855 protein-coding genes, 1 tRNA gene, 10 pseudogenes and 1 riboswitch (2 of these 867 running past the window's edge) are annotated in these 917,539 nt (G+C 69.0%); of the genes and pseudogenes, 488 read left to right on the top strand and 378 right to left on the bottom strand.

The window, feature by feature from the left end; translation table 11 throughout:
- The 11 genes from ACSHWB_RS45840 to ACSHWB_RS45790 all read left to right on the top strand — a co-directional run.
- Positions 1–2,316: the 3' portion of a thioester reductase domain-containing protein gene (locus tag ACSHWB_RS45840; protein ID WP_439659615.1), read on the top strand. Its footprint begins 993 nt before the window's first position; the window shows 2,316 of its 3,309 coding nt (coding positions 994–3,309); its start codon lies beyond the left edge, outside the window; the stop codon is at positions 2,314–2,316.
- Entirely contained in the window at positions 2,313–3,155 is an 843-nt protein-coding gene (locus ACSHWB_RS45835) for a 3-hydroxyacyl-CoA dehydrogenase family protein (RefSeq protein ID WP_439659614.1), read from the top strand. The genes ACSHWB_RS45840 and ACSHWB_RS45835 overlap by 4 nt, the downstream gene beginning before the upstream one ends.
- Positions 3,152–3,391, top strand: coding sequence for an acyl carrier protein (locus ACSHWB_RS45830; protein WP_439659613.1), 240 nt, complete (start codon positions 3,152–3,154; stop codon positions 3,389–3,391). The genes ACSHWB_RS45835 and ACSHWB_RS45830 overlap by 4 nt, the downstream gene beginning before the upstream one ends.
- Positions 3,388–4,482: an acyl-CoA dehydrogenase family protein gene (locus ACSHWB_RS45825; RefSeq protein ID WP_439659612.1), complete on the top strand. Its 1,095-nt coding sequence runs from the start codon at positions 3,388–3,390 to the stop codon at positions 4,480–4,482. The genes ACSHWB_RS45830 and ACSHWB_RS45825 overlap by 4 nt, the downstream gene beginning before the upstream one ends.
- Complete coding sequence (locus ACSHWB_RS45820; RefSeq protein WP_439659611.1) at positions 4,479–5,441, top strand: 3-oxoacyl-[acyl-carrier-protein] synthase III C-terminal domain-containing protein; 963 nt, start codon at positions 4,479–4,481, stop codon at positions 5,439–5,441. The genes ACSHWB_RS45825 and ACSHWB_RS45820 overlap by 4 nt, the downstream gene beginning before the upstream one ends.
- The gene (locus ACSHWB_RS45815; protein WP_439664793.1) at positions 5,438–6,478 is read left to right on the top strand and encodes an HAD-IIIC family phosphatase; all 1,041 of its coding nucleotides are present in this window, start codon (positions 5,438–5,440) and stop codon (positions 6,476–6,478) included. Before ACSHWB_RS45820 ends, ACSHWB_RS45815 begins: the two co-directional genes overlap by 4 nt.
- Positions 6,475–7,872: an AMP-binding protein gene (locus ACSHWB_RS45810; RefSeq protein ID WP_439659610.1), complete on the top strand. Its 1,398-nt coding sequence runs from the start codon at positions 6,475–6,477 to the stop codon at positions 7,870–7,872. Before ACSHWB_RS45815 ends, ACSHWB_RS45810 begins: the two co-directional genes overlap by 4 nt.
- Positions 7,869–9,104 carry an MFS transporter gene (locus ACSHWB_RS45805; RefSeq protein WP_439659609.1) on the top strand — a complete coding sequence of 412 codons (1,236 nt, stop codon included), beginning with the start codon at positions 7,869–7,871 and terminating at the stop codon, positions 9,102–9,104. The genes ACSHWB_RS45810 and ACSHWB_RS45805 overlap by 4 nt, the downstream gene beginning before the upstream one ends.
- Before the next feature lie 5 nt (positions 9,105–9,109).
- The gene (locus ACSHWB_RS45800; RefSeq protein ID WP_439659608.1) at positions 9,110–10,141 is read left to right on the top strand and encodes an LLM class flavin-dependent oxidoreductase; all 1,032 of its coding nucleotides are present in this window, start codon (positions 9,110–9,112) and stop codon (positions 10,139–10,141) included.
- A complete protein-coding gene (locus ACSHWB_RS45795; RefSeq protein WP_439659607.1) occupies positions 10,141–11,808 on the top strand; it encodes a DUF885 domain-containing protein in 1,668 nt (555 codons plus the stop codon). The genes ACSHWB_RS45800 and ACSHWB_RS45795 overlap by 1 nt, the downstream gene beginning before the upstream one ends.
- A 335-nt stretch (positions 11,809–12,143) precedes the next feature.
- Complete coding sequence (locus ACSHWB_RS45790; protein ID WP_439656174.1) at positions 12,144–12,923, top strand: transposase family protein; 780 nt, start codon at positions 12,144–12,146, stop codon at positions 12,921–12,923.
- 90 nt (positions 12,924–13,013) lie between these two features.
- On the opposite strand, the gene ACSHWB_RS45785 is transcribed toward ACSHWB_RS45790, so the two are convergent.
- Complete coding sequence (locus ACSHWB_RS45785; protein WP_439659606.1) at positions 13,014–13,757, bottom strand: siderophore-interacting protein; 744 nt, start codon at positions 13,755–13,757, stop codon at positions 13,014–13,016.
- A gap of 84 nt (positions 13,758–13,841) precedes the next feature.
- On the opposite strand from ACSHWB_RS45785, the gene ACSHWB_RS45780 reads away from it, so the two are divergent.
- Complete coding sequence (locus ACSHWB_RS45780; RefSeq protein WP_439659605.1) at positions 13,842–14,768, top strand: LysR family transcriptional regulator; 927 nt, start codon at positions 13,842–13,844, stop codon at positions 14,766–14,768.
- Positions 14,769–15,426: 658 nt separating this feature from the next.
- On the top strand, positions 15,427–16,692 hold the full coding sequence (locus ACSHWB_RS45775) for a glycoside hydrolase family 30 beta sandwich domain-containing protein (protein WP_439659604.1): 1,266 nt from the start codon (positions 15,427–15,429) through the stop codon (positions 16,690–16,692).
- 294 nt (positions 16,693–16,986) lie between these two features.
- On the opposite strand, the gene ACSHWB_RS45770 is transcribed toward ACSHWB_RS45775, so the two are convergent.
- Both ACSHWB_RS45770 and ACSHWB_RS45765 read right to left on the bottom strand, forming a co-directional pair.
- Positions 16,987–18,138 (bottom strand): 4-hydroxybenzoate 3-monooxygenase, encoded by a 1,152-nt coding sequence (locus ACSHWB_RS45770; protein WP_439659603.1) that lies wholly within the window; start codon positions 18,136–18,138, stop codon positions 16,987–16,989.
- A 79-nt stretch (positions 18,139–18,217) separates the two neighbouring features.
- Entirely contained in the window at positions 18,218–18,988 is a 771-nt protein-coding gene (locus ACSHWB_RS45765; protein ID WP_439659602.1) for an AraC family transcriptional regulator, read from the bottom strand.
- A gap of 260 nt (positions 18,989–19,248) precedes the next feature.
- Between ACSHWB_RS45765 and ACSHWB_RS45760 the strand changes: the two genes are divergently transcribed.
- Together ACSHWB_RS45760 and ACSHWB_RS45755 are read left to right on the top strand one after the other, a co-directional pair.
- Complete coding sequence (locus ACSHWB_RS45760) at positions 19,249–22,242, top strand: substrate-binding domain-containing protein (protein WP_439659601.1); 2,994 nt, start codon at positions 19,249–19,251, stop codon at positions 22,240–22,242.
- A 258-nt stretch (positions 22,243–22,500) separates the two neighbouring features.
- Complete coding sequence (locus tag ACSHWB_RS45755) at positions 22,501–23,256, top strand: class I SAM-dependent methyltransferase (protein WP_439659600.1); 756 nt, start codon at positions 22,501–22,503, stop codon at positions 23,254–23,256.
- Between the two features lie 177 nt (positions 23,257–23,433).
- Here the strand turns inward: ACSHWB_RS45755 and ACSHWB_RS45750 are convergent, their stop codons facing one another.
- The 3 genes from ACSHWB_RS45750 to ACSHWB_RS45740 form a co-directional block, all read right to left on the bottom strand.
- The gene (locus ACSHWB_RS45750) at positions 23,434–23,820 is read right to left on the bottom strand and encodes a hypothetical protein (RefSeq protein WP_439659599.1); all 387 of its coding nucleotides are present in this window, start codon (positions 23,818–23,820) and stop codon (positions 23,434–23,436) included.
- Positions 23,821–23,967: 147 nt separating this feature from the next.
- The gene (locus tag ACSHWB_RS45745; RefSeq protein ID WP_439659598.1) at positions 23,968–25,332 is read right to left on the bottom strand and encodes a DUF2867 domain-containing protein; all 1,365 of its coding nucleotides are present in this window, start codon (positions 25,330–25,332) and stop codon (positions 23,968–23,970) included.
- A gap of 11 nt (positions 25,333–25,343) precedes the next feature.
- A complete protein-coding gene (locus ACSHWB_RS45740; RefSeq protein ID WP_439659597.1) occupies positions 25,344–25,922 on the bottom strand; it encodes a hypothetical protein in 579 nt (192 codons plus the stop codon).
- 273 nt (positions 25,923–26,195) lie between these two features.
- Between ACSHWB_RS45740 and ACSHWB_RS45735 the strand changes: the two genes are divergently transcribed.
- Positions 26,196–26,540, top strand: coding sequence for an STAS domain-containing protein (locus tag ACSHWB_RS45735; RefSeq protein ID WP_439659596.1), 345 nt, complete (start codon positions 26,196–26,198; stop codon positions 26,538–26,540).
- A gap of 123 nt (positions 26,541–26,663) precedes the next feature.
- Here the strand turns inward: ACSHWB_RS45735 and ACSHWB_RS45730 are convergent.
- The 6 genes and pseudogenes from ACSHWB_RS45730 to ACSHWB_RS45705 all read right to left on the bottom strand — a co-directional run.
- Positions 26,664–26,981, bottom strand: a pseudogene (locus tag ACSHWB_RS45730) (lysine 2,3-aminomutase); the annotation flags it as partial.
- Positions 26,982–27,137: 156 nt separating this feature from the next.
- Positions 27,138–28,376, bottom strand: a complete 1,239-nt coding sequence (locus ACSHWB_RS45725; protein ID WP_360033775.1) for a tyrosine-type recombinase/integrase — start codon at positions 28,374–28,376, stop codon at positions 27,138–27,140.
- A 227-nt stretch (positions 28,377–28,603) separates the two neighbouring features.
- A complete protein-coding gene (locus ACSHWB_RS45720; protein WP_439659595.1) occupies positions 28,604–28,993 on the bottom strand; it encodes a helix-turn-helix domain-containing protein in 390 nt (129 codons plus the stop codon).
- Between the two features lie 202 nt (positions 28,994–29,195).
- A complete protein-coding gene (locus tag ACSHWB_RS45715) occupies positions 29,196–30,077 on the bottom strand; it encodes a helix-turn-helix domain-containing protein (protein WP_439659594.1) in 882 nt (293 codons plus the stop codon).
- Between the two features lie 46 nt (positions 30,078–30,123).
- Positions 30,124–30,369, bottom strand: a complete 246-nt coding sequence (locus ACSHWB_RS45710; RefSeq protein ID WP_439659593.1) for a helix-turn-helix domain-containing protein — start codon at positions 30,367–30,369, stop codon at positions 30,124–30,126.
- Between the two features lie 321 nt (positions 30,370–30,690).
- The gene (locus ACSHWB_RS45705; RefSeq protein ID WP_439659592.1) at positions 30,691–31,212 is read right to left on the bottom strand and encodes a hypothetical protein; all 522 of its coding nucleotides are present in this window, start codon (positions 31,210–31,212) and stop codon (positions 30,691–30,693) included.
- 270 nt (positions 31,213–31,482) lie between these two features.
- Between ACSHWB_RS45705 and ACSHWB_RS45700 the strand changes: the two genes are divergently transcribed.
- From ACSHWB_RS45700 to ACSHWB_RS45615, 18 genes are all read left to right on the top strand, one after another.
- Positions 31,483–32,139, top strand: coding sequence for a Crp/Fnr family transcriptional regulator (locus tag ACSHWB_RS45700; protein WP_439659591.1), 657 nt, complete (start codon positions 31,483–31,485; stop codon positions 32,137–32,139).
- Positions 32,140–32,382: 243 nt separating this feature from the next.
- Positions 32,383–32,898, top strand: coding sequence for a hypothetical protein (locus ACSHWB_RS45695; protein ID WP_439659590.1), 516 nt, complete (start codon positions 32,383–32,385; stop codon positions 32,896–32,898).
- Between the two features lie 414 nt (positions 32,899–33,312).
- On the top strand, positions 33,313–34,125 hold the full coding sequence (gene dprA / locus ACSHWB_RS45690) for a DNA-processing protein DprA (protein ID WP_439664792.1): 813 nt from the start codon (positions 33,313–33,315) through the stop codon (positions 34,123–34,125).
- Positions 34,126–34,199: 74 nt separating this feature from the next.
- Positions 34,200–34,451 carry a hypothetical protein gene (locus ACSHWB_RS45685; RefSeq protein WP_439659589.1) on the top strand — a complete coding sequence of 84 codons (252 nt, stop codon included), beginning with the start codon at positions 34,200–34,202 and terminating at the stop codon, positions 34,449–34,451.
- A gap of 398 nt (positions 34,452–34,849) precedes the next feature.
- Positions 34,850–35,860, top strand: coding sequence for a DUF4192 domain-containing protein (locus tag ACSHWB_RS45680; RefSeq protein WP_439659588.1), 1,011 nt, complete (start codon positions 34,850–34,852; stop codon positions 35,858–35,860).
- Positions 35,861–35,966: 106 nt separating this feature from the next.
- Entirely contained in the window at positions 35,967–36,449 is a 483-nt protein-coding gene (locus ACSHWB_RS45675; RefSeq protein WP_439659587.1) for a single-stranded DNA-binding protein, read from the top strand.
- 783 nt (positions 36,450–37,232) lie between these two features.
- Positions 37,233–37,643: a hypothetical protein gene (locus tag ACSHWB_RS45670; protein ID WP_439659586.1), complete on the top strand. Its 411-nt coding sequence runs from the start codon at positions 37,233–37,235 to the stop codon at positions 37,641–37,643.
- A gap of 359 nt (positions 37,644–38,002) precedes the next feature.
- Positions 38,003–38,473 carry a gamma-glutamylcyclotransferase family protein gene (locus ACSHWB_RS45665; RefSeq protein ID WP_439659585.1) on the top strand — a complete coding sequence of 157 codons (471 nt, stop codon included), beginning with the start codon at positions 38,003–38,005 and terminating at the stop codon, positions 38,471–38,473.
- Positions 38,474–38,991: 518 nt separating this feature from the next.
- Positions 38,992–39,246 carry a hypothetical protein gene (locus ACSHWB_RS45660; protein WP_439659584.1) on the top strand — a complete coding sequence of 85 codons (255 nt, stop codon included), beginning with the start codon at positions 38,992–38,994 and terminating at the stop codon, positions 39,244–39,246.
- Positions 39,247–39,849: 603 nt separating this feature from the next.
- Complete coding sequence (locus ACSHWB_RS45655; RefSeq protein WP_439659583.1) at positions 39,850–41,508, top strand: hypothetical protein; 1,659 nt, start codon at positions 39,850–39,852, stop codon at positions 41,506–41,508.
- A 49-nt stretch (positions 41,509–41,557) separates the two neighbouring features.
- Positions 41,558–42,478 (top strand): bifunctional DNA primase/polymerase, encoded by a 921-nt coding sequence (locus tag ACSHWB_RS45650; protein WP_439659582.1) that lies wholly within the window; start codon positions 41,558–41,560, stop codon positions 42,476–42,478.
- A 272-nt stretch (positions 42,479–42,750) separates the two neighbouring features.
- On the top strand, positions 42,751–43,308 hold the full coding sequence (locus ACSHWB_RS45645) for a hypothetical protein (RefSeq protein WP_439659581.1): 558 nt from the start codon (positions 42,751–42,753) through the stop codon (positions 43,306–43,308).
- 234 nt (positions 43,309–43,542) lie between these two features.
- The gene (locus tag ACSHWB_RS45640; protein ID WP_439659580.1) at positions 43,543–44,220 is read left to right on the top strand and encodes a hypothetical protein; all 678 of its coding nucleotides are present in this window, start codon (positions 43,543–43,545) and stop codon (positions 44,218–44,220) included.
- A 43-nt stretch (positions 44,221–44,263) separates the two neighbouring features.
- The gene (locus ACSHWB_RS45635; RefSeq protein WP_439659579.1) at positions 44,264–44,659 is read left to right on the top strand and encodes a hypothetical protein; all 396 of its coding nucleotides are present in this window, start codon (positions 44,264–44,266) and stop codon (positions 44,657–44,659) included.
- Positions 44,656–45,096, top strand: a complete 441-nt coding sequence (locus tag ACSHWB_RS45630; RefSeq protein WP_439659578.1) for a hypothetical protein — start codon at positions 44,656–44,658, stop codon at positions 45,094–45,096. The genes ACSHWB_RS45635 and ACSHWB_RS45630 overlap by 4 nt, the downstream gene beginning before the upstream one ends.
- A gap of 374 nt (positions 45,097–45,470) precedes the next feature.
- Positions 45,471–45,953: a hypothetical protein gene (locus tag ACSHWB_RS45625; RefSeq protein ID WP_439659577.1), complete on the top strand. Its 483-nt coding sequence runs from the start codon at positions 45,471–45,473 to the stop codon at positions 45,951–45,953.
- 97 nt (positions 45,954–46,050) lie between these two features.
- Positions 46,051–46,920 (top strand): magnesium chelatase domain-containing protein, encoded by an 870-nt coding sequence (locus tag ACSHWB_RS45620; protein ID WP_439659576.1) that lies wholly within the window; start codon positions 46,051–46,053, stop codon positions 46,918–46,920.
- Between the two features lie 1,126 nt (positions 46,921–48,046).
- Complete coding sequence (locus ACSHWB_RS45615) at positions 48,047–48,976, top strand: hypothetical protein (protein ID WP_439659575.1); 930 nt, start codon at positions 48,047–48,049, stop codon at positions 48,974–48,976.
- 276 nt (positions 48,977–49,252) lie between these two features.
- Here the strand turns inward: ACSHWB_RS45615 and ACSHWB_RS45610 are convergent, their stop codons facing one another.
- Positions 49,253–49,771, bottom strand: a complete 519-nt coding sequence (locus tag ACSHWB_RS45610; protein ID WP_439659574.1) for a hypothetical protein — start codon at positions 49,769–49,771, stop codon at positions 49,253–49,255.
- A 305-nt stretch (positions 49,772–50,076) separates the two neighbouring features.
- Between ACSHWB_RS45610 and mobF the strand changes: the two genes are divergently transcribed.
- On the top strand, positions 50,077–54,516 hold the full coding sequence (gene mobF / locus ACSHWB_RS45605; protein ID WP_439659573.1) for a MobF family relaxase: 4,440 nt from the start codon (positions 50,077–50,079) through the stop codon (positions 54,514–54,516).
- 60 nt (positions 54,517–54,576) lie between these two features.
- Here the strand turns inward: mobF and ACSHWB_RS45600 are convergent, their stop codons facing one another.
- The gene (locus ACSHWB_RS45600; protein ID WP_439659572.1) at positions 54,577–54,903 is read right to left on the bottom strand and encodes a hypothetical protein; all 327 of its coding nucleotides are present in this window, start codon (positions 54,901–54,903) and stop codon (positions 54,577–54,579) included.
- A gap of 294 nt (positions 54,904–55,197) precedes the next feature.
- Here ACSHWB_RS45600 and ACSHWB_RS45595 point away from each other — a divergent pair, with 294 nt between their 5' ends.
- From ACSHWB_RS45595 to ACSHWB_RS45570, 6 genes and pseudogenes are all read left to right on the top strand, one after another.
- On the top strand, positions 55,198–56,124 hold the full coding sequence (locus ACSHWB_RS45595) for an acetoacetate decarboxylase family protein (RefSeq protein ID WP_439659571.1): 927 nt from the start codon (positions 55,198–55,200) through the stop codon (positions 56,122–56,124).
- Positions 56,121–57,679 (top strand): annotated as a pseudogene (locus ACSHWB_RS45590) (succinic semialdehyde dehydrogenase). The gene ACSHWB_RS45595 and the pseudogene ACSHWB_RS45590 overlap by 4 nt, the downstream one beginning before the upstream one ends.
- Before the next feature lie 50 nt (positions 57,680–57,729).
- Positions 57,730–58,650, top strand: a complete 921-nt coding sequence (locus tag ACSHWB_RS45585; protein ID WP_439659570.1) for an NAD-dependent epimerase/dehydratase family protein — start codon at positions 57,730–57,732, stop codon at positions 58,648–58,650.
- Between the two features lie 63 nt (positions 58,651–58,713).
- Positions 58,714–59,325 carry a TetR/AcrR family transcriptional regulator gene (locus ACSHWB_RS45580; RefSeq protein ID WP_439659569.1) on the top strand — a complete coding sequence of 204 codons (612 nt, stop codon included), beginning with the start codon at positions 58,714–58,716 and terminating at the stop codon, positions 59,323–59,325.
- Positions 59,326–59,478: 153 nt separating this feature from the next.
- Positions 59,479–60,186, top strand: coding sequence for a type 1 glutamine amidotransferase domain-containing protein (locus tag ACSHWB_RS45575; RefSeq protein ID WP_439659568.1), 708 nt, complete (start codon positions 59,479–59,481; stop codon positions 60,184–60,186).
- A gap of 312 nt (positions 60,187–60,498) precedes the next feature.
- The gene (locus tag ACSHWB_RS45570) at positions 60,499–60,900 is read left to right on the top strand and encodes an alpha/beta hydrolase (RefSeq protein WP_439659567.1); all 402 of its coding nucleotides are present in this window, start codon (positions 60,499–60,501) and stop codon (positions 60,898–60,900) included.
- A gap of 35 nt (positions 60,901–60,935) precedes the next feature.
- Here ACSHWB_RS45570 and ACSHWB_RS45565 read toward each other — a convergent pair whose 3' ends face one another.
- The 30 genes from ACSHWB_RS45565 to ACSHWB_RS45420 form a co-directional block, all read right to left on the bottom strand.
- Entirely contained in the window at positions 60,936–61,586 is a 651-nt protein-coding gene (locus ACSHWB_RS45565; RefSeq protein ID WP_439659566.1) for a hypothetical protein, read from the bottom strand.
- Positions 61,587–61,668: 82 nt separating this feature from the next.
- On the bottom strand, positions 61,669–63,285 hold the full coding sequence (locus ACSHWB_RS45560; protein ID WP_439659565.1) for a type IV secretory system conjugative DNA transfer family protein: 1,617 nt from the start codon (positions 63,283–63,285) through the stop codon (positions 61,669–61,671).
- 278 nt (positions 63,286–63,563) lie between these two features.
- Positions 63,564–64,790 (bottom strand): ATP/GTP-binding protein, encoded by a 1,227-nt coding sequence (locus ACSHWB_RS45555; RefSeq protein WP_439659564.1) that lies wholly within the window; start codon positions 64,788–64,790, stop codon positions 63,564–63,566.
- 251 nt (positions 64,791–65,041) lie between these two features.
- Positions 65,042–65,434: a WhiB family transcriptional regulator gene (locus tag ACSHWB_RS45550; protein WP_439659563.1), complete on the bottom strand. Its 393-nt coding sequence runs from the start codon at positions 65,432–65,434 to the stop codon at positions 65,042–65,044.
- Positions 65,434–66,930 (bottom strand): SCO6880 family protein, encoded by a 1,497-nt coding sequence (locus ACSHWB_RS45545; protein WP_439659562.1) that lies wholly within the window; start codon positions 66,928–66,930, stop codon positions 65,434–65,436. The genes ACSHWB_RS45550 and ACSHWB_RS45545 overlap by 1 nt, the downstream gene beginning before the upstream one ends.
- On the bottom strand, positions 66,927–68,951 hold the full coding sequence (locus ACSHWB_RS45540) for a hypothetical protein (RefSeq protein ID WP_439659561.1): 2,025 nt from the start codon (positions 68,949–68,951) through the stop codon (positions 66,927–66,929). The genes ACSHWB_RS45545 and ACSHWB_RS45540 overlap by 4 nt, the downstream gene beginning before the upstream one ends.
- Positions 68,952–69,096: 145 nt before the next feature.
- Positions 69,097–69,804 carry a hypothetical protein gene (locus ACSHWB_RS45535; RefSeq protein WP_439659560.1) on the bottom strand — a complete coding sequence of 236 codons (708 nt, stop codon included), beginning with the start codon at positions 69,802–69,804 and terminating at the stop codon, positions 69,097–69,099.
- A 16-nt stretch (positions 69,805–69,820) separates the two neighbouring features.
- Complete coding sequence (locus tag ACSHWB_RS45530; RefSeq protein WP_439659559.1) at positions 69,821–70,150, bottom strand: hypothetical protein; 330 nt, start codon at positions 70,148–70,150, stop codon at positions 69,821–69,823.
- 23 nt (positions 70,151–70,173) lie between these two features.
- The gene (locus tag ACSHWB_RS45525) at positions 70,174–71,361 is read right to left on the bottom strand and encodes a MinD/ParA family ATP-binding protein (protein ID WP_439659558.1); all 1,188 of its coding nucleotides are present in this window, start codon (positions 71,359–71,361) and stop codon (positions 70,174–70,176) included.
- Positions 71,358–72,074: a hypothetical protein gene (locus tag ACSHWB_RS45520; protein WP_439659557.1), complete on the bottom strand. Its 717-nt coding sequence runs from the start codon at positions 72,072–72,074 to the stop codon at positions 71,358–71,360. Before ACSHWB_RS45520 ends, ACSHWB_RS45525 begins: the two co-directional genes overlap by 4 nt.
- A gap of 80 nt (positions 72,075–72,154) precedes the next feature.
- On the bottom strand, positions 72,155–73,279 hold the full coding sequence (locus ACSHWB_RS45515) for a C40 family peptidase (protein ID WP_439659556.1): 1,125 nt from the start codon (positions 73,277–73,279) through the stop codon (positions 72,155–72,157).
- Positions 73,279–73,929, bottom strand: coding sequence for a hypothetical protein (locus ACSHWB_RS45510; RefSeq protein WP_439659555.1), 651 nt, complete (start codon positions 73,927–73,929; stop codon positions 73,279–73,281). Before ACSHWB_RS45510 ends, ACSHWB_RS45515 begins: the two co-directional genes overlap by 1 nt.
- 91 nt (positions 73,930–74,020) lie before the next feature.
- On the bottom strand, positions 74,021–74,755 hold the full coding sequence (locus ACSHWB_RS45505) for a GP88 family protein (protein ID WP_439659554.1): 735 nt from the start codon (positions 74,753–74,755) through the stop codon (positions 74,021–74,023).
- 29 nt (positions 74,756–74,784) lie between these two features.
- On the bottom strand, positions 74,785–75,471 hold the full coding sequence (locus tag ACSHWB_RS45500; RefSeq protein ID WP_439659553.1) for a YczE/YyaS/YitT family protein: 687 nt from the start codon (positions 75,469–75,471) through the stop codon (positions 74,785–74,787).
- On the bottom strand, positions 75,461–76,351 hold the full coding sequence (locus ACSHWB_RS45495; protein ID WP_439659552.1) for an inositol monophosphatase family protein: 891 nt from the start codon (positions 76,349–76,351) through the stop codon (positions 75,461–75,463). The genes ACSHWB_RS45500 and ACSHWB_RS45495 overlap by 11 nt, the downstream gene beginning before the upstream one ends.
- A gap of 158 nt (positions 76,352–76,509) precedes the next feature.
- Positions 76,510–76,644: a hypothetical protein gene (locus ACSHWB_RS45490; RefSeq protein WP_439659551.1), complete on the bottom strand. Its 135-nt coding sequence runs from the start codon at positions 76,642–76,644 to the stop codon at positions 76,510–76,512.
- Positions 76,641–77,123, bottom strand: a complete 483-nt coding sequence (locus tag ACSHWB_RS45485; protein WP_439659550.1) for a GNAT family N-acetyltransferase — start codon at positions 77,121–77,123, stop codon at positions 76,641–76,643. The genes ACSHWB_RS45490 and ACSHWB_RS45485 overlap by 4 nt, the downstream gene beginning before the upstream one ends.
- Entirely contained in the window at positions 77,120–77,995 is an 876-nt protein-coding gene (locus tag ACSHWB_RS45480; RefSeq protein ID WP_439659549.1) for a thioesterase II family protein, read from the bottom strand. Before ACSHWB_RS45480 ends, ACSHWB_RS45485 begins: the two co-directional genes overlap by 4 nt.
- A gap of 8 nt (positions 77,996–78,003) precedes the next feature.
- Positions 78,004–78,582: a hypothetical protein gene (locus ACSHWB_RS45475; protein ID WP_439659548.1), complete on the bottom strand. Its 579-nt coding sequence runs from the start codon at positions 78,580–78,582 to the stop codon at positions 78,004–78,006.
- Between the two features lie 110 nt (positions 78,583–78,692).
- Entirely contained in the window at positions 78,693–79,403 is a 711-nt protein-coding gene (locus tag ACSHWB_RS45470) for a hypothetical protein (RefSeq protein ID WP_439659547.1), read from the bottom strand.
- A 47-nt stretch (positions 79,404–79,450) separates the two neighbouring features.
- Positions 79,451–80,467 (bottom strand): L,D-transpeptidase family protein, encoded by a 1,017-nt coding sequence (locus ACSHWB_RS45465; protein WP_439659546.1) that lies wholly within the window; start codon positions 80,465–80,467, stop codon positions 79,451–79,453.
- Positions 80,468–80,569: 102 nt separating this feature from the next.
- On the bottom strand, positions 80,570–81,655 hold the full coding sequence (locus tag ACSHWB_RS45460; RefSeq protein ID WP_439659545.1) for a hypothetical protein: 1,086 nt from the start codon (positions 81,653–81,655) through the stop codon (positions 80,570–80,572).
- A complete protein-coding gene (locus ACSHWB_RS45455; RefSeq protein WP_439659544.1) occupies positions 81,652–82,272 on the bottom strand; it encodes a hypothetical protein in 621 nt (206 codons plus the stop codon). The genes ACSHWB_RS45460 and ACSHWB_RS45455 overlap by 4 nt, the downstream gene beginning before the upstream one ends.
- 32 nt (positions 82,273–82,304) lie before the next feature.
- Positions 82,305–83,039, bottom strand: coding sequence for a hypothetical protein (locus tag ACSHWB_RS45450; RefSeq protein WP_439659543.1), 735 nt, complete (start codon positions 83,037–83,039; stop codon positions 82,305–82,307).
- Positions 83,036–84,085, bottom strand: coding sequence for a hypothetical protein (locus tag ACSHWB_RS45445; RefSeq protein ID WP_439659542.1), 1,050 nt, complete (start codon positions 84,083–84,085; stop codon positions 83,036–83,038). Before ACSHWB_RS45445 ends, ACSHWB_RS45450 begins: the two co-directional genes overlap by 4 nt.
- 75 nt (positions 84,086–84,160) lie before the next feature.
- A complete protein-coding gene (locus ACSHWB_RS45440; RefSeq protein WP_439659541.1) occupies positions 84,161–84,484 on the bottom strand; it encodes a hypothetical protein in 324 nt (107 codons plus the stop codon).
- Between the two features lie 141 nt (positions 84,485–84,625).
- Positions 84,626–86,569, bottom strand: a complete 1,944-nt coding sequence (locus tag ACSHWB_RS45435) for a S53 family peptidase (protein ID WP_439659540.1) — start codon at positions 86,567–86,569, stop codon at positions 84,626–84,628.
- Positions 86,570–86,911: 342 nt separating this feature from the next.
- Positions 86,912–87,196, bottom strand: coding sequence for a hypothetical protein (locus tag ACSHWB_RS45430; RefSeq protein ID WP_439659539.1), 285 nt, complete (start codon positions 87,194–87,196; stop codon positions 86,912–86,914).
- 113 nt (positions 87,197–87,309) lie between these two features.
- Positions 87,310–88,491: a hypothetical protein gene (locus ACSHWB_RS45425; protein WP_439659538.1), complete on the bottom strand. Its 1,182-nt coding sequence runs from the start codon at positions 88,489–88,491 to the stop codon at positions 87,310–87,312.
- A 757-nt stretch (positions 88,492–89,248) separates the two neighbouring features.
- Positions 89,249–91,618, bottom strand: coding sequence for a LuxR C-terminal-related transcriptional regulator (locus tag ACSHWB_RS45420; RefSeq protein WP_439659537.1), 2,370 nt, complete (start codon positions 91,616–91,618; stop codon positions 89,249–89,251).
- A 542-nt stretch (positions 91,619–92,160) separates the two neighbouring features.
- Here ACSHWB_RS45420 and ACSHWB_RS45415 point away from each other — a divergent pair.
- The 4 genes from ACSHWB_RS45415 to ACSHWB_RS45400 are packed head-to-tail and all read left to right on the top strand — an operon-like array spanning position 92,161 to position 95,858.
- Positions 92,161–93,054: a helix-turn-helix domain-containing protein gene (locus ACSHWB_RS45415; RefSeq protein ID WP_439659536.1), complete on the top strand. Its 894-nt coding sequence runs from the start codon at positions 92,161–92,163 to the stop codon at positions 93,052–93,054.
- 5 nt (positions 93,055–93,059) lie between these two features.
- Positions 93,060–93,563 carry an ImmA/IrrE family metallo-endopeptidase gene (locus ACSHWB_RS45410; protein WP_439659535.1) on the top strand — a complete coding sequence of 168 codons (504 nt, stop codon included), beginning with the start codon at positions 93,060–93,062 and terminating at the stop codon, positions 93,561–93,563.
- A gap of 30 nt (positions 93,564–93,593) precedes the next feature.
- Entirely contained in the window at positions 93,594–94,868 is a 1,275-nt protein-coding gene (locus tag ACSHWB_RS45405) for a DUF6545 domain-containing protein (RefSeq protein WP_439659534.1), read from the top strand.
- Positions 94,869–94,895: 27 nt separating this feature from the next.
- Positions 94,896–95,858, top strand: a complete 963-nt coding sequence (locus ACSHWB_RS45400) for an NAD-dependent epimerase/dehydratase family protein (RefSeq protein WP_439659533.1) — start codon at positions 94,896–94,898, stop codon at positions 95,856–95,858.
- Between the two features lie 331 nt (positions 95,859–96,189).
- On the opposite strand, the gene ACSHWB_RS45395 is transcribed toward ACSHWB_RS45400, so the two are convergent.
- Together ACSHWB_RS45395 and ACSHWB_RS45390 are read right to left on the bottom strand one after the other, a co-directional pair.
- Positions 96,190–96,786 carry a hypothetical protein gene (locus ACSHWB_RS45395; protein WP_439659532.1) on the bottom strand — a complete coding sequence of 199 codons (597 nt, stop codon included), beginning with the start codon at positions 96,784–96,786 and terminating at the stop codon, positions 96,190–96,192.
- On the bottom strand, positions 96,783–97,070 hold the full coding sequence (locus ACSHWB_RS45390) for a zinc finger protein (protein WP_439659531.1): 288 nt from the start codon (positions 97,068–97,070) through the stop codon (positions 96,783–96,785). The genes ACSHWB_RS45395 and ACSHWB_RS45390 overlap by 4 nt, the downstream gene beginning before the upstream one ends.
- Before the next feature lie 265 nt (positions 97,071–97,335).
- Here ACSHWB_RS45390 and ACSHWB_RS45385 point away from each other — a divergent pair, with 265 nt between their 5' ends.
- Genes ACSHWB_RS45385 through ACSHWB_RS45375 form a run of 3 tightly spaced genes read left to right on the top strand, consistent with a single transcriptional unit; the run spans position 97,336 to position 100,400 of the window.
- Positions 97,336–98,562, top strand: coding sequence for a helix-turn-helix transcriptional regulator (locus ACSHWB_RS45385; RefSeq protein WP_439659530.1), 1,227 nt, complete (start codon positions 97,336–97,338; stop codon positions 98,560–98,562).
- On the top strand, positions 98,550–99,086 hold the full coding sequence (locus tag ACSHWB_RS45380; protein ID WP_439659529.1) for an NUDIX domain-containing protein: 537 nt from the start codon (positions 98,550–98,552) through the stop codon (positions 99,084–99,086). Before ACSHWB_RS45385 ends, ACSHWB_RS45380 begins: the two co-directional genes overlap by 13 nt.
- 45 nt (positions 99,087–99,131) lie before the next feature.
- Positions 99,132–100,400 (top strand): helix-turn-helix domain-containing protein, encoded by a 1,269-nt coding sequence (locus ACSHWB_RS45375; protein WP_439659528.1) that lies wholly within the window; start codon positions 99,132–99,134, stop codon positions 100,398–100,400.
- A gap of 13 nt (positions 100,401–100,413) precedes the next feature.
- On the opposite strand, the gene ACSHWB_RS45370 is transcribed toward ACSHWB_RS45375, so the two are convergent.
- Both ACSHWB_RS45370 and ACSHWB_RS45365 read right to left on the bottom strand, forming a co-directional pair.
- Positions 100,414–101,055, bottom strand: coding sequence for an HAD family hydrolase (locus tag ACSHWB_RS45370; protein ID WP_439659527.1), 642 nt, complete (start codon positions 101,053–101,055; stop codon positions 100,414–100,416).
- A 48-nt stretch (positions 101,056–101,103) separates the two neighbouring features.
- Positions 101,104–102,471, bottom strand: a complete 1,368-nt coding sequence (locus ACSHWB_RS45365; protein WP_439659526.1) for a helix-turn-helix domain-containing protein — start codon at positions 102,469–102,471, stop codon at positions 101,104–101,106.
- Between the two features lie 191 nt (positions 102,472–102,662).
- On the opposite strand from ACSHWB_RS45365, the gene ACSHWB_RS45360 reads away from it, so the two are divergent.
- Both ACSHWB_RS45360 and ACSHWB_RS45355 read left to right on the top strand, forming a co-directional pair.
- Positions 102,663–103,442 (top strand): hypothetical protein, encoded by a 780-nt coding sequence (locus tag ACSHWB_RS45360; protein ID WP_439659525.1) that lies wholly within the window; start codon positions 102,663–102,665, stop codon positions 103,440–103,442.
- Positions 103,439–104,677 carry an acyl-CoA dehydrogenase family protein gene (locus tag ACSHWB_RS45355; protein ID WP_439659524.1) on the top strand — a complete coding sequence of 413 codons (1,239 nt, stop codon included), beginning with the start codon at positions 103,439–103,441 and terminating at the stop codon, positions 104,675–104,677. Before ACSHWB_RS45360 ends, ACSHWB_RS45355 begins: the two co-directional genes overlap by 4 nt.
- 31 nt (positions 104,678–104,708) lie before the next feature.
- Here the strand turns inward: ACSHWB_RS45355 and ACSHWB_RS45350 are convergent, their stop codons facing one another.
- On the bottom strand, positions 104,709–105,167 hold the full coding sequence (locus ACSHWB_RS45350; protein ID WP_439659523.1) for an NUDIX domain-containing protein: 459 nt from the start codon (positions 105,165–105,167) through the stop codon (positions 104,709–104,711).
- Positions 105,168–105,484: 317 nt separating this feature from the next.
- Between ACSHWB_RS45350 and ACSHWB_RS45345 the strand changes: the two genes are divergently transcribed.
- The 3 genes from ACSHWB_RS45345 (at position 105,485) to ACSHWB_RS45335 (ending at position 108,011) form a co-directional block, all read left to right on the top strand.
- Entirely contained in the window at positions 105,485–106,357 is an 873-nt protein-coding gene (locus ACSHWB_RS45345; protein ID WP_439659522.1) for a helix-turn-helix domain-containing protein, read from the top strand.
- A gap of 81 nt (positions 106,358–106,438) precedes the next feature.
- A complete protein-coding gene (locus ACSHWB_RS45340; RefSeq protein ID WP_439659521.1) occupies positions 106,439–107,311 on the top strand; it encodes a helix-turn-helix domain-containing protein in 873 nt (290 codons plus the stop codon).
- Positions 107,312–107,684: 373 nt separating this feature from the next.
- Positions 107,685–108,011, top strand: a complete 327-nt coding sequence (locus ACSHWB_RS45335) for a hypothetical protein (RefSeq protein ID WP_439659520.1) — start codon at positions 107,685–107,687, stop codon at positions 108,009–108,011.
- Positions 108,012–108,302: 291 nt separating this feature from the next.
- Here ACSHWB_RS45335 and ACSHWB_RS45330 read toward each other — a convergent pair whose 3' ends face one another.
- The 7 genes from ACSHWB_RS45330 to ACSHWB_RS45300 all read right to left on the bottom strand — a co-directional run bounded on the left by ACSHWB_RS45330 (position 108,303) and on the right by ACSHWB_RS45300 (position 111,531).
- Entirely contained in the window at positions 108,303–108,674 is a 372-nt protein-coding gene (locus tag ACSHWB_RS45330) for a cation transporter (protein WP_439659519.1), read from the bottom strand.
- 96 nt (positions 108,675–108,770) lie between these two features.
- Complete coding sequence (locus tag ACSHWB_RS45325; RefSeq protein ID WP_439659518.1) at positions 108,771–109,334, bottom strand: copper resistance CopC family protein; 564 nt, start codon at positions 109,332–109,334, stop codon at positions 108,771–108,773.
- Positions 109,331–110,065, bottom strand: a complete 735-nt coding sequence (locus ACSHWB_RS45320; protein ID WP_439659517.1) for a YcnI family copper-binding membrane protein — start codon at positions 110,063–110,065, stop codon at positions 109,331–109,333. The genes ACSHWB_RS45325 and ACSHWB_RS45320 overlap by 4 nt, the downstream gene beginning before the upstream one ends.
- A 54-nt stretch (positions 110,066–110,119) precedes the next feature.
- On the bottom strand, positions 110,120–110,650 hold the full coding sequence (locus ACSHWB_RS45315) for a hypothetical protein (RefSeq protein WP_439659516.1): 531 nt from the start codon (positions 110,648–110,650) through the stop codon (positions 110,120–110,122).
- Between the two features lie 34 nt (positions 110,651–110,684).
- Positions 110,685–110,921, bottom strand: coding sequence for a hypothetical protein (locus ACSHWB_RS45310; RefSeq protein WP_439659515.1), 237 nt, complete (start codon positions 110,919–110,921; stop codon positions 110,685–110,687).
- An 8-nt stretch (positions 110,922–110,929) separates the two neighbouring features.
- Positions 110,930–111,211 (bottom strand): DUF4142 domain-containing protein, encoded by a 282-nt coding sequence (locus tag ACSHWB_RS45305; RefSeq protein ID WP_439659514.1) that lies wholly within the window; start codon positions 111,209–111,211, stop codon positions 110,930–110,932.
- On the bottom strand, positions 111,208–111,531 hold the full coding sequence (locus tag ACSHWB_RS45300) for a hypothetical protein (protein ID WP_439659513.1): 324 nt from the start codon (positions 111,529–111,531) through the stop codon (positions 111,208–111,210). The genes ACSHWB_RS45305 and ACSHWB_RS45300 overlap by 4 nt, the downstream gene beginning before the upstream one ends.
- A gap of 142 nt (positions 111,532–111,673) precedes the next feature.
- Between ACSHWB_RS45300 and ACSHWB_RS45295 the strand changes: the two genes are divergently transcribed.
- From ACSHWB_RS45295 to ACSHWB_RS45285, 3 genes are read left to right on the top strand one after another with little or no spacing between them, the layout of a single operon-like run.
- A complete protein-coding gene (locus ACSHWB_RS45295; protein ID WP_439659512.1) occupies positions 111,674–112,222 on the top strand; it encodes a TetR/AcrR family transcriptional regulator in 549 nt (182 codons plus the stop codon).
- A 50-nt stretch (positions 112,223–112,272) separates the two neighbouring features.
- A complete protein-coding gene (locus ACSHWB_RS45290) occupies positions 112,273–112,950 on the top strand; it encodes a helix-turn-helix domain-containing protein (protein ID WP_439664791.1) in 678 nt (225 codons plus the stop codon).
- A complete protein-coding gene (locus tag ACSHWB_RS45285; protein ID WP_439659511.1) occupies positions 112,947–113,570 on the top strand; it encodes a class I SAM-dependent methyltransferase in 624 nt (207 codons plus the stop codon). Before ACSHWB_RS45290 ends, ACSHWB_RS45285 begins: the two co-directional genes overlap by 4 nt.
- 36 nt (positions 113,571–113,606) lie before the next feature.
- Here the strand turns inward: ACSHWB_RS45285 and ACSHWB_RS45280 are convergent, their stop codons facing one another.
- From ACSHWB_RS45280 to ACSHWB_RS45270, 3 genes are all read right to left on the bottom strand, one after another.
- A complete protein-coding gene (locus tag ACSHWB_RS45280) occupies positions 113,607–114,497 on the bottom strand; it encodes a carboxymuconolactone decarboxylase family protein (RefSeq protein WP_439659510.1) in 891 nt (296 codons plus the stop codon).
- A gap of 92 nt (positions 114,498–114,589) precedes the next feature.
- The gene (locus tag ACSHWB_RS45275; RefSeq protein ID WP_439659509.1) at positions 114,590–115,801 is read right to left on the bottom strand and encodes an MFS transporter; all 1,212 of its coding nucleotides are present in this window, start codon (positions 115,799–115,801) and stop codon (positions 114,590–114,592) included.
- Positions 115,802–115,812: 11 nt separating this feature from the next.
- Complete coding sequence (locus ACSHWB_RS45270) at positions 115,813–116,466, bottom strand: ArsR/SmtB family transcription factor (protein ID WP_439659508.1); 654 nt, start codon at positions 116,464–116,466, stop codon at positions 115,813–115,815.
- A gap of 59 nt (positions 116,467–116,525) precedes the next feature.
- On the opposite strand from ACSHWB_RS45270, the gene ACSHWB_RS45265 reads away from it, so the two are divergent.
- The 5 genes and pseudogenes from ACSHWB_RS45265 to ACSHWB_RS45245 all read left to right on the top strand — a co-directional run bounded on the left by ACSHWB_RS45265 (position 116,526) and on the right by ACSHWB_RS45245 (position 121,472).
- Positions 116,526–117,872, top strand: a complete 1,347-nt coding sequence (locus tag ACSHWB_RS45265) for an MBL fold metallo-hydrolase (RefSeq protein ID WP_439659507.1) — start codon at positions 116,526–116,528, stop codon at positions 117,870–117,872.
- Positions 117,869–119,107: an MFS transporter gene (locus ACSHWB_RS45260; RefSeq protein WP_439659506.1), complete on the top strand. Its 1,239-nt coding sequence runs from the start codon at positions 117,869–117,871 to the stop codon at positions 119,105–119,107. Before ACSHWB_RS45265 ends, ACSHWB_RS45260 begins: the two co-directional genes overlap by 4 nt.
- A gap of 83 nt (positions 119,108–119,190) precedes the next feature.
- Positions 119,191–119,706, top strand: a pseudogene (locus tag ACSHWB_RS45255) (cysteine desulfurase family protein); the annotation flags it as partial.
- A gap of 53 nt (positions 119,707–119,759) precedes the next feature.
- Positions 119,760–120,251: an aminotransferase class V-fold PLP-dependent enzyme gene (locus ACSHWB_RS45250; protein WP_439659505.1), complete on the top strand. Its 492-nt coding sequence runs from the start codon at positions 119,760–119,762 to the stop codon at positions 120,249–120,251.
- A gap of 21 nt (positions 120,252–120,272) precedes the next feature.
- Entirely contained in the window at positions 120,273–121,472 is a 1,200-nt protein-coding gene (locus ACSHWB_RS45245) for a trans-sulfuration enzyme family protein (protein WP_439659504.1), read from the top strand.
- Between the two features lie 69 nt (positions 121,473–121,541).
- Here ACSHWB_RS45245 and ACSHWB_RS45240 read toward each other — a convergent pair whose 3' ends face one another.
- Both ACSHWB_RS45240 and ACSHWB_RS45235 read right to left on the bottom strand, forming a co-directional pair.
- Positions 121,542–122,384, bottom strand: a complete 843-nt coding sequence (locus ACSHWB_RS45240; protein WP_439659503.1) for a sulfite exporter TauE/SafE family protein — start codon at positions 122,382–122,384, stop codon at positions 121,542–121,544.
- Between the two features lie 78 nt (positions 122,385–122,462).
- Positions 122,463–123,458: a DUF3152 domain-containing protein gene (locus ACSHWB_RS45235; protein WP_439659502.1), complete on the bottom strand. Its 996-nt coding sequence runs from the start codon at positions 123,456–123,458 to the stop codon at positions 122,463–122,465.
- A gap of 119 nt (positions 123,459–123,577) precedes the next feature.
- Here ACSHWB_RS45235 and ACSHWB_RS45230 point away from each other — a divergent pair, with 119 nt between their 5' ends.
- From ACSHWB_RS45230 to ACSHWB_RS45210, 5 genes are all read left to right on the top strand, one after another.
- On the top strand, positions 123,578–123,988 hold the full coding sequence (locus tag ACSHWB_RS45230; protein WP_439659501.1) for an ArsR/SmtB family transcription factor: 411 nt from the start codon (positions 123,578–123,580) through the stop codon (positions 123,986–123,988).
- A 3-nt stretch (positions 123,989–123,991) separates the two neighbouring features.
- Positions 123,992–126,031 carry a heavy metal translocating P-type ATPase gene (locus ACSHWB_RS45225; protein WP_439659500.1) on the top strand — a complete coding sequence of 680 codons (2,040 nt, stop codon included), beginning with the start codon at positions 123,992–123,994 and terminating at the stop codon, positions 126,029–126,031.
- Positions 126,032–126,053: 22 nt separating this feature from the next.
- Positions 126,054–126,434 carry a hypothetical protein gene (locus tag ACSHWB_RS45220; RefSeq protein WP_439659499.1) on the top strand — a complete coding sequence of 127 codons (381 nt, stop codon included), beginning with the start codon at positions 126,054–126,056 and terminating at the stop codon, positions 126,432–126,434.
- Between the two features lie 77 nt (positions 126,435–126,511).
- The gene (locus tag ACSHWB_RS45215; RefSeq protein WP_439659498.1) at positions 126,512–127,204 is read left to right on the top strand and encodes a DsbA family protein; all 693 of its coding nucleotides are present in this window, start codon (positions 126,512–126,514) and stop codon (positions 127,202–127,204) included.
- A 20-nt stretch (positions 127,205–127,224) separates the two neighbouring features.
- Complete coding sequence (locus ACSHWB_RS45210; RefSeq protein WP_439659497.1) at positions 127,225–127,800, top strand: vitamin K epoxide reductase family protein; 576 nt, start codon at positions 127,225–127,227, stop codon at positions 127,798–127,800.
- A 16-nt stretch (positions 127,801–127,816) separates the two neighbouring features.
- Here ACSHWB_RS45210 and ACSHWB_RS45205 read toward each other — a convergent pair whose 3' ends face one another.
- A complete protein-coding gene (locus ACSHWB_RS45205; RefSeq protein ID WP_439659496.1) occupies positions 127,817–128,449 on the bottom strand; it encodes a class I SAM-dependent methyltransferase in 633 nt (210 codons plus the stop codon).
- A 124-nt stretch (positions 128,450–128,573) separates the two neighbouring features.
- Here ACSHWB_RS45205 and ACSHWB_RS45200 point away from each other — a divergent pair, with 124 nt between their 5' ends.
- The gene (locus ACSHWB_RS45200; protein WP_439659495.1) at positions 128,574–129,086 is read left to right on the top strand and encodes a DinB family protein; all 513 of its coding nucleotides are present in this window, start codon (positions 128,574–128,576) and stop codon (positions 129,084–129,086) included.
- Here ACSHWB_RS45200 and ACSHWB_RS45195 read toward each other — a convergent pair.
- On the bottom strand, positions 129,079–130,095 hold the full coding sequence (locus tag ACSHWB_RS45195) for a flavin-containing monooxygenase (RefSeq protein WP_439659494.1): 1,017 nt from the start codon (positions 130,093–130,095) through the stop codon (positions 129,079–129,081). The genes ACSHWB_RS45200 and ACSHWB_RS45195 overlap by 8 nt on opposite strands.
- Before the next feature lie 56 nt (positions 130,096–130,151).
- Positions 130,152–130,988, bottom strand: a complete 837-nt coding sequence (locus tag ACSHWB_RS45190; protein WP_439659493.1) for a helix-turn-helix domain-containing GNAT family N-acetyltransferase — start codon at positions 130,986–130,988, stop codon at positions 130,152–130,154.
- 98 nt (positions 130,989–131,086) lie between these two features.
- Here ACSHWB_RS45190 and ACSHWB_RS45185 point away from each other — a divergent pair, with 98 nt between their 5' ends.
- Positions 131,087–132,418, top strand: coding sequence for an FAD-dependent oxidoreductase (locus ACSHWB_RS45185; RefSeq protein WP_439659492.1), 1,332 nt, complete (start codon positions 131,087–131,089; stop codon positions 132,416–132,418).
- A 158-nt stretch (positions 132,419–132,576) separates the two neighbouring features.
- Positions 132,577–132,783, top strand: a complete 207-nt coding sequence (locus tag ACSHWB_RS45180) for a hypothetical protein (RefSeq protein ID WP_439659491.1) — start codon at positions 132,577–132,579, stop codon at positions 132,781–132,783.
- Here the strand turns inward: ACSHWB_RS45180 and ACSHWB_RS45175 are convergent.
- Both ACSHWB_RS45175 and ACSHWB_RS45170 read right to left on the bottom strand, forming a co-directional pair.
- Positions 132,776–133,177: an arsenate reductase ArsC gene (locus ACSHWB_RS45175; RefSeq protein WP_439659490.1), complete on the bottom strand. Its 402-nt coding sequence runs from the start codon at positions 133,175–133,177 to the stop codon at positions 132,776–132,778. The two genes, ACSHWB_RS45180 and ACSHWB_RS45175, sit on opposite strands and share 8 nt — an antisense overlap.
- 28 nt (positions 133,178–133,205) lie before the next feature.
- Positions 133,206–133,847, bottom strand: a complete 642-nt coding sequence (locus tag ACSHWB_RS45170; RefSeq protein ID WP_439659489.1) for a three-helix bundle dimerization domain-containing protein — start codon at positions 133,845–133,847, stop codon at positions 133,206–133,208.
- Between the two features lie 85 nt (positions 133,848–133,932).
- Between ACSHWB_RS45170 and ACSHWB_RS45165 the strand changes: the two genes are divergently transcribed.
- The 4 genes and pseudogenes from ACSHWB_RS45165 (at position 133,933) to ACSHWB_RS45150 (ending at position 136,365) form a co-directional block, all read left to right on the top strand.
- A complete protein-coding gene (locus tag ACSHWB_RS45165) occupies positions 133,933–134,262 on the top strand; it encodes an ArsR/SmtB family transcription factor (protein WP_439659488.1) in 330 nt (109 codons plus the stop codon).
- Positions 134,263–134,302: 40 nt separating this feature from the next.
- Complete coding sequence (gene arsB, locus ACSHWB_RS45160; protein ID WP_439659487.1) at positions 134,303–135,406, top strand: ACR3 family arsenite efflux transporter; 1,104 nt, start codon at positions 134,303–134,305, stop codon at positions 135,404–135,406.
- Positions 135,393–135,476, top strand: a pseudogene (locus ACSHWB_RS45155) (FAD-dependent oxidoreductase); the annotation flags it as partial. The gene arsB (ACSHWB_RS45160) and the pseudogene ACSHWB_RS45155, both read left to right, overlap by 14 nt.
- A gap of 49 nt (positions 135,477–135,525) precedes the next feature.
- Positions 135,526–136,365, top strand: a complete 840-nt coding sequence (locus ACSHWB_RS45150) for an NAD(P)-binding domain-containing protein (protein ID WP_439659486.1) — start codon at positions 135,526–135,528, stop codon at positions 136,363–136,365.
- On the opposite strand, the gene ACSHWB_RS45145 is transcribed toward ACSHWB_RS45150, so the two are convergent.
- Entirely contained in the window at positions 136,355–136,708 is a 354-nt protein-coding gene (locus tag ACSHWB_RS45145; protein ID WP_439659485.1) for an ArsR/SmtB family transcription factor, read from the bottom strand. The two genes, ACSHWB_RS45150 and ACSHWB_RS45145, sit on opposite strands and share 11 nt — an antisense overlap.
- A gap of 79 nt (positions 136,709–136,787) precedes the next feature.
- On the opposite strand from ACSHWB_RS45145, the gene arsM (ACSHWB_RS45140) reads away from it, so the two are divergent.
- The 4 genes from arsM (ACSHWB_RS45140) to ACSHWB_RS45125 all read left to right on the top strand — a co-directional run bounded on the left by arsM (ACSHWB_RS45140) (position 136,788) and on the right by ACSHWB_RS45125 (position 139,048).
- The gene (arsM, locus tag ACSHWB_RS45140) at positions 136,788–137,672 is read left to right on the top strand and encodes an arsenite methyltransferase (protein WP_439659484.1); all 885 of its coding nucleotides are present in this window, start codon (positions 136,788–136,790) and stop codon (positions 137,670–137,672) included.
- Between the two features lie 39 nt (positions 137,673–137,711).
- Positions 137,712–138,047: a hypothetical protein gene (locus tag ACSHWB_RS45135; RefSeq protein ID WP_439659483.1), complete on the top strand. Its 336-nt coding sequence runs from the start codon at positions 137,712–137,714 to the stop codon at positions 138,045–138,047.
- Positions 138,044–138,484, top strand: a complete 441-nt coding sequence (locus ACSHWB_RS45130) for a MerR family transcriptional regulator (protein ID WP_439659482.1) — start codon at positions 138,044–138,046, stop codon at positions 138,482–138,484. Before ACSHWB_RS45135 ends, ACSHWB_RS45130 begins: the two co-directional genes overlap by 4 nt.
- Positions 138,485–138,712: 228 nt before the next feature.
- On the top strand, positions 138,713–139,048 hold the full coding sequence (locus ACSHWB_RS45125) for a YnfA family protein (protein ID WP_439664790.1): 336 nt from the start codon (positions 138,713–138,715) through the stop codon (positions 139,046–139,048).
- Between the two features lie 71 nt (positions 139,049–139,119).
- On the opposite strand, the gene ACSHWB_RS45120 is transcribed toward ACSHWB_RS45125, so the two are convergent.
- The 3 genes from ACSHWB_RS45120 to ACSHWB_RS45110 all read right to left on the bottom strand — a co-directional run bounded on the left by ACSHWB_RS45120 (position 139,120) and on the right by ACSHWB_RS45110 (position 141,664).
- Positions 139,120–139,383 (bottom strand): alkylmercury lyase, encoded by a 264-nt coding sequence (locus ACSHWB_RS45120; RefSeq protein ID WP_439659481.1) that lies wholly within the window; start codon positions 139,381–139,383, stop codon positions 139,120–139,122.
- A 321-nt stretch (positions 139,384–139,704) separates the two neighbouring features.
- On the bottom strand, positions 139,705–140,304 hold the full coding sequence (locus ACSHWB_RS45115; protein WP_439659480.1) for a cadmium resistance transporter: 600 nt from the start codon (positions 140,302–140,304) through the stop codon (positions 139,705–139,707).
- A 73-nt stretch (positions 140,305–140,377) separates the two neighbouring features.
- Positions 140,378–141,664: an APC family permease gene (locus ACSHWB_RS45110; protein ID WP_439659479.1), complete on the bottom strand. Its 1,287-nt coding sequence runs from the start codon at positions 141,662–141,664 to the stop codon at positions 140,378–140,380.
- Positions 141,665–141,744: 80 nt separating this feature from the next.
- Between ACSHWB_RS45110 and ACSHWB_RS45105 the strand changes: the two genes are divergently transcribed.
- Together ACSHWB_RS45105 and ACSHWB_RS45100 are read left to right on the top strand one after the other, a co-directional pair.
- The gene (locus tag ACSHWB_RS45105) at positions 141,745–142,509 is read left to right on the top strand and encodes an ArsR family transcriptional regulator (RefSeq protein WP_439659478.1); all 765 of its coding nucleotides are present in this window, start codon (positions 141,745–141,747) and stop codon (positions 142,507–142,509) included.
- Entirely contained in the window at positions 142,506–142,883 is a 378-nt protein-coding gene (locus tag ACSHWB_RS45100; protein ID WP_439659477.1) for a VOC family protein, read from the top strand. Before ACSHWB_RS45105 ends, ACSHWB_RS45100 begins: the two co-directional genes overlap by 4 nt.
- A gap of 26 nt (positions 142,884–142,909) precedes the next feature.
- Here the strand turns inward: ACSHWB_RS45100 and ACSHWB_RS45095 are convergent, their stop codons facing one another.
- Positions 142,910–143,503 carry a class I SAM-dependent methyltransferase gene (locus ACSHWB_RS45095; RefSeq protein WP_439659476.1) on the bottom strand — a complete coding sequence of 198 codons (594 nt, stop codon included), beginning with the start codon at positions 143,501–143,503 and terminating at the stop codon, positions 142,910–142,912.
- On the opposite strand from ACSHWB_RS45095, the gene ACSHWB_RS45090 reads away from it, so the two are divergent.
- Together ACSHWB_RS45090 and ACSHWB_RS45085 are read left to right on the top strand one after the other, a co-directional pair.
- The gene (locus tag ACSHWB_RS45090; RefSeq protein ID WP_439659475.1) at positions 143,502–143,966 is read left to right on the top strand and encodes a MerR family DNA-binding protein; all 465 of its coding nucleotides are present in this window, start codon (positions 143,502–143,504) and stop codon (positions 143,964–143,966) included. The genes ACSHWB_RS45095 and ACSHWB_RS45090 overlap by 2 nt on opposite strands.
- 92 nt (positions 143,967–144,058) lie before the next feature.
- The gene (locus ACSHWB_RS45085) at positions 144,059–144,394 is read left to right on the top strand and encodes a YnfA family protein (protein ID WP_439664789.1); all 336 of its coding nucleotides are present in this window, start codon (positions 144,059–144,061) and stop codon (positions 144,392–144,394) included.
- Positions 144,395–144,672: 278 nt separating this feature from the next.
- On the opposite strand, the gene ACSHWB_RS45080 is transcribed toward ACSHWB_RS45085, so the two are convergent.
- Both ACSHWB_RS45080 and ACSHWB_RS45075 read right to left on the bottom strand, forming a co-directional pair.
- Entirely contained in the window at positions 144,673–145,212 is a 540-nt protein-coding gene (locus ACSHWB_RS45080) for a DUF305 domain-containing protein (protein ID WP_439659474.1), read from the bottom strand.
- Complete coding sequence (locus ACSHWB_RS45075) at positions 145,209–145,670, bottom strand: hypothetical protein (RefSeq protein WP_439659473.1); 462 nt, start codon at positions 145,668–145,670, stop codon at positions 145,209–145,211. Before ACSHWB_RS45075 ends, ACSHWB_RS45080 begins: the two co-directional genes overlap by 4 nt.
- A 468-nt stretch (positions 145,671–146,138) precedes the next feature.
- Between ACSHWB_RS45075 and ACSHWB_RS45070 the strand changes: the two genes are divergently transcribed.
- Both ACSHWB_RS45070 and ACSHWB_RS45065 read left to right on the top strand, forming a co-directional pair.
- The gene (locus ACSHWB_RS45070) at positions 146,139–146,492 is read left to right on the top strand and encodes a BlaI/MecI/CopY family transcriptional regulator (RefSeq protein WP_439659472.1); all 354 of its coding nucleotides are present in this window, start codon (positions 146,139–146,141) and stop codon (positions 146,490–146,492) included.
- Positions 146,489–147,433 (top strand): M56 family metallopeptidase, encoded by a 945-nt coding sequence (locus ACSHWB_RS45065; protein WP_439659471.1) that lies wholly within the window; start codon positions 146,489–146,491, stop codon positions 147,431–147,433. Before ACSHWB_RS45070 ends, ACSHWB_RS45065 begins: the two co-directional genes overlap by 4 nt.
- Before the next feature lie 105 nt (positions 147,434–147,538).
- On the opposite strand, the gene ACSHWB_RS45060 is transcribed toward ACSHWB_RS45065, so the two are convergent.
- Entirely contained in the window at positions 147,539–147,715 is a 177-nt protein-coding gene (locus ACSHWB_RS45060) for a hypothetical protein (RefSeq protein ID WP_439659470.1), read from the bottom strand.
- A 17-nt stretch (positions 147,716–147,732) separates the two neighbouring features.
- Positions 147,733–148,089 (bottom strand): ArsR/SmtB family transcription factor, encoded by a 357-nt coding sequence (locus tag ACSHWB_RS45055; RefSeq protein ID WP_439659469.1) that lies wholly within the window; start codon positions 148,087–148,089, stop codon positions 147,733–147,735.
- Positions 148,090–148,109: 20 nt separating this feature from the next.
- Between ACSHWB_RS45055 and ACSHWB_RS45050 the strand changes: the two genes are divergently transcribed.
- The 6 genes from ACSHWB_RS45050 (at position 148,110) to ACSHWB_RS45025 (ending at position 153,549) form a co-directional block, all read left to right on the top strand.
- Positions 148,110–149,447 (top strand): MFS transporter, encoded by a 1,338-nt coding sequence (locus tag ACSHWB_RS45050; protein WP_439659468.1) that lies wholly within the window; start codon positions 148,110–148,112, stop codon positions 149,445–149,447.
- Between the two features lie 333 nt (positions 149,448–149,780).
- Positions 149,781–150,578, top strand: a complete 798-nt coding sequence (locus ACSHWB_RS45045; protein WP_439659467.1) for a DUF3105 domain-containing protein — start codon at positions 149,781–149,783, stop codon at positions 150,576–150,578.
- Positions 150,578–151,234: a DUF305 domain-containing protein gene (locus ACSHWB_RS45040; protein ID WP_439659466.1), complete on the top strand. Its 657-nt coding sequence runs from the start codon at positions 150,578–150,580 to the stop codon at positions 151,232–151,234. The genes ACSHWB_RS45045 and ACSHWB_RS45040 overlap by 1 nt, the downstream gene beginning before the upstream one ends.
- Before the next feature lie 5 nt (positions 151,235–151,239).
- The gene (locus ACSHWB_RS45035; protein ID WP_439659465.1) at positions 151,240–151,539 is read left to right on the top strand and encodes a hypothetical protein; all 300 of its coding nucleotides are present in this window, start codon (positions 151,240–151,242) and stop codon (positions 151,537–151,539) included.
- Positions 151,536–151,766, top strand: coding sequence for a hypothetical protein (locus ACSHWB_RS45030; protein ID WP_439659464.1), 231 nt, complete (start codon positions 151,536–151,538; stop codon positions 151,764–151,766). The genes ACSHWB_RS45035 and ACSHWB_RS45030 overlap by 4 nt, the downstream gene beginning before the upstream one ends.
- 190 nt (positions 151,767–151,956) lie before the next feature.
- Positions 151,957–153,549: a peptide chain release factor 3 gene (locus ACSHWB_RS45025; protein WP_439659463.1), complete on the top strand. Its 1,593-nt coding sequence runs from the start codon at positions 151,957–151,959 to the stop codon at positions 153,547–153,549.
- Between the two features lie 5 nt (positions 153,550–153,554).
- Here the strand turns inward: ACSHWB_RS45025 and ACSHWB_RS45020 are convergent, their stop codons facing one another.
- Both ACSHWB_RS45020 and ACSHWB_RS45015 read right to left on the bottom strand, forming a co-directional pair.
- Positions 153,555–153,914 carry a BlaI/MecI/CopY family transcriptional regulator gene (locus ACSHWB_RS45020; RefSeq protein WP_439659462.1) on the bottom strand — a complete coding sequence of 120 codons (360 nt, stop codon included), beginning with the start codon at positions 153,912–153,914 and terminating at the stop codon, positions 153,555–153,557.
- Between the two features lie 341 nt (positions 153,915–154,255).
- Positions 154,256–155,038 carry a DUF4142 domain-containing protein gene (locus ACSHWB_RS45015; protein ID WP_439659461.1) on the bottom strand — a complete coding sequence of 261 codons (783 nt, stop codon included), beginning with the start codon at positions 155,036–155,038 and terminating at the stop codon, positions 154,256–154,258.
- 360 nt (positions 155,039–155,398) lie between these two features.
- Here ACSHWB_RS45015 and ctaD point away from each other — a divergent pair, with 360 nt between their 5' ends.
- Positions 155,399–157,150 carry an aa3-type cytochrome oxidase subunit I gene (ctaD, locus tag ACSHWB_RS45010; RefSeq protein ID WP_439664788.1) on the top strand — a complete coding sequence of 584 codons (1,752 nt, stop codon included), beginning with the start codon at positions 155,399–155,401 and terminating at the stop codon, positions 157,148–157,150.
- Between the two features lie 167 nt (positions 157,151–157,317).
- Positions 157,318–157,809: a hypothetical protein gene (locus ACSHWB_RS45005; protein ID WP_439659460.1), complete on the top strand. Its 492-nt coding sequence runs from the start codon at positions 157,318–157,320 to the stop codon at positions 157,807–157,809.
- A 26-nt stretch (positions 157,810–157,835) separates the two neighbouring features.
- Here the strand turns inward: ACSHWB_RS45005 and ACSHWB_RS45000 are convergent, their stop codons facing one another.
- Positions 157,836–158,072 carry a hypothetical protein gene (locus ACSHWB_RS45000; RefSeq protein ID WP_439659459.1) on the bottom strand — a complete coding sequence of 79 codons (237 nt, stop codon included), beginning with the start codon at positions 158,070–158,072 and terminating at the stop codon, positions 157,836–157,838.
- 240 nt (positions 158,073–158,312) lie between these two features.
- On the opposite strand from ACSHWB_RS45000, the gene ACSHWB_RS44995 reads away from it, so the two are divergent.
- The 4 genes from ACSHWB_RS44995 to ACSHWB_RS44980 all read left to right on the top strand — a co-directional run bounded on the left by ACSHWB_RS44995 (position 158,313) and on the right by ACSHWB_RS44980 (position 161,002).
- Positions 158,313–159,101, top strand: coding sequence for a class E sortase (locus ACSHWB_RS44995; protein WP_439659458.1), 789 nt, complete (start codon positions 158,313–158,315; stop codon positions 159,099–159,101).
- A gap of 52 nt (positions 159,102–159,153) precedes the next feature.
- The gene (locus tag ACSHWB_RS44990; protein ID WP_439659457.1) at positions 159,154–159,576 is read left to right on the top strand and encodes a hypothetical protein; all 423 of its coding nucleotides are present in this window, start codon (positions 159,154–159,156) and stop codon (positions 159,574–159,576) included.
- A 109-nt stretch (positions 159,577–159,685) separates the two neighbouring features.
- Positions 159,686–160,768, top strand: coding sequence for an urease accessory protein UreH domain-containing protein (locus tag ACSHWB_RS44985; protein ID WP_439659456.1), 1,083 nt, complete (start codon positions 159,686–159,688; stop codon positions 160,766–160,768).
- A gap of 12 nt (positions 160,769–160,780) precedes the next feature.
- A complete protein-coding gene (locus tag ACSHWB_RS44980; RefSeq protein WP_439659455.1) occupies positions 160,781–161,002 on the top strand; it encodes a heavy-metal-associated domain-containing protein in 222 nt (73 codons plus the stop codon).
- 31 nt (positions 161,003–161,033) lie between these two features.
- Here ACSHWB_RS44980 and ACSHWB_RS44975 read toward each other — a convergent pair whose 3' ends face one another.
- A complete protein-coding gene (locus ACSHWB_RS44975) occupies positions 161,034–161,726 on the bottom strand; it encodes a cytochrome c biogenesis CcdA family protein (RefSeq protein ID WP_439664787.1) in 693 nt (230 codons plus the stop codon).
- Between the two features lie 119 nt (positions 161,727–161,845).
- On the opposite strand from ACSHWB_RS44975, the gene ACSHWB_RS44970 reads away from it, so the two are divergent.
- The 10 genes from ACSHWB_RS44970 (at position 161,846) to ACSHWB_RS44925 (ending at position 169,165) form a co-directional block, all read left to right on the top strand.
- Positions 161,846–162,469 (top strand): ABC transporter ATP-binding protein, encoded by a 624-nt coding sequence (locus tag ACSHWB_RS44970; protein WP_439659454.1) that lies wholly within the window; start codon positions 161,846–161,848, stop codon positions 162,467–162,469.
- Positions 162,466–163,131 carry a heme exporter protein CcmB gene (locus ACSHWB_RS44965; protein WP_439659453.1) on the top strand — a complete coding sequence of 222 codons (666 nt, stop codon included), beginning with the start codon at positions 162,466–162,468 and terminating at the stop codon, positions 163,129–163,131. Before ACSHWB_RS44970 ends, ACSHWB_RS44965 begins: the two co-directional genes overlap by 4 nt.
- Entirely contained in the window at positions 163,128–163,847 is a 720-nt protein-coding gene (gene ccsA / locus ACSHWB_RS44960; protein ID WP_439659452.1) for a cytochrome c biogenesis protein CcsA, read from the top strand. The genes ACSHWB_RS44965 and ccsA overlap by 4 nt, the downstream gene beginning before the upstream one ends.
- A gap of 78 nt (positions 163,848–163,925) precedes the next feature.
- The gene (locus ACSHWB_RS44955; protein ID WP_439659451.1) at positions 163,926–164,342 is read left to right on the top strand and encodes a cytochrome c maturation protein CcmE; all 417 of its coding nucleotides are present in this window, start codon (positions 163,926–163,928) and stop codon (positions 164,340–164,342) included.
- Positions 164,339–166,315, top strand: a complete 1,977-nt coding sequence (locus tag ACSHWB_RS44950) for a heme lyase CcmF/NrfE family subunit (RefSeq protein WP_439659450.1) — start codon at positions 164,339–164,341, stop codon at positions 166,313–166,315. The genes ACSHWB_RS44955 and ACSHWB_RS44950 overlap by 4 nt, the downstream gene beginning before the upstream one ends.
- Positions 166,308–166,787 (top strand): cytochrome c-type biogenesis protein, encoded by a 480-nt coding sequence (locus tag ACSHWB_RS44945; RefSeq protein WP_439659449.1) that lies wholly within the window; start codon positions 166,308–166,310, stop codon positions 166,785–166,787. The genes ACSHWB_RS44950 and ACSHWB_RS44945 overlap by 8 nt, the downstream gene beginning before the upstream one ends.
- Positions 166,784–167,395: a hypothetical protein gene (locus tag ACSHWB_RS44940; protein WP_439659448.1), complete on the top strand. Its 612-nt coding sequence runs from the start codon at positions 166,784–166,786 to the stop codon at positions 167,393–167,395. Before ACSHWB_RS44945 ends, ACSHWB_RS44940 begins: the two co-directional genes overlap by 4 nt.
- Complete coding sequence (locus ACSHWB_RS44935) at positions 167,392–168,006, top strand: TlpA family protein disulfide reductase (protein ID WP_439659447.1); 615 nt, start codon at positions 167,392–167,394, stop codon at positions 168,004–168,006. Before ACSHWB_RS44940 ends, ACSHWB_RS44935 begins: the two co-directional genes overlap by 4 nt.
- 1 nt (position 168,007) lies before the next feature.
- Complete coding sequence (locus ACSHWB_RS44930) at positions 168,008–168,622, top strand: TlpA family protein disulfide reductase (protein ID WP_439659446.1); 615 nt, start codon at positions 168,008–168,010, stop codon at positions 168,620–168,622.
- Positions 168,623–168,811: 189 nt separating this feature from the next.
- On the top strand, positions 168,812–169,165 hold the full coding sequence (locus ACSHWB_RS44925; RefSeq protein WP_439659445.1) for a DUF2231 domain-containing protein: 354 nt from the start codon (positions 168,812–168,814) through the stop codon (positions 169,163–169,165).
- Here ACSHWB_RS44925 and lnt (ACSHWB_RS44920) read toward each other — a convergent pair.
- From lnt (ACSHWB_RS44920) to ACSHWB_RS44900, 5 genes are all read right to left on the bottom strand, one after another.
- Complete coding sequence (lnt, locus tag ACSHWB_RS44920; RefSeq protein WP_439659444.1) at positions 169,131–170,657, bottom strand: apolipoprotein N-acyltransferase; 1,527 nt, start codon at positions 170,655–170,657, stop codon at positions 169,131–169,133. The genes ACSHWB_RS44925 and lnt (ACSHWB_RS44920) overlap by 35 nt on opposite strands.
- Positions 170,658–170,753: 96 nt before the next feature.
- On the bottom strand, positions 170,754–173,000 hold the full coding sequence (locus ACSHWB_RS44915; RefSeq protein WP_439659443.1) for a heavy metal translocating P-type ATPase: 2,247 nt from the start codon (positions 172,998–173,000) through the stop codon (positions 170,754–170,756).
- A gap of 28 nt (positions 173,001–173,028) precedes the next feature.
- Positions 173,029–173,970: a hypothetical protein gene (locus ACSHWB_RS44910; RefSeq protein ID WP_439659442.1), complete on the bottom strand. Its 942-nt coding sequence runs from the start codon at positions 173,968–173,970 to the stop codon at positions 173,029–173,031.
- An 11-nt stretch (positions 173,971–173,981) separates the two neighbouring features.
- On the bottom strand, positions 173,982–174,191 hold the full coding sequence (locus ACSHWB_RS44905; protein WP_439659441.1) for a heavy-metal-associated domain-containing protein: 210 nt from the start codon (positions 174,189–174,191) through the stop codon (positions 173,982–173,984).
- Between the two features lie 35 nt (positions 174,192–174,226).
- Positions 174,227–174,508 (bottom strand): metal-sensitive transcriptional regulator, encoded by a 282-nt coding sequence (locus ACSHWB_RS44900; protein WP_439659440.1) that lies wholly within the window; start codon positions 174,506–174,508, stop codon positions 174,227–174,229.
- A gap of 309 nt (positions 174,509–174,817) precedes the next feature.
- Between ACSHWB_RS44900 and ACSHWB_RS44895 the strand changes: the two genes are divergently transcribed.
- Complete coding sequence (locus ACSHWB_RS44895) at positions 174,818–176,179, top strand: multicopper oxidase family protein (protein ID WP_439659439.1); 1,362 nt, start codon at positions 174,818–174,820, stop codon at positions 176,177–176,179.
- Between the two features lie 31 nt (positions 176,180–176,210).
- On the opposite strand, the gene ACSHWB_RS44890 is transcribed toward ACSHWB_RS44895, so the two are convergent.
- The 8 genes from ACSHWB_RS44890 to ACSHWB_RS44855 are packed head-to-tail and all read right to left on the bottom strand — an operon-like array spanning position 176,211 to position 184,010.
- Entirely contained in the window at positions 176,211–177,611 is a 1,401-nt protein-coding gene (locus ACSHWB_RS44890; protein WP_439664786.1) for an NADH-quinone oxidoreductase subunit N, read from the bottom strand.
- Positions 177,612–177,621: 10 nt separating this feature from the next.
- The gene (locus ACSHWB_RS44885) at positions 177,622–179,112 is read right to left on the bottom strand and encodes a complex I subunit 4 family protein (protein WP_439664785.1); all 1,491 of its coding nucleotides are present in this window, start codon (positions 179,110–179,112) and stop codon (positions 177,622–177,624) included.
- A 7-nt stretch (positions 179,113–179,119) separates the two neighbouring features.
- Entirely contained in the window at positions 179,120–180,901 is a 1,782-nt protein-coding gene (locus ACSHWB_RS44880) for an NADH-quinone oxidoreductase subunit 5 family protein (RefSeq protein ID WP_439659438.1), read from the bottom strand.
- A 3-nt stretch (positions 180,902–180,904) separates the two neighbouring features.
- Positions 180,905–181,210, bottom strand: a complete 306-nt coding sequence (gene nuoK / locus ACSHWB_RS44875) for an NADH-quinone oxidoreductase subunit NuoK (RefSeq protein ID WP_030482226.1) — start codon at positions 181,208–181,210, stop codon at positions 180,905–180,907.
- Positions 181,207–181,767: an NADH-quinone oxidoreductase subunit J gene (locus ACSHWB_RS44870; RefSeq protein ID WP_439659437.1), complete on the bottom strand. Its 561-nt coding sequence runs from the start codon at positions 181,765–181,767 to the stop codon at positions 181,207–181,209. Before ACSHWB_RS44870 ends, nuoK begins: the two co-directional genes overlap by 4 nt.
- Positions 181,767–182,672: a complex I subunit 1 family protein gene (locus ACSHWB_RS44865; RefSeq protein WP_439659436.1), complete on the bottom strand. Its 906-nt coding sequence runs from the start codon at positions 182,670–182,672 to the stop codon at positions 181,767–181,769. Before ACSHWB_RS44865 ends, ACSHWB_RS44870 begins: the two co-directional genes overlap by 1 nt.
- Positions 182,665–183,729 (bottom strand): hypothetical protein, encoded by a 1,065-nt coding sequence (locus tag ACSHWB_RS44860; protein ID WP_439659435.1) that lies wholly within the window; start codon positions 183,727–183,729, stop codon positions 182,665–182,667. The genes ACSHWB_RS44865 and ACSHWB_RS44860 overlap by 8 nt, the downstream gene beginning before the upstream one ends.
- Positions 183,720–184,010, bottom strand: coding sequence for an NADH-quinone oxidoreductase subunit A (locus tag ACSHWB_RS44855; protein ID WP_439664784.1), 291 nt, complete (start codon positions 184,008–184,010; stop codon positions 183,720–183,722). The genes ACSHWB_RS44860 and ACSHWB_RS44855 overlap by 10 nt, the downstream gene beginning before the upstream one ends.
- Before the next feature lie 293 nt (positions 184,011–184,303).
- Here ACSHWB_RS44855 and ACSHWB_RS44850 point away from each other — a divergent pair, with 293 nt between their 5' ends.
- The 4 genes from ACSHWB_RS44850 to ACSHWB_RS44835 all read left to right on the top strand — a co-directional run bounded on the left by ACSHWB_RS44850 (position 184,304) and on the right by ACSHWB_RS44835 (position 187,222).
- Positions 184,304–184,882 carry a TVP38/TMEM64 family protein gene (locus tag ACSHWB_RS44850; protein ID WP_439659434.1) on the top strand — a complete coding sequence of 193 codons (579 nt, stop codon included), beginning with the start codon at positions 184,304–184,306 and terminating at the stop codon, positions 184,880–184,882.
- A 37-nt stretch (positions 184,883–184,919) separates the two neighbouring features.
- Positions 184,920–185,375, top strand: a complete 456-nt coding sequence (locus ACSHWB_RS44845) for a hypothetical protein (protein ID WP_439659433.1) — start codon at positions 184,920–184,922, stop codon at positions 185,373–185,375.
- A 77-nt stretch (positions 185,376–185,452) separates the two neighbouring features.
- Positions 185,453–186,616 (top strand): transglycosylase SLT domain-containing protein, encoded by a 1,164-nt coding sequence (locus tag ACSHWB_RS44840; RefSeq protein WP_439664783.1) that lies wholly within the window; start codon positions 185,453–185,455, stop codon positions 186,614–186,616.
- A 15-nt stretch (positions 186,617–186,631) separates the two neighbouring features.
- Positions 186,632–187,222 (top strand): hypothetical protein, encoded by a 591-nt coding sequence (locus ACSHWB_RS44835; protein WP_439659432.1) that lies wholly within the window; start codon positions 186,632–186,634, stop codon positions 187,220–187,222.
- A 9-nt stretch (positions 187,223–187,231) separates the two neighbouring features.
- Here the strand turns inward: ACSHWB_RS44835 and ACSHWB_RS44830 are convergent, their stop codons facing one another.
- The 4 genes from ACSHWB_RS44830 to ACSHWB_RS44815 form a co-directional block, all read right to left on the bottom strand.
- Positions 187,232–188,173: a M56 family metallopeptidase gene (locus tag ACSHWB_RS44830; protein ID WP_439659431.1), complete on the bottom strand. Its 942-nt coding sequence runs from the start codon at positions 188,171–188,173 to the stop codon at positions 187,232–187,234.
- Positions 188,170–188,535 carry a BlaI/MecI/CopY family transcriptional regulator gene (locus ACSHWB_RS44825; RefSeq protein ID WP_439659430.1) on the bottom strand — a complete coding sequence of 122 codons (366 nt, stop codon included), beginning with the start codon at positions 188,533–188,535 and terminating at the stop codon, positions 188,170–188,172. The genes ACSHWB_RS44830 and ACSHWB_RS44825 overlap by 4 nt, the downstream gene beginning before the upstream one ends.
- Positions 188,536–188,712: 177 nt before the next feature.
- On the bottom strand, positions 188,713–189,318 hold the full coding sequence (locus ACSHWB_RS44820) for a DUF305 domain-containing protein (RefSeq protein ID WP_439659429.1): 606 nt from the start codon (positions 189,316–189,318) through the stop codon (positions 188,713–188,715).
- Positions 189,319–189,368: 50 nt separating this feature from the next.
- On the bottom strand, positions 189,369–189,743 hold the full coding sequence (locus ACSHWB_RS44815) for a hypothetical protein (protein ID WP_439659428.1): 375 nt from the start codon (positions 189,741–189,743) through the stop codon (positions 189,369–189,371).
- 346 nt (positions 189,744–190,089) lie between these two features.
- Between ACSHWB_RS44815 and ACSHWB_RS44810 the strand changes: the two genes are divergently transcribed.
- The gene (locus ACSHWB_RS44810; RefSeq protein WP_439659427.1) at positions 190,090–191,031 is read left to right on the top strand and encodes an NlpC/P60 family protein; all 942 of its coding nucleotides are present in this window, start codon (positions 190,090–190,092) and stop codon (positions 191,029–191,031) included.
- Between the two features lie 389 nt (positions 191,032–191,420).
- Here the strand turns inward: ACSHWB_RS44810 and ACSHWB_RS44805 are convergent, their stop codons facing one another.
- A complete protein-coding gene (locus ACSHWB_RS44805) occupies positions 191,421–196,142 on the bottom strand; it encodes a DUF4082 domain-containing protein (protein WP_439664782.1) in 4,722 nt (1,573 codons plus the stop codon).
- Positions 196,143–196,876: 734 nt separating this feature from the next.
- On the opposite strand from ACSHWB_RS44805, the gene ACSHWB_RS44800 reads away from it, so the two are divergent.
- Positions 196,877–197,704 (top strand): helix-turn-helix transcriptional regulator, encoded by an 828-nt coding sequence (locus ACSHWB_RS44800; protein ID WP_439659426.1) that lies wholly within the window; start codon positions 196,877–196,879, stop codon positions 197,702–197,704.
- A 123-nt stretch (positions 197,705–197,827) separates the two neighbouring features.
- Complete coding sequence (locus ACSHWB_RS44795; RefSeq protein WP_439659425.1) at positions 197,828–200,092, top strand: MMPL family transporter; 2,265 nt, start codon at positions 197,828–197,830, stop codon at positions 200,090–200,092.
- Positions 200,093–200,768: 676 nt separating this feature from the next.
- Here the strand turns inward: ACSHWB_RS44795 and ACSHWB_RS44790 are convergent.
- The 3 genes from ACSHWB_RS44790 to ACSHWB_RS44780 all read right to left on the bottom strand — a co-directional run bounded on the left by ACSHWB_RS44790 (position 200,769) and on the right by ACSHWB_RS44780 (position 204,493).
- The gene (locus tag ACSHWB_RS44790) at positions 200,769–201,659 is read right to left on the bottom strand and encodes a cation diffusion facilitator family transporter (protein WP_439659424.1); all 891 of its coding nucleotides are present in this window, start codon (positions 201,657–201,659) and stop codon (positions 200,769–200,771) included.
- A gap of 432 nt (positions 201,660–202,091) precedes the next feature.
- Positions 202,092–203,375: an MDR family MFS transporter gene (locus ACSHWB_RS44785; protein WP_439659423.1), complete on the bottom strand. Its 1,284-nt coding sequence runs from the start codon at positions 203,373–203,375 to the stop codon at positions 202,092–202,094.
- Positions 203,372–204,493 (bottom strand): PLP-dependent cysteine synthase family protein, encoded by a 1,122-nt coding sequence (locus ACSHWB_RS44780; RefSeq protein ID WP_439664781.1) that lies wholly within the window; start codon positions 204,491–204,493, stop codon positions 203,372–203,374. The genes ACSHWB_RS44785 and ACSHWB_RS44780 overlap by 4 nt, the downstream gene beginning before the upstream one ends.
- Positions 204,494–205,373: 880 nt before the next feature.
- On the opposite strand from ACSHWB_RS44780, the gene ACSHWB_RS44775 reads away from it, so the two are divergent.
- A complete protein-coding gene (locus ACSHWB_RS44775; RefSeq protein ID WP_439659422.1) occupies positions 205,374–206,111 on the top strand; it encodes a M23 family metallopeptidase in 738 nt (245 codons plus the stop codon).
- Positions 206,112–206,277: 166 nt separating this feature from the next.
- On the opposite strand, the gene ACSHWB_RS44770 is transcribed toward ACSHWB_RS44775, so the two are convergent.
- Genes ACSHWB_RS44770 through ACSHWB_RS44760 form a run of 3 tightly spaced genes read right to left on the bottom strand, consistent with a single transcriptional unit; the run spans position 206,278 to position 211,519 of the window.
- Complete coding sequence (locus ACSHWB_RS44770) at positions 206,278–208,206, bottom strand: cytochrome c oxidase assembly protein (RefSeq protein ID WP_439659421.1); 1,929 nt, start codon at positions 208,204–208,206, stop codon at positions 206,278–206,280.
- The gene (locus tag ACSHWB_RS44765) at positions 208,203–209,204 is read right to left on the bottom strand and encodes a cytochrome c oxidase assembly protein (protein WP_439664780.1); all 1,002 of its coding nucleotides are present in this window, start codon (positions 209,202–209,204) and stop codon (positions 208,203–208,205) included. The genes ACSHWB_RS44770 and ACSHWB_RS44765 overlap by 4 nt, the downstream gene beginning before the upstream one ends.
- A 5-nt stretch (positions 209,205–209,209) precedes the next feature.
- A complete protein-coding gene (locus ACSHWB_RS44760; RefSeq protein ID WP_439659420.1) occupies positions 209,210–211,519 on the bottom strand; it encodes a heavy metal translocating P-type ATPase in 2,310 nt (769 codons plus the stop codon).
- Positions 211,520–211,668: 149 nt separating this feature from the next.
- On the opposite strand from ACSHWB_RS44760, the pseudogene ACSHWB_RS44755 reads away from it, so the two are divergent.
- Positions 211,669–212,592: pseudogene (locus ACSHWB_RS44755) on the top strand (cation diffusion facilitator family transporter).
- A 19-nt stretch (positions 212,593–212,611) separates the two neighbouring features.
- Here ACSHWB_RS44755 and ACSHWB_RS44750 read toward each other — a convergent pair.
- Positions 212,612–212,902, bottom strand: a complete 291-nt coding sequence (locus ACSHWB_RS44750) for a hypothetical protein (RefSeq protein ID WP_439659419.1) — start codon at positions 212,900–212,902, stop codon at positions 212,612–212,614.
- A gap of 169 nt (positions 212,903–213,071) precedes the next feature.
- Here ACSHWB_RS44750 and ACSHWB_RS44745 point away from each other — a divergent pair, with 169 nt between their 5' ends.
- A complete protein-coding gene (locus ACSHWB_RS44745) occupies positions 213,072–214,181 on the top strand; it encodes a lysyl oxidase family protein (protein WP_439659418.1) in 1,110 nt (369 codons plus the stop codon).
- A 109-nt stretch (positions 214,182–214,290) separates the two neighbouring features.
- Positions 214,291–214,785 carry a COG4315 family predicted lipoprotein gene (locus ACSHWB_RS44740; RefSeq protein WP_439659417.1) on the top strand — a complete coding sequence of 165 codons (495 nt, stop codon included), beginning with the start codon at positions 214,291–214,293 and terminating at the stop codon, positions 214,783–214,785.
- A 1,012-nt stretch (positions 214,786–215,797) separates the two neighbouring features.
- Here the strand turns inward: ACSHWB_RS44740 and ACSHWB_RS44735 are convergent.
- Positions 215,798–217,252, bottom strand: coding sequence for a DUF1996 domain-containing protein (locus ACSHWB_RS44735; RefSeq protein WP_439659416.1), 1,455 nt, complete (start codon positions 217,250–217,252; stop codon positions 215,798–215,800).
- 85 nt (positions 217,253–217,337) lie between these two features.
- Positions 217,338–218,219, bottom strand: coding sequence for a DUF4142 domain-containing protein (locus ACSHWB_RS44730; RefSeq protein ID WP_439659415.1), 882 nt, complete (start codon positions 218,217–218,219; stop codon positions 217,338–217,340).
- A gap of 105 nt (positions 218,220–218,324) precedes the next feature.
- Here ACSHWB_RS44730 and ACSHWB_RS44725 point away from each other — a divergent pair.
- Positions 218,325–218,585 (top strand): annotated as a pseudogene (locus ACSHWB_RS44725) (phosphotransferase); the annotation flags it as partial.
- A 399-nt stretch (positions 218,586–218,984) separates the two neighbouring features.
- A complete protein-coding gene (locus ACSHWB_RS44720) occupies positions 218,985–219,608 on the top strand; it encodes a hypothetical protein (protein ID WP_439664779.1) in 624 nt (207 codons plus the stop codon).
- 57 nt (positions 219,609–219,665) lie between these two features.
- On the opposite strand, the gene ACSHWB_RS44715 is transcribed toward ACSHWB_RS44720, so the two are convergent.
- Positions 219,666–220,667 (bottom strand): YaaC family protein, encoded by a 1,002-nt coding sequence (locus tag ACSHWB_RS44715; protein ID WP_439659414.1) that lies wholly within the window; start codon positions 220,665–220,667, stop codon positions 219,666–219,668.
- A gap of 89 nt (positions 220,668–220,756) precedes the next feature.
- The gene (locus ACSHWB_RS44710) at positions 220,757–222,139 is read right to left on the bottom strand and encodes an AlbA family DNA-binding domain-containing protein (RefSeq protein WP_439659413.1); all 1,383 of its coding nucleotides are present in this window, start codon (positions 222,137–222,139) and stop codon (positions 220,757–220,759) included.
- 81 nt (positions 222,140–222,220) lie between these two features.
- Between ACSHWB_RS44710 and ACSHWB_RS44705 the strand changes: the two genes are divergently transcribed.
- Both ACSHWB_RS44705 and ACSHWB_RS44700 read left to right on the top strand, forming a co-directional pair.
- Positions 222,221–222,418 carry a hypothetical protein gene (locus ACSHWB_RS44705; RefSeq protein ID WP_439659412.1) on the top strand — a complete coding sequence of 66 codons (198 nt, stop codon included), beginning with the start codon at positions 222,221–222,223 and terminating at the stop codon, positions 222,416–222,418.
- A gap of 89 nt (positions 222,419–222,507) precedes the next feature.
- A complete protein-coding gene (locus ACSHWB_RS44700) occupies positions 222,508–223,020 on the top strand; it encodes a DinB family protein (protein WP_439659411.1) in 513 nt (170 codons plus the stop codon).
- A 220-nt stretch (positions 223,021–223,240) separates the two neighbouring features.
- Here the strand turns inward: ACSHWB_RS44700 and ACSHWB_RS44695 are convergent, their stop codons facing one another.
- The 4 genes from ACSHWB_RS44695 to ACSHWB_RS44680 form a co-directional block, all read right to left on the bottom strand.
- Entirely contained in the window at positions 223,241–224,605 is a 1,365-nt protein-coding gene (locus ACSHWB_RS44695) for a phenylacetate--CoA ligase family protein (RefSeq protein ID WP_439659410.1), read from the bottom strand.
- A complete protein-coding gene (locus tag ACSHWB_RS44690; protein ID WP_439659409.1) occupies positions 224,602–225,222 on the bottom strand; it encodes a cation transporter in 621 nt (206 codons plus the stop codon). The genes ACSHWB_RS44695 and ACSHWB_RS44690 overlap by 4 nt, the downstream gene beginning before the upstream one ends.
- A 116-nt stretch (positions 225,223–225,338) precedes the next feature.
- Positions 225,339–227,303, bottom strand: a complete 1,965-nt coding sequence (locus tag ACSHWB_RS44685; protein WP_439659408.1) for a heavy metal translocating P-type ATPase — start codon at positions 227,301–227,303, stop codon at positions 225,339–225,341.
- A 120-nt stretch (positions 227,304–227,423) separates the two neighbouring features.
- Positions 227,424–227,792 (bottom strand): ArsR/SmtB family transcription factor, encoded by a 369-nt coding sequence (locus tag ACSHWB_RS44680; RefSeq protein ID WP_439659407.1) that lies wholly within the window; start codon positions 227,790–227,792, stop codon positions 227,424–227,426.
- 409 nt (positions 227,793–228,201) lie between these two features.
- Here ACSHWB_RS44680 and ACSHWB_RS44675 point away from each other — a divergent pair, with 409 nt between their 5' ends.
- The 13 genes from ACSHWB_RS44675 to ACSHWB_RS44615 all read left to right on the top strand — a co-directional run bounded on the left by ACSHWB_RS44675 (position 228,202) and on the right by ACSHWB_RS44615 (position 244,760).
- Entirely contained in the window at positions 228,202–228,921 is a 720-nt protein-coding gene (locus tag ACSHWB_RS44675; RefSeq protein WP_439659406.1) for a response regulator transcription factor, read from the top strand.
- Between the two features lie 19 nt (positions 228,922–228,940).
- A complete protein-coding gene (locus ACSHWB_RS44670) occupies positions 228,941–230,359 on the top strand; it encodes a sensor histidine kinase (RefSeq protein ID WP_439659405.1) in 1,419 nt (472 codons plus the stop codon).
- Between the two features lie 226 nt (positions 230,360–230,585).
- Positions 230,586–232,796, top strand: coding sequence for an MMPL family transporter (locus tag ACSHWB_RS44665; protein WP_439659404.1), 2,211 nt, complete (start codon positions 230,586–230,588; stop codon positions 232,794–232,796).
- A 287-nt stretch (positions 232,797–233,083) separates the two neighbouring features.
- A complete protein-coding gene (locus ACSHWB_RS44660) occupies positions 233,084–234,214 on the top strand; it encodes an acyl-CoA dehydrogenase family protein (RefSeq protein ID WP_439659403.1) in 1,131 nt (376 codons plus the stop codon).
- 74 nt (positions 234,215–234,288) lie between these two features.
- Positions 234,289–235,329 (top strand): SDR family oxidoreductase, encoded by a 1,041-nt coding sequence (locus ACSHWB_RS44655; protein ID WP_439659402.1) that lies wholly within the window; start codon positions 234,289–234,291, stop codon positions 235,327–235,329.
- Positions 235,326–236,591 (top strand): aspartate aminotransferase family protein, encoded by a 1,266-nt coding sequence (locus ACSHWB_RS44650; RefSeq protein ID WP_439659401.1) that lies wholly within the window; start codon positions 235,326–235,328, stop codon positions 236,589–236,591. The genes ACSHWB_RS44655 and ACSHWB_RS44650 overlap by 4 nt, the downstream gene beginning before the upstream one ends.
- Position 236,592: 1 nt before the next feature.
- A complete protein-coding gene (locus tag ACSHWB_RS44645) occupies positions 236,593–237,078 on the top strand; it encodes a type II toxin-antitoxin system RatA family toxin (protein WP_439659400.1) in 486 nt (161 codons plus the stop codon).
- Positions 237,078–237,563 (top strand): flavin reductase family protein, encoded by a 486-nt coding sequence (locus ACSHWB_RS44640; protein ID WP_439659399.1) that lies wholly within the window; start codon positions 237,078–237,080, stop codon positions 237,561–237,563. Before ACSHWB_RS44645 ends, ACSHWB_RS44640 begins: the two co-directional genes overlap by 1 nt.
- Positions 237,564–237,596: 33 nt before the next feature.
- Positions 237,597–239,306 (top strand): AMP-binding protein, encoded by a 1,710-nt coding sequence (locus ACSHWB_RS44635; RefSeq protein ID WP_439659398.1) that lies wholly within the window; start codon positions 237,597–237,599, stop codon positions 239,304–239,306.
- A gap of 80 nt (positions 239,307–239,386) precedes the next feature.
- On the top strand, positions 239,387–241,354 hold the full coding sequence (locus ACSHWB_RS44630; RefSeq protein ID WP_439659397.1) for an FAD/NAD(P)-binding protein: 1,968 nt from the start codon (positions 239,387–239,389) through the stop codon (positions 241,352–241,354).
- Between the two features lie 11 nt (positions 241,355–241,365).
- Positions 241,366–242,778, top strand: coding sequence for a 3-carboxy-cis,cis-muconate cycloisomerase (gene pcaB, locus ACSHWB_RS44625; protein ID WP_439659396.1), 1,413 nt, complete (start codon positions 241,366–241,368; stop codon positions 242,776–242,778).
- 246 nt (positions 242,779–243,024) lie between these two features.
- Entirely contained in the window at positions 243,025–243,771 is a 747-nt protein-coding gene (locus tag ACSHWB_RS44620; protein WP_439659395.1) for a helix-turn-helix domain-containing protein, read from the top strand.
- A gap of 53 nt (positions 243,772–243,824) precedes the next feature.
- The gene (locus ACSHWB_RS44615) at positions 243,825–244,760 is read left to right on the top strand and encodes a sterol desaturase family protein (RefSeq protein ID WP_439659394.1); all 936 of its coding nucleotides are present in this window, start codon (positions 243,825–243,827) and stop codon (positions 244,758–244,760) included.
- Between the two features lie 15 nt (positions 244,761–244,775).
- On the opposite strand, the gene ACSHWB_RS44610 is transcribed toward ACSHWB_RS44615, so the two are convergent.
- On the bottom strand, positions 244,776–245,612 hold the full coding sequence (locus ACSHWB_RS44610; protein ID WP_439659393.1) for a helix-turn-helix domain-containing GNAT family N-acetyltransferase: 837 nt from the start codon (positions 245,610–245,612) through the stop codon (positions 244,776–244,778).
- A gap of 98 nt (positions 245,613–245,710) precedes the next feature.
- On the opposite strand from ACSHWB_RS44610, the gene ACSHWB_RS44605 reads away from it, so the two are divergent.
- The 3 genes from ACSHWB_RS44605 to ACSHWB_RS44595 are packed head-to-tail and all read left to right on the top strand — an operon-like array spanning position 245,711 to position 249,040.
- Positions 245,711–247,042 (top strand): FAD-dependent oxidoreductase, encoded by a 1,332-nt coding sequence (locus ACSHWB_RS44605; protein WP_439659392.1) that lies wholly within the window; start codon positions 245,711–245,713, stop codon positions 247,040–247,042.
- Complete coding sequence (locus ACSHWB_RS44600) at positions 247,032–248,222, top strand: MFS transporter (RefSeq protein ID WP_439659391.1); 1,191 nt, start codon at positions 247,032–247,034, stop codon at positions 248,220–248,222. Before ACSHWB_RS44605 ends, ACSHWB_RS44600 begins: the two co-directional genes overlap by 11 nt.
- A gap of 8 nt (positions 248,223–248,230) precedes the next feature.
- Entirely contained in the window at positions 248,231–249,040 is an 810-nt protein-coding gene (locus ACSHWB_RS44595) for a TSUP family transporter (RefSeq protein ID WP_439659390.1), read from the top strand.
- Between the two features lies 1 nt (position 249,041).
- Here the strand turns inward: ACSHWB_RS44595 and ACSHWB_RS44590 are convergent, their stop codons facing one another.
- From ACSHWB_RS44590 to ACSHWB_RS44580, 3 genes are all read right to left on the bottom strand, one after another.
- On the bottom strand, positions 249,042–249,443 hold the full coding sequence (locus tag ACSHWB_RS44590; protein ID WP_439659389.1) for a low molecular weight phosphatase family protein: 402 nt from the start codon (positions 249,441–249,443) through the stop codon (positions 249,042–249,044).
- Between the two features lie 76 nt (positions 249,444–249,519).
- Positions 249,520–249,672, bottom strand: a complete 153-nt coding sequence (locus tag ACSHWB_RS44585) for a hypothetical protein (RefSeq protein ID WP_439659388.1) — start codon at positions 249,670–249,672, stop codon at positions 249,520–249,522.
- Positions 249,673–249,683: 11 nt separating this feature from the next.
- Positions 249,684–250,325, bottom strand: a complete 642-nt coding sequence (locus ACSHWB_RS44580) for an arsenate reductase ArsC (RefSeq protein WP_439659387.1) — start codon at positions 250,323–250,325, stop codon at positions 249,684–249,686.
- 84 nt (positions 250,326–250,409) lie between these two features.
- Between ACSHWB_RS44580 and ACSHWB_RS44575 the strand changes: the two genes are divergently transcribed.
- From ACSHWB_RS44575 to ACSHWB_RS44530, 10 genes are all read left to right on the top strand, one after another.
- Positions 250,410–250,775, top strand: a complete 366-nt coding sequence (locus ACSHWB_RS44575) for an ArsR/SmtB family transcription factor (RefSeq protein WP_439659386.1) — start codon at positions 250,410–250,412, stop codon at positions 250,773–250,775.
- A 171-nt stretch (positions 250,776–250,946) separates the two neighbouring features.
- Positions 250,947–251,915, top strand: a complete 969-nt coding sequence (locus ACSHWB_RS44570) for a phosphate ABC transporter substrate-binding protein PstS family protein (protein ID WP_439659385.1) — start codon at positions 250,947–250,949, stop codon at positions 251,913–251,915.
- Positions 251,912–252,895, top strand: coding sequence for a phosphate ABC transporter permease subunit PstC (gene pstC, locus ACSHWB_RS44565; RefSeq protein WP_439659384.1), 984 nt, complete (start codon positions 251,912–251,914; stop codon positions 252,893–252,895). The genes ACSHWB_RS44570 and pstC overlap by 4 nt, the downstream gene beginning before the upstream one ends.
- Positions 252,895–253,785: a phosphate ABC transporter permease PstA gene (gene pstA / locus ACSHWB_RS44560; protein ID WP_439659383.1), complete on the top strand. Its 891-nt coding sequence runs from the start codon at positions 252,895–252,897 to the stop codon at positions 253,783–253,785. The genes pstC and pstA overlap by 1 nt, the downstream gene beginning before the upstream one ends.
- Before the next feature lie 27 nt (positions 253,786–253,812).
- Positions 253,813–254,712 carry a phosphate ABC transporter ATP-binding protein PstB gene (pstB, locus tag ACSHWB_RS44555; RefSeq protein WP_439659382.1) on the top strand — a complete coding sequence of 300 codons (900 nt, stop codon included), beginning with the start codon at positions 253,813–253,815 and terminating at the stop codon, positions 254,710–254,712.
- A gap of 90 nt (positions 254,713–254,802) precedes the next feature.
- Positions 254,803–255,531, top strand: coding sequence for a winged helix-turn-helix domain-containing protein (locus ACSHWB_RS44550; RefSeq protein WP_439659381.1), 729 nt, complete (start codon positions 254,803–254,805; stop codon positions 255,529–255,531).
- Between the two features lie 52 nt (positions 255,532–255,583).
- Positions 255,584–255,904 carry an ArsR/SmtB family transcription factor gene (locus ACSHWB_RS44545; RefSeq protein ID WP_439659380.1) on the top strand — a complete coding sequence of 107 codons (321 nt, stop codon included), beginning with the start codon at positions 255,584–255,586 and terminating at the stop codon, positions 255,902–255,904.
- Between the two features lie 56 nt (positions 255,905–255,960).
- Positions 255,961–256,254: an ArsR/SmtB family transcription factor gene (locus ACSHWB_RS44540; RefSeq protein ID WP_439659379.1), complete on the top strand. Its 294-nt coding sequence runs from the start codon at positions 255,961–255,963 to the stop codon at positions 256,252–256,254.
- Positions 256,251–257,327, top strand: coding sequence for an ACR3 family arsenite efflux transporter (gene arsB / locus ACSHWB_RS44535; RefSeq protein ID WP_439659378.1), 1,077 nt, complete (start codon positions 256,251–256,253; stop codon positions 257,325–257,327). Before ACSHWB_RS44540 ends, arsB (ACSHWB_RS44535) begins: the two co-directional genes overlap by 4 nt.
- A 4-nt stretch (positions 257,328–257,331) precedes the next feature.
- Positions 257,332–258,297, top strand: a complete 966-nt coding sequence (locus ACSHWB_RS44530) for an ArsO family NAD(P)H-dependent flavin-containing monooxygenase (protein WP_439659377.1) — start codon at positions 257,332–257,334, stop codon at positions 258,295–258,297.
- On the opposite strand, the gene ACSHWB_RS44525 is transcribed toward ACSHWB_RS44530, so the two are convergent.
- Complete coding sequence (locus ACSHWB_RS44525; RefSeq protein ID WP_439659376.1) at positions 258,269–258,964, bottom strand: DUF5677 domain-containing protein; 696 nt, start codon at positions 258,962–258,964, stop codon at positions 258,269–258,271. The genes ACSHWB_RS44530 and ACSHWB_RS44525 overlap by 29 nt on opposite strands.
- 58 nt (positions 258,965–259,022) lie before the next feature.
- Between ACSHWB_RS44525 and ACSHWB_RS44520 the strand changes: the two genes are divergently transcribed.
- On the top strand, positions 259,023–259,709 hold the full coding sequence (locus ACSHWB_RS44520; protein WP_439659375.1) for a helix-turn-helix domain-containing protein: 687 nt from the start codon (positions 259,023–259,025) through the stop codon (positions 259,707–259,709).
- A complete protein-coding gene (locus tag ACSHWB_RS44515) occupies positions 259,706–260,341 on the top strand; it encodes an arsenate reductase ArsC (RefSeq protein WP_439659374.1) in 636 nt (211 codons plus the stop codon). The genes ACSHWB_RS44520 and ACSHWB_RS44515 overlap by 4 nt, the downstream gene beginning before the upstream one ends.
- Before the next feature lie 88 nt (positions 260,342–260,429).
- Here ACSHWB_RS44515 and ACSHWB_RS44510 read toward each other — a convergent pair whose 3' ends face one another.
- Both ACSHWB_RS44510 and ACSHWB_RS44505 read right to left on the bottom strand, forming a co-directional pair.
- The gene (locus tag ACSHWB_RS44510; protein ID WP_439659373.1) at positions 260,430–262,487 is read right to left on the bottom strand and encodes a PhoX family protein; all 2,058 of its coding nucleotides are present in this window, start codon (positions 262,485–262,487) and stop codon (positions 260,430–260,432) included.
- A 134-nt stretch (positions 262,488–262,621) separates the two neighbouring features.
- A complete protein-coding gene (locus ACSHWB_RS44505; RefSeq protein ID WP_439659372.1) occupies positions 262,622–262,972 on the bottom strand; it encodes an ArsR/SmtB family transcription factor in 351 nt (116 codons plus the stop codon).
- 80 nt (positions 262,973–263,052) lie between these two features.
- On the opposite strand from ACSHWB_RS44505, the gene arsM (ACSHWB_RS44500) reads away from it, so the two are divergent.
- Complete coding sequence (gene arsM, locus ACSHWB_RS44500; protein WP_439659371.1) at positions 263,053–263,949, top strand: arsenite methyltransferase; 897 nt, start codon at positions 263,053–263,055, stop codon at positions 263,947–263,949.
- 272 nt (positions 263,950–264,221) lie between these two features.
- Here the strand turns inward: arsM (ACSHWB_RS44500) and ACSHWB_RS44495 are convergent, their stop codons facing one another.
- The 6 genes from ACSHWB_RS44495 to ACSHWB_RS44470 form a co-directional block, all read right to left on the bottom strand.
- Positions 264,222–264,500, bottom strand: a complete 279-nt coding sequence (locus ACSHWB_RS44495) for an alkylmercury lyase (protein WP_439659370.1) — start codon at positions 264,498–264,500, stop codon at positions 264,222–264,224.
- Between the two features lie 18 nt (positions 264,501–264,518).
- Positions 264,519–264,782: a MerR family DNA-binding protein gene (locus ACSHWB_RS44490; protein ID WP_439659369.1), complete on the bottom strand. Its 264-nt coding sequence runs from the start codon at positions 264,780–264,782 to the stop codon at positions 264,519–264,521.
- An 86-nt stretch (positions 264,783–264,868) separates the two neighbouring features.
- A complete protein-coding gene (locus ACSHWB_RS44485) occupies positions 264,869–265,228 on the bottom strand; it encodes a DUF397 domain-containing protein (protein ID WP_439659368.1) in 360 nt (119 codons plus the stop codon).
- Between the two features lie 60 nt (positions 265,229–265,288).
- Positions 265,289–265,513, bottom strand: coding sequence for a Scr1 family TA system antitoxin-like transcriptional regulator (locus tag ACSHWB_RS44480; RefSeq protein ID WP_439664778.1), 225 nt, complete (start codon positions 265,511–265,513; stop codon positions 265,289–265,291).
- Positions 265,404–265,799: a Scr1 family TA system antitoxin-like transcriptional regulator gene (locus ACSHWB_RS44475; protein ID WP_439659367.1), complete on the bottom strand. Its 396-nt coding sequence runs from the start codon at positions 265,797–265,799 to the stop codon at positions 265,404–265,406. The genes ACSHWB_RS44480 and ACSHWB_RS44475 overlap by 110 nt, the downstream gene beginning before the upstream one ends.
- Before the next feature lie 250 nt (positions 265,800–266,049).
- Entirely contained in the window at positions 266,050–267,438 is a 1,389-nt protein-coding gene (locus tag ACSHWB_RS44470) for a KamA family radical SAM protein (protein WP_439659366.1), read from the bottom strand.
- 130 nt (positions 267,439–267,568) lie between these two features.
- On the opposite strand from ACSHWB_RS44470, the gene ACSHWB_RS44465 reads away from it, so the two are divergent.
- Both ACSHWB_RS44465 and ACSHWB_RS44460 read left to right on the top strand, forming a co-directional pair.
- On the top strand, positions 267,569–268,033 hold the full coding sequence (locus ACSHWB_RS44465) for an FxsA family protein (RefSeq protein WP_439659365.1): 465 nt from the start codon (positions 267,569–267,571) through the stop codon (positions 268,031–268,033).
- A complete protein-coding gene (locus ACSHWB_RS44460) occupies positions 268,030–268,590 on the top strand; it encodes a GNAT family N-acetyltransferase (RefSeq protein ID WP_439659364.1) in 561 nt (186 codons plus the stop codon). The genes ACSHWB_RS44465 and ACSHWB_RS44460 overlap by 4 nt, the downstream gene beginning before the upstream one ends.
- 22 nt (positions 268,591–268,612) lie before the next feature.
- On the opposite strand, the gene ACSHWB_RS44455 is transcribed toward ACSHWB_RS44460, so the two are convergent.
- Positions 268,613–268,936 (bottom strand): SsgA family sporulation/cell division regulator, encoded by a 324-nt coding sequence (locus tag ACSHWB_RS44455; protein WP_439659363.1) that lies wholly within the window; start codon positions 268,934–268,936, stop codon positions 268,613–268,615.
- A gap of 172 nt (positions 268,937–269,108) precedes the next feature.
- On the opposite strand from ACSHWB_RS44455, the gene ACSHWB_RS44450 reads away from it, so the two are divergent.
- The 17 genes and pseudogenes from ACSHWB_RS44450 to rho all read left to right on the top strand — a co-directional run.
- Positions 269,109–270,068 (top strand): TIGR03885 family FMN-dependent LLM class oxidoreductase, encoded by a 960-nt coding sequence (locus ACSHWB_RS44450; protein ID WP_439659362.1) that lies wholly within the window; start codon positions 269,109–269,111, stop codon positions 270,066–270,068.
- Positions 270,065–271,573 carry an alpha-amylase family protein gene (locus tag ACSHWB_RS44445; protein ID WP_439659361.1) on the top strand — a complete coding sequence of 503 codons (1,509 nt, stop codon included), beginning with the start codon at positions 270,065–270,067 and terminating at the stop codon, positions 271,571–271,573. The genes ACSHWB_RS44450 and ACSHWB_RS44445 overlap by 4 nt, the downstream gene beginning before the upstream one ends.
- Before the next feature lie 70 nt (positions 271,574–271,643).
- The gene (locus ACSHWB_RS44440; protein ID WP_439659360.1) at positions 271,644–272,654 is read left to right on the top strand and encodes an L-erythro-3,5-diaminohexanoate dehydrogenase; all 1,011 of its coding nucleotides are present in this window, start codon (positions 271,644–271,646) and stop codon (positions 272,652–272,654) included.
- Entirely contained in the window at positions 272,647–274,194 is a 1,548-nt protein-coding gene (locus ACSHWB_RS44435; protein WP_439664777.1) for an amidohydrolase, read from the top strand. Before ACSHWB_RS44440 ends, ACSHWB_RS44435 begins: the two co-directional genes overlap by 8 nt.
- 3 nt (positions 274,195–274,197) lie before the next feature.
- Positions 274,198–275,769, top strand: coding sequence for a lysine 5,6-aminomutase subunit alpha (locus ACSHWB_RS44430; protein ID WP_439659359.1), 1,572 nt, complete (start codon positions 274,198–274,200; stop codon positions 275,767–275,769).
- The gene (locus ACSHWB_RS44425; protein WP_439659358.1) at positions 275,762–276,514 is read left to right on the top strand and encodes an OAM dimerization domain-containing protein; all 753 of its coding nucleotides are present in this window, start codon (positions 275,762–275,764) and stop codon (positions 276,512–276,514) included. The genes ACSHWB_RS44430 and ACSHWB_RS44425 overlap by 8 nt, the downstream gene beginning before the upstream one ends.
- On the top strand, positions 276,511–276,909 hold the full coding sequence (locus tag ACSHWB_RS44420; protein ID WP_439659357.1) for a hotdog domain-containing protein: 399 nt from the start codon (positions 276,511–276,513) through the stop codon (positions 276,907–276,909). Before ACSHWB_RS44425 ends, ACSHWB_RS44420 begins: the two co-directional genes overlap by 4 nt.
- Positions 276,910–276,977: 68 nt before the next feature.
- Positions 276,978–278,390, top strand: coding sequence for a DUF4331 domain-containing protein (locus ACSHWB_RS44415; protein ID WP_439659356.1), 1,413 nt, complete (start codon positions 276,978–276,980; stop codon positions 278,388–278,390).
- Between the two features lie 15 nt (positions 278,391–278,405).
- Positions 278,406–279,434 (top strand): tetratricopeptide repeat protein, encoded by a 1,029-nt coding sequence (locus ACSHWB_RS44410; protein ID WP_439659355.1) that lies wholly within the window; start codon positions 278,406–278,408, stop codon positions 279,432–279,434.
- Positions 279,431–280,729, top strand: coding sequence for a nickel/cobalt transporter (locus ACSHWB_RS44405; protein WP_439659354.1), 1,299 nt, complete (start codon positions 279,431–279,433; stop codon positions 280,727–280,729). The genes ACSHWB_RS44410 and ACSHWB_RS44405 overlap by 4 nt, the downstream gene beginning before the upstream one ends.
- A 15-nt stretch (positions 280,730–280,744) precedes the next feature.
- Positions 280,745–281,056, top strand: a complete 312-nt coding sequence (locus ACSHWB_RS44400; protein WP_439659353.1) for a hypothetical protein — start codon at positions 280,745–280,747, stop codon at positions 281,054–281,056.
- 53 nt (positions 281,057–281,109) lie between these two features.
- Positions 281,110–281,481 carry a GntR family transcriptional regulator gene (locus ACSHWB_RS44395; protein ID WP_439659352.1) on the top strand — a complete coding sequence of 124 codons (372 nt, stop codon included), beginning with the start codon at positions 281,110–281,112 and terminating at the stop codon, positions 281,479–281,481.
- Positions 281,482–281,918: 437 nt separating this feature from the next.
- Positions 281,919–283,082 carry an acyl-CoA dehydrogenase family protein gene (locus ACSHWB_RS44390; protein ID WP_439659351.1) on the top strand — a complete coding sequence of 388 codons (1,164 nt, stop codon included), beginning with the start codon at positions 281,919–281,921 and terminating at the stop codon, positions 283,080–283,082.
- Positions 283,079–285,067, top strand: a complete 1,989-nt coding sequence (locus ACSHWB_RS44385) for an acetate--CoA ligase family protein (RefSeq protein ID WP_439659350.1) — start codon at positions 283,079–283,081, stop codon at positions 285,065–285,067. Before ACSHWB_RS44390 ends, ACSHWB_RS44385 begins: the two co-directional genes overlap by 4 nt.
- 2 nt (positions 285,068–285,069) lie before the next feature.
- A complete protein-coding gene (locus tag ACSHWB_RS44380; RefSeq protein ID WP_439659349.1) occupies positions 285,070–286,671 on the top strand; it encodes a 5-guanidino-2-oxopentanoate decarboxylase in 1,602 nt (533 codons plus the stop codon).
- Positions 286,672–286,735: 64 nt separating this feature from the next.
- Positions 286,736–287,296: a DUF4360 domain-containing protein gene (locus tag ACSHWB_RS44375; protein ID WP_439659348.1), complete on the top strand. Its 561-nt coding sequence runs from the start codon at positions 286,736–286,738 to the stop codon at positions 287,294–287,296.
- Between the two features lie 259 nt (positions 287,297–287,555).
- A pseudogene (gene rho, locus ACSHWB_RS44370) lies at positions 287,556–288,572 on the top strand (transcription termination factor Rho); the annotation flags it as partial.
- Here the strand turns inward: rho and ACSHWB_RS44365 are convergent.
- The gene (locus ACSHWB_RS44365; RefSeq protein ID WP_439659347.1) at positions 288,553–290,031 is read right to left on the bottom strand and encodes an APC family permease; all 1,479 of its coding nucleotides are present in this window, start codon (positions 290,029–290,031) and stop codon (positions 288,553–288,555) included. The pseudogene rho and the gene ACSHWB_RS44365 overlap by 20 nt on opposite strands.
- Before the next feature lie 89 nt (positions 290,032–290,120).
- Here ACSHWB_RS44365 and ACSHWB_RS44360 point away from each other — a divergent pair, with 89 nt between their 5' ends.
- Both ACSHWB_RS44360 and ACSHWB_RS44355 read left to right on the top strand, forming a co-directional pair.
- Positions 290,121–291,260, top strand: coding sequence for a Glu/Leu/Phe/Val dehydrogenase dimerization domain-containing protein (locus tag ACSHWB_RS44360; protein WP_439659346.1), 1,140 nt, complete (start codon positions 290,121–290,123; stop codon positions 291,258–291,260).
- 9 nt (positions 291,261–291,269) lie between these two features.
- A complete protein-coding gene (locus tag ACSHWB_RS44355) occupies positions 291,270–291,692 on the top strand; it encodes an SRPBCC family protein (protein WP_439659345.1) in 423 nt (140 codons plus the stop codon).
- Between the two features lie 188 nt (positions 291,693–291,880).
- On the opposite strand, the gene ACSHWB_RS44350 is transcribed toward ACSHWB_RS44355, so the two are convergent.
- From ACSHWB_RS44350 to ACSHWB_RS44325, 6 genes are all read right to left on the bottom strand, one after another.
- A complete protein-coding gene (locus tag ACSHWB_RS44350; protein ID WP_439659344.1) occupies positions 291,881–293,071 on the bottom strand; it encodes a hypothetical protein in 1,191 nt (396 codons plus the stop codon).
- A 160-nt stretch (positions 293,072–293,231) separates the two neighbouring features.
- Positions 293,232–293,789: an EF-hand domain-containing protein gene (locus tag ACSHWB_RS44345; RefSeq protein WP_439659343.1), complete on the bottom strand. Its 558-nt coding sequence runs from the start codon at positions 293,787–293,789 to the stop codon at positions 293,232–293,234.
- Between the two features lie 17 nt (positions 293,790–293,806).
- Positions 293,807–296,203 (bottom strand): ATP-binding cassette domain-containing protein, encoded by a 2,397-nt coding sequence (locus tag ACSHWB_RS44340; protein WP_439659342.1) that lies wholly within the window; start codon positions 296,201–296,203, stop codon positions 293,807–293,809.
- A 52-nt stretch (positions 296,204–296,255) separates the two neighbouring features.
- Complete coding sequence (locus ACSHWB_RS44335; RefSeq protein WP_439659341.1) at positions 296,256–296,972, bottom strand: GNAT family N-acetyltransferase; 717 nt, start codon at positions 296,970–296,972, stop codon at positions 296,256–296,258.
- Position 296,973: 1 nt separating this feature from the next.
- Entirely contained in the window at positions 296,974–297,528 is a 555-nt protein-coding gene (locus ACSHWB_RS44330; protein ID WP_439659340.1) for an EF-hand domain-containing protein, read from the bottom strand.
- A gap of 74 nt (positions 297,529–297,602) precedes the next feature.
- Positions 297,603–299,657, bottom strand: a complete 2,055-nt coding sequence (locus tag ACSHWB_RS44325; protein WP_439659339.1) for a hypothetical protein — start codon at positions 299,655–299,657, stop codon at positions 297,603–297,605.
- A gap of 254 nt (positions 299,658–299,911) precedes the next feature.
- Here ACSHWB_RS44325 and ACSHWB_RS44320 point away from each other — a divergent pair, with 254 nt between their 5' ends.
- The 4 genes from ACSHWB_RS44320 (at position 299,912) to ACSHWB_RS44305 (ending at position 302,375) form a co-directional block, all read left to right on the top strand.
- Entirely contained in the window at positions 299,912–300,700 is a 789-nt protein-coding gene (locus tag ACSHWB_RS44320) for a hypothetical protein (protein WP_439659338.1), read from the top strand.
- 105 nt (positions 300,701–300,805) lie between these two features.
- Positions 300,806–301,612 carry a helix-turn-helix domain-containing protein gene (locus ACSHWB_RS44315; protein ID WP_439659337.1) on the top strand — a complete coding sequence of 269 codons (807 nt, stop codon included), beginning with the start codon at positions 300,806–300,808 and terminating at the stop codon, positions 301,610–301,612.
- Positions 301,613–301,622: 10 nt separating this feature from the next.
- Positions 301,623–301,787: a DUF397 domain-containing protein gene (locus tag ACSHWB_RS44310; protein WP_439659336.1), complete on the top strand. Its 165-nt coding sequence runs from the start codon at positions 301,623–301,625 to the stop codon at positions 301,785–301,787.
- Positions 301,788–301,832: 45 nt separating this feature from the next.
- Positions 301,833–302,375 carry a hypothetical protein gene (locus ACSHWB_RS44305; RefSeq protein ID WP_439659335.1) on the top strand — a complete coding sequence of 181 codons (543 nt, stop codon included), beginning with the start codon at positions 301,833–301,835 and terminating at the stop codon, positions 302,373–302,375.
- A 46-nt stretch (positions 302,376–302,421) separates the two neighbouring features.
- On the opposite strand, the gene ACSHWB_RS44300 is transcribed toward ACSHWB_RS44305, so the two are convergent.
- From ACSHWB_RS44300 to ACSHWB_RS44290, 3 genes are all read right to left on the bottom strand, one after another.
- The gene (locus ACSHWB_RS44300; protein ID WP_093588499.1) at positions 302,422–302,616 is read right to left on the bottom strand and encodes a PspC domain-containing protein; all 195 of its coding nucleotides are present in this window, start codon (positions 302,614–302,616) and stop codon (positions 302,422–302,424) included.
- Between the two features lie 122 nt (positions 302,617–302,738).
- Positions 302,739–303,344, bottom strand: a complete 606-nt coding sequence (locus ACSHWB_RS44295) for a TetR/AcrR family transcriptional regulator (RefSeq protein ID WP_439659334.1) — start codon at positions 303,342–303,344, stop codon at positions 302,739–302,741.
- Positions 303,345–303,371: 27 nt separating this feature from the next.
- The gene (locus tag ACSHWB_RS44290) at positions 303,372–304,748 is read right to left on the bottom strand and encodes a class I adenylate-forming enzyme family protein (RefSeq protein ID WP_439659333.1); all 1,377 of its coding nucleotides are present in this window, start codon (positions 304,746–304,748) and stop codon (positions 303,372–303,374) included.
- Between the two features lie 37 nt (positions 304,749–304,785).
- Between ACSHWB_RS44290 and lnt (ACSHWB_RS44285) the strand changes: the two genes are divergently transcribed.
- Entirely contained in the window at positions 304,786–306,333 is a 1,548-nt protein-coding gene (gene lnt / locus ACSHWB_RS44285) for an apolipoprotein N-acyltransferase (RefSeq protein ID WP_439659332.1), read from the top strand.
- Positions 306,317–307,084 (top strand): polyprenol monophosphomannose synthase, encoded by a 768-nt coding sequence (locus ACSHWB_RS44280; RefSeq protein WP_439659331.1) that lies wholly within the window; start codon positions 306,317–306,319, stop codon positions 307,082–307,084. Before lnt (ACSHWB_RS44285) ends, ACSHWB_RS44280 begins: the two co-directional genes overlap by 17 nt.
- Before the next feature lie 52 nt (positions 307,085–307,136).
- On the opposite strand, the gene ACSHWB_RS44275 is transcribed toward ACSHWB_RS44280, so the two are convergent.
- Positions 307,137–307,301: a hypothetical protein gene (locus tag ACSHWB_RS44275; protein ID WP_439659330.1), complete on the bottom strand. Its 165-nt coding sequence runs from the start codon at positions 307,299–307,301 to the stop codon at positions 307,137–307,139.
- Positions 307,302–307,468: 167 nt separating this feature from the next.
- On the opposite strand from ACSHWB_RS44275, the gene ACSHWB_RS44270 reads away from it, so the two are divergent.
- Together ACSHWB_RS44270 and ACSHWB_RS44265 are read left to right on the top strand one after the other, a co-directional pair.
- Positions 307,469–307,756 (top strand): hypothetical protein, encoded by a 288-nt coding sequence (locus ACSHWB_RS44270; RefSeq protein ID WP_439659329.1) that lies wholly within the window; start codon positions 307,469–307,471, stop codon positions 307,754–307,756.
- A gap of 17 nt (positions 307,757–307,773) precedes the next feature.
- Positions 307,774–308,247, top strand: coding sequence for a TspO/MBR family protein (locus tag ACSHWB_RS44265; RefSeq protein ID WP_439659328.1), 474 nt, complete (start codon positions 307,774–307,776; stop codon positions 308,245–308,247).
- Here the strand turns inward: ACSHWB_RS44265 and ACSHWB_RS44260 are convergent.
- Both ACSHWB_RS44260 and ACSHWB_RS44255 read right to left on the bottom strand, forming a co-directional pair.
- Positions 308,240–308,530 carry a hypothetical protein gene (locus ACSHWB_RS44260; RefSeq protein ID WP_439659327.1) on the bottom strand — a complete coding sequence of 97 codons (291 nt, stop codon included), beginning with the start codon at positions 308,528–308,530 and terminating at the stop codon, positions 308,240–308,242. The two genes, ACSHWB_RS44265 and ACSHWB_RS44260, sit on opposite strands and share 8 nt — an antisense overlap.
- 49 nt (positions 308,531–308,579) lie before the next feature.
- A complete protein-coding gene (locus ACSHWB_RS44255) occupies positions 308,580–311,240 on the bottom strand; it encodes an ATP-binding protein (protein WP_439659326.1) in 2,661 nt (886 codons plus the stop codon).
- A gap of 137 nt (positions 311,241–311,377) precedes the next feature.
- Between ACSHWB_RS44255 and ACSHWB_RS44250 the strand changes: the two genes are divergently transcribed.
- The 4 genes from ACSHWB_RS44250 to ACSHWB_RS44235 all read left to right on the top strand — a co-directional run bounded on the left by ACSHWB_RS44250 (position 311,378) and on the right by ACSHWB_RS44235 (position 318,895).
- Positions 311,378–311,462: transfer RNA gene (locus ACSHWB_RS44250), tRNA-Tyr, on the top strand.
- A 76-nt stretch (positions 311,463–311,538) separates the two neighbouring features.
- The gene (locus tag ACSHWB_RS44245; protein ID WP_439659325.1) at positions 311,539–312,030 is read left to right on the top strand and encodes a Gmad2 immunoglobulin-like domain-containing protein; all 492 of its coding nucleotides are present in this window, start codon (positions 311,539–311,541) and stop codon (positions 312,028–312,030) included.
- Between the two features lies 1 nt (position 312,031).
- Positions 312,032–313,270, top strand: coding sequence for an MFS transporter (locus ACSHWB_RS44240; RefSeq protein ID WP_439659324.1), 1,239 nt, complete (start codon positions 312,032–312,034; stop codon positions 313,268–313,270).
- A 159-nt stretch (positions 313,271–313,429) separates the two neighbouring features.
- Positions 313,430–318,895, top strand: a complete 5,466-nt coding sequence (locus ACSHWB_RS44235; RefSeq protein WP_439659323.1) for a carboxyl transferase domain-containing protein — start codon at positions 313,430–313,432, stop codon at positions 318,893–318,895.
- Positions 318,896–318,919: 24 nt separating this feature from the next.
- On the opposite strand, the gene ACSHWB_RS44230 is transcribed toward ACSHWB_RS44235, so the two are convergent.
- Entirely contained in the window at positions 318,920–319,810 is an 891-nt protein-coding gene (locus tag ACSHWB_RS44230; RefSeq protein ID WP_439659322.1) for a 5'-nucleotidase, read from the bottom strand.
- A gap of 51 nt (positions 319,811–319,861) precedes the next feature.
- On the opposite strand from ACSHWB_RS44230, the gene ACSHWB_RS44225 reads away from it, so the two are divergent.
- Entirely contained in the window at positions 319,862–320,176 is a 315-nt protein-coding gene (locus ACSHWB_RS44225; protein WP_439659321.1) for a DMT family transporter, read from the top strand.
- Positions 320,176–320,583 (top strand): DMT family transporter, encoded by a 408-nt coding sequence (locus tag ACSHWB_RS44220; protein WP_439659320.1) that lies wholly within the window; start codon positions 320,176–320,178, stop codon positions 320,581–320,583. Before ACSHWB_RS44225 ends, ACSHWB_RS44220 begins: the two co-directional genes overlap by 1 nt.
- On the opposite strand, the gene ACSHWB_RS44215 is transcribed toward ACSHWB_RS44220, so the two are convergent.
- The 3 genes from ACSHWB_RS44215 to ACSHWB_RS44205 form a co-directional block, all read right to left on the bottom strand.
- A complete protein-coding gene (locus ACSHWB_RS44215) occupies positions 320,476–321,741 on the bottom strand; it encodes a glycosyl hydrolase family 18 protein (RefSeq protein WP_439659319.1) in 1,266 nt (421 codons plus the stop codon). The genes ACSHWB_RS44220 and ACSHWB_RS44215 overlap by 108 nt on opposite strands.
- Before the next feature lie 185 nt (positions 321,742–321,926).
- Positions 321,927–322,664, bottom strand: a complete 738-nt coding sequence (locus ACSHWB_RS44210) for an SDR family NAD(P)-dependent oxidoreductase (RefSeq protein WP_439659318.1) — start codon at positions 322,662–322,664, stop codon at positions 321,927–321,929.
- Positions 322,665–322,671: 7 nt separating this feature from the next.
- A complete protein-coding gene (locus ACSHWB_RS44205; protein WP_439659317.1) occupies positions 322,672–324,471 on the bottom strand; it encodes a serine/threonine-protein kinase in 1,800 nt (599 codons plus the stop codon).
- A gap of 93 nt (positions 324,472–324,564) precedes the next feature.
- Between ACSHWB_RS44205 and ACSHWB_RS44200 the strand changes: the two genes are divergently transcribed.
- Complete coding sequence (locus ACSHWB_RS44200) at positions 324,565–325,230, top strand: Clp protease N-terminal domain-containing protein (protein ID WP_439659316.1); 666 nt, start codon at positions 324,565–324,567, stop codon at positions 325,228–325,230.
- Here ACSHWB_RS44200 and ACSHWB_RS44195 read toward each other — a convergent pair.
- Positions 325,184–326,149 (bottom strand): helix-turn-helix transcriptional regulator, encoded by a 966-nt coding sequence (locus tag ACSHWB_RS44195; protein WP_439659315.1) that lies wholly within the window; start codon positions 326,147–326,149, stop codon positions 325,184–325,186. The two genes, ACSHWB_RS44200 and ACSHWB_RS44195, sit on opposite strands and share 47 nt — an antisense overlap.
- Before the next feature lie 108 nt (positions 326,150–326,257).
- On the opposite strand from ACSHWB_RS44195, the gene ACSHWB_RS44190 reads away from it, so the two are divergent.
- Both ACSHWB_RS44190 and ACSHWB_RS44185 read left to right on the top strand, forming a co-directional pair.
- Complete coding sequence (locus ACSHWB_RS44190; RefSeq protein WP_439659314.1) at positions 326,258–326,662, top strand: VOC family protein; 405 nt, start codon at positions 326,258–326,260, stop codon at positions 326,660–326,662.
- A 55-nt stretch (positions 326,663–326,717) separates the two neighbouring features.
- A complete protein-coding gene (locus ACSHWB_RS44185) occupies positions 326,718–327,191 on the top strand; it encodes a hypothetical protein (protein WP_439659313.1) in 474 nt (157 codons plus the stop codon).
- Here the strand turns inward: ACSHWB_RS44185 and ACSHWB_RS44180 are convergent.
- Together ACSHWB_RS44180 and ACSHWB_RS44175 are read right to left on the bottom strand one after the other, a co-directional pair.
- Positions 327,157–328,491 (bottom strand): FAD-dependent oxidoreductase, encoded by a 1,335-nt coding sequence (locus ACSHWB_RS44180; protein ID WP_439659312.1) that lies wholly within the window; start codon positions 328,489–328,491, stop codon positions 327,157–327,159. The two genes, ACSHWB_RS44185 and ACSHWB_RS44180, sit on opposite strands and share 35 nt — an antisense overlap.
- Positions 328,492–328,556: 65 nt before the next feature.
- On the bottom strand, positions 328,557–329,552 hold the full coding sequence (locus ACSHWB_RS44175) for a response regulator transcription factor (RefSeq protein ID WP_439659311.1): 996 nt from the start codon (positions 329,550–329,552) through the stop codon (positions 328,557–328,559).
- 88 nt (positions 329,553–329,640) lie between these two features.
- On the opposite strand from ACSHWB_RS44175, the gene ACSHWB_RS44170 reads away from it, so the two are divergent.
- From ACSHWB_RS44170 to ACSHWB_RS44160, 3 genes are read left to right on the top strand one after another with little or no spacing between them, the layout of a single operon-like run.
- Positions 329,641–330,030, top strand: coding sequence for a cupin domain-containing protein (locus ACSHWB_RS44170; RefSeq protein WP_439659310.1), 390 nt, complete (start codon positions 329,641–329,643; stop codon positions 330,028–330,030).
- Positions 330,027–330,416: a DUF1304 family protein gene (locus ACSHWB_RS44165; RefSeq protein ID WP_439659309.1), complete on the top strand. Its 390-nt coding sequence runs from the start codon at positions 330,027–330,029 to the stop codon at positions 330,414–330,416. Before ACSHWB_RS44170 ends, ACSHWB_RS44165 begins: the two co-directional genes overlap by 4 nt.
- Positions 330,417–330,450: 34 nt before the next feature.
- Complete coding sequence (locus tag ACSHWB_RS44160) at positions 330,451–330,855, top strand: protein-tyrosine phosphatase family protein (RefSeq protein WP_439659308.1); 405 nt, start codon at positions 330,451–330,453, stop codon at positions 330,853–330,855.
- Here the strand turns inward: ACSHWB_RS44160 and ACSHWB_RS44155 are convergent.
- The gene (locus tag ACSHWB_RS44155; protein ID WP_439659307.1) at positions 330,852–331,514 is read right to left on the bottom strand and encodes an MOSC domain-containing protein; all 663 of its coding nucleotides are present in this window, start codon (positions 331,512–331,514) and stop codon (positions 330,852–330,854) included. The two genes, ACSHWB_RS44160 and ACSHWB_RS44155, sit on opposite strands and share 4 nt — an antisense overlap.
- Before the next feature lie 10 nt (positions 331,515–331,524).
- The gene (locus ACSHWB_RS44150; protein WP_439659306.1) at positions 331,525–331,914 is read right to left on the bottom strand and encodes a MerR family transcriptional regulator; all 390 of its coding nucleotides are present in this window, start codon (positions 331,912–331,914) and stop codon (positions 331,525–331,527) included.
- A gap of 61 nt (positions 331,915–331,975) precedes the next feature.
- Between ACSHWB_RS44150 and ACSHWB_RS44145 the strand changes: the two genes are divergently transcribed.
- Entirely contained in the window at positions 331,976–333,010 is a 1,035-nt protein-coding gene (locus ACSHWB_RS44145; protein ID WP_439664776.1) for an aldo/keto reductase, read from the top strand.
- A gap of 52 nt (positions 333,011–333,062) precedes the next feature.
- Here the strand turns inward: ACSHWB_RS44145 and ACSHWB_RS44140 are convergent, their stop codons facing one another.
- The 3 genes from ACSHWB_RS44140 to ACSHWB_RS44130 are packed head-to-tail and all read right to left on the bottom strand — an operon-like array spanning position 333,063 to position 336,225.
- Positions 333,063–334,184 carry a hypothetical protein gene (locus ACSHWB_RS44140; protein ID WP_439659305.1) on the bottom strand — a complete coding sequence of 374 codons (1,122 nt, stop codon included), beginning with the start codon at positions 334,182–334,184 and terminating at the stop codon, positions 333,063–333,065.
- Positions 334,181–335,695: an alkaline phosphatase D family protein gene (locus ACSHWB_RS44135; protein ID WP_439659304.1), complete on the bottom strand. Its 1,515-nt coding sequence runs from the start codon at positions 335,693–335,695 to the stop codon at positions 334,181–334,183. The genes ACSHWB_RS44140 and ACSHWB_RS44135 overlap by 4 nt, the downstream gene beginning before the upstream one ends.
- 11 nt (positions 335,696–335,706) lie before the next feature.
- The gene (locus ACSHWB_RS44130; protein WP_439659303.1) at positions 335,707–336,225 is read right to left on the bottom strand and encodes an FAD-dependent oxidoreductase; all 519 of its coding nucleotides are present in this window, start codon (positions 336,223–336,225) and stop codon (positions 335,707–335,709) included.
- Positions 336,226–336,284: 59 nt separating this feature from the next.
- Here ACSHWB_RS44130 and ACSHWB_RS44125 point away from each other — a divergent pair, with 59 nt between their 5' ends.
- Positions 336,285–336,761, top strand: coding sequence for a GbsR/MarR family transcriptional regulator (locus ACSHWB_RS44125; protein ID WP_439659302.1), 477 nt, complete (start codon positions 336,285–336,287; stop codon positions 336,759–336,761).
- Here ACSHWB_RS44125 and ACSHWB_RS44120 read toward each other — a convergent pair.
- The gene (locus ACSHWB_RS44120; RefSeq protein ID WP_439659301.1) at positions 336,697–337,248 is read right to left on the bottom strand and encodes a TetR/AcrR family transcriptional regulator; all 552 of its coding nucleotides are present in this window, start codon (positions 337,246–337,248) and stop codon (positions 336,697–336,699) included. The genes ACSHWB_RS44125 and ACSHWB_RS44120 overlap by 65 nt on opposite strands.
- A 112-nt stretch (positions 337,249–337,360) precedes the next feature.
- Between ACSHWB_RS44120 and ACSHWB_RS44115 the strand changes: the two genes are divergently transcribed.
- The 5 genes from ACSHWB_RS44115 (at position 337,361) to ACSHWB_RS44095 (ending at position 342,248) form a co-directional block, all read left to right on the top strand.
- Positions 337,361–338,305 carry an SDR family NAD(P)-dependent oxidoreductase gene (locus tag ACSHWB_RS44115; RefSeq protein WP_439659300.1) on the top strand — a complete coding sequence of 315 codons (945 nt, stop codon included), beginning with the start codon at positions 337,361–337,363 and terminating at the stop codon, positions 338,303–338,305.
- Positions 338,302–339,246 (top strand): SDR family NAD(P)-dependent oxidoreductase, encoded by a 945-nt coding sequence (locus tag ACSHWB_RS44110; protein ID WP_439659299.1) that lies wholly within the window; start codon positions 338,302–338,304, stop codon positions 339,244–339,246. Before ACSHWB_RS44115 ends, ACSHWB_RS44110 begins: the two co-directional genes overlap by 4 nt.
- 456 nt (positions 339,247–339,702) lie before the next feature.
- Positions 339,703–340,098, top strand: a complete 396-nt coding sequence (locus tag ACSHWB_RS44105; protein ID WP_439659298.1) for a MerR family transcriptional regulator — start codon at positions 339,703–339,705, stop codon at positions 340,096–340,098.
- A 107-nt stretch (positions 340,099–340,205) separates the two neighbouring features.
- The gene (locus ACSHWB_RS44100; protein WP_439659297.1) at positions 340,206–341,129 is read left to right on the top strand and encodes an NADP-dependent oxidoreductase; all 924 of its coding nucleotides are present in this window, start codon (positions 340,206–340,208) and stop codon (positions 341,127–341,129) included.
- Between the two features lie 72 nt (positions 341,130–341,201).
- On the top strand, positions 341,202–342,248 hold the full coding sequence (locus tag ACSHWB_RS44095) for a chitinase (RefSeq protein ID WP_439659296.1): 1,047 nt from the start codon (positions 341,202–341,204) through the stop codon (positions 342,246–342,248).
- A 218-nt stretch (positions 342,249–342,466) separates the two neighbouring features.
- Here ACSHWB_RS44095 and ACSHWB_RS44090 read toward each other — a convergent pair whose 3' ends face one another.
- From ACSHWB_RS44090 to adh, 6 genes are all read right to left on the bottom strand, one after another.
- A complete protein-coding gene (locus ACSHWB_RS44090; RefSeq protein WP_439659295.1) occupies positions 342,467–342,853 on the bottom strand; it encodes an SgcJ/EcaC family oxidoreductase in 387 nt (128 codons plus the stop codon).
- A gap of 99 nt (positions 342,854–342,952) precedes the next feature.
- Positions 342,953–344,224 (bottom strand): hypothetical protein, encoded by a 1,272-nt coding sequence (locus ACSHWB_RS44085; protein WP_439659294.1) that lies wholly within the window; start codon positions 344,222–344,224, stop codon positions 342,953–342,955.
- A gap of 68 nt (positions 344,225–344,292) precedes the next feature.
- A complete protein-coding gene (locus tag ACSHWB_RS44080) occupies positions 344,293–345,144 on the bottom strand; it encodes a hypothetical protein (RefSeq protein ID WP_439659293.1) in 852 nt (283 codons plus the stop codon).
- Complete coding sequence (locus ACSHWB_RS44075; protein WP_439659292.1) at positions 345,141–345,995, bottom strand: hypothetical protein; 855 nt, start codon at positions 345,993–345,995, stop codon at positions 345,141–345,143. Before ACSHWB_RS44075 ends, ACSHWB_RS44080 begins: the two co-directional genes overlap by 4 nt.
- Before the next feature lie 17 nt (positions 345,996–346,012).
- The gene (locus ACSHWB_RS44070) at positions 346,013–346,363 is read right to left on the bottom strand and encodes a DUF779 domain-containing protein (RefSeq protein WP_439659291.1); all 351 of its coding nucleotides are present in this window, start codon (positions 346,361–346,363) and stop codon (positions 346,013–346,015) included.
- A complete protein-coding gene (gene adh / locus ACSHWB_RS44065) occupies positions 346,363–347,886 on the bottom strand; it encodes an aldehyde dehydrogenase (protein WP_439659290.1) in 1,524 nt (507 codons plus the stop codon). The genes ACSHWB_RS44070 and adh overlap by 1 nt, the downstream gene beginning before the upstream one ends.
- A 128-nt stretch (positions 347,887–348,014) precedes the next feature.
- Between adh and ACSHWB_RS44060 the strand changes: the two genes are divergently transcribed.
- From ACSHWB_RS44060 to ACSHWB_RS44045, 4 genes are all read left to right on the top strand, one after another.
- Positions 348,015–349,139, top strand: coding sequence for a GAF domain-containing protein (locus tag ACSHWB_RS44060; protein ID WP_439659289.1), 1,125 nt, complete (start codon positions 348,015–348,017; stop codon positions 349,137–349,139).
- Positions 349,140–349,165: 26 nt separating this feature from the next.
- Positions 349,166–349,915 (top strand): hypothetical protein, encoded by a 750-nt coding sequence (locus ACSHWB_RS44055; protein WP_439659288.1) that lies wholly within the window; start codon positions 349,166–349,168, stop codon positions 349,913–349,915.
- A 101-nt stretch (positions 349,916–350,016) separates the two neighbouring features.
- Positions 350,017–350,754: a DUF4397 domain-containing protein gene (locus tag ACSHWB_RS44050; RefSeq protein ID WP_439659287.1), complete on the top strand. Its 738-nt coding sequence runs from the start codon at positions 350,017–350,019 to the stop codon at positions 350,752–350,754.
- Positions 350,754–351,278 carry a class F sortase gene (locus ACSHWB_RS44045; RefSeq protein ID WP_439659286.1) on the top strand — a complete coding sequence of 175 codons (525 nt, stop codon included), beginning with the start codon at positions 350,754–350,756 and terminating at the stop codon, positions 351,276–351,278. The genes ACSHWB_RS44050 and ACSHWB_RS44045 overlap by 1 nt, the downstream gene beginning before the upstream one ends.
- Here ACSHWB_RS44045 and ACSHWB_RS44040 read toward each other — a convergent pair.
- From ACSHWB_RS44040 to ACSHWB_RS44010, 7 genes are all read right to left on the bottom strand, one after another.
- Positions 351,250–351,888 carry an ABC transporter ATP-binding protein gene (locus ACSHWB_RS44040; protein ID WP_439659285.1) on the bottom strand — a complete coding sequence of 213 codons (639 nt, stop codon included), beginning with the start codon at positions 351,886–351,888 and terminating at the stop codon, positions 351,250–351,252. The two genes, ACSHWB_RS44045 and ACSHWB_RS44040, sit on opposite strands and share 29 nt — an antisense overlap.
- Positions 351,870–352,772 (bottom strand): ABC transporter ATP-binding protein, encoded by a 903-nt coding sequence (locus tag ACSHWB_RS44035; protein ID WP_439659284.1) that lies wholly within the window; start codon positions 352,770–352,772, stop codon positions 351,870–351,872. The genes ACSHWB_RS44040 and ACSHWB_RS44035 overlap by 19 nt, the downstream gene beginning before the upstream one ends.
- Positions 352,766–353,650: an ABC transporter permease gene (locus ACSHWB_RS44030; RefSeq protein WP_439659283.1), complete on the bottom strand. Its 885-nt coding sequence runs from the start codon at positions 353,648–353,650 to the stop codon at positions 352,766–352,768. The genes ACSHWB_RS44035 and ACSHWB_RS44030 overlap by 7 nt, the downstream gene beginning before the upstream one ends.
- On the bottom strand, positions 353,643–354,647 hold the full coding sequence (locus ACSHWB_RS44025) for an ABC transporter permease (RefSeq protein ID WP_439659282.1): 1,005 nt from the start codon (positions 354,645–354,647) through the stop codon (positions 353,643–353,645). The genes ACSHWB_RS44030 and ACSHWB_RS44025 overlap by 8 nt, the downstream gene beginning before the upstream one ends.
- A complete protein-coding gene (locus ACSHWB_RS44020) occupies positions 354,614–356,179 on the bottom strand; it encodes an ABC transporter substrate-binding protein (protein WP_439659281.1) in 1,566 nt (521 codons plus the stop codon). Before ACSHWB_RS44020 ends, ACSHWB_RS44025 begins: the two co-directional genes overlap by 34 nt.
- A gap of 298 nt (positions 356,180–356,477) precedes the next feature.
- Positions 356,478–358,181 carry a dihydroxy-acid dehydratase gene (locus tag ACSHWB_RS44015; protein ID WP_439659280.1) on the bottom strand — a complete coding sequence of 568 codons (1,704 nt, stop codon included), beginning with the start codon at positions 358,179–358,181 and terminating at the stop codon, positions 356,478–356,480.
- Between the two features lie 33 nt (positions 358,182–358,214).
- Complete coding sequence (locus tag ACSHWB_RS44010; protein WP_439659279.1) at positions 358,215–358,610, bottom strand: MerR family transcriptional regulator; 396 nt, start codon at positions 358,608–358,610, stop codon at positions 358,215–358,217.
- Between the two features lie 108 nt (positions 358,611–358,718).
- On the opposite strand from ACSHWB_RS44010, the gene ACSHWB_RS44005 reads away from it, so the two are divergent.
- The 4 genes from ACSHWB_RS44005 to ACSHWB_RS43990 all read left to right on the top strand — a co-directional run bounded on the left by ACSHWB_RS44005 (position 358,719) and on the right by ACSHWB_RS43990 (position 362,381).
- Positions 358,719–359,960 (top strand): hemolysin family protein, encoded by a 1,242-nt coding sequence (locus tag ACSHWB_RS44005; RefSeq protein ID WP_439659278.1) that lies wholly within the window; start codon positions 358,719–358,721, stop codon positions 359,958–359,960.
- Entirely contained in the window at positions 359,957–360,985 is a 1,029-nt protein-coding gene (locus tag ACSHWB_RS44000) for a hemolysin family protein (RefSeq protein ID WP_439659277.1), read from the top strand. Before ACSHWB_RS44005 ends, ACSHWB_RS44000 begins: the two co-directional genes overlap by 4 nt.
- Positions 360,986–361,013: 28 nt before the next feature.
- Positions 361,014–361,958, top strand: a complete 945-nt coding sequence (locus ACSHWB_RS43995) for a sporulation protein (protein WP_439659276.1) — start codon at positions 361,014–361,016, stop codon at positions 361,956–361,958.
- 87 nt (positions 361,959–362,045) lie between these two features.
- Positions 362,046–362,381: a DUF6292 family protein gene (locus ACSHWB_RS43990; protein ID WP_439659275.1), complete on the top strand. Its 336-nt coding sequence runs from the start codon at positions 362,046–362,048 to the stop codon at positions 362,379–362,381.
- A 360-nt stretch (positions 362,382–362,741) separates the two neighbouring features.
- On the opposite strand, the gene ACSHWB_RS43985 is transcribed toward ACSHWB_RS43990, so the two are convergent.
- Positions 362,742–364,907: an MMPL family transporter gene (locus tag ACSHWB_RS43985; RefSeq protein ID WP_439659274.1), complete on the bottom strand. Its 2,166-nt coding sequence runs from the start codon at positions 364,905–364,907 to the stop codon at positions 362,742–362,744.
- Positions 364,908–364,912: 5 nt separating this feature from the next.
- Positions 364,913–365,464 (bottom strand): TetR/AcrR family transcriptional regulator, encoded by a 552-nt coding sequence (locus ACSHWB_RS43980; protein ID WP_439659273.1) that lies wholly within the window; start codon positions 365,462–365,464, stop codon positions 364,913–364,915.
- Between the two features lie 133 nt (positions 365,465–365,597).
- Between ACSHWB_RS43980 and ACSHWB_RS43975 the strand changes: the two genes are divergently transcribed.
- On the top strand, positions 365,598–365,888 hold the full coding sequence (locus tag ACSHWB_RS43975) for a DUF1905 domain-containing protein (RefSeq protein ID WP_439659272.1): 291 nt from the start codon (positions 365,598–365,600) through the stop codon (positions 365,886–365,888).
- Between the two features lie 138 nt (positions 365,889–366,026).
- On the opposite strand, the gene ACSHWB_RS43970 is transcribed toward ACSHWB_RS43975, so the two are convergent.
- Positions 366,027–367,160: an endonuclease/exonuclease/phosphatase family protein gene (locus ACSHWB_RS43970; RefSeq protein ID WP_439659271.1), complete on the bottom strand. Its 1,134-nt coding sequence runs from the start codon at positions 367,158–367,160 to the stop codon at positions 366,027–366,029.
- A gap of 189 nt (positions 367,161–367,349) precedes the next feature.
- Between ACSHWB_RS43970 and ACSHWB_RS43965 the strand changes: the two genes are divergently transcribed.
- Entirely contained in the window at positions 367,350–369,968 is a 2,619-nt protein-coding gene (locus ACSHWB_RS43965; RefSeq protein WP_439659270.1) for a BTAD domain-containing putative transcriptional regulator, read from the top strand.
- A 112-nt stretch (positions 369,969–370,080) separates the two neighbouring features.
- Here ACSHWB_RS43965 and ACSHWB_RS43960 read toward each other — a convergent pair whose 3' ends face one another.
- The gene (locus ACSHWB_RS43960; RefSeq protein ID WP_439659269.1) at positions 370,081–372,045 is read right to left on the bottom strand and encodes an MDR family MFS transporter; all 1,965 of its coding nucleotides are present in this window, start codon (positions 372,043–372,045) and stop codon (positions 370,081–370,083) included.
- Between the two features lie 57 nt (positions 372,046–372,102).
- On the opposite strand from ACSHWB_RS43960, the gene ACSHWB_RS43955 reads away from it, so the two are divergent.
- Genes ACSHWB_RS43955 through ACSHWB_RS43940 form a run of 4 tightly spaced genes read left to right on the top strand, consistent with a single transcriptional unit; the run spans position 372,103 to position 375,069 of the window.
- A complete protein-coding gene (locus ACSHWB_RS43955) occupies positions 372,103–372,669 on the top strand; it encodes a DUF6928 family protein (RefSeq protein WP_439659268.1) in 567 nt (188 codons plus the stop codon).
- 31 nt (positions 372,670–372,700) lie between these two features.
- Positions 372,701–373,033: a putative quinol monooxygenase gene (locus ACSHWB_RS43950; protein WP_439659267.1), complete on the top strand. Its 333-nt coding sequence runs from the start codon at positions 372,701–372,703 to the stop codon at positions 373,031–373,033.
- Positions 373,034–373,084: 51 nt separating this feature from the next.
- The gene (locus ACSHWB_RS43945) at positions 373,085–373,363 is read left to right on the top strand and encodes a hypothetical protein (protein ID WP_439659266.1); all 279 of its coding nucleotides are present in this window, start codon (positions 373,085–373,087) and stop codon (positions 373,361–373,363) included.
- Entirely contained in the window at positions 373,360–375,069 is a 1,710-nt protein-coding gene (locus ACSHWB_RS43940; RefSeq protein ID WP_439659265.1) for a GMC family oxidoreductase, read from the top strand. Before ACSHWB_RS43945 ends, ACSHWB_RS43940 begins: the two co-directional genes overlap by 4 nt.
- A gap of 56 nt (positions 375,070–375,125) precedes the next feature.
- Here the strand turns inward: ACSHWB_RS43940 and ACSHWB_RS43935 are convergent, their stop codons facing one another.
- Positions 375,126–375,536, bottom strand: coding sequence for a hypothetical protein (locus ACSHWB_RS43935; RefSeq protein WP_439659264.1), 411 nt, complete (start codon positions 375,534–375,536; stop codon positions 375,126–375,128).
- Between the two features lie 93 nt (positions 375,537–375,629).
- Here ACSHWB_RS43935 and ACSHWB_RS43930 point away from each other — a divergent pair, with 93 nt between their 5' ends.
- Complete coding sequence (locus ACSHWB_RS43930; RefSeq protein ID WP_439659263.1) at positions 375,630–376,004, top strand: YciI family protein; 375 nt, start codon at positions 375,630–375,632, stop codon at positions 376,002–376,004.
- Here the strand turns inward: ACSHWB_RS43930 and ACSHWB_RS43925 are convergent.
- Positions 375,989–376,519, bottom strand: coding sequence for a hypothetical protein (locus ACSHWB_RS43925; RefSeq protein ID WP_439659262.1), 531 nt, complete (start codon positions 376,517–376,519; stop codon positions 375,989–375,991). The two genes, ACSHWB_RS43930 and ACSHWB_RS43925, sit on opposite strands and share 16 nt — an antisense overlap.
- Positions 376,509–378,011, bottom strand: a complete 1,503-nt coding sequence (locus tag ACSHWB_RS43920) for an FAD-dependent monooxygenase (RefSeq protein ID WP_439659261.1) — start codon at positions 378,009–378,011, stop codon at positions 376,509–376,511. Before ACSHWB_RS43920 ends, ACSHWB_RS43925 begins: the two co-directional genes overlap by 11 nt.
- A 54-nt stretch (positions 378,012–378,065) precedes the next feature.
- Between ACSHWB_RS43920 and ACSHWB_RS43915 the strand changes: the two genes are divergently transcribed.
- From ACSHWB_RS43915 to ACSHWB_RS43905, 3 genes are read left to right on the top strand one after another with little or no spacing between them, the layout of a single operon-like run.
- Positions 378,066–379,052, top strand: a complete 987-nt coding sequence (locus ACSHWB_RS43915; protein WP_439659260.1) for an ABC transporter substrate-binding protein — start codon at positions 378,066–378,068, stop codon at positions 379,050–379,052.
- Positions 379,049–379,771 (top strand): ABC transporter ATP-binding protein, encoded by a 723-nt coding sequence (locus ACSHWB_RS43910; protein WP_439659259.1) that lies wholly within the window; start codon positions 379,049–379,051, stop codon positions 379,769–379,771. Before ACSHWB_RS43915 ends, ACSHWB_RS43910 begins: the two co-directional genes overlap by 4 nt.
- Positions 379,768–380,511 (top strand): ABC transporter permease, encoded by a 744-nt coding sequence (locus ACSHWB_RS43905; protein WP_439659258.1) that lies wholly within the window; start codon positions 379,768–379,770, stop codon positions 380,509–380,511. Before ACSHWB_RS43910 ends, ACSHWB_RS43905 begins: the two co-directional genes overlap by 4 nt.
- A gap of 3 nt (positions 380,512–380,514) precedes the next feature.
- Here ACSHWB_RS43905 and ACSHWB_RS43900 read toward each other — a convergent pair whose 3' ends face one another.
- Positions 380,515–380,877 carry a VOC family protein gene (locus ACSHWB_RS43900; RefSeq protein ID WP_439659257.1) on the bottom strand — a complete coding sequence of 121 codons (363 nt, stop codon included), beginning with the start codon at positions 380,875–380,877 and terminating at the stop codon, positions 380,515–380,517.
- Between the two features lie 61 nt (positions 380,878–380,938).
- Positions 380,939–381,595 carry a TetR/AcrR family transcriptional regulator gene (locus tag ACSHWB_RS43895; protein WP_439659256.1) on the bottom strand — a complete coding sequence of 219 codons (657 nt, stop codon included), beginning with the start codon at positions 381,593–381,595 and terminating at the stop codon, positions 380,939–380,941.
- Positions 381,596–381,652: 57 nt separating this feature from the next.
- Between ACSHWB_RS43895 and ACSHWB_RS43890 the strand changes: the two genes are divergently transcribed.
- A complete protein-coding gene (locus ACSHWB_RS43890) occupies positions 381,653–382,483 on the top strand; it encodes an SDR family NAD(P)-dependent oxidoreductase (protein WP_439659255.1) in 831 nt (276 codons plus the stop codon).
- On the opposite strand, the gene ACSHWB_RS43885 is transcribed toward ACSHWB_RS43890, so the two are convergent.
- The 3 genes from ACSHWB_RS43885 to ACSHWB_RS43875 are packed head-to-tail and all read right to left on the bottom strand — an operon-like array spanning position 382,480 to position 384,738.
- A complete protein-coding gene (locus ACSHWB_RS43885; RefSeq protein ID WP_439659254.1) occupies positions 382,480–383,148 on the bottom strand; it encodes a CE1759 family FMN reductase in 669 nt (222 codons plus the stop codon). The genes ACSHWB_RS43890 and ACSHWB_RS43885 overlap by 4 nt on opposite strands.
- Positions 383,148–383,570 carry a MarR family winged helix-turn-helix transcriptional regulator gene (locus tag ACSHWB_RS43880; RefSeq protein WP_439659253.1) on the bottom strand — a complete coding sequence of 141 codons (423 nt, stop codon included), beginning with the start codon at positions 383,568–383,570 and terminating at the stop codon, positions 383,148–383,150. Before ACSHWB_RS43880 ends, ACSHWB_RS43885 begins: the two co-directional genes overlap by 1 nt.
- 10 nt (positions 383,571–383,580) lie before the next feature.
- Positions 383,581–384,738 carry an LLM class flavin-dependent oxidoreductase gene (locus ACSHWB_RS43875; RefSeq protein ID WP_439659252.1) on the bottom strand — a complete coding sequence of 386 codons (1,158 nt, stop codon included), beginning with the start codon at positions 384,736–384,738 and terminating at the stop codon, positions 383,581–383,583.
- Between the two features lie 89 nt (positions 384,739–384,827).
- On the opposite strand from ACSHWB_RS43875, the gene ACSHWB_RS43870 reads away from it, so the two are divergent.
- Genes ACSHWB_RS43870 through ACSHWB_RS43860 form a run of 3 tightly spaced genes read left to right on the top strand, consistent with a single transcriptional unit; the run spans position 384,828 to position 388,279 of the window.
- Complete coding sequence (locus ACSHWB_RS43870; RefSeq protein ID WP_439659251.1) at positions 384,828–385,433, top strand: ABC transporter ATP-binding protein; 606 nt, start codon at positions 384,828–384,830, stop codon at positions 385,431–385,433.
- Positions 385,430–386,767 carry a DUF6297 family protein gene (locus ACSHWB_RS43865; RefSeq protein ID WP_439659250.1) on the top strand — a complete coding sequence of 446 codons (1,338 nt, stop codon included), beginning with the start codon at positions 385,430–385,432 and terminating at the stop codon, positions 386,765–386,767. Before ACSHWB_RS43870 ends, ACSHWB_RS43865 begins: the two co-directional genes overlap by 4 nt.
- A 12-nt stretch (positions 386,768–386,779) precedes the next feature.
- Positions 386,780–388,279: a nucleotidyl transferase AbiEii/AbiGii toxin family protein gene (locus tag ACSHWB_RS43860; RefSeq protein WP_439659249.1), complete on the top strand. Its 1,500-nt coding sequence runs from the start codon at positions 386,780–386,782 to the stop codon at positions 388,277–388,279.
- Here the strand turns inward: ACSHWB_RS43860 and ACSHWB_RS43855 are convergent.
- The gene (locus ACSHWB_RS43855; protein WP_439659248.1) at positions 388,276–388,935 is read right to left on the bottom strand and encodes a type 1 glutamine amidotransferase domain-containing protein; all 660 of its coding nucleotides are present in this window, start codon (positions 388,933–388,935) and stop codon (positions 388,276–388,278) included. The two genes, ACSHWB_RS43860 and ACSHWB_RS43855, sit on opposite strands and share 4 nt — an antisense overlap.
- A gap of 68 nt (positions 388,936–389,003) precedes the next feature.
- Between ACSHWB_RS43855 and ACSHWB_RS43850 the strand changes: the two genes are divergently transcribed.
- Entirely contained in the window at positions 389,004–389,885 is an 882-nt protein-coding gene (locus ACSHWB_RS43850) for a LysR family transcriptional regulator (protein ID WP_439659247.1), read from the top strand.
- A 4-nt stretch (positions 389,886–389,889) separates the two neighbouring features.
- On the opposite strand, the gene lexA is transcribed toward ACSHWB_RS43850, so the two are convergent.
- Positions 389,890–390,549 (bottom strand): transcriptional repressor LexA, encoded by a 660-nt coding sequence (gene lexA / locus ACSHWB_RS43845; protein ID WP_439659246.1) that lies wholly within the window; start codon positions 390,547–390,549, stop codon positions 389,890–389,892.
- Between the two features lie 56 nt (positions 390,550–390,605).
- On the opposite strand from lexA, the gene ACSHWB_RS43840 reads away from it, so the two are divergent.
- The 5 genes from ACSHWB_RS43840 to ACSHWB_RS43820 all read left to right on the top strand — a co-directional run bounded on the left by ACSHWB_RS43840 (position 390,606) and on the right by ACSHWB_RS43820 (position 394,027).
- Positions 390,606–391,172 (top strand): GNAT family N-acetyltransferase, encoded by a 567-nt coding sequence (locus tag ACSHWB_RS43840; RefSeq protein ID WP_439659245.1) that lies wholly within the window; start codon positions 390,606–390,608, stop codon positions 391,170–391,172.
- A 91-nt stretch (positions 391,173–391,263) separates the two neighbouring features.
- Positions 391,264–391,833, top strand: coding sequence for an RNA polymerase sigma factor (locus ACSHWB_RS43835; protein WP_439659244.1), 570 nt, complete (start codon positions 391,264–391,266; stop codon positions 391,831–391,833).
- On the top strand, positions 391,826–392,896 hold the full coding sequence (locus ACSHWB_RS43830; protein WP_439659243.1) for a CU044_5270 family protein: 1,071 nt from the start codon (positions 391,826–391,828) through the stop codon (positions 392,894–392,896). The genes ACSHWB_RS43835 and ACSHWB_RS43830 overlap by 8 nt, the downstream gene beginning before the upstream one ends.
- A gap of 84 nt (positions 392,897–392,980) precedes the next feature.
- Positions 392,981–393,409 carry an SRPBCC domain-containing protein gene (locus ACSHWB_RS43825; RefSeq protein WP_439659242.1) on the top strand — a complete coding sequence of 143 codons (429 nt, stop codon included), beginning with the start codon at positions 392,981–392,983 and terminating at the stop codon, positions 393,407–393,409.
- Positions 393,410–393,469: 60 nt separating this feature from the next.
- The gene (locus ACSHWB_RS43820; RefSeq protein ID WP_439659241.1) at positions 393,470–394,027 is read left to right on the top strand and encodes a TetR/AcrR family transcriptional regulator; all 558 of its coding nucleotides are present in this window, start codon (positions 393,470–393,472) and stop codon (positions 394,025–394,027) included.
- On the opposite strand, the gene ACSHWB_RS43815 is transcribed toward ACSHWB_RS43820, so the two are convergent.
- Positions 393,974–394,462 carry a MarR family winged helix-turn-helix transcriptional regulator gene (locus ACSHWB_RS43815; protein ID WP_439659240.1) on the bottom strand — a complete coding sequence of 163 codons (489 nt, stop codon included), beginning with the start codon at positions 394,460–394,462 and terminating at the stop codon, positions 393,974–393,976. The two genes, ACSHWB_RS43820 and ACSHWB_RS43815, sit on opposite strands and share 54 nt — an antisense overlap.
- A 95-nt stretch (positions 394,463–394,557) precedes the next feature.
- Here ACSHWB_RS43815 and ACSHWB_RS43810 point away from each other — a divergent pair, with 95 nt between their 5' ends.
- A complete protein-coding gene (locus ACSHWB_RS43810) occupies positions 394,558–395,316 on the top strand; it encodes a DUF4142 domain-containing protein (RefSeq protein WP_439659239.1) in 759 nt (252 codons plus the stop codon).
- Positions 395,317–395,361: 45 nt separating this feature from the next.
- Entirely contained in the window at positions 395,362–396,510 is a 1,149-nt protein-coding gene (locus ACSHWB_RS43805) for an FAD-dependent oxidoreductase (RefSeq protein ID WP_439659238.1), read from the top strand.
- Here the strand turns inward: ACSHWB_RS43805 and ACSHWB_RS43800 are convergent.
- Complete coding sequence (locus ACSHWB_RS43800; RefSeq protein WP_439659237.1) at positions 396,476–397,021, bottom strand: TetR/AcrR family transcriptional regulator; 546 nt, start codon at positions 397,019–397,021, stop codon at positions 396,476–396,478. The genes ACSHWB_RS43805 and ACSHWB_RS43800 overlap by 35 nt on opposite strands.
- Positions 397,022–397,079: 58 nt before the next feature.
- On the opposite strand from ACSHWB_RS43800, the gene ACSHWB_RS43795 reads away from it, so the two are divergent.
- Positions 397,080–397,988: an NAD-dependent epimerase/dehydratase family protein gene (locus ACSHWB_RS43795; protein WP_439659236.1), complete on the top strand. Its 909-nt coding sequence runs from the start codon at positions 397,080–397,082 to the stop codon at positions 397,986–397,988.
- Here the strand turns inward: ACSHWB_RS43795 and ACSHWB_RS43790 are convergent.
- Complete coding sequence (locus tag ACSHWB_RS43790) at positions 397,985–398,353, bottom strand: winged helix-turn-helix transcriptional regulator (RefSeq protein WP_439659235.1); 369 nt, start codon at positions 398,351–398,353, stop codon at positions 397,985–397,987. The genes ACSHWB_RS43795 and ACSHWB_RS43790 overlap by 4 nt on opposite strands.
- A gap of 84 nt (positions 398,354–398,437) precedes the next feature.
- On the opposite strand from ACSHWB_RS43790, the gene ACSHWB_RS43785 reads away from it, so the two are divergent.
- The 5 genes from ACSHWB_RS43785 to ACSHWB_RS43765 are packed head-to-tail and all read left to right on the top strand — an operon-like array spanning position 398,438 to position 401,740.
- The gene (locus ACSHWB_RS43785; protein ID WP_439659234.1) at positions 398,438–398,833 is read left to right on the top strand and encodes a nuclear transport factor 2 family protein; all 396 of its coding nucleotides are present in this window, start codon (positions 398,438–398,440) and stop codon (positions 398,831–398,833) included.
- Between the two features lie 52 nt (positions 398,834–398,885).
- Complete coding sequence (locus ACSHWB_RS43780; RefSeq protein WP_439659233.1) at positions 398,886–400,025, top strand: AI-2E family transporter; 1,140 nt, start codon at positions 398,886–398,888, stop codon at positions 400,023–400,025.
- A gap of 22 nt (positions 400,026–400,047) precedes the next feature.
- Positions 400,048–400,545 (top strand): peptide-methionine (S)-S-oxide reductase MsrA, encoded by a 498-nt coding sequence (gene msrA, locus ACSHWB_RS43775; protein ID WP_439659232.1) that lies wholly within the window; start codon positions 400,048–400,050, stop codon positions 400,543–400,545.
- Positions 400,524–401,024, top strand: coding sequence for an MOSC domain-containing protein (locus tag ACSHWB_RS43770; protein ID WP_439659231.1), 501 nt, complete (start codon positions 400,524–400,526; stop codon positions 401,022–401,024). The genes msrA and ACSHWB_RS43770 overlap by 22 nt, the downstream gene beginning before the upstream one ends.
- Positions 401,021–401,740: a polysaccharide deacetylase family protein gene (locus ACSHWB_RS43765; RefSeq protein ID WP_439659230.1), complete on the top strand. Its 720-nt coding sequence runs from the start codon at positions 401,021–401,023 to the stop codon at positions 401,738–401,740. Before ACSHWB_RS43770 ends, ACSHWB_RS43765 begins: the two co-directional genes overlap by 4 nt.
- Here ACSHWB_RS43765 and ACSHWB_RS43760 read toward each other — a convergent pair.
- Both ACSHWB_RS43760 and ACSHWB_RS43755 read right to left on the bottom strand, forming a co-directional pair.
- The gene (locus tag ACSHWB_RS43760) at positions 401,737–402,609 is read right to left on the bottom strand and encodes an SDR family oxidoreductase (protein WP_439659229.1); all 873 of its coding nucleotides are present in this window, start codon (positions 402,607–402,609) and stop codon (positions 401,737–401,739) included. The genes ACSHWB_RS43765 and ACSHWB_RS43760 overlap by 4 nt on opposite strands.
- Complete coding sequence (locus tag ACSHWB_RS43755) at positions 402,609–403,334, bottom strand: SDR family oxidoreductase (RefSeq protein ID WP_439659228.1); 726 nt, start codon at positions 403,332–403,334, stop codon at positions 402,609–402,611. The genes ACSHWB_RS43760 and ACSHWB_RS43755 overlap by 1 nt, the downstream gene beginning before the upstream one ends.
- Before the next feature lie 93 nt (positions 403,335–403,427).
- Here ACSHWB_RS43755 and ACSHWB_RS43750 point away from each other — a divergent pair, with 93 nt between their 5' ends.
- Entirely contained in the window at positions 403,428–404,099 is a 672-nt protein-coding gene (locus tag ACSHWB_RS43750; protein WP_439659227.1) for a TetR/AcrR family transcriptional regulator, read from the top strand.
- Here the strand turns inward: ACSHWB_RS43750 and ACSHWB_RS43745 are convergent, their stop codons facing one another.
- The 3 genes from ACSHWB_RS43745 to ACSHWB_RS43735 form a co-directional block, all read right to left on the bottom strand.
- Positions 404,100–404,849, bottom strand: coding sequence for an NPP1 family protein (locus ACSHWB_RS43745; protein WP_439659226.1), 750 nt, complete (start codon positions 404,847–404,849; stop codon positions 404,100–404,102). It abuts the gene before it with no gap.
- Positions 404,850–405,003: 154 nt separating this feature from the next.
- Positions 405,004–407,229, bottom strand: coding sequence for a 5-methyltetrahydropteroyltriglutamate--homocysteine S-methyltransferase (metE, locus tag ACSHWB_RS43740; RefSeq protein WP_439659225.1), 2,226 nt, complete (start codon positions 407,227–407,229; stop codon positions 405,004–405,006).
- A 108-nt stretch (positions 407,230–407,337) separates the two neighbouring features.
- Positions 407,338–407,542, bottom strand: a riboswitch (cobalamin riboswitch).
- Complete coding sequence (locus tag ACSHWB_RS43735) at positions 407,541–408,101, bottom strand: TetR/AcrR family transcriptional regulator (RefSeq protein ID WP_439659224.1); 561 nt, start codon at positions 408,099–408,101, stop codon at positions 407,541–407,543. Its footprint overlaps the riboswitch before it by 2 nt.
- Positions 408,102–408,177: 76 nt before the next feature.
- On the opposite strand from ACSHWB_RS43735, the gene ACSHWB_RS43730 reads away from it, so the two are divergent.
- Genes ACSHWB_RS43730 through ACSHWB_RS43710 form a run of 5 tightly spaced genes read left to right on the top strand, consistent with a single transcriptional unit; the run spans position 408,178 to position 412,825 of the window.
- Entirely contained in the window at positions 408,178–408,918 is a 741-nt protein-coding gene (locus ACSHWB_RS43730; protein WP_439659223.1) for an enoyl-CoA hydratase/isomerase family protein, read from the top strand.
- Positions 408,911–410,287 carry an AMP-binding protein gene (locus tag ACSHWB_RS43725; RefSeq protein WP_439659222.1) on the top strand — a complete coding sequence of 459 codons (1,377 nt, stop codon included), beginning with the start codon at positions 408,911–408,913 and terminating at the stop codon, positions 410,285–410,287. Before ACSHWB_RS43730 ends, ACSHWB_RS43725 begins: the two co-directional genes overlap by 8 nt.
- Complete coding sequence (locus ACSHWB_RS43720; RefSeq protein ID WP_439659221.1) at positions 410,284–410,673, top strand: acyl-CoA thioesterase; 390 nt, start codon at positions 410,284–410,286, stop codon at positions 410,671–410,673. The genes ACSHWB_RS43725 and ACSHWB_RS43720 overlap by 4 nt, the downstream gene beginning before the upstream one ends.
- A complete protein-coding gene (locus ACSHWB_RS43715; RefSeq protein ID WP_439659220.1) occupies positions 410,670–412,223 on the top strand; it encodes an amidohydrolase in 1,554 nt (517 codons plus the stop codon). Before ACSHWB_RS43720 ends, ACSHWB_RS43715 begins: the two co-directional genes overlap by 4 nt.
- A complete protein-coding gene (locus ACSHWB_RS43710) occupies positions 412,220–412,825 on the top strand; it encodes a hypothetical protein (protein WP_439659219.1) in 606 nt (201 codons plus the stop codon). The genes ACSHWB_RS43715 and ACSHWB_RS43710 overlap by 4 nt, the downstream gene beginning before the upstream one ends.
- Here ACSHWB_RS43710 and ACSHWB_RS43705 read toward each other — a convergent pair.
- A complete protein-coding gene (locus tag ACSHWB_RS43705; RefSeq protein ID WP_439659218.1) occupies positions 412,811–413,632 on the bottom strand; it encodes a siderophore-interacting protein in 822 nt (273 codons plus the stop codon). The genes ACSHWB_RS43710 and ACSHWB_RS43705 overlap by 15 nt on opposite strands.
- Positions 413,633–413,708: 76 nt before the next feature.
- Here ACSHWB_RS43705 and ACSHWB_RS43700 point away from each other — a divergent pair, with 76 nt between their 5' ends.
- Positions 413,709–414,191 carry a hypothetical protein gene (locus ACSHWB_RS43700; RefSeq protein ID WP_439659217.1) on the top strand — a complete coding sequence of 161 codons (483 nt, stop codon included), beginning with the start codon at positions 413,709–413,711 and terminating at the stop codon, positions 414,189–414,191.
- 216 nt (positions 414,192–414,407) lie between these two features.
- On the opposite strand, the gene ACSHWB_RS43695 is transcribed toward ACSHWB_RS43700, so the two are convergent.
- The gene (locus tag ACSHWB_RS43695) at positions 414,408–415,433 is read right to left on the bottom strand and encodes a helix-turn-helix transcriptional regulator (protein WP_439659216.1); all 1,026 of its coding nucleotides are present in this window, start codon (positions 415,431–415,433) and stop codon (positions 414,408–414,410) included.
- Positions 415,434–415,921: 488 nt separating this feature from the next.
- Between ACSHWB_RS43695 and grpE the strand changes: the two genes are divergently transcribed.
- Genes grpE through ACSHWB_RS43640 form a run of 11 tightly spaced genes read left to right on the top strand, consistent with a single transcriptional unit; the run spans position 415,922 to position 429,365 of the window.
- Positions 415,922–416,515, top strand: a complete 594-nt coding sequence (grpE, locus tag ACSHWB_RS43690) for a nucleotide exchange factor GrpE (protein WP_439659215.1) — start codon at positions 415,922–415,924, stop codon at positions 416,513–416,515.
- Positions 416,505–418,142: an Hsp70 family protein gene (locus ACSHWB_RS43685; RefSeq protein WP_439664775.1), complete on the top strand. Its 1,638-nt coding sequence runs from the start codon at positions 416,505–416,507 to the stop codon at positions 418,140–418,142. Before grpE ends, ACSHWB_RS43685 begins: the two co-directional genes overlap by 11 nt.
- Positions 418,142–420,799, top strand: a complete 2,658-nt coding sequence (locus tag ACSHWB_RS43680) for a hypothetical protein (RefSeq protein ID WP_439659214.1) — start codon at positions 418,142–418,144, stop codon at positions 420,797–420,799. The genes ACSHWB_RS43685 and ACSHWB_RS43680 overlap by 1 nt, the downstream gene beginning before the upstream one ends.
- Entirely contained in the window at positions 420,799–421,998 is a 1,200-nt protein-coding gene (locus ACSHWB_RS43675) for a TRAFAC clade GTPase domain-containing protein (RefSeq protein ID WP_439659213.1), read from the top strand. The genes ACSHWB_RS43680 and ACSHWB_RS43675 overlap by 1 nt, the downstream gene beginning before the upstream one ends.
- Complete coding sequence (locus ACSHWB_RS43670; RefSeq protein ID WP_439659212.1) at positions 421,995–424,373, top strand: GTPase-associated protein 1-related protein; 2,379 nt, start codon at positions 421,995–421,997, stop codon at positions 424,371–424,373. The genes ACSHWB_RS43675 and ACSHWB_RS43670 overlap by 4 nt, the downstream gene beginning before the upstream one ends.
- 3 nt (positions 424,374–424,376) lie before the next feature.
- Positions 424,377–425,978 carry a TRAFAC clade GTPase domain-containing protein gene (locus ACSHWB_RS43665; protein WP_439659211.1) on the top strand — a complete coding sequence of 534 codons (1,602 nt, stop codon included), beginning with the start codon at positions 424,377–424,379 and terminating at the stop codon, positions 425,976–425,978.
- On the top strand, positions 425,975–426,145 hold the full coding sequence (locus ACSHWB_RS43660) for a hypothetical protein (protein ID WP_439659210.1): 171 nt from the start codon (positions 425,975–425,977) through the stop codon (positions 426,143–426,145). Before ACSHWB_RS43665 ends, ACSHWB_RS43660 begins: the two co-directional genes overlap by 4 nt.
- Complete coding sequence (locus ACSHWB_RS43655; protein WP_439659209.1) at positions 426,142–427,671, top strand: Hsp70 family protein; 1,530 nt, start codon at positions 426,142–426,144, stop codon at positions 427,669–427,671. Before ACSHWB_RS43660 ends, ACSHWB_RS43655 begins: the two co-directional genes overlap by 4 nt.
- Entirely contained in the window at positions 427,668–428,300 is a 633-nt protein-coding gene (locus ACSHWB_RS43650) for a vWA domain-containing protein (RefSeq protein WP_439659208.1), read from the top strand. Before ACSHWB_RS43655 ends, ACSHWB_RS43650 begins: the two co-directional genes overlap by 4 nt.
- Positions 428,301–428,306: 6 nt before the next feature.
- Positions 428,307–428,465, top strand: coding sequence for a hypothetical protein (locus tag ACSHWB_RS43645; protein WP_439659207.1), 159 nt, complete (start codon positions 428,307–428,309; stop codon positions 428,463–428,465).
- 3 nt (positions 428,466–428,468) lie between these two features.
- Positions 428,469–429,365 carry a hypothetical protein gene (locus ACSHWB_RS43640; RefSeq protein WP_439659206.1) on the top strand — a complete coding sequence of 299 codons (897 nt, stop codon included), beginning with the start codon at positions 428,469–428,471 and terminating at the stop codon, positions 429,363–429,365.
- 3 nt (positions 429,366–429,368) lie between these two features.
- Here the strand turns inward: ACSHWB_RS43640 and ACSHWB_RS43635 are convergent, their stop codons facing one another.
- On the bottom strand, positions 429,369–430,949 hold the full coding sequence (locus ACSHWB_RS43635) for an Hsp70 family protein (protein ID WP_439659205.1): 1,581 nt from the start codon (positions 430,947–430,949) through the stop codon (positions 429,369–429,371).
- A complete protein-coding gene (locus tag ACSHWB_RS43630) occupies positions 430,949–434,290 on the bottom strand; it encodes a CHAT domain-containing protein (RefSeq protein WP_439659204.1) in 3,342 nt (1,113 codons plus the stop codon). The genes ACSHWB_RS43635 and ACSHWB_RS43630 overlap by 1 nt, the downstream gene beginning before the upstream one ends.
- Positions 434,291–434,591: 301 nt before the next feature.
- On the opposite strand from ACSHWB_RS43630, the gene ACSHWB_RS43625 reads away from it, so the two are divergent.
- The 3 genes from ACSHWB_RS43625 to argG all read left to right on the top strand — a co-directional run bounded on the left by ACSHWB_RS43625 (position 434,592) and on the right by argG (position 437,782).
- On the top strand, positions 434,592–434,876 hold the full coding sequence (locus tag ACSHWB_RS43625) for a CATRA system-associated protein (protein ID WP_439664774.1): 285 nt from the start codon (positions 434,592–434,594) through the stop codon (positions 434,874–434,876).
- The gene (locus ACSHWB_RS43620) at positions 434,873–436,252 is read left to right on the top strand and encodes a CATRA conflict system CASPASE/TPR repeat-associated protein (protein ID WP_439659203.1); all 1,380 of its coding nucleotides are present in this window, start codon (positions 434,873–434,875) and stop codon (positions 436,250–436,252) included. Before ACSHWB_RS43625 ends, ACSHWB_RS43620 begins: the two co-directional genes overlap by 4 nt.
- Positions 436,253–436,336: 84 nt before the next feature.
- Positions 436,337–437,782 (top strand): argininosuccinate synthase, encoded by a 1,446-nt coding sequence (gene argG / locus ACSHWB_RS43615; RefSeq protein ID WP_439659202.1) that lies wholly within the window; start codon positions 436,337–436,339, stop codon positions 437,780–437,782.
- A 54-nt stretch (positions 437,783–437,836) separates the two neighbouring features.
- Here argG and ACSHWB_RS43610 read toward each other — a convergent pair whose 3' ends face one another.
- Both ACSHWB_RS43610 and ACSHWB_RS43605 read right to left on the bottom strand, forming a co-directional pair.
- The gene (locus ACSHWB_RS43610) at positions 437,837–438,295 is read right to left on the bottom strand and encodes a hypothetical protein (protein WP_439659201.1); all 459 of its coding nucleotides are present in this window, start codon (positions 438,293–438,295) and stop codon (positions 437,837–437,839) included.
- 31 nt (positions 438,296–438,326) lie between these two features.
- A complete protein-coding gene (locus ACSHWB_RS43605; protein WP_439659200.1) occupies positions 438,327–438,770 on the bottom strand; it encodes a type II toxin-antitoxin system PemK/MazF family toxin in 444 nt (147 codons plus the stop codon).
- An 81-nt stretch (positions 438,771–438,851) separates the two neighbouring features.
- Here ACSHWB_RS43605 and ACSHWB_RS43600 point away from each other — a divergent pair, with 81 nt between their 5' ends.
- Positions 438,852–439,508, top strand: a complete 657-nt coding sequence (locus ACSHWB_RS43600) for a hypothetical protein (protein WP_439659199.1) — start codon at positions 438,852–438,854, stop codon at positions 439,506–439,508.
- Positions 439,509–439,571: 63 nt separating this feature from the next.
- On the opposite strand, the gene ACSHWB_RS43595 is transcribed toward ACSHWB_RS43600, so the two are convergent.
- Positions 439,572–442,394 (bottom strand): AfsR/SARP family transcriptional regulator, encoded by a 2,823-nt coding sequence (locus ACSHWB_RS43595; protein ID WP_439659198.1) that lies wholly within the window; start codon positions 442,392–442,394, stop codon positions 439,572–439,574.
- 218 nt (positions 442,395–442,612) lie between these two features.
- Between ACSHWB_RS43595 and ACSHWB_RS43590 the strand changes: the two genes are divergently transcribed.
- Complete coding sequence (locus ACSHWB_RS43590) at positions 442,613–442,975, top strand: hypothetical protein (protein WP_439659197.1); 363 nt, start codon at positions 442,613–442,615, stop codon at positions 442,973–442,975.
- Between the two features lie 131 nt (positions 442,976–443,106).
- Here the strand turns inward: ACSHWB_RS43590 and ACSHWB_RS43585 are convergent, their stop codons facing one another.
- Positions 443,107–444,321, bottom strand: coding sequence for an MFS transporter (locus ACSHWB_RS43585; RefSeq protein WP_439659196.1), 1,215 nt, complete (start codon positions 444,319–444,321; stop codon positions 443,107–443,109).
- A gap of 82 nt (positions 444,322–444,403) precedes the next feature.
- Here ACSHWB_RS43585 and ACSHWB_RS43580 point away from each other — a divergent pair, with 82 nt between their 5' ends.
- A complete protein-coding gene (locus ACSHWB_RS43580) occupies positions 444,404–445,291 on the top strand; it encodes a LysR family transcriptional regulator (protein WP_439659195.1) in 888 nt (295 codons plus the stop codon).
- 4 nt (positions 445,292–445,295) lie between these two features.
- On the opposite strand, the gene ACSHWB_RS43575 is transcribed toward ACSHWB_RS43580, so the two are convergent.
- Together ACSHWB_RS43575 and ACSHWB_RS43570 are read right to left on the bottom strand one after the other, a co-directional pair.
- Positions 445,296–446,912, bottom strand: coding sequence for a tannase/feruloyl esterase family alpha/beta hydrolase (locus tag ACSHWB_RS43575; protein WP_439659194.1), 1,617 nt, complete (start codon positions 446,910–446,912; stop codon positions 445,296–445,298).
- 12 nt (positions 446,913–446,924) lie between these two features.
- Positions 446,925–448,289, bottom strand: coding sequence for an MFS transporter (locus ACSHWB_RS43570; protein WP_439659193.1), 1,365 nt, complete (start codon positions 448,287–448,289; stop codon positions 446,925–446,927).
- 144 nt (positions 448,290–448,433) lie between these two features.
- Between ACSHWB_RS43570 and ACSHWB_RS43565 the strand changes: the two genes are divergently transcribed.
- Positions 448,434–450,101, top strand: coding sequence for a helix-turn-helix domain-containing protein (locus tag ACSHWB_RS43565; RefSeq protein ID WP_439659192.1), 1,668 nt, complete (start codon positions 448,434–448,436; stop codon positions 450,099–450,101).
- On the opposite strand, the gene ACSHWB_RS43560 is transcribed toward ACSHWB_RS43565, so the two are convergent.
- Together ACSHWB_RS43560 and ACSHWB_RS43555 are read right to left on the bottom strand one after the other, a co-directional pair.
- A complete protein-coding gene (locus tag ACSHWB_RS43560) occupies positions 450,094–451,695 on the bottom strand; it encodes a long-chain fatty acid--CoA ligase (protein WP_439659191.1) in 1,602 nt (533 codons plus the stop codon). The two genes, ACSHWB_RS43565 and ACSHWB_RS43560, sit on opposite strands and share 8 nt — an antisense overlap.
- A gap of 80 nt (positions 451,696–451,775) precedes the next feature.
- Positions 451,776–452,627, bottom strand: coding sequence for a LysR family transcriptional regulator (locus tag ACSHWB_RS43555; RefSeq protein WP_439659190.1), 852 nt, complete (start codon positions 452,625–452,627; stop codon positions 451,776–451,778).
- A 69-nt stretch (positions 452,628–452,696) separates the two neighbouring features.
- Between ACSHWB_RS43555 and ACSHWB_RS43550 the strand changes: the two genes are divergently transcribed.
- Complete coding sequence (locus tag ACSHWB_RS43550; RefSeq protein WP_439659189.1) at positions 452,697–453,557, top strand: EamA family transporter; 861 nt, start codon at positions 452,697–452,699, stop codon at positions 453,555–453,557.
- A gap of 25 nt (positions 453,558–453,582) precedes the next feature.
- The gene (locus ACSHWB_RS43545) at positions 453,583–455,583 is read left to right on the top strand and encodes a neutral/alkaline ceramidase (protein WP_439659188.1); all 2,001 of its coding nucleotides are present in this window, start codon (positions 453,583–453,585) and stop codon (positions 455,581–455,583) included.
- Here the strand turns inward: ACSHWB_RS43545 and ACSHWB_RS43540 are convergent.
- Positions 455,576–456,625 carry a saccharopine dehydrogenase NADP-binding domain-containing protein gene (locus ACSHWB_RS43540; protein ID WP_439659187.1) on the bottom strand — a complete coding sequence of 350 codons (1,050 nt, stop codon included), beginning with the start codon at positions 456,623–456,625 and terminating at the stop codon, positions 455,576–455,578. The genes ACSHWB_RS43545 and ACSHWB_RS43540 overlap by 8 nt on opposite strands.
- 91 nt (positions 456,626–456,716) lie before the next feature.
- Between ACSHWB_RS43540 and ACSHWB_RS43535 the strand changes: the two genes are divergently transcribed.
- Both ACSHWB_RS43535 and ACSHWB_RS43530 read left to right on the top strand, forming a co-directional pair.
- Positions 456,717–457,292 carry a TetR/AcrR family transcriptional regulator gene (locus ACSHWB_RS43535; protein WP_439659186.1) on the top strand — a complete coding sequence of 192 codons (576 nt, stop codon included), beginning with the start codon at positions 456,717–456,719 and terminating at the stop codon, positions 457,290–457,292.
- Positions 457,293–457,353: 61 nt separating this feature from the next.
- Positions 457,354–458,289 (top strand): alpha/beta hydrolase, encoded by a 936-nt coding sequence (locus tag ACSHWB_RS43530; protein ID WP_439659185.1) that lies wholly within the window; start codon positions 457,354–457,356, stop codon positions 458,287–458,289.
- Between the two features lie 171 nt (positions 458,290–458,460).
- Here the strand turns inward: ACSHWB_RS43530 and ACSHWB_RS43525 are convergent, their stop codons facing one another.
- From ACSHWB_RS43525 to ACSHWB_RS43495, 7 genes are all read right to left on the bottom strand, one after another.
- Complete coding sequence (locus tag ACSHWB_RS43525) at positions 458,461–458,706, bottom strand: hypothetical protein (protein ID WP_439659184.1); 246 nt, start codon at positions 458,704–458,706, stop codon at positions 458,461–458,463.
- The gene (locus ACSHWB_RS43520; RefSeq protein ID WP_439659183.1) at positions 458,706–459,188 is read right to left on the bottom strand and encodes a hypothetical protein; all 483 of its coding nucleotides are present in this window, start codon (positions 459,186–459,188) and stop codon (positions 458,706–458,708) included. Before ACSHWB_RS43520 ends, ACSHWB_RS43525 begins: the two co-directional genes overlap by 1 nt.
- 52 nt (positions 459,189–459,240) lie before the next feature.
- Positions 459,241–459,657: a hypothetical protein gene (locus tag ACSHWB_RS43515; RefSeq protein WP_439659182.1), complete on the bottom strand. Its 417-nt coding sequence runs from the start codon at positions 459,655–459,657 to the stop codon at positions 459,241–459,243.
- A 6-nt stretch (positions 459,658–459,663) separates the two neighbouring features.
- Positions 459,664–460,515, bottom strand: a complete 852-nt coding sequence (locus ACSHWB_RS43510; protein ID WP_439659181.1) for a universal stress protein — start codon at positions 460,513–460,515, stop codon at positions 459,664–459,666.
- A 60-nt stretch (positions 460,516–460,575) separates the two neighbouring features.
- The gene (locus tag ACSHWB_RS43505) at positions 460,576–463,905 is read right to left on the bottom strand and encodes a CARDB domain-containing protein (protein WP_439659180.1); all 3,330 of its coding nucleotides are present in this window, start codon (positions 463,903–463,905) and stop codon (positions 460,576–460,578) included.
- Positions 463,906–463,930: 25 nt separating this feature from the next.
- Positions 463,931–467,692: a discoidin domain-containing protein gene (locus ACSHWB_RS43500; protein WP_439659179.1), complete on the bottom strand. Its 3,762-nt coding sequence runs from the start codon at positions 467,690–467,692 to the stop codon at positions 463,931–463,933.
- Positions 467,693–468,057: 365 nt separating this feature from the next.
- Positions 468,058–469,308 (bottom strand): alpha/beta hydrolase family protein, encoded by a 1,251-nt coding sequence (locus ACSHWB_RS43495; protein ID WP_439659178.1) that lies wholly within the window; start codon positions 469,306–469,308, stop codon positions 468,058–468,060.
- Between ACSHWB_RS43495 and ACSHWB_RS43490 the strand changes: the two genes are divergently transcribed.
- Positions 469,232–469,822, top strand: coding sequence for an SDR family oxidoreductase (locus ACSHWB_RS43490; RefSeq protein ID WP_439659177.1), 591 nt, complete (start codon positions 469,232–469,234; stop codon positions 469,820–469,822). The two genes, ACSHWB_RS43495 and ACSHWB_RS43490, sit on opposite strands and share 77 nt — an antisense overlap.
- A gap of 107 nt (positions 469,823–469,929) precedes the next feature.
- Positions 469,930–470,229, top strand: a complete 300-nt coding sequence (locus tag ACSHWB_RS43485) for a hypothetical protein (RefSeq protein ID WP_439659176.1) — start codon at positions 469,930–469,932, stop codon at positions 470,227–470,229.
- A gap of 11 nt (positions 470,230–470,240) precedes the next feature.
- Here the strand turns inward: ACSHWB_RS43485 and ACSHWB_RS43480 are convergent, their stop codons facing one another.
- Positions 470,241–471,098 (bottom strand): hypothetical protein, encoded by an 858-nt coding sequence (locus ACSHWB_RS43480; protein ID WP_439659175.1) that lies wholly within the window; start codon positions 471,096–471,098, stop codon positions 470,241–470,243.
- A 502-nt stretch (positions 471,099–471,600) separates the two neighbouring features.
- On the opposite strand from ACSHWB_RS43480, the gene ACSHWB_RS43475 reads away from it, so the two are divergent.
- Positions 471,601–472,236 carry a hypothetical protein gene (locus ACSHWB_RS43475; protein WP_439659174.1) on the top strand — a complete coding sequence of 212 codons (636 nt, stop codon included), beginning with the start codon at positions 471,601–471,603 and terminating at the stop codon, positions 472,234–472,236.
- A 269-nt stretch (positions 472,237–472,505) separates the two neighbouring features.
- On the opposite strand, the gene ACSHWB_RS43470 is transcribed toward ACSHWB_RS43475, so the two are convergent.
- From ACSHWB_RS43470 to ACSHWB_RS43425, 10 genes are all read right to left on the bottom strand, one after another.
- The gene (locus ACSHWB_RS43470; protein ID WP_439659173.1) at positions 472,506–473,357 is read right to left on the bottom strand and encodes a TIGR02391 family protein; all 852 of its coding nucleotides are present in this window, start codon (positions 473,355–473,357) and stop codon (positions 472,506–472,508) included.
- A gap of 214 nt (positions 473,358–473,571) precedes the next feature.
- A complete protein-coding gene (locus ACSHWB_RS43465) occupies positions 473,572–474,066 on the bottom strand; it encodes a hypothetical protein (protein ID WP_439659172.1) in 495 nt (164 codons plus the stop codon).
- 682 nt (positions 474,067–474,748) lie between these two features.
- Entirely contained in the window at positions 474,749–474,889 is a 141-nt protein-coding gene (locus ACSHWB_RS43460; RefSeq protein WP_439659171.1) for a hypothetical protein, read from the bottom strand.
- A 328-nt stretch (positions 474,890–475,217) separates the two neighbouring features.
- Positions 475,218–476,261, bottom strand: coding sequence for a hypothetical protein (locus ACSHWB_RS43455; RefSeq protein WP_439659170.1), 1,044 nt, complete (start codon positions 476,259–476,261; stop codon positions 475,218–475,220).
- Positions 476,261–476,839, bottom strand: a complete 579-nt coding sequence (locus ACSHWB_RS43450; protein ID WP_439659169.1) for an RNA polymerase sigma factor — start codon at positions 476,837–476,839, stop codon at positions 476,261–476,263. Before ACSHWB_RS43450 ends, ACSHWB_RS43455 begins: the two co-directional genes overlap by 1 nt.
- A gap of 248 nt (positions 476,840–477,087) precedes the next feature.
- Entirely contained in the window at positions 477,088–477,303 is a 216-nt protein-coding gene (locus ACSHWB_RS43445) for a hypothetical protein (protein ID WP_439659168.1), read from the bottom strand.
- A gap of 604 nt (positions 477,304–477,907) precedes the next feature.
- Positions 477,908–478,582, bottom strand: a complete 675-nt coding sequence (locus ACSHWB_RS43440; RefSeq protein ID WP_439659167.1) for a hypothetical protein — start codon at positions 478,580–478,582, stop codon at positions 477,908–477,910.
- Complete coding sequence (locus tag ACSHWB_RS43435) at positions 478,579–478,920, bottom strand: helix-turn-helix domain-containing protein (RefSeq protein ID WP_439659166.1); 342 nt, start codon at positions 478,918–478,920, stop codon at positions 478,579–478,581. The genes ACSHWB_RS43440 and ACSHWB_RS43435 overlap by 4 nt, the downstream gene beginning before the upstream one ends.
- On the bottom strand, positions 478,917–480,002 hold the full coding sequence (locus ACSHWB_RS43430) for a tyrosine-type recombinase/integrase (protein ID WP_439659165.1): 1,086 nt from the start codon (positions 480,000–480,002) through the stop codon (positions 478,917–478,919). The genes ACSHWB_RS43435 and ACSHWB_RS43430 overlap by 4 nt, the downstream gene beginning before the upstream one ends.
- A gap of 335 nt (positions 480,003–480,337) precedes the next feature.
- On the bottom strand, positions 480,338–483,415 hold the full coding sequence (locus ACSHWB_RS43425) for a S8 family peptidase (protein WP_439659164.1): 3,078 nt from the start codon (positions 483,413–483,415) through the stop codon (positions 480,338–480,340).
- 104 nt (positions 483,416–483,519) lie between these two features.
- Here ACSHWB_RS43425 and ACSHWB_RS43420 point away from each other — a divergent pair, with 104 nt between their 5' ends.
- Positions 483,520–484,110, top strand: a complete 591-nt coding sequence (locus ACSHWB_RS43420) for a TetR/AcrR family transcriptional regulator (RefSeq protein ID WP_439659163.1) — start codon at positions 483,520–483,522, stop codon at positions 484,108–484,110.
- Here the strand turns inward: ACSHWB_RS43420 and ACSHWB_RS43415 are convergent.
- A complete protein-coding gene (locus tag ACSHWB_RS43415) occupies positions 484,100–485,341 on the bottom strand; it encodes a cytochrome P450 (RefSeq protein WP_439659162.1) in 1,242 nt (413 codons plus the stop codon). The genes ACSHWB_RS43420 and ACSHWB_RS43415 overlap by 11 nt on opposite strands.
- A gap of 97 nt (positions 485,342–485,438) precedes the next feature.
- Entirely contained in the window at positions 485,439–485,855 is a 417-nt protein-coding gene (locus ACSHWB_RS43410; protein WP_439659161.1) for a VOC family protein, read from the bottom strand.
- Positions 485,856–485,905: 50 nt separating this feature from the next.
- Between ACSHWB_RS43410 and ACSHWB_RS43405 the strand changes: the two genes are divergently transcribed.
- Together ACSHWB_RS43405 and ACSHWB_RS43400 are read left to right on the top strand one after the other, a co-directional pair.
- On the top strand, positions 485,906–486,547 hold the full coding sequence (locus tag ACSHWB_RS43405; protein WP_439659160.1) for a GntR family transcriptional regulator: 642 nt from the start codon (positions 485,906–485,908) through the stop codon (positions 486,545–486,547).
- A gap of 84 nt (positions 486,548–486,631) precedes the next feature.
- Positions 486,632–487,714 (top strand): oxygenase MpaB family protein, encoded by a 1,083-nt coding sequence (locus tag ACSHWB_RS43400; RefSeq protein ID WP_439659159.1) that lies wholly within the window; start codon positions 486,632–486,634, stop codon positions 487,712–487,714.
- Here ACSHWB_RS43400 and ACSHWB_RS43395 read toward each other — a convergent pair.
- The 4 genes from ACSHWB_RS43395 to ACSHWB_RS43380 form a co-directional block, all read right to left on the bottom strand.
- On the bottom strand, positions 487,711–488,316 hold the full coding sequence (locus tag ACSHWB_RS43395; protein ID WP_439659158.1) for a response regulator transcription factor: 606 nt from the start codon (positions 488,314–488,316) through the stop codon (positions 487,711–487,713). The genes ACSHWB_RS43400 and ACSHWB_RS43395 overlap by 4 nt on opposite strands.
- Positions 488,313–489,374: a sensor histidine kinase gene (locus ACSHWB_RS43390; RefSeq protein ID WP_439659157.1), complete on the bottom strand. Its 1,062-nt coding sequence runs from the start codon at positions 489,372–489,374 to the stop codon at positions 488,313–488,315. The genes ACSHWB_RS43395 and ACSHWB_RS43390 overlap by 4 nt, the downstream gene beginning before the upstream one ends.
- A 10-nt stretch (positions 489,375–489,384) precedes the next feature.
- Positions 489,385–490,125 carry a hypothetical protein gene (locus ACSHWB_RS43385; RefSeq protein ID WP_439659156.1) on the bottom strand — a complete coding sequence of 247 codons (741 nt, stop codon included), beginning with the start codon at positions 490,123–490,125 and terminating at the stop codon, positions 489,385–489,387.
- Positions 490,126–490,204: 79 nt separating this feature from the next.
- Positions 490,205–490,600 carry an ATP-binding protein gene (locus ACSHWB_RS43380; RefSeq protein WP_439659155.1) on the bottom strand — a complete coding sequence of 132 codons (396 nt, stop codon included), beginning with the start codon at positions 490,598–490,600 and terminating at the stop codon, positions 490,205–490,207.
- A 92-nt stretch (positions 490,601–490,692) separates the two neighbouring features.
- On the opposite strand from ACSHWB_RS43380, the gene ACSHWB_RS43375 reads away from it, so the two are divergent.
- Together ACSHWB_RS43375 and ACSHWB_RS43370 are read left to right on the top strand one after the other, a co-directional pair.
- Positions 490,693–491,976, top strand: coding sequence for a hemolysin family protein (locus tag ACSHWB_RS43375; RefSeq protein ID WP_439659154.1), 1,284 nt, complete (start codon positions 490,693–490,695; stop codon positions 491,974–491,976).
- A gap of 64 nt (positions 491,977–492,040) precedes the next feature.
- Positions 492,041–492,979, top strand: coding sequence for a sigma-70 family RNA polymerase sigma factor (locus tag ACSHWB_RS43370; protein WP_439659153.1), 939 nt, complete (start codon positions 492,041–492,043; stop codon positions 492,977–492,979).
- Between the two features lie 47 nt (positions 492,980–493,026).
- On the opposite strand, the gene ACSHWB_RS43365 is transcribed toward ACSHWB_RS43370, so the two are convergent.
- The gene (locus ACSHWB_RS43365) at positions 493,027–493,860 is read right to left on the bottom strand and encodes a phosphotransferase (protein WP_439659152.1); all 834 of its coding nucleotides are present in this window, start codon (positions 493,858–493,860) and stop codon (positions 493,027–493,029) included.
- A gap of 106 nt (positions 493,861–493,966) precedes the next feature.
- Here ACSHWB_RS43365 and ACSHWB_RS43360 point away from each other — a divergent pair, with 106 nt between their 5' ends.
- The gene (locus ACSHWB_RS43360; RefSeq protein WP_439659151.1) at positions 493,967–496,699 is read left to right on the top strand and encodes an AAA domain-containing protein; all 2,733 of its coding nucleotides are present in this window, start codon (positions 493,967–493,969) and stop codon (positions 496,697–496,699) included.
- 21 nt (positions 496,700–496,720) lie between these two features.
- Here the strand turns inward: ACSHWB_RS43360 and ACSHWB_RS43355 are convergent, their stop codons facing one another.
- Together ACSHWB_RS43355 and ACSHWB_RS43350 are read right to left on the bottom strand one after the other, a co-directional pair.
- Positions 496,721–498,220, bottom strand: a complete 1,500-nt coding sequence (locus tag ACSHWB_RS43355; protein WP_439659150.1) for an alpha/beta hydrolase — start codon at positions 498,218–498,220, stop codon at positions 496,721–496,723.
- A gap of 36 nt (positions 498,221–498,256) precedes the next feature.
- Complete coding sequence (locus ACSHWB_RS43350; protein WP_439659149.1) at positions 498,257–499,747, bottom strand: alpha/beta hydrolase; 1,491 nt, start codon at positions 499,745–499,747, stop codon at positions 498,257–498,259.
- Positions 499,748–500,171: 424 nt separating this feature from the next.
- Here ACSHWB_RS43350 and ACSHWB_RS43345 point away from each other — a divergent pair, with 424 nt between their 5' ends.
- The 7 genes from ACSHWB_RS43345 (at position 500,172) to ACSHWB_RS43315 (ending at position 507,315) form a co-directional block, all read left to right on the top strand.
- Positions 500,172–501,155 (top strand): ribose-phosphate diphosphokinase, encoded by a 984-nt coding sequence (locus ACSHWB_RS43345; RefSeq protein ID WP_439664773.1) that lies wholly within the window; start codon positions 500,172–500,174, stop codon positions 501,153–501,155.
- Between the two features lie 202 nt (positions 501,156–501,357).
- Positions 501,358–502,074 carry a DUF427 domain-containing protein gene (locus ACSHWB_RS43340; RefSeq protein WP_439659148.1) on the top strand — a complete coding sequence of 239 codons (717 nt, stop codon included), beginning with the start codon at positions 501,358–501,360 and terminating at the stop codon, positions 502,072–502,074.
- Positions 502,075–502,147: 73 nt separating this feature from the next.
- On the top strand, positions 502,148–502,771 hold the full coding sequence (locus ACSHWB_RS43335; RefSeq protein WP_439659147.1) for a TetR/AcrR family transcriptional regulator: 624 nt from the start codon (positions 502,148–502,150) through the stop codon (positions 502,769–502,771).
- Positions 502,768–504,321, top strand: coding sequence for an MDR family MFS transporter (locus tag ACSHWB_RS43330; protein ID WP_439659146.1), 1,554 nt, complete (start codon positions 502,768–502,770; stop codon positions 504,319–504,321). The genes ACSHWB_RS43335 and ACSHWB_RS43330 overlap by 4 nt, the downstream gene beginning before the upstream one ends.
- Before the next feature lie 284 nt (positions 504,322–504,605).
- The gene (locus tag ACSHWB_RS43325; RefSeq protein WP_439659145.1) at positions 504,606–505,817 is read left to right on the top strand and encodes a serine hydrolase domain-containing protein; all 1,212 of its coding nucleotides are present in this window, start codon (positions 504,606–504,608) and stop codon (positions 505,815–505,817) included.
- Positions 505,814–506,677, top strand: a complete 864-nt coding sequence (locus ACSHWB_RS43320) for a sensor histidine kinase (RefSeq protein ID WP_439659144.1) — start codon at positions 505,814–505,816, stop codon at positions 506,675–506,677. Before ACSHWB_RS43325 ends, ACSHWB_RS43320 begins: the two co-directional genes overlap by 4 nt.
- Positions 506,674–507,315: a response regulator gene (locus ACSHWB_RS43315; protein ID WP_439659143.1), complete on the top strand. Its 642-nt coding sequence runs from the start codon at positions 506,674–506,676 to the stop codon at positions 507,313–507,315. The genes ACSHWB_RS43320 and ACSHWB_RS43315 overlap by 4 nt, the downstream gene beginning before the upstream one ends.
- A 261-nt stretch (positions 507,316–507,576) precedes the next feature.
- Here the strand turns inward: ACSHWB_RS43315 and ACSHWB_RS43310 are convergent, their stop codons facing one another.
- Both ACSHWB_RS43310 and ACSHWB_RS43305 read right to left on the bottom strand, forming a co-directional pair.
- The gene (locus ACSHWB_RS43310; RefSeq protein ID WP_439659142.1) at positions 507,577–509,022 is read right to left on the bottom strand and encodes an aldehyde dehydrogenase family protein; all 1,446 of its coding nucleotides are present in this window, start codon (positions 509,020–509,022) and stop codon (positions 507,577–507,579) included.
- Between the two features lie 30 nt (positions 509,023–509,052).
- Positions 509,053–509,829, bottom strand: a complete 777-nt coding sequence (locus ACSHWB_RS43305) for an IclR family transcriptional regulator (protein WP_439659141.1) — start codon at positions 509,827–509,829, stop codon at positions 509,053–509,055.
- A 20-nt stretch (positions 509,830–509,849) separates the two neighbouring features.
- On the opposite strand from ACSHWB_RS43305, the gene ACSHWB_RS43300 reads away from it, so the two are divergent.
- Genes ACSHWB_RS43300 through ACSHWB_RS43285 form a run of 4 tightly spaced genes read left to right on the top strand, consistent with a single transcriptional unit; the run spans position 509,850 to position 511,982 of the window.
- A complete protein-coding gene (locus tag ACSHWB_RS43300; RefSeq protein ID WP_439659140.1) occupies positions 509,850–510,575 on the top strand; it encodes an aminoglycoside phosphotransferase family protein in 726 nt (241 codons plus the stop codon).
- Between the two features lie 34 nt (positions 510,576–510,609).
- Positions 510,610–510,762: a hypothetical protein gene (locus tag ACSHWB_RS43295; RefSeq protein ID WP_439659139.1), complete on the top strand. Its 153-nt coding sequence runs from the start codon at positions 510,610–510,612 to the stop codon at positions 510,760–510,762.
- 16 nt (positions 510,763–510,778) lie between these two features.
- Positions 510,779–510,964, top strand: coding sequence for a hypothetical protein (locus ACSHWB_RS43290; RefSeq protein ID WP_439659138.1), 186 nt, complete (start codon positions 510,779–510,781; stop codon positions 510,962–510,964).
- Between the two features lie 22 nt (positions 510,965–510,986).
- Positions 510,987–511,982 (top strand): YdcF family protein, encoded by a 996-nt coding sequence (locus ACSHWB_RS43285; protein WP_439659137.1) that lies wholly within the window; start codon positions 510,987–510,989, stop codon positions 511,980–511,982.
- Here ACSHWB_RS43285 and ACSHWB_RS43280 read toward each other — a convergent pair.
- Positions 511,979–512,482, bottom strand: coding sequence for a DUF305 domain-containing protein (locus ACSHWB_RS43280; protein ID WP_439659136.1), 504 nt, complete (start codon positions 512,480–512,482; stop codon positions 511,979–511,981). The genes ACSHWB_RS43285 and ACSHWB_RS43280 overlap by 4 nt on opposite strands.
- Before the next feature lie 49 nt (positions 512,483–512,531).
- Positions 512,532–512,858: a hypothetical protein gene (locus ACSHWB_RS43275; RefSeq protein WP_439659135.1), complete on the bottom strand. Its 327-nt coding sequence runs from the start codon at positions 512,856–512,858 to the stop codon at positions 512,532–512,534.
- Between the two features lie 81 nt (positions 512,859–512,939).
- Between ACSHWB_RS43275 and ACSHWB_RS43270 the strand changes: the two genes are divergently transcribed.
- Positions 512,940–513,392: a DUF4396 domain-containing protein gene (locus ACSHWB_RS43270; RefSeq protein WP_439659134.1), complete on the top strand. Its 453-nt coding sequence runs from the start codon at positions 512,940–512,942 to the stop codon at positions 513,390–513,392.
- A gap of 148 nt (positions 513,393–513,540) precedes the next feature.
- On the opposite strand, the gene ACSHWB_RS43265 is transcribed toward ACSHWB_RS43270, so the two are convergent.
- Positions 513,541–513,987 (bottom strand): hypothetical protein, encoded by a 447-nt coding sequence (locus tag ACSHWB_RS43265; protein WP_439659133.1) that lies wholly within the window; start codon positions 513,985–513,987, stop codon positions 513,541–513,543.
- A 181-nt stretch (positions 513,988–514,168) separates the two neighbouring features.
- Between ACSHWB_RS43265 and ACSHWB_RS43260 the strand changes: the two genes are divergently transcribed.
- The 3 genes from ACSHWB_RS43260 to ACSHWB_RS43250 are packed head-to-tail and all read left to right on the top strand — an operon-like array spanning position 514,169 to position 517,372.
- Positions 514,169–516,460, top strand: a complete 2,292-nt coding sequence (locus tag ACSHWB_RS43260) for a glycosyl hydrolase family 18 protein (protein ID WP_439659132.1) — start codon at positions 514,169–514,171, stop codon at positions 516,458–516,460.
- 44 nt (positions 516,461–516,504) lie between these two features.
- Complete coding sequence (locus ACSHWB_RS43255; protein WP_439659131.1) at positions 516,505–516,939, top strand: helix-turn-helix transcriptional regulator; 435 nt, start codon at positions 516,505–516,507, stop codon at positions 516,937–516,939.
- A 10-nt stretch (positions 516,940–516,949) separates the two neighbouring features.
- Entirely contained in the window at positions 516,950–517,372 is a 423-nt protein-coding gene (locus tag ACSHWB_RS43250; RefSeq protein WP_439659130.1) for a VOC family protein, read from the top strand.
- Positions 517,373–517,679: 307 nt separating this feature from the next.
- Here the strand turns inward: ACSHWB_RS43250 and ACSHWB_RS43245 are convergent, their stop codons facing one another.
- Positions 517,680–518,099, bottom strand: a complete 420-nt coding sequence (locus ACSHWB_RS43245; protein ID WP_439659129.1) for an MBL fold metallo-hydrolase — start codon at positions 518,097–518,099, stop codon at positions 517,680–517,682.
- Between the two features lie 14 nt (positions 518,100–518,113).
- Positions 518,114–519,274 (bottom strand): ABC transporter substrate-binding protein, encoded by a 1,161-nt coding sequence (locus ACSHWB_RS43240; RefSeq protein WP_439659128.1) that lies wholly within the window; start codon positions 519,272–519,274, stop codon positions 518,114–518,116.
- A gap of 227 nt (positions 519,275–519,501) precedes the next feature.
- On the opposite strand from ACSHWB_RS43240, the gene ACSHWB_RS43235 reads away from it, so the two are divergent.
- The 4 genes from ACSHWB_RS43235 (at position 519,502) to ACSHWB_RS43220 (ending at position 523,458) form a co-directional block, all read left to right on the top strand.
- On the top strand, positions 519,502–520,764 hold the full coding sequence (locus ACSHWB_RS43235; protein WP_439659127.1) for a sensor histidine kinase: 1,263 nt from the start codon (positions 519,502–519,504) through the stop codon (positions 520,762–520,764).
- Entirely contained in the window at positions 520,761–521,408 is a 648-nt protein-coding gene (locus ACSHWB_RS43230) for a response regulator (protein WP_439659126.1), read from the top strand. The genes ACSHWB_RS43235 and ACSHWB_RS43230 overlap by 4 nt, the downstream gene beginning before the upstream one ends.
- Before the next feature lie 55 nt (positions 521,409–521,463).
- On the top strand, positions 521,464–522,798 hold the full coding sequence (locus tag ACSHWB_RS43225; RefSeq protein WP_439659125.1) for a ferredoxin reductase family protein: 1,335 nt from the start codon (positions 521,464–521,466) through the stop codon (positions 522,796–522,798).
- A gap of 114 nt (positions 522,799–522,912) precedes the next feature.
- Positions 522,913–523,458, top strand: coding sequence for a hypothetical protein (locus tag ACSHWB_RS43220; RefSeq protein WP_439659124.1), 546 nt, complete (start codon positions 522,913–522,915; stop codon positions 523,456–523,458).
- Between the two features lie 80 nt (positions 523,459–523,538).
- Here the strand turns inward: ACSHWB_RS43220 and ACSHWB_RS43215 are convergent, their stop codons facing one another.
- Entirely contained in the window at positions 523,539–524,105 is a 567-nt protein-coding gene (locus ACSHWB_RS43215; RefSeq protein WP_439659123.1) for a GNAT family N-acetyltransferase, read from the bottom strand.
- Between the two features lie 445 nt (positions 524,106–524,550).
- On the bottom strand, positions 524,551–525,468 hold the full coding sequence (locus tag ACSHWB_RS43210; RefSeq protein WP_439659122.1) for an RNA polymerase subunit sigma-70: 918 nt from the start codon (positions 525,466–525,468) through the stop codon (positions 524,551–524,553).
- Positions 525,469–525,524: 56 nt separating this feature from the next.
- On the opposite strand from ACSHWB_RS43210, the gene ACSHWB_RS43205 reads away from it, so the two are divergent.
- Positions 525,525–526,115: a maleylpyruvate isomerase family mycothiol-dependent enzyme gene (locus ACSHWB_RS43205; RefSeq protein WP_439659121.1), complete on the top strand. Its 591-nt coding sequence runs from the start codon at positions 525,525–525,527 to the stop codon at positions 526,113–526,115.
- Here ACSHWB_RS43205 and ACSHWB_RS43200 read toward each other — a convergent pair.
- Positions 526,108–526,551 (bottom strand): MarR family winged helix-turn-helix transcriptional regulator, encoded by a 444-nt coding sequence (locus ACSHWB_RS43200; protein ID WP_439659120.1) that lies wholly within the window; start codon positions 526,549–526,551, stop codon positions 526,108–526,110. The two genes, ACSHWB_RS43205 and ACSHWB_RS43200, sit on opposite strands and share 8 nt — an antisense overlap.
- Positions 526,552–526,606: 55 nt before the next feature.
- Between ACSHWB_RS43200 and ACSHWB_RS43195 the strand changes: the two genes are divergently transcribed.
- The 3 genes from ACSHWB_RS43195 to ACSHWB_RS43185 all read left to right on the top strand — a co-directional run bounded on the left by ACSHWB_RS43195 (position 526,607) and on the right by ACSHWB_RS43185 (position 530,731).
- Positions 526,607–528,583: an MMPL family transporter gene (locus tag ACSHWB_RS43195; protein ID WP_439659119.1), complete on the top strand. Its 1,977-nt coding sequence runs from the start codon at positions 526,607–526,609 to the stop codon at positions 528,581–528,583.
- A gap of 15 nt (positions 528,584–528,598) precedes the next feature.
- Complete coding sequence (locus ACSHWB_RS43190) at positions 528,599–529,702, top strand: winged helix DNA-binding domain-containing protein (RefSeq protein ID WP_439659118.1); 1,104 nt, start codon at positions 528,599–528,601, stop codon at positions 529,700–529,702.
- A gap of 69 nt (positions 529,703–529,771) precedes the next feature.
- A complete protein-coding gene (locus ACSHWB_RS43185) occupies positions 529,772–530,731 on the top strand; it encodes a zinc metalloprotease (RefSeq protein ID WP_439659117.1) in 960 nt (319 codons plus the stop codon).
- On the opposite strand, the gene ACSHWB_RS43180 is transcribed toward ACSHWB_RS43185, so the two are convergent.
- Positions 530,713–531,555 (bottom strand): helix-turn-helix transcriptional regulator, encoded by an 843-nt coding sequence (locus tag ACSHWB_RS43180; protein WP_439659116.1) that lies wholly within the window; start codon positions 531,553–531,555, stop codon positions 530,713–530,715. The genes ACSHWB_RS43185 and ACSHWB_RS43180 overlap by 19 nt on opposite strands.
- A gap of 102 nt (positions 531,556–531,657) precedes the next feature.
- On the opposite strand from ACSHWB_RS43180, the gene ACSHWB_RS43175 reads away from it, so the two are divergent.
- On the top strand, positions 531,658–532,503 hold the full coding sequence (locus ACSHWB_RS43175) for an alpha/beta hydrolase (protein ID WP_439659115.1): 846 nt from the start codon (positions 531,658–531,660) through the stop codon (positions 532,501–532,503).
- Here ACSHWB_RS43175 and ACSHWB_RS43170 read toward each other — a convergent pair.
- Positions 532,500–533,504: a hypothetical protein gene (locus ACSHWB_RS43170; protein ID WP_439659114.1), complete on the bottom strand. Its 1,005-nt coding sequence runs from the start codon at positions 533,502–533,504 to the stop codon at positions 532,500–532,502. The genes ACSHWB_RS43175 and ACSHWB_RS43170 overlap by 4 nt on opposite strands.
- A gap of 123 nt (positions 533,505–533,627) precedes the next feature.
- Between ACSHWB_RS43170 and ACSHWB_RS43165 the strand changes: the two genes are divergently transcribed.
- Positions 533,628–534,002, top strand: coding sequence for a hypothetical protein (locus tag ACSHWB_RS43165; RefSeq protein ID WP_439659113.1), 375 nt, complete (start codon positions 533,628–533,630; stop codon positions 534,000–534,002).
- A 66-nt stretch (positions 534,003–534,068) separates the two neighbouring features.
- On the opposite strand, the gene ACSHWB_RS43160 is transcribed toward ACSHWB_RS43165, so the two are convergent.
- On the bottom strand, positions 534,069–534,773 hold the full coding sequence (locus ACSHWB_RS43160; protein WP_439659112.1) for a hypothetical protein: 705 nt from the start codon (positions 534,771–534,773) through the stop codon (positions 534,069–534,071).
- Positions 534,774–535,004: 231 nt separating this feature from the next.
- Between ACSHWB_RS43160 and ACSHWB_RS43155 the strand changes: the two genes are divergently transcribed.
- The 7 genes from ACSHWB_RS43155 to ACSHWB_RS43125 are packed head-to-tail and all read left to right on the top strand — an operon-like array spanning position 535,005 to position 542,504.
- Positions 535,005–535,145, top strand: coding sequence for a hypothetical protein (locus ACSHWB_RS43155; RefSeq protein WP_439659111.1), 141 nt, complete (start codon positions 535,005–535,007; stop codon positions 535,143–535,145).
- On the top strand, positions 535,142–535,240 hold the full coding sequence (kdpF, locus tag ACSHWB_RS43150; RefSeq protein ID WP_090063996.1) for a K(+)-transporting ATPase subunit F: 99 nt from the start codon (positions 535,142–535,144) through the stop codon (positions 535,238–535,240). Before ACSHWB_RS43155 ends, kdpF begins: the two co-directional genes overlap by 4 nt.
- A complete protein-coding gene (gene kdpA / locus ACSHWB_RS43145; RefSeq protein WP_439659110.1) occupies positions 535,240–536,862 on the top strand; it encodes a potassium-transporting ATPase subunit KdpA in 1,623 nt (540 codons plus the stop codon). The genes kdpF and kdpA overlap by 1 nt, the downstream gene beginning before the upstream one ends.
- Positions 536,859–538,808, top strand: coding sequence for a potassium-transporting ATPase subunit KdpB (kdpB, locus tag ACSHWB_RS43140; RefSeq protein WP_439659109.1), 1,950 nt, complete (start codon positions 536,859–536,861; stop codon positions 538,806–538,808). The genes kdpA and kdpB overlap by 4 nt, the downstream gene beginning before the upstream one ends.
- 3 nt (positions 538,809–538,811) lie before the next feature.
- Positions 538,812–539,339, top strand: coding sequence for a potassium-transporting ATPase subunit C (locus ACSHWB_RS43135; protein WP_439659108.1), 528 nt, complete (start codon positions 538,812–538,814; stop codon positions 539,337–539,339).
- On the top strand, positions 539,317–541,830 hold the full coding sequence (locus ACSHWB_RS43130; protein ID WP_439659107.1) for a DUF4118 domain-containing protein: 2,514 nt from the start codon (positions 539,317–539,319) through the stop codon (positions 541,828–541,830). Before ACSHWB_RS43135 ends, ACSHWB_RS43130 begins: the two co-directional genes overlap by 23 nt.
- Positions 541,827–542,504, top strand: coding sequence for a response regulator (locus ACSHWB_RS43125; RefSeq protein WP_439659106.1), 678 nt, complete (start codon positions 541,827–541,829; stop codon positions 542,502–542,504). Before ACSHWB_RS43130 ends, ACSHWB_RS43125 begins: the two co-directional genes overlap by 4 nt.
- A gap of 3 nt (positions 542,505–542,507) precedes the next feature.
- On the opposite strand, the gene ACSHWB_RS43120 is transcribed toward ACSHWB_RS43125, so the two are convergent.
- Positions 542,508–544,001, bottom strand: a complete 1,494-nt coding sequence (locus ACSHWB_RS43120) for a PIN-like domain-containing protein (RefSeq protein ID WP_439659105.1) — start codon at positions 543,999–544,001, stop codon at positions 542,508–542,510.
- 116 nt (positions 544,002–544,117) lie between these two features.
- Here ACSHWB_RS43120 and ACSHWB_RS43115 point away from each other — a divergent pair, with 116 nt between their 5' ends.
- The 7 genes from ACSHWB_RS43115 (at position 544,118) to ACSHWB_RS43085 (ending at position 554,608) form a co-directional block, all read left to right on the top strand.
- Positions 544,118–545,032 carry a glycoside hydrolase family 16 protein gene (locus tag ACSHWB_RS43115; protein WP_439659104.1) on the top strand — a complete coding sequence of 305 codons (915 nt, stop codon included), beginning with the start codon at positions 544,118–544,120 and terminating at the stop codon, positions 545,030–545,032.
- 77 nt (positions 545,033–545,109) lie between these two features.
- Positions 545,110–546,600 carry an amidohydrolase family protein gene (locus tag ACSHWB_RS43110; RefSeq protein ID WP_439659103.1) on the top strand — a complete coding sequence of 497 codons (1,491 nt, stop codon included), beginning with the start codon at positions 545,110–545,112 and terminating at the stop codon, positions 546,598–546,600.
- A gap of 110 nt (positions 546,601–546,710) precedes the next feature.
- Positions 546,711–548,024, top strand: coding sequence for a diaminopimelate decarboxylase (gene lysA / locus ACSHWB_RS43105; RefSeq protein ID WP_439659102.1), 1,314 nt, complete (start codon positions 546,711–546,713; stop codon positions 548,022–548,024).
- 44 nt (positions 548,025–548,068) lie between these two features.
- Positions 548,069–549,349 carry an SWIM zinc finger family protein gene (locus ACSHWB_RS43100; RefSeq protein ID WP_439659101.1) on the top strand — a complete coding sequence of 427 codons (1,281 nt, stop codon included), beginning with the start codon at positions 548,069–548,071 and terminating at the stop codon, positions 549,347–549,349.
- Complete coding sequence (locus ACSHWB_RS43095; protein ID WP_439659100.1) at positions 549,346–551,808, top strand: hypothetical protein; 2,463 nt, start codon at positions 549,346–549,348, stop codon at positions 551,806–551,808. Before ACSHWB_RS43100 ends, ACSHWB_RS43095 begins: the two co-directional genes overlap by 4 nt.
- Complete coding sequence (locus tag ACSHWB_RS43090) at positions 551,805–554,300, top strand: hypothetical protein (RefSeq protein ID WP_439659099.1); 2,496 nt, start codon at positions 551,805–551,807, stop codon at positions 554,298–554,300. The genes ACSHWB_RS43095 and ACSHWB_RS43090 overlap by 4 nt, the downstream gene beginning before the upstream one ends.
- 5 nt (positions 554,301–554,305) lie before the next feature.
- Positions 554,306–554,608 carry a DUF6968 family protein gene (locus ACSHWB_RS43085; protein WP_439659098.1) on the top strand — a complete coding sequence of 101 codons (303 nt, stop codon included), beginning with the start codon at positions 554,306–554,308 and terminating at the stop codon, positions 554,606–554,608.
- Between the two features lie 218 nt (positions 554,609–554,826).
- Here ACSHWB_RS43085 and sph read toward each other — a convergent pair whose 3' ends face one another.
- Entirely contained in the window at positions 554,827–555,801 is a 975-nt protein-coding gene (gene sph, locus ACSHWB_RS43080) for a sphingomyelin phosphodiesterase (protein WP_439659097.1), read from the bottom strand.
- A gap of 87 nt (positions 555,802–555,888) precedes the next feature.
- Positions 555,889–556,578, bottom strand: a complete 690-nt coding sequence (locus ACSHWB_RS43075; protein WP_439659096.1) for a FadR/GntR family transcriptional regulator — start codon at positions 556,576–556,578, stop codon at positions 555,889–555,891.
- 77 nt (positions 556,579–556,655) lie between these two features.
- On the opposite strand from ACSHWB_RS43075, the gene ACSHWB_RS43070 reads away from it, so the two are divergent.
- Genes ACSHWB_RS43070 through ACSHWB_RS43055 form a run of 4 tightly spaced genes read left to right on the top strand, consistent with a single transcriptional unit; the run spans position 556,656 to position 561,504 of the window.
- Positions 556,656–557,918, top strand: coding sequence for an ABC transporter substrate-binding protein (locus tag ACSHWB_RS43070; RefSeq protein ID WP_439659095.1), 1,263 nt, complete (start codon positions 556,656–556,658; stop codon positions 557,916–557,918).
- Between the two features lies 1 nt (position 557,919).
- A complete protein-coding gene (locus ACSHWB_RS43065; RefSeq protein ID WP_439659094.1) occupies positions 557,920–558,756 on the top strand; it encodes a carbohydrate ABC transporter permease in 837 nt (278 codons plus the stop codon).
- 1 nt (position 558,757) lies between these two features.
- Positions 558,758–559,567 (top strand): carbohydrate ABC transporter permease, encoded by an 810-nt coding sequence (locus ACSHWB_RS43060; RefSeq protein ID WP_439659093.1) that lies wholly within the window; start codon positions 558,758–558,760, stop codon positions 559,565–559,567.
- Positions 559,564–561,504 carry an alpha-galactosidase gene (locus ACSHWB_RS43055; RefSeq protein WP_439659092.1) on the top strand — a complete coding sequence of 647 codons (1,941 nt, stop codon included), beginning with the start codon at positions 559,564–559,566 and terminating at the stop codon, positions 561,502–561,504. The genes ACSHWB_RS43060 and ACSHWB_RS43055 overlap by 4 nt, the downstream gene beginning before the upstream one ends.
- On the opposite strand, the gene ACSHWB_RS43050 is transcribed toward ACSHWB_RS43055, so the two are convergent.
- A complete protein-coding gene (locus ACSHWB_RS43050) occupies positions 561,491–562,084 on the bottom strand; it encodes a bifunctional 4-hydroxy-2-oxoglutarate aldolase/2-dehydro-3-deoxy-phosphogluconate aldolase (protein ID WP_439659091.1) in 594 nt (197 codons plus the stop codon). The genes ACSHWB_RS43055 and ACSHWB_RS43050 overlap by 14 nt on opposite strands.
- 74 nt (positions 562,085–562,158) lie before the next feature.
- Here ACSHWB_RS43050 and ACSHWB_RS43045 point away from each other — a divergent pair, with 74 nt between their 5' ends.
- The 3 genes from ACSHWB_RS43045 to dgoD are packed head-to-tail and all read left to right on the top strand — an operon-like array spanning position 562,159 to position 566,004.
- The gene (locus ACSHWB_RS43045; RefSeq protein ID WP_439659090.1) at positions 562,159–564,174 is read left to right on the top strand and encodes a hypothetical protein; all 2,016 of its coding nucleotides are present in this window, start codon (positions 562,159–562,161) and stop codon (positions 564,172–564,174) included.
- Between the two features lie 10 nt (positions 564,175–564,184).
- Entirely contained in the window at positions 564,185–564,865 is a 681-nt protein-coding gene (locus tag ACSHWB_RS43040; protein WP_439659089.1) for an SDR family NAD(P)-dependent oxidoreductase, read from the top strand.
- A complete protein-coding gene (gene dgoD, locus ACSHWB_RS43035) occupies positions 564,862–566,004 on the top strand; it encodes a galactonate dehydratase (RefSeq protein ID WP_439659088.1) in 1,143 nt (380 codons plus the stop codon). The genes ACSHWB_RS43040 and dgoD overlap by 4 nt, the downstream gene beginning before the upstream one ends.
- Before the next feature lie 2 nt (positions 566,005–566,006).
- Here dgoD and ACSHWB_RS43030 read toward each other — a convergent pair whose 3' ends face one another.
- Positions 566,007–566,858, bottom strand: a complete 852-nt coding sequence (locus ACSHWB_RS43030) for a DUF4365 domain-containing protein (RefSeq protein ID WP_439659087.1) — start codon at positions 566,856–566,858, stop codon at positions 566,007–566,009.
- A 153-nt stretch (positions 566,859–567,011) separates the two neighbouring features.
- Here ACSHWB_RS43030 and ACSHWB_RS43025 point away from each other — a divergent pair, with 153 nt between their 5' ends.
- Positions 567,012–568,079 carry an FAD-dependent oxidoreductase gene (locus ACSHWB_RS43025; protein ID WP_439659086.1) on the top strand — a complete coding sequence of 356 codons (1,068 nt, stop codon included), beginning with the start codon at positions 567,012–567,014 and terminating at the stop codon, positions 568,077–568,079.
- On the opposite strand, the gene ACSHWB_RS43020 is transcribed toward ACSHWB_RS43025, so the two are convergent.
- Positions 568,015–569,355 carry an MFS transporter gene (locus ACSHWB_RS43020; protein WP_439659085.1) on the bottom strand — a complete coding sequence of 447 codons (1,341 nt, stop codon included), beginning with the start codon at positions 569,353–569,355 and terminating at the stop codon, positions 568,015–568,017. The two genes, ACSHWB_RS43025 and ACSHWB_RS43020, sit on opposite strands and share 65 nt — an antisense overlap.
- Positions 569,356–569,403: 48 nt before the next feature.
- Between ACSHWB_RS43020 and ACSHWB_RS43015 the strand changes: the two genes are divergently transcribed.
- Positions 569,404–569,973 carry a helix-turn-helix domain-containing protein gene (locus tag ACSHWB_RS43015; protein WP_439659084.1) on the top strand — a complete coding sequence of 190 codons (570 nt, stop codon included), beginning with the start codon at positions 569,404–569,406 and terminating at the stop codon, positions 569,971–569,973.
- A 90-nt stretch (positions 569,974–570,063) separates the two neighbouring features.
- A complete protein-coding gene (locus ACSHWB_RS43010) occupies positions 570,064–570,798 on the top strand; it encodes a class I SAM-dependent methyltransferase (protein ID WP_439659083.1) in 735 nt (244 codons plus the stop codon).
- Between the two features lies 1 nt (position 570,799).
- On the opposite strand, the gene ACSHWB_RS43005 is transcribed toward ACSHWB_RS43010, so the two are convergent.
- Positions 570,800–571,867: an ROK family protein gene (locus ACSHWB_RS43005; RefSeq protein WP_439659082.1), complete on the bottom strand. Its 1,068-nt coding sequence runs from the start codon at positions 571,865–571,867 to the stop codon at positions 570,800–570,802.
- Between the two features lie 87 nt (positions 571,868–571,954).
- On the opposite strand from ACSHWB_RS43005, the gene ACSHWB_RS43000 reads away from it, so the two are divergent.
- Complete coding sequence (locus tag ACSHWB_RS43000; protein WP_439659081.1) at positions 571,955–573,139, top strand: YbiU family protein; 1,185 nt, start codon at positions 571,955–571,957, stop codon at positions 573,137–573,139.
- Here the strand turns inward: ACSHWB_RS43000 and ACSHWB_RS42995 are convergent.
- From ACSHWB_RS42995 to ACSHWB_RS42970, 6 genes are read right to left on the bottom strand one after another with little or no spacing between them, the layout of a single operon-like run.
- The gene (locus tag ACSHWB_RS42995; RefSeq protein ID WP_439659080.1) at positions 573,125–574,363 is read right to left on the bottom strand and encodes a sensor histidine kinase; all 1,239 of its coding nucleotides are present in this window, start codon (positions 574,361–574,363) and stop codon (positions 573,125–573,127) included. The two genes, ACSHWB_RS43000 and ACSHWB_RS42995, sit on opposite strands and share 15 nt — an antisense overlap.
- The gene (locus tag ACSHWB_RS42990) at positions 574,360–575,040 is read right to left on the bottom strand and encodes a response regulator transcription factor (RefSeq protein ID WP_439659079.1); all 681 of its coding nucleotides are present in this window, start codon (positions 575,038–575,040) and stop codon (positions 574,360–574,362) included. Before ACSHWB_RS42990 ends, ACSHWB_RS42995 begins: the two co-directional genes overlap by 4 nt.
- Positions 575,040–575,531, bottom strand: a complete 492-nt coding sequence (locus ACSHWB_RS42985) for a hypothetical protein (protein WP_439659078.1) — start codon at positions 575,529–575,531, stop codon at positions 575,040–575,042. Before ACSHWB_RS42985 ends, ACSHWB_RS42990 begins: the two co-directional genes overlap by 1 nt.
- Positions 575,532–575,541: 10 nt before the next feature.
- Positions 575,542–576,732, bottom strand: a complete 1,191-nt coding sequence (locus ACSHWB_RS42980) for an ABC transporter permease (RefSeq protein WP_439659077.1) — start codon at positions 576,730–576,732, stop codon at positions 575,542–575,544.
- The gene (locus tag ACSHWB_RS42975; RefSeq protein ID WP_439659076.1) at positions 576,729–577,409 is read right to left on the bottom strand and encodes an ABC transporter ATP-binding protein; all 681 of its coding nucleotides are present in this window, start codon (positions 577,407–577,409) and stop codon (positions 576,729–576,731) included. The genes ACSHWB_RS42980 and ACSHWB_RS42975 overlap by 4 nt, the downstream gene beginning before the upstream one ends.
- The gene (locus ACSHWB_RS42970) at positions 577,406–578,542 is read right to left on the bottom strand and encodes an efflux RND transporter periplasmic adaptor subunit (protein WP_439659075.1); all 1,137 of its coding nucleotides are present in this window, start codon (positions 578,540–578,542) and stop codon (positions 577,406–577,408) included. The genes ACSHWB_RS42975 and ACSHWB_RS42970 overlap by 4 nt, the downstream gene beginning before the upstream one ends.
- 131 nt (positions 578,543–578,673) lie before the next feature.
- Between ACSHWB_RS42970 and ACSHWB_RS42965 the strand changes: the two genes are divergently transcribed.
- The 4 genes from ACSHWB_RS42965 to ACSHWB_RS42950 are packed head-to-tail and all read left to right on the top strand — an operon-like array spanning position 578,674 to position 581,884.
- A complete protein-coding gene (locus tag ACSHWB_RS42965; RefSeq protein WP_439659074.1) occupies positions 578,674–579,522 on the top strand; it encodes a helix-turn-helix domain-containing protein in 849 nt (282 codons plus the stop codon).
- Positions 579,437–579,670 (top strand): DUF397 domain-containing protein, encoded by a 234-nt coding sequence (locus ACSHWB_RS42960; protein ID WP_439659073.1) that lies wholly within the window; start codon positions 579,437–579,439, stop codon positions 579,668–579,670. Before ACSHWB_RS42965 ends, ACSHWB_RS42960 begins: the two co-directional genes overlap by 86 nt.
- A gap of 58 nt (positions 579,671–579,728) precedes the next feature.
- Entirely contained in the window at positions 579,729–581,306 is a 1,578-nt protein-coding gene (locus tag ACSHWB_RS42955) for a hypothetical protein (RefSeq protein ID WP_439659072.1), read from the top strand.
- 53 nt (positions 581,307–581,359) lie between these two features.
- On the top strand, positions 581,360–581,884 hold the full coding sequence (locus tag ACSHWB_RS42950) for a hypothetical protein (protein WP_439659071.1): 525 nt from the start codon (positions 581,360–581,362) through the stop codon (positions 581,882–581,884).
- On the opposite strand, the gene ACSHWB_RS42945 is transcribed toward ACSHWB_RS42950, so the two are convergent.
- Genes ACSHWB_RS42945 through ACSHWB_RS42935 form a run of 3 tightly spaced genes read right to left on the bottom strand, consistent with a single transcriptional unit; the run spans position 581,881 to position 584,166 of the window.
- Entirely contained in the window at positions 581,881–583,464 is a 1,584-nt protein-coding gene (locus ACSHWB_RS42945; protein ID WP_439659070.1) for a Na+/H+ antiporter, read from the bottom strand. The genes ACSHWB_RS42950 and ACSHWB_RS42945 overlap by 4 nt on opposite strands.
- Positions 583,465–583,483: 19 nt before the next feature.
- On the bottom strand, positions 583,484–583,795 hold the full coding sequence (gene trxA / locus ACSHWB_RS42940; protein ID WP_439659069.1) for a thioredoxin: 312 nt from the start codon (positions 583,793–583,795) through the stop codon (positions 583,484–583,486).
- Positions 583,783–584,166 carry a MerR family transcriptional regulator gene (locus ACSHWB_RS42935; protein WP_439659068.1) on the bottom strand — a complete coding sequence of 128 codons (384 nt, stop codon included), beginning with the start codon at positions 584,164–584,166 and terminating at the stop codon, positions 583,783–583,785. Before ACSHWB_RS42935 ends, trxA begins: the two co-directional genes overlap by 13 nt.
- Before the next feature lie 145 nt (positions 584,167–584,311).
- Between ACSHWB_RS42935 and ACSHWB_RS42930 the strand changes: the two genes are divergently transcribed.
- From ACSHWB_RS42930 to ACSHWB_RS42900, 7 genes are all read left to right on the top strand, one after another.
- Positions 584,312–585,157, top strand: a complete 846-nt coding sequence (locus ACSHWB_RS42930; protein WP_439659067.1) for an LLM class flavin-dependent oxidoreductase — start codon at positions 584,312–584,314, stop codon at positions 585,155–585,157.
- 12 nt (positions 585,158–585,169) lie between these two features.
- Positions 585,170–586,441, top strand: coding sequence for an LLM class flavin-dependent oxidoreductase (locus tag ACSHWB_RS42925; protein ID WP_439659066.1), 1,272 nt, complete (start codon positions 585,170–585,172; stop codon positions 586,439–586,441).
- Positions 586,442–586,652: 211 nt separating this feature from the next.
- Positions 586,653–587,528 (top strand): amino acid ABC transporter permease, encoded by an 876-nt coding sequence (locus ACSHWB_RS42920; RefSeq protein WP_439659065.1) that lies wholly within the window; start codon positions 586,653–586,655, stop codon positions 587,526–587,528.
- On the top strand, positions 587,525–588,247 hold the full coding sequence (locus ACSHWB_RS42915; protein ID WP_439659064.1) for an amino acid ABC transporter ATP-binding protein: 723 nt from the start codon (positions 587,525–587,527) through the stop codon (positions 588,245–588,247). Before ACSHWB_RS42920 ends, ACSHWB_RS42915 begins: the two co-directional genes overlap by 4 nt.
- A gap of 12 nt (positions 588,248–588,259) precedes the next feature.
- Positions 588,260–589,192 carry an ABC transporter substrate-binding protein gene (locus ACSHWB_RS42910; RefSeq protein WP_439659063.1) on the top strand — a complete coding sequence of 311 codons (933 nt, stop codon included), beginning with the start codon at positions 588,260–588,262 and terminating at the stop codon, positions 589,190–589,192.
- A gap of 8 nt (positions 589,193–589,200) precedes the next feature.
- Positions 589,201–589,653: a winged helix-turn-helix domain-containing protein gene (locus tag ACSHWB_RS42905; protein WP_439659062.1), complete on the top strand. Its 453-nt coding sequence runs from the start codon at positions 589,201–589,203 to the stop codon at positions 589,651–589,653.
- A complete protein-coding gene (locus ACSHWB_RS42900) occupies positions 589,650–589,823 on the top strand; it encodes a hypothetical protein (RefSeq protein ID WP_439659061.1) in 174 nt (57 codons plus the stop codon). The genes ACSHWB_RS42905 and ACSHWB_RS42900 overlap by 4 nt, the downstream gene beginning before the upstream one ends.
- On the opposite strand, the gene ACSHWB_RS42895 is transcribed toward ACSHWB_RS42900, so the two are convergent.
- The 3 genes from ACSHWB_RS42895 to ACSHWB_RS42885 all read right to left on the bottom strand — a co-directional run bounded on the left by ACSHWB_RS42895 (position 589,813) and on the right by ACSHWB_RS42885 (position 614,091).
- On the bottom strand, positions 589,813–594,831 hold the full coding sequence (locus tag ACSHWB_RS42895; RefSeq protein WP_439659060.1) for an SDR family NAD(P)-dependent oxidoreductase: 5,019 nt from the start codon (positions 594,829–594,831) through the stop codon (positions 589,813–589,815). The two genes, ACSHWB_RS42900 and ACSHWB_RS42895, sit on opposite strands and share 11 nt — an antisense overlap.
- A 28-nt stretch (positions 594,832–594,859) precedes the next feature.
- Positions 594,860–613,420, bottom strand: coding sequence for a type I polyketide synthase (locus ACSHWB_RS42890; protein WP_439659059.1), 18,561 nt, complete (start codon positions 613,418–613,420; stop codon positions 594,860–594,862).
- 332 nt (positions 613,421–613,752) lie between these two features.
- The gene (locus ACSHWB_RS42885) at positions 613,753–614,091 is read right to left on the bottom strand and encodes a hypothetical protein (protein ID WP_439659058.1); all 339 of its coding nucleotides are present in this window, start codon (positions 614,089–614,091) and stop codon (positions 613,753–613,755) included.
- A 30-nt stretch (positions 614,092–614,121) separates the two neighbouring features.
- Between ACSHWB_RS42885 and ACSHWB_RS42880 the strand changes: the two genes are divergently transcribed.
- The 3 genes from ACSHWB_RS42880 (at position 614,122) to ACSHWB_RS42870 (ending at position 616,701) form a co-directional block, all read left to right on the top strand.
- The gene (locus ACSHWB_RS42880; protein ID WP_439659057.1) at positions 614,122–615,516 is read left to right on the top strand and encodes a ThiF family adenylyltransferase; all 1,395 of its coding nucleotides are present in this window, start codon (positions 614,122–614,124) and stop codon (positions 615,514–615,516) included.
- Complete coding sequence (locus ACSHWB_RS42875; RefSeq protein WP_439659056.1) at positions 615,513–616,484, top strand: 3-oxoacyl-ACP synthase III family protein; 972 nt, start codon at positions 615,513–615,515, stop codon at positions 616,482–616,484. The genes ACSHWB_RS42880 and ACSHWB_RS42875 overlap by 4 nt, the downstream gene beginning before the upstream one ends.
- 64 nt (positions 616,485–616,548) lie before the next feature.
- Entirely contained in the window at positions 616,549–616,701 is a 153-nt protein-coding gene (locus tag ACSHWB_RS42870; RefSeq protein ID WP_439659055.1) for a hypothetical protein, read from the top strand.
- Here the strand turns inward: ACSHWB_RS42870 and ACSHWB_RS42865 are convergent.
- The gene (locus ACSHWB_RS42865; protein WP_439659054.1) at positions 616,678–617,493 is read right to left on the bottom strand and encodes a helix-turn-helix domain-containing protein; all 816 of its coding nucleotides are present in this window, start codon (positions 617,491–617,493) and stop codon (positions 616,678–616,680) included. The genes ACSHWB_RS42870 and ACSHWB_RS42865 overlap by 24 nt on opposite strands.
- Positions 617,494–617,548: 55 nt before the next feature.
- Between ACSHWB_RS42865 and ACSHWB_RS42860 the strand changes: the two genes are divergently transcribed.
- From ACSHWB_RS42860 to ACSHWB_RS42815, 10 genes are all read left to right on the top strand, one after another.
- A complete protein-coding gene (locus ACSHWB_RS42860; RefSeq protein ID WP_439659053.1) occupies positions 617,549–618,301 on the top strand; it encodes a nuclear transport factor 2 family protein in 753 nt (250 codons plus the stop codon).
- Between the two features lies 1 nt (position 618,302).
- Complete coding sequence (locus tag ACSHWB_RS42855) at positions 618,303–619,148, top strand: protein-ADP-ribose hydrolase (RefSeq protein WP_439659052.1); 846 nt, start codon at positions 618,303–618,305, stop codon at positions 619,146–619,148.
- Positions 619,145–619,939 (top strand): hypothetical protein, encoded by a 795-nt coding sequence (locus ACSHWB_RS42850; protein ID WP_439659051.1) that lies wholly within the window; start codon positions 619,145–619,147, stop codon positions 619,937–619,939. Before ACSHWB_RS42855 ends, ACSHWB_RS42850 begins: the two co-directional genes overlap by 4 nt.
- 196 nt (positions 619,940–620,135) lie before the next feature.
- Positions 620,136–626,645 carry an SDR family oxidoreductase gene (locus tag ACSHWB_RS42845; protein WP_439659050.1) on the top strand — a complete coding sequence of 2,170 codons (6,510 nt, stop codon included), beginning with the start codon at positions 620,136–620,138 and terminating at the stop codon, positions 626,643–626,645.
- Entirely contained in the window at positions 626,633–630,310 is a 3,678-nt protein-coding gene (locus ACSHWB_RS42840) for a beta-ketoacyl synthase N-terminal-like domain-containing protein (protein ID WP_439659049.1), read from the top strand. Before ACSHWB_RS42845 ends, ACSHWB_RS42840 begins: the two co-directional genes overlap by 13 nt.
- Complete coding sequence (locus ACSHWB_RS42835; RefSeq protein ID WP_036014077.1) at positions 630,310–630,570, top strand: acyl carrier protein; 261 nt, start codon at positions 630,310–630,312, stop codon at positions 630,568–630,570. The genes ACSHWB_RS42840 and ACSHWB_RS42835 overlap by 1 nt, the downstream gene beginning before the upstream one ends.
- Positions 630,563–631,345, top strand: a complete 783-nt coding sequence (locus ACSHWB_RS42830) for an alpha/beta fold hydrolase (protein ID WP_439659048.1) — start codon at positions 630,563–630,565, stop codon at positions 631,343–631,345. Before ACSHWB_RS42835 ends, ACSHWB_RS42830 begins: the two co-directional genes overlap by 8 nt.
- Positions 631,342–632,475 (top strand): glycosyltransferase, encoded by a 1,134-nt coding sequence (locus ACSHWB_RS42825; RefSeq protein WP_439659047.1) that lies wholly within the window; start codon positions 631,342–631,344, stop codon positions 632,473–632,475. The genes ACSHWB_RS42830 and ACSHWB_RS42825 overlap by 4 nt, the downstream gene beginning before the upstream one ends.
- The gene (locus ACSHWB_RS42820; RefSeq protein WP_439659046.1) at positions 632,472–634,220 is read left to right on the top strand and encodes a class I SAM-dependent methyltransferase; all 1,749 of its coding nucleotides are present in this window, start codon (positions 632,472–632,474) and stop codon (positions 634,218–634,220) included. Before ACSHWB_RS42825 ends, ACSHWB_RS42820 begins: the two co-directional genes overlap by 4 nt.
- Entirely contained in the window at positions 634,217–634,993 is a 777-nt protein-coding gene (locus ACSHWB_RS42815; RefSeq protein WP_439659045.1) for a hypothetical protein, read from the top strand. Before ACSHWB_RS42820 ends, ACSHWB_RS42815 begins: the two co-directional genes overlap by 4 nt.
- On the opposite strand, the gene ACSHWB_RS42810 is transcribed toward ACSHWB_RS42815, so the two are convergent.
- The gene (locus tag ACSHWB_RS42810) at positions 634,971–637,211 is read right to left on the bottom strand and encodes a glycoside hydrolase family 3 N-terminal domain-containing protein (protein WP_439659044.1); all 2,241 of its coding nucleotides are present in this window, start codon (positions 637,209–637,211) and stop codon (positions 634,971–634,973) included. The two genes, ACSHWB_RS42815 and ACSHWB_RS42810, sit on opposite strands and share 23 nt — an antisense overlap.
- 225 nt (positions 637,212–637,436) lie before the next feature.
- On the bottom strand, positions 637,437–637,934 hold the full coding sequence (locus ACSHWB_RS42805) for a COG4315 family predicted lipoprotein (RefSeq protein ID WP_439659043.1): 498 nt from the start codon (positions 637,932–637,934) through the stop codon (positions 637,437–637,439).
- Positions 637,935–637,962: 28 nt separating this feature from the next.
- Here ACSHWB_RS42805 and ACSHWB_RS42800 point away from each other — a divergent pair, with 28 nt between their 5' ends.
- Both ACSHWB_RS42800 and ACSHWB_RS42795 read left to right on the top strand, forming a co-directional pair.
- Positions 637,963–638,145: a hypothetical protein gene (locus ACSHWB_RS42800; RefSeq protein ID WP_439659042.1), complete on the top strand. Its 183-nt coding sequence runs from the start codon at positions 637,963–637,965 to the stop codon at positions 638,143–638,145.
- Between the two features lie 76 nt (positions 638,146–638,221).
- Positions 638,222–638,365: a hypothetical protein gene (locus tag ACSHWB_RS42795; protein ID WP_439659041.1), complete on the top strand. Its 144-nt coding sequence runs from the start codon at positions 638,222–638,224 to the stop codon at positions 638,363–638,365.
- On the opposite strand, the gene ACSHWB_RS42790 is transcribed toward ACSHWB_RS42795, so the two are convergent.
- The 3 genes from ACSHWB_RS42790 to ACSHWB_RS42780 all read right to left on the bottom strand — a co-directional run bounded on the left by ACSHWB_RS42790 (position 638,334) and on the right by ACSHWB_RS42780 (position 640,077).
- On the bottom strand, positions 638,334–638,723 hold the full coding sequence (locus tag ACSHWB_RS42790) for a hypothetical protein (protein ID WP_439659040.1): 390 nt from the start codon (positions 638,721–638,723) through the stop codon (positions 638,334–638,336). The genes ACSHWB_RS42795 and ACSHWB_RS42790 overlap by 32 nt on opposite strands.
- Before the next feature lie 57 nt (positions 638,724–638,780).
- A complete protein-coding gene (locus tag ACSHWB_RS42785; protein ID WP_439659039.1) occupies positions 638,781–639,398 on the bottom strand; it encodes a TetR/AcrR family transcriptional regulator in 618 nt (205 codons plus the stop codon).
- A gap of 91 nt (positions 639,399–639,489) precedes the next feature.
- Complete coding sequence (locus ACSHWB_RS42780) at positions 639,490–640,077, bottom strand: D-alanyl-D-alanine carboxypeptidase family protein (protein WP_439659038.1); 588 nt, start codon at positions 640,075–640,077, stop codon at positions 639,490–639,492.
- A 244-nt stretch (positions 640,078–640,321) separates the two neighbouring features.
- Between ACSHWB_RS42780 and ACSHWB_RS42775 the strand changes: the two genes are divergently transcribed.
- The 5 genes from ACSHWB_RS42775 (at position 640,322) to ACSHWB_RS42755 (ending at position 644,645) form a co-directional block, all read left to right on the top strand.
- Complete coding sequence (locus ACSHWB_RS42775) at positions 640,322–640,723, top strand: SSI family serine proteinase inhibitor (protein WP_439659037.1); 402 nt, start codon at positions 640,322–640,324, stop codon at positions 640,721–640,723.
- 133 nt (positions 640,724–640,856) lie between these two features.
- Positions 640,857–641,954, top strand: coding sequence for a calcium:proton antiporter (locus ACSHWB_RS42770; RefSeq protein ID WP_439659036.1), 1,098 nt, complete (start codon positions 640,857–640,859; stop codon positions 641,952–641,954).
- A 111-nt stretch (positions 641,955–642,065) separates the two neighbouring features.
- The gene (locus tag ACSHWB_RS42765) at positions 642,066–642,917 is read left to right on the top strand and encodes an FAD-binding oxidoreductase (RefSeq protein WP_439659035.1); all 852 of its coding nucleotides are present in this window, start codon (positions 642,066–642,068) and stop codon (positions 642,915–642,917) included.
- Positions 642,918–642,942: 25 nt separating this feature from the next.
- Complete coding sequence (locus tag ACSHWB_RS42760) at positions 642,943–643,428, top strand: BBE domain-containing protein (protein WP_439659034.1); 486 nt, start codon at positions 642,943–642,945, stop codon at positions 643,426–643,428.
- Between the two features lie 86 nt (positions 643,429–643,514).
- Positions 643,515–644,645: a lipase family protein gene (locus tag ACSHWB_RS42755; protein ID WP_439664772.1), complete on the top strand. Its 1,131-nt coding sequence runs from the start codon at positions 643,515–643,517 to the stop codon at positions 644,643–644,645.
- Here the strand turns inward: ACSHWB_RS42755 and ACSHWB_RS42750 are convergent.
- Positions 644,635–645,015, bottom strand: coding sequence for a hypothetical protein (locus tag ACSHWB_RS42750; protein ID WP_439659033.1), 381 nt, complete (start codon positions 645,013–645,015; stop codon positions 644,635–644,637). The genes ACSHWB_RS42755 and ACSHWB_RS42750 overlap by 11 nt on opposite strands.
- 53 nt (positions 645,016–645,068) lie before the next feature.
- On the opposite strand from ACSHWB_RS42750, the gene ACSHWB_RS42745 reads away from it, so the two are divergent.
- A complete protein-coding gene (locus ACSHWB_RS42745) occupies positions 645,069–645,632 on the top strand; it encodes a TetR/AcrR family transcriptional regulator (RefSeq protein WP_439659032.1) in 564 nt (187 codons plus the stop codon).
- On the opposite strand, the gene ACSHWB_RS42740 is transcribed toward ACSHWB_RS42745, so the two are convergent.
- Complete coding sequence (locus tag ACSHWB_RS42740; RefSeq protein ID WP_439659031.1) at positions 645,592–646,044, bottom strand: DUF3291 domain-containing protein; 453 nt, start codon at positions 646,042–646,044, stop codon at positions 645,592–645,594. The genes ACSHWB_RS42745 and ACSHWB_RS42740 overlap by 41 nt on opposite strands.
- A gap of 25 nt (positions 646,045–646,069) precedes the next feature.
- Here ACSHWB_RS42740 and ACSHWB_RS42735 point away from each other — a divergent pair, with 25 nt between their 5' ends.
- The 13 genes from ACSHWB_RS42735 to ACSHWB_RS42675 all read left to right on the top strand — a co-directional run bounded on the left by ACSHWB_RS42735 (position 646,070) and on the right by ACSHWB_RS42675 (position 660,257).
- Positions 646,070–646,999, top strand: coding sequence for a D-2-hydroxyacid dehydrogenase family protein (locus tag ACSHWB_RS42735; RefSeq protein ID WP_439659030.1), 930 nt, complete (start codon positions 646,070–646,072; stop codon positions 646,997–646,999).
- Between the two features lie 34 nt (positions 647,000–647,033).
- The gene (locus ACSHWB_RS42730) at positions 647,034–647,489 is read left to right on the top strand and encodes an SRPBCC family protein (protein WP_439659029.1); all 456 of its coding nucleotides are present in this window, start codon (positions 647,034–647,036) and stop codon (positions 647,487–647,489) included.
- A 254-nt stretch (positions 647,490–647,743) separates the two neighbouring features.
- On the top strand, positions 647,744–648,832 hold the full coding sequence (locus ACSHWB_RS42725) for a mandelate racemase/muconate lactonizing enzyme family protein (protein ID WP_439659028.1): 1,089 nt from the start codon (positions 647,744–647,746) through the stop codon (positions 648,830–648,832).
- A 46-nt stretch (positions 648,833–648,878) separates the two neighbouring features.
- Complete coding sequence (locus ACSHWB_RS42720) at positions 648,879–650,837, top strand: alpha-galactosidase D (RefSeq protein WP_439659027.1); 1,959 nt, start codon at positions 648,879–648,881, stop codon at positions 650,835–650,837.
- A 26-nt stretch (positions 650,838–650,863) separates the two neighbouring features.
- Entirely contained in the window at positions 650,864–651,814 is a 951-nt protein-coding gene (locus tag ACSHWB_RS42715; protein WP_439659026.1) for a carbohydrate ABC transporter permease, read from the top strand.
- 9 nt (positions 651,815–651,823) lie between these two features.
- Positions 651,824–652,705: a carbohydrate ABC transporter permease gene (locus ACSHWB_RS42710; RefSeq protein WP_439659025.1), complete on the top strand. Its 882-nt coding sequence runs from the start codon at positions 651,824–651,826 to the stop codon at positions 652,703–652,705.
- Positions 652,702–653,388, top strand: coding sequence for a glycoside hydrolase N-terminal domain-containing protein (locus ACSHWB_RS42705; protein WP_439659024.1), 687 nt, complete (start codon positions 652,702–652,704; stop codon positions 653,386–653,388). The genes ACSHWB_RS42710 and ACSHWB_RS42705 overlap by 4 nt, the downstream gene beginning before the upstream one ends.
- On the top strand, positions 653,340–654,935 hold the full coding sequence (locus tag ACSHWB_RS42700; protein ID WP_439659023.1) for a glycosyl hydrolase family 95 catalytic domain-containing protein: 1,596 nt from the start codon (positions 653,340–653,342) through the stop codon (positions 654,933–654,935). The genes ACSHWB_RS42705 and ACSHWB_RS42700 overlap by 49 nt, the downstream gene beginning before the upstream one ends.
- On the top strand, positions 654,929–655,834 hold the full coding sequence (locus tag ACSHWB_RS42695; protein WP_439659022.1) for an acetylxylan esterase: 906 nt from the start codon (positions 654,929–654,931) through the stop codon (positions 655,832–655,834). Before ACSHWB_RS42700 ends, ACSHWB_RS42695 begins: the two co-directional genes overlap by 7 nt.
- The gene (locus ACSHWB_RS42690; protein WP_439659021.1) at positions 655,831–657,177 is read left to right on the top strand and encodes an ABC transporter substrate-binding protein; all 1,347 of its coding nucleotides are present in this window, start codon (positions 655,831–655,833) and stop codon (positions 657,175–657,177) included. Before ACSHWB_RS42695 ends, ACSHWB_RS42690 begins: the two co-directional genes overlap by 4 nt.
- A gap of 15 nt (positions 657,178–657,192) precedes the next feature.
- The gene (locus ACSHWB_RS42685; RefSeq protein WP_439659020.1) at positions 657,193–657,846 is read left to right on the top strand and encodes a GntR family transcriptional regulator; all 654 of its coding nucleotides are present in this window, start codon (positions 657,193–657,195) and stop codon (positions 657,844–657,846) included.
- Positions 657,847–658,280: 434 nt separating this feature from the next.
- Positions 658,281–658,904: a hypothetical protein gene (locus ACSHWB_RS42680; protein ID WP_439664771.1), complete on the top strand. Its 624-nt coding sequence runs from the start codon at positions 658,281–658,283 to the stop codon at positions 658,902–658,904.
- Positions 658,905–659,048: 144 nt separating this feature from the next.
- The gene (locus tag ACSHWB_RS42675; RefSeq protein ID WP_439659019.1) at positions 659,049–660,257 is read left to right on the top strand and encodes an MFS transporter; all 1,209 of its coding nucleotides are present in this window, start codon (positions 659,049–659,051) and stop codon (positions 660,255–660,257) included.
- Here ACSHWB_RS42675 and ACSHWB_RS42670 read toward each other — a convergent pair.
- The 8 genes from ACSHWB_RS42670 to ACSHWB_RS42635 all read right to left on the bottom strand — a co-directional run bounded on the left by ACSHWB_RS42670 (position 660,241) and on the right by ACSHWB_RS42635 (position 699,113).
- Entirely contained in the window at positions 660,241–661,086 is an 846-nt protein-coding gene (locus tag ACSHWB_RS42670; protein WP_439659018.1) for an XRE family transcriptional regulator, read from the bottom strand. The two genes, ACSHWB_RS42675 and ACSHWB_RS42670, sit on opposite strands and share 17 nt — an antisense overlap.
- Positions 661,087–661,096: 10 nt before the next feature.
- Positions 661,097–692,518 (bottom strand): hypothetical protein, encoded by a 31,422-nt coding sequence (locus ACSHWB_RS42665; protein WP_439659017.1) that lies wholly within the window; start codon positions 692,516–692,518, stop codon positions 661,097–661,099.
- A 187-nt stretch (positions 692,519–692,705) separates the two neighbouring features.
- Positions 692,706–694,490, bottom strand: coding sequence for a hypothetical protein (locus ACSHWB_RS42660; RefSeq protein ID WP_439659016.1), 1,785 nt, complete (start codon positions 694,488–694,490; stop codon positions 692,706–692,708).
- A gap of 48 nt (positions 694,491–694,538) precedes the next feature.
- Positions 694,539–695,051, bottom strand: a complete 513-nt coding sequence (locus ACSHWB_RS42655; protein ID WP_439659015.1) for a YbaB/EbfC family nucleoid-associated protein — start codon at positions 695,049–695,051, stop codon at positions 694,539–694,541.
- A 52-nt stretch (positions 695,052–695,103) separates the two neighbouring features.
- Positions 695,104–695,859, bottom strand: a complete 756-nt coding sequence (locus tag ACSHWB_RS42650; RefSeq protein WP_439659014.1) for an ESX secretion-associated protein EspG — start codon at positions 695,857–695,859, stop codon at positions 695,104–695,106.
- Positions 695,856–697,508 carry a PPE domain-containing protein gene (locus ACSHWB_RS42645; protein ID WP_439659013.1) on the bottom strand — a complete coding sequence of 551 codons (1,653 nt, stop codon included), beginning with the start codon at positions 697,506–697,508 and terminating at the stop codon, positions 695,856–695,858. The genes ACSHWB_RS42650 and ACSHWB_RS42645 overlap by 4 nt, the downstream gene beginning before the upstream one ends.
- A gap of 45 nt (positions 697,509–697,553) precedes the next feature.
- Entirely contained in the window at positions 697,554–697,934 is a 381-nt protein-coding gene (locus ACSHWB_RS42640; protein ID WP_439659012.1) for a hypothetical protein, read from the bottom strand.
- Between the two features lie 417 nt (positions 697,935–698,351).
- Positions 698,352–699,113: an ESX secretion-associated protein EspG gene (locus ACSHWB_RS42635; RefSeq protein ID WP_439659011.1), complete on the bottom strand. Its 762-nt coding sequence runs from the start codon at positions 699,111–699,113 to the stop codon at positions 698,352–698,354.
- A gap of 486 nt (positions 699,114–699,599) precedes the next feature.
- Here ACSHWB_RS42635 and ACSHWB_RS42630 point away from each other — a divergent pair, with 486 nt between their 5' ends.
- Positions 699,600–701,177 carry an MFS transporter gene (locus ACSHWB_RS42630; RefSeq protein WP_439659010.1) on the top strand — a complete coding sequence of 526 codons (1,578 nt, stop codon included), beginning with the start codon at positions 699,600–699,602 and terminating at the stop codon, positions 701,175–701,177.
- On the opposite strand, the gene ACSHWB_RS42625 is transcribed toward ACSHWB_RS42630, so the two are convergent.
- Positions 701,174–701,653, bottom strand: a complete 480-nt coding sequence (locus ACSHWB_RS42625; RefSeq protein WP_439659009.1) for a hypothetical protein — start codon at positions 701,651–701,653, stop codon at positions 701,174–701,176. The genes ACSHWB_RS42630 and ACSHWB_RS42625 overlap by 4 nt on opposite strands.
- A gap of 177 nt (positions 701,654–701,830) precedes the next feature.
- A complete protein-coding gene (locus ACSHWB_RS42620) occupies positions 701,831–702,247 on the bottom strand; it encodes a hypothetical protein (protein WP_439659008.1) in 417 nt (138 codons plus the stop codon).
- Positions 702,248–702,449: 202 nt separating this feature from the next.
- Here ACSHWB_RS42620 and ACSHWB_RS42615 point away from each other — a divergent pair, with 202 nt between their 5' ends.
- Positions 702,450–703,835, top strand: coding sequence for a collagenase (locus tag ACSHWB_RS42615; RefSeq protein ID WP_439659007.1), 1,386 nt, complete (start codon positions 702,450–702,452; stop codon positions 703,833–703,835).
- Here ACSHWB_RS42615 and ACSHWB_RS42610 read toward each other — a convergent pair whose 3' ends face one another.
- Genes ACSHWB_RS42610 through ACSHWB_RS42600 form a run of 3 tightly spaced genes read right to left on the bottom strand, consistent with a single transcriptional unit; the run spans position 703,836 to position 706,178 of the window.
- Positions 703,836–704,780 carry a LysR family transcriptional regulator gene (locus ACSHWB_RS42610; RefSeq protein ID WP_439659006.1) on the bottom strand — a complete coding sequence of 315 codons (945 nt, stop codon included), beginning with the start codon at positions 704,778–704,780 and terminating at the stop codon, positions 703,836–703,838. It lies immediately after the preceding gene.
- 27 nt (positions 704,781–704,807) lie between these two features.
- Positions 704,808–705,701 (bottom strand): hypothetical protein, encoded by an 894-nt coding sequence (locus ACSHWB_RS42605; RefSeq protein ID WP_439659005.1) that lies wholly within the window; start codon positions 705,699–705,701, stop codon positions 704,808–704,810.
- Positions 705,702–705,704: 3 nt separating this feature from the next.
- Positions 705,705–706,178 carry a hypothetical protein gene (locus tag ACSHWB_RS42600; RefSeq protein ID WP_439659004.1) on the bottom strand — a complete coding sequence of 158 codons (474 nt, stop codon included), beginning with the start codon at positions 706,176–706,178 and terminating at the stop codon, positions 705,705–705,707.
- 170 nt (positions 706,179–706,348) lie between these two features.
- Between ACSHWB_RS42600 and ACSHWB_RS42595 the strand changes: the two genes are divergently transcribed.
- A complete protein-coding gene (locus ACSHWB_RS42595; RefSeq protein ID WP_439659003.1) occupies positions 706,349–707,725 on the top strand; it encodes an aminopeptidase P family protein in 1,377 nt (458 codons plus the stop codon).
- Between the two features lie 72 nt (positions 707,726–707,797).
- On the opposite strand, the gene glpK (ACSHWB_RS42590) is transcribed toward ACSHWB_RS42595, so the two are convergent.
- Together glpK (ACSHWB_RS42590) and ACSHWB_RS42585 are read right to left on the bottom strand one after the other, a co-directional pair.
- On the bottom strand, positions 707,798–709,291 hold the full coding sequence (gene glpK, locus ACSHWB_RS42590; protein WP_439664770.1) for a glycerol kinase GlpK: 1,494 nt from the start codon (positions 709,289–709,291) through the stop codon (positions 707,798–707,800).
- Between the two features lie 25 nt (positions 709,292–709,316).
- Entirely contained in the window at positions 709,317–710,081 is a 765-nt protein-coding gene (locus ACSHWB_RS42585; protein WP_439659002.1) for an IclR family transcriptional regulator, read from the bottom strand.
- Positions 710,082–710,323: 242 nt separating this feature from the next.
- Here ACSHWB_RS42585 and ACSHWB_RS42580 point away from each other — a divergent pair, with 242 nt between their 5' ends.
- The 5 genes from ACSHWB_RS42580 to ACSHWB_RS42560 are packed head-to-tail and all read left to right on the top strand — an operon-like array spanning position 710,324 to position 715,550.
- The gene (locus ACSHWB_RS42580) at positions 710,324–711,079 is read left to right on the top strand and encodes an MIP/aquaporin family protein (RefSeq protein WP_439659001.1); all 756 of its coding nucleotides are present in this window, start codon (positions 710,324–710,326) and stop codon (positions 711,077–711,079) included.
- Positions 711,080–711,107: 28 nt separating this feature from the next.
- Positions 711,108–712,625: a glycerol kinase GlpK gene (gene glpK / locus ACSHWB_RS42575; RefSeq protein WP_439659000.1), complete on the top strand. Its 1,518-nt coding sequence runs from the start codon at positions 711,108–711,110 to the stop codon at positions 712,623–712,625.
- 25 nt (positions 712,626–712,650) lie between these two features.
- Positions 712,651–714,261, top strand: coding sequence for a glycerol-3-phosphate dehydrogenase (glpD, locus tag ACSHWB_RS42570; protein ID WP_439658999.1), 1,611 nt, complete (start codon positions 712,651–712,653; stop codon positions 714,259–714,261).
- Between the two features lies 1 nt (position 714,262).
- On the top strand, positions 714,263–714,559 hold the full coding sequence (locus ACSHWB_RS42565; RefSeq protein ID WP_439658998.1) for a hypothetical protein: 297 nt from the start codon (positions 714,263–714,265) through the stop codon (positions 714,557–714,559).
- 58 nt (positions 714,560–714,617) lie between these two features.
- Positions 714,618–715,550, top strand: a complete 933-nt coding sequence (locus ACSHWB_RS42560; RefSeq protein WP_439658997.1) for a glycoside hydrolase family 6 protein — start codon at positions 714,618–714,620, stop codon at positions 715,548–715,550.
- Here the strand turns inward: ACSHWB_RS42560 and ACSHWB_RS42555 are convergent.
- From ACSHWB_RS42555 to ACSHWB_RS42540, 4 genes are all read right to left on the bottom strand, one after another.
- Positions 715,544–716,359: a helix-turn-helix domain-containing protein gene (locus ACSHWB_RS42555; RefSeq protein WP_439658996.1), complete on the bottom strand. Its 816-nt coding sequence runs from the start codon at positions 716,357–716,359 to the stop codon at positions 715,544–715,546. The genes ACSHWB_RS42560 and ACSHWB_RS42555 overlap by 7 nt on opposite strands.
- Positions 716,360–716,429: 70 nt before the next feature.
- Positions 716,430–716,837 carry an SsgA family sporulation/cell division regulator gene (locus ACSHWB_RS42550; RefSeq protein WP_439658995.1) on the bottom strand — a complete coding sequence of 136 codons (408 nt, stop codon included), beginning with the start codon at positions 716,835–716,837 and terminating at the stop codon, positions 716,430–716,432.
- Positions 716,838–717,136: 299 nt separating this feature from the next.
- Entirely contained in the window at positions 717,137–717,565 is a 429-nt protein-coding gene (locus ACSHWB_RS42545) for a hypothetical protein (protein WP_439658994.1), read from the bottom strand.
- A 1-nt stretch (position 717,566) separates the two neighbouring features.
- Positions 717,567–718,508 carry a pirin family protein gene (locus ACSHWB_RS42540; protein ID WP_439658993.1) on the bottom strand — a complete coding sequence of 314 codons (942 nt, stop codon included), beginning with the start codon at positions 718,506–718,508 and terminating at the stop codon, positions 717,567–717,569.
- Positions 718,509–718,710: 202 nt separating this feature from the next.
- Here ACSHWB_RS42540 and ACSHWB_RS42535 point away from each other — a divergent pair, with 202 nt between their 5' ends.
- The 4 genes from ACSHWB_RS42535 (at position 718,711) to ACSHWB_RS42520 (ending at position 722,298) form a co-directional block, all read left to right on the top strand.
- Entirely contained in the window at positions 718,711–720,075 is a 1,365-nt protein-coding gene (locus tag ACSHWB_RS42535; protein WP_439658992.1) for a ferredoxin reductase family protein, read from the top strand.
- Positions 720,076–720,079: 4 nt separating this feature from the next.
- Positions 720,080–720,493 carry an FMN-binding protein gene (locus ACSHWB_RS42530; protein ID WP_439658991.1) on the top strand — a complete coding sequence of 138 codons (414 nt, stop codon included), beginning with the start codon at positions 720,080–720,082 and terminating at the stop codon, positions 720,491–720,493.
- A 28-nt stretch (positions 720,494–720,521) separates the two neighbouring features.
- A complete protein-coding gene (gene zapE, locus ACSHWB_RS42525; RefSeq protein ID WP_439658990.1) occupies positions 720,522–721,460 on the top strand; it encodes a cell division protein ZapE in 939 nt (312 codons plus the stop codon).
- A gap of 61 nt (positions 721,461–721,521) precedes the next feature.
- Positions 721,522–722,298: an ion transporter gene (locus tag ACSHWB_RS42520; protein WP_439664769.1), complete on the top strand. Its 777-nt coding sequence runs from the start codon at positions 721,522–721,524 to the stop codon at positions 722,296–722,298.
- Between the two features lie 69 nt (positions 722,299–722,367).
- Here the strand turns inward: ACSHWB_RS42520 and ACSHWB_RS42515 are convergent, their stop codons facing one another.
- Complete coding sequence (locus tag ACSHWB_RS42515; RefSeq protein ID WP_439658989.1) at positions 722,368–725,244, bottom strand: right-handed parallel beta-helix repeat-containing protein; 2,877 nt, start codon at positions 725,242–725,244, stop codon at positions 722,368–722,370.
- Between the two features lie 469 nt (positions 725,245–725,713).
- Here ACSHWB_RS42515 and ACSHWB_RS42510 point away from each other — a divergent pair, with 469 nt between their 5' ends.
- Entirely contained in the window at positions 725,714–726,568 is an 855-nt protein-coding gene (locus ACSHWB_RS42510; protein WP_439658988.1) for a geranyl diphosphate 2-C-methyltransferase, read from the top strand.
- Positions 726,568–727,632 (top strand): family 2 encapsulin nanocompartment cargo protein terpene cyclase, encoded by a 1,065-nt coding sequence (locus ACSHWB_RS42505; RefSeq protein WP_439658987.1) that lies wholly within the window; start codon positions 726,568–726,570, stop codon positions 727,630–727,632. The genes ACSHWB_RS42510 and ACSHWB_RS42505 overlap by 1 nt, the downstream gene beginning before the upstream one ends.
- Before the next feature lie 108 nt (positions 727,633–727,740).
- On the opposite strand, the gene ACSHWB_RS42500 is transcribed toward ACSHWB_RS42505, so the two are convergent.
- From ACSHWB_RS42500 to ACSHWB_RS42465, 8 genes are all read right to left on the bottom strand, one after another.
- Entirely contained in the window at positions 727,741–728,628 is an 888-nt protein-coding gene (locus ACSHWB_RS42500; protein WP_439658986.1) for an alpha/beta hydrolase, read from the bottom strand.
- Entirely contained in the window at positions 728,625–729,443 is an 819-nt protein-coding gene (locus tag ACSHWB_RS42495) for a carbohydrate ABC transporter permease (protein WP_439658985.1), read from the bottom strand. The genes ACSHWB_RS42500 and ACSHWB_RS42495 overlap by 4 nt, the downstream gene beginning before the upstream one ends.
- Entirely contained in the window at positions 729,433–730,320 is an 888-nt protein-coding gene (locus tag ACSHWB_RS42490) for a carbohydrate ABC transporter permease (protein WP_439658984.1), read from the bottom strand. The genes ACSHWB_RS42495 and ACSHWB_RS42490 overlap by 11 nt, the downstream gene beginning before the upstream one ends.
- Complete coding sequence (locus tag ACSHWB_RS42485; protein WP_439658983.1) at positions 730,317–731,507, bottom strand: ABC transporter substrate-binding protein; 1,191 nt, start codon at positions 731,505–731,507, stop codon at positions 730,317–730,319. Before ACSHWB_RS42485 ends, ACSHWB_RS42490 begins: the two co-directional genes overlap by 4 nt.
- A gap of 15 nt (positions 731,508–731,522) precedes the next feature.
- Positions 731,523–733,118 (bottom strand): FAD-dependent oxidoreductase, encoded by a 1,596-nt coding sequence (locus ACSHWB_RS42480; RefSeq protein WP_439658982.1) that lies wholly within the window; start codon positions 733,116–733,118, stop codon positions 731,523–731,525.
- A gap of 14 nt (positions 733,119–733,132) precedes the next feature.
- Entirely contained in the window at positions 733,133–734,140 is a 1,008-nt protein-coding gene (locus ACSHWB_RS42475) for a LacI family DNA-binding transcriptional regulator (RefSeq protein ID WP_439658981.1), read from the bottom strand.
- A 210-nt stretch (positions 734,141–734,350) separates the two neighbouring features.
- Positions 734,351–735,103 (bottom strand): RNA-guided endonuclease InsQ/TnpB family protein, encoded by a 753-nt coding sequence (locus ACSHWB_RS42470; RefSeq protein ID WP_439658980.1) that lies wholly within the window; start codon positions 735,101–735,103, stop codon positions 734,351–734,353.
- A gap of 66 nt (positions 735,104–735,169) precedes the next feature.
- Positions 735,170–735,550, bottom strand: coding sequence for a hypothetical protein (locus ACSHWB_RS42465; protein ID WP_439658979.1), 381 nt, complete (start codon positions 735,548–735,550; stop codon positions 735,170–735,172).
- Positions 735,551–735,561: 11 nt separating this feature from the next.
- Here ACSHWB_RS42465 and ACSHWB_RS42460 point away from each other — a divergent pair, with 11 nt between their 5' ends.
- The 5 genes from ACSHWB_RS42460 to ACSHWB_RS42440 all read left to right on the top strand — a co-directional run bounded on the left by ACSHWB_RS42460 (position 735,562) and on the right by ACSHWB_RS42440 (position 738,778).
- On the top strand, positions 735,562–735,753 hold the full coding sequence (locus ACSHWB_RS42460; RefSeq protein ID WP_439658978.1) for a transposase: 192 nt from the start codon (positions 735,562–735,564) through the stop codon (positions 735,751–735,753).
- Between the two features lie 81 nt (positions 735,754–735,834).
- Positions 735,835–737,613, top strand: coding sequence for a hypothetical protein (locus tag ACSHWB_RS42455; RefSeq protein ID WP_439658977.1), 1,779 nt, complete (start codon positions 735,835–735,837; stop codon positions 737,611–737,613).
- A gap of 123 nt (positions 737,614–737,736) precedes the next feature.
- Entirely contained in the window at positions 737,737–737,913 is a 177-nt protein-coding gene (locus ACSHWB_RS42450) for a hypothetical protein (RefSeq protein WP_439658976.1), read from the top strand.
- Positions 737,914–737,975: 62 nt separating this feature from the next.
- Positions 737,976–738,344, top strand: coding sequence for a hypothetical protein (locus ACSHWB_RS42445; RefSeq protein ID WP_439658975.1), 369 nt, complete (start codon positions 737,976–737,978; stop codon positions 738,342–738,344).
- A complete protein-coding gene (locus ACSHWB_RS42440; protein WP_439658974.1) occupies positions 738,323–738,778 on the top strand; it encodes a general stress protein in 456 nt (151 codons plus the stop codon). Before ACSHWB_RS42445 ends, ACSHWB_RS42440 begins: the two co-directional genes overlap by 22 nt.
- Before the next feature lie 13 nt (positions 738,779–738,791).
- Here ACSHWB_RS42440 and ACSHWB_RS42435 read toward each other — a convergent pair whose 3' ends face one another.
- Positions 738,792–739,712 (bottom strand): anti-sigma factor RsbA family regulatory protein, encoded by a 921-nt coding sequence (locus ACSHWB_RS42435; protein ID WP_439658973.1) that lies wholly within the window; start codon positions 739,710–739,712, stop codon positions 738,792–738,794.
- An 8-nt stretch (positions 739,713–739,720) separates the two neighbouring features.
- Here ACSHWB_RS42435 and ACSHWB_RS42430 point away from each other — a divergent pair, with 8 nt between their 5' ends.
- Complete coding sequence (locus tag ACSHWB_RS42430; RefSeq protein WP_439658972.1) at positions 739,721–740,188, top strand: STAS domain-containing protein; 468 nt, start codon at positions 739,721–739,723, stop codon at positions 740,186–740,188.
- Here the strand turns inward: ACSHWB_RS42430 and ACSHWB_RS42425 are convergent.
- From ACSHWB_RS42425 to ACSHWB_RS42410, 4 genes are read right to left on the bottom strand one after another with little or no spacing between them, the layout of a single operon-like run.
- On the bottom strand, positions 740,185–740,556 hold the full coding sequence (locus ACSHWB_RS42425) for a VOC family protein (protein ID WP_439658971.1): 372 nt from the start codon (positions 740,554–740,556) through the stop codon (positions 740,185–740,187). The two genes, ACSHWB_RS42430 and ACSHWB_RS42425, sit on opposite strands and share 4 nt — an antisense overlap.
- Before the next feature lie 29 nt (positions 740,557–740,585).
- Complete coding sequence (locus tag ACSHWB_RS42420) at positions 740,586–740,984, bottom strand: PRC-barrel domain containing protein (RefSeq protein WP_439658970.1); 399 nt, start codon at positions 740,982–740,984, stop codon at positions 740,586–740,588.
- Positions 740,985–741,017: 33 nt separating this feature from the next.
- The gene (locus ACSHWB_RS42415) at positions 741,018–741,566 is read right to left on the bottom strand and encodes a DUF305 domain-containing protein (protein ID WP_439658969.1); all 549 of its coding nucleotides are present in this window, start codon (positions 741,564–741,566) and stop codon (positions 741,018–741,020) included.
- Positions 741,551–742,405, bottom strand: a complete 855-nt coding sequence (locus ACSHWB_RS42410; protein ID WP_439658968.1) for a lytic polysaccharide monooxygenase auxiliary activity family 9 protein — start codon at positions 742,403–742,405, stop codon at positions 741,551–741,553. Before ACSHWB_RS42410 ends, ACSHWB_RS42415 begins: the two co-directional genes overlap by 16 nt.
- Before the next feature lie 315 nt (positions 742,406–742,720).
- Between ACSHWB_RS42410 and ACSHWB_RS42405 the strand changes: the two genes are divergently transcribed.
- From ACSHWB_RS42405 to ACSHWB_RS42395, 3 genes are all read left to right on the top strand, one after another.
- Positions 742,721–743,014, top strand: coding sequence for a hypothetical protein (locus ACSHWB_RS42405; protein WP_439658967.1), 294 nt, complete (start codon positions 742,721–742,723; stop codon positions 743,012–743,014).
- A 236-nt stretch (positions 743,015–743,250) separates the two neighbouring features.
- Complete coding sequence (locus tag ACSHWB_RS42400) at positions 743,251–743,595, top strand: VOC family protein (protein WP_439658966.1); 345 nt, start codon at positions 743,251–743,253, stop codon at positions 743,593–743,595.
- Positions 743,596–743,710: 115 nt separating this feature from the next.
- Positions 743,711–743,956 (top strand): DUF2630 family protein, encoded by a 246-nt coding sequence (locus tag ACSHWB_RS42395; RefSeq protein ID WP_439658965.1) that lies wholly within the window; start codon positions 743,711–743,713, stop codon positions 743,954–743,956.
- 12 nt (positions 743,957–743,968) lie between these two features.
- Here ACSHWB_RS42395 and ACSHWB_RS42390 read toward each other — a convergent pair whose 3' ends face one another.
- Entirely contained in the window at positions 743,969–744,451 is a 483-nt protein-coding gene (locus tag ACSHWB_RS42390; protein ID WP_439658964.1) for a GtrA family protein, read from the bottom strand.
- Positions 744,452–744,526: 75 nt separating this feature from the next.
- A complete protein-coding gene (locus ACSHWB_RS42385) occupies positions 744,527–745,447 on the bottom strand; it encodes an AraC family transcriptional regulator (protein WP_439658963.1) in 921 nt (306 codons plus the stop codon).
- 70 nt (positions 745,448–745,517) lie between these two features.
- Here ACSHWB_RS42385 and ACSHWB_RS42380 point away from each other — a divergent pair, with 70 nt between their 5' ends.
- Positions 745,518–746,102 carry a class I SAM-dependent methyltransferase gene (locus tag ACSHWB_RS42380; protein ID WP_439658962.1) on the top strand — a complete coding sequence of 195 codons (585 nt, stop codon included), beginning with the start codon at positions 745,518–745,520 and terminating at the stop codon, positions 746,100–746,102.
- Between the two features lie 123 nt (positions 746,103–746,225).
- On the top strand, positions 746,226–748,196 hold the full coding sequence (locus ACSHWB_RS42375) for a WD40 repeat domain-containing serine/threonine protein kinase (protein WP_439658961.1): 1,971 nt from the start codon (positions 746,226–746,228) through the stop codon (positions 748,194–748,196).
- Here ACSHWB_RS42375 and ACSHWB_RS42370 read toward each other — a convergent pair.
- Positions 748,193–748,660, bottom strand: coding sequence for a hypothetical protein (locus ACSHWB_RS42370; protein ID WP_439658960.1), 468 nt, complete (start codon positions 748,658–748,660; stop codon positions 748,193–748,195). The genes ACSHWB_RS42375 and ACSHWB_RS42370 overlap by 4 nt on opposite strands.
- A 78-nt stretch (positions 748,661–748,738) precedes the next feature.
- Here ACSHWB_RS42370 and ACSHWB_RS42365 point away from each other — a divergent pair, with 78 nt between their 5' ends.
- Entirely contained in the window at positions 748,739–750,352 is a 1,614-nt protein-coding gene (locus ACSHWB_RS42365; protein WP_439658959.1) for a purine-cytosine permease family protein, read from the top strand.
- A gap of 51 nt (positions 750,353–750,403) precedes the next feature.
- Positions 750,404–752,101, top strand: coding sequence for a cation:proton antiporter (locus tag ACSHWB_RS42360; protein WP_439658958.1), 1,698 nt, complete (start codon positions 750,404–750,406; stop codon positions 752,099–752,101).
- Here ACSHWB_RS42360 and ACSHWB_RS42355 read toward each other — a convergent pair whose 3' ends face one another.
- Positions 752,102–752,863 (bottom strand): GntR family transcriptional regulator, encoded by a 762-nt coding sequence (locus ACSHWB_RS42355; protein ID WP_439658957.1) that lies wholly within the window; start codon positions 752,861–752,863, stop codon positions 752,102–752,104.
- 180 nt (positions 752,864–753,043) lie between these two features.
- Between ACSHWB_RS42355 and ACSHWB_RS42350 the strand changes: the two genes are divergently transcribed.
- From ACSHWB_RS42350 to ACSHWB_RS42330, 5 genes are read left to right on the top strand one after another with little or no spacing between them, the layout of a single operon-like run.
- A complete protein-coding gene (locus ACSHWB_RS42350; protein WP_439658956.1) occupies positions 753,044–754,279 on the top strand; it encodes an extracellular solute-binding protein in 1,236 nt (411 codons plus the stop codon).
- Positions 754,276–755,220, top strand: a complete 945-nt coding sequence (locus ACSHWB_RS42345) for a carbohydrate ABC transporter permease (RefSeq protein ID WP_439658955.1) — start codon at positions 754,276–754,278, stop codon at positions 755,218–755,220. The genes ACSHWB_RS42350 and ACSHWB_RS42345 overlap by 4 nt, the downstream gene beginning before the upstream one ends.
- Positions 755,217–756,038: a carbohydrate ABC transporter permease gene (locus tag ACSHWB_RS42340; protein ID WP_439658954.1), complete on the top strand. Its 822-nt coding sequence runs from the start codon at positions 755,217–755,219 to the stop codon at positions 756,036–756,038. Before ACSHWB_RS42345 ends, ACSHWB_RS42340 begins: the two co-directional genes overlap by 4 nt.
- Positions 756,035–757,438 carry a beta-N-acetylhexosaminidase gene (locus tag ACSHWB_RS42335; protein ID WP_439658953.1) on the top strand — a complete coding sequence of 468 codons (1,404 nt, stop codon included), beginning with the start codon at positions 756,035–756,037 and terminating at the stop codon, positions 757,436–757,438. The genes ACSHWB_RS42340 and ACSHWB_RS42335 overlap by 4 nt, the downstream gene beginning before the upstream one ends.
- Complete coding sequence (locus ACSHWB_RS42330; protein ID WP_439658952.1) at positions 757,423–758,790, top strand: cellulose binding domain-containing protein; 1,368 nt, start codon at positions 757,423–757,425, stop codon at positions 758,788–758,790. Before ACSHWB_RS42335 ends, ACSHWB_RS42330 begins: the two co-directional genes overlap by 16 nt.
- Positions 758,791–758,823: 33 nt before the next feature.
- Here the strand turns inward: ACSHWB_RS42330 and ACSHWB_RS42325 are convergent, their stop codons facing one another.
- Together ACSHWB_RS42325 and ACSHWB_RS42320 are read right to left on the bottom strand one after the other, a co-directional pair.
- Complete coding sequence (locus tag ACSHWB_RS42325) at positions 758,824–759,927, bottom strand: RES domain-containing protein (protein WP_439658951.1); 1,104 nt, start codon at positions 759,925–759,927, stop codon at positions 758,824–758,826.
- Between the two features lie 3 nt (positions 759,928–759,930).
- Positions 759,931–760,563, bottom strand: a complete 633-nt coding sequence (locus ACSHWB_RS42320) for a hypothetical protein (protein ID WP_439658950.1) — start codon at positions 760,561–760,563, stop codon at positions 759,931–759,933.
- 147 nt (positions 760,564–760,710) lie between these two features.
- Between ACSHWB_RS42320 and ACSHWB_RS42315 the strand changes: the two genes are divergently transcribed.
- Both ACSHWB_RS42315 and ACSHWB_RS42310 read left to right on the top strand, forming a co-directional pair.
- Positions 760,711–761,535 carry a hypothetical protein gene (locus ACSHWB_RS42315; RefSeq protein ID WP_439658949.1) on the top strand — a complete coding sequence of 275 codons (825 nt, stop codon included), beginning with the start codon at positions 760,711–760,713 and terminating at the stop codon, positions 761,533–761,535.
- A gap of 92 nt (positions 761,536–761,627) precedes the next feature.
- Positions 761,628–765,611 (top strand): CHAT domain-containing protein, encoded by a 3,984-nt coding sequence (locus ACSHWB_RS42310; protein WP_439658948.1) that lies wholly within the window; start codon positions 761,628–761,630, stop codon positions 765,609–765,611.
- A gap of 6 nt (positions 765,612–765,617) precedes the next feature.
- Here ACSHWB_RS42310 and ACSHWB_RS42305 read toward each other — a convergent pair.
- Positions 765,618–765,758 (bottom strand): annotated as a pseudogene (locus ACSHWB_RS42305) (xanthine dehydrogenase family protein molybdopterin-binding subunit); the annotation flags it as partial.
- A gap of 98 nt (positions 765,759–765,856) precedes the next feature.
- Between ACSHWB_RS42305 and ACSHWB_RS42300 the strand changes: the two are divergent.
- Complete coding sequence (locus tag ACSHWB_RS42300) at positions 765,857–766,036, top strand: hypothetical protein (protein ID WP_439658947.1); 180 nt, start codon at positions 765,857–765,859, stop codon at positions 766,034–766,036.
- On the opposite strand, the gene ACSHWB_RS42295 is transcribed toward ACSHWB_RS42300, so the two are convergent.
- Both ACSHWB_RS42295 and kstR read right to left on the bottom strand, forming a co-directional pair.
- A complete protein-coding gene (locus tag ACSHWB_RS42295; RefSeq protein ID WP_439658946.1) occupies positions 766,008–766,409 on the bottom strand; it encodes a hypothetical protein in 402 nt (133 codons plus the stop codon). The genes ACSHWB_RS42300 and ACSHWB_RS42295 overlap by 29 nt on opposite strands.
- A gap of 77 nt (positions 766,410–766,486) precedes the next feature.
- Positions 766,487–767,062 carry a cholesterol catabolism transcriptional regulator KstR gene (gene kstR, locus ACSHWB_RS42290; protein WP_245983567.1) on the bottom strand — a complete coding sequence of 192 codons (576 nt, stop codon included), beginning with the start codon at positions 767,060–767,062 and terminating at the stop codon, positions 766,487–766,489.
- 159 nt (positions 767,063–767,221) lie between these two features.
- Between kstR and ACSHWB_RS42285 the strand changes: the two genes are divergently transcribed.
- From ACSHWB_RS42285 to ACSHWB_RS42260, 6 genes are read left to right on the top strand one after another with little or no spacing between them, the layout of a single operon-like run.
- Positions 767,222–769,123 (top strand): acyl-CoA dehydrogenase family protein, encoded by a 1,902-nt coding sequence (locus tag ACSHWB_RS42285; RefSeq protein ID WP_439658945.1) that lies wholly within the window; start codon positions 767,222–767,224, stop codon positions 769,121–769,123.
- Positions 769,123–770,085: an acyl-CoA dehydrogenase family protein gene (locus tag ACSHWB_RS42280; RefSeq protein ID WP_439658944.1), complete on the top strand. Its 963-nt coding sequence runs from the start codon at positions 769,123–769,125 to the stop codon at positions 770,083–770,085. Before ACSHWB_RS42285 ends, ACSHWB_RS42280 begins: the two co-directional genes overlap by 1 nt.
- Positions 770,075–771,202, top strand: coding sequence for an acyl-CoA dehydrogenase family protein (locus ACSHWB_RS42275; protein ID WP_439658943.1), 1,128 nt, complete (start codon positions 770,075–770,077; stop codon positions 771,200–771,202). The genes ACSHWB_RS42280 and ACSHWB_RS42275 overlap by 11 nt, the downstream gene beginning before the upstream one ends.
- On the top strand, positions 771,202–772,086 hold the full coding sequence (locus tag ACSHWB_RS42270; RefSeq protein ID WP_439664768.1) for a bifunctional MaoC family dehydratase N-terminal/OB-fold nucleic acid binding domain-containing protein: 885 nt from the start codon (positions 771,202–771,204) through the stop codon (positions 772,084–772,086). Before ACSHWB_RS42275 ends, ACSHWB_RS42270 begins: the two co-directional genes overlap by 1 nt.
- Positions 772,073–772,456 (top strand): MaoC family dehydratase, encoded by a 384-nt coding sequence (locus ACSHWB_RS42265; protein WP_439658942.1) that lies wholly within the window; start codon positions 772,073–772,075, stop codon positions 772,454–772,456. Before ACSHWB_RS42270 ends, ACSHWB_RS42265 begins: the two co-directional genes overlap by 14 nt.
- Positions 772,453–773,598, top strand: a complete 1,146-nt coding sequence (locus ACSHWB_RS42260) for a lipid-transfer protein (protein ID WP_439658941.1) — start codon at positions 772,453–772,455, stop codon at positions 773,596–773,598. The genes ACSHWB_RS42265 and ACSHWB_RS42260 overlap by 4 nt, the downstream gene beginning before the upstream one ends.
- A 46-nt stretch (positions 773,599–773,644) precedes the next feature.
- Here the strand turns inward: ACSHWB_RS42260 and ACSHWB_RS42255 are convergent, their stop codons facing one another.
- The 5 genes from ACSHWB_RS42255 to ACSHWB_RS42235 are packed head-to-tail and all read right to left on the bottom strand — an operon-like array spanning position 773,645 to position 778,384.
- Positions 773,645–774,472 carry a MaoC/PaaZ C-terminal domain-containing protein gene (locus ACSHWB_RS42255; protein WP_439658940.1) on the bottom strand — a complete coding sequence of 276 codons (828 nt, stop codon included), beginning with the start codon at positions 774,470–774,472 and terminating at the stop codon, positions 773,645–773,647.
- Between the two features lie 10 nt (positions 774,473–774,482).
- On the bottom strand, positions 774,483–775,451 hold the full coding sequence (locus ACSHWB_RS42250) for a 2Fe-2S iron-sulfur cluster-binding protein (protein ID WP_439658939.1): 969 nt from the start codon (positions 775,449–775,451) through the stop codon (positions 774,483–774,485).
- On the bottom strand, positions 775,444–775,683 hold the full coding sequence (locus ACSHWB_RS42245; protein ID WP_439658938.1) for a hypothetical protein: 240 nt from the start codon (positions 775,681–775,683) through the stop codon (positions 775,444–775,446). The genes ACSHWB_RS42250 and ACSHWB_RS42245 overlap by 8 nt, the downstream gene beginning before the upstream one ends.
- Positions 775,680–776,816 carry a Rieske 2Fe-2S domain-containing protein gene (locus tag ACSHWB_RS42240; RefSeq protein WP_439658937.1) on the bottom strand — a complete coding sequence of 379 codons (1,137 nt, stop codon included), beginning with the start codon at positions 776,814–776,816 and terminating at the stop codon, positions 775,680–775,682. The genes ACSHWB_RS42245 and ACSHWB_RS42240 overlap by 4 nt, the downstream gene beginning before the upstream one ends.
- Positions 776,813–778,384, bottom strand: a complete 1,572-nt coding sequence (locus ACSHWB_RS42235) for an FAD-dependent oxidoreductase (protein WP_439658936.1) — start codon at positions 778,382–778,384, stop codon at positions 776,813–776,815. Before ACSHWB_RS42235 ends, ACSHWB_RS42240 begins: the two co-directional genes overlap by 4 nt.
- Before the next feature lie 114 nt (positions 778,385–778,498).
- On the opposite strand from ACSHWB_RS42235, the gene ACSHWB_RS42230 reads away from it, so the two are divergent.
- The 8 genes from ACSHWB_RS42230 to hsaB are packed head-to-tail and all read left to right on the top strand — an operon-like array spanning position 778,499 to position 786,005.
- The gene (locus ACSHWB_RS42230) at positions 778,499–779,956 is read left to right on the top strand and encodes an FAD-binding protein (protein ID WP_439658935.1); all 1,458 of its coding nucleotides are present in this window, start codon (positions 778,499–778,501) and stop codon (positions 779,954–779,956) included.
- Positions 779,950–780,720 (top strand): 2-keto-4-pentenoate hydratase, encoded by a 771-nt coding sequence (locus tag ACSHWB_RS42225; RefSeq protein ID WP_439658934.1) that lies wholly within the window; start codon positions 779,950–779,952, stop codon positions 780,718–780,720. Before ACSHWB_RS42230 ends, ACSHWB_RS42225 begins: the two co-directional genes overlap by 7 nt.
- A 9-nt stretch (positions 780,721–780,729) precedes the next feature.
- On the top strand, positions 780,730–781,608 hold the full coding sequence (locus ACSHWB_RS42220; RefSeq protein ID WP_439658933.1) for an acetaldehyde dehydrogenase (acetylating): 879 nt from the start codon (positions 780,730–780,732) through the stop codon (positions 781,606–781,608).
- Positions 781,574–782,584 carry a 4-hydroxy-2-oxovalerate aldolase gene (gene dmpG, locus ACSHWB_RS42215; protein WP_439658932.1) on the top strand — a complete coding sequence of 337 codons (1,011 nt, stop codon included), beginning with the start codon at positions 781,574–781,576 and terminating at the stop codon, positions 782,582–782,584. Before ACSHWB_RS42220 ends, dmpG begins: the two co-directional genes overlap by 35 nt.
- Complete coding sequence (gene hsaA / locus ACSHWB_RS42210) at positions 782,581–783,747, top strand: 3-hydroxy-9,10-secoandrosta-1,3,5(10)-triene-9,17-dione monooxygenase oxygenase subunit (RefSeq protein ID WP_439658931.1); 1,167 nt, start codon at positions 782,581–782,583, stop codon at positions 783,745–783,747. Before dmpG ends, hsaA begins: the two co-directional genes overlap by 4 nt.
- A 10-nt stretch (positions 783,748–783,757) precedes the next feature.
- A complete protein-coding gene (hsaD, locus tag ACSHWB_RS42205; RefSeq protein WP_439658930.1) occupies positions 783,758–784,567 on the top strand; it encodes a 4,5:9,10-diseco-3-hydroxy-5,9,17-trioxoandrosta-1(10),2-diene-4-oate hydrolase in 810 nt (269 codons plus the stop codon).
- A complete protein-coding gene (hsaC, locus tag ACSHWB_RS42200; RefSeq protein WP_439658929.1) occupies positions 784,567–785,469 on the top strand; it encodes an iron-dependent extradiol dioxygenase HsaC in 903 nt (300 codons plus the stop codon). The genes hsaD and hsaC overlap by 1 nt, the downstream gene beginning before the upstream one ends.
- The gene (gene hsaB / locus ACSHWB_RS42195; RefSeq protein ID WP_401028854.1) at positions 785,433–786,005 is read left to right on the top strand and encodes a 3-hydroxy-9,10-secoandrosta-1,3,5(10)-triene-9,17-dione monooxygenase reductase subunit; all 573 of its coding nucleotides are present in this window, start codon (positions 785,433–785,435) and stop codon (positions 786,003–786,005) included. Before hsaC ends, hsaB begins: the two co-directional genes overlap by 37 nt.
- Here hsaB and ACSHWB_RS42190 read toward each other — a convergent pair.
- Positions 785,991–786,806 carry a class I SAM-dependent methyltransferase gene (locus ACSHWB_RS42190; protein WP_439658928.1) on the bottom strand — a complete coding sequence of 272 codons (816 nt, stop codon included), beginning with the start codon at positions 786,804–786,806 and terminating at the stop codon, positions 785,991–785,993. The two genes, hsaB and ACSHWB_RS42190, sit on opposite strands and share 15 nt — an antisense overlap.
- A 42-nt stretch (positions 786,807–786,848) precedes the next feature.
- On the opposite strand from ACSHWB_RS42190, the gene ACSHWB_RS42185 reads away from it, so the two are divergent.
- Complete coding sequence (locus ACSHWB_RS42185) at positions 786,849–787,238, top strand: helix-turn-helix domain-containing protein (RefSeq protein ID WP_439658927.1); 390 nt, start codon at positions 786,849–786,851, stop codon at positions 787,236–787,238.
- A 27-nt stretch (positions 787,239–787,265) separates the two neighbouring features.
- On the opposite strand, the gene ACSHWB_RS42180 is transcribed toward ACSHWB_RS42185, so the two are convergent.
- The 5 genes from ACSHWB_RS42180 to ACSHWB_RS42160 are packed head-to-tail and all read right to left on the bottom strand — an operon-like array spanning position 787,266 to position 792,493.
- The gene (locus tag ACSHWB_RS42180; RefSeq protein ID WP_439658926.1) at positions 787,266–788,246 is read right to left on the bottom strand and encodes an acyl-CoA dehydrogenase family protein; all 981 of its coding nucleotides are present in this window, start codon (positions 788,244–788,246) and stop codon (positions 787,266–787,268) included.
- Complete coding sequence (locus tag ACSHWB_RS42175) at positions 788,243–789,058, bottom strand: acyl-CoA dehydrogenase family protein (protein WP_439658925.1); 816 nt, start codon at positions 789,056–789,058, stop codon at positions 788,243–788,245. Before ACSHWB_RS42175 ends, ACSHWB_RS42180 begins: the two co-directional genes overlap by 4 nt.
- Complete coding sequence (locus ACSHWB_RS42170) at positions 789,055–790,146, bottom strand: acyl-CoA dehydrogenase family protein (RefSeq protein WP_439658924.1); 1,092 nt, start codon at positions 790,144–790,146, stop codon at positions 789,055–789,057. The genes ACSHWB_RS42175 and ACSHWB_RS42170 overlap by 4 nt, the downstream gene beginning before the upstream one ends.
- Entirely contained in the window at positions 790,146–790,976 is an 831-nt protein-coding gene (locus ACSHWB_RS42165) for an enoyl-CoA hydratase (RefSeq protein ID WP_439658923.1), read from the bottom strand. Before ACSHWB_RS42165 ends, ACSHWB_RS42170 begins: the two co-directional genes overlap by 1 nt.
- Entirely contained in the window at positions 790,973–792,493 is a 1,521-nt protein-coding gene (locus ACSHWB_RS42160; protein WP_439658922.1) for a FadD3 family acyl-CoA ligase, read from the bottom strand. The genes ACSHWB_RS42165 and ACSHWB_RS42160 overlap by 4 nt, the downstream gene beginning before the upstream one ends.
- Here ACSHWB_RS42160 and ACSHWB_RS42155 point away from each other — a divergent pair.
- Genes ACSHWB_RS42155 through ACSHWB_RS42140 form a run of 4 tightly spaced genes read left to right on the top strand, consistent with a single transcriptional unit; the run spans position 792,492 to position 796,071 of the window.
- Positions 792,492–793,565, top strand: a complete 1,074-nt coding sequence (locus tag ACSHWB_RS42155; protein WP_439658921.1) for an acyl-CoA dehydrogenase family protein — start codon at positions 792,492–792,494, stop codon at positions 793,563–793,565. The two genes, ACSHWB_RS42160 and ACSHWB_RS42155, sit on opposite strands and share 2 nt — an antisense overlap.
- On the top strand, positions 793,562–794,305 hold the full coding sequence (locus ACSHWB_RS42150) for an SDR family oxidoreductase (protein ID WP_439658920.1): 744 nt from the start codon (positions 793,562–793,564) through the stop codon (positions 794,303–794,305). Before ACSHWB_RS42155 ends, ACSHWB_RS42150 begins: the two co-directional genes overlap by 4 nt.
- A 14-nt stretch (positions 794,306–794,319) precedes the next feature.
- Positions 794,320–794,916, top strand: coding sequence for a TetR/AcrR family transcriptional regulator (locus ACSHWB_RS42145; protein WP_439658919.1), 597 nt, complete (start codon positions 794,320–794,322; stop codon positions 794,914–794,916).
- A 24-nt stretch (positions 794,917–794,940) separates the two neighbouring features.
- A complete protein-coding gene (locus ACSHWB_RS42140; protein WP_439658918.1) occupies positions 794,941–796,071 on the top strand; it encodes an acetyl-CoA C-acetyltransferase in 1,131 nt (376 codons plus the stop codon).
- On the opposite strand, the gene ACSHWB_RS42135 is transcribed toward ACSHWB_RS42140, so the two are convergent.
- The 4 genes from ACSHWB_RS42135 to ACSHWB_RS42120 are packed head-to-tail and all read right to left on the bottom strand — an operon-like array spanning position 796,055 to position 799,350.
- Positions 796,055–797,104, bottom strand: a complete 1,050-nt coding sequence (locus ACSHWB_RS42135) for an NAD(P)H-dependent flavin oxidoreductase (RefSeq protein ID WP_439658917.1) — start codon at positions 797,102–797,104, stop codon at positions 796,055–796,057. The genes ACSHWB_RS42140 and ACSHWB_RS42135 overlap by 17 nt on opposite strands.
- Entirely contained in the window at positions 797,101–797,814 is a 714-nt protein-coding gene (locus tag ACSHWB_RS42130) for a CoA-transferase subunit beta (protein ID WP_439658916.1), read from the bottom strand. The genes ACSHWB_RS42135 and ACSHWB_RS42130 overlap by 4 nt, the downstream gene beginning before the upstream one ends.
- Positions 797,811–798,608, bottom strand: coding sequence for a CoA transferase subunit A (locus tag ACSHWB_RS42125; protein ID WP_439658915.1), 798 nt, complete (start codon positions 798,606–798,608; stop codon positions 797,811–797,813). Before ACSHWB_RS42125 ends, ACSHWB_RS42130 begins: the two co-directional genes overlap by 4 nt.
- Complete coding sequence (locus ACSHWB_RS42120; RefSeq protein ID WP_439658914.1) at positions 798,583–799,350, bottom strand: enoyl-CoA hydratase family protein; 768 nt, start codon at positions 799,348–799,350, stop codon at positions 798,583–798,585. The genes ACSHWB_RS42125 and ACSHWB_RS42120 overlap by 26 nt, the downstream gene beginning before the upstream one ends.
- 63 nt (positions 799,351–799,413) lie before the next feature.
- On the opposite strand from ACSHWB_RS42120, the gene ACSHWB_RS42115 reads away from it, so the two are divergent.
- From ACSHWB_RS42115 to ACSHWB_RS42105, 3 genes are read left to right on the top strand one after another with little or no spacing between them, the layout of a single operon-like run.
- Positions 799,414–800,175, top strand: a complete 762-nt coding sequence (locus ACSHWB_RS42115; RefSeq protein WP_439658913.1) for an SDR family oxidoreductase — start codon at positions 799,414–799,416, stop codon at positions 800,173–800,175.
- On the top strand, positions 800,172–801,026 hold the full coding sequence (locus ACSHWB_RS42110) for an SDR family oxidoreductase (protein ID WP_439658912.1): 855 nt from the start codon (positions 800,172–800,174) through the stop codon (positions 801,024–801,026). The genes ACSHWB_RS42115 and ACSHWB_RS42110 overlap by 4 nt, the downstream gene beginning before the upstream one ends.
- A gap of 10 nt (positions 801,027–801,036) precedes the next feature.
- The gene (locus ACSHWB_RS42105; RefSeq protein WP_439658911.1) at positions 801,037–801,978 is read left to right on the top strand and encodes a hypothetical protein; all 942 of its coding nucleotides are present in this window, start codon (positions 801,037–801,039) and stop codon (positions 801,976–801,978) included.
- Here ACSHWB_RS42105 and ACSHWB_RS42100 read toward each other — a convergent pair.
- Positions 801,962–803,089, bottom strand: coding sequence for a steroid 3-ketoacyl-CoA thiolase (locus tag ACSHWB_RS42100; protein ID WP_439658910.1), 1,128 nt, complete (start codon positions 803,087–803,089; stop codon positions 801,962–801,964). The two genes, ACSHWB_RS42105 and ACSHWB_RS42100, sit on opposite strands and share 17 nt — an antisense overlap.
- Before the next feature lie 127 nt (positions 803,090–803,216).
- Here ACSHWB_RS42100 and ACSHWB_RS42095 point away from each other — a divergent pair, with 127 nt between their 5' ends.
- The gene (locus ACSHWB_RS42095) at positions 803,217–804,443 is read left to right on the top strand and encodes a cytochrome P450 (RefSeq protein ID WP_439658909.1); all 1,227 of its coding nucleotides are present in this window, start codon (positions 803,217–803,219) and stop codon (positions 804,441–804,443) included.
- 66 nt (positions 804,444–804,509) lie between these two features.
- Here ACSHWB_RS42095 and ACSHWB_RS42090 read toward each other — a convergent pair whose 3' ends face one another.
- From ACSHWB_RS42090 to ACSHWB_RS42070, 5 genes are read right to left on the bottom strand one after another with little or no spacing between them, the layout of a single operon-like run.
- Entirely contained in the window at positions 804,510–804,950 is a 441-nt protein-coding gene (locus ACSHWB_RS42090; RefSeq protein WP_439658908.1) for a nuclear transport factor 2 family protein, read from the bottom strand.
- Complete coding sequence (locus tag ACSHWB_RS42085; RefSeq protein ID WP_439658907.1) at positions 804,947–805,807, bottom strand: TIGR03619 family F420-dependent LLM class oxidoreductase; 861 nt, start codon at positions 805,805–805,807, stop codon at positions 804,947–804,949. The genes ACSHWB_RS42090 and ACSHWB_RS42085 overlap by 4 nt, the downstream gene beginning before the upstream one ends.
- Positions 805,804–806,946: a thiolase domain-containing protein gene (locus ACSHWB_RS42080; RefSeq protein WP_439658906.1), complete on the bottom strand. Its 1,143-nt coding sequence runs from the start codon at positions 806,944–806,946 to the stop codon at positions 805,804–805,806. The genes ACSHWB_RS42085 and ACSHWB_RS42080 overlap by 4 nt, the downstream gene beginning before the upstream one ends.
- Positions 806,946–808,001 carry a thiolase domain-containing protein gene (locus tag ACSHWB_RS42075; protein WP_439658905.1) on the bottom strand — a complete coding sequence of 352 codons (1,056 nt, stop codon included), beginning with the start codon at positions 807,999–808,001 and terminating at the stop codon, positions 806,946–806,948. The genes ACSHWB_RS42080 and ACSHWB_RS42075 overlap by 1 nt, the downstream gene beginning before the upstream one ends.
- Positions 808,002–808,008: 7 nt before the next feature.
- The gene (locus ACSHWB_RS42070) at positions 808,009–808,953 is read right to left on the bottom strand and encodes a Zn-ribbon domain-containing OB-fold protein (RefSeq protein ID WP_439658904.1); all 945 of its coding nucleotides are present in this window, start codon (positions 808,951–808,953) and stop codon (positions 808,009–808,011) included.
- A 45-nt stretch (positions 808,954–808,998) separates the two neighbouring features.
- Between ACSHWB_RS42070 and ACSHWB_RS42065 the strand changes: the two genes are divergently transcribed.
- From ACSHWB_RS42065 to kstD, 4 genes are read left to right on the top strand one after another with little or no spacing between them, the layout of a single operon-like run.
- Complete coding sequence (locus tag ACSHWB_RS42065) at positions 808,999–810,027, top strand: LLM class F420-dependent oxidoreductase (protein ID WP_439658903.1); 1,029 nt, start codon at positions 808,999–809,001, stop codon at positions 810,025–810,027.
- Between the two features lie 25 nt (positions 810,028–810,052).
- The gene (locus ACSHWB_RS42060) at positions 810,053–811,567 is read left to right on the top strand and encodes an acyl-CoA synthetase (protein WP_439658902.1); all 1,515 of its coding nucleotides are present in this window, start codon (positions 810,053–810,055) and stop codon (positions 811,565–811,567) included.
- The gene (locus ACSHWB_RS42055; protein WP_439658901.1) at positions 811,560–812,012 is read left to right on the top strand and encodes a pyridoxamine 5'-phosphate oxidase family protein; all 453 of its coding nucleotides are present in this window, start codon (positions 811,560–811,562) and stop codon (positions 812,010–812,012) included. Before ACSHWB_RS42060 ends, ACSHWB_RS42055 begins: the two co-directional genes overlap by 8 nt.
- Complete coding sequence (gene kstD, locus ACSHWB_RS42050; RefSeq protein WP_439658900.1) at positions 812,009–813,715, top strand: 3-oxosteroid 1-dehydrogenase; 1,707 nt, start codon at positions 812,009–812,011, stop codon at positions 813,713–813,715. The genes ACSHWB_RS42055 and kstD overlap by 4 nt, the downstream gene beginning before the upstream one ends.
- A 216-nt stretch (positions 813,716–813,931) precedes the next feature.
- On the opposite strand, the gene ACSHWB_RS42045 is transcribed toward kstD, so the two are convergent.
- The 3 genes from ACSHWB_RS42045 to ACSHWB_RS42035 all read right to left on the bottom strand — a co-directional run bounded on the left by ACSHWB_RS42045 (position 813,932) and on the right by ACSHWB_RS42035 (position 816,314).
- On the bottom strand, positions 813,932–814,705 hold the full coding sequence (locus ACSHWB_RS42045; RefSeq protein WP_439658899.1) for a hypothetical protein: 774 nt from the start codon (positions 814,703–814,705) through the stop codon (positions 813,932–813,934).
- 83 nt (positions 814,706–814,788) lie between these two features.
- The gene (locus ACSHWB_RS42040) at positions 814,789–815,511 is read right to left on the bottom strand and encodes an HAD family hydrolase (protein ID WP_439658898.1); all 723 of its coding nucleotides are present in this window, start codon (positions 815,509–815,511) and stop codon (positions 814,789–814,791) included.
- An 11-nt stretch (positions 815,512–815,522) separates the two neighbouring features.
- The gene (locus ACSHWB_RS42035) at positions 815,523–816,314 is read right to left on the bottom strand and encodes a crotonase/enoyl-CoA hydratase family protein (protein WP_439658897.1); all 792 of its coding nucleotides are present in this window, start codon (positions 816,312–816,314) and stop codon (positions 815,523–815,525) included.
- A gap of 74 nt (positions 816,315–816,388) precedes the next feature.
- Here ACSHWB_RS42035 and ACSHWB_RS42030 point away from each other — a divergent pair, with 74 nt between their 5' ends.
- Together ACSHWB_RS42030 and ACSHWB_RS42025 are read left to right on the top strand one after the other, a co-directional pair.
- Positions 816,389–817,975: an acyl-CoA synthetase gene (locus ACSHWB_RS42030; protein WP_439658896.1), complete on the top strand. Its 1,587-nt coding sequence runs from the start codon at positions 816,389–816,391 to the stop codon at positions 817,973–817,975.
- A complete protein-coding gene (locus ACSHWB_RS42025) occupies positions 817,956–819,044 on the top strand; it encodes an NAD(P)H-dependent flavin oxidoreductase (RefSeq protein ID WP_439658895.1) in 1,089 nt (362 codons plus the stop codon). Before ACSHWB_RS42030 ends, ACSHWB_RS42025 begins: the two co-directional genes overlap by 20 nt.
- Here ACSHWB_RS42025 and ACSHWB_RS42020 read toward each other — a convergent pair.
- Together ACSHWB_RS42020 and ACSHWB_RS42015 are read right to left on the bottom strand one after the other, a co-directional pair.
- Positions 819,028–819,939 carry an acyl-CoA dehydrogenase family protein gene (locus ACSHWB_RS42020; protein WP_439658894.1) on the bottom strand — a complete coding sequence of 304 codons (912 nt, stop codon included), beginning with the start codon at positions 819,937–819,939 and terminating at the stop codon, positions 819,028–819,030. The two genes, ACSHWB_RS42025 and ACSHWB_RS42020, sit on opposite strands and share 17 nt — an antisense overlap.
- 9 nt (positions 819,940–819,948) lie before the next feature.
- On the bottom strand, positions 819,949–821,109 hold the full coding sequence (locus tag ACSHWB_RS42015) for an acyl-CoA dehydrogenase family protein (protein ID WP_439658893.1): 1,161 nt from the start codon (positions 821,107–821,109) through the stop codon (positions 819,949–819,951).
- A gap of 45 nt (positions 821,110–821,154) precedes the next feature.
- On the opposite strand from ACSHWB_RS42015, the gene ACSHWB_RS42010 reads away from it, so the two are divergent.
- The 12 genes from ACSHWB_RS42010 to ACSHWB_RS41955 all read left to right on the top strand — a co-directional run bounded on the left by ACSHWB_RS42010 (position 821,155) and on the right by ACSHWB_RS41955 (position 832,697).
- Positions 821,155–821,346: a ferredoxin gene (locus ACSHWB_RS42010; protein WP_439658892.1), complete on the top strand. Its 192-nt coding sequence runs from the start codon at positions 821,155–821,157 to the stop codon at positions 821,344–821,346.
- A 78-nt stretch (positions 821,347–821,424) separates the two neighbouring features.
- Positions 821,425–822,510 (top strand): Zn-dependent alcohol dehydrogenase, encoded by a 1,086-nt coding sequence (locus ACSHWB_RS42005; protein WP_439658891.1) that lies wholly within the window; start codon positions 821,425–821,427, stop codon positions 822,508–822,510.
- A gap of 18 nt (positions 822,511–822,528) precedes the next feature.
- The gene (locus tag ACSHWB_RS42000) at positions 822,529–823,377 is read left to right on the top strand and encodes an SDR family NAD(P)-dependent oxidoreductase (protein ID WP_439658890.1); all 849 of its coding nucleotides are present in this window, start codon (positions 822,529–822,531) and stop codon (positions 823,375–823,377) included.
- Between the two features lie 8 nt (positions 823,378–823,385).
- Positions 823,386–824,891, top strand: coding sequence for an aldehyde dehydrogenase family protein (locus tag ACSHWB_RS41995; RefSeq protein ID WP_439658889.1), 1,506 nt, complete (start codon positions 823,386–823,388; stop codon positions 824,889–824,891).
- Positions 824,892–825,641: a glucose 1-dehydrogenase gene (locus ACSHWB_RS41990; protein ID WP_439658888.1), complete on the top strand. Its 750-nt coding sequence runs from the start codon at positions 824,892–824,894 to the stop codon at positions 825,639–825,641. It begins immediately after the preceding gene.
- 74 nt (positions 825,642–825,715) lie between these two features.
- Positions 825,716–827,191 (top strand): alpha/beta hydrolase, encoded by a 1,476-nt coding sequence (locus tag ACSHWB_RS41985; RefSeq protein ID WP_439658887.1) that lies wholly within the window; start codon positions 825,716–825,718, stop codon positions 827,189–827,191.
- A gap of 119 nt (positions 827,192–827,310) precedes the next feature.
- A complete protein-coding gene (locus tag ACSHWB_RS41980) occupies positions 827,311–828,399 on the top strand; it encodes an acyl-CoA dehydrogenase family protein (protein WP_439658886.1) in 1,089 nt (362 codons plus the stop codon).
- On the top strand, positions 828,396–829,331 hold the full coding sequence (locus ACSHWB_RS41975; RefSeq protein WP_439658885.1) for an LLM class F420-dependent oxidoreductase: 936 nt from the start codon (positions 828,396–828,398) through the stop codon (positions 829,329–829,331). The genes ACSHWB_RS41980 and ACSHWB_RS41975 overlap by 4 nt, the downstream gene beginning before the upstream one ends.
- Positions 829,328–829,771, top strand: a complete 444-nt coding sequence (locus ACSHWB_RS41970; RefSeq protein ID WP_439658884.1) for a winged helix-turn-helix transcriptional regulator — start codon at positions 829,328–829,330, stop codon at positions 829,769–829,771. Before ACSHWB_RS41975 ends, ACSHWB_RS41970 begins: the two co-directional genes overlap by 4 nt.
- A gap of 15 nt (positions 829,772–829,786) precedes the next feature.
- Positions 829,787–830,908, top strand: coding sequence for a MalY/PatB family protein (locus tag ACSHWB_RS41965; RefSeq protein WP_439658883.1), 1,122 nt, complete (start codon positions 829,787–829,789; stop codon positions 830,906–830,908).
- Between the two features lie 68 nt (positions 830,909–830,976).
- Complete coding sequence (locus ACSHWB_RS41960; protein WP_439658882.1) at positions 830,977–831,927, top strand: ATP-binding cassette domain-containing protein; 951 nt, start codon at positions 830,977–830,979, stop codon at positions 831,925–831,927.
- Positions 831,924–832,697, top strand: a complete 774-nt coding sequence (locus ACSHWB_RS41955) for an ABC transporter permease (protein WP_093589331.1) — start codon at positions 831,924–831,926, stop codon at positions 832,695–832,697. The genes ACSHWB_RS41960 and ACSHWB_RS41955 overlap by 4 nt, the downstream gene beginning before the upstream one ends.
- Positions 832,698–832,719: 22 nt before the next feature.
- On the opposite strand, the gene ACSHWB_RS41950 is transcribed toward ACSHWB_RS41955, so the two are convergent.
- Both ACSHWB_RS41950 and ACSHWB_RS41945 read right to left on the bottom strand, forming a co-directional pair.
- A complete protein-coding gene (locus ACSHWB_RS41950) occupies positions 832,720–835,749 on the bottom strand; it encodes a BTAD domain-containing putative transcriptional regulator (protein ID WP_439658881.1) in 3,030 nt (1,009 codons plus the stop codon).
- Between the two features lie 30 nt (positions 835,750–835,779).
- Entirely contained in the window at positions 835,780–836,631 is an 852-nt protein-coding gene (locus ACSHWB_RS41945; protein ID WP_439658880.1) for an aminoglycoside phosphotransferase family protein, read from the bottom strand.
- A gap of 25 nt (positions 836,632–836,656) precedes the next feature.
- On the opposite strand from ACSHWB_RS41945, the gene ACSHWB_RS41940 reads away from it, so the two are divergent.
- Positions 836,657–837,931 (top strand): lanthionine synthetase LanC family protein, encoded by a 1,275-nt coding sequence (locus ACSHWB_RS41940; protein ID WP_439658879.1) that lies wholly within the window; start codon positions 836,657–836,659, stop codon positions 837,929–837,931.
- A gap of 184 nt (positions 837,932–838,115) precedes the next feature.
- On the opposite strand, the gene ACSHWB_RS41935 is transcribed toward ACSHWB_RS41940, so the two are convergent.
- The 7 genes from ACSHWB_RS41935 to ACSHWB_RS41905 all read right to left on the bottom strand — a co-directional run bounded on the left by ACSHWB_RS41935 (position 838,116) and on the right by ACSHWB_RS41905 (position 846,826).
- On the bottom strand, positions 838,116–839,120 hold the full coding sequence (locus tag ACSHWB_RS41935) for an LLM class flavin-dependent oxidoreductase (RefSeq protein WP_439658878.1): 1,005 nt from the start codon (positions 839,118–839,120) through the stop codon (positions 838,116–838,118).
- A 40-nt stretch (positions 839,121–839,160) separates the two neighbouring features.
- Positions 839,161–841,881: a glycoside hydrolase family 2 TIM barrel-domain containing protein gene (locus ACSHWB_RS41930; RefSeq protein ID WP_439658877.1), complete on the bottom strand. Its 2,721-nt coding sequence runs from the start codon at positions 841,879–841,881 to the stop codon at positions 839,161–839,163.
- Between the two features lie 5 nt (positions 841,882–841,886).
- Positions 841,887–842,714: a carbohydrate ABC transporter permease gene (locus ACSHWB_RS41925; protein ID WP_439658876.1), complete on the bottom strand. Its 828-nt coding sequence runs from the start codon at positions 842,712–842,714 to the stop codon at positions 841,887–841,889.
- Entirely contained in the window at positions 842,711–843,601 is an 891-nt protein-coding gene (locus ACSHWB_RS41920) for a carbohydrate ABC transporter permease (protein WP_439658875.1), read from the bottom strand. The genes ACSHWB_RS41925 and ACSHWB_RS41920 overlap by 4 nt, the downstream gene beginning before the upstream one ends.
- Positions 843,598–844,881: an ABC transporter substrate-binding protein gene (locus tag ACSHWB_RS41915; RefSeq protein WP_439658874.1), complete on the bottom strand. Its 1,284-nt coding sequence runs from the start codon at positions 844,879–844,881 to the stop codon at positions 843,598–843,600. Before ACSHWB_RS41915 ends, ACSHWB_RS41920 begins: the two co-directional genes overlap by 4 nt.
- 89 nt (positions 844,882–844,970) lie before the next feature.
- A complete protein-coding gene (locus ACSHWB_RS41910; protein ID WP_439658873.1) occupies positions 844,971–845,954 on the bottom strand; it encodes a LacI family DNA-binding transcriptional regulator in 984 nt (327 codons plus the stop codon).
- Positions 845,955–845,956: 2 nt separating this feature from the next.
- Positions 845,957–846,826 (bottom strand): LysR family transcriptional regulator, encoded by an 870-nt coding sequence (locus ACSHWB_RS41905; protein ID WP_439658872.1) that lies wholly within the window; start codon positions 846,824–846,826, stop codon positions 845,957–845,959.
- 77 nt (positions 846,827–846,903) lie between these two features.
- On the opposite strand from ACSHWB_RS41905, the gene ACSHWB_RS41900 reads away from it, so the two are divergent.
- From ACSHWB_RS41900 to ACSHWB_RS41885, 4 genes are all read left to right on the top strand, one after another.
- Positions 846,904–848,130: an aspartate aminotransferase family protein gene (locus ACSHWB_RS41900; protein ID WP_439658871.1), complete on the top strand. Its 1,227-nt coding sequence runs from the start codon at positions 846,904–846,906 to the stop codon at positions 848,128–848,130.
- 68 nt (positions 848,131–848,198) lie between these two features.
- Positions 848,199–849,215, top strand: a complete 1,017-nt coding sequence (locus tag ACSHWB_RS41895) for a sensor histidine kinase (protein ID WP_439658870.1) — start codon at positions 848,199–848,201, stop codon at positions 849,213–849,215.
- Positions 849,212–849,838 (top strand): response regulator, encoded by a 627-nt coding sequence (locus ACSHWB_RS41890; protein ID WP_439658869.1) that lies wholly within the window; start codon positions 849,212–849,214, stop codon positions 849,836–849,838. Before ACSHWB_RS41895 ends, ACSHWB_RS41890 begins: the two co-directional genes overlap by 4 nt.
- Before the next feature lie 108 nt (positions 849,839–849,946).
- Positions 849,947–851,023, top strand: a complete 1,077-nt coding sequence (locus ACSHWB_RS41885; protein ID WP_439658868.1) for a glycosyltransferase 87 family protein — start codon at positions 849,947–849,949, stop codon at positions 851,021–851,023.
- 228 nt (positions 851,024–851,251) lie between these two features.
- On the opposite strand, the gene ACSHWB_RS41880 is transcribed toward ACSHWB_RS41885, so the two are convergent.
- From ACSHWB_RS41880 to ACSHWB_RS41855, 6 genes and pseudogenes are all read right to left on the bottom strand, one after another.
- A complete protein-coding gene (locus tag ACSHWB_RS41880; protein WP_439657403.1) occupies positions 851,252–852,106 on the bottom strand; it encodes an IS3 family transposase in 855 nt (284 codons plus the stop codon).
- Entirely contained in the window at positions 852,103–852,420 is a 318-nt protein-coding gene (locus ACSHWB_RS41875) for a transposase (protein WP_439664721.1), read from the bottom strand. The genes ACSHWB_RS41880 and ACSHWB_RS41875 overlap by 4 nt, the downstream gene beginning before the upstream one ends.
- Before the next feature lie 18 nt (positions 852,421–852,438).
- Positions 852,439–852,588: pseudogene (locus tag ACSHWB_RS41870) on the bottom strand (helix-turn-helix domain-containing protein); the annotation flags it as partial.
- 141 nt (positions 852,589–852,729) lie between these two features.
- Positions 852,730–853,116, bottom strand: coding sequence for a carbohydrate-binding protein (locus tag ACSHWB_RS41865; protein WP_439664767.1), 387 nt, complete (start codon positions 853,114–853,116; stop codon positions 852,730–852,732).
- Positions 853,117–853,143: 27 nt separating this feature from the next.
- A pseudogene (locus ACSHWB_RS41860) lies at positions 853,144–854,952 on the bottom strand (glycoside hydrolase family 3 protein); the annotation flags it as partial.
- A gap of 130 nt (positions 854,953–855,082) precedes the next feature.
- The gene (locus tag ACSHWB_RS41855) at positions 855,083–855,625 is read right to left on the bottom strand and encodes an SMI1/KNR4 family protein (RefSeq protein WP_439658867.1); all 543 of its coding nucleotides are present in this window, start codon (positions 855,623–855,625) and stop codon (positions 855,083–855,085) included.
- A 64-nt stretch (positions 855,626–855,689) separates the two neighbouring features.
- Between ACSHWB_RS41855 and ACSHWB_RS41850 the strand changes: the two genes are divergently transcribed.
- Positions 855,690–856,061: a nitroreductase family deazaflavin-dependent oxidoreductase gene (locus tag ACSHWB_RS41850; RefSeq protein WP_439658866.1), complete on the top strand. Its 372-nt coding sequence runs from the start codon at positions 855,690–855,692 to the stop codon at positions 856,059–856,061.
- Between the two features lie 27 nt (positions 856,062–856,088).
- Here ACSHWB_RS41850 and ACSHWB_RS41845 read toward each other — a convergent pair whose 3' ends face one another.
- The gene (locus tag ACSHWB_RS41845; RefSeq protein WP_439658865.1) at positions 856,089–856,529 is read right to left on the bottom strand and encodes a response regulator transcription factor; all 441 of its coding nucleotides are present in this window, start codon (positions 856,527–856,529) and stop codon (positions 856,089–856,091) included.
- A gap of 15 nt (positions 856,530–856,544) precedes the next feature.
- Between ACSHWB_RS41845 and ACSHWB_RS41840 the strand changes: the two genes are divergently transcribed.
- Genes ACSHWB_RS41840 through ACSHWB_RS41825 form a run of 4 tightly spaced genes read left to right on the top strand, consistent with a single transcriptional unit; the run spans position 856,545 to position 858,425 of the window.
- Positions 856,545–856,733 (top strand): alpha/beta fold hydrolase, encoded by a 189-nt coding sequence (locus ACSHWB_RS41840; protein WP_439658864.1) that lies wholly within the window; start codon positions 856,545–856,547, stop codon positions 856,731–856,733.
- 39 nt (positions 856,734–856,772) lie between these two features.
- Positions 856,773–857,075: a hypothetical protein gene (locus ACSHWB_RS41835; protein WP_439658863.1), complete on the top strand. Its 303-nt coding sequence runs from the start codon at positions 856,773–856,775 to the stop codon at positions 857,073–857,075.
- Positions 857,072–857,476 (top strand): MerR family transcriptional regulator, encoded by a 405-nt coding sequence (locus ACSHWB_RS41830; RefSeq protein WP_439658862.1) that lies wholly within the window; start codon positions 857,072–857,074, stop codon positions 857,474–857,476. Before ACSHWB_RS41835 ends, ACSHWB_RS41830 begins: the two co-directional genes overlap by 4 nt.
- A gap of 22 nt (positions 857,477–857,498) precedes the next feature.
- A complete protein-coding gene (locus ACSHWB_RS41825; protein WP_439658861.1) occupies positions 857,499–858,425 on the top strand; it encodes an arsenic resistance protein in 927 nt (308 codons plus the stop codon).
- Here the strand turns inward: ACSHWB_RS41825 and ACSHWB_RS41820 are convergent.
- Positions 858,388–858,996, bottom strand: a complete 609-nt coding sequence (locus ACSHWB_RS41820) for a TetR/AcrR family transcriptional regulator (protein ID WP_439658860.1) — start codon at positions 858,994–858,996, stop codon at positions 858,388–858,390. The genes ACSHWB_RS41825 and ACSHWB_RS41820 overlap by 38 nt on opposite strands.
- 4 nt (positions 858,997–859,000) lie before the next feature.
- On the bottom strand, positions 859,001–859,582 hold the full coding sequence (locus ACSHWB_RS41815) for an NADPH-dependent FMN reductase (protein WP_439658859.1): 582 nt from the start codon (positions 859,580–859,582) through the stop codon (positions 859,001–859,003).
- Between the two features lie 133 nt (positions 859,583–859,715).
- On the opposite strand from ACSHWB_RS41815, the gene ACSHWB_RS41810 reads away from it, so the two are divergent.
- Together ACSHWB_RS41810 and ACSHWB_RS41805 are read left to right on the top strand one after the other, a co-directional pair.
- Positions 859,716–860,327 (top strand): hypothetical protein, encoded by a 612-nt coding sequence (locus tag ACSHWB_RS41810; protein WP_439658858.1) that lies wholly within the window; start codon positions 859,716–859,718, stop codon positions 860,325–860,327.
- The gene (locus ACSHWB_RS41805) at positions 860,324–860,950 is read left to right on the top strand and encodes a glyoxalase (protein ID WP_439658857.1); all 627 of its coding nucleotides are present in this window, start codon (positions 860,324–860,326) and stop codon (positions 860,948–860,950) included. Before ACSHWB_RS41810 ends, ACSHWB_RS41805 begins: the two co-directional genes overlap by 4 nt.
- Here ACSHWB_RS41805 and ACSHWB_RS41800 read toward each other — a convergent pair.
- Positions 860,918–863,563: a helix-turn-helix transcriptional regulator gene (locus ACSHWB_RS41800; protein ID WP_439664766.1), complete on the bottom strand. Its 2,646-nt coding sequence runs from the start codon at positions 863,561–863,563 to the stop codon at positions 860,918–860,920. The genes ACSHWB_RS41805 and ACSHWB_RS41800 overlap by 33 nt on opposite strands.
- Positions 863,564–863,671: 108 nt before the next feature.
- Between ACSHWB_RS41800 and ACSHWB_RS41795 the strand changes: the two genes are divergently transcribed.
- Both ACSHWB_RS41795 and ACSHWB_RS41790 read left to right on the top strand, forming a co-directional pair.
- Positions 863,672–864,745, top strand: a complete 1,074-nt coding sequence (locus tag ACSHWB_RS41795; protein WP_439658856.1) for a class I SAM-dependent methyltransferase — start codon at positions 863,672–863,674, stop codon at positions 864,743–864,745.
- Positions 864,742–866,838 carry an alpha/beta fold hydrolase gene (locus ACSHWB_RS41790; RefSeq protein ID WP_439658855.1) on the top strand — a complete coding sequence of 699 codons (2,097 nt, stop codon included), beginning with the start codon at positions 864,742–864,744 and terminating at the stop codon, positions 866,836–866,838. The genes ACSHWB_RS41795 and ACSHWB_RS41790 overlap by 4 nt, the downstream gene beginning before the upstream one ends.
- A gap of 3 nt (positions 866,839–866,841) precedes the next feature.
- Here the strand turns inward: ACSHWB_RS41790 and ACSHWB_RS41785 are convergent, their stop codons facing one another.
- The 7 genes from ACSHWB_RS41785 to ACSHWB_RS41755 form a co-directional block, all read right to left on the bottom strand.
- Positions 866,842–867,249 (bottom strand): SRPBCC family protein, encoded by a 408-nt coding sequence (locus tag ACSHWB_RS41785; protein ID WP_439658854.1) that lies wholly within the window; start codon positions 867,247–867,249, stop codon positions 866,842–866,844.
- The gene (locus ACSHWB_RS41780) at positions 867,224–868,315 is read right to left on the bottom strand and encodes a VanZ family protein (RefSeq protein WP_439658853.1); all 1,092 of its coding nucleotides are present in this window, start codon (positions 868,313–868,315) and stop codon (positions 867,224–867,226) included. The genes ACSHWB_RS41785 and ACSHWB_RS41780 overlap by 26 nt, the downstream gene beginning before the upstream one ends.
- 74 nt (positions 868,316–868,389) lie before the next feature.
- Positions 868,390–869,106 (bottom strand): spermidine synthase, encoded by a 717-nt coding sequence (locus tag ACSHWB_RS41775; RefSeq protein WP_439658852.1) that lies wholly within the window; start codon positions 869,104–869,106, stop codon positions 868,390–868,392.
- A gap of 72 nt (positions 869,107–869,178) precedes the next feature.
- A complete protein-coding gene (locus tag ACSHWB_RS41770) occupies positions 869,179–869,313 on the bottom strand; it encodes a hypothetical protein (protein WP_439658851.1) in 135 nt (44 codons plus the stop codon).
- A complete protein-coding gene (locus ACSHWB_RS41765; protein ID WP_439658850.1) occupies positions 869,297–869,716 on the bottom strand; it encodes a hypothetical protein in 420 nt (139 codons plus the stop codon). Before ACSHWB_RS41765 ends, ACSHWB_RS41770 begins: the two co-directional genes overlap by 17 nt.
- A 33-nt stretch (positions 869,717–869,749) precedes the next feature.
- Positions 869,750–870,184 carry a cupin domain-containing protein gene (locus ACSHWB_RS41760; RefSeq protein WP_439658849.1) on the bottom strand — a complete coding sequence of 145 codons (435 nt, stop codon included), beginning with the start codon at positions 870,182–870,184 and terminating at the stop codon, positions 869,750–869,752.
- A 65-nt stretch (positions 870,185–870,249) separates the two neighbouring features.
- Positions 870,250–870,840 carry a CGNR zinc finger domain-containing protein gene (locus ACSHWB_RS41755; protein ID WP_439658848.1) on the bottom strand — a complete coding sequence of 197 codons (591 nt, stop codon included), beginning with the start codon at positions 870,838–870,840 and terminating at the stop codon, positions 870,250–870,252.
- A 123-nt stretch (positions 870,841–870,963) separates the two neighbouring features.
- Between ACSHWB_RS41755 and ACSHWB_RS41750 the strand changes: the two genes are divergently transcribed.
- The 6 genes from ACSHWB_RS41750 to ACSHWB_RS41725 all read left to right on the top strand — a co-directional run bounded on the left by ACSHWB_RS41750 (position 870,964) and on the right by ACSHWB_RS41725 (position 875,966).
- Entirely contained in the window at positions 870,964–871,815 is an 852-nt protein-coding gene (locus ACSHWB_RS41750; protein WP_439658847.1) for an alpha/beta fold hydrolase, read from the top strand.
- An 81-nt stretch (positions 871,816–871,896) separates the two neighbouring features.
- Entirely contained in the window at positions 871,897–873,336 is a 1,440-nt protein-coding gene (locus ACSHWB_RS41745) for a 2-hydroxymuconic semialdehyde dehydrogenase (RefSeq protein ID WP_439658846.1), read from the top strand.
- The gene (locus ACSHWB_RS41740; protein WP_439658845.1) at positions 873,321–874,049 is read left to right on the top strand and encodes a 2-keto-4-pentenoate hydratase; all 729 of its coding nucleotides are present in this window, start codon (positions 873,321–873,323) and stop codon (positions 874,047–874,049) included. The genes ACSHWB_RS41745 and ACSHWB_RS41740 overlap by 16 nt, the downstream gene beginning before the upstream one ends.
- Positions 874,046–874,471, top strand: a complete 426-nt coding sequence (locus ACSHWB_RS41735) for a RidA family protein (protein ID WP_439658844.1) — start codon at positions 874,046–874,048, stop codon at positions 874,469–874,471. Before ACSHWB_RS41740 ends, ACSHWB_RS41735 begins: the two co-directional genes overlap by 4 nt.
- A complete protein-coding gene (locus tag ACSHWB_RS41730) occupies positions 874,468–874,986 on the top strand; it encodes a 3-hydroxyanthranilate 3,4-dioxygenase (protein WP_439658843.1) in 519 nt (172 codons plus the stop codon). The genes ACSHWB_RS41735 and ACSHWB_RS41730 overlap by 4 nt, the downstream gene beginning before the upstream one ends.
- 2 nt (positions 874,987–874,988) lie before the next feature.
- On the top strand, positions 874,989–875,966 hold the full coding sequence (locus ACSHWB_RS41725) for an amidohydrolase family protein (RefSeq protein ID WP_439658842.1): 978 nt from the start codon (positions 874,989–874,991) through the stop codon (positions 875,964–875,966).
- Here ACSHWB_RS41725 and ACSHWB_RS41720 read toward each other — a convergent pair.
- Positions 875,963–876,883 carry a LysR substrate-binding domain-containing protein gene (locus ACSHWB_RS41720; RefSeq protein ID WP_439658841.1) on the bottom strand — a complete coding sequence of 307 codons (921 nt, stop codon included), beginning with the start codon at positions 876,881–876,883 and terminating at the stop codon, positions 875,963–875,965. The two genes, ACSHWB_RS41725 and ACSHWB_RS41720, sit on opposite strands and share 4 nt — an antisense overlap.
- 114 nt (positions 876,884–876,997) lie before the next feature.
- On the opposite strand from ACSHWB_RS41720, the gene ACSHWB_RS41715 reads away from it, so the two are divergent.
- The 4 genes from ACSHWB_RS41715 to ACSHWB_RS41700 all read left to right on the top strand — a co-directional run bounded on the left by ACSHWB_RS41715 (position 876,998) and on the right by ACSHWB_RS41700 (position 881,600).
- Positions 876,998–877,468, top strand: coding sequence for a hypothetical protein (locus tag ACSHWB_RS41715; protein WP_439658840.1), 471 nt, complete (start codon positions 876,998–877,000; stop codon positions 877,466–877,468).
- A 302-nt stretch (positions 877,469–877,770) separates the two neighbouring features.
- Positions 877,771–878,976, top strand: a complete 1,206-nt coding sequence (locus ACSHWB_RS41710; protein WP_439658839.1) for a hypothetical protein — start codon at positions 877,771–877,773, stop codon at positions 878,974–878,976.
- A gap of 11 nt (positions 878,977–878,987) precedes the next feature.
- Positions 878,988–881,072, top strand: a complete 2,085-nt coding sequence (locus tag ACSHWB_RS41705; RefSeq protein ID WP_439658838.1) for a tetratricopeptide repeat protein — start codon at positions 878,988–878,990, stop codon at positions 881,070–881,072.
- A 9-nt stretch (positions 881,073–881,081) separates the two neighbouring features.
- Positions 881,082–881,600, top strand: a complete 519-nt coding sequence (locus tag ACSHWB_RS41700) for a flavin reductase family protein (RefSeq protein ID WP_439658837.1) — start codon at positions 881,082–881,084, stop codon at positions 881,598–881,600.
- Here the strand turns inward: ACSHWB_RS41700 and ACSHWB_RS41695 are convergent.
- Together ACSHWB_RS41695 and ACSHWB_RS41690 are read right to left on the bottom strand one after the other, a co-directional pair.
- Positions 881,571–882,419 carry an AfsR/SARP family transcriptional regulator gene (locus tag ACSHWB_RS41695; RefSeq protein WP_439658836.1) on the bottom strand — a complete coding sequence of 283 codons (849 nt, stop codon included), beginning with the start codon at positions 882,417–882,419 and terminating at the stop codon, positions 881,571–881,573. The two genes, ACSHWB_RS41700 and ACSHWB_RS41695, sit on opposite strands and share 30 nt — an antisense overlap.
- A 92-nt stretch (positions 882,420–882,511) precedes the next feature.
- Positions 882,512–883,624 (bottom strand): carboxylesterase family protein, encoded by a 1,113-nt coding sequence (locus ACSHWB_RS41690; protein WP_439658835.1) that lies wholly within the window; start codon positions 883,622–883,624, stop codon positions 882,512–882,514.
- A gap of 159 nt (positions 883,625–883,783) precedes the next feature.
- Between ACSHWB_RS41690 and ACSHWB_RS41685 the strand changes: the two genes are divergently transcribed.
- Complete coding sequence (locus tag ACSHWB_RS41685; RefSeq protein ID WP_439658834.1) at positions 883,784–885,085, top strand: MFS transporter; 1,302 nt, start codon at positions 883,784–883,786, stop codon at positions 885,083–885,085.
- Here ACSHWB_RS41685 and ACSHWB_RS41680 read toward each other — a convergent pair.
- Complete coding sequence (locus ACSHWB_RS41680) at positions 885,082–885,567, bottom strand: glutathione peroxidase (protein ID WP_439664765.1); 486 nt, start codon at positions 885,565–885,567, stop codon at positions 885,082–885,084. The genes ACSHWB_RS41685 and ACSHWB_RS41680 overlap by 4 nt on opposite strands.
- A gap of 14 nt (positions 885,568–885,581) precedes the next feature.
- Positions 885,582–885,926 (bottom strand): hypothetical protein, encoded by a 345-nt coding sequence (locus tag ACSHWB_RS41675; protein ID WP_439658833.1) that lies wholly within the window; start codon positions 885,924–885,926, stop codon positions 885,582–885,584.
- Positions 885,927–886,015: 89 nt separating this feature from the next.
- Between ACSHWB_RS41675 and ACSHWB_RS41670 the strand changes: the two genes are divergently transcribed.
- Positions 886,016–886,540: a M15 family metallopeptidase gene (locus ACSHWB_RS41670; protein ID WP_439658832.1), complete on the top strand. Its 525-nt coding sequence runs from the start codon at positions 886,016–886,018 to the stop codon at positions 886,538–886,540.
- Here ACSHWB_RS41670 and ACSHWB_RS41665 read toward each other — a convergent pair.
- Genes ACSHWB_RS41665 through ACSHWB_RS41655 form a run of 3 tightly spaced genes read right to left on the bottom strand, consistent with a single transcriptional unit; the run spans position 886,537 to position 888,731 of the window.
- Positions 886,537–887,361, bottom strand: a complete 825-nt coding sequence (locus tag ACSHWB_RS41665) for a PaaX family transcriptional regulator (RefSeq protein ID WP_439658831.1) — start codon at positions 887,359–887,361, stop codon at positions 886,537–886,539. The genes ACSHWB_RS41670 and ACSHWB_RS41665 overlap by 4 nt on opposite strands.
- Positions 887,362–887,406: 45 nt before the next feature.
- Positions 887,407–888,255, bottom strand: a complete 849-nt coding sequence (locus ACSHWB_RS41660) for a fumarylacetoacetate hydrolase family protein (protein ID WP_439658830.1) — start codon at positions 888,253–888,255, stop codon at positions 887,407–887,409.
- A 59-nt stretch (positions 888,256–888,314) separates the two neighbouring features.
- Entirely contained in the window at positions 888,315–888,731 is a 417-nt protein-coding gene (locus ACSHWB_RS41655) for a RidA family protein (RefSeq protein WP_439658829.1), read from the bottom strand.
- Positions 888,732–888,771: 40 nt separating this feature from the next.
- On the opposite strand from ACSHWB_RS41655, the gene ACSHWB_RS41650 reads away from it, so the two are divergent.
- The 5 genes from ACSHWB_RS41650 (at position 888,772) to ACSHWB_RS41630 (ending at position 896,625) form a co-directional block, all read left to right on the top strand.
- Positions 888,772–889,254: a cupin domain-containing protein gene (locus ACSHWB_RS41650; protein ID WP_439658828.1), complete on the top strand. Its 483-nt coding sequence runs from the start codon at positions 888,772–888,774 to the stop codon at positions 889,252–889,254.
- The gene (locus ACSHWB_RS41645) at positions 889,251–890,150 is read left to right on the top strand and encodes an acyl-CoA thioesterase (RefSeq protein ID WP_439658827.1); all 900 of its coding nucleotides are present in this window, start codon (positions 889,251–889,253) and stop codon (positions 890,148–890,150) included. The genes ACSHWB_RS41650 and ACSHWB_RS41645 overlap by 4 nt, the downstream gene beginning before the upstream one ends.
- A 25-nt stretch (positions 890,151–890,175) precedes the next feature.
- Positions 890,176–891,759: an AMP-binding protein gene (locus tag ACSHWB_RS41640; protein ID WP_439658826.1), complete on the top strand. Its 1,584-nt coding sequence runs from the start codon at positions 890,176–890,178 to the stop codon at positions 891,757–891,759.
- A complete protein-coding gene (locus tag ACSHWB_RS41635; RefSeq protein WP_439658825.1) occupies positions 891,756–894,107 on the top strand; it encodes a bifunctional salicylyl-CoA 5-hydroxylase/oxidoreductase in 2,352 nt (783 codons plus the stop codon). Before ACSHWB_RS41640 ends, ACSHWB_RS41635 begins: the two co-directional genes overlap by 4 nt.
- 202 nt (positions 894,108–894,309) lie before the next feature.
- Positions 894,310–896,625, top strand: coding sequence for a DUF7617 domain-containing protein (locus ACSHWB_RS41630; RefSeq protein WP_439658824.1), 2,316 nt, complete (start codon positions 894,310–894,312; stop codon positions 896,623–896,625).
- 19 nt (positions 896,626–896,644) lie between these two features.
- On the opposite strand, the gene ACSHWB_RS41625 is transcribed toward ACSHWB_RS41630, so the two are convergent.
- Together ACSHWB_RS41625 and ACSHWB_RS41620 are read right to left on the bottom strand one after the other, a co-directional pair.
- Entirely contained in the window at positions 896,645–897,277 is a 633-nt protein-coding gene (locus tag ACSHWB_RS41625) for a response regulator transcription factor (protein WP_439658823.1), read from the bottom strand.
- Complete coding sequence (locus ACSHWB_RS41620; RefSeq protein ID WP_439658822.1) at positions 897,265–899,223, bottom strand: sensor histidine kinase; 1,959 nt, start codon at positions 899,221–899,223, stop codon at positions 897,265–897,267. Before ACSHWB_RS41620 ends, ACSHWB_RS41625 begins: the two co-directional genes overlap by 13 nt.
- Positions 899,224–899,360: 137 nt before the next feature.
- Here ACSHWB_RS41620 and ACSHWB_RS41615 point away from each other — a divergent pair, with 137 nt between their 5' ends.
- Positions 899,361–900,032: a hypothetical protein gene (locus ACSHWB_RS41615; protein WP_439658821.1), complete on the top strand. Its 672-nt coding sequence runs from the start codon at positions 899,361–899,363 to the stop codon at positions 900,030–900,032.
- On the opposite strand, the gene ACSHWB_RS41610 is transcribed toward ACSHWB_RS41615, so the two are convergent.
- Entirely contained in the window at positions 900,005–901,234 is a 1,230-nt protein-coding gene (locus tag ACSHWB_RS41610; protein WP_439658820.1) for an APC family permease, read from the bottom strand. The genes ACSHWB_RS41615 and ACSHWB_RS41610 overlap by 28 nt on opposite strands.
- Before the next feature lie 112 nt (positions 901,235–901,346).
- On the opposite strand from ACSHWB_RS41610, the gene ACSHWB_RS41605 reads away from it, so the two are divergent.
- Positions 901,347–901,820, top strand: coding sequence for an Lrp/AsnC family transcriptional regulator (locus ACSHWB_RS41605; protein WP_439658819.1), 474 nt, complete (start codon positions 901,347–901,349; stop codon positions 901,818–901,820).
- 10 nt (positions 901,821–901,830) lie between these two features.
- Complete coding sequence (locus ACSHWB_RS41600) at positions 901,831–901,992, top strand: hypothetical protein (protein ID WP_439658818.1); 162 nt, start codon at positions 901,831–901,833, stop codon at positions 901,990–901,992.
- Here ACSHWB_RS41600 and ACSHWB_RS41595 read toward each other — a convergent pair whose 3' ends face one another.
- Positions 901,993–902,838 (bottom strand): NAD-dependent epimerase/dehydratase family protein, encoded by an 846-nt coding sequence (locus ACSHWB_RS41595; protein WP_439658817.1) that lies wholly within the window; start codon positions 902,836–902,838, stop codon positions 901,993–901,995.
- A 160-nt stretch (positions 902,839–902,998) separates the two neighbouring features.
- Between ACSHWB_RS41595 and ACSHWB_RS41590 the strand changes: the two genes are divergently transcribed.
- Genes ACSHWB_RS41590 through ACSHWB_RS41580 form a run of 3 tightly spaced genes read left to right on the top strand, consistent with a single transcriptional unit; the run spans position 902,999 to position 905,999 of the window.
- Positions 902,999–904,075 carry a TetR/AcrR family transcriptional regulator gene (locus ACSHWB_RS41590; RefSeq protein ID WP_439658816.1) on the top strand — a complete coding sequence of 359 codons (1,077 nt, stop codon included), beginning with the start codon at positions 902,999–903,001 and terminating at the stop codon, positions 904,073–904,075.
- On the top strand, positions 904,072–904,677 hold the full coding sequence (locus ACSHWB_RS41585) for a transcriptional regulator (RefSeq protein ID WP_439658815.1): 606 nt from the start codon (positions 904,072–904,074) through the stop codon (positions 904,675–904,677). The genes ACSHWB_RS41590 and ACSHWB_RS41585 overlap by 4 nt, the downstream gene beginning before the upstream one ends.
- A complete protein-coding gene (locus tag ACSHWB_RS41580; RefSeq protein ID WP_439658814.1) occupies positions 904,665–905,999 on the top strand; it encodes a PEP/pyruvate-binding domain-containing protein in 1,335 nt (444 codons plus the stop codon). Before ACSHWB_RS41585 ends, ACSHWB_RS41580 begins: the two co-directional genes overlap by 13 nt.
- A 75-nt stretch (positions 906,000–906,074) precedes the next feature.
- Here the strand turns inward: ACSHWB_RS41580 and ACSHWB_RS41575 are convergent, their stop codons facing one another.
- Positions 906,075–906,662, bottom strand: coding sequence for a histidine phosphatase family protein (locus tag ACSHWB_RS41575; protein WP_439658813.1), 588 nt, complete (start codon positions 906,660–906,662; stop codon positions 906,075–906,077).
- 205 nt (positions 906,663–906,867) lie between these two features.
- Here ACSHWB_RS41575 and ACSHWB_RS41570 point away from each other — a divergent pair, with 205 nt between their 5' ends.
- The 6 genes from ACSHWB_RS41570 (at position 906,868) to ACSHWB_RS41545 (ending at position 911,729) form a co-directional block, all read left to right on the top strand.
- A complete protein-coding gene (locus ACSHWB_RS41570; RefSeq protein ID WP_439658812.1) occupies positions 906,868–907,329 on the top strand; it encodes a hypothetical protein in 462 nt (153 codons plus the stop codon).
- A 93-nt stretch (positions 907,330–907,422) separates the two neighbouring features.
- Positions 907,423–907,749: a lycopene cyclase domain-containing protein gene (locus ACSHWB_RS41565; protein WP_402898459.1), complete on the top strand. Its 327-nt coding sequence runs from the start codon at positions 907,423–907,425 to the stop codon at positions 907,747–907,749.
- Positions 907,742–908,059 (top strand): lycopene cyclase domain-containing protein, encoded by a 318-nt coding sequence (locus ACSHWB_RS41560; RefSeq protein WP_439664764.1) that lies wholly within the window; start codon positions 907,742–907,744, stop codon positions 908,057–908,059. The genes ACSHWB_RS41565 and ACSHWB_RS41560 overlap by 8 nt, the downstream gene beginning before the upstream one ends.
- A complete protein-coding gene (locus ACSHWB_RS41555) occupies positions 908,046–908,738 on the top strand; it encodes a class I SAM-dependent methyltransferase (protein ID WP_439658811.1) in 693 nt (230 codons plus the stop codon). The genes ACSHWB_RS41560 and ACSHWB_RS41555 overlap by 14 nt, the downstream gene beginning before the upstream one ends.
- Positions 908,735–910,258 (top strand): FAD-dependent oxidoreductase, encoded by a 1,524-nt coding sequence (locus tag ACSHWB_RS41550; RefSeq protein WP_439658810.1) that lies wholly within the window; start codon positions 908,735–908,737, stop codon positions 910,256–910,258. Before ACSHWB_RS41555 ends, ACSHWB_RS41550 begins: the two co-directional genes overlap by 4 nt.
- 25 nt (positions 910,259–910,283) lie before the next feature.
- Positions 910,284–911,729 carry a cryptochrome/photolyase family protein gene (locus ACSHWB_RS41545; protein ID WP_439658809.1) on the top strand — a complete coding sequence of 482 codons (1,446 nt, stop codon included), beginning with the start codon at positions 910,284–910,286 and terminating at the stop codon, positions 911,727–911,729.
- A gap of 217 nt (positions 911,730–911,946) precedes the next feature.
- Here ACSHWB_RS41545 and ACSHWB_RS41540 read toward each other — a convergent pair whose 3' ends face one another.
- The 4 genes from ACSHWB_RS41540 to ACSHWB_RS41525 all read right to left on the bottom strand — a co-directional run bounded on the left by ACSHWB_RS41540 (position 911,947) and on the right by ACSHWB_RS41525 (position 915,074).
- Positions 911,947–912,813 carry a MerR family transcriptional regulator gene (locus ACSHWB_RS41540; protein ID WP_439658808.1) on the bottom strand — a complete coding sequence of 289 codons (867 nt, stop codon included), beginning with the start codon at positions 912,811–912,813 and terminating at the stop codon, positions 911,947–911,949.
- Complete coding sequence (locus ACSHWB_RS41535) at positions 912,810–913,097, bottom strand: WhiB family transcriptional regulator (protein WP_439658807.1); 288 nt, start codon at positions 913,095–913,097, stop codon at positions 912,810–912,812. The genes ACSHWB_RS41540 and ACSHWB_RS41535 overlap by 4 nt, the downstream gene beginning before the upstream one ends.
- A gap of 77 nt (positions 913,098–913,174) precedes the next feature.
- Complete coding sequence (locus ACSHWB_RS41530; RefSeq protein WP_439664763.1) at positions 913,175–914,137, bottom strand: DUF5914 domain-containing protein; 963 nt, start codon at positions 914,135–914,137, stop codon at positions 913,175–913,177.
- 10 nt (positions 914,138–914,147) lie between these two features.
- On the bottom strand, positions 914,148–915,074 hold the full coding sequence (locus tag ACSHWB_RS41525; protein ID WP_439658806.1) for a phytoene/squalene synthase family protein: 927 nt from the start codon (positions 915,072–915,074) through the stop codon (positions 914,148–914,150).
- Between the two features lie 144 nt (positions 915,075–915,218).
- On the opposite strand from ACSHWB_RS41525, the gene ACSHWB_RS41520 reads away from it, so the two are divergent.
- Both ACSHWB_RS41520 and crtI read left to right on the top strand, forming a co-directional pair.
- Positions 915,219–916,295, top strand: a complete 1,077-nt coding sequence (locus tag ACSHWB_RS41520; protein WP_439658805.1) for a polyprenyl synthetase family protein — start codon at positions 915,219–915,221, stop codon at positions 916,293–916,295.
- 26 nt (positions 916,296–916,321) lie between these two features.
- On the top strand, positions 916,322–917,539 hold the 5' portion of the coding sequence (crtI, locus tag ACSHWB_RS41515; protein ID WP_439658804.1) for a phytoene desaturase family protein. It continues 246 nt past the right edge of the window; only the first 1,218 of its 1,464 coding nucleotides appear in the window; it begins with the start codon at positions 916,322–916,324; its stop codon lies off the right edge, out of view.

The raw sequence follows: 917,539 nt of genomic DNA, 5'->3' as shown, positions 1-917,539 counted from the left end.
GGGTTGCGGCGCAGCACGCACCGGACCGGGTTCTGCGGGCTGGGGTCGGTGAAGACCAACCTCGGGCACTGCGGACCGGCCGCCGGCATCGCGGGCTTCATCAAGGCCGTGCACATCGCGCATACCGGGAACCTGCCGCCGCACCCGTTCTTCGACCGCGCCCGCGACGAGGGCGAACTGGCCGAAAGTCCGTTCTACCTCTCGAAAACGGCAGGTGAGGACCGGGATCCGCACCGCCACGTGCTGGTCAACTCGATGGGCGTCGGCGGGACGAACGTCGCCGCCGTGCTCGCCGCGCCGCCCGCCGTCAAGGCGACGCCGGCCGAACCGGACGAGGTCGTGCGACTGGTGCTGTCGGCGCGGTCCCGCGCCGAGCTGGACGCGATGTCGAAGAGACTCGCCGACGAACTGGACCGCGGCGAGCACTCGATCGGGGACATCGCCCACACGTTGCGGGTCGGGCGGAAGTCCTTCGCGGAACGGCGGGTCGTCACCGCGGCGCCGCACCGGCTCGCCGCGGCGTTGCGGCTGCCGCGCCCACCGGCCGTCCAGACGAAGAGGGGCACCGCCCGGCGAGCGATCGTCGTCGGGGAGGCGTCACCCGAACTGCTCGCCGCGCTGCCCACGGGAACACAGGTGGTCGCGGAAACCCCTGTGGCACCGTCGAAGGACGCGGTCGTCGTCGGGACCGATCTCTGGGAGGCGCTGACCACGGCCTGGCTGAACGGGGTGGAGGTGCGCTGGGACGCCGTGTCGAAGGGACGGCGGGTCGCGCTGCCGACGTACCCGTTCCAGCGCAAGCGGTACTGGTTGCTCGACCGGCTGCCGCCGATCGCTGCTGTGCCACAACCTGTTGCGGCACAGGAGGAACCGAAGAAGGCCGCCGTCGGTGACGACGTGGAGAGCGATGTCACCGCGGTCTGGCGCGAGCTGTTCGGCGTCGACTCCATCGGGATCGACGACGAGTTCGGCTCGCTCGGCGGTACGTCGCTGTTGTCCGTGCAGATGGCTTTCGAGCTGCAGCAACGGCACGGCGTGCTGGTGAACGTCCACCGCGCGGGCGGCAGCAGGGCCACCGTGCGCCGGATCGCCGAGATCATCCGCGGCAAGCTCGCCGGTGCCGAGCGCGGCGCCGCCGACATCGACCCGATCGCGGACGGCGACGGCGACCTGATGGACGCCGACATCCAGCTGCCGCTCGGCGACATCGCGCCCGCGAACAACGGGACCGGCGTGCTGCTCACCGGCGCCACCGGCTTCCTCGGCGCGTTCGTGCTGCACGAGCTGCAGAAGGCCACCAGCGGCCAGATCTACTGCCTCGTTCGCGCCACGGACGAAGAAGAGGCGTGGGCACGGCTGCGCGAGGCGGCCGAGAAGTACGTGCTTCCCCTGCCGGACCCGCGGCGGGTGACCCCGGTGCCCGGTGATCTCCGCACGGTCGGCGAGGTCTGCCGGGCGCACCCCGAACTGGCGACGGACGTGGGGCAGGTGCTGCACGTCGCCGCGAAGGTCGTGTTCACCGAGCCGTACCGGGTGCTGCGCGAGGACAACGTGCTGCCGATGGTCGAGCTGCTGAGGTGGATGCGGGAGAGCGGTGTCGGCGAGTTCAGCTTCGTGTCCACGGTGGCCGCGACGGCACCGGCGCTCGGTGCGGACGGCCGCGTCCTGGAGAAGCGCGCCCAGTCGCTCGACCCGCAGCAGGGCGGGTACGGCGCCGGCAAGTGGGCGGGCGAACGGCTGCTCGAACGGGCGGAGGCGGACGGCATGCGGGTGCGGGTGTTCCGGCCGGGGTTCATCCTCGCCGACAGCCGCACGGGCGCCTGCAACGACCGCGACCTGATCTGGCACATCCTGGCCAGCGGCCTGGCGGTCGGAGCGCACCCGGTCGACGACAGGGCGAACCCGATGGCGCCGGTGGACGTGGTGGCGAGGGCGATCGCGGAGCTGTCCGCCGACCCGCGCGCCGTCGGCAGGGCGTACCACCTGATCGACGAGAAGTGCCACGGCCTGCGCCAGGTGTTCGAACTGCTGGACCTCCAGACGAAGCCGCTGCCGTCGGACGAGTGGCTCGCGCTGGTCGGCAAGGAGGCTCTCGCGACCGGCAACGAGGTGCTGTCCACGATGGCGCTCTACGAGGTGGAGGGCCACGAACTCGGTGAGGACGGCATGGAGGCCACGGCGTGGCGCTCCTGGTTGCGGGACAACGACCTCAGCTCGGCGCCGACCACCTCGGTCCTGCGCGGCGGGCTGACCTTCCTGGCTGAGCGGAACGCCTCGATGCGCGCCGTCCTGCCGGAGATCGAGGGGAACTCATGATCGCGGTACTGGGCGCGGGCGTGATGGGCACCGGCATCGCCACGCTCGCCATCGGACACGGCGTGGACGTCACGCTCGTGGACGTCGACGACGACAAGCTCACCGCGGCGCGGGCCGCCGTGAAACAGCAGCTGCGCGGCGCGAAGATCATGGGCAAGATGCCCAAGTCAGAGCCGGTGGGCGAGCTGGTGTGCACCACGGACCTGAGCGACATCGCGTCCGCAGAGGCCGTGGTCGAGGCCGTCACCGAGCTGCCCGACCTCAAGGCCAAGGTGCTCGCCGAGGTGTCGTCGCTCGTCGCACCCGGCACGTTGCTGCTGACCAACACCTCGGCGATCCCCGTCGACGAGCTGGCGTCGGTGGTCGAGCGGCCGGAGGACGTCGCGGGCGCGCACTTCATGAACCCGCCGTACGTGATCCGCATGGTCGAGGTCATCCGCGGCCCGCGCACGAGCGAGGCCGCGATGGACGCGGTGCGAACGCTCCTCGGAAAGCTCGACCGGGACCTGGTCGTGGTCGGCGACGGGCCCGGGTTCGTCATCAACCGCGTCCTGCAACGAGTGATCAACGAGTCCGCTCGCATCGTCGAGGAGGGGCTGGCCACGCCCCAGGACGTGGACGCGCTGTTCGAGGGCTGTCTCGGCCACCGCACCGGACCGCTCGCGACCGCGGACCTCATCGGGCTGGACAACGTGGCGGACAGCCTGCGGGTGCTGCACGAACGCACGGGCGACCAGGGGTACGCGCCGTGCGACCTGCTGCTCGCGAAGGTGCGCGACGGCGAGTTCGGCCGCAAGACCGGCAAGGGTTTCTACGAGCACGGAGGTGTGTGGGCGTGAACATCACCATGGGGCTGCACGACTTTCTCGTCTCCCGCACCAAGAGGTCGTGGGAGCCGGACGAGGACCTGTTCGCCGCGGGCGTCGTGTCGTCGCTGTTCGCGCTGGAACTGGTGGTGTACCTGGAGAAGGCGCACGGCGTCGAGGTCGAGGGCGAGTACCTGAGCATCGACAACTTCCGCACGATCCGGCGCATCGAGGAGATGGTGCACGAGCTGAAGGCGGCCGCGCCGTGAGCGACGTCCTCGGCTCCGCGCTGGAGCTGCTGACCGAACGCGTGGGGGACAGGGCGGCAGAATGGGACCGCGCGGGCCTGCTGCCCGTCGAGATGCTGCGCGAACTGGGCGCCAGGGGCGTCCTCTGCGCCCAGGTGTCCACATCGGACGGCGGACTCGGCCTGTCCAGCAGCGAGAACGGCGAGCTGACCGCACACCTCGGCACGTTGTGCGGCTCGACCAGGAGCGTCGCGACCTCGCACGGCATGGCCGCCTGGGTCGTCACGCGGCTGGGGTCGCGGCGGCAGCGGGCCGCTTTCCTGCCCCGGCTGACGAGCGGTGAGCTCGCCGCGGTCGCCTTCAGCGAGTCCGGTGCGGGCAGCGACCTCTCGGCGATGACCACGGAGATCCGGCGCGACGGGAACGACGTCGTCGTGTCGGGCGAGAAGGTCTGGATCACGGTCGCGGCCTACGCCGACCTGATCCTGGTGTTCGGCCGGTTCGGCGAGGGTGCGGCCGTTGTCGTCGTCCCCGCCGACACCCCCGGTGTGCACGTCGAGCGGATCGCCGACCCGCTCGGATGCCGTGCGGCCGGTCACGCCGTGGTGCGGCTCGACTCCGTCCGCCTGCCCGCGGACCACCTGCTCAGCGGCGCCGGCATGTCGCTCGGTCTGCTGGTGACCTCCGCGCTGACCTACGGCAGGCTCTCGATCGCCTGGGGCTGCACGGGAATCCTCCGCACCTGCCTGCGGGCGGCCACGGGGCACGCGCGGTCGCGCACCCAGTTCGGCGTCCCGCTGGCCGAGCACCAGCTGGTCGCCGGACATCTGGCCGACCTCCTCGTCGCCGAGCAGGTCGCGACGAGGATGTGCGAGCACGCCAGCAGGTGCTGGGACGACGGCACGCCGGAACTGGTGACCGCGTCCGTGCTCGCCAAGCACGTGGCCGCGACGAACGCGGCTCGTGGTGCGGCCGCCGCGGTCCAGGTGCTCGGTTCGGCCGGTGCCAGGGATTCCCACCCGGTGGCCAGGGCGTACCGGGACGCGAAGCTCATGGAGATCATCGAGGGCAGCAACGAGATCTCGAAGCTGTTGCTGGCGGGTGCGGCATGAGCATCGGCATCGGATCAGTCCACTGCGTACTGCCGGAACGCCTGGTCCCTGTCCAGGAGCTGCCGGAGTTCGAGGCACTCGGGCACGACGAGGCGGAGTTCGCGCGCACGTGCGGCATCGGGACGATCTCGGAGTTCGACGACGTCACGTCCGGCGACCTCGCGGTGCGCGCAACCCGGGAGTTGCTGGAACGCGACCCCGTCGAACCCGACCTGCTGATGCTGGTCGGACCGCGCGCACCGGACGTGCTGCTCGGTTCGGACGTCTGCCGCGTGCAGGCCGAGACGAAGCTGACCGGGGCGTTCGCCTTCACCGTCGACGGCCTGGGCTGCACGGGTTCCAGCGCCGCCTGGGCGCTCGGGCGGGACCTGCTGCTCGCCGACCCCTCCAGGGAGTCGGTGCTGATCACGCACGCCAGCAGGCCGACTGGCGCTGACCGAGTGCGGTTCCCGGTCACCGTGATCGGCGACGGCGCGTGCGCGATGACGCTGGTGCGGGGCGGGCGACCGGTCCTGCGCGCGCACCGGATGGAGACCGACGGCGCGTTCCACGACCTGTTCGGCGTCGACTACAAGCAGACGCCCTGGTACGAGTGGCGCGAGGAGTGCGAGTCACCGGACCGCTACCGGTTCGAGCTCGCCATGCACAGCAGGGTGCGGCTCGGCAAGCTCGTCAAAGGCGTGCTCGCGGACGCGGGGATCGAACGCGCCGAGGTCGCCGCCACGCTGATGCAGAACGTCACGGCCGGCGCGTACGACTTCTACGAGTCCCTTCTGGACCTTCCGATCCACCCCGTCTGCAAGGAGAACCTGGCCCGCTACGGCCATCTCGGCGCGATGGACGTGGTGCTGAACCTCGACCGGCTGCTGGCGAGCGGAGAGCTCGCCGAGGGAGATCTGGTGCTGGTGCTGAACAACAGCCCGGTCGCCGCGTGGGCGGTGACGTTGTGGGAACTGTGAAATGCCTCGTCTGGGACCTCGACAGGACGCTGTGGCCGGGGACCCTGCTGGAGGGGTTCGAGCCGGCGCTGTCCGACGAGGTCCGGGAGACGATCGCCGAGCTGGACAGGCGGGGGATCCTGCAGTCCGTCGCCAGCCGCAACGACCACGACCACGCGTGGGAGTGGCTGGAGAAGCTCGGTGTCGCCGAGTACTTCGTGCTGCCGCAGATCGGGTGGGGTGCGAAGTCGGAGTCGGTGCGCGAGATCGCGGACAAGCTGAACTTCGCTCTGGGCACCATCGCGTTCATCGACGACCAGCCCACCGAACGCGCCGAGGTCACCTACCACCTGCCCGAGGTGCGGGTGTACGGGGCCGAGCAGGTCGCATCGTTGCTGTCGCTGGAGGAGTTCACGCCGGCGACGATCACGGTCGACTCGGCCCGGCGTCGTGAGATGTACCAGGCGGGGTTCCGCCGCGACACGGCGCGGGCCGAGCACGCTGGCCCCGACGAGGACTTCCTGCGGTCGCTCGACCTGGTCATGACGATCGGCCGCGCCACGGAGGAAGAGCTGGCCAGGGCCGAGGAGCTGACCCTGCGCACCAGCCAGATGAACGCGACCGGCGTGCACTATTCGGACGCCGACCTGCGCGCCCTGCTGGCCGACCCGCGGCACGAGGTGCTGGTCGTGACGATGGCGGACCGGTTCGGCCCGCACGGCGCGGTCGGCCTGCTGCTGCTGGAGAAACACGCCACGGCCTGGCACCTGAAGCTGCTCGCCACGTCCTGCCGGGTGGTCGCGTTCGGTGCGGGAGCGGTGCTGCTGCGGTGGCTCGCCACCGAGGCGGCCGAGGCGGGCGCGCACCTGGTCGCGGACTTCAGGAAGACCGAGCGCAACCGCATGATGGAGGTCGCCTACCGCTTCGCCGGGTTCCGCACCCAGGACTGCGAGTGTCTTGCGGCCGTGGGGACCGGGGACGTCCAGCACCTCCACCTCGTGCCGCAACGGCACGAGCCACCGACGACGATGACCCTGGACGCGGTGAGGCTCGCATGAACACGCTGTACCACTGGTTCGAGCGGTCGGCCGAGCGCCACCCGGACCTCGTCGCGATCGAGGTCGGGGGAGAGGCCCTGACCTACCGGGAACTCCGCGAGCGGTCGGACGCGGCGGCCGCCGGGATCCTCGCGTCGCACGGCTCGATCCCGCGGCGGATCGCGTTGCCCGCGGACCGTTCCCTGACCACCTACCTCGGTTACCTGGCCGCACAACGGCTCGGTGCCACGGTGACGCCGATCAACCCCGCCCACCCGGAGTCGCGCAACCAGGCGATCCTGGCACTGGCCAGGCCGGACCTGGTCCTGTCCGAAGTGGACGAACGCGCGGGCGATCTGCCGCCGGCGATCCAGCAGGACGTGGCGTACGTCCTGTTCACCTCCGGGTCCACGGGCAGGCCCAAGGGCGTGCCGATCACGCACGCGAACCTGGCGCCGTACATCGCGCACAACATCGCGAAGTTCGAGGTCGGGCCGGGCTGCCGGATGTCGCACACGTTCGACCTCACCTTCGACCCGTCGGTGTTCGACCTGTTCGTCACCTGGGGCGGCGGCGCGACGCTGGTGGTGCCGGAACGGGCCGAGCTGCTGGAGCCGGTGCGCTACGTCGCCGAACGCGAGATCACGCACTGGTTCTCCGTGCCGTCGGTCGTCTCCGTCAGCGCCAACCTGGGGAACCTGCCGGTCGGCGTCCCGAACTCGCTCAGGCACAGCATCTTCATCGGCGAGCAGCTGACGTACGGGCAGACGCGGGCCTGGCACGCGGTCGCGCCGGACGCGGCCATCACGAACGTCTACGGCCCGACCGAACTGACGGTGGCGTGCACCGAGTACACGTTGCCGCGCGACCCGGCCGACTGGCCGGAGACGTCGAACGACACGGTCCCCATCGGCCCGGTGTACGGCTTCCTCGAGCCGGAGGTGCTCGACGGCGAGCTGTGCGTGCGCGGGTCGCAGCGGTTCGGCGGCTACCTCGACCCGTCGGACAACGCCGGCCGGTTCCTGCCGGACGACGGCGAGCTGACGGAGGCGCACTACTACCGGACCGGCGACCGGGTGCGGGAGGAGAACGGGCACTGGGTGCACCTCGGCCGCCTCGACAACCAGGTGAAGATCCGCGGCTACCGGATCGAGCTCGGCGAGGTCGAGGCCGCCCTGCGCGGACACGACGACGTGCGCGACGTGGTCGTGATCGCGGCCGACACCGGTGACGAGACCGAGCTGGTCGCCTACTTCACCGGCGAGCCGCGCACCGCGGTCGAACTGGTGCGGTGGCTGCGCAAGCGGTTGCCGATCCACATGGTGCCCAGGCGGTTCCACCACCTGCCCGAGATCCCGCTCAACGCCAACGGCAAGGCGGACCGCAAGGTCCTGCGAGAACAGGTGCTGTCATGACCGCGTTGCACGAGAAGCTGATCCGCCAGATCTACCCGCCGGCGGGTCCGGTCAGGGTGCTGGTCGCGGCCAACCTGGGACACGGCCTGTCCAACGGCATGCTGCTCACCGTCGTCGTGCTGTACTTCACGAACTCGGTGCACATCCCGGCCACCCAGGTGGGTATCGGCCTGACCATCGCGGCGGCGTTGAAGATGGCCGTGAGCGTCCCGTTGGGACACCTCATCGACGTGATGGGCGCCCGCACCGCCGCGATCGCCTTCCACCTCGTCCGCGGCGCGTTCATCGCCGGTTACGTGCTGGCCGAGGGCGCGGTGGCGTTCGCGGTCGTGGCGAGCCTCGTGTACATCGCGGAGTCCGGCGCCCACTCGTCCCAGGCGACGGTGGTGGCGGCCGCGATGCCGCCGGAGGAACGCATCAAGGCCCGCGCCTACACCCGTTCGGCCAACAACATCGGCTTCTCGGTCGGCGCGCTGGGCGGCGGTGTGGCGTTGACGGCCGACTCACGGCCCGTGTACGTGACCCTGCTGGTGGTCTGCGCCGTGCTGTACGCGGCCAGCGGGCTGGTGTACCTCAAGCTGCCGGACGCGCCGAAGGTCGAACGGCCTGCCGGAGCCAGCCGCTGGGAGGTGCTGAAGGACCGGCCGTTCGCGCTCTTCGGGCTGCTGAACACCCTGCTGGTGATGAACGTGGGCATCCTGCTCGTCGCGTTGCCCATCTGGATCTCGCAGAAGACGAGCGCTCCGCCGGTGCTCTACTCCGTCATCCTGGTGCTCAACACGGTGATGGTCGTGCTGTTCCAGGTCCGTGCGAGCGAGGGCGCCGAGACGATCGAGGGCGGCGCGAAGGCGTTGCGCCGGTGCGGTGTGCTGCTGGCGGTGTGCTGCGCGCTCTTCGCGTTCGCGCAGGGCCAGTCGATGTGGGTCGCGATCGCGTTCCTCCTCGCGGGAGCGGTGGTGCACGCGGTCAGCGAACTGCTCTACAGCGCGGGTTCCTGGGCACTGGCCTACGAACTGGCACCCGAACACGCACACGGCCAGTATCAGGGCTTTTTCGGCATGACGTCCAACCTCGGCTCGATGGTCACGCCGCTCGTCGTGACCACGCTGATCATCGACCAGGGCTGGCCGGGCTGGCTCGTGCTCGGCGCCGTGCTGCTGGCCGCGGGCATCGCGGCACCCTCGGTCGCCAGGTGGGCGGCCTCGACCCGGCTCCAGGAAAAGGCGGTGTGACCGCGATGGACTTCAGCCTGTTCTACTTCGCCAACGACAACTGCTCGCTCGACGCGAACCGGTACGACCTGCTGCTGTCGGGCGCGAAGTTCGCCGACGCCAACGACTTCACGGCCGTGTGGACCCCCGAACGGCACTTCCACGCGTTCGGCGGGATCTACCCGAACCCGGCCGTGACGGGCGCCGCGATCGCCGCCGTGACCGAACGGGTCGGCATCCGCGCGGGCAGCGTGGTCTCCCCGCTGCACCACCCGCTGCGGATCGCGGAGGAGTGGTCGGTGGTCGACAACCTCTCCGGTGGCAGGGCCGGCATCTCGCTGGCCTCCGGCTGGCACGCGACGGACTTCGTGCTGCGCCCGGAGAACTACGAGAACCGGCGCCAGGTCGTGATCGAGAACGCCGAGCAGATCCGCGCTCTGTGGCGCGGCGAGATCATGTCCTTTGTGGATGGTGCGGGAAAGACCAGTGAGGTGCGGATCTTCCCGCCGCCGGTCCAGCGCGAGCTGCCGATCTGGGTCACCAGCGCCGGCGGCGTGGAGACGTTCCGCAACGCGGGCAGGATCAAGGCGGGCCTGCTCACCCACCTGCTCGGCCAGGACCTCGACGACCTGGCGGACAAGATCGCGCAGTACCGAGAGGAGGCAGGGGACTCGGGCCACGTCGTGCTGATGGTGCACGCGTTCCTGGGCGACGACGAGGACGAGGTGCGCGAGATCGTGCGCGAGCCGATGTCGGCGTACCTGCGCAGCTCCATCAACCTGCTGCTCGGCTCGCAGCTCCCCGGCGCCAAGCGGATCGACCCTTCGAAGCTGCGGGAGTCCGAAGTGGACTTCCTGGTGCAACGGTCGTTCGACCGCTACTACGACGACGGCGGCCTGCTCGGCACCGTTCCGAAAGCGCTGAAGGTGGTGGAGAAGGCGCGCGCGATCGGCGTCGACGAGATCGCCTGCCTGATCGACTTCGGCATCGACACCAAACAGGTCCTGGCCGGCCTGGACCACCTGAACGAGCTCCGACTTTTTGCGAGGAAGCCCTGATGAACGTCCACGCGCTGTCCGACCGGTACCTCGAGGAGTTCGCCGCACTCGACCCGATCAACGGCAGCTACCTCGGCATCCCCGGCCACGACGAGAACCTGACCGACTTCTCACCGGACGGCTACAAGGCCCGCGGCGAGCTGCGCGCCCGCACGTTGCGCGAGATGGCCCACGCCCCCACCGCCGACGAGGGCGAGGAACTGGCCAGGGAGGTGTTCCAGGAACGGGTCGGCACCGAGCTCGACATGCACGAGGCCGGCCTCGACGAGGCGTGCGTCAACACGATCAACAGCCCGATCCAGGACATCCGGATCGCGTTCGACCTGATGTCGTCGGAGACCACGGACGACTGGGAGAAGATCGCCAACCGGATGGCGAAGGTCCCCGAGACGCTGACAGGTCTCGCCGCCTCCCTCACAAGTGCCCTGCGCCGCGGCACCTCCACGTCCGGCCGCCAGCTCACCAAGATCGCCGTCCAGTGCGACACCTGGGCGGGCAACGCGGACCCCGAGTCGTTCTTCACGAAGTTCGTCCGCGGCGCCAACGACATCCCGCCAAGCCTCAAGGCGCAACTGGAGACCCACGCCGCCGCGGCCAACGCTGCGTTCGCCGGCTTCGCAACCCAGCTGCGCGAGGAGATCGCCCCACAAGCGCCCGACCGCGACGGCGTAGGCCCCGACATCTATTCCTTGTGGTCACGCCAGTTCCTCGGCGCACGCATCGACGTGCACGAGGCGTACGACTGGGCGTGGGGTGAGTTCGGACGCGTGGAGAAGGAGATGCTCGCGCTGGCCGACCGCATCAAGCCGGGCGCCTCGCTGGCCGAGGCTGCCGTCGTGCTCGACGCCGACCAGCGCTACCTCGTCGAGGGCCGCGAGCAGTACGGCGAGTGGATGCAGAAGCTGAGCGACCAGGCCCTGAGCGACCTGCGCGGCGTGCACTTCGACATCCCGGACGAGCTCATGAGGTTCGAGGTGCGCCAGGCCCCGCCCGGCGGCTCGGTCGGCCAGTACTACGCCGCGCCCACCGACGACTTCTCAAGGCCCGGCAGCACGTGGTGGAGCGCACCGGCCGACCAGACCAGGTTCCACACCTGGCGCCAGATCTCCACGCTCTACCACGAGGGCGTCCCCGGCCATCACCTCCAGCTGGGCACCGCCGTCCACCAGGCGGGCAAGCTGAACAAGTACCAGCGACTCCTCGCCTTCTCCTACGGCCACGGAGAAGGCTGGGCGCTGTACGCCGAGAAGCTGATGCGCGAGCTGGGCTACGTGTCGTCGGACGGCGACGTCTTCGGTTCACTCACCGACGAGCTGTACCGCGCCACGCGGGTGATCCTGGACATCGGACTGCACCTGGGCCTCGACATCCCGCGGGGCACCGGCTTCCACGAAGGCTCGAAGTGGACGCCGCCGCTCGCACTCGAGTTCTTCCTGACCCGCACCACGGTCCGCGAGTCGCTGTCCCGCGATCAGGTGGACCGCTACCTCGGCTGGCCGGCGCAGGCGACGTCGTACAAGCTCGGTGAACGGATGTGGCTCGACGCGATCGCCGACGCCCGCACCCGGCACGGCTCGGCGTTCGACCTGAAGCGGTTCCACATGCGGGCGCTGGAGATGGGCTCGATGGGCCTCGACACCCTGCGGGTGCAGCTGGCCAAGCTCTGATCTCTAAGCACCTGGCCAGAGGTCTTGTCCGAAACCTCGGTTCCCTGTTGGTGCCGAGGCGTCTGCAAGTACCACCAACTCTTGATCGAATCGCCGTCAACCACATCCAACCTGTTCGCCGTCTGGCGAACAGGCGCCGTGCCCTCTCCGGCCCCGCAAGCCTTTTGGTGGTAGGAAGGTGCCTGTTGATGTTGAGTTGGTGGTGAGCCTTTTCCATCCTGATCTTGCTGGTCACAAGATCGGATCGGTGTAGCTCGACGGCCTTGAACATGGCGAAGCCCCTGGTAGCACTGGCATCACGACCAAGATCAACCGATGCCGACCAGGAGCTTCGTGTGTTGTTCTATCCGTCCGTGATCACGTTGTCCAATCGCACCCTGGACTACGTCGCACGCCTGATCCGCCGCCACCGCACCAGCATCGGGTCCCGCTGGCGCCGCCTGCCCAGCAACCGCCAGGCCCTGCTGGTGCTGGCGCATTTACGCAACGGCGACACCTACCAGCGCCTGGCCACCGGGTTCGGCATCGGCCTGGCCACCGCCTACCGCTACATCCGCGAGACCACCGACCTGCTCGCGGCACGAGCACCCAGCCTCACACACGCGGTCGCCCGGCTGGCCGGATCGTTCTCCAACTACGCGCTACTGGACGGCACCGTCATCCGCATCGACCGCGCCGGCGACCGTGAGCGCCTGAAAGCCTGCTACAGCGTCAAAACCCGCCACCACGGCATCACCGTGCAGGTCCTGACCGACCCCTACGGCCGGCTCGCCTGGGTCTCCGACGGACTCCCCGGCTCGGTCTACGACCTGACCGCCGCCCGCACCCACGGCATCCTCGACACCTGCCGTGACGCCGGGCTCCACCTCGTCGCCGACCGCGGCTACATCGGCGCCGGCGAGGGCGTTCATCTGCCCTACCGCCGCTACAAAAACGAGTTCACCCCAGGCAGACGCGCCGCCAACCGCGCACACTCCGCCATCCGCTGCCTCGTCGAACGCGGCATCGCCACCCTCAAGAACTGGCGCGTCCTCACCCGAGTCCGCGCCAGCCCCCACCGAGTCACCCACTACGCCCGCGCCATCCTCACCCTCGAACAACGCACCCGATCATGAAGATGGAAAAGGCTCGGTACTTGCAGATGCCATCAGGGCCAGGCGAAGGGCTGCTCGGGCGAGTAATGAACACAACTTCTGGCAACAGGGTTAGTGGCCTTTGAGGCCCTTCTTCCCAGGGGCCCAGTACGGGACGTTGTTGACCTGGCGGCCCTGTGCGCCGGCCGCGCGCAGGGCCCGGTAGAGGTGTTGGATCGACGACGCCTTGCCGGTCAGCAACCCGGAGCCTGCGGACCGGTAGGCGCCCACCACCTCGCGTTCGACCGCGTGCAGGTGGTCGTCGCCGGGTTCGCGGGCGACGACCACGGCGTCGGACAGCCCGAACCGCCCCAGAACGGCGCGGGACTCCTCGACCGAGTCCACCTCGAAGACGAACCGCACGTCCTGGAAGCCCGATGGCGTCGCGCGAGCCGCGATGGCGGTGCTGAACGACGTCTCGTCACCGAAGAACACCAGGGGCCGCCGCGGTTTCAGGAGCGACACCGCGCGACGTGGTCCCACCACGCGGCAGGACGTGCCCGCCGTCGCGGACGCACCCCAGTCGGAGCCGGGACCACCGCCGTGGACGTACCAGAGGATCTCGGCCGTCCCCGTCTCCGGATCAAGTGCCAGCGGGGTGTACGAGCGGATCTCCCAAGGACCGAGCAATGCCGCACCCACGACGATGACCTGCACGATGTCGCCAGGCGTCCAGGACGCGTTCCGCAGCCCGTCGCCCGTGATCGAGACCAGCCGGAAGTGGGGACTGACCTCCTCGACGTGGTGGACCTCGGTCTCGTGCGTGGCGAGGTCGAGGAGCAGCGTCGTGAGGCGGCTCTTGCTCGTGGAGATCATGAAATCGACGGTATGGCGGTCCGATTGATCTGTCCAAGACATAGAATGCGCTCTTATGAGACCTCTGGGGCAACGGTCGGGCCCGTGGAACTGAGACACCTCCGCTACTTCGTGGCGGTCGCCGAGGAGGAGAACTTCCGCAGGGCCGCCGAGCGGTTGCACGTTTCGCAGTCCCCGTTGAGCCGTCAGATGAAGGACCTCGAAGAGGAACTGGACGTGGAGCTCTTCGAGCCCGCGGGCCGCGGGATCAGGCTCACCGCCGCCGGAAGGGTCTTCGCGGAACGGGCTCGCGGCGTGCTCACGAGCGTCGCCTCCGCTGTCGAGGAGGTCAGGGACATCGCGCAGGGCCGCCAGGGCACCGTGGCCATCGGGTTCGAGCAGGGCTCCTCGTTCACCGGCGCGCTGGCATCGCTCATGGCCGCTTTCCGCAGGCGTGCTCCACGAGTGCGTCTCGAACTCGTCGCGATGAGCAGCACCGAGCAGTGGGCCGCTCTTCGCGACGGGACGATCGCCTTCGCCTGCGGAACACACCGGCCCGTCGACGACGCGTTGTCCTCGATGGAGATGGTGAGCGACCGGCTCGGGCTGCTGCTCGCACTCGGCCACCCGCTCGCGTCGCGTGAGGACCTCCGGTTGGGAGATCTGACGGGGGAGCGGGTGGTCCTCGAGCCGCGGGAGCGCGATCCCCGCCTGCGCACCGAGATCGTCGCCGCCTTCCAGGCACAGGGCGTCCACCTCGGCGCGATCACGGAGGTCGCCGACCTGGAGGCGCTCCTGGCGCTGGTGGCGATCGGCGACGGCGTCACGTTCCTCGCGCGGAGGACGGCCGCCCTGGTCACCCCTTTAACCTCGATGGTGTGGCGCCCTCTCGACGACCTCGACGTCCGGCTGACCGACGTGGTCGCGTGGCGGTCGAGGGACGCGGACCTGCCCGTGGTGCGGACGCTCGTCGACTGCGCCCACGAGATCCGCCCGATGCTGCAACCGGATGCCGACCGGGCACAGACGTAGAGGGCGGACGGCGGGGAGGCCACTTCGCGTGCGGGCTCACAGCGCAGGAGCAGTCAAGGTCCAGCGCTGGTTCTCACCACCGTTGCAGGTCCACGGAGTCAGCGCGGTTCCGTTGGCGGTGCCGTGTCCGTCCCCTTGTTCGGTGCTGCGCGCGGGTTCATGCCTCTGCCGGTGCTACCAAGCTCCCCGCACGTGGTGACGCACAGCCGTACTCCGTTGGTTCGGGCATCTGGAGGTTCACGGTGAACCGCTGCGCCTGACTACCTTCCCGTGCCGAGGAAAGTCCACAAAGGACTTTGCGGGAGGTGGTCGTCAGAGGACCGGGTCTTCGCGCGTGATCTGCTCGCCAGCCCCCGCGCTGCATGCGCACGGCCGCCCGCACCTCGCGGACAGGTTCGTGGTGATCTCGGCGCCGGTCACACGATCTCACAGCGCGGAGACAGTCGAATTGACTTCGTGCCGCAATCACGCCCGATCAGATCGACGGCATTTCGACCAGCAGTCGTCGAATCCCGGTAATTCGACGAATTCGATTGACGGGTGGCTTGACCGTCGAGAGCGACTGCCGTTAGGACTGGACACCGCGAGCCTTTCCCGGAATGTCCACGTTCGAGGCCGTCGTCCCGCCGCCGAGCGGAGATCAACTGATGGAGTCGCCATGACAGCACGTCGAGACCGCTCGGAGACCGCGAGTTCGCCCGTGCGGCGGCGGACGGTGCTGGCGGCGGGCGCCGCGCTACCGGTGCTGGCGGTGGGGACACCTGCCGCCGCGGCCACGTCCGTGGTCGTCGAACCGTCGAACGTGCAGCAGACGATCCTGGGCTTCGGCGGCATGAACCACACCGTCTGGATCAGCGACCTCACCACAGCCCAGCGCGAGACGGCGTTCGGCAACGGGGCGGGCCAGCTCGGGTTCACGGTGCTGCGCATCCCCGTCCACGAGGACCGGGCCAACTGGAGCCGCGAGGTCGCCACGGCCCGGCGCGCGGCCGAGCTCGGCGCCAAGGTCATCGCCTCGCCGTGGAACCCGCCCGCCTCGATGACCGAGACCTTTTCCGGAGGAAAGCGGCTGAGGTACAACTCCTACGCCGCCTATGCGCAGCACCTGAACGATTTCGTCGCGTTCATGGCGAACAACGGGGTGAACCTGTACGGAATATCGGTCCAGAACGAACCGGACTACGCGCAGGAATGGACCGCGTGGACCTCCGGCGAGATCGTCCGGTTCCTGCGCGAGAACGCGGGCTCGATCAACACCAGGGTCATCGCTCCCGAGTCCTTCCAGTACCGCAAGAACCTCTCCGACCCCGTCCTCAACGATCCCGTCGCGCTGGCGAACGTGGACATCATCGGCGCGCACCTCTACGGCACCCCGGCCTCGGACTTCCCCTACCCGCTCTTCCGTCAGAAGGGCGGCGGCAAGGAACTGTGGATGACCGAGGTCTACCACCCCAACAGCAGCGACTCCGCCGACCTGTGGCCACAGGCGCTCGACGTCGGTGAGCACGTCCACCGCGCGCTGGTGGACGGCCGGTTCCAGACGTACGTGTGGTGGTACATCCGCCGCTCCTACGGTCCGATGCGCGAGGACGGGCAGATCAGCAAACGTGGTGCCAACATGGCCCACTTCTCGAAGTGGGTTCGCCCCGGCTACTCGCGGATCACCGCGACGGCGAACCCGCAGTCGAACGTCTACATCTCGGCGTTCAAGAGCGGCGGCAGGATCGTGATCGTCGCGATCAACAAGAACACCTCGCCGGTGGACCACGTGTTCACCGTGCGGGACACCGGTTCCGCGCCGATCTCGACCTGGTTGACGAGTGCGAGCGCGACCCTCGCGCACTACAACGACTTCACCATGTCGAACGGAACGTTCAACGCCCAGCTGCCCGCCCGCAGCATCAGGACGTTCGTCCTGAACTGACGCCGCCGACCGGGCCGCAGCCGCTCCGACCGGCTCGCCGGAGCCGACGTCTTCACCTGGTCCAACGCCTGGGCGATGGCCGAAGCCGTGAACATCGACTTCGGCACCGTCACCGACTACCAGATCCACCCTGACCGCCGCCGTCTCGATCACCGTCGACGCACGCACGTGCGTCGACGGTGGATGCGAGGTGAGGAGGCCAGAAAGGAGGCCGTCGCCAGAGCCGTCACCTGCCACCGAGCGTCGGCTCGACCAGTCGCACCGGACGATACGGACCCCTCCCGCCGAAGCAGGTCAGGTCGCCGTGGCGACGGGCTGCAACACCGTCTCGAGGGCGACCCTGGCGATCTGCCTGCGGAACTCGCCCCGGTAGGTGCTGTCGCCTGAGTCGTGCAGGGTGTCGGTCATCCAGACGGCCGACTGCTGGCGGTCCCAGACGTGGCGCAGGCAGGTGTCCGAGTACTCGTCGAGCAGGCGCGAGTCGCCGCCTTCGACGTGGCGGATCACCGCGCGGGCAAGGGTTTCGGCGTCGTGCAGTGCGAGGCTCATCCCTTCGGCGCTCATCGGGGAGATGATGTGCGCGGCGTCGCCCAGCAGGTAGAGCCTGCCGTAGCTCATGGGGCTGAACACCATGCCGCGCAACGGGACGATCTGCCTGGTGGTGATGGCGCCCTGCTTCACCGGACGCCCGAACCGGTGCGCGAGTTCGCTCCAGACCCGTTCGTCCGGCCACTGCTCGACGGTGTCGCTGAGCGGGCACTGCAGGTAGACGCGGCTCTTGCCGGGGCCGCGGGTGATCTGTGCGGAGAAACCGCGCGAGTGCACGGCCATCACGGCCACCGGATCCGCGTCGACCTCGGCGAGGACGCTGAGCCAGGCGTAGCCGAACTCGTGGGAGTCGCGGGTGAGGACGTCCGAGGGGATGGACTTCCTGCTGACGCCGCGGAAACCGTCCGCGCCGGCGACGAACTCGCAGCCGATCGTCCTGCTGACGCCGGACGGGTCCCGGTAGCGGACGACAGGCCGGCCGGTCACGTCCTCCAGGGTGACGTCGGCTGCCTCGTAGCGGAGATCGCCGCCTTCGCGCAGGAAGATCGCGGTGAGGTTCGCGACGAGGACCTGCTGGGGGCAGAAGACCGCTTCGTCCTCGTCGTCCCCGTGCTTCCAGCGCCGCGTCTCGCCTTCGACCAGCATGAGCATGTCGAGCGATCCCGTGGAGTAGCTGGGGGAGCCCGCGAAGACCTCGTCGAGGCCCCACTGCTGGAACACGCGCACGCCGCCGGCGTCGAGGGATCCGGCGCGTTGCCGCTGCTCGACGTGCCCGCGGCTGTGCTTCTCCAGGATGACGCAGCTGATCCCGCTGCGCCGCAAGAAGTTCCCGAGCGCGAGGCCGGCGACGCCGCCACCCACGATGACGACGTCCACGTTCGTGTCTGCTTCGTTCATGCCCTCCACAGTGGAGGGTCTGCGCGCTGCGCTCCACCGGTATCAGGACAGCGGATAGCGGAAACCCGCCAAGTTCGGCCTAGTGGTCGTGGCGGTGCAGGTCGGCCTGGTAGCGCCCCGGCGTCTGACCGACCACCGAGCTGAACGCGTCGATGAAGCTGGACGGGTTCGACCACCCGCACGTGATCGCCGTGTCGGTGACCGAGACACCGTTCGTGAGATGGATGACGGCGTGGTGCACGCGAAGGACAGTGCGCCAGCGGTGAAAGCTCATCCCGAGCTCGGCGTCGAACAGACGGCTGAGCGTGCGTTCGCTCGCGCCCACCAGGTGGCCGAGGCCGGTCAACGTCGTGGTGCGGCCGGGATCGGCGTGCAGGAGAGCGGTCACCGCGCGCAGTCTGGGGTCGTTCGGTTCGGGCAGGTGCAGGGACTGCTCGGGTGTCTCGACCAGTTCGTCGATCACGACGTCGAGCAGTCGCGCGTGTGCGCCGGGGCGGGATTCGGGGCGGTCGGTCAGCGCCAGGACCGCTTCCCGCAGCAACGGGCTCACCGCGAAAACGCCGGGGTGCCCCGCGAGCGCGTCGCACGACGCCGCGGGAACGATCACGAGACGCACGTCGGTCCGGCCGTAGAAGCGGTGCGAGTGCTCGAATCCCGGCGGTGTCCAGGTGGCGCGGTTCGCCGGTGCCACCCAGGTTCCCCGCGCCGTCGACGTGGCCAGCGCTCCCGAGGCGGCGTAGACCAGTTGCCCGTCGCCGTGCGAGTGGGGGTCGATGTGGACGCCGTGGTCGAGCCAGCCGCCACCGCTGGTCGTGACCTCGACCGAGGCGGTATGGCGGGTTTCGGGCATCAGGAGGGAGTTTACCGGTGGTTGCCGCAGCGACGACGTCAGCAGGTCTTGCGGGAGGTATCCGCATCGGCCTTCTTCCGCCTGTCAGTGGCGATCTGGGATGTGCTCATGGGCTTGTAAGGTGGCTCGATTCCACGCGTGGGGTGTTACCGGAACCGCATACCGCGGGTATCATTTGGAACCGTCGCGATCACAATGACGGTGCGTGACCAATCGGGGGTTTCGTGGGAGACGACGGAACAGCGCGACCCACCATCGGCATGATCACCGCGGGCCCGCTCATCGAGCTCGCCGGTGAGCAGTGGCAGGGCGTCAGCGACGGTGCGGCAAGCCTCGGATGCGACCTGATCTGCTTCGTCGGCACCGAACTGGCACATCCCGACCACCACAAGCGACAAGCCAACGCCGCCTACGACCTCATCGCACCCGGCCGGATCGACGCCCTCGTCATCTGGACGACGCGCATCAGCCAGCAGATCACCGAGGCCGCGATGCGGCAGTTCGTGGACCGCTACGCGCCGATCCCGATCGTGAGCGTCGAGGCGCACCTGGCGGACTGGCCGACGGTGCTGATGGACAACCGCGCCGGCATGGACCAGGCGGTCAGCCACCTGATCGAGGTGCACGGGCATCGGCGGATCGGGTTCGTCCGCGGTCCGCTCGCGCACGTCGGCGCCCAGGACCGCTACCAGGGCTATCTGGACGCGCTCGCCCGGCACGGCCTGCCGCTGGAGCCGGCGCTCGTGACCACCCCGGCCCCGTCCTGGGATCCCGCCGCCGCCGCGGACTCGGTGGCCAAGATGCTGGACGAGGCCGCGGAACCGCCGGACGCCATCGCGGCGGCCAACGACGAGTTCGCGCTGGGTGCGGTGACTGCGGTGCAGGAGGCGGGCCTGCGCACGCCGGAGGACGTGGCGGTCGTGGGGTACGACAACCACACCTGCATCCGCTCGAACGATCTCGGCTACCAGTCTGTCTCACCCCAGGCGTCGACGGGCAGCGTGCACCGCCGGGTCAACATCGACGCGGGGACACCCGCGCTCACCACGGTGCGCGCGCCGTTCCACGAGATGGGGCGTCGGGCAGCCGAACTCGCGCACGCGTTGATCCGCGGTGAACCCACACCCGCACTGGAGGTCATCCCCGCCGAGCTCGTCGTCCGCCGTTCGTGCGGCTGCATCCCCTCCGGCAACGGCGTCTCCGCTCCCGCGCACGGGGAACTCGCGGTGCCGGAACACGGCACCACCGAGGCGGTCGCCGCGAACCTGCGCCAGAGCCTCGGCCCGAGGTCGGCCGTCCTGCCCGAGCGCTGGGCCGAGCGGCTGATCGGCCTGTTCCTGGACGCGGGCCTGCCAGGGGGCAGTGGCGGTCGCTTCCTCGGAGAGCTCGCGGAGTACCTGCGCGACAGCGCACGCGCCGGATGCACGGCGCAGTCGTGGTGGGCGCCTTTGTTCTACCTGCGTCGTTTCGCCCTCGAACGCGGCACCGACCAGGCGGCGATCGAGGACCTGTGGCTGCGGGTGCAGCTGATGGTGGCCGACGTGGTCGAGCGGGAGAGAACGTTCGAGTACCTCCTGCACGAACGGCAGGACCAGACGGTGCGCGAAGCCGGTCAGCGACTGATCGTCTCGCGCAACGCAGCCGAGCTCACCGAAGCACTGGTGCAGGAGCTGCCCAGACTGGGAATCCCCGGCTGCCACGTGATGACGTTCGAGCCGGACCACGAGTGGGCAAGTCCGCTGGTGTCGTACGAGAAGCGCGAGCTCCGTCCCGAACGCGCGGCGCTGACGTTCCGGTCCTCGATGCTCACTCCCCATCGGATCGACCGGCCGGCGCCGGGAAGCTTCGTGGTGGCTGCCCTGTTCGGGATCGAGGAGCAGCTGGGGTTCGTGCTGTTCGAGGTGGGTTCGATGCCGGGCTGGGTCTACGAGGCGATCCAGCAGCAGCTCGGCAGCGCGTTGCGCGGCATCAGGATGCTCGAGCGGGAACGGCAGGCACTCGCCGAGGCCGAACAGGCGCGCAGGTCACTGGAACTCGCCCACGCCGAACTGGAGGACCGGGTGCGGGAGCGCACCGCGGCACTGGTCGACGAGATCGCCGAGCGCGAGCGGCTGGAGACACAACTGCGGCAAACGCAGAAGATGGAGGCCATCGGCCGGCTCACCGGTGGTATCGCGCACGACTTCAACAACATCCTCACCGTGGTCAACGGCAACAGCGAGATGCTGTTGCGACGTACCGCGCCGGACGACCCACGGCGTCCGGAGATCGAGGACATCCAGCACGCGGGCGAACGTGCCGCGAACCTGACCCGCCAGCTGCTCGCGTTCACCCGGCAGCAGGTCCTGCACCCCGCTCGGATCGATCTCGGCAAGACGATCACCAAGGTGCGGACCATGCTGACGACCCTGGTCGGCGAGGACGTGGAACTGACCCTGAACCTGCCGGCGCACGTGTCGCCGGTGTGGGCCGACGCCGGACAGGTCGAGCAGATCCTGTTCAACCTCGCCGCGAACGCCCGCGACGCGATGCCCGACGGCGGCGTGCTCAGCATCGAGACCGACGACACCCACCTCGACGCCTGCCACCCCGGACGCATCGTCGGCGTGCGGCCCGGCGACTACGTGGTGCTCCGCGTCCGCGACACCGGCACGGGTATGGACGAGTCGGTGCAGGCACAGATCTTCGAGCCGTACTTCACCACGAAGCCTGTGGGCAAAGGCACCGGTCTGGGTCTGGCCACCGTGTTCGGCATCGTGCAACAGAGCGGTGGCCAGATCGACCTGTACAGCTCACCCCGCAGGGGGACGACGGTCTCCGTCTACCTGCCCCGCGCGCAGACCTCCACGACGCCGTTTGCCGGACAGGCACCATATCTGCCCGTACCGCGCCACGGCTCGGGGACCATCCTGCTGGTCGAGGACGACGACCAGGTGCGCACCCTCACCCGTCGCGTCCTCGAACGCTCCGGGTACGTGGTGATCGAGGCGCGCAACGGGCTCCAGGCGCTCGGCCTGTTCGACGACTGCGAGAAGGACATCGACCTCGTCGTCACAGACATCGTGATGCCCAGGATGGGGGGCCTCGAACTGGTGACCGAGCTGCGACGAGTCCAGCCCCGGCTAGCGGCCTTGTACATGTCCGGTTACCCGGCTGAGGAGAAGCTGGACGAACCGGCCGTTCTGCTCGCCAAGCCCTACGCCGAGGCCGAGTTGCTCGGCCGGGTGCGGTCCCTGCTCGATCCGGCAGGCTGAGCACCTGCCCGGACCACTCGTGCGCGGTGACCATCGCACCACGGGCCCGTCCGCGCGTGAGCGGACCGGCGGGTCGAAGCGGAAGCGTCCGCTGGACGGCCAGCAGCGGCACTCCGCACGAGATCAACGCGGACTTCTGCTTCCAGAGCAGTCGCCACTCGGTCAACTCCCGTACGGCGAAACCATTGGTGAACCGACTTGCCCGGCTGATGTACTGATGTGCCACCGCGAGGCTGCCGCGTGACGGAGGTAGTAGTTGTGACGGGTTACGACGCGCTCGCCGAGGTGTACGAGTGGCTCATCTCCGATGCGAAGCTGGCTCCTGCCGAGTTCGCTGCGTCGTTCGATGATGTCCTCAGTCTTCTGCCGTCGAACGCTCACGTCCTCGATTCTTCGTGCGGGACCGGACAGTTGGCGGTCGGCCTCGCCGGTCTTGGCATCCAGGTCGTCGCAACTGACGCCAGCGAAGCGATGGTGCGCCGGACCGCGGAGTTGTCTGAGGAGTTCGGGGCGTCTGTCCGGACAGTGCGGGCAGCCTGGGAAGAGTTGCCCGACCATTTCCAGGACAACACGTTCGACATGGTGTTCTGCGTTGGCAACTCGCTGCACCACGCCGCCGGCGCGAGAGGCAGGGTTGCTGCTCTGGAGTCGATGTCACGGCTTCTGCGCAGTGGCGGGCGCTTGGTGCTCACCTCCCGCACGTGGGAACTCGTGAGGGCCAAAGGTTCCCGACTGGACATCAGTAACCGACTCGTCCGCCGGAACGGTCGCGATGCCGTCGTGGTCTACCGCTGGGAGATTGCACCGCTGTGGGAGGAGGAGCACCACATCGAGATCGCGGTCGCGCAAGTCGATGCGACTGGGTCGGTTCTTGTCCGCTCGGAACTGCTGTCGTGCTGGCCCTACCGGTACGACGAACTCGAGGCCGAGCTGCACCGGGTCGGACTTCGGATCGAAACGAGCACGTTCAACCCTGAGGCCGAGAACTACATGGTGGTGGCGAGCAAGGTGTAGACAACGGGCTCACAGTGACCGTCGCACAATTCCACTCGGCAGGGTCGCCGAGCCGCTGCACAGTCGCGGACCACGCTGTCGCCCGCTTCTCCGTGTCGGGAAGTCCCGCGAGCCGTGGAACCTGTACTTGCCAACGGGTTTGGAGAGCAGGATGCGATCGTCGATTGGCGCGATTCGTCAGGGGGCCACGTCACCATTGAAGGTGGTGATCGGGCGTACGCGGTCGTCGCTGCTGCTCCAGCGAAGTGTCAGGTCCCTGCCGAGGGTGCGCGTGGCGAAGATCAGGGAGAAGCTGAAGGTTTCGTTGGGTTCGATTGTCTTGTCCTGTAAAGGGATTCCTGCGACATCCGGCACGATGGGCTTGATGGTTCGGTCGTTCGTGTACGCCTCGACGCGCAAGGTGCTGGCTCTGTAAGCAGGGCTGTTGCCGTTGGTGACGGTGACCACGACTTCTGTCCACGCGGGATTCGGGTTGCCGTTGGTCTGTTGGTGACGCGGTGCTGCGACGGAGATGGCTGCCTCGTAGGGCCAGGTGACTCGGTGGCCCCAACTCGATGTTGTCATGGCTCCGCACTGTGTGGTCGATGATGGGAATGGCATGGGTGTTCCGTGGTGAGAGCGCGACAGGATGGTGCGCCCGCCGCGATGTCAACGGGGACACGACGTACCGCTCATCTGCCCGGTCAACAGACGAAGACCACGTCAAGAGGATCACCGGCCCTGGTGCGCCGCCGAAGCCTTTCTGACGATTCCGCGCGCCATGGTTGCGAACACAATGTCGTGCAAGGGCTTTTGGGTCATCCAGTACAGCTGCCCAAGCAGTCGGTCGGCGGTGAACGTGACCTTCTGGCGATAGCGCGTGCGGCCATCCTTTCGGTCGACGCGCATGTCGAGGAGGGTGTGCCCGGGCATCTTCATGTCGGCCCTCAGCACCAGCTGCTTCGTCTCGTCGTCGCGATGCACGACGGTACAGAAGTCGACCACGTCCCCCTCCGCGATCTCGGGTGCCCGGCCGCGGTACAGCCCGATGCCGCCGAACAGGTGGTCGACCATGCCGCGGACCGTCCACACGAGAGGGACGGTGTACCAGCCGTTCTTGCCGCCCAGCGTGTTCACCGTGCGCCACACGTCCTCTGGTGATGCGTCGGTCAGTACCGTGCGTTCCTCGGTGAACACCTCACCGTCGGTCTTTTCTGCCTCCGATGTGACGGCGGCGCGGATGGCGTTGTCGACACTGGTCATGCCGCCGGGCGGTGCGGGAATCACGTCCGCGGCGGGTGGACCGTCCGCGATGAGGTCGTGGTTCAGCGACGCGAACAACGGCTCCGCGACCGCGGCAGGCACCGGCGTCACCATTCCGGCGAACTGCGCGGCGAGCTTGTGCGACCACAACGGTGCCGGCACCGGGATGCGGACCGGGAGCCGCAGCACCCGTGCGCATCTTTGCACCAGCTCCAGGTAGGTGAGCCGTTCCGGTCCGGGTACGTCGAACACGCCGTCGACCGGTTCGGGGAGGCTCGCGGCGGCCGTCAGGAAGTGCAGGACGTCGGCGATCGCGACCGGCCTGCTGGAGTTGTGCATCCACGACGGAACCGGCACCCACGGAGTGAGCCGCGCGGTCGACCGCAGCAGCTCGAAGCTCGCCGAACCGGCACCGATGATCATCGATGCCTGCAGCACGAGTGCGGGCACCGGTCCCGCGGCCAGGAGATCACCGACCTCGGCCCGTGAGGCGAGGTGCGCGGACAGTGCGGAGGAGTCGGGGCGCGGGCCGCCGACGTAGACGATCTGCCGGACTGCCTCGTCCGCCGCCGCTGCCGTCAGCACGGCGGCGGCCTCGCGGTCGATGTCGGCGAAGTCCGGCTGGTCCAACGAGTGCACGAGGAAGTACACGAGGTCGTTGCCGGCCAACGCTTTTCGAACCGCGTCCGGGTCCGTTGCGTCACCGACGTGCACCAGCACGTTGGTGGGAAACCGTGCCGTGTCCATGCGGTCGCGCACGAGCACAGCGACTTCGTGATCGCATGTGAGGAGCTCCGGCACGAGGCGCGACCCGAGGTGCCCGGTCGCGCCCATGACGAGGCACCTCATCGCAGGCCTGTCCGGTTCTGCAACGCTCCGACTTTTGTCCCGTACAGGAAGAACACCGCCATGAAGACCTCGATCCGCTGCTGCGCGGAGAGCCAGTCCAGCTCCACCGCGATCTCCGTTTCCCGCACGTCCACATCCTGCGCCAACCTCTGGTTGAACGCTGATCGGGCGACGTTCTGGCTGCGTTCGTCGACGTCCGCGTGGAACAGCCGGCGCAGGTCGCAGTCGGGCGGCAGCGGGTGGCGGACGAGCTCGGAGGGATAGCGGGACTTGATGACGCGCGCCGCGGTGTTGAGCGTGTGCGCGATGAGTGCCGGCCCCTGGTCGAAGTGGCCGACCAGTGCGACCAGCTCATCGAGAGTCGCGACGTCGTCCTCGATGCTCACCGGCGTGTTGATGTCGAGGTCCAGGCGCTCCATCGCCATCGCGACGTTCGCGAGCACCTGATCGGGGTCGACGACGAGCCGGTCGCCGAGATGAATGCTCGCACGGTGGTGGTGCGGGTCGAGTAACTCCTGCGCCTCGCGGCTCAAGTGCGCGTGCAGCAGGTCTTCGTGGTCGGTCGTCACGTGCATGACGTGCCCGCTTTCAGGTGATCACAATCACCTGTTCACGAACGGATGATGGTGCGATTGCCGGGCGGGGTGACTGGGTATCTCTCATCGGTGACGACGCCGATCGCCCTGGTTGCCCATGACCTGCGGGTTCATGACAACCCGGTGTTGTGCGCGTCGCTGCGTGAACGCGGCGGCAAGCCGCGGCTCGCAACATCGGTCAGAGGACAACAGTCGGGGGATCTCCAGTGAGGCGTTTCAGTGACTTCGGGTGACACAACGTCGGTGGCCGACATGCAGACCAGCGACCATGACGGCGTGCTTGTCGTCGCCGTCAGCGGCGAGCTCGACATGATCAGCGTGGACAAGGTGGGAACGGCCCTGTTCGAGCACCTGGCCAAACAGCCCGACGGCCTGGTGGTGGAGCTGACCGTGGACTTCATGGGCTCGTCCGCGCTGTCGATGCTGCTGGAGCTGTACGCGCGGGCACAGCGCGCGAAGGTGGGGTTCGCCATCGTGGCCACGGCTGTGGCAGCTGCGCGTCCCCTGATGGCCAGCGCCCTGACCCAGGTGCTCCCGGTGGCTCAGTCGGTGGAAGAGGCCGTGAAGTCGATCCAGGAGGAACGCAAGCCCGGCTAGCAGCAGTCAGCCTCCGCGCTGTCTGTGCGGCTCACGATGGAGCGCTATGGGTGCTGACCAGGTAAAACATGCTGATGGGGCCGCCCTCGGAAGGTGCTCCGAAAACGGCCCCATCGTGACCCGTCAGGCCTGGTCGGTCCACCACTTCTTGCCGGCCTCGCCCAAAGTCGAGATCGGGTCGTAGTACGGGTAACGGCGGTCCAACGCCTCCGGGTCTTCGAGCTCGATCCCGGTGCGGTAGTTCTTCGTCCAGTAGGAAATGCCCAGTTCGCGGTCGTACTCAGCGAGCTGGTGCACCCACCGCTTGCCCACGTACGGCACGTCGCACACGATCCGCGGAGTCGCGTACCCAGGCAGGTAACCCATGATCGAGTGCTGGAGCTCCTGGGCCTCCGCGACCGACACCCTCCAGTGCTCCGCGTTGGGGATCATGTCGCACATGATTCGGCGGCACGCCGGATGGGCGGTCTGACCTGGCTGTTTATGAGTGCTTGGCGCTAGTTGATGATCATGGGGCCCCTCTGGGGCCCCTGGTCGAGAGGTCGAGATCGCGAATTCGAGATCTCGCGCCCGCGAGGAGGTCCTGAGACCGGTTCCTCAAGCAGGCGGTGCGAACAGTGTATCTGCGGCCAGCCTGGCTCGTCCGTAGCTCGACGGCATGAGATGAGCGTAGGTCTTCAGAGTGAAGGCCTCGCTTGAGTGGCCGAGGAACACCGACAGTTCCTTGATGCTGACGTTCGAGGCGAGCATGTGCGACGCGTACAGGTGCCTCAGGGCGTGCATCCCGTCGTCGCCTTTGATGTAGGGGATTCCGGCGATTGAGAAGGTTGGCTTCCAGATCTGGTTGAGAAACATCGATCCGCGCCACGCGGTCACGCCGCGGTACGGCAGGATGAGGTTGGCGGTGTGGGTCTCCTTGCTGTCGTTCTCTCCCCAGGGAAGTGTGACTTCCACTGACGGATAAAGCTCGCAATGATAGTCGATGTGGTGCAGCGTTCCGCCCGAGATTGGAACGATGCGGGTCTTGTGGCCTTTCGGGAGCTTGAACTTCAGCTTCCCGTTGATGTAAGTAACCTGCAGTCTGCAGTGATAGGTCATGTCCTTGCGGTTGATGTCCTCCCTGTTGAAAGCAAGAATCTCGCCCTGTCGGAGCCCTAGCCCGCCGCCGATTGGCACCACCACCTGATGTTCAGGCGGAAGGGACTCGTGGATCCCTTGGAGCTTCTCGTCCGTCCAAGGCGTGATCAGTTTCTGCACCGGTTTGGGTGCTGAGATGGTGCCGAGCTTGCACGGGTTTCGATGGATCTTTTCGTCCACGACCGCTGCGTCCAGCATCGCGGACAGGTTGATCCAGACCTGGTACTGGTAGTTCACCGCGATCCCGGAGACGTTGTTCATCCAGGCCAGCCAGTTCCTGATCACGGTCCCGTCAAGCGCGACCTCGTTCAGTGACATGTCGCCCATGAACGGGTAGACCTGGCAGGCGAACAGGCTGTCGAGCGAAGCTCGGCTGCGTTCGTCAGGTGACCTGCCGTTCTTGTAGCTCTCCGCGTACTCGCGGACCTTCATGTCTCCGGCTTTGGGCGAGACGTAGCTCTTGGTCCTCAGAGAGTTTTCGATCTGGGTCTTGAACGCCTTGGCTTCCTTGTGTTGCTTGTCGGGGAAGCTCTTGTTGTCCTCCTTGCCTCCGGGAAGCTTCCAGCGCACGCGGTAGCGGTCACCTTTGCCGTAGCGTGAACTCTTTTCCAGTATGGGACGGCCTTTCGCGTCCCGGATGACTTCTTTGGTGACCGGATCCTTCTTCTCTTGCCACCAACGATCGTCGATGTACGCCATGATGCCTTCTGCAAGTCGAGCTTCTTGAACGGTGGGCGCGCAGCCTGGCGACAGGGGAGTGGTCGCCTGTTGGCCATTTTTGCCCAAGGAGAACGCCAGCGTGGCTTGCTGGCAATTTAAGGTGCGCTCAACGCTGCTTTAATTGCGAAATCGCTGTTGAATGCAGCGGTGTATGAAACCGGTGGCGCACGAATACCTGACAGTTACCGCCAAGTGTTGCGGTCAGGTCAGTGACTCTGGTCGGCTTCGCCTGAAGCCTCGTCCGCACCTGAATGCGTCTCCGAGAACTGCCGATGCAGCTCGGCGGGATAGAGGCTCGTGCGCAGTGCGACTTCCAGGCCGGATATCGACCGCAGATCGGGCAACGTCTGCCCGTCCAGGATCCTCGTCACGGTTGGGTGTGTCACGCCGGCATCCTTGGCGATCGATCGCAGGCTTCCGGTGCTCGCCTCCACCGCGGCTTTCAGTGCCTTGGCGAACGCAACAGCGAAATGTGCACTGACGGGAGCGTCGTCGCGGAGCCTGACATCAGGGAACGTCCCTTCGATCACGTAGACGGCGGGCGGTTGGTCGCCGCTGCGTCGTGGCACCTGGCCCTCCCGTGGGTGATCGAGCATGTGAACCCCTCCCATTCTGGCGGTATGCCTCGTGGGCGGCCTTGTGAGGCCACCTCTGGTACATCTAAGTACCAATGGTACATAGATGTACCAGTCTTGGGTAGTCCTGAGGGTTGTGGCATCGCGCTGCCTGACCGAGGGAGGGGTGACTGAGTTCGACCTTGCCGAGCGCTGCCTTGTCGATATCGCTGTCGTCGGACTGTCAGCGGTTTGTTCCCGCTGATCTTGCGCGGTGCTTGGGGTGACAGTTGGGGCATGCCTGTACACGACCGTCGTCGCGTTGGATCAACCTGCGGTGCGGCTCGGGGCCGTCGCAAGTTCCACACCATTCGGGCCGGGCAATGGAAGTCCGGCCGTGCGTGGGCTTGGGTGGCAGGTTCCGAAGTCGCGAATGGATCACGGCTATCGGGGAACGGGCGCTGCGAAGGTTCTCCGTGAGGTGCCGGAGGATCTGGTCGGGATCGTGTCCTGCCGCCAGGGAATCACGGACTTTGAGTTCCAGGGTGCGATGGTCCTGATGCGACATCGGTGCAACGGCTTGGATTTCGTCGATGATTCCCGTTGCTGCCCTTGCTGCCCTTGCTGCCCTTGCTGTCTCGGCCGTTGCCGCGTCGTCTGCGTCGCCAGGGTGAGCGCGAGATGCTGGGGACGGGGAGAGGGCTGTGCAGGACGGGTTGGGCGACACAGCTGTGTCGTGGCAGAGGTGGTCGAGCGCTGTCGCCCCTGGGGCGGCGCAGATGTCACGGGTGACAGATTGTCCGGGGTGGTGTTCTGCCGGGAGAGTGTCTTCGTCATCGGCGGTCCTCGATGAGGGGCTGACAAGAAGGTCCAGGTCGATGGCGTACCGGTTGCTGCGCCGGCCGCCGCCTGGCTCGATGGCGACAAGACCTGCTGAGCTGAGGCGCTGGAGGAGTCGCTGGACAGTTCGCTTGTTCAGCCTGGTCTTGCGGGCGAGGGTGTCGATCGAAGGCCATGCATCCGTGCCAAGATCATTTGCTTGATCGGCGATCGCCAGAAGCAGGAGAAGCTCGTTGCCTGCCACGGGAGCGTACTCCCAGGCAAGTGTCACAACTTTGATACTCATTCTGCTCGATTTCGTTGATTGCAGATGTGGTCACGTCAATCGACGGCTACTGGTTGGACAGCCACTCTCTGACCAAATGAGGTTCGTATCGAACATGCTTGCCGTACCGTCGCCACGGTGGCCCAGTGTTATCGCTACGCCACTTTTGAAGTGTCTTCTTGGGTATGTTCAAGAAAGCTGCGACCTCGTTGGGATCCCATAGCGGCTCGGCGTACTTCAGTGATCGAATCGCCGATATCTCGCTGCCCGGTCGACTCCCGCTCTTCGAAGTGGGGTTGTGGCCTGTGTTCACCTGTTGGCTCCCGTCTCGTCTCGGTCGAAGCCCGAGGTTAGGAGTCGGAGGCTGTCGGCCGCTCGGGCAAACGGAGCGGCTGTTGGACGAAGTGCGTCGCGCCGCCGTGCGCGTTCAATCGAGCAGTTGTCAGGGCCGTGGGCGCGCAGGCGCCGCTATGCCACAGCGTCAATCGAGCTCCGTGGAACTGACGGTCGAGGAGTGAGTATGCGGCAAACTATCATTTATAACGATGTCTTCAGTGTTTACTGAAGTCAGATCAGCGCCTTGCGTCAGGGACAAACCAAGCAGGACTAAGACATGCCGCCTCGACGACCCGAGCTAGCTGCTCCTGCGCCAACTGGTTCGCCCAGCGGAAGGACTGCGCCATCGGGTAGGCCGACTCGGAGTGTCCCGGTAGTCGTCGAGGTGAGCGTCGTGGACCAGGCGCGCGTCGCCAAGGGTCCTGTTGAACGCTTCGACGTAGGCCGCCGAGAACGGGATGCCCAGGTACGCCAGGCCGCGCGTGGCGGGCCAGGTGCTGTCGTGGACGTTGTCGGCGTCATCGACGGCCCACGCGTGCGGATAGGCGATACCGGCGGTCGACAGTGCAAAGCCTTCAACATAGGTCAGGCGGTGAACGGTCGCGTACGCCGATGCGTTCGCGAAGCACCTTCCCGCGGCTCCGCGGATGTGACCAGGTGGAAGCTCGGTTGGGTTTCCCCAGTACCCGCTTTCGAGCACCAGTTCCTCAACGCAGGTGAACAGCCATGTCCTGGTGTTGGCGAGGGCGACATGGATCTCAACCTGAGTCGAGAGCCAATCGACCAGATGTGACTGGTGAGCCTCGCGTTGTGCAGACACCCGGTGATCGTCCCAAACGTCGTTGCAGCTTGGAACATCGCCGCGACTGATCCTCGTTCGCTCCGGCCTCCTGCATCTCGTTCATGTAGGCCGTAGCAGGCCCACAGGGCCGTGAGGTGCCAAGGCGTTCGATGTCCTCCAAGCCACCGACTCCAGCTTCGTCGCATCCGGCGACAGTCCACTTAGTCCTTGTGCTTGCGGTCTCAACGCGGGGCGTAGCACCCGCACCCGTCGCATATCCATCCATCTCACGCTCGTAGGGGAATCAAGATGAGCATCGTCGTACCCAAGGCCGACCCGGTTCTCGCCAAACTCGCCGCGTCCGTCGGAGAGCAGGGCTCATTCATCTGCGGTCAGAAGATCTTCACGCAAGGAGATGCCGGACATCAGCTCTACATCATCCAGTCGGGCAAGGTGAAGATCGGCCGCTGCACTGCGGACGGCAGGGAACACCTGCTGTCGATCTGCGGACCGGCCGACATGTTCGGCGAGCTGTCGGTGTTCGATCCAGGACCTCGTGCCTCCACTGCAACGGCGGTGACCAACGTGAGTGCTGTGAGCGTGGGGCGCACTGCGTTGCGCAAGCAGATCAACGCTCATCCCGAACTCGGGGAGTACATGCTGCGCGTTGTCGCGCGCCGGGTCCGGCGCTCCAACAACATGGTTGGCGACGCGATCTTCGCGGATGTTCCTCGACGTGTGGCCAGGGTGCTGCTGGAGCTCGCGATCCGCTTCGGTGAGTCAGGCAGGTCCGGTACGCAGCTCGACCACGAGCTGTCTCAGGAGGAGATCGCCCAGTACATCGGCGCCCGGCGGGAGACCGTCAACAAGGTGCTCTCGAACTTCGCCCGACGCGGCTGGTTGGAAGTCAGCCACAAGAGCGTGTTGATCCGCGACCCCGCGCGTCTTGCTCGGCTCGCTCGTTAGGCCAAGTGCTTACGAGTCAACGTCGGTGACATTGCCTCTCCCTGCCGCACAGTCCTCACATTGTTCTCTTGTGGACAGTCCTATAAGTACCAATTGGTCGCAGGTTGGACTGCTGAACTCCGGCTACTCGCGGTTGCAACTGAGTGAGCGGCGCGAACGGCAGAAGTGTCAAGCTCCTTGTGTCGACGAGAACCCCAGTCCTGCAACACTTCATGGAAGACAAGGCAAATCATGCTTCCCGTTGTGCTGAACCATGACGACGTCGAGGCGTTCGGCGCGGCTGAAACCGTGCTGCTGAAGAGACAAGGACGCCGCTTCTACCTGCATCTCGCCCTAGAGCTGGATCTCCGCAACGCGGCCAGGGGAGTGACAGCACGAGAGGAGCAGTTGTTCAACCTTCGTCTCAGTGAGCAGGGACAGCGGGTACGCGTCATTGCGGCCGTAGGGGAGATGTTCGGAGCTGAGCACGAAGGTCTCGCCTCGTGGTCGCTGATCGATCATCCCGATGCGACGGGACATCTGGCGCTGTCGTGCGCACAGAGCGACTCTCGCTGGAAGACCGTGGCGCAGATCGTTCGTCCAGGCGACGGAATCGGCCTTCGGTTCGTCGGCAACACGCAGCCACATCTGCTCAGTCGCGGCCAGGTTCGTGACGAGGTTGAGTTCGAGATCCGTAGGCGAACGACGACGCTCACCTTCCTGCTGGGCGTCACAGTCGGGCCACCGGACATCGCCCAAACAGTGCGCTACAAGGCATAGCGGGACTTACTGCTGGCCGGTGCCGACGATCGTCGATCGGGCGCTGTGACAACGGGTGAACGCCGCTCTGTTGCTGGCAAGAGACTCCAGTTCGTTCCTGGCAATCAGGTTCAGGGCCAGTCGGCGTGAGGCACGACCTTGCGCTCCAGTTCGACCCCGTAAGCGTGTGTGCTGGTCGCTCGTCGAACGATGTAGATCAATCGCACCAAACCCAATGGAGTCAAGGTGATTTCAGCAAGTCAGCCGACCGACGCTGTCCGCCTGGCCAGGGCGCACCTGTCCCTGGTGGCTGGATCCTGCGTCGGCGAACAGGCACCCCTGACCGCACTGACTGCCCTGGTTGCCGAAGTCGGTCCAGTCGAGGCGTCGAACAGGATCAGTTCCGGTGACGTCCTGTCCGCCTCGAAAAACACGATGTCGGGCGACAGAGCTGTAGCGCTCGCTCACAGGCACCTGGAAGAGATCGGACGCTGCGGTGGGAGACTTGTAGTCCCCGAAGACGCTGAGTGGCCTGGGGAGAAGCTGGCGTCGCTGTCTGAGGGCGACCGTCGTGATCGTGGCAGTGGTGAGCCACTCGCGCTCTGGGTCCGCGGGCCTCACTGCCTGTCAGAGTTCCTGAGCAAGGCAGTGGCCGTAACCGGAGCACGCGCAGCTAGCCCATACGGCGTCCAGGTAGCGAGTGAGTTCGGATCTGACCTCGCTGCGAATGGCGTCACCGTCGTTGCCGGTGGCGCCTACGGCATTGACGAGGCGGCACATCGCGGAGCGCTCACGAGCGATGGCCGAACCGTTGCGGTGCTGCCGTGTGGAGTTGACTTGGCGTATCCTGCGGGCAATTCCGTTCTGCTGGGACGGATCTCACGCGAGGGACTGTTGATCAGCGAGTACCCGCCGGGAGTCGTGCCCGCACGACACCGCTTCCTGGCGCGGAACCGGATCGTTGCCGCTTGTAGCGATGGCCTCGTAGTCGTTGAGGCCGGCAGGCGCAGCGGAACCTCGTACACCGCCAGGATCGCGGCCGCCCTGGGACGAGTTGTAATGGCAGTGCCGGGACCGATTACCTCCGCGACCTCGGTTGGCTGTCTTGAACTGATGCGGGACGGACGTGCGATCCCTGTCGGTTCCACCGCGGACGTCATGAAGACCCTGCAGAGCCGCACTGACGGCGGGAGCGACAGCCAAACAGTGTCGGCTTCTCAAACGGTCCCTCCGGAGGCGACGTCATGAGGTGCGGTCTGGACCTGCACGTCCACCTCCGCGACTGCTCGCAGTCCTTTCCGCAGCGCGCGGACTCTGAGCGCGTGTACGTCATCGAGCTCCACGACACGTTCCTCAAGACTCGCTGGTCGATCGGCCGCATCATCGGGTCACCCGGCTACTGGCTCGCACTGATCATCGGTGCGGAGCGCTGGACACCACCGTTCCCGACACGAACCGCGCTTTGCACCGCACTGATGATGATCCGCGGCGAGCATGCGGCCAACTGGAAGTTCGATCGACGGCTACCACTCGATCAGGATTGTCCTCGTGGCTGTGCGGTGCGGCGCCACTAGTTGGCGCCTTTCCTCCGGCTCGGTGCGTTCGATCTCCAGGCACCGTTGATGTCCAGTGGCTCACCGACCTCGATGAGATCGTCAAGGGGCCGACCCAGCTTGTCCTGCGCTGCGTGTCCGCGTCCCGGCCGCTGGTGCGCATCTGTTTCGTGCCAACACGAACCGTCTGGTTGACCGGACTGCACTTTGGATCTAGCGGACGCTCGTGCAGCACGAGTCTGCTCCTCGAACGCCAGCGGCTGGGTGATCCGCGCCGCACAGGCCTTAGTTGCGGTGGTAGGTCCAGAACGCCGCTGCACGCGGCACCGAACCCGCGCAATCGCTTGCCAGTCATTCGGATCGACATCACACCGAGCGCGCCTACGAACGAGTGGCGGCTCTCTCGAAAAGGACAGCTGATGGTAAAGATCAACTGCAAGGACGCCGGGGCGCTGCTTGCCAGCGTGCCGCCCTTGATCGGTTTCACTCCGGAGAACTCCCTGGTCTGCTTGGTCTGCAGTGAGGGGAGCGTGGTCATGACCATGAGGGCTGACCTTCCGGAGCCATCCCAATCCGATGCCTTCGCTGAACAGATCGCGCAGATGGTCCGCGGACAGGGCGACAACGTCGTCGCGATCGTGTTGATGTTCGGAGGCGGCGAACTCACGTCCACCGGGCAACCTCCGCACACCGAGGTGATCACCGCGCTTCACCGAATCCTGGGCGACGTTCACCTGCCGGACGGAGTCGCGCTCTGGGCCGAGGCCTGCGTGGAAGGTGCGCGTTGGTGCTGCTACTGCGGCGAATGCGGCATGTCCGGCACGCTCCCAGATCCATCGGCAACCGAGTTGGCCGCCGCGAGCGTCGCGGCTGGGAAGGTGACACACGCCAGCCGGGGGGAGCTGGCGAGCTATGTCGAGGCAGCCTCCGAACAGGACCTCGCCCGAAGGGCCGAACTGCTCGGCGGCATGTCCACGACATGGGCTTGTTCCTCCCGAGATGGACTCACCATGATCCGGGACGCCGTCGATTCATCAGCACGAGGCGATCTCCAGGTGGACGACGCCTTCGTCGCACGGATGGCACTGGCGTTGGACGATGTTCGGGTCCGTGACGCCTCGTTGTTCTTCGCCAAGGACGAGCAGGCCGTGGCCGCTGAGCATCTGTTCTTCACGCTCACCCGGGAGTGCCCAGCTCCGTACCGTGCTGAGCCTGCAGCCTTGGCAGCGTTTTACGCCTATCTACGGGGAGAAGGAGCGCTTGCCTCGGTGGCGCTGGACGTCGCGGTTGAGGTTCGCCCGGAACATCAGTTGTCCAGGCTGCTACGCGCCGCTTTCACGGCAGCTATCCCGCCTGCAGAGCTTGGTTTCCTCGCGCTCCAGGCGGACATCGATGCGGCAGCGATCTTCGCAGAGCGTGCCGACACGTAGGCGGGTCTTCCGTCTCCTCAGTCTTGGGATTTCGACGGGTTGACGCCTGCAACTGTCCACAACAGATCCGCACAGAACGATACGAGCTCTCACGAGAGGATCAGCCATGGCTGGAGAAACGACGATCACAGTGGTCGGGAACCTGACTGCCGACCCTGAACTGCGCTTCACCCAGAGAGGTGCAGCCGTGGCGTCCTTCACGGTCGCTTCCACACCCCGCAAGTTCGACAGGAATTCGGGCGAGTGGAAGGACGGCGAAGCGCTGTTCCTGCGGTGCAACGTGTGGCGGCAGGTCGCCGAGAACGTGGCGGAGTCGGTCACCCGCGGTTCGCGAGTGCTCGTCTCCGGACGGTTGCGCCAGCGTTCTTTCGAGACGAAGGAAGGTGAGCAGCGCACTGTCGTGGAGCTGGAGGTCGACGAGATCGGCCCCTCGCTGCGCTACGCGACCGCGAAGGTCAACAAGGTCAGCCGTGGAAGCGGCGGCGGCCAGCAACCTGGTGGTGACGGTGGCAGTGAGTCGCCTGGCGGATCGTGGGGACCCGATCCGGCGGCCGACGCCGGTGGTTTCGGCGACGAGCCCTCGTTCTGAACTCTGATTCACCCTTCGGGCCCGCCGGCATGTCGGCGGGCCCGAACTTCTGTCAGATCACGTCCAGGCATCGACAACACGTGAGCGACGCCCACCAGGACTACGTGAAGTCTGGGATCGGCAACACATTGATGAGGACAGCCAGATGTACAGGATCAGCGGCGTCCGAAAAATCGGCCGTGGAGAGTACGCACTCCTGCTTGAAGATGCGTGCACATGGACTGAGGTCCAACGCGCCCTAACAGACTTAGGCGACCAAGGCTGGGAGACGATCCGTGTGACTCCTGGGCAGTTCAGCCAGGAGGCAGAGGAAGCCCATGAATGCGGCTTTTCGGGTGTGTTCGGGGTTCAGCCATGACACGTCACCTGGCGAGGCTGCTCGACAGGTTGGTCGATGGCCTCGGGCAGCCACTGGAAGGTCTCGTCCGGGATCGGATCGGCGCTTTGGACGCGGATCCTGGGCCAGACACTTGGAACGCCGCGTACTCGACATGCCTGAGCAGCTCAGGCTCTCGACGGACAATGCTGAGCTTCGTGCGATCCGTGGATCCCCGCTGCCCCAAAGCGCCGATAGCCGGCTACGCGATCGACAACCCGGAGCGCTGGAACGGCTACCACCCAAGTCAGCTGACACTGCGCATCGCACTACGGCATGCAGCTGGCCATATCGAGCAACCTCGCTCCACCCGAGCCCCACGGTCCGATTCGCAGCACTGCCCGCCGTTCTGGCCGCCACCTGCGTGACGGTGGTGGTGGTTGCTCGTCTCTCCGAAAGAAGGAGCTATGCGTGAGTTTCCCGCCGCCAAAGGCACTTCCGCCGCGGTCCGAACATCATCTTCTCGGCTTCTGCTCGACTTCATCTCGGCGACCTTCAGTTGTCAACGGCCACAACGCGGCTTGCAAGTCGTTCGAGCAGAAGCACCTTCCCTTCGTGCCTGGGCCGCGGCGTCGGTCGTACTGCTCGACGAACAGACCGTGACGCTCTGCCTTCAGCGGAATCTGCCCGCCCGCAGCGGAATTCTGCTCGTCACCGCGGTCGACTCAGATCGCACACCGTGGTGCGAGGCCGCGCGCATCAGTGTGCAAGGGATCTACTGCCTTCCTCTCATGCGCCGTCCTCTCGCGACCGCGCTCGAAGCGGCTGGCAACGTACTTGCTGTTGTCGGATCGGAGGGCTTCTCAGGGCGCCTCTAGCTGTTTGTTCACCGTCTTGCTGGCGATGAACGAAAGTTCCGGTGTTGAGGGCCCCGATAATTCGAGTCTGGCTCTGCAAGGACAAGAAAGTCTTTGCTGTTAGTAACAGTTCAGGATTCTCTGCGACATCGGATTGACCGACGCGTCGGATCCACAACGAGGTGTCGTGCTGTCTTGCGCCGACACAGCCGCTGCGCCAGACAGCACCGGCTCTTCGTAGCGGACCAGTAGGCCCGATCGCCGGGTCTGGTCGCCAACTCTCGTCGAACACCCAGACGCTTTGCCGCCGGGAGCACGGTTCCCGCGCTGATGACTACTCCTCGTCCTCCCAGCCTGCCCACAGGGAAAGTAGGTACCTCGTGCCGACCGAGCTGATCCAGCCTCCGTTCTTCGTCTACGGGACCCTCAGGCGCGGGTTGTTCAATTACCAGAAGCACCTTGAGGGCCGCACCGCTGCGGAGGAACGGGGTCGCTTGGACGGGTACTGCCTTTACGACGCCGGCGGGCTTCCCCTTGTTGTCGAAAGGACTGGCGACTCCAACGGTGTCGTCGGTGAACTCATGAGCGTCTGGCAGGACCAGTACGAAGACGTTCTCCGCCAGCTCGACGAGCTCGAAGGCTACGACCCTGCCGACCCGACGTGCATCTACGTGCGAGTGCTTGCCACGGTCCACTCGAACGCCGGCCCGGTTTCCGCCTGGCTGTACGAGGCCGGCGACACAGTCGCGTGCGAACTCACCCCGGACAACAAGGTTCCGGGCGGTGACTGGGTGTTGCACCAGAAGGAGATCCCCAACTTGTCCGCGAGAAGTACCGACGTCATCGGCTGAGCGACGCCTCGGATCAGGCGTGGCTTGCGCTGTCTCGTCCTCCTCGAACTCGTTGAGGTGCAGATCTCCGTCCTGTGAGGACGGTCAGGCCGGAAGAATGCCGCTTGCTGGTGACGCAGTCCGGCTCACAGCTCCGCGGGTGGCCTGTCAAGCGCCGCGGTCGGTGTCATTGGCGGGAAGTCGGCACATTCTGCAGTTCGCACAGATCTTGTTCCAGGCCTTGACCTTCCGCGACGACGAGTCGGTGTCGTGCAGCGGAGGCGGTACGGCTGGTCTGGAACAGACACGAGAGGACTGCCAACTTGCGATCCTCGTGCGGGATTGGCGCCCATCCACTCCACGGTGTGGCCTCGCCATCGCGCCACACGAAACCACGTTCATCCGCCTACGGAGCCGGAAGGCTTCGTGAGAGGCAGACTCGAAGGACGGTAGAGATGACCAGCGGAGGAGCTGACAGCATCCCCGTGAGGGTGGCGCGCGGAGCCGCCCAGCTCGACTGTGCGCAGCCGGGATGGGCTATGCGCGTCGACGTCACCGAGCTTGATCTGCAGAGCACGACGGACGACCTGCTCGGACAGATCTTCGGCAGCCACTACAACGGCATCGACGCCCTTGGACTCACCAGGGAGACCAGTCAAAGCCACGGCTTCTACGCGCACTGCATGAGCGTGGATCACGGATGTAGCTGCGACGCCGAGTACGCCCGCCTCACAGCGGAGTGGGCGCGAGTCGTCACCAGCCGGCAGGCGGCTACTGCGGTCGACCGCCCATAGCTCGTGGCGTGGCTATCAACTCGTCGGGCAACGCGGAGACACGAAAGCGAGTGTTCGCCGCGGTGAGTTGAACGTCTACCAACTCGTGAGCAAGTCGACGACATGTCCGGCACGCCTTGAGCATGAGCCGATTCCGCTCACCTGTTCCGCTTCCTCAGCGGTGGAGTGACTTCCAGTGCGGGGTTCGGCGTGGCTCAGCCAACAGACCTCGACTCCGGTCTGCCCTACGTCAGTGGGACGAAGGCAGATGACCGCGCCACGTTGTCGTGGCTCCTGTCTGCTTCCGATCTCCCTCTGCTGCGGGCGAAAGCCCCCCAGCGTTCAGTGATGAGTCGGCCGGGCTCGCGTTCTACGACAGCGATGTGGACGGCGCGCCGCCCGGTCGGCTTCAGGTCGATACGGGCATCGGGGTTCCTGCGGATCGCCGCCGCGCTTCTGCACATCAGTCCGCTCGCCGTGGACTGAAGGACACACGCCAGTTCTCGTATCTCTTTCGTGCGCAGCGGATTCGGCCGAGCCGAGTCCGCATTTTCGTGCGACCACACACTCGGCGCGCCTTCACACGATCAGCGTTCCCCCTCTATTCCAAGGAGAAAAAACCACGTGAGCACCAAGACCGATGATCGTCTCGACCAGCCTGCCGACGAGGACACCCCCGCAGCCGCGGCCGAGACCACGCCCGACGTTCCTGAAGACTCCATCCAAGTGATCATGGAGCGGGAAGGCTACGAGCTGCTCTTCGCCCACCCGCGTGCGCTGTACCTCGGCAAGGACGTCACGGAGAACACCAGGCAGACCGTCATCGAGGACGAGGTCTTCTCCAGCAGCGTCGAACAGTTCGGCGTCGACATCGTCATCGAAGCACGCCGTGACCACCACGGCCGCCTGGCCGTTCACGACGGCAAGATGCGCACCCTCGCCGCGCTCAAGGCCGGCCTGGACAAGCTGCTCGTGCTCGTGCGGCCGAGCAACGACGATGACGATGAGCGCGATGCCGTCAAGGCCAGGATCTTCAGCCAGCTGCGCATCAACGAGCGCCGTGCTGACATCACCACGGGCGACAAGATGGCCGCGCTTCATCAGCTCGTCCTTCTCGACGTGACGCCTCAAGAGTTGGCTACGCAGCGGCACATGCCGCTGAAGGACGCGAAGAAGCTCCACACCGCGGTGCAGTCGAAAGCCGCAGTCCAGGCGTCCCAGAACAACGAGAACCTGACCCTCGACGACATGCTGCTGATCGCGGGTTTCGAAGCCGAGGTCGACCATGATCCCGAGGCTGTCGAGGCACTCACTCAGACGGCACAGACCAACCGGTACGGCCTGAGGAACAAGGCGTACGAGCTCATGCAGCAAAGGCGGGACGCCGATCTGCTTCGGCCGCTGCAGGCGAAATTCGCCAAGAGCAAGACTCCGATCGTGACGGCGATGGAGCTCGCGGCCGACAACGACTCCGCAGCTCTGACGGTGCTGCGTCCCAGTCCCGCTCACGAGCCCGGCACCGCCCTCACTCCTGCGGCGCACAAGAACTGCCCCGGAAACGTGGTGCTGATTGATTTCGAGGGCCACGGCGAGACCCGCAAGGCGGTTCCCGTGCACCTGTGCCGGGATTTCCGGGGGTTTGGCCACGCCATGCTCGATGCCCCGAAGGGCGTGGCGGCTCTCAAACCGGCCGGCAAGATGACCCCGGAGGAACTGGCCGATCGACGACTGACGATCAAGTTCAACGGGGAATGGCCTCTCTCGATCGAGCCGCGCCAGGCCTGGATGGCGGAGAAGTTCCGCGAAGTGAAGTACCCGAAGGGCTTCCGTATCCACCGCCGGACCGCGCAGCTCGCGGTCGTCGCCGGCTACGAGTTCAAGAGGGCGATCGAGCACTCTCACCCGCTGCTGAGGGAGTGCCTGGCCGGAGCCGCAGCGAGCGGCGAAGGCGTGAAGCCGGCTCTGAGTCAGGACGCACTTCAGAAGCGGATCGACGGCGCGAGCGAGGAGCACGCCGCCATGCTCACTCTGGGACTTTGGGCGTTCGCGGTCGAGGCCAGGATCTCCAAGCAGAAGAGCCCGTGGAAGAACGCCGGTCCCGAGACGGTTCTGCTGATGACCATTCTCAAGGAGCTCGGCATGGGGCTCAGCCCCGTCGAGAACTACATCCTCGGGCTCGACGAAGACGGCCGTCCACTCGACGGCACCGCTGGCACGGCAGACGCCGCCGAGCAGGTCGAGGCCTCCACCCTGGCGAGCTCGTCTGAGCCGGTAGCCGCCTAGTCCTCGGGTAGGGGCCACCGCGTGGGTGGCCCCTACCCGCCCGAGAGAAATGAGCCGGATCGTGAGCTCCCGGCAACTCGCGGCAGCGTGTGCTGCGGCGGCCCGAGGGTGGCCAGTTGTGCCGGCCGGGGTCGACAGCAAGGTCCCTCTGTTCGAGGGCTGGGACTCGGTGGCAACCACCAGCCAGGAGAAGATCTCAGTCTGGTGGGCGAGAGCCCCCTACAACATCGCCATTTCGTGCCGGGCAGCTGAGCTGGTCGTCCTCGACCTCGACGCCGCCCACGGCGAACTCCCACCCGCCCAATGGGCACGCCGGGGCGTTCGTCATGGGCGTGACGTGCTGAGGCTGCTCGCTCACGACCTCGGTGAACCAGACCCAGTCCACACCTACCGCGTGTGGACCCCGTCTGGAGGGGAGCACCGCTACTTCCAGGCTCCCCAGGATGTCGCACTGCGCAACACGGTCGGGGCACTCGGCTGGCACATCGACACGCGCGCCCAGCACGGCTGCATCATCGCGGCCGGGTCGGCCCTCCGAGTGGCGGGGAAACGACGCCTGTATCGCCTCGCTCAACCTCTTCTGCCCGTTGCACCGCTACCCCTCTGGATTGTCACAGCACTCACGCCGCCTCGAGCAGCCGATCTTCCTGCTCGCACGTCCGGAGGCGTGATCTTGCCCGCACGCCGTGCGACCGCCTACGCGGCGGCCGCGGTACGCGGAGAAACCACGAAAGTGCGGGAGGCCACGCCTGGAACCCGCGCTCACACACTGTTCGTCGCCGCGATCAAACTCGGGCAGATCGTCGGAGCTCGGTGGCTCGACGAGCAGGATGCCGTTGACGCACTGCTCATTGCCGCTTCGGGCCACGAAGGCGTGAGCGGCTGGACATACGCAGAGTCCCTGCACCACATCATGAACGGGATCGCACGCGGAGTCCGGGAACCACGCGAAGTCCTCGACATCGCCTAGCTGCCACTCGGTGCCGAGTTCACGACGCTTGAGGCGCGCACTTCGGCCGGCCGACCAGTATCGGCGGCCTCGACTCGCTGGCGTGTGAGCACGTCTAGCTACGCGCTGGTCTACCCATCGCCTGGTACGTAAAGACAAACCCGCGCCCTCTCGTTCAGAGGCGCTGGAGCGTCACGACCTCCGCGATCGCACACCCTTTCCGTTTCGCGCATCGGCCCTTGACCCGCGTTGACCGACGAGTGGTTCGCGGGAGGGCCCGGCCGGAGGTAACCATGTACGGCCTGCCAAGCCCCAGCATCGGCGAGTTCGGCACTGTGTCACCTGCTTTCGGTGACTACGTCGTCTACGAGGGAAGCGTCCTCGAAGCGTGGGGTCGTTACCGAGTCGTCGAGATCACCGAAAACCCGTCGGGAGATCGCTACTCGCTCTCCACCTACCAGGACGACTTCGTGGTGCTGCGGCGCGTCAGTCGCCGCTCAATCGCCACGATCCCCTTCGGACACGTCCATCGCGTGCTCAATCCGGTGGAACGCATCGAGGCTGTACTCCGACGATGCGCCGAGGAAGGCGTCACGATCGACATCGCAGATGACGAACAGCTGTCGACACACGTGCTGAGCCTGCTGGCAAGCAACCGCCACGTCGAAGCTGACGCTCACCTGCTGCGTGCCGAGATGGCGAGCGGAATTTTGACCGCTCCCGCCTTCCGCTACCGCATCGGGCAGCTTCGCATCCGCGGCAACGACGAGTCGTACCTGACGAGCGACTCCGCACACATCACCACCTCAGCGACCTGTGACAGGACATTGCCCGGCGTTTCATCGGGCTGACGACTCCCAGAACGCCTGCGAGCAGGTCGCGCCCACACCTGCGGTACTGCAGAAGACCTTCTCACTCAGCAACGAGAAACCATTTCACGACAAGGCTTTGTGGCGCCACGGACACGATAACCGGGCGCCACCTGCCGGGTGTGCCGCGCAGCCCCCCGCCTCCTGCCCCCCAAGGCGGTGCGGGCGCGCGGCACACCCACCTCCACTCCTCAACAGAAGGCGATAGGAGACCTCGTGGCCGGCTACATCCACCCGTTTGACGACCCGCACATCCCCTCGAACCCCAACCCGCGCGTGTGGGTGTTCTACAGCCGCGGCGAAGCTTACAGCGCGGTGCAGTCACACGAAGAGATCCACGACGGCGACATCCTCTACGTCCCACCTGCACGGGTGATCGGCATCGCTACGTCTGCGTGGCAGTGCGCCTACACGCCGCTGCCCGCCGGAACTGAGACCGACGACCTGCACACCCTGGCGGCCGGCCACACCTGGGAACAGTTCGCCCACGGCCGATACATGAACGCCGTCACTCGGATCCGCAACCCGACTGACGCCGACCTCGACGCCTACGCCGACAGCCTGGGCTGGCGATGGGAGGACGTCCCCCATGCCCTGGCGTACCAGTATCGCGCTGATGAGTTCTGCATTGGCTGCGTGCGTGCGGTAGCTGGCCTGGTGCCAGCTGGCGACGATCTGCGGCGCCTGCACCACGCGGCCTGGCACTACGAGGCCGCACTGCGCGGCATCGATCTCAGCGACGAGTCCAGCTACGACTCAGCCGATTTCCCCAAGCCCCTCAATGTCTCTGCGAACCTCCAGCAGGAGCAGGACGAGGAGAAGTCCATACCGCCGAAGCCCCGCGTTTGCGGGAACTGCGCCACTTCGCTGGCGCTCAACGGTCCGTCCAGCTGAGTCCGGCTGGCCCACCTCAATCACGTTCTGCGAGGAGAACCTCATGCCCGTGGAGAGCGGGACAGCGGACGAGGCCGGTCACAGGATCGGTGACGTCTGCCTGACCTACGTCGATGACTCGATCTACATCGAGATCACCAAGCAGGCATCCGACCGGTACGAGTTGGGCTGGTCCGACCAAGTGGCGAACGAGTGGTTCGAAGAACTCCAGTCTCTCCCGATGGCCGTGGTGCGCATGGCAGCGATCCTGCAATGCGGAGAGCACAGCTGGGACCGCGGCACGGTGGAACTCGAAGAGTTCACACCCGCCGCTGCGAAGTTGCTCGACTTCGCCACCTCAGGCTGGGAGACCCACAAGAACCAGACGACAATCCACACTGGAGAGACACTCTTGCCGATCGACACCACCGCGTCGTCGGATCGGAAGTCGGCGCAATGACCGCACCCAGCGATCCAGGACCGAACGGCTCGGAACAGACAGGCGCCGAGCACACGTCGGCAGCTTCTTCCGTTGACAACGTCTACGCGGTGCGGCTGCGCCACGACTGCGGCACCATCACCTTCACTGTCGGACTCGCTAGCTCTCCGCGCTCGGCGGTGGAACTGGTTCTCGCGGCTGAGCACGCGCCGCGGGCCGCGGTGAAATGGGTAAGGCTTCAACCCCGATGTGACTACTGCGCCAACCTCGCCACGCGCTACGTGCGTGACAGCGGCGACGACACCCCCTTGTGCTGGGACTGTGCCCGCACACAACACGGCGGCACTGCCAGAGCAGCACGCGAAGCCACCGGCAAGCTGGGCATCAGCCGGTACATCGAGATCCCTGAAGACAGCTGGGCCACTCCACCGCAGCAACGGAGCACCGCCGACTCCTGAGGGGCGCCGTGCCTGAGCCATTCGACGTGCCTTCATCACGGCCGAGCCGACGAACGTACTGCCACGGACGTGCTGGCGAACACTCAGCAGCCCGCTCCACAAACGACATGCCCTTGGGTGGTGTCTTGTCTGGGAGGCCTGCTCGTCGTGTGGGCGCGAATCGCGCGAGCCGACAGGTGGAACGCCTCCACACCTACCGTTGAGTACCAGGCCCCGCCGTTGACGGGCGTTGTCCGCCTGGACGACTTCCTCACGCGAAGTCGATCCGCGCTACCGGCCTAGCACGTTGCATCAAGCCGCCAGAGGGCCGCGCTCACTCCCCAAGCCGCCGCGCTTCTGAACCGACTCATCGAGCACTACAAAGGAGATCTTCCATGCCCGAGAACCTCTTCCTGCAAATCGGCGACCTGTGCGGTGTGCCCCGAGACGTCGGACACCCCGACCGGTTCGAGGTCAAGTTCATCCTTGGTTTCAACAACGACCGCCGCTTCATCAAGGACACTGGTCGCTGGGACGACGGAACCGCGACCTTCCTGGACGTCGTCTGCTCCGGCACGCTCGCCAAGAACGTGTTGGAGAGCAACTGGACCACCGGCCTGAAGATCATGGTCTACGGCCACCTGACCAACAACGACTCGTTCGACCACGAGATCGGCAAGACCATCCCAGCGTTCACGTTCAAGGCGATCCACGCCGGGCCCAGCGCGCGGCGCGGTCCGGTCACAGCGATCAGGGAGCGGAAAGCTCGTCACGAACCAGTCCGCGCCGGCGACATGTTCCCCCAGGTCGCCCGAGCTCTCGAAGAGATGCAGCGGCGGCGCACCGCGCCTGCCGCCGAGACGCCGGCCGCGGCGTGAACCACCGACTGCGAACCGACCGAGACACGACTCGCAACGATCAACACGAGCCTCTTGGCGCAGAGTTCGACGTCGCCATGAGCTGACTGGACGTCCAATGAGCTACCGCACATCTCCCAGCCGCACCTTCCAACTAAGGCTCGCCAACGGTCGCCTGCTGCACCTCGCTCCCGTGATCGCCGGCCGGGTCCGAGGAGTTGACGCTGACGGCGACGTTCTCGTGTGCGACGAGGACATCAAGCGTGCCGACGGCACCGAACGCCTTGTTCCGCTGACACCCTGCTGCCACGCCACGGGAAAGGGCGTTTCTTATTCCGAGACCAACGTCGCCTGCCGGCACTGCTGCCAGGACGTCGACCACAAGTACGGAACAGATGGCCATCTGGCAGTTGGCCTCGCCGCGACCGTCGCTTCGGTGTCCGTGGAACGCCAGCCGGGCGAAGTTCTCACCTTCAGCGCCACGGCGACCGACGGTCCCACCTCACTGGCTCTGGCTGGAAGCAGTGGCAGCACGAACGAGCTGCGCGAGCGGTTGCGGGCGGCGACGGCCAATTCTGGCCTCCCCGTCATCCATCGCAGCATCACGGTGCGCGTCGACCCACACCGGAAGCTTCCCTCTGTCACGTCGGCGGCCATCGCCGTGGCCGCTATCGCGGTTGCTGCAGGAATCTCGACGCGGCGGATCACCAACACCGCCGTGATCGGCGACGTGAGCCTCGACGGCGGCCTCCGCGCAACGGGCGACATCTGCGCCGCAGTCCGGGCAGCCCGCGCCCACGGCATCAGCCGGGTCATCGTGCCGGCGACGTGCCTTGAGGACATCGTCGAACTGGATGACCTCGAAGTGCTTGGTGCTCATCGCCTGGCAGAGATTGCCGAGTGGCTGCGAGGCGACGACAACGCGCTCCACAATCTCACTTCGGACAAGGCGAACTCGCCGACACGTTCCGTGTCGGATCAGGAGTGAGGCCTCAGCTCCTGGCTGAGCGATGAGTCGCCTGACACGCGCTGGGAGCCGTACAAGGCCACGGAACCCTGCGAACGCAGGAGATGGGTGTGCTGGCGGCTTAGGCACGAGGCCCACCGCCCGAGGACGGAACCGCGACAGTCAGCCGCCAGCACGGTGCTTCAGCGCCGGAGGCACACCATGCCTGATTTGCTGAAGACCTTCACACCCTACCGTTCGTGGATCTGAGGTGTGGAGCACCGTCGACCTTGCGCCTGGCGTTGCGCGTGATGCTCCCGCGAGGCATGACCACGAGAGTCGCGGTGAGCGTGACCACGAATGCGCCGCACGTTGCGGGCCTGGTCGCGACGACCAGACGAGTAAGTACATCGGCCGGGAGAGCTGGCACAGCTCATAGCTGGACCAGCCCTGTTCGTGTCGGAGCAACACAGCGCGTCGGGGGTTGCCGAATGGCGAGCAGGACCATCCGCAGGCTTCTTCAGGCCAAACGATCAACCCAAGCCCCGTGGGCGCCGGCGACCGCACGTGAGCGGTACGCCATCGAGAACAGGCGCCAGCGCCAGAACGCGATAGAGGTAGCGAACGGCGAGAGGTGCGGGACCTGCGGGTTTCCGAGCGACATGCCGAACTGCCCCGACTGCCCGACTGGAACCTGAGCCGCGGACATAATCAGCAGTTCCGAAAACTGTGGCTGATTCCGAAATTCGGCTCACCTACGGAAGTGATGAGAGGGGCGGCGCATTGTATGGGTCGGTGACGGCCTGTCAATTCGCCTGTCCAATGATTTTTTGGCGCCCGAATGGCGCGGGGCCCCTACCGCCACGCAATTCGGGCGCCAAAAAATCACCGGCCAAAGATGGCGAATTGACAGACCGCCACCGACCCGCGGTCAGGAAGACAAGGGCAGGCCCCTGGCCTGCCCTTTCGTGGCGCGCCGCCCCTCTCATCACTTCCTCTGTGTGCCCGGACTTTGTGGCACCGAGAAAGAAAAAGAGTCCAAAGAATTACCCTTTTCGGCCGGGAAAGACTTGCATTGCAGCCCTATTCTTAATAGGATCGAAGTGCAAGAACACGCCGAGGACCGCGACCCCCGGCGGCCGGAAAACACCACCAAAGGTTGAGTCTCATGACGAATGAAACGTCTGTTTCGGAAATGCTGGAAGACATTGACCTGCTCCTTGACCTTGGCGGAATGGCCGAGGCACGCGAGCTGGCCGCACAGATTCTTGACACCGCAGACCCCGAAACCCTTGAGGTACTCGCTCACATCGCCTGGGTTCGCGAGAACAACACCAAGACCGTCAACGCCCGGATGCGGGACGCATGGAAGCGCAGCACCCCGGAGCACCGCGAACTCATCGAAACGTGCGTCGTCCTGTACGTCGACCCGATCACCCCGCCCGTCGACGAAGCAACTCCGGCCGAGCCCGAGGTCCTGCGCGCCGACGTGCACATTCCCACCACCCGAGCCGAAGCGCCGGAGTTGCGCACGAGCTACCGCAGGGACATCGTCGAGTTCAGCCCCGTCCGCCGGAAGATCGACCCGGCCGCCCGCATCGCGCGCAGGACCAAGAAGCAGATCCAGACGGCCATCAAGTGCGCCAAGACTGTCCACCGCTACCAGTGGAGCCGCGCCGGTGTCGACGACCAGCCTCCGATCGAGGAGAGGCCGTTCAACTACGAGAACGACTACGACGAGACGGCCGTTCCCGCGCTACAAGGGCTCGCGTGCGTCCACTGCTGGCAGGAACGCAGCGCAAAGGACAACCGCCACCACACCGATGGACTCTGCGACCGGTGCCGCAGCCTTGACCGTCCAGGGCTCCCGTCCCTGCCCGCCACCGCGTGGCGAGACGAAATCATCGCCGCCAGGTGCAAGTTCATCGCCACGACTTTCCCGCGCTCGACCGCACTGGCCATCCTCCGCAAGGAAGCCGACGCCTACAGCCCGGCCGACCAGTGGGACATGAAGCGGCTGGTACACAACAACTTCGGTTGGAACAACGAACCGAAGAAGCCCGAAGCGCGGGAGACGCACTACGCAATGGCCGCCTAGGCCGCACAGCCACACACCGGGGATGCACAGCCCGACAAGGAGGTGCATCCCCGGTGGGCGCCGCGCGCGAAGCCGGGGTGCGCCGGGCATCGAGCCCGACACACCCCGAACGAAGGCTGCCGCCCTCGCACACCCGCCGCCTTCGGCGAAAAGGACCGCCTGCGGCGGCGCACCTCACGCGACCTCGGCCCGCAGCCCGCTGACACCGGCGCGACCACCACGTCCGCGCATACCCAAGTACAGGAGTCAACGCGGCACCCGCGCTCGGGAACCTGCCTAACCCAAGCCATCGTCGGGCCGTTCGGACACAGTGGCTGGTGCCCCCAGAGCGCCGACCACGTTCAGATCACCCCGAACACCAGTGCGGACCTTGAAGGAATCTCTGGATGCTCGCGGGCTTGACGCCCGCGCACCATCAACATGATCGAGCGCCTGGTCCTCGGCGTCTCGCGCCCGACGAGCCCACCTTCGCAACGAAGCGGCCTGGATACCGGTGTGCCGATGAAGCTCCGCGTCCCGGAACGTCGCACCGATAGCACTGAGTTCGGCGCCACTCAACGCCTCGACCACCGCTCGCCCGGCAGCCAGCTCCTTCGCATCCAGCTTCGCGTCCTCGGCCGCAAGATCCCGCTCCAGCTGATCGCGCAACGCCTGCTTGCGACATTCGACTTCCTCCAGCTCCTTCGCGGCCGCCGCCGCTGCCGCCGCGATCGTCAACACCGCCCGCTCGCGCAGCTTCCGTCGCTGCCGCTCCTCGGCGCGAACCTCATCTCTGATCTGTACAGCCGTCTTCACATCAACCCCTCCCGAGTGGACGGACCCCCTCCATGAAAGCTAGTGCACACCCACATTCCAGCGCTCGACCAACCTGCCCCACCAGGTCAGTCGACGCACAGCAGCTGACAACCCCAGGAAGTCGCGTAGCGGCCGGACATCGACGGCCCCGCGGGCCGGCAGTTCTTGTGCTGATCGCTGCGCGATCAGGGCAGGCTTTGCGCCTGCGAAGGACAACAGCTTTGGACTAAGGTATCGCTATCGCGATACGAAGAAGATGATCTTCTAACCCTCCCACGCGCAACGCGACGGGAGAGGTGTGTCCGGTGTCCTGGGTGACACCGATCGGTAGCGCTCCAGAGCAGATCGACTACCGGCTCGGACAGCAACATGGCTGTGTAGTAGGCATTTCCGGCGACGCCCAACTCGAATACCGCACGGACGCCGAACGGCCGCTCATCTGGATCGGCCAAGCCCTTGCCGACCTCGGCGTCGAAGCCGGGACAGAGCTGACACCGGAACAGTTCCCGCTCGCCCGAGCCATGATGGACGGCTACCACCCCCGCACCGGCGAGCAGCTCGTCGAGCACAAACTCGGCGTGCCGGTCGAAGCCAAAGTGGCTGTCGCACAGCTGGTTCGCATGATCGAGGGCGTCGCGCGCGAGGCCAAAGTGGACGTTTCCGAAGTCCTCCGCCATCGCCAAGGCCGCTGGGCCGGAGCCGCCTCCAAGCGCATGCTCGACATGTTCAACCGCGCCAAACGCGCGGTCGCACGCCAAGGCGAAGTGGCCATGCTCCGCGCCGACCACGCCGGCCAGCTCGCCGACGCCGCAGAACTACGGCTCACCACGGTCTGGGAGCCCGGAGTATTCGAAGCCGCAGCCGCGAAGCTCAGCAAGACCGTCACGATCACCGCCGAGGACGGAAGACAGAGCGAGAAGGTAGTCGACAACCGGATCATCGTCGGCAACCGCGGCTACGACATCACGCTCACCCTGCCGAAGAGCTTCTCAGTACTCCGCGAATTCGTCGACGAAGAAACCGGCCACGCCCTCGACGCCATCTACCTTGAGGAAGGCGCAGCCACCTTCGGCTGGCTGGAGACCAACACCGCCTACGGCATGCGCGGCCACCACGGCGACGGCTCAACGGCCACCAAGGTGTCCGGCAACGGATTCGCGGGATGGGCCATGATTCACCCCGCAGCCCGTCCCGCAGCCGGTCAATGCTGCGGCGACCCGCACTGGCACGTCCACTACACCGTCGCCAACATGACCAAAGGCCCCGATGGCCAGTGGAGCACCGTCGCGGCCGGCGGACGTGACCTCATGCGACACATCCCCGCAGCTGCGAAGCTGTTGCACGGCAGTGTCCGACACGTCTTCACCCAGCGATACGGCATCGCCTGGCGCCGCTCCGAACGCACCGGCCAATGGGAAGTCGCATCCATCCCAGACGCCGCCATCAAAGAGTTCTCGCAGCGCGGCGCCGACATCCAGGCCATGCTCCTCGACCTCGGCTTCACCGAACAGGACGCCTCGCGCTCGGTCAAACGCATGGTCAAGCAGGAAACTCGCCGTGCGAAGGAGAACTCCACAGAGCCACAGTCGACACGTCGCGAGCACTATCGACAACGCGCTCTCGATGCCGGCCTCGACCCAGATCTAATGGTGCAGAACGCGCGCGTCCCGGTAATGCCAGAGGAGGCAACCCGAACACCCACAGTCCTCGATCTCGCGATCGCGCTTCAAGACGCTGAACGCGGACTGACCGCACACTCGCGCAGATTCTCCCGCGTTGACGCGATCGCCGCCATCATCGACGCCCTGCCCAACGGCGCCACGCACGCGAACGTCGAAGCACTCACCGACCGCGTGCTCGAACACAACGGATTCGTCCCGATCGTCCACAGCAACAGCGACGACAACAAAGCTGGCATGGGAAAGCGCCACCAACTCGGCGCTGACCACATGGCCAACGCCCAGCTCTACACCACCGCGGACATCATCGCCGCCGAGAAAACCATCGTCGCTACGGCCCTTGCCAGCCACGACGACCAAACCCCGATCCGCGTCTCCAAGGCAACTGCCGAGATGGCCGCTGCCACGATCGAGGCCACCAACGGGTTCGCTCTCTCTACCGAACAACGCCGCGAACTGCTCAACATCGTCACCTCCGGCCAGGCACTCGACGCACTCATCGGCGGACCAGGCTCCGGCAAGACCACCCTGATGGAAGCCGCCCGCGTCGCCTATGAAGCAGGCGGATTCGTCGTCGCCGGTACATCAACGCAAGGCGTCGCCGCGCAAAACCTCCAAGCAGCCTCCGGCATCCCCAGCCGCACCGTCGCCCAATGGAGATGGCGCATCGACAACGGAAACGGCCTGGACGGCATCGATGTACTGATCGTCGACGAGGCCGGCATGACCCACGACCGAGACCGCGCCGCGCTCTATCAAGCAGCACAAGCCAGCGGCACGAAGATCGTCGAGATCTTCGACCCCAAGCAGCTCCGCGGTGTCGGCTGCGGATCCATGATCACCGTCGTCCACCAGATGATCGACGGTGGTGTCCTCCTGGACAACCGCCGCCAAGCCGACGAGGACGAACGCGCCGCGGTCGCCGCATGGCGCGATGGCAACTACACCGAAGCACTCACCTCCTGGGCCGACCGCGACCGCCTCATCATCGGCAAAACCAGCCAGGACACCACCGCCGCGATGCTCGCCACCTGGATCGACCAACGCATCGGCGCACCCGACCCACACACCGAAATGCGCGGCCTGCTCATGGTCGCCAGCACCAACGAACAAGTTGACCGCCTCAACGCCAGCGCCCAAGCCATCCGCGAAGTACAAGACGAGTTAGGCCACGGCCGAACCTACGACCTGCCCGGCGGCCACACCGTCCACCTCCACGAAAACGACCACGTCCTCGTCCGCATCAACGAACGCAAGACAGACGACCCCGACGCGCTCAACGGCTACCGCGGCGTCATCGACCACATCGACGACACCGGCCGTCTCACCGTCACCTGGACTCGAGCAGTCCCCGGCGGACACACCCGCGAGAGCCGAACCTTCGACCCCTCCTACGTCGCCAAAGGCGGCTTGACGCACGGCTACGCGCTCACCGTCCACAAAAGCCAAGGCCTGAACATCGACAAAACCTGGACAGGTGAGGACGACCAACAACGCGGTGGCGCCGTCCTCTTCCACGCTCCAGGTGCCGACAACCGAAGCTTCCTCGTCGCCACCTCGCGCCATACCCAGGCCGTGTGGACCTTCGCGTCCCAGCAAGACTTTGAGACCTCACAGGACATCTACCTACTCGGCGAACCAAACTCCACCTTCGCCCGCAGACGCCGCGTGATCACCAAAATGGTCGAACGCGCCGCCGACACAGAGGTCAACGCCAACGACCGACCAGTCCTGGTCGACCTGAAGAAGTTGGACGGTCGGTTCGCTGAACGACGGGCTCTCGTCTCAGACGCACCTGTGGAAGAGCGCCTCCCCGTTGGTGCCGAACAACAAGCATTCGCCGAGGAGTTGCTCCGAGACATCTGGAACGGCCACGCCAGCGTTGATGCGGTGAAGAACGGAAAAGCCTTCGATACGGTCGCCCGCTTGATCGGCCGAATGAGTTCGAGCGCGGCAGATCCTCGCAACACGCTCGCACGCATCAACCCCGAGATCATGCTCCGTCCCGACGTACAGGACGCCAGCCGACTCCTCATCGCTGTGCTCAAACGCGCTGAGAGTCGGACGACTGAGCCAGCACCCTCCAGCGCCGGTTCCACCCCTACGCGCGAGGCGCAGATGCGGGATCAGGCGGCAGACCTACTTCGTGAGGCCTGGGACGACCACCCAAACACTGACGTCGTCATCGCCGGCTCAGCTTTCGCCGCACTCGCACAGAACCTCGCACGAGCCGCTGACAGCGGCCACAACCCTCGAGACCTGCTCGCTGGCATAGATCCCGAAGTGGTTGGAGGAAAGCAGAATCCTGCAGCCTTCGTCGCATGGCGCATCCGAACGTCGACAACCACCGCCGCTTCCGCGACGTCGACGGTCTCTGAGTCCGCCGGCCCACATCACGCCGCTGGTCTGGAGCTTCTGATACCGGGTTACGAGCGCACAATGGCTCGACTGCAACCTCGCGTGAGCGAGAGCCCGCAGGCAGTTACGAACGGTCCGAAGGAGAACAGGATCTACGGGATGTGGCCATCCTGGTTGCCGCATCCTCCCAAGCCGACGGCTCGGGGAGGACGGGACCGAGCGCTAGCCGCCGCAGCTGCCGCTGATGCCAAACGCATCCGGGCCCGAGTTGCTCACCTCGCACGTGCTGCCGCGAGGGACCGTCCGGAATGGGTCGAGCAACTCGGACCCACGCCCGAAGGCGCCGCCCAGACAGCTCGGTACCTCGCCGCTCTCGCGATCCTCAGTGCCTATCGGGAACAGCACCAAATCACAACGCCGCACCCTCTCGGTGAAGGTCTGCCAGGCCATCAGGCCAACGCTGGCTACGAGGCGGCACTGGCCGCCGAGCAACAGGCCAGACGAGCCACCAAGCCCGGCTCCGGAGCAGCTGGGTCCAGCGCGTCGGAACGTCCGCCGAACCGCCAAGCCGCCCAGCCTGAGTCTATGAAGGACGTCCACGAGATGCAGGCGCTTCTCAAAGCGCAGCGGACAGGCGCTGCTCGGCGCCGACAGGAGCTCCATCGCAAGCCGCACGGTCCCGAGCAGGGGCCACGTCACGGTCGCTAGGCCGCCGGTCGTGTGGGCGACCTAGCGACATGCGCCTGCTCATTCGAACGGGTGCTGCGCTCAGCGGTGCGTTTTTCTGGCCGGAGGGTCGATCAGACGCAGCGATTCGAGAAAGGTCACCGCTTCCCCGCGCGCGTCCGTACCGCGTGCGGCTTCGAGTAATCCGAGCAGCTTGATCAGCGAGTCGTGTTGCAGGTGCGTTAGGTAGCGCAGAATGTTCGGTCGCCACACGCCGCAAGGCACGAACACCGGCTGATCTAGCCCGGTGTCCACAACCACCGGTTGACCGTCCGAACCTTCGCGGATGTCCAAGCGCGGAACACCCCGGGCGAGCTGACGGAACGCGGCCATGAGTGCGTCGTAACGCGCGTTCTCCTGCACGGTCATCCGGCTCACCGTACCATCAGAATCGCACGCATGTTCGAGTCGGGGTCAAATCATGGTCGCGAACGGCACCCTGAGTAGTTGTGCCGACAGGCGCTAGTTGGCATCTGCAGACGACAACTGGCATCACTAGGCAGCGTGCGCCGCAGCTCTAATCCGGCAGGCTGACTCCAGCGGCTAAAACTCCTCAACCGCCTCGGTGTTGCCCTATGTCTACCCCCACGAAGGCAATGTTGACTCTGCTTACATTGCGCGCTACCTTGATGTAAGCACTGCACACATCGGGAAGGGGTTCTGATGGGAATGTCGAAGGCCGGCCAGGCCGGGGAGAGGGTCGAGGTGGAGCTCGGAGGCCGTACGGTCACCGTGCCGAAGGGCGGGCTGTACGACCGGTACCGCATGGACACCGACTTGGACGAGGTCGTCAAGGACCCGCGCGTGCGCTCCGTCGACTTCTTCCGGACGTTGCCGAAGACCGAGGTGCGGTCGGCGATCGGGCCGACCCGGACCCCGAACTTCTACTACTCGATGTCGAAGGCGCAGATCACCTACCTCGCCCCGGTCAATGCACTGCGATCCCGGCTCCCCGGCGAGCTGGACCCGCTGCTGGTCGCTCCGGGGCTCGGGCTGTTCTCGGTGGTCTTCTTCCGCTACGACGTCTGCGACATCGACTTCTACACCGAGGCCACCGTCGGCATCGCGGTGCGACCCGCACACCACGGCGGCCTGGGCACCGCCGACTTCCTCTCGGCGCTGTCCAACGACTCGATGCACGCCTACGTCCTGTCGCTGCCGGTGAACACCGAGATCGCGCAGGTCCGCGGGCGCGACGGCTACGGCTTCCCCAAGTGGGTCACCGAGATCGACGTCGAGATCGACAACCGCCGAACGGTCGCGCGAGTGGCCAATGACGACGGCGGCACCGACATCGCGCTCGACGTGGCCACGCCGAAGCAGAAGCCGGTTCCCAGCGGCACGAGCGTGTCCACGCTAACCTCGTACACACAGCTCGGCGGCGGCTGGAACGCGACCCTGAGCCAGACCAACACCCTCGCAGCCGGCAGCACGCTGTTTCCGCGGGATGTGACCCTCGAACTGGGGTCGGGACGCCTGACCGACGACATCCGCTCTCTCAGGCCGATCAAGCCGCTGCGGCTCGACGTGGCCAGCGAGTGCCAGAACGCGCTCCACATCCCGGTTCCCGTCTCCGTCCCGGCACGATGAGCGCACCGATGACCACCACTGCCATCACTGGTCGCATCGACGCGGTCCGCCTGGAGGCGCTGACCGCCCGGGTACAGGCAGCCGATCCGGATGCCGTCCAGGACGTCACCAACGCGATGACCGGCGGGGAACTCGGCCGGGTCCCGCACTGCTCGCCCGACGACGTGGCGGCCGCAGCGCGGCGCGCCCGCAGTGTCCAGAAGGCGTGGGCCGGGCGTTCGGTCGAGCAGCGGGCCTCTGTCCTGATGCGCTTCCACGACCTGGTGCTCGCCCGCCAGGAGGAGGTCCTCGACCTCATCCAGCTCGAGAACGGGAAGGCGCGCCGCCACGCGTTCGAGGAGATCCTCGACGTCTGCCTGGCCGCCCGCTACTACGCCAACACCGCCGAGGACTACCTGCGCCCGAAACGCCGCCGAGGTGCGCAACTGGCCTTGACCAAGGTATGGGAACTCCACCACCCCAAGGGCCTGGTCGGCGTCATCTCCCCATGGAACTACCCGCTCACACTCGGCATCAGCGACGCCCTGCCCGCCATCGTCGCCGGCAACGCCGTGCTCACCAAACCCGACGCCCAAACCCCGTACGCCGCGCTGTGGGCGGTCGAGCTGCTCGAGGAAGCAGGCATGCAGCCCGGCCTGGTGCAGGTGGTCACCGGCTCCGGCGCCGAGCTGGGGACGCCGATCATCGAGAACTCCGACTTCCTCATGTTCACCGGCTCCACCGCCGTCGGCCGCACGGTCGCCTCCCAGGCCGGCGAGCACCTGATCGACTGCTCGATGGAGCTCGGCGGCAAGAACGCCCTGCTCATCCTCGACGACGCCAACGTGGACAAGGCCGTCGCCGGAGCCGTGCGAGCCTGCTTCTCCAACACCGGCCAGCTGTGCATCTCCATGGAGCGCATCTACGTCCCCGGCGTGCTCTGGGACGAGTTCACCACCAAGTTCACCGCGGCAACCAGAGCGATGACGCTCTCTCCTGCCCTCGACTACTCCGCCGACATGGGATCTCTGGTGTCGCAGAAACAGCTCGACACGGTGACCCGGCACGTCGACGACGCCGTCGCCAAGGCAGCAACGGTGCTCGCCGGCGGGAAAGCCCGGCCCGATCTCGGCCCGTACTTCTACGAGCCCACCATCCTCACCGACGTCGACGACACCATGGAGGTCTACGCACACGAGACCTTCGGGCCGCTGGTCTCGCTCTACCGCGTCGAGGACGAGGACGAGGCCATCGCCCGGGCCAACGACAGCGAGTACGGCCTCAACTTCAGCGTGTGGACCGCCGATGAGCGCGCCTGGAGGCCGGCACCGTCAACGTCAACGACGCCTACGCAGCGGCCTGGGGATCCATGGACGCCCCGATGGGCGGGATGAAGGCGTCCGGGATCGGCCGTCGTCACGGCGAGCACGGCATCCTCAAGTACACCGAGTCCCAGACCATCGCCGTCGAGCGGCTGCTGCCCGTCGGCGTCCCCGACGGAATGAACCCGGCGCTCTACGCCCGGGTGGCATCGCTGGCGCTGCGCCTCCTCAAACGCGTCCCGGGTATCAAATAGCCGACCGGCCGCGCGGACATCCGCGCACCACATCCAGAACCGAGGAACGAATGCAGACCGTACTGGGAGCCAACGGCCAGATCGCCGAAGAGCTCACCCGCTACCTCCACGACCACGTCACCCACGACATCCGCCTGGTCAGCAGGAACCCCGGCAAGGTGCACGAGACCGACCAGCTGGTCAAGGCCGACCTGATGGACGCCGAGGCGACCGCCGCCGCCGTCGCGGACAGCGACATCGCCTACCTCACCGTCGGCCTGCCCATCGACTCCGCCCTGTGGGAACAGCGGTTCCCCGTGATGATGGCCAACACGATCGCCGCCTGCCGGAAGCACGACACCAAACTGGTCTTCTTCGACAACACCTACATGTACCCGCGAACCGCTGCCCGCCAGGTCGAGGACACCCCGTTCGAACCGGTCGGACGCAAGGCGGCGGTGCGGGCGCGGATCGCGCAGATGCTGCAGCGGGAGATGGACGCGGGCACCATCGACGCGGTCATCTGTCGCGCGCCCGAGTTCTACGGACCCGGCAAGACCAAGAGCCTCACCAACTCCGCCGTCTTCGACCGGATCAAGCACGGCAAGCGACCCCTGGTCCCGCTCGACGCCCACATCAAGCGCACGCTGATCTGGACGCCCGACGCCAGCCGCGGCCTGGGCCTGATCGGCAACACCCCCGACGCCTACGGCCAGACCTGGCACCTGCCCGTCGACCCGCAGCGGCTCAGCTATGCCGACATGATCGCCGTGGCCGGCCAGGTGACCGGCAAAAACATCCGCTACACGACTATCCCGGCGGCCGCCTTCAAGCTCGGAGCCCTGTTCAGTCAGCCGGTGAAGGAAGCCTCCGAGCTGCTGCCGCGCTACCGCGCCGACAACATCTTCGACTCGTCCAAGTTCGCCGCGCGGTTCCCCGACTTCGAGGTCACTACCTACCGCCAAGGGATCACCGCAATCCTCGGGGGCTAGACCCGTGGCAGGGCAGCAGCGTGCGGTATGTTTGCGGTGCTCACATGAGATGGGGGGCAACTGGTGTCGACATCCGCCAAGAGTAGCTACCACCACGGCGACCTGCGGGCGACGCTGATGACGATCGCGATGCGCATGCTCGAGGCGGGCGAGCCGTTCTCTCTGCGGGGTATCGCGCGGGAAGCCGGCGTCTCGCCGACCGCCCCCTATCGGCACTTCGCCGACCGGGACGCGCTGGAGTCGGCGCTGGCCGCCGAAGGGCTGCGCGACCTCAAAGCCGACCTGCTCCAGGATGGTGGCGGACCGCCCGCCACGGTGGCCGACTTGGCCGAGCTCGGCGTCGCCTACGTCGACTTCGCCCTGCGCCGGCCGGCACTGTTCCGGCTCATGTTCGGCAACCCCTGCGACGACGCCAACGACGCTCGCGTCCGCGCGGCGGCCGAGGTGCACGAACTGCTGGGCGCCGCCGTCTCCGGCGTCTTCCCCGACGTCGACCCGGCCGCCCTGGCCACTGCCGGCTGGGGCCTGGTGCACGGCCTGGCCTGCCTGCACCTCGACGGCAAGCTGACCAGCACCTCGGCCGAGGACGTCGCAAACCAGGTGCGCGGGTCGTTCGCCGCGATTTTCGCCGCCCGCCCCGCCGACGACGAGCGTGGTTGGCGCACGCACGGGTAACCATCGCGGGTGACGCGCTCGCCGACGTGTTGACAGTGCTTACATGAGAGCCTAGCGTGATGTGAGCGCCGTAAACATAACCTTCAGGGAGCGGCAGACCGATGTCCTTGGCGCATCCGGGCGGCGTGCGGCCACTGCCAGCGAGGAGTCACGATGATCAAAGTTCTGCAGGTTCTTTCCGCCGCGCGCGTGTGGACGCTCAAGGACGGCACCAAGCACCCGACCGGCTTCTGGGCCGAGGAGTTCGTCGTACCGTACACGCTGTTCACCGAGGCCGGCTGGGACGTCACGCTCGCCACCCCCGGCGGCAGGGAACCGGTCGTCGACCAGCTCAGCCTCGGCGTCAAAGGCGGCGTCCTGCCCCACACGGCCAAGAAGCTCAAGGCCGAACTCGACCGGCTGGCCTCCGTGCTCGATAAGCCGGCTGACCTGTCGGAGATGGATCCCGACGACTTCGACGTCGTGTTCTACTCCGGTGGCCATGGCCCGATGGAAGACCTCGCGGTCGACGCAGTCTCCGGTGCGCTGCTGACCAAGCGGCTGACCTCCGGCCGCCCGGTAGCGCTGCTGTGCCACGCACCGGCGGCGGCGCTGGCCGCGACGAACCCGGACGGCAGCTGGCCGTTCGCCGGATACACGATGACCGGTCTGTCCAACGCGGAGGAACGGCTCAACCCGTTCGCATGGAAAGCCAAGTGGCTGCTGGAAGACCGCCTCAAGGAAACCGGAGCGAATTACACCTCCGGCCTGCCGCTGAAGTCCAAAGTGGTCGTCGACCGCAACCTCTACACCGGACAGAACCCGGGCTCGTCAGCCGCCCTTGCCCGCCGCATCATCACCGACGTCACCGGAAAGGAGTGAGCCTCTGGACCGTCGGACCTCTACCCACATGCGGGTCCTGGCACCGACGAGTGCGACGCGCGGTCACGGATCCCCACTTCGGGAGCCGAACGCTGTCGTAGCCCGCGTTCTCATGAACTGGAGAGACGCATGACCGACCTTCCCCTCCCATCACCCCGTACCTCGAACCGGCTGCGAAGGAACTGGCCGAGGCGACCGACCCGCACCCACGCATCTACGAAGTCCCACCGGAACAGGGCCGCAAGATCCTGCTCGACCGCGCAAAGCGGCGAAGGCGTACCGCGCCCGGACGTCGACGAGGAATGGGTCGACGTGGACGCCGGTCAGTGGGGCACGGTCCCCACCCGCATCATCCGCCCCAAGGGCGCCACGGGGCCGCTGCCGGTCGTGTTCTACATCCACGGCGCCGGCTGGGTCTTCGGCGACGACAAGACCCACGACCGGCTCTTCCGCGAACTCGCCGTCGGCGCCGGCGCCGCGGGCGTCTTCCCGGTTTACGACCGCGCCCCGGAAAAGGGCTACCCCACTCAGGTGGAGCAGAACTACGCCGTCGGCCAGTGGGTCCTCGCCCACGGCGCCGAGCACGGCTCTTCACCTCGGCCTGGATCCCGGGCTCGGTGTCGCCGATCTCCACCACCAGTTACCTGTCCTGCCAGTACGTGCGCACAGTGCGGGGACTCCCGAGCCTCCTGGACACGGCCGCGCATGTCGTAGACGACGGTGAGTGTTACTCCGGCGAGGGCGTTGCGTCAGGCACCTGGAGGCTCGCGGCGGTTCTGCTCGTGCCACGGCAGATCCCGACGGTGTTCGTGCGGCGTGCAGACAAGGTAGCGCTCAACGAAGTCGTCGAAGCCAGAGTCGGTGGGGTCCTGCCGGGCTGTAGGTTCGACGTGCTGGCGCTGCGCTTTGCATTCTCGCCAGTCGGCTTGACTGTGGAGCGTATGGAGACTCGGCCACATCCACCGCGTGCGCCAAGCGATCATCTCTTCCGATGGACGGTCGCCAGAGCAGTAGGCCATCCGCCAAGCCGCGTAGAGGTCGGTGAGCTCGTCGACCGCGACTGTGTGCCGATACCAGCACGGTGGAATGCTCACGTCCGAGGACAACGGATACCGGGTGATGAGATGGTTCACGAACCATCGCAGTTCGTGCCATAACTGTGCAGCTTGGTCGCGGGTCAGGAACGCCCAGGTCCACCGGTTGGGCCGGCTCAGGTCCTCCCGTTCTGCAAGATTCCTCTGCAGCTCCAGAAGGAACTCGCGCAGCGACTCGACCTCGTCGAGCGCCGTGGCGACGCTGCCACCTAGCTCGGAAACGACGCCCGCAAGGTCAGCAAGTTGGTGAGCCTGTTGCTCGCTTGTCGAGGCGAGCTCTGTGACCACCTCGGGAAGCAGTTCCATGTCCAGGACAGGTACATCCTCGACGTGCGTTCGTTTTGAGGCTGCAGTGTCGTCGTCTGGTCCGGGATGTGCGGAGGAAACCTCACTCATCGTGTGCCGGCCTGGACGCTTTGGGGCTCGGTGAACATGTATCGACGTTCGCGTAGGCAGCGAGTAGTTTGCGTGCCTCGTTGCGGCTATGTGTGACTAGGTCCGAGAGGTCTGAGGTCTCCCACCAGCCGGGTAGATCGACTTTGGCCGCGCGGAGGTTGCGGTAGAACAGCAGGCCTTCTCCATCGCGCAGTTCGCGGATCGCGTCCACGGTCAGCGCTCGTTGCCGCCAGGGAGAGACGGTGACCTGATCGCGGGCTGCGCTACCGGTGGACACACTGGCCTGGTCGATGATGCGTTCGGGCAGCAGATCGGACAGCGCCATCAGGTCTTTGGAGTTGCTCAACCCGCCGAGCACGAGCTTGATCGACGCGCAGTCCCAGATTTCGATCGCCTCCTCGACGCCCCAGCGTTGGCGCAACTGTGAGAAGTTCTGCACGTAGACGTAGATCTGGACGCCGCGGCCACCGGAGTCGGCCAGGCGAGCGCTCAGGTCGTCGACCGGCGTGATGTTGGCTGCTTCGTCCATGACGATCCGCAGGGGAGGATCGAGGCGTAGATCGCCGTAGGCGGGGGCGCTGAGCTGCTCCGCGGTCGGACGCTGGGAGAGGATGTCCGCGCGATGCAAGACCTCCACCATCAACGCGTTGACCATCGGAGCGGCCGAGTTCTTCCTTCCGCGCGACACCATGTACAAGGTGTCGCGCCCGCTGCGGATGAAGGCGTCGATGTCGAAGTGCTTGTCGCCCGGCTGGGGCGTGAGCGACCGCATGATCGTCGGAGATGTGAGCGGGCGAAGCAGAAGTTCGAGAGTGGAGTAGATGCCGCCCGCGCCCGAGGTGTCGCTCGTGCTCTTCAAGCTGTCGAGCAAGTTGCGGAGTCCGTCGGCGATCGCGGGCGCGGCACGCTCGTCGGTCTCGAGGATCTGTGCCGGCCGATACGACTGGCTGGTCGTCCACAGCCACAGCGTGCCAAGGTCAGAACCACTCAGGGCTGCTGCGTGCAACATCGCGGCAAGCACGCCTTCGCTCTTGCCGCTGAAGTACCCGCCGTTTTTGGTGTCTTCCAGCGGTCGGGCACTGCAGATTGCCACCGCTCGGCGCAGTGCTACGTCGAAATCCTCACAGCCGCGGATCGGGTTCCACCGCAGCTTCTCCGGCCACGGCACCCGATCTTCCGGATCAAACACCCACACGGAACCGCGCTTGGCGCGCTCCATGACCGTCAGCTCGATCAGGTCGAAACGCGTCGAGGTGGCGACCAGCGCACCTGGCGCACGCAGGACGTCGGACACTGCTTGACGGCCGGTCTTGCCCATCCGCACGGGTGCTACGACGAGCTTCGAGTCTTCGTGCGTGCCATAGATTCCCTCGCCGGTAACCGGCCAGCGAGCGAACAAGGCCCCTGCATCGTCTGCGCTGATGTCGAGGAAATTGGCCAGCGAAGGACGAAGTCGTGCGGCGTCCTTCGCCACAGCCTTGGCACCAAGGCGTTCCTGGATGGCGTGACGCTCGGCTAGACCGGATCGCTGCTCGGCACGGCGCCGGTAGATCCGGTACCGCCAGGCGAACACCCGAGTCCACAGCACGAACTCAGCGGCGAGCACCACTAGAACGAGACTGTAGGTGAGGAACGGGTGGCCAGGTCGGGGATCGGTAGGCCAACCTGCGGCAGGGTCTGACAGGTGACTCGCCCAGCCGGCTACCGTCGCCGGGATCAGGCGAGGCGGAGGCCAAGCCCATCCGTGCCCTGCGAACCAGCCAGACAGTGCGCCACCAGTCAGCACAGCCAAGAGGAACGTCACCAAGAGCGCACCCAGCAACGGGTAGAAGACCCCGAACACTGGCCTGGGGGACGAAGGAACATGACGTTCCTGGTCGCGTTCGCTCATACGCGCCAGACGATCCCGGTAAGCGCGCCGTCGGTGTCGGTCAGCGCGATCTCTCGCGGCGAGCGCTCGTGCCGCACCAAGATCGGGTCCCGTGAGCCTATCTGGAGCAGACACGTGCCCTGGTCCAGCGCCATGATCGTTTCGGCAGTTCCGGGCGGCAGGTTGTACAGCTCGGCGCAAGCGTAGGCATCGTCGTAGGAGCCCTGGCAGTAGATGAACCTGGTCTCTGCTTCCCGAAGCAGTGCGCGTCCAGGGCTGCCAGGCGGCAAATCGAGAACGTGGTGAGTACCCAGAACGGTCGCTAAGCCCAGGCCTCGGGAGATCTTGGCGTTGCGGCGCAAGACCTCACCGATGGACCCCTCGGCGACGTGCCATCCCTCCTCGATGATGTTGACGGTCTGCTCCGCGCGCTCCGATCGCGCAGCGAGCATGTTGGTCTGCCAGGTGTTGACCAGCGCCATGACGACGCGCAGCGCCGGGCCTTCGGTCGGTAGGGCGCTGAGGTCGATGTGTGTGAGCCCGCTGGGATGGTCGAGGTTGACATCGAGACTGGTCTCGCCGTCCACAAGGCCGGCGAGGTCTTCCTGGATCATCCGCTCAAGCGCGAACGAGCAGTCCAGCCCCCAGTCCTGAAGTTCGGCGACGGTGCGGCTCAGCGCGTCGGCATCATCCGCACTGGGGTGCAGCAGGTGGTGCACAACGTTGCCGATGACCGGCACCCGATTGCGCTCACGCGCGTCGCGGGTAGCGGCCAGTAGCGCCAGCCGCAGCGCCTTGCCCTCGCGTTCGGTGACCGGGCGTCCAAGGGCCTCGCTGAGCACGGCGCGCAGCAGCATCATCTGCCCGGTCGGGCGCTCGATGTTGTCCAGGGCATGGCCAGCATCGTCGATCTGTTCGCCTCCCAGCGCGATCACAGGGTCGAGCAGGTTGAGGCGGCTGCCGGTGCCGTCGAGGCTGAACCGGATGGAAGGTGCTCCGAGAAACCGGGCGAGCGCGGTGTACTCGCCGCGCCCGCCTTGCAGTTTCTTGTCCAACACGACAACGCGCCTGTTGCCCAACATCAGCTGCCGGATACACGCCCAGGTCTTGAGCAGGCTGCTCTTGCCCTTGCCGACGTCGCCAATAACGGCGACGTTCACTGAGCTGATTATCTTGTCCTCGTAGGCCGTGTACGGGTCGTGTACGACGAGCTGCCCGGACAACAGGTCGGTGCCGACGATCAAGCCACGACTGCTGGTCGGAGGTGAGCTCAACGCGAGGTTGAGCGCCTCAGCTTGCCGCGTGGTAGTCGACATGGGCTGTTCACGGGGCTCATACCAGCCCCACCGATCCAGCAGCCGTCTGCGAGGCGGCGGAGGAACAAACGCGAGCTTCGGAGGCGGCACGTCCGGTTGGGCTGGTTGCCACCCCAGCTTCGGCAGCGCGACGCGATCCTGGCTGGGGCCGCCTCTGCTTGTGCTGCCTCGGCGCGCCATCAGCGTGTTTCTTTCACCGCAGCGCTACCTGCGGGCGGCGGCGAGACTGGGTGAACGCGCTCGGCCCAAAGCTGTTGAATCAACTGGAAATCTGGCTGACACACGCCACCCCATGATCCGTACACCTCGCCTCGCATCAGAGCACTGGCCAAACACTGCGCTCGAACCGGACAGCCCTGACAAAGCTCAGCGACGCGCGCGCGTTCCGCACGCATAGCTTGCTTGCCGGCGAAGCGTGCTCCCTCGCCGGGAAAGAACTCGTCAGGATCGTTGTCGCGGCAACGCAGTCGCTCCGCGGCGCCGATCACCGCGTCGAGGTCTTGCCAAGTGCAATGGGCGTACCGGCGTGCCTCCGCAAAGCGGGCGTAGTGGAAGACAGTGGGGGAGCGCATCACGCCACCGCCATGCCGCGGGCGAGCGGATATGTGGCGATGACGGCCGCGTCTTGCGCGCGGTCCTGCCACCACAACTCGGTGAGCGCGGACTGGGCCGCCTCGTTCGCAACACGCATACACGCACGACGTAGCTCGGCGGCGCCCGCGGCCGTGACGGAGATCGCCATCGACCAGTCGACACCCTGGTGCCCGGAGCCGGGCGCGAGGTCGTGCAGGCGGCGCTGCGACGCCGAGAGCATCGTGGCATCGGTGCCGTCGTCTACGCGGCCCTTCTTCGCATCGCCCAGCAGCGACGCGCCGTCCTGCGCGACGTCCGCGCGTGCCCTGGCGCGGGCGACCCGGTCCGGCACGAACTCCATCCTGACGCTGAGGGTTCTGATCACCGAGGGCGTGACCGCGGTCAGCAGCGGAGCTAGCCAGCGCGGCCCGAGTGGTGCGGGTGCAATGCCGTCGCGGGGCAGGAACGCCGTGCGGGTGTGCCACTCGTCGTTGACGACGATGTAGTCGGGCTCAGTGGTGTAGCTCTGCCAACAGGTCTCCCACCGCACGCCCTCGTGCTGGTCGATCGGCCATCGCGGGTCTTGCAGCGAGCGCAGCACAGCGCAGGTGCGCTGCTCGCCCAACACCTGCGGGCGGGTGAGCTCGGCGCGCACGGCCAGGTCCGCCATGCGCGCGAGCTCGTCGCGCACCAGCGCCGCCCAGCCGGCCGGGCCGTCATCGTGGGAGCGGGCCTCGTCGTAGAACTCGCTCGTCAGCGGGAACCGCGCCACGAGGTAGTTGCGGTGCTGTTCAGCGGTGCTTGCAGTCAGATCGATCAGTTCCTCGTAAGACTCGATCAGCGGTTCGAGTCCGGGCCGGGTCGAGAGTCGCTGGGAGATGAAATCGCGGTGCGGTGCGGGGTCGTGCGGCACGATCCGGTTGATCTGCTGCAAGCCGCGCAGGAACGAGCCCGCTTTGCCCAGCTGCGAGAGCAGCACCCCATAGCGGACTGAGGCGACTTCGTAGGCGCGCTCGGCCCGCAGCCCGGATGCCTGGCCTTGCACCTCCATGAGCACGCTCAGGTAGGACCGCTCACCGGGATTGTGGTGCCACAGAATGAACATGTGTTCCCACGCAGTGCCTCGCAGGTCCAGCGGCTCGACCCGGCCCAGCGGCGTGGGCAGCGCCCACAGTGGACCGAACAGGTCGCCGGGATCAGACTCGCGGGCGACGTGCGGTGCGAGGAACGTGGTCTCGCCGCGGATGCGGCGCCGCCGCCACCTCCACGACCACAGGACCTGCGCGGCGATCGAGCGACGCCCCCACGGACGCACGACACCATAGGTGCCGGCGAGCACGGCGAATCCGCTGATCGCGCCGGCGACGTCGCCGACCGCCAGCCACAGAACGAACGCGATCACCCCGGCCACGCCGAGCGCGACGGTGGCGGGTGTGCTCAGCGAGCCCAGCAGACCCCGGCGGCTGATCTCGCCGCCCAGTACGGAAATCCTCACTTGTCGTCCCCCCGGACTGTCTCTTCATCGGCCTTGACGGCGCGGTGCGCGCCCTGGCGCATCTTGTTTCCGGCCGCGAGTGCGGCCTGCGCGGCGATCCCGATCGGCCCCATCGCGCCCCCGGCCGCAGAACCCGCCTGCGATGCCTGCGCGGTGGTGCCCGCGGGCGCCGTGCCACCGGGACCGGTGGCAGCTCCCGGCTTGCCCGCTCCCACGCTCGGAGCCCCACCACCAGAACCCGGCGCTGCGGCCGGCCCGGTCACGGTGCTGCCTTTGAGCTGGGGACCGCCCGATGCCTGCGGCGTCGACGTCTGTTGTCGCGGCTGTGGCTTCTGGCCCGCGCTGTAGGTCTGCGCGATGGAGTGGCCGCCGCCCTGCTCGGACTTGCCGTCCTTGTTCTCGCTCTGGGAGCGGGTGTGCTGGTGGCGTTCGAAGGCGGCCATGCCCGCGCCGACCACTGCGGCGGTGCCGAACCCTGCGGAGGGCTGCGAGTCGTGTGAGTCCTCGGCGGTCGGCAGCAACGGCGCGTACTTCAACAACGCGAACGGCGCGAAACCGACCACGATCAACGCGACGATCACGACCACGATCTGGCCCAGCAGCGGCATCCCGCCGGCCTTCATCGCCGGGATCGAGAGGTTGCCGTCGATGATCGCGAACACCGCGCCGAGCAGGAAGTACAGCAGCGGCTTGGAGAACAGCAGCCCGAGGTAGGTGTAGACCGGCCGGGCCGCCTTGGGCCGCCACCGCGGGTGCACGCGCATGCCCCACGCGATCCCCGCCACCAGCCCGGACAACGGCAACGCGACCGACTGCAGCGCGAAACCCACGAAGACCGCGCCGGTGCCGAAGATCAACAGCCCGAACACGATGCTGCCCACTCCGGCACCGCCGGGGATCATCACGGCGGTCACCTGGGACAGCGCGGCCAGTTTGGTGATGGCGCTGCCGATGTAGTCGGACTGCCAAGCGGCGATGCCACTGGTCATCTTGCCCACTGTCGTGTGCAGCACCGTGGCGATCGCGGGTGCGAAAATGGACAGGAACATCCCGAGGGGCAGCTGTTTGAACAGCGCCTCCTGCAGCTCCTCGCGGCCTCCGCCGCCGGAGGCGGTGCGGGAGATCATGAGGACCGACATCAGCGCCATGACCATCAGCCCGAGACCGGTCGACGCGCCGTAGGTGGCGAGAAACCAGGGGCTGCTTGGGTCGAAGTTCCCGACGGTGGCCAGGCCCTCGAGTAACACCCGGACCGTGAAGTCCACTGCCGAGGCGTGCAAGCTGTTGGCGAGCTCGTCCATCGCGCCGGCCGGGTTGGCGACGAACTTCGCGATGTCGACGGCGACCGACAGGATCGAGGCGAACGCGTCGACCTGCATGCGCCCGGCAGCCAGGTGTGCCTCACCGACGATCTTGAAGAACTGGCCGATTCGTTCGAGCCAGTCCGTGTTGTCCGCGATGAACTGCGACAGCCCGTGGAAGAAGTTCGCGATCGACTCGTTCCACCGTATGCAGCGTTCCTTCTTGTCCGGCACCATGACGACACGGCCGCAGTCGACGAAGAACGCCTTCTGACAGTAGGACGACACGGCGTCGGAGCAGGGGTCGCTGAAGTTCTTGACCAGGTTGCTGTCGCCGGCGGCGTACGGCTTCATCCGCTCCAGCGACTCGGCGTCCGGTTTGGCCGCCCACGTCAGGTTCCACGTGTTGCGCACGGGGGCGGTCCACTCGCGGATCTCGTCGGCGCAGTAGCGGAATGCCACGTTGAAGGAGTGGTCGGGGCCGAACACCGCAGGGAACGTCGCCGGTAGTTCCGGTGGTTCCCGGTTGACGTCGGCGGTGTTCTGGTCAGGCCAGAACTTGGCACGTTCGCTGGGCGGCGTGACCCAGTACAGCAGCCGCGACTCGACCTTCATGACCTCGTTGAGATACAGGCTGAGGTCGCCGCCTTTGTCCTTGCACTCCGGTGTGCTGAACCACGGTCCTTTGCGGAACTCGCTGGTGTCGCCGACGTACTTCACAAGGTCGGGAGGGAAACCTTGCGGGGTCTTGCCGTTCGTCGGTGGCTGTGCGAGCGCCGCGGGCGCGAGTGTGAGAAGTAGCGCCAGGACCGTTCCACATAGGACGGTCAAGCGTCGGAACATGCTCCCCCCATAGGTTTATCGCTTACTCGATCGTGATGAAGAAGCTGTAGAAGGCGACCTGCTTGCGCTCGGGCGCCGGCGCGGCGTCGTCAGTGCCGGGCTGCGGGCCGTCGGCGGTCTTGACCGTCGCGACCTTCCAGGTGTCGGCCTCCCAGACCAGCCGGTAGGTCACCGTCGACCACCTCTGCGCGCGGATGGCGCCCCGGCCACTCAGACCCGGACCGATGCCGACCGAGGACACCCACAGCTCGATGACCGCCTGGTCGCCGGTGAAGTCCTTCACCGCGAAGTCAGCCGGAGCCTTGGAGGTCCGGCCGTTCCCGCTGCTCGCCCTGGCTTCGGAGAACAGCTGCCGCGTGGCCTGGTCAGCGCTGCTGGCGATCCACGTGCTCTTCACGGCCTCGGGGTCGGCGTGGCCGTGCGCGACGGCGGGCAGCAGTTGCACGGCGATCATCGCCGCGCTCGCCGCGCCCTCACGGTCGCGGGTAAATCCGCTCGGCACCCCCTTGGTGATCGTCTTCGGCCCGTGCTCGCGGGCCCCCGCGCCGCTGGGCGCGTCGCTGGGCTGCGTCTGGCCGGGCTGTGCCTGCTCACTGGACGCGGGCAGGGCGTAGCGGCCGACCAGCACTCCCGCGACGAGTGCGATGACGACGGCGAGGGCCAGGACGAGCGGGTGGGCGACACGCGGCCGGGGCCCGGTCGGTGCGCTCGTGGGCGTGGTGTGGGACATCTGTTTCTCCGGTTGCTCAGAAGAGGGCAATGAATGCACCGAAGATCATGCCCACACCGGCGAGCGCGATCAGAGAGAATATGGACTTCTTCAAGGATTCGGTGTGTTCGTGCACGTCCGCGGAGTAGCCGCCCTTCTTGGCGCGCTGCAGCTCGACCGTGGCCCTGATGAAGCCGAACGCGATGACGACGAACCCCAGGGCCCACGCACCAGCGAGCCCCGTTTTCCAGGCCGCGTTGAACGGATCGCCCCACACACCGAGGTCCGGTTGAATGCCGTCGAACGGGTTGGGCGAGCCGGTGGGGGCGCCTGGTGGTCCGGGGTCGTTCTGCGCGAGGAACCTCACCTCCGGGTTCTTGCGGTGAAACATCACGTTGCCTTTCGGAGGTGCAGCTCGGTGACCGACGCGTGCGCCGCTCCTGGTGGCGGCCGTCCCGTGTCGGCGGGCTGCTCGGATTCGTGGTTCTCCTGCGTGGGAGGGGTTGCTGTGCCTGTCCGTGGCGGCAGCTGGTCCGGGCGCGGGGCCCGCTGGGCGGCGAGCCGGTCGGCGACCGCGGCCGCCGCGCCGACCCAGGCGCGGCGGGAGGCCTCGCTGATCCGGGCGTGCACGATCGGCCGCCCGCCCGCGAGCTGCGGGTCGAACGGCACCTCGACCACCAGGGCGGTGCGCGCGGCGAAGTACGCGAGCATCTGCCGCCGCAGAGCTGGTGGCGCGGCCGACGTGGCGGGGCCGACGACGGTGACCGCGCCGGCGACGAGGTCCGGCCGGCGGGTGTCGAGGTGGTCGAGCATCCATGCCGCGCTCTGCGCGACGTCGGGCTCGAGCGTGATCGGCACGACCAGCTGGTCGGCCATGCCCGCGGCCCACTGCCAGTTCCCCGCGCGGACGTTGTCACCGGTGTCCATCACCGTCAGCCCGAAGTACCGGCCGAGCAGTAGCCAGATCCGGCCGCACTCGCCGGGCCCAATCTGCTGTGCTCGTCCCGGATCGGTGTCGCTGGCCAGGACCTCGGCGCGCGTGGGCTGCGAGCGCAGGTAGTGGGTGAGGTCGCCCGCCGTGCCGACCGCCGTGAGCTGCTCGGCCGCGCCGAGCAGGTGCCACACGTGCGTGTCCGGTGTCGTGACCTCGGCGCGCTGCGCGAGGGTGCCGCGCGCCTCGTGGTTGTCCCACGCCACCACCGGCCCGCCGCGCAACGCGGCGAACGTGTGCGTGAGCATCAACGCGGTCGTGCTGACCTGAGCGCCGCCCTTCGGGTTGGCGACCATCACCAGCCGGCCGCCCCCGAGGTGCTGGCGCACCGCGACCTCGGCCTGCCGGTGCCGTGCCTCCTCGCGGCCGGGACCGGGCTTGAGCAGCCCGCCGGTCACCTTCCTCAACCGGGCGCGCCACCCCCACATCGCCGGATCGGCCGTCACAGGCGGCTGAACGGCCACCAGCTGCTCCGGGCCCGGACGTTCGGCGGGGACGGCACTGGGCGGCGCGGCTGCGCCGGGCCGCGTCGGGGCAGCGCCGTGCAGGTCGACAGGGTCCTCGGCGTTGTAGCCGTTTCCGGTCACCACTGCGGCCCCCCGCGCGAGAGACCCTGCTGTGGTGGAGCGACATCGTGATCAGGCGCGCGTTTCGGGCGCACCGCCGCGAGAATGCCTTTCGCGACGTCCCGCAGCGATGTGCCCGAGCTGGATGCCTCCACCGCCGGGCCCGTCCGGGACACCGGGCTGCTGTCCAAGGCTTCGGCTAGACGCGTCGGTTGTGGGGCGGAACCGGTGACCGGGACTGGGAGCGGGAAGTCCGTGAACGCCCAGTAATATCCATTCGAATCCCAATGGACTGGTTGGCGCTGGTGGTCCTGTTCGACCGCGTCCTGTGCCATCGCCGCGGTCGGTGCGGGGTGAACAGTCCATCCGCCGCCGTGGGCTTCTGCGTAGCCGTGCCGTTGGACCTGTGTCAGAAGCTCTTGAAGCTCTTCCACAGAGTCGACCCTGAAGTCGTGCTCATCGCCGACGCTCTTCTGGAGGGTCACCGGGTTGTACAACAACCATCCGTTTTCTGCGTCTGGTGGACCTGGTTCGTTGTGGGTGATGAAGCTCCACGCATGCGAAGGGTCTTCTCCGGTCCGGACGAAGATCTCCAAGTTCCTGTCGTCGCCGGGGACGTAGGTGCCGAACGCTGGCTGCCAGCCCCACTGCTCCGGATTCCAGCCGGGCGGGATGCGAATGGGAGGCACCTCGTCCCATTCCGATGAGGGCATGTCTACTGGCCGGAATTCCATTCCACATCTCCCTTCGCGGTCGACTCGTGTCGTGAACCGATGTGCTGTACCGTCATGCGTGAACTCCTTCTCTGAGGGATTTACGGAATTGGTCGGGCGCCGACATTCCGGAAGTCCCCGCCGGTTCTGACCTTGGAAACCTTCACGACGTCGCCGCTTTGCGGGGCTTCGAGCATCATTTGTTGCCCATTGATAACGCCCAGGTACATGGCCACGTGATGCGTGCCCCAGAACAGAAGGTCACCGGCCCTGGCCTGTGTGAACGGGACGACGAGTTTTGCGCGGGTGAGTTGCGCGTCCGAGGGCCGGATGATCTGCACTCCGGCCTGCGCGTACGCGTACAGGGTCAATCCCGAACAATCGAATCCGACTTTGTTGTAGTCGCCGTGCGAGTCGGCGACTCCGCCGTCGCGGACGCCTTTCGTGGGGCCGTCGGCATTGCCGCCGCCCCAGGAGTAGGTGATGCCGAGCCACGACAGACCGGCCGCGATCGCCGTGGCGACCTGCGGGGAGGCCGCGCGCACGACACCGGTGACACCGGCCTCCGGCGGCAGGGTGACGTCCGAGCCGGTCACGGTGACCTGGATCCGGCCCTTGAACGAGCGGTCCGCGCAGTCCAGCGGCGGCCCGGAACCCTCGTAGAGCGCGGCCACGACGGCCTCGGCGAACGGCTGGTGCCGCTGGTAGCGCCAGCCCTCGCCGCTGCGCTCGACGTCCTCCGCGAGCTCGTGGTTCGGGCGCGCGTCGGTCTCGTAGCCCGGTGCGCGTTTGAGCAACACGGTGAAGAAGCCCTTGGACGCGGCGGCGGCGTCGGTGCGGTCGTAGCCGGCGTAGGAATTCCAGGGGCCCGGCACGATCTGCTGGAACACACCGACCGCGTTTCCGTTGCGCGCCAACGGGTTGAGCGTGGACTCCTGCATCCCGGCCTGCAACGCGACGACCGCGCCGCGGCGGGTGATGCTCATGGACTTGGCGACCCCGAGGATCTGCTGCACCGTCGTGGTCTGCGTCGGCGAGAGCGTCACCCCGCCGAACGAGCCGCCGCCCTGCGGTGGCGCCGGGGTACTCGGCCCGCTGCCGGGAACCTGGCAGGTCGCGGGCGGGACGATCGACTCGGCGTCGGCGCGGCGTGGTTGCAGCAGCACCAGCACGAGCAGCATCGCGGCGGCCAGCGCGGCGAGCGGGATCAGGAGGAGTTTCGCCATCAGCCGGCCTCGACATGGACGTCGACGAGCCACCGGCCGTCAGGCTGGCGCAGCACCGAGCGGGTGGTGAGCACCGGTTCCGTCTGCAAGGCCACGTCGGCCGCGAGCAGGGTGCGGGTCGCCGTCGCCCGCACGTAGACCTGGCCCTCGCCGCGCGGCGCCTCCGGGATGAGCTCGACGACGATCCGGTCGCAGCGAGTGGACAGCTTCTGCTCGACCACCGCGCGGTGCGAGGCCTCGCTGTCACCGGCCTGCAGGTCCGCGGTCTTGCCCGCCGTGGTGGCGAACACCGTTGCCCGCTCGACGTTGTTGTTGCGCGGCTGGCGGTAGTCCGAGGCGCACCACTGCGTCATCCACGCCCGCGTCACCGCGACCGGGTCCGCGAAGTCTGTGATCGCGGCGGTCGGCGCGGTCGGGGGCGGCGGCACCGTCGACGGCGTCCCGGCGGGCGCGGACGGCGTGATCGCCGAGACGCTCGGCAGCCGCAGACCCGAACCGGGCGGCGGTGACGGGCTGGTCGCCGGTGTCGACCCGCTCAGCTCCGGCCCTGTCGGCGCCGGAACCGGCCGTTCAGGCGCGGGGGAGGAGCAGCCCGCGCACACCAGCACGGCGAGCGCGGCGGCCAAGCCGGTCGAGATCCAGGTACGCATGGGCTTTCTCCTTCCGGGGCGGGGCGGGCGATCGGTCAGGTTGGGTGTGAACGGCGAGTGCCGGGCGGCGTGCGTGTGTCGCGGTGGCCGGTCACGGCGGTCCGCTCTTGGGCGGGCGGGTGTCGCCGGGCCCCCGGTTGACAGCACGGCGCCCGCGCGGCCTGGAGGCCTGCCATTCGCGGAAGGTGCGGTCACCGACGAGCCGCTGGATGTGCGGGATGTGGTTCTGCCTCATACCGACCGGCGACGGGCCCAGCACGGCATCGAGGTCTGTGGCGGCGTTGGTGTGCCATCCGGCGGCCGCGATCGCTTCCTCCGTCGGGAAGACGTCGGCGACGCGGTGCCGCGTGGGGTCGATGAGGTGGTCCTCGCGGCCGCCGTAGCTGTAGACCCAGCGGAAGTTCTCGGGCGCGTTGGGTGCGGCGATGCGTTCGAACCGGGAGATTTCCTTGGTATAGCTGTAGATCAGCGTCCCCGGTGTCGCCCGCGCTGCCTCCAGCCAGGCGGACAGGTATAAGTCGGAGAAGTAGTCGCCGGCGTCGTGCACCCTGAGCGCCGCCCCGTCGAACTTCGGTGCGCGCAGCTCGTCGATGATGTCGGCGGTCCACTGGTCGAGGTCGTCAAGGATGCGGGCCAAGTTGCGCTCGTGTTTGGCCAGAACCTGCGGGAACCGGAACGTTCCCGTTCTCGCATAACAGGCTCGTGCGCACACGCCGGCCTGCTCGCATGTCACGTACTTGCGACCGTCGGGCAATTTCCCTGACAGAGCAGGGATCGAGAAGTTGTGGATGCCGTGCGGACGCAGCCACCGATTCTGGGTGATCATGCGTTCGGGCCTGGAAGTGTTTCGTGGCATCAGGTTTCACCTCGCACACGCGCGTTCCGTTGTGGACGGTGCGTGAAGAGCGGGACGAGAGTCGCGATCGACGGGCCCAGGGCGACTGCGAGAAGCACGCTTCCGGCACCGAGTGATCCATTGGCGACCGCGATCGCCGGGTTGATCATGAGCACGCCGGTGAGCAGGCACAGCACGTCGGCGCCGATGCGGATGCGTGCCGGGCTCCAGTCCGTGCGGCGGGCGATCGCGACCATCAGACCGTCGCGGGGCAGCGCGCCGAGCTCGGCCGACAGGTACAGGGCGGTGCCGACGGCGAACATGGCGCCGCCGAGCAGCATCGCCATCACCCGCAGCCACACCACCTGCGGCGCGGGCAGCACCGCGAGGGTGAGGTCGGCGACGACCGCGGGGATCACGGCCGAGGTGACGGTGCCGATGCCGGGCTTGACGCGCAGCGCGAGGTTGAGCACCAGCAACGTCGACTGCACGGCGATGATCGTGCCGCCGATCGTCCACCCGAACCGGTCACCGACAGCCCGGTGGAACACATCGAGCGGTAAGAGTCCCAAGGCGGCGTTGACAAGCATTCCCACCGCGACGCCCATGAGCGCGTTGCCCACGACGACCTGGCCCAGCCGGACCACGAACGGCCGTGACCCGCTGACCTCGGAGGCGGGCTGCTCCTGTGCGGGATCAGTGGGCATGACCGCTCACCCACTCGCGGTCCGGCACCGGCGTGCGGCGGTCGAGCGCGGCGGCCCCGGCCTTCTCCAGCAGCACCAGCAGGTCGTCGGCGACCTCCGGCGCGGCCGCGAAGATCGGGTCTCCCAGGTGCGCGGCCGCCCCCTCGGTGCCCGGCCAGCTGACGACCGCCCCGGCTTCCTCGCAGATCAGCAGCCCGGCGGCCCAGTCCCATTCGTTGAGGTAGTGCTCGAAGTAGCCGCCGTACGTGCCTTGCGCGACGCGGCACAGGTCGATGACGGCGCTGCCGACGCGGCGGATGTCCTCGACGTGTTCGATCATGCGCGCGACCACGGCGGCCTGCGGTCCGCGCTCGGCGGCCTGGTAGCTGAAGCCGGTGGCGAGCAACCGCTGCGCGAGCGGCCTGTCCGTGCGGGCGTCCAGCGGGATCCACTGGTGCCGCACGGCCGGGTCGTAGACGCGGGCGCCGTTGCCGCGCCCGGCGGAGTAGACGCGGCCGCTGACCGGTTCGGCGACCGCGCCGGCGAGTACGACGCCGTCGACCTCGATGGCGATCGACACTCCGTACTCGGGTGCGCCGGCGTGCAGGTTCGCGGTGCCGTCGACGCCGTCCGCGATCAGTCGCAGCTCTCCCGGCCGTGCCTGCGCCACACAGCTTTCCTCGCCGGTGAAGGAGTGCGGGGCGTCGCCCCAGATCTCGGCGGCTTCCTGGCGCATCGCGGCTTCGGAGGCCGGGTCGCAGTCGGTGACGTAGTCGGTCTCGCTGCTCTTGGTGGTCGCGTCAGTGGCTCCGGGCCGTGCCAGGCGCTCGCGCACGGCGCGGGCACCGGTGCCGGCGAGGTGCTCGGCGTGGATCTGCAGCTGACGGGTATCGAAATGCACTTGCTCTCCCTGACGGTGGTAGATCACGGGCGGGGCGGGCCGGATCACCCGATGAGGCGGGGGCGGCGCGCCGAGGCGGTGCGGCGTGACATCTCGCTGTGGCCCGGTGCAACCGGGCGCGTCAGGGAGGGGCGAGAGCACGTCGCGAGGGTCAGAACTCATGGCGCGGGCCCGAAATCGGCCGTGCGGGCCCTCCGGAACGAGCCGGAGATCGGGTGCTGGTGGGTGGGGGCGCCGGACGCGGACGTGTCCAACCCCAGCGGGCACGTCCGCGCCGGCACGTTCGTGATCATCGGCCCGCTCCCGTCACGACCGGGCACACCGCGGTGATCAGCCCGCTGCGCGGCGCGGCGAGCGCGAGCGCGGGGAACACCTTGCGCAGCAACCCGATCCCGGCCGTGTTGGTGGTGCTGACCGACGCGGTGACCGCGAGCGCGCCGTCGCGGGCTGCTTCCTCACCGAGGCGGGTCGCGAGCGCGGTACCCGCGCCGTGGCGCTGCCAGGCGTCTTCGACGAGCACGGCGATCTCGATGCCGCCCGCGTCGAAGAGCATGGACGCGATGCCGACCATGCTCTGCTCGGTCCAGGCGGCGACGGTGAGCTGGTCGGCGCGCGAGGGCAGCGCCTCCAGCAGCAGCCGGGCCGCGCCGGGGGTCCCGCCGTGGCAGCGCGACCGCAGCGTCGCGTCCGAGCAGCGGGCCAGCAATCCGCGCAATTCCCGCATGGCCGCGTCGTCGTCGGCGTAGACGTCGAACACCTCGAAGGCGGTCACGCTCCCCACCTCCGCGCGAGCAGCGATTGCGACTGCAGCAGCCGCAACGGCCGCGCCGTGACAGGCCGGGGCCACTGCAACGCCTGCAGCAGGGCGGTCGTGCCGCGCTCGCCGCTGATGAAGAAGTGCCCGCCGGGGAACGTCGTGTGCGTCGCGTCGGCCGCGAGTTCCAGCCACCGGTGCGCGGTGCTCGCCGGCGCGTACCAGTCCGTCGCGCCCGACCACGCGTAGAGCGGGCAGTCCAGGACGGGAAGCTTGGCGGGCCAGTAGGTCTCGCAGGCGGTGAGGTCGGCGCGCACGCGCGGCAGCCACGATCGCAGGAACTGCTCGTGGCGACGCAGCCGGGGCGGCAGGCCACCCATGTCGATCAGCTTCGCGAGCAGCTCCCGGTCACCGAGCTGGTGCAGAGGGTGCGGCGGGCGCACCATCGGCGCGCGGCTGCCCGAGACGATCACCGCCTGCGGGGTGCGCTGGTGCTCCTGCAGGCGCACGGCGACGGCGTGCGCGAGCAGCGCGCCGAACGAGTGCCCGAACAACGCCACCGCGGCGTCGCCGCCGGTGTGCGTGAGCAGTTCGTCAGTGATCGCGTCGACCAGCTCCGGGGACAGCTTGGTAACCGGGTCCTCGTCGCGGCGGTCGTCGCGGCCGGGCAGCGTCACGGTCACCAGGTCGATTCCCTGGGGCAGCAACGGGATCCACGAGTGGTAGGCGTTGAGACCGGCGCCGGACCAGGGGAACGCGACCAGCGTGTGCCGGGCGGGGCCGGACCCGTTGCGGTACCGGGCGAGCCACCCTGGACTCGAGGAAGGAGACGCGGGGCGTCGCGGTGGCGCCGAGGCGGCGGACGGCGGAGTCGTCAGGATCGTTGGCATGTTCGTGATCACCACACGGGCACGGAAGTCGGGACAGGACGGGGGAGCAGCGCGCCGTGTTGCGGGGCGCGATCACGCAGCACCCGCCAGAACACGATCTCGTCCGCGAGAACGGCGGGCATGCCGCCGGGGTAGAGCGTGCCGCGCGACATGATCGCCGGGGCCTGCGGTTCGCGCGGGCCGTCGATCTCGATGGCGTAGTGGGTGCCGCGCGGGGCGTCGGGGATGAGCTCGCCGATCGGGACCGCGCCGTCGCGCAGCAGGACGAGCTGCTCGGGTGTCAGGCCCAGGCGCGGTACGTGGATCAGCGACTTGATCGACGCGAGGTGCGGGCCGTCGGCGTTGAGCGGGACGAAGACACCGTTGCGGCGCAACACTTCCGTCCCGGCAGGCAAGCTGAGCAGCATGCCCTCGTGCTCGTCGACCACGTCCAGCCGGTCCGCCTCGACCGGCACCCGCCGGAGCGGATAGCCGGTCCACCAGCTCAGGATCGTGGAGAACTTCGGTGCGACCCGGATCCCGCGTGCGAGCCGGGCGACTCGATCGGTGAGCTCGTCGGCGGCCGCACCGGGCTTGAGGGGAATCACCGGGTCCTCCTTCTGTGCGTCGCTGGTGGTGTGGGGCTGGTGCGCCCCACCCCCGGGGAAGTGGGGGTGGGACGCCGGACCTGGGTCCGCGAACCGGTCCTGGCCTGGGATCAGCCGGTGACCGGGTGGTGGCCGTCCTGCAACTGGGGCGTCGGCGCGGGCTGCGGCGTCGGCGCGGGCTGCGGTGTGGTGCCGGGCTTGGGCGTCGGCTTCTGCGTGCTGGTCGGCGGCTGCCCAGTCGGTCGGCCCGTGGGCTGCCCTGTGGGCGGGTTGGTCGGCGGGTTGGTGGGAGGCACGGTGGCCTTGCCGCACTTGACGACTGCGACCGTGATCGTCTGGGCGACCTTGTCGCCCGCACCGAGGATCTGGATGGTCGCGCCCGCCCCGCCGCCGAAGCTGACCTTGAGCTTCGGGTCGCTGGGCGCGGCGCCGCCGTGGGTGTAGCTGACGGCGCCGTCGGCGCACTTGGCCGACACCGACCCGATCGTCTTGCCCGCGACCACCACGTTGCCGACGGTCGCCTCGGCGATCCCGTTGCCGGCCTTGACAGTGATGCCGGTCGCGGACCAGCCCATGCCGGATACCGAGCCCGATGCCGCCTTGACTTCGCCATCGGAGGTGACCGAGGGCTGCGCGGCCTTGTTCTCGGTGCCGGACGCGGAAACGCCATACGCCGTCGACGTACTCGCCTGGGCACCGGCGAGGCCGTGGACTTGCGCGTTCGCCGGTGCCAGCACGGACGCCGAGGCCGCCGCCGCGAGCGCGCCGATGCCGGCCGCGGCGAGGAACAGGCGTGTGGAGTGGGTGGTTGTGCGGACCACGTGGTCCCCCCTTGATGTGGTGTGGCCCTGGGGCCGGGTACGGGTATTCACTTGATCAACACCGGGGTGCCGAGCGGCAGGTCGCCGCGGGTCATCGCCTCGGTGAGGCTTGCGAGCGCGTCCGGCGGGATCCGGACGCAGCCATCGGAGGAGGCCGCGCCGTAGACCTCAGGCGTGGGCCAGGTGTGCAGGCCGACCGTTCCGGGGCCGCCGCCGAAGGTCAGGTGGGTGTCGGAATGCGTGCCCAGCGGGAGCACGACCTTGGAGAACGTGGAGCTGTTGTCGCGTAGCGCGGCGAGCAGAAACGTCCGTCCGGCCGGGGTGATCGCGCCGGGTTTGCCGATCCCGGCCTTCCAGCGGCCGGTGACGGTGCCGTTGATGGTGAGCGTGACCTCGAACGTGCCCCGGTCCAGGGTGATCACACTGGGGCTCTTCGCGACGGTGACGTCACGGGTGTCGGTGTGCATCCACGCGACGGAGTTGTTGGGGCGCGAAGGAAGCGCGACCAGCGCCCACCCCGGCTGGGTGTCCAGGATGGACAGCCACGTGTCGGTGTGGGTGATGTTCGGCTCGATGCCCAGCGGCTGGGTCGCGGGGACGACGGCGACCGGGTCGCCGCCGGGCGCGGCGTACACGGGCACCGCTGTCGTGGGGTGGGCGACCAGCCCACCCGGCACCTGGTCAGGCGCGGGGTCGCGCGGCGCGGCCGGGGTCGCGGTGAAGGTGGTGGCCTGCGGGAGCGCGGCGAACTGCTCGGCGCTCACCGCCTGCGGTGCCACGACCGGCGCCGCCTCGACGATGGAAATCGGGCTGGTGGTGGTGTTCTGACCGAGCGGGTCGATGTGCTGCTCACCGGCGGTGGGCCGGGTGAGCACGATGCCGGACACGGCCACGAACACGGCGACGGCGACCAGCCCGGCGCCGGCCAGCAGGGCGGGCCTGCGGCGCGCCTGCGTCGGCGGCGACTGGTAGCGCCGCGCACCCGAGGGGGATTGCGGGCCGGGCGTCGGCCGCTGCTCGTCTTCCTGACCAACCTGTCCGGGCCGGTCACCGTCGTGGATCATCACGACCTCCTTTCTGCTTCTCGGTGGGGGCTGGGTGCGGGTGCGGCGTGCCGGCCGCCCCCGAGCGGCGGACCGCCGCACCCGCGACTGGGGGACTAGGGGTCAGCGCAGGAGCACCGCGGTTCCGGCGGGCACCTCACGCAATGCGTCACGCACACCGGCAGGAGTGGGGACACAGCCGGCGGCGTCGACCTGGCCCAGCGGGGACGTCGCGGGCAGCCCCGGCACCGTGATCCCGCCGAACGGGCCTGTGCACAACCGGTCGGCGTCGAGGCGGAACGGCCACAGCACCTGCAGCAGCCACGGCAGCGCGTCGCCCTGACCGGCGGCGACGAAGCTGCGGCCACCGGTACGGGCCGTGACGGCGACCGACGCCGGGGTACCGGTGAGCGTCGACGCCGCGGTGGTGCCGTGGCCGAGTTCGGCGAGGACCGCGACCTTGCCGGTGGCGGTGTCGATCTCGATCCGCCGGTCACCGTGTGCGAGTTCGACCTGTGGCCGCAGGTGGATCCAGCCGACCGCCGCGGCGCCGGTGGGATGCGGCCGCGAGGGCAGCATCACCAGCGCCCAGCCCGGCCTGCGCTCCAGCACCGGCGTCCACGTCGGTGTGAGGAGCTGCCGGGGTGGCAGCACCGCGAACGCGCACCCGCCGGGCTCGGCGTACACCGGGGCGTCGACGGTGGGGTGCAGCACGACCGTGCCCGGATCGGCACCGGGTGCAGGATCGACTGGCGCGCCGGCCAAGGTCTCGCCGACGGCCGCGCGCGGCAGCGCCGCCAGCTCCGCGTCGCTGATCGCTCGCGGTGCGACCGCGGCCGCGTCCAGCTGTGCGGCGGCAGGCAGCCGGTCCCGCAGCGGCGGTGCCGGGGTGGCCGTCACCGTCACGGTCTGCGGAGTGGGCGCCACCGCGCTGGTGCGGGTGTTGTCGTGCAGGCGCAGCAGCGTCACGAGCGCGATCAGGATCGCGGCCAGCAGCAACGTCAACAGCACACCGGGCCTGCGCCAGTCCGTGAGCCGCAGGAGCACGGCGTGGCGGAACAGCGCTGCTGGGGTGAGCGGCGTGAGCGGCTGGGTCTTCTCCGCGTCGGTCTCCGGCCCGGCGGTCAGCTGCACGGTGCTCGTGCCGACGACTGCCACCTGATCGGGCAGCGGCGTGATGACGACGTCGTCGCCCAGGCGCGCGCTCACGGCGTCTTCCCGGCGATGACCTCGCCGACGTGCTTGACGACCGAGCAGGTGTCGGTGCCGAAGCGGCCGTTGGTGATCGCGATCGCGGCGGTGCCGTTGGCCAGCGGGATGATTCCGGTGCACAGCGGTTCGTTGCTCGACTTGTTGGTCCCGGAAATGATCAGCCCGGCCTTGCCGCCGAAGGTGTGCGGCTGCGAACCAGGCTGCTCGGCCTGCGCGGTCTTCATCTCACCGGGCTTCGCCCAGACCACCAGCGCGAAGAAGTTCTTCAGCTGCCCGCGCTTCTCGGGCGACGCCGTGATGTCCGACACCGCGCCGTTGTCGTACCTGCAACCGGTGCGGAACACATCGTTCGCACCCGGTGCGCGCAACCGGGGCTTGAGGTCCTTGTCCGGCCTCACCTCCGCGGGGAAGGCCTCCCAGCCGAGTGCGCACGGGTCGTACGGGGCGCCGACAGTCTTGGCGTCCACGCGCGGGTCGAGATCACCCAAGGTGATCTGCTTGGGCTTGTCCTGCGCGGCCACCGTGGCGGTGGCGTGCGCGGCGGGCAGCGTGGTGAGGCAGGCTGCGGCGGCGAGCGTGAGCACGCCGCGCGTCAGGCTCCTGATGGTCGTCATGATCTTGTCCCCCGACAAAGATGTGTTGAGGCTTACGGGAAAAGGGCTTTCAGCAGCTCCGCGACCAGCGGGTCGCGCATGCTGTTCAGGCGGGCCCGGTCCGCCGTGGCGTCGACCTTGCTGCCACGTGGCGGCCGCAGGTTCTGCCGGATCCGCAACGCGCCCGGCTGTGCTTTGTCACCCAGCACCGCGATGGAGAGCTCTTCCTTGTCGCGGCCCTTGCCGTCGGCGTCCTCGGGATCGCCCACGCGCATCACTGGCTTGCCCGCGATGGACAGCTCGGTGACTTTCGCCGCGGTGTCCCGCCTGGACTGCAAAATGGACAGATCGCGGGCCAGGGATTCTTTGGCCGCCAAAAAGATCTCGACTTCGAGGACGGACTCGTACTTGCCGTCCGCGCTCTTCTTGTTGTCGTCGGAACTGATCGTGCACGTCGGGCTGCGCGGGCTGTCGGCGATGACCCGGTAGTGGCCGGTGCCCAGGAAACGGTCCAGCACGTCACCGGGCAACGCCGAGCAAAGCATCTGCGCCGCGGCGACCGGATCTTCCTCAGCGGTGCGCAGCAGATCCTTTCCGGTCTTCGGCCTCGTGTCCGACCACTCCAGACAAACCTCGGGCTCGTTGCTACGCGAGCACATCCCAGCCTTGCCGCTGCTGGCCGCGGACTCCGGCATCGCGGCGCCGGGTACGACGGTGCTGCACCCGCCCAGCGCCGTGGCCGCCAGTGCGGTCGCCGCGACAACTAGGGTGAGACGGCGGGCGTTCATCGCCTGCCCACCTTCGACAGCACCTTCTCCGCCGCCTGCTGCGCGACGTCGCAGGTCGCCGTGGACATGCGGATCTGCTGGTACAGGACGCCGCCCTCGGTGGCCCGGTTGTCCTGCACGATGCTGGTGCCCGGGTCGTAGACGATGTAGCTGGTGCAGCCCGAACGGCCCTGGAAGATCACCGTCTTGTAGCTGGCGACCGTGATCTCACGGGCGCTTTGATCGCCTGGCTTGACCAGCGCCGACGGATCGTCGTCGACCATGAGCGTGATGCCGACCTCGTTGCGGCCCACACCCTTGTCGCGTGAGGGCGGCCCTGGGTTGAGCGGTCTCGCGGTGCACGCGAACGGCCCCGATGGCTGCAACACCGCGTCCTTGCCGTACAGCTCCAGCGCACCCGACGCCACCGTGCACGGATCGAGCTTCGCCAGCGTCAGCTCCGGCGTCGTGCGCCCGGAACCGCGCTTGGGCAGGTCCTTCCACAGCGGAGCGAGCTTGCCCGCGTACTCCTTGGCCAGCTGGCAGCTGGTCTTGGCCGGCTTGTCCTCCCCGGTGCCGGACGGGCTGGTGCGCAGCACGATCGCCCGGTCGGCGTCGAGCGGCTTGGCCAGCGTGCACGTCCGTTCGTCCTCGGACAGAAACATCTCCAGTCCGCCGACGTTCTCTGGAGCGGCGTCCTTGCGCTGCGAGGCGTCGAAGGCGTCGCCGACCTCCAGGTAGATCGTCCAGCTGGACCTGAACTCTCCCTTGTGGGTGCGCAGCACGCATTCCTGCATGCCGTCCTGCGACGGCACGAGCTCATCGAGCTCGTCGCCGGTGACCTCCTTCGCGGCGTCCGGATCATGCAGACCGCACGCGTCGATCGCCCGGTAGCCCGCCGCGGCCTCGGCCAGTGCGCGATATTCCTGCGGGATCGCTTCCTCGATCTTCGCCGGTTGCGCTTCCCCGGCGCCCTCGGGAGTGCTGGGGGCGTCCTCGGTGCACGCGGAGGCCAGTAGCACCGTGCCGAGCATCAGCACGACGGTGAAACGTTGTCGTAGAGCCATGTTCGTGATCCCCCTGATCTGAACGGGATGTGCCCGGTGGCACGAGAGACTGGTGGGAGTGGAAGTCAAGGCCGGTCAGCCGCGCAGCAGCCGAACGGCTCGGGAGAACTGCAAACCGGCCGTGCGCAGGCCGGTGAGCCAGGCCGGTGTGGCCGGACCGGGCGGCTGGTCGGTGCCGGCTCGCGTCCGGACGGTCACGTCAACGGCACCGAATCCGGTCGAGTGCAATCCGGTGGCGACGTGCGCGCCGACGGCGACCGCAACCAGCGTCGGTGACTCCGCCCCGCCGGTGTGGGGGGAGACCTGCACGGAGGCAGTGCCGGACGGCACGGTCAGCGTCATCGCTGAGACGACGGTCGCGGTGGCCAGCAAACGGGTGACGATCCTGCGAGTGATCAATGGTCCTGCTCCAGATCCGAGAAGAGCCGGTACGAGCCGGGAGGGGTGGCCGCGCCGCCCGCGCTGCGGGTCCGCCCTGGGGTGCGGAGGCGGGCGACGCGGCCCTGGGGGATCAGTCCCTTGTGGACTGACGCTGGTGGGCTACTTGGCGAAGGCGGTCAGGAATCCCGCGGCCGGTGTGCCGACGCCGGTGACGTTGTCCCAGCCCGTGCCGCTCTGCAGCGACTGCGGCTTGCCGTCGAATTCGGCCAGGTAGGAGCCTTGGTTGCCGGGGACGTCGACGTGGCCGTAGGTGACCATGTACGGCGTCCAGACGCCGGCCGCGACCGGCTTGACATCGGTCATGCCGGCCTTGCCCGCCATCTGGTACAGCGCGCCGTTGAGAAACCCGAACCGCTCGACGCCCTGGGCCTGCTGGGCGTCCACGACGAGCGCCGCGATGATCGGCGCGGCCGCGGACGTGCCGCCGGAGGGGTACTCGACGTAGCCGTCCGGGGTGGTGAAGCCGATGCCAATACCGGTGTAGGCGTCCGCGAGCGCGGAGACGTCCGGCAGCATGCGGCGGCCTGTGCCCGGTGCGACGCCCTTCTGGTAGTCGGGCTGCTCGTACAGCGAGCTCGCTCCGCCGCCCGCTCCGCCGGCGAACTTGCCGTCGACGCCCTGCTGCGGTGCCCAATTCTGGCCGGACTGGGTGTAGCCGGAGATCTCCCAGCCGGTCTGGAACTTGACCTTGTTGTTGCTGTCCACGGCGACCGACGTGCCGCCGACCGCGGTCACCCACGGGTGCGAGGCCGGGAAGTCGGTGGCGGTGCGGCGCACGTCCGGGTTGCCGGCGTTGTCGCCCGCGTCGCCGGAGGACACGGTGATGGCCTGGCCCTGGATCGCGGCCTGCAGCGCGATGCTGTCCATCTGCTGCCGCACCGCGGCGGGCTGGTTCTCACCCGAGGCGCCCCATGAGTTCGACAGCACCGAGGCCTTGTTGTCCTGCACGGCCTTGTTCAGCGCGTCATAGAGCGTCCGGCAGCTCGACGCCCCGTAGTAGATGATCTTCGCGGCCGGGGCGATGGTGTGGATCGCCTGCACGTCGAGCGCCTGTTCGCCCGCCCACGACTCGGGGATGCACTGCTCGATGTCGTCCCAGCGGCTCGCAAGCACCGCGGAATACTGGCCTGCCGTCAGCTGCGGGGACCCGAACGTCGCGGCCGCGCGGTTGGTGTCGGACACGATCGGCTCGTGGTTGTAGGCGCCGATGATCGCGACCGTCTGGCCGGCACCGGTGTTGCTCCCGCCCAGGCTGTAGATGCCCCGCATCTGCGCCGTGTCGTAGCCGCACAGCGCGTTGGACTGCAAGTCGCCGGCGAACTTCCGCGGGACCGCTGTGTTGACTGACTCGCCCCAGTACAGCGCGCAGCTGTTCGGGTCGCCCGCGGCCTTGACGTCGGCGCGCGGCCGGGCCGGTGCGCCGTTGGGCGTGCGCATCGCCACCTGCTTCGGGGTGATCGTGCGCTCGCTGTCGTCCAGGCCCAGCACCGCCTCCACCGCGCCACGCAGCTCGCGCGGCACCGACACGGCGGACTCCGGCGCAGCCAGCTCCAGCGCACCGGCCTTCGTGGAGAGCTTGAACTTGCTCAGTCGCACCCGGAACGCCGACTCCAGTGCCGAGACCTTGCCCTCGACAGTCACGAAGTGCCGGTTGCCCGACACCTCCGACACCGTCAGGTTCTGGCCATGCAACCAGCCGGTCACCCGATCCACAGTGGACTGCGCGGGAGCGAACCGGTCCACGAACTGCTGCGAGGACAGGAACTTGCGGTGCGACGGGCTGCCCGGGGTGGACACCGCCTTGGCCAGCGCCTCGGCGCCGCGCCGATCTTTGAGCGTCAACGCGATCCGTACGCGACGGACTTCGTCACCGGCGACTTCGCCGACCTTTGCCGCTGGGGTGGCCCAGCTCGGCGTGTTGCCCTCGATCACCGCGCGGTCGCCGGCCAGGCTCGGGTCCGCCTGAGCGGCGGATGTCCCCAGGATCCCGACCAGTGCCGCGCAGCCGACGAGTGCCGCCGCGCGGGATGGACGTACTGCCATGTTTAAAGCCCCCGAATTCATAGCTTCACCCGGACCCGGCCGGGTATGACGGCAATCTCAACGTCATTGGTGAAAGGCGTTCGGAAACGCGGCGAGTAGCTTGCATCTGGGAATGCGAGCCCGTCGCGACGACGAAGTTGCCTTGTGTGGGATCAGTATCTTCGATCGTGCCATTGACCTGCACTGACGTGCCGTTGGTTTCTAGACTGCAATGTGGCGATTGCGGATGTCAACGTGTTCCGATGTATTTCTCGGCTTTCTTTTGTGGACAGTTTTAGGGCATTGCAAGGTGCCCGAAACCTAGTGGCAAACGGGTCTCAATGATCGCGTTAGTTCTATTTCCTAGCTGTTCACGGCGGTCACCTTTTTCGCGACGAATGTGGGGCCGAGATGGCAGGTCGAGGCGCCGCGTTCCGGCACGTACCCGGTCACGCGCACCCGTTGTGCCCGTGGCTGCTCACCTGTGCGGGCCCGGTGCTCGTTGTCCAGCACGACGCTGCCGGACAGCTGAAAACGCTGACCGGCTTCGGTGACCAGCGAGATGCATCCCGGCCGGCCCGTCAGCCAGGTGACCTCACCCTCGACGGTGGCCTGGGGGCTCCGCGACTCCGGTGGAGGGATCTGCACGGACAGAACGATTTCGGATGTCGGGTTAGACGGTTGCGCTGAATCGGACGGGGCCGAGCAGCCGATGGACGTGGCCATGGTGATACCGAAGGCGACGGCCAGTTGCCGCCTGGTCATCCCAGCTCTCCCGCCTCGGTCGCGTGGGCTCGTGACTCCTGGGTCCTGGGGAGTCGCAGCGCGGTGCGTTCTCGAGTGCTACGCAGGCTCCGTTCGGCGTGCACGACTCCCGCCGCCAAGATCAATGAGTTCGGTTCGCGCATTCGCGGCAGCAGGCCATCCAGAATCGTGCGAGCGTGCTGCGCTTCGAAATCCTTGCCCAGCAGCCATACTTCTTGGGGCAGATAGCCGCAGTGCCGTGACGCGTAGACTTCGCCGGTGCGGGGGATGAACCCGATCCTCCACGGCCCAGCGCGGTCCAGGGGCTGGCTGTTGGGGCCGTCGTCGTCTCCGTCGCGACGCCACTGTTCGCCATGGATTTCCCCAGCGACGCGTGCGCCGGCCCAGCCGCTGTCCAGTCGGCGTGAGTCTGCGGCTACGAAACTGTCTTCTGGGCCGAACACGACAACGCTCGCAGGTACGTCCGGTGAGCGCTGCCAGCCTGAAGAGGACTCACCGAGCAGGCCGCACGGCGCGTCCAGGTCGATCACGAACTCTCGCAACGTGTCCCGCGCGATCACGGCTTGGTCGAGCGAGTCACGCAGCTCGAACTGCTTCGCGATCGCGCTGGAGAGATCTGCCTTCGCGCCACGTCGACGGAGCCAAGCGGCAGGGCTCCAACCGTGCCCTGCGTCCGCAACTCTTCGGCGAGCGTCGGCAATGGAGCGCTCGGCTTGGTTGGTGTGGAACGTCAGCGTGGCCACCGTGGCGCGGAGCTTGCCTTCGAGTCGGACCAGATCCTCGGCTGGATCAGCGGTGGTCGCGTTTTGGAGGTGCCCAACAAGCGCAGGTGGTAAGGGATCTGTTCGCAGGCCCAGCGCGATGGCCAGCCCTGCTCTGCTGTGTGCCCAGAGTGGTTGATGTTTCGGCAACGCAATCCTCCCCCAAAGCTTCGAGGCGTCGGCCGCCGCGCTGCCCCACCTCGACCAGCGAGCAGGTGATCGCGATGCGACGGCGGCCGACGTCTCATCTGCGGCCGACAGTGGAGTGCCGGCCGGTGGCCAAGCAGCAGATCCCTCCCCGGCCCGCCGCTTGGCCACCGCCTCGTCGTCGTTCGTATGCGACGGCGAGGTCTTGGTGCACCAGATGTTGCACGTGACGTCGCGGTGTGACGAATGCCGCGACTGCTGCGCGAGCAATTCGTGTGCCTAACCGCATTGCCGGCACACTCATCTCACTGCCCCCTGGTGCTCGTCCTGACGAGAGTGGCTTTTCATCCGAGTGAGGCTTGGCTGTCGGCAATCAGCAGTGAAGAGAAGTCGCTGATGTCTCCAGTGTCTTGCTCGGTTCCGCATCTCGTCGTGACAAACACTATGGCAATCATTTCTGTTGTCAACGCGTAGAGAGGGACGTGCATTGGATGAATTATCCCGTAGTCGATAGAGTTGCTACGTGCTTTCCCGTAGAGCGGCGTGCCGTAGGCCCGTACAACTGCTGGTGGACGCCTGTTGAGCTGCGGAAATGACTGGAGCGAACAGTGTCGTGGTGATGGGTGGGGATTAACTTGTGAAGAAGGAATCCGGCTTGTCGTGAAGTTCCTGCGATCTCGGGTGCGCGCCCAGGTGCGCCTTGTGGCGGGTCGCCACGGGAATGCCGAATCGAGTCGTGATGTTACGGGTTGCCTGCTTGTCGCTACGGGTTCTGTCGTGCGACTACGGGTCGACGATGTTTCGCGGCGTCCCTGCGGGGGATCGGCGCAGGCGGGAGTGCTGGAATCGACACGTGAAGGGCTCGATTCGCGTGCCTCGCGAGGTTCACGGCCTGTCGGCGGCCCGCGTCCTGATGGTAGGACTCAGGTGACGCCGCAGGGTTGTGTGACTCTGCTCAATGCGAGGCCTGCCGAGGGGCAGTCGCGGCCGGCGGCAGGAACGCGGTCCCGGCGGCCGATTCGTTGGCTCAGATCGACTTGCTGGACTCTGGATCGAGGTACCACGCGACCAGGTCTGACCTGTTGTGGAGGTCGAGCTTGCGCTTCGCGTTGCGGACATGGGTCTCGACAGTGCGATCGGCGATGTCGAGATCCCGGCCGATCTCCGCGTACCGCTTGCCCTGCGCGAGAATCCGGATGACCTCGATCTCCTTGGATGTAAGGAGGTTCTCGCCGACGCGGGGAACGCGCATCTCTTCGATCGGTGTCAGCGCGAGCACTATTCCGTCCTCAATGGACAGTTTCTGGCCGGCGGCGATCGCTTCTCTGAAGCGGTCCTCGCCGATCGTGTGCCGGCAGTAGTCCTTGATCTCGTCGTTGACACGGAGAAACGGCTGCATGTTCACCACGCAAGTCTGTGACTCCCGCTGGAGGGAGCTGACCGCCCCGAAGAGCTTGCCCGCAAGTTCGTGATCCCCGACCTTGGCCGTGGCGACCGCGAGCAGCCAGGCGCTCCAGGTCGGTCCCCACGCATCGCCAATTTTGCGCTGCAGCCGAAGCGCTTCCTGGGCGAGGGAGATGGCGCGTCTCGCACTACCGTGCATGAACTCGACCAGGGCGCTGGTCCAAGTCGCCCACGAGATCGACCACACTGCCTGGGCCTCGCTCGCCAGGGCGAGCAGCCGATCGCGTTGCAGCACGGCCTGGTCTCGCTCGCCCAGGAACGCGACCGCCATCGCTCTGAACAGGATCGCCATGAAGGTGTCACCGGCGTTGCCGCCGAGCTGAAACGCTGCCTCAGCGCGTTCCAAGGCCGGGAGTGCGGCTTTCGCCTTCTGCAGGTCAGGCTCTCCGAGAAAGACTGCCGTCGCCGAGGCGTACAACAGCGGCGCCAGCGTCTCGCTCAGTCCTAGTGTCGCGGCCTCACGTTCGGCTTTCTGCAGTAGAGGCGAAGCGAGATCGAGGCGTCCTTGCAGCATCGCGATCCACGCGAGCATCGACGTGGCGGCGACGTCGGACGGTTCAGCGTGGTCGGCAGCGTGTTGCAGTCCGAGCATCAGCATTCGTCGGGAGTCGTTGAGCTGTCCGGCGAAGATCTGGCATCGCGACTGCGTGACGTTGGTCGCCAGTTCGACGCCGCGGTGCCGCTGCCGAGGCTGTGTGAGGAAGTACTTCTGGGCCGCGCGCAGGTTCGGGAGTTCCAGCCGCAACAAGTGCATCCACTCGACCTCACCGGGGCTGAGCCAGAGCTTGGCTCCTCGTCGCGCGAGGTCACTGAAGTACTCGGCAGCTGCGTGAACGACTGCGCTGGCCGGCCTCGGCGCAGTGCTGCTGTCGGCGTCGTGCTGCGCGTGGATCAGCAGCTGCTGTCCGAACTGCCTGATCACTCGCAGCATGCGATAGCGCGTGGAACCGGCCTGGTGATCGATCAGCAACAGGGACTTGCGCACCAGCTGTGAGAGCAGCGGCTGGACGTCGGCAGAGGCGATGCCATCGCCCACGCAGACCGCACGCGCCGCGTCCAAGTCGAACCCGTTCTCGGATTCGAACACCGTCATCAACGCCCACATCCGCTGTTCATCGCTCGTGAGCAGCTTCTGCGACAACTCGAGCATCGCCCGGAGCCCGCGGTGGTGCGCCTCTGTCGAGGTGCCGTCGACGAGGAGCCCAAGCAGGTCGGAGTGTTGGACGACTGACTGCAGGCTCAGCACGTCGAGCTGGCTGGCGGCCAACTCGATGGCCAGTGGTAGTCCGTCCAGCAGCTGGCACAGTCGGTTCGCGATCGGGTAGTTGGATTCGGTGATCTCAACGCCGACGGCGCGAGCGCGCACGATGAGCAACTGGAGCGCCTCATGCACCGTGGTGAGCGCGGCGGGGTCAGACGACTCCTCGGTTCCGATGCACAGGGGCGGCACCGGCAGCAGGTGTTCGCCGCTGAGGCCCAGTCTGATTTGGCTGGTGGCGATCACCCGCAGTCCCGGGGCCGCTTGCAGGAGGGTGCGCAACAGCTGTGGCACCGACCCGCTGCCGGGCTTCTCGCCGACAAGGTGTTCGCAGTTGTCCAGTAGCAGCACCGCTTGTCGGGGAGCCAGGTGTTCGACGAGAAGGTCCTCGGCGGGCTCGGGCGAGTTCTCGCGAAGGCCGAATGCCTGCGCGATCGCGGGCGCCAGCCGATCCTCGCCCTCGCGCAGGTCGGCCAGGTGAACCCGGCCACACTCGAAGTCGCTGGCGCGGCTCATCTCGTGGACGAGACGTTCCGCGACTCGGGTCTTGCCGACGCCGCCCGGTCCGATGAAGGTCAGCACACGAGCCGATCCGACGGTGTCGGCGCCTTGCCGCAGGAGCTGGCTTCTTCCGATCAAGCTGCTGAGCTCGCCAGGCAGGAGGCTTTCCTGCACTGAGACACGCCCTCGTGGGGTGGGAACGTCGTGGCCGACACTGGAGGCCTCGTCGGTCGGTCGCTTAGTGATCATCATGTGCTTCCCCCAGAACACGCGCTGAAGCCGCCAGGCGCCCCTCGCGGTGCGACGAGTTCTCCGTAGGTTTGCGGACCCGGCTCCACGCGTCTGCATTGGGACGCAGCAAAGGTCGTTTCGATGCCGAGCATGCGTCTGCTCAGCGGAGGTGGACCGCAGATTCAGTTAACAATCCTTTGGGGACGAAGCATCTTTGCTGGTCAACCTCAGTGTCGTTCGCCTCCCCGCGAAATGAACTGAAGTTGCATCTCCCCGTGATCGCACCATAGAGGACCTCCAAGCGGCTTGGCCAGTAACTGGCAGCACTCACCCATTCGGATTAATTTCTGCTTCGGTGCTGCCTAGTTGACCAGCGGCAACTATGAAAGGTTGACCAGGCCGATGCAGTCTGAGTTAACCTCGACGTGTCTGGGGGAGTGACGGAGTACGTCGCTGCGGTTCAACTGGGTGTCCGTGGGGGATGCATGAGCGAGGTTCAGCACGCGGCCGATGTGGTTCCTCGAACGCTGCACGGTCAAATCACGTGGCTGTTCGAGACGATCAGGCCTGCGGTCGAGGGCCAGCGATACAGCGACACCAAGCCGCACACGAACAAGGATCTTGCGCTGCATCTGGGCGTGTCACCGAGCTACGTGAGCCAGCTGAAAAAGGGTACAAAGCCGAATCCGACGAAGGATGTTCTGGAGGGGATCGCCTCCTTCTTCGAGGTCCCGACGGCCTACTTCTTCAGCGACGCAGAAGCAGCCCGGGTCGAGGCTGCGATCCGGTACGACGTTGATCTTCGCCGGTTCAAGGACGGTGAGCTCAAGGAACTTCCCGTGAACCCGTCGAGCCCGCACTGGTTAGTCACCGGTGAGATGCCAGACAGCTCCCGGCCTGTGTGCGAGCGTTTGAACTGGCTGTTCGATCATGTGCACTCGGTGCACGAACAACGCCCGTACACCGAGGAGGAGGTGGCGGAGGCGATCGGGGAGAAGTCCTGGCGCGTACGGGGTCTCCGCAGTGGCGAGATCACCGACAACGACGTCTCCGTTCCCGTGCTGCGCAACCTGGCGGCCTTTTTCGGACAGCGCCTCAGCTATCTCTACGCCGATGATCAGGACGTCTCCAGCGCCAAGACGGAAGACGAGAAGCTGCTTGAGCTCTTGCGGCAGGCCAAGAGCGATGAGCGCGGACTGCTGGGTATCGCACTGCGGACTTTGGAGTCCGACCCCCGGAACGCCGGCCGCAACAGCGGCCTGAGCAATGAAGCCAGCGCTCGGATCCTGGCAGGGTTGATCAACAGCCACCTGGAGATGGACGACCAACTGCGCCTGAACTCGGCCTCGGGATCAGGATCCGACAAGGCGGATCGGTGAAGCACATGAACCACGACGACACCGACGCTCCGCTCGATCGTCGATCTCTGAGGAAGCGCGCCGCAGAGTTCTCCAAGCGGGTGCCGATCCCGGTCCCGTGGGACGCGGACGAATACGCGAGCCTGCTCACGGTGGAGTTCGGCAAGCCTGTGCGATTTCGGTCGTTGAGCGAAGAGGTCGCACCTCACGACCTGCCTGAGACCAATTTCAGCGGCGCGCTCATCGAGTCCGAGCACTCCATCACGATCTTCTTCGACAACAGGAGCGGGCTAACCCATCAGCAGGACATCATCCTGCACGAGGTAGGACACCGCGTCCTGGGACACGTCGTCCACGACCAGGTTCTGTGCCGCAGCACCTTCGCCTCGCCGCGCGAGAACGAGGCAGAGCTGTTCGCTCGCGAACTACTCCACCGAGCACGGGGTCGCGACACCTTGCAGCTCGCACCACACGTCGATGATCCAAAAGGTGTCAGGTCGCTCGGGGGAGCGCTGGCCGACGTCGAGTAACACCGCAGATTTACGCCTGGGGGACGCGCAATGTGGTTTGTACTGGTAACAGGCTTTGGCATGCTGTGGTCGGCGCTGGCCGTGCTCGCGCACCTGCGCAGGGTCAAGCGGCGACCTGATGATCCTTCTGTGCCGGCCAAACGAGCGCTGCTGGCCGCAGCGGTGCTGGCCACGGTCTCCTATGCCCTGGCGATGCCGCCGTTCACATCGTTGCTGCATGTCGACGGCGTGTGGCTCAACTGGCCCATGATCATGACGCTGGGCAATTCCACCGTGATCTGCGTGCACATGTTCTACCTGTTCTCCGTAGAGGAACGCGCGACCGCGGTCCGGATCGCACGCCGGGAATGGTTGATCTACGCGGTGCTGACCACCGCGGTCATCGCCTTGTTCGCGATGAACCCCACTGCGAGTGACTACGACATCACCTCCGCGGGCAGGTATCAGGCCGGGGGGCCGGGAGATCCTTTCGCTGCCGTCGCCTACATCCTGTCGATGGGGTTCTCGGGCACGATGAACGTGGTGGTGTGTCGCCTCGGGTGGCGGTGGGTCAAGAAGGCCAAGGGAACGCGCTGGCTCGCGATGGGACTCAACACCAACGCGCTGGGGCAGATCGGCGGCCTGTGCATGGTTCTGCACTCAGTCAGCTACAACCTCGCCCTGCTGTTCGGCATCGTTCCGTCCTGGACGCAGAACGTCGTGGAAACCCCCATCAAGGGCATCGCGGGCCTGCTGACCATGCTCGGCCTCAGCGCTACCGCACTGAGCTTGTGGATCAAGAACAGTCGGCTTGTCGTGTGGGCGCACGCCAATCAGGCTCGCCGCCGGCTCTACCCGCTTCACCAGCGGATGTACGCAGCTTTTCCTTCCATTGTGGTCGACCCGCCGCCTTCATCGGCCCTGAAGGACTTTCTGCACGTGCGCGACGCCAGCCGTCAGCTGGGCGATCGCCTGGTCGAGCTGTGGGAGGGCCGTCTGCGCATGCGGATTCCATACGGCACCCGCGCTGTAGCCGGCGAACTCGCCCGCGCGGAAGGGCTCAAGGGGCCCGCGCTCGAGGCCGTCGTGGAACGTGCGTGCCTCGAAGTCGGATTTGAGGTAGCCCGCACAGGCACGGAGGTACGCGTCGAACTCTCGACCGCAGACGAGGCCTCACGTCTTACGAGACAAGGCGAGAAGGCGGCAGAGGTGCGCTGGTGGCAAGAGGTGCACGACGCGCGCAAGTCGCCGGTCGTGGCGCAGATCCGAACTCGCGCGCCAGAACTCATCCGAGCCTCGGCAACCAGCGGCGCAGCGACGAGCTGACGACGTGCGAATCCACGGAGGAACAGCGTGAAAACGATCGTCGTCGGAGGATCCGGATATCTCGGATTCCACGTTGTCGGCGCGTTACTACGCCACGGCCACGAGGTCAGCGTTGTCGGACGTAGCCACAACTCCAACCTGCCCAGTGATGTTGTGTTCCACGAGGGCGACGCCAGCTCACTGTCTCAAAGCGACTGGAAGCCGATCCTCAAAGGACACGAGGCACTCGTGTTCGCAGCAGGCGTCGACAGTCGCGCTCAAGCACCTCGGCCGAGTGGAGCCTATTTTCAGCACCACAACGTCGACGCGGTCCGTCGGATGATGGAAGCCGCGCGGCAGACCGGAATCACGAGCGCCGTCATCCACGGGTCCTACAACATCACGCTGAATCGGCAACGCCCAGAGCTCGGACTACCTGATCTTCACCCGTACATCGCCAGTCGCGCGGAACAGGCGGTCCAAGCGAGGAAGGCTGCAGACGGTTCGTGCTCCGTGGCAGTCCTGGAAATCCCGTACGTCTTCGGCGCGACACCTGGTCGGCCGAGTCAGTTCGAGTACATGGTGCCGTGGTTCCGCGGTGAGACGAGCTTGCCGCTCATGACACCCCCTGGCGGCACCGCACTCGTGAGCGCGGCTGCGATCGGGGAGGCGAGCTGCACAGCCCTGACCTCAAGGCTCGAGGGAGACTTCCCCGTCGCGCAAGCGAATCTTGAGTGGACCGAGCTTGTGTCACGGCTCGCGCGCCTCGCAGGACACCCGAACCCGGACGATGTTCGGCATGTACCCGCAAGAACTTTTCAGAGGTTCATGCGGTTCAACAGCTTCAGGGACTCCGTGCGCGGAGTGGACACGGGCCTCGACTACGCACACTACGGCGAGCTCTACACCAGCAAGATGTTCGTCCCCACATGCCTGCCAGAGCTGGGCATCACTGACGAAGATCTTGACGCGGCATTGCGTGAAACTGTCGGGGCTGCGCCGTCCGTGTGAGTTGCCGGATCCCGAAGCCATCAGACGTGGCTGGACGGTTGCCGGTCGGATCGACCACCCACCTACTCGCAGTCACATGAAGTCAGACACCGATACGAGGTTCAGCCGGCCGCTTTGCCCAACGCCCAGAGAGCATGGTGAACGGGTCGGGAAGCGCTAAACGGACCCGCCTGATGCTAAAGATCCTGTGCGAGCGTTGAACGGTAGTAACGATTCCGACACTGCGTACGAGGTCGCGGCCAACGCTTTCCAAACCGCCGGGCGGCTTGACCTCGGGCAGGGCCGTAGGCACTGGCATGGGCGTTCGAAGCATATCGCCGTGCGGCGATGTTCAGTCGCTGACCGTTCTTGTCTGCGTAGCCTGGTCTGCAGAAGTGGCTGGATCATCGGACTGATCCTCGCTGCACCGCAGTGCTTCGGCGAACCAGCGTGCGTGCCTCTCCAGCTTGCGCGCGGCAGCTGCAACGAGGACGACCAGGACTTCGAACACGCCTTCACCGCAGAGGAGCGGGATGCTTTTCTCGATCGCGATGGGGTCGGCCGTCGCGTAGGCAGAGACGAAGGCCGACGCTGCCCGCACGTTCTGTTGCCATGCGTCACGATCCTCGGCGTCGATGTCGCCGGGCAGGTGGAACGAGATCGGGAACCTGATCGGCGACTGCAGCTGGTCACGTGGCACGCCGTCGAGGAGGATCTTGGCCATGATGCTGGCGGCCGCGACCACCATCTGCTTGTCTGCCTGGGAGATGATGAGCTGGAGCGCGTCCTCGACTCCATCGGGCCGAGCCTTCAGTTGGTGCCCAATCGCGCGCAAGCACAGGTATGCGCCGCGTTCGCTGGTGTTGCCCTTCTGAAGCCGAGCCTCGTCTTCAGCGATTTGGTCGATGCCTGAAGGCGGACATGCCGATTCGTCGGGAATGGCGGTCATGGCTGCAAGACCAGTTCGCTGGCAGGCAGCGACATGGCCTTGCCGCTCGGCGTGGTGTTCGCCGAGTTTCCTTGCCGTGGCCACGGCAGGATGCCTTCGGCATCTCGCCACGCGCGGTCGCAGATCTGACACGTGGGCCACCACCGTTCGTGTGGCGGCCAGACATCGGACCCTGCCGTCAACTCGATGTCACACAGGCTGCGACCGACAGCGTTTGGAACGAGCGTCCGGGGTATCGCGTGGCGCTCGCCGTCGTGCGGCTGCCACTTGAAGGCTCTAGGCATGTCTGGTCACTTCCTCGAGCGTGTATGCGATCAGCGAGTGGGCTTGGCAGGCATCCACACAAGACGACATCGCGAGGGAGAACCAGATCATCAATCTGCCATCACCTATCAGGAATCTGTCATGCGATAGCTCTGAGCTGCGTAAACGACCGAATACACCGATTGGGTGAAATGAAAGTCCCTCGACGGGAATGCCAGCCTGGGACGTGTTCCAAGCTAGGCTGGCCAGCGACAATGCGTCCGATTCAGGCCCAGGGAGTGATCGATGCCTACTCCGAGGTCCGGCCTGGCTGAGCTTCGTCGGGCTCTCGGGTTCACCCAGGAGACGCTGGCCGAGGCAGTGGGGGTCACTGTCGGCACGATTGGGCGTTGGGAACGAGGCCAGACCAAATCGCTATCGCCGGTTTTGCAACCGCTTCTGGCGAAAGCGCTTGGCCTCAGTGGGACGCGGGAGCTGATCCTCGTCCTGCGGCCGCGAGCGCAGGCGGAACCGGCTGGTGCGCTCAGCGCTGACCGGTGGGGCGTCGGCGAGCCAGCCGACCTGACGCAATTCGACCCTGTGCAGAGAATCCAACGCGCGGCGCAGGCGTTTCAGGAAACAGATCGCCGGGTGGGCGGCGGTGTCCTCTATCTGGGTGTTGTGCAGTACCTGAACCAGGAGGTTGCGCCTCAGCTGCTCAATGTGGGTGATGGGTCGGCTGACGCCGTGCGGCTGTTCTCCGCTGCCGCGTCAATGACCGAGCTTGCCGGTTGGATGGCCCACGACGGCAGCGGTGATGACGCGAAGGCTCGCAGCTACTTCGACCGAGCCTTCCGGCTCGCGTCCGCTGGAGAGAACGACCTGCTCTCAGCAAACATATGCGCGTCCATGTCGCACCTGGCGATCGAACTTGGGCAGCCGTATGACGCTATTCGCATAGCTACCAAGGGTTTGGCGCGGGCCGGCGATCATGAAGGAGCTCTGAGGCTGGTGGCCCGCTTGCACGCTATGCGCGCCAGAGCGTTTGGTCTTGCGGGTGAGCGCCGGCCTTGCACGGACGAACTCAACGCGGCGGAAGCGATGCTGGACATTTCGGTGGGAGAGCAGAGCGCCGACTGGATCACCGGATTTGACGAGGCGTCCTTGGCGAGCGAAGCGGCCCTCTGCTTCCTCGACCTGGCTGAGTACGACGAGGCCGAACGTCAGGCTAGAGAGGTGATCCGGCTGCGATCCGGGGATCGGGTGCGTAGCCGAGTGTTCGGTCAGCTCACCTTGGCGAAGGTTCTCGCGGGCGCTGGGCGTGTGGATGAAGCCGCGGTGGTCGGCACCGAGGTCTGTGGCACAGCGTCATCGCTCAGTTCGGGCCGAGTGACCCGTCGACTCGATCTGCTGGCGCGTAACCTCGAAAGTGCGCGCCGCGTGCCGGAGGTTGAAGTGTTCCTCGCCGCCCAGAGGGCCGGAGCGCGCGGAACAGGAGCACAGAAGGGTCGAACTCCGACGTGGCCGATCTGACCGGGAAAGATCAGTTCGCTTACTTCGCGGAGGGGAACGCCAAACAAGCTCGCAAACGAGTCGCGGCTGACGTCCTTCTTCGTGATGAACAAGGGCGAGTCGTGCTGGTAAACCCGACATACAAGGACTTCTGGGATCTGCCGGGCGGTATGGCGGAGAGCAATGAGCCGCCGGCCGTCGCAGCTGCGCGCGAGGTGCGGGAGGAGCTTGGTGTCCAACTGAGTATCGGGCGGATCCTGTTACTCGATTGGGAAGCACCCCACGGACCGTGGGACGACCAGCTTGTTTTTGTCTTTGATGGTGGCGTTCTTGGGCCAGACTTGCTGAAGGCGCTGCGCGTGAGCGATCCGGAGATCAGCGAGTTCGAGATCGTCGAAGTCAACGAAGCGCTGCGGCGGTTGAGGCCGGATATGGCGAACAAGCTTGAACGTGCACTGGCTGCCGCAGAGTCAGGAACGTTTGACTACGCCGAGAAACAGAAGCTCCTCGGCGGAGATGCGGGCCTGGGACAGGTTCCAAGCTAGGCTCGCCAGCAACAACGCGGCCAAATTTTGCGCATGGGGAGACCGATGGCGACGCCTAGAACGGAGTTGGCCGCGCTGCGTGGCGCCCTGGGCCTCAGCCAGGAGGATCTGGCTCGGTTGGTAGGCGTGAGTGTTGGCACCATTGGACGTTGGGAACGTGGCCAAACCGCGAAGCTGACTCCGACTCTCCAGCCGCTCTTGGCGAAGGCGCTCAGGCTCAAGACCGTCGGGGAGTTGCTGCGTGTGCTCCACCCTGGGGGGCCGTCCTCAGTGGCGAGCACGTCCGGTGCCAAGGAAGTCGCCTGGATGGCGTCGACCTCGCCGGGAATGCCCGTCCGCGGTGGTGACGATCTGGACCGCGTGCACGCGGTCGTTCCCCGGCTTCGACGAGTTCTGGACGCGTTCGATCTCCCAGAAGACGGACCGACGCGATCTTTGGGAGAGATCGCGGCTGAGGTAACACGTGTCAACGAACATCGTCTGGAAGCACGCTACGGCCTCCTGGCAGAGCAGCTTCCTGGCTTGCTCGCCGAGCTGGGCCGGGCAAGCCAGGTGGTGAAGAGCGACCAACAACTACATCAAGCAGCCGCGCTTCGCGCCCTTGTGTTCCGTGCTGCGGACGGAATCGCTTTCAAGTTCGGGTATCTGGACCTTTCAGCCCGCCTCATCGACCTCATGCGACAGTCAGCTCAGGTCGCGAACGACAGTTTGTTGGTGGCGGCGTCGGAGTACGTCCGCACCGAGACGTTCTTCGCCAACGGTGACCTCGACACAGGCGCCCGAGCCCTTGTCGCTGCGGCTGATGCGATAGCTCTGTCCAATCGAGACCGACCGGGCGTAGCCGCTGCGTTCGGATCTCTCCACATGCGAGCTGCTGTGGTCGCAGGAAGACTCGGTGACGCTCGGGCGGCAGCTGACCACTTGAGGGAGGCTCGGTACGCCGCGAGCACGGTGAGCGAGGGCATCTACCGCGGCACGGCTTTCGGCCCGCATTCGATCCGCATCCACGAACTCGCTGTGGCCGCTGAGCTGCGCGACCCAGTTGGAGTCGAGCGAGCTTCGGCGTGGCACCCACCTTCGGAGTTGCCGGCGGAGCGGCGCTCCCACTACTACATCGATCTGGGGCGCGCTCAGCTCACTCTCGGGCGACACGAGGACGCGTACGCATGCATCGAGAAGGCGCGGGAAGCTGCTCCTCAACACACGCGAGAACATCCGCAAGTCAAGAGCGCCCTCGGTTCCCTTCTTCAGCTTCGCCCAGGCAACAGCCGAGTGGTCGAGCTCGCCGCATGGGCAGGCGCACGAGCGATCTGATTCGTTCGGCCGCCTAGCTGGTCATCAATGCGGGAAGCTGGTTCAGCGAGTCGATCACCCAGTCTGCATCCCGTTTAACCAGCGGATCGTCGGCCCACAGATGGCCCCAGGGGCCGCGACGGATCAGCACCGTTCGGAGACCGGCGGCCTTCGCGGGAACGATGTCGTTGTCCCGGTGGTCGCCGACATACACCACCTCGGACGCGGGTTGCTGAGTCGCGGCGACGACCCGATCGAAGAACTCCTTCGACGGCTTCGCGACACCCCATTCCCCGGAAGTGGCCACGTAGTCCGCAGGCAACGCGAGCCCACGGAGAAGGTCACCCGCCCGAGCTGTCTGATTGCCGGCGATTCCAACCCACAAGCCGAGGTCACGCAGGTCTGCGAGGCCTGATCGCACGTCCGGATACAGGTCGTCTTCTTCGATTCGCTCCCCGAGCCCGGCATCCTCTCGCAGCTGTCGCTCACACGCTACGTCGAAGCCGGCGCGGAAGTACTGGAAGGTCTCCGCGTTGTCCCGTCCGGCCGCCGTCACAGCACCCAGGACGGTCGAGAACGTATGGCGCGAAACGCCTATCCAGTCCGCCCACGCACCCCACTCTCGCGAGTCGTCCAAGAGCGTCTCGCCGACATCGAACACAACAGCACTGACCATGTGTCACTCATACGGCATCGAGCCCGTCCGAGCGAATGCATGACGGGGCTACGCGACAGCGCCCGTGCGACGAGCGAAGGCGTGCAGGCCGGGCAAGGAGCGCGCGGTCGGGTGCTGCAGCAGGCTGGTGGTGATGCGCTGAATCGGTTTGCGGTAACGGACTTCGTCCTGGGACGCCCGTTCTGCGGAGAGCAGCGCCCGATAGCTGAGCTCGGGCTTGTTCCACTCGTGGAAGGCGTGGGCGACGTCTGACCAGTACCTGGCACGGCGCTCGGCGAGCGGGATTGCGGCTGGGTTGATCTGCTTCGCGACCTCGATGGCGGTGCCGTAGTCACCCAGGGCTCGGGCCACGCTGATGCGGTACAGCCCAACACCGGTCGGGCCGAACGCGGTGAATCGGTGGTTCGCGTCAGAACCGAGGCGCACGGCGGCCTCTACCGCTTCGGCCGTCAAGGAACGTGCGGTATTTCGGTCTCCGTCGACGGCTGCGGTGTACGCGCAGGTGGACAGCAAGGTTCCGTACACCGACAGGTGTTCCGGACCTCTGTGCAATTCAGGCTGCAGGTTCCCGATGGAGCTGAAGATCAGGCGCTGCGCGGTGTCCGCATGTCCGGTGCGTCGCAGCACGATGGCCCAGGCGCGGTGCGCGGACGCTTGGGCTAGGAGGTCGTCCGAATCGTGGGCCGCCTGCATCGCCCGGTCCGCGGTGGTCCACGCGAGCTGCCCGCGGTCGAGTTTGACCATCAGCTCCGATGCCAGTGTGTACGCATCGGCCAGCAGGCCGTTGGCGGAGGAGGTGTCTTCGTTCTCGGCCCGTGTGGCCATCGCCGTCGAGACCAGACCGGGCAGCTGGGTCGCGGCCTCGGTGTAGCGGCCGAGTTGGTAGACCGACCGTGTGTGGGCAACGTCGGCTTGAAGCTGGGCAATGGTGACCGGGGTGGCGCTCGTGGTGGGCGGATCTAGCAAGGCGCGCTCGAGCGTGCTCACCGGATCGGCTTCAGCCGAGACCGGCGATCCCGTTCCCAGCACCGAGGCGCCAGCGAGGCCCGTCAGTCCTGCCAACAGCGTGCGACGACGCATGGGATCGGTCTCCTCGTCCGGTGCCAAGTTGACGTTGACCCTAGCGACGGGACGCTGCGCGCGCACTGACCGTGACGCGGTGTCGGAAAGGCCGAGCAGGGACGACGGGATCTGCAGCGCGGCGGCGAGGGAACGGAGCACTTGAACGTCGCGCAACGGCTGTTTGCCGCGCTCCAGCCGAGACAAGGTGGAGATGGAATAGCCGCAACGCTTGGCCAGCTCCTCAAGGGTGAGTGGAATGGCCCGGCGGACGGCACGCACGATCGCGCCGAGGTCACCGGTATCGACAGCGGCGCGGACCTCGTCGGTATCCCAGATCGCGCAGGTCCGATCCATGTCCGGCGCTCCTCACTCAGAGCAGGACTTGCGAGCGTACCCAAACGATCACAGTCCGTGCCAGCCGGTTTGCATACCTTGCAAATGAGTGATCGACCTCGGCAACTCCACTGGTCAGCGAGGTAGCGGAGGCCGTGTCCTGGGCATCGACGCGGTAGGTCTCCCACTCCTACCGCGGAGGAGGGGACACGATGAGCAACACCACAACCGTGCAGGAAATGACCGCGTCGGAGCTGGAACGCGCTGGCTTGCTGCACGTCGAAGGCCACGCGGTGATCAGCAGGTTCGCGCTGTTCGTGCCGGTCGACGAATTGGGTACAACGCGGCCGGTCACGATCTACGCCGGGGCCGTGGTCGGGCCGTTCGCGGTCGTGCACGGCGGCACAACGATCGGCGAGCAGGCACGCGTCGAGGAGCACGCAGTCGTCGGCAAGCCCGAACTCGGGTATGCGGTCAGGAAGATCCGGCCTGGTGCCGGCGGCGGTACGGTGATCGGCGCGGGAGTGACGGTTCGTTCCGGCGCGGTTGTATACGCCGAGGTAGGCGTAGGTGTGAACTCGATGGTCGGGCACCACACGCTGCTGCGCACCGCCGTGCAGGTCGGCGCGGACACGCAACTCGGCCACCTTCTGACCGTCGAACGCGACACCCGAATAGGCCGCAACGTGCGTTGTTCGCCCGGCTCTCACATCACCAGCGCCACCGTGATCGCCGACCGAGTGTTTCTTGGCGCCGGTGTGCGCACGATCAACGACAAGACGCTGACGTGGCGCGACCCGCATCGCGAGCCCGTGCTCGCGCCGCCGCGGTTCGAGGCTGGAGCGAAGGTCGGGAGCGGCTGCGTCGTGCTGGCCGGCGTGACGGTCGGCGAGCGCGCTCTCGTCGGAGCGGGATCGGTGATCACTCGCGACATCCCACCGGGTGCATTGGCTTTCGGACACCCCGCTGCCGTGCGCGGGGAGACGTTGTGAACCCGGTCCTGACGAATGAGGAAGCCGCTGCGCGCGAGGCGATCAATGCCTGGCTGAGGCCGTTGCGGGGCGCGTTGGACCCTGGCGGCCTGGTCGACTGGAGGCGGCTGGAGGCGTTCGCGGACGCGCTGGATCGTGCCGTAGCGACCTACCCCGTGGATGCGGGTCTGCCGGCAGGCGCCGAACGCAGCAGTCGTCTCCAGGCGATTCGACGGGACCTCGCCGGCTGCGGCCTCGCAGGACCGGAGGGCGATCCCGCGTTGTACCGCGTGCTGCTGCAGTTCGTATGTGGCTATCGGGACATCGATCTGCGCAATTCCATTGGGCTTGGTCACGGGTCGCTCATCGCTCGTCACGGCAGTCTGGAAGCACGGCAGAAGTGGATTCCGCGGCTGCGGACAGGCGAGCTGGCGGGGATCGCCGTCACCGAGGGCCATGGCGGATCGCGACCAGCGGAGACCCGCTCTCAAGCAGTTGCGGGACCAGCCGGAACGTGGCTGGTGACGGGTCGTAAGACGTGGATCAGCCGACTGAACGAAGCGGCGGTGTTCGTGCTGTTCTTCCGAACACCTGATGGTCGCCTTGCTGCCGCTGCTGTCGATGCCGCCGAGGAAGGCCTTCGTCGGCATCCGATTCCACCGACCGGACTTGCTGGTTGGACGTGGGGCGTTCTCGAACTCGACGCCGTGCCGATCAGGCGGGACGACGTGCTGGACGGGAGCGGGATGAGGCTGCTGCGTCAGCACTTCGCCGGCTATCGACCACTCGTCACGGCCACCGCGCTAGGTGGCGCTGCCGCTGTCTTCGACACCGTGACCGCCAGGCTCTCCGCCCGGCAGTCCAGCGGAGAGTTGCCTCGGCTGCGGGATTCCGCACTGATAACCCTGGGGCGCGCACACGTTCAACTGGCGACTGCCCTGCTCTGCACCGTCATGGCGTCCAACGTCGCCGAGGCAGGAGGCTCGGAAGCGGAGCTGTGGGGCGCCGCGACGAAAGCGCACGGCATCGACGTGGCCAATACGACCGTCGCCGAGCTTGCGTTGCTGCTCGGTGCGTCTGGCTTTCGTGCCGATTGCCAAACGGCCAAAACCCGCCGCGATCTGAGCGGACTGCTCTACGCAGACGGAATCCATGACAGCCTCTACCGGGCTGCGGGGAAGCACCACGTCGCCGGAATGAAAGCGACGGTGCCCCCACCGCGCAGTCGGCTCGAGTCCGCAGCGCGGACTGTTTAAGGAGAAGCTGGTAGGCGGCGGCGGGTCGCGATCAAGCGACTCGCTGTCCCTGCTCGCACAACGCGGTCGTGCCTTGATTCGCAGCCTCCAATGCGACGACCAGGCGGTCGGCCAGGAGCGGCTTCACCTTGCCGCGGGCTTCGTCCATCGTGTGGAGTCGAGCCGACAGGATCTCGCCGTCCGGAAACACCAGGCTTACCAGGTCAGTCTCGTCCAGCACGCCGCCGTCGAACACGAAAATCACGCCTTCAGGACGTGAGTCCTGAGGGCACACGTAATCCACCACCAGCAACCGCCCCAAGGGCCTCTCCCAGCCCAGCTCTTCAGTGAGTTCGCGGGTCGCGGCCGCCCAAGGAGACTCGTCAGCGTCCACCGCGCCACCAGGAATCTCCCAGTTGTCCTTGTAGGACGGCTGGACCAGCAGTACTCGGCCCGCGTTGTCGTGGAAAAGTACGCCAGCCGCCATACGCTTACGGGCCAGCGTCTTCACGTATTGCTCCACTGGGAGGACCTCAGCGGCAGGAGTAGGCGAGTGCGATGCGGTCACGTCGGCACCCTAGCCAATCCCGTGGAACCACTTCCCGTTGGGGAAGTCGCGACTCTGCTTGCCCAACTTCGGGGACGGCGAGGCAATCACCCAATCGTGTCGCTCGTGCCGTTTCGTCCGATCCTTGCAGCTCAGAGGTGGCGAATGTGAGTTTGCTGCCGGATCCGTGCGAGATCGGCGGTCTGGTGCACGACTGGATCAGGCCGGTTAGCTGAAGGCGCAACAGATCGGGTGTTTGCCATTCGCCGCAAGGAAAAGGGATGCCGAAGCGATTCTCCACGGCCAAGGGGCGCGAGTTTGGCGCCAGTCTCCGTCAGGCCATCGAGAGCACGGGCTACAGTTCACGTGAACTCGCCGGTGTTGTTGGCTGGGACGAAGCCAAGCTGTCGAACGTGGTGAACGGCAGGGGTGGAGCCGACGACGTCGACCTTGCGCTTTTGCTCGGCACCTGCCGACTCAAAGCCGCTGAACGCAAGCACCTGCAGCGTCTCTATCCGACCATGGGTGAGAAGAACTGGTTGCAGCAGCACGGGATCTGCCCGCCGGCCTGGCCCCGGACGCTGGCCGAGAACCTCGCTGCGGCCGACACCGTCACCACCTGGAATCCACACGGATTGCCTGCCCTGCTTCAGATTCCGGGCCACATGAGTGCTGAGATCACCGCCTCGTCCACTGTCCCTGACAAGGAACTGGACGCATGGATCGCAGCTCGCCTGGAGCTGAATGACCGGCAGTTCCAGCTACGTGGCCTGACCTACACATTCTACCTGCACGAGCTAGCCCTTGCGCTTCCCGTCGGTGGAGACGAAGTCCACGTCGAGCAGCTACATCACATGCTGCAGATGTCGGTCCGACCTGAGATCAACATTCGAATCGTTCCTGCGGCCTTGGGTGCCCATCCGGGCATGAGGGGGCCGTTCACTCGCTTGACCTTCAAGGCCCATGAGCCCCTGGTGTGCATCGAGAACGACACGTCCACGGTGTTCGTGGAGGACAAGGCCTCAGTCGAGGGCTACGGGAGGGTTGTTACGGCACTCGGTGAGTCCAGTTTGGACTGTGAGAGCGCCAAACTGCTGATCATCGATATCGCGGAACGGCTAGCTGCTAGTTCCCATCAGCCGACAGCGAAGTGACTGTACGCCGATGGTTCGGCCGTCCTCTTTTGGTTCCGGAGAAACTGAAACGCTCCGCACCGCGACACCTTGGAACTCAGAATGCCGAAAGACTTCCGGGCCACGACGCTCGAACGCGCCATCGGGCGGCAGTTGGCCGGGTGGCGCAATGAGCGCGGGTTGAGTCTTGCTGAAGCCGGCCAGCGTGTGGGCTTCAGCAGCGCCAAGCTATCCACGATGGAGAACGCGGTGCAGCCGTCGTCGCCCGTGGACGTCATGGCGCTCGGGTACGTCTACAAGGTGCCCACTCCGGAATGGCAGGCCGTTGTGCTGCGTGTGCAGTCCGCGGAACGGACGCGGGTTTGCTCCACAGGTAACGACGTGGTGTTCGATCCGGCGGCGGACTTCGCGAACCTGGTGTTCGAGGCGACGTTGATGCGGGTCTTCACCCTCGATCTGGTTCCGACGGTGTTCCAGCTTCCCGGCTACACGAACGCCGTGCTGCAGTTGGACGATCCAGTGCGCACGGCACGGCTGGCGATGGTGCGGGAAGCGTGGTCATCGCGGCTGAACGACAAGGATCCGTTGACGGTACAGGCGGTGTTCCCCGAGGCAGTGCTGCAGAACATCGTCGGCGGGCCGCGGGTGATGAAAGCACAGTTGCTGCACCTGATGGAGGTCAGCGAGCATCCGGCGGTGAGCGTGCGGGTGGTGCCATGCAATGCGGGAGTGTATCCGGCGATGGGCTCTCCCTTCACGTTGCTCGAGTTTCCTCACCGGCAGCACAACGACGTGGCATATCTCGAGACGTTCCTCAAGGCTGAGTACGTCGAGGAGCCAGAGTTGACAGCTCAGTGCGCGCAGCGGTTCGCGAGCTTGCAGGACGCGGCGCTGGGGACGGGGGAGTCGCTGGAACTCATCGCAGAGGCCGCTGCCCATCGAGAACATCAACGTCGTGCGGGCTCTGATTGCTGAGGTCGTGCCCAGGGACATGAGGTAGGGCCGACCAGGCCGCCGGCCTGTGATGCGCATCGAGTTGAGCCGACGCCGGTCACCTCCGCGAACAACCCTGGATGCTCTGCCTGCCGATCTACCTGGAAAACCTCGACGAGGAGATGGAACCGTGATCGCGCGCATGCTCGTTTTCTGCGGTGAGTGCTGACGGACCTGGACGCGTGCCGCAGCCGGGCGAAGGCGTGCATTCGTTGCAGCACCAGAGCGAGGGACGGCGCCGTCCGTGAGCTTCTGGTCGATGTCAAGCCGGGATGACAACGTCGGTTGCAGCAGCGTGGTTGGCCACCGTTGCCCGACTTGTGTTCGTGATGCCATCCGGCACAGAATCGAACCTATGTTCGATGGCATTCGGGTGTCGCGGGAGCTGGGCCAGGTTCGGGAGCAAGGCGTGGAGGTCTGGATCGAACGAGACCAAGTCTTCCCGGCGATGTTCACACGTGGCTCGAGGCCGCCAACGCTGCTGACGCGCGAGAAGGGCTTCATCCTTCCGCCGAGAATCCCTGGGATCTTGTGGGCCTGGCTGAACACGACGACCGGCCGGCGTGTCGGGTACGTGACCTTCGAGCGGGAAACCGCGATCGATGTTCTGCCGATGGCCCAGCCTGTGCTGGAGGCGAACCTGCAGCGCCGCTACACGCAAGGCGAGGTGCCGCCGTACTGAGCAGGGCGAGTTGGACGCTTCGGCGCGCCCAGCCCGGTGGGATCGGAGCAGGTACGAGAATGTCGGCATGACGGACACCACCCAGAGCACCGAGAAGCCGGGGCCGATCGTTCACCCGCTGCCTTCACCGACGACGGTGAAGCAGTTGTGTGGGATGGCGCTCCGTTGCGCGAAGCAGCCTGAGACACCCGCGTCCCACTGCTGACGCCCTACGGCGTCACCGCCGAACTGATGAAGGCCACCGGCAGTTGACAGGTTCTGCGCGACTCGACGGGTAGCACCGTTCACCCGCTACATCGGTCTGGCTCGATTCAGGAGCAACCACTGCCAGCCGGGGAACCGCCAGCCGGGCAGGACGGTGAAGGTGATCGACGGGTCGGCGAGTGGCGCGAACAGCACCACGGCGACCATGAGCCTGCGCCACAGGTCGCGAGAGCGTTCGGCCTCGTCGCGGCCGTCCGGTTCAGGCTCCGCCGGCCGAACGACCTCAGCGCCGTAGCCGGCCCGGACGGCGGCTTCGACGAGCATCTCGTCCGTCACGCCGCCGTCCACGTCCACCTGGGCGCGGCCGGTGGCGAAGTTGACGGTCGCCGACACACCGGAGAGCTTGTTCAGCTTGAGCGAAGTTCTGGCCTCACATGCCGCGCAGGTCATGCCCGTCACGGACAGCTCGACCTCCCGGTAGATACCGCGATCTGACCGACGCCGTCAGGCCTCGTCCACACGGGACACCCGCATGGTGTCCCGTGTGGACGAGGGTCACGCTGACGTTGCCGAGCGCTTCCTCAGGAACACGGCGGCGCCAATCGTGACGATCACACCTGCGGCGATGATCAGCCAGATCCACCAGGCAATTCCGCCGCTCTGATCGCTCTGCACGTCCGCCGCGGGAGCGATGGAAGGCGCTGCCGAGCTGGGCGCCGTGGTCGTGGTCGGTGGCGGAGTCGTCGTGGTGGTCAGTGGCACGGTCATGGTGAACTTCATGGCTCCGGTGACGGCGTGGTCGTCGGCCGAGCCGATCTTGAAGTTGAGCGTGTACAGGCCCGCTGGTCCGGCCGGGGTGACCGGTACGAGGAGCGTGGCGTCCTTGCCGGTGATCTGGCCGACGGTCCAGGCGGTGCCGTCGGCGCCGGTGATGGTGACGGTGGTCTGGTCGACCTGGACGGGTTCGTTGAACGTCAACGTGATCTGCTGCGGTGGGGCGGTGACCTCCGCGCCGTCCTTGGGATCGCTGGAGATCAACTGGGTGTGTGCCGACGCCAGGGGAGCCGTCGCCAGGAACGACAAGAGGAAGATCGGCAGGAGGATCAGTACGCGCTTCACTTCGAGTCTCCGGTCTGTGGGGTGCGGCGGGAGCGCACGGCGGTGCCGATCGCGATTCCGAGGGCCAGCGCGGCCACGCCGAGCGCTGAGCCACCCAGCCAGGTACCGGACGAGCTCGGTGCCGCGGTGGCAGCGGGGACGGAATTGCTGTGCTCACCGGAGGAATCGGCTGCGGCTTCAGCGTCGTTCGCGACGAGTTTCAACACGGGCGCGGGATGATCTGGTTCGCCCTGGCCTTGCGCAGGCGGTGGCTGGTTCCAGTTGACGACCTCGCCGCTCTCGTAGGTCTGCACGGCGTTGATCACGAGCTTGTCGGTGTTGTCCGGCATCGTGCCGAGAGTCACGGCGAACTCAGCGAACTCGTTGGGAGCAATGCGGGTGCCGGGCGTGGCGGTCCAGGTGATGCTGCGGAACGCCTCGGTGATCTCGCTGTTGCCGGTCTTGACCGGTTGGTCGAGCTTGGCCTTGACGGCGTCGGCCGTCCAACCTGTGGTGCTGCGCACGCGGACCGTGCGGAGCGGGAACTCGGCGGGCAGGTCGAGCCGCACCGAGACGGTTCCGGAATCTGGCCGTTCGTTGGGAACCTTGAAGGTGATGGTCGCGGACTTGCCCTTGACTGCTTGGCCTGGCACAGGTTCCAGGTGTGCGGAGGCCACTCCGCTGGTGAACAGCGTGGCCGCGCACGCGATGACCGCGGCCGACGCGAACACGCGTGAGTACTTCGGGGACATGGTGCTCCTCGCATGACAGAACACCGGTCCGTGAGGACCGGTCGGAAGGTGATGTCAGCGGGGGAGCGGAGGGCCGCGTCTGCTTGCGGACGTGAACACGACTACGCCGTGCAGCACATCCGCGAATTCGGTGACCGGCCTCGAAATGGTCCGAGGTACGGCAATCGGCGCGAAGAGGATAGGCAGCGTCCGGCGCACGGCCGTGATGAAGCTGAGCAGGCACGCGTCGGCCTTCGCCAGCAACGCGCCGAGCAGCAGGCCAGCCAGCACGTGTGCCAACGCCATTCGCAGGCTGTCCGACTCGGTCGACGGGCCGTGGTGTGAACCGCCTGTGTTGAGCAGCAGGTGCATGAAGAGCTGCGCGACACCGAGAGCCAGGACGACGGCCACTGGAGATCGCTTCCGGTCCGCGAGCGCCGTGGCGGCGGCGCCGACGAGCGCGGTGACGAAGAACGTCATCGCGCCGTCCGGGAAATCGCCGCCGCCAACGCCGTGAGCGGTCACGGTGAGGGCGGTCGCGCACGTCGCAAGCAGCCCGCCGCGCACCACGCGCAGCGTCTTGGGCAGCTCCGGACGTCCGGTCACCGCGCCATGCTAACCATGCGGTGCGAAATGCACGTCAGGTCGACCTTCCGTCCTCTTCGGACTCGGTCACGAACGACCGGCGCGGGCCGTTGCCCATCAGCATGCGGCGCATCTCCTGGTTGGCCGCTCTGCCGGGGTCGCGGTACTGCGCGATGCCGACGGTGACCAGGCAGGCGACGATCACCAGGGCCACCACGCTGAGGATCCACGTGCTGCCTTCGCCGTTGTGGCTGGCCAGGGGAAACGCCTGGAGGAGCAGTTGTGCGGACATCGTTTCTCTCAGTGGTGGACGGCACGTGCGGAGAGCAGGGATGCGAGTTGCTTGACCTCGGGCCTGTGTCCTGGGCGAACCTTCTTGACCAAGGTCGTCTCGGCTTGGTCGTGCCGGAGCATCAGCTTGAGGAACGCGACGTCGAAGGCGCGGCCCGAGCGCTGCCCCAGCTTCGCGATCCTGCTGTCGCCGGTGCGGTCGAGCGCTCGGGTGATCAGCTCGATCCTGCCCGTCTCGATCTCGAACGCGACCTGCCGGATCTCTGGATCGTCGCTGTGCTGGATGGTCATCCCCGCCATCCGCACAACGACCGCGTGGTGTCCGAGCAACTTCGACGCGTCGTGGTTGGCGGCGCCGACGTCGAGCAGTACGAGGTCGCCGGCGCTGATCCCGACACCGTCGATCTCCACGTCGGTGCGGGCATAGCAGGGATCCCGCCGCCGCCCTTGCCGGGCGCGCGAAGGATCTCCTCGACGGCATTCGGGATGAGGCCGGGGTTGTCGCGCAGGGCGTTCCACTGAGCAGGCTTGGTCAGCAGGAGCAGCGCGCCCATTCCGATCTGGGCCACGGTCGTCTCGTGGCCGGCGAACAGCAGCGCCATGGAGAGCATGGCGGCTTCCTCGGTGGAGACGTCGTCGGTCGCCCCCTTGTTCAGACCAACTTGTATAAGTTGACTTAAACAAAGCTACTTGTCTAGTCTGACCTAAACAAGTGGAGGTGCAGTAGTGGCGGGTCCTCAAAATGTGCGGCGCATGCCCCGCACGCAGCGGCGGGAGCAGATCCTGGACGCTGCGACCCGCGCGTTCGCTCGTACCGGATACGTGGCGACCGGACTCGACGGTGTGGCTGCTGAAGCCGGGGTCACACTTGTGTTGCTGTACCGGCACTTCGACTCGAAGGCTGACCTGTACCGGGCTGTGCTCGATCGGGCGTGTGCTCGGCTGGAAGCAACGGTCGGCTCTGGTGACTACGACGAGAGCAGTATCTCCGCCCTGCTGCGTGCTGCTGCCGAAGATCCGGACGGGTTCCGGTTGCTGTTCCGCCACGCGGTGCGCGAACCGGACTTCCGTGACGTGGTGAACGGAATGCAGGCGATGTCGGCGGAGGTCACCCGGCGCGAGCTGGCCGCGGTGATTCCGGAAGGTCCATGGCTGGACTGGGCGGTGCAGTACGTGCCGACAGCAACCCTCGAGGCCGTGATCGCCTGGCTCGACGCGGGCCGGCCTGACCCGGATCAGGCCGCTGATCGCATCGCCCTGGTGGTGCACAGCGCCATCCGGGCGGCGAACGGTGTTGACTGACTCAGTCGGTCATTTATGCTCGGCGAGTGCCACGTACTCGTTCAGCGGACATGTTTCCGAAGCTCGTCTCAGCCGCGGCCGAGACGTTCATCGCGCAAGGCTTTCAACGGACCCAGATGCAGGACGTCGCCGACGCGCTGGGGGTGGCGAAGGGCACCGTCTACGGCTACGTCGAGAACAAGGACGCGTTGCTCGGGGCCGCACTGCGCTTCGCCGACGGGGCGGAGCCGTGGCCCGAGGTAGCCGACCTGCCGGTTCGTGCGCCGGCGGAGGGCGAGCTGGCTGCGATGGTGGCCGAGCGGCTCCGGGGCGAGGTCGAGCAGCTACGGCTGGTCGAGGCGCTGTCGAAACGACGACGCGGCCCGCTCGCCGTGGAGCTGACCGAGATCATCACGAACCTGTACGACACGCTGTCCCGGCACCGGGTCAGCATCAAGCTGGTCGACCGCTGCGCCCCCGAGTTGCCGGAGTTGGCTGATGTCTGGTTCGGCCAGGGTCGCTCGGGCCTCGTTGTGGTGCTGATCGAATATCTCCAGCGGCGCAAGGCGTTGCGGCTTCCCGGACCGGCGCCGCTGGTCGCTCGCACGATCCTGGAGACCTGCGTGTTGTGGGCGGTGCATCTGCACTGGGATCCCGCTCAGCAAGAGCCTCAGGACACCGCTGCCGTTCCATCCACGCTGGCAGGCCTGCTCACGCGTGGACTGCTGCCTGAAGGGGAATCGACATGAGCAAGAAGCTCGACACTGAAGGTCTGCGTGAGGTGTGGGATCGGTACGCGCCGCGCTACGACCGCGACATCGGATTCTTCGAACGCCTCCAGTTCAGCGGTGGCCGCGAGTGGGTGTGTGCACAGGCGACCGGTGAGGTGCTGGAGGTCGCCATCGGCACCGGCCTCAACCTCCCGCACTACCCGGCGGACGTCAGGATCACTGGCCTGGACCTCAGTCCGGCGATGCTCGGCATCGCCCGCACTCGCGCGGCCGAGCTCGGGAGTGAAGTTGAGTTGCACGAGGGGGACGCGCAGGCGTTGCCGTTCGCGGACGAGTCGTTCGACACCGTGGTCTGCACACTCGGCTTGTGCGGTGTTCCGGACGAGCGCGAGGCGATCGCCGAGATGTACCGAGTGCTGCGTCCCGGTGGCAAGCTGCTGTTGCTCGACCACATCGGCAGCCACCACCGCATCGTCCACTTCGGACAGTCTCTGATGGAGAAGCTGAGCGTGCGGATGTGCGGCGACTACCAGACCCGCCGGCCGTTGCCGTTGGTGGAGCAGGCCGGGTTCGTGGTGCAACGGCAGGAGCGGCTCAAGCTCGGCATGGTCGAGCGGGTGGCTGCGGTCAAGGCTTGAGCCAGCCTGCCACTATTCGGTTGTGAGGACTTTCGATCAGGCGTGCGGGACCGCGCGCAGGCCGGCGTCGAGGCTGCGCAGCGCGGCGCCGACGGCCGCGGCGGCGGTGATCTCGAAGATCTCGTCCTCGCTGAGACCGGCTGACTTGAGGTCGGCGATGTCGGTGTCGGTCACGCGGAACGACGAGTCGCGCACCTTCGCGGCGTACGACGCCCACGGCGCGTCACTCAGCTCGCCTGTCGCCGCTGCACGGCGTGTCGCCGGATCCGTCTTGCCCGGCGCCTCGAACACCGTCGTGCGCAGGTTGCGGGCCAGCCGGCTGTGCCGTTCACCGGTTGTGGTGCCGTTCGTCGGGCCGGTGAGGAAGCCGGGGAAGCGGTAGCCGAAGCGGTGCAGCGACTTCGTGCCCTTGAGGAGCTGCTCCTCGGAGCCGAGCTGGAAGCCGAAGGCGTTGGCCAGCCGGTTGACGACGTTCCAGATCAGGTTGACGTGCAACGCGTCCAGCACCGCTTCGCGCCCCACGCCCTGCGGGATGTCGGCAGCGCTCACGTCGTCAGGCGTGGTGGTGACCTTCTCCAGCAGGGCCAGCACCGCGGTGAGCTCGGGACGTGCCGAGCCGGGATCGGCGGCGTCGATCTCGCCGTTCGAGGCGATCTTGATCATCTCGGTGTGGCTCTCTACGCAGAACGGGCACTGCTGCAGCTGGGCGGTGAACATCGCCATGTACTCGCGTTCACCGGCGGTCCAGAACGAGGGGCCGCGCATCATCTCGGCGGACAGGTCGAGCAGCGGGGTCCCGAGGAACTCCGGTCGGTACAGCAAGGTCTTCGGCACGTCGGACATCGGCACCCGCGAGGTCAGCTCCGCGAAGGAGAAGAACATCCGGACGCGCAGCCGGTGCTCGTGGTCCAGCACGTCGAGTCGCATCACGCACCTCCGGTGGGTCGGTCATCTCGTCGAGTACAAGACGATCGAACCCCACCGGAACTCGACACGCAGCCTCAGATCGAACCAGAAATTCAGACTGTGACGCGCGGGCGGGCGGCGACCAGTGGCACGAGAGCCAGCGCGATGATCCCTCCCGCGAACGACAGAGCGGGATAACTGCTGCTCGCGACCACGAAGCCGGAGGCCATGCCACCGGTCGCGCCGGCCACGGCGATGGCCATGTCGATGCGGCCCTGCACCCTGGCGCGGGATTCGAGCGGCACCGCGTCGGTGATCAGTGCGGTACCGCTGATCAGCCCGAAGTTCCAGCCCAACCCGAGCAGCCCGAGCGCGACGGTGAGCAACGCGGTGGAGTCGGCGGGCGCGAATCCAGCGACCAGACCCGCCGCGAGCAGGGTCGCACCGGACGCGGCGACGACGGGCAGCCTGCCGAACCGGTCGACGAGCCAGCCGCTCAGCGGTGACGGCAGGTACATCCCGGCAACGTGCACGGCGATGACGAATCCGGTGGCCGCCAGGTCGTGACCGTGGTTGCGCATGTGCACCGGTGTCATGGTCATGATCGCGACCATCACCAGCTGGATGATCACCATGGTGGTCGTGCCGATCAGCAACAGTCGCGAGTCTCCGCTGGAATTGCCGGTCGTGACGGGGCCTGCGGGCAGGGACCGCGCGGTGAGCAGCGGGTCCGGCCGCAGCATCACCCACAGCACGACGGCGGCCGCGGTGTAGGCGAACACCGCGAGGATGAACGGCCCCGCGAGGACCGGGACGTTCCAGCTCTCGGCCAGCTGACCGGTCGGCGTGACGAGGTTGGGGCCGAGCACCGCGCCGACCGTGGTCGCCACGAGCACCGTGCTCACCGCGCGGCCACGACGTTGCGGAGCAGCGAGGTCAGCACCGGCGTAGCGCGCCTGCAGGTTCGTGGAGCTGCCCGCGCCGTAGACGAACAACGCGACGAACAGCAGCACGGCGCTGTCGGTGCCTGCGGCGATGACGACGCCGAGGGCCCCTATCGCGCCGGTGAGGTAACCGCCGGCCAGACCGACGCGGCGGCCGCGCAAACCGGAGACGCGGGCGACCAGGACGGCCGCGAGAGCCGAGCCGATGGTGAACAGAGCCGTGGGTAAGCCCGCCGCGCTGGTCGCGCCGAGCATGTCCTGGGCGAGCAGCGCCCCGACGGTGATGCCCGCGGCCAGACCGGCACCGCTGAGGATCTGGGCCGCGACGAGCACCGAGAGAATGCGTCGCTGGGCAGGATGACGAACGATCAGGGTGTCCATCTCTCGAGGATTCAGACCGCGATGGGAAGGTCGGCGAGCCGCCACTCGAGCATGCCGTCGGCCAGGCGCAGCGCGGTTCGCCCGCTCGCGGTGAGCAGGCGGACAGCATCGTGTGACATCACGCAGTAGGCGCCACGGCAGTAGGCCACGACCTCCTGGTCCGCAGGGAGGTCGGCCAGCCGGTCCGCCAGCTCGTCCAGCGGAACCGACACGGCACCGGGGATGTGCCCGGCGGCGTACTCCTCAGCGGGTCGCACGTCGATCACCATCGCGCGCCCCGACCGGACGCGGTCGAGGAGCTCCTCGCGGGTGACCGCGTCCGTGTCGTCGCCGAGGTAGGCCTCGCGCGCGGAGCGGACGTCGGGCAACCGGTCGTCCGCGACCGTCCGCAGCAACGCGAACAGCGCGGCGACATCGTCTCCGGACAGTCGGTAGAAGATCTTCGTGCCTTCACGGCGGGTGACCACGAGGTTGGCCTGCTTGAGCGTCTGCAGATGCGCCGACGCGGTGGTCAGCCCCAGTTCAGCCGACTTCGCGAGCGCGTCGACCGTGCGCTCGCCCTGAGCCAACAGGTCGAGCAGCTCCAGTCGCTTGCCGCTCGCGAGAGCCTTGCCGACCCGAGCGAACTGATCGAACAAGGCGTTCTTGGCATCCCGGTCGCCCATGATTCTCCAATCATCCTTGGAATAGTGTAGAACACTGGAAACGTGGAAGGAGGCGGGCCGTGCCTGAGGTGCTTGCGTTAGTCGACGAGGGCTTGGGGAACTCGGCGTATCTGGTCGACCTGGGCGACGGCCGGGCGCTGGTGGTCGACGTGAGCCTCGATCTGCGGGAGGTCGGCGGCGCTGCCCAGCGGCGTGGTCTGAGCGTGGCGTTCGCCGCCGACACGCACCTGCACGCCGACTTCCTGTCCGGGGCTCGTCAGCTCTCCGCTACCGAGAACACTCGTGTGCTCGCGTCGGCGGCTGGACACCGCGAGTTCGCGCACAGCGGGCTGCGTGACGGAGACGAAGTCGACCTCGGCGGTCTGCGGCTGCGGGCGCTGGGAACGCCTGGGCACACAGACGAGCACCTGTCCTTCCTTCTGCTCGACGGTGACCGCCCGCTCGGGGTGTTCACCGGCGGCTCGCTCATCGTGGGCGCCGCCGCGCGCACCGACCTCGTCTCGCCCGACCGGACCGAGGACCTCGCTCGCGCTCAGTACGCGTCGCTGCGCAGGCTCGCCGAGTTGCCCGACGACGTGGCCGTCTGGCCCACGCACGGTGCCGGATCCTTCTGCTCCGCCCCACCGGGCGCGGCTCGCACCAGCACGATCGGCCAGGAGAAGGCGACGAACCCGCTGCTGCGTGCGCCCGACGAGGACGCCTTCGTGAAGGAGCTGCTCGGTTCCCTTGGCAGCTACCCGCCGTACTTCCGCCGCCTCGGCGAGGTCAACCGCCAAGGCGTTCTCACGGGGACGCCCGCGCTGCCGCCGCTGGAAGTCGCTGCAGTGCGGCGGTTCCTGGCTGACGGAGCGCGATTGATCGACGTCCGGCCGGTCGACCAGTTCGCCGCCGCGCACGTACCGGGTGCGCTGTCGATTCCGCTGCGCCCGGTGTTCGCGTCGTGGCTCGGCTGGCTGGCACCGCACGACCGGCCGCTGGTCGTGGTGCGCGGCGCCGACCAGGACGCGGCGGAGATCGCGTGGCAGGCAGCCAAGATCGGCTACCTCGACCTCACGGGCGAACTCGCCGGCGGCATGGACGCGTGGATCGCGGCGGACCTTCCCACGGCCACAACCAGGCTGGTGGGACCGGACGAGGTGAGCGGCCCGGTCCTGGACATCCGGCAAGGACCTGAGTTCGCCTCCGGACACCTGCCGGGCGCTCTCCACGTCGAGCTCGGCGATCTGCCCGTCCGCGTCGACGAGGTGCCTCGCGAACCGCTGATCGTGATGTGCGGCCATGGTGAACGTGCCATGGGCGCCGCCAGCCTTCTCGAAGAGGCGGGACACCTCGACGTCGCCGTGCTCACCGGCGGGCCTCAGGACTGGGCGGAAGCGACCGGGTCAAGCCTGGAGAGCGGCCGGTGAACCTCCAACTGGGCCTGCGCGCCAACCTCGCCCAGTTCAGCCTGCTCGTCGCGGTCAACGCGCTGGTCGGCGGCGTGCTCGGCCAGGAACGCGCGATCCTGCCACTGCTGGCCAAGGACGAGTTCGGCCTGACCGGCTACACGTTCCTGCTCACCTACGTGGTCGCCTTCGGCCTGACCAAGGCCGCCACCAACTACTTCGCCGGCACCTGGTCCGACCGGTTCGGGCGACGCCCGGTGCTGCTGGCCGGCTGGCTGGCCGCGATCCCCGTGCCGCTGATGCTGATCTGGGCGCCCTCGTGGGGCTGGGTGGTCGCGGCGAACGTGCTGCTCGGCGTCAACCAGGGCCTGACCTGGTCCACCACCGTGATCATGAAGATCGACCTGGCCGGGCCGTCGCGCCGCGGCCTCGCGATGGGCCTCAACGAAGCCGCCGGCTACATCGCCGTCGCGGTCACCGCGCTCGCCACCGGATACCTCGCCGCCCACTACGGCCTGCGCCCGGCACCGTTCCTGCTCGGACTGTCCTATGTGGTCCTCGGGATCGGACTGACGGTGTTCGCCGTGAAGGAGACTCGGGAACACGCCCGGCTCGAAGCTGCGCAGCACTCCGCGGGCACGCAGGAGATGCCGAGCGATCGGGAGATCTTCGCCCGCACCAGCCTGCGGGAACCCGCGCTGTCGGCGGCGAGTCAGGCCGGGATGGTGAACAACCTCAACGACGGCTTGGCGTGGGGCCTGTTCCCGATCCTGTTCGCCACCGCTGGTCTCTCGGTCGCCAAGATCGGTGTCTTGGCTGCGGTCTACCCGGCCGTGTGGGGTTTGGGGCAACTGGTCACCGGTCCGCTGTCGGATCGCTGGGGCCGCAAACACCTGATCACCGCAGGCATGCTCGTGCAAGCCGCCGCGCTTGCGCTCGTCGCGTTCGCCGACACGTTCGGCATGTGGCTGGTCGCGGCCGTGCTGCTGGGCGCGGGCACCGCGATGGTGTACCCGACCCTGCTGGCGACGATCGGCGACGTCGCGCACCCTGCGTGGCGTGCGCGAGCAGTCGGCGTCTACCGGCTCTGGCGCGACGGCGGCTTCGCCGTAGGAGCACTGCTCGGTGGCATCATCGCCGACCTCTGGGGCCTGCGCGTCGCTGTGGGGGTGGTCGCCGCACTCACCGCGCTGTCCGGAATCGTGGTCGCTGCACGCATGTACGAAACCCACCCCAACAGGAAGGTCAACGCGTGACCGTCCCACGTGGACTACTCGACGGACCGATCTACCTCGACTACAACGCCACCACGCCGATCGACCCCGCGGTGACCGAGTCGATGCTGCCGTACCTGACCGCCGAGTTCGGCAACCCGTCCAGCACACACCGCTACGGCCGGGAGTCGCGCATCGCGCTGGACCACGCCCGCGGTCAGGTCGCCGCACTTCTCGGCACGTCGGCTGAGCGGATCGTGTTCACCGGGTCCGGCTCCGAGGCCGACAACCTCGCCATCCGCGGCACCGTGCTCGCTTCCGGCATCAGCCGGCCGCACGTGATCACCCAGGCCACCGAGCACCCCGCCGTGCTCCAAGTCTGCGAGGCGTTGCGCCGCCTGCACAACGCCGAGGTGACGTTCCTGCCGGTCGACGGCAACGGTCTGGTCGCCCCGGCCGATCTCACCGCCGCGATCACCCCGCGCACCGTCCTCGTGTCCGTCATGGCGGCGAACAACGAAACCGGTGCCCTGCAACCGATCGACGACCTGGCGCGCGTTGCTCGCGAGTACGGCGTCGTGTTCCACACCGATGCGGCGCAGGCGATCGGCAAGATTCCGTTCGACGCGACCGATCTCGACCTCGTGACGGTGGTGGGGCACAAGATGTACGCGCCCAAGGGAATCGGTGCGCTGTGCATCTGGCCGGTGTCCCCCTGGAACCGCTGGTGTACGGCGGCGGCCAGGAACACGGCTTGCGCGCGGGCACCGAGAACGTCGCCCTCGCGGTCGCTCTCGGCACCGCCGCCGAGCTCGCCGCGAAGGACCTCGCCTCGGGCGGACATGACCGCATCCGCGCGCTACGAGACCACCTGCACCACCAGCTCACCACGGCGCTGCCCGGCCGGGTCCACCTCAACGGCCCCGACACGGCCCGGCTGCCCAACACCCTCAACATCAGCATCGACGGCATCGCCGGACACGAACTGCTCGACGCCACAACGGCAATCGCCGCCTCCACCGGCTCGGCCTGTCACAGCGGCGACCACCAGCCCTCACCCGTGCTCACCGCCATGGGCCTGCCCGCGGAACGCGGTCTGGGCGCGTTGCGGTTGTCACTGGGCCGCTGGAGCACCGCCGAGCAGATCGACCAAGCCGCACACCACATCGTCGCCGCAGCAAGCTGACACCACAGAAAGCAGGAGCCCATGACCGAGGCGAACCCCACGCCCGAGCGTCGCGCAGGCCTGTCCACCCGGTGCGTCCACGCCGGTGACGTCCGCGATCCCCAAGGCGCGATCCACACCCCGCTCTACGGGCACTCCACGTTCGCCTTCGACTCCACAGCGGACCTGCTCGACGTCGTCGAGGGCCGCGCGGAGGGCAACCTCTACACCCGCTACGGCCTCAACCCGACCATCCGCTCCCTCGAACACAAACTCGCCGACCTCGAAGACGCCCAAGCCGCGCTCGCCTTCGGCTCCGGCATGGCCGCGGAAGCCGCGACGTTCCTGTCCCACCTCAAAACCGGCGAGCACATCGTGTGCCTCGGCGACGTCTACGGCGGCACGTTCGAACTCCTCGGAGAAAACCTGCCCCAGCTCGGCATCGACACCACGTTCCTCACCGCCCAGGAAGCCGATCAGATCCCGTCCGTGCTGACCGACCGCACCCGGATCGTGTTCTTCGAAACCCCGACCAACCCCACCCTGGACGTCTTCGACATCGCCACGATCTCCCAGCAGGCACACGCCGTGGGTGCGTTGGTCGTCGTGGACAACACCTTCGCGACCCCGGTCAACCAGAACCCGTTGCACCACGGCGCCGACCTCGTGATCCACTCCGCCACCAAGTACCTCGGCGGCCACAGCGACCTCACCGCCGGCGCCGTCGCAGGACCCGCCGAGCTGCTCGCGCCGATCGCGACCTGGCGCAAGAACCTCGGCCAGGTGATCGCCCCCGAGATCGCCTCGCTGCTCGCCCGCAGCATCCGCACGCTCGTCGTGCGGGTCCGCGCGCAGAACGTCGCCGCTACCGCCGTCGCGGAGTTCCTCAACGACCACCCGCGCGTCACCGCGGTCAACCACCCCAGCCTGGCCACCGGGGACCAGGCCGCCATCATCAAGACGCAGATGCGCGGCCACGGCGGGATGCTCAGCTTCCTCGTCGACGGCGACGCGGCCGCCACGGCGGCGGTGGTGGACCGGCTGCGCGTGTTCAGCATCGCCGCCAGCCTCGGCGGCGCGGAAAGCCTTGTCACGCAACCGATCACCACGACCCATCACGGTCTCGACCCGGCTGAGCGCGCCCGCCGCGGAATCGCCGACAGCCTGATCCGCCTGTCCGTGGGCCTCGAAGACGCCGAGGACCTGATCGCCGACTTGGCCCAGGCACTGAACGCCGCATGAGCGCGATCTGTTGCGGCGGGCTCATGCCTGTCGCAGCAGGCGACGTGCCGGTTGGCCTCGCATCACGTGTCAGCGGAACGCCTGGACGAGATAGAGGAGTGCCAGGCTGATCGCGAGTCCGCCGAGGACGCGTCGCAGCAGGACTTCGGGCAGGCGCGGTTGGAGGTGGGCGCCGAGGTAGCCGCCGAGCAGACCACCAAGTCCACAGGTGAGGCCGAGCAGCCACTGGGGCGAGATGTCGCCTGAGGTGGTCAACGACAGCACGGCGTAGGTTGCCGCACCGACGATCGAGGTCAAGAACGTCGAGGCGAGGGCCGCCGGCGCGACAACGGTGACAGGCAGGCCCCAACCGACGAGGACAGGGCCGAGCATCGAGCCGCCACCGATCCCGTAGATGCCACCGACCGCGCCGGCGACCACACCGAGCGTCACGACGAACTTGGGCGAAGGTTCCCGGCGTCGACCGTCATGCTGAGGCCGTGCGGTTCGCCAGCACAGCCATACGCCGAGGGGGAGCAGAACTCCGGCGACGATGAGTCTGAACTCGCGGGCCCCAGGTACCGCGAAGACCCTGATCACGGCGCCCGCGACGACGCCGGGCAGAGTGCCGGCGACGAGCTGGCGCGTCAGCGGGCCGCCCAGCGAACCGTGCCGCCGGTACCTGAACAGCGCGCCGGGCGTGGCCACGATGTTGAACATCAGGTTGGTGGGCGTGACAGCCGGGCTGGGAACGGCGAGCACGCTGAGTTGCACCGGCAGGAGGAACACCGCGCCGGAGACGCCGACCGGGGCGGTCACCAGGGAGATCAACAATCCCGCGGTGAAGCCGAACGCGTACTGGTGCCAGGCCACGTACCCGTCCTTCGAAAGACAGATCTTGCTGTCCCTGAACGTCTCCGGGATCGCGATCACGATAGCGAGACACCATCAGGCGATCCCGCACGTTGGGATGCTCGCGGGTCACCTGTGTCAGCGGCCGTGGTCCCGGTACTACCTGTTGGGGAAGACCCATTCGTTCGGCTTGCAGACCTTGCCGTCGCGTGGCACCGCGATGTCGTTCTGGATGTCGCTGACGAGGGTGGAGAGTTCGTCGTTCGCGGTCGTGAGGGTCTGCTGCATCATCAGCGGCGCGAGTGCTCCAGCGCCGGCGCAGGGCTGGTGGGGGTTGTTGAAGTAGTGGCCGACTTCGTGGTTGACCACGTAGCGGCGGTACTGCCCGATATCGCCTTGGAAGGACTGCGCGCCGCGTTCCCACCGGGCGGCGTTGAGCACGACGTGGCCAGGCTTGGCGCGCAGGAAGCATGACGTGTCGTAGGGGATGTCGAAGCCGCAGAGACGGCGTGCGGTGGCTTGGGAAGCCAGGGTGACTCGCAGTTCGGGGGTGCCGGTGTCGATGCGGCGCAACGCGGTGGAACCTGTCGCTGTCCAGCTCTTGGGGTGCGACAGCGTCGCCTGGACCACGGTCCCGAAGGCGGTGTCGCCATCGGTGAAGACGATGTCGTTCTCGACTTCGACGGTGTAGGTGGACAGCCGTCCCTGGCCGATCTGCTCCGAGGTACCGGGGACGACGTGGAAGGTGCCCGCGCCCTGGGTGGGGAACGGACCTCCGCCAGGTAGTTCGGCGGAGACGGCGGTGCGCGCCGGGTTGGTCGGTGCGCCGTCCGCCTGCACGGTGGGACCGTCCGGATTGGACATCGCCGGTGTCGGACCCTCGTTGGCGATCTGTTCGCCGGCCGTGGAGGCCCTGCTGTCCTGCGGTGTGCGAGCGAAGTCGACAACCGTGAGGAAGGTCAGGGTCAGCAGCACCGGCGCGAGATAGACGAGCGGCCTGTAGGCCCGCAGCCGGCCGCGTCGGCGCGGGGCGTCGTCGCGCTGCGGTGGTAACGGGCGGTAGGACGCGACCAGGGGTTCTGCGCGGGTGCGCCGGTGGTGAGGCGGTGCCGCGGAAGGGCCGTCCGGGTCGTTCGGGTGGCGAGCGGCGGACACTGCCGTGGGCCTCCGGTGTGCGGCGAGGGCGGGTTCGTGATGACAACATAGCAACGAGCGTTGAGATGACGCTCACTTGGAGTAGGTGCCAACGTATCAACGAGCGTTAGGATATGCATGTGACTGAGGAGCGCCGGGACTCTTGTGACCTGTTGTGCCTGGACCTGCCGCATGCCGAGGAGATCCGTTCGGGTCTGCCGGAGCTGACCGCGGTGGAGTCGGCCGCGGCAGCGGCGCGGGCGCTGGGTGATCCGACGAGGTTGCGGATCGCGGCGGCGTTGCTGACGGGCGAGGAGTTGTGCGTGTGCGACGCCTCGTGGGTCGTCGGTGCCGCGCAGAACCTGACGTCGCATCACCTGCGGCAGCTCAAGATCGGCGGTCTGGTGTCGTCGCGTCGTGACGGCCGGCTGGTGATGTACGCGCTGACCGGTCGAGGTCGGGCGTTGGTCGCCGCAGTCCTGGGAGATCAGAACGAGGAGGCCGTGCCCGCAGTGGCGGGTGCGGCAGGCAGCAGAACACTGGAGGGGTGAGTCGTGGCTGACGAGTGCTGCGGACCGCAGGAGCCGCGTTCGAGGACGGCGACGGTGCAAGGCGACCAGCAGGTCGACGACCACGACGGCGACCACGGCCCCGAAGAGGGGCCGGGAAGCTTGTGGCAGGTCCGCGAGCTGCAACTGGCCGCCGTCGCTGCCGTGCTGCTCGCGGCCGGCTGGTGGGTCGGGTCCGCAGGATCTGAGTTGGTGGGCAACGGTCTGACGTTGGCCTCGGCGGTGGTGGGCGCTGCCTCGTTCGTGCCGGGCGCGGTGCGCAGCCTGCTGCGGCGCCGGGTCGGCGTGGCCACCCTGATGACCATCGCCGCCATCGGCGCGGTCGCGTTGGGGCAGCTCACCGAGGCCGCCATGCTCGGTGTGCTGTTCTCGATCGCCGAGGGCCTGGAGCACTACGCCATCGTCCGGACTCGCCGGGGCCTGCGGGCGTTGCTCGGCCTGGTGCCGCCCACCGCCTCGGTGTTACGCGACGGCGCCGAGGTTCAGGTGTCGCCGGATGAGCTCGTGGTCGGCGACCGGATGGTGCTGCGTCCAGGTGAACGTGCCGCGACGGACGGGATCATCCGCACCGGCCACACGAACCTGGACCTGTCCGCGATCACCGGCGAGTCGGTACCCGTGGAGGCCGGGCCCGGCGACACCGTGCACGCCGGCGCGATCAACGGCGGCGGCGCGATCGAGGTCGAGGTCGCCGCACGGGCCTCGGACTCCTCGCTGGCCCGCATCGTCCACATCGTCGAGGAAGCCCAGGACCGCAAGGGCGTCGGGCAACGCCTCGCCGACCGCATCGCCCGCCCGCTCGTTCCCGCGATCATGATCCTGGCCGCGGCCATCGCCGGGATCGGCGCACTGCTGGGTGACCCCATGCTGTGGCTCGAACGAGCGTTGGTCGTACTCGTCGCCGCCTCTCCGTGCGCGCTGGCGATCTCTGTTCCGCTGACCGTCGTCGCCGCGGTCGGTGCGGCGAGCCGGCAGGGTGCGCTGATCAAGGGCGGTGCCGCGCTGGAGGAACTGGGCCGCATCGGCACGGTCGCGCTGGACAAGACCGGCACGCTGACCCGCAACGCCCCGCGCGTGGTGGACGTCCTGCCCGCCGGAGAGAACACCCGCGAGCAGGTGCTGGCCGTCGCCGCCGCCCTCGAAGCCCGCAGCGAGCACCCGCTGGCCCGCGCGATCCTGCAGGCCACGGACACCGTGCCGGCCGCGGACGACGTGACCGCGGTACCTGGTCACGGCCTGACCGGCACCCTCGACGGCGCCTCGGTGCGGCTCGGCAAGCCCGGCTGGGTCGATGCCGGAGCGCTGCGCGGCGAGGTCGAACGCCTTCAGCAGGCAGGCGCCACCGTCGTGCTCCTCGAACGGGACGGAACTCTGCTCGGCGCCGTCGCGGTCCGCGACGAGCTCCGCGACGAGGCCCCCGAGGTGGTCAGCAGGTTGCGTGGCCTGAACATCGACACCGCGATGCTCACCGGAGACAACACCGCCACCGCAACGGCTCTGGCCGGCCAGGCGGGCATCACCACCGTCCACGCCGAACTCCTGCCCGAGGACAAGGCCACCCTGGTCGAACGGCTGCGCAACGGCCGCAAGATCGCCATGGTCGGCGACGGCGTCAACGACGCCCCGGCGCTGGCCACCGCCGACGTCGGCATCGCCATGGGCGCCATGGGAACCGACGTGGCGATCGAGACCGCCGACGTCGCGCTCATGGGGGAGGACCTCCGCCACCTGCCCCAGGTCCTCGCACACGCACGGCACGCCCGCCGGGTGATGCTCCAGAACGTCGGCTTCTCGCTGGCGATCATCGGCGTGCTGATCCCGCTCGCCGCCTTCGGCGTCATGGGCCTCGCCACCGTCGTGTTCATCCACGAGTTCGCCGAGGTCCTGGTCATCCTCAACGCCATCCGCGCCGCCAAGAGCACCCCACTGCCCGAGGTCACCACCGTCACCCCGGCCACGCCGCAGGCGCTGAACCTCACCGCACCGAACAAGCAGGGCGACTCGGGCTGCTGCGACGCCTGCTGAAGTGCCCGCTAGCCTGGAGCGCGTGCCCGGCGCCAGCCTGATGCGGAAGATCGCGCGAGTCAGTCTCGTGCGCGTCTTCGCCGTGCTCGCGCTGGTCGTCGGGATCGCGCTGCTCCAAGGCACACCGTGCGAACGCGATGTCGCCTCGACGGGGCAATGCACGGTCTCCATCGCACAGGTGGTCGCCGACTCGGCGATCACCGCCGGCGCGGAACTGCCCGGCGACCTCGGCGGCGTACCCGAGGCCTGTCTGGCGCTACTGCTGGCCGTGCTGCTCGCCGTCACGGGACTTCGCCTGCCCGGCTTGATCCTTGTGGGCGCGGTGACCACGCCCCTGCCGTGGCGGATCACTGATCGGCGGCCGGAAGTCCGCCTGGCACAACTCTGCGTGCTGAGGACCTAGATCGCGCTGTGCCGAGCTTCAGTCTCGGCGGCGCTCGATTCCCTCCACTCTTCGCACCGTTGCAGAGGTATGTCGTCATGACCAAGAACGCCCGGATCTCATTGATCATCATCGCTGTCGTCGTGGTGGTGGTCGGAGGCCTCATCCTGATCAGCAAGCTCACCGGATCCCCAACGCCGCCACAGCAGCAGCCGGGCTCCGGCAACGCCGTCGGGCCGGTCGCGGCACCGGCGGCGGAGCTGCTCGTGCGGCCTGACAGCCACAAGCTCAACGACGCGCCCAATGCCAAGGTGACCGTCGTCGAGTTCCTCGACCTCGAATGCGAGGCCTGCCGCGCGGCCTATCCCGGAGTGGAGAAGCTGCGCGAGGAGTACGGCGATCGCGTCACGTTCGTGATGCGTTACTTCCCGGTTCCCAGTCACCGCAACGCCGAACTCGCCGCCACCGTCGTCGAGGCCGCGGGCAAGCAGGGCAAGCTCGAAGCGATGTACAAGCGCATGTACGAGACCCAGGCCAACTGGGGCGACCAGCAGGTCTCGCACCGGGAGACGTTCTTCGGCTTCGCCCGCGAACTCGGCCTGGACATGACGAAGTTCGAAGCCGACGTGAACGACCCGGCGACTCTGGAGCGCGTGCTCAAGGACCGCAAGGACGGCACCACCGTCGGAGTCCAGGGCACGCCGACGTTCTTCATCAACGGCAGCAAGTTCACCGGCAGGCCCAGCTACGACGGGCTCAAGGCCGTGATCGACCAGGAACTGGCCAAGTGACCTCGACCGAGGCCCCTTTCGTGACCAGGCTGCTCCCGTGGGTGCTCACGGTGGGTGGCGGGATCGGCCTGGTCGCGGCCTTCGTGCTGACCGTCGAGAAGATCGCGCTGCTCCGAAACTCCGACTACGTACCGACTTGCAGCATCAACCCGGTGCTGAGTTGCGGCTCGATCATGAAGACCGAGCAGGCGGAGGTGTTCGGCTTTCCCAACTCGTTGCTCGGCATCGCCGGGTTCGCCGTGCTCGTCACGATCGGCGTGCTGCTGGCGACCGGCGCCGCGTTGCCGCGCTGGTGCTGGTTGGGACTGCAGGCCGGTGTCACGTTCGGCGTCGTGTTCGTGCACTGGCTGATCTTCCAGAGTTTGTACGTGATCGGCGCGCTGTGCCCGTACTGCATGGCCGTGTGGGCGGTGATGATCCCGATCTTCTGGTACACGACGTTGCGCAACCTGGAACAGGGACATCTGCCGTCGCCGCGGCGGGCGACGACTGCCTTGGCTGGCTACCACAGCGTGGTGCTCATCCTGTGGTACCTGCTCATCGCCGGTGCGGTGCTGCAGGCGTTCTGGTTCTACTGGACGACGTTGGTCGAGTAGCTCGCCTGGAGGCCGGTCACTCGGCTGGTTTGCGGGCGACGAGCCGCTCGACCAAGCCGAGCTTGAAACGTTGCCGCTGCTCGATGTCCAGGCCGCGAGCCTTGACCTGGTTCAGCGGTCGACGGAGAAAGTGTTCGCCCGCCAACGGGATCGTGATCCGCTCCACGATCCACTGCACGCCCCTGGCGAGACGCGACGAACTGGACACGTGGTCGACGAGGATCAACTGCCCGCCAGGACGCAGCACTCGGACCATCTCGTCCACGGCGGACTCGTGGTCCGGGATCGCGCACAGTCCCAGCGTGCACACGACCGTGTCGAAAGAGGAGTCGGCGAACGGCAGGGCGTGAGCGGTGCCCTGCCGCAAGGTCACCTCGCGGCCGAGGTCTTGCGCGCGGGAGCGGGCCAGAGCGAGCATCTGCTCGCTGAGGTCCAGGCCGGTGACGGCGACGCCGTCGGGATAGTGCGGCAGGTTCAGACCGGTGCCGACAGCGACCTCGAGCACGTTCCCGGAGGCCTGGGAGCAAGCCCAACGGCGCGAGTCGCCGAAAAGCCGGCGGTCCAGTACGCCGATCTCGTTGTCGTAGTTCGCCGACTTGCGATCCCAGTACCGTTGCCAGCGGGTGGTGCGATCGTCGGTCTGCGCCATGGTTCCTCGCCCCCGGTTCGTCCCCATCGGTCGCCGCCCCACCAGCGAAGCACGATCGCCGTGCTCGCCGCATCCGGGACAACCCGGAGTTGAGCGCCGTGCCATGTCGGCGCACTATGAGCAGGTGGACAGATCAGCGGTTCACGACGACCTCGATCGGGCGCGCTCGGCGTTCCGCGCCCTGCTCGACGATGCCACGGATCAGGAGCTGAGGCGCCCCTCGAACGGCACGCGCTGGAACAACCGGCAGTTGCTGTTCCACATGTTGCTCGGATTCCTGATCATGCGGGCGTTGCTGGCGCTGGCGCGGATCGTGGCTCGCCTGCCGGATCGGGTGGGGCGTGGCTGGGCGGTGCTGCTCAACGTGGCAACGAAACCTTTTGACGCAGTCAACTTCCTCGGTTCATGGCTTGGCGGGAGCGTCATGCCTCGCGGGGCGATGGTCGTGCTGTGCGACCGCACGATCGCGGCACTGCACCGTCGCCTCGACCAGGAAACCGAAAGTGGTCTGACGAAGGGCATGCCCTACCCGACTCGCTGGGACCCGTTCTTCCGCGAGTTCATGACCGTGGCGGACCTCTACCGCTTCCCGGTGCAGCACTTCGACTTCCACCGGAACCAGCTCTCGCTCACTTGAGCAGGCGGCGCACCACCTGCACGGCGTCACGCCCGACGCCGCGCAAGGTCGCGGAGGAGAGGCTGCGCTGCCATTCGAGGCCGACGAAGCCGAGGCCGCGGTGGTGCCGGGAGATGCCGCGGTTGTGCTCGGTGCTCAGCGCGCGCAGGTACGGAAGGTCGGGGCGGTACCCGGTGGCCAGGACGATCGCATCGACGTGTTCGCGTTGCCCGTCCGGCCAGATGGCTTTCGAGTCCTCCAGCGCGGTGAACATCGGCCGGCGGTCAGGGCGGTCTCGTTCGAGGGCCGCGCGGTATCGGCCGGTGTCGAGAACCGGCGGGTGGAATCCGTCGGGCAGCCAGGGGCCGATCGGGAGGATGTCGAGGCCGGTGCGGTCGAGCCAGAAGTGCAGGTCGCGGCCGAACCGGCGTTGGGCGGAGAACCTCACCGGCTTGCGGGTCGCGAGAGTGACGTCGGCGTGCTCGGCGAGCTCGGTGGCTATCTGGACCGCCGAGTTGCCGGCACCGACCACGACGACACGCCGGCCACGGAACGGTTCGGGCGAACGGTACTGCGCGGCGTGCAGCACGGCGCCGGGGAACTCGTCGAGGCCAGGCAGAGCTGGCCTGTACGGCGTGCCGAACCCTCCGGTGGCGGCGATGACGATCGGCGCGTTGACGCTCGCGCCGTCCGTTGTCATCACGCGAAATCCTTTGTCGCGCAACACTACCGCTACACGTTGGCCTGTCCGGATGTCGGCGTCGAGACGTGCGGCATAGCCGCGCAGGTAATCGACGACTTCATCGCGGTGCGGATAGTGCTCGGGATCGCCGGGAAACGGAAGGCCCGGTAAGGCGCTGTAGCGGGCGGGGGAGAACAGGGTGAGGCTGTCGTAGTAGTGCGGCCAGGAGCCCACTGGCTCGTCGCCGGCTTCCAGCACGAGCGGGCGCAGTCCTGTGCCGATGAGGGCGTGGGCGGTGGCGAGTCCGGACTGGCCGGCGCCGATGACGATGGCGTCGTGGCTGTTCATGGGCACCTCGAAGTAGCCGTCATCGTGTCCGGCGGCGGTCGTGGCGGGCTTGGGATCTAGTTGGTGGCTCGGCGTTCGAGGAAGACGGTGTCGCGCCACACGCCGTGGTGTTGCGCGATGCGTTCGCGGACGCCGAGGGTGCGGAAGCCCGCGGAGTGGTGCAGAGCGAGGCTGGCGCGGTTCTCCGGAAAGATCGAGGTCTGCAGCGTCCACAAGCCCGCGTGATCGGCTGCGTTGACCAGCTTGTGCAGCAGGGCTTTGCCGACGCCTCGGCCGCGGAAGTCGGTTGAGACGTAGACGGAATGCTCGGCGACGCCTGCGTAGCAGTCCCGTGTGGACACCGGTGTCGCCGCTGCCCAGCCAGCGACCGCGCTGTTGACCTCGGCGATCCAGCGGTGGTCGCGCAGCCATTTGGCGTCGAGCGCTCTGCGCTGCGGGACCTGGGTTTCGAACGTCGCGTCTCCGGTCGCGATGCCATCGGCGTAGATGCGGCGCACAGTGGTCCAGTCGTCGTCGCGCATCGCGCGGACCGTCACGTCGGCCGGGAGGTTGTCCGGACAGCAGGGGCGTGGCGCCAGCACGCCCATGACGATGTCGGCCGCGTGCGGCAGACCGGTGCAGCACGACGGGTTCACGGAGACGTGCGTCGCGGTGCCTTCCTTGTGCATCAGCAGGAATCCGACCTCGGCGAGCTTGCGCACGTGGTGCGAGCAGGTGGACTGGCTGATGCCAACCAGGTCGGTCAGTTCGCCGACCGTCATCGCCCTTCCGGAGGTCGCGACCGCATGCAGCAACCGCACGCGGGTCGGTTCGGCAAGGCACGCGAACCAGTCCGCGTAGGTCGTGGCGTCCTCGGCGGGCAGCACGGCGGGCGTGGCCGCTGTCGTCGTCATGGCTGAAGTATCGACACGGATCGATGGTTGCGTCAATCGATCCCGGTCGATACAGTCCGCCGTGTTGATTTGAAATTTGTCGATACAAGGGGTGCGTCGTGAGTGGGTTGCCGGTCATCGTGGTGGGTGCTGGACCTGCGGGTTTGTCCGCGGCGGCGCACCTGGCCGAGCGGGGTGAGCAGGTGCTCGTGCTGGAGGCGGGCGACCGGGCGGGTGCCGCTGTGTCGCAGTGGAACTACGTCCGGCTGTTCTCGCAGTGGAGCGAACTCGTCGACCCGGCGGGCGAACGTCTGTTGAACAAGACCGGGTGGGCGCGCCCGGACGGTGACGCGTACCCGAGCGGTGGCGAGTGGGTGGAGAGCTACCTGCGACCGCTCGCTGAGGCGCTGGGCGACCGGGTCCGGTTCGGTGCGCGCGTCGTGGGGGTTGCTCGACGTGGGCGGGACCGAATCGTTGATGCCGGGCGTGAGGACGAGCCGCTGACCGTGCATGTGGAGACCGCGGCGGGGGAGGAGCGGATCACGGCGCGTGCGGTGATCGACGCGTCCGGCACGTTCGGCTCACCGAATCCACTGGGCGGCGACGGCCTTCCCGCAGTGGGGGAGAAGGCGGCAGCCAGCAAGATCACCTACCGGGTGCCGGACCTCGTGGCCGAACGCGCCCGGTACGCGGGCAAGCGGATCGCGGTCGCCGGTAGCGGTCACTCCGCGTTGACCGCGTTGGTCGTGCTGGCAGGTCTCGCCGAGCAGGAGACCGGCACGGAAATCGTGTGGGTGCTGCGTCGCGGTGCCGTCGGCAACGCGTTCGGTGGTGGCGAGGCGGACCAGCTGCCGGCGCGTGGTGCGCTGGGCTTGCGGGCCAGGAAGGCCGCCGAGGCCGGGCACATCACTACCGCGACCGGGTTCCGCACGGTTGCCGTCGAGCGGGCGGAGGACGGCCGTCTCGCGCTGGAGTCGTTCGACGGCCACCGGCTCGAGGGGATCGACGAAGTCGTTGTGCTGACCGGGTTCCGGCCGGACCTGTCGTGGCTGTCGGAAGTTCGCCTCGACCTGGACCCGGTGCTGCAGGCGCCGACGAGGCTCGCGCCGTTGATCGACCCGAACGTCCACTCGTGCGGCACCGTCTACCCACATGGTGAAAGCGAGCTGCGGCACCCCGAGCAGGGTGTCTACCTGGTCGGCATGAAGAGCTACGGCCGGGCGCCGACGTTCCTGTCGCTCACGGGCTACGAGCAGGTGCGGTCTGTCGTGGCCGCGATCGCCGGCGACCACGAGGCTGCGGGGCGCGTCGAGCTCGTGCTGCCCGAGACCGGGGTGTGCGGCGGCGCGGGTGCGTTCGACGCGCCGGACGAGCAGACGAACGAGGGCGGCTGCTGCGGCTCGCCGGAGCACGGTGAGCTGACGATCGGCCTCGCGCCCAGTGCACGCTGACCCGACGGCGCGGCCGGCATCGACGCCGGGCCGCGTGCTGATCTTGTTGTGGGCCAACGAGATCATTGGCTGGGGCGTGCTTTACCGCGCCTTCCCTGTTCTGGTGCCGACCACCAGCGCGCGTTGCGAGTGGTCGCTCGTGGTGGGCAGGCATCGCCGTGGCCGCGTGGCTCGGCGGTGTTCTCAGCGTCCTGCGGCAGAACCTGCGCTTCGCCACGGTCACGGTCGCCGGCTCCGTCGTGGGTGCGTTGCTCGGTGGCTTGTTGGGAGATGTCCCTGACCTGATCCTCATCCCCGGACTCGCCGCCATGCTGTTGCTATCCGCGGTGAAGATCGCTCTGCACAAGCGAATGCGCGTCAGTTGAGCAGTTCGGCGACCAGGCCGCGCACTCGGCGGTCGATGTCGTCGCGGATCGGCCGGACGGCGTCGATGCCCTGTCCGGCCGGGTCTTCGAGTTGCCAGTCGAGGTAGCGCTTGCCTGGGAAGACCGGGCAGGTGTCGCCGCACCCCATGGTGATCACCACGTCGGACGCCTCGACATCGTCGTATTGGAGTTTGGAGGGCACCTCGGCGGTGATGTCGAGTCCCCACTCCGCCAACGCCGCCGCAGCAGCGGGGTTGACCTTCTCCGCGGGCTCGGACCCGGCCGATCGCACGCGGATTCGTCCCATGCCGTAGTGCTGCAGCAGTGCCGCGGCCATCTGGGAGCGGCCCGCGTTGTGCACGCAGACGAACAGCACCTCGGGGGTCTTCGTCACAGTGGATCTCCTTGTTGCTGTCGTCACTTCAGTCGTGGAGCAGTTCGGACAAGAGGCCGCGGACGCGCCGGTCGACGTCATCACGGACCGCCCGCACCGTGTCGAGCGAGGCACCGGCCGGGTCGGCGACGTCCCAGTCGAGGTAGCGCTTGCCGGGGTAGACCGGGCAGGTGTCGCCGCAGCCCATGGTGACGACGACGTCGGCGGCGCGCACGACCTCATCGGTCAGCGGCTTCGGGAACGCCTCGGTCAGCTCGATGCCCAGTTCGGCGAGCGCGTCCGTCACGGTCTTCGGGATGTTTCCGGTGGGCTTGCTGCCGGCGGAACGGACGGAGACCTTGCCGAACGCGTGGTGTTCCAGCAGTGCGGCGGCGATCTGCGAGCGTCCCGCGTTGTGCACGCAGATGAACAGCACCTGCGGCACGGTGATCGTGGTCAGGCCGTCGGCGCGGCCCTGGTCGGTCAGCCTCTGCCTGGCGAACCGCGCGGTCAGGACCGGCAGGTAGGTGGTGATGGTCGCGCTGTCGGCGAGCAGGTCGTAGGTCTCGACCACGACCTTCGCGACGGTCTCGCGGGAGAACACGCCATGGACTTTGTCGGAGAGTTCGTCGGTGATCCGGAGCAACTGGGCGGTGAGCTCGTGCTGGGGGAGTCCGCAGGTGCGAGACATCAGATCTCCTTGGACCGAAGTATGTCGATGCAGATCACACTCCGTGTATCGACTTTTGTCAATCCAAGCGGCTATGGTCTTGCTCATGACGAGCCCCGACCGGACGCTGCTCGACTCGGCGACCGCCGCGCGCCTGTTCAAGGCGCTCGGCGACCCGATCCGCGTCGAGTTGGTCGGCCTCGTGCGTCGGACCGAGGGTCAGGAAGCGTGCTTCTGCGACCTCGCCGACCAGTTCGACATGCCGCAGTCCTCGCTGAGCCACCACCTCAAGATCCTTGTGCAGGCCGGCGTGCTGAGCCGGGAACGGCGAGGCACCTGGAGTTGGTACCGCATCGACAACGCCGCTATTGACACCCTCGCCGCTGCGCTCGCGCCTGGTGGGCCGCTGCGCGACACCAGCGCCTGCTGCGACTGACCTGACCCACCATCCGTTCCCGGCGCTCAGTCGTCGGGCGATGGCCCCTGCCCTGACCCAGGAGAACCTGTTGAGCACCAAGGAAACAACGGCACCGGACGTCCTGCACCGACTGTCCTTCCTGGACAGGTTCCTGCCGGTGTGGATCGGCGTCGCCATGGTCGCCGGCCTGCTGCTCGGCCGGTTCGTCCCCGGTCTGCAGGCCGTGCTGGACGCGGTGAAGATCGGCGAGGTGTCGCTGCCGATCGCCCTGGGCCTGCTGCTGATGATGTACCCGGTGCTCGCGAAGGTGCGCTACGACAGGCTCGACACCGTCACCCGCGACAAGCGCACGATGGTGCTGTCGCTGGTGCTGAACTGGGTGCTCGGCCCGGCGCTGATGTTCGCACTGGCCTGGATCTTCCTGGCGGACCTGCCCGAGTACCGCACCGGCCTGATCATCGTCGGCCTCGCCCGGTGCATCGCGATGGTCATCATCTGGAACGACCTCGCGTGCGGCGACCGCGAGGCCGCCGCGGTGCTCGTCGCGCTGAACTCGGTCTTCCAGGTCGTCATGTTCGGCGTGCTCGGCTGGTTCTACCTCGACCTGCTACCGGGGTGGCTCGGCCTGGACACCGCCGCCGTCGACTTCTCCGCGTGGGAGATCGCCCAGTCCGTGCTGATCTTCCTCGGCATCCCGCTGCTGGCCGGCTACCTGAGCCGGAGGCTGGGGGAGCGCTCGAAGGGCAGGGAGTGGTACGAGTCGAGGTTCCTGCCCCGTGTCGGCCCGATCGCCCTGTACGGCCTGCTGTTCACGATCGTCATCCTCTTCGCGCTTCAGGGCGAGAACATCACCGGCCGGCCGCTCGACGTCGCCCGCATCGCGCTGCCGTTGCTCGTCTACTTCGCCATCATGTGGGCGGGCTCGTACGCGCTGGGCAAGGCGTCCGGGCTGTCGTACGAGCGGACCACGACCCTGGCGTTCACCGCTGCCGGCAACAACTTCGAGCTCGCCATCGCCGTCGCCATCGGCGTCTTCGGCGTGACCTCCGGCCAGGCACTTGCCGGCGTGGTGGGGCCGTTGATCGAGGTGCCCGTGCTCGTCGGACTCGTGTACGTCAGCCTCTGGCTGCGGCGCCGATGGGCGGCTCGTGCTCAAGTCTGACGTCGTGGTGATCGGCGGCGGCCAGGCAGGGCTGGCCGCCGCCTTCTACCTGCGCCGCGCGGGTATCGACCACGTGGTGCTGACGGGCAACCCGTGCCAGGCGGTGCGTGGCCGCTCACGTGGAACTCGCTGCGCCTGTTCTCGTCGCCCGGCACAGCTCGCTGCCCGGCTGGCCCATGCCGTCCTTTCCGGACGGATATCCGACCGCCCAGCACGTCGTCGACTATCTAACCGCCTACGAGAAGCGCTACGACCTCCCCGTCCACCGGCCCGTCCAGGTGACCTCGGTGATCCGCGACGGCGATCGGATGCTGGTGCACACCGATTCCGGAACCTGGTCAGCACGGCACGTCATCAGCGCGACGGGCACCTGGTGGAGGCCTTTCCGGCCACTGCTCGACCTGCCCGGCCGCCAGCTGCACACCGTCGACTACCGCGACCCGCTCGAGTTCGCCGGTCAGCGGATCGTCGTGGTCGGCGGCGGTAACTCCGGAGCCCAGATCGCCGCCGACCTCGCGCCGCATGCCGAGCTGACCTGGATGACCCGCCGTCCGCCGCGGTACATGCCGGACGAGATCGACGGCAAAGCGCTGTTCGACATCGCCACCCGGCGCGGCAGCGTCAGCGGGCTCGGCGACATCGTGGCCGTGCCGCCGGTGCGCGAAGCCCGCGACAACGGACTTTTCATGGCCACCTCGATGGACGTCGAAGCCCTGTCCGGCGCGGATGTCGTGGTGTGGTGCACCGGATTCCGGCCGGCTCTGAGCCACCTGTCGCCGCTGCGACTGCGCGACACAGACGGCCGCGTCGCCGTCGACGGCACCACCGCCGTGGACGAGCCACGCCTGCACCTGCTCGGCTACGGCGGCTGGACCGGCCCGGCGTCCGCGACGCTGATCGGGGTCGGGCCGACCGCGAAGGTGACCGTCGCGAAGATCGCCGCGACGATCAGGCCGTGACCGTTCGCCGATCGCTCACGCTGCTCAGCATCGCGGCCATCCGGTCGGTCGTCTCCGGGCGGACCCAGTAGTAGACCCACGTGCCCCTGCGCTCGCAGTCGACCAAACCGGCCTGGCGCAGCAGCTTCAGGTGGTGCGAGATCGTGGGCTGCGACAGCTCGAACGCCGGCGTCAGCTCGCAGACGCACACCCCACGCTCGGTCCCCGAGGCGATCATCGACAGCAGTCGCAGGCGAACGGGGTCGCCCAGCGCCTTGAACATCGCCGACAGCTCGGCCGCCTGCTCCACGGCCAGCGGGTCTTCCGGCAGCGGCTCGCAGCAGCCCGGCTCTTGCTTCGACATATTTCAATATTGACGGCACTTCGGACTTCGCGCAACACTACATCGACGATCTTCGATACAGCCTGGAGGTAGACCACTCATGAGCGAGCAGACCGACCTGCGCGAGACCGTCCGTGCCCGCTACGCCGCAGCAGCGACCGCCGTCACCCGAGGCGGAGGCGGTTGTTGCGGACCACAGACCGTCGAGGTCGACGAGACCTTCGGTGCCACGCTCTACCCCGCGGCCCAGCGTGAAGAGCTGCCCGCCGAGGCCGTGGCCGCCTCGCTCGGCTGCGGCAACCCCATCGCCGTCGCTGACCTGCGCGAGGGCGAACGCGTGCTGGACCTGGGCTCCGGCGGCGGCATCGACGTCCTGCTCTCCGCACGCCGTGTCGGCCCGACCGGCAAGGCCTACGGCCTGGACATGACCGACGAGATGCTCGCGCTCGCCCTGTCCAATGCGGACAAGGCCGGCGCGAGCAACGTCGAGTTCCTCAAGGGCAACATCGAGGCCATCCCGTTGCCGGGCAACACCATCGACGTCGTGATCTCCAACTGCGTCATCAACCTGTCCGTCGACAAGCCCGCCGTGTTCGCCGAGACCTTCCGCGTCCTGCGGCCCGGCGGCCGCCTCGGCATCTCCGACGTCGTCGCCGACGACCACCTCACGCCCGCCGAGCGAGCAGAACGCGGCTCCTACGTCAGCTGCATCGCCGGAGCCCTCACCTTCACCGAGTACCGCGAAGGCCTGCGGGCCGCCGGATTCGCCGACGTCGAGATCACCCCGACGTTCCAGGCCGCGGACGGGATGCACTCCGCGATCGTGCGCGCGACCAAACCGGCCAACGTGGACGCCCAGGTCGTGACCCAGGCTGAAGCGTCGTGTTGCGGGGTCGGCTCGTGCTGCACGCCGACCGAGAAGGCAGTCGCACCGGGCGTGACGGTGGCCGAAGCAAAATCGGGTGCAGGATGCGGCTGTCAGTGACTTGCATTCGGTACCCAGGTACGGGCTTACCTTCGGAGTGTGAACACAGAAGCTGAGCTCTGGGCGCCGCAAGCCTGCACGCTGCCCACCGAGGAACGGCCCCTGCGCGTCGCCGAGTTCGACGCGCTGTTCGGGGAAGCCGTGCAGAAAGTCCGGCGCGTTGACGCCACCTCCCTGTCGCTCGACCTCCAGCCGCGGTCCGAGGTGGCTGCGCGGGCGGCCGACCTCGTGGTGCGGGAGACCGCGTGCTGCTCGTTCTTCACCTTCAGTCTGGTCGCGACCGGAGGCAGCCTGCAGTTGGAGGTCAAGGTCCCGGAGCAGCACGCCGACGTGCTCGAAGCGCTCGCGACTCGGGCGGAAGGGATGTCGGCATGAGCGGGTTGCGCGCTGGCCAGGTCGCCGAGGCCGCGGGGGTGAACCGGCAGACGCTGCGGTACTACGAGCGAGTCGGCCTGCTGAGCGAGCCTGACCGGACGCTGGGCGGGCACCGGATGTACCCGGCGGAGACGGTGACCGTCATCCGGGTCATCAAGGCCGCCCAGCGACTTGGCTTCACCCTCGACGAGGTCGCCGAGCTGCTCGATCTCGGGACGCACCGGCACGGCACGCCGGGGCTGCAAGCAAGGGCCACTGCCAAGCTGACCGAAGTCGAGGCCAGGATCGCCGATCTGGAGGTCATCCGGGACACGTTGAAGGCCGCGGTGGCCGCGGGCTGTGACGACCTCATCGCGTGCTCCCACATCCCGTCCTGCCCACTGCCGTTCGCCGGCCTCGCGGAAGGGAAGGCCGCCGATGCCGGCTCCTGCTGCTGACAAGGTCCGTCGATTCGCATGGCTCGCCGGAGCCGCCTGCCTGCTGTGCTGCCTCGTGCCGGTGCTGGGCGTCGCCGGGGCGGCGGGCTTCTTCTCGGCGATGGGCTTTGAGGACGTGTTGGTTGGTCTTGGTGTCGCCGCAGCGGCAGGCGCTGGCCTGTGGTGGGTGCTTCGTCGTCGGCGCCGACACCGGTGCGCGGGTGGGGGATGCGGCTGCCAGACTGCTGGATCATGACGGTTCTGCGTTCGGTGGTGTTGTTCGTGCTCGCCGGGGTGGCCGAGATCGGCGGCGCATGGCTGGTGTGGCAGGGATTGCGGGAAGACCGGGGTCTCTTGTGGATCGCCGGCGGTGTGCTGGCCCTCGGCGCGTACGGCTTTGTCGCGACGTTCCAGCCCGATCCGAACTTCGGGCGGATCCTCGCCGCCTACGGTGGCGTCTTCGTCGCTGGATCACTGGCCTGGGGAATGGTGCTGGACGGGTTCCGGCCGGACCGGTGGGACTACATGGGTGCCGGTATCTGCCTGGTCGGCGTTGCGGTGATCATGTACGCGCCACGTGGCTGACTCTGGATCCGGCAGGGCAGGCGATCAATTCAGCGGTGGGCGGTTGTTCTCACCATGGGACGCCAGGGAACTCACTCCTCTCCTGTTCCGCTGCGCAGGGCGGCGAGCAGTTTCGGGACGGTGGGCACGTCCAGTCGGCAGGCCCGCATCTGCGGTGCGCCGGTGTGGTCGTTCATGACGTCAACGTCGTTGACCAGGATCGTGGGAGACGGGAAGTCGCCGACGCGCTCGAGCACGGGAACGGTGAGCTCGAGTTCGTGCAGCGCAGCGGCCAACGCGGTCTTGGCCGCTGCCGCGTTGGGGCAGTCTGGTGCGAGCAACAGTTCGATGCGCATCTCATACCTCCAGAGATCGGTGTCGTGGCTCAAGGGCATCGATCATCGCGTACGCGCGTGCATCCTTCCTGCGACCAGGAGCTGTATTGGCGGGTGAGAACCTGACGAGTGTCATGACGTGGTCGCGGCTGTGCGCCTCGGTTCTGGCTGCAAGCCGCACCGGTCTCCTGATCGCGTTGGTGTGGTGGGTGGCAACACCACCCACCACACCAGATCTGTCCAGCGCGCCAGGAAATCAGTGATGCGGCTGGTGAGCACTGTCCAGCAGCCGGCTTCGGCGCGCCGTGGGTGGTCCTTCCAGCTGTATCCGGCCACTGACGATCAGAGACCGAACGCACCGCCTTCTACCAGGATCAGCACACCAATGGCGATCAGCACGACTGGCAGCGCGATGTGCCCCCAGCGCGCCAGTGCACGGGCCACCACCGGCCGGGTGGCGAAGAATCGGCCTGCCGCGCACCACACCGCCACCAGAACGAGAAAGACCACGACGAACACGACCAGGCCACCGGTTCCGGCGGTCGTGAAGACAGGCACGTAGACGCCGATGTTGTCGCCGCCGTTGGCGAAGGTGACCGCCGCGACGGCCAGAACGGTCGGCCCGTTGCCCGTGCCGGCCGATTGGTCGTCATCCGCGTCGTGGCGTTCGCGCCATGCACGCCACGCTGCGCGAAGGCCGAGCAGCAAGGGCAGCAGTCCCAGGTAGGGGATCACAGTGTCCGGAAGCAGACCTGCGCCGAGTGCTCCGACCACCGAGGCGGCCAGGATCGCGGCGAATCCCAGGTACTGCCCGGCCACCACTCGTGCTGCGCCACCACGCTGCCCAGCGGCCTGACCGAAGAAGACCGCCAAGATCACGATGTCGTCCACATTGGTCACCGCGAACATGCCGACGGCCTGACCGACCAGCCCCAGTTCCACCCCAGGTCCTCCCTGCTCCGCACCTTCGTCGCAAACATACGGAGTGAGCTGAGTTCCTCGTCGCGCGAGGTCCTCAGGTTGGCTGATCTGCCCTTGGCGCGCGCCGGGTACGTGTGATGGCGCGGCCTGTCAGACCGATCGCGAACATGGCGAGGCCGGTGAGCACGGACTGCCAGGGCAGGGTGGCGACCAGCGTGAGGCAGCCGGCGACGCCGAGGAGGTTGAGCCAGCGGGGCCAGCGGCGGTCGGAGGCCGGCTGCGTGAAGGCAGCGGTGTTGGCGATGGCGTAGTAGACGAGGACTCCGAACGACGAGAACCCGATCACGCTGCGCAGGTCGACCGTCACGACCAGAGCGCTGACCACAACGGCGAGGGCGATCTCGGCGTGGTGCGGAACCTGGTGGCGAGGGTGCACGGCGGACAACCAGCCTGGCAGATCGCGGTGCCGAGCCATGGCGAGGCTCGTCCGGCCCACGCCCGCGATCAGCGACAGCAGCGCTCCGAGTGCGGCAAGAGCGGCGCCGATCCGGACGACCGGGGCGAGGGCGCCGACCCCGGCTTCCTGCGCGGCGGTGGCCAGCGGCGCGGTCGCGGCGGCGAGCAGGTCAGGACCTGCCGCCAGCAGTGCGGCCACTCCGACGATCAGGTACACCACCACGGTGATGCCCAATGCGCGGGGAATCGCACGCGGGATGGTCCGCTGCGGTTCTCGGACCTCCTCGCCCATGGTGGCGATACGGGCGAAGCCGGCGAAGGCGAAGAACAACAGCCCGGCCGCCTGCAGGACGCCATACACGCCAACGTTTCCCGACCAGTGCAGATTGGACGCACTGACCTGCCCGCCGAACGCGATCCCTGCCACGACGATGGCCAGCGCGGTGAGGCTGGTGGCCACCAGCACGCGAGTCAGCGCGACGGTCTTGGACACACCTCGATAGTTGAGCGCGGCGAGCCCTAGAACACCAGCGACGGCCACGGCGCGTTGTGCCCACCACGGGCCAGGCACCGCGTAGGTGGCGAAGGTGAGTGCCATGGCCGCGCAGGAGGCCGTCTTGCCGACCACGAAGCCCCATCCGGCAGCGAAGCCCCACCAGTGCCCGAGCCGTTCGCGGCCGTAGATGTAGGTGCCGCCCGAAGTCGGGTAAACCGCCGCCAGTTGCGCGGAGGCAACGGCGTTGCAGTACGCGATCACCGCGGCGATGACCAGGCCGATCAACAGACCGGTGCCTGCCGCACGCGCGGCCGGGCCGAACGCGGCGAACACGCCGGCGCCGATCATCGAGCCCAGCCCGATCACCACCGCGTCACCGGTGCCCAACCGTCGTGCCAGCCGGTCACCGCCCTGGGTTCTGTCGGGCACCTCGCGCGGCCGTGGTCGCGGTGTCACACGCACCCCTGAAGGAGAAAGTCCATCAAAACGGTTTGATGTATCGTGCGGGCATGGTGGCTTCGGGTCAAGTCGTGGCCCCACCGGCGTTCGTCCGGCTGGCGGGGCATCCGCTGCGCTGGCAGCTGCTCACGGCGCTGTCCGGCGGCGACCACCGGGTTCGCGAGCTGGTGACGCTGGTAGACCAGTCGCAGAACCTGGTCTCCTACCACCTGCGGCTGTTGCGCGATGCAGGCTTCGTCACCACGACTCGCAGCACGTTCGACGGCCGCGACAGCTACTACCACCTGGATCTCGGTCGCTGCGCGGAGGCGATGGCCGCGACGGGCGCCGCTCTGCATCCCGCGCTGGGCACGGGGGCCACGCCACCGGCACGTCCGGCCGGCCGGGGGATCGCCGTGTTGTTCGTGTGCACCGGCAACAGTGCCCGCTCGCCCATCGCCGAAGCCTTGCTGCGTCACCACACAGGCGGCCGGGTCCAGGCGGTCAGCGCCGGGACCCGGCCCCGGCCCGAGCTCCACCCCGGCGCTGTGCGGGTGTTGGGCGAGTTGTTCGGCATCGACGTGAGGGACCAGCTTCCTCAGCACGTCGACGTGGTGGGCAGGCGCCGGTTCGACCGCCTGATCACGTTGTGCGACAAGGCCCGCGAGTCCCGGTTCGAGTTCGCCCAGCCTCCGCCGCGTGCCCACTGGAGCATTCCCGACCCGGTTGGCGCCGACGACCTCGCGTTCCGCCGCATCGCGGCCGACATCGACACCCGTGTCCGGTACTTGTTGCCCACGCTCACCGCATCGCAGCACGAGGAGGTTTCGTCGTGACCGCATCCGAGTACGCCAGCATCCGCTACCTCGTCGAGGACGTGCAGGCGGCCGTCGACTTCTACACCGCCCACCTCGGCTTCACCCTGAACACCAACGCGGCACCCGCCTTCGCCGATGTCCTGCGCGGCCCACTACGTCTCCTGCTGTCCGGCCCCACCAGCTCGGGAGCCCGTGCGACGCCCGAAGATGCCACGACCGCCGGCCGCAACCGCATCCACCTCATCGTCGACGACCTCGACGCAGAGATCACGCGGCTCCACGACGCCGGTCTCCCGATCCTCAGCGGGCCGGTGTCCGGGCCTGGCGGACGACAGATCCTGCTCGCCGACCCCGCGGGCAACCTCATCGAAATGTTCCAGCCCGCCAGGTGATCGAACGCGCGGAAGCAGTCGCGCCGTCAGTTTCTGCTCACCAGCAGGTAGCGCTCGTCCTCGATCCGGCGCCCCCACAAAGCAGGGTCGTCGAGCCTCCTGACAGTGGTCTCCTGACGGACCTCCGCGACGAGTGCTCGACACTCCTCAGCTGTCAGCCCTGCACCCGTCGACCAATGGCCCTCGATGAGCAGGAGAAGACCGCCGGGCTTGAGGAGGTTCACCCAGGTGGTCAACGCGGCAGCGGGGTCAGGCAGCGCCCAGAGCACATGCCGGGCCAGCACCACGTCGCAAGACGCTGGTGCGTAGGGAGGTTGGGACGCGTCTCCCTGCGTGAACTCGGCGGGCACGCCAGCGGCGTTCGCCTTCGCCGCTGCGGCTGCCACCATTCGCGGTGAGAGGTCAACGCCACGGACATCGTGGCCGGCTCGCGCCAGGAGCACGGCCAGACTGCCAGTGCCGCACCCGAGGTCTACGACGGACGCCGGACTCGGCGGCATGAGAGGCAGCAGCAGAGCCGACCACGCCTCGCGCACCTCAGGATCAAGCAACCCGTGATCCGGTTCGAGGTCAAAGGCTGCCGCCTGCGCATCCCAGAACTCGCGCACCGCATTCGTCATGTGTCCAGCTTCCCAGAGATGCCTGCAGTGGAGTCGGCCGCCGCAGTGGCGCGGGCGCTGGGCGATTCCACCCGGCTGCGGATCGCGGCGGCGGATGTATCCGCCGGAGACGGTTGTCATGATCCGGGTCATCAAGGCCGCCCAGCGGCACGGCCTCACCCTCAATGAGGTTGCCGAGCTACTCGACCTCGGCGCGCACAGGCACGGCAGACTGGGCCCGCAGACTCGCGCGATCGTCAAGCTGGCCGCGGTCGAAGCCAAGATCGCGGATCGGGAAGTCATTCGCAGCACGCGGAAGGCCGCGGCGGCGGCGAGATGCGACGACCTTCATCGCCTGCTCGCACGTCCAGCTCGTCGCCGTTCGCCGGCCTTGCCGAGGGCCTGCTGTTCTGCCTTCTACCTGTGCTGGTCGTCTCTGGGGCGGCAGGTGTCTTCTCCACGATCGGCTTCCGGGATCTTCTGATCGGTCTCTTGGTCGCCGTCCTCGCGGCATCGGTACATGGTCGTTCGTCTGCACCGGTGTGCCGGCCACGGTTGTGCGTGCCAAACTTTTGGATCATGACGGTTCTGCGCTCGGTTGTGTTGTTCGTGCTGGCCGCGGTGGCGGAGATCGGCGGCGCCTGGCTGGTGTGGCAGGGAATCCGGGAAGACCGGGGTCTGCTGTGGATCGCGGGAGGCGTGCTCGCGCTCGGCGCGTACGGGTTCGTCGCGACGTTCCAGCCCGATCCGAACTTCGGCCGGATCCTCGCCGCGTACGGCGGAGTCTTCGTCGCCGGCTCGCTTGCCTGGGGCATGGTGCTGGACGGCTTCCGGCCGGACCGGTGGGACTACATCGGCGCGGGGATCTGCCTGGTGGGGGTCACCGTGATCATGTACGCACCCAGGGGTTGACGCCGGCTCGTTGCCCGGCCGACCTCGTTCCCTGTTCACCCAGCCAGAGCACCACGCGCAGTGTTCATGGCAGCCGCTCCAGACGTCCCGTCATCGCGCCATGCCAACTAGACCGAGCGAAGTTCACGTGAGGTGAACTCTTCCCTTGTCCCCTCGGGCTCCACTACGAATGATTGGCGCGCGCTCTGACCCAATAGAAGGCGGCGCGCCTCCCACGGTCGTTGTTGTGAGCTGGCAAGCGGAACGCGTGGATGCGCTGATATGCCGACATTGTTCTTTCAGATCTGTGGTGCACGGCGCTGGTGAGCGGCAAGCAGCGAGTCGAGCACTTCGATTTCTGACTCCTGCAGGGCGCGGACGGTCTTGGCGTGGGCTCGCACCGCGGCGGTGCGAGCCTTGGACAAGGTGAGCTCGGTCAGTTCGATTCCTGCCCGGTCGTGCCGGCGCATCGCCTGCAGGAACGCTATGTCGAACTCGCGTCCGGTCAGGTGCTTCAATCTGGTCGAGTCGGCGTTGTTCACCGCGGGCCGAACGGGTCGTTGCCACACATCTGACCAGCCCTTCACCCGGCCGGTCTGTTCGATCCTGTCCGTCTCGATCTCGAAGGCGATCTGCCGGATCTCCGGATCCGTGCTGAGTTGCCCGGCCATGCTCGCCATCCGCACCGCCAGCGCATGATGTCCGGCCAGCTTGGCGGCGAACGTGATGTCTGCTTCTGCCGGGCCCGCGGGTGTGGCCGATGCTGTGCCGACCAGGTAACCAATGACCACCAAGGCGAGCCCGAGGATCACCAGGATCAGAAGGAGGGTCCAGTTCACGGGCCCTCCAGCGAAGGAATCGACGGTGCAGCGGGCTCGGAACGACCATCGACCGGCACGGCGTCAGGTCCGGGCCTCTTGGCGTCCAAGGGTGCCGGGTTCGACGAGAGCTGCGAGTTCTCGAGGCACACGTCCACCTCGGGACAGGGGGCGGAGGTGCACCGCAGCGGACAGGTGTCGCGGACGGGCTTGTCGCAGGTAGCGTCGGCGCGGTCGGGCCAGCGGAAGTCGTGCTCTCCGTCGAGGGGCGAGCCGAGGTCGTAAGCGACCCGGTCGGTCGGTCTCAGGTGCTCGGCCGCCGGGAACCCCATCGTGAGGACCCCGACGATCGTGCCGGACGGATCCTTGTCCGTGAAGACCTGGCTGGACGCGTCATCGAACACGCCGGCCATCGGCTCCTTGGCGCGATGCAGCTTGGACTTGAGGCCGCTCGTCATCTCCAGCTCCCAACCGTCCACGAAATACTATTTAGCCTAGTACTAGGTTGGCGATGGGACTACGTCGCCCGGTAGAAAAGGCGTCGGCCCGGCGGCGAGCGCCGCGGACATCGTCGATGCGCTCGATCGGCCGTCGGCCGCGCGTCTTCAAGATCAAAGAGGCGAGGGCAATGCTCGGTGGCGGCCTACGCCGTTCTACGGGGGCTGCCTGCCCAAGCGAGGCTCGGCCGATCTGCAGGAAAGCGCTGCACGGAGAACGTCGGCCGCTCAGGCTTGTCGCTGCGGGTGTACAAGCAGGTCGTCTTCAGCGTTCTGTGGCATGGCATCTCCGCAGGCGTCCACGCCGCGACGCATGCGGGGGAGAACACGATGGCCGGCTCGCAGCCCCTGAGACAAGTCGCCTATGTGCGTTCAAGCTGGGCGACGGTTACACCTCACTGGAGCACAGCCCGCCGCCAGGTGACCGTATCCTTCCCGCACGGAGGTGTCATGCAGGGTCTTGGTGAACTCGAATCGACGGTCATGGACGTGCTGTGGCGCGGTGATGGCGACCGCACGGTCCGCGACGTGCTCGAGGAGCTGTCGCAGGAGCGGGAACTGGCGTACACGACGGTCATGACGGTGCTGGACAACCTGCACCGCAAGGGCTGGGTGGAACGCACGAAGGTCAGCCGGGCGTTCCACTACCGGGCCGTCATGTCCCGGGCACAGGCTGAAGCGAGGGCGTTGCGGGCGGTGCTCGACGCCGCCGACGATCCCGAAGGTGTGCTGTTGCACTTCGCGCAGTCCGCCACCGAGGAAGAGATCACCCTGTTGCGGCGAGTGCTGCGGAAGCGCCGATGACCGTCGCGGTAGCGCTCCTGCTGGGCGCCTTCATGGTCGCGTGGGCAGGGCCTCGCCTGCTGGAACGGCTGCTCGCGGTGAAGGCGCCCGCCGGGGTTCTGCTGACCGGCTGGCTCATGATGGTCGTGGGCTGCCTGACCACTGTGGTCGCGGCGGTGGTGATCACTGTGCTGCCCACCCACGGCCCCGCCCCGTTGCTGATCGGCCTCATGCACAACTGCTGGCAGACCTTGCAGCACGGAGGTTCGCCGCGTTTCGAGGAGATGGCGGGGCTGCTGTTCATCGCAATCCTGCTGGGTGTCGTGGTGAAGTTGGTTCTCTCACTGGTGCGGCACCGCCGCTCGCAGTGGCGTCTGCATCGCAAGCAACGCGATGCGCTCACGCTCGTGGCGCAGCGTCAGCCCGGCGTCATCCCGACGTGGTGGATTCCGCTCGACCGCCCGCTCGCGTACAGCCTCGCCGGACGTCCGGCGTTGATCGTGGCCACCGACGGGCTCAACGAGCACCTGAGCGAGGCCTCGGTCGCGGCGGTGATCGAGCACGAACGTGCGCACATTCTCGGACACCACCACCTGCTCGTCGGGCTGGCCAGGGCGCTGGCATCCGCGGTGCCGTGGACGCCGCTGACGCGCCGGTCGCCCGAATTGGTAGCCGCACTCGTCGAACTCGCGGCCGACGCCACAGCGGTCCGCGCACACGGAGCGGACGCGGTGCGCTCGGCCCTGCTGACCATGACGGCGGGCGGGACTCCGCCGGCCGCGTTGGCGATGGCAGGCAACTGCGTGGAGCTGCGCCTGCGTAATCTCGTTGGTGCCCCTCATGCTTCAGGCACCCGGACGTGGCTCGCCGGTGCCTTCGCGATGATGCTGCCGATGGCCATCGGCTCCGCGTTGCTGGCGGTGGCGGCCTTCGCGATGTGTCCCTTCGTCCTGCCGATGTAGAGCGAACGGCCTCGCAGCCGGTGGCGTCTGCCGGCGACGCGGCGTACCGCCGTGAAGGCCAACCTGCCGGGCGTGGCCGTCGGGAACGCCGCGAGCGACCTGACATCACGTCCGGTCGAGAACTTCACGATCCGCGCTTTCGGTGAGAACGACAAGCCGCCGCCGCGTGGCGGCAGCGGACGATCCAGCCGACGGCGTCGAACCGAGCAAGGCAAAGCAAGCCTCGAAGGTGATCACCGGCGTGCCGCCACGATCCGGGCGATCGCGTACACCGATGATCAACCGCTGTCCCCCGGCGGTCAGTCGTGGTCCGGACTTCCGGTGATGTGATGATCGGCGGCGTTGACCGCCTCGAGCAGCAGCCGCCGGACGTGGCCACCTCGCGCTTGGTAGAGCATCCGGCGGCCTTCGCGGCGCACGGTCACTAGTCCGGTCAGACGCAATTTCGCGAGATGTTGTGAGATTGCCGGGCGCGCGATGCCGACCTCCGCGGCCAGTGTCGTCACGTCGTACTCGGCCCCGCACAGCAGCCACAACATGCGAAAACGCGTCGCGTCGGCGAGCATCCGGAACCCGTCGACGGCCGCTTCGACGTGGGTGCCAGAAGGTAGCTGTTGCCAGTCATGCGTTGTTGCAACGTCGTCGCGTGCGTACATGAGCACATATAGTGCCAGACATGCTCGCTGTTCTGCGCAATCGGACGTATCGCCACCTGTTCGGCGCACACGTGGTGGCCCTCACCGGCACCGGTCTGGCGACTGTCGCGCTGGGATTGCTGGCCTATGACCTGGCCGGCGCGGACGCGGGAGCGGTGCTCGGTACCGCGCTGGCGATCAAGATGATCGCCTACGTCAGCGTGGCGCCGATCGCGGCGGCGTTGCTCGGGGCCTTGCCGCGACGTGCGGTGCTGGTGACGCTAGACCTGGTGCGTGCCGGGGTCGCGGTGACGCTGCCGTGGGTGAACGAGATCTGGCAGATCTACGTGTTGATCTTCTTGCTGCAGGCAGCTTCAGCGGCGTTCACGCCGATCTTCCAGGCGACCATCCCGGACGTGCTGCCCGATGAACGTGAGTACACGCGGGCAGTCACCCTCTCGCGGATGGCCTATGACCTCGAAGGTCTGCTGAGCCCGTCGCTGGCCGCTGCGTTGCTGGTGCTGATGAGCTTCAACAACCTTTTCCTCGGCACGGCGATCGGTTTCGTGGGTTCGGCGCTGCTCGTGGTCTCGGCGGTGGTGCCACGACCGAAGCCGGTGCGCCGCGACGAAAGCCTCTATGCCGCAACGACTCGTGGAACAAGGATCTATCTGGCGACACCGCGCCTGCGCGGATTGCTGGCTGTGCATCTCGCGGCGGCCGCAGCAGGTTCCATGGTGTTGGTCAACACGGTCGCTTACGTGCGTGACGTGCTTGGCCGCGATGCTTCCGACGTCGCCATCGCTCTCGCGTTCAACGGCATCGGTTCGCTCGCTGCCGCGCTGATGTTGCCGAAGTTGCTCGACCACGTGACTGACCGCGCCCTGGTGTTGCGCGCCTCGGTGGCACTGGTCGTACTCCTGTTCGGCGGGTCCACGTTCGCCTGGGTGTTCGGTGGAGGGCACTGGCCTGCGCTGCTCGTGCTGTGGGCGTTGCTGGGCGCCGGATGCTCCTTCGCGCTGACGCCGGGTGCGCGGCTGCTGCGCCGATCCGCCGACTCGGGCGACCGTCCCGCGTTGTTCGCCGCAGACTTCGCGCTGTCCCACGCCTGCTGGCTGCTGTGCTATCCGCTGGCCGGGTGGGTGGCCAGCATCGCCGACATGAATACGGCCTTCGTGGTCCTAGGCGGCGTGACGGCAGTCGCCGCGTTCGTCGCATGGCGGCTGTGGCCGATGCACGACCCGGAGGTGGTGGAGCACGAGCACCACGACCTCGATGCGAGCCATGATCACGTGCACGATGCCGTTCTGGCCGGCGGCGCGTGGCGTCACGCGCACGAGTTCCACATCGACGACCACCATGCGCGTTGGCCTCGTTGAAACCGATGACCTGCTCTGGGCAGATCTGCTTTTGGTAGCAGGTGAATAGAGCGCTTTCGTGCCCGCGTGGTGCGATCCTGCATCGGTACCGGCGTTCGGTCGGTGGCAACGTGCACAAGGTTGCTTCACGTACCTAAGCGACCTCCGATTCCTTGCGCGTGGCTGATGTGGTTGACCATGCGGTGCCGACCTCAGCGTGCTGGTTTTTCGGCGCCAACCTCTCTGTGGTGAACCCCGCCCGACAGAGAGGCTTCGGCGTCGCACAGAGTCCTCTCAGGTTCCCGTCCACGCTCTTTACTATCCTTCCTAGTAGCCGATAGCCGAGGAGCGGAAATGACCAGTGGCCGGAAGTCCAAGAAGGCCCGGGGGACGAAGTCCATCGTTGTGGACTACAAGCCAAGGCCGTGGGGCACGATCATCGCGGTCGTCGCCGTGCTGGGCCTCGCGGGCGGTGTGTTCGGCTACGCCTACTCCCAGATCTCGGCCCAGAACCAGCGAGAAGCCGCCCTCGCGCAGTGGAAGCCGTCCGACACCAACAAGGACCCGTCGGACAAGATCACGGGTGTCACCAAGAAGGAGTATGCGGCCGGCAAGCACGTCGAGCCGGTGAAACGGGTCGCCTACGAAAGCAGCCCACCCTATGGCGGGGCGCACGACGGGACGTGGGCCGACTGCACCGGTGTCGTCTACGAAAAGCCTGTGCGCACCGAGAACATGGTGCATTCGATGGAGCACGGCGCGGTCTGGATCGCCTACAACCCGGACCAGGTCAGCGGTCCGGCGCTGGACAAGCTGAAGCCGAAAGCAGAAGGCCAGCAGTTCACGATGCTGTCGCCGTACCCAGGTCTGGACAAGCCGATCGCGCTGCAGTCGTGGGGTCACCAGCTGAAGCTGGACAGCGCCGATGACGAGCGCGTCGACCAGTTCATCTCGTCGCTGCGCCGCAACCCGAACACCTATCCCGAGCCCGGCGCCACCTGTGAGGCCAACGCCGCCCAGTTCGACGTGAGCAACCCGCCGCCGTTCGTGGCTGAGAAGCCAGGGGCGGACGCGGTGCCGGTCGACGGCGGTGGGCAGGACCCGAAGGAGCAGAACTTGACCCCGTCCTCCACCCCTGCGGGAGGGAACTGATGACCGGGACCGAGCCGTCGCAAGGCGTCAACTGGTCACGGCGGGCGATCGCAGCCGCGGTCGGTATCGCGTTGGTGCTGCTCGGTGCTGCCGGAGGAATCACTCTCGGCCATTCGAGCTCGCCCGCCGCGCCGACCGCGGTCGACATCGGATTCTCGCAGGACATGTCGGTGCACCACCTGCAGGCTGTGCAGATGGCCAACCTCGCGACAGGTCGCAGCGAGGACACCGATGTGCGCCAGCTCGCGTTCGACATCGGTTCCAGCCAGCTCGAACAGGTCGGGCGGATGAAGGGCTGGCTCAGCTCGTGGGGCGAACTCGAACAAGCACCTGCGGGCAAGCTGATGATGTGGATGAGCGGTGACCACCAGTCGATGTCCGGAATGGACAACGGTCGTATGCCCGGTATGGCGACGTCACAGGAACTCGCTCGCCTCCGGGGCATGAACGGCAAGGAGTTCGACGTGCTGTTCCTGCAGCTGATGACCCGCCACCACGAGGGTGGCAGCGCGATGTCGCGGTACGCGGCGGACAAGGCGTCGGTTCCGGTCGTGCAGAGTCTTGCCAACGCGATCGCGTCCAGCCAGGAAACCGAAGTGAAGACGCTCAAGTCGATGCTCACGGCTCGCAACGCACAGCCGCTCGGCTCCGGGTGATGTCAGTGCACGTGGTGGCGACTCACGACCAGGGTGGCGTTTCCGCTTTGCTGATCCTCGGGGTCATCCTGCTCGTGATCATCGCAGCGCTGGTGGCGATCGGCGTCGCGCAACGTGACGACCCGGACCGCGAGGTCCGGAGGCAGTTCCGTGACGCCCTCTACGGTGCTCCGCGCCGCCAGAGTGCCACAGCGGTGACCTCTGCTCGCGAGGAATCCGAAACGTCGACGTCTGAGGACGGAGACACCGCCTTCGAGCCGGAACAGGCAGCACGTCACCAGGACGAGGGGAAGGCCGCTCCGTGAACGTGATCGGGGCCAAGCTGGCCCTCTACCTTCCTGTGCTCGCCGCGTGGGTCGCCTTGGTCGGAGCGACCCTGAACCGTGCCGCCCCGGTGGTCGTCGTACCGCTCGCCGGTGCGTCCGCACTCGGAATCACCGCCTTGATCACGGACACCCCCTGGTTGATCGCGGCCGTGGTGGCTCTGTGGCTCTGGGGAGTGGTCTGGATGGTGCGCGGAGCACAAGGGTGAGTTTCACGCGGACCCGTTCACCGCTTACTCGCGGCAGAACTTGAAGGCGCACGCCACGCGGTCACGCCGCGTGGCGCGACCACCGTTCGTAGTGCGGCCCGCGCGCGGCAACAGTCCGCACACCTTGACCTGCCGAGGCCGTGAACGCTTCGCCCGAACGACGGATCCACCGGTTGGCCGGAAGGAGATCATGGTCGCGCGCGACGTGCTGTACGAGGCGGCGCGGCGGCGCACCTTCGCGGTGATCAGCCATCCCGACGCCGGCAAGTCAACCTTGACCGAGGCGATCGCCCTGCATGCCAAGGCCATCACCGAGGCGGGCGCCGTGCACGGCAAGCCGGGCAGGCGTGCTGTCGTATCAGACTGGATGAGGCTGGAGCAGGCTCGCGGAATCTCCGTCACGTCCGCCGTGCTGACGTTCTCGTATCGCGACATCCTGATCAACCTGGTCGACACGCCCGGACACGCGGACTTCTCGGAGGACACGTATCGGGTCGTGTCCGCGGTGGACAGCGTGGTGATGTTGCTCGACGCCGCGAAGGGGCTCGAGTCCCAGACGCTGAGACTCTTTGACGTATGCCGGGCGCAGGGCATTCCCGTCATCACGTTCGTGAACAAATGGGATCGTCCTGGCCGCGATGCGCTGGAGCTGTGTGATGAGCTAGCCGCCCGCACCGGGTTGCAGCCGATGCCACTCACCTGGCCGGTGGGGCCGGCAGGGGACTTCCACGGGGTGCTGGACTGCCGTGACGGAACGGTGGTGCGCTACCTACGTACGGTAGGCGGGGCCGCCGCGGCGCGGGAAGAGCGCCTCGATCCGACCGCGGCCGCCGCTCAGGAGGGCGCGGCATGGTCTGTCGCCCGTGAGGAGGCTGATCTGCTCGCCGACTCCGGTGGTGGAATCGGTCTTGAGCGGTTTCTCGCGGCCGAGGCGTCGCCCGTGCTGTTCGGTGCCGCGTTGCTCAACCAAGGCGTCCGCCAGCTTCTCGACTTCCTGGTCGACTCCGCGCCGGCACCGCGGCCGAGAGCGGATGTCACCGGGCAACCGAGGCATCTCGACGCGCCCTTCTCCGCCTTCGTGTTCAAGGTGCAGACCGGGATGAACCCGGCGCACCGGGACCAGGTCGCGTTCGCCAGAGTCTGCTCCGGTGCGTTCGAGCGGGGCATGGTCGTCACGAACACCGCGACCGGTCGGCCGTTCGCGACGAAATACGTACAGCAGGCGTTCGGCCGGCAACGCAGCACAGTGGACGTCGCGTATCCCGGTGACGTCATCGGCTTGGTGAACGCGACGGTACTGCGAGTGGGGGACACGCTGTTCGCCGGTGCCGTTCCGGTGCGGTTTCCGCGGCTGCCGAGTTTCGCGCCGGCGTGCTTTGCCGTCGCGCGGCCGGCGGACATCAGCCGCGCCAAGCAGTTCCATCGCGCCATCGCGCGGTTGCGCGCCGAGGGGATCGTGCAGGTGATGAGGTCGCAGCGTCGAGGTCAGGGTGGCATCCCGGTTCTCGCCGCCGTCGGGCCGATGCAGTTCGAGGTCGCCCTGCACCGGATGGAGTGGGAGTTCGCGTCGCCCATGACACTGGAACACCTCGCGTACACGGTTGTGCGGCGCTTGGTCGATCCCGGTCAGCGTCCACTCGTCGACGCCGGCTGGCGCAGCGAGGTGCTGGAGCGGGAGGATGGCACCGAGCTCGCCGTGTTCGCGAGCCAAATAGAACTTGCTGTGCTGCAACGCCTACATCCGCACATCGAGCTCGATCATCTCGTCGGCGGGGTTGGCTGACCTTGTCACGGCTCCTGCCTCCTGGACAGTGCCTGGCGGAGCAGGTCGCACTCGCGGTCGGTAGCCGACTGCGCGAACTGCAGTAGAACCGCCTCCGGATCTCCGGAGGTCGCGATCACGTGCCGTAGTGCTCCCGCCGCGGCTTCGGCGCGGCTCATCACGGGCTCGTACCGGTACGCCTTGCCGTGCCGTTTCCTGTTCACCCATGCCTTCCGGTGCAGGTTGTCCAGTACAGTCAGCACCGTCGTGTACGCCCGCGTGCGTGCTTCGCCGAGCCGGTCGAGGACCTCCCGAACCTTCAGCGGCTGCTGCTCGCGCCACAGCACGTCCATGACCGCCGACTCCAGGTCGCCGAGACCGTGCATGGATCCTCCAGGCCGGAATGACCGCAGACCGCCTACTAGTCATAATAGTAGCCGCTGGCCGCCGCGTTTGCCGCCGGCGAGTGCGGGTGTCGGCGTCCGTCTCTGGCCGGCTGGTTTGCATTTCTGTCGAATCCAATGTGGATAATCGCGTACGGCTGGCGTGCCCCATGGAGGCGGTGAGGTTCCAGCACAGCGCCGCAGTCTCGACGGGTGACCGACGCCGGATCGTCCCCAATGAGTAGACGATCTTGGGGATGTGTTCGTGACTTGCACTTGTGTTGGGGGAGTTCGCGTCGGTCCGCCTGATCTCTCAGCAGGTAGTTGGCGCGGCATGGCGGCTGTCACTGTCGGAACCGTCTGAATGGCTCGTTCGATCGGTGCGTGCCTGCCGCACCTTCCCTGATGGGCGGCGAAGGCCGGATGAGTGCGGGCTCCTGCACGGCGAAGGCGTCGGCCTGGTGCCGGGGATCGGCCGACGCCTTCCTGTGTCGCGCTCGTAGCCAGAAGAGCGCGATACCGCCGAGGGCCACGATCACCAGCAGGTACGTGATCGGATTGCTCATACTGGAGCCGGCGGTGCGGGTGATCTCCGTGGAGGCGCGGGGCTGTGGCTCCGGCTGACCGCCGGGTGTAGCGGACGGCGCAGGCAGTGTGGGGGACGGCAGTGCCTGGAAGTCGACCAGGCCGGTCTTCTCCAGTTGGGTCATGTGGTCGAGCACCGTGCTCATGGCCTGGTTCGCCATGGCCCGCACCAGTTCGTTCCTGGTGCCGGCACGCACCTGTGCGGCGAACCCGTAGACCTTGCCGTGTGCGGCGCGCAGGCGGTTGGCAAAGGTCCGCTCGTATTCGTCGCCTTGTGTGGTGGTCAGTTCCTTAAGCCAGCCCAACTGGTCCTGGTTGGGCTGGTTGGGCAGTTCCACGCCGAGTGCCTGGCCGCCGTTGCGGACCATGTCGTCCAGCGCGCTGTGCCCGTCGATCAGGTGCTTGCCTGCCTCCTGGATCTGGGGATTCTGGGACTTCTGGAGCGCCTGCTGTCCTGCCGGCAACTCCCACAGCCCTGCGAGGCGGACCTTCGCCAGGAAATCCCGGTCGACCGCGCCGAGTGGTCCCCACTGGGTCTCCACCACCTCTTCGCCCTGGCCACCGCTGCCCAGCGGGGCTGCCGGAAGACTCGACGGCAACGCGGGAGGGCCGGAGGGGACGTTCGTTCCCTCGTGGGCGAAAGCTCCTGCCGGCGGAGGGCCGATGATCAGAAATAGGCTTAACACCGCTGTTACGAGCCAGCGCGGTCGCGAGTCACTCGTAGGGTCACCCATGACGTGGTCTACGAAGCGGGATAGTGGATCGGCTCAACGGCCGACCGGTCGTTATGGTTCCGTTATTCATGCGACGCCGCAGGTGCGGTCGACGTCCGCTCGGGCTGTCATCGCCGACCAGGCTACTATCTTTCTTAGTAGAAGCTTGAGCTACGGGAGAGCATGAAGATGACGGTCACCGCCCAGCCGATCCCCGTGCCGACCGCTCACGCGCCCAAGCCGGTCAAGGGATCGTTCCTGCTGCGTATGTTCCGCACCACCGACCACAAGCAGATCGGTGTTCTGTACCTCGTCACGAGCTTCGCCTTCTTCCTGGCGGGTGGCGTGATGGCCCTGCTCGTGCGGACCGAGCTCGCTGTCCCGGGCATGCAGTTCCTGTCGAACGAGCAGTACAACCAGCTGTTCACCATGCACGGCACGATCATGCTGCTGCTGTACGCGACGCCGATCCTGTTCGGGTTCGCGAACTTCATCCTGCCGTTGCAGATCGGTTCGCCGGACGTGGCGTTTCCGCGCCTTAACGCCTTCTCGTACTGGCTGTACCTGTTCGGCGGCATCATCGTCGTGTCCGGGTTCGTGACTCCCGGCGGTGCCGCGGACTTCGGCTGGTTCGCCTACACCCCGCTGTCGAGCGCGATCCACTCGCCCGGCGTCGGCGCAGACCTGTGGATCACCGGCCTCCTGATCAGCGGCCTCGGCACGATCCTCGGCGCGGTCAACATGATCACCACCGTGGTCTGCCTGCGCGCGCCCGGAATGACGATGTTCCGGATGTCCATCTTCACCTGGAACATCCTGGTGACCAGTGTGCTGATCCTGATCGCCTTCCCGATCCTCACTGCCGCGCTGTTCGGCCTGCTGGCCGACCGCCATCTCGGTGCGCACGTGTTCGACCCGGCCAACGGCGGCGTGATCCTGTGGCAGCACCTCTTCTGGTTCTTCGGGCATCCGGAGGTCTACATCGTCGCCTTGCCGTTCTTCGGCATCGTGTCGGAGATCTTCCCGGTGTTCAGCCGCAAACCGATCTTCGGCTACAAAGGACTGATCTTCGCCACGCTCGGCATCGCGGCCCTGTCCGTCGCCGTGTGGGCGCACCACATGTACGCGACCGGCGCCGTGCTGCTGCCGTTCTTCGCCTTCATGACGTTCCTCATCGCGGTCCCGACCGGCATCAAGTTCTTCAACTGGATCGGCACGATGTGGAAGGGCCAGCTGACGTTCGAGTCGCCCATGCTGTTCTCGGTGGGCTTCCTGGTGACCTTCCTGTTCGGTGGACTCTCCGGCGTCCTGCTGGCGTCACCGCCCATCGACTTCAACCTGTCCGACACCTACTTCGTGGTGGCGCACTTCCACTACGTCCTGTTCGGCACGATCGTGTTCGCCACCTACGCCGGCATCTACTTCTGGTTCCCGAAGATCACCGGCCGCATGCTGGACGAGAACCTCGGCAAGCTGCACTTCTGGACCACGTTCATCGGCTTCCACGCCACCTTTCTCGTCCAGCACTGGCTCGGCAACCAGGGCATGCCACGCCGGTACGCCGACTACCTTCCCAGCGACGGCTTCACCACTCTGAACACGATCTCCACCGTTGGTGCCTACCTGCTCGGCGTGTCGACGCTGCCGTTCATCTGGAACGTCTTCAGGAGCTATCGCTACGGCGAGGTGGTGACCGTGGATGATCCCTGGGGCTTCGGGAACTCGCTGGAGTGGGCGACGTCGTGCCCGCCGCCGCGGCACAACTTCACCGAGCTGCCCCGAATCCGTTCCGAGCGCCCGGCGTTCGAGCTGCACTACCCGCACATGATCGAGCGCATCCGCCTCGAGGCCCATGTCGGTGGCGACGCACGGCACGACGGTCCGGCCGCTCCCTCGGAACTCGCCGCGGAGGCGGTCGATCCGGCAGATGGCCGGGCGTGACCCAAGTCCGTCGGCGGGCCATCCCGAACTCTGCAAGTCGCCCACCAAGTCTCAACGTGCCTCGTGCCGGTGAACGCTCATCTGTCGGTGTCCGTAGTCAACAACGGGAGCTGTCGCCGATCGGGAGGAACTGCACCGTGTCAAGAGGTCATGTCTTCGTCTTTGCGGTGCTGCTGCTGACTGGTGCCTGCTCGGCGGGCGGTGCGAACCAGTCGACCGAGTCTTCCTCGGAGCAGGCCGCGGAGGGGCAGGTCGGTCCGACGGCCGGCCCGGCCAGCCGCGTTCTGCCCGGCGACATCGCGACGTTGCAGGTGGTCCAGGGCGAAGGGATCGGCGCGGTAGTGGCTGATCGGGAGGAGTACACCCTGTACCGGTACGAGAAGGACACCGCGAACCCGCCCAGATCGAGCTGCAACGAGCCGGAGTGCACCCTGGTGTGGCCGCCGCTGCTCGCGCCGGGCGGGCAGTTCGACCTGAAAGGGGTCGACAAGGCGCTCGTCGGAACGATGAAGCGTGACGACGGAACGACGCAGGTGACGTTGGCGGGACGGCCGCTCTACAGGTACGTCGACGACGAGCAGATCGGTGATGTGAACGGGAACGGGATGGACGGCCAATGGTTCGCTGTCACACCGACTGGAGAGAAAGCGCGAGGGTGACAACAACCTGCTCGCTTCTCAGGCGGTCAGTTCGGCCAAGCATCCAAGAGTAGATCGGCGTTGAGTTGCGGGCGTACTTCGAGCAGCAGCAACGCGACGAGGAGCACGGTCCACTCGGCGGTACGTGGTTTCCGCCCGAGTCGTACGTCCAACCACCGGCCGGTGGTTATGTCGACCGGCGTGGCCAGAGCCGTCAGTGGAAAGACGCCGAGGCTGTGTCTGGCTGCCCCGGCCGGATCACCGGACAGCAGGACGACGAACAAGTGCCACTGCCCTGGTGCGCAGGGCGGCGCGACCGTGGTCGGGCCAACCGAGTCTCAAGCCGTGGTCCCGTGACGTCACCTGTTCCCTCGAAGTACGCCGCGCCGGACTCGGCCTTGCCGACCAAACTACTATGGTCAATAGTATGTGTTGTGAGTGTGCGGACCAGGCGTCAGTTCGACGAGGACACTGTCGTTCTTCCCAGAGTGAGTGGATCTCCGCATGAGGGCTTTGGGAAGCGTGTGGTCCGCGGGCTCGGCGAGCTCCTGATCACCACGGGTCTGGCGGTGCTCCTCTTCGTCGTCTACGAGGTGTACGTCACGGACTTGGTGTCCATGCGCAAGCAGGATGACGCCGATGCCGAACTGAACGCGCGATGGGATGCCACCCCCGACGTCATCGCCGCCGATCCACGGCGTCCGGTCAGGACGGACCTCGTGCCGGGCCAGGCGTTCGCCAAGCTGTACATCCCCGCACTCGGGAGTGACTACCAGTTCGCCGTCGTCGAGGGCACCACGCCGGCGGACCTGGAGATCGGTCCCGGCCACTACCGGGCTACCGCCGGACCGGGCGAGAAGGGCAACTTCGCGATCGCGGGCCACCGGGTCGGCAAGGGAGCCCCGTTCAACGACCTCGATCTGCTCCAGTCCTGCGACGCCGTGGTGGTCGAGAACGAGTCGGCGTGGTTCGTCTACCGCGTGCTGCCGATGGAGAGAGAGGAGGCGAACTGGGCCCAGGACAAGGGAAGTGATCCTCGGTGTCTCGGTGTTCAGCCGCTTGACCGGTCTCATGGCGCGGCCTACGCGGACACGCCCGGTCAGGAGATAGTCCGGCCCGAGCAGGCGGAAGTGATCGATCCGGTGCCGAACTACGGAGGTGAACTGCCGGAGGACCGGTTGGCGAGCCTGATGACGATGACGACCTGCCATCCGAAGTTCTCTGATCGGCAGAGGCTGATCGTGCACGCCGTGCTGACTCGGTCGTATCCGAAACGATCTGGTTTCCTGCCCGGTGAACTCGCCGAACGGTGAGTTGCCTGTCTGGCAAACACGGTGTTGACAGGCACTCCGTAGGATGTCGGCCATGAACGGCCCGGTCCGCGGCACGCCTAGCGCGCGAGCGCATCTTGCGCGGCTGGTCGTTGTCCTGGCCGTGCTCGCCGGGCTCGCATTGGTGGTGGGCGCCCAGTGCACCGACGGCATGTCGATGGCACACGACGTGAACGTCGTTATGACGGACGGTGGCCACGAGGCCGTCGTCGAACGCCCTGTCGCGGCGGGTGAGCCTGCCGCTCTTGCACGCGACATGGCTGGTGGCAGCGACATGGGCGGTGTGCTCGCCGTCTGCCTGATGATCATCGCGGCGGTCGTCTCCATCGTCGCCGTGCTGAGGTTGCCCGGCGTGCGTGGCTTGGCAACGGTGGTGCGGCCTGCCTGCGCGACGTTGGCGGCGGCTTTCCTGCCGCAGGCGCCAAGTCTCGCGAAACTCTGTCTGCTGCGGATCTAGGAGAGGTCTGCCCGCACCCGGTTCGAAACCGGGGTCGCGGGCGACGACGCGACGCCGGCGTTTCCGCCGGTGTCCTTTCGGCCTTTCCCATCCCACTCGGAGGAGTGTCGTGAATCTTGCTGCTGTCCTGGTCACCGGTTTGTTCGCCGGTGGTGTGTCCTGCGCCGCGGTGCAGGGAGGTCTGCTGACCGGACTGATCACACGTCAACGCGCGGCGGCCGCTGAACCGGCGGTTCCAGTTCGTCGCGCGTCGGGCGGAAAGAACAAGCAGGCCACCGCAGTCGCCGAAAGGCGAAGCCTGCGTGCTCAACTGGGGGACGATCTGGCTCCGGTCGGCGGGTTCCTGGTGGGCAAGCTCGTGTCGCACACGCTGCTCGGTGCGCTCCTGGGTGCGCTCGGCAGCGTCGTGGAACTGTCGGTGGGGCTGCGCACCTGGCTGCAGATCGGCGCCGGTCTCCTCATCATCGTATTCGGGTTGGCGCAGCTCGGAGTTCCTGGTTTTCGCCGTATCGTCGTCGAACCGCCGGTGTCGTGGATGAAGCTGGTGCGCAACCGCGCCCGCTCGCAGGCGGCGCTGGCACCGGCCCTGCTCGGCTTCGCCACGGTGCTGATCCCTTGCGGTGTCACGCTGTCGGTGGAGGCGCTGGCGCTCGCGTCCGGGTCCGCGTTGTCCGGAGCGGCGACGATGGCGGTGTTCGTGCTCGGCACCGGTCCGTTGTTCGCGATCCTCGGCTACGCCGCCCGCAAGGCGGCCACCGCGTGGAAGGGCCGGTTGGCGGTCGTGACCGGTCTGGTGGTGCTCGTGATGGGCCTGTACACGCTCAACGGCGGCCTGGAGCTGTCCGGATCGCCGCTTGCGGCAAGCAGGATCGCGCAGTCCGTCGGGTCCGCTGACGCTCCAGCCGACACCGCTTCGGCGTCCGAAGTGGACGGGCGGCAAACGGTGGTGATCACCGCGCGTACCGGCTCCTACAGTCCCGGGAACGTTCAGATCCGTTCCGGCGTACCGACGACACTCGTCATCAAGTCGGAGAGCGTGCAGGGTTGCGTGCGGTCCTTCGTCATCCGCGACGAGCAGAAGATCCTGCCGGTGAACGGTGAGACCCGCGTCGACCTGGGTGTGCTGCAACCAGGCCGGCTGGACTACGCCTGCGGGATGGGCATGTACACCGGCGTCATCACCATCGTCTGAAAGGAGTCCACTGTGGCCACCACGACACACGTCTTCCGAGTGGAGGGCATGCACTGCGGCAGCTGTGCACTGCTCATCGACGACGCGCTGGAGGACCTGCCTGGCGTCCGAAGCACCCAGACCACGGTCAAACAGGGGCGCAGCACGGTGGAACTGGATCCGAGCCGGAGCACTCCCGAGGACGTCGTTCTCGCGATCGAGGAACTCGGCTACCAGGCATCGCCGATGCCCTGACGAGCGGCCAGGGCGGTGGTGACCGGGGCGCTCAGATCGGCGGCCAGCCCAGCCGGGCGTAGACGGCGAGCAGGTCGCTCATCAACCGCGTCCAGTCCCCGGTCATCACCGCGATGCCCATGGCGACGAGCAGGACGCCGCCACCGATCTCGATGTGCCGGGAGTGGCGGCGCAACCAGCCGAGCCGGTCGTTGCCCCGTTCGAACCCGAGCGCCAGCAGGAGGAACGGCAGACCGAGGCCGGCGGAGTAGGCGAGCAGCATCACCGCGCCGCGCGACACGGTGGCCGTCGTCGCGGCGGTGGCGAGGATGGAGGCCAGCACCGGTCCGACGCACGGTGTCCAGCCGAAGGCGAAGGCCGCTCCCAGAGGGAACGCGCCGGCTGGTCCGCGGCCGATCTGGGTGAGGTCGAACCGCAGTTGGCGTGAGAAAAGCGGAATCCGCACAAGGCCGGTCACCGTCAGTCCCATGAGGACTATCACGGCGCCTCCCGCGATGTTGATCGCCCGCAGGTTCTGCGCCAGTGCCAGGCCGAGCGCGGAGGCCGTCGTGCCGAGCGCGACGAACACCGTGGAGAAGCCGAGCACGAACAGCAGTGCCGCGCGAACTTTGCGGGTACGCGACCGCGACTCCTCGTCGTCGGACAGTCCGGAGATGTACGAGAGATAGCCCGGCAGCAACGGCAGGGTGCACGGCGACGTGAACGAGACCACGCCGGCCACCAGCGCGAGCGACGTGAGAGCGAAGAGTTCCAGCGCGACCTCCTCCCGGATGCGGACCGCTCCGGCCGTGGAGCTAATCTACGATCAATCTTAGTACTACCGTCGATGGCAGGTCCGCTTCAGTGCATCACGAACGTCCCCCCAGAGCCGAGCTCGCCGACGTCCACGTCGACGTGCAGCGCACGGCCGTGCTGCGCGGCCTCGACCTCGTCGTGGCGGCGGGCGAGGTGCTCGGTCTGATCGGTGCCAACGGGTCGGGCAAGAGCACGCTGCTGAACGTGCTGGCCACCCTGACCACGCCGGTCGCGGGCACCGTCCGGGTACGGGGACCGATCGTGCTGCTCGGCCACGCCCCGGCGCTCTACCCGCAGCTGACCATCGAGGAGAACCTGCGGTTCGTGGCGAGGTTGACCGGCCGTGACGATGCCGTGGCGGACGCCGCACTGGCGACCGTCGGGCTCGCCGCGGCCGCCGGACGGCGGGCGGACCGCTGCTCGCACGGCATGCTGCGGCGAGCGGATCTGGCGAGGACCTTCATCACCGAGCCGTCACTGCTGCTGTTGGACGAGGTGCACACAGGCCTCGACATCGCATCCACCGCTCTGGTGGACCACGTGGTGGACGGCGTGCGGCGGCGAGGCGGGGCCTGTGTTGTGGTCTCCCACGACCGGGATCAGGTCGCTCGCCTGGCGGATCGGGCGGTCGAACTCGTCGGGGGACGCGTGGCCCCGGCGGTGCTCGCATGACGGCGCGGCGGCAGCTCGTCCAGATCGTGCGCAAGGATCTACGCATCGAGGCGCGTTCGGGCGAGGCCGTGCTGGTCACCACGCCGTTCGGCGCGGTGGCGCTGATGTTCGTACCGCTTGCCGTCGGCACCGACACCCCGCTGCTGCGGCAGATCGGCCCCGGCCTGTACTGGGTGGTGGTCCTGCTGTTCGGCCTGCTGGTCACCCTGCGGCACAGTTCGGTGGACACACCGGCCCAGATCGCCCTCCTGCGTCTGAGCGGAGTGCATCCGGTCGTCAGGCTCACCGGTCGCGCCGTCGCGAGCGCGCTTCTGCTGCTCGCCTTCGAAGTGTTGCTTCTACCTGTGGCGGTCGCGCTGTACGACCCAGCATCGCACGGATGGCCGTGGCTGCTCCCGGTTCTGCCTCTGGTCGCGACAGGGCTGGGCCTGCTCGGAACCCTCGCCGGCGCGCTGGCGCAAGGACTCGGCGGCCGCACCACTCTGGGACCGGTGCTCGTGCTGCCGCTGGCGGTCCCGCTGTTGCTCGGAGCGACACAGGTACCTGTGTCGGCCGCACTGGGGAACGCCCCGTGGCCGTGGTTGCTGCTGATGTTCACCGTCGATCTGATCGCGGTTCTCGCACTCTTGCTGAGCGCACCACACCTTGAGGAGGTGGCATGACACTGTTGGGTCGCCGGTTGCCGTTCGTCGCGGCCGGCCTGCTCGTTGTCGGACTCGCCGCGGGTCTGATGGCGCCCCCGGACCGCCTTCAGGGGAACCTCCAGCGGCTGATGTACGTGCACGTACCCGCCGCCTGGCTGGCCTTTCTCGGCTTCGCGATCACCTTCGGCGCGAGCGTCGCCTGGTGGTGGCGGCGAAAGCCCCGGTACGACCGGCTGGCCGCGTCCGCCGCGGAGGTCGGTGTGTTCTTCACCGGTCTCGCGATCGTGCTCGGATCGGTGTGGGGCAAGCCGGTGTGGGGTGTGTGGTGGACCTGGGACCCGCGACTGGTGACCACCGCACTGATGTTCTTCGTCTACCTCGGCTATCTCGCGTTGCGCCGGGCGACGCTCGATCCACTGGTGCGGGCCCGGCGGGCGGCGGTGTTCGGCGTGGTGGCGTTCGTCCAGGTGCCGATCGTGCACATGTCGGTGCTGTGGTGGAGGTCGTTGCACCAGCCACCGACGGTGCTCCGGCCGGGCGACCCCGCCATCGACCACAGCATGCTGGCCGCGCTGCTGGCGAACCTGCTGGCGTTCACGGTGGTCTTCGCGATGTTCCTGAGAGCGCGGATGCGTCTGGCCGCGGCACAGGACGACGTCGACGCCACCCCTGGTCCGCTGGCGGGCGACGCTGTCAGCGCACCCCGTCTGGAAGGAGTCTCCCGCGATGAGTGAGTGGTCCTGGGTCGTGCTGGGCTTCGTGATCGCCTACGGGGCGCTCGCGGTGTACGCGATCAGTCTGGTGCGTCGCTCGTGAAACGCTACCGGCTTCTCGTCATCTCGGTCGCGGGTGTCGTGCTCGTGTTCGTGGGCCTGCTCGTCTTCGGCAACTTGAACCGCAACCTGGTCTACTACCTGACCCCGCAGGAGGCGATCGGGCGCAGGGCGGACTTCCCCGACGGTCGCCGTCTGCAGTTGGGAGGACTCGTCCGCGAGGGCAGCGTCGACCGTTCCTCCGGTGGGCTGCGGTTCGTTCTGAGCTCCGGCCTGGAGACGGCGAGCCCCGCGGTCACCGTCGAGCACACCGGCGCACCCGCGCAGCTCTTCCAGGCGGGCATCGGCGTCGTCGTCGAGGGTTCCTGGCAGGGCGACCGGTTCGTGTCCGACACGATGATCGTCAAGCACGACGAGAACTACCGTCCACCCGCGACGGATGGCGCGGCACCGTGAACGCCGTTCTGCCGTCCGCGGGCTGGAGCGGCGCGATGCTCGGTCTCGCGGCGTCGATCGTCCTGGCGTGGCTGGGCTTCCGCGCCCAGCGCAACCCAGCCCGCGTAAGTCACGCTCGCCTTCGGTTGACGGCGTGGTGCGTGCTCGGTGGTGCCGTGCTGTCGATGAGCGCCCTGGTCGGAGCCCTGCTGACTGACAACTTTGCGATGTCGTACGTGGCCGAGGTGCATTCCCGGTCCACGTCGTGGTTCTTCACCATCACCAGCGCCTGGGCGGCGCTGGGCGGCAGCCTGGTGCTGTGGACGCTTGTGCTGGCCGGCTACACCGCCGTTGTCGCACGACAAGTGCGTTCGGTCGAGGACCGGCTGGGCACCGGAGCGTTGGGTGTCATGGGCGTGGTCGGGGTTTTCTTCTTCGGTCTCGTCACCACGGTCGCCAATCCGTTCACCATCATGGCGAACCCACCTGCCGACGGGCCGGGGGCGAACCCGTTGCTGCGCGACCACATCATGGTCGCGTTCCACCCGCCGATGCTCTACCTCGGCTTCGTCGGGTTCACCGTGCCCTTCGCCTTCGCCATGTCCGCGTTGCTGCTGAGGCAGGGAGGCGTCGACTGGTTGCGTCGCAGTCGTCGCGCCAATCTCGTCGCCTGGAGCTTCCTCACCGGCGGGCTGGTGCTCGGCGCGTGGTGGTCCTACGAGGTTCTCGGCTGGGGCGGCTACTGGGCCTGGGACCCGGTGGAGAACGCCGCGTTGATCCCGTGGCTGGTCGCCACCGCGTTCCTGCATTCGGCCGTGGTGCAGGTGAAGCGCGGAATGTTGCAGTCGTGGAACTTCGTGCTGGTGCTGGCGACGTTCTCGCTGACGATTCTCGGCACGTTCCTGACCCGCTCGTCCGTCGTCGTGTCCGTGCACAGCTTCTCGCAGTCGGCGGTCGGACCCGCACTGCTCGGGTTCTTCGTGCTCGTGGTCGGCGGCGGGTTCACCCTGTTCGCCCTGCGCGGCGAGCGGATGGCCTCGCTGTCGCGCCCGGAACGGCTCGCCAGCCGTGAGGGCGTCTTCCTGGTCAACAACCTGTTGCTGGTCGTGTTCGCGTTCGTCGTGCTCATCGGCACCGTTTATCCGGTACTGGTGGAGGCCGTGACCGGAGCGCAGGTGTCGGTGGGCAGGCCGTTCTTCGACCGCATGGCGGTGCCCTTGTCGCTCGGGCTGCTGATGGCGATGGGAATCGGCCCGTTCACGCCCTACCGGCACGCCACGCTCGGCGTCATGTGGACACGGCTGCGCGTTCCGTTGCTCGTGGCGGGTTCCGTCGCCGCGGCGACGGTGACGGCGGGGGTGCGTGAGCCTGGCGTCGTCCTGGTGATGTTCCTGGTGGCGGGAAGTGTCGCCGGGACGGTCCGGCAGTTGGTTGTCACGGTGCCGCATCCGCGCCCATCGGCGGTGTGGCGGTTGCTGCGGTCCCAGCGGGCCTACTGGGGTGGTCAGCTCGCGCACCTCGGCGTCGCCGTGGTGGCACTGGCGATCGTTTCGTCGAGCGCGTTCGCGCAACGCGCCACGGTGACCCTCGAGCGGGGAGCGTCGGCCGAGTTCGCCGGGTACTCCGTGACGTTCGAGAAGAGCGAACGTCACGAGCTCTCCGACCGGACCAGCACCGACGCCCACATCGTGCTCAGGAAGGGCGATCAGGTGGTTCGAGTCGCAGAGCCGCGGCTCAACGTCTTCGCCGGGCGGCCGCAGGCGGTGGGACAGCCGTCGGTCTGGCCCGGTGCCGCACAGGACGTCTACGTGGCGCTCGGCGCGCTCGAGGACGGCCGGGTGGTGCTCAACCTCTACCGGTACCCGCTGATGTCCTGGCTGTGGGCCGGTGGCGGACTCGTCGCGGTCGGCGGGTTCTGGGCGGTGAGCGGGCGGTCACGCCGGAAGAGGACCGAGGACGAGGCCACGCCGGGGGAGGCGGTCGCGCGTGCGTAGGCCATCGGTTCGGTGGGGCAGCGGGCTGCTGCTCGTCGTGCTGCTCGCTGTCGCGGTAGCCGGGCTGGTCACCGGAGCAGGGCGTCCGGCCGACCGTGCGTACGAGCTGGAGCAGCGGCTGCGGTGTCCGGTGTGCAAGAGCGTGTCGGTCGCTGATTCGCCGTCGGACACCGCGCAGGCGATGCGCCAGGTCGTCCGCGAGCAGATCGCCGCAGGAAGGACCGACGACCAGGTCATCGACCACTTCCGGGCCCGCTACGGCGACTGGGTGCTGATCGACCCGCCGATGTCCGGCAGGACTCTGGCGCTCTGGATTCTGTCGGCTGCCACGATCGCGGCGGGTGCGACGTTGTTCACGCTCCGCTGGACGCGGCGGGAGAAACCAGCGGAACCGTCCACTGAGGATCGCGAGCTCGTCGCCGCAGCCCTGGAACAGACCCGCCTGCGTGACGCGACTGAGGAACAGCCGTGAGCGGCGAGGTGGAGCGGACCGAGCAGCAGCGTGATCAGGCGTTGCGCGACATCGTCGACCTCGAGCGGCAGGTCGAGGAGGGCGAGATCCCGCCCGCCGTCGCGCAACGGCTCAGGGACGAGTACGAGGCGGTGGCCGCCGCGGCCATCCGGCGGCTCGAATCGCCCACCGCCCGGCGACCCCGCGCGGAGAAACGACGTGGCCCGGTGGTCGCCTACGTGGTCGCCGCGGTGGTCGCGTTGTTCGCCGTGGTCGTGCTGTTGCCCGATCAGCTCGGCGAACGGCCCGAGGGTGGCGCGGTGAGCGGCAACGAGGTGCTCCAGCCGCCGTCACGGGACCTGTCGGCGGTGACCGACGACGAGCTGGAGCAGGTGATCGCGGCGAACCCCGGTGTGGCCGGCATGCGGCTCGCGCTGGTCCGCAGGTATGTCGGTGCCGGTTCCTACGAGAAGGCCGCGGCGCATCTGCAGATCCTGCTCCAGCGGCAGACGGACGGCCCGGACCGTGCGAACGCCATGTCTGTTGTGGACGACGTACTGCGGCGGGATGGGATACCCGTGGCCGTGCGAGACCGGTTCACCGCGCTCAAGGAGGCGGGACCGCGATGACCGTCACGACGTCGGGCTGGCGCAAGGTCAGGTGGGCCGCACTGGCCGTGGTCGTCCTGGTGGTGGTCGTCGGCGCCTTCTTCGGCAGCCGTCTGGGCAAGGATCCGGCACTGGTCGACTCGCCGCTGATCGGGAAGCCTGTGCCCGCGGTCGTGTCACCGAACCTGGAGGACGGTGGTTCGACGTCGTTGGCCGACCTGCGCGGCAACGTCGTCGTGGTGAACTTCTGGGCTTCGTGGTGCGTGCCGTGCCGCGAGGAGCACCCTGTTCTGGTGGCAGCGGCCAAGGCGTACCAGGATGCCGGAGTTGTCTTCGTCGGCGTGAACTACCAGGACAAGCCCGCTGGTGCGACGGCGTTCCTCGACGAGCTGGGGCGGGGGCCCGCCGGGGCTTACCGGTACTTGCGCGACGCGGGATCTGCTCTCGCACTGGAGTTCGGGGTGTTCGGGGTACCCGAGACCTTCCTGGTCGCCCGCGACGGAACGATCGCGGCGAAGATCACCGGCCCGACCGACGCGGCCCTGCTGAAGACCGCCCTGGACGCGATGCTCGACGGCCGCAGACCCGACTCGCGCACCGAGGGCTCCGTGCAACCCGCCCCAGGAGGCTGACATGAGATGGGCGATCGTCGTACTGATACTCGTGTCGGCCGCCGTCGTGGCGCTGTGGCCCAGGGGCGACGTGACCGATGTCCGTCCCAGCCGTCAGGTTCCGGCGCAGGACGACGCGGCGTTGGCCGGAGCGCGGCAGCGGGCCGCCCTCGAACCGTGCCCGCAGGCAGGTTCAGGCACGGCGTCCGGTCCACTCGCCGGTGTCACGGTGGCATGCCTGGGTGCTCCCGGCGCGGTGGACCTGGGGCGCGCGCTGAGTGGTCGGACCGTGCTGTTGAACCTGTGGGCGTCCTGGTGCCAGCCATGCCGGGAGGAGATGCCGGTGCTGCAGGAGTACTCCCGGCAACCCGGCGCGGTCCCGGTCGTCGGCGTCAACGTCCAGGACATGCCCTCCGAGGCCCTCGGCGCGGTCGTCACCCTCGGCGTCCAGTACCCGAGCGTCGTCGACACCGGCGAAGCCGTGCAGAAGGCGCTGGCAGTCCCGCGGGTGTTGCCCGTCTCCTACGTCGTCCGGCCGGACGGGACCCTGCGGCAGGTCACCGACCCGTTGGTGTTTCGCACTCCGGATCAGGTGCGCGCGGTGGTGGACGCGCTCAGTGCTGCGGGCTCACCCTGATCGCACCTGCGAGTGATCAGGAATATCAGCGTGGCGACGCGGAGCGCTGACGCCGTATCTACTGCCCAAAATAGTAGAATGCGTGTCGTGTGGAGCGACGGCGAAACGGATGTGACCAGGTCACGCCCCTGGCGGCGGCACGTGCGGCCGCACGCCCTGCTTGCACTGTTGCCCATCGGGTGCTGGTCGGTGAGCCTCGTTCTCGACTTCGTGTCTAGAACGGCCGCCGACCCGACGCCGTACGTGCGAGGTGCGACCTCGTCGATCGGGTGGGGACTGCTGGCGGCCGGTGCCGCGGTGGTCGCGGGGTTCGTCGACTCGATGTCGATTCCGGCGCGCACCAAAGCGTTCCGGTCAGCGATGGTCCACTTTGGGCTGATGACCGCCGCGTTCATCACCTTCCTCACAGGCTATGTGCTGAGGAAGGCGGAACCGCTCGACCGACCTGTCGAGGTGCAGACGCTGGCGGTGTCGTTGATCGGTGTGGTGCTGGTGCTGGGAGGAGCGGTCAACGGAGTGCTGCTGGCTCATCGGCGCGCCTGAGGCGGCGACCGGCGGCCGCCACGCCCAGTCCGGCCACGACCAGTAGTGCTGCGCCCAGCTCGAGCCACGGTGACAGCCACACAGACGCGGTCGTGCGCAGGTTCACCCGTTCGACCAGTACCTGCTGCGTCCACGGTTCCGTCATGGCCGCGATCGACCCGTCCGGCCGCACGACCGCACTGATGCCGGTCGTGGAAACGACCACGGCGGGCCGGTTGTGCTCCACCGCCCGGACGCGAGCCATGTCGAGCTGTTGCAGCGTCTCGCCGCGCTGACCGTCCAACATGTACGTCGCGTTGTTGGTCTGCACTACCAGCAAGGCCGCGCCGGCCTCGACCGAGGACCGCACCAGCCCGTCGTACGCGACTTCGTAGCAAATGACGTCCCCGATCCGTGTGCCGCCCGCGTCCAGGGTGCCGTTGCCGCTGCCAGGGCTGAAGTCGCGCGGGATGTACTGCAACTGCTGCACCCAGGCGAACAGCGACCTGCCTGGCACGTACTCGCCGAACGGCACGAGCTGTCGCTTGGCGTACTCGGCCACCGGCCCTCGGTCGGGCAGCCACAGCTGTCCCGTGTTGAACATGCGTCCGTCCTGCCGGACGATGGCACCTATCAGCACCGGCCGGTCGATGGCCTGCACGGCCGAACGGATCATCTCGGCGATGACGGGGTTGTCCCGAGGGTCGGTGTCGGTCGAGTTCTCCGGCCACACGACGAGGTCAGGCGCCGGAACCCGGCCGGTGCGCACGTCCTCGGCGAGCTTCAAGGTCGCTTCGGCGTGGTTCTGCGTGACCTGGCGGACACGCACCTGTTCGGCCAGGGACCGGCCGCGCGGCACGTTGCCCTGCACGACCGCGATGGTGAGATCGCGGTCCGACGAGGACGGGGTGGGAAGAAGGCCTCCCGCCATCCACGCCAGACTTGCGCCCGCCACGACCACTGCGGCGGTTCGGCGACGTGCACCGGACAGGATCGTCCAGGCGAGTGCCGATCCGGTCAGTGCGGCGAGCAGGCTCAGCAGGGGTACGCCGCCGATGCTCGCCCACTGCAACGAGGGGGCGTCAGCCTGGCTGAACCCGAGTCGGCCCCACGGGAAACCGCCGAGCGGGAACCGGCCGCGCAGCGCCTCGACCGCTACCCAGCTCGCGGCCACGGCGACCGGCCACCACCGCAGTCGCAGCAGAGCGCGGATCACGAGGCCGTGTGTGCCGACGAAAAGCGCCTGCACGACCGTGAGACCGATCCACGGCAGCAGTCCGAGGTTGCTCAGCCACCACAGGAGCGGGCCGAAGAACGCCAGTCCCAGCAGTGTGCCGAGGGCGAAGGCTGCACGTGGGCGGCGTCCGGCGACTGCCAGCACCAACAACGCGGGTCCGAGTGCGGCCAGTGGCCACAGCCCGACGGGCGGGAACGCCAGCGCGAGACCTAGGCCTCCGCTGACTGCCAGGGCGGCTCCCCGCCGCGGCCCGCGGACAATCGTTCTGGTCAGCACCGATGGCCACCTCATTTCTACTATCTATCTTAGTAGCAGTGGTGAGGTGGCCATCAGGGTGTCCTGGTCGGCGGGTCCGGCCTGACCGCAGACGTGTCAGACGGTCTGCTTGTTCGCGCTTCGGAACCCGCGCAGGCGCAGGCTGTTGCTCACGACGAACACCGAGGAGAACGCCATCGCGGCTCCGGCGATCATCGGGTTGAGCAGGCCGAGCGCGGCCAGCGGCAGGGCGGCCACGTTGTAGGCAAACGCCCAGAACAGGTTGCCCTTGATGGTGCCGAGCGTGCGCCGCGACAACCGGATGGCGTCGACAGCGGCCCGCAGATCGCCGCGCACGAGAGTGATGTCGCTGGCCTCGATGGCGACATCGGTGCCGGTGCCCATGGCGAGCCCGAGGTCGGCCTGGGCGAGTGCGGCGGCGTCGTTCACGCCGTCGCCGATCATCGCGACCACGCGGCCCTCGGACTGCAGGCGCTTGACCACGTCGACCTTGTCCTTGGGCAGGACCTCGGCGATGACCTCGTCGATGCCGACCTCGTCGGCCACTGCCTTGGCGACTGCCTCGTTGTCGCCGGTGAGCAGGACAGGCCGTAGTCCGAGACCGCGCAGTCCTGCGATCGCCTCGGCCGAGGTGGGCTTGACCGTGTCGGCCACGACCAGCACGCCGCGTGCTTCGCCGTCCCAGGCCACCAGCACGGCGGTGCGGCCCTTGTCTTCCGCTTCCTTCTTGGCGGTGGTGAGCTCTTCGCTGAGCCGGACGCTCCACTCCTCGAGCAGTCGAGCGCGGCCGACCAGGACGGCGTGCTCGCCGACGACGCCCTGAACACCGAGGCCTTCCAGGTTCTGGAAGCCCTCGACCTCGGGCAGTTCGCCGACGCGTTCGGTGGCGCCGGTGGCGATCGCCTGGGCGATGGGGTGCTCGGAGGCGTGCTCCAGCGCGCCGGCCAGGCGCAGCACCTCTTCCTCGGTCACGCCGTCTGCGGCGTGCACCTCGACCAGGCTCATCTGTCCGGAGGTGACCGTGCCGGTCTTGTCCAGCACGACGGTGTCGACGCGCCGGGTGGACTCCAGCACCTCCGGGCCCTTGATCAGGATGCCCAGCTGCGCACCGCGGCCCGTGCCGACCAGCAACGCAGTCGGCGTGGCCAGGCCCAGTGCGCACGGGCAGGCGATGATCAGCACGGCGACCGCCGCGGTGAACGCTGCCGAGGCACCCGAACCCGCACCCAGCCAGAACGCCAGCGTTCCGACGGCCAGTGCGATCACGATCGGCACGAAGACCGCGGAGACGCGGTCGGCCAGGCGCTGGATCTCCGCCTTGCCGCTCTGCGCGTCCTCCACGAGCTTCGCCATCTGCGCGAGCTGCGTGTCCGCACCGATGCGGGTGGCCCGGACGACGAGCCGTCCGCCAGCGTTGACCGTGGCGCCGACGACCATGTCACCGGTGGTGACCTCGACGGGCACCGACTCGCCGGTGAGCATGCTCGCGTCGATCGCCGAGTTGCCCTCTTCGATCACGCCGTCGGTGGCGATCTTCTCGCCTGGCCGCACCACGAACCGGTCGCCGACCTTGAGGTCGTCGATGCTGATGCGCTGCTCGCGACCGTCGCGCAGCACAGCGACATCCTTGGCACCGAGCTCCAGCAAGGCGCGCAATGCGGCGCCCGCACGACGCTTGGACCGTGCCTCGAAGTAGCGACCGGCGAGGATGAACGTGGTCACACCCGCAGCGACTTCGAGGTAGATGTTGCCCGCGCCGGACATACGCTCGATCGTCAGCGAGAAGCCGTGCGTCATGCCCGGTGTGCCCGCGGTGCCGAGGAACAGCGCGTACAGCGACCACAGGAACGCCGCGCCGACACCGATCGAGATCAGGGTGTCCATCGTCGCGGCGCCGTGGCGCAGGTTGGTCCACGCGGCCTTGTGGAACGGCCACGCGGCCCACACCACGACGGGTGCGGCCAGCGTGAGTGACAGCCACTGCCAGTAGGTGAACTGCAGCACCGGGATCATGGCGAGCGCGATCACCGGCACGGTGAGAACGACCGAGGTGATCAACCGCTGTCGCAACGACCGCGTCGGATCCTCTTCGGTCTGTTCGGTGTTCTTGCCGGCCTTCAGGGGAGCGGGCAGCTCGGCGCTGTAGCCGGTGTTCTCGACGACCTTCACCAGGTCTTCGGCGGTCAGCGACTCGGGGAAGCTGACCCTGGCCTTCTCGGTGGCGTAGTTGACGCTGGCCTGGACGCCGTCGAGCTTGTTCAGCTTGCGCTCGATCCGTGCGGCGCAGGAGGCGCAGGTCATGCCGCCGATGGACAGCTCGATCTCACTTGCTGGTGAACTCATGGAGCGCGCCTCCTCGATGGTGCCGGGCTCAGCCACCGTGACCGCCGTGGTTCTCGGACGGCGAGGTGACAGGAGCGGACGTGGACGGTGTGGGCTGGGCAGGCGCGGATCCGGTCGTGCCGAGGGTGAACTCGGCGGTGCGGACCTTGCCTTCGTGCTGGAAGTCCAGGAACAGGCGGTAGCGACCGGAGGTCGGCACCTCGACCACGAACTTCACCTCGGGACCGGCGTCCGGGGCGTCCTGTGGGTGCACGTGCAGGTAGGCGAGGTCGGCTGAGCGCAATGCGACGAGGTGACCGTTCGCGCCCAGATAAGGTTGCAAGTCGGTGACCGGCTTGCCGTCCTTGGTCACGGTCGTGGTCACCTCGGACTCCGCGCCGGGCTTGAGGTCCCCGTCGAGGCGGACTGTGTAGCCGTCCACTGTGAATTCACGTGTGTCGGTGTCGTACTGCTTGGGCTCGTAGCTGCCGGCGACCTGGATGTCCGTGCCGAGCGTGGTCTTGGTGCCGTTCTCCGGCTTGAAGTCGGCGAAGACCCGGTAGCTGCCCGCTGCGGGCAGGGTCAGTGGTGCCGACCACGTTCCGTCGGCGGCCATCTCCGGGTGCACGTGCTGGAAACCGGAACCGTCCCGGCGCACCAGCACGAGGTGCAGCCGCTTCTCGTGCTCCACGTCGAACTTGGTGACCGTGCCGCCGTCGGCGGTGCCGATCGCGAACTGGAACGGCTGCTGCTCACTGGTGGTCGCGGTGGTGCGCAACGGCTTCAACACGTAGCCGTTCTCAGCGACGGACAGACCGGGCGGCAGCTTGTCCCCGGTGTTGCTAGAGGTGGACTGCGCGGCGCCGTGGTCCATCGCGGCCGGCGCAGCCGCGCCACCGGACGGGCCGACAGCGGCGCCGGCAGCCCAGGCGCCGCCGAAGACGATCGCCAGCACGCCCGCGTAGGCGGTCACCTTCGTGGCGGTCTTCATCTCGGATCCTTTCAGCTCGCGACGAGCGTGTAGCCGGCCTCGGTGACCGCGGTGCGGACGTCGTCCTCCGCCACCGGCTGGTCGCTGGTGACGGTCACCTTGCCGCTGGCCAGCTCGACGTCAACCTTCTGCACGCCGCCGATCTGGCTGATCTCCTCGGTCACCGAGCTGACGCAGTGTCCGCAGGTCATGCCGGTGACGGTGTAAGTGGACTCGGACATGGGGAACTCCTCCTGTGCAGGCGGAACTTGGGGAATCAGGAGCGGACGAGGCGGGCGATGGCATTGCTGGCCTCGGCGATCTTCTCGTCCGCCTTGGTGCCGCCCTCGGTGATGGCCTCGCTGACGCAGTGCTTGAGGTGCTCGTTGAGCAGTCCCAGTGAGACGGCCTGGAGTGCGCGCGTAGCTGCGGAGATCTGGGTGAGAACGTCGATGCAGTAGTCGTCGTTCTCGATCATCCGCTGCAGGCCGCGCACCTGGCCCTCGATGCGCTTCAGGCGGCGCAGGTGGGCTTCCTTGTTGTCGGTGTAGCCGTGCATGTACCGCTCCTGTCGATCGGTCCGCCGCGCGGCCGGTCGCAACTGACCGGGGGAACGACGGGCGCTTGCCACCTTTATACCCAAGGGGGGTATGGGTGTGCAAGTCGGCTTGGGGGTACGGGGTAGGGGTGTGTTCTACTATTCACTCTAGTAGTTCTCCTGGAGGGCGTCATGACCGCACAGTCCGCATCCTTCGGCCGCCGGAATCTCTTCCGGCTCGGCTTCGGCCTCGTGGTCGCCACCGGAGCAGCAGGCTGCGCCAGTGGCGGATCCTCCAGCGGTGAAACTCTGATTGGACCCAACTCTCCTATGGTCGCCGCCGCCGAACGTGCCCGTCAGATCGCTGGTGCGCGCCGGACGTCGATCAAGCTCACCGCACTTCAGACCGAGGTCGACCTGGGTGGCATCACGGCGAACACGTGGTCGTACGGAGAGGTGCCCGGCAGGGAGATCAGGATCAGGCGCGGCGACGTGTTGAACGTGGAGTTGCGCAATCAGCTGCAGCGGCCGACGAGTGTCCACTGGCACGGCTTGGCGCTGCGCAACGACATGGACGGCGTTCCGGACCTCACCCAGAGCGAGATCGTGCCCGGCGGTTCCTTCGCCTACGAGTTCACCGCGCCGGACGCGGGAACCTACTGGTTCCACCCGCACTCGGGTGTGCAACTCGACCGCGGCCTCTACGCACCGCTGATCGTGGAGGATCCGGAGGATGGAGGGAACTACGACACCGAACTGGTCGTCGTGCTCGACGACTGGCTCGACGGACTCGGTCAGACACCCGATGCCGTGTTCGACGAGCTGCGCGCTAAGGGCATGCCGAACATGGACCACGGCTCGATGCCCGCCATGCCCAAGTCCGAGCTGCTCGGAGGTGATGCCGGCGACGTCGTCTATCCACACATGCTTGCCAACGGCAAGGTGTGGAAGGCGCCGCAGACGTTCACCACCAAGCCTGGGCAGCGGATCCGGTTGAGGCTGATCAACGCGGCGGCGGACACCGCGTTCAGGGTCGGCGTGCCCGGGGTGTCGATGACCGTGACTCACGCGGACGGATTCCCCGTGGTGCCAGCGGAACTGGACGTCGTTCTGCTGGGCATGGGGGAGCGGCTCGACTGCGTCGTGACCGTGCCTGATCGAACGGTGCCCGTGCTTGCTCTCGCCGAGGGCCGCGGTTCGTTCGCTCAGGTTCTGCTGTCCACCGGGGTGGCGGCGTCAGCGGACAGCGAAGCGCTCGCTGTGGAACTGGCGAAGCTGGTGGTGCCGGAGATGAACGCACTCCGAGCGACGGACAGCGTCGCGTTGCCGCTGCGCGAGCCGGACGTCACGCACGACCTCGTCCTGGAAGGCCCTGGCGACAAGTACTCCTGGACGATCAACGGCAAGGTCTACGACCCGACCGAAGGCCTCCCGGTCCGCTCAGGACAGTTCGTGCGGCTGCGGATGCAGAACAAGTCGCAGATGTTCCACCCGATGCACGTCCACGGCCACACGTTCCAGGTACGGGCGAACGGTAAGACAGGTCCACGCCGAGACACCGCGACCGTGTTGCCTGGCAGGGAACTGATCGTCGACTTCGATGCGAACAATCCTGGCCAGTGGCTCACCCATTGCCATAACGTCTACCACGGTGAGGCTGGAATGATGACTGTGTTGTCCTATGTGGAGTGACGTGCGCAGTTACATGGCAAGGAAAGGTACTTCATCGGAACAGGCTGCCGTCCAACGTTGGCAGAGCTGCCCCGGACAGGACGCCACCGGCCACTGAGGCCACAGCCAGTGTGTACGCCACACGTGCCGCCGAAGGGCGAAGGTGGAGGGCGTCTGCGGTCTCGCCCCGCACGGCCGGAACCACCCACCTCAAGTAGTAGAACAAACTGGCGACCGTGTTGACCGCGCCGAGCACGACCAACCACAGCAGGTCACCGTCGAGAGCGGCGATGAACACGGTCAGCTTGCCGGCGAACACCGCGGTCGGCGGGGTGCCGACCAGTCCCAGCAGACACACAACCAGGCTGACGGCGAGCCAGGGCCGCGCACGCACCAGTCCGCGATAGTCCTCGAGCGTGATCGCTGAGGGCAGCGCGCACACGACCGCGAACGCGCCCAGGTTCGTGATCGAGTACGCGGCCAGGTACAGCAGCACGCTCGGCAGCGCCAGTTCGGCGCGCTCGGCCACGGCGACCGCCATGAGCAGGTATCCGACCTGACTGATCGTCGAATAGGCGAGGAGCCGCCGGACGTTGTCCTGGAAGAAGGCCGCGAGGTTGCCCAGTGTCATGGTGGCTGCGGCGATGACCGCGATCAACAGGCTCCAGTCGACACCGGCGTCGCGTAGAGGTACGGCCACCAGGCGGTAGGTGGCGACCACAGCGCCGATCTTCGGCACGGTGGTGACGAAAGCGGCGACCACGGGCCGTGCGCCTTCGGTCACGTCAGGTACCCAGAAGTGGGCGGGCACCGCACCGATCTTGAACAACAGACCGGCGAGCGCCGCGATGGTTCCCACGGCCACCGCCGCCGACGGCGCCTCGGCGAGCCGCAGCTCCATGTACCCGGTGGCGCCGCCGACACCGAACAGCAGCATGACCCCGATGAGCGTGACCACTCCGAGCAACGCCCCGAGCAGGTAGAACTTGAGCGCCGCTTCCGTGCCCGCCTTGTCCTTCGCGAACCCGGCCAGCGCGTACAGCGGGATGCTCGCCAGCAGGTACCCGGCCGCGAGCAGCATGAGGTCCGCCGCGCCGGCCAGCACCACGGTGCCCAGCGCCGCGAGCAGCACGAGCACGTGGAACTCGGCTTCCCTGACCCACCCGGCCACCTCACCCGCGAGACCGGTGATGATCAGCGTTGCCAGCAGCACGATCACGCGCGTTGCGTTGGTGGCGACGTCGATCACGTAGCTCCCGCCGAACACCGCCTGGTCCATCCCGGACCACATCGTCACCGTGACCGCGATACCCGCGACGCACGCGACCGCGGACAGCACGCGGACCAGCCACTGACGGTGCCGTGGCAGGTACGACCCGAGCAGCAGGCCGAGGACGGCGGCCAAGGCGAGGAAGATCTCCGGCAGCAGCGCCGCCGGGTTCTCGTTCATCATCTCCACGCGGTCACCCGCCGAAGATCGCGCTGACGGCGCGGGCGGCCGGTTCGATCGCGTCCAGCAGCGGACGCGGGAACAGTCCGATGAGGACGGACAGCGCGATCAGCGGCACGATCGACGCGGTCTCCGGCCACGTCAGGTCGCCGAACTTCCCGGACGGCGACCGCTGCGAACCGAGCAGCACCTGCTGCAGCACGCGCAGGAAGAGTGCCGCCGTGATCAGGATTCCGAGGAACGCCACCGCGGTCGCGACCGGCGCACCGCCTAGCGAGCCGGTGAAGATCTGGAACTCCGCGATGAACCCGGAGAACCCCGGCAGCCCGAGTGAGGCGAACGCGGCCAGCCCGGTCAGCCCGGCGAACCTGGGTGCCTGCGCGGCCAGGCCTCCGTAGCTGTCCATGTCGTAGGTTCCACCGCGATCCCACATCGCGCCGGCCAGCAGGAACAGCGCGCCGGTGATCAGGCCGTGGCTGACCATCTGGGTCACTGAGCCGGTGATGGCGAGATGTCGTGCCTGCGTCTCGGTCGATGCGACGAGTCCGGCGGCGCCGACGGCAAGGATCACGTAGCCCATGTGGTTGACCGAGGTGTAGGCGATCATCCGTTTGAAGTCGCGCTGCGCCAGCGCGACCAGCGCACCGTAGATGACGCTGACAACGCCGATGATCACGAACACCAGCGCGTACTGCCGCCAGGCGCCGGGCAGGACGGGCATGACGATGCGGACGAAGCCGTAGGTGCCCATCTTCAGCAGCACCCCGGCCAGAATCGCCGATCCGGTGGCCGGAGCCTCGGTGTGCGCCGGTGGCAGCCAGGTGTGGAACGGCACCGTCGGCGTCTTGATGGCCAGACCGACGCCGAGGGCGAGCAGGATCAACCCGCCGACGAATCCCTTGCCCGCCAACGGGTTCTGCCGGGTCAGCTCCACGATGTCGAACGTGTGCGGCGCGGCCGCGAGGTACAGCCCGATGAACCCGAGCAACAGCGCGAGCGAACCCAAGAAGGTGTACAGGAAGAACTGCAGTGCAGCGCGGGCCGCGTTCCGGTGTCCCCAGCCCGCGATCACGAAGTACATGCCGACGATCGACAGGTCGAAGAAGACGAAGAACAGGATGAGGTCGAGCGAGACGAACAACCCCAGGCTCACCGTCTGCAGGAACAGGAACAGCGCCGCGAACGACCGCACGCGCCGCGTCTCCCGCGCCGAGTAGATCGCACAGGCGAGGAACAAGCCGGAGGTCAGTGCCACGAGAGGCATGCTCAGTCCATCGACGCCGATGTGGTAACCGGAGTCGACGCTCGGGATCCACTGCAGGTCTACCTCGTAGGCGAAGCCGTCACCCGGCGGGGGCGAGGCGAACCACAATCCGAGCACGAGCACGAAGTCGACTGCGGTGACCGCGATCCACGTCCACCGCACCGCCGAGTCGTTCACCCGCGGGAACAGCAGCAGAGCCACGGCTGCGGCGATGGGCAGAAAGACCACGATGCTGAGCACGTTCACCTCACCCTCGTCCAGTGATGATCAACAGCGTCGCCAGCAGCGCGAGGATGACGACCGCCTGGGCGTAGTAGTGGTGCAGCTGACCGGTCTGAGGTCGCCGAGCCAGCCGGCCGAGGCGCCGGGCGTTCTCGGCGACGCCGCTGACGACCCAATCCAGTGAGACGTCGATCCGCAGGTCGGCCAGGCGTGCGGTGGCGCTTCCGACGGCGGCTGAGGCTCGTACGCTGCCCGCCACGACGCGATCGTCGAACCTCGCCAGCCATCCCGCCACGGCCATGGTCGGCGTGACGACCACGCGGTGCGCGAAGTGCTCGAGTCCCAGCCAGTCCGTCAGCACCCCTGTCGAGCTCGCGAGCCGGTCGTCCTGCTGAGTCAGCTTGATCGCCAAGCCGACGGCCAGCACCGCCACCACACCCGACACCGTGAGTTCCCACGCCGCTGCGCTCCTGAGCAGGGGGATGCCGAGCACCGCGGTGGCCGCTGCGAGCACTGGTAGCGGCCACGCCAGTGCACGTGGGACGCGCGTCGCGTCGCGCGCGCTGCCACCGGTCCACACCAGCCACAACGCGCGTCCCGCGTACAGCCCACTCATCACCGCCGCGGCGAGCCCGGAGAGGTACAGCGGCAGAGAGCCGCGGAGCGCATCGGCGAGGACGGCGTCCTTGGTCACCCAGATCGACAACGGCGGCACACCCGCGAGCGTGAGTGCGCCCACCGCGAAACTCAGACCGACGACGCGATAGCGCCGGGCGGCTCCGCGCAACGCCGTCAGTTCCTTGGTGCCCAGCGCGGTGAGCCACGCGCCGGCGCAGAGGAACAACAGACTCTTCGTCGCCGCGTGCGCCACCAGGTGTGCTGAGCCCGCGGTCACTCCACCGACACCGGCCGCCAGCACCATGAACCCGACCTGGGCGCACGTGGAGGCCGCGAGCATCTGCTTCAGGTCCCGTTGCACCACCGCCACGGCGCCGAGCAGAAGCGCGGTCATCGCACCAACCCACGCGACCAGTACAGCGGCCCAGGGTGTCGCGGCGAGCAGCGGCTCCAACCGCAGCAGCAGGTACGCCCCGGCGGCCACCATCGTGGCCGAGTGCAACAGCGCCGACACCGGGCTCGGGCCGTCCATCGCCCGCGACAGCCAGAAGCTGAACGGCAGCTGCGCCGACTTGCCCAACGCAGCCAGCACGATCCCGGCAGCCGCCCCGTCACGCCACCCCGACGTGAGCTGCGGAAGATCGGCGAGCGCCAGACCGCCCGCTCCGCCCGCGAGCAGCGCACCCGCGGCCAGGTACAACCCCAGGTCAGCCGCGCGTGTGGTGAGGAAGGCGATGTTGCCCGACTCGACCCGGTGCTCGTCGCGCCACCAGTACGCGATCAACGCATACGACGTCGCGCCCATGACTTCCCAGGCCATCAGCAGCGACGCCATCGTCATGGCGGTGACGGTGACCAGCATCGCGCCCGCGAACAGCAGCATCAGCCCGAAGAACCGCGCCTGCCGCCCGATGTCACCCGCGGCGAACACGAGTACGGCTACCAGCACTGCGGTCACCGTGATCACCATGACCGCGGACAAGCCGTCGACCGCGAGACCGAAGGCAATGCCCTCGATCAGCGGTGCGGACACCACTGGTCGCGCGGACGCGGCGATCAAGGCGAGAACCAAGCAGCCCACCGCTGCCGCGATCGCCGCCACGGGTGCGAACCGATCGGCTCGACTACCTGCGAACATCAGCCCGGCGCCCGTGAACAGCGGAATGGCGATGAGCAGCCACAGTGTCATCGCTCAGCCCTTGAGATCTGCGGCCATGTCGGTCATGTCCACGTCCCGGCTGCGGAAGATCGCTGTCGTCACTGCGAACCCGACAGCCATCTCGACAGCCATGGCGGTCACCGCCAGCAGCACGACCACCTGCCCGTCCGGACGATCGGGGGAGACGAAGTACCAGAAGGCCGAAGCGCCCACGATCACCGCATTGATCATCAGCTCCAGCCCCATCATGATCATCACGATGGACTGCTGCGACAACGCTCCGTACAACCCCACGCTGAACAGCGCCGAGGCGAGCAGCAGGAACTCCTGGAGGCTCATCGGCCGATCCCTCCCGGCACCGGATCGTCGGGGCGCTTGCGGTCCAGCCGATCGCCGTACCGGTCGTATCGACCCCGATGTGTGGCGAGCGCGACGGTGGCGACCATCGTGGCGAACAGCGCCAGGCCGAGCACGATCATCACGAGCATCTTCGAACCCATCAGGGCCTCGCCGACCTGCCTCGTCGGATCGTCCGGGCGGGCGCGCTCCGACCCAGGCCACGGCGCCAACAGGACTCCCGTTGCGAGCACGACGAACGTGCCGACGGCGATCGCCAGCGAACCCTTCTGGTTGTGCACCATGGTCATGGGCATCAGCCCGGCCGGGTTCATCATGAACATGACCATGAACACGGCCATGATGACCATTTCCATGATCATCATGAGGATGACCAGAACGCCCAGGTAGGCCAGGTCGAGCAGCAGAACTGTGACCGACGTGAAGATGAAAGAAGCGAGCAGGGCGAACGTCGCGCGGGCCATGGAGTCCACGCGGAACACCGCGATGCCGGTCACCACGGCCGCGATCGCGCACAACCAGAACAACACCTGTGCCATCACCAGATCACCACGACGGACACGACCAGCGCCTGCACCAGGGTCGCGGGGATCAGCACGATCCACGCGATCTCGTGGAACCGTTCCATTCGGACCGTGGGACCACGCCGACTCACCCACACGAGGAAGCCGAGCACCGCCGCGGTCTTGAGCACCGACCACAACCAGGCGGGCAGCAGCGGGCCCTGCCCGCCGCCGAGGAACAGCGGCACGGCCATCGCCGCGCTGGAGGTCAGCAGCAGCCACCGCCCCGCGACGAACACCAGACGGTCCACGCCGGACAGTTCAGCGACCACACCGCCGGCCGCGTCGCTGCTCACGGCGTGGTCGAAAGGCCGGAAGAACGCCATTCCCAGCACCGACAACAGGTACACGCCGAACGCGACCGGCATCCACACCACGAACCACAGGTCCTGTTGCGCGGCAACGATGTCCGCGACCCGCAACGACCCGGCACCCAGCGCCGCCGTGATGAGCGCGAACATGTGAGGCAGCTCGTAGGCCAGTCCCTGCGCGATGAAGCGGTAACCGCCGATCAGGCCGAACGCCGAGTTCGCGCTCCAACCGACCAGCCACAGCGCCGCCCAGGCGACAACCTCCATGGCGTTGAACCACACGACGCCGACCGAGAAGTCGGAGACGACCCACGAACCCAGCGGGATCACCAGCGCCGCCATGACCCCCGAGACGAGCAGTGCGACGGCGCCACCCCGCCACAGCAAGGAGTCCGCTGCCAGCGTGCGCCGCCGCTGCTGAACGAGCAGGCCCGCGGTCGCTCGTAGCGGTTCAGCAAGAGCTCCGCGGCCGGTCGTGAGCACCGAGTCGAACGACGCCGCACCGAGGGCGAACAGGGCGAGCACCACCGGCAACAGCAGCGCCCCCCACCACGGCGTCACCTCAAGCATGGTACGCCACCTCGTGCGTCGCCAGGTCCACACTCGCCACGATCAACCGCGCGGCGGCGAACTCCGTTCCCGTGAGCAACTCCGCCAACTCGTGCGCTGTCAGCTCCTCGTTGCCGCCGGTGTCGCGGCCGGACACGATGTCCTCGAGCCAGTGGTTCAGGCGAGGGAGCACATCTCCGATCCCATGCAACGACCATCGCAACAACCCGGACCGGCGCACTCGCCGTGCCCAGCGACTCAGGTCGTCGGCACTGGAACGTCCGGCCAGTGTCTTGTCGCGCAGGACACGCGCCCGCGCTGCCGCGTCAGCCCATCCGGCGACCGACAGCAGCCTCGCCACGCTGTCGAGCCGCCAGGCGGCGAACGGCAGCCGATCGTGGACAGGGACGGCGCCGATGACCTCGATCCGTGCCTGCTGGATCACGTCGCCCTGCAGCACGGCGTGCACGACGAGCCCTTCCGGCCAATCCGGTAGCACAGGCCCGAGCGGGACGTGCAGCTGGTCGAGGGTGAGGCCGTCCCGGTCGGCACTGCGATCAGCCATCGGCAGACCACCGGGCAGCTCCATCGAACCCATGTCGTGCCCCTGGTGCCCGCCGTGCTCGGCCGCCATCGCGCCGCCGCACGACATCTCTGAAGTGTGATCGTCGTGCATCGCGGCGCCGTAGGAGTGCGCAGACGACTGCTGCTGTTGACGTGACTGCGGGAGTGCTTCCGTGCGCAGCGCCTGCTGTGCTTCTCCGCGTTGCAGTTCGGCGTCGTACAGCGTCTCCGTCACCGACGACAGCACCCGCTCGGCGTCGTTTCCGTCAGTCACATGCAGGCGCACCCGAGGAGCCGGGATGCTGCTCCACACCAGGTCGACGTACGGGCTGATCTCCGCCGTGGTCGGGCCGGCGACCACCAGCACGTTGGCCTCGGCCGGAGCGAGCGCGAGCCGCCACCCTCTCTGCCGCGCGAACTGCTCGACGGCGATCCGCGCCCTGACACCTCCGGGCATGGCGGCGATCAACGGGCGGACCGGCGTGCGGCGCAGCAGCCAGGACGTCAGGTCCACCGCAGTGCTCCTTCCCGCCACGCGTACCACACACCCGCCACGAGGATCGCCAGGAAGATGAACATCTCCACCACCGCGGGCGTCCCGATCTCGGCGACCACGAGTGTCCACGGGTACATGAACACCATCTCCATGTCGAACGCCAAGAAGATCATCGTGATCGTGTACCAGCGCACGTGATAGCGGGAGACGGCATGCTCGGAGGGCTGGTGGCCAGACAGGAATGGCCGCACGTCGGTGATCATGAGGCCGAGCCGAACCAGGACGGTCAGGCCGAACATCGCGGCCACCACGCCCGCTACCGCGGCCAGGACCACCAGCGCACCGCTCATGGTTCCCCCTGTCTCGGCGACCGGTCGAACACTTCTGGAGCGTAGGACGTGAACCGATCATCCGCGACCGGTCAAGCGCCGGCTGCGGATCGCCCATCTACTACATCCCATTCGTAGGTGATGGGCGCCTCCGCTTACCATCGAACGACCGAGCCAGACGGAAGTGCGGGTTGTTCATGCGTGATGTGGGTGCGGTCGCACTGGGATTTCTGGTTGCCACCCTGGTAGTCCTTTCGCTGGTGGTGGATCTGCCTGGGGGTGACGAGGTCCGTTCGTGGATGCACGGGGCAGGTGCGTGGGCACCTGTTGCCTTCCTGGTGCTTTGCGCCGGGGGAACGGCTGCGTTCTTCCCCAAGCCCGTGCTCGCCACCGCTTCCGGCCTGTTGTTCGGCGTCCTTCCCGGCGCTGCTCTCGCGATCGCCGGGTTCACTGCGGGCGCGCTGATCGCGTTCGTCATCGGCAGGCTGCTGGGACGCCAGGCCGTGGAGCGGTGGCTCGGCGGCAGTCGTCTGCGCACGCTGGACGAGGTGTTCGCGAAGAACGGTCTGGCCGCAACTGTTGTGCTGAGGCTGTTGCCGGTGATCCCGTTCGCGGCGTCGAACTACCGCGCCGCGGTGACGGCCGTGCGTCCTCTGCTGTTCGCGCTGGGCACCGCTCTTGGACTCGTGCCCACCACGATGGTCGCCGCGTTGCTGGGGGAAGCCGTGCTGGACTTCGGATCGCCGCGCTCGATCGCCGCCTTGGCCGCCTGGCTGGTACTCGCCGCGGCAGGTGTGTTGTGGGGCAGGAATCTTCTCCGTCGGACCGGCGGCCAAACGTAGGTTACTATTTCCGATAGTAGATAAGGCAGGGGTGCCGATGGGTGGTGCTGAGATGCGGGCCTGGTCGTGGAGTTGGACTCGTGCGCTCACCGGCGCGGCACTGAGCGCTGCCGTGGTCGGTGTGCCGACCGACGTCATCGACAATCCGTGGTTCACGCGCATGACCGAGGCTCGGTGGTGGGAATTGCCCGTGTTAGTGCTCACGGCAGCCCTCACGGCCGTGTGGGCGGGCATAAGTCCAGGTGTTCGGCAGGGCGGCGCTGGATCAGTCCGCGCATACGGCGGTTCGCTGCTCAGCGCACTCGCTGTCGGGTGTCCTGTCTGCAACAAGATCGTCATGGCGTTGCTGGGCGTTTCCGGCGCGCTCGGCATCTGGGCTCCGCTGCAGCCCCTGCTCGCATTGGCGTCACTCGCCGCGCTCGCGACGGCTGTCGTGGTGCGGTGGCGACGGCGTGAGTGCGCGACCGCTGCTTGTTCACCCGCAGGGGCCTAGTGGATCGGATGTACTACTCGTGATAGTAATTCGCGGGTTGTTGTCCGACTGGAGGCTTCATGAGGGTGCCGCACTTGGTGCTGACGGTGTGCGCGGTCGCCCTAGCGGCTTTCCTGTCGATTCAGCTCATCTTCGTGCTGCCTTTCATGGTGCAGAACGGCAACCAAGGTGCTGCCGCCGGCGCAACCACACGACAGGCCACCTTCGACATCAACAAGATTCCGCCGCTGGCGCGAGAAGTGGCTCCGATCATCACGTCATTCGTTGGCAAGGACTGCCCGGAGCTCAACCCGTTGCGGGTCATCGCCGAAGTGCAGGCCGAGTCCGGTTGGCGGCCGACCGCGTGGAGCGACGACAGCAACGGTGGTGCGGCGGGCCTGCTCCAGATCAACCAGGCGAACTGGAAAAATCTCGGTGGACAGGCATGGGCGAGCGTTCCTCCTCCCTCCGGAGCGGACATCTTCGATCCGGCTATCCACATGACACTCGGCCTCAAATTCCTGTGCGGCAACTTGCGTGGGATGGCCGCACACATCAAACAGACCGGGAAACCGCTCGATCCCCACGACGCGATGAGCGTGTGCCACATCGCCGGCTGCGGCCGGGTGATGTTGAGCCGCACCGGGATTCCACAGTCAGGGGAAGCCGGATGCGGTGATGAGTGTGTCTCCCTCATCCGTCGCTACCTCGACAACATTCGCAAGTACGAACGCGAGTGGGCCGCCACCGAGGCTGCGCCGTCTGGCGACGGAGGACCCGTACCAGGTGGTGCGGACCTCGCCGGGCTGCCCGCGCCGGTGCCCTATGCCGGGGCGCCTACGGGATGTGTCGTCGATGATCCGACGACAGCGGGATGCCTGACCGCGACGACGGCACATGCGCTGGAACAGATCCGCAGCACGTTCGGTGCGCAAGTCGCCTCGGTCAGCTGCTGGGGCGCGAGGCCGGAAACGCCGTTCAGTGACCATCCGACAGGCAAGGCCTGTGACGTGTTCCCGGACCGGTTCGGTGTGTTCCCGGCCGGCGAGCAACTCGCGGCGGGCTGGCGGATGGCGTCCTGGACGAGGGCCTACGCGGGTCCGCTGAAGATTCGCTACATCATCTGGCAGGGGCGCTACTGGGATCCGACCACCGGTGACCAGGGGGGATGGGGAGAGAAGTACACCGGTGCCGGGGTGTATGACATCACCAACCCGACCGGCGGTCACTACGACCACCTGCACATCAGCTTCATCGCGTGATCGAGGAGCACCGTTATGGCGGCCGGCAGTCCCAGAGGCATCTTGTTCGCAGTACTGGCCGTAGGTGCTCTGCTGGTCATGTCCGGCTTGATCGACACGGACACCAGCGGAGATCAGGTACCGGTTGCCACCACGGCTACATCGCCGCCCTTGCAGTCGCCGTCGCCGACCGAGGAAGCTGTCGGGCCCGCGGCACGCTCCGCGATAGGTGAAACACCGCCGCCGCCGCTCCCGGTCACACCCTCAGCGGCTGCGGGAACGAACTTCGCCGATCCCCGCTCGGTGGCGAAGGCCTACATCGAGGCCGCGCACTCGGCTGGGCGGGACGAGGTCGGCCGCGCAAACCGCCGAGTGCTGCCGTACCTCGCGCCTGGCAACCCGGACAATCCACGTGGCTCGCTGGTCGTCGAGGCAACCGGTGAGGCTGTCGTCATCAGCGTGGAGGTGGTCGTCGGGAACGAGGAACAGTCGGCGGTGACCACCAAGGCCTCTTGGCGATCAGGCGACGGCCAGCTCCGCGAAACGTTCGTCACGCTTCGTCGTCAAACTGGCGGAAGCTGGCTCGTCACGGCCGAGATGGCGCGGCTGCAGCCTGCCGATCGGTGAGCTGACAGGTCAGACAACCGGACAGGCCACGGCGACCACCGCGAACGTCATCCCGGAGGCCACCAGCGTGGGGAGGACCATGGCCGTGACTCCCGCCAGTCCGCACGAGAACAGCTGGCGCCGGCGGCTGGTGGGAGAACGTCCGTTGTTCAGTCGCTCCACTCGCACGTCGATCGAGGTGCCGCTCATCGCCAGAGCCGTGCCGGGTGTGCCTTTGCGCGACACCTTCAACAAGGCGTCCCGAACGGCTTCCGCGCCGCATGCGCGCACTGCCGCCGCATCGGCGACCAGTTCCACCAGTTCACGCAGCATCGCAGGTGAAAGCTTGAACAGAGGCAGGAACGGAAACGTGTTGGCCAGTGCCTCTGCGGTCGCGATGATCAGGTGGTGCCGGCCGGACAGATGTGCGCGCTCGTGTGCCAGGACGGCTTCAACCTGGGCCCTTGTCAGCTGCTTGGCCAAGCCCTCCGTGGCCACGACGACTCCGGGCTTTCCAGCGAGGCTGAACGCCAGCGGATCGTCGTGCTCAAGCCACAGCGTTTCGCCATCGTGTCGTGCGGCGATGCGTAGTACCGCGAGATGGTCGGCACGCGCGCGAGCGCGTCGTTGCGCGCTGCGGACCGACACGACGACAAGACGGACTCCCAGCCCTGCCAGCAGCGCCGCGCCCAGAGCACCTGCGGATGCCTCGAGGTTCGGGAGGTTCCCGTACTGGATGGACGACCAGCAGTTGTGCAGTGCGGTGAGCATCGACTGCCCGAACCCGTGGTCGGGCAGCAGCATGAGGACGACACCCGCAGCGGTGGTGGCCACCACCGCTGACGCTGAGGTGAGCCAGGCCACCACGGCGACCAGCGGATCGCCCCCGCTGACGACTCGACGCGCGAGAAAAGTGGGCGCCAGCCAGCCCACCAGCGCGGCGCCGAGCAGCAGGGAGACTGCGACGGTCATGAGGAGGAAGACCTCTTCCGCTTGAGCAAAGCCTGACGAAGCAGGTCCGACTCGTGCTCGGTGGCCGACAGCGTGAAGTGCATCAGCACGCCTTCGGGGTCACCTGACGAGGCGAGGACGTCCCGCACGGTCTGAGCAGCCGCCTCGGCCCGGCTCAACGCCGGCTCGTACTGATAGGCCTTGCCCACCAGTTCACGCGTGACCCAGCCTTTGCGGTGCAAGTTGTCGAGCACGGTCATCACGGTGGTGTACGCGAGTTTCTTCCCCGTTTCGAGCCTGTCGAGCACATCACGCACCTTGAGCGGCTGATCCCGCCACAAGATGTTCATGACCGCGGCTTCCAGATCACCGAGCCCGTGCATCGTTCCTCCCAGCGGAAAGGATGCGGCAGGAGAAGCCGGTCCTCACTACGACTGGCTATAGTAGACGGTGGTTGGAGTTCCCGTTCCAGCCTCACTGAAGAACTCCCCCGGACTCGGTTAGAAGATCGTTCGGACCGGGACCAGCTTGGTGGTCCCGGCCCGAACGCCATCGAACGGTCAGCCCTGCTTCAGCAGGTCCTGCATTTCGGTGATCTCGGCCTGCTGAGCGGTGATGATCTCCTGAGCGAGTTTCTTGCTGTCGGCGTTGCTGCCCTTCTCGAGGTGAGTCTTGGCCATCTCGATCGCACCCTGGTGGTGCTTGGTCATCATTTCCATCCACATGCGGTCGAACTCGGCGCCCTTGAGCTGACCGAGCTTGGCCATCTCCTCGGCGGTCATCATGCCGGTACCCATCGAGCCGTGGTTCATCCCCGGCATCGACGACGAGGTCGAGGAGGCGCCCCACTTCGAGAGCCACTCCGTCATCGTCTTGATCTCCGGATCCTGAGCACCCTCGATGCGCTTGGCGAGATCGAGCACCTTCGCGTTCGTGCTCCTGCCCGGAACCATCTTCGCCATGTCCAGCGCCTGCTGGTGGTGCTGGATCATGTCCTGGGCGAACGTGACGTCGTGCTCGTTGCGGTCCGCCGCCTGCTGGCCCGCGGACGGAGTCGACGCGGTCGACGAGTTGTGCTGCATGCCTGTCATGTCACTGCTGCCGCTACTGCACCCGGTGACGAGCGCGACAGCGGCGACGCCGGACACGATCAGAGACTTCCTCATTGTTCTTCCTTCTGCGCTGGGAAAGTGACTGCCTCTGAGGACCGGGCTGATCACAATCTCAAAACGCACAAGGAACCGAGCAAGTCGCGGCCGCCTCTGGGGGGCGGTCGATCGGGAGCTCTTGGCCATGCCGATGCAGGCACGCGTTCGGCGATCTGACGGTCGGTCCGAAGCAGCAGCAGTCCGACGAGCAGAAGCAACGACACGACGGCGCAGAGCACCGCAACGCACATATGCGACATCTCATGCGCTGGCTGTGGCGCCGGACGATCGGACGACGGCGCGTCGTGCGCACTCGCGGACACCGAGCCTCGCGCAGGCGCCATGTCGTCGTTCGTGGCGATGTGATGCATCCCGACCAGGCCGAGGAACAGCACGCACAGCATGATCCACTGGATCGCCCTGCCGTGCGTGCCCGAAGCCATGTAACTACCGTACCTAGTAGATTGCATCACTGCTGTCTACGGGTCACGGATCCAACCGGTTCAATGACGGCAACAAGTGGCTTCGCGCTCCTTGTTCACGACGTTCGCGCTGGAAGATCCACGTGATGCGCCGGATTCGTACGGGAGTCGAGCACCCCCCGTGGCGCTGGTGGCTCGCCGTTTTCTACTAGGTCAGCTAGTAGACATCTTCGTGATGTTGCCGTAACTTGCCCGAGGGCATCGGGGGAGGCCTGTTCCCGACTACGGAGGTATGCGCGACGTGACGTCGCAACGATTCAAGCGCGGTACTCGAGGCGCCGTGGCGTCTGCAGCCGTTCTGGTGGCTATGGGAAGCAGCCCCGGTCCGGCCGCGGCTCAGCCCGTCGCCGACCCGGTCAAGCAGTACGAGGAGCTGAGCCAACAGGCTGAGAAGCTCAACGACGACGTGCTTAAGGCCCAGGAGAACCTCGACGCCAGGAAGACCGAGCTGACCAAGGTCGGCGCCGAGCTGGAGCAGGCCAAGCAGGCCGAGGAGCAGTTGCGTGGTCAGGTGGATGTGCTCACCGAAGCCACCTTCCAGGGCGCGCGGTTCAACGGGCTTTCCGCGATGCTCGTCAGCGACTCCCAGCAGGACTTCCTCAACCGCATGTCCGCGTTGGAGATGCTGGCGAGCGACAACGCCGAGTCGATGAACAAGCTGTCGGTCGCGGTGGCGCAGGCGACCGACGCCCAGCAGCGTGCCGAGAAGGCGGCGAGCGAAGCCGCGACCTTCTCGGACGACCTCAAGAAGCGCAAGTCCGAAATGGACGGCCGGATCACCGAGCTCCGCAAGGCAGTTGGCAACCTCAGCTCCACGCAGAAAGCCGGCCTCGGGTTCGGCCAGGTGAAGGACACTGGGACCTATCTGGGACCGCCCGGCGCGGCCAACACCGCCCTGCAGGCGGCTTTGTCCAAGCGCGGAGCCCAGTACCAGTGGGGCGGCAACGGTCCGAACGCCTTCGACTGCTCCGGGTTGACCAAGTGGGCCTACGCCGCCGCCGGCGTCACTCTGCCACGCGTCGCGGTGGACCAGTACCGCGTCGGCAGGCCGGTGGCGCAGAACGAGCTGCAGCCCGGCGATCTGGTGTTCTACGACGACGGGTCGGGAAATCCGGCGATGATCCACCACGTGGCCATGTTCGTCAGTGAAGGCAAGATGGTGGACGCGCCCACTGAGGGGCAACTGGTGGACGTGCGATCGCTGCGCGGTGATGGCCACTACATCGGCGCACGGCGGATCGTTGGTTGAGTCGGCGCCGCAGAACCTTCGTGGCCGGGATATCCGCGCCGTCCTGCCGCCTTCCACTGTCTGGTGTGGACGATGCTGTGACGACGGTGACGTGCTGAAGACCCGTTGGTGTTGCCCGCCAGGCGCGGCAGCCCGAGCAGAAGGAATGATTGCCGAGTCGGTCCGCACGTGATCGGCGGTTGATCTCTCCGGCCTGACAACTTCTTCGTCTCACCGGTAGACGCCGGACGGAGATACCGGGCGCAGGTCGGCATCGCGGGGTTCCGCAGGTCCTTCCAGCCCTTCGGGATTGGGCACTCCTGCGCCCACGACGAGCCTGATGAGGCTGTCACCGACAGAACGGCGGGTCATGCGGAAGTCCGCATGGCCCGCCGTTCCGCATTCTGCGGTCAGCTCTGCTGGAACATCACGTCCACCCAGTAGTTGCCGCCGTTGTACGTGGTCGACGGGAATCCCGACCCCGCTTGGAAGACGCCGTTGGCTATCCCCGCGCTGAGCGGCGAACTGGTCACAGCCGATGCCGAGAAGTACCCGGTGTCGAGCGCGTACCTGCCCGTCGTTGTGGTGTACGAGGCGACGTAGGTGACGCCAGCGGTGATGTCCACCGGTGTCGAGAACGTCAGCGTCTGCCAGCCCGTCTCCGTCTCGTTGGAGAACGTGCCGACTGCCAGCCGCGTTCCGTCCGCGGTCCAGAGCGAACCAGTGTGGGTGCCGGTGTTGCCGGCGCCCTTGTAGAACTTCACACCGGTCACCTTGCCGCCGGTCGAGGACGCGAACCGCACACCCAGCTCGTAGGCGCCGCTGTCATCCGTGGCCGCGACCGTCGGAACCGTTGCGGCACTGAACAACGAGCACGGGCACGCCTGGGTGGTCGTTGCCGTGAACGACCACGCGGTCGCGGCGGGCATCAGGTTCCCGTACGCGTCCGCGATCCGCAGGCTCGCCGTGTAGCGCGTGCCCGCCGCGAGCCTCGCTGACGGAGTCCACGTGACGGTCCTCTGGTCGCCGGACAACGCCAGCGTGCCGGTGACCTTTGCACCGCCGGGATCGGTCAGCGAGAACTGCGCGGTGCTCAGCTCCACGGGCTCGTTGAACGACGCCGTCACCGTGCTCGTCAGGCTGACCTCGCTGGCACCATCCAGGGGGGTACGGGCCTGAACGACCGGTGCGTCGTTGTCGGCGTTGGGCTGGTAGACCACGTCGACCCAGTAGTTGCCGGAGCCGTAGGTCATCGTCGGGAAGCCGGAGCCGGGCACGAACACGCCGTTCTGGTCCTGGGGTGCGATCAGCGGTCCCGAATTGACCGGCCCTGTGCCGAAGTACCCGCCGTTCACCGCGTAGCGGCCGGTGGTGGTCGTGTACGAGGCGGTGTAGGTCTGTCCGGAGCTGACTATCACCGGCTGTGCGAACGTCAGCGTCTGCCAGCCGTTCGTGGTCTCGTTGGAGAACGTGCCAGTCGCCAGTCGCGAACCGGATGCGTTCCACAGCGAGCCGGTGTGGGTGCCGGTGTTGCCCGTGCCCTTGTAGAACTTCACGCCGGTGATCTGCCCGGACTGGGTCGGCGTGAACCGGACGCCGAGCTCGTAAGCGCCGTTGTCGTCCGTGGACGTCACAGTGGGTATGGACGCTGTGCTGAACAGCGAGCACGGGCAGGTCGGTGTCGTCGTGGTGGTGAAGCCCCACTCCGCCGGCGCGGCCAGCGCGATGCCGTTGGCGTCGGCGATGCCCACGTGCGCCTGATAGCGCGTACCGGGGGCGAGTTTGCCCGCCGGTGTCCACGTGACGGTCTTCTGGTCGGCTGAGAGCGATACCGATCCCGTCAACTTGCCGCCCCTGGGATCGGTCAGCCAGATCTGTGCCGAGGCGGGGTCGACCGGTTCGCTGAACGTCGCGGTCAGAGGTGCCGTGAGCGACACGTTCGTGGCGTCGACGGCCGGTGTGCGGTTGGTCAGCGTTGGGGGAGTGGTGTCGCCGTTGAGGCCGTTTCGGTAGATGACGTCGACCCAGTAGTTCGTCGCGTTGTAGGACGAGTTGGGGAACCCACCGCCACTGCCGTACCGGTAGATGCCATTGCCGCCGTCCGTGCCGTTCTGCAGGGCGTGCAGGGACTTGTAGTCCGCGCCCTGGCCGTTGAAGTACCCGGAGGTGACGGAGTATCGGCCGTTCGGGGCGTAGTACGAGACGACGTAGGTCGTGTTCGCCTGTACCGCGACGGGTGTGCTGAACGTCAGCTTCTGCCAGCCGGAGGTCGTCTCGTTGGTGAACGTTCCCTGGGCGAGCAGTTGCCCGGTAGAGGTCCACAGCGAGCCGGTGTGGGTGCCGGTGTTGCCAGGTCCCTTGTAGAATCGGACGCCGAGGACCTCGCCCTTGCCGTCGAAGCGGACCTTCGTGCCGACCTCGACCTGGTTGGTGTCACCGGCGTCCATGGTGGCGGGTGCGGCGAAGTCGTCCCAGACCGTGCACGGGCATGCTGCCGGACGGGGTGAACCGGTCGTGAACGTCCAGTTGGTTGCCACGGAAAGGTTGTTCGACGCGTCCGCGGCTCTCAGCGTTGCTGTGTAAGCCGTCGCCGCGGCGAGCGGGGCCGACGGCGTGAACGTCACGGTGCGCGTGTCCGCGGACAGCGAGGTGGCGCCGGCCACCGCGCCGTTCGGGCCGGTCACGGTGAACTGCACGCCGGTCAGTGACACGTTCTCGTCGAACGTTCCCGACACCGTCGTGGTGAGTGCGACAGAGCCTGCGTTGGCGGACGGGGAGCTGGACGTCTGGATCGGTGCGCGGGTGTCCGGGCCAGGATCCGGCGCCCACACGACGTCGACCCAGTAGTTGGTGTCGCCGAAGGTGTTGCTCGGATAGCCCGCGCCGAACTTGAACACGCCGTTCGGTCCGTCCGCACCGGACTGCAGTCCGGTCAGGGGCTCCAGCTTCTTGTCCTTGCGGAAGAAGTACTCGGTGTCGTAGGAGAAACGGCCGGTTGGCGTGAAGTACGAGGCGATGTAGGTGGTGTTCGCCTGAACCGCGATCGGTGACGGGAAGAGCAGCGTCTGCCAGCCCGTCGCCGTCTCGTTCACGAACGTGCCGGAGGCCAGCAGTTCGCCGTTGCTCGACCACAGCGATCCGGTGTGCGAGCCGGTGTTGCCCTCACCCTTGTAGAACCGCACACCGCGCACATAACCGGAGGTGGCGCTGCGGAACTTCATGCCGAGCTCCAGTGCGGAGCTGTCGTTGGCCGAGGCGACCTTGGGCAGGTCGCTGCCGGCGAAGACCCCGCACGGGCAGGTCCTCGACGACACACCTGGTGTCGCGGAGACCGGTGCGGAGAGGTTCGCCGAGTCGTCGACCGCTCGAACTCGCAGCTGTGCCGTGCCGGATTGCGAGGGTGTGTAGGTGTAGCTCCACGTCGTCTGCCCGGCCTGCCAGGTCGCCGGATGCCAGCGGTTGCCGCCGTCCGTGGACACCTCGACACCGGCCACCTGGCCTGAGGCGTCGATCACCGTGCCGGAGAACGTGTACGGCTGCGCGACCGTCGACTGCGCGGGCACGTTGCTGATCGTCACGCCCGGAGGGGCCGTGTCACTGCTCGCCGTCGCTGCCGTCAATCCTGCCTGCAACGTGGACGGGAACACACCCATGTCCGCCAGGAAGTTGATGGTCGCCTGCTTCATCCTGACGTCGGAGGTCGGCGTGTTCGTGCGGAACGCATGCTCATCGTCGACGCCCCAAGCCCATTGCACGGTGCCCGCCGCGAGCACGAGCGACCCGCTGGGGTGGCGGTAGTAGGTGACCGCGTGCGTCTTGATCTCGGAGCCGTACTCGTCGCCGTGGTTCTTCAGCACGTAGTAGCCCTGCAGATCGACCGTCGTACGGGACAGCTGGGCCACGCCTGGCGGCTGGAACCCGTTGTCCTCGACGGTGTTCCACTCGTAGCCGAGCGTGCCGGGCTGGAACGTGTAGGTGCTGCCCGCCGCCATGGTCTGCAGGTCGGTGTGCCGCCAGAGCCGCATCTTGCCGTACGCGGCAGGCACCTGCATCGAGTCGTCGCGGCGGCCGTTGACGGTGAAGATGTTGCCCAGCAGGGCGTTTTCCGGCCTGCCGCCGTCCTGCGGCGGGCTGTAGCGCGGGTCGCGCCACGTACCGGTCCAGTCGTTCAGGCCGTCGTTCTGGGTGCCCTTGGTCTCTTTGAAGCTCGCGACCGTTCGCCAGTCAGTCTGGGAGGAGTCGATGCTCTTCTCCCAGCGGGACTTCCAGAAGATCTCGTTGCCAGTCAGGAACGCCAGGTTCACACCGGCGTCGCGAGCGGACTCCACGTTCGCGCGCTGTTCGTTCGACCAGTACTCGGGGTGCCCGACGGGCATGAACACCTTGTGGTTCTTGATCAGCTGACCACGTCGCGCGGTGTCGACCTCGGTCGTGTAACTCACGTCGTACCCGTTGGCCTCCAGGAAGCGCAGCATCGGGTACTCGGCGTTGAAGATGAAGTTCTCGTCGCCGTCACCACCGGTGTACGGACGGTTGTAGCTGACCTTGTACGAGCTGCCGCCCTGACCAGGGCCGTCGCCGAAGTACAGGCTGTTGCCGCCGTAGCGGTTGTACGCCACCCAGGTGGCGTCCGAGGTTTGAAGGAAGATCTTCGAGCGCGAGGTGTCGTCCCGAACGACGAACACGATCTCGTTCTCTGCACCCGTGTCGTTTCGCCTCGTCCGCGCGTAATAGATGCCGGACACCGCGTCGGACGGCACGGTCCAGCTGACCGAGACCGCCCAGTTCCCGCAGTCGATGAGCGCGGTCGGAGCGTCCCGCAGACAGGGTGGTTGGTTCTGCGCGGAATTCCGGCTGACCTGGCCCATGTGCCTCGCGCCCACGCCCGCGTACCAGCCGAGGCGATAGAAATCGATCGTGTAGGACGACGCCGTGGTCAGCATCTTGAAGTCCACGCGACCGCCGGGCGTGACGCTGATGTCGGTCGTGTAACCGAGAATTGAGTCGTCCCTTGAGGTCACCTGCCAGTTCGGCGTACCGGGCTTCGTGTTCTCGCACAGCACCTTGTTGGACACGGGCGCGTCACACGGCGCCGCCAACGCCGTCGGTGCGGACGCGACCACAAATGGCATGGCCACGCCCGCACCGACCACAAGGGACAACAGCGCACGGGAAAGACGTCTCAGCAGCATATGGGGCCTGGCGTTCGGCGCCGTCATGCAGTCCACCTCTCGGATAAGCGAACACTCTCTGCGACACCGCGACTACTAGACCCTGTAGTAGCTGCTCGGTCGTATCGAAGGTCGGTTGCGCAACGGGCTTCGTTACAAGCCCCGGAGAGCTGCAAGTGAGATCTCAAATGGCAGTGTGCGCCCTGCCGCCTCGGAACCTTTCCTCACCGTTACCGTGACGATCACCGAAGCCGCTGGCGAGCGGATTGCCTCTGTCGAATGCTCGGGTTGTTTCCTGCTCGACACCAAGAGCACGGACTCGAACGTGCCAGGATGCGGCCAGGCGAAGGACAACGCGGCGACTGTCTTCCTTGTCGTTCGCAGTCGGTTCAGGGTCGCTAGCCGTGCATTGCCCCTGCAGGCAAGAGCCATCGCCACGAGCGTGGGACCAGGCGGCGGGCGGAGCCGGGTCAGCGCTCAGTCCGCTCATCGCGTCGACTTCACCTCGGCTGCACGAGTTCACCCGAAATCGTTTTCGGCATCAGCGTCGAGGTCGAGAACACTGGCAAGGTGGCGCTCACGGCGCAGGTGCGCGCGTTCGCCCACGTCGCTGAATCGGACGAATCGACCGTTTGATGTTCGCCCCTGTCACAATGGTGCCCACGTGCGGGGGCCGGCGTGGACGGGGGAGGCTGATGGCGGACGACACCTGGAGTGGTGGGTTCGGCGTCATCCGGCCTGGGTGGCAGCTCTACCTCGGCGCGGTCGGCCACGCGGCCGAGCACGCCCACCACGCGATCCAGATCGTCGTCGCCGACGGCCAGATCGAACTCCAGGACGGCGAGGGCCGGCGGCAGCGCTGCCAGTCCGCCGTGATCCCCGCGAACGAACCGCACGCCATCGTCGAGGGCAACCCGCGCACGGTGATGCTCTACCTCGAACCGGAGAGCACCACCGGCCGGGAGCTCGTCGCCCGCGGCGTCTCTTCGTCGGTGGCGGACTGGGCGGACGCCGCCCGTGCGTTGACGCCCGCGGTGCTCAGCCGTGACGACCAGGAACCGGAAGCGCTGGTGTGCCGCATGTTCGGCGCGCTCGGTGTGGACTGCCGGGTCGTGACCGGTGTCGCCGGGCATCCGGTGCTGGAGGACGCGATCCAGTACCTGCCGACGATCATCAGCGGCCCTGTGTCGCTGGCCGAGGTGAGCGGCGCGGTGGGCATCTCGGACAGTCGGCTGCGGCACCTGTTCGCGTCGGAGATCGGCCTGTCGTTCCGGCGGTACGTGCTGTGGTTGCGGCTGCAGCGCGCCGTCGAGTCGGTGCTCGGCGGCTCCACGCTGACCGAGGCCGCGCACACCGCGGGATTCACCGACTCCGCACACCTCACCAACGTCACCCGCCGCACCTTCGGACTCGCACCGTCCCTGCTCGCCAGGGCGGTGTCGCCGCATCCTCCCAGCGAGGACTGCGAGAAGGTGACCGTGGGATGCATGGACGTCCCTGAACGACACAGTCGCACCCGATAGTGCACTTACCCCTGGTGGGTATAGCCGTTTCTTACAAGTCTCGGGACGGGCCGCGCCCGCAGACTTCTGTCATCGGGTGACGTTCGCCCGCTCGCAGGAGTTTCACCGAGGAGTGAGCAACACATGACAGCGGACCAGAAGGAGCGGGAGGCGCCGCCCGGCATCAGCAAGGGGGCAAAGCGCTCTCTGCTGGAACGCATCGGACACGGCGTCTTCCGGCGCCGGATCCTGGTGCTGGTCGCCGTGGTCGTCGCGATCGGACTCGCGCTGCCGTTCGGCTCGGACGTCACCGAACGCCTGTCCGAAGGCGGGATCACCGCGACCAACGCGGAAGCGACCCGCGCCGACAACATCCTGAACAAGGACTTCAAAGCAGGAGCACCACATCTGGTGTTCCTGGTGAAGACGACGGGATCCGTCGAGGACCCCGCCGCGGTCAAGTTCGGCACCGAGCTCACCGACCGGCTCTCCAGGGAGTCCGGTGTGGTGCAGGCGGAATCGTTCTGGAGCCTGAACGGCGCGCCGCCGCTTCGGGGTGAGGACAGCAAGTCCGCGATGATCCTCGTCCGGCTCGTCGGCGACGAGAACGAGGTCAGCAAGGCGACCACGCGCATCGTGCCCACGATCGTCGGTCAGCGCGAGGGCTTCACCATCGAGGCAACGGGTGTCGCGCAGGTGCGCGCCGAGGTCAACACCCAGAGCGACGAGGACCTGGTGCGGGCCGAGCTCATCGCCGCGCCGCTCACGTTGCTGATCCTGCTGCTGGTGTTCCGCGGTGTCATCGCCGCGCTCACGCCGCTTGCAGTGGGTGGTCTGGCGGTGGTCGGTGCGCTCGTCATGTTGAAGGTCTTCAACATGATGGTGCCGGTGTCGGTGTTCGCCGTGAACATCACCATCGCTTTGGGACTCGGCCTCGCGATCGACTACAGCCTCTTCATCCTCACCAGATTCCGCGAGGAGCTGGCCAGCGGATCCGATGTGCGGGAGGCGATCGGCACCACGGTTCGCACGGCTGGTCGTACGGTCGTCTTCTCCGCGTTGACCGTCGCGGTGTCGATGTCGTCGTTGTTGCTGTTCCCCATGAACTTCCTGCGCTCGTTCGCCTACGCCGGCATCTCGGTCGTGGCGCTGGCGGCGCTCGGAGCGGTGGTCGTGCTGCCCGCACTGTTGTCGGTACTGGGGCGCAAGGTCGACGCGCTGAGCCTGCAGGGGTTGTTCAAGTCCCGCAAGAAGACCGCGCAGGACGGCAGCAGCGGCGGCTTCTGGCACCGCTGGTCGTTGATCGTGATGAAGCGGCCGCTGCCGTTCTTCCTGATCGTGACGGCGCTGCTGCTCGTCGTGGGATCGCCGTTCCTGGGCGCCAAGTTCGGTGAGTCGGACGACCGGGTGCTGCCGCCCGACGCGCCGGCGCACGTTGCCGCGCAGTACATCCGCGACAACTACGCGAGCAAGGAGGACTCGCCGCTCACCGTGGTGCTGCCAGGCGTGCCCGCGCTGGCGGACTCCACGAAGATCGGTGACTACGCCACCAAGCTGTCGCAGATCAGCGGCGTCACCAGGGTCGACGCCGCCACCGGCTCGTACATCAAGGGTGAGCAGGTCGCGCCGCCGGACCCGAGCTCGGCGAGGTTCGACGCGCCGGTCGGGACCTGGGTGTCGATCATCTCCGAGCCTGAGCCCTACTCGCCGCAGGGCGGCGACCTGGTGGCGAAGGTGCGAGACCTGCCCTCACCGTCAACGGACCGGTTGGTCGGTGGTCAGGCCGCGCAGCTGGTGGACGCGCGTGTGAATGTCGGCGGTGCGTTGCCGTGGGTGTTGCTGTTCATCGCGGTGACCACGTTCATCCTGCTGTTCCTGTTCACCGGCAGCTTGCTGATCCCGTTGCAGGCCATCTTCATGAACCTGCTCAGCCTCACCGCGACGTTCGGCGCGATGGTCTTCATCTTCCAGGAAGGCCACTTGCGCTGGCTGGTCGGCGACTTCATCGTCACCGACAACGTCAACATCCGAATGCCGATCCTGATGTTCTGCGTGGCGTTCGGCGTGTCGATGGACTACCAGGTGTTCATGTTGTCCCGCATCAAGGAACACCACGAGCTCACCGGTGACAACGTGGCCTCGGTCGCGTGGGGCCTCGAGCGGGTAGGACGTCTGGTCACGGCGGCCGCGGTGATCGTCGCGGTGGTGCTGTTCGCCTTCGCGACCTCGGGGCTGACTCCGGTCAAGCTGCTCGGTGTCGGCCTCGCGATCGCGGTGATCGTCGATGCCACGTTGATCAGAGGTGCGCTCATGCCCGCTCTGATGCGCATGTGCGGCAACGGCAACTGGTGGTTGCCGGGATGGCTCCGCGCCTTCCACAACAAGTTCGGGTTGTCGGAAGCGCGGTAGCGGGACCGGGGCCGGCTCTCTCCTTCCCCGAGGACCCCCATGGGAGCCGGCCCCGGACCCGTTGAGCTCGTGGCGAGGATCGATGCGGTGAGCAGGAGATCGCAGCGGGTCGCCGCAGGGGAGCGAGCCGGCGTAACGGCGCAACCCGGTCCACTCCGCTGTTGGGGAGCCGTGCACCCGCAGGGCGAGCGTGGACGGCCAGTCGGTCTCTTTGACTCGCAGGGAGATCGACCTCGGCACTGTCTGGCATTGGGAAGACCTGACCAACGAGGCTTGGGAGCCGAACTGGCACGGGTCGACCCGGACGGTCGATGTCCACGTCAGTTCCCATGCACCAACTCGGACACCGCTAGTGGATTACCTCGTTACTAGGCAGGGGATTCCGTCTTGTCGCACCGCCTGCGATGTAGACGGGCCTGATGAGCTACACCGTTCGGCGACTTCTCAATGCTTTCTGGCCGGCGGGCAGCGCCCAAGCCTGGCCGGCTGGACCTTCAAGGCGAATTCGCGATCACCGGCACGTGTGGATACGGTCTCCACCACATCTTCGGCCTTTCCCCGATACGGCCGGTGTGTTGAACGACGCTACGAGTCTGATCACGACGGCTGCGGCCATCGACTCCTCAAGTACCCGTGCTGGCGCTCATGCCGGAACCCACCGTTCCGCACTGTCCGCTCACGGATGAACAGGTTGCTCGTGGGCGGCGTGGCTCGTGGGTTCCAGCTGGAAGGTGGAGTGCGCGACGTCGAAGTGACCAGCGAGGCAGGTCTGGAGCTGGTCGAGCACCTGCGGTGCGTGCCCGTCGTTGAAGCACTCGTCCTCGACCACGATGTGCGCCGACAGAACGGGCATACCGGAGGTCACCGTCCAAGCGTGCAGATCGTGAACGTCGCGGACGTGCGGCACTTCCAGGATGTGCTGCCGGACCTCGTCGAGGTTCACGTCCTTCGGCGCGGCCTCGAGCAGCACGTCGACGGCTGCGCGCAGCAGGCTGAACGCGCGGGGGAGGATCAGCAGTCCAATTAGGACCGCGACGATCGCATCGGCGCGGGTGAAGCCGGTGAACATCGCGATGAGTGCGGCGGCGATGACACCGACCGACGCCAGGGTGTCGGTCACTACCTCGAGGAACGCGCCGCGCATGTTGAGGCTGGCGTTCTGCGCCTTGAACAGCAGCAGCATCGACGCGACGTTGCCAATGAGACCGATGATGCCGAAGACGAGCATCGAACCGCTTTGCAGGGCGGGAGGTTCGGTCAACCGGGAGATCGACTCGTACATGATGTAGGCGCCGAGGCCGAGCAGTACAGCGGCGTTGACCGCCGCGGCCAGGATCTCTGCTCTGGCCAGGCCGAACGTGCGCTTCGCCGTGGGGGGCCGCGCGGCCAGTGTGATGGCGACCAGGGCCAGCGCGACACCGGCCGAGTCGGTGAGCATGTGGCCGGCGTCCGCGAGCAGCGCGATGCTGCCGGACAGCAACGCGCCGATGACCTGCACGACCATGATGCTCGCGGTGATCGCGAGCACGCCGATGAGACGTCCGCGGTGCTGGCCTGAAACGGTCACGTGCCCGTGCCCGTGCCCATGTCCAGTTCCCACTTCGAAGATCCCTTCGGGTTACGCATTCATGCATAGCAATCTATGCATGAATGCTAGCGTGCGCTTCTTCTCATTGCACGCCGGGCCTTGTCGATCGTTCCGGTACGACAGGGATGTCGCCGCTTCGCGTGGTGCACGCGCCGCCTCTCCCGTGCGGCTCAGGGCGGCTGCACGCCGGTGTGTCTTGCTGTCGGGCTCACAGCTCGCCAACGCCTCCCGGCGTGGGGCGTTCTGCGCAGTCGGGACTGTCGTTTACGCCCGCGTTCGCCCGTCGTCGAGTACTTCCCTGACTTTGAGCGGCCGCTGCTCCCGTCGGCACACGTCCATGATCGCGGCCTCCAGGGTTCCGAGTCCGTGCATGACTTCCTCCTGGCCGACAGCGCCGGGTGGTTCTTTCTACTATTTCTTATAGTAGCTTCGGGCAGGCTCTTTGCCATGCGTTTTCGCCCGTGTGGCAGGCGCGGGTCGGCTGAGCAGGTGCAGGCACCAGGCGCAGAACGCGCCCAGTGCGGCGAGCCCGGACCACGGCGTCGATGGCGCGTCCGCCGACCTGCTCAGATCGAGAACCACGCCGGTCGACAGATTGCCCGCCATGATGCCGACGCCGACGATGGTGTTGTACAAGCCGTAGTGCGTCGCGACGAGCCTCTCGCCGGACAACGAGACGATGGTGTCCATTTCGAAGGGGAACACCACGGTCGTTGCCAGCGCGAGCAACGATGCCGACAATACGAGCGGTACGTACGCGACCGCCCCCACGCCGTCCGGTGAAGCCGCGGTGATCACAGGCGGGACGAAGGCGGCGCTCATCAGGACCAGGCCCACCGCGAGCGACCGATCCCGGCCCCATTTGCTCCGGCACCACGCGGTGATGCGCATCTGGCCCGCGATGGCCAGGATGCCGGAGATGGCGAAGAGCCCGGCGACCAACGCGGTGCCCTCGGCTTCGGAACCCGCCAGGCGCCGTGCCTCCAGCGGTAGCGCCAGGTAGACCTGGAACGACAGCACGTACGAGCCCGCCATGACGAGCGAGAACAGGACGAAACGGCGGTTGCCGAGCACCTCCCGCCAGTCGCCCAGCACCGATGTCCCCGTGGCCGTGCGATCCGGCTCGCGGGCGGGCAGGGCCTTGACCTGCAGCAAGGTCAGCGCTGCGAACACGCAGGCGGCGACCAGGCAGGTCAGCCTGAACGTGACCCCGGTCAGCAGGAGGCCGATGATCGGACCGACCAGGATGCCGGTCTGATAGAAGACGTTGAAGAGCGCGAACGCCTCCATTCGTCGTGGTCCTGCGTCGTGCGCGACATACGCCCTCACCGCGGGGTTGAACAACGCCCCTGCGAAGCCTGTCGCGGCCGAGGCCACGACCAGCGCCGGCAGGCTGTCCGCGAACCCGAGCACGGCGAACCCCGCCGTGCGCAGCGCGCATCCCGCCACGATCAGGGGCTTGTATCCGAGTCGGTCGGCGAGTGTGCCGCCGATCAGGAACATGCCCTGCTGGGAGAAGTTCCGCACGCCGAGCACCAGGCCCACGGCCCAGCCGGTGAGTGCGAGAGCTCCGGACAGGTGCATCGCGAGATAGGGCATGAGCATGTAGAAGCCGACGTTGATGCTGAACTGGTTGATCAACAACAGCCGCACCGGCCGATCGAACGACCGGAACTGCCGCAGGGTGCTCGTCACGCCCTGCCTCCCGCCGGGTCGGTGACGGTGCGACACCTCGTCCATCCGGTGACCTCGCGGTCGCTCGCGGAAACGATCTCGTCGGGCTCCAGGGCAGGGGGCCGTACCGTCAGCTCGTTGGCCGAGCAGTACGTGTTGTTGTAGATGGTGTCGAAGTAGCGCTGCGGTCCGTCCGGGAACACGGCCGCGATGCGCACGTCCGGATCGTTGGTTCGCGCGAGCCAGCTGGAGACGAGCGCGACCGCGCCGACACTCCACCCGCCGCTGGCGTGGTGATGGGTGGCGAGCCTCCGGCACGCCCACACCGACTCGGCGGCGTTGACCCAGTGGACCTCGTCGAACGCGGCGTAGTCCACGTTGCGCGGGTAGATGCTCGATCCCAGGCCCCGCATCAGCCGTGGCCGGGCCGGCTGGCCGAAGATCGTCGAACCGACGGTGTCCACACCGACCAGACGCAGGTCGGGAAAGTACTCACGCAACACGCGCGATACCCCGGCGGAGTGCCCACCGGTGCCGACCGAGCACACCAGCACGTCGATACGTCCGAGCTGCGCCACCAGCTCGAGCGCCAGCGACTCGTAACCGGCCACGTTGTCCGGATTCTGGTACTGGTCGGGGCAGTAGGCGCCAGGGGTGTCAGCGAGGAGCTGGGCGACACGGTCGCGTCGAGCCTGCTGCCAACCACCCACGGGGTGAGGCGATGGCACCAGGTCGACGCGTGCGCCGTGGGCCTGGAGCATCTGCTGCACGATCGGCTCCATACCGGGGTCGGTCACCAGCGTCACCGGGTGACCGTAGACGATGCCGGCGAGCGCGAGACCGAGACCGAGGGTTCCGCTGGTCGACTCGACCACGGCGTCGCCGGGAGCGAGCTCGCCGCGCTCACGTGCCTTGGCGATCATGTGCAGCGCCGGGCGGTCCTTCATCCCGCCAGGGTTGAAGCCTTCGAGCTTGGCCCAGAAACCTCGGGACGAGAGGCCTGACAGGTCGTCGATCCACTGGATCGGGGTGTTCCCCACCACCGAGGCGGGGGTGTGGCAAAGAGGAGCGGCCGACGAGGTGAGCAGGCGTGCTGGTGATAGGGCGGGCGTCGCGTGCCTGCCGCTGGTGGTGAGCATCGTGTCCTCAGCGTTCGTGCGCACGGCGGTGCCGTGACGGTCTCGGGAAATGCCTGCGCTGGGCAGTGTGAACAGTCGAGCCACGCGGTCACACGCGTCTCGTCTCCGCCACGCTGCGGTGCGCCGGTCAGTTCCGGGACACGTTGAGGATGATCAGCAGTCCACGGCCGAATCTGGAGAGGTCGTCGACTTCCGGTGCGCCTGAGTGCTGTCCGCTGGTCCCGCGGTCGGGAAGGATGCCGCCGCAGGACGGCGGTGAGCCGCTCGCCGACTCGCTCGTCCGCGGAAACGCACAGTCGAGCCCCGCCTTGTCCATCTCGGTCGGCCCGTGATGGCAGTGGTCGCCTGAGTCGAATCCGCTCGTGTGCACATGGCTGGAGGCCGGAGATTCATGGCTGCTCGCCGTGCACGGGACACCGAAGAACGACGCGACCACTGCAAGCACTACGGCGAGCACTGTCACGTGAATGCCACGCGCTGTCCTCGTCCCGATCCGCACAGTGACCAACTTAGCGCGCACCGGCACTGCGGCACAGTCGCTCGATCGTGTCCACTATGGACCGGATTGAGCTGTTTTCCTTCGGGTAGCACAAAGTGAGCAAATGTCCATAGTGGACTATTGCTGCGAATCCACGACCAGTGTCGCCAGTGTGTGGTGTCCTGCGTCACTCGGTCCTGTTCTACTAATATCTATAGTAGACATGCCTGTCGCTCGGCTGTAACTTCCCCTGGGCGTAAGGCCTTGCTCTCGACAACGGAGGTAGACGCGACGTGACGTCGCAGCGACTGAATCGCGGTGTTCGGGACATATCGGCGAGCTTCGACCCGATCCGCGGTGCCCGGTGCCACCTCGGCGCACGGCAGATTGCGGGCTGAACAGATGGCACGACACATCCGGCCGCCGTCGCGGCCCTCCTCAAGCCTGTCCGCCAACCTCGTCATCTTCGGGGTGGCTGCCGGTGCCGCGGCCGCGTTCCAGGTGAACGCGGGGGCGTCGACCTCGTCGTCCGCTCCCGCGTCCGACGCCGGCTTGCTGTCGGCCACCATGTCCGGTGCGTATGCAGGTGTCGGTGGAGACACCGACAAGCCGAAGCTGCTCGCGCTGCGTCCGCCGAACCACGAGGGAGACGTGGCGCAGCTCACCAAGAGTCTGCGGATGACCGAGCAGCGGGAGGCCGAGGCCTCAGCACGTCTTCAGGCCGAGCGGGAGGCCGAGGAGCGGCGCAAGATCAAGGTCTTCGCGCCGACTGAGGGAACGTTGACGTCGGCTTACGGCCCGCGCTGGGGAGGAACGCACTACGGCCTCGACATCGCGAACCGGATCGGCACGCCGATCCGATCGGTCATGGACGGCGTGGTGACGGACGCGGGTCCCGCCAGCGGTTTCGGGCTGTGGGTCAGGGTCCGGCACACGGACGGGACCATCGCCGTTTACGGCCACATCAACAGCTACGCGGTGCGCGAAGGCCAGCAGGTCAGCGCGGGGCAGGTCATCGCGGAGGTCGGCAACCGCGGCAACTCCACCGGGCCGCACCTGCACTTCGAGCTGTGGGACCAGGCGGGGCGCAAGGCCGACCCGCTGGCCTGGCTGAGGTCTTTCGGGGTCCGAATCGGATGATCTCGGGGCTCGAGGATCTGATCTCGCACCCGTGCCCGTCGCCATGCGGCAAGACCAGCCAAAGGTTCCGCGATGTTCTCGGAGTTGACGTTCCTGCCGAACGAGCAGTGCGACTCACAACCGAGGCGATGGACCCTTGGATGGCCACCGCCGCACACCTGGCAGCCTAGCGGCGCCTGAGCTTTGCCAGCATCGCTCGATAGGCCGCGGTCTCCTCGTCGTCGAGGTCGGCCGGCACCGTTCGGAAGGTGCCCAGCTGGTCGTGGCGTTGCCACTGCACCAGGAGCACGACCTGTGCGGACACCAGGGCGAGCTCGCCGACGACCAGCGAGATCACCCCGGCCAGTCGCTGATCGGTCAGCAGGTCGACAGGCCACCCCAGGGCGAGTGTGCGGTAGTAGTTCGAGGCGATCACCGTGCTAGTGCTCATCAGGATCACGGCGAACACACCGTGGAACGGCATGACGGCGAACACCAGGCCCAGCCGGCCGAGGTGCGGGAGCCTTCCGGGTGCCGGATCCGCGCCCACCACGACCCAGTAGAACTGGTAGCCGCTGACCAGAACGAACATGCTGAGCGCCATCCGCGACCAGTGCTCGGACATCACCGGTTCGAAGACGCCGCCGAAGTACAGCAGGTAGTAGCTGACGACGAACACGACAGCCGCGACGATCGGGTGGCACAGCGTCCGGGCCAGCCGCGAGGCGAGAACCCAGACCAGCAACTGGCGAGGACTGCCCCCTTCCGCGAGCGCACGCAAGGCCAGCGTGAGGGGCGCACCGAGAACCAGCAACAAAGGCGCGACCATGTTCAGCGCCATGTGCATCGTCATGTGCACGCTGAAGCTGGCTGGCGCGTAGGCGCCCACACCCGATGACGTCGCCACGAAACCCACGGCGCAGCCTGCCAGCCACGTCGCTGTACGGTGCGCCGGCCAGTGCCCGCCCCGTGCGCGCAACCGTTGCAGGCCAAGCACATAGCCGACCGCAGCGGTGAGGAAGCCGACGCCCAGCAGGAGGTCCAGGCGCCAGGTGAGGAGCAGGCTCAGCGCATCCGGTGGGCCGGGCAGCCTGTAGCCGAGCGCGACCTGGAGCGGGCTGAGATCGGCTCCGAGCAGCGCCGGCGGCACCGCTTGGGTCATACCCGCCGACACCCCTGCCGTGACCAGGATGAGCACCGTCTCCGCCGCCACGAGGGCGACCACCCCCAGCCGGCGGCGGGCCATCACGCCGAGAGCACCGAGCAACGCGAACACCGCCACCTTGGCGAGAGTCGACCGGCCGTACTCGGTGGTGAGCAGTTGCGAAGGTGTGACCAGCGTGAGCGCGGCGACGACACCCGAGGAAGCCACCGCGACCCAGCACCAGAACGCGAACCGCCGGTAACGCCTGATCGCGACTCCCGGCCGGCCGGTGCCCCGACGCACGTGCAGCGCCAGGCAGACCAGCACACCGAGCCACAGCGCCGCCGCGACAACGTGGATGACCAGACTGTTCATTGCCACGTCATGCGCGAGACCGGCGGAGCCGTGGCCCACCACGACCGGCGGCAGCAAGCCCGTCACGGCGACCACCGCGAGCCCCGCGGCCGGCCGCCACCGCAGCACGCGCCGGCAGCACAGAGCGATCCCGAGCGCCACCAGTGCCGAGATGAGCCAGGCGACCGGTTCGCTCAGCACCGAGACCAGCACCGCGATGCCTTCGGGGCTCAGCACCGCCGTCACCGGTACGCCGGTCGACTCGGCGCCGTCGAACGGCACCAGCAGGGCGGCCGCGACGAACCACACCCACGCGGTCCAACCGGCCAACCGGACCGCGCTCCAGCCGTCGGCGGTCAGGCCACCGGAGTCCTTCGGAGGAACGAAGAGCGTCGCGTAGCAGAGCGCACCGGCACAGAGCGCCGCCGCCAGATCGGCCACGAACCGCAGCACGTACGTGCCGATCTTCGTGACGGTCCCCGGATCCGGAAGACCCATGGCCCCGTACGCCTCACCATTGCCCGACACGAGCACAACGACGAGCATCAGCCCGGCAGCCGCTCCTCCGGTCAGCCACACCACCGGTCGCCCGCCACGGCGGGAGGTCGAAATCGTCACCGGGACCGCTTTCGTGGGCTCGTTCGTTCGGAATCTCGCTGAGGACCGAGCAGTTCGGCCGACTTGTCGCCTTCTTCGAGGAGCCACCACGGGGTGACCGTCGCCGACTCGCCGTGCGCACGGTCGAGCCGTCGGTCCATCCGGCGCGCTTCCCGCTCGTCAGAGCGATACCACTGACGCAGGAACGCGCCGACGAGCACCGCCGCCGCCACGTCGCCGAAACCCCAAAGCACACCGCCCCCGATCTGCTGGTCGACCAGGGGAGTGGGACCCCACGACCGGCTGCCCGCTCCCACGTAGAAGTCACTGACCAGAGTCGCCATCATCATGATCGGGATGCCGAGCAGGATGTGCACAGGCCCGAGACCGACGACCATCACGAACCGGAAGACGAACGGCGGCCGGTGCGGCACCGGGTCCACGCCCAGCAGCGACCAGTAGAACAGGAACCCCACGAGCACGAAGTGCACGTGCGAGAGGTCGTGCGCCCACACGTTGGTGAGCGACCAGTCGTAGAGCGGTGTGTAGTAGAAGGCGAACTGGCTGACCGAGAACAGCAAGAACGTGAAGCCGGGATGCGCGAGGAAACGTGCCGGAGCGCTGTGCACCACCGCGAGAAGCACCGCCCTGCCGCGCGTCGGCAGGGTGCGCATCGCCAGCCGCATCGGCGCTCCGAGCACGAGCGGCACCGGAGCGATCATCTGCAGGAGCATGTGCTGGATCGCGGGCACGCTGAACAGGACGCGGTCGTAGACCCCGAGCGCGGAGGACGTCGCGACGAAGATGATCGCGAGCCCGACGAACCAGTAGACGGTGCGGCTGCGTTCCCAGCTGTCACCCCGGCGGCGCAGCGCTCTCACGCCCCACACGTACAGGGCTCCCGCGGCGACGATCGGGAGCACCATCGCCGGATCCAGCGTCCAGCTGGTCAGCATCCTCGTCACCGTGAGCGGCGGCAGGTTCACGTCGGGCATGGTCGCCAGTGCGGCACCGGACATGGTCGTCACGTCCTGTCGATCTTCGGCGCCGGACTTGGCGCGAACCGCCGCAGGCGCATGCTGTTGGAGACCACGAACAGCGACGACATGGCCATCGCCGCGCCGGCGACGAGCGGGTTGAGCAGTCCCGCCGCGGCGAGAGGGATCGCCGCGACGTTGTAGCCGAACGCCCAGAACAGGTTTCCGCGAATAGTCCGCAAGGTCGCGCGGGCGAGTCTGATCGCGTCAGGTACCGCCATGACGTCCTCACGCACGAGGATGAGATCCGCGGCGTCGATCGCGACATCGGTGCCGGCACCGATCGCCATGCCCAGGTCGGCGGTCGCGAGGGCGGGAGCGTCGTTCACCCCGTCGCCCACGACGGCGACCGCGCGCCCCTCCGCCTTCAGCCGGCGCACTTCCTCCGCCTTGTCGCCCGGCAGTACTCCTGCGACGACGCGTTCGACGCCGATCTCCTTGGCCACCGCGCGGGCTGTGGTCTCGTTGTCCCCGGTGAGCAGCACGGTTCTCAGACCAAGCTCGTGCAGTTGAGCGACCGCGTGCGGTGCGTCGGCCCGTACCGCGTCGCTGAGGCCAAGGAGGCCGGCGAACTCCTCGTCCCGGCTGACCACCACCGTGGTCCGGCCGCGGAGTTCCCATTCGCAGCGCAGTTCGTCGAGCGCCGCGGGCAGTGCGCAACCCCGGTCGGTGAACAACTTCGCGCGCCCGGCACGCACCGCGTGGCCGTCCACGGTCCCCGAAGCGCCCAAGCCTGGCTCGTCGCGGAAACCGGAGACGGGCGGCAGGGCCCCGACCTCCTCGCGGGCAGTGGAGACGATCGCCACCGCGACCGGGTGCGTGGAGGCCTTTTCAAGTGCGCCGACGAGCCGCAGCAGATCGTTGCGTTCGACACCTTCGGCGCAATGGACGTCAACCAACGACATCCTGCCTGTCGTGACCGTGCCCGTCTTGTCCAGCACGACCGTGTCGATGGTTCGCGTCGATTCGAGCGCTGGATAGCCCTTGATGAACAGACCCAGCCGTGCCGCCCGGCCGGAGGCGACCATCAACGCCATCGGCGTCGCGAGGCCGAGCGCGCACGGACACGCGATCACCAGCACCGCCAGCGCGGCGGCGAACGACCGCTCGACGGAGCCGTCGACCAGGAGCCACACGGCGAGAGTGAGGACCGCCAGCACCAGCACCGCGGGCACGAAGTAGCCGGACGCCCGGTCCGCTACGCGCTGCACCGGTGCCTCTCCGGTCTGAGCCTCCGCCACCAACCGCTCCATGGCGGCCAGCTGGGTGTCCCGGCCGACCTTCGTGGCCTTGACCAGCAGAGCGCCGTTGAGGACGACCGTGCCACCGATGACGTCCACGCCGGCGGCGGCTTCCACCGGCACCGACTCGCCGGTCATGGAACTCATGTCGACAGCGGCACGCCCGTCGACCACCACGCCATCGCTCGCGATGCGCTCACCGGACCGGACGATGAACCGCCGACCGGCCTGAAGTTCGTCGACGGGAACGATGCGGTGCGAGCCGTCGTCCAGCACGAGGACGACTTCCTCGGCACGCAACGCGGCCAGTTCGCGCAACGCGCCACCAGCGCGCCACCGCGCCTTGGCCTCGAAGTAGCGACCCGCGAGCACGAACGTCGTCAGGCCGGCGGCGACCTCCAGGTAGATCGCGCCTTCCGGCCGCAGCAGCAACCACAGCCCGGAGACACCCTCAGGCGGCGGTGCCGCGAAGAACATCGAGTAGCACGACCACACCGTCGCCGCGATGATCCCGAGAGACACGAGGGTGTCCATCGATGTCGCGCCATGTCTGGCGTTGCGCGCGGCGACGCGGTGGAACGGTGCGGCCGCCCAGCCCACGACCGGTGCCGCGAGCGCCAGGAGGAGCCACTGCCAGCCGGGGAACCGCCAGCTCGGCAGGACGGTGAAGGTGATCGACAGGTCGGCGAGCGGGACGAACAGCACCACCGCGACCACGAGCCGCCGCCACAGGTCGCGGGCGGTCTCCGCTTCGGCGCGTCCTGCAGGCTCCGGTTCCACCGGCCGCACGACCTCGGCGCCGTATCCAGCCTGAACGACCGCTTGCACGAGCCTCTCGTCGGTCACGTCGCTGGTCACGGTCAACTGCGCCCGGCCAGTGGCGAAGTTGACGGTCGCGACCACTCCGGCGAGCTTGTTCAGCTTGCGCGAGGTTCTGGCCGCGCACGCGGCACAGGTCATGCCGGACACGAACAGCTCGACCTCTCGCCGGCTCGCCGCAGCCTCCCCCTGACCAGGATCAGCTGTGCCGGTGGAGCCGAGCCCGGATTCGACCATGTGAGAGTCCCGCTTCGCAGAGTCCGTTCTAAAACTATGGTTGATCGTAGATAGCGTGAGCTGCCTGCCTCCGCGCGGGCAACAGTTGCAGACATGCGCATACTGCAATATGTAGCCGCTGAGCACGCTTCGAAGGGGGCTTGGGGTCAATGAGTCACGGGCATGGGCACGGGGTGTCGCCGGCGCAGGCGGCCAGCGCCTCCAGCAAGCACATCCGCAACCTCTGGTTCGCCGCCGGGTTGGGCCTGGTCACGTTCGTGACGTAGGTCGTCGTGGGCTTGTCCACCTCGTCGCTGGCGTTGCTGTCGGACTCCGCGCACGTGTTCACCGACGTGTTCGGCATTCTGATGGCCGTCACCGCGATCCTGGTCGCGCGGCGGGCGAGCAGGAAGGCGGGCCACACGTTCGGCATGTACCGCGCCGAGGTGTTCGGGGCGCTGTTCAACGCCGTTCTGCTCTTCGCCGTCGCCGGTTGGGTGCTGTACGAGGCGGTCGACCGCCTCGCCGCGCCGCCGGAGGTGCCCGGCTTGCCGGTGTCGATCGTGGCGGTCGTCGGCCTCGCAATGAACGTGATCGCGTTCCTGCTGCTGCGCAGTGGCGCCAAGGAGAGCATCAACGTCCGCGGCGCCTACCTCGAAGTCATGGCCGACATGCTCGGCTCCGTCGGCGTATTGGTGAGCGGCCTGCTCACGCTGCTGTTCGGCTGGCGCTACGCCGACCCGGTCATCGGTGTCGCGATCGGACTCTTCGTGCTGCCCAGAGCGTTCAACCTCGGCCGCGGGGCGCTGCGCATCCTGTTCCAGCACGCGCCCGAACGCCTCGACGTTCAGGCAGTGGCGGTGGAGTTCGGCGCGATTCCCGGCGTCACGGACGCGCACGACTTCCACGTGTGGACACTCACGTCCGGTATGGAGGTCGCAACCGCTCACCTAGTCGTCGCCGACGACGCGGATCCTCAGGCGGTACTGGCGGCGGCGCAGAGGTTGTTGTCGAACCAGCATCACTTGGGCCATGTCACCCTGCAGGTGGAGTCGGAGGCCGCTGCCGGCAAGTGTCACGAGCTCTCGTGGTGACCATCGGGTGGCGGCACGGCTACGACCAGCCGCGCAACCGGTAGTAGCGCTCACGAGGCTCGGCAGTCAGTGGGTTGATCTGGTGGCGGACACACCACATGACGTGAAACGTCGCGCCAGCAAGGGGAAGACCGACAATCCACACCCACGTCCACGGACGTCCCAGGAGCTGCTCGACTGCGAAAAGCACCGCCAGGTACACCAGCCACCGCGCCATGCGCGTCCACACCGGCGACCTGTCCTCGAAATGCCCGAACAGCGGCGAGAGCACCGCGATGAGGACTGCCGCTGCCATCCACTCCAGCTTCACGACGGCAACTCTCCTCCGATCAGTGGCTCGCCTGCCAGGTGCGGGCACCTCTTGTTCCAGTTCACTCGGCCGGGTACACCTCGGGTTCGGACCGGGGCAAGGGTGTCTGCGCGCACTAGCCTTTTCCGCCATGGCTTCTGGCAGATTGTGGAGTGCGGCAGGGCTGGCCTTGGCGATCACCGTGGCGTTGGTCCCGCAGGCTCAGGCCGATGAACGGCCTTTGCTGCCGGACCTTCGGCAAGCGCCGGTCGGGTGTACCGGTGGCTACGGCGGAGATCCTTCGCTTTGCCGTGACTGGGACGTCTGCATGGTCACCAACGCCAAGTCACCCAACGGCGATTGCGTGACTTCCGGCGCCATCCAGGCGGTTCGACTGCGGTTCACCACCGCCGAGGACAACGTCGGCGAAGGCCCTCTGCTGCTCTACGGCCGACGTCCTGACCGGAGTTCTACCGACATGGAAGTGCGCCAGGCCTTCCAGACTGGATGGGGCGGGGCGATTCCCGGTTCGTACGACGACGCCGAGCGCGCTACCGCCACGTCGATGTATTACGAGCCTGCCCGGATGCACATGCACTGGCACCTCATGGGATTCGCACGCATGCAGCTGCTGACTCCTGGCGGCGAGACGGTTGTCGCCGACCGCAAGAACGGGTTCTGTCTCGGCGACCGTTACCGCACCGCCGATGCCGACACACTGCCCGCCTCAGTGCGCGACACCGCCAGCCCGGAGGGACAGCTCGCGCAACGCCTCGAGCGGAACCGCTGCGGACACCGCGATCCACACGCCACCGAAGTGTTCGAGGGGATTTCCGTCGGCAGCGGTGACGACTACCGCTTCAACGTCGACTTCCAGTGGCTCGACCTCACCAACGTCCCTTCCGGCACCTACGACGTGGTTAACACGGTCAACTCCGACCGCACCCTCGTCGAGTCCAGCTACAACAACAACTCCTCCTCGATCTCGATCTCCGTCCAATGGCCGAATGGCGCCGCCACCCGGCCGTCTGTGATCACGGAGGCTCCTGCCGTAACACTGCTCAGGAGCTGTCCAGGACAGGAGCGATGCGCGGCTGCGACGAAGGCAGGAACGGGTTCTGTCGCCAGACAGAACGACCGTGGCCTGGGCCGGTTGCCGAACCCGCCCTTGACGAGATCCGCTGTGCGCGGCCGTAGCGGGCCCATCCGGACGCCAGGTCCGGCCACCGGGAGGAATGGGTGCAGCTCGGTGACCTCCGCGAGGGGCTGCTGCTGTTGTGGCAGCGCGAACGCCCCCTGAGCAGCGAATACGTGCGTCGTGACGGGAATTCCAGGCTCAGGCGTTGAACTAGGTGGTCGCGACATCCGTAGGCATTGAAGAGACCGTCTGCCGCAGGAAGGGAGACTCGGTGTCAAGGAGAGGTGCGGCCGCGCTGGCGTTGCTTCTGCTGACAGGTGCCTGCGCGACGAACCCTGACGGCACTTCACCAGGTCTGGTCGGACCTGCTGGACCGGAAGCCGACGAAGGGACGTCGCCTGAGTACAGGATGGGCGTTCAGGTTGTGCAGACGCCGAACCTCGGCGAGATCCTCGTAGACCACAGACAGAACACCCTCTACCGGTACGAAAAGGATGCAACGAATCCACCGAAGTCCAATTGCGTCGAGCCCGGCTGCGTGCTGCAGTGGACGCCTCTGCTGACGGCCGAGGTGGAAACCACGAGCGGCATCGATGCCGCGCTTCTCGGCATGACGGAGCGCCCCAACGGCCTAAGGCAGGTGACGCTCAACGGGCACCCGTTGTATCGCTACGTCGAGGATGAGAAAGCCGGCGACGCGTTCGGTGACGGTCTTGACGAGGTCTGGTTCGCTGTGACCCCGACCGGCGAAAGAGCCCGGCAGTGACCCCTGTCGGCCAGGGACTTGACGCCATAGCCAACAGCTTGACTTAGGTAGAGCGGAACCCAACAGATCTCGGGCCCCCGGATGTCCTACGGTTCGGTCGTCAGGTCTGTGTCGGGCCGCACGACCATGGCCGCTTCCTTCGGCGCATGAAGTCAAGCGACAAATCGAAAGCCCTTGTCTCCTGTGGACGTTCGCGGGTGTGACGACAGACGATGGGTGTCACATACAGGAGATGGTTGTCACTACAGGTCTGGTCGTTACCGACTGGTGCCTGTCGATGACGGCGGGATCGATCATCGGGTCGGCGCCGGGAGTGGATGCCAGCGGCCAGCGAGAGAACTGTCGCGCATCAGACGATTCCGGCCGCTCGACGTCGATCGACGTGTGTTCTATGCCTGCAGGCCATAGGTGGTAGAACTCGGCCAGGTCGGTGGGTGTGATGCTGTGTCAGGGGCCGTCGCGCGAGCCAGCCGATCACGGCCATGCAGTTGCCGACCATTGTGGACTGCGCCGGTCGAGGCCAGGCCGATCCGGTCCTGTTCCTGATCGCCCACGACTTTCCGCTCTGGAGTGGAGTGATCGTTTGGGCGTTGGTCGTCGTAGGGCGTCGCGTGCTCGGGTGGACGTATGCTGGCCACTGGCTCGTCGTCCAGTACAGCCACCGCGGAGGCCTGGCCGGCGGCGTCACGCAGCCAAGTGGTATGGCCAGCCGAACATGGCCTGAAAGAACCGCATGCTCCATTCGGTGTCGTTGATGACGAGCTCCACCCAGCACGGGTTTCCCGGTGTGGTGGCCGCCTCGGCTGCGGGCCGCTCATCGCGCCACCTCACGGACCGGATGCCGCAGCGGCTCAGGCTCGGCCGTGGTAGCAGCAGTGATCATGGCAAGACCATGACTTCCCGCCGGGATCGAAGTCAGTTCCAACCGAGCCCGGTGACATCCTTATCTACAGCAACGAAATCCCCGTTGCCGCAGGAGGCGACAGCGGGGATTCCACTTACCCGAACAATCTCACTCGCGGCACTTCTTGCCGGTGTTGACGCAGTTGACGAGGCGGTTCATGATCTTCTGCGACATCACGTTCGCGAAGTCGTCGTGGTCGGTGAGCGGGTTGTGCTCCTCTTCCGGGAACGAGTCGACGGAGTACAGGCGCGCCTTCTGGACGTCCCTGGGGATGTTGTAGGTCAGGGAGATCCGCAGCTGCGGAACGGCCTTGAAGCCCTTCTTGCACTTGCCGTTCTGGTCCGGGAAGACGATGTGATCGCGGTGGTTGGCGGAGTCGATGTTCTTGCCGTCCCAGCAGCTCGGGAAGTCGTGGATGCGCTTGACCTTCGAGCCCTGCGGGCAGACCGGGTACTTGTCGATCAGAACCTTGTCCTCGAAGCCCTGGCAGGTCCAGGACGCCTTGGCGTTCTTCGGGCCGTTCTGGCCGGCCTTGGCGTCGCCGTAGAGCACGCGCAGGAACTTCGGCATCGCGACGACCTTGCCGGTCGGCGAACCGCGGAACTGGAGATCGACGACCTCCGGGCGCTGGATCTCACCCTCGTTGCCCGGCAGCTCGTTGTTCGCGTTCTCCTCGGGGTTGTTCTGGTTCTTCTTGTTCTCGGTGCCTTCTGCCTGAGCGGCATCGTTGTTCTCGGCGCCGTTGTCGAGCGCGGCGGCCTTGCCCTGCTCCTTGACCGCGCAGGCGGCGGCCGGGTTCAGATCGGGAGCCTGCTTGCCCTGGCGGCTGAACGCGATCATCATGCGGTCCAGGATGGCGGCGCGCTTGTTGCGCGTCGGGCCGACGATGATGTTGTCGACGTCCTGAGGCTTGGTGTTCTCCAGCCTCTTCTCGGCCTCGTCGGTGACCTTCTCGATGTTCTCGAGTTCCCGGTCGATCTCGGCCTTGGCGGCGTCCGGCACGTCCTCGGGAAGCAGGGACGCGACATCGGGGCACTCGAGGCGGGCAGCCGCCTTGTCGGCCTTGTCCTTGTCCTGCTGCGCCTTGTCGTCCTTCTTCGGCGGTGCCTTCTCCTCGTCGTCCTCGGCCTTGTTGATGCGGATGACGGGCCAGAAGTAAGCGGACTTGTCACCGTTCTTGCAGGTCGTGCCGGCCTTCTGCAGTGACTTGTTGTTCGAGTCCGCGTTCGTCGACAGGTTGCCGACGTAGTCGTGCAAGTGCTGCGCACCGTTGCGGACACCGGGCTGCGCGATGAAGTTGTCCGGGTTGAAGTGCCCGTTCTCGTTCCGGCCGCAGTCGACGGTGAACGTGCCCGTGGTGGCGTCGTTCTCCGGCTTCGGTTTCTTGACGTTCGGCTTCACCTTGGTGATGTCGACGAACAAGCCTTCGTCCAGAGCGCCGTCGGCAAGCGCCGTGCCGTCGGCCGAACCGACAGCCACCACCGCGGCACCGCCAGCGACCAGCGCCATCGCCGCTGCGGCGGCGGTCAGCCAGATCGTGGATTTCCTACGGTGAAAAGCCATTTGCCACCTCGTGTCGTCCGATAAAACGGCATGGTGAAGCTGACGGCGGATAGCCGTGTCGTTCGGGTTGAGCTTCGGTGTGCGGTTAGTGCGACCGAGATCTACTTCTCGTATTATTTTTGGACCGGGATATCATTCGCATTCCGACCAGTGCGAGCGCGAGCACCGCTATCGCGCCGAAGAAAACCCCGTTGTTCTCGCCGAACACGCCTTGCTCGGCGGTGCGGGTGAACCTGGTGCCCTCCGGCACGGTCGGGATCACGCCGTCGGTCGGGTTGGACGACGCGTCCGCTGCCTGCTGATCTCCGCTGGCACCTGGTGCCCCGGTGCTGTTCGTAGGAGGAGCGAGCGGTTGCGGTGACTCGATCGCGCCGAAGTCGACGCGTCCGGTGTCCTCCATCGCCTTGATGTGCTCGAAGACGGTGATCATCGCCTGCGTGGAGAGGATGCGGACGAGTTCGTTCTTGGTGCCCGCCCGGATCTGCGCGGCATAGGCGTAGACCTTGCCGTGAGCCACGCGGAGTCGGTTGGCGAAGACGGAGTCGAACTCGTCGCCATTGGCCGCGTCCATCTCGGCGAGCCAGCCCTTCTGCTCGTCGGTGGCCTCCTGCGGCAACGTGACTCCGAGCAGTACGCCTGCCCGGTTCACCACGTTGTCCAGCAGGGTGTGCCCCTCGATGAGGTGCTTGCTGGCCTCCTGGATCTTCGGCTGATCCGGCCGTTTGGCCTTGCCTCTCTCGCCGGCTGGCTTCTCCCACAGCCCGGCCTGCTTGACCCGGTTCATGAAGTCCCGGTCGGCAGGACCGAGCGGGCCCCACTGGGTCTGCACGACCTCGTCGCCCGTCCCGCCGCTACCGGGCGGCGGGGTCGAGATGGGGGTGGAGGGATTGGCAGGCTGACCGGTCGCGCTCCCGGTGTTGAGCAGCACGGCCAGCGCGGCGGCCGCCAGCGCGACGACGAGTCGCATCGGCGTTGCCAAGTCCATGGGGAGTCTCACGAACTGGACTACGAACGAGGGTAGTGGTACGCCTCAATCCGAGACTCTAGTGTTACCTGAACGTTATTCAGCCAGTCCGAGCGTCTCGTGGACGTGCTCGCCGACCTGCACTCCGTCGACCCCCGCCTCCGTGGGCCTGGAGGACTTCGGCCGCCCAGAGGGGTTCCTCGCCCGGCAGGTCAAGCGCTGGGGTAAGCAGCTCGACGCCTCCCGCAGCCGCGACCTGCCCAGCATCGAGGAACTGCGCGACAAGCTCGCCGACTCGCCGCGATCATCCACGGCGACTACCGCCTCGACAACGCACTCGTCACCCAGGACCCCAAGGCGACCCAGGTCTGGCCTCAAGGCCTGAAGTCCTAAGTGTGAGCGTGCGTCTTGTGGCCTTGGGAGACTCGTTCATCGAGCAGGTGGGCGACGCGAGTCGTCCGAACGGCGTGCCGGCGAGCACCGCGGTCGCATAGTCGGCCAGACCGGGACTCCTGGTGGCGTAAGTGGTCACACCGAAGGAGCAGGTAGTCGACACAACCCGCTGATTAAGAGTCCTCGGGTGGGCCCCGACGGTGGTGTCGGGTGATGTCGATGGGTGTCGTTTCTGCACTTCAGGGTCAGGATGAGCCGAGTGCCCTTGTTACCTCGTGCCGCCCAGTGTCGTCGCAGGTCGGGGATCTCGGGCACGCCTCGGGCTCCTCGGGCGCCGCTTCCGGGCTCCTTCACGACGTCGAGCGGGCGGTCACGGTGATCATGGCTGCGGTGGTCGGGCTGACGTTCCTGTTCGGCTTCGGGAACGTGCTCAGCCTCGCTCTGCGGCTCGGCGTTCCTGTGTGGGTCGCTCCGCTCATCGCGCCAGCCGTCGACCTGTCGATCTTGGGATTGCTGCTCGCGACGAGGTACCTCGCGCTGCACGGTGCGTCCGAGGAAGAGTTGCGGCCGCTGCGGCGGTTCACGCTCTTCGTGAGCGTCGTGACGTTGGCGCTCAACATCGCAGAGCCGTTGCTGTCCGGTGAGTATGGGAAGGCGGCGTTCGATGCGGTCGGACCGGTGTTGCTGATCGGCTGGGCGGAGGTAGGACCGGGCATGCTGCAGTCGGTGGCGCAAATCGCTCGCACAGCGCGAGCTGAGGCCGATGTCCCCCTGCTTGATGTGTTGGACGCGAAGGAGGATGCGGCTGAGCGAGAACACGGAGTGCTCGGTCGCGCCCGGCTGGCTGATGCTCGGCACTGGGCAGTACACAAGCGGCCGATCGCAGCGGACACGCTGCGAACAGAACTCAAGATCAGCATGGAACGTGCTCGCGAGTTGGTCATCGCGCTTCGGGCTGACCTCGCCGATGTGGTTGTTGAACGCGCTCATGTTGTGTGAAGGCCCAGGTTCACCCAGGGGCACCGGGTGCACCGGGTGCCTGAGCACTTCGGCCTTCTACCTGAAGGTGTTGAGTAGGTGAAGCACTGCGGTCGGGATGGTCGCAGTTGCTTCTTCAAGTAGGTGCTCGATGGCGTTCGCTTCTGCCGAGCGGTCAATGTCGATCATTTTGGACCAGCTTGCTGGTTCGTAGCGTGCCAACGAGGACAGCGCGAGTAGCACCGCCCACAAGGCCAGGAGTGGATGCAGTCCGGCTGTCATCGACCCGACTGCCGGGGTGACGACAGCATCGTCTGCCGATCGATAGCACGCGACTCCCAGATCACTGAGCGTCTTGTTGTCGGCGAACGCCAGTGGAGGTGATCCGCTGCGCCACTCAACTTCGAGACTCAGACCAGGTCCAGCGCTGCGCCACTCCAGCACCTTGAGGGGCTTCGCTGTTCTCAGCGTGCTGCCCCGCAAGGAGGGGTACTGATCGAGGTGGACTTTGACTTGGCTGGGGTCGTTACCGAGGAGCTCTTTGACACGGTGGGGGATCCAGTGGACCTCGGCTCCGGCGAAAGGGCCGGGTCTCGGCCATCCGTCTTGGGAGAACAGCAGCGCCGGCGTGAGGACATCGTCGGTGAGCGGGACTTTGGCGGTCTCGGGGAGCAGGGGCCACAACTTGCGGAGCATCACCGGCTCGTCGGCGACGATTGCCTGGATGTCCAGGGCAGTTGCCACAGAGGGAAAAAGACCTGACTTTGTGGCTGTGACAGTGACGTCGGCTGCAACCGCGGCATTCGTGTTGGCGGTTAGTCCATGGCCGCTGATCTTCCAGGTTTGGTTACTGATGTTGGGCGAGGCTGCGACGATCGCCCGTCCAGCCTGTGACAAGGCGAAGAACAGCTGGACAGGTCGAGTTGCGTAGCCCGTATCCGTAGCTGCCGCGAGGAACTGCTCACACTGTTCCAAGGCCGACTGAAACGTCGTTCGCCGAGCGCCCTGCTTGGCGTAGCCAGGAGGGTCGTGGCGAAGTGCCCTCAGGCCCCGCAGTGCCATCGCCGCAGTCGCTGCCACCTCTACCTCTTCTTCTTCTTCTTGCGCGGAACGTACAAGGAGACCGCTGCCAGCTCCACGGAGTTTCTGTCAAAACCTGAGGTGTTGTTTCACGTCGAGATGGAACTCCGTGCGACGGCGAACTGGTGGAGAAGGTCCTCACTCAGTTGGCGCGCCACGGCGCGCAGGGCCTCCGGAGTGGCGTCGGCGCTGAACTCGGCCTCGGCCGGTGTCACCTGCGTGACCATGCGACTGTTAGGGATGATGGTCATCCTGTCTGCGAATAGGCCGGGTCCGAGGTAGTTGTCGACGGCTGCGAGTGGTTTTCCATGCAGGGAAGGCCTTAGGCGTGCGGTGATGTGCGCTCGAGCCGAGTGGTTCCTGCTGCGCAGATTGGTAGTACTGAGCGCGAGTGCGTCGATGAGCGCCGAGTCGAGCACTCGGGTCGGCAGACGGATGAAGTCACCGTCGAGTTGTGACTCGTTCTGCATCCAGCGGCTGATGCCGATCGCGATCGTGGTGGCGCCGTTGTGATGGAGTTCGATGTGGATGAGGTCGCTGGGCACGCCTGCTTCGGCGAAGTTGTTGTAGCGCATCACCCAGCGGCGGAGGCCCACCCGAGGGTTGTTGACCGCGTCGCTGCCTAGTTCCTGGAGCACGTGCACTCGTTTGCTGTTCTGAGGGTCGATCTGGTGGGCGAGGGGGAGCGCTGCCGCGGCGGCTTCCGTCGCTTCCTCCCTGGTTGGGCGCTCGGCCGAGGGCGGCAGGAATGAAAGAGGCCGGGACGCAACTATGAGCCAGGTGCACTTGTCCTGGTCGAGCTGTTGTTCCGCCTCGTCGATCATCGCCGTCATCGCGGACGCTTCAGCAGCGTGGCGAGCGAAGCGGTCGCGGTAGGCGCGTTCGAGTTGGTGCTCGCTCATCCACTCGGTGTGGGGACCGTGGCGGAAGGGGACACCCATCTCGTTGCGTTCGCCGACCACGTGCGGTGCGTCGGGACTGGGCGGCACGGAAACGATCAGCAGTCCTTCATCGGGAGAACCGTCGTCGAGCGCGGTGATCTCCAGCCCGGCGACGAGCGGGCGGATGTGACTCGTGGCGAGTGCTCTCAGCCGCTGGCGTTCTCGCTCACCTGTCGGCACGGGTGTGAGGCCCACAGCTCGTTCGTCCACTTCGCGGACGCCGTAGACGATCAGGCCACCCCTGCTGTTGGCCATGGCTGCGACGTCCTTGGCGAATTCCTTGCGCTTCTTTTCGACGTCGACTGGCAGCCCTTGCTTCCAGTCGAGGTCATCGGCCTCGCGAACACCCTCTTGGACGGCGCGGGAGACGGCGTCGAACGTGAGGTCAGACGGCGCGAGTCCTAGTTCGGCGTGGATCCGCGACCACTTCGCTGTCATTGTCCGACGGTAACTGCCGCGCCCGCCTGACAGGTGACGCCACGCGTCTGCGACCAAGCCGGTGGTGGCGTGACGGCGGGCGTGAAACGTCACGAACGCCTTGGGCGTTGTGGTGGCCGAGCAGGAGAGGTCGTTCGGGATCTTGCTGCGTCGTGAACACGCAGTTCGACGCGTATGCGCAACACCAGACTGATCGACGCGCTGATGCGTCAGGCGATGGCCACGCTCGCAGGCTCACCCGGTTCCCGTGAAGACCACGACCGCCAACGCGCTCGTGGTCTTCTGCAAAACGCCGCGCGGCACGTCAAGACACGTGCCGCCGCCGTGGATCGCAAGCCGTTGTGCCTGCCGGGGCTTGACGAAATGGTGTGAACAGATGAACCGAGCACGGTTTGGACTTTCTGCAGAGGAGACGTCTGCGGCTGCTTGAGTGCCGCCACCACTCGGCGCACTATTGGTCTGTGGACCTGCAGGCCGTTCACGACGACTTCGAGCGCACGAGGGCAACGTTCCGCGTGCTGCTCGACAGTGCCGCGGGCGATGAGCTGAGACGCCGGTCGGACGGCACGCGGTGGACCAATCGGCAGCTGTTGTTCCACATGCTGCTCGGGTTCTTGATCATGCGGGCATTGCTGGCCCTGGCCAAGATCCTCTCCCGGTTGCCTGCATCGGTCGGGCAAGGATGGGCGAGGCTTCTCAACGCTGGTACGAAACCTTTCGACGCCATCAACTTCGTGGGTTCATGGCTCGGCGGCAGTACGATGCCTCGAAGTGCGATGGTCGCCTTGTGCGACCGCACCATCGCGGCCTTGCATCGACGTCTCGACCGGGAGAACGACGTCAGTCTGGCGAGAGGCATGCCCTACCCGACGCGTTGGGATCCGTTCTTCCAGGAGTTCATGACAGTGGCGGACCTGTACCGCTTTCCGGTGCAGCACTTCGACTTCCACCGAGAGCAGCTTTCGCTCAGCTGATCCGGGCTCACCCGAGAAGGCGGCGTACGACGAGCCGAGACCAGCACAGCCCCGCGCATGTCCTGGTGAATCGTCAGCGAGCTGCACCATCGGTCGGTGACGCGGCGCGCAGGGCGTCGAGCAGTTGCGAACTGGTGGGTACGTCCAGCCTGCAGGCTCGTGATGCTGGAGCACCGGAACGCGGAACTCGTCGATGGGGACCGATCGTGGGTGCGGCCGTTCACTTCGGGATCACCACGCGGTACTTGCCGCCAGAGGTCTGCTGCGGCGGTTCGGCGGTTCGGCTCACGACGACGTGGCCGAGATCGTGGTCGGTGAGCAACCGGCGGATCTCGGTGTGCACGGTCTGCCAGACACGTTCCGGGTCGGCGCCCGGCGTGGACCGCAGGCGGATGCTGAGATCGGTGGGAGTGGTCTGCACTACCTGGAAGAGTTCGACGCCGGGGAGGCGTTCGAGGGTCAGGCTGAGGGCAAGTGGTGCGATGACGGTGGTGCCGCCGTCCGGAGTGGGGAAGGTCAGCAGCTCTGCGGTACGGCCCTGGACCTGGATCGCGGGCAGGGGATCGCCGCAGGGGCACGGATCTGGCTGGACCAGCACGGCGTCGCCGAGGTTGTAGCGCAGGATCGGCTGGGTGTGGTTCGCGAGGTTGGTGAGCAGCGTGGTGTGTGAGCGCTGACCGGGAGGGACCGGCTGGAAGTCGCTGTCGACCGGTTCAAGGATCGCCCAGTCGCTGTTGACGTGCAGCCAGCCGTGACGGCAGCTGTAGCTGAGGAACGGGCATTCGTTGGCGGCGTAGCCCTGGCGGACCTTGGCGTCGAACGCGGTGGAGATCCGGTCGTACTCGCTGGTTGCGAGGCCTTCGGCGGAGAGGATCACCAGCGCTGGGTCGATGTGCAGGCGGCCGGCTTGTTGTTCGGTGGCGAGCAGGGCGCCCATGCTGGCGTACGGGGCGAGGATCGCGGGGCGGAAGGTGTTGAGTGCCTCGACCATTTCGGGTAGCGGGGTATGCACGCCGAACATGCCGATCCGGTTGCGGCGCAGGCGGTTCTTGCGCAACGCGGCTCCGGCTGTGGCGGAGGCGAAGTGGCCGCCGGTGGCGATCACCATGGCGATGCGGCCGCCTCGTACGGCGATGCGGGCCACGTCTTTGGTGGTGAGCCAGGAACCGAGCATGCGGGTGCTGAGGGAGGCGGTGACGGCGAGCGCGCGTTGGTCGGCCAGGAAGATGCCGGGCACGCCTGTGGTTCCTGATGTTGTGGTCACGGTGTAGCGGTTCATGAACTTCTCGCCGACCAGCGCGGGGTTCTGCACGAACGTCTGGACCGCGGCGTGTGTGACGGCGGGATCGGTGGTCCACTCGTCGAACCGGGGCATGAGCTCGGCCTTGCTGGTGATCGGGAGCAGCTGCGGATCGGTGATCCGGTCCGGTAGGCCGCGGTAGTGCTCGCGGTAATAGGGCGAGTGCGTGCGCGCGTGGGCGACGATGTCGGCGAGGCGTTCACGTTGGCGTCGGGCCATCTCGTCGGTGCTTTGCTTGTGTGCCGCGCGGACGTCGCGAAGTAGCGCGAAAGTGCTTTCGCTCATTGGCTGTTCTCTCGATCAGCAGGCGGCTCTTCCGCCGCTTCCTGCCACGTTTCGATGCCGGAGTACACGGCGAGTGCTGCCACCACGAGCGCGACCACGGGGTCTGCCCACCACCAGCCGAGTGTCGCGTTGAGGCCGAGGCCGGCCAGGACGGTGACCGACAGGGCGTTGGACATCCAGGTCTCGCTGGACTGGGCGACCAGCACCGGGTTGCCCAGCGCGCGGCCCGTTCGCCGTTGGATCACCGCGACCGGCACCATGACGGCCAGGGCGACGATGTTGAGCACGATGCCCAGCAGCGACTCGCTGGCCTGATCCTGGGTGACCAGATCTCGGATCGACTCGAAGCCGACGTAGGCGGCCAGGGCGAAGAACGTGACGGCGAGGGCACGCAGGGCGGGACGTTGCCGGGCATGGGCGCCGCCGCGCAGCTGCCAGATGACCACGCTGGCGGCGAACACCTCGATCGCCGAGTCGATGCCGAACCCGATCAGTGCGATCGAGTTCGCGGCGATCCCCGCCGTCACGGCGACGAAGCCCTCGACGACGTCCCAGAAGACGATCAGCCAGGCGAGTGCCAGGCCTCGTCGGATCAGGCGGTTCTCCCGAGAGTCCACTTAGACCGCCGATCGATCGTCACGGGTGAGCGATGTCCCCGGAGTTCGAGGGACGGTGTTGTGCAGGCCGTATGCGGCAGCTCGGTCCGTTGTGGACCGAGCTGCCTTGCGCGGTTTCAGGCGGGTTGGTGTGCCGCCGCGGGTTCGATCGTCGTGTCGGTGATCCTGCGCGGAGGCAGGGGCCGGGCACGTCCTGCGCGGACACCGTTGGCAATGACGACGATCTCGGCGACCTCGTGGACCAGCACGACGGCGGCCAGGCCGAGGACGCCGAACGCTGCCAGCGGCACCAGGGAGATCACGATCGCGGCGGACAGGCCGATGTTCTGGAACATGATCTGCCGCGACCGGCGGGCGTGGGTCAGGACCTGGGGCAGGTGTCGGAGGTCCTCGCCCATCAGGGCGACGTCCGCGGTCTCGATGGCGACGTCCGTGCCCATCGCGCCCATGGCGATGCCCGCGTCGGCGGTGGCCAGTGCGGGGGCGTCGTTGACGCCGTCGCCGACCATGGCGACGGGGCGTTCGCGCCGGATCTGTTCGATGATCGCGGCCTTGTCCTCGGGACGGAGGTCGGCGTGCACGTCGTCGATGCCGGACTGCTTGGCCAGTGCGGCGGCGGTGCGGACGTTGTCGCCGGTCAACATGACGACTCGGTAGCCGCCCGCGTGCAGGGCGTCGATGACCTCGCTCGCCTCCGGACGGAGTTCGTCGCGGACGGCGATTGCGCCGATGACGCGGTTGTCGTGTTCGACGAGCACGGCCGTGGCGCCCGCGTGCTGCATGCGTTCCACGTCGGCAGCGAGGTCGCCGGACTCCAGCCAGCCCGGTCGGCCCAGGCGGGCGGTGCGTCCGTCCACCTGACCGACGAGGCCGGCACCAGTTACGGCCTCGACGTCGGTGGCGGGCACCGGGAGGTCGACGGCGGCGAGAATCGCGCGAGCGAGCGGGTGTTCGCTGCGCGCTTCGAGAGCGGCGGCAACGGCGAGGACGTCGTCGCGGCTTCGGCCTGCGGTGGTGACGACCTCGACCACGGTGGGCTGGTTGCGGGTCAGGGTGCCGGTCTTGTCCAGGGCGACAGCCCGGATGTTCCCGAGCGCCTCCAGGGCGGCGCCTCCCTTGACGAGGGCGCCGTGCTTGCTGGCCGCGCCGATGGCAGCGACCACGGTGACCGGGACGGAGATGGCCAGCGCGCAGGGCGATGCGGCGACCAGCACCACCAGCGCACGTTCGATCCACGTCAGCGGGTCGCCGAAGATGCTGCCGACGACCGCGATCAGCGCGCCGAGGATCATGATGCCCGGCACGAGCGGCTTGGCGAGCCGGTCGGCGAGGCGCTGGCTGGCGCCCTTGCGCTCCTGCGCCTGCTCGACGATGCGGACGATCTTGGCCAGCGAGTTGTCCTCGGTGGCGGTGGTGACCTCGATCTCCAGCACGCCGTTGCCGTTGATGGAGCCCGCGAAGACCTCGTCGCCGGGGCCCGCCTCGATCGGCACGGACTCGCCGGTGATGGCGGAGGTGTCCAACGCGGTGCGGCCGGTGCGGATCACGCCGTCGGTGGCGACGCGCTCACCGGGGCGGACGACCATGACGTCGCCGGGGCGCAGGTCGGTCGGTGAGACGACCTGCTCAACGCCGTCACGCAGGACGGTGGCCTGCTCGGGGACCAGGGACAGCAACGCCCGAAGACCGCGGCGGGTCTTGGCCAGCGAGTACTCCTCCAAGCCCTCGCTGATGGAGAACAGGAAAGCGAGCATGGCCGCCTCGCCGACCTCGCCGAGCAGCACCGCGCCGACCGCGGCGATGGTCATCAGCGTGCCGACGCCGATCTTGCCCTTGGCGAGCCGTCGCAGCGTGCCGGGCACGAACGTCCAGGCCCCGACGAGCAGCGCGAGGGATTGCAGCACCAGTGCCGGAATCTGGTAGCCGGCCCAGTCGAACCCGTAGCCGGCGACCAGGAGCACGCCCGCGACCGCGGCGGCCCGCAGTTCGCTGACCTCCCACAGTTTTTCCGGTTCGTGCTCTTCTTCAGCGCTCTCGCCGGTGCGCGGCTCGTCGTCGCCGCATCCGCATGCGTCGCTCACGGTGCCACTCCAGTTCTCTGCATGCCTCGATTGATTACGCAGAGACGATATCATCGGAAATTGACGATGAATAGACCCGGTTCGTGTGATCCCCGTACGGCAGCGACTGGAAGTGTGCGGTCAGGAAGCCTGTTCGTCCGCAGCGGCCGAAACGCCGTAGTTGGGGCACAGCACCACGGCGTCGCCGGTCGCGGCGAGGACGGTCTCCGCGGCGTGGAGCAGGTGGTCGAGGTCGGGCACGGTCAGCCGGTAGAACGACTGGCGGCCTTCCGGCCGGTAGTCGACCAGCCCGCAGTCGCGCAGGCAGGCGAGGTGGCCGGACACCGTGGCCTGTGACAGGCCGATCGTGTTCACCAGGTCCGCGACCCGCTGCTCCCGCTCGCGCAGTTCGAGCAGGATGGCCAGTCGCTTGGGGTCTCCCAGGCTGCGGAACAGCGCTGCCGCGCGGGTCACCGCGTCGGCTTCCACGCGAGGTGGCGTCATCGGCATGTACCTATGATATCGGCCCTTTGGATGCGTGGGGAAGGTGTGCTGTTCGAGAGTCGCTGATCTCGCGTGGCGCGGCGGTCGATCGTCCACATAGGAGTGATCGTTGCGCTGATCTCTCGTCGTCGGCGTGGCGAGAATCAGAGAAGGTCGCTGCTGTAACGAATCGGGCGGCGTGGACGAGCCATCGTGTGGTGCGGCACGTTCTTGCGACGGCCGGCGGTTGGATCGCTGGCTCTCTCGTTCGGCCTACAAGGCCGGATGTGCCTGGCTAGGGTCGAATCGGTCATCTAGCCCATCTTGCTTATTACCCGCCAGTATCATCGTCGTTCAACGATGTCATCGTTTAGCATCGATTTGAGCGTGGGTCGGGTCCCGCGCCGGGGGCGTTGTACTGCGTGGGGAGCGTGGGATGCGAATCCTGTTGGTCGAGGACGACGCTCATGTCGCGGGGGCTTTGTCGGAGGCGTTGGGGCGGTTCGGGCACGCGGTTGATCATGTGGCTACCGGGGCGTGCGCGGTGAGCGCGGCGGTTGGCGCCGATTTCGTACTGCTGGACCTGGGCCTGCCGGATCTGGACGGGCAGGAGGTCTGCCGGCGCCTGCGGGCGACCTCACGAGTGCCGATCGTGGTGGTCACGGCCCGGTCGGACGAGGTGGACCGGGTGGTGCTGCTTCAGTCGGGCGCGGACGACTACCTCGTCAAGCCGTACAGCACGCGCGAGTTGATCGCGCGGATCGAGGCGGTGAGCCGCCGCACCCACGGCTATCCGGAAACGAACGCCGCGGGAGGGACACCGGCTGATGTCCAGCGCGACGATCTCCGAACCTTCGGGTCGCTGGAGGTTGATCCGCGGACGCGTCAGGTGCGGGTGGCCGGACAGGACGTCGAGCTGACCCGTCGTGAGTTCGACCTCCTCACGGCGCTCCTGTCCGACGCGGGCGCCGTGCGTCAGCGCGAGGACCTGATCGACGAGGTGTGGGACACCAACTGGCACGGTTCGACCCGGACGCTGGACGTGCACGTGGGCTCGCTGCGATCGAAGCTGGGGCACCGCGACTGGATCCAGTCCGTGCGTGGCGTGGGGTTCCGGTTGTGCGTCCCGCCATCGACGCACGCGTCCGAGTCCTAGCGGCAGGGACGAACCGGTCATGCGAAGGCATCTCGTCGCTGTCCTGACCGTGTTGCCCACGGTGGTGGCGTTCGTCCTCGGCCTGCCGTTGGCGATGCACCGAATAGACAGAGCAGGCCAGGAACTGGTCATCCAGCGGCTGAGCGAGGCCGAGCAGCTGGTCCACAACGCCGCGGCGGTGCTACGCAGGGAGGGCGCGGCGGATATGGAGCGCCTGCGCGACTACCGGCAACGCACCGACGTGAACGTCGTCGTCGTAGACACCCTCGGCCAGTCGGTCTTCGGATCCCCGTGCGCGGGAGCGACTCCTCCTCCGATGGAGCAGGAGTCGGTGAGGGTCGCGCTGCGCGGTGGACATCTCGAGTCAGCTGACTACTCGGTGAACGACGGTCGCCGCGAACTGGTCGTGGCGACGCCCGTGATCGACGAGGGCCGGCACTGGGGCGTCGTGGTCACCTGCTCCAGCCTCGAAAGCCTCCGCACCCACGCGTGGACGGTGTGGGCGACGACCGCGGTGGTCGCGTTTCTCGCCATAGCCCTGAGCGCCGGCCTCGCCGAGCCGCTCGCGCGCTGGTTGCTGAGGCCTGTGCGGTTGTTCGACCGCGCTGCTCACCGGTTCGCCGCTGGGGACTACGGGGCGCGGGTGTCGGTCGGCAGCGGGCCGCCCGAGTTGCGGGTTCTGGGCGAGACGTTCAACCGGATGGCGGACCAGCTGCAGCACACGCTGCAGACCCAGCGTTCGTTCGTCGGCGACGCGTCCCACCAGCTGCGCAACCCGTTGGTGGCACTCCAGTTGCGGCTGGAGAACCTGGAGCCGTACGTGCCCGCCGGGGGCGCGTCCCAGATGAACGCGGCCTTGCAAGAAGCGGCCCGGATGGGGCTCATCCTCAACGCTCTGCTGACCCTGGCGCGTGCCGAGAACCGTCATCAGCCGCACGAGCGCATCGACGTGATCGCCGTGCTGATCGATCGAACGGCGTCGTGGCGGCTTTCGGCCGAGACCACCGACGTGCACATCGAGGTCGCACCTGGTGCCGGCGGCTGGGTCTCGGCATTGCCCGGCACGCTGGACCAGATCGTGGACGTCTTCCTGGACAACGCGATCCGCGCATCCCCGCCGGGTGGCCGCATCGTGCTGGCCGCCACCTCACACGGCCAGACGATCTCCATCTCGTGCCGTGACGAAGGGCCCGGCATGACGGCCGAGGAGGCGGCGCGAGCCTGTGACCGGTTCTGGCGCGGCCCGCAGACTCTCGACACCGATGGGTCCGGCCTCGGACTCTCGATCGCGGTGAGCCTGGCCGACGCCAGCAACGGCCGGATTCACCTGAGGCCTGCCCCGGTCGGAGGCCTGGACGCGACCGTCGTGCTGCCCGAATGGCCGTGGTCTTCCACTACCGCAAGCGAAACGAGGCGCGAGGACCGAATGAGGTCGTGATGTCGCCCTCTCCTGCACGTCCCCTGCATCGCAGCTGGCCTGCTCTTGCAGACGAGATTTCTACGCTGCCGCAACGACCCCGCCCGTCGTACAGCATCAACCGCGACTCCTCCGGGTGTCGCCCTACTTTGGAGGACGAGGCGTGAGCCGCAACTCCCCATCTGACATTCGTGCCGATCCGGTTCCTCCTGCCCCGCAGGGAGAACAGACTCGCGATCGTTCCCTGATGTCCAGACTGGCCGCGCTCCTGGTGCGCCGCCGGATTCTGGTGCTGCTGGTCACCCTGGTCGCGGTCGGGCTGGCGATCCCCTTCGGCGCGGACGTGGAAAGCAGGCTGTCGGAAGGCGGCATCACCGCACCGGACTCCGAGTCCGCCCGTGCCGAACAGATGCTCAACGACAAGTTCAAGTCGGGCTCGCCGCACCTGGTGTTCGTGGTCACGGCGCCCCGCGAGGTCGACGACCCCGAGGTGACCCGTCAAGGCGAGCAGCTGACTTCACGGTTGGCCGCTGAACCCGGTGTCGTTCAGGCGGTGTCCTACTGGTCGCTCGACCGAGCCGACCCGCTGCGTTCGACCGACACCCGCTCGGCGCTGATCATGGTGCGGCTGGACGGAGACGAGGACGCCGTTCGCAAGGCCGCCAAGCGGATCGTGCCCACCACAGTGGGGCAGCAGGGCGAGCTCAATGTGCGAGCGACCGGTTCGACGCAGGTCCGCGTGGAGATCGAGAGCCAGAGCGAGAAGGACCTCGTCAAGGCGGAAGGTCTGGCCGCGCCACTCACATTGATCATCTTGCTGCTGGTCTTCGGCAGCGTGGTCGCCGCGACCATGCCGCTGGCCGTGGGTGTGCTGGCGGTGATCGGCTCGTTCGTGATGCTGCGGCTGCTGGACATGCTCGTGCCCGTCTCGGTGTTCTCGGTGAACATCACGACCGCGCTGGGCCTGGGCCTGGCGATCGACTACAGCTTGTTCATCGTGACCCGCTACCGAGAGGAGCTCGCCGCCGGCCGTGACACCGCCTCGGCGATCGCCCAGTCGCTGCGCACCGCGGGACGCACCGTGATCTTCTCGGCTTTCACGGTCGCGTTGTCGTTGTCGGCGATGCTGGTGTTCCCGATGTACCACCTGCGGTCCTTCGCCTACTCCGGTATCGCCGTGGTGGCGCTCGCCGCGCTGGGTTCCATCCTGGTGTTGCCGGCGCTGCTGGCGTTGCTGGGCCATCGCATCGACGCGCTCAACGTCCGCAAGCTGTTCCGGCGTAAGAAGGAGGCCAGCGCCAAGCCTGCCGCGACGGTGCCCGCCGAGGAGCGTCACGGGTTCTGGCACCGGCTGGCCAGCGCCGTGATGCGCAGGCCGTTGCCGTTCACCCTCACGGTGGCGGCGTTGCTGATCGCACTGGGGATTCCGTTCCTGCGCGTGGAGTTCGGCGACAGCGACGACCGGGTGCTGCCTCCTGATGCGCCCTCCCACCAAGCGGCTCAGATGCTGCGCGACCAGTTCGACAGCCAGGAAGGCTCGCCGATCTCGATCGTGCTGCCCGGAGTCGACCCGGCCGCGAAGGCGACCGAGATCGGCGACTACGCGACCCGGTTGTCGCAGCTGCCGACGATCACCAGGGTGGACGCCGCGACCGGGTCGTACGTCAAGGGACAGCTCGTGGCCCCGCCGGGACCGGCGGCAGAGCGGCTGACCTCGGACGCAGGAACGGTATTGGCGGTGGTCTCGGACACCGAGCCCTACTCGGAGCGCGGCATGGACCTGGTCGGGACCGTGCGCGATGTCGCGGCCCCGGCACCGACGCTGGTGGGCGGGCAAGCCGCGGTGCTCGTGGATGCCAAGAACACGCTGGGTGAGCGGCTGCCGTGGGCTCTGGGCATCATCGCGTTGTCCACCATGGTCCTGCTGTTCCTGTTCACCGGCAGCCTGCTGATCCCGCTCAAGGCGATCGTGCTCAACCTGCTCAGCCTCACCGCCACCTTCGGCGCGATGGTCTGGGTGTTCCAGGAAGGACACCTGCGCTGGCTCGTCGGCGACTTCACCGTCACCGGCCTGATCGACATCGACACACCGGTGCTGATGTTCTGCGTGGCATTCGGACTTTCGATGGACTACGAGGTGTTCCTGCTGTCCCGGATCAAGGAGGAGTACCACCGCACCGGTGACAACGTCGCGGCGGTGGCATGGGGATTGCAACGCACCGGCAGGCTCGTCACCGCCGCGGCCGCTCTGGTCGCGGTCATCCTGCTGGCGTTTGCCACCTCGGGCCTGACGCCGCTGAAACTGCTGGGTGTGGGCCTGGCCTTGGCCGTGATCATGGACGCAACACTCGTGCGAGGCATCCTGGTGCCCGGCTTCATGCGACTCGCCGGCCGCGCGAACTGGTGGGCCCCCGCGCCACTTCGCCGACTGCACAAGAAGATCGGCCTGTCCGACTGATCTGTAGCGAGTCCGGCACTCGCTGTTGTGAAACCCGTCCTGGCATACGCTGGGGCGGGTTTTCGTTATATGTAAAGCAAATGGGCAGTTCCCGAGGTATCTACCTGCCCGGAAACAACTGCTGTGCAAGGGAAATCGGGCAAAAACTGTGCCTCTCCTGACACTGCGCTGACGCTGCCCTGCACAACGAGTTCTTAGCGTGATCTCAGATGGTTGAGCCGTCCCGCTGAAGGGTGACTCGACCCAGGGGATCTCACTCGCTGCAACCAAGGGGGACTCGGTCAGCCATGCGGTACCTGCAACGCGAAAGAAGTGAACTCGACCGGCTTGTACCGGGGCTCGACCAGACGCTGGCCTCACTTCCGCTGGACGCGATGGAGCGGCCCGAAAGTCCTGGCCTCGCGGCGTTCCGCGAAAAGGGCGGCCCCGGTCTGCTCGTGCCGAGCGAGCACGGTGGCGGCGGAGCCGATCTGCTCACGGCCGTACGGGTACAGCGCGCGGTGGGTTCACGTTCCCCCTCCCTGGCCGTCGCCACGACCATGCACCACTTCTCCGTGGCGTCCCTCGTGGAAACTGCGGCGACCAGCAACGGCATGGAGTGGATGCTGCTCGCCGCGATCGCCAAGGACAATCTGCTGCTCGCCTCCGGATTCGCCGAGGGCCGCACCGGTCAGCACATCCTCTCGCCGGGCCTGACTGCCCGCGTCGAGGGAGAGAAGGTGTGGCTGAGCGGGGCGAAGAAGCCCTGCAGCCTGGCGAAGTCGATGAACCTGCTCACCGCGTCCGTCGCGCTGCCGACCGCCGACGGCGGCACTCAGCTGGCGGTCGCGCTCGTTCCCGCCGACGCACCCGGGATGAGCGTCCGTCCATTTTGGAACAGCCCGATCCTGGCCGGCGCCGAGAGCGACGAGGTCGTCCTCGCCGACGTCGAGGTGCCCGCCGAGCTGATCGTGCGCACCGACGTCACCAGCGACGGTCACCTCGACCACCTGCAGACCGTCGGCTTCGTGTGGTTCGAGCTGCTGATGACCGCCAGCTACCTCGGCGCCGCGTCCGCGCTCGTCGAACGCGTCCTCGCGGTCGAGTCCGTGGATGCGGCACTGCGCGCCTCCCTGGCGACCGACCTGCAGGCGGCGATGCTCACCGTGGAAGGACTCGCTCGCGCCGCGGACGCCGACGGTCCCGACAACGACGCCCTGGGACTAGCCCTCGTCTGCCGCTTCCACGTGCAGGACGTCATCACCAGTGTTGCCACCCGCTGCGTGGAAGCGCTGGGCGGCATGGCGTTCATCGGCTCCGGCGAAGTCGCCTACCTCAACTCCGCCTGCCGGGCGCTGGCGTTCCACCCACCGTCGCGGGCCCGCATGTCCTCGGCCCTGCTGGAGCACTTCGCCGGCGAGCCGCTGCGCGTGCCCTGACGCGGCACCGAGCCCAGACCTGTCTTCACACCGGTGCGCACCACCGGTGATCCTTCGACGAACAAGGTGAGCTCGTGACCGCCACACGCCGCACCATTCTGCTGACCGGCGCCTCCGGAGTCGTCGGCAACGCCCTCCTGCAGCACCTCGGCCACCACAAGGTCGTCTGCCTGGTCCACAACAACGCGCCCGAGGGTGCCACCGAGCACGTCCGCGGTGACCTGACCGCTCCCGGACTCGGCCTGGACCCGCAGGACCGTCACCGGCTCGCCGCCGAGGTCGACACGATCATCCACTGCGCCGCCGTCACCGACTTCACCGCCGGCGCGGACGCCACCCGCGACCTCAACGTCGTGGGCACCGAACGCGTGCTGGAGTTCGCCACCGAATCCGGAGCCATCACCCACTACGTCAGCACCGCGTTCGTGGCCCGGACCGACCTGACCCGTTCCGACGTCGGCGAGGGCATGGCCGACCCCAGCGACTACCTGGAGACCAAGCGCGCCGCCGAGCACGTCGTCGCCACCGCCGGCCTGCCGACCACGATCATCCGGCCGTCCATCGTGATCGGTGACAGCACGACCGGGGCGATCACGAAGTTCCAGGGCCTGCACACGCTGATCCGCGCGGTGCTGAAGAACACCCTGCCGCTGGTGCCGTTGCAGCCGGACGCGCACATCGACTTCGTGCCGCAGGACGTTCTCGCCACCGCGATCACCAGCCTCGTCGACTCGGGCACGTCGTTCGGCGAGTACTGGATAACCGCCGGCCAGAACGCTCTGACGACGAGCACCATGATCGAGCTCTGCGTGGAGGTCGGCTCCCGTCTCGGCCTGGAAGCCCAGCCGCCCCGGCTGGTCAACACCGACATGGTCGACCGCCTGATCAGGCCGGTGTTCATCAATCCGCTGCCACGCGCTGTGCGCCGCCGCTTCGACGACATGATCGCGATGACCGCGCTGTTCGCCAACGCCTCCTACTTCCCGAGCACGCTCGGAGACGTCCCCGGCTGCGCACCGCTGAGCACCGACCTGCTCGCCGACGCGTTCACCCGCGGTGTCGAGCACCTGATGCGCGCCCAGCGGCTCGGTCAGTTCGCCGAGGAAGCCGCGTGAACACCTTGGACAGCAAGCAGGTCGCCGAGATCTACCGGAAGCACCTGAGTACCGGACGTGCGTGGCTGGCGGAGCTCACCGGCGGCCACATCGAGACCACCTCGTCCGGTGCGCGCGTACAAGCCGAGGACGTCGAGTACCTCGACTGCGGCGGATACGGCGTGTTCATTCTGGGACACCGCCACCCCCGCGTGGTCGACGCCGTGATCGCCCAGATCCACCGCAACCCGATGGCCACCCGCCTGCTCCTGGAACCCACCGCTGCCGTCGCCGCGCAAGCACTGATCGGGGTCGCCCCGCACGGACTGACGCGGGCGCACTTCGTCAACTCCGGCGCGGAAGCCGTGGAGGCCGCGATCAAGTTCGCCCGCGCTCAGGGCCGAACACACCTGATCTCGGCGATCAACGGCTACCACGGCAAGACGATGGGCGCGCTGAGTCTGACTGCGCGCAGCATGTACCAGGACCCGTTCACTCCGTTGCTTCCCAACGTCGCGCACGTCCCCTACGGCGATACGAGCGCGCTCGTCCAGGCGCTCGCCGCGATCGGTGGGCGTGCCTGCGTCGTCCTGGAACCCGTGCAGGGCGAAGCAGGCGTGGTCGTTCCGCCCGACGGCTACCTGCGTGAGGCGGCCCGGTTGTGCCGTGAGCACGGGGCGCTGTTCGTGCTCGACGAGGTCCAGACAGGACTCGGCCGCCTCGGCCACTGGTGGGGCGCCGATCGCGAGGGCGTGACCGCGGACATGGTGCTGGTCGGCAAGAACCTCAGCGGCGGCGTGATCCCGGTCGCCGCCGTGCTGGCCACCGAGGAGGTCTACGCGCCTTTCGCCGCGGACCCGTTGCTGCACACCTCGACCTTCGCCGCCTCACCCGTCGCCATGGCCGCTGCGGCGACCAGCATCGAAGTCCTGCGCGACGAACAACTCATCGCGAGAGCCGAGCACCTCGGCGGACTGATCACCTGCACGCTGCGGAACCTGCTGCAGGAGCACGCCCCGCATCTCGGTGCAGAAGTTCGCGGTGCCGGTCTGCTGATCGGAGTTGAGCTGCCCAGCCCGCACGTCGCCGGTGACCTGGTGCTGGAACTGCAAAACCGGCACGTGCTGGTCAACCACTCGCTCAACGCCAGTGGCGTCCTGCGTCTGACCCCGCCCGCGGTCATGACCGACGCCGACCTGGACTGGCTGTTCACCGCCTTCACCGCCGCCGCCCGCGCCGTCGGCGACCGTCACCCGGTCGTCACGGCGGAAAGGACCTTCTGACATGCGCAACGTCTCCCTCTACACCTTCGTCCCGGACGCCGACGCCACCAAGGTGTTCGAACGGATCAGCGACTTCCCCCGCTACGCCGACTACACCGACGCCGTGCGGGAAGTGCGGATCGACCATCGCGAAGGCGACCACCTCACGTCCACCTGGTCGGTCAACTTCCGCGACGGCGTGCTGTGCTGGACCGAACGAGACCGCATCGACGCGGAGCTGCTCGACATCGAGTTCGAACAGCTCTCCGGCGACTTCGCCGTCTTCACCGGCTCCTGGCGGGTCGAGCAGATCGAGGGCAACGTCGCTGTCCTGTTCACCGCCGCGTTCGACCTCGGCATGCCCACCCTCGCCGCGATCATCGACCCGATCGCGGAGCGGGCGCTGCTGGACAACATCCAGTCCATCCTGGTCGGTCTGCTCGGCACCACCGTCATCTTCAGCACCGACGGCGAACCCGAGCTCGCCGGGGCACGCCAGGCCAGCTGATGCTGCCGGCGATCACCGCGGGACCCGACCAGTTCCGCGACGCCTGCTCCCGCCTGCCCAGCGCGGTCTGCGTCGTCACCGGCGCGGACCACGAAGGACCGTACGGAGCGACCGCCAGTTCGGTGTGCTCGCTGTCGCTGGACCCGCTGCTGTTGCTGGTCTGCCTCGACAACCGATCGCGCACCCTGGCCCGCCTGCTGTCCCGAGGCGTGTTCGCCATCAACGCGTTGCCCGAACGGGACGCGCCACTGGCGGCCCGCTTCGCCTCCCGCACAAGCGGAACCGAGAAGTTCGCCGGCGTGGAACACCTGTTCGTGCACGACGTTCCCGTGCTCGGCAACGCGCTCGCGTGGTTCACCTGCGAGGTGCACCGCACCCACGACGGCGGCGATCACACCATCGTCGTCGGCGCGGTCACCGCGGTGCACCACGACGACGGGCAGCCACTGGTCTGGCACGACCGCCGCTATCGATCCCTTGCCTGACAACGGTTTTCCGACCCTGATTGGTGACCCGACATGACCCAAGACATCGGCGCGCGGCAGAACACCGCGCAGCTGCCCGAATTCCTGCGCGACTACGCCCCGACCTGGGGTCGCAAGAGGCTGATGCCGTTGTCGCGGGTGCCCGCCACCGCCCACCTCGGCGACCTGTGGCACGTCGCCGGAGAACGCGGAGGCAGCCAGCTCGTCACCGTCGACCGGCCCGCCGACATCGACCCCGACGGCGCCACCGAGCGCACCTACGGTGAGTGGGCCGCCCTCGTCGACCGGGCCGCCGCCTGGCTGTACGAGGCGGGCGTCCGGCCGTGGGACCGAGTCGTGATCATGAAGTCCAACCACCTCGACGTGGCGCTGCTGGCCTGCGCGACCGCTCGCATCGGCGCGATCCCGGCCGAGCTGGCGTGGACGCACCCGCCGGAGTTCGCGCACCCGATGCTGGCTCGCCTGGAGCGCCCGTTCCTCGTCACCGACCAGGAGCGCCTCGTCCAGTGTGGACTCGACGAGGAAACCCTTGCGACGTTGACGAAGCGCACGATCGTCGTGGACGGGCGCGGTGATCGTTCCGACGTCATCGCCCTGGACGACCTGCGTGGCGCCACCGACTTCACCGTCGCCTTGCGCGACCTGAAGGAGCCGATGGTCATCACCCACACCTCCGGCACCACCGGTGTGCCGAAGCTGGTGATGCACTCGGCCGAGACCGCGCACGCGCTCACGCTCGTCGAAGCCGAGCGGTGGCCGAAGTTCGGCCTGAAGTCCAGTGACGTCGTCGGGTTCTGCGACCCGTTCTGCCACCAGCGGCTCACCACCGGCATGCTGGCGATGGCGACGATCACGCCGCGGATGCTGATGCTGTCCGACCCGCAGTCCGAGGCGTCACGGCAGCTGCTGGTCAAGCACAAGCCGACCGTCGTGGAGACCCTCCCGAACATCTACCTGTCCTGGGAGCAGTTCGCCCGCAGTGCCGAGCGGCCGTTCGCCAACGTGCGGCTGTTCATCAACTCCTTCGACGCGATCCACACCCGCACCATCCGCACCTTCCTCGGCGCCACCGACCACAGCTCGCCGATCTGGGTGCAGTCGTGGAGCCAGAGCGAGGCGGGTGCGATGGTCATCCGCCCCTACACCCGCAAGACCGTGGAGAAGGTCGGGCAGCGGCCGCCGCCCACCCAGGTTCTGGGCTGGCCCATCCCGGGCCTGTGCAAGGCACGCGCGGTGGACCCGCAGACCGGGCAGCCGGTGCCGGCCGACACCGTCGGTCTCATCGAGATCAAGCAGCCCGGCCGCTGCCTGGCCTACGTCGGTGAGCAGGACCGCCACGACCTCAAGCGCACCGACGACTTCTGGTGGAACACCGGAGACCTCGGCACCGTCAGCAGCAAGGGCGCGGTGAGGCTGGTCGACCGCGAGATCGACCGCATCCCCGGCGCCAGCGCCATCGAACTCGAAGACGTCCTTCTCGACCTGCTGCCGCAGACCACCGAGGTCGTGATCCTGCCCAACGCCGGCAACCTGCCCGTCCCGGTGCTGTCCACCGCCGGCGACATCCCGCTCGACAAGGACGACTGGGCAAAGGCCACCGCGGACCTGCCCGAGCTGGCCGAGCCCATCCAGCTGCGCTGGGACGAGTTCCCGCGCACCGCCACCTGGAAGATCCGCCGCGTGCAGCTGCGCGAGCAGTTGCTCTCCGGCGCGGAGGCAATCGGTATCGGTCGCTGGACCTGAGTCCACAGAGGCCCCGGCGGGCGACGTCGCCGCCCGCCGCGCTCGATCCCTTTCCGACCCACCTGCACTGGGAGACACCCGTGTCCAGCTTCGGCGCCCGAGCGCGCTCCTCGGCACAGCCCATCGAGGTCTGCGTGATCGGCGCCGGCCCGCGAGGACTCAGCGTCGTCGAACGCCTCTGTGCCAACGCCGCGAACAACCACCGTCCCCTGGTGGTCCACCTGGTCGACCCGTTCGTCGGCTACGGCGGCCGGGTCTGGTCCACCGGCCAATCGCGCTCGCTGCTGATGAACACCGTCGCCTCCCAGGTCACGATGTTCACCGACGACAGCGTCGACTGCGAGGGACCGGTGGTCCCTGGCCCGAGCCTCTACGAGTGGGCCGGAACGGTGGCGCTGATGGATCCCTTCCACAGCTATCCGTCCGCCGTGCGCATCGAGGCCCGAGAGCTCGGCCCGGACTCCTATCCCACCCGTGCCCTCTACGGCCACTACCTGACCTGGGTGCTGCGGCGCCTGTGCAGCACCGCACCCAAGACCGTGGAAATCCGACTGCACGCCCAATCCGCGGTCACGCTCGACGACGACTCTGACGGCGGCACCGACAAGCAGGTCGTCGAGCTCACCGACGGAACCACCCTGACCGGCCTGAGCGCGGTGGTCCTCGCCCAAGGACACATCGACATGCCCCTGGGACAGCAGGAAGAACGGCTCAGCCTCCACGCCGCCGTTCACGGCCTGCACTACCAGCCGCCGGCCAACCCCGCCGAGGTCGACCTGACGGCGATCCGCGCCGGACAGACCGTCGCCGTCCGCGGCATGGGCCTGAACTTCTTCGACTACCTCGCGCTGTTCACCACCGACCGCGGTGGCCGGTTCCAGCGGACCCCGGACGGCGGACTGGTATACCGGCCGTCAGGCAAGGAACCCGACATCTACGCCGGATCCCGCAGGGGAGTGCCGTACCACGCGCGAGGCGAGAACGAGAAGGGCGTGTTCGGGCGGCACGAACCGGTCTTCCTCACCCCGGCGGTGATCTCCAAGCTGCGAGCACGCGCGGCGCGCGGCGCGTCCGTCACGTTCATGTCCGACGTCTGGCCGCTGATCTCCCGCGAAGTCGAGCTCGTCTACTACACGACCTTGCTGCGCCGCCGCAGCGACTCGGCCGCCAAGGACTTCGCCGCGCTCTACCTCGTCACCGACCACGACGATCTGCCTGTGCTGCTGGAGAAGTTCGGCATCGCGAGCAACGAGATGTGGAACTGGGAACGCATCGCGCGCCCGCACGGCGATCGGCACTTCGCCTCACCGGAAGATTTCCACGAATGGCTGCGACAGCTGCTCCTGCGCGACCTGATGCAGGCACGCAAGGGCAACGTCAGCGACCCGGTCAAAGCCGCTCTGGACGTGTTGCGCGATCTCCGCAACGAGATCAGGCTCGTCGTCGACCACAGCGGACTGGCCGGATCGTCCTATCGTGACGAGCTGCTCGCCTGGTACACCCCGCTCAACGCCTACCTGTCCATCGGCCCTCCCGCGAGCCGCGTGGAGGAGATGATCGCCCTGATCGACGCGGGCATCCTCCGCGTCGTCGGCCCGGGAATGCAGGTGGATATGGGCGAAGACTGCTTCGTGGTGCGCTCGTCCTCCGTGAACGGAGCCGAGGTGCGAGTGAAAGTGCTCGTCGAAGCCCGGCTGCCCGAGGTCGACATCCGCTCCACCGCCGACCCACTCATGACACACCTGAGACAGACCGGCCGAGCCACGCCCTACCGCATCCCTGACCCCTCCGGTGCTCACGAGACCGGTGGACTTGCGGTCACCGGCCGCCCTTACCAAGTGATCGATGCCGAAGGCAGGCCTCATCCCAGGCGCTTTGGCTACGGCGTGCCCACGGAGTCCGTCCACTGGGTCACCGCGGCCGGCATCCGGCCGGGGGTGAACTCGGTCATCCTGAGCGACGCGGACGCCATCGCCCGCGCCGTGCTCACCGCGGCCGACGCCACCATCGTCCGCACGGCCACGACCCAAGCCGCCCGACCGGCATGAGGAGCACCCCCGTGACCCACGACCACACCACCAGCAGCGACAGCGGCCTGCTCGCACCGGTCTGGGCAGGCAGCACCGCCGCGGACCTGACCGGTGACGAGGCGTGGCTGCAAGCGATGCTCGACGTCGAGGTCGCCCTGGCCAAGGCCCAAGCGCACCTGGGCGTGATCCCCGCGCAGGCCGTCGCACCCATCACCGACGCCGCCCGCGCCAACCGGATCGACCTGACCGACCTGGCCCGCGGCGCCCGTGGCGCGGCCAACCCCGTGGTGCTGCTCGTGACCGCTTTGACCGCCGAGGTCGCCCGCATCGACAGCGATGCCGCCGAGTACGTCCACCGCGGAGGAACCAGCCAGGACGTACTCGACTCTGCGGCGATGCTGATCGCCGCCCGCGTGTTCGCCGAGGTCGACCGAAACCTGGTCAGCACGGCCAACGCGCTCGCACACCTCGCCGAGCAGCACCGTTCGACGCCGATGGCGGGCCGCACCCTCACCCAGCACGCCGTGCCCATCACCTTCGGCCTCAAGGCCGCAGGCTGGCTCTCCCTGGTGCTGGACGCCCGCGAACGCGTCCGCCGGCTCCTCGAAGGAGGCCTGCCGTCCCAGCTCGGCGGCGCCGCCGGCACCCTTGCCTCCTACCTCGAGTACGCCGCGCTTGCGGGACACCCGGACGACGGATCGCAGCTGAGCTACCGATTCGCCCAGGAACTGGGGCTGACCGAGGCGATCCTGCCGTGGCACTCCCTGCGCACGCCGATGGCCGACATTGCCGCCGTATCGGCCTTCGTGACCGGCGCGCTCGGCAAGATGGCCCTGGACATCCAGGGCATGTCCCGCACCGAGGTCGGCGAGGTCGCCGAACCCGCGGCAGAAGGACGCGGCGTGTCCTCGGCCATGCCGCAGAAGCAGAACCCCGTCCTCGCCACGCTGCTGATGTCCGCCGCCCGCCAGGTCCCGCTCTACGGCACGGCCCTGGCCCAGTCGATGCTCTCCGAGGACGAACGGTCCGCAGGCGGGTGGCACGCCGAATGGCAGCCACTGCGCGAATGCCTCCGCCTGACCGGCGGCGCCGCGGCCACCGCCTCCGAGCTCGCCACCGGGTTGCGGGTGTTCCCCGAGCGTCTCCACGACAACCTGGCCCTGACCGGCGGCTCCATCATCGCCGAACGACTCAACGTCGCCCTCGCACCCCACCTGGGCAAGGCCGCCGCCAAGACGCTCCTCGCCCGCATCGCCCTGGACGACCGACCCTTTCAGCAGGTGCTCATCACGACGCCGGAGCTCGCCGCCATCGACCCCGCGCGTCTTCGTGAACTACTCGACCCCGCTCAATACCTGGGAGCTTCGGAGGCTCTCGTCGACCGCGTTCTCGACCGCCACCGCAAGCAGCTCGACGGAGGCCTCGGCCAGCCAGTGGAGTGACGTCCGAGGCGGAGGGGGCTCCACGCAAGGTCGGATTGTCCGGTCTCAGGTCCTCCGCTCGTTCGTCGTATTTCACCGCTGTCATCGCTGAGTGACAATGGGTTGGCCGCCGCCGGGCGTGAGATCTGGCGGAGTGACAACCCGATGGTGACGAACCGACTTGAGGCGCCCCCTGCAGATTCAGCCACATGGGGGCCGTCAGAGCTGCCCGGCTCAGCGCACACGAGGTCTGACGGGTGGCGTGGGATGGCGGTGGTGCGGCCTGGCCGTCTGATCTACGTCGGCCAGATGGCTGCCGCGCACAGGCACCGCCACGCGGCGATTCAGGTGGTAGTCGCGACAGGCGCGGTGCGGTTGCGGGACGCTGCGGGCGACCAGCTGCGCGAGCAGGCGGCGGTCATCCCTCCAGGCGTCGAGCACGAGCTCGCCGGCGAGTCATCAGGGATGGTGGTGTTCGTCGATGGTGGCGGACACCTCGGCCAAGCCCTCACCACGCTGGTGCGGCGGACCGGGCTCGCACCCCAGTCAGCCGCGGCGTGGGCGACAGCTGCGCGACCGTTGCTCGGGCACGGGTTCACGATCGACGGTGCGCCTGCGCAGATGGCGGAAGGTGCCCTCTCGAAGCTCGTGGCCGGAACCGCTCCGCCCGACACACCGATGCATCCCGCGTTGCAAAGCGCCGTCGCCCTCCTGCCCGACATGCTCAGCAGCTCCGTGTCACTGGGTGAAATCGCCGCCGCGGTGGGAATCTCGGCGAGCCGACTAGGGCACCTGTTCACCGACGAACTCGGCCTCCCCTTTCGGCCCTACCTACGATGGGCACGACTGCGTCGCGTGATCACACACGTCCGGCAGGGACACGCACTGACCGAGGCCGCCCACGCCTCCGGGTTCGCGGACAGCGCCCACCTCACCCGCGCCTGCCACGACATGTTCGGTCTGCCGCCATCTCACCTCAAGCGCTGCGTGAGCTGGCACGAGCCGGTGAGGTGAAGACAGCGAGTTCGTTCAAGCAACGCCCGGCGCTGTCTTCCACGCTCTGATACATGCGCACACTCGTCCGGTACGGCTACGTGCCCTACATGCTCATCGGCATCAACGGCATCGGCATGGCGATCGTCGCAACAGGCGAGCCCACGCTGTGGATGCTCGGGTTGCTGTTGCTCGCCATCGCGAGCTCCTTCCTCGCGGAACGCGTCCTGCCCTACCGGGACGACTGGAACACCCCGCATGAGGACGGGGGACGCGACGTCGCCCATGCAACGGTGAACGAGCTGTTCACCCTGAGCAGCCTCGCGATCGTGCCAATCCTGACCGCTCTCACACCGTTCGACCATCTCTGGCCTGGCGATTGGCCGTTCGTGCTGCAGGTCCTTCTCGCGGTTCTCGTGGCCGACCTAGGCATCACCCTGGTCCACTTGGCCAGCCACAAGGTGCCGATCTTGTGGCGGCTGCACGCGGTGCATCACAGCGTCAAACGCGCCTACGGCTTCAACGGACTGATGAAGCACCCCCTGCACCAGACGCTGGAGACGGCCGTCGGCTTCGCGCCGCTCATCCTGCTCGGCCTGCCGATCTCCGTCGCCTACGCCGTCGCCCTGTGCGCCGCCGTTCAACTTCTGCTCCAACACTCCAATGTGGACTACCGGGTTGGGCCGTTGCGTGGCGTGCTGGCACTGAACCAGGCCCACCGCTTCCACCACCTGAAGTGGGCAGGCATCGGCGACGTCAACTTCGGGCTGTTCACCCTGCTGTGGGACAGGTTGCTCGGGACCTACTCGTTCGATCCGCAGCGCCAGTTCAGCAGCCAAGACCTCGGCATGGCGGCCAAACCACATTACCCGGGCCGCTACCTCGCCCAGCTCGCCGAGCCGTTCCGCGCGAGCGGGGCCTGTGTGTCGGACCAGTCGAAGGACCGACATCGGGCGGATGCATCGGTCTCTGCGCGCCAGTTGCGACCCGAACAGAACCAGGCGCCCTAGCGTCCTGGGCGGGTATCAGTTGGCGGTGCGGCGCTCGAGGAAGACGGTGTCTCGCCAGACGCCGTTGTGCTGGGCGATGCGTTCGCGGACGCCGAGGGTGCGGAAGCCGGCAGAGTGGTGCAGGGCGAGGCTGGCGCGGTTCTCGGGGAAGATCGACGTCTGCAACGTCCACAGGCCCGCGTCGTCTGCGGCGTTGACCTGCTTGTGCACCAACGCCTTGCCGACGCCGCGGCCACGGAAGTCCGCGCCGACGTAGACGGACGTCTCGGCGACGCCCGCGTAGCAGTCCCTTGTGGACATAGCGGTCGCGGCGGCCCAGCCCGCTACCTGGCCGTCGATCTCGGCGACCCAGCGGTGGTCAGGCAGCCACTTGGCGTCGAGCGCCCGGCGCAGGGGGACTTCGGTTTCGAAGGTGGCGTCGCCGGTGGCGATGCCTTCGCCGTAGATACGGCGCACGGCGTTCCAGTCGGCGACTTCGAGCGGGCGGATCAGCACGTCGGCCGGGAGGTCGGTTGGGCAGCAGGGCCGTGGGGCGAGCACGCCCATGACGACATCGGCGGCGTGCGGAAGGCCGGTGCAGCACGACGGATTCACGCTGACGTGCGTGGCTGTGCCTTCCTTGTGCTGGCGCAGGAAGCCGACCTCGACGAGCTTGCGGACGTGGTGGGAGCAGGTGGACTGGCTGATGCCGACGAGGTCGGTCAGCTCGCCGACGGTCATCGAGCGGCCCGCGGTTGCCACGGCGTGCAGCAGGCGTACGCGGGTCGGCTCTGCGAGGCATGCGAACCAGTCCGCGTAGGTCGCGGCGTCGTCGGCGGGCAGCACGGCCGGCGAGGGCGCAGTCGTCGTCATGGCTGAAGTATCGACGCAGATCGATGGTTGCGTCAATCGATCCGGGTCGATAGAGTCCGCCGTGTTGATTTGAAATCCGTCGATTCAAGGGGTGTGTGGTGAGCGAGTTGCCAGTCGTCGTGGTGGGTGCCGGACCTGCGGGTTTGTCCGCGGCGGCCAACTTGGTCGAACGGGGCGAGCAGGTGCTCGTGCTGGAGGCGGGCGACCGTGCCGGTGCAGCCGTGTCGCAGTGGAACTACGTCCGGCTGTTCTCGCAGTGGAGCGAGCTCGTTGACCCGGCGGCCGAGCGGCTGCTGGAGGGGACCGGGTGGGTCCGGCCCGACGGTGACGCGTACCCGAGCGGCGGCGAGTGGGTGGAGAGCTATCTGCGGCCGCTCGCCGAGGTGTTGGGGGACCGGGTTCGGTTCGGTGCGCGCGTGGTGGGGCTGGCGCGCCGCGGCCGGGACCGGATCGTGGACTCAGGGCGCGAGGACGAGCCGCTGACCGTGCATGTGGAGAGCGCGGCGGGGGAGGAGCGGATCACGGCACGCGCGGTCATCGACGCGTCCGGAACCTGGGGCTCGCCGAATCCGCTGGGCGGCGACGGACTTCCGGCGGTGGGTGAGAAGGCGGCGGCCGCGCAGATCACCTACCGCGTCCCCGACCTCGTGGCCGAGCGTGCGCGCTACGCGGGCAAGCGGATCGCGGTCGCGGGCAGTGGGCACTCTGCGTTGACCGCGCTGGTCGTGCTGGCGGAGCTCGCCGAGGAGGCGCCGGGTACGGAGGTCGTCTGGTTGCTGCGCCGGGGTGCGGTGGGCAACGCGTTCGGTGGCGGCGAGGCGGACCAGTTGCCGGCGCGCGGCGCGCTGGGGTTGCGGGCGAGGAAGGCTGCTGAGGCCGGGCACATCACGACCGCGACCGGGTTCCGCACGGCGGCTGTCGAACGAGAGGAGGACGGCAGGCTCACGCTGGTGTCGTTCGATGGCCACCAGGTCGAGGGCATTGACGAGGTCGTGGTGCTGACCGGGTTCCGGCCGGACCTGTCGTGGTTGTCGGAGATCCGCCTCGACCTCGACTCCGTGTTGCAGGCGCCGACGAAGCTCGCGCCGATGATCGACCCGAACGTCCACTCGTGCGGCACCGTGTACCCGCACGGCGAGGCCGAGCTGCGCCACCCCGAGCCGGGTGTGTACCTCGTGGGCATCAAGAGCTACGGCCGTGCGCCGACGTTCCTGTCGTTGACCGGGTACGAGCAGTCCCGCTCGGTCGTGGCCGCGATCGCCGGCGACCACGAGGCCGCCGGACGGGTCGAACTGGTGCTGCCCGAGACCGGCGTGTGCGGTGGCGCGGGCGTGTTCGACGAGCCGGAAGCGCAGAAGAGCGACGGCGGGTGCTGCGGTTCGCCCGAGCACGGCGAACTGACGATTGGCCTCGCATCCAGTGCACGCTGACACCACCACGGCGGAGCCCGGCACCAGTGCCGGGCTCCGCCGCGTGCTGATCGTCTTGTGCACCACGGAGATCATCAGCTGGGGGATCCTGTACTACGCGTTCCCGGTGTTGCTGCCGACGATCGGCGAGCGGACCGGGTGGTCGCACGCCGCGATTACCGCCGGATTCTCCGCGAGCCAGATCGTCGCCGGGCTCGTCGGGGTTCCGGTGGGCAGGCTGCTCGACCGACACGGGCCGCGCGCCATCATGACCACCGGCTCGATCATCGCCGTCCCTGCGGTCGTGCTGATGGCGACCGCGCAGTCGCTCGCCTGGTTCACGGCGGCGTGGTTGCTGATCGGCGTCGCGATGGCTGGGGTGTTCTACGCTCCCGCGTTCGCCGCGCTCACCCGCTGGTACGGGGCGAAGCGGGTGTCGGCGCTGACCGCGCTCACGTTGGTTGCGGGGTTGGCCAGCACGGTGTTCGCGCCGCTGACCGCCGTGCTGAACACGCACCTGGACTGGCGAGGGACCTACCTCGTGCTGGCTGGAATCCTCGCTGTCACAACGATTCCGCTGCACTTGTTCGGCTTGCGGTTGCCGTGGCCGGCGATCGAGCACGAGGCGGAGCATCATCCGTCAGCGGTGGCGCGGAGCAGGCCGTTCATCGTGCTGACGATCGCGATGAGCCTGGCGGCGTTCAGCGTCTACGCGGTCGTGGTCAACCTCGTGCCGTTGCTGACCGAACGCGGGATGTCGACATCAGCGGCCGCCGTGGCCCTGGGCCTCGGTGGGGTGGGCCAGGTTCTCGGGCGGCTCGGCTACGCGAGGTTGACCGCGCGAACGACGGTCCGTACGCGGACAGCACTCATCCTGGCGGCGAGCGCGGTCGTGACGACGTTGCTGGGCTTGGTTCCCGGCCCGGCTCTGCTGCTCATCGCCGGTTCGGTCCTCGCGGGAGTCGCGCGCGGGATCTTCACGCTGGTGCAGGCGACGGCGGTGACCGAACGCTGGGGCGCTGTCCACTACGGACAGTTGAGCGGACTGCTCGCCGTACCGGTGATGCTGACAGCGGCGATCGCGCCGTGGGCGGGTAGCGCGATGGCTGGATGGCTCGGGGGATACCCGGCGGTGTTCGTGGTGCTGGGCGTCGTCGGGGCGGTGGCCGCCGGGTTGTCAACGGCCAGCGTGCCGCGTTAGCTCGTGCGGTGGTCAAAACGGGGAACGAGCAGGCAGCGGTCCGGTCGGCGCCGGTGGTGTTCGCGGCCGGTGCGGCAGTGGGCGTGCTCGGCGGCATGATCGGTCTGGGTGGTGCGGAGTTCCGGCTGCCGCTGCTCATCGGGGTGTTCGGGTTCGCGGCGTTGTCCGCGGTCATCCTGAACAAGGCGATGAGCCTGATCGTCGTGCTCACCGCCCTGCCCGCCAGGCTGGCCACGGTCACGGCCGCTGAGCTCGGCTCGCACTGGGCAGTCGCGGTGAACCTGCTCGCCGGCAGCCTGATCGGCGCCTGGGCCGGTGCGGCGTGGGCGATCCGCATGCGGACCTCCACCCTCTACAAGGTCCTCGCCGCCCTCATGGCACTCATGGCCGCGGCACTGGTCGCGACCCACTTCACCAGTCTGGGCGCGCTCGACCTGCCGCCGGTCGCCCAAGCGGTCGCGGGCGTGGTCGCGGGCTTCGGCATCGGCGTCGTCGCCGCGATCATGGGCGTGGCCGGCGGCGAGCTGCTGATCCCGACGATCGTGCTGCTGTACGGGATCGACATCAAGACCGCCGGCAGCCTGTCCCTGCTGGTGTCCCTGCCCACGATGCTCGTGGCGTTCGCCCGCTACAGCAGGGACAACAGCTTCAGCGTCCTGCGTCAGAACCTGCGCTTCGCCACCGTCATGGTCGCCGGATCGATCGTCGGCGCCCTGCTCGGCGGACTGCTCCTCGGGGTCGTTCCCGACCTGGTCCTGATTCCCGGGCTCGCGGTCGTCCTGCTGATCTCAGCGGTGAAGATCGCTCGTCACGACTGAGTCAGCCGAGCAGCTCGGCGACCAGGCCGCGCACCCGGCGGTCGATCTCGTCGCGGATCGGACGGACCGAGTCGATGCCCTGACCGGCCGGGTCGTCGAGCTGCCAGTCGAGGTAGCGCTTGCCGGGGAACACCGGGCAGGTGTCGCCGCAGCCCATGGTGATCACGACGTCGGACGCCTCGACGTCCTCGGTCGTGAGCTTCGAGGGGACCTCGGCGGTGATGTCGAGGCCCCACTCGGCGAGCGCGTCGGCCGCGGCCGGGTTGACCTTCTCGGCGGGCGCCGAGCCGGCGGAGCGGACCGCGATCCTGCCCATGCCGTAGTGCTGGAGCAGCGCAGCGGCCATCTGGGAGCGGCCGGCGTTGTGCACGCAGACGAACAGCACTTCGGGGGTCTTGGACACGACGATCTCCTCCTGGCGGGCGATTCCTTGGTTCGATAATGCCCGATCCAGGTGAACGGCTGGTGACACGACTTGCTCACATCACGTACAGGTACAGGCCGCTCACGACCATCGCGCCGCAGGCGGTGAACCAGACGTAGGCGAAGGCCTTGCGGGTCGGGGTGAGATTGGAAACGCCGAGTGAGAACGTCGTGACGACTCCGGTCGTCCAGATCAGGGTGACCAGCAAGACCTGCAGCATCAGTCGCCCAGAAGCTCGGACAGCAGGCTCCGGACGCGGCGGTCGATGTCGTCACGTACCTCGCGGACGCGGTTCAGTGATGCACCTACCGGGTCGGCGACCTCCCAGTCCAGGTAGCGCTTGCCGGGGTAGACCGGGCACGAGTCGCCGCAGCCCATGGTGACCACGACGTCCGCGGCCCGCACGACCTCGTCGGTCAGTGGCTTCGGGAACGCCTCGGTGAGCGGGATGTTCAGCTCCGCCAGCGCCTCGACGATCGCCGAGGGGATGGCGCCGGTGGGCTGGCTGCCGGCCGAGCGCACCGCGACCTTGCCGAACGCGTGGTGCTCCAGCAGGGCGGACGCCATCTGTGAGCGGCCGACGTTGTGCACGCAGATGAACAACACCTGCGGCACCTCGACCTTGGTCAGCCCCTGCGCGCGGCCGTGGTCGGTGAGGCGCTGCTTGGCGAACCGCGCGGTGAGCGTCGCGAGATGGGTCTTGATCGTGGCGGTCTCGTTCAGCAGCTGGTAGGTCTCCTCGACGAACTGCTCGACGGTCTCGCGGCTGAACACGCCGTGGAACTTGTCGGCCAGCTCGTCGGTGATGCGGAGCAGTTGTGCAGTGAGCTCGTGCTGGGGAAGTCCGCCGGCGCGGGTCATCGGGATCTCCTTGGACCGAAGATTGTCGATGCAAAGCAGACCGGTTGCATCGACTTTTGTCAATCTAGGTCGTACCCTCGGCTCATGGTGGAGCCTCGCGGTGAACTCCAGATGGACAACGGCGGCCATGAGCGCTGCGTGTCACTCGGTCAGGGCATGGAACCGGACGAGGCCCGCCGCATCGCCGACGTGTTCAAGGCGCTCGCCAGCCCGCCCCGCCTTGAACTGCTTCGCCTCCTGCAGAACGCGCCCGGTGGCGAGTCGTGTGTGTGCGACCTCGTCGACCGCCTGGGCCTGAGTCAGGGCACGGTCAGCCATCACCTGCGCGTTCTCGCCGAAGCCGGGCTCGTTCGCGGCGAACGTCGTGGCACTTGGGGCTGGTATGTGGCCATTCCTGAAGGGCTCGACGAGGTCAGGGGACTGCTTGGCCAGTCCGTTGCCGCGCTGTGACCGCACGTTGGATCGAGATTTTTCAACGATAGTTCCCGATGTCACTCGTCGTTCACCTTCTGTTTAGAACGAGATTCTTCGATGCAGGGGCCCTCGAAACGGGGGCTCGTCGAAAGATCCCGGCCCCTATCCGGGTCCCGAGCAGGAGGCACGTCAGTGACCATCCGCCAGGTGAAGCGTGCGCACGTGTTGTCCGTCGTGGCTGTCGCCGCGCTGACCCTGTCCGCCTGTGGTGGGCAGAACAACGGCAGTGGCTCCGAGAGCGGGGGTGAACAGCTCTCCGGCCCGGTCGTCATCGACGGCTCGAGCACCGTGGAACCGCTGTCGATCGCCGCGGCCGAGCTGTTCATGGCCAAGAACAGCGGCGTCCAGGTGTCGGTCAGCGCCTCCGGTACCGGCGGTGGTTTCAAGAAGTTCTGCGTCGGCGAGACCGACATCTCCGACGCGTCCCGTCCGATCAAGGACGAGGAGAAGAAGGCCTGCACGGAGAAGAACATCGGTTTCTCCGAGCTGCAGATCGCGAACGACGCGCTGACCGTGGTGGTGAACAAGGACAACACCTGGGCGCAGTGCCTCACCGTCGCGCAACTCAAGAAGATCTGGGAGCCGGACTCGAAGGTCGCCAACTGGAAAGAGGTCGACCCGTCCTTCCCGGACCAGAAGCTCGACCTCTACGGCGCGGGTGCGGACTCCGGCACGTTCGACTACTTCACCGGCGCCATCAACGGCAAGGAAGGCGCCAGCCGCAAGGACTACAACCCGACCGAGAACGACAACATCACCGTCCAGGGCGTGAGCGGCTCCAAGGGTGGCCTCGGCTACTTCGGCTTCTCCTACTTCGAGGAGAACACGGACAAGCTCAAGGCCGTGAAGATCGACGGCGGCAAGGGCAAGGGCTGCGTCGAGCCGTCGGTGAAGGCCGCGCAGGACGGCAGCTACTCGCCTCTCGCCCGTCCGCTGTTCATCTACCCCTCTGACGCCGGTCTGAAGAAGGCCCAGGTCGAGAAGTTCGTCGAGTTCTACCTCGCGAACAACGACGAGATCGTCAAGGCCGCGCGGTTCGTGCCGCTGACCGAGGACCAGAAGAAGAAGGCCAAGGACGAGCTCGCCGCGTTGCAGGCGAAGGCCGGCGGCAAGTGAGCACGAAGACTCGCGACGGTGGCCGCCCGGGTTCGGGCGGCCACCCCGTCGCCTGGGAAGGGCCGCCGGTCGACCTGACCGCGCAGAGCCCGCGCATCGGCGAGAAGATCATCAAGGCCGTGCTCGTGAGCGCGGCCGCGTTGTCTGTTCTCGTCACGGTCGGCATCGTCGCGTCGTTGTTCGCGCCGGTCGCCGAGTTCTTCACCCACGTCGGTCTCGGCGAGTTCCTCTTCGGCACCGAGTGGACGGCGCTGTTCGGCGACAAGTTCAACTGGGACGACAAGTCCTGGGGTGTCCTGCCGCTGGTCACCGCGACCTTGATGATCACGCTGATCTCGCTCGTGGTCGCGGTCCCGTTCGGCCTGGGCGCCGCGATCTACCTCAGCGAGTACGCCTCGCAGCGGGTGCGGAAGATCTTCAAGCCGATCCTGGAGATCCTCGCCGGCGTGCCGACGGTGGTCTATGGCTTCCTCGCGCTGACCGTGATCACCCCGATCCTCAAGCCGATCCTGGGCATCGAGGGCATCTACAGCATGATCTCGCCCGGCATCGTGATGGGCTTCATGATCGTGCCCACGGTCGCGTCACTCAGCGAGGACGCGATGTCCGCGGTGCCGCTGGGGTTGCGGCAGGGCTCGTACGCGTTGGGCGCCAACAGGATGCAGACCACTGTTCGCGTCGTGTTCCCGGCCGCGTTGTCGGGCGTCGTCGCCGCGATCGTGCTCGGCATCTCGCGCGCGATCGGCGAGACGATGATCGTCGCGATCGCGGCGGGCAACATGCCGCTGTTCACCGCCGATCCGCTCAAGGGCGCGCAGACGATGACCGGGTTCATCGCGCAGGCCGCCAGTGGCGACACCCCGCACGGCAGCCCGTCGTACTACGCGCTGTTCGCGATCGGCGCGCTGCTGTTCGTGATCACCCTCCTGATCAACATGATCAGCATCCGGCTGGTCCGCAAGTACAGGCAGGCCTACTGATGACGGCGACGTTGGTTGTTGACCAGAGCCTGAAGTCCGGTCGCCGCAAGGGCATTGGGCCGCAGGTGTTCGCCTTCGCGCTGTGGGCGTGCCTGGCGATCATCTGCGCGTTCCTGTTCTTCGTGCTCGCCGTGATCATCCAGAAAGGACTGGCGCGGTTCGACCTGAACCTCGTCACCGAGCACCCGTCGCGGCTGCGGCCCGACACCTCGGGCGTGAAGTCCGCGCTGTTCGGCACGATCTGGATCATGGTGCTGACCGCGCTCATCGCGTTGCCGCTCGGTATCGCGGCGGCGGTGTACCTGGAGGAGTACGCGGACAACAACCGCTGGTGGAACCGGCTGATCGAGCTGAACATCCAGAACCTCGCTGCGGTGCCGTCGGTCATCTACGGGATCCTGACGCTCGGCTTCGTGGTCCGCGGACCGCTGTCGATCGGCGCGGTGCTTCTCGCGGGCGCGATCGCACTGGCGTTGCTGATCCTGCCGGTGGTGATCATCACCTGTCGCGAGGCGTTGCGCGCGGTGCCGTCGGAGATCCGTTCCGGCTCGCTCGCTTTGGGTGCGACGCAATGGCAGACGACCTGGCGTCAGGTGCTGCCCGCCGCGGTGCCGGGCATCGCGACCGGCTCGATCCTCGCGCTGTCGCGGGCGATCGGTGAGGCGGCACCGCTGCTTCTCGTTGGTGCCACGACGTTCCTGACGTTCAACCCGGACGGCGTGTTCTCCCGCTACACCGTTCTGCCCACGCAGATCTTCAGCCTGGTGCCGCTCGACCGCGTCGAGTTCCGGGACCTGGCCTACTCCACGATCCTGCTGCTGATCATCGTGCTGCTCGCGATGAACGCTGTCGCGATCTGGATGCGCAACCGCTACCAGCGACGTTGGTGACACGCGAATGAAGGAGCGAGCGACCTCATGACCAGATCGGAGCAGAAGAGCGTGTCCACCGGCCAGCGCACGAACCAGGACGACTCCACGCCGGAGCCGCAGATCGTCATCGAGCGATCGAACACCCTGACACCCGTGGAAGGAGCACCGGACGGGGTGATCACGCTGAAGGACCTGGAGGTCTACTACAGCGACTTCCGCGCGGTCACCGACGTGAACATGTCGTTCGGCAGCAGGGAGATCACCGCCCTGATCGGCCCTTCCGGGTGCGGCAAGTCCACGGTTCTGCGGTGCCTGAACCGGATGAACGACCTCGTGCCCGGAGCCCGCGTCGAGGGTGCTGTCGCGTACCACGGCGTGGACATCTACGGCGAGGACGTGGACGTCATCGAGGTGCGCCGGCGCATCGGCATGGTGTTCCAGAAGCCGAACCCGTTCCCCAAGTCCATCTACGACAACGTCGCCTACGGTCCCCGCGTCACCGGCATGAACGTGTCCGACATGGACAACGTCGTGGAGCGGGCGTTGCGCGGTGCCGCGTTGTGGGACGAGGTGAAGGACAAGCTCAAGCAGAACGCGTTCGGCCTGTCCGGCGGTCAGCAGCAGCGGTTGTGCATCGCCCGTGCCATCGCCACCTCGCCCGAGGTGATCCTGATGGACGAGCCGTGCTCGGCGCTGGACCCGATCGCCACCGCCAAGATCGAGGACCTGATGGTGGAGCTGGCCTCGACCTACACGATCATCATCGTCACCCACAACATGCAGCAGGCTGCCCGCGTCTCGCAGCGCACGGGGTTCTTCACCGCCGAGGCGGACGAGAAGGGGCAGCGCACCGGCCGGCTGGTCGAGTTCGACACCACCGAGCACATCTTCGGCAATCCCTCCGACGCCCGGACCGAGGCGTACATCACCGGACGATTCGGGTAGACCGCGATGGGCTCTGCGTTGGGGGCTTGGGAGTCTGACAGCTCACAGTTCCACACGCGGCGGCGAGCCTGTCTGGCGAACAAGGGCCGGGTGCAGAACCGGCTCGCCGTCCTCGTGGTGGATCACGACACCGACGTCGTGCACCAGCTGCTCGAAGGCTTCACCGGTCAGCCGGTGGAGCCGCGCGTCTGCACCGACCCCGCAGAGGCGTTGCTGGTGCTCGGCCGCACGTGCCCGGATGCCGTGCTGCTCGGCCCTGCCGTGGGCAAGCTCGACCCGATGGACTTCCTCACGATCGTGCGCGCGGACGATCCGGACGTCCCGATCGTGGTCGGTGCCGGGCCGGGCTCCGGCGACTTCGCGGCACGGGCGGCGGAAGCGGGCGCGACGGCGGTGGTGCCGCGCCCGTACCGCACCAGACAGCTGCTGGCGTTCCTTGGCTCGGTGGCGCCGAAGTCCGACGCCGTGGAGATCCGGCCGATGGTGATCGACCTCGGCCGGCTGCGGGTGGACGGCGCGGTGCCTCAGTTCTGGCTGGACGGGGTGCTCACGCCGTTGCCGCCGATGGAGTTCCTCATGCTGCGCTACTTCGCCGAGAGACCCGGCGCGGTGGTCAGCCGCAACGAGCTCGTCGCCGCCCTGTGGTCCGACCGGCCGTCGGCCAAGAGCAACACGCTCAACGTCCACATCATGCGGCTGCGCAAGCGACTGGGTGACGACGACCACAATCCCACGTGGATTCGTGTCGTCCGAGGCCTCGGCTACCAGTTCAGCGTTCCGCAGGTAGGGTCGAGTTCACCGGACGTTCATTCCGATTGATGAACATGTCACCATGTCGACTACGGACCAGGATGCGCGAAGGGAGGCGCTGGTGGCGGTGCCTGACGACTCGGCCTCCGCCGCACGTCTCTTCAAGGCCCTCGCGGATCCCATCCGGGTCCAGCTCGTGGTGCTCGTGCGGCAGTCGGCGAGCGGCGAGGCCTGCTTCTGCGACCTCGCCGACGAGTTCGACATGCCCCAGTCGTCGCTGAGCCATCACCTGAAGATCCTGGTCAACGCCGGTGTTCTGCAGCGCGAACGGCGCGGCACGTGGAGCTGGTACCGCCTGGACCACGACGTCCTGGACACCATGGAACAGCTCCTGCGCCCCGGTGGCCCACTGCGCGACGAGCCCGCCTCCCGCTGCGACTGATCTGATCGTTTCACCACGTCTTCCATCAGTCGGCGCTGATGTATCATTCCCGACTGATGTCACTCGATGCTGATGTGTTGAAGGTTCTCGCCGACCCGCTGCGCGCCAAGATCCTGGAGCTGCTGGCCGGTGAGGCTTTGTGCACCTGTCACCTCGTCGAGGAAACCGGTGCCAAGCAGACGAACATCTCGAACCACCTGAAAGTGCTGCGCGACGCCGGGTTCGTCGACACCGAGCCGTGCGGGCGCTTCACGTACTACCGCCTGCGACCCGGCGCCCTGCGCGGGATCGCCGACAGCCTTAACGAGCTGGCCGACCGTGCCGACTCCGATGCCAGGAGGCCCTGTTGAGCACCACCAACCCGACGGCGGAGCAGGACGTCCTGCACCGGCTGTCCTTCCTGGACCGCTGGCTGCCTGCGTGGATCGGCCTCGCCATGGTCGCGGGGCTCGCGCTCGGCAGCCTCGTGCCTGGCCTGCAGGGCGTGCTGGAGGCCGTGAAGGTCGACGGGGTCTCGCTGCCCATCGCCCTCGGTCTGCTGCTGATGATGTACCCGGTGCTGGCCAAGGTCCGCTACGACAAGCTCGACACCGTCACCCGAGACAAGCGCACGATGGTGCTCTCGCTGGTGCTGAACTGGGTGCTCGGCCCGGCGCTGATGTTCGCGCTGGCCTGGATCTTCCTGGCTGACCTGCCCGAGTACCGGACCGGCCTGATCATCGTCGGCCTCGCCCGCTGCATCGCCATGGTCATCATCTGGAACGACCTCGCGTGCGGTGACCGCGAAGCCGCCGCGGTACTGGTGGCGTTGAACTCGGTGTTCCAGGTCGTCATGTTCGGCGTGCTCGGCTGGTTCTACCTCGACCTGCTGCCCGGCTGGCTGGGCCTCGACACCGCGTCGGTGACCTTCTCCCCGTGGGAGATCGCCAAGTCCGTGCTGATCTTCCTCGGCATCCCGCTGCTGGCCGGCTACATGAGCCGCAAGCTAGGGGAGCGCTCGAAGGGCCGGGAGTGGTACGAGTCGAAGTACCTGCCGCGCGTCGGCCCGATCGCCCTGTACGGCCTGCTGTTCACGATCGTCATCCTGTTCGCGTTGCAGGGCGAGACCATCACCAACCGCCCGCTCGACGTCGCCCGGATCGCGCTGCCGCTGCTGGTCTACTTCGCGATCATGTGGGCGGGTTCCTACGCGCTGGGCAAGGCGTCAGGGCTCTCCTACGAGCGGACCACGACCCTGGCGTTCACCGCTGCCGGCAACAACTTCGAGCTCGCCATCGCCGTCGCGATCGGCGTGTTCGGCGTGACCTCCGGGCAGGCCCTCGCCGGTGTGGTCGGACCGCTGATCGAGGTGCCGGTGCTCGTCGGGCTCGTGTACGTGAGCTTGTGGCTGCGGCGTCGTTGGGCGGCCCGCGCTGAAGTCTGATGTCGTGGTGATCGGCGGCGGCCAGGCAGGGCTGGCCGCCGCCTACTACCTGCGGCGCGCCGGTCTGTCCTATGTGGTCCTCGACGCCCAGTCGCTTCCCGGCGGGGCATGGCCGCACGGGTGGAACTCGTTGCGGCTGTTCTCGATCGCGCGCCACAGTTCGTTGCCCGGCTGGCCGATGCCGGCCTTCGCGGACGGCTACCCGACTGCCGTGCATGTGATCGATTACCTGACGGCGTATGAGAAGCGCTACGACGTACCCGTGCAGCGGCCCGTTGTAGTCAGCTCGGTGAGCCGTGACGGCGACGAGCTGTTGGTGCACACCGATTCCGGCGTCTGGTCCGCGCGGCACGTGATCAGCGCGACCGGCACGTGGTGGCGGCCCTTCCGGCCGCTGATGGACCTTCCCGGCCGCCAGCTGCACACCGTCGACTATCGGGACCCACTGGAGTTCGCGGGACAGAAGGTCGTCGTGGTCGGTGGCGGCAACTCAGGCGCGCAGATCGCGGCCGACCTCGTGCCGCACGCGTCGCTGACGTGGATGACCCGTCGGCCGCCGCGATACCTGCCTGACGAGATCGACGGCAAGGCGCTGTTCGACATCGCCAGCCGTCGCGCCGGTGGTGTGGGGGAGCTCGGCGACATCGTCGCGGTGCCACCGGTTCGAGAGGCACGGGACAGCGGACTGCTCGTGGCCACGCCGATGGACACCGACGTGCTCGCCGAAGCGGACGTCGTGATCTGGTCCACCGGGTTCCGGCCCGCGCTCGGCCACCTCGGGCCGTTGAAGGTGCGCGACGAACGCGGCCGCGTGGCTGTGGACAGTACGACCGCGGTGGAGGAGCCGCGCCTGCACCTGCTCGGGTACGGCGGCTGGACCGGGCCTGCGTCCGCGACCCTGATCGGCGTCGGGCCCACCGCGAAGGCCACCGTGGCGAAGATCAGCGCAGCGTTGGGCGCTCGATCGTGACGCCCAGGAGTTCTTGAGCGTCGTTGATCGCTCCGCTCAGAGCCTCATCACTCAGCAAGCTGTTGATCGCGAGGGCGGCCTGGGCCACGCACACGGCTGTGACCTCGATGAAGACCTCGAACAGATCCACGACGGGCTGGCCTCCTGGGCGTCCGTCGAGGACGTAGGCCTCCGCGCCCTTGGCAGTCGGGTGGATGTGCGTCGACATCATCCGATACCGGAGGTAGAGATCCTTGGCCCCGTAAGCGGCGCAAAGCCGGGCGAAGTTCGACACGTAGGCCTGAAGTGGATGCGTCGTGCGCTCAGGCCGCGTGACGTCGTCCGGCACTGGCGAGCCGACCGCCACGAGTTCGTCGTACAGCTTGCGGCGACGTTCCTCGTCGACAGCGTCCACTGTGGCCAGTGCGTCCGCGCCGACATCCACGACCCATTGCAGGACGAGGCTGTGTTCGACGATCGAGCGCGTGCCGGGAATGCTCTCGTGGGCTAAACCGGCCTCGTGAGCAAGCAGAACGAGCTTGCAGCTGCGGTTGATCCAAGACCACCAGCCGAAGACCGCCGTGACGAGCTGTTCCTTCTCGGCGGGGACGACCAACCGGCCTGCGGCCACGATGTCGTCGAACGCCCCGACCAGGACTTTGATCGCTCCTACCGACGCATCGCTCACGTCACACAGTGTCCGTCGAGGCTTGACTTTGCCAAAATGCTCAACGATCATTGAGTCAATGAACGTTGAGTGGTCTTCCTCGGTGGTGGAGCGGGCACGGCTGCACGCGGTGCTCGGCGAACCCGCACGGCTGGCGATCGTCGACCGGCTGCTCCTCGGCGACGCCTCGCCCAGCGAGGTCGGCCGCGAACTCGGCCTGCCCAGCAACCTGCTGGCGCATCACGTGAAGCTGCTCGAACAGGCTGGTGTCCTCGAACGCATCCGTTCCGAAGGGGACCAGCGCCGCAACTACCTGCGCCTGCGCGTCGAAGCGTTGACCGGTCTCGGTCCGGCCGGGAGTCGCGTCGCCCCGCGCGTGGTCTTCGTCTGCACGTACAACTCGGCGCGCTCGCAGCTCGCCGCCGCGCTGTGGAAGAAACGCAGCACCGTGCCCACCGCTTCCGCTGGCACGAAGCCTGCGGACGGAGTGCACCCGCTCGCGGTCGTGACCGCCGAGGCTCACGGCATTCCGCTCGCCCGCGCCCGCACCGCTCACGTCGAGGACATCCTGCGGCCGGACGACCTCGTGGTCGCCGTCTGCGACAACGCCCACGAACAGCTCGGCGACCTGGAGCGCCTGCACTGGTCGGTTCCCGACCCGGCGCGCGCCGGCACCGAGGACGCCTTCGAGCACGCCTATCTCGACCTCGCCGACCGGGTCGACCGGCTGGCCCCCGTCGTTCACCAGTCTGGAGAAGACCGATGACCCTCAGCATCGACCAGCAACTCGCCCTCAAGACCGCCGCCAGCCGCCTGCGGCAGCAGTTCGACGGCATCTTCAGCACCGAGACCATCGAACGGTTCCTGAGCACCAGCTACGACCAGTTCGCCTCGAACAGCACCATCCCGAACTTCCTGCCGTTGCTGGCCGAACGCTTCGCCCGTCAACGCCTGCACGCGCTGGCCAAGGTCGAGGGGCACGTGACCGACACCAAGCCGATCGTGCTCTTCCTCTGCGTCCACAACGCCGGCCGCAGCCAGATGGCGCTCGGCTTCTTCGAGGACCTCGCCGAGGACCGCGCAGTGGCCTGGTCGGGCGGCTCCGAGCCTGGCAACGAGATCAACCCGGCCGCTGTCGAAGCCATGCACGAGCGCGGCATCAACATCTCCCGCGAGTTCCCCAAGCCGTGGACCGACGAGATCGTCCGCGCCGCCGACGTGATCGTGTCGATGGGCTGCGGCGACGCCTGCCCGGTGTTCCCCGGCAAGCGCTACCTGGACTGGACCCTCGACGACCCCGCGGGCAAGGACGTCGCCGACGTGCGCCCCGTGCGCGACGAGATCGAGCGCAGGGTCCGCGGCCTGCTCAACGAGCTCGGTGTCCCGGCTCGTGCGTGAGAACGGAAGTGGGGACCGTCCGAACCGGACGGTCCCCGCTTTGGTTAGTCGTTCCCACTAACCGATCCCGGCCATCGGTAGCCGAGTCCTAGTCGCCGATCCTGCCTCGATCGGTTCGGCGAACCGCGACCACGGACGGCCGCGCGATGGTGCCTGGACCGCCGGGCCACGTCGATCCAGGCTTCTCGACCGTCGCACCGTCGAGCTCGCCGGGGTGCTGCACGGCGACGATGATCCGCCGCTCCTCGATGATCGGCCCGCACGTCTCCGCACCGACCGGCACCGTGAGGAACTGCCTGACCTGACCGCGATACCGGCCCTCGACGGCCACGCCGAACAGGCCGTCGTTGGAGCCGAGTGCGCTGCCGTCGGTCGCGATCCACAGGTTGCCGTGGCTGTCGAACGCCAGATTGTCCGGGCACGACACCGCGGACACCTGGTCCTTGGGGAACCCGGCGAAGTACGTGCTCGGGTCTGCCGGGTCACCGCACACCAGGAACAACCGCCACCGGAAGCTGGTCGCGGCAGCGTTGTTGCGCGACTCGACGACCTCCATGATCTGTCCGTGCCGGTTGCGCGTGCGCGGGTTCGCCTCGTCTGTTAACGGCTTGCCCACCGCACCGCGGTCGCTGTTGTTCGTCAGTGCGATGTAGACGGTCCCGTTGTCCGGGTGCGGCTCGACGTCCTCGGGCCGGTCCATCTTCGTCGCGCCCACCTTGTCGGCTGCCAGGCGCGTGAAGACGTAGACCTCGGCGGCCGTCATGCCCGGCACGAACGACGTGTTCCCGCTTGCCAGCGCCACCCATTCGCCGCTGCCGTCGAACGCGCCGTCCGAGGGCAGCTTGCCGGTGCCGTCGATCTCCGCGGCCGGGCTGTCGCCGGTGAACTTGGCGACGTAGAGCATGCCCTCGTCGAGCAACGTCAGGTTGTGCCGGCGCGCGGACTCGCTGCGGCCGTGCTTCATACGGTTCGTGGACACGAACTTGTAGAAGTAGTCGAACCGCTCGTCATCGCCCATGTAGAGCACGACCCGGCCGTCCGGCGTGAGCCTCGGTTCGGCGGCCTCGTGCTTGAACCGGCCGAGCGCGGTCCGCTTGCGCGGCACGAAGTCCGGGTCGAACGGGTCGATCTCCACGACCCAGCCGTGCCGGTTGACCTCGTTGGGCTCCTGCGCCACGTCGAAGCGCTTGTCGAACCGCTCCCACTTGCGCTCGCTCGCCAGACCACGCAAGCCGTAGCGAGCCAACCGGGTCTTCGTGTCCGGGTCAGTGACGAGGTCGGCGTTGCCAAAGTACTGGTTGAAGTTCTCCTCGCCGGACAGCACGGTTCCCCACGGCGTGACGCCGCCACCGCAGTTGTTGAGCGTGCCCAGCACCGTGCGGCCGGACGGATCCGCCGACGTCTTCAGGAACGAGCTTCCCGCTGCCGGACCGGTGAACTGGAGCTTGCTGGTGGCCGTGATGCGCCGGTTGAGCCGGTGCCTGGCCGGAGTGAGCTTGCCGCGGTGGTCGTCCAGGACGACGACGCTCAACCCGTGCGCGGCCCAGGCGATCTCCACCTGCTCGCGCGTCGGGTTGGCCGAGCTGTACCCGGCGAACATCACCAGCTCGCTGGTGTACTCGTGGTTCGCGACGAGCACGAGCCGGTCGCGGTCCAGTTCCAGCAGCGCGAGGTAGTCGACGTTGAAGCCGAACTGCTTCGCCTGCGCGGTAGCGGTCTGCTTCGTGGAGTCGAACGCGGGCGCACCCGGCAGAACCGCGTCGCCCCAGCGGATCACGACGTCCTGCGTGTAGCCGGGTGGCACGACTACGGCGTCGAGCTTGTTGTGCGCCACCGGTTCGAAGCGCAGGCCGCGGCCACCGCCGAATCGACGATCGGCCTCGATGTCAGCCGCAGCGGGCGCGGCGACAGCCGCAGTTCCGCCGGCGGCGAGCGACAGTACGGCGGTGGTCTTGAGCAGTGAGCGACGAGAGACCGCGCTCGCGATCACATCGCCGAGGTAAGGGTTGTCAGAGGTGTTGGGCGCCTCGTGGAAGCAGGCGTCGCCGCAGCGGTAGCGGCAGGTCAGGGCAGAACGCCCGGCGTGGTTGGTCGACGCCAGGGGCAGCGGGATGATCCGCTGGTCCGTGGTGGGACGCGGCGGCACGGCACCTCCATGCGAGTCCGTTCGGGAACGACATGAGCCGATTGCGTAGATCGGTTTATGTCGATCCAGGACCCTAGGTGGTCCTCCCAGTCCGCACGCGAAGCGAACGTGAACAGCAGGCGAACCCTGTCTACCTACGCCGGAGTGCGCTCTCCGCTGACGCTGGCGAGCAGTGCGGACATCCGATCCGTGGTTTCCGGTCGCAGCCGGTAGTAGACCCACGTGCCGCGCCGCTCGGAGTCGACCAAGCCGGCCTGGCGCAACAGCTTGAGGTGATGCGAGATCGTCGGCTGCGAAAGCTCGAACGCCGGCGTCAGTTCGCAGACGCAGACCTCCCCGGACGGCCGCGACGCGATCAACGACAGCAGCCGCAAGCGCACCGGATCGCCGAGCACCTTGAACACGGCCGCGGCCTCCGCAGCCTGCTCTTTGGCAAGCGGCTCCTCGGGCAGCGGCTCGCAGCAGCCCTCGTCTTGGTTCGACATACTTCAATATTGACTCGACTTCGCCTCCGGTGCAAACATGACATAGACAAACGTCTATACAACCTGGAGGGGTGCCGCTCATGAGCGATCAGACCGAACTGCGCGAGACCGTCCGAGCCCGCTACGCCGCAGCCGCAGTCGCCGTCACGCAAGGGGGAAGCGGGTGCTGCAGCGGACAGGCGGTGGAGGTCGACGAGACCTTTGGTGCCATGCTCTACCCGGCTGCCCAGCGTGACGAACTGCCAGCCGAGGCTGTTGCCGCCTCGCTCGGCTGCGGCAACCCCATCGCGGTCGCCGAGCTCCGCGAGGGTGAGCGTGTCCTCGACCTTGGTTCCGGCGGCGGCATCGACGTCCTGCTCTCCGCTCGCCGCGTCGGCGTGACCGGCAAGGCCTATGGCCTCGATATGACCGACGAGATGCTCGCGCTGGCACTGTCCAACGCCGAAAAGGCTGGCGCGACCAACGTCGAGTTTCTGAAGGGCAACATCGAGGCCATCCCGTTGCCCGGCAACACCATCGACGTCGTGATCTCCAACTGCGTCATCAACCTGTCCGTCGACAAGCCCGCCGTGTTCGCCGAGACCTTCCGCGTTCTGCGACCCGGTGGCCGCATCGGCATCTCCGACGTCGTCGCTGACGACCATCTCACGCCCACCGAGCGAGCCGAACGCGGCTCCTACGTCAGCTGCATCGCCGGAGCGCTCACCTTCGCCGAGTACCGCGAAGGCCTGCAGACTGCCGGTTTCACGGGCATCGAGATCACTCCGACGTTCGAGGCCGCCGATCGCATGCATGGAGCCATTGTTCGTGCAGTGAAGCCACTCGACATCGAGCTAGTCGGGTCTGCTGCACCGGCGCAGAGTGAAGCCTCGTGCTGCGGCGTCAGCGCCTGCTGCGCTCCCGCTGAGCAGTCAATCGACCCGACCGTCACCCTCATGGAGGCCAAAACGGCGTCGGGATGTGGATGCCAGGACTAGCGAACTCACTTCCTGCGGAGCGTTCTCAGCAGGTACAGGGACGATCGCCTCGGCGGTTCAATACTTGGTGAATGAACGTTCCGGAGCTCGTCCTCGTCGGCGCACTCTTGGGGTGGTGATCGGCGCGCCACTCGGAGCTCCGGTGCGCCTGCACAACGCCTGGCTCGAGAAGCGATCCCGGCGAATGTGGAACGCCGATCCCCTGATCCAGCATTGTGAGCGCGATCCGTCGATCATCTGCGCTGGCATCCCAAGCTAGATTGGTGAACCTTCTACGTCGGCGATCCACTCCGGTTGGCTGTACTGCGGCGAAGGGCAGCGAACAGCTTCGGAACGGTGGGCACGTCCAGTCGGCAGGCTTGCATCTGTGGTGCGCCGACGTTGTCGTTCACGACATCGACGCCGTCGATCAGCACCGTGGGCGCCGGGAAGTCTCCGACGCGCTCCAGTACAGAGACGGTGAGCGCGAGTTCGCGCAGTGCCTCATTCAATGCGACCTTGGCCGGTGACGTGTTCGGGCAGTCAGGGGCGAGCAACAGCTCAACGCGCATCTCGTACTCCTGGGTCTGTCATAGCTGATCCATCTCGCCGAGCTCGTGCAGGATGGGGCAGTCCCGCCGTGTTCGGGGTCGGTTGCTGGTCGTCACCAGGTTGGTCAGCCCGGCTTCCAGCGCCTGCCGGCCCGCGATGCGTCGTCGCAAAACGATGATTTTGTCGGCGGTGAGCGCCCGAACACCGTCGCACCTGTCCAGGTCGCCGTCGGCGAGAAGCAGCAGGGTGTCGATCTCGGCGAGCGGGAAGCCCAGTTCCTGTGCCCGCTTGATGAACCGCATCCGCGCCACTGTCTCAGGCGGCGGGCGCTGTGTCGCTACCTGAGCTGCAGATGTACTCCCTTGCAGTCCTTCGGAGAGCCGTGGGTTCATGCCGTCGCAGTGAACGCGTGCTTAGCGAACTCCCCGTCCGCAGCAGCGAGGCAAAACGCCATGAACTCGCTGGTCGTGAACTCAAGTTCGGTGACGCTGCCGCGCTGCGGCACTCGGCTCCGGAAGATCCAGATGGAACCTTCGCGAACGACGACCTCGATGCAACCGTCTGACAGGTCGCCGCGGGCGAGTCGTGCAAGGAAGTCGTCGAACTGTGCGGCATTAAACGACAGTCGGTGATCATCAGGGGCACCGAAGGACTTCTTGGTGTCCCGAACCTCCGCGATGCTGTCGCGCCGAGCGATTTGAACGCAGTCCTTAGTCTGGGACGCTCCGGCTGGACTTGCGGAAGTCACCTTCCTCGAACGTCGGTGCGCATGCGGTTATCTCCTGGTCTCTCCTCTGCCTGCTGACTGCTACTTGCCGAAGTCACGCGCCACCTGGCGCATGAACTCTCGCGACTTCTCGTAGCTCAGGGCCGCGGCTGGTAGACGAGCATGTGCCTGATCGTGCGCGTTCAGGCTCAGTTCGTCATCCAGATATCGGATCTGACTTTCGCTCTCTGTGTAGGCCAACTCCAGATGGCCGGCTGCACCTGGTGACGGAACCCGGACGAGGGTGAACGACGTTCCAAGAACGATTCGGCGGCCAGCAGGGACTTTGAACGGCAACTTGGATCATCAGGTTTGGGCGCTGTGAAAGCTCGACCAGGTACTCCATCTGGTCTCGCATCACCGCCGGGTCCGCCCACTCGCTCCGCAGGCACGACTCCGACAGCACCATGTGCACGTCCGGTGGGTTGTCCTTTTCGGAGGTGTCTTGACGGCGTGCCTGAACTCGGTCTTCGACAGTCAAGCCGTCTGCCCCTGGCTGCTCTCCGTGTATGGCGCGGATGTATCCCTCGGCGAGATGTGCGTGTCGCGACATGGCTCTGGTGGGCGCCCGCGAGGTGGCGGGGCGTCGTGTCTCTGGAGTGGAGCTGCGCCGTGGTGCTAGACCAATGCCGGAATGGCATCATCCACTATGGACTAAAGCATCTGTCTACTTTGGACTTCTGGGGCCCCTTCTGGGCCCCTTCTCGTCGAGACCCAATGAGTCGCGATGGGTCTGAACAGGCAAAACATGCCGATGGGGCCGCCATCGGAAGGTGCTCCGAGAACGGCCCCATCGTGACCCATCAGGTCTGGTCGGACCACCACTTCTGGCCGGCCGCGCCGAGGGTGGAGATCGGGTCGTAGTAGGGGTAGCGACGGTCGAGAGCCTCCGGGTCCTCGAGCTCGATCCCGGTGCGGTAGTTCTTCGTCCAGTAGGAAATGCCCAGCTCACGGTCATATTCGGCGAGCTGGTGCACCCACCGCTTGCCCACGTACGGGACGTCGCACACGATCCGCGGCGTCGCGTAGCCGGGCAGGTAGCCCATGATCGCGTGCTGCAGCTCTTGCGCCTCCCAGACGGACACCCTCCAATGTTCTGCGTTGGGGATCATGTCGCACATGTAGAAGTAGTACGGCAGGATGTTCGCTTCCCCTTGCAGCGCAAAGCAAAGGTCCAGCAGGTCGTCCGACGTCGCGTTGACGCCCTTCATCAGCACGCCCTGGTTGCGGACGTCCCGCACGCCGACCTCGAGCGCGGTCCTGGCGGCCTCGGCGACGAGGGGTGTCACGGACTGGGCGTGGTTCACGTGCGTGTGGATGGCGAGGTTGACGCCGCGGCGGGAGGCGGTGCGGGCCACGCGTTCGAGGCCCTCGACGACTCGGGGCTGGAGCCAGTGCTGCGGGAGGCCGGCCAGTGCCTTGGTGGCGAGGCGGACGTCGCGGACCGTCTCGATGTCCAGCAGGCGCATGAGGAACGACTCGAGTTGCGGCCACGGCACGTTCGCCACGTCGCCGCCGGAGACCACGACGTCGCGGACGCCCGGGGTCTTCTTCAGGTACTCGATCATCTGGTCCTGGCGGTCGACCGGCTTCAGGGAGAGCTTGTGCTTGTCGATCAACGGCGTGGAGTTGCCGACCAGGTCCATGCGGGTGCAGTGCCCGCAGTACTGCGGGCAGGTCGACACCATCTCGGCGAGGACCTTGGTGGGGTAGCGGTGGGTGAGGCCTTCGACGACCCACATCTCCGCCTCGTGCAGCGAGTCGCGCTGGGAGTGCGGGTGTGACGGCCAGTGCGGGTCGCGGTCTGAGGCGACCGGGAGCATGTAGCGGCGGACCGGGTCGTTCAGGAACGCCTCGGTGAAGGCATCCGGGGTGAGGTCCGCGTCCACCGCCATGGTGTTGAACATCTGCGGCGGGATCAGCATCGACATCGTCGCGAACGCGCCCATGTCCGCGGCCAGGTCGTCGTAGAACCTGTCGGTGAGCAGATCGCCCGCGACCTTGCGGAGCTGCTTCACGTTCTTGACGCAGTTCACGCGTTGCCACTGGACGTCGCGCCATTGCGCGTCGGTCACGTGCGACCAGCCGGGGAAGCGTCGCCAGTCTGGTTCGACCAGCTCACGGCGGACGTACGTGTACGGCTGGCGGTCCAGCCGCTCCAGCGCCGTGGTGGCGTCGTGCAGCGCGGTCATCCGTACTCCTCAGCGTCGAGGTCGCGTAAAGATATCCTGTCATATCGCTAGGCTGCCGTAAATATTTCAGCTCAAGCCCTGGTGGAACGCTGGTCGGGAGCAATTGCGCGGCCTCGTGCGTTGGACGGGTATGCCCCTTTTCGCGCTGCTGCTGCTCGGGATGTTCGCCGAGATCGCGGTCATGGTCGCCGTCGGCAACGCCATCGGCGGGCTCTGGATGATCGCGCTGCTCCTGCTCGGGACCCTCGTCGGTCTGTCGCTGGTGCGCCGTCAGGGTGCGCAGACGATGGCCGCGTTCCGCGAGTCGGTGTTCCAGCGCCAGCAGCCCCACCAGGAGATGGCGGACGGCGTGCTGATCGCGGCGGCCGGTGCGTTGATCATGGTGCCTGGGTTCATCAGCGACGTGGCCGCGTTGTTCCTGCTGTTCCCGCCCACGCGCAAGCTCGTCAGTCGGCGGATCGCGCGCAAGGCGGAGGCGGCGGCGCTCAAGTTCGAGCACGAACGCCGCTTCGGTGCCGGTCAGGTCGTCGAGGGCGAGGTCATCACCGTGGACGCCGACCCGGTCGTCATCGTGGACCGGCGCGAGCTCACGTGATCCGCGCGTACCGGCTCTCGGACCTGGACGCGCTGTACGACATCTGCCTCGACACCGGCAACGGTGGGCTGGGCGCGCGTCACCTGTTCGAGGACCCACGCCTGATGGGCCACGCCTACGTCGGCCCGTACGTGGCGTTCGAGCCCGATCTGGCGTTCGTGGCGGAGGACGACGGAGGGGCCTGCGGTTATGCGCTCGCGACGGCCGACACGGAGGCGTTCGAGGACCGCTGCGACCGTGATTGGTGGCCTGACCTGCGCGTTCGGTATCCGTTGGCGCCGAACGCGAACCGGATCGTGCAGCAGTTCCACACGCCCGCCCGGGTCGACCCGATCCTGATCCGCGACTACCCGGCGCACATGCACGCGAATCTGCTGCCCCGCGCGAAGGGCAGAGGGTTCGGCGGCATGCTTGTCCGCAGCGTGCTCGAACGTCTGGAGAAGGGCGTCCATGTGCACGTGCGGCACCACAACACACACGCGATCGGCTTCTGGGAGCACCTCGGCTTCCGCGTGGTCGACTCCGCGGACAAGCTCGTGCTGGGCCTGCGCCTCTAGAGTCGCGGAACGCGCCGGAACGTCAGCCCAGGAGGTCCTTCATCAGCAGCTCGAAGTCGAGCACCTCACGGCCGGCGGGCACCGCCGCGTAGGTCGAGTCCAGGAACTTCTGCAGCTCGGTCGCCGACATGTGGAACACCGCGTGCGAGTCCTCGGTGAACAGCTCCAGCACGAGCACGTCCCCGTCGCCGGGACGCAGCCGGACGTCCCCGAGCCCGGTGGGCGACAGGATCCCGTCCGCGAGCAGCTCACGGCCGACGAGCCAGATCGACTCCTGGTCGCGCGCCTGAAAACGCATGGTCACGGCATGCGGATCGTCTGAGCGGTACTGGAGGTCGACGTTCATCGGCTCGAGCGAGCCGTCCGGCCGAACGAACTCAACGACTGTCGCAGTGCCGACTCGGGTCTCGTTGAACATCGCCGATCCTCCTCCGCGGTGAGGGTGCTGCAGTGGACACGGACGCCGTTCGGCATCGGTTCAACGCTTTCTCGAACGAATTGCTGGGTACCTGGCGGGCATGACCGTTTACGGCATACATGCGTCCCATGAGCAGATCCACCCCTCAGCCCTGCTGACCGCTGTGCGCAGGGCCGAGCAGGGCGGGTTCGGCGCCGCGATGAGCTCGGACCACTTCTCGCCGTGGAGCGCTCGCCAGGGCGAGTCCGGGTTCGCCTGGTCCTGGCTCGGTGCGGCACTGCAGGCAACCGCACTCCCGTTCGGCGTGGTCACGGCGCCGGGCCAGCGGTACCACCCGGCGATCACGGCCCAGGCGATCGGCACTCTCGCCGCGATGTACCCCGGCCGGTTCTGGGCCGCGCTCGGCACCGGCGAGGCCAGCAACGAGCACATCACCGGCGACGGCTGGCCGCGCAAGGACGTGCGGACGGCACGGCTGCGCGAGTGCGTGGACGTGATCCGCGCGCTGCTGTCCGGCGAGGAGGTCAGCCACGACGGCCTGGTCACGGTCGACCGCGCGCGGCTCTGGACGTTGCCGGACGAGGTCCCGCTGCTGATCGGTGCCGCCGTGAGCCCGGCGACCGCCCGCTGGTGCGCCGAGTGGGCCGACGGGTTGATCACGGTCAACGCGCCGCCGGAGCGGTTGCGGGAGCTCGTGGACGCCTACCGGGACGCGGGTGGCAAGGGCAAGCTCCACCTGCAGATGCACCTGAGCTGGGCCGAAGACGACGACACGGCTCTCGCGATCGCGCACGAGCAGTGGCGCACCAACGTGTTCCGTCCGCCCGTGTGCTGGGACCTCGAACTGGCCGAGCACTTCGACGTCGTCGCCGAACACGTCACGCCGGAGCAGGTCGCGGAGGTCGTCAACGTGTCCGCGGACCTGAAGTGGCACGCCGAACAGCTGCGGACGTGCGCGGACCTCGGTTTCGAAGAGATCTACCTGCACCACGTGGGCCAGGACCTGATCCCGTTCGTCGACGCGTTCGGCGAGCACGTGTTACCGGAGGTGACCGCGTGATCCGCACGTCTGACGTCTGGTGGAAGAACGCCGTGCTCTACTGCCTCGACGTGGAGACGTTCTCCGACGACGGCTTCCGCGGCGCCACCGAACGCATCGACCACCTTCACGCCTTGGGCGTCACGTGTGTGTGGCTGATGCCGTTCTATCCGACCGCCGAACGCGACGACGGCTACGACATCACCGACTTCTACGGCGTTGATCCGCGGCTGGGTTCGCTGGGTGACTTCGTGGAGTTCGTGCGCGCCGCACGGGACAGAGGCATGCGAGTGATCGCCGACCTCGTCGTCAACCACACCTCCGACCAGCACCCGTGGTTCCACGACCCGGACAAGCGCGACTGGTACGTCTGGGCAGACGAGCCCCAGACCGACGGCCCGCAGGGAGTCACGTTCCCCGACAAGGAGGACTCGCTCTGGGAGTACTCGGAGGAGGTCGGGAAGTACTACCTGCACCGCTTCTACAAGCACCAGCCCGACCTCAACGTGACCAACCCGGAGGTGCGCGACGAGATCGCCCGCATCATGGGCTTCTGGATGGAGCTGGGCCTGAGCGGCTTCCGGGTCGACGCGGTCCCGTTCCTGCTGGAGCACAACGACCCCGCGGACGCAGTCTCGCTGCCCGACCCCCACGACTACCTGACCGACCTGCGGGCTTTCCTCAACCGCCGCAACGGCGAGGCCGTGCTGCTGGGCGAGGTCAACCTGCCGTACAAGGACACGATGGCCTTCTACGGCCAGGGCGTCGGCGACGAGCTGACCATGTGCTTCGACTTCGTCGGCATGCAGGCGATGTACCTCGCCCTGGCCCGGAAGTCGACGGGTCCGCTGGTCAAGGCCCTGCAGGAACGTCCGGCGCCGCCACGCGACGGGCACTGGGCCACGTTCGTGCGCAACCACGACGAGCTGACCCTGGACAAGCTGCCGCTCGACGAACGCCAGGAGGTCTTCGACGCCTTCGGCCCCGACCCGGAGATGCAGCTCTACGGCCGCGGTCTGCGGCGGCGCCTGCCCGGCATGCTCGACGGCGACCAGCGCCGCATCCGGCTGGTCTACAGCCTGCTGTTCAGCCTGCCGGGGACACCGGTGCTGTTCTACGGCGAGGAGATCGGGCTGGAGGAGGACCTGTCGCTGGAGGGCAGGCTCGCGGTGCGCGTGCCGATGGACTGGGATGCGGCGGGGGAGCAGCGTCGTGACCCCGACTCGCTGCTGACCTGGATGCGGCTGCTGGTCGAGCGCTACCGGGAGTGCCCGGAGCTGGCGTGGGGTGAGGTGCAGGTGCTCGACGTCGGTGATCCGGCCGTGTTCGCCCATCGGGCGGACTGCGACGGCGGCTCGGTGATCGTCGTGCACAACTTCACCGACCAGGAGGTCACGGTGCGGGTGCCGGCCGAGGGAGTCCTCGACGACCTGCTGACGGGTGGGCGGGTGAAGCCCGCGAAGATCGGTGCCAAGGTCGACCTCGGGCCCTACGACTGCCGCTGGTACCGCCTGATTTCCGAGTGATGCTTGCGGGATCTTGTCGTCTCACGTGAAGATATTGTCGAGACAGCGTCGTCGACCGAAGGATTTTCGCGTGAGCGCGTACGGACTGCACCGCGTCATCGAGCCTGCCGGCGTCCTGCCGCAGCAGGCGTGGCGGCTCGACGCGGAGCCCGTGCCCGCCGCCGACGAGGTGGTCGTCGCGGTCGAGCGGCTCAACCTGGACGCGGCCTCGTTCCGGCAGCTCAGGGAGCAGCATGGCAGTGGCGCCGCGGTCCGGCAGGCCGTGCTCGACATCGTGGGCGAGCGCGGCAAGATGCAGAACCCCGTCACCGGGTCGGGCGGCATGCTGCTCGGCACGGTGCTCGAGGTGGGGCCGGAGTCGCCGCTCGGGCTCAAGGCCGGGGACCGGATCGCGACGCTGGTCAGCCTCACGCTGACGCCGCTGCGGATCAACGACGGCCTGCAGGACTGGGACGGCGAGGACGAGCAGGTGCCGTGCCGGGGGACTGCGGTGCTGTTCGGGCGGTCGATCGCGGCCGTGCTGCCGGACGACATGTCGAACGAGCTGGCGTTGTCCGTGCTCGACGTGTGCGGTGCACCGGCGCTGACCGACCGTGTGGTGCGCAGGCATCCCGGTGGGTCCGTGCTGGTGCTCGGGGGTGGCGGCAAGTCCGGGTCGCTCTCTCTTGCGGCCGCGCGTCAGGCCGGTGCGTCGCGTCTTGTGGCGTTGGTGCCGACGGAACGTGAGGCGGCGCAGGTGCGTGAGTCCGGCCTCGCGGACGAGGTCGTGATCGCGGACGCACGGAATCCGGTGGCCGTGGCCGAGGCCGTGGGCAAGCAGGTCGATGTCACGGTCGTGTGTGTGGACGTTCCGGGATGCGAGCACGGCGCCATCCTCGCGACCGCGGACGGCGGCACCGTGATCTTCTTCTCGATGGCCACGTCGTTCAGCGCGGCGGCCCTCGGTGCCGAGGGTCTCGCGGCCGACGTGGAGATGATCGTCGGCAACGGATATGTGCCTGGTCACGCCCAGTTCGCGTTGGACCTGGTCCGGACGCGGGCGGGTGTGCGGGCCCTGTTCGAGCAACGGCAGACTGCGTGACGTGAGTACGCAACTTTTGGTCGGCGGCCGCATCTACGCACCGGATGCGACGGCGATGGCCGTCACGGACGGTGTCGTCGTGTGGATCGGACAGGACTCGGTCGGGCATGCGCTGCACCCGGACGCCGAGGTCGTCGAGCTCGGCGGCGCCTTCGTCGCGCCCGCGTTCGTCGACGCGCACGTGCACGCCACGTCCGCCGGACTGCTCCTGACCGGCCTCGACCTGACGAAGACGACCTCCGTGGACGCGCTGCTCGACCAGGTGCGGGCCGCCGAGGGGCCCCTGGTGTGGGGTCACGGGTGGGACGAGACGCGCTGGCAGGAGAACCGGCCGCCGACGCGCGCCGAGATCGACGAGGCCGCGCAGGGCAAGACGGTGTACCTGTCGCGCATCGACGTGCACTCGGCCCTGGTCTCGTCGGACCTGATCACCGACGAGGCCCGCGCAGCGGACGGCTACTCCGAGGACGGTCCTCTCTCGCGTGCCGCCCACCACCACGTGCGCGGCACGGCGAAAGCCGCCATCACGCCCGAACAGCGTGAGGCCGCCCAACTCACTTTCCTGCGTCACGCGGCGTCGAAGGGCATCGCGTCCGTGCACGAGTGCGCCGGCCCGGACATCTCCGGTGAGGACGACCTGCGTGAGCTCCTCGCGCTCACCGAAGGCCCCGAGGTGGTGGCCTACTGGGGCGCCCACGAACTGCCGGACGTTCCGGTGCGCGGTCTCGCCGGCGACCACTTCGTCGACGGCGCGATCGGCTCCCGCACCGCCGCGCTGACCGAGCCCTACGCCGACGCCGACACGTCCGGTGCGCTCTACCTGGACGCGCGGCAGATCGCCGACCACCTGGTCAAGTGCACCGAACTGGGCGTGCAGGCGGGGTTCCACGTCATCGGCGACGCCGGGATGGCCGCCGTGGTCGAGGGCTTCGAGCTCGCGGAGAAGACGCTCGGCGCCCCTGAACTCGCGTCGGCCCGCCACCGCCTCGAACACGTCGAGATGGTGACGAAGGAGCAGGCGGAGAAGCTGGCCGGGTGGGGCGTCGTCGCCTCCGTCCAGCCGCTGTTCGACGCCGAGTGGGGCGGGCCCACTGGCATGTACGTGCAGCGACTCGGTGACGAGCGCGGTGTGGGGCTGAACCCCTTTTCACGGCTGGCCGCGGCGGGCGTCGTGCTCGCGTTCGGCTCGGACACCCCGGTGACCGCCATCGACCCGTGGGCCGCGGTGAAGGCCGCCGTCCACCACAGGACCGACGGCCACGGCGTCTCCCCGCGTGCCGCCTTCACCGCCCACACCCGCGGCGGCTGGCGCGCGGCGGGCGTGAACGACGGCCTGACCGGCACCCTGCAGCCCGGCGCGCCCGCGACGTACGCGGTGTGGGAGACCGGCGACCTGGTCGTCGCCGGCAGCGACGCACGGGTGCAGCGCTGGTCGACCGACCCGCGTTCGGGCGTGCCCGGACTGCCCGACCTCACCGGCCCCGCGCCGGTCTGCGTGCGCACCGTCCTGAACGGCCGGACGATTTACGAGAGGAAGTGACTCATGGCGTTGCTCGACCTCGACCCCAAGGTCGTCGCCACCGCGCGCGAACTCGCCGCGCGGGCGGCCGAACCGGTGGTGTCGCTCGCGAAAGCGCACACCACCGTCGCCGTCGAGCGCGCCACACTCCGCCTGGCCGGCATCACCGGCGCGGACTCCACCCACCGCGCCGGTGACGTCCCGTGGGTCAACCGCGTGATCGACACGGTCCGCGAGCAGTGCGGGCTGGAGCACGGCGTGGTGCTGCCGGCGTTCCACGCGCTGAAAGAGCACGACCTCGGCACCCTCACCGAACTGGCCGAGGCCACCGCGGCGGGCCAGATCCAGTTCAGGATCCCCACCGGCAAGGAACTGACGGCCGCCAGGAAGGCGTCCACGTCCGCGGTGGCGAAGGGCCTCAAGGCGGTCGACCGCAACCGGGCCCAGCGCGACAAGCTGGTCACCAAGCTCGGCGACCCCGCGCAACGCCCGTGGATCTACCTGATCGTCGCGACCGGCGACATCGACGAGGACGTGATCCAGGCCCAGAACGCGGCCCGCGCGGGCGCCGACATCATCGCGGTGATCCGCTCGACCGGGCAGTCGCTGCTCGACTACGTGCCGGAAGGCGCCACGCACCACGGGTTCGCGGGCACGTACGCCACGCAGGAGAACTTCCGGATCATGCGCTCGGCGCTGGACGACGTGTCGAAGGAGGTCGGCCGGTACGTGCGGCTGACCAACTACGCGTCCGGCCTGTGCATGCCGGAGATCGCTGTCCTGGCAGGACTTCAGCGCCTCGACATGATGCTGAACGACTCGATGTACGGCATCCTGTTCCGCGACATCAACCCGATCCGCACGTTCGTCGACCAGCGCTTCAGCCGCCAGGTCCACGCCCGCGCCGGCATCATCATCAACACCGGCGAGGACAACTACCTCACCACCGCGGACGCCGTCGACGCCGCGCACACCGTCACGGTGTCCCAGCTCCTCAACGAGCACTTCGCCCACGAGGCGGGACTTCCCGACCACCTGCTGGGCCTCGGCCACGCCTTCGAGATCAACCCGAAGGTGCCCGACTCGTTCCGGCTCGAGCTCGCGCACGCCCTGCTGGCCCGCGAACTGTTCCCGGACGCGCCTCTGAAGTGGATGCCGCCGACCAAGCACATGACCGGCGACGTCTTCGACGGTTATCTGCTGGACGGGTTCTTCAACCTCGCGGGTGTCCTCACAGGACAGTCCATTCTGCTCGTCGGCATGATGACCGAGGCCGTCGTCACGCCGTTCCTGTCGGACCGCGACCTGGCGCTGAAGAACGTCCGGTACGTGCTGAACGCGGCGGGCAGCCTCGCGGAGGACTTCCGGCCGTCACCGGACGGGCTGATCGTCAAGCGCGCGCACCAGGTGCTCGGCGAGGCCGTGGACCTGCTGGGGCGCATCGTCGACGACGGCCTGCTCAACGCCATCGCCGACGGCACGTTCGGCCTGATGAAACGCCCTGCGGACAAGGGCAAGGGCGCCGACGGCGTGGTCGAGAAGGCCCCCGAGTACTTCAACCCGGCTTCGGAGATGCTGGAGGCCAACGATGTCTGACGCGAAGAGGTACGTGCGGCCGTACGGCGACACCACCGGCGACGGCATGATCCAGACGTCGTTCACGCTGCCGATCCCCTTCGGCCCCAAGGCGGACGGCGCGGCGCTGCAGCTCGCGAACAAGATGGGCATGGACCCCGCGATGGTGGTCCACTCGAACCCCATCGGCGCCGACTTCACGTTCTTCGTCGTCTACGGCTCGGTGAAGCACCTGGTGGACCTGGACGAGGTCAAGGTCGTCGAGCGCGAGTACCCGCTGCTGTCGCCGTCCGAGGTGAACTCGGCCCTGAAGAAGGTGTTGCGGCGCAAGCTGGTCGTGGTTGGCGGGTGCATCGGCACGGACGCGCACACCGTCGGCATCGACGCGATCCTCAACATCAAGGGCTTCGCGGGCGAGAAGGGCCTGGAGTACTACCGGGAGCTGAAGGTCGTGAACCTCGGCGCCCAGGTCTCCGTGCCCGAGCTGGTGCGGTCCGCCCGCACCGAGAAGGCGGACGCCGTGCTGATCTCCCAGGTCGTGACCCAGCGGGACGCGCACATCCTGAACACGCAGGAGATGTCGGCGGCGTTTCGCGAGGCGATGGGGGACCGGCGGCCGCTGCTGGTGGCGGGCGGTCCGCGGTTCGATCCGCTGATGGCGGGCGAACTGGGGGTTGATCGGGTGTTCTCCCGGGGTACCACGCCGGGCGAGGTCGCGAGCTATCTGGTGCACGCGATGCAGGAGAAGAAGGGGGTCGCCGCGTGAGCGGAGCATTGGTCGAGGGATTCACGGTGACCCACCGCAGGTACGTCCCGCACTCGCACGCGCACTACGGCGGCAACCTGGTCGACGGCGCGTACGGGCTGGGCATGTTCGGTGACGTGGCCACCGAGCTGCTGATCCACACGGACTCCGACGAGGGGTTGTTCGCCGGGTACAGCTCCGTCGAGTTCGCGGCGCCGATCCAGGCCGGTGACGTCGTCGAGGCGTCGGCGACGCTGGTGCGCATCGGGAGGCGGTCGCGTGAAATCGAGTTCGAGGCACGGGTGGTGTGCCGTTCGGCGCCGGAACGCGGACCTTCGGCAGCCGACGTACTGGCTGAGCCGATCGTCGTAACGCGCGCCCGCGGCACCGTCGTCGCGCCGAAAGCCGCAGAATAACCCCAAAATTTAGTCCGAACCGGATTGCGTCCTGCTCCGAATCCCCGCCGTGGGAAGGGAGCAGGACAATGCCAAGTAACAACAAACAGCGATTACGCCGGGGTGCGATCGCCGCGGCGGTGGTCGCGGTGGCGGCGGCGATACCGGCGGCGCAGGCCTCCAGTCACCGCGAGGCACCACTGATCGCGGCGGACCCGGCCGTCGACAACACCGACGTGTACGCCTTCACCAGCCCCGAAAAACCCGACACCGTCACGCTCGTCGCGAACTGGTTCGGGTTGCAGGAACCCAACGGTGGCCCCAACTACTACCCGTGGGCCACCGACGCGCGGTACGACCTCAACATCGACTCGGACGGCGACGCGGTGCCGGACAAGACGTTCCGGTTCACGTTCAGCACGGACGACCGGCGAGGCAAGGCGAACACCTTCCTCTACAACAACGGGCCCGTCACGTCGATCAACGACGAGAACCTGTTGTTCCGCCAGAACTACACCCTGGAGCTCATCGAGCCGGGCAGGACCACCCAGCTCGTGAAGGGCGGCCGTGCGGCGCCGTCGAACACCGGTCCCGCGTCGTTCCCGAACTTCGGCGCCATCAGGGACCAGGCGACGACGAAGATCCCGGGCGGCGGCCAGGTCTACGTAGGACCGTCCGAGGACTCGTTCTTCCTGGACCTGCGGTTGTTCGACCTCCTCTACGGCGGGAACCTGAAGGAGGTCAACCAGGACACCCTGATGGGTTACAACGTCAACACCATCGCCATCCAGTTGCCCAAGACGATGCTCGCGCTCAAGGGCGACCCGAAGCGCAACCCGGTGATCGGCGTCTGGAGCGACACCGAGCGCCGCACGCTGAAGCTCGATCCCGGCAAGGCGACCCCGCAGGGCAACTTCGTGCAGGTGTCGAGGCTCGGCAACCCGCTCGTCAACGAGGTGGTGTCGTCCGCGCCGTTGAAGGACGCGTTCAACGGGCTCGAACCCGTTGGTGACGCGAAGGTCCAGGCGTTGCTGGACCGGGTGAACGACCCGGAGCTGGCCCGGCTGATCCAGGCGATCTACGGCATCCCCGCGCCGAAGACGCCGCGCACCGACCTCGTGGAGATCTTCCTGACCGGGATCACGACGAAGGCGGGCGGGCCGATCAAGGCCGATCTCAACTCGCAGCTGAACAACGCCGACGTGGACCCGAAGCGGTTCCAGCCGTCGGAGATGTTGCGGCTCAACATGTCCACGCCGGTGACCCGCAACCCCAACCGTCTCGGGGTGCTGGGAGGGGACCTGCAGGGGTTCCCGAACGGGCGCAGGCTCACCGACGACGTCGTGGACATCGAGATCCAGGCTGTGGTCGGGGCGGCGTTGACCGGCAAGCTCGTGCCGGCGCTCGCCAAGGGTGACCGGGTGAACGGCAACGACGTCCGCTTCGGTGACCGGTTCCCGTACGTCGGACTGCCCAGCAACCAGGCGGTCAACTCCCGCTGAACGAGGGTGCCTCAAATGTGGAAACCACTTCCGCTGCTGGCTGCCCTTCTGGCTGTCGCCGCCTGCGCTCCCCCGCAGGCGGCGGCACCCGCCGCCACGCAGACCTCCTCCTTGCAGCGCAACGCCGAGTCGTTGCAGGCCAAGCTCCGACGCACACCGCAGGACGCCGCTGCCTGGGCCCGGCTCGGGGCCACGCACGTCGAGCTCGCCCGCGTCACGTTCGACCCCCAGCACCACCCCCGCGCCGAGAAGGCGCTCACCGAGTCGTTGCGGCTCAAGCCGGACGGCAACGGTGAGGCGTACATCGGACGGGGTGCGCTCGCCAACGCACGCCACGACTTCGCGGCCGGTCGTGACTGGGGACAACGCGCGGTCGCCGCGTTGCCCGACTCGGCTCCTGCCCAGGGAGTGCTGGTCGACGCACTGACGCAGCTCGGTGACGATGCCGGTGCTTCCGTTGCGCTGCAACGGATGCTGGACCTGCGCCCGGGAGTCGCGTCGTTCACCCGCGCCGCCTACCACTTCGAGCTGCACGGCCGGCTGGACGAGGCACGCGGGGCACTGGAGCGGGCGCTGGAGTCCGCCTCTTCGCCGGACGAGGCCGCGTTCTGCCGGCTTCACCTGGACAAGCTGGCGGGGCGGGCCGACGAGTCCCTCGCGACCACCCGTGAGCTGGCGTCGAAGGTGCCGTCGCCGGACCACCTCGTGAGGTACGGCGAGGCGTTGGACAAGGCGGGCCGGCCTGCCGAGGCACGGGTGCAGTACGACCTCGCGTTGCAGCTGCTGCGGTCGTTGGGTGGAGACGACCTGACGGCGGCGCTGATCGCGGCCGATCACGGTGATCCCGCCGAGGCGTTGCGGTTCGCCGAGAAGGAGTGGGCGAAGCGGCAGAGCGTCTTCACCGCGGACGCGATGGCGTGGGCCCTGCACGTGAACAAGCGGTCGGCGGAAGCGCTGCCGTACTCGGACCGGGCCGTCGCATCCGGCTGGCGTGATCCTGCCGTGCTGCGGCACCGCGAGGCGATTCTGGGGGCGCTGCGATGAGGGTCTTCCTGTTGGTGCTGTTCGGGATGCTGTTGACGGGCGGGGTCGCGCAGGCACACCCGTTGAGCAACCTCAGCGTGAACCACTACGACGGCCTGCGGGTGTTCTCCGACCGGATCGAGCTGCGGTCCGTTGTGGACAGTGCGGAGATCCCGACCCTGCAGGACCGCGAGTTCGTCGACGCCCGCAAGCGCTGCACGGAACGCGCGAAGTCGTTGGACGCCATGGCCGACGAGCAGGAGCTGCGGTTCGAGGTGCGCGACGCCGACGTCGTGCGGCCGCCCGGTGAGGCCGGCCTGCCCACGATGCGCCTCACCTGTGAGTACACCGCGTTGTTGCCGTCACGCGGCGAGGTCGAGGTGACGTTCAGCGACTCCTACCTCAAGGACAAGCCCGGCTGGCGCGAGATCACCGTCGCCGGGGTCGACGTGGCGGTGTCGGGCGCGCCGGCCGAGTCGATCAGCAACGAGCTGCGCGCCTACCCGGAGGACCTGCTCTCGTCGCCGCTGGACGTGCGGGCGGTGCGGTTCCTCGCCCAACCAGGGGAGGGGTCGGCCGTGACCCCGCCCGGGGTCATAGGTGAAGCCACGAAGGCGGCCGTCGGACTGGTGGGTGATCTCACCCCGGTGGTCGGAGTCGGTGCGGTCCTGCTGTCTCTGGTGCTGGGCGCGTCGCACGCGGCGCTGCCCGGCCACGGCAAGACCGTGATGGCCGCCTATCTGGCGGGTTCCAGGGGGACCCGCCGCGACGCACTCCTCGTCGGCGCCACCGTCACCATCACCCACACGGCGGGGGTCTTGGTGCTGGGGCTGCTGCTCAGCGCGTCCAGTGCGATCGCGGGTGAGTCGGTGTTGCGCTGGCTCGGGCTCGCGAGCGGACTGCTGGTCGCGGTGATCGGAGGGGTGCTGCTCCGCTCGGCGGTGCGTGCTCGTGGTCGTTCGCGGCGCGGCCACGGACATGGTCATGGGCACGGTCATGGCCATGGGCACCGCCGGGCGGGGCTCGTCGGGATGGGGGTGGCGGGAGGGTTGGTGCCGTCCCCGTCCGCCCTGGTGGTGCTGCTGGGCGCCATCGCGCTCGGCCGCACCTGGTTCGGCGTCGTGCTGGTGCTCGCGTACGGCCTGGGCATGGCGGCGACGCTGACCGCGGCGGGCCTGCTGCTCGTCTCGCTGCGGGACCGCTTCGGGCCGCGCCTGGCCCGCTTCCGCAGGTTCACGGACTTCACGCCGCTGGGCACGGCGGCGCTGGTGATGGTCGTAGGAGTCGGTCTGGCCACGCGTGCGCTGGCCGGTTAACCAAGGAGAAGGATCATGAAGAAGCTCATCGCGCTGGCCGCCCTGGCCCTGGCTCTGGCCGCGTGCAGTTCTCAGGGCAGCGCCACCGCCCAGTTCGACGACCAGGGGCAGTCCGACATCTCCTGCATGAGACATCAGGAGCAGACACCGGGGGAGGAGTACTTCGACGAGGGCAACTGGGACACGGTCGTCTCGCTGTCGATCCTGCGCTACTACACCTCGAACGGCACGAAACCCTACTGCGACGGCAAAACGGCCACCGAGGCCGACCAGGGCTGGCGCGAGCTCTACGTGCGGATGGGAGCCGAGAGGAACAATCTGCGCTGAATCGACCGCATCCTTCGCCGCGTTCTCCCGTTGGTCAACACAGAAGTAGCTACATGCGGGGAGGATGCGGCGTGGTGAAGATCGACCACCAGGGGGACACACCTCCGTACGAGCAGGTGCGCGTGCACTACGCGCACGCCATCTCGAACCGAGAGCTGCCGGTGGGCGCCAAGCTGCCGACGGTGCGCGCCCTGGCGAAAGACCTGGGCCTGGCGGTGAACACGGTGGCGCGCGCCTACCGTGAGCTGGAGGAGGCCGGCCTCGTGGAGACCAGAGGCCGCGCCGGCACCGTGGTCAGCGCGAACGGCGACAGCAACCGCGAGCGCGTGCGTGCGGCGGCGGCCCAGTACGCGGCGATGTCCGGGGAGCTGGGTCTCACCCGGCACGAGGCCCTGGAGATCGTCCGGGCCGCCCTGCACGCCTGAGCGGCACCGATCTCCTGAAGCCGTCAGGGTTTCTGGAACATCGGCGTTCCACATCGGAGCGGTGGCAGATCGTGGGCGAGGCGGGTCGTGATCTCGGTGCGCCGTCCTCGCCCCCGGTCGCGGGTCCGTCGTTCGACGAACAGTTCGAAATTTCGTACTCCTGCCGGGTCGTTTACCCGTTCCGGGTACCGGGTGAGCCGGTCGGCCATGCCGTGATCTTGTCTCAGTGCGCCTCTGGTCACTCGTAGATCCAGGGCTGCTCCAAGCAGGTGATCAGCGCCTCCGCAGGCGCTCACCGTACGTCAGCCGCGCAGGGCCACCGTTCCTCGTATGGCCTGGTAGTCACCCGTTCGCGACCCTCCTGATCCGTCTTGGCACAGCTAGGCTGCCCGGTGGATCGTGAATAACTGACTCGTCAGTCAATTTAGGAGTGCGCGATGGTGCGGACCGTCCGCGACGGCCTGCGGCTCACGGCCGAACAGGAGCAGTTCGTCGAACTGGCCAGGAGCTTCGCCGCCGGGGAGATCCGGCCACGCGGACGCGCCGTCGACCAGGCGGACACCGAGTCGCCGCTCGACGTGTGGGAGAAGGCGGCCGCGCTCGGGCTGACCTCGTTCATGCTCCCCGAGAAGTTCGGCGGCGGTGGCGCGGACCTGCTGACCCAGGTGCTGATCCAGCAGGAGCTGTGCCACGGTGACATCGGCATCGGCAACCTGGTCACCTCCAACGGTTTCTTCAGCGCACCGATCGAGCACCTCGGCACGCCCGAGCAGCAGGAGAGGTTCCTCAGTCCACTCGCGACGGACCGGCCGCCGCTCACCGCCGTCGCCGTGACCGAGCCCGGCAGCGGGTCGGACGCGGCGAGCATCCGGACGTCGGCGCGGCGAGAGGGTGGCTCGTACGTCCTCAACGGACAGAAGACCTGGATCTCCAACGCCCCCTACGCGGAGATGTTCGTGATCTTCGCGACGGTGGACCCGTCGCTGAGGTCGCGCGGTGTCACGGCTTTCGTCGTGCCGCGGGACAGTCCGGGGCTGACGGTCGGGCCGCCGTTCCAGAAGATGGGGCAGCGCGCGATCGTCAACGCCGAGGTGTTCCTCGACGACGTGCGCGTGCCGGTGGAGAACCGGATCGGCGAGGAAGGGCAGGCGTTCGCCGGGTTGATGCGGACGTTCGACGCCTCGCGCATCCTCATCGGCGCGGCCACGACGGGACTCGCCCGTGCCGCGCTGGACTTCGCCACCTCCTACGCGGCGGAGCGCGAGCAGTTCGGGGTGCCGATCATCCGGCACCAGGCGGTCGCGTTCCGGCTCGCGGACATGGCCACGCGCGTCGACACCTCGCACCTGCTGACGGTGCGCGCGGCGACGTTGTACGACGAAGGGCACGCGGTGGCGCAGGAGTCGGCGATGGCGAAGCTGGTCGGGTCGGAGAACGCCATGTGGTGCACGCACGCGGCCGTGCAGACGCTGGGCGGCTACGGCTACTCCCGCGAGTACCCCGTCGAGCGCTGGATGCGCGACGCCAAGCTGGAGGAGATCGAGGAAGGCACCTCGGACATCCAGCGCCTGGTCATCTCGCGCGGCCTCGGTGCGAGATGATCTTCTCCGATCCCGCCTCCGTCGCCGTCGTGGGTGCGAGCGACGACCCCGCCAAGTGGGGCCACTGGCTCGCCCGCGGCGCACTCGTCGGCCATGACAGACGCACGGTGCACCTCGTGAACCGCGGTGGTGGCGCCGTTCTGGGGCAGCCGACCGTGCGTTCGCTCTCCGAACTGGACGAGGCACCCGAGCTCGTCGTGCTCGCCGTTCCCGCCGCACACGTGCCCGCCGTGGTGGACGAGGCGCTCGCGGCCGGTGTGCGCGGCTTCGTCGGGATCACCTCGGGCATCGACGAACGCGTGATCCACCGGATCCGGGAGGCGGGCGCGCGGTTGCTCGGGCCGAACTGCCTGGGCGTGTTCGACGCGGCGACGTCGCTGCACCTCGCGTGGGGCCGGTTCCAGGCCGGTTCGCTGGGCGTGGTGTCGCAGAGCGGGCAGGTCGGGCTGGAGATCGCCGGGCTCGCGGCGGCGTCCGGGCTCGGGGTCTCGCGGTTCGTCTCGGTGGGCAACCAGGCGGACGTGACGGCCACGGAAGCGTTGCTGGACCTGGTCTCCCACGACCTGACCACGGTGGCAGGGGTCTACCTGGAGAGCTTCGGCCCAGGGATCGTGGCGGCCATGTCGGAGCTGCGCGCGGCCGGCAAACCCGTCGTGTTGCTGACCGTCGGGTCCTCGGTCGCCGCGCGGGAAGCCGCTCGCACGCACACCGGGGCGTTGACGTCCTCTTTGGACCTGGTGGACGCGGCCTGCCGCCGGGCGGGGGCGGTCCGCGTGACGACGCCCTCGGCGCTGGTCGACCTCGCGGCGGTGCTGACGTCCGGCGTGCCGGGCGGGTGCAGGGTCGGGGTCATCTCCGACTCCGGCGGCCAGGGGGCCATTGCGGCGGATCTCGCGGTGTCGGCAGGGTTGACCGTGCCCGCGCTGTCCGCTGTGGACGGTCTGCCCGTCGGGGCGTCGCGGCGGAACCCGATCGACCTCGCCGGGGCGGGGGAGCAGGACCTGGCGAACTACGCACGCGCGATCGAGGTGCTGGCGCGCGGGGGAGAGGTCGACACGGTCGTGCTGTCCGGTTACTTCGGCAGCTACGGGGAGGACGCGCCCTCGCTGGAGTCCGCCGAGGTCGTCGTAGCTGACCGGATCTGTGCGCTGGCAAGGGAGACCGGCGTCCCCGTCGTCGTGCACAGCATGCGCGAGGACTCCGCCGCGGTGCGCACGTTGCGCGCGGGTGGCGTCCCCGTGCAGAACACCATCGAACGTGCGGTGGCCGCGCTGGGGCACGCGAGCAGGCTGGGCAGGAGCTCGCTGGAGATCGTGCCGCGGGCCGCGGCCGCCGGCCCGTTCCGCCCCGGCTACCTGGCCGCCCGCGAACTGCTCAGCTTCGTCGAGTTCCCCAAGGCCCACGCCGTCACGACCGCGGACGACGTCACTGCGACCGCCCTCGAAGGCCCGTTCGCGCTCAAGGCCGACTGGCTCGCGCACAAGAGCGAGCACGGCGGCGTGCGACTCGGCCTGACCGACCCCGCGACGGCGTTCGAGGAGATGCGGGCGAGGCTCGGCCCCGGCACGTACGTCCTCGAGGAGATGGACACGCGCGAGCACACCGTCGAGCTGATCATCGGCGCGAAGCGGGACCTGTCGTTCGGCCCGGTCGTCCTCGTCGGCGCGGGTGGCGTGCACGCGGAGCTGTTCCGCGACACCACGATCGAGCTCGCGCCCGTGACCCCCGCCACAGCGCGGGACATGCTGGCACGCCTCACTTCCGCCCCGCTCCTGTCAGGCTGGCGTGGCGCCCCCGCGCCGGACGTGGCAGCGTTGGCCGAGGTGATCGCGCAGGTCTCCGAGACGCTCGCGGCCAGGCCGGACCTCGCCGAGATCGAGCTGAACCCCGTGCGCGTGGGGCCCGACGGCGTGCTGGCCGTCGACGCGTTGATCATCCCTTCGGGGGAGGCAGTGAACGACATGAGCGGACAGCGCGTGGCATGAGCATGACCCCACCTCGCCTCAGCGGGGGTGACGCGCTGGTGCGCGCCCTCGTCGCGCACGGAACCGACCTGGTGTTCGGCATCCCGGGCACCCACAACCTCGGCATCTACCGCGCACTGGCCGAACACGACGTCCGGCACGTCACGCCCCGCCACGAGCAGGGCGCGGGCTTCGCGGCCGACGGCTACGCCCGCGTCACCGGCAAACCAGGCGTCTGCCTCACCACGAGCGGCCCCGCCGTCCTCAACGCCATGACCGCGGTGACCCAGTCGTACTCCGACTCCGTACCGGTCCTGCTCATCTCGCCCGGCATGCCCCTGCGCCATCCCGGCCGCGGCAACGGCACGCTGCACGAGGTGCGGCACCAGAGCGTCGCGCTGGAGGCCGTGATCGGCTACTCGAACCGCGTCCAGAGCGTCGCCGAGATCCCGCTCGCCGTCGCCCAGGCGTTCGCGCACATGACCTCCGGCCGCCCCCGCCCGGCCCACCTGGAGATCCCGCTGGACCTCATCGACACCGTCGACGAGGTCACCGAGGTGGCCCCGGTCCTGGTGGCCCACCCGCCGGCGGACTCCGCCACCATCGCCGCGGCCGCCCGCCGCCTCACCTCGGCCGCCGAACCGGGCATCATCGTCGGCGGCGGGGCGAAGGGCGCGGCCGAGCAGATCACCGCACTCGCCGAACGCCTGGGCGCTCCGGTCGTGGCCACCGCCAACGGCAAGGGCACCTTCTCCGAACGCCACCCGCTCTCCATCGGCGCGGGCCTGCACCACAAGGCGGTGGCGGACTTCGTGGCGAGCTGCGACGTGGTCCTGGCCATCGGCACCGAACTGGCCTCCACCGACCTCTGGAACGGCCCGCTGCGGTTCCCCGGCGACCTGATCCGCATCGACGTGGACCCGGCCCAGATGATCACCAACGCCCTCCCTGACTACCGCCTCGTGGGCGACGCCGACGCCACCGTGACGGCCCTGAACCAGCGCCTGGGCAAGGGAAACCCCGGCCAGGACGCTCAGACCCGAGCCCAGCGCTGGCAGAAGCTCTTCACCGAACACGCCAGAGCCCAAGGAGCACCCTGGCTCCCACTGGTGGCAGCGCTGGAGGAAGTCCTGGCCCCCGGCGCCATCATCGCCGGCGACAGCGCGATGGCCTGCTACTACGGCACTTTGTCGAACCTGCCGCTCGAAGGCCCGGCGAGTTTCCTGTACCCCACCGGTTTCGGCACGCTCGGCTACGGCCTGCCCGCGGCGATCGGCGCCAAGATGGGCGCCCCCGACCGTCAGGTGGTGGCCCTGCACGGCGACGGCGGCGTGATGTTCACCCTCCCCGAGCTCGCCACGGCGGCCCAGGAACGCCTGCCCCTGCCCGTGGTCATCGCCGACAACGGCGGCTACGGCGAGATCCGCCGCGAGATGGTCGACCGCAGCGAACCCGTGCACGGAGTGAACCTGCCGGGCGTCGACTTCGTGAAGGTGGCCAAGGGGCTCAACTGCCACGGGGTCGCGGTCGACGACGAGGACAGGTTCGCCACCGCGTTGCGCAAGGCGTTCCACGCGGACCGGCCGACCGTGATCCACGTGGTGGGCGATCTGGCCGGTGCGTGAGCTGCGCCGTTCGCCGGATTGCGCGCCTCGGTAGGTTCTCCAACAGCGACGTGAGGAGGCCTCGATGCTGGTCGTGGTGGCACTGCTGGCAGTTCTCGTGCCCCCGCCGGGTCCGGTGACGATCAACGTCGTCAGCGTCGCCGGGTCCGGGTGCCCGGCAGGCACGACGACCGTCGGCATGTCGCAGGACAACGAGGCCTTCACGGTCACCTACAGCGACTTCCTGGTGCAGGGCAACGGCAACGAGGCCAAGCGGAGCTGCACGATCGCGCTCAGGATCGACCACGCGGCCGGGTACACCTACGGCATCGCCGCCACGGACTACCGCGGGTTCGCGCACCTCACGGACAAGGCCAAGGGCGTCGTGCGCAACGACTACTGGTTCCCCGGACTTCCGACGCGGCACAGCAGCCACACGTATCAGGCGCCGATGAGCGACAACTGGCAGGTCACCGACACGCCGAGCGGGGTGGCGCACGGGCCGTGCAAGGACCGCAAGCCGTTGACCGTCGAGACGGAGCTGAAGCTCACGGGCAAGGGGAGCGGCAGCTTCATGACCATGGACTCGACCGACTCGAGCGTGAGCACGACGTTCCGGCTCTCGTGGAAGAAGTGCGCGGAATAACAAGCGGGCGGTTGACGTTCTCTGCTACAGTCCGTTTGTATCCGGCAGTGCGCCCGTAAGCGCACGTAAGCTCCGATCAGCTGCTGGACGATCACAACGCCGCAGCGAAGACCCCCGGCTTCTCACGTCGGTGGCCCCACACATCAGATGCAGTCGGATCAACGGCATCTGCAGCGCTCTCCTCCCGTCGCACCTGGTGCGCGGAGTCGACGAGCGCGTCTCGAACAACCCTCCTGAAAGGACACACCCGATGCACATCGGTGTACTCGACGTACGCAACAACAAGGCATTCTTCGTTGACGGGCCCCAGGTCCCGCAGAGTCTCGTGAGGCAGTTCGACCTGCGCCGCGGCGACCAGATCAGCGGTGAGACCGAGAACGACAAGCTCATCAGCGTCGACACGGTCAACGGGCGCAAGCCGCACCAGCGGCCAAGGTTCGAGGACCTCACGCCGCTCTACCCCAACGAGCGGCTGCGGCTGGAGCACGACCCCAACGAGCTCACCAGCCGCACCATCGACCTGGTCATGCCGGTCGGCAAAGGACAGCGGGCGTTGATCGTCGCGCCGCCCAAGGCCGGCAAGACCATTGTGCTGCAACAGATCGCTGCGGCGATCGCCAAGAACTACCCGGACGTCCACCTGATCGTGGCGCTCGTCGGCGAACGGCCCGAAGAGGTCACCGACATGCGGCTGACGATCCCCGGCGAGATGTTCACCTCGACCTTCGACGAGCACCCGAGCGAGCACATCCGGGTCGCGGAGCTCGCCGTGGAACGGGCCAAGAGGCTCGTCGAGGACGGTCAGGACGTCGTGATCCTGCTCGACTCGCTGACCAGGCTCGGCCGTGCCTACAACCTCGCGCAGCCCAACGGCGGGCGCATCCTCAGCGGTGGCATCGACGCCAGGGCGCTGACGCCGCCGAAGCAGTTCCTCGGTGCCGCGCGCAACATCGAGAACGGTGGCAGCCTCACGATCTTCGCCACCTCGCTCGTCGAGACCGGGTCGCTGGCCGACACGGCCATCTTCGAGGAGCTCAAGAGCACCGGCAACGCCGAGCTGAAGCTCGACCGCAAGGCCGCCCAGAAGCGGATCTACCCGGCGATCGACCTCAACCAGTCCAGCACCCGCAAGGCGGAGCTGCTGGTCGGGCCGCAGGAGCTCGCCATCACGGACGCGATGCGCCGTGCCATGTCCGATCGCGACATCGACGTGCTGCTCGAAGGGTTGCGCAAGACCCAGAGCAACGCCGAGTTCCTCAGGCAGATGCAGAGGTGACGTCACGGGCACGAGTGGGGGAGCCCAGCGCGTAGAAGAGGAACCCGATGCCGATCACGATCAGCAGTGGGACCACCTGCGACAACGTGTACTGCGCCCGCTCGCCCGCGAACGAAGAGGGCAGCTCGGGCGGCCAGATCAGCACCACGACGGTGAACGCGACCAGTCCGGTCGTCAGAACCGTTGTCAGCACGGCGAAAGGCGCGCGGAACGGGCGTCGCACGTCCGGCATCCGGCGGCGCAACACCAGCATCGACGGGAACGTCAGCAGGTAGCTGATGAACGTCGTCGAGATCACCAGCGCCAGCCCGGCGGTGAAGTACTTCTCGGAGTCGCCGTCGGACAAGTTAAGCGCTGTCACCAGAACGATGGACGCAAGCAGTCCGGAAAGGACGTTCACGCGCACGGGAGTGCCGTGCCGCGGTGACAACCGGCCCAGATAAGCAGGACCCGCGCCGTCCGCACAGGCGACAGCCTGCGCCCGATGCGCGCCGATGGCCCAGGAGACACCGGAAGTCAGCACGCCGACGATCAGACCGGCCGCGCAGACACTGCCCAGCACCGCACCCACACCTGTCAACGTGACGGTTCCGTCCGCCGCGACCGACCCGCCGTAGACGGTCAGCACCTGCTTGGCGGCGTCGATGAAACCGCCCAGGCCCTGGATCTGCGAGGCCGGCACGACCAGCAGGATCCCCAGAATCGGTCCGCCGTAGAGAAGAAACGCCGCGATGCCCGAACGCAGGATCGCGAACGGCACGGTGCGCTGCGGATCCGTCATCTCCTCCGTGGCGGTCGACGGCAGCTCGAAGCCCACGTAGTTGAAGATCAGAACAGGCACCAGCACCACGAAACCGGCCCATGTCGGCACGAAGTCCGCACCGGACAACGGTTGTACGCCGTTCTTCACCGCGTAGACGACGACTGAGACCATGAAGAACCCCAGCAGCACGATCCGCGCGAACGCACCCGCGATGGGCACCCACTTGCCGATCCGCAGCGACGCCGCGACGGCCAGGACGCCGGTCCAGATGAACGCGAGACCCGCGATGTGCTTGCCCGCCATGCCCAGCGGCAGGAAGAACGTCTCGAACGTCGTCACGGCGATGATCGCCAGCGTGCCGCCCGTCCACAGCGGGTTCGACAGCCAGTAGAGGACCTGGTTGACGCCCGCCGCGAGCCGTCCGTACGCGAGCTTCGTCCACACGTAGGGGCCGCCCTCGACGGGGAACGCCGTGCCGAGCTCGGTGGTCAGGAACCCGTACGGCAGGAAGAACACCGCCGCCAGGATCACCATCCAGACGAGCCCCTGAGGGCCATGCGCGGCGACGCTGCCGATGGTGTCGAGGCCGACGAGGGTGCAGAGCAGGTAGAACGTCACGTCGGCCCTGCGCAGCGACTTGCGCAGGTGGGTCCGTTCGCTCAACCAGTTGCCGCTGAGAGGCTGTACCTCGCTCACGGGACCCTCCAGATGGTTGACTGATTCATCAGTCAGTTATTCGGGCTCATGTGATCGCGGTCATACGCTGAAGTCAAGGGGTGCGAGCGATGAGTTATCTCCAGGTCACGTGGACCGACCCGGCGACGGGAGCGCGTGGCTACCTCGTCATCGACCGCCTCGTACGTGGCGTCAGCAGCGGGGGTCTGCGCATGCGCGCCGGCTGCACGCTCGACGAGGTCCACGGACTGGCCGAGGGGATGACCGCCAAGGAGGCCCTCAACTACGACCCCGGCGCGCGCTACGTCCCGCTCGGCGGTGCTAAGGGCGGCATCGACTTCGACCCCTACGACCCGAGGGCGAAGGAGGTCCTCACGGCGTACCTCTACGCCATGTCGCCCTACATCGAACGCTTCTGGACGATGGGGGAGGACCTGGGGCTGCACCAGTCCACCATCGACGAGGCGATCGAGAGGATCGGCCTCCAGTCGTCCATCCAGGCGGTCTACCCGCTGCTGGACGACGAGGAGAAGGCCAGGAAACGACTCGCGGACGCGTTCGCGGTCACCGTCGACGGCGTCAGCCTGGACGAACTCGTCGGCGGCTACGGCGTCGCCCAGGCCGCGCTCGCGGGGATCGAGCACCTCCACCTGCACAACCCCACTGCGTTCGTGCAGGGCTTCGGTTCGATGGGCGGCGCGACCGCGCGGTACCTCGCCCAGGCCGGGGTCAAGATCGTCGGGCTCGCGGACGTCCACGGTGTCATAGCAAACCCTGATGGCATCGATGTGGAAACCCTTTTGCTGTCCCGGGATTCGCACGGCGCCATCGACCGCACGATGCTGCGCCCCGAGGACCGGGAGCTCGGCCGCGACCGGTGGCTCGACGTCGAGGCGGACGTCCTGGTCCCCGCCGCCACGAGCTACGCGATCGACAAGGACAACGCCCACGCCGTCCAAGCGAAACTGATCGTCGAGGCCGCCAACATGCCGGTGACCGTGGAGGCGGAGGCGAAGATCGACGCACTGGTCATCCCGGACGTCGTCGCGAACTCCGCCACGAACTCCTGGTGGTGGTGGACCCTGTTCGGCGACATCGACGCCACGGCGGAGTCGGCGTTCGAGAAGATCGGCACGAACATGCGCCGGCTCGTCGCCAAGATCGTGGACGAACCGTCACCCCGTGCGGCTGCCGCGGAACTCGCTGCCGCCGCGGTGAAGGAGATCGAACAACGGTTCCCGCGGTCGTAGACTCGGCGGATGCCAGGCCTGCAGCACACCATCACGATCGCGGCCCCGCCCGAACGCGTCTGGGAGGTGCTGGTCGACGTCGAACGCTGGCCGGAACGGATCCCGACGGTCGACTCCGTGGAACGCCTCGACGACGGGCCGTTCGCCGTCGGCTCCAGTGCCCGCCTCAGGCAGCCGAAGCTGCCCGAGGCGGTGTGGACGGTCACCGAACTGACCGACGGGGTGTCCTACACCTGGGAGTCGAAGTCGCCCGGCGTCCTCGGTGTCGCGTCGCACTTCGTCGAGCCGCATCCCGAAGGCGCCCGCCTCACGCTCGCCCTGGACGTGTCCGGACCGCTCGCGGGGCTCGGCTGGCTCATGACCAAGGCACGGGCCAGGCGTTACGTCGAGACCGAGGCCGCCTCGATCAAGGGCGTCGCCGAGGCCCGGTGATCGAGGCTGGCGTCTGAGCACCTGGCCTGAATTCCTGTCCGAAACGCCCAGACCCCCCGAACTCGATGGACCTGAGCTTGATGAGGGGACCATTCCTCAACCTCAGGTTGAGGAATGGTCCCCTCATCAAGCTCGGCGTGAGGCCGGCGTGGCCACGCGGTTCGGAGACAGAACTTGTGGCCATGTGCTTAGACGCGTGCGTGACCAGGGGCGTTGCCGAGCGTGCCGTACGGGCTGCTGCCGAGGACCACCGCGCGGCCAAGTCCGAGACTCTCCGCGACCTGATCTGCTACCAGTTCCGTGGCGGCGCCCCTTGTACCGATCCATCCATCGCCGAGCAACGCGGTGAACAGAGTGTTGTTCAGGTATCGCCGGGTGGCGTGATAGTCGATCCGGACCGTCTTGAAGCCAGGACGTGGATCGCCGCTCCTCAGTTCCTCGACGTGCTCGCGGGACAGGTACATACCGGGCACCAGATCCAGCGTGCCCGCTTCGAACGGAACCGGTTCGCAGAACTTGAAGAAGGTCGCGGATCGCGTCAGCCGGATGTCCGACACCTCGCTGCTCACGCCGCAGGCATCATCGATCTTGCTCATTCTTGCGAGCTCCGCGTCGAAGTTCGAATCGCTCGTGGGCCTGTAGAACGGCAGGGTGTCGTCCGGTTTGAACTTCTTGTACTGCACCAGGACGAAGCATCCGTGGTGAGCGTTGTAGTAGATGAGGTCGACACCGGTCTGGCGTTCGAGGGGCCGGGCGTTGCCGTAGTGGATCCGCAGCTCTCGGCCGCCTCGTCGATGGCTCCTCGTGGTCCAGTCGACCGCCATACCGGCGGACCACCCCGGTGCCCGCACGGAGTCCCACCTGATCAGGTCGTCCTCGTGCGGCACGGCCTGGCCCGGGATACCGCGGTGAAAGTCGTCCGAAGCGCCGACCACCGGCCAGTCACGAATCGGGCCGCGGTCCATCCCCATCGACGTGAGCAACACGTTGCTGGCGTCGCGTTGACTCAGCGCGCTGTCTGCGGCATCGCCGATCTCCAGAGCCACCGACACCTCCGCTTCGAGACGGATCAGTGTTTCTGCGATGCCGGGGAACTCCGCTTTCAGCGCGTCGAGAAACCGACGGCCACGGCCCGCGGTCATGGGACCGTCGCCGTCGAGGATCTCGACGTCTTTCTTGAGCCTGCTGGCAACGCCGTCCAATGGCAGCGGATCGCTGAACGGGATGAACTTCTCGACCTCCAGGCGTCGCTCGTAGGAGGTCGCCCGCCGGCCGGGGATGACGATTCCGCAACCGAAGATGCCGTCACGCACGGCACCGGGCGGGCGATCTGTGAAGACGACGAGACAACGACGCCTCAACGTCCAGTCTTTGCGCACCGGAACAGGACACGCGAACACAGGGCTGTCCAGAGAACGAAACGTCGTGTCCAGCAATCGCGTTCGCATGACCGGTGTGAGGCGAAGTACCGCGGCCCTCAGGTCCATCAGATCATCTTGGCAGGATTTTCGTTCGGTGCCGATCGAACGGGAGAATCGTCTAGTCGAGCGGCCCCAGCAGCCACGCTCCCGGCCCGTCCAGGTCCTCGGAGAAGTAGTACGCCCGGATCGCGGCCAGCAGGTCCTCCGTCCCGATCAGACCGTCGCCGTCGTGGTCGAGCCGCGCGTGCACGGCCCGTGCGTCGGCCTCAGGCAGGTTGATCCACGCCGTCGTCCAGCGCATGTACTCGTCCACGCCGAGATGGCCGTCGCCGTCCTGGTCGGCGACGGCCATCAGCGCGTCGAGGTACGGCACGTAGACGTCGTCGAACGCCTCCGGCCGTTCCAGCAGCCCTTTCGCGAACGCGGCCTTGTACTCGTCCACGCTGATCCGGCCGTCGTCGTTGGTGTCGGTCATGGCGGAGAGGTGGTCCCACACACCCAGCAGGTGCTCGTGGAACCGCCTCGCCGTCCGGTCGTTCTCGCTCAGCCCGAACGCGGCGGTCGTCCGCGAGGCCGCGAGCTCGAAGTCCGCGCGGTTGACGTACCCGTCCTGGTCGCTGTCGTAGGTCTCGAACCTGCGACTGAGCTTGCGGTCCAGGAACGTGGTGATGTGCATGCTCCCTTGGTACCCGGTCAACGCCTCTTGCGATGCGCCGGGGCACCAACGTAATCCGCCAAGTGCTCGCCGGTCAGGGTCGAGCGGTCGGCGACTAGGTCGGCGGGAGTGCCCTCGAACACCACCTTGCCACCGTCGTGACCTGCGCCGGGACCCAGATCGATGATCCAGTCGGCGTGCGCCATCACAGCCTGGTGGTGCTCGATCACGATGACTGATTTGCCCGACTCGACCAGGCGGTCCAGCAGGCCGAGGAGCTGTTCGACGTCGGCGAGGTGCAGGCCGGTCGTGGGCTCGTCCAGGACGTAGATGCCGCCCTTGTCCGCCATGTGGGTGGCCAGCTTGAGGCGCTGGCGTTCGCCGCCGGACAGGGTCGTGAGCGGCTGGCCCAGCGACAGGTAACCGAGGCCGACGTCGTTGAGCCGTTGCAGGATCGCATGTGCCGCAGGGGTTTTGGCCTCGCCGGCACCGAAGAACTCGACGGCCTCCGCGACGGGCATCGCGAGCACCTCGGAGATGTCGCGGCCGCCGAACTTGAACTCCAGCACGGCCTGGTCGAACCGCTTGCCCTCGCAGACGTCGCAGGGGGACTCGATCGTCGCCATGATCCCGAGGTCGGTGAACACCACGCCGGCGCCGTTGCAGTTCGGGCAGGCGCCCTCGGAGTTCGCGCTGAACAGCGCGGGCTTCACGCCGTTGGCCTTGGCGAACGCCTTGCGGATCGGCTCCAGCAGACCGGTGTAGGTCGCGGGGTTGGAGCGGCGCGAGCCCTTGATCGGCGTCTGGTCGACCACGATCGCACCGGAGTTCTTCGGCAGCGAACGGTGGATCAGCGACGACTTGCCCGAGCCCGCCACACCGGTGACCACGGTCAGCACCCCGAGGGGGATGTCGACGTCCACGTCGCGCAGGTTGTTCGTCGACGCTCCGCGGATCTCCAGCACGCCGGTCCTCTCCCGCACCGACGGCTTCAGCGACGCGCGGTCGTCCAGGTGCCGGCCCGTCACGGTGTCGCTCTTGCGCAACCCCTCCAGCGACCCCTCGAAGCAGATCGTGCCGCCGCCCCGCCCGGCGCCGGGACCGAGGTCGACGATGTGGTCGGCGATCGCGATCGTCTCGGGCTTGTGCTCCACGACGAGAACGGTGTTGCCCTTGTCCCGCAGGCGGAGCAGCAGGTTGTTCATCCGCTCGATGTCGTGCGGGTGCAGCCCGATCGTCGGTTCGTCGAACACGTACGTCACGTCGGTCAGCGCGGACCCGAGGTGCCGGATCATCTTGACGCGCTGCGCCTCACCGCCGGACAGCGTGCCCGCGGGCCGGTTCAGCGACAGGTAACCGAGGCCGATCTCGACGAACGAGTCCAAAGTGTGCGCGAGCTTGTCCACCAGCGGCGCGACCGACTTGTCCTTCACGCCGCGGATCCAGTCCGCCAGGTCCGTGATCTGCATGTCGCACAGGTCCGCGATCGAGACGCCCTTGATCTTGGACGACCGCGCCGCCTCCGTCAGGCGGGTGCCGCCGCAGTCCGGGCAGGTGCCGAACGTCGCCGCGCGGTCCACGAACGCGCGGATGTGCGGCTGCAGCGCCTCGCGGTCCTTGGACAGCATGGACTTCTGCAGCTTCGGGATCAGGCCCTCGTAGGTCAGGTTGATGCCGTTGACCTTGATCTTGATCGGGTCCCGGTACAGGAAGTCGTGCAGTTCCTTCTTGGTGTACTTGCGGATCGGCTTGGCCGGGTCGATGAAACCGGACTGCGCGAACGTCTGCACGGTCCACTGGTTGTCGACGTTGTAGCCGGGCACCTTGATCGCGCCCTCGAGGATCGACTTCGACTCGTCGTAGACCTCGGTCAGGTCGATGTCGGAGATCTGGCCGCGGCCCTCGCAGCGCGGGCACATGCCGCCGGTGATGGAGAACTCGCGGCGCTCCTTGACCTTCTGGCCGCCCTTCTCGATCGTCACGGCACCCGCGCCGGAGATCGAGGCGACGTTGAACGAGAACGCCTGCGGGCCACCGATGTGCGGCGTGCCGAGGCGGCTGAACAGGATGCGCAGCATCGCGTTCACGTCGGTCGCGGTGCCGACGGTGGACCGCGGGTCGGCGCCCATCCGCTGCTGGTCGACCAGGATCGCCGTGGTGATGCCCTCCAGCAGGTACACCTCGGGACGCGGCAGCGTCGGCATGAAGCCCTGGATGAACGCGCTGTAGGTCTCGTTGATCAGCCGCTGCGACTCCGCCGCGATCGTGCCGAACACCAGCGAGCTCTTGCCGGACCCGGAGACACCGGTGAAGACCGTCAGCCGGCGCTTCGGGATCTCGACGTCGACATCGCGCAGGTTGTTGACCCGTGCACCCTGCACGCGGATCAGATCGTGGGTGTCGGCATCATGCGCCGTCGGGGCTGTCCTGGTCATGGCGCAAAACTAACTCGCGCACCTCGGCTCTGCCTTCTTGATTCCTGATTGGTTATGCACGAATCCGGTAGTGGTACGTGCACACCTCGCGGAACCCCGTCCGTTCGTACAGCCGGAACGCCGTGGTGTTCGCCTTCTCCATCTGCAGGTACATGTGGTTCGCCTCGCGCGCGGCCGCCCACGAGGCCAGCGCGGCCAGAACGGACCGTGCGGCGCCCTGACCGCGTGCGTGCGGGAGTGTGGCCATGCCGAACACCCCGGCCCACCCCTGCTCGGCCACGGCGCGTCCCACGGCCACCACCTGGCCGTCCGCCTCGGCGTACGCGTACGCGCTGGGATGCTCGACCCGGCTGAGCAGGTCGCGTTCCGCGCTGACGTCCCGCGTGGTCACGGCCTGCCACGCCGCGAGCCACTCGTCGGTCGGCCGCGCGGTCACCTCGCCCGCGTCGGACTGGGACTGGCGCAGCACCTCGGCGGTCGACGCGATCTGCAGGGACATGTCATGACCCCGCTCGTAACCCCGGTCCTCCAGCGTCCGGTCGAGATCGTCCGCGCACACGCCCGGCGTGATCTGGAACCGCGCCCCTGACCCGTGCTCGGCGCAGAACTCCTCGGCGACCTCGACCCGGTCCTCGCGGTCGTGCGGCAGCACCGCGCTCACCCACCAGGCGTCGCCGGGGGAGTGCCGCAGCCACCAGCCGCCCGCCTCCTCGACGTGCGCGGCGGGCTGGGCGCGGGCCGCGTACTCCTGCAGCGTCTTCAGCAGCACGTCAGTCCAACGACCCCAGCAGCCAGTTGCCGGCCTCGGCGGGATCCTCGGAGAAGTAGAACTCCCGGATCGCGTCCAGCAACGCCCGGGTGGACAGCAGTCCGTCCGCGTCGGACAACAGGTCGTGAATTCCACGCGCGTCGGCCTCAGAGAGGTTCATCAACGCGCCGGTCCACTTCACGTGCTCCTCGAGTGTGAGTTTGCCGTCGTCGTCGGAGTCGGCGACCGCCATCAGCGCGTCGAGGAACGGCAGATAACCCTCGTCGAACGACTCCGGCGTCTCCAGCAGCCCGTTCGCGAACGCCTTCACGTACTCGTCGAGGCTGATCCGGCCGTCGCCGTCCTGGTCGGTCACCGACACCAGCTGCTCCCACAGCCCGATCAGCATTCCGCGGAACCGGACGGCCTTCGGATCGTCCTCCACCAGCCCGAACGCCTTCGTGGTGCGCTCGCCGGCCTGGGTGAAGTCCTCCCGCTCGATGAACCCGTCGCCGTCGGAGTCGTAGGTCCGGAACCGGCGGGCGAGCTTGCGGGTGAGGAAGGCGGTGATCTCCACACGACCCTTCTACCGCATTGCGCTCCGAAACAACACGTTCGGGTTCACACGGTGAATTCGAATTCAGCCGGATTTCAGCGTCGTCCCAACCCGGAGAACGCGCTCGCGACGACCACCATGCCGATCATCCCGATTATCGCCGCCACACCGCCGACGGCCGGTTTCGACACCTGCTGGACGTGCGCGACCGGCCGCGGGGGAGCAGGGGCGTCCGGTGCCGGCGGCTCCTGGGCGGGCGGCGGCGGTGCGGTCGCCGACTCGATCCGGACGACCGCGCTCTCGCTGATCGCCCCGCCGGCACCCGCGCCGGACACCGTCAGCCGGGAGTTCATCGGGGCGGTGACCTGGCAGGTGTAGGTGACGCGCTGGCGGGGTTCCAGCACCGGGAACGTCCGCCGGCACGCTTCGGGCTCGCCGTTCACCTGGACGTCGGCGATCGGCAGGTCGGACGGGTTGCCGACGGTGACCGTGACGGTCACGACCTCACCGTCCCTCGCCCGGTCCTTGGACCAGACCGCGCTGATCGACAGTCGCGGGTAGATCACCTTGACCTGCAGTGACGCCGACGCCTCCACCTTGCCGCCGATCCTGTCGGCCGCCGTGACGGTGGCGGTCAGCGCGCCGCTCTCGTCACCGGCCGGGGCCGTGCAGTCCACCGTGGACGTGGCGCCGGGGTCGAGCTGCCCCTGCATCGGGTTGCACCCGCCACCCGCACGGGCGGCCAGGCCGAAGAGGGGAGTGTCGCCGGTGTTCGTGACGGTCGTCGTGAACGGGACGGCCTGGCCTGGGAGCGCGGTCGCCGGTTCGGTCGTGGTGGTCGCGCGCAACGCCGGGTGCAGCACGTCCACAGTGGACGCCTGCTGGGTCGCGAGTGGATCGCCCGCGAGGCTGGTGCCGCTGACCGCGACCGTCGTGGGGTAGTCGTCGGCGGACGCCGTGGACGAACAGGTGCGCGTCACCTTGGCGTGCGGGGCGATCGTGCCGACCTGCTGGCCGCACACGGTCACGTCGGCGGCCGGCGCGTCACCGGCGTTGGTGATCGTCGCGGTCTGGGCGACGGTGTCCTTGGCATGCGCGGCGGGTTTCTCGGGGTCGACGGTCAGAGTGAGCTCCGGCAGCGGGAACGACCAGGCGATGCTCTGCATCAGGAACGCGTCGTCGGCCCGTTTGAAGCTGAGTTCGGCGCTCTTGGTGCCAGGCTTGAGGACGCTCGCGTCGACCGTCACCGTGCGCGCGTCGACGCTCATGTTGTTGGGATGCGCGGCACCCTGCGCGGACGACACGAACGCGTTGCGCCCGCCGACCGACGCGCCGTTGACCAGCATCTGGTCGCCGTCAGTGGCCCAGTCGCCCTCGTAGGCGGTCATCCCGAGCCTGATGACCCCACCGGTGGGGTGCGTCGGCGCGATCGGGGTGCTCAGCACGGGTTTCTTGGTGGGCAGCCGGACGTGCCCGCCGTGCACCGCGACGTGACGCTTCGCGGGTGCCGCCGCGGTGGCGTTCGCGAACTTCCAGACGACCGTCAGCGACCATCCACCGAAGCAGTCGAACCCCTGCGGCGCCCAGACGTTGCCGACCGTGACGGTGCCGCTCGTCAGCACGCGGGTGACGTCGGCTTCGGCGCTGTAGAAGGCGTTGTCGGTGTGCGAGAGCTCGTCGGGGGCGTCGATGACGAACCGGCCGGGTGCCACGCGGGTGCCGTTGAGGGTGACCGGATCCCGCGGAGTGCCCGGCGGGTTCACCGCGTCCCGGCAGGTCGCGCTGCCCGCCCAGCCGAGCTTCGCGTAGGCCACCGTCGCGCCGGCCGGGATCGTGAGCTGGGCGCTGGAGGAGGTGACCGTCGCCGGGTCGCCGTCGACGTCCTCCCACGACATGCGGTGCCCGTTGTTGAGTGCGGAAGGCCCATGCCCCTTGCGGTTCAGTGCGTCCACACAGGACTGCGGCGGGTACTTGGGACTCGGCCCGGCCTGCTCGGGCGTCGGGCAGGTGAGGACGGAGTTGCCGATGACCGTGACGTCCCCGTACACCGCCTCGTCGAACTGGGTGTGCCACACCTCGGCCGCGGCGACCGGCCCCGGGGTGAGCAGCGGAACCAGCAGCACGACGGCGATGAGGATCGGTACACGCATGCCACGCCTTCCGGTCGGGTCGGGGCACAGGTTGGCACGCTTCCCGGTGGTTGTCACCGCACGCTGATTCGCTCCTGCTCACTCTCCGTTGAGGACAGCGCGCATCGGTTCTCCTGTTCGTGTCAACGGGTTGCCGGCGGCTGATCCGAAGTGGACTTGCTGTGTGCTTGATCAACGCCCCGTTGCTCTTGACGGGGGCACAACAGTGCCGGGAAGCGTGGTGTTGGTGGCCAAACGGTGTCCGCTGTGGGGAGATGAAGGCCATGTGGACCGCGCTAGTCATCGTTCTCGCGGCAGTGGTCGTGACCGCCATCGCCTGCGTCCTGTTCGGGCGCTCCCGTGCCCATGAGCAGGCCGACGACAGGGACGCGGACTCGCGCGGCTTCCTGGGCGCGGTGATCAGCGGCCTGTTCATCGTCGCGCTGGCGTTCTACGTGGTGATCGTCTGGGAGGAGAGCGGCGCAGCCGAGGACAACGCCGCCCGCGAGGCAGCAGCCGTGGCCGACGTCTACTGGCAGACCGCCGTCATGCCGCAACCCCAGCGCGACCACATCCGCTCACTGCTCACCGAGTACCCGAAACTGGTGGCGGACAAGGAATGGCCGCTGCTGGCCGCCGGCGAGTCGGACGACACCACGACCGAGACGCTCAACTCGCTGCACTCCGAGATCCTGTCGCTGCCCGCGTCGCCGGACCAGGTGAAGAGCGCGCGGGAGCGGTCGCTGGAACGGATGCGGGAGATCACCGACCTGCGGCGCGACCGGCTCGATTCCGCCGGTGGGCTGGACAACACCGGTGTGCTGATGTTGATCGGCACGATCGCCGGAGCCGTGGGGATGATCGTGTTCCCGTTGTTGATCGGGTTCACGGCACGGCGGCGGCACGTGCTGCAGATGAGCCTGACGGCGGCGGTGCTGGCGTTCGTGTGCGTCTTGTGCGTGGGGATGACGCAGCCGTTCAGCGGGGTGCTGCGGGTGGAGCCGGAGTCCTTCACGAGTTTGACCGAGGAGTTGGCCGTTATACCGGTGAACGAGAACCGCTGAAAGTCGTAGAACCCTTCTACACCTGCTTCTTTCAGGTCAATTTGGGCCCGAAAATTTGGGGTCGAGGGGAGTTGTGGCGCTAGTTTCCTCGGCATGCCAAAGAGAATGTCCACTGTGGTGGGACGTGAGTTCGGCGAGCTACTGCGGCAGCTCATCCACAGCACCGGGTTGCTGGAAGCCGAGCTGGCGCGAAAGCTCGGCTGGGAACACGCCAAGATGTCAGATCTGGTGAATGGCAAGGGCGGTACGTCGCTTGAGGAGTTCACCTTCCTGCTCGGCATGTGCGGCGTCAAGCCGGACGAGTTCGAACACATGAAGGGGCTCTACCTGGAATCGAAGGAGAAGGGATGGCTGCAGCTCTTCGACTCGGTGCTTCCGGCCCACGTTCAGACGCTGCTCAAGCAGGAACGGCTCGCAAAAGAGATCTTGCACTGGAGCTCGTTGTACGTGCCGGGTCTGTTGCAAACCGAGCGGTACGCGCGTGCCGTTGCCGAGGACTCGCCGTACATCGATGCGGATGAGGCCCCCAAGTGGGTTGCTGCGCGGATGGAGCGGCGCGGCATCGTGGCCGGGCACAAGAAGTTCGTCTTCTACGTCTACGAGCCGGTGCTGCACTCGCCGGTCGGTGGGACAGACGTGCTGGCTGAGCAGCTGCACGAGTTGCTGCGCATGTTGGTACGGCCGTACATCAGTTTGCGCGTTCTTCCCGCCGGACGCGCCATCACCGGTGACTTCAGCCTCTTGAAGTTCGAGAAGTACGAGCCGGTCGTTTACCAGGGCAGCCTGAACTCGGCGCTGTTCCTCGATGACAAGGCGTCCGTCGGTCTCTATCAGGAGGCGCTGAAGACGATGGACCGAATCGCGCTCGGTAAGGAAGAATCGAGGGAGTTGATCACCAGCATCGTGTCTTGAGGAGGCCTGGATGGCCGAGTGGCGCAAGAGCAGCTACAGCGCGACCGATTCCGATTGCGTCGAGATCGGCATCGGCGTCGGCATCCGCGATTCCAAAGCTCCTGTCGCCCACGTGCCGGTCGAGTCGGCGGCGTGGGAGGCGTTCCTGCGCCTGGTCACGGCACATTCCGGTTGAGGCCTCTGCGATGATCCCCCGTAGTCGCACTTGGGGGAGAAGCAGATGTGGGGACGTAGGACCGCGCCGCAGCGGTTGGCGGAGTCGGCCGGGTTGACCTGGAAGCACCTCGACGACCAGAGCGAGCTGAACGTCGCGAAGCTGGTCGCGTGCGTGGCCGCGGATCGGGCGTCGGCCGACGACGTGCTGCCGATGGTCGCGCGCGTCGCGGAGAAGCTGGCTGCGGAGGAGGCGAACCACGAACTCGTGGTGGCGCTGGTCGAGGTCCTGCAGCACCTCGCCTCGCACGGCTTGGAGCAGTTGCGCACGGCGGAAGAGATTCGTGTGGTGCTCGGTCCGCGCTGTTTCCTCGTGTGGGAGGCGGTGGAGAAGTTCTGGTCGGCGGTCGCCGAGTGGTGCCGGGAGAACGGTGAGCTGCGGTCCAGTGAGGACGTCTTGTCCGTCGAGAACGCGCAGTTGCGCGCGATCCTGTTGACCTCGAACAGGAGCCTGGGTGACGACACCCGCGTGGGCACCAGTGACGCGCTTCGATACGAGAAGTCCGGCGGTGTGCCGATTCCCGGCTACCGCGAGTTGATCGCCCCCTGACGGGACGGCCGCCCACCTGCTGGTGGGCGGCGTTCCCTGCGGTCGATCAGTAGCCGCGGTCCGGCATGATCACCCAAAGCACGATGTAGACGACGAACTGCGGTCCCGGCAGAAGGCAGGACAGCAGGAACAAGAGGCGAACGGTGCCCGCCTTCATTCCCCAGCGCTGGGCGAGCCCCGCGCAGACACCCGCGATCATCCGGTTGGTCCTGGGCCTGCTCAAAGCAACTGTCGTGGTCATACAACAAGGATGCCCAGTTTCGGGCATTTGTTGCATCGGGGACCAACCCTGATTTGACCCGGATGAGCCAGGTCACGACGTTTCAGGGGTCCGGACTGCAACAGAACGGCGTTCCCGGACGTCTAGCCGACGGTCGCGGTGGAGAGCTGGTCGACGAACCTGAGGCACGTGGTGCGCATGGCGTCGACCGTCATGGCCTGCGAGCCCGCCAGCACCTGCAGTGCCAGGCCGTCGAGCATGCTGACCATCATGTTGGCGAGTTCGAGCGGGTCGCCGGACGTGTGGATGTCGCCGGAGGCCTGGCCGTCGCGGAAGATGCTCGCCACGATGTCGCGCCATTCGCCGTAGAAGCGCTCGTTGAGCTCCTGCAGTTCGGGGCTGCGGATGGCCTCGACCCAGAGTTCGGCCCAGACCTTCCACGCCTCCACGGTCTCGGCGCCCTCGGGGAGGTACGACTCGACGACCATGCGCAGGCGGGAGAGCGGGGGTTCGTCCGACTCGAGGATCCAGCGGCGGCGGCGGACCGAGAGCTCGAAGCAGTGTTCGAAGGCCGCGTCGGTGAGCTCGCGCTTGGTCTCGAAGTAGTAGTGCACCGTGCCGCCGGACACGCCGGCGTCCTTGGCCACGTCGGACACCCGGAGATGGCGGAAGCCCTCTGCCGCGATCACCTTGCAGGTGGACGCGAGGATCTGCGCCTTGCGTTCGGCTTCCACGCTTGGACGGGGCATCCGTGACCTCCTGATTTAGCCCGAACCTTACCGAAACTGGGAACGAAGCTTGCGCTTGTCGACCTTTCCCACGTTGGTCAAGGGCAGTCGGGGAACAATCGTTACCCCTCTGGGCTGGTACAGCGCACCCAGTTCGGCGACGACCGAATCGCGAATCCTGTCGACATCGACATCCGGTCCTTCGGTGACCAGGAAAACGTGGACCACCTCGCCGAGTGCCTCGTCCGGTTCGGCGACGGCCGCCGCCTGCCTGATGCCCGGAAGCGTGATCAGGAAGTCGTCAAGCAGGCGTGAGTAGACGTTGTCGGACGTTCTACCAGTGACGATGACGTCCTTGCTGCGGTCGTTGAGGTAGAGGTAACCGTCGGAGTCGAAGTAGCCGACGTCGCCGGTGTTGAACCAGCCATCGGCCGTTTCGCTCAACGGGGGTTCGCCCCAATAGCCGTCCATCACGTGCGGGCCGCGCACCCATACGTCTCCGTCGCGGATTTCGACCTCCATCACCGGATTCACCTTGCCGACGGTGCGCAACGTGTCCGGCTGGTCGAGGTCGACGGAAGTGGTGGGCATCGTCGTGATCACCATGGCCTCGGTCATGCCGTAGCGCTGGTTGACGACCGGGCCCCACTTCTCGATCGCCTGCCGCAGCCGCTTCGGGGCGAGCGAGGATCCGCCGACGATGACGACGCCGAACTGCGGGCCCGGGCAGTCCGGGTGGTCGAGCACCTCGTACATCATCGGCGGCACGAACATCGTCGCGTTGATCTGCTCGTCGCGGGCGAGGCGCACGAACGCGTCCGCGTCGAACGTCGACGGGCCCAGCACCAGCTTCGAGCCCGTCATCAGGGCGAGTCGTGTCGCGCCGGCGCCGCTGCCGTGGGTGATGAGGGTGTTGCAGAGCAGGTTCATGGGTGGCGTGGTCGCGGACGCCGTCCAGCGGTCGTCGGAACGGTGGACCGCGAGCTTGGGCAGGCCGGTCGTGCCGCCGGTGTACATGACGGTGGTGAAGTCCGGTGCCGGGGTGCGTTCGACGGGGTCACCCGGGAGGTCGGCGAGGTGCCAGCCGTCGAGACGGGTGCTGAAGGTGGGGTCGACGACCACTCCGGCGACGTCCGCTCGCTCGATCAACGCCCTGAGTTCGCCCGGGCCCGGCTCCGGCGGCACGTAGACCAGCCGGGCGCCGAGGAGGTGGACGGCGACGGTGAGCAGGACGGCCTCCGGCGTGTTGCCGACGTAGGCCGCCACGCCGTCACCGGGGCCGATACCGCGTTGCACGAGACCGTCGGCCAGGCGGAACAGCAGGTCACGGGCTTGCGCGCGGGTGAGTCTGGTGTCGCCGGCGATCAACGCCTCACGTTCGTCGTCTGTGGACAGTCGCTCCAACACAAGATCGACGTAGGTCATACGTCCTGTGTACTCCTGGGCCTCGTACGCTGATCGGGTGGTCGCACCCCCCATCGCGCCGGAATCGCCGGAATTGCCCGCGCGCAGGCGAAAAGTGAGCGCTCCGGTGCTGTTGCGCGCGGCACTCGCCGTCGCCGGCGGCGCGCTGGTCTACCTGAGCTTTCCGCCTCGCCCGCTGTGGTTCATGGCGCCGGTCGGGTTCGCGGTGCTGGCCCATGTGATCTACGGCAAGCGTGCGCGGGCCGGGTTCGGGTACGGGCTGCTGTTCGGTCTCGGGTTCATGGTGCCGCTGCTGCGGTGGACCGGTGAGTTCGTCGGGTTGATCGCGTGGCTGCCGCTGGCGCTGGCCTGCGCGCTGATGATCTCGCTCGGCACCACCGCGATGGCGTTCGTCTCGCGCGTGCCCGGCTGGCCGCTGTGGGCCGCGTGCCTGTGGGTGGCGGACGAGGCGCTGCGCGGCGTGTTCCCGTTCGGCGGCTTCACCTGGGGGAAGATCGCGTTCGGGCAGCCGGAGGGCTGGTTCCTGCCGCTCGCGTCGCTGGGCGGGGCGCCGCTGGTGACGTTCGGGGTGGTGCTGACCGGGTTCGGGCTGTTCTGGCTCACGAAGAACTGGAAGCTCGGTCTGCCGCTGTTCGTCGTGCCGCTGGTGGTGGGCCTCGTTGTGCCCGTGGGGGTGGACGCGTCCGCCGGGACCGTCACCGTCGCCGCCATCCAGGGCAACGTGCCGCGCGCGGGCCTCGACTTCAACGCGCAGCGCCGGGCCGTGCTCGACAACCACGTCAAGAAGACGCTGGAGGTCGCCGCCGACGTCGCCGCGGGCAAGGTCGAGCAGCCCGACATCGTCATCTGGCCGGAGAACTCCTCCGACATCGACCCGTTCCGCAACCCCGACGCGGCGGCGCGGATCGACGCGGCGGCGAAGGCGATCAAAGCGCCGATCGCGGTGGGGGCCGTGGTGGTCGACAAGGGCGACGGGCTGCCGCGCAACCAGGTGGTGCTGTGGGACCCCGAGAAGGGGGCCACGGACACCTACACCAAGCGCAAGCTGCAGCCGTTCGGCGAGACGATGCCGATGCGGTCGTTCTTCCGGCTGTTCGCGTCCGAGGTCGACCGGGCGGGTGTGTTCCAGGCGGGCACGGACCCGGAGGGTTTCGTCATGGGGCCCGCGAAGGTCGCACTTGACACATGTTACGAAGTGGCGTTCGACTCAGTCGTCCGCGACTCGGTGACGGCCGGCGCGACGATCATCGCGATCCCGACGAACAACGCCACGTTCGGCTACACGGAGATGACCTACCAGCAGCTTTCCATGTCCAGGGTACGGGCGGTGGAGCACGGCAGGGCGGTGGTCGTGGCCGCCACCTCGGGGGTCAGCGCGATCGTCGAACCTGACGGTTCCGTCACTCAGAAGACTGGGCTTTTCGAGCCGGGTGCCCTGGTCGCGACACTGCCGCTGCGGTCACAGACTACGCTGGCGACTTGGCTAGGAGCCTGGCCCGAGTGGGTGATTGCCGCTGCGGGCCTTGCGGCGTTGGCGCTGGGCTTCACCCGACGACGGAAGGACTCGAATGGCGCGGCAGCCTGACCAGGAACTCGGGCAGGTGCTGGTGGTGATCCCGACGTACAACGAACGGGACAACATCGGAAAGATCGTCAAGCGACTGCACACGGCACTGCCCGACGTGCACGTGCTGGTGGTCGACGACGGCAGCCCCGATGGCACCGGCCAGCTCGCCGACGAGATGGCGGCCGCCGACGACCGGGTCCACGTGATGCACCGCACCGAGAAGTCCGGCCTGGGCGCCGCGTACGTCGCGGGCTTCCAGTGGGCGCTGGAGCGGGAGTACGGCGTCATCTGCGAGATGGACGCCGACGGTTCACACGCCCCGGAGCAGCTGCACCGGCTGCTCGACGCGCTGCCGCAGGCCGACCTGGTGCTCGGTTCGCGCTGGGTGCCGGGTGGCGAGGTCGTGAACTGGCCGGCGCAGCGCAAGTTCCTGTCGCTGGGCGGTTCGCTGTACTCGCGGCTCGCGCTGGGCGCGAACATCCGCGACATGACGGGTGGCTACCGGGCGTTCCGCGCGGACACCCTGCGCAAGCTGAACCTCGCCTCGGTCGCGTCGGCCGGCTACTGCTTCCAGATCGACCTGCTGTGGCGGACGCTGGAGCTGGGCTTCCGGGTGCGCGAGGTGCCGATCACGTTCCTGGAGCGCGAGTTCGGCGAGTCGAAGATGAGCGGCAACATCGTGCGCGAGGCCCTGATCCGCGTCACGAAGTGGGGCCTGCGCCGCCGCGGCAACCAGGTCAAGGACCTTTTCTCCGGCAAGAAGAAGTAGTCGTGCGGCCACTTCGGACTGTTCGTGGTGAACGGTCCGAAGTGGCTGGCCGTCACTTCCAGTACTTGCCGTCGGACGGGCACACGTGGCCGCTGCCGTCGCACGAGGTGCAGTCGCCGAACGTCCACTGCACCTTGCCGTTGCCCTTGCACGTGTCGCAGCGAATCGTGTCGCCGTGACACTTCCTGCATTTCGCGGGTCTGCCGCTCCAGCTCACTGTCGCCTCCGGGGATCCGATTGGTGAACCCCCTGTCGGGATGTGCGGCGAGAGCGTTTCGCCGTCACTGGATCGGGCGATCGGAATGGGTTATGGCTGGGCGTGACTGGCCAATTAGTGGCCGAATCTGATCTGCCACCTTCCGGCCGTGGCATTACCTTGTTCGCATGGGCCTCGCCGACAGGATGATCCGCCTGCTCTGGGCGGTCGGCGGTGAGGACGTCGCGGAACGTCTGCTGCGCGCGCACTGGCGCGTGCTGCCCACCGACGACCCGCTGGGCCGGGCGTTGCGGTCGCGGCTCGTCGAGGCGTTGCGCGCGGAACTGCCCGGCCACGACGCCCAGATCCGCGAGGCCGTGCTGGTCGACGAGCTCAGCCTCCTCAACGCCGCCGAGCGGGTGCGGCCGAGCCGGGCGGCCGTTCTCAAGATCGTTCGTGCTTTGCCAGGCTCCTGAAGGGGTACCTCGTCACCATGACTCTCGTTTCCGAACGGCACCCGGTCCGCGCTCTCGGGATGTTCGCGGGGGCCGTGCTGGTCACCGCCGTGGTGGGATCGCTCTTCTCCGTGTCGGCCGGATCGACGTACCAGGCGCTGGAACAGCCCTCCTGGGCGCCGCCCGCCTGGTTGTTCGGTCCGGTGTGGACGCTGCTGTACGTGATGATCGCGGCTGCCGGCTGGCTCGCGTGGCGGGCGGGGGCGACGCGGCGCGAGCTGACCCTGTTCGGTGTGCAGCTCGTGCTGAACGCCGCCTGGACGCCGTTGTTCTTCGGGCTCGGGTGGTTCTGGGTGGCGTTCGCCGAGATCCTGGTGCTGTGGCTGGCGATCGTCGCGCTGCTCGTGGCGTTCTGGCGGCGCAACAGGGTCGCCGGGGCGCTGCTGGTGCCCTACCTGGCGTGGGTGAGCTTCGCGGCGGCGCTGAACCTGTCGATCGCCCTGCTCAACTGACGGGACTCGGCTGGCCGGGCACGAACTCGCGCAGCACCTCCATGCCGGTCATCGCGGGCGCGCCGGACGGCTCGGGGCCGAGCACGCGGGCGAGGATCGGGCCGAGCACCTCGCGGAAGAAGCGGTCGGCGTGCTCCTTCGACTCCCACACGGCGATGACCCGGAACTCGCCGTCGGCTCGGCAGGCGTAGCGGGCGCGCAGGCCGTCGGGGGTGGCGGAGCCCATCACCGCGTCGAGCTGGTCGAGGGACTGGGTGGGCGGGGTCGCGATGGTGAGCCACATGGGGTCCTCCTGAGGTCGATGTGATCCCAACCTAGGAAGTCCGCGCAGCTCAGCCATCCGCCGGACTACTCGGTGCGGTACTCATCCATGCCGCGATCTGGCTGCGGGTGCTGAAGCCGAGCTTGGTCAGGATGTGCTGGACGTGGTTCTGGGCGGTCCGCTCGGAGATCACCAGCCGGCGCGCGATCTGCCGGTTGGTCATGCCCTCGGTGACCAGCGTGGCCACCTCGTGCTCGCGGCTGCTCAGCTCGGTCGTGGTGAACGCGGTCATGCCCAGCGTGCGGATCGCGCGGTCCGCGGCGCGTTGCACGGCGTCGGCGTCGCGGCCCAGCGCGCGCAACGCGGCCGCGAGGTGCCAGCGGGCCTCGGCGGCGAACGCGGGTGCGCCCGCGCGGGAGGCCTCCTCGACGGCGGCGGTGAGGTCGGTGACGGCCTGTTCGTGCTCGCCGAGAGCCAGGTGGCCGTGGCCCAGCGCGAGCGTCACCGGGCCCATGTACGCGACGCCGTTGCCGGCCGCGTGCTCGCCGCGGAACTCCGCGAGCCGCGGCAGGATCAGCCGCAGGTCGCCGGTCAGGCCGAGTCCCGCCGTCACCAGGACGGCGTCGACCAGTCCGGGCAGCACGAAGAACGCGGGCAGGTCCCACTCGGCGACCGGGCCGCAGCGGCGGTAGTACTCGACGGCCTCGTCGCGCAGACCCGCGCGCAGCAGCAGGAACGCCCGCGTGAGCTTCGACATCAGCCGGAACCGCGGCGGCGGGTCGTGGAAGTGGCGGGCCAGCGCGAGGCCGTCCTCGGTGGGCCCCAGGTGGCAGGAGAGCCCGCACTGCAACGCGAAGTAGGCGCCCGACGCCGGTTCGCGCTCGATCACCCGCATGCGGTCGTAGGCGCGCCGACCGATCTCCTGGGCCTGCGCGAACCGGCCCTGCGCCTGCGCCAGGCACGCCGTCACGACGTCGAGGTGCCACAACGGGACCTGGCCGCCGACCCGTTCGCAGGCCAGCGCCAACGCCGGTAGTTCTTCCTGTGCGGCAGCGAGTTCGCCGCTCTCGACCAGCGCGTGGACACGCCAGAGCGATCCCCACATCGCGCCGCGCGGGCTGTGCGTGCGGTGGGCCAGCCCGATCATCTCGGTGGCGAGGCTCAGCCGTTCGGCGCGACCGGCCGGTCCCGGACACGCCTCCTGCCTGGCGTGCAACGCCTCGGCGAGCGCGCGGTCGTCGCCGCGGGCCAGCCTCAGCGCCTCGCGGCTGAGCTCGTCGAGGCGGTGCTGCTCGCCGCGGTAGAACGCGAGATGGCTGCGCTGGGCGAGCAGGCGGGCCCGCGTCGCGGGGCTGACGTCCTGGCGGAGGGCGTTGTCGCACAACGGGGTCGCGATCGCGTTGACGCCCGCGCCGGGTGCGGCCTCGAGGACCAGGGCGGCCTCCGCGATCTGCTCGGGCGTCCCTGCCAGTTCGGCGGCGCGCTGGGCGGCCTGGACGCATCCCGCGAGGTCGCCCGCGAAGTAGGCGGCCCTGCCCAGCGCCACCTGGACCTCGTGGCTGTCGCCGAGGGCGGCCGCGGCGCGGTAGAGGCGGGCGCCCTCCTCGTAGGCGAGCTTGGCCACCGCGTCCTGGGCCGCCCGGATCGTCCACGCCCGCGCCTCTTCTGTTGCGCCGCAAGCGTTCCAGTGCCTGGCCACGTCGGCGTAGCGCGTGCTGCCGGCCATCGCCTCGGCGATCCTGCGGTGCAGCGCACGGCGTTCGGCGGGGGTGAGTGCGGCCTCGACGGCGTCGCGGGTCAGCGCGTGCACGAACCGGTGCCCGGTCGCGTCGATCAACGTCGTGGCCTCGTCCAGCGCGCTGATCGGTTGGCCAGAGGCCGCCGCGGCGAGGTCCAGGTCGAAGTCGCGGCCGATCAGCGCCGCCGTCCTGACGATCTCGCGGGCGTCCTCCGGCAGCCGGCCGAGGCGGGCGGTGACGATGTCGCGGACGCTGCGGGGCGGCTGGTCCGCGCGCCACGTGCCGTCCTCGACCGCGCGGGCGATCTCCGTGACGAACAACGGGTTCCCGCTGGTCAGCTCGGTGATCGTGGCCGCGTGCTCGGCCCCGACCAGCTCGGCGACCTCGTCCGCGGACAGGCCGTGCAGGTCGATCCGGCCGGCCGAGCGCATGAGGTCCGCGACCGCGGGGCACGGGTCGCGGAAGGTCGCGAACAGCAGCACGTTGCTCAGGTGTGTGGCGAGATGGGCGAGCACGAGCAGTGAGGCCTCGTCGGCCCAGTGGACGTCCTCGACGACGATCACCAGGCCGTCGCGGTCCAGTGCGGCCGCGATCGCGTCGAACACCCGGAACCTGTCCTGCGGCACCTCGGCGTCGTGCGCGAGCACGACATCGGCGTCCGCACCGGCCGCCTTCAGGACCTGGCGCCACGGCCAGAACGCCGGTGCCCCGCTGGTCTCGACGCAGTGGCCCCACACGACCTCCCGGCCGAGCGCGAGCGCGTGCCCGGCGAGCTCCTGGGCCAGGCGCGTCTTGCCGATGCCCGGCTCACCGCCGCAGAGCACCAGGCGTCCGGTCTCCGCCGCCAGCCACGACCGTGCCGCGGCGAGTTCGCGCGCGCGTCCTACGACCTTCACGACCTGGATGTCGTTCCGGCGGGTGAGCACGTTTCCGGAAATCGCCGCGATAAATGGCTCGCGGTCACGCGGACGGTCCGGCAAAGTGGTCCGCATGCGCCGCTATCGCAGCTATCCGTCCAGGTCAGGCTCTCCGTCGTGATGCCGTGAAGCTTCGCTGACGTCGAGAGCCGCCCGCCCGTGGAAACGGGTCAGGGCGGCTTTTTCGTGCGCGGAAACCACCGCGCGACAATGGTGGAGAAGGGGCTGTGGAGCCCCGCCCGTCTGTAAAACGGGAGCCTCGTTGCAGAGTCGGTTCGACTCCGACCTCCACCACCAGCCGTTGCGCCACCGGGGTGAACCCCGGCAACGACCCCCTGCCTCCCCACGACCTACTGGTGGAGGAAGGGGAAACATGTCCATCGACATTCAGCAGCCACGGCCCCAGGGCCTGGTCGGGAGCCACGTGCACATCGCGGGCACCGCCGGCGGCGCGTTCGAGGCCCAGTTCAACTACCGCATCCACGAGGGACACGACGAGGTCGTCGGCGGGTTCATGGCGGGCGACGGGACCGGCGGTCACGGCCAGTTCCAGGTGCAGGTCGACGTGTCGGGTGCGTCGTTCGCGCTCGACCGGCTCTTCGTCGAGGTGTTCTGGGTGTCGCCCAAGGACGGCGCCGAGCTCGACAAGGTCATCGTGCCGGTGGTCTACGGGCCGCGGATCGTGCCCGGCTACCGGGTCTACCAGGAGTACAAGATCAAGCCCGGTGACACGCTGTGGGGCATCGCCACGCAGTTCTACGGCTCCGGCAACCTCTACCCGCGGCTGGTGCGCGCCAACCCGCACGTCATCACGGACCCGAACGTCATCACGCCCGGATCGGTGATCCGGGTCCCGCAGTCCTGATGTGACCCGTCGCGGGGGGAGTCTGCGGGAGGACCGGGAGTTCGGGAAGTTCTGGCTCGCCAGGCTGATCTCGACGGCGGGGTCCGCGGTGTCGGGTGTCGCGCTGCCCGTCCTCATGTACTCGCTGACCGGCAGCGCCGCGTGCACGGGGGCGCTCGCGGCGCTGACCGCGGCGCCGTACGTCGTGTTCGGGCTCTTCGCGGGCGCGCTCGTCGACCGCATGCACCGGCGCACGGTCATGGTCGTCACCGACCTGGTCAGCGCCGGGTTGCTGGCGAGCGTGCCGGTGGCCTCCGCGCTCGGCGTGCTGACCCCGTTGCACCTCCTGCTGGTCGCGGCGGGTGTCGCGAGCGTCGGCGTCTGGTTCGACGCGGCCACCTTCGGGGCCGTGCCCGCGCTCGTCGGCAACGAGAACCTCGTGCGCGCCAACAGCGCCATCTGGAGCACGGCCACCGCGGTCCACATCGCGGCGCCGTCGGTCGCCGGTGTGCTCTTCGCGATCCACGGGCCGGCCGGGACGATGGCGATCGACGCGGTGAGCTTCGCCGTGTCCGCGGTCCTCGTCCGGATGATCCTGCGCCCGCTGAACCCCGTCCGGCCGCCGCGGGTCTCCCTCCGGGCGGACATCGCGGAGGGACTCGACTTCCTGTGGAGGGAACCCACAGTCCGGCTCTTCCTCGGCTTGGGGCTCGGTCAGGCCGTCGCTGGCGGTGCCGTGTCCGGGCTCCTGGTCGTCTACGCCTTCCGGGCGTTCGACGTCCCGCAGCACGACGCGCGGATCGGCGTGCTGTTCAGCGCGCTGGCCGCCGGCTCGTTCGCCGCCACCGTGCTGATGCCCGCGATCAGCGACGCCTGCGAGCCCCGCCGCACCGCCGTGGCCGGCCTGTCCGCCGGTGCGGTGGTGATGGGGGTGCTGGTGGCGGTGGACCGGTGGTGGCTCGCCGTGCTCGGCACCGCGTTGTGGGGTCTGACCTCGACGATCGTGATCGTGAACGGACTGACGGTCCGCCAGTTGATCACGCCTGACCACCTGCAGGGGAGAGCCAACCTGGTGGGACGCGTGGTGACCTTCGGGGTGGGTCAACCGGTGGGGGCGCTGGGCGGGGGAGTGCTGGCCGACGCGCTGTCGGTCCGGTCCGCCTTGGTGATCGCGGCGTTACCGCTCGTGGTGGCCGCGGGGTTCGGGTGGTCCCGAATGGACGCCGGGCCCCGCCGTGAGTTGGGACACGGGCTCAAGTGAAGCTGTGCCGAGGACCTGGCGCCTTGTTGGTTTCATACAAAGCACGCTGCTCAACTCGTTCCGATCTAGCGGTTTTCCTACTGGTTGGTAGACGAGAGTGTGTACATCGATTGGGCGGCGACTGCCGCTGAGGTTGTCTGTCCGCGAGGAGAGAAGTCGTTGTTCAGTCGTGTAGCGATCGTCAACCGCGGGGAAGCCGCAATGCGGCTGATCCACGCCGTCCGTGAACTCGCAGCCGAGTCAGGGGAACGGATCGAGACCGTCGCCCTGTACACCGATGTCGACAAGTCCGCGCCGTTCGTCCGGGAAGCCGACCTCGCCTACAACCTCGGCCTGGCGGCGGACCGTCCGTACCTGAACCTCGAGGTGCTGGAGAAGGCGCTCGTCGAGACGAAGGCCGACGCCGCGTGGGTCGGCTGGGGCTTCGTCGCCGAGATCCCCGAGTTCGCCGAGCTGTGCGAGAAGGTCGGCGTCACGTTCGTCGGCCCGTCCGCCGAGGCCATGCGCAAGCTCGGCGACAAGATCGGCTCGAAGCTGATCGCCGAGGAGGTCGGCGTGCCCGTCGCGCCGTGGAGCCGCGGCGCCGTCGACGACCTGGAGCACGCCCTCAAGGTGGCCGAGGAGGTCACCTACCCGTTGATGCTCAAGGCGACCGCCGGTGGTGGTGGCCGGGGCATCCGCAAGATCACCACTCCCGCGGAGATGGAAGAGAACTTCGAGCGCACCAGCCTGGAGGCCGCGCGCGCGTTCGGCTCCGGCGTGATGTTCCTGGAGCGCCTGGTCACCGGCGCCCGGCACGTCGAGGTGCAGGTCATCGCCGACGGTCAGGGCACGGCGTGGGCGCTCGGCGTCCGCGACTGCTCGGTGCAGCGGCGCAACCAGAAGATCATCGAGGAGTCGGCCTCGTGCGTGCTGGAGCCGCACCAGGTCGACGAGCTGAAGTCCTCGGCGGAGCGGCTCGCGAACGCGGTGGGCTACCGCGGCGCGTGCACCGTCGAGTTCCTCTACCACCCCGGTGAGAAGCTCTTCGCGTTCCTCGAGGTCAACACCCGCCTGCAGGTCGAGCACCCGATCACCGAGATCACCACCGGTTTCGACCTGGTCAAGGCCCAGTTGCACGTGGCAGGCGGCGGCAAGCTCGAGGGTGCCAAGCCCGTCGAGCTCGGCCACGCCGTCGAGGCCCGCCTGAACGCCGAGGACCCGGACCGCGACTTCGCGCCGTGCCCCGGCACGATCGTTCGGCTGGAGCTCCCCGCCGGCCCCGGCATCCGCGTCGACACCGGTGTGGCCGAGGGCTCGCAGATCCCCGCCGACTTCGACTCGATGATCGCGAAGATCATCGCGTACGGCCGCACCCGCGAGGAGGCGCTGGGCAAGCTGCGCCGCGCGATGGCCGAGACGACGGTCATCATCGAGGGCGGCACGACGAACAAGAGCTTCGTGCTCGACCTGCTCGACGAGCCCGCCGTGATCGACGGCTCCGCCGACACCTCCTGGATCGACCGCGTCCGCGCCGACGGCGGCCTGATCTCGCACCGCCACTCCGCGATCGCGCTCGCCGCGGCCGGCATCGAGGTGTACGAGGACGAGGAGCAGATCAACCGCACCGAGCTGCTGGCGTCCGCGCGCGGTGGTCAGCCGCGCACGAACCACGAGGGCGCGGTCAAGCTGGAGTTCGTGCTGCGCGGCCAGCCGTACGTCGTGAACGTCGCCCGCGTCGGTGCCACGAGCTACCGCGTCGGCGTGTCCGCCGCGGACTCCGAGACCGTGCTGACCGGTGACGTCGACGTGGAGCGGTTCGACCACCACGTCGGCCAGATCACCGTCAACGGCGAGCGGTTCCGCGTCGTCACCGGCACGCACGGCCCGGTCCACCAGGTCGAGGTCGACGGGGTCACCCACCGCGTCACCCGCGACGAGGGCGGTGTCCTGCGCTCGCCGATGCCCGCGCTCGTCGTCGCCACGCCGCTCGCGGTCGGCGCCGAGGTCGAGGCCGGTGCGCCCGTCCTCGTGCTCGAGGCGATGAAGATGGAGACGGTGCTGCGCGCGCCGTTCCGCGCACGCCTCAAGGAGCTGAACGTCGTCGTCGGCACCCAGGTGCCCGCCGGTGGCGCGCTGCTGAAGCTGGAGGAGATCGAGGACGAGGACGGCGCCGCCGAGGTCGCGAAGACCGACTCGGCCGTCGAGCTGGAACTGCCCGCGCCGCGCACGGGCGTGCGGCCGGAGGAGCTCGTCGCGGACGGCCTCGACGACCTGCGCAACCTGTTGCTGGGCTTCGACACCACCGCCTCGGAGACCGAGCGCGTGCTGACGAACTACATGGGCGCGCGGCACGACCTGCTGGAGCGGCCGCTCGTGCAGGAGGCGCAGCTGCTCGGCATCTTCGCCGACCTGTGCGACCTCTCGCGCAACCGTCCCGCCGGTGAGGACTCCAAGCCGGAGAACCACATCCACTCCCCGCGCGAGCACTTCCACACGTACCTCAAGACGCTCGATGCCGACCGCGCCGCGCTGCCGGAGGGCTTCCGCGCCCGTCTGCAGAACGTGATCGGTCACTACGGCATCACCGAGCTCGACCGCACGCCGGAGCTGGAGCAGGCCGTCTTCCGGATCTTCGTGGCGCTGCGCCGCGGCGTGTTCGACGCGGCCGTCGCGACGACCCTGCTGCGCCAGTGGGTGCAGGAGGCGCCGCCGGTCGAGTCAGAGCAGGTCCAGATCGGCCTGGTGCTGGAGCACATCGTCGCGGCGACGCAGGTCCGCTACCCGGCGGTGGCCGACCTCGCCCGCAGCGTCGTGTTCACCTGGTTCGCCCAGCCGCTGGTGCGCCGCAACCGCGCCCGCGTGCACAGCGAGGTCCGCAAGCACCTGATCCACCTCGACTCGCAGCCCCAGGCCGCCGACCGCGAGGAGCGGATCGTCGCCATGGTGGCGTCGGCCGAACCGCTGGTGCGCCTGCTCGGCCAGCGCATCGGCAAGCCCGGCGCGGACAACACCCCTCTGCTGGAGGTGCTGGCCCGCCGCTACTACACCAAGAAGGCGCTGGAGAACCCGCGCGTGAACGGCGCGTTCTTCCTCGCGGAGAACGAGCCGGAGCAGACCCGGCTCATCTCGACCGCGGTGGAGTTCCCGTCGCTGACCGACGCCATCGGTGACGTCGTCAAGCACGGCACCGGCAGCGCGGTCGTCGCGGACCTCTACGTCAACTGGCCCGACGGTCCGTCCGACCAGGACGAGATGGCGGCCGGCCTGGGTGCCGCCCTGGCCGCGCACCAGCTGCCGCCGACGATCACCCGCATCACCACCACCGTGGCCGGTCGCCGCGGCGAGTCGATGCACCACCACTTCACGTTCCGCCCGTCTTCCAACGGGTTCGCGGAGGAGAGGCTGGTGCGCGGGCTGCACCCGCGCATCGCCGAACGCATGCAGCTGGAGCGGCTGCGGGAGTTCGACCTCACCCGGCTGTCCTCCGTGGACGAGGACGTGTACCTGTTCCGCGCGGTGGCCAAGGCGAACAAGTCCGACGAGCGGCTCGTGGCGCTCGGCCAGGTCCGCGACCTGACGCCGTTGCGCGACGACGAGGGCCGGATCGTGGCGCTGCCCGCCGCCGAGGACGTCCTGGCGACCTGCCTGGACGGCATCCGCAGGGCCCGCGCGCAGGCCGGTGGCCGCACGCGCCTGGCCACGAACCGCGTGGTGCTCTACGCGTGGCCGCCCACCGAGCTCGGGTCGAAGGACCTGGACGCGGTCGCCCAGCGCGTCCTGCCGACGACCGCGGGCCTGGACCTGGAGGAGGTCCTGTTCCTGGCCCGCCGCAGGGACCCCGTCTCCGGTGACGTCACCGACATCGGCGTGCGGATCGCGAACGACGCCGGTGCCGGCGTGCGGTTCTCGTTCGTGCAGCCGCCGACCACCCCGATCCAGCCACTCGACGACTACCGCCAGAACGTCCTGCGCGCCCAGTCGCGCGGCACGATCTACCCGTACGAGCTGGTCGACATGCTCGTCGGCGACGGCGGTTCGTTCGTGGAGCACGACCTCGTCGACGGCGCGCTGGTGCCGGTCGACCGCCCGCGCGGCGGCAACAAGGCGGGCATCGTCGTCGGTGTGGTGACCACCCCGACCCCGGCCTACCCCGAGGGCATGAAGCGCGTGGTGCTGCTCGGCGACCCCACCAAGTCGCTGGGCGCGCTGGCCGAGCCCGAGTGCTCGCGGGTCATCCACGCCATCGACCTGGCGGAGGAGCTCTCCGTTCCGCTGGAGTGGTTCTCGCTGTCGTCCGGCGCGAAGATCTCGATGAGCTCCGGTGTCGAGAACATGGACTGGGTCGCGGCCGCCCTGAAGCGGATCGTCGAGTTCACCCAGGACGGTGGCGAGATCAACGTCGTCGTCAACGGCATCAACGTCGGCGCCCAGCCGTACTGGAACGCCGAGGCCACGATGCTCATGCACACCAAGGGCATCCTGGTCATGACCCCGGACTCGGCGATGGTGCTGACCGGCAAGCAGGCGCTCGACTTCTCCGGCGGCGTCTCGGCGGAGGACAACTACGGCATCGGCGGCTACGACCGCGTCATGGGCCCGAACGGCCAGGCGCAGTACTGGGCCCCGAACCTGCGCGCGGCGTTCGACGTGCTGCTGGGCCACTACGAGCACAGCTACATCGCGCCGGGCGAGTCCTCTCCGCGCCGGGTGTCCACTTCGGACCCGTCGGGTCGCGATGTCTCGTCCTACCCGCACGTCGTCGGCGACAGCCCGTTCAACACCGTCGGCGAGATCTTCTCGATCGAGTCGAACCCGGACCGCAAGAAGCCGTTCGACATCCGCACCGTCATGCGCGCGTTGTCGGACCAGGACCACGAGGTGCTGGAGCGCTGGGCCGGCATGGCCGACGCCGACACCGCCGTCGTGCAGGACGTGCACCTCGGCGGCATCCCGGTGACGCTGCTGGGCATCGAGTCGCGCGGGGTGTCCCGCACCGGCTTCCCGCCCACCGACGGCCCGGACACCTACACCGCGGGCACGTTGTTCCCGAAGTCGTCGAAGAAGGCGGCCCGCGCGATCAACGCGGCCTCGGGCAACAGGCCGCTGGTGGTGCTGGCGAACCTGTCCGGCTTCGACGGCTCGCCGGAGTCGATGCGGGAGCTGCAGCTCGAGTACGGCGCCGAGATCGGCCGCGCGATCGTCAACTTCCGCGGCCCGATCGTGTTCACCGTGATCTCGCGGTACCACGGCGGTGCGTTCGTGGTGTTCTCCAAGGCACTGAACCCGTCCATGACGGTGCTCGCGGTCGAGGGCTCCTTCGCCTCGGTCATCGGCGGCGCGCCCGCCGCGGCCGTGGTGTTCGCCCGCGAGGTCGACGGCCGCACGGCCAACGACCCGCGCGTGAAGAAGCTGGAGTCCTCGGTGGCCGAGGCGTCCGGTGCCGAGCGGGCGGCGCTGACCGCCGAGCTGGCGACGACGCGGCAGGGCGTGCGGACCGAGAAGCTGAACGAGATGGCCGCCGAGTTCGACCGGGTGCACAGCGTGCAGCGCGCGGTGGAGGTCGGGGCGGTCGACGCGATCATCTCGGCTGCCGAGCTGCGACCGGCGATCATCAAGGCGATCGAGGACGGGCTCGCGAAGTAGTTCTGGTAGTGGGGGAGGGCCCGGTCACTCGGTGGCCGGGCTCTTCTCGTTCGTCACCCCGAACGGGATGTGCACGCACGGCACCGTCTGGACCAGGTGCCCGCGCTGGTCGTCGAAGAAGATGTGCGGCTTGAGCACGTCCAGGATCGGCGCCTTCCTCAACCCTCCCAAGAAGAACGCGTCGTTCACCGTCAGCCCCCACGCCTTGAGGCTGTTGATCGCCCGCTCGTGCGCCGGAGCCGACCGGGCGGTCACGACCGACACCCGGATGCGGTCCTCCGCCTGCCGCTGGATCCGGTTGATGCCCGCGAGGAAGTTCCTCAGCGGACCGGGATCCAGTGGCGTGACGACGTTCGTGGCCTCGTGCTGCTGGAACTGGTCGAGCCCGCCGCTCTGGTAGACCCGCTCGGCCGCGTCGTCGGCCAGGACGCCGTCGAAGTCGAACGCGATGCGCAGCGCCGGGTCGTCGTCGTCCTGGAACGACGACTTGAGCACCTGGCCCGCCGGGAGGCCGGCAAAAGTCGCTTTGCGGACGTCGGATTCGTTGGCGGACAGGAACAACGACATGTTCAGCGCCGGCATGAACTCGTGCGGTGCGCGGCCCTCGGTGAAGATCGCGCGGGTGATCGTGAGGCCGTGGTGGGCCGCCGACCTCAAGATGCGCAGGCCCGTGTCGGGGGAATTGCGCGACAGCACGATCACCTCGACGAGCGGGCCCAGCGTGTTGAGCTGGAGGAGTCTGCGGATGAACGGGAACGCGACGCCGGCCGCGAACGGTTCGGAGAGGTGCGCCTCCTGGTAGGCGCGGTAGGCGTGTTCACCCTCGGCCTCGAACACCGCGTCGGAGGAGGACAGGTCGAACAGAGCGCTCGACGCGATGCCTACTACCAGCAGGTTCTCCAGGCTGGGTGCCACATCACGTGATCGTAGCCGCCTGGTCCGCGCTTTTCTGGTACGGTCGTACCAATGTACTGGGTTGTGCTCGTGGCCTCCGGGGTGCTGGAGGCGGTGTGGGCCACGGCGCTCGCCGCGTCGAACGGGTTCCGGCGGCCGTGGCCGGTGGTGGTGTGGGCCGTGACGATGACGCTGAGCCTCGTCGGGCTCGCGTTCGCGATGCGGGGGATCCCGGTCGGCACGGCGTACGCGGTGTGGGTCGGCGTGGGGGCCGTGCTCACGGTGCTCGTCGCGGTGCTGCGCGGTGAGGAGAAGCTCGGGGTGGCCAGGGCGTTGCTGCTCGTCGCGTTGATCGGCTGCGTCGCGGGCCTGAAGGTGGTGAGCTGATGTACTGGGCCGTGTTGCTGGTGAGTGCCGTGCTCGAAGCGGTGTGGGCGACGGCGTTGTCCCAGGGGGCCTACGTGCTCTTCCTGGTCGCCGCGACGCTGAGCATGATCGGGCTTTCCGTTGGCATGAAACGCATTCCGGTCGGGACCGCGTACGCCGTGTGGGTCGGCATCGGTGCTGCCCTGACCGTGACGTGGGCGATGATCACCGGTGAGGAGCCGGTCTCCGTGTGGAAGATCGTGTTCCTCACCGGGATCATCGCCTGCGTCATCGGACTGAAGTTCCTGAAGTCAGGATCCTCAGGCGTTGATGGTCCACCGCTGGTTGGCGGTGGCGGCGCAGTCCCAGAGCTGGAGCCTGGTGCCGTCGGCGGAGCTGTTGCCGGTGGCGTCGAGACACCTTCCTGACGCCGTGTTGCGCAGCTGGCCGTTGGACTCGGCGGTCCACTGCTGGTTGCCCGCACCCGTGCAGTCCCAGAGCTGGGTCACCGCGCCGTTGGCGGTGCCCGACGCGTCGAGGCACTTGCCCAAGGCGCGCAACGTGTTTCCGTTGCGAGACCACTGCTGGGCGTTGGTGCCGTTGCACGCGTAGAGCTGCACTGCGGTGCCGTTGGCGGAGCTCGCCGCGGCCACGTCGACGCACTTGCCGCCGAAACCGGTGATGGTGCCGCCGGTCGGAGGCTGGGGGTTGCCGTTGCCTGCGGTCTCCCAGATGGCGTTGAGCAGGCTGGTGCTGCCGGTCGTGTCCTGGGAGAGCTCCCAGTTCATGATGCCGCCCGCGTTCGACAGCGCCCACGTCGTCTTGCGCTTGATCGTGGGGATGCCGTTGTACTGGTTGCCGTTGTAGCTGTCGCGGTTGGCGTTGGCCGGGTCCTGCGCGACCAGGTCGCGGTAGGAGATGTAGGTCGGCCGGCTGTAGAACGGCACACCGAGGACGGCCTTGCTCGCCGGCAGTCCGCGGTTCTTCCAGAAGTTGACCGAAGCGATCGACCAGTCGTAGTTCGCGTGCGGGCTGCCACCGTCGTAGGCCATGATGTTCAGCCAGTCGACGACGCCGAACACCGCGGGCTGCACGCCGTTCGCCGTGCCACCCTCGCTCACGACCGCGGCCGTGAGCAGCTTGCCGCGGCTGTGCAGCTCGTTGCCCAGCTGCGTCATCAGCGAGGTGTAGTTGTTGCCCTCGGCGCCTGGGTCCGGGTACTCCCAGTCGATGTCGACACCGTCGAGGTTGTACTGGTTGACCAGGTTGATCAGCGCGTTGACGAACGTCGTGCGACCGTTCGCGCTGGCGGCCAGGATCTCGAAGTTGTCGTCGTTGCCGTCGTTCCAGCCACCGACCGCGATCGAGACCTTGACGCCGTTCTGGTGGCCGAGGCTCACCAGCTGCTGCAGCTTGCCGGGGTCCGGCACGCCCTGGAGCGTGCCGTTCGAGTTCGGCAGGACGAACGAGTAGTTGATGTGCGTGAGCTTGCTGTACTGGATCGAGCTGACACTGCCGGACCACGACGGCATGTAGCCGACGCTCTTGAACCCGGCGGGATAGGCGGCCTGCGCGGCAGGCGCCATGACTGTCACTGTCGCCGCGGCGGCGGCCAGCGCGAGGCCGGCTGCACCGAGGCGTGAACGGAATGAACGCATTGCAGGGGAGGCCTTCCACTTCGTCGAGCGCCCACCGCGACGTTAGTGGTCTAGACCGGTTGCTGGAAGATCGACTGGGGACCGGAACTGGTTCCGGTCCCACCGCGGGGAAGTCAGCGCAGGTGGGAGGCGCCGTTCACGTCGATGATCGTGCCGCTGGCCCACAGCGCGTTCTCCGTGGTCAGCCACGCGACCGCCGCGGCGACCTCCTCGGGTTCGGCGACGCGGCCGAACGGGCTCTGCGCCTTGATCGCGTCGCCCGCCTCGCCGGCGAGCAGGCCGGTGACCATGTCGGTCCGCACGAAGCCCGGTGCGACACCGGCGACCGCGATGCCCTGCGGCGCCAGGGACTGCGCGAGCGACTGGGTCATCGCGTGCAGGCCGGCCTTCGCCGCGCCGTACGCGGGGGCGTCGGGCTCACCCCGGTAGGCGCCCCGCGAGCCGACGTTGATGATGCGGCCGCCGGTGGTCATGTGCCGCACCGCGTGCCAGGCGAGGTCGGCGGGACCGTACAGGTTGAGCTCGATCGTGCGGCGCCAGGCGTCCTGCCACTCCTCGAAGCTGGTCGTGGCGATGGGGTGCAGGAAGTAGACGCCCGCGTTGTTCACGAGGACGTCGAGGCCGCCGAGCTTCTCGACGGTCTCGGCCACCACCTGACCTGCCTGGTTCGCCCCGAGGTCGCCCTGGACGGTGACGTGGCCGTCGCCGGGAAGGCCCTGGGCGACGGCCTGCGCCTCGTCGGCGCCGGAGCGGTAGTGGACGGCGACCTGGTGGCCGCCTTCCGCGAGGGCGAACGCGATGGCGGCGCCGATGCCGCGGGATGCTCCGGTGACGAGTGCGCGTCGAGTCATACGGCCATCATCCCTGGCTGTTGATCAGCCACTTGCCGTTCTGCTGCACGAACGTGAAGGTCGGCGTCTCGGTCATGGCGACGTTCGCACCCTGCATGTACTGCAGCGTCACGGTCACGGCGTTGTCGCCCTGCGGCACGAAGTTCGACAGCTGCACCGAGGTGTACTGACGCCAGAACGACTGGTAGCCGTCGTAGTTCAGGTTCCGCCCGGCCTTGAAGCTCTCGGTGAGCAGGGACCAGCCGGTCTGCAGGTCGCCGGGGATGAGCGCGTAGTAGGCGGCGATCGCCTCCGTGGCGTTCTTCGGCCCGGCGGGCGGCTCCGGCTGACCCTGGCTCGGCGTGTTCGCCGGAGGGTTCGTCTGGGTGCCGGGCGGGGGCTGCGTCTGGCTGTCCGCGGGCGGCTGCTGCGGCTGGGTCTGGCTCGTCGTCTGCTGGTTCGTCTGGGAGGCGGGATCGGTCTGGCTGTTGGTCGGCGAATTTGCGTTGTTCTGGTTGCCGACCTTGGGCCACAGCAGGAACGAGCCGACGCCGACGGCGATCACGAGCAGGACGATCAGGATGGGGACCAGCGGGAACTTGCGGCGGTTCTCGTCGGGTTCCGCCGGGGGCGCGGGTGGGGGGCTAGCGGGGAGCACCGGCGTGGGCGGCTGCGCGACGGTCTCGCGGACCACCGGTGGCGGGGTCGCGATCGGAGCCGCCACCGGCGCCTGCTGCTCCACGGGAGCAGGTGCCTCTACCGGCGCCGCCACCTCGGCCACCGGTGTCGTCGCCTCAGGTTCCGGCGTCGGCTCGGGCTCGGGTTCGGGCTCTGCCTGGGGCTCTGCCTTGGGCGGTGCGGTCAGACCGGCCGCCTCAACGGCAGCCGCGCCCGCGATCAGACCGGCCGCGGCTGCGGCGGCCTCCTGCTTCGCCTTCTCCTCCGGCTGGGCCTCCACCGGCAGCTTGACCGTCGCCGGGATGATCACGGTCGCCTCGGACACCTGCGGCGTCTCGTTCACGACGGCGGCCAGCAGGTGGACGGCCTCCTGCATGCTCGGACGGCGTTCGGGATCGGTCGCGAGCAGGCGGAACAGCACGGGGGACAGCAGGGGACCCGCGTTGGCCGGAGGCATGATCGAGCCGCCGGCGACGCGGTGCAGCATCACGAGGTGGTTCTCGGCGGTGCCGAACGGCGGGCCGCCCTCGACGGCGTTGTAGAGCGTGGCGCCGAGCGAGAAGACGTCGGAGGGGAGACCGGCGTCCTCGCCGCGCGCCACCTCGGGGGAGAAGAAGGCGGGCGTGCCGACGGTGCCGGTCGCGGTGGCGGTGCCGTCGTCGGTGGCGCGGGAGATGCCGAAGTCGGTGATCTTGACTTCCTGGTCGCCGATCAGGACGTTGCCGGGCTTCACGTCGCGGTGCTGGATGCCGTGGCGGTGCGCGGCGGCCAGTGCTGCGGCGGTGTAGCAGCCGATGCGCGCCACCTCACGGGGTGGCAGCGTGCCCTGTTCGGCGATGACGGCGGCGAGGCTGCGGGAGGGGAGGTACTCCATGATCAGCCAGGGGCGGCCGTCCTCCTCCACGACGTCGTAGACGCGGATGGCGTTCGGGTGCTCCAGGCGGGCGGCGAGCCGGGCCTCGCGCATGGCCCTGGCCTTCGCGCGGTCCACCCTGGCGTCGTCGAGGCCGTCCAGCGCGAGCAGCTCCTTGGCCGCGACCACGCGATGAAGTTGCTCGTCGTAGGCCTGCCAGACGACTCCCATCGCGCCCTGGCCGACCTTCTGCTTCAACTGGTAGCGGCTCCCAATGAGCCTGCTGCTCTCCTCCACGCGGGTGCACCCATCCCCTCTTATCACTCACAAGTGTGACGGCTCCCGCGTTCGTCGTTGACCATAACCCCACTTAGGGGTATATATGGGGTTATGCCGAAAATCAACGTGTACCTCCCCGACGAGCTGGCCGAGTCCGTGAAGGACATGAACATTCCCGTCTCCGCCATCTGTCAGCGGGCGCTCGAAGGCTCGGTCAAACGGATCGTCGCGATCAGGGCGTTCGGCATCGAGGACCTCCGGCGGGAGAAACCACCCCATCTCACCGACCGAGCCTGGAAGGCGCTCCAGATCGCCGCCGAGAGCGCGCAGGGCGCCGAGCTCGGCACGGCCCACCTCCTGAACGGCATCGTCAAAGAGGGCGAGAACCTGGCGTTGGACGTGCTCCGCGCACTGGACGTCGAACCGCGCGGCCTGCCTTCGTGGATTCCCGCGGACAACGGCGGGAAACCGGGGTTCTCCGCCGACGGCGCCGCCGCCCTGGAGCTCGCCGTCGTCGAGTCCATCGCGCTCGGGCACAACTACGTGGGCTGCGAGCACCTGCTGCTCGGCATCGTCGCCGAACCGGACGGCAGGGGCGGCGAGGAGCTGCGCGAGCTGGGGGTTGACATCAAGGGCGCGCGGCGGGCGGTCCAGACGGCGCTCGCGGGCATCGTCCACCTCAAGAAGCAGCAGCAGGCGGCCCCGGACGCGGCGAAGGTCCTGGAGATGATCATGACCCGGCTGGCCCGCCTGGAGCAGCACGCGGGTATCGGCTGACGAGCTCCGCGCCGATGCGCGCCAGGTGCTCGGCCACCTCCGGCGACTCGACGGTGATCAGGCCGCCCCACCCGGCGACGTTGCGGGCGATGTCGAGCGGCCGCGGCGCCGTCAGCTCCACCCGCGTGTACTCGCCCCGGTCCTCCACGACCGTGCAGTGGCGGCCGTGCTGGTGCTGGAAGACCTTCAGGAACCTCGTGGGCACCAGCACGGACGCCGACGTCTCCGAGCGCTTCTCCTCGACGGCGGTGACGACCTCGCCCCAGGCGCCGGCCAGTTCGAAGTCGGCGGGCCGGGAGGCCGGGGTGTCGGTGAAGGCGACGGCGGTGACCCGGTCGAGCCGGAACGTCCGCCGGCCCTCATTGGTGCCGGCGATGAAGTACCAGAGGCCGTCCTTGTCCACGAGTCCCCACGGGTCGACGACGCGTTCCCGGGGCTCCTCGCCGCGTTTCCTGTAGGTCAGCCGGACCTGCACCTGCTTGACCACGGCCTGCTGCAACGCGCTGACCAGGCCGGGCCTGTCCAAGGTGACCTCGCCCCACCCCGCGGGGTCGACGATGGTCGCCTCGGCGGCGGCCTCCGCCTCGGCGCGGAAGGTCTGCGGCAGCGCGCGGACGAGCTTGCGCAACGCCGACTTGATCTGCGGGGCCACCGAGGCGGCCGGCCCGGCGACCAGGAACAACGCCTGGGCCTCCGCGGAGGACAGGCCGCTCAGGTCGGTGCGGGCACCGCCGACCAGCGACCAGCCCCCACCTCGTCCCGGCTGGGGGTACACGGGTACCCCCGCCGCGGACAGCGCCTCGAGGTCCCGCCGGGCGGTCGCGTTGGAGACCTCCAGCTCCCTGGCCAGCTCGGCGGCTGTCACCCGGCCGCGAGCCTGCATCAGCAACAACGTGGCGACTAGACGGTCTGCGCGCATGTCTCCAGGTTCTCGCTAAAAGTGCTCATTTGATGAGCACTTTACGGCGGAGGCTTGGACTCACACACAGAGAACGAAGATCTCCTGGAGGCAGTTGTGTTGCGAGGAATGTCGACCGTGTCCTACTTCGCCGACGACCTGATCGAGGCCCGCGACTGGTACGCGCAGTTCCTCGGGGTCGACGCGTACTTCGAGCGGAGCACCCCGGACGGTGTGCTCGCCTACGTCGAGTTCCGCATCGGCGACTACCAGGCCGAGCTCGGCATCGTGAGCCGCCGGTTCGAGGTGACGCCGTCCGACGGGCCGGCGGGGGAGATCCTCTACTGGGCGGTCGACGACCTCGACGCGACGTTCGCGCGGCTGCAGGAACTGGGCGCCAAGGTCCACGACGAACCGCAGGTGCGGGGCCCGGGGTTCGTGACGGCGTCCGTGGTCGACCCGTTCGGCAACATCCTCGGCGTCATGACGAACACGCACTACCTGTCGATCGCCGAGCAGAACCGGCGCGGCTGAGAGCGTTTTCCGCGGATGCGGCAGGAGGCCCGCTCCTGCCGCATATCCTGCCGGGATGACGACGCGGCTCGCCATCACCGGACATCGCGGGCTCTCCGCCGAACTGGAGGCGGAGGTCGACCGGATGATCCGCGCCGAGGTGACGCGCGACGGTGACGTGGTGGGCGTGTCGTGCGTCGCGGACGGCGCCGACGCGGTGTTCGCGCAGGCCGTGCTGGACGCGGGCGGGACGCTCGTCGCCGTGCTGCCCGCGTCGAGGTACCGCGAGACGTTGCCCGAGGACTACCGGCCGGTCTACGACGGGTTGCTCGCGCGGGCGGCCAAGATCGTGCAGCTCGAGTTCGTCACGCCGGACCCGCACGCCTACATGGAGGCGGGCAAGCGGATGGTCGACGAGTCCGACGCGCTGCTCGCCGTGTGGGACGGGCTCCCGGGACGCGGACCCGGCGGCACGGCCGACGTGGTGGCCTACGCGCGGTCGAAGGGTGTGCCGGTCACCGTTCTGTGGCCCGAGGGCGCCGTCCGCTGAGCGTTCTTCCCAGCAGTACGCGGAACAACACGGCTGGCCGGAACAGCGCGGCCGGGTGGTCGAGCATCTGCGAGACGCGGATGAACGCGTGGTAGACCCGCCGGTTGCCGGGCACGCCCTCGAACGCGCGGCCGGTGTACCAGCGCAGCAACCGGGTGCCCAGCGGGAGTTTCCTGGCGCTCCAGCCGAGGTCGGAGGTCGTCGCGGACGTCCACGGGATCTTGGCGGTCCTGGCGATCGCGCGCTGGAACACCAGCGGTTCACTTGACAGGTCGTGCTCCTGCAACAGGGTCCGCAGGGTCGTGCAGTTCAGGGCGGCGAGCGTCAGGCCCTGGCCGTGCACGGGGTTGAGCGACATCACGGAGTCGCCGAGCGCGAGCAGGCCGCGCGGCCAGTTCGGCACCTGGTGGAAGCGGTTCCACCGGCTGCGCAGGTTGCCGGCCTGGTAGATCTTCGACACCGGGGTGGCCGTTTTGATGATCTCGGCGATGTCCTGGCAGTGCAGGGTCGTGGCGTAGTCGAGGAAGCCGTCGTCGTCGGTCGGGGCGGCGTCGCCGTCCGCGCCGAACAGCGTCAGGAACCACTGGTCGCCGTCCACAGTGGACACCGAGCCGCCGCGGCGGGCGTCGGGGGCGTGGGTGATCTCGAAGGCGGTCTTCCAGTCGAGCTTCAGGTCGCGGTTCACCTCGTAGAGGCGCGAGGTGAAGGTGACGTGGCCGTTGACGATCATCGGCGCCGGGCAGTGCACGCCGAACTCCGCGAGCCACGACACGAGCTTGCTGTCGCGACCGGAGGCGTCGACCACGAGGTCGGCGTAGTCGGCGAACGGCCGGTCGCCGCGCCGGCCGTGCACCCCGGTGACCGTGCCGCGGTCGTGCAGCAGGCCGTCGACGGCCACACAGTCCACAAGGGACACGTTCGGGAGTCTCAGCACGCGGCCGCGGATGATCCGCTCGATCATCACCCGCGTCATCGAGAGCACGCTGAGGCCCAGGTAGTCGCGCGGCGCCCAGCCGGACGGGCCGCGGATCAGGAAGTCGCTGCCGAGGTCCGCGCGGACCGCGCCGGCGTCCTCCATCTCCTCGCCGAGCCTCGGGAAGAGCGTCTCCAGCGCCTCCGCCCCGCGTGCCAGCAGCGCGTGCGGGTGACAGGCCTGCGGGGTGCCCGCGCGGTAGCCGGTGTCGGGGGAGATCGCGTCCCGTTCGACCAGCACGACGTCGCCGTACGACTCGGCCAGCACCCTCGCCGCCAGCAGACCCGCGAAGCCGGCGCCGATGACGAGGGCACGGTCAGAGTACATGGCGGCCATGCTGGCAGAACGGCCCCTGCGGCGGATCCGCCGCAAGTCCTGTGTTTCGCCACCCGTCAAGACAGCCTCGCGACCAGTTCCGCCCGGCTGCGCACGCCGAACTTGGCGAAGAGCGACTTGAGGTGGTCCTGCACGGTGTAGGGCGAGATGTCCAGCCGCGCCGCGATGCCCGAGGTCGGCTGCCCGGCGAGCACCTCGTGGCAGACGTCCTCCTCGCGGCTGGTCACGCCGTGCGCCTTGAGCAGCAGTCCCAGCAGGTCCGCGCCCGACGCGCGGCTGATCGTCACGGCCGCCTCACCGCCGTCCCCCGCCTCGTCGCTCACGAGCTCGCTCGCCTCGAGCAGGATCCAGCCGCCGTGCGCGTCGCGGACCCTCGCGGTGAACGCCCCGGACCGCGCTCCGGCCGCCGCAGCCCGCAGCATCACCGCGAACCGGCCCGGTGCGACGTCCTCCAACTCTTCGCGCCACCGCGCGGTGGCCGCCGTCGAGGCCCGGATCGTGCCGTCGCGGGCGACCACGACGATGGCGGGCGTGCCGCCGCGTCGGGCCGCGGTGCGCGCGGCGACTCGGGTAGCGGCCCCCAGGGCGGGTGCCACCGAGGTCATGAACTCCAGCTCGCGTTCGCTGAACTCGCCGGTGCGCACCATTCCCGCACCGCCCCAGCAGGTGTCGTCGGCCCGGAACAGCGACCGCAGCTCGTGGCTCAGACCGAGCGGCCGCCAGACCTCGTTGAGCCGCGTGGACCGCTTGTCCTCGAGCCTCGCCACGGTGTCTCCGCGCTGCGCCAGCGACGCGAACGTGTGCGGTTCGCCCGGCGTGTACTCGCAGGTCGCGAGCACCGGTTCGTACTGCTGGGGGATGCGGTCGACGCCGCTGGTCATCGTGCTGATCACGCCGGAGTCCGGGTCCATCGAGGCCCAGCAGGCGAGGTCGCACGGGACCACCCGGTCGACGAGGGCGATGGCCGCCTCGTGCAGCCGCGCGACGTCGAGCCCCGCGCCCGCCAGTGCCGTGACGTCGCGTCGCACGCTCAGCGCCCGACCCTCCCACATGGAAGGCAGTATGCGCCCGCTTCCGGCGGTGCGGGATCCCAGTTTTCCGGGATACCACGGCTCTTCGCCCACGCGAAGGCTTGTTCGCATGCTGACCACCGCAGGCGAGGGCGAGGTACTCACCGTGCCCGACGCGACGATCACCGTCCGGATCTCCGGCAGGCACACGGGCGGCACCTACGAGTTGTTCGAGGTGGACGCGCCACGTGGAGAGGCCGCGCCACCACACCGAACGCCCTGGCCAAAGGCTTACTACGTGCTGCACGGACGCATGGCCGTGTTCCTCGACGGCGAGTTGTACGACCTGTCGCCGGGCGACGCGATCACCATCCCGCCCAACGCCTCGCACACGTTCACCGTGCACACGCCGTCGGTGCAGTTCCTGGCGTTCGCCGTCGGGGAGGTGATGGGTGCGTTCTTCCGCGACCTGTCCGGGAACGGCATGGAGGCGTTGGCGCGCTTCGGGGTGACGCAGTGAGCGTCGTGGCCCAGGTCGCCGCGGCGGTCGCGGCCCTGGTGCACGTGGTGGTGTGGGTGTGCGAGGCGTTCCTGATCGGGCGCGTGCACCACTCGATGTTCCGGCAGCCCGCCGAGGACGTGCCGGCGATCCGGCTGTGGGCGTTCGGGGTGGGGTTCTACAACCTGTTCCTGGCGTGCGGCCTGATCGTGGGGCTGTTCGCGCTGCACGGCGGGCAGGAGCTGGTCGGGCGCACGCTGATCTTCTACGTGTCGTGGTTCATGGTGGCGGGCAGCGTGGTGCTGGCCGTGGCCGATCAGCTCTCGCTGAGCCGTCCGCGCAACCAGGCGTGGGGAGGCGTTGCGGCGGAGGGGATTCCGCCACTGGTCGTGCTGCTGTTCGCCTAGGCTTTCGCTGACGCGAAAATGGGGGGAACGGTTCGTGAAGACAATCGAGTTGCCCGACGGGGCGGTGATCACCGGGCGTGGCCTGCGTGACGGCAGGATCGTGGAGCCCTACCCCCACTACGGGGTGTACCTGCAGCCCAAGCCCGTCGACGTGCCGTGGCCGCACGACTGGATCGACTGGCCGGACTTCCGCCTGCCCCGCGACCACGACGCCGCGATCGCGCTGATCCGCACCCTGCACGCCAGGGCGTTGTCCGGCGAACCGGTCGAGGTGGCGTGCAGCGGTGGCATCGGCAGGACCGGCACGGTGATCTCGTGCCTGGCCGTCCTCGCGGGGGTGCCGGCGGACGAGGCCGTGGCGTGGACGCGCGCGAACTACCACCGGCGTGCGGTCGAGACGCCGTGGCAGAAGCGCTGGGTGAGGAACTTCCCCGTTTAGTGGTCGACCGCGGAACGCTTGTGCACCAGCTCGACGACCTCCGGCGGCACCGAGTCGCCGGCCGCGAGCAACCGGGGCAGCAGCGCGGACTCCGTGGTGACGGCGCGCAAGTACAGTTCGACCGTGACGTCGTGGTCCGGCCGGTGCACGACGGTGATCTCGTCGCCAGGCCCGGCCAGTCCCGCCTCGAGCACGCGGAAGTAGGCGCCGGGGCGGCCCTGCTGGGTGAACCGCTTCACCCAGCCCCGCTGCCCGAGGAACTCGGCGAACGTGCGGCAGGGGATGCGCGGCCCGCTGACCTCCAGCAACGCCGTGCCGATCCGCCACTGCTCGCCGACCAGCGCGGTCGTGTGGTCGATGCCCTGGGTGGTCAGGTTCTCGCCGAACTGCCCGTTGTGCAGCGGCACGTCCAGCTCGGACTGCCACCAGTCGAGGTCCTCGCGCGCGTAGCCGTAGACGGCCTGGTACTCGCCGCCGTGCGCGGACCAGTCGGCGATCGAGTCACCCTCGACGCCGCTGCCCGCCGTGCCCTTGGGGCCGGCCGGGCTGATCCGCAGCGGTCCGTCGACCGGGCGTTTGTCGATGCCGGTGGCGCCCGCGCGGGCGTGGTCGGCCGGGACTGTCTTCTGGGCGACGTTCAGCGAGAGCACTACGGGCATGATCCCCAGGCTATTGGCCGACGGCCTTCGCGGCGATGGAATTGACGTAGTCCTGGTAGATGCCCACCTTGTGCGTGATCAGGTCCATGCACTCCTGCAGCTGCACCATCTGCTGGCGGACGCGCTCCTGGTGCTCCTGCAGGATGCCGAGGCGCTGCAGCTCGTTGCCGTCGCCCTGGCGGACCAGGTCGGTGTAGCGGCGGATCTCCGGCACGGGCATCCCGGACATGCGCAGCATGATGCACATGCGCAGCCAGTCGACGTCCTGCTGCGTGTAGATCCTGCGTCCGCCCGGTCCTCTGTGGACCTGGTGCGCCAGGATCCCTTCCTTCTCGTAGAAACGCAGCGCGTGCACGCTGAGTCCGGTGCGTTCGGACACCTGCCCGATGCTCAACCCCATTCCCCGAGTTTAGGTTCTTGACCTAGAGGCGGCTCTAGTTCGTAGGTTTCTCGCCATGAACATGCGCTATCGCGTTCTCGGGGGAACCGGCATCGAGGTCAGTCATCACTGCCTCGGCGCCATGATGTTCGGCTCCGTGGCCAACAACGACCACGAAGAGGGCGTGCGGATCATCCACCGCGCCCTCGACGCGGGCATCAACTTCGTCGACACCGCCGACATGTACTCGGCGGGCGACTCCGAGGAGATCGTCGGAAAGGCTCTGAAGGGCCGCCGCGACGACGTCGTGCTGGCCACCAAGGTCCACTTCCCGCTGGGGGAGGGCCGCAACCGCAGCGGCAACTCGCGCCGGTACGTCCTGAAGGCCGTCGAGGACAGCCTGCGCCGGCTCGACACGGACTGGATCGACCTCTACCAGGTGCATCGGCCCGACTACACGACCGACGTCGAGGAAACGCTGTCGGTGCTGACGGATCTGGTGCGGGCCGGGAAGATCCGGGCGTTCGGGTGCTCGACGTTCCCGGCCGAGGAGATCGTCGAGGCGCACCACGTGGCGATGAACCGCGGGCTGATGCGGTTCCGGTCGGAGCAGCCGCCGTACTCGATGCTGGCGCGCGGGGTCGAACGGTCGGTGCTGCCGACCGCGAAACGGCTCGGGATGGGTGTGCTGGTGTGGAGTCCACTGGCCAGCGGGTTCCTGTCGGGCAAGCACCGCCGGGGAGCGTCGGCGGAGGCGTTCCGGGCGACGCTGACCCCGGAGCGGTTCGACGAGTCGCTGCCGGGCAACGCGGCGAAGTTCGACGCCGTGGAGCAGTTCGCGAAGCTCGCCGACGAGATGGGGGTGTCGCTGCCCGCGCTGGCCATCGCGTTCGCGACGACGCATCCGGCGGTGACCTCGGCGATCACCGGTCCGCGCACGATGGAGCAGCTGGAGTCGTTGCTGGAGGGCGCCTCGCTGGTGCTGACCGACGACGTGCTGGACCGGATCGACGAGATCGTGCCGCCCGGCGTGGACACCTACGACGTGTCCGGTGGCTGGAAGCCCGCGTCGCTGCTGGATCTCCACCAGCGACGCAGGCCGCTCGCTCAGCGCTAGTGGTGTGACTCGGCTCGTTGGCGACCGGCAACGTTCCGAGCCACGCCACTGCTCACCACTGCTGGGTGCTCAGGCCGGTGCCCAGGTAGATCTGGTCGTACCCGTTGCCGTCGTTGTCGTCGGTGTAGACGACGGTGACGCGGCCCCACGGGTCGACGCCCACGGCGGGTTCGTCCTGCCTGCCGGTGGCGTTCGAGACCGTGAGCTGCCGTTCGGGACGGCCCGTGGTGGTGCCGTCGGGGTTGTAGACGCTGGTGTGGACGTCCTGCGCCTCCGTCGTGGTCACCGCGACGCCGAGCTGGTCGTCGATGCCGATCTGCGGGTCGGTGCCGGTGGTCTGCGCGACGGCGCCCCGGGAGACCCCGGCCGCCGTGAACGACTGCGCGCGGACCCCGGACTGCTCCCAGGCGACCGCGAAGTCGCCGTTGAAGTTCGCCGCCACGGCGGGGCGTGCGCCCTGCCCCGTCGTGGTCTGCGCCTGCTTGACGCCGCCGGACGGGGTGACGATCTTGCGGGCGACGTTCGCGTCCGCCTCCCACACCACGATCGCGTTGCCCGCGGCGCCCATCGCCACCTGGGGCTTGGCGTGGGTGCCACCGGCGTTGTTGACCTGGGCCTCGTAGGTCTTGGAGCTGATGGACGCGAACATGCTCACCCGCGCGGTGGGCGCGGCCGTGCCCTGCTTGTCCTCCCACGTGACCGCGAAGCCGGCGCCGTCCGGATCCGCCGCCACGCTGGGGAAGTACTGCTGGCCGTCGGCGCTGGCGTTGGCCGTGCCGGAACCCGACACGGTCCCGGTCGCGCTGACGGAGCGGACGGCGATGTTGTAGTAGCCGTTGCCGTCCGGGTCCTCCGACCACACGACGACCGCGCTGCCGTTCTCGTGCAGCGAGACGTCGGGCTGCCAGTGGCGCCAGTTGCCGGTGCCGCCGGTGCTCAGCTTCTTCTCGTAGACCGCCGTCCCCTCCTTGAAGAGGCGGATCCAGACGTCCGAGTGGATCGGGTCCTCGGGGGCGGTGGTGTCGCGGTCGTCCTCCCACACGACGGCCGTGTAGCCGTTGCGGGTGGTGCTCACGGCCGCGTTGTCCTGGTCGCCGGTCGAGTCGCTGTTGACCGTGGACCACGTCATCGGTGCGGGTGCCAGCAGAAGGCTCGCGATCAGCAGTGTCTTCACGGCGCCTGCAATCCGGGGTTCGTGGCCTCGACGACGTAGCTGCCGACGGTCTTGACCGGGTAGTCGCGCACGGTGACCTTGTCGACGGCGCGGTAGTCGACGCGCATCTCCGTGCTGGTGGTCTGCGTCTTCACGTAGCCGCGCAGGTTCTTGAAGTACTTCACGTGCGGGTTCAGCGTCGGGTTGAGGCTGTTGTCGGCCGCGTTGCCGTCACCACCGGACGTGATCGAGGTCGTGACGAGCTCGGTGCCGATGATCCGGTTCTGCGACTGGTAGTTCTGCATGATGTTCGCGCCCCAGCTGCGGTGCACGTCACCGGTGAGCACGACCGTGCCCTTGTTGCCGTTGGTGTCCCAGGCGTTCTGCAGACGCGTGCGGTTGGCGGTGTAGCCGTCCCACGCGTCCATGCTCTTGGAACCGTCCGCGGCGGCGAGGCGTTGCGCGAAGAACACCTGCTGGCCCAGGAAGTCCCACGTGCCGAGCTTCTGCCGCAGGCCGTCGATCAGCCACGTCTCCTGCGACGTGCCGGTGAGCGTGCGGGCCGGGTCGTCGGCGGCGGGGCAGACCTTCGTGCCGTCGCCGCACGCCTGGTCGTTGCGGTACTGGCGGGTGTCGAGCATGTGGAACGTGGCGAGGCTGCCCCAGCGGACCCTGCGGTGCAGCAACATGTTCGCCGCGTTCGGTGCCTGGGCGCTGCGTAGCGGCATGTGCTCGTAGTACGCCTTGTAGGCGGCCGCGCGGCGGGCCGTGAAGTCACCGGCCGGGCTGCTGTCGTTGCGGACGAGGTTCGCGTAGTTGTTCTCGACCTCGTGGTCGTCCCAGACGACCAGCCACGGTGCGCTGGCGTGCGCGGCCTGCAGGTCGGGGTCGGTCTTGTACTGGGCGTGGCGGACCCGGTAGTTCGCGAGCGTGCTGATCTCGCTCGCGGGCGCGAACTGGCGGACCTTCGTGGTGGTGGCGGCGCCCTCGTAGATGTAGTCGCCGAGGTGCAGGATCAGGTCGGGGTTCTCCTCGGCCATCCGGCGATACCCCGTGAAGTACCCCTCTTCGTAGTGCGCGCACGAGGCGAAGAGCATCGTCAGCGCGGGCGACGTGCCGACGGCCGGTGCGGTGAGGGCGCGGCCGACGGGGGAGATGTGGCCACTGGTGCGGAAGCGGTACCAGTACTCGCGTCCCGGCTCCAGGCCGGTGAGGGTGACGTGGACGGCGTGGGCGCCTGCCTGGGTGGTGGTGAACGTGCCGGTCTGGGCGATGGCGGTGAAGCGCTCGTCGGTGGCGACCTGCCATTCGACGGCCGTGTTGGTGTTCGGCATGCCGCCGAGGCCGTCGGCGTTCAGCGGGTTGGGGGCGAGCCGGGTCCAGATCACGAACCCGTCCGCCGCGGGTTCGCCGGACGCGACGCCCAGGGTGAAGGGATAGCCGATGGCGTTGGCCAGTGCGGGAAGGAGAACCCCGGCGCTCGCTCCCGCGAGGCCGCCCACGATGAAGGTACGTCTCCGTAACGTGGTCATGACCCGCAGGCTTACCGAACGCGGGTAAAGGCCCGCCTAACGGCGTGCGGCTTCAGAGTGGTTTCCCACCAAGCAAAAGCGGCGTAGTCGTCGTGGTAGATGTCGAACGCGTCGGCGAGCAGCTCGGCGGCGCACAGCGGCAGGCCGGTGTCGCGGACGGCGCGGTAGAGCAGGGCGACGTGGTCGCGGGACCAGGTCTCGAGGCACAGGCCGGGTAATCGCTCCGCCTCGCAGCACGGGTGCGCGCACACGACGATGTCGAACCACTCGTCGTCGTGGTCGTTGAACTCGACCGTGACGCCGAAGCGGTCGGGGTGCAGTGCGGTGACCCTGCTGCGGCGGGTCTCGTAGTGCAGCGGATGGGGCAGTGCCGCGAGCCTTTTGGCCGCGTGGCGGTCCGGGCCGGTGAGCACGACCGGTTCGTGGTGGGAGCCGTGGTCGAGCACGACGACGTCCCAGGTGCTGCGGGTGAGTCTGAGCGCGGTGGCGAGGCCGGAGATCCCGGCTCCCACGACGAGTGCTGTGGCCATGACCAGCCCCTTCCCCTAGGATTGAGGCTAGCGAACGTTCAGAAATTTCTGAAGACAGGATGACTGTGACGGGCGAGACAGCGCGCAGGGAGGCCGCGGAGCAGCTGGCGCTCTCGCTGGTCGGCGCCGGGATGCAGCGGATGGGGGCGCGGGCGATCGCGGCGTTCCTGTTCACCGACGAGGAGACGCTGACCGCGGGAGACCTGGCTCAGGAGCTGGGCGTGAGCGCCGGATCGGTGTCCGGCGCGGTCAAGATGGTCGCGCAGATGGGCCTGATCGAGCGGATCTACGTCGCGGGCAGCCGGCGTGAGCACTTCCGGATGCGCGACAACGCCTGGACGACGCTGTACTCGCGGCAGCACACCGTGGTCAACGACGTGCTGGAGGCCGTGGAGAAGGGGGTCGACGCGGTCGGTCCCGGCCGCGCGCACGACCGGCTTGAGTACATGCGGGACTTCTACACGTTCCTGATCAACGAGGCGCCGGTGCTGGTGGAGCGGTTCGAGCAGCAGCGTCGTGCAGAACCCCGTTCATGATCAGGTCCAGCATCCGCTTCGCCTGAGCCGGGTCGCCGTTCTGCGCGACGCCGATCAGCAGCGCCATCAGGTCCATGGGTTCGGTCTGCGCGTTGAGGGGCGCGAGCAGGCTGGACACGGCCTCGGTCATCTTCGCGCGGCTGTGCTCGAACGGGTTGAGGCCCAGCGCGATCACGGCCTGCAGCGCGTCCTTGAGGTCGCGTTTCGTCGCCGCGTAGGCGATGAAGCGGTCCATCCACTCCCGTAGCGCGGCCTCGGGCTCGTGCGTCCTGCTCAGCTCGGGCGCCGCGTCGCAGAGCTTCTCGAGCTCCGTGCGGTAGACCGCCTCGATCAACGCCTCGCGGGTGGGGAAGTGGCGGTAGAGCGTGCCGATCCCCACGCCCGCCTTCTTGGCGATGGCGCCGAGCGTCACGTCCTTCTCGTGGGTGAACGCGTCGAGCGCCACCTCGATCAGCAGCCCTCGGTTCCGGACCGCGTCTGCACGCACTTCATCACTCCCATGGGGTACGTCACTTGCAAAACGGAGGACCCTCCGTTTACTGTGGAACTCGAACCGGAGGAACCTCCGTTTCAGTGTACGACAAGGTTGGGGAAATCAGATGAGTGAGCGCATCACCACCCCGTTCGGCTTCGGGAGCACCGCTCTCGAGGTCGTCGAGGGCGTCGACCTCTCGGGCCGTCGCGCCGTGGTCACCGGTGGGGCGTCGGGCATCGGTGTCGAGACCGTGCGGGCGCTGGCCGCCGCGGGCGCCGAGGTCACCATCGCGGCGCGCGACGTCGAGGCGGGCCGCAGGGTCGCCGCCGAGGTGTCCGCGTCGACCGGCAACAGCAGGGTCCTGGTCGCTCCGCTGGAGCTGACCTCGCAGGAGTCGGTCAAGGCGTTCGCCTCGGCGTGGGACGGCCCGCTGCACCTGCTGATCAACAACGCGGGTGTCATGGCCTCGCCGCTGACCCGCACGCAGGAGGGCTGGGAGCTCCAGTTCGCCACGAACCACTTCGGCCACTTCACGCTGACGCTCGGCCTGTTCGAGTCGCTGCGTGCCGAGGGCGCCCGCGTGGTCAACGTCAGCTCGGCGGGCCACCTGTCGAGCCCGGTGGTGTTCGACGACATCCACTTCGAGCGCCGCGAGTACGACCGCTGGAAGGCGTACGGCCAGTCCAAGACCGCGAACGTGCTGTTCGGCGTCGAGGCGGGCAGGCGCTGGGCCTCCGAGGGCATCACGATGAACGCCCTGATGCCGGGCGGCATCCTGACGGCGCTGCAGCGCCACATCTCCCAGGAAGAACTGCAGGAGCGCATCAAGCTGCGCGGCGGCGACAACCCGCTGCGGCTCAAGACCCCGGAACAGGGCGCGGCCACCACGCTGGTGCTCGCCGTGTCCCCGCTGGTGGAGGGCCGCTCGGGCCTCTACTTCGAAGACTGCGACGAGGCCGTCCCCAACACCGAGGGCATGACCAACGGAGTGGCCGCCTACGCGGTCGACCCCGAGGCCGCCGCTCAGCTGTGGAAGGTCTCCGAGGAAACGCTGAAGGTGCAGGCATGATCACCACAGGATTCGGTTTCGACACGACCGCCCTTGACGCCGTAGAGGGCATCGACCTGACCGGCCGCCGCGCCGTGGTCACCGGCGGCGCCTCGGGCATCGGCGTGGAGACGGTGCGCGCACTCGCCACCGCCGGCGCCGAGGTCACAATCGCGGCCAGGGACATCGACGCGGGCCAGCGAGTGGCCACGTCGCTCTGCAGGTCGACCGGCAACAAGCAGATCTCCGTGGCCCGCCTCGACCTCGCCTCCCAGCAGTCGGTGAAGGCGTTCGCCCGCAACTGGGACGGCCCGCTGCACCTGCTGGTGAACAACGCGGGCGTCATGGCCACCCCGTTCACCCGCACGCCGGAGGGCTGGGAGCTCCAGTTCGCCACGAACCACTTCGGCCACTTCACCCTCACCCAGGGCCTCTTCAACTCGCTGCGAGCAGAAGGCGCCCGAGTCGTGAACGTCAGCTCGTCCGCTCACCTCATGAGCGAGGTCGTCTTCGACGACATCCACTACGCCCACCGCGAGTACGACCGCTGGCAGGCCTACGGCCAGTCCAAGACCGCGAACATCCTCTTCGGGGTCGAGGCCGGCGCCCGCTGGGCCTCCGAGGGCATCACGATGAACGCCCTCATGCCCGGCAGCATCGCCACGAACCTCCAGCGCCACCTCACGCCGGAGGAACTGCAAGAGCGCATCCGCCAGAGCGGAGCCGCGGCCACCCGCCGCGTGAAGACCCCGGAGCAGGGCGCCGCCACCACCCTGGTCGTGGCCACGACCCCGTTGCTGGACGGCGTGTCCGGCAAGTACTTCGAGGACTGCAACGAGGCCGCGCCGGTCACGGGCGGCAGCCACATGCGTGGCGTCGCACCGTACGCGCAGGACCCGGAGGCGGCGGCTCAGCTGTGGAAGGTGTCGGAGGAGACGCTCTGGTCGCTGAAGGCGGCCTGAGGTCTGAGCCGGACTCCAGGGGTGCGCGGTCGAGGTGGCGGCGTGACCCTGGAGCCGCAGGCGGGAGCGCCGCCGCTGCCTGCGACTCCGGGCGTCGCTCGCTTCGGCTGTGGGTGAGCTTCGCTGCGGTCCGGCGCGTGTCGGCGGCGTGCGTCCGCCGGGACTCCGGCCAATCTGGTCAGCCCGTCATCAGCGGGGAACCGTCGGGCAACGCGGCCGAGGTGGCGGTGTGAGTTGTGAGGCGGCTCGTCCCTGGGGTCGTAGGCGGGGGCGCCGCCGCCTGTGAACTTCGGGGTGTCGCTCACCTCCGTCCGCCCGGATCAGCCCATCGCCAACAAACCCGTTGGGACGCAACACAAGCACAACACCAACTCGCGTTCCCGCATCGTGTCCGGCGTGCTCGGTCACACGGTCGGATCCACTGCCCCGCCGCCCGCCTCGGAGTAGATTTCAAGGATGCGGATCGGCGAGCTGTCCAAGCGCACGGGCGTGAGTCCGCGCTCCCTGCGGTACTACGAAGAGCAAGGGCTGTTGACCAGCGAGCGCTCCGACACGGGGCAGCGGCACTACTCCGACGCCGAGGTGGGCCGCGTGGCGCTGATCCGGCAGCTGTTCGACGCGGGCATGCCCAGCCGGGTCATCGCGACCGTCCTGCCGTGCGTGGATCTCCCCGGCGACCTGGGCGTCGCCGAGGAGACGTACGAGGCGATGATGCGCGAACGCGACCGGATCGACGCCGACATCGCGCACCTGATGGAGGCACGGGACGCACTCGACGTGCTGATGACCATCAACACCCGCCATCGGGCGAAGCTGTCCGCGATGGCAGAACCGGTGGCGCAGCCCGCCTGATGCTGTGACCCGCGCCTCAGCCGCTTGCCCTTTACATCGATGTCAGGGGTGAAGGTGGTGACAGGGCCCGGAACCACCGGGCCGGTCATCCAGAAGGCGGCAGCAAAATGGGACGAGCATTGGGTTTCGGCAGGCACGGCGGGCCCGAGGTGCAGGAGTTCTTCGATCGCCCCGATCCCGTCCCCGGTCGCGGCGAGGTGCTGATCCGGGTCGACGTCGCCGGCGTGAACCCCCTCGACCACCTCCTGCGCTCGGGTCAGGTTCCCGGGCTCGACGGCGGGCGGCCGTTCCCCCGTGTGCTGGGCATGGAGGCGGCGGGAACCGTTCTCGCGCTGGGTGAGGACGTCGACGGGCTGGAAGTGGGCGACGCGGTCTTCGGCTTCGCGCTCACCGGTGGCGGCACCTACGCCGAGACGACGGTGCTGTCCGCGCCGAACACCGCGCGCATCCCGGACGGCCTGTCCGCGACCGTGGCGGCGACGCTGCCGGTGGCAGGGACGACCGCCGTGGACGCGCTCGACCAGCTCGGCCTCCCGAGCGGTGCCACGATCCTGGTCAACGGGGTCGGCGGCGGGGTCGGGCTCGCCGTCGCGCGGCTGGCCGTCGAGCGTGGGCTGCGGGTGATCGGGACCGGGAGTGCCGCCAAGCGCGAGGCCGCCGAAGCCATCGGGGTGAAGTTCGTCGACTACGCCGCCGAGGACGTGGTCGCGGTGGCGCGCGGGCTGGTTCCGGAGGGTTTTGACGGGATCGTCGACCTGGTCGGGGGCGCCTCGTTGCGGACGGTTGCGCCGCTGGCCAAGGAACCCCGCGTCGTCATCGCCGTGGGGGACATGTCGGTGGCCGAGATCGGTGGGCGCTTTGTCGAACGTCGCCTCGACCGCGAGAACCTGGAGCGGTCGGCGCGGCTGGCTCTCGACGGAGTCCTCGTGCCCGTGGTCACCGCGGTCCATTCGCTGGCCGATGCCGCGGCTGCCCTCGCCACGGTCGAGAACGGGCACGCCTCGGGCAAGGTCGTCATCAAGGTGGCCTGAGCCGAGTAGAGGTCTGGACCATTTCGTGCTTCAATGACTGTGGGTCGCCGCCTGCATGCGAAAGGTGAGCGAATGTCCGCCCGCTTGTTGCTGAGGGCACTGACAGCCCTGCTTCTGCTCATGAGCACCGTCGTGCTCGTCCCGTCCACGGCCCAGGCGGCCGACACCTGTGCGTTGAAGCCCCGCCCGGCAGGCAAGGTCCTGCACGGGTACTGGGAGAACTGGGACGGCGCGTCGAACGGGGTCCACCCGCCGTTCGGCTGGACGCCGATCACCGACAGCCGCATCAAGCAGCACGGCTACAACGTGATCAACGCGGCGTTCCCCGTGATCCGCTCCGACGGCACCGTGCTGTGGGAGGACGGCATGGACGCCGGGGTGAAGGTCGCCACGCCCGCCGAGATGTGCGCGGCGAAGGCGGCCGGGGCCACGATCCTGCTGTCGATCGGGGGCGCGGCGGCGGGCATCGACCTGAGCTCGGCCGCCGTGGCCAACCGGTTCGTGGCGACGGTGGTGCCGATCCTCAAGAAGTACAACTTCGACGGGATCGACATCGACATCGAGACCGGGCTGATCGGCAGCGGCAACATCAACTCGTTGTCGGCGTCGCAGGCCAACCTGATCCGCATCATCGACGGCGTGCTGGCGGCCATGCCCGCCGGGTTCGGGCTCACCATGGCGCCGGAGATCGCGTACGTGACGGGCGGCAGTGTCGCGTACGGCTCGATCTGGGGCGCGTACCTGCCGATCATCAAGAAGTACGCGGACAACGGGCGCCTGTGGTGGCTGAACATGCAGTACTACAACGGTTCCATGTACGGCTGTGCTGGCGACAGCTACTCGGCCGGGACCGTGCAGGGCTTCGTGGCGCAGACCCAGTGCCTTGACAAGGGACTGGTCGTGCAGGGCACCACGATCAAGGTGCCCTACGACAAGCAGGTCCCCGGCCTGCCCGCACAGCCCGGTGCCGGCGGCGGGTACATGAACCCCACGCTGGTGGGTCAGGCCTGGAACAGCTTCGGCGGCCAGCTCAAGGGCCTCATGACCTGGTCGATCAACTGGGACGGCTCGAAGAACTGGACCTTCGGGGACAAGGTGAAGTCGCTGCAGGGCCGCTGAGCACCTGACCGGAAGTCCTGTCCGACACGACGGGCTACGCCCCGCCCCGGACTTGAGCGCACCCGGCTCAACTCTGTAACCGCACGCGGGGACCTTTCGTACTGTCAGAGCACACGCGGGGACCCCGCGTACCGCAAAAAAAAAAGGGGGTGCCGGGCCCTTGTTGGCCGTCGGGAACTGGACCTGACGGGCCGGGGACGGAACTTCTGGCCAGGTGCTCAGAGCACGATGGTGTTCTGTCCGGCGGCGATCTTCCATGCGCCGTCCTCTTTGGACAGGACGTAGAGCGGTGAGCCCTCGTTCTGGTCGAGGATCGGGGTGCCGTCGGGCCGGACCGGGCGCTGGCGGATCTTGACGGCCGCTACGTCCGGGCGGATGAACAGCACGTGCGCCACCTCGTACGTGGCGGTCGCCTCCTTCGCCGCGCCGGGCAGGACCTGGCGGGTGAAGGAGGCGATCTCGTCGCGTCCGTTGAGGCGTTTGCCGTGCGCGGTCGTCCAGATCGCGTCGGCGCGGAAGAGGTCGATGAACTCCTCGGCCAACTCGTTCTGCTGCGAGTGCTGGACGGTGGCGACGAGCTCTTCGATCTCCGCGATGTCGGTCATGGTGAAGATCGTCGTACCTCGACCAACGTAGAGGTCAAGGCCGGGAAACCGAGGCCCGGCACAGCGGTTGTGGAGGCGGTGTGCCGGGCCCCGAACGAGTCACGCGCGGGGCGCGACCCGGGACTCGTAGGACTTCGGCTTGTACCAGGGGTTGTAGAAGCAGCCGGTGCCGTACTTCTTGTCGTGGCCCGGGCAGGCCGCCGCGATCAGGAACGCGTTGGAGCGGATGCCCCACTTCTCCCAGGCCTGCAGCGACTGCATGGCCGCGGCGTACTCCGAGTCGCTGAACGCGCTGTGCGTGGCCTCCGTGGTGAAGGTCTGCACGAGGTTGTACCAGCGCCCGGCCTTCGTCACGACGTCCTTGTAGGCGGACTCGTGCTCGACGAACGCGGTCGGGTCACCGATCGCGTGCACCGACAGCACCGGGATGTCGATCTTGCCGGTGAGGTCACTGTCGTAGGCCAGCTCGGCACGCGCGGCGGGATCCGCGGCGAAGCGCTCGACGCCGGCGTTCAGCGCCTTGTCGTCGTGCGAACCCTTGTACACCACGCCGGTGTTGCTGAACGGGTTCCGGTCGCCCAGACGCAGGTGCACCATGTCGCGGAACGTGAACGTCGCGAAGTTCAGGTGCGAGTTCAGCGTCTCCTCGGGGATCTTCGTGACCGTGAGGATGTCGGTGAGCTTCTGCTGCTGCTCGGGCGTGCGACTGCCCGCCACGCCAAGGCATTCCTCGATCCGGCTGCGCAGCCCGGCCGTCGTCATCGTGGAACCGGGACGCAGGCCCTGCCACAGCGGGTACTGCGCCTCGGACGGCCGCGGGTGGTTGCCGCAGTAGTACTGGTAGACCACGCGCAGGTCGACGCGGTAGTCGTAACCGCGCGAACCGCCTGCCATCACACCACTCGTGAGCAACGCCGCGTCATAACCCTTGTACAGCTCGATGGTCTTGGCCGCGACGTTGCCGCCCCACGACTGCCCGTGGAGGTAGACCTTGTGCGGCTTGAGCATCGAGCTGACCATCTTGCGCAGGTTGTTCGTGTCCTCGGCCGCCATCCGCGTGCCGTAGCCCCCGCGCCGGTACGAGGTGCCCGCCCACGCGTAGCCCTCCTTGACCATGACGGCCCAGCGGTTCAGGTCGTCACGCGTGCGCTCGGGCGTCGGCTCGCCGAGGTCGGGGCCACCGTGCGAGTGCACGACCAGCGTCTTGTTCCACTTCTTCGGCACGGCGATCGTGTAGTACGCACCGTTGGGGTCCCGGCCCTCGTAGCAGGTGGTGCCTGCGGGGACGTTCTCCGGGCACGGTGCGGTCGGAGGCAGGTGCACCGGCGACGTGAGACTCGCGGTGAGTGCGAATGCCAGCAGGACGTTCATGGCGGAATCGTGAGTCCCGCTCGATAAGTGGTCCAGTTCACTCGCACAAACTTGGGATTTCCCTGACGTTACGAGCGCGTCACGCGGCGGAAGCGGGCACTGTTCAACACGTGACGAGCCCACGCGTGGTCGGCCGGGGCGTCGTGCACGCACGTCACCACGAGCATCTCACCGAACCGCACGACGTGCCCGTGGAACTCGTGCCGCGGCACGCCCTCCGAACTGGCCGTGAGCCACAACGCGTGCCGCAGCTCCACGCCGTCGCGCACGAGGAACTGCTGGTCCTCTGGCACGTCCGGAGCTCCCTCCAACGCCATCTCCAGGAACTTGTCCGCGGAGGTGCCGATGGCCCTGCGGACGTCCACGAACACCGCGCGGCCGGGACCGGCGAAGCGCAGGCCCTCCTCGAGCACGTGCGGGGTGAGGCCCGCGGTGCGTTCGATGCTCCACTGGCCGGGCAGCCTCTGCCGGATCGAGACCGGCAGCTCGACCAGGTAGCCGCTGAGCACCTCGTCGCGGTCCCACACCGTGCCGAGCAACGGGTGCTGGACGTATTCGGGCAGGTCGTCGGGCTCGCGGACCTCGGCGGTCACCTCGGCGCCGCGCAGGCCGTCCCACGGCTTGATGTCGTGCGCGAACGTGCCGGTCATCCGCAGCGAGGCGTAGCCGGGGGCGTCCCACGAGTCGGCCGCGTGCAGGGCGTCGTCGGGGTCGACGCGCATCCAGGCGCCGAACCACAGTTCGAGGTCGCCGGTCAGCTCGACGGGCAGCACGGCCCGGACGAACGCCTCGTCGTTGGCCAGCAGCACGTTGCCACCCGCCAGGAGCTTCGGGTTCCGCACGCCGGCGGGCAGGCCGAGATCCAGGTCGATGGCGCCCGCGTCGTCCACCTCGGTGCCGCAGCACTCGCAGGCCGTCACCCGATGTACCGGACGCTGTTGAGCACGTGCTGCGCCCACGAGCGGTCGGCCGGGTAGCGGTACACGCAGCGCACGGAGATCATCGTGCCGGGACGGACGACGTGCCCGTGGAACACCTGCTCCTCGTGGCCGTCGATCACCTCGCTGAGCCAGAACACGTGACGCAACTCCGGGCCGTCGTGCGTCACCGAGTGCTCGGCGCTGGCGGGGTAGCCGTCGAGGACGGCGCCCAGGAAGTCGCTCACGCTGCCGCCGGTGAGGTCGGCGTAGACGTCGAGCGCCACCAGGCGGTCCGGGCTCGTGAACTTCACCGTGCGGCCCTCGACCGCGCAGCGCATGCCGTCGGTGCGTTCGACGGTCCAGACCTCGCCGAGGGTCTCGCGGACGGGGATCGGCAGCGGGTGCCGGATGCGGCACAGCACCTCGTCGCGGTCCCATTCCCGTTCCAGCAACGGGTGCGAGGTGAAGTACGGCAGCTCGTCGGTGTTGAGCACCGCCGCCTCCACCGGCACGCCGAGCAGGTCCCACGGCTTGATGACGTTCGCGAACGTGCCGGAGACCCGCAGGTTCGCGTACTGCTCGTCGTTGTCCCACACCGCGTGGGCGTACATCGCGTCGACCTTGCTGATCTGCGTCCACGCGCCGAACACGAGCTCTGTTCCGCCGGTCAGCCGAACCGGGAGCAGGCAACGGATGTAGGAGTCGCCGTCCGGTCCGACGAGCAACCCGCCCGTGGGGGCACCGAGTCGCTCGCCGGGCACGCCGAGCAGTTGCTCCGGACGGTTCAGCCGGTAGTCGATGCGGTCCGTAGAGGTGATCTCGGCTCCGCAGCATCCGCATTGGACGGTCATGCGCAGATGGTAGTGCGCTACAGCTCCTCGTCCGTGAGCAGCCGGGAGCGCACCAGGAAACGTATTCCAAGCGGTGCTTCCAGCGAGAAACCGCTCCCACGGCCGGGCACCACGTCGATCGTGAGGTGCGTGTGGCTCCAGTACTCGAACTGCGCCGCGGACATCCACACAGGAATGACGAACTCGTCGACCGCGAGATCACCCAGGTGCACGTCGGACCCGCCCGTGCGGAACTCCCCTGCCAGGTAGCACATCGGGGCCGAGCCGTCGCAGCAGCCGCCGGACTGGTGGAACATCAGGTCGCCGTGCTCAGCCCTGAGGCCGCGGAGCACGTCCGCGGCCTCAGGGGTCAGTGCGACGCGGGGCATCAGAAGAAGCCCAGGGCATTCGGGGAGTAGCTGACGAGCAGGTTCTTGGTCTGCTGGTAGTGGTCGAGCATCATCTTGTGGTTCTCGCGGCCGATGCCGGACTGCTTGTAGCCGCCGAACGCCGCGTGCGCCGGGTAGGCGTGGTAGTTGTTCACCCACACGCGGCCCGCCTGGATGTCGCGGCCGGCGCGGTAGGCGACGGAGCCGTCGCGCGACCACACGCCCGCGCCCAGGCCGTAGAGGGTGTCGTTCGCGGTCTTCATGGCGTCGTCGTAGTCGGAGAACCGGGTGACCGACACGACCGGGCCGAAGATCTCCTCCTGGAAGATCCGCATCTTGTTGTCGCCCTCGAAGATCGTCGGCGTCACGTAGTAGCCGCCGGACAGCTCACCGCCGAGGTCGGCGCGCTCGCCACCGGTCAGGACGCGGGCGCCCTCCTGCTTGCCGATGTCGATGTAGGAAAGGATCTTCTCGAGCTGGTCGTTGGACGCCTGCGCGCCGATCATCGTCTCGGTGTCGAGCGGGTGGCCCTGCTTGATCGCCTTCGTGCGCGCCACCGCGTCGCCCATGAAGCTGTCGTAGATGTCGCTCTGGACCAACGCGCGCGACGGGCAGGTGCAGACCTCGCCCTGGTTCAGCGCGAACATCGTGAAGCCCTCGAGTGCCTTGTCGTAGAAGGCGTCCCGCTGCGCGGCCACGTCGGCGAAGAACACGTTCGGCGACTTGCCGCCGAGCTCCAGCGTGACCGGGATGATGTTCTCGCTGGCGTACTGCATGATCAACCGGCCGGTGGTCGTCTCGCCGGTGAACGCCACCTTCGCGATGCGGCGCGAGGACGCGAGCGGCTTGCCGGCCTCGACGCCGAACCCGTTGACGACGTTCAGCACGCCCGGCGGGATGAGGTCGCCGATCAGCTCCATCAGGACGTGGATCGACGCCGGCGTCTGCTCGGCGGGCTTGAGCACGATCGCGTTGCCCGCGGCCAGCGCGGGGGCGAGCTTCCAGACGGCCATCAGGATCGGGAAGTTCCACGGGATGATCTGCGCGACGACGCCGAGCGGTTCGTGCAGGTGGTAGGCGACCGTGTCCTCGTCGATCTGCGAGATGCCGCCCTCCTGGGCGCGCAGGGCGCCCGCGAAGTAGCGGAAGTGGTCGACGGCGAGCGGCAGGTCGGCGGCCAGCGTCTCGCGGACGGCCTTGCCGTTGTCCCACGTCTCCGCGACCGCGAGCATCTCCAGGTTCGCCTCGATGCGGTCGGCGATCCTGTTGAGCACGTTGGCGCGCTCCGCGACCGAGGTCCTGCCCCACGAACGGGCGGCGCCGTGGGCGGCGTCCAGCGCGCGTTCGACGTCCTCGGCGGTGCCGCGGGCGATCTCGGTGAAGTCCTCACCGGTGACCGGGGAGGGGTTGGCGAAGTACTGGCCCTTGGCGGGCGGCACGTACTCGCCTCCGATGAAGTGGTCGTACCGGTCGCGATAGGTGACCACGCTGTCCGGTTGTCCTGGAGCCGCGTACTTCGCCATGGGCCCTGCCTTCCGCCTCGTTGCGAACAGGCGGCGAACGTAGAACCGGCAACGTTTCACCCACGTTGCATCCGATCGGAGCAACCCCAGGCTTGCCGGTGTGGTGCTACGGGCTGCATCCTGGACCGATGGACCCAGTCGAGCTGGGTGCCGCGCGTCCGGTGATCTTCGAGTCGTGGCGGCGCTCCCTTGCCGCGCGCGTCGACCCGGACCGGCACGAGGCCCCTGTGGTCTACGCGCCGGACGAGGTCGCGGACCTGCGCGGCGCGCATCCGCTGGCCGCGACCGTCCCGCTGCTCACGCACACGCTGTCGATGGACGACACGATCATGATCGTCACCGACACCCGCGGCCACATCCTCTGGTGCGAGGGCGACAACCAGATCCGGCACCAGGCCGAACGCGTCCACCTCACCGAGGGCTCGCGCTGGAGCGAGGACGTCATCGGCACGAACGCGATGGGCACCGCGCTGGCGACCGACAGGTCCGTCACCGTGCACTCCCGCGAACACCTCGTGCGCACCTACCACGGCTGGACGTGCGCGGCGAGTCCGATCCACGACCCCCACACGGGGGTGCTGCTGGGGGTCGTCGACGTCAGCGGGCCGCTCAAGACCATGCACCCGGCCGTCGCACAGCTCGTGTCCGCGGCCGCCCGCCTCGCCGAGCACCACCTCGGGCAGTTCGCGCCGAGGCAGCACGTGCTGACCCTGAACTTCCTCGGCGGCCTGCACGCGGAGCTCGACGGACGGCCACTGGGGCTGACGTTGCGCAACGCGGAGGTGCTGACGGCGCTCGCCCTGCACCCCAAGGGACTGACGGCCGAACAACTCGCATTGTTGCTCTATGGTGAACGTGGGAACCCGACCACGGTCCGCGCGGAGCTGCACAGGCTGCGTGCGCAGCTCGGTGGTGTCCTGTTGACGAGGCCATATCGGCTCGATGCGGTGGTGCGCGGCGACTTCCTCGACGTGCGGACGGCGTTGCGATCCGGCGACGCCGGCAAGGCCACCCGGCACTACAGCGGCGATCTGCTGCCCCGTTCGGACGCGCCGGTGGTGCGCGAGGAACGGGTCGACCTGGCCGCCGCGGTGCGCAAGGGCGTGCTGGAGCGGGGAGATCTCGACGCGCTGCTGTCGTTCGCGGACAGCGGTGAGGACGCCGAGGTGCTCGAACGCCTGCACCTGCTGCTCCCGGCCGCCGACCCTCGTCACGCGCTCGTCTCCTCGCGTCTGCGAAGGGCGCTGGAATAGGCTTTCCCGCAAGGGGAGGGCGAAAAGTGAAGCAGTGCATCAACTGCATGACCCGGTTGCCGCGCAAGGAGGTCACCGAGGTCGCGTGGTGCTCTTTGTGCGCACCGTGCCTGCAGGTCGTGTCGGACCAGATGAAGGTGGAGCACGACAGGCCCGGCGGCGCTCCCGTCCAGATCCAGCGGTGCGGGTGGTGCGGTGTCGCGCGCTCGTGCGGCGTCGGCTGGCACACGAGGTGCCTGGTGTGCCTGGACGACAGGTCGGTGCCGGACCCGGCGGTGCAGAAGATCGCGCACCGGCTCGAGCTCGACGGCACCTGGCGGGAGAACTCGGAGTTCCTCGCGGCGACGACCGTGAAGGTCCGGCTGGCCAAGTACTTCCGGCCGGGCTGGACCGTGCTCGCGACCGACGTGCACGGGCTGCCGTGGACCGGGTACCGGTGGCTGACGAAGTCGCACGGCACGTGGGGCCGCGACGACGAGACCGGGGAGGTGCGGCGGCTCAAGCGCTTGCGCGGCGAGGAGCCCCTGCTCTACCTGGTGCGGTACGGGAAGGTGCTCAAGTTCGGGCGCGGGCCCGCGGACCGGGTGAGCGGGCACGTCGCGCAGGGCGCGGTGCCGGTCCTCGTGCTGTCCGCGCCCGGCCAGCAGGTCGTGGTGGCGCGGGACCGGTTGAAACGCCGGCACCGGAGCGAGCTCGTGTCGCAGCGGACGCCGGTCGACCTGTTCGAGGTGCTGCCGGACGGGCTGGACGTCACCGATCGGTTCCCGCGGGGCTGACATCAACTGATCCGCGGCGGGGTAACCGGTGGCGGCGGAACCTCACCGCATCCTGATCAGCCGAGTTATCGTTGAACCGTTCAGTGAGGGGAGGGGGCCGCGTGCGAGTGCTCGCTGTCGTGCTGTTGCTGCTGCTCACGGCCTCTCCCGCGCAGGCGGCGACAGGCACGTACCTGCGCCTCGGGCACATGTCGACGGACCAGGCGCGCGTCGACGCCGTCCTCGACGGGGTCAAGCTCGGCACCCTCGACTACGCCGAGCTGTGGGACTACCGGCGCGTCGAGCCGGGGGAGCACGTCGTCGAGTTCCGCATGTCCGAGCCAGGGAGCCCGCTGCTGCGGTCGCTGAGCGTGCGGGTGGGCAGCGGGCAGGCGTACACGATCGTCGACATCGCGTCCTCGATGAAGGTGCTCGAGGACGACATCAGCCAGCCGCCCAACGGCCAGGCCAGGCTGCGGGTGATCAACGCGGGCGACGCGGAGACCGACGTTCAGCGGGGCGCCACGACGGTGCACCGCGGTGTGCAGCCGAACTCGGCGACCGGCTACGTCCTCGTGCCGCCCGGCTCGGACGGCCTGCAGGTGCAGCAGCGCGGCAAGGACTCGACGACGCTGGACGCGCCGCTCGAAGCAGGCGGCGTCTACTCGTTGCTGGTCAACGCCCGGCGCATCGAGCTGCGGACCGACGCCAAGGGCTCCGAGGTCGTGCCCACCGGCGGGCAGGAGACCGGGTTCGGCGGCATGGCGGGCGGCTGGGACTGGCTCACCGCGCTGGTCATCGCGCTCATCGTCGGCGTCGGGATGTACGCCGTGCGCGGCCGGTTGTTCCGGTTCGGCTGATGGCCAAGGGCAAGCTCCTGATGGGAGTGGCGGTCCTGGTCACGCTGATCTACGTGGTCAAGGGGCCCGGCGCGGACGAGGCACCGGAGCCGGTCACCGTGCTGATCCCCTCGATCGGCGTCGACACGAAGCTCGAGGCGCTGAAGGTGGATTCCACCGGGGCGCTGGAGCCGCCGACGCGCACGGACAAGGCCGGCTGGTACGCGGCCGGAATCGCGCCGGGAGCCCCCGGACCTGCGGTGATCGCCGGGCACGTCGACTCCAGGACCGGTCCGGGCGTCTTCTTCCGGCTGCCGGAGCTGCAGCCCGGTGCCGAGGTGCTCGTCGAGCGCGAGGACGGCAGCAAGCTCACGTTCGTCGTGAGCGGCACCCACACCACCGACAAGACCGCGTTCCCGACGGAGGCGGTGTACGGGCCGACGCCGTTGTCGGAACTGCGGCTCGTGACCTGCGGCGGCGACTTCGACCGGGTCGCGGGCAGCTACCGGAACAACGTCATCGTGGACGCGGTGCTGAAAGTCTGACGGTCTCGTCCGCCCACCTGTCCAGCAGCGTGGCGTCGTGCGAGATCGCGAGAACTCCCGCGTTCGATTCACGTTGGTACGCCCGGATCACGCCGACGAGCGCGGCCGTGGTCGACGCGTCCAGCATGGTCGTCATCTCGTCGCAGATCAGGTAGCGCGGGTTCAACGCCAGCGCGCGGGCCAGGCAGGCGCGTTGCAGCTGGCCGTCGCTGACCTCGTGCGGCCGGCGGCCCAGCAGGTCGTCGGTGAGCATGACCAGCTCGGCCAGTTCGCCGACGCGGTCCTGGTTCTGGAGGGGCGCAGCGATCGCCTGGCGGAGGGTGAAGCGCGGGTCGACGGAGAGCCGGGGCTGCTGGAACAGCACACCGATCCTCGTGCGTTGCCGTGCCTTGAACCGGAACCCGGTGACGGTCTCGCCGTCGATCTCCACGGTGCCGGCGAAGGGTTTGTGCAGCAACGCGAGCACCCGGGCCAAAGTGGACTTCCCCGACCCGCTCGGCCCGGCGAGACCGACGGTCTGTCCTGGGTGGACGGTGAGGCTGACGTCGGTGATCACCGGAGCGCTGTAGCCAGCGGTGACGTTGTGCGCGGTCAGCACGGCAGGTGGCACGCGACGGCGTGCGGGTCGTCGGTGAGCACGGGGCGGTCCTCGCAGATCGCGGTGGCCTGGTCGCAGCGCGGGGCGAACGCGCAGCCCGCCGGCAGGTCGGTGAGCAGGGGAGGCTGGCCGGGGATCGGGAGGAAGTCCCGTTCCGGCAGGGCGTTGGCGAGCCCTCGGCTGTAGGGGTGCCGGGAGCTGTCGAGCACCTCGTGGGCGGGGCCGACCTCCACGATCCGGCCCGCGTACATCACCGCGATCCGGTCGGCGATCCGGTGCGCCGCCGCGAGGTCGTGCGTGATCAGCAGCACGGCGTGCCCGTCGTCGACCAGCCTGCGGAACTCGTCCAGCAGCCCGTCCACGAGGTCGCGGTCGAGGCCGGTGGTGGGTTCGTCGGCGATCAGCAGCCACGGGTTGCCGACCAGCGCCAACGCGTTCGCGACCCGTTGCGCCATGCCGCCGGACAGCTCGTGCGGGTAGCGGTCGAGGTGCTCGGGCAGCAGACCGGCGCGTTCGGCGGCCTTCGCGGCGTCACCACCGAGGATCCGCGCGGCCTCCTCCAGCTGGGAACGCGCGGTGCGGACGGGCGTGAGGTGGCTCGCCGGGCTCTGCGGGATGAGGCCGATCTGCCTGCCCCGCACGGTGGTCGCCAGCTCGTGGTCGGTCGCCGCGAGCAGGTCCACGTCGCCGAGCCGCGCGCTGCCGCTGGTCTCCGCGTTGCCCGGCAGGAACCCGAGCAGCGCCGAGGCCAGCACCGTCTTGCCGCAGCCGCTCTCGCCGACCAGCGCCACGCACTCGCCGGGCCGGATCCGCAGCGACACGTCGTTCACGGCCTCGACGGTCGCGCCCTTGAGCGCGAACCGCACCGACACCCGGTCGATCTCCAGGTTCACCACGTCAACTCCGTGCGCCGCTTGGGGTTCAGCCGGTCCCGCCACACACCGCTCACCCCGGACACCGCCAGCGTCGTGATGATCAGCAGCAGTCCCGGTGCGAGTGACATCCACCAGCCGCCGATGAGCAACGAGCGCTGGGCGTCGTTGATCATGTTGCCGATGCTGGCCGCGTGCGGGGGCAGTCCGAGGCCCAGGAACGACAACGCGGTCTCGTGCCACACCGCGTGCGGCACCATCAGCGTGGTCGCGAGCAGGACCTGCGGGGCGACGTTCGGCAGCAGGTGCCGGGTCATCACCTGGAGTCGCGAGGCACCACCGACGATGGCAGCGTCGATGAACGGCCTGGTCCGCAGCGACAGCACCTCCGACCGCACGATCCTGGCCGCGGTGAGCCAGTGCGTCAGGGCGATCGAGATGATCACGGCGCTCAGGCTCGGCCGCAGGATCGCGACGATCACGATGCCCAGCAACAGGTGCGGCACCGAGGCGATCGCGTCGACCACGCGCATCATGATCCGGTCGAACCAGCCGCCGATCGACCCCGCCAGCGCGCCGACGGCCGTGCCGGCGATCGCGGAGATCAGGGCCGCGACCACGCCGACGGTGAGCGAGACCCTCAGCGCGTAGACGCAGCGCAGCAGCACATCGCGGCCCAGTTCGTCGGTGCCGAACAGGTGCGCGGCCGACGGCGGCTGGTTGGCGATCGCGAGGTCGACGTACTGCTCGTTGAGCTCCACGAACAGCGGCACGACCACGACGGTCAGCGCGACCACGGCGAGGATGACCGCGGAGGGCAGCAGCCGCCAGCGAGGTGAGCGGGGCGGGCTCGCGGCGGTGAGGCGGCTGCGCGGGGCGGGCCGCCAGATCAGGTCAGCCATCGAGCGCCACCCTCGGGTCGGCCAGCGCGTACAGGACGTCGGCCAGCAGGTTGCCCAGCAGCACCACGCCCGTCGCCATCACGGTCAGCGCGCCGAGCAGCGCGAAGTCGACGTTCAGCGCCGCCTCCACCGTCGCCCGCGCGATGCCCGGCCACGAGAACACCGTCTCCACCAGCAACGCCCCGGTGATCAGCTCGGGCAGCCTGGCGCCGAGCAGCGTCAGGAACGGCAGCAGCGAGGTGCGCAGCGCGTGCCCCGACACCACCAGGTGATCGGGCAACCCGCGAGCCCGTGCGCCGATCACGTGGTCCTGCGTGAACGACTCCAGGAGGTTCTGCCGCACGAACAACACGAACCACGGCGCCTGCGAGATCGCCAGCACCGCCACCGGCAGCACCATGTGGACCGCGACCCCGCCGACGGACGGCGGTTCGGACCCGGTGGTCACACCGCCGCCGGGAAGCCAGCGCAGCTGCAGCGCGAACACGTACAGCACCGCCAGCCCGAGCCAGAAGACCGGCGCGGCCTCCAGCGCGTAACAGCTGCCCGTGATCGAGCGGTCGAGCCACGACCCCTGCCGCCACGCCGCGAGCGTGCCCAGCAGCAGTCCGAGCACCAGCGCCAGCGTGAAGCCGACCGACACCAGCAGCACCGTCCACCCGAGACGGTCGCCGATCACCGCGGACACGGGTTGCTGCAACGACAGCGAGTCGCCGAGGTCGCCCGCCAGCGCGTGCCGCAGCCAGGCCCAGTACTGGGTGACGACGGGTTCGTCCACGCCCCAGTTCTCCCGCAGCTGCGCCACGCGTTCCGGTGAGGCACCGATGATCCGGACGCCGAAGTAGCGTTCGACCGGGTCGAACGGGCTGGCCTTGGCCAGCACGAACAGCGCGAAGCTGACCACGAGCAGCACCGGGACCGCGAAGGCCAGGCGCCGCAGCGTGAACAGGCCGATCGACCGGGTCACGACTTCGGCGTCCAGCGCTCGAGGTTCCACCACACCGCGTGCACGAGGCCGTGGTCGTGCGGTTCGACCTGGGTCTCCTGGCCGTTCCACTTGTCGCGCAGCACGTAGGTGTGGTCGAGGAACACCAGGAACGCCCAGCCGGGATCGGCCGCGTACGCCGTCTGGAACTCGTCGTAGGCCTTCTTGCGCGCGGCCGGGTCGAGGCTGCGGCGCGCGGTGTCGAGCGCGGTGTCCACAGTGGAGTTCCGGTACAGCGTCATGTTGACGTAGCCCTGCTGGCCCGCGTAGCGCGAGTGCAGCAACGTGTACGCGGCCGTGTCCGGGTCGTACGGGTCGCCGCCGCCCCACACCGCCGCCGCTTCCTTCTGGCGTTGCAGCATGATCTCGAACGTGGTGGCCTCGACGGGCGCGTCGATGCCGAGCTTCGCGATGTCGGAGGCCGTGGCGAGGGCCAGTTCCTTGCGCAGCACGTCCGGCGCCGGGTAGAGGACCGGCAGCTTGGCGGGCTGGCCGTCCTTGGCGCGCTTGCCGTCGGCACCCTTGCGCCACCCGGCCTCGTCGAGCAGCCGCTCGGCCTCGCCGACGTCGTACTGGAACGCGGAACCCTCGCTGTACCAGTCCTTCAGGTACGGCGAGATCGGCGTGGACGCGGGCTTGCCGGAACCGGCGAGCACGGCGTCGATCATGGCCTGGCGGTTGAGACCGAGGTTGATCGCGCGCCGGACCTGCGGAGTCGAGGTGAACGGCAGCTCGGACGGGATGCCGAGGCCGCGGTAGTCGGCGGACGGGTTCTGCACGATCTTGTAGCCGGACCGGTCGCGGTAGGTCTGGGCGAGCTTGGGCGGCAGCACCGTTCCGTCGAACTCGCCGGCGGCCATGCGGGTCGCGCGGGCGTTGTCGTCGGGCACGAACACCACGGTCACGCTCTTGATCGCGGGCGCGCCGCCCCAGTACTTCTCGTTGGCCTTCAAGACGAGCCGGTCGCCCTTGCGCCACGACTCGACCACGTACGGGCCGGTGCCGACCGGGGCGGTGTTGAAGGATGCGCTGTTGATGTCCGTGCCGGTCAGCTTCGCGGCGGGCACGATGCCGAGCGCGAGTTGCTGGGCGAACGGCGCGTAGGGGTAAGCGAGCGTGAACTCGACCGTGCCCGGGTCGAGCGCCACCACGTCGGCCAGCGCGTCGAAACGGGAGGCGATCGTGGAGTTCACCTTCTTGTCCAGCAAGGACTTGTAGGTGAACACGACGTCGTTCGCGGACACCGGCGTGCCGTCGGAGAACGTGATGTCCTTGCGCAGCTTGGCCGTCCACGTCAGCCCGTCCGCCGACGCCGTCGGCAGCTCCGCGGCCAGTGCCGGTTTCAGCGCCAGCGAGGCGTCACGCGAGACGAGGCCGTCGAAGATCTTCGCGGCGCCGTCCGGGGCGTACCCGAGCACCGGGTTGAGGTTCTCCGGCTCGCTGCCCGCGCCGATCACGATCGACGTGGCCGGACCGGTCGTCGCGCCGTCGGGGGACGAGCACCCCGCCACCAGCACGAGGGCCACCAGAACAGCTCGCCGCATGCAGATCCTCCCCAGAAGTCCGTGTTGCCGGGAGCAGCTAACAGCAACGAAGTTGCAATAGGCAAGAGTTGGCATCAGTGCGGTCAAGCAGGACTCATGTCAGCATCAAGGCCATGACCAACGGAGTGCACACTCACGAGCACAGTCACGGCGACACGACTCACACGCATCCGCATGGCGAACACGCGCACGATCACGTTGAGCACGAACACACCCACACGCACGACGGGGAAACGCACTCACACGCGCACGTCCACGACGCGGGTCACGTCGAGGAGCACTCACACGCGCACTGAGGTCAGTGCGACTCGCGGGTGACGTCGCTACCGCTGGAGCCGACCAGGAAGTCGAGGTCGGCTCCGGTGTCGGCGCCCAGGACGTGGTCGACGTAGAGCCGTTCCCAGCCTCGCCTCGGTGCCGCGAACGCCGCGGTCATCGCAGCGTTCGGCGTGCGGGACAGGAAGTCCGGCGCCTCCACGTCGATGCGGCGGTTCTCCACGTCCAGCACGATGACGTCGCCCGTGCGGACCAGTCCCAGTGGTCCGCCTGCCGCCGCTTCCGGCGCCACGTGCAGGACGACGGTGCCGTACGCGGTGCCGCTCATGCGCCCGTCGCAGATCCGCACCATGTCGCGCACGCCCTGTTCCAGCAGCTTCTTCGGCAACGGCATGTTCGACACCTCCGGCATGCCGGGATAACCGCGCGGACCGCAACCGCGCAGCACCAGCACGGAGTCCGCGTCCACGTCGAGATCCGGATCGTCGATGCGGGCGTGGAAGTCCTCGATGCTGTCGAACACGACGGCCCTGCCCCGGTGCTGCAACAGGTGCGCCGACGCGGCCGCCGGTTTGATCAGACATCCTGATGGCGCCAAGTTGCCGCGCAGCACCGCGATCCCGCCCTCGGCGATGATCGGCTCCTGCCGGCTCCTGATCACCTCGGGGTCCCAGATCGGCGCGTCGTCGAGGTGGTCGACGAGCGGGCGGCCAGTGACGGACAGGGCATTCGGGTCGAGCAGGTCCCGCACCTCCCGCAGCACGGCCAGCAGCCCGCCCGCGCGGTGGAAGTCCTCCATCAGGAACCGGCCGGCCGGCTGCAGGTCCACCAGCAACGGCACCCCGGAGCCGACGCGGTCGAAGTCGTCCAGCGTCAGGTCGACGCCCAGGCGTCCGGCGATCGCGAGCAGGTGCACCACGGCGTTGGTCGAGCCGCCGATCGCCGCCAGCGCCACGATCGCGTTGTGGAAGTTCGCCTTCGTGAGGAACGTGCTGGGGCGCCGGTCCTTCTCGATCAGCTCGACGATCAGCCGTCCGGTGCCGTGGGAGGCCTCCAGCAGCCTGCTGTCCGGCGCCGGGGTGCCCGCCACGCCGGGGACGACGGTGCCCAGCGCCTCCGCGACCAGTGCCATCGTGGACGCCGTGCCCATGGTGTTGCAGTGGCCGCGGCTGCGGATCATCGCCGACTCCGAGCGCATGAACTGCTCCTGCGACAACGTGCCGGCGCGCACCTCCTCGGACAGCCGCCAGACGTCCGTGCCGCAGCCCAGGGGAGTGCCGCGGAACGTGCCGGTGAGCATCGGCCCGCCCGGCACCACGACCGCGGGGATGTCGACGGACGCCGCGGCCATCAGCAGTGCCGGGATCGTCTTGTCGCACCCGCCGAGCAGCACCACGCCGTCGACCGGGTTCGCGCGCAGCATCTCCTCTGCGGCCATCGCGGCCATGTTGCGCCACAACATCGCGGTGGGGCGGACGTTGGTCTCGCCCAGCGACACCACCGGGAGGTTGAGCGGGATGCCGCCCGCCTCGTACACGCCGTTCGACACGGACTTCGCGACCTCGTCCAGGTGCGCGTTGCACGGCGTCAGGTCGGAGGCGCTGTTGGCTATCGCGATCTGCGGGCGGGAGAAGGCGTCGTCGGGGGTGCCGCGGCGCATCCACGCCCGGTGGATGTAGGCGTTGCGGTCCTGACCTGCGTACCAGTGCTCGCTGCGTAGCCCCACTGAGCGCCTCCTTGCGGTCTCTCCCGACCCTAGCTACATCGGGAGGTCCGGGGGGAGTTGCAGCGCGATGGAGATCAGTGAATGAACGCGGTTCGCGATCACCGACAGCAGGCCGTGCATCTCCGGCGACGCGGCGTCGGCGGCCTCCTGGAGCGTGCGCAGGTCCATGTCGATCTGGCCGAGCACCGCCGCGGTGTCGGCGGGACCGGCCGAGAACGCCCGCGCGATGTCCTCCAGGGGAAGACCGTGGACCTCCAGGCGTTGTACGAGGTGGATGCGTTCCACGTCGTCGGCGCGGTAGAGGCGGTAGTTGCTCGCGGTGCGCTGGGCGGGGCTGATCAGGCCCAGCGTCGTGTAGTAGTCGACGGTGCGGATGCTCACGCCGGCGCGGGCGGCGAGTTCGCCGATCTTCAGCAGTGCCTCGGACATGTCGCCCACCTCCCGTCACCGAGAACCATACAGTGCTACGTGCTACTGTTGGTGCATGCCTGAAGAAGCCGATGTAGACGGCTGTAGTACTGGGCCGGGTGCGTCTTGTTGATCGCATCCGGCTTGCTCGCCATCGTGGCGCTCACCGCGGCCACGGGGTATTTCGTCGCGCAGGAGTTCGCCTACATGGCGGTCGACCGCGGCCGCCTGCAGCAGTTGGCCGAGGGCGGCTCGAAGGCCGCCGACCGTGCCTACCGCGTGACGCAGAAGCTCTCGTTCATGCTGTCCGGTGCCCAGTTCGGCATCACGGTGACGGCGCTGCTCGTGGGATACGTGGCCGAGCCGCTGCTCGGCACCGGGCTCGGTGTGCCCGGCTCGATGGTGATCGCGCTGGTCTTCGCGACCTTCGTGCAGATGGTGCTCGGTGAGCTCCTGCCGAAGAACCTCGCGATCGCGCGGCCGGAGAAGCTGGCACTCGCCCTGAGCTCCTCGACGCTCGTGTACCTGAAGGTCGCAGGGCCGGTGATCCGGCTGTTCGACGCGGCCGCGAACCGGTTGCTGCGCGCCATCGGCATCGAACCCGTCGAGGAACTGCCCCAGGGCGCGACGCCGGAGGACTTCCGGCAGATCGTCGAGGAGGCGGGGGAGCAGGGTCACCTCGACCCGGAGCTGACGCGCCTGCTGGAGCACGGCATCGGGTTCCGCGAGCTCGTCGCGGAACAGGCGATGACGCCCCGCGTGAACGTCCACACCGTGCGGTTCGACGATCCCGCCTCGCGCGTGGTGGCGTTGCTGGAGACCGGGAACTCGCGTTTCCCCGTGACCGGTGAGGACCAGGACGACCTGCGCGGTGTCGTCGGCCTGGCCGAGGTGCTGACGGTGCCGCCGGAGGAACGTGCCACGACCGCGATCGAGAAGATCGCCTCGCCCGCGCTGGTGGTCCCGGCGACGCTGCCGCTGCCCGCCGTGCTGGAGAGGCTGCGCACCGAACGCCGTCAGCTCGCCTGCGTGGTCGACGAGTTCGGCGGGTTCGCCGGCGTGGTCTCGCTGGAGGACCTGGCCGAGGAGCTCGTCGGGGAGATCCACGACGAGGACGACCGGGTGGCCGAGATGATCGAGAAGATCGGCGACGACTGGCGCGTGCCCGGCCGCATGAGGCTGGACGAGGTCGAGGACATCACCGGTGTGGAGCTCCCCGCCGACGACGCCTACGACACGGTGTCCGGCCTGGTGCTTCACCAGCTCGGGCGCGTGGCTGAAGCGGGAGACGAGATCGAGATGAACGGAGTGCGCCTGGTGGTCACCACAGTGGCGCGCAACGTGCCCGACTCGGTGGTGTTGTCCCGATGAGCATCGTGATCTCCGTTGTGTTGCTGGCGTTGAACGCCTTCTTCGTCGCCGCCGAGTTCGCGTTGATCGCGGCCAAGCGGCACCGGCTGGAACAGGCCGCCGAGACGTCCCGTGCGGCGCGCGCCGCCGTGGCAGGTGTCCGCGAGCTGTCGCTGATGCTCGCGGGTGCCCAGCTCGGCATCACGCTGTGCACGCTGGGTCTGGGCGCGCTGGCCAAGCCGGCCGTCGCGGACCTGCTGGAACCGGCGCTGCGTCTGACGGGCCTGCCGGAGGCGTTCGCCTACGGCATCGCGTTCGCGATCAGCCTGGTGCTGGTGGTGTTCCTGCACATGGTCGTCGGCGAGATGGCCCCGAAGTCGTGGGCCATCGCGCACCCGGAGCGCTCCGCGCTGATCCTGGCGCTGCCGTTCCGCGCGTTCGCCCGCTCGGTCCGCTGGCTCCTCAGTGGACTCAACGCCGTGTCGAACGCCCTGCTGCGCCTGATGAAGGTCGAGCCGCAGGACGAGCTGGCGCAGGCGCACCGGCCGGACGACCTGCGGATGCTGCTGCGCCAGTCCGCGGAGCACGGGCTGATCCCCGAGGCGCAGCAACGGTTGCTGACGAGGATGCTGCAGGTCCAGCGCACGACCGTGAGCGAGGTGATGGTGCCGATCGCGGAGACGTCGGTCGTCACCGGGGACACCACCGCGCGGGAGATCGAGCAGCGCAGCCTCCGGTGTGGACGGTCGCGCTTCCCGGTCACCGACGACGGGCGGTACGTGGGGCTCGTGCACATCCGCGAGGCCATGCGCGCCACGGCCCGCGGCGAGGACCCACCGGCGCGGGAGCTGATGGGCCCGGTGCTGACGCTGCCCGCGTCGATGCCGGTGGCCCAGGCGGTGACGGCGATGCGGGCCGAACGCTCGCAGCTCGCGCTGGTGGCCGAGGGCGACGTTGTTGGCATCGCCGCATTGGAAGACCTCCTCGAAGAGCTGATCGGCGACTTCGAGGATGAAACCGACACCCGTCCGGTCGGCGTCCGCTGACCGGAGTTTCCCAGGGAGGAAACACAACATGTTCAAGCGGATGCTCAGCGCCTTCGGCGTCGGCGGCCCGTCGGTCGACACCGTGCTGGACTCGCCGCACGCCACGCCCGGCCAGCTCGTCACCGGGCAGGTGCGCATCCAGGGTGGCAGCGCGGACGCCGAGATCGGCCAGGTCGTGCTGTCGCTCGTCACCCGCGTCGAGGTCGAGCGCGGTGACCACGAGTACGGCGGCGTGTCGGAGTTCCTGCGGGTCGTCGTGCAGCAGGGCGTGCGGGTCGGGGCCGGTCAGCTGGTCTCGATCCCGTTCCAGCTGCCGATCCCGTGGGAGACCCCGATCACCGCGGTCGGCGGCGGCCAGCTGCCCGGCATGACGGTGGGCGTGCGGACCGAGCTCGTGATCGCGGGCGCGCCGGACAAGGGCGACCTCGACCCCGTGCTGGTCCACCCGCTGCCGTCGCAGGACGCGGTGCTCAACGCGTTCGGGCAGCTCGGTTTCTCGTTCCGCAGCGCGGACGTCGAGGCCGGTCGCCTGCACGGCGTGCCGCAGGAGCTCGGTTTCTACCAGGAGATCGAGTTCTTCCCGCCGGCCCAGTTCGCCGGTGCCGTCCAGCAGGTCGAGCTGACGTTCGTGGCGAACCCGCACGAGCTGTTCGTGATCCTGGAGGCCGACAAGCGCGGCGGCATGTTCTCGTCGGGCGGTGACGCGTTCGGTCACTTCCGCGTGTCGCACCAGGAGTCCGAGGGCACCGACTGGGCGTCGGCGATCAACGGCTGGCTCACCCAGGTCGCCCAGCGCGGCGGCGGCATCCAGGGCTACGGCCAGCACGGTCACCACGGCGGTCACCACGGTCGTGGCGGGATGGGCATGGGCACGGTCGTCGCGGCCGGTGCCGCCGGCCTCGTCGGCGGCATGGTCGTCGGCGAGATGATGGACGACGCCTTCGAGGACTTCGGCGACTTCGGCGGCGAGTAGAGGATTCGCACTCCGTCCACCGGGGTAACCGCACCTTGCGTCAAGCAGTCGGCGCTGCTACCCCGGTCGGACGGAGGCGGTGACGGCTTGAAAGCGCTTGATTACGCACTGAGGGTCACGCGGGAACTCGGCTTGAGCGGTGAGTCCTCGTGCATCGACCGGCAGAAGCCGCTGCGGGTGTACATCGCGGTGGACGGGCGCCTGCCGGGCCGTCCCGATCACGACGTCGCTTTGCTGTGGACCGAACGTCACGGGTGGGCGATCGCCGTCGAGGACGAGGCCGAGCTGACCGTGGTCGCGCACCTCGGAGGGGCGGTCGAACCGCCGCCGCGCACCGTCGCGCGCTGGGTGGAGCGGTTGCTGGGGCAGAGCAGTTCGTCGGACACCGTGAGTTCGGCGTCGCATGCCGGACAGGTGGCCTGACCGAAGAAGTAGCGGAAGACGCGTGCGGCCACTCAGCCTCCTGAGCACCTGGCCAGAGGTCTTGTCCGAAACCTCGTGTCCTGGTTGCTGCCGAGGCGTCTGCAAGTACCACCAACTCTTGATCGAATCGCCGTCAACCACACCCAACCTGTTCGCCGTCTGACGAACAGGCGCCGTGCCCTTTCGGGCCCCGCAAGCCTGTTGGTGGTAGGAAAGTGCCTGTTGATGTTGAGTTGGTGGTACTTGCAGACGCCATCAGGGCCTGGCGCAGGACCCTTCGCGGTCCAGGAGTGTGCTGGAGAACAGACAGGTCCGTCATGCCCGTGATCATGGGCATGACGGACCGGTGAGCGGAAACGGCTAGACCGAGACCGGCTCCTGCTTCTTCTTCTCGTTCGGCAGCTCGTCGAGCGCGGTGCCCTCGACGTCGAGCTCCGGCAGCCAGCGCAGGAACTTCGGCAGCCACCAGGCGCGCTCACCGAGCAGGGCGAGCGCCGCGGGCACGAGCACCATGCGGACCACGAACGCGTCCACGAAGATGCCGACGGCCAGTGCGAAGGCGATCGACTTCACGGTCGCCTCGCCCGCGGGGACGAAGCCCGCGAACACCGAGAACATGATCAGCGCCGCGGCCACGACGACCGGGGCCGCCTGGCGGAAGCCCGTGGTAATGGCCTCCAGCGGCTTGGCGCCGCGGTGGTGCGCCTCGTGCATCCGGGACACCAGGAAGATCTGGTAGTCCATGGCGAGGCCGAACAGGATGCCGATCACCAGGATCGGCGTGAGGCTGATCAGCGGGCCGGTGCTCTCGAGGTTCACCGCGCTGGAGAGCCAGCCCCACTGGAACACCGCGACGGTGGCGCCGAGCGACGCGCCGATGGTCAGCAGGAAGCCGAGCACACCGACCAGCGGCACGAGCAGCGAGCGGAACACCAGGATCAGCAGCACGAGCGCGAGGCCGACGACGACCGCGAGGTAGATCGGCAGGGCCTTGTCCAGGGACGTGGCCACGTCGACGCTCACCGCGGTGGCACCGGTGACGTACGCCTTGCCACCCTGCACATCGGACAGTTCGGCGCGCAGGTCGGCGACGAGCTTCTCGGTCTCGGTGCTGTCCGGGCCGGACTTCGGGATCACGGTGACCAGTGCGGCGTTGCCGTCCTGGCTCGGCTGGGCCGGCGTCACCATGGCGACGTCGGACAGCTTCGCGAGCGGTTCGGACGCGGTCTTGGCCGTCGCGGCGGCGCCCTGGCCCTCGAACAGGACGATGATCGGGCCGTTGAAGCCCTCGCCGAAGCCCTTCGCGAGGATCTGGTCGGCACGTTCCTGGGTGGAGCCGGCCGGCGGCTTCTGGATCAGCGTGGTGTCCATGGACGCCACCGGGATCGCGACGATGCCGAGCGCGACGACCGACAGCAGCAGCGCGACGACGCGGTTGCGCGTGATCGCACCGGCCCAGCCGCGGATGACACCGCGGTCCTTGGGCTCCACCGGGTTCTCGACGGTGGCGGAGCGTTCCTTGCGGGTCAGCACGCGGCGGCCGAGCATGCTCAGCACCGCGGGCACCAGCGTGATGGCGATCAGCACCGACACGACGATCGTGGCGGCGGCGGAGACGCCCATCTGCGTGAGGAACGGGATGCCCGCGATCGCGAGACCCACCAGCGCGATCACCACGGTGAGACCGGCGGTGACGACGGCGGAACCGGCGGTGCCGACCGCGGTCGCGACGGCGTGGCCGACGTCGGAGCCGCGGCGCAGTTCCTGGCGGTAGCGGTTGATGATGAACAACGCGTAGTCGATGCCGACGGCGAGACCCAGCATCGAGGCGAGGATCGGCGTGGTCGACTGCAGGTCCATGAACCCGGTGGTGATCGTGATGCCGAGCGTGCCGATGCCGACGCCGATGCCGGCGCTGAGCAGGTTCATGCCCGCGGTGACGAGCGAGCCGTAGGTCAGGGCGAGCACGACCAGCGCCAGCACGACACCGATGGCCTCGGTCGGGCCACCGACGTGCGGCGTCTCCTGCATCGCGGTACCGCTGATCTCGACGGTCAGACCGGCCGCGCGGGCCTTGTCGACGGCCTTGGTCAGCTCGGCGCGCTGCTCGTCGGTGACCTCACCGGGCTTCACGTCGTAGGTGACGGTGCTGTAGCCGACGTTGACGTCGCGGTTGACGGTCGGCGCCGCCGGGTCGAGCGGGTTCGTCGCCGACCGCACGCCCTTCAGCGCGGACTCGTCGGCCACCAGGTCGGTGATCGTCTTGATGTGCTGCGGCAGCTTCTGGCCGTCCGGGGCCTGCACGACGACCTTGGCCGACGCGGTCTCGCCGGAGCCGAACTTCTCCTGGATGCGCTCCAGGGCGGTGGTCGACTCCTGGCCGGGGATGGACATCGAGTTGGACGTCTCACCGCCGAGCGTGAACGCGCCGACGCCGGAGCCGATCAGCACGAGCAGCCAGATCAGGACGACCGGGAGGCGGTGCCTGTGCGCACCGAGTCCCAGTTTGTAGAGCAGTTTCGCCATGATGGTCAGGCCTCCTGGTGCCCGAGTGCGTCGTAACAGGTAGCGAGGATCAAGGGACGCCATGTCGACTTCTCACCCTGTTGGTTGGCCAGAAGGGTGAGCACGGCCATGGAGCTCAGCGCGCCGACGATCCGGACCGCGCGGGGTAGTTCCTTCTCGGGGTCGATGACGAACATCTCGTTGAGGAGCAGCTCGTCCTGCGCCTGCTGCGGGTCCTCACCCGGCGCCGTCATCGTCCGGAACAGCAGCGAGACCAGTCCTGGCCGGTCCAGCGCGTAGTCGGTCAGCAGCTCCAGCGACCGCCGGTCCCGCTCTGACCCTGCGGGCAGCGAGGAGACCTGGTCGAGGACGTGCCGGGTGAGCACACGGCTCTGCTCCCACGCCGCTTCGAAGAGAGCGTCCTTGCTCGGGAAGTGGTGCAGCAGGCCGGCCTTGGACAGGCCGACAGCGTCCGCGAGCGACTTCAACGAGGTCTGCTCGAAGCCGTGCCGCGCGAAGAGCGCGGCGGCGGCGTCGAGGATCTTCTCGTCGACCCCGGTCCTGGGCTGTCGTGGCATGCAGTCGACTTTACGGCGTTTACCGACCGGTTCGGTAGGTTTACCGACCGAAATGGTCGGTGGCCTTCGTCACTCCAACGGGCGAACGCGCGCGAGAGGCCGCCCAGATGTCACGGACTGCGAGAATGGGGCGATGTTCGTCTTCGACGCGGAGCTCTGGATCTGGGACGCCCGCCGCACCGAGACCTGGACCTTCGTGACGCTGCCGGAGGACGTCTCGGACCATATCCGCGACGTCGCCACGCCCGGCCCCGGCTTCGGCTCGGTGAAGGTGCGGGCCGGGGTCGGCGCGAGCACGTGGTCGACGTCGGTGTTCCCGGACAAGCAGTCCGGGTGTTACGTGCTGCCGGTCAAGGCCGCGGTGCGCAAGAAGAACGACGTCGGGCCGGGCGACGTCATCGAGGTGACCGTCGAGCTGCTCTGAGCCTGTCGCCAGAAGTTGTGTCCGTTACTCGCTCGAGCGGCCCCGCGCCTGGCCCTGATGGCGTCTGCAAGTACTACCAACTCAACATCAACAGGCGCTTTCCTGCTACCAACAGGCTCGCGGGGCCTGAGAGCACCCTCAGGCGCTCCAGTCGATGTCCGCGTAGATCGCGGCGTGGTCGCTCGCCGCGTGCACCTCGTTCGTCATCGTTTCGTAGACGTCCCAACGGTTCTTGGTCCGCGGCCCGCGCCACACGCCCTTGCGGAAGACGCCGCCGCCGGTGGCCTTGGCGAACAGTTCCGGCGTGAGCAGGACGTAGTCGATCTTGCCCTTCTCGTTCACGCCGCGGTACGTGCCCATCCGGTGGTCCCAGTCGAAGTTCTCGTGCTCGCTGATGTCCCGCAGACCGGTGCGCTGGAACAACGGCCGCAGCGCCTCGCTGTCCGCGGTGTCGTTGAGGTCGCCGACGACGGCGATGTGCTCATGGCCCTCGTCGCGCAGCCGGTTCACGATGCGGGCGATGCGGACGGCCTGGCGGAACCGTCGGCGGGCGCCGATCGGGTCGCCGGGAGAGCCGTACCCCTTGGACTTCAGGTGGTTCACGAGCACGACGACCTCGGGGCCCGCCGGCGTGCGCACGTGGTACTCGGCGCAGTCGCGGGAGAAGATCGTGCCCGAGCTGTCCCGCGCGTACACGTGCGTGCGGATGGTGATGACCTGATGTTCTTCCCGCGTCAGCAGTCCCACGTTGATGCCGCGCTCGTCGTTGCCGTCGATGAGGTGAACCTCCTCGTACGGGGTCCAGCCGACGTGCTTGAGCATGCTGGAGGAGAACATGTGCAGCAGCTCGCGCGACTCGGCCTCGACCACGCCGAGGACGTCCGCGCCGACGTCGCGCATCACCTGTGCGGTGTGACGCGTGGCGAGCTCGCTGATGGGTTCGGTGGTGAGCTCCACCCAGCCGACCCAGGACTCGCGTCCGCTTGCCACGACTGAGGTTTCACCGGTGCGGTGGCGTGCGAGGAAACGGCCGCGGATGCGCCGCAGGATCGCGTACTTGCTCCGGTCACTCCTGAGCAACTCGAGCGTCGTCAGGTGTTCCTTGAGCTCTTCCTTGACTTCCGGCGAATAGGTCTCGGAGGCGATGAGTTCGTTGAAACGGGCGTGGGCGGCCAGGATCGGGGCCGCGTGCTTGGTCGCGTTGCGGCCCATCACTTTGGGGCGTTCGAACATGTTCTCCACGTTGAACGAGCCGATTCGCGTGGTGCTCACGACTTCAGGGTCGCATGTGGAGGAACGTGTTCGCCCTGGTCCGCTCGGGTGATCTTTCGCTGCGCCGATGGTGGAGGGCCCCGTGGCTGGGCTGCCGGACTGGATGGGGCCCTCCGCGAGAACGACCCTGCCCGTTTGATCAAGGACGAACCTAGGATGAACCTTGAATCCACTGGCTGAGGGGTGATCTTGGAGTTCGGTCTGCTCGGCGCCGTCGAGGTCCGCGACCGGGGTGCGGTGGTCGACATCGGCCACGTCCGGCAACGATCGGTGCTGGTCGCGCTGCTGCTGGAGGAGGGAGCGCCGGTCCCGCTCGACCGGTTGCTCGACCGCGTCTGGGGCGGACGGGCGCCGCTGCGGGCCCGCGAGACCCTCTACGGGTACCTGTCCAAGCTCCGCAAGCTCCTCGACCTGGACATCGAACGCTCGCCGGCCGGATACCGGCTCACGGTCGATCCGTCGCGGGTCGATCTGTTCAGGTTCCGGGCGCTGGTGCGCGAGCGGGACTTCGACGCCGCGCTGCGGCTGTGGCGCGGTCAGGCGCTGGACGGCATCGAGTCGCCGTGGTTCGACGCGCAGCGCGAGAGCCTGCACGCCGAGCGCGTCGCCGCCGAGCTGGACCGCAACGACGTGGCGCTCGCGGACGGCAGGCACGCCGCGCTGCTGCCCTCGTTGCGGCAGCTGGCCGACGAGCTGCCGCACGACGAACGCCTTGCCGCGCAACTGATGCTGGCGCTGCACCGGACCGGCAACGACGCGGAGGCGTTGCGGCACTACGAGATCGTGCGCCGCGGCCTCGCCGACGAGCTCGGCGCGGATCCGAGCAAACCGTTGCAGGACATGCATCAGCGGATCCTCGCCGGCAGCGTCGAGGAACGCTCCGCTGGGCCGCGCCAGCTGCCCGCGCCGCACCCGTGGTTCACCGGCCGCACCGACGAACTGGCGGCGCTGGGCTCGTCCGGCACCGTCGTGATCACCGCGATCGGCGGGACGGGCGGCATCGGCAAGACCGCGCTGGCGCTGCACTGGGCGCATCGGCACCTCGGCGAGTTCCCCGACGGCCAGCTCTACGTGAACCTGCGCGGCTTCGACCCGTCCGCCGAGCCGACACCGCCGGAGACGGTGCTGCGCGAGTTCCTGGAGGCACTGGGGGAGGAGACGATCCCGTCCGGACTGGACGCACGGGCGGCGCGCTACCGCAGCGTCGTGGCGGGGCGGCGGCTGCTGGTGCTGCTCGACAACGCCCGGTCCACCGAGCAGGTCGTGCCGTTGCTGCCGGGCCCGGACGCGACGGTGCTGGTCACGAGCCGGCTCAAGCTGGCGGGCCTGGTCGCCGCGCACGGCGCGCGGTCGGTATCGCTGGACGTGCTGCACCCGGCGGACGCGCGCGAGTTCCTCGTGGCCAGGCTGGGACCCGAGCGGGTGGCGGCAGAGCCCGAGGTGGTCGCGGACCTGGTGACCTGGTGCGGAGGCCTGCCGCTGGCGTTGTCGATCGTCGCCGCGCGGGCCGCGATGGAACCGGACTTCCCGCTGGCCGCGTTCGCCGGGGAACTGCGCGAGCAGCCGCTGGACGCGCTGGACGCGGGGGAGATCGGCACGAACCTGCGGGCGGTGTTCTCGTGGTCGGTGGCGGCGCTGTCGGAGGAGGCAGCCCGCGCGTTCGCCTTGCTCGGCACCGTCGGCACGGCGGACGTGAGCCTCGCAGCGGCGGCCGCGCTGACCGACCGGCCCGTCGCACGGACGCGAATGGTGTTGCGGGAGCTGGAGAACGCTCACCTGGTGCAGCAGCACGTCCCCGGCCGGTACCGGACGCACGACCTCGTCGGCCTGTACGCGGCGGACCTCCCCGCCGATCCGGGTTCACGGCTCGCCGACTTCTACGCCGCCACCGCACGGGCCGCCGCGGTCACGCTGGAGCCGCACAAGACGTTGCCGGAGCACGAAAGCGGCCACGCGCTGACGTTCGGGACCAACGCGGAGGCGATGGCCTGGTTCGACGCGGAGCACACCTGCCTGCTCACAGAACAGCGACAGGCGTTGGCGCGCAGGGACTTCGACGCCGCATGGCTGATCGGCCGCGCGCTGAACAACTACCACCTCCGGCGCGGCCGCACCTCAGACGACATCGACGCGTGGCTGACGGCGTTGCGCGCGGCGGAGGAGCTGGGCGACCCGATCAAGCAGTCGACCGCGCACCGGTGCCTCGGCGCCAACTACATCGAGGTCGGCCAGACGTCGTTGGGGCACAGCCACTTCGAACGCGGCCTGGAGCTGGCCGCGGGCACCGGCGACCACGAGGCGCACGGCGGCGCGCACCGGGCGATCGCGTGGGCCGCGGAGTTCGTGGGCGACCTGGAGAAGGCGCTGGAGCACTCGCTCGCCGGGCTGGAGAAGTTCCGCGCGGCCGGCACGGAGATCCGCGTGGCCGAGTCGCTGAACGAGGCCGGGTGGCGTTACGCCTGCCTGGGCCGGTACGCGGAGGCCCGCACGTACTGCGAGGAGGCCATGGTGCTCAACACCAGGCTGGGGCACGCGGAGGGGGCCGCGGCGACGCTCGACAGCCTCGCGCACATCGCCCACCACGACGGCCGCCACGCCGACGCCGTCGCGCACTACGGCGAGGCGCTGGCGTTGTACCAGGAGCTGGACAACTCGGTGGAGGAGGCCAGCGTGCTGGAGCACCTCGGTGACGTGCACGCGGCGGCGGGGGAGACCGCGCAGGCGCGCGAGCGGTGGGACCGGGCGCTGGAGCTGTTCCGGGAGCAGGGCCGCGACACGGAGGCCGCGGCCCTGCAGGCGCGTCGCTAGTGGCGCGTCACGCAACGTCGGCGGCGTAATTCACGCTCAGCAGGGCACCTCGCGGCACCACGATGCACCCGTCTGACCGCGAATTCCACCGGCGACGTTGCGAGCCACACCACTAGACCTTGCTCATCTGACGGCCGCTCTCGATCAGCTCGTCGGTGAACGAGTCGAGCGCCTGGGCGAAGTCGCGCTGGTCCGGCTCGTGCCAGTCCTCCAGCTGGTCGAGCAGCCAGCGCCGCCAGGCCCGCACGAGCTGGGCGAACACGTCGGCGCCCTCGTTCGTGAACCGGTAGCCGTCGTCGTTGTACGCCAGGTGCCCCGACCGCACGAGCGCCTGCGCGGTCGGGGCGAAGATGGCGCCGGGCACCTTCGTCATCTCCGCGAACTCGTCGAGTGTGGCGACGCCGTCGTCCTTCGACGCGCGGTAGACCCGGCTGAGCAGCCACGCCTGTTCGAGCGGCAGGCCGACACCGGACCGGTGCAGCACGGCCAGTCCCGGGTCCTCGTTCGACTTCGCGACCACCGTGGAGACCAGCTTGCGCAGCTCGTCGTAGGAGTTCGACGGCGGCGCGGCGAAGCTCTCGCCCACACCGCTGTTGCCGGTCGCGGAGGCGCGGGACGTGTCGCGCAGCTGGACCTGCGGCAGGAAGAACGCCACCGCCAGCGCGACCAGGCCGATCGGGGCGGCGATCAGGAACATCATCTGCACGGTCTCGGCGTACCCGGCGACGATCGGCGCCCTCAGCGCGTCCGGCAGCGCGTGGACGGCGGCGGGGCTCGCGATGGCGCGCGGGTCGACGCCCGGCGGGACCACGAGGTGTTTCGGCAGCTGGTTCGCGTAGATCGTGCCGAAGATCGCGACGCCGAACGAGCTGCCCATCGTGCGCAGGAAGCTGATGCCGGACGTGGCGACGCCGAGGTCGGTGTAGTTCGTGGTGCTCTGCACGACGATCACCGGCACCTGCATCACCAGGCCGATGCCCGCGCCCAGCACCATCATGAACGCGCCCATCTCCCAGTAGCTCGTGCCGGCGTCCAGGAGGGACAGCAGGAACAGGCCGATGGTGAGCCCGACGGAGCCGACGAGCGGGAAGATCCGGTACTTGCCGGTGCGGCTGATCGTGTTGCCGGTGAGCAGCGCCGTGGCCATCAGCCCGGCGATCAGCGGCAGCATCCACAGGCCGGACGCCGTGGCCGACTCGCCGCGCACGTACTGCAGGTAGATCGGCAGGTACGTGATGCCGCCGAGCATCGCGAACCCGACGACGAAGCTCAGGATGCCCGACACCGTGAACACCCTGCTGCGGAACAACCTCATCGGCAGCATCGGCTCCGCGGCGCGTTGCTCGACGAACACGAACGCCACGAGCAGCACGACCGACCCGGCCGCCATCCACAGGATCGTCGGCGACGTCCAGGCGTACTCGGTGCCGCCCCAGCTCGTGACCAGCGTCAGCCCGGTCGCCGCCAGCGCGATCAGCGCGATGCCCGCGTAGTCGATCTTCGGCTTTCCCTCGGTCCTGATCGTGGGCAGCGCGGCGAGCGCCACCAGCACCACCGCGACGCCGAGCGGGATGTTCACGTAGAACGCCCACCGCCAGCTCAGGTGGTCGACGAACAGCCCGCCGAGCAACGGCCCCGCCACCGTCGCGACGCCGAACACGGCACCCGCGAACCCCTGGAACTTGCCGCGTTCCTTGAGCGGCACGACGTCCGCGATGATCGCCGTCGAGGTGACCATCAGGCCGCCGGCGCCGAGGCCCTGGATCGCGCGGAACGCGATGAGCGTGGTCATCGACTCCGACCAGCCCGCGAAGAACGACCCGACCAGGAACAGCGCGACGCTGATGACGAACGTCTTCTTGCGGCCGTAGAGGTCGCCGAACTTGCCGATCAGCACAGTCATGATCGTCTCGGCGAGCAGGTAGGACGTCACCACCCACGACAGGTGCGCGCCGCCACCCAGGTCGGCCACCATCGTGGGCAGCGCGGTGGACACGATGGTCTGGTCGAGAGCGGCCAGCAGCATGGCGAGGAGGACGGCCGCGACGACCAGGTTCCGCCTGCGAGTGTCGATCATCTCGGGCACCTGGGGATGATGGCGCAGGTCGGGGCGGCTCGCAGGGGGAGGAACACGATGGGGGTCGGTGCCGCGCTGGTGGTGTTCGGCGACGTGCGGGCGGCGGTGCTGAGCAGTGGCGCGCCGGACCGTTCGGCGGCGGAGCCGGTGGTCCGCGCGTTGCGGCCGGGCTGCGCGGTCGAGCCGGTCGAGGACGGTGAGCTGGCGGACGAGATCTGGCCGGCCGACGGGTTCGCGTACGTGGCGGTGCTGCCGGATGCCACGATCGTGTGCGATCAGGAGCTGGCGACCGTGCCGGTGCCGGAGCGGGTGCTCGAGTTCGCCGGGGACCGCGCGCTGGCGGTGTTCGCCCAGCACCCCGGTTCGGGACGGCCGGCGTTCGCCGAGTGGGCCGCGGACGGCACGCTGCTGCGGTCGCACAACGCCGAGTCGCACGACCAGTCCTCGTTCGCCGAGACGGTGGCGCTGGAGATGTTCGGCTTCACGGTGTCGCGCCCGCCTTCCGGCGTTGTGCTGCACGGCTTCCGCGTGACCTGTTCGGACCAGGCCGAACGCGCCGAGGTCGCACTGCGGGGGACGTCCGGGCCGGACGCCTCGCTGGTCCCGCTCACCGAGCCGTCATAGGGTCGGGGGAGATCACCCGTAGGAGGCCGTCTTGATCTTCATCACCGCCAAGTTCCGCGTCCTGCCCGAGCACGCAGAGGCGTGGCCCGAGATCAGCAGGGGCTTCACCGAGGCCACCCGAGCCGAACCCGGCTGCCTGTGGTTCGACTGGTCGCGCAGCCTCGACGACTCGACCGAGTACGTGCTGGTCGAGGCGTTCCGCGACGGCGACGCCGGCGGCGCGCACGTGCAGTCGCAGCACTTCAAGAAGGCCCAGATGGAACTGCCGAAGTACCTCGCGGAGACGCCGCGCATCGTCAGCCAGACGGTGGACCAGGACGACTGGTCGCTGCTCGGGGAGATGGAGGTTGCGCCACGCGGGTGAGCCTTGCCCGGATCGTTTGGCGCACGCGGGACCTCCGCAGAGGATGGCGCCATGGACGCCTTCGTGGAGTTGTCCGCCGAACTGACCGGGTTCTCGGTGGAGGAGCTGAGGTCGACCGGACTGGTCGAGACCTACCGCGCGCTGGCCCAGGACGCTTCAGAGGCCGAGATCATCCAGCTCTGGTACACCGGGGAGTGGCGCGGGGTGATCCCGGACGAGCGCGCCTACGCCGAGGGCCTGGCGTGGAAGGCCGTCGGGGTCGCCGCGCCCGGCACCCTGGCGCCGGGGTTCGGCAGCTGGGAGCAGAGACCCAGGAGCGGTGCCCGGTGAGGGCCGTGGTCGTCGGCGCGGGGTTCGCCGGCTCGCTCATCGCGAAGGTGCTGGGGGACAACGGGTTCCGCGTGCTCGTGCTGGAGGCGGGTGCCGAGCTCAACGGCGACGCCGTGGACAGGTACCGCCAGGCGCTCGTCAAGTCGCTGTCCGTGCCGTACCGGGGCACCGCCGCCGCGCCGTCGAGCGAGTACCTGGTCAACACCGGGCCGTTCGCCTACGCGAGCCCCTACCTGCGGATGAACGGTGGCACCGGCACCGCCTGGATGGGGATCACGCCCAGGATGCGCCCCGACGACTTCCGCACCGCCGACTTCGGGCGCGGCCGGAACTGGCCGGTGGGCTACGCCGAGCTGGAGCCCTGCTACCGGGCGGCGGAGTGGGAGATCGGGGTCGCGGCCGACGCCGACGAGCAACGGCAGCATCTTCCGGTCGCGGACGGCTACCGCTATCCCATGCACGCCCTGCCCCGCACGTACCTCGACCACGCCGTCGCGTCCGTTGTGGACGGTGAACGCGTCGACGGGCACGAGCTGCTGGTCGTCGGCACGCCCCAGGCGCGCAACGGGATCCCGGTCCACGGCTACCGGCTGGACGGGCACCGGTGCACCGGTTACGCGAGCTGTGTGCCGATCTGCCCGGAGAACGCCAAGTACACGCCACACCGGACGCAGAAGCAGTGGTCCGCCAACGTGGAGCTGCGCACGCGTTGCGTCGTGAACCGCGTGCACGCCGACGAGTTCGGGCGCATCACCAAGGTCGGCTACCAGCGCTACGAGGACGACACGTCCGGCAGACACACCCGGCACGAGGAAGAGGCGGACGTCGTCGTTCTCGCCGCGCACGCCATCGAGAACGCCAAGCTGCTGCTGATGTCCGGGCTCGCGAACAGCAGCGACCAGGTCGGCCGCAACCTGATGGACCACCCCGCGCTGCTGACGTGGGCCCTGATGCCGCACCCGATCGGGCCGTTCCGCGGGCCGGGTTCGACGACCGGCATCGAGACGTTCCGCGGCGGACCCGAGCGCGCGGCGCGGGCGCCGTTCCGCATCGAGATCGGCAACTGGGGCTGGGAGTGGGCGGCGGGCAGCCCCGCGTCGGACACCGCCGCGTTCGTCGCGGCTGGCCTGCGCGGCAGGGCGCTGAGGGAGGCGGTGGCGGAGCGCGTCGGCAGGCAGTTCGCCTTGCAGGTCGAGGTCGAGCAGGAAGCCGACCCCACGAACCGCGTCACGCTCGACCACACGCGCAAAGACCCGCTGGGCAACCCGCGCCCGTCGATCCACTACGGACTGTCGGACTACGTGAAGGACGGCCTGCTGGCCGCGAAACGGGTCTGCGACCGGATCTTCGAGCTCCTCGGCGCCGAGGACCACACCTCGTACAAGCCGGACGACAAGAGGTACTTCGAGCACGAGGGGGAGCCGATGCGCTGGTGGGGCGCAGGGCACGGCGGCGGCACGCACGTCATGGGCGCCTCGCCGCGCGACTCCGTGGTCGACCAGTGGCAACGCTGCTGGGACCACCCGAACCTGTACGCGGTTGGGTGCGGCAGCATGCCGTCACTCGGCACGTCCAACCCGTCGCTGACGATGGCCGCGCTGGCCCTGCGCACGGCGGAGCACCTCGTGTCACGCCGCGCCGAGCTGGGCCGGCCCGCGCACCTCGCGCACGACCGGGTGAAGGCCGAGGAGACCGCAGAGGGGTAGCTGGAGACGACGGACGTGCTGCTGTTCGTGAACGCGACGCGGCTGGGGCCGGGGTGCTACGCGGGGCTGCGCCGCGCTCGCTGGACCAGCAGGATCGCGGCGGCGACCGTGAGCACGACGACGCCGTTGCCGAAAGCCCAGAGCACGGCGTTGTCGTGGACGACCTCACGGGAGACGGCCGGGTCGCGGAACACCGGGTTGACCTGCGTGATCAGCAGGACCTTCATCACCACCGAGACCGCGAGACAGCCCAGCGCGGGCAGCGGCGCACGCGTGACGACGGCCAGGACGACGCCGAGCGGTCCCCACGGCAGGTAGTAGTAGACCGGGCTGCCTGCGGCGAACACGCCCACGAGCGAGCCGGGCCGCGGGTCCGCCAGCAGCTGCGGGTTCCACACGATCTGCTCGTAGAGGTTGCCGAACAGCCACATGCAGAGCAGCGGGACGACGAACCGCGAAAATCTCACCTCGCCATCCTGGCGAAAATGTCGAAAGCTCCGTGACGTCGATCGACGCAGGGGTGGCGGCGTCGGGTCGCCAGTCGACAACGAGGAGAGAACATGCGGTTCATGCTCATGCACCGGGTCCACGAGGACGACAGCGCCTCGTGGGAGCCGAACCCCGAGCTCATCGAGCGGATGAACGCGTTCATGGAGAAGCTGAACGCGGACGGCGTCATGCTCGGTGGGGAGGGTGTGCTGAAGGTGGGCGCGGTGGTGCGCAGGCGCGGTGCGGCCATCAAGTCGACCGACGGGCCGTTCGCGGAGGCCAAGGAGGTCGTCGGCGGGTTCCTGCTGGTCAAGGCCGAGGATCTGGCCGAGGCGACGGCCATCGCCGAGGCGTACATCACCTGTTTCGCGGGTGTCGAGGAGATGTCGATCGAGGTGCGGCGGGTCACCGAGTTCGAGGACATCGAGCCCTACCTGGCCAAGTAGGCCAGTTCGACGACGAACCACTCGCCGTCGAGCTGACACGGTCCTCCTGGGTGGAGCCGCACGTCCTCGCTGTCCAGTGCGACGAGAACGTGCGGCCCCTCCAGGTCCAGGGCCGTGTCCGCGACCGTGCGGACGTTGACGTCGTCGGGCTGGATCTCGAGCGGCTCCGGGAGGTTCTCGCCCAGGTCCTTCAGCTCGACCAGCCGGTTGCGGTAGAAGGTCGTGCCGATGTTCGTGAGCCGGTGCACGGGTGAGACGGGCCGGTACACGAAGCCGCCGCGGTGCTCGGAGATGAACCGCGGCTCGCTGCCGTCGAGCCAGTCCATGCGGCCCTCAGAGCCGTCGACGCTGAGCACGACGTACGGGTTGTGGTGCAGGTGCCACGGGTGGGTCTCGCCCGGTTCGAGCGTCACCTCCCACACCCTGACCACCGGGTCGTCGTGCAGCACCCGCCGGCCGACGTCGACGAGCACGATCTCCTCGCCGGACGGCGACACCACGACGTCACCTCGCAAGGCGCACCTCCTGCAGATAGCGGTCCTGGACCGACCGCCACGACTCGGCGGTCCACGGTTCGATGTGGGCGATGTGCGCGTCCGGTCGCAGCAGGACCACGACGTCGCCGAAGCGTTCGCGCACCGTGTCGCCCGGATCGAAGCAGGTGTGCGGCGCGTCCCAGCGGCTCACGACCACCTGCCTCAGACCGGGCGGTCCGTCAGCCGGGATGAACGGCCGGCGGCGCGCGTCGGTGAGGTGCAGTGCGACGAACGAGTCGCGGCACAGCTCGTGCAGGTGAACGGGACCGCGGCGGCCGAAGACCCGCAGGTCCGGGGCTCGGTCGCCGACCCGCAGAGGTCCGGAGCGCGTCATCGACCACTCGGCGCCCAGCCGCACGCCGAGCAACGTCCGCGTCATCGCGTCCCGCCACCCGGCGACGGAGTCCGAGCGCCGGTCCATCACGGCACGCGCGGCCTCCGCCATCGCGCCGGAACCGTGCACGGCGACCGGTCTCTGCTCGGCCTCGTAGCCGTCCAGCAACGCCTCCGACGCCCACCCGCGCAGCACCCACGCGAGGCGCCACGGCAGGTTGGACGCGTCGAGCACGCCGGTGTTCAGTCCCAGCGCCCACATCGGCGTGATCAGGTGCGCCGCGTCGCCCAGCAGGAACACCCGGCCGTCCCGCCACGACGACGCGACGCGGTGGTGCACGGTGTAGACGTTGCTGCCGAGCACCTCCAGCGAGTCGACGTCGCCGATGAAGTGCCGCGCCTTGTCCCGCAGCTCGTCCGGCCCCGGCTCGTCGCGACCGGGTGCCAGCGGGAACACGAACCGCCAGCAGTGCGGCTGCCGCACGAGGACCATCCACTCCTCGCGGTCGCCGAAGTAGGCGAGGTACGGGTAGTCGCGCGGGTTGGCCACGTCGAGGTCGCACACCAGGTCGACCAGCATGTAGCGCTGTTCGAGGGTGTGGCCCTCGACCGTGGCGCCGAGCCGTTCCCGCACGGTCGAACGCCCGCCGTCGCAGCCCAGCACGTAGGCGGCCTCGAAGCTGACGAGTCCGTCCGGAGTGGACAGTCGCAATGTCACGCCGTCCTCGTGCTGAGCGAAGTCCACTAGCCGGTGGCCCATCCGCACCGTCCCGGGTGGCAGTGCCGACGCGAGCACCGGTTCCAGTTCGTGCTGCGGAACGTTGACGACGAACGGGAACCGCGTCTCATCGGCCAGTGCGGAGGTGAGCACGCTCCCGGTCGACTTCCCGGTCGCCCGGTCCAGCTCGCCGATCTCGTCGAGCCGCAGCGACACCTCCAGCACCGGCCCCAGCGCGTCGTAGCGGTCCAGCACCTCCAGCGTGCGCGTCAGGATCGTGCCGGCCCTGGTCTCGGCCGAAAGCCCGGTCCCCGCCTCGAAGACGACGACCGGGACGCCGTGCGCGACCAGCCCCAGCGCGGTGATCAGGCCGATCGGGCCGGCGCCGATCACGGCCACCGGACTATCGGACGTGTTCATCGACCCTCCCCGCCTCTATGTTCGACCATGAGGGGTGCCTTCGGGGGAGGGAACATGAGGAAAGCGTTTTCAGCGCTGCTGGTCGTGCTCGCCGTGACGGCCTGTGCGGCGCCGGCCGGGCAGAAGGCTCTGGAGAAGGTCGACTACCTGACGTCGTTCGGCACGTTCGGGCGTGACGCCTACGTCTACGTGGCCAAGGAGAAGGGGTTCTTCGAGCAGGCCGGTCTCGACGTCACGATCACGCCGGGCACGGGCAGCGTCGACGTCCTGAAGCTGGTCTCGGCCGGTCGGGCGCAGTTCGGCGTCGCCGACTTCACCGCCACCGCGATCACCATGGCCAAGGAGAAGCTGCCGGTCACCGTGGTGGCGGCGATCCAGCAACGGTCGCTGGCCGCGATCGTCGCGCTGGAGGGCGGCGGGATCTCGAAGCCCGCCGACCTGGAGGGCAAGAAGATCGGTGACCAGCCCGGTTCGACGAACCAGGTGATGTTCCCCGTCTACGCCAAGGCCGCCGGCATCGATCCGGCGAAGGTCCAGTTCGTGCCGTCCGCCCCGCCCGCGTTGCCGCAGCTGCTGGCGGCGGGGCAGGTCGACGGGATCGGTCAGTTCGTCGTCGGCAAGCCGTTGATCGAGGCCGCGGCGAAGGGCAAGAAGGCGGTGGTGCTGCCGTACGGCGACCTGGTGCCCGACCTCTACGGCAACGCTCTCGTGTCGTCCAAGGACGTCGTGCAGAACAAGCCGGAGCTGGCGCGCACGTTCATGACGGCGCTGCTGCAGGGTCTGGAGTACTCGATCGAGCACCCGGACGAGGTCGGCCCGATCCTCAAGAAGTACCAGCCCACCCAGGACGCGGGCGTGGCCGGTGCCGAGGTCAGGCTGATGGCGCCGTACGTCCGGCCGCCGGACTACGGCGGACGGGTCGGCGGGATCACCGAGGCACGGGTCGACAAGATCGTCCGCACGCTCGTCGAGGCCGGTGCCGTGGTGGAGGGATCGTTGAAACCGGACGACCTCGTGTCCTTCGGGATCTCGCCCAAGTGATCAGCCTGAGCGGGGTCTCGCACTCCTTCGGCGGCGTGCACGCGCTCGACGGCATCGACCTGGAGGTGGGCGAGCACGAGTTCGTCGCGGTGATCGGGCGGTCGGGCTGCGGCAAGTCCACGCTGCTGCGGCTCGTCGCCGGGCTGCTCACCCCGTCCCGTGGTCAGGTCCTGGTGGCCGGTTCGCCGGTCACCAGGCCGCGCAGGGACGTCTCGGTGATGTTCCAGCGGCCGGCGTTGCTGCCGTGGCGGACGGTGCTGGCCAACGTCCTGCTGCCGGCCGAGGTCTTCGGCCTGGGCGACCAGCGGGACCGCGCGCACGAGCTGCTGGAGCTGGCCGGGCTCGGCGGGTTCGAGAAACGGCTGCCGCACGAGCTGTCCGGCGGCATGCAGCAGCGGGTGTCGCTGTGCCGGTCGTTGATCCAGAGCCCGCGGGTGATGTTGATGGACGAGCCGTTCTCCGCGCTCGACGCGATCACCCGCACCGAGCTTTCCGAGGAACTGCAACGGGTTCAGCTCGCCCGGCCGCGCTCGGTCGTGTTCGTGACGCACTCCATCGACGAGGCCGTGCTGCTCGCCGACCGCATCGTCGTGCTCAGCCCGCGGCCCGGCCGGATCCACCGGATCGTCGACGTGGATCTGGCGAGGCCGCGGGCGCTCGGCCAGGTCGAGCTGGACGAGGTGAGCCGCGAGCTGCGCGGGCTTCTGGTGACCGCGTGAAGGCCGCGCTGCCGGTGCTGGGACTGCTGGCGATCATCGGTGTGTGGTGGCTCGCGACGATCGTGTTCGCGATCGAACCGCTGCTCGTCCCGTCACCGGCCGACGTCGTCGCGTCGTTCCTGGAGTTGCCGGGCTATCTGCTCGAACAGGCGCTGATCACGTTGTGGGAGGCCGTGTCCGGCTTCGCGCTGTCCGTGGTGGTCGGTGTGCCGCTGGCGTTGCTGATCGTCGGGTCGAGCGTGCTGGAGCGGATGTTCTACCCGCTGCTGGTCGCGCTCAACGCCGTGCCGAAGGTCGCCATCGCGCCGATCGTGGTGGTGTGGTTCGGGTTCGGCATCTCGTCGAAGGTGCTCATGGTCGTGCTGGTGTGCATCTTCCCGATCGTCATCTCGACGGCGTCGGGCATGAAGTCGACGCCGGGTGAGCTGGTCGAGCTGTTCCGGTCGCTCGACGCCACCCGCACGCACGAGTTCTTCAAGCTGCGCCTGTGGCACGCGCTGCCGCAGATCTTCGTCGGGTTGAAGGTGTCGATCACGCTCGCGGTCATCGGGGCGGTGATCGGCGAGTTCGTCGGGGCCGACGCCGGGCTGGGCTACGTGATCACCGTGTCCGGCGGCAGCGCCGACACCTCGCTGGCGTTCGCGGCGATGGCGCTGCTGGCGATCATCAGCGTCGCGCTCTTCTACGGCCTGACCTGGGCCGAACGCAAGCTGGTGCCCTGGTCGGAGGAACGCCGGTGAAAGTCAGGAAGCCGTCAGGCAGAAGGGGTGGCCGGCCGGATCCAGGAGCACCCGCCAGCGTCCGTCGCCGGGCTGGCGGTCCGGCTTGGTCGCGCCGAGTCCCAGCGCCAACTCCTCGGTCGCGTCGAGGTCGTCGGCGCGGAGATCCAGGTGGAACTGTTGTGGCACGTCCTGACCTGGCCACTGCGGGGCCCGGTAGCCGTCGACCCGCTGGAATCCCAGGTCACAGCCGGAGCCGTTCGTCAGAGCGACGAACCCGTCCGCGCTGAAGAGCTCGCGCATCCCGGTCAGCGCACCGTAGAAGCCCGCCAGCTCCCGCGGGTCGGCGCAGTCCAGGGTCACGCCACGCAGTTCAGCACCCGGCAACGTTCGCTCCTTCGTCCACGGCCAACACCGTAGGGGCGACCACCGCCGCTGACGTAGCGATTTAGCGCGCCAAGCGGTCCAGCAGCTCGCCGAGCAGCGCCCGTTCGCCCGGCGTGAGGTCGGCCGGATCGTCGGCGACCAGGGCGCGCAGAGTGAGCGCGGTGCTCGCGCGGGTCGTGGCGGCATCGGTGGCAGGGGTGTGCAGCACGCCGGCCAGCGCCGCCTCGCGGACGCGTCCGGACAGCGCGAAGTCCGGCTCCGGCTGGGCGATCAGGGTCAGCGTGACGCCGACGTTCGCGGCGAGCACCTGCTCGGCGGCGTCGTCCGCCTGCACCTTCAGCTTGCCTTGGGCGGCGGCCTCGGTGAACCGCTCCCGGAGCGCCGCGTGCGCCGGAGCCGTGACGGCGCAAGGCTTTCCCGGCTCGGCGCGGCCGTAGAGCAGCCCGTAGAACGACGGGTGCTCCAGTCCGAACCGCACGTGCTTGTCCCAGCCCTCGCGCAGGTCGCCGAGCGGGTCTCCCGAGCTCTCGACCGCCGTGTACTGGGTGAAGCCGTGGTTCAGCACGGCGTCGATCAGGCCCTGCTTGCTGCCGAAGTGGTGGTACAGCGTCGGTGCCTGCACGCCGGCGCGTTCGCACACGGCCCTCGTGGACAGCGTGCCGCCGCCCTCGAGCAACTCCGCCGCGGCGAGCAGGAGTCTGTCCCGAGCGTTCTGCATGTGGTTATAGTAGCTCATGTAGCGCTACATTGAGCGCTATAGCGAAGGGAGAAGTCCATGAAGACCTGGTTCATCACTGGTGGGACACCTGGAGGATTCGGTCAGACCTACGCCGAGGCCGCGCTGCACCAGGGTGATCAAGTGGTCCTGACCGCGCGTCGGCCGTCCGAGCTCCAGGAGTGGGCTGAGGAGTACGGCGACCGCGTGGTGCTTCTCCAACTCGACGTGACCGATGCGGATCAGGTGCGGGCGGCGGTCAAGACGGCGGAGGAGCGGTTCGGTGGGATCGACGTGCTCGTCAACAACGCGGGCCGCGGCTGGTTCGGCTCCGTCGAGGGGGCCCCTGACGAGACGATCCGCCGCACGTTCGACCTCAACCTGTTCGCCGTGGTCGACGTGATCCGCGCGGCCCTGCCGGGTATGCGGGCGCGCGGCGACGGCTGGATCGTGAACATGTCGTCGGTGGCGGGCCTCGTCGGAGCGCCGGGGTTCGGCTACTACTCGGCGGCGAAGTTCGCTCTCGAAGGGCTGTCGGAGACACTGCGCGACGAGGTCGAGCCGTTCGGGGTGCGCGTGCTCCTCGTGGAGCCGGGAGGGTTCCGCACCAAGGCCTATGCGAGCTTCGAGGCCGAGCCTGTCAACGAGACCGTCGACGCCTACCTGCCGCTGGTCGAGGGCGTCAAGGCGGCGTTCGTGGACCAGAACGGCAAGCAGGCGGGTGACCCGGTGCGCGGCGTGCAGGCGGTGATCAGTGCGATGAACGCACCCGTTGCGCCGCAGCGGATCGTGCTCGGCAATTTCGGGTACGACACCGTGGTCGCCATGCACGAGAACGCGCTGGTGGAGCTGCGCGAGAACGAGAAGCTCTCGCGCAGCGCGGATTTCTAGTTCGCTCCGCCACCGGCGGCGAGGCGCATCAGGTCGGAGTCGAGGTCGATCGTCAGCTCCGTGCCGCCCGCGCTGCCGTACTCGTGCTGGTAGCTGCCCCACGACTCGTCGCGCACGGTCTTCTCGAAGCCCGACGTCATGAGCGCCACCAGTTCGAGTGCCGCGCGGTCGATGCGCTTGTTGAGGCCGTTGTCCTGCCAGTCCTCGGTCGAGGCGAACAACGCCGTCGGCACCACGACCGTGCGCAGGTAGGCGAACAGCCCGCGCATCTGGTCGTCGACCACGAGCGCGTGCCGGGCGGTGCCGGCGGTCGCGGCGAGCACGACGGGCTTCGCGATCAGCAGGTCGTTGTCGAGGATCTGGAAGAACGACGTGAACAGGCCGCTCGCGCCCGCCTTGTAGACGGGGGTGCTCGCGACGATGCCGTCCGCGTGCTGCAGGGTCGAGATCGCCTTCTGCAGCTTCGGCCCGATGTGGTTGGACACCAGGGCGTTCGCGATCTCGGAGGCGAGCTCGCGCAGTTCGATCACCGACGTGCCGACGGTCTGCGCCCGCTTGCCGGCGAGCGTGGTCACCCGTCCGGCGACGCGGTCGGCGAGCAGACGGGTGGACGACGGGTCGCTCGTGCCGGCGGACACCACCACCAGCTGGAAGTTCTGGCCCATTACTCCTCGCTCTGGCTGAGCTTGCCGGTGATCACGGCGAGCTGTTCGAGTTCTTCCGGCGTCAGCACGCTCAGTGCGCGCGTGACGCTGCGTGCGTGCGGGCTGCCGATCGCCCGCTGGGTCTCCCGGCCCGCGGGGGTGAGCGTCAGGCGCACACCCCTGCGGTCACCGGGATCGGGGCGGCGCTCGATCAGACCGCGTTCGACCAGGCGCTCGACCATGCGGGACAGGGCAGGCTGGCTCAGCAGCACGTGGCGGTTCAGCTCACTCATCCTGAGTGGACTGTCGCACTTGGACAGCTGGTACAGCACGTCGTACTCCCGCATGGTCAGGTCGCCCCAGACGTCCTCCGCGTTGAACTGCTTCATCAACACGGCGTACGCCTTCATCAGGGACTCCCACGCCTCGTTGGCCCGAGTCACCGTTCGTTCCTCACTCGGAGTCCTGGTAGGGCGAGCCACCCGTGACGTTGTCACCCCGGTTGGCGTTCGGCTTCGGCTGGCGGACCGGTCCGTCGCCGTACTTGTCCTTGACGCGCCCGGCGTGCGTCGGCGGCTTGGCGGTCTCGGGGTCCTGCCGCGCCTCCATCTCCTTGCGCAGCACCGGAACGACCTCCTCGCCCAGCAGGTCGAGCTGGTTGAGCACCATCTTGAGCGGCAGGCCGGCGTGGTCCATCAGGAACATCTGGCGCTGGTAGTCGCCGAAGTGCTCGCGGAACGTCAGCGTCTTGTCGATGACCTCCTGCGGGCTGCCGACCGACAGCGGCGTCTGGTCCATGAAGTCCTCCATCCGCGGCCCGTGGCCGTAGACGGGAGCCTCGTTGAAGTACGGGCGGAACTCCTTGAGCGCGTCCTGCGACCGCTTCGCGATGTACGCCTGACCGCCCAGGCCGACGATGGCCTGCTTCTCCGTGCCGTGGCCGTAGTGCGCGTACCGCTGGCGGTAGAACTTGATCAGCCGCATGTAGTGCTCTTTCGGCCAGAAGATGTTGTTCGCGAAGAACCCGTCGCCGTAGAACGCGGCCTGCTCGGCGATCTCGGGCGTGCGGATCGACCCATGCCACACGAACGGCGGCAGGTCGTCCAGCGGACGCGGCGTGGAGGTGAAGCCCTGCAACGGGGTGCGGAACTTCCCTTCCCAGTCCACGACGTCCTCGCGCCACAACCGGTGCAGCAGGTTGTAGTTCTCGAGCGCCAGCGGCAGGCTCTGCCGGATGTCGGCGCCGAACCACGGGTAGACCGGCGCGGTGTTGCCGCGGCCCAGCATGAGGTCCATGCGGCCCTTCGACAGGTGCTGCAGCATCGCGTACTCCTCGGCGATGCGCACCGGGTCGTTCGTGGTGATCAGCGTCGTCGCGGTGCTGACGATCAGCTTCTCGGTCTTGGCCGCGATGTGGCTGAGCAGCGTGGTGGGCGCGGAGGAGAAGAACGGCGGGTTGTGGTGCTCGCCGATCGCGAACACGTCGAGCCCGACCTCCTCGGCCTTCTCCGCGATCTGCACGATCGCGTCGATCCGCTCGGCCTCGCTCGGGGTCTCGCCGCTCACCGGGTCCCTGGTGATGTCGCTCACCGAGAAGATTCCGAACTGCACGGCACCCGCCTCCTTCAATCTTAGTGACTTATGCGTTTGCATCTACTCTAACGCCTGGGTGCCCGGACTATTCCCACTACCCTGATCTCATGTCGCTCGGCGTGGGGGACGCCGGCTTCGGCTACGGTGGAGTCCCCGTTTTCGCAGGTCTGTCGTTTGTGGTCGAGCCGGGCGAGGCCGTCGCCGTCGTGGGCGCGAACGGCTCGGGCAAGTCCACGCTGCTCCGCTGCCTGGTCGGGGCCGAGGTGCTGGACTCGGGCAGCGTGCTCTTCGAGGGCGCCCCGCTGGACGAGTCGTCCGGCGCGTTCCGGGCCGCCGTCGCGTCGCTGCTGGACGACGCCGACTACTTCCCGGACGTGTCCGTGGTGGAACACCTGCGGTTGCTGGCGTGGCTGCACGCGTCTGTTGTGGATGTCGCGAAGGTGATGGCGGAGGTCGGCCTGTCGTCCGTGGCGGACCAGCTGCCGCCGACGTTGTCCTCGGGCCAGCGGCACCGGCTGGGACTGGCGTCGTGCTTCGTGCGGCCTCGCTCGGTGCTCGTGCTGGACGAACCGGAACAGCGTCTCGACGTGGCCGGCCGTTCCTGGCTGCGTTCCCGCCTGCTGGAGGAGAAGGCCGCCGGGGTGGCCGTGGTGTTCGCGTCGCACGACCACGAGCTGGTGGAGGCGGTGGCGTGCCGGACCGTCGCGCTGTGACCGTGTTCGCCGTCGGGCGCCGGTTGCGGACACCGGTGCCGTGGCGGTTCCAGGTCGCCCGGCTGTACTCGCGGCTCGTCGTCTTCTCGATCATCGGACTGGTCGGGTGGGGATGGGCGTACGCGGGACTGACGAAGGTTCCGCAGGAGGGCAACGGCTGGAGCGCGCTCTGGCTGTCGGTCGTGGGCGCCGCCGTGCTGATGAAGGTGTCGCTGGCGTTCGGACCGGTTTTCGCCGGCGGGGACCGGATGTTCTGGGTGCTGAGCTCGCCGGTGTCGCGTGGGGTGTTGCTGCGGCCGCGGTTCTTCGGGCTGCTCGCGGTCGGCGCTGCGGTGGGTGGCGTGTGGCCCGCTGTGGTGTTCGGGATCGTGGGGGCTGTCGTTCCCGCGCCGGTGGCAATGGGGTTCGGGGCTGCTGCCGGGGTGGCGCTGGTGGCCGGGGCCGTGGTGTTGCAACGGGCTCGGGTGCGGTGGCAGGGGTGGCTGAGCGGGCTGGTCGCGCTGTCGGTGGGGGCGTTGCTGGTGCCTCCCGGCTGGTTCGGGGTGCCGGTCGTGGCACCCGCCGTGATCTGGGCCGCCTGGGTGGTGGCGATCGGCCTGGGACTGGTGGCCGCCGGCTCGGTGCGGCACCTCCGGCGGTCCGAACTCGCGGCAGGCGCGGCGCTGGCCGGTGTGACGCGGGTGTCGGTGAGCTGGTTCGACCTCGCGCTCCTCGGGGCGGTCCTCGCCGAACGCCGGGCCCGCGTCCTGGGACGGGTCTCGTCGGCCCGGCTGGGACGGGTCACGCCGGAGCACCGAACCGCGAACCTGCTCTCCCGCATCGCCGCCCTCGCCTGGATCGACGCCCTCCGCCTGCGCCGCACCCCCAACGCCGTCCTGGTCTGGCTGGCGCTCCTGCCCGTCCCCGCTCTCGTGGCCCTGGGCGGTGAGACCGGCATCGTCCCGGCCGTCCACCTCGTGGCCGCGTTCCTGGCCACCGACCGGCTGGCCGCGGGGCTGAAGTTCGTGTGCCGGTCCCCGGCGATGCGCAGGGCGCTGGGCCTTCCCGACCTTCAGCTCAAGCTGGCGCACCTGGTGTTCCCCGCGGCCGGCGCCGTGCTGTGGTCCGCTGTCACCACGGCGTTCACGCCGCACGTGTCCGTCCTGAACGGACTGATCTCGACGGTGGGGGCGGTGGCCGTCGTATATCGGATCGCCACCCGTCCGCCGGTCGACTACGGTGCCGCGATCATCGACTTCGGGCTTTTCGGGCCTACGCCGCTGGGGCTGATCGTGCAGTTCAGCCGCGGTCCTGCGTTGCTCGCGGTGCTCGGGGTGGTGCAGATGTCGTTGTAGGAGGGGGAGAACGTGTACGCGGGTGAGTTCGAGCTGCATCTGACCGGCTCGGAGTGGCAGGTCGGCGAGCTGGCGGCGTTCGCGCGGGAGCACGGGCTCAAGTTCAGCCACATCGAGCTGCACCGGGGGGATGTGCCGTCGCAGCCGATGCTGACCATCGGCGCCAGGGGCACGGTGGACGAGGTGCGTGCGGTCGCCGAGGGATGGCGCAAGAGGCTGCTCGCGGCCGAGTTGTTCGTGGTGCGCGTGAAGATCGAGGCGGCGCCGTGGAACGAAGGTGTGCCGCAGGAGGACGACGAGGCCGATCCCGCGCTGTACTTCGAGCACCATGTGAAGCTGCAGCTGAAAGGGGAATGGCGCGAGTGGAGCAGCGGTCTCTTCGAGGCGGTCAAGCCGCACGAGGCCCACATCTCCCGCAACGCGCGGCGCACCCGTGACGACGGCACCGAGGAGCGGTTCGTCACGCAGCGGTGCTTCGGTGCCGGGCGGGCCACGGCCAAGCGGAAGCTCGGCGAACTCCTGCACGACCTGCGGGAGTTCGAGGTGCTGGAGGTCGAGGAGGAGTACGTCGTCGAGGACGACGCGCTGCACCTCGACAACGGCTGGATCCACGGCGAGTACAACTGGCACCGCAGCCACGACGAACGGCTCCGGCAGGCGCCCGCCGGGGAGAAGGGGTTCCCCTCCACCTACCGGCCGCTCGTGGTCAAGCCGAGTCAGGACATCCGGCAGCGCGCGGTGTTCGACCCGGCGCTCAAGCACCACGACCACGCCTTCCGCGGCGGCGACCCGAAGTTCGGGGACGCCGCCGACGGCGCGCGGTGGCTCGGTGCGCGCCGGGAGGCCATGGCGCGGGCGCTGCGGATCATCGGCGAGTCCGACTGGTCCGAGAACCTGGTGCTGCGCGGCAGCACGTTGATGCGCGAGTGGTTCGGGGACGCCGCGCGCGAGCCCGGCGACCTCGACTTCGTGGTGACGCCGCGGGCCATCACGTTCGAAGGCCCGCGGGCGAACCAGCTCGTCGCCGACCTCAGGGCGGCGGTCGGGCCGTCCGTCGTCGAGCCCATCTGGACCTACGAACGGGTCCCCGGCCTGCGGATCGTGTTCCCGTTCGAGGTCGAGGGGCTCCCCGGCGGTGCGATCCAGATCGACCTGGTGTTCAACGAGGAACTGCCGATCGCGCCGGAGCCAGTGGAGATCGCCGGCACGACCCTGCTCGCCGCGAGCCAGGAGCTCTCACTCGCGTGGAAGGTCCAGTGGCTCGCGACCGACATGTGGCCCCAGGCCAAGGACCTCTACGACGCCGCGTTGCTCGCCGAGCACACCACCGCGGACCTCGCGCTGGTGCGCGAGCTCGTCCGACCCGAGCTGCGCCACCGCGCGGACGAGTTCGGGCCGGAGTCGGTGCTGGAGCTCGGCGCCGCCGACTGGGGCAACGCGCCGTCCGAGCTGCCGGTGACCAAGGCCGACGAACGCGTTCTCCTGCACCGGATCGCGGCCGCGTTGCGTTAACCGAGCAGCGACGCGACGCGCTCGGCGGTGGCCACGGTGGACTGCGGGTTCTGGCCCGTCACGAGCCTGCCGTCCACGACCACCGTGCTCGACCACGGCTCACCCGGCGTGAGCCGCGCGCCGAGCTCGGCCAGCCGGCCGGCGACGGAGTAGGGGACGTTCAGGCCGCCCTGGCGTTCCTCCTCGTCGCTGAACACCGCCATCTCCTTGCCGGCGAACACGAACGTGCCGTCCGCGCGGACCGCGCCGAGCAGCCCGGCCGGTCCGTGGCACAGCGCCGCGACGAGCTTGCCGTCGTCGTGGAACTCCGCCAGCAACGTGCCCAGCGTCGCGTCGAAGGCCAGGTCCGCCATCGGACCGTGTCCGCCCGGCAGGTAGATCGCGTCGAAGTCGGACGACTTCATCTCCGCGAGCACGGCCGGTGCGTGCAGGTCCTCCGACGTTGCGACGACATCGTCGAACCTGCCGTCGAGGCTCCCCTTGTCCACGGTCGGCACGACACCGCCCGGCGTCGCCACGGTGACCTCGACGCCGGCCTCCCGCAGCACGCGCACGGACTCCACGACCTCCTCGGCCCAGAACCCGGTGGGGTGGCTCGACCCGTCCGCCAGCGTCAGCGAGTCGGCGCCGGTCACGACCATCAGTAGCTTCTTCATGTGCCCCAGGACATCACAGATCCGCAGAATGTGACGATCGAGCTATAAGCTGTCTTATGGCTTCGAGGTTGACGGACCTGGATCTGCTGGCGACGTTCCTGGAGATCTACCGGGGCGGCTCGCTGACCAGCGCGGCGACCAGGCGCGGGCTCACCCAGCCCGCCGTCAGCGGTCAGCTCGCCAGGCTGGAGAAGGAGCTCGGCGCGCCGCTGTTCGTGCGCGGCGGCCGCGGGGTCACCCCCACACCCCGCGCCGACGAGCTGGCCCGCCGCGTCGGTCCCCACCTCGACCAGCTCACCACCGCCCTCGACCCGGCGCCGGCCCTCGAAGGAACGGTGCGGCTCGGGGGAGCGGCCGAGTTCATGACCACCCGCGGCATGCCCGCGCTCGTCCCGCTGACCCGGCGCGGCCTCCGGCTGGAGATCACGTTCGGCCTGGCTGGCGACCTTCTCCAGGCCCTGAAGTCCGGGCAGCTCGACCTGGTGCTGTCGTCGGTCCGCCCCGGCGCGGGCTTCACCGCGACCCCGTTCACCGACGAGGAGTTCCTGCTGGTCGGGCCGCCACTGCTGGCCAGGACCGTGGACCGGCGGCTGCTCGGCGAGGACCCGGCGCGAGCACTGGAACACCTGCCGCTCGTCGCCTACTCCGACGACCTGCCGATCATCCGCCGGTACTGGCGCAGCGAGTTCGGCCGGCGCCCGAAGAACACGGCCGCCGTCATCGTGCCGGACCTCAGGGCCGTGCTGGCCGCCGTGATCGCCGGGGCGGGTGTGTCCGCCCTGCCGCGCTACCTCGCCGACCCCGCGCTCGCCGCCGGATCCGTCGAGCAGCTGCACCACCCGGAGATCCCGCCGCTCAACACCCTCTACGTGGTCACCCGCGGCACGACCACCCCGGCCGTCGACGCGGTCGCCGAGCACCTGAGGTCACGCGACTGGGGTGTCCTCTAGCGGATCAGACGCTGCGGAGGACCGACACCACGATGCCGAGGATGACGGCCTTGTCGCCGTCGATGACCGGGTAGGCGTCGTTGCGCGGTTCGAGGAACACGTGCCCGTTGCGGCGCTGGTACACCTTCACCGTCGCCTCCTCCTCGAGCATGGCGGCGACGATCTGCCCGTTGTACGCCTCGTGCGTCTGCCGCACCACGACCGTGTCGCCGTCGCAGATCGCGGCGTCGATCATCGAGTCACCGCGCACGCGCAGCGCGAACACGTTGCTGCCGCGGCCGACCAGGCCACGGGGCAGGTGCAGCACCTCGTCCACGTGCTCGATGGCGGAGATCGGCGTGCCTGCCGCGATGTCACCGACGACGGGCACCGAGATCGAGTCCTCCGAGACCTGGCCCGGCGCCATCGGCGCCCCGCTCAGGAAGACCCGCACGTCCATCGGCCGCGACACGGAGCCGCCGCGCTTGAGGAAACCCTTGTCCTCCAACGCCGACAGGTGCTTGGAGACGCTGGAGGACGACTTCAGGCCGACCGCGTCGCCGATCTCGCGGGTGCTGGGGGAGTAGCCGTGTTCGACGACCCAGTCGCGGATGGCGACCAGGATCATCTGCTGGCGTTCCGGCAGCACCGTCGTGTCGAGCTCGAGATCGTCGTAGGCGGTCATCCGCCAATCCTAGTAATGGGGTTGCAGACACGATCGGGTGGCCGTTCGATCATGTGATGACCTCTGCCTGGGTAGGAGACCTCGTCCGGCTGCGCGGCGTCGAACCGGAGGACTGGGAGGCGTTCCACCGGTTCGACGACAACACCGGCGACATGCGCAGGGCAGACCGCGTCCATCCGCCGCGATCCGCTGCGGCACAACGGGAGTGGGCGCAGCAGACCGCCGTGCGCAAGCCGGAGGACGACAAGATGCTGCTCGCGGTCGAGTCGCTCGCCGACGGGGTGGTGGCCGGGATGGTGACGACCAGCGAGATCGACCATCGCGCGGGCAGGTTCATGTACGGGGTCGCGATCGGCACCGAGCACAAAGGACGCGGTTACGCGACGGAGGCCGTGCGGCTGCTGCTGAACTTCATGTTCGGCGAACGCAGGTTCCACAAGTGCGAGGCGAGCGTCTGGGCGTTCAACGACGCCTCGATCGCGTTGCACCACAAGCTCGGCTTCACCGAGGAGGGACGGCTGCGCGAGCACGAGTTCTTCGCCGGGCGTCATCACGACGTGGTGCTGTTCGGGATGACGGCCGCCGAGTTCGCCGCCCGGCACCCGTACCCGAGCGAGATCTGATCCGCTGCACGACGATGTGGCGGTGAGCACACGCCGGGAACGCTCCTGGGGCCTGCGGCCAGGTAGGGGAGTGCGAACCCAGGTGGCGCCCGTGGCGCTGACACGAGAAGTGGCGCCGGCCGTGCTGGACGAGGCCGCGCTGCTGGAGCTGTACGAGTCGACGGCCGAGCGGTTGCACCGCTACGTGGCCAGGCGGGTCGGCACCGACACCGCGCAGGACGTGGTGTCGGAGGCGTTCCTGGTGCTGTGGGACCAGCGCGCCGGGCAGGCCTTCGAGGCCGACGCCATCCGCGCCTGGCTCTACGGCGTGGCCACGAACCTGCTGCGCGGCCACGTCCGCGCCGAGGAACGCAAGCTGCGGGCGTGGAGCAAGGAGTACGCGGCCCGCACCGACGAGGCCGACATCGGCGAGCGGGTGAGTGCCGCCGCGGACGCCGACGTGCTCGCCGGGCCGCTCACCGCCTGGCTCGCCGAACTGCGCATCGAGGAACGCGAGGTGCTGCTGCTGCACGCGTGGGCTGACTTCACGCCTACCGAGATCGCCGTGGCGCTCGACGTCCCGGTGGCGACCGTGCGCACCCGCCTGCATCGAGGCCGCGCCCGGCTGCGCACCCGCCTCGCCGCGACCGACCACGACTTCACCGAGGACAGCCATGTCTGAGCCCACCCAGCCCGAGACCCTCGACCGAGTGCTCGACGCCGCCCTGACCCGTGCCGGCGACGAGCCCGTCCAGTTCGACGTGGCGGCAGGCAAGAGCGCCCTGGCCGCTGCCCTGAAGGCACGCGCTGAAGTGGCCGAGCCGATCGCCGTCGGCGCCGAGCACCGGCCGCGGAAGCGCGTTCGCTGGCTCGCCGCCGCGGCCGCCGTGGTCGTGCTGACCGGTGGTGGCCTGGCCGCGTCGACCGTCGACCTCACCGGCGTCGGCAGCAACTCCGTGAGCGCCGCCGAGGAGCTGACCAAGGCAGCCGATCTCGCCTCCCGCGTGGTCGAACAGCCGATCGCGCCCGGCCAGTTCCGCTACGTGCGCAGCCGCTACGAGGGCATCACCGTCGAGTACGGCTCCGAGAAGGCGACCTACAGCGAGATCGTCCAGGAGCAGTGGATCCCGGCCGACCGCCGCGACGAGTGGCTGTTCCGCAACCAGAACGTCTCGACGAAGTGGCTGGAGGGGCACGAGGGCGACGGTGATCCGAGGTCCGGTTCGGCGTTCAAGGACGGCCAGGAGTTCCGCGCCAAGTGCGGCAACTACTCGTACTTCGCCGAGGGGCAGCCCGACCGCTGCACGAACGGCTCGTTCCACAACCCGACGCCGGAGTTCGTCGCGGCGCTGCCGAAGGATCCGGCGGCGCTGCTGGCCAGGCTGAAGGAGGCGGGCCAGACCGGTGACTCCGGCGCGTTGATGCAGGCGGGGGAGGCGCTGAACTCGGGGCAGTACCCGGCGGAGGTGCGGGCGAACATCTTCCGCGCGCTCGCCCTGCTGCCCGGCCTGGTCGTGACGGACAAGCAGGCCAACCTCGACGGCAAGGAGGGCGTGGCGCTCGGCATGAAGTACTACGACGACTTCGCCGAGATCATCATCGACCCGGCGGACGGGGAGTACATCGGTCGCCGCGCGACCGTCGCCGAGGACCAGCCCGAGGAGAAGGGTGGCCTGGAGAAGGGCACCGTCCGCAGCTCGTCGGCGGTGACCACCAAGATCGTCGGCTCGCTCGGGGCGCGCTGACGGGACATGCAACCCTGGGGTTGCGCATCCTCGGGGGGATGTGCAACTCTGGGGTTGCACTTATTGCCGTAGTGGGGAGTTGTCGTGAGCGTGGACCGGATCGAACGCGAGACCCTGATCGAGGCACCACTGGCGCGGGTCTGGCAGCTGGTGACCGAGCCGGGGTTCTGGGTGGCCTCCGAGCCGTCCGGCACCGCGGTCGAGGGTGAGACGACCCTCTGCAAGAACGAGCAGTACGGCGACTTCCCCGTGCGGGTCGAGACCGTGACGCCGCAGACCTACGTGTCCTACCGCTGGGCCAGCGCGTTCGCGGGGCAGGAGCTGGGTGCGGACAACACGACGCTGGTCGAGTTCACCCTCACGCCCGAGGGCGCGGCGACTCGGCTCAAGGTCGTCGAGAGCGGGTTCTCACAGCTCGCGGGCTCGGAGGAGCTGCAGGCGAAGGCGCTGCAGGACAACACCGGCGGGTGGCCCGAGGTGCTCGACGCGTTCAGGAAGAAGGCCGAAAGCTGAGTGGTGTGGCTCGGAAGGTTGCCGGGGGAAGGTTCCGAGTCGCACCACTAAGTTGAGCGCGTGCCCAAATCAGCCGACCGCGGCCGCCGCACCCGTGAACAACTGATCGACGCCGCCGCACAGCTCGTGGGCGAGGTCGGCTGGGGTGCGGTGACCACGCGGCTGGTCGCGGAACGGGCGGGCGTCAACGCTGCGCTGGTGCACTACCACTTCTCGTCGGTGTCCGAGCTGCTGTCGACAGCAGCGCTGCAGTTCGCGTCGAGGGTCCTGGCCGAGTCGGCAGAGGCGTTGGGGGCCGTGCCGCCGGCCGAGGGCGTCGAGCGGATCTTCGCGGACCTGTCCCGCTTCACCGGCACGGATCCCGAGTCGCTGCTGCTGGCCGAGGCGTTCCTGGCCGCGCACCGGCTGCCCGAACTGCGGGCCGGGCTGTCGGCGCTGGTGGTGGAGTTCCGCGGTCGGGTGGCCGAGTGGCTGCGGGCCTCGGGTGTGCCGGACGCCGACGCGGTGGCGTTGTTGCTGGGCGCGGCCATCGACGGGCTCGTGCTGCACCGCGCGCTGGACCCCTCAGTCGACTTCCGCGTGGTCGCGGGCCCGTTCCGGCGTCTCGTCGCGGGCTGACCAGCGGGGCTCGCCGCCGGCCTCTGCGAACGCGGTCAGCGCCTCGACCAGGCCGTGCCGCAGGTGTTCCGGCATCCGCGCGACGATCCTGCCGATCTCGGCGCGCCGCCGGGCCATCACCTCGGTCACGACCCGGCTGCCCGCCGCGCTCGCCACGACCACGACCTCGCGTCTCGTGGCGGGGTTCCGGTCGCGGTCGACCATGCCGGACGTGATCAGCCGGTCGATCATGCGCTTGGCCGTGGACGGGTTGACCTCCAGGAGGTCGGCGAGCGCGGTGAGGCTCATCGGGCCGCGGCTGTCGAGCAGGACGACCATCCTGAGCTGCGGCAGCGTGAGCGTCTCCTCGACGGCCGCGAGCGAGCGCGCCGACACGGCCACCAGCAGGCGGGAGGCGGTGAGGACCGCGTCGGTCAGGTCATCGGCATCGCTCACCCGCCTAGTTGTACAGGGCTCGCCGTTGATAACGAAACGATAAACATTGCACTGTGCAACGGTCGGTGGGACGCCGTCCGTCCGTACCTCCCGGCATGCGGATACTCCTCGTCGCAATGCTGGCGTTGCTGGTCGGCGCGCAGCCCGCGTTCGCGCAGCAGGACCTGGGACCCGACTACGTGCAGACCCGGTTCGGGCCGATGGGTCCCGCCGGGCGCGACCTGCTGCAGAAGGTGGCTCTCGCCGGGTTGTGGGAGGGACCTGCCGGACGGATGGGGCTCGAGAAGTCGGCCAGTCCCCTCGTGCAGGAGGCCGGCCGGCACCTGATCGAGGGGCACGCGGACCTGGACCGGCGGACCGTCGAGCTCGCCCGCACGCTGAACGTCCAGCTGCCCACGCGACCCAACGAGGCGCAGCAGGGCTGGCTGGACGAGATGGAGGCCGCCCCCGCGCGCAGTCCCGAGTTCGACCGCGTCTTCGCGAACCGGCTCCGGGCGGCGCACGGCGTGGTCTACAAGTTCCTGGCGACCGTGCGCACCGGCACGCGCAACACCGCGATCCGCGACTACGCCAAGGTCTGCATGGACACCGTGCTCGACCACATGACGGTGCTGGAGGCGACCGGGGTGGTCGACTTCGCCGACACCGAGGCGATCCCGCTGGCCCTGGTCGCGCAGCCGTCCTCGGTCGCGCCCACTCCTGCGGTGCGGGCGCCGGTCACGCAGAACTCCCAGCAGCCGCAACAGGACGACGACATCCCCGACGGACTGCTCGGCCTGGGGGTGCTGGTGCTGGTCGTCGCAGGTCTCTGGTTCTGGACGAGCGGGCGGAGCAGCCGCCGGATGCACCCGTAGTGCTAGATTGGGCGTATGCCTAAGTCGAATGCCCAACATCGTGCGTTGATCGTCGGAGCGGGGATCGCCGGGCTCACCTCCGCGTGGTGGCTGGAGCGCGCCGGGTGGGACGTCCAGGTGGTGGAGAAGGCGCCGTCGTTCCGCGCGGGCGGCTACATGATCGATTTCTTCGGGCCTGGTCACGAGGTGGCGCGGCGGATGGGCCTGCTGCCGGCGTTGGAGGCGCGGCGGGCGCCGATCTCGTCGGTGACCAGCGTGGACTCCTCGGGGCGGCGGCGCGCGGAGATCTCCACCGCCGCCTACGAGGCGGTCGCGAACGGGGTGATCAGCCTGTTGCGGGGTGACCTGGCCGCGGTGATCCGCGACGACCTGCGGGCCCCGATCCGTTATGGCACAACGGTGTCCGCTGTCGATGACGGGTTCGTGGCGTTCTCGGACGGCTCGACCGGCTCGTTCGACCTGGTCGTGGGCGCCGACGGGGTGCATTCGCGGGTGCGGGAGCTGGTGTTCGGGCCGTCGTCATCGTTCGTGCGGTATCTGGGGCACCACACGGCGGCGTTCTCGTTCCAGGACACCGAGCTGAGCGCCCGGATCGGCTATCGCTACCAGATGCTGACCGTGCCGCACCGGATGATCGGCTGCTACGCCGTGCGGGACGGTTCGACGGCCGCGTTGATGCTCTACCGGTCCGAGTCCTCCGCGCTGCCCGCTGATCCCGCGGCGGCGTTGCGGGAGCGGTTCGGCGACCTCGGCTGGGTCGCTCCCTCGTTGCTGTCCGTTGTGCCGGAGGACGTCTACTACGACGAGGTGTCCCAAGTGGACATGCCGGTGTGGCATCGCGGCAAGGTCGTGCTCGTCGGTGACGCGTGCGGGGCGGTCTCGCTGTTCGCCGGCCACGGGGCGTCGCTCGCGATGACCGGCGCCTGCGTGCTGGCGGAGGAGCTCTCCGCTGGCCATGACGGCGCGTTCTCGCGTTATCAGACGCGGATGAAGCCCGCGGTGGAGCACACCCAGGAGTTCGGGCGGCGGTTCATCGGCTGGATGGCGCCGCCGTCCGCGTGGCGGATCTCGTTGCGGGACATGGCGTTCCGGCTCTCCGGCCTGCCCGTCGTGCGGAACCTGATCCGAGGCTCCGTCATGCCGGACGTCGACGGCGTGCTCACACCCGCAGCACCCGCAGGCACAGCCGCCTGAGCACGTCGCGCAGCTCGTCGTCGCTCAGGTGGGGGAACGCCGCGATCACCGGGCCGACGTCGCTCGTGAGGAACCACGCGGCCCGCTGGTCGTCGGTCGGCTCGTCTCCGAACAGCAGCCCCATCGCGATCTCCGCCAGCCTGGCCAGCTCGGCGTTGATCCTCTCGTTGCGCCGCACGCTCGGGTCGGTCTGGCCGAGCGGTGACAGCGCCCTGTTCGCGATGACCTCGTCCACGAACCCCGCGACCATGTGCTCGGCGCGCGCCCGTTTGCCCTTGATCTTCGCGGCCTCCTCCAGCATCGTCTCGAAGAACGCGATGCTGTTGTCCAGCAACGCTTCCAGGATCGCCGACTTGGTGCGGAAGTAGTAGTAGACGTTCGCCTTCGTCACGTCCATCTCGTCCGCGATCGTCTGCAGCGACGTGGCGTCGTACCCGTGTGCCGCGAACAGCCTGCGTGCCGTGATGAGGATCGTCGCACGGGTGCGTTCGGCTTGGGCTGCACGAGTCATGCGGCGATGCTACAGTCAGTTTCATTAGCCGATTGGCTAATGAAACTGGAGGTAAGTCGTGACTGTCCTGGTGACCGGTGGCACCGGTTTCGTGGCCGGCTGGACCATCGCCGCGCTGCTGGAGCGCGGGTACGACGTGCGGACGACCACTCGCGGCAGGCGTCCTGCCGTGCCTGGCCGCTACGAGGTGGTGAAGGCCGACCTGATGTCCGACGAGGGCTGGGCCGAGGCGATGAAGGGCGTGCGGTACGTGCTGCACGTCGCGTCACCGATGTCCGGCAGCACCGATCTGATCGGTCCCGCGCGCGACGGAACGCTGCGAGTGCTGCGTTTCGCCGTGGAAGCCGGCGTGGAACGGGTCGTGATGACCTCGTCCTGCGCCGCGGCGACGCCACCGGAAGGCTCGACCGGCTCGTTCGACGAGACCGTGTGGACGGACCCGTCGGGCGTGGGGATCGACGAGTACCGGCGCTCCAAGCTGCTGGCCGAGCAGGCGGCGTGGGAGTTCATGCGGGACAAGGACACCTCGCTCGTGACGGTGCTGCCCGGCGCGGTCTTCGGCCCGGTCCAGTCGCGCGACAACTGGGGCTCGGTGCGGGTGATCGAACGCATCATGGGCGGCATGCCGGGCGTGCCGCGCATCGGTCTCAACATCGTCGACGTCCGCGACGTGGCAGACCTGCACATCAGGGCAATGACCGCCCCGGACGCGGCGGGGGAGAGGTTCATCGCGGTCAGCGAGTTCATGTGGATGGCCGACGTCGCGCGCTCGCTGGACGCCCCGTCCCGCGAGCTGCCGAACTTCGTCGTGCGCGCGGCCTCGTTGGTGGCCAAGGACATGCGGCCGCTCGTGCCGATGCTCGGCCGCAGCTACTCCTACTCCCACGACAAGGCGTCCTCGATGCTCGGCTGGGCACCGCGCCCGGCCCGTGACACCGTCGTGGAATGCGCGGCGTCGCTGCGTTAACGCGCGTCGTAGGCCTCGCGGTTGGTGAGCACCTCGGCGATGTGCTCCTCTGCCCACCGGCACAAGGCGAGCAAGGGCTCGTACAACGTGAACCCGAGGTCAGTCAGCTCGTACTCGACGCGCGGCGGCACCTCGGCGTGCACGTGCCGGGTGACGAGCCCGTCGCGTTCGAGGTCGCGCAGGGTCTCCGTCAGCACCTTGCCGCTGATGCCGTCGAGCTGGGTCTTCAGGTCGCCGAACCGCGTGCGCCCGTTGCCCAGCACCGAGACCGCCATCGCCGTCCACTTGTTCGCGATGCGCGCCAGGCTCGTGCGCGACGGACAGGTCGCCGCGAGCACGCTCCAGTCCGGCATGGTCTGTGACATGACGCACATCCGTCCATTAGTTACGTTGAGGTAATTGGTTACTTTTGGTGAGCATAGGTCAACCGCAACGAAATGGAGAGACCTATGACCACCCCGCTCGCCATCGTCACCACCTACTTCGAGGCCCTCGAGTCCGGCGACTTCGCCACCGTCGCCGCCCAGTTCGCCGACGACATCGTGTGGCACCAGCCGGGCGCCAACCGGTTCTCCGGTGTGCACCGCGGCAGTGAGGCCGTCGGGGCGATGATCGGCGGCATGATGAGCGTGTCCGAGGGCACGTTCTCGTTGAGGCGCAACGCCCCGCTGATGGTGAACGGGGACGTCGTGGCCGCGCCGGTGCACTGGACGGCCAAGCGGTCCGGGGCGGAGATGGACGGCGTCGGGGTCGACCTGATGCGCGTCGTGGACGGCAAGGTGGCCGAGGTGCGGCTGTTCACGGCCGACCCGGCGGAGGAGGACACCTTCTGGGGTCAGGAGTGAATTCGGCGCGTCCCGCCACCCGAACGGGCTAGATCACGCCAGACTGTGCGTCGTGGAACGGGATCGCAGGTGGGCGGACAAGGGTGAGGCCATCGGGCACGGCGTGAGCTGGCTCGCGCGGTGGAGTCTGCGGACGGCGCTGGCCGCGCTCGGCTTCTGGATGGTGTTCTGGCTGATCGGGCAGCTGTGGGTGGTCGTGATGCCCGTGCTGCTGGGTCTGCTGATCACGACGGTGCTGTGGCCGCCGGCGCGCTGGATGATGTCGAAGGGGCTGAACTCGGCGCTGGCCGCGACGATCGTGCTGATCGTCGGGCTCGGTGTGCTGGGCGGGGTCATCGCGGCCATCTCGACGTCGATCGCGTCCGGTGTGCCGGAGATCGCGCAGAGCGCGCAGAAGGCCGTCACGCAGCTGCAGGACTGGGCGAGCGGGCCGCCGTTCAACCTCAAGGGCAGCGACCTCGACCGGCTCATCTCGCAGGGCGTCGACCAGATCAAGTCCAGCATCGGGTCGATCGCCGGCGGGCTGCTGACCGGTGCGGGCGCGGTGACGTCCGGTGTCGTGACCGGCCTGGTGGCGCTGCTGCTGGCGTTCTTCTTCGTGAAGGACGGCATGCGGTTCACGCCGTGGGTGCGCGGTCTGATCGGCGAGCGCGCCGGCAGCCACGTGACGACGGTGCTGGAGCGGATCTGGGTCACGCTCGGCAGCTTCATCCGCAGCCAGGCGATCGTGTCGCTGATCGACGCCATCTTCATCGGCCTCGGCCTGGTGATCCTGGGCGTGCCGCTGGCGGTGCCGCTGGCCGCGCTGACGTTCCTCGGCGGCTTCATCCCGATCATCGGCGCGTTCATCGCCGGTGCGCTGGCCGTGCTGGTCGCCCTGGTGAGCAACGGCCTGACCACGGCCGTCATCATGCTGATCATCGTGATCGTGGTGCAGCAGGTCGAGGGCAACGTGCTGCAGCCCATCCTGCAGTCGCGCAGCCTGCGCCTGCACGCGGCGGTGGTGTTGCTGGTCGTCACCGCGGGCACCTCGCTGTACGGCATCGCGGGCGCGTTCTTCTCGGTCCCGGTTGCCGCCGCGGTGGCTGTTGTGATGCGCTACCTGGGCGAAGTCATCGAGGCTCGCTCCGTAATGGTTACGTCACAACCTGACGGGGATGAACCAGGGGAGACCGAACGTTCTCCTGAGTGACACCGAGAAGAGGAGTGACACTGTGACGGAGAAGGCTGTTCTCGCGGGCGGCTGTTTCTGGGGCATGCAGGACCTGTTCCGCCGCCACCCCGGCGTCGTCTCCACGCGCGTCGGCTACACCGGCGACCCCAGCACGCCGAACGCCACCTACCGCCGCCACGGCAACCACGCCGAGGCCATCGAGATCACGTTCGACCCCTCGCTGCTGAGCTACCGGCAGGTCCTGGAGTTCTTCTTCCAGATCCACGACCCGTCGACCCGCAACCGCCAGGGCAACGACATCGGTGCCGGCTACCGCTCGGCGATCTTCTACACCGACGACACGCAGAAGCAGATCGCGGAGGAGACGATCGCCGCGGTCGACGCCTCCGGCAAGTGGCCGGGCAAGGTCGTCACCGAGGTCACCCAGGAGTCGGACTTCTGGCTGGCCGAGCCCGAGCACCAGGACTACCTGGAGCGCTACCCGAACGGCTACACGTGCCACTACGTGCGGCCGGAGTGGCAGCTCGGCGAGCGTTGATCGAGATCGTCGCGCTGCACGTCTCACCCGTGCACGCTTTCGAGGGCCGTCCGTCGGACGGCCCTCGTCCCGATCCCGGTCCTGTTTCGCGCGACCACGTGGAGGTGCGCGCGGGGCTGGGCATCGTCGGGGACCGGTACTTCAACCATCCCGCGCACCGCAACGCGGCGGTCACGTTCATCTCGGCCGAGTCGCTCGAACCGTGGGCGGTGGACCCGTTGCTGGCGCGCCGGAACGTGGTCGTGCGCGGGTTCGACGTGGACTCGCTGCCTCGTGGGGCCGTGTTCAGCCTGGACAGCGGGGACGGGCCGGTGCGGTTCGAGGTCGGCCGGCCCGCGAACCCGTGTGCCTGGATGGATCAGGTGATCGCTCCGGGCGCCTTCAAGGCCCTGCGGGGGAAGGGCGGGATCCGCTGCGTGCCGCTGGACGACGGGGTGCTGCGGACCGGGAGATCCACCGTGGTCATAGTGGGCGCATGAAGTGGTTGCGCCGCAAGCCAACGATCATCACGGCGGTAAGCCTCACCCTGGTGCTCCTCGTGGCCGCGGCGCTGTGGAACGTCGCCAGCGCCCGAACCTTCCAGTTCTTCGGTGACCTGGTCGACCGGGTCGACACCAACGAGAAGCTGGTGGCCCTGACCTTCGACGACGGCCCCGATCCCCCCGGTACCCAGATCGTCCTGGACCTGCTGAAAGCCGAGAACGTCCCGGCCACGTTCTTCCTGATGGGCCGCGACCTGGAGAAGCACCCCGAACTGGGCCGGCAGATCGCGGACGCCAAGCACGAGATCGGCAACCACACCTACAACCACAAGAGAATGATCGGCGTCCTGCCCAGCACCGTGGCGAAGGAGGTCGAGGACACCGACGCCCAGATCCGCAGGACCGGCTACAGCGGTGACATCCACTTCCGCCCGCCCAACGGCAAGAAGCTCTTCGCCCTGCCGCACTACCTGAAGGAACACGGCCGCACGACGGTCATGTGGGACGTGGAACCGGACTCCGCGGGCACCCCCACCGCGCAGGAGATCACCCAGCAGACGCTGAAAGAAACCAAACCGGGCTCGATCATCCTGCTCCACCCCATGTACGCGGCGCGGGAACAGACCCGGCAGGCACTCAGGCCGATCATCACCGGGCTAAAGGAGCGCGGTTACCGGTTCTTGACGGTGTCCGCGCTCCTCAACAGCCGCTAGATCAGGTCGGCCAGCTCCACCCGCCGCAGGAACTCGCCGCGCACCCGGTCCGCCACCGCGTTCACGACCTCGGCACCGTCGGCGGAGGGGTCGACGTGCACGCGGAACGGGGGCTTCGCGGCACCGACCACGTCCACGATCGCGTCCGCCACGGCACCGGCGTCCGCCCACGACGGCTCCAGCTCGGCGAGGCGCTCGCCCACCTGGTCCATCAGGCCGGGGTAGAACTCCTCGTACTCGGCGGCCCGCGAGGTGTCCGCGGGGGTGCCGGAGTGCGCGAAGTGGTTGGTGCCGTGGGTGAAGGCGCCCGGCACGACGATCGTGGTGTCGATGCCGAACCGCAGCAGCTCGGCACGGTACGAGACCGCCACCGCGTCCATCGCCGCCTTCGCCGCGAAGTACGGGGCCAGGTACGGGGGAGTGCCGCCGCGCGTCGAGCTCGAACCCACCCACACGACGTGACCGGAACGCCGGCCGCGCAGGTGGGGCAGGGCTGCTCGGTTCACGCGCTGGGTGCCCAGGACGTTGACGTCGTACAGGGCCGCGTACTGCTCCGGCGTGAAGGCCTCGGCGGGGCCGGTGACCATGTGGCCCGCGTTGTGGACCACCACGTCCAGGTGCCCTTGCCGAGCGATGATCGACTGAATCGCCGAGTCCGCGGACTCCTGCGACTGCACGTCGAGCTCGACGGCGTGCACAAGAACGTTGTTCGAGACCCCGAACTCCTGCAACTCCGAGACAGCAGCCGAGTTGCGGCCCGCGGTCTCCCGCATTCCCGCGTAGACCGTGTGGCCCGCGAGAGCCAGCCGGCGCACCGCCAGCGCGCCGAAGCCGCTGGACGCTCCCGTGACGACGATGACCTTGCCCATCAGATGATGCCTCCGTTCGCACGAATGGTCTGGCCGTTGATCCAGCGGGCCGGGCCCGCCAGGAAGGAGATGACCTCGGCGATGTCGTCCGCGGCGCCGAGGCGCTCCAGCGGTGGCTGCTTCGCGAGGGTGTCGATGGTCGCCTGGTCCTTGCCGTTGAGGAACAGTTCGGTGGCCGTGGGGCCGGGGGCGACGGTGTTCACGGTGATGTCGCGGCCGCGCAGCTCACGGGCCAGGATCAGGGTCAGCGCCTCGACGCCGCCCTTCGACATGGCGTAGGCCCCGTACTGCGGGAAGCGCAGGCCCACCACGGACGACGAGACGTTGATGATCGCGCCGCCGTCGCGCAGCCGACGTGCGGCCTGCTGGGACACGATGAACGTGCCACGGGCGTTGGTGCGCATGATGCGGTCGAAGACCTCGAGGTCCATGTCCGCGACGGTGCCGAGCGGCATGATGCCCGCCGAGTTCACGACGACGTCCACGCCGCCGTACGTCTCCACGGCCAGTTCGAACGCGGCGCTGACGGCTTCCTCGTCGCCGACGTCCGCCTGTGCGGCGACGGCCTGGCCGCCCTCGGACCTGATCTTCTCCACGGCCTCGTCGGCCGCCGCCTTGTTACCGGCGTACACGATGACGACGGCCGTTCCGTCGGCGGCGAGACGCTCGGCGGCTGCCCGCCCGATGCCCCTCGAACCGCCGGTGACGATCGCAACGCGAGTCATGACAGTGCTCCCAACTGGTGTTTCCGTCGATAACTCAATCAACGTATCACTGATATCGAATCAGTGCTACCATTGATGTGTTATCGTCGTTACATGGACACGAGAGAGCGTCTGGTGAAGGCTGCGGCCGACCTGCTGATCGAAGGCGGCAAGGAAGCGGTCTCGACGCGCGCGGTGGCGTCGGCGGCGGGAGTGCAGGCGCCGACGCTCTACCGGCTGTTTGGAGACAAGGACGGGCTGCTCGACGCCGTGGCGGGGTTCGGCTTCTCCGACTACCTCGCGACCAAGCACGCGATGGGCGCCAGCGACAACCCCGTGGACGACCTGCGCAGGGGGTGGGAGCTGCACATCGGCTTCGGCCTGGCGCGGCCCGCATTCTACCTGCTGATGTACGGCGAGCCGCGCAAGCGTGCGGCGCGGCTGGAGGCGGACGCGATGCTCCGCGAGATCATCAGCCGCATCGCGTCGGCGGGCCGGTTGACGGTCCCCGTCGAGCAGGCGGCGCAGTTCGTGCACGCGGCGGGCATGGGCGTCGTGCTGGCGTTGATCGCGACGCCGGAGGAGGAGCGCGACCTGGGGCTCATCACGTTCTCGCGCGAGCAGGTGATCAGGGCGATCACGACGGACGCCGCACCGGACGAGCCGACGGACATCCCGAGCAGGGCGATCGCGCTGAGGGTGGCACTGGAAGAGGACCCGCCCCTGATGCTGTCTCCAGCGGAACGGGTCCTCCTGGCCGAGTGGCTCAACCGCGTGGCTAAGTGATCACGCGTTCGGGTCGAACGCGATCCCGGCGGGCTTGGCCTGACCGAGGTTGTGGTTGAACGCGCTGTCCTTGATCGCCAGGGACGCGCTGCCGAAGTTCGCGTTCACGAGCTTGTCGCGCACACCGGCGGGGAAGCGGTCCCAGCTGACCAGCGCGGGGTACTGGTAGACCCCGTAGTGGTTCTCCGCCTGCTCGCCCGCACCCGCGAGCCGGAAGCAGTGCGTGCTGGCGCCGTCCTTGTGGTAGATGATCTTCGGGTGGGTGCCTTCCCACTGCACGTTGGCACGCGGGTGGGTCTTGTACTTGCCGTGCTCCGACGTCGAGACGAACTGGGCCACGTCGTTCTGCACCCAGACGACGACGTGCTCGATGTCGTGACGGTGACCGCAGCAGTCCCACAGCGGGACGGCCTGGTCCTTCTCGAAGTACAGGTCGTACAGGTAGGCGCACCAGCCGTTGTTGCACTTGGAGCGGCTGTAGGAGTTGGTGTTGTCCAGGTCGGACCTGTCGTGGCAGTTGCCGTTCAGGGCGCCCGAGTTGTTCAGTCCCGGCGCGATGTCACCGGTCGGCGAGATCGCCGGGGTGGGGTAGCAGCCGTCGCCGTCGTAGTCGAACGCGGGCTGCCACTTGCCGTCGGCCGCCTCGTAGTTGGCGGGGATGGCCCGGGGCGGGTCGGCGAGCGCGACGCCGGGGAACAGTGCCGTGATCAGCAGTGCGCCGGCCAGCGCGGACAGGAGCTTCTTCCTCAACTTCAGGCCTCCGGGATGCAGGGGAGTGAGGCTTGCGAGGCCGAAGGTGGTACATGAACCGCGTTCACGTCTAGGTACTTCGCCAAATCTTTGCCATACCGGGAAATTAACAACCCCGGGACGGAATCGATCACGTCCCGGGGTCGCGCTCTCATCAGCCCAGGCTGGACCTCATGCGACGGGTCGCCGCGACCAGGTTTCGCAACGCGGGCTCCACCTCGGCGTAACCGCGCGTCTTCAACCCGCAGTCGGGGTTGATCCACAAACGTTCACCTGGCACCGCACGCACCGCCTCGGTGATCAGCGCGACGATCTCGTCCTCGCCCGGCACCAGCGGTGAGTGGATGTCGTAGACGCCGGGACCGATGCCGCGCGGGAACTCCAGGCCCTCCAGGATCTCCATCTTGGACCGGGCCGCCTCGATCGTCGTGACGTCCGCGTCGAGGTCGGAGATCGCGCCGATCACCTCGCCGAACTCCGAGTAGCACAGGTGGGTGTGGATCTGGGTGCCCGTCGTCGCGCCCGCGGTGGCGAGCCGGAACGCGCCGACCGACCACTCCAGGTACGCCGGTTGGTCCTTCCGGCGCAACGGAAGCAGCTCGCGCAACGCCGGCTCGTCGACCTGCACCACCCGGATCCCGGCGGCCTCGAGGTCGCGGATCTCGTCGCGCAACGCCAGCGCCACCTGGGCCGCGGTGTCGGCCAGCGGCTGGTCGTCGCGCACGAACGACCACGCGAGGATCGTCACCGGGCCGGTCAGCATGCCCTTGACCGGCTTGGCCGTCAGCGACTGCGCGTAGGTGCTCCACGGCACCGTCATCGGCTTCGGCCGCGACACGTCGCCGTGGATGATCGGCGGCCGGACGCAGCGCGACCCGTACGACTGCACCCACGCGAACTCCGTGCTGGCAAAGCCTTCCAGGTGTTCGGCGAAGTACTGGACCATGTCGTTGCGCTCGGGTTCGCCGTGCACCAGCACGTCCAGGCCGATGTCCTCCTGCAGGTCGATCACGCGGCCGATCTCGTCGCGCATCCGCTGCCCGTACTCGTCCTCGGTGATCTCGCCGTTCCTGACCGCCGCGCGCGCCCTGCGGATGTCGCCGGTCTGCGGGAACGAGCCGATCGTCGTGGTCGCGAGCGGCGGCAGCCCGAGCCGGGCCTGCTGGGCCGCGGCCCGTTCCTCGTACGGCGCGCGGAGGCTGTGCTCCGGCCGCAGCGACGCGATGCGCGCCCGCACGTGGTCGTCCCGGCGCGGGCTGGGCACCTGGCGTTTCGCCTCGTCGGCCCAGGCGCCGTCGGCTCCCTCGCGCAAAGCCTTGCCCAGCACCACGATCTCGCGGACCTTCTGCCGGGCGAACGCCAGCCGCGCCTGCACGTCCGGCTCCAGGTCCTCAGCCTCCAGGTCGTACGGCACGTGCAGCAGCGTGGAGGACGACGACACGACGACCTCGCTCGCGAAGCCCAGCAGTGTCGCGGCCTTCGCCAGCGCGGTGTGCAGGTCGGTGCGCCACACGTTGCGTCCGTCGACCAGGCCGGCGACCAGGATCTTGTCGCGCAACGCGGGGATCGCGACCGACGTGTCCGGTGCGCTCACGAGGTCGATGCCGATCGCCTCGACCTGGGAGGCCGCCAGGATCGGCAGCGCCTCACCGAGATCGCCGTAGTAGCCGGTGACCAGCAGCTTCGGCCGGCCCGGCAGCCCGCTCAGCGTCCGGTACGTGCGGCGCAACGCGTTCAGCTCGGCCGCCGTGCGGTCGGCGGCGAACGCGGGTTCGTCGATCTGCACCCACTCGACGCCCTCGACGCGCAGGCGGCCGAGCAGCTCGACGTAGGCCTCGAGCAGGCGGTCGAGCAACGTCAGCGGGTCGAAGCCCGGGACCGTGCTCTTGGCCAGCAACAGGAACGTCACTGGGCCGAGCAGCACCGGACGGGTCGTGAAACCGCGTTCGAGCGCTTCGCGGTACTCGGCGATCGGCTTGTCACCGGCCAGCCGGAACTCGGTGTCCGGGCCCAGTTCCGGCACCAGGTAGTGGTAGTTCGTGTCGAACCACTTGGTCAGCTCCAGGGCCGCGGCGCCGTCACGGCCGCGTGCCGCCGCGAAGTAGGTGTCCAGTTCGGACAGTCCGAGGTCGCGGAACCGCTGCGGGATCGCGCCGAACAGCTGGGTCGTGTCGAGCACCTGGTCGTAGAACGAGAACGTGTTCGACGGCACGGAGTCCAGTTCGGACAGTTCGGCCCAGGTCTGCGCCCTGAGCTGCTTCGCCGTCTCCCGCAGGGCGGCCTCGTCGATCTTCCCAGTCCAGTACTGCTCGACCGCGCGCTTCAGCTCGCGCTTCGGTCCGATTCGGGGATAACCAAAGACAGTGCTGCCGATGGTCACAAGCTCTCTCCTCGCGAGCGTGCGGAAGCACCGGAGACACGCGAGCAGGACGGCACGCAGCCGCGCCCGTCAGCCCGCCCGAGAGGCTCCGGAGCACCGCGCACCGGGTCGGCGCGCGGACCGGCGGCAGGTCTTCGGACTCGTGGGCGTGTTGCCTGCTCCTACCGGCCGTCGCTTCCCAGATCTGGCAGACCCAGTGCTTCTGACGGCTTTCGTTCCCACTCACCGCTGCGGGGCAGTCCCGGACTCGCACCGGGTTCCCTTTTGCTCCACCCGGAACGAGCCCGGGTGAACCGCTGGCAGCACCGACCCTAGCGGGCCGCGCCGAGCATGCCCAGCGCCATGTCCGCGTACTGGACGGTGAGATCACTCAGGTCGACCGGCCCGGTGGGGGAGTACCAGCGCGAAACCCCGCTGCACATCTCCAGCAATGCGAGCCGCGCCACACCCGGATCGGCCACGGTCAGCTTCCGTGCCTTCACCCCGTCGTCGATGGCCTGCTGCCAGAAGCGTTCGTAGCGGTCGCGCAACGCCACGATCTCCGCGCGCCGCTCACCGGTCAGTGCGCGCATCTCGCCGTCCACGACCGTCGTCTCGCGCGGCTTCTCGGCGTGCGCGCGCACGTGCATCTCGACCAACGCGACGAGGCGGTCCGTCTCGTCGCCGGTGATCAGCTCGGCCTTGCCGATCAGCTCGGTGAGGCTGGTGCGCATGATCTCGGCCAGCAGGTCTTCCTTGGTGCCCATGTAGTGGTAGAGCGTGGCCGACGAGAGGCCGGCGGCCTGGGCGAGGTCGCGGATGCCGGTGCCGTGGAAGCCGCGTTCGGCGAACAACCGCACGGCGGCCTCGCGGACCCGTTCCTCCGTCGTCATCTGCTGCCTCCCTTGACCGGCCGGACGCGCTCACTCTAGCGTCAAGCCCGATCGATCGATCGATCGAAGGGGAGAGATGACCGTCGACTACTCCTGTGCCGAGGGCATCGCCCAGGTGCACCTGAACCGTCCGGAACGGCTCAACGCCGTGGTCCCGGCGCTGGTCGAGGACCTGCTGGCGGCGTTCGCGCGGGCTCGTGAGGACGGGGCGCGGGTGATCGTGCTGGCGGGCCGCGGCAAGGCGTTCTGCGCGGGCCACGACCTCAAGGAGCCGGTGCCGGTCGAGACCGAGAAGCAGACGCGGGCACGGCTGGAGCGCATCCAGGACGTCACCCGCGCGATCCGCGACTTCCCCGGTGTGGTGATCGCGGCGGTCCACGGGTACGCGCTCGGTGCGGGCGCCGAGTTCGCCCTGGGGTGCGACCTCATCGTGACGAGTATCGGAGCGGAGTTCGGGTTTCCCGAGGTCAGCGTTGGTCTCAGCGTCACAGGAGGCATCTCTGGCCTGCTGCCGAAGGTCGTCGGTCCGCACAAGGCGAAGGAATGGCTGCTGCTGGGCGAGCGGATCACCGGTGGCCGGCTGATGCAGCTCGGGGTGGTCTACCGGGAGGTCTACGACCACGAGAAGCACGCGATGAAGCTCGCGAAACGCATCGCTGCCCAGCCGCCGGTGGCCGCGTTGCTGGCGAAACGCGCGGTCGACCAAGGCTGCGGCGCGACGCTTGATCAGGCGCTGGCCACCGAGGTCGACCACGCCGTGATCACCAGCACCTCCGGTGAGGGGGACAAGCCCCGTGAGGAGTTCGGCCGTGGCTGATCTCATCGGAGCACTGCGCACGGCCGTGACGCGGTGGCCGGACAAGATCGCGTGGACGTTCGATCCTGGCGGCTCGTTCACGTTCGCCGAGATCCACGCGTTGTCCGACGGGTACGCGCAGGCGTTGCGGGACAGGGGGATCCGCGCGGGCGACCGGGTCGCGATCATGCTGCGGAACGTGCCGGAGTTCCCGCTGGTCTGGTTCGCGCTGGTCAAGCTCGGCGCCACGGCCGTGCCGATCAACGTTCGGTACCGCTCGGTCGACGCCGCGCACGTGCTGCGGACCGCCGAGGTGGTGGCCGTGGTCAGCACGGAGGAGTTCCGGCCGCTGCTCGCTGATCACGTGGTGCACTACGTGGAAGCGCTGGAGCCGGTCGAGGGGTTCGTGCAGGGCGAGGTGTCCGCGCCGGTCAGCCTGCAGTTCACCTCCGGCACCACCGGGAAGCCGAAGGCGTGCGTGCTGTCGCACTCGTACTGGATGACGCTCGGCGGCAGCCTGGTCGAGCACTTCCCGCACCTGGGCTCCGACGACGTGATGCTGACCGCGCAACCGTTCCACTACATCGATCCACAGTGGAACGTCGTCGCGGCGCTGCTCGCCGGCGCGCATCTGGTGGTGCTGGACGGCTTCCACCCCTCGTCGTTCTGGGCGAAGGTCCGCGAGCACGGCGTCACCTACTTCTACTGCCTCGGCGCGATGCCGACGTTGTTGCTGCGCATGCCACCCGACCCGCTGGACCGCGCGCATCGGGTGCGGGTCGTGCAGGCCTCGGCGATCCCGCCCGCCCTGCACGCCGAGCTGGAAGAGCGGTGGGGCGTCGGCTGGTTCGAGGCGTTCGGCATGACCGAGACGGGCGCCGACCTGCGGATCACCGCCGAGGACCACGACAGGTTCGTCGGCACGGGCTGCCTCGGCCTGCCCGCGCCGCACCGCGAGGCCAAGATCGTGGACGGCGAACTGTGGTTGCGCGGTCCCGGGATGATGGACGGCTACCTCGGGCTGCCCTCGCCGTTCGCCGACGGCTGGTTCCGCACGGGCGACCTCGCGCGGATCGAGGACGGCCGCGTCTACCACCTCGGCCGCACCAAGGACATGATCCGGCGCAGCGGCGAGAACGTGGCCGCGCACGAGGTCGAGGAAGTGCTGATGTCGCACCCGTCGGTGCGCCTCGCGGCCGTGATCGGCGTGCCGGACGACATTCGCGGTGAGGAGGTGAAGGCGTTCGTGGTCGGGGAGATCACTGATCGGGAGCTCGCCTCGTACTGCGCCGAACGCCTGGCCTCGTTCAAGGTTCCGCGTTTCTGGGAGTTCCGCGAGGATCTACCGCGCACCCCGTCGGAACGCGTCGCCAAGGAGCTGCTGCGGTGAGCTTTCACTGGGAGAGCCCTGTCTTCTTCGACGAGCTGGATCTGAACGGCACCCTGCACAACTCGCGGTTCGCACTCCACGTCGAACGCGCCCAGTCCGCGCTGTTCGAGTCGATGGGCTTCGGCTGGTCCACCTACGCCGACCGCGACCCCGACCTGAACTACGTGGTCAAGGAACTGCACATCGAGTTCAACGCGGCTTTCACCGCACCCGGCATGCTTCTGGTCGAGATCACCGCCGACCGCATCGGCACCACCAGCGCCCGTTACGGCTTCCGCTGCGGCCACTACGCCTCCGGCCACCGGGTGATCGTCAAGGTCGGACCCGACGGTCGTCCCGCGCCGTGGAGCGACTGGTACCGCAAGGCCTTCGAAGGACTCGCATGATCAAGGCGGACCTGCTGCTCACGAACGCCGAGTTCGTGACGCTGGACGGCCCGGCGTCCGCGCTGGCCGTCCTCGGTGACCGGATCGTCGCCCTGGAGGAGGTCCCCGCCCGCGAGGTGGTCGACCTCCAGGGCGCGACCGTCACACCGGGCTTCCACGACGCCCACAACCACATGGCCTGGTTCGGCCTGACTCTGTCCGAAGTGGACTGCCGGGTCACGAGCCTGGACGCCCTGTACGCGGCCGTGGCGGCCGCGCCGGACGGCGAGTGGGTCGTCGGCTTCGGCTACGACCAGAACAAGTGCGGCGGTCACCCGACCCGCGACGGCCTGGACCGCGTGGCCCGCGGCCGCAAGGTGTGGATCAAGCACACGTCCGGTCACATGTGCGTGGTCAACACGCCCGTGCTGGAAGCGTTGGGGATCTCCGAGCGCCCGGTCGAGGTCTCCGGCGGGCTGGTCGTCACGGAGAACGGCCGCCCGACGGGCCTGCTGCAGGAACAGGCCCAGCAACTGGTCAACCCGCTGGTCCTGCCCTACCCGGTGGACACCCTGGTCGACGCGATCGACCGCGCCGGCCGCGTCTACCTCAGCGAGGGCATCACGAGCTGCGTCGAGGCGGGCATCGGCGGCGGCTGGATCGGCAAGTCCCCGGTCGAGCTCGAGGCCTACCACCGCGCCCGCGAGCAGGGAAGGCTGCACGTCCGGGTGGAGCTCATGATCGCCGCCGACGTCCTGCACCCCGTGACCGAACTGGGCCTCGGCCTGGACCTGGGCGTCCGCACCGGTTTCGGCGACGACTGGCTGCGCATCGGCCCGACCAAGATCTTCTCCGACGGTTCCCTGATCGGCCACACCGCCGCCATGTGCCACGACTTCGCCGACACCCCGGGCAACCACGGCTACCTGCAAGACTCGTCGGACGCGTTGCGGGAGCGGATCATCGCGGCCCACCGCGGCGGCTGGCGCGTGGCCACGCACGCGATCGGCGACGCGGCCATCGACCTGGTCCTGGACGCTTACGAGGAAGCCCACCGCGTCGCATCCCGCCCCGACGTCCGCCACCGCATCGAACACTTCGGCGTGGCCCGCCCCGACCAGGTCGAACGCGCCGTCGCGCTGGGCGTGATCGCCGTGCCACAGGGCCGTTTCGTGAACGAGATCGGCGACGGCATGCTGAAAGCCCTGGGGCCAGAACGCTCGCGGTGGGCCTACCGCCAACGCTCGCTGCTGGACGCGGGCATGATCGTTCCCGGCAGCTCGGACCGCCCGGTGGTGAGCGGCGCCCCGTTGCTCGGCATGCACGACATGGTCCACCAGCTCACGTCGTCCGGCACGCCGTTCAGCCCGGCCGAGGCGGTGACGGGCCTGGAAGCGTTGCGCGCCTTCACCTACGGTTCCGCCTACGCCTGCAAACAGGAGCACGTGAAAGGCACGCTGACGGTCGGCAAGCTCGCGGACCTCGTCGTGCTCTCGGACAACCCGGTCACCACAGACCGGATCAAGGACATCCAGGTGCTGCGCACGATGGTGGGGGGACAGTTCCGATGAGGCTGGTAGCCGCTTCTTCGCTCACGTCAGCCGAACTCGCTGACGTGCAACAGATCTACTTCGACGGCTTCGAACCGCACCTGCGCGCGCCGTTCGACGACCTGCTCGCCGACACCGCCCTGGTACTGACCGACGACAAGCCTCTTGGCCTCGCGGTGCTGAGGGTTCTCGGTGACACCGGCTGGGTCTACCTGCGCTACTTCACCGTGGGGGAGAAGGGCAGGGGCCTCGGCGAACACCTCTGGACACATCTGCGCGTGGCCATGACCAGCGCCGGCCACACCCGGATCATCTACGACGTCGAGGACCCGGCCCAGCACGGCATCGACCCGGCGGAGGAACGCATCCGTCACCGCCGCATCGCGTTCTACCGCCGTCTCGGCGCCGTGCTGCTGCCCGTCAACGGCTACCTGCCGCCCCAGGGCAGCGCCGGCTACCCGATGCTGCTGATGGCCGCGGACTACGTGGCGCAGTCACCGGCCGCGGCCGAGGACCTGGCGCGCATCACGGTGGCGGTGTACGAGCACCGGTACGGGATCGCGCCGTCCGATCCGCTGGTGGAGCGGACGTTGCGGCTCAGCGGCGTCTCACGTGCGGGCTGACCCGGCCTTCCAGTACCCGCTGAACATGATCGTCTTGCGGTCCACCCCGCGGTCTTTGACCAGGTGCCGCCGCACCCCGCTGGCCAGCCCCGACTCCCCGCACACCCACGCGTACTCCACAGTGGACAGCGTCCTGCCCCGGATCGCCTTCAGTGCCGCGCTGCCCGGCTCGTCAGAGCCGCGGAACACCCACTCGGCCTCCAGGTCGATCTTGTAGGACTCGTCCGGCACCTCGACGTACACGTGCATCGGCCGCGTCTCGACCTCCAGGATCGCGGCGAGCGCGGGCAACGCGGTCTCGTCGGCCGCGAGCAGCACCGACCCTTCCGTGGGCGGACGGTAGGCCGAACCACCGGCGCGGAACCCGGCCTGGTCGCCCGCGATCGCCCGGCGGGCCCAGCGCGTGCCGGGGCCGGCGTCGCCGTGCACCACGAAGTCGACGTCGATCTCGGACACCTCGGGCCGGTGCGCGCGGACCGTGTACCAGCGCAGGTCTGGCCGCGTCTCCTCGGGCATCGCGCGCAGCGACGAGCGGACGTTGATGCGGTCGTCGGGCGGCATGACGAGGTCGCGGCCGGTCGCCATCAGCAGGCCGAAGTACTCGTCAGGGCCGGTCACCGCGAACGAGGCGAGCTCCGGCGCGTGGAACGTGATCCGGCGCATGTGCTCGCTGAGCTCGGTCACCGCCGTGACGGTCATGACGAACTGGTCGAAGACCTCGCGGCGGTTCGCGGGGGCCATCAGCATCTCGGCGGCCTTGGTGGCGGCCTTGAGCGTGAACCGGTCGAAGGCGGAGTAGCGCGACATGCCCGCAACATACACCTTTGGTTAGGCTTACCTAAGTCCTCGGGCGAAATCGGGATCAGTGCCGCACACTGCGAAGATGTTCCCCAGGACCGCGCAACAACAGTGGTGGTTCGAAGAGCCCGCGAGCAAGAACCGCAGTCAGGCCATCGGCCTGCGGCTCGCCATCGCCTACTGCCACCGCGACGCCGAGGCCGTCGCACGACTGCTGCCCGACGACGAGGGTGAGGCCTGGCTGGTGATGGGCGCGCTGGAGAACGGCCTGCTCGGGCTGAACCAGCTCTACCCGCCCGGTCCGCCGGACGAGGTGTGGGCACGCGTCACGCCGATCATCGACGCCGCCGCGCCCCGAGGTGTCGCGCCCCGTGCACGCGCGTTGCTCGCGGCGATGACGGAGGCCATGTACAACGCCACGCTCGGCGAGGTCAACGAGCGCAAGGAGGAGGATCCGTACGTGGGCGCGCATCTGTACGCGGCGATCACGGCGATGCGCTCGGCGGAACACGAGGGCAGTGTCCAGCGGATGGAGGACAGGGCCGACGAGCTGGAACAACCGGCCTGAGCACCTGCCCGCAAGCCCTGTCCGAAACGACGGGCAACGGCCCGCAGCCCTGGACTTGAGCGTGCCCGGCTCAACTCTGGAACCGCACGCGGGGACCCTGCGTACTCTCAGAGCACACGCGGGGGCCCCGCGTGCCGCAGAAAAGCGCGCGCTGGGGCCTTGGGTTGCTTCGGGCGCTGGGGCCAACGGGCTGGAGACGGAACTTTGGCCGGGTGTTCAGATCCAGCCCCGTTTCGCGGCCGCGGCCCCCGCGGCGAACCTGCTGTTCACGCCGAGCGCCTCGTAGATCGACTTCACGTGCCGGCGCACGGTCGTCGTGCTCATCGCGAGCTTGCGCGCGATCGTGGCGTCGTCACCGGCGAACATCAGGCGCAGCACCCTGTGCTGGGCCGCGGTCAGCCCGGCCTTCTCGGCGCCCGCGGGGGCGATGGTCGCCGAGTCCGCCCACAGCAGGTCGAACCACTCGGCGAGCATCGTCACGATGGCCGGCGTCTGCACGAGGAACCCTGTGGAGCGCGCGCCTGAGATGAGCGCGACCTCGTCGTCCACGTGCAGCATCTTCATCGGCACGTCGCGGCGCAGCCTGACCTGCCTGCCGCACGCCGCGGAATCCTCGACGATCCGGGCGCCCGCCGAGGTCGAGACGCAGTTGACCGGGTAGATCATGCGGAACCGCGCGGCGGACTGCCTGCCCTTGGTGCCGTTGATGATCGTGGGCCCGTCGCCGGTCTCGGTGCCGCGCACGTGCTGTCTGGCCGACGGGTAGAGCTCGGCGGTCCTGGCGGCCATCTCGTCGAAGCTCGCCAGCGGCACCACGCCGTCGCCTTCGCGGCCGCCGCCACCCAGGTCGCGGGGGAGCAGCGAGGTGAGTCGCGTCCAGCCGTCCAGGATCCGGCGCTGCTGTTCGACCAGGTCGAGCTGCCGGCGTTCGAGCAGCAGGCGCAGCGCGGCGGACTGGTCCACGGGCAGCAGGGTCGTGCCCGAGGCCGAGTGCAGGGCGAGTCCGAGGTCGAGCAGCTCCGTCGCCGCGGCGTCGCGGGTCTCGCCCGGCGCGCCACCGGTCGCCAGCATGCGCAGGAACAACGCCTCCGCGTCCTGGCTGACGAGGCCGGCCAGCGGGCGGCTTCGGTCTGGCACGTCCATCTCGCGCTGTCCCTTCGTGGCGAGCTTCGGCGTGGAGGCGACCCTGCGTGACCGGGAGGTCTGCTGCGAGGAGGCGGTGGAACTCGTGCTGCGCGTCAATCCGGTCCCTGCTTCGCTGATCGGCGGGAATTCGTTACCAGCTTCGCGGAATGCGGGGGACTAAACAGGCGGTAGTCCACTTGTTGTCCCGAATCTGTCGTGTTTTTCGGGGCGGTCGTGGCCGCACTAGTACATCCGTGGTCAATGGAGTACGGCGAGCGGGTGGCGCAGTGCGTCTGGGCGAGATGTGCGGTTGCGGATCCGCAAACCCGTGCTCACGCGCGCGATATCACCGGATCCACGTGCGGTCCATGGCTGCAAGTTGTCACTGGTGGCAAGTGGTCAGCGCGTTCCTGGTTTCAGTCGATCGGCCTAAGAATTGACGTTGAAATCCAGGTAACGAGCCGCGTCGGGAACGCGAAGAAAGCGGTGCCTGGTAGGTGGGGAATCGAGGAGTTGATGGTGTGCGGGAGCCGTCCGAAGGTGTCGTTTCCGTTCGAGGGGAACAGTTCGAGGAGGTAGCGGGGGCAAATGCGCAGGTCGGGCAATTGATCGACGGGCAGGGTGGTGCGGCGTCAAACGATGACGCTGGGAAGTCGCCTGCCCCCGGCCACCTGGAACGGCTGGTCGAGCTCACCGGCGACCTGGCCGAGCAGACCCGCGCCCACCACGTCCGCGCGGCGGCCCGCGAGAAGGTGATCGAGGACCTGCACGACGAGGTGCAACGGCTGCGCGTCGGCGAGCGGTCGCTGGTGCTCAAGCCCGTCGTCGTGGACCTGCAGACGCTGCGCAACGACCTGTTGCGCCAGGCGAGCACCGTGCCGGGCGAGATGTCCGGACGGCAGGTGGCCGACCTGCTGGAGTCCTTCGCGCTGAGCGTCGAGCAGACGCTCGAACGGTGCGGCAGCACGCCGATCCGGCCGGAGCCCGGCACGCCGTTCTCCGCCCGCGACCACCGCGCGGTGAAGGTCGTCGAGGCGGCGAGCAAGGACGAGGACGCGACGATCGCCGAGGTCGTGGCGGACGGCTACTACGACGCGAACCTCGACCGCGTCACCACCCCGGCGCGCGTGAACGTGCGCAAGTGGCAGGACACCGAAACGGGCACGCAGCAACAGGAGAAGGGTGAAGATGGTGTCTGACGACGCATTCCGGGTGTACGGCATCGACCTGGGGACGACCTACTCGGCGATCGCGTACGTCGACGAGATCGGCAAGCCCGCGGTGTGCCGCAACACCGACAGCCTGGAGACCACGCCCTCGGTGGTCTTCTTCGAGAACGCCGACAACGTGGTCGTCGGCTCGGTGGCGAAGAACTCCGTGGTGACGCACGGGGATCGGGTCGTCTCGCTGATCAAACGGCAGATGGGCACGAAGGCCACCTTCGAGTTCGACGGCAAGACCTACTCGCCCGAGTCCATCTCCTCGCTCATCCTGCGCCAGCTCGCGCAGGACGCGGTCGACCTGCACGGCGCACCGGCCACCAAGGCGGTGATCACCGTGCCCGCCTACTTCGGCATGCTCGAACGCGACGCCACCAGGACCGCGGGTGTGCTGGCGGGGCTGGACGTGATCGGCATCGTGCCCGAGCCCGTGGCCGCCGCACTGCACTACGAGGCCACCACCAGCGCGTCGGACAAGACGATCCTCGTCTACGACCTCGGCGGCGGCACGTTCGACACCACCGTCATCTCCGTGTCGGACAACGAGATCGTCGTGCTCTGCACCGACGGCGACGACCACCTCGGCGGCGCCGACTGGGACGCGCGGCTGCACCGCCACCTGCTGGACGCGTTCCGCGAGCACGTCCCGCCGGACGTCGACCCCGAGGACGACGAGGAGTTCCTGCAGACGCTCGCGAAGACCGCCGAGGACACCAAGAAGCAGCTGTCCAAAGTGGAGTCACGACCGGTGCCGCTGCGCGGGGCCGGTGTGAGCGCGCGGGTCGAGGTCACCCGCGCAGAGTTCGAGAGCCTCACCGAGGACCTGCTCGCGAAGACCGTCGAGATCGTCCGCAGGACGCTCGCCACGCTGGAGCAGAAGGCACCCGGCCGCACGATCGACGAGGTGCTGCTCGTCGGCGGCTCCACGAGGATGCCCGCCGTCGCCGCCCGCCTGCGCGCGGAGTTCGGCTGGGACCCCAAGCTGCACGACCCCGATCTCGCCGTCGCCAAGGGCGCCGCGCTCTACGCACTCGGCCGCGTGGTGCACCGCGAGGCCGAGGAGAAGGGCGTCGACGCCGCCGTCGAGACGATCGCGGCGAAGACCGGCCTCTCGACGCAGAAGCTGCGCACCATCGCCGACAAGGAGACGCGCAACGTCCTGCCGAAGGCGTTCGGCGTGAAGCTCGTCGACACCGAAGCGCCGGACTGGCAGAGCAAGCCGACCCGCTACTACGTCGAGCACCTGGTGCACGCCAACGACTCCCTGCCGGCCGAGGGCGAGCTGTCCGCCGCCACGATCTACGACGGCCAGAACGCCGTCGAGATCGAGCTCTACGAGCAGTCCGGTGCGGTCGCCGGCCGCGAGATGGGGGAGAACAAGCACCTCAACGACGGCGCGGGCACCATCGACGGGCTGCCGTCGCTGCCGGCCGGCTCCCCGGTCGAGATCAAGATGCTGGTGGACAACGAGGGCACGCTGCAGGTCCAGGCGACCGAGATGTCCACCGGCAAGGAACTGGTGATCAAGGTCAGGGTGTCCGTGCTCAGCACGGAGGAGGTCGAGGAGGCGGCCAAGGTCGTCGCGGGTCTGACGGTGTCGGGCTGATGGCGGCACTGGACCCCAAGGCGTACGAGGAAGCCGTCGTCAAGCCGCTCAAGCGGCGTGCCGCCGGTGCGCTGCCGGACGACCTCGTCACCCGGTACGCCGTCGACCTCGCGATGGCGGACCCGGACGTCGCCCGGCGGCTCGCCGAGATCCGGTCGCACTGGAACAAGGGCGCGCAGGCGCAGAACAAGCCCTTGTCGGTGAAGAGCGTCTACAAGGCGTTCCTGCGCGCGGACGAGGCGCTGCAACGCGAGCACGGCGCCGACCTCGGCCGCATCGACTGGTGGCGGCAGTACGACGCGTCGCGGCAGGGGTCCAGGGCCGGCCAGATCGACGAGCTGGCGCAGACGCTGCGCACCGGGTTCGGCGACCTCGGCCTGGTGTCGAAGGGCCAGCTGAAAGCGTTGCTGGACGCGGAGTTCACCTCCCTCGCGCCGGCCGAGGTCGCCAAGGCGCTCGTCGCGGCGTCGGTCAGCGAGGCCGACCCGGTCGGGCTGCCGCAGTCGAGCGGCCTGCCCGACGTGCAGTACCGGGAGCTCGAACGCGGCCTGCTCGACGCGGACCTGGGCAGCGTGCCCGAGCTCGTGCACGGGCCGCTGAACTCGTTCACCGTGCTGCACCAGTTCACCAGCGACCCTCCGCACAGCGCCGGCCTGACGGCACGGGCGGTGACCGAGGCCGTCGACCGGGAGAACCGCCGCTCGGGCAACCAGGCAGCACGGGGCGCGCTCAACATCCTGTCGACCGCGGCGAAGGGCAAGGTCGACCTGCGCGAGCTGGCCCTGTTCCACCTGCTGGAGGACGTGCGGGCCAACCACCGCAGCGGCGTGCCGACGGTGGCGCTGCTCAAGCGGCTCACCGGCAGGGGACTCGCGCGCGACGACGCCCGGCAGGCGATCTTCAGCGTGCTCAACGAGTCCGCGCAGGCGCCGATCACCGGCCTGGCAGCGGTGAAGGCGCTGCTGGAGGAGGGCAGGCTCGTCACCGCGCAGCAGATGCTCGGCACGATCACCGGCTCCGACGACGCCACCGCGGCACGCACGCTCGTCGACCAGCAGCTCGCCACGGTGCGCAAGTGCAGGGAGGCGGCGCAGCAGGCGCTGCGACGTGGCGACGAGGACGAGGCACGCCACCAGTACCGGCAGGCCGTGGCCCTCGCGTCCGACGACGCGGAGCTCACGGCCGAACTCGGGCGGATCCCGTTGCCGCCGCCACTGGAGCTCACCGCACATCCCGACGGACTGGGCGTGCGGCTGTCGTGGCGGCGCGCGGTGAGCCACGACGACCGCACGCGCTACCGGGTGGTGCGCCAGAACGGCCGCGCGCCGGCCGATCCCGCGGACGGCGCCGTGGTGCACGAGGGACCGGGGTCGGTCGCACTGGACCGCAAGGCGGCGGCGGGTCAGGTGGTCGGCTACGCGGTGTTCGCCGCGGGGGAGGGCGCCGACGCGTGGTCGCGGCCCGCCGCAGCCACGATCGAGGTGCTGCCTCCCGTGCACGACGTCGGACTGTCCGTTGAGGACGGTGTGGTGACCGGCCGGTGGCAGGTGCACGCCGACGCGTTCGCCGTCGAGGTCAGCCGCGGCGGGTCCGGTTCGGTGCGGACGACCGGCAAGACCTCGTTCACGGATCGTCTGGAAGGCAAGGGAGAGCACACCTACACGCTGGTCGCCTGCTACCGGCGCACCGACGGCGCAGTGGCCCGCGCGGCGGCGGTCCAGGTGCGGGCGTCGGCCAGGGGTGCGGGCGCACCGGTCGCCGCGTTGCGGCTGGCCGCCGTTCCCGGTGGCGGGTCGAAGATCGCGGTGACGTGGCGGATGCCGGAGCCGGACGTCGAGGTCGTGCTCCGCCGCGCGGAGGTGCCGTGCCGCTGGGAGTTCGGCGCGACCGTGCCGCTGCCCGAGGTCATGGCGTACGGCACGGACCTCACCGGCACGCTCACCGAGGACGGCGACTGGCGCACGCTCACCGCCGACGTGCCGACCGGCATGTTCTGGTACGTGCCGTTCACGATCGGGCCCAACGGCGCGCTGTGCGGGCAGGACGCCTCGCTCGGCATCGCCCTGCCGGTCACCGACGTCCGGCACCAGCGGCTCGGCGACGAGCACGTGATCTCCTGGGCGTGGCCGGAAGCCGTTGGTACCGCGGAGGTTCGCTGGGAGTGCGGCGGCGAGAAGGGCAAGCTCCGCCTCACCCGGCAGCAGTACCAGCTCGCGGGTGGCGCCCGGTTGCGTTGCGGCAAAGGCGACCTGAAGGTGCGGGTGCGCACCGTGGTCGCCGCTTCGGGCGGTGAGTGCGTCTCCGGCGACACGGAGCTGACCGTGCGTTCGGCGCCGCCACGGCTGCGGTACTCCGTGCAGCTGGCCCGGCGGCCGTTGCTGGGCGGCGGCACCGTGCGCGTCCGGCTCGCCGCCGAGGAACCGGTGCGCCGCTGCACGGTGCTCGTGGTGGTCGCCGCCGGCGCGGTGATGCCACGAGGTCCCGACGACGGCGTCGTCGTGCTGCGCAGCCCGCAGGACCTCCTTCCGCAGGCCGAGGTCGAGCTGACCGCCGAGCTGCCGAAGATGCGCAAGCCCTACTGGATCAGGTGCTTCCTCGAGGAGGAAGGCGTCGCCCTGCTCGTCGACCCGCCGACCAAGCAACTGAAGGTGTCCTGATGGCCAAGGCTTCCTGTCCCTACTGCTACCACCGGATCGACCTGGCGAAGCTGCGGTTCCAGTGCACCGGGCGCGCCACGCCCGGCCGGGACCGGTGCAAGCGCGAGAAGGACGTCGACCGGGAACGGCTCACCGGCTTCTCCGCCGCGGTCTACCCGACGTTCCCGCCGCGGGAGACGCGCAACCCGTTGCCGCAGCGGCTCATGGACTGCCCCAGGTGCGGAGGCTCGACCGGCATCCGCGCGTGCCAGGTCTGCCACACCCCGCTGCCCGCGAACTTCGCCGACAGCCGCAGCCCGCTGATCGCCGTGGTGGGCGGGAAGAACTCGGGCAAGACCGTGTTCACGACCGTGCTCGTGCACGAGCTGCGGCACAACATCCGGCGCCGGTTCGCCGCCGACATCTCGTTCGCGGGCGACCGCCAGGGCGGCGACGTCTCGGTCGCCGGCTGGCTGGAGGACTACGAGTCCGCGCTGTTCGGCGAGAGCAGGTTGTTCGAGCAGACCAGGGCCGCGGTCGACGGTGTGAAGGTGCCGCTCGTGCTGCAGTGGCGGCAGGCGCGGCGCAGCCTCGGCCGCGAGGTGCACAACACGAGCACGCTGTCGTTCTACGACGCGGCGGGCGAGGACATGACCTCGCAGGAGTTCGTCAACGCGCAGGCGTACCTGTCGGCGGCGGACGGGCTGATCGTGCTGCTGGACCCGTTCCAGCTCAAGGGCGCCCAGGACCGCATCTCGATCCCGCGCCTCGCGCAACGCGAGACCGAACCGCCCTACAACGTGCTCAGCCGCATCACCGAGCTGCTGCGCACCAGCCACGGCCTCGGGACCCGCCGCAAGATCAAGATCCCGGTCGCGGTGGTCTTCTCCAAGATCGACGCGTTCTTCCAGCTGCTGGGGGAGGGACACCCGCTGCTGACCCGGCCGGACACGGGACCGTTCTACGACGAGAGCAACGGCGAGGACACCGACGAGCACATGCGGTCGCTGCTCACCGAGCTCGACGCCGACGACATCGACGCCCACCTGCGCGCGCACTACAAGAAGTTCCGCTACTTCGGCGTCTCCTCGCTCGGCGCCGAGCCGGACTACGAGCACGCACGGGTCAGCTCGGGCGGCGTGCGTCCGTTCCGAGTGGACGAACCGCTGCTGTGGCTGCTCTCGCTCGACCGGATCATCGAGGGCAGGAAGACGGCATGAGCACCGGGTTCTCCTCGCTCCTCTACACCGACTGCCTGCCGGGCCAGGGACTGCGCGGCGGCGCCGGGTTCCAGTTCCAGGCCGTCTCCGAAGGGGTCGGGCACGACGAGATGGCGCTGGTGCAGCGTTCCTCGCTGTACGAGGCACCGGCGGCGTGGATGCGGGAACGCCGGCCGGCCGGGGAGTACCCGCCCTCACTGACCCACAGCGTCGACGGCGTCTTCGCCACCGCACGAGGGATCTACCTGGGCGCGGAGGTGAACGGGGCCCGCGAGGGCAACCAGTTCACGCACGCGGTCACGACAGCGGATCCCGACCTGTACGGCGAGGTCCGGCCCGCGCAGCTGTGGGACGCGCCGTGGTGGGCCGAGAAACCCGCGTCGAGCACCCGCTGCGAGCCCGTCCCCGCAGCGCCGGAGCACGGTCCGTGGGGCCGGGACGCGGTGCGGGAGTGGGTGCTGGGCAAGCCGGACGGCCAGGAGTGGCTGACGGCCGTGTTCTCCGCGCTGGACCGGGTCGGCGGACCGGACGCGAAGCGGATCGCGTTCGTCGCGACCGACGCGGCCGACGTGCTGGGCTGGCTCGCGGCGGGCACGCTGCTGTTGCCCCAGAACAGGGCCCTTCGGGTCAGCTTCCGGGTGTTCGCGACGAACCCGCAGTACAGCAGGCACGACGTGATCGCGTTGCACCCCGACTGGGCCGGTTCGTACGCGGACGTGCGGCGCAGCGACGAGTTCCTGGTGTTCAACCTGGTGACGGGCGAACACGCCGAGGTCGCACCGACCGAGGCCGCACGGCACTGGGTGCCCCGGTTCCTGCGTGACGACCCGTACGACGTCGTCGACGCCGTCGAACTGGCCGCGGGCAGTGCCGCGGCGAGGGGAGGACCGGAGACCTCCGGCGACCGGGTGGCCAGCTGCGTGGTCACGCTCGGGGAACCGCTGGAGGACCCCGCTGCCGGCGCCGCACTGGCGCAATGGCTCGCGGTGCAACCCCTTGAGTCCGTGGAGGAGTACCGCAGCGAGCTCGTGAAGGCGGCTCTCGGGGCGGTGCGGGACGTGTCGTCGTTGCGGCTGCTCGACGAGGCCGCCTATCGGCACGGTGTCGCACCGGCACTCGCGGGAGAGGTCCGGCAGGCGTTGTTCGCGGCCGAGGTCGGTGCGGTGCTGGCCGGCTCCGCGGAACCCGTTGCGCCCCAACGAACCGTCAAGGCCACCCCCGGCATGGTCGCCGAGGCGGGCCGTGCCGCGAACCAGGTGCGGCCGGAGCTGATGAACTCGCTGCTCGTGCTCGCGGCGGGGTTCGGCGTGCGGCCGGATGCCGCGGCCTTCCGCGATGGCGCGCACCGGTTCGTCAAGTGGTGGGCGGATCACCCGGCCGCCGCGGTCGACGTGGGGAGATGGCCGACCGTCGAGCAGATGCTGCATCTGGTGCGCGACGAGCTGAGCACCCGGCCGGTGCGTGCCGATGTCGGCCAGGCCTGGTGGACGTTGCTGTGGCAGACCATCTCCGATCCGTCGGCGCCGCTGGACGCCGCGCTGGCGTCGGCGGCGGTCGCCCACGGCAGCCCGCAGACACGTTCGGCCGTGATCACCCGCGTCCTGGACATGGCCGGCGGTGAAACCGTTGCCTGGCGCGCGTTGTTCGGGACCGCGGCGCCCACGACCGACGAGATGCTGAGGTTCGTCACCCGGTACGAGAGGACGGGACGGGAGGTCGCCACGGCGATCTTCGACGCGCTGCGCACCGTCGGGCGGGCTGAGCTCGACGTGCTCGCACTGCTCGCCGACCGGGGTCACCTGCCCCACCAGTCCTCGTTGCGCCGCACCGTCGATGACGACGCGAAGCTGCGGAAGTGGCTGGCCAACCCGATGCCGCGCAACGCGAAAGAGCTGGAGAAGCTGCACGACACCCCGCTGGTCGCCCGATCGGGCCAGATCCTGCACGTGCTGCTGGAGAAGGCCCGCCCGGAGGACGCCGCGACCGCCATCCGCCACGCCGGTCCGTCGATGATCGCGGTGCTGTGCCGGGAGTTGCCGACTCGCTGGTCGCCCTGGGGCACCACCAGTCCGCGGGCCGTGGCGATGACCTACCTCACGGCGATGGCGCCGAACTGCCCGGAGCCCCGCATCGAGGAGCTCGAGGCCAGGCTGCGCCGCTTCGCCACGACGTCGGCAGAGGACCGGGTGGACGAGGTGAGCGCGGTGCTCGGCCGCGAAGAGGTCAAGGAGTGGCTCGCCTTCACCACCAACGCGCGCAAGCAGCAGTCGGAGTCCCGCAGGCGGGCCTCGAAGCCGCCGCCGAGGAAGCAGCCGGTCGAGAAGCCCGCGTCGCGGGCCGTCCGGTGGCCCTTCGGCCGCAAGGATGAGGAGTGAGCCGTGGGGTACGTCTTTCTGATCATGGCGGCCCTGGCCGCGATCGGGCTCGCGCTGTGGGCCCTCGCCTGGGCGTTCCTGTTCCTCGTGCTGCCGACGCTCTACGTCGCGGCGCCGGTGGTGGCGGCCGTGGGTGCGCTCGCCAGCTTCTACCTGTTCGGCGCGACGATGCTGACGCGGGGAGCGCCCGCGCCGAAGCTCGTCACCCCGGACGACGTGGTGGCCGGCAAGTCGCTGCCGAAGGTGAAGGGCCCGTTCAGCAGGGACCGGGCGTGGCCGGTGTACACCACGGCCCAGGCCTGGATCGACCTGTCGGCCGCGTTCGAGGCCATGGGCTCGATGCTGAGCGCCGTCTGGACCTACGTCTCCGACCGCACCAAGGCGTTCGGCTACTGGTGGGTGTGGATCCCCGTGATCGGGCTGGTTTTCCCGGTCGTGTTCTCGTTCTGCGCCGGCGCAGTCATCGCCGCGGTGGTGCTGTACCTGTTGAGCGCACTCGTGCTCGCCGTCACGCACGTGGTGTGGGGCGCGGTCTCCCTCACGTTGCGCGGGCTGGACTCGTTGGTGCGCAAGCTGCGCAGGGCCACCGGCAGCTGCCCTGTCTGCTACCACGTGACGACGCTGCCGGCGTTCCCGTGCGACGGGTGCGGTGAGATCCACCGCGACCTGAGGCCGGGGCGGCTCGGCGGTGTGTGGCGGCGCTGCGGCTGCGGGAAGTCCCTGCCCACCACGGTGTTGCGCGCCGCGCACCGGGTCGCGCCGCAATGTCCGCGCTGTGCCACGACGTTGCGCGAGGGTGGCGGTGTCACCACCGACATCCGCCTGCCCGTGTTCGGTCCCGTGTCCGCGGGCAAGACCAGGCTCGTCTACGCGGGTCTCGTGGCGTTGCGCGACGACCTGGCGTCGGCGGGCGGCGAGCTGGCGTTCGTCGACGACGGCAGCAGCCGCGTGTTCGAGAACGCCACCGCGGTCATCTCGTCCGGGCAGGACACCGCGAAGACGGAGGCCGCCTCGCTCCCGCAGGCGCTGACCGCCCGGCTCACCCGAGGCCGCAAACGTGTGCTGCTGCACCTGTTCGACGCGGCGGGCGAGTTCTACGCGGACCGCGAGGACAACAGCGACCTGGAGTTCCTGGACCACGCCCAGGGCCTGGTGTTCGTGGTGGACCCGTTCTCGGTGCCGTGGGTGCGCGACCAGCTCGGTACGCAGAGCGCCGACCAGGTGGCGCGGGCGAACCCGGCGAGGGCGCACCCCGACGACGTCTATCAGGTGACGGCCCGGCGGTTGCGGGACTACGGCGTCGACACGCGGCGCCGCAGCCTGGCGATGACGGTCGTCAAGGCCGACCTGCTGGCCGGGCTGTCGCCGGGGGACGGGCTGCGGCAGGGGAACGTGCGCGACTGGCTCTGCGAGGCGGGGCTCGACAACCTCGTGCTGTCCGCGGAACGCGACTTCGGCGAGGTCGGCTACTTCGTCGCCGCGTCCGTCCCCGGCCACACCGCGGGCGAGGGCATGCGGCCGTCGGCGCCGTTCGAGTGGCTGATCGGCAAGAGTGGCGCGGCCGAGCTGATGCCCGCCGTCCGTGCGGAAGAGGAGAAGGTGTGAACTACGACCCGCCGCTCGCCTATCGCGTCCACCGGATCCTGCTGGTGGTGCTGTTCGCCCTGGTGGCGATCCTCTTCGGGGCGGGCCTGGTGCTGGTGGCCGAGCCCGTCTGGCAGCAGATCGTCGAGATGACCGAGGGCACGCGTGCCCAGTGGAGCTCGACGTGATCCTGGGCATCGACCTCGGCACGACCTACACCGTGACCGCCGGCATCGACGGCGACGGCCGCCCGGTCGCGCTGCCCAACTCGCTCGGCGAGACCACGACGCCCTCGGTCGTCCACTTCGAGGCAGCGGACCAGGTGCTGGTCGGCAGCACCGCCCGCAACGCGTCCGCGGTGGACCCGGACAACACGGTGACGCTGATCAAACGGCGCATGGGCAGCGAGTTCGACCTGTTCTTCCACGGGGTGCGGCACACGCCGGAGTCGATCTCCGCGCTGATCCTGCGCGCGGTGGTGGGGGAGGCGTCCGGTGTGCGCGCGGTGGTCACCGTGCCCGCGTACTTCGGGATCCGCGAGCGGGAGGCCACGTTTCAGGCGGCCACGCTGGCGGGCATCGAGGTGCTCGAACTGCTCAGCGAACCCGTTGCCGCCGCGCTGCACTACCGCACCTCCGTGCCGGACTCCGCGGGCGCGACCCTCGTGTACGACCTCGGTGGCGGGACCTTCGACACAACGGTGCTGCGAGAGGGGATCCGGGGCGTCGAGGTGGTGGCCGTGGACGGTGACAGCCACCTCGGCGGTGCCGACTGGGACGCGCGGATCGCGAGTCATCTGCTCGAGAGCTTCACCCGCGCGGTGCCCGACGTCGACCCGTACGAGGACGAGGTGTTCCTCAGCGAGGTCACCGTGCTGGCGGAGAAGGTGAAGCGCGAGCTGAGCCGTGTCTCGTCCAGGACGGTCGCGCTGCGCTGTGGTGGTGCCAGTGCGGCGGTCGAGGTCGCACGGGAGACCGTCGAGGCCATGGGCGCCGACCTGGTGGACCGGACGCTGGAGATCACCCGCCGGGTGCTGCGCAGCGCACGGGACCGCGGGGTGCTGCGGGTCGGCGCCGTCGTGCTGGTCGGCGGGGCGTCGCGGATGCCGGGGATCGCCAAGGCGCTGCACGCCGAGCTGGGGGTCGAACCCCGTTTGGTGGAGCCGGACTTCGCTGTCGCCTACGGTGCGGCGATCCGTGCGCACCAGCTGGCGAGCCCCGGTGAGCTGCGGCTGGCCGGCGGGCGGATGGCGTCGATGGCGGACCAGCCGACGAGGTCGGTGGTGTCGCGCAGTTTCGGTGTGCTGGTCGACGACAGCCACGACCCGTCCGGCGAGGGCAGGCTCGTGGTGCACACCGTCCACCAGAACGAACCGCTGCCCGCGACGGCGACCACCCGGTTCGCCACGATCGTCGACGAACAGGACCGCGTGCGCGTGCAGGTCTACGAACAGGCGGGTGACGTGCCGTCCAGCGAGCCGGCGCACAACCGGCGGGTGCTCGACGGCGAGCTGAGCGGTCTGCCGCCACTGCCGGCGGGGTCGCACGTGGAGGTCACGCTCAGCGTGAGCGCGGACGGCCTGCTGTCGGTCACGGCCCGCGAACCGGCCAGCGGTGCGACCCTGGCACTGGAGTCCTATGTGGATGGTGTGGTGGACGGCGGCGCGCACGCGGAGCTGGCCACGTCGCTCGCCGGGCTGCGGGTGAGCCAGTGAGCACCTGGATCCGCCGGAACTTCGAGGGCATCGGCCTCACCCAGTCCCCGTCGGGCCCGCACCTGGCGGCGTTGCAGAAGCGGTACCGCGGCACCGTGATGCTGTGCATCGACGTGAGCTGGTCGATGGAGGGCGAACGGCTGCGCGAGGCGATCGCCGGCGGGGTGACGTTCCTCGAAGAGGCCAGCCGCGCGCAGTACGACTGCGGCCTGATCCTGTGGAGCCGCCACGTCGAACGCTCACTGCCCCCGCACGCGCCGCTCTCCGAGGTCATCGACACCCTGCGCGCCGCGACGCTCGGCGGCGGCACCGACGTCGTGCCCGCTTTGCTGCGGTGCAAGGAGGTCTACGAGCAGATGCAGGGCGACCGGGTGGTCTGCATCTTCAGCGACGGCGAGATCCCGCGCATCGCCGAGGCCGAGCGGATCGCCCGCGAGCTCTGCGCGATGGGTGTCCGGATCGTCGTGCGCGGCCTCGGCCCGCAGGCGGGGACGACGCTCGGCCGCCTGACCTGTCCCGGCAGCAGTGACGACGACCGGCAGGTGATCGTCGACATCGCGGACCTCAGTGCCGGTATCGCCTCGATGGCGGGTGGCCTGACGAAGAACCGCGGCACGAAAGGGAAGTGACTGACCGTGTACACGCCTCCGCTTCCCCCACCCAGGCCCACGACGACGTGGGCCTGCCCGGTGGCGGGCTGCGACTACGAGGAACTGGGTCTGCCCGAGCGCGCGTACGGCGACGGCGTGTGCGAGAAGTCGCCCGCGCACGGCGACCTGCTCCGGAAGCGGTGAGCCGTGGACAAGATCGTCGGTGAGCTCCTCGGGCCGTTCGCGCGCAGGCTGGCCACCTCGGCCGCCGTGGCGACGGTGTCGTACTGGCTGGTCGGGGTGATGCTGTTCTTCTGGCTGCACCCGCAGCCGCTGCCGGGATGCCCGTCAGGAGGTAAGGACCTCTGCGGTGCGCTGACCGGGGGATGGGTCCGCGCGGCGCCGCTGCTCGGGTGCCTGGTCATCGCGATGGTCTTCTCCTACTGGCTGTGGTTCGGCCAGACCACCATGATGACGTCACTGCTCACCGGGTCGGAGTGGCCGCGCTGGTTGCGGCTCGTGGGTGCGTGGATCGAGAGCAAGCGGCGCTGGCGCACGAAGCGGGATGCGTTGCTGACGCCGCCCGTGCGCAGGGCACGGGCGGGGATGCGCTGGTTCCCGCACGGGCGCCGGTTGAGCAGGCGGACCGCCGCGCCGCACGAGGACCTGGCCCTGGAGCCGACGAGGCTCGGCAACGTGTTCGCGGCGGCCGCGGAACACGTGCGCGACGAACACGGCATGGAGCTGCACACGTGCTGGCGGTACCTGCCCTCTGTGGCGACCTCGACCGAGATCACGAGCCTGGAGTTCGCCTCCCGCGTGCTGCTCGACCGGGCACAGGCGGTGATGTGGTTGCTGGCCTCGCTCTTCTGGCTCGCGTTGCTGCCGGGCACCCAGGCGAAGCTGGTGTTCACCGCGCTGGCCTTGTTGCTGGCCCGCGTCTTCTACCGGCGCATGTGCCAGGCGGCCGCGCACTACTGCGACAACCTGGAGACGGTGATCCACACGCACGAGAACGAGTTGCGCAAGCGGGCGGGCCAGAGCACATCGGTGGCGTCGCAGCGCTCACTGCGGCTGCGCCGGCCGGGTGGCGCCACCGCGTGACGGTCAGTCCCGCAGGCGGTGGCGAGCGATCCAGTCGCGCGACCGGGTCACGTCCGGCGCGGTGAGCCCGTCGATCCGCAGCTCGAACTGGACCTGCGCCGAGGAGTCCGGGTCGGACGCGTGCACCGACAGCTCGCCGGTCTCCGACATCGCGAACCAGATCAGGATGGTGCCGCCCTTGGGCTTCGGCGGCATGTCCCGCAGGAATCCCCTGCCCACCATGGTGTTCGCGGACAGGTTCATCGAGTCCTCCGCGGGGTTCTGCTCCCACACCTCGATCTCCGCCATCCGCGCCTTGGCGAACACGATGCCGAACGGGTAGGTGTCGCTCTTGGCGGGCAGCGTCTCGCCGGCGATCAGCAGGTGCTGCACGACGAACCGGGCCTTGTGCGGGTCGATCTCGATCATCGGGTCGCTCGGGTCGAGCGCCTTGACGCCGATGCTGCGCGTCACCACCGCCGCGGTCTGGTTCGTCTTCGCGGCGGTGATGCCCGCGGACCTGGCCGCCTCGGTGATCTGGACCTCGCGCTGTGCCGCGAAGATCGCCGCTCCCTTCGCCACGGCGAGGTGCGGTTCGTGCAACCGGGGGCGCAGGCCGAGCCGGTCCTGCAACGCCGCGCCGATCGCGGGGGACTTCGTCATGCCGCCGACGAGCAGGACGTCGTCGAACTCCCGCACGCCCTTGCGGCCCGCCTCCTCCACGGTCCTGCGGGTCAGGTCCACCACGCGGTCGACGAGGTGGGCGGTGAGGTCCTCCAGCTTCGTCCTGGTGAGCTCGACGCGCGCCACCTCTCCCTTGAAGCGGAGCTCGGTGTGGCGGGCCTGCGCGCTGCTGAGCTCCTTCTTGAGGGCTTCGGCGCGCTGCACGACGTCGTTCATGAACACGTCGTCGGCCGTCGGGTCGGTGCGCGGGTGCAGGTGGACGAACTCGTCGACGAGGAAGTCGCGCACCCGCGCGTCCCAGTCCGCCCCGCCCAGGTCGCCGTCGCCGTCGGTGCACACGACCTGCACGAGGTCGCCCTCGAAGCGGATCACCGTCGTGTCGCACGTGCCGCCGCCGAGGTCGCACACCAGCACGTGCCGGACCCCGGTGTCCGCCTTGCCGAAGCCGTAGTGCAGCGCCGCCGCGACCGGTTCGACGATCACGTCGCGCACGGTGAGGCCGGCCATCTCACCGGCCGCCCTGGTGGCTTCCCGCTCCGTGATGCCGAAGTGCGCGGGGACCGTGATCACGACGTCCTCGACGACGACCCCGGTGGCACGCCGGCCGCACTCGGCGAGGTAGCGGAGCACCAGCGCGGAGATCTCCATCGGCGAGTAGTCGTGGCCGTGGTGCGGGTAGTGCACGCCCGGCGAACCCATGTGCCGCTTGACGAGCTCGCTGTAGTTGCGCGGTTCGAGCACGGCGGAGTTCTTCGCCGACGCGCCGACGGTCACCTCGAGCGGTCCCTCGAAGTACACAGTGGACGGTGTGATCTCCTCGTCGACGGTGTTGCGCACCACTGCTGGCCGGCCGCTGTAGTCGATGTGGGCGAGCACCGAGTGCGTCGTGCCGAGGTCGATGCCGAACGCCTTGGTGTTCATCAACGTCCCTGGTAGGTGAAGGCGGCCCAGTTCCCGGCGTCGTCCAGGTGGCAGTACCGCGCGGAACGCGCCAGAGCCGCAGGGACGCCGGGCGGCAGCCGCCGCTTCGGGTCGATCATCCAGAGCTGCGTGGCCCGCAGCGCCACCGCCGGGTCGTCGTACCCGCGGGTCAGGTAGTGGTGGAACATGATCACGAACAACGTGGTCGTCACGTCGACGATCGGCCACCGCGCGCCGACCACACCGGTGGCGCCCGCGGCGAGGAACGCGGTCGCCAGCGTGAGCGCCTCGTCGTGCGCCGAGTCCGTGAGGTCGCTGGCGCACGAGGCGAGCACGACCAGCCCGCCCTCGGCGTCCGGTGGACGGTGGGCGGCCTGCCGCAGCACGTCCCGCACCGGCAGGACCTGACCGTCGTCGAGCACCAGGTGGGAGTCCACCGCGGGAGTCGCGTGGCAGGCGTGGCACGTGAGGTGCAGCACCGACGCTCCCGGCCGCACGTCGCTCGGCAGGTGCCCCAGCACCTCGCCGGGCAGCACGCCGTCCTCGACGCAGATCGCGTCCGGGTAGGAGTGGTCGCGCACCGTCGCGGTCTCGGCGGCCGCCCAGCGCAACGCGCTGTCGCGCACCCGCACGATCGCCGGGGCGGAGCCGACCGGCCTGCGTTCACGGCGGGCGGCGTCGGCGAACTGCCTGGCCGAGGCCGCGTAGGTGATGACGGCGTCCTGGCAGACGTGCCTCACTTTCCCGCCGACCTCGCGCCGGGCCGCATGCCACGGCACCGCGCCGAGCTCTCCAACCGGGACGAGCACGAGCCGCGGCAACCCCCGGAACTGGTCGAGCAACGGCCTCATCACCGCGGTCCACGCCCAGCCGCATGTCGTCGAGACCGTTTCCTGCCAGCGCTTCTCGTCCTCCGCCGAAGGGTCGACGAGCGCGCGGCGGGCCTCCTCGAACTCCTGGATGGGCCCGGAACGCAGCAGCGGCAACGGAACCAGCCGCACCTCGCCGTCCACCTCCACCACCAGCGCGAAGCCGTTCAGGTTCGACTCGGGCGGCAGCAGGTAGACGAGAGCCTGGCTTCCGGTGCGCCGCAACGCCGTCTGGATTTCCTCGACGGTGGGCGGCCGCAGCAACGACGACTCGGACTTGCTGCCCTCCAACGCGATGAGCACCTGGGACCGCAGATCCGATGGGACGACACCAGGGGCATCGGCGTCGTACTCCGCGATCCAGCGCTCGGCGAGCGCCGGTGCTCCCGCGGTGCGGAGAAGGTCCGGAATGGACGGTTCGACGCTGATCGAGTGCAGCACCAGCGACCGGCCGAGCTCCAGTGCCTGCACGGCGGTCTCGTACCGCCGCGCCGCGACGCACCACCGCACGACCGTCGCGGCCTCACCCGCCGCGGTCTCCGCGGTGGACAGCGCGTGGTCCGCTTTGGACTGCAGCAGCACCTCGTTCGCGCGTGCCCTCATCGCGAGAACGCCGTGCTCGGCGGCACTCACGAGGTCGGCGGGGTTGTGCCGCCGGTTGCCGCGCAGGTGCAGGGCCTCGCCCAGGTAGTAGTGGACGCTCGACGCGTCCGACAGGTCGGTCTGGTCGGCGAGCAGCTCGGCCTTCTCCATCTCCGCGATGGCGAGGTCGAGGTCCTGCGTCCTGGTCGATCGCGCGTACCGGAACATGAGGGAGAGGGCGGTGACCATCAGCAGCCGCACGCGTTCGCTCGGGTTCGGGGCTGGTTGCGCGCGAAGCAGCTCGACACCGCGATCGAGCATCTCCAGGTTGCCGCTCACGCGCCCGTTGTGCACCAGCAGCATCGCCTCGATCGTGTCGTCCTGACGGTCGGCCCACAACCCGGGTCTCGTCATGGCCGACGGGATCCACTCCGGGAGCTGCTCGCCGAACGACTCGGACATGACGCTCATGAGTTCGAGGGTGCGGATCAGCTCGTCCACGTCGTAGCCGGTGATGCGCCGTTCCTGCTCGTCCAGTTCGCGGAGCATCGTGATGATGTCCTCGACCTTCTCGCCGGTGGGCGTGCCGTGCCGCAACGCCTGGAGCGCGACGGCCAGCTCGCTGACCTTGGAACCGACCGGCGGGGTGTCGCCCTGCTGCAACGCCGCGAGCAACCGGCGGGCCGAGTCGAGGTCCTCCAGCCTTCGTCCGTTGATCGCCCGTTGCCCGAGTGCCATCGCGATGAACGCCCTGAGCAGCGGGAAGGCCTTGTCCTGCTGCGACATGGCGTTGGTCGCCTTCTCCAGGCTCTCCACCCCGGACGTGAGCGTCGCCAGGCGCTCGGTCAGCACTCCTTCGAGCACTCCGACCATCCCGTTGACTATCAGCAGCGTGTTCTCGTCCGCGACGCCGGGACCTTCGGCGGCGACGAACGCGCGCAGCTCGTCCATGCCCGCCGGATTCGCGGACTCCCCGACGCGGTAGGCCATGGCCATGACCGACCGCACGAAGGTGTTGGCACGGGCCGGATCGGACGGGGGCATCCGGTGCAGCACCGCCCGCACCTTGTCCATGTCGTCGGTCAGTTCGCCCGGCTGCGCGGCGGAACGGTCGTGCTGGCCTGCCAACAGGGCCATCGAGTCGCGCAGCAGTGATGCGAAGGGCATGTCGTCCCGCACCGCCGCACGGGCTTCCTCTGCGGCGGCCCACGCGGCGGCGCTGTCCTCGCGGGCGTTGCCGGCGTCCGCCTTGCGGTCGAGCAGCGCGGCGAGCAGCAGCGCCCGCACAGCGCGCTCGAACTCGTCCGCGGCTTCGCTCACGCCCTGCCTGGCCTGCGCGATGGCCTCGTCGAGCGCCTCGGCCCGCCAGGGATGCCCTTCCTGGTAGAAGGAGGAGATCATGTCGAACAACGCGGTGATCGTGCCGATCCCGTCCTCGGCCCGCGCGCTTTCGGACAGCTGCGCCAGGTGCCGGCTGATGTCCGAGACCGCGGCCGCGACCGGGTGCGACGTCCGGGCGCCGGCGACGAACTCGAGCGCCGCCGCTTCGTCGGGCGCCGCCTCGAACAGGCGGTGTTCCCGTTTCATCAGCGTCGCGCTGCGCAGCTGGACGAGCAGCATCCTCGCGAGGTCGTGCGCCTGCTCCGGGTACTCCGGCGTGTCGAGCAGCGCGACGAACTCGGCGTGCGCCGTGTCGTAGTCCTCGTCCGGTCCCGAGTGCAGCGTGAACCGCAACGCACGCACGACCGCGTGGTGGTGGCGGATCTCGATGGCGTCGCTTTCTGCGAGCGCCAGCGTCAGCTCCTCGATCGCCTCGTCGAGCAGCGCGGTGGGTGAGTCGGGCAGGGCGATTGCGTCGATAGCCAGGTGTTGTCCGAGCAGGATCGCCACCGCTCCCCGCAGCGGGTGGTCGTCGCCGGTCGCGTGCCTGAGCTCGCGCAGCTCGGCGATCAGGGACCTGCTGTCCTCGGTGGGCTGGGCGCCTTGCCTGTGCTGTGCCGCGGTGTGGGCGGCTTCGAGCCGGGCGATCAGCTCGTCGTCGTTCAGGGTGCCCCCTCGGTGCGCTTGCTCTGCGCACGACGGTAGCTCCGCGGTGACTCTTGTTGCCTGGCAACAAGTTGTCTTCGGCAGGCACCTGCCACCGTTCGGCTGTGTTGGCGGAGAAGGACTTCCCGATGATGGTCCGGTGAGCATGGATCAGGAGCTGGTGCGGGACGTGGCGGAGAAGGTCCGCTGGATCGTCGGCGGCAAGCGGACCCCCAACACGTGGCAGCGGTTCTCCGACGCCCTGACGGCGGCGCGTGCGGCGCACGACGCGGACGACACCGTCGCGATGGGACAGGTGCTGTACGAGCTGGAGCTGTTGTCGCGCAGGGTGGGGGAGAAGCTCGGGCAGGAACCCGCGGAGGAACCGGAACCCAAGGTGCGCGACCGCGCGAACGAACTGGTGCACACGCTCCTGCCGGACGACGAGTGATCGCCCCGGCGCTGCTGGCCTACTTCCACCTCCCGCTGGAGGGCCGGCACGCGGCGGACGCGCGGGCCTGGCTCGACGAGGCATGGCGCGTGCTCGGCGACGAGCTCGGGTTCACGGAGCCGGTCCCCGGACTCGGCGTGGGCGTGGATCCGCACGACGGGTCCGGGTTGCTGGCCGCGCGGCAACGGCCCGGTGAAGAGGTCTGGCAGGCGTCGGTGCGGCTGGAGCACGACGTCCACTGCCTGACCGTGATGATGGCGCCGCCCCGCGACCAGGACTGCGCGCGGACGTGGACGGCGCTGGAGGCGGACCTGGCCCGGCTCGGGCCGCCCTCGCCCGGAGTGATCGGGGAGACGCGCATCCTGCTGGCGCTGAGCAACGGCGAGCGCGACCTGGAGGCGACGCTGCGGGCAGCGGTGCCCGGCGGCGGGACCGTCGGGTGGTCGCGCCGGCCGGAGCGGCTCGCGGTGCCCGACGGCGTCGTGCGGGTGTGGGAGACCAGCCCGCCCGCGGACGACCGGGTGGTGCGCAGGCTCGTCGCGGTCGCCTCCGCGGACCTGGAGCGGCACCTGGACCGTCTGGTGTGGACGACCGGCGACGGTGAGCTCACGCCGTTGGCGCGGCACCTGATGCACGCGGCCAAACTCCGCTACCAGATCAGGGTCTTCCTGCGTGACCGCGCGGTCGCGAGGGGACGGGGCGAGGCGGAGGCGATCACGCCGGCCCTGCGGGTGATGAGGCGTGGCGTCGGGATCATCGTCGAGAACCTCGGCCGTGCGGTCAGCGGGGCGCTGCTGTCGAACGCGGGCCCGGTGGCCGACGACCTCGCGCTCGGGACGTGGTTCGTCACCCGGCTCGACGACGAGCTGGCGGCGGGGACACCGTGCTGTGAACAGCCGGAACCCGCCAGGCTGACCGGTCCCGACGTGTTCATCAGCTACATCCACGACTCCGAGGAGCACAAGAAGGACGTGCGGGCATTCGCCGACCTGCTGCGCGACCACGGCGTCAACGTCCACCTCGACGCCTACTACCCGGACGTCCGGCGGGACTGGTACGAGTGGATGCTCAACCGGGTGCCGAACGCGGACTACGTGGTCGTGGTCGCCTCACCGATGTGCCGCATCGTCGGTGACGCGGGGGGCGACCCGGCGCGGAACCACGGCGGCCGGTCGGAGATGGGGATCCTGCGCGAGCTGCTGCACTCGGACCGCCCGCGGTGGACCCGGCGGATGCTGCCCGTGGTCCTGCCGGGGCGGTCGGTCGACGACATCCCGTTGTTCCTGCAGCCGCACACGATGGACCACTACCTGATCCCGTCGCTGACGGCGGCGGGGGTGAAGCCGGTACTGGTCGTGATGAACGCTGCGGACTAGCGCGACCTGCGGGAACATCTCTGAGGCGTAGCTAACAGGCACCCCGGCGTGCATGCTCATACATCGTCGTGCATAATTCTCAACGTGTCCAAGGTGCTCACTTCACTTCCCGCCGGCGAACGCGTCGGCATCGCCTTCTCCGGTGGTCTCGACACCTCCGTCGCGGTCGCGTGGATGCGTGAGAAGGGCGCTGTGCCCTGCACGTACACCGCGGACATCGGCCAGTACGACGAGCCCGAGATCGAGACCGTCCCCGGTCGCGCGGGCACGTACGGTGCCGAGATCGCGCGCCTCGTGGACTGCCGTTCCGCGCTCGTCGAGGAAGGTCTCGCGGCGCTGGCCTGCGGAGCGTTCCACATCCGTTCCGGTGGCCGCGCGTACTTCAACACGACTCCGCTCGGGCGTGCCGTCACGGGCACCATGCTCGTGCGCGCCATGCTCGACGACGACGTGCAGATCTGGGGCGACGGCTCCACCTACAAGGGCAACGACATCGAGCGGTTCTACCGCTACGGCCTGCTCGCGAACCCGTCGCTGCGGATCTACAAGCCGTGGCTCGACGCCGCGTTCGTGACGGAGCTCGGCGGCCGCAAGGAGATGTCCGAGTGGCTGCTCGAGCGTGACCTGCCCTACCGCTCGTCGGTGGAGAAGGCGTACTCGACGGACGCGAACATCTGGGGCGCGACGCACGAGGCCAAGTCGCTCGAGCTGCTCAACGAGGGCATCGAGATCGTCGAGCCGATCATGGGCGTCAAGTTCTGGGACCCGTCGGTCGAGATCGCGACCGAGGACGTCACCATCGGCTTCGACCAGGGCCGCCCGGTCACGATCAACGGCAAGGAGTTCGGCGACGCCGTCGACCTCGTGCTGGAGGCGAACGCCATCGGCGGCCGCCACGGTCTCGGCATGTCCGACCAGATCGAGAACCGGATCATCGAGGCCAAGAGCCGCGGCATCTACGAGGCGCCCGGCATGGCGTTGCTCTTCATCGCCTACGACCGCCTCGTGAACGCGATCCACAACGAGGACACCGTCGCGGCGTACCACAACGAGGGCCGCAAGCTCGGCCGGCTGCTCTACGAGGGCCGCTGGCTCGACCCGCAGTCGCTGATGCTGCGCGAGTCGCTGCAGCGCTGGGTCGGCGCCGCGGTCACCGGCGAGGTCACGCTGCGGCTGCGCAGGGGCGACGACTACTCGATCCTCGACACGTCCGGCCCTGCGTTCAGCTACCACCCGGACAAGCTGTCGATGGAGCGCACCGAGGACTCGGCGTTCGGCCCTGTCGACCGCATCGGCCAGCTGACCATGCGCAACCTCGACATCGCGGACTCGCGCGCCAAGCTGGAGCTCTTCGCGAGCCTCGGCATGGTCGGCACCCGCCAGTCGGCGCTCATCTCCGCCCAGCCGGAGCCGACCCAGCTGATCGGCGAGGTGCCGGACGGCGGCGCGGAGGCCATCGCCTCGCGCGGTGAGGTCTCGGCGGCCGACGAGCTGCTCGACGCGGCGGCCATGGAGTTCGGCACGGACTGAGGTTTTTCGCGAAAACGGCAGGGCCGGTGGATCACTCCGCCGGCCCTGTTCGCGTCAGGTCTGCGGCCACATCGAGTAGATGACGTTCTCCTCGTCAGCACACACGACCTGCGGCAGGATGCCCTCGGCGACCTGGTTGCACGACATGGGCCCGATCTTGACCGGCGGCAGGCCCGTCTTCGGGTCGGAACGTTCGGCGTAGTAGTCGAACAGGACGGCCCCTGCCTGGTCGCAGGTGAGCCTGCCCGACGGGGTCTCCATCACCACGGCCAGCATCGGCTTGCCCAGGGCGCCGGTGAACGGCCGGTCGCAGTACTGGGAGGGCAGGCTCTCGTACTCGTCGGGAGCCACGCCGTTCAGGGCGGTGGCCTTGGCGGCAGTCGTGGTCGTCGGCTGGGCCTCAGTCGTCTGCTGAGTCGTCTCCACGCCGGTCGCCGAACCGGACCCGGTGACCGCCGGGGTGCAGCCGGCCGCGAGAACGGCGAGGAGCGCGGCTGTGATCGAGAACTTCATGCCCCCGAGGTCGGCGCCACCGCCGGCATCGTTACCCCGCTGACGGAGTGTGGGTGTCTGTGTCTTCTGCGTCTGCCTGAGCCTGCCGGCGGAGGGAGTCCTTGATCTCGCTGAACCTGGCGGCTGCGGCAGGGGTCCACTCCGCTGGCTGCCGGCTGGCACGCAGGGCGTCGTCGATCTCGTCGAGTTTGGCGGCGGACACCGCGCCTGCCCGTTCCATCAGGTCTTCCCTGCGCAAGGTGGTCAGCCAGGTGCACGGGGTGGAGCCCGGCCACGAAAACCCGAACCGCAGCACGCCGTCGAAGGGCAGTCCTTCGTGGATGCCGACCGCGACCTCGATTCCCAGTCCGGAGACGTCGGTGTCCGCCGGGGCGACGACCTGCATCACCTGGAGGCCGGACGGCTCTTCCTCGGACAGCAGCACGACAGGCCGTCGCTCGTCGAACTCGGCCCACCAGATCTCGCCTCGCCGCACCTGTCCTCCTGGATCGCCCGCCGTCGAGCGTAGTGCGCGTGGATCACCCCGCCAGGTTCGATGCCGCTAGGCTTCTGCCTCGTGTCGACCGAGGCTGAGCGGACCAGGCCCGCCGTGCTGCTGAACCCGCTGGAAGGCGACCCGACGGACGCCGACAGCCACATCGGCGGCCCGATGCTGTGGCCGATCGACGACCCGTGGCCCTCGTGCGACGGCGCCACCCACGATCCCGCGAGCGGTGCCGAACCGTTCGTCGGCGCCGTGCAGCTCTACCAGCGCGACTTCCCCGAGCTGCCGTTCCCGGAGGGCACCGACCTGCTCCAGGTCTTCCTCTGCACGCTGCACCACGACGTGCCGCGCGCGTACGGCCCGGACGTGCGGCTGGTGTGGCGCGACTCCACGACGGTGTTCGAGCTGATCGAGGAGGAGCCGGAGCCGTCCGTGCAGGAGGAGCTCTACGTCCCCACGGTCAACGTGCTCGAACCGATCCGCTTCGCCGAGCACGCCGACAAGGTCTCCGGCGGCACGAAGATCGGCGGCTGGACCGCGTGGTGGCAGAGCGGTCCTCTTGAGTTCGAGTGCCGGGAGTGCGGTTCCGGGCAACGGCAGACGCTCTCGCTCGCCACCCACGAGCCGTCCGGGGACGACGTGGAGTGGGAGTTCGGGCGTGAGGGCAACCTGAACGTCTTCACGTGCGCCGCGGACGTCCGGCACCCGATCACCGTGCACGTCGACTGAGTCGAAGCCGCCCACCGACCACGGCAAGCCCATCCAGGACAGCCACGTCGGCGACCCGATGGTCTAGCTCGCGTCCGACGGCCTGATCGACTCCGTCGCCAGGGCAAGGTTTGCCAGTTGTCGTTGTGCCCGCTCGGCGTCTTCGTCGCGGCCTTGTTGTTCGTACAGGTCCAGTGCCTCCTGCCATGCCTCGCGGGCTTGGTCGTGTTGTCCGAGAGCGGCGTGGGGATGACCGACGTCGTCGAGGGTGTTCGCGACCTGATAGGTGTTGGCGAGGTTGCGAAGCAGGGCAACGGCCTGGTGGTAGTGGTCGACGGCCTGGCGGTGGTCGCCGGTGCGGTGGGCGACGAGTCCGAGACTCTCCTGGGTGTCCGCTTCACCGGCGGTGTTGTGGTGGTGTCGGTGCAGGGCGAGGGCAGCGTGGCAGTGGTCGCGGGCGGTGTCGAAGTCGTCCAGGCGTGCGGCGAACCATCCCACCGCGTTGAGCGCGTCGGCTTCCCACACCGGGTGGTCGAGGCTGCGGTAGAGGTCGAGGGCGTGTCGGGCGTGGTCCAGAGCCTGCCTGTCGTCACCCCGTAGTCCCGACGCGGCCATGAGCGCCCGGTGGGCGTGTGCGTGTTCGGTGGGGACCCGGTGGCGCACAGCGAGATCCAGGGCCCGATCCAGGTGCCAGGTGGCCACCTCGTCCAGGCCGAGTCGGGAACAGGCGCTGCCGAGGAACCGGTGGGCGCGGATCCGGAGGACGGGGTCGGGCAGGTGTGCGGCGGCGTCCAAGGCCGCCCGCCACGAGGCGTACCCGTCGCGCAGGTGCCCTCGCCGGAAGTGAAGGACGTCCAGTGCACACGCGAGGTGCCAGACGACGTCGTGACGGACGAGGGAGATGGCGGCTCGCTGGGTGGCGATGAGGGTGGCGTGCTCGGTTTCCAGCCAGGCCATCGCGTCCGCGGCGTCGGACAGCGGGAACGGGTGGACGCCTGGCGCCGGCGGGTCGGGTTGGTGGAGTTCGTGGTGGGGGTCCAGGAGGCGGGCAGCGGAGTGGGCGGTGTGCAGATGGAAGTCCATAGCCCGCACGAGGGCCGCCTCCCGCACGTCGTCGGGCAGGTTGTGGGCGATGGTGGTGGCGTAGGCGCGGACCAGGTCGTGCATCGTGTATCGGCCATTTGGTCGCCGTTCGAGCAGAGACGCCTCCTCCAGCGCGACCAGCACCTTGCGGGCGCGGGCCGGTGGTACGCCGGTGAGGGCGGCCACGGCGGGCGGGGTGGTGTCGGGGCCGGGCGCGATGCCGAGCAGCCCGAACGCGGTGCGGTGTTCGTCGACGAGGTGGTGCAGGGACCAGGACAGGACGGCAGGCAGGCTGGCGGCGGGGTCGGCGTGGTGGTCGAGCACTTCCAGCCCCAGCCTGCGCAGCTCGGCGGCAACCTCGGTCAACGGGCGGGTGGCGGCCTGGCGGGCGGTGATCGACAGGGCGAGCGGATAACCCCCGCACAGGTCGATCAGCTCGTCGACGGCGCCGGGCTCGGCAGCGGCACGGGCGCTGCCCAGGCGTGCGGCCAGCAGGGAGCGTGCCTCGGTGCGGTTCAGGACGTCCAGTCGCAGGTGCTGGGCGCCGTGCCGGTCGATCAGGGAGGGGAGCCTGGTGCGGCTGGTGATCAGCACGGTGCAGGTCGCGCTACCCGGCAGCAGCGGGACGACCTGTTCCGCGGTCGCGGCGTTGTCCAGCACGATCAGCATCCGCCTGTCCGCGACCAGGCTTCGGTACAGCGCGGCTTGTGCGTCCAAGTCGGTCGGGATGCGCCCAGGGACGACTCCGAGTGCGTCGAGGAACCTGCGCACCGCTGCCTCGGGGGCCATCGGTTGTTCGGTGGGGCTGAACCCGTGCAGGTCCACGAACAGCTGCCCGTCGGGGAACCGTTCGGCTTGCTCGTGCGCCCACTTCAGGGCCAGCCACGTCTTGCCGAGGCCGCCCGCGCCGCCGATCGCCGAGATCACCACCGTCGCGGCGGTCAGCGCCTGGTCCAGGCGAGCCAGTTCGGCGCCGCGGCCGGTGAACCACCGTGGTGGCGCGGGCAACTGGCGGGGGATCGGCTTTTCCGCAGTTGCGGCAGGCGCACCCGTGATCGCCGTTCGCATGGTCGCCGCCGAGGGCGGGGTGAGCGCGGGATCGGTGTCGAGGATGCGCTGGTGCAAGTTCTGCAGTGCGGTGCAGGGCTCGGTCCCCAGTTGCTCGACCAGGTGAGCGCGTAGCTGCCGATGGTGCGCCAGGGCATCAGCGGTGCGGCCCGCGCGGTGCAGGGACAGGACGAGCTGGCCGGCGATGCGTTCGTCCAACGGCCATTGGGCGGCGCGAGTGGTCAGCGGAGCCACCAGGTCCTCGCCATGGCCGAGGCGCAGCAGAACATCGGTGAGGTCGCACTCGGCAGCCAGGAGCTGGTGGTGCAACCGGTCGCGTTCGGCCTCGACCCAGTCGCCGTCCACACCGGTCAGCGCTTCTCCTCGCCACAACTCCAACGCCTGCCGAAACAGCACCACCGCCTGTTCGTCATCAACGGCACGGGCTTGCTCGCACAAGTCGTGAAAGCGCACCACGTCGACCGTCGAACGCTCGACCTGCAACGAGTAGCCACCGGGGCGCCGGACCACGATCGCCGCCCCGGCACCCGCATCCCCGAGCAGCAGCCGCAGGCGTGACAGGTAGTTCAGCAGCGTGGCCCTGGCCCGCGGCGGCGGCTGCTCGCCCCAGACCCGGTCGATCAGCCGGTTCACCGACACCACCAGGCCCGCGTCCACCGCCAGCGCCGCCAACACACATCGCTGCCGTGCCGGCCCGAGATCGAGCGCGCCGCCACCGCTGAGCACCGCTATTCCACCCAGAAGAACAAATTCCATCTGCTGGTTCCCAGGCTTTCGGGTTCCGCTCGGGTCACACGCGTCCGACAAAGGGTGATACCACCCATGGCCAGCGGATTGTTGAAAACCACGGGAAATTCACGGAGACGGAGGCACACAGTGGAAATGCGCCGGTGACCGGTATCCGGAAGCGACATCGGCGAAGACCGGCACCGACGCAACACCCATGATGTTCATCCCAGACGGAGGGGGCTCACATGTTGAAGAACAAGCGCTTGATCACGGGATCATTCGGCCTTCTGACCGGCCTTGCGTTGGTCGCCGCCATGCTTTCCGGGGGCGCGGCACAGGCGGCCGACATCGGAGTCATGGCCAAGGTCTGGGTGCCCGGCACCCCGAACTACGCCTCGTCGAACGGCACCTGGGTCGAGGTCTGCGACATGGAGCAGGACGGCAACAGGGTGTACGGGGTCTTCGACACCGACGCCGGTACCCAACGTGTCTACGACAGCAGCGGCGGTGGCTGCGGCAACGCCACCTTCGGCAAGGTCTACAAGTTCAAGGTCTGTGAGGACCAGCCCGTGGCCGTGGATCCGTGCTCCAGCGTGGTCGCGCCGTAACAACGGCTGGAAACCGACCAGGGCGGCTGGCGTGCACTGCGCCAGCCGCCCGACAGTCAATGACGCCAAAACCTCACGGAATCTCGTATTCGAAATTTGCGTGAGATCACGACACTGGCCGTGCGCTTCTTTCACCGTGCACGTCGACTGAGCGCCGCCACCCCCGCCAGCAGCACGAGCAGGACCCCGGCGAACCACGTCATGACCGTGACCGGCGCGAGGAACCGCGTAGCCAGCCCGATCGACAGCGACGGCACGCTCAGTCCCAGGTAGGCGATGAAGAACAGGCTCGCCAACGCCTCACCGCGCCTGGCCGGCGCCGCCATCGCCGTGACCGCCCCGATCGACGCCTTGAACTGCACGCCCGCGCCGACCCCGGCGATCGCGCCGCCGACCAGGAACAACGGGAAGCTCGTCGCGTACATGCCGGCCACGACCAGCAGCACGCCGATCGCCTGTCCGCCCAGGCCGAGCCTGCGCCGGGCCGTCACCGACAACCCGCCCGTGACGGTCTGCGCGAGCGCGGCGCCGCCGAAGACGAGGAAGACGACGAGCCCGGCCAGCAGCCGCGACGGGTGGTGCAGCTCGCCCGCCACGAAGCCCGGGGAGACGGACGTGAAGACACCGAACACCGCGAACGCCGCGAACGCGCCCGCTCCGGCGGCGAGATAGCCGCCGCGGTCGCCGTGGTCGGCGCTGATCCGCTGTGGACGGTAGCGAACCCGTTGCCTGGAAACGGTTTCCGGGGTGAGGGCGACCGCGGCGATGCTGACCACGAGCAGTACTCCCAGCACGACGTACGGCGTGCTCAGCGGCGAGGGCGCGTACTGCGCGAGCGCTCCCGAGATCAGGGCGCCGATGCCGAGGCCGCCGATGTTCGCGGCGGTCGACACGATCTCGAACCGGCGTGTGGAGGCTCCCGGGCGGTGCCGGGTGTGCAGGTCGTAGAGGTAGGCGGTGGCGGTCGCGGCGATCATGCCGACGCCCAGGCCGTTGATCACGCGGGCGACCACCAGGACCGGCAGCGAGGTGCTGGTCAGGAAGAGCAGCGCGGAGACGATCTCCAGGCCCAGCGCGGGGATGAGGACGGTCTTGCGGCCCGCCCAGTCCGAGATGTGGCCCGCCAGCACGATGCTGACCACCACGCCCACCGCGAAGGCGGCGAACACGACGGTGATCGCGAACGTCGAGAAGCCCTCGCGCGCGACGTAGAGCGGGAACAGCGGCGCGGGCACGGTCGAGTAGGCCATCGCGACGAGGAACGTGCCGGCGACGGCCCAGAAACCCCTGCCGTGGCGCTTGCTGGCGGGCGGCGAGGTGACCGGTGAATCGAGGACCAGGGACATGCCTCCACCCTGGGGGCCAGCAAGCATCACGTCCAACGAAACTTGCAGCTCGGGATCATCACTTTCTGAGATACTCGCTGGTGTGGACCTCCGTCAGCTGGAGTACTTCGTCGCGATCGCCGAAGAGGGCAGCTTCACCCGTGCCGCCGCCCGCGTGCACGTCGTGCAGTCCGCGGTCTCGGCCGCGATCAAGACCCTCGAACGCGAGCTCGGCGCCACCCTGCTCGACCGCAACTCCCAGCGCGTGCTGCTGACCGACGCGGGGGAGGCGCTGCTGCCCAAGGCCCAGGCCGTGCTGGACGCCGCCACCGAGGCGAGGGACGCCGTCGCACAGGTCCGGGGCGGGCTGACCGGCACGGTCCGGCTCGGCACGCTGACCTCGGTGGCCCTGATCAACCTGCCCGCGCTGCTCGGCGAGTTCCACCGGCGGCACCCCGGCGTGCTGGTGCGCACCAACGCGTCGACCACGGGGTCGCTGGGTCTCGTCGAGCAACTCCTGGACCGCAGGCTGGACCTGTCCTTCGTGTCGCTGCCCGGTGACGTGCCGAACGGGATCGTTCTCGACGAGCTGTCCCACTCGGTGATGGACCTGGTCGTGCCCGTGGACCACCCGCTGGCCGCCCGCGACGAGGTGTCCATCGGAGACCTCGCCGGGCTGGACTTCATCGACTCGCCGCTGGGTTACGGCAACCGGGCCGTGGCCGACCGGGCGTTCGCCGCCAGCGCCGTGCCGCGCCGGGTGACGGTGGAGATGTCGGACATCTTCACCGGCGTCGACTTCGTCCGGCACGGCCTCGGCGTCGTGTTGTTGCCCGACTACGTCATCGGTGCCGCGCAGGACGTGAAGACCCTGACCGTGACGGGCGCCGACCTGCGCTGGCCGCTGGGGCTCGCGTGGCCCGCCGGGCGCAGGCCGAGCGCCGCGACCAGGGCGTTGATCGCCGTGGTGCACGAGTTCTTCCAGCGTTGAACGGTCACCGGGCGCAGGTGAAGCTCGACGCGCTGTTCGGATCTCCTGCGCGGTACCGGGGCCAGGCCGGGTACTCGCAGAGCGGACGGGTGCGGTTGTGGGCCATGTCGGTCACGACGGGGTGCCTCGGCGACTGTCCACTTGCGACCCAGTGTTCGAGTGCGGTCAGCGAGTCCCACCCGGCGACGAACGCCGGTGTGCCGAAGTTCGCGTGGTTCGCGCCCTGCACGAGGTAGTAGCGCAGGAACTCGTCCGTGGTCTTGGGCCCGAGCAGGTCGCGCACGCGCTCGTAGTAGTCGTTCGTCGAGCGGTGCGACACCAGCTCGTCCGCGGAACCGTGCAGCAGGAGCAGCTTGCCGCCGGAGCGTGCGAACGGGCGCAGGTCCACGTTGTTGCGGTCCTGGATCTCGGAGAGCTCGCTGATGCGGCCGAGCCACTTCCCCGGCCGCGAGGGATCGAGGTCGAGGGAGTTGAAGCCGGGGTCGCGGGTCAGGAAGTACTTCACCCACTGGTCCCAGTACTGCATGCCGTAGCCGCTGGTGACCGGCATGGGGTTCGCCGGCGCGGTCGTGCCGAACCCGAGGAACGGCGTCCGCATGTCCGCGCCCGAGAGGAACGGGAATCCGGGGTACTGGGTCTCCCCGCTGGCGACCCGGTACGGCCACCGGAACGCCGTGGACATCGCGGTCACGGCCCCGATCTGCGGATCGGACAGGCAGGTCGGCCCGGTGTCGGCGCCGTCCGGGCAGCGCAGGACACGGGGGTCGAACTGACAGCGCTGGTTCGACACGACCCGGTCCAGCACACCGTCCTGGCCGTCGCACGCGGCGATCACGCTGTCGTACAACAGGGTCTGCTTCGCGGGACCGGGGAACGCGCCGGGCCGGGACAGGACCTGCGTCAGATGTCCCAGGTACAGGCCCTCGGCGAGGTTGTTCCACGCGGGAAAGCCCGAGATCACGCCGTCGAACGCCCGCGGCCAGCGCTGGGCGACGACGAGCGCCTCCCTGCCACCCGTCGAGCCGCCCGCGAAGAACGTCCGGGCGGGGTTCTTCCCGAAGGCGCGCCGGATCAGGAACAGGCTCGCGTCGTGCGTCTTCTTCAGCGCGTCACCGGCGGCGAAGTTCCGCACCGCCTCGTCGTTCACGCCGAACGACCCGTCCAGCGAGGGCACCGACCCCGCTCCCTGCTGGTGGCCGGAGTCGCTCGCGAACGTCGCGTACCGCCGCGCCAACGGTGCCGGCGCGTCGGCGGCAGCGAACGGCACATTCCCCGTCAGAGCGGGAATCGTGCCGTTGTAGCCACCACCACCGAACATCAACGCCTTGCCGTTCCAGCCGTGCGGCAGTGCGACGCGCATCTTGATGGCGGGCGCGGACCGGTCGACGGGGTACAGGTCCGCGTCGACCTGGCAGTACTCGACCGTCTGTCCACTCACGACACTGGACGTGACGGCGGCCGCGGTGACGCGGCCGCCGGTGGTCGGCAGGCTGATGACCGAGGCGGGGATCCTGACCTGGTTCAGGTCCGCGCACGACGTCGTCGCGCTGGCCGGCACAGCACCGAGAAACGTCATGCCTGGCAACAGGAGCACGGTCGAAAGCACGGCAAGAGGCTTCACGCCCGGTCTCCTTCAGTGGTAGAGGTGCGTGCCGGGAACGGCCAGCGGGTCCTCGCGGACCTCGGCGGGGTTCGTCTCGGGGAGGAACCACGCGCTGACGAACGTGATCAGCCCCATGAGCGTGATGTACGCGGCGACCGGGATCGTGCTGCCGGTCTGGGCGATGAGCGCGGTCATGAGGAACGGCGTGCCACCGCTGATGATGATCGCGGACAGCTGGTACGACAGCGACGCGCCGGAGTAGCGGACGTTGGGCGCGAACAGCTCGCCGAGGAAGCTCGCGATCGGGCCGTACGTGAGGCTCTGGAAGACGAACCCGACCACCACGGCGACGAAGATCAGCGGCAGCGACGCGGTGTTGACGAGCCCGAAGTACGGGAAGCCCCACAACGCGACCCCGAGGCCGCCGATGAGGATCAACGGGCGGCGCCCTATCCGGTCGGAGACGTGCCCGGCCCAGGGCAGCACCGCGAGCATCGCCACGGAACTGAGCAGCACGACCGTCAGCAACGAGTTGCGGTCGAGCTTGAGGGACGTGGTGCCGTAGTTCAGCAGTCCGGCGATGCTGACGTAGAAGAGGCTGTTGGTGGCCGAGAGGATGCCGCACGCGAGCAGGATCGTCTTCCACCTGCTCCTGATGACCTGCGCGAGCGGCGCCCTGACCACGGCGCGTTCCGGTCGCGCCACCTCGTTCTGCAGCTGGCGGAACTCGGGCGTGTCCTCCACTTTGGACTGGATGTAGAGGACCACCGCGAACATCACGATGCTGAACAGGAACGGGATCCGCCAGCCCCAGCTGAGGAACGCGTCGTTCGGCATCAGGCCGCTGGCCGCCACGAAGATCAGGTTCGAGACGATCACGGCGACGGGAACGCTGGTCTGCCCGAAGGTTCCAGCGAACCCGCGCCGTTTCGGGCTCGCCGACTCAGTGAGCAGCAGCATGATGCCGCCCCACTGGCCGCCTGCCGCGAGCCCTTGAAGGAAGCGCAGTGTCACCAACAGGATCGGGGCCAACGCCCCCACCGCCGACGCGCTGGGCAGGCACCCGATCAGGAACGTCGCCCCGCCCATGAGCGCCAGGCAGGCCACGACGACCGGCTTGCGCCCGTACTTGTCCCCGAAGTGCCCGGCGAGCACGCCGCCGATCGGGCGCGCCACGAAACCCGCCCAGAACGTGCTGAACGCGAGCAGCGTCCCGGTCAGCGCCGAGGACTGCGGGAAGAACACCTTGGGGAACACCAGGGCGGCCGCGGTGCCGTACAGGAAGAAGTCGTACCACTCGATCGAACTGCCGATCAGCCCCGCGGTCAGCAGCTTGCGGAAGCCTCGGCGCCGGGTCTCGGACTGCTCTTCGGGCTGGGCCAGAGGGGTTGCCATACATGCCGCCTTCGTCGATGAACCGGCAGGTGATGACGGCCAATGCTAGGGCGGCGGCACCCCGCGGCTGAGGTCTGGATCACACACCCCTCACGTTGATTCGGTGGGTCTTTCCACTACCGGCGTCTGAGCAACAATGGCGTCGTGACCATCGACCCGAGTGAGTCGCACGAACTCGTGCGCCGTCAGCGCGAACTGGCGTCGTTGTACGCGACGGCCAAGTCGCTCACGGCCCTCGGCGAACTCGACGCCGTGCTGCAGTCGATCGTCCGGCACGCCCACGACCTGATGGGCACGGACTTCACCTACCTCTCGCTGGTCGCGGACGGCAGACTGTCGGCCAAGGCGGCGGAGGGAACGATCTCCGCCGCGTTCCTGAGCGCCACCATCCCGGCCGGCGTCGGCCTCGGCGGCAAGGTGCTGGCCACCCGGCGCCCGCAGTGGGTGCGCAACTACGCCGGCTCGACCCACATCGACCACGACGCGGGCTTCGACCAGCTGGTCGGTACCGAGGACCTGGTCGCGCTGCTCGGTGTGCCGCTGGTGATCCGCGACGAGGTGGTGGGCGCGCTGTTCGCCGCGTACCGCTCCGAGCGGTCGTTCCACGCGGGCGAGATCGCGTTGCTGAGCGCGTTCGCCGACCACGCGGCAGTGGCCCTGGACAACGCCCGCCTCTACGAGAAGAGCCGGAAAGCGTTGCAGGACCTGCAAGAGCACATGGTCGTCGTCGAACGGGCGCAGGCGATCCACGAGACCCTGACGGGCGTGGTGCTGGAGGGCGGCAGCCCGGACGACGTCGCGCAGCTCCTCGCCGGTCAGCTCGGCGGCAGCGTGGTCGTGCTCGACCGGGCCGCCGGGCACCACTCCGGCCGGGTCACGACCTCGGTCGACGCCGAGGGGGTCGCGCACAGCGTGGCCCCGATCAGGGCGGGCGACAGCTACCTCGGCGCGTTGTCGTGGAGCCGCGCGGCGGTGCCGGAGCGCGGTGTCTCGGACGACATGGACCTGCGCACCCTCGAACGGGCCACGCACATCCTCGGCCTGCTGATCCTCAAGGAACGCGCCGTCGCCGACGCGAGCGAACGGCTCAGCGGCGAGCTGCTGACCGAGCTGATGGTCGGCGGCCCCGGGATCAGCCCTTCCCAGCGCTCGCGCGTCCAGGCCCGACACATCGACGCAGACCGGCTGAACCTGGTGCTCGTCGCGGACTCGCCGGCGTCCTCCACCGACCTCGTGCGCCACCTGCACGACATCGCGAGGGACCGCTCAGGGCTGGCGGGCGAACACCTCGGCCGGGCCACGATGATCGTGCCCAGCTCGGACGACGACCGCACCGTCGAGGAGGTCCACCGCCGGTTGCGGCGCGCGTCGGGCGTTCCCGTGGTCGTCGTGGGGGAGCGGGCGGTCGGCCACGACTGGTCGCGCGCGTTCACCCTGGCCGGCCGGTGCGGCGCGGTCATGCGGGCGCTGGGGCACACCGATCGCGGCGCCACGACCGGCAAGTACTCCCTGTACGCGTTGATCTTCGACGTGGAGCGGGCCGGCGAGCTCGACCGCTTCCTCACCGAGTCCGTGGGCCCGCTCGTCGAGTACGACGCACGCCGCGGCACCGATCTCGTCGGAACCCTTGGCGCCTACTACGACCACCGTGCGAACGTGGCGGCGACCGCGCGCGCGTTGCACGTGCACGTCAACACGCTCCTGAAGCGTCTGGACCGGGTCGGCGACGTCCTCGGTGCCGACTGGCGCACCGAGAACGACCTGGAGCTGCAGCTAGGCCTTCAGCTGCACCGGTTGCGGGACCTCACGTAGTGGCGCGCAGGGCACTCTTCGACAGCTTGCCGGTGCCCGTCTTGGGCAGCACGGTCCGGAAGATCACCTCGTCGGGCAGCCACCACTTCGCGACCGTCGGCGTGATGTGCTGCAACAGTTCATCGCCGGTGGTGGCGCTGCCGTCGCGCAGGACGACGTAGGCGACCGGGCGTTCACCCCACTTCGGGTCCGGGCGCGCGATCACGGCGACCTCGACCACGTCGGGATGAGAGGTGAGGGCGCTCTCCAGTTCGACGGACGAGATCCACTCGCCACCGGACTTGATCAGATCCTTGATCCGGTCCACGAGCCGCACGTACCCGTCGGGGTCGATGGTGGCGAGGTCGCCGGTCCGCAGCCAGCCGTCGCCCGTGAAGCTGTCCGGTGCGTCCACCTGGAAGTAGCCGCCCGCCACCCACGGGCCCGCCACCTGCAGTTCGCCGATGGCCTTGCCGTCGCGCGGCAGTTCCTCACCCGTCGCGACGTCGGCGATCCGCAGGTTCACCAGCGGCAGCGGCTGGCCCTGGGCCGCTCGCACCGCGGTCCGTTCGTCCGAGCTCCTGCCCCGGTGCTGCGTGCGGGTGCCGCCGATCGTCCCGACCGGACTGATCTCCGTCATGCCCCAGGAATGCGTGATGGGCACACCGAGTGCGGACCGGTAGGTCTCGGACAGCGCCGGGGCGATCACCGAGCCGCCGCCGAGCAGGAACCGCGTCGCACCCAGGTCGTAGGACCGCAGTTCGGGAGCCAGGCTCGTCCACACCGTCGGCACGGCGCCGGCGACGGTGACCCGTTCGGTCTCCATCAGCTTCAGCAGGTGGGCAGGCTCCGAGGACGGGCCGGGCAGGACCAGCGAGGCGCCCGTCATCATCGCGCCGTAGGGGAGACCCCAGGCGTTGGCGTGGAACATGGGCACGATCGGCATCACGACGTCGCTCTCGCTGAGGCCGATGAATCCGGCCGCGAGCGTGCCGAGGCAGTGCAGGATCGTCGACCGGTGGCTGTAGAGCACGCCCTTGGGCGGTCCGGTCGTGCCGGACGTGTAGCAGAGCCCCGAGGCCAGGTTCTCGTCCGCGAGCGTGAACGAGTCCTCGAACGAGCCCATGAACGGCTCCGCCGCGCCGACCAGTTCGTCGTAGTGGAGGACGCGGGGATCGTCGGGGATTTCCACGTCGCTGTCGTCGGGCAGGACGACCCAGTGCCGGACCGTCCGCATTCGGCCGGCACTGGGCCATATTCGGGGGAGCAGAGCGCGATCGACGAACACCACGTCGTCCTCGGCGTGGTTGACGATGTACTCGAGGTGCTCCGCCGAGAGCCGGATGTTGAGGGAGTGCAGCACCCGCTTGGTGATCGGCACCGCGAGGTACAGCTCCAGGTGCCTCCGCGTGTTGGTCGCGAACGTGGCGACGCGGGCTCCGGCCGGGACGCCGAGCGAGCCGAGTGCGGTCGCGAGGCGCCGGGTCTGCTCGGCCACCTCGGCGTACGTGACCCGTTCCAGGCCGCTCACGACCTGCTTGTGCGCGTACAGCCGCTCGGCTCGCTCCAGAACGTGCGCGAGGGTGAGCGCCCTGGGTTGCATCAGCCCGTCCATGAAAGATCACCCTAAGTGAGCTCCCGGACGGGCAAGAGGGCAGAAACTTCCACTCATTCCCCTGGTCTGGCAGCGATTCCTCACACCGCGCGGTAGGCCTCGCACGCCAGCGCGACCAGGTCGGTGAGGTGCTGCGGCGGCTGGTCCTTCCACCACGCGAGCCACACCGCGATCGGCGGCGCGTCCACCACGGCCCGGTAGGCGACGCCGGGGCGCGGGTTCAGGCTCGCGGTGGCCTCCGACGTCATGCCCACGGCCTGCCCGGCGGCGATCAGCGTCAGCCACTCGTCGACGCTGTGGGTGTTGCGCACGACGGCGGGTGCCTTGCCCGGTTGCCAGAGGTCCAATGTGGTCGTTCCGGTCCGGTCGTCCACGGCCAGCGAGTACCGGGCGAGGTCGGCGAGCTTCAGCGAACGCTTGCGCGCCAGCGGGTTGTCCGTCGCGACCACACCGTAGCGCCGTTCGGTGCCGAGCAACGCCGTCTCGAACCGCGGGTCGTCGAGGGCCTTGCGCAGAACGGCGACCTCGGCCATGCCCTCGGCGAGTCCCGCGGTCAGCGAGTTCGACTGGACGAACACCAGCGGCAGTCCGGGATGTCTTGAGGCCCAGGACTTCTGCACGCGCCGGGTGTGCTTGCCCAGCGCGGCCCAGGCGTAACCGATGCGCAGCTCGGTCAGCGACTGCGACGCGATCCGGTGCAGGTGCGCGACCTCGTCCAGCACCCTGCGCGCCCCGTCGAGCACCTGCGTGCCCACGGGGGTGAGCGCCACGTGCCGGGTGGACCGTTGCAGCAGCCGCACGCCGAGTGATGCCTCCAGTGCGGCGACCGAACGGGACACCGACGCCTGCGTCAGGTCGAGTTCCCTTGCCGCGTCGGTGAACGTGCCGGCGTCGACCACCGCCACGAACGCCCGCAGATGACGCAGATCCATGCGTTCAGCGTATAGGTGACGCGGCCAATGCATTTCCCGTGTCAAAGCCGGGACCGCAGGCTGGGCGGTATGAAGAGCATCGGTGGATTCGCGACGATGACCGCGAGCGCGGCCAGCAACCAGATCGGCGCCGCCGTGGGCGCCCACGCGTTCGCCGCCATCGGGCCGGCCGGTGTCGTTGCGGTGCGTCAGTTCGTGGCCGCCGCGGTGCTGCTCCCGATGGCCCGGCCGAACCTGCGAAGATTCACCTGGGCGCAGTGGTGGCCGACGATCGCGCTCGGCCTGGTGTTCGCCACGATGAACCTCAGCCTCTACATGGCGATCGACCGGATCGGTCTCGGCCTCGCCGTCACGCTGGAGGTGCTCGGGCCGCTCGCCATCGCGCTGGCGGGGTCGCGCACCCGCCGGGACTTCCTGTTCGTGCTGATCGCGGCCGTGGGTGTGTACGTGCTGGTGCTGCCCGGTCCCAGCAGCGACTACCTAGGGGTCGGGCTCGGCCTGCTCGCGGCGGGCTGCTGGGCCGCGTACATCCTGCTCAACCGCCTGGTCGGGGCCCGGCTGCCCGGTCTGCAGGCGCCCGCTGTCGCGACCGCGATGTCCGCGACGCTCTACGTCCCGGTCGCGGTGCTGCTGGTGCTGCACGGGAAGCTGACCGGGATGTCGATCCTGTACGCGGTCGGTGCGGGCGTGTTCTGCAGCGTCGTGCCCTACGCGGTCGACGTGATCGCGCTGCGGAAGGTGCCCGCGCGCCTGTTCGGACTGGCGATGAGCGTGCATCCGGTGCTGGCGGCGCTGGCGGGTCTCGTGGTGCTGGGGGAGGCGCTCGAACTCCACCATTGGGCTGGAATCTTGCTCGTCGTCACCGCCAATGCACTCGCCGTGACTTGCTCGAAGTGGTCTGGATCATCTACCGTCAACCCCGAAATGTGAATCCAATTCACTTAGCGGGGTGTTCATGCGGACGAAAGTCTTGACGGTGGTCGCCGCACTCGTCGGTGCGGCGCTGGTCAGCGGCCCGTTCGCGTGGGCGGAACCCGAGCCGTACCTGGTGGGCCGCGGCATCTCCGACGTCACCGGCCCGGCCGCCGAGAACGGCATGATGGGCTACTCGAAGTTCGACCAGAAGACGACGGGCATCCACCAGCGGCTGCGGTCGCGGGCCTACGTCGTGGTCGACCGCGCCACGAACAAGCGCGTCGCGTACGTCAACGCCGACCTCGCGATGATCTTCCGCGCGGTCCAGGAGGGCGTGCTGACCAAGCTCCAGGCCAAGTACGGCACCACCTACACCCGCGAGAACCTGCTGCTCTCCGCCACGCACACGCACAGCGGCCCCGGCGGCCAGTCGCACAACCTCGCCTACAACCTGTCGATCCTCGGCATGCAGCCGCAGGCGCTCGCGGCCGTGGTCGACGGCATCACCGAGTCGGTCGTCGAGGCGCACGAGGACGTCAAGCCCGGTTCGATCAGCCTCGGCATCGGCGAGCTCACGAACGCGTCGGTCAACCGCTCGCGCGTCGCGTTCGACCGCAACCCCGACAAGGCCGCCTTCCCAGCCGGCATCGACCCGCAGATGACCGTGCTGAAGTTCAGGCAGGGCGGCGAGAACGTCGGCGCGATCAGCTGGTTCGCCACGCACAACACGTCGATCACCAACGCCAACACGCTGATCAGCCCGGACAACAAGGGGTACGCGGCCTACCAGTGGGAGCACGACGACGAGGGCGTGCGGTACCTGGACAACACCGCGGGCTTCGTGGCGGCGTTCCCGAACACCAACGCCGGCGACATGTCGCCGAACCTCAACCTGAAGCCCGGCTCTGGCCCCACCGAGAACGAGTGGGAGAACGCCCGGATCATCGGCGAGCGCCAGAACCGCAAGGCGCAGGAGATCTACAACGGCCCGCAGGCCGCGCTCTCCGGCGGTGTCGACTCGCGGATGCGGTTCGTGGACATGTCGGCCGTGCAGGTCGAGGGCCGCTACACGTCCAACGGCCAGCCGGGTAGCACCTGCTCGGGCGTCGTCGGCGCGTCGACGATCGCGGGCAGCATCGAGGACGGCCCGGCGATCCCCGGTTTCTCCGAGGGCATGCAGTCGCCGTGGAAGAAGCTGTTCGAGCCGCTGAACATGGAGGTCCCGCAGTGGCTGCGGGACTGCCAGTTCCCCAAGGCCTCTCTGGTGCCAACGGGTCTGATCGGCGCGACGCCGAACATCGTGCCGCTGCAGATCGTCCGGATCGGACAGCTGCACCTCGTCGCCGTGCCCGGTGAGGTCACGATCACCGCGGGTCTGCGCATCCGCAAGGCCGTGGCCGCCGAGCTCTCGGTGCCCGTGCAGAACGTGCTGATCCAGGGCTACGCCAACGACTACAGCCAGTACGTCACCACGCCGGAGGAGTACGACTCGCAGCAGTACGAGGGCGGCTCCACCCTGTTCGGCCGCAACACGACCCCGGCCTACCAGCAGGAGTTCGGCAAGCTCGCCGCGTCGATGAAGGCCGGTACCGCGCTGCCCGCCGGAGCGATCCCCGGCAAGCCGCCGTTCACCGACATCAACCTGCAGACCGGTGTCGTGCTCGACGACAAGCCGTTGGACAAGAAGTACGGCGATGTCCTGGTCGCGCCCAAGGCCTCCTATGGCCGCGGTGAGACCGTGACGTCCGTGTTCGTCACCGGGCACCCGAAGAACAACCTGCACCGCAACGGAACCTTCCTCGAGGTGCAGCGGCAGGTGAACGGTGCCTGGGTGCGCGTGGCCGACGACGGCGACTGGTCGACGCGCTACAAGTGGGAACGGGTCGGCGTCGCCAACTCCAACGCCACGATCACCTGGCAGATCCCGGCGGACACCCCCGCCGGCACCTACCGGATCGTGCACCACGGCGACGAGAAGTCCGGCTGGACCGGCAAGATCAGCCCGTTCACCGGCGCCACGGCGGGCTTCACCGTCAGCTGATGATCTCGCCACCCGCCGTGGTGGCGAGATCGGGGCCGAAGGCGGCCGCGGGCGTGTACGCGCCGGGTTTGCCTTCGCCCCTGGCGAGCCGTGCCGCGACCTCCGCGGCCACGGCCGCCGTGAAGTCCATGGCCTCACCGGTGCGCAGCCATCCCTCGCGGGTCGTGCCGTCCGGCCAGGTGACCACCGCGTGGCCCCAGGAGTGCTTCCGGGGCCTCGGCGCTGCCTTGCCCGTGACGCCGGCCAGTTGACGAATCGCGAAGCGGCGCAACGGTTCCAGCCTGAGCAGCCGTCCCGCGAACGGCAGCACGGCGCGGGCCGCGGTCGAGGCGGGCATCATCGCGGTGGCGGCGAAGACGTCCGGCGCGCCGCTCGTTCGTTGAGCGGCCAGCAGTTCGGCGGAGGGTGCCTCGGAGACCGTGGCCTGCTCGCCGTCGGGCAGCTGCAGGAGCCTGGCCTCAGCGCCGATGCGCGACTTCGTCAGGCCGCCCGCGCGGTAGCGGCGTCCGCCGGTGACCAGGATGTCGATGATCGAGGCCGCCAGCGCGGCGCCCAGCAGACCGTCCTCCACGGCCACCGAGGCGACCGCGTCGACCCGCACCTCCGCAGGGACCGGCCGGCCTTCGCACAGCGCCGCCACGACCGCTTCCGTTGCCAGCACACCGAAACCCGCCCCGGTGACGAGCGTGCTGCCCGCCGCCGCGGCCTCGTCGTGCAGGGCCAGCAGCCGGGGGACGGCGGTCAGGTCGGCCGCCTGGTCGAGGTAGTGCCCGCCCGGCAGGCAGGCGCGGGCGAGGGTGGTCGCGGACTCGGCGTAGCCACCGATGGTGTTGATGACGACGGCCGGCCGTTCTTCCCTGATCGCCGCCGCGATGCGTTCCACCGTGTCGGCGACGACGACCCGTGCGCCGGTGCTCGCCGCCATCTCGCGCAGTCGTGCGCTCTCCCTGCCCACCAGGACCACGCTCTCGCCCCGTTCGAGCAGGACGGGGACGACCGCGCGGCCGACGCGTCCCGTGGCGCCCAGAACCCAGATGCTCATGACGACTCCCTGCCCAGTGATGTCTCAGTGTGTCATCACTGAGGCTAGCACGGCGACGACACACTGAGACATCACTTGCTAGAGTGGGGTCGTGGCCAGGTGGGATCCCGGAACCGAAGATCGTCTCAGGCATGCGGCGCTGGACCTGTTCGCCGAGCATGGGTACGACGACGTGACCGTCACGCAGATCGCCGAGCGCGCGGGCATCACGCGCCGCTCGTACTTCCGCTACTTCCCGGACAAGCGCGAGGTGCTCTTCGCCGGTTCGGAACACCTGCCTCCCGCGATCGCCGAGGCGGTGCTCGCGTCGGCGGAACAGTCCCCGCCGGCCATCGCGCTCGACGCCGCCCGCCGCGTCGGCGCCCTGCTCGTGGAACGCGTGGACCGCACCGCCGAGCGTCGCGCGGTGATCGCGTCGAGTCCCGAACTGCAGGAGCGTGAACGCACCAAGGCCGCGGCGATCACGACCGCCCTCTCTGATGCGCTGGCGAAACGCGGGGCGTCGATGGACGAGGCGCGGCTCGTGGCGCGGCTCGTCGCGATCTGCTTCCAGGAAGCCCTGGAGCGCTGGATCGACACGGGGGAGGGCTTCGAGTCCTCCTTCGACGCGGTCGTCGGCTCGGTTCGCTCGACGGCGGAACTATTCCCGTCTCCGCTGAGGCCGTGATTACGTTGTGCACGATTTAATCGCGCACTAGCTTTATGGCATCCGACCCGAAGGAGCAGCCATGAAGCGCCCAGTCCTCGAGCCCGCCGCCGCCGAGTTCGCCGCCGCCACCGCCCAGCCGCCGTTCCTGTTCGAGATCGCCCCCGAGGAAGGCCGCAAGGCCGTCGACGAGGTGCAGTCGGGTCCGGTGGAGAAGCCCGCGGTGGACGAGCAGTGGGTGGAGCTCGACGGCTTCAAGGTCCGCGTGATCAAGCCTGCCGGTGCCACCGGCCAGCTCCCCGTGATCCTCTACATCCACGGCGCCGGCTGGGTGTTCGGCAACGCCCACACCCACGACCGCCTCGTCCGCGAACTGGCCGTCGGTGCCGGTGCGGCCGTCGTCTTCCCCGAGTACTCGCTCTCGCCCGAGGCCCGCTACCCGGTCGCGATCGACCAGAACTACGCCACCGCGCAGTGGATCCAGTCCGACGGTGCCGCGCACGGCCTCGACGTGGCCCGCGTCGCGGTGGCCGGTGACTCGGTCGGCGGCAACATGGCGGCCGCGCTGACGTTGCAGGCCAAGGAACGCGGCGACATCGCGCTGAAGGCCCAGGTGCTCTTCTACCCGGTGACCGACGCGTCGTTCGACACCGACTCCTACCTGCAGTTCGCCGAGGGCTACTTCCTGCGCCGCGACGGCATGCAGTGGTTCTGGGACCAGTACACGACGAACCCGCTGGAGCGCGCCGAGATCACCGCATCCCCGTTGCGCGCCACCAAGGAGCAGCTCGCGGGCCTGCCCCAGGCACTCGTGATCACCGCGGAGGCCGACGTCCTGCGCGACGAGGGCGAGGCCTACGCCGACAAGCTGCGCGAGGCCGGCGTGCCCGTCACCGCCGTCCGGTACGCGGGCGCGATCCACGACTTCGTGATGCTGAACGCGTTGCGTGGCACGCACGCGGCCGAGGGCGCGATCAACCAGGCCATCGCGTTCCTGCGCGAGGCGCTGAAGAACTAGTGCCAGAGATCCGCTGGCGAACCACCGGCCCTCCTCACCCGGTCCTGACCTCACGCGGGGCGCTTTCGTACTGACATGCAGTACGAAAGCGCCCCGCGTGAGGCAAGCACGAGGCGCGACTTGGCAGCGGAGTTGTGGCCCCGTTCCCATCGGGAGCGGGGCCGAACGGCGTCAGAGGATGAGGACCACCAGCGCCGCCACTGCCGCGATGAGCAGCAGCAGCCCGGCCAGCACGAGCAGGATCCGGGACCAGCGCACGCCGGGCTGTTCGCCCGCGTACGGCGCGCTGCCCCAGGGGGCCGGGAACTGGCCGGTCGACTCGGGGGTGTTGTGATTGATCATGCTTCGGTCCACCACCGGCCACGGCGCCGGGCCGATCTCGGCGGAACCACCGGTCTCATCGGGTCTCTCGGCCATCACGGCCACCCCTTCAGCTGGGCGAGCTGCACACACCAGGCCGACACCTCGACGAGCAGGAGCACGAGGCCGGCCACGAAGCACCACTGCAGCTTGCGGAGCTTCTTCTCGTTGGCGTCCAGCCACTTCTCGAAGTCGGCCGCGAGGTGCCGGCGCATCGAGTCGAGGTCGTGGCCGAGGTCGACCGCGCCCAGCAGCCGCGACGCGCTGGACAGGAACGTCCACCGCCAGACCGGTGCGCAGATCACCAGGGCCAGCGCGAGAACGCCGGTCATCGCCACGATCGCGACGACCGTGGCCGCTCCCCAGCGCGGGCTCTGCAACGCGGTGCCGACGAACGAGGAGCTGACGAGAGCGGCGCCCGCGGTCAGCAGCGTGACCCGCGAGCGGAGGTTGTCGAGCGCGCCCTGCTGGTAGCTCAGGGCCCGCAGCGACTCCGAGAACACCAGCTCAAGCCGTCTGTCCGGCTCACCGCTCTCCACCGGCCCATCATCCGCCGGGCGGCCCAGCACATCTTGACCCGAACGGGTGGCGTCAGCCCCGCTTGGTGCTGCTCACGTGGAACGGCGTCCCCTGCTGACACGTGGTCATCGCACCGGGATCGGCCTTCCCGGTCACCTCCACCACGGCACCGGCCACCGCGATCGCGGGGTCGGCCCCGAGCAGCAGGTACTGCTCGCCGGGTGCGGTGAGAATCGTGCAACCCGCCTCCACGCCACCCGACACCGTGCCCCGCACCGTCTTCACGTCCGGATCGAGGGCGCGCGACGGGGTGGGCAGGGTGGGCGGCAGCGGAGCCGACGACGGGGGCAGTGGCGCGGGGAGGCTCGGCGTGGTCGTGTCAGGAACCGAAGTGGAGGCGGAAGTGCTCGCCCCGGGAACCTGTGCCGGCGGCACCTGGCCGCACGACGCGAGCACCGTGCAAAGCAACACGACCGCTAATCCGCGCATCGCGCGTCACCTCCGATGGACCACGGCCACCGGGCACGGCGCGTGGTGGAGCACAGCGTGGCTCACCGAACCGAGAATTGCACGCGTCACCGCACCGCGGCCGTGACTGCCGACCGCGATCAGGGCCGCGCCGTCGGCAGCGGTCAGCAGCGCGCGGGCGGGGGCGTCGAACGCGACCTCCTGCGCCACGTGCACCTCGGGGTGCTTTGCGGCGTGCGGGGCCAGCTGTTCGTCCAGCAGCTTGGAGAGGTCGGCGCGGACGTGGTCGAAGTCCTGCTCGGGCAGCTCGGCCCAGCCGACGTCGTTCCACGCGTAGATGGCGAGCAGCTCACGGCCGTGGCGCGCGGCGTACTCGAAGGCGAACGCGATCGCGTCCGTGGAGGTCTCGGAGCCGTCGACGCCGACGACCACGCGGCCTTCGACGGGGCCGGTGCGGGTCACGATCACGGGACGGCCGGCGGTCGACACGAGCTCGACGGCGGTGGAGCCCAGGAACATCTCCGCGATGCCGGTGCGGCCCGACGAGCCGAGCACGAGCAGGTCGCCTGGCTCGGCGGCGAGGACGTCGACCGGGCGGCCCATCCGCACGTGGGTGGCGACCTGGAGGTCCGGCCAGCCCTCCTTGATCTCGGCCGCGAGCTCGGCGAGGTGGTCCTGGGCCGCGTGGGCCATCGTCTCCTCGGTGACGAACTCCGGCACCGGGATGGACATCGGCGTGAAGACGGGCTCGGGCAGGGGAGCGCGCACCGCGTGGATGACCTGAAGGTCAGCGCCACAACGGGAAGCCTCCTCGGCGCCGAAGAGCACCGCGCGCCTGGCCAGGTCGGAACCGTCGAACCCCACAACGACCGTGGACATGAAGAACCACCTCCGACCGGGGCATACCCGATCGGAGGTGGTTCTAAAGGTGATCCAGACCTAGTTGATGACGAACTGCGAACCCGGCTCGATGGTGATGTTGCCGTCCCGCGAGTTGGTGATCGTCACGTTCGTCAGCTTCGCCGAACCTCGGGCCTGGGCCATCGCGAGGATGCCGGAACCGTTGTTCGACTTGTCGATGCGGACGTTGGTGATCTGCACGTCCGGCATGCCGCTGCCACCGCCCTTGAACTGGATCCCGTCGTAGGTGGAGTCCAGGATCTCGGTGTCGCGGATGACGACGCCGGGGATCGGCAGGTTCTGGGAGAACAGCGTGATGGCGCCGAACTCCTGCGCCTCACCCCAGAACGCGCCACCCGTGCGGTACAGGGCGTTGTTGGCGAGCAACGTCGTGCCGCCGAACGGCAGCGGGTCGTGGTCGGTCGCCAGCATGATGCCCGGGTAGTTCGCCGTGTCGGAGATGATGTTGTTCTCCGCGCGGTTGTTCGAACCACCGTAGATCGCGATTCCGTTGGCACGCCACGGGAGTGCGATCGTGTTGTTGAGGAACGCGTTGCCGCTGCCGACGTCGACGTTCTGGTCCTTCACGTACTTCGACGCCCACACCGCCAGCGCGTCGTCGCCCGTGGTGCGGAACGACGAGTTGAACACCGTGGAGTTGCGCGTGCCGTTGGTGAAGTTGATGCCGTCGGCGTAGGTGTCGCGGATGCGCATGCCGGTGAACTGCAGGCCGTCACCGGGGTTCCAGCGGTCCGGCAGGTTGGTGTAGTCGCGGCCGACCCAGACACCCACGTTGGCGTGCTCGATCCACACGTTGGTGACCTTGGTGTTCTTGCCGAACCGGCCGTTGAGGCCGACGCCACCCTCGGCGCCGCCGTCACCGCCGCGGATCCGGCCGGAACCGAAGATCGCGATGTCGGAGATCTGGGTGTTGTCGTCGATGTCGAAGCCGAAGTTGCCCTCGTGCGGGTGGTTGATCGTGTCGGCGTCCTGCGGCTGGATCAGTGAGAACAGCTGCGAGTGCCACATGCCGGCGCCGCGGATCGTGACGTTGCGGATGCCGACCTGGTTGTCCCCGCCGCTGTTGAACACGGTGAGGATCTTCTTCTCCTGGCGGAACCTGCCCTCCGGGATCCAGACACAGGGGATCTCCCCGTTCTGGTCGGCCGTCACGGCGCGCTGCAAGGCGTCCGTGTCGTCCGTCTGGTCGTTCGCGGTGGCGCCGTACTGCGTGATCGACACGCACTCGGACGGCTTCGAAGCGGCCGGGGCGACCTGCTCCAGGTCGATCAGGTCGATGTAGTAGAACTGGGCGTTGTCACCGGAGTCGCGCTGCAGCTTGAACTTCGTGCCCGCCGGGTAGGAGCTGGCGAGCAGCTGCGAGGTCTCGTCGAACAGCCTGCGGGCGTCGCCGCCGGGACGGTTCGTGAGGCCCTCGGGGTCGTCCGTCGTGCCGTAGAGCCAGCTGTGGCGCGACGACAACGTCAGCTTCTGCACGAACTGGTCGTTCGCGTACAGGCTGATCGTCGCCTCCTGGCCACCGCCGGCGGCCGCGTCCGGGATCGAGTTGCGCACGACGATCGAGTTCGTGCTGACCGTCGACGTGACCTCCACGAACTGGCCTTGCGCGTCCAGCCGCACCGACTTGCGGCCCGAGGACTCGGAGCCGAAGTTGGTGTGCCCGAACGTGCGCTCCGCGTCGGCCTGCACCAGCGTGCCCTGGTAGCGGCCCGCCTCGGCTTCGTACGAGGTGAACGGCACCGAGGCGCCGCGTCCGACCACAATGGACTGGGTCGCGGTGTTGTTGGTCTCGTTGGTCTCCGCGACCACGTTGGTCGCGTCCGCGGTCGCCGTGGCCGTGGCACCGCCGTTGGTGGCGGTCCAGGAGCCGACGTTGACGGTCACGGTCTGACCGGCGTTGATCGCGCCGGTGTTGGCGTTCAAAGTGCTGCCGCCGACGGACACACGGGTCACCGAGGCGCCCGCTGCCGACGTGCCGCGGTTGTTGACCTGCACGGCGAACGTCACCTGCTGGCCCGCAGCCGGGGACGACGGGTTCGGCGTGACGCCGGTGATCTGCAGGTCCGGTCCCGGTGCCTGGCCGACGACCAGGGGAGAGCCGGAGGTGAAGGTGTTGTTGCCCTCGTTGGTCTCCGCGATCTGGTTGGCCGGGTCCACCGTGGCCGCGGCCGCGTAGGACCCGGCACCCCGACGGCCGGCGTCGACGTTGACGGTGGCCGTGGCTCCAGGGGCGAGCGCGCCCACCGAGGCGCTGCCGGCGACGGTGCCGCCGAGCGTGACGTTCAGCGTCGTCGCGCCGGACGCCACGGTGCCGCCGTTGCGCACGGTGGCGGTGAGCCTGATCGCGTCAGCCTCGCTGGGGCTCGCCGGGGTCCACGTCAGGTTCGTGACGGTCAGGTCGGGAGCCGGTGCGGACGCGCCGAACACCTGGAACTCGGCGACCTGGCCGCCGGGCGCGCCGGTGTTCGAGTAGAAGTGCAGCCGCACGTCCGACGCGCGGCCGGAGACCGGGATCGTGACGGTGTTGCCGGTGGCCGGGTCGAACCGGTAGTCGGCGCGCGCCTTCAGGGTCCCGAACGCGGAAGCGCTCGCCTCACGGCCGAGCACCTCGAAGTTCTGCGTGCGGGCACCCCAGTCGCCGCCGGGGTTGAGCTTGACGACGACCGACGTGACGTCCGCGTTCGAGCCCAGCTTCGCGGTCAGGTGACCGGGGAAGCCGTTGGACTCCCAGTACGTGCCGGTGTTGCCGTCGACGGCGTTGCCCGGCACGAAGTTGTGCACGTGCCCGGACTCCTCGACCGGCTTGCCGGCCGCGAGGTCGTCGCCGACGGGCGGCGGGTCGACCGGCCCGGACTCGCCGTGCACCTCGAACTCGCTGAGCTGCGCGGCGGGCCAGCCGGTGTTCGCGGTGACCGTGACGCGGACGTACCGCGTGCTGGTCGCCGCGAAGTCCAGCGTCACCGTGTTGTTCGAGCCCGGCGCGAACAACCGCGCGCCGGAGCCGACGATGTCGCTGAACTGCGAGCCGTTCGAACTCCCTTGCACGGCAAGCGTTTGCGAGCGCTGCTCCCAGGTGGACGGCAGACGCAGCACGACCTTGCTGACGCTCTTCGCGGCGCCCAGGTCGGCCTGGAGCCACTGCGGGAACGAGCTGTTCGTGCTCTCCCAGTAGCTGCCCTGGTTGCCGTCACCGGCGTTCCCCGGGCCGTACGGGCCGTTGCTGCTGGACGCGGTCAGGTTCGCGGACAGCCTGACGACCGCTGCTCCTGCCGTGGGTGTCAATCCGAACAGTGCGAGGGCGCTGACCAGGGCAGCACTCACCGCACGCCTCAATAGCGTGTTTTTCATTGAATTGTCCTTCGCGGCAGGGATATCAGTTGTTGATATTGATCTTGAAGGTGGACGTCGTGTTCTTGATGTCCTGGAAGTTGTTGCTGAACCTGAGGCCGTTGAACGTGACCTCACCGACGGCGGGACCCTGGTTGGGCTCCGGCATCTCGTTGGCCCACAACCCGAACCCGGACTTGGCGTCGAAGGCGTCGCCGCTCTTGCGCGCACCCGAGATGCTCACGTTGGACAGCACCGTGTCCTGGAAGACGTTCTCGGCCGCACCGTTGTACTTGGTCTGGAACATGATTCCGCTGTACGTCGGATCGATGATCTCGACGTCGCTCACCCGGATCCCCGTGTACTTCTTGGAGGCGGAGAACATCCAGATCGCGCCGAACGTCTGCTCACCCCAGAAGTGGCCGCCGGAGCGCACCAGGGTGAGGCCGCTGAACGTCGTCGGCTCCGGCCCGAAGTCCTCCATCGGGTACCCGAAGTCGAGCGAGCTGATCGTCACCGCGGAGTAGGTGAGCGTGTCCGCGATGTAGATGTTGCGGAACGTGTTGAGCTTGCCGCCGTAGACCGCGAGACCGGCCGCGCGCCACGGGGTCGTCACCGAGAGGTTCTCGAAGACGTTGTTCTGCTGGCCGCTGCCACCACCGTCGGTCGCCGCGAACAACGCGAACGCGTCGTCACCGGTCGAGCGGGCCTCGATGTTGGAGATCCGGTTGCCCGACGACCCGTTCGTCATGTTCAGCCCGTCCGCGTACATGTCACGGATGCGGCTGTCCTTGATGACGTTGTTGTCGACGTTGTTGCCCCAGAACAGGCACATCATGTGCTCGACCCAGATGTTCTCGATGGTCATGTTCTGCACGCCGGCGAAGTTGAACACCTTGCCCGGCCCGTCGTTGCGCTGCGTGTAGTTGCCGAACACGGCGAACCCGCTGAAAGTCGAGCCGCTCGCGGACGACTGCGCGTCGAAGCCGATGTCGGTGTTCTCCTGGGTGAGCGGGGCCTGGAACCGGGTGAACCAGGGACCGGCGCCGATCACGCGGATGGCCTTGCCGTAGACGTTGAACTTCTGCTGCGTCTGGTAGGTGCCCGCGGGCAGGTAGACGCCGGTCAGGGTGCCGGTCGTGTCCATCCGGACGCGGTCGAGCGCGTTCTGCACGTCCTGGTGGGTGAACCCGGCGGGCACGGCATAGCGTGCCGCGTCAGGGTTTCCGGCAGCCGACACCTGTTCGAAGTTCACGAAGTCGATCGCGTAGTTCGTGGTGTTGGCCGCGTCCTTCTGCAGCTTGATCTTCGTGCCCGCCGGGAACGTCGAGTTGAGCATCACGTTCGCCTCGTCGTAGATGTGGCGCGGGCCGCCCGCTCCCGGGGAGTTGCCGGGGCCTGCCTCGTTGCCGTAGAGCCACATGTACTTCGACGTCAGGTCGATGGCCTTGTGGAACTGGCCGTTGACGTAGACGTTGAGGTTCGAGGTGATGCCGCCTCCGCCGGAGCTGTCCGGGATGGAGAACCGGGTGACGAGGGTGTTGGTCGGTCCGGACGTCGTGAACTCGACCGACTGGCCGTTGCCGTTCAGCGTGACGGCCCTGCGGCCGGACGCCTCACCGGCGAGGTCGCCGATCGTCCTGTTCGGACTGAGGATCTGCGCGCCGCCCGCGACGGTGGCGTCCTCGGCCTCGACGTGCTGCCAGGGAACGCTGGCGCCGCGGCCGATGAACAGCGACTGCTCGCTGGTGTTGTTGCCCTGCTTGGCTGGGATCTCGTTGCCGTCGCCCGCGATCACCGTGCGGACGGTGTACCGGCCGTCGGCGGCGGGCCACGTGCCGAGGTTCACCGCGGCGGTCGTCGCACCGGCGTTGATCGTGCCGTTGTGGCTGCCGGTCAGCGTGCGGACGGTCTGGCCGCTGCTGTTCAGGATCGTGACGGTGATGCCGTGGGCGCCGGCCGCGGACGCGATGGTGCCCTGGTTCTTGAGCGCGACGGAGAACGTGGTGCTCTGGCCGTTGGACGGGTTGCTCGGCGACCAGCTCGGCACCGCGACCAGGTCCGAGCTCGGGACCGGCGTCACGACCAGCGGGCTGGGGTGGATGCGGGCGTTGTTGGTCTCGTCCTGCTCCGCGACCTTCTTGGTCTCGTCGACCTTCGCGGTGTACTCGTAGCTGCCGGACGGGCGGGCGGCGATCGTCGTGCCGACGTTCGCCTGCGCACCGGCCGCGAGGGCGCCGACCTGGGCCGTGCCGACACTCGTGGCGCCGAGGAAGAACGTCACGTCGGTGGCGGTGCTGGCCGCGGTGCCCGCGTTGCGGACCGTCGCGTTCAGCGTGACCTGGTCGGTCTCGACGGGGCTCGCCGGCGTGAACGACGTCGCGGTGACGGTGAGATCGGGATTCGGGGCAGGGGTGCCGAACACCTGGATCTCCGCCACCTGGGCGCCGGGCGCACCGGTGTTGGACGTGCCGCGCAACTGCAGGTCCGCGACCCGTCCGGCCGCGTTGATGGTGATGCTGTTGCCGCTCGCCGGGTCGAAGCGGTAGTCACGACCCGCGACGAGACTCGTGAACCCGGTCGCGTTCTGCTCGCGGCCGAGGACCTCGATGTTCTGCGTGCGGGCACCCCACGCGCTGTCGGGGTTGAGCTTGACGGCGACCGAGCTGACGTCCGCGTTCGATCCCAACTGGACGGTCAGCGTGCCGGGGAACCCGTTGGACTCCCAGTAGGTGGCGAGGTTTCCGTCGTTGGCGTTGGCGGCGACGAAGTTGTGCACGTTGTTGTTCGCCGTGACGGGCTTGCCCTGCGCCAGGTTCGTACCGGTGGCGCCTTCGCGCGTCACGGTGTTGCTGGCGGGGGACTGGTTGCCTGCCGCGTCCTTCGCGATCACGTGGTAGCTCACGCGCAGGCCGTCGGGCTGGCTGTCGGTGTAGGTCGTGCCGGTGACCGTGGTGCGCAGGGTGCCGTTGGCGTAGACGTCGTAGGCGGTGACGCCGACGTTGTCGGTGCTGGCGTTCCAGGTCAGCCGGATCTGCCCGGCCTGCGGCTGGGTGAAGGCGAGACCCGTCGGTGCGGCGGGGGCCTGCGTGTCACCCCCGGTCGGGCCCTGCACCTCGAACTCGCTGAGCTGCGCCGCCGGCCAGCCGGTGTTCCCGGTGATCCGCAGCCGCACGTACCGCGTGGTGGCCGCGGTGAAGTCGATCGTCACCGTGTTGTTCGCGGCGGGGTTGAAGTCGTACCCCTTCGACGCCACGAGATCTGAGAAGTTCTGGCCGTCGGTGCTGCCCTGGACCGCGAGGGTCTGGGTGCGGGCGCCCCAGCCGCCGGTCGGGAGCTTGAGCACGACCCGGTCGGCCTTCAGCGCGGCGCCGAGATCGGCCTGGATCCATTGGGGGAACGCGTTGTTCGCGCTCTCCCAGTACGTCCCCTGGTTGCCGTCGCCGGCGTTGCCCGGGCCGTAGTTCTGGTTCGTGCTGCTCGCGCTGTAGGTGGCCTGCAGCAGCGCGCTCACGGCTGCCTCGTGGACCTCGAGCTTCGCGGTCGTCCTGGTGGCGCGGACGTGCCGGACCAGCGTCGGGTCGACCTGGAACGTCACCTTGCCGTTCTTGAACTCGTGTGGTCGTTCCGCGACCAGCGTCGACCAGCCTCTGCCGTCGAGGCTCGTCTGCACGGCGAACGTCTCGGTGCTGTTGCTGGGGGAGGAGAGCGTGACCTGGTCGATCCGGGTCTGCTCGGCGAGGTCGAGGCTGACCGGAGCGGCCTGGGCGGCGGGGGAGATCGTCAGGGTGGCCGCGGCGGTGATCAACGCAGTTATCGGGGCTAGCAGGGAGCGAGCGCGTGTCGTCGATGACATGGCGTGCTTGGCCCTTCTCGGTGGGGACGCGAGGGGGTGTGGCGCGCCTCACCGTAGAAGTGTCCAGCAGATTACCGCAATATCTCGACGTGATTGCGCAAATTTGCGACATAGACCTCTGAACAGGAAAGACCAGTGTTCGTTCCTGTGTCTGAACAGTGTCTCAGCGTGCGCAAGGGCGATCACCAGCGGCAGGAGATCCGGCGTTGCGGGAGGTTCGGGCCCGAACCTGCCCAAAAAATTGATGTGATCTCGATACGCCCGCTTGCGCCGGTTTGCTTCGAGCTTGCGGTCCTTGCGTAAGGACCGCGCAAGTTTCAGAGCTTCGCGAACAACCTTCTGGCTCGGTTCAGCAGATCCAGCCTGTGCTCACGTCCCCGCAGGGAGTGCCCCTCGCCGGGATAGACGACGAGTTCGGAGTGCTTCACCGCGTCGTGCAGGAGCACCGCTTGCTCCACCGGCACATTGGTGTCCTCCGCGCCGTGCACGATCAACATCTCGGTGCGGATCCGGTCCGCGTAGGTGAGAGGGCTGTGCTCCGGGCTGTCGCCCAGGGCCGCCTCGAACGCACCCCACTCGCCGGTGGCGATCAGCCGCGGCCAGTCGGAGATCCCCGCGCCCACCAGCGCCACCTTGAACCGGTCGGTCCGAGTCGGGGCCCAGGCGGCCATGAACCCGCCGTGGCTCCAGCCCGCGATGCCGAGCCGGTCGGGGTCCGCGACTCCCCGTTCGACGAGGAGATCGATGCCGGCCTCGATGTCGTGCCACTCCTCCCGGCCGACCTTGCCCGCGACGGCCGCCGCGAACTCGTGCCCGCGCCCCTGCCCGCCGCGGGGGTTCGGCAGGAAGGCCGCGATCCCCTGGTGCGCGAGCCACTGCGCCGACGGCACCCAGTGCAACTGCAGGTCGTCGGTCCAGCGGTCGTACGGACCGCCGTGGACGATCGTGACGAGGGGGAACGGCCCGTCGGCCTGGCCGACCGGGAGCACGAGGAGGCCGTCGAGCTCGAGCCCGTCCTCGGCCCGGTACTGGAGCCGTTCCCGTGTGCCCCAGGCGATGCCGTCGAGGTCCCGGTAGCGCGGCGGCAGGTGCGACCCCCTGACGTGGGCGAGGAAGGTGCCGTCGAGTCGGCGGAACTCGGTGTCCAGGCCGGTCGCGACGATCAGGACCGGTGCGGCGCCGTCGTCCTGGACGAGATCGACCGGGCACGCGGGCATGCCCTCGGTGAGGTTGCGGTGGCGCTGGTCGAAGACGGCGTTGCCGCCCTGCAGGTGCGGTGGCGTCAGCGCCAGGTAGCAGACCTCGTCGCCCCACCACACCGGCGAACCGGCGTCCGCGGGCGTCGCGCCCAGGTCGGTGACCGTGCCGTCGGTCGCCACGACGTGCAGTGCGGGGTGGAGCAGGCCGGGGTCGATCTTCGGTGACGACCAGGTGATGACGGCGAGGCGGCCGTCGGGGTGCCGCGCGATCTCGGCGACGTGACGGCCGGGGATGCTCACGCCTTCCGGTGCCGGCTTGGCGGGCAGCAGGCTGTGGCCCACGGTTATCTCGTCGGTCAGTTCGCGCATCCGGACTCCTTCGCTTGATCGCCAGCTGACCACAGGTTCTACGGTCGGGCCCACGACCGTTCTCGTGACGGGGGCGACCGGGAACGCCGGACGTCAGGTGGTGAACGAACTGCTCTCGCTGGGGCAGCAGGTCCGCGCGATCACCAGGAACGCGTCGGCAATGCTTCCAGCCGGGGTCGAGGTCGTGGCGGGAGGCCTGACCAGGCCGGAGACCATCCCGTTCGACGGCGTCACCGGCGTGCACCTGCTGACCAACGCGGGCGCCGGCTACACCGAGCTGCTCACTGGGGCCGGATTGGTGCGCGAGCCGTTCGCGTACGCGCGGAGTGCGCTCGTGCACGAAGGCGACATCGGTGTGGTGGCGGCCGTCGTGCTCGCGAGGGGTGGGCACGACGGCCGCGCTTACACGTTGACGGGGCCGGAGGCGCTCACGGGTGGAAGCGGGACATGCCGGCGGCGGGGTACACGGTGGACTGGTGCAGCCGCGTGTTCTGGTGTCGCGTATTCGTCTTGACGCGCTACCGATCTTGGGGCTACGTCTCACCGGCTGAGTAGGAGCACGCCAGACGTTGCCGCCGACGCGGAGCGCCACCAACTTCAGTGGGAGGTGAGCAGTCCCCGATGATCTACAGCGAGGCTGACATCGCACGCGTCTACCGCAGGTACTGCACGTTGTGCAGCGATAAGAGTCCGAGCGTGAGCCGCGAGCGCAACGCGACGCTCGCGCTGCTGCGGCACGTCACAGGTTCCCAGAGCGACGAGTTGGCGTTGACGCGCGGCCGTTCCGCTGCGGGAGTCAGAAAGCGTCGGCGCCGCAAGGGGATCGGCCGTGTGAACAGCAAACGCGGTGAGCGCATCGGCCTGCCGAAGCGCATCACGTCCGTGGTCGTCAACGATGTGGGGCGCGGCAAGCGTCAGTAGCGCTGGGCGTTCTAGGCGTCGTTGCGGGAGCCGGGCTTGGGCACGGCGTGCGACCGTGGAGTCCCGGTCGTCGGGGTTCGGAAGAATGCCTCGATCTCGGTTTCTCCGGGCTGTCGCGTCTGAATGGTGTCGAGCTGGATCTGGTAGGAGTTCCGGCCGCGGCGGAACTCGAACGCGTCGCTGGGGACGTGCCGGGTGGAGGTCTTGATGAGACCGAGTTCGGTGAGCTTGCGAGCTCCTTTGAGGCGGGTGTCCTCAGAGAGCCCGTACCTGCTTTCGGCCATCGCGGGGCTCAGCCACACCCAGGGACCGTCCTTGATCGTTTTCCCACTCTCCAGCCAGAGCACGAGCAGCATGACGATGGCCGGGCCGTAGTCGAGCGCGGCGATCCAGCCGTTGGTCCACAGCTGGCCGGGAAGCTGGATGTAGCGGTGCGGTGCCGCCTGAGCCGGTTTGGAGCGCAGGCGGGCGTAGGCCGCGCCAGGGAGTTCGTATCGTTCGCCGGTGCCGGCGTCGTTCATCAGGTGCACCACGGCGTCGCGGCCTGGAGAGCTTTCCAGCTGGATGAGTCCGTGGTGGTCGAGCCATCCCAGTGCGTTGCGAATCCGCCGGGCGCCCGCGACTGCGGGATCTTCCAGGCCCAGCAGCGTGGCCCAGGCGCGGTGCGGGTAGGTCATCGTGGGGTCGTCGTGCACGGCCCACAGCAGCGACAGCATCAGCCGGAGTCGCACGTCTCCGCCGGTGATCCCGCGGCCGCCGGTCGCACCGCGTAGCAGTGCAACGGCCGGAGGAAGCGAGGCTTCCGGCGTCTCACGCGTGATGAACCCGTACCGCACCGGGGCGGTGCGCTTGGCCTGCCGCGCGAACATCTTCGCAGCGTCCAACGTCCCCGGGGCTACCGAAACCGCAGGTAGAGGATTCACGTGACCTTCTCTACTGGCCCTGGAAAGACTTCGCTTCTAGACTCGACACTTCGCACGATATACGGTCGCTGCTATAACGTAGTACCTGTTGGCTCGGTAGTTGTAGGTAAGCTCAAAACGGGGCTTATCTGATGTCTAGATCCGCTTAGAAGCCGCTGAAGCAAGTTTAGTCCCCGCTAGGGCGGTAGTTTTTTTGCCTGTTGAACCGATGCTAGTGTCGTCTCACAGGACGGGGAACCGCTCATTTCCGGGGGCCGGCCTGCGGGTGCCCGGCTGGACGTCCAATGCCCTTGCGGTCAAGATCGACGAGGTGTCATCGGCCAAGGTCGGCTGCCGGAGGCGGGGCCCCACATCGACTGGTGTGGGGCCCCGTTTCACATTGACGCACAACGCGATGTACTGCGGAAATGGCGCCCGCCGCTGGATGTTCGCGACCTAGGCTCGGGTCATGAACCTGGACGAAGCGGCCGCGAACTTCGCTCGCGCGACCCGCCACTGCGACAACCTGGTCGAGATCCACCGCAATCACGGCGGACCTAACAAGGGACGCCGGGACAAGGAGACGAGCATCAACCGCGCGGTCGTCGTCTTGACCGTGTCGGCCTGGCAGGCGGTGGTGCAGGACATGACCAAGGCCTGTCTCGACATCTCCAACCCCGGTCCGACCAGCCTGCACGCAGGCATGTTTAGGTTGCTCTCCGGACGCACCATGTCCGAGATCGGGCTGTTCTCGACACCCAATCACGAGAACACCAAGAAGCTGTTCACCTCGGTCGGGTTCGACGCGCGGCCGCACTGGACGTGGGTCGGGGCCGGCCGCACCGGCACCGTTCGCCCCAGCGACGTCGAGTCGAAGATCAATCAGTGGCTGAAGGTCCGCCACGCGATCGCCCACGGCCACGCGACTCTTCCGCAAGTGCAGGTCCTGCAAGCTGTCCGCGAAGCAACGACCCCGCCTGACGACCCGTCACTGCGTTTGGTCGACGTCGAGCAGTGCCTCAGCTTCTTCCGGCACGTCACCCAGGTCACGGGCAAGGCCATGGCGGCACATCTTCAAGTCAATCCACCGGCTGTCTGGGCATGAGCTCAAGGACACCCACCCGGTCACCGGCCACGACGTGGGCACTTGACAAGCCGGCGTCGGCCAGGCGCTAGGGGTGAGTGCCGTGGTTGCCGCACACCGCGCACGTCGGCCGCTACCCCACGGTCGCGGCGACGTCGTAGAGGCTGTTGTTACTGCGCTGAGAGATCTCCCGTAGCACGATGAGCGCAGTCCAGTCGTCAACCGACAGCAGCAGCCGTGCCATTCCCTTGCAGCCAACGCCAGTGACCTGTCTGCGTTCGGGCCAGGCGTCAGGTCGTGCTGGAGTTCGGCGCTTCGTGAAGGTCGCACTCGTCGACCCATCGCGCCAGCAGGCTGAGTGCCGCAAGCCGCTCAAGAGCGGCCTGTTCGTCGAGTTCGCTGGTGCTGTGCGCGGCGTTGTTGCGGATCGTCATCTGGATGCCGGGCGCGAGAAACCGCAGGCCGGCGTTCATCGTGATGACATCCTGGTGTGTCGGGTCTCCAGGCCAGCGAAGTCGCGGCTTACCCGACTCTGGTTCCTTGTTGGAGAAGATCTCCTGCCACAGTGCCGTGGCGGCCAGGTCGTTGCGCTTCGTGCGGGTCTTCACCATTGCGACGACCGACTCGGCAGCGCCGGCCACCGCCTCCCGGAAGTGGCCATCGCGCCATAGCCGCGCGGCCGCGCCCCAGACCAGGGAATGCATCGCTGCTGCGCCGACCGCTGGGGGCAGCTCGGCTTCGGCCTCAAGGATCAAGCCGTCAAGTCTGCCCAGCGCCTGGTCGCAGGCCCCGAGGATGTCGGGAGCTTCCAGCACCGGCTTCGGCTGCGTGATCGTCTGCCAGGCCGCGATCGGGTCAATGACGCCCACACCCTGCACCCGGATCGCGATGTTGGTCAGCGGGACCGCGGCCCCGGCCAGACCGGACAGCCGGGACACCTTCGTGCGACGCCGCTCGATCTCGTCAGGATCGGTGCCATCACGCGGAAACACCGCCGGAGCGATCCCGCGAGCGATACCTCCCCAGCCACCAGAACCTTCGTTGCGCACATGCAGGTCGAGGAACTCGACCAGTGCGGCGCGGAACTCCAGCACCGCCGCAGCGATCGACCTCAGGTACTCGGGGTTCTTGCGTGCCTCCATCTGAGAATCGTGTCATGCCTATGCACATCGCCTGAATGCCTTCACTTCGGCGGCGAGGAGGATCTCGGCAGTGGTCGGGAACCTGGCGCACGAGCACGCGCAACCTGGTGGCCCGTCCGCGCAGTCCTCGACCAATCGGACAGATCAGGAACGTTCGCCGCGAGTTCGGCCGAGGCCCCGACCCAGCGCGTCTACGCTGGTCACAGCTTTGAGGTTAGAAGGGCGGTTCGTCCGCGAACCCGCCGCCACGAGGAGGAGCACTGCCCCACGGATCGTCCTGTTGAAGTTTGGCTGCGATCTGTCGGAGCTCTCGCTCAGACCGGGTCTTTGGCGGGACATAGTGGTGCGCTGATTCCTCGTCGATCGCCTGGTTCCAGTACCGCTGGAGTTGTTCGAGATAGGGATCGGGCTGGCTCCACTGGTCATCGACGTCGTCGGCATCTTGCGGATCGACGTCTGCGAGCTCGCAAAGGGCTAAGAAGATCACTTCGACGGTCTGGTACGCGCCGATCTGTTCACCTCGCAGCGTGCGGCGAATCGTCTCGTGGTTCGCCGATCCGTTGCGCTTTTCCTCGGGGAGTTCCTCAATCACTTGGGCGATTCGCCTGATCGGCGGTCGTTGTGCCGCCCTGTAGAAGCGCCAGAGGAGATCGATGAGCGGTTCGCGGGCCTCGGGAACCGTCGTGGGCTTGGTCAGACGTGGCGGCATAGGGACCGAGGCCTTCGGTATATACCAGCTAATACTAGGGATCTCGCCCTGTCGTCCAGCTATTACCCCTCTATGACTGGTGTCTCCAAGCCCTTGTCTCGATCACTTCTCGGCGTCGCCTGACAACGAACACCACGCGTTTTCGCAGTTCAGGATGGTTACATGGCGCCATAAGGCGGCCGTCCGCTCGGGTGAAGCCGGGCGGTGAGTAGTGCATCGCCCGCCCACCGGGCTGGAATCCATGTCGGCGGGCGACGCCAGTGCGAAGGAGAATCGATGAGGCGACGTTCCTCGCGTGCCCATCATCGCCCAGGTGTGCCCCGTGGTGCTGCGCTCACCGTGGTCGCTGGTGCCGTACTCGTCCTGGTGGTCGTGTTGCCAGCTGACAAGGCCACGATCATTACGGGTCTGGTTGGCACCGTTGCCGCAGGTGCAGCGCCGGCCTGGCTGAACGGCAACCGATCCAAAACTCGACGGACGCGCCGAGGTCGGCCCGACTCAAACTAGGCCCGTGGGAGCCCGCCTCCGGCGTCACATATGACTGGTGTGGCCGCGTGTTCTGGTGTCGCGGATTCGTCGGAGTGCGGTCGCTGATCTTGGCGCAGGGCCGACAGACGCGGACCGTGGGGATGCTATGCGTACGACACCCCCACGGGCGTACCCAGCTTGGCTGTCGCGGACGTCAGCTCGGACTGATCAGCCAGTTGAAGAACGCGATCGCGGCTGCGGTGGCTCCGGCTCCGACGAGCAGTGCCTGGGCGATGTGCTGCCCGGCCCATACGCTGAGGGCGACTGCGGCGCCGCCCGCTAGGACGGCGAGCAAGAGGACGAGCGCGGTACGCGGTGTAAACAGGTGCCCTTCGCCAGAGTCATCGGCGGGTCCGGGGGGCGTGCGGGACATCGGTCTTCCCCTGTCCGTGATCGTCTCCTGCTCAGGACCGCGTCAGGCGGCACCCGAGCTTGTGGACGTGTGTAAGTGGTCTTCAAAGGAGGCGTACGGCCGTTGGGCCATTCGAGTTCAGAACATTGCGACGAACGGCGTAGTTGCTCTCCGTGAGGCATCGCGATGAGGGACGCACCGGCGAAAATTGTCGAGGGGACCTGCTGATCGTGTGGCTGTCATTGCTCCAGGTCCGAAACGAGAACCGCCACTAGGCGGCGTGGGCCAACGACGCTCGGATCCGCTGCAGCAGTTCGTCGTCGACCGGTTCCTGGAACTCATCGAACGCCGCCAGGACCACAGCGCGGTCGGCGTCACCGAGCCCGGAGGCAGGGAGCTGCAGCCGCGTGCCGAACCATTCCGGGAGCCGAGCAGGCCAGTCACGACGGGGGAGGGAGAGAAGCAGCGTGAACCGCTCGCACGCGTGGGCCCGGTCGCGAGCGGTCAAGAGGGTGCTCGCCGCGCCGGTCCGGATCGCCCTGCCCCATGCCTGAACCTTGTCCACGTCGAGGTACATCGCCAAGAGGTCGTGCCTGAACTCGAGGCAGTTCTCCGTGTCGATCGCAGGCGTCACGCCAGGCCTCCACAGCTGCTGTCGGATCTCACCTCCGTAGAACTTCACGGTTGTGAAGCGCTCGCACTCGGTTCCGGCGATCGCGCGCGTCGCCGGTGCCGTCGACTCGTCGGGACGGGCTGCATCGATGATCTGATCCGCCTGCGCACGCGCCTCCGCGATCAGCCTGGCCGCAGTAGTCCGTGCGTCGTCGAGCACAGCGGTCGCGGTGTCGCGGGCGTCGGCGACGATGCGCTCGGCACGTTCGTCCGCCCAGTCGAGCACGCCCGCGCTCAGCCCATGAGTCCGAGCGTGGTCGATGGCCTCGGCCCTGGTGCGGAACGTCAGTGCCGTGCCGTCGGGAAGATCGACCTCGTCGAGCGCGTCGCGCAGCTCGCGCGTGGTCTTCAACTGGGCCGCGGCCGCGGGGGCGCCGTGCCGGTCGGCGATCTCGAAGCACCGGATCGCGGAGGCCAGGTCGCCCTGCTCGCTGTGCATCATGCCCAGCGCGAACGCGTCGACACCGAGCTGAGCGCGGTCGCCGTAGGCAACGGCATCGCGTGCCTGCTGCGGCGTCAACGCCGCCACGTGTGCCCGGATCTGCGCGAACGGCACCGGCGTGAGGGGGGCGCCCGCGTCATCGCTGTCGCGGAGCTGCTGGAACAGGTGCTCCACATCGGGGTGCTCAGGCGTGCTGTTCACTACGGCATCTCCTTCGTCGAGACGCGGATCGGGTGCCCGGCTTGCGCGAGCAAGCTGCGGATCTTCTTCAGTCCCACGACCAGGAACCGCTTGGCGGCGTAGTGTTCGACGCTCAAGGACTGCGCCACCTCGGATACCGACATGCCTACGTAGTGCCGATACAGCACCGCGTTCCGTTGCAGCTCAGTCAGCTGCCCCAGGACGGCGGGGAGGGCTTCGTGCGCGTCGAGGATGTGCTCGGCCAGGTGCGACAACTGCGCCGGACGTACCGCGGCCGGATCGAAGGCGGGATCGCCGATGACTTCGAGCACCGGGTCGAGCGGAACCGAGCGATCCCGGCTACGGGCACGGTAGAAGTCCACGATCTTGTTGTGCGCGACTGTGAACAGGAACGCGGAATAGCCTTCGGGAACAGGTCCGTCGCCGAGCCGCTTGCACACCACCGTCCACACCTCCTGGGCTATGTCCTGTGCATCGGCCGGGCAGGACACGTGCCGCCTGATGTAGCGCAGCAACCCTCCTGACCACCTGGTGTAGAAGGCCTCCAGGGAGGCATCGGAGTCGTTGTCGTCCGTCACGGTCGCGTTGCCTCCACAGCGTGCGACGTCGCGTAGGAGGGGCCACCGAGCACGCCTGCGGCTGCTCCGACCGCGTGCTGTTCACGCCACCTCGTCGTCGATGTGTTCACTCGGGGGGACTCCTCGTCCGGGACGATCGGCCTGTTCACCCCACATATCGCAGACGTCCGCGAAACGGACTCCATCGGCCCGAAACTTTCTAGAATCCGCTGGCAGCCAAGGCGTCGGCGGGTCTGCTCGGTCAGGGTTCAGGGTGGGCAGGAGTGGTCGCCGGCGGCGTAGCGCTGCCAGGTCGTCCCGGCCTCGGCGGCGATGAGTTCGGCGGTGTTGGGGTGGTAGCCGAGCATCGTGGCCACGACGGAGGGTGGGGCCTGGAGCACGAGTTCGCGCAGCGCGGCAATTCGTGCGGCTTCGTTGGGCAGGCCGGCGTTGCGCAGACGCAGGCGCAACGAGGTGGTGTGCATGGGCTGTCCGGCGTGCCGTCCGGGAACAGGAAGCGGCTGTTCGGGTTGGCGGCTGGGATCAGGCGGGTGCCGAGGTAGGTGGTCAGGATCTCGGCGAAGGGCGCAGGAATCGGGGTTGGTGGGTCGCCCAGACGCAGGAAGGTCTCGTTGTCGTCGTGGATCAGGTCGTCGAGGGTCAGTCGCGCGATGCGATGCAGAGGCTGGGCGAACAGCAGCACCAGCAGGGCGAGGACGCGGTCCACTGCGGGGCATCGTGTCGGCGGTGAGTACCTGTCGCAGGTACAGCACACGCTCGTGCTGGCCCAGCGCCCTCGTCTCCGACGAGGGCGCTGCCGGCAGCTGCAGCCTGGGAATCTCGCCGTGTCGAACGCACCATCGCAGGAACTCGCGTGAGCCCTGGCGGGTGCCGTAGTCGCGGGTGAACCACAGGTCGAGATCGGCTTGAGTGCAGGATCCCGGGGTGCGGCCACGGTGTTCCAGGTGCGCGAGGAACTCGCCTGCGATGCGCAGATGGTACCGCGCGGTGTTGACCAGACCGGACGTCACAGGCGCCGCGACGGAGGCCTCACGCAACCGCCGCAGGACGTGCCAGGAGGCGAACCGCTCAAGCAACCGCCGGTGCTGCGGGGCGGTGGAGTCGAGCCAGTGCGGCAGCCAGCGCTGGAAGAACTGCAGGAACCGGTCGACTTCGGGCAGCACGCCGCAGCTGACGAGTTGTTCGCGCAGGTAGGCCCGAGCGCCACGGCCGTAGTGTGTCCAGCCCGTCGTGTGTCAGCGGCACCTCATCGAGTGCCAGGGCCCGCAGGATCGGCGGGACGTGTGGCTTGGCCAGCCAGACCAGCCCGCGGCGCGGACGCGGCATCGCGCATACGGCTTTGTAGAACGGCACCAGCTCGGGCCGCACGGTGCCGTCGCCGGCGTCGAGCACGACGGCCAGCCGCGCAGCCAGCACGCACTGCGCGCACGCCATCCGCGTGTACAGGGCCGCCTCACGGCCGCAGGTCGGACACCGGAACTGACCGAGGCCTCCGGCGCAGTCAGTGCACACCGGGGTACCGCAGGATCCGAGGCCGGGCAGCAGGCGCTCGACGCCGCACCCGGCGCAGATCCCGTAGGTGTCCAGCGCGCGGGTGTAGCAGCGCACGCAGACCGGCCCCTCGGGCCAGCGCATCCGGACGCGCACCCGCGGATCGTTGCGCCGGATCTTGGCCGTGTCGGTGCACACGGGGCGGCGGCATCGCGCGCACACCGGCTCGGCCAGATCGTGCGGAGAGGTCACTGCGAGTCGAGGATGCGTGCGCGTTTGGGCCGCACCGCGCCGAGTTCGGCGGAGCCCGGCAGGTCACCGGTGGCCGTGGATCGCACACCGACAGGGAAGGCCTCAGTGGTGATCAGGTCGCTGGGCACGACGCCGAAGATGGCGCACAGCGCGGACAGCACCGGCAGAGACAACCGCTCCGGTGTGCCCGTGACCAGCCGGTGCACCTGCGATACCGACAGCGTGATGCCGTGCTCGGCCAGCGGATCGACCAGGTCGATGGTCTGGAACATGCTGTGCTGGGCCATGATCTCGCGCAGGTGCCAGGCGTAGCCGACACGTTGCTTCTGGGCGGTCATCTGTGTCCGTTCCGGCGCGGCAGCGCCTCGTCGAGCATCGAGTCCAGGACCCGGCGCAGTGTGCGGGTGCGGTAGTCCGACGACACGCAGGTGTAGATCGAGGTTGTGCTGGCGTGCTCGTGGCCGACCTGTTCCTGCACGAACCGGGCGTCGTAGCCGTCCTCGATCAGGTGCGTGACGTACGAGCGGCGCAGCGAGTGGAAGTCCAGCCCCTCGTCGAGGCCCAGGTCGTCGCGGTAGCCGGCCAGGCGCCGGTTGAGCTGTTTGATGTCGACGCGCGCGGCGCGCTCCGACGGCCACAATGCCGGGTTGTTGTCGATGCCCAGCAGCGGCCGGAAGTCGGTGATCCACTCGTCGACGACCTCGGCGGCCCACGTCCACACGCACAGCACACCGCGCCGTTTCGGCGGCGAGCCCTTCTGCGCCTTGCCGTAGCGCGCGTTGAGCACGCCGTACCGGCCGAACTCCGGGCCGTGCAGGTTGTGGCTGAAGTCGACGACGTCGAGCATGCGCGTCTCGTTGCGGCGCAGCCCGAACGCGTATGCGGTCTTGAGCAGCGTTGCGTCTCGGAACGCCGGCAGCCAGCCCTTGCGCCCCTGCGCCCGTTTCCGCGCGACCTCGTCGTCGGCACGGTCGAACAGGGCCTGCAGTTCCTCGCGAGTGAACGCCCGCTTCAACGGTCCTGCCTCGGCCTCGGCCACGTGCACCGCGCTGTTGACTTCGGTGACGACCTGCACCGGATGGGTACCGAAACGCCGTTCACACTCGGCCGCCCAACCGTAAGCGGGATCGGTGATGAACGCGCAGAACATCCGCACCGCGCCCTGGTAGCCGCGCAGGGTCGACCTCGCCAGATGGTGAACGGTACGCAGATCCGCGAACCACTCGTCCGCGAGCTGGTGACTCCACCACCACGGATAGGTGCCAGCGTGCTCGAAGAACCGCCGCACCACGCGCACGCCGCTCTCGATCGACGACGGCTTTAGGTTGCGCGCGAGCTGCTGGTTGCCCCAGCCCTGCAGCATCGCCGCGAACACCTGCTCCTCCGCGTGCAGCAGCGGCACGCCACGAACCAGATGCATCGCTGCCGAGCCTGGAAGCCCCTCGCCCTCGTCCACCTGTGCCCTCAGTCTTCTCGTTCAATGCGAGAATCTCGCATCTGATGCAGAGAAGAGCAGCACGGCACGCTGTGGATCGAGTAGCTGGGCGTTCGGCAGGGGCTTGGCTACGGTCTCGCAGTAGGTGGACTCGCCGTTCTCCTAAGGCCTTCCTGACCTCGCCTTTCTCGGCGCATGACAGCGACGCGTGATCGCATCTGATGAGAACAGGACCTGGTCGTGCAGGACGTGCAAGAGGTGCTGGGGAGGCCCGCGCGCTCGTTCGCCTCGTGGGCTCGCGAGCGCGCGGGCTCGTTCCGTTAGCGGAGCAGGTACGCGTTGACGATCGTCTGCTCGACGGTCTGGCCGCTGCCGGACGCCTTGGCGCGCAAGGAGACCGACTTGGCGTCCTTCGGGTGCGCCAGCAGCACGCGGTTGGCCGTGATCTGCGTGCGCTTCCACGTGGTGCCGCCGTCGTAGGAGACCTCGACGGACGTCACCCGGACCGAGTCCACCTGCGACTGCGTGGAGATCGGCACCGCGAGCATCTGGCCGGCGCGGCCGAAGCCGTCGTCGTCCAGCTGCGGGGTGAAGCGGATGACCGACAGGGGCAGCGCGGTCCGCTTCGCCGTGGTGTCGCTGCGGAACGTCCACACGCCGGACACCTTGGAGCTCAGGGCGGTGTCGCGCACGGCTGAGGTCTCCACGCGGTAGTTCGCGGCGCCAGGGGCGACGTCGAGCATCGCCCAGCCCGCCTCGGCCGTCTCGGCGGCCTTGACGTTGTCGCGGTACACGGTCGTCTTCGCCTCGGTCACGGGGCTGTAGCCCTCGTTGCCCGCGTTGTCGCCGTACAGCGGCACGGTGACGCGGACGAAGTCACCCGTGCGGAACGAGTGCGGGACGTCCCGCGTCTCGGGCAGCGCCGGGCCGAACACCGCGCGGTTGAACGGTTCCACATAGGACTTGCCGGGACGGTAGTGCCGCAGCGGGGTCACCAGGGCACCGATGTTGCCGGTCTCGTCGAACAGGTTGAACCTGCGCGACCAGTCGCCGCCGTCGCCGCCGTAGTACTCGGTGCGCTGGCCGGGGGTGAAGTTGTCCAGCGAACCGTAGGTCCAGTCGGCACGACCGGCCGGTGAGGAGGTGTGGCCGATCGAGGCGCTCTGGCCCGGCTTGAGCGGGGGCATGTCGACCTTGACCGAGGCGAGGTCCTTCCGCGCGATCGTCTTGGTCAGGCCGCTGGGCGCGGAACCCTTCTGGTACCAGGCGAGTCCGTAGAAGTCCGGGCCCGCGGTCCAGAACGTCGCGATCTTGCCGGTGACCTCGTTGGAGGCAGGGCCGAGGCTCGCGACGCCGAGGTGGTCGACGACGCCGCCGACCGAGAAGTTGCCGATGGTGTAGGCGGTGCCGTTGACGATCCGCTCGAAACCGGTCTGCAGCAACGAGAGCTGCGCGGCGACCGGCAGCGTCACCTTGACCGGCTTGGCCTGGCGGGCGTCGAGGTCGATCGTCGCCGGGCCGGAGACGGTGAGGTTCGGGTAGTTGACGATGTCGTGGGTGTAGGCGCCGGACGACGACTGCACGCTGCCGGACAGGATGTAGCGGCCCTTGGCCACGCGGGCGACGCCGGTGGTGGTGTCCGGCCAGATGCGGGCGCCGGTGTCGACGTTGATCAGGTACGCGTAGGTCGAGGACGTGGTGACGCCGGAGCGCTCGATGCCGGTGATCTTGATGTCGTAGCTCTCCACCTCCAGGTCGGCCACGACGGCCGTGCGCACGCCGCTCGCGACGACCGCGCCGCCGAACACACCGCCCGCCGGTTGCTTCGCGAGGTCCGCGGTGACCGTGGCCTTCGCGGTGCCGCCCGCCGGAACCGTGAGCTGGGCGGGGGAGACGCTGAACAACGTCCCGTTCGTCTCCGTGGACAGGTCGAGCGTGACCGGCTCGGAGCCCGCGTTGGAGTAGGTGATCTCCTTGGACAGCGCGGGTTCGCCGGTGTGCGGCCACTGGTGCGTGCCGAAGCTGAGGCTCGCCGGGCTCGACGACACGTTCTGCTTGATCAGCTTCGCGACGTCGACGCGGCCGGAGCCCTGCTCGAACGGCGTGAGCTTCGCGGACGGCGTGGTGGTGCCGGTGAGGCGTGCCTTGAGCGCGGCGCCGGTCAGTTCGGGGTGTTGCTGGCGCAGCAGGGCCGCCGCGCCCGCCACGTGCGGGGTCGCCATCGAGGTGCCGTCGAGCGAGGTGTAGCCGTCGGCGACCGGCGCGCCGATCCTGCCGTCGGAGTGCAGGGCGGCGACGATGCCGACGCCGGGTGCGGTGAGGTCGGGCTTGAGCGTGCCGGCCTGTGTCGGGCCGCGGCTCGAGAACTCCGCGATCTGGTCCTGGTCGTCCACGGCGCCGACGGTCAGTGCCGTGTCGGCGGTGCCGGGCGAGCCGATCGTGCGCGCGTTCGGGCCGCTGTTGCCGGCGGCGATCACGAACAGCGTGCCCTTCTCGGCGCTGAGGCGGTCGACGGCCTCTTCGAGGGGCTCCACCGCGGGGGTGTCGTAGCCGCCCAGGCTCATGTTGATGATCTGGGCACCCTGCTCGACGGCCCACTCCATGCCGGCGATGATCCCGCTGTCCTGGCCGGAACCGTTGTCGCCCAGCACCTTCACGTCGAGGATGTTCGCGTCGGGTGCGACGCCGTGGTACTTGCCGCCGCTCTTCGCGCCGGTGCCCGCGACGATCGACGCGACGTGCGTGCCGTGGCCGTAGTGGTCGCCGTTGTCCGGGGAGCCCGAGAAGTTGCGCTCGCCGATCTCGCGGTCGGCCAGGTCCGGGTGGGTGTTGTCGACGCCGGTGTCGAGGACGGCGACCGTGGTGCCCTTGCCGGTCAGGCCCGCCGCGTAGGCGGCCGGGGCGTTGATCTGGGCGACGCTGCGGTCGAGGTTCGCCTGGCGCCGGGCGTCGAGCCAGATCTTCTTGGCACCCGTGGTGGACAGGGTGCCGATCAGAGGCGTCCTGGCCGCGTCGAACGCGACGCCGTTGATGCTGCGCAGCTGGAGGCCGGACTGCGCGCTCAGCGTGCCCTCGGGGTAGGTGGCGATCACCGGCAGGGCGCCGCCGTACGTGGCGAGCTCCGTGACGTCGAACAGGCGCTCGTCGAGCCGGCCGTCCGCGATCATCGGGATGGCGTCGTGCGGCACCACGTACTCGTGGCCGCCGACGGTGTAGTTGGAGAACACGACGCGCTCACGGCCGGGCGCCGGTCTGATCGCCCGCTGTCCGGTGAGGACCTGGTCCCCGGTGATCAGCGTGACGGTGGGCGCTGACAACGCCGTGCGTGGGGGAGCTGCATGGGCCTGGCCCGCGGTGAGCAGGGCACCGGCCAGTACGACGACTCCGAGTAGGCGCACCCGGTCCTCCGAAGGTCTGTGAGAGCGGTCTCACGGACCGTAGTGAGGTGCTCACAGGGCCACAAGGTCTACACCAATTTCCGGTACCATTTAATCTTTGTGCCGTGACGGGCCTGCGTGAACGCAAGAAGGCGGCGACCAGGGAAGCCCTGGGCGACGCCGCCTGGAGTCTGTGCGTGCAGCACGGCCTCGACCGGGTGACGGTGGACCAGATCGCGCGGGCCGCCGGGGTGTCGCTGCGGACGTTCTTCAACTACTTCTCGTCCAAAGAGGAAGCGGTCGTCGCCGGCGACACGGCCACGGCGCTCGCGCTGGTGGTGGAGTTCGAGGCACGGCCGGCGGACGAACCGGTGCTGGTCGCGTTGCGCGAGGCGTTGCGGTCGATCTACCCGCGCTACGTCGACCTCGACCGGCTCCGCCAGCTGCGCGAGCTCCGGCAGCACCCCGCTCTGCTGCCGCACGTCTTCGCCGCCTACTCGGCCCGCGAACAGGCGTTGACGGCGGCGATCGCGGTGCGCTGCGGCGTGGACCCCCAGAAGGATCCCTACCCCGCGGTGACGGCGTCGACGATCCTCGCGTCGATGCGCGCGGTCGTGCAGTGGTGGCTCGACACGCCCCAGGCCACGGAGAGGTTCGACGTCACCGAGCTGGTCGGTCGCATGATCGACCAGCTCGGTGACGGGTTCACCAGGTGACCGGCAGCCTGTGCACGCCGTAGATCGACATGTCGGTCCGCAGCGGCACCTCGTCCGCGGGAACGGCGAGCTGCAACGTCGGCAGGCGCCGCAGCAGCTCGGTGAAGCCGACCGCCATCTCCACACGCGCCAGCTGCTGGCCGAGGCACTGGTGGATGCCGTGCCCGAACGCCACGTGGTGGCCGCGCGGCCGGTCGACCAGCAGGGCGTGCGGGTCGTCGTACTGGCTGTCGTCGCGGTTGACCGCCGGCACCGAGACCACGACCGTCTCGCCGGCGCGGATGGTGACGCCGCCGATCACGACGTCGTCCTTGGCGTGCCGTGAGACGCCCATGCTGATGATCGACAGATAGCGCAGCAGCTCCTCGACCGCGTTCTCGGTCAGCTCCGGGTTGTCGCGCAGCTTCGCGAACTCCTCCGGGTGCTCCAGCAGCGCGAACGTGCCCAGAGCCAGCATGTTCGCCGTCGTCTCGTGGCCCGCGATCAGCAGCAGGTTCGCGATGCCGGTGAGCTCGTTGTCGTTGAGGTCCGTGTCACGGACCAGCCCGGACAGCAGGTCGTCGCCGGGGCTGCGCCGCTTGGCGACGACGAGCCCGTGCATGAACTTCCGCAGCTCGACGGTGTTCTTGATCTGCTCGTCGATGGTGGTGTTCAGGCTGAGCAGCTTGGACGTGCGGCGCTGGAACTCGTCGCGGTCGCCGTAGTCGACGCCCAGCAGCTCGCAGATCACGAGCGACGGCACCGGCAGCGCGAAGTCGTGCACGAGGTCGGCAGGCGGTCCCTTCTCGATCATCGCGTCGAGCTGGGTGGTGACGATCTCGTGGATGCGCGGCGTGAGATCGCGCATCCTGCGCACGGTGAACTGCCCGGTCAGCATCCGCCGGAAGCGTGTGTGCTCCGGGGCGTCCATGAAGATGAACGACCCGGCCTGGCGCTCCGGCGGGAACAGCTCCGCGTGCAGCTCCGGAGAGATCAGTGCCCTCGCCCGCGGGCTGTTGATCCGGTCGGAGCTCATCTCCGGCGCGGCGAGCACCGCCCGTGCCTCGTCGTGGCCGGTGACGAGCCAGACGGTGTCGCCGTTGTGCTCGACCTTGTGGATCCGCCCGTGCCCGCTGAGCTCCGTCAGCCCCTTCGACGGGTCGAACGGGCACCCGTCGCGGCGGGTCAGCTCGGCGGGCAACTGCGGGCGGATGAGCTCCTGAGCGCTGCGCTGCCGCTCGGCCGTGGTCATGGCCTCTCCCTGTCTGACCCGATGTGATCGGGTCGTGGCTCGGCGTCACCTCCACGCTACCGAAACTTGCGCGTTGTGCAAGATTTTTAACGGGCCTTTAGACCGCGAACACCTGCGCGTCGTCCGCGAACGCCTTGAACTCCAGCGCGTTGCCCGCGGGGTCCAGCAAAAACATCGTCCACTGCTCGCCGGGCTCGCCCTTGAACCGCACGTACGGCTCGATGACGAACTTCGTGCCGGCGTCGGCGAGCTTCCCGGCGAGCTTCTGGAACTCGTCGACGGTCAGGACCAGGCCGAAGTGGGGCACCGGCACGTCGTGGCCGTCGACGGGGTTGCTGACGCGCTCGGTCCGCGGCGCGAGGTGGGTGACGAACTGGTGGCCGTGCAGGTTCCAGTCGACCCAGGTGTCGGAGCTGCGGCCCTGTTCGAGGCCGAGGACCTCGCCGTAGAAGCGGCGGGCGGCGGCCAGGTCGTCGACCGGCATGGCGAGGTGGAAGCGGGGTACGTTAGGCATGTCCGGATGTTAACATTCTGACAAGATGTCTTCTTGTTAACATTGCTCACATGACAGTGGGTCCGGCGCGCCGGCGAGGTCTGGGCAGCGAGGTCGCGGACATGATCCGCGAGGCCATCTTCGACGGCGGCTATCCGCCCGGCAGCGCCCTGCGCGAGGTGGAGCTGTCCGAGGCGCTGCAGGTGAGCCGCGGCCCGGTCCGCGACGCGCTGCGCCTCCTGGAACGCGAGGGCCTGGTGCGCGCCGAGTGGCACCGGGGCACGACGGTGGCCGAGCTGTCGCTGCAGGACGTGGCCGAGCTGGACAGCCTGCGCGGCGCCCTGGAGGTGCTGGCCGTCCAGCGCGTGGTGGCCAGGGGCGCGTCGCTGGAGGAGATCTCCGCGGCGGCGCTGGAGATGGAGCGCGCCGCGACCCCGCACGAGATGGTGCGGTGCGACATCGCGTTCCACGACGCCGTGTACGCCGCCGCCGGCCACTCGCGGCTGACCCAGGCCTGGGAGGCGATCCGGTCGCAGGTGCACCTGTTCCTGATCACGCGGGTGCGGCTGAGCACCGACGGGTACCTGGAGCAGATCCGGGAGGAGCACCGGGACCTGGTGGCGGCGTTGCGGCTGGGGAACGTCGAGGGGGCGCTGAAGCTGTTCGCGGAGCATCGCCGGCACGCGTTCGACGTGCTCACCTCGGGCTCCTGATCGACGCACGAACGCGTGGATTCACTGGGCCGAAGCGGTGAACGGAACGATCAATGGCCCGAACGGGCCCATACGCTCGCCCACGTGGACCTGTACGCGCTGAAGTACGAGGGCGACCCGCTCGCCGACGCCGTGATCGCGCACCTGATCGAGAGCGGCAGCCTGAACGAGGTCAACCAGGTGCTCGCGGAGTTCCGCGGCAACGACGAGCCCGTCCCCGAGCACCTGCCGCCCGTGGTCCGCGACTACCTCGTCGCCACCGACACCCCGCCGGAGTGGATGGACGAGGAGCGCGTCGCCCGTGCGCACGACTTCTTCATCGACGACGGCGTGCACGTGGCGTCGGTGCTGTCGTTCGGCGCGATGGTCAACTGCTACGCGCAACCCAGACCCTCCAAGGTCCTCACGCTCACGCACCGCCTCAACCAGCCGCACCGCAGGCTGTCGGAGACGTCGCAGTTCGTGCTGAACATGATGGAGCCCAACGCTTTCGGCACGGGCGGCTTGTTCGTGCCGACGGTCCAGAAGACCCGGCTCATCCACGCGGCCGTCCGCTACTTCGTCGGCCGCTCACCGGAATGGGACCACGAGGCGGACGGTGTTCCGGTGTGCCAGCAGGACCTGCTGGGCGCGTTGCTGATCTTCTCGGTGCAGGTGGTCGACGGCATGCGCCGCATCGGCGTCTCGGTCACCGCCACGGAGGCTGAGGACTACTACCACGTATGGCGCGTCGCGGGTGCGGTGCTCGGCATTCGTCCCGACGTGATGCCGGAGACCTTCGAGGAGGCCGAAGAACTGAGCAACACCATGGTCCGGGCGTCCTACGCGCCGTCGGCGGAAGGCGTCGAACTGACCAGGAACCTCGTCGAGCTGTACGAGAAGTTCGTGCCGGGCAAGGCTTTCGACGGGGTGGTCGCCGCGATGGTGCGTCAGGTCGTCGACGCCGAGGTCGCGGACTGGCTGGGGGTGCCGCACTCGAAGGGCTGGACGCGGGCGGTCGGCGCGGGGGCGCGGGTCATGCGCGTGTTCGAACGGGGCGAGGACCGCAGCCGGGTCGCCCGCGCTGTGCTGGACAAGGCTGGTGACCTGCTGCTCGGCGCGAGCGTCCGCACCCTCACCGACGGTCAGCCGACCACCCTCACCGTGCCCGCCTGCCTCCGCAACTAGAACCACCCGTGCTCGTGCGCCACGGAGAACGCCTCGGCCCGCCCGGCCACCCCGAGCTTCGCCACCGCCGCCGACAGGTGGTTCCGGACCGTTCCCGCGGACAACGACGTGCGCGCGGCGATCTCGGCCACCGGCGTGCCGAACTCGCTGAGCCGCAACACCTCCAGCTCGCGCTGCGTCAGCGGGCACGGGGGAGCGGCCAGCGCGTCGGCGGCCAGGGCCGGGTCGACCCAGCGCGAACCGGAGTGCACGCGGCGGATCACGTCGGCCAGCGTACCGCCCGGCGATCCCTTGGGCAGGAAGCCCTTCGCGCCCGCGTGCAGTGCCTGCTGCAGGTGCGGCGGACGGCCACGGCCGGTCAGGATCACCACCGCGCACGACGGCAGCACGCGCGCCAGCTCCTCGGTGACCTCCAGTCCGTCCAGTTCGGGCATCTGCAGGTCCACCACGGCGACGTCCGGGCGGTGTGCCCGCGCGGCCTCGACGGCGGCCCTGCCGTCCCCGGCGCGGGCCACCACCTCCAGGTCCGGCTCCAGGTCGAGCAGCGCCGCGAGGGCGTCGCGGATCAGCTCCTCGTCGTCGGCCAGCAGCACCCTGATCACGCGGGCACCACGACCTGCAGCGTGAACACGTCGCCGGACTTCTCCACGGACACCTGACCGCCCACGGCCGCGAGCCGCTCCCGCAGGCCGCGCAGTCCGTTGCCCTCGCTGGAAGGCTTCTCGGCGCCGTCGTTCGTGACGGTCATCCGCACCTCCTCCCCAGCGGCAGCGACGTCGATCATGCACCACGTCGCGTGGCTGTGCCGCAGCACGTTGGTGCACGCCTCGCGCAACGCCAGTGCGAGCTGCGTCGCGCGTTCGCCCTCCACCGGGGCATCCGAGACGGTGCACCGGATTCCGGCTTCCTGCAAGACGTTCCGCACGGCTTCGAGCTGTTCGGGCAGGTGCACCGCGCGATAACCGTGCACGGCGTCACGCACTTCTTCCAACGCCGAGGACGCCAGCCGTTGCGCCTCGAACGCCTCCGCGGCGGAGCGTTCTGGATCGGTGGCGGCGAGCCGTCCGGCCAGCTCGGACTTCAGCGCGATCACGGTCAGCCGGTGCCCCAGCAGGTCGTGGACGTCCCGGGCGAACCGCAGCCGTTCCTCGCTCACCGCGAGCTCCGCCTGGGCTTCCCGCCCGGCCCGCGCCTGCCCGAGCAGCCCGGCGAACCACATCGGCAGCCCGGCCATCGCGATGATCGTCACCCCGACCGAGGCCGCGATCATCTGGTACGTCGTCTGGTCGCGGGTGACGAAGAACCCGACCAGGCCCGCCGCCACCACCGCGCAGATCGCCGCGAGCCACCGCCACGGACCGGTCAGCAGCAACGGCGCGAACCCGGCCGCCGCGCCACCGATCCACGCCCACGTCGACAGCTCGTCCGGACCGACCGGCGCCACCAGGGGAATCGTCACCAGGGTCGCGACCACGAGCACCCACAGCGGCCCGCCGCGCAACGTCACCGCGTAGGACACGGCCAGCACCAGCAGCCCCAGCACCCCGAGCCAGCGCATCGCGGACGGCTCGCGCAGCACCGAGATCAGCGGCACCACGAGCGACCCCATCCACAGCAGGTGGAGGGTGCCGCGCAGCGCGGTGTGCGGAAGGTCGTTCATCGCCATCAGCCTAGAACCACGCGATCAGGATCGTGACGGCGATGACCAGGTCGAACACACCGCAGAACTCGGACCACCAGCGCGGCACGACGGCGTTGCGCACGTGGTGCACGAGGTCCCAGACGGCGTGCGCGCCCCAGCCGAGCGCGATCAGCAGCACGCCCGCCGAGGGCGACACCAGGATCACGGCGACGGCCAGCACCGCGTACAGGCTGAACACCGCGAGCTGCACCCGCGGCGCGTGCCGTCCCCAGAGGAGGTAGGCCGCCTGGCACAGCAGCAGGGTCCACACGGGAGGCACTACGTGCGCCTGCCAGACGTCGAACGTGACCGCCAGCGCGACCACCGCCGGCCAGCGGTCACCCAGCGCCCGGACCACCGGGTTCGTGCTGGGTGACCCGTGCTCGTGCCGCCCGCGGACCAGCACGAAGGCCATCGCGGGCAACATCAGCAGGTGCCCGCCCATCTCGACGGCGTCCCCGTCGAGCAGCCCGGCCCAGTACGGCACCAGCAGCACCAGGTACGGCAGGAACATCGCCGCGCACATCTCGACGATCCGGCTGTGGCCGCGATAGCGCATCCACAGCACCATCGGCACGGACATCGACGCCGCCATCCACAGGGCGGCCACCTCGACCTGTTCCGGCGTCCACAGAGGCGCCAGCAGGGCCATCCCGATCAGCATCGCCGCGAGCATCTCTGCCCCGTGGCGGACCAGCGGCCGAACCGCCGGTGAAACCCCAGTTGTCATGCATCGAGAATCGAAGAGCCCGGCCGCGAAACCCATCCATGCGGTGTCATGTCTTGTCTGTGCGAAACGCACACACGGGCTATGCGTCGATCTCGGCCCAGATCGTCTTTCCGCCGGTGAACTCGCGTGTGCCCCAGCACCGGGAGAGCTGGGCGATCAACACCAGCCCACGTCCTCGCGAGTCGCCCAGCCGCGACCGTCCCAGCTGCGGAAGTTCGGCCGGTGTGTGGTCGTCGACCTCCACCCGGACGAAGTCGGTATGTCGTTGTACCCGCACGGCCCTAGGACCCTCTGCGTGCTCATAGGAGTTGCTGGCCAGTTCCGTGCACACGAGCAGAACGTCGAGGACGACGTCCTCCGGCAGATCTCCCAGCAGGGTCCCGACCCACGCGCGCATCGCGGACAGGTCGGGCTCGTCCTCCGGCAGGGTGTGCAAGGTCCTCGCGGAGGTGCTCAGCACCTCGGGGGTGTCCATATCCATCCCACCTCAGTTCGGCTGAGGCCCTCCTGACTGCTCAAGACGGCCGTCAGGGTGCGAAATACCACCGTGCGTGCTAACCCAAACGCGTGGACGGTTATGGCTTCAACCTCGCCCTGGTCGCGGTACTGGTGTTGCTCAACGCGGCGTTCGCGGGCAGCGAAATGGCGTTCGTGTCGTTGCGGGAAGGTCAGCTGCGCTCGCTGGAACGGGAGGGGCACCACCGGCTGGTGCGGCTCGCACGCGATCCGAACAGGTATTTCGCGACGATCCAGATCGGCATCACGCTGTCGGGGTTCCTGGCGTCGGCTACCGCCGCGGTCTCACTCGCGGCACCGATCGTGCCGCTGCTGAGCTTCTTGGGCGCAGCCGCGAACGGCGTCGCGATCGCGCTCGTGACCGTGGTGCTGACGTTCGTCACACTGGTCTTCGGGGAACTGGCGCCCAAGCGCCTCGCGATGCAGTACGCGGTCCGCTGGGCGAAGATCGTCGCCCCCACGCTCGATCTCCTCTCGACCATCTCCCGGCCCGCCGTGTGGCTGCTCAGCAAGTCGACCGACCTCGTGGTGCGGGTCTTCGGCGGCGACCCGGACGCCGAGGAGGAGCAGATGTCGGCGGAGGAACTGCGCGATCTGGTCGAGGTGCAGCAGCACCTGAACCAGGAACAACGCACGATCATGACCGGCGCGCTGGAGATCCACGAACGGCGGCTGCGCGAGGTGCTGGTGCCGCGGCGGCAGGTGACGATCGTCGAATCAGGTTTGAGCACGGCCGCCGCGAGGGAAGTCCTCGCTCAGTCCGGACATTCACGGGCGCCGGTGACCAAGGACGGACACCTGGACGACGTGGTCGGCGTGGTGCACCTGCGCGACCTGCTTGACGACAACGTGTCCATCGCGGACGTGGCACGCGCGCCGATGGTGCTGCCGGACTCGGTGCGCGTCACGGACGCGTTGCGGCGGATGAAGGCCGAGCACGAACAGATCGCGCTCGTGGTGGACGAGCACGGCGCGGTGGACGGCATCGTGACGCTGGAGGACCTCCTCGAGGAGATCGTCGGCGAGATCTACGACGAGACCGACTCGGACGTGGTCGCGGTGCGCACCGAGGCGGACGGCTCGATCGAGCTGCCCGGCACGTTCCCGGTGCACGACCTGCCGGACATCGGCGTCGAGCTGCGCGACCCGCCTCCGGGGCAGTACGCGACGGTCGCCGGGCTGGTGCTGCAGATCCTCGGTCGCATCCCGGAGGAGCCGGGTGACGTGGTGGAGGTCTCCGGCTGGAAGATCGAGGTCCTGGCCGTGGAACACCACGCGATCACGCGGGTGAGGCTGAGGTCACAGGCGAAACCGCGGAATGAAGTGGACCTCTGAACCGTTACACACCAGTGCAGCCACTCCGGCTGTCACTCCTGCCAACGGATACGGGGGATTTGGCATGCCCGCAGATCTGAAGAACCGCGCGTCCGGGCAGCAGGACGCGGACCTGATCGGCCAGTACCTGCGCGAGGTCGGGCGCACGCCGCTGCTCACCGCGTCCGAGGAGGTCGACCTGTCCCGGCGCATCGAGGCCGGTGTCTACGCCGCTCACCTGCTCCAGAACGGCGACACGACGCGCGAGCCGCGGCTGCTGCGCCGGATCGTCGCCGAGGGTGAGCGCGCCAAGGACCACATGATCCGCGCGAACCTGCGTCTGGTCGTGTCGGTCGCGAAGAAGCACTCGTTCCGCGGACTGCCGTTCGGGGACGTGATCCAGGAGGGCAACCTCGGCCTGATCCGCGCCGTCGAGAAGTTCGACTACGCCAAGGGCTACAAGTTCTCCACCTACGCCATGTGGTGGATCCGTCAGGCGATCGAACGCGGCCTGGCCGAACAGACCCGCACGGTCCGCCTGCCGGTGCACGTGGTCGAAGAGGTCAACAAGCTCAAGAAGATCGGGCAGAAGCTGTCCACGGCGCTCGGCCGCGAGGCGACGATCGAGGAGATCGCCGCCGAGGCCAAGTGCTCGCCGACGCGCGTGCAGGACCTGCGCGACGCGGCCCGCACCTGCGTGTCGCTGGAGACGCCGGTCGGCGACGAGGGCGACTCGGTGCTGGGCGACCTGATCCAGGACACCGACGGCGTGTCCGCGCCGGATCTGCTGGAGCAGCAGGAGTTCACCGACGGGGTCCGCTCCCTGCTGGACGTCCTGCCCGAACGGCAGGGCCGGATCATGCGCCTGCGCTACGGCCTGGAGGACGGGCGTGCCCGCACCCTGCAGGAGGTCGCGGAGGAGCTCGGCCTGACCCGTGAGCGGATCCGCCAGCTCGAGAAGCAGTCGCTCGCCCAGCTCAAGCAGTCGGGCGACCGGGACGATCTTTTCGCGCTCGCCGGCTGACCTGGTCGCGCCGACGCCGGCACGATCGATACGTGGAGCCTGACGCTCTAGAGGTTCCTGAGCGTTTCGGTGAAGTAGTGCAACGTGAGCTCCGCGTCCCGTGACTTCTCGTGCGGGGCGCGGAGCTTTTCGGTGAACTGCGCTATGTCGTCGACGGCCCAGCGCAGCGAGTAGAACGCGCTGTACCCGCCGACGAGCCAGTGGTCGCGTTCCGGCGGGGCCAGTCCGACCGTGTCCCAGTCGACCAGGCACAGGCCGTGCGGACTGAGGATCACGTTGCCCGCGTGGGGTTCCCCGTGGGTGACCACGCGTTCGGCCGGGAGCTGCCCGGCGAGATGGTCCAGTTCGGTCAGTGCGGCGTGGACGATGTCGGTGTGGGCCACGAAGACTTCGCGTGCCTCGGCCGAGAACCAGTCACCCGGCTCGTCGAGCAACGCCGTCAGGGCGGCCCTGCCCGGAACGTCGATCGGTGCGATCGGGGTGTTCTCGGGTGGCTCGCAGCGGTGCAGCGCGGTCAGCAGCTCGGTCACGCCGGGGTGGACCGGATCGTCGAAGGACCCGGATTTCCCCGTGATGTAAGGGAAGACGCTCAGTGCGTAGCGGTCGTTGAGCAGGACCACGGTCTCGCCGTCGTCGGATCGGACCGGGGCGATGACGAACGGCAGTTGCTCGGCCAGGCTCGCGGCGGTCTCCATCGCCTGCCGCAGACCGGCCAGTGGTTTGACGCTCAGGTCGGACACCGAGGTGAACCACCGGTCGTAGACGGTCCAGTGGTAGTCGCCGAAGCCGACGGGGGCGTAGACCACCGGCCCGGTGATGCCGAACTGAGCGAGCCCGGCCACGAGGTCCCCAGGGGGCAGAGCAGGGGGCAGATCCTTCACGGCGACCGACGCTACCCAGTTCTGGCGCCCCGGCGCATTTCACGGATCACCCTTCATGTACTGGTTACTCGTGTCAAACACCGCTGTGTTGCGCACCCTCGCTCGTTTGAGTGCTGCTGAACAGCCGCAGAAGCTCCAGCTCGACCTCACCAAGGCGGCCGGTCTGCTGTGGCTGGGCGACCACGAGCCGTCCTGGCGGGCGATCACGCTCCTGCAGGAGGGGCCGCACTGGACGCCGGTGTCGTGGACCGCGCCGAAGCAGGCCCGCGCCGAGGTGACGCACCTGGCCGCGTACGACGCGTTGCACCAGGAGGACCGGCTGCTGCGGCTGGGCTGGGCGTTCCTCGCCGGGCCCGCGCAGATCGGTGGGCAACGGCGCCGCGTGTGCCTGCCCCTGGTGTCGCGGCCCGTGCGGCTGCACCACGGGATCGGCCTCGGCTACGCCTATCACGTCGCCGGTGACGCCGGGGTGTTCCCGCTGATCGACGACTGGGCGAAGACCGCCGAACGGGAGGCCGCGCTCGCGCCCACCGAGGAGTGGATCACCGAGACGCTGCGGCTGGCCGGGTTCGAGAACGTGCCGATCGTGCGCGACGATCCCAAGAGCCTGATCTCCGGCAGTGAGCTCGTCGTCGCGATGGGCGCCGGGCTGCACGCGGGCGAACCCGTCGTGAGCACCGAGCACGGCACGGCGCTGTTCGACTGGTCGACCAAGAAGGGCATCGACGGCACGGCGTTCGCGGCGCTGTACGGGGCCGCCACCGAGCCGGACCAGCGCGACGAACCGGTCAGTTCGGCGTTGCCGTTGAGCCACAGCCAGATGCGCGCGGTCGAGCACGCCCGCCGGGCACGGATCACCGTCGTGGGCGGGCCTCCTGGCGCGGGCAAGACGCACACGCTCGCGGCATTGGCGCTCGATGCCGTGGCAGCGGGGAAGTCCGTGCTGCTCGCGAGCCGCACCCGCAACGCCGCCGACGTGCTCGGTGCCGCACTGCGCAAGGCGGGCGGGCCGGTGCCGGTGCTGTTCGGCGACTCCGAGCTGCGACAGGAGATGGCGCGCGAACTGAGCGACGGGCTGTCCGCGACGAGCAGTCCCGATCGGCTGACCGAGCTCGACCGGGTCCGGCGCGCGGCCGCCGCGGCTGTGCAGCGAGTCGAACGCACGGCCGGTGGCTCGCTGTCCGACGAACAGCTGGCCGCCGAGGGCAGGAAGCACCAGGCGTTGATGCCGGCGCATCGAACCGTGGCACCGAAGGCGTTCGAGGCGGGCGTGGATTTCGCCGTACTGCACGGACTTCTCCAGCCGCGGACCGGTTTCCTCAGTGGACTGCGCACCGGGTGGGCGCTGCGGAAGGCACGCGGCCTGGCCGGGGCGGACGACGCCTCGGTCGAGGACCTCACCGCGGCGATCGAGGCGGCCGAGCAGACCGCGGCCTCGGTCCGGATCGGGACGAGCGGCGGCACGACGTTCGGTGAGCTGCGGCCGTTGCTGGCCGAGCAGGACGTCGCGAGCCGCACCGCCACGGCCGCGTGGCTCAAGGAGTACTCGGTCAGCCGCCGGGGTGCGGGTGCACGCCGTGCGGTGGCCGCGCTGGCGAAGGCGTTGCGGTCCGGCAGGGCGGCACGCAGGCGCGGGCTGGCGGAGATCGACAGCGCGGACCTGGTGGCGGCACTGCCGTTGTGGGTCGGCACGCTGTCCGATGTGGAGGACATCCTCCCGCCGGTGCCCGGCATGTTCGACCTGGTGATCATCGACGAGGCCAGCCACGTCGACCAGCCGCTGGCCGCGCCCGCGTTGCTGCGCGGGCGGACCGCGGTGATCGGCGGCGATCCACGGCAGCTGCGGCACGTGTCGTTCGTCAGCGACGAGGCGGTGCGGGCGGCGGTCGAGGCGGAGGGCACGCAGGACCTGCGTGACCGGCTGGACGTGCCGAAGGTGAGCCTGTTCGACGCGGGTGCGGCGACGGCGGGTGTGCACTGGCTCGACGAGCACCACCGCTGCGCGCCGCACCTGATCGGGTTCGCGGCGGCCAAGTTCTACGACGGCAAGATCGCGTTGCTGACCACGCACCCGTCGATCGCCGACGTCGACTGCATCGACACCGAACGCGTCGAGGGCGGTCGCACCTCCAAGGGCGTCAACCGGGTCGAGGTCGACGCTGTGCTCGCCCACGTGCGCAAACGGGTCGCCGCGGGTGTGCGGTCGATCGGCGTGGTGACGCCGTTCCGGGCGCAGGCCGATGCGCTGGAGGAGGCGCTGCTCAGCGAGCTGACGCTGGACGAGATCACCACCGGTGGCGTGCGCGTCGGCACGGTGCACGGCGTGCAGGGCAGCGAGTTCGACGAGGTCGTGATCAGCCTCGCCGCGGACGCCAAGCCGGGCGCGTGGCGGTTCGTGAACGACCGCAACCTGCTGGCGGTGCTGACCACGCGAGCGCGCAGGCAGGTGCACGTGATCACGTCGGCGCCCGAACCGCCCGGCCTGATCGGCGAGTACCTGCGGCACGCCGACGTCGCGCCGACCGAGACCGCCGGTACCGAGCCCGAGGACGACTGGACCGCGAGCCTCGCGGCCGAGCTGCGGAGGGCCGGGCTGACCGTGCGCACCGGCTATCCGGTGGGGCAGTGGCGGGTGGATCTCGTGGTGGGGGAGAAGGAGGACGCCGTCGCGGTCGAGACGCGCCCGCACCCTTCGGGCGTGGAGGCCCACCTGGCCAGGTGGCGTGCGCTCTCGCACGCGGGCTGGCGGGTGCACGACGCGTTCGGCAGCCGGTTCGGTGATGACCCGGCGCGGGCGGCCGTGGAACTGGCGCAGGAGTTGGCGCCGGGCGGGGCGTGACACCCCGCCCGGCGCGTCCGTCTACCTCCGTGCCGGTTTGAACAGCGGCTCGGCCGAGGCGACCGACGGCAGGAACGGGTTCGGGTTCGCCGGGCACACGGTGCCGACCGGCGGCAACGTCCCGGCGAGCAGGTACGCGTTCGTGTGGTCGGTCGCGCACTGGCTCACGCCGTACGCCGTGTGTCCCCAGCCCGCGTACGCCAGCAACCGGCTGCCGCCGATCAGGCGGTTCGCGGCCTGCGCGCCCCGGAAGTCCGTGACACCGTCGAAGTAGTTGCCCACCACCAGGACCGGCGCGTTGGTGCGGGTGCGCCACGGCCCGGCGAAGCGGTCCGGGTTGGTCGGCCAGTTCGCGCACGCCGCGTTGCCCCACCACCAGGCAGGGCCGAACTCCGAGCCCGCCTCGGCGTAGCGGGCGGTCGCCCGGTACGAGTGGAAGTCGCGCGGGAACTCGATGTCCGCGCACACGTTGCCGTTGTACGCGTCGAACCCGTTGTCGTAGTCCGGTTCCGCGGTGACGGTCGCGACGGAGAGACCGGCGGCGGCGTCGGACAGCTGGTCGAACAGCGCGGCGGCGTCCGGCCAGTCGTTCGGCGAGTACATCGCGCCGATCGCCGCGTTGATCACGGCGTCGTAGGTGAAGACCTCACCGCCGAGCTCGATCGGCTTGGCGCGCACCGACTTGAGCAACGCGTCCCAGCGCTTCTCCGACTGCGGCCCGAAGACGCACCGGGCCTCGTCGCAGGTGCGCAGGAGCTCGCGGAACTCCTCCTTGGTCGCGATCCGGTCCGAGTCGATCTGCCGGCCGCTGGACCACAGCTGCGGGTCCAGCACGCCGTCGATGACGAGCGCGCGGATGTTGTTCGGGAAGAGGTTCGCGTACGTGGCGCCGAGGAACGAGCCGTACGAGAAGCCCAGGTAGCTGAGCTTGCGGTCACCGACGGCGCGGCGCAGCAGGTCCATGTCCCGTGCGACGTCGGCGGTGCTCATGTGCTGCGCGATCTTCTGGTCGTCGCGGCACTCCGGGCCGAGCGAGCGGTAGCGGTCGAAGTACGGCCGCTCCTGTGCCGCCTGGTACGGGAAGCCGGGGACGCCCTCGAAGAACTTGCCGAGGTCCTCTTCACTGGCGAAGCAGTGCAACGGATCGGACTTGCCGATTCCGCGCGGGTCGAACCCGACGATGTCGAACCGGCCCTGCAGGTTCGCCGAGAGCCGGTTCCCGGCGCCGAGCGCGAAGTCCACACCGGACCCGCCCGGCCCGCCGGGGTTGAGGAACAGCGAACCGATCCGGCGCGCCTTGTCCGTCGCGGGCTTGCGCGCCAGTGCCACCGACGTGGTGGCGCCGCGCGGGTTGTCGTAGTCGAGCGGCACCTTCACGGAGGCGCACTCGAAACCGGGATGCTCGGGTCCGCAGGTGGCCCAGTCGATCTTCGGGACCTGCGGGCCACCTCCCGAGGCCTGTACGGCGGGTGTGCCGGTGATCATGAGCGCGGCCGCGGCGGCCAGCACGGTGAATCGCATCGACAAGCTCCCCTCCTGTCAGCAGAAGCGCTCTTCCTACCGGCTCGCCACGGGCCCCGTCGACCGCCGAAAGTCGTGACCGGCCAGTTGGGACGCGTCGTCGAGGAACGGGTTCGGGTTCGCCGGGCACACCGTCCCCACTGCAGGCAGCGACCCGTTGAGCAGGTAGGAGTGGATGTGGTCGATGGCGCACTGACTGCGCCGATACGCGATGTGCCCCCAGCCCGCGTACTCCAGCAGCCGGCTGTTCGGCAGCTGCTTCGCGACGGCCTGCGCGCCGCGGAAGTCCGTGGAGCCGTCGAACCGGTTGCCCACCACCAGAACCGGCGCGGACGTGCGGGCCCGCCACGGTCCGGTGTAGCGGTCGGGGTTCGCCGGCCAGTCCGCGCACGCGCTGGTGCTCCACCACCAGTAGGGGCCGAACTCGGACCCGGCCTCGGCGTAGCGCGCGACCGACCGGTACGCGCCGAACGTGCGCGGGAACTCGGTGTCCGCGCACAGGGTGCCCAGGTTGGCGTCGAAGAAGTTGTCGTAGGCCGGAGCAGCCGTCGCCGCCGGACCTGCGGAAGCGTCGGAGAGCTGGTCGAGCACCGCGGCGACGTCCGTCCAGCCCTCCGAGGCGAACCCGGCGAACAGCGCCCACTGGATCACCTCGTCGTAGGTCCACACCTCGGTCCCGAGCGTGATCGGCTTGGCGCGCACCGACTTCAGCAGCTCCTGCCACCGCTGCTCCGAGTGCGGTCCGAAAGCGCAGTGGGCCTCGTCGCAGAGCCGGAAGAACTCGTCGAGCACCTCCGCGGTGGCGATCCGGTCGGATTCGATCTGCCGTCCGCTCGACCAGAGCTCGGGGTTCAGCACGCCGTCGATCGCGAGGGCGCGGACGTTGCCGGGGAACATGTTCGCGTAGGTCGTGCCGATGTACGAGCCGTACGAGGTGCCGAAGTAGGTGAGCTTGCGGTCGCCCAGCGCACGCCGCAGCAGGTCGAGGTCGCGCACGACGTCGGCGGTGCTCATGTGCCGTGCGATCGGCTGGTCGCATCGGGCCGCCAGCGAGCGGTAGCGGTCGAAGAACGGCCGTTCCTGGGCCCGTTCGTAGGGGAAGACCGGCCCCGCGGCCAGGAACTCCGCCCGCTCCTGCTCGGAGGAGAAGCAGCGCAGCGGGTTCGACCGGCCGATGCCCCGCGGGTCGAAGCCCACGACGTCGAACCGCCCCCGCACCCCGGCCGACATCTTCTCGCCCCACGCGTGCACGTAGTCGATCCCCGACGCGCCGGGTCCGCCGGGGTTGAAGAGCAACGAGCCGATGCGTCGTGCCTGGTCGGTGGCGGGTTTGCGGGTCAGCGCCACCGTCGTGGTCGCGCCGCGCGGCTCGTCGTGGTCGAGCGGCACGATGAGGGTGCCGCACTCGAAACCAGGGCGTGCCGACTCGCACGCAGCCCAGGCGATCGGCGGCGTGGCGGCGGCCTGAGCGGCCGGCGTGAGGGCCACGACGAGCGCCACCACGGCGCCGAGCACGGTAAGACGCATGGAGCGTTCATAACCGTGCTCAGTCAGGGCGTCGATGCTTTTGGCGAACTCCGAGGTGGTCGGCGATCTGGTCGTGAATGGGCGTGCTCATCACGATCGGGCCCGTCGGGGGAGCTTGCACTGTTGTGCCAGGTGTGTCCTGGTTCTCCGGCATGGAGTGGAGCGTAGGCAAGGTCATTGAGGCCTCAAGGACGCTGATCAAGAAATCACCAGGGTCATACCCCAAGAGGTGAATCCGGTTCCCCCGATCTATACCCAGCGTGCGATGAGGCACCTGGTACCGGACCCCCTGTGGGTGTCCTCGAACGGGTTAACTCGAATTGCTCAGCAACGTGGAATCTCATCGGCCGGACAGGGTGTTTGCGTGATCTCGCGACGATGCTGAACGATCGGGTCCGGGGTCCGACGAGCGTGGAGCGTGACGATGGTCAGCGGCAAGACGGGCGTCGCCAAGCGGCAGCTCATCCTGCTCACGGGCAGGGCGCACCCGGAGTTGGCGGAGGCCGTGGCCGAGCACCTCGGTGTCGCCATCACCCCGCAGGCCGCCTACGACTTCGCGAACGGCGAGATCTTCGTGCGCTTCGAGGAGTCGGTGCGCGGCGCGGACGCGTTCGTCATGCAGAGCCACAGCGCGCCGGTCAACGACTCGCTGATGGAGCAGCTGCTGATGGTGGACGCGCTGAAACGGGCCTCGGCCAAGCGCATCACCGCAGTCGTGCCGTCGTACCCGTACGCGCGCCAGGACCGCAAGTACGCCGGGCGCGAACCGGTGTCGGCCCGCCTGGTCGCGGACATGTTCAAGACCGCGGGCGCCGACCGGATCGTGACGGTCGACCTGCACACCGCGCAGGCCCAGGGCTTCTTCTACGGCCCCGTCGACCACCTGCACGCGATGTGGCTGCTCTGCGAGCACGTCCGCGGCCGCTACCAGGGCGAGGACCTCACGATCGTCTCGCCGGACGCAGGCCGCACCAGGCTCGCCGAGAAGTGGGCTGACCTGCTCGGCGGCTGCCCGATCGCGTTCATCCACAAGACCCGCGACCCGTTGCGCCCCAACGAGGTCATGAGCAACCGCGTCGTCGGCGACGTCGAGGGCCGCACCTGCGTGGTGGTCGACGACATGATCGACACGGCGATGACGAGCACGACGGCGGCCGCGCAGCTGCTGGAGCAGGGCGCGAAGGACGTCGTCCTGGTGGCGACGCACGGCGTGCTGTCCGGCGACGCGGGCGACCGGCTGATCGCGAGCAAGGCGCGCGAGGTGATCCTCACCGACACCCTGCCGATCCCGCCCGCGAAGCGGTTCCCGGGGCTGACCGTGCTGAGCATCGCGCCGTTGCTGGCGCGGGCGATCGGGGAGGTCTTCGAGGACGGCTCCGTGACCAGCCTGTTCGACGGCAACGCCTAGTGGCGCGGCCCGATGCGTTGGCGGTGAATTCACGCTCAGCAGGGTGCCTCGCGGTGCCGCCCCCACGCCCCCATACGACTCCGGTATGAGGGCGCGGGGGCGACACCGCGACGCACCCGTCTGACCGCGAATTCGCACGGCAACACATCGGGCCACGCCACTACCGGGAAGCCCTCCCGCCCGTCCCGTGTTGCCATGGGGCATGGGCGACTTGCGAGTGGAGACCTCGGCGAAGCGGGTCCGTGCGTACTTCGGTGGCGAACTGGTCGCGGACACGACCTCGCCGCGCCTGGTCTGGGAGGTCCCGTACTACCCGGCCTACTACCTGCCGCTGTCCTCCGTGCGCGTCGAGCTGAAACCGACGGGGGAGACGAGGGGCGGCGGCGTGGTCCACGACGTCGTCACGCGGGCCGGCACGGCCGAGGGTGCCGCGCTGACCTATCCGGACTCGGAGGCGCTGCGGGACCTGGTCCGGTTCGAGTTCGCGGCCATGGACGAGTGGCTCGAGGAGGACGAGCCGATCTACGTCCACCCGCGCGACCCGTACAAGCGCGTCGACGTCCTGAACAGCTCACGGCACGTGCGCGTGGCGTTGAACGGGGTGACGCTCGCGGCGTCGTCGCAGCCGCGGATCCTGTTCGAGACGAGCCTTCCACCGCGCTACTACCTGCCGTTGAGCGATGTCCGGTTCGATCTGCTCAGGCCGTCGCAGACGCGGACGCAGTGCCCGTACAAGGGGACGGCCTCGTACTGGTCGGTCGAGCTGGACGGCGTGACCCACGAGGACCTCGTCTGGATCTACCGGGAGCCGCTGCCCGAGAGCCAGAAAATCGCTGGGACGGCCTGCTTCTTCAGTGAGAAGGTCGACCTCTTCGTCGACGGCGAGCTCCAGGAGAAGCCGAAGACTCCCTGGTCATAGCTACTCCCGGCGAGACTCAGTTCACACACTGCAAACTTGCAGTGACTGCAAAACAATCCGGTACCCTTGCCTCGTGAACCAGCCGGGGGAGAGCCTGCGCGACCGCAAGAAGCGCCGCACGCGTGCCGCGCTCGAGCGGGCGACCGTGCGTCTCGCCGCCGAGAGGGGCTACGACCACGTCACCGTGGAGGAGATCGCCGCCGAGGCCGACGTCTCGGTGCGCACGTTCTTCAACTACTTCGTGAGCAAGGACGAGGCGCTCATCGGTGCGGACCCCGAGGCGGGTCCGCGCATGGCTGAGCGCATCCTCGGCTTCCCGGAGGCCGTCACGCCGTTCGAGGCGTACCGGCGGTCGGTGCTCGCGGAGATCACCGAGGAGCTGGACAACGCCCGCGACCTGTGGCTGCTGCGCAAGGAGGTCCTGATGCAGCGGCCGGACCTGCTGGTTCGCGCGTTCGCCAACAGCGCGGAGTCGGAGCAGCTGCTCGCGGACGCGGTGGGACGACGGGCAGGGCTGCCCGAGACCCACCTGTACCCGCGGCTGGTGGTCGCCGCAGGGAGCGCCGCGTTCCGGTGCGCGGTGACGCGCTGGGCTCTCGACGACAGCGTCGCGCTGGGCGATCTCGTCAGCGAGGCGCTCGGCCTGTTCGGCACCGGGCTGGCTCACGCACCGCATCGTCACGAAGGGGGATCATGAGCACCGAGGCAGAAGCAACACCGGTCCACAGCAAACGCGAAGTCGTCCAGGCCATGTGGGGCCTGATGCTCGGCATGTTCGTGGCGATCCTGGCCGGCACCGTCGTCTCGAACGCCCTGCCGCGCATCGTCGCCGAGCTCGAGGGCTCGCAGTCGGTGTTCGCCTGGATCGTGACGACCGAGCTGCTCGCGATGACCGCCACCGTGCCGTTGTGGGGCAAGCTCGCCGACCTGTACAGCCGCAAGCTGCTGATCCAGGCGTCGCTGAGCCTGTTCGTCGTCGGCTCGCTGATCGCGGGCTTCTCGCAGAACATCGAGATGCTCATCGTCAGCCGCGTCGTGCAGGGCCTGGGCGCCGGTGGCGTCACGGCGCTCGCGACGATCGTGATGGCCGCGATGATCCCGCCGCGCGAGCTCGGCAAGTACTCCGGCATGTTCGGCGCCGTGTTCGGCGTCGGCACCGTCGCGGGCCCGCTGATCGGCGGCGTCCTGGTCGACACCTCGTGGCTCGGCTGGCGCTGGTGCTTCTTCATCGGCATCCCGTTCACCCTCGCCGCGATCTACATGCTGCAGCGCACCCTGCACCTGCCGATCGTGCGCAACGAGAAGACGAAGATCGACTACCTGGGCGCGTTCCTGATCGTGTCCGGCGTCTCGACGCTGCTGATCTGGTCGTCGCTCGCCGGGCAGAAGTTCGAGTGGGCGTCGGGCTGGACCGCGGGCCTGGTGTCGCTGGGCGTCCTGCTGCTCGTCGCGGCCGTCCGCGTCGAGGCCACCGCGCACGACCCGATCGTGCCGCTGTCGATCTTCCGCAACCGCACGGTGTCCCTGGCGACCATCGCCAGCGCGCTGGTCGGCATCGCGATGTTCGGTGGCACGGTGTTCCTCTCGCAGTACTTCCAGCTCTCGCTCGGCAAGACGCCGACCCAGGCCGGCCTGCTGGGCCTGCCGCTGATCTTCGGCCTGCTGATCTCGTCCACCGTGGCCGGTCAGCTGATCACGAAGTTCGGCAAGTGGAAGGCGTTCCTGGTCGCCGGCGGCGTGTTCATGGTCGGCGGCATGCTGCTGCTGTCCACGATCACCGCGCAGACGACGGTGTTCATGGTGTCGGTGCACATGTTCGTGCTCGGCGTCGGCGTCGGCCTGATGATGCAGAACCTGGTCCTCGCGGCGCAGAACGACGTGCCGGCCAAGGACCTCGGCGCCACCACGTCCACGCTGACGTTCTTCCGCTCGCTGGGCGGCGCGATCGGCGTCTCGGCGCTGGGCGCGGTGCTGGCGAACAAGGTCGCGTCCCAGGCGGCCGAGAAGTTCGGTGCGATGGGCGGCGCCACCGGCGGCGAGAACAAGGTGCCGGACATCTCGGTGCTGCCGCCCGAGATCAAGGCCGTGATCGCCGACATCTACGCGACGGCGACCGCGGAGATCTTCCTGGTGGGCGCGCCGTTCGCGGTGCTGGCGCTGCTGGCGGTGGCGTTCATCAAGGAGAAGCCGCTCAAGGAGACGAGCGGGGACGACCGGCTGGCCGCGGAGATGGCCGCAGGTCACTGATCCGCTCGCCTGGACCGAGGCCCTCGACCTTCGTGGTCGGGGGCCTCGGTGCGTCAGAGCTCCGGAATCCGGTCGTCAGGGCCGGGGGTGGTGGCCGCGCTCCAGGCGGTCCACTCGGCGACGTGCTCCTCGACCTCGGCTCACCCGTCCCACCAGGCGTGCACCGCGTCGGCTTCTCCGCCCAGTTGCCGGTCCACGGTGTCGATGATCCCTGACTTTCGTCGGGGGTCCGCTCTGCCTTTCAGGTCGGGTTTCCAACGCCAACGCTCTTTACGTTCTCTCCCATGAACATCTGGGGAGCAGCACTCACGCTGCTGGTGTCCACCTACACGGGGGAGGCGTCGTATCCGGGCGTCGCGGTCGCGATCACCAAGGGGGACCAGGTGATCGTGACCCAGGGCTTCGGCCACGACTCGACCGGCGCCCCGATGACCGAGCACACGAAGATGGCGATCGCGTCGGTCAGCAAGTCGTTCACGGCACTCGCGGTCCGGCAGCTCGCCGACGCCGGCAAGATCGACCTGGACCGCCCGGTGTTCGACTCGCGCGTCACGCCGCGGCAGCTGCTCGCGCACAAGTCGGGGATCACCGACTGGACGTTGCCCGAGAAGAGTCTGAAACAGCCCGGCAATCCGTCCGAGGCGGTGGAACGGGCACGGGAGGCACTGCGGAATGCCCTGCCCACCAACGAGTTCCGCTACACCAACACCAACTACCACCTGCTCGCACGACTGGTCGAGCTCGCATCAGGCGAGAACTTCAACGCCTACCTGAAAAAGCACGTTTTCGAACCGCTCGGCATGCGCGACACGGTCGCGATCGACGTGACACCACGCGACCTGCCGCCGGACTACCGCAAGGGTTACGGCTACGCCTACGGGTTCTCGATCCCGCTGACCGAGCCCGACCGGTTCGTCACGGGCTCGGACGGCGTGATCACCACGGCCGCCGACATGGGGAAGTGGCTGGCCGCGCAGCCGAAGCTCGCACCGGAGGACGGGATGGGCTGGGAGACCGACCAGCAGGGACAGCTGCGGCACAGCGGGATCTGGTTCACCAGCACGGCCGGGCAGCTGCTGACGTCGTCGGGTTACGGGATCGCCGTCATGGCCAACAGCGGGATCACGCTCGGCAACGAGGGCACCTACGGCCTGGAGAACGGGATCGCCGACGTCGTCGACGGCAGGACGCCCCCGGAACCGGAGTCGTACCGGCTGCTGATCGACCTCGTGCTGGCCGGGTTCACGCTGACCTCGCTGGCACTGGGGATTCGCGCGCTGTGGCGGCCCCGGCGGTTCCACAAGGCGTTGCAGTTGTTCAGATTCGTGCCGCTGGGTGTGCTGCTGGCGTTGCCCACGTTGCTGGGGCTGCTGTACGGCGGCGGGCGCGACATCACGTTCTTCCAACTGGCGCACTATTCGCTGCCTCTTATGGTGTGGTTGGGCGTGTCCAGCGCCATGAACCTGAGCGTGGGGGTCGTGAGATGGGTGCGATGAGGATCCTTGCGCTCGCGGCCTGCGTTGTCGCCGCCTTCAGCACGACGTTCTTCATGGGCAGCAGCGTGCCGCCGTGGACGGTGGTGGTGTGCGCGGGGCTGTTCGTCGCCGCCTTCCTGCTCGGCCGCCGGATGTCGCCCGGCTGGCCCGCGATCATGTTCGCCGCGGCGGGGTTCATCGGGCTCACCCAGCTCGTCGTCGTGGGGCTGGCGGTGGCGCTGCCGTGGTTCCTCGGCCGGGTCGCCGGGCAGCAGGCCGCGCTGGCCGCAGCCGAGGTCGAGGCCGCTCACCTGCGGGAACGCACCCGGATCGCGCACGAGGTGCACGACACTCTGGGCCACGAGCTCAGCCTGCTGGCCCTGCAGGCGGGCGCGCTGGAGCTGAACCTGCCTCCCGAGCACCAGGGGGCAGCGGCCCAGCTCCGGACGACCGCCTCCGACGCCACGGAACGGTTGTCGGCCCTGGTGTTCCTGCTGCGCGACGGCGAACCGCCCGCGATGGCCGACCTGCGCGACCTCGTGGACCGCGCCACCGCGGCCGGCATGCGCGTCGAGTTCACAGTGGAGGGTGCCGTCCCGTCCACTGTGGAACGCACGGTGCAGCGGGTGGTCCAGGAGGCGCTGACGAACGCGGCCAAGCACGCGCCGAAGTCCCTGGTGGAGGTGAAGGTGACGTCGGCGGAGGGCAGCACCGTGGTGGAGGTGGCCAACGAGGCCGGCCTGCGCCGCGGTACGGGCAGCCGGCTGGGACTGATCGCGTTGCGGGAACGGGTCCGGATCGCGGGCGGTACCCTCAGCGACAGCCGCGACGAGGGCAGGTTCGAGCTGGTCGCGACGGTGCCGCACACGGGAGAGCTGTGATCCGCGTACTGCTCGCCGACGACGAGGCGCTGGTCCGCGCGGGCGTGCGCGCCATCCTCGGCTCCGATCCCGAACTCGAGGTCGTCGCCGAGGCGCAGGACGGGCGCGAGGCGATCGACCTCGCGTTGAGGCACCGGCCCGACGTGGTGCTGATGGACATCCGGATGCCCCGCCTCGACGGGCTGGAGGCCGCCCAGGAGCTCGCCCGCCTCGGGTTCGGCGTGGCGATGCTGACGACGTTCAACGACGACGGCTACCTGGAACGCGCGCTGGACGGCGGCGCACGCGGGTTCCTGCTGAAGTCAGGGGATCCGCGCGAGCTGATCGCGGGTGTGCACGCGGTCGCGTCCGGCGGTGCCTACCTGGCGCCCAAGGTGGCGGCCAGGATGATCACGCGGTTCCGCGGCGGGCGGGTCGGGCAGGCGCGGTCGCGGGTGGAGTCGCTGACCGCGCGGGAACGCGACGTGCTGGCGTTGCTCGGCGAGGGCCTGTCGAACGCGCAGATCGCCCGCCGCCTCGACCTGGTCGAGGGCACCGTGAAGGGGCACGTGAGCGCGATCCTGAGCCGCCTGGGCGCGGAGAACCGGGTCCAGGCGGCGATCGTGGCCCACGAGGCAGGCCTAGGGCCAGTGCCCTGAAGCCGTTTGCCGGAAGTCGTGTCCGTTACTCGCCCAAGCGGCCCCGCGCCTAGCCTTGCTGGCGTCTGCAAGTACCACCGACTCAACATCAACAGGCACTTTCCTACCACCAGCAAGGGCCTGAGAGCACGGCGCCTGTTCGTCGGACGGCGAACAGGTTGGGTGTGGTTGACGGCGATTCGATCAAGAGTTGGTGGTACTTGCAGACGCCTCGGCAGCAACCAGGACACGAGGTTTCGGACAAGACCTCTGGCCAGCTGGTTAGAACGGGAAGTGGCCGTGCTCGCTCGCGATGGTCACCCAGCGCGTCGCGGAGAACGCCTCGATGCCCCAGCGGCCACCGAACCTGCCGTACCCGCTGGACTTCACCCCACCGAACGGCGCCTGCGGCTCGTCGTCCACCGTCTGGTTGCCGACGTGCACGATGCCGGTGCGGATGCGTTGCGCCAGCGCGAGACCGCGCCGCGAGTCCTCGGTCATGATGCCCGCGGTGAGGCCGTGCTCGGTGTCGTTCGCGACGGCCACGGCCTCGTCGTCGTCGGCGACGGGGACGACGATGACGGCCGGGCCGAAGATCTCCTCCTGGAACACGCGCATCTGCGGCGTGACGCCGTCGAGCACGGTCGCGCCCCCGTTGCCGCCGGCGCGCACGGTGGCGCCGGCCTCGACCGCCTCGGCCACCAGTGCGGCGACGCGGGAGGCCGAGCGCTGGTTGATCACCGGGCCGATCACGGTGCCGGGGTCGGCGGGGTCGCCGTGCGGCAGCGCGCCGACCTTGGCGGCGAGCTTCGCGGTGAACTCCTCGGCGACCGACCGGTGCACCAGGATGCGGTCGGTCGACATGCAGATCTGGCCCGCGTTGTGGAAGGCGCCGAACGTCGCCGCGTCGACCGCGTGGTCGAGGTCGGCGTCGTCGAGCACCAGCAGCGAGTTCTTGCCGCCGAGCTCCAGCACAGCGGGCTTGAGGTGTTGCGCCGCAAGCGTTCCGACGATCCGGCCGACCTCGGTTGACCCGGTGAAGTTCACGGCGCGCACGCGGGAGTCGGTGATCAGCGCCTCGGCGATCGCGGCGGCGTCCTCCGGCGCGTTCGTGACGACGTTGAGCACACCCGCCGGCAGCCCGGCCTCGCGCAGGACGTCGGCGATGAACAGCCCGGCCGCGATCGGCGCGTCCTCACTGGGCTTGAGCACCACGGTGTTCCCGGCGGCGAGCGGCGCGGCGACGGCTCGCGCGCTCAGGATGACCGGCGCGTTCCACGGCGCGAACGCCGCGATCACGCCGAGCGGCTCGCGCACCGCCAGCGACAGCTGACCGGGCACGTCCGTCGTCAGCACCTCGCCGACGGGCTGGGTGACCGCCGCGGCGGCCTCGCGGAAGATGTTGGCCGCCAGCATCACGTTGAACCCGGCCCAGCCGCCGACACCGCCGACCTCGGCGGCCATGATCGCGACGACCTCGGCCGTCCTGGCCTCCAGTTCGTCGGCCGCTCGCAGCAGGATCCCGCGTTTCACCGAGGGCGCGGTCGCCGCCCACCCGGCGAAGGCCTGTTCCGCGGCGTCGACCGCCCGCGTGACGTCCGCCGGTGCGGCCGCGGCGACCACCGCGTACACCTCGCCGGTGAAGGGGTTGAGGTCGTTGGTGGTGCGGCCGTCCAGCGCGGGAACGCTGTCGCCGCCGATGAGGAGCTCACGCTTGTCGCTTGCCACAGTTGACGATTCAACCGTTAGTCGGGCTGATCATCCAAGCCCCGCTTCCGTTGGATGGAAACTGGGCTGCATCATCCGGGCGATGCCGCGAGCCGCCACCTGCAACGCCGCCACCAGCCGCGCCCGCACGTTGCGCAGGTCGGGCACCACGATCCCGAGCGCCGCCACGACGTGCCCGTCCACCTCGACCGGCACCGCCACGCTGCACGCCCCGAGCGTCATCTCCTCGAACGTCTGCGCGTACCCGTCGCGCCGGATCCGGTGCAGCTGGGCGCGCATCCGTCCGGGTTCCGTGACCGTGAACGCCGTGATCCGCGTCAGCCCGTGCGTGAGCACCTCCTCCTGCACCTCCTTGGGCGCGTGCGCGAGCAACACCTTTCCCACGCCGGTCGAGTGCAACGGCAACCGGCTCCCGGTGGAGCTCACGATCGGCACGGACGCGTGCCCCGACACGCGGTCGAGGTACAGGACCTCGGTGCCCTCCCGCACGGCCAGGTGCACCACCGCCCGCGTGGCCGCGTGGATGTCGTGCAGGAACGGCTCCGCGACCCGGCTCAGGTCCACCTCGCCGGCCGCCAGCAGCCCGAGCCGCCAGATGCGCCGCCCGATCACGTACTCACCCGAGTCGAGCCGCCGCACCGCGCCCCACTCCGCGAGCTCCGCCAGCAACCGGTGGGTGGTGCTGACCGGCAGCCCGCTGCGCCGCGCGATGCCGCTCAGGGTCTGGCGGCGGTGCCCGCTGTCGAACGTGCCGAGCAGCGACAGCAGCTTCGAGGAGACGGTGGCGGCCACCCCAGGATTCTGCATCGTCCGGTGACAATGGGCTCGTGACGTACCTCGGTGAGGGCTGGGACAGCACCGCGTTCCTGGTCGATGGACGCTGGGTGGAACGACGGCCGCGCCGTCCCGGGATCGGGCCGCAGCTCGTGCGCGAGACGGTGGTGATGCCGTGGCTCGCGCCCCTGCTGCCGTTGCCCGTCCCGGTGCCGGAGGTCGTGTCCGAGGAACCGCTCGTGGTGCGGCACGAGCTCGTGCCGGGCGAGGAGATCACCTCGCCCAACGCCGTGCAGGGCCGCCAGTTGGGGGAGTTCCTGCTCGCTCTGCACGCGGCACCGGTGGCGGCGGCGCGGCGCCGAGGGGTCGGCCCGATGCCGTTGCCCGTAGACCGCTTCCGGGCCGAGGTGCGGGTGCCCGGCGCCGAGGAACTGCTCGCCGCGATCGACGGCCTGCCCGCGGACACGCTCGTGCACGGGGACCTCGGCACCGAACACGTGCTCGGTCGCGACGGAGTTCTGACCGGCGTGATCGACTTCGGCGACCTGCACATCGGTGACGCGGCCATCGACCTGGCGTGGGCGCTGCACTCCACGCCACCCGAGTTCGCCCGTGCCTTCGCCGAGACCTACGGCGTCACGCCCGAACTCCGCGAGCGCGCGTTGACCTGGCATCGGCTCGGGCCGTGGCACGAGGTCCTGCACGGCAACGACATCGGCGACCGGAAGCTGGCCGAAGTTGGGCTGGCTGGAGTACTCGAACGGTTGAGAACCGGGTAACCGGTGGCAGACAGCCACGATCGAGGAGGACGACATGCCCTGGGTTCGCAAGCACCGTCGCAGCGCGCCGTACAGCTTCTTCCGCACCACCACGGTCCGCAGCCACTACCGCAGGCCGCAGGGTTCGATGTGGATTCCGATCGTGATCGCGATCGCCGTGATCGTGCTGCTCATCGCGTTGTTCTGAGGGTAGGGTCGGGGGCATGGGACAGTTGGGTGAGTTGTTCCCGGGCCCCAAGGTCCGTCGCGAGGCGACGGACGCCGGCACGGGTGAGGACTACGAGGAGACCGGTCCGCTCGACCTCACGGCGGGCGCGGTTCGCCTGAGGCCGCGGCCCAAGCCCGCCGCGCAACCGGAGAGCACCGACGCCGCCGACAGCGCTGAGTGATCTTCGGTACTACCCTTGGCCGGTGCTCGCCGGCCTGCTGTTCCTCATCCCCGCCACCTTCTTCGTCATCGGGATGGTGCGTGACCGCCGCAGGCTGAGCAACGCCGTGTGGCTGGGCATCGCGCTGCTGATGCTGTTGTTGCTGCTCGCGGAGGCCGGGCGGGACAACCCGGTGGTGAGCCTGCCGCTGCTGCTCGCGTTCATGCTGGCCGTGCTGGGCCTGCTGCTGCTTCCGCTCGCATTGCTGGCCAACGGCTTGGTGATGGTCCGCAGGGAGGGGCGCTCGCTGGGCAACCTGCTGTCGTTGCTCGCGGGCCTCGCCCTTCTCGGCGAGATGGCCTACTTCTTCTGGGGCATCACCCAGCCCAACGACTGGATCCGCGGCATCGCCATCGGGTTGTTCCTGGTGTCGGCCTACATCGCGTTCCTGTTCGTGAGTCTCCTGCTGTACTCGGTGATCTACGGCCGCACGGGCCGCCGCAGCGGGTTCGACGGCATCGTCGTGCTCGGCGCCGGCCTGATCGGGTCCCGCGTGCCGAAGCTGCTCGCGAACCGGCTCGACCGCGCGATGCGGATCTACCACCGCGACCGCGAGGCCGGCCGGTCACCCGTGCTCGTGGTGTCGGGCGGGCAGGGCGCGGACGAGGAGGTCTCCGAGGCGTTCGCCATGCGCGAGTACCTCCTCGAACGCGGTGTGCCCGACGAGGACGTGGTGATGGAGGACCAGGCGACCACGACCGAGGAGAACCTCCGCTACAGCAAGGCTTTGCTCGCCGAGCGGGGTCTCCACGGCCGGGTCGTCGCGGTCACGAACAACTACCACGTGTTCCGCACCGCCGTGCTCTCCCGCAAGCAGGGCCTGCGGTTGCAGGTCATCGGCGCGCCCACGGCCTGGTACTTCGTGCCGAGCGCGTTCCTGCGGGAGTTCGTGGCGCTCCTGGTGCGCAACCCCGTCGTGCACGGCCTGGCGTGCGCCGTGCTGATGGCCGGCGGGCTCGCGCTGACCCAGATCGGCTAACCCAGGAGCGCCTTCATCTCGGTGATCTCCTGCTGCTGACCGTCGATGACCGCCTGCGCGAGCTTCTTCGCCCTGTCGTCCTGACCCTGGGCGAGCTCGGTCTTCGCCATCTCGACGGCGCCTTCGTGGTGCTTGATCATCATTTCGAGCCAGAGCCGGTCGAACTCGGCACCGGTGGCCTTGTCGAGCCTGGCCATGTCACCGTCGCTCATCATCCCGGTCATGTCGTGGCCGCCGTGGTCCTGCTTGGCGCCCCACTCCTCGAGCCACCCGTTGAGCTGGGTGATCTCCGGGGCCTGCGCCTTCTCGACGCGCTGCGCGAGTGCGCGGACCTTGTCGTCGCTGCTGCGCGACGGCACGAGCTTCGCCATGTCCAGCGCCTGCTCGTGGTGCGGGACCATGCCTTGCGCGAACGCGACGTCGGCAGCGTTGTTCGCGGGACCGCCGCAGGCGCTCAAGATGAGCATGCCGACGACAGCCCCGATGAGGGACTTCTTCAAGGGAATCTTCTCTCTGCGTTTGTGGACGGTGCTGAGTGGACTGACGAACTCAGTTCCGCAGCACGCAGAGGGTCGTGAGGAGCTGTCTTCCGCCCGGTGGCGGACGTTGAGGGGTGCTCAGCGGCGTCTCGGCCGGTGGCGCCGCGAGCCGGGGGAGTCCCGTCCTGACCAGGAACCAGCCCAGCAGCACGACGGCCGCGGTGGCGAGGACCGCGAGGCACAGGTGCAGCAGGTCGTGCTCGTGCGGCTGTTCCTGCTGGTGGGACATCGTGTGCTCGGCGTGCGGAGTCTGCGCCGCTGCGACATGGTGCATGCCGACGACCGAGAAGACGAGCGCGCACAGCAACACCCACTGGGTGAGCCGGCGCCTGGTCATGTGACACACCCTACGGGGGTATGCCTTGAATGCAGATACCCCCTAGGGGTATTGTTCGCCGCGACGCTGAAGGAGGACGAGATGGACCACGCTCCGACCAGCCTGACCAGGCAGGCGATCTCCGCGACGCTGCACTGCCTCACCGGCTGTGCGATCGGCGAGGTGCTCGGCATGGTCATCGGCACCGCGCTGGGCTGGCACAACCTCGCCACGGTCGTGCTGTCCGTGGCGCTCGCGTTCGTGTTCGGCTACTCGCTGACGATCCGCCCGGTGCTGCGCTCGGGTCTCGCGTTCAAGGCGGCCCTCGGGGTGGCGCTGGCCGCGGACACCGTGTCGATCGCGGTCATGGAGGTCGTCGACAACGCGGTGATGCTGCTCGTGCCCGGCGCGATGGACGCAGGCCTCGCGAACTGGGTGTTCTGGGCCGCGCTGGCGTTCTCGCTGGCCGTCGCGTTCGTGGTGACGGTGCCGGTGAACCGCTGGATGATCGGGCGCGGCAAGGGCCACGCCGTCGTCCACCAGCACCACCACTGAGACGAGAGGGGCCGGGGCGAGTCGCCCCGGCCCCTCCTGCCTACTGGTCCTTGCCGCCCGGCTGCGCGACCAGCGTGGGCGGCTTCGTCGCGTCGATGTGCTCCGACGGCACCCGAGTGCGATCCTGTGGGAATCTTGAACGCGCTGGTCAGGCACGGCTGAACCGCATCACCCAGTTCGTCTCCCAGGTCTCGCCGCCGTCGTAGGAGAACTGCTGCTGCCAGACCGGCTCGGCGGCCACCGTCCAGTCGAACCGCACCTTCACCTCGTGCCCGCCGACCACGTCGTCGCCGAAGAACACCCCGTGCCCGTCCTCGAACCGTCCTTCGAGCGGCGGGTCGAGGTGTCCGGGGGTGCGGGTGGAGGCCCACCAGATGCGCCAGACGTCGCCGGCCGGGTCGTACTGGCGCAGCGTCATGCCCTCCCAGTCCTCGGCGAAGACGCTGTCGATGATCGCGGCACCGCCCAGCAGGGGCCTGGCTTCCGCCCGCGTCTCGAACTCGACCCACTCGGTGCCGCGGCCGATGATGTCGGCGATCTTGCGGTTGGCGACCCGCCAGCGGCCGTGCAGGAAGTTGAAATCGTTCTCACTCATGGAAAAGACGCTAAACCGATTCACTGACACCTTTTGTCAGTGATCGACTATTGACGCAAAGGTCTGGACCATTTTACCGTTCCGGGCAGTGGCCGCCGCCCTAGCCAGGAGGTCCTTTCCCTTGCGACTGCTCGCCAGAGTGGTCCCGGTGCTAGCTCTGCTAGCCGGGACCGTCATAGCCGTGACCAACGCGCCCACCGCAGCCGCAGCCCACGAGGACTGCCGGCCGGACGGGCTGTACAAGACGCCGGGTGTCGAGTCGCCGTACTGCACGGTCTACGACACCGCCGGCCGCGAGACCATGGGTGACAAGTCCAGACGTGTCATCGGGTACTTCACCAGCTGGCGCACCGGCAAGAACGGCCAGCCCGGGTACCTCGCCAAGGACATCCCCTGGAACAAGGTCACGCACCTGAACTACGCGTTCGCGCACATCGACGCCCAGAACAAGATCTCGGTCGGCGCGAACGACGCGAACAACTCGTCCATCGGCATGGAGTGGCCGGGCGTCGCCGGCGCCGAGATGGACCCGTCGCTGTCCTACAAGGGGCACTTCAACCAGCTCACCAAGTTCAAGAAGCAGAACCCGAACGTCAAGACGCTGATCTCGGTCGGCGGCTGGGCGGAGACCGGTGGCTTCTTCAACGCCGACGGCACGCGCAACGCGTCGGGCGGCTTCTACAAGCTCGGCCAGAACCAGGCCGCGATCGACACGTTCGCCGACAGCACCGTCGAGTTCCTGCGCAAGTACGGCTTCAACGGCGCCGACATCGACTACGAGTACGCGACGTCGAACAACCACGCCGGCAACCCGGACGACTTCTGGATCTCCAACGCCAACCGCGGCACGCTGTGGGCCGGCTACGAGAAGATCATGAAGACGCTGCGCGAGAAGCTCGACCGCGCCGGCGCCGCCGACGGCAAGCACTACCTGCTGACCGCCGCTGTCCCGGCGTCCGGCTGGCTGCTGCGCGGCCAGGAGGCGTACCAGGTCACCAAGTACCTCGACTACCTCAACGTCATGAGCTACGACCTGCACGGCTCGTGGAACCAGTTCGTCGGCCCGAACGCCGCGCTCTACGACGACGGCAAGGACGCGGAGCTCGCGGCCGGGGGCGTGTACGGCGCCGGTCAGTACGAGGGCATGGGTTACCTGAACACCGACTGGGCGTACCACTACTTCCGCGGCGCCATGCAGGCCGGACGCATCAACATCGGCGTGCCGTTCTACTCGCGCGGCTGGCAGGGCGTCACCGGTGGCACGAACGGGTTGTGGGGCAAGGCCCCGCTGCCGAACCAGTCGCAGTGCCCGCCCGGCACGGGTTCGTCGGTCGGCTCCACCACGCCGTGCGGCAACGGCGCGGTCGGCATCGACAACGTGTGGCACGACGTCACGGCCGGCAGCGCCGAGGTGCCGTCGGGCGCGAACCCGTTGTGGCACACCAAGAACCTGGAAGCGAAGATCACGCCGTCCTACCTCTCGCAGTACGGTCTCGACCCGGTGAACGACCCGACCGACCGCCTCACCGGCACGTACACGCCGTACTACGACTCGACCCTGAAGTCGCCGTGGCTGTGGAACAACGACAAGAAGGTGTTCCTCTCCACCGAGACCGAGCAGTCGATCGCGGAGAAGGCCAAGTACGTCAAGGACAAGGGCCTCGGCGGCATCATGATCTGGGAGCTCGCGGGCGACTACGGGTTCAACTCGGCCAAGAACGAGTGGTTCATGGGTGACACGCTGCTGTCGACCATCAACACCGGCCTCAACGGCGCCCCCGCCTACGGCAACCTGAAGGCCACGACGCAGCAGACGCAGTCGCTCGCGGTCGACGTGGACGTCTACGGCTTCGCGTTGGGCGACAACAACTACCCGATCACGCCGAAGATCAAGTTCACGAACCGCTCGACCGTCACCATCCCCGGTGGCACGAAGATCGCGTTCGACTACGGCACCAGCGCGCCGGGCAGCATGGCCGACCAGTCCGGCTTCGGCCTGAAGATCGTGTCGAAGGGACACAGCGGGCCCAACGTCGGTGGCATCCGCGGTGACTTCCAGAAGGCGGAGCTCACGCTGCCGTCGTGGCAGTCGCTCGCACCGGGCGCGTCGATCGAGGTGACCGTCAGCTACCAGCTGCCGATCTCCACGCCGTCGAACTTCGTGTTCACGTTCGGCGGCCAGTCGTACGCGATCAGCGCCGACTACCCGCGCATCGGTGGCGGCAACCCGCCGACCTCCACCACCACGTCCACTACTACGTCCACGACCACCACTACTACTACGACCACCACCACGACCACCACGACGAACCCGGCCTGTTCGCTGCCCGCGTGGGACCGCGGCAAGGTCTACACAGGTGGCAACGAGGTGTCGCACAAGGGCCGAAAGTGGCGTGCCCAGTGGTGGACGACGGGCGAGGAGCCCGGCACCACCGGCGAGTGGGGCGTCTGGCGTGACCAGGGCGCCTGCTAACTAAAGTCAGGAAACTGTCAGGCGCGGGCCTTAGGCTGTTCTTCGTGACCGCCCAAGACCCGCGCCTGCAGGAGCTGATCCTGCTCCGCAAGGTCCGCGACCGCATCGACCGCGAGTACCGGCAGCCGCTCGACGTGGCGGCGCTGGCCCGCGGCGTGCACCTGTCCGCGGGCCACCTCTCGCGAGCCTTCCGCGCGGCCTTCGGCGAGTCGCCCTACAGCTACCTGATGACCCGCCGCATCGAACGCGCGATGACGTTGCTGCGCCGCGGCGACATGTCCGTCACCGACGTCTGCTTCGAGGTCGGCTGCACCTCGCTCGGCACGTTCAGCACACGCTTCTCCGAACTGGTCGGCATGTCGCCGAGCCAGTACAAGAAGGTCGCGGGGGAGGACGGCCAGGGCATCCCGAACTGCCTGGCCAAGGCCGTGATGAGGCCGATCAGGAATCGAGAAGCGGCGACAGGTCCGTCCGATTAGGTTGACCGGCATGTCAGTCATCATCGCCGCGGCGTTCCTGCCGGCAGACGACCCCGAGAAGTCACTGGGCTTCTTCCGCGACGCACTGGGCTTCGAGGTCCGCCAGGACGTGGGCCAGGGCACCATGCGCTGGATCACCGTGGGCCCGCCAGACCAGCCGCAGACCGGCATCGTCCTGCACCCGCCCGCCGCGGACCCCGGTGTGAGCGACGAGGAACGCCGCACCATCGCCGTGCTGATGGCGAAGGGCGTCTACACGGCGATCTCCCTCGGCTCCAAGGACCTGCAGGCCACTTTCGACCGTGCGCGCGCATGGGTCGAGTCGTCCGGTGCGGGTGAGGTGCTGCAGGAGCCCGAGGACCAGCCGTGGGGCGTGCGGGACTGTGCGTTCCGCGACCCGGCCGGCAACCTGGTCCGCGTCAACCAACTCTGAACGTGGTGCCCGGCGTGGCGTAGTCGACCTGCCCCGCGTACCGGGCCGAAGCACGGGTGACCGCCGGCCGAGCTTGATCGCGAGTTGTCCACAGGCTGACGGAACCTTGACCTGGGCTTATCGGGTTTCGGCTAGCCTGTGGACAGAGCGGGAACCAAATCCGGGGTCCACGCGTTGCGTCATGAGGAGTCGCGCGGGGAGCGGTGGGCATCGCCCCGATCCACTGCACATGTGGCGCCAGGCGTGGTGTCCGCGGAGTACGTCAGCGACATGCCATCGCCTCACGCCGAACGTCGAGGTGCCGCGCTCAGCCGCCGCGAGTCGACCGCGGCGTTGAGCTGACAGTTGTCTCGCGGCCGTCGTGCAGTTCGGTGACAGCGAACGCGTCCTCGACCGGGCTGCGCACCGGTCCGTTGGTGAGGAACCCGGTCAGGCGTCCGGCGATGCCGGGCGGGCCGTAGAGCGGGACCGGGTTGCGTTCGACGTCCGCGAACAGCAGGGCGTAGTAGGCGGTGAGCAGGTCCGCGCTGTGGTCGGCGTGCAGGTGTGAGATCCAGATCGCGTCCAGGTCCTCCAGCCGCGTGTGGCGCTGCAACGGGCCGCGCGTGCCGGTGCCGGCGTCCATCCACACGCGAGTGTCGCCGTGCGACACCAGATAGCCCGAACACGGGTTGTCCGTGCTCGGGTACGGCGTCGCGCACCCGAGCACGGTCAGGCTGAGGTCCATCGGTCAACCGCAGATCAACGGGCCCGCGTTCCCTTGAGCTTCACCAGGTCCGACTCGAACAGGCCCTGCTCGACCTTCAACGTGCCGGGCACGGCCGCGTCCGGTCTGCTCATGTACGACTGCGTGGCGGAAGGCCGCCCCACCAACGAGAACCGCAGCTGGCCGGTGAGCCCCAGCGTGTCGATCGCGTTGGTCTCGTGGAACGCCCGCAGCATCCCGTCGCGCGTGAGGTCCTTCCGCTCGCACGCCTTCTCGAGCACCGCGACGTACGCCAGCGCGACCGTGTACCCGTGCACGGTGTTCAGCGAGCCCGGCTCGTTCGGCCATCTCTGCAGGTAGCCGTCTCGCAGCTCACGGACGCCCTGGGCGTCGGCGCTCCACGGGGCGACCGGCGCCGTGAGCAGCACCTGCTTGGCGAACACGCCCGCCACCGGCGACTGCATGATCGCCGGGTCGTAGCTGACGGCGCTCGACAGGATCGGCACCGTCCAGCCGAGCTGGGCCGCGATGCCCACGGCCGCGGCGGTCTGCGGCGGGGTCAGGCTGAGCACCAGCACCTTGGCGTCGGCGGCCTTCAGGGCGGCGATCTGGGTGGCGAGGTTCGCCGTCGTCTCGGTGACTGCCTGCTCCGCGACCTTCATGTCCCAGTTCTCCGCCACGAAACGGCTGCCCTCCAGCGCGTTGTCGCCGAAGCTGCCGCGCAGGTGCAGGTGGCCGATCGTGTCGCCGGTGTTCAGCGACCCCTTGCGCTTGTAGTGGTCGAGGCCGTTGATGATGTCGAGGTCGTAGGTGGTGCCGACGATCATCATGTGCGGGTTGCCCAGCAACGAGGCCGCCCACGAGCCGGGCACGGTGAGCGCCCGCGTCTGCATCAGGTCGGGTTCGACGGCCGCGGTCATCGGGCCGCCGGTGACGTCGATGAAACCCAGCACCTGTGGTTCGAGCTCGAAATAGCCGTCGAGTGCCTTCTGAACGTCGTAAGCGTGGTCCTTCTGCTTCAGCTCGATCCGCCGTCCGCACACGCCGCCACGTTTGTTGACCTGGTCCAGATAAAGTTCATATCCGCGAATCCGGAGAACCGAAGTCCCTTTGAAAGGACCAGTCATGTCGGTCAGCACGCCGAGTGAGATCGCCTCGCCGGTGACACCGGAGCCCGTCCTGACCGGCTGATTCATCTGGTCATTCCCTGCGCAGCCGGTGAGCGCCGCCAGCAGGAGGGCAGTGGACAAGAATAGATGACGAATGGACATTCCAGGCCTTGTCGCAGGAGAAATGAATCAGCGGCGGGGTCGCAGTATTGAACAAGAGGGCGGGGTCCGCCTAATTTTGTGGCCCGGAACACCCCCGTGGGGTGAACAGCTTCGATTACCGATGCAAAAGGGCTGCCGGGTACCTTGATCGGGTGGAAGAGCCCAGGTGGAACGAGTGGCGGCGGCCCGGTCCGACGCCCGCGCAACGGCGGCGCGACATCGGCCTCGCCGTGATCGTCCTGCTGTGCGCCGTCGAGGTCACGACGCTGATCAACAGCATGGGCGCGTACGTCTTCCGCGACCCGCCCGGTCTGCTCGCGCAGCTCGCCTGGGTGCTCGCGTTGTCCGTGCCGCTGGTCGTGCGCCGCCGCTACCCGCTGGCCGTCGTGCTCGTGGTGTCGGCCCTGTTCATCGCCGCGCAGATCAACCGCGCCGGCGACACCCTGGTGCCCTCCGCGATCCTGTTCCTCGCGATCTACACGGTCGGCGCGTGGGAGCGGAACCGCCGCGTGGCGCGCTGGTCCCGCATCGGCGTGATCGCCGCGATGTTCCTGTGGCTCGGGTTCAACCTCGTGCGGTCGCTGCTCGGTCCCAAGGGGGACTTCAAGGACGCCGCCGGGCCGATGGACCCGGTGCTCGCCTCCGTCCTCTACGGACTGGAGTTCAACATCTTCTTCTTCATGCTCGCCTACGTGGTGGGGGAGATGGCCTGGTCGGGTGCCCGGCGCCGGGCCCAGCTGGAGTTCCAGGCCGAGGAGCTGCGCCGCTCGCAGGAACAGAACACCCGTGGCGCCATCACCGCCGAACGCATGCGCATCGCCCGCGACCTGCACGACGTCGTGGCGCACCACGTGTCCGTCATGGGTATCCAGGCCGGTGCCGCGCGCCGCGTCCTCGACTCCGATCCCGCCCTGGCCCGCGACGCGCTGCAGACCGTCGAGCAGACGGCTCGCACCGCGATCAGCGAGCTGCGCGGCCTGTTGGGCGTGTTGCGCGCGGACGCGGACAACGACTTGAAAGCGGCACCCGGCCTGGACGATCTGCCGGAGCTGTTGGACAGCGCACGGGCGGCTGGCCTTAAGGTCTCGCACGGCGTGTACGGCGACGTGCGCGAGGTGCCGTCCGGTGTCGCGTTGTCGGCGTATCGGGTCGTGCAGGAAGCACTGACGAACGTGGTGAAACACGCCGACGCTCACCATGTCGACGTGCGGATGCGTTATCTGGACAGCGCTCTGGAGCTGGAGATCGCCGACGACGGCCGTGGTCGCCCGGTGTCCACGAGCCCAGGTTTCGGACTTGTCGGCATGCGTGAACGTCTTGCCGTGCACGGCGGTTCGCTGGAAGTAGGGCCACGGCGTGACACGGGCTATCTGGTCCGTGCGTCACTGCCGACGGTGTTGGAGGAGAAGGCGTGAGCTTGCGAGTCGTGCTGGCCGACGACCAGGACCTGGTTCGCGCCGGGTTCCGGGTCATCCTCGGCACCGAACCCGGCATCGAGGTGGTCGGTGAGGCAGGCGACGGCGCCCAGGCCGTCGAACTGGTCGCCGCGCTGCGCCCCGACGTCGTGCTGATGGACGTCCAGATGCCCCGCATGGACGGCCTCGAAGCCACCCGCCACATCCTGTCCGCAGGTCACGGCACCCGCGTCGTCATCCTGACCACGTTCGACCGCGAGGACTACCTCTTCGAGGCACTGCAGGCGGGCGCGAGCGGGTTCCTGCTGAAGAACGCCTCGCCGGAGGACCTCGTCGAGTCCGTGCGGGTCGTCGCACGAGGGGACGCGCTGCTCTCGCCCGAGGTGACGCGACGGGTGATCGCCCGCTTCAGCACGGCGTCCCGGGAGCGCACCCGGCCGCCCGAGCTCACCGACCGCGAGTTCGAGGTGCTGGTGGAACTGGCCAAGGGCGCGTCGAACGCGGAGATCGCCGCGACGTTGTTCCTGGGGGAGACGACGGTGAAGACGCACGTGTCGCGCGTGCTGACCAAGCTCGGTCTGCGCGACCGCACACACGCCGTGGTGTTCGCCTACGAGAGAGGGATCGTCACGCCTGGCGGCTGAAGCAGTCGGGAACTCATACTGTCCCGGCTTCACATCGCCGTGAGAGGTGGGCTCAGTGACGACGAACGCGCGCATCCGCCGCAGTGGTCTTGCCCCGGTCCTCCAGGCGCGGCTGGCGCTGTGGGCGTTCGTCGTCGTCAACGTGGCGATCGTCGAGTTCCTGTTCCTGACCGCGGGCAAGGGCAAGAACGAGGTCCTCACCGTCGGCAAGTTCTTCGGCTTGCACGCCGCGTTGATCCTGATGTTCCAGTTGCTGCTGGTGGCCCGGCTGCCGTGGCTCGACCGGCGCATCGGCATGGACCGTTTGACGGTGTGGCACCGGTGGACCGGCTTCACGCTGTTGTGGACGGTGCTCACGCACGCCACGATCGTCGTCCTCGGGTACGCGACCCTGGACGGCGTCTCGATGGGGAAGACGTTCGTCGCGCTGGCGGGTGTTCCCGCCTCGCTGCTCGGCATGCTCGCGGCGACCACCATCGTGGTGATCGGGGTCGTCTCGACGCGGGCGATCCGGCGGCGCCTGCAGTACGAGACCTGGCACGGCCTGCACCTGTTGCTGTACTTGGCGCTGGGACTCGCGTTCGTGCACCAGCTGCTGGAGACCACGACGTTCAAGTCGTCGGTGTTCGCGATGGTCTACTGGTGGGCGCTGTGGCTGTTCGCCTTCGGCTCGCTGGTCGCCGGACGGATCGTCACACCGCTGATCCTCAACGCCCGCCACCAGTTCCGGGTCGCGGCCGTCGTGCCCGAGTCGCCCGACGCGGTGTCGGTGTACGTGACAGGGCAGGGTCTCGACAGGCTGCGGGCCAGGTCCGGCCAGTTCTGCATCTGGCGGTTCCCCGGACACCGCCACTGGTGGCTCGCGAACCCGTTCTCGCTGTCGGCCGAACCCGACGGCCGCACGCTGCGGCTGACCGCCAAGGCCGTCGGCAAGGGCAGCGCGGGCCTGCGCACCCTGCGGGTCGGGACGCGCGTGTTCGTCGAAGGCCCGTACGGGGCGTTCACCTCACTGCACCGAACCCGGCCGGGCGTGCTGCTGATCGCGGGCGGCGTGGGCGTCACGCCCATCCGAGCCCTGCTGCAGGAGCACGTCCCCGGCGACTTCGTCGTGCTCTACCGGGTGCGCGACGAGCGAGAAGCCGTGCTGCTGAACGAGTTGCGCCAACTGGTCGCCGCCCGTCGCGGCCGGCTGCACCTGCTCACCGGCAGGACCGGCCAGGGAGCACGGCCGTTCGAACCGGGTGCCCTGCAGCAGCTGGTGCCCGACGTCGTGGCTCGCGACGTGTACGTCTGCGGCCCGCCCGCGATGACGGCGGCCGTGCTGGACGGACTACGCCGCCTGAACGTGCCGAACTCCCAGGTCCACGCGGAGAAGTTCGGCCTGGCCTGATGTTCTTTCGTTCGGCGTACGCAATCTGACGTACGCGAGATCAGAACGTGAGCGGATGATGCGGCCCCTCGTGGTGACGAGCATGGATCTCGACACCACGAGAGAGGAAGAGCAATGGCTACCACCCGCAAGCTCAGCGGCCGTGCTCGCAAGGCCGTGCTGCTCGTGCACGTCCTGTCGGCGGCGGCGTGGCTCGGCATCGACCTCGCACTGGGGATCCTCGTGGTGATCGCACTGTCCACTGAGGACACCGGCACCGCGGGCGTGGCGATCCAGGCCGTCGACCTCTTCGCGATCTGGCCGATGTTCGGCGCCAGCGTCGTCTGCATGATCTCCGGCGTGGTGCTCGGCCTCGGCAGCAAGTACGGCCTGGTGCGGTACTGGTGGGTCGCGATCAAGCTGTTCCTGAACGTCGGCATGTCCCTGCTGATCGCGTTCGCTCTGCGCCCAGGCGTAGCGGAGGCCGCACGGATCGGCAAGCAGATGCTCGCGGGCGACCCGGCCGCGGTGATCCCGTCCGGCATCCTGCACCCGGTAGTGGTCGCGCCGACGCTGCTGCTGTTCGCCTACGTCCTGTCCGTCTTCAAGCCGTGGGGCAGGATCCGCAAGCCAGCGGAACCAGTCGAGCGCCAGCGCCGCGACCTCGTCGGGGCGGTCTAGCTGCATCGCCCCGGTCGGTGCCGATGACGATCTCGTCGAACCGCGTCAGCAGCTCACCCCGCCGATCTGGCCGACCCGCGTCAGAAGTCCACCCTCATCACGAACCGCCGCTTCGTCGGGTGCGTCACCTGCACGAACCCGGCCTCCTCGAAGACCTGCCGCGCACCGACGTGCATCTCGCCCCACGTGACGTTCTGCCCAGGCGCGGCGAACATCGGATACGCCTCCACAGCGCGGGCCCCGTGCTCGCGCGCGTGCTCCACGGTCGCCGCCGCCAGCTCGTACGTCAGGCCCTGCTTCCGGAATCCTTTGCGCACCACGAAACACGTCACGGCCCACACGCCGTCGTCGTCCTTGTCCTCGGCGCGGCCCTTCCACGGAATGGGCATGGTGAGCAACTTCGCGTAGTTGCACCGCGGCTCGACCGCCACCCACCCGGCGGGCTGGTCGTCCACGTAGGCCATCAGGCCGCTACCCCGCGCGGACTGCGACTCGTGCGCGGCGATGCGTTCGTCGAGCGTCGAGTCGCGCCACGCCCAGCCCTTCACCTTGTAGCGCTGGCAGTGGCACTTGCCAGGCTCGGAGCCGTCGAAGATCGCCTCGACGTCCTCCCACGGCACCTGGTCCGACGGCACGATCCGGATCACGCCCGCCAGCCTAGAACGCTCGGACCGGTCGCGACGGTCACCGCCCCGAGGTGGCCGAATTCGACGGCCGACTCGCCAGACATGAACCCCAGGCCCGAACCCGACCCCAGTCCTGAACCCCAGGCCGGAACCCCGACCCCCAGGCGGGAACCGCGGACCCCAGGCCGGAACCGCGGATCCGAACCCCAGACCTGGCCTCAGACCCAACCCCAACAGAACGACGAGACTCGATCCCACGACGAGGCCCCATCCGGCGGTGAAGCCCGGCCCGACCCCTCGCCCCCCGCGCTTCCTCCTATGCGGAACGAACAGATCGCGATTCCGGTTCCCCGTCTATCCACAGCCTACCGCGAGCAGAGAAGTCGCAGGTCAAAGACCCGCAGCCCTGTGGACAACTTGAGATCTTGAACCCCAAGAGCCACACAAGGGCCTCCCCGAAGACCAACTAGTCCGAGCCAGACCCCACAGGCGCTCCGAACAAGGGCAGCAACTCCTCCACGTTCAAAAACGTCGTACACCCGGTAACCAGCCCACCCCGAACATCAAGGAACACTAGCCCGAACGGCCGCTCCATCCCAGGCCGCATCTGCCAGTAGGCAGGCGACCCATTGGCCCGAACCGGCACCAACCAAGCCCCAGCACAGGCAGCCCCAGGAGAACTCAAAGCCACCGAGATAGCCGCACGCCCCCGCAACCACCAGCTGTACGGCGGCATGGACATAGTCGCGTCCTCATGCAACAACGCCACCAACGTCTTCACATCATGCCGAGAAAAAGCCTCGCAATACCGACTCAACAACGACCGCTGCACAGGATCCGAGGGCAAGAACGGCTCCCCGACATCCACAACCCGCAATGTGGCCCGAGCCCGCTGCAACGCACTGTTGGCCGAAGCCACCGAGATGTCCAACAACAAGGCAACCTCAGCAGCCCGCCAAGCCAGCACATCCCGCAAGATCAGCACAGCACGCTGCCGAGCGGGCAAATGCTGTAGCGCAGCCACAAACGCCAGCCGAACGGTCTCGCGCCGAATCGCCTGATCCTCCGGCAACACCAGAGCATCGGGCACCGGCTGCACAAAGACGTTCTCCGACAAGGCGGAGCCGAAGTCCCCACCGGACGGTCCCAGGTCGACGGCCAAGGCTCGGCGCTGGGTACTGCGCTGCATGTCGATGCAGATGTTCGTGGCGATGCGGTAAAGCCAGGTGCGCAGAGAAGCACGCACAGGGTCGTAGCTGTCGTACGCCTTCCATGCGCGCACGAGTGTTTCTTGCGCGGCGTCCTCGGCCTCGAAGCCGGAGCCGAGCATGCGGTAGCAGTAGCCGGTCAGCTCGATCCGGAACGGCTCCAGCGCCTCGATCACGCGAAGAACCCTACGCGGACCGATGAGTTTCCGTCGGCTGGCACGTACGTACGAGCATGACCGAAGACATCCGCGCCACGATCAAGGCGGAACGACGTGACCAGGCAGAACTCCTGAGCAACCTCACCGAGGAGCAGTGGCGGGCCCCGAGCCTGTGCGAGGGCTGGACGGTGAAGCACGTCGTCGCCCACACGACGCTGCCGTTCCGCTCGTCGGGCCGGCGGGTGATCCTGGAGATGCTGAAGGCAGGAGGCCGGTTCAACGTCGCCTCCGACCGCATGGCCCGCAAAGACGCAGAGAACTCCACTACCGAAGACCTGCTAAAAGCGCTGAAGAACAACATCGACCACCCTTGGACGCCACCCGGCGGCGGGCCGGTGGGGGCGCTCTCGCACGACATCATCCACGGCCTCGACATCACGACCGCGCTGGGGATCGACCGGAAAGTCCCGCACGACCGGCTGAAGCTGGTGCTCGGGAGCATGAAGCCCAGCAACGTCAAGTACTTCGGCGCGGACCTCGACGGCAAACGCCTGGAGGCCACCGACATGGACTGGACGTTCGGCGAGGGCGAACCTGTCAAAGCTCAAGCCCAGGACCTGTTGCTGCTGGTCTGCGGACGCAACATCCCGAACAGGCTCAGCTGACCGCGCCGCGCACGCGGGCCGTCGCCTCGGTCGTGGCGACCAGGAACCGGAGCACCACCTGACGCTCGGCGGTGCTCATCCCGGCCCACGCCGAGGCGTACTCGCGGGCCAGGGGCTGGAAGAACGTGGCCGCGAGCGCCGTCGCCCTGTCGAGCACCCGCAGCTCGACGCGGCGGCGGTCCTCCGGGTCGCGCTCACGTGTCACGTGGCCGGCCTTCTCCAGGCGGTCCAGCACGGAGGTCGTGGCCGACGCGCTGAGGTTGAGTGCCTTCGCCAGCGTGCCGGGTGTCATGGGAGTCGTCATGATGAGGTTCAGCGCTGTCATGTCTGTCGGGTGCAGGGCGTGCGCGGCGCTGAAGATCTCCAAGAACCTGTTCGACTCCATCACCAAAGCGCGCAGCAGCATGCTCAGGTCGTAGTCACTTGCGTCGCTCACGGTCACAGCTTACTGTTTCGGCCATCGAAACGTTCGACGATCGAAGGAAAATCTGATGCGAGTCCTCGCCGGGGTACTGCTCGTCGTCTGGTTGGCCCTGGGCGGCTTCACCGGGCCGTACGCGGGCAAGCTGTCGGAGGTCGCCGAGAACGACAGCAGCGCGTTCCTGCCCAACTCGGCCGAGTCCACCCAGGTCGCCGAGCTGCAGAAGAAGTTCCAGCGCGAGACCGCGATCCCGGCGATCGTCGTGATCGAACGGTCAGGCGGACTGACCGAAGAGGACAAGAAGTACCTCGCCGACCAGGCCAAGGGCTTCCAGGCGTCCCCGGTGATCCCCTCGCCGACCGACAACCAGGCCGCTCAGGTGGTCGTGCTGCTCGACCCGGGCAACGACGTCAAGGACTCGGTCTTCCAGCTCCGCGACGGCACCCGTGGCGCTCCGGAAGGCCTGACGGTGCTGGTCACCGGCCCTGCCGCGCAGGTCGCGGACCTCGTCGAGGCGTTCGGTGGGATCGACGGGCTGTTGCTGCTCGTCGCGGGCGCCGTGGTCGCGTTGATCCTGCTGGTGGTCTACCGCAGTCCGTTGCTGCCGGTCGTCGTGCTGGTGTCGGCGGTGTTCGCGCTAGGCCTGGCCAGTTTCGTCGTGTACCTGCTGGCGAAGAACGACGTGCTGGCGTTGAACGGCCAAAGCCAGGGCATTCTCTCGATCCTGGTGTTCGGGGCCGCGACGGACTACGCGTTGCTGCTCGTGTCGAGGTTCCGCGAGGAACTGCGCGACACCCAGGACAAGTTCGCGTCCATCAAGACGGCCTGGCGCGGCACGATCGAACCCATCGCGGCCTCGGCCGGCACCGTGATCCTCGGTGTGCTGTGCCTGCTGTTCAGCGACCTCGACTCGAACAAGGGCCTCGGACCGGTCGCGGCCATCGGCATCGGCGCCGCGTTGCTGACCACGATGACGTTCCTGCCCGCGACGCTGGCGCTGCTCGGGCGTGGCGCCTTCTGGCCGTTCGCACCGAAGTTCGGCTCGCAGCACCCCGAGACGAGCGGGCTCTGGGGCCGCGTCGCGAAGCTGGTGCGCCGCAAGCCCCGTGCGATCTGGATCGTCACGAGCCTCGTGCTGCTCGTGGGAGCCGCGTTCCTGCCGCAGCTCAAGGCGTCCGGCACCGCGCAGTCCGACGTGTTCCTGACGCCGGTCGAGTCCGTCGCGGGACAGGAGGTGCTGTCGCGGCACTTCCCCGGTGGCACCGGCTCGCCGACCGTGATCATCGCCAACGAGAGCCAGACCGCGGAGGTCGTGCAGAAGTCCAAGGTGGACGGTGTCGCGGACGTGCGGCCCTCCGGCACGGTCGACGGACTCGTGCGCATCGAGGCCACGCTGAAGGACGCGCCGGACTCCGACGCCGCGGTCGAGACCGTGCAACGGCTGCGCGCGGCAGTGGACGGCATCGACGGCACGAAGGTGGGCGGGCCGACGGCGACGTTGCTCGACACCAGGACGACGTCCGAGCACGACCGTATGCTGATCATCCCGATCGTGCTGGTCGTGATCTTCCTGATCCTGGCGTTGCTGCTGCGGTCGTTGCTGGCGCCGTTGCTGCTGATCGCGACCGTCGTGCTGTCGTTCGCGGCCACGATGGGCGTGTCGGCGCTGGTGTTCAACCACGTCTTCGACTTCCCGGGCGCCGATCCCGTGGTGCCGTTGTTCGGGTTCGTGTTCCTGGTGGCGTTGGGCATCGACTACAACATCTTCCTGATGACCCGAGTCCGCGAGGAGACGAAACAACTCGGCACGGTCGAGGGCACGCTCAAGGGCCTGAGCCTGACCGGTGGCGTGATCACGTCGGCGGGTGTGGTGCTGGCGGCGACGTTCGCGGCGCTGGCGGTGCTGCCGATCCTGTTCCTGACGCAGATCGCGTTCATCGTGGCGTTCGGTGTCCTGCTGGACACGTTGCTGGTGCGGTCGTTGCTGGTGCCGGCGCTGTCGGTCGACATCGGCGGGCGAATCTGGTGGCCGTCGAAGCTGCGGTGAGCCAGGATTCCGGTCATGACCCTCACGGCACGTCAGCTCAACCGCGCCACGCTCGACCGGCAGATGCTGCTGCGGCGTGAACCGGTGGACCTGCCGACGGCCGTGGACCGGATCGTCGCGATCCAGGCGCAGGAACCCGCCTCGCCCTACATCGCGCTGTGGAACCGGATCGAGGGCTTCGACCCTGCTGATCTGGACGAGGCGTTCGTGACCGGGGTGGTCCGCAAGGCATCGCTGATGCGGATCACCCTGCACGCCGTCACGGCCGCCGACCACGAGGCGTTCCACCACGCGATGCTGCCCGCGCTGAGGGCGTCGCGGCTCTACGACAAGCGGTTCAAGGGCATGAACATCTCGGTCGAGCAGGCCGACGCACTGCTGGAGCACCTGCTGGAGTTCGCCGCGACGCCCCGGCAGAAGGCGGAGATCGAGGAACTGCTGCACTCGCACGTCGGCGACGTCGGTGAGCCCGGCGTCTGGTGGGCGCTGCGGACCTACGGCGGGCTCGTGCACGCGCCGACGGGCGGGCCGTGGTCGTTCGGGCTGCGACCGTCCTATCAGGCCGTGGCGGCCGAGCCCCGCGAACGGATGGCGGCCGTCGCGGAGATGCTGCGCCGCTACCTCACCGGCTTCGGGCCCGCGACCGTGCTCGACATGAACCAGTTCAGCATGCTGCCCCGCACCACGATCCGGGAAGCGCTGGCATCACTGGACCTCGTGCGGCACGGCGACCACTACGACGTTCCGAACCGGACGATCCCGGCCGAGGACACCCCGGCGCCGCCACGGCTGATGGCCATGTGGGACAGCACGTTGCTCGCCTACGCCGACCGCAGCCGGATCATTCCGGAGGAATACCGCAAACTCGTCATCCGCAACAACGGTGACACTCTGCCAACCCTGCTGGTCGACGGGTACGTGGCCGGGGTGTGGCGCCCCACCGAGGACGGAGGCGTGGAAGCGACCGCGTTCCACGCCCTGGACGAGCGACAATGGGCCGGGCTGGCCGAGGAGGCCGCGGCGCTGCGCAAGCTCCTGGGGGACCGCGAACCGCAGGTGTACAAGCGTTACGCACGGTGGTGGAGCGGCCTTCCGGCCCACGACGTTCGTACTGTGTGAATACGTCAAGATCCACAAAGGACCCATGCGTGAGTCACTATTCCTCCACCCTGCATGGAGGAAAGTCCAATGTCTCTCACGAGAAAGCGCGTGCTGCCGGCGTTCGCCGCCGCAATGCTCGCGGCCGGCGCGATCACCCTGCTCGGCGGTTCCCCCGCCGCGACCGCCGTCGGCTCGGTCGAATGTGCCGACACGCACGCCGACGAGCACTCGGCGGCACGCGGCAGGCCCGGCAGCACCGGCCACGACCGCAACGAGATCTCCGACGCCCAGGCCGCCCAGATGAACGCGGACCTGCGCGCCAAGATCGCGAAGAACAACTCGCTCGGCGAGTTCAGCGCGCTGGCGGGCGGCACGATCAACGTGGTCTTCCACGTCGTGACCACCACCGCGGGCAAGGGCGCGATCTCCGACGCCACCCTCACCAAGCAGCTCAAGGTCCTCAACGACGGCTTCGCGGGCGTCGAGTCGAGCGCCGCGGCGAAGACGGGCTTCAAGTTCGTGCTGCAGCAGACCAAGCGCTACCAGAACAACACGTGGTTCAACGGCGGTGCGGACAACGCCTCCACCGAGCGCGCGATGAAGACCCAGACCCGCGTCGGCACGGCCGCGACGCTCAACATCTGGTTCGCCGACATCGACGGCTTCGGCTTCGCGACGTTCCCGAGCTGGTACAAGGGCGACCCGAAGATGGACGGCGTCGTGGTCGACTACGCCACCGTCCCCGGCGGTTCCGAGGTCAACTTCAACCTCGGCAAGACCGTGACGCACGAGGTCGGGCACTGGATGGGCCTCTGGCACACCTTCCAGGGCGGCTGCACCGCGACCAACGACGAGGTCTCGGACACCCCGGCGCAGACCAGCTCCACCTCGGGCTGCCCGGAGGGCCGCGACTCCTGCTCGCGGACGGGCCTGGACCCGATCCACAACTACATGGACTACTCCTACGACGACTGCTACAACCAGTTCACCCCTGGTCAGAACACCCGCATGCAGAGCGCCTGGACGGCCTACCGCGCCGGCAAGTGATCTGACGGGAGGGCCTGCGCCGACAGCAGAAGGAAGCGCAGGCCCTCCCGTGACGCGTCGTCCGTCGCGGTGTAGGCGACGAGCAGCTGGTCCGGGTGAGTGTCCACAGTGAACTGCTGCACGTCGAGCGTGAGCTCGCCCGCGACCGGGTGGTGGTAGGTCTTCACGAGCTGGCGTGGCCCGCGCACCTGATGGCTCGCCCACCACGTGCGGAAGTCCTGATCCCGCACGCTCAGCTCGCCGACGAGCGAGCTCAGCGCGGGATCGTGCGGGGTGCGGCCCGCCTCCATCCGCAGCACAGCAACACATTCCCTGGCCGAGCGCTCCCAGTCGCCGTAGAGGGCGCGGAACGCAGGGTCGAGGAACGTCAGCCGGATCAGGTTGCGCCGTGGCGCGGGAAGCGCCTCGAAGTCCGTGAGAAGTGCCGCGGCTCCGCGGTTCCAGGCGAGCACGTCCATGCGGCGGTGCAGGACCATCGCCGGGATGTCCGGCATGCCGTCCAGCAGCTGCTGAAGCCGCGCGGCGACCTCGGGTGCGGCCTCCTGCCTCGCCGGGGCGACGTCCGCGACGGTGAACAGGTAGTCGCGCTCGTCCGTCGCAAGCTGGAGCGCGTCGGCCAGTGCGTCGAGGACGGTGCGGGAGACCCGTTTCGTGCGGCCCTGTTCCAGCCGGACGACGTAGTCGACGCTCACGTGCGCGAGGTGGGCCAGTTCCTCGCGGCGCAGACCAGGGACGCGCCGGGTCCTGCCGTCGTCGGGGAAGCCCGCGTGCTGCGGGTCCACGGCGGCGCGGCGGGTGCGGAGGAACTCGCCCAGTTCGTTCATGCCTCCAGTGTCCGTGTTCTCGTGGCCATGTGCCTGGTACTGGTGTGCATAGGCTGGGCTGTCCCTGGTTGGGCCGGGCACCCGAAGACGACCGTTGCGGACATGGAAAACGTGACCTTCCTCAGCAACGGACTCGAGATCGCCGGCCACCTCCACCGGCCGCAGGGTGCCCCGCGTGGCGCGATCGTCGTCGGGCATCCCGGAACCGGCGTCAAGGAGCAGACGGCGGGACTGTACGCACAGCGGCTCGCGGAACAGGGCTTCCTGGCGCTGGCGTTCGACGCCGCATACCAGGGCGAGAGCGCGGGGGAGCCGCGCGGCCTGGAGGACCCGTTCCAACGGGTCGAGGACATCCGGGCGGCCGTGACGTTCCTCAGCGGACTGGACGAACGCGTGGGCGTGCTCGGCATCTGCGCGTCCGGCGGGTACGGGGTGGCCGCCGCGGGGACCGACCACCGGATCAAGGCGATCGCCACCGTCAGCCTGGCCGACATCGCCCGCCAGTTCCGGTTCGGCGCGGACGGCACCCAGGATCCCGCTGTGCTGCAAGGGATGCTGGACCAGGTGCGGGACGGCGGCTTCACGCTCTTCCCGGAGACCGGCGAGCAGGCGCGAGCGGGAGGCCTGCACTCGTTCGAGGGCTGGGAGTACTACTGCACGCCACGCGGTGAGCACCCGCGTTCAGCGAAGACGGTGACGTGGAGCAGCGTGGGACGCATCGCGGCGTTCGACGCGTTCCGCGCGGTCGACCTGATCGCGCCGCGGCCGTTGCTGCTGGTGGCCGGTCGCGAGGCCGTCACGTCGTGGATGAGCGTGGAGGCCTACCAGAAAGCGGGCGGTGCCAAGGAGTTCCACTGGGTCGACGGCGCCACGCACGTCGACCTGTACGACAGGTACGTGCCGCAGGTCGTCGAGCGGGTGGCGGAGTTCTTCGGCAAGAACCTCTAGATCCTGCCGGCGACCTCACGTGCGTGGTCCAGTTCGCGTTGGTAGCGGGCGGGGTTGTGCGCGGCGAGTTCCTCGAGCATCGCCAGGGCCTCGGTGATCGCCACCGAGGCCTCGGTGCGTTCGGATCGGAGGGTCCGCACGACGGCGTGGTCGGTGAGCGCGTCGGCCAGCAGGTAGCCGTGCTCGTACGGGTTCTCCGCGTGCCGTTCCCGGTAGTGGGTGACCGCCAGCGACGAGGCTTCGAGCGCGGCGTCGAGTGACCCCGCATGTGCAGCGGCCAGGGCGAAGGTGTTGCGCGCCAGGGCCTTTCCGTCGTCCGTCTGGTTCAGCTCGATGCCGAGGGCGGCGGCTTCCTGGGCCTCGGCGTGGGAACCGCGCGCGATCAGGAGGCCGGCCCGGTTGTTCCACGCCCGCGCGAGCTCCCTGCGGCCGAGCTCGCGGTCCTCGTGCTTCGTTGCGAGGGCGAGGGCCTCGTCGCTGGCGGCGAGCGACTCGTCGAGCCTGCCGACGTTGTGCAGCCTGCTGCCGAGACTGACGAGTGCTACCGAGAGCCGCAGTTCCGCCCGCATGACCCTGGCAGGGTGTTCGGTGCCCGCGAGCAACGCGCGGTAGCGGTCCACCGACTCCTGGGCGGCCTCCACCGCCTCCTCGAAGTGGCCCAGGTCGCGCAGGCGGTTGGCGTGGTTGTGGAGTCCTCCGGCGAGGTCGTCGAGGGACAGCTGGTCGCCGTCGGTCTCCGCGTGCTCCCGCAGCACCGCCACGGCCTCGTCCGCGGACGCGCGGGCCTCCGCCAACCGGCCCAGGCGCACCTGCAGGAGGCCGAGCTCCTCGAAAGCACTGTGCGCGTTGATGTTCCGCCCCGGACCGCGCTGCCGCCAGAACGCCGCACTCCGCGCGGTGAACTCCGCAGCCTGCTCGTAGTCCCCGATCTTCGCGCGGTGAACTCCGCAGCCTGCTCGTAGTCCCCGATCTTCGCGAGGCGATGTGCGTACTCCAGCCAAGCGTGCGCGAGGTCGTAGCCCGGCAGCCTGTGCGGCACCAGTTCCTGGCCGTCCAGTTCGGCGACGGCCAGCCGGGCGTTCTCGGCGGCCTCTGCGTGCCTGCCGAGCGTGCCCAGGAGATCGGTGACCCAGTACCGGGCCGTGTTGGCGATACTGGTGGTGCTGTCGCCCGGCACGGCCAGGCTCAGCGCCAGCGGCAGTTCCTCCCGTGCGACCTCCAGCGCCTCCTCGTACCGTTCCTGCCGGATGAGGTTGTCGCGCAACGAGGTCAGCACCAGCCGCAGCTTCGCCGGGTCACCCAGCTGCCGGCGGAACTCCAGCACCTCGTGGTGGGTCCGCAGGGCGAAGTCGTCCCACCCGGCCTCCTCGAAGTACTCCGCCAGCTCCACCAGCGCGTCCGCGAGCGAACCCGGTTCCGGCCACTGCTCGCGGGGTTTGCCCCGCAGCTCCTCGACCACCGGCCACACGTACCCCAGCATCTTCAAGGGATCCGGGTAGCCGGACCTGGCAGGCCGGTGCCACGTCTCGCCGCGGCGCACTGGGTCGATCACGCGTGAGTGGATATCACGCGGTGCGCACCTCGGGGACGACCTTCGCCACATTCTCCTCCGATACAACGGAAGCGAGGCGCTCGGCCATCGTGCCGCCCTCGGGAGTCCCGGCCGGCGAAGGGATCTTGCCCAGCAGGTACCCGGCGTGGCTCACCGCGAGCAGCACCAGCAGCGCCTCGGAGAACACGGGCAGCCCGGCGATCCCCGCGGGGTTGTCCACGGCCCGCAGCGCCGAGACGGCCTGCGCGACGTAGAGCAGCACCAGCAGCACGGTGATGACGAAGTTCTGGAACTTCGCCAGGTCGATGGACCGGCCCGCCGACGCTCCCTCCTCGACGGTCAGCATCTCCCAGAACCGCCCGCCTTCCTCACCACGCGGGTAGGCCGCCACGGACTCGGGCCGGCTCGTGCTCTTGGCGACCTTGATCGCCCCCGCCACGACACCGGAGCCGAGCGAGACGCCGAGCAGCCACAGCACCTGCTGCGGGATCACGAACCCGGCCACGTCGACCTGCCCGGCCGCGAACCGGCCGAACGCCATGCCGGTGATGAGCGAAAGCAGCACGACCGTCCACGCCATCACCTGCACCCGCGAGAGGCTGTAGCGGCCGCGGGCGTCGCGCAGGACGTTCTGCGCACCGATGCGGCTGGGGATCACCACCGCGAGCAGCACGATGACGAGAGCGGACACGACCCAAGCCCAGAACGTGGTCGCCATGGAGGCCTCCTCGTTACGCCGTTCGGACGCTGTGGCCGTTACGTCGTCGGCAGGCGAGCCGGTGTTATCACGTTGGGTAACGATTCGGGTGTCGTTGGCCGTCGATCTCACGGATCGTGACCGCGATGAGCCCTATCGGATGAGACCCAGGTCTCCCCGGCCTCAAGAACGCGTAAAAGCCGGCCCCACCCCCGTAAGGACGTTGTCAGGCACCCCCTGATCAGGCATTTCGTGCCGCAAGCTTCCGTGCGTCATCAAGAAGACCTTGTCGTTGAAGGGAGCGGCGTCATGGCCGACCTGGCCTATGCGTTGCTGCTGATCGGGAGTTTCGTCGTGCTCGGCCTGACGGTGCGTGGACTGGAGAAGTTGTGAGCACGGGACTTGTCGCGAACGCCGTCGCCGGTGTGATCGCGCTCGGGCTGATCGTCTACCTGTTCATCGCACTCGTCAGGCCGGAGAAGTTCTGATGTCACCTCTCGTGGCCGGCCTCCTGCAGGTCGGCATCCTCGTCGCGGCCCTCGCGGTCGCGTACCGGCCCCTCGGCGACTACATGGCTCGCGTGTTCACCGCCAAGAGCCACTTACGCGCCGAGAAGGCCATCTACCGCTTCGCGCGGATCAACCCGGACGCCGAGCAGAAGTGGAGCACCTACGCGTACGGCGTGCTGGGCTTCTCGTTCGTCGGCATCGTGTTCCTGTACGTGATCCAGCGCGCGCAGTCGTTGCTGCCGTTCGACTTCGACCGCGGCAACATCGGTCCCGGCATGGCGTTCAACACGGCGATCAGCTTCGTGGCCAACACGAACTGGCAGTCGTACGTGCCCGAGGCGGTCATGGGCCACGCGGTCCAGATGATCGGCCTGACCGTGCAGAACTTCGTGTCAGCGGCGGTCGGCCTCGCGGTCGCCATCGCCCTGGTCCGCGGGTTCGTGCGGAGCCAGACGGACCGGCTCGGCAACTTCTGGGTCGACCTGGTCCGCGGCACCACGAGGATCCTGCTGCCGATCGCGTTCATCGGTGCGATCGTGCTGATCGCGTTCGGTGTCACGATGAGCCTCAAGTCCGGTGTGGACGTTGACGGGCAGCTCGTGGCGAACGCACCCGTCGCGAGCCAGGAGGTCATCAAGGAGCTCGGCACCAACGGTGGCGGTGTGCTCAACGCGAACTCCGCGCACCCGTTCGAGAACCCGAACGAGTGGACGAACCTGATCGAGATCTTCCTGATCCTGGTGATCCCGGTCGCGCTGACCCGCACGTTCGGTCAGCTGGTGGGCAACAGGAAGCAGGGTTACGTCCTGCTGAGCGTCATGGGCGTCATCTGGACCGCCATGCTCGCGGTGATCTGGGCCGCGGAGGCCGCCGGTGTGAGGCCGTTGGAGGGCAAGGAACTCCGGTTCGGCATCCCCGGCAGCGCGATCTTCGCCGACGCCACCACCGGCACGTCGACCGGCGCGATCAACTCGCTGCACGACAGCTACACCGGTCTCGGTGGTGGCGCGGCGTTGCTGAACATGCTGTTCGGCGAGATGACGCCGGGCGGTGTCGGCACCGGGCTCTACAGCATCCTCGTGATGGCGATCATCGCGATGTTCCTGGCGGGTCTGATGGTCGGCCGCACGCCCGAGTACCTGGGCAAGAAGCTGGGGCGCAAGGAGGTCACGGCCGCCGCGGTCTCGATCCTCGCGATGCCGACCGTGCTGCTGATCGGCGCCGGGATCGCCGCGATCCTGCCGAGCACCCAAGGCGCGCTGAACAACCCGGGAGAGCACGGGTTGTCGGAGATCCTTTACGCCTACGCGTCGGCGTCGAACAACAACGGGTCGGCGTTCGCCGGCATCACGGTGACGAACGACTGGTTCCAGTCGTCACTCGGCCTGTGCATGCTGTTCGGCCGGTTCATCCCGATCATCGCGGTGCTGGCGCTCGCCGGATCCCTCGCGGCCCAGAAGAAGGTGCCGGTCACGGCGGGCACGCTACCCACCACCGGGCCGTTGTTCGCGACGCTGCTGACCGGCGCGATCGTGCTGGTCGCCGCGCTGACGTTCGTTCCCGCTCTCGCTCTCGGTCCCATCGCGGAGGCACTGCTGTGACCACCAAGCCCGGTCTCGCGGCCGCACTGCCCGAGGCACTGAAGAAGCTGTCCCCGCGCCACCAGTTGCGCAGTCCCGTCATGTTCGTCGTGTGGGTGGGTTCGCTGCTGGTCACCGTGTTCGCGGTGACCGACCCGAGCGTGTTCACCATCGCCGTCGCGGCGTGGCTGTGGTTCACCGTGCTGTTCGCGAACCTCGCGGAGGCCGTCGCGGAGGGACGCGGCAAGGCACAGGCGGACTCGTTGCGGCGCACGAAGAAGGACGCCGTCGCCCGGCTCGTCAACGGCGACGTCGTGGCGGGCACCGAGCTCAAGATCGGCGACCTGGTCGTCGTCGAGGCGGGTGAGGTGATCCCCGGCGACGGTGACGTGGTCGAGGGCATCGCGACCGTGGACGAGTCGGCGATCACCGGTGAGTCCGCGCCCGTCATCCGCGAGTCCGGCGGCGACCGGTGCGCGGTCACGGGCGGCACGACCGTGCTGTCCGACCGGATCGTCGTCCGGATCACGACGCGGCCCGGCGAGTCCTTCGTGGACCGGATGATCGCGTTGGTCGAAGGCGCGGAACGGCAGAAGACGCCGAACGAGATCGCGCTGACGATCCTGCTGTCCACGCTGACGATCATCTTCCTGCTGGCCGTCGTGGCACTGCAGCCGTTCGCGATCTACTCGGGCGGCGAGCAGTCGGTGGTCGTGCTGACCGCGTTGCTGGTCTGCCTGATCCCGACGACGATCGGCGCGCTGCTCTCGGCCATCGGCATCGCCGGCATGGACCGGCTGGTGCAGCGCAACGTGCTGGCCACCTCGGGCAAGGCGGTCGAGGCCGCCGGCGACATCGACACGCTGCTGCTCGACAAGACCGGCACGATCACCTGGGGCAACCGGCGTGCGACCGAGTTCATCCCGGTCGGCCCGGCCTCCGACGAGGAGCTCGTCGCGGCCGCCCGGCTCGCGAGCCTCGCCGACGACACCCCGGAAGGCCGCAGCATCCTCGAGCTGGCGGGCGGGCAACCGGCCACCGAGCACGAGAAGACCGGCGAGTTCGTGCCGTTCACGGCGCAGACCCGCATGTCCGGCATCGACCTCGGTGAGCGCAGCATCCGCAAGGGCGCCGCGTCCGCGTTCGACCTGAGCGACACCGCCCGCGAGATCGTGGACGAGATCAGCGCCCAGGGCGGCACCCCGCTCGTCGTGGCCGAGAACGACAAGGTGCTCGGCATCATCCGGCTGTCGGACGTGGTCAAGCCCGGCATGAAGGAACGCTTCGCCGAACTGCGCGCGATGGGCATTCGGACGGTCATGGTCACCGGCGACAACCCGTTGACCGCCAAGGCCATCGCGGACGAGGCCGGGGTCGACGACTTCCTCGCCGAGGCCAAGCCCGAGGACAAGATGGCCCTGATCCGCAAGGAGCAGGAGGGCGGGCGGCTGGTCGCGATGACCGGTGACGGCACGAACGACGCGCCCGCACTCGCGCAGGCGGACGTCGGTGTCGCGATGAACACCGGCACGTCGGCCGCGAAGGAGGCCGGCAACATGGTCGACCTCGACTCGGACCCGACCAAGCTCATCGAGATCGTGGAGATCGGCAAGCAGCTGCTGATCACGCGTGGTGCGCTGACGACGTTCTCCGTGGCGAACGACCTGGCGAAGTACTTCGCGATCCTGCCGGCGATGTTCGCGGCGATCTACCCGGCGCTGGACAAGCTCAACATCATGCACCTGGCCACGCCGCAGTCCGCGATCCTGTCGGCGGTGGTCTTCAACGCGCTGGTCATCGTGGCGCTGATCCCGCTGGCGCTCAAGGGTGTGCGGTACCGGCCGTCCAGCGCCAGCGCGCTGCTGCGGCGCAACCTGCTGATCTACGGCCTGGGCGGCGTCGTGACGCCGTTCGCCGGGATCTGGCTGATCGACCTGCTCGTGCGACTCATCCCCGGGATCGGCTGAACCATGAACAACTTCCTGAAGCAGTCGTGGGCGGGTCTGCGGATCCTGCTCGCCCTCACGGTGCTCCTCGGTGTGCTCTACCCGCTGTCGGTGTGGGGCATCTCGCGGATCCCCGGCCTGCACGCCAACGCCGAGGCCGCGGACACGACGCTGGTCGCGGTCGTCCGCGAAGGCGACCAGTACTTCGTCCCGAGGCCGTCCGCCGCGACGCTGCCCGCGTCCGGTGGGTCGAACAAGAGCGAGATCAACGAGGACTACACCAAGGTCATCGCCGAGCGCCGAACGGAGATCGCGCAACGCGAGGGCGTGCCCGAGAGCCAGGTCCCGCAGGACGCCGTCACCGCGTCCGCCTCCGGCCTCGACCCGCACATCAGCCCGGACTACGCGGCGTTGCAGGTGCCCCGCGTGGCGCGCGCGTCCGGGCTGTCCGTGGAGAAGGTCCGCGAGCTGGTCGCTGCCAACACTCACGGCACCTTCACCACCACCGTCAACGTGACTGCGCTGAACCGTGCCATCGACAGCGCCCGTTGACGGTCGCCGGGGTGAGCTGAGGATCTACCTCGGCGCCGCTCCCGGCGTCGGCAAGACCTTCGCCATGCTCGGCGAGGCCCACCGGCGCCGGGAGCGCGGCACGGAGGTGGTCGTCGGGCTCGTGGAGACCCACGGCCGCGACAAGACCGCCTCCCTGCTGCGGGACCTGGAGGTGGTGCCGCGCAGGGTGATGCGGCACCGCGACCTCGAAGTGTCCGAAATGGACGTGGACGCGATCCTCGAGCGCAGGCCCGAGGTCGCCGTGATCGACGAGCTCGCGCACACCAACGCGCCGGGCTCGCGCAACGAGAAGCGGTGGCAGGACGTCGAGGAACTGCTGGAAGCGGGCATCGACGTCCTGTCCACGGTCAACGTCCAGCACCTGGAGTCGCTCAACGACGTGGTGGAGCGGATCACCGGTGTGCGGCAACGGGAGACCGTGCCGGACGAGGTGGTCCGCCGCGCCGAGCAGGTCGAGCTGATCGACCTCACGCCGGAGGCGCTGCGCAGGCGTCTGGCGCACGGCAACGTCTATCCCGCGCACCGGATCGACGCCGCGCTGGGCAACTACTTCCGGCTCGGCAACCTGACGGCGTTGCGCGAGCTGGCGTTGCTGTGGGTGGCGGACCAGGTCGACGTCGCGTTGCAGCGCTACCGCAGCGAGAAGGAGATCACCGACACCTGGGAGACCAGGGAACGGGTCGTCGCCTCCATCACCGGCGGCCCGGAGAGCGAGACGCTGATCCGCCGCGCCCGCCGGATCGCGACCAGGGCGGGCGCGGAACTCCTGGTCGTGCACGTGATGCGCGGCGACGGACTCTCCGGCGTCACGCCCGAGCACATCGCCCGCTCCCGCAAGATCACCGAGGACGTCGGCGCGACCTTCCACTCCGTGGTCGGCGACGACGTGCCGACGGCGTTGCTGGAGTTCGCCCGCGGGGTCAACGCCACCCAGCTCGTGCTGGGGACCTCGCGCAGGTCACGGATCGCGCGGGCGTTCGACGAGGGCATCGGCGCGGCCGTGGTGCAGAAGTCCGGTGCGATCGACGTGCACATGGTCACGCACGACGAGTCGCGGCGCGGTCTGCGCTGGAAGGCCGGCGCGGACCCGTTGTCGTGGAAACGTCGTGCGACGGGCTGGGTGCTGTCGCTCGTGCTGCCGGCCGCCGTCGCCGCGCTGGGCATGCTGTGGCGCGACGAGCTGGACTTCTCGACGGATCTCGTGGCGTTCCTGCTGGTCACGTGCGTGGTGGCGATCGCGGGCGGGCTGGGACCCGCGTTGTTCTGCGCGGTGCTCGGAGCCGGGCTGCTGAACTACTTCTTCACCGAGCCCTACTACAGCCTGGCCGTGCAGACGCCGGAGAACGTGATCACGCTGGCGGCCATGGTGATCGTCGCGACCGTGGTGGCGCTGACGGTCGACCGCGCGGCGCGGCTGGCGGAACAGGGCGCGAGGGCACGGACCGAGGCCGCGTTGCTGGCCTCCTACTCGCGGACCGTGCTGACGAGCCCGTACCCGTTGGCGCGCCTGTTGGAGAAGATCCGGGAGAACTTCGGCCTGGAGTCGGTGGCGCTGCTCGAACGCCGTGGTGGCGCGTGGAAACGCGTCTCCTGCGTGGGACCGCGGCCCTGCGACGACCCGGACGACGCCGACGCGGACGTGATGGTCACCTCCGACATCCACCTGGCCCTGCGCGGCCGGGTGCTGCCCGCGAGCGACCAGCGGGTGCTGGAGGCGGCGGCCGGACAGGCGCTGATGGCGTTGCGGCAGCAGCGAATGGCCGACGAGACGCGGGACGCGCACCGCAAGGTCGAGACGTCGGAGCTGCGCACGGCACTGCTGTCGGCGGTGGGCCACGACCTCCGCACGCCGCTGACGTCGATCAAGGCCGCGATCGGGAGCCTGCGCGACGCGTCGCTGCCACTGTCCGAAGAGGACGTCGCCGAGCTGATGGAGACCGTGGAGGAGTCCGCCGACCGCTTGACCGGCCTGGTGGACAACCTGCTGGACTCGTCACGGCTCGCGACCGGGTCGGTCGAGCCGGTGCTGCGGCCGGTCGGCTACTACGAGGTCGTGGCCAGGGCGCTCGCCGGCATGGGGGGAGAGGTGTCGGTGGCCGTGGCCGAGGACCTGCCGCCCGTGCTGGCGGACCTGGGGCTGCTGGAGCGCGTGGTCGCGAACGTGGTGGACAACGCCCTGCGCCACGGCAGTCCGTCGCCGGTGGCGATTCGCGCCAGCCGCCACGGATCGTCCGTCGAGCTGCGGATCGTCGACCACGGGCCCGGACTGCCGAAGAAGGCCGGGCACAAGGTGTTCGCGCCGTTCCAACGCCTCGGCGACCGCTCCGCCACACCGGGTGTCGGGCTCGGGCTGAGCGTCGCGAAGGGCTTCACCGCCGCCATGGGCGGGGAGATCAGCGCCGAGGACACACCGGGCGGGGGACTGACCGTGGTCATCTCGCTGCCCGCCTACGAGGAGACTTCCGGATGACGTCAGTGTTGGTGGTCGACGACGAACCGCAGATCGTGCGCGCGTTGAGGATCAACCTCAGCGCGCGGGGCTACGACGTGATGACGGCCTACGACGGCAGATCCGCGCTGGGTGTCGCCGTCGCGGGCAAACCGGACGTCGTCGTGCTCGACCTCGGCCTGCCCGACATCGACGGCGTGGACGTGATCGCCGGCCTGCGCGGCTGGTCCACGATCCCGATCATCGTGCTGTCCGCGCGCACCGACTCGTCGGCCAAGGTCGAGGCGCTCGACGCGGGCGCCGACGACTACGTGACCAAGCCGTTCGGGATGGACGAGCTGCTGGCCAGGTTGCGCGCCGCCGTGCGCCGCAACGTGGCGCGCGAGGCGGGCGATCCGGTGGTCGAGACGTCGTCGTTCGTCGTGGACCTGGCCGTGAAGAAGGTCCGGCGCGACGGCCACGAGGTGCACCTGACGCCGACCGAGTGGGGCCTGGTGGAGATCCTGGCACGCAACCCCGGCCGGCTCGTGTCGCAGAAGCAGCTGCTGCAGGAGGTGTGGGGGCCGATGCACGTCAACGAGTCCCAGTACCTGCGCGTCTACTTCGCCCAGTTGCGGCGCAAGCTGGAGGACGATCCGGCCCACCCGCGGCACCTCATCACCGAGCCGGGGATGGGGTACCGCTTCGAGGTGTGAGGGTCAGCCCGCGTGATCGGGATTCGGGGTGAGGATCTTCCTCAGGTAGACCAGGTCGGCTCCCGCATCGTCGGCCGCGGACCTGAGGTACTCGAACTCGACGGGCTCCGCGTGCTGCATGATCACGATCATCGGCCGGACGGTCGTGGTGTCCTGGCTGCGCGCGACGGCGCGGAGCAATTCGTCGAACATTGTTTCAGAGCCCCAGCACACATACCGCACATCGGTGCCGTTAGTCGCAAGACAACCTGACTGCATGCTTTTCGTGGTTTCAGGTCGTCGTAGGTACCAGTTCGGCCCGCAGGTTTCGTCGACGATCTCGGCAGGTGTTTGATAGCGCACCGCTACCAGGTCCGTGTACGGGCCGAATCCGTGAAGGGCGCGCCACTGGCCCATAATTGCTTCATTCCTGAGCCACAAGTGAATCTCGTCCGAGGGCAAGTGCTCGGCGAGCACACCCCCGATCGCAGGGTCGGCGATCCATTCGTTGATGGCGCGGTGTTCCTGCGCCGTCGTCAGATTCACTTCCCCTGTCTCTTCGATCCTGCGGCAGATCTCTGCCATGAGTTCCCTGGCCACCTCGGGCGGCACCGAGCCGGCGGCGGTCTTCTCGACGCGTTCGATGTCGTCGGCCGACTTCGGGTTCACGTGCACGTCCGTCAGCGAGTCCGCCCGCCTGATGAGTTCCGACGGCTGGATCATGAACAGCCGGCGCCCGGTGCTCCGGCGGAACTCCGCCATCAGCTCCAGCCGGGGGCCGCGCAGCTGACCCTTGCTCCGCCTCCACCAGTCGTCCTTGGCGTCGCTCGTCACCAGCAGCACGTCGCACTTGCGGCGCTCGGCTTCCAGCAGCACCTGTTTCCAGACCAGGTAGTCACCGGCCCGGTTCTCCGGGGCGGTCTTGTCCAGGTCCAGGTAACCGGGCGGTTCCTTGGCGGCGATCCGGCGCTCGGCCTCGGCCACGGCGGCCTCGTGGTCCTCGACCGGCACCGCCGAGCCCTTCCGGCCGGTGAGGATCGAGTCGAGCGTGGTGACGATGGCGTCGTTGTTGGTGTCGTGCGGGTGCGCGTTGGCGTCGGCCTGCTCGCTGATCGTCCCCCTAACGGCCTGGAACACGCCGTTCAGCTTGGTGAGCAGGTCGTTGCGCTCGCCTTCGGGCAGGTAGATCCGGTTGCTCCAGGCCCGCACGGCCTCCTCGGCGTCCTGGCGTGCCTTGTCCAGCTTGGCGAGCGACTCCTTCGGCGTCTCGCCCAGCTGGTCGATGACCGACTCGCGGTTGCGCCAGAACTCGCGCATCACCTGGTGGGGAATCCACAGGCCGTCGCCCAGCGACTGCATGACCTTGATCAGGTCGGCCCGCGTGGTGCTGTTGAACCGGTAGAGGTTGAGCAGCACGTTGGCGTCGAACACGACCATGCCGTTGGTCAGCGTGTTCTTGTAGTCGTCGGACGTCGGCGTCCGGTAGTCCTCGAAACCGTCGAAGATGCCATCCGTCACGACCGGTGATCGTACCGAGACGCGGTGCTGCTGGGCGCTCGACCGTTGACGCGAGGTCGTGAGAGCGCTTCCATGGAGTTCCGCTGCCGTGCGATCGTGACAGAGAGGTCATCATCGTGGCTCGAAAACTCACGCGCGCCCTGCTGGGACTGGCCCTGGTCCTCCCGCTCTCCGGCATCGCGCAGGCAGCGGTCCCGCCCACCCCGACAGGCTGGTCCCTGGCCTGGTCCGACGACTTCACCGGCGCGAACAACAGCGCTCCGAACGGCAACAACTGGATCGTCGACACCGGTCACGGCTACCCCGGCGGCCCCGGCAACTGGGGCACCGGTGAGATCCAGCGCTACACCAACGACCGGTCCAACCTCGCTCTCGACGGCTCCGGCAACCTGCGGATCACCCCGTTGCGGTCCGGATCGGGTGAGTGGACCTCGGCTCGCATCGAGACCCGCCGGTCGAACTTCAAGGCACCGGCGGGCGGTGTCCTGCGCATCGAGGGCCGCATCCAGATGCCGAACGTCACCGGTGCGGCCGCGCTGGGCTACTGGCCGGCGTTCTGGGCGCTGGGCTCGCCGTACCGCGGCAACTACTGGAACTGGCCGAGCATCGGTGAGTTCGACGTGATGGAGAACGTCAACGGCATCAACAGCGTCTGGGGCGTGCTGCACTGCGGCGTCAACCCCGGCGGCCCGTGCAACGAGACGAACGGCCTCGGCGCGTCCCGTGCCTGCCCCGGCAGCACCTGCCAGTCCGCGTTCCACACCTACCGCTTCGAGTGGGACCGCTCGGTCAGCCCGAACCAGCTGCGGTGGTACGTCGACGGTCAGCAGTTCCACATCGTGCGGCAGAACCAGATGGACGCCACGTCGTGGAACAACATGACCTCGCACCAGGGCTACTTCATCCTGCTGAACGTGGCCGTGGGCGGCGCGTTCCCGAACGGTGTCGCGGGCCGCGCGACGCCGACCGCGCAGACCACGCCTGGCCGGCCGATGCTGGTCGACTACGTGGCGGTGTGGACCCGCCCGTAGCCGGGTGCCAGCCCTACTGCTCCACCACCCCGAGGTCGCTAGCGTGGAAGCGGGGGACTTCGGGGGAAGGTGGAGCGGTGGGGGACGTGGCTCGCCGGGACGTGCTGTCCTGGCTGGGGAAAGGCGCACTCGGAGCGGTCGCGCTGGGCGCCGTGGGGCAACCCGCGATGGCGGCGGGCGGCGTGACCGTGCTGCGCGGGGCGACGCTCATCGACGGCACCGGCCGGGCACCCGTCGCCGCCTCGACGATCGTGCTGGCCGGCGACCGGATCCTGGCCGCCGGCCACCACCGGGACGTCCCGCGCGGCGTCCGGGCGATCGACGTGACCGGGAAGTACGTGATCCCGGGCCTGTGGGACCTGCACACCCACGCGACGCACTACGAGGACACGGTCGCGCCGCTGCACGTCGTCCAGGGCGTCACGGGCATCCGCGAGATGATGGGCCTGCCCGAGGTCCACGACACCCGCCGCCGCATCGAGTCCGGCGAGATCCTCGGCCCGCGCATGGTGATCGCCAGCGCGATCGTCGACGGCCCCGCCGCCATCTGGCCCGGCTCCGACGTCGTCCGCACCCCGGACGAGGCCCGTGCCGCCGTGCGCAGGGCCAAGGACGGGGGAGCGGACTTCGTCAAGGTCTACTCGTTCCTGTCGCCGGAGTGCCACGCAGCCATCGCCGCGGAGGCACGCAGGCTGCGCATCCCGTTCGCAGGCCACGTCCCGGCCCGCGTGCCGATTCAGGACGCGCTCGCACAGCACACCCACGAACACATGTACAACCTGTTCACGTCCACTTCGGACAACGCCGAAGCTCTCTACGCCCAGCTCCGCGCCATGCCGGACGACCAGGCCGACCCGAACTGGTGGGGCCGTCACGCGGGCCGGATAGAACGCGCTGCCGTCGCGACCCACTCGCCGGCGCGTGCCCGCAGGCTGTTCGCGAGCATGGTCGAGCAGGGCACCTGGCAGTCGCCGACGCTCTTCGTCGAACGGAACATGAGCCGCTCACCCGAGACCATCCCGAACGACCCGGCCGCCCTCGAACGGATCCGCTACATCCCGGTGGGTCTCCGGGAGCAGTGGCGGCAGATCATGTCCGGCCGCCCGCCGCGTACACCCGAGGAAGTGGCGGAACTGCAGAGGTTCGGGGACGCCCGCATGCGGCTGCTGCGAGAGATGCACGAGGCGGGAGTCGGCGTCGTCGCCGGCACGGACGCCGGGTTCGCCTACGTCTTCCCGGGCTTTTCGCTGCACGACGAGCTCGCGCTCCTGGTGCAGGCCGGTCTCACCGAGGGCCAGGCACTCCGGGCGGCCACCAGCGACGCCGCGCGCTGCCTCGGCCTGGAGCACGAGACCGGCACGGTCACGCCCGGCAAGCAGGCGGACCTGGTCGTGCTGGACGCGGACCCGTTGCGGGACATCACGAACGTCGGCCGCATCCACTCCGTCGTCAGCCGCGGCCGCTACCTCGGCCCGGCTGACCGCGCACGGATACTCGGCGAGATCGAGGCCGCCGCCAGGGAACCGGTCGAGGTCCCGCCCATGCCCACGGGGTGCTGCCTGCACTGATGTGGCCCCCGCCACCGTGATCGTCAGGATCGCGTCAAGGTGGCGGCCACCCGTGTCAGGGTCTCGTCCGGGACCTGGGCACGGCGCCGCGCCAGGCGTGTGCTGGACGCATGACACTCGCCGAGTTGTTGCCCAGCACCGGATGCGCCACCGAGCCGGTGCTGGAGGACTGTCTCTGGCCGGACGGCACCCGGATCGCCGGCCAGGACCTCGTCATCGGTGGACTCCCCGCGACGCAACTGGCCGCCCGGTTCGGCACCCCGTGCCAGGTCCTGGACGAGCCGACGGTCCGCACCAGGGCGAGGGCCTTCCGCAGGGCGCTGCCGGACGCGGAGGTCGTGTTCGCCGGGAAGTCGTTGCCCTGCCCCGAGGTCTACCGGTGGATGGCGCAGGAGGGCCTGTCCCTCGACGTGTCGTCGGCGGGGGAGCTCGCACTGGCCAGGGCCGCGGGCTTCCCGGCGCAGCGGATCGTGATGCACGGCAACGTGAAGACCGCCGAGGACCTGAAGGCCGCGCTGGAGTACGGGGTGTCCAGGATCGTCGTCGACTCGCTGGACGAGATCGCGCAGCTCGGCGCACTGGCGACCCGAGGCCAGGAGGTCATGATCCGGGTGACGCCCGGCGTCGACGCGCACACCCACGCCAAGATCGCGACCGGCGTCGAGGACCAGAAGTTCGGCTTCTCGCTCGCGTCCGGAGCCGCTCTCGAAGCGATCCTGCGCGTCGTGGAGCAGCCGTCGTTGAGGCTCGTCGGCCTGCACTGCCACATCGGCTCGCAGGTCCGACACGTTGCGAGCTATGAGGAGACCGTGCGGCGGATGGTCGGCCTGATCGCGTCCTGCGGCACCAGGATCGAGCAGCTCGACCTCGGCGGCGGCTTCTGCGCGCCGTACCTGCAGGGCGAGCAGGACTTCGACCTCGCAGGGTTCGCGCACCGGATCACGGGCACGCTCAACTACGAGTGCGGCGTGCACCGCGTGCCGCCGCCGCGCGTGTTGATCGAGCCCGGACGGTCGATCGTCGCGAACGCCGGCGTCACCCTTTACCGCGTGTGCGCGGTGAAACACGGTCTGACACGGACGTTCGTGGCCGTCGACGGTGGCATGAGCGACAACCCGCGTCCCGCCCTGTACGGCGCCAAGTACGCCGTCCGCCTGGTCGGCCGCGGCGGCAAACCCAGGCCGGTGACGGTCGTCGGCAGGCACTGCGAGGCGGGCGACGTGCTGGCCGAGGACGTGCTGCTCCCAGCGGATGTGCACGCGGGAGACCTGCTCGCCGTGCCCGCGACCGGCGCCTACCACCACGCCCTGGCCTCGAACTACAACCAGGTCTGCCGTCCGCCGGTGATCGCGGTCCGGAACGGCGTCGCCAGGCCGATCGTGCGCAGGGAGACCGAGGAGGACCTGTTGCGCCGATACGTTTGATCATTCCGCCGCCGTGTCGAACGTCTGTTCCCTAGAGTGGCGCGATGCACTCGTACGCCTACGTGGCCGACTCCCGGCTGGACGAGACACGGCGCGCCCTGGGCCTGCAGACCTCCGGCGGCAGGGCACCGAACCCGCGTTTCTTCACCGGGTTCCTCGGCGACTCGCAGCAGGCCGCCACGGCGCTGCTCGCCATCGCGAAGATCGCGGGCACGCGCTACTTCCAGCCCACCAACGAACGCCTCCGCGACCCGGTCGTCACGTGCAACGGCGACCGTCTGCGGTTCGAGTCGTTCTCCGGCTGCTGCGGTGTCTACGCGCGCCTGGACGTCCTCGGCGACGCGCTCGACGGTGAGGTCCACGACCGCGGGACCACGAACGTCGACGTCAACGAACCGCTGCGGCGTGCGCTCGCCCGCGTCACCAAGGGCGACCCGCTGCACCTGACGGTCGGGCCGGACCAGGTCGAGGTCGGCACGCTCGACGGCGCGGTGGTGGAGAAGAAGGTCCCGTTGCCGCCGCGCTGGCTGCGGGGTTTCGCCGAGACCCAGGTGCTCACCTCGAAGTTCGACCTCAAGGCCGAGCTCTCGCCGATGGACGCGCAGCGGTTCCTCAAGACGCTGCCCAAGGGCCGTGCGGCGGTGTGGGCGGTGCCGTCCGGGAGGTCGTTGCGGCTCAGCGGAACGGCCTCGGCCAACGCCGTCTGCCTCGCGGGCCCGAACCGCCTCGAGACGCTCATCCCGTTGCTGCGCTTCGCGAAGGCCGTCCGCCTCTACGGCCCGCCCGCCGCCGGCTTGCCCGTCGCGAGCGGCTGGGAGGTCGATCTGGGCTCGCAGCGCCTGACGCTCGTGCTGTCGCCCGAGGTGACCCGCGGCCTGTCCGGTGAGGGCGCCGTCCTCGACGGGCTCGCCGCCGGGGACGCGGACACCGACGCCGAACTGGTCGGCGCGCTGCTCGACTTCGAACCCCGCGTGGACATCGCGGACCTGGCCGACCGCTCCGGGCTCACCCCCGCCAGGGTCAAGGACGCGCTGGCCCAGCTCGGCACGTCCGGACGCGTGGGCTACGACCTCGCCGAAGCCTCGTACTTCCACCGCGAACTGCCCTACGGCGGCGTCGACATCCAGGCCATGAACCCCAGGCTGCGCAACGCGAAGGCACTCGTCGCGCAGAACGCGGTCAGCTGGGACGGCGACACCGCGGTGGTCGGTGACTACCGCGTCAACGGCGAGGCGTGCACCTGCCAGTGGTGGGCCGAGTACCGCGGTGGCCGCGGCAAGTGCAAGCACGTGCTGGCCGCGGACATGGTCAGGGGCAAGGCATGAGCTTCGACAAGATCCAGGCGCTGATCGAGTCGGACCGGACTCTCGCCCTCGGGGTGGTGCTGAAGCGACTGACTCCCGGCGAGCGCAAGGACTACGCGAAAGACCTGATCGCGTTCGAGAAGCGGCACCGCGCGGGCGACGAGCGGTGGATGCACCGGGAGACGCTCTCGATCGCGGGCGCCGGGCTGCTGCAGAACGCCTCGGCACTCGCGCCGTGGCTGGTGCGCTACCGGATCTGGTTCCACAACGGGAGGTCCGACAACGCCCTCGGCGTGTTCGTCGACGTGCTGCGGCACCGCGAGCTCCCGTGGCTCCCGGACCTGGTCACGAGGATCGCCGCCAGGATCCCGGCGCGCGGGCGCTGGCGGCAGGACCTCGTCCACGTCGTGCTGGAGTTCTGCGGCGACAGCCCGCCCGACTCGGACGGGTTCCTGGTGAACCTCATGGCCTTCGGCGGCCACACGCGCTGGCGCCCGTCCTTCGACGTGCTGATCCCGAAGATGCTGGCGGCCGCCGGAGCGGGCGCGGTCATCGCGACCAGCCGGGACTGGCGGCTGTTCCTGCGCGATCGAGCGGAACGGCAGGTGCTGCTGGACGGGTGCCTCGCTCGTCTCCAGCAGGGCGGGGCGGCCAGCGAGGTGGACGGTTTCCTCGCCCTGCACGAGGTTCTCCAGGTCACGCTGGACGAGACGCGGACTCACGCGCGGGACTACGTCGCCATGCTGCCGGACTCGCGTTCGACGGTCGCCGGTCTTGCCCAGGACCGGCTGAAGCTGCTCGACGAGGCGGAAGGGCTCGACTTCGACCTGCTGTGCGAGGCGAGCAGGTGGGTGTTCGGCCGCACCGAGAAGAAGCTCGTCCGCGCCCAGCTCGCCTGGCTGGGCAAACACGGCAAGGAGAAGCCGGACGAGGTCGTGCTGACCGCCGCGGAGCTGTTCGCGCACGAGTCGGACGACCTGCGCGGCCAGGCCGTCAAGCTGATCGTGAAGCACCTCGGCAACACCGGTGAGACGACGCGGGCCGAGGTCCGGTCCCTGGCCGAGCAGCTGCCCGGCGACCTGGCCCAGCAGCTGGGCGGCACCGCGGTCCAGGAACAGGCCGTGGAACTGGCCGCGTTCGAACCCAGGCCGTTCCCCGAGCCAATCGCCACCTTGGACGAGTTCACGCGGGAGCTGCTGGCCGCGTTCGCCCGCGACTCGGTCCACCTCGAACCGTCCACGGCGGAACGGATCATCGAGGCGCTGGTCCGGTTCGCCTGGCAGGACAGGGAAGCGCTCCATCAGGCGATCCAGCCGTTCCGCGACAGGCCGCCGTGGTCCGACGGCTCCCGCCGCAACCCGCGTGCCGAACTGATCGACGCCGTTTTCGCCGGGCGAGGCACGCCGCGTCCGGCGGAGTCCGAAGTGGACTTCGCTCTCGAGTGGGAGGAACGGCCCGGCGGCACGAGCATCGGGGGCATCGCCGACGAGCTCTGCAAGCGGTTGTACGAGATCGCCAGAGGTTTGATCCTGCAGCCGAAGCCGGCCCTGGTCTCCACGCCCACCGAGATGTCCGGCCTGATCGACCCCGCGACGCTGGCCGGCCGCCTCGCGAGGGCGGAGGCCGAGGGCTGGGAACCGTGGCAGCGCGACCTGGTGCAGGCCGTCCGGCGGCTGCCGCGCGACACGGACCCCGCTGTGTTCGCGTCGCTGAACAGCAAGGCGGCCGCCGAGGTGCGAGAGGGGCTCGCGAACAGGACCGACCCCGGGATCGTCATCGCGGAACGCAGCTACCGCCACCCCTGGCGGTACTCGCAGGACCTCGCCGACACCGGTCTGTACGCGATCGTCACTCCCGGGCTGGAAGAGCCGGAGCAGTTCCTGCGCGAGCACGACGACTGGGGCCCGTTGCCCGAGTGGTGGCCGTCGATGCTGCCCGTCCAGCGGGAGGTCGTCGCCGCTCACCTCGTGCCGCACCTGAGGACGCGGACGGCGTCGAAGGGCCACGACGGTCCGCTCCTGCCGATGCTCGCCGAGGCCCACGGCCCGGCGGGCCCCGCCCTGCACCTCGCCCTGTCCTACGGGCTCGGGGCCGAACTGACCGTCAACCGCGCCCACGCCGTCGACGCGATCCTGATCCTCGCCGCACGCGACCAGCTCGACGGCGGGATGCTCGGCGACCTCCTGGGACAGCTGCTCGGCCGCGCCGACGTCGCGATGAACCGGGCCGTGCCCGGCCTGCGCGACGCGGCCCGTTCCGGTGCGGCACGGCAGATCTGGAACGCGCTGACGGCCTTGTTGCCGCGTCTCTGGTCGCACAACAGGGTCGCCGACGTGGTCGAGCTCGCCGTGGAAGTGGCGCAGCAGCTCAGCCCGGGTGGTGACGTGGGCGGCCTCGCCGAGGTCGCGTCCCGCAAGGGGTCGAGCAAGACGGTGGTGCAGGCGAAGAGGCTGATGAGCGCGTTGGGGGAGAAGGCGTGAGTTTCGACAGGATCCAGGCGCTGATCGAGTCGGACCAGCTGCTCGCGCTCGGCGAGGTGCTGAAGAGCCTCACGCCGGAGGAACGCAAGGAACGCGCCGCCGACCTCGTCGCGTACGAGAAGGCGCGGCGGGCCGCCGGCCGCAACTGGGATCACCACCCGGCGATGCACATGGCGGGCATCGGGTTGTTGCCCAACGCGTCCACGCTCACGCCGTGGCTGGTGCGCTACCAGATCTGGTGGCACCGCTACAGCCAGGAGAACGGCACGGCCGAGGCCCTGGACGTGCTGCGGCACCGCGACCCCGCATGGCTGCCGGACCTGGTGGCGCGGCTCGCCACCAGGATGCCGACCCGCGAGCTCGGCCGGCACGACCTGATGCGGATCGTGCTGGAGTTCTGCGGCGACAACCCTCCGGACTCGGACGGGTTCCTGTTGCACTTCATGGACTTCGGCGGCCACACGCGCTGGCGCCCGTCCTTCGACGCGCTGGTCCCGCGCATGCTGGAGGTCGCCGGCAGCGGCGTGATCTTCGCGAACACCTGGCAGTGGCCGCAGTTCCTGAACGAACGGGCGGACCGGCAGGTCCTCCTCGACGGCTGCCTCGCGCGACTCCAGCAGGGCGGCAGCGCCAAGGAGATGGAGGGTTTCCTCGCGCTGCACAAGGTTCTCGACGTGACGCTGGACGAGGCCGCCGAGCACGCACGGGACTACGTCGCGATGCTGCCCGACTCGCGTTCCACCGTCGCCACCCTGGCGCAGGACCGGCTGAAGGCGTTGGACGAGGCCGGCAGGCTCGACTTCGCCCTGCTCGCCGACGCGAGCCGCTGGGTGTTCGGCCGCACCGAGAAGAAGCTCATCCGTGCCCAGCTGACGTGGCTCGGCAAGCACGCGAAGTCCACTCCGGACGAGGTCGTGCTCGCCGTCGCCGAACTGTTCGCGCACGAGTCCGACGACCTGCGCGGCCAGGCGGTCAAGCTGATCGCCAAGCACCAGTCGAAGGTCAGCGACGCCACCCGGACCGAGGTGCTGGCTCTTGCTGAACAACTACCCGCCGACCTCGCCGCCCAGCTCGGTGTCGAGACCGCCGCGGGGGAGGCCTTCGAACTCGCGCCGTTCGCACCGCGCCCGTGGCCGGAGCCGATCGCCACGCTCGACGAGCTGACCGGCGAGGTGCGCAGCCTGTTCGGCCGCAACGCGGGCCACGTCGAGCCGGTCACCGCCGAGCGGATCATCGAGGCCGTGGTCCGGTTCGCCTGGCAGGACAGGGAAGCGGTCACGAAGGCGTTCGCGCCGCTCTACGAGAAGCATCCGTGGATCAAGAACCGCAGCGCGTACGAGACCTACCCCGACCACTCGCGGCGCGACTGCTGGTCGGTGTTCATCTCGATCATCGCCGCGGTGGACGAGACCGTGACGCCGATCGGCCCGGTGGAGTCGGCGATGGACGCCGCCAGGACGTGGATGAAGCAGCTCAAACGCGCCGAGATGGGCTCGGTGAGCGAGCAGCTCGCCAAGAGGCTGCACGAGATCGCCAAGGGCCTGGTCAAGTCACCGCGCCCGGCCCTGGTGTCGACCCCGACGGAGACGTCCGGCCTGCTCGACCCGGCCACCCTGCTCGAACGCCTCGCCAAGGCCGACGCGGAGGAGTGGGAACCGTGGCCGCGCGACCTCAGGCAGGCCTACCACCGGTTGCCGCGCGACACGCGGCCGGAGGACTTCGCGGCTCTGACGAGCAACGCGGGCAGGCTGCTGCGCGACTGGCTGGCCGACCTCACCGATCCGGTGGTCGAGCTGGTCGAACGCATCCGCGTGACGCGCCCCGGCTACTTCGGTTCGCCGGTGGACGAGAAGCGCCTGCTCGTGACGCTGTCGCCAGGCCTGCCCGATCCGGAGAAGCACTGGTACGGCCACAACGAGTGGGGCGTCATGATCGAGTGGTGGCCCGCCGTCCTGCCAGTGCAACGCGAGGTGATCGCCGCCCACCTCGTGCCGCACCTCGCGAGCCGCCGCGAGTCGAAGGGCGACGACGGCCCGGTGCTGCCCGCGCTCGCCGAGGCACACGGCCCGATCGGCATCGCCACACATCTGGCGCTCGCTTACGGCCTGGGCGCCGAGGCGACGGTCGGGCGTGCCAATGCCGTCGACGCCCTGCTGATCCTCGCCGCCCGCGACCAGTTCGACGGCAAGGCACTGGGCGAGGTCGTCGGCCGGCTGCTGGAACGCGGCGACCTCGCGCTGAACCGAGTGGTGCCGTGCCTGCGCGACACCGCACGGTCCGGCGCCGCGGCCCAGATCTGGGACGTCCTGGTGGCCACGCTGCCGAAGGCGTGGTCGCACAACAGGGTCGCGGACCTGGTCGAGCTGGCGGTCGAACTGGCCCAGCAGCTCAAGCCGGGCGGCACCGTCGACGGCCTGGCGGAGGTGGCGGCCCGCAAGGGTTCCAGCAAGGCGGTCGTGCAGGCCCGGAGGCTGGAGAGCGCACTAGGCTGAGTCCCATGGACCTGGGCACAGTCATCGCCGAACGGCAGATCGAGGGCAAGGCACCGGACGGATCGTCCTTCGAGGTGGTGATCCGGTTCGGTGCCCCGCGCCCTGACCCGTTGAGCGGCAACGGCGACTGGGAGTGTCCACACCAGATCGGCGACGACGAGGTCAGTGCCGCGTACGGCGTCGACTCGCTGCAGGCGTTGCTGCTCAGCGTCTACGCCGTGCGGATCAAGCTGGCCGAGTCGGGCGCCACCCTGGACTGGCTGGGCATGCCCGAACTCGGCCTGACCGTCGCGCCCCCGCTCAGCTGAGCACCTGGCCAGAGGTCTTGTCCGGAACCTCGTGTCCCAGTTGCTGCCGAGGCGTCTGCAAGTACCACCAACTCCTGATCGAATCGCCGTCAACCACACCCAACATGTTCGTCACCTGACGAACAGGCGCCGTCCCTTTCCGGCCCCCGCAAGCCCTGTTGGTGATAGGAAGGTGCCTGTTGATGTTGAGTTGGTGGTACTTGCAGACGCCATCAGGGCTAGGCGCAGGGCTGCTGGGGCGAGTAGCGAACACAACTTCTGGCAACAGGCTCAGCGAACACGGGGTAGTGGTCCGAGAAGTCGTTGAAGGTGTACTTGCGCCCCCATGACCAGATCGACCACTCAGGACTCTTCACCCGCCGCGTCTCGTTGCGCAGCAACGGCCCCTGGACCGTCAGCACGTAGTCGAGGTGCTCGGACGCGTACTCCGGCCCGTACTGGTCGCGGCAGACGCTGTTGTCCGCGCAGTCCCACGAGAACGGATGCCCGACCACCTCGGGCGTCTGCGTACCCAACTCGGCGACCATCTGCGGGAACTCGGCACTCGCCTTGACCACGTTGAGGTCGCCCGCCACGTACACCGGCTCGGCCGCGGGGATGTTCCGCGCGGTCAGGAACGCCCTGATCTCGGCCCGCTGCTTGGCCCGGTAACCGCCCGGCGCGCTGGTGCAGGTCGAGTCCTCTGCCTGCATGTGCGTCCCGATGACGTGCAGCGGCCCGGTCGGCGCCTCGATCCGCACGTACGCGAACCCCTTGTTGGAGAACCAGTCCGCACCGCAGCCGTCGCGGTAGACGTGCTGGACCCGCGTGGTGATCGGCCACCGGCTCAGCACCGCGACACCGCCGTCCTCCGGCGTCGCGTCGCTGTACCGGCCGCTCGTCACGTCCCACCCGGCCTTGCTGCGGCCCAGCACCGGCGTCTGGTGCGGGTAGGTGTCGCGCAGGTTCGCCAGCAGCCGGTCCGAGGCGGCGTTGTCGAAGGCCTCGTTGAGCACGACGACGTCCTGGCCGTTCAGCACACCGGTGCTGTCGATCAGGTCGGCGCGGGCGACCTGGCCCCAGTTCGGGTAGAGGTTCCGCGACAGCATGAACACGTTGTAGGTGGCGATCTTCGGCGCGGCAGGGGCCGCGACCGCCGGGGTGGCGACCGAGATCGTCAGCGCGGCGGCGACGGCGAGCGTGATCAGGCGCATGAGGCCCGATGCTGACGGACGTGAATGTCTTTCACAACCGCTGAACCGAGACCCGATGGTGTCGTATCGATTAAGAACAGATGGACGTCAGCGCAGGCGGTCGAGGTCCGCGCCCGACTTGTCGACCAGCGCCCGCATCGCCTCGTAGGCGGCCTCGGGGTCACGCGCCGAGATCGCGTCCAGCACCGCCCGGTGCGACGGCACCGGATCGTCGTCCACGCTCCCGTGCACCAGCTTGTCCCGCTCGGCCAGCCCGATCGCGATGATCCGCTCGACGTGCGTCAGGAACGCGTTGTGCGTGGACCCCATCAGCAACCTGTGGAACTCCAGGTCTGCCCGAACGGTCGCGGCGAGGTCGCGCGCCGACGCCATCCGCTCCAAAGCCGCACCCAGGGCCTCGATGTCCGCGTCCGACGCGCGTTCGGCGGCCAGGCGGGCGGCGGCGGGCTCGACGATCACGCGCATCTCGGTGAGCTCGTCGAACAGGCTGTGGTCGGTGTTGGTGGCCTGGGTCTGCCAGCGCATCACGTCGGTGTCGAGCAGGTTCCACGACGACCGCGGCTGGACGAACGTGCCGCGCTTCTGCCTGGCGTCGATCATGCCCTTGGCCGACAACACCTTCAGGGCCTCGCGCAACGCCGTCAGCGACACGTCGAGTTCCTCGCGCAGCGCCGGGAGGTCGAGGGTGTCGCCCTCGCCGATCTCGCCGGCGAGGATCCGGCCCGCCAGCGCCTCGACGGTCTGGCCGTGCACGCCACGAAGCCGCTTCTCGCTCATGAGGTCAGAGCATACGGCACATCATAAATTATGAATTATTCTTGACATGATCATGACCTGGGCGCAATCTGTCCGCCATGGACAGGCGTCACTTCCTCCGCGTCACCGCCGCCGCGGGAGCCGGGTTGCTGGTCAGCGGCACGGCATCCTGCGCCACCTCGGCGTCCTCCGGCCCGGTCACCCAGGCCGCGGGCACGGCCACGATCCAGTCGAACCTCTCGGCGCCCGCTGCCAAGGCGGCGATCGACGCACTGGTGAAGGCGTTCAACGACAAGAAGGGCTCGCAGGCCTCGGTCAACACCGTGGCGTCCGAGACCTTCCGCACCCAGCTGCCGAGCTACCTCACCTCGGCCAACCCGCCCGACCTCTACACCTGGTACCCAGGAGCGCTGCTCAAGGGCTACGAGGAGAAGGGGCTGCTGCTCGACGTCAGCGACGTCTGGCAGACGATGGGCGACTACCCCCAGTCGTTCAAGACGTTGAGCGGCAAGGTGTTCGTGCCGACGACGTACTACTGGTGGGGCTTCTTCTACCGCAAGTCCAACTTCGCCAAGTGGGGCGTCACCCCGCCGAAGACCTGGACCGAGTTCGTCGACCTGTGCAAGACGCTGCAGGGCAAGGGAGTGATCCCGCTCGGCATGGGCGCGGGATCGGACTCGCCGTGGACCGCGTCGAGCTGGTTCGACTACTTCAACATCCGCATCAACGGCGCCTCGTTCCACCGCGAGTTGCTGGCGGGCAAGCAGAAGTTCGACGACCCCAAGGTGAAGGCCATCTTCACGCCGTGGCGCGAGGTGCTGCCCTACACCGACCCGAACGGCACCGCGATCGGCTTCCAGGACGCCACCACCGCGATGTTGCAGGGCCGCACGGGCATGCTGCTCACCGGCGCGTTCTTCGCCGACGCGGCACCGAAGGACGCGATCGACGACATCGACTTCTTCCGGTTCCCGATCATCGACCCGAACGTGCCGCTGGCGGAGGAGGGGCCGACCGACGGGTTCTTCGCGAGCGCCAAGTCGCCGCACGTCAAGGAGCTGAAGGAGTTCCTGACCTACGCGGCGACGGCGGAGGGGCAGGAGGCCTACATCAAGGCCTCGTCGGGCACGGTCCTGCCGACGCACCCGAACGCCAAGGACTCCGGCACGCCCCTCGTCACGAAGGGCCGCCAGCACCTCAAGGAGGCCGCGGAGATCACCCAGTTCTTCAACCGCGACTCCAGCGACGCGCTGCAGCCCACCGCGGACGCCGCGCTGGTCAAGTTCCTGCAGCAGCCGGACCAGCTGGACTCGATCCTGTCGACGTGGCAGAAGGCCGCCGAGCAGGTGTGGTCGAGCTGACATGACCAGAAGCTCCACCAGGGTCCCTCCGATCCTGCTGCTGTTCGTGCTCATCCCGTTGCTGGTGGAGGGGTTCTGGGTCTTCTGGCCCGCGGTGCAGGGCTTCTGGCTCGCGCTGACGAACTGGGACGGCGTCTCGCCGCCCCGGTTCGTCGGGCTGGACAACTACGCCAGGATGATCGACGACCCGGTCTTCCACACCGCCGTCACCAACACCGCGATCTGGCTCGTGCTCTTCGGCGGCCTGTCCGCGGTCGGCGGCCTCGGCATGGCCGTGCTGCTGCAGAAGGAACGCCGCGGCGTCGGCATCTACCGCGCCGCGCTGTTCGTGCCGGTCGTGTTCTCGCTGGTCGCCACCTCGCTGATCTGGCAGGTGCTCTACCAGCCCGGCGGGATCTTCGACAGCAGCCCGCTGGCCGACCCGGACACCGCTCTCTACGCGGTGCTGGTTCCCGCGCTGTGGCGGCAGGTCGGCTACGTGATGGTGCTGTACCTGGCCGGGCTCAAGGGCATCGACCCCGGGCTCTACGAAGCGGCCACTTTGGACGGTGCGACCGGCTGGCAGAAGTTCCGGCACATCACCTGGCCGCAGCTCGGTTCGGTCAACTCGGTGGTGCTGTCGGTGATCGTGATCGACTCGCTGCGGTCGTTCGACGTGGTGTGGTCGATGACGCGCGGCGGCCCCTACCACTCGTCCGAGCTGCTCAGCACGTACATGTACTCGACCGCGTTCCAGTCGCTCAAGCTCGGCTACGCATCGGCACTCGCCGTCGTCATCTTCGTGCTGGCCTTCGGTGTGATCGTGACCTACCTCGTCCGCGCGTTCCGGGAGAACTGAGATGTCCAATCGAGTCTTCCACGCCGTGGCGGGCACGATCTCCGTGCTCTGGCTGCTGCCGATCGTCGCCGTGCTCGTCACGGCGGTCCGCAGTTTCGACGACATCGCCGCCAACGGCCTCGCCTCGGTGCCGCAGTCGTTCACGTTCGCCGGGTTCTCCGACGCGTGGACGAACGGCGGCGCGGGCGCGATGTGGAACAGCGTCCTCGTCACGGTGCCGACGGTGTTCCTGTCGCTCGCGCTGAGCTCGGCGGCGGCCTACGCGTTGAGCCGCTTCGAGATCCCCGGCCGGCGCTCGATCATCCTGCTGATGCTCGCGGGCAACCTGCTGCCACCGCAGATCCTGCTGGTGCCGGTGTCGAAGCTGACCGAGGTGCTCGGCATCTACGACACGCTCTTCGCGCTGATCGTGGTGCAGGTCGGTTTCGGGCTCGGCTTCTACACGTTCGTGCTGCAGGGTTTCATGCGCGCCATGCCGAACGAGGTGCAGGAGGCCGCCACCATCGACGGCGCCGGTCCCGTGCAGATCTTCTGGCGGATCGTGCTGCCGATGACCAGGCCCGCGCTGGCCGCCCTGGCCGCGCTGGCGTTCACCTGGATCTTCAACGACCTGCTGTGGGCGATCACCGTGCTGCGGTCCTCCGCCGTGATGCCGGTGACCCCGGCGCTGCTCGCGTTGCAGGGGCAATACGTCTCCAACTGGAACGTGATCGCGGCGGGCTCGGTGATCGCGGCGATCCCGACCGTGGCGGTGTTCCTGCGGTTCCAGCGGCACTTCATCTCCGGACTCGCGGTGGGAGCAGTCAAATGACCTGGACCCTGCGCATGGCCACCACCTCCTACACGGTGGCCGTCGAACCGGGAGGCCGCTGGGCCGAGCTCGTGGCCTGGGGCCCGCACGGGGTGGAGCAGGGCCCGTCGCCGCTGAAGAACCTCGGCGACATCCACTTCATCACCGAGGCCGACGCGGCGCCGATCGAGTACGCGCCGCGCGGCGAGCGCCCGTTCACCGGCGCTGACCTCGAACTGGACGGCGACTCGTGGTTCGCCTTCGAAGGCGCTTCCGAGTCCGACGGCGTGCTGCGCCTGGCGTTCTCCGACTCAGTGGGTGGCCTGCGCGCTGTGCTCTGCTACCGGCCAGAACCCACGGTCGACGTGCTGTCGCGGTGGGTCGAGGTGACCAACTTGCGGGACGAACCGGTCCGTCTGACGAAGATCGGATCGGCGGGCGTCTGCCTGCCCACGTCGAGCCCCCGACTGTCCTTTCTGCACGGTGAGTGGGCCCGCGAGTTCCAGCTGGACCACGTGTCCCTGCCCGCGGGCGGGTTCCGGATCGGCAGCTCCTACGGCGTTCCCGGACACAACTACGCGCCCTGGTTGTCCGTGGACGACACGTGGGGCGTGTCGCTGGCGTGGTCCGGCTCCTGGGAGATCACGGCCGAGGTCGAGCCGTCCGGGCTCACGCGCGTGCGTGCCGGGATGCTCGGCCCGGTCGTGGTCGGGCCGGGGGAGACCTTCACGACCCCGGAACTGGCGCTGGCGTGCTCGACGGACGGCCTGGCCCGCGTCTGGCACTCCTACGACCGGCTGCGTTCCAGGCCCGCGCGCAAGCCCGTGCTCTACAACTCCTGGGAGGCCACGTACTTCGAGGTCGACCTGCCGAAGCAGCGCGAACTGGCCCGCATTGCCGCCGACCTGGGCGTCGAGCTGTTCGTGGTCGACGACGGCTGGTTCGAGGGCCGTCACGACGACACCGGCGGCCTCGGCGACTGGTACCCGGAGTCGCCGGACTTCGGCGCGTTCGTCGAGGACGTGCGGGGGATGGGCCTGGAGTTCGGCCTGTGGGTCGAGCCGGAGAGCGTGAGCCCGAAGTCGCGGCTCTACGCCGAGCACCCGGACTGGGTGTATCGGCTGGAAGGCCGCGAGCCCACGCTGATCCGCAACCAGATGCTGCTCAACCTCGGCCTGCCCGAGGTCTACGAGTTCGTCGTCTCCACATTGGACAGGCTGCTGACCGACCACCGGATCAGCTACCTGAAGTGGGACATGAACCGCCCCGCCACCGAACGCCCGCTCGAGAAGGACGACGCCCACGTCCGCAACTACTGGCGCGTGCTCGACCACCTGCGCTCGAAGCATCCGGACGTGCTGGTCGAGGGCTGCGCGGGCGGCGGCGGCCGGACGGACCTCGCGACCACCGGCAAGGTCGACGTGGTGTGGCCCAGCGACAACACCGCGCCGCTCGACCGTCTGAAGATCCAGCACGGCTTCCTGCACATGCACGCCCCGCACCTGATGTCGTCGTGGGTCACGGACGCACCGGGGTTCTTCGACGCGCGCCCGCGTTCGCTGAAGTTCCGGTTCGTGCTGGCCATGGCCGGTGTGCTCGGCATCGGTGCGGACGTGCGGCACTGGTCCGCCGAGGAACGCGCCGAGGCCGCTTCGTTGATCGCCCGCTACAAGGACGTCCGCGACGTCGTGCACGGCGGCGAGGTGCATCTCCTGAACGACGCGATCCAGTACTCAGGCGAGGACCGGATCGTCGTGCTGGCGTGGAACACGGGCTCGCTGACCGGCGTGCCGATGGTGCCCGGCCAGTCGTCACGGGTGAGGCTGCGGGGCCTGAGCGGGTCCTATGTGGACGAGAACGGCCAGGTCTACTCGGCGGCGCACCTGACCCACGTCGGGCTGCCGTTCGCCTGGTCGCAGGCGAACGACGCCGACGTGGTCGTGCTCAAGCCGCTCTGATCAGGGCCTTGATCTCGTCGAGAGGCGTGCGGGCGAGGGCCGACCCGACCCCGCACGCCACCGCTCCGGCCTCCAGCCAGGCAGGAACGTCCGCCGGCGCGACACCACCGGTGGGCACGAGCGGCGCGTACGGCAGCACGGCGAGCACGTCGCGCACCCACTGCGGCGTGGGCGCGGGGAACACCTTCACCGCGTCCGCCCCGGCCTCCAGGGCCTGCACGACCTCGGACACCGACCCGGCACCCGGCAGCACGGCGGCGCCGTACCGATGCCCGGCCTGGATCACCGCCACGTTCAGGTTGGGCGCCACCAGGAACTGAGCCCCGGCCCGCACCGCGGCCACGGCGGAGGCCTCGTCCAGCACGGATCCGGCGCCGATCACCGCCGCGGGGTAGTCCGCGCGCAGCCGCCGGATCGCGTCCAGCGCGCCAGGGTTCGTCAACGGCAACTCGAGGGACGTGAGGCCCGCGTCCAGCAACGGGACGGCGGCCTCGACGGCGGAATCGGCGGTGGCCGTGCGAACGATGGCGATGATGCCCTGCCGCACGACTGCCTGGGTGATCTCGTAGCGGTAGCTCACGCCCGCCAGCCTACTACACATAAATTACGAATTATTCTTGACACCTGAGACTGACGCGGGGGAGGCTCACGGGCATGTCCGTTCGCAGAGTCGCGTTGGCCATCGCCTTGATGTCCCTGGTGGCGGCACCCGCATACGCAGGTGACGACCAGGGAGCGCCCACCTACTACGACAGCGGTGTTGCCAAGACCCCGTACATGGGCTGGAACACCTACTACGGCCTCGGTGCCCCGACCGAGAAGGACGTGCGCGGTGTCGCCGACTTCCTGGTGAGCAGCGGGATGCGCGACGCCGGGTACGAGATCGTGTGGATCGACGGCGGCTGGACCGCGCCGACCCCGCGTGACGCCAGGGGCAACCTCCAGGAGGACCCGGCGAAGTTCCCCAGCGGCCTGCCGAAGCTCGTCAGGGACCTGCACGCCCAGGGCCTCAAGGCGGGCATCTACACCGACGCCGGCCCGTCCGACGGCAAGAACTGCGCTGTCGGCAGCGGCGGCGGTTACTACGAGAAGGACGCGAAACGGTTCGCTGACTGGAAGTTCGACGCCGTGAAGGTCGACTTCCTGTGCGGGATCTTCGCGAACCTCAAGCCCGCGCAGGCGTTCGCGGACTTCAGCAAGGCCCTGCGGAAGGCGGGCCGGCCGATGATCCTCAACATCTGCAACCCGGTCACCGGCGAGTGGGGCGTCCCGCACGAGCCGGACCAGACCGCCGACATCTCCTACACGTTCGGCCCGCTCAACGGCGACTCGTGGCGCACCAGCACGGACATCGCGTTCGGCACGCCGTACGAGGGCATCTGGCGCGACGTGCTGCGCAACATGGACCGCAACGCCGCGCACCCCGAGTCGCACGGCCCCGGCCGCTACAACGACCCGGACTACCTGATCCCGATGCGCAAGACCCAGCAGGGCACCTACGAGCTGAACGAAGAGGAGTCGACCTCGCAGTTCGTGATGTGGGCGCAGATGTCCTCCCCGTTGATCATCGGCTCCGACCCGCGCACGCTGCCGCCGTCGATGGTGAACACCCTCAAGAACCCCGAGATCATCGCCGTCGACCAGGACCCGCTGGCCATCCAGGGCGTCCGGGTCGCCTCGACCGGGGACACCGACGTCTACAGCAAGGTGTTGTCCCGCAGGGGCGAGCGCTCGGTCGTGCTGCTCAACCGCCGCGACGTGCCCGCCGAGATGACGGTGAACTTCGCGCAGGCCGGCCTCAAGGGCACCGTGTCGGTCCGCGACCTGCGGGCCCGTGCCGACCGCGGCACCGCCACCGACAAGTACTCCGTGACCGTTCCTGCGCACGGCACCGCGATGCTCAAGCTGCGCGGCACGGACCTCGTGCCCGGCGAGGCGGTCGGCTCCGACGCCACCGCGTCGCCCGCGATCGCCAGGCTCGGAGACGAGGCGCTGGTGTTCTCCCGCGGCGTCGGCGGCGAGCTGAAGATGCTGCGGGGCGGCAAGTGGTCCAGCCTGGGCAGGTCGATCCAGGGCCAGCCCGCCGTGCGCACGGTCGGTTCCGACGTCGAGGTGACGGTCCGCGGCAACGACAACCGGGCCTGGCAGCGCACGCTCCACAACGGACGCTGGAACCCGTGGAAGTCGCTGGGCGGCAAGCTCACCGACGCGCCCAGCGTCGCGCAGGACGGCACGATCGTGGCCCGAGGCGAGGACGGCAAGGTCTGGCGTTACCAGAGCGGCACCTGGAACTCGCTCGGCGCGCCCGGCAACGCCCCGATCTACGGCAGGCCGAGCGTCGCCGGCGGCCAGGTCGCCGTCCGGACCGCCGCCGACGCCGTCTGGGTGCGCCCGGTTGTGGGCGGCGAGTGGACGTCACTCGGAGGCGTGATCTCCGGCAGCCCGACCCTGGTCGAGTTCCAGGACCGGATCTACCTGTTCGCGCGGGCAAGCGACTACACCCTCTGGCAGGTCAACGCCTCCGGCGGCGTCTGGGGCGGCTGGTTCAACCGCCCCGAGTTCCCGAGCAACTCGCTCGTGGGCGCGGTCGGTGCTACTGCTGGTGCGGACGGCTCCGCGTGGACTGTGGTGCGCGGTCCGGACAACAAGGTCTACCGGCAGAAGCTCTAGGAGAACGTGCATGAAGTGCGCGGTGGTGTCGGGCGCGGGTGCCGGAATCGGTGCCGCGACGGCTCAGCACCTGACTGACAACGGGTACCGGGTCGTGGGGATCGACCTGCACGGTGACGTGGCCGTGCAGGGGGACGTCAGTGACCCGGCGACCTGGCAGCGGGCGCTGGAGCTGTGCGACGGCGGCGTGGACGCGTTGGTGAGCAACGCCTTCACGGTCGCGGTCAAGCCGTTGGACGAGACGACGCCGGCCGAGTGGGAACGGCAGCTCGCGGTGAACCTCGGCGGCGCGTTCCACGGCCTGCGGGCCTGCCTGCCGTCGTTGCGCGAACGCCAGGGCTCGGTCGTGCTCGTCTCGTCGGTGCACGCGCACTTCGGCATCCCCGGCCACGGCGCGTACGCGGCCTCGAAAGGTGGGCTGGTGGCGCTGACCCGCCAGCTCGCCGTCGAGTACGCGCCGGACGTCCGGGTCAACGCGGTGCTGCCCGGTCCCGTGCTGACGGCGGCGTGGGACCGGGTCTCGCCCGAGGATCGGGAACGCAGTGCCCGAGCCACCCCGGCCGGACGCCTCGGCGACCCGGCCGAGGTGGCCTCGGTGATCGGTTTCCTCTTGTCTCCCGCGGCGTCGTTCGTGACGGGCGCGGAGCTTCTGGTCGACGGCGGCTGGTCCGCGGCGAAGGATTCTTCATGAAGGTGACGGCGGTCGAGACGTTCCTGGTCGAGCCCCGCTGGCTGTTCCTCAAGGTGAGCACCGACGAGGGGGTGTCCGGCTGGGGTGAGCCGGTGGTGGAGGGCAGGGCCGAGACGGTCCGCGCGGCAGTCCACGAACTGTCCGAGCTGGTCATCGGCCAGGACCCGCTGCGCGTCGAGGACCTGTGGCAGGTCCTGCGCCGCGGCGGTTTCTACCGCGGCGGCCCCGTGCTGTCGTCGGCTCTCTCAGGCTACGACCACGCTTTCTGGGACATCGCGGGCAAAGCACGCGGGTTGCCCGTGCACGAACTGCTCGGCGGCCCGGTGCGCGACCGGGTGCGCGCCTACTCGTGGGTGGGCGGCGACCGGCCGGACGGCATCTTCGACGCCGTGTCGCGGCAGGTCGCGGCGGGCTTCAGCGCGGTGAAGATGAACGCCACGGCGGAGATGCGCCCGATCGCCTCGCCCGCCGAGGCCGAGGCGGTGCTGGTCCGCGCCCGTGAGGCACGCGAAGCCCTTGGCCCGCAGGGAGATCTCGCGATCGACTTCCACGGCCGCGTCTCGCCCGCCATGGCGCGCAGGCTCGTGCGGATGCTCGAGGAGGTGCAGCCGATGTTCGTCGAGGAACCGGTGCTGCCCGAGCTTCCCGCCGACGTGCTGGCGTCGGTGGTGCAGGCGTCGACGGTGCCGATCGCGACGGGGGAGCGGCTGTTCTCGCGCTGGGAGTTCAAGCCCGTCCTCGAAGCCGGTGTCGCGGTCGTGCAGCCCGACCCGTCGCACGCGGGTGGCATCTCGGAGCTGCGCCGGATCGGGTCGCTGGCCGAGGTGTACGGGGCGTCGATCGCGCCGCACTGTCCACTCGGGCCGATCTCGCTCGCGGCCTCGTTGCAGGTCGCGTTCACCACGCCGAACTTCCTGATCCAGGAGCAGAGCGCGGGCATGCACTACAACGGCTCCGACCCGTCGTACCTGGTGGACCTGGCGCCGGTGCGGGTCGTGGACGGTTGGATCGCCCGACCGACCGGGCCTGGGCTGGGCGTCGAGGTCGACGAGGCGGCGGTGCGCAGGGCGGCGGAGATCGGGCACGCGTGGCGGTCGCCGGTCTGGCGGCACGACGACGGGTCGTTCGCGGAGTGGTGACGTCAGTCCCAGAACGTGGTGACCTCGTTGAAATGCCGACGGATCGCTTCGGGTGACGGTCCTTCGGCGAAAGGCGCACCGGCCAGATCGGCGTAGGCGGGATTGGCGTGCAGTTTGGGCGCCAGCACAACTCGCCATGTTTCGGGATCGACTGCCATCAGACCGGCGTCGAACAGGCGGTGGATGTCGGCGCGCAGCAATGCGCTGTCGTCCACGCCGTGCTCGATTCGTCTTTCGGACGGCGCGATGTGTGCTGCCTCCAGCAGTTCGACCGGCGAGATGCCGGTCACCGCGCACCTCGTTCCGTAGCGCATGAGCAGCTTCTGCCTCAAGTTGAGCTGGCGACGTCGGGTCTTGATCAGACGTTCGTCGGACCTCTTGCCGCCGTCGGCGATGGCGGCCAACGCTTCCTTCGCCGTCTCGTCGAGCAGGTTGGCTCGCGGCACCAGCAGCTTCCCGCCGCCGTTCGAGGTCTGTACCAAATTCCGCTGACTGATCAGCTGCCAGTAGCAGAGATCGGAGTCGGGGTGGTGCATGACCAGTACGACCGGCAGAGAGTAGTTGGTCCAATATCGGACGTGGGTGGCTGAGGCGTAGTACCACCAGCCCTCGGCGGCCGGGCGGTCGAAGTAGCTGCGACCACCCTTGATCTGGAGGGCGAGCAGCCTGCCGGACGCATCACCGACCTCGACTTGGGCATCGACGCCGTAGTCGTTGTCCCCATCCATCTTGATGAAGGACCAGCGGAGGTTTCTCACCACCACGCGTTGCACTTCGGCGACAGCCACCTTGGCTGTGACGTCGCTCGCCTTGCGCCTCGACCGGACGTCGTAATCGGCTGGTTCCTGCCCCATTTCAAGATCGTAGCGGCGAGGTCTGACGCTTTCCGGCGCTGCCGGACAGGGACTGTCAGCGGCTGCCAGTGACGTGTGCGTCCGCTGACAGCGGGCCGGGTGAACCTGGTCGTGCCGTCAGGGAGGCGGCACGATCTCCAGAGGAGCCCATTCATGCACGTCACGATCATCGGTGCCGGTCTCGGCGGCCTCACGCTCGCCCGTGTGCTGCACGTCAACGGCATCCCGTCCACCGTCTACGAGGCGGAGGAGTCGCCGACGGCACGGACGCAGGGCGGCATGCTCGACATCCACGACTACAACGGCCAGATCGCCGTCGAGGCCGCGGGGCTGATGGACGAGTTCCAGCGGCTGGTCCTGCCGGGCCGCCAGGCGATCCGCGTGCTTGAGTCCGACGGCACGGTCCTGCACGAGCAGGGTGACGACGGCACGGGCGGCCGTCCCGAGGTGCAGCGCGCCGACCTGCGGCAGATGCTGCTCGACTCGCTCCCGGCCGGCACCGTGCGGTGGGGGAGCAAGGTGGTGCACGCCGAGGGCAGGACGGTGACGTTCGCGGACGGCAGCACCGTCAGCGCCGACGTGCTGGTCGGCGCTGACGGCGCGTGGTCACGGATCCGGCCTCTGCTCTCCGGTGCCACGCCGGAGTACACCGGTGTGTCGTTCATCGAGACGTACCTCTACGACGCTGACACCCGGCACCCGCAGGTGGCGAAGGCGGTCGGCGGCGGCTCGATGTTCGCCCCCGCCCAGGGCAAGGGGATCTTCGCGCACCGGGAGGCCGGCGCGACGCTGCACGCCTACGTGGAGTTCACCCGGCCGCTGGAGTGGTTCGACGACCTCGGCCGGATCCCCGCCGAGTTCGAGGGCTGGGCGCCCGAGCTCACCGCGCTGATCACCGAGTCCGACACCGAGCCGGTGTTCCGCCCGCACTACTCGCTGCCGTCCGAGCACCGCTGGGAACGCGTGCCGGGCGTGACCCTGGTCGGCGATGCCGCACACCTGCTGCCGCCCAACGGCGAGGGCGCCAACCTCGCCATGCTGGACGGCGCCGAGCTCGGGAAGGCGTTGGCCACCAAGGACGTCGAGACCGCGCTGGCCGAGTACGAGCAGGCGATGTTCGTGCGCACCGCGAAGACCGCCGCCGACTCGGAGGAGATCATGCAGAGCCTGTTCGGCGACGAGCCCCCGCAGAAGCTGCTCGACCTGCTCCTCGAGGCATGACGACGATGAACAGGACCGCCATGAGGGCCACCCCGGTCCACATGGCGGTCCGCCATCCCTCCACAAAGGACCCGCTGGCGTTGGCGGCCATCACGCCGAGCAACGCGATGCCCAGCGCCGTGCCGAACTCGCGCGTCACGTCGTTCAGCGCGGACGCCACACCCTGACGTTCGACCGGCAGCGCACCGGTGATCGCCTCGGTGGCGGGCGGCATCGACAGCCCCATGCCCGCGCCCATCGCGATCATGCCGGGCAGCACGTCGAGGTACCCGCCGTCGACGAGCACCGCCATGAGCGCCAGACCCAGGCCGCCCACCGCGATCCCGATGGTCATCGTCGCGCGCGGCCCGACCCGTTCGGCCAGCCGCGGCGCGAGAGGGGACGCGACCAGCATCAGCCCGGCCATCGGCAGCAACGCCACCGTCGACATCAGCCCTGACCAGCCCAGCACGGTCTGGAAGTACGGGTACAGCAGGATCGCCACGCCCGCCTGGACTCCGAACACCACCAGCAGCACCGCGGATCCGGTGGCCAGCCTGCGCTCGCGGAACAGCCGGACGTCCAGCAACGGCGCGGAATTCCTCAGCTCCCACACCACGAACGCGACGGCCGCGCCAGCTCCGGCGAGCAGGCTGAGCAGGTCGCCCTCGTGCAGGAAGTAGATCAGCCCGGCCACCGCGACCACCGACGTCAGCGCCCCGACGACGTCGAACGGCCGCACGTCGCGCGAGTTCGGCACGTGCCGCAGCGCCATGGCCAGCGCGACGACCACGAGCACGACCGGCAGCACGAACAGGAACCGCCAGTCGGCCAGGTCGACCAGCAACGCCGACAGGAACATGCCCAGCAGACCACCGCCGCCCGCGACGCCCGTCCACACGCCGATCGCCCGGCCGCGTTCCTTCTCCGGGAACGTCGAGGTGATCACCGCGAGCGTGACGGGCATGATCGTCGCTGCCCCGATACCGGCGAGCACCCGCGCCACCAGCAACACCCCGGCCGACGGCGCCAGCCCACCGAGGACGTTCGCCGCGCCGAACAGGATCAGCCCCGCGACGAGCAACGGCTTGCGTCCCCACCGGTCACCGGCCGCGCCGAGCGGCAGCAGCAACGCGGCCAGGGTCAGCACGTAGACGTTGATGATCCACAGGACCGTGCCCCGCGACGCGCCGAACTCGGCGGCGAGGTGGGGCTGGGCGACGTTGAGCCCGGTCACCGACGAGATCACGGCCATCAACGCCACGCACACCGCGACCAGGGTTTTTGTTCGATTCATGGCCGCGAAGGTAGGCGGCGTTTGCTCTTGAGGCATACGATCCTGCGTATGACGCAAGAAGATGGCGATCTGGACGGCCTCGTGCGCAAGCGGATCCGCGCCCTGAGGGTGGCGCAGGGCTGGTCGCTCGACGAGCTCGCCGGCCGCGCCAAGCTCAGCCCGTCGTCGCTCAGCCGCATCGAGAACGGCCAGCGCCGCCTGGCCCTCGACCAGCTCGTCACCCTCGCCCGCGCCCTCGACACGTCGCTGGACCAGCTGGTCGAGACCGACACGGACGACGTGATCGTCAGCCCGATGCTCGACGGCGCGCACGGCTCGATGCGCTGGCCGATCAAGGCCGAGCCGGGCATGACCGTGATGCGGCAGCGGATGACCACCCCGCCGCCCGACAACCCCGCGTTGCTGCGCGCGCACTCGGGTCGCGAATGGCTGGTGGTGCTGACGGGCACGGCCGTGCTGCTGCTCGGCAACCGCAGGTTCCGCGTCGAGAAGAACCAGGCGGCCGAGTTCCCGACGATGCTGCCGCACGCGATCGGCACGGCGGGCGGGCCGTGCGAGATCCTCGGCATCTTCGACCGGGAGGCGCGACGCGGCCACAACGCCGACAAGAAGGCGTGATCTTGCGCGACCGGCACCGGTTCGGCCGACCTCCTTGCTTCTTGCGCAAGCCACCGTGCATCTGACGCACGGGCGGCCTACGTTGGCCACATGAGCGAACACGGACATGGCCACGGGCACGGACATGGGCACGGCCACGACGACCAGGCGGAGATCCTCGACCTCGACGCCGAACTCCTCGCCGGCCACACCGCCGACGTCATCGACTGGCTCCCCACCAAGAACCCCCGCCAGATCGTCGACCTGGGCAGCGGCACGGGCGCGGGCACGTTCGCCCTGCTGACCCGCTTCCCCGAGGCCCACGTCACCGCGGTCGACTCCTCCCTCGACCACCTGAACCGCCTCCGCGCCAAGGCGGGCGAACGGGGCCTGGCCGACCGGGTCCACACCGTCCTGGCCGACCTCGACGCCGACTGGCCCGACCTCGGCTCCCCGGACCTGATCTGGGCCTCGGGCTCGCTGCACCACATGGCCGCCCCCGACCGCACCCTGCGCCGGCTCCATGACACCCTCGCCCGGAACGGCGTGCTCGCCGTCGTCGAGATGGCCGGCATGCCGCAGTTCTTCCCTGAACAGGCCCCGGACGCCCACGACGAACGCCTGCCCCACCGCGGCGCGGACTGGGGCCCGAAGCTGACCGACGCGGGGTTCACCGTCGAGGGCGAACGCACGATCTCCGTCCACATCGAACGATCGGAGGCCGTGGAACGCTACGCTCACATCGTTCTGCGCAGGCAGCTCGGCCCGGAGGCGGCCGACAAGGCGGTGCGCCGCGAGGATCTCTCCCTGCGCACCGAACGCACGGTCTGGGCAGCGCGGAAATGACCTAGCGCGACGCCGTGACGAGGGCCGTCCGCAGCAGGTCGAGGGCGGACGCCCGTGCCCCGGTCAGCGACGGCGATGCCACCGACGCCGCGACCACGTCGACCTGACGCGGCAACCGTGCGCACTCGGCCTTGATCGCGCCGAGCAACGAGGGCCCCCACGACCCGCCGATCACGACGACCTCGGGATCGGCCAGCGTCACCAGCGCCATGACGACACCGCCGATCGCCCGTGCCAGCACAACGGGATCAGCCGCCCGCAGCCGTGCCACGTCGATCGCGGTCGTCCCAGGCCGGCGCAGCCCGAGCTCACCGAACACCTCGATGAACGGCGTGGCCCCGGACGGCCCGGCCGTGATCAGGTGCGAGATCTCCCCGGCCAGCCCCGAGTGCCCGCGCCGCACCTCGCCATCCGCCACCACAGCACAACCCAGGCCCTCGCCCAAGAACAGATAGGCGAAGTCCGCGACACCCAATGCGGCATGTTCGGCCTGCGCAGCCCAGTTCACGTCGTTGTCGACGATCACCGGCCCGTGCAGCAACGGCCCGAGCACCGCGACCGGGTCCAGCTCTCCCACCAGGAACGGCGAGTCGGGCAGCTGCACGAGCCTGCCGGTGCGCCGGTCCACGGGGTCGGCGGCGCTCACCGTGCAGAGCCGGACGTTGTGCGCCGCAACGGTTTCCGCCGCGACCGACGGCAGCACGGCGGCCACCTCGGCCGGGTCGGCGATCGGGTGGTGCGTGCGGCCGACGACGTCCCCGTAGGCGTCGACGCACTCGGCTGTGACGCCGTCCGGCGCGATGGTCATGACGAGGGCGACGCCGATGTCCTCGGCCAGGCTGTAGAACGAGCCGACCCTGCCCTTGCCACGCCCGCCCGGCGTGCGTTCCCCAGTGTCGGCGACCAAACCCTGGTCCACGAGACGACGGACGCTCTCGCTCACCGTCGGCTTCGACAGGCCGGTTTCCGTCGCCAGCTCGGCTCGCGTCAGCTTGCGCAAGGACATCAACGACCGCAGCACGTGCTCGTCCGAGATCGAGCGCAGCAACTCCTGGGACGGCTTGGTCACGCGGCGGATTCTAGTTAGGGGTCTTGCCTACAACGGCGCGACACGCCTATGGTTCTAAGTTAGGAGGCCTTACTGGAAGGAGTGGCCATGCTGCCGCACTGGGACACGACCCCCGCTGACCTGCCGAAAGCCGTCCGCGAGGTGAAGAAGGCGATCCGCGCGAACATCGAGGCGTCCGGCCGCAGCGTCGAGGAGGTCTTCGCGGTCGTCGAACAGCGGATCCGGCGCGAGGTCGACGACGTCAAGGCAGGCCAGGCCTGGCCGGTGATCGACTACGCCGACATCGAGGCGGGCACGGCGAGCACCGAGCTCCTGAAGCGCCGGGGCTGCCTGGTCGTGCGCAACCACTTCGAACGGGAACAGGCCCTGGCCTGGGACAAGTCCATTGTGGACTACGTCGAGGGCAACAACTTCTTCGAGAACTACCGCGGCCCCGGCGACGACTTCTTCGGTAGCGTCGGCTCGAAGCCCGAGATCTACCCGATCTACTGGTCACCCGCGCAGACCGAGGCCAGGCGGCACGAGCGCATGGCCACGGTCCAGCGCTTCCTGAACGGCCTGTGGCACCACGAGGGCTGGTTCGACCCGTCGACGGACGTCGGCTACCCGGACCGCATCCGCCGCCGCCCGCCCGGCGCGAACTCGAACGGCCTCGGCACCCACCTCGACCCCGGCACGCTCGACCTGTGGATGACGCGGGAGTACCAGCAGGCGTTCCGGCACCTGTTCAACGGCACGCCCGAGCAGTACGACCCGTGGGACGCCGCCCACCGCACCACTGGCCCGCAGTACCCGGGAACCACGATGTGCTCGGTGTTCCGCACCTTCCAGAGCTGGACCGCGCTCTCCGACATGGCCCACGACCAGGGCGTCCTGCACACCGTCCCGATCCCCGGCGCCATGGCCTACCTGATGCTGCGCCCGCTGCTCGACGACGTCCCGGACGACGAGATGTGCGGCGTCACGGTCAACCAGGTCTTCCCGGTCAACGAGAAGTACCACTCGCTGCTGATCGAGGCGCTGAGCGGCATCCCGGACGTCCAGGCGGGCGACTCGGTCTGGTGGCACTGCGACATGATCCACAGCGTCGCGCCGATCACCGATCAGCAGGGTTGGGGGAACGTCATGTACATCCCGGCCGCGCCTTCCTGTCCCCGCAACGACCGCTACGCCACTGAGATCCAGCACGCGCACGCGACAGGGTCCAGTCCCAGCGACTTCCCCGAGGAGCACTACGAGCGCACCTGGCCCGACCGCTCACGCCCCGAATAGCACCCGGAACACCGCGCCCTCACCCGGCGCGGTGTCCAGCTCGATCCGCCACCCGTGCGCCGCGACCAGGGCGGCCACGATCGACAACCCCAGCCCACTCCCGCCAGGCCCCCGAGCAGGATCCGCGCGGTAGAACCGTTCGAACGCCCGCGCGGCCTGCTCGGAAGTCATTCCAGGCCCGTGATCAGCCACCTCGATCGAGCGAGCGGTGAGACGGACCTCGATCGGCGACCCGGCAGGCGTGTGGACCAGCGCGTTGTCCAGCAGGTTCGTCAGGATCTGCCGCACCCGAGCCTCGTCGGCCTCCACCAGCACCGGCCCGGCCGGCAGCTCCAACGACACGGGCCGGTCCCGAACCTCCACCACGGCATCGGTCACCGACACGACCAGGTCCACAGTGGACAAGACCAGCGGCTGCGAGGAGTCCAGCCGCGCCAGCTGCAACAGGTCGTCGACCAGCACCCCCATCCGCGAGGCGTGCTCCTCGACCCGCCGCAACACCTCGGCCGCATCGGTGGCCGCACCCTGCCGATAAAGCTCGGCATATCCCCGAATCGACGTCAACGGCGTCCGCAGCTCGTGCGAGGCGTCGGCGACGAACTGCCGCATCCGGTTCTCCGACGAGACCCGCACCGCGAACGCCGCCTCGATCTGCCCCAGCATCGTGTTCAGGGCGGCAGCGAGCCGCCCGACCTCCGAACGAGGCTGCCGCACCGGAACCCGCCGCGACAGGTCACCGGCGGCGATCTCCCCGGCGACCTGCTCGACCTCCTCCAGCGCCCGCGTCGACGCGCGCACCAGGGCATACCCGGCCATCCCGACCAGGATCAACGCCCCGAGACTGATCAGCAGGAACGCCAGCCGCAGGTCGTCGACCGCCCGGTCCACCTCCGACTGGTCGACCGAGGCGATCAGCTCGGTCCCGTCGAGGTCCCGCACCACCACCCGCCGCGAGCCGATGGTGACGTGCTCGCCGGACTCGAGGACACCGAACGCCGGCAGCCCCTCGAACGTGGTCCCGGACCGCACCCCGTCCGCGGAGCGCACGATCACGTTCTCGCGCAAGGGAAACGTCCGCGGCATCGACACCACGCGGTCCAGCCGCGCGTCGAGCTGGCCGAGCAGGTACCGCTCCATCACGGTCGACCCGATCAGCCACGTGCCGAACAGGCCCGCGGCCACCAGGGCGACGAGCACGACCACCAGCCGCACGCGCAACGTCATGGGCGGATCATGTACCCGATGCCCCGGACCGTGTGGATCAGCTGGGGTTCGGCCACTTTGCGCCGCAGGTACGAGATGTACGACTCGACCACGCCGACGTCGCCGTCGAAGTCGTGCGACCACACCTGGTCCAGGATCTGCGCCTTCGACAGCACCCGGCCGCTGTTGCGCAGCAGGTAGTGCAGCAGCCGGAACTCCGTCGGCGACAGCTCCACGACCCGCGTGCCGCGCCGCACGACGTGGCTCTCCACGTCCAGCGACAGGTCCCCGCACGTCAGCTGTTCCGAACCAGGGCGGGTCCGGCGCAGGACGGCCGTCACGCGGGCGATGACCTCCTCCAGGCTGAACGGCTTGGTGATGTACCCGTCGCCGCCGATCGTGAGGCCCGTGATGCGGTCGTCCGCGCCGTCCCGCGCGGTCAGGTACAGCACCGGCACCCGCACGCCCGACGAACGCAGCCGACGCACCACCTCGAACCCGTCCCGGTCGGGCAGCATCACGTCGAGCAGCACCAGGTCCGGCACGTCCGAGAACGCCGCCGTCAACGCTTCGGAGCCGGTCGCCGCGCTCGTCACGGTGAACCCCGCGAACCGCAGGCTCGCGCACAGCAGCTCGCGGATGCTGGGTTCGTCCTCGACGACGAGCAACCGGCCCCGTTCCACCCGTGAATCCTGCATCACCCGGTGGTCGGCCGCTGGGTGATCGTCTGGCCGCTCACGGTGCCGTCGGAACCGGCCTGGCCCTGCACGACGACCTGCTGCCCGGCCAACAGGTCGGCGAGCTTGCCCTCCGACGTGACCTCGACCTTCGTGGTGTCCGAAGTGGACACCTTCACGATCTGGCCGTTCTGCGTCTTCACGTACACGGTCGTGCCCTCGACGTGGTCGATCGTGCCGACGGTGCCACGCCCGAACTGTCCGCCTTGACGGTTCGCACCGGACGGGGGAGCGGCACCGTTGCCGCCGGGGAACTGCCGCCCGGCGGCGTTCTGACGGGTCGGCGTCTCGCTGGCGCCGAAGGACTTCTGCACGAACACCCCGCCGACGAACGCCACGATCGCGAGCACCGCGACCCCGAGGATCACCGTGGTCTTGCCGAAGCCCGTCCTGCGCTCCTTCAGCTCGGCCGAGATGTCGTTCTCGAGCGGCTGGTCGAGTGGGTTGGTCACAGCGAACTCCCTATTCATGCCTGAGGGCCTCGATGGGGCGGAGCTTCGCGGCGCGGGAGGCCGGGTAGCTGCCGAAGAACAGGCCGATCAACGCCGACACCGCGAACGCGAGCAGCACCGACGACGGCACGAGCACCGGCTGGATGCCCGCGATGGTGAACTGGCTGCCGATCATCCCGGCGGCCACCCCCAGCGCCCCGCCGAACAGGCTCAGCAGCGTCGCCTCGATCAGGAACTGCCCGAGGATCGAGGACCGGGGCGCGCCAACGGCTTTGCGGATGCCGATCTCGCGGATCCGCTCGGTGACGGTCACCAGCATGATGTTCGTGATGCCGATCCCGCCCACCAGCAACGAGATCGCCGCCACCGACGCCAGCAGCACGGTGAACGTCTCGGTGGTCGCGGTCCGCGCGGTCAGCAGCTGGTCCTGGCTGAGGATCCGGTAGTCGGCGGTCTGAGTGATCTTGTGCCGGCCGTTGAGCACCGTCGTCACCTGGGCCTGCGCGTTCGGCAACGCGTCGGCCGACTGCGCCTGCACCACGATCTGAGTCAGGCTGCCGTAGCCCGTCAACGCGTTCTGCGTGGTCGTCAACGGCGCCACGGCCATGTCGTCGGCGTCCTGCAACCCGCTGGACCCCTTCGCCGCCAGCACTCCCACGACCGTGAACGGGATGTTGTTGACCAGCATGGACTTCCCGACCGGATCGGTGCCGGGGAACAGCTCGGTCGCCACGGTCGCACCGATCACCACGACCTTGCGCGCCTGCTGGACGTCGTTGTCGGAGAACAGGTTCCCCTGCGCGACCGAACTGTTCGTGGTGTTGAAGTAATGCGGGTCGGAGCCGATGAACTGCCCGATGTCGTGCGTGGTGTCGCCGTAGCCCGCGGTCGCCTGCGCGGAGACGACCGGCGACGCGTACTTGACGTCGGGGGAGTCGGCGCTCACCAGCGCCGCCGCGTCCGCCGTGGTCAGCGGTTTGGCGGTGCTGCCCGGCTGGGCGCGCTGCGGGCTGATCGTCAGGATGTTCGTGCCGAGCCCCGCGATGCTCTGCTGCACCGCGCTCGACGCGCCGTTGCCGACCGCGATCAGCAGGATCACCGACGCGACACCGATCAGGATGCCCAGGGTCGTGAGGCCGGACCGCATCTTGTTCGCGGTCAGGCCCCGCACGGCGAACGCGGCGATGTCGAGGATCCTCACACCAGCACCCCCGCGACCCTGCCGTCGACCACGCGGACCGTGCGCATGGCGTGCTCGGCGACCTCGTCCTCGTGCGTGATCAGCACGACCGTGCGCCCGCTGGCGTTGAGCCGGTCGAGAATTCCCAGCACCTCACGGCTGGAGTCCGTGTCGAGGTTGCCGGTCGGCTCGTCGGCCAGCACGATCGCGGGCGACGTCACCAGCGCACGCGCGATCGCGACACGCTGTTGTTGCCCGCCGGACAGTTCGTTGGGCCGGTGATGCGTGCGGTCCTGCAGACCGACGAGTTCGAGCGCGGCCATCGCCCGCTCGCGACGTTGGGCACGCCGAACTCCCGCGTACACCAGCGGGAGCTCGACGTTCGCAAGTGCCGTGGTGCGCGGCACCAAGTTGAAGGACTGGAAGACGAACCCGATCTTCCTGTTGCGCAGCAACGAGAGCTGCTCCTCGTCGAACTCGCCCGTGTCGATCCCGTCGAGCAGGTACTTGCCCGACGTCGCGATGTCGAGACACCCGAGGATGTTGAGCAGCGTCGACTTGCCAGACCCCGACGCCCCCATGATCGCGATGTACTCGCCCTTCTCGACGGTCAAGTCGAGCCCCCGCAACGCGTGCACGGCCGTGTCACCGGCGCCGTACGTCTTGCGGACGTCGCGGACCTCGATGACCGGGCTCATCGACCGGTCCCGGTGAAGCCGCCACCGTTGCGCTGCCCACCGGTCCCCGGGAGCTGCCCGGTGCCGGGCTGCTGCTGGCGGTTGGTGCTGCCGGACGTGCTCACCTGCGGCAGCACGACCTCCTCGCCGGCGGTCAGCCCGGACTTGATCTCCACGTACTGGTCACCGCGCACACCGATCTCGACGGTCTTGCGCGTCTCAGCCCCGTTCTCCAGCACCTGCACCGAACTGGCGCCAGCCACTGTCTGCACTGCCGCCGCGGGCACCGCCAGAACGCCGGACGCGGAGGCGACGGTGATCTCGACGCTCGCCGACTGACCGGGCTTGAGCTCGGCCGGCGGCGCCGTCAACGCGAGGCTCACGCCGTACTGCACAACGTTGTTAGCGGTCGTGGGGGTGAGGTCGACCGTGGTGACCTTGGCCTGCACCGGGGTGCCGGCCATCGCGTTGATCGTCACGGTCGCCGTCTGGTCGGTCTTGAGCTTGCTGACGTCGGTCTCGGACACGTTGGCCTTCACCACGAGGTTCTTCAGGTCGGTGACGACGACGAACCCGGACGCGGTCGTGGCGGCGGTCGTGCTGGAGGTGGAACTGCTGCTACTGCTGGAAGTGCTGCCGCTGCCGACCTTCTGCCCGACGGACCCGGTGACCGACGTGATCGTGCCGTCGCCCGGCGCCGTCAGCACGGTCGCGGCGAGGTTGTCCTTGGCCTGCTGCAACGCGAGCTGCGTCTGCCGGTACGCGGTGAGCAGCGCGTTCGTGCCCGTGCCCTTCTCCAGCGCCGCGTTCAGGTTGCCCTGCGCGATGTCCACCTGCAGCTGCGCCTGCGTCGGGTCGAGCCGCGCGAGCTGCTGGCCCTTGGTCACCGGGTCGCCGACCTTGACGTTCACCTCGGTGACCGTGCCGCTCGCCCCGAACGACGCGGCGGCGCTGAACGAGCTCTGCACCGTCCCCGAGGCCGTCACCACCTCGCTGACGTCCCGGTTCGCGGCGGCGGCCGTACGGGCGGAGGTGGTGGACTGGGCATTGCCGGAGGAACCGAAGAACACCAGGTAGCCGGCCACACCGGCACCGAGGAGCACCACCACCAGCAGCAGTCCGTTGATCACCAAGGATCTGCGACGTCGAGTCATGGCACGGGATCGTCGTCCCGCAAGCTGTGCCAGGGCTGCGAGTTTCCTGGCAACGAGCTGAAGATCAGCTCGTCCGTTTTCACCCGAATGAGTCCCTTGTTGCTTTTCGAGCAAGCCCTACGTTCGAGGTTATGGCCACGAGTACTCCATCCACCGCATACAGCCGGGATCTGGGCGACGAACTGCGCAAAGTGCGAGAGACGTCGTCCAAGCTCACGGGCGCCGCACTGGCCGTCCGCCTGGGCTGGGATCCGAGCAAGGTCTCCACCCTGGAGAACGGCAAGTACCGCCCCAGCGAGATCGACCTCGTGCAGTACCTCTCGATGCTGGGCAAGGACATCGACTTCTTCGAGGACTTCAAACGCCGCTTCCGCTATGCGTTCGAGGAGTACATCGTCCAGGTGTCGGACAACCTCCGCACGCTGGCCATGGCCGAGTCGACCGCCACCACGATCACGAGCTACGACCCGCAGGCGATACCAGGCCTTTCGCAGACGGCGGAGTACGCCGACAACCTGTACCGGATGGGCGGGTACATCCTGGAGGAGCGAATCCCCACGGTGGTGCAGTTCCGGATGGACCGCCAGGCGATCCTGAACCGGCACGACCGGCCGAAGTGCTTGTTCTACATCCATGAGCACGCGTTGCAGACGCACGTCGGCGACGCGCAGATCATGGAGGACCAGTACGCCAAGCTGCTGTTCGGCGCGCCGACGATTCGGATCGTCCCGGCGGCGGCACAGCTGGTGGCCACCAGCTGTGTGCTGTGGGAGTACGACAAGGCGATGCCCGTGGCGTTCACCTCGACCGACCTGGCGAAGGTGTTCGTGCAGGATCCGGGTGCCATCGCCCGGACGCGGCTGCTGTTCGATCGCTTGGCCGAGGTCGCGTTGGATGAGGAACAATCGCGGAGGGTGCTGGCGGACCACGTCGGCCGACCGCGAGAGGAACTCAATGAGCGAGGCCCGCGCTTGGCGTAAGAGCAGCTACAGCGGCGCTACCGAGGACGACAACTGCGTTGAGGTGTCTCTCGCCCACGACGCTCTCGTCCGCGACTCGAAAAACCCCTCCGGAGGCGTCCTGACCTTCAGTTTCCGCGCCTGGGAAAATTTCCTCGAATCTCGTTGAACCGACTCCCGTCTCACTACGTGTTCCCGCCGTACAACGGGGATCGAGGGGACGGGCCATGGCTGACGAGAAGACGGTGTTGATCGGCCGCTGCGGCCCGACGGTGATGCTGCCGAAGCAGGGCAGCAAGATCGTTCCGCTGCGCAGGTCCACCCCGCTGCGGGTGGACGTCGCTGGCGGCGGTCCGGTCGGCCTCGCGTTCGCGTGCACCATCAAGTCGTTGCTGGGCGAGCAGGTCTCGGTCCGCGTGCACGACCGCCGCTGGATGCGTCAGGGCGACCGCGTCGTGTGGCGCGGTCTGGCCGAGGGCAACAACCGGCGCGAGCAGGTCGTGACGCTGCAGAGCAACGTGTGGGCGGCCTTGCCGACCGCAGTGCAGCAGCGTCTGTTCACGCCCGGCAAGTTCTCCGAGATGTGGCCGCTCGGCCCCGACTCACCGGCGTCCAAGGGCCGTCCGCGCAACATCAAGATCCGCTGGATCGAGGACTGCCTGCTCGACATGGCGCAGGACGTCTACGGCATCGAGGTCGTTCCCGAGGCCTACACGGCGCCGGCGAAGTTCGACGGCCTGCACGTGCTCGCCATCGCGGACGGCGCCCGTTCCGCGACCCGCGACGCGTTCTCCGCGCAGTTCGGCACGCCGAGCAGGGAACTGTTCTCCGTGGACGGTTCGCCGCTCGACGAGCGCGTCCTGGGCATCCGCGTCACGGCCAAGTCGCCCGACGAGCACACCGTGCCGCTGACCGTGGCGCAGAACAGGTTCCTCTTCAACTCGATGGGCGGCGGCTTCATCAACATGCGCCTGACCGCCGAGGAGGCCTCCGAGATCGTCGCGCTCGGCGAGAGCGGCCCGGTCTCGTGCATCGGCAAGTTCGGCTGCACCATGCGTCCCGCGTCGAACGGCCGCTTCGTCTGCGACCGCCACCGCGCCGTCTTCAAGCCGTCGGTCGACAAGCTCTCCTACCTGTGGCCCCGGATCCTCGACGGCCTGCGGTTCTTCGGCGTCGGTGTGGCGGACGTCGTCGGCATCAACTCGTTCACGCTCGGCATGCAGCAGATGTCGAAGTTCACCGCCCAGCTCGCGCCGAACACGTTCGGCTTCCTGCTCGGCGACGCCGCCAACTCGCTGCACTTCTGGCCGGGCCGCGGCCTCAACACGGGACTCAAGAGCGCGCTCTCCCTGGCCGTGAACCTGCAGAAGCGCTGGCGCGGCAAGGCTTTCCGCGCCGCCGACTTCGCCCAGCACGAGGGCATCATGCAGCAGCTCCAGTACCGCGAGAAGTCCCGCGCCTGGACCACCATGCTCATGCCGGACTCCGAAGGCACCCCGCGCGGCATCGAGGACCGCATCCGCGAGGGCCTGCAGGGCCCCTACGACCGCGCCGCCCTCGTGAAGACGCTGTTCGAGCGTGTTCTCGACATCAAGAAGCGCATGGGCGACCGCATGGGCCCGCTGGCGACCGACGAGTGGTACTACGGCCGTGTCAACGCCCTGGACACCCGCACGCTGAAGGTCATGGTCGAGTCGGGTGCGTGGATCACGCGCGAGATCGGCGGCGAGGAGGTCGAGATCCCCTCGGCCGAGGTCAAGGCCCCCGAACAGCCTTCGCGCCGCAACCTCTCCCTGGTCAGCTGAAACCGGCCCGGGGTCGGTGGTCACCGCCCTAGACTGATGTCCCAGGGGGCATCATGCGAATCACGCGGTACGTGCTGGGGGCGCTCGCGGTCGCCACGACGCTGGCTCTTGCCCATGATTCGGCGGGCAACATCGCCGTGGCCGGAACACCGGTACCGCTGTCGGCCGAGTCGATGCGCGCGCTCGCCGATGAAGGCTGCCGGCGGCCAGACGGCTTCCGGTTCAGCGTCCTGCAGAGGTTGCGGAGCGCCGTCGTGGAGGTCGGCGTCACCGACAGCCAGTTCATCGTCTGCACCGTGCAGCCTCAAGAGCAGTCCGTCTCGACGAGCGAGGTCCGCGCGCCCGGCGCCGACTACTTCGCCGGCCGCGTGGGCCTGGTCACCGACGGCGAGACCGTCGAGCTGGGGCGGATCGGCCCCGAGGTCGCCCGCTTCGAGTTCGTGATGCCCGACGGGGAGGTCTTCCCCGCCGAGCTGCACGGCGAGACCTACCTGTGCCGCATTCCGCACAAGATCACGGCTGTGCGGGTCCGGGCGTACGACGCGGGCGGCCGTCTCCTGCGCGACGCGGTGATCTAGTCGTCCTCGGTCTCCCGGCGGGAGAGCCGCACCTCCTCGACGTCCAGCCGCCGCTGGATCGTCCGCAGCACGATGTCGTCGATCGCCGCCTCGTCGCGCAACCGCACCACGGTCGCCCGTTTGTGCGCGATCAGTTCCAGCCGCAGGGCCGTGTACTCGCTCTCCGACTGGGCCACCTCCTCGTCACCGGCCTCGCGAGCCCGGACGACCTCCAGGTGGTGCTCGTACTCGGCCCGCACCCGCTTGTAGACGACGTCGGACACCCCGACCCTGTCCGCGATCGCCGGCAGCGCCTCGTAGGCCTCCTCGGACGCCGTCGACTGGGCCAGCCGCAGCTCCTCGTCCAGCGCCGTGTCCTCCGGCAGCTGCGAGAACCGGATGATCGACGGCAGCAGGACCGACTGCACGACCAGCGTCAGCACCACGACACCGGACGTGATGAGGATGATCTCCTCGCGGAACGGGAAGGGTCCGCCGCCGACCACGGTCTCGGGCACCGCCAGCGCCGCCGCCAGCGACACCGCGCCGCGGAAGCCGGCGGCGGAGGACGCCAGCCGTTGCCGGGCGCCCACGCGCCGCAACCGTTGCTGCGGACGGCGGTCGATAGCCCTGATGACGTAAGGGGTCGTGTAGCTCCACAGCAACCTGGTGCCGGCCACGGTCAGCGACACCAGCCCGATCGCGCCGAACGCCGCGAGGATCTCCGATCCGTCGAGCGAGCGGATGGCATTGTGGGCCTGGAGGCCGATCAGGACGAACAAGGCACCGTTCAACACGAACGTCGCGATGCCCCAGAACGCGTAGCTCACCTGACGGGTGTCGGCGCGCACGATGCGCGGGCCGACCCGCGCCAGCGTCAGGCCGCACGTCACGACGGCGATCACGCCGGAGCCGTGCACCATCTCGGCCAGCAGGAACGCCGCGAACGGGGTCAGGATGCTGACCACGCTCTCGTGCAACGGGCTGTCGAGCCGCTTGCGCACCTGCACCGCGAGCCAGGCGACCAGGAGCCCGGCCACCGCGCCGCCCGCGTACGACAACACCAGCTGCAGCCCGACCCGTCCGGTGCTGAACTGCTGCTCACCGGCGGTGATGGCGACGGCGATCGCGTAGATCACGAGCGCCGTGCCGTCGTTGATCAGCGACTCGGCCCGCAGGATGGTCGTGGTCCGGCGCGGCATGCCACGCGCGATGGCCGAGACCGCCGTCGCGTCGGTGGGCGCCAGTGCCGCGCCGAGCACCCACGCCGGACCCCAGTCGAGGCCCAGGGCGTGGGCGACGGACGCCACCGCCGCGGCCGTCGCGAGCACGAGCAGGGTGCTGAGCAGGACGACCACGCGCAGGTTGTTGCGGATCTCCCGCAACGACGTGTTGAGGCTCTCCCAGTACAGCAACGCCGGCAGGAAGATCAGCAGCATCGCCTCCGGCGGCAGGCTGACCTCTTCCAGGGCGGGAACGAAGCCGAGCACCGCGCCGCACACCACGAGCAGGACGGGGGCGGCGACGCGCAACCGTCCGGACACGACGCTGCTCGCGAGGATGCACACACCCAGCACCACTACGAGTTCGAGACCGAGCATGCGCTAAAAGATAAGCCGGTCAGACCCTGAGCGCGTCATCCAGTTCGGCCAGCAGCCGGGACTTGGGGCGGGCGCCCACGATCTGGCGGATCGGCACGCCGTCGCGGAACAGCAGCATCGTGGGCAGCGACATGACCTGGTGGTCGCGGGCGGTGGCGGTGTTCTCGTCGGCGTTGATCTTGACCACGGTCAGGTCGTCGCGTTCGCGGTCGATCTCCTCCAGCACGGGGGTGAGCATGTGGCACGGCCCGCACCACTGAGCCCAGAACTCGACGAGGACGGTGCCCGTCCGGGTGCTCTCCGCGAACGTGGCGTCGGTCAACTGGTGCACTGGATCTCCTCGGGTACGACGCACGGGTCTTGGAAGGCGAGTCTGGCCAGCAGGAACTCCCTGACGGTGCCGAGCCGTTCGAGACACGCGTCCACCTCGGCGAGCTTGCGCCGGTAGACCTCCCGCGAGTCGGGGCAGGAGTCACCGGACTCGTGGCCCGCGCGCAGGCAGGCGACGAACGGCCGGGTGTCCTCCAGGGACAGTCCGACCGCCTGCAGCGACTGGATCTCGCGCACCAGCCGCAGGTCGTGCTCGCCGTACTCGCGGTAGCCGTTGGGCGTGCGCTGTGCCTCCAGGAGCCCCTCGGACTCGTAGAAGCGCAGTGCACGGGTGGTGGTGCCGGCTCGCTTGGCCAGTTCGCCGATCCGCATGACCTGAACGCTAAACCTTGACGCGCACGTCAAGGCAAGCCCGCGGAAATATTCCCGATCCCGCGTGCGATCCCACCCTGTGACCGCCCCGGCACGACCCCCTTCTCCGCCCACAGAATGCGGGTAAACGACGAGAGGGGGACCGGTGGGCTCACAGCTGCATCTTGCCGTCGCGCTCCAGGCGTCCGGCGAAGAGGCTTTCAGCGCAAGGCATTGGACCGACCTCGTGCGGGAGGCCGAGGAGGCCAAGCTCGACTTCGTGACGTTCGGCGACTCGCTCGGCGGGCAGCCGGGACTGGACGCGGTGCTCACCGCCGCGCGCATCGCACCGCTGACCACGCGGATCGGCCTCGTGCCGACGGTGGTGGTGACGCACACCGAGCCGTTCCACCTGTCGAAGGCGATCGCGACGCTCGACTACGTGAGCGGGGGACGGGCGGGCGTGCAGCTGGTCGTCGCGCCCGATCCCGCGGACGCCAGGCACTTCGGGCGCCGTTCGGTCGGTGCCGAGGCCGAACTGTGGGAGGAGGCCGGTGACTACGCGGAGGTCCTGCGGCGGCTCTGGGACAGCTGGGAGGACGACGCGGAGATCCGCGACGTTGCTACCGGGCGGTTCATCGACCGGGAGAAGCTGCACTACATCGACTTCGAGGGCCGGTGGTTCAAGGTGCGCGGGCCGTCGATCACCCCGCGGCCGCCGCAGGGTCACCCGCTGATCGCGGCCTCGGAACCGTTGGGAGACCTGGTGTTCGCCGACGAGGTCTCGGACGGGCTCGTGTTCCGGGACGTCGACGCCGGGACGCCGATCGAGCAGCTGGTCGCCTGGCACTCCGCCGGGTTCGCGGGCTTCCGGCTGCACGGTGACCTTCAGCAGATCACCCGCTCGCTGGTGCCGGAACTGCAGCGGCGAGGGCTGTTCCGCACCGAGTACGAGCACACGACGTTGCGGGGCCACCTCGGGCTCGCCCGGCCCGCCAACCAGTTCGCCTAGAAGGAGCGCGAGATGACCAAGCAGATCCACCTCGCCGCGCACTTCCCCGGCGTGAACAACACGACGGTGTGGAGCGACCCGCAGGCGGGCAGCCACATCGAGTTCAAGTCGTTCGTCCACTTGGCACAGACGGCCGAACGGGCGAAGTTCGACTTCTTCTTCCTCGCCGAGGGGTTGAGGCTGCGCGAGCAGGGCGGCGAGATCTACGACCTGGACGTGGTCGGCAGGCCCGACACGTTCACCGTGCTGGCCGCACTGGCCGCGGTCACCTCGCGCCTCGGCCTCGCGGGCACGATCAACTCGACCTTCAACGAACCGTACGAGGTGGCCCGGCAGTTCGCCTCGCTGGACCACCTGTCGGACGGGCGCGCGGCCTGGAACGTCGTGACCTCGTGGGACGCGTTCACCGGCGAGAACTTCCGGCGCGGCGGGTTCCTCGCCAACGAGGACCGCTACACCCGCGCGGAGTCGTTCCTGCGCGCGGCCTGGAAGCTGTTCGACACCGGCGTGGGGCCGTTCGAGCACACCGACCAGCACTTCGACATCAGCGGCACGTTCGGCGTCCCGCGCTCGCCGCAGGGCCGTCCGGTGATCCTGCAGGCGGGGGACTCCGAGGAGGGGCGGGAGTTCGCCGCCGCCACGGCCGACGCGATCTTCTCCCGGCACGGCACGCTGGAGGCGGGCCAGAAGTTCTACCGCGACGTCAAGGGCCGGCTGGCCAAGTACGGCCGCACGCACGACCAGCTGGTGGTGCTGCCCGCGGCCACGTTCATCCTCGGGGACACCGACGCGGACGCCCAGGAGAAGGCCGCGGTCGTGCGGCGGCAGCAGGTCAGCGGCGCGACCGCGATCCGGTTCCTGGAGCAGGTGTGGAACCGGGACCTGAGCGGCTACGACCCGGACGGGCCATTGCCCGACGTCGAGCCGTTGAGCGGGGAGAACACCATCGCGAAGGGCCGCGCGAGCGTGCGGATGTTCAAGGACCCGGCCGAGACCGTGCGGGAGTGGCGGGAGAAGGCCGCGGCCAAGAACCTGTCGATCCGCGACCTCGTGATCGACGTGAGCGCCCGGCAGACGTTCATCGGCTCGGCGGACACCGTCGCCACGCACATCGACGACCTGGTGCAGCAGGACGCGGCCGACGGGTTCATCCTCGTGCCGCACGTGACGCCAGGCGGGCTCGACGAGTTCGCGGACACTGTCGTGCCGCTGCTGCAGGAACGTGGTGTTTTCCGGTCCGAGTACTCAGGTCCGACGTTGAGGGATCATCTCGGTATCCGATAGTTGTTCAGCACGTGGACGTCCTTGCTGGCCGCTTCATCGGTACATAACGTGAGCGACGCCAGAGTGAGTGCTCTCCTCAAGAGCGCAGGGAAGGGAGGACAGGATGAACGGCGCCGCCGCGTTGGTCCTGTCCTCCCGCTGTCGCATCGACTGTTGCACGAGCTGACTCTTCTCGCTCGTCTCACGTTCCCCGCCGCAGCAAGGACTCGCCATGACCTCTTCCGGCACGCTGACGCTCGTGTCCACAAAGGATGATGATCTCTCCGCGTTACCGGTCGTGCCCGCCCGCCACCCGTGGCGCTGGGTCGGGGTCGCGTTCGTGCTGGTGCTGGCCGCGCAGTTCGTGCACGGCCTGGTCACGAACCCCGCGTGGGACTGGCCGACGTTCGCGCGGTACTTCACCGCCCAGTCGATCCTGACCGCCGTCGGCACGACCATCGTGCTGACCGTGTTCGGCACCGTGCTGGGGTTCGCGCTCGGCATCGTCGTGGCGGTGCTGCGGATGTCGAAGAGCCCGTTCCTCTCCGCGGTGGGCTGGACCTACATCTGGGCGTTCCGCTCGATCCCGTTGATCGTGCAGCTGCTGTTCTGGTTCAACATCTCCTATCTGTACCAACGGCTTTCGCTTGGCATCCCGTTCGGGCCGGAGTTCGTGAGCTTCGAGACGATCGCGTTGATCAGCCCGATGGGCGCGGCCGTGCTGGGTCTCGCGTTGCACCAGGCGGCCTACGCCGCGGAGATCGTGCGGTCCGGCGTGATCTCGGTCGACCGCGGGCAGCTGGAGGCTGCGGCCGCGTTGGGCATCCCGAGGTTCCGCCAGTTCCGCAGGATCGTGCTGCCCCAAGCGATGCGGTCGATCCTGCCCAACGCCGCCAACGAGGTGATCAGCCTGTTCAAGGGCACGTCGGTGGTCTCCGTGATGGCGATCGGCGAGCTCTTCTACCAGGTGCAGGTCATCTACGGCCGCAACGCCCGCGTCGTGGCGCTGCTGATGGTCGCGACCGTCTGGTACATCATCCTGACCACCCTGCTCTCGATCGGCCAGCACTACGTCGAGCGCTACTTCGCGCGAGGAGACCGCCGGTGATCGAGGTTCTGGGCGTGCACAAGAGCTTCGGCTCGCTGGAAGTGTTGCGCGGGGTGTCCTTGGAGGTCGCGGCCGGTGAGGTCGTGGTGGTGCTCGGCCCGTCCGTCTCGGGCAAGTCGACGTTGCTGCGCACGATCAACCACCTGGAGAAGGTCGACCGCGGGTTCATCACGATCGATGGCGCGCTGATCGGCTACCGGCGCCGCGGCGGGAAGCTGCACGAGCTCAAGGAACGCGAGATCCTCAAGCAGCGCAGGGACATCGGGTTCGTCTTCCAGAACTTCAACCTGTTCCCGCACCTCACCGCTTTGGAGAACATCGCGGAGGTGGCCGATCCCGTCCAGGCGCGGCACTTCCTGGAACGGGTCGGGCTGGTGGACAAGGCGGACGCGTACCCGCGGCAGCTCTCCGGCGGCCAGCAGCAGCGCGTGGCGATCGCGCGAGCCCTTGCCACGCGACCGAAAGTCGTGCTGTTCGACGAGCCGACGTCGGCGCTGGACCCCGAGCTGGTCGGCGAGGTGCTCGACGTGCTGCGCGACCTCGCCTGTTCCGGCACCACGATGGTCGTGGTCACGCACGAGATCGGCTTCGCCCGCGAGGTGGCCGACCGGATCGTGTTCATGGACGACGGCGTGATCGTCGAAGAGGGAACGCCGGACCAGGTGCTCGACCACCCGGTCCACGAGCGCACCCGCGCTTTCCTGTCGAAGGTTCTGTAGAAGGAGTTCGTTGTGCGCAAACTGCTTATCGCCGCGCTGGTGTTCGGTCTGGCGGCTTGTGGCACCGCCGGCGGCGAGGAGCCCGCCGAGGTCGCGGGCTCCGGCATCAACCTCAGCCCGGACCAGAAGCGGATCACGGCCACCAAGGACGACAAGATCGCCGCGAAGGTGCCGGAGAAGTTCAGAGCCAAGGGCGAGCTGACGATCGGTGGATCGGCGGGCACAGCACCACCTCTGCGGTTCTACGCCACCGACGACAAGACCGTGATCGGCGTCGAGACCGACATCGCCACGCTGGTCGCCGACGTGCTGGGGCTCAAGGCCACGCTCGAGGTCTCGTCGTGGGAGAACCTGTTCGTCGGACTGGACAGCGGCGCCTACGACCTCGGCCTGTCGAACATCACCGTGACCGAGGCGCGCAAGGAGAAGTACGACTTCGCCACCTACCGGCTGGACACGCTGGCGTTCGAGGCGAAGAAGGGTGGCACCTGGAAGGTCGAGGAGCCCAAGGACGTGGCGGGCAAGGTGATCGCCGTGACGTCGGGCACCAACCAGGAGAAGATCCTGGTCGACTGGAGTGCGGCGAACGTCGCGGCGGGGTTGAAGGCCACCGACATCAAGTACTTCCAGAACTCGTCGGACTACTACCTCGCGCTGCAGTCCGGCCGCATCGACGCCTACCTCGGCCCGAACCCCTCCTCCGCCTACCACGCGGTGACGTCCGGGCAGACGGAGGTGATCGGCAACTTCTCCGGCGGCGCCGCGGTCCAGGGCAAGATCGCCGCGACCACGAAGAAGGACAGCGGCCTCGTGACGCCGGTCCAGGAGGCGCTGAACCAGCTGATCGCCAACGGCAAGTACGCCGAGGTGCTCCAGCGGTGGGGCCTGTCCGACGAGGCCGTGCCGACGTCCGAGATCAATCCGCAGGGCCTGCCGAAGAGCTGAGGTGCGTCATGAGGTTCAGCATCACCATCGACACCGACGACGAGGACACCGCGCTGCGGCTGCTCGGCGCGCTGAGGGACGCGGGTGTGATGCCCGAGGCCCAGGCGGAGGTCGAGGAGGTGGACGTCCGGATCCTGCCCGACACGCGGCAGGTGCTCGTGCACGACGTGCTCGTCGAGACGACGCGGCTGGAGTTCGAACTGCTGCTGCACCTGTGCTCGCACACCGACCGGGTGCACCGCCGTCGTGAGCTGCTGGCGGGGGTCTGGGGCGTCAACGACGACTACAGCGGCGCCCGCACGGTCGACGTGCACGTGCGGCGGATCCGGCAGAAGCTCGGTGACGCCGCCGACGTGATCCAGACCGTGCGCGGGGTCGGCTACCTGGTCGCGTCGAGCAGCCGGGTCCGGGTGGAGCGGTCGCCGAACGTGGTGCGGCTGGCGGACCGGCGCGCGGGATGACCGGCGAGGTCCACTGGACCCGGCCGGACGCCCCCGAGCGGATGGAACGGTTCCCCGGCGCCACGCTGACACCGCCCGATGGGCGGCTGACGGTGTTGCTGCGGAACGGAACCGCGCCACCGGCCACCGGGCCGCTGCCGTTCGAGAAGGCCCTGCTCGTCAGGACGTGACGGGGTGGAAGGCCTTGAGCCAGTCCTCCATCACCTCCGCGGTCAGGTGCGCGTCCTCCTTCACCATCGCCATGTGGTCGGTGGCCACGAGCCGGATGTCGTCGGCGGGCACCGAGACGTCCTGGTTCGTGGTCACCAGGTCCGTGCCCCTGACCTCGTGGGCGCAGCGGATCAGCAGCTTCGGCACCGTCGTGTGGATGCCGGTGTCGATGATGCGCGGGAACCAGTGGGCCATGGCACTGAGCCGTGCGCTGTTCATGTTGACCGCGGGGGAGTCCATCGTGTTGAAGTAGTTGCTGGTGACGGACTCGAAGTCCATGCCCTCGCGGTTGTCGTAGTTGAGGCTCAGCGTGTCGAGCATGATCACGCCGTCCGGTTTGATGCCCCACGTCTCCTCGATGACACCCGCCGCCAGGTAGGCGAGCGTGCCGCCGGAGGAGTGGCCGACGAGCACGAACGGGTCGCCGTCGCTCGCGTGCAGCACTGCCTCCGCCACCCACCTGTTGACCGCGGCGGCGTCCTTCGGCAACGGTTCCCCGGCGCCGAACCCGATCAGCGGCAGTGCGCTGACCTGCCGCTTGCCCCGCAGGTGAGCGGCGAGCCTGGCGTACATGTGCACGCCGGCGGTGGCGCCGGGCGCGCTGACGCAGATGAGCTTGGGCAGCTTCGGGCCGTCCGCGAGCGTGACGGCCTCCGGCAGGTCGTCCAGCTCGGCGGGGGAGGAGAACATCGGGCGCAGGTTCGCGACGCCCTTGAGCATCTGCAGGCCGGCGGCCACGTTGTTCTTGGTGACGGCGTCCATGAAGAGGCCGAACACCGTGTCCTCCGCGGCGACCTCGACGCCGCTGCTCGTGGATCCTCCACTGTGGAGGGTGCCGAGCTCGGTGACGAGGTGCTGGGCCAGGTTCGCCGGGGTCTTGTGGTCGAAGACGACCGATCCGGCGAGCTTGAGGTTGAGCAGTTCGTTGAGCTGGTTGCGCAGTTCGACCGCGATGAGGCTGTCGAAGCCGAGCTCGAGGAAGTCTTTTTGGGCGTCCACCGCGCTCGGGTCGGGGTGGCCGAGCAGCGCGGCGCTCGTGCCGGTGACGAGGTCGCGGACCATGCCCTCGCGGTCCTGGGGAGTGGCGTTGCGCAGCCGGTCCAGCACCGTGACGGCTGCCTTCTCCTGTGGTTGTTCGCTGTTGCCTCCCAGGAGTTTGGAGACGGGTCCTCGCTGGGCGGCGACGTGGATCGGGACCACCAGGGCCTTCTGGTGCGCGAGTGCCGCGTCGAAGAGCGCGAGGCCCTGCTCGACGGCCAGCGGGGGCATGCCGGAGCGTTGCATCCGGTCCAGGGCGGCCTGGCTGAGCCCGGCGGTCATGCCGGAGTCCTGCGCCCAGGGCCCCCAGGCGAGGCTGACGGTGTTGGTGGTGTGTTGGGCGAGTGCGTCGAGGTAGGAGTTGGCGGCCGCGTAGTTGCCCTGGCCCGCCGCGCCCATCACGCCGGAGACCGAGCTGTAGAGGATCACCGGGACGTCCGTGGCGTTGCGCAGGTGCCAGGCCGCGTCGACCTTGGGGGAGAGGACGTTGGTGATGTTCTCCTCGGTGAGCGCGTCGATCAGCGCGTCCTCCAGCACGCCCGCCGTGTGCACGATGGCCTGCAACGGTTTCTGCGCGGCGCTGAGCAGCGTCGTGACGTCGTCGGCCTTCGAGACGTCGGCCGCCGCGATCGTGACCGTCGCGCCCTTCTCCTCCAGTTCCTGGCGCAGTTCGGCGGCCTTGGGCGACTCCTCACCGCGCCGGCTGGCGAGCAGCAGGTGCTGGACTCCGTGCCTCGTGACGAGGTGTTTCGCCAGCTCGGCGCCCAGTCCGCCGGTGCCGCCGGTGATCAGGACGGTCTTGTCCGGGTCCCACTCGTGCTTCCGCTCGCTGTTCGCGACCTCCTGGAGGCGCGGCACCGTCGTCTGTCCATTGCGGACCCTCACCTGCGGCTCGTCCCACGCCACGAGCTTGGGCAGCAGCGCACCGGACACGTCCAGCCCGTCCGTGTCGAACAGCAGGAACCTGCCGGGGTTCTCCATCTGCGCACTGCGCACGAGCCCTGCCGTGGCCGCCGCCGTGAGGTCGTTCTCTTGGTAGACGAACACGATGTGAGCGCTGTACTCGCTGGCCTCTTGGAGGATTTTGAGGATGCGCTGCGTCTGCGCGTGCGTGCTCTCGGGCGTTCCGTCGCCGCTCATCGCCACGACGAAGACGTCCGGCGTGGTGTTCTGCGCGGCCTGGGCAAGCGTCTCGCCGTAGCCGGTGACCGTCTGCCCGGCGCTGTAGAGCACGTGCGCGAGGTCGAACTCGTCCCCGCCGATGATTGCCCACCTGGCCGCCGCGATGGCGTTCGCCGTGACGGTGGCGTCGACCCAGTTCAGCTCGTGCAGTGCGGGCTGGCTCTTCGCCGGACCGCTCGGTGCGATGCCGCCCTGCGGCCAGAACCGCTGCGTGTCGAACGGGTAGGTGGGCAGCGCGATCTTCGTGCCGCGCGGGTAGAACTTCCGCCAGTCGACGTTGACACCGCTGGTGTAGAGCTTCGCGAGCGCGGTGAGGACGGCCGCCGGTTCGGGCTTGTCCTTGCGCAGCGTGGGGATGCAGCCGTCGACGAGTGCGCTGAGCACGCCGGTCGGGCCGATCTCGATGAACGTCGCGTCGCCGATGCTCTCGACGTTGTCGGTGAAGCGCACGGTCTCGCGCACGTGCCGGACCCAGTGCTCCGGGTCGGTCGGGTCGCCTGTGGTGTGGAGGTCGATGCGCGGCTGGCGGAACTTCAGGTTCTTGATGGCCTCGCGGAAGTCGGCGAGCATCGGGTCCATCAGGTGCGAGTGGAACGCGTGGCTGACCCGGAGTTGCTTGTGCTCCCAGTTGGCCGCGATCTTCTTGGTTTCTGCCTCGTCGCCCGCGATGACGATGTCTGTGGGGCCGTTGATGGCAGCGATGTCGACCTTGTTGTTGAGGTGCTTTTTGACCTCTGCTTCCGTTGCCTTGACGGCGAACATGGCGCCGGTCTGTGGCAGGGCCTGCATGAGGCGGGCCCTGGCGCCGACGAGTTTGGCGGCGTCTTCCAGGGAGAGGATGCCGGCGACGTGGGCCGCCGCGATCTCGCCGATGGAGTGGCCTGCGACGTGGTCCGGTTTGAAGCCGTAGCTCTCCAGGAGGCGGTAGAGGGCCACCTGCAGTGCGAACAGGGCCGGTTGGGTGGTGCCGGTCTGGTTGAGGGCTTCCTCGTCGTCGCCCCACATGGCTTCGTCGTCGACGTCCAGGTGTTGGGCGACCTCGTCGAACGCGGTGCGGAAGATGTCGTTGGACTCGTAGAGGTCCTTGCCCATGCCGAGGCGTTGGGCGCCCTGGCCGCTGAAAAGGGCCGCGGTGGGTTTGCGGCGGGTCTGGCCGGTGGCGAGGGTGAGGCCGTTGAGGAGGACGGCACGGTGCTCGAAGGCGGTGCTGCGGGTGGTGAGGAGGGAGTAGCCGAGGTCTGCCGGGGTGGCCTGGAGGGCTTTGACCTGGCCGATCCGTGCTTCGAGGGCGGCTGCCGACTTCGCGGACACGACCAGCGGCAACTCGCTTGCCTCCGTGTCGAAGCCGAACGGGCACCGTGCTGGCTCTTCGCTGTTCTCGGCTGGTTCCGGCGCTTCCTCGATGATCACGTGCGCGTTCGTCCCCGACACCCCGAACGACGAGATCCCCGCCCGCCGCGGCTGCTCCCCGCGCGGCCACTCCTGGGCGTCCGTCAGCAGCTCGATGTTGCCCGCCGCCCAGTCCACGTGCGACGACGGCGCGCTCACGTGCAGCGTCCGCGGCAGCGTCTCCCGCTGCAGCGCCATCACCATCTTGATCACGCCCGCCACGCCCGCGGCCGCCTGCGTGTGCCCGATGTTCGACTTCACCGCGCCCAGCCGCAGCGGCTCGGCCCGTTCGGTGCCGTAGGTCGCGAGCAGCGCCTGCGCCTCGATCGGGTCACCCAGCACGGTGCCGGTGCCGTGCGCCTCGACCGCGTCCACCTCGCTCGCCGCCAACCCGGCCGAGGCCAGGGCCGCCTGGATCACCCGTCGCTGTGACGGGCCGTTCGGCGCGGAGAGGCCGTTCGACGCGCCGTCCTGGTTGACAGCACTGCCCACCACCACGGCGAGCACGGGATGCCCGTTGCGCTGTGCGTCCGAAAGCTTCTCCACCAACAACACGCCCACGCCCTCGGACCAGCCGGTGCCATCGGCGTCATCGGAGAACGCCTTGCACCGCCCGGAAACCGCGAGACCGCCCTGGCGCGTGAAGCCGGCGAAGTTCGATGCCGTCGCCATGACCGTGACGCCGCCTGCGACCGCCAGCGAGCACTCGCCGTTGCGCAGCGCAGCAGCAGCGAGGTGCAGTCCGACGAGAGAAGAAGAACACGCCGTGTCGATGGTGACGGCAGGTCCCTCGAAACCGAACGTGTACGAGATACGGCCCGAGATCACGCTTGCGGCCGTGCCCATTCCGGCGTGGCCCTCGACGTCCTCCTCCGAGGCGATCAGCACGTGCCCGTAGTCCTGGCCGTTCGTGCCGACGAACACGCCCGTTTCGCTGCCACGCAACGATGCCGGGTCGATGCCCGCACGTTCGATGGCCTCCCACGTCGTCTGCAGCAGCAGCCGTTGCTGGGGGTCCATCGCGAGGGCCTCACGCGGCGAGATGCCGAAGAAACCGGGGTCGAACTCCGCCGCGTCGTACAGGAAGCCGCCCTGCAGCGTCGCGGAGTCGCCGCCCGCCAGCGTGCCCAGGTCCCAGCCCCGGTCGGTCGGGAACCCGGTGATGGCGTCGCGGCCCTCCGACACGAGGTCCCACAGGTCCTCGGCGGAGCGCACGTCGCCGGGGAAGCGGCAGGCGATGCCGACGATCGCGACCGGCTCGTGGCGGCCGGCCTCGACCTCCTCCAGGCGTTGACGCGTCTCGTGCAGGTCAGCCGTGACCCACTTCAGGTACTCAACGAGCTTCTCTTCGTTCGGCATCGCCGGAAACCTTCCGTCGTGAAGTGGGTCAGCGCTCGGTGCGTCGGCCGAGCTCGTTGTCGATGAACGCGAACACGTCGTCCGCGGAGGCCTCGGTGAGGCGGTCGCGCGCTTCCTTCTTGGCCGTGCCGCCGTACTGGGCGAGCAGCTTGCGCAGCCGTGCCGCGACACCGGGCGTCCCGGCGGCGAGCGCGATCTCCACCTGGTCGAGCTCGGTGGTGAGCGCCGGCCGTTCCTCCTGCGCGCCGACCAGCTGACCGTGCAGGTGCGTGGCCAGCTCGGCGGGCGTCGGGTAGTCGAAGACGAGCGTCGACGCGAGCTTGAGCCCGGTGGCGGCCGCGATGCTGTTGCGCAGCTCCACGGCGGTCAGCGAGTCGAACCCGAGGTCGCGGAACTGCTTGTCCGCCTGCACCTCCGCGGGCGATCCGTGCCCGAGCACCCCGGCCGCGTGTCCGCGCACCAGGTCGAGAACGTGCTGGAGCTGGTCCTCCGCCGGCAACGCCGCCAGCGTCACCCCGTAGTCCACAGTGGACGACCCTGCGGCCCGTTTGCCGCCGCGCACCAGACCGCGCAACACCGCCGCGACCGGCCCGTCCGACCGCCCGGTGCTGATCCGCGCCGGCACCAGGAACGCCTCGTCGCGCGACGTGGCGTCGTCGAACAGCCGCATGCCTTCCTCGACGCTCAACGGCGGCATTCCGCCGCGTCCCATGCGATCCAGCGCGCCGTCCTGCAAGTGCGCCGTCATGCCACTCGACTGCGCCCACGGCCCCCACGCCAGCGACGTGGCTGGCAGACCCTGTGCCTTTCGGTAGGTGGCCAGCGCGTCGAGGAACGCGTTGGCTGCCGCGTAGTTGCCCTGACCCGGCGCGCCCACGATGCCCGACACCGAGCTGTAGAGGACGAACGCCCTGAGCTTCTGGCTCTTCGTGGCCACGTGGAGGTTCCACGCGCCGTCGACCTTGGGCTTGAACACGGTGGCGAGCCGCTCCGGCGTCAGCGAACCGATGATGCCGTCGTCGAGCACACCCGCCGTGTGGACGACGGCCGTCAGCTCGACACCCTTCACCAGCCGCTTGACCGCCTTGAGGTCGGCGATGTCGCAGGCCGCGATCGTGACGTCCGCGCCGTGCGCGGTGAGTTCCGCCTGCAACGCAACGGCTTCCGGTGCGTCCGGCCCGCGCCGCGAGACCAGCAGCAGCCGCTTCGCCCGGCGCTCCGCGACGAGGTGCCGCGCAAGCTCCGCACCCAGCCCACCCGTGCCACCGGTGATCAGCACCGTGCGTTCCAGATCCCACTGGGCCGTCTCGACGGTGTCGGTGACGCGCACAAGCCGAGCGACCTCGACTTTCCCGTCCCGGACCCGCACCTGCGTCTCACCCGCGTCCAGCAGCCCGATCGGCAACGGCGCGGAGTCGTCCGTGTCGACCAGCAGGAACCTTCCGGGGTTCTCCGACTGCGCCGACCTCACGAGCCCCCACACCGTCGACGCCGCCAGGTCGTCGCCGCGCTTCACGAACACGGTCCGCTCGTCCTGTTGCACGATGCTCAGTGCTTGTGCGGCATACTCATACGCCTCGTTGACGAAGTCCTTGGTGCCCTGGAGTTCGACGACGGCTGCCTCGGCTTCGACGTGGCGTGGCGCGGGCACCCACTCCAGCCGGAACAGCGAATCCTGCTGCTGTTGCCTGGTGAGCGCCGCACCGGTGACCACGGTCCGCGCCGAGAACACCGGCGCCCCTTGCCCGTCGACGGCGTCGACCGAGCCGCCCAGATGCCTGACCCTGAGCGTCTTCGCCCCGATCGCGTGCAGCGACAGACCCTGCCACTCGAGCGGCACGTCGTCGCCGAGCATCGCCTTCTGGATGAGCTCGGGGTGCACGCCGTACTGGTTGGTGTCCTCGGAGTCCAGCGACACCTCGGCGAACGTGGCGTCCCCGAGTTGCCAGGTGTCCGGCGCGATCTCGACGGCACCCTTGGGCGGCCACTCGTTCGCCCGGAAGTCGCCCGCGTACTCGCCTTCCGCGAGCACACCCGTGGCCAGCTGCACCCACTCGTCGTTCTGTCGTGTGTGGACGGTGAGCTGTCGTTTTCCTTGGTTTGGTCCGGAGATCGACACTTGGAGTGCGCCGGCCGTCAGTGGTCCGCTGACTTGCAGTTCCTCGACGAGCCCGCATCCGACCTGGTCGGCCGCCCGGAACGCGATCTCGGCGAACGCCGCCTCGGGCTGGTCCTCCGTGAGCCTGTTGGTGAACACCACGGCATCGGATCCGGCGAGCGTAATCGCAGCGCCGAGCAGCGGGTGGTCCACCGGCCCGAGCCCCACGGCTGTGACGTCGCCTGCGTTCTTGCGCGGCGTGGGCCAGTACCGGTCGTGCTGGAAGGGGTAGGTCGGCAGCTTGATCTTCTTGTTGTTGGGGAAGAACAGTGCCCAGTCGACATCCACGCCGTGCACGAACAGCCTCGCGAGCGCCGTCGTGTAGGCCGTGACCTCGTCCTTGTCCCTGCGCAGCGCCGGAATCGCGCCGTCGACCAGTGCGCTCAGCACCCCGTCCGGGCCGATCTCCAGGAACGTGGCGTCGCCGATCTCCTGCACGTTGTCGGCGAACCGGACCGTGTCCCGGACGTGCCGCACCCAGTGTTCGGCGGTCGTGACGTCGCCGGAGGCCTGGACCGGGATCTTCGGTTGCTGGAACCGGATCTGTTGGATGGCTGTTTTGAAGTCGGCGAGCATCGGGTCCATCAGCGGGCTGTGGAACGCGTGGCTGACCTTGAGCTGTTTGTGGTCCCAGTTCTCGGCGATGGCCTTCGCGGCCTTCTCGTCGCCCGCGATGACCACTGCGTTCTCGCCGTTGACCGCCGCGATGGACACCTTGTCGTTCAGGTGCTTGCTGACCTCGTGCTCTGGGGCCCGGACGGCGAACATGGCGCCGGTCTGGGGGAGGGCCTGCATCAGGTTCGCCCTAGTGGTGACGAGCTTTGCCGCGTCTTCGAGGGTGAGGACGCCGGCGATGTGGGCGGCCGCGATCTCGCCGACCGAGTGTCCGGTGACGATGTCGGCCTTGATGCCGAAGCTCTCTGCGAGTCGGTAGAGGGCGACTTCGATCGCGAACAGTGCGGGCTGGGTCTTGGCAGTGCTGTTCAGCTCCGCTTCGTCCGTGCCCCAGAGGGTGTCGCGGATCTTGAGGTGCCGGTTGACCTCGTCGAATGCCTTCCTGAACGCGTCGAACCGCTCGTACAGCTCCTTGCCCATGCCGAGGCGCTGCGAGCCCTGGCCGGAGAAGAGCACGGCGAGCTTCTTCTTGTGGGCTTGGCCGTGGGCGATCTCCGTGCCGTCGAGGAGGACGGCGCGGTGGTCGAACTTGGATCGGGCGAGCAGGGAGAAGCCGACGTCTTGGGGGCTGGCTCCCGTTCGTTCGGTGAAGGCGGTGACTCGGTCGATCTGGGTGCGCACGGCTTCGGCCGACTTGGCCGACAGCACCCATGGGACGACAGCTACGGCGTCTGCCGCTTCAGCGCCCTCGGTCGCCCGCCCCTTCTTCGGAATCGATACGGACTGGCTGGCCCCCTGGGGGGATTCACCCCCCATCCCAATCATCTCAGGCAGGTCTGACAATTCCTTGACCTGCGGCGATTCCAAAATCACGTGCGCGTTCGTGCCGCTGATCCCGAACGACGACACCCCCGCCCGCCAGGGCCGGTCCACCGCGGGCCACGCCGTCTCCGAGGTCAGCAGCGACACCGACCCCGCCGACCAGTCCACGTGCGACGACGGCGCGGTGACGTGCAGCGTGCGCGGCAGGACGCCGTGGCGCATCGCCATCACCATCTTGATCACCGATGCGACACCCGACGCGGCCTGCGAGTGGCCGATGTTCGACTTCAGCGAACCCAGCAGCAGCGGCGATGTGCGGTTCTGGCCGTAGGTCGCGAGCAGTGCCTGTGCCTCGATCGGGTCACCCAGGGCCGTGCCGGTGCCGTGTGCTTCCACGGCGTCCACATCGGACGTCGACAACCCAGCAGCAGCGAGCGCCGCACGGATCACACGCTGTTGTGACGGGCCGTTGGGTGCGGTCAGGCCGTTGGAGGCGCCGTCGGAGTTCACTGCGGAGCCGCGCACGACTGCTAGCACGTCATGGCCCTGTGCAATGGCATCGGACAGACGCTCGACCACGAGCACGCCGACGCCCTCGGCCCATGCGGTGCCGTCTGCCGAGTCGGAGAACGCCTTGCATCGGCCGTCGCGTGCGAGGCCGCCCTGCTGGCTGAACTCCATGAACGTGCCGGGCGACACCAACGTCTGCACGCCGCCCGCGAGCGCGAGGGTGCACTCACCGTTGCGTAGGGCGGACACGGCCATGTGCAGTGCCACCAACGACGACGAGCACGCCGTGTCGACGGTGATCGATGGTCCTTCCAGGCCCAGCACGTAGGAGAGACGGCCGGACACGACGCTCGGGGACGTTCCGGTGCTGGAGAAGCCCTCGCGGGCCTGTTCGGAGTTGATCACCAGCTGGCCGTACTCGAGGCCGCCCGCTCCGAGGAAGACGCCTGTGCGCGAGCCGCGCAGGGCCTGTGGGTCGAGGCCGCCGTGTTCGAGGGCCTCCCAGGCGGTTTCGAGCACGAGACGCTGGTTCGGGTCCATCGCCACGGCCTCGCGCGGCGAGATGCCGAAGAACGCCGGGTCGAAGTCCGCGATGCCGTTCAGGAAGCCACCGTGCCCGGTCACCGACTGACCGTCGCCGTCGCCGACCACGCCCGCGTCCCAGCCGCGGTCCACCGGGAAGCCGCTGATCGCGTCCCGTCCGGCCGCCACCAGGTCCCAGAGCTGGTCCGGGCCCATGACGTCGCCGGGGAAGCGGCAGCCGATGCCGACGATCGCGATCGGCTCGTCGCTGACGGCGCCGGTGAACGACTCGGCCTCGCTGGTCGCGCCGAAGAGCTCCGCGGCCAGGTGGCCGGCGAGGGCCTGCGGGGTCGGGTAGTCGAAGACGAGCGTCGCGGGCAGCGTCAGGCCGGTCGCCGCGTCGAGGCGGTTGCGGAGCTCGACGGACGTCAGCGAGTCGAACCCGAGCTGGCTGAACTCCAGGCCGGCGTCGATCGTCGCCGCGGAACCGTGACCGAGCACGGCGGCGGCTTCGGTGCGCACCAGCTCGACGAGGCTTTCCCGGCTGATCTGCACGTCGGAGCGGTTGGTGGCGGTGCGGCGCCCGCTGCGCACGAGGTCGCGCAGCAGCGGCGGCACCATGCCGTTCGTGACGCCGGTGATCACCCGCGCGGGCACCACCTGCGCCGCGTCGACCGCGACCGCCGCGTCGAACAGCGCCAGGCCCAGCTCTAGTGAGATCGGCGGCATCGAGGACTTCTCGAGCCGTTCGAACGCCGCCGCGTCCATCTGCCCGGTCATACCCACGTCGGACGTCCACGCGCCCCACGCCAGCGACACCGCGTGCAACCCGAGCGAACGCCGGTACTGCGCCAGCGCGTCGAGGAACGCGTTGCCCGCCGCGTAGTTGCCCTGGCCCGCGGTGCCGAGCACGCCGGACACCGACGAGTACAGGACGAACTGCGCCTCCGGGACGAGCGAGTGCAGGTTCCACGCGGCGTCCACCTTGGGCCGCAACACCTTGGTGAGCCTGGCAGGCGTCATCGACGCGATCACGCCGTCGTCCAGCACGCCCGCCGTGTGCACAACGGTGGTCACGTCGTGTCCGTTGAGGACCGTCGCGAGCGCGTCGTGGTCGGCGACGTCGCACGCGGCGATGGTGACGATGGCACCGTGCGCGATCAGCTCCGCCTGCAGCTCGAGCGCGCCGGGCGAGTCGGGTCCGCGCCGGCTCAGGAGCAGCAGGCTCCGCGCGCCGGACGCGACGAGGTGCCGCGCGAGCTCCGCGCCCAGACCGCCGGTGCCGCCGGTGATCAGCACCGTGCCGGACCAGTCGACAGACCGCGTCTCGTGCTCGCCGAGGCGCGCCAGCCGTCCTGCGTAGGCGATGCCGTCGCGCACGACGAGCTGCTGTTCCTCGCTCACGAGCATGCCGGGCTCGACGGTGCTGGACTCGTCCAGGTCGATCAGCAGGAATCGTCCGGGATCCTCCGCCTGAGCGGCCCGCACCAGGCCCCAGACCGCCGCCGCACCGAGATCCGTGACCGGCTCCTGCGCGCCCCGCGTGACGAACACCGTGCGCTCGTCCGCGTTCTGCAACACCTCCAGCACCTCGGCCGTCGCACGGTGGGCGGCATCGGCGTCGGTACCACCCCGGACCTCGACGATCCGGGCGTTGATCTCCGTGGCCTCGCCGAGCTGCGCCGGCACCCAGTTCACCTGGAACAGCGCCTCGCGCACCCGCTGATCCTGCGGGACCTCGGGCACATGCACGGTCAACGTGCGCACGGACAACACAGGATTGCCCTCGGCATCGGCCGCCGCGACCTGGACCGCGTCGCCGTTGCGCGTGAGCTGGACGGTCAGCCGCTCCGGGCCGATGGCGTGCAGTGACACGTCCCGCCACTCGAACGGAACGCCCTCGCCGAGCAGTTCGCTCGTTCCTTCGAGAGCCTGCGCCAACAACAACGGGTGCACACCGAACGTTGCGGCGTCGTCCACACCGTCAGGCAGCTCGACCTCGACGCCGCCACCGGTGAACTCGGCCATGTACGGCTCGGTGGCGAGCGTGCCGGTGGCGTGCTCGACCCACGTGTCGCCGTGCTGCGCGTGCACGCTCACGGCGCGCTTGCCGTCCTGCGGCGGTCCGACGCGCACCTGCACGGCGACCGCATCGCGTTCCGGCAGACGCAACGGCACCGCGGTCGTCAGGACCTCGACGCGATCGCAGCCGACGAGATCGCCCGCACGGATCGCGAAGTCAAGGAACCCGGTCGCCGGGAAGTTCTCACCGAGCCACGGATGCGTCGCCTTCGCGAGCCGTCCACTGAGCACCAGTTCGTCGGTGCCCGCGACGGTGACCGCCGCGCCGAGAAGCGGGTGTCCGCCCGATGCGAGGCCATAGGCCGTGAGGTCGCCTGTACGGCCACCGACGGATGCCTTCGGCCAGAACCGCTCGCGCTCGAAGGCGTACGTCGGGATGTTGATTTGTGCACCTCGAATCAACATCTGAGTCAAGTCAACGTTGATTCCGTCAACATGTACATGACTGAGTGCAGTCATCAAGCTGTGCAGTTCAGTCCTGTCGCGCCTCAACGTCGGGGTGCCGTCGATCAATGTGGACAGCACGCTGTCCGGCCCGATCTCGACGAACCGCGTGACGCCCTTGGTCTTCAGCGCTTGGACGTTGTCGTGGAAGCGGACGGTGTCGCGGACGTGGTTGACCCAGTAGTCGACGGTGGTGATGTCACCTGACGCGGTGAGGGGGATCTTCGGCTCGTGGAAGGTCAGGTGCGCGATCGCGTCGCGGAAGTCGGCGAGCATCGGGTCCATCAACGGGCTGTGGAACGCGTGGCTGACTTTCAGGCTCTTGTGCTTCCAGTTGGCCGCGATTCGTTGTGTTTCTTGTTCGTCGCCTGCGATGACGATGGAGTTCTCGGCGTTGACGGCGGCGATGGAGACGTTGTCGGTGAGGTGTGGGGTTACTTCGGCTTCGGTGGCCTGGAGGGCGATCATCACGCCGGTTTGGGGGAGTGCCTGCATGAGGCGGGCGCGTGCTTGGACGAGTGTGGTGGCGTCGTCGAGGGTGAGGACGCCGGCTATGTGGGCGGCCGCGATCTCGCCGACGGAGTGCCCCGCGAGGTGGGCGGGCTTGATCCGGAACTCCTCCAGCAGCCGGTAGAGCGCGACCTCGATCGCGAACAGCGCGGGCTGGGCGATGCCGGTCTGGTTGAGCGCGTCTTCGTCGGTGCCCCAGATGATGTCGCGCAGGCCTGGTTCGAAGTGGGCGAGGACGGCGTCGAACGTGTCCGCGAAGGTGTCGAACCGCTCGTACAGCTCCTTGCCCATGCCGAGGCGCTGGGAGCCCTGGCCTGAGAAGACGATCGCGAGGGTGTGGTCGGTGGCGACGCCGTTCGCGACCTCCTCGCCGTCGATCAGGACCGCGCGGTGGGCGAAGCGGGACCGCTTGGCGAGGGTGTGGGCGACGTCGAGCGGGTTCGCGCCGGTGTCGAGCACGGCCTTGATGCGGTCGACCTGGGCTCGCAGGGAGGCTTCGGACTTCGCCGAGACGAGCAGCGGCACCACGTCCGCCACGCTGCTCGGGATCGATTCGGATTGGCTGGCCCCCTGGGGGGAATCACCCCCCATGCCAATCATCTCAGGCAGGTCTGACAATTCCTGGAGCTGCGGCGATTCCAAGATCACGTGCGCGTTCGTGCCGCTGATCCCGAAGGACGACACGCCCGCCCGACGGGGCCGATCCACTGCGGGCCAGGCTGTCACCGAGGTCAGCAGCGAGACCTCACCCGACGCCCAGTTGACGTGAGAGGACGGCGCGGTGACGTGCAGGGTGCGCGGCAGGACACCGTGCTGCATGGCCAGCACCATCTTGATCACGCCCGCCGCGCCCGCCGCCGCCTGCGTGTGGCCCAGGTTGGACTTCACCGAGCCGAGCAGGAGAGGTTCGGAGCGGTTCTGGCCGTAGGTGGCGAGCAGGGCGTGCGCCTCGATCGGGTCGCCCAGCACGGTGCCGGTGCCGTGGGCCTCGACGGCGTCCACATCGGACACCGACAGGCCGCCGGAGGCGAGGGCCGCGCGGATCACGCGTTGCTGGGAGGGGCCGTTCGGGGCGGTGAGGCCGTTGGAGGCGCCGTCGGAGTTGAACGCGGAGCCGCGCACGAGGGCGAGCACCGGGTGTCCGGCGGCGACCGCGTCGGTGAGGCGTTCCACCACCAGGACCGCCACGCCCTCGGACCAGACCGTGCCGTCCGCCGAGTCGGAGAACGCCTTGCACAGGCCGTCCTGGGCCAGTCCGCCCTGGCGGGAGAAGCCGGAGAACGACGTCGGCGTCGACATGACCGTCACGCCTCCGGCCAGGGCCAGGGAGCACTCGCCGCCGCGCAGTGACTGGGACGCCAGGTGCAGGGCGACCAGGGCCGAGGAGCAGGCGGTGTCCACGGTGACGGCGGGACCTTCGAGGCCCAGCGCGTAGGAGATGCGGCCGGAGATCACCGAGGCGGCCAGGCCGGTGCCCGCGTGGCCTTCGAGGTCCTCGTTGGAGGCCATGACGACGTGTTGGTAGTCCTGGCCGTTGGTGCCGACGAAGACGCCGGTCCGCGAGGCGCGCAACGCCGACGGGTCGATGCCTGCGCGTTCGAAGGCCTCCCAGGAGGTTTCGAGCAGGAGGCGTTGCTGCGGGTCCATCGCGAGGGCTTCGCGCGGGGAGATGCCGAAGAACGTCGCGTCGAAGTCCGCCGCGCCGGCCAGGAAACCGCCGCGGATGGGTTCGGTCGTGTCCCAGCCGCGGTCCGCCGGGAAGTCGGTGATCACGTCCTCGCCCGCCATCAGCACTCGCCACAGGTCGTCCGGCGAGTCGATGCCGCCGGGGAAGTGGCAGGCCATGCCGACGATCGCGATGTCGTCGGTGAGCGTGGGGCCGACATGCTCCTCGGTGATGACGGAGGTGTCGCCGAGGAGCTCGTCCAGCAGGAACTCCGCCAGCGCCAGCGGTGTCGGGTAGTCGAACACCAGGCTGGCGGGCAGCGCGAGCCCTGTGATCGAGGAGAGGTGGTTGCGCAGGTCGACGGCGGTCAGCGAGTCGAAACCGATGTCGCGGAACGCCTTGTCGGACGCCACCGCCTCCTTGCCCGCGTGTCCGAGCACCACGGCGGCGCGCGTGCGGACGAGGTCGAGCACCGGGGTGACGCGTTCGTCGCCGGGCAGGGAACGCAGTGAGCGGCGGAATTCTGCCGCGGCCGAGTCGCTTTCGGCACGTGCGGCGGCGAGCTCGTCGAGGGCCTCGCGGGCGCCGGGCAGTTCTGACATGACGGGCGTTGGGCGCAGGCTCAGCAACGCCATCAGCAGCTGCGGCGCGCGCAGGTCCGCGACGACGGCGGTGGCCGTGCCGTGGGCGACGAGGTGGCGCAGCGCGGTGATCGCGAGCTCCGGGTCCAGTGACGCGGCGCCGACCTGTTTGATGTGCTCGGCGACGCGCTCGTCGCCCGCCATGCCGTCGCCGGCCCAGGCGCCCCAGGCGATCGACGTCGCGGCACGGCCCGCCTGGCGGCGTTGCTGCGCGATCGCGTCGAGCACGGAGTTCGCGGCGGCGTAGTTGCCCTGGCCCATGTTGCCGACCGAGCCCGCGACCGACGAGAACAGCACGAACGCGTCGAGGTCCATGCCACGCGTCAGCTCGTCGAGCACGAACGCCGAGTTCACCTTCGACTCGAACACCTTGGTGAACGCGTCGGGCGTCAGGCTGTCGAACATCATGTCGTCGAGAACGCCGGCCGCGTGCACGACGGCCTTGACGTCCGGGGTCAGCAGCTCCGCGACAGCCTCCCGATCGGAGACATCGCACGCCACGACAACGGTTTCCGCTCCGAGCGCGGTGATCTCGGCCCGCAGGTCGGCCGCGCCGGGCGAGCCGAGACCGCGCCTGCTGACCAGGACGATCTTCTCGGCGCCGCGCTGGGCGAAGTCACGTGCCAGGTGTGCGCCGAGAGCACCCGTACCACCGGTGATCAGAACGGTTCCGGACGGCACCCACTCGACGCCGTTCGCCTGCGCGCCAACGACAACACGCCGGCCGAACACCCCGGCGGACCGGACCGCGGCCTGGTCCTCGTCGGTGGACAGCACGCTCGTGAACCGTTGCGCGATGCGGTCGTCGATGTCGTTCGGCAGGTCGACCAGGCCGCCCCAGCGCTGCGGGTACTCCAGCGACGCGACACGCCCCAGACCCCACACGCCGCTCTGCCACGGCTCGGTGATCAGGTCGTGGCTGCCGGTCGAGACCGCGCCACGCGTGACGACCCACAGCGGCGCGTTGATGTCCACGTCGCCCAGCGCCTGGATGAGCGCGGTCGTGCCGACGACCGGTGCCAGTTCGTCGAGATCGTCCAGCGCCAGCAACGAGATCACGCCGGTGAAGCGCTTCTGGTTGAACTCGACCAGCTGCCCGGTCAGGTACTCGCGGTCGGCCCACGCCACTTCGAGCACCGTGACGTCGTTGCCGAGGGAGTTGAGCAACGTGCGCACCCAGGCGTCCTCGGACAGCGCCATCGGTACCGCGACGAACCACGAACCCCGCGCGGGCTTCAGGCCGGTGACGGGCGTCCACGACTCCTCGTGCAGCCACGAGTCCACAGTGGACTGCTTGGACCTCTTGCGCCGCCACGCCGACAGGCCCGGCAGCACGCCGGACCAGGTCTGCGGGTCCATGTCCAGGGTGATGGCGAGCTGCGTGGCGTCCTGCTGCTCGACCGCGGCCCAGAACTCGGCGTCGATCGGGTCGCGGCCCGCTGCCGGAGCCGGGGCGATCTCCGGCCAGTAGCGCTCGTGCTGGAACGGGTAGGTGGGGAGGTCGGTGGGTTTGCCTTCGAGCCGCCAGTCGACCTTGACGCCTTCGACGTGCAGGCGGGCCAGGGCGGTCAGCCAGGCGTCGGATTCCGTCTTGTCGCGTCGCTGGGACGGGATGGCGCCGGTGATCGCGCTCAGGACGCCGTCTGGGCCGATCTCCAGGAACGCGGTGGCGCCCTTGGCTTTCAGGGCTTCGACGTTGTCGTGGAAGCGGACGGTGTCGCGGACGTGGTTGACCCAGTAGTCGACGGTGGTGATGTCGGAGTGGGTTTGGACGGAGATCTGGGGCTGGTGGAAGGTGATGCCGGCGATGGCTTCGCGGAAGTCGGCGAGCATCGGGTCCATCAGCGGGCTGTGGAACGCGTGGCTGACCTTGAGGCGGGTGGTCTTGCGGCCCTTGAAGTGGTCCGCGATTCGTTGTGCTTCTTGTTCGTCGCCTGCGATGACGATGGAGTTCTCGGCGTTGACGGCGGCGATGCTGACGTTGTCGGTGAGGTGTGGGGTTACTTCGGCTTCGGTGGCTTGGAGGGCGATCATCGCGCCGGTTTGGGGGAGTGCCTGCATGAGGCGGGCGCGTGCTTTGACCAGTGTGGCGGCGTCTTCGAGGGTGAGCACGCCGGCCACGTGAGCGGCGGCGATCTCGCCTACGGAGTGGCCTGCCAGGTACTTCGGGGTGAGGCCGGCGCTCTCGGCGAGGCGGTAGAGGGCGACCTCGACGGCGAACAGGGCGGGCTGGGTGTTGCCGGTCTGGTTGAGGGCGTTGGCGTCGTCGCCCCACATGACCGGGGTGATGTCGAGGTGTCGGGTGACCTCGTCGAGTGCTGCCTTGAAGACCGGCTGGGTCTCGTACAGCTCCTTGCCCATGCCGAGGCGTTGGGCGCCTTGGCCACTGAACAGGATCGCCAGCGTTTTGGGGGAGGCGACGCCTTCTGCCAGTGTCGTGTTGTTGTGCAGCACGGCGCGATGGTCGAACGTCACGCGGTGGTGCAGCAGGGAGTAGGCGACGTCTTGGGGGTTCGCGCCGCTGGCGATGAGGGCGTTGATCTGGTCGATCTGGGCGCGGAGGGCTTCGGGGGACTTCGCGGACACGAGCAGTGGCGCCGCGCTTGCGGCGCTCGCCGTGCCTGCCGCGCTGTTCGGGATCGATTCGGATTGACCGGCCCCCTGGGGGGAACTACCCCCCATCCCCATCATCTCAGGCAGGTCTGACAATTCCTGCGAGCTCGGAGCGGCCTCGATGATCACGTGCGCGTTCGTGCCTGACAGCCCGAACGACGAGATGCCGGCGCGATGCGGGCGGTCCACCGCGGGCCACGGCGTGTTCTCGGTCAGCAGCGCCACGTTGCCCGCCGACCAGTCCACGTGCGAGGTCGGAGACGTCACGTGCAGGGTCCGCGGCAGCAGGCCGTTGCGCAGCGACAGCACGAGCTTGATCACGCCCGCGACACCCGCGGCGGCCTGGGCGTGGGCGATGTTCGACTTGATGGACCCCAGGAGCAGTGGTGTCGTGCGGTTCTGGCCGTAGGTCGCGAGCAGCGCCTGGGCCTCGATCGGGTCGCCCAGGACGGTGCCGGTGCCGTGTGCCTCGACCGCGTCCACGTCCGAAGTGGACAGACCGGAGTTGGCGAGTGCCTGGCGGATCACGCGTTGCTGGGCCGGGCCGTTCGGGGCGGTCAGGCCGTTCGAGGCGCCGTCCTGGTTGATGGCCGAGCCGCGTACGACGGCGAGGACCTGGTGGCCCGCACGCAGGGCGTCGGACTGGCGTTCGATCACCAGCACGCCGACGCCCTCCGCCCAGCCGGTGCCGTTGGCGTCCTCGGAGAACGAACGGCAGCGCGCGTCGCCCGCCAGGCCGCCCTGGGCGTTGAAGCCCGCGAAGCTCATCGGGGTCGACATCACGGTGACGCCGCCGACCAGGGCCATCGTGGTCTCGCCGGAGCGGATCGAGTTCGCGGCCAGGTGCAGGGCCACCAGGGAGGCCGAGCACGCGGTGTCGATCGTGAGGGCGGGGCCCTCGAAGCCGAAGGTGTAGGAGAGGCGGCCGGAGATCACCGCCGACGACAGGCCCGTGGACGCGTGGCCCTCCACCTCGTCGCGCGAGCGGAGGATCAGGTTCGTGTAGTCCTGGCCGTTCGTGCCGATGTAGACGCCGGTTCGGGTGCCGCGCAACGAGGTCGCGTCGATGCCCGCCCGTTCGACGGCCTCCCAGGCGACCTCCAGGAGCTGGCGTTGCTGCGGGTCCATGGCTAGGGCCTCGCGCGGCGAGATGCCGAAGAAGCCCGCGTCGAACTGCGTCGCGCCGTGCAGGAAGCCGCCCTCGACGGTGCCGCCCATCGCCTCGGCCTCCCAGCCGCGGTCGTGGGGGAACGTCGTCACGCCGTCGCCGCCGTTGACGAGCAGCTGCCAGAGGTCCTCCGGCGAGCTCACGTCGCCGGGCAGGCGGCAGGCCATGCCGACGATGACGATCGGGTCGTCGAGATCGGCCTGGCCCTGGGCGGCGACGTCGTCGGACAGGCCCTCGCCGGTGAGCTCGGCGAGCAGGTGCCCGGCGACGGCCTGCGGGGTCGGGTAGTCGAAGATCAGCGTCGCGGGCAGCGACAGGCCGGTGGCGAGGGCGAGGGCGTTGCGCAGCTCGATCGCGGTGAGCGAGTCGAAGCCGAGCGCGCGGAACTCCCTGTCCTCCGCGACCGCGCCGGCGTGGATGACCTTCGCGGCCTCCTCTCGCACCACCTCGACGACGAACGGCAGCCGCTCGGCAGCGGGCAGGCCGGTGAGCTTCAGCGCCAGGCCGCCGCTGCGGGCGTTCGACGCGGTGCGGCGTCCCGGGCGGGCGCGCTCGGGGACGAACGGCGCGAGGAACGCCTCGTCGGTCCTGATGGCGGCGTCGAACAGGGCCGGGTCCCACGTGTCCATGGCGAGCGCCAGACCTGGCTGGCCGAGACCGCGGCGGTGCGCGACGAGGGCTTCCAGGTAGCTGTTCGCGGAGGCACGCGCGCCCTTGCCGACGGCTCCGACGACCTCGGCGATCGAGGTCAGCACGACGAACGGCACGTCGCCGCAGTGCTCGTGCAGCATCCACGCCGTGTCGGCCTTGGCCTGGAAGACGGTGTCGAGCCGGTCCGGGGTCAGTGCGCCGACGACGCCGTCGTCCTGCAGGTCGGCCGCGTGCACGACGGCGCACAGGTCGTCCACAGTGGACAGGATCTCCGGCAGCGCGTCCCAGTCGGTCACCGTGACGACGTTGTGCGTCGCGCCGATGTGCTGCGCGATCTCGGGGACGTCGCCCGTGACCACGACGGTGCCGTCCCAGTCGCGTTCGGCGGAAGGGCCGGTGGCGCGGGTGAACCGGGCGACGCGCACCTCACCGCCGCGCACGACGGCCTGGGTCTCGCCGAGGTCGAAGAGCGCCGCCAGGCCGTCGGGGAGGGAGTCCTCGACGTCGAGCAGCAGGAACCGTCCGGGGTGCTCGACCTGCGCCGACCGCACCAGGCCCCACGCCGCCGCGCCTTCGAGGTCGTCCCCGGACAGGGCGCCGCGCGTGACGAACACCAGCCGCGACGAGGTCAGCAGCGACTCCTGGATCAGCAGCAACGCCTGCCAGGCACCTGTGACCGGCACGAGGACGGTGTCCGGCGTGAACTCGCCCGCCAACGAGTCCACGACCGGAACACCGAGTTCGAGGAGGTCCTCGCCGAGCACGGGCCACTCGTTCGCGCCGTGGACCTCGATCGGGACCCAGTCGAGCCGGTACAGCTCGGTGCGGTGCGTCGCCTCCACCTCGCGGAACGAGACGGTCGCGGCCAGCACGGCGTCGCCGTTGGCGTCGGCGGCGGTCAGCTCGACCTGGCCGTCCTTTTCGGACAGACGGACGCGCAGCAGTTCGGCGCCGGTGGCGTGCAGGGTGACCGAACGCCAGTCCGCGGCCTCACCCTCGACACCGAGGAACCGGGCGGCGTTGAGGGCGTCGTTCAGCAGAGCCGGGTGGATGCCGAAACCGTTGGCATCGTGGGACAACGCGACCTCGGCGAAGATCTCGTTGTCGCGCCGCCAGACCGCGCGGAGGCTCTCGTCGTGGGCGTTGTCGACGACCTGGGCGCCCTTCGGTGGCCACACCGCGATGTCCTCGGGCTGCGAGCCGGTGCCGAGGCTGCCCTCGGCGTGCTTGACCCAGTCCTGCTGGTCGGCGCGGGAGTGCAGGGTGAAGCGGCCGTCGGTGCCGACGTGCAGCTGGACCTGGACGTTGCCGTCCAGCCGCAGCGGCTCGACCGTGGTGAGCTCCGCGACGGCGTCGTGGCCGGTGAGGTCGGCGGCTTTCAGCGCCAGCTCGACGAACCCGGAGGTGGGGAAGACCGGCCACTGCGCGCCGGACAGCGTGCCGGTGAGGATCAGCTCGCCCGACCCGGCGACGGTCATGGCTGCGCCGAGCAGCGGGTGGCCGGCGGGGGAGAGGCCGAGTCCGGTGGCGTCACCGGCGCTGACCGAGACCGACGGCCAGTACGGCGCGTGCTCGAAGGCGTAGGTGGGCAGGTCGACGCGTCTGCCGCCGGGGTAGCAGGGCAGCCAGTCGACGGGGGTGCCGCCGACGTGCAGGCGAGCCAGGGCGGTCTCGAACGCCTCTACCTCGTCGCGGTCCCTGCGGATGGTCGGGATGGCGCCTTCTACCAGCGCTGCCAGCACGCCGTCGGGGCCGACTTCGAGGAACGTCTTTCCTTGGAGGGCTTGGACGTTGTCGTGGAAGCGGACGGTGTCGCGGACGTGGTTGACCCAGTAGTCGACGGTCGTGATGTCGGAGTGGGTTTGGACGGGGATCTGGGGCTGGTGGAAGGTGATGTCGGCGATGGCTTCGCGGAAGTCGGCGAGCATCGGGTCCATCAGCGGGCTGTGGAAGGCGTGGGAGACGCGGAGTCGTTTGTGCTTCCAGCGTTGGGCGAGTTCGGCGGTCGCGGTTTCCTCGCCTGCGATGACGATCGAGTTCGGGCCGTTCACTGCGGCGATGGAGACGTTCGCGGTGAGGTGCGGGGTGACCTCGGCTTCGCTGGCCTGGACGGCGATCATCGCGCCGGTCTGCGGGAGGGCCTGCATGAGGCGGGCGCGTGCCTGGACCAGGGTCTGGGCGTCTTCGAGGGTGAGGACGCCGGCGACGTGTGCTGCGGCGATCTCGCCGATGGAGTGGCCGGCGAGGTGCTGTGCTTCGACGCCGAAGCTCTGGAGCAGGCGGTAGAGGGCTACCTCGAACGCGAACAGCGCCGGCTGGGCGTTGCCCGTTCGGTTGAGGAGGTCTTCGTCGTCGCCCCAGATGACGGCCCTGAGTTCTGGGGTGGTGCAGGCGTCGAACGCCTCGGCGAAGACCGGGTAGCGGGCGTGGAGTTGTTTGCCCATGCCGAGGCGTTGGGCGCCCTGGCCGGTGAAGAGGAGGGCGAGCTCGGTGCGCTTGGCCTGCCCGGTGATCTCGGCGTGGCCGAGGAGGACGGCTCGGTGTTCGAAGAGGGTGCGGGTGGTGATGAGGGAGTGGCCGATGTCGCGCGGGTCGCCGGGGTGGGTGCGGATGCGGTCGATCTGGGCGCGCAGGGAGGCTTCGGACTTCGCGGAGACGACGAGGGGTACGGGCGCCGCGCCAGGGATGCCTGGCGCGCTCTTCGGGGTCGACCCGCTGTTCGGGATCGATTCGGATTGACCGGCCCCCTGGGGGGAACTACCCCCCATCCCCATCATCTCAGGCAGGTCTGACAATTCCTGCGAGCTCGGAGCCGCCTCGATGATCACGTGCGCGTTGGTCCCCGACACGCCGAACGACGACACGGCCGCACGCCGAGCCCGATCAGCCTCGGGCCAAGAACAAGCCGTGGTCACCAGCGAGACGTCCCCGGCAGACCAGTCCACGTGCGTGGAAGGCCGGGACACGTGCAGAGTCGCAGGCACAACACCGTGCTGCATCGCCTGCACCATCTTGATGATGCCCGCGACACCGGCGGCAGCCTGGGTGTGGCCGATGTTCGACTTCACCGACCCCAGCAACAACGGCGAAGGACGCTCCGCGCCGTACACGGCCAGCAGACTGCGCGCCTCGATCGGGTCGCCCAGAGCCGTACCGGTGCCGTGCGCCTCCACAACGTCCACATCGGACGGACCAAGCCCGGCGCGGTCGAGGGCGGCACGGATGACGCGCTGCTGAGCGCGGCCGTTCGGGGCGGTGAAACCGTTGGAGGCGCCGTCGGAGTTCACGGCAGAGCCGCGCACCACGGCGAGCACCGGGTAGCCGAGAGCCTGCGCGTCCGACAGGCGGGCCAGCGCGAGCACGCCCACGCCCTCGGACCAGCCCGTGCCGTCGGCGTCGTCGGAGAAGGCCTTGCAGCGGCCGTCGCGGGCGAGGCCCCCCTGGCGGGAGAACTCCACGAGCGAACCGGGTGTGCACATGACGTTCACGCCGCCGGCCAGGGCCAGGGTGCACTCGCCGCCGCGCAGGGCGTTGACGGCCAGGTGCAGGGAGACCAGGGACGAGGAGCAGGCCGTGTCCACGGTCAGGGTCGGGCCCTCGAAGCCGAACGCGTAGGAGATGCGGCCGGACTCGGCGGAGGCGGCGATGCCGGTGCCGACGTCGCCGGTGGCGTCGTCGAGGCCGCGGATCAGGAGGTGCTCGTAGTCCTGGCCGTTGGTGCCGATGAAAACACCGGTGCGGGAGCCGCGCAGCGTGGACGGGTCGAGGCCCGCTCGTTCCAGGGCCTCCCAGGACACCTCGAGCAGCAGGCGTTGCTGCGGGTCCATGGTCACCGCCTCGCGCGGTGAGATGCCGAAGAACGCCGGGTCGAAGTCGGCCAGGCCGTGCAGGAAGCCGCCCTGCACCGACACGCTGTTGCCACGGGCGTCGACACCGCTGCCCAGCAACGAGTCCACGTCCCAGCCGCGGTCCGCAGGGAAGCCCGTGATCGCGTCCCTGCCGGTGGACACCAGGTCCCAGAGTTGTTCGGGGGACGTGATTCCGGCGGGGAAGCGGCAGGCCATGCCGATGATCGCCACGGGCTCGGTGGCCGCGGCTACCAGTTGCCGGTTGGCACGGCGTAGGCGGTCGGCCTCCTTCACGGCCGCACGCAGCGCCTCGACAACCTTCTCACTGGAGTTGCTCATGCTCTGCGCTCCGTCAGTCCGAATCCCGCGGTGCTCCCCGAGGCGATCCCCGTTGGCACATTCGAACAGCCGAAGCAGTAGTGGATTTCACAGGTTCTGCTCGATGAGAACGTTTCCACGGCGCGCCCACGGAACGTGACCAAGCCGCGTGAGCCGCGTGAGGCCGTCCGGGACGCAGGAGCCGCCGGCATGATGAGAAAGCGGAGTTCACCCGTTAGTGATCTTGATTTCCCAGTCAAGATCAACTGTGGTTAAGGTGCGCGCGATCAACGTTGTTCTCATTGTTCGAGGTGGCGCGTCAGATGAACCCGCAGTGGCACGTGAGTGCGTTCTTAGCATCCGCCGACACGGTTGTCAGCAATGAGATAGTGGAAACGGTCCGCGAGTTGCGGGCGCGAGTGCTCTTCGACCGAGGACGGCGCCCGGCGTTTCGCAGTGGGGACGGCCGGCATGTCGACGATCAGGACCTCGACTACGGCGCCTGGCACTTCGTCGCACGTAAAGAGACTGGTGGGCCGCCTCTCGGCTACATCAGGCTGTCGACACCGGAGACCGGCGAGCTCTTCCAGTCCAGAGCATTTCTCGGCGATGCCGGATTCGAACGAATTCTCCGCGAGGCCGGCGTCACGCCCGGAGAGACGTTTGAGCACAGCCGACTCGTGGTCGAACACCGGGCCAGGAAACTGGGGCTCGGAGCCTATTTGAACGCCGTCGCAATCGGTGCCGCACATGCGTTGGGCGCGAAAGCGATGATCGGCACGTCCGGTACGAAGGACGGCCAGCACCTGTTCCACGAACGATTCGGCTTCCGGTGTGTCGAGGGGACTCGCCGACACGTCGAGCACTACACCGAGGACGTCGTGATCATGTTCCACGACGTCGCGGCCGGTGCCGGTGAATACCACGAACTCGTCACGAGGATGTGTGGAGAGTTCCCTGAACTGGCAGCGGTCGAGCACGCTCCCGCCGTCGCGCTCAGTCACCGCCGGCCGCACAACCTCCGCGCCGGCGCGGACACCACGGTCTGGCAACCGGTCCTCCTCACCCCAACGGTCGCGGCCGATCGGGAAACGCTGCAACGACTTCTGGACTCCGGTGAGGTCCGCGAGATCCACGACACGATCGACGCGCAGATCGACGAGCTCGTCCGCAGCCGCGAACCGTGGCTGCCGCCGCACGAGGACCTCACCCGGCGCAAGCACGAGCAGCTCGGCGGCCTCACCGACTGGGAGTACGGCACCTGGGTCTTCTACCCGTGGTCCCAGCGGCTCGTGCACGTGCTGCCGCGCGAGGAGTTCCGGCTGGTCCGCACCGACCGCAACCGCGGCAAGATCGAGCGCCCGCAGCAGAGGTCCTTGCTGGGCCGCAGGATCGGCGTGATCGGCCTGTCGGTCGGCAACAGCGCCGCCGTCACGTTCGCACTCGAGGGCATCGGCGGAAGGTTCAAGCTCGCGGACTTCGACGAGTTCGGGCTGTCCAACCTGAACCGGCTGCGCGCGGGCGTGCACCACCTCGGCGTCAACAAGGCCGTCCTCTCGGCGCGGCAGATGTTCGAGATCGACCCCTACCTCGACATCGAGATCTTCACCGACGGCCTCACCCGGCAGAACCTCGACGAGTTCACCGACGGCCTGGACCTGGTCGTCGAGGAGTGCGACACCCCGTACGCGAAGATCGCAGCCAGGGAGGCGGCCCGCCGGCGCGGCATCCCCGTCGTCATGGACTGCAACGACCGCGGCATGCTCGACGTCGAGCGGTTCGACCAGGAACCGCACCGGCCGCTGCTGCACGGCCTGATCGGCGACGTCACCGCCGACGAGCTCGAAACCCTGTCGAAACAACAGAAGGTCGACCTGATCCTCGCGATGGTCGACGCCGAACGCATCAGCCCCGAGCTGCGCGCGTCGTTCGGTGAGCTCGGCAGGACGCTCAGCAGCTGGCCGCAGCTCGCGTCCGGTGTGGCGCTCGGCGGCGCGCTCACCGCCGAGGCCGCCCGCCGGATCCTGCTCGGCGCCGAGTGCGTGTCCGGCCGGTTCTACGTCGACTTCGCCGACCTGATCACGCCCGCCACCAGCACCGTCAGGAGCTCCGTGTGATTCCGTTGGCGTTGAGGGGAACCGGTGTCCACCTGCCCGAACGGGTCGTCACCAACGACGACCTGGCGCGCGTGGTCGACACGTCCGACGAGTGGATCACCAGCCGGACCGGGATCCGCGAACGGCGCTGGCTCGCACCGGAGCACGCGGTCTCGGACATGTGCGTCGCCGCGGCGAAAGACGCGCTCGTGAGCTCCGGGACGACCGTCCTGGACCTGGACGTGATCATCGTCGCCACCTACACGGGGGACCAGCCGCTGCCGTCCACGGCGCTGATCGTCAAGGAGGCGCTGGGGGCGCACCGGGCGTTGACGCTCGACGTCACGCAGGCCGCGTGCGCGAACGGCGTGCAGGCGTTGCTGCTCGCGGCACACCTGCTCCAGTCCCCGGCCGCCAGCACGGTGCTCGTGATCGCGGCCGACTGCGCCAGCCGCGTCACCGACCCGCTCGAACGCACCAGCCGCGTCTTCTTCGGTGACGCGGCCGCGGCGGCGGTGCTGCACCGCGGCGACGGCGACAGCGGCCTGCTGTCGTGGGACTTCGGCTCCGAACTGTCCTACGACGTGCAGATCAAGGCCGGCGGCTCCCGGCTGCCCACGACCGAGACGACCGTCGAGCGACGGGAGCACTTCCTCGCCATGAACGGCAGGGCTGTCTGGGACACCGCGACGAGGTGGCTGCCCGACAGCATCCTCACCGCGGCGGCGAAGGCGGAGGTGCCGATCGAGCGGATCGACCACTTCTTCCTGCACCAGGCCAACGCGAACATCATCACCGCCGCGCTCGAGAAGCTCGGCGTCCCCGCAGCCAAGGCACCGGTGACGCTCGACCGCCTCGGCAACACCGGGTCGGCAGGGGTGTTCACCGCGCTGCACTCGCGGTTCGCGGACCTCCGCAAGGGCGACGTGTTCGTGATGTCCGCGATCGGCGCCGGGTTCCAGTGGGGAACTCTCTGCTTCCGGCACTGAAACAGGTTGTTCCCGTCGGTGGCCCGGTGTTGCATGGGCGCCGGGCCACTGGGGGAGTTGATCGATGCTCGACGGCGAGACCGCCACGGACGTGTCCCTTGTGGACGAACTGCTGCGCACCCAGTTCCCGCGCTGGCACGGGTTGCCGGTCACCGAGGTCGTCCACGGCGGCACCAGCCACGCCCTCGGCCGGCTACCCGCGGAACGCGCCGGGTGACATGCCGGTCTCGCGGGCGAAGAACTTCGTGAAGTTCGTGGCCTCGCTGAACCCGAGCCGATGCCCGATCGCCGCCGACGACAGATCGGTGTGCACGAGCAGCCGCTTGGCCTCCAGCGTCACGCGGGCGTCGATCAACGCCTTCGCGGACTGGCCCGTCGCGGCCAGGCAGATGCGGTTGAGGCTGCGCGTCGAGTAACCGATGCGGGCCGCGTAGTCGGCGGCGTTGCGGGTGGTGGCGAAGGAGCGTTCGAGCTCCTGCTGGAAGCGTTCGAAACGGGAGTCGTGCTGCGGAGTGTCGCCCGGCAGGCGGGCGATGCGCAGCAGCAACGCGCCCAGCAGCTGCCGGAGCAGGTCGACCGGTTCGTTCGTCAGCAGGTTGCGGCGGTACTCCTGCCGCAGGTCCTGCACGGCACGGGTGAAGACCGCCAGCTCTCCCTGGGGGACGAGGTGCAGCACCGGACCGAACTGGCTGAGCACCGGCGGTGGGAACGCAGGGGTGAAAAGCACCATCAACGCCTCCGCCGCGCCCGTCGGCAGGCGGAGCACGCGGCCGGGGCTGACGTGCAGGAGCGTGCCGGGGGAGCACGGGTGGTCCACGAAATCGACCATGGTGGTGCCGGTGCCCGCGGTGAACAGGAACAGCTGGTGGAAGTCGGTGCGGTGCACCTTCGTCAGCGTCTCTTCGGTGAGACGGCGGCGGAGCACGCCGAGGTCGAGCGCTTCCAGGCCCAGCTGCCCGCGGTCGGGGTTGCTGAAGCCGAACTGTGCGACCTGTCCACTTCTGACCATGGTGAGGCGTGATCCTACCTCGTTCGGACGCGGCCGTTGGAGCACTGTGTGAGCCATGGACAACAAGGAACTCGTGCTCAAGGCCGCAGGCGAACTGTTCGGTGACAAGGACCCGTCCGCTGTGGACCGCTGGGTGGCGGCGGACTACCGCCAGCACAGCTCGCTGATCGCGGACGGACCCGAGGCGTTGCGCGGGCTCGTCGCCAACCTGCCGGAGGGCTTCCGCTACGAACTGGCGCGGGTGATCGCGGACGGCGATCTCGTTGCGCTGCACGGTGTCTACCACGGGTTCGGGCCGGAGCCGCTGGTGGCGTTCGACCTGTTCCGAGTGCGGGACGGCAAGCTCGCCGAGCACTGGGACGCGCTCACGCCCGTGGTCGCGAACACCGCGAGTGGACGGTCCCAGACGGACGGTGCCGCGCAGCCCGCCGCCGAGGGCACCGAACTCAGTCGCGAGCTGGTCCTGGAGTTCGCGCAGCGGATCCTCCAGGACGCCGACTACTCGGTGCTGACCGACTACATCTCCACCGAGACCTACCTGCAGCACAACCCGGAGGCCGCCGACGGGCTCGACGGGTTCGGGGCTGCCGCCGCGACGTGGGCCCAGCAGGGACGCAACCTCGTGTACAAAACCGTTCACAAGGTCGTGGCCGAGGGCGATCTCGTGCTGCTGCAGTCGGAGGGCGAGTTCGGCGAACCGGTCGCGTACTGGGACCTGTTCCGCGTCCAGGACGGCAGGATCGTCGAGCACTGGGACGTCATCGCGCCGATCCCCGCCCAGCTGCCGCACGCCAACGGACTGTTCTGACGTGCTCACCACCCTGCCCGACTACCGGCACGCGGTCGCGCTGGACGAGCCCTTCCGCCCGCTCAGCGCGCCCGCGCCGGCCGACCGGCTCGACGTGTTGACGAGCCTCGCCCTGCGCATGCTCGGGGACGACCCCTGGGTCGGCCGGTTCCGGCTGCCACGCGAGGCCGTGGACCGGCGGCGGATGCTGCGGGCGGTGCTCACCGTCCGCGAACCCGCGCCGCTGGACCCCGAGCTCGTCGCCGTGCTGGACGCGGTGCTCGGCGGCGAACGCCGGCGGCGCCCCGCTGCTGACGCCCTGAGCCTGCCGGCGCCGGTCGCGGTGTGGCGCGGCGACATCACGCGGCTGAAGGCCGACGCGATCGTCAACGCCGCCAACGACGCCCTGCTCGGCTGCTTCCAGCCGATGCACGCCTGCGTCGACAACGCGATCCACCACGCCGCCGGGCCACGGCTGCGGGCCGACTGCCAGCGGATCATGGCGTTGCAGGGAGCAGCGGAGCGGACCGGGACCGCGAAGATCACCCGCGGTTACCACCTGCCTGCGTCGTTCGTGCTGCACACGGTCGGCCCGATCGTGCACGGGAACCTGCTGCCCGCCCACGGAACGGCGCTCGCCGACTCCTACCGGGCCTGTCTGGACCTCGCCGCCGAGGTACCGGGAATTCGCACGGTCGCGTTCTGCGGCATCAGCACGGGGATCTTCGGGTTCCCGAAACGGCCCGCCGCCCGCGTCGCGGTCGGCACGGTCCGGGACTGGCTCGCCGCCCACCCCGGACGGTTCGAGCGAGTGGTGTTCGTGGCGTTCGGCGCCGAGGACGAGTCCGTCTACCGGGAGTTGTTGTGATGTTGCGTCGGTGGCTCGACGAGGCCGATCGGGTGTTGATCGCGGCGGGAGCCGGACTGTCGGCCGCGGCGGGGTACGACTACGCGGATACCGAACGGTTCGCCCAGTTGTTCCCCGTTCTGCACGAGAAGGGCCTGTGGGCGCGCTACCAGCTGATCGGGCTGCCGTTGCCGCCGAGGTTGCTGTGGGGTTACTGGTCCGTGCACGTCGACGACATCCGGTTCGGCGACGAGCCGAACCCGGTGTACACACGGTTGCGGGAACTGGTCGGTACCCGTGACCACTTCGTTCTGACGTCCAATGTGGATGGTCTGTTCGCGCGCAACGGGTTCGCTGAGGACAGGGTGTGGACGCCGCAGGGGGACTACGGCCGGTACCAGTGCGAGACGCCGTGCACAAGGGAGACCTGGCCGAGCAGGCCGATCATCGAGGCGGCTCTGGACACCTACGACGTGACCACGGGAGAGGTCGACGCCGTGCCGTCGTGTCCGCGATGCGGCGGACAAGTGTTCCTCAACGTTCACAAGGGGCCCGAGTACGTCCCCGATCATTACGCGGGGGCGGGGCGCGGTCTGCGCGAATGGCTGCGGGACGGCGTGCTCGTGATCGAGATCGGCGCCGGGTACAGCACGCCCGGGGTCATCCGTTCGCCGGTCGAGTCCTTGGTCCGCAGCCTGCCAAGCGCTCGCTTGGTGCGGATCAACACCACCCACGCGGAGGTGCCGGCGGATCTTGGTGAACGGGCGGTTTCGGTGCGGGCGGACGTCGCGGAAGTGCTGTCCGGGCCATAGCACATCGCGCTATCCGCGAACTGGAGTAAGACGCCCCGCCATCTGGTGCCATTCGTCAGGTTACGTATGTGAGAAAGTTTCACCACCCCCCTCGACGGCACGTCGGGTTTGTGCGTACGGTGAGCGCGCTGTAACCGTACCGGTCAGTAGTAACCCGAGCTGAATTCCTTTCTCCCCACCCCTGCAGGGTGAGGAAGTGAGCGCAGTGAACATGCTGTCGGATCGTGAACGGGTGCTGTGCCTGAGCCCTTTCAGCACCCCCAACCCGGCCCTCGTGGTCGCGGCCGGACGAGCGGGCGCACTCGGTGTGCTCGACCTCGGGCCGGACGCCGCCGCCGACCTCCGTCGTGTCACCTCCCGGCTTCCCCGCGCGTTCGGCGTGCGGGTGCACGGGCCGTTGACGGTGCCCCTCCCGGACGCCGTCGACACCGTCGTGGCCGATCTTGTCCGATACGCTCCCAACCTCGCTGAGCTGGGTGAACGCCGCGTGCTCGCGGTGATCACCTCAGTGGCGGAGGCCGTTGCGGCGATCGAGTACGGGGCCACCGGCTTGATCGCCAAGGGTGCCGAGTCCGGCGGCCGAGTGGGTGGTTCGCCCGCGTTCGTGCTGCTCCAGCAGGTGCTCGCGCTGACCGATCTGCCGGTCTGGGTGGCCGGGTCGATCGGCCCCGACACGGCTGCCGCGGCGGTCGCGGGCGGTGCGCGCGGAGTGGTGCTGGAAGGCCAGCTCACGCTCGTCGCGGAGGCTCGAAAACATATTTCCGGCGAAATTGTCAACGCCGTCCGGATGATGGATGGCGCGGACACCGTCGTGAACCACGGGTTACGTGTTCACAGTCGGCGAAACACACTCGAAATTGGTCAAGAAGGTTCTCTGGCCGATTTCTACCGTAGCTCGTTCGGGACCGTTGGAGGCGTGGTAGGCGCGATTGCGCGCGGCATTCGGGACAATCTCACCCTGGCGGGTGAGCAGCGCTCGATCCGCGCCGGCGGGCCGTTCTGCGACCGCGTCCCCGGCCTGCGCTACCCGATCGCGCAGGGGCCGATGACCCGCGTCAGCGACCAGCCCGCGTTCGCCGCGGCCGTCGCCGAGGGCGGCGCGCTGCCGTTCCTCGCGCTCGCGTTGATGGAGGGCCCTGCCGTCCGCACGCTGCTGGAGCACACCGCGGAGAAGCTCGGCGACCGGCCGTGGGGTGTGGGCCTGCTCGGGTTCGCGCCGCCGGAACTGCGGGCGCGGCAGATGGAGGCCGTGCTGGCCGTCCGTCCGAAGTACGCGATCGTCGCCGGGGGCACGCCCACGCAGGCGCGCGAACTGGAGGACGCCGGCATCGAGGCGTTCCTGCACGTGCCGTCACCCGCGTTGCTGCGCCGGTTCCTCGACGAGGGCGCGCGCAAGTTCGTCTTCGAGGGCTCGGAGTGCGGCGGGCACACCGGTCCCCGCACCAGCTTCACGTTGTGGCAGCAGCAGATCGACGTCCTCAAAGGTCGCGAGAAGGACGTCGTCGCGCTGTTCGCGGGCGGCATCCACGACGCCCGCTCGGCCGCGATGATCTCCGCGATGACCGCGCCGATCGCGGCACGGGGTGCGGCGATCGGGGTTCTCGTCGGCACGGCCTACCTGTTCACCGAGGAAGCCGTGACGCACGGCGCCATCCAGCCGGTGTTCCAGCAGGTCGCGCTGGAGTGCGAGGACACCGCGCTGCTGGAGACCTCACCGGGCCACGCCGTCCGATGCGCGCAGACGTCCTATGTGGACACGTTCGAACAGGCGCGCGCCGAACTGGCGGGACTGTCGAAGCAGGAGAGCTGGGAGCAGCTCGAACAGCTCAACCTGGGACGGCTCCGGCTCGCCAGCCGCGGCCTCGTCCGCGACGACACCGGACTCAAGGCGGTCGGCGAGGACGAGCAGCGCCGCGAGGGCATGTTCATGATCGGCCAGGTCGCGACGCTGCGGTCGGAACGCACCACGATCGCCGACCTGCACGAGGACATCGTCTCCGGCCTGGTCCCCGAGACCGATGCGGAGACCTCCGAGGCCGAACCGCTGGACGTCGCCATCGTCGGCATGGCCGCGATCATGCCGGGCGCGCACGACGTCGCCGAGTTCTGGGCGAACGTGCTGGCGGGCACCGACTCCATCACCGAGATCCCGCCGGACCGCTGGTCGCCCGAACGCTACGGCAGCCCGTTCAAATGGGGCGGCTTCCTGCCGCGCACGGCGTTCGACCCGCTCGCGTACGGCATCCCGCCCACGTCGCTGACCTCGATCGAACCCGCCCAGTTGCTGGCACTCGAGGTGTCGGCGCGGGCGCTGAAGGACGCCGGGTACGCGACGCGGGTGTTCGACCGTGAGCGCACGTCGGTGATCTTCGGCGCCGAGGCCGGTGCCGACCTCGCGAACGCCTACACGGTCCGCACCGCGTTGCCCGCACTGGGAGTCAGCGGCCTGGACGACCACCTGCCGAAGCTCACCGAGGACTCGTTCCCCGGCGTGCTCGGCAACGTGATCGCGGGCCGCGTCGCGAACCGCCTCGACCTCGGCGGTGCGAACTACACGGTCGACGCCGCCTGCGCGTCCAGCCTCGCCGCGCTCGACGTGGCGTGCAAGGAACTCGTCGGCGGCACCAGCGACATGGTCCTGTGCGGCGCGGTCGACCTGCACAACAGCGCGCACGACTACCAGATGTTCGCGTCGGTGAAGGCCTTGTCCGCCAAGGGCCGTTGCGCCACGTTCGACTCGGCGGCGGACGGCATCGCGCTCGGCGAGGGCGTGGCCGCCGTCGTCCTGAAGCGACTCGCCGACGCCGAACGGGACGGCGACCGGGTCTACGCGGTGATCAAGGGCATCGGCGCGTCGAGCGACGGCCGTTCGCTGGGCCTGACCGCGCCACGCCCGGAAGGCCAGCAACGAGCCCTGCGCCGTGCGTACGCGGCGGCCGGGCTGCCGGTCACCGACGTCGGCCTGGTCGAGGCGCACGGCACCGGAACCGTGGTGGGAGACCGGACCGAGCTCAAGTCGCTGACCGAGATGTTCGCCGGCGTCGAACCCGGTACCTGCACGATCGGCTCGGTCAAGTCCCAGATCGGCCACACCAAGTGCGCGGCCGGACTCGCTGGTGTGATCAAGGCGGCGCTGTCCGTCCACACCGGACTGCGGCCGGGCACGCTGCACGTCAAGCAGCCCAACGCCTTCTGGGACGCGCAGACCAGCCCGTTCGCGTTCGGCCACCGCACGTGGGCGAGCAGGAACCGGGTCGCGGGCGTCAGCGCGTTCGGCTTCGGCGGCACGAACTTCCACACCGTGATCGCGGGCTACACCGGCGCCGACGAACCACGCCACGGCCTGACGGCGTGGCCAGCGGAACTGTTCCTGATCCGCGGTGACGATCAGGCTGCGGCGCAAAAGGAAGCCGCTCGCATCGCCGCACTCGTGGACGCGCGCACCCCACTGCGTTCGCTGGCCGCGGCGTGCGGCGCAGGAACAGTGCAGGCGGCGTTCGTGGTCAGCGATCACGGTGGCTTGCGGAAGGCGCTCGCGGACGTCGAGGCCTGGCGCGAGTCCGACGTGGTGTCGCTGAGGACCGGCGAACGGCCGCAGGTCGCGTTCCTGTACCCCGGCCAGGGCAGCCAGCGGCCGGGCATGCTGCTCGACCTCGTCACGGCTTTCCCGCGCCTGCAGGACTTCCTCGACGCACGGTACGAGCGGGTCATGTACCCGCCGGCCGCGCTGACCGCCGAGGACGTGTCGAGGCAACGCGCGGAGATCACCGACACCCGCAACGCCCAGCCCGCGCTCGGCATCGCCGGGCTCATGGTCACGGCGCTGCTGGACTCCGTCGGCGTGCGGCCGGACCTGGCCGGTGGCCACAGCTACGGCGAACTGGTCGCGCTGTCGGCGGCCGGTGCGTTCGACGCCGCCGAGCTGCTGGACCTCAGCGCCGCCCGCGCCGCCGCGATGCTGGAGGCGGTCGGCGAGGACCCCGGCACGATGGCCGCCGTGACGGCCGCGGTGGCCGAGGTCGAAGCGCTGCTGCCACCGGATGTCGTGGTGGCCAACCACAACGCGCCCGAGCAGGTCGTGATCTCCGGGCCCACCAAGGCCGTGGAGAACGCGGTCGAGGTGCTGCGGTCCGCCGGGCTGACCGTCAAGAACATCCCGGTCGCCGCCGCGTTCCACAGCCCGCTGATGGCCGGCGCACGCGACCGGTTCGCGGCCAGGCTCGGGGAGATCTCCCTGGGCGAGACGCGGTTCCCGGTGTGGTCGAACGTGTCCGCGCAACCTCACACCGACGTGCGCCTCGGTCTGTCCGAGCAGCTCGCTGGCCGGGTGCGGTTCGTGGACCAGATCGAGTCGATGTACGCGGCGGGCGCACGGATCTTCGTCGAGGCCGGACCTGGCGGTGTGCTGACGTCGCTGGTGGGCAAGACCCTCGGCGACCGGCCGCACCAGACGTTGCGCTGCGACGACCACGTGACGTTCCTGCGCACGCTGGCAGCTCTCGCGGTCGCCGGTGTCGAGGTGGACACCGCGCCGCTGTTCGAGGACAGGGCCGAACCCGCCACGGTCGTGCCGCCGCGGCCGGGCTGGTACGTGGATGGAGGACTCGTGCGGGACGCGAACGGTGAGGCACTGCCCGGTGGGCTCCGGCCCGCGACCGAGTTCCCGACGCTGCGGGTGGGCTCGGGGCTGGGACGCGACGAGATCATCGAGAAGTTCCTGGACGGGATGCGGGACGCGGTGAGCGCGCAGCGCGACGTGCTGCTGAGCTACCTCGGCACCGCGCCCGCCGAGGTGCCCGCGCCGAGGCAGGTGATCGACCAGGTGGTCGTCGCCGTCCCGGAGCCCCAGGCGAAACCCCAGACGGACGTCGCGACGGTGGTGCTGCGGACGATCAGCGCCCGCACCGGCTACCCGGTCGAGATGTTGCAGCCGGGCCTGGACCTGGAAGCAGACCTGTCGATCGACTCCATCAAGCGGACGGAGATCGTCGGCGAGCTGGTCGCCGAACTGGGCGCGGCGGGATCGGTCGACGACCTCGCGCAGCTCAAGACCATCGACGGCATCGTCGGCTGGTTCGGGGCAGCGCCGGTCACCGCGCCCGCGGGCAAGGACGTGCGGGCGGTCGTGCTCCAGACGATCAGCGCCCGCACCGGCTACCCGGTCGAGATGCTGCAGCCGGGCCTGGACCTCGAAGCGGACCTGTCGATCGACTCCATCAAGCGCGCCGAGATCGTGGGCGAGCTGGCCCAGGAGCTCGGCGCCGCGGGCGAGGTCGACGAACTGGCCCAGCTGAAGACGATCGACGGGATCGTCGCCTGGTTCGGAGAGACCCCGGCCATCGCGGCGGCGCCCGTCCTGGCACTGCCCGCCCCCACGGGAGGCCGGCTCGTCCGGCTGGTGCCGCAGGTGGTCCCCGCGGAACCCGCCGACCCCGCCGACCTCACCGGCAAGACCGTGCTGATCGTCGACGACAACGGGATCGGCCTCGAACTCGCCGACCTCCTCGAACGCCACACCGCGCGGCCGCGCATCGAGCCCGCCTTCCCGGACGACCTGACCGGCATCGACGTCGTGATCCGGCTCCAGGCACGCTTGCCGGAGGCGTTCAGCGAGGTCAAGGCCTGCGTGACAAACGGGGTCGCGCTCGTCGTGGTCACCACGGGCGGCGGCACGTTCGGCTTCGACCACACACCCGACGAGCTGCCCGCGGACATCGGCCTGCACGGGCTGATCCGCACGGCCGCGCTCGAGTACCCGGACCTCGTGGTGCGCTCGGTCGACGTCAACCCCAAGGAGAGCCACCGCGACATCGCCACCGCGCTGCTCGCCGAGATCGGGCCCGGCCCCGCCGTCGTCGGTTACCAGGCCGGCAAACGGCAGGTCATCGAGGCGGTCCCGGGAGAACTCGAACCCGGCACCCTCGACCTGGACGCGGACAGCGTGGTGCTGCTGACCGGCGGCGCCCGAGGCATCACCGCGCTCGCTGCCGTCGAACTCGCCGAACGCACCGGCTGCCACATCGAGCTGATCGGCCGCACGCCGATCGCGTCAGAGGACCACCGGCTGAGCCACGCCGCGACCGAGCCCGAGGTCGTGAAGGCGCTGTTCGAGCTGGGGGAGAAGGACGACGTGCCGGCCAAGGCGCGCAAGGTCCTCGCCGAACGCGAAGTGCGCCAGACCATGGAACGGTTGCGCGCCAGGGCCTCCTCAGTGCGCTACCACGAGTGCGACGTCACCGACGCCGAGGCCGTCGGCAAGGTGATCGACGACGTCAAGGCCCGGTTCGGCCGGATCGACGGCGTCGTGCACGGCGCGGGCGTGCTGGACGACAAGCTGATCGAGGCCAAGACGCAGGAGTCGTTCGACCGCGTCTGGGCGACGAAGGTCAACGGCGCCAAGGCGTTCGAGGACGGGTTCCTCGTCCTGTTCGGCAGTGTCAGCGGCGTGTTCGGCAACCGCGGCCAGGCCGACTACTCGGCCGCGAACGACGCGCTGGACCGCATGGCGAGGTTCTGGGGCGCCCAGCGCAGGGTCGTCGCCGTCGACTGGGGTCCCTGGTCCGGTGCGGGCATGGCGGCAGGACTCGCCGACGAGTACGCGCGGCGCGGCATCCCGCTGATCGAGCCGGAGCAGGGCGTGGCCGCGCTGCTGAACGAGATCGCGACCGGCCAGGACGTGCAGGTGGTCTACCGATGGGAGGCATAGCGATCGTCGGGATCGGCGCCGTCTTCCCCGGTGCCCCCGACGCGGCGACGTTCTGGCGCAACATCGTCAGCGGCGTCGACGCGATCGGCCAGATCCCGCCAGGACGCTGGGACCCGGCCACCTACTACGACCAGGACAGCAGGAGCGGCGACAGGTTCTACTGCCGCAAGGGCGGGTTCGTCGACGACCTCGCCGAGTTCGACCCGACCAGGTTCGGCATCATGCCGTCCACAGTGGACGGCGCGGAGCCCGACCAGCTGCTCGCCCTCGCCACGGCCGCGGAGGCCATCGCGGACGCAGGCGGGGAGGCGGTCCTGCCGTCCCGCGACCGCGTCGGTGTCGTCGTCGGCCGCGGCGGTTACCTCACGCCGGGCTGTGCGCGGCTGGACCAGCGGGTCCGGCTCGCCGACGAGGTCGTGTCGGTGGTCGGCGACCTCTTCCCGAACCTCGCCGGCGCCGAGATGGACAAGGTCCGCAAGGCCATCCGCGACCGCCTCGGGCCGGAGCAGCCGGAGGCGTCGATCGGGCTCGTGCCGAACCTGGCCGCGTCCCGCATCGCCAACCGGTTCGACCTCAAGGGCACCGCGTACACGGTGGACGCCGCGTGCGCGTCCGGGCTGGTCGCCGTCGAGCACGCCGTCCGCGAGCTCCAGGAGGGCCGCGCGGACGCCATGCTCGCCGGCGCCGTCCACGTCTGCCACCACCCGACGCTGTGGAGCGTCTTCACCCAGCTCAGGGCGTTGAGCCCGACCGAGCGCATCCGGCCGTTCGACGCTTCGGCCGACGGCACGCTGCTGTCCGAGGGCGTCGGCATGGTCGTGCTGAAGCGGCTGGAGGACGTCGGCGACGAACGCGTCTACGCGGTGATCCGCGGCATCGGCTCGGCGAGCGACGGCCGCGCGACCAGCATGATGACGCCCAACCCGGACGGCCAGCTCCTCGCCGTGCAACGGGCCTGGGCCAACGCGGACCTCGATCCCCAGAAGAACCCGCCGGGTCTGATCGAGGCGCACGGCACCGCCACACCCGCCGGTGACGCCGCCGAACTGCACACGATGATCAGCGCGTTCGGCGGGCAGGGCGACGAGATCGGCATCGGCACCGTCAAGTCGATGATCGGCCACGCGATGCCCGCCGCCGGCATGGCAGGGCTGATCAAGGCCGCGCTCGCCCTGCACCACAACACGCTTCCGCCGACCCTGCACGTCGAGAACCCGCACAGCAGCTTGACCGGCACCAGGTTCACGCCCGTGACGACCGCTCGCGAGTGGACCGGACGGCACCGCGCGGTCGTCAACGCGTTCGGGTTCGGCGGGATCAACGCCCACGCGGTGCTCGACGGCCACACCATCGCCAAGCCGCGCAAGCCGGTCATGACCTTCGCCGCCGACACCGCCGAGGAACTGGCCAAGGCGCTCGCCGAACGCCGCACCTCCAGCGCCGACAGGGCGTTCCGGCTCGCCATCGGCAACCCGGACGACCGCAGGCTCAAGCTCGCCGAACGGGTGTTGTCGCAGGGCAAGGCGTGGCCGGGCCGGCACGACATCTGGTTCTCCCCGCAGCCGTTGCTGACCGGCACCGACCAGGTCGCGTTCGTGTTCCCCGGCTTCGAGCGCGAGTTCAGCGGCGAGGTCGTCGACCACGCCGTCGGGCTGCTGCAGGACGGTCGCCGCGAGGCCCGCGAGCTGATGGCGCTCGGCATCACGCCGGGTGCGCTCGCCGGGCACAGCATGGGCGAGTGGACGGCGATGGTCGTCGGCGGCATCTACCCGACGATCGACGAGTTCGTCTCGGCGCTCGGGCCCGGCGCGGTCGCCGTCGTCGACATCGCCTACGCCGCACTGGGTTGCTCGGCCGACACCGCCGAGCAGTACCTGATCGACGGCGTGACGATCAGCCACGACAACTGCCCGCACCAGTCGGTGATCTGCGGCCCGATCGACCGCCTCGAAGAGGTGCTGGTCACCCTCAAGGCCAACGGCGTGATGGCGCAGCTGATGCCGTTCCGCACCGGCTTCCACACCCCGGCGCTCGCCCCGTACCTGGGACGGGCCAAGGAGATGCTCGACGCACTGCCGGTCCGCACGTCGGACATCCCGGTGTGGTCGGCGAACTCGTTGCAGCCGATGGCCGCCGGCGAGGTCCGCGAGCTGGTCCTGCGGCACCTGGTCGAGCCCGTCCGGTTCCGGCCGCTGCTGGAACGCCTGCACGGGGCGGGTTTCCGCGCGTTCGTCCAGATCGGACAGGGCAGCCTGCCGGGGTTCGTCGGGGACACGCTGCACGACCGGCCGCACATCGCCGTGAACGCCGACATCGCGCCGGAGGCGTTGTGGGCCTTCGGGCTCAAGCGCGGCACGGCCCACAAGGTCAAGCTCAAGCTCGGCACACCGAAGATCAAGCTCGACGCCCTCGGCACCGAACCCGTGCTGGTCGCCGACGACAGCCCGATGTCGGCCGCGGTCAACAAGCTCCTGGCTCACACCAACGCCGTCGCCCGCGAGGTCGTCGGCGCGCTCCGGCCCAGCGAGGCCGGGTTCACCCGCGAGTTCTCGCTGCGGACCATGCCGGAGCTGGTCGACCACTCGGTGTTCCCGCAGGCACCCGGCTGGCCGGATCTGGCCGACGGGTTCCCGATCGTGCCCGCCACGGGCCTGCTGGAGGTGTTCGCGGACGCCGCGCGCAGGCTCACCGGCGGCACCGTCCACGGGTTCGCCCAGGTCAGGGCCAAGCGCTGGCTCACGGCACTGCCCGCGACGACGGTGAAGATCTCGGCACGTGCGGAGAGCCAGGACCGGGTCTTCGTGAAGGTCGGCGACTACGCGGAGGGCATCGTGCTGATGTCCCCGCAGACCACCCAGTCCGAGCGCAGGGAACTCGAAGGCGTCCGCGCGGCACCGGTGTCCGCCGGCGAGCTGTACAAGGACAACTGGATGTTCCACGGACCGGCGTTCGCGGGCGTCACGAAGATCGACTGCCTGGCGGACAACGGGATCGCGGGTGTGCTGACACCGCTGCCCGCGCCGGGGGCGTTGCTGGACAGCGCGGGACAGTTGATCGGCCACTGGATGCAGGTCTGCCGCACCGAGGACCAGACCGTGCTGCCGACCGGGATCGAGCGGGTGACGTTCCACGGGCCCGCGCCGACCGGCGACGTCCACTGCACCGCCTGGATCCGCGAGGTCACCGAGCAGACGATGGTCGCGGACGCCGAGCTGACCGTGAACGGCGTGCTGTGGTGCCGGATCACCGGCTGGACCACCCGCCGCTTCACCACGGACGACCGGATCTGGCAGGTCAAGCTCAAGCCCGGCACCGAGATGCTGTCCACTGTGGATACTTCTGGGGACGGTGAATGGCTGCGGGTGACCGAGAACTGGTCCGACAGCGCGACGCGCGACCTGATCATGCGCCGCTACCTGAACTCCGCCGAACGCCGGCACTACGGCGGCTTGGACGTGCCCGCCCAGCGCGACTGGCTGCTGCGCGTGATCGCGGCGAAGGACGCCGTGCGCGCGTGGCTGTGGGAACGCGGGGCAGGGCCGGTCTACCCGGCGGAGCTGACCGTGAACGCCGACGGCAGGGTGCGCGGCGCGTTCGCCGTGCCCCGGATCGAAGTCATTGCGGAACCCGGGCGAGCCGCGGCCCGCGTGCGAACGGAGATGTGATGGACGAGGTGCTGCAGCAGGTCGCCAAGCTGATCACCGAGGTGGTCGGCCCCGACTTCCTGCTGGGCGTGGAGATCACCCGCGACACCACGTTCAGCGACGACCTGGGCCTGGAGTCGATCGAGTTCGTCGCGCTGGCGGACAAGCTCAACGCCCACTACGGCGTCGATCTCGTGGCCTTCCTGGCGGACATGGACATCGACGAGATCATGGCGATGTCCGTCGGCCGGCTCGTCGACCACATCACGGCTCGTGTCTGAGGTTCACGCCCGAGGGCTGCGTTTCCACGTGCAGCGGCTCGGGCCCACCCCAGAAGATGCACCGGCAGCGCCGACCGTGGTGTTCGTGCACGGCCTGGTCATGGACAACCTGTCGAGCTTCTACTACACGCTCGCCGCGCCGCTGGCCCAGGCCGGGTTCGGCACCGTGCTGTTCGACCTGCGCGGGCACGGCCTGTCCGAGCGGCCTCCTTCTGGTTACACACCAGAGGAAAGCGCGCTGGACCTCGTGGCCGTGCTGGACGAGATCGGCGTGACCGAGCCAGTGTTCCTGCTGGGCAACAGTTACGGCGGGGTCGTCGCGATGCACGCGGCCGTCCAGGCCCCTGACCGGGTCGGCGGTGTCGTGCTGGTCGAGTCGGCGGTCGGGGGAGTGGTCGGCGACGCGTGGTTCGAGGACATCACGAACACGCTGACGGTCGCCGCGCTCGGCCTGGAGTTCGACCGGACGCAGGACCAGCTGATGGCACTGGGACAGCGCAAGATCGCGAAGCTCGCCGTGAACGCCAACGCGTTGCTCAACGGCACGACGCTGATCGACGACCTCGGCTCCGGTGCGAAGCTCGACCTCACCCAGGTCCAGTGCCCGGTGCTCGGCGTGTACGGGGCCGAGTCCGAACTGATCGGGGCCGCCGCGGAGCTGCGGGAACGGATTCCGGCGTGCCGCCTGCACGTCGTGACCGGGCTGGGCCACACGGTGCTGCGCGAGGCCACGGCCGAGCTGCTCGACGTGCTGCTGGACTGGTTGCCGTCATGAGCCGGTTCCTGTTCGTGGTGCCGCCCCTGACCGGCCACGTCAACCCGACCGCCTCCGTGGGCGGCGAGCTGCTGGCGCGCGGGCACGAGGTCGCGTGGGTCGGGCACCCCGGCACGCTGATGCCGCTCCTGCCGGAGAACGCGGTGGTGTTCCCCGCGATCGACGACCTCCTGGAGGCCGACATCCGCGCGAAACGGGAGCGCTGGCTCGCGTTGCGCGGGATGGCGGTGCTCAAGTTCTTCTGGGAGGAGTTCCTGATCCCGCTGGGGCACTCCATGGTGCCGGGCGTCGAGAGGGCGGTCCGGGCCTTCCAGCCGGACGTCGTCGTGGCCGACCAGCAAGCGTTGGCGGGGCCCTTGGTGGCGCGCGAGGCCGGCGTGCCGTGGGCGACCTCGGCGAGCACGTCGGCGGAGCTGGTGAATCCACTGAGGACGATGCCGAAGGTCGACGCGTGGGTGCGCGACCTGCTGCACGACTTCGCCGGTGGGGACATCCGGTTCTCCGACCGGCTGGTGCTGGTCTACAGCTCGGCGGCGCTGGTGGGGCAGGAGTTCGGCGACGAGGTGGCCTTCGTGGGCCCCGCGCTCGCGCACCGGGTGGAACGGGTGGACTTCCCGTGGGAGTGGCTGGTACGAGAAGAGAAGCGGTGCGTTCTCGTGTCCCTCGGCACCCTCAACGGTCCCGCCGGTGAGCGTTTCCTGGGCCAGGCGTTGGAAGCCGTGGCCGGACTCGACGTCCGGGTCGTGATGGTCGCCGAGCCGCGACCCGCGCCACCCAACGTCCTGATGCTCCCGTCCGTGCCGCAGCTCGCGCTCATGCCGCACCTGGACGCGGTCGTCACGCACGGCGGCCACAACACGGTCTGCGAGGCGCTGGCACACGGGTTGCCGCTGGTCGTGGCGCCGATCAGGGACGACCAGCCGACCGTCGCCGCCCAGGTCGTGCAGGCCGGCGCCGGTGTCCGGCTGACCTATTCACGTGCACGCGCAGCAGATGTCCGGAGCGCACTGGAGTCCGTGCTGGACGAGCCGGAGTACACGGCCGCCGCCGGGCTGGTGCGCGAATCGTTCTTGGCGGCAGGCGGCGCAGCGGCCGCGGCCGACCGACTGGAAAAGGTGGTGGCCGGGTGATTCTCAGCGTGGTGGTGGTGTTGGTCGTCCTGCTGGACGTGCTGCGCCTGCGGTCCCGCGCGTCCAAGCTGCGTGTGCTCACCCCGGGCGTGGGTGAGCACACGCTCCTCACCGCCACCGGGGTCCACACCGACGGCTCGTGGGAGACGGACGCCGATCTCGTCGACCTGGTGCCGCGCGACCTGCCCACGGTGGCGGCGCTGGACCTGCTCGGCGCGTTCGACCCCGGCAAGTACCGCGACGACCAGTGGGCGCGCGGGATCAGCGCGTCGCAGGCCGTTCTCGTGCGGGAGAAGTACGCCGAGGAGATCAACGCCGACGACCCGACCGAGTTCGTCGCGTACGTGCGGCGGGTCAAGGACCACGTGCACGCGGTGGTCGACATCGCGGTCGCGCCGGGCCTGAAGGCAGGGCCGTACGACCTCGGCTACCGCGCGGCGACGTTGCGGCGGCTCGGGAAACGGCCGTCGCTGTGGATCGCGGGCTCGGTCATCGGCTACGCGACCGTCATCGGCGCCCTGGTCACGAACTGGCAGTGGGGACTCGTCGCGCTGGCCGCGTACTGGGCGCACCCGATCCTGGTGTTCGCCGGCACGCCGCTGCAGCCGCGTGACCTGTGGGTGCCGCGTGTCCTGCGCACGCCCTACCTGTGGTTCAAGACGTCCGGGGGCAAGAAGTCCACGGCCGAGAAGCGCCAGGCCGAGATCCTCAAGGCCGCCGCGCCCTGGTACGAGCAGAACCGCGACCGGAACTTCCACGAGGCGCCGCGCGACAACTGCCCGTCGTGCGGCAGCAGCGACCTGCGCCGCTGGGTCACCGCCACGGACCTGGTGCAGCGCAAGCCCGGCACGTTCACAATGGACCGGTGTGTCCGATGTGGACACGTCTGGCAGAACCCGCGGCTGTCCGAGGAGGGCCTCGGCTTCTACTACCGCGACTTCTACGACGGTCTCGGCGAGACGTCGGCGGAGGCGGTGTTCTCCGGCAAGACCGAGCCGTACTACGGCCGGGCGCGGATGGTGGAGCCGTTCACGAAACCCGAGCGCTGGCTGGACGTCGGCTCCGGGCACGCCCACTTCTGCCTGGGCGCCAAGGAGGTCCTGCCCGCCACGACGTTCGACGGGCTCGACCAGGGCGCGGCCATCGAGGACGCGGCGCGGCTCGGCCGGATCGAGAACTCCTACCGCGGCAGCTTCAAGGACTTCGCGGGCGAGCTCAAGGGCCGCTACGACGTGATCAGCATGCATCACTACCTGGAGCACGTGCGCGACCCGTGGGAGGAGCTCGACATCGCCGCGGACGTGCTGCCCGACGGCGGTTACCTGCTGATCGAGCTGCCGGACCCGGAATGGCGGCTCGGCCGGTTGTTCGGCCAGTACTGGATGCCGTGGTTCCAGCCGCAGCACCAGCACATGATGCCGATCGGCAACCTGGAGCACGCGCTGGCCGACCGCGGACTGACCACAGTGGCCACCGAACGCAAGGAAGCCCACCTGTGCAACGACTTCACGCTCGCGCTGTTGCTGTGGCTGGGTGACAAGGCACCGCGCACGCCCGCGCCGTGGCGTCCGGAGAAGGTGAGGCTCCGCCGGACCCGCAGCTTCCTGGTGTGGTCACTGGGGATCCCGGCGTTCTTCGTGGCGCTGGCGCTGGACCAGACGGTGAACCGCTTCGTCGCCGCCCGCACCGGCAACGGCAACGCCTACCGGTTGCTGGCCCAGAAGGCATCGGCGGGGCAGGTGTGACGGACCTCGCGGATCGGCCTGAGCTCGCGCCGGAGCTCAGGCTGGTGCCGCACGCGTTCCGGCGCACGTTCGGACGGCCGGCCGTTGGGGTCTGGTACGCCCCGGGCGTGCTGAACCTGCTCGGCGGGGCGGTCAAGGTGAACGCCAAGTGGGGTGCGATCGTGGCGGGGGACCGGCGCGACGACGGCCTGCTGGAGCTCGTGTCGGTGAACCGCCCGACCGAACGCGCCCTGCTGCCGTCCGAAGAGGACGTCCCGGCGTGGGCGGCGGGCGTGGAGGCGACGGGCGGCGCCGCGCTGATGTGCAGCGTCGACCTGCCGCAGGGGAGTGGCCTGTCCGCGGCCGAGGCCTTGAGGACCGCGGTGGCACTGGCGCTCAAGGACCTCGCGGGTGAGCAGTGCGAAGAACCACCGGCGCAGGCCCTCGACCTGCCCGGCCAACGGCTGCTCGTCGTCGACACGAGGATCCGCCGGCAGGAACCGCAGGTGGAACGGCCGTACACGCGGCAGGCCGAGGACCTCGGCGTGGCCCTGACGGCGTACCACGAGGCCCAGGACCCGGATCCCGAGCAGGACGCGGTCGTCGAGGCCGCACTGGCCGCCGGCGCCCGCGGCGCCAGCATGCTGATCGACCCGCCGGGCAGGCCCGCTGTCGCACTGGTCGACGCGGACCTGGTCCCCGCGGTGAAGAAGGCGATCACGAAGGCGGTGGAGATCCCTCCCCGCTACCTCACGATCGCCCCTGGTCCCTTCAAGGCAGCGGCTTCACGGTGAACTCGGCCCGGCGCAGGTCCTTCGAGCTCGGCCCCACGAGCAGGACGAACTCGCCGGGCTCCACCACGCGCAGCCCGGCGGCGTCGACGATCGTGCAGTCGGAGACCGGGAGTTCGACGTCGACCTTCACGGTCTCGCCGGGCGCCACGTCGACCTGCTTGAACGACTTCAGCTCCTTGTCCGCCCAGCTCACCGACGTGACGGCGTCGCTGACGTAGACCTGCACGGTCTCGCGCGACGGTCGTGACCCGGTGTTGGTGAGCGACAGGCACGCCTTGACGGTCTCGTCCGGGCGCAGCACCGCCGTCTCCACGTGCAGGTCGCCGTACTCGACCGTCGTGTACGACAGGCCCTCGCCGAACGCGAACGCGGGCTCCTGCGTCAGGTCGGCGTAGCGCGTGCCGTGCTGGCCGCGGATCTGGTTGTAGTACGTCGGCTGCTGACCGGCGTGCGCCGCGAACGAGATCGGCAGCCGTCCGCTGGGCTCGATCAGCCCGTGCAGCACCTCGGCGATGGCCCGGCCGCCCTGCATGCCGGGGTTCGCGACCCACAGCAGCGCGGCGGCGTTGCGCGCCGACGCGGGCAGGACCAGCGGCTTCGACGCGAGCAGCACCACGACCAGAGGCTTGCCGGTCTCGGCCAGCGCGTCGAGCAGGGCGATCTGGCCGCCGATCAGGTCGAGCGTGGCGGTGGAGCGGCCCTCGCCGACCAGTTCGATGACGTCACCGACGACGGCGACCACGTAGTCGGCGTCCTCGGCCGCCGCGACGGCCTCCGCGATCAGGTTCGCGTCCGGCGCGCACGCCTTCACGACCGGCGGGCGCGGCTGGCCGTCGGGGAACGTGTCGCCCTCGGGGTCCGGCTCCAGCGTGAGGATGTCGGCGCCGCGGGCGTACGTGACCTCGTGCGGGGAGAGCTCGCGCAGCCCGTCGAGGACCGTCGTGATCATCTCGCGCGGGTGGCCGTTGGGCAGCCAGTCGGCCTGGCCGGACGAGCCGGCCCAGTCGCCGAGCTGGGTCTGGGCGTCGTCGGCGAGGGGGCCGACGACCGCGATCTTGCCCTTGGGCTTGCTGAACGGCAGCACGCCGTCGTTGCGCAGCAGCACCAGCGAACGGCGCGCGACCTGCAGGTTCAGCGCCACGTGGTCGTCGTGGTTGATCATCACGCGCTGGCGTTCCGCGTCGGGCCTGCGCGGGTTCTCGAACAGGCCGAGGTCGAACTTCAGCGTCAGGATGCGGGTGACCGCGCGGTCGAGGTCCGACTCGGCCAGCAGCCCGTCCTCGACGGCCTGCAGCGCGCCCTCGAAGAACTGCGGGGTCGTCATGATCATGTCGTTGCCGGCCTTCACGGCGGCCGCGGCGGCGTGCGCGTAGTCGGGCTGCAGCTTCTGCTCCCAGACCATGCGGCCGACGTTGTCCCAGTCCGTGATGAGCGTGCCCTGGTAGCCCCACTCACCGCGCAGCACCTCGTCGAGCAGCCACGAGTTGACCGTGATCGGCACGCCGTCGGTGGACTGGTAGCCGAGCATGAACGTGGCGCAGCCCGCGCGGGCGACCTTCTCGAACGGCGGCAGGAACCACGACCGCAGCTTGCGCCGCGACAGGTCCGCCTCGCTCGCGTCCCGCCCGCCCTGGGTCTCCGAGTACCCGGCGAAGTGCTTCGCGGTCGCGAGGATGGCCGTCTCGTCGGTGAGGCCGTCGCCCTGGTAACCGCGGACCATGGCGGCCGCGAGCTCACCGATCAGCACCGGGTCCTCGCCGAACGTCTCGTCGACGCGGCCCCAGCGCAGGTCCCGCGCGATGCACAGGACCGGCGAGAACGTCCAGTGCACGCCGGTCGCGGCGGCCTCGACGGCGGTGACGCGGGCGACCTGCTCGACCAGGTCCGGGTCCCAGCTCGCGGCCATGCCGAGCTGGGTCGGGAAGATCGTGGAGCCCTCGTAGAACGAGTGGCCGTGGATGCAGTCCTCGGCGATCAGCAACGGAACACGCAGCCGTGTCTGCGTGGTGAGGTCTTGCGCGCGCAGCACTCGTTCGGGCGAGGTGTGCAGGATCGAACCGACGTGCTTGCGCAGCACGTGGTCGTCCAGGTCCTCCCTCGAGTCCAGCTGCATCATCTGGCCGACCTTCTCGGCCAGCGTCATGCGGCCCAGCAGGTCGGCTACCCGCTCTGCGGTGGGCAGCGTGGCGTCGAGGTAGGGCACGTCGTCGCGATCCATGTGGTCTCCGAGAGGGCTCGTGCGGCGGCAGCGTCTATGGGAGCGCTCTCACAGTAGATACCTGAAACCGGTTCCGCGCGGAACCGGTTTCAGGATTTCCGGTACAAACGAATCGTTCGAGTAACACGAACGCGACAAACCGACTACTCCGAAGAGCAGCCGGTGTCAGTGTGTCGTGCGGACGCTACGCGCTGCTGTCGCACCGCGCGCCGGAATTTCGGCGGGTCAGCGTGAGGCCTTGGCTCCGCTCGGTGAGATGGCGAACCAGCGGTCGTCCACGCCGTGTCCCGTGGTGTCGCCCGGCTGCTCGTCGTCCACGTACCGGTAGACGGGCTTGCCCGCGATCGTCACCTGCTCCAGGCCGTCCGGGCGCTTCGTGGTGCCGAGCAGCGCCTGGTCGAGACCCGGCGCCTCGATCTTGCCGCCTGCGGCCAGCAACGGCGGCCACACGAGCGTGCACTCCGGTTCGAGGCAGGTCGACTTCGACGGGCCGTCCTGCGCGTTGAAGTACAGGGTGTTGTGCTCGCGGTCGGCGACGACTGCGCCGACCGCGGGCGACTCCTCGACCTGCAGTTTCGCGATGTCACCCGGCAGTACCTGGGTGGGTCCCGCCACCGGACCGGCAGCGGCCTCCAGTTCGGCCAGCGAGGCGGTCTCCTGCTCCGGCTGCGCGGAACAGGCACCGAGGCACACCAGTAGCGCGAGAACGGCGAATCGGCTCACATGGGTGATTACGGACAGAGGTGTCCCAGTGGTTCACCGCGACCGCGACCGCGGGCCGTCCGCCGACCCGGTCGAGGACCTGCGCCGCGGCTGGGACGGCTACGTGGAGTCCGGTCTGCGCATCCCCGCGATCTACGGCCTGATGCACGGCGGTCGCACCAAACCCACCCGTCGACGGCCCAGGCTCGGCGGATCCTGCACGGGATCGTGACGCGGGTCGGCGCCACGATCCTGCTGATCTCGAACCCCTCGGAACCCGGTGCGGACCGCATGTCCGAACGCGCCTGGTGGCGTCGAGGGCCGAGTCGGACCTGGCCACCGCCGCGAACCACCTGCTGGCGAGCACGGCCGAAACGCGGCTCACGCCCGGTGAGCTGGGGCTGCTGCGCGAACTGCTGGTCAGTCTCGGGAGCCGGCGCGCGACCGGATGATGGTCGCCGCCCGCTGGAAGTCCTCGTAGGTGCCGTTCAGCCTGACCGCGGAGTCCTGCGCCTCCTCCCACGTCACGACCCGCGGTGCCGTCCAGCCGCTCACCACGACGAGCCCGCCGTCGAACAGGTACAAGCCGGCGCCGCGGCGGCGTTGCAGCAGCAGCCAGGCGCTCAGGACCGGCAGCGCGAGGATGATGAGCGGCGCCGCGGTCAGCATCAGCAGCAGGAGGACGACCGCGGCCGTCGTGGCCAGCCCGAGCACCGTGAAGAGCGTCACGCGGCGGCGGAACCGGTGGTCGCACGGGCCGAGGCCGCGTTCGGCCGCCAGCCGGGCCAGCGCCTCCGGAATCTCGACCATGCGGGCACCGTACGAGCCCTGCCGCGGTCGTGTGGCCGCTTTCGTGCCGGAACACCCTTACGGGCGGGTGATGGCCGCCAGCATCAGCTCGCGGATCTCCGCAGCGATCTCGTCGACCGCGAGCGGCGGCCGGTGCGCCTGCCACTCGCGCAGCAGCCCCGTGATCGCCCCCACCAGCGCGATGGCCGTGAGCCGGTACGACCGCTGAGGTGCCACGCCTGCGGCCGCCGCCCGCAGCGCCTCGGACTCGATGAACTCCGCCCACGTGTTCACCCAGCGGACGTGCTGCTGCTCGATCTCCGCGTTCACACCGACGGCCTCGACGTAGTTCAGGCGCGGCGCACGCGGATCGGCCGTCACGCTGCGCACGAACACGTCCAGCAGCGTGGTGATCCGGGTCGCCACGTCGGCGCCCTCCAACTCGGTCAGCGCCGTGCGGACCCGCGTGAACGCCGTCGCGTTGATCAGGTCGTGCAGGTCGCGCAGCAGGTCCTCCTTCGACGCGAACTCCTCGTAGAAGTTGCGCGTGGAGACACCGGCCTCGGTGCACAGCTCGGAGATCCTGGTGGCCGCGAAACCCGTGCTGGTGAACAGCTGCAGACCCGCCTGCAGCAGCTTCGCCCGGCGCTCCGCCTTGCGCTGCTCGGGTGAGATGCCGCCGTAGGCACGGGCCACGGAGAGTGCTCCAATCTGGTAACTGGGCTTGTCAGATTACGTCGGCGCAACCTTCCGCGCACCCCAGGCGTCTAGACCTTTGCGCGGGGGCTCAGCTGCCCGTCGCGCTGGGGATCAGGGCGGGGCAGCCTCCGGTGAGGTAGCCGGCGTTGTACTCGAAATGCCACTGCTCGTTTTCGTAACGGCGGCACCAGCCGAGGGTGCTGCCGTTTTTCTCGACCCATTTCGCGGATTCGATCGGCTGAATGTCGACGGCGAACCCGATCACGTGCATCGAACGGTCCGGTGGATTCAGCACGTACTTCGACGCGAGTTCCGCGTTCCCGAACTTCTCGACGGCCTCGTCGAACTCCGCCTGCTGCTGCCCGCGGCTGCGCTTGCCGTCGTTGAGGCAGAGCTTGACGCCCTGCTCAGAGGCCTGAGCGCGCACCTTCAGCCACGCCTGCAACACCTCGGGACGCAGGCCTTCCGGCTCCTCGTCGAAGTAGCGGGCGTCGATCGGGCACTTCGGCCCCTCCGGCGGCCCCGGCACTTCCTCGACAATCGCGAGCGGCTTTCCCGGATGGCGGTCGAACACGAGCGTCAATCTGCCCAGGTAACCCAGCGCGCCGCCGGCGGAAACCACGAGTGTGACGATCAGGAGCACGCCGAACACGACGCGTCTGGAGGTCTTGGACATGATTCGAATAATACGTCCGGGCGCAACCTCGTCTGTCAGCAACCCGTAACAGTCCGTCGGCAGCTGTGTACCGGTGAACGTGGCGAGCGCCACATCCATTCGGCCCAATCATGCTTTCGGTGGAGCGATCAAATGTGATCGGTGAACAGATGCTGGCCCCTTTCGCTGCCCCGAAACATGATGGCAACATCTGCGTCGGCCGAGAACCGGCCCGTTTTTGTGAGGTCTCAGGAGGACCGCTTTCATGTCCGGCCGCATTTGTGCGTTCGTTGCTCTGTTCGTGTCGCTTTTCGCCTTCACCGGCACCGCGCAAGCCGCCCCCGCCCCGTCTTCTGCTCGGGGTGGAACCGCGCTGATCCTCTCGGCCCAGTACTCGGAGTTCGACGGCGGCGCCTTCAAGGCGACCGTCCTGACCTGCGAACGAGGTGACCAGCACCCGCGCAGGGCCCTCGCCTGCGCGACGCTGGCCTCGGCAGGCGCAGACCTGCAGACCATGCAGGCGGACGGCAGGGCGTGCACGTTCCACTACGCACCCGTCGAGGTCGCGATGTTCGGTTTCTGGCGCGGTGAGCCCGTGAACGAGGTGCACACCTACCCGAACTCGTGCGTCATGCTGGCGCACACCGGTGCCCTCTTCGATTTCTAGGGATCGATCACGGCACCGAAATAAAAATGTGGAGCGGGGCGCGGCAGGGGCGCCCCGCTCCACATTTTGTTGCACCCGGAATGAGGGTTGCGCCGAATGGCGGCGGACCCGCGCGGTATGCGAGGGTTGGATCATGGCCGCCGCTCCGCGCTTCCCGCTGCTCCACTGGACGACCATCACCCCCGTGCTCGGCCTCGTGCTGCTCGCCGCGACCTGGGGCCGTGACCTGGGGGGCGTGCTCGTCGCGCTCGTAGCCCTCGTCCTCGCCGCGACTGTGCTCGCCGCCGTGCACCACGCCGAGGTCGTCGCGCTGAGGGTGGGGGAGCCGTACGGGTCGCTGGTCCTCGCGGTCGCGGTGACGATCATCGAGGTGGCGCTGATCGTCACGCTGATGGTGTCCGGCGGGCCCGAGGCGTCGTCGCTGGCGCGCGACACGGTGTTCGCCGCGGTCATGATCACCACGAACGGCATCATCGGCATCTCGCTGCTGCTCGGGGCGTTGAAGCACCACACGATCCTGTTCAACGCGGAGGGCAGCGGCGGCATGCTCGCCACGGTGATCACGCTCGCCACCCTCACCCTGGTGCTGCCGACGTTCACCACCACGACGCCCGGCCCCGAGTTCTCCGGCCCGCAGCTGGCGTTCGCCGCGATCGCCTCTCTCGGCCTGTACGCGATGTTCGTGTTCACCCAGACCGTCCGGCACCGCGACTTCTTCCTCCCCGTGGACGAGGACGGCGTGATCGAGGCCGACGAGCACGCCGAGGCGCCGTCCGGCAAGGCCGCGCTCACCTCGCTGGGCTTCCTGCTCGTCGCGCTGATCGCCGTGGTCGGCCTCGCGAAGATCGAGTCGCCCGCGATCGAGGCGGGCGTGCGCGCCGCCGGGTTCCCGCAGTCGTTCGTCGGTGTCGTCATCGCCCTGCTGGTGCTGCTGCCCGAGACCATCGCCGCCGCGCGCGCCGCGTTGCGCGACCGGATCCAGACCAGCATCAACCTCGGCTACGGCTCGGCGATCGCGAGCATCGGCCTGACGATCCCGACGATCGCGCTGGCGACCATCTGGCTGGACGGGCCGTTGATGCTCGGTCTCGGCTCGACGCAGATGATCCTGTTGCTGCTGACGGTTCTGGTGAGCGTGCTGACCGTGGTCCCGGGTCGTGCGACGCGTCTGCAGGGTGGCGTCCATCTTGTTCTCTTGGCGGCGTTCTTGTTCCTGGCTGTGAACCCCTAGCGCCGGGATCAGTCCCGGTCGTGTGATCCGTTGTGCCCCGGTTTGTCCGACTCCTACGTTCGTGGGATGGTGCGTCGCAGGGCATTTCTGCAAACAGCCGCTCTAGGAGCTGTGTCGGCATTGGCCGGCAAGTCCACAATGGACGTCCAGCTGATCAGGCCAGGCGACGCCGTCTACAGAGACGCCAAGCTCGGCTACTTCACGCAGTACGACGCACAACGTCCCAGTGCGATCGCCCGCGTGACCACACCGGCGGATGTCCAGCGCTGCATGGAGATCGCGCGCACGGAGAAGTCGCGGATCACCGCCCGGTGCGGTGGCCACAGCTATCCGGGTTACTCCACGGCGGACGGTGCGCTGGTCGTCGACGTGCGCGGTCTCAACCGGATCGACGTCCGGCCGGACGGCACGGCCGAGGTCGGCGCGGGCGTGCTGCTGATGGACCTCTACATCGCGCTGGCGAACGCCGGGCGGATGATGCCGGCGGGCACGTGCGCGACGGTCGGCGTCTCCGGGCTGACGCTGGGCGGCGGCATCGGCGTGACCGCCCGCCAGTTCGGCCTCACCAGCGACCGGCTGGTCAGCGCGCGGATCGTGACGCCCGACGGTGTGCACCGCACGGTGTCGGCCGCGGAACATTTCGACCTGTTCTGGGCATTGCGCGGCGGTGGTGGCGGCAACTTCGGGATCGTCACGTCGTTCGTGTTCCGCACCGAACCCGCGCGCAACCTCACGACGTTCACGCTCGTGTTCCCCTCGGCGTCCTTGCCGTCGCTGCTCAGCGCGTGGCCGGACTGGCAGGGGCACGGCGCCGGACGCCCTCACCTCGACTGTCGGCGTTGGCAGCGGCGCGAACCCGTACGTCGAGGTCGGCGGCTGTTTCGTCGGCACGCCGGTGAACCTGAAGCCGTTGCTGGACGACCTCGTTCGTCGCGTCGGATCGCAGCCGACCTCCCGCCGTGAGACCGAGCAGGGTTTTCTCGCTGCGATGGAACGGTTCGCGTGGTGCCGGGTCAGCGACGGATCGTGCCGCCCGAGCTGGAATGGAGGAGGTGGTTCGCAGTCGCGCGGCAGCTATGTGGCGACGTCGCGGATGCTGACCACGCCGATCAGCGATCCGCAGAAGCTCGCGGACATCTTCAAGAACACCCCGAACTCGTACAACATGATCGACGCGCTGGGCGGCGCGGTCGGACGTGGCCCGGCCACGGCGTTCCCGCATCGCGGCGCGCTCGCGAGCATCCAGGTCGAGCTGTCGTTGCAGGCAGGGGAGGCGGACGCGCGGCGGGCCATGGGGGTGGCGCGCGATGAGCTCGGCAAGATGTTCGGCGCCAACGGGTACGTGAACTACCTCGATCCGCAGATGCCGAACTGGGCGAGCGCGTACTACGGCTCGTCGCTGACCCGGCTCCGGGACGTCGCACGGAAGTACGACCCGGATCGGGTGTTCGCCTTCGCCCAGGGCCTCGTGTGAATCCATAAAGCCGAACGGACTATTGTCCTGTTGCGGCGTTCGGCCCTACATTGCGGTAACGCCGGTTACCACAAAGGGGTCCAATGATGCAGCTCCGTGCCGTGCTCACCGCCGTCCTGTTGTTGTTCACCCTGGTCACGCCCGCTTCCGCGGTCGCACCAGGTGAACTGGTCAGCAGCAGGGAGGTGGCGTGGCACCCGGAGCCGCTCAGGCTGCTACCGGCTCCCGTGAAGGCCTACGACATCCGCTACCGCTCGACGACCGCGACCGGCACGTCCACCGTCGTGTCCGGCATGGTGCTCGTGTCGCCGCTGCCGTGGAACAACGGCCCGCGGCCGATCGTGGCGTACGCGATGGGCACGCAGGGCATGGGCGACCAGTGTGCGCCTTCGCGGCAGCTGCAGAACGGCACCGAGGTCGAGATCGCGTTCCTCGCGCAGGCGATGTTCAACGGCTGGGCGGTCGCGGTGACCGACTACGAAGGCCTTGGCACGCCAGGGGATCACACCTACGCGGTGTCCCGTTCGGAGGGACGCGCGCTGCTCGACGTGGCGCGGGCCGCCAGCGGTGTTCCCGGGCTGTCCGCGGACGCGCCGGTCGGCGTTTTCGGTTACTCGCAGGGTGGTCAGGCCGCGTCGTCCGCCGCCGAGCAGTGGAAGTCTTATGCGCCTTCGCTGAACGTCGTCGGTGTCGCCGCCGGCGGTGTGCCGGCCGACCTCAACGCGGTCGCGAAGTTCAACGACGGCAACGCCGGTGCGGGCCTGGTGTTCGCCGCGGCCGCCGGATATGCCGCCGCCTACCCGGAGCTGCCGTTGTCCTCGGTGCTCAACGCCCGCGGCAAGCAGGTCGTCGACCGCATCCGCGAGGCGTGCGTCGCCGAGATCGCTCTGGTGGCACCGTTCACGCGCCTCAACTCGCTGACGACCACGCCGGACGTCATCCAGAACCCGTTGTGGCAGCAGAGGTTGAAGGAGAACACGCTCGGCTCGGTCAAGCCCGCCGCGCCCGTCTACCTCTACCACGGCACGCTCGACGAGCTGATCCCGTTCGGCGTCGGGCAGAAGCTGCGCTCGCAGTGGTGCTCGCAGGGCGCCGACGTGCAGTGGACCGCGCTGCCGCTGCTCGGGCACGTCACCGCGGTCAGTGCGTGGGGCTCGAACGCGATGCTGTGGCTCGGCGACCGCTTCGCGGGGAAGCCGACCCGCCCTAACTGCTGATCAACGCCGCGGCCAGCGCCGTGAAGTAGGTCCCTCCCGCGAGGAAGCCGTGTGCCAGCGGGAGGGGCCTCCTCGTCGTGAAGGTGGCCTCCTTCGCCGCCTGCCAGTAGGCGTTGCCGGGAGCGCCGGGATTGCGTCGCCGCCAGCCCCTGGTCAGCAGGGTGTCGCCGAGGCCGTTGCCGACGTTGAGCACCGCCCAGGCGATCCACGCCAGCGCGACGACGTCCGCGGCGACGAAGCCGATCCAGAGTCCGAGGCCGGTCAGCATCACCGCCAGGTGGAAGAGCGCGAGCCGTTGTCTTCGCGCCTTCAGCATGTACAGCCCCAGAAGGCTGTTGAGAACCCAACCGATGAGAGCGACGACGGCCATGTCTGCACGGTACTACGATCGTAGTGCCCAGTCACTACGTTTATAGTGGGGTCGTGACCTCGAACCGGGAACGTGCCCTCGCCGCCGCGGTCGACCTGCTCGGCACCGAGGGCCTGCGCGGCCTGACCCACGCGCGCGTGGACGACCGCGCGGGCCTGCCGAAGGGGTCGACGTCCAACTACTTCCGCAGCCGGGCCGCCCTGCTCGACGGCGTCGTGGACTGGATGGTGCGCAAGGAGACCCCGGAGGTGGCCGCCACGCTCAAGCCCGCCACGCCCGACGACCTGGTGGACGAGCTGTGCCGGCTGTACGAGTACATGACCGGCCCGAACCTCGTCGCGACCAAGGCGCGCATGGTGCTGTGGATGGAGGCCGCGACGAACCCTCAGGTGCGCCAGGCGTTGCTGCGCGGCCGGGCCACGATGGCGTCCATGCTCGTGCCCGCGCTCGCGGGTCTCGGCGCACGGGATCCGCTGGCCGCGGCGGACGCTCTCGGCGCGTGCGTGCAAGGTGTGTTCCTGCAACAGTTCGCGCGGGGCGAGGCGATCGATCCGCGGCCGATGACGGAGATCATCGTCAGGGGTGCTCTGGCGCGGGGAACCGCCGCCGGAACGTGAACGCGTCCGCGGTCGGGCCCTGCTTGACGAGTTCGAGCCTCGCGAGGCCCTCCTCGGTCGTGGGCCGATGCCCGGCCGGCACCCACCACATCACGTCCAGGGCGCTGTCCGGGTCGAACCACTGCTTGGTGCGCTTGAGCGCCTCGAGGTGCACCCCGCTGAAAGCGAAGGCCCACAACGCCTCCACCGACTCCCACACGCTGAGGTTGAACGCCTCCCGCATCGGGTCCCTGCCCAGCCGGACGAGATCGTCCATCATCCGGTCGGAGGTCGGCCGCCACACGAAGCCGGGGGCCTGCTGCGCCAGGTCGTTGATCGCCTGCACCCGGCTCACGAACCCACGCATCCTCCAGTGGTCGAACTCCCACCGCCCGGTCGAGATGTTGGCCTGTGCCAGGTGGAAGGCTCCCATGCGCCCACTCTGACATGATCGGCCCATGAGGTGTGTGGTGCTCGACGACTACCAGGGCGTGGCGCTCGCGAACGCGGACTGGTCAGGCCTCGACGTGACGGTGCTGCGTGACCACCTGGACGATCCGGCCCCGGAGCTCGCCGAGGCCGAGTGCGTCGTGATCATGCGCGAACGGACCCCGTTCGACGCGGCCCTGTTCGCGCGACTGCCCCAGCTGCGGCTGCTGATCACCAGCGGCATGCGCAACGCCTCGATCGACCTGGCCGCGGCCCGCGAGCACGGCGTCACGGTCTGCGGCACCGGCAGCGCCAAGACCCCGCCGACCGAGCTGACCTGGGCGCTGATCCTCGGCCTCGCCCGCCACCTGGCCGCCGAGAACGCGGCCTTCCACGCCGGCGGGCGGTGGCAGAGCACCGTCGGCGTCGACCTCGCCGGCCGCACGCTCGGCCTGCTCGGGTTCGGCAACCTCGGCAAGGCCGTCGCGCGCGTGGGCAAGGCGTTCAGCATGGACGTCGTGGCGTGGAGCCCCAACCTCACCGCCGGCCGCGTCGACCCCGAGGGCGTCCGGCTCGCCTCCGGACTGCACGACCTGTTGGCGCAGAGCGACTTCGCGTCCATCCACCTCGTGCTGAGCGACCGCACCCGCGGCCTGGTCGACGCGGCCGCGCTGGCCTGCCTGAAGCCCTCGGCGTTCCTGGTCAACACCTCGCGCGCACCGATCGTGGACGGTCCCGCGCTGCTGGAGGTGTTGCGGGAGAAGCGGATCGCCGGCGCGGGCCTCGACGTGTTCGAGGTCGAGCCGCTGCCGTTGACCGACGAGCTGCGCACGTTGCCGAACGTCCTCGCGACCCCGCACCTCGGGTACGTCACCGAGGCGAACTACCGCACCTACTTCACCGAGGCCGTGGAGGACATCCACGCGTTCGTGGCGGGTGAACCGATCCGGACGCTCTAGCGGCACGTTACCTACCGGTAGTAAGTTCAGCGGCATGACGCCGGACGCCTCCGCGCACATCGATGTCGCCGCCTCGCCACAGCGGGTGTTCGACCTGGTCAGCGACCTTCGCGGGCTCAGCGGGTGCGCCGAGGAGTACTCGGGCGGCAAGTGGCTGAACGCCGCCGGTCCGCGCGTCGGTGCCCGGTTTCGCGGCATCAACAAGCGCGGCTGGCGGAGGTGGCCGACGACCTCCACGGTGACCGACTGCTCCGCGACGAGGTTCGCGTTCGAGGTGAGGTCGCTGGGGCTGGCCGTGTCGCGCTGGCAGTACGACATCGAGCCGACCGGCGACGGCTGCCGGGTCACCGAGTCGACGTGGGACCGCCGGCCCGGCTGGTACGTGCCGATCACGCAGCTGGCGACCGGGGTGCGCGACCGCGCTGTGACGAACCAGCGCAACATCGAGGCGACGCTGGCTCGCCTGAAGCGGATCGTCGAGTCCGCTTGATCGTTCCTGTCCTCTTGCGGGCAACCGGACAGAAACGCTCACATTTTCACTCACACTCCAACATGCCTCAACAGCACTGATCAGGGCGTTGAGCTGCAGACATCGGAGGACCGGAACTAGGTCCGGTCGCGTTGAGTCATTGAAAACGCTCTCATCAGCGTGGGAACGTGGTCAAACGACGGTTGACACCCTCGTAACGCCAGCGTTCAATCCCCGTCAAATATCCTATAGGATCAGAGATCCGAGGAGTTGGCGTGGCGAAGGTCCGACGAGCCGAGGCGTTCCAGGTCGACGTTCCGGTGGAGACTCTGCGCACCGACGCGGTCCAGCAGTTCATCAAGCAGGAGACCGTCTTCGTCGAGATCGAGACCGACGACGGGCTCACCGGCCTCGGGTACGCCTACACGATCGGCACGGGCGGCAGCTCGGTTCTCGCACTGCTGAGGGACCACCTGCTGCCCCGGCTCGAAGGTGCGGACGCGCGGCGGATCGAGCACGTCTGGCGTGACCTGTTCGCCTGCACGCGGTCCACCACGGTCGGCGCCATCACGTCGCTCGCGCTCGCGGCCGTGGACACCGCGCTGTGGGACCTGCGGTGCCTGCGCGCCCAGGAACCCTTGTGGCGCATGGCGGGCGGCTTCCGCCACACGGTGCCCCTGTACGACACCGAGGGCGGCTGGCTGCATCTGAGCACTGGGGAGCTCGTTGCGGGCGCCAAGGAGACGGCCGCGCAGGGCTGGCAGGGCATCAAGATGAAGGTCGGCAAGCCGGATCTGACGGAGGACGTCGAACGCCTGCACGCCGTCAGGGACGCGGTCGGGGAGCGGTTCGCGATCATGGTCGACGCCAACCAGTCCATGACATCGGCTGAGGCGATCCGGCGGGCGGACGCGTTCCGGAACGTCAACCTCACCTGGCTGGAAGAGCCGCTGCCCGCTGACGACGTGAGCGGGCACGAACGCCTCGCGAAGGCCACCAGCATCCCGATCGCGGTGGGGGAGTCGCTGTACTCCGTGGCGCAGTTCCGCGAGTACCTCGAACGCGGTGCGGCCTCGATCATCCAGGTCGACGCGGCCCGGATCGGTGGCATCACACCGTTCCTCAAGGTCGCGCACCTCGCGGAGGCGTTCAACGCCGACGTCTGCCCGCACTTCCTGATGGAGCTGCACGTCAGCCTCGCGGCGGCGTTGCCCAACGGGAGGTTCGTCGAGTACATCCCGCAGCTGCGCGCGATCACCAAGAGCGAGATGACCGTCCGAAATGGACACGCGCTCGCTCCCGAAGCACCGGGTCTCGGTATCGACTGGGACCGCGACGCGATGGACGACCTGCGCGCCAATTGATCGAACGCTGCCTGAAAACACCGCCGGAAATCACAAAGGAGTGGTCTTGAGAGCGTTAGGTGTCGTTGCCGGCCTGCTCGCGTCGCTGATCGCGGTCCCAGCAGCAGTGGCCCAAGCACCCCAGGTGCAGCAGCAGACCGCGGCCAAAGCCGAGAAGCCGTACATGGGCTGGAGCAGCTGGACGTTGCAGGCGACCAACTACCCCGGGGTGAACCCGGACGGTCCCGCCAGCTGGTTGAACGAGAAGAACGTGCTGGCACAGGCGGACGTGCTGGCGGCGCGGTTCAAGAAGGCCGGCTACGACCACGTGAACGTCGACGCGGGCTGGCTCGGCTCGTTCGACGAGTACGGGCGGCCCGTGGTGGACGCGAAGAAGTTCCCGCGCGGCTTCAAGTGGCTGGGCGAGTACATCCACGGCAAGGGGCTGAAGTTCGGCTCCTACCTCGCGGTCGGCCTGGACCCCAAGGCGTACAACGACGGCAAGACGCCGATCTTCAACGCGCCGGGCTGCACCACCAAGGACGTCGTGTACCCGGACCTGCGCAAGACCAACGGCTGGGACTCGTCCTACAAGATGGACTTCGCGAACCCGTGCTCGCAGAAGTACATCGACTCCCTCGCCCAGACGCTCGCGGGCTGGGGCGTGGACTTCCTCAAGCTCGACGGCGTCGGCCCCGGCAGCTTCCGCGGCGGTGAGCGCTACGACAACACGACCGACGTGAAGGCGTGGAACTCCGCGCTCAAGAGCACCGGCCGGCCGATCGAGTTCCTCATCTCGTGGGCGCTGAGCCACCGCTACGCCGACGTGTGGAAGGCCAACACCAACGGCTGGCGCGTCGACACCGACGTCGAGTGCTACTGCGACACGCTCGTCACCTGGAACCAGTCGGTGAAGCAGCGGTGGAACGACGTCGTGCAGTGGATCGACGACGCGGGCCCCGGCCACTGGAACAACCTCGACAGCGTCGCCGTCGGCAACGGCCAGATGGACGGGCTGACCGAGGCCGAGCGGCAGAGCTACATGACGCTGTGGTCGATCTCGTCCTCGCCGCTCTACATCGGCGACGACCTCACGAAGATCGACGACTACGGCTACCAGCTGCTGACCAACAACGAGGTCATCGCGATCAACCAGGCCGGCGTCCCGGCGCGTCCGGTGGACCAGTCCACCGACCAGCAGGTCTGGTACGCCCGCAACCGCGACGGCAGCTACACCGTGGCGCTGTTCAACCTCGGCTCCAGGCCCGCGAAGGTGACGGCCGACTTCGAGCAGCTCGGCATCGGCGGCAAGGCGAAGGTCCGCGACGTGTGGGCCAAGAAGGACCTCGGCCAGAAGTCGGACTCCATCACCGAGGAACTGCCGGTGCACGGCTCGAAGCTGTTCACCATCACGCCGCGCACCTCGGTCGCACCCGGTGTCGTGCAAGGCACCGCGGCCACCCCGAACAGCGTTTCCCTGAAGTGGTATGGAAAGGCCGGCGTCCGGTACGACGTCTACGCGGGCAAAAAGAAGGTCGCCACCACCACCGACACCAAGGCGACCGTCACCGGCCTCACCCCGGCGACCTCCTACGAGTTCACCGTCGTGCAGAACGGCGCCCGCTCGAAGCCCGTCAGCTACGTGACGCCGCAGGAGAGCGTGACGTACGAGGCGGAGAAGGGCAGCCCCGGCGGCGGCGCGACCGTCTACGGCTGCGCCTGCTCGGGCGGCAGCAAGGTCGGCTACATCGGCGGCAGCGGCACCATCACGATGCCGACGGTCGTCGCGCCACGGGAGGGCACCTACCTCGTCGAACTGGCCTACATCTCCGCCGACGCCAGCAGGACCGGCGTCGTCACGGTGAACGGCACCAGCTTCAAGCTGCCCGTCGCCGGGTCGAACGACGACGACTGGAACACGCCCCAGAAGGTCACCGTGCCGATCTACCTGTTGAAGGGCAACAACACCATCCGGATCGGCAACCCGGACGACTCCGTGTTCGACGTCGACAGCATCCGCATCTAGGACCAGGAGGTGCCGTGGTGACTACCGTGCAAGACGCAAGCGCCCAGGTCGTGCGTGGACCTGCCACCACGGCGCCTCCGCCCCCGCGCAGGCGCAAGGGCCCCGCCTCGCGGCGCAACGACACGTGGGTCGCGTGGCTGCTCGTCACGCCCGCCGTCCTCGGGTTCGGCGTCTTCTTCGCCTACCCGATGCTGCGCGGCGTCTACCTGAGCTTCACCGAGTTCCACATCCTCACCCCGCCGGTCTGGACGGGCCTCGAGAACGTCCAGCAGCTGATCGGCGACAACCGGTTCTGGCACTCGCTCGGCGTCACGGCGTACTTCGTGGTGCTGACCGTGGTCCTGGGCGTCGGCGTCTCGCTGCTCACCGCCGTCGTGCTGCACCGGCTGGGGGTCGGCACGACGGTCCGCGGGCTGATGATCCTGCCGTTCCTCATCTCCGGTGTCGTCACGGCGCTGGTGTGGACGTGGATGCTCGACCCGCAGCTCGGCATCGTGAACCAGCTGATCACCTGGATCACCGGTGAGCCCGTCATGTTCTTCAGCTCGGACGCGTGGGCGGTGCCGACGCTGGCCGCGCTCAACGTGTGGAAGTCCATGGGCTACAACGCCGTTCTCATCTTCGCGGGCCTGCAGACCATCCCCGCGACGATCTACGAGGCCGGCCGGATCGACGGGGCGTCGGAGTTCCAGATGTTCCGCTCGCTCACGTTGCCGCTGCTGCGGCCGATCCTGGTGATGGTCGTGATCCTCAACGTGATCAACGCGACCCAGATCTTCGACATCGTCCAGGTCAGCACCAAGGGCGGACCGGCGGACGCGTCGCTCGTGCTGCAGATGTACATCTACGACAAGGCTTTCGGCCAGTTCGACTTCGGTTACGCCGCGACGATGTCGCTGGCCCTGTTCCTGATGCTCGTCGCGGTGACCTTCACGCAGATGCGGATGGCCCGTGCCAGCGAGTCCGACACCAACTGAGGAGGCCAGATGAACCTCTCGATGAAACTCGGCAGGGGCGTCGCCTGGGGCTACCTGGTCGTCGTGCTGCTGGTCACGATCTTCCCGTTCTACTGGATCGTGCGGACCGCGCTGTCCAACAACTTCGCGATGTCGACCGACCCGTCGTCGTTGCTGCCGGTGCACTTCACGTGGGGCCCGTTCAAGCGCGCGCTCGGCCTCGCGACGTCCGCGGAGGCGGCGGCGGAGAACGGGTCGGGTGCCAGCATCGACCTGGCGCTCGCGCTGTGGAACTCCGTTGTGTACGCGGGTCTTCTGACGCTCTTCACGGTCGTGTTCTCGGCGCTGGCCGCCTACGCGTTCGCCCGGTTGCGCTGGAAGGGTCGCGAGCTCGTGTTCGGCGTGCTGCTGACGGCTTTGATGGTGCCTTCGGTGTTCACGCTGCTGCCGAACTTCGTGCTGATGAAGGACCTGGGGCTGCTCAACACGTTCGGCGGCATGATCCTGCCGGGCGCGTTCTTCTCCGCGTTCAACATCTTCTTCCTGCGGCAGTTCATGCTCGGGCTCTCCAACGAGGTCGAGGAGGCCGCGATCATCGACGGCGCCGGGCCGTTGCGCGTGTGCTTCCGGATCGTGCTGCCGATGAGCATCGCGCCGATGGCGACGTTGACGCTGCTGCAGTTCATCACCACCTGGAACGACTACTTCTGGCCGTTGCTCGTCACCAACGACGAGTCGGTCCGCCCGCTCACCCTCGCGCTCGCGGTGTTCAAGCAGTCCTCACCGCAGGCGTCGCTGGACTGGGCCGGCCTGATGGCGGCGACGCTGGTCGCGGCGCTGCCGATGTTGCTGCTGTTCCTGGTCTTCGGGCGGCGGCTGGTCAACTCCATCGGCTTCACGGGGATCAAGTGAGACTGCACTGGCCGTCGGCTGCGGCGGAGTGGACCGAGGCGCTGCCCGTGGGCAACGGCCGTCTCGGCGCGATGGTGTTCGGCGGGACCGGGCGGTCCCGCGTGCAGGTCAACGACGCGACCGTCTGGTCGGGCACCGCGGACGGGCCTGCCCGCGCCCTGTCCGACGTGCTGGCCACCGGTGCCGGCCCTGATCGGCTCGGGCAGGTGCGGGAGGCGGTCTTCGGCGGGGAGCTGGGGCGGGCCACCGAGCTGCTGATGTCGTTCGAGGGCCCGTACAGCCAGACCTTCCTGCCGTACGTGGACCTGTGGATCACGTTGCCCGAGGGCGAGTCGCACGGCCGTACGCTCGATCTGGGCACCGGTGTGGTCACCGAGCGGATGACCATCGACGGCGTGGACGTCGTGCGGCGCGTGTGGGCCTCGGAAACCGCGCTGTGCGTGGAGATCACCGGCGCGGTGCCCACCGATGTCGAGATCTCGACGCCACTGCGCGAGGTCTCCCGCGACGGGCTCGACCTCGTGATCGAGATCCCCGTCGACTCGGCACCCCGGCACGAACCCCAGGTCGAGGCACCGGTCTACGGCGCCGGCGAACGCGGCACGGTGACGGTCAAGGTCACCGAGGGCGAACGGTGGCTGCTCAGGCACCGGTCTACGGCGCCGGCGAACGCGGCACGGTGACGGTCAAGGTCACCGAGGGCGAACGGTGGCTGCTCACGCTCACCAGCTCCACCACCACCGAGTCGCGGTGGAAGGGCCGGCGGCACGGCGACCACATGACGCTGATGGACGCCTGCGAGGTGCGGTTCGGGCAGGTCCCCGAGGTCGTGGACGTGCCGGACCTGCTGACCGGCAAGGACGAGCAGCTCATCGCGTCCGTGCTCTTCACGTACGGCCGCTACCTGCTGGTCTCGTCGTCACGGCCCGGCGCGCCGCCCGCGAACCTCCAGGGCCTCTGGAACGCCGACCTGCGCCCTGCCTGGTCGTCCAACTACACGATCAACATCAACACCCAGATGAACTACTGGGCCGCCGAGGTCACCGGGCTCGCCGAGTGCCACGACCCGTTGCTGGAGCTGCTGGAGAAGCTCGCGGTGACCGGCGGTGAGGTGGCGCGGGAGCTGTACGGGGCGCGGGGCTGGGTCGCGCACCACAACACCGACGCGTGGGGCTGGGCGTTGCCGGTCGGCATGGGCCACGGCGCGGTGTCGTGGGCGATCTGGCAGATGGGCGGCGCGTGGCTGGTCCAGCACGCCTGGGACCACTACGACTTCGCCCGCACCTGGTCCACTTTGGAGCGTGCGTGGCCGTTGCTGCGCGGCTGTGCGGAGTTCTGCCTCGACTGGCTCGTCGAAGGGCCCGACGGCTACCTCGACACCTGCCCGTCGACCTCGCCTGAGAACTGGTTCCTCGTCGACGGCCGGCCGCAAGCGCTGACCTGGTCCGTGACCATGGACGTGACACTGATCCGCGCCGTGTTCGAACGAACCCTGGCGCTCGCACTGGCTTCGGGTCGCGCCGACCCGCTGGTCGCGGAGATCTCGGCCGCGCTGCCCCGCCTGCGGCCGTTCCCGGTCCTGGACGACGGCCGGCTGGGGGAGTGGGCCTACGACCTGCCCGAGGAGGACCCGACGCACCGGCACATGTCGCACATGGTGTCCGTCTACCCGCTCGGCCAGATCGTTGCCGGCACGGAGCTCGGCGACGCCGCCGTGGAGGTGCTGGACCAGCGCGGCAACGGCGCGATGGGCTGGTCGTGGGCCTGGAAGATGGCGCTGCGGGCCCGGCTGGGCGACGGCGAGACCGTGCGGTCGCTGCTGTCGGAGGCCTCGCAGCCCTTCACCGGCGACCGGCACCGCGACGCACCGGTCGACGGATCCGAGTGGGGCGGCCTGCTGCCGAACCTGTTCAGCACGCACCCGCCGTTCCAGATCGACGGCAACTACGGCTTCACCGCCGCGCTGGCCGAGGTCGTCGTGCAGAGCCACACCGGCGTGATCGACGTGCTCCCGGCGCTGCCGTCCGGGTGGTCCAGCGGCTCGGCGCGCGGACTGCGGTGCCGCGGCGGGCTCTCCGTCGACGTCACCTGGCAGGACGGCGACGTGACCGTGCGGGTGCGGCGGTTGTCCGGGGACGCCGCGGAGTTCGTGCCGGTGAGCATCGGTGGCGAGGTCACCGAGGTGGTCGTGAGCGATGTCGTGGACGTGCGCGGGAGGATTTCGTGCTGACCGATCTCGGGTTGGAAGAGCTGTGGGAGTACCGCAGCTCCTATGTGCGGCCGGACGACTTCGACTCGTTCTGGGACTCGACGCTGGCCGAGGCGCGGGCGATAGACCTGGACGTCGAGGCCGTGCCGGTGGACACGCCTCTCAAAACACTCGACGTCTACGACGTGTCGTTCGCGGGCTTCGGCGGCGAACGGATCCACGCGTGGCTGCGGACCCCCAAGGGACAGCAAGGACTTCCCGCCGTCGTGCAGTACCACGGCTACGGCGGCAACCGGGGCAGCGCGGTCGAGAACCTGACCTGGGCCAGCGCCGGGTTCGCGCACCTGCAGGTCGAGGTGCGCGAGCAGCGCGGCGGCGCGGGGTTCATGACCCGCGGCATCGCCGACCGCTCCACCTACTTCTACCGCCGCGTCTTCACCGACGCAGTGCGCGCGGTCGACGCCGTGCGCGCCTTGGGTTCCGCGGACGTCGCCGTGATCGGCAACAGCCAGGGCGGCGGCATCGCGCTCGCCGTCGCCGGGCTCGTGCCGGACCTCGCCGCCGTCCACTCGCAGGCGCCGTTCCTCTGCGACTTCCGCAGGGCGCTGAACGTCTGCGGCCGCCCGCCCTACACCGAGCTCACCAGGTACATCGCCGACAACCGGCGTTCCGGCGTGTTCCCCGCACTGTCCTATTTCGACGGTGTGGGGTTCGCCGCCAGTGCCACCGCCCCCGCGTGGTTCTCGGTCGGCCTGATGGACGACATCGTGCCGCCGTCCACCGTGTTCGGCGCCTACCACGCCTACGCCGGACCCAGGGAGATAGCTGTCTGGGAGCACAGCGCCCACGAGGCGGGCGGCTCCGACGACCTCGACATCGCACTCGACGCCTTCCGATCCCGCCTTTTGGAGAAGCCATGAAAATCGCCGCCGCTGCCCTGGTAGCAGCAACAGCCCTGGTGGTCGCGGGCTGCGGGAGTTCCGACACGGGCTCCGGCAGCAACACCGTGAACTGGTGGACCTGGGACGACAAGCAGGCAGTCGCCTACGGCGAGTGCGAGAAGGCGTTCGAGGCCGCCAACGCCGGTGTCGACGTGAAGATCACCCGCTACAACGTCGACGACTACTTCACCAAGCTCACCGCCGGGTTCGTGGCCGGCACCGCGCCGGACGCGTTCCAGAACTCCGTGCAGTTCCTGCAGGCCTACGCCTCGCAGCACCAGCTGATGCCGCTGGACGACCTCATCGCGAAGTCCTCTGTGGACATGAAGAAGTACTCGGTCGGCGTCGACACCTGGAAGTTCACCGACGGCAAGCAGTACGCGTTGCCGCTGGACTGGGCCGCGTCCGCCTTCTACTACAACGCCGACATGCTGGCCAAGGCCGGTGTGGCGGAGGCCGACGTGCAGAACCTGTCCTGGAACCCCGACGACGGCGGCGCGTTCGACAAGGTCGTCGCGAAGCTGACCGTGGACAAGAACGGCAAGCGCGGCGACGAACCGGGCTTCGACAAGAACCAGATCGCCACCTACGGCATCGGCGCGATGGCCGGCCGCAGCTTCATCGGCGAGACGAGCTGGGCGCCGTTCGTGAACACCCTCGGCTGGCGCATGGGCGACAAGGACCAGTGGCCCAGCAAGTTCAACTACACCGACCCGCGCTTCACCAAGACGATGAAGTGGGTCCTGTCGCTGACCGACCGCGGCTTCTCCCCGAAGCTCGGCACGTTCACCACCGGCAACCAGTCCACGATCTCCGACATCGACCTGATCGGCTCCGGCAAGGTCGCCATGACCATGGGCGGCTCCTGGTCGGCCTCGGGCTTCGGCAAGATCCCCGGCGTCAAGGTCGGTATCGCTCCGACCGTGCTGGGCCCGGAGGGCAAGCGGTCCGTGCTGTCCAACTCGAACGGCAACAACATCTGGGCCGGCACCAAGAACCCCGACCTGACCTGGAAGTGGGTCAGCTACATGGGCAGCGAGGAGTGCCAGACCAAGGCGGGCGCCACCGGCACGTTCTTCCCGTCGATCCCCGCCGCCATGGACAGCACCGTGACCTCCATGAAGTCGCAGGGCGTCGACCTCACCGTGTTCAACCAGTACGTGAAGGACGGCGTCCTCTTCCCTTCCACCGCCTACGCCAACGGCTCCGCGGTGCAGTCCGCCGAGCAGCCGCTGTTCGAGGCGTACTTCGCAGGCCAGCGCTCCGACGACGTGTTCGCGGAGATGGAACGCGTCTCGCAGGAGATACTGGCCAAGAACTGACGGGAGCCAGGAGTGGTGTTGCGGATATCGACCAGGCGCGTGCTCGCGGATGACGTCTACGAGCAGATCCGCGCGCTGATCATGAGCGACGGCATCGCGCCGGGCGCCCGCGTGAACATAGACGAGCTCGCGCGTCAGCTGGACGTGTCCCCAACGCCGGTCCGGGAGGCCTTGGCACGCCTCGAGTCCGAGGAACTGGTCAGCAGGCTCCCGTTGCGCGGTTACAGCGTGACGGACCTGCTGAACCGCAAGCAGGTCGACGACCTCTACGCCCTGCGCCTGCTGCTGGAACCGCCCTCGGCGGCTCTGGCGGCGGGGCGCATGACGCCCGAGTTCGCCGAACTCATCGAGGAGGAGCTCGCGACGTGCCCGGCGGCTCCCGCCGATGACGCTTATGACGACTACAAGAACCTCACCGCGCACGACCAGCGACTGCACGAGCTGATTCTGCGGATTGCGGGCAATGACGCGGTATTGCAGTCCTTTTCGAAGACCCACTGCCATCTGCACCTGTTCCGGCTGAATTTCCAGCAACCGTTCGGGGTGCAGACCATCACCGAGCACCGCGCGATCGTGGACGCGCTGGTCGCGAGGGACGAGGCGGGGGCCAGCGCGGCGATGACGGCGCACCTGGAGATCGCCCGGACCAGGCTGCTGGACCGGATGTAGGCGGAACCACCGCGCTCACTGGTATCACCCCCGAAACCGCTCGGACACCCGGGAAACGCGGCCTGACCAGCAAGATCACCTTGGTCGGCAAAACCTTAAAGGCATTTAAAAACAACAAGGTCCTGTTCGCTTTGAACCCCGTTCGTGACCTCCCCGTAGTCATCGGTACAACACCGTTCGACCCCCCGAGGAGACACAGAATGGGCGCTCGACACCGCAAGCCCGCCATGATCGGCGCGGGCGCCGTGCTGGCGGTCGCCGCTGTCGCCGGTGGCATCTTCGCCTTCAGCGGCACCAACTCGAACGCGGCGGAGGACTGCGGCGGTCTCGACACCGCCCTGCAGAACAACCTGACCTTCATCGCCGGCCAGCAGGCGAACCCCGACGCCCAGTCGGACGCCCGCATCGCGAACCGGCAGGCCGTGATCAACCTCATCAACCAGCGGCGTGCGGCCGCCGGTTGTGGCAACAACGTCCAGGCGAAGCCCGAGGCAGGGCAGGCCGCCACGTCCGGTGAGGACTGTGGCGGGCTCGACAAGGCGTTGCAGAACAACCTGAGCTTCATCGCGGGCCAGAAGTCCGCCCCGGACTCGCAGTCCGAGGCGCGCATCGCGAACAGGCAGGCCGTGGTCGACCTCATCCAGCAGCGACGCAAGGCGGCGGGCTGCAAGGGTGACGGTGGTGCGGCGAACGCCGGCCAGGGCAACACCGGCAACCAGGGCCAGGCGACGGCACCGGCCCAGCAGCCCACCCAGCCCGCCCAGCAGCCCGATGCCAACCAGGGCAACAACAACGGCGGCGGCGCCACGGGCCAGCAGGTCTGCAACGGCTCGACCGTGACGCTGTCCGGCGAGGGCGGCGCGCCCGCCGCGTCGAGTGGCACGTTCCCGATCGGCACCACGCTGAAGGTGACGAACCTCGACAACAACAAGTCCACGACCGTCAAGGTGGCGTCGGTGTCCGGCAGCTGCGCGCTGTTGAACAACGCGGCCTTCGAACAGGTCCGTGAGCCGGGCAAGTTCCTGATCCGCAACGCGCGGATCGAGAAGATCGGCTGATCTGTCCACATCGGACGGCACGAGGCCGGGTGTTCCCGTCAAGGCGCGGGGGAACACCCGGCCTCGTGCCGTGTCACGGGGAATATCCACCGGTGAGGATCCCGGTGTGGTCAGGAACCCGCCCGGGGTGAGACCTTGGTCTTCGTGACAGAGAAAGCAACGGCACCATCTGTCCTGCGGAACACGGCGTTCGTGCGGCTGTGGACCGGCACGACCGTGTCGGGCCTCGCGATGTGGGCGCTGCCCTTCGTACTGGGCCTCGCCGTGCTCGAACGCTCGATCACCGCCGTCGAGCTCGGCGTCGTCCTCGCCACCAGAACCGTCGGCTTCCTGCTGGCGGTCCCCGTGGCCGGTGTGCTCGCCGACCGCCACGCGCGACGCAAGGTCATCTTCTGGTCGTGCCTCACCGGCGCCGTCATGACCCCCGTGATCGCGCTCGGCATGGGCAGGTCGCTGCTGCTCATGGCCGCCGCGGCCGCGATCGTCGGTGCCGGTCAGGGCGGCTGCCGGCCCGCGTTCCAGGCGATGGTGGCCGAGGTGGTGCCCGAGTCGCAGCGGCAGCAGGCCAACGCCGCGACCACCGTCGCCATCAGGGTGACCACGCTGGCCGCCCCGAGCCTCACCGCCCTCGCCGCGCTCCTCGTCGGCGCCAGGACGCTGCTGATCGTCACCGCCGTGCTCTGGCTGGTCGCCGCACTCGTGATCCCCCAGGGTGCCAAGGCGCCGGACCGCACCACCGCCCACGCCAGCTTCGCGGCGGAGTTCCTCGAAGGCCTGAACGAGGCGCGCCGCCACCCGTGGCTGCTCGCCGGACTCGGCGCGCTGACCACGATGGTCGCCTTCGGCTACTCCGCCACGGCCGTCCTGCTGCCGGTCGTGAGCCGCGACCGCTTCGACACGGAGGCGGTGCTGGCGGCCGGCACGACCGCGTACACCCTCGGCGCGCTGGCCGGGGCCGCGCTGATCGGCCGCTGGCGCCCGAGGACGCCCGGATGGGCCGCACTGGCCGGACTGGCCTGCTACGGACTGGTCCCGCTGGCGTTGCTGCTGCCGGTGCACTGGGTCGTGCTGGTCGCGGTGTACGTCGTGGCCGGTGTTGGGATCGAGCTGTTCAACGTCCCGTGGTTCACCGCGGTCCAGCGGGAGGTCGAGCCGGGCAAGCTCGCCCGCGTCTCCTCGCTCGACTTCCTGCTCTCGTTCGGCCTCGCGCCCGTCGGCCTGGCCTTCATCGCACCGGCCGTCGACCACTTCGGGGCCGGGATCGTGCTGGGCGCCTGCGCGTTCATCTGCTTCGCCGCCCCCGCTGCCGCCGCACTGGTCCCGAGCTCCAGGAGGTTCACCAGGTCCAGCTGAAGCCGCGCACCCCCGGCTGCACGTCCAGGGCGACGTCCAGCAGCGTGTGGCGGGGAGCGACGGTCGAACCGTCCGCGAGCTGGGTGACGGAGGACGGCACGTCGCCCTCGAACGTCACCTCCAGCACGTACTCCCGCGTCGGCAGCCGGAACTTGCGCTCGTAGTTCGTGGCGGGCGGGCACGGGTCCTGGTTCACCAGCTCGTGCTCGATCACGACGCTCTCCCCCTTGCGCAGCGGCCGTTCGAACAGCAGCTCCGCGACCAGCAACCCCTCGGCGGGCTCCCGCACGACCTGCCCGACCGTGCAGTTCTTCAGGGCGTTGACCAGCGGCAACGGCCGGTCGTGCTCGTCGATGTGCATGATCACGACCCAGCGGTCCGGCCCGGTCATCGACGCCGAGAGCACCTGCCGCGACCGGAAGACCCGCTCGGTGCGGTCCGCCCCGATCGTCACGAAGTCCTGCTGGCTCACCCGCAGCAGCTGGTCGTCCCACTGCGTGTCCAGGTCGTTCAGCGCGTGCTCGACGGGGGAGGGGGCCGGCCAGAACGCCGACATCGGCGCCGGGGCGTGCCGCAGCCACCGCCCGCGCGGGCGAGGCGGCCCCAGCAGCTCCGAGAGGTGGCCCGGCGGCAGCTGCAGGATGTGTTCGAGGTGGACGACGGCCTGCAGCGACTTCTGCCGCTCCGGCCGGCTGCGCCCGGTCTGCCAGTAGCTCAGCGTCGCCATCGAGACGGACACGCCGTTCTGCGAGAGGTGCTCGCGCAGGCGCTCCAGACCGAGACCACGATTCGTGATCGCCGTCCGGAGCGCCTCCGCGAACTCGTCCACGCTGGTCACGCTAATGCATCTGCGCGTCCGGCTGCAGCCCTCCCGGAGGCTGGTAGGCCCGGTAGGTGACCTGCCGTCCGTCCATCACCATCTCGACCTCGACGGTGTCGGGGAACGGCGGGCCCATCGGCCGCAGCAGCACCGGCGCGCGGCCTGCCTGGTGGATCCGGATGTTGACGCCCTGCTGCGTCGCGATCAGGTGTCCGAGCAGGTCACGCGCGTTGCCGGCACCGTTGTTCTCGGCGGCGTCCGGCTTCATGTGCCAGTTGGTGTGCTCCACCAGCGCACCGGACAGGTGCCCGTTGTGCATCGGCCTGCCGACGGTGAACTCGGCCACGGCCTTGCTCACCGCCTGGTGGGTCGCCGCCAGGCTGACGACCTGCTGGCGCAGCGTCACCGGGTCGACGCCGCGGGCCTGGCCCACAACGGCGTACAGGCCGTTGGTGCTGACCGGCGGGATGGGCTGGCGGACCAGCACGTCCTCGTGGAGGAACCGCAGCTGCCGCTGCGTGGCGCTCACGTGGTCGGACGCCACCAGCCCGTGGGCCGCGACGACCTTCTGGTCCTTCTGGATGCCCGCCTGCATCTGCTCGAACGGCGCGGGCATCGGTGCGGACACCGCCGGGTTCATCCGGTTCTTCTGCGGCGCGCCGAGCTGCGTCTTCATCTTGGCCGGCGGGTTCCACGTGTTCGTGGTCTGCCCGGCGGCAGGCGGCAGGAACGGCTCCACGACCGGGAGCGGGTCGGTGGCGAGGCGCTCGCGCTCGTCGGCGAACTTCGTGCCCTTCTTGGCCGGCTTGCCGTCGAGGAACCGCTCCGACACGTTCGGCAGCGCGGTGTGCGACTGCGGCAGCTTGCCGTCCTTGATCAGCCCGTAGGCGATCCTGGACAGGTCGGTGCCGGTGTCACCCGCCACGAAGTCGGTCGTGAACGCCTGGCCGCGCACGGGGTGCCGGTTGTTCTGGACGTCCACCCTGGCCCGTTCGGTGGCGGCGGCCATGTCGGCCGCGTCCGCCGGGGTGTGCAGCTTCGCGAGCTCCGCCGCGTAGAAGCGGTTGAGCGACTGGCCGAGCTGTCCGAACTCCGCCTGGCCCTCGCCGAACCGCACGCTCGGCTCCGCCAGCGGCACGAGGCCGTCGACGAACAGGTTCGGCTCCGGCGTGTACGGCAGCAGCGGGTGGATGCCCTGCTGGGTCCTGCGGGCGTGCATGTCCGCGTCGATCACGTGCGTGAACCGCTCGTGGAAGTCCGGCTCTGCCAGCTTCGCCCGCAGCGCCTCCTTCTGCGCGTCCGAGGTCTTCGAGTCGCCGTTGATGCGCTCGAGCACGTCGGCGTGCAGCTGCTCGGGGCTGACGGCGACCCGGTAGCCGCCGCCGATCATCAGCGGCCGCAGCGGTGCCGCGATGTCGGGACCGTCGGCGGGACCGACCTCCTCGGCGTTCGTGAGCCGGGCGACGTGGTCGAAGACGTGCCCGCCCTCGCGGGTCGTCCTGTCACCCGCGTCGAAGTCCATGACCGCGACGTACGGGTGCGTCCCGGTGGCCGCCAGCGCGGTCACCGCGAACACGTGCGCGTCGCTGTCCAGCGTCGCGTTGCGGGTCTCGCCGAACTTGAAGCCCTTGGGCCCGTGCGGGACGCTCACCAGCGCGACCGGTTCCGTGCGGCCGTTGACCGACGGGGTCGCGGCGGCGATGGCGGCGTCGATCTCCGCCTGCGTCGCGCCGTTCACGCCGAGCACGAACGCCACGCGGCCGTCCATGTCCTGCGTGCCGGCCATGACGCCGTTGATCACATTGTCGAGCTGGCCGAGCTCGCTCGCCCGCACGATCATGCTGACCACGAACGAAGGCTTCTCGTTGGCGTCGATGCTCTGCTGCGTGCGCTGCAGGTAGTTCTCCGCGGTGATCTGCGTGAGCTCGTGGCCCTGGGCCAGGTGCTCGTAGGCCGCGTTGTGCACGCCGTTCTCGTTGAACGGGGCGGCGTCCTGTGCCTGCTCCTGGTCGGCCATCTCGACCTCGTTGTCCTCGATGGACAGTTCGGCGAGTTCCTCGCGGGTCCGCTTGATCGCGTCCCCTGCCGGGTCGGCGTCCAGGTGCTCGTTGCCGCGCTTGGGCATCTGCGGCGCGGGCAGGTCAGCGTGCTCCTCGACGGCGGGCTGCGGCCGGTTGTGCGACTGCAGCGCCTCCATCCTGCTCTGGACCAGCATCAGGTGGCGCGGCTTGAGCCGGGCGTCGGCCTTGTCGATGCCCTGGGTCATGGGGGAGTTGTCGTTGACGACGCGGCCCCTGCCGTCCTGGTGCTGGAAGATCGGCTTCACGTCGCCGGTCTCCAGGTACTCGTCGCGCAGCCCGAGGAAGTGCCCGACCTCGTGCGCGAGGCGCCGCGAGTCGGTGTCCACGGGCCAGCTGAGCTGGTTGGCCCTGCCGCCGGCGGCCGCGACCTCGACGGTGGCGTGCGCGTCGGCGGGGTTGTCCGTGAACTCGACCGTGACGTGGAACTGCTCACCGCTGGGCAGCTTGTAGCCCTGGTTGTACAGCTCCTCGACGCCCGCGCGGGTGCGGTCCTGAACCGCCGCGTCGCCGCCGTTGAGGTGCAGCCGCACGGTGAAGTCGCGCACCGGCACGCCGTCCACGTCCAGGACGCGGTTGTCGTAGGCGATCGGGCCGCGCCAGGCCCGCATGGTGATGCCGTGCGGGCCGACCTTGGTGTTGTCGAGGACACCGCCGTCCTCACCGCGCACCCAGCTGGAGGCCGGGGTCGTGGCGCGGGCGTCCGCGACGGCCTGCGAGGACACGGGGCTCCGCGGGTCGAACCACGGAGCGTTCGTGTCGGTGCTGTGCAACGGACTCGGGTCGGCCGGCGGCCGGTGGGACACCGGCGCGTCCTTCGGGGGAGAGGACGGCGCAGGGTCGTCGTCGACCATGCCGTCGCCCTGCAGCTTCGTCTTGAGCTCGGCGATCTTCGCGTCGTCCAGGGTCACGCCCAGCGCCTCGGCGAGCGCGGCCCGGTTGTCCTCGACGGCCTCGGTGAACGCCCGCGGGCTGAGCATGCCCTCGTCGATCAGCATCGAGTTGGTCAGCACCTGGTGCACCCACAGCGACTGGCTGTAGGAGTCGGGACCGTAGACCTTCAGATCGGCGATCGAGTCGGCCAGCGGCGGCGCGCCGATGGCGTCCACGAGAGCGGTCCGCTGCGCCATGTTGAACGCCCGGTTGTAGCCCTTCTCGTGGTTGAAGACGCGCTCGGCGACCTTGCCGGGGTCCGCCGTGAACGTGGGGCTGTTCTCGACGGTGCTCCACAGCTGGTGCGACCAGGCGCCGAACTTCCCGTGGTCCGCGTCGTCGGCGAACATGTCGAGCTGCTCGGTCTCGATCACCGGCCGCCCGAACCGGTCGTTGAACGCCGTCGTGACGGCCTCCAGACCGTGCTGGTCGATCAGCGCGGCGACCTCGGCCGACCGGGTGTGCAGCACCACCGAGGCGCGCAGCAGGTCCATTCCGGACTCGTGGTCGAGGTACCGCCGCGGGTTCCCCTCGAGCTCGGCCTTCACCTGCAGCATCAACGGGGTGGCGTGGTCCATCGCGTCGGTCGTCAACGCGTCGAGCGCGGTGTAGGCCTCGCTGCGGACGGTGGGCGCCGACGGCGGCACGGGCTCGTTGGCCGCCGGCGGGTCCTCGTCGACCATGCCGTTTTCCTGCAGCTCGGTCCTGAGCTCGGTGATCTTCGCGTCGGTGAGGTCGAGGCCCATGGCGTCACCGAGGACGGCCCGGTTGGCGGTGACGGCGTTGGTGAACGCGTCGGGGCTCACGCTCTCGGCCGGCAGGATCCCGGCCTGGCCGAGCACCTGCGCCACCCAGAACGCCCGGCTGGTCGTGTCGGTGGCACCCGGCGGGGTGACGCCGACGACGTCGCTGAGCTGGGGAGCGCCGGTGATGTCGGCGACGGCCGCGTCCTGCGCGAAGTTGTAGCCGCGGTTGTAGCCCTTGTCGTGGTTGAAGAGGTCCGCGACCTTGCCGACGTCCGCGCCCAGCGTGGGCCCGGTGTTGATCGTGGACCACATCTGGTGGGCCCACTCGGTGTACTTGGCGCGGCTCTCCGGTGTGGCGAGGTTGCCGAACTCCTGGATCTGGACGGTCTCGAGGACCGGCCGCGCGAACGCCTTGTTCAGCGACTTCGACACCGCGTCGGCGCCGTGCTGTTCGATCAGCGCGCCGATCTGGTCCGCCCTGGTGTCGAGCAGGACAGAGGCGTGCAGCAGGTGCCTGCCGGCCTCGGACTGCACGAACCTGCCAGGATCGGCCACCAGCGCCGCATCGACCGCGTGCGCGAAGGCCGGGGCGTTTTGCCACGCGTCCGCGGTCAGCGAGTCGATCGCGGCGTCCACCTCGGGCACCGTCGTGATGGTCAGGTCGGTCTCGTTCGCTGTTGCGTCCGTGGACGTGGACGCGGCAGGAGCCGAGGGCGGGACCGGCTCGTGCACCGAGCGCGAGCTCTCCGGCTCGGTCCAGGTGCTCGCGGGAGCCGGCTCCGGCTCGTCGATCATCCCGTTTTCCCGCAACGCGGTCGTGAGCGCCGCGATCTTCGCGTCGTCGAGCTCGACGCCCAGTGCCGCACCGAGCTCGGCCCGGTGGGCGGCGACCGCGTCCGTGAACACGTCGGCGGTCACGCTGCCCTCGGGCAGGACCTCCGCGTCGCCGAGCACCTTCTGCACCCAGAACGCCTGGTTGTCCGTGCCGGGACCGAACTGCGGCGTACCCGCGATCGTGTCGGCCAGCGGCGGGGCGCCGACCATGTCCGTGAGCGCCTTCTCCTGGGCGAAGTTCGTGCCCCGGTTGTAGCCCTTCTCGTGGTTGAAGACGTCGGAGGCGAGCTTGGCCGGGTTGGAGGTGTACGACGGCGTGTTGTTCACCGTCTCCCACAGCTGGTGGGCCCACGCGTTGAACGCCATCCGGCTGTCCGGAGTGGACAGATCACCGAACTGGCGCAGCTGCGCGCCCTCGATGACCGGCCGGCCGAACTCCTTGTTGAACGCCTTCGAGACCGCCTCGACGCCGTGGCGCTGGATCATCGTGGCGATGTCGTCGGTCCTGGTGTCGAGCACGACCGACGCCCGCAGCAGGTCCAGGCCCGCCTCGTGGTCGAGGTAGGTGGCGTGGTCCGACCGCAGTGCGGTCTCCACGTCCCTCGCGAGCGGCGAGGCGTTCTGCATCGCGTCCGCCGTCAGCGCCTTGAGGTGGCTCTCGACCACCACGCCCGGGACGCTCGTCGGTGCCTGGGTCTCCGCACTGCCTTCGGCCGGGGTCTGGGTGGCCGGGGCGTTCGGCGGTGCCGGACGGGTCTCCGCGTCCCTGCTCGACGACGCCTCGGCGGGCGGGGTCGGAGGCAGCGGCTTGGACAGGTCCGGCCCCGGCGGGGGCGGCGGGGGAGCGGACGACGTGGTGGTGTTCGCGGGCGGGTTGTTGAAGTCGGCGATCCGGTCGTCGACGACCGCCTTGCGGTCCCACCACTCCTGCTGCTTGCCGTCCGCGGTCCGGCGCGCGTCGTCGAGCTTCGTCTCCGCGTCCTTGACCAGTGCTTCCTGCGTCGCGCGGTCGGCGGCGAGCTTGGCGACCGCCTGGTCGTGCAGCGTCCGCGCGTCGGTACGGGCCGTCTCCGCCTGGGCGACGACCTGCTGCTGCGCGACGAGCTCTGCCTTGCGGTCCGCGGCTGCCGTTTCCAGGTCGGGCAGTGCGGCGTTCGCCTCGTTGAGCCGCTGCTGGGCCTCGTTCATCGCCTTCGTCGCGGCGTCGAACTCACCCTCCGCCTTCCGCAGCGCGGTCTCGGCGTCGGTGTGGGCCTGACGTGCGGTGTCGATCTGTCCCTGCAGGCCTGGAGTGCCGGCCGCCTGGCTCTCGAGCCGCCGCAGCGTCTGCGCCTTGGTCTCGACGTCCGACCTGGCGTCGTCGATCTCGAACTGCTTGCCCATGGCCACGGTCCCGAGACCGTCGACCTTGGTGGACAGCTCGGTGATCGCCTCGGACGTGCGGGCGGCCTGGTCCGCGGCCGTCTGCGCCCTGGTCTGCAGCGCCGGGATCTTGGCCTGCTCGTCCAGGTGCGTCTGGATCGCGTTGTTGTAGCCGATCTGGACAGAGGTGAAGTCCGAGTCGTTCTTGGCGAGCGCGGCGGCCGAGGAGTTGATCACCTGCTGGGCGTCGTGCCGCTTGGCGTCGACGTCGACCTCGGCGGTGCGCCAGGCGTCCGCCGCGGCCTTCACGGCGGCCTGGGCGTCCGTCAGCGCCTGGCTGAAGTTCTGGCCCAGCACGGCCTGAGCGTCCGCCGCCGGCATCCGGACGGCGGCCGAGTTCGGCACCGACAGGTCGATGACGGACGTCTTGCCGCCGATGGTGGCGACCACGCGGTACTCGACGCCGAACTGGACGAGTCCGGTGGTGGCCTTCGGCTTGAGGTTGTTGACCTTGTTGTCGGTCTGGCCGCCGGAGTTCGCCGTGGAGTCCTCGCCGGCGTGGCGCAGCTCGACACCGCTGGTGCCGAAGGTGACGTTGTCCTTCGGGTCGGTGTTCTGCTTGACGCCCGCGCCACCGGTCGCGAGACCGACGGACACGTCACCGGTCTCGGTGACCTTCGAGTCGGTGCTGGTCGCGGTGACCTGCGACTTCGGGTTCTCCATCGCCACGCCGTCGCTGAGCGCGCCCAGCGTGGGGTCGACCAGCTTGGCGTAGACCTTGACGTCCGCGTCCTGACCGAACGTCAGCGCCGCCTCGTGCAGGCCGGGCACCGTGATCGGGCCGGACAGCATGCCCGGCAGGTGCGGCTGCAGGTTCTCCGGGCTCAGCGTGGCCAGCAGGCTGTTCAGCGCGCCCGTGCCCTTGCCGGTCAGGCCCTTGCCCGCACCCGCTTCCTCGAGCGCCTTGACCGCCGCCTCGCGCAGGTCCTTGGCACCGCGCAGGTTCTCCACCGACGCGCCCGGCTTCAGGGTGGCCGGATCGCCCTCCCGCTGCCAGTCCGCGGCGGCCTGGGGCGTGCCCTGGGAGGCCGGCTGCGGGGTCTGGGTCGAGTGGTGGGGCAGCGGCGGGAGCCCGCCGTCGACCTTGACCTTCTGGTTGTCCGCGTGCAGGCGGACGGTCATCTCCTGCGGGCCGCTGGGCGCGGTCGCGATGACCTTGTTCCCCTTCTCCACGACGAGCTCGAACTCGATCGGCACGGTGTAGCGCGCCGCCGGTCCGCTGCCCGCGCGGAAGCTGCCCCACTGGTCGGTCGTCGACGTCGAGACCGAGCTGCTCTTCGAGCCGCCGATGTTCGCCGCCGCCATCACACCGGCGGTGCCGGACACGTTCGGGTTCGCGCTGCCGGGAGCCGCGAGCCCCGGCGCCTTGAGACCGAGGCCCCAGCCGGTGCCGCGGCCCTGGCCGTCGGTGACCTTGTGAGAGCCGGAGATGGTCGACTCCATCTCGATGCCGTCGTTGACGACCTCCTGGAACGCCGGCGTGCCCGCCTTCGCCCGCAGGGTGACCTGGAAGGAGTCCTTGCCGAACGTGCCGGGCTGGTGCACCAGCAGCGGCACACCGCCGTCCAGGGCGCTGTCGATCATCGACTTGACGCTGGCCGGCGAGCTGAAGTCGACCAGGCGCTGCAGGTTGCTCATCGAGTCCTGGAGCACCGAGCCGGGCAGCAGCGGGCTGCCGAAGCGCTTCGCGGTCTTCGTGTCGAGCTGGTTCGACAGGTCGGTGACCACACCGGACAAGTCCGGCACGGCCTCCACGACGGACAGGCCGAGCGCGCTCGAGTCGCCCTTGCCCACGGTCGCGGGCGGCGCCATCTTCGGGAAGTCGGGCTTGGGGACGTTCGGCTGCACGTCCGGCAGCAGACCCATGTCCCGCGCCACGTCCTCGGTCACGCGGACGAACACGGACTGGGGCAGGCTGACCGTCGCGCCCTCCGCCCTCGGCGTGCCGCCGTGCAGGAAGTTCCCCGCCCGGCTCTCGCCGACCACGGTGACGTCGGCGTCGAGCTGCACCAGCACGGTGCGGCTACCCGCGGGCGTCACGTGGTTGCGGTCGTGGCTGCCGCCGATCTCGGTCGCCTTCGACTTCGAGTCCGACCACGGCGTGATCTTGCCGGCCGCCGCGACACCACCGGCGCCGCTGGTGGGCGTGGGCTCACCGGCGGGCGGAGCGGGGTCGTTCGGCTTGATCGGCACGTTGATGCCGCCGGTGATGTCGACCGACCTGTTCGTGGACGACGACTGGCTCGCCTTGTAGCCGCCGGTGTAGGCGTTCTCGGTCGCCGTGTTGTCCGAAATGGACACCAGCTTCGCGTTGCCCAGCTTGAACGAGACCCCGATCGCGCCCGTGCGGTCGGTGACCCGGCGGTCGTACTTGAAGCCCTGCTCCTGCATGCCGGTCTCGGTCAGCTTGCGCAGGTTCGCCTTGATGTTCTCCGGGGAGAACATCTTGTCGATCTGCGCACGGGACGCGGTGCCGGGCACCGTCAGCGCGGAGTCGCCGTTCGCCGCGCGGTTGAGCGCGTCGATCGCCTGGTCGCGCAGCGCCGTCGTGTTGGCCACGGCCTCCACGTGCAGGAAGTCCGGCGACTTCTCCTTCGGCTTGCTGAGGAGGTCCTTGACCGACGGCGCGTCCTTCAGGGTCCGCGACTCGGGCTTGCCCGGCTCGAAACCCTTGCCGGGGTCGGAGTCGAGCGTCGAGCTGTCCGACACCCAGAGGTTGACCTCGCCCTTGATCGGCTTCAGGTCCGCGTCACCGGTGCCGGTCCTCGCGACCGTGGTCTGCTCCGGCGAGTGGAAACCGGGGGCGCCGGGCACGATCCGCCGCACCCAGGCCCGCGGCCGGGTGAACGTCGTGATCTCGACCTCGAACTCCACGTCGCCGCGGAACACCTGGGCGTTCGGGCTGCCGACGTTGAGGGAGGTGCTGTTGACCGTCGGACCGGCCGAGGTCTTGTCGGTCCACGAGTGGTTGTACTTCGCGCCGAACTGCGGCGTGGGCGTGAGCTTCGCGAGCTTGGTCTCGCTGGGGATCACGACCTTGCCCTCGACACCGCCGCTCCAGCCCTTGGTGGTGCTGGTGGAGCTGTCGAGCTTCGGACCGGTCGACGACGCGTCCCGGATGTTGCGCGCGTCGGCCTGGCCGAGGTGCTTCGGGTCGGTCAGCTTCGCCTTGACGGTGATGTTGACGTAGGTGTTGGAGGACGTGCCGCTGTTCTTCAGCTGCACCTGGACGCCGGGACCCATCAGGCTGTCCATGTTGGTCTTCAGCGCCGCGGGGGAGAGCTGCGAGGTCAGCCTGCGCTGGTTCGCGAGCTGCTCGGCGACGTCCGCGAAGCCCTTGCCCTTGCTGCTGCGCGGGTTCGCGTTGGGGTCGTTCCAGCTCGGCAGGAACTTGCCGAAGCCGGGCAGTGCCCGCAGCGACTCCTCGACCTGCGTCTGGACCTCCGCCGCCACCTCGAACTCGCCGACCTTGGCGCTGCCCGCGGCGATCGCGTCGGCCATGTAGGGCGGCGGGAACTTCTGGCCCTTGGTGGACTCGTCGACGATGTTGTTGCGCGTGCCGTCCGGCGTCGGCAGGCCGAGCTGGCCCGCCTCGGGCAGGCCGAGCCGCATGTACGTGGTGACCGGGACCTTGACGTTCTCGCCGCGCGGGGTGCGGACGTCGACGATGGCGGTGACCTTGTACAGACCGGTCTCGCCCTTGAGCTGGATGCCGCTCTTGTGCGCGGTGTTGGTGCCCGCGTTGACGCTCTCCGCGACGCGCGCGGAGTAGCCCACGGTGGCGCCGACCTGGCCGCCGACCACGTTGGGCAGCCCGGTGTTGAACCCGAGCCCCGCGTTGAGGTCGCCACCGGACTTCGTCGTCGAGGACACACCACTGCTGTGCGCCGAGGTGTCGTGCAGGCGCAGCTGTCCGGTGCCGAGCGTGCCGACCAGCTGGGCGGTCTGCAGCGTGGCCGTCATCTGCACCGCGGCGCCCTTGCTGGCGTGCGGGCTGATGAGGTCCGGCGACGTCACGTACGCGCCGCCGAGCATCGCGCCGAGGTTGTTGCGGATCTCGGTGGGGCTCAGGAAGTTCAGCAGCGCCTCACGGCCGGGCGAGCCGACCTTGACGATCGACGGGTGCAGGTTGCGCGCCACGTCGTCGAACGCCTTCTGCGGGTTGTCGACCGACACCGTCTCGGGCGCGGGGTGCTCGAGCTTGGTGCCCCACTTGCCGTCCGTGGGGGTCTTCACGTCGGACGTGTTGCCGGACGCGGTGATCACCGCGAGGTCGTTCGGGATCTGCAGCGTCACGTCGGTCCCGGTGGTGACCGGGTCGAGGTTCGTGACGGTGCCGTCGGCCTTGGTGAGCGTGATGTCGTAGGACACGTTCACCTTGGCCGTCGTCGAGCCCTCACCGGCGCGGATGATCCGCTGGTCGGTGAGCGACGACGACATGCCCTGCGACTGCGCGGGCGTGGCGAGCTGCGCCTTGCCGCCCAGCGAGCCGTACGGGCCGAACCCGCCGGTGGCCGAGGCCGCGCCGCCGATGTCGTTGGCCGTGGCGACGGTGTGCGTCGCCGAGGACGTGTTGCCCGACTGCGCGGTCGCGTCGACCTTGACGCCGGGGGCGTCCACCGGGGCGACGTCCGTCTGCGCCTGCATGGTGGCGCGGACGTTCGCCTCGTACCAGTTGTTGCCGATCTTGACCTGGAAGTTGCGGCCGTTGTCCAGGAACGACTCGAAGTCGCCCTTGATCGCCTGCTGGATGCGGGCGGCGTCCTCGGGCTTCAGGTTCGTGATGGCGCCCGTGACGTTCTCGGCGCCGTTCACGTCCGTCGGCGCGATCGTGCCCAGCGCCTTGTTCTCCTGGAAGAAGCCCGGCAGGTTCTGCGCGTCCGGCATGACCTGGCCGACCGCCGGCGGCGCCAGCCTGGCCATGGGGATGACCGGGTTGGGCGGCGGCGGGGCCGGACGCGTCTCGACCTCGGGTGCGGGCGGTGCCGCGCGGTGTGACGGGCCCGCGTCCGGGTTGTGCGGGCTGAACGTCGACTTGCCGTTCGGGTTCGGCGTCCTGTCGATGTGCAGCTCAGGCCCGAACTTCGGTTCCTTCCACCTCTTCGCCTTGGCCTTGTCCGCGTCGGTCGAGTGCTCGAGGACCTCCGGCTTGAGGTCGTAGAACGGGTCGACGGTCGTGGTGCCGTCCGGGCCGTGGACGGTGATCGGACGGTTGAGCTTCGTCGCGAGCAGCTTGACGGCGAGTTCCTCCGCCTTGGCCGCCTTGACGTTGTCGGCGGCCTTCTGCGCCGCGTCCGCCCGGTCCTGCGCGGCGCGCTCCTGCGCCGTCAGCTCGGTGCCGCTCGTGCCCGAGTTGTCGACCGGGTGCGCGGTGGTGCGCACCGGGGCCGGCTGGGGCTCGATGAGCGCGTTGACCAGGTGGCCGTTCTCCAGGCCGTGCTGCTGGCGGAACCGCGCGATCTGCGTGGTCACGCTCTCCGAGGCGATCGAGCCCTGCTGGATCGTGCTCGTCCGCAGGTCCACCGGCGACAGGACCGGGACTGCCTTGCCCTTGCCCTTGCCCTTCTTGCTCGACCCCGGCTGGTTCTGGGCCTCGGCGGTCTGCGCGGCGTGCACGGCGTTGAACACGCCGTCCGTGCGCGGGGCGCCGACGTTCGGGGCGATGCCGTGCTCCAGCATCACGAACGTCCTGGTCACGTTGCTGTCGTTGTCCGACAGCGCCATGTTCAGGACCGTGGCCATCTTCTGCTGCTTGGCCGTCGGGACGATGTGGCCGAGCTCGGCCTCGGTGCGCGGCGGGAGCGGCTGCTTCTTGCCCGTGACCGGGTGCGGGGGCAGCTCCGGTCGCGGCGGCGGGTAGCTCTTCGGGTCGTTGTCCTGTGGGGGGACGCCCATGTGCCCGTTGCCGGGGATCTCCGCGGAGATCGCGTGGTTGAGCGTGTTCTTGTTCTCCCAGCCGAGCTTCAGCGAGTCGACCCTGGACGGGTTCCAGCCGCCGGTGGACCCGGTGTGCGTGTGCTTCCCGGTGGTCTCGTCGACGCTGTACTCGTGCGTGATGACCTGCTGGGGCTCGCGCTTGTCGAACGGCTTGTTGCCGGGGTTCGGCACACCGGCCTTGGACTTCTTGTTCTGTGCCTCGCCCCGGATGTCCGCGGGCGAGGCCTCGGCCTTGGCGGCCTTGGACGCCTGCCCGAGCTCACCGCCGAAGGTCCGGTTCGGCACGGTCTTCAGGTCGACGTGCGACTGGGACCACGACTTGCCGTCGGCCTTCGCGAAGTCGAGCGCGATGCGGGACAGGTCGGTGCCCACCGCGCCGTTCACGAAGTCGGTGGAGATGGTCTGGCCGCGGTACGGGTGACGGTTGGTCTGCATGTCGACGTCGATGCCGGACTGGACGGCGACGGCGGTGACGGCGGCCTCGAACTCCGTGCCCCTGACGAACTTCTCGTTCTGCTCGATCTCGGCGTCGATCCGCGCCAGCGTCCTGAGCTGGATCTCCTCCGGCTTGCCGGGCTGAGTCCTGAGGTCCGCCTCGAGCTGGGCCTTGGCGGCCCTGAGGTCCGCGTTGAGCTCGGGTGCCGGGAGCTTGTTCTTGTGGATCTCCACCAGTTCGGCGCCGGCGAACTTGTTCATCGACTTGCCGAGGCCGTTGAACTCGGCCCCGCCGTCGCTGAACTTCACCGAAGGGTCGACCAGCGGGACGTTCGCGTCGATGAACAGGTTGGGCTCGGGCAGGTACGGCAGCAGGGGCGCCGTGTCCGACTGCCGGACCCGCGCGTCCATGTCGTCGTTCATCGCCTGCTGGAACTTCTGGACGAACGCGGCCCGGTTCTCGGGCTTGACGTAGTCCTTGGCCAGGTCCAGCTGCCGCTGCTTCTTCGGGTCCGGACCGGCGTCGAGGGCCTGCTGTTCCTTCGCGATCCGCGTCTGCACGTCCGCGATCAGCGCGTCCGCGTCGCCGACCCGGTACCCACCGGCGTACATCAGCGGGCGGATCGGGCCGGTCTCCGGCGAGTTCATCGACTCGGTGAAGTGGTTGAAGACGTCCTTGCCCGACGGGACCTGGCGCGAACCGGCGTCGAAGTCCTGAATGGACAGGTACGGGTGCGTGCCCTTGCCGTTCATCGCGCCGACGGCGAACTTCGTGGCGGCGCTCTGCATCGTCCCGTTGCGCATCGTGCCGTACGGGAAGCCCTTGCTCGGGTCGAACGGCGGCAACGGCACCAGGGCGATGGCCTCGCTCCTGGTCGCCACGTTGTTGTTGGCCTGGGCGATGTTCGCGTTCAGGTCGGCGTCGGACCCGATGGGACCGTTGACGCCGATGACGAACACCATGTTGCCCTTGAGGTCGCCGGCGTCCCTGGTGACGGCCTCGATGACCGAGTCGATCTCGCCCAGCTGGTTGTGGCCGACGATCATGTTGACCACGAACGACGGCGGCGCGTCCTGCTCGACGTTCTTCCTGAGCTGGTCGAGGTAGGTGTCCTTGGTGGGCAGCTCGACGGGGCCGTTGGCGAGGCTCGCGAACGCCGGGTTGTACGAGAAGTCGACGTTGCCCAGCGACAGGCCGGCGAAGCGGCCGGCCAGGTTGTCGAGGTCGGAGTCGTCGACGGTGTCCATGTCGACGTCGCCGTCGGCCTGGGAGTCGACCTCCATGTCCGCGCCGGAGTTGCTCGGACCGGCCTCGGCGTTGGTCCAGGTGTCGGCGGCGGGCTTCTTCTTGGTGGTCCGGTTGTCGGCCGGGGTGCCGTTGTCGCTCTCGGGGGAGCGGTCGCGCTTCTGCTTCGCGGGCCGGGTGTCGACGTCCGAGGTGGTGTCGGGACTGGTGTTCTGCGTGGGCTGGTATCCCGGGAGCGGGCCGGTGGAGTCCAGCCTGGTGTCGGGGACCATGACCTGGCTGGTCGCCGTGCGCTCGATCAGCCACAGGTGGCGCGGCCGGATGCCGGCGTCGGGCAGGTGGACGTCGGCGCCCATCATGCCGCCGTCGTTCTGGTGCACGCCGGAGTTGGTGTCGTGCTGCTGGAAGACGCGGGTCGAGTCCTTGTACTCGTCCGGGATCCCGAGGTAGTGCAGCGTTTCGTGCGCCAGGACCTCGGGGCTGGTGTCGGTGCCCCAGTGCGTCTGGTCCGGGTTGGTCGTCTTGTCGTCGACCTTGATGCTCGTGTGGGCGTCGGCCTTGTTGTCCGTGAACTCCAGGTTCAGGTGGAACTGGTCGCCGCTGGGCAGCCGGTAACCCTGGTTCAGCAGGTTGTCGACGCCGTTGTGCGCGTTCTGCTTGACCTGTGCGATGGCCTCCGGCGTCGTGTTCGCGGCAGGGTCGATGTGCACCTTGACGGTGTACTCCTGCACGAACTTGCCCGGGCTGGTCTCGATGCGGCGCAGGTCGTAGTTGATCAGGCCCTGGTAGGACTTGATGTTCGACGGCGTGCTGTTCGTGCGGACGTCGTGCACGACCTGGTCGACGGTCCGGACGTTCGCGTTCGCACGGCGGTCGGCCCAGGAGCTCGGGTCGGCCGGGTTGTTCGGAGCGGACCACTCGGCCGTCTTGGCCGGGTCGTGCCGCCACGACTCGTCGGTGAAGACGTCCTTGCCCCTGTGCGACTCCGCGGTCGGCGGGGTCATCCTCGGCGGCGCGCCACCACCCTTGATCTTCTTCGCGTCGCTCTTCGTGTCCGTGCCCGGAGCGGGAGGGGCCGTCGGTGCCGTGGCCGGCGCGGGACGGGACGAGCTCGCCTCCACGCCACCGCGGCTGGTGTCCATCACGGTGGACTCCTGCGGCCGCTGGTCGACGCCGGGGGGCGTGGTGGAGGCGGTCGTGGTCGTCGTGGCCGGCGCCGGCGGCGGGGTGTTCGCCGTGGCGTTGAACGCGTCGACCTCGTTGTCCACCTTGGCCTTGGCGTCCCACCACAGCTGCTGCTTGGCGTCCGCGTCGCGCCGGGCCGCGTCGAGCCTGGTCTCCGCGTCCGTGATCGCCTTCTGCGCGGCCGTCCGCTCGTCCACGATCTTCTGGTGCGCGTCCTGGGCGGCCGCGCGGGCGGCATCGGCCTTGGCCGCGGCCTCCTTCGGCCCCTGGAGCTCGGTGCGGGCGTCCGTGGCGGCCTGACGCTGGGCGTCGAGCTCCGCACGCGCGTCGGCGACCTGCTGCTGCGCGTCGGCCAACGCGGTGTGCGCCGCGTCGGCCTCCTGCGTGAGCCGGTCGATCTCGGTCTGCGGCGCACCGTCGGCCCAGGCGTCGCTGACCGCGTTGTCGGCCACCTGTGCGTCCTGGCTCAGCGACACGACCTGCGCGTTGAGGTCCTTGATCGTGGCGCGGGTCTGGCCCGCGTCGCTGATCGTGTCGTCGAGCGCCGTCTGGAACGGCGTGACCTCGGCCTCGGCGGCGACGTGCGCGTCGGTCGCCGTCTTCAGCTTCGCCGAAGCGTCGCTCAGCGGCTGGTCGGTCCGCGCCAGCACGGCCGCGGCCTCGTTGATCGCGTCCTGGGCGTCGTGACGGGCCTTCTCGACGTCCTTCTCCGCGGTCCGCCACTCGTCGGCCGTCTTCTTGACGTCGGCCTGGGCGTCCTTCAGCGAGTCGCCGAGCGGCTGGTTCAGCGTGGCCTCGACCTCGGTGGCGGGCATCCGCACACCGGCGGAGCCGGGCACCGACAGGTCGACGACGGAGGTCTTGCCCCCGATCGTCGCGACCACGCGGTACTCGACGTCGTACTGCACCAGGCCGGTGCGGGACGTGTCCTTGGGCTTGACGTTGCCGCCCTGGGCCTGCGCGGGACCGCCGGACACACCGGACGAGTCCTCGCCTGCGTGCCTCAGCTCGACACCGCCGGTGCCGAAGTTGACGGTGTCCGTCGGGGCGCCCTGCTTGACCGCGGCGCTGCCCTGGGCGAGTCCGACCGACACGTCGGCCGAGTCGGCCACCTTGGCCTCGCTGGAGGTCTCGGTGGTCTTCGTGTTCTGCGGGATGTCGACCTTGACGTCGTCGCTGAGCGACCCCAGCTGCGGGTTGACGAGCTTCGCGTAGACCTTGACGTCGGCGTCCTGCCCGAACGTCAGCGCGGCCTCCTTGAGGCCCGGCACGTCCAGCGGGCCCGACAGCATCGACGGCAGGTGCGGTTGCAGGTTCTCCGGGCTCAGCGTGGAGAACAGGGCGTTGAGCGAGCCCGTGCCCTTGCCGGTCAGGCCCTTGCCCGCGCCCGCGTCCGTCATCGCCTTCACCGCGGCGTCACGCAGGTCCTTGGCACCGCGCAGGTTCTCCACCGACGCGGTCGGCGGCAGCTTCGACGCACGGGTGTCCTGCTGGAACGCGGCCGTCGCCTCGGGAGTGCCGAACTCGCTGCCGCGCTTGCTCGCCGCGGACATGTACGGCTGCGGATTCCCGTGACCGGTGGTCGGCTGGGAGACCTTCTGGTTGTCCGCGTGGGTGCGGACGACCATGTCCTGCTTGTCGCTCTTGGCCTCGGCGACGACGCTGTTGCCCTTCTCCACAACGAGCTCGAACTCGATCGGCACGTTGTAGCGCGCCGACGGTCCGCTGGCCGTGCGAGAGCTGCTGAACGCCTCGGTGGTCGAGGTCGTCACGGAACTGCTGGTGCTGGAGCCGATGTTCGCGCCCGCGGCGACACCGGCGGTGCCGGAGACGTTCGGGTTCGCGCTGCCCGGCGAGGCCAGGCCGGGCGCACGCACGCCGACTCCCCAGCCGGTGCCGCGGCCGACGCCGTCGCTGTCCTTGCGGGAGCCACCGGTGCCGTGGGACATGTCGATGCCGTCGTTGACGACCTGGTCGAACTTCGGCGTGTCCGCCTTGGCCCGCAACGTGACCTGGTAGGAGTCCTTGCCGAACGTGCCCGGCTGGTGCACCAGCAGCGGCACACCGCCGTCGAGCGCACTGTCGATCATCGCCTTCACGCTGGTCGGCGAGTTGAGGTCGACGATGCGCTGCAGGTTGCTCATCGAGTCCTGCAGCACCGAGTCCGGGATCAGCGAGCCGCTGCCGAACTTCTTGGTCTTCGTGGAGAGCTGGGTCGTGAGGTCGTTGACCACACTGGACAGATCCGGCACCGACTCCACGTTGGACAGACCGAGCGCACCCGGTTCGCCCACCGCGACCGTCGACGGCGGTGCCATCGTCGGGAAGTCCGGCTTCGGCACGCTCGACTCGACCTTGGGCAGCACGCCCAGGTCACGCGCGACGTCCTCGGACACCCGCACGAACACCGACTTCGGCATGTCGACCGTGACGCCCTCGGCGTGCGGCGTGCCGCCGTACAGGAAGTTCCCGGAGCGGCTCTCGCCGACGATCGTGAACTCCGCGTCGATCTGGACCAGCACGGTCCGCGCCTCGCCCGGCGTGGTCCTGCCGCGGTCGACGTTGCCGCCGACCTCGGTGGACGTGGTCTTCGAGTCGGACCACGGCGTGAACTTGCCGGTCACCGCGGCGCCGCCGGACCCGCTCGGGTTCGTGGGCGTGCCGGCGGGCGGCGGGGTGACGTTCGGGCGCACCGGGACGTTGATGCCCGCGGTGACGTCGACGGACCGGCTGGTCGTGGACGACTCACCGGCCTTGTAACCGCCGCTGACCGAGTTGTCGGAGCCGGTGTTGTCCGAAATGGCCACGAGCTTCGCGTCGCCCAGCTTCACGGACATGCCGATGGCGCCGGAACGGTCGGTGACGCGCCGGTCGTACTTGAGGCCCTGCTCCTGCACGCCGGTCTCGATGAGCCGCTGCAGGTTCGCCTTGATGTTCTCCGGGGAGAACATCTTGTCGATCTGGGCGCGCGAGGCGGTGCCCGGCGTGGTGAGCGCCGAGTCGCCGTTGGCCGCGCGGTTGAGCGCGTCGATCGCCTGCTCCCGCAACGCCGCGGTGTTCGCGACCGCCTCGACGTTGAGGAACTCCGGCGACTTCGGCCGTGCCTCCTTCGGGGCGAGCAGCTCCTTGACGGTCGGGGAGTTCTCGAGCTGCGTGGGCTTGGGGTCACCGGGCTTGAAGCCGTCGCCAGGGTTGTTCTTGAGCGTCGAGCCGTCCGACACCCACAGGTTGACCTTGCCGTCGATCTTGTCGAGGCCGTCGCCGGTCTTGGCGACCGTCTTCACCTGCGGTGCCTGGACACCGGGCGCGCCGGGCACGACGCTGCGCACCCACGTCCGCGGCCGGGTGAACGTGGTGATCTCGACCTCGAACTCCACGTCCTGCTGGAACACCTGCGCGTCCGGGCTGCCGGGGTTCGTCGACGTGCCGGAGACGGCCGGTCCCGCCGAGGTCTTGTCCGTCCACGAGTGGCTGTAGGACACACCCGCCTGCGGCGTCGGGGTGAGCGAGGCGACGCCGGTCTTGACCGGGATGTTGACGCGGCCCTGCAGGCCACCGGTCCAGCCCTTGGTGGTGCTGGTGTTCGCGTCGAGCTTCGGGCCGGTCGTGGTCGAGTCGCTGACCGGGCGCGCGTCGGCCTGGCCGAGGTGCTTGGGGTTGCTGACCTTCGCCTTGACCGTGACGTTGACGTAGGTGTTCGTCGTCGTGCCGGAGTTCTTCAGCTGCACCGAGACGCCGGGACCGAGCAGGCTGTCCATGTTGGCCTTGAGCGCGGCGGGGGAGAGCGTCGCCGCGATCTTGCGCTGGTTCGCGAGCTGCTCCGCGACGTCCGCGAAGCCCTGACCCTTGCTGCTGCGCGGGTTCGCGTCCGGGTTGTTCCACTTCGGCAGGAACTTGGCCATGCCGGGGATGTCCTTCAGCGCGGCCTCGACCTGGGGCTGCACCTTGGCGGCCGGCGTGAACTCACCGACCTTCGCGTTGCCGGCGGCGAGCGTGTCGGCGACGAACGGCGGCAGGTACTTCGTGTTCGCCGTGGCCGGGTCGGTCGTCGTGTTCCTGGTGCCGTCCGGAGTGGGAAGTCCCACCGCACCGGCCTCGTTGAGGCCCATGCGCATGTGCGTGGTGACTTCCATCTTCACGCTCTCGCCGGACGGGGTGCGCACCTCGACCTCGGCGGTGACCTCGTACAGGCCGGTCTCGTTCTTCACGCCGACACCGGTCTTGTGGCTGCTGCTCGACCCCGCGTTCACGCCCTCGGCGGTGCGCGAGGAGTAGGTCGCGGTGGCACCGACCGTGCCGCCGACCTGGCCGGGCACGCCGATGTTGCCGCCGAACCCGGCGGTGACGTCGAACCCGGTCTTGGTGGACGCGGACACACTGCTGCCCCAGGACGAGGTGTCCTTGAGGTCCAGCGCCGCCGTGTCGTGCGTGCCGACCAGCTTCGCGTCCTTGAGCGTGGCCTTCATCTGCACCGCGCCGCCCTTGCTGGCGTGCGGGCTCATCAGGTCGGGCGACGTGACGAAGCCGCCGAGCATCGCGGGCAGGTTGTTGCGGATCGAGGTGGGGCTGAGGAAGTTCTGCAGCACCTCGCGGCCGGGTGAGCCGACCTTCGTGATCGACGGGTGCAGGCCGGCCGCGACGTCGGTGAACGCCTTGCCGGAGTCCTTGACCACCACGGCTTCCGGTACCGCGTTCTCGACCTTGGCGCCCCATGCGGCGTCGGCCGGCGTCTTCACGTCGGAGGTCTTGCCGGAGTCGACGATCGTGCTGAGGTCCGCGGGGATCTGCAGCGTGACGTCCGTGCCGGTGCTCAGCGTCGAGAACTGCTTCACCTCGCCGCTCGCGTCGGTCAGCGTGACCTCGTACGAGACAGGGACTGTCGCCTTCTTCGAGCCGTCGTCCGATCCCTTGATCGCCCGCGCCTCGGTGGTGGAGTTGCTGGTCGACTGGGAGACCGCCGGCGTCGCGAGGGCCGCCTTGCCGCCCAGCGAGCCGTACGGGCCCATCGGGACACCGGCCGTGGCAGAGCCACCGACGTCGTTGGACGTGGAGATCGAGTTCGAGGTGCCGGTGGCCGCGGCCGCCTGGTAGCTCTTGTCGACCTTGGTGTCGGCGTCGGTCTGGACGTTCGTGGTGGCGTCCGCGTGCATCTCGGCACGGACGTTCGCCTCGAACCAGGCGTTGCCGATCTTCACCTGGAAGTTGCGGCCACCGTCGAGGAACGTCTCGAAGTCGTTCTCGAGGGCGTCCTTGATGCGGGCCTGGTCGTTCGGCTTCAGGCCGGGGATCTCGGCGACGACGGCGTCGGCACCCTTGACCTCGGTCGGGAGGATCGAGCCCAGCGCCTTGTTGTCCTGGAAGAAGCTCGGCAGGTTCGTGCCGGGGACCTGGCCGACCGGCTGCGGCGCCACCGTGGTCATCGGGATGACCGGGTTCGGCGTCGGCCTCGGCGGCGCGGGACGGGTCTCGACCTCGGGCTCGGACCGCGTCTGGACGTCGGTCTCGGCCTGGGTCTGCACGTCGGCGGGGGCGGGAGCCGCAGGCGCGGGACGCGTGTCGGCGTCCGCGTTCTCGCGCGCTGCCTGGACCTCGTCGGTGAAGGTCCTCAGCGCCTCGAGGTGGCTGGTGTTGTGCCCGCCCGACCGCGCGTCCTGGATCTGCTGGTCGAGGTGGGTCTGCACGGACGCGATGTCGGCGTCGCTGAACTGGCGCCAGCCGTAGGAGTTCGGGTCGGCGGGCTGCTGCAGCGCGTAGGTGGTGAGCGCCGCGTCGCGGTTGTTCGTGAACTGGTCGACGCGGTTCTGCTGCCACTGGACGTCGCGGCCTGCCCGCTCACGGCGGGCCGCCTGGTCGTCGAGCATCGACTGGGTCTTGAGGGCGTCGGGCACCATGTCGGCGGCGTTCCACCGGGTGCTGTCGGCCTTGGCCTTGGCGAGGCCCTGCTCGGCGATCTGCGTCCGCTGGTCGTAGAGGTGCGGGGGACCAGCGTGACGGGAGATGTCGAGCGCGTTCTGGATCGCGGCCGCGCGGTCGGGGTTGTTGCTGTACGCCGGGTTCTGCTGCATGTCGCGCAGCGCCGCGGAGTCCAGGCCGTACAGCGACGCCGCGAACGCGCGCGGCGACGTGCCCTCCTGGACGGGGCCGAAGCCGCCGGGCACGACGAGGTCCACGTCCGGGTTCGCCGGGCGCGCTGCCGGGTCCTGCATGAACGGGCCCGGTTCGGCACGGGGCGCGGGCTCAGGGGCCGGTGCGGGCTGGGCCTGCTGGTTCGCGTCGGCACCGCGGTCGCGGACGTCGCCTGCCGGTGGGGGCGGCGCGTCGTTGTCCGAGTGGACGGACGAGGCGTCGTCCACCTCGACCGGCGGCGTCTCCGGCCGGTAGGGCACCGCCGAGTCGAGGAGCTGGAGGTCCTGGAGCTGGCCGTAGAGCCGGTCCAGCTCCGGCGTCGGCTGACCGGCCACGCGCGCGTCGCGGATCAGGTCCGTGACGTGGTCCTGGAGGACCTCGACGTCCTGCGGCGACACCGACTGCCAGCCGGGGGCGTTCAGGTCGTTCGGGGGCAGGCTCAGCGCGTACGTCGTGAGCGCGTCCTTGTGGTCGTACTGCAGCGTCATCAGCTCGTTGGAGAGCTGCGACTGCTGCTGCTTGAGCGTCTGCTGCTGGGCCTGGCGCTCGGCCTGGTCCGTGCGCATCAGCTCGGACTTGAACATGTCCGGAAGCGCGTCGGTGACGTGCTTCAGGTCGTTCGCCTTGCGGTGGTTCTCGTTGATCTCGGTCCGGAGGTCGCTCAGGTGCTGCTGGATGCCACCGGGCTTCTGCGCGATCTCCAGGTTGCGGGACATCTGGTTGATCTCTTGCACGTGGAACGGGTCGTTGCGGTGCTGCACGGCGAGGTCGGCGAGCTCGGCGGGGGTCTTGCCGAAGAGCGAGGCCCTGAAGCCCGCGAACTCCTGCCGCGGGTCGAGCCCGCTGTTGCCCGCCCGCGTGTCCACATCGGACTCCACGTCCGACTGCGCGTCGAGGTCCGACTCCACGTCCGACTGGGCATCGAGATCGGACTGCACGTCCGACCGCGTGTCGGAGTCGGGACCGTTGAGGGCGGCCTCGTTCGCCAGCTCCTGGCGGCGCTGCTCCAGCTCCAGCTCGAACTGGCGGTTGTTGAACTCCCTGGTCCTGGCATCGAGGTCGCGCAGGCGTTCCGCGCGCGCCTCGATGTCCGCGTTCATCTGCGCGATCTTGGCCTGCGTCGCCTGGATGTTCGCGTACGTGTCCGCGGCCTTGGCGAAGCGGTTGTCGTAGTCGGGGTTGCCGACGAACGACAGGTTGCGCTCCGTCTGCTGCACCAGGTTCTCGGCCTCGGCGATCTTCTGGTCGAAGTCGACGGAGGTGTCGACCTCGGCGCCGAACATGCCCTTGAGGAAGCCGGTGATGCCGGTGTTCGCCGACTTGCCGTTGCGGTAGTTCTCCAACGCCACCTTGGCGTCTTCCAGCTGGGTCGACAAGCCGTCCAGGCCACGCGTCGAGGCGTGGGCCAGGACCTTGCGCACGTCCGCCTCGTTCTGCACCCGCGTCTGCAGGTCCCTGAGGTTCTGGGCGTCGAACCCGGCGTTCTCCGCCGCCGCGATCTGCTGGGTCAGGTGGGCGTCGAGCTGGGTGAGCATGGCCGGCTTGATGCTCGCGAGACCGTCCGCGTTCGGGCCGGCGACCTGGGTGTCGAGGACGTGGGTGACGCCCAGCCTCGGGCCCTCGGCGTTCAGGGTGTTGATCTGGCTGTTGGTGTTGTCCCGCAGGTCGGTGAGGGTCGCGACCTGCTCCTTGATCGCGGCCGTCTGCGCGAGCTCCTTCGGCGACTGCAGGATCTCGGGCTTCAGCGAGCCCTGGGACTTCACGTCGTCGATCCGGCTCTGCAGGTCCGCCGACCGTTGCATCAGGTCGTTCACGAAGACCTGCGGACCGCCGGGGTGCGCCGCCGCGCGCTTGATCAGCTGGGTCTTCTGCGCCGCGTCGTAGAGGCCCTTGTCCTGGCGCCCCTTGTACAGGTCGCCGATGGTCTGGTTGACCTCGGCGGACGACTTGCCGCCGAGCCAGGCCTCCATGCCGGCGCGGACCTCCTGCGGCGTCGGAGCGCCGAGAGCGCCGAACGTGCCGTTCTGCGAGGAGATCTGCACCTGCGGCGCGCCCGCGGGGCCGTGGGTGGTCTGCACGCCGTTGTTGTCGACGACGAGCTGCACGCCCAGCGACTGCGCGATCGTGTCCGGCAGGTGCGCACCGACCTGGGAGTCGGCCCAGGACGGCGTCTGCAGGCCCGTGGTGACGAGGTCGGCGGGCGTCGGCATCGCGCCGGTCGTCTTCACCTGCTGCGTCACGTGGTTGACCACGTCGGCGTCGCCCGGCTTCATGCCGTCGGTGCTGACGACGTCCCAGCGCTTCGACGAGCCGTTCGCGAGGTCGTTCGCGAGGTTCGCCCGCCACTGGTCGAGCTTGGCGCCGGTGTTGGGACCGGGCACGTTCGGCTCGAGGTCGGGGTGGAACTTCGCCAGCGCGTCGGGGGCGACCTGGTTCGCGACCCAGCTGGACAGGCCGTTGGGCGTCAGGCCGGGGTGGTTGTGGTTCTGCGGGTTCTGCGCGACGTCGTTCAGGACGGCGTCCACAGTGGACTTGACGTCGGTGGTGCCGACCATCGGTGACGCGTTCGGGACCGGCGCGTTCTGGAACGCGGCGCTGCGCAGCACCGACTCGACCAGACCGACCTTGTCGAGGTTCGGCAGGTGGTTCTGGTTGTTGGGCCGGACGTCGGCGTCCACGTCGGAGTCGGCGTCCCAGCTGCCGGGCAGGCCGGGCGTGTCCGCGGGCATCGGCCGCGTCTGCACGTCCGGGCCGGGAGTGCTGTCGGTGTCCGGTGTGGACGGTGCGGGCGCGGTGTCCGCGGAGGGCTTGGGAGTCCAGTCCGCGGGCGGCGGCACGGTCGCGGGACCGGCCGGGTTGATCGTGGTGTCGGGCACCGCGACCTGGCTGTTGGCGGTGTTCTCGATCAGCCACAGGTGCCGCGGCCGGATGCCGGGGTCGTCCAGGTGGATGTCGGCGCCCATCATGCCGCCGTCGTTCTGGTGCACGCCGGAGTTGGTGTCGTGCTGCTGGAAGACGCGGGTGGAGTCCTTGTACTCGTCCGGAATTCCCAGGTAGTGCAGCGTTTCGTGCGCCAGGACCTCGGGGCTGGTGTCGGTGCCCCAGTGAGTCTGGTCCGGGTTGGTGGTCTTGTCGTCGACCTTGATGCTGGTGTGCGCGTCGGCCTTGTTGTCGGTGAACTCGAGGTTCAGGTGGAACTGGTCACCGCTGGGCAGCCGGTGGCCCTGGTTCAGCATGGAGTTCACGCCGTTGGTGGCGTTCTCCTTGACCTGCGCGATCGCCTCCGGCGTCAGGTTCGCGGCAGGGTCGATGTGCACCTTGACGGTGTACTCCTGCACGAAGTTGCCGGGACTCGTCTCGATGCGGCGCAGGTCGTAGTTGATGAGTCCCTGGTAGGACTTGATGTTCGACGGCGTGCTGTCCGTGCGGACGTCGTGCACGACCTGGTCGACCGTCCGCACGTCGGTGTCGTTGCGGCGGTCGGCCCACGTGCTGCGGTCGGCCGGGTTGCTCGGGTTCGACCACTCCGCGGTCTTGGCCGGGTCGTGGCGCCACGACCCGTCGGTCAGGACCTCCTTGCCCTTGTGCGACTCCGGGGTCGGCGGCGTCATCGCCGGCGGCGCGCCGACCTTCGGCACGTCCTTGCGGGTGCCGTCGGGGTTCAGGTTCGACTGCGGTGCGGGCGGTGCCGGGGGAGCGGGAGGTGCCGGCGGGGCCGCGGGCGGCGGGGTGGCCGGTGCGTCCCTGGTCGGCGCCGGGCCGTTGTTCTGCGGGGTGGTCTGGGGAGCGTTCCTGGACGGCGCGTCGGTGTTCGCGGACGTGTTCGTCTCGGTGTTCGGCCTGACCTCGGTGCCGGGCGCCGGGGGCGCGCTACGGGTGCCGTCCCCCAGGTCGGTGCCGGGGTGGGACTCGGCGTCGAAGAAGGCGTCGTTGTCGGATTCGACGTCGCTGCTGGCGCCGGGGTTGGACTCGGCATCCAGGTAAACGTCGTTGTCGGACTCGCTGTCGCTGTTGGACTCGGCGTTGGCGCCGGTGTTGGTCTCGACGTCGCTGTCGAATCCGAAGAGGCCGCCGCTGATGTCGGGTCCGTCGGATTCGGCGTCGCTCTCGGCGTTGGCGCCGGTGTTGGTTTCGACGTCGCTGTCGAATCCGAAGAGGCCGCCGCTGATGTCGGGTCCGTCGGATTCGGCGTCGCTCTCGGCGTTGGCGCCGGTGTTGGTTTCGACGTCGCTGTCGAATCCGAAGAGGCCGCCGCTGATGTCGGGTCCGTCGGATTCGGCGTCGCTCTCGGCGTTGGCGCCGGTGTTGGTCTCGACGTCGCTGTCGAATCCGAAGAGGCCGCCGCTGATGTCGGGTCCCTCGGACTCGGCATCGCTCTCGGCATCGCTGCCGGTGTTGGTCTCGACGTTGGTGCTGGGGGTCGTGACGGCGGGAGGCGCCACCGAAGCAGGGGCCTGCTGGGCCGGGGTCTGCTGGGCCGGGGGCGCCGATTCCACCGGCGTCTGCGGACTCGGCACCTCGGCGTCCGGCGTCTGCACTGCCGGGGCAGGCGGCGGTGGGGACGGCGGGTCCAGCCGCAGGGTCAGCGCCTGGAGAACCTGGTTGTTCTGCGGTGCGCGAGCGTCGTCGAACACCTGGGAGAAGTACTGGCTTTCGGGACTGTCCTTCTGCGAGAGGTTCTTGATCAGGTCAGCGAGCTGGGCAACGTCGTTTCGAGCCGAATCCGGATCGGCGGGATCGACCGGAGCGCCCGGGGTGTTGCTCGGGAAGTTGTCGGCCAGCTGTTGCTGGAGTTCCGGCTTCCGCGACTCGAGCAGATCGATGATCTGGTCGACCTGATCCTTGGTGAGGTCGATCGGATACTTGGAGTCGTCGAGGAACGCCGGCGACGGCTGGTTGCCGTTGATGACGCTGCTGATCTCGTTGGCCGAGGCCTCGGGGATTCCGGAAAGGATGCTCGTGACCTCCGCGCCCTTGCCGTGGAGCGCGGGCGAGAGCATGGAGGAGATCTGGGAGACAGAGCTGGCCGGCTCTCCGGGGGTGCGGTCCGGCGACACCACGTAGTCACCGAGCGCCGAGAAGGTCTCGATGGCGGTGGTCACCTTGAACGCCTGCTTCGCAGCCGACGGGCCCTTCTTGGGGTCGGTGCTCGCCTGCAGGTCCGCGTTGATGGCTGCGGTCCACGCGGTGTCCGCTCGCAAGCCGTTGCTCGCGTTGTTCAGGTTCGTGGTGGCGGCGTCGGCACCGGGGACGTTCGGATAAGGGGTCTTGCTGGTGAGAACGGAGATGTTCGGCCGTTCGACGAGGTGCGCGAGGTTCGTGGAGTTCGCGCCCTCGTTGATCGCGGGCAGGGTGCCGAGCTGGAAGACCTGCTGGAACACCGCCTGGGGCATGGACCCGGTGTTCACCACCAGGACGTCGCCCTGCTTCAGGTTGTCGATCTTCTGCTGCAGGTCGGGTGAGGTGATGTCCGCGTGCTGGATCCCGTCCACCTCGAGCTGCGGCACGAACCAGACCGGCGAGGGGGTGATCTCCATCATGATCGCGGGCTTCTGGTTCAGCGAGTGCAGAGCCATCGCGAGGTGGTTGGACACGCCGGGACGGCTGACGGGGTCGACAGCCACGAGGCCGTAGACCGGCATCAGGTCGGCCTTGTCGCCCAGCACCGCGTCGGCGACCTTCTTGATGCCGTCCGCCTTCGCGGGGTTGGCGGCCATCTCCGTGTCGATGAGGTTGGCCAGTGCCTGCGGATCGGTGATCTTCGGTACGTCGTAGACGTACCTGGCGTCCGGGCTGATGTGCGGGTCCAGATCGATGATCTTGACGTCGCTGCCGGGGCCGTCGCGCTTGATGAGAAGCCGCTTGCTGCTGCCCCAGGCGTAAGGCTTGAGGACGACAGCTTCGTTGACCTTGTTCTTGTCGAGGAAGTTGGCGGCGGTCTCCGTGTCGTGCGCGTTGAGTGAGTCGTCGCCGGCCGACATCAGCAACGTGTTGCTGTCGGCGGAATGGTTCGGCGTGCTGGTGACCTCGACCGGCTGCAGGTCCGGCGTGATCAGGAGGTTCATCTTCGCCACGGACTCCGGATCGGTGACGAAGGTGATCTTGTCCGTGTAGCCGCCGTCGCGCAGCGCCTTCACCAGAGTCGTCGCGGCGGCCTGGTGGCCGAGCCCCGCCGCGTTGTCCACCGCGACGACGACATTGTCGACGTCCGACAGCAGGTCCTTGACCGTCCGAGGGCCATCGGAGGTCTTGGCCTCCTGCTGGGCATCGGTGGACGAGTCGGAGTCGGACGCACGTCCCGTCTCCGCGTTGGGGTTGGGATTCGATCCGGTCGCGGGCGGCAGCACGACCAGGTCGGGCGTGGGGGTGGCCGTCGTGTTCGGGTTCGCCGTGGTGTTCGGGTTCGGCGCCGCGCCGGTGGGCGGCGGGGGCGACGGCCGCGTCTGGACGGCGGGCGCGTCGGTGTTGGGGCTGTTGACCGGCGCGTCGACCTGCGGCGCCGGACGCGTCTGCACTGGCGGCGCGTCGGCACGCGGCGGCTGCGCGGACGGCGTGGTGTCCGGACGCGGCGACGGGGTGTTCGCCGGCGGGACGTTCGTCGAAGGCGCGTTCGTCGCGGGACTCGGCGGAGGCGTGTTGACGTTCGGGCTCGGCGTGTTGGTGTTCGGTGCGGGCGCCGGAGTGTTGACCGGCGGCGGCACGTTGGCAGGCGGCGCGGGGCGCGTCTGTGCGGGCGGTGCGTCGGCATGCGGCGGCTGCGCGGACGGCGTCGTCTCCGGACGGGGAGACGGGGTGTTCGCCGGCGGCGTGTTGGTTGCCGGGTTGGGCGTGGGTGCGTTGGCCGGCGGGGTGTTCGTCGCCGGGTTGGGCGGAGGCGTGTTGACGTTCGGGCTTGGCGTGTTGGTGTTCGGTGCGGGCGCCGGAGTGTTGACCGGCGGCGGCACGTTGGCAGGCGGCGCGGGGCGCGTCTGTGCGGGCGGTGCGTCGGCATGCGGCGGCTGCGCGGACGGCGTCGTCTCCGGACGGGGAGACGGGGTGTTCGCCGGCGGCGTGTTGGTTGCCGGGTTGGGCGTGGGTGCGTTGGCCGGCGGGGTGTTCGTCGCCGGGTTGGGCGGAGGCGTGTTGACGTTCGGGCTTGGCGTGTTGGTGTTCGGTGCGGGCGCCGGAGTGTTGACCGGCGGCGGCACGTTGGCAGGCGGCGCGGGGCGCGTCTGTGCGGGCGGTGCGTCGGCATGCGGCGGCTGCGCGGACGGCGTCGTCTCCGGACGGGGAGACGGGGTGTTCGCCGGCGGCGTGTTGGTTGCCGGGTTGGGCGTGGGTGCGTTGGCCGGCGGGGTGTTCGTCGCCGGGTTGGGCGGAGGCGTGTTGACGTTCGGGCTTGGCGTGTTGGTGTTCGGTGCGGGCGCCGGAGTGTTGACCGGCGGCGGCACGTTGGCAGGCGGCGCGGGGCGCGTCTGTGCGGGCGGTGCGTCGGCATGCGGCGGCTGCGCGGACGGCGTCGTCTCCGGACGGGGAGACGGCGTGTTCGCCGGCGGCGTGTTGGTCGAGGGTGCGTTCGTCGCCGGGTTCGGCGAAGGCGCGTTGGCCGGCGGCGTGTTGGTTGCCGGGTTCGGCGAAGGCGCGTTGGCCGGCGGCGTGTTGGTTGCCGGGTTCGGCGAAGGCGCGTTGGCCGGCGGCGTGTTGGTTGCCGGGTTGGGCGTGGGTGCGTTGGCCGGCGGCGTGTTGGTTGCCGGGTTGGGCGTGGGTGCGTTGGCCGGCGGCGTGTTGGTTGCCGGGTTGGGCGTGGGTGCGTTGGCCGGCGGCGTGTTGGTTGCCGGGTTGGGCGTGGGTGCGTTGGCCGGCGGCGTGTTGGTTGCCGGGTTGGGCGAGGGTGCGTTGGCCGGCGGGGTGTTCGTCGCCGGGTTGGGCGAAGGCGTGTTGACGTTCGGCGCGGGCGCCGGGGTGTTGACCGGCGGCACGTTCGCGGGCGGTGCCGGACGCGTCTGGGCGGGCGGAGCGTCGGCGCGCGGCGGCTGAGCCGACGGCGTCGTGTCCTGGCGCGGCGACGGCACGTTCGTGTTCGGCGCGGGCGACGGGGTGTTCGGCGCGGGCGACGACACCGGCGGCGCGGCGGGAGCCGGCCGCGACTGGGCCGGCGGGGTCTGCGCGGGCGAGGTCTGGGACGGCGGCACGTTCGCCGCGGGAGGCGGCGTCGACACCGGTGGCGTGGCCGGCCTGCCCTGTGCGGGCGGCGGGGCGGTGTTCGTGTTCGGCGCGGGTGCCGGCGAAGAGACCGGTGGCGTGCCAGGGCGGTTCTGTGCCGGGGGTGCGGTGTTCGGCGAGGTCGCCGGGGGTGCGGTCGCCGCGGGCGGGGACAGCGGCGTCGGCTTCGGGGCCGGGGGTGGCGTGGAGGGCGACGACTGCGGCGGCGCCTTGGTGATGGTGCTGTCGGGCGACGGGGGCTTGGGTGCGTCGAACACGCCCTTCGCGCCGCCGCCGGCCGGGGTGAACTTGCTGCCGCCGCGCTCGGTGCCGCCGGCGGCAGGGCTCGCGCCGCCGCCGGGTGCCATGGGCGGGGCCATGCCGGCCGCGGCCGAGGACGGAGGCGCCATGCCGGGCGTCCCGCCTGCCCGCGGGCCTGCGCTCTGGGGCGGGGTGGCGACGGCGCTCTGCGAACCGGGGGTCGCGCTGCCGGGGTTGCCGGGGCCGTTGTAGCCGGGCGCGGTCGGGGTGAAGGGCGCGGGGCCCTTGGCACCGCCGCCGGGCGACGAGGAACCGGGGGTCGCGCCACCGGCGGGCGGGGTCGCGCCACCGGCCGGCGGAGTGCCGCCGGGGGTGCCGCCGGGGCTGCCGGGGCCGTTGTAGCCGGGTGCGGTCGGAGTGAAGGGTGCGGGGGCCTTGGGACCGCTGGCGGGGGACGGGGTGCCGCCGATGCCCGGCTTCGGGGCCGGGGGCGGGGTGGAGGGCGACGACTGCGGCGGGGCCTTGGAGATGGTGCTGTCCGGTGCGCCGGGCTTGGGCGCGTCGAACACGCCCTTCGTGCCGCCGCCGGCAGGGTTGAACTTGCTGCCACCGCGCTCGCCGCCGGCCGCGCCACCGGGGTTCGCGCCGCCCATCGGCGGGGCCATGCCGGGAGGTGCCGCGGGAGGCGTCGCACCGCCGCGCGAAGGCGACGTCACGGCGTTCTGCGGGCCGGGAGCGGTCGTGGAGGGCTTGGTGCCGGCCGTGTTGCCGGGGGTGGTGTTGCCGGGGCCGTTGTAACCGGGGGCCGTCGGCGTGAAGGCCGCGGGGCTCTTGCCACCGCCGCCGGGAGTCGCGCCGCCAGGCGTGGCGCCGCCCTTGCCTCCGCCACCGGGAGGCGTCGCGCCACCGGGCGTGGTCGGGGTAGCACCGCCCTTGCCACCGGGGCCGTTGTAACCGGGAGCGGTCGGGGTGAAGGCCGCCGGGCTCTTGGGGCCGCCGGTCGTGCCGCCCTTGCCACCGCCGGCGTTGGTGCCGCCAGGGCCGGTGTAGCCGGGTGCGGTCGGCGTGAAGGCCGCGGGGCTCTTGGCGCCGCCGGTCGCGCCGCCCTTGCCGCCACTGGTGTTGGTGCCGCCGGGGCCGGTGTAACCAGGGGCCGTCGGGGTGAAGGCAGCGGGGGCCTTGGGGCCGCCGGTTGGAGCGCCGGGGCCGCCCTTGATGTTCGGGGTCGCGCCGACGGAAGGCCCGCCGGGGGTCTTCACGCCGGACGTCGCGCCGCCCTTGCCGCCCGTGCCGCCGGGACCGGTGTAGCCGGGAGCCGTAGGGGTGAACGCAGCGGGGGCCTTGGGGCCGCCGGTCGGAGCGCCGGGACCGCCCTTGACGTTCGGGGTCGCCCCGACAGCGGGTCCACCGGCGGTGTTGACGCCGGACGTCGCGTTGCTGCCGCCGCCCTTGATGTTGGGCGTAGCGCCGACGGAGGAGCCGCCGGGGGTGTTGACGCCGGACGTGGCGTTGGAGCCGCCGCCCTTGATGTTCGGCGTGGCCGCGGACGGGCCGCCGCCCGGTCCCTTGACGCCGGACGTGGCGTTGCTGCCGCCGCCCTTGAGCGCGTTGGGCCCGGTGGCCGTGGGGCCGCCAGGGGTGAAGTTGCCCGACGTGGCGTTGGAGCCGCCGCCCTTGAGCGGGTTGGCGCCGTTGGCCGTGGGGCCACCCGGCGTGAAGTTGCCCGAGGTGGCGTTGCCGCCGCCGCGCACGTCCTTCGCGCTGGTGGTCGGGTCGATCGACTTGATGTTGGTCTGGTTGGTCTGCTCGACCTGCTGCGACGTCTGGAGCGTCGCCTTGAGGTTCGTCTGGACGTCCGTGAACGCCTTGGCGCCGCGGTCGGCCTGGGAGACGGCGTTCTCGTTGGACGAGTTGAGCGCCGGCACCGCGAACAGGCCGATAGGCCCGAGCGCGTTGCCGCTGAAGTTCAGGCCCCGCAGGCCGGACGAGATGCTCGACAGCCGGGACCCCAGGTCACCCGCCTTGCCCTGCAACCCCTGCATCGAGGAGTCGTTCATGGAGTAGCCGCTGTTGCCGGTGGGGCCGCCTCCGCCCGTTCCGCTGGTGGGCGGTGCCGAAGGGGGAGGGTTGGCTCCCGGGTTCGGCGCTGGGTTGGGATTGACGTTCCCCTTGGCCATGAGCGGCGATTCTCCAGAACTGCATCAGAACAAGGCGGGATCGCAGGATCCCGGCTGTTGGCTGGACTTACTCTGTCGGCCGGACGGACCGCTCGTGCGCGATGGTCGGACGCAGGGGCTCGGCCGCGGCACCGCCGGCTGCCTCGTACCCGACCGTCTGCTGCAGCGGCTCGCTCGCCATGAGCGGGTTGACGCTCTCGTACGCGGCCTCGGCGTCGACGCGGGAGTAGACCTCACGCGGCTGCGACGGCTCGAGAGCGTCGTAGGCGTGCGACATCTGCGTGCGCGCGAGCGGCTCGTAACCGGACGAGGCCTGCAGCGGCTCGGACGGGGTGTCCGGGCTCGTGTAGACCTCACGCGCCTGCATCGGCTGGACGTCGTGGACCGGGGTCCCCGAGGTCATGCCGACGCCCGACACCATCGTGGAGTCGGAGGCCATCGCACGCGAGAACGCCACGGGAGCGTCAGGAGCCTCGACCCGGGAGAACGCCATAGGAGCCTGAACGGCTTCGGCCCGCTGGAACGCCATCGGGGCCTGAACCGCCTCGGCGCGCTGCAGCGGCTGCATCGGCTCCGCGGCGACCATGGCCGTACGTGCCTGCAACGGCTGCATCGGCTCTGCCGCGACCATGGCCGTACGTGCCTGCAACGGCTGCATCGGCTCTGCCGCGACCATGGCCGTACGTGCCTGCAACGGCTGCATCGGCTCCGCGGCGTCCATCGCGCGGACGGCCTGCATCGGCTGCAGCGGCTCGGAAGCCAACCGCTTCGAGGCGTACACGGGCTCGCCCGCCTCGGTCGGCCTGAGGGGCGCGTTCGGGAGCGTCGCCTGCGCGTACCCGTCCGGCTGGACGGTGCCGATGCGGGCGTTCGCGAGCGTGCCCTGCGCGGTGCCGTCCGGCATGACGGTGCCGACACGGGCGTTGGCCAGCGTCGCGGTCGCGGTGCCGGTCGTGTCCGAGGCGGTCTTGCCGTCGGTGGCGCCGGGAGGGGTGTTGCCACCGCCCCTGTTCGCCATCGCCTCGTCGATCTTGTCGTCGACACCCTTCTGGGCCTTGTAGCCCTCGTAGGTGATCTCGGCGACGTCGGCGGAGTTCTCGAAGCGCTCCCAGCCCTTGCTGACCTTCTTCATGATGTCGTCGAGGTCGCCGATGCGCTTCATCTGACGGCCCAGGGCCGCGACGACGCGGGCGACGCGGGACGCGATGTTGACGCCCAGCGCGACGGCCTTGCCGACCGCGAAGCCACCGAAGACCGCGATCGAGGTGCCGAACGTCGGGATCATCATGGCGGCCGCGATGAGCGCGCCGGCGATCAGCGAACCGATCAGCTGGGCGATCAGGTCGCGGACGATGTCGCGCAGGACGGTGACGAGCATGCCCATGATCGCGACGATCTTGGCCTTGGACTCGACGGCGTTCGCGAGGTCGTCGAGCTCGTGGCTCATGTTGTCCATGGACGCCTTGAAGCGCTCGGACGACGCGCCCGTCCAGCCGTCGAACGTCGCGAGACCGCTCTTGTGGTCCTCGGCCAGCACCCGCAGCTCGGCCGCACGGGCCTTGTTGGCCTCGACGTTGGCCTGGATCTCCTCCGGGTTGCCCATCAGCTGGTTCAGGGCGTCACGCAGGAACGAGACGTGCTCGATCAGCCAGCCGACACCGGCGCCGATGATGCTGCCGAGCGGGTCGATCGCGAACATCACCGTGGCCGAGGCCGCGCCGATGGCGTTGAACGTGATGTCGAGAGCCTTCTCGGTCTCGGACTCCGCGTCCTTGCTGATGCCGTCGATCAGGGAGCCGTAGGCCTCGATGAACAGCGAGCCCTTGAGCTTGTTCTCCTCGGTGATCTTCATCCCGGGAGGAGACGGGAGTGGAGTTTCAGGCGCGGTCATCGCTGTTCCTTACCAGGGGTTGTCGTCGTCGTCATCGTCGTCGTCCGCAGGGCGCCGGCCGCGAACCGGTGCGGGCTGCGGGGCCGCCGCCGCCGGTCGGCTGACCGGGGGAGCCGGAGCGGGTTCCGGCTCGTCGTCGACCTCGTCGTACGGGTCGGTGGTGTCCTCGTCGTCCTCGTCGTCCGGGATCGAGTCCGAGACCATCTGGTAGGCCTCGGTGCCCTCACCGAGGGGCTTGAAGAGCTCGAGGACGTGCTCGGCGGCCTGTTTCTGGGCCTTCCGAGCGGTCTCCAGGATCAGCGCGGTGAGCCGGGGGCCGCCCAGCTCGACCGCGCGGTGCCCCAGCTGCAGGTTCTGCAGGCCGCCGTTGGGGCCGACCGTCACCGTCACCGCGCCGTCCTTCGACGTCACGGTCGCGGAGGCCGCCGCGACGTTCTCCGTGAGGTTCTCCGACTTCTGCTTCAGGTCGGCCAACTTGGCCTCGTACTCTTCGACCCACTGATAAGGGTTCGCCTGGTTCACACGGTCCTCCGGCGGCGGCGGTTCAACTGCGGTTCGGCTGTGACGCGTCAGATCACGCGAGCACGGCGTTGATGCGGGTGGCGATGCGGTCGTTGTCGGTCGGCGAGACGCTCATCCAGCCGTCCGAGTTGACCATCAGATAACGGCCCTGGTGGGTGTCGAACCAGTTGATCACGACACCCGACCGCTGGCGGTCCTGGGTCACGCCGAACTGGCCGCCCGCGACGCGGTTGGACGCGAGCTCACCGAACTGCTTCGCGTCCTGGGGCGACAGGCCGGCCTGCTGCAGCGCCTCCTCGTCGTCCACCTTGCCGTCGCCGAAGAGGTCGTCGGAGTCGCTGGACTCCTCCGCCTCCTTCAGCGCGACCGCGTCCTGCAACGACTGGACGCGGACGTTCACCGCCGTGCCCGGACCGGGCACGGCGTCGGGAAGCACCTTGACGATCTCGCGGGCGATACCGGTCTCCCGGATCTCCAGCAGCCCCACCCGGTCGTCGTCGATGATCGCGAGCGCGGCGCGCTCACCGTTCGAGACGGCGAGCGCGCGCACGGTGCGGTCGAGACCGGCGACGGCGTCCACGGACACCTTGTGGTCGTCGAGCAGCCGCAGGAAGTCCTCGAGGCGCTGGTTGTCCACGAGACCGCGGGACCGCAGCTCGTCGAGCGTCCTCGTGACGAGCACGCGGCGTTCCTGCTCGGTCTCGCCCTCGTTCGGCACGTCCAGCGGGTACGGCACTCTGCCGAGCCGCAGGGCGTGCCACAGCACGTCGAACTCGCGCGGGGTGAGCAGGAACTCGGGCGTGATCACTGCGACTCGGTCCCCTTCTGCTTCTTGACCTTCGCGGCACCGATCACCGACGGGGGCAGGTTCTCACCGGGGACCTCGAACAGGTCGCCGCCCATGATGTAGCTGGCGGAACGGTGTTCCTTGTCGTCCTCGCCCTTGCCACCGGCTCCGGGAGCGCCACCCATCGGGGCACCCGCGCCCATGCCGGCACCGGCCGCCGAGGCGCCACCGGGACCCATGCCCATCGGCATGCCGCCACGGGCGCCCTGGACACCGGCCGCGCCACCGGACTGCATCGAGCCGCCGGCACCCGCGGTACCGCCGGCGCCACCGCCGAACGCGCCACCACCGGCACCGCCGCCGCCACCGCCCGCACCCATCTGCGGGGTGTACGGCATCGGGCCGCCCTTCATGCCCGCGCCACCGCCGCCGCCACCGCCACCGCCGCCTGCGCCACCACCGGCACCGCCGGGGCCGTTGTAGCCGGGTGCCGACGGGTTGTAGGCCGCGGGGCCGCCCTTGATGTTCTGCGGCGTGTAGTTCGGGTTCGAGATGTCCTTGCCGACGACCGGGACCTTCGGGACGTTCTGGTTCTGGCCTGTGTTCGACTTGCCGCCAGGACCCATCTGAGGCGTGTAGCCCGGTGCGGTCGGGGTGTAGGCGGCAGGACTGCCACCACCGCTGCCGCTGGTGTACGTGCTGCCCGTGTTGGCGGGGCTGTAACCAGGGGCGGTGGGCGTGTACGCCGCAGCGGTGTTCGTGTTCGTGTTGCCCATCTGCGGGGTGTAGCCACCCGCGCCACCACCGGCGCCACCGCCCGCACCGCCGCCTGCTCCACCGGGACCGGTGTAGCCGGGGGCCGACGGGTTGTACGCGGCCGCGGCGGGCTGGTTCACGCCACTGCCACCGCCCGCGCCACCACCGGCGCCGGTACCGGTCGTGCCGGTGCCGGACTGCTGGCCGGCCGGAGGGGCCGCCACCGCACCGGCGCTCGCCGCCTGGGTGGACATGAGGCCGTCGACGCCGCTGCTGAGCGCTTGGACGTTCGACTGCGGCATCGCCATGACGGGCTCTTCGACCATGCCGGTGTTCGGGTTGAACGGCGGCTTGAAGGCGGGAGTCGTCGAGTCGATCTGGCGGGAGTTGTTCTCCATGTTGGTCATCACGGAGACCGCCTGGTCGTGCGCGGCGCGCGACGCGGCGTTGGCCAGCGCGATGTCCGCCGACGCCAGCACGAAGGCAGGCGTACCCGGCTGGGACAGCGCGGCCGCGGCCTTGTTCCAGTCGAACTGGATGGGCGGGGGCATCTGCGCCCTGGCGGACTCCATGACCCGACCCTGGTCGGCGACCTTGTTCCCGACCTCGACGGCTGTCTTCGCGGTCTCGTCGACCCAGGTTCCGAGCTTCTTCATCGCGGCGCGGGCGGCCTCGGCGGCGTCACCCGTCCACTTGGACTCGGACGAGGTGATGACCGAGTTGATGACTCGGGACGCCTCGGTCAGCTCGTTGCCGTACTTGCTCCAGTCGGAGCTGATCTGGCCGGCTGCACCGGGGTCGTTGTTGTTGTGCACCGCGGCATACAGCTCTTGGTGCGATCGAGACGCCCAGTTCTGCGGATCCGTGAGGACCGGGACGTTCTCGACTTCGCTCGGGTCGGTCTCGGGGGGCATGACCGGCTCGCCTCTCTCACTCCGTTGGACCAGCTGGCCACAAGATCAGCTGTTACCCATGTGCTTCTTCAGTTCGGCCTGCTGTTCCTCGTCGAGCCTCTGGAAGTTCCCGATGGCCTCGACGATGGAGTTCTTCGTCTGCTCCAGAACCGTGCGGTACGCGGTCATGACGCTGACGAACGAGTACTGCTCACCCTCGGCGCGATGCGTGAACTTGTCGCGCATTTTGTCGCCGACGGGGTTCGCGCCAAGCGGCGCCGGGCGGGCGATGCTCGAGTTGGCGCGCTCGATCCACGAGTCGACCTGGTCGATCTGGGCCTGGAACTGCTTGCGGAGTTCCTCGCCCGCGGTCGGGTCGATCTGCACCTGACCCGAGCTGACGGTGTCGCCGAGCGGGACAGCCTTGTTGTCACCGACGATGTACATGCGGGCAGTATCGGGGGTGTTTTCGCGCATCGCTCACTTTGCCGCACGCGAGTTACCAATTGAGATCCGCGTTCACAATGCGTTGTGGCGGACCGAAACGGGCCACGACCAGGTGAACGTCGTGTAACGGACGTGATCGTTTGCCCTGGTTGTGGGAGCGCTCTCGGGAGCTGCCCGTTCGGACTCCCGATCTCTGTTCACATCCCTGGAACGGCCCTTGACGCAGGCCTGATGTGACCCAAATCACATGGGGAAATCTCTAGAATTTAGGGCGCTCTTGAGGTTGGTCACAGCCTGGTTCGCCCATCACCGGATCGGCTGAATCGGTCGACCCCGGACGAGAACGCGGGCGCACTCCGGAGAGTACGCCCGCGATGCCCGATTTGGATCATTCTTGTGCGATGGAACGCACCGCTCTCAGGCCAGCACCGCGTCGATCCTGGTCGCGATGCGGTCGTTGTCGGTGGGGGACAGGCTGAGCCACCCGTCGGAGCGCACCATCAGGTAGCGCCCCTGGTGGGTGTCGAACCAGTTGATGACCACGTCAGCGCGGTGCCGCCCGTGCGTGACGCCGAACTGGCCGCCGGCGACCCGGTTCTGCGCGAGCTCGTCCATCTGCCGCGCGTCCTGAGCCGACAACCCGGCCTTCAGCAACGCCTCCCGGTCGTCGAGCTCCTCGTCGGCCGCACCCCACGGATCCTCGGAGTCCTCCTCCTGCTCGGCCTCCTGCAACGCGACTGCCTGCTGCAACGTCTCCAGCCGCACCGACAGCGCGCTGCCCGGACCGGCCACGCCCTCCGGCAACACCCTGACGATCTCGCGGGCGAGCGCCGTGGGCCTGATCTCGGACAGCCCGACCTTCTCGCCGTCGATGACGGCCAGCACGGCCCCCGGCCCGTTGGCGGCGGCCAGCGCGCGAATGGTCCTGCCCACACCGGCGACGGCGTCCACGGACACCTCGTGGTCGCCGAGCAGCCGCAACAGGTCCTCCAGCCGCGCGTCGTCGCCGATGCCGCGCCGGCGCAGCTCCGCGATCGTCCTGTCCTGCAAGGTCTTGACGTCCTGCTCGGTCGCTCCTTCGCTGGGCACGTCGAGCGGGTACGGCATTCTGCCGAGCCGCAGCGTCTGCCACAGCACCTCGAACTCGCGGGTCGACAGCAAGTACTCGGGCGTGATCACGAGTGCTCGGAACCTTTCTGCTCTGCCTGCTTTGCGCGCAGTATCGGGCAGAATTGGGGCAGCCGTTCCCCATTGTGGGAATACGTACCCGGTTGAGACGAATGTTCACAATCAGTCGCGGGTGCCGGAATCGGGCGACTTCCGGGCGAAGGGTGCCGGCGGGAACGCTTGTTTCCGCAGGATCCGGGAGCGCTCTCAGCGGATGAACTGGGCGAACGTCGCCGGGGCGTTCACATGCCGCCGAGGTGGGTGTTCCGCCGGTCGGGTGTGAGCTAAATCACGTCTCATGGAAGACTTTTGAGGTGGAACGACCGTCTCGCGAGGGTAAGAGACTCCGGTCGAATTCCATTTCGGCCAGGGTGATTCCGCCGCCCTTTGAGGTTGTTCTCCCTGTGGCTTCAGTGTTGATCGAAGTCAGCTGTTTCAGCAGGACCGGCAGGCCGGTCGTGCTCGGCACCGTGCCCCCTCAGGTGTGAAGATCGACCCGTGACCGTCTCCCCGTGGGCGCCCCTGCGTCGCAGCGCTTTCCGCGCGCTGTGGCTCGCCCAGTTCGCCTCCAACATCGGCACGTGGGCGCAGACCGTCGGCGCCCAGTGGCTCATGGGTGACCTCGGCGGCAGCGCCCTGCAGGTCGCGCTCGTCCAGACCGCCACGACCCTGCCGGTGTTCCTGCTGGTCGTGCCGTCGGGTGCGCTGGGCGACATCCTCGACCGGCGGCAGGTGCTGATCGCCGGTCAGGCGTTGATGCTGCTCGGCGCCGGCGGGCTGATGGTGCTGGCGGGCACGGACAAGGCGACGCCGTCGGGCCTGCTCGGGTTGCTGGCGCTCATGGCGATCGGGCAGGCGTTGTCGATGCCGTCGTTCCAGGCGATCCAGCCGGAACTGGTGTCGCGCGAGGAGATTCCGCAGGCCGCGCTGCTCAACGGCGTCAACATGAACGTCGGGCGGGCGATCGGGCCCGCGCTGGGCGGGTTGCTGATCGCGGTGGCGGGGTCGGAGGCGACGTTCGCGTTCAACACGGTGAGCTTCTTCGGCGTGCTGATCGTGCTCACGCGGTGGAAGCGGCCGTCGGACCACCGGCCGCTCGGGACCGAGCACATCACGACGGCCATGCGGACGGGTGCGCGGTACGTGGCCAGTTCGCCGTTGTTCCGGCGGGTGCTCACGCGGCTGACGTTGTTCATCGTGTTCGGCAGCGGGTTGTGGGCGCTGCTGCCGGCCATCGCGCGCGGGCCGTTGCAGCTCGACGCCAGCGGGTACGGCGTGTTGCTCGGCAGCGTCGGGGCCGGGGCGATCGGCGGCGCGTTCGTGGTGCCGAAGTTGTTGCAGCGCATGAGCAAGAACGCGATGGTGCTGCTCGCGACGTTCGTCTACGCGGCGTCGACCAGCACGGCGGTGCTGACGCAGAGCTTCACGCTGGTGATCGTGGCGATGCTGCTGACAGGCGCCTGCTGGATCGCGACGCTGTCGACGTTCAACGCCACCGCGCAGGTGCTGTTGCCGGCGTGGACGCGAGCACGGGCGCTGGCCTACTACCAGCTGATCCTCATGGGCGGCCAGGCGCTCGGCGCGGTCGTGTGGGGTGTGATCGCGGACGCCTACAGCCTCAAGGTCGCCATGATCGCGCCCGCGGTGGCCATGGTCGTGCTGGCGCTCGCGGCGACGAGGTGGCTGCCGCTCAACGACCGGCCGCTCGACGTCAGCCCGGCGACGTACTGGGAGGAACCGCCGGAGATCACCGACACGGACGCGGGGCCGGTGCTCGTCACGGTGGAGTGGCCGGTGGCGCCGGAGAACGAGGACGAGTTCATCGACGCCATGCAACGCGTCGGCCGGGCGCGCAGGCGGACCGGGGCGACGATGTGGGGGCTGTTCCGCGACACCGAGCAGCCCGAGACGTTCCTGGAGACCTTCACCGTGGCGACGTGGCAGGAGCACCTGCGCCAGCACGTCGAACGCGGCACCGTCGTGGACCAGGAGAACCAGGACGCCGCACGCGCGCTGGCCAAGGGGCCCGCACACGTGCGGCACCTGCTGTTCGCGGAGCCGAAGAAGCCCGGCTAGGCGTTGTGGGCCTCGACCGTCACGCGGGGCTTTTCGGACGTGAGGGCGCGCTTGTGCCAGGACAGCGTGACCTCGCGGGACTCACCTGGCAGCAGCCACAGGTGGTTGTCGCTGTAGATCGTCGGCATCGCGCGGGCGCCCGTCCGCCGGTCGCCGTCGGACAGCCGCAGTCGCACCAGGTGCAACGGCGACGCGTGCGGGCTCACCTCGAACAGGCCGGACCTGGCTGACGGCCCGACCTCGACGTCGGCTGACTGCGTGCTCAGCACCGTTCTTGACAGGGAGTGGACCGTGGCCTCGACGCGGCCGCGCAGGATGCTGTTGGTGTGGTTGAGGACCGTCACGCGCCAACTGTCCGAAGAGGCCTGAACTTGGTGCGGTTCGCACGCCTTCTTCGCGCCGAAGTACGTACCGTTGACGTCCAGGTCGTAGTCGTAGGTCTGCCAGACGGTCGAGTACCACGCCGGGTGCGACATCCACAGCAGCAGCGCCGAGCCTCTCGTCGATCGCGGCCTGGTAGAGCTGCGGGCGCTGGTTGCCGTTGGTGCACCAGTCGTGCGCGTACCAGACGTCGCCGGTCGGCCACGCGGTCAGTTCGTCGAAGCCCCAGTTGCCGCCGCGGCAGAAGATCGGCACGCCGTTCACGCGGGTCTTCAGGGATCCTGCTGGTAGGCGACCTCGCGGATGCCGAAGTGCGTGGTCCGCCGGTCGCTCTCGGCGCCGGAGGCCACGACGGTCAGCGTCAGGTCGTGCAGGTGCGGGTCGCCGTAACCGTTGGGCCACCAGAGCTTCGGGTCGGCCAGGGTGTGCGTGCCGAGCGCGACCTCGGTCGTGCCCGGCGCCAGCGTGACGGCCTTGGCGAGCTGCACGCCCGAGAACGCCGCCTGCACCGTGACGGGCAGAACGGTGGTGCCGGTGTTGCGGACGGGCACGCTGATGGCGATGTCGGCGGTCCGGTGGTCGGCGGACAACGTTGTCACACCGCGGGGATCGCCGATGACCGCGTCACCGGTGGCGCGCAACCGGACGTGGTCCGAGATGCCGGTGCCACCGTCGCGCACGGCGGGCATCCAGTCCCAGCCCGAGATCGGCAGGTAGGTGGGGGAGTCGAGGTAGAGCCTTCAGTGCTGGGGTCAAGAGGACGAGCGAGACAGGACGACAAGGTTGTCGTGAGCGCTCCCATAGTGGCGCGCTATGAGCGGAAGGGATGATCGCGGGCCATCGGCCGGTGTGACGCTCTGGGGCACCTCGAACCCTGCGGAGGACACCCTGATGAGATCACTCGCCCTGGTGGTGGCGTTGTCGGCCGGACTGCTGGTGCCGGCGCACGCCACCGCGGACCCGGCACTGGGAACGGCTCCCGGCCACGCCGCGCCCACCACCTCACTCACCTCGCCGGACAGCCCCCTGCTGCCGCCCGCGATCGCCCGGACCATCCTGCACCCCGGGCCCGATTCCACCATCTACACGGCCACGGCCGCCGACTACCCGTCCGACCTGCGCGCCCTGACCCGCCTGCTCGACGGCTACACCAGCGCCGACGACGCGGCCGTGCACGCGGGCATGCTGCTGCTCTACTACGGCCACGCCCAGCCGGAGTTCCTCGCCGCGGTGCGCGCCGAGCCGGAGATCCTGCGGGCGCTGCGCCGGTTCGTGGTGGCACACCTGGACTTCTTCGGCACCGACAGGCAGTACCTGGTCCAGAACGCGACCCGCGAGCTCGGCAGGTTCCTGCAGCACAACGACATCGCCACGCGTGTCCGGCCGTTGCTCGCGGACCTCGCCTCACGCGGTGACGTCGTCGGCAGCCTCGCCCCGATGTGGGTGGGCGTCGCGGAGATGGTGGACTGGTACGACAAGGCGAACTGCCGCCGCTACGGCACCTGCGACTTCCGCGCGAAGATCGACCGCCGGGTGCTCACCGTCCGGCACACCTGCGGCGCCACGCTGAAGATCCGCGCCCAGCAGCTGACCAGGACCCAGCTGAGCCAGACCTGCGCGTCGCTCGCCGGCCAGGACGCGGCCTTCCACCGGGTCGTGCGCGACCCGGGACCCGTTGCGGGTGACCAGAACACGTCGCTGGAGGTCGTGGTCTTCAACACCGGCAACGACTACCGGACGTACGCCGGGGTGTTGTTCGACATCTCCACCAACAACGGCGGCATGTACCTCGAAGGCGACCCGGCGCTCAACCAGGCGCGGTTCATCGCGCACGAGGCCGACTGGCTGCCGGCGTTCGCGATCTGGAACCTCAACCACGAGTACACCCACTACCTCGACGGCCGGTTCGACATGCACGGCGACTTCGAGGAGAACATGACCACGCCGACGGTGTGGTGGATCGAGGGCTTCGCCGAGTACCTCTCCTACAGTTACCGCGGCGAGGTCTACGCCGACGCGCTGGCCGAGGCGAAGAAGCAGACCTACGCGCTGAGCACCTTGTTCGACACCACCTACGACCACGACGCCAAGCGGGTCTACAACTGGGGTTACCTGGCGGTCAGGTACCTCGTCGAGAAGCACCCGGCCGACGTCTCGGCGGTGCTCGCGGACTACCGGGCGGGGGACTGGGCCGGCGCCCGCGACCATCTGACCCGGGTGGTCGGCTCGCGCTACGACGCCGACTGGTACGCCTGGCTCGGCGCGCTCACGAGCTGATCAGGACGCCGAGGTGAGCGCCGCTCCCCGTTCCTCCCACCACGGCCGGAACACCGGACTGGCCAGCGCCTGGTCGGCGTAGGCACCCAGCACCTCGGAGAAGACGCGGCTGGCCTGGCTCCAGGTCAGCCGCTCCCGCCGCCACGCGAACACCAGCCGCATCCGCATCGGAGCCCCCGCCAGCGGGCGCACCGCCACGCCGGGACCACCCTGCGACGTCGGCTCGACCAGCTGCACCGCCTTGCCCGCCGCGATCAGCTGACGGCCCGCGCCGCTCGGCATCTCGAACCGGATCCGCGGCACGAACCCGGCCGCCCGGCAGGCCGCGCGCAACGCCGTCAGCGAACCGTCCTCGGCACCGGGCGGCCCGACCCACGACTCGCCTGCCAGGTCGGAGAGCTCGATCTCCTGTTTCGACGCGAGCCGGTGACCAGCGGGAATGGCGATGTACACCGGCACCCACGGCACGACGACCCGCTGCGCCACGCCTCGGGGCAGCCCCAGGTCGCCGTCCTCGTCCACGGCGATGACCGCCGCGTCGAGATGGCCGTTCGCCAACGCCAGCGCGAGCCCGGTCGAGGACGGGTCGACCACGAGGGTGATGTCGTCGAGCACCTCTTCCAGCCGGGCGTACAGCGGCGCCACGCACTCCATGTGCACCGACCCGAGCCGGACCGGACCGTCGCGTCCTGCCATGTCCGAGCCGAACGAGTCCAGCTCGACCAGCAGCAACCGGGCCCGTTGCAGCATCTGCGCGCCCAGCGGCGTGGGAACGGCGCCGGCCCGGCCGCGGTCGAAGAGCGAGCCGCCGACCAGGCGCTCCACCCGTTGCAGCAGGGTGGTGAGCGACGGCTGGGAGATGCCGAGCTGCGTCGCCGCGCGGGAGAGGCTGCCCGCGTCACCGATGGCGCAGATCGCCCGCAGGTGCCGGATCTCCAGTTCCATAGGGCCAGGCTATACGCGTCCCCGCGCTCAGCAGGAGTGGTCGAGCTGGGCCTCCGCCCGCGAGAACTCCAGGCGCGTGTCGCCGGAGCGCGGCAGCACGAACGCCGTCCCGTCGCGCTGGTTCCACTCCCTCGGCAGCAGGAGGCTCTGGCCGGCCGACTGCAGGACCAGGACCAGCCCGTCGTAGCGGAACCGGTACGCCGAGTCCGCCGCGGTGCACGCGGTCGCGGTGACGCCCGGCCCGCTGATCCCGATGTCCTTGGCGCTGAACACGACCGTCCTGGGCAGGGTGCCCAGGTTCGTCTGGTACTCGTACCCCCTGGCCGCCCCGACGGCCGCCGAGTAGTCGTTGACCGCCCAGAACAGGCCGATGCTCGCCAGCACGAACGTGAACGTCCACTGGATCACCGGCACGACCCCGGCGGCGCGCTTCCCGGACACCGTCGTGTGCAGGTGTTCCGCCACCGGGAACAGGATCACGCCCAGCGCCACGCACACCCCTGGCAGACCGGGCACGGCGTAGAGCAGCCGCGACGCCACGAGGCCCGTGAGCCCGAGCAGCAGGAGCACGAGACCCAGCGCCACCAGCACCGGGACGGCGCGCCGGGTCAGGGCGCGCCACGTCCTCGGCGCCAGTGCCGAGTGCAGGAACCGGTAGCCCCACAACGCCGTGAGCCCGGCCGCCGCCAGCACGGTCAGCGGCACGAACATGCCGTCCGAGCTGCGGATCAGGTAGTCCGGTGCGGTCAGGCCGAGCACGGAGTAGTGCACGCCGAACCACTGGCAGAAGTACGTCGCGTGCCGGGTGCCGAAGTAGAACAGCAGCGCGGTCAGCACGGTGGTCGGCGCGAGCAGCGAACCGAAGACCCGCAGCCCCTTCGACGGCGCCTCGTCCGTCGGCCTGGCGGTGGCCGGGCGCACGGGTCAGCCCTCGGAGCACTTGTCGTTGGTGATCCTGAACGTGATCTTGCCGCCCTCGTGCAGGGGAACGGGCACCTTGATGCCTCCCTTGATGACGGTGCAGTCACCCTCGGTGCCCGTGGACCCGTCGACCACCAGGGTGTAGCCGACGCACAGCTTCTTGCCGGGGCAGGCCTCCGTGAGCTGGCCCGAGATGGTGGTCCAGGACAGCGTGAACGGGATCCCGGTCTGCTCCTCGATGGATCCGCGCAGGTCGGAGGTGAGCACCCAGCGGTCCGGGCGTTTCGGCGGCGGTGGGGGCGGCTTCGTCGTCGTGGTGCGGGTCGGCGGGTCCGGCACGGCGGTGGTCGTGGTTGAGGTCGGCGTGGTCGTGAACTCGGATTGCGGCACGGCCTGGGACGTGCCGGGTGATGGCGGCTGACCGCACGCCGTGAGCGTGGCGGCGGCCAGGAGACAGAGGACGGTTGGGCGGTTCATGGCGGATGCCTCCTTTACAGGTAGACGGCCGCCGCCGGCCGCTGAATACACCCGCTTTCCATAGCCCGAAGCTATGGCCAACTGGGATTGGCGGGATCTCTCCGGCACGGGGAAGGGTGGGAGGAAGGACCACTCTGGAAGGACGCGATTTGGCTCGGACACGCCGCGACATGGCGAAACTGGTGGACGCGGACGGTTTCCGCACGTACATCCGCGACGGCTGGGGCGAGTGGGACAGCTCCGTCGACCTCCCTGCCGGCACAGCGGAGGCGGCCGCCGCCCACCGCGCCAGGCTCGTGCAGGCGCTGCCGGGCAAGCGGATCGCGCTGGCCGCCGGGCGCGCGCACGTCCGGTCCAACGACACGTTCCACGAGTTCCGCGCCGACAGCGACTTCGTGTGGCTGACCGGCTGCCAGGTCGAGGGCGCCGTGCTGGTGCTGACCGCCGAGGACGCCACGCTGTTCGTGCCCGTCCCGAGCGAGACCCACAGCGTCGATTTCTTCGGTGACGCCGACCGCAGCCCGTTCTGGATCGGCGCCGCCGCCGGCCCGAAGGAGTGGGGCGAGGCGCTCGGCATCACCGCCCGGCCGATCGAGGACCTGGCGAACGCCCTGCGCGGCCGTCACCCCGAGACGCTCGTCGCCAAGGGTGTCGACCCGCTGCTGGACGCGCTGACCGGCGCGCACAGCGACGAGCTGCGCACGGTGCTCGCCGAGCTGCGCCGCATCAAGGACGACTGGGAGATCGACCAGCTCCGCCAGGCAGTCGACGCGTCGGTCAAGGGCTTCGCCGACGTCGCCATGGAGCTCGGCCAGGCCGTGCGCGGCGGGGGAGAGCGCTGGCTGCAGGGCACGTTCGACCGCCGTGCCCGCACCGAGGGCAAGGGCCCCGGCTACACCTCGATCGTCGCCGCCGGACCGCACGCCCCGGTGCTGCACTGGACGCGCTGCGACGGTCGCGTGAACGACGCCGACCTGCTGCTGCTCGACGCGGGTGTCGAGATGAACTCGCTCTACACCGCCGACGTCACCCGCACGTTCCCGGTGAGCGGCGAGTTCTCCACGGCGCAGCGTCAGGTCTACGACCTCGTGCACGCCTCGCACGTGGCGGCGCTCGCGGAGGTGCGGCCGGGCAACGACTACAGCGCGTTCCACCACACCGCCATGCGCGTGCTCGCCGAGGGCCTGCACGACTGGGGCCTGCTGCCGGTCAGCGTCGACAAGGCGCTGGACCCGCTCGGGCAGCACCACCGCCGCTACATCGTCTGCGGCACCGGGCACTTCCTCGGTCTGGACGTGCACGACTGCGCGGACGCCCGCCAGGAGACCTACCAGCAGGGCATCCTGGAACGCGGCATGGCGCTGACCGTCGAGCCGGGCCTGTACTTCCACCCGAACGACGAGACGCTGCCGCCCGAGCTGCGAGGCATCGGCGTGCGCATCGAGGACGACCTGGTGGTGACGAGCGACGGCGCCGACAACCTGTCGGACTCGCTGCCGATCGCCGCCGACGACGTCAGCGCGTGGGTGCGCAAGCAGCGCTCCTGACCCTGCCTGCTGAGGCGTCTGCAAGTACTACCGACTCCGGGAAGGTGGTACTTGCAGACGCCAAAAGCGTTCCTAAGTGGACGGAGTGGAGCGGGCCCACGCGAACGTGAGTTCCACGGCCCGCTTCCAGTTCGCGTACTCGTCCTCGCGGTGCCGGGCGTCCATCGCCGGGTTCCACCGCGCGGCCAGGTGCCAGTTGCGCCGCAACCCCTCCAGGTCCGGCCAGTACCCGGCGGCGAGCCCCGCGGCGTAGGCGGCGCCCAGCGACACGGTCTCCGCGACCAGGGGCCGCTGCACGGGGATGTCCAGCACGTCCGAGATGAACTGCATCAGCAGGTGGTCGGCGGTCATCCCGCCGTCCACCTTCAGCACCGGCGTCGGCACCCCGAGGTCGGCGTTCATGGCGTCCACGACCTCGCGGGTCTGCCAGCCCGTCGCCTCCAGCACGGCCCGCGCCAGGTGTCCCTTGTTGATGTACGAGGTCAGCCCGACGACGAGCCCGCGCGCCTGGGAGAGCCAGTGCGGCGCGAACAACCCGGAGAACGCCGGCACGATGTAGCAGCCGCCGTTGTCCTTCACCGTGCGCGCCAGGGTCTCGATCTCCGGTGCGGAGTGGATCAGCCCGAGGTTGTCGCGGAACCACTGCACCAGCGACCCGGCGACGGCGATCGAACCCTCCAGCGCGTACGCCGGCTCGCCGCCGATCTGGTAGCCGATCGTCGTCAGCAGCCCGTGCTTCGACCGCACCAGTTCGGGTCCCGTGTTCATCAACAGGAACCCGCCGGTGCCGTACGTGCCCTTGATCGACCCCTTCTCGAAACAGGTCTGCCCGAACAACGCCGCGTGCTGGTCTCCCAACGCTGCCGCGATCTTGATGCCCGGGACCACGCGGGTCGTGACACCGCTGATCTCCGTCGACGGCCGGATCTCCGGCAGCATCGACGACGGCACGCCGAAGAACCCCAGCAGCATCGGATCCCATTGCCGTGTCGAGAGGTTCATCAGCATCGTCCGCGACGCGTTGGTCACGTCCGTGACGTGCAGGCCGCCGTTGACCCCGCCGGTGAGGTTCCAGATCAGCCAGGTGTCCATGGTGCCGAACAGGACGTCGCCGCGGTCGGCCTTCGCACGCAGCCCGGCCACGTTGTCGAGCATCCACCGCAGCGACGGCGCGGAGAAGTAGGTCGCGAGCGGCAGGCCGCAGCGGTCGCGGACCTCCTCGAGTCCGGGCTTCTTGCCCAGTTCGGTGACGACGTCCTCGGTGCGGATGTCCTCCCAGACGATCGCGCGTCCGATCGGGACACCCGTGTGCCGGTCCCACAGCACGAACGTCTCGCGCTGGTTCGTGATGCCCATCGCGACGACCTGGTCGGCGGTGATCCCCGCCTGCCGCAACGCCTGCGGCACGATCCGGTCGACGTTGCGCCAGATCTCCACGGCGTCCTGCTCCACCCAGCCCGGCCGCGGGTGGTACTGCCGGTGCTCGCGCTGGGCGACCGCGACGAGGCGGGCGTTCTGGTCGAACACGATGCAGCGCGTCGACGTCGTCCCCTGGTCGATCGCCATTACGAACCGTTGCACGGCGAGCCCCTCAGTTCTCGTCGACAAGCGAAGTGGTGACTGATTCCGCGGCCTGCACTACCTGGCGCACCAGCGTCGCACGCGGACGGCCGGCCGAGTCGCACAGCCGGTCCGCCGCGCCGGAGATGCCGATCGCGCCGATCACGAGCCCGCCGGGGATGCGGATGGGCGCGGCGATGCTGGCCTCGCCCGGCATGTACTCCTCCGCCTCGCCCGCCCAGCCCTGCCCGCGCACCTCCGTCAGCACGCGCTCGAGCATCTGGGTGCGCGTGATCGTCCTGCGCGTCAACGACGTCAGCTCCCGCCGGCGCACGGCCGCCGACAGGTCCGGGTCGTAGGCCAGCAGCACCTTGCCGAGCGCGGTGGCGTGCAACGGCAGCATCGCGCCGATGCCGAGTGTTTGCACAGAGTCATCGGGCCGGAACACGTGGTGCACGACGAGCACGGCGCCGTCGTGGTGCATGCCGATCCGCACCTCCTGGCCCGACCTCGCGGCGAGCGTGTCGGCCCAGTTGATCGATCGAGAACGCAGCTCGTTGGCGTCGAGGTAGGACGTTCCCAGGTGCAGCAGTGCCGCGCCGAGCCGGTAGCGGCCCGTCGTCTGGTCCTGCTCGACGAACTCGACCCGTTGCAGCGTGCGGAGAATCCCGTGCGCGGTGCCCCGCGCCAGACCGAGCGAGTCGGCTATCTCCGTGAGACCGTGGTGGCCGGAGCCGCGCGCCAGGAGCCGCAGCACGGCTGCGGCTCGTTCGATCGACTGGATGGGTCCCGGCACGCGTGAAACGTAATTGAGACGACCCGTGTCGGCAATGTCGAACGCGTAGGGCGGGCATCACGCCTGGACACGGGCCTGAAACGCCTTGTCTGCGCGCAGCGTGACCGGTCGGTCACACCTTCGGTGGTAGCAGGTGTCGACATTGTCGAACCGCACCTGTTGAACAGCTGTTCAGGCAGTCATACGTTCCGCCTCAATCACCACGTGGTGATCAGCCGTTCAAAGACGAATGGGAGGCCAGCGTGGGTCTCGGGTCAGTGTTCCTCAGCGAGGTGCTCGGTACGGGCGTCCTGCTGTTGCTGGGTGCGGGCGTGGTGGCCAACGTGCTGCTCGCCAAGTCGAAGGGCTTCGACGGCGGGTGGCTGTTGATCAACTTCGGCTGGGGCCTCGGTGTCTTCGCCGGTGTGTACGTCGCCTACAAGTCGGGCGCGCACCTCAACCCGGCGGTGACGGTGGGCATTCTCACCAGCGGTGCGGCCGAGTACGCCCCTGGTGTTCCGGTCAGCTTCGGCTCGACGCTCATCTACTTCGCCGGTGAGTTCCTCGGCGCCTTCCTCGGTGCCGTGCTCGCGTGGCTCGCCTACAAGCCGCACTTCGAGGAGACGCCCGACCACGGTCTCAAGCTCGCCGTGTTCTCCACGGGCCCGGCGATCCGCAGCTACACCTGGAACCTGGTGTGCGAGATCATCGGCACCTTCGTCCTGGTCTTCGTGATCCTCGCGTTCGGCAAGACGCCGACCCAGATCGGCCCGCTGGCCGCCGCACTGCTGGTCGTCGGCATCGGCGCCTCCCTCGGTGGCCCCACCGGCTACGCGATCAACCCGGCCCGTGACCTCGGTCCGCGCATCGCGCACGCCCTGCTTCCCATGGGCTACAAGGGCACCGAGGGCGAGGCCATCGGCAAGAAGGACTCCGACTGGGGTTACTCCTGGGTGCCGGTCGTCGGCCCGATCATCGGTGGCGCGCTCGCCGGTGTGATCGCTTCGCTCGCGTTCTGACGCTGACCATCCGGAAAGGACTTCTTCGATGTCGCAGTACGTTCTCGCCGTCGACCAGGGCACGACCAGCACGCGGGCGATCATCTTCGACCACAGCGGCTCCATCGTCGCCGTGGGCCAGAAGGAGCACGAGCAGATCTTCCCGCGTGCCGGCTGGGTCGAGCACAACCCGGTGGAGATCTCCGAGAACACCCGGTTCGTGATCGGCCAGGCGCTCTCCACCGCCGACCTCAACACCGGCGACCTCGCCGCCGTCGGCATCACCAACCAGCGCGAGACCGCGGTGGTGTGGGACAAGAACACCGGCGAACCCGTCTACAACGCGATCGTCTGGCAGGACACCCGCACCCAGGCGATCGTCGAGGAGCTCGGCGCCCTCGGCGGCGGTGCCGACCGCTACAAGGCGAAGGTCGGCCTGCCGCTCGCGACCTACTTCTCCGGCCCCAAGATCCGCTGGATCCTCGACAACGTCGAGGGCGCCCGTGAGCGCGCCGAGGCCGGCGACCTGCTGTTCGGCAACACCGACACGTGGACGCTGTGGAACCTCACCGGCGGCCCCAACGGCGGTGTGCACGCCACGGACGTCACCAACGCGTCGCGGACCATGCTGATGGACCTCGACACGCTGCAGTGGGACGCGGAGATCGCCTCGGACATGGGCATCCCGCTGTCCATGCTGCCGGAGATCCGGTCCTCCTCCGAGGTGTACGGCACCGGCGGCCCCGGCGGCGTGCTGAAGGGCGTGCCGATCGCGGGCATCCTGGGCGACCAGCAGGCCGCCACGTTCGGCCAGGTCTGCTACGAGCCCGGCACCGCCAAGAACACCTACGGCACCGGCAACTTCATGTTGCTCAACACCGGTACCGAGAAGGTCGCCTCGAAGAACGGTCTGCTCACGACCGTCTGCTACAAGATCGGTGACGAGGCCCCCGTCTACGCGCTGGAAGGCTCCATCGCCGTCACCGGCTCGCTGGTGCAGTGGCTGCGCGACAACCTCGGCATCATCGGCTCGGCCGCGGAGATCGAGACGCTCGCGAAGACGGTCGACGACAACGGTGGCGCGTACTTCGTGCCGGCGTTCTCCGGTCTGTTCGCGCCGTACTGGCGAGCGGACGCGCGGGGTGCGGTCGTCGGCCTGACCCGGTTCGTCAACAAGGGTCACCTGGCGCGGGCCGTGCTGGAGGCGACGGCGTTCCAGACCCGCGAGGTGCTGGACGCGATGAACGCCGACTCCGGTGTGCCGCTGACCGAGCTGAAGGTCGACGGCGGCATGGTCGCCAACGAGCTGCTGATGCAGTTCCAGGCGGACGTGCTGGACGTTCCCGTCGTGCGTCCGGTCGTCGCCGAGACGACCGCGCTCGGTGCCGCGTACGCCGCCGGCCTGGCCGTCGGTTACTGGTCGGGGCTCGACGAGCTGCGCGCCAACTGGGCAGAGGACAAGCGCTGGACGCCGGAGCTCGACTCCGACGAGCGCGAGCGCGAGTACCGCAACTGGAAGAAGGCCGTCACCAAGTCGTTCGACTGGGTCGACGCCGACGTTCGCTGACTTCTTTCTTTAGGAGCTGAAGAAGTTGTTCGCAAGGCTGGATCCGGCTCGGCGTGCCCGTTCCCTGGAGACGTTGGGCAGCACGGAGTTCGACGTCCTCGTCGTCGGAGGCGGGGTGGTCGGCGCGGGCGCTGCACTCGATGCGGCGGCGCGCGGCCTCTCCGTCGCCCTGGTCGAGGCCGACGACTGGGCGGCGGGCACGTCGAGCCGGTCCAGCAAGCTCGTCCACGGCGGGCTGCGCTACCTGGAGCAGCTGGAGTTCAAGCTGGTCAGGGAAGCTCTGAAGGAACGCGGGTTGTTGCTGCGCCGGCTCGCACCGCACCTGGTGCGGCCGGTGCCGTTCCTCTTCCCGTTGAAGAAGCAGTGGGAACGCGCCTACGTCGGCGCGGGCGTGATGTTGTACGACTCGATCGGCGGCGCCGGGGCGGTGCCGATGCACCGGCACTTGTCGCGCCGCAAGATGGCCGCTCTGGGCCCGTCGCTGGACTCCGACGCGTTCGCCGGCGCCATTCGTTACTACGACGCGCAGATGGACGACGCGCGGCTCGTCACGACTCTCGTCCGCACGGCCGCCCAGCACGGTGCGACCGTGGTGTCGCGGGCACGGGTCACGTCGTTGCTGCGAACCGATGGCCGGGTGTCCGGTGCCTCGGTGCGCGATGAGCTGACGGGCGTGACGCACGTGGTGCGGGCGCGGCGGGTCATCAGCGCCACCGGTGTGTGGACCGATTCGCTGAACTCGATGTCGCCCGGCACACCGCCGTTCCACGTGCGGATGTCCAAGGGCGTGCACGTGCTGGTGGAGCGGTCGAAGATCCAGTTGGACGGCGGGCTGATCACGCAGACCGAGAAGTCGGTGCTGTTCGTGATCCCGTGGGGTGCTTACTGGATCATCGGCACGACGGACACGCCGTACTCCGGCTCGCCCGAGGACGTGGTCGCCACTGCCGAGGACGTCTCGTACATCCTCGACCACGTCAACGCCGTGCTGCGGTCTCCGCTGACCGTGGACGACGTCGTCGGCACGTACGCGGGTCTGCGGCCGTTGCTCGCCGGGGCCTCCAGCGACACCTCGAAGCTGTCCCGTGAACACGCGGTGGCCCAGCCGGAGCCGGGGTTCTTCGTGATCGCGGGCGGCAAGTACACGACCTACCGCGTGATGGCCGCCGACGTCGTGAACGCCGCGGTCTCCGGGTTGGGACGCGCGGTGGCACCTTCCCTGACCGCCAGGCTGCCGTTGTGCGGCGCCGTCGGTTTCCAAGAGCTGTGGGCGGACCGGGCTCGAGTCGCTGTGGAGTCCGGCCTGCCCACGTCCACTGTGGAGCGTCTGCTGCGCCGGTACGGTTCCGCCGTGTCCGACGTGCTGGCGATGATCGCGCAGGAACCCTCGTTGGCCGAGCCCGTCGCGGGGTACCTGGCGGCGGAGATCGTCTACGCCGTGACGCACGAGGGCGCGCTGGGGCTGGAGGACGTGCTCGCGCGGCGGACGCGGATCGCCATGGAGCACCTGGACTTCGGTGCCTCGGTCGCCGGTGAGGTCGCCGACCTGATCGCCGGTCCGCTGGGGTGGTCTTCGGCTGAACGTGGTGCTGCTGTTGAGGCTTATCGGGCTCACACGGAGTTGGCGGCGAGATGAGATGGACAGCGCGGAGCTGATCGAGAGGTTGCGGCGGGAAGGTGGCTTCCGGCTGCTCCCGCTGCTGGGGAACACCGGGCAGGTCGCAGGGGTGCACCTGTCCCGGTTCCTCCCCGGCGGGCAGCTCGACGTGATCCAGGCGTGGGACGAGCGGTGGGCCGTGTGGGCCCGGATGCCCGACCTGCTGGATCCCGCCGCGCCGTTCGCCGGGCCCGGGGGAGGGGTCGTGCAGAGCGGCCCGTTCGCCCGCGTGGTCTCGCCGTTGCTGCCGATCCAGGCCGGGTCGCTCGAGCCCTGAGGTGCTGGTTCAACCCGGACTTACCGCCGCTTAGGCGCGGGGCGCGAGTGTGCTGGACATGATCAGAGCACTCGCGCTGGCCCTGCTGGCCGTCGTCGCGACCGCCCCTGCCGCGCACGCCGCCAGCCCGGTCGGCCTGACCGACGGCTTCTACGTCGACCCGGACTCCAACCCCGCCGTGTGGGTGCGCGACCACTCCGGCGACGGCCGCCAGGCCGCGATCAGGGCGAACATCGCCAGCAAGCCGATCGCCCGCTGGTTCGGGGCCTGGAGCGGCGACATCAAGACCTCGGTGTCGGCCTACGTGAACAAGACCGGCACCAAGCTGCCCGTGCTGGTCGCCTACAACATCCCCGGCCGCGACGCGTGCGGCGGCCACTCCGGCGGCGGCGCGGGGACGCCCGAGGCCTATCGGACCTGGATCTCCTCCTTCGCCTCCGCCATCGGCACGCGCCCGGCCGTGGTGGTGATCGAGCCCGACTCGCTGGCGGACTTCAACTGCATGGACGCCGCCAAGACCGCCGAGCGGACGGCGATGATCAAGTACGCCACCGAGCAGTTCAAGGCCAAGGCACCCAACACGTGGGCGTACCTCGACGCGGGCAACGCGCAGTGGGTGCCCGCCGCGACCATGGCCGCCCGCCTGGACTCCGCGGGCGTGCGCAACGTGCGCGGCTTCTCGATCAACGTGTCGAACTACCACACCACCGCGGCCTCGACGGCCTACGGCGACTCGGTCAGCGGCTCACTTCCCGGTTACACCAAGCCGTACGTGATCGACACCAGCCGCAACGGCAACGGCCACAACGGCGAGTGGTGCAACCCCGGCGGCCGCAGGCTCGGCACGCCCGCCCGCACCGGTGGCGGCGCGGAGATGTTGTTGTGGGTCAAGGTTCCCGGCGACTCGGACGGCCGGTGCGGCAAGGCACCCGGCGTCGACGCCGGCAAGTTCGACCCGCAGCTCGCGTTCGACCTGGTGTACGGCTACTGAGTCCTGGCCAGGGCGCGCAACGGTGTGGGCCCGCGGTACTCCGCGAGCTTGCGCCGCGTCTGGTTCTCGTCCAGGGCGACCTCGTCGAGCAGCTCGAAGAGCTTCCTGCTCCGTTCGACGGCGGCCTCGCCCTGGGCGAAGACCTTGGCCAGGTCGGACTCCGAGTACACGAGCGGCGGCGCCTTCTCGAACTCGAACAGCGTGCACGTCGACTGGAACGCCGCCGTGGCCGCCTCTTCCGGCACGATGCGGACGATGGAGGAGTTCGCGAGCAGCCACACGTACTGCTCCTCCATCACCTGCTCGCTGCCGAGCCGCATCCGCAGCGCCAGCTCGTGCAGGTAGAAGACGCACTTGGGGCCGTTGGGGCGGCGCATGACCGCCTGCCTGTCCAGGTCCTCGATCGGCTGCCCGGTCGCGGCCTGCAGGGCGCGCGCGTAGTGCGGTGTCTGCAGGAGGCTGTTGACGGACAGGATGTCGTACGCAGTGATGCCGGTGGCCATCGCCTCCGTCATCGCGAGCGTGCGGAGGTTGCCCGGTTCCTGCGCGAGGTACGGGTCGAAGGCGTTGTGGTAGCGGCGAAGGAAGTCCTCGAAGAAGTCGATGTCCTTGCCGCACACGGTGAGGTACTGCGCGAGGTCGATGTCCGTGCCCCTGATCTTGCCGTGCTCGAGGTTGGAGACCTTGCTCGGGTCCCAGCCGAGCTGCAGCGCCATCGCGCGGCCCCTCAAGCCGGTGAACCTCTGCCGGAGACGGCGCAGTTCGTCGCCCAGATCCCTGCTGTACGCGGTGGAAGTCGTCACTGTCACGACTTCGAACGTATGGGTTGGAATCACTCCATGATACGGGCTCGTTCGGGTGAAAACGCGGCGCTTCTCGCTAGTTCTCGTCGAGCAGCTTGCGGAGCTCGGCCTCGAAGTCGACGTAGTCGTTCTCGCAACCGGGGGCGACCACGTCGTAGGTGGAGTTCAGGAACTCCTGCAGCTCGGACGACTGCACGTGGAACACGGCGTGCGACACGTCGGAGCTCAGCTCGAGCACGGCGGTGGTGGAGTTGTGGGGCCGCAGCCGCACATCGCCCGCACCACTGGTGGTGATCAACCCGTCGGCGAGCAGGTCGCGGCTCACGAGCCACACGGTCTCCTGGCGTCCCATGCGGAACGTCATGGTCACGGCGTGCGGGTCGTCGGCGCGGTAGCCGAGTTCGACGTCGACGGGCAACGGGCGCCCCGACGGAGCGATGAAGGCGAATGTCGAGTCGGCGCCCACTCGTGTCACGTTCCTCATGCCCCCTTAGACGTCCGGCAGCCTCCGTGGATGCCTCGATCAGGAAAAGCGATCGGAACGTGATTTTCAATGGTCCCCAAGTATGACTTTTGACAAGTGGCTGCTCCTGCCTGGTGAGACGGGTTCGTCAGCGCGTTCTGACCTGGGGTTTTGTGTTCTTTGTGCTGGTCGGGTTCGGTCATCTGTGGATGGGGTCACCAGGTGAGACGGACCGGATCCTGGGATAGGTGAGGTCGCTACCTTAAATTCCACTTAAAAGTGAACGCGCTTTCTGTAGTCAATTCGGCACGGAAGGTGACCTACCGCATCTCGTTGAGCGAGGCGACGAGCGTCGCCGCTCCGGCGCGGACGTCGGCGGGCCGGGCGCTGTCGTTCGCGAGCTCCTGACACCGGGCGAGGTACGTCGCCCGGACCTGTGTGAACGGTCCGACCGCGGTGTGGAACGCGTCGTGGACGTGGTCGATCTGGCTGTAGTCGGCCGCGGCGGCGGCCGCGCAGGCGATCGCCAGAGCCTCCGCGTCGGTGCTGCGGAACAACGCTTCGGCTGTCTCCTGCACGACGAGGGTGTTCTCCGGGTCGAGCGCGAGCCCGAGCAGCACCGGGCGGGCCTCGGGAAGATCGACGAAGCTCGCGAGGGCACGACCCGCGTCGGCCCGGTCCTGGCAGTCGGAACCGGCCGCGAGGGTGATCAGCGCGGCGACGGCGGCCTGCCGTGCGTCGAGGTCCACGTCAGGCCGGGTTTCCGCGCGGACGCAACCGACCACCCGGCAACGGCGGCGCCGGCAACCGATCCCCGGGATACCCCACCACCCGCCCGAACCGGTCGGTCTCCGCCTGCCACTCCTCCCGGAACGCGGCGATCTCGTCGTGCGTGCGCCCGATGAAGTTCCACCACATGACGATCTCCTCCCCGAACGGCACCCCACCCAGCAGCACGACCCGCGCACCGGCGACCGACGACAAAGTCAGCGTCGACCGACCGGTGCCGATGTACCCGAGCGAGCCGGGGTCGAGGACGGTCGAGCCCAGCGTCACGTCCCCGGTGTCCAGCAGGACGCCGTGCTCGAACGACGGGTCGACGTCCAGCGTCACCGAGGCGCCGGCCGACACCTCGATCTCGACGCCGAGCAGGGGAGTGAAGGTGCGGACCGGGGACGTCGAGCCCGCCAGCGAGCCGAGGAACACGCGTGCCGAGGCGCCGTCCAAGGTCACGTGAGGCGGGACGTAGTGCTGGAAGTCGCGGGGTGCGTCGCGCTCGGAGTCGGGCAGGGCCAGCCAGAGCTGCACGCCGTGGAGGACAGAAGAAGACTGAGTGGACTGTTCGGAGTGGCAGATGCCGCTGCCGCCCGTCATCAGGTTGAGCTCGCCGGGGCGGATGAAAGCGTGGACGCCGTGGCTGTCGCGGTGCTCGATCTCGCCGGTGAACAGCCAGCTGACGGTCTGCAGTCCCGTGTGGGGGTGTGGGGCCACGTCCATGCTGACGTCGTCCGGGCCGTAGTGGTCGCAGAAGCACCACGCGCCGATGAGCGACCGTTGCTTCTGGGGGAGCGTTCGGCGCACGGACATCGCTCGCGGGCCGCCCAGGGGGACGTCCCGCGGCGCCAGCACTTCCACGCCGCCGGGGGAGGAGATGCACGTCAACTCTGCGGGCTCGGCCTCGACATTGCTCACGCCGGTGATCGTATGCGGTTCAGCCGACTCACAGCTCGTTCTTGCCCTGGCTTCAGAGTCGCCGTCGAGCATGGGACGAGTCGAGAGCGAAGGAGCGTCACGTGGACGTCGACCCGAACACCGCCAGCGGATCCCGCTGGAAGCTCCCCGACGACAGGTTCGGCACGCGGGGCGAGTTGCCGGGGCAGGACGGGCAGGGGACATGACGCCGGAGACCAGGCGAAGACGTCCGCTCGACTCCGGGGTGCGGGGCGTCGCCATCGGGCTCCTGTGGGCGGGACTGGCGCTCGTGACGTACTGGTGGGCCGCGGGCGGTGGGATCGGCGACCTCGGTGGCTGGGAGTCCGGACTGAACTCGCTGGGCCGCCTCACCGGTCTGCTCGGGTCGGACCTGCTGCTCGTGCAGGTGCTGCTGATGGCCCGGTTGCCGGTGCTGGAACGGGCGTTCGGCCAGGACCGCCTGGTCGCGGTGCACCGGCTCACCGGCTTCACCTCGTTCAACCTCGTGCTCGCGCACCTGGTGCTGATCACATGGGGGTACGCGGCTGGCGACCTGACGCGGTTTCCGGCCCAGCTCTGGGAACTCGTCGTCGACTACCCGGCGATGCTGCTCGCGCTCGCGGGCACCGCATGTCTGGTGCTGACCGTCGTCACGAGCGTCCGGGCGGCCCGCGCGAAGCTGCGTTACGAGTCGTGGCACCTGCTGCACCTCTACGGCTACCTCGGCGTCGGGCTCGCGCTGCCGCACCAGCTGTGGACCGGACAGGAGTTCCTCACCTCGGCGGCGGCCACCGTCTACTGGTGGACCCTGTGGGCGGTCGCGCTGGTCGCGGTGCTGGTGTGGCGGCTCGGGCTGCCGTTGTGGCGCAACGCGCGGCACCGTCTGCGCGTGACGTCGGTCGTCCAGGAGGACGACGACGTCGTGTCGGTCTACCTGACCGGGCAGGACCTCGGCAGGATGCCGGCGCTGGCCGGGCAGTTCTTCGGCTGGCGGTTCCTGAACCGCGCGGGGTGGACGCGCGCCAACCCGTACTCGCTGTCGGCCGCGCCGGACGGTCGCAGCCTGCGCATCACCGTGCGGGCGCTCGGCGACGGCAGCACGGCGCTGCGTGAGCTGAGTCCCGGCACGCCCGTGCTGTTCGAAGGTCCGTTCGGCAGGCTCACCGATCGCGCGCGAACCCGCCGCAAGATCGCGTTGATCGGAGCAGGTGTCGGCGTGGCGCCGCTGCGTGCGCTCGCGGAAGGGCTCGGGTACGGGCCGGGGGAGGCGGTCCTGCTGCACCGCTTCGCGCGACGCCCGCTGTTCGCGACCGAGTTCGGCGTGCTGGCGCGCGAACGCGGCCTGCGCGTCGTCGATCTGCCTGGCCACCGCAGGTCGGCCGGCTCGTGGCTGGGCGACGGCGTGCCGGTCGACGACCTGTCCGCGCTGCGGCACCTCGTACCGGACATCGCCGAGCGTGACGTCTACGTGTGCGGGCCCGCGCCGTGGGCGGAATCCGTGACCCGCGCCGCGAATGCCGCGGGTGTCCCCGCGGACCGCGTCCACGTCGAGGAGTTCAGGTGGTGACCGGGTGAAGCGCGTACTGGTCTGGCTCATGAGCACGGCGGCCGCCGTCGTCCTGCTGTTCGGGTACCGCACCTCGTTGTCCGGGCCGATGACGACGGCCACCCAGCCGCTCGCCGGGAGCACCGGCACGTCGTCCGGCGGCGCGAACACGGTGACGGGTCCCGCTGTCGACACGCGCTGGGGCGCGGTCCAGGTGCAGATCACCCTGGACGGCGGCAAGATCACCGCCGTCACCGTGCCGCGGTACCCGGACGGCAACCGCAAGGACGAGCAGATCAACGCTCGCGCGCTGCCGATCCTCGTGGAGGAGACGTTGCGGGCGCAGAGCGCCGACATCGACACGGTCAGCGGGGCGACCGTCACCAGCGAGGGCTACGTCGAGTCGTTGCAGGCCGCCCTCGACCAGGCGGGCGGGTGATCTTCGTAGACTGTGCGCGGGGGTAGGAATGGATCTTCGCGCGCACGTGTCGGGCAGCGGGTACGAGCTCGACGACGCACAGCTGGCGGTCATCGACCGGCTGACGGAACTCGCCGGACGGAACCGGGGTGTCTACCTGCACGGGCCGGTCGGCCGCGGCAAGAGCTTCCTGGCGGACGCGTTGTTCGACGTGTTGCCGGAGCCCAAGAAGCGCGTGCACTTCCACGCGTTCTTCCAGGAGCTGCACCGGCGGATCTCCGAACGGCTGCACGAGCGCGGCGCCGTCGCCAGGGCGGTGCGGGAGCTGGTCGGACGGGCGAAGGTGCTGGCGTTCGACGAGCTGCACGTGCACGACGTCGGCGACGCGATGTTGATGACGCGGTTGTTGGAAGCGCTCCGGAAGCAGGGCGTGATGATCATCGCCACCTCCAACTACCCGCCGGACGGGTTGTTGCCAGACCCGCTGTACCACGACCACTTCCTGCCCGGCATCGCGTTGGTCAAGGAACTCATGGAGGCGGTGGAGCTCAACGGCGGCAAGGACTACCGGCACCTGCACGGCGCACCGAGGTCGCGGTTCGAGACCGGTGAGATCACCACCACGACCCGGCTGCCCGCCACACCGCGGACCCTCGACGTCAACGGCCGCGGCATCACCGCGCTCGGCACCGACGGCACGAAGGTCTGGTTCGACTTCGGCGACCTGTGCGAGAAGCCCACCTCGACGCAGGACTACCTGGTGCTGACCGGCACCTACGACGACTGGGTGATCACGGATGTCCCTGCGCTGCACACCCGCGATCGTGAGGCCCGGCAACGGTTCGCGAACGTCGTGGACGTGCTGGTGGACGCCGACGTCAGGCTGACACTGGTGAGTGATCACGTGCTCGCGGACATCATCGGCGGCGAGGTGCGTGACCTCGCCCGCACCGCCAGCAGGCTGGAACTGATCAACACGACCGGGTGAACAGTTGGGCCGCCTCCACCGCCGATAGGAAGCACAACCCCTGTCGTAGGAGCAGCAAGTGATGATGGTGCGCGCCCGCGTCGGCCGACTCGTGGAGAGCAACCGGTTCCAGATGTTCATCATCGGCGTGATCGTGGTCAACGCGATCACCCTGGGAGCCGAGACGTCGACCGTCCTGCAAGCGAAGTTCGGTCCGCTGTTGACGACGATCGACCACCTGGCGCTGGCGATCTTCACGGCCGAGCTCGCTGCCCGGCTGTACGCGTTCGGCTGGAAGTTCTTCAAGGACCCGTGGAACGTCTTCGACTTCATCATCGTGGGCATCGCGCTGATCCCGGCAGCGGGACCGCTGTCGGTGCTGCGCAGCCTGAGGATCCTGCGCGCGCTGCGGCTCGTCGCGATGGTGCCGAGCATGCGCCGGGTCGTCACGGCGCTGGTGCGGTCGATCCCCGGGCTGGTGTCGTTGTCCGGACTGCTGGTGCTGCTCGTCTACATCGGTGGCGTGATCGCGAGCAACCTGTTCGGCGACACCGGCGACCCGCGGTTCACCGGGCTGGGCCCGACGTTGCTGACGCTGTTCCAGATCACCACGGGCGACGGCTGGTCGGACGTCATGCGCGACCTGATGGAGCAGAAGCCCTACGCGTGGATCTTCTTCCTGGTCTACCTGATGGTCGGGACGTTCACGATGCTCAACCTGTTCATCGCCGTGGTGTGCAGCGCGATGCAGGAGGAGGTCACGTTGCCCGCACCTCGGTCCGCGAGCCACGACGACCTGCTGCTGCAGGAGGTTCGCGCGCTCAGGGAAGAAGTGCGGGCGATGCGTCAGAACGCCTAGAGAACTAGCCAGGGATCCCGATCGGCGACGCCGCCGTACACCGATCGGGACCCCTGCAACCCCCGCCTTCTACGGGGTGACCGGGATGTTCGACACGCCCTTCTTGGCCTTGGTGGCCGTGTTCGAGGCGTGGACGACATTCGGGTTGGCCTTGCACTTCGACGTGGACGACACGTACACCACGTACTCGCCGACGTTGCCGAGGTCGGACCTGTTGTTCCGCCACACGTTCCCGCAGCCGTTGCCGAAAGCGGGCGTGGTGCCCGGGTTGTGCGTCTCGTAGCCGTTCTTGAACGTGCCGGGCGAGGAGAAGGTGCCGGTGTTGTTCTCGATCCGGTAGTCGAAGCCCTTCACGTCGATCCACGAGTCGGCGGAGTTCGCGCCGGAGATCCCGGTGCCGTTGAACGTGTTGCCGCTGATCAGGCCGCCCTGCGTGCCTTCCTTGACGTCGATGTGCTCAGCCGACACACCAGGGCCGATCCTGTTGTCCAGCACCTGCACGCGGTCGGACTTGTCGACGCCGCCGGAGTTGCCGTGGCACTTCCAGTTCGAGTTCGCGGAGCCGATGTAGACGCCCTCGCCGTAGTCCTTCGTCACGACGCCGGTGTCGGTGATCGTCGAGTTCTTGATCACGCCGTCCGCGGAGGAACGCCGGAAGTGCACGCCTTCCTCGTCGGTCCTGCGCACGGTCACGCCGTCGATCGTGACGTGGTGGGAGTTGTCGAGGACGATGCCCTTCTTCGACTCCGCCACCGTGATGCCCTTGATGTTCCAGTAGGGCGCGTTGTACAGCCACAGGCCGTAACCCGAGTCCCAGCCCGCGGTCGGCACCGGGCAGGACGGGGCCGTGCCGGACGGGCCGTCGTTGACCAGCACCGCCGACGAGGGCCCGGTGAGCGTGATCGGGTTGCTCGACGTGCCGGCCTTCTGCGAGACGAACGAACCGCGGTAGGTGCCTGCCGCCAGCTGGATGACGTCGCCCGCCTTGGCGTTGAGCAGCGCGGCCTTGAGCTGGTCGGCGTTGGACACCGGGATCGTGGCCTGGGCGCCGAAGTTGTCCTCAGTGGACCCCGCGGCGAAGTTCACCGGGATGTTCTTGAGGAACAACGACTTCGCCGAGTCGGTCTTGGTCGCGTCGACGCCGTGGCCGCCGGTGTAGTCGCGCTGCTCGTTCTTCGCCCAGTCCGCGATGGCGGTGCCACCGACGTCCAGGTGCTTGTACGCGCTGCCGTTCCAGCCGAACTGGTAGATCCGCGACTTCTCGCTGTAGAAGGCGTCGTAGGAGCCACCGGTCGACAGCTGCTTCGTCATGCCGTTGTTGAAGAACACGTTGCGCGGGCCGGAGGCGCCGGACCACTTGACGGCCTTCTTGCCGGCGCCCCACCAGATCGGGAACCAGTTCGAGTCGTCGGGCCCGCCGCCGCCCTCCTCGCCGCAGTTCGCACGGCAGTTGCCGGAGCGGTGCGCATAGGAGACCTTCACGCTGTTGTTCTCGAACAGGTTGTTGCGCTCCCAGCCGCCGTGCAGGTTCAGGTCGGAGTCGAAGTCGTTGCCGATCACGACGTTGCCGGAGGCGGACCACTGGAAGGTGAAGTGGCGCAGGTTGCGGGAGGTGTTGCCGGCGTAGAGCGAGTCCCACACCCGTGAGCCGCGGAAGTAACCGTTGCCGCCCTTGCCCTTGTTCCACGAACCGTCGAGGTAGTTGTCGACGATCTGCAGGTTCTTCGCTTCCTCGGTGACGATCGGGTGCGACCCGGTCATCTCCGCGCGGATGCCCTTCACCCACGAGTTCGCCGCCCACTTGAAGACGATGCCGTGCATCTCGTCCGCGGGAGCCATGTTGCCGTAGTTGTCGACGGCCTCGGCGGGGTCGAGGTTCGGCATCGCCTGCGTGAAGCCGAAGTTCTCGAACCCGACGCCGAGGACCGGGTCCACCAGCGGCGAGACCTTCGAGTCGTACGGCGTCCCGCCGATCGCCGGTGAACCGTCCGATGTGGAGTTGACGGGGACGTCGAACTCGAGCGGCTTGTCGAGTGTGACGGTGGTGCCCGAGACCGAGGCGACGGTGAAGATCTGCTGCCGCATGTGCATGTTCAGCATCGGGAACTCGGTGCCGGTCGCCTGCTGCTGCTCGTAGAACTTGACCGAGTTGGCGGCACGGACGTTGACCAGCATGCCCGCCTTGATCGCGCCGGCGGAGGCGACCTTGACGGTGCGGTCACCGGCCTTGGCGGCCGCGCTCACCTTCGCACCGGCCTTCCAGTGCACGTTGACCGTGCCCTCGAAGATGTCCTTGCGGTTCTCCGGCGCCGCCGCGTAGTCGCTGGCGTAGCTCGAGTGCACGCCGCGCGACTGGACCCGGAACAGGCCGCGGCCAGGCCACAGCCAGCCGCCCTTGCCCTGACCGGACGTCATCCCGTCCTCGTCCCAGTCGGAGCCGTCCGGCGTGAGGGAGTCGTAGCGGGTGTTCGCGTCGGGCGTGTAGACGATCTTCGTGGCGGTCGCGCCGGCACCCCTGATGATCAGGTAGTCGGCGTCGACGTGGAGCTCCTCGGAGACCTTCAGCTGGCCCGCCGGCAGCGTGATGGTGCTGAGCTTGGTGTAGCTCGCGCTGGGTGAGCACTGCGTCCTGATCGCGTCGATCGCGGCCTGGAGCCCCGCCGTGTCGTCGGCCGCGTCATTCGGGCGGACGTTGAACCGGGAAGCGAGTTCCGCCGCCGTGACCTGACAGGTGGTGCTCGGGTTGACCTCATTGTTTCCCGGCAGCACACCATTGCCGCGATACCCGGCTTTCGACCAGTCGTACATGCCGGAAATAGGTGCGCGCCGGTTGCCCGACGAGACGTCCAGGCCTGTCAGCGCAGGTGCGGCGATCGCCGTGGCAGCGGGAACGGTCAGGGAACCTGTCAGGAGCAGGGATAGCAGGGGCAGGGAGGTTCGCATCATTGATTACCCTCGTTTGGCAGGGCGGGGCCATTTATTTGTAGTAGAGGTGTAGACCTCTGTCAAACTTTCACATTCATGAAATAGATAATGATGCAATGGTTTTCAGTAACCGTTCTTGCCCGATCGGACAGTTCCTGGGGCAGCTCACGCGTCTGAATCGTGCGAGTTGATCGAGGCGGCCGCGCTCCGGAGGGCTCGGATGAGGCCTTGCGGGCCATGTACCGGGATTTTTTCTCCAGCCCGCGTGGAATCCCGGCTCGCCCTGTCATCCGGTTGGTCGCAGAGAACCCACGAAAGAGCGGATGGCGGCCCGCGTGCACGGGTTATGGGGTCTACCGGAACGCGGTGCGGTGCCCACCCGTTCGTGTCCGAACCAAGCCTGAACGGCGGATCGCTGGTTGGGCCATCAGCTGCAAAGGTCAGTTCCTGTTCGGCAGTGAGCGTTCCAACGACAGGAGCCACCCAGACCATGGCGAGCCCCACTGTGAAGCCGGTTCTGCGCACCGACTACCAGCGTTCCGTCGCGGACTACTGGAACAAGGAGAAGGACCCGGTCAACATCAAGCTCGGCGAGGTGGACGGTCTCTACCACCACCACTACGGGCTCGGCCAGTACGACCCCGCGGTGCTGGAGGCCCCGCCGGCGGTGCGCGACCAGGCGATCATCGCCGAGATGCACCGGCTCGAGACCGCCCAGGCCGAGGTGCTGCTGGACGCGTTCGGCGACGTTCCCGTGCGCGGTCACCTGATGGACGGCGGATCCGGCCGCGGCGGCACGAGCTTCATGGCCAACGCCCGGTTCGGCGCACTGATCGACGGCGTCAGCATCTCCGAGGAGCAGGTGGCGTTCGCCAACAACCAGGCGATCGAGCGTGATGTCGCCGACCAGGTCCGGTTCCACTTCAAGAACATGCTCGACACCGGCTTCGAGACCGGCTCGTTCAACGGCATCTGGACCAACGAGACCACGATGTACGTGGACCTCCAGCAGCTGTACGGCGAGTTCGCGCGGCTGATCGCACCCGGCGGCCGGTACGTCTGCATCACCGGCTGCTCCAACGACCTGACGGGCCTGCGCTCGCGGGCGGTCAGCCAGATCGACCAGCACTACATCTGCAACATCCACCCGCGCAGCGAGTACTTCAGGGCGTTGGCGGACAACGGGTTCGTGCCGATCAGCGTTGTTGACCTGACGCCGGAGACCATCCCGTACTGGGAGCTGCGCGCGCAGTCGTCGGTCGCGACCGGTGTCGAGGACCCGTTCCTCACCGCCTACAAGGAAGGGTCGTTCCACTACCTGCTGATCGTGGCGGACCGCATCTGATGCGCGATCTCTTCACCGGGCCGTCCGGGCTGGGCACCTCTGCTGCCCGGCTCGGGCGGCCCGAGGCCGTGCCCCTGCCCGCCGAGCCGGGCTACGCGGAACGCCCGTGGGGCGACGGCACCGCGCCGCCGCTGTACGTGCCGGTCCTCGAACGCGAGAACGCCGTGCTCGCGGCCGCCGTGGACAAGCGGCTCGTCGCGTGGGCGGAGGGGTGCGGATTCGAGGAGCCCGAACGGTTCCTGGGCGGCATGTTCGGCCGGCTCGCGGTGCTGACCCACGTGGACACCGACGACGTCGAGCAACTGCTGATCGCGGCGAAGCTGAACGCGGCGTGGTGGGCCGCCGACGACCTCTACGCCGACAGCACCGAGATGGGCGCGATCCCGGCCGAACTGCCGCCGCGCCTGGCCCTGGCGATGGCCGCGATGGACCCGGTGGCCCCCGCAGCCGAGTTCACCGCGGAGCTGGAGGACACGCTCGCGGCCGACCCGGTGCTCGTCGGCCTGCGCTCGGGCATCGCCCACCTCACGTCGCGCAGCACGGCGACCGTGGTGCAACGGGTCTGCTACTCGACGTTCGCGATGTTCGTGTCCTGGAGCGCCTACGCGGCCTGGCGGCACACCGGTAACTACCCGCCCGCGTGGCAGTACCTCGCGACGAGGCAGCACGACACCTTCTACACGTCGATGACGCTGATCGACGCCGTCGGAGGCTACGAACTGCCCGCGCCGCTGTACTACGACCCGCGCGTGCGGCAGCTGCTCACCGCGGCGGGCACGGCGTCGGTCATGGTGAACGACCTGGTGTCGGTGGAGAAGGACGCCGCCGACGAGAAACCGGTCTGCAACATGGTGCTGCAGATCGCCGCCGACCGGGAGTGCTCGATCGCCGAGGCCACCGCACGGACCGTGGAGCTGCACAACCAGCTGGTGCGCGACTTCGAGGCAGGGCACAAGGCGTTGCTCGCGGTGCCGTCGGTGGAGCTGCACCGGTTCCTGAAGGGCACCAAGGCCTGGATGGGCGGCGGCTTCGAATGGCACACCACGCATCCACGCTACAAATAGGGGAAATGCCTCCCGACCGCGACGACGGTGCCACGTCGACGCGCCACCTGCGCGCGCTGCCCGGGCCGGGCAGCCGTGCTGGTGGTCTGTGGAGCTGATCCCGCCGGGTCACGCGATGATCCGGCCCAGCCACTCCATCCGCGCCGCACGGGCGCGCAGCGACAACGCCGCGTCCGGTGCCAGCTGGTCGAAGCCGTGACACCCACCGGGCCACACGTGCAGCTCCGCGTCCCCGCCCGCCCGCCAGATCCGGGAGGCGTACTCGACGGCCTCGTCGCGGAACACGTCGACCGAGCCCACGTCAACGTAGGTCGGCGGCAGTCCGGACACGTCGGCGGCACGGGCCGGGGCGGCGAACGGAGACACGTCCGGGCCGCCCCTCGCGTCGCCCAGCAACGCCGTCCAGCCGGTGATGTTCGAGGCCCGCACCCAGGTCGTGCCGTCGAGGAACTGGTGGCTGGACGGGGTCTCGCACCTGTCGTCGAGCATCGGGCACATCAGCAGCTGGCCGCGGACGGCCGGACCGCCGTGGTCGCGGGCCATCAGGGTCACCGCCGCCGCGAGGCCGCCGCCCGCCGAGGTGCCGGCGACGACCGGGGCGCGGAAACCGTTGCGCTCCATCCACTCCAGCGTCCGGTAGCAGTCCTGCACGGGTGCGGGATGCGGGTGTTCGGGCGCCAGGCGGTAGTCGGGGGAGACCAGCACGACACCGAGTTCCGACACCCATTCCGCGAGCACGTGCAGGTCGGAACGGCGGTTGCCGGCGACCATGCCGCCGCCGTGGACGTGCAGCACCGGCGGGCCGTCGCCACCCGCCGGGCGCAACACGAGCACGGGCACGCCGTTCGCGTCCTCCTCGGTGAACGTCACCGCGCCGCCGCGCGTCAGTTCGGCGTCGGTGACGACCCGGCCGTTCGCCCGCCGCGCAGCAATGCCGTCCGGCGTGAGCGGTGGCCGCAAGAGGTCGACCAGCGCCGCGATCTCCGGGTCGATCATCCCTTCACGCCCGTGTGCGCGAGGCCCTCGATGAACTGCCGTTGTGCCAGCACGAACACCACCAGGATCGGCACGGCCGTCATCGTCGCCGCGGCCAGCTGGACGTTCCACATCGGACCGCCGTAGATGTCGACGAACTGGGTCAGCGCCTGCGGCAGCGTGAACATGTCCGGGGTGGACAGGTACACGATCGGCTCCAGGTAGAGGTTCCAGGAGTGCAGGAACGTGAAGATCGCGACCGCGCCCAGCGCCGGGCGGGACAGCGGCAGGGCGATCCGGTAGAAGATCCCCGCGCGGCCCAGGCCGTCCATGCGGGCGGCCTCCTCCAGCTCCGGCGGCAGCGCGATGAAGAACTGGCGCATGATGAAGATCGCCAGCACGCACGGCGCACCGAAGATCGGCACGATGATCAGCGGCCAGTGCGTGTTCGTCATCCCGAGCGACTGGAACATCTGGAACAGCGGGACGATCGTGACCTCGCTCGGGATGAGCAGGCCGGTCAGCACCACCACGAACAGCGCGTTCTGGCCGGGGAACCGGATGCGCGCGAACGCGTAGCCCGCCAGTGCGGCGACGGCCATCGTGCCGGCCGTGACGATCACCGCGATGTAGAGGCTGTTCCAGTACTGCTGCCCGAACGGCTGCATCCGGAACACCGTGGAGTACGTGGAGAACGTCCACTCCGACGGCAGCAGCGACTCGGAGAAGATCTCGCTGATCGGCTTCATCGACGAGGTGACCATCCACCACGTCGGGAACACAAAAGGTATGCACAGCAGGCAGAGCAGCCCGTACAGAGCGACCTTACGCCTCATGGAGCACCCACTTCCGGCGCATCCGCCACTGCAACAAGGTCAGCGCGGCGACGATGACGAACAGCAGCACCGAGATCGTCGCGCCGTAGCCGAAGTGGTGGAACTGGAACGCCTGCTGGTACAGGTAGTAGATCAACACGGTCGTGGACGTGCCGGGACCGCCCTGGGTGAGCACCGCGATCTGCGCGAACACCTGCAACGAGCCGACGATCGTGATGATCGACGTGAGCAGGATCGTCGGGCTGATCAACGGGATCGTGATGCTCCGGAACCGCCGCCACGCGCCGGCTCCGTCGATCTTCGCGGCCTCGTACAGCGGTGCGGGAACCCCTTGCAGTGCCGCGAGGAACAGCACCATGTTCAGCCCGACGTTCTTGATCACCTGCACGACGATCACCGACACCATCGCGGTCGTGTCCCCGCGCAGCCAGTTCGGCCCGTCGACGCCGAAGACGCTCAGCAGACCGTTCACGCTGCCCTCCGGCTGCAACATGAGCTGCCAGACCAGCGTCCACGCCACCAGCGACACCAGCACGGGGGAGAAGAACAAGGTGCGGAACAACGTGGTGCCGCGCAGCTTCTGGTTGAGCAGCACCGCGAGCAGCAACGCCAGCGACAGGTTCAGCACCACCAGCCCGGCGGCGAACCAGGCCGTCGCGACGAGCGAGTCGCGCAGCTTCTCGTCGGCGAGGAGCCTGGCGTAGTTCTCGCCGCCGATGAACTCGAACGTCCCGCCGAGCACGTTCCACTCGTTGAGGCTGTACCAGCCCACCATCGCGAGAGGGACCAGCACGAACGCGAGGCTGCCGAGCAGGGCAGGCGCGACGAACAGGTAGCCGACCAGGTTGTCGCGCCTGCGATACGTCCAGAACGTCACTGGCGCTCCAGCAACGGCTTGATCTTCGTGCACACGCCGTCGAGCACCGCCGAGACATCGGCGTCCGGCTTCCACAACGGGTCGAGGGCCGCCCGGATCGTCTGGTTCAGCTCCTCCTGGCCCTGGTGGCTCGGCTTCACCACGCCCTTGCTGATGCCGTCGATCACGACCGACTGCAGCTGCTCCGGCTTGATCAGCGGGTTGCTCTTGGCCAGCGTCTCGGCGTTGAGCAGGGACTGGCGCACCGGCGGGAAGAACTGGGCGAGCTTGGCCGAGTTGGCCGCGTTGGTGAAGAAGCCCAGGAAGTCCGCGGCCGCGTCGGCGTTCTTCGACCGCTTCAGGACGCCGACACCGGCCTGCCCGATCACCGCGTAGTCACCCTTGGGGCCCTGCGGCAACGGCAGCAGCGTCCAGCCGAACTTGGCGTCCTTCAACGCACCCGCCCGCGAGATCTGGCTGACGGCCATGGCCGCGTTGCCCGCGAAGAAGTCCACCGTCGTGCCGGGGCCGGGAATCGCCTTGTCCGTGAAGATCGCCTTGTGGACGAACGTCATGGCGTCCTTCATCTCCTGGCTTCCGAAGCCACAGGACCTGCCGTCCTCGCTCCAGGCGTTCGCACCCCACCCGCGCCAGATCGCCGAGAGCACGGCCCAGTTCTGGTACTTGAAGTCCGGCAGCACCAGGTTCTTGCCCGCCGACGCCGCGACCGCCTGCTCCCAGGTCTTCGGCAGGTCCTTGACCAGGTCGGTGTTGACGAACAGCCCGAACGGCGAGGTGGAGAACGGGTAGGCGTAGAGCTCGCCGTCCTTCTCCCAGAGCTTGGTGGCGGACGGCACGAGCTCGTCGGCCTTCTCCACCTTGCCCTTGATCGGGGCGAGGGCGCCGGAGGAGACGAAGTCGGGGGCGGACTCCTCCAGGATCCACGCCAGGTCCGGCGCGTTGCCGCCGGCGATCTGGGTGGTGAGCGTGGTGGTGTAGCCGTCGGCGGGGATCGAGTCGAACTTGATCTCGGCGACGTCCGGGTGCGACGCCTTGTACTCGGACGCGATCTCGTTGAGCAGCTTGAGATGCGCCTCGTTGGCGGTCCACACGGTCATGCGCAGCGACTTGGGCCCGGAAGCGGCCGAGCCCGAACACGCGGTGAGCGCGAGCAGTGCGGCGACGATCAGAGCTGTGAGGCGGGACATCGTTGTCTCCCTGGATCAGTAACCGGACACGTCCGGCCAGCGGAGCTCGACCCCGTCGCGTTCCAGCCGGTGCTGGAAGTCCGCGAGCAGGCCGGGGGTGTTGCGCACCGCGCGAGGGGTGACTCGGTGCGCCAGGCAGAAGTCCGCGAGCGCGCCCGCGACCTCGCCGACGTTCCACTCGACCGGGTGCAGCCGGTGGGAACCGTTGGTGATGTGGGTGGTGCCGATGTTCTTGCCCGCGGGGAGCAGGTTCTCGACGCGCTGGGGGATGAGCGCGCCGAGAGGGATCTCGAACGGGCAGCTCGCGACGTCGAGGTAGTTGTCGCCGCCGGTCGAGGGGTGCAGGTCGATGCGGTACATGCCGACACCCACGGCGTCAGCGTGTTGCACCGCGCCCTTGTCGCCGCGCACGGCGAGTGAGAGGTCCTGCTCGACGATCGTGTACTCGGTCCTCATCCGCCGTGACTCGCGGATGTACGGCGCCTGGGCCAGGCCGTCCGCGCTGCCGGTGACGTCACCGCGCAGCCGCAGACCGGGGAAGCCCGTGCCGCCGTCCTGACGCGGTGCCTCGGTCTGCAGCCAGTACAGCACCGACTTCGATAGCTCCCGTGCCGCCGCGATGTGCTTGTCCACGTCGGGAACGTCGATCACCGGCGACTCGAAGTAGTCGATCATCGGCCAGTTGACCAGGCAGATGTCGCTGTCGTAGGCGCCCTCGACGAAGTTGCGGCGGGCGGCGATGCGCCGGAACGTCCACAGGTTGCTGTCGCCCGCGCTGAGCCGCTGGTCGGACAGGACGCTCAACGGGTCGTCGTCCGGGTTCGGGGTGAACGTGCGTTCGGCGGTGGTGAGCGTGCGCGGGTCGGGGGAGCGGAACGACAACATCCGGTCGCCCCAGTAGTCCGGCTGGTACTCGCGCCAGAAGCCGTACCGCGCGGGCTTGTCGATCGTGTGGTCGCCGTCGACGTGGTCGATCGCGAAGCACACCGACATCGCCTGCATGTTCGCGGGCTGCGCGGTCTCGGGTGCGCTGGGCTCGCCGGTGTCCAGAGTGGACTCGAAGCCCGTCACGTACTCCGTGCCGGACAACGGGAGCAGCTCACCGGTCTCGGTGGCGTCGAGGATGTAAGGCGCGGCCAGCTCGATCTCGGCGCCGTGGTGCTCGACGGTGACCGACGTGATCCGGTCACCGTCGGTGCGCGCGGAGACCGGCCTGGCGGGCTGCAGGACGGTGAGCCTGCCGCTGCCCCGGTACGGCGCCAGCATCTCGTCGATCACCGCGACGGCCACGCGGGGCTCGTGGCAGAGCCTGCTCACGTTGCCCGCGCCGGGGTTGAGCTCGCGCCACGCCCGTGCCTGGGGCGTCAACGGGTAGTTGCGGCGGTAGTGGTCGCGGATGCCGTCGCGCAACGCGCGGTACGAGGCGGTGACGCCGAAGCGTTCGACCCAGCTGTGCTCGTCCGGCGGCACGGCCTGACTGGTCAACTGCCCGCCGAGCCACTCGAACTCCTCGGTGAGCACGACCCGGCGACCGGCGCGCAGCAACGCGAGCGCCGCGGCGACCCCGCCGAGCCCGCCGCCCACGACGACGACATCTGTGTTGTGCGGCAACAGGTTCCTCCTGATCAACCCAGGGCCGTGTGCGGGCCCAGGGTGGTGCCTTCGACGAACTCGCAGACCAGCAGCTCCTGCGGGGTGGTGCCGTGTTCGAGCACCTCGGTCAGCGCCTGCACCGCCCGGCGGCCCATCTCGCGCCGGGGGATGCGGAAGCCGGTGAGCCGGACGTCGTCGGGTGCGGGCCGGGTGGCGGCGCCGAGCATCAGCACGGACAGGTCGCCGGGGACCGACAGGCCGCGCTCGCGGGCGGCGAGCACGAGCGCGGCGCCGTCGGAGACCTCCTCGGCGAGCACGCACGTGATGCCCGCGTCGAGCAGCTGGGCGAGCCCGGCGAACTGCACGTACGTGCCTTCGACACCGTGTGCCGCAACGGCCTGCTTGAACCCGCGCAAACGGTCGGCGGACGACTCCGCGCCCGTTCCCGCACCCACGTACGCGAACCTGCGATGCCCCAGGGCGACCGCGCGGTCCACGAGGTCCCGCACGGCGGCGGGGTAGTCGGCACCGATGTGGGGCACCGGCCCGCCCGCGTCGTCGCGCCGGCCGATCGAGACGAACGGGACGGCCTCCGTCACGAGCTGCGCGAGGTCGTCGCGGTCGATGGAACGACCGAGCAGCACGCAGCCGTCCGCGAGCCGGATCCTGCTGTCGTCGCTGAAGATCCGCCGCTTCCCGCCGGTCGCCTTGGCGCTGGTGAACAGCAGCAGGTCGCAGCCCGCCACCTCCGCCTGTTCCTCGATGCCCTCGAGGAACGGCTGGTAGAAGTCCGCGCGGGTGCTGGGGAAGACGGCCTCGTACGTGAACACGCCGAGTATGCGGTTGCGCTGGTCGTGCAACCGCCGCGCGATCGGGTTCGCGACGTAGCCCGTTCTGCGGATGACCTCCAGCACGCGGGCACGGGTGTCCGGCGCGATGCGGACACCGCCGTCGGTCCGGTTGTTGAGCACCAGCGACACCGTGGCCTGGCTGACGCCTGCCATCCGCGCGATGTCCTGCTGGGTGAGCCGCTTGGCCATGAGCACCTGCCAATTCGAATTGGCAGGGAGTCTGCGTCAGCACCCTTCTCGCCGTCAACCCTGTAATAATTCGAATTAGCATCTTGACGGGCCGCGCTCGACCGCGCGAGTGTGCTCCGCCAAGGAGGTAGGCCCGTCATGAACTCGTCCTTGAAGGAACGAGCTTGCCAGCCACCGCGGGCGGCGGTTTTCAGGCTTGCTGCTGCCGTCCTAGCCGGCTGCCAGGATGGGCGCTGCGTCTGGGCGCATGACTTCGCCCCGGCACACGACACCGCGGGCGGCGATGTCGTGTGCTGCGTTGTGGTCGGCGTGCCCAACGAAGTCACACCTGCCGCAATGGAACACCGCCTGACTGCGGCGGTTGCGTTTGTCGACGTGCCCGCAGGCGTGGCAGGTCTGCGAGGTGTAGGCCGGATCGACCTGCACCACCACCACACCGGCCTGCTGGGCCTTGTAGGTCAGGAACTGACCGAGCTGGGCGAACGCCCAGGAATGCAGCGTGGCCCGTTGGGGCTTGCGAAGCCGTACCCGGACACGGATTCCCGTCAGTTCCTCGACGGCGATCCCGCGTCCGGTGCGTTCAGCCTCAGCCACGATGTTCTTGCTGATCCGATGGTTCACATCGGCCGCGAACCGGGCCTCCTTGCGGCGGCGTTTCTTGAGCAGCCGTCGCGCGGAGGAGGTCTTCTTGGCCTGCAACCGCTTCCGGATTCGCTGCTGGCGTTCACGGTAGCGGTTCAGGCGCGACCCGCAGAACCGGTCACCATCCGAGGTGGTCGCGATGTTGACGATGCCCAGGTCGACCCCGAGGAACCCGTTCACCGGTTCCCGGCGGGCGGCCTCAGGACTGTCGACGACCGCGTGCAGCAGCCACACCCCGTCCCGGTACAGAAGATCGGTCTCCCCGATCGCCGGTCGGGAGCGCAGCAGGGCAAGATGCCTGGGGTTTCCGACGATCGGCACACCGCGGAGTCGACCTGCGACCGTCCAGATCGACACCGTCCCGTCGCGGCCCGCGTCACCGAACTGTCAGGACAGACAACGGGCGTCGAACGGCTGCCCCGCAAGCGGGCGGAACCTGATCGGGGTGCCCTCGACCTTTCGGCGCCGCTCCGACCCAGGCGGCCCGTAGTTGCCTGCCTTGAGGTTGGCCCGCAGTGTCGTGCGGGCGTCCACGGTCTTGCCGATCACCCGGATCGCCGGCTGCGCGGCCAGCCCGAACCGCTCCCGCAGTTCAGCGTAGAAGCGTTTCTGCACGTCGAACTTCCGCACGACCCCGGCAGTGTGCATCTGCTCGGACAGCCACGACGCTGCCGTGTTGCAGGCGCGCAGGGTATCGGCCAGCGCCGACGCCTGCTCGGGCGACGGCAGCAACCGCACCTGCACGACCTGCTTCACGTCGATCACCATAGCGTTGGTCTATGTCACCGCGATGGGAACCCGACCCCGACATGCACAGGGGACGCAGTGTCACCCACAACCTTCACGTCCTTCTGGTCTTCGTCACGAAGTACCGGCGTGGCGCGTTCACCGATCAGATCCCGCACCGGTGCGAGGAGATCATGCGGGACGTGTCCACGGAGTACATCGACCAGCAGAAGCGTCCCAACTGACGGCCCGCCGCGCGGGCCGCGCAAGCCGGGATCGACTCCTCCTGGCCTCGAAAGATCAGACTTCCGCCGATTGGAGTTCAGGTGAACGCATTCAGCCGACGCAGCTTGATCACCGGTGCCACCGCGATCGGACTGCTCGCCACCCTGCCCGCATCGGCGCACGCCTTACCCGCGCCGCCACCCGTCACCCCGGACCGCCGCGCCTTCGAGCCTCACGAACAGCGGTTCGCCCAGTACCTGATGGCCGTCTCGCCGATGGTCACCGACATGAACGCCAGCGGCTTCTTCGGCGGCGGCTGGTGGCGCAGCCCCAACGTCTCGTACAACGCCCGCGTCCAGGAGCACGTCTACACGCTCGCCTGGTTCGCGACGCAGTCCCGCGGGTGGAACCCGTACCGCGGCAACGCGAACCTCGTGGCCGCACTGGACGCCGGGCTCGGGCACTACCTCGGGCTGCAGCACGTCGACGGCTCGTGGCCGGAGTACTCGGCCGACCAGCACTCGCTCGCGGCGACCGGGTTCGCCATGGGCTACCTCAGCAAGACGAACGCGCTGCTCGTCCGCGCCGGTGTGCTCCCGTCCCGGCAGGCCCAGATCACCGCGTCGTTGCGGCGGGCCATGACCTGGTTCCTCAACCCGTCCAACGGCACGGTCTGGCAGTCGCCGCTCACCTGGGCGAACCAGACGACCTCCGGGCTCGCCGGTGCGGCGCTCGCGCTGAAGCAGAACCCCGACGCCGCTTTGCAACAGCGTCTGACCGAGGCGTTCCGGCGACTGACCACGGTCGGGCAGAGCCCCGCCGGGTTCTTCTACGAGGAGTCCGGTGCGGACACCAACTACAACTTCGAGGTCATGCTGCCGGAGCTGGCCGACGCGTGGCGGCAGTCCGGCGACCCGAACCTCGTGACCATGACCAGGAAGTACACCGACTGGCTCGGCTACAACCTGCTGCGCGAACCGGACGGCTCCGGCTGGTTCGCCAACATCGCCACGAACTCGCGCACGTCCTCTAAGTTCTACGCCGACGTGCGACCCGATCCCGAACGGACCGCGCTCAACGCCCAGTTCGTGCCGGAGGTCCCCGACCTGGCCGCGTTCGTGTCCAGCCGAGAGGACCTGGCCGCCGCTCGCACGGCTTGGGCCGCCTCGACGGCACCCGTGCCCGCGCTGGTCAAGCCGGACACGTCACCGCGCATCCTCGCGCACGCGATCTACGGCGAGCGCTACCCGACCCGTGCCCAGCGGACGGCGGCCATCGCGCGCCTGCCCTACCAGCGCGCGAACTTCACCGAGCGGCGCAGCGACCAGGGGCAGGACTTCCTGTTCGTGCGGCGGCCGCGGTGGTACGTCGGCGGCTACTTCGGCACCCGTCGCGCGACCTCGTTGGCGCGCACCGGTTTGACGTTCCTGTGGCACCCGGTCGCTGGCACGCTCGTGCAGTCGGTCAACAACAACGACCACGCGTGCTGGGGCACTGTGTTCCCCGGCCAGGTCGTCGACTCGAACGGCCCGCAGCAGGCGGAGTTCCTCGGCGGTGAGCCGTACCGGTTCCGCTACCGCACGCCGTCCGGCTCGGTGGTGACCGAGGTGACCGTGGGCGACCGGATCGTGCGTTCGGTGCGCGCCCAGTCCGCGGCGACCGAGCAGATTCCTTTGGTGGTCAGGGATTCCGACACGGTGGCACTGGACGCGCGGGGCCTGACGCTCACCCGCGGCCGGACGGTGGTCCGGTTCGACTGGGCGCGGGCACTGGATCCGCAGCTGCGGCCGGCGTCCACGATCACCTACCCCGGCCGCCGGATGCACGTCCTCACCGTCCCGCACGACGGCGCGCTCACGCTCACGATCACGGCTGGTTAGTCCACTGAGGACTGGCGTTTCACTCTGATGTCGTAACGGTGACAGGCATGTTCGCGCAGCTCACGGGGTATTCGGTGATCCCAAACCCGCTGGCTCCGCAATCCATGCGAAGGAGTGGTCGCGATGGCACACGTGCGGCATCTGGTCGACGTCCACACTGGAGACGAGTTCGACCAACCCGTTCCCTACGGCCTGGTGTACCCGATCTGCACGGCGGACGGTTCGGCGCCGCCGAGCCAGCGCGGCCGCACGTGGGAACACCTCGTGGCGTGTGATCGCGAGCTGCGACAGGTGGTTTGAGACGTCTCGTGCACGGGTAGACGTGCGCGAGGCGTCAAGCAGTCGGCGCGTGGCATCCGGCTGTGAAGGCGGCGATCATCGTGACCACCGAACAACTCGACGAGGCCTCGTTGCGGCACCAGCGCGTGCACGCGGCGGAGAACCTGGACAACGCGGTGTGCACCGCGCTCGCCGACATCGAGATCGACCAGGCCCGTGAGGCCTTGAGCGAGGCGCTCGCCAGGTGTGTGGCGACCGGCGCCGTCGAACCCGAGGTGCTGGCGAGCGTCGAGGCCGCCGCCGGGCACCTCGGTTACGGCGAGCGGATGGAGGCGCGGACGTTGCTGACCCTCGCGCACCGGCTGCTCGCCCGCGTACCCAGAATGATCGTGCGCGATTCGTCGGCGGCGAACACGGGTAACCGCAGGACGTGGACATCAAGCACGAAGTGACCCAGACCGAGTCGTCCCTGCTGGCGACCTTCCCGGACTACCTCGACGCCCAGCGGCTCGTGGACAGGATGTCCGACGACGGGTTCCCCGTGGAGAGCGTGCGGATCATCGGCGACGGTGTCCGCACGGTCGAGCAGGTCACCGGACGCATGACGCGGGCCCGCGCGGCGGTGACGGGCGCGGCCAGCGGTGCCTGGTTCGGTGTGTTCATCGGCCTGCTCTTCGGGCTGTTCACGGCCGGCCAGACGTGGGCGTGGTTCGTGTTCATCAGTCTCGCGGTCGGTGCGTTCTGGGGCGCGGTCTTCGGATTCGTCGCGCACTGGACCACCCGCGGGCGCCGTGACTTCGCGAGCGTCATGACCCTGCAGGCACGCCGGTACGAGGTGCACGTCGACCGGGAACGGGCCGCGGAGGCCGCGAAGTACGTGCTCTAGTGGTGTGGCCCCACTAGGACTGGCTGCCGACGCTCGCCCGCACGGTGAACCCGTCGGCGTCCCGTCCCATCGACACGTAGTCGCACGTGCGGTGCAGGATCCACAGCCCGAGCCCCGCGGACAGGGTCTCGGTGGTCGGCATCAGGCCCACCAACGGGTCGGACGGGCCGGGGCCGTGGTCGGTCACGGCCACCACCACGCGCGCCTCGTCCGCCCACAACCGGAAGCGGACCGGCGCGACGCCGTGCGTCAGGCCGTTCGTGACGATCTCGCTGGCCGCGTACACCACGTCGTGCGCGTCGTCCTCGGACAGGCTGATCGTCTCGATCGCCGTGCCCACGGCCTCGCGCACCGCGCCCGCGCTCGGGTCGACCATTTCGATCAGGGGAGCGGACTGTTCCAGCACGTCCGGCACCTGCCTGGACGCCGCGGGACCTTCGCGGTAGCCGGGGTTCACCTCGTGCTCGCCGGGCGCGGTCGCGATGTTCGGGTGCGTGCGCACGACGTCGGCCAGCACGTCGGCCGGGGTCGTCCTGGTGTCGTACGGGCACAGGCCCCACACGGGGAACTCGGCGTAGGCCAGGTTCACGGCGGCCTCGTAGCGGGCCCACCAGTCCCACGGCGCGCCGGTGCCGGGGTGCGGCACGTCGCCGACCACACGCATCTGTCGTGCGCCTGAGACGGTGTGCTCCGCGAACAGGGCCCGGTAGTTGGCGATGGCCTCGGAGGGCCGGGCGTACTGGTCCGCGCCTGGCAGGTACATCACCCCGGTGCCACTGCCGAGCGCGCCACGCAGCAGTCCGGCGTTCTGCTCGCCGCACGCCACCACGGTCGGCTCTGCCGCGCGCAGGCCTGCCTCGACGAACGGCACGGCGTGCGCCAGGAAGCCGTCGTCGGAGCCGTAGAAGGCGGTCTCGTGGAAGAAACCGGTCACGATGACCGATGCTACGCGCGCTTCAGCCCGTGAACTGCGCTACGGTTCTAATCGGGTTGAGCAGCCAGCCCCGTGTGACGGTCATTTGGGCCGTCTCTACTGGAGGTTGCGGCATGCTCCCCAACGGTCAAGTTCCCTTCCGAGCCAGCTGCGAGAGACTGGGCGACACCGTCCTGGTGCGCGTAGCCGGCGAAATCGACGTCTCCACCGCCCAGAAGCTCGCTGACTGCCTCGGTGAGGCAGTGGAGGCCGTCCTCCCGCCCGCGTCCGTCGTGCTGGACCTGAGCGGCGTGCGGTTCCTCGGCGCGCAGGGCATCGGCCTGTTGCTCGACCACCAGGACCTCTGCCTGCGCCGCGGCAGCGCGCTCGTGGTCGTCGCGAACACCGCCGCCGTGCTGCGCCCGCTGCAGGCGCTGGAGCTCACGAGCGTGCTGGGCGTGCGGTCGAGCGTGCTGGAGGCGATGGCGCCGGCCTAGGCCCGTTCGGACGCGCTGCGCAGCACGCAGAACTCGTTGCCCTCGGGATCGGCCAGGACGGCCCAGCCGGTCCCGTCGGGGTTGCGGTGGTCGCCGACGAACGACGCGCCGAGCCCCAGCAGCCGCTCGACCTCCTCGTCGCGCGTGGTGTCCGGGCGCAGGCACAGGTGCAGCCGGTTCTTGACGGTCTTGGGTTCCGGCACCTGGTTGAAGTACAGGACCGGGCCCTCGGCCAGCAGCACCTCGGTCTCCCGGTCGCCCGGCTTGTCGTCGGGGTGCAACGGGCGACCGGTCACCTTGCTCCAGAACAACGCCAGCTCGTAGGCGTTCGCGCAGTCGATCGCCACGTTCTGCAACACCGATGTCATGCGCGCCAGCCTAGTCCGTCCACAAAGGACTAGAGCATCGGTGGCATCAAACGGTAGCTCTCCGCGTAGTAGTCGTCCGCGCGGCGCCGGTAGCCCTCGTGGTCGTCCGGTTCGTACTCCGGCGCGTTCTTGATCTGCTCCCTGGTGCGGTCGACGTGGACCTTGCGTTCCGCGTGGTCCACGTGCCGCACCGTGCCGACCGGGAGCACCACCTTGTGGCCGAAGATCCACGGTCCGGTGTCGACCATCAGGCAGTCGTGCGGCACCTTCGCGTTGTCCTCGTCGATCTTGCCGATGCCGCCGTCGGTGGCCTCGACGTCGTAGCCGATCAGGCCGGTGTCGGGGCGATCCGCGAGATCCTGACGTTCCGGCTGGTCGGCCCAAGACGGATCGCGCCACACCCACGGGATGAACGGGACGGGTTGCATGTCGGCCTCCTCGAGTCCGGCACGGGGTACCCGTCACCCCTGGTCGAGGAACTTCTTCATCATGGTGATCTGCGCGCTGCGGGACTTGTCGATCCGGTCGGCGAGGTCCTTCACCTCCTGGTTCGCGCCGCTGCCCGTCTCCCACCGCGCCATCTGCACGGCGTCGTCCTGGTGGGCGATCATGACGTTGAGCAGGCGCTGGTCGAACTCCGCTCCGCGCAACGCGGACAGCCGGGCGACCTCCTCTGGGTCGGACTGCCGCATGCCGCCGTGGCCCGTGTGCGAGTCCGGCGGTGCCGTGAGCGGCTCTCCCCACGACGTCAGCCAGTCCTTCATCGTGCCGGCCTCGGTCGCCTGGGTCTTCTCGATCGCGGCCGCCAGCATGCGCAGCTCCTCGTTCTGCGCGCGGTCCTTCGCGAGGGCGACCATCTCCACTCCCTGCTGGTGATGGGGAAGCATCATCTGCAGGAACATCACGTCCAGCGGATCGCCGCGCAACACGGTGCCCGGCTGCGTGGTAGCGCAGCCGGACACCACGAAGGCGAGCACCAGCAACAGGAACCGCATCAGAGGCGTCGCCACAGGGCGGGCGTGTTCGGCGGCTCCCACCCGGCGAGGGCGGTGTGCGCGAGCTGGCACTCGTAGTTCACGCCGCCGTAGGTGACGCGGTTGCCGATCGCATAGGTCGTGCCGGCGGCCCACGTTCCACCTGCGGGCGGCTGGGTCGTGGTGGTCGTGGTCGTCGGGGGAGTGGTCGTCGTCGTGGTGGTGGGCGGGTTCGTCGTGCCGCCACCGAAGTCGACGTCCGAGCAGGTGTAGAAGGCCTCGTTGCTGCCGACCACGCGCTGCCAGATCGAGTAGAGGATGTGCCGCCCTGAGCGGCCGGGCAGGTTCAGCGTCCAGTTCGTGAACGTGCTGGGGTTCTGGCCGTTGAACGTCTGCAGGTGCACCAGATCCGACCAGCGCAGGGGCTGCGTCGGGTTCCAGCCGTCCCTGGTGATGTAGAACTCGAAGTTGCTGTTCGAGTGCGGTGCCGACGCGTGGTAGGTCACGGTCAGCGGACCCGCGGAGACCCGCTTGGCCGGCCAGTCGGCGCGTTGCAGGTCGAGGCCGCGGTACTTGTCGCGGCCCGCGCTGCACAGCTTGCCGTCCGGGATGAGCTGGCGGTGACGCCCGCCGGCCTCCAGCAGCGAGACCTCGTTCCAGTCGTAGTAGGCCTGCGTGCCGCCGGCGGCCACGGCCGCCTTGCACGCGTCGGACTTCGGGGTCTCCGGACCCTCGTTCTTGCACGTGTAGACCCGGCTGGCCGGATCGGACATCGTGCCGTGGGCGATCGCCGGCGTCGTGGGGACGAGGAACGCGACGACCACCGCGGTGGTGGCGGAGAGGCTCGCCAGGGCAAGCCGGGTACGTGTCTTCACAACGCCTCCTGCAGGCGGAGGTGGCGAACGCTTCTCCTGGGAGGTGGTTCGCGTGACGGGTGGCGGCCCTGTTCACGAGTGTAAACAGGTGGTTGAACCATTTCCGTGGACCAATCGGACGAATCACCCTGGTGCCGGGCCGTGCCCGGCGCTGGTTCGATCATCAGGCTTCAGCCATGTCCCGCCCGAGACCCGACGACGCGCACACGCTCGACGAGCTCATCGCCGAGCTGCGCGCGTTGAAGGTCTGGCGGGCAATCCGTCGTTGCGGCAGAGGGAGAAGCTGTCCGGACTGGCTCGCAGCACGTTGGCCGAATGTCGCCCGTGATGCCCGGCGCCTCGGCGTCGGTGCAGGGCAGGTTCGTCCGCCGGAACCCGGTCGTGCACCAGCCCTCGTACCTCAAGGACACGGCCGACGACGGCCTGGACGCCTACCTGTGGCTGCGCATCACCGTGGACGGGCAGACGCAGGAGAAGGTGGTGAAGCGGGTGTCCGGACTCGGCGCGACCGCGAGCGTGTCCAGCTTCACCTGGGGCGAGGCCGACGCGTTCTACCTCAGGGTGTGCGTCGGTGAGGGCACCGCGAACTGCTCCGCCTGGAGCGACTGACCGGGTCTGTCCGGGGTCGTCCGAACGTCTTTCCTGGTCAGGGGCCGGGGAGTGACGCTTCGGACGTGCTGAATCCGATGAGGTGCCGCCGGTCCGGCCTGGGGGTCTGGACCGCCGGCTTCACTGTCACCGTCCCGCCGTCCAGCGTGATCCTTCCTCACAGCAGCTAGCTGTGCGATGAGTTCGGAACGCGTCGTTGGTCCACCCTTGCGAGGCTTCTTGGAAGGGTGGACCGCGTGGACCTGCACAGCGTGATGTGCGTGAGCGACCTGGCGAGGGCGCTGGAGTGGTACGGGGTGTTCTTCGGCCGCGCGGCGGACGAGGTCATCGGCGAGGAACACCTGTGGCAGGTGGGAGAGAACGCCTACCTCGTGCTCGACGCCCGTGACGTGCGGTCGGCGCGCGTGGGCGGCTCGATGGTGACGTTCGGGGTGTCGCTGGGGGAGTTCGACGGGGCGCTCGAACGGCTCTCTGCGCATGGCGTCGGCCATGGGCCGGTCGAGACGTACTCCAACGGCGTGCGGCACGTCGAGGTGCTCGATCCGGACGGCAACAGCCTGTCACTGGCCGCGCTTCCGTAGCAGCCGTCGCGACAGGACCGTAAGTCGAATCGTCCTCTGGGGAGAGACGCGCACCTACCGGCGGTTCGTCGTAGAGTCGGGGAAGGTCAGCAGCTTCGAGACGGGACAGGCGTAGATGAGCGACGAGAACGTACTGGGCCGCATCAACGAACTGGTCGACGAGGAGCACAAGCTGCGCCAGCAGCTCGCTGCCGGGGAGATCTCCTCCGACGAGGAGCACGCCCGGCTGCGGTCGCTGGAGGAGGCCCTGGACCAGTGCTGGGACCTGCTGCGGCGGCGCCGGTCGGCCCGGTCGCTCGGCGGCGATGCGGACGACGTGCCCGCGCGCTCGGTCGGCGAGGTCGAGGGCTACCTGCAGTAGATCCTGCGCGGGTCAGTTCCTGGTGTCGCGGAAGATGACCCAGCGCATCACGCTGTACATGAACGCGGCCTCGCACGCGCCGGCGACGATGCGGGACAGGTGGTACTGCAGGCCGATCTCGGTCAGCGCGCTGCCGACCCCGAGGATGAACGCCAGGTAGTTGATTCCGATCGCGACGGCGTAGAGCCCCGCCTGCGGGCCGACCGGCGCGTGCGAGCGGAAGTTCAGCGCCCGGTTGAGCACGAAGCTCAGGCCGAACGCGAGCACGTAGGCGATCGTGAACGCGATCGGGACCGGCAGGCCCAGGCCGCTGCGGAACAGCGTGAGCAGCAGCAGGTCGATGCCGAACGTGAACCCGTTGATCAGGGCGAACCCGAGGAAGCTCGGCGCGACGGCGTGGGACAGACCGAACGGCAGCCACCTCACCACGACTTCCATCCGGTCGTGGAACCTCGCGCCGAGGTCCTTGCCGTCGTTCAGGGTGGTGCCGGTCATGGTCACGACACTGCCACGACCCGGAGGGACGAAAACGACGAAACGCCTGGTGATCGACAGGCCGTCCACAGGAGTTCAGCGGGTGTTCAGGTGGTTGAACCGCCGCCAACGCGTAGGGCTCATCCCGTGCGACCTGCCGAACGTCCGCGCGAAGTAGCCGGCGTCCGGGATGCCCACCTGCCGCCCGATGTCGCCGACCGGCAGGTCCGTTCCCGCCAGCAGCCGCCGTGCCTGCACCATCCGGCGCTCGGTGATCCACTCCTGCACCGTGCGCCCGGTCCGCTTGCGCACCGTCGAGGTCAGGTGGCCGGGGGAGATGCGGACCGCGGCGGCGACCTCGCGCAGCGACAACGGTTCCCGGTAGCGCCGTTCGATCACGTCGAACACCTCGGCCAGCAGCGGTTCGGCGTTCTCGCGCAGGTCGCCGACGACGTCCGCGGCCAGTCTCGACACCCCGACCAGCAGCAGCGTCAGGTGGGCCGACACGGCCTCCCGGTAGCCGTCGCGGCGTTGCGTCAGCTCCTCGTGCAACGCCTCCACGCGAGCGGTCCACTCGGTGCGCTGCTCGACGGGCACCTTGAGCCGCAACGCCCCGGTCGCGCCGCCGTGGACGAACGGGAACAGCAACGGGTGTGTGCGCCACGCCAGGTGCGCGCCGGGGGTGTCCTGGCCGAGTGCGTCGGAGGTGAAGAAGACGCCCCAGCCGCGTGCACCGAGCAGGTCGTCGCTGCGGGCCTGGCCCATCACGTCGCCGGGTGCGATGACGAACAGGTCGCCGGCCTCGACCTGCCTCGCCTGGCGGCCGTGACGGACCACACCGCCGGCTGTCCCGAAGTAGGCCAGGCCGGGGAAGTCGTGGGAGTGGGCCTCGTGCGCGCCGTCGAAGTCCGCGCCGTGCCCGAGCCGCACGGCCATGACGGGCAGGTCACCGGGAGCAGGCTGCCATGAGTACTTCGCAGGCCCGTCGCCCTTCATGGGCGTTCGAATCGCTCGCACCGTCGAATCGTCCCATTCAAACCGTGGATCGGCACAGAAATCCTGGTACAGCAGCACTCAGAATGAGGACATGGCCGAAACATCGTCCCAAGAGCGGGACTACCTGCCCGGGATGGGCAAGCACTACCTGCTGCCCTTCTACGACGTGCTGCACCAGGTGTCCGGACTGTCGTCGATCCATCGGGAGATGGTCGAGGTGGCCGGTCTGAGCGCCGGGCAACGGGTGCTCGACGTCGGCTGCGGCACCGGGAACCTGTTGCGCTCCACCGGGAAGCGCCATCGCGACGTCGAGCTCTTCGGCGTGGACCCCGACCTGAAGATGCTGGCACGGGCGGAGGGAAAGCTGCGGCGGGCGGGGGTGAGGGCGAGGCTGGACCGGGGTTTCGCGCAGGAGCTGGCGTTCCCCGACGCCTTGTTCGACGTCGTCTTCTCCAGCCTGATGCTGCACCACCTCGACGGGCCTTCGAAGGGCGAGATGCTGGCCGAGGTCCGGCGGGTGCTGCGGCCGGGCGGCCTGCTCGTGCTCGCGGACATCGTGCGCCGCGGCCACCCGGTGAAGGGGATCGGCGAGGCCGGGTTCGCCGCGGAACCGACGAGGACGCGGAAGTTGCGGCTGTTCGGGGAGATCGGGATCGAGGTCGCGAGAGTCCACTAGGGACAGGTCCATTGTCGACCGATTGAACGTGCAGGATGTTGCTTGGCTACCAACAGTTCCGATTGTTCACGAACTTGCCGGTTACCGTCGTGAGAGCGCGTTCTCCCATCTAAGCTGCGCGCCGTGACAGATGCGACGGGAAGTCTGGTGGCGCAGCGCTACCGGCTCGTTCAGGTGATCGGCGTCGGCGGCATGGGCCGGGTCTGGCTCGGCCGGGACGAGGTCATCGGCCGTGAGGTGGCCATCAAGGAGCTGTTGCTGCCGCTCGGGCTCGACCCGCAGCAGCGGGAGTTGCTGTGCCAGCGCGCCATGCGCGAGGCGCAGCTCGCGGGCCAGCTCAACCACCCCGGCATCGTCACCGTGCACGACGTCGTCGAGTACAACGGCACCCCGATGATCGTGATGGAGTTCGTCCGGGGCGGGTCGCTCTCCGACGCCATCAAGACCCAGGGCGCGCTGCCGCCGGACCAGGTCGCCTACGTCGCCACGTCGATGCTGAGCGCGTTGCGGGTGGCGCACCAGGCGGGCATCGTGCACCGCGATCTCAAGCCCGCCAACGTGTTGCTGTCCGGCGACCGGGTCGTCATCACCGACTTCGGCATCGCGCGGCTCACCGGCGACGTCCCGCTGACCACCGACGGCTCGATCGTCGGCACGCCCGCGTACATGGCGCCCGAGCAGGGCACCGGCGCGCCGATCACCCCGGCGACGGACATGTGGTCGCTCGGCGCCACCCTGTACGCGGCCGTCGAGGGCAGGCCGCCGTACCAGGGCCAGGACTTCATGACGACCCTGTCGATGCTGCTCACCCAGGACCCGCCGCCCCCGCAACGCGCGGGGCACCTCGCGTCGCTGCTCGGCGGCCTGCTGCGCAAGAACCCCGCCGAACGCGCCACCGTCGACCAGGCTCTCGCGATGCTCGCCGGCGCCCCCGTCGTGCTGCCGGTGGTGGCCAAGCAGGGCGTCAGCAGACGCACGGCCCTGCTCGCCGGGGTCGGCGCGGTCGCGTTGATCGGCGGCGGCACCGCTTGGTGGCTCGGCACGAGGAACAACGACGGTGAGGGCGCGCAACTGCCGTCCACCAACGGCAACAACAAGGCGGCCTCCAACAAGGAGGGCGGCTCCGAGCAGACGACGACCTCGTCGAAGGCCCAGCCGGGACGCCCGGAGGAGTTCACCGAGCACGTCCAGCTGGTCGACCACAAGGAGTCGGTGTCGTCGATCGCCTGGAGCCCGGACGGCAAGCTCCTCGCCAGCGCCGAGGACGGCCTGGGCGAGGGCGGCGCCCTCGTGCGCATCTGGGACACCACGACCAACAAGCTCATCGGCACCGTCCAGAACCCGGACGGCCCCGGCGGCGCGTCGGCGTGCGCGGTCGCGATCAGCCCGGACGGCAAGATCCTCGCCGCGGGCGGCAACCGCACCGGCGACCTGACCACGTACCTGTGGAACATCGCCGACCGCACGATGATCGGCGGCCTCGACCAGAGCCGGTCGATCATGAAGACGCTGCGCTTCCACCCGGACGGCAAGACCCTGGTGGGAATCACCCACACCGGCCGGCTGCAGGTCTGGGACGTGGCGACGCGCGCGGTCAAGATCGGCCTGACCGAGGCCCAGGGCAGCAGCGACCTCTCGTTCAGCCCGGACGGCAAGCTGCTCGCCTACGCGGGCACGAAGTACCAGGAGATCAAGATCGTCGACCCGGCCACCGGCAAGACGGTCATGACCATCAACGACTCGACCGGCGACGGCGGCTCGTTCTCACCCGACGGCAAGACCCTGGCGGTCATCGACGGCGACGGCAAGAACGCCATGCAGCTCTGGGACGTGGCGTCGGGGCAGAGCAAGGCCGTGTTCCTGCGGGCCGACGACGGCCTCACCCTGTCGAGCGCGCTGTTCCACCCGGACGGCGACACGGTCGCGGCCTGGGGCCAGGGCAACTTCGTCCAGCTGTGGGACGTCGAGACCAAGAAGGTCCGCGCCACCGTGATCGGTGCGGGCGGGCAGATCCAGACCGTGGCGTTCTCGCCGGACGGCAAGAGGATCGCGGCCGGCGGCGACGACAAGACCGTGCGGATCTGGAAGCTCTAGAGCCCCTCCAGCTCGAAGACGTCGATGCCGTGGCGTTCCAGCGTGTCCGCGAACGCCTCGATGACGTTGTCGAGGATCCACTCGCAGCGGGCCCGCATCACCGCACCGTCCGGCGTCCTGAACGCGGGGATGGTCGCGGTGAGGCGGGCGGCCATCGGCCACTCGTTGTCGTACTGCCACAGCTCCGCGGCCGGGGTCAGGAAGATCCCGGCCTCCTTGAGCACGCCGGGGTGGGTCTGGCTCGGCATCCTGGTGGCCAGCACGAGCCACCCGGACGCGATCCGCACCTTCTGGCCGCTGACCGTGTCGTGCAGCGTGTGCTCGGCGGGGATCTGGTGGTTCGTCAGCAGGACCACGACCTTGCGCGCCCACTCCGAGATGGCCGCGGCACGCTCGGCCCACGTCTGGGCGGCCACCTCGTCGGCGACCTTGCGCTGCTTCATGAACGTCACGAGATCATCCATGACAGGTGAACATAGCGTCACCGGTCCGTCACACGCGGCGTGATCGGCTGAAACGAGCGTTTCCTAGCGTCGAGATCCATGACCCTTGACGAGGTTGTGGAGCCCACGCCGGTTCGCGCGGCGTCCAAAGAGACGCTCGAGGACTACACCCTGCGGTTCGCGCCCCGCTCGTACCGGCGCTGGACACCCGCCGTCGTCGGGGCGTCCGCACTCGGCGGGATCGCCTACATGGCGGACTTCTCCATCGGCGCGGGCATCGGCCTCGCGCACGGCACCGGGAACGCGTTGCTGGCCATCGGGTTCGCGGCGATCGTCATCTTCGTGACCGGGTTCCCGCTGGCCTACTACGCGGCCCGGTACAACATCGACCTCGACCTGATCACGCGCGGATCCGGGTTCGGTTACTACGGCTCGGTCATCACCAGCGTGATCTTCGCGAGCTTCACGTTCATCTTCTTCGCGCTCGAGGGCTCGATCATGGCGCAGGGCCTGCGGTACGCGCTGGGTCTGCCGTTGTGGCTCGGGTACCTGGCCTCGACACTGGTGATCATCCCGCTGGTGATCTACGGGATGAAGGTGCTCGCGAAGCTGCAGAGCTGGACGAACCCGTTGTGGCTGCTGCTGATGGTGGCACCGCTGCTGTACCTGGTGATCGCGGACCCGGACTCGGTGAGCCGCTGGCTCGCCTACGGGGACACCGGCGTGAACACCGCCGCGGTGATGCTCGGCGCCGGCGTGTGCCTGTCGTTGATGGGGCAGATCGGCGAGCAGATCGACTACCTGCGGTTCATGCCGCCGCGCACCGCCGAGAACCGCCGCGCGTGGTGGACGTCCGTGGTCATGGCCGGACCGGGCTGGGTCGTGTTCGGCGCGCTCAAGCAGGCGATCGGCGCGTTCATGGCGGTCTACGTGCTCGACGCGGTCGGCAAGGTCGCGGCGGTGGAGCCGATCGAGCAGTTCACCGGGGTGTTCAAGCAGTTCATGCCGGCGTGGCTGGTCGTGCCGCTGGCGTTGGTGCTCGTGGTGCTGAGCCAGGTGAAGATCAACGTCACCAACGCCTACTCGGGGTCGCTGGCGTGGACGAACTCGTTCACCCGCGTCACCAAGCACTATCCGGGCCGCCTGGTGTTCGTGCTGGTCAACCTCGCGATCGCGCTGGTGCTGATGGAAGCGGACATGTTCAGCTTCCTGAACAACCTGCTGAGCTTCTACTCGAACTGCGCGATGGCCTGGGTCGTCACGGTCGCGGCGGACATCGCGATCAACAAGTACCTGCTGAAGCTGTCGCCGAAGCAGCCGGAGTTCCGCCGCGGCATGCTGTTCCCGGTCAACCCGGTGGGTGTCGGGTCGTTCCTCGCCTCGTCGATCCTCTCCATCTCGGTCTACTTCGGACTGTTCGGCGCGGCGATCCAGCCGTACTCGCCGCTGGTCGCGGTCGGCATCCCGATCGTGCTGACGCCGTTGCTCGCGGTGCTCACGCGCGGCCGGTTCTACTTGCGCCGCACGGACGACGGCATCGCGGAGCCGGTGCTCGACGAGGACGGCAACCCGAGCGGGACGCGGTACGAGTGCGTCGTGTGCACGGAGTCGTACGAGCGGCCGGACATGACGGCGAGCGCCCTCGGCGGCGAGATCTGCTCGTTGTGCCTGACCACCGACCGTGACGGCCGCCACGTGCTTCCTGCCTCCTGACCGGCGTGGCTGCGCGGGCGAGGTCCGTTCCGATCAAGCAAACTGCACTTCATGCAGGAATGGGCCTTGCTCGCCGTCGCGGCCGTGCTGATCATCGTGGTGGTGTCGTACGCCGCGCCCAAACTGGGTGTGGCCGCACCCGTGCTGCTCGTGCTCGTCGGCATGGGCTGCAGTCAGCTGCCGGGAGCGCCGCACCTGGTCGTGGAGCCCGAGTGGATCCTGGTGATCGTGCTGCCGCCGATCCTGTACTCAGCGGCGGTGAACGTGCCGGTGGTCGACTTCCGGCGCAACTTCGCGACCATCGGGGCGCTGTCGGTGCTGCTCGTGGCCGTGTCCGCGTTCGGGACCGGCCTGCTGATCTGGTGGCTGCTGCCCGAGATCGGCTTCGCGGCGGCGCTCGCGCTCGGTGCCGTGATCAGCCCGCCCGACGCGGTCGCGGCCACGTCGATCGGCAAGAAGCTCGGCCTGCCGCCCAGGCTCGTCACGATCCTCGAGGGTGAAGGCCTGGTCAACGACGCGACCGCGCTCGTGCTGCTGCGCACGGCCATCGTCGCGATCACGGCCAGCGTGTCGTTCGGCAGTGCGGTGGGCGACTTCGCGTTCGCCGTGTCGGTGGGCGTGGTGATCGGTGCCGCGGTGGGCATCGTGTCGGTGTGGGCGCGGTCGAAGATCCAGGGTCAGCCCGTGCTGACGACCGCGATCTCCTACGTGGTCCCGTTCCTGGCGTTCATCCCGGCCGAGGAGGTGCACGCGTCCGGTGTGATCGCCGTCGTCGTGGCCGGCCTGATCACGGGTCACCAGAGCGCGAAGCGGTTCACCGCGCACGACCGCATCTCCGAACGCACCAACTGGCGCACCATCCAGCTGATCCTGGAGAACGGCGTCTTCCTGCTGGTGGGCTTCGAGCTCACGACGGTCGTCGGTGCCGTGGCGGACGAGGGCCTGGCGCGCACACTGGTGATCGGCGTGCTGGCCACGGTGGCGCTGGTCCTGCTGCGCGTGGCGTTCACCATCCCGGTGATCGCCCTGCTGCGCCGCCAGCAACGCCGCGCGGACGCGTTCACCAGCAAGCTGGAGGCCTTCGCGGACCGGTTCGTCGCGCGGGGCCCCAAACCCGGCGAGGAGAAGCGGTACGACCGGGGAATCCGCATGCTGCAACGCAAGCAGGCCGACGTGGCCTTCTACGCCAGCGAGGGCCTGAGCTGGCGGGGCGGGGCGGTGCTCGCCTGGTCGGGCATGCGCGGCGTGGTGACGGTGGCGGCCGCCCAGACGCTGCCGGAGGACCTGCCGTTGCGCAACGAGCTGATCCTGATCGCCTTCACCGTCGCGATCCTCACCCTGGTCGTGCAGGGCGGCTCGCTGCCGCTGGTGATCCGGTGGCTGGGCATCCGCGGCAACGACGAGGAACACGAACGCCGCGAGTACGCCCGGCTGGCGGGCGAGCTGGTGACGTCGAGCCGGACGCTGCTGGAGAGCTCGACGTTGTGCCGCGAGAACGGGCAGCCGTTCGACGAGCACCTGCTGGAGCAGACCCTGGAACGCGTCATCGCGATGAGCGAGGGCATCGAGGAGAAGTTCCTCAAGCAGGACCCGGACAGGTCGATGCACCAACGTTTCGAGCTGCAGCGGATGATGACGGACGCGCAGCAGAACGCCCTGCTGGACGCGCGTGCCGGCGGAACCTATGCCTCGCACACCCTTGAGCGGGCACAGAGCTTCATCGACAGTCAGAGCACCCGGTTCATGTGATCAGAACGGGCTGCCGCTGACCCGTGCCTCCACGTCCACGGCATTGCGCGGCGAAGCCCCCAGCGTCAACCGCGACACGATCTTGTACCGGTCCCCGCGGTAGATCGAGTGCACGTACTCGACCTGCCGTCCCTCCGCATCGGTCGTCAGCCGTTCGAACAGCAGAGCCGGTGCCAGCACGGGAACTCCGAGCAGCGCGGCCTCCGAGTCGTTGACCACGGTCGGCTCGATCGACTGCACCGCCTCGGAAACGTGGACGCCGTGCTCGCGCAGCCGTTCGTAGAAGTCGCCGGACTCCATGTCGTGCAACGTCAGTCCCGGCGCGGCCAACGCTGGTACGTGCAGGTACTCCAGCGCCATCGGCTCGCCGTCGACCAGGCGCAGGCGGGCGATGTAGTGGATCTCGGCGGCGGGGGAGAGGTGCAGACGGCGGCCCACCCTGGCGCCGGCCGGGATGCGGGCGTGTTCGAGCACCCGTGAGGACCAGGTACCGCCCGCTTGGGGCAGGGACATGGACCCGGTGTCGGACACCATCTCCTGGGTGATCTTGGCGCGCGCGACGAAGGTGCCCCTGCCGTGCTGGCGGACGAGCAGCCCGGTGTTGACCAGTTCCTCCACGGCCGAGCGGACGGTCGGGCGGGAGACCGAGAGTTGCTGGCACAGCACGCGTTCGGCGGGGATCGGGGCGCCCGCGGGGTGGGTCTCGATGAGCTCGAGCAGGTAGTCGCGGACCTGCTCACGCTTGAGGATCGCTTCGGCCATGCCCCTCCGCTCGGTCGGCGGCCAGTATGGCATACCACTGGTAAGTAACCAGCTTGTTGAAGATCTAGAGCGCTCCCACACATCCAACCAGGGGATTGACCTGAGAAGTGGTCTATGCCACTTTCTACCTCACCCGTCGAGACCTGACCAATTGGTCACATCCCCAGCGAGAGGTGAGTCGTGTCGCGCTCCGCTGCCTTACTCGTCCTGGCTCTCACTCTGTCCGCCTGCGGTACGTCCGCGGGCGGCGGTGAGAAGCAGGAGATCACCGTGTGGCTCATGAAGGACACGGCCACCGAGGAGTTCGTGTCCAAGTTCGAGAGCGAGTTCGAACGCGATCACGCGAACCTCGACCTGTTGATCCAGATCCAGGAGTGGAACGGCATCACGCAGAAGGTGACCAGTGCTCTGGCCAGCACCGACCCGCCGGACGTGATCGAGGTCGGCAACACCCAGGTCGCCCAGTACGTCGCCAGCAAGGGCGTCACCGACCTGTCCGCCAAGAAGGCCGAGCTGCAGGGCGACGACTGGATCCCTGGCCTGAGCGAGCCGGGTTCCGTCGACGGCAAGCAGTTCGGCGTGCCGTTCTACGCGGCCAACCGGGTCGTCATCTACCGCAAGGACCTCTTCGAGGCCGCGCAGGTCACGCCGCCCAAGACGCGCGAGGAGTGGCTCACCGCCACGGCCAAGCTCGACCAGGGTGACCAGCAGGGCATCTACCTGCCCGGCCAGAACTGGTACACGCTGTCCGGGTTCGTCTGGGACGAGGGCGGTGACCTCGCCAAGCAGAGCGGCGACAAGTGGAGTGGCTCGCTGAGCACGCCGGAGGCGTTGGCGGGCATGAACTTCTACAAGCAGCTCCAGGCGCTCGGCGACGGGCCGAAGGACTCCGACGAGGCCAAGCCGCAGCAGACGGACGTCGTGGCGGGCGGCAAGGTCGCCCAGTTCATCGCGGTGCCGGGTGCGGCGAAGCTCGTCACCAAGGCGAACCCCGCGCTGGAGGGCAAGATCGGGTTCTTCCCGATCCCCGGCAAGACGGCGGACAAGCCCGGCGCGGTGTTCACCGGCGGTTCCGACCTGATCATCCCGCTCGCGTCCACCAGGCAGGACGGCGCGTACGAGGTCGTCAAGGCGCTGGCCGGCGAGAAGTGGCAGGTGGAGCTCGCGAAGGCGATGAACTACGTGCCGAACCGCAAGTCGCTCGCCAAGGACGTGGGCGGTGATCCCGGCACGGCGGCGATGGCCCAGGGCGCGGCCAACGGGCACGCCACCCCGAACTCGCCCAACTGGGCGGCGGTCGAGGCGCGCAACCCGATCAAGGAGTTTCAGACCGCGGTCCTGACCGGGGCCGATCCCGCGGCAGCGGCCAAGACCGCCGACGAAGTGATCACCCAAGCGCTCAACTCCGGCAAATGACGCTCCTCGCCGAGAGGCCGGTGCAGGAGACTGCACCGGCCCCGCCGAAGCGCCGCAAACGCTCTGTCCTGCCGTACGTCCTGATCGCGCCCACGCTGCTCACCACCGCATATCTGCTGCTGTACCCGTTGGTGCGCAACGTGATCATCTCGCTGCAGGAGTTCGGGCTGCCGCAGCTCGTGCGCGGCGACGCGAAGTTCGTCGGGCTCGCGAACTACGTGAAGGTGCTGTCCGACCCCGAGTTCTGGGCCGTGGTCAGGCGCACGCTCTGGTTCACCGCGATCAACGTCGTGCTGATCATGGTGCTGTCCACGCTCGTCGCCCTGCTGCTCGTGCGGCTCGGCAAGTGGCTGCGGTTCCTCGTGATGGGCGGGCTGGTGCTCACCTGGGCGACGCCGATCATCGCGGCGACCACGGTGTTCCAGTGGCTCTTCCAGTCGCGGCTCGGCGTCGTGAACTGGGCGCTGGTCGCGCTGGGCTTCGAGGAGTACCGCGACTACACGTGGTTCGCGGACGGCGAGGCGACGTTCGGCATCCTCGTGACGCTGATCGTCTGGCAGTCGATCCCGTTCGCCGCGCTGTCGCTGTACGCGGCCATGATCACCGTGCCGCAGGAGCTGTACGAGGCCGCGCGGATCGACGGCGCCGGCGCGTGGCGGGTGTTCTCGACCATCACGTTCCCCATGCTGCGCGCCATGTTCGGGCTGATCACGTGCCTGGAGGTGATCTGGGTCGTCAAGGCGTTCGTGCAGATCTGGGTGATCAGCCAGGGCGGTCCCGGCCAGGCCACGACGACGTTGCCGGTCTACGCGTTCCAGGTCGCGCAGTCGTTGCAGCGCTACGACCTCGGCGCGGCCGTGTCGATGCTCATGGTGGTGCTGCTCGTGCTCGCGCTGCTGGCGTACTTCCGCCAGCTCTACCGTCAGGAGCGGGAAGCATGATCGGCCGGATCTCGCGCACCACGGCGGCGCTCGTCGTCTTCGTCCTCTCGGTGTTCCCCGTCTACTGGATGGTGCTCACGGCCTTCAAGCCCACCAAGGACATCCAGAGCGCGACGCCGACGTTCCTGCCGCTCCCCATCACGTTCGACCACTTCGGCACCGCGATCGCGGCCAAGGGGTTCTTCTCGTTCTGGCGCAACAGTCTGCTGGTCGCGGGCGGGGCGGTGATCCTGGCGCTGCTGGTGGCCATGCTCGCGGCGTTCGCGATCGCGCGGCTGCAGTGGAAGGGCCGCAGGGCGTTCGTGCTGATGGTGTTCGTCGCGCAGATGACGCCGTGGGAGGCGTTGCTGATCCCGATCTACGTGATCGCCCGCGACACCGGCATGCTCGACACGTTGTGGATCCTCACGCTGGTCTACTTCATGATGACGCTGCCGTTCACCATCGTGACGCTGCGCGGGTTCCTCGCCGCCATCCCGGTCGACCTGGAGGAGGCGGCGCAGGTCGACGGGTGCACGCGCGGGCAGGCGTTCCGCAAGGTCGTGTTCCCCCTGCTGGCACCGGGTCTGCTGGCGACCTCGCTGTTCGGGTTCATCACCGCGTGGAACGAGTTCGCCTTCGCCAACGTGCTGATCATCAAGGACCAGGACGACCGCACGCTGCCGGTCTGGCTGTCCTCGTTCAACAACACCTTCGGCACCGACTGGGGAGCCACGATGGCCGCCTCGACGCTGTTCATGCTGCCGGTGCTGCTGATCTTCATCGTGTTGCAGGGCCGGGTCACGACCGGCATCGTCGGAGGGGCGGTGAAGGGGTGATCGTTCCACTCCCGACCAGGATCGTGCGCCGCAGCAGGGGTTTCACGCTGGACTGCGGCACGAGCGTGCGGGTCACCCCCGGCGCCGAACCCGCCGCGCGACTACTCCGGTCCCTCCTCAGGCCGGCTACCGGGCTGCCGTTGCCGATCGCGGACTACGGCCAGATCGTCATCGCGCTGGACGCGAAACTCGTCGGCCTCGGCGCGGAGGGCTACGCGCTGACCGTCAACGAACACGGCGTCCTGCTGCGCGCCGGCACACCGACCGGCCTGGCACACGGCGTGCAGACCATCCGCCAGCTCCTGCCGGTGGAGGCGCTGAGGTCGTCACGGGTGTCCGAAGTGGACTGGACGCTGCCCGGCACCGACATCCGCGACGTGCCCAGGCTGCCTTGGCGCGGGTTCATGCTGGACGTGGCCAGGCACTTCCAGCCGGTGCACGTGCTGCGCAGGTTCATCGACCTGATGGCGTTCCACAAGCTCAACGTCCTGCACCTGCACCTGACCGACGACCAGGGCTGGCGCATGCCGGTGCCCACGCACCCGTTGCTGACCTCGATCGGCGGCTGGCGCACCGAGACCAACGGCGACGGCGTCCCGCACGGCGGCACCTACACCCGAAGCGAGCTGGAGAACCTGGTGGCGTACGCCGCCGAGCGCGGCATCCGGATCATGCCGGAGGTCGAGATGCCCGGCCACGCCCGCGCCGCGCTCGCCGCCTACCCCGACCTGGGCATCGCACCGGAACCGTTGCCCGTCTGGACCCGTTGGGGCATCAGCGACGCGGCGTTCGGCCTGCACGCCATGGGTTTCGTCCGCGAGGTGCTGGCCGAGGTGCTGGAGGTGTTCCCCGGCGAGCACGTCCACCTCGGTGGTGACGAGTGCCTGCTGCCAGAGGACGTGCACGGCCAGTTCCTCCGCCAGGCCAGCAAGTACGTGCTCGACCGCGGCCGCGTCCCTGCCGCCTGGGAACCCACCGGCGATTCACGGGCCGTCGTCATGCCGTGGAAGGACGAATCCCAAGCGGCCAAAGCGCTGGAACGCGGCCAGCCGGTCGTCATGGCCCCGCACACGTCCACCTACCTCGACTACCCGCGCTCGGACAGCCCGCACGAACCCCCTGGCCAGCCGGGGTTCGTCGTGACCACCCGCGACGTCTACGACGTGCCGCTGCCCGACGGCGTGCTCGGCGCCCAGTGCCAGCTGTGGACCGAACACGTCCGTTCCCGTGACCACCTCGAATACCTGGCATTTCCCCGTCTGGTCGCGCTGGCCGACACCCTCTGGTCCCAGCGCCCCGAGTGGGAGGGCTTCACCACCCGGATGCGCCTCCACTCGCACAGGCTCGCCGCCCTGTCCATCCCTGCCGAGATGAGGAGAGAACGTTGCGAGCACTCCTAGCCGCGTCCTGCGCGGCGCTCGCCGTCGCAGCCCTGGCCGTGGCGCCGAACGCCTTCGCCGCCGACGCGATCACCGCCCAGTACCGGACCAGCGCGTCCGGTGCGACGACCGACCAGGCCGAACCGTGGTTCAAACTGGTCAACTCGGGCACCACCAGCGTGCCCCTGTCCGACGTGAAGATCCGCTACTACTTCAAGAGCGACACCCCGGACGTGGGTTACCGGTTCGCCTGCTCGTGGGCCGTGCGCGGCTGCGGCAACGTGACCGGCCAGTTCGGCACGCTGACCGGCGGCCCGGCCGACCGGTACCTGGAGGTCGGCTTCACCTCCGGCGCGGGCACCCTGAACCCCGGTGCCGACTCCGGGGACCTGCAACTCCGCTTCTACCGCACCAACTGGGGCCCGATCACCCAGACCGACGACTACTCGTTCCGCGGTGAGAGCACCTACTCGGCGTGGAACAAGGTGACCGTGTACCGCGGCAGCACGTTGCTGTGGGGCACCCCGCCCGGCGGCAGCCCGCCCACCACCACGACCACCACGACGACGCCGCCGAACCCCAACGGCGCCAAGATGTTCGACGACTTCGCCTACACCAACTCGAGCGACTCGCGGATCACCCAGCGCGGCTGGACCGTCCGCGGGGGAGCCGGCGGCCCCGGCGTACCGGGCGCCGAATGGGACCCGTCGCGCATCACGTTCCCGACCGTCGACGGCCAGAAGGTCATGCGCCTCGACTCGTGGAACAACGGCTCCGCCGCCAAGCAGACGGAGCTGTACCACCAGCGCAAGTTCTTCGAGGGCACCTACGCCTCGCGCGTGAAGTTCAGCGACGCACCGGTCTTCGGCCCGGACGGCGACCACGTCGTGCAGACGTTCTTCACCATCACCCCGCTCGACGCGCCGATGGCCCCGAACTACGGCGAGATCGACTTCGAGTACCTGCCCAACGGCGGCTGGGGCGAGCCGGCCAACATCATGTACGAGACCACCTGGGAGACCTACCAGAACGAACCGTGGGTCGCCGACAACATCCACAACGAACAGCGGCAGAGCTACGCCGGCTGGCACGACCTCGTCTTCCAGGTCGCGAACGGCCGCGTGAAGTACTACATCGACGGCAACCTGGTCGCCGACCACGGCGACAAGTACTACCCCGAGACGCCGATGTCGATCAACTTCAACCTGTGGTTCATCTCGGGCGGCCTGCAGGGCAGCTCGGCCGAGCGCGCCTACCAGCAGGAGGTCGACTACGTGTACTTCGCCAAGGACCAGGTGCTGAGCCCGGCCCAGGTGAAGACCGCTGTGCAGGACTACCGCACCGCGGGCGTCACGCACACCGACAACGTGTGACCTGACGGGCGCCCCGGACCTCGGGGCGCCCGTTCACTCTTCGAGCAGCCTGTTCACCAGCTGCTCGATGTCGAGGTCCGTGAACCCGCGGGGCAGGTGGTGGAGCTGTGTTCCCGCGAGGTGCGCCAGTTCGGGCGGCAACGACTCCGCCCTCAGCGGCTTGCGCAGGCCCACCAGCACGGGAAAGACCTTCTTCTGCAACTGGTGGGCCAGGACGAGCTCTCGGCGCACCCAGTCCTGCGGATCGTCCAGGAACCTCACGCCCTGGTCGTTGCACAGGTTCTCCCAGCGCCTGCCGACGATCGCGATCAGCGTCTGGCAGCCGTGCACGTTCTCCTCGAGGGTCCTGGCGAAGTCCGGTGTGCCGGGCCTCATCGAGCGGATGTCGTAGAACACCTCGCGTTCGCCCAGCCTGCGGACCAGTTCCCGCTGCAGCAGTTCGGGGACGGCCTCCGCGTCGCCGCTGCGGAAGTTGATGAAGAACCGCGGGCGGTTCGCCGGGGGCGGGTCCACCTCCACCCCGTAGGGCTTGAGCAGGTCGATCAGCCACGGCAGTTCGGCCGGGTCGTCGAGCGCCCGCGAGGTCCCGATCCTCTGGGGAGCGGGGCACCGGTCGTCGAACAGCACGACGGTCTCCCTCGGCATGTCCGCGATCGACTGCCAGAGGATGCCGTCCGCCCAGGGAACCTCCTTGTGCAGCCAGGAAGCCCATTCCCTGGTCGTGTGGAAACGGTCCGGTGTGGACGTGGTCAGCCACGAGTCCTGGTGCACCGCAGCGACTTCCTGCGAGGTGTACAGGCGGATGAGGTTGAGATCGCCGGTGGTCTGCAGTTGTGTCAGCACCTGGCCCGCCAGCGCCCTTCTGGGCAGGATCCGCTGGACGGCCTGGGTGACCGCGAACTCGCGCAGGAAGCGTTCCGCGATGGTGGTCTCCTGTGTCGCGGACATGCAGAGCGTGCGGTACCCGGCGCCGGCGCACGCGTCGAACCGGCCGCCACCGAACGCGCTGCCGTGCTGCGGATCGAACACCGACGGGTTCCTGTCGGCGGGGTGGACGCGGTAGAAGGTGCTGCCGGCGGGGACGGTCTCGCGCGCCGGGGTGCCGACGAGTCTCGGCGGGGGAGGGATCTCGGGCACGGCTCAGCCCTCCGCCATCGCGACGGCGGCGGCCACCAGCAGCTCGTCGGGCGCGCGCCCGATCAGCTCGGCCGGCGGCTCGGCGAGCCAGGCGTTCACGCTGAACCACCAGTCGGCCGCACCCCACGGGTCGTCGTCGGCGCGCAGCAACCAGTTCACCCGCAACACGACCTCCAGCGGTGCGCCCGACTCGTCGAACTGGAACAGCGGCACCGACGCGCTTCCGTCGTCGCGGTCCAGCTTGATCACGCCGGTCGCGTCGGGTGTGTGCCCGCGTCCGCGCAGGTCGGCGATCGACTCCCACTGGTGCGTGAGGATGCGTTCCCTGGGGCTGCGCGGGCGCCCGTACAGCCTGGGATCACCGGACAACGCGACGAGCGCGCGGTCCAGATCGACCTCGTGACCTGGGTGGGAGTAGCGGACGCCGGTCCCGGCGAACACCTTGTCGTCGTGCGGCAACAACTCGCCGAGCAACCGCGTGAGGGCGTGCGCCCCGCGAGCGCGTTCTTCAGCGGTGGTCGCGGCACGGATCGCCTCGACCAGCCCGCGCAGCCTGGTGCGCCCGCTCTCCCCGAGCAGGCCGGTGACCCGGTCCCAGTCCTCCACCAGTGCGTCGATGATGTGCTGCACCGCCACGGGCACCACTCCCGTTCCGTAGGCGGACATTCTGCCCCGGCGCGCAGCGGAATATTTGGACAGAAACAGGACAGTTGATTGTCGCGTCAGGGAATCCCGCTCGCCTCGACGTAACTTCGTGGTCCGTCCGACCACCCGCGAGGATCCATGAGCTCAACCGTCGGTTTTCACCTGTCGTTCGCCGACGAGGAGGCGGAGCACAGGCGGGAGTTGCGAGGGGACGTCGCCTTCGCGCTGGCTCGCCTGGCCGTCCTGCGTGCGAGGGCCGGTGGGCTCGGCCACGTGGTCCCCGGCGACCTGGGTGTCCTGGAACTGCAAGAGCTTCTGTCCCAGGTGACCGCCGCGCTCGCCTCGGCGGAGGAGTCGGTCAACGCGGCGTGGCGGGAACAGCGGGGGTTCGAGGCCGTCCCATCCGGACTGTCCGGCCACGCGCTGCGCGGGGCCGTCGCCGACGCCCGGTGGCTGATCACCGGCAAAGGCCATCTGTGCGAGGAAGAAGCCGTCGGCGCCGCGCTGGTCGTGTTCGAGGACCTGTCCCGGTCGGACTCCGTGGCGGACGCCAGGGCGTTGTCGCTGGAGATCGCGGTGATCATCGGCCGGTCTCTCGCGCGCTACCGCGATGTCATGGCCGGGGAGGACCTCCGGGTACGCCTGCTCGACGCGGTGCGGTGCGAGGACACCGCACGCCACCGCCGAACGGTCGCGTCCGCCGTCGCGGAGGCGCTGGCGGGACTCGGGTGCGCGGTCGGCGCGGACTTCGCGCGATGGCTGGTGGTCGACGGCTATGCGGCTGCCACGATTGGTGAGCACTGGTTGTGGGTCCGCCTTCACTTCGACGGCACCGCACTGTTCGTGGAGGAGGCGCCTGCCGAGATCGTGGAGAAGCTGCCCGCCGAACTGCGGGAACGAGGAGTGCGGCTCGACGACACCCCGTTCGTGCTGGACGACAACTGGGAGCTGGTGATCCAGTAATCGACGAGCACGGCGAGCGGTTCGAGCGGGTCGAGCTGCTGCTCCAGCAGGTCGAGGAGCAGCTGGACGAGGGCGAGCCCGGCGATCATGCCGTGTTCGACGAGATCCGCTACCACCTGGACTGGGTCCAGGCCATCGCTGGTGAAGCTTCCCGCGACTGGCTGTGGGCGGGCTACGTGTCCGCGTGCTGGCACCGGTGCCGGGCGCGGCTGCTGCAGGACGTCGGCGAGATCGACCTCGCGATCGCGGAGCTGCGCGCGGTGATCGGCTACGACGACACGTTCTTCTTCCGGTCCTGCCTGGCCGAGCTGCTGGAGATCCGGTACGTGGTCACCGACGACGGCGACCGCCGCTATCTCGCCGAGCTGGTGTCCGAGTTGAGGACCCTCCTCACGCGGGAACCGGACGAGGAAGCCGACCACGCCAAGGTGACGTCCATGCTCGGGCAGGCGGTGCACGAACAGTTCCGCCGCGGGTTGAACGCGGGCGAGGGGCCGCCATCGGAGCTCCTGGACGAGGCGCAGCACCTGCTGGACGGCAGCCTCGACCTGTTCGGCGCGGATGCCGAGGCCTGGCGCTCCGAGGCGATGCTCGACCTCGCCCGGCTCCTCTCGTTCCGCGCCCGCACAGGTGTCGCGGAGTACGCGCGGGACCCGGAGGCGGACGGGGAGGAGGCGATCGCGCTCTACGAGTCGGTGGCGGACGGGAACCCCTTGGCCGCGTACGAGCTGGCGGAGCTGTGGCAGGGGCGTTTCACCGAGTCCGGCGACTCCTTCGCCCGTGCGGAGGCGCTGAGGCTGCTGGACGGGATCGAGCACCACCCGAAGCTGGAGGACCGCGCCACGGAGTACGTGCAGCGGCGCAGCGAACTGCTCGTCGCCCGAGCACGGGAGAACCGCGCGGAGCTGCCCGCGGTGATCGACTACCTCGTCGGCGTGTTCGCGGCGGAACCCATGCAAGGACTCGTCGGCGTGGCGTTGATGGAGGCGTACTGGCTCGCGGGTGACACCGAGGGCGTCATCCGGGTGGTCGAACGTTTGTTGGCTGCCGGCGATGGGGAGAACGTGCCGCCACGGGAGGCGGTGCTGCCGGTCTTCGCCATCGCGACGGCGTCGCTGGCCCTGCGCGGACGCGGTGGGCTGGACGAGGCCGAGGCCCTGCTGCGGGAGGCAGTGCGGGAGCCGTCCGATCTGGGCTGGGAGAAGCAGTTGCCGCTCGCGTTGCTGCCGGTGGTGGCGGACCGCGACAGCGAGGTGCCCGAGTCCCTCGCCGCCTCTCTGGTGAGCGACGGCAACGAGAAGCAGGTGGCCGCCGAGCTGCTGGACTGGCTCCTGCGGCACGAGAGACCCGGCGCCGACTGGCTCCGCGCCGTCGCCGCCCTGCGCTTCTACCTGATCAGCGACCCGCCCTCACGGCTGGCCGCGCTGCACGCGACGAACGCCGTCGGTGAGCCGGCCGCTCCGGACGTGGACCTGATGGCGCAGCGCGCGATGCTGCTCGCGGCCTGCGGGGAGGATCGGGACGAGCGCGACCTGATGGTGCAGGCGGCGGTGGCACTCGACGGGTTCTTCGGGCAGGCCGCACCTGACCATCCGTTGTGGACGATCCTGCTGGGCCTGCACGGCTCTCTGCTGGCCGATGTGCACGTACGGGGCGGAGTGATCGGCATGCCGCTGGGGAACGCCGTGGCCGCTCTGGAGAAGGTGTCCGCCGACACCGGCATCGAGCCCAGGCACCGCTCGACCTTCCTGGTTCAGCTCGCGCGTGCGCACCTGTTGCAGATCGTCTCCGAGCGCGCCGATCTGCACGGGGCCGCGATCGCGCACTGCAAGCAGGCGATGAGCCTGGTGGAACCCGGTACCCACGAGCACGACCTCGCCTGGTTCATGCTCGGGTCGGTCCTGATCCACCGGTACCGCGACCACGGCGAACGCCACGACCACGACACCGGAATGCGGCACCTGCTGGACCTGCGCACGTCGAAGGTCGCCCGCGGTGCCGACGTCACCGACATCGACGAACTGCTCCGCCAGCTGCGGCCGTACCTGGACACCGAGCTCCCGCTCGACCTCGTTCTCAGCGCGGACGAGGCGCACGCACGGCTGGCGGAGCTGGAGACCAGCAAGAAAGATCCCCTGTCGGAGACGGTGGAACGGGCTGCGCTCATGCAGGTGCTCCTCCACCGCGCCGCGGAGACCAACGACCTCGCCATGGCGGCGGCCGCGGCCGATCAGCTCGGCAGGACCGCGGGGAGCGTGGAGCGCGGCTCGGCCATGTACTCGGCGACCACCGCGGCTGCCCTGGTCGGCTCGACGGTCGCCGCCATGGCGACGGGCGACAGCGAGAAGTTCGCCGGCGGGGTCGCCGAACTGGAGGCGCTGCGCGACAGCGCCGAGACCCCTGACCGCATTCGTGAAACCGTCGTGTGCTCACTGATGATGTTGTGGCACAACCGGTACGCGACGACCGGCCGCGCGTCGGACCTCGACGAGGCGTTGCGCCACTACGCGGGACTCGACATCGGTTCGTTCGGCCTGGGAAACGTCACCAGGGCGCTGGACGGGCTCGCGGACGGCTGCTGGCATCGGAGATCATCGGAGTACCGGGCCGTCGCGACGAGGATCGGCTTCGACTGCTTGCGGCGCCGGGCGCACCACGTGCTGCTGCAGACCACCGGCTCGCACGCGGCGGAGGACGCGGCCGACGCCGCCGCGCGTGGGCAGCGGGTGGCGTTGCGGTGTGCCGCTTCGGGGGAGCTGCGCCGGGCGGTCGAAGCGGTCGAGTGGGGGCGCGGGCTCGTGTTGCACAGCGCGACTTTCACGGCCGGTATCGGCGCGCGGTTGAAGGCCGCCGGGCAGCCCGAGCTGGCGCGGGAGTGGGAACAGGAGGCCGCGCGGCAGGACGCGAGCGTGGCGGTGGACTTCGCGCCCAGCGACGTGCGACGGCGGGTGTTGTCCGTGCTGGGCAGCGATCTGGAGGCGTTGACGCCGCCTTCGCTGGAGGAGATCGCGGGTGCGCTGCGCAGCCTGGACGCCGTGGCGCTCGTGCATCTGGTGCCAGGCCAGGACGAGCACGCCGGACGGGCGTTGGTGACCACGGAGGCCGGCACGGTCTACGAGGTGCCGCTGCCCTTGCTGGTCGATGGGCCGGACACCGCGGTGGGGCGCTACCTCGTGATGAGCGACGACCAGCGGAGAGCGGTGTTGCCTGCGTTGTGCGCTTGGGCGTGGCGGGCGATGGAACCCTTGCTGGACAGGCTTTCCGGCGGGTGGCTCGTACTGGTGCCCACCGGGGCGCTGGGGGTGGTGCCGTGGCACGCGGCCGCGGGTGCGGGCCGGACTGCGTTGCGCGAGGTGGGGTTCACCTACGCGGCCTCCGCCCGGCAGCTGTGCGAGCTGGCCCGGCGCGAGCGGCAACCGGTGGGTGCTTCGCCTGTCGTGGTGAGCAATCCGGCGGGCACGTTGATGGCCGCGCAGTACGAGGCCGAGTTCCTGCACGGGCTCTATCCACACGGGCATTTCTACGGGCAGGCCGGGCCTGGCGTGCCGGTGCGCGGTGCGGGCACGCCCGACGAGGTGCTGGAGGAGCGCGGGGCCTCGTTGCAGCACCTGGGGTGCCATGCGCGTGCGGGTGCTACGCCTGCTCAGTCGGCGTTGGAGTTGGCGCGCGCGGACCTGTCCGTGGAACGGATGCTGCGTCACGCCGCTATGCGCCGCGAGGACGTCCCGGGTGGGCTTGTGGTGCTGGCCGCGTGTGAGAGCGACCTGACGGCGGGGCTGCACGACGAGGTGCTGACGTTGGCCGCGGCGTACGTGGCGGCGGGGGCGACCGGCGTCGTCGGCACGAAGTGGAAGGTCGACGACGTCGAGTCGGCGTTGCTGATGTGCGTGTTCTACGACTTCCTTGCGCACCAAGGGATGCGGCCCCGTGACGCGTTGCGCGCGGTGCAGCTCTGGGCACTCGACCCCGATCGGGTCGTGCCGTCCGGGGTGGCCCGGCACCTGGCGGAACGCGGACGGAGTGCCTCGCTCGCGAAACCCGTGTACTGGGCGGCTTTCGCGCATCACGGCTGGTGACCAGTCCAGCAGCTCGTCCAGGGTGATCGGCAGGTCGCGGACCCGCACACCGGTCGCGTGGTGCACGGCGTTCGCGATCGCCCCGGCCGCGCCCACGATCCCGAGCTCGCCGATGCCCTTCACGCCCGAGTCGCTGACCAGCGGGTCCGGGTGGCCGAAGAATGCCAGAAGAGGTCGATGCGGTGGCGATGGTTCCGGTACGAGGTTCACCAGCGTGAGCCGCCGCCGGGGGAGGGGCGGAACTCTTGTCGCACCGCGGGCGATTCGCGCTGATCGTGGTCGGACTGATCCTGGTCGGGCTGGTGGCAGGTGCTGTCGTCGGCGCGCTCGGGATCGGAAGACCGTGGCTCTACGTGGTCCTCGTGGTCCTCACGATCATCGTGGTGCCGCCGGTGGTCAGGTACCGGGAACGGCATCGCAGGTGACCTTCTGGCCGGGCGCGCCCGTCGAGGTCGCCAGTTCCTTGAGCCCGTCGAGCAGGATGCGGCACGTCAGCACCTGGTCGCCCTTGGGGGTGGCGGTGACCTGGGCCTTCTCGCCGGCGTTGATGACGACCTCGGACGTCCACGGCAGCGGCTTCGAGACGCTGACGTTCTGCGGCGTCTCCTTGCGGTACCGGGTGGGCGACTCGGTGTAGGTCACGTCGACGAGCGACTCGGCGGGCTGGGACGAGACCTCGTAGGTGATCGCCCAGGCCTTGCCGGTGAGCGTCGTCCAGCCGCCGAAGTGGTTCACCAGGAGCACGGTTCCGCCGGCGAGCGCGGCCAGCACGACGAGGACCACCACGAGCGTCTTCATAGGACAGACGTTAGGGGTGAACGCCGTGCGCCGGCATCGTTCGAGAGTGTGACTCGCCGGTCATTCCGCAGGACTACTCACTTGAGCAGGAGGCGGACCGTGAGCTCGAGGCGGTTCGCCACGTCCGTCGCGGTGGCGCGGCGCGTGACCCAGGCGACCAGGTTCGACAGCCACACGTCGCCGATCACACGGGCGATGGCCTTCTGCTCCTCGGTCGGGGCGTCGTCGCTCATCGCCTTGGTGAACATGCTCTCCATGAGCAGCGACACCCGGTCGATCTCGGCGCCCGCGGAGGCGTCGGCGAACGTGAACGCGCGCGTCATCGCCTCGGTGAGGTGCGGGTTGCGCTGCAGGCCCCTGGTGATGCGGCCGAGCACGAACAGCACGCGCTCGTACGGGCTGTCGCCGGGGACGGTGGTGCGGTCCATCTTCTCCTGGGCGCGCTCCAGCTCCACGGCGAGGCTCGACACCAGCAGGTGGACCTTCGAGGGGAAGTAGCGGTACAACGTGCCCAGCGCGACGTCCGCCCTGTCGGCCACCGCGCGCATCTGGACGGCGTCGAACCCGCCCTTGGACGCCAGCGCGATGGTCGCGTCGACGATCCGCTTGCGACGCTCGCGCTGGGCGGCCGAGCTGAGCTCGTCGCCCGCCATGAGCGCGTCCGTGCGCGACTTCGAAGGTGACACGGAGATGATCCTCCTGGAACGTGTTGCAGCTGCCTTCGCATCATACTCGATCGGTTTCCCAGCCATGATCTGTTGCCGGAAATAGAACACGTTCTATAAACTTCTTCATGTACTGGAGGAGGCCGCATGCCGATCGCCACGACCGGGGAACAACGCGCCCTGCGCGAGAGCGTGGACGCCGCCAGAGGTGAGTGGGCCGATCTCGTCAAGGTCGGGTTCTTCGAGGTGACGCGGGAGGGCGGCACGGTCGCCGATCTCGCGGTGATGCTGGAGAAGGCGGCCGAGAACCTCGTGCCGGGGCCGTTGCTGCCCACGGCGCTGGTGTCCGCGCTGTTCCCCGGTTTCGAGGGGGTCGCCGGGTTCGGGTTCTCGCCCCGTCACGTGGTCGGTGCCGCCGAAGCGACGCATCTGTTGCTCAAAACGGACAACTGGATGCTCGTGCCGGCCGAGCAGGTGTCGCTCACCGCGCTGGAAGCCGTGGACCACTCACGTTCGCTCGGGTCGGTGGTGGTCAACGCGCCGGGCGAGATCACGGCGGACCCGACCGACCTCGCGGTGACGCTGATGGCCGCCGAGGCGAGCGGGGTCGCCGCGTGGTGCCTGAACACCGCTGTGGAGTACGCGAAACAACGTCAGCAGTTCGGGCGTGTCATCGGGTCGTTCCAGGCCGTGAAGCACCTCTGCGTGGAGATGTTGTGCCGGGCGGAGCAGGCGTCGTCGGTGGCCTGGGACGCGGCACGGACGGCCGGCGAGGACGAGCACCCGCTGGCCGCAGCGGTCGCGGCCGCGGTGGCGTTCGACGCGGCGGTGCGCAACGCCAAGGACTGCATCCAGGTGCTGGGCGGCATCGGCTTCACCTGGGAGCACGACGCGCATCGCTACCTGCGCCGGGCGTTGGCGTTGCAGCAGCTCGCGGGCGGTGTGGCTTTCTGGCGCCGACGTGTCGCCGAGCTGACGCTGGCAGGGGCGCGTCGCTCGCTGGCGGTCCAGGTCGAGTCGGACCCCGAGGTGCGCAGGTTCGCCGAGGAGATCGCCGGGCTCGACCCGGTGGCGCAGCGGGAACGGCTGGCGGACAGCGGGTTCCTCGTGCCGCACTGGCCCAAGCCGTACGGGCAGGACGCCGACCAGGCGCGGCAGCTGGTCATCGACAGCGAGTTCGGCCGTGCCGGGGTGCGCAGGCCGGACCTGATCATCGGCGGCTGGGCGGGGCCGACGATCCTCCGCCACGGAACGCCCGAGCAGCAGCAACGGTTCGTGCCGCCGACGTTGAGCGGTGAGCTGACCTGGTGTCAACTCTTCAGCGAACCCGAGGCGGGCTCGGACCTGGCGTCGTTGCGCACCAAGGCCGTGCGCGCCGACGGTGGCTGGAAGCTCACCGGGCAGAAGGTCTGGACGTCGCTCGCGCACCAGGCCGACTGGGCGATCTGCCTGGCCCGCACGGACTCCGGCGTCCCGAAGCACAAGGGCATCACGTACTTCCTGGTCGACATGCGGTCGGCAGGGGTGGACGTGCGGCCGTTGCGGGAGATCACCGGCGACGCGCGGTTCAACGAGGTCTTCCTGGACGACGTGTTCGTGCCGGACGACTGCGTGGTCGGCGCGGTGAACGACGGCTGGCGGCTCGCACGCACGACCCTCGCGAACGAACGCGTCGCCATGGGCTCGGCGCTCGGCGAACCGCTGGAGAACGTCCTGAAGTCTCCGGCCGCCGCCGATCACGCGGAACGGCTGGGTGCGCTGGTGGCGCAGGGACTGGCGGTGTCCGTGCTGGACCTACGGGCCAGCCTGCGTGTGTTGAGCGGGCAGGAACCCGGTGCGGAGTCCAGCGTGCGCAAACTGGCCGGCGTGCGGCAACGGCAGGACGTCGCCGAGTTCGCGGTCGAGATCCTCGGGCCGGACGCCGCGGTCGAAGGTGAGCTGATCTACGAGTTCCTGCTGACGCGGTGTCTGAGCATCGCGGGCGGGACGACGCAAGTGCTGATGAACCTGGCAGGCGAGCGAATTCTCGGTCTACCGAGGGAGCCCTGATGGATTTCCAGCTCGACGAGACCCAGCGCGAGATCGCCACCCTGGCGGCCGACGTGCTGGGCAGGGAGAGCGACACCCCCTGGAAGGCGTTGGGGGAGGCGGGATTGCTGGCCCTGGCCGTTCCGGAACGGCTCGGTGGCGACGGGCTCGGCGTGCTGGAGACGGCCGTGCTGCTCACCGAGGTCGGCCGGCGGGCGGTGGACGTTCCGGCGCTGGCCACGCTCGCGCTGGGCGTGTTGCCGATCGTCCGGTACGGCACGCCGGAGCAGCAGGACGCCCTGCTGCCCTTGGTGACCGAACAGCACGGGGTGCTCACAGCGGCGTTGAGCGAACCGTCGAGACCTCTACCTGCCGAACCGAACACGACGGCGGGACCGGACGGCATCTTCGGCGTGAAGATCAACGTGCCGTACGCGGCCGAGGCCCAGCGAATCCTCGTCAGCACGAGCACCGGCGTCTTCGTCGTGGATCCGGCACAGTCCGGTGTGTCCATTTCGGACGGCACCGTCACCCTCGAAGGTGCCCGCGGTGAACTGCTGGCCGGCGCGGAGGACGGCATCCGCCGGTTCGCCCTGGCCGGAGCGGTGGCGGTGGCGGACGGCGTCCTGGCCGGAGCCCTCGACCTCACCGTCGAGCACGTCGGCACCCGCCACCAGTTCGGCAAACCACTGGCCACCTTCCAGGCCGCGGCGGGCCTCGTCGCGGACGTCTACATCGCCTCCCGCACGCTGCACCTGGCCGCGCTGACCGCCGTCTGGAGCCTCGGCGACAACGACCTCGACACGGCCGCCTACTGGCTCGCCGCGGAAGCCCTGCCGGCCGTGCACACCTGCCACCACCTGCACGGCGGCCTCGGGCTCGACATCACCTACCCGATGCACCGCTACTACGGCATGGCCAAGGAGCTGACGCGGTTCGTCGGCGGAGTGGAGCACCGCTTGGGAGCCATCGATGTTCATTGACCTCACAGCGGAGCAACGCGAACTGCGCGACGAGCTGCGCGAGTACTTCACGACCGTCATGTCCGACGCCGAACGCGAGGCGATGCTGACCGAACGGCACGGCGCCACCTACCGCGAGCTGGTCAAGAGGCTCGGCCGCGACGGACGGCTCGGTGTCGGCTGGCCGAAGGAGTACGGCGGGCTGGGCTTCGGGCCGGTCGAGCAGCAGATCTTCGTCAACGAGGCCGCCCGCGCGGACGTCCCGCTGCCGTACGTGACGCTGCAGACCGTCGGCCCGACGCTGCAGACGTACGGGACCCAGGAGCAGAAGGACTTCTTCCTGCCGAAGATCCTGAGCGGTGACCTGCACTTCGCCATCGGCTACACCGAACCGGACGCGGGCACCGACCTGGCAGCGTTGCGCACCAAGGCGATCCGCGAGGACGACCACTACGTCGTGAACGGGCAGAAGACGTTCACCACGGGCGGCCACGACGCGGACTTCGTGTGGCTGGCCTGCCGCACGGGAGCGCCGGACTCACGGCACAAGGGCATCACGATCCTGATCGTCGACACCACCGACCCCGGCTACTCGTGGACGCCGATCATCACCTGCGACGGCGCCCACCACGTCAACGCCACCTACTACAACGACGTCCGCGTGCCCGAGTCCCGCAGGGTCGGCGACGAGAACAAGGGCTGGCGGCTGATCACCACCCAGCTCAACCACGAGCGCGTGATGCTCGGCCCGTCCGGCAGGCTCGGCGCGCTGGTCGAACGGGTCCACGGCTGGGCCGCGGAACGTCAGCTCCTCGACGAACCGGACGTGCGCAGGGCGTTCGCCGAGGCACGGGCGGTCCACCGCGTGAACGAGCTGCTCAACTGGCAGGTCGCGAGCGGTGAGCTGGAGGTCGCGGACGCCTCGGCGACGAAGGTGTTCGCCGCGGACCGGACCCAGCGCGTCGGCCGCCTGCTGGAGGAGCTCGTCGGACGCCACGGCGCGCCGGCGGAGCTGACGAAGTGGCTGGACGTGCAGGCACGGCGCAACCTCGTGCTGACGTTCGGCGGGGGAGTGCAGGAGATCCAGCGCGAGCTGATCGCCAACATCGGGCTCGGACTACCGCGGGTGGTGCGATGATCGACATCGAGAAGGAAGCCGCCCGCATAGCCGAACAGGGCGAATGCGCGCCACGACTGGCCCGCGACCCGGTCAACCAGCCGATGATCAACAACTGGCTGGAGGCCATCGGCGACGAGCATCCCGGCTACGACGGGATCGCGCCGCCGGCGATGGTCCAGGTGTGGACGATGGCGGGGCTGAAGGGCCAGCGCACCCTGGACGACCCGCTCGGCGCGATGATGACCATCCTCGACGAGGCTGGCTACACCTCGGTCGTCGCGACCAACAGCGACCAGACCTACCACCGGTACCTGAAGGTCGGCGAGCACCTCTCGGTGACGACGAGCCTGGAGGACGTGACAGGGCCGAAGAAGACCGGGCTCGGCGAGGGCTGGTTCGTGACGACCCGCAGCACCTGGTGGGTCGGCGACGAGGCCGTGGCCGAGATGCGGTTCCGGGTGCTGAAGTTCAAGCCCGCCCAGAAGCCGGAACCGAAACCCGAAGTCCCGAAGCCCCAGGCCATCCGGCCCTCTCTCAACCGCGACACCGAGTACTTCTGGGAGGGCACCCGGCAGGGCGAGCTGCGCATCCAGCGGTGCGGCGGCTGCGGCCTCCTGCGCCACCCACCAGGCCCGATGTGCCCGGAATGCGGTGCCACCAAACCGAAGTACCTCGTCTCGGAGGGCTACGGCGTGGTCTACAGCTACGTCGTGCACCACCACCCGCAGGTGCCGGGCAAGCAGACCCCGTTCGTCATCGCCCTGGTCGAACTGGACGAGGGCGTGCGGATGCTGGGCGAGCTGGACGGCGAGCCCAGCGTCGGGCTGCGGGTCGAGGTCGTGTTCACCAAGGTCGACGACGACCTGACGATGCCGAGCTGGAGGCCCCGTGCGGATCGGTGATTCCCTGCCGGAGTGGCACGTCGAGGCCACCCCGACGTTCGTGATCAGCACCGCGCTGGCCACCCGTGACTTCCAGGACGTGCACCACGACCGCGACCTGGCGATCCAGCGCGGTTCGAAGGACATCTTCATCAACATCCTCACCACGACCGGACTCGTGCAGCGCTACGTCACGGACTGGGCGGGCCCGGAAGCGCTGGTGCGCCAGGTGAACATCAAGCTCGGCGCGCCCTGCTTCGCCTACGACACGCTGAAGTTCTTCGGCCAGGTCGTCGAACGCGAGCAGCGGGACCTGACCATCGAGGTCGTCGGCAGGACCGCGCACGGCGACCACGTCACCGGAACCGTGAAGATCGAGGTGCCCGCGTGAACGCCGCGATCGTCGGGATCGGCGCGACCGACTTCTCCAAGGACTCCGGTCGCAGCGAGCTCCAGCTGGCGGCCGAGGCCGTCCGGGCCGCGCTGGAGGACGCCGGGCTAGAGCCGTCCGATGTGGACGGCCTGGTCAGCTTCACCATGGACACCAACGCCGAGATCGCGGTCGCCCGTGAGCTCGGCATCCCGGAGCTGACGTTCTTCAGCCGCGTCCACTACGGCGGCGGGGCGGCGTGCGCGACCGTCCAGCAGGCCGCGATGGCCGTGGAGACCGGCGCGGCGAAGGTCGTGGTCTGCTACCGGGCGTTCAACGAACGGTCGGGGCACCGGTTCGGGCAGGTCCAGACGGCGGCCGCGGCCAACATCGACAACAGCTGGTCGTACCCGATGGGCCTGGGCACGCCGGCCGCGATGGTCGCCATGTTCGCCCGCCGGTACATGCACGAGTACGGCGCCACGAGCGAGGACTTCGGCCGGATCGCGGTGATCGACCGCAAACACGCCGCCACGAACCCGCACGCCTGGTTCCACAACCGGCCGATCACCCTGGACGACCACCAGTCGTCGCGCTGGATCGCCGAACCGCTCAGGCTGCTCGACTGCTGCCAGGAGAGCGACGGCGGGGTCGCACTGGTCGTCACGTCCGTGGAACGCGCGAAAGACCTGCCGAACAAGGCGGCCCACGTCAAGGCGGCGACTCAGGGCAGCGGCGTCGACCAGTTCACGATGACCAGCTACTACCGCGACGACCTGACCCGGCTGCCCGAGATGGGCGTGGTGGCGAGGGGGCTGTGGGAGAGGTCGGGGATCGGTCCGTCCGATGTGGACGTGGCCGTGCTCTACGACCACTTCACGCCGTTCGTCCTCGTCCAGCTCGAAGAACTGGGCTTCTGCGGACGGGGTGAGGCCAAGGACTTCGTCCAGTCCGGCGCACTCGAACTGGACGGATCGCTCCCGCTCAACCCCCACGGCGGCCAGCTGGGCGAGGCCTACCTGCACGGCATGAACGGCATCGCCGAGGGCGTGCGGCAGATCCGCGGCACCGCGGTGAACCAGGTCTCCAAGACCGACCACGTCCTGGTCACCGCCGGCACCGGCGTCCCGACCAGCGGCCTGATCCTCGGCAAGGAGGCCTGAGCTCGCTGGCCATGACCCTGGGCGCGAGGGTGACGCGGCGAAATCGTCACACGGTGGTGAGCACCGCGTCGGCGAGCACGGGACGGTCTCCGGCGAACGTCGTCAGCACCAGCTGTGGGCCGTCCCGCCACACCCGCGTCGTCAGGGTCTCGCCGGGGAACACCACGCCCGCGAACTTCGCCCCGAACGACGCCACCTGCTCCGGCCCGTCGAGCACCGCGTCGATCACGGCCTTGCACACCACGCCGTACGTGCACAGGCCGTGCAGGATCGGCGCGTCGAACCCGGCCCGCGCGGCGAACTCGGGATCGGCGTGCAACGGGTTCCGGTCACCGCACAACCGGTAGAGGTAGGCCTGCTGCGGCAGAGTCGGGGTCTCGATCACGAAGTCCGGTGCACGCGTCGGCACCTCCACCTTGCCCGAAGGTCCGCGGTCGCCGCCGAACCCGCCCTCACCACGAGCGAAGATGCTGGACCTGGTCGTGTACAGCGCGGTCCCGTCCGGCGTCACAGCCGTGGACTCCTGCACGATGACCGCGGCTTTCCCCTTGTCCCACACGTCCGCGATCCGCGTCCGCAACACCGCCTCACCCTGAACAGGCAGGGGAGCGTGCACGGTGATCTCCTGCGTGCCGTGCAACACCCTGGCCAGGTCGATGTCGACGCCGGGGAACGACACGGCGGGCGGCGCGGTCTCGTGGAAGCGAGGCGCGACAACACCGAACGTCGGCAGCACCCGCAACCCCTGCTCGTAGACGTACCGAAGCTCCGTCGCGCCCAGCGCCAGGTGGTAGAGCAGCACGTCGGACTCGGACCAGGAGAACTTGATCTCGGGAAGTTCCGCCCCGATCGCGACGGCGGGATCGATCGGCATCAGGCGCCCCTCACTCGTAGGTGATCTTCACGTTGTCGGTGACCGGAACCGACTGGCACGCCAGCACGATGCCCTCGGCGATGTCCTCTGGGTCGAGCACGTCGTTGTTGAGCATCTTGACCTCGCCCTCGATCAGCCGGCACGCGCACGCGCTGCACGCACCCTCCCGGCACGAGTACGGCGCGTCGAGTCCCTTCTCCAGCAACAGGTCGAGCAGCTTCGTCCGCGCGGGCCAGGGAAACCGGTGCTGTTCACCGTCCAGCTCGACCTCGACCACCGCGTCCGGCCGGTCGTCGACCACCGGGACCACCTCGGAGAAAGGGTCGCTGGACAGCGACACGAACTTCTCGATGTGCACCACCGAGATGTCGTGCAACGCCCTGCGCGCGGCCTCCATGAACGGCCCGGGCCCGCACACGAACGCCTCGTCGCAGGTCCGGACGAACGCCCGCAGACCCGCCACGGAAGGCAGTCCCTGCACCGATTCCAGCCAGTGCACGACGGTCAGTCGTTCCGGATGCGAGCGAGCCAGTTCGGCGAGCTCGCGGGCGAAGATCACCGAGGCCTCGTCCCGGTTGGCGTACACCAGGAACACCCGTCCGGACCCCTCGCCGAGCACCGCGCGGATGATCGACATGACCGGCGTGATCCCGCTCCCGGCCGCGAACGCCAGCAGCGACCCGTCCAGCGACGACGGCGTGAACACCCCGGCCGGCGCCAGCACGTCGATCTCCATGCCGGCAGCCAACGACGAGCACATCCAGTGCGACCCGTACCCGTCCGGCGTCCGCTTGACCGTGATCTTCAACGGCTCGCCTGGAGCACTGGACAGCGAGTAGCACCGCGCCACGTCACCCGCCCGCACGGTCAGGAACTGGCCGGGCCGCACCGCGAAGTCCACGCCCGACAACACGAACGAACGCGCGTCGGCGGTCTCCTCGATCACGGCGTCGACCCGCAGCCGGTGCACCTCAGCCATCGGCGACCTCCAGCGTTCCCTCGCGCACGGCCTTCTCGATGCTGTCGCGCAGCCGCAGGCAGGTGGGCACGAACGCGGACCGCGGCCCGCACAGCTCGACGCACGTGGCCGTGTCGGAAAGCCACTGCACGCTGGTGTGCTGGGGACTGTTCTTCTTGACCAGCACCCGGTTCCCGCAGTCGCACCGGACCGGCACCATGCCACCGACCAGGAACTCGTCGCGCTCGTTCACGTCGCCTGCTCCTGAGGTTGCTGCCTGGCCAGGTTCTCAGCGACCTCCTTCTCCCACACCTCGATCGCGCGGCTCGTGTCGACCTCGAACTCGAAGCGCCGCACCATGTCGTCGCTGACGTCCTCCACGTCGACGTAGAACTGCTCGTACCAGCGGCGGAGCTGGTAGACCGGCCCGTCCTCCTCGCACAGCAACGGGTTGTCGATGCGCGACTTGTTCTGCCAGATCTCCACGTCCTGCAGGAACCCGACGCCGATGCCGCGCGCGAACTTCGCCGCGATCTTGTCGGCGTGGACGTCGTCCACACCGGGCAGCTTCTTCACGATCGCGCCCCACTGGAGCTTGAACGAGGTCGGCGAGATCGGGTAGTGGCAGTTGATCAGCACCGTCTCGATCTCGAGGCCCTTGTAGTCGTTCCACAGGTAGTCGATCATGTACGACGGTCCGTAGTACGCGGCCTCGGACCGCACCTCGACGTCACCGGTGTAGTTCGAGCCCATCGCGACGTCCGGACGCCCGCGCGTGGTCAGGTACTGCGAGGCGACGTGGCCCTCCATCACGTTCTTGAAGTACGTCGGGAACGCGAAGTGGATGTAGAAGAAGTGGGCCATGTCGACGACGTTGTCGATGATCTCGCGGCAGTTCGCGTTGTCGATCACGACCGAGTCCCAGGTCCAGTTGCTCCACTCGTCGCTGAACGCGGACTCGATCCGCGGGATGGTGATGTGCTCGGGCGGCGGGTTGCCCTGCGGGTCGTTCCACACGAAGAGCTGCTTGTTCTCCTCCATGGTGATCCACGACCGCGTGCGCGCCCGCAGCGGAACCCGCTTGGCGTAAGGGATGTCGACGCACTTGCCGTTGCCCGCCCAGCGCCAGTCGTGGAACGGGCACGCGATGTTGTTGCCCTTGATCGTGCCCTGGGTGAGGTCGCCGCCCATGTGCCGGCAGTACCCGTCCAGGACGTTGATCTTGCCGTCCTCCGAGGCGAACACGACGAGCTTCGTGCCGAACGCCTCCACGGGGTGAGGTTCGCCGTCGCGGAAGTGGCTGGCGAGGCCGAGGCAGTGCCATCCGCGCGCGAACCTCGCTGGAGGCGCGCCGGCGTCGATCGTCCGCACGCTGTCCTGCGTCATCGCTTTCCTCCAGAGATGTCGAGGCCGGCCAGATATCCGAACGTCATCGCCGGTCCGAGGGTGGCGCCCGCGCCCGCGTAGGTGTGGCCCATGACGGACGCGCTGGTGTTGCCCGCCGCGTACAGGCCTTCGATCACCGAACCGTCCTCGCGCAGCACCCGTGCTCGGGTGTCGGTGCGCAGGCCGCCCTTGGTGCCGAGATCGCCGGGCACGATCCTGACCGCGTAGAACGGGCCGGTGGTGAGCGGCGCCAGGTTGGGGTTCGGCTTGTTGCGCGGATCGCCGTAGTAGCGGTCGTACGCGCTGTCGCCGCGGTGGAAGTCGGCGTCCTTGCCTTCCACGGTCAGGGTGTTGAACCGCCGCACGGTGTCCAGCAGGTCCGGCAGGTCCGCCTCCTGGGCGAGCGCCTCCAGGCTGGGGGCCGTGAGCACGGAGTCCTTCCAGCGACGGGGGAGCGGGCGGCGCGGCGGGATGCCGCAGAACGGGTAGCGGCTGCGGTAGGTGTGGTCGAAGACGAGCCAGGTGTCGCCGGTCATCGCGTTGACCACGTCGATGTAGGGCGCCGCCTCGTTCACGAACCGGCGGCCGGTCTTGTCGACCAGCACGCAGCCGGGCAGGGACCGTTCCGCGAGCAGGAAGAACGGGCCGCGCGGCAGCGGGACCGAAGGGCCCCACCAGGCGTCGTCCATCAACCCGACCGCGGCGCCCGCCCGTTGCCCTGCCTCGATGCCGTCGCCGGTGTTGGCCTTGGCGCCGACCGTCCACTCCGTACCGATGTCCTGGTGCTGCTTGCGCATCCGTTCGTTGTGCTCGAACCCGCCGGACGCCAGCACCACGTGCTTGGCCAGGATCAGCTTCTCGCCGACGAGGACCCCGGACACGTGGCCGTTCTCGTGGTGCAGGTCCGTCATCGCGGTGTTGAGCCTGACCTCGACGTTCAGCTCCTTCAGCCCTGCCCTCAGCCCTGCCGACAGCGCCTGGCCCATCGTGAGGCGGCGGCCCGGCAGGAACCGGCGGGCGAAGACCTTGGCGGCGGTGAGGATGCCGCGCGGGTGCCGTCCGATCAGCGTCAGCCAGCGGTAGTCGGTCTGGGTGATCACGATGCCCGCGGGCGTCGGCACGTACGGCGGTTCGAGGTTCTTGATCTCGTCGCCGAGCTGGGCCGCGGTGAACGGCAGTGGCTCGACCGAGCGGCCGCGTGGCTGCCCTCCTGGCGCCTCCGGGTAGTAGTCGGCGTACTCGCGGACCCAGCGGAACTTCAAGGGCGTGTGGGCGCAGACGAACGCCAGCATGGCCGGTCCGGCGTCCAGGAACGCCTCCCGCAGGTCGGCGGGGACCTCGCTCGCGATGTGCGCGAGGTAGGTGCTGGCCCGCTCCGGCGAGTCGGGTATCCCGTTGGCAGCGACCACGGCGTTGTTCGGCACCCAGATGCCGCCGCCCGACCGCGCGGTCGAGCCGCCGTAGTGCGCGGCCTTCTCGATGACCAGGGTCCGCAGGCCGTTCCGAGCGGTGCAGAGCGCGGCTGTCATGCCTGCCGCGCCGCTGCCGACGACGATCACGTCGTACATCACACCTCCACGGGGCTCCGACTAGAACAGGTTATAGTTCTGAGGCGGTTTGGCGCTATGGTGTAGGAGTTCCAGGCAAGTCGACTCACCAAGAACCTGTTTCTGGAGGGTTGCGTGGAAGTCACCGCTGACGTGGTCGTCATCGGCTTCGGCGCGGCCGGCGCGTGCGCCGCCGTCGAGGCCGCGACGGCCGGTGCGTCCGTGGTGGTGCTGGACCGGTTCGGAGGCGGAGGCGCGACCGCGTTGTCCGGCGGTGTCGTCTACGCAGGCGGCGGGACGCGGCAGCAGGTCGAGGCCGGGGTCACCGACTCGGTCGACGCGATGTTCTCCTACCTGCGGCACGAGGTCAGGGACGCGGTGTCGCCCGGGACCCTGCGGCGGTTCTGCGAGGACAGCGCCAAGATGCTGGCCTGGCTGGAAGACCAGGGCGTGCCGTTCGACGCGCGGGTGTCGCCGTTCAAGACCTCGTACCCGACCGACGACTACTACCTGTACCTGTCCGGCAGTGAGGACGCCTGGCCGGACCCGGCGCCACGCGGGCACCGGACCAGGGCGAAAGGCACCTCGGGCAAGGAGTTCTTCACTCGTCTGGCCGAGGCGACCCGGCGTGCGGGCGTGCGGATCATGCCGCAGACCCGCGCGGTCGAGCTGGTCGTCGCGGACGGCCGGGTGACGGGCGTGCGGTGCCGGACCCTCACCGGACTTCCACGGCTTCTGCACGGGGCGTTGTCCAAGGCGGGCGCGAAGCCGTGGCTGTACTACCCGCCTTGGGGCAAGAGGCTGTTCGGGCTGGCAGCGTGGCTCGAACGGTTCGGCCGGCCGCTGGTGGTCACCGCCGGGCAGGGCGTGATCATCGCGGCCGGCGGCTTCATCGCGAACCGGGCGCTGGTGCACGAGCACGCCCCGGCACACCGCGGTGGCCTCGCGCTGGGCACGCCCGGCGACGACGGCGGCGGGATCCGGCTCGGCGTGGAGGCAGGTGGGAAGACCGCGCGGATGGACAAGATCTCGGTGTGGCGGTTCGTCACGCCGCCCAGCGCGTTGCAGCGCGGGGTCCTGGTCGACTCGGCTGGACAGCGCTTCGGCGACGCGACCCTGTACGGCGCGGCCAACGGTGGCGCGATCGTCGAACGCGGCGGCAAGGCCTGGCTGCTGATCGACGACGAGATCCTCCAGCTCGCACGCGCCCAGGTGAAGACGCAGACGGCGTCGTTCCAGCGCTGGCAGGTCCGCTACCTGCTCGGTCGCGGCCTGGTCAGCGCGCCGACGATCGAGGAAGTCGCCGCCAAGGCCGGGATCGGTGTCCCCGAACCCTTCGGGACGCCGCCCTATTCGTTGATCAACGTGTCGGTGCGCGCGGGGTTCGGCTACCCGTGCCCGATGCTCACGCTCGGCGGCCTCGTCGTGGACGAGGACACCGGTCAGGTGCAGGGAGTCGCAGGTCTGTACGCGGCGGGCCGGTCGGCGGTCGGGGTGTGCTCGGAGTCCTACGTCAGCGGCCTCGCGCTCGCCGACTGCGTCTTCTCGGGCCGCCGCGCGGGGCAACACGTAGCCAAGGAGGCCCGGTGCTGACGATCCAGAAGCGGGAGGCGGCCGCCGAACTGCTGCGCGCGGCGGAACGCGACCGCGTGCCCATCAAACCGCTGGTGGAGCTGTATCCCGAGATCGACGTGGTCGACGCGTACGAGATCCAGCTGCTCAACGTCCGTCACCGCAACAGGGACGTGATCGGCCACAAGGTCGGCCTGTCGTCGCTGGCGATGCAACAGATGATGGGCGTCGACGAACCCGACTACGGCCACCTGCTCGACGACATGCAGCTCGCCGGCATCGCGGACGCGTCGGCGTACCTCTACCCGCGCGTCGAGGTGGAGATCGCGTTCCTGCTGGCCCGCGACCTGCCGGGCGAGGGCTGCACGGTCGAGGACGTGCTGGCGGCCACCGAGTTCGTCGTGCCGGCCATCGAGCTGATCGACAGCCGGATCGAGAACTGGCGGATCGGCCTGCAGGACACCATCGCGGACAACGCTTCGTCGGCCGGGTTCATGCTCGGGTCCGAGCGCGTCCGTCCGTCCGAACTGGACATCGGCGCCGTCGCGGCCACGTTGCGGCGCAACGGCGAGGTGGTCGCCGAGGGACGTGGTGACGCCGTGCTGGGTGATCCGGCGATCGCGGTGGCGTGGCTCGCGGCGAAGGTCGCGGGCTTCGGCGTCCGGTTGCTGGCCGGGGACATCGTGCTGCCCGGTTCCTGCACGCGCGCCATCGACGCCAGGCCCGGTGACGAGTTCCACGCCGAGTTCGCCGGACTCGGCTCCGTCGACCTGAAATTCGAATGAGGTGACTGGGTGAAGGCGGCCATCGTCGGCTCCGGCAACATCGGCACCGACCTGCTCTACAAGCTCCTGCGCTCGCAGGTGCTGGAACCGCGCTGGATGGTGGGCATCGACCCGGCCAGCGAGGGACTGCGCCGCGCGGCCGATCTGGGGCTCGAGGTCTCGGTCGACGGCGCGGAGTGGTTGCTGCGTCAGGACGAGCTGCCGGACATCGTCTTCGAGGCGACGTCCGCGGCGGTGCACAGGGCCAACGCCCCGCGCTACGCCGAGGCGGGCGTCCGGGCGATCGACCTGACACCGGCCGCGGTCGGGCCGTACGTCGTGCCGCCGGTGAACCTCGGTGAGCACCAGGACGCGCCCAACATCAACCTGATCACCTGCGGTGGCCAGGCCACGATTCCCATGGTGCACGCCGTTTCCCGGGTCGTCCCGGTGTCGTACGCGGAGATCGTCGCCAGCGTCGCGTCGGTGTCGGCAGGTCCTGGGACCCGAGCCAACATCGACGAGTTCACCCGCACGACCAGCCGGGGCATCGAAGCGATCGGCGGGGCTGGGCGCGGCAAGGCGATCATCGTGCTGAACCCTGCCGACCCGCCGATGATCATGCGCGACACGATCTTCTGCGCGATTCCCGAGGACGCCGATCCCGACCCGATCACGGACTCGATCGCCCGGATGGAGACCGACATCCGTTCGTACGTCCCAGGGTTCCGGTTGCTGCGCGAACCGCAGTACGACGCGGGCCGGGTGGCGATCTTCGTGGAGGTCGCGGGTGCGGGCGACTTCCTGCCCGAATACGCGGGAAATCTCGACATCATGACGGCCGCCGCTACCAAGGTGGGGGAGGAGATCGCCCGTGCAGCTCAGATTGACCGACACGTCACTGCGTGACGGCTCGCACCACAAGCGGCACCAGTTCACGGTCGACGACGTGCGCTCGATCGTGGCGGCACTCGACGGCGCCGGGGTGCCGGTGATCGAGGTGACGCACGGGGACGGGCTGGGCGGGTCGTCGTTCAACTACGGCTTCAGCCACACCCCCGAACAAGAGCTGATCAAGGTCGCGGTCGAGACGGCCACGCAGGCCAAGATCGCGGTGCTGATGCTGCCGGGTGTCGGGGTGAAGGACGACATCCTGGTGTCGCAGGACAACGGCGCCTCGATCGTGCGGATCGCCACGCACTGCACCGAGGCCGACGTGTCCGTGCAGCACTTCCAGCTGGCTCGCGAACGTGGGCTGGAAACCGTTGGCTTCCTGATGATGGCGCACTCGCAGCCACCGGAGGCGTTGGCTCGTCAGGCAAGGATCATGGCCGACGCCGGGTGCCAGTGCGTCTACGTGGTCGACTCGGCCGGAGCCCTTGTGCTGGAACAGGTTTCCGACCGGGTTTCCGCGCTGGTCGCCGAACTCGGGGAGGACGCCCAGGTCGGCTTCCACGGGCACGAGAACCTCGGGCTGAGCGTCGCGAACTCGGTCGCCGCGGCCCGGGCCGGGGCCAAGCAGATCGACGGCAGCGTGCGCGGATTCGGGGCAGGCGCGGGAAACACGCCGCTCGAAGCGTTCGTCGGCGTCTGCGACAAGCTGGGCTTCGAGACCGGCGTCGACTTCTTCAAGATCGTGGACGCGGCCGAGGACGTCGTCCGGCCCGTCATGCCCGACGAGTGCCTGCTCGACCGGATGGCGCTGATGATGGGCTACGCGGGCGTCTACTCCAGCTTCCTCAAACACGCGTACACGCAGGCCGAACGCTATGGCGTGTCCGGCGCGCAGATCCTCGTCCGCGCGGGCGAACGCAAGCTCGTGGGCGGGCAAGAGGACCAGCTGATCGACATCGCACTGGAGCTGAGCAGGGAGAAAGTCCGATGAGCGAGGAAATCCTCGGCAAGGTGCGGGAACTGCTGCCGGCGCTCGCCGAACGCGCGGCCGAGGCGGAGGAACTGCGCAGGGTGCCGCCGGAGTCGGTGAAGGCGTTGCAGGAGACCGGTTTCTTCCGGATGCTGCAACCCGCGCGGTACGGCGGCTTCGAGTCGCACCCGCTCGACTTCTACACCGCGGTCAGGCTGATCGGCAGCGCGTGCGGTTCAACGGGCTGGGTCGCGTCCGTGCTGGGTGTGCACCCGTGGCACGTCGGGCTGTTCGACGTTCAGGCGCAGGACGAGGTGTTCGGCGAGGACCAGGACACCCGGATCTCGTCTTCCTATGCGCCAACAGGTCGTGCCACGGCGGTCGAGGGCGGGTTCCGGTTCAGCGGCAAGTGGAGCTTCTCGTCCGGCTGCGACCACGCGACGTGGGTGCTGCTCGGCGGCCTCGTGATGAACGACGAGGGCAAGCCGATCGACTTCCGGACGTTCCTGCTGCCGATCTCCGACTACACGATCAACGACGTGTGGGACACGGTCGGCCTGCGCGGCACCGGTAGCAACGACATCGTGGTGAACGACGTGTTCGTCCCGGAGTACAGGGCGCTGAGCATGTCGAACACCGCGCGGTGCAAGTGCCCCGGCCAGGAGGTCAACCCCGGCCCGCTGTTCCGCATGCCGTACGGGACGATCCACCCGTACGCGGTGACGGCGCCGATCATCGGCATGGCGACCGGGGCGTACGCGCTGCACGTCAACGCGACCCGTGAACGCGTCCGGGCGGCGTACCTGGGGGAGAAGTCGGTCGAAGACCCGTTCGCGCAGGTCAGGATCGCGACCGCGGCGGCCGACATCGACGTGGCGTGGTGGACGCTCGAGAAGGACATCAACGAGGAGTGGGCGCACGCCGTCGCCGAGACGAAGATCCCGATCGACCTGCGTCTCAGGGCCCGGCGCGACCAGGTGCTCGGCAGCGGGCGGGCGCTCGCCGCGATCGACCTGCTCTTCGAGAGCGCGGGCGGCAAGGCGATCAACGCCGGCCTGCCGTTGCCCCGCTTCTGGCGCGACGCCCACGCCGCACGGGTGCACGCGGGCAACGACCCGGAGCGCGTGCTGGTGCTGTACGGCAAGAACGAGCTCGGCATCCAGGTCCGCGACGGCTTGTTCTGAGGGAGCGTTGATGAGCGTGCGGTTGCACTACCACGAGGCCGGTACCGACAACGCCGAGACGCTGGTCCTGCTGCACGGCGGCGGGCCCGGTGCGTCGGCGATGAGCAACTTCCGCGCGAACATCCCGGTGTTCGCGAAGTCGTTCCGCGTGCTGGCGGTCGACATGCCGGGCTACGGCCAGTCGGACAAGCCGGCCGAGCACGACCAGTACTTCTCCTTCGCCTCCAGGGCGTTGAAGGACCTGCTGGACTCGCTGGAGGTCGAGCGGGCGCACATCCTGGGCAACTCGCTCGGCGGCGGCACCGCGGTCCGGTTCGCTCTGGACCACGGGAAACGCGCCGGACGGCTCGTGTTGATGGGTCCGGGCGGGTTGTCGCTCAACGTCTTCTCGCCTGATCCGACCGAGGGCGTGCGCAAGCTCAGCGCGTTCGCTCGCACACCCACGCGGGAGAAGATCGAGGAGTTCCTGCGGATCATGGTGTTCGACCAGTCGCTGATCACCGACGAGCTGATCGACGAACGGTTCGAGGCGGCGCGCCAGCCGGAGTCGTTGCGCGCCATGGCCACGCTGGGCAAGTCGTTCTCCGGTCCCGACTTCGAGCAGGGCATGCTCTGGCGCGAGGCCTACAAGCTGCGCCAGCGGGTGCTGCTGGTCTGGGGTCGCGAGGACCGGGTGAACCCGCTCGACGGCGCGTTGCTGGCGACGAAGCTGATCCCGCGCGTGCAGCTGCACGTGTTCGGTGGATGTGGGCACTGGGCGCAGCTGGAGAAGTTCGACGAGTTCAACAGGCTCGCTCTCGATTTCCTGACGGAGGCGTGATGAGCATCCGGTCGCTGGCGTATCTCCGGATCGAGGCCACCGACATGGGCCGGTGGCGCGAGTTCGGGCTCAAGGTCCTCGGCATGGTGGAGGGCAAGGGGTCGACTGAAGGCGCTCTGTACCTGCGGATGGACGACTTCCCGGCGCGGCTCGTGATCGTGCCGGGGGAGACTGACCGTCTGCAGGCTTCCGGGTGGGAGGCCGCCACCGAGGCCGAACTCGACGAGGTCGCGAAGCGCCTGGCCTCGGCCGGTGTCGCGTACGTCGAGGGCTCGGCGGCGGACCTGGCGGAACGGCGGGTCACCGGCCTGATCCGGTTCGAGGACCCGTCCGGCAACACGCTGGAGGTCTTCCACGGCGCGGCGTTGGAGCACCGGCGGGTCGTGTCGCCGTACGGGCACCGGTTCGTGACGGGGGAGCAGGGCCTCGGCCACGTCGTGCTGTCCACTTCGGACGACGAGGCCGCGCTGCACTTCTACCGCGACGTGCTGGGGTTCCGGTTGCGCGACTCGATGCGCCTGCCACCGCAGTTCGTCGGCAGGCCCGCCGACGGACCGCCCGCGTGGCTGAGGTTCTTCGGCTGCAACCCGCGCCACCACAGCCTCGCGTTCCTGCCGATGCCGACGCCGAGCGGGATCGTGCACCTGATGGTCGAGGTCGAGAACACCGACGACGTGGGCCTGACGCTGGACCGGGCTTTGCGGCGCAAGGTGCCGATGTCGGCGACGCTCGGCCGGCACGTGAACGACCTGATGCTGTCGTTCTACATGAAGACGCCCGGCGGGTTCGACGTCGAGTTCGGTTGCGAGGGACGGCAGGTCGACGATGAGGACTGGATCGCACGCGAGAGCACGGCGGTGAGCCTGTGGGGACACGACTTCAGCGTGGGCGTCCAGAAGTAGCCGCCCGCTACCGATCCGTGCTCGGTCACTTCTGCACCGGGGTGACCGTGGTGACCGGCATGTCCGCCGACGGTCCGGTGGGGTTCGCCTGCCAGGCCTTCGCCGCGTTGTCGCTGGACCCGCCGCTGGTGGTGTTCTGTCCACAACGGACCTCGCGCAGCTGGGCCGCGATCGCCTCGGCCGGCTCGTTCTGCGTGAACGTGCTGGCCGAGGACCAGCGCGAGGTGTCGACGGTGTTCGGGAAGGCGGGCACGGACAAGTTCTCGGCCGTGTCGTGGACGCCTTCCCCGACCGGCGCCCCGGTGCTCGACGGCGCGCTGACGTGGGTCGACTGCCAGGTGTCGGTGGTGCACGACGCCGGTGACCACCACATGGTCGTCGGCTCGGTCGTGGAGCTCGGCCCGGTGCGCGAGGCGCAGCCGCTGCTGTTCTACCGCGGCCGCTACGCCACGCACGCCGAGCTGGACACCCGCGGCTGGTCCGGTGAGGTCCTCGACAACCTGCTGACCTGGCAGCGCCAGTCAGAGTGGAGCTGACGCGGTGACCTGCCAGACCGCGGCGGGGATCCGCACCTCGTCCCCGTGCACGAACCCGTCGAACGCGCCCCGGACGTCCGCCATGATCCGGGGGCGTTCGGACTCGTCGGCCTCCTTGAGCGCACGGGAGATCGGGCCGAGGTTGCTCAGGTACGGGACCAGCAGCTTCTCGGGCAGGGCGCGGAGTTGGTCCACCGGGCGGATGTCGATCCCGTCCCAGCCGGCCTCCTCGAGGATCTTGCGCGTCCTGCCGGGGTCGGCGAGGGCGAACGGCCCAGGCCCGTCCGGGTCCGGCTTGGGCGCGTCGGGCAGCAGCGGGGCAGCGGCCTTGGTCGCCGTGGTCATGAACGGGTTCTCCTCCGCCGTGCGCCACGTGATGAAGCAGAGCTCACCTCCGGGCGACGTGGCGCGCAGCAGGTTGCGGAACGCCGCGGTGAGGTCGTCGAAGAACATGACCCCGAACCTGCTGACGATCAGGTCGAAGCTCGTGTCGAACGTGTGCACCTGCGCGTCGGCGCGGAGGTACTGCGCTTCGCCGTGCTCGCGTGCGGCGGCGAGCATCGTCTCGGAGATGTCGACGCCCACACAGGCCGCCCCGGTGGCCTCGGTGATCGCCCTCGTGACACCGCCCGTGCCACACCCGACGTCGAGCACCCGTTCGCGCGGCCGTGCGAGCGCCGCCTCGACGAGCAGGTCCTGGAAGGGGCGGAGCATCAGGTCCACGATGTCCTGCACGTTCGCCCAGCCCTGTCCCGCGGCGTTCCACCAGGCGGCCTGCTCGCTGTTCACCTCTGCTGTCATGCTCCTACCGTCCTACTTCAAGTCGGCTTGAGGTCAAGTGTGGTGGACAAGACCGAGATCGGCATCGGCGAGGTGGTCCGGCGCTCAGGCGTGCCCGCCTCCACTCTGCGCTACTACGAGGAGCGCGGCCTGATCGCGTCCGTGCGGCGGCAAGGCCTGACACGCGTCTTCACGCCGGCCGTGCTGGAGCAGCTGGCGTTGATCGCGGTCTGCCGCACCGCCGGGTTCTCGCTGGACGAGATCACGCTGATGTTCTCACCCGACGGCCGCCCGTCGCCGAACCGCGAGATGCTCGCCGCCAAGGCCGACGAGCTGGACGTGACGATCCGGAAGCTGGCGTTGATGCGCGACGACCTGCGGCACGCGGCGGCCTGTCCGGCGCCGACGCACATGGAGTGCCCGACGTTCCGCCGCGTGCTGGGGCAGGCTTAGGCGACCCAACCTCGGTCAGCGAGATGATCACTTGTGGGCGGAACGGGTGAGCCGTTCGAGGTGCACGGCCGGGCTGCCGAACAACTGCCCGCTACCGTGCGCGCGCTTGAAGTACAGGTGCGCGTCGTGCTCCCAGGTGATCGCGATCCCGCCGTGCAGCTGGACCATCTCGGCCGCGACCTTGAAGAACGCCTCCGAGCAGTAGACCTTCGCCACCGCCGCGGACACCTCGTCGGCAGCGGCCTCCGCGGCTGACCGAGCGGTCTCCACGAGGACGTGCATGTCGGCCATGCGGTGCTTCAACGCCTGGAACGAGCCGATGGGCTTGCCGAACTGCACGCGGGTCTTGGTGTACTCGACGGTGAGTTCGAGGGCCCTCGCGGCGGCGCCGACCTGTTCCGCGCTCAGCGCGGCCAGCGCGATGTCACGGATCTCGGGCGACCAGGGGCCGAGTCGGGTTGCCGCCGCGTTGGTCAGGTGGAGGGTGGCGAGGCGGCGGGTCTGGTCCATGGTCGGCGTGTGTTCGCGGCTGACGCCGGGCTGCTCGGGGTCGACCTCGTACAGGTGCGTGCCGTCGCTGACCAGGAGGATCTCGGCCAGGTCGCCGTCGAGGACGTAGCGCTGGACGCCGTCGAGGTGGTCGCCGGCCGCGGTGATGCCCGTGCCGTCCCAGGGCCAGGCGAGTGTGGCGATGGCCCCGCCGACGATCCGGCGCAGCAGCCGGCCGGGGTTGTCGAGGGTCAGGAGTGCTTCCGCGGCGATGGTCGAGGCCAGCAGTGGTGACGGGGTGAGGGTGCGGCCGAGTTCGCCTAGGACGATGCGGGTCTCGTCTCGGGTGGCGCCGGAGCCGCCGTGCTCCTCGGGGATCGGGAGCACGCCCATGTCGCACAGCCGCGCCCACACGTCCTTGTCGTAGCCGTGCGGGGTCTCGATGGCCGCGCGGACGTCGGAGTGCTTGTCGAGCAGGCTGCGGACGGCGTCACGCAACGCGAGTTGTTCCGGTGTCACAACGCCTCCAGCACGCGTGCTCGGTGCATCGACGGACTGCCCCACGCCGTGCGCAGGGCTCGGGTCTGCAGCAGGAACCGGCCTAGGTCGTGCTCGGCGGTGTACCCGATGGCGCCGTGCACCTGCAGTGCGGTGCGGGCGGCCTGCCAGGCGGCGTCGGAGGTGGCGACCTTGGCGGCCGAGACGTCGCGCGACGACATGGTCACGGCCGCGCCGTACACCAGGGGGCGGGTGAGCTCTAGTCCGATGAGGACGTTCGCGAGGTGGTGCTTGACCGCCTGGAACTGGCCGATGGGCTTGCCGAACTGGGCGCGGGCCTTGGCGTGGGCCGTGGTCATCTCGAGCATGGCGCGGCCCAGTCCGAGAAGTTGGGCCGAGCAGGTCAGGACGCCCAGGTCGAAAGCGCGATCCGCCGGTACGCCGGTGGCGATGACCTGGCCGGCGGAGAGTTCGACGAGGCGGCGGGCCGGGTCGACGGACTGGAGTTCGGTGGTGGGGGAGGCTTCGCGGAGGGTGTCGCCCTCGACCAGGAGGTAGTGGTCGGCCTCGACGGCGTGGGGGATCAGGGGAGGGAAGGCAACAGACCAGGTCCCAGCCTCAGCCCTACCCACGAGCGCCGGCACCACCGCCAACGACTCCACCAGCGGCCCGGCAACGGCGTGATGCCCCAACTCCTCGAACACCACCACGAGGTCCACGGGATCGGTCACCTCCTCCACGCCGAGCGCGGCAAGGTCCGTCTTCCCCGCACCCAGGAACCCGTGCAGCACCCCGGCGAGGTCCGTCTGCTCGGACGACAGCGTGAACATCATCGAGGCAGCCCCAGGAGTCGTTCGGCGATCACGTTGCGCTGGATCTCGTTGGTACCGGCGTAGATCGGCCCCGACAGCGAGAACAGCCACCCGTCCCGCCATCCCGGCGCGACCTCGCCGATCAGGTCGAGCGCGGTCTCGTGCAGTGCCACGTCCAGTTCGGACCAGAACACCTTCGTCACGCTCGCGGCAGGCCCGGACAACGGGCTGGCCAGTGCGCCGAACGTGTGGAGCCGGTAGGCCTGCGCGCCGATCCACGCGTCCACGACCCGGTCGCGCAACGCCGGGTCCGGGTTCTTGCGGTACAGCTCCACGAGACGGGAGGCGGCGGCGGTGAAACGGCCCGGGCTGCGCAGGGTGAGGCCGCGTTCGTTGCCCGCCGTGCTCATCGCCACGCGCCAGCCGTCGCCGACCTCGCCCACGACGTCCTGGTCCGGCACGAACACGTCGTCCAGGAAGATCTCGGCGAAGCCCGGTTCGCCGTCCAGTTGGTTGATCGGGCGCACGGTGACGCCGGGAGAACGCAGGTCGAAGAGCAGGTAGGTCAGGCCGCGGTGACGTTCGCCAGGGCCGGTGCGGAACAGGCCGAACGCCCGGTCCGCGAACGACGCGCGCGAGCTCCAGGTCTTCTGGCCGCGCAGCAGCCAGCCGCCGTCGCAGCGGACGGCCGTGCTGCGCAACGACGCCAGGTCGGAGCCGGCCTCGGGCTCGGACCAGGCCTGCGCCCACACCTCGTCGCCGCGCGCCATCGCGGGCAGGATCCGGGCACGCTGTTCGTCGGTGCCGTGCGCGAACAACGTTGGCGCCAAAAGGAAAATGCCGTTCTGCGAGACACGGCCCGGCGCGCCCGAGGCGTGGTACTCCTCCTCGAACACCAGCCACTGCAGCAACGAGGCTTCCCGGCCTCCGAAAGCAGAAGGCCACGACACCACGGACAGCCGCGCGGAAGCGAGCAGTCGTTCCCACGAGCGATGTTCCTCGAAGCCCGCTGCAGTGTCCATCGAGGACAAAGGCCGGACGTTGGAAGCCAACCAGGCACGCACCTCCGCCTGGAACTCCACCGTCGAGGCATCAAGTGAGAGATCCATCAGCCGGAGGCCTTCTTCATCGAACGGGCGTCCATCCCCGCCAGCGCGTCGGAGCTCACCTCGGCGTTGTGCGCGTGCGCGAAGTGGTGCAGCCCGAACACCGAGTCCATCCCGGCGCGCAGGCCCATCAGGTCCTCGGACTGGTTGACCGCCTTCTTCGCCAACGCCAGCCCGAAGCGCGGCATCGCCGAGATGCGCGCAGCCAGCTCCAAGGTCGAGGACTCCAACGAGTCACGTGGCACGACGCGCGAGACCATGCCCCACTCGTAGGCGCGCTGGGCCGAGAACCGGTCGCCGGTGAACAGCACCTCCTTGGCGGCGCGCGGGCCGAGCATCCACGGGTGCGCGAAGTACTCCACGCCCGGGATTCCCATGCGCACCACGGGATCGGCGAAGAACGCGTCCTCGGCCGCCACGATCAGGTCGCACACCCAGGCCAGCATCAGCCCGCCCGCCACGCACGCGCCTTGCACGGAGGCGATCGTGGGTTTCGGGATCTCCCGCCACCGCCGGCACATGCCGAGGTAGACCTCCATCTCGCGGGCGAAGCGGAGATCACCGCCCTCTCGGCCGACGTGGTCCCACCACATCACGGCCTTGCGCTCGAACGACACGTCGACATCGCGTCCAGGCGAACCGATGTCGTGGCCCGCGGAGAAGTGGTCACCGGCGCCCGCCAGGACGATCACCTTGACCTCGTCGTCGTTCACCGCGCGGGTGAAGGCCTCGTCCAACGCGTAGGTCATCGCCGAGTTCTGCGCGTTGCGGTACTCCGGGCGGTTCATGGTCACGACGGCGACCGCGTCCCGCCGCTCATACGAGACTGTCACGCGTTCTCCTTGCGCAGTTGGATTTTGAGGACCTTGCCCATGGCGTTGCGGGGGAGCGCGGGGTGGAACTCGACGGCACGCGGCACCTTGTAGTTCGCCAGCCGCTCCCGGCAGAACGCGATCACCTCGTCCGCGGAGAGCGCGAAACCGGGCGCCGTCACGATGTGCGCCACGCCGACCTCACCCAGCCGGGCGTCGGCCATCCCGACCACGGCCGACTCCGCCACCCCCGGCAGCCGGGCCAGCACCTGCTCGATCTCGGCCGGGTAGACGTTGAACCCGCCGCAGATGTACATGTCCTTGAGCCGGTCGGTGATCGACAGATACCCCCGCGAGTCCACCGCGCCGATGTCACCCGTGTGCAACCAGCCGTCAGCGTCGATCGCCGCGGCCGTCGCCTCCGGATCGTCGAGATAACCGAGCATCACGTTCGGTCCGCGCAGCAACACCTCGTCCCGCGCGCCCAGCCGCAACGAGAACCCCGCCGTCGGCGCACCGCACGTGTGCGCGACCGTCTCGGGGGAGTCGCCGGGGCGGCACATGGTGGCGACGACTGCCTCGGTCAGCCCGTAGGCGGTGAGCACGGTCAGCGACAGTTCCTCGCGCAGCCGTTCGATCAGCACGACGGGGACGACCGCGGCGCCGGTGACCACCAGCCGCAGGCTCGACAGGTCGAACGAGCCGCGGTCGGGATGGTCGAGCAGCGCCTGGAAGATCGTCGGCGGTCCCGGCAGCACGGTGATCCGTTCCCGTTCGATCAGCCGCATCGTCTCCACGACGTCGAACACCGGCTGCGGCACGATCGCCGCGCCGGTCAGCAGACAGGCCAGGATCCCGGCCTTGTAACCAAAGGTGTGGAAGAAGGGGTTGACGATCAGATAGCGGTCCGCCGACGTCAGCTCACCGCAGGCCGCCCAGGCCTCGGCCACCCCCAACGACTGCCGGTGCGCGCTCATCGCCCCTTTGCTGCGCCCGGTGGTGCCGGAGGTGAACATGACGTCGCAGAGCTGATCCTCGGTCAGCACAGGAAGATCGACGGCCGCGGCGACCCACTCGGCCGGTAATCGCACCACAGCGGGGAGTTCCGGCGACAACGCCCGCAGTTCCGCCTCCCGGTCACGCCCGAGGAACTCGCCCTCCACGATCAGCACGCGCGCGGCACTGCGCTGCACCACGTCCAACGTCTCCGTAGCGGTGAACCGGGTGTTGATCGGCACCAGCGCCGCACCCGCGTGCAACGCCCCGAGCGCCGCGATCACCCACTGAGCGGAGTTGGGCGCGCACAAAGCCACCCGATCACCCGGCCGCACGCCCATCCCCACGAGCGCGCGGGCCGCGTCCAGCACCGCCGAACGCAACCCCAGCCAGGTGAGGCGGACCTCCCCGTCCACCAACGCCTCCGCGTCGATGTACGAAGCAGCAGCGCGGTCGAGCACGGCTGAAACCGTTTGCCTGCTTGGAACGTTGGCCACGACGCCCTCCAAAGCAAGTGCTTGGTAGGTTAGAGTATGGCCCATGGAGTCCTTCCGGCGCGAGGTGCGGGAATGGTTGTCCGCCAACCTCGTCGGTGAGTTCGCTGAGCTGCGCGGCCTGGGTGGACCCGGCCGCGAGCACGAGGCGTTCGAGGGACGGCTGCGGTGGCACCGGCATCTCGCCAGGAGCGGGTGGACGTGCCTCGGCTGGCCCGGCGAGCGCAGTGTGGAAGAACAGGTGATCTTCCACGAGGAGTACGCGGAGGCCGACGCCCCGGCGAAGGTCGACATCGTCGGCGAGGGCCTGCTCGGCCCGACGCTCGTCGCGTTCGGCACACCGGAGCAGAAAGAGCGGTTCCTGCCCAGGATCCGCTCGCTCGACGAGCTGTGGTGCCAGGGCTACTCGGAACCCGGCGCGGGTTCGGACCTCGCCTCCGTCACGACGAAGGCCACCCTCGAAGGCGACCAGTGGGTGATCACCGGCCAGAAGATCTGGACGTCGAACGCCCACTACTCCGACTGGATCTTCGTCCTGTGCCGCACCGAACCCGGTTCGCAGCGCCACCACGGCCTCTCGTACCTGCTCGTGCCCATGGACCAGCCGGGCATCGAGGTGCGGCCGATCCGCCAGCTCACCGGCACGTCCGAGTTCAACGAGGTCTTCTTCGACGGTGCCGTCACCCCGAAGGAGAACGTCGTCGGGCAACCGGGTGAGGGCTGGAAGATCGCCATGGCCACGCTGGGCTTCGAACGCGGCACCGCCATGCTCGGCCACCAGGTCAGCTTCAGAAGACAACTCGACGCGATCATGGCCACCGCACCCGAGGACGAACGCCTCACCAGGGCGTGGCTCGAACTGCACGTCATGCGCTCGCACACGATGAGAACGCTCAACGACGACCCAGGTCCGGAGGCCTCCGTGCTGAAGCTGTTCTGGGGAAGCTGGCACCGCAGGCTCGGTGAGCTGGCGATGGACTCGCTCGGCCCCGAGTCGATGATCGACGACAACGAGTGGCAGCGGATGTTCCTGTTCAGCCGCGCGGAGACGATCTACGGCGGCTCGGACGAGATCCAGCGCGAGATCATCGCCCACCGCATCCTGGGGCTGCCGCGATGAACGGCCACGACCTGCTCAAGGACAAGGTCGTCGTGGTGACGGCCGCGGCGGGCACGGGCATCGGCTCCGCGACCGCGAAGAGGTGCCTCGAAGAAGGCGCCACCGTCGTCATCAGCGACTGGCACGAGCGCCGCCTCAAAGAAACCCACGAGGCGCTGGGCACCGATCACGCCGTCCCGTGCGATGTCACCAACGAGCAGCAGGTCCAGCATCTCATCGACGAGACGGTCGAGCGCTACGGCCGCATCGACGTGATGGTCAACAACGCCGGCCTCGGCGGTGAGAAGTCCGTGCTGGAGATGGCCGACGACGAGTGGTCGCGCGTCCTGGACGTCACGCTGAACGGCACCTTCCGCTGCACCCGTGCCGCGTTACGCCAAATGGTCGTCCAACGAAGCGGTGTCGTCGTTAACAACTCCAGTGTGATCGGCTGGCGGGCCCAGAAGGGTCAAGCCCACTACGCCGCAGCGAAAGCGGGCGTCATGGCGCTCACGAGATGCGCCGCGATGGACGTGGCCGAGCACGGCATCCGGGTGAACGCGGTCGCGCCGAGCTTGGCGGCGCACCCGTTCCTGGCCAAGGTCACCAGTGAGGAGTTGCTGACGGAACTGGCGTCCCGCGAAGCGTTCGGGCGCGCCGCCGAGCCCTGGGAGGTCGCGAATGTGATCGTGTTCCTCGCCAGCGACTACTCGTCCTATCTCACGGGCGAGGTCGTCTCGGTGAGCAGTCAGCACCCGTGAGGAAGGACCGACCGATGAGTAGCCGGAGGGCCGAGCTGCTGGAGCTCGCCGCGAAGATGTTCGCCGAGCGTGGGTACGGGCAGACCACGGTCAGGGACATCGCGGACGCGGCGGGCATCCTGTCCGGCAGCCTCTACCACCACTTCGACTCGAAGGAGTCGATGGTGGACGAGATCCTGCGGACCTTCCTGGACGAGCTGTTCACGCGGTATCGGGAGATCGTCGAGGCAGGCCTCGGACCGAAGCAGACGTTGAAGGCCCTGGTGGTGGCCTCGTTCGAGGCGATCGACACCCGGCACGCGGCGGTAGCGATCTACCAGAACGAGTCGAAGCACCTGATGGGGCTGGAACGGTTCTCCTACGTGGACGACCGCAGCGTGGAGTTCCGCAAGCTGTGGACGGTGCTGCTGGAGGAGGGCATGAGCGCGGGCGTGTTCCGCGCGGACCTCGACGTGGACGTGGCGTACCGGTTCATCCGCGACACGGTGTGGGTGGCCGTGCGGTGGTACCGGCCGGACGGCGGCCTGGGAGCGGACCAGGTCGCCGACCAGTACCTGGCGATCCTGCTCGACGGCATCGCCACGGGCCGGCGGAAGAACTCCAAGACGTAGCAGAGCCGTAGAAGGAGGGCCCTCGTGGCCGAGGCGTACATCATCGAGGCTGTGCGGACTCCGGCGGGCAGGCGTGGCGGCGAGCTGAGCCACGTGCACCCCGCCGATCTCGGCGCGCACGTGATCACGGCGCTGCTCAACCGCGTCGACGTCGACCCGACGGACGTGGACGACGTGATCTTCGGATGCGTGGACACCGTCGGCCCGCAGGCGGGGGACATCGCGCGGACGTCCTGGCTGGCTGCGGGTTTCCCCGAGCAGGTGCCGGGCGTGACGGTCGACCGGCAGTGCGGCTCGAGCCAGCAGGCGCTGCACTTCGCGGCGCAGGCGGTGATGAGCGGTACGGCCGACGTCGTGGTCGCGGGCGGTGTGCAGAACATGTCGCAGGTGCCGATCGGGTCGGCCATGACCGTCAGCCCGTTCGAGGGCTGCGAGGGCTGGCAGCACCGCTACGGCGACGAGGAGGTCAACCAGTTCCGGGCGGCCGACCTGATCGCCGTGCGGTGGGACCTGTCGCGCCGCGAGATGGAGGAGTTCGCGCTGCAGAGCCATCTGCGGGCGATCACCGCGATCAAGGAGGGCCGGTTCGACCGGGAGATCGCGCCGGTGAACGGGGTCGCGGCCGACGAGTGCCCGCGCACCGACACGAGTGTCGAGAAGATGGCGGCGCTGCAACCGTTGCGGCCGGGCGGTCGCACGACGGCGGCGTTGTCGTCGCAGATCTCCGACGGCGCCTCGGCGGTGCTGGTGGTGTCGGAACAGGCGGTGCGCGAGCACAAGCTGACGCCGCGGGCACGCGTGCACCACATGTCGGCACGCGGTTCCGACCCGATCTACATGCTGACCGCGCCGATCAGGGCCACCCGGTACGCGCTGGAGCGTGCCGGGATGTCCATTTCGGACATCGACCTGTTCGAGATCAACGAGGCGTTCGCGTCGGTGGCGATGGCGTGGGCCAAGGAGCTCAAGATCGACATGGGCCGGGTGAACGTCAACGGGGGAGCGCTCGCGCTGGGCCACCCGATCGGCGCGACCGGCACCAAGCTGTTCACGACGCTGCTGCACGAGCTGGAGCGGACGGGTGGCCGGTTCGGGTTGCAGACGATGTGCGAGGGCGGCGGTCAGGCGAACGTGACGATCATCGAACGTCTCTGAGCCGGTCGATCGCCGACTCGGCGTCCTTGACGATGTTCTCGATCAGCTCCGCGCACGTCGGCAGGTCGCCGAGCAGTCCGGCGACCTGACCGGACGCGAGCACGCCTGCGTCGGTCCTGCCCTCGACCAGACCGGCGCGCAGCAGCATCGGCGTGTTCGCGGCCATGATCACCTGCGACCACGTGAGGTCCTTGCCGTGCCTCATGGCCAGGCCCTCGCGGATCATCGCGCGCCAGCTCAGCCCGGTGTGCTTGCGGAACCTGGCCGCGTTGCCGACCGCTCGCGCCAGGCTGCTGACGCGCCCTGACTTCTCGAGGTGCTCGACCAGATTCGACCGCAGCACCCGGTGGGGAAGGCCGTCGACCCTGGTGGTCACGACCGTGCCGTTCAGATCCCGTTGCAGGTACGCCTGTTTCACCGCGTCCGGGACCGTGCTCTCCTGGGTGAGCAGGAACCTGGTGCCCATCGCGATGCCAGCCGCGCCGTACGCGAGCGCCGCCGCGAGACCCCGGCCGTCGAAGAAGCCACCGGCCGCGATCACCGGGATGTCGACGGCGTCGAGCACGCTCGGGAGCAGCAAAGTCGTTGCCACGCCACCTGTATGGCCGCCGCCTTCACCGCCCTGGACGATCACCGCGTGGGCGCCCCACTTCGCGACCTTCTCCGCGTGCCTGGCCGCGCCGATCGACGGGATCACGACGACGCCGGCGTCGTTCAGCTTCGCGATCATGTCCGGTTTCGGGGCCAGCGCGAAGGAGGCGACCTTGACCTGTTCGCGGATCAGCAGGTCGATCCGCTCCGGCGCGTCGGAGGCGTCCGCACGCAGGTTCACGCCGAACGGCGCGGACGTGCGCGAGCGGGTCTCCTTGATGGCGGCTTCGAGTTCGGGGTAGGTCATGGTGGCCGAGGCCAGGATGCCGAGCCCGCCCGCCTCGGCGGTCGCGGAGACCAGGCGTGGCCCCGCTACCCAGCCCATGCCGGTCTGCACGACCGGATGCCGGACGCCGACCAACTCGGTGAGTGCGGTCCTCATTGCGGGACTTCCTTGTCCCGCTTGCTGCCCGGATCGAGTTTGGTCCTGATCAGGTCCAGTTCCTCGTCGGTCGGCAGCCGCGTCTCGGAGACGTCCTGGGCGATCAGCGGGAACGACGTCTGCTTCTGGACCTCGTCGACCGACACACCGGGATGCACGGAGACGATGCGCATCGAGTGGTCAGGCGTGTCGAAGTCGAGCACGGCGAGGTTCGTGACGACGCGGTGGATGTCGTGGAACGGCCCGACGGCGCGGTCGTAGCCGACACCGGAGACCACGTCCACGGCCTCGACCAGCACGCGCGGGCTGTGCCGCGGCACCCAGTAGCTGGTGCGGTGGTTGATCGTGTTGCCGGGCGCGCCGCGGAACCCGAGCAGCTGCCGGGTCGGTTTCGCGTGGTCGCCGATCGCGGAGATGTTCTGGTTGCCGAACCTGTCGACCTGGTTCGCGCCCATCACGACGTGCCGGCGGCCGTGCGCGACCACGTCGAACACCATCCGGTACGGCAGCCAGCCCTCCACAGTGGACTCGGGCGTGAGCAGGAACGCCTCGCCGTCGCTCAGCAGCAGGTCCGGCTCGGTGGTGAGACGGGCCAGTTTCGCGCCGAGGGACGGGATGAGACCCATCGGGCTGGCCAGCGTCTCCCCGGCGCCGAGGAACAGGTCGGCGCAGGCCGCGACGCAGACCTCGGCTCGCGTGATGTCGCTCATCCCAGGAACCTCTCGTAGAACTCCGGCCACTGCTCCAGGTCCGTGGCCGCCGCGGCGTACTCACGCTGTAGGGCTTCGTCGCGCGGATAGTCCGGGACACAGCTCGTGAACCCCGCTCCACCAGGCGCTTCCACCACGCCGTCGACCATCATCCGGTTGAGCAGCAACGTCTGCGGCGGCCCGTCGAACGTCTCCACGATCTGCTCGCACGAGACATAGCGCCGGTCCGCGGCCAGGCAGAACAGGTCGTCGAAGTACGGGTCCGGCCCGAGGTACTGGGCGTTGCCGTGCTTGTCCGCCCGGTTCAGGTGCACCAGAGCGACGTCGAGCTTCAACGCCGGCATCGCGACCAGTTCCTCGCCGTCGTCATAGGGCGATCGCACGGTCTTCAGCTCCGGCGCGTACTTCAGCACGTCCGACCCGAGGCCTGCCCTGATCGGCAGGAACGGCAACCGGTGCCCGGCGGCCCGCAGCCCGGTCTGGAACATGCCCTCGTCCAGCTCCAGCACCTCGATCGCGGCGGTCTCGCGCGCCCGTTTGAACCAGGGGTCGTACGGGATCGAGTCGAGCGAGACGAAGCCGTAGACCAGCTTGCGGACCTTGCCCGCCGCGCACAGCAACCCGGCGTCCGCGCCGCCGTACGTGACGACCGTCAGATCCCTGACCCCGGACCGCAACAGGGCCTTGACCAGGGTCATCGGCTTGCGCCGCGAGCCCCAGCCGCCGATGCCGACGGTCATCCCGTCCTTGATCTCGCCGACGACCTCGTCAGCTGTCATTCGCTTGTCGCGCATGGTTTCCGTCCAGGAAGGCCTGCCGGGCGTGATCGGACACGCCGGTGAGGTTCAGCTCGAAGGTGAAGCCCTGCTCGAAGCGGTAGCTCTGGTGCACGCGCTGCGGGTCGATGCCGTTGATGGCCTCCTTGGCCGCACGGATCACCGAGGTGTCCTTCTTCGCGATCTCCTTGGCGATCTCGCGCGCCGCGTCGTCGAGCTGGGCGCGTGGCACGACCTCGACGACGCTGCCGTGGTGGTGCAGGGTTTGCGCGCTGACGTTGCGGGCCGTGTAGTAGAGCGTCCGCATCAGGTGCTGCGGTACGAGCCTGGCCAGGTGCGTGGCCGCGCCGAGCGCGCCTCGGTCCACCTCGGGCAGCCCGAACGTGGCGTCGTCGGACGCCACGATGATGTCCGCGTTGCCGACCAGTCCGACGCCGCCACCGAGGCAGAACCCGTTCACCGCGGCGATCACCGGCACCTCGCAGTCGTACACGGCCGCGAAAGCCTTGGCACACCCCCGATTGGCTGCCACGAGCGCGTTGTACCCCTCGGCGCGCTGGATCTCCTTCAGGTCGACGCCCGCGCAGAAGCCGCGGTTCTCCGCCCTGAGGATCACGACCCGCGCGTCCGGGTCCTCACCCGCGGCCGTGACGGCCTTGGCCAGCTCGAACCAGCCCTGCGACGGGATGGCGTTCACCGGGGGATAGTCGACGGTGACCTCGATGATGCCGTTTTCGGTGTGGCTGCTGGAGATTCCCATGGAGCCGCCTTCCGAACCAAGCGATTGCTTGGTAACTTAGCAGTGCTGAAGCGACCGGGGTAGGTGCTGGTGGAACTGGACCTCGACGGAGCAGTCGTCCTGGTGACGGGCGGAGTGCGCGGTGTCGGTCTCGGCATCACCCGCGCGTTCCTCGCGGCCGGGGCTGTTGTCGTCACGTGTGCTCGGCGTCCATCGGAGGTCGATGGAGCGTCGTTCATGCCGTGCGACGTGCGCGACGCGGAGCAGGTGGCCGCCCTGGTGTCCGGGATCGTCGCCGCACACGGCCGGCTCGACGTCGTGGTCAACAACGCCGGTGGGGCGCCGTTCGCGTTGGCGGACAAGGCCTCGCCGCGCTTCCACTCGAAGATCGTCGAGCTGAACCTGCTGGCGCCCCTGCTGGTGTCGCAGGTGGCGAACGAGGTCATGCAGAAGCAGGACTCCGGCGGGTCGATCGTGAACGTGAGCAGCGTCAGCGGACGGCGTCCGTCACCCGGCACCGCGGCGTACGGTGCCGCGAAGGCCGGGCTCGACAACCTGACCTCGTCGCTGGCCGTCGAGTGGGCCCCGAAGGTGCGGGTCAACGCGCTGGCCGTGGGCATGGTCCGCACCGAGCAGTCGCATCTGCACTACGGCTCCGAAGCCGGGATCGAGGCCGTGGCGCGGACCGTGCCGCTGGGGCGTCTCGCGTCGCCGGACGAGGTCGGCGCGTGCGCGGTGTTCCTGGCTTCACCGCTGGCGTCCTACGTCAGCGGCGCGACCTTGGTCGTGCACGGCGGGGGAGAGACACCCGCGTTCCTGACCGCAGCCGATGGGGGTTCTTCATGAGCCGGGTCGTGATCGTGACGGGAGCGGGGCGGGGCATCGGCCGTGCCCACGCGCTGGCGTTCGGTGCCGCCGGGTACAGGGTCGTGGTGAACGACCTGTCCGCGGCGGTCGCGAGCGAGGTGGCGGAGCTGATCGGGTCGCGGGCCGTTGTGAGCACCGACGACGTCGGCACCTGGGCGGGTGCTCAGAGGCTCGTCGACACCGCGGTGTCGGAGTTCGGCGGGCTGGACGTGCTCGTCAACAACGCCGGCATCGTGCGCGACCGCATGATCGTGAGCTGCGGCGAGGACGAGTGGGACGAGGTCGTCCGCGTTCACTTGAAGGGCCACTTCGCGACGCTGCACCACGCCGCCGCGCACTGGCGCGGCGTGCACAAGGCCGGCGGTGCCGTCAGCGGCCGGGTGATCAACACGTCGTCCGGTGCGGGGATCTTCGGCAGCGTCGGGCAGGCGAACTACTCGGCCGCGAAGGCGGGCATCGCCTCGATGACCCTGGTCGCGGCCGCCGAACTGGCCCGCTACGGCGTCACCGTCAACTCGATCGCCCCCGCCGCCCGCACGCGGATGACCGAGGCGACGTTCGCGGAGACGATGGCGGCGCCGGAGGACGGGTTCGACGCGATGGCCCCGGAGAACGTCTCGCCGCTGGTCGTGTGGCTCGGCAGCGAGGAGGCCGGTGACGTGACCGGGCGGATGTTCGAGGTCGACGGCGGACGCGTCTGCGTCGTGCACGGCTGGCAGCGCGGGCCGGAGGTCGACAAGGGCGAGCGCTGGTCGCCCGACGAGCTGGGCGGCGTCGTGCGCAAGCTCGTCGCGGACGACCACCCGACGCCGGTCTACGGAGCCGAGTAACTTCGATCAGGTGACCCGTCTGGACTCGTACAAGACCGTCTCGGCAGCCTTGTCGCAGCTCAGCGACCGCGAACTCGGTGAACTGGTGGACCGCGCCGAACCGAGAGGGGCGGGAATCGGCGGGCCGACGGCGCTGGCGGACGTCGGCGGGATCCCGGTCTTCGTGAAGCGGCTGCCGCTGACCGACCTGGAGGTGCGGCACGCCGGGTCGACGGCGAACCTCTACGACCTGCCCGTGCACGCCCACTACGGCGTCGGGCTGGTCGGGTCGGCGGGCTTCGGCGCCTGGCGTGAGCTGGCCGTGCACACCATGACGACGGACTGGGTGCTGGCGGGCGAGCACGAGGGCTTTCCGCTGACGTACCACTGGCGGGTCCTGCCATCGGCCCAGGAGCTTCCCGCGGAACTGGACAGGGCCGTCGGCTACTGGGGACCGGAGGTGGGTCCCCGCATCGAGGCGTTGCGGGAGTCCACCGCGAGCATCGTGCTGTTCCTGGAGTACTTCCCGCACAACCTGCACGACTGGCTGAACGGCCAGGACGACCTCGAAAGCGCTTGCGAGATGGTCGAACGCGAGATGGCCGCCGGGGTGGAGTTCATGAACTCCCGCGGCCTGCTGCACTTCGACGGCCACTTCCAGAACATCCTGACCGACGGCGAACGCCTGTACTTCGCCGACTACGGCCTCGCGATCTCCTCCAGGTTCGACCTGTCCGAGGAGGAGATCGCGTTCTTCGCCGAGAACCAGGACTACGACCGCCACTACACCGTCACACACCTGGTGATGTGGTTCGCGTACCAGCTGCGCTCGCAGGGAGTGCCGCCACGGGTGGCGGCGGTCCTGCACCGCCACAACGACGTCGCGGCGGTGATGAAGGACTTCTACCGCCGGTTCCAGCACGAGAGCCGGCGGACCCCGTACCCGGCAGAGGACCTCAGATCCGTTCGATGATCGTGCCAGTGGCCATCGCGCCGCCCGCGCACATCGTGATCAACGCGGTGGAGGCGTCCCTGCGCTCCAGCTCGTGCAGCGCCGTCGTGATCAACCGCGTCCCGCTGCTGCCCACCGGGTGCCCGATCGCGATCGCGCCACCGTTGACGTTGACCCGGTCCAGGTTCGGCCGGTGCACCGCCGCCCACGACAGCACGACGGACGCGAACGCCTCGTTGACCTCGAACAGGTCGATGTCCGCCATCTTCATGCCGCTGCGCTTCAGCAACCGCGCGGTGGCGTCGACCGGCCCGTCCAGGTGGTAGTACGGGTCCGACCCGACCAGGCACTGCGTGACGATCCGGGCGCGCGGCTTGAGCCCGTGGGCCCGTGCGAACTCCTCGTCCACGACCATCACGGCCGACGCGCCGTCCGAGATCTGCGACGACGTCCCGGCGGTGTGCACGCCGTCCGGCACGACCGGTTTGAGGGCGGCGAGTGCTTCCAGACTGGTCTCTCGAAGCCCTTGGTCCGTGTCCACGAGGTCCTCGCCGACCTTCACCGGCACGACCTCGGCGGTGAACCGGCCCGCCGCCCACGCCGCCCGCGCGCGGTTCTGCGACTGCACGCCGAACCGGTCGACCTCCTCGCGGCCGATGCCACGCCGTTGCGCCACCCGTTCGGCGGCGACGAACTGGTTGGGCAGGTCGATGGACCACGAGTCGGGGCGCGGCATGCCTGTCTCGCCGATGTTGCTGCGCAACGGCACGCGGCTCATCGCCTCGACCCCGCACGCGATGCCGGCGTCGATGGCACCTGCCGCGATCAGGCCCGCGATGAGGTGCGTGGACTGCTGGGCCGAACCGCACTGGGCGTCGACCGTGGTGCAGCCGGTGGTCTGCGGCAGGCCGGCGTGCAGCCAGGCCGTCCGCGTGATGTTGTTCGACTGCTCGCCCGCCTGGGTGACGGTGCCGCCGATGACCTGTTCGACAGTGGACGGATCGAGACCTGTCCTGTCAAGAAGACCTCGTTGCGCCGCACCGAGGAGCTCGGCGGCGTGCAGGCCGGACAACCAGCCGTTGCGCCTGCCGATGGGCGTGCGCACCGCTCCCACGATCACCGGACTGCCCACGCGAGCCTCCTTGGCCTGGAAACTAGAACACGTTCCTGTAAGACTCCAGATTGGCCGTGTGGGGGCTTCAACACAAGCCGCAACCGTGTTTGAATCGGATAGAACGCGTTCCACCTAGGAGGTGCCTGTGGGCAAGCCGCGCATCCCGGAAGGCTTCGACTTCACCGACCCCGACATGTACGCGAGCCGGCTGCCGTTCGAGGAGTTCGCCGAACTGCGCCAGACCGCACCGATCTGGTGGAACTCCAAGCCGCTGGGCAAGGGCGGGTTCCCCGACGAGGGCTTCTGGGTGGTGACGAAGCACCACGACGTCAAGGAGGTCTCGCGCAACAGCGAGCTGTTCTCCAGCCGCGAGAACACGGCGATCATCCGGTTCAAGGACGACATGCCGCGCGACAACATCGAGATGCAACGGCTGCTCCTGCTGAACATGGACCCGCCGACGCACACCAAGCAGCGCGCGATCGTCTCGCGCGGGTTCACGCCCCGAGCCGTGAACAGCCTGCGGGACGCGCTCGCCGAACGCGCCGAGCGGATCGTGGCGGAGGCGCTGGACAAGGGCAGCGGCGACTTCGTCTCGGACGTCGCGTGCGAACTGCCGTTGCAGGCCATCGCGGAGCTCATCGGCATTCCGCAGGACGACCGGCGCAAGATCTTCGACTGGTCGAACCAGATGATCGCCTATGACGACCCCGAGTTCGAGATCGAGCCGCTCACCGCCGCCACGGAACTGCTCGGCTACTCGTGGACGATGGCGGAGGACCGCCGCAAGTGCCCGCGCCAGGACATCGTCACCAAGCTCGTCCAGGCCGACGTGGACGGTGCGGGACTCGCGTCGGAGGAGTTCGGCTTCTTCGTGCTGTTGCTCGCCGTGGCCGGTAACGAGACCACGCGCAACGCCATCACGCACGGCATGAAGGCGTTGCTCGACCACCCCGAGCAGTGGGAGCTGTACAAGGACCAGCGTCCTGCCACCACCGGCGACGAGATCGTCCGGTGGGCCACGCCGGTGGTGTCGTTCCAGCGCACCGCGATGGCCGACACCGAGCTCAGCGGCGTGGAGATCAAGCAGGGCCAGCGGATCGGGATGTTCTACTCCTCGGCCAACTTCGACGAGGACGTCTTCGAGTCGCCGGAGAAGTTCGACATCACCCGCGACCCCAACCCGCACCTCGGGTTCGGCGGCAGCGGCGCGCACTTCTGCATCGGCGCGAACCTGGCCCGCCTGGAGATCGACCTGATCTTCAACGCGATCGCGGACGCCATGCCGAACATCAAGCAGGTCGCTGAACCACGCCGCCTGCGTTCGGGCTGGCTCAACGGGATCAAGGAGTTCCGAGTCCAGTACTCCTAGCTTGTCAAGGCGTCTGCAAGTACCGCCAACTCGGAGTCGGTAGTACTTGCAGACGCCTTTTCGACGTCAGGGTTCGACGCGCAGCGTGGCGAGCGCCCGTTCGGTCTCCCAGAACGCCCGCATCGACTTGATCAGCCCGTCCTCGCCCACGTTGTAGACGAACACGCCCTCGGTGTCGACGCGCGCACCACCCGGCAGGAACGCGCTGATCGTGCCCACGTTCGCGCACTCGGAGCCCGCCGCGAACGAGTCGTGCATCGCGAACTCGAAGCGTTCGACGTTGGCGATCGCGAGGTCCCAGAAGGCGGCGATCGCCTCCTTGCCCTGGTGGCCCTTGCCCTCGGCGTCGAACATCGACGGGCCCACCGGGTCCTCGACCACGGCGTCCTCGGCGAACAACGCCAACCACTCGTCCTTCTTGCCGCCGGACACGGCCTCCATGGAACGCCACGAGGCCAGGCGGGCTGGGGTCTCCGTCTTGGAAGCCGTCCAAGTAACTGCGGTCACGCGAACTCTCCGATCACCTCGTCGGCGAAGCGCCGAAGTCCGTCCTTCTTGGCCTGCAGGCCGCCGTCGAAGCCGACGCCGTAGAACAGCCACGGCACGACGATCGTGTCGGTCACCCCGACCTCGGCGAGCTGCTTGTAGCCGTCGAGCCCGAACCGGTCGATGCACACGGCCTGGATCTCGAACGGCCTTTCGAAGCAGCCGAGGTCGTCGAGCTGCGCGATGACCGACTTGAGCTCCTCGAACTTGATCATCGCCGACGTCCAGCCGTCCCCGACGCGGGCGGCGCGCTTCAACGCGGCCGCGGAGTGCCCACCGACGTAGAACGGCACCGGCGAGGTGGGTGCCGGCGACATCTGCAGCCGGTCGAAGTCGAAGTAGTCGCCGTGGTACTCGACCATCCCGCCGCCCAGCACGAGCTTCAGCACGTCGATCATCTCGTCCACGCGCGGGCCGCGGTTCTTGTACGGCACGCCGCACCACTCGAACTCCTCCGGCGACCAGCCGAGGCCGACGCCGAACCCGAACCGGTTGCCGGTCATGTGCGCGACCGAGCCGACCTGGCGGGCGAGCAGGAGCGGGTTGCGGGAGCCCAGTTTCAGGACCTGCGTGTAGAAGTTGATGCGGGACGTCACGGCGCCCATCGCGGCCGCGGCGACGAACGGGTCCACCCACGGGGTGTCGGCGTTCCACATGCGCGAGCCGTCCGGGGTGTACGGGTAGTCCGCGGACACCTTCTCCGAGAAGAACAGCGAGTCCGGCAACGCGATCGAGGCGTAGCCGCACTCCTCGGCGCACTGGGCCAGCTCGGTCAGCTGGTCGAGCGGGCTCATGGCGATGCCAACGGTGAACTTCACGGCTTCTCCGATCCTACGACCCACATGGCGAAGAACTGCGAACCACCGCCGTAAGCGTGGCCCAGCGCGACCCGCGCACCGTCGACCTGGTGGTCTCCCGCGGTGCCCATGACCTGCATCGCGGCTTCGGCGAAGCGCAGCAGCCCCGAGGCGCCGATCGGGTTGGACGAGAGCACGCCGCCGCTCGGGTTCACCGGCAGCCTGCCGCCGATCTCGGTCTCACCGGCCTCGGTGAGCTTCCAGCCCTGCCCGATGTCGGTGAAGCCGAGGTTCTCGAGCCACATCGGCTCGAACCACGAGAACGGCACGTAGATCTCGGCTGCGTCCACTTCGGACAGCGGGTCGGTGATGCCCGCCTGCTTCCACAACGCCCGCGCGGCGTCCTGGCCCGCCTGAGGGTTGACCTGGTCGCGTCCGGCGAACGTCGTCGGCTCGGTGCGCATCGCGGTCGCGCGGATCCAGGCCGCCTGGCCCGACGTGGGCTCAGACGAGATCACCACCGCGCAGGCGCCGTCCGAGGAAGGACACGTCTCGTCGTAGCGGATCGGGTCCCACAGCATGGTGGAGGCCTGCACCGACTCGACGGTGATGTCCGGTTGTTTGAGGTGCGCGTACGGGTTCTTTGCGCCGTTGCGCCGGTCTTTGGCCGCGACCATCGCGCCCACGTGCTCGGGAGCACCGGCGCGGCGGATGTAGGAACGCACGTGCGGTGCGAAGTAGCCGCCCGCGCCCGCGTGCACCGGCATGGTGAACGGCGTCGGCACGGACAGGGCCCACATCGCGTTCGACTCGGACTGCTTCTCGAACGCCACGGCCAGGACGCGGTTGTGCACGCCGGACTGCACGAGTGACGCGGCCACGTTGCCCGTGCTGCCGCCGACAGAACCGGCGGTGTGCACGCGCAGCAACGGTTTCCCGACGGCGCCCAACGCGTCGGCGAGGAAAAGCTCGGGCATCATCACGCCCTCGAACAGGTCCGGTGCCTTGCCGAGGACCACGGCGTCGATGTCGGACCAGTCCACGCCGGCGTCGGCCATCGCGCGGTCGATCGCCTCGCGGCACAGGCCCGCCATCGACACGTCGAGGCGTTTCGCCGCGTGGTGCGTCTGGCCGACGCCGACCACTGCTGCCGGTCGCATCACTCACGCCCTTCCATCACGCAGACGAGGTTCTGTTGGAGCAGCGGGCCACTGGTGGCGTGCCCGAGGACCTTCTGGGCGGTGCCGTCGTGGATCCGGCGGGCCGCCTCGCCGATGCGCGCCAGCCCGGCCGCGAACATCGGGTTGCCCGCGAGCACTCCGCCGGACGGGTTGACGGTGACGTCGTCGCCGAGCCCGAGTGCTTGGCGCAGCAGGATTTCCTGGTGGGTGAACGGCGCGTGCAGCTCCGCCACCTGGACGCCGTCGGCACCTGCCGCCTTACCCGCGGCCACCGCCGAGGGAGAGGTTGTGAGGTCGCGTGTGCCGAACGACGGCGAGTCGGTGCGGTGTTCGAAACCGGTGATCCACGCCGGGCGTTCGCAGAGTTCGCGGGCACGATCTCCGGCGGCCAGCACGATCGTCGCGGCGCCGTCGGTGATCGGCGCGCAGTCGTGCCGGCGCAACGGATCCGCGACGTAGGGCAAGGTCAGCAGTTCGTCGGCGTCGACCTCACCGGACAGCTGCGCCAGCGGGTTCGAGAGGGCGGCGGCACGGCTCTGTGCGGCCACGGAGGCCATCGCGCGTTCGTCCCAGAGGCCGTTCTCGATGCCCATGCGGGCCTGGATTCCCGCCAGGCCAAGGGAGTCCGGCCAGAGGGGGGTGACGAGGTAGGGGTCGAGCTGCATCGCCATGACCCGCCGCAGCTGGCCGGCCGACGACTTGCCGAAGCCGTAGACCAGGGCGGTGTCGATCTCACCGCAGAGCAGCTTGACCCACGCCTCGTACAGCGCCCACGCGGCGTCCATCTCGACGTGCGACTCGGCGATCGGCGGGAAGGCGCCGATCGCGTCGACCGCGGAGACGAACGAGAACGCGCGCCCGGCCAGGTAGTCCGAGGAGCCCGAGCACCAGAACCCGATGTCGGTCTTGGTGAGCCCGAGCCCGCCGAGCACCTCGTGGAAGATCGGCACCAGCATCTCGACACCGTTGGTGGTGCCGTCGGTCTCGCGCACGCAGGGCGTCTGCGCGAAGCCGACTACCGCAATGTCACGCACGCGAGCCTCACAGGTGCTGGGAGTAGGAGTCGAACGGCGCGTTCGGCTCACCGGACGGCCTGAAGTGGTCGATGTTCTGCATCGTCGGGCCCCACTCCTCGCGCGGCTTCCAGACCGCCTCCACGCGCATGCCCATCCGCACGTCCTCCGGTGCGACGCCGAGCAGCAGGTGCAGGAACGGGATGTCCGCGCCGTCGAGCAGCACGTACGCCGAGACGTACGGCGGCGGGATGCGCTGGCCGAGGAACGGGACGTTGACGACGCAGTACGTCGTGATGGTGCCCTTGTCGGACAGCTCGATCTGGTCCGTCGTCGGGACGCCGTCCACGGGGCAGGCGGGGCGTGGCGGGAAGTAGACCTTCTCGCACACCGGGCAGCGCTGGGCGATCAGCCTGCCCTCCATGAGACCGCGCAGGAACGGGTCCTCCGTCGGCGACGCCGAGTGCGTGTAGTGCAGGTTCACCGGCGTGGTCACCATCGTGACGGCCTCGGCGTCGACAGGTTCGTCGGCGGGCTCGTCGGAGATCTCGAAGCACTCGATGTCCGTGATCGCGCCGACGCGTTCGTCACGCCACCTTGCGCGCACGCGTGTTCCAGTCGCCATCTGCTCTGGCGAACCGGCGTCGACGGCGTGCAGCAGCGAGGTGTCCGCGCCGTCGAGTTGGATGAGCGCCCACGCGAACGGCCGGTCGAGCGGCTGTCCTTCGAGGGGCTCGGGAATCCACGACCACCCGCGCACGACACCGGTCGCCGTCACGTCCACGAACTCGTGGAGGCGTTCGGCGGTCACGGGGTCGTACTCGAGCGGCGGCACGTGCACGCGCCCGTCGCTGCCCCGGATCCCGGTCACCTTGCGGCGGCGCAGATCCGAGAGGAACCGGCCCAGCGTCGGGCCGAGGGAGCGCGTGTAGTCGAAGCCAACGTCGAGCGGAGCACTCAGCGGCCGAGTCACAGATCAAAGTGAAACAGGTTCTCGAAATGGTGGCAAGATGAGGGCATGAAGCTCGGTCTGCAGCTCGGGTACTGGGGCGCCGGTCCGCCTCAGAACGCCGCCGAACTCGTGGCGGCGGCGGAGGAATTCGGCTTCGACGCGGTGTTCGCCGCCGAGGCGTGGGGCTCGGACGCGTTCACCCCGTTGGCGTGGTGGGGATCCGAGACTTCGAGGGTGCGGCTCGGCACGTCCGTCGTGCAGATGTCGGCGCGCACACCGGCCGCGTGCGCGATGCACGCGCTGACCTTGGACCACCTCTCCGGCGGACGGTTCGTGCTCGGTCTGGGCGTGTCCGGGCCGCAGGTCGTGGAGGGCTGGTACGGGCGGCCGTTCGCGAAGCCCCTGGCCAGGACCAGGGAGTACGTGTCGATCCTCCGTCAGGTGATGGCCCGCGAGGCGCCGGTGCGCAACGACGGCCCGCACTACCCGTTGCCCTATCAGGGGCCTGGCTCGTTGGGGCTCGGCAAGCCGCTGAAGCCGATCACCCATCCGCTGCGCGCTGACCTGCCCGTCTGGCTCGGTGCGGAGGGTCCGAAGAACGTCGCGCTGACGTCCGAGATCGCGGACGGCTGGCTGGCGATCTACTACGCGCCGAGGCTCGCCGGCATGTACGACGAGTGGCTCGACGAGGGCTTCGCGAAATCCGGTCGTACCAGGGAGAACTTCGAGGTCGCCGCCACCTGTCAGGTCGTCGTGACCGACGATCCGGAGTCCGTGCGGGCGATGCTGAAGCCGTTCGTCGCTTTGTACATCGGCGGAATGGGTGCGCCCGGTATGAACTTCCACGCCGAGGTATTCACCCGCATGGGATACGGCGAGGTCGTCCAGGACGTCGGCAGGCTCTTCCAGGCCGGGCGCAAGGACGAGGCGGCGCAGGTGGTTCCGGACGAGCTGGTGGCCGAGATCAGCATCGTCGGCAACGCCGAGCACGTCCGCGAGGAGGTTCGCCGGTGGGAGAAGGCGGGCGTCACGACACTGCTCGTCGGATGCCGCGACGTTGCCTCGATCAAGGCCTTGTCGGAGGCTTGTCAGTAGGTGAAACGCGTTCTACTTTGAGGGTGTGGTCACAGGACTCTGGAACATCGCTGCCGATCAGCCGGACCTGACCGCGCTGGTCGATCCGAGTGGTCGAGAGATCACCTACTCGGAGCTCGCGGGCACCGCGAACCGCTACGGGCGCGGGTTCCGGGCCCTGGGGCTCGAACCCGGCGACAGCATCGTGCTGATGCTGCCCAACAGCGCCGACCTGGTGGCGGTGTACTTCGCCGCCTACCAGACCGGCCTCTACGTCGTGATGGCCAACTGGCACCTGACCGGGGCCGAGGTCGCGTACCTCGTGCAGGACAGCGGGGCCAAGGCCTTCGTCGCCCACGAGAAGTTCGCGGCCGCCGCGGTGGAGGCCGCGGCCGGTCTGCCCGCCAACGCCCGGTTCGCGGTCGGTGAGATAGCGGGGTTCGAGCCGCTGAGCAAGCTGGGCGAGGGCGAGGAGGGCAGGCCGGACGGCCGCACCACCGGGTCGCCGATGCTCTACACCTCCGGCACGACCGGGCGCCCCAAGGGTGTGCGCAGGCCGTTGACCGGCGCCGACCCGGACGTCGTGCCGCCGTCGGCCGCCTGGTTCTTCGGCATCTTCGGGATCAAGCCGCACGACGGGCACGTGCACCTGTGCGGGTCGCCGCTCTACCACACGGCGGTGCTCAACTTCGTCGTCATCTCGATCCAGCTCGGCCACACCGCGGTGCTCATGGATCACTGGTCGCCCGAGGACATGCTGCGGCTGATCGAACGGCACAAGGTCACCCACAGCCACATGGTGCCGACGCAGTTCCACCGGCTGCTGGCACTGCCGGACGACGTGAAGGCCAAGTACGACATGGGTTCGCTGCGCGCGATGATCCACGGTGCGGCACCGTGCCCGCTGGAGGTCAAGCGCCGCATGCTCGACTGGTGGGGACCGGTCGTGATCGAGTACTACGCGGCCACCGAGGGCGGCGGCACCGCGATCACCGCCCAGGAATGGCTGCGCAAACCGGGTTCCGTCGGGCTGCCCTGGCCGACGTCCGAGATCAAGATCCTCGGCGAGGACGGCACCGAGCTGCCCGTCGGCGAGCAGGGGCTCGTCTACATGCGGATGGGCGACTCGACGTTCGAGTACCACAAGGACTCCGAGAAGACCCGTGCCGCGCGCGTCGGCAAGCTGTTCACGTTGCAGGACATCGGGTATCTGGACGAGGACGGCTATCTGTTCCTGTGCGACCGCAAGAACGACATGATCATCTCGGGCGGGGTGAACATCTACCCGGCGGAGATCGAGGGTGAGCTCATCTGCCATCCCAAGGTCGTGGACGTGGCCGTGTTCGGCGTGCCGCACCCGGACTGGGGCGAGGCGATCAAGGCCGTCGTACAGCCGGCGGACGGGGTGGTCGCGGACGAGGCCCTGACCGAGGAGCTGCTGGAGTTCGCGCGGACGAGGCTCGCGAAGTTCAAGCTGCCACGCACTGTCGAGTACATGGCCGAGTTGCCGCGCGATCCCAATGGCAAGCTGTACAAGCGAAAGCTCCGCGACCGTGCGTGACGCCATCAAGATGTCGGCCGGTGAGGTCGAGGAGTTCCTGCGCGGACAGAAGACGTTGATCGTGGCCACTATCGGCCGCAACGGGCTGCCGCACCTCGCGCCGATGTGGTTCGCGTGGGTGGACGGCGAGCTCGTGTTCTGCACCGACCGCAAGTCGCAGAAGATCGTGAACCTGCAACGGGATCCGCGCTGCAGCGTGCTCGCCGAGGCGGGGGAGACCTACGACCAGCTGCGCGGCGTGCACATGGAGGGCGTCACCGAGTTCACCGAGCTCGGCCCTGTCGTGGACGCCGTGGTGGCTCGCAACTTCGGCGAGGTCGGCGACGACCCCGAGGCCCGTGCGGCGTTGCGCAAGGCGATGTCGAGGCGCGCAGCCGTGATCTTCCGTCCGACCAAGACCGCCAGCTGGGACCACCGGAAGACGATGTCTGGAGTGAACCCGTGAACCTGAACCGCCGTCAGGTGCTCGCCGGAGCCGGTCTCGCACTGGCCTCGGGGCTCGTCAAGCCGTCGTCGGCCTCCGCCGACCTCGGTGAGTTCGACGTCGTGGTGGTCGGAGCCGGAGCGGCCGGCATGACCGCCGCGCTCACCGCGGCCAAGCGCGGACTGAGCTGCGTGGTCGTGGAGAAGGCGCCGACGTACGGCGGTTCCGCCGCGCGGTCCGGTGCCGGCATCTGGATCCCCAACAACGAGGTCATCCTCGCGGCCGGCATCCCGGACACACCCGCGAAGGCCGCGCAGTACATGGCGGCGGTCGTCGGCGACATCCCGTTGGTGCGGCAGCAGGCCTACCTGTCGCACGGGCCGCAGATGATCTCGTTCGTCATGCGCAACAGCCCGCTGCGCTTCCGGCACATGGACGGCTACAGCGACTACTACCCGGAATATCCCGGCGGCATCGCGAAGGGCCGGTCGATCGAGCCCGAGATGATCGACGGACGGATCCTCGGTGCCGAGCTCGCGAACCTGAACGCGCCGTACCTCGCCACCCCGGCGGGCATGGTCATCTACGGCGCCGACTACAAGTGGCTCGCCCTCGCCCTCGTCAACGCGAAGGGGGCCGCAACGGCTGCGGCCGCACTGGCCCGCGGCACGGCTGCTGCCCTCGCGGGCCAGAAGCCGTTGACCATGGGGCAGGCGCTGGCCGGTGGACTGCGGGCGGGACTGCTGCAGGCGAACGTCCCGGTGTGGCTCAACACCGGCCTCCAGGACCTCCACGTGGAGAACGGCGCCGTCAAGGGCGTGCTCACCTCGCGTGGCCTGGTCCGCGCCCGCCGCGGCGTGATCATGGGCTCCGGCGGCTTCGAGCACAACGCGGCCATGCGCGCCCAGTACCAGCGCCAGCCCATCGGCACACAGTGGACGGTCGGCGCGAAGGAGAACACCGGCGACGGCCACCGGGCCGGCCAGCGCGCAGGCGCGGCACTCGACCTGATGGACGACGCCTGGTGGGGCCCTGCCATCCCGACGCCGGGCTCGCCGTACTTCTGCCTCGCCGAACGCACGCTCCCCGGCGGCCTGATGATCAACGCGGCCGGTCGCCGGTTCGTCAACGAGGCCGCGCCCTACAGCGACGTCGTGCACGTCATGTACGACAAGAACCCCTCGGACCCGTGCATCCCGGCGTGGCTCGTAGTGGACCAGAACTACCGCAACAGGTACCTGTTCGCCGACGTGGCCCCGACCCTGCCGCTGCCGGACGGCTGGTACCAGTCCGGCGCGGTCGTGAAGAACTGGTCGCTGGACGGCCTGGCCTCGGCGATCGGGGTGCCGGGGGCGAACCTGAAGGCGACCGTCAGCCGGTTCAACGGCCAGGCCATGACCGGTCGTGACGCCGACTTCAAGCGCGGTGACAGCGCCTACGACCACTACTACACGGATCCCGCGGTCTTCCCGAACTCGTGCCTCGCACCGTTGTGGGCGCCGCCGTTCTACGCCTTCAAGATCGTGCCGGGAGACCTCGGCACGAAGGGCGGCCTGGTGACGGACGCGCGGGCCCGCGTGCTGCGGCCGGACGGATCGGTGATCCCCGGGCTGTACGCGGCGGGCAACGTCAGTTCGGCGGTGATGGGCCACAGTTACGCGGGGGCGGGGTCGACGATCGGGCCCGCCATGACGTTCGGGTACATCGCGGCCAACGACGTCTAAGCCCCTGAGCAGCAGTTCTGTCCCCATCCCGTTGGCCCCGGTTCCCAAAGAGACACGGGCCTCGCGCACGCTGCTTTTGCGGCACGCGGGGCCCCCGCGTGCGCTGTGAGAGTACGTAGGGTCCCCGCGTGAGGTTCTAAAGTTGAGCCGGGTGTGCTCAAGTTTGGGGCTGGGGGCGTAGCCCCGTCGGTTCGGGCAGGGCTTCCGGTCAGGTGCTCAGACCGACTCCCACACGGTGACCTGGCCGGTGATCGCGCTGCCGTCCAGCACCGTGACGTCGATGCGGAAGATCCTGCCCTCGGGGGTCTTCCCGCAGACCCGGCTGCCCACGACCACGTTGTCGGCGTCCAAAGTGGCGTTCGTCCCCAGGTGGGTCGCGCACTCGGCGCGCCCCGGCTCGCCGTCGCTGTGCCACTCGGCCAGCCAGTAGCCGGGGTCGCCGTGCAGGCGCTTCGGGGTGAGCGCCCAGACGTTGGACTCCGGCACGTCCCGCGGCTGCGCGGGGTCCAGGTGGAAGCTGCCGAAACGCAGCGCGCCGCTGAACCGCACGCCGTCACCCGCAGGTGCCGGCGGCGGGAGTGCGGCCACCTTGGGCGCGGTCGTCGTGGGGACGGGCGCGCTGACAGCCGGGGTGGTGCCGGCCAGGCGTGGCACCGTGCCGCCCGGCGCAGGACGAGCGGCCGTGGCCGGGGCAGGTGCGACGGCGGTGGAGGAGGCGGCCGGCGGCGAGGTCGTGCTGGTCGTGGCCGAGGCGGTGGCTGCCGCGTGGGTCTGTCTCACCTGCTCGTCCGGTGGCGTGAGCTTCAGCGCGAGTGTGGAGACACTCGCGACGATCACCACCGCGGCCGAACCGGTCAGGCACCAGAAAGCCTTGCCCCGTCGGGGTTTGGCAGCGGTGCCGAGGTTGAACGCGATCGAACCGGCCTGAATGGACGTGCCGCTGACGTCGCCCTCGATCTCGTTCCCCGTCGATTTCTCCGAGTGTGTCAAGACTGGCCCCTGCTCCGGACTGCGGATGTTTGATACGCAGATCGGAGCCTCGCCGCCGAGTGTTACGGGCACGAACGACGCGTTCAGGGACAGCGGCAGTAGGCAGGCACGTCGGCGAACCTGACCTCGTCGGTGATCTGGACGAACGGCCAGCCGCCGGTCTGGGCGAGCAGGAGATCGGTGGTCACGCTGTCACCCGCGACGAGACAGACGGCCCTGCTGCCCGCCAGCGCGCCGCTGACGGCGTCCGTGAACCCCGGTGTGCCCTTGGGATGGCCGACCTCGCCCGAGACGAACACGCGCGTGAACCGGTCGGCGAGACCGGACAGCTCGATCTTCGCGCGTTGCAGCGACCGGCAGCCGTCCGTGGCCAGCCAGAGCTCGTGCCGCTCGCGCAACGAGTCCAAAGCGGACTCCACGCCGGGGAACGGCCGCACGAGTGCCCTGCGCGCACTGCGGAACGCCAGTGCTGCCTGGGCGGCGTCGGCGGAACTGCCCAGGTCGTCGAGGGCGAGCCGCCACGCCCGCACGTCGTTGCCGACCAGTGCCTCGACGATCTCCGCCGGCATCGGGAGGTCGTGGAAGTCCGCCCAGAGCGCCTCCCAGGACGCGACCCGTTCGACCTCGCGATGCGTGAGGCGCCGGTTGTCGCGCCACTCCCGGCGAGCGGCGGCCAGCACGGTGTCCACGGCCCGCTCGTCCGCGTCGAGCGCCAGTTCGCCCAGCACCGCGGCGATGGCGGCGCGGGCGGCGGTGCCGTCCGGGATCAGGCAGTCGTCGAGGTCGACGATGACGACGGGGTTCACAGGTCCCGATGCTAACGGCCCTTGAACTCCGGCTTGCGCTTCTCCGCGAACGCCCGCGGCCCCTCCTTGGCGTCCTCGCTGGAGAACACCTCCATGCCGAGCCGTGCGTCCACTTTGAACGCCTCGTTCTCGTGCATGACCTCGGTCTCCCGCATGGTCTGCAGGATCTTCTGCACGGCGATCGGCCCGTTCGCCGTGATCAACGCGGCGAGCTCCAGCGCCTTGTCCAGCGCCTGGCCGTCCGGCACCACGTGCCCGATCAGCCCGATCTCCTTGGCCTCGGCCGCGCGGATGTGCCGCCCGGTCAGCAGGAGATCGGCCGCGACCGTGTAGGGGATCTGGCGCGGCAGCCGCACCGCCGAGCCGCCCATCGGGAACAGGCCCCAGCGCGCCTCGGAGACGCCGAACCGGGCGCTCTCACCGGCCACGCGGATGTCGGTCGCCTGCAGGATCTCCGTGCCGCCGGCGACCGCGGGTCCTTCCACCGCCGCGATGAGCGGTTTCGTCAATCGACGACCTTTCAGCAGCGACTCGATGACGGAGAAGTCGAACTTGCCGGCGTTCTCGCTGGGATGGTTGGACGTCATGGCTTTCAGGTCCGCGCCCGCGCAGAACGAGCCACCCGCGCCGGTCAGGATGCAGACGCGGACGTCCGGATCGGAGTCCACCCGGTCCCACGCCTCCTGCATGATGGCCAACATGGGGCCCGACAAAGCGTTGCGGACCTCCGGACGGTTCATCGTGACGACCAGAACGTTGTCGACCAAGTCCACCAACGCGTGTGGTTCTGTCGTGGTCGTCATTCGCGCGCCTCCTGGATCGAGTCTGACCGCACGGGGGATTGTCCAGAACAGTAACACGTTCTACTTTGCCTATCATGGCCCTCAACGTCGCAGACCTCGTTGAACACGCCGCCGACACCGTGCCCGACAGGACCGCGCTCGTGTGCGGGTCCAAGCGGGTCACCTACGCCGAGCTGGAGTCGCGAGCCAACAAACTGGCTCACCACCTGGCAAAGAACGGCGTGACGCAGGGTGCGCACGTGGGGCTCTACGCGCGCAACTCGATCGAGCTCGTCGAGGCCATGCTCGCGGTCTACAAGCTGCGTGCCGTGGCGATCAACGTGAACTACCGCTACACCAAGAACGAGTTGCAATACCTCTTCGGCGAGGCGGATCTGACCGCTCTCGTACACGAACGGCGGTACGCGCCGCTGGTCGCGGAGGTCGGCGTGCCCGGCCACACGGTCGTGATCGACGACGAGACCGACGAGGAGTTCGCCGGCGCGGACTACGAGACGGCACTCGCCGAGGAGTCGGGCGAGCGGGACTTCGAGCCGCGCAGCCCCGACGACCTCTACATCCTGTTCACCGGCGGCACGACCGGCATGCCCAAGGGCGTGATGTGGCGGCATGAGGACGTGTGGCGCACGCTCGGCGGCGGCATCGACTTCGTGACCGGCGAACGGCTCACCGACGAGTGGCAGCAGGCCAAGTCCGGCAAGGACTACGGGCTCATCAGGCTGTGCCTGCCACCGCTGATCCACGGCGCGGCGCAGTGGGCCGTGCTCGGCGCGTTGTTCAGCGGCAGCACGGTGGTGCTGGTGCCCAAGTTCGACCCCGCCGAGATCTGGCAGGTGATCGAAAGGGAAAAGGTCCAGGTCGCCGTCATCACCGGGGACGCCATGGGCCGGCCGTTGATCGAGGAGTTCCAGCGCGGCGGCTACGACGGCTCGTCGCTGTTCATCCTCAACAGCAGCGCCGCCCTGTTCTCCTACACCGTCAAGAAGCAGTACCACGAGCACCTGCCGCACACGACGCTGCTGGAGTCGATCGGGTCGAGCGAGACCGGGTCCACCGGGATCGGCGCGGTGCCCAAGGAGATCGTGAAGACCGACGGCACCAAGGTGAAGCTCAACGAGGACACCATCGTCATCGACGACGACGGCAACAAGCTCGAGCCGGTGCCCGGCGTGATCGGCAAGCTGGCGCGCGGCGGCCACATCCCGATCGGCTACTACAAGGACCCGGAGAAGACCGCGCGGATGTTCGTGGAGGTCGACGGCAAGCGGTTCACCGTGCCCGGCGACTTCGCGAGGTTCGAGGAGGACGGCGACATCACGTTGCTGGGACGCGGCAACACCTGCGTCAACACCGGCGGCGAGAAGGTGTTCCCCGAAGAGGTCGAGGGCGTGCTGAAGTCGCATCCGGACGTGTTCGACGCGCTCGTGATCGGCATCCCGGACGACCTGCTCGGGCAACGCGTCGGCGCGATCATCCAGCCGCGCGACGGTGCGACGCCGACACTGTCCGAACTGGACGCCCACGTGCGCGAGACCCTCGCGGGCTACAAGGTGCCGCGGTCGCTGTGGCTCGTCACTGAGATCGGCCGCACCCCGAGCGGCAAACCCGACTACCAGTGGGCCAAGCGCCACGTGGAGGACCATGCGCACCAGCCTGTGTGACGAGCTGGGCATCGAGCACCCCGTCTTCGGCTTCACGCCGTCCGAGCACGTGGCGGCGGCGATCAGCCGGGCGGGAGGGCTCGGTGTCCTCGGGTGCGTGCGGTTCAACGACGCGGCGGACCTCGACCGCGCGCTGACCTGGATGGACGAGAACACCGACGGCAAGCCGTACGGGGTCGACATCGTCATGCCCGCCACCGTGCCGAAGGAGGGCACGCAGATCGACCTCGCGAGCCTCATCCCGCAGAGCCACAAGGAGTTCGTGCAGCAGACGCTGCTCAAGCTCGGAGTGCCGCCACTGCCGGAGGGAGAGGGCGGCGAGGGGGTGCTCGGCTGGCTGCACTCGGTCGCGCGGTCCCATGTCGACGTGGCGCTGGAACACCCGATCCGGCTCATCGCGAACGCCCTGGGCTCACCGCCGACCGATGTCATCGAACGGGTGCACGCGGCCGGGGTTCCGGTGGCGGCGCTGGCGGGCAAGGCCGAACACGCGCGCAGGCACGTGGCCAACGGCGTCGACATCGTGGTGGCGCAGGGCTACGAGGCCGGCGGGCACACCGGCGAGGTCGCGACGATGGTGCTCGTGCCGGAGATCGTGGACGCGGTGGACGTCCCGGTGCTCGCCGCGGGCGGCATCGGTTCGGGACGTCAAGCTGCGGCGGCGATGGCTCTCGGCGCGTCCGGGGTGTGGATGGGCTCGTACTGGCTCACCACGGCCGAGTACGCGCTGGGGAACTCCAGCACGCAGGAGGCGTTGCTCGCCGCCGGCTCCAGCGACACCGTCCGCACCCGCATCTACACCGGCAAACCGGCGCGGTTGCTGAAGACGCGGTGGACAGAGGCGTGGACGTCCGCGGAGGCACCGGACCCGTTGCCGATGCCGTTGCAGAACATCCTCGTCAGCGAGGCGCACCTGCGGATCGCCCGGTCCGACGACCCGTCCGTGGTGTCGATGCCGGTCGGACAGGTCGTCGGGCGGATGAACGAGGTGCGGCCGGTCGCCGAGGTCATGGCGGACCTGCTGGCGGAGTTCGACACGACGGTCGAACGCCTCACCAAGCTGCGCTGAGTTTCAGGAGCTGGGCGGTCGCCCCGCCCAGCTCGAACTCGTTGCGCTTGGCCGCGGTGAAGTAGCGGTGCACCTCGTGGCTCATGTCGATGCCCGTGCCGCCGTGGACGTGCACGGCGGTGTGCGCCACGCGGTGCCCGGCGTCGGCGGCCCAGAACTTCGCGGTGGCCACCTCCTCCGCCGCGTCCAGGCCCTCGGAGAGGCGCCAGGCGGCCTGCCACAGCGTCAGGCGGATCGCCGCGACGTCGATGTACGCATCAGCGAGCCGTTGCGCCACGGCCTGGAAACTGCCGATCGGCCGGTCGAACTGCACACGGGTCCGTGCGTACTCGGCCGTCAGCTCCAGCGCGCGTTCGGTGACGCCGAGCTGCAGCGCGCACAGTCCCAGCGTGTACCGCGTGATCAGCCAGTCGGGGGAGAGGCCGGGCACCAGCTCGCCACCTGCGTACGCGAACGATCCCGCGTCCGAGCCGTCGACCAGCTCCTGCGGGGTGATCTCCAGCTGGTCCGCCTCGACGAGGAAGACCTGCTCGCCCTGCGCCACCAGGAAAGCGGCGGCCGTCCAGGCGAAAGGCACGGTGGTCAGGACGCCGTCGGCCTCGGAAAGTGCCACGGACAGCACGGTTCCCGGCGTGAGCCGGCGTTCGCGCTGCTCGGGCGTGCCGAACTCCGCGAGCGCCGACGCGGCGACCGTCGTGGGCAGGTAGGGCACGGGGGAGACCGCGCGGCCCAGTTCGATCAGCACCGAGCACTGCTCCAGCACGCCGAACTCGTCTGGCTGCTCCGGCACGACGCCCGACTTCACGAGATCGGTCCACGGCGAGTCCGACGAATCGAGGATCTTGCGGGTCAGCGCCGCGAGCTCGAGCTGCGCCTCGGTCAGGGTGAAGTCCACGTCGTCTCCTTACCGGGGTACCGCGGGCAGGCCCAGGCCCACCCGCGCGATGATGTCCCGCTGGACTTCGTTGGTGCCGCCGCCGAACGTCAGGATCAGCGACGACCGGTGCATGCGCTCCACCCGGCCGTGCAGCAGCGCTCCCGCCGAGCCGGTGCGCACGATCCCGTTGGCGCCCAGCACCTCCATGAGCAGCCGGTAGCCCTCGGTGGCGAACTCGGTGCCGAACACCTTGGTCGCGGACGCCTCGGCGGGGGACGGCGCCTCGTCGGTGCCGGACGCGATCCGCCAGTTGATGAGCTTGAGGAACTCGGTCTTGGCGTGCACGCGGGCGAGGTGCAGGCGCACCCATTCCTGTTTCGCGGCACCGGTTTCGTCCGCCCATTGACGAACCTCGCGCAGCGCGGTCTGCAGGGGAGCGGCCGAACACAGGGCGACGCGTTCGTGGTTGAGCTGGTTCGTGATGAGCTTCCAGCCCTTGTGCTCCTCGCCGATGAGGTTCGTCGCCGGCACGCGCACGTTGTCGTAGAAGGTCGCGCTGGTGGTGGGGCCGGACATCGTCGGCACGGGCGTCCAGGAGAAGCCGGGATCCGTGGTCGGCACCACGATGACGCTCAAACCCCTGTGCCGCTGCGACTCCTGGTCGGTGCGGCAGGCCAGCCACACGTAGTCGGCGTACTGGATGAGGCTCGTCCACATCTTCTGGCCGTTGATCACGTACTCGTCGCCGTCGCGGACCGCCCGCGTGCGCAGACCCGCGAGGTCGGTGCCCGCCTCCGGTTCGGAGTAGCCGATGGCGAAGTGGATCTCACCGGAGGCGATCTTCGGCAGGTAGAACGCCTTCTGCTCGGGCGTGCCCAGCGACATGATCGTCGGCCCGATGGAGTTCAGCGTCAGGAACGGCACGGGCGCGCCGGCCGCGGACGCCTCGTCCAGGAAGATCAGCTGCTCGATCATCGGGCGGTCGCGGCCGCCGTACTCCCGTGGCCAGCCGATGGTCAGCCAGCCGTCGAGACCCATCTGGCGGACGGTGTCTTTGTAGGCCTCGCCGTCCCCGTAGTCGCCGCCACCGGCGAGGCCCGCTCTGCGTTCCGGCGTCATGAGCGCGGCGAAGTACGCCCGCAACTCCTGGCGCAACTGCTCCTGTTCGGGCGTGAAACCGATGCGCATGACCGCTACTCTAGAACAAGTTCTACTTGATGTCAGGAGGCCGCGATGAAGGTCGGCGTCGACCCTTCGCTGTGCGAGGCGCACGGGGAGTGCATGTCCATCCTGCCCGAGGTGTTCGACCTTGACGATGACGAAGTTCTGCAGATCCGGGACGGTGAGCTGACCTCGGGCGAGGAGGTTCTGGCCGAGCGCGCCGTGGCCTCGTGCCCCAAGGGCGCACTGCGCCTCTCACGCTGATGGGCCTTGTCAAGAACAGGAACAGATTCTAGTGTCCGACGGGTAGTTCGGCCGTGAGCTCAGCGAGGAGTGATACCGGTGAAGGCTGCCGTGCTCAACCAGGTAGGCGACGACAAGCTGGAGCTCCGCGACGACGTGACCACCACTCCGGTGGGGCCGCAGGAGATCCGCATCAAGATCAAGGCGTGCGGGGTGTGCCACAGCGACCTGTCCGCAATGGACGGAACGCTGCCGGCCCTCGCGCCGGGCGTCGTCGGGCACGAGGGTGCCGGCGAGGTCGCGGAGATCGGGAGCGCCGTGACGTCGCTGGCGGTCGGCGACCACGTGGCGATCACGTTCGTGCCGCCGTGCGGGAAGTGCGCCCAATGCGTGACGGGCCAGTCGCATCTGTGCCTCGTCCACACGATCTCGGCGTTCACGTCACCGAGGTTCGTCGTCGGGGGCAACCCAGCCTTCGGGTACGCGGGGCTCGGCGCGTTCGCCGAGGAGATGGTCGTCCCTGCCGACGCCGCGATGAAGATCGACGACGACGTGCCGTGGGACATCGCCGCGCTGCTGTCGTGCGGCATCCTGACCGGCGTCGGGGCCGTGCTCAACACCGCGAAGGTCGAGGCGGGCGCCAGTGTCGCCGTGATCGGCTGCGGTGGTGTCGGTGTCGCGGTGATCCAGGGTGCGCGGCTCGCTGCCGCCGCACGGATCGTCGCGGTCGACCCGGTGCTGGAGAAGCACGAGGTGGCGCAGAAGTTCGGTGCCACGCACGCGACCACACCCGACGGCATCGCGGACCTGAACAACCAGCTCAACTTCGGCATGGGCTTCGACTACGTGTTCGACGTCGTCGGCCTGCCCGCCACCATCCGGCAGGCGTGGGACCTGACCCGCCGCGGTGGCCACACGGTCGTCGTCGGCGCCGGACGGGCGGACGCGATGGTGTCGTTCAGCGCCCAGGAACTCTTCTTGCACGACAAGACGTTGCACGGCTCGTTCTACGGGACGGCGAACTTCCGCCGGGACATCCCGCGCATGATCGCGCTGTGGCGGCAGGGCCGGCTGGACCTCGAAGGCATGATCAGCAAGAGGATCCGGCTCGAGGACGTGAACGAGGGCCTGCAGGCGCTCAAGGGCGGCGGATCCCTGATCCGGCAGGTCATTCTCTTCGACTGAACCATCTGGGAGTCTCTTGTGGACCTTGCGGGGAAGGTCGCCGTGGTCACCGGCGCCGGTGCGGGGCTCGGCCGTGCGGAAGCCCTGGAGCTCGCGCGGGCCGGTGCGTCGATCGTGCTCAACGACCTGCCGGGATCGGCCGATGCCGCCGCGGCCGAGATCGAGGAGCTGGGCGCGAAGTGCGTCGTCGTGGAGGGTGACGTGGGCGAGCGGGCGACCGCCGACGCCCTCGTCACCGCCGCGATGGAGCAGTTCGGCGGGCTGCACGTCGTCGTGAACAACGCGGGCGTGCTGCGCGACCGGATGTTGTTCAACATGTCCGACGAGGAGTGGGACCTGATCGTGCGGGTGCACCTGCGCGGTCACTTCCTGTTGTCGCGCAACGCTGTCTCGCTGTGGAAGCAGCAGTCGAAGGCGGCGGGCGAACCGGTCTACGCGCGGATCGTCAACACCTCCTCGGAGGCGTTCCTGCTCGGCTCGGAAGGCCAGGCCAACTACGCGGCGGCCAAGGCGGGCATCGCCGCGTTGACCGTGGCGACCGCGCGAGGCACCAGCCGTTACGGCGTGCGCGCCAACGCGATCTGCCCGCGCGCCCGCACCCAGATGACGGCGCACGTGTTCGGTGACGCACCGGAGGGCGACGACTCGCTGGCGCCCGAGCACGTCGCGAAGTTCGTTGCGCACCTGGCCGGACCGTCCGGCGACAAGATCAACGGACAGGTCTTCGTCGTGCACGGCGGCATGGTCGCGCTGATGGCACCACCGACCGTCGAGCAGAAGTTCGGCGCGTTCACCGATCTCGACGGCTACTTCGCCGACCGGGATCCACAAAGGACTTTCGCCTGCACGGACACGATGTCGCTCTAGGAGGAGCTGTGACGCTCACCGTCCAACCGCACCGCGAGACGCTGGGCCTCAAGGACGGCCGGCTCCTCATCGGAGGCGAGTTCCGCGAGGCGGACGAGACCTGGACCCACCACCACCCCGCGACCGGCGAGGAGATCGGCAGCTTCGCCGTCGCCTCGGCCAAGGACGTGGACGCGGCGGTGCTCGCGGCCCGCAAGGCGTTCGACGAGGGTCCCTGGCCCCGCAGCCGGGCGGGCGAGCGCATCAAGATCCTGCGCAGGTACGGCGACCTGCTGCGCGAGCACGCCGACGAGCTGCGCGGACTGCAGGCGCTCGACAACGGCGTGCCGCTGTCGTTCGGGCAGATCTACGCCACCTCCGTCGGCATCGCGGCCGACATCTTCGACCACCACGCGGGATGGATCGACAAGGTCGGTGGCCAGACCCTGCCGCCGTACCAGGGCGGCGACCACCTCGCGATGACGTTCCGCGAACCGGTCGGTGTCGTCGCGGCGATCCTGCCGTGGAACGCGCCGTTCGTGCTGTTCGCCCAGAAGCTCGCGCCCGCGCTGGCCGCCGGCTGCACGGTCGTGGTGAAACCCTCGGAGTACGCGTCGTTCTGCGTGATCCGCCTGGTGGAGCTGCTGATCGAGGCGGGCCTGCCGGAAGGCGTCGTCAACCTCGTCACCGGCCCCGGTAACCCCACCGGCGAGGCGCTGATCACCCACCCCGGCATCGACAAGATCAGCTTCACCGGCAGCCGCACCGTCGGCCGCCGGATCGTCGAGGCCTCGGCCGGCACGATGAAGCGCGTCTCCCTGGAACTGGGCGGGAAGTCGCCCGCGATCGTGTTCGCGGACGCCCCGAACGTCGGCCTGGCGGCGATGACCTGCATGGGCATGGTCACCATGGGCCTCTCCGGTCAGGCGTGCGTCGCGCACACACGGGCGTTGGTGCAGCGGGACGCGCAGGACGAGTTCATCGCGATGGCGCAGATGCTCGCGGGCGCGGTGACGTTCGGCGACCCGTTCGACCCGGCCGTGCTGGCCAGCCCGCTGATCAACGCCAAGCAGCTCGAACGCGTGCTCGGCTACATCGAGCGCGGTCAGGAGGAGGGCGCCCGCCTGGTCACCGGCGGCACCCGGCTCGACGGCGACTACTCGTCGGGGAACTTCGTCGCGCCCACGATCTTCGCCGACGCCAGCAACGACATGGCGATCGCGCGGGACGAGATCTTCGGCCCGGTGCTGACCATCGTGCCGTTCGACGACGAGGCGGAGGCCATCCGGATCGCGAACGACACCGAGTACGGCCTGGGTGCCGGCGTCTACACCAACGACGTCCGCCGCGCGTTCCGCGTCTCGAAGGCGTTGCGCGTCGGAATGGTCGGCATCAACGGGTTCCAGCTCGAACCGCACATCCCGTTCGGCGGCTACAAGCAGTCGGGCCTCGGCAGGGAGGGCGGCCAGAGCGCCTACGAGGCCTACACCGAGCTCAAGACCGTGATGATGCCTCTGACCGACGAGATGATGTAGATGCGGCTTTCCGGGAAAGTAGCCCTGATCACCGGCGCGGCCCGGGGTCAGGGCGAGGCCGCCGCCCGCCGGTTCGCCGCGGAGGGCGCGCGGGTGATGATCACCGACGTCCTCGACGACCAGGGCAAGGCGCTCGCGGCCGAACTGGGCGCCGAGTACTGCCACCTGGACGTGTCGTCGGAGGACGAGTGGGCCGAGGCCGTCGCGTTCACCGTGCAGACGTTCGGCGACATCACGGTTCTCGTGAACAACGCCGGGATCCTGCACTTCTCCGCGCTGGCCGAGACCAAGCTCGCCGACTACCAGCGGGTGATCGGCATCAACCAGGTCGGCACGTTCCTCGGCATGCGTTCGGTCGTGTCGTCGATGAAGGCCGCCGGCGGTGGCTCGATCGTGAACGTGTCGTCGGTCGAGGGCCTGGGCGGCATGCCGTACCTGGTGGCGTACACGGCGTCGAAGTTCGCGATCCGGGGCATGACCAAGGTGGCCGCGATGGAACTGGGGCAGCACGGGATCCGGGTGAACTCCGTGCATCCCGGCGCCATCGACACCCCGATGGTCAGCGAGGCGCTGGGCAGGCCGATCGACGTGTCTCCGATCGGCAAGAAGCTGGCGCTGCGGCGGATCGGGCAGCCGGAGGACGTCGCGAACGTCGTGTTGTTCCTGGCCAGTGACGACAGCGCGTACTGCACGGGCGGGGAGTTCGTGGTGGACGGAGGGGCGACTGCTACGCACGCGCTGAGCGGTTGACGGTTACCAGCAAGCAACCCAGTTGATCTCGACGGCGTCTTCGTGGTCGAGAGGTCAGAAACTGGGGAGCACATTTGAGATCAATACTGTTGACGGCCGCGCTGCTCGTCGGGCTGGCGCCGGCTGCGATGGCCACGGAAGAGGCACCACCTGCCCTGTCGTGGCAGGACTGCCAGGACGGGTTCCAGTGCTCCACCGCGAAGGTGCCGCTGGACTACGACCAGCCGTCCGGGACGAAGATCGACCTGGCGCTGATCAGGCTGCCCGCGACCGACCCGGCGAAGCGGATCGGCTCGCTGTTCGTGAACTTCGGCGGTCCCGGGGCGTCCGGTGTGGACAGACTGCGGGCCCGCGGCAAGTGGGAGTGGCTGTTCTCGTCCGAGCTGCGGGCGCGGTTCGACGTGGTGTCGTGGGATCCGCGCGGCATCGGCCGTTCGGCGACCGTGCGGTGTTTCGACAGCGTCGAGGAACAGCAGTCGTTCCTCAACTCCATCCCGGTCTACCCGGACACCGCGGCGGAGGAGCCCGCGTTCTACGACAGCTACCGCGAGTTCGTGCGGCGCTGCGAGCAGAGGTCCGGCGACCTGCTGGACCACGTCTCGTCCGCGAACACCGCCCGTGACCTCGACCAGCTGCGCAAGGCCGTGGGCGACAAGAAGCTGACGTACCACGGCATCTCGTACGGCACGCACCTCGGCGCGATCTACGCGAACATGTTCCCGGACAAGGTCCGCGCGCTCGCGTTCGACGGCTCGCTCGACTTCATCGGCAACGCCACCGGCCACGGTGACCAGGGCACGACCGTGCCGCTGGACACCCGCCAGGACGTGCCGCGCGGGGTCGCCGAGACGTTCGACCAGTTCCTGAAGCTGTGCGCGGCCAGTGCCCAGTGCGCGTTCGCGGGCGGTGACCTGAACCAGAAGTGGGCGGACCTCGTCGCGAAGGTGACGGCGTCTCCCGTCACCACGCCGGACGGGCGCTTCGACCGCGTCTCGCTGATCAGCACCGTGTGGGACGGGATGGCACAGCCGGACACCTGGCAGGGCATCGCCCAGGTGCTGCAGCGGGTCTGGGAGGCGCCGGCCTCGCTGACCGCGTCGGCCGACTACGTGTCGAACCGGTTCGAGGGCTTCAACGCCGTGCAGTGCTCGGACAGCAACTTCCCGCGCGACCCCGCCGCGTACTCGAAGTACGGCAGGAGCGAGGACCAGCGGGTGCCGTACTGGGGCCGTGCCGTGGTGTTCGACATGATGGCCTGCGCGTTCTGGCAGGGCCGTGACGACGATCGCTACACCGGGCCGTGGAACCGCTGGACGTCAGCGCCGATCCTGTTCATCAACAGCAGGTTCGACCCGTCGACGCCGCTGCACGGTGCTCGTGACGGTGCCGCCGAGATGGCTCGCACGGGGTTCCTGACCGTCGAGGGTTACGGGCACACCTCCATGTACGTGCGCAGCACGTGCGCGGAGAAGGTGAAGCGGGAGTACCTGTTCACCGGGGTGCTGCCTGCTCAGAAGACCTGCGGCATCGACAAGTCGCCGTTCGCCTGACGTTCTGTTCTGTCAGAGGGGCCTCACCTGTTCCGTGTGAGGCCCCTCTTGCTCTGCCGGTTCGGGGGTGGCTACGGTAACGAAACTGAACCGGTAAGAATTCTGAACCAGGAGGCGCCGTGTCCGCTCTCGCCGACCTCGCCCGCGAGCTCGCGCCGAAGACCGAAGAGGCCCGTGCGCTGGCTCCCGAACTGGTGGAGGCCATCCGCTCAGAGGGGCTGTTCCGGCTCGGTGTCCCGCGTGCGCTCGGTGGGGGCGAGAGTCCGCCGGCCGAGACACTGGCCACCGCCGAGGCCATCGCCCGCGGTGACGCGTCCGCCGGCTGGTGCGTGTCGATCGCGGCGACCTCCGGTCTGCTGGCCGCCTATCTGCCTGCGGAGGGTGCCGAGGAGGTGTTCGCGGACCCTTTGTCGGTCGCGGCCGGGGTGTGGGCGCCGAAGGGACGTGGCGTCGCGGCCGAAGGCGGTGTCGTGGTGTCCGGGCAGTGGTCGTTCTGCTCCGGGATCGGGCACGCCGACTGGTTGCTCGCCGGGTTCGTCGACCCTGCCGGGGCGCTGAAGGTGGCCGCGCTGCCCAAGTCCGCGTTGGAGGTGCTCGACACCTGGCACACGACCGGGTTGCGCGGCACCGGGAGTCACGACTGTGTGGCGCGGGACGTGTTCGTGCCCGATGCGCGGGTTCTGTCCGTTTTGGACGGACCGCTGCGGGATGGTGCGCTGTACCGCTTTCCCGTCTTCGGGTTCTTCGCCCTGTCGGTCGCGGCGGCGGCTTTGGGGAACGCGTTCGGTGCGGTGGACGACTTCGTGGCGCTCGCTGGTCGCAAGCCGCTCGGGTCCAGCCGCACCTTGGCCGAACGCGGCTCGGTGCAGGCCGCGGTGGCCTCGGCCTCGGCGTCTTTGAGGGCTGCGCGGGCGTTCTACTACGAGGCCGTCGCGGAGGCCTGGGAGGCGGCGCAGGGGAGTGAGCCGGTGCCGGTCGAGGCTCGGGCCGGGGTGCGGCTCGCGGCCACGCACGCCACCCGGACCGCACGTCTCGTCGTGTCGGACCTCTACGACCTCGCCGGTGGCGGCGCGATCTACGACGGGGCGATGCAGCGGCGGTTCCGGGACGCGCACACGGCCTCCGCGCACTTCCAGGTCAACGCCGCCTCGCTGGAGCTGCCGGGCAAGGTGCTGCTCGGGGTGCCCGCGCGGACGGAGCAGCTGTGACATCGGTGGGGGTGGTGACACCGTTCTGGCTCGATCGGCCGCCTTCGGAGGCCCTGGACATCGCCGTGGCGGCGGACGAGGCCGGGTTCTCGACGTTGTGGATCGGGGAGATGGCCACGTTCGACGCCTTCGCCCTGGCCACGGCTGTCGGGCTGCGGACGTCGGACATCTCGCTGAGGATCGGGCCGCTCGCGGTCGGGGTGCGGAGTCCGGTGGCGCTCGCGCTGGGACTGTCCACAGTGGTCGCGATGACCGGGCGGCCGGCTGGGTTGGCTTTGGGAGCGTCTAGTCCGCGGATCGTGAGCGGGTGGCACGGCCGGGAGTGGGAACCGGTGCGGCGGATGCGGGAGACCGTGCGGGACACGCGGGCTCTCCTGGACGGGAACCGGGTGGCGGGCTTTCGGTTGCAGGAGCCGGTTGCCGGGACGCCGATCTCGGTGGCGGCGTTCGGGCCCGCGATGACTCGGGTGGCGGCGGAGGTGGGGGACGAGGTGGTGCTCAACCTGGTCAGCTCCGGCCACGTGGGGGAGGTGCACCAGCGCCTTGCCCCTGTTTCCCCTCCGCCTCTCGCCGTCTGGATCCCGGCGGCCCTGGACCCGGGCCCAGCGACCCTCCAGCAGCTCCGCGCCCAGCTCTCCGTGTACCTCTCCCCGCCCGGCTACGGCGAGATGTTCACCGCCCTGGGCCACGGCCCCCTGGTGGAGCAGGCCCGAGCAGGCAAACCGCGCGCAGAACTGGCCCAGGCCATCCCCACAGACCTGATCGAAGCGGTGGGCGCCATCGGTTCCGCCAAGGACATCGCCAACCGCGTCACCGAGTACTTCGACGCCGGCGCCGGACACGTGGGCCTGGTACCCGCCACGGCCGAGGACCCGGCGGGCCGAAACCTGCTCGCCACGCTCTCCCCGCTGCTGACGAAGGAACGCCGATGATCGACCCCGACGCCCTCGACCGCCGGTTCCGCGGCGAGTCCGTCGGGCGGGCGCTCGACCTCGTGGGGGAGAAGTGGACGCTGCTGATCCTGCGCGAGGCGTTCTTCGGCGTCCGCAGGTACGGGCAGTTCGTCCGCAACCTCAACGTCCCGCGGCCCACGTTGTCCGCGCGGCTCAAGACGCTGGTCGAGGCCGGGCTGCTGCACCGCGTGCCGTACGCGGAGGACCGCGAGGAGTACCGGCTCACCGAGGCGGGGCTGGAGTTGTTCCCCGCCATCGTGATCCTCATGAAGTGGGGCGACGCGCACGTGCCGGATCCGGACGGGCCGCCGATCGTGCTGGAGCACAGCGCGTGCGGCAAGCCCGCCGACGCGTTCCTCGCCTGCCGGTGCTGCGGTGAGGAGATCACCGCGCACAACGTGACGGCGCATCCCGGGTGACCTACGTTGGGTTGCATGCTGAACCCGCTGAGCCAGCTGTCCTTGGAACGGTTACGGCGACGCACGAGCGTGAAGTGGCGGCAGTATCCGGACGACGTGCTGCCGTTGTGGGTGGCCGAGATGGACGTCGACCTGGCTGAGCCCGTCCGGCAGGCCGTCGTCGACGCGCTGGACCTCGGCGACACCGGCTACCCGGCCGGCACGGACTACCCCGAGGCGCTGGCGGCGTTCGCGCGCGAACGGTGGGGCTGGGACGGGATCGCCGTGGCCCGCACGGCGCTCGTGTCCGACGTGATGCTCGGCATCGTCGAGCTGGTCAAGCTGGTGTCCGGGCCCGGCGACCCCGTGATCGTCAGCCCGCCGGTGTACCCGCCGTTCTACCTGTTCGTCAGGAGCACGGGCCGAGCGGTGATCGAGGCGCCGCTGACGAACGGACGGCTCGACCTGGAAGTGCTGGAGCGGACGTTCCGGCACGTCAAGGCCGACCGCCCGGTGTACCTGCTGTGCAACCCGCAGAACCCGACCGGCACCGTCCACACCGCCGAAGAGCTGACGGCGCTCGCGGGGCTGGCGAAGAGGTACGGCGTCCGCGTGATCGCCGACGAGATCCACGCGCCGGTCGTGTCCAGGAGCGCGAAGTTCGTGCCGTACCTGAGCGTCGACGACCGCGGGATGTCGCTCATGTCCGCGTCGAAGGGCTGGAACCTGGCGGCGATGCGGGCCGCGGTCGCGGTCGCGAACACCGATGAGCTGGCGAACCTGCCGGAGGAGGTCAGCCACGGGCCCAGCCACTTCGGCACGATCGCGCACACGGCCGCGCTGCGCCACGGCGGCGAGTGGCTCGACGCGCTGCTGGCCGGCCTCGACGACAACCGGAAGCTCCTCAAGAACCTGCTCACCGAACACCTGCCCGAGATCGGTTACGAACCCTCCGAGGCGACCTTCCTGGCGTGGCTCGACTGCCGGGCCATCAGCGACGACCCGGCCGCGTTCTTCGTGGAACGAGCCAGGGTCGCGCTCATGTCCGGCGCCGGGTTCGGCAGCGGCGGCGAGGGGCACGTCCGGCTCAACATCGGCACCTCGCCCGAGATCCTCACCGAGGCTGTCACGCGGATGGCCCGGGCTGTCAGGCGCTGACAGCCCGCTACCAGCGCTCTGTCAGCGCGGCGGCGCACAGTTCCCCCTGACACAGGGAGGGACCAACGATGGCGCTGGCGATCAGGGCAGAAGGCCTGGTCAAGCACTACGGGGAGACGAAAGCGCTGGACGGCGTCGACCTCGAGGTGCCTGAGGGGAAGGTCGTGGGGGTGCTCGGGCCGAACGGCGCGGGCAAGACCACGGCGGTGCGGGTGCTGGCCACGTTGCTGCGCCCGGACGCGGGACACGCCACGGTCCACGGGCACGACGTGCTCAAGGACCCGCGGGCGGTCCGGTCGCTGATCGGGCTGACCGGGCAGTACGCGTCGGTGGACGAGGACCTGTCCGGCACGGAGAACCTCGTGCTGCTGGCGCGGCTGCTGGACTTCTCCCGTGCGGGGGCACGGGCGAAGGCCGCGGAGCTGCTGGAGCAGTTCGAGCTCACCGACGCTGCGGGACGGGCCGCCAAGACGTACTCGGGAGGTATGCGCCGGCGGCTCGACCTCGCGGCCAGCCTGGTCGGCAACCCGTCCGTGCTGTACCTGGACGAGCCGACCACCGGGCTGGACCCGCACGCCCGCAACGAGGTGTGGGCGGTGGTGCGCAAGCTCGTCGCGAACGGCGTGACGGTCCTGCTCACCACGCAGTACCTGGAGGAGGCCGACCAGCTCGCGGACTCGATCACCGTGTTCGACCACGGCCGGGTCGTGGCCGAGGGCAGGCCGGACGAGCTGAAGCGGCGCGTGGGCGGGCAGACGCTGCAGGTGCGGCCGACGTCGTTGCGCGATCTGGACGCGGTGCACCGGATCCTCGGTGACCTGACGGGGGTCAGGCCGACCCGCGACGACGACACGGGACTGCTGACGGCGCCGGTGAACGACCCGGTGCTGCTGTCCACTCTGGTCCGCAAGCTCGACGACGCCGGCATCACCGCCGACGAACTGGCGTTGCGGCTGCCCTCGCTCGACGAGGTGTTCCTCGCACTCACCGGCAAGCAGAACGAAGGGAGCCTGGTATGAGCACGATCGCGTTGGACAGGGGGATGCGCCACGGCTTCTCGCTCGCCTGGCGGGGAATCCTCAAGATCCGCAAGAACCCCGAGCAGCTGATGGACGTCACGCTCGCACCGATCATCTTCCTGGTGATGTTCACCTACCTGTTCGGTGGCGCGCTCGCCGGCAACACGGACGCCTACCTGCAGATGCTCGTTCCGGGCATCATGGTGATGAACATCTTGCAGGCCAGCATGACCGCGGGCGTGCAGATGAACACGGACGTCTCCAAGGGCGTGTTCGACAGGTTCCGCTCCATGCCGATCGCGCGGTCGGCTCCGCTGGTCGGGGCGGTGCTCGCGGACATCGTGCGGTACGTCGTGTGCATCGTCGTACTGCTGGTGGTCGCCACGATCATGGGCTTCCGGGTGCAGACCGGCCCGGCTGAGCTGCTGATCGCGGCCGCGCTGACGATCCTGTTCGGACTGTGCTTCTGCTGGGCGTCGGTGTTCGTGGGAATGCTGCTCAAGACCCCGCAGGCCGTGCAGGGCATGATGTTCGTGCTGATCATGCCGCTGACGTTCGGCAGCAACGTGTTCGTCGGCACCTCGACGATGCCGGGCTGGCTCAAGGCGTGGGCCGACATCAGTCCGGTGAGCCTGCTCTCGGACGCGCTGCGCGGCCTGCTCAACGGCGGCGCGATCGCCGGCCCGCTCACCGGGTCGCTGATCTGGATGGCTGGCGCGGTCGCGGTGTTCTTCCCGCTGGCGATGTGGGCCTACCGCAAGCGCGTGTGAGCGAACGGGAACCAGGCGGGCTTCAGCCGGTGCTGAGGCCCGCCTCTTCGCGCACCTGGTGCAGCGCCTCGGCCTTGGGGATCGTCAGCGGCTCCGGCTCACCCAGCTCGGCGACCATCCGCCGCACGTCCGGGTCGCCCATGTCGAGCCGCCCGCGGATGAGCTGGGCCAGGGCGAGCAGCCCGGTCGCCGCCTCGGTGCGGCCCTGCGCGTGCCGCACGCGGGCCAGGAGTTCGGTCACCGCGGCGAGATCCGGCATGTCGGAGCGTTCCGACGTGGTGCCGACCGCGATCGCCACGAACGGCTCGGCCTCGTCCGGCAGGTTGTCGGCGAGCAGGATGCGCGCGTCCAGGATCGCCGACCACTCCGTCACGAACGGGGTGAGCGCGGCGGCGATCGTGGTGGCCTCCCGGAACCGCGCGCTCAGTTCGCGTGCCTCCGCTGTCCGGTTCGACCGCAGCATGACCTCGGCCTTGGCGTAGCCGATCATCAGGTTCAGCTGGTCGTTGCCGGCGTCGTGGGCGTACTGCTCGGCCTCGGCCACCTCGCGTGCGGCCGCCTCGTTGTCGCCGAGTCGCGCGTACTCCACCGCGAGCCGCCACCGTTGCTGCACGGTGTCCTCCGCCGATCCCAGCTCCCGCGCCACCTCCAGCCCCTGCTGGTACAGCGCGATCGCGGCGAGGTTGTCGCCGGTGTGCGAGATGAACGCCGCCTTCATGCCGAGCGTCATCGCCGAGCCCCACCGGTCGCCCACGGCCGTGAACTGGTCGTACGCGCGGTCGCGGGCCTGCTCGGCACCGGAGAGATCGCCCTCGTCGGACAGGATGAAGCTCATCGCCCAGTCGGCGCCCGCCCGCGCCCACGCGTCCTCGCTCGCCACGGCGCGGTGCACCTCGCGGCGCGCCAGTTCCTTGTTCTGGCTCAGGAACGCGAGCATCGGCAGGGCGATCGCGAGTGACGGGTACTTCTGGGTGGCACCGGTGTTCACGCAGTCCTCGATGACCTGCGAGGCCTCCATCGGCTCCGGCAGTCCCGGGATCGCGGACATGATCATGCGCATCGCCCGGAAGGTGGCGACGACGTCGGCCGGCAGGTCGTCGGACAGGGTGAGCACCTCGCGCACCGCCCGTTCCGAGCGCTCGTTGTCGCCCTTGATCAGCCAATACCAGAACACGCCGCCGAGCAGGTCCGCCGCCAGGCCGGCGTCACGATCGTCGATCGCGCCGCGCAGCGCGGCCACGACGTTGTCCTGTTCCGCCTGGTAGACCTTGATCGCCTCGATCTGCCGCCCGGTGCGGACGAACGGCTCCCAGCGCACGGTCAGGTCGCGGTAGTAGCGCCGGAACCTGCCGATGAACTCCCGTTTCTCCCCGGAGGCGTCGAGCTGCTCGTCCGCGTACACCCGGATCGTCTCCAGCATCCGGTACCGCGCCTCGCCGTCGAGCTCGATCACGTCCACAATGGACTTCTCGACCAGTGAGGCCAGCACGTACAGCGCGTCCTCGCCGCAGACCGCCTCGATCGCCGCGAGGTCGGCGCCCGCCGGGAACACCGCGAGCCTGCGGGCGAGCACCAGTTCGTCCTCGGTCAGCAGGTCCCAGCTCCACTCCACGACCGCGCGCAGCGTGCGCTGGCGGGGCAGTGCCGTGCGGCTGCCCGAGGTGAGCAGCCGGAACCTGTCGTCCAGGCGCTGGGTGATCTGCCGGATCGTCATGGACCGCAACCTGGCCGCCGCGAGTTCCAGTGCGAGCGGCATGCCGTCGAGCCTGCGGCAGACCATCCGCACGTCGTCCACAGTGGACTCGTCGAGCCGGAAGCCCGGCTTCACCGCCTCCGCCCTGTCGAGGAACAGCCGCACCGAGCCGAACCCGGCCACGTCCGCCTGACCGTTCGGCACGGCCAGCGGGCCGATCTGGCACAGCGACTCGCCGTCGATCGCGAGCGGTTCCCGGCTGGTCGCGACGACCCTGAGGTTCGGCACCCTGCGCAGCAGCTGGGTGGTGAACTCCGCGGACGCCCCGATCAGGTGCTCGCAGTTGTCCAGCACCAGCAACGACTCGCCGGCGCCGAGCACCTCGGCGATGCGGTCCATGCCCTCGTTGGGCCTGCGCATCGGGTCGCCGCCCATCCGCAGCTCGAACGCCTTGAGCACCACACCCGGCAGGTCCTCGGCCTCCCGGACGCCGGCCAGTGCCGCGAACCACACGCGTCCCTTGCCGTGCAACGGATGCCGCGCCGCGACCTCGGTGGCCAGCCGCGTCTTGCCGGCGCCGCCCGGTCCGACCAGCGTCACCAGCCGGGCCTGGCCGAGCAGTCCGGAGATCTCCGCGAGCTCGTCCTCGCGGCCGACGAAGCTGGTGAGCCGCACGGGCAGCCGGTCGGCCACCGGCCGTGGCCCGAGCTCGCCGCGCAACGCCGCGAGGTGGACGTCCTGCAGCTCCTGCGAGGGATCGACACCGAGCTCGTCAGCCAGCCTGCCGCGGACCTCTGCGTAGACGTGCAGCGCGTCGGACTGTCTGCCCTGCGCGCACAACGCCCGCATCAGCAGGCCCGCCAGGCGTTCCCGCAACGGGTGCTTCTCGTGCAACGCCGTCAGCGCGGCGACGTCCAGTTCGCCGCGATCCTCCTCGGCGGACAGGCGGGCTTCCTCGAGCCGGGCGGCGGTGGGCCCGGCGAACGGCGCCTCCCGCACGTCGGCCAGCGCGTCACCACGCCACAACGCGAGCGCCTCGTCCAGCCGTCCGGCGGCGCGCAGCCGTTCGAACCGGAAGACGTCGACGTCCTCGGTCGCGACACCGAGCCGGTACCCGCCCGGCTCCAGCGCGACGGGACAGACCTTGCGCAGCCTCGACACGAGCGACTGCAGGGCGTTCACGGCGTCGGCTGGCGGCTGCTCGCCCCACAGGTCGTCGATCAGCGTCGTCGTCGGCACCGGCCGGCCTGGGTCGAGCGCGAGGCGTGCGAGAAGCATGCGAACGCGGGCACCACCGATGTCGACCGGTGTGCCGGCCTCGGTCTCGACGGTCGTCGGGCCCAGCAAAACCACGCGCACAGGTCCAGCTTCCCAGATCACGTGCCGCGATCAGGCGAGAACACCGAGTGCTCGGGTCAGCGCGTCCATGATCACGCGTTCCATCGCCTCGTCGGTGCTGCCGCGCGGCACCCGTTCGGTGAGCATGATCGAGTAGAGATAGGCCTGGTAGGCGGCCAGCCGGACGCGGGCGGAGTCGGTGAACTCGAAGCCGTGGCCGCTCAGGAAGTCCGCGTCGTCCTCGATCGAGCCGAACAGCGCGAGCGACACGAACTCCGCGACCGGGTCGCCCCAGAACGCCCGCTCACCGTCGACGAGCCCGGTGAGTCCGGTGTCGGCGAGGATGTTGCCGTCCCACAGGTCGAAGTGCACGAGCGCAGGGCGTGTCACCTCGTCGAACGCCTTCGCGTGCCGGGCCAGGTCAGCCGTGGGGAGCGGCACGCCGTAGCGCCGGGCGTCGGCCAGCACCGCGTCGTACATGCCGAAGAACGCCGCGGTCCACGTGTCGTGCAGGCCGAGCTGGGGATAACCGAAACCCGGCCCGGTCACCTCGTGCACCGCCCTGGTGGCCTCGCCGAGCTGACGGCGCAGCAGCGGACGGTCCACGTCGGACCGGCCGAAGACCGGCTCGCCCGGCAGGCACGTGGCCAGGAGCGCGGTGTCGTCGGCGTGCACGACCTCCGGCACCGGCGCGACCTTCGACGCGAGCGTGCAGAACAACGCCTCGGTGCGCATCAGGTGCCGCTCGTAGGTCAGGCCCGGTTGGTCGCCCGGCGACACCTTCAGCACGAACTCGCCCTCGCGTGCGGACACGCGGAACACCGAGTTGTAGGTGCCGCCACCCAACGGGCTCGTCGTCGCGCCGGTGAGCCCGGCAGCCGCGAGGATTCGCTCCACAGTCACCTCCGCCAATGTAATGATCGAGGGCATGGCGACGTACTGGGGGACCGCCGAGCTCGCTTGGCGATGGGTGCTGGATCAGGTGCGCTACGACGACGGGGTGTGGATCCCGGAGTTCCCGGGAGGTGAGCTGGAAGTCCGGTGGCGCGAGGGCATGTACGCGGGCGTCGGCGGCCTGGCGCACGTGCTGGCGGAGATCAGGCTGAGCCGGGAGTGGACGGCGCGCGAGGCGGAGTTGGCCGATGCCATCGCGGCGTGCGTGCGGGCGAGTATCGGCACGACGCGCGAAGTCACGTTCTTCAACGGGTTGGGCAGTGCGATCAGCGTGCTGACGACCCTGGGTGAGCCGGGGGCCGACGCGGCGGTGGCCAGGCTGCTGGAACTGTCCACACCGGACGGATGGCCGCAGGAGTTCCTTTCCGACGAGGCGAAGTACCTTCCCGGCGCCCGTGCGCACGATCTGGTGGTGGGCACGGCGGGCATGCTGCTGAGCGCGGTGTGGGCGCACCGGCACGGCATCGAGGGCGCCGAGGAGCTCGCACGGGTGGCGGCCGGTGTCCTGCTGGCCGAGCGCGAGGAGGCGGAGGTCGGCGCCAACTGGCGCTGGGTGCCGCAGCGGTTCACGACGAACGACTGGCACTCGCCCAACTTCTCGCACGGTGTCGCGGGCATCGCCACCGCGTTCGCCCTGGCCGGTGCCGAGTTCGCCCGCCCGGATCTCGTCGCGGCGGCCGTCGAGGGTGCCGAGCACCTCGTGTCGCTCGGGGACACCAGCGACGGCGGGTTCCGCGTGAGGACCCGCTTTCCCGGCATCGAGGACGTGGAGCCGTTCAGCTACGGCTGGTGTCACGGTCCGACCGGCACCTCGCTGCTGTGGCCGGCGTTGCGGCACGCGGGAGTGCCGGAGGTGGCCGGGGTGAACGTCGGCGAGTGGCATCGCCGTGGCCTGCACAGCATCCGCGTCTCGGGCCTGCCCGAACGGAAGTACCCGGGCTTCTGGGACAACGACGGCCGGTGCTGCGGCACGGCCGGGGTCGGCGACGTGTTGCTGGACTCGGGTCAGCACACGGACTTCGCGCTGCACCTGGCCGACGTGCTGGTGGAGCGCGCCGTCGCCGATGGCGCCGGGGTGTGCTGGCGGTTCATCGAGCACCGCAACGACGAACCGCTGCTGCCGCCCGGCATCGGCTGGATGCAGGGGGCGGCGGGCATCGCCGGGTTCCTGTTCCACGCGGGCCGCGTGGAACAGGGCGACCTGAGGTCGGTGCCGCGCATGGACACCTGGTGGTCGCTAGGCGGGTGACCAGCCCGGTCCCCGAAGAGACACAAGCACCCAGCGCGCGCCATTTTTTTGGGGCACACGGGGGCCCCGCGTGCCCTCTGAGAGTACGTAGGGTCCCCGCGTGCGGTTCCAGACTTGAGTCGGGTGCGCTCAAGTCTGGGGGTGGGCGTGACCGTCGTTCCGGGTAGGACTGCTGATCAGGCGCTCAGGCTGGTGACCAGCCCAGCTCCGGGCCCAGCTTCGTCGCGATGTCGGTGAGGATCTGCACGTAGTCCTCGTGCGCGAAGCTGAACGGCAGCGCGAACGCCACCTCGTCGACCTCCTGGAAGCCGAGGTGCGCGTACAGCTGGTCGGCGATCTCGGCGGACGTGCCGATGATGTCGCGCTCGAACATGAACTTGCGCGGGCCGAACGTCTTGCCGGCCCGCGCGGCGCGTCCGTCGACGTAGGCCTGGTACTTCGCGCGCTGCTCGGAGGTGGCCGAGTCGGTCGGGATCACCACGAGGCCCTGCGAGACGCGGCCGCCGCCGTGCTCGCGGAACGTCTTGATGTGCGACAGCTGGGTCTCGGCGAAGTCCTCGGACAGCTCGGACTGCGCCACGTTGCTGGTCAGCAGGTTCAGGCCGTGCTCGCCCGCCCACTTCGCGGAACGCAGGCTGCCGCCGCCGTACCAGATGCGCTCGCGCAGTCCGGCAGCGTGCGGCTGGACGCGGTCCGACCAGACCTCGATGCCCTCGACGCCGCTGAACGACGCGACCTTCTCGCCGCCCACGAAGTCCAGCAGCCGCTGCACGCGGTCGTAGCTGAAGTTCTCGACGTCCGCGGTCTCCGGGTAGAGCGCGTCCTTGACGTCGTCGTAGTGCATCGGCGGGCCGACGCTGATGCCGGGGTTGAGCCTGCCGCCGGACAGCACGTCGACCGTGGCGAGGTCCTCGGCGAGCCGCAGCGGGTTCTCCCAGCCCAGCGGGATGACCGCGGTGCCGAGCTGGATCCTGCTGGTCCGCTGGGTGGCTGCGGCCAGCACCGCGACCGGCGAGGAGATGCCGAACTGCAGGTGCCGGTGCCGGACCCAGGCGCTGTCGAACCCGAGCTCCTCGCCCAGCACGATGACGTCGAGCGTGGACCGGTGGCCTGCTCCGGGGTCGTTCTCGTCGAACAGGCCGATGGTGAGAAAACCCAGCTTTCGCAACGGCTCTGACTTCCGCGGCACGGACCCTCCTCGTATCTCCCCTCCGATTTTAGGTGACGTCTCAACTACGTCCAGATGCTGGAACGAACGTGACCGCGAACGACGCCTTCCGCGCCTGTAGCCGGTACTGCGGCAGCACACCCGGGCCGCACGACGCCGTGCCCAGGCCGTGCTGGGCGAGGTCGAGGTTCAGGTACACGCGGTCGCGGGGCGACAAGTCGGACGTGTGGCGGGCGGCGTCGAGGTCCTCGCTGGTCCAGCGGCGGGCGGTGAAGTCGAACACCGGCTCGCCCTCGATCCTCAGCCCGCCGATGTCCAGCCAGCGGGCGTCGGCGCGGTTGCCGTTCTCCTGCGGGAAGACGTACGGCGTCTGCAGCGCGTCAACGGTGGAGGTGAACCGGCCGACGCGGGCGGCCTGGCGGCTGTCCGCGTACGCCTCGCCGGGGCCTTTGCCGAACCATTCGACGGTGTCCGCCGTGGGGAGCGCCAGACGCAGGCCGAGGCGGGGGAGCGTGCACGGCCAGTCGCCGTCCGGGGTGAGGTCCACCCGGAGGTGCAGCCGGTCGCCGGTCGCGGTCCAGTGGTAGTCGGCGAGCATGCCGAAACCCCAGGCCGGGGGTGCCACGCGGGTGCGGACGACCAACCCGGACTCGTGGGTGATCTCCACGACCCGGTGCTGGAGGCGGTGCAGGCCCGCGTCGCGCCAGGCCTGTTCCTCGGGGTGGGCGGAGCCGCGGTCGTTGTCGGTGGGGGCGCGCCAGAGGTCCAGGCGGGGGCCGTCGAGGGGGAGGTCGCCGAGCTTGGTCAGCCGGCCGGTGGCCGGGTCGAACTCGCCGGGGCCGAGGGTGAGGGTGCCGCCGAGGTGGAGGGGTTCGGTGGCGGTGGCTGGGGAGGAGGGGGCGGCCGGGGAGACGGGGATCTGGCCCCAGGCGACGACGTGGCCGGCGTCAGCCCAGGTGGTGGGGGCGGCCAGGGAGGCACGGACGGTCAGCCAGCCTTCGCCCGACACCGAAGGGAGTGAGGGGAGCGGCAGGTCCCCCTCGGCCACCTCCAGCGTGCCCGAGGCGACCTCCACCCCGTCGTCCTCGTACACCCAGTCGAACCGAAGGTGGTCCAACCCGACGTGGTCGTAGAAATTCTCGACCCGGATCCCGGCCTCGCCACCCGTGATCCGCACCGGCTCGAAGACCTTGGCGAACTCCACCAGCCCCGGCGACGGCGTCCGGTCGGGGAACACCAGCCCGTCGATCACGAAGTTCCCGTCGTGCAACGGCTCGCCGAAGTCACCGCCGTACAAGAACTGCCCGTCGCGCTCGATCCCGTGGTCGATCCACTCCCAGATGAACCCGCCCTGCACGTGCCGGTACCGCTCGAACAGTTCGCGGTACTCGAGCATCCCGCCCGGCCCGTTGCCCATCGCGTGTGCGAACTCGCACAGCACGAACGGCAGTCCGTGGGCGTGCGTCCGCCCGATCTCGTCGACTTCCTCGTGCGAGGCGTACATGCGGCTGTAGACGTCGACGTACTCGCAGTCGGCGTCACCCTCGTAGTGCACCGGCCGGGACGGGTCGCGGTCACGGGTCCACGAGGCCATCGCCGCGAGGTTGCGCCCGGTGTGCGACTCGTTGCCGAGCGACCACAGCACGATCGACGGGTGGTTCTTGTCCCGCTCGACCATCCGCCGCATCCGGTCCACATAGGACTCGGCCCAGCGCGGGTCGTCACTGGGGTTGCCGGCCCAGTCCAGCTCGCCGAACCCGTGCGTCTCCAGGTCGCACTCGTCGATCACCCACAGCCCGTACTCGTCGCACAACGACAGGAAGTACGGGTCCGGCGGGTAGTGGCTGGTGCGCACGGCGTTGACGTTGTGCCGCTTCATGAGCAGCACGTCCTGGAGTGCGACCTCTCGTGGCACGGCGCGGCCGAATCGGGGGTGGTGCTCGTGCCGGTTCACGCCCCGGAACACGACACGGGCGCCGTTGACGGTCAGCACGCCGTCGGAGATCGCGACCGAACGGAACCCGATCCGCACCGGCACGCGTTCGGCGCCGGTGCGCACGACGCCGTCGTAGAGCCGGGGGCTTTCCGCGCTCCACGGTTCGACGGGCAGCGAGAACGACTGTCCGGGAAGGAGATCGCTCACTTCAAGCTCCGGCACGGACAGCATCCCGCCCTCGACCGACAGCGTGCCCGTACCGGAGACGTGGTCGTAGGAGGCGTGGATCTCGTAGTCCGCCACGCCCCCGCGCGGCCGGGACAGCAGCGCCACCGAGCGGAAGATCCCGGACATCCACCACATGTCCTGGTCTTCGAGGTAGCTACCGGCCGACCACTGGTGCACGCGCACGGTCAGCACGTTGCCGGACGGGCGGAGCAGATGGCCTACCTCGAACTCAGCGGGCAACCTGCTGCCGCGGGTGACACCCAGCTCGACGTCGTTGAGGCAGACCAGTCCGCACGAGTCGATGCCGTCGAAGCGCAGTGCCGCCGGCTCGTCCGGCCAGTTCTCCGGCAGGTCGAACACCAGCCGGTAGTCGCCGGTCGGGTTGTCGGAGGGCACGAACGGCGGCTTGACCGGGAACGGGTAGCGCACGTTCGTGTACACGGGCGAACCGTGTCCCTGCAGCTGCCAATGTCCCGGCACGGTGATGGTGCCCCAGTCGCCCTCGTCGAGACGAAAGTCCCAGGTCCCGTCGAGCGGCAACGAGGCCGCGTCGGAGGTGAAGAAGGCACGCGGCGACAAAGAACCGGTGCCGGGGCCGATTTCCTCGATGTACGACAAGACGTTCAGCCCTTCACTGCGCCGGCGGCGATGTTGCGGATGAAGTGGCGGGCACCGAACAGGAACACGATCACCAGCGGCACGATCGCCACCAGCGTCCCCGCCATCACGACGGCGTAGTCCTGCAGGTACAGGCCGTTGAGCTGCGAGAGCGCCACCTGCAGCGTCACGTGGTTCGAGTCGATCAGCACGACCAGCGGCCACAGGTAGTCGTTCCAGGTGTTGACGAAGGTGAAGATCCCGAGGAACGCCAGCGCGGGCCGCAGCACCGGCAGGCCGACCGACAGGTAGGTGCGGAAGAAGCCCGCGCCGTCGACCCGTGCGGCCTCCAGCAACTCGTCCGCGATGGCGCCACGCGCGTACTGGCGCATCCAGAAGATGCCGAACGCGTTGGCCGCCGCCGGGATGATCAGCGCGTTCAGGCTGCCGACGAGACCGAACCTCGCCATCAGGTCGAACTGCGGGATCGCCGCGAGCTGCGTCGGCACCACGAACGTCGCCAGCAGGACTCCAAAAAGGACGTTGCTGCCGGGGAAGTCGTACTTGGCGAACGTGAAGGCCGCCAGCGAGTCGAAGAACAGCACCAGCACCGTCGTCGCGATCGCCACGACCAGGGTGTTGAGCACCGACCCGAAGAAGTCGACCTTCGCGAACACCTCGGCGATGTTGTCGACGAGATGCCCGCCGAACCAGAACTTCGGCGGCGACGAGTAGATGTCCGCGGTGGTGTTCGAGGCCATCACCGCGAGCTGGTAGTAGGGGAACAGCGTGATCAGCGCACCGGCCACCAACGCGCCGTAGGTGAGGAGGGTGCCGGGTTTCGTCCGGTTCACTTGTTGCCTCCGTTCACGCGCGCCGGGCGCTGCACCAGCCGCCAGTTGAGGATCGAGAACAGCACCACGACCACGAAGATGCCCCACGCGATCGCGGCGCCGTAGCCGAAGTCGTTGTCCGCGAACGCCGTGTTGTAGAAGTAGAGGACCATCGTCATGCCCGCGCCCTCGGGGCCGCCGCGGTCGCCGAGCAGGATCTGCGACTCGGTGAAGATCTGCAGGCCGCCGATCGCCGACATGACGACCGAGAACAGGATCACCGGGCGCAGCAACGGAAGCGTGACGCGGAAGAACGTCTGCACCGGGCTCGCGCCGTCGAGCCTCACGGCCTCGTAGACGTCCTGGGGGAGTGCCTGCAGCCCGGCCAGCAGGATGATCGCGTTGTAGCCCGTCCAGCGCCAGATGATCATCAACGAGATCGCGACGCGGATCGCCCACGGGTCGCCCAGCCACTGCACCGGATCCACGCCGATCAGGCCGAGGAACCAGTTCAGGACACCGAACTCGTTGGAGAAGAACGAGCCGAACACCAGCGACATCGCCACGATCGACGTGACGTTGGGCAAGAAGTACGCCACGCGCAGGAAACCCTTGTGGCGCACCGAGGAGTTGAGCCCCAGGGCGACGAGCATCGACAGGACCAGCATCGGGATCGTCGACATCACCCAGATGATCAGGGTGTTGCCGATGGCGTCCCAGAACGCCGTGTCGGTGAGGAGGAACGCGAAGTTCTCCAGCCCCACGAACTTCATCTCGCTGACGCCGTTCCACCGCTGCAACGACAGCCACAGCGAGTACACCACCGGGTAGATCCCGAAGATGGCGAACAGCACGAGGAACGGCGCGATGGCCAGGTACTGCGGGAGGTACTTCCACCTGCGGTTCACGCGAGCACCCCCTGACGGCGCAGCAGCCGTTCGACGGCCGTCCGCGCGTCCTGCCAGGCCTGCTCGGGGTCCTTGCCCGCGGCCTCGACGTTGGTCAGCTCATCGGTGTAGGTGTCGGAGATCGTGATGTCCCACGGCGAGAAGTAGACCGGCTGGACCTTCTCCGCGATCGCGCCGAACACCCCGATCGTGGCCTGCCCGCCGAAGAACTCCTCCGGCGCCTGCAACCGTGCGTCGGAGTACACGGCGGGGCTGGACGGGAAGAGACCGAGCTCCAGATAGGTCGAGGCCTGGTTTTCCGGCGACATCAGCCATTTCACGACCTCGTAGGCGCCCTGCGGATCGGGGCAGTACTTCGTGATCGCGAGGAACGAGCCGCCCTGGTTGCCGGGACCGCCGGGCGCCTGGCACACGTGCCACTGGCCGGACGTGCTCGGCGCGGACTCCTTGAGGTTGCCGGTGATCCAGGAGGCGTTGACGAACGCGACCTCCTTGCCGTTGGTCCAGGCCGCGCGCCGGTCGACGCCCTCGCCGGCGGCCGATCCCGCGTAGCCCGCCGTGAGCCCGAGCTGGAAAGCCTTCACCGCGCGGTCCCACGCCCGCCGCACCTGAGACTGGTCGTCGAGGTAGCGGTTCTGCCGGTCGAGGTACTTCTGCCGCTCCTGCGCGAGCGAGTACGTGAACACCATCTTCGTGTCGGTGATCAGGTATCGGCCGGGCAGCTTCTCCTTGACCCGCTGGGCGAACTCGAAGTAATCGTCCCAGGTGGACAGTGCGGCGGCCACCGCGTCCGGTTCGCTCGGCAGCCCGGCCTCGGCGAACAGGTCGTGCCGGTAGTAGAGCGCGGCCGGTCCGGTGTCGATCGGGAAACCGAGCTGGAACCCGTCGGGGCTGCGGCCCGCCTGCCACTTCCACGGCAGGTAGCGCGACTCGTCCTGCCGCGCGCCGAGGGTGTTGAGGTCGGCGAACCTGTCGGTGGCCGAGAAGTAGGTGGAGATGCCGTCACCGAGCATCGTGATGTCCGGCAGGTAGGCCTCGCCGGACAGGGCGGCGAGCAGCCGCCGGTTCAGTTCGCCGCTCACCTTGGACGGCGTGAGGTGCTGGGCGGGGAAGCGCTGCACGGCCTCGCCGAGCACCTTCTCCGACAGGCCGTTCGTCGAGTACCAGAGCGTGATCTTGCCCGGGTTGGCCGTGGTCGGACTGGTGCACGCGGTCGCTCCCAGTGCTGTTGCACCGAGTGCCGCCGCGCCGGCGAGGAACCTGCGTCGAGTCAACGTCATCGGGGACCCTCCGGAGAGCCCGTGAACGCTCCCGTGAACGTTCACGGATTGCCGCGAATGATGTGCCGAACGGGTGACCCTGTCAAGGGTCAGGCAGATTCGCGCACTAACAGCACGGCGCTGACCAGCAGTTCTTCCGTCGGCAGCGGGACATCGCTCGCGACGAGCCTGCCCGCCTGCTCGATCGCGAGGGCGCCGATCCGGCGGGTGTCGAGCGCGACGCTGGTGAGCGCCGGGTCGACCACGCCGCCGAGCTGCAGACCGTCGAACCCGACCACGGCGAGGTCGCGCGGCACCGCCCTGCCGAGCTTGCGCGCGGCCTTGAGCGCGCCCATGGCGATGACGTCGTTGTACGTGAACACGGCGGTGAGGTCGGGATGCTCGGCGAGCAGCTCGTGCAACGCCACCGCGCCGCCGTCGACCGACTGCACGGCGTTGCCGACGACGGGAGCGGCGAGCCCGTGGTCGTCCATCGCGGCGGCGAACCAGTCGCGGCGCAGGCTCGGTTCGGCGCGACCGGCGTGGTCGAGCATGCCGATCCTGCGGTGACCTGCGGCGACGAGGTGGTCGACGGCCTCGTGCACGCCCTTCTCGCCGTCGATTCGGATCGAGCTGAAGCGCGGCGAGCGGTGGTCGCGGCCGATGAGCACCGCGGGCATACCGCCGAGGTGCTGGTCGAGCTCGGCCTCGTCCAGGCTGAAGTAGCCGGCCACGGCGTCCACCTGGGACGTGATGACCTCCAGCGTGCCGCGTTCCTCGGTGATGCTGTCGGCCGTGTCGTAGACGACGACGTGCCAGCCGTGGGAGCGCGCCGCCTCCAGCGCCCCGGCCGCGACCTCGGTGAAGAACGGGTTGAGCAGGTCGGGGATGACCAGGCCGATCGTGGTGCTGTCCTGCCGCACCAGGCCCCTGGCGAACCGGCTCGGCCGGTAGCCCAGCTCCCGTGCGGCGTCGAGGACCCGCTGCTTGGTGCCGGCGTCGATCTCGCCCTTGTCGTTGAGCGCCCGCGACACCGTCTGCCGCGAGACACCGGCGACCCGCGCGACGTCGTTGATCGTGACGCGCTTGCTCATGATCACCTCTCGTCCGACTGCGACCGAGTATGCAGGGCGTCGAGCACCACGGTGATCGCGGCGCGCGAGTCCCTGCGGACCGCGGCGGTGATCTTCCTCGTCACCGGCAGCTCCCTCGTGACCACGTCGAACCGCCGGTCGACGGCCAGCGCGGGCAGCACCGCGACCGCCAGACCTGCCTCGACGTGCTTGAGCGTGAGCATGTAGTTGCTGAACCGCCCGACCACGCGCGGTTCGAAGCCGGACTGCCGGCACAGCCGCGTCGCGAGCTTCGCCATGTAGGAGCCGGGGATGTCGAACGCCCACGGCTCGTCCTTGCACGCGGCGACGTCCGCTGCGGGGTGGTTCGGTGGCGTGACCAGCACGATCGGGTCCTCGCCGAGCGGCACGACGTCGATGTCCTGCGGTACGGGCAGCTCCACGAAGTCGGTGGTCGTGATGATCACGTCGACCTCCCCGGCGAGCAGCGCGGGCATGCTGGCGTGCGGTTCCAGCTCGACGATCTCGACGTCGAGGTGCGGGTGGCCCAGCCGCGCGATCGCGGGCACGGCGAGGGTGTGGACCGAGCTCTGGAACGCGCCCAGCCGGATGAGGCCGGAGGGTTCCTGGCTGAGCTCGCGCAGCTCGGCCTCGACGGCGTCCATCTGGTCGAGGATCGACCGCGCCCGTCGCGCCAGGATGAGCCCGGCCGACGTGAGCCGGACGCGCCGCCCCGTCCGTTCGATCAGCTGGGTGCGGGTCTCGGTCTCGAGCACCGCGAGCTGCTGCGACACGCTCGACGGACTCAGGTTCGCGGCCTGCGCCACGGCCCGCACGGTGCCCAGCGCGTCGAGCTGGCTGAGCAGGCGCAGGCGCCACGGGTTGAGCGTCATGTTGTGCAGTATTTCCGAACAGCGAGCGTGGGATTGTGAGATGGACCTGATGCTCGGTGCGTCCTAGCGTTTTCGCCATGGAGACCTTCTGGGACGACGTCGACCGCCACCTCGTCCGCTACGGCGGCACGTTCACGCGCGAGATCATCGACAGCGCGTCGGGAAGCTTCCTCTTCACCGAGGACGGCCGCCGGATCCTGGACTTCACGTCCGGGCAGATGAGCGCGATCCTCGGTCACTCGCACCCGCGCATCGTCGAGACCGTGCAGCGGCAGATCGCGAACCTCGACCACCTGTTCAGCGGCATGCTCAGCCGCCCGGTCGTGGACCTGGCCCGCAGGCTGGCCGGCACCTTGCCCGAGTCGTTGTCGAAGGTGCAGCTGCTGACCACCGGCGCCGAGTCGAACGAGGCCGCGCTGCGCATGGCCAAGCTCGTGACCGGCAAGCACGAGGTGGTGGCGTTCGCGCGCTCGTGGCACGGCATGACCGCCGCCGCGGCCGCCGCGACCTACAGCGCGGGCCGCAAGGGCTACGGTCCCGCGACGCCCGGCAACTTCGCGATCCCGGCGCCGTCCGGTGACTGGCAGGCCCAGCTCGACCTGGCGTTCGACCTGATCGACGCGCAGTCGGTGGGCTCGCTCGCGGCCTGCATCGTCGAGCCGATCCTGAGCTCCGGCGGGATCCTCGAACCGCCGCCCGGCTACTTCGCCGCGCTGTCCGCGAAGTGCCGTGAGCGCGGGATGCTGCTGATCATGGACGAGGCGCAGACCGGGCTGTGCCGGACGGGCAACTGGTACGCGTTCGAACGCGACGGAGTGGTGCCGGACATCCTGACGCTGTCGAAGACCCTGGGCGCCGGGCTGCCGCTGGCTGCCGTGATCACCTCGGCCGAGATCGAGGCGGAGGCGCACGCCCGCGGGTATCTCTTCTTCACCACGCACGTGTCGGACCCGCTGGTCGCCGCCGTCGGCAACACCGTCCTGGACGTGCTGGCCGAGGAACGGCTGGACGAACGGGCCGCGAAGCTCGGTGCGTTCCTGCGCAACGGCCTGGAGGACATCGCGTCGCGCCACGACCTGGTGTCCGACGTCCGGGGGCGCGGGCTGCTGGTGGGGCTGGAGATCGCGGACGAGTCCTTGAGCGCCCCGATCACGCAGAAGTGCCTGGAACTGGGGCTGCACATGAACATCGTGCAGATCCCGGGGATGGGCGGGGTGTTCCGGATCGCGCCGCCGTTGACGGCGTCCGAGGAGGAGCTGGCCCTGGGGCTCGGCATCCTGGACGAGGCCATCGGCGCAGCCTGACCACTTGGCCATCCGCCTCGGTCCGACGGTCGAGGCAGATGGCCGCCGCTGGTCCTACGATCGGTCGAGTGGGGGAACAACGGACGAGACCGCTGATCATCGTCACCGCTGCTCTGTGCGTCCTCGTCTTCGTGGCCACCGGGCAGACCATCGGGTTCGAGCGGGCACTGAACCTGATCAGCGGCCCTGGTGTCGGCGAGACCTGGTTCGACCACCCGCTGTACCTGATCGCCGAGCCGGCGGCCGTGCTGGCCCTCGTGTTCACACACGCATGGCGTTCCCGTGTGCTTCTGGCCATTCCGTCGATCCTGATGCTCGTGATCGTGCTCGAACACGCCGCGTTCTACCGTCCCCATACGATGCTGTCCCGCGCGGACTCCGTCCAGCTGATGCTGCTTCTGAGCGGAATCATGGCCACCGGTGGTCTGTTGCTGCGGATGCGGGAACGGTCACGGGCGGCGTTGGCGGCGGCCGCGGAGGAACGGGCCCGGCGCGACGAACGCCTCGACATGGCACGGGAGCTGCACGACGTGGTGGCGCACCACGTCACGGGCATGCTGGTGCAGGCGCAGGCCGCGCTCGTGGTGGCCGCGCAGGACAAGGACAAGGCGTGCGAGATGCTGCCGGGCATCGTGGAGGGCGGCACGGACGCGTTGGGGGCGATGAGTGCGATGGTGAGGACGTTGCGGGACAACGCAGCCGCGACCGCGACCACCGACCTCGTGGCCGACCTGCACCGGCTGGCCGAGCGCTCGGGGTTGCCGGTGTGCGCGAACGTCGAGCTGACCGAGGACGTGCGGCCGGAACTGGGGCGGTCGGTGCTGCGGATCGTCCAGGAAGCGCTGACCAACGCGCGCAAGCACGCCTTCGACGCGACGAGTGTGGAAGTGGACGTGCGGTTGTCCTCGAGCGCGGTGCTCGTGTCCGTTGTGGACAACGGCAGAGCGAGGCCGACGCACTCCGGCGGGTTCGGACTGGTGGGAATGCGGGAACGCGTGCACGAGCTGGGCGGGCGGTTCTTCGCGGGAGCCACGGGGGACGGCTGGCTGGTCACCGCGGAGCTGCCGCGGGAGGTGCGCGCGTGATCTCCGTGCTCATCGCCGAGGACCAGGACATGGTGCGCGCCGGGTTCCGGCTGATCCTGGAGGCACAGCCCGACATCAGCGTGGTCGCCGACGTGGCGGACGGCATCAGCGCGGTCCAGCAGGCTCGTTCCCTGGAACCGCAGGTGTGCCTGGTCGACGTGCGGATGCCGGGGCTCGACGGGCTGGAGGTCACCCGGCAGCTCGCGCCGCACACCCGTGTCGTGGTGGTGACGACGTTCGACAGCGACGAGGTGCTGAACAAGGCGCTGGACCTCGGTGCGTGCGGGTTCCTCACCAAGGACGCGAGCCCGGGGCTGCTGGCCGAGGCGGTCAGGTCGGCGGCCCGTGGCGACGTCCTCGTGTCGCCCCAGGTGGTGCTGCGAGTGCTGCGGCGGTCGACGCCACCGGTCGCGTCCGCCGACGCCCAGGTGCTGAGCGCTCGTGAGCTGGAGGTCGTGCGGCACGTGGCGAAGGGGTTGAGCAACAACGAGATCGCGGCCTCGCTGAAGGTCTCCGTGTCGTCGGTCAAGGCCTATCTGGCGTCCGTGCAGTCGAAGGTGGGGGCGCGCAACCGCGTCGAGATCGTGGCGTGGGCGTTCCGGGCGCACGTGGTGGCCGACTGACCACGGCCGTTCGGCCAGTCGCGGCGTGGCGAACTGACCTGACGGCCATGATCTCGGTGCCCTCCGGCCGATTCTGCGGCCCCCTGTCGCCCAGCAGTGTTTCTTCTCGTGAGAAAGCTATGGGGCGCAACAGTTATCGGCCTGCTCGTCTGGGTTCTCGTGCGGAGCTTCGGCACCGGTGTGCTGGATCTGCGGGTGTACCTGGCGGGTGGTGAGGCGTGGCTCGCCGGCACGGACCTGTACACCGCGGACTTCCACGCACCGAACGGTTTGCCGTTCACCTACCCGCCCTTCGCGGCGATGGTGTTCAGCGTCCTCACACCACTTCCCCTGGCCGCGGCGGCCCTGGTGTTCACGGCGCTGGGCATCGGTCTCTTCACGGCGGCGGCGCGCACGTGGGCGGGGTTCGGGCTGATCGCGGTGTTCCTGCTGCTCGAACCGCTGCGCGTCAGCCTCGACCTGGGTCAGATCAACCTGGTCCTGTTCGGCCTGGTCGCCGCGGACTGCCTGCTGCCGCGCACGTTCTGGCCGCGCGGGCTGCTCGTCGGGCTGGCCGCCGCGATCAAGCTGACCCCGGCGATCTTCGTGCTGTTCTTCCTGTGCCGCGGGCGGTGGCGGCCCGCGCTGACCGCCGTGGCGACGTTCGTGACGTGCGGTGTGCTCGCACCTGGTCAGGCTCAGGAGTTCTGGCTGCACGCGATGCTCGACCCCGGACGCGTCGGCGGCCTCGCCTACAGCGCGAACCAGTCGTTGCGCGGCCTGCTGTTCCGGTTGGGAGCACCGGAGTTCTTGTGGTTCCCCGCGGTGGTGGCGGTGCTGGCGTTGACGGTCGTGGTGCTGCCCCGGCTGCGCGACGACCTGACAGCGCTCGTGGCGACGGCCGCGGCCGGGTTGCTGATCTCGCCGGTGTCGTGGTCGCACCACTGGGTGTGGATCGCGCCGGCGCTGGTGTTGCTGCACGGGCGCGTGCGGATCGCGGTCATGGCGGTGTTCGCGGTGGGCCCGCACTGGTTGTTGCCCACGGCGGGGGACAAGGAGCTGGCGTGGACGTGGTGGCAGCACGTCGTCGGCAACACCTATGTCTGGCTGGGGCTCGCGTTCCTCGGCTGGTGCGCCCTGACCGTGGTGCGGGAGAGGCGGTGGAACGGGGACCCCGCCAGGATCCCCGTTCCACCCAGGGTCTAGGTACCTAGCCAGAAGTCTTGTCCGAAACCTCGTGTCCTTGTTGGTGCCGAGGCGTCTGCAAGTACCACCAACTCTTGATCGAATCGCCGTCAACCACACCCAACCTGTTCGCCGTCCGACGAACAGGTGCCCAGGACTGGGCTGAGGCTCCGCACCGCTGATGATCTTTATGAGGGGAGCCTTCACAAACTGAACTGCGCCCCGAAAGTTGGACTGGCTAAGTAAAGGTTAGGCCGCGAGGGCCTGGGCTCGGTATTCGGCCGGGCTCAGGCCCTTGAGCGTGGTGGAGATGCGGCTGGTGTTGTACCAGTCGATGTAGTCGTGCAGTTCCGTGGTGAAGTCCTCGACGTTGTCGAACCTGTTGTGGTGAAACAGTTCTTCCTTCAGGTGGCCGAAGAAGTTCTCGGCGATGGCGTTGTCCAGGCAGGTGGCCCGCCGCGACATCGACTGGGTCAGGCCCGCGTCGTCCAGCATGGTGCGCCAGGAGGCGTGCTGGTACTGAAAGCCCTGGTCGGAGTGCACCAGCGGCGCGGCCCCCGCGGGCAAGGTGGCGATCGCCTCGCGCAGCGAGGAGTTCGTCAGCTCCAGCGACGGGGACAGACCGCAGGCGTAGGCCACCACGGACCGGTCGAACAGGTCGATCACCGGTGACAGGTAGAGCGTGCGACCCGCGATGCGGAACTCGGTCACGTCGGTGACCCACTTGGTGTCCGGTGCCGCCGCGGTGAACTCGCGGTTGAGCACGTTCTCGGCAGTCGTGCCAGGCTGCCCGAGCCAGGACCGGTACCGCCGCGCCCGCCGGACCTTGCAGACCAGGCCGAGGGCGTTCATCAGCGTGCGCACGGTCTTCTTGGCCACCCGCCAGCCCTGGCGGACCAGCAACGTGTGGATCCGCCGATGCCCGTAGCGGCCACGAGCCGCGTTGAACACCTCGGTGATCACGGCCTTGAGTCCGGCCTGCGGATCGGGCCGGGTGAGCCGGGCCCGGTGGTAGAAGTACGTCGACCGGGCAAGACCCGCGACCTCCAGCAGCACCGGCAGCGGGTAGTCGGCCTTGAGAGCGGCGATGACCTGGGTTTTCACCCTCGTCCCTGCTCCCTCAAGGCCCGCAATTTTTTTAGGTAGGCATTCTCCGCCGACAGCCGCAGGTTCTCGGCCCGCAGCTGTTCCAGCTCGCTTGGCCCAGCAGTGTCCGCGGCCTTCGCAGGCCGGCCTTTCGGCTTGGGCCGCAACGCTTCCTCGCCTTCACGCCGATACGCCCGTGCCCAGTTCACGACCAGTCTGGGCGAGGACAGCCCGTACTCCCGCGCCAGCTCGATCGCGGTCGCCTCCTCCGCGACGAACCGGCGCACGATCTCGAGCTTGAACTCGAACGTGAACGACCGCTTGCCCGTCATCGCCACCAACGCTCCTGGGCCTCGCAGCCTCCAACGATCATGCAAGCGTCGCACCGCCGTCGCAGACACACCCAGCCGGGTCACCACCACGGCTCTGCCGTATCCGGCCTCGAACAACGCCACAGCGGCCTCCCGCCGCTCCCACGACAACGAACTTGGTGGATGCACCACACCACTCCCCGAGAGTCGGAACTGGATTCCCAGTCCAACTTCCGGGGCGCAGTTCAGTTTATGAAGGCTCCCCTCATAACTTGGCCGCGGGAGCGCGAACGTCAAGATCAAAGCAGCGTGTTGACTATCTGCAGACCCTTAGCGCGCGAACTGGAACCAGTTCACGTTCGCCAGGTCACCACCCGTACCGCCGGTGGCCACCAGGTAGAGCCGGTGCACACCCGTCGCGCCGGACGCGGTGGCGGTGCGGCTGGTCCACGTCTGCCAGCCGCCCGTGCTCGCCGCCGAGACGGTCGCGACCAGCGGGCCGGTCGGGCTGTCGAGGCGGAACTGCAGGGTGCCGTTCGCCGTCGAGCCGGACGCGAGACGCGTGGTCACCGAGGCCGGCGGCGTGGCACCGAAGTCGACGTCCGCGTAGGCCACGTAGTCGCCCGGCGTCAGGTAGCCGACGTTCTGCCCGCAGCCCGAGTCGGTGCACCGCTCGACCTGCGTGCCGCGCTGCTCGTCGAAGTACGAGGCACCGATCAGCGCGTAGGCGTTCTGCGTCGCGGGGAACTGGGTGCCGAAGCCGTACGGGAACAGCGGTGCCTTGCCGTCGCCGACGTTGATCGGCTGCTGCGAGGCGCTCTGCATCCACGTGAACGGCAGCGTGCCGGTCGGCTTGTAGTCGCCGAACAGGACGTCCGCGACGCCGTTGCCCTCGGTGCCCGGCAGCCAGGCGGCGACCAGGGCGTGCCACTGCGGCAGTTGCGCCGCGATGTCCAGCGGGCGGCCGGACACGAGCACCACCACGACCGGGACACCGGTGGCGCGCAGGGTGTTCAGGGTCGCGATGTCCTCGGCGTCGAGACCGAGACTGCCGGGCCGGTCACCCGCGCCCTCGGTGTACGGGGTCTCGCCGACGACGGCGATCGCGGCGCTGTACGTGCCGTCGATGCCGGTGCCGTTGCGGTTGTACGTCACCGTGGTGGACGACGACACGGCCGAGCGGATACCTTGCAGCACAGTGGTTCCCGGCGTCACCGGACCGCTGCCGCCCTGCCAGGAGATCGTCCAGCCGCCGCTCTGGTAGCCGATGTCGTCCGCGCTCTTGCCCGCCACGAAGATCTTGCCGGCGGTCTTGGGCAGCGGCAGCACGCCGTTCTGGTTCTTCAACAGCACCTGCGACTTGCGCACGGCCTCGCGGGCCAGCGCGCGGTGCTCCGCGTTGCCCACGGTCGGCGTGTAGCCGCGGTCGGTCAGCGGCTTCTCGAACAGGCCGAGCTCGAACTTCTTGGTGAGGATACGGCGGTTGGCGTCGTCGATGCGCGACATCGGCACGCGGCCGACCTGCACCTCCTGCTTGAGGAACGTGATGAACTGACGCCACGCCGTCGGCACCATGATCATGTCGAGGCCGGCGTTGATCGAGTCGCGCACCTCGGCGGCGGTGAAGCCCGCCTGGCCGTCGATCTGGTCGATGGCGTTCCAGTCCGACACGACGAGGCCGCTGAAGCCGAGCTCGTTCTTCAGCACGTCGGTGATCAGGTACTTGTGCCCGTGCAGCTTCACGCCGTTCCAGCTGCTGTAGGTGATCATCACCGAGCCGACGCCCTTGGCGATGGCGTCGCGGAACGGCGGCAGGTGCGTCGCGCGCAGTTCGGCCTCGCTGACCTGCGTGTTGCCCTGGTCGGTGCCGTTGGTCGTGCCGCCGTCGCCGATGTAGTGCTTGGCCGTGGCGAGCACCGAACCGGGGTCCGACAGCTTCGAACCCTGAAGGCCGGTGATCATCGTCGTCATCGACGTGGCGTCCTGGGGCGTCTCGCCGAACGACTCGTAGGTGCGGCCCCAGCGGTCGTTGCGCGCGACGCACAGGCACGGCGCGAAGTCCCAGTCGATGCCGGTGCCCGACACCTCCTCGGCGGTGGCGCGGCCGATCCGCTGCACCAGCGCAGGGTCACGCGTCGCACCCAGGCCGATGTTGTGCGGGAAGATCGTGGCACCGACGACATTGTTGTGGCCGTGCACGGCGTCCACGCCGTAGATCATGGGAATGCCCAGCGGCGTGGCGATCGCCGCGCGCTGGAAGTTGTCGTACATGTTCGCCCACGACGTGGCGTTGTTCGGTGAGGGCGCGGAACCGCCACCGGACAGCAGCGACCCGATCCGGAAGTTCGTCAGGTCGGCATTGCTGACCGCGTTGCGCTCGGCCTGCGTCATCTGCCCGACCTTCTCGTCGAGCGACATGCGGCCCAGCAGATCGGCGACCCTCGCCGGAATCGGCTGCGTCGGGTCCTTGTAGACCGGGTCGGCCGCGGCGGCCGTTCCGGTGGGCAAAACGGCGGCACTGAGCAGAAGTGCGGCCGCGAGGAACTTTCTCACAGGGCAGACCTCCAGGGGGAGAGGTCCTGTTTACCTTGCGGCACAACAGGGTTGGCCGAGCGTAACCTGTGTTCACAAAGTGGTATAGACCATCGGGGAACCGGAACGAGGACCGGTTCCCCTCACGGCGCTAGCGACACCAGGACTGCACGGTCTCCGCGAAGCCGAGAAACTCCGCCCGTGCGGCGGCCAGCACCTCGGCGGGCGTGCGCGGCTCGATCCCGGAGTACTTCTCCGCGACGGCACGCAGCGCCTCGTGCGGCACACCGCTGTCCGACCCGAACTCGACGGCCTCCTGCGGCCCCACACCACCCGCGAGCAACCACAGGAACTCGCCCAGACTCGTCGCGACGGGCCCGACCTCACCCTCCGAGCCGAAGAACATGACGGGCTGCGCGGTCAACGGCCCCTCCCGCACCAGCCACAGCACGGCGAGCCCACCGGTGCCGTCCTGCCCGAACGGCCGGAACGCGTCGCCGTCCAGCTCCTTGTTGCCGGTCCACGACCGGATCCAGTCGGTCGTCTCCTCGGCGGAGTCGAACTCCTGGTACGGCTCGTAGTCCATGTTGCCCGGCAAGGGCTCGTCGGCCTTCTCGTCGTACTCCCAGGGGAAGTCGATGCCGCTCAGTGCGGCCAGCGCGGCGGGGAAGTCCCGGTCGTCAGTGATCTCCACGCGCGCACGGTACTTCAACAGATCGGCCTCGGGCGGCGTCTTGGGCGCAGGAGAGGAGTCCGACATGCCAATGCCCAGATGGTGGGGCCACATCAACAAACGCGTGTTCAACCCTCACGCGATCAAGAGCGGCAAGTGGGCGGTGCTCACGCACGTGGGCCGCAGTTCCGGCTTGCCCTACCGGACACCGATGGAGGCGCACCCGGTCGACGGCGGCTATCTGGTCTTCCTGGTCTACGGGTCCGGCTCGGACTGGGTCCGCAACGTCATGGCCGCCGGGCAGGCCCGGCTCACGATCGCCGGCGAGGACGTCGACGTGACGGCACCGCGCGTGGTCGGTGAGGCGGAGGCGTTCGCGGCACTGGCCGAGGACGTGAAGCGGCCGCCGAAGCCGCTCCGCATCAAGGAGTTCCTGCGGATGGACGTGGTGCGGTAGTGACGTGCGGGGTGGACGTGCTGCGCCTCAGTCCTCGTGGGTGGTGGCGAGCTTGCCCAGGGCGAGCCTGTTGGTCAGCCCCGTCTTGGTCAGCAGGCTCGACACGTGCTTCTCCACCGTCCGCCGCGACAGGTACAGCTGAGCCGCGATCTCGTTGTTCGCGAGCCGGGCGCCGAGCAGCCGCAGCACCTCGTACTCCCGCACGGTGACGCCCGCGAGCCGCAGTTCGTCCGGCACCTCGTCGACCCCGGACCGCCGTTGGGTGACCCGCACGCCCATCAACCGCAGTTGGGCCCGGCAGGCGCCGGCCTCGGTGACGCGCCGCGGGCCCAGGTGGCGCCCGCCACACGGCGGCGCGTCCTTCGACCCGGCCGCCGTCGAGGAGTACGTGCGCTGCTTCTCCGACTGGCCGCGATCGCCGCGTTCTGTTCGGACTACCGCGCCGCAGCGGGGGTCGACCTGGAACACGACAGCGCGAGTGGGGTGATCGAGGCGCCGCTGCTCGCGTTGTGGGGTGAGCACAGCTTCGTCGGCCGTCACTACGACGTCTTGGACGTGTGGCGGGAGTATGCGTGGGATGTGCGTGGTGAGGCGTTGTCGTGTGACCACTACCTGCCGGAGGAACGGCCGGACGAGGTTGCGGCGGCGTTGAGGGATTTCTTTCGGTCCTGACTTGCAACCGGTGCCCTGGTACGGGTTTACCGTCGAGTCATGAGCGAGACCTGGGCGCCCGAGGCGTGCACGTTGCCGACGGCGGAGAGACCGTTCCGCGTGGCCGAGTTCGACGAGCTGTTCGCCTCTGGCGTGCGCCACCGTCCAGAGAGGACGCGACTGGTGCTGGAGCTGGAGCCACGGCCGGAGGTCGCTGCCCGCGCGGCGGATCTGGCGGTGCGGGAGACGGGCTGCTGCTCGTTCTTCACGTTCGAGCTCACGGCGACCCGCGGTGCCCTGAGCCTGGCGATCACGGTGCCGGAGTCGCAGGCCGAGGTGCTCGACGCGCTGGCGGCGAGGTGAACGCGCTGCGCACGGGTGAGGTGGCCGAGGCGGCCGGGGTGAACCGGGAGACTCTGCGCTACTACGAGCGCGTCGGCCTGCTCGCACGGCCGGAGCGTTCGCCGGGCGGCCATCGGCTGTACCCGCGCGAGACCGTGACGGTGCTCCGGGTGATCAAGGCCGCGCAGCGGCTCGGGTTCACCCTGGAGGAGGTGGCCGACCTGCTCTCCGCCGGCTCCCGTCGCCCTGGCCTGCGGGAACGCGCCGAGGTGAAGCTCGGTGAGGTCGAGGCGAGGATCGAGGACCTGGTGGTCGTCCGCGACACGCTGCGGGCGGCGATCTCCGCCGGGTGCGACGACCTGGTCGCCTGCTCGCACACGCCGTCCTGCCCGCTGCCGTTCGCCGGCGGGATACCGTCCTGATCATCTGATCGGGAGGGGTGCGGTGCCGGGGTTCGTCGCGGGCGTGGAACGCCACCAGGTCGCCGTCTACCTCGGTGCACTGGCCGCCGGCGGGCTGGCCGGGTGGGCCGCACCAGGCGCGGGGCCGACGCTCGAACACGCCATCAACCCCGTGCTGGCAGTCCTGCTGTACGTGACGTTCCTGCAGGTGCCGGTGGCCGAGCTGGGGCGTTCGCTGCGGGCGGGCAGGTTTCTCGGAGCCGCGCTCGTTGTGAACTTCGTGGTGGTGCCGTTGGTGGTGGCCGCGATGTTCACGTTCCTGCCCGCTGATCAGGCCGTGCGGCTGGGTGTGCTGCTGGTGCTGCTCACGCCGTGCGTCGACTACGTGATCGTGTTCAGCGGGCTGGCGGGCGGTGCCAACCAGCGGTTGCTCGCGGCCACGCCGTTGCTGCTCATCGCGCAGATGGTGCTGCTGCCCGCATATCTGCTGCTGTTCCTCGGCTCTGACCTGGAAGTCGAGCCCGGCCCGTTCGTCGAGGCGTTCGTCGTGCTGATCGCGATCCCGCTGACGCTGGCGTGGCTCACCCAGGCGTTCGCGGGGCGGTTCGTCGAAGCGATCAGCACGTCCATGGTGCCGTTGATGGCCGCGACGCTGTTCGCGGTGGTGGCGTCGCAGGTACCGAGGCTCGGTGACGACCTGCCGCAGGTCGTGCGGGTGGTGCCGTTCTACGTGGTCTTCCTGGTCGTCATGGCGTTCGCCGGGACCGCCGTCGCCCGGTCGTTCCGCCTGGACGTGCCGGAACGGCGCGCGATCGTGTTCACGGGAGCCACGCGGAACTCGCTGGTCGTGCTGCCGCTCGCGCTGGCGTTGCCGGGGGAGGTCGCCGCCGTGGTCGTGGTGACGCAGACGCTGGTCGAGGTGGTCGGCATGGTCATCTACGTGCGGGTCGTGCCGCGGCTGGTGCCGTGACGCGTTCGGCCAGCACCTGCCAGCCGGCGCTCAGGTCGCGCACCAGCCGGGACGGGTCGGGCGTGTCCTCCGGCGCCTGCAGGTAGAGCAGGACCGGGCCCTCCAGTGCGGCGACGAGCTGCAGGGCGAGTGTGCCGGTGCGCGCGTCGTCCGGGCAGGCCTCGGTCAGGAGCATCTGGACGTGGAACAGCGACGGACTCTCGCCGGGGACCGGTTGGGTGACGTCCAGCGCGGCACGGGCCAGCGCGGTGTGCTCGACGAGGAACTCGAGCCTGGCCCGCCCGAACGCGACCAGTCGCTGTACCGGTGGTGCGCCGGGCCCCAGAGGTGCGGGCCCGGCCATCACCCGGTGCTGGAAGCGCTTCTCCTCCTCGTCGAACAACGCGTGGAAGATGCCCGCGCGGGTGCGGAAGCGGCGGAACACCGTGCCCTTGCCGAGTCCGGCGCGCTCGGCGAGGCCGTCCATCGTGACGTTGCAGGCGCCGAGTTCGGCGACCATCTCTCGGGCGACGTCGAGCAGGTGGGCGCGGTTGCGCGCGGCGTCGGCCCGTTCCAGAGGTACGGGCTGCACGGGGTTATGCCTGCTGCGAGGCGAGCTGACGGTCGCGCAGCGGGGCGAGCGCGCTGCTCCAGGCGACGAGCTCGTCGAACAGGGTGTTCAGCGTGGCCACCTGGAAGTCGGACGGGTGGAACTCGGTGTAGTTCGTGAACTCGGTGAACATCGACAGCGACACGCTGGTGCGCACGTCGGCGAGCTTCAGTTCACCCGCGACGAGGCGGAGGTGCTCCACGGCCCGTGCACCGCCGACACCGCCGTACGACACGAAGCCGACTGCCTTGTTGTTCCACTCGGCGAACAGGTAGTCGATCGCGTTCTTCAGCACGCCGGACGTGGAGTGGTTGTACTCGGGCGTGACCATGATGAAGCCGTCGAACTCGGCGATCTTGGCCGACCACGCCTTGGTGTGCTCGTGCTGGTACTGCTGGAGCATCGGGGGCATCGGCTCGTCGAGGTGGGGCAGCGGGAAGTCCTTGAGGTCGACCAGCTCGAACGTCGCGTCGTCGCGCTTCTCCGCGTGCTCGAGGACCCACCTGGCGACCTGCTCGCCGTTCCGGCCGGGGCGGGTGCTGCCGATGATGATTCCGATGTGCGTCATGTCCTGAAGTCCTTTGCCGCGCTTAGTCCGAGGTAAGTGGACCGTACCCCGCTTTCGTAAATGGACTCTACCCCGCTTGTGCAGGGCTGGTTCGGTGCCGTGAGTCACAACAGCGGTCTTCTACGATGAGCCGATGAGGTGCGGCTGGGGGCTGCGGTGGCCGGATGCCGTGTTGTGGGTGGCCCTGGCGGCGCCGCTGGTGCTGGGGACGACGGTGGAGCTGGTCGCCGGCCTGGTCCTGCTCACCGCCGCCGTGCTGCTCTTCCGCAGGTTCCCGGTGTGGACGCTGTGCGCGCTCGTGGCCGCCGCGCTGGTGCTGGCGCCGACCGTGACGAACCCACCGTGGCTCTGGCCCCTCGCAGCCGGGGTGTTCGGGCTCTACGACTGGTTCGTGCTGGTGCTGGTCGTGGTGCTGGGCCCGTGGCTGCTGGGCCGGTACCCGCGGCTGCGCGCCGAGCTCGCGGGGGTGGGTCTGGAGCGGGCGGCTCTGCTGGAACGGGCGCGGATCGCACGGGACATGCCCTACCGGACGTTCCTGCCCGCGGTCCTCGTCGGCGCCACGGGCTGGTGCGCGCTGCACATCGGTCTCGGCGCGGCGGTGGGGGAGACCGCCCGGCGGGTCGAGAAGCTCGTCGGCACGGGCAGCATGATCGCGGCCGTCGCCGTGGTCGTCGTGCTGCCCGCGCAGGCGGTCAGGAATCGAGAAGCATCGGTCCGGGGGTGGCGCCTAGCGTTTCCGGCATGACCTCATTCGACGCGATCACCCTCGAAGTGGCCGACCTCGCGGCCGCCGAACGCTTCTACGCCAACGCTTTCGGGCTCGGCTCCCGGCTGCGCCTGCAGGAGACGCAGGAGCCGGCCACCGGTTTCCGCGGCTTCACCCTGTCCCTCACGGTGGCGCAGCCCGCCGACGTCGACCTCCTGCTCGGCGGCGCGATCGACGCCGGTGCGACCGTGCTCAAGCCCGCCGGGAAGTCGATGTGGGGCTACGGCGGCGTCGTGCAGGCACCGGACGGCACCATCTGGAAGGTCGCGACCTCGGCGAAGAAGAACTCAGGACCGGCCACCGGACGGATCGAGGACGTCGTGCTGCTGCTCGGTGCCACGGACATCGTCGCGAGCAAGCAGTGCTACCTCGACCAGGGCTTCACCGTCGAGAAGAGCTTCGGCCGCATGTACGTGCAGTTCGCCGCGGCCGGTCAGGTCAAGCTGGGGCTGTACCGGCGGCGTGCGCTCGCCAAGGACGCCGGGGTGCCGCCGGAGGGTTCGGGATCGCACCGGATCGTGATGAACGGCGCCGGCCGGTTCGTCGACCCGGACGGCTTCGCGTGGACGTCAGGGCAGCCGGCCGGCCAGCTCGGCGCGTGAGCGGATGCCGAGCTTCGTGTAGACCTTGCGCAGGTGGTACTCGATCGTCTTCGGGCTCAGGAACAGGGCGGCGGCGACCTCGCGGGTGGTCTTGCCCTCCGCGAGCAGGAGTGAGACCTGCAACTCCTGCGGTGTAAGGGTTTCACCCGGTGCGCGACGTTTGATCGTCTCACCCGTCGCGCCGACCTCCACCGCGGCGAGGTCCGCCCAGCGGGTCGCACGCAGGTTCTCGAACGTCTCCAGCGCGGCGTGCAGGTGCGGCCGGGCGTCCACGCGGCGCCGGGCACGGCGCAGGCGGGCACCGTAGGCGAGCCGGGTGCGGGCGGTCTCGAAGTCGTCCAAAGTCCTTGCATGGAAACGCAAAGAGGCTTCGAAGTGGGCGTCGAAGTCCGGGGCGAGCACGCCGAGGGTCCGCTCGGCGCGTCCCATCGCCCACGGCTGGCCCTTCGCCTCTGCTGCGGAGTGGTAGCGCCGTGCGAGCCGCCAGGCGTCCTCGGCGCGTCCCAACCGGACCAGCGCGTCGGTCAGCTCGGGCGCGGGGGACAGGTCCGGGTCGGTGAGCTGGAGGTCGTCGAGCAGCGTGGCGAGCTCTTCCAGGTGCGCCAACGCCTTCTGCGGATCGCCGAGCCCCAGTTCCAGCTCTCCCAGCGCGAACAACGACCAGACCCGTCCGATGTGGATGTCGCGGGACCGGCAGATGGGCAGCGCCTCCGCCACGAGCGCACGGCACTGCTCCTCGTCGCCCAGCCGGGCGCGCAGCCAGGCGAGCCCGGCGAGACACATGGCGAGGTCGGTCTCCTGGCCGGTCTCCCTGGCCAGCCGGGTGGCCTCGTCGTAGGTCGCCTCGGCGCGGACCCACTGGTTCGTCGTGGCCTCGTCCCGTGCGACGTGGAACAGCAAGGCGGGCAACGTGCCCACGGCCGCCTCCGCCCGTGCGTCCGCCACGATGCGGCGCAGGTCCGCGCCGGAGTCGGCGTCCCGCAGGAACAGCGGGCCGATCATCAGCCAGGACAGTCTGCGGCGGTCCTCGCGCAGCAGCCCGGAGGCGAGCAGGCCCACCGCGGTCCGGATCTGCTCGGCGCCGCCGAGGTTGGCGAGGACGCGGGCCACACCGGCCGCCATCTGACCGAGGCCTCGCGCCCTGGGCGTGGTCACGTGGCCGAGCAGCGCTTCGATCTCGTGGGCCAGCTCGACCCCGGTCGTGGTGTCACCCAGGTAGAAGCAGGCGTTGACGGCGTCGGCCAGCAGGACCACGGCCGAGTCGGCGTCGCCGGACCGCCCGGCCGCGAGCCGGCAGAGGTCACGTGCCTCGGTCAGCGAACCGGTACGCGCCGCGATCGCCGCCCGCAGCTCGACGGCCCGCAGATGGCTGCCACCCACCTCGTCGAGCAACGAGACGGACCGCAGCGTCTCGCCGGCCAGCCACGCCGACTCCGCCGCCGCGACGCACAACGAGGCGTGCCGCCCCACCTCCGGGCTGAGCCGCGCGGCACGCTCGTACGCGGCCGCCGCCACGTCGTGCGCGCTGCGGTCGTGGGCCCGGGCCGCCGCCCGCACCAGCAGGTCGGTGACCTGGGCGTCCGGCCCGACCGCGGCCTCGGCCAGGTGCCACGCGTGACGGTCGGCGTCGTGCGGCCCGACGGCCTCGGCCACCGCGCGGTGGATCGACCTGCGGTCCAGGACGTCTCCGTACACGGCCGAGCGGATCAGCGGATGCCGGAACTCCACGCGGCCGTCGGACAGTACGACCAGCCCGGCGCCCTCGGCCTCGGCCAGCGCGTCGACGTCCACCCCGAGCACGCGGCAGGTGCCGGCTACCACGCGCAGGTCGTTGCCCGCCACCGAGGCCACGGCCAGCGCCGCCCGCCCGGCCGCGCTCAGCGAACGTGCCTGCGCGGCGAACTCGTGCGCCAGGGCCGCCGACACGGGAAGCGGCGCCTCGGGTGACGCGTGCTCCAGCCTGCGGCCGGCCAGCTCGATCAACGCGAGCGGGTTCCCGGCCGTCGCCCGGTGCAGCCGTGCGATCAGCTCGGGCGACACGGGCGTGGCGGACCGGCTCGACACCAGGTCGCCCGCCGCGGCCAGGTCGATGCCGGACAGCGCCAGCGCGGGCAGCGGCGGGTCCGGCGTGCGGGTGGTCGCCAGCAGCACGATCGGGTCGGCGTCGAGCCGCCGCGCCGCGAAGGCCAGCGCGTCCGCGGAGGGGCGGTCGACCAGGTGCAGGTCGTCCAGCAGCACCGCCAGCGGCCGTTGCTCGGCGAAGCGGCACAGCAGGCTCAGCGTGGCGGCGCCGACCGCGAACCGGTCGATCGCGGGACCGGAGGCCAGGGCCAGCGCCACGGACAACGCCTGCGCCTGGGGAGCGGGGATCTCCGCGAGACGGCCGAGGGCCGGCCGCAGCACCTGGTGCAGCGCGCCGAACGGGATCTCGCGCTCCTGCTCGCTGCCCGCGGCCTGCAGCACCGTCATGCCGGTCGCGCACCCGGCCGCGAACCGCAGCAGCGCGGTCTTGCCGACACCGGGCTCGCCGGTGATCGCGAGAGCGCCGCCGTGGCCGAGCCGGGCGCTCGCGACGAGCCGCTCGACCTGACGACGCTCGGACTCGCGTCCCATCAGCACACGGGGGAGTGTAAGCAGACCTCCACCGACTAGGTGGGGCACCTGATGCGGCTGTCCCGTTGGCGCTCATAGGTTCCGACCCTCGACAGGAGGGAAGAGCAGATGACCACGACAAGACCCGAGGTGGACACGGACAAGCTCATGGAGTTCGTGTTCCGCGCCGTCGGCGAGGTGGGCGCGACGCTCAACGCCGCGCTCGTCGTCATGGGCGACAAGCTCGGCTACTACCGCGCGATGGCGTCCGGCGACCCGATCAGCCCCGCCGAGCTCGCTGACCGCACGGGCACCGCCGAGCCGTACGCACGGGAGTGGCTCAACGCCCAGGCGGCCGGCGGTTACGTGACCTACGACGCCGGGACCAGCGCTTATGCGCTGCCGATCGAGCACGCGGTGGCGTTGACGGTCGAGGACAGCCCCGCGTTCCTGCCGGGCATGTTCCAGATCGCGCTGGGCACCGTCCACGACGCCGGACGGGTGCTGGACGCGGCCCGCAGCGGGTCCGGGGTGGGCTGGCACGAGCACAACACCGACGTGCACGTCGGCTGCGAGCGGTTCTTCCGGCCCAACTACGCGGCGAACCTGATCGAGGGCTGGCTGCCCGCGCTCGACGGCGTGACCGCGAAGCTCCAGGCCGGTGCGAGGGTCGCCGACGTCGGCTGTGGCCACGGGGCATCGACAATCCTGATGGCACAGGCGTTCCCCGGCTCCACCTTCGTCGGGTCGGACTACCACCCCGAGTCGATCCGGACCGCCCGCGAACGGGCCGCGGCCGCCGGGGTCGGTGACCGGGTGACGTTCGAGGTCGCGTCGGCCAAGGACTTCAGCGGCACGGGCTACGACCTCGTGACCATGTTCGACTGCCTGCACGACATGGGCGACCCGGTCGGGGCGGCCAAGCACGTCCGGGAGGCGGTGGCGGCCGACGGCACGTGGATGATCGTCGAACCGATGGCAGGTGACCACGTCGAGGACAACCTCAACCCCGTGGGCCGCACCTACTACGGCTTCTCCACGCTGCTGTGCACGCCGGCCTCGCTGTCGCAGGACGTCGGTCTCGCGCTCGGCACGCAGGCAGGGCCCGCGCGGATCCGCGACGTCGCGGTGGCCGGCGGGTTCACCCGGTTCGCCGGGGTGGCGCAGACCCCGTTCAACCAGGTCCTCGAAGTCCGGCCGTGACCAGCGAGCCGCGCCCTGTGCGCGAGGCGGATCGGGAGGGACACGCCGAACGCGCCGGGGTGCGGCTCGCGTTCCGGGTCTACGACAACCCCGGCAGGCCGACGGTGCTGCTGATGCCGACCTGGTCGATCGTGCCGTCGAGGTTCTGGAAGGCACAGGTTCCCTTCCTGGCAAGGCACTTCCGCGTGGTCACCTTCGACGGGCGGGGGAGTGGCGACTCGGACCGTCCGGCGGGTGCGGAGTCCTATGTGGACAAGGAGTACGCGGCGGACGCGATTGCGGTCATGAACGCCACGGACACCCGTAGCGCTGTGCTGGTGGCGTTGTCGCGCGGGGACGCCTGGTCGGTGCTCGCTGCCGCGCACCACCCGGAGCGGGTCTCCGGCATCGTCGCGATCGGCCCGGCCAGCGGGTCGCTCATCGGTGTGCAGGAACAGGAGAAGCAGGCCTGGGAGTCGGCCGAGGGCAAGTACAACAGGGGGTACTGGCTCGACGGGGGCTACGACGACTTCACGGAGTGGTTCTTCGCGAGGATGTTCGCCGAACCTCACTCCACCAAGCAGATCGAGGACGCCGTGCGGTGGGCGCACGAGATCGACCCCGCCACGCTGGTGGACACCACGGCCGGGCGGCTGGCCTCCGAGTCGATCGAGGACGACTGCCGCAAGGTCCGGTGCCCGGTGCTGGTGATCCACGGGAAGAACGACCTGATCCGCCCGCACGCCATCGGGGAACGCCTCGCCGAGCTCACCGGCGGGTCGCTCGTGCTGATCGACGACGCGGGCCACGGGGTGCACGCCCGTGAGCCGGTGCGGATCACCCTGCTGATCAAGGAGTTCGTCGAGCGCGTCCACCCCGTGCCCCGGCGCACGATGGCTCCGCGAGTTCGGCCGCCGCGGGCGTTGTACCTGAGCTCACCGATCGGTCTCGGCCATGCCCGGCGTGACCTCGCCATCGCCTCCGAGCTGCGCAAACTGCATCCGCGCCTGCAGATCGACTGGCTTGCGCAGCACCCCGTCACCGAGGTGCTCGGACCGGCGGGGGAGCGGATCCACCCGGCCTCCGCGTGGCTCGCGAACGAGTCGGCGCACATCGAGGACGACGCGGGCGAGCACGACCTGCACGTGTTCGAGGCGTTCCGGCGCCTGGACGCGGTGCTGGTCAACAACTTCATGGTGTTCAACGACGTCCTCGACGACGAGCCGTACGACCTGGTGATCGGCGACGAGGCCTGGGACGTCGACCACTTCCTGCACGAGAACCCCGCGCTGAAGCGGTTCTCGTTCGCCTGGCTGACGGACTTCGTCGGCTGGCTCCCGATGCCGGACGGCGGCGCGCGAGAGCAACGCCTGACCGCCGACTACAACCTGGAGATGATCGAGCAACGAGAACGCCTGCGGCGCGTGCGCGACCGTTCGGTGTTCGTCGGCAACCCGGACGACGTGGTCTCCCTGCCGTTCGGCGAGGGCCTGCCCGCGATTCGCGAGTGGACGGAGCAGAACTTCGACTTCTCCGGCTACGCAACGGGATTCGGCCCGCCGGGCGAACACGAGCGCGAGGCGGTGCGCAGGAGGCTCGGGGTTCGGGAGGGCGAGAAGCTGTGCGTGGTCACGGTCGGTGGCTCCGGGGTGGGGGAGTCGCTGCTGCGGCGGGTGCTGGACGCCGTGCCCGCCGCGGTGAAACGGGTGCCAGGACTGAGGTTCCTCGTCGTCACCGGCCCTCGCATCGACCCGGCCTCACTGCCGGGCCGTCCCGGTGTCGAGATCCGCGGCTACCTGCCGGACCTGCCGGGGCACCTCGCCGCGTGCGACCTGGCGGTGGTGCAGGGCGGCCTGACCACGTGCATGGAGCTGACCGCGGCCAGACGCCCGTTCCTCTTCGTGCCGTTGCGCCATCACTTCGAGCAGAACATCCACGTCCGGCACCGGCTCGAACGCTACGGAGCGGGCCGGTGCATGTCCTACGAGGACGTCGCGGACCGGGAGGTCCTGGCCGCCGCCATCGCCGAGGAGATCGGCAGGGAGGTCGGCTACCGCGCGGTCGAGTCCGACGGCGCCTCGCGGGCCGCCTCCCTGCTGGCCGAGCTGCTCTGAGGATCAGCCCTGCGCACGGTCGTCGGCCGCCGCGGTCTGGGTCAGCACGGCGACCGTCTGCTCCAGGCCGCGCTGCACCTCGTCGCCGTGCGCCTCCCGCACGCTGTGCAGGCTCACCGTGATGCGCGACCGTCCCGGCGCGACCTCCTCGACCTGGAGTTCGCCGTGGTAGTCGTCCGGGCCCTCGGCGCCCCACTCGAGCGTCCGCCGCCCGGCGTCCGGCCGCACCCACGCCTCACTCTCGACGTGGTGGCCGTGCACCTCGGCCTCCACGTGCACCTGCTCACCGCCCTCGGGCTCGGCCGCGGTCATCTGCGGGAAGTAGCGCGGCAGGTTCCGCGGCTCGGCCAGGAAGCCGAACAGCGTGTCGGCAGGGATGTCCGCCTCAGCTGTGTGCGTGTACGTCGTCATGAGGTTCCGGGTACCCGGCCTTCCGGTCCACGAACACGTCCAGCGTCTTCGCCGCGTGCTCGTGCCATCCGCGCTGGTCCCGCCGGAACACCGGGAAGACGAACGCCCCGCCGACGTACAGCGCCACGACGACCAGGTCCCACCAGCCGATGCCGATCAACGGCGACACGACGGTCGCGTAGGCCATGAAGCCGGTGAGGCCGAGCAGTTCACGCAGCGCGAGCTGGAACGGGTTGGCCCGCGATCCGTCCAGGGCGCGGATCCGGTAGTGCAGGAGGATCCCGCCGATCGTCATCCCGTTCGCCGCGGCCGGCAGCACCACGCGGAACGCCACGAGCACGCAGACGGCCCACAACGGGTTCGACTGCAGCACCAGCTTGGCGATCACGATCACCAGCACGAGCTCGGAGATCAGGCCGAGGATCCGGCGCGGCACGGTGACGGTGCCGTCCGGAGCGGCCGCCTCGTCGGACGAGAGCACCCTGGGCACCACGAACGCGGCCGGCGCCATCATCCAGCCCAGCAGGCCGCCGAAGGTGTTCGAGATCAGGTCGTCCACGTCGGCGATGCGGTACGGGCAAGGGTAGAAACCGAGGTTGCCGGTGTACTGCACGACCTCGATGGCCAGCGACAGTCCCAGACCGATGGCGATGACGGCGAGCGGCCCCTTGCCGTACGCCTTGCGCAGCACCACGCCCAGCGGCACGAACAACGCGACGTTGAAGAGCTGCTGCAGGAACGCCTGCGACTTCACCATGGCGAGCACACCGGAACGCCCGTTGGCCGCCATGTTGTTGCTCATGTCGGTCACCCACTGGAACGGGACCGTGGACAGCATCTTGTCGCCCGTGCACAGGTTCGCCACGTCGGACGGGAACGGCAGGAAGATCAGTGCCAGCGCCACCAGCCCGTAGGCCAGCAGGCCGTAGAGCACGAACGCGCGGCGCGGCTCGACCCTCCGGAACCGGAAGTAGTGCAACAGGACCAGGGGAACGAGGACCAGCAACCCGACACCCACGAACGCCAGGAAACCGGTTCGGGCGGTTTCCCAGTACGACGCCATCATGAGCGATCCAATGCCCGCTCACCCCGCCCGCCAAACCAAGATCGGTGAAGATACGGCGAATGGACGCGGAGTGGTCAGCCGCGCTTCGCGAGGTAGACGGTGTTCGTCGAGTCACGACCCTGCAGGGGGTTGGGGAAGCTGACGACCTCGGCCCGCACATCGGTGAAGGCCGTCGCGAGAACGGCGGCGTACTCGTCCTCGGGCGGGTCGTTGGACCACAACGCGAAAACCCCGCCGGGCCGAAGCAGTTCGGCCAGCCGCTGAGCGCCCTCTGGCGTGTAGAAGTCGGCGTTGGTCGGGTGCAGCAGGTGCCGCGGGGAGTGGTCGATGTCGACGATCAGGGCGTCGAACAGCCTGCCGGGCGCCTCGGGGTCGTAGCCCTGCCCGGACCGGGTCAGCGCGAAGAAGTCGCCGTGGACCAGCCGGCACCGCTCGTCGGCGCCCAGCGTCTGCCCGGCCGGGATGAGTCCCTGCTGGTGCCACTCGATCACCTCGCCGAGCGCGTCGACGACCACCAGCGAGCCGACCCGCGGGTCCTCCAGCGCCGTCAGCGCGGTGTAGCCGAGTCCGAGACCGCCCACGACCACGTTCAGGCCGTCGCCGGACACCTCCGCGAGCGCGAGCGTGGCGAGCTCGACCTCGGCGACGGTGAACAGGCTGGACATCAGGAACTCCTCGTTGAGCTTGATCTCGTGGATCTCCCTGCCGGTGCCGGGCTCGAGCCGGCGGCGCAGGGTGAGCTCACCGAGCGGTGTCTGGCGGTAGTCGAGTTCCTGGAAGCGCGCACTCATGCGACGGCACGGTACCTCCTGGTCACGAACGGGTGAGTGCCCCACGGGTCCGGGAACCCGTGGGGCGGTCGGTCAGGGCGTGATCTTCGCGTTGGTCAGGCCCTTCTTCGCGTTCGTCACCGTGTTGGACGCGTACACCACGTTGGGATTGCCGGTGCATTGCGAGACCGTGGTGATCCTGATGGCGTACTCACCGGAGCCGTCCACATCGGACCTGTTGTTGCGCCAGGTGTTGCCGCACCCGCTCGGGTTGCCGCCGATCTGGTGCGTCTCGTAGCCGTTGGCCAGGGGTGCCGGGCTTGCTGAGCGTGCCGGTGTTGTTCTCCAGCAGGTAACCGGAGCCCTTCACGTCCACCCAGGAGTCGGCGGAGTGCTGGCCCGCGATCCCCTTGCCGTTGAACGTGTTCCCGCAGATGACGCCCTTCTGGGTGCCTTCCTTGACGTCGATGGACTCGGCGGATCCGAGGTGGACACCTTCGCCGACCCCGGTTGTCCGCGACGATGCCCTTCTTGGACTCCGCGACCGCCGCGCGTCGAGTACGAGCTGCCCGAGCTCGGGAAGACGTTGCTGCCACTGGTGATCGCGCTCGCCGGCTGGGCGCTCGAGCACAGCGACGAGATCAACGCCAACCGCCGTGAGGACCTACTCGAAGGAGCAGCCGGGGTTCGGCGTGCTGACCGCGAGCGGGCCGCCGGCCGGGTTCTGGTAGCTCACGATCAGCACCAGCGGGGCGTTCGCGAGGTTGCGTCCGATGTGGACGTAGCCGGTGCCGCTGCTCTCGCTGATGAACTGACCGGGCCGGTACACGCCGTCCACCGCGCAGTCGGAGTCGTGGTGGGTCAGCACGCCCTTCGTGACGACCCCGCGCACCGGGCCGGGGTGGTAGTGCCAGCCCGTGGACCCGCCCGGCGCGATGGTGATCTCCCTGACGACGTACTGGGTGTCGCCCACCGTCTGGTCGAAGATCGTGACGGCGGTGACCCCGCGGCCAGGGGTCGCGCCCGCGACGGCCGGTGCTGTGGCGGCCGTCAGCCCGACGATCGCCATGACCAGAGCGAATCGGCTGATCGTCCGCATGCGCATCTCCTCAGACGTGGAACGGCGGCACCTGCTCCGCAGGCGAGATCGATTTTAGCCAGGTGTCAGGAGTCGCCGCGGGTCCGCTCGTAGTGCCGCGCGACCCGCGCCCGGTTGCCGCACACGTTGGCGGCGCACCAGATCCGGCGCTTGTTCTCCGCCAGGAACACCATGGAGCAGGCCGGGTTTCCGCAGGCGCGCAGCTTCTCCAACTGCACGGGGTCCGCCAGCAGCCGGATCGCCTCGCCCGCGATCGCGGCCAGCGCCGGGTGGCCGTTGTAGTCGTCGTGCCACCGGACCTCGGCCCGTGCGCCAACGCCCCAGCCGTCGAGCCGGGGGCTGGTGGGCACCGCGGCGGCGACGGCGTTGAGGTCCGCGATCAGCGCCGGATCGGGCGTCCGTCCGGTCAGGTGGGCGTCGAACAGCGCGTGGAGCAGTGCGCGCAGCCGGCGGGTCGCGCTCATCGCCGGCGGTGGTGCGGACGGCAGCCGATCTGCCTGCAGCGCCCACCACTTCGCGTACTCGGCCTCGTCCGCGAGGAAGTCCCTGACCGGGTCGAGGCACAGCGCCTGCGTGTCCACCAGGTCGAGCGCGACGAGCGGCTCGGCGCCCATGGGGAAGCCCGCCGTCTGGAACTCGGACAGTGTCGCGGTCACGCCTCTCCTAACGGTTGGAGCCACGATTGAGACGTTAGCAGATTCTCGCCAGGGACGGTTGCGGCATGGAACCTAACGTGTATACGGTCGTTCTATACATTAGAACGAACCGAGGAGAACGACATGCCCGCGATCCGCCACCACCACGTCGAGGTCGACGGCCTGAAGGTGTTCGTCCGCGAGGCGGGTGACGCGAGCAGGCCCACGCTGGTGCTGCTGCCCGGCTACCCGTCGAGCACCCGCGCCTACGTGCGGCTGATCGACCGGCTCGCCGCGGACTGGCACCTCGTCGCGATCGACTACCCCGGCTTCGGCTCGTCCGACCCGCTGCCGGAGAGCCCGACGTTCGACCGGCTGGCCGAGGTGACCGGAAAGGTCATCGACCTGCTCGGCATCGGTGACTACGCCGTCTACGTGTTCGACTTCGGTGCACCGGTCGGCTTCCGGATCGCGCTGGAGCACGACCGGCGGGTCAGGGCCGTGATCACGCAGAACGGCAACGCCTACGTCGAGGGGTTCGGCCCCGACGTCGCGGGGCTGAACGGCTGGTGGAGCGACAAGGCCAAGCATCAGCCGACCGTCGACTGGGTGGTCAGCCTCGCGGGCACGCGGCACCAGTGGCTCACGGGCGCGAAGAACCCCGAGCACGTCGACCCGGAGCAGGCGCTGGCAGACCAGGCCGTCATCGACCTGCCGGGCCGCGCCGACTACATGAAGGCGCTGCTGTGGGACTACCAGACCAACCCCGGCCGTTACCCGTCCTGGCAGGCCTGGCTGCGCGAACGGCAGCCGAACGTTCTCGCCATCTGGGGCCGCAACGACACGTTCTTCATCGCGCCCGGCGCCGAGGCCTACCGCAGGGACGTGCCCTCCGCCGAGGTCGTGCTGCTCGACACCGGCCACTTCGCGCTGGAGGAGGCGGCCGACGAGATCGCCGCGCACGTGAACACCGTGCTGGCGAAGACTTTCGCCTGACTTGACGCTATAGCCGGACGGGCATGACCTGGCGCGAGAACGGCATTGGCGGAGCATGGCCTGGCTGCCCACAGTGGAGCCATGGAAATGATCCGCAACTTCGCAGGCGGCCGGTTCGCCGAACGGGACGCGGCCTTCGGCGACGTCGACCCGGCCACCGGCAGGACGCACGCGATGGTGCAGGTCGCCGACGCGTCGCTGGTCGACGAGGCGGTGGCCGCGGCGCGCGGGTCCGGCTGGGACCGCGTGCCGGTGCGGGAACGGGCCGCGGTGCTGCGGAGGGCGGCCGACGGGATCGAGGCGCGGTTCGAGGAGTTCGTCGCCGCCGAGGTCGCGGACACCGGCAAGCCGGTCGCGCTCGCCCGTGAGCTGGACGTGGCACGGGCGGTGCACAACTTCCGGACGTTCGCGGACGTCGTGTCCGCGGCCGGGCAGGAGTCGTTCCTCACCGATCTCGCGGACGGCAGGCAGGCGCTGAACTACGCGGTCCGCAAGCCGCTCGGCGTGGTCGCGGTGATCGTGCCGTGGAACCTCCCGCTGCTGTTGCTGACGTGGAAGGTCTCGGCCGCGCTCGCGTGCGGCAACAGCGTCGTGGTCAAGCCGAGCGAGCTGACCCCGGCGACGGCGACGCTGCTCGCCGAGGTGCTGCGGGACGCGGGACTGCCCGCGGGTGCCTACAACGTGGTGCACGGTCACGGGGACGTCGGTGAGCTCCTGGTCGGACATCCCGGCATCGACGGGGTGACGTTCACCGGTTCCACCGCGACCGGCACGCGTGTCATGAGGACGGCCGCGCCACGGGTCCGGCCGGTCTCGTTCGAGCTCGGCGGCAAGAACGCGGCCATCGTGTTCGACGACGTGGACCTGGCCGAGGCGCTCACCGGGCTGAGCCGGGCGATCTTCACCAACACCGGCCAGGTCTGCCTCTGCACCGAACGCGTCTACGTGCAGCGGACGATCTTCGCCGACGTCGTGGACGGGCTCGTCGAGCGTGCGAGAGCGCTGAAGCTCGGCGACCCGCACGATCCTGGCACGACCACCGGCCCGTTGGTCTCGCAGCAGCACCGCCGCAAGGTGCTCGACCACCTCGCGCTCGCGGAGGAGGCCGGTGCGAAGGCGATCACGGGTGGCGGCGTTCCCGACATGCCCGCGGACCTGCGGGACGGCTCGTGGATCGAACCGACGCTGTGGACCGGGCTCACCAACGCCGACCGCGTGGTGCGCGACGAGATCTTCGGCCCGGTCGCGGCGCTGATCCCGTTCGACGCGGAGGACGAGGCGATCGCGCTCGCCAACGACACCGACTACGGTCTGGCCGCCTCGGTCTGGACGAACGACCTGCGCCGCGGCCATCGGGTCGCGCAGGCGATGAACGTCGGGATGTCGTGGGTCAACACGTGGTTCCTGCGCGACCTGCGGTCACCGTTCGGCGGCATGGGCATGTCCGGCATCGGCCGCGAGGGCGGCGAGTCGTCGTTGCACTTCTACACCGAGCCCACGAACGTGTGCGTGCAGCTGTGAACATCGCCGAGATCCTCCACAAAGCACAGACGACCGCGACCGAGGTGCCCGGCTTCGGGGATCTGACCGTGGCGGACGCCTACGAGGTCCAGCACGCGCTCATCGCCTTGAGGGAACGCGACGGCGAGACCGTCACGGGCGTGAAGCTCGGGTTCACCAGCGAGGCGAAGATGCGGCAGATGGGCGTGTCCGAGGTGATCGTCGGCCGGCTCACGAGCGGGATGCACGGCCGCACGAGCGAGAACCTCATCCACCCCAAGGCGGAACCGGAGATCGCCTACCGGCTCGGCCGCGACGTCGACGGCACCGTGCCGATCCTGGAGTGCGTGGACGCGGTCGCCTCCGCGATCGAGATCATCGACTCGCGCTACCGGGACTTCCGCTTCACCTACACCGATGTCATCGCCGACAACACTTCCGCAGCCGGGTACGTCATCGGTCCGTGGCAGCCCATGACCGACGTCGGCGACCGGGCGGTGCGGCTGACCGCGGGATCGTCCATTGTGGAAGGCTCCACCAGCGCGATCCTCGGAAACCCGGCCAACGCCCTCACTGCCCTCGAAGAGGTGGCGCGGAAGCGGAACATCCCGTTGAGGGCCGGGTACGTGGTGCTGGCCGGTGCCGCGACCATCGCACTGCCGCTGACCGAGGGCTACGTCGAGTGCTCGATCGACGGGTTCGGCCCCGTCTCGTTCGAAGGGCGACCGCGATGACCGCACGCACGATCACCGGACTCGCCCGTCCGCGCGGCCGGTTCCCGCACGTCAAGGTCTCCGGCGACCTGGTGTTCGTCTCCGGCACCAGCTCCCGGCGCCCGGACAACTCGTTCGCCGGCGTCGAGGTGGACGAGCTCGGCACCACGAACCTCGACATCCGCGCTCAGACCAGGGCCGTCATCGAGAACATCGCCACCATCCTCGGCGAGGTCGGCTGCACGCTCGCCGACGTCACCCAGTGCACGACGTTCCTCGTCTCCATGAACGACTTCGGCGGCTACAACGAGGTCTACGCCGAGTTCTTCGACGAGGACGGCCCTGCCCGCACCACCGTCGCCGTGCACCAGCTTCCCCATCCGCACCTGCTGATCGAGATCCAGGCGATCGCCCGCCTGCCCCGCACCGAGGAGACTCGATGACTCTGCCGCCCGTGATCAACTTCCAGGCCTGGATCGACGAGAACCGGCACCTGCTCAAGCCTCCGGTCGCGAACAGGACCATGGCTCTGGGCAACGACTTCATCGTCCAGATCGTCGGCGGCCCCAACAGCCGCACGGACTTCCACCACGAGCCCTACGAGGAGTGGTTCTTCCAGATCAAGGGCGACATGCACGTCGACGTCATGACCGCGGACGGCCCGCGGACCGTGCACATCCGCGAGGGGGAGACGTGGCTGCTGCCCGGCAACACCCCGCACTCGCCGCAGCGCCCCGACCCGGACTCGGTCGGTCTCGTGATCGAACGCGTCCGCGAGGAGGGGCAGCTCGAACGGTTCCAGTGGTACTGCCTGAACTGCTCGCACCTCCTCCAGGAGATCGAGCTGCAGGTACGTGACATCGTGGCCGACCTGCCGCCGGTGTTCGAGAAGTTCTACGCCGACACCGACGCACGCACCTGCGGCAACTGCGGCGCCCTGCACCCCGGCAAGGGCTGAGCATGGGCATCATCGACGTCCACACGCACTACGTCCCCCAGGGCTGGCCGGCGCTCCCCGGCGCCGAGGCGCCCTGGCTGCGGACCGAGTCGGCCTCCGACGCCATGATCATGCTGGGCACCCGCGAGTTCCGGCGCGTCCAGTCGAACTGCTGGGACGCCGAGCTCCGGCTGGCGGACATGGACGCCGACGGCGTGGACGTGCAGGTCGTCTCGCCGACGCCCGCGTTCTTCTCCTACGGCGCACCGACACCGCAGGCCGCCGAGATCGCGCGGATCTTCAACGACCTCGCGCTGGAGATCGTGGCGCCCGCGCCCGACCGGCTGGTGCCGTTCTGCCAGGTGCCGCTGCAGAACCCCGACGAAGCGTGCCGGGAGCTGGAACGGTGTCTGGCGAACGGACATCGTGGTGTCGAGATCGGCAACCACGTCGGCGACGACGACCTCGACAGCGAGGGCGTGGTGACGTTCCTGCAGCACGCGGCCTCGCTGGACGTGCCTGTCTTCGTGCACCCGTGGGACATGACCAGCTCACCGCGCAACGACCGGTGGATGGCCCAGTGGCTGACCGGCATGCCCGCCGAGACGCACCTGTCCGTGCTCGCGCTGATCCTCGGCGGCGGGTTCGACCGCATCGACTCCCGGCTGCGGATCTGCTTCGCGCACGGCGGAGGTTCGTTCGCGTTCTGGCTCGGCCGCACCGAGAACGCCTGGCACCAGCGGCACGACGTGGTCGGCACGTCCGCGTTCCCGCCGTCGCACTACCTGGACCGGTTTTTTGTCGACTCCGTGGTGTTCGACGAACGCGCGCTGCGGCTGCTCGTGGACACCGTCGGCGTGCAGCGGGTCATGGTCGGCAGCGACTACCCGTACCCGCTGGGGGAGCGCCCGGCCGGTGAGGTCGTGGCGAAGAGCGGTTTCCTGACCGGGGAGCAGCGCGCGTTGATCCAGCGGGGCAACGCGGAGCGCTTCCTGGGCTAGTGTCCGTCCATTTCGGACGCGATCTCGCCGAGGCAGTCGATGAACGCCTCGGCGGACGGGCTCAGCGTGCGGGAGGGCAGGGTGAGCCCGACGCTGTGCCCGACCTGGTCGAGCCTCACCGGCAACCGGGTCAGCCGGGTGTCGTCGACCGTGATCAGGCTGGGCAGCGCGGCGATGAAGTCGTTCTCCAGCAACAGCTCCCGCACGATCAGGAACGACGTCGTCTCCACCCGGTTGACCGGCAGCGCGATCCCGTTGCGCGCGAAGAACTGCTCCAGCTCCCGCCGCAGCACTGTCTCGGCGCCCGGCATGATCCACGGGTAGTCGCCCAGCTCGGCCGTCTTGACCTCGTGGCCCGCCAGCGGATGCGTCGCCCGCACGACCAGGTGCACGGCCTCGTCGTAGAGCTTGCGCCGTTCGAGCTGCTCGTCCGACGGCGCCGTCAGCCGTCCCACGATCATGTCCACGCGCCCGGCCGCGAGCTCCGCCAGCAACGGCTCCGGCGCCGCCTCGCGCACGATCACCGTCAGGTTCGGCCGGCGGCGCTTCATCGCGGTGATCGCCCGCGGCAGCAGCACGTTCGTTCCCGCCAGGTGCGTGCCGACGACCACCGTGCCGCGTTCGGCCTGGGCCAGCTCGACCAGGTGCCGGCCCGCCTCGGTGAGCTGCGCCAGCACCGCCCTCGCGTGCTCGCCGAACGCCGACCCGTACACCGTCGGCGTGATCCCGCGCGGCCCGCGGTCGAACAGCGTGACGCCGAGGATCTCCTCCAGCTCGTGCAGGCCGCGCGTCACGACCGGCTGGGTGACGTGCAGTGCCGCCGCCGCGCCGACCACGGTGCCCTGCCTGAGCAACGCGTCCAGCAGCACGAGGTGGCGGAGCTTCAGCCTCCCGTCGAGCAGCTTCGGCGTCTTCATGATCCGACTTTACGCCTTTGACCTCGTCGTTCCAGAAAGCCTGCAAGAAGCCCGCAGCACCGGCTCCCCATCGTGGTGGCGCGGCCACCGGCCGCGAACGACCGAGGAGGGAACATGATCAGGAAGTTGACCGCGGCACTCGCCGTGGCCGGCGCGGTCCTGCTGGGACTGGCGGCACCCGCGTCCGCGGAGGTGCAGGTGAGCCCGTTCTGCCAGAACGGCGCCGGCTACCAGACCCGCGTGGACATCGCCAACGTGGTCGCCACCAACGGCGTCGCCGTGGGCACCGTCGAGCTGTGCCGCCAGGGCAGCCTGTACTTCGCCTTCGCGCTGTTCGACCAGCCCATGACCGCGAGCCAGTACGCGCAGGTCTACCTCAACCGGTACGACCGCGGTGAGCCGGTCGGCAGGGTGGACTGCGACAGCCCGGGCGGCAACAAGCACATCAAGCCGGGCGAGCGCCGCTGCTGGACGCCGAACCTGAACGGTGCCGCGTCCAGGTACACGTTCATCGCCTCGGTCCTGCAGTACAGCAGCCACACGGGCGACCTCCTGTCCGGTGGCGTCACGGACGAGACGCGCTGATCCGAGGCAATACTGCCCATTTGTTTTAGATGTCTCAATACGGCCAATGGATTTGGAGCGCCCTTGGAGCTTTCTTGGAGTGCGCGGGCAGACTTCTCGATGTCGGAAGCACGACCCGAGGGAGGAGCACTCATGGAGAAGTCCAAGGCCAAGATGAAGCGAATCACCATTCGCAAGGTGGGCCCGGTCCGTCTCACGGCGGCAGCCTGCTCGCAGTACAACGTCAAGCCGGCCTAAGGCGCGACGCGGATGCGCCGGGTCCTCGGGCCCGGCGCATCCGATCCACGGCGGGGAGGAACGCGGTGACCGAGTTCGATCTGGACCAGCCAGTGCCGTTGCACCCGCTGGTGTTCCTGGAGGACGGCGACGAGGTGACGATCGGTCGCCCCGACGTCGACTCGTACGGCATCTTCCCCGGTGAGGGCGCCGCGCTCGTGCGCAGGCTGGTCGACGGGGACACCCCGCGCCAGGCCGGTGAGTGGTTCGAGCGCGAATACGGCGAAGAGGTCGACGTCGAGGACGTCGTCGCGGGACTGGACGAGCTCGGCCTCATTCGCAAATCCGGGGAAGTCGTCGCGGAGAGGGCGCCTGTCCGATTCAGCGGACTCGGTGCTGCCTTGTTCTCGCCGATTGCCTGGGTCGCCTATGCGGCGCTCGCCGGATGGGCATTGTTCGCAATGGTGTTCAACGCCGATCTGCGGCCTACTTATCACAACATCTTCTTCTCCGACTATTACATGGTCATCCAGGTCGGGTTGTTCGTCGCGGCCATTCCGCTGCTTCTCCTGCACGAGTCCTTCCACGCGCTGGCGGGACGCAGGCTCGGCGTCCGATCGAGGCTGCGCGTCGGCAGGCGGCTCTACTTCATCGTGCTGGAGACCTCGCTGGACGGGCTCGTGGCGGTGCCGCGCCGGCAGCGCTACCTGCCGATCGTCGCCGGGCTGCTGGCCGACGTCCTGGGCATCGCCGCGTGCACCGTCGCCGCCGACCTGACCCGGCACGCCGACGGAACGCTGTCAGGGCCGGGGCGATTCCTGCTGGCCGTCGCGTTCGCCGCGCTGCTCCGGGTCATCTGGCAGTTCTTCCTGTACCTGCGCACGGACATCTACGTGCTGGTGAGCACGGTGCTCGGCTGCGTCGACCTGCACGGGGCCGCGCTGCGGATGGTCCGCAACAGGTTCATGCGGCTGCTCGGCCGTCCCGAGACGGACGAGTCGACGCTGCACCCGGTCGACCGCCAGGTGGCGCGCTGGTACTCGTGGCTCGTCGTCATCGGGTACACGGCCAGTCTCACGACGTTCGCACTCGCCGGCGCGCCCGTGCTCTACCGGTTCGTCACCGGCGTCATCGGGCGGCTCACGGGTGACGGGGTGCCCACGGCCCAGCTGCTCGACTCGATCGTCTTCGGCGCTGTCGCGCTCGCGCAGTGCGCGGTGCTCGGCTGGCTCATGGTCCGCGAGCGCGTGCGGGCGCGCCGCGACCGTCGTCTGCACCACGTCATTCACTGAAGGGACGCACCATGGACAGCCGCTACTGGATCCGCGCCGACCTGCGGCGCGATCGGGCACACGCGCTCGCCGGTCTGGACCTGCCGCCGATCTGGGCGGTCCTCGACGCCCACCGGCGGCTGCGCGGACCGTACACGGCGGCGGGGTCGTTGCTGCGGCAGATCGCCGACGACCTGCTGCAACGGTGCCCGGAACTGGGGGAGCGGCACAACATCGAGCTGCTCACGACCGCGCCGGAGCTGGCGGGGCGCGTGCCGAGCGCCTGGCACACGCTCGAATGGGCCGTGCAGGACAGCGAACGCACCCGCTACTACTCGCGGCTGCACACCCGCAACATCGCGAACGGCCTGGCCGAGCTGCTGCGCGACTACCTCGCCGCCCTCGGTGGCGGGCCGCGCACGCTCGTGATCGAGAACGCGCACGAGGCCGACGCGTCCGACCAGGAGTTCATCGCCGTCCTGCTGCGCCGGGGTGACCTCCCGGACCTCACCGTGGTCGTGGGCACGAGCCGGGACCCGCTCGTGGACCCGCGCGGCGAGATCGACGTGTCGCTGGCCTCGACGATCGCCGCACACGCCCAGGTGGTCGAAGCCGAGCCCGTTGCGGAGAAACCCCTCCAGGGCGACGCTGCTCAGGCCTATGTGGACAGTGACGGCACGGCGGACGACCCGCGGGTGCTCGCCGCCTACCTCGCTCTGCCGGCTGAGAAACGTGCCGCGCTGCACGACGCCCGTGCCGAGGAGCTCGCGCGGTCCGATGAGTTCTCACTGCACCTCGGCGCGATCCCGTACCACCTGGAGCACGGCAGTGACCCTGCCGGAGCGGGCGCGAAGGCGTTGCGCGTCGCACTCGACCACTGCCACAAGGTCGGGCTCTATCAAGCAGCCGCGGACCACGGCCTGCGCGGGCGGGCGGCGGCGGACCGGGAGACCGACCCGGACCAGTGGTGGCACCTCACCTTCCAGACCGGGATCGTGCTGGCCGCCGTCGGGCGCGCCGCCGAGGCCGAGACGCTCTACGTCGAGGGACGCGCCGCCTCCACGGACGCGGCCATCCACCTCGAACTGGCGTACTCCACGGCCATGCTGCACGCGCGGCACTACTCGGAGGCCGAACGCGACTACGTCCGGGCGCGGGCCTGGATGAACCTGGCGATCGCCATCGCGTCCCAGCTCACCGACCCGAAGAAGGAAGCCTTCCAGTCCGTCTTCACCCGCAACGGCCTGGCGCTCGTCGAGGTGCGCGAGAAGAAGCCCGAGGTGGCGCTCGCCCTGGTCAACGACGGCATGGCGAGGCTCGACCGCGATCTCGAACCGGACGAGCACGTGCTGCACCGCCTGGTGCTGCGCTACAACCGGGCACAGGTGTACGGCGCGATGGGCCGCCTGGAGGACGCGCTCGCCGACTACAGCTACGTCCTCGAACGGGACCCGAACTTCCCCGAGCACCACTTCAACGTCGGCAACGTCCTGCGCAGGCTCGGGCGCGACGAGGAGGCGGTCGAGGCCTACCGCGAGGCGCTGCGGCTCTCCCCGCCGTTTCCCGAGGCGTACTACAACATCGGCGACGCCCGGCTCGCGCTCGGCGACGTCGAGGGCGCGATGGCCGACTTCGGCTACGTCATCGAGTTGGACCCGCGGCACGTCGACGCGAGGATCAACCGAGCCGGATACCTGCTGGAGAACGGTGACCTGGAGGGGGCGTCACGCGATGTCGCCGCCGCTCTCGAACTGGCGCCGGACAACGCACACCTGTTGTGCCTCAAAGGCCAGCTGCTGGTCGAGCAGGACGAGTACACGGCAGCCTCCGAGGCGCTGGCGGAAGCGGTGCAGCGCAACGACAGGCTGGCCGAGGCGTGGGCGATCCGCGGCACGATCGCCGTCGCGTCCGGCGAGCTCACCGACGCGATCAGCTACCTGAGCCGCGCCATCACCCTCGACGACAACCCGGAGGCCCGCTACAACCGCGCGGTCGCCTACGAGGAGTCCGGTGAGCTGGACGCGGCGATCCTGGACTACGACGCCGTGCTCGCGGTGACCGACGACGAGGACGCCCGGCAGCGCAGGGAACTCTGCGCCGCGGCGTCGGCCAGGTAGGAGAACGCCGTGACAGCATCGGAGGACGTGGCCGCCGCACTGCCGGTGGCCGCGTTCACCGACGCCATGAGCCGCCTGGTGTCGGGTCTCGCCGTGATCACCGCGCGTCATGCGGGCGTACGTCCGTGCGGGTTGCTCGTGTCGTCGATCTGTTCGTACAGCGTGGATCCGCCGTCCGTGCTCGTGGTGGTCGACCACGCGTCACGGTGCCGCGAGCCCTTGGTGCACAGCGCGGAGTTCGGCGTGCACGTGCTCGGCAGCGCCCAGGAACGCACCGCGCGGACGTTCGCGAGCCGTGGCGCGGACAAGTTCGCCGACCTCGTCTGGGCGTGGGACGGCGCCGTGCCACGGCTGTGCGCAGCGCCGATCTACCTGCGCTGCACCACTTCCGCGGTGTTCGACCACGGTGATCACACCGTCCTGATCGGCGAGGTGACCCGTGCCGAGGTGAAGGAGGCGGAGCCGCTCGTCTTCTACCGCCGCCTGTTCGACTGGCGGCTAAGGGGAAACGGTGTGCGCCAGCTGTAGCCCGGTGAGCACCCGTTCGTGCCGGTGACCCTGGTCGAACGGGTCCTCCCCGTTGAGGATGAGCTGGTGCATGGCCCGAAGTCGTGGCCCCGGCTCGATTCCCGCCTGGCTCGACAGCATCCGGTACGCCCTGGCGTAGGCCGTCAGCGCGTCGGCGCGGCGTTCGGCCTGGCACAGCGCGAGCATCAGCTGCTCGTGGAACCTCTCCCACAACGGGTAGGTCCGGCACAGCTCCTCGAGGTCGAACACGGCCAGATGCCCGTCACCGTTGCAGAGCATGACGTCGAACCTGTTGCGCAACAGCTCCAGGTACTCCCGCTCCAGCCGGGAGATGTCGTGGTCGAACATGCCCGGCTCGCGCAGGTCCGCCAGTGGGGCGCCACGCCACAGGCTCAGCGCCACGGCGAACTTCTCCCGCGCCTGTGCGCATTCGCCGGCAACCATCGACATCTGTCCTTGTTTCGCCAGCTCGCGGAACCGGGTCAGGTCGAGCTGATCCGTTTCCAGGCAGAGCATGTAGCCGGAGGGACGCGTGTTGAGAATGGGGTGCGAGGTGCGCGAGCTCGTGCGTCCCGGGGTGAGCACCCGCCGCACCGCCGTCACGTATCCGTGCAGCGCGGCGACAGCAGATCGGGGCGCACCCCTTGTCCACAGCTGGTCCACGATGCGACTGGTCGGCACGAACTCGTTGGCGTGCAACGCGAGCAGTGCGAGCAGGGCGCGTTGCTTCTGCGCCGTCGGCGTGCAGCGGCGGTTTCCTCGCGTCACCTCGAACGTGCCCAGAACCCGGAAGTACGGCGGATCATCTCCCGTTGTCACGCGATAGCCACCTCCCGGTATGTCCGACTCCGAGAGTGTTCACCAGCCGACGGTCGTTGAGGTAGTGCCCGGCCCGAAACTGCCGGTGTGCCCTATGCCGAAGCGGACCAGGTGACGGGCAGCGAGTCGAGAGCGCCGGGGATCCCGTTCCTGGCAAAGGAGATCCAGGAGCCCCGCAGCTCCCGTCCCAGCCGATCGACGTCCTCCCAACGCATGTCGCCGAGCACGGGCGACCCGGCCCACGCCCGCGCGGAGCCCAGCAACAGCGGCAGCTCGACGCAGTGCGTCGCCCCGAAGGCGGATCCGGCTGGGCGCCAAGCGTTGTGGTACGTGTGCACGTGTGCGCCGCGTGCGCGGAGGCGGTCCGCGAAACCGTGGTCCGCGAACAGTCCCTCGCCTTGTCCGCCGAACGCCGTCATCTCGTCGGCGTTCCACCCGTGAACGATCTCGACACCGGTCAAGTCCGATCGGTCCCACGGCGTCGCGACCGGCCGGAACGGCATCGCCACCCCGGTGTGGCGTGCCACGACGGCGGCCTGGGCGGCCAGGATCTCGGCGGGGGAGCGGGAGAACAGGTCACCTCCGAGCAGGCGGGAGAACTCCGCACCCGTCGCGGCGGCCTCGGCGCGGGCGAGTGGGGCGACACCGTGCGGCGGGCTCTGCAGGACGGCGCGCCGGAACAGCCGTTCGGGATGGTCCAGCAGCAGCTCGATGGACATGGCGCCGGCGGACTGCCCGAACACCGTGACGGCGGCCGGGTCCCCGCCGAACCGGGCGATGTTGTCGCGGACCCACCGCAGCGCCTCGACCTGGTCGAGCAGCCCGAGGTAACCGTCGCTCACGCCGTCCGCGACGAGGAAACCCAGTGCCCCCAGGCGATAGTTGACGCTGACCACGACGACGTCGCCCTCCGCGGCCAGCGACGACCCGTCGTACCAGTCCAGCAGGCCGGCCCCGCTGCTGAAACCGCCGCCGTGCAGCCAGACGAGCACCGGCCGGCAGCCGTCCAGCGCCGGGGTGGTGATCGAGAGGTTCAGACAGTCCTCGCCCTGCGGCGGGGTGTCGTGCGGCGGGCCCATGACGGCGTCCAGGCGTGAACGCGGCTGCGGGCAGATCTGGCCGCTCGACGCCGCGGTGAGGGAGCGCACGGGAGTGTCGAAGCGCGTCGCGGTGGCGTAGCGGATGGGACCGATGCGGACTGTCACGTGTACACGGTCAGGCCCGCCGCCATGCATCGCAAATGCGGATTCAGGCTGCCGGTATAGCCGTGCGGGCATGGCTGCCGAGGGGTTCGGCATTTGTGCGGTCCTGCGACCCAGGTCACGCTTTCGGCCTACACCGTCAACCGACCCGGGCAGGCCAACATGGGTGAACGAGCCGCCACGTCGCAACGGAAGGTCGCGCTCGCGACACTCACCGGCGCGACGCTCGAGTGGTACGACTTCTTCTTGTACGGCACCGCTTCCGCGCTGATCTTCAACAAGCAGTTCTTCCCGTCGCTCTCGCCCGCCGCGGGCACGCTCGCCGCGTTCAGCACGTTCGCCGTCGGGTTCATCGCGCGGCCGTTGGGCGGACTGGTCTTCGGTCACTACGGCGACCGCATCGGCCGCAAGATGACACTCGTGGTGTCCCTGGTGCTGATGGGGATCGGCTCGACCCTGATCGGTCTGCTGCCCGGCTTCGCCACCATCGGCGTGTGGGCGCCGATCCTGCTGGTCGCGCTGCGGGTGGTGCAGGGCATCGGCCTCGGCGGTGAGAACGCGGGCGCGAACCTGATGGCCCTCGAACACGCGCCGTCCGACCAGCGCAACCGCTACGCGGGCTTCCCGCAGATGGGCACGCCCGCGGGACTGGTGCTGGCCAACACGGTCTTCCTGGTCACCAGCACGGTGCTGCCCGCAGCCGCGTTCACGTCGTGGGGCTGGCGGATCCCGTTCCTGTTGAGTGCGGCGCTGGTCGTGGTCGGCCTGGTGATCCGCATGCGCGTGACGGAGACGCCGTCGTTCGCGAAGGCTGTGGAGCGGCAGGAGATCGTGCGCTTCCCGTTGAAGGAGGCGCTGTCCGTCGGCGCCGGCCGGTTGGTGCTGACGCTGGTGCTCAGCATCGCGAACTCCGCGGTGGCCTACCTGTTCCTGGTCTTCAGTCTTTCCTACGGCACCGCGCAACTGGGCCTGAACCGGCAGTTCCTGCTGATCACCGTGACGCTCTCGGCGGTGCTGTGGCTCTGCACGATTCCACTGTGGACGTCCATTGCCGACCGTCGCGGCCGGCGCGGGATGTTCCTGTGGGGCTCGGTGGCGTTGCTGGTGTGGGCGGCCGCGTTCTTCCCATTGCTCAACACGAAGAGCACGGCCGTGATCGTGCCGGCCCTGCTCGGCATGGGCCTGATCATCCCCGTCACCCACTGCGTGCAGGGGGCGATCGTCGCCGACACCTTCCCGGCGAACGTGCGCTACTCCGGCTCGTCGCTGCTGCTGCAGCTCGCGGCCCTGCTCGGCGGCGGTCTCGCCCCGCTGGTCTCGACCGCGATCCTGAACGACACCGGCACCACGACGGGTGTCAGCGCCTACATCACGGCGGTGTGCGCGGTGAGCCTGCTCGCCGCGGTGCTCGCGTTCCGCACGGTGCCGGTCGCCAGGAGGGCCGACGCTCCTGTTGCCGCCTAGCGGAGGGCTGCCTCGATCGCCTCGGTGATCGAGGCGTCCTCTGGCTCGGTGCGCGGGCGGAACCGGGCGAGCACCTGGCCGTCGCGCGAGACGAGGAACTTCTCGAAGTTCCACTGCACGTCACCGGCGGTGCCCTCGGCGTCGGCGTGCTTCGTCAGCTCCTGGTAGACCGGGTGCTGGTCCGGCCCGTTGACCTCGATCTTCTCGAACAGGGGGAACGACACCCCGTACGTGGCCGAGCAGAACGTGGCGATCTCCTCGGACGTGCCCGGCTCCTGGCCCATGAACTGGTTGCACGGGAAGCCGACCACGGAGAAACCTTCGGTCCCGTACTTCTCCTGCAACCGCTCCAGGCCCGCGTACTGCGGGGTGAGGCCGCAGCGCGACGCGACGTTGACGACGAGCGCCACCTTGCCCCGCAGCGCGCTCAGGTCACCGGGCTCGCCCGCGAGAGTGTGGACCGGGATGTCGTAGATCTCCATGTCACCAACGTAGTTCATGTCTTCTTGGGGCTGGGGGCGGGCACGATCCGGGCGGAGACCTCCGGAGGAGGGGTGGCCAGCCCCGGCCCGCCCGCGTCCACCCAGTCGATCACGCCCCGCACCGCCTCGTCGTCCAGCACCGACCCGACCCACACCGGTCTGGCCCCCGCGGCGCGGGCGGCACGGCTGGGCTGCACGACGACCACGTTCGACACCTCGCACGCGTCCAGGCAGTCGGCGACCTTCACGGAGCCGAGTCCCTCGCGCAGCACTTCGAGCTGGCGGTCGTGGTCGACCTCGGGGTGCTTGCGCTCGGTGCCGCAGCAGCAACCCCGGCAGACGGTGATCCGTGACGTCATGATCACCGTTCTACTCAGTCGACGGTTCATTACACAACGCGCACGTTCCGCTGGCCGTCCGGCGACATCGCTCCTGAAGTCTTGAAGTCGTGGCTGGTAAAGGAATCTGGACGGCGCTCCTGCTCGTGATGGTGACGGGGTGCACACCCGCGGGACCGCAGTCGATGAACGCACCGGTGCGGACGACCGGCGACGGCGGCATCCCGAAGAACGAGACCATCTCGCTGGACGACGACCAGCACGCCGCCATCGCGAACCTCGACCCCGCGCTGCTCGCCGCGATGCGCAAGGCGGCGGTGGACGCGAAGGCGGCGGGCGTGGAGCTGCGGGTGACGTCGGGCTGGCGCAGCGCCGAGTACCAGCAGCGGCTGCTGGACGAGGCCGTCGAGCTGTACCGCAGCGAGGAGGAGGCCCGGCGGTGGGTGCACCCGCCGGACAAGTCGGCGCACGTGACGGGCAAGGCGATCGACATCGGTCCGACGAACGCCGATGACTGGCTCATCCAGCACGGCGCGGACTACGGGTTGTGCCAGGCCTACGCCAACGAGATGTGGCACTTCGAGCTGCTGACGACGCCCGGTGGCCAGTGCCCGCAGCCGCAGTCCGTGGCCTAACGACCGTGGATCACGGCCAGGGCGTGCTCGCGGGCCGGTGCGCTCAGAGTGGTGTTGAGCTGCTCGAACAGGGCCTCCGCGGTCACGCCGTTCCAGCCGGGCGGCAGCAGCGACAGGGGGAGGCCCGGATCGCTGTACGGGAGACGCCGCCACGCCGTCAGCATCGGTACGTAGGTCTGGAAGGCCTGTTCCGGTGACGTGATGCCGGCGTCCAGGACCGGGCGGTGGCGGCGCAGGAAGTCGGCGTACAGGTCGGTCAGCTCGTCGAGGTCCCACCAGGCGCGCACCTTCGAGCGCAGGTCACCGAACGCGAAGTGCTGGCCCGTGAAGATGTCCACGTACTCGGACAGGCCACGGCGTTCGAGGGTGCGGCGGGTCTCGGTGGCGAGGTTGCCGGGAGCGACCCAAACGCCGGGTGCCGTGGTGCCGAAGCCGAGCTGGGTCAGGCAGGTGCGCAACGCGTGGCGCTTCTCGCGTTCGGACTCGGGCACGGAGAACACGACCACGAGCCAGCCGTCCTCGGCGGTGGCGCGGCGGCGTTCGAAGATCCGGGTGTCGCCCTCGGCCAGCGTCTCCAGCGTGGTCTCGGCCAGGGCGTAACCGGCGCCGTCTCGGCGTTCGGCCCGGACGACGCCCCGGCGCTTGAGGCGGGAGATCGACGAGCGCGCGGCCTGGCCCTCCACGCCGAGGTCGGCCATGAGCTGCACGACGGACGCCACGGACAGCCAGTTGTGCTCGCCGCGGGCGTAGAGGCCGAAGATCGTGATGATGAGCGGGCCGAGCCGGTCGCGCCCGGCGGGAGCAGCGGCTTCCACGGTCATGTCCGCGACGTTCAGTGCCCTGCTCCTCACCTTGATCGGCCGAGCTTAACGCGCGCCGAGATCGGTCAGCGTGACGGTGTTGCGCAGCTCGCCCAGCCCGCTGACCCGCGTCACGACGACGTCGCCGTCGCGCAGGAACAGCTGTGGTTCGCGCGCGTTGCCGACGCCGCTGGGGGTGCCGGTCAGGATCACGTCCCCGGCGCGCAGGGTCATGCCGTGGCTGAGCTCGGCGATGATCTGGGCGAACGAGAACGCCATCTGCGCGCTGGTCGCGTCCTGCAGCAGCACGCCGTTGACCTCGCACTGCACCCGCATGCCGGCGAGGTCGTCCACCGAGTCGATCGTGGTCAGCCACGGGCCGAGCGGCATCGTGGCGTCGAGGCTCTTGCCCTTGAGCCACTGGCCGCCGTGCGCGCGTTGGAGGTCGCGCTGCGAGACGTCGTTGGCGACGAGGAAGCCGAACACGTGGTCCAGCGCCTTCTCCTCGGGGATCGACCGGCCGTCGCGTCCGATGACCATCGCGATCTCGGCCTCGTAGTCCCACTTCTGCGACAGCCCGGGGTCGTAGGCGATGTCGTCGGACGGGCCGATGACCGTGTCCGGGCCCTTGGTGAAGAAGGTGGGGCGCAGCGGCCGTTCCACTTCCTGGCCCTCGCGCTTGCCCTTCGACTCCTCGAAGTGGTCCCAGTAGTTCCAGCCCGTGCACAGGACGTCGCGGTTGAAGCGGTGCAGCGGCGACTCCAGCCGCACCTCGGACAACGGCAGGACCTCGGCGGTCTCGACCGGGGCACCGCGCACGACGTCGTCGACCATGCACGACAACAGCGCGATCGACTCACCGTCCACGACACCGCCACGGCGCACGCCGCCGACGGTCACAGAAGCCAGCCTCACCCGCGAACCCTCCTCCGATATGGCGTTCATGTTTCGTAGATCATGAAATCGCTATCGATTCAGCTGGGCCTGACCAGCCGCTCGTCCGGGATCACCGCGACGCCGAGGATCTCGATCAGCGCCTCCGGCTGCCACAGCGCGGTGCAGCCGATGCCCGCCATGGCCGGGTAGACGGGTCCGGCGAGCTCGCGCCACACCTTGCCGATCTCCCTGCCGTGCGCCTGGTAGTCCGGGATGTCGGTGAGGAAGATCGTGATGCTGACCAGGTCTTCCGGCTCGCCGCCGGCCGCACGCAACGTCGTCAGCACGTTGCCGAACGCCTGCCGGAACTGCTCGACGATGCCGCCGGGAACGATCTTCATGTCGGCGTCGAGAGCGGTCTGTCCTCCCAGGTGGAGGGTGTTGCCGGCGAGCGTTCCGTGGGAGTACCCGCTCGGGGCGGGCAGGCTGGCCGGGTTCACTGCTACGGGCCTCATGCGTATTGACAATATCTGACGACGGTGAAGAATGCGATATATGGAGCCCGACCTCAGCAAGTACCGGCTCGAAGGCGACAACTCGATGTACCGGCTGCCCAGCGGCCTGGTCGCGCCGGTCGTGACGCGCGGCGGCGCCGAGAACCCGGACACCGCGAACTCCGGTGGCGCGATCCGGGTCTCGGGCGTGAGCATCCAGCACACCCCGGCCACGAGGCTGTGGTTCGGCAAGGTCACCAACGAACCCGGCTACCGCTCGGTCTCCCACCACCACGGTGAGGCCGAGACCGGCGGGTACGTGCTGTCCGGCCGGGCCAGGATCTACTTCGGCGAGAGGTTCGAGGACTACCTCGACATGGAGGAGGGCGACTGGGTGTTCGTGCCGCCCTTCATGCCGCACATCGAGTGCAACCTCGACCGCAACAACCCGCTCACCTGGATGACCACGCGCACGCCGGAGAACATCGTCGTGAACCTCGACGACGTCCCGGACGCCGAACTGCGCGACTGGCTGACCCGATGACCCCGGTGCTGACGTCGGCGGTCTTCACCGAGGCCATCGCGCTGGAGAAGGCCGAGCCCGAGCACTTCGACCTCGCCTTCACCGCCGTCACCCAGCCCTGCCCGTGGCCCAAGGCGTACGGCGGGGACCTGGTCGCCGCCGCCGCGGCCGCAGCCATGCGCTCGGTCACCGACGGCAAGACGCTGCACTCGATGCACAGCTACTTCCTGCGCCCGGCCGACATCGGTGCCCAGGTGCGCTACGAGGTCGAGCTGCTGCGCGACGGCCGCGGCTACAGCACCCGGCAGGTCCGCGGTTACCAGAACGGCAAGCCCCTCTACGTCTGCCTCGCGAACTTCGCCGCGGGCGAGCCGAGCGGCAGCTTCCGCGCCGAGTTCACCGACGACCTGCCCGGTCCGGAAGAGCTGACCAGCTCGGCGGACTTCCTCGCCGGACGCACCGGCGGTTCGATGACCGAGGAGTCGAAGGCCTACTGGTCCGGCGGCCGCAGCTTCGACATGCGGCACGTGCCCGGCCCCGTCTACCTCGCGGTCGAGGGCGAGAAGGTGCCGCACCAGGCCGTGTGGATCAAGCCGTTCGACCCGTTGCGGCCGGTCGACGGGCTGACCGACGCGCAACGGGACCTGGCCGCGCTGGCCTACGTCTGCGACTACACGATCCTGGAGCCCGTCCTGCGCGTGCTCGACCTGCCGTGGGCGCGGCCGGGACTCGTCACCGCGAGCCTCGACCACGCCATGTGGTTCCACCGCGAGGGTCCGATCGACGACTGGCTGCTGTACGTGCAGGAGGCCGTCGCCGCGGACGCGGGCCGGGGCCTCGGGCACGGCCGCTTCTTCACCCGCGAAGGTCTCCACCTCGCCACCGTTGCCCAGGAGGGCATGATCCGCGCTTCCTGACCCGCCGCCCGGGAAGGACTTCACCATGGACACCTTCGCTCGCGACCACTTACCTCCCGCGGCGCTGTGGCCCGTCATCGAGTTCACGACGCCGGAGCTGGAGTACCCGGCGAGGCTCAACGCCGCCACCGAGCTCATCGACGTCCCGGTGTCGAGGTTCGGCCCCGACCGCCCGGCACTGCGCACGCCGGCGGGGGAGACGTGGTCCTACGGCGAGCTGCTGACCCGTGCCAACCAGGTGGCCCAGGTGCTGACCGAGGACCTCGGTCTCGCTGTGGGGCAACGTGTCCTGCTCCGCTCGCCCAACAACCCGTGGACCGTGGCCGCGTGGCTCGGCGTCCTCAAGGCGGGTGGTGTCGTGGTGACGACCATGGCGGCGTTGCGGGCCCGTGAGCTCGCGCCGATCGTCGAACGCACCCGTCCGTCGATCGCGTTGGTGGACCAGCGGTTCACCGACGACGCCCGGGAGCTGCCGCTGACCGTGGTGAGCTACGACGACCTCCAGGTGCTCGCCGCGACCAAGTCGGGGCAGTTCACGGCCGTGGACACCGCCGCCGACGACGTGGCGTTGCTGGCGCCCACGTCCGGCAGCACCGGCACCCCGAAGATCACCGTGCACTTCCACCGCGACGTGCTGTCCATCGACAACACCTTCGGGCGTCATGTGCTGCGGCTCAACGAGGACGACCTCGTCGCGTGCACGGCCCCGTTCGCCTTCACGTTCGGCCTGGGCATGCTCGTCGTGTTCCCGTTGCGGGCCGGTGCCTGTGCGTTCCTGACGGAGGCGGCGACACCGCTCCAGCTCGCGGATCTGGTGCAGGAGCACGGGGTCACGGTCCTCGCGACGGCACCCACGGCGTACAAGGCGATCCTGCGTGAAGGCGTGGAGGGGAAACTCGCCGGGCTGCGGACCGCGGTGTCGGCCGGCGAGCACATCCCGCAGGAGACCTGGCAACGACTGCGCGACCGGCTCGGGCTGCGGGTGATCGACGGCATCGGTGCCACGGAGTTGTTGCACATCTTCATCTCCGCCGCCGGTGACGACATCCGGCCCGGCTCCACCGGCAGGCCGGTGCCGGGATACCGCGCCACCGTGCTCGGCCCCGACGGCGAGGAGCTCGGCGTCGGCGAGCCAGGGCGGCTCGGCGTGATCGGCCCCGTCGGCTGCCGCTACCTCGACGACGAGCGGCAGAAGGACTACGTGGTGAGCGGCTGGAACGTCACCGGTGACGTCTTCCACCGCGACGAGGACGGCTACTTCCACTACCACGCCCGCAGCGACCACATGATCGTGTCATCCGGGTACAACATCGGCGGTCCCGAGGTGGAGGAGGCCATCGACACCCACCCGGACGTGCTGGAGTCCGCCGTCGTGGCCAAGCCCGACGACGAACGCGGCTCGGTCGTCTGCGCCTTCGTGGTGCTGCGCGACGGCGCGCTGGGCGACGAGGCGAAGGCACGCGAGATCCAGGACCACGTGAAGCGGACCATCGCGCCGTACAAGTACCCGCGCGAGGTGCGGTTCCGCACGTCGTTGCCGCGCAACGCCAGCGGCAAGCTGCAGCGCTTCACACTCCGCAAGATCGTCGAGGACGAGGTGCTGACATGAAGGTGGCCATCGTCGGGGGCGGCCCCGGTGGGCTCTACCTCGCCGCGCTGATGAAGCAGCTCGACCCCTCGCACGACGTCACCATCTGGGAACGCGACGCCGCCGACGTGACGTTCGGCTTCGGCGTGGTGTTCTCCGACGAGACGCTCGGCGGGATCGAGAACGCCGACCCGGAGTTCGCCGACGCCATGTCCCGCCGGTTCGCCCGGTGGACGGACATCGACATCCACTACCGCGGCGAGAGCCACACCGTCGGCGGTCAGGGGTTCGCCGCGATGAGCCGCAAGGAGCTGCTCGGCCTGCTCCAGCAACGGTGCCGCGACCTCGGCGTGGTCGTGCACTTCTCGACGCCCGCGCCCGCCGTCGACGTCCTTCGGGAATCGCACGACCTCGTGGTCGGCGCGGACGGCGTCAACTCCCTGGTGCGGCAGTCCTCCGCGGACGTCTTCCGCTCCACTGTGGACCCGCGCCGCAACAAGTACATGTGGCTCGGCACGGACCTGGTCTTCGAGGCGTTCCAGTTCTTCATCAAGGACACGCCCTGGGGAACCATGCAGGTCCACGGTTATCCCTACTCCGACACGGGTTCCACGTTCATCGTCGAGATGCACGAGGACGTCTGGCGCCGCGCCGGTTTCGACACCGGCCAGGAGTTCGCGCCGGGTGTCTCGGACGAACCCGCCGTCCAGCGGATCCGCGAGCTGTTCGCGGAGGAATTGGCCGGCCACGAGGTATTCGCCAACAACTCGAAGTGGCTCAGCTTCACCACCGTGCGCAACGAACGCTGGCACCACGGCAACCTGGTCCTCGTCGGCGACGCCGCGCACACCGCGCACTTCTCGATCGGCTCGGGCACCAAGCTGGCGATGGAGGACTCGCTGGCGCTCGCCGCGTGCCTGCACGAACACCGTGACGTCGAGACCGCGCTGACGGCCTACGAGACCGAACGCCGCCCGGTCGTGGAGTCGACGCAACGAGCCGCGCAGGCGTCCCTGGAGTGGTTCGAGAACATCGGCATGTACGCGGACCAGGAGCCGACCCGGTTCTGCTTCAACCTGCTCACGCGGTCGCGCCGGATCACCTACGACAACCTCCGCACCCGCGACTCGGAGTTCGCCGACCGCGTCGACGCCGCCTTCGCCGCCTCCCAGGGGCTCGAGACCACGGCACCGGCGATGTTCCAGCCGTTCCGGCTGGGGCAGCTGGAGCTCAAGAACCGCGTGATCGTCTCGGCGATGGACATGTACTCCGCGGCCGACGGCGTGCCCGGCGACTTCCACCTCGTCCACCTGGGCTCGAAAGCCATGGGCGGGGCGGGACTGGTCATGACCGAGATGGTCTGCGTCTCGCCGGAGGGCCGGATCACGCCGGGCTGCACCGGTCTGTGGACCGACGAGCAACGCGACTCGTGGGCGCGGATCGTGTCGTTCGCGCACGAGCGGAGCACCGCCCGGATCGGCCTGCAGCTCGGCCACTCCGGCCGCAAGGGTTCCACACGCCTGATGTGGGAGGGCATGGACGAACCGCTGCCCGAGGGCGGCTGGGACGTCGTCGGCCCGTCGCCGCTGCCCTACGGCCCTGGATCGCCTGTTCCGTCCGAGGTCGACCGCGAAAGGGTCACCGCCGAGTTCGTGGCGGCGGCCCGGCGCGGTGCCGAAGCGGGCTTCGACCTGCTCGAACTGCACTGCGCGCACGGCTACCTGCTGTCCTCGTTCCTCTCGCCGGTCGCCAACCAGCGGACCGACGAGTACGGCGGCTCGCTGGAGAACCGGCTGAGGTACCCGCTGGAGGTGTTCGACGCCGTTCGAGCGGTCTGGCCGGCCGAGCGCCCGATGATCGTGCGCATCTCCGCGACCGACTGGGTCGACGGCGGCAACACCGAGCACGACGCCGTGGAGATCGCCCGCGCGTTCGTCGCCCACGGCGCTGATGCGATCGACGTGTCCACCGGTCAGGTCACGGCGGACGAACGCCCGGCGTACGGCCGCAGCTACCAGACCCCGTTCGCGGACCGGATCCGCCACGAGGTCACCGGCGCCGCCGTCATCGCGGTCGGTGCCATCGCCTCCTACGACGACGTCAACTCGATCCTGCTCGCGGGCCGTGCCGACCTGTGCGCGATCGGCCGCACGCACCTGTACGACCCGCACTGGACGCTGCACGCGGCGGCCGAGCAGGAGTACCGGGGTGCGGAGTGGCCTGTCCAGTTCCGGGCGGGCAGCCGCAAGCCACCGTCTGCCCGCACCGACGCCGTCCGGCCGCGGTTGTCCCTGCTGCGCGCGGACCCGCCGGACCGGAACGTGCACCTGCGCTGGACCCCGCAGCGGGCCCATTCGCTTCTCCGATAGGCGTTTCGGTGGCGTTCAGGTGAAACTTCATTCGGCTATGAATTGGAATCCGTTGCTCGGTCACATGTTCCCGGCGGTCGCGTTGGTCTGATGGGGCAGACCTCCCGTGCACGCGGGTGAGTGGGTTTTTCGAGCGCGGCCGAGGTCCCTAGCGTCGGCGGTCCGTTCCCGAATTCCGCCACCGCTCGAAGGGACACCGCTCGTGCGAAGACGTTTGCCGGCGCTGGTGCTAGCGAGCGTGCTCGCTGGCAGCACGCTCACCGCCGCCGTACCCGTTGCGGCCCAGCCACCAGTGTCCACTCTCACCAAGTCCGTGCAGGGCGTGTCCGATCCCGCCTCCCACGGAGACACCGCCTCCTGGGTCGTGTCCTATGCGAACGGTGCCAACGGCCCCGCGACCATCACCGACCCCATCGGTCCCGGCCAGACCCTGCTCGCCGGCTCGCTGCAGGTACCGCCCGGCTGGACCGGCACCGAGGGAAACCCCGTCACCGCAACGCATCCGAACGTGCGCAACGGCAGCAAGGCCCTCTCCAGCCTCCTGACGCCACCCGTGCAGGCCAGCGCGAGCTCGACCGGCGGTGACGGCTTCACCCCGATCCTGCACCGCACGCCGGACGGCCGCCTGCAGGCGTGGAACGTCTACCACCACCTGGGCCCCGCCTCCCCGAAGCTCGTGTGCACCGATCTCACGACCAGTGCGCTCTGCACGGGCGGTCCGTGGCCGAAGCCTCTGAACACGGCGCCCGGCCCGTTCGGCACGGGCAACACCGGTGACATCGGCAGTCCGCTCGAACCGCAGTACGTCCGCGACGAGGCGAATCCCGCCCGCGTGTACTACTCGGCCGTCACGGCGTCCTCGATCGGCGTCGCCTGCCTCGACCTCGCCGCGCCCGGCAACTGCGGGTTCTGGCCCCTGATGGCCAAGGCAGGGCAGACGGTCGAGATGGCGGGACTCGTCCAGGTCGGCGGAAACCTCTACGGCGTCTCGACTTCCGGCAACGTGGTGTGCTGGACGGTCGCCACGCAGAGCGCGTGCGGCGGCCAGCCCTACGCGCCGATCGTGCCGGCCAACCTCAGCGGCTACTACCAAGGCGCGCTCACCGTCGCCGGGGGCAAGGTCTTCGCCTCGTCGGCACCGTCCGGCGGCATCCCCAGGATGGGCTGCTTCGATCCCGGCACCAACGCGGCGTGCGCGGGCTGGGCCTCCCCGAAGCAGATCGGCCCGTCCGGCAACTTCACCTACAACGCCTACACCGCCTACAGCACAACCGGTGCGGAGACCGGCGCGTGCTCCAGCACGATCGGCCAGAACGGCACCACCTGCTACGCGATCGACGGCTCGGCCCTGCCCTCGCCGTCGGCTTTCGCTGGGCTCGAGAGCGGGGTCCTCTCGTTCAACCCCGAGGTGGTCCGCACCGGCAACCGCGTCCGCAGCTTCATCGGAATCTGGGGCGGCCCGTACCTGGGCGCCGCGGTGTGCCACGACTGGAGCACGGGAGCGTCGTGTGCAGGAGTGCCGACGCGCATCACCCATCCCACCGTCAACGGTGGTGTCACAAGAGATTACGGCTACGCCTACGACGTTCCCACCGGGTGCATGATCGGGCTGGGCGACGCGGGCGTGCTGTTCTCGATGGATCCTGACACGGGGGCGTCGCCCTGCGTCCGCAGCGGCGCCTCCGTGTCGATCACCCCGTCCCAGTTCTACTGCGACGGCCAGCAACACGCCGCCACCTACACCAAGGCACGGCTCGTCGGGGTGACACCGGCGAACGTGAACCTCGGCGCGTCCACCGTGAAGGCCGTGGACGGTGGCGGAAACCCCGTCACCGTCCCGGGTTTCGCCCCGGACGGCACGGTCGACCTGGCCGGCGTCACGGCGTCCTCGCTGAGCCTCACGGCGTCGCTCGTGCTGAACAACGCCGCGGACTTCGGCGGCGGCAACCAGCCGTCGCTGGCCGTGGAGTTCACCGGCGACGCGCCGCAGGTGTGTTTCCGCACCACGATCTCCGCGGACTGCGCGGTGACGTCCGTCGCGAACACCGCGGACGGAACCGACGCGACCGGTGGCTTCTCGTCCAACACGGTGACCCGTCAGGTCGCACCGGGCACGGCGTGCATGCCGAACGTGGTGGTGAACAAGGAGATCTGCGGTTCGCACACACCGGCCCACTGCAAGGCGGGCGGCGCCGGGCCGTGGGTGAAGCAAGCTCCGGTGGGCGTTCTCGGACTGTTGTTCGCGACCGCGTACTGGAGGGTCACGGTGACGAACAACGGCCCGATCCCGATCGTCGACGCCTACGTGGTCGACGACGTGGAACCCAGTTGCCAGACCGGTCCGTTCACGCTGCAGCCGGGTGAGTCGAAGCAGGTCCACTGCTCGACCTACGCGCTGCTGTCGCTCTTCCCCTTGACCAACAAGGCGAAGGCGAAGTACACGCCCGTCAACTCGACCCGCGTGTACAGCGAATGGTCTTCCGCGAAGGCCTGTTCGCTGCTCTGCGTCCTGAACTGACCGCGCCAGTGGAGGAGCATCAGCCGTACTCGGCCAGATAGGTCAGGACGGCGAGAACCCTGCGGTGCTCCTCCACGTTCGCGGCCAGCCCCAGCTTGGCCATGATGCTGCCGATGTGGGTCTCGACCGTGCGCTCGTTCAGCCAGAGCCGCCGCGCGATCGCGACGTTCGTGCAGCCCTCGGCCATCAGTCCGAGCACCTCGCGTTCGCGCGGGGTGAGCGCCCCGGTAGTGGGCCGTCCGAGCAGCCGGCCCACCACCTCGGGGTCGAGGGCGGATCCTCCGGCGGCGACCCTGGCGATCGACTCCAGGAAGTCGTCGACGTCGAGCACCCGGTCCTTGAGCAGGTACCCGAACCCGCCCTGGCTCACCAGGTCGACGGAGTGCTTCGTCTCGACGTGCTGGGACAGCAGCAGGATGGCGACCTCCGGTTGGGCGGCACGGATCTTGCGGGCGGCCTTCGCGCCGTCGTCGGTGAGGTCCGGAGGCATCCGGACGTCCACAATGGCCAGATCGGGATTCTGTTCCGCCACCACGGTGATGAGGGTGTCCGCGTCGGCGGCACGGCCCACGACGTCGTGGCCCGCGTGGGAGAGCAGGCTCGCGAGCCCCTCCCGGAACAGCGCCGAGTCCTCGCCGATCACGATGCGCACGGCAGCACCGCCTGGATCGTCGTGCCGGCACCGGGCCTGCTGTTGAGCCGCAGCGACCCGCCCAGTGCGGCGACGCGGTCGGCCAGCCCGGCGAGCCCGGACCCTCCACGTGGGTCGGCGCCGCCACAGCCGTCGTCCCGCACCCACACGTTCACCTCGTCGGCCTGTTGCGTGACGCGGACCGTGATCGTGTTGGCGCGCGCGTGCTTGGCGGCGTTGGTGATCGCCTCGGCGGCGACGTAGTAGGCGGTGATGGCGACGTCGTCGGTCAGCGGTTCGGACATGATCTCCAGCGCCACCGGGACCGGCAGCTTGTTCGTGAGCGCGGCGAGTGCGTTGTGCAGTCCGTCGTCGAGACTGGTGGGGCGCAGGCCGTGCGCGATCTGCCTGAGCTCGGCGATGGCGGTGGCCAGCTCGGCGACACCCTGGTCGAGCAGGGCGTGCACGTCCACCGAGCCGGTGGGCAGCTGCCGCTGGGCGAGCCGCATCGCCATGCCCAGCGACACCAGCCGTTGCTGGGCGCCGTCGTGCAGGTCGCGTTCGAGCCGGTGCCGTTCGGCGTCGCCCGCCTGGATGATCCGGGTACGGCTGGCCTCCACCTCGCGCAGCGCCGTGGCCAGCTCACCGCGCAGCCGGGCGACCTCGACCAGGCTCGCGGCGGCGGTGGCGACGACCTTCAGCACGGCGGGAGTGGTGACGGACGAGGCGAGCACGCCGATCTGCGTGCCGCCGAGGGTGATCGGGACGAGCCCGGTGTCCTTGACCGGCACGCCCTTCGCGTCGATGAACCCCGCTGCGAGCAGCTGTCCCACCTGGAGCGTCGGGTCCTTGAGCGCCGTGCGCAGGGTCTCCTCGAGCTCTTCCGGCTGGGCGGCCTGCGTGTGCACGCGGTGTTGCAGGTCCTCGATGGCTTTCAGCGCCGCCCTGGTCCGGGGGAAGAGCCGTTGGTCGACCACCCGTTGCAGCCGCCTTCGCACGGGCGTGAGCAGCACGGCACAGATCGCGGTGGCTCCTGCGGCGGCAGCGGGGGAGTCCTGGCCCGTGGCGAGGCCGAGGGTGAGGGCCGACAGCGCGTACGCCCCGATGAGGACCAGCAGGACGAGCGTGTAGCTGATCGTGTCGGCCAGCACGCGGTCCACGTCGTAGAGGTCGTGGCGCAGCATGGCGACGCCGACCGAGCAGAACAGCGCGACGATCGTGACCACGCCGAACACCGTTGCCACGACACCACTTCGGCCGGTCACGACGATCTCGGCCAGGCACACGACGGGGTACGCGGTCACGGCGAGCCCGGCGAACGCGAGCCACTTGAGCTGCGCCCGCACGACTCCAGTCGACTTCCGGAATCTCGCTGCAAGAGAGACAGCGGCGGCGAGGACCGTGAGGATCAACCCGATGTTCACCACGTAGCTCAGGGCGTTGACCACATCGGACGGTGGCCCCCAGGGCTTCGCCAGCCCCTGCATGGGTTCGGTGAACGGTTCCCTCGGCGCCGCACCGAGTCCCTGCTGTGCCAGGGCCAGGACGACGACCAACGGCGGCAGCACCGACCAGCGCCGGCTCGGCAACGTCCCGTCCGGGAAGTGGAGGAGCAGCAACGCGACGGCGGCCAGCAGCCACCAGCCGCTCTCGTTGAGCAGCGCGACCACGCGCGGGTCCAGCGGGACCGAAGCTGGGTCGTCGAGCCAGGTTCGGTAGTAGACCTCGCGCGCGGCCAGGAAGACCACGATCGCGCCGACCCAGGCGAGCAGCGGGCCGACGACGTTGGCGCGCACCCGGAGCTCGATCGTCACGCCCAGCGCGGCCATCGCCAGCCCGAGCGTCGCCAGGCCGGCGAACGCGCCGATCAGGTCGTTGGGGGCGCGGAACAGGAGCCAGGTCGCGCCCGCCGTCATCAGGACGGAGGCGCCCAGTAGAGCCAGTCCTGCCGGTCGCGGCCATGTCATCGCCCCAGGGTAAGGCCGGTGCGGCGGCCTGGCTTCCGTGTCAGCACGGAGATGGGGTTCCGGGTCGGTACCGATGTGGGGAGGGGGTCCGCGGCAGTTGCATGAGGCCACTGAATCCCCACGGAAGGGCAGGGACCATGTCCGTCGACATCACCGCGGCGCCCGACACCGCCGCCACCTCCACGCGGGGACGCGTCGCCGTCCTCGCGGTCGTCCTGGGTGTCACGTCCGTCGCCGCGGTGGCGGGTGGACTGCTGTGGCCGGAGCCCGCGGCCGGTGGCGAGACCTACTCGTACGCCGACATCGTGGCCGATCGCGACCTGTGGTGGGCGCTGCTCACCGGCCTCTCGGCCATGCAGGTCCTCAACATCCCGTTGCAGGCGCTGGCGACGATGTTCCTCGTCCGCCGCCGCGGCAGCGCCTGGGCGACCTGGGGTGCCGCTCTCATGTGGATCGGCGGCGGTCTGCAGGGCGCAGGGGTCGCGGGCTGGGCGGCGGCCTACTTCTACCCGACGGACCCCGGCGTCGGCGCGGCGGCGGGCGAGGCGGTGGTGCAGGCGGCCAACAACAGCGCCACCCTGTTCGCGTTCATGGTTCCCGGTGCCGTGCTGGTGTTGCTGGGCACCGTGCTGCAGTGCGTCGGCCTCGTCCGCTCGCACGCCGTGCCGAAGTGGGTGCCCGTCCTGCAGCTGTTCATCGTGATCACGTTCGTCGTGCCCGGCAACGGTCTGGCCGGTCTGCTGACCAGCATCCCGATGGCGGTGGGCGCGATCGGGCTCGGTTACCACGCCTGGCGCGCGGCTGAGTGATCGGGGACCGGTCGTGCGCGCGGAGTCGCCAGCCAGGCGACTCCCGCCACGACGACAGCCGGCACGGCCGCGGTCGAGGTGAAGGCCAGGATCGCGAGGACGAGGACGAACGCAGCCGCCGCGGCGATGCGCACCCCACCGGGCAGCAGTCGCCAGGCGGCCGCCGTACATCCGAGGTACACCACCAGGAACATCGCGCTCGGCACGGCCACCAGCGACTCCAGTTCGAGAACTCCGGCGCCGAGCAGGCTGATCAGCACGCCACCGGACGCGAGGATCGCGACGTTCAGCCAGCGTGGCGGTGTGTCCTGGTCGCCCTGGGACGTGAGGGTGCGCGCCAAAGTCCCCGCGCCCGAGACGTAGGCGTTGACGGTGCCGATGGTGAGGACGACCGCCGAGACGCCCGCCAGCACCACGCCGGCCGGGCCGACCGCGAGCACCAGGAGCTTCGCGACCGGTGTGGAGCTGCCGGCGTCCGGGCCCAGCGCCGCCACGGTCACGGCGGCCAGCGACAGGTAGAGCAGGCTGGTCACGGCCAGCGTGATCGCGACGATGCGGGGGAGTTGGCGCCGCGGGTCCGTCAGCCTCGCGGTCAGGGGCGCGGCGGCCTCCCAGCCGACGAACGACAGCATCAGCGGCGCGGCGGCGGTGCCGATCGCCGCCCAGCCGTGCGGGGCGAAGGGCGTCCAGTTCGCGGAGTCGGCCGCGAACGCCCCGCCCGCGACGCTGATCGCCACGACCGCGATGAGCAGCAGCACGAGTCCGAACTGGATGGCCGACGACGTGCGCAGGCCGCGGGACGTGATGACCAGGACGGCGAGCATGATCACGACGGCGATCAGGCACGCCGTGACCCGGCCCGCACCGGCGAGCTCGGCGACGTAGCTGCCGCCGATCACGCAGACGATCGGGGTGCCGGTGATGATCCCGGCGAGGAACGTCCAGGACGTCGCCGTGGCCGCCCTGCCGCCGAGGCCGAGCGCGACGTAACCCCGGACGCCCGTCGCGGAGGGCACGCGGATGCCGAGCGCGGCGAACACCCAGCCCAGCAGGCCGGACAGCACGAGCAGGGCGGCCCAGGTCAGGACGGACGCCGGACCGGCGATGGCCGCGGTCAGGCCGGGCAGCACCAGCAGGCCGGGGCCCAGCAGGGCGCCGACGTACATCGCTGAGCCGCGCGACACGGTGAGTGGTGAGGACATGCCCTGAATTCTTGAGCGCTGGGCGAGACAGCCGCTGCGAAGATGAAGCGCGCTAGGCCCGTTACGTGCAACTGGGTTGCGTGAATTCTGGCGATCGTCGAATACTGTGCACATGGACAGGTTCGACGCCGTCGACCGGGCGATCCTGCGCCGGCTCCAGACCGACGGCCGGATGCCCAACAACGAGCTCGCCGAGGCCGTGCGCCTCTCGCCGTCCGCCTGCCTGCGCCGGGTTCGCGCGCTGGAGAGCGCCGGGATCATCGCGGGCTACCGGGCCGAGCTGGACCGGTCCAAGGCCGGCCTCGGGCTCACGGTCTTCCTGGAGCTCAAGGTCAACGGCCACTCCGCCGAGACCGCGCGGGAGGTGGAGGACGCCCTGCTCGCGATCCCGGCCGTGGTGGCGTGCCACCTGGTGACGGGATCGGCCGACTTCTTCGCCGAGGGCGTGCTCCCCGACCTGCCGTCCTACGAGCCGTTGCTGCTGGCCCACGTCCTGGCCATCCCGGCGGTGGTCGACGTGCGCAGCTCCTTCGCCATCAGGACGATGCGTTCCCGAGGTCCTCTACCGGTCGACCACCTGAGGTGAACCCGGCCTGGTGCGCGTGCACGACACCGTGCGCGAGGAGGCTCTCGGCCGTCTCATCATGCTGATGAGCTTCCTGTGGCGCGTCCCGAACAACGACGCCGGTGTGGCCCAGGGGCGGCGGCTGATCTCCGCCGTGTTCACGGGCCTGCCGGCCGCGCCGAAGCCGCTCTGATCAGCCCAGCGCGAGGATCGCGAGCGGGTCGGTGTGCCGGGGTGTCCAGTTCAGCTCGCGCTGGGCGCGTGCCGGGGTGAACCGCTGGTCCAGCGCGAAGGCGTCCGCGATCGGTCCCATCTGCGCGCGGGCGTCTTCCAGGGGGAGTGAGATGGTCTTGCCATCCAGGCCGGCGCCGTTGCTGATCGCGGTGGCGATCTCGCGTGCCGTCGGGTCCACGCCGCCGACGCCGACGTACACCGCTCCCGCCTTGGCGGCCAGGGTTTTGACGTACAGGTCCGCGAGGTCGTCGACGTGCACGAGCGACCAGTGGTTCGTGCCGTCGCCGATGTAGGGGATCGCGCCGGACTCCTTGCCCGGCTGGGTGAAGAAGACGTCGATCAGGCGGTTCTCCCTGCCGTACAACAGGCCTGGCCTGATCACGGCCGACCGGCCGCGCGCGAGCACCTTCTCCTCGACCGCCTCGCGCCAGGCGACGAGGGCCGGCGGGTTCCACGGGGCTTCCTCGTCGGCGATGCCGTCGGTGTCGCCGTAGACCCAGGTGCCGCCCGTGTGGACGTAGGTGCCTTCGCCGGCGCCGTCCTGCATCGCGGTCGCGGCGGCGAGGTCGGCCTCGGCGCTGTCGGCCTGGGCGAGGTGGATCACGGCGTCCGCGCGGGCCGCCGCCGCGGTGAGGACGTCGAGGTCGGCCAGTCCGCCGCGCACGGGCGTCGCGCCGGCCTCGCTGACGGTCTTCGCCGACGCCTCGGTGCGGGCGAGCGCCTCCACGAAGTGACCTTCGTTCAGCAGCGCGGCCACGGTGGCCTTGCCGATGTAGCCCGACGCTCCGGTGATGAACACCTTCATCGCTGGTTCCTTTCCTGGTGGTGTCTCCAGCCTCTGCTGATCCCGGCGAACCGTCCAAGACCTGCTTCGTCGTACCCGATACCCGCCGGGCATCAGGCTCTCGGAAGTTCAGGTAATCTGGATGATGACAACATCTCAGATGTGTTCGACGGGAGCGGCGATGGTTCGGCTGACTCGGGTGCAGCAGCAGGCGCGCACGCGTGCCGCGGTGCTGGCGGCGGCGCGGGAGGAGTTCGCGGAGCACGGTTTCGTGCCGGCGAAGGTCGACCGGATCGCCGAACGCGCCGAGCTGACACGCGGCGCGGTGTACTCGAACTTCCCGAGCAAGCGCGCCCTCTACCTGGCGGTGCTGATCGACCTGGTCGGGAAGGCCGCCGAGGACGAACCGCAGGCGGTGGTGTCGCCGTCGTCGAGGGTCGACGCGCTGGGCGTGTTCGCGAGGGTGTGGCTCGAACGGCTGCCGCTGGTGGGCGACTCGGCGCCGGGTGGGCGTCTGCAGCTGCGGTCGCTGGACGGCGTGTTCGAGGACGAGCACCGCCCGGCGGTGCTGGCACATCTCGCCCGAGTGGAGGCGTTGCTGCTGGCCATCGCCCTGGAACGCGGCGCGCCGTTCCGGCGGGTGCGCCTGGCCGAGCTCGTGCTGACGATGCTCGACGGCGCGGGCCATCGCGCCGAGACGACACCGGGGTTCGGCGACCCGTTCGACGTGGCGCACGCGTGCAGGCACCTGGCCGAGATCGACCTGCCGGACACGTGGGCACCGCCGCACCTGCCGTACGTCGCTCCGGCGCAGGCGTGCTCGGATGCCTGGACCATCCCGGACGGCCTGGTGGACCAGATCAGCGGCGACCAGGTCGACCTGACGAACGGCCTGCTGGTGGTGCTGGGTGCGAACCGGCTCGGTGCGGCCGAGGAGGCGGTTCGCTCAGCCAAGCCCGGCGAACAGGTCGTCCTGGCCGTGGTCACGAGCGACCCGGACGAGACCGGTCGCCTGGTCCGGCTGCGGGTGACCGACGCCGTCGGCTGTCTGCGGAAGGTGTTCGCGCCCGACGTCTGGCAGCACGTCCGGCTGGTGCTGGACGACGACGCCGCGGTGGCGTCCTCGATCGGCGTCACGGATCCCGGCGACGAGACCGAGTCCGCGGTCAGCGTGCGCGGCGGCATGATCGTCGCCCGGTCCCACGGCCGAGGTGCCGGCCACGCCGCAGGAGCCCGCCGACGGGAGGCGACGTCGTGAGCGGGGACCAGGTGCTGCACGCGTTGCGCTGCGTAGGCACGAGCGGCCTCACCCGCGTGGCGTCGTTCACCGGGCTGGAAGAGTCCGAAGTGGAGTCTGAACTGATCGACCTCGCGGTGGCCGGCCTCGTCACGCACCACAGGGGTTTCGGCGGCTGGGCGCTCACCTACTCGGGCCGGGCCGCCGACGCCTCCTGGACCAGCGCCGAGCTGGACTCGGCCGGCACCCGCCCCGCACTGGCGGAGGCGTTCGACGCGTTCCTGGTGCTCAACCCCGAACTGCTCGACCTGTGCACGGCGTGGCAGGTCCGCTCCGTCGACGGCGTGACGACGATCAACGACCACAGCGACACCGCCTACGACGCTCGCGTCCTGGCTCTGTTCACCGACTTCCACGAACGCGCCTCCGTGGTCATCACCGCACTGTCGTTGGCAGCCCCCAGGTTCGGCCGCTACGAAACCCGCCTGTCCGAAGCCCTCGCCCGCGCCCAGGCAGGCGAACTGGAGTACCTGGCCGACACGATCGCGTCATTCCACACGATCTGGGCGGAACTGCATGAGGACCTCCTGGCAACCCTGGGGATCGCACGATGGGTTGGGTGAGACACCTCTCCGCCTTCGTCGACGAACCACCGGAGTTGCTGGGCGGCAAGGCCTCCGGCCTGGTGCTGCTGCACCGCCTGGGCCTGCCGGTGCCCGCCGCTGTGGTCGTCACCACCGACGCCTGCCGCGCGTTCCTCCGCGACGGCCACCTGCCCGACGGCCTCAGCACCGAACTAGCGGCCGCCGTAACCCCACTCGGAACGCCGGTCTCCGTGCGCTCCGGCGCCGCCGTGTCGATGCCGGGCATGATGGACACGATCCTCAACCTCGACGTGACCCCCGACGCCCTGGACCAGGCGCTGAAGTCGGTGTTCTCGTCCTGGAACACACCCCGCGCCCGCACCTACCGCACCCTCAACGACATCCCGCACGACCTCGGCACCGCCGTCATCGTGCAACGCATGGTGTTCGGCGACCGCGACGCCCACAGCGGCTCCGGCGTGGCGTTCAGCCGCAACCCGGACACCGGCGAGAACACCCCGTTCGGCGAAGTCCTCTTCGGACATCAGGGCTCCGACGTCGTCTCGGGCCGCGTCCTGACCCACCCCCTGTCTTCGCTCGCCGACCGCGAACCCCTTGTGTGGCAAGACCTCCTGGCCGCACTGCGCCGCCTCGAACAGCATTGCCGCGACGCCTGCTACGTCGAGTTCACCTACGAGTCGGGCGAACTGTGGCTGCTCCAGGTTCGCCCGGCCCGGTTCGGTGGAGCAGCGGCCGTCCGCCTGGCCACCGACCTGGCCGACGAGCACGTGATCGACCGTTCCGCGGCGCTGCTCCGCGTGTCACCGCAGCACCTCCGCCACGTCCGCACCCCTCGCATCGCCCCGGAGGCCAACGTCATCGCGCGCGGGCTGGGCGTGTGCCCTGGGGTGGCCTCGGGTCGCGTGGCGGTCACGGCGGACGAGGCGGTCCGCATGGCCGCCGACGGTCCGGTGGTGCTGGTGCGGCCGGAGACGTCGCCGGACGACATCCGCGGCCTGGCAGCGGCCACCGGCATCGTCACCGCGCGGGGAGGCCCGGCGAGCCACGCGGCCGTGGTGGCGCGTTCCATAGGAAAGCCTGCTGTCGTGGGGGTGGCTGACCTCGTGGTGGCTTGCGACTCGGTGTCCGTGGGCGGGCACACCGTCGGGGTGGGCGCCACGGTCACCATCGACGGCAGCAGCGGAGCTGTTGCCGCTGGGATGGCACGCGTTGTCGTGGGTGGGGCGGACGAGAGTCTGCACCGGTTGCTGGAGTGGGCCGACGAGGTGTCGGGGGACAGGTCCGCGCGGGAGGAGACCGAGCGACTCGAGGCCGCGCAGGCAGTGCTGCGGAGGCGGTAGGCGGGATTCTGGTCGTGGACCAGCCGTGCGGGAGCGTGCCTTCCGTGACGTCCGCGCCCCCGCGGCGGCTCGGCCTCAGGGCCGGGTGCCCGGTCCGAACCCCGTCCAGCGCAGCTCCGCCGGGAGATGGCTCATGTCGTTGTACAGCAGCAGGGCCGGCGGCGAGCCCTCGCGGAACTGGAGCGCCGTCAGCGCGGCGTTGCCGCAGCTCATCGCCAGCCACCGGTCCGCGGGCGCGCCGAGGGCGTGCCGTACCAGCCAGGCCACCTGGTAGGCGTGGGTGACCAGGACCTCGTGGCGCTCGGTGTCGGCGGGGCGGGCGAACCGGCTGGTCAAGGCCTCCGCCAGGAGTGCGCCGGCGGAGGCTTCCGCCGTGTCGTAGCCGTCGAAGAAGCCTGCCCACGCGGGTGGGGGATCGGCTGGCACGTGCGGTACGTGGTCGGCCAGTTCGGGGGCCTCCCGAACGTCGACGCCTGGCAGGTGTTCGCCCAGGATCTCGGCGGTGCGGGCGGCTCTGGTCAGGGGCGAGTGCCAGACGGTGTCGATCGGCAGGCGGGCCAGGCGCTCGCCCAGCAGGTGCGCTTGCCGGGCGCCGGTGGCGGTGAGCTCGCCGAACGGGTCCGCCGCGCCGTGCCGGACCACGTGGAGGTGTCTGGTCGCCATGTCGCCCTTTCCGAGGTTGTCAACATTCGGATGTTAGCAACATCTGAGTGCGTAGACCGACTGCGCTGGTGCGGACGGGTGAACTGCGGGCCACTCGTCATGCAGCGTGTTTGAGGCCGTTCGACCATGTCTCAGTAGGTGCGACAAAAGTCGTGCGCGGGGGCGCATTCCAGTCGGGGCCGACTGTGGAGGAGGCAGGGAGTCGATGCAGCGGCTCGACGACGTGCAGGCCAGGGAAGTGACCCTGGCCGCGATGGGCGCGATCAACAGACGTGACCACCCGTGGTCCATCGAAGCCGTGCGGTGCCTGGCTTCGGAGGAGCGGACGAGGATGGTCGCGATCGACACGTGCGCGGCGGTTCTGCTGCGCGGTGTGCCGCGTGGGTCGCTGAATCCGTCCGTCCGCATTCCGGTGTCCGTGCCGGCGACGCCCGGTGACCGGACCAGCGCGCAGGCGGTCGAGGCGGCCTCCGAGGTGTTGAGCGGACTGGCGTGCGGTGACGACGGGCGTGTCGTGGTGGTGCTGGGCGTGCTGGGGGAGGAGCAGCGGTTCGACGCGCTGCTGGTGCTGGTGCGTGCCGCGGCCTCGTGGATCGACGCCTTCGTGGGCATCGACGGTGACACCGTGGACGCCTACTACGCGATCTCCAAGGCGGAGACGACCTGACCACAGTGGAACGCCGTCCCATCGCAAGGAATGTTCTTCTGCCGTTGTGCAGACTCGCCGTGCCGCCCATACGGTCGTCGTGGGAGGTCGGTGATGCGAAGCCAGTACGAATACTTGGTGGTGCTGGGCGTGTGCGTGCTCATCACGGTGCCGCTGGAGTGGATGGGACGTGGCGTGTACCGCCGTGCTCCGGACCTGGCGCGTGCCATCGCACCTGTGTTGCTCGTCCTGGCTGTTTGGGATGTTGTCGCCATCCTGCGCGGGCACTGGAGTTTTCACCCCGAGGCGACGACGGGCGTGCTGATCGGCGGGGTGCTGCCGATCGAGGAAGTCCTGTTCTTCCTGGCGATCCCGCTCTGCGCGGTGCTGACCTACGAGGCCGTCCGCGGACGTTCGGAACGTTGGTTGCGTGATGGTTGAGGAGTACTCGTTCGCCGCGATCACGGCGGTGGTCGTGGTGCTGTTGCTGGAGTTCTGCTTGCTGCGCACCGGTTTGTTCACCAGGCCCGCCTACTGGATCACGATGGTGATCGTGCTCGGGTTCCAGGTGCCGGTGGACGGATGGCTGACGAGGCTCGACGCGCCCATCGTGCTGTACGCGGACTGGGCGATCAGCGGGGTGCGGGTGCCGTGGGACATCCCGGTGGAGGACTTCCTCTACGGGTTCGCCATGGTCACCGCCGTGTTGTTGTTGTGGGAACGGGGAAGGGTCGCGCGTGAACAAGCTTGAGGTGCCGGCGAAGTTCGACCGCGCGGCACGCGGTTACGACTTCCTCGTCGGGCTCAACCCCGGCTACCACCAGGCGTTGCGCCGCTCCGCGCGGGCGCTCGGCCTGCGTCCCGGGATGCGGGTGCTCGACCTCGGCTGCGGCACCGGCGCCTCCACGGCCGCCCTGGTCGCCGCCGCGCCCGGTGTGGAGATCGTCGCCGTCGACGCCTCGGCGGGCATGATCGAGCGGGCGCGGGAGAAGCGCTGGCCGGAGACGGTGAGGTTCGTGCACAGCAGGGCGGAGGACGTGGACGAGGGGCCGTTCGACGCGGTGTTCGCCGCCTACCTCGTGCGCAACCTGCCCGAGCCGGACGCGACGCTGAGCCGGATCCGGACCATGCTGAAACCCGGTGGAACGCTGGTGCTGCACGAGTATTCGGTGCGGGACTCGATGCTCAGCACGGCACTGTGGACGGTGCTGTGCGGGTTCATCGTGCCGGCGGGCTGGCTCGCCACCGGCGACCGTTCGCTGTACACGTACCTGTGGCGCAGCGTGATGGACTTCGACGGGGCGACGGCGCTGCGAGACCGCCTGCGGCGCAACGACTTCGTCGGAGTGCGCAGTGCTCCGATACCGGGCCTGCAGCTCGGCGTCGTGCACACCTTCCGCGGGCACGTGCCGGAACAGGTGCAGCCATGAGGGACCGCAAGGCCGTACGGATCCCGGCGCCGGTCGGGCGTGCGCAGTTCGACGGGGACGCGCCCGTGGTCGCCGTGGTGGGCGGGGGCATCGCCGGGCTCTCCGCGGCGACGCTGCTGGCCGAGCGCGGGGCCCAGGTCGTGCTGTGCGAACGGGAGAACTACCTCGGCGGACGCGTCGGCGGCTGGAGCACCAGGCTTGCGGACGGCAGCGACGCCACGATGACGCGCGGCTTCCACGCGTTCTTCCGGCAGTACTACAACCTCCGGGCCCTGCTCAAGCGCGTAGACCCGACCGGACGGGCCCTCGTCGGACTGCCGGACTACCCGCTGCAGCACGCGTCGGGCCATCGGGACGGGTTCGCGAACCTCCCCACGGCCGTGCCGTGGAACGCGCTCGCCTTCCTCCGCAGCAGCCCCACGTTCCGCTGGCGCGACCTGCCCGACGTGAACGCACGGGCCGCGCTGTCGTTGCTCGACGTGTCGGTGCCGCGGGTGTACGAGGAGCTCGACGGCATCGACGCCGCGACCTACCTGGAACGCATCCGCTTCCCGGAGGCCGCGCACGCCCTCGCCTTCGAGGTGTTCTCTCGAAGCTTCTTCGCCCACCCCACGCGCATGTCGGCCGCGGAGCTCGCGGTGATGTTCCACATCTACTTCCTCGGCTCCGGCGAGGGATTGCTGTTCGACGTGGCCGCGGACCCGTTCCCGCACGGGCTGTGGGAGCCGCTCCGGCGCCACCTCGCCCTGCTGGGCGCGACGGTGTGCACGGGCGTGCAGGTCAGGTCCGTGCTGCCGGGCGAGCAGAAGCGGTTCTCCGTCACCATCGGCGACGGTGCGATCGAGGCGGACGCCGTGGTGCTCGCCGCGGACGTCGCGGGTCTGCGGTCACTCGTCGGCGAGTCGCCGACGCTCGGTGACGCCGGGTGGCGCGAGAAGGTCGGCGGGCTGCGCACCGCGCCCCGGTTCCTCGTGTCGCGGTACTGGCTGGACACCCCCGTGGACGCGGACCGGCCGGGCTTCCTCGGCACCGGCGGGCACGACCTGCTGGACAACATCAGTGTTCTCGACCACTACGAACACGAGGCACGGGCGTGGGCGGCCCGCACGGGCGGCTCCGTCGTGGAACTGCACGGCTACGCACTTCCGTCCGATGTGGACGAACGGTCGGCGCGCGCCCGGCTCTGGCAGCAGCTCACCGAGGTGTACCCGGAGACCAAGCGGGCGGGGGTGGTCGACGAACGGCACGAGCTGCGCGAGGACTGCCCGCTGTTCCCCGCCGGTGGTTACGCGAACCGGCCGGGGGTGCGGACACCGGACGACTTCCTGGTGGTCGCGGGTGACCTGGTGCGCATCGACCTGCCCGTCGCACTCATGGAACGCGCCGCCACCACGGGGTTCGCCGCGGCCAACCACCTGCTGAGCCGCTGGGGCGTCGCGGGCACCGACCTGTGGACCGTGCCGCTCGAGGGCCGGGTGCCGCTGCTGCGATCAGTTGCCCGGCGCTGGAGGACGCTGTGAGCGCCGCGCGGGAACCAGGTGATCGGTGACGACACTGTTGCTGTTCGGCGACCAGCTCGGACCGCAGTTCCACTCAGGACACGACGAGATCGTGCTGATCGAGTCGGCCACCGCGTTGCGCCGCAAGCCGTACCACCGCCAGAAGCTGCACCTGGTGCTGTCCGGCATGCGCCATCTCGCCGCCGAGTTCCCCGATCGCATCACCCTCGTGCGCGCGAACACCTATCGCGAGGCGATTCGTGAGCTCGACCGTCCACTGGTCGCCTACCAGCCGGGTTCCGCCCCCGCGCACAGGATGCTGACCGAACTCGGCGTGCAGGTGCTGCCCACCCCCGCGTTCGCGTTGTCCCGCGACGAGTTCACCGCGTGGGCGGGGCCGCGCGAGCGGTTCCTGATGGAGGACTTCTACCGCTACCAGCGCACCCGCTTCGACGTGCTGATGGAGGGCGACGTCCCGGTGGGCGGCCGGTGGAACTTCGACGCCGAGAACCGCGAACCCCCGCCGAAACGCGGGAGGCTCGGCGTGCCGGCGCCGTGGTGGCCGGAGGAGGACGACATCGACGCGCAGGTGCGCGCCGACCTCGACGCGATGGACCTGCCCGCGGTGGGCAGGGACGGCCCGCGCCGCTTCGCCATCACGCGGGAGGAGGCGCTCACGGCGCTGGAGGTCTTCCTGCGCGACCGCCTCCCGCACTTCGGCCCGCACGAGGACGCCGTCCTGACCAAGGACTGGACGATGGCGCACTCGCTGCTGTCGGTGCCGCTCAACCACGGGCTCCTGCACCCGCTGGAGGTCGTCTACGCGGCGGAGGACGCCTACCGCGACGGCGCCGCGCCACTCGCGAGCGTCGAGGGGTTCGTCCGGCAGGTGCTCGGCTGGCGCGAGTACGTGTGGCAGCTGTACTGGCACCTCGGCCCGGACTACCTGCGGCGCAACGACTTCCAGGCCACCGCGGGGCTGCCGTCGTGGTGGGCGGAGCTGCGGCCGTCCATGGTGCGCGCGGCGTGCCTGCGGACAGCCCTGGAAGGCGTCCGCGACCACGGCTGGGTGCACCACATCCAACGACTGATGGTGCTGGGGAACCACGCGCTGCAACGAGGTTACGACCCGGCAGCGCTCAACGACTGGTTCGTCACGTCCTTCGTGGACGGTTTCCCGTGGGTGATGCCGGTCAACGTCATCGGGATGAGCCAGCACGCGGACGGCGGCGTGATCGCGACCAAGCCGTACCTCAGCGGGGGTGCCTACCTGAACCGGATGACGGACCACTGCGGCACGTGCTGGTTCGACCCGAAGCGGCGCACGGGCGAGCGTGCGTGCCCGTTCACCGCGGGCTACTGGGCGTGGCTCGACCGGCACGAGGCCCAGGTGAGCGGGAACCACCGCATGGCGAGGGCCGTGCAGGGGCTGCGGCGCATCGCGGAACTGGACGAGGTGCGCGTGCGGGAACGCGACCGCGACCTCTTCTAAGCACCTGGCGAGAAGTTCTGTCCCCGGCCCGTCGGGTCCAGTTCCCGATGGGTCACAAGGGGCCCGGCACGCTCTTTTTTTGCAGTACGCGGGGTCCCCGCGTGTGCTCTGACAGTACGAAAGGTCCCCGCGTGCGGTTCTAGACTTGAGCCGGGCACGCTCAAGTTCGGGGGTGGGGGGTAGTCCGTCGTTTCGGACAGGACTTCCGGTCAGGTGCTTAGGAACCGGTGTGGTCCAGCACGATCCTGATCGCCTCGGTCAGCGTGGCCGGCCGGTGCACGAACGACGGCAGTGCCAGGCTGTGCCACCCGGCTCCCGCGACCGCGAGCACCGTGCCCGGCCGCGCCCCGAGTTCCTCCAGCGGTACCCGGAGCGCCAGTTCGGGCTGGTGCGCCCAGATCAGCGCGACGGTGGGGCGCAGGCGGGTCACCGCGTCGTACAACGCCTCGGCGGGCACGCGTGCTCCGAGGTTGCGCCACATGCGGCCCTGTTCGGACAGTGCGGCGCCGAGCGCCTCCAGCGGCAGCCAGTGCTGTTCGTCCGGTGCGCACGCCAGCAGCGCGGACAGCACACCGGGACTGCTCGCGCGAGGGATGCTGCGCAGGGCGAACAGCACGCTTCCGCTGGCGAGGTGCTCGATCTCCACTCCCTGCCCGGTGTCGGCGACCAGTTCACCGAGCGCCACGAGCACGGGGACGAACACGGCCTCCCAGGCGGACACGACGCCGTGGTCGGTGATGAGCTTCTCGGCGAGTTCCGACATCATCGGTTCGTCGAGACGTTTCGCCGCAGCCAGGAAACTCCGCCGCGCCGAGACCGCGTCCTCTGAGGACAGCGGGGAGAAGGCGAGGTCGGGCCTGGCCTGCGGTTCGTGGCGCGCCAGCACGGCGGCGGACGACGCCGCCACACCCTGACCGGTCAGCACCACCATCCTGCGCAGCACTTCGACGTCCGCGTCCTCGTAACGGCGGTGGCCGCCGTCGGTGCGGATGGAGGGACCCAGCCCGTAGCGCTGGTCCCACGTCCTGAGCGTGGTCGGGGCGACGCCGAGCATCCCCGCCACCGCGCGCGGTGTGTAGGTCACGTCCTACGGGCACGTTTCGCGAGAATCGCCCTCAACTCACTTTCCCCGAGTCCACCCCAGATGCCGAAGGTCTCCTGGACCTCCAGCGCGTGCGAACGGCATTTTTCCATGACCGGGCAGCGCTGGCAGACGGCCTTCGCCGCAGCCTCGCGTTTTTCGCGTGCCGAGCCCCGCTCGTTGGGAGTGTGGAAGAAGTAGGTGCTGTCCATACCGCGGCACAGACCGGCGAGCTGCCAGTCCCACGACTCCGCGACCGGTTGGGGCAGGCGGGACAGTTCGGGCATGGCGCACGTCCTCTGGAGTCGACCCTCGATGGGAGACCATCGTAAAATCGACTCAGAAACGACGCAACTCGACGCACTCAATCGGGGAACCGGCCCGTCTGCCGCAGCGCGTACCGGCGTTCGGCGTAGTCGAGGTCGTCGCGCCACAGTCGTTCGGCGGCCCACCGCATGACCGGCCGCAACACGCCCGCCGCGGGCCTGGCCAGTGCGAAGCCGCGCCGGTCCGAGTGCGCGATGGTCGCCTCCACCACGGCGGTCCTGCCTGCACGGATGGGTGTCGCGTGCGTCTCGACGACGCTGCCCTCGCCTTCGCCCTCGACGATGTGCATCACGACCGTTCGCGGCTCCGGGCAGGTGAAGGCGGCGATGACCGGCACGCCGACCCGTCCGGCGACCCGGAAGGTGACCTCGACCAGGAACCGGTCCTCCGCCTCCGTGGGCGTCTCGAGGACGTGCAGGTTCGCGAACGAGTAGGGGTGGAACCACGCGCCGTGCCAGGGGTCGAGCCGGTTGGCGACGACGTCCTCGGGGTCGCACCGGCCGATGAGCGTGGCCACCGCGTCGATCGACCCCGCCGGCGGCCGTTCGGGCAGGACAGGAGCGTCCAGCGGTTCCTCGCCGCCCACCTCGTCCAGCCGGACCCACACCAGCACCCCGTCGTCGTGCGCGGGGAACGGCGTCCAGGCGCCGAACCGCGTGCCGTCGAGCGCGAGGCCGTGCCAGCGGCAGATCAGCTTGCCCTCGGCCACGGCGCCGTCGCACAGCGGCGCACCGAGGTGCGGACACGAGCCGGAGCCCGCCATGAGCACGCCGTGCGGCCCGCGCCAGAGCACGACCTCCCGCCCCGCGATGGTGCGGCCGCACGGCTTGCCCTTCACGACGTCACTGCTGGCACCCGCGACGAACCAGTTGCCGGACGGGCGCGCGGTGGCGCGTTTGAGCGCGGCCTCGATCAGCGCCGGCTTGGCGTCCTGCCACGTCGGCCGTTGCTCCCGCCACGGAGGGCTCGAGTAGATCCGCAACGGGATCCGGTCGCGCATCGACTTCCTCTCAGGCCGCACGGGCGAACACCGCCCTCGCCAGCGCGGGCAGGGCGACCGCGAGCCGCCTGCCGTTCGACACGACGACGCGGCGCGACAGCACGTCGCAGTCCGCGCCCTCGACGAGGTCGAGGATCCGGCCGTACAGCCGGTAGGCGGTGAGCACACAGGGCCGTGACCGGGGCGCGAGCATGCCGATGCCCGGCCAGGCCCGCTCGTAGACCTGGCGCGCTCTCCGCACCTGGTCCCGCAACGCGGCGCGCACCTGCTGGTCGGCTCTGCCTGCCGCACGCGCGTGCAGCAGACGTTCCCGGTCGACGCCGAACGCCGCGAGCTCGTCGGCGGGCAGGTACACCCGGCCGCGGTCGAGGTCCTCACCGACGTCGCGGATGAAGTTGGTGAGCTGGAAGGCCACCCCGAGCGCCGCCGCGGCCGGTTCGGCCTCCTCCCGGGAGGTGCTGGTGCCGAGCACCGGCAGCACCTGCAGGCCGATCACGGCGGCGGACCCGTGCACGTACCGTTCGAGGTCGGAGTAGGTGGCGTAGTCGGTGACGGTGAGGTCCATCCGCATCGACGCCATGAAGTCCTGGAAGTGCTGGACGGGGATGTCGTAGCGGTGCACGGTGTCGATCAGCGCCGCCAGCACCGGGTCGTCCGTGGCCCCGTCCCGCAACGCCGTCTGAAGGCGGCCGTCGATCGCACCGAGCGCGGCGGCCTTCTCGTCGACTCCACTGTGGACGTCGTCGACCACGTCGTCCACCCACCGGGCGAAGCCGTACAACGCGTGGACGGCGGGACGTTGCTCCGCGCTGAGCATCCTCGTTGCCAGGTAATAGGTGCGGCCGTGCTGTGCGTTGAGCTCACGGCAGCGCCGGTACGCGTCGCGCAACGCCGGGGCGGTGACGCCCGCGGCATCCAGTTCGCGCTCAGCCGACATCAGCGGGTCCTTTCGCGGAGGAGGTTCCTCCACGCTAAGTCCGCGAATTGCCTTCCGCACAACGACCGCGCTCATCATGCAGATCTCCCACCACGCTGCTTAGCTCGGAGCACCGAACTCCCGCCGACTTCCGAGGAACGCCTGATGTCGCTGTTGACCAGCGTGGACGCTCGCACGTCGCGGGTGGACGACTTCCGCGCCCTGCTCGACGAAGCACTGCACGAGTTCCTGCACGCACGACAGGACCTCGCCCCCGAGCTCACCGCCGAGCTGCGGGGAATGGTCCTGGCCGGCGGCAAGCGGATCAGGCCCACGTTCGCCTGGTGGGGATGGCGCGCGGCAGGTGGTGAGCCGCCGGTGGACGCCGTGGTGCGCGCCATGGTGGCGCTGGAGCTGCTGCAGTGCTGCGCGCTGGTGCACGACGACGTGATGGACCGCTCGGTGACCAGGCGGGGCAGGCCGTCGGCGCACGAGTCCTTCGCCGCGCTGCACCGGCGTGAACGGTGGGCAGCGAGTGCCCGCCGGTACGGCGACTCGGCCGCGATCCTGGTCGGCGACCTGGCGCTGGCGTGGGCGGACGACGCGCTGGTGACCGCCGGTCTGCCCGCCGACGCGCTGAGCCGCGCCTGGGGCCCCTGGCAGGCGATGCGGACCGAGATGATCACGGGGCAGCACCTCGACCTGCTGGCCGTCGCACGGCGCGAGGAGTCGCTGGAGCACGCCGTCCGGGTGGCGGCTTTGAAGACCGCCGCGTACACGGTGGAACGGCCGCTGCACCTCGGCGCCGCCCTCGCCGGGGCTGACGACGACGTCGTCGACTGCCTGCGCGCGTACGGCCACGACATCGGCGTCGCCTTCCAGCTGCGGGACGACCTGATCGGGGTGTTCGGCGACCCGTCGGTCACCGGGAAGCCGGTGGGCGAGGACCTGAGGGAGGGCAAGCGGACGCCGTTGATGTCCGTCGCCCTGTCCCGAGCGCAGGGCAGACCTGCGGCCCAGCGGCTGCTGCGGCGCTGCCTGGAGAGCGGGAACGTCAGCGAGCGGACCGTCGCCGACGTGTGCGCGTTGCTCGTGGAGCTCGGCGCCGTCGCCGCGGTGGAGGAGCACATCGAGAGACTGGCCGGGTCGGGGATCGCGGCGCTGGACCGTGCGGACATCGACGGCGAGGCCCGGCACGAGCTGGTGCGCCTCGCCGGTCGCGCCGTGGCACGAACGACCTGAGCGAGGGGAACGCAGTGGTACACGTGGTGAAAGGCCGCACGGACCGTGTGGTCGTGGTCGGCGCGGGACTGTCGGGGTTGTCGGCGGCGCTGCACCTGCGCGGCGCGGGACACGAGGTGACGGTTCTCGAAGGACGGCCGCATCCGGGTGGGCTCGCCGGTCGGCTCGACATCGGCGGTCACCGGATCGACACCGGCCCGACCGTGCTCACGATGCCGGAACTGCTGGACGACGCGTTCGCCGCGGTGGGGCAGAGGCGTGAGGACCACCTGGAGCTGCTGCCGTTGCGGCCCGCCTACCGCGCGTCGTTCGCCGACGGCACGGCGCTGGACGTGCACACCGACGCCGACAGCATGGAACAGGCCGTGCGCGACTTCGCGGGAGACCGGGAGGCGCAGGGGTACCTCGACCTGCGCGCGTGGCTGACGAGGCTCTACGAGGTGGAGCGGGACAGGTTCATCGGCGCGAGCTTCGACTCCCCGCTCGATCTCGCGGGTCCCGACCTGGTCTCGCTCGCCCGGCTCGGCGGGTTCGGGTCGCTGGCGAAGGCGGTGGGGCGGTTCCTGCAAGACGACCGGCTCCGGCGCGTCTTCACCTTCCAGGCGCTCTACGCCGGTGTCGCACCGAAAGACGCTCTCGCCGCCTACGCCGTCATCGCCTACATGGACACCATTGCGGGCGTGTGGTTCCCGCGCGGCGGCATGCGCGCGGTGCCGCAGGCTTTGGCGGACGCCGCCTCCGAAGCGGGCGTGCGGTTCCACTACGGCGTGGAGGCCGAGGAGCTCGAACGGAGCGGGCACCGGGTGACCGCCGTGCGCGCGGCCGGCACCCGTTTTCCGTGCGACGCCGTCGTTCTCGCCACCGGACCGGCTCAGAGCACCCGGCTGCTGCGGGGCGAACCGCGCCGGGTCCGGCCGTTGCGCTGGTCGCCGTCCGCGGTGGTCGTGCACCTCAGCGCCGGCCGGGTGGCGGACGACCTCGCCCACCACACGATCTCCTTCGGCGACAAGTGGGACGGCACGTTCGACGAGATCATCCGGCAGGGGAAGGTGATGAGCGATCCGTCGCTGCTGCTGACCACGCCCACCCTGACCGATCCCGCGCTCGCACCGGTGGGCAGGCACCTGCAGTACCTCCTGGCGCCGTGCCCGAACCTCGACGCCGCCCCGTTGCGCTGGGACGCGCTGGCGCAGCGGTACGCCGAGGAGCTCATCGACGAGATGGAGGCGCGCAAGCTGCTCGTG

The organism is Lentzea sp. HUAS TT2 (assembly GCF_051853195.1).
GTDB lineage: Bacteria > Actinomycetota > Actinomycetes > Mycobacteriales > Pseudonocardiaceae > Lentzea.
The sequence above is the reverse complement of the archived record's forward strand: the minus strand, read 5'-3'. Positions and strand labels throughout refer to the sequence as shown.

Coding starts and splice junctions, on each gene's coding strand:
- ACSHWB_RS45835 (WP_439659614.1), top strand. CDS start 2,313: ATGATCGCGGTACTGGGCGCGGGCGTGATGGGCACCGGCATCGCCACG.
- ACSHWB_RS45820 (WP_439659611.1), top strand. CDS start 4,479: ATGAGCATCGGCATCGGATCAGTCCACTGCGTACTGCCGGAACGCCTG.
- ACSHWB_RS45810 (WP_439659610.1), top strand. CDS start 6,475: ATGAACACGCTGTACCACTGGTTCGAGCGGTCGGCCGAGCGCCACCCG.
- ACSHWB_RS45805 (WP_439659609.1), top strand. CDS start 7,869: ATGACCGCGTTGCACGAGAAGCTGATCCGCCAGATCTACCCGCCGGCG.
- ACSHWB_RS45800 (WP_439659608.1), top strand. CDS start 9,110: ATGGACTTCAGCCTGTTCTACTTCGCCAACGACAACTGCTCGCTCGAC.
- ACSHWB_RS45795 (WP_439659607.1), top strand. CDS start 10,141: ATGAACGTCCACGCGCTGTCCGACCGGTACCTCGAGGAGTTCGCCGCA.
- ACSHWB_RS45785 (WP_439659606.1), bottom strand. CDS start 13,757: ATGATCTCCACGAGCAAGAGCCGCCTCACGACGCTGCTCCTCGACCTC.
- ACSHWB_RS45775 (WP_439659604.1), top strand. CDS start 15,427: ATGACAGCACGTCGAGACCGCTCGGAGACCGCGAGTTCGCCCGTGCGG.
- ACSHWB_RS45770 (WP_439659603.1), bottom strand. CDS start 18,138: ATGAACGAAGCAGACACGAACGTGGACGTCGTCATCGTGGGTGGCGGC.
- ACSHWB_RS45765 (WP_439659602.1), bottom strand. CDS start 18,988: ATGCCCGAAACCCGCCATACCGCCTCGGTCGAGGTCACGACCAGCGGT.
- ACSHWB_RS45760 (WP_439659601.1), top strand. CDS start 19,249: ATGATCACCGCGGGCCCGCTCATCGAGCTCGCCGGTGAGCAGTGGCAG.
- ACSHWB_RS45750 (WP_439659599.1), bottom strand. CDS start 23,820: ATGACAACATCGAGTTGGGGCCACCGAGTCACCTGGCCCTACGAGGCA.
- ACSHWB_RS45745 (WP_439659598.1), bottom strand. CDS start 25,332: ATGGGCGCGACCGGGCACCTCGGGTCGCGCCTCGTGCCGGAGCTCCTC.
- ACSHWB_RS45740 (WP_439659597.1), bottom strand. CDS start 25,922: ATGCACGTGACGACCGACCACGAAGACCTGCTGCACGCGCACTTGAGC.
- ACSHWB_RS45735 (WP_439659596.1), top strand. CDS start 26,196: ATGCAGACCAGCGACCATGACGGCGTGCTTGTCGTCGCCGTCAGCGGC.
- ACSHWB_RS45725 (WP_360033775.1), bottom strand. CDS start 28,376: ATGGCGTACATCGACGATCGTTGGTGGCAAGAGAAGAAGGATCCGGTC.
- ACSHWB_RS45720 (WP_439659595.1), bottom strand. CDS start 28,993: ATGCTCGATCACCCACGGGAGGGCCAGGTGCCACGACGCAGCGGCGAC.
- ACSHWB_RS45715 (WP_439659594.1), bottom strand. CDS start 30,077: ATGAGTATCAAAGTTGTGACACTTGCCTGGGAGTACGCTCCCGTGGCA.
- ACSHWB_RS45700 (WP_439659591.1), top strand. CDS start 31,483: ATGAGCATCGTCGTACCCAAGGCCGACCCGGTTCTCGCCAAACTCGCC.
- dprA (WP_439664792.1), top strand. CDS start 33,313: ATGTCGGGCGACAGAGCTGTAGCGCTCGCTCACAGGCACCTGGAAGAG.
- ACSHWB_RS45680 (WP_439659588.1), top strand. CDS start 34,850: ATGGTAAAGATCAACTGCAAGGACGCCGGGGCGCTGCTTGCCAGCGTG.
- ACSHWB_RS45675 (WP_439659587.1), top strand. CDS start 35,967: ATGGCTGGAGAAACGACGATCACAGTGGTCGGGAACCTGACTGCCGAC.
- ACSHWB_RS45670 (WP_439659586.1), top strand. CDS start 37,233: ATGCGTGAGTTTCCCGCCGCCAAAGGCACTTCCGCCGCGGTCCGAACA.
- ACSHWB_RS45660 (WP_439659584.1), top strand. CDS start 38,992: ATGCGCGTCGACGTCACCGAGCTTGATCTGCAGAGCACGACGGACGAC.
- ACSHWB_RS45650 (WP_439659582.1), top strand. CDS start 41,558: ATGAGCCGGATCGTGAGCTCCCGGCAACTCGCGGCAGCGTGTGCTGCG.
- ACSHWB_RS45645 (WP_439659581.1), top strand. CDS start 42,751: ATGTACGGCCTGCCAAGCCCCAGCATCGGCGAGTTCGGCACTGTGTCA.
- ACSHWB_RS45635 (WP_439659579.1), top strand. CDS start 44,264: ATGCCCGTGGAGAGCGGGACAGCGGACGAGGCCGGTCACAGGATCGGT.
- ACSHWB_RS45630 (WP_439659578.1), top strand. CDS start 44,656: ATGACCGCACCCAGCGATCCAGGACCGAACGGCTCGGAACAGACAGGC.
- ACSHWB_RS45625 (WP_439659577.1), top strand. CDS start 45,471: ATGCCCGAGAACCTCTTCCTGCAAATCGGCGACCTGTGCGGTGTGCCC.
- ACSHWB_RS45620 (WP_439659576.1), top strand. CDS start 46,051: ATGAGCTACCGCACATCTCCCAGCCGCACCTTCCAACTAAGGCTCGCC.
- ACSHWB_RS45615 (WP_439659575.1), top strand. CDS start 48,047: ATGACGAATGAAACGTCTGTTTCGGAAATGCTGGAAGACATTGACCTG.
- ACSHWB_RS45600 (WP_439659572.1), bottom strand. CDS start 54,903: ATGACCGTGCAGGAGAACGCGCGTTACGACGCACTCATGGCCGCGTTC.
- ACSHWB_RS45595 (WP_439659571.1), top strand. CDS start 55,198: ATGGGAATGTCGAAGGCCGGCCAGGCCGGGGAGAGGGTCGAGGTGGAG.
- ACSHWB_RS45585 (WP_439659570.1), top strand. CDS start 57,730: ATGCAGACCGTACTGGGAGCCAACGGCCAGATCGCCGAAGAGCTCACC.
- ACSHWB_RS45575 (WP_439659568.1), top strand. CDS start 59,479: ATGATCAAAGTTCTGCAGGTTCTTTCCGCCGCGCGCGTGTGGACGCTC.
- ACSHWB_RS45565 (WP_439659566.1), bottom strand. CDS start 61,586: ATGGAACTGCTTCCCGAGGTGGTCACAGAGCTCGCCTCGACAAGCGAG.
- ACSHWB_RS45550 (WP_439659563.1), bottom strand. CDS start 65,434: ATGCGCTCCCCCACTGTCTTCCACTACGCCCGCTTTGCGGAGGCACGC.
- ACSHWB_RS45535 (WP_439659560.1), bottom strand. CDS start 69,804: ATGTCCCACACCACGCCCACGAGCGCACCGACCGGGCCCCGGCCGCGT.
- ACSHWB_RS45520 (WP_439659557.1), bottom strand. CDS start 72,074: ATGGAATTCCGGCCAGTAGACATGCCCTCATCGGAATGGGACGAGGTG.
- ACSHWB_RS45515 (WP_439659556.1), bottom strand. CDS start 73,279: ATGGCGAAACTCCTCCTGATCCCGCTCGCCGCGCTGGCCGCCGCGATG.
- ACSHWB_RS45510 (WP_439659555.1), bottom strand. CDS start 73,929: ATGCGTACCTGGATCTCGACCGGCTTGGCCGCCGCGCTCGCCGTGCTG.
- ACSHWB_RS45505 (WP_439659554.1), bottom strand. CDS start 74,755: ATGATCACCCAGAATCGGTGGCTGCGTCCGCACGGCATCCACAACTTC.
- ACSHWB_RS45500 (WP_439659553.1), bottom strand. CDS start 75,471: ATGCCCACTGATCCCGCACAGGAGCAGCCCGCCTCCGAGGTCAGCGGG.
- ACSHWB_RS45490 (WP_439659551.1), bottom strand. CDS start 76,644: ATGATCACGAACGTGCCGGCGCGGACGTGCCCGCTGGGGTTGGACACG.
- ACSHWB_RS45480 (WP_439659549.1), bottom strand. CDS start 77,995: ATGCCAACGATCCTGACGACTCCGCCGTCCGCCGCCTCGGCGCCACCG.
- ACSHWB_RS45465 (WP_439659546.1), bottom strand. CDS start 80,467: ATGATCCACGACGGTGACCGGCCCGGACAGGTTGGTCAGGAAGACGAG.
- ACSHWB_RS45455 (WP_439659544.1), bottom strand. CDS start 82,272: ATGACGACCATCAGGAGCCTGACGCGCGGCGTGCTCACGCTCGCCGCC.
- ACSHWB_RS45450 (WP_439659543.1), bottom strand. CDS start 83,039: ATGAACGCCCGCCGTCTCACCCTAGTTGTCGCGGCGACCGCACTGGCG.
- ACSHWB_RS45445 (WP_439659542.1), bottom strand. CDS start 84,085: ATGGCTCTACGACAACGTTTCACCGTCGTGCTGATGCTCGGCACGGTG.
- ACSHWB_RS45435 (WP_439659540.1), bottom strand. CDS start 86,569: ATGGCAGTACGTCCATCCCGCGCGGCGGCACTCGTCGGCTGCGCGGCA.
- ACSHWB_RS45415 (WP_439659536.1), top strand. CDS start 92,161: ATGAGCGAGGTTCAGCACGCGGCCGATGTGGTTCCTCGAACGCTGCAC.
- ACSHWB_RS45410 (WP_439659535.1), top strand. CDS start 93,060: ATGAACCACGACGACACCGACGCTCCGCTCGATCGTCGATCTCTGAGG.
- ACSHWB_RS45405 (WP_439659534.1), top strand. CDS start 93,594: ATGTGGTTTGTACTGGTAACAGGCTTTGGCATGCTGTGGTCGGCGCTG.
- ACSHWB_RS45395 (WP_439659532.1), bottom strand. CDS start 96,786: ATGACCGCCATTCCCGACGAATCGGCATGTCCGCCTTCAGGCATCGAC.
- ACSHWB_RS45390 (WP_439659531.1), bottom strand. CDS start 97,070: ATGCCTAGAGCCTTCAAGTGGCAGCCGCACGACGGCGAGCGCCACGCG.
- ACSHWB_RS45385 (WP_439659530.1), top strand. CDS start 97,336: ATGCCTACTCCGAGGTCCGGCCTGGCTGAGCTTCGTCGGGCTCTCGGG.
- ACSHWB_RS45375 (WP_439659528.1), top strand. CDS start 99,132: ATGGCGACGCCTAGAACGGAGTTGGCCGCGCTGCGTGGCGCCCTGGGC.
- ACSHWB_RS45370 (WP_439659527.1), bottom strand. CDS start 101,055: ATGGTCAGTGCTGTTGTGTTCGATGTCGGCGAGACGCTCTTGGACGAC.
- ACSHWB_RS45365 (WP_439659526.1), bottom strand. CDS start 102,471: ATGGATCGGACCTGCGCGATCTGGGATACCGACGAGGTCCGCGCCGCT.
- ACSHWB_RS45360 (WP_439659525.1), top strand. CDS start 102,663: ATGAGCAACACCACAACCGTGCAGGAAATGACCGCGTCGGAGCTGGAA.
- ACSHWB_RS45345 (WP_439659522.1), top strand. CDS start 105,485: ATGCCGAAGCGATTCTCCACGGCCAAGGGGCGCGAGTTTGGCGCCAGT.
- ACSHWB_RS45340 (WP_439659521.1), top strand. CDS start 106,439: ATGCCGAAAGACTTCCGGGCCACGACGCTCGAACGCGCCATCGGGCGG.
- ACSHWB_RS45335 (WP_439659520.1), top strand. CDS start 107,685: ATGTTCGATGGCATTCGGGTGTCGCGGGAGCTGGGCCAGGTTCGGGAG.
- ACSHWB_RS45320 (WP_439659517.1), bottom strand. CDS start 110,065: ATGTCCCCGAAGTACTCACGCGTGTTCGCGTCGGCCGCGGTCATCGCG.
- ACSHWB_RS45310 (WP_439659515.1), bottom strand. CDS start 110,921: ATGTCCGCACAACTGCTCCTCCAGGCGTTTCCCCTGGCCAGCCACAAC.
- ACSHWB_RS45305 (WP_439659514.1), bottom strand. CDS start 111,211: ATGACCATCCAGCACAGCGACGATCCAGAGATCCGGCAGGTCGCGTTC.
- ACSHWB_RS45300 (WP_439659513.1), bottom strand. CDS start 111,531: ATGCTCTCCATGGCGCTGCTGTTCGCCGGCCACGAGACGACCGTGGCC.
- ACSHWB_RS45295 (WP_439659512.1), top strand. CDS start 111,674: ATGCCCCGCACGCAGCGGCGGGAGCAGATCCTGGACGCTGCGACCCGC.
- ACSHWB_RS45290 (WP_439664791.1), top strand. CDS start 112,273: ATGTTTCCGAAGCTCGTCTCAGCCGCGGCCGAGACGTTCATCGCGCAA.
- ACSHWB_RS45285 (WP_439659511.1), top strand. CDS start 112,947: ATGAGCAAGAAGCTCGACACTGAAGGTCTGCGTGAGGTGTGGGATCGG.
- ACSHWB_RS45280 (WP_439659510.1), bottom strand. CDS start 114,497: ATGCGACTCGACGTGCTGGACCACGAGCACCGGCTGCGCGTCCGGATG.
- ACSHWB_RS45275 (WP_439659509.1), bottom strand. CDS start 115,801: ATGGACACCCTGATCGTTCGTCATCCTGCCCAGCGACGCATTCTCTCG.
- ACSHWB_RS45270 (WP_439659508.1), bottom strand. CDS start 116,466: ATGGGCGACCGGGATGCCAAGAACGCCTTGTTCGATCAGTTCGCTCGG.
- ACSHWB_RS45245 (WP_439659504.1), top strand. CDS start 120,273: ATGACCGAGGCGAACCCCACGCCCGAGCGTCGCGCAGGCCTGTCCACC.
- ACSHWB_RS45215 (WP_439659498.1), top strand. CDS start 126,512: ATGACCAAGAACGCCCGGATCTCATTGATCATCATCGCTGTCGTCGTG.
- ACSHWB_RS45205 (WP_439659496.1), bottom strand. CDS start 128,449: ATGGCGCAGACCGACGATCGCACCACCCGCTGGCAACGGTACTGGGAT.
- ACSHWB_RS45195 (WP_439659494.1), bottom strand. CDS start 130,095: ATGAACAGCCACGACGCCATCGTCATCGGCGCCGGCCAGTCCGGACTC.
- ACSHWB_RS45190 (WP_439659493.1), bottom strand. CDS start 130,988: ATGACGACGACAGCGGCCACGCCCGCCGTGCTGCCCGCCGAGGACGCC.
- ACSHWB_RS45170 (WP_439659489.1), bottom strand. CDS start 133,847: ATGTCTCGCACCTGCGGACTCCCCCAGCACGAGCTCACCGCCCAGTTG.
- ACSHWB_RS45165 (WP_439659488.1), top strand. CDS start 133,933: ATGACGAGCCCCGACCGGACGCTGCTCGACTCGGCGACCGCCGCGCGC.
- arsB (WP_439659487.1), top strand. CDS start 134,303: ATGGCCCCTGCCCTGACCCAGGAGAACCTGTTGAGCACCAAGGAAACA.
- ACSHWB_RS45145 (WP_439659485.1), bottom strand. CDS start 136,708: ATGTCGAAGCAAGAGCCGGGCTGCTGCGAGCCGCTGCCGGAAGACCCG.
- arsM (WP_439659484.1), top strand. CDS start 136,788: ATGAGCGAGCAGACCGACCTGCGCGAGACCGTCCGTGCCCGCTACGCC.
- ACSHWB_RS45130 (WP_439659482.1), top strand. CDS start 138,044: ATGAGCGGGTTGCGCGCTGGCCAGGTCGCCGAGGCCGCGGGGGTGAAC.
- ACSHWB_RS45120 (WP_439659481.1), bottom strand. CDS start 139,383: ATGCGCATCGAACTGTTGCTCGCACCAGACTGCCCCAACGCGGCAGCG.
- ACSHWB_RS45105 (WP_439659478.1), top strand. CDS start 141,745: ATGGTGGCTTCGGGTCAAGTCGTGGCCCCACCGGCGTTCGTCCGGCTG.
- ACSHWB_RS45090 (WP_439659475.1), top strand. CDS start 143,502: ATGTGTCCAGCTTCCCAGAGATGCCTGCAGTGGAGTCGGCCGCCGCAG.
- ACSHWB_RS45095 (WP_439659476.1), bottom strand. CDS start 143,503: ATGACGAATGCGGTGCGCGAGTTCTGGGATGCGCAGGCGGCAGCCTTT.
- ACSHWB_RS45070 (WP_439659472.1), top strand. CDS start 146,139: ATGCAGGGTCTTGGTGAACTCGAATCGACGGTCATGGACGTGCTGTGG.
- ACSHWB_RS45065 (WP_439659471.1), top strand. CDS start 146,489: ATGACCGTCGCGGTAGCGCTCCTGCTGGGCGCCTTCATGGTCGCGTGG.
- ACSHWB_RS45055 (WP_439659469.1), bottom strand. CDS start 148,089: ATGTACGCACGCGACGACGTTGCAACAACGCATGACTGGCAACAGCTA.
- ACSHWB_RS45050 (WP_439659468.1), top strand. CDS start 148,110: ATGCTCGCTGTTCTGCGCAATCGGACGTATCGCCACCTGTTCGGCGCA.
- ACSHWB_RS45045 (WP_439659467.1), top strand. CDS start 149,781: ATGACCAGTGGCCGGAAGTCCAAGAAGGCCCGGGGGACGAAGTCCATC.
- ACSHWB_RS45040 (WP_439659466.1), top strand. CDS start 150,578: ATGACCGGGACCGAGCCGTCGCAAGGCGTCAACTGGTCACGGCGGGCG.
- ACSHWB_RS45025 (WP_439659463.1), top strand. CDS start 151,957: ATGGTCGCGCGCGACGTGCTGTACGAGGCGGCGCGGCGGCGCACCTTC.
- ACSHWB_RS45020 (WP_439659462.1), bottom strand. CDS start 153,914: ATGCACGGTCTCGGCGACCTGGAGTCGGCGGTCATGGACGTGCTGTGG.
- ctaD (WP_439664788.1), top strand. CDS start 155,399: ATGACGGTCACCGCCCAGCCGATCCCCGTGCCGACCGCTCACGCGCCC.
- ACSHWB_RS44990 (WP_439659457.1), top strand. CDS start 159,154: ATGAACGGCCCGGTCCGCGGCACGCCTAGCGCGCGAGCGCATCTTGCG.
- ACSHWB_RS44965 (WP_439659453.1), top strand. CDS start 162,466: ATGACGGCGCGGCGGCAGCTCGTCCAGATCGTGCGCAAGGATCTACGC.
- ccsA (WP_439659452.1), top strand. CDS start 163,128: ATGACACTGTTGGGTCGCCGGTTGCCGTTCGTCGCGGCCGGCCTGCTC.
- ACSHWB_RS44935 (WP_439659447.1), top strand. CDS start 167,392: ATGACCGTCACGACGTCGGGCTGGCGCAAGGTCAGGTGGGCCGCACTG.
- ACSHWB_RS44930 (WP_439659446.1), top strand. CDS start 168,008: ATGAGATGGGCGATCGTCGTACTGATACTCGTGTCGGCCGCCGTCGTG.
- ACSHWB_RS44915 (WP_439659443.1), bottom strand. CDS start 173,000: ATGAGTTCACCAGCAAGTGAGATCGAGCTGTCCATCGGCGGCATGACC.
- ACSHWB_RS44910 (WP_439659442.1), bottom strand. CDS start 173,970: ATGAAGACCGCCACGAAGGTGACCGCCTACGCGGGCGTGCTGGCGATC.
- ACSHWB_RS44905 (WP_439659441.1), bottom strand. CDS start 174,191: ATGTCCGAGTCCACTTACACCGTCACCGGCATGACCTGCGGACACTGC.
- ACSHWB_RS44900 (WP_439659440.1), bottom strand. CDS start 174,508: ATGCACGGCTACACCGACAACAAGGAAGCCCACCTGCGCCGCCTGAAG.
- ACSHWB_RS44895 (WP_439659439.1), top strand. CDS start 174,818: ATGGTCGCCGCCGCCGAACGTGCCCGTCAGATCGCTGGTGCGCGCCGG.
- ACSHWB_RS44890 (WP_439664786.1), bottom strand. CDS start 177,611: ATGATGAACGAGAACCCGGCGGCGCTGCTGCCGGAGATCTTCCTCGCC.
- ACSHWB_RS44880 (WP_439659438.1), bottom strand. CDS start 180,901: ATGACACTGTGGCTGCTCATCGCCATTCCGCTGTTCACGGGCGCCGGG.
- nuoK (WP_030482226.1), bottom strand. CDS start 181,210: ATGAGCCTCCAGGAGTTCCTGCTGCTCGCCTCGGCGCTGTTCAGCGTG.
- ACSHWB_RS44870 (WP_439659437.1), bottom strand. CDS start 181,767: ATGGCACAGGTGTTGTTCTGGTTGTGCGCGATCGCGGCCGTGGTGACC.
- ACSHWB_RS44865 (WP_439659436.1), bottom strand. CDS start 182,672: ATGCTTGAGGTGACGCCGTGGTGGGGGGCGCTGCTGTTGCCGGTGGTG.
- ACSHWB_RS44855 (WP_439664784.1), bottom strand. CDS start 184,010: ATGTTCGGCCTGACCGTCCTGGTTCGGCTCGGCCTCATGATCACCGAC.
- ACSHWB_RS44845 (WP_439659433.1), top strand. CDS start 184,920: ATGGGTGGTGCTGAGATGCGGGCCTGGTCGTGGAGTTGGACTCGTGCG.
- ACSHWB_RS44835 (WP_439659432.1), top strand. CDS start 186,632: ATGGCGGCCGGCAGTCCCAGAGGCATCTTGTTCGCAGTACTGGCCGTA.
- ACSHWB_RS44830 (WP_439659431.1), bottom strand. CDS start 188,173: ATGACCGTCGCAGTCTCCCTGCTGCTCGGCGCCGCGCTGGTGGGCTGG.
- ACSHWB_RS44825 (WP_439659430.1), bottom strand. CDS start 188,535: ATGCACGGGCTCGGTGATCTGGAAGCCGCGGTCATGAACATCTTGTGG.
- ACSHWB_RS44820 (WP_439659429.1), bottom strand. CDS start 189,318: ATGAGGAAGTCTCTGATCGTGTCCGGCGTCGCCGCTGTCGCGCTCGTC.
- ACSHWB_RS44815 (WP_439659428.1), bottom strand. CDS start 189,743: ATGGCTTCGGGCACGCACGGCAGGGCGATCCAGTGGATCATGCTGTGC.
- ACSHWB_RS44810 (WP_439659427.1), top strand. CDS start 190,090: ATGGGAAGCAGCCCCGGTCCGGCCGCGGCTCAGCCCGTCGCCGACCCG.
- ACSHWB_RS44805 (WP_439664782.1), bottom strand. CDS start 196,142: ATGCCATTTGTGGTCGCGTCCGCACCGACGGCGTTGGCGGCGCCGTGT.
- ACSHWB_RS44800 (WP_439659426.1), top strand. CDS start 196,877: ATGGCGGACGACACCTGGAGTGGTGGGTTCGGCGTCATCCGGCCTGGG.
- ACSHWB_RS44795 (WP_439659425.1), top strand. CDS start 197,828: ATGACAGCGGACCAGAAGGAGCGGGAGGCGCCGCCCGGCATCAGCAAG.
- ACSHWB_RS44780 (WP_439664781.1), bottom strand. CDS start 204,493: ATGCTCACCACCAGCGGCAGGCACGCGACGCCCGCCCTATCACCAGCA.
- ACSHWB_RS44775 (WP_439659422.1), top strand. CDS start 205,374: ATGGCACGACACATCCGGCCGCCGTCGCGGCCCTCCTCAAGCCTGTCC.
- ACSHWB_RS44765 (WP_439664780.1), bottom strand. CDS start 209,204: ATGTCCGGTGCCGCACTGGCGACCATGCCCGACGTGAACCTGCCGCCG.
- ACSHWB_RS44760 (WP_439659420.1), bottom strand. CDS start 211,519: ATGGTCGAATCCGGGCTCGGCTCCACCGGCACAGCTGATCCTGGTCAG.
- ACSHWB_RS44735 (WP_439659416.1), bottom strand. CDS start 217,252: ATGGCTTTTCACCGTAGGAAATCCACGATCTGGCTGACCGCCGCCGCA.
- ACSHWB_RS44730 (WP_439659415.1), bottom strand. CDS start 218,219: ATGCGACTCGTCGTCGCGCTGGCGGCCGCCGCGCTGGCCGTGCTGCTC.
- ACSHWB_RS44705 (WP_439659412.1), top strand. CDS start 222,221: ATGCGCAACACCAGACTGATCGACGCGCTGATGCGTCAGGCGATGGCC.
- ACSHWB_RS44695 (WP_439659410.1), bottom strand. CDS start 224,605: ATGAGCGAAAGCACTTTCGCGCTACTTCGCGACGTCCGCGCGGCACAC.
- ACSHWB_RS44680 (WP_439659407.1), bottom strand. CDS start 227,792: ATGCCGATGACGCCACCTCGCGTGGAAGCCGACGCGGTGACCCGCGCG.
- ACSHWB_RS44675 (WP_439659406.1), top strand. CDS start 228,202: ATGCGAATCCTGTTGGTCGAGGACGACGCTCATGTCGCGGGGGCTTTG.
- ACSHWB_RS44670 (WP_439659405.1), top strand. CDS start 228,941: ATGCGAAGGCATCTCGTCGCTGTCCTGACCGTGTTGCCCACGGTGGTG.
- ACSHWB_RS44665 (WP_439659404.1), top strand. CDS start 230,586: ATGTCCAGACTGGCCGCGCTCCTGGTGCGCCGCCGGATTCTGGTGCTG.
- ACSHWB_RS44660 (WP_439659403.1), top strand. CDS start 233,084: ATGCGGTACCTGCAACGCGAAAGAAGTGAACTCGACCGGCTTGTACCG.
- ACSHWB_RS44645 (WP_439659400.1), top strand. CDS start 236,593: ATGCGCAACGTCTCCCTCTACACCTTCGTCCCGGACGCCGACGCCACC.
- ACSHWB_RS44640 (WP_439659399.1), top strand. CDS start 237,078: ATGCTGCCGGCGATCACCGCGGGACCCGACCAGTTCCGCGACGCCTGC.
- ACSHWB_RS44635 (WP_439659398.1), top strand. CDS start 237,597: ATGACCCAAGACATCGGCGCGCGGCAGAACACCGCGCAGCTGCCCGAA.
- ACSHWB_RS44620 (WP_439659395.1), top strand. CDS start 243,025: ATGGCGGTGGTGCGGCCTGGCCGTCTGATCTACGTCGGCCAGATGGCT.
- ACSHWB_RS44615 (WP_439659394.1), top strand. CDS start 243,825: ATGCGCACACTCGTCCGGTACGGCTACGTGCCCTACATGCTCATCGGC.
- ACSHWB_RS44610 (WP_439659393.1), bottom strand. CDS start 245,612: ATGACGACGACTGCGCCCTCGCCGGCCGTGCTGCCCGCCGACGACGCC.
- ACSHWB_RS44580 (WP_439659387.1), bottom strand. CDS start 250,325: ATGACCCGCGCCGGCGGACTTCCCCAGCACGAGCTCACTGCACAACTG.
- ACSHWB_RS44575 (WP_439659386.1), top strand. CDS start 250,410: ATGGTGGAGCCTCGCGGTGAACTCCAGATGGACAACGGCGGCCATGAG.
- pstA (WP_439659383.1), top strand. CDS start 252,895: ATGACGGCGACGTTGGTTGTTGACCAGAGCCTGAAGTCCGGTCGCCGC.
- pstB (WP_439659382.1), top strand. CDS start 253,813: ATGACCAGATCGGAGCAGAAGAGCGTGTCCACCGGCCAGCGCACGAAC.
- ACSHWB_RS44540 (WP_439659379.1), top strand. CDS start 255,961: ATGTCACTCGATGCTGATGTGTTGAAGGTTCTCGCCGACCCGCTGCGC.
- ACSHWB_RS44520 (WP_439659375.1), top strand. CDS start 259,023: ATGAACGTTGAGTGGTCTTCCTCGGTGGTGGAGCGGGCACGGCTGCAC.
- ACSHWB_RS44515 (WP_439659374.1), top strand. CDS start 259,706: ATGACCCTCAGCATCGACCAGCAACTCGCCCTCAAGACCGCCGCCAGC.
- ACSHWB_RS44505 (WP_439659372.1), bottom strand. CDS start 262,972: ATGTCGAACCAAGACGAGGGCTGCTGCGAGCCGCTGCCCGAGGAGCCG.
- arsM (WP_439659371.1), top strand. CDS start 263,053: ATGAGCGATCAGACCGAACTGCGCGAGACCGTCCGAGCCCGCTACGCC.
- ACSHWB_RS44495 (WP_439659370.1), bottom strand. CDS start 264,500: ATGCGCGTTGAGCTGTTGCTCGCCCCTGACTGCCCGAACACGTCACCG.
- ACSHWB_RS44490 (WP_439659369.1), bottom strand. CDS start 264,782: ATGCGGTTCATCAAGCGGGCACAGGAACTGGGCTTCCCGCTCGCCGAG.
- ACSHWB_RS44475 (WP_439659367.1), bottom strand. CDS start 265,799: ATGTCGCGACACGCACATCTCGCCGAGGGATACATCCGCGCCATACAC.
- ACSHWB_RS44470 (WP_439659366.1), bottom strand. CDS start 267,438: ATGACCGCGCTGCACGACGCCACCACGGCGCTGGAGCGGCTGGACCGC.
- ACSHWB_RS44465 (WP_439659365.1), top strand. CDS start 267,569: ATGCCCCTTTTCGCGCTGCTGCTGCTCGGGATGTTCGCCGAGATCGCG.
- ACSHWB_RS44455 (WP_439659363.1), bottom strand. CDS start 268,936: ATGAACGTCGACCTCCAGTACCGCTCAGACGATCCGCATGCCGTGACC.
- ACSHWB_RS44450 (WP_439659362.1), top strand. CDS start 269,109: ATGACCGTTTACGGCATACATGCGTCCCATGAGCAGATCCACCCCTCA.
- ACSHWB_RS44430 (WP_439659359.1), top strand. CDS start 274,198: ATGGCGTTGCTCGACCTCGACCCCAAGGTCGTCGCCACCGCGCGCGAA.
- ACSHWB_RS44425 (WP_439659358.1), top strand. CDS start 275,762: ATGTCTGACGCGAAGAGGTACGTGCGGCCGTACGGCGACACCACCGGC.
- ACSHWB_RS44415 (WP_439659356.1), top strand. CDS start 276,978: ATGCCAAGTAACAACAAACAGCGATTACGCCGGGGTGCGATCGCCGCG.
- ACSHWB_RS44410 (WP_439659355.1), top strand. CDS start 278,406: ATGTGGAAACCACTTCCGCTGCTGGCTGCCCTTCTGGCTGTCGCCGCC.
- ACSHWB_RS44405 (WP_439659354.1), top strand. CDS start 279,431: ATGAGGGTCTTCCTGTTGGTGCTGTTCGGGATGCTGTTGACGGGCGGG.
- ACSHWB_RS44400 (WP_439659353.1), top strand. CDS start 280,745: ATGAAGAAGCTCATCGCGCTGGCCGCCCTGGCCCTGGCTCTGGCCGCG.
- ACSHWB_RS44395 (WP_439659352.1), top strand. CDS start 281,110: ATGCGGGGAGGATGCGGCGTGGTGAAGATCGACCACCAGGGGGACACA.
- ACSHWB_RS44390 (WP_439659351.1), top strand. CDS start 281,919: ATGGTGCGGACCGTCCGCGACGGCCTGCGGCTCACGGCCGAACAGGAG.
- ACSHWB_RS44385 (WP_439659350.1), top strand. CDS start 283,079: ATGATCTTCTCCGATCCCGCCTCCGTCGCCGTCGTGGGTGCGAGCGAC.
- ACSHWB_RS44380 (WP_439659349.1), top strand. CDS start 285,070: ATGACCCCACCTCGCCTCAGCGGGGGTGACGCGCTGGTGCGCGCCCTC.
- ACSHWB_RS44375 (WP_439659348.1), top strand. CDS start 286,736: ATGCTGGTCGTGGTGGCACTGCTGGCAGTTCTCGTGCCCCCGCCGGGT.
- ACSHWB_RS44360 (WP_439659346.1), top strand. CDS start 290,121: ATGAGTTATCTCCAGGTCACGTGGACCGACCCGGCGACGGGAGCGCGT.
- ACSHWB_RS44355 (WP_439659345.1), top strand. CDS start 291,270: ATGCCAGGCCTGCAGCACACCATCACGATCGCGGCCCCGCCCGAACGC.
- ACSHWB_RS44345 (WP_439659343.1), bottom strand. CDS start 293,789: ATGCACATCACCACGTTCCTGGACCGCAAGCTCAGTCGCAGGTTCGAG.
- ACSHWB_RS44340 (WP_439659342.1), bottom strand. CDS start 296,203: ATGACCAGGACAGCCCCGACGGCGCATGATGCCGACACCCACGATCTG.
- ACSHWB_RS44325 (WP_439659339.1), bottom strand. CDS start 299,657: ATGCGTGTACCGATCCTCATCGCCGTCGTGCTGCTGGTTCCGCTGCTC.
- ACSHWB_RS44320 (WP_439659338.1), top strand. CDS start 299,912: ATGAAGGCCATGTGGACCGCGCTAGTCATCGTTCTCGCGGCAGTGGTC.
- ACSHWB_RS44315 (WP_439659337.1), top strand. CDS start 300,806: ATGTCCACTGTGGTGGGACGTGAGTTCGGCGAGCTACTGCGGCAGCTC.
- ACSHWB_RS44310 (WP_439659336.1), top strand. CDS start 301,623: ATGGCCGAGTGGCGCAAGAGCAGCTACAGCGCGACCGATTCCGATTGC.
- ACSHWB_RS44305 (WP_439659335.1), top strand. CDS start 301,833: ATGTGGGGACGTAGGACCGCGCCGCAGCGGTTGGCGGAGTCGGCCGGG.
- ACSHWB_RS44300 (WP_093588499.1), bottom strand. CDS start 302,616: ATGACCACGACAGTTGCTTTGAGCAGGCCCAGGACCAACCGGATGATC.
- ACSHWB_RS44295 (WP_439659334.1), bottom strand. CDS start 303,344: ATGCCCCGTCCAAGCGTGGAAGCCGAACGCAAGGCGCAGATCCTCGCG.
- ACSHWB_RS44290 (WP_439659333.1), bottom strand. CDS start 304,748: ATGACCTACGTCGATCTTGTGTTGGAGCGACTGTCCACAGACGACGAA.
- ACSHWB_RS44280 (WP_439659331.1), top strand. CDS start 306,317: ATGGCGCGGCAGCCTGACCAGGAACTCGGGCAGGTGCTGGTGGTGATC.
- ACSHWB_RS44270 (WP_439659329.1), top strand. CDS start 307,469: ATGGGCCTCGCCGACAGGATGATCCGCCTGCTCTGGGCGGTCGGCGGT.
- ACSHWB_RS44265 (WP_439659328.1), top strand. CDS start 307,774: ATGACTCTCGTTTCCGAACGGCACCCGGTCCGCGCTCTCGGGATGTTC.
- ACSHWB_RS44260 (WP_439659327.1), bottom strand. CDS start 308,530: ATGTGGCTCACCATCGCGACCCCGCCCACCCAGTCCCTCGACCAGCTC.
- ACSHWB_RS44255 (WP_439659326.1), bottom strand. CDS start 311,240: ATGCGGACCACTTTGCCGGACCGTCCGCGTGACCGCGAGCCATTTATC.
- ACSHWB_RS44245 (WP_439659325.1), top strand. CDS start 311,539: ATGTCCATCGACATTCAGCAGCCACGGCCCCAGGGCCTGGTCGGGAGC.
- ACSHWB_RS44225 (WP_439659321.1), top strand. CDS start 319,862: ATGTACTGGGTTGTGCTCGTGGCCTCCGGGGTGCTGGAGGCGGTGTGG.
- ACSHWB_RS44220 (WP_439659320.1), top strand. CDS start 320,176: ATGTACTGGGCCGTGTTGCTGGTGAGTGCCGTGCTCGAAGCGGTGTGG.
- ACSHWB_RS44215 (WP_439659319.1), bottom strand. CDS start 321,741: ATGGCGCCTGCCGCGCAGGCCGCCTATCCCGCCGGGTTCAAGAGCGTC.
- ACSHWB_RS44210 (WP_439659318.1), bottom strand. CDS start 322,664: ATGACTCGACGCGCACTCGTCACCGGAGCATCCCGCGGCATCGGCGCC.
- ACSHWB_RS44200 (WP_439659316.1), top strand. CDS start 324,565: ATGCCGAAAATCAACGTGTACCTCCCCGACGAGCTGGCCGAGTCCGTG.
- ACSHWB_RS44195 (WP_439659315.1), bottom strand. CDS start 326,149: ATGCGCGCAGACCGTCTAGTCGCCACGTTGTTGCTGATGCAGGCTCGC.
- ACSHWB_RS44190 (WP_439659314.1), top strand. CDS start 326,258: ATGTCGACCGTGTCCTACTTCGCCGACGACCTGATCGAGGCCCGCGAC.
- ACSHWB_RS44185 (WP_439659313.1), top strand. CDS start 326,718: ATGACGACGCGGCTCGCCATCACCGGACATCGCGGGCTCTCCGCCGAA.
- ACSHWB_RS44180 (WP_439659312.1), bottom strand. CDS start 328,491: ATGTACTCTGACCGTGCCCTCGTCATCGGCGCCGGCTTCGCGGGTCTG.
- ACSHWB_RS44175 (WP_439659311.1), bottom strand. CDS start 329,552: ATGTGGGAGGGTCGGGCGCTGAGCGTGCGACGCGACGTCACGGCACTG.
- ACSHWB_RS44170 (WP_439659310.1), top strand. CDS start 329,641: ATGCTGACCACCGCAGGCGAGGGCGAGGTACTCACCGTGCCCGACGCG.
- ACSHWB_RS44155 (WP_439659307.1), bottom strand. CDS start 331,514: ATGCCCGTAGTGCTCTCGCTGAACGTCGCCCAGAAGACAGTCCCGGCC.
- ACSHWB_RS44150 (WP_439659306.1), bottom strand. CDS start 331,914: ATGGGGTTGAGCATCGGGCAGGTGTCCGAACGCACCGGACTCAGCGTG.
- ACSHWB_RS44145 (WP_439664776.1), top strand. CDS start 331,976: ATGCGCTATCGCGTTCTCGGGGGAACCGGCATCGAGGTCAGTCATCAC.
- ACSHWB_RS44135 (WP_439659304.1), bottom strand. CDS start 335,695: ATGACCACGTTACGGAGACGTACCTTCATCGTGGGCGGCCTCGCGGGA.
- ACSHWB_RS44130 (WP_439659303.1), bottom strand. CDS start 336,225: ATGGCCACAGCACTCGTCGTGGGAGCCGGGATCTCCGGCCTCGCCACC.
- ACSHWB_RS44125 (WP_439659302.1), top strand. CDS start 336,285: ATGACTGTGACGGGCGAGACAGCGCGCAGGGAGGCCGCGGAGCAGCTG.
- ACSHWB_RS44115 (WP_439659300.1), top strand. CDS start 337,361: ATGAGTGAGCGCATCACCACCCCGTTCGGCTTCGGGAGCACCGCTCTC.
- ACSHWB_RS44110 (WP_439659299.1), top strand. CDS start 338,302: ATGATCACCACAGGATTCGGTTTCGACACGACCGCCCTTGACGCCGTA.
- ACSHWB_RS44105 (WP_439659298.1), top strand. CDS start 339,703: ATGCGGATCGGCGAGCTGTCCAAGCGCACGGGCGTGAGTCCGCGCTCC.
- ACSHWB_RS44100 (WP_439659297.1), top strand. CDS start 340,206: ATGGGACGAGCATTGGGTTTCGGCAGGCACGGCGGGCCCGAGGTGCAG.
- ACSHWB_RS44095 (WP_439659296.1), top strand. CDS start 341,202: ATGTCCGCCCGCTTGTTGCTGAGGGCACTGACAGCCCTGCTTCTGCTC.
- ACSHWB_RS44090 (WP_439659295.1), bottom strand. CDS start 342,853: ATGACCGACATCGCGGAGATCGAAGAGCTCGTCGCCACCGTCCAGCAC.
- ACSHWB_RS44085 (WP_439659294.1), bottom strand. CDS start 344,224: ATGAACGTCCTGCTGGCATTCGCACTCACCGCGAGTCTCACGTCGCCG.
- ACSHWB_RS44075 (WP_439659292.1), bottom strand. CDS start 345,995: ATGACCGTCCAATGCGGATGCTGCGGAGCCGAGATCACCTCTACGGAC.
- ACSHWB_RS44070 (WP_439659291.1), bottom strand. CDS start 346,363: ATGCCCCGCGTCGCACTGACCCCTGAGGCCGCGGACGTGCTCCGCGGC.
- adh (WP_439659290.1), bottom strand. CDS start 347,886: ATGGCGAAGTACGCGGCTCCAGGACAACCGGACAGCGTGGTCACCTAT.
- ACSHWB_RS44060 (WP_439659289.1), top strand. CDS start 348,015: ATGGACCCAGTCGAGCTGGGTGCCGCGCGTCCGGTGATCTTCGAGTCG.
- ACSHWB_RS44045 (WP_439659286.1), top strand. CDS start 350,754: ATGGCCAAGGGCAAGCTCCTGATGGGAGTGGCGGTCCTGGTCACGCTG.
- ACSHWB_RS44030 (WP_439659283.1), bottom strand. CDS start 353,650: ATGGCTGACCTGATCTGGCGGCCCGCCCCGCGCAGCCGCCTCACCGCC.
- ACSHWB_RS44020 (WP_439659281.1), bottom strand. CDS start 356,179: ATGCGGCGAGCTGTTCTGGTGGCCCTCGTGCTGGTGGCGGGGTGCTCG.
- ACSHWB_RS44010 (WP_439659279.1), bottom strand. CDS start 358,610: ATGTCCGAGGCACTGCTGAAGATCGGCGAACTCGCCGCCCGCGCCGGC.
- ACSHWB_RS44000 (WP_439659277.1), top strand. CDS start 359,957: ATGAGCATCGTGATCTCCGTTGTGTTGCTGGCGTTGAACGCCTTCTTC.
- ACSHWB_RS43995 (WP_439659276.1), top strand. CDS start 361,014: ATGTTCAAGCGGATGCTCAGCGCCTTCGGCGTCGGCGGCCCGTCGGTC.
- ACSHWB_RS43985 (WP_439659274.1), bottom strand. CDS start 364,907: ATGGCGAAACTGCTCTACAAACTGGGACTCGGTGCGCACAGGCACCGC.
- ACSHWB_RS43980 (WP_439659273.1), bottom strand. CDS start 365,464: ATGCCACGACAGCCCAGGACCGGGGTCGACGAGAAGATCCTCGACGCC.
- ACSHWB_RS43975 (WP_439659272.1), top strand. CDS start 365,598: ATGTTCGTCTTCGACGCGGAGCTCTGGATCTGGGACGCCCGCCGCACC.
- ACSHWB_RS43960 (WP_439659269.1), bottom strand. CDS start 372,045: ATGATCGACACTCGCAGGCGGAACCTGGTCGTCGCGGCCGTCCTCCTC.
- ACSHWB_RS43955 (WP_439659268.1), top strand. CDS start 372,103: ATGGGGGTCGGTGCCGCGCTGGTGGTGTTCGGCGACGTGCGGGCGGCG.
- ACSHWB_RS43945 (WP_439659266.1), top strand. CDS start 373,085: ATGGACGCCTTCGTGGAGTTGTCCGCCGAACTGACCGGGTTCTCGGTG.
- ACSHWB_RS43930 (WP_439659263.1), top strand. CDS start 375,630: ATGCGGTTCATGCTCATGCACCGGGTCCACGAGGACGACAGCGCCTCG.
- ACSHWB_RS43920 (WP_439659261.1), bottom strand. CDS start 378,011: ATGAACACGTCCGATAGTCCGGTGGCCGTGATCGGCGCCGGCCCGATC.
- ACSHWB_RS43915 (WP_439659260.1), top strand. CDS start 378,066: ATGAGGAAAGCGTTTTCAGCGCTGCTGGTCGTGCTCGCCGTGACGGCC.
- ACSHWB_RS43895 (WP_439659256.1), bottom strand. CDS start 381,595: ATGCAGAACGCTCGGGACAGACTCCTGCTCGCCGCGGCGGAGTTGCTC.
- ACSHWB_RS43890 (WP_439659255.1), top strand. CDS start 381,653: ATGAAGACCTGGTTCATCACTGGTGGGACACCTGGAGGATTCGGTCAG.
- ACSHWB_RS43885 (WP_439659254.1), bottom strand. CDS start 383,148: ATGGGCCAGAACTTCCAGCTGGTGGTGGTGTCCGCCGGCACGAGCGAC.
- ACSHWB_RS43870 (WP_439659251.1), top strand. CDS start 384,828: ATGTCGCTCGGCGTGGGGGACGCCGGCTTCGGCTACGGTGGAGTCCCC.
- ACSHWB_RS43855 (WP_439659248.1), bottom strand. CDS start 388,935: ATGAAGAAGCTACTGATGGTCGTGACCGGCGCCGACTCGCTGACGCTG.
- lexA (WP_439659246.1), bottom strand. CDS start 390,549: ATGACCGCCTACGACGATCTCGAGCTCGACACGACGGTGCTGCCGGAA.
- ACSHWB_RS43840 (WP_439659245.1), top strand. CDS start 390,606: ATGACCTCTGCCTGGGTAGGAGACCTCGTCCGGCTGCGCGGCGTCGAA.
- ACSHWB_RS43830 (WP_439659243.1), top strand. CDS start 391,826: ATGTCTGAGCCCACCCAGCCCGAGACCCTCGACCGAGTGCTCGACGCC.
- ACSHWB_RS43810 (WP_439659239.1), top strand. CDS start 394,558: ATGCGGATACTCCTCGTCGCAATGCTGGCGTTGCTGGTCGGCGCGCAG.
- ACSHWB_RS43800 (WP_439659237.1), bottom strand. CDS start 397,021: ATGACTCGTGCAGCCCAAGCCGAACGCACCCGTGCGACGATCCTCATC.
- ACSHWB_RS43790 (WP_439659235.1), bottom strand. CDS start 398,353: ATGTCACAGACCATGCCGGACTGGAGCGTGCTCGCGGCGACCTGTCCG.
- ACSHWB_RS43785 (WP_439659234.1), top strand. CDS start 398,438: ATGACCACCCCGCTCGCCATCGTCACCACCTACTTCGAGGCCCTCGAG.
- ACSHWB_RS43765 (WP_439659230.1), top strand. CDS start 401,021: ATGAAGTGGTTGCGCCGCAAGCCAACGATCATCACGGCGGTAAGCCTC.
- ACSHWB_RS43760 (WP_439659229.1), bottom strand. CDS start 402,609: ATGGGCAAGGTCATCGTCGTCACGGGAGCGTCCAGCGGCTTCGGCGCG.
- ACSHWB_RS43755 (WP_439659228.1), bottom strand. CDS start 403,334: ATGACTCGCGTTGCGATCGTCACCGGCGGTTCGAGGGGCATCGGGCGG.
- ACSHWB_RS43750 (WP_439659227.1), top strand. CDS start 403,428: ATGGACACGAGAGAGCGTCTGGTGAAGGCTGCGGCCGACCTGCTGATC.
- ACSHWB_RS43735 (WP_439659224.1), bottom strand. CDS start 408,101: ATGACGACGGAGGAACGGGTCCGCGAGGCCGCCGTGCGGTTGTTCGCC.
- ACSHWB_RS43730 (WP_439659223.1), top strand. CDS start 408,178: ATGACCGTCGACTACTCCTGTGCCGAGGGCATCGCCCAGGTGCACCTG.
- ACSHWB_RS43715 (WP_439659220.1), top strand. CDS start 410,670: ATGATCAAGGCGGACCTGCTGCTCACGAACGCCGAGTTCGTGACGCTG.
- ACSHWB_RS43710 (WP_439659219.1), top strand. CDS start 412,220: ATGAGGCTGGTAGCCGCTTCTTCGCTCACGTCAGCCGAACTCGCTGAC.
- ACSHWB_RS43705 (WP_439659218.1), bottom strand. CDS start 413,632: ATGTCGCGCTACTCCGCCTTCGACCGGTTCACGCTCAAGGCCGCCACC.
- ACSHWB_RS43700 (WP_439659217.1), top strand. CDS start 413,709: ATGTTCCCCAGGACCGCGCAACAACAGTGGTGGTTCGAAGAGCCCGCG.
- ACSHWB_RS43685 (WP_439664775.1), top strand. CDS start 416,505: ATGGTGTCTGACGACGCATTCCGGGTGTACGGCATCGACCTGGGGACG.
- ACSHWB_RS43680 (WP_439659214.1), top strand. CDS start 418,142: ATGGCGGCACTGGACCCCAAGGCGTACGAGGAAGCCGTCGTCAAGCCG.
- ACSHWB_RS43675 (WP_439659213.1), top strand. CDS start 420,799: ATGGCCAAGGCTTCCTGTCCCTACTGCTACCACCGGATCGACCTGGCG.
- ACSHWB_RS43670 (WP_439659212.1), top strand. CDS start 421,995: ATGAGCACCGGGTTCTCCTCGCTCCTCTACACCGACTGCCTGCCGGGC.
- ACSHWB_RS43635 (WP_439659205.1), bottom strand. CDS start 430,949: ATGAACACCAAGGCGTTCGGCATCGACCTCGGCACGACGCACTCGGTG.
- ACSHWB_RS43625 (WP_439664774.1), top strand. CDS start 434,592: ATGGATCAGGAGCTGGTGCGGGACGTGGCGGAGAAGGTCCGCTGGATC.
- ACSHWB_RS43610 (WP_439659201.1), bottom strand. CDS start 438,295: ATGAAGTTCTCGATCACAGCCGCGCTCCTCGCCGTTCTCGCGGCCGGC.
- ACSHWB_RS43595 (WP_439659198.1), bottom strand. CDS start 442,394: ATGGAATTTGTTCTTCTGGGTGGAATAGCGGTGCTCAGCGGTGGCGGC.
- ACSHWB_RS43590 (WP_439659197.1), top strand. CDS start 442,613: ATGTTGAAGAACAAGCGCTTGATCACGGGATCATTCGGCCTTCTGACC.
- ACSHWB_RS43585 (WP_439659196.1), bottom strand. CDS start 444,321: ATGTCCCTGGTCCTCGATTCACCGGTCACCTCGCCGCCCGCCAGCAAG.
- ACSHWB_RS43570 (WP_439659193.1), bottom strand. CDS start 448,289: ATGGCAACCCCTCTGGCCCAGCCCGAAGAGCAGTCCGAGACCCGGCGC.
- ACSHWB_RS43560 (WP_439659191.1), bottom strand. CDS start 451,695: ATGGACGGGCTGATGCAACCCAGGGCGCTCACCCTCGCGCACGTTCTG.
- ACSHWB_RS43555 (WP_439659190.1), bottom strand. CDS start 452,627: ATGGATCTGCGTCATCTGCGGGCGTTCGTGGCGGTGGTCGACGCCGGC.
- ACSHWB_RS43550 (WP_439659189.1), top strand. CDS start 452,697: ATGAAGAGCATCGGTGGATTCGCGACGATGACCGCGAGCGCGGCCAGC.
- ACSHWB_RS43545 (WP_439659188.1), top strand. CDS start 453,583: ATGCGGACGAAAGTCTTGACGGTGGTCGCCGCACTCGTCGGTGCGGCG.
- ACSHWB_RS43540 (WP_439659187.1), bottom strand. CDS start 456,625: ATGAGCATCTGGGTTCTGGGCGCCACGGGACGCGTCGGCCGCGCGGTC.
- ACSHWB_RS43530 (WP_439659185.1), top strand. CDS start 457,354: ATGAAGCGCCCAGTCCTCGAGCCCGCCGCCGCCGAGTTCGCCGCCGCC.
- ACSHWB_RS43525 (WP_439659184.1), bottom strand. CDS start 458,706: ATGGCCGAGAGACCCGATGAGACCGGTGGTTCCGCCGAGATCGGCCCG.
- ACSHWB_RS43515 (WP_439659182.1), bottom strand. CDS start 459,657: ATGCGCGGATTAGCGGTCGTGTTGCTTTGCACGGTGCTCGCGTCGTGC.
- ACSHWB_RS43510 (WP_439659181.1), bottom strand. CDS start 460,515: ATGTCCACGGTCGTTGTGGGGTTCGACGGTTCCGACCTGGCCAGGCGC.
- ACSHWB_RS43505 (WP_439659180.1), bottom strand. CDS start 463,905: ATGAAAAACACGCTATTGAGGCGTGCGGTGAGTGCTGCCCTGGTCAGC.
- ACSHWB_RS43490 (WP_439659177.1), top strand. CDS start 469,232: ATGCTCACGCCTTCCGGTGCCGGCTTGGCGGGCAGCAGGCTGTGGCCC.
- ACSHWB_RS43495 (WP_439659178.1), bottom strand. CDS start 469,308: ATGCGCGAACTGACCGACGAGATAACCGTGGGCCACAGCCTGCTGCCC.
- ACSHWB_RS43485 (WP_439659176.1), top strand. CDS start 469,930: ATGATCTACAGCGAGGCTGACATCGCACGCGTCTACCGCAGGTACTGC.
- ACSHWB_RS43480 (WP_439659175.1), bottom strand. CDS start 471,098: ATGTTCGCGCGGCAGGCCAAGCGCACCGCCCCGGTGCGGTACGGGTTC.
- ACSHWB_RS43475 (WP_439659174.1), top strand. CDS start 471,601: ATGAACCTGGACGAAGCGGCCGCGAACTTCGCTCGCGCGACCCGCCAC.
- ACSHWB_RS43470 (WP_439659173.1), bottom strand. CDS start 473,357: ATGGAGGCACGCAAGAACCCCGAGTACCTGAGGTCGATCGCTGCGGCG.
- ACSHWB_RS43465 (WP_439659172.1), bottom strand. CDS start 474,066: ATGCCGCCACGTCTGACCAAGCCCACGACGGTTCCCGAGGCCCGCGAA.
- ACSHWB_RS43445 (WP_439659168.1), bottom strand. CDS start 477,303: ATGCACACCACCTCGTTGCGCCTGCGTCTGCGCAACGCCGGCCTGCCC.
- ACSHWB_RS43435 (WP_439659166.1), bottom strand. CDS start 478,920: ATGACCGCCCAGAAGCAACGTGTCGGCTACGCCTGGCACCTGCGCGAG.
- ACSHWB_RS43430 (WP_439659165.1), bottom strand. CDS start 480,002: ATGCATCTGGTTCGTGGCGTGCCGCTGCTGCACGCGGAGGAGCAGGTG.
- ACSHWB_RS43415 (WP_439659162.1), bottom strand. CDS start 485,341: ATGACCACGGCCGAGCGGCAGCGCAGCGCTCAGGAGCTCATCCGCCCG.
- ACSHWB_RS43410 (WP_439659161.1), bottom strand. CDS start 485,855: ATGCCTAACGTACCCCGCTTCCACCTCGCCATGCCGGTCGACGACCTG.
- ACSHWB_RS43405 (WP_439659160.1), top strand. CDS start 485,906: ATGACAGTGGGTCCGGCGCGCCGGCGAGGTCTGGGCAGCGAGGTCGCG.
- ACSHWB_RS43390 (WP_439659157.1), bottom strand. CDS start 489,374: ATGAACGACCTTCCGCACACCGCGCTGCGCGGCACCCTCCACCTGCTG.
- ACSHWB_RS43385 (WP_439659156.1), bottom strand. CDS start 490,125: ATGACAACTGGGGTTTCACCGGCGGTTCGGCCGCTGGTCCGCCACGGG.
- ACSHWB_RS43380 (WP_439659155.1), bottom strand. CDS start 490,600: ATGGACACCCCCGAGGTGCTGAGCACCTCCGCGAGGACCTTGCACACC.
- ACSHWB_RS43370 (WP_439659153.1), top strand. CDS start 492,041: ATGCCCGCAGATCTGAAGAACCGCGCGTCCGGGCAGCAGGACGCGGAC.
- ACSHWB_RS43355 (WP_439659150.1), bottom strand. CDS start 498,220: ATGCGATTCACCGTGCTGGCCGCCGCGGCCGCGCTCATGATCACCGGC.
- ACSHWB_RS43350 (WP_439659149.1), bottom strand. CDS start 499,747: ATGCGTCTTACCGTGCTCGGCGCCGTGGTGGCGCTCGTCGTGGCCCTC.
- ACSHWB_RS43345 (WP_439664773.1), top strand. CDS start 500,172: ATGGTCAGCGGCAAGACGGGCGTCGCCAAGCGGCAGCTCATCCTGCTC.
- ACSHWB_RS43340 (WP_439659148.1), top strand. CDS start 501,358: ATGGGCGACTTGCGAGTGGAGACCTCGGCGAAGCGGGTCCGTGCGTAC.
- ACSHWB_RS43330 (WP_439659146.1), top strand. CDS start 502,768: ATGAGCACCGAGGCAGAAGCAACACCGGTCCACAGCAAACGCGAAGTC.
- ACSHWB_RS43325 (WP_439659145.1), top strand. CDS start 504,606: ATGAACATCTGGGGAGCAGCACTCACGCTGCTGGTGTCCACCTACACG.
- ACSHWB_RS43320 (WP_439659144.1), top strand. CDS start 505,814: ATGAGGATCCTTGCGCTCGCGGCCTGCGTTGTCGCCGCCTTCAGCACG.
- ACSHWB_RS43305 (WP_439659141.1), bottom strand. CDS start 509,829: ATGCAGAATCCTGGGGTGGCCGCCACCGTCTCCTCGAAGCTGCTGTCG.
- ACSHWB_RS43295 (WP_439659139.1), top strand. CDS start 510,610: ATGCCCTGGGTTCGCAAGCACCGTCGCAGCGCGCCGTACAGCTTCTTC.
- ACSHWB_RS43290 (WP_439659138.1), top strand. CDS start 510,779: ATGGGACAGTTGGGTGAGTTGTTCCCGGGCCCCAAGGTCCGTCGCGAG.
- ACSHWB_RS43275 (WP_439659135.1), bottom strand. CDS start 512,858: ATGACCAGGCGCCGGCTCACCCAGTGGGTGTTGCTGTGCGCGCTCGTC.
- ACSHWB_RS43270 (WP_439659134.1), top strand. CDS start 512,940: ATGGACCACGCTCCGACCAGCCTGACCAGGCAGGCGATCTCCGCGACG.
- ACSHWB_RS43265 (WP_439659133.1), bottom strand. CDS start 513,987: ATGAGTGAGAACGATTTCAACTTCCTGCACGGCCGCTGGCGGGTCGCC.
- ACSHWB_RS43250 (WP_439659130.1), top strand. CDS start 516,950: ATGTCAGTCATCATCGCCGCGGCGTTCCTGCCGGCAGACGACCCCGAG.
- ACSHWB_RS43245 (WP_439659129.1), bottom strand. CDS start 518,099: ATGGACCTCAGCCTGACCGTGCTCGGGTGCGCGACGCCGTACCCGAGC.
- ACSHWB_RS43240 (WP_439659128.1), bottom strand. CDS start 519,274: ATGAATCAGCCGGTCAGGACGGGCTCCGGTGTCACCGGCGAGGCGATC.
- ACSHWB_RS43220 (WP_439659124.1), top strand. CDS start 522,913: ATGGCTACCACCCGCAAGCTCAGCGGCCGTGCTCGCAAGGCCGTGCTG.
- ACSHWB_RS43205 (WP_439659121.1), top strand. CDS start 525,525: ATGACCGAAGACATCCGCGCCACGATCAAGGCGGAACGACGTGACCAG.
- ACSHWB_RS43195 (WP_439659119.1), top strand. CDS start 526,607: ATGCGAGTCCTCGCCGGGGTACTGCTCGTCGTCTGGTTGGCCCTGGGC.
- ACSHWB_RS43190 (WP_439659118.1), top strand. CDS start 528,599: ATGACCCTCACGGCACGTCAGCTCAACCGCGCCACGCTCGACCGGCAG.
- ACSHWB_RS43185 (WP_439659117.1), top strand. CDS start 529,772: ATGTCTCTCACGAGAAAGCGCGTGCTGCCGGCGTTCGCCGCCGCAATG.
- ACSHWB_RS43180 (WP_439659116.1), bottom strand. CDS start 531,555: ATGAACGAACTGGGCGAGTTCCTCCGCACCCGCCGCGCCGCCGTGGAC.
- ACSHWB_RS43175 (WP_439659115.1), top strand. CDS start 531,658: ATGGAAAACGTGACCTTCCTCAGCAACGGACTCGAGATCGCCGGCCAC.
- ACSHWB_RS43160 (WP_439659112.1), bottom strand. CDS start 534,773: ATGGCGACCACGTTCTGGGCTTGGGTCGTGTCCGCTCTCGTCATCGTG.
- kdpA (WP_439659110.1), top strand. CDS start 535,240: ATGTCACCTCTCGTGGCCGGCCTCCTGCAGGTCGGCATCCTCGTCGCG.
- ACSHWB_RS43135 (WP_439659108.1), top strand. CDS start 538,812: ATGAACAACTTCCTGAAGCAGTCGTGGGCGGGTCTGCGGATCCTGCTC.
- ACSHWB_RS43125 (WP_439659106.1), top strand. CDS start 541,827: ATGACGTCAGTGTTGGTGGTCGACGACGAACCGCAGATCGTGCGCGCG.
- lysA (WP_439659102.1), top strand. CDS start 546,711: ATGACACTCGCCGAGTTGTTGCCCAGCACCGGATGCGCCACCGAGCCG.
- ACSHWB_RS43100 (WP_439659101.1), top strand. CDS start 548,069: ATGCACTCGTACGCCTACGTGGCCGACTCCCGGCTGGACGAGACACGG.
- ACSHWB_RS43095 (WP_439659100.1), top strand. CDS start 549,346: ATGAGCTTCGACAAGATCCAGGCGCTGATCGAGTCGGACCGGACTCTC.
- ACSHWB_RS43085 (WP_439659098.1), top strand. CDS start 554,306: ATGGACCTGGGCACAGTCATCGCCGAACGGCAGATCGAGGGCAAGGCA.
- sph (WP_439659097.1), bottom strand. CDS start 555,801: ATGCGCCTGATCACGCTCGCCGTCGCCGCCGCGCTGACGATCTCGGTC.
- ACSHWB_RS43075 (WP_439659096.1), bottom strand. CDS start 556,578: ATGAGCGAGAAGCGGCTTCGTGGCGTGCACGGCCAGACCGTCGAGGCG.
- ACSHWB_RS43070 (WP_439659095.1), top strand. CDS start 556,656: ATGGACAGGCGTCACTTCCTCCGCGTCACCGCCGCCGCGGGAGCCGGG.
- ACSHWB_RS43065 (WP_439659094.1), top strand. CDS start 557,920: ATGACCAGAAGCTCCACCAGGGTCCCTCCGATCCTGCTGCTGTTCGTG.
- ACSHWB_RS43060 (WP_439659093.1), top strand. CDS start 558,758: ATGTCCAATCGAGTCTTCCACGCCGTGGCGGGCACGATCTCCGTGCTC.
- ACSHWB_RS43055 (WP_439659092.1), top strand. CDS start 559,564: ATGACCTGGACCCTGCGCATGGCCACCACCTCCTACACGGTGGCCGTC.
- ACSHWB_RS43045 (WP_439659090.1), top strand. CDS start 562,159: ATGTCCGTTCGCAGAGTCGCGTTGGCCATCGCCTTGATGTCCCTGGTG.
- ACSHWB_RS43040 (WP_439659089.1), top strand. CDS start 564,185: ATGAAGTGCGCGGTGGTGTCGGGCGCGGGTGCCGGAATCGGTGCCGCG.
- dgoD (WP_439659088.1), top strand. CDS start 564,862: ATGAAGGTGACGGCGGTCGAGACGTTCCTGGTCGAGCCCCGCTGGCTG.
- ACSHWB_RS43030 (WP_439659087.1), bottom strand. CDS start 566,858: ATGGGGCAGGAACCAGCCGATTACGACGTCCGGTCGAGGCGCAAGGCG.
- ACSHWB_RS43025 (WP_439659086.1), top strand. CDS start 567,012: ATGCACGTCACGATCATCGGTGCCGGTCTCGGCGGCCTCACGCTCGCC.
- ACSHWB_RS43020 (WP_439659085.1), bottom strand. CDS start 569,355: ATGAATCGAACAAAAACCCTGGTCGCGGTGTGCGTGGCGTTGATGGCC.
- ACSHWB_RS43015 (WP_439659084.1), top strand. CDS start 569,404: ATGACGCAAGAAGATGGCGATCTGGACGGCCTCGTGCGCAAGCGGATC.
- ACSHWB_RS43010 (WP_439659083.1), top strand. CDS start 570,064: ATGAGCGAACACGGACATGGCCACGGGCACGGACATGGGCACGGCCAC.
- ACSHWB_RS43000 (WP_439659081.1), top strand. CDS start 571,955: ATGCTGCCGCACTGGGACACGACCCCCGCTGACCTGCCGAAAGCCGTC.
- ACSHWB_RS42995 (WP_439659080.1), bottom strand. CDS start 574,363: ATGACGTTGCGCGTGCGGCTGGTGGTCGTGCTCGTCGCCCTGGTGGCC.
- ACSHWB_RS42990 (WP_439659079.1), bottom strand. CDS start 575,040: ATGCAGGATTCACGGGTGGAACGGGGCCGGTTGCTCGTCGTCGAGGAC.
- ACSHWB_RS42975 (WP_439659076.1), bottom strand. CDS start 577,409: ATGAGCCCGGTCATCGAGGTCCGCGACGTCCGCAAGACGTACGGCGCC.
- ACSHWB_RS42970 (WP_439659075.1), bottom strand. CDS start 578,542: ATGACTCGACGTCGCAGATCCTTGGTGATCAACGGACTGCTGCTGGTG.
- ACSHWB_RS42965 (WP_439659074.1), top strand. CDS start 578,674: ATGGCCACGAGTACTCCATCCACCGCATACAGCCGGGATCTGGGCGAC.
- ACSHWB_RS42960 (WP_439659073.1), top strand. CDS start 579,437: ATGAGGAACAATCGCGGAGGGTGCTGGCGGACCACGTCGGCCGACCGC.
- ACSHWB_RS42955 (WP_439659072.1), top strand. CDS start 579,729: ATGGCTGACGAGAAGACGGTGTTGATCGGCCGCTGCGGCCCGACGGTG.
- ACSHWB_RS42950 (WP_439659071.1), top strand. CDS start 581,360: ATGCGAATCACGCGGTACGTGCTGGGGGCGCTCGCGGTCGCCACGACG.
- ACSHWB_RS42945 (WP_439659070.1), bottom strand. CDS start 583,464: ATGCTCGGTCTCGAACTCGTAGTGGTGCTGGGTGTGTGCATCCTCGCG.
- ACSHWB_RS42935 (WP_439659068.1), bottom strand. CDS start 584,166: ATGCGGATCGGCGAACTGGCCAAGCGAGCCGGCACCACCACCCGTGCA.
- ACSHWB_RS42925 (WP_439659066.1), top strand. CDS start 585,170: ATGACCAAGCAGATCCACCTCGCCGCGCACTTCCCCGGCGTGAACAAC.
- ACSHWB_RS42920 (WP_439659065.1), top strand. CDS start 586,653: ATGACCTCTTCCGGCACGCTGACGCTCGTGTCCACAAAGGATGATGAT.
- ACSHWB_RS42905 (WP_439659062.1), top strand. CDS start 589,201: ATGAGGTTCAGCATCACCATCGACACCGACGACGAGGACACCGCGCTG.
- ACSHWB_RS42900 (WP_439659061.1), top strand. CDS start 589,650: ATGACCGGCGAGGTCCACTGGACCCGGCCGGACGCCCCCGAGCGGATG.
- ACSHWB_RS42895 (WP_439659060.1), bottom strand. CDS start 594,831: ATGCCGAACGAAGAGAAGCTCGTTGAGTACCTGAAGTGGGTCACGGCT.
- ACSHWB_RS42890 (WP_439659059.1), bottom strand. CDS start 613,420: ATGAGCAACTCCAGTGAGAAGGTTGTCGAGGCGCTGCGTGCGGCCGTG.
- ACSHWB_RS42870 (WP_439659055.1), top strand. CDS start 616,549: ATGCTCGACGGCGAGACCGCCACGGACGTGTCCCTTGTGGACGAACTG.
- ACSHWB_RS42865 (WP_439659054.1), bottom strand. CDS start 617,493: ATGGTCAGAAGTGGACAGGTCGCACAGTTCGGCTTCAGCAACCCCGAC.
- ACSHWB_RS42860 (WP_439659053.1), top strand. CDS start 617,549: ATGGACAACAAGGAACTCGTGCTCAAGGCCGCAGGCGAACTGTTCGGT.
- ACSHWB_RS42840 (WP_439659049.1), top strand. CDS start 626,633: ATGGGAGGCATAGCGATCGTCGGGATCGGCGCCGTCTTCCCCGGTGCC.
- ACSHWB_RS42835 (WP_036014077.1), top strand. CDS start 630,310: ATGGACGAGGTGCTGCAGCAGGTCGCCAAGCTGATCACCGAGGTGGTC.
- ACSHWB_RS42825 (WP_439659047.1), top strand. CDS start 631,342: ATGAGCCGGTTCCTGTTCGTGGTGCCGCCCCTGACCGGCCACGTCAAC.
- ACSHWB_RS42810 (WP_439659044.1), bottom strand. CDS start 637,211: ATGGATCGCGACGACGTGCCCTACCTCGACGCCACGCTGCCCACCGCA.
- ACSHWB_RS42790 (WP_439659040.1), bottom strand. CDS start 638,723: ATGGTCGAGATTCCGGAGGCGCTGGCCCGGCTGGCGGCCGAACGCGGC.
- ACSHWB_RS42780 (WP_439659038.1), bottom strand. CDS start 640,077: ATGTCCAAGACCTCCAGACGCGTCGTGTTCGGCGTGCTCCTGATCGTC.
- ACSHWB_RS42775 (WP_439659037.1), top strand. CDS start 640,322: ATGTCCGGCCGCATTTGTGCGTTCGTTGCTCTGTTCGTGTCGCTTTTC.
- ACSHWB_RS42770 (WP_439659036.1), top strand. CDS start 640,857: ATGGCCGCCGCTCCGCGCTTCCCGCTGCTCCACTGGACGACCATCACC.
- ACSHWB_RS42760 (WP_439659034.1), top strand. CDS start 642,943: ATGGAACGGTTCGCGTGGTGCCGGGTCAGCGACGGATCGTGCCGCCCG.
- ACSHWB_RS42755 (WP_439664772.1), top strand. CDS start 643,515: ATGCAGCTCCGTGCCGTGCTCACCGCCGTCCTGTTGTTGTTCACCCTG.
- ACSHWB_RS42750 (WP_439659033.1), bottom strand. CDS start 645,015: ATGGCCGTCGTCGCTCTCATCGGTTGGGTTCTCAACAGCCTTCTGGGG.
- ACSHWB_RS42740 (WP_439659031.1), bottom strand. CDS start 646,044: ATGGGAGCCTTCCACCTGGCACAGGCCAACATCTCGACCGGGCGGTGG.
- ACSHWB_RS42735 (WP_439659030.1), top strand. CDS start 646,070: ATGAGGTGTGTGGTGCTCGACGACTACCAGGGCGTGGCGCTCGCGAAC.
- ACSHWB_RS42730 (WP_439659029.1), top strand. CDS start 647,034: ATGACGCCGGACGCCTCCGCGCACATCGATGTCGCCGCCTCGCCACAG.
- ACSHWB_RS42710 (WP_439659025.1), top strand. CDS start 651,824: ATGAACCTCTCGATGAAACTCGGCAGGGGCGTCGCCTGGGGCTACCTG.
- ACSHWB_RS42690 (WP_439659021.1), top strand. CDS start 655,831: ATGAAAATCGCCGCCGCTGCCCTGGTAGCAGCAACAGCCCTGGTGGTC.
- ACSHWB_RS42665 (WP_439659017.1), bottom strand. CDS start 692,518: ATGAACGACTCCTCGATGCAGGGGTTGCAGGGCAAGGCGGGTGACCTG.
- ACSHWB_RS42660 (WP_439659016.1), bottom strand. CDS start 694,490: ATGAAGATCACCGAGGAGAACAAGCTCAAGGGCTCGCTGTTCATCGAG.
- ACSHWB_RS42645 (WP_439659013.1), bottom strand. CDS start 697,508: ATGCCCCCCGAGACCGACCCGAGCGAAGTCGAGAACGTCCCGGTCCTC.
- ACSHWB_RS42640 (WP_439659012.1), bottom strand. CDS start 697,934: ATGTACATCGTCGGTGACAACAAGGCTGTCCCGCTCGGCGACACCGTC.
- ACSHWB_RS42625 (WP_439659009.1), bottom strand. CDS start 701,653: ATGTCGCACCCGGCGTGGTACTCGACCGTCTGGCAGACCTACGACTAC.
- ACSHWB_RS42620 (WP_439659008.1), bottom strand. CDS start 702,247: ATGCCCGCCGTGCGCGACGGTGGCACCGGCATCTCGGACCACGTCCGG.
- ACSHWB_RS42615 (WP_439659007.1), top strand. CDS start 702,450: ATGAGATCACTCGCCCTGGTGGTGGCGTTGTCGGCCGGACTGCTGGTG.
- ACSHWB_RS42610 (WP_439659006.1), bottom strand. CDS start 704,780: ATGGAACTGGAGATCCGGCACCTGCGGGCGATCTGCGCCATCGGTGAC.
- ACSHWB_RS42600 (WP_439659004.1), bottom strand. CDS start 706,178: ATGAACCGCCCAACCGTCCTCTGTCTCCTGGCCGCCGCCACGCTCACG.
- ACSHWB_RS42595 (WP_439659003.1), top strand. CDS start 706,349: ATGGCGAAACTGGTGGACGCGGACGGTTTCCGCACGTACATCCGCGAC.
- glpK (WP_439664770.1), bottom strand. CDS start 709,291: ATGGCGATCGACCAGGGGACGACGTCGACGCGCTGCATCGTGTTCGAC.
- glpK (WP_439659000.1), top strand. CDS start 711,108: ATGTCGCAGTACGTTCTCGCCGTCGACCAGGGCACGACCAGCACGCGG.
- ACSHWB_RS42565 (WP_439658998.1), top strand. CDS start 714,263: ATGGACAGCGCGGAGCTGATCGAGAGGTTGCGGCGGGAAGGTGGCTTC.
- ACSHWB_RS42560 (WP_439658997.1), top strand. CDS start 714,618: ATGATCAGAGCACTCGCGCTGGCCCTGCTGGCCGTCGTCGCGACCGCC.
- ACSHWB_RS42550 (WP_439658995.1), bottom strand. CDS start 716,837: ATGAGGAACGTGACACGAGTGGGCGCCGACTCGACATTCGCCTTCATC.
- ACSHWB_RS42535 (WP_439658992.1), top strand. CDS start 718,711: ATGACGCCGGAGACCAGGCGAAGACGTCCGCTCGACTCCGGGGTGCGG.
- zapE (WP_439658990.1), top strand. CDS start 720,522: ATGGATCTTCGCGCGCACGTGTCGGGCAGCGGGTACGAGCTCGACGAC.
- ACSHWB_RS42520 (WP_439664769.1), top strand. CDS start 721,522: ATGATGGTGCGCGCCCGCGTCGGCCGACTCGTGGAGAGCAACCGGTTC.
- ACSHWB_RS42515 (WP_439658989.1), bottom strand. CDS start 725,244: ATGATGCGAACCTCCCTGCCCCTGCTATCCCTGCTCCTGACAGGTTCC.
- ACSHWB_RS42510 (WP_439658988.1), top strand. CDS start 725,714: ATGGCGAGCCCCACTGTGAAGCCGGTTCTGCGCACCGACTACCAGCGT.
- ACSHWB_RS42505 (WP_439658987.1), top strand. CDS start 726,568: ATGCGCGATCTCTTCACCGGGCCGTCCGGGCTGGGCACCTCTGCTGCC.
- ACSHWB_RS42500 (WP_439658986.1), bottom strand. CDS start 728,628: ATGATCGACCCGGAGATCGCGGCGCTGGTCGACCTCTTGCGGCCACCG.
- ACSHWB_RS42495 (WP_439658985.1), bottom strand. CDS start 729,443: ATGAGGCGTAAGGTCGCTCTGTACGGGCTGCTCTGCCTGCTGTGCATA.
- ACSHWB_RS42485 (WP_439658983.1), bottom strand. CDS start 731,507: ATGTCCCGCCTCACAGCTCTGATCGTCGCCGCACTGCTCGCGCTCACC.
- ACSHWB_RS42475 (WP_439658981.1), bottom strand. CDS start 734,140: ATGGCCAAGCGGCTCACCCAGCAGGACATCGCGCGGATGGCAGGCGTC.
- ACSHWB_RS42465 (WP_439658979.1), bottom strand. CDS start 735,550: ATGGTGATCGACGTGAAGCAGGTCGTGCAGGTGCGGTTGCTGCCGTCG.
- ACSHWB_RS42460 (WP_439658978.1), top strand. CDS start 735,562: ATGTCACCGCGATGGGAACCCGACCCCGACATGCACAGGGGACGCAGT.
- ACSHWB_RS42450 (WP_439658976.1), top strand. CDS start 737,737: ATGGCACACGTGCGGCATCTGGTCGACGTCCACACTGGAGACGAGTTC.
- ACSHWB_RS42430 (WP_439658972.1), top strand. CDS start 739,721: ATGCTACGCGCGCTTCAGCCCGTGAACTGCGCTACGGTTCTAATCGGG.
- ACSHWB_RS42425 (WP_439658971.1), bottom strand. CDS start 740,556: ATGACATCGGTGTTGCAGAACGTGGCGATCGACTGCGCGAACGCCTAC.
- ACSHWB_RS42420 (WP_439658970.1), bottom strand. CDS start 740,984: ATGCAACCCGTCCCGTTCATCCCGTGGGTGTGGCGCGATCCGTCTTGG.
- ACSHWB_RS42405 (WP_439658967.1), top strand. CDS start 742,721: ATGTCGCCCGTGATGCCCGGCGCCTCGGCGTCGGTGCAGGGCAGGTTC.
- ACSHWB_RS42395 (WP_439658965.1), top strand. CDS start 743,711: ATGAGCGACGAGAACGTACTGGGCCGCATCAACGAACTGGTCGACGAG.
- ACSHWB_RS42390 (WP_439658964.1), bottom strand. CDS start 744,451: ATGACCGGCACCACCCTGAACGACGGCAAGGACCTCGGCGCGAGGTTC.
- ACSHWB_RS42380 (WP_439658962.1), top strand. CDS start 745,518: ATGGCCGAAACATCGTCCCAAGAGCGGGACTACCTGCCCGGGATGGGC.
- ACSHWB_RS42370 (WP_439658960.1), bottom strand. CDS start 748,660: ATGGATGATCTCGTGACGTTCATGAAGCAGCGCAAGGTCGCCGACGAG.
- ACSHWB_RS42365 (WP_439658959.1), top strand. CDS start 748,739: ATGACCCTTGACGAGGTTGTGGAGCCCACGCCGGTTCGCGCGGCGTCC.
- ACSHWB_RS42360 (WP_439658958.1), top strand. CDS start 750,404: ATGCAGGAATGGGCCTTGCTCGCCGTCGCGGCCGTGCTGATCATCGTG.
- ACSHWB_RS42355 (WP_439658957.1), bottom strand. CDS start 752,863: ATGGCCGAAGCGATCCTCAAGCGTGAGCAGGTCCGCGACTACCTGCTC.
- ACSHWB_RS42345 (WP_439658955.1), top strand. CDS start 754,276: ATGACGCTCCTCGCCGAGAGGCCGGTGCAGGAGACTGCACCGGCCCCG.
- ACSHWB_RS42340 (WP_439658954.1), top strand. CDS start 755,217: ATGATCGGCCGGATCTCGCGCACCACGGCGGCGCTCGTCGTCTTCGTC.
- ACSHWB_RS42315 (WP_439658949.1), top strand. CDS start 760,711: ATGAGCTCAACCGTCGGTTTTCACCTGTCGTTCGCCGACGAGGAGGCG.
- ACSHWB_RS42295 (WP_439658946.1), bottom strand. CDS start 766,409: ATGAAGACGCTCGTGGTGGTCCTCGTCGTGCTGGCCGCGCTCGCCGGC.
- kstR (WP_245983567.1), bottom strand. CDS start 767,062: ATGGCGGGCGACGAGCTCAGCTCGGCCGCCCAGCGCGAGCGTCGCAAG.
- ACSHWB_RS42285 (WP_439658945.1), top strand. CDS start 767,222: ATGCCGATCGCCACGACCGGGGAACAACGCGCCCTGCGCGAGAGCGTG.
- ACSHWB_RS42280 (WP_439658944.1), top strand. CDS start 769,123: ATGGATTTCCAGCTCGACGAGACCCAGCGCGAGATCGCCACCCTGGCG.
- ACSHWB_RS42275 (WP_439658943.1), top strand. CDS start 770,075: ATGTTCATTGACCTCACAGCGGAGCAACGCGAACTGCGCGACGAGCTG.
- ACSHWB_RS42255 (WP_439658940.1), bottom strand. CDS start 774,472: ATGCCGATCGATCCCGCCGTCGCGATCGGGGCGGAACTTCCCGAGATC.
- ACSHWB_RS42250 (WP_439658939.1), bottom strand. CDS start 775,451: ATGGCTGAGGTGCACCGGCTGCGGGTCGACGCCGTGATCGAGGAGACC.
- ACSHWB_RS42240 (WP_439658937.1), bottom strand. CDS start 776,816: ATGACGCAGGACAGCGTGCGGACGATCGACGCCGGCGCGCCTCCAGCG.
- ACSHWB_RS42235 (WP_439658936.1), bottom strand. CDS start 778,384: ATGTACGACGTGATCGTCGTCGGCAGCGGCGCGGCAGGCATGACAGCC.
- hsaA (WP_439658931.1), top strand. CDS start 782,581: ATGAGCGAGGAAATCCTCGGCAAGGTGCGGGAACTGCTGCCGGCGCTC.
- hsaD (WP_439658930.1), top strand. CDS start 783,758: ATGAGCGTGCGGTTGCACTACCACGAGGCCGGTACCGACAACGCCGAG.
- hsaC (WP_439658929.1), top strand. CDS start 784,567: ATGAGCATCCGGTCGCTGGCGTATCTCCGGATCGAGGCCACCGACATG.
- ACSHWB_RS42190 (WP_439658928.1), bottom strand. CDS start 786,806: ATGACAGCAGAGGTGAACAGCGAGCAGGCCGCCTGGTGGAACGCCGCG.
- ACSHWB_RS42175 (WP_439658925.1), bottom strand. CDS start 789,058: ATGATGTTCACGCTGTCGTCCGAGCAGACGGACCTCGCCGGGGTGCTG.
- ACSHWB_RS42170 (WP_439658924.1), bottom strand. CDS start 790,146: ATGGATCTCTCACTTGATGCCTCGACGGTGGAGTTCCAGGCGGAGGTG.
- ACSHWB_RS42155 (WP_439658921.1), top strand. CDS start 792,492: ATGGAGTCCTTCCGGCGCGAGGTGCGGGAATGGTTGTCCGCCAACCTC.
- ACSHWB_RS42160 (WP_439658922.1), bottom strand. CDS start 792,493: ATGGGCCATACTCTAACCTACCAAGCACTTGCTTTGGAGGGCGTCGTG.
- ACSHWB_RS42150 (WP_439658920.1), top strand. CDS start 793,562: ATGAACGGCCACGACCTGCTCAAGGACAAGGTCGTCGTGGTGACGGCC.
- ACSHWB_RS42145 (WP_439658919.1), top strand. CDS start 794,320: ATGAGTAGCCGGAGGGCCGAGCTGCTGGAGCTCGCCGCGAAGATGTTC.
- ACSHWB_RS42135 (WP_439658917.1), bottom strand. CDS start 797,104: ATGAGGACCGCACTCACCGAGTTGGTCGGCGTCCGGCATCCGGTCGTG.
- ACSHWB_RS42130 (WP_439658916.1), bottom strand. CDS start 797,814: ATGAGCGACATCACGCGAGCCGAGGTCTGCGTCGCGGCCTGCGCCGAC.
- ACSHWB_RS42125 (WP_439658915.1), bottom strand. CDS start 798,608: ATGCGCGACAAGCGAATGACAGCTGACGAGGTCGTCGGCGAGATCAAG.
- ACSHWB_RS42120 (WP_439658914.1), bottom strand. CDS start 799,350: ATGGGAATCTCCAGCAGCCACACCGAAAACGGCATCATCGAGGTCACC.
- ACSHWB_RS42110 (WP_439658912.1), top strand. CDS start 800,172: ATGAGCCGGGTCGTGATCGTGACGGGAGCGGGGCGGGGCATCGGCCGT.
- ACSHWB_RS42080 (WP_439658906.1), bottom strand. CDS start 806,946: ATGCGACCGGCAGCAGTGGTCGGCGTCGGCCAGACGCACCACGCGGCG.
- ACSHWB_RS42065 (WP_439658903.1), top strand. CDS start 808,999: ATGAAGCTCGGTCTGCAGCTCGGGTACTGGGGCGCCGGTCCGCCTCAG.
- ACSHWB_RS42035 (WP_439658897.1), bottom strand. CDS start 816,314: ATGACGACCACGACAGAACCACACGCGTTGGTGGACTTGGTCGACAAC.
- ACSHWB_RS42030 (WP_439658896.1), top strand. CDS start 816,389: ATGGCCCTCAACGTCGCAGACCTCGTTGAACACGCCGCCGACACCGTG.
- ACSHWB_RS42025 (WP_439658895.1), top strand. CDS start 817,956: ATGCGCACCAGCCTGTGTGACGAGCTGGGCATCGAGCACCCCGTCTTC.
- ACSHWB_RS42015 (WP_439658893.1), bottom strand. CDS start 821,109: ATGCGCATCGGTTTCACGCCCGAACAGGAGCAGTTGCGCCAGGAGTTG.
- ACSHWB_RS42010 (WP_439658892.1), top strand. CDS start 821,155: ATGAAGGTCGGCGTCGACCCTTCGCTGTGCGAGGCGCACGGGGAGTGC.
- ACSHWB_RS41990 (WP_439658888.1), top strand. CDS start 824,892: ATGCGGCTTTCCGGGAAAGTAGCCCTGATCACCGGCGCGGCCCGGGGT.
- ACSHWB_RS41970 (WP_439658884.1), top strand. CDS start 829,328: ATGATCGACCCCGACGCCCTCGACCGCCGGTTCCGCGGCGAGTCCGTC.
- ACSHWB_RS41965 (WP_439658883.1), top strand. CDS start 829,787: ATGCTGAACCCGCTGAGCCAGCTGTCCTTGGAACGGTTACGGCGACGC.
- ACSHWB_RS41960 (WP_439658882.1), top strand. CDS start 830,977: ATGGCGCTGGCGATCAGGGCAGAAGGCCTGGTCAAGCACTACGGGGAG.
- ACSHWB_RS41955 (WP_093589331.1), top strand. CDS start 831,924: ATGAGCACGATCGCGTTGGACAGGGGGATGCGCCACGGCTTCTCGCTC.
- ACSHWB_RS41940 (WP_439658879.1), top strand. CDS start 836,657: ATGGCGACGTACTGGGGGACCGCCGAGCTCGCTTGGCGATGGGTGCTG.
- ACSHWB_RS41915 (WP_439658874.1), bottom strand. CDS start 844,881: ATGACGTTGACTCGACGCAGGTTCCTCGCCGGCGCGGCGGCACTCGGT.
- ACSHWB_RS41910 (WP_439658873.1), bottom strand. CDS start 845,954: ATGAGCAAGCGCGTCACGATCAACGACGTCGCGCGGGTCGCCGGTGTC.
- ACSHWB_RS41905 (WP_439658872.1), bottom strand. CDS start 846,826: ATGACGCTCAACCCGTGGCGCCTGCGCCTGCTCAGCCAGCTCGACGCG.
- ACSHWB_RS41900 (WP_439658871.1), top strand. CDS start 846,904: ATGGAGACCTTCTGGGACGACGTCGACCGCCACCTCGTCCGCTACGGC.
- ACSHWB_RS41875 (WP_439664721.1), bottom strand. CDS start 852,420: ATGACGGGCAAGCGGTCGTTCACGTTCGAGTTCAAGCTCGAGATCGTG.
- ACSHWB_RS41850 (WP_439658866.1), top strand. CDS start 855,690: ATGCCAATGCCCAGATGGTGGGGCCACATCAACAAACGCGTGTTCAAC.
- ACSHWB_RS41835 (WP_439658863.1), top strand. CDS start 856,773: ATGAGCGAGACCTGGGCGCCCGAGGCGTGCACGTTGCCGACGGCGGAG.
- ACSHWB_RS41815 (WP_439658859.1), bottom strand. CDS start 859,582: ATGACGCACATCGGAATCATCATCGGCAGCACCCGCCCCGGCCGGAAC.
- ACSHWB_RS41810 (WP_439658858.1), top strand. CDS start 859,716: ATGAGGTGCGGCTGGGGGCTGCGGTGGCCGGATGCCGTGTTGTGGGTG.
- ACSHWB_RS41805 (WP_439658857.1), top strand. CDS start 860,324: ATGACCTCATTCGACGCGATCACCCTCGAAGTGGCCGACCTCGCGGCC.
- ACSHWB_RS41800 (WP_439664766.1), bottom strand. CDS start 863,563: ATGGGACGCGAGTCCGAGCGTCGTCAGGTCGAGCGGCTCGTCGCGAGC.
- ACSHWB_RS41795 (WP_439658856.1), top strand. CDS start 863,672: ATGACCACGACAAGACCCGAGGTGGACACGGACAAGCTCATGGAGTTC.
- ACSHWB_RS41785 (WP_439658854.1), bottom strand. CDS start 867,249: ATGACGACGTACACGCACACAGCTGAGGCGGACATCCCTGCCGACACG.
- ACSHWB_RS41780 (WP_439658853.1), bottom strand. CDS start 868,315: ATGATGGCGTCGTACTGGGAAACCGCCCGAACCGGTTTCCTGGCGTTC.
- ACSHWB_RS41775 (WP_439658852.1), bottom strand. CDS start 869,106: ATGAGTGCGCGCTTCCAGGAACTCGACTACCGCCAGACACCGCTCGGT.
- ACSHWB_RS41760 (WP_439658849.1), bottom strand. CDS start 870,184: ATGCGGACGATCAGCCGATTCGCTCTGGTCATGGCGATCGTCGGGCTG.
- ACSHWB_RS41750 (WP_439658847.1), top strand. CDS start 870,964: ATGCCCGCGATCCGCCACCACCACGTCGAGGTCGACGGCCTGAAGGTG.
- ACSHWB_RS41745 (WP_439658846.1), top strand. CDS start 871,897: ATGGAAATGATCCGCAACTTCGCAGGCGGCCGGTTCGCCGAACGGGAC.
- ACSHWB_RS41735 (WP_439658844.1), top strand. CDS start 874,046: ATGACCGCACGCACGATCACCGGACTCGCCCGTCCGCGCGGCCGGTTC.
- ACSHWB_RS41730 (WP_439658843.1), top strand. CDS start 874,468: ATGACTCTGCCGCCCGTGATCAACTTCCAGGCCTGGATCGACGAGAAC.
- ACSHWB_RS41725 (WP_439658842.1), top strand. CDS start 874,989: ATGGGCATCATCGACGTCCACACGCACTACGTCCCCCAGGGCTGGCCG.
- ACSHWB_RS41720 (WP_439658841.1), bottom strand. CDS start 876,883: ATGAAGACGCCGAAGCTGCTCGACGGGAGGCTGAAGCTCCGCCACCTC.
- ACSHWB_RS41715 (WP_439658840.1), top strand. CDS start 876,998: ATGATCAGGAAGTTGACCGCGGCACTCGCCGTGGCCGGCGCGGTCCTG.
- ACSHWB_RS41705 (WP_439658838.1), top strand. CDS start 878,988: ATGGACAGCCGCTACTGGATCCGCGCCGACCTGCGGCGCGATCGGGCA.
- ACSHWB_RS41685 (WP_439658834.1), top strand. CDS start 883,784: ATGGGTGAACGAGCCGCCACGTCGCAACGGAAGGTCGCGCTCGCGACA.
- ACSHWB_RS41680 (WP_439664765.1), bottom strand. CDS start 885,567: ATGGAGATCTACGACATCCCGGTCCACACTCTCGCGGGCGAGCCCGGT.
- ACSHWB_RS41675 (WP_439658833.1), bottom strand. CDS start 885,926: ATGACGTCACGGATCACCGTCTGCCGGGGTTGCTGCTGCGGCACCGAG.
- ACSHWB_RS41665 (WP_439658831.1), bottom strand. CDS start 887,361: ATGACCGTGGAAGCCGCTGCTCCCGCCGGGCGCGACCGGCTCGGCCCG.
- ACSHWB_RS41655 (WP_439658829.1), bottom strand. CDS start 888,731: ATGAGGCCCGTAGCAGTGAACCCGGCCAGCCTGCCCGCCCCGAGCGGG.
- ACSHWB_RS41650 (WP_439658828.1), top strand. CDS start 888,772: ATGGAGCCCGACCTCAGCAAGTACCGGCTCGAAGGCGACAACTCGATG.
- ACSHWB_RS41645 (WP_439658827.1), top strand. CDS start 889,251: ATGACCCCGGTGCTGACGTCGGCGGTCTTCACCGAGGCCATCGCGCTG.
- ACSHWB_RS41640 (WP_439658826.1), top strand. CDS start 890,176: ATGGACACCTTCGCTCGCGACCACTTACCTCCCGCGGCGCTGTGGCCC.
- ACSHWB_RS41635 (WP_439658825.1), top strand. CDS start 891,756: ATGAAGGTGGCCATCGTCGGGGGCGGCCCCGGTGGGCTCTACCTCGCC.
- ACSHWB_RS41620 (WP_439658822.1), bottom strand. CDS start 899,223: ATGACATGGCCGCGACCGGCAGGACTGGCTCTACTGGGCGCCTCCGTC.
- ACSHWB_RS41615 (WP_439658821.1), top strand. CDS start 899,361: ATGTCCGTCGACATCACCGCGGCGCCCGACACCGCCGCCACCTCCACG.
- ACSHWB_RS41610 (WP_439658820.1), bottom strand. CDS start 901,234: ATGTCCTCACCACTCACCGTGTCGCGCGGCTCAGCGATGTACGTCGGC.
- ACSHWB_RS41605 (WP_439658819.1), top strand. CDS start 901,347: ATGGACAGGTTCGACGCCGTCGACCGGGCGATCCTGCGCCGGCTCCAG.
- ACSHWB_RS41595 (WP_439658817.1), bottom strand. CDS start 902,838: ATGAAGGTGTTCATCACCGGAGCGTCGGGCTACATCGGCAAGGCCACC.
- ACSHWB_RS41590 (WP_439658816.1), top strand. CDS start 902,999: ATGGTTCGGCTGACTCGGGTGCAGCAGCAGGCGCGCACGCGTGCCGCG.
- ACSHWB_RS41580 (WP_439658814.1), top strand. CDS start 904,665: ATGGGTTGGGTGAGACACCTCTCCGCCTTCGTCGACGAACCACCGGAG.
- ACSHWB_RS41575 (WP_439658813.1), bottom strand. CDS start 906,662: ATGGCGACCAGACACCTCCACGTGGTCCGGCACGGCGCGGCGGACCCG.
- ACSHWB_RS41570 (WP_439658812.1), top strand. CDS start 906,868: ATGCAGCGGCTCGACGACGTGCAGGCCAGGGAAGTGACCCTGGCCGCG.
- ACSHWB_RS41565 (WP_402898459.1), top strand. CDS start 907,423: ATGCGAAGCCAGTACGAATACTTGGTGGTGCTGGGCGTGTGCGTGCTC.
- ACSHWB_RS41560 (WP_439664764.1), top strand. CDS start 907,742: ATGGTTGAGGAGTACTCGTTCGCCGCGATCACGGCGGTGGTCGTGGTG.
- ACSHWB_RS41550 (WP_439658810.1), top strand. CDS start 908,735: ATGAGGGACCGCAAGGCCGTACGGATCCCGGCGCCGGTCGGGCGTGCG.
- ACSHWB_RS41535 (WP_439658807.1), bottom strand. CDS start 913,097: ATGCCCGAACTGTCCCGCCTGCCCCAACCGGTCGCGGAGTCGTGGGAC.
- ACSHWB_RS41530 (WP_439664763.1), bottom strand. CDS start 914,137: ATGCGCGACCGGATCCCGTTGCGGATCTACTCGAGCCCTCCGTGGCGG.
- ACSHWB_RS41525 (WP_439658806.1), bottom strand. CDS start 915,074: ATGTCGGCTGAGCGCGAACTGGATGCCGCGGGCGTCACCGCCCCGGCG.
- ACSHWB_RS41520 (WP_439658805.1), top strand. CDS start 915,219: ATGTCGCTGTTGACCAGCGTGGACGCTCGCACGTCGCGGGTGGACGAC.